Annotated in this window: 801 protein-coding genes, 16 tRNA genes, 6 rRNA genes, 12 pseudogenes and 2 riboswitches (2 of these 837 only partly in view); of the genes and pseudogenes, 493 read left to right on the plus strand and 342 right to left on the minus strand. The window is 70.9% G+C overall.

Annotated elements, in window-relative coordinates:
* The 3 genes from KHP12_RS26460 to KHP12_RS26470 all read left to right on the plus strand — a co-directional run.
* Positions 1-46, plus strand: partial view of a glycerophosphodiester phosphodiesterase gene (locus KHP12_RS26460; RefSeq protein WP_051573491.1) — the end only. It extends 788 nt beyond the left edge of the window; only the last 46 of its 834 coding nucleotides appear in the window; its start codon lies off the left edge, out of view; the stop codon is at positions 44-46.
* Between the two features lie 140 nt (positions 47-186).
* The gene (locus KHP12_RS53455; protein ID WP_372455230.1) at positions 187-924 is read left to right on the plus strand and encodes an ATP-binding protein; all 738 of its coding nucleotides are present in this window, start codon (positions 187-189) and stop codon (positions 922-924) included.
* Positions 925-1,083: 159 nt separating this feature from the next.
* A complete protein-coding gene (locus KHP12_RS26470; RefSeq protein ID WP_086884326.1) occupies positions 1,084-2,052 on the plus strand; it encodes a DUF5926 family protein in 969 nt (322 codons plus the stop codon).
* Between the two features lie 444 nt (positions 2,053-2,496).
* On the opposite strand, the gene KHP12_RS26475 is transcribed toward KHP12_RS26470, so the two are convergent.
* A complete protein-coding gene (locus KHP12_RS26475) occupies positions 2,497-3,171 on the minus strand; it encodes a bifunctional DNA primase/polymerase (protein ID WP_164437258.1) in 675 nt (224 codons plus the stop codon).
* Positions 3,172-3,776: 605 nt separating this feature from the next.
* On the opposite strand from KHP12_RS26475, the gene KHP12_RS26480 reads away from it, so the two are divergent.
* Positions 3,777-5,453: a GAF domain-containing SpoIIE family protein phosphatase gene (locus tag KHP12_RS26480; RefSeq protein ID WP_308289510.1), complete on the plus strand. Its 1,677-nt coding sequence runs from the start codon at positions 3,777-3,779 to the stop codon at positions 5,451-5,453.
* Positions 5,454-5,637: 184 nt separating this feature from the next.
* The gene (locus KHP12_RS26485) at positions 5,638-7,134 is read left to right on the plus strand and encodes an aminopeptidase P family protein (protein WP_086885739.1); all 1,497 of its coding nucleotides are present in this window, start codon (positions 5,638-5,640) and stop codon (positions 7,132-7,134) included.
* A 78-nt stretch (positions 7,135-7,212) separates the two neighbouring features.
* Here KHP12_RS26485 and KHP12_RS26490 read toward each other — a convergent pair whose 3' ends face one another.
* On the minus strand, positions 7,213-7,767 hold the full coding sequence (locus KHP12_RS26490; protein WP_211833843.1) for a carboxymuconolactone decarboxylase family protein: 555 nt from the start codon (positions 7,765-7,767) through the stop codon (positions 7,213-7,215).
* 47 nt (positions 7,768-7,814) lie between these two features.
* Between KHP12_RS26490 and pdxR the strand changes: the two genes are divergently transcribed.
* Entirely contained in the window at positions 7,815-9,308 is a 1,494-nt protein-coding gene (gene pdxR, locus KHP12_RS26495) for a MocR-like pyridoxine biosynthesis transcription factor PdxR (RefSeq protein WP_210609530.1), read from the plus strand.
* Positions 9,309-9,348: 40 nt separating this feature from the next.
* Here pdxR and KHP12_RS26500 read toward each other — a convergent pair whose 3' ends face one another.
* Positions 9,349-9,852, minus strand: coding sequence for an ATP-binding protein (locus tag KHP12_RS26500; RefSeq protein ID WP_086879831.1), 504 nt, complete (start codon positions 9,850-9,852; stop codon positions 9,349-9,351).
* Positions 9,853-10,053: 201 nt separating this feature from the next.
* On the opposite strand from KHP12_RS26500, the gene KHP12_RS26505 reads away from it, so the two are divergent.
* The 9 genes from KHP12_RS26505 (at position 10,054) to KHP12_RS26545 (ending at position 20,149) form a co-directional block, all read left to right on the plus strand.
* The gene (locus KHP12_RS26505; protein WP_086879830.1) at positions 10,054-10,872 is read left to right on the plus strand and encodes a hypothetical protein; all 819 of its coding nucleotides are present in this window, start codon (positions 10,054-10,056) and stop codon (positions 10,870-10,872) included.
* A 96-nt stretch (positions 10,873-10,968) separates the two neighbouring features.
* Positions 10,969-11,718: a YcnI family copper-binding membrane protein gene (locus KHP12_RS26510; protein WP_372455231.1), complete on the plus strand. Its 750-nt coding sequence runs from the start codon at positions 10,969-10,971 to the stop codon at positions 11,716-11,718.
* 144 nt (positions 11,719-11,862) lie between these two features.
* Positions 11,863-12,522, plus strand: a complete 660-nt coding sequence (locus KHP12_RS26515) for an SCO family protein (RefSeq protein ID WP_037957501.1) — start codon at positions 11,863-11,865, stop codon at positions 12,520-12,522.
* Complete coding sequence (locus KHP12_RS26520) at positions 12,519-13,019, plus strand: copper chaperone PCu(A)C (protein WP_244202525.1); 501 nt, start codon at positions 12,519-12,521, stop codon at positions 13,017-13,019. The genes KHP12_RS26515 and KHP12_RS26520 overlap by 4 nt, the downstream gene beginning before the upstream one ends.
* 6 nt (positions 13,020-13,025) lie before the next feature.
* Positions 13,026-15,191 carry a copper resistance CopC/CopD family protein gene (locus KHP12_RS26525; protein ID WP_211833844.1) on the plus strand — a complete coding sequence of 722 codons (2,166 nt, stop codon included), beginning with the start codon at positions 13,026-13,028 and terminating at the stop codon, positions 15,189-15,191.
* The gene (gene efeB, locus KHP12_RS26530; protein ID WP_086879828.1) at positions 15,188-16,429 is read left to right on the plus strand and encodes an iron uptake transporter deferrochelatase/peroxidase subunit; all 1,242 of its coding nucleotides are present in this window, start codon (positions 15,188-15,190) and stop codon (positions 16,427-16,429) included. The genes KHP12_RS26525 and efeB overlap by 4 nt, the downstream gene beginning before the upstream one ends.
* A gap of 129 nt (positions 16,430-16,558) precedes the next feature.
* Complete coding sequence (pheA, locus tag KHP12_RS26535) at positions 16,559-17,494, plus strand: prephenate dehydratase (protein WP_037957497.1); 936 nt, start codon at positions 16,559-16,561, stop codon at positions 17,492-17,494.
* 532 nt (positions 17,495-18,026) lie between these two features.
* Positions 18,027-19,304 carry a serine--tRNA ligase gene (gene serS, locus KHP12_RS26540; RefSeq protein WP_211833845.1) on the plus strand — a complete coding sequence of 426 codons (1,278 nt, stop codon included), beginning with the start codon at positions 18,027-18,029 and terminating at the stop codon, positions 19,302-19,304.
* The gene (locus KHP12_RS26545; protein WP_086879827.1) at positions 19,301-20,149 is read left to right on the plus strand and encodes an HAD family hydrolase; all 849 of its coding nucleotides are present in this window, start codon (positions 19,301-19,303) and stop codon (positions 20,147-20,149) included. The genes serS and KHP12_RS26545 overlap by 4 nt, the downstream gene beginning before the upstream one ends.
* Positions 20,150-20,276: 127 nt before the next feature.
* Here the strand turns inward: KHP12_RS26545 and KHP12_RS26550 are convergent, their stop codons facing one another.
* Both KHP12_RS26550 and KHP12_RS52485 read right to left on the minus strand, forming a co-directional pair.
* On the minus strand, positions 20,277-20,726 hold the full coding sequence (locus KHP12_RS26550) for a phospholipase (RefSeq protein WP_086879826.1): 450 nt from the start codon (positions 20,724-20,726) through the stop codon (positions 20,277-20,279).
* A 201-nt stretch (positions 20,727-20,927) separates the two neighbouring features.
* Positions 20,928-21,932 carry an Lrp/AsnC family transcriptional regulator gene (locus KHP12_RS52485; RefSeq protein WP_086879825.1) on the minus strand — a complete coding sequence of 335 codons (1,005 nt, stop codon included), beginning with the start codon at positions 21,930-21,932 and terminating at the stop codon, positions 20,928-20,930.
* Positions 21,933-22,085: 153 nt separating this feature from the next.
* On the opposite strand from KHP12_RS52485, the gene KHP12_RS26560 reads away from it, so the two are divergent.
* From KHP12_RS26560 to KHP12_RS26570, 3 genes are all read left to right on the plus strand, one after another.
* A complete protein-coding gene (locus tag KHP12_RS26560; RefSeq protein ID WP_211833846.1) occupies positions 22,086-23,630 on the plus strand; it encodes an MFS transporter in 1,545 nt (514 codons plus the stop codon).
* Between the two features lie 380 nt (positions 23,631-24,010).
* Entirely contained in the window at positions 24,011-24,721 is a 711-nt protein-coding gene (locus KHP12_RS26565) for a FadR/GntR family transcriptional regulator (RefSeq protein WP_086879823.1), read from the plus strand.
* A gap of 67 nt (positions 24,722-24,788) precedes the next feature.
* Entirely contained in the window at positions 24,789-26,081 is a 1,293-nt protein-coding gene (locus tag KHP12_RS26570; protein WP_086879822.1) for a CynX/NimT family MFS transporter, read from the plus strand.
* 175 nt (positions 26,082-26,256) lie between these two features.
* Here KHP12_RS26570 and KHP12_RS26575 read toward each other — a convergent pair whose 3' ends face one another.
* The 8 genes from KHP12_RS26575 to KHP12_RS26610 form a co-directional block, all read right to left on the minus strand.
* On the minus strand, positions 26,257-26,985 hold the full coding sequence (locus KHP12_RS26575; RefSeq protein WP_037957473.1) for an ABC transporter permease subunit: 729 nt from the start codon (positions 26,983-26,985) through the stop codon (positions 26,257-26,259).
* 15 nt (positions 26,986-27,000) lie between these two features.
* The gene (locus KHP12_RS26580) at positions 27,001-27,927 is read right to left on the minus strand and encodes an ABC transporter ATP-binding protein (protein ID WP_037957471.1); all 927 of its coding nucleotides are present in this window, start codon (positions 27,925-27,927) and stop codon (positions 27,001-27,003) included.
* Positions 27,924-28,823, minus strand: a complete 900-nt coding sequence (locus tag KHP12_RS26585; RefSeq protein ID WP_037957469.1) for an ABC transporter permease — start codon at positions 28,821-28,823, stop codon at positions 27,924-27,926. Before KHP12_RS26585 ends, KHP12_RS26580 begins: the two co-directional genes overlap by 4 nt.
* Positions 28,813-29,889 (minus strand): ABC transporter ATP-binding protein, encoded by a 1,077-nt coding sequence (locus KHP12_RS26590; protein WP_244202524.1) that lies wholly within the window; start codon positions 29,887-29,889, stop codon positions 28,813-28,815. The genes KHP12_RS26585 and KHP12_RS26590 overlap by 11 nt, the downstream gene beginning before the upstream one ends.
* Before the next feature lie 115 nt (positions 29,890-30,004).
* A complete protein-coding gene (locus tag KHP12_RS26595; RefSeq protein ID WP_086879820.1) occupies positions 30,005-30,568 on the minus strand; it encodes a hypothetical protein in 564 nt (187 codons plus the stop codon).
* Positions 30,569-30,724: 156 nt separating this feature from the next.
* On the minus strand, positions 30,725-31,309 hold the full coding sequence (pspAB, locus tag KHP12_RS26600; RefSeq protein ID WP_086879819.1) for a PspA-associated protein PspAB: 585 nt from the start codon (positions 31,307-31,309) through the stop codon (positions 30,725-30,727).
* 3 nt (positions 31,310-31,312) lie between these two features.
* Complete coding sequence (gene htpX / locus KHP12_RS26605) at positions 31,313-32,221, minus strand: zinc metalloprotease HtpX (protein ID WP_211833847.1); 909 nt, start codon at positions 32,219-32,221, stop codon at positions 31,313-31,315.
* Between the two features lie 134 nt (positions 32,222-32,355).
* Complete coding sequence (locus tag KHP12_RS26610) at positions 32,356-33,264, minus strand: LLM class flavin-dependent oxidoreductase (RefSeq protein ID WP_211833848.1); 909 nt, start codon at positions 33,262-33,264, stop codon at positions 32,356-32,358.
* Positions 33,265-33,421: 157 nt separating this feature from the next.
* Here KHP12_RS26610 and KHP12_RS26615 point away from each other — a divergent pair, with 157 nt between their 5' ends.
* Positions 33,422-34,303 (plus strand): Cof-type HAD-IIB family hydrolase, encoded by an 882-nt coding sequence (locus tag KHP12_RS26615; RefSeq protein WP_245010128.1) that lies wholly within the window; start codon positions 33,422-33,424, stop codon positions 34,301-34,303.
* Positions 34,304-34,369: 66 nt separating this feature from the next.
* On the opposite strand, the gene KHP12_RS26620 is transcribed toward KHP12_RS26615, so the two are convergent.
* The 6 genes from KHP12_RS26620 to hisC form a co-directional block, all read right to left on the minus strand.
* Entirely contained in the window at positions 34,370-35,203 is an 834-nt protein-coding gene (locus KHP12_RS26620; RefSeq protein ID WP_086879816.1) for a hypothetical protein, read from the minus strand.
* Between the two features lie 473 nt (positions 35,204-35,676).
* A complete protein-coding gene (locus tag KHP12_RS26625; protein WP_086879815.1) occupies positions 35,677-37,398 on the minus strand; it encodes a sensor histidine kinase in 1,722 nt (573 codons plus the stop codon).
* Positions 37,399-37,793: 395 nt separating this feature from the next.
* Positions 37,794-41,711 carry a thiol reductant ABC exporter subunit CydD gene (cydD, locus tag KHP12_RS26630; protein WP_211833849.1) on the minus strand — a complete coding sequence of 1,306 codons (3,918 nt, stop codon included), beginning with the start codon at positions 41,709-41,711 and terminating at the stop codon, positions 37,794-37,796.
* A gap of 19 nt (positions 41,712-41,730) precedes the next feature.
* The gene (gene cydB, locus KHP12_RS26635) at positions 41,731-42,732 is read right to left on the minus strand and encodes a cytochrome d ubiquinol oxidase subunit II (protein ID WP_086882091.1); all 1,002 of its coding nucleotides are present in this window, start codon (positions 42,730-42,732) and stop codon (positions 41,731-41,733) included.
* 28 nt (positions 42,733-42,760) lie between these two features.
* A complete protein-coding gene (locus tag KHP12_RS26640) occupies positions 42,761-44,386 on the minus strand; it encodes a cytochrome ubiquinol oxidase subunit I (RefSeq protein WP_086882092.1) in 1,626 nt (541 codons plus the stop codon).
* Positions 44,387-44,571: 185 nt separating this feature from the next.
* Positions 44,572-45,651 carry a histidinol-phosphate transaminase gene (gene hisC / locus KHP12_RS26645; RefSeq protein ID WP_086882093.1) on the minus strand — a complete coding sequence of 360 codons (1,080 nt, stop codon included), beginning with the start codon at positions 45,649-45,651 and terminating at the stop codon, positions 44,572-44,574.
* Between the two features lie 405 nt (positions 45,652-46,056).
* On the opposite strand from hisC, the gene KHP12_RS26650 reads away from it, so the two are divergent.
* The 5 genes from KHP12_RS26650 to KHP12_RS26670 all read left to right on the plus strand — a co-directional run bounded on the left by KHP12_RS26650 (position 46,057) and on the right by KHP12_RS26670 (position 52,068).
* The gene (locus KHP12_RS26650; protein ID WP_086882094.1) at positions 46,057-47,157 is read left to right on the plus strand and encodes a LacI family DNA-binding transcriptional regulator; all 1,101 of its coding nucleotides are present in this window, start codon (positions 46,057-46,059) and stop codon (positions 47,155-47,157) included.
* Between the two features lie 231 nt (positions 47,158-47,388).
* The gene (locus tag KHP12_RS26655) at positions 47,389-48,657 is read left to right on the plus strand and encodes a metallophosphoesterase (RefSeq protein ID WP_086882101.1); all 1,269 of its coding nucleotides are present in this window, start codon (positions 47,389-47,391) and stop codon (positions 48,655-48,657) included.
* A 191-nt stretch (positions 48,658-48,848) separates the two neighbouring features.
* Entirely contained in the window at positions 48,849-49,697 is an 849-nt protein-coding gene (locus KHP12_RS26660; protein ID WP_086882095.1) for a hypothetical protein, read from the plus strand.
* Positions 49,698-49,841: 144 nt separating this feature from the next.
* A complete protein-coding gene (locus KHP12_RS26665) occupies positions 49,842-50,996 on the plus strand; it encodes a serine hydrolase domain-containing protein (protein ID WP_167442518.1) in 1,155 nt (384 codons plus the stop codon).
* Positions 50,997-51,300: 304 nt separating this feature from the next.
* A complete protein-coding gene (locus KHP12_RS26670) occupies positions 51,301-52,068 on the plus strand; it encodes a BRO-N domain-containing protein (RefSeq protein WP_308289553.1) in 768 nt (255 codons plus the stop codon).
* Positions 52,069-52,202: 134 nt separating this feature from the next.
* On the opposite strand, the gene thiC is transcribed toward KHP12_RS26670, so the two are convergent.
* Positions 52,203-53,972, minus strand: a complete 1,770-nt coding sequence (gene thiC, locus KHP12_RS26675) for a phosphomethylpyrimidine synthase ThiC (RefSeq protein ID WP_086882098.1) — start codon at positions 53,970-53,972, stop codon at positions 52,203-52,205.
* A gap of 181 nt (positions 53,973-54,153) precedes the next feature.
* Here thiC and KHP12_RS26680 point away from each other — a divergent pair, with 181 nt between their 5' ends.
* Positions 54,154-55,641: a YibE/F family protein gene (locus KHP12_RS26680; protein ID WP_107471763.1), complete on the plus strand. Its 1,488-nt coding sequence runs from the start codon at positions 54,154-54,156 to the stop codon at positions 55,639-55,641.
* Positions 55,642-55,793: 152 nt separating this feature from the next.
* Here KHP12_RS26680 and KHP12_RS26685 read toward each other — a convergent pair whose 3' ends face one another.
* From KHP12_RS26685 to KHP12_RS26695, 3 genes are all read right to left on the minus strand, one after another.
* Positions 55,794-56,231, minus strand: coding sequence for an SsgA family sporulation/cell division regulator (locus KHP12_RS26685; RefSeq protein ID WP_037954688.1), 438 nt, complete (start codon positions 56,229-56,231; stop codon positions 55,794-55,796).
* A 476-nt stretch (positions 56,232-56,707) separates the two neighbouring features.
* Positions 56,708-56,902: a DUF5326 family protein gene (locus KHP12_RS26690; RefSeq protein ID WP_037954685.1), complete on the minus strand. Its 195-nt coding sequence runs from the start codon at positions 56,900-56,902 to the stop codon at positions 56,708-56,710.
* 225 nt (positions 56,903-57,127) lie between these two features.
* A complete protein-coding gene (locus KHP12_RS26695; protein ID WP_037954683.1) occupies positions 57,128-57,445 on the minus strand; it encodes a cupin domain-containing protein in 318 nt (105 codons plus the stop codon).
* 77 nt (positions 57,446-57,522) lie between these two features.
* Here KHP12_RS26695 and KHP12_RS26700 point away from each other — a divergent pair, with 77 nt between their 5' ends.
* The 5 genes from KHP12_RS26700 (at position 57,523) to KHP12_RS26720 (ending at position 61,444) form a co-directional block, all read left to right on the plus strand.
* On the plus strand, positions 57,523-57,903 hold the full coding sequence (locus KHP12_RS26700) for a phage holin family protein (RefSeq protein ID WP_037954680.1): 381 nt from the start codon (positions 57,523-57,525) through the stop codon (positions 57,901-57,903).
* 24 nt (positions 57,904-57,927) lie between these two features.
* Positions 57,928-58,512 carry a low molecular weight protein-tyrosine-phosphatase gene (locus tag KHP12_RS26705; protein WP_086882103.1) on the plus strand — a complete coding sequence of 195 codons (585 nt, stop codon included), beginning with the start codon at positions 57,928-57,930 and terminating at the stop codon, positions 58,510-58,512.
* Entirely contained in the window at positions 58,509-59,723 is a 1,215-nt protein-coding gene (locus KHP12_RS26710) for a cystathionine gamma-lyase (RefSeq protein ID WP_086882099.1), read from the plus strand. Before KHP12_RS26705 ends, KHP12_RS26710 begins: the two co-directional genes overlap by 4 nt.
* Positions 59,724-59,920: 197 nt before the next feature.
* Positions 59,921-60,817 (plus strand): LysR family transcriptional regulator, encoded by an 897-nt coding sequence (locus KHP12_RS26715; RefSeq protein ID WP_086882100.1) that lies wholly within the window; start codon positions 59,921-59,923, stop codon positions 60,815-60,817.
* 42 nt (positions 60,818-60,859) lie between these two features.
* On the plus strand, positions 60,860-61,444 hold the full coding sequence (locus tag KHP12_RS26720; protein WP_211833850.1) for an NUDIX domain-containing protein: 585 nt from the start codon (positions 60,860-60,862) through the stop codon (positions 61,442-61,444).
* Between the two features lie 759 nt (positions 61,445-62,203).
* Here KHP12_RS26720 and KHP12_RS52945 read toward each other — a convergent pair.
* The 3 genes and pseudogenes from KHP12_RS52945 to KHP12_RS26735 form a co-directional block, all read right to left on the minus strand.
* Positions 62,204-62,830, minus strand: a pseudogene (locus KHP12_RS52945) (pyridoxamine 5'-phosphate oxidase family protein); the annotation flags it as partial.
* Positions 62,831-62,996: 166 nt separating this feature from the next.
* Positions 62,997-64,553, minus strand: coding sequence for a globin domain-containing protein (locus KHP12_RS26730; protein ID WP_210609534.1), 1,557 nt, complete (start codon positions 64,551-64,553; stop codon positions 62,997-62,999).
* Positions 64,554-64,902: 349 nt separating this feature from the next.
* Positions 64,903-65,535 carry an HAD family hydrolase gene (locus KHP12_RS26735; protein WP_086879285.1) on the minus strand — a complete coding sequence of 211 codons (633 nt, stop codon included), beginning with the start codon at positions 65,533-65,535 and terminating at the stop codon, positions 64,903-64,905.
* 216 nt (positions 65,536-65,751) lie between these two features.
* Here KHP12_RS26735 and KHP12_RS26740 point away from each other — a divergent pair, with 216 nt between their 5' ends.
* The 3 genes from KHP12_RS26740 (at position 65,752) to KHP12_RS26750 (ending at position 67,378) form a co-directional block, all read left to right on the plus strand.
* A complete protein-coding gene (locus KHP12_RS26740; protein WP_086879286.1) occupies positions 65,752-66,258 on the plus strand; it encodes a DUF2269 domain-containing protein in 507 nt (168 codons plus the stop codon).
* Positions 66,259-66,325: 67 nt separating this feature from the next.
* On the plus strand, positions 66,326-66,805 hold the full coding sequence (locus KHP12_RS26745) for a MarR family winged helix-turn-helix transcriptional regulator (protein WP_086879287.1): 480 nt from the start codon (positions 66,326-66,328) through the stop codon (positions 66,803-66,805).
* A 117-nt stretch (positions 66,806-66,922) separates the two neighbouring features.
* Positions 66,923-67,378: a GNAT family N-acetyltransferase gene (locus tag KHP12_RS26750; protein ID WP_086879288.1), complete on the plus strand. Its 456-nt coding sequence runs from the start codon at positions 66,923-66,925 to the stop codon at positions 67,376-67,378.
* 32 nt (positions 67,379-67,410) lie between these two features.
* Here the strand turns inward: KHP12_RS26750 and KHP12_RS26755 are convergent.
* Positions 67,411-68,651 (minus strand): annotated as a pseudogene (locus tag KHP12_RS26755) (SGNH/GDSL hydrolase family protein).
* Positions 68,652-68,908: 257 nt separating this feature from the next.
* Positions 68,909-70,297, minus strand: a complete 1,389-nt coding sequence (locus KHP12_RS26760; protein ID WP_086879289.1) for a serine hydrolase domain-containing protein — start codon at positions 70,295-70,297, stop codon at positions 68,909-68,911.
* Between the two features lie 115 nt (positions 70,298-70,412).
* Between KHP12_RS26760 and KHP12_RS26765 the strand changes: the two genes are divergently transcribed.
* The 3 genes from KHP12_RS26765 (at position 70,413) to def (ending at position 72,032) form a co-directional block, all read left to right on the plus strand.
* Entirely contained in the window at positions 70,413-70,844 is a 432-nt protein-coding gene (locus KHP12_RS26765) for a MerR family transcriptional regulator (RefSeq protein WP_037954660.1), read from the plus strand.
* A gap of 58 nt (positions 70,845-70,902) precedes the next feature.
* A complete protein-coding gene (gene trxA, locus KHP12_RS26770) occupies positions 70,903-71,241 on the plus strand; it encodes a thioredoxin (RefSeq protein WP_020869999.1) in 339 nt (112 codons plus the stop codon).
* Between the two features lie 152 nt (positions 71,242-71,393).
* Positions 71,394-72,032 (plus strand): peptide deformylase, encoded by a 639-nt coding sequence (def, locus tag KHP12_RS26775; protein WP_107471642.1) that lies wholly within the window; start codon positions 71,394-71,396, stop codon positions 72,030-72,032.
* A 248-nt stretch (positions 72,033-72,280) separates the two neighbouring features.
* Here def and dnaB read toward each other — a convergent pair whose 3' ends face one another.
* Positions 72,281-73,759, minus strand: a complete 1,479-nt coding sequence (dnaB, locus tag KHP12_RS26780; RefSeq protein WP_086879291.1) for a replicative DNA helicase — start codon at positions 73,757-73,759, stop codon at positions 72,281-72,283.
* A gap of 460 nt (positions 73,760-74,219) precedes the next feature.
* Between dnaB and KHP12_RS26785 the strand changes: the two genes are divergently transcribed.
* Positions 74,220-75,560 (plus strand): MATE family efflux transporter, encoded by a 1,341-nt coding sequence (locus KHP12_RS26785; RefSeq protein ID WP_086879292.1) that lies wholly within the window; start codon positions 74,220-74,222, stop codon positions 75,558-75,560.
* Between the two features lie 173 nt (positions 75,561-75,733).
* On the opposite strand, the gene rplI is transcribed toward KHP12_RS26785, so the two are convergent.
* The 4 genes from rplI to rpsF form a co-directional block, all read right to left on the minus strand.
* A complete protein-coding gene (gene rplI / locus KHP12_RS26790; RefSeq protein WP_037954649.1) occupies positions 75,734-76,180 on the minus strand; it encodes a 50S ribosomal protein L9 in 447 nt (148 codons plus the stop codon).
* A gap of 17 nt (positions 76,181-76,197) precedes the next feature.
* On the minus strand, positions 76,198-76,434 hold the full coding sequence (gene rpsR / locus KHP12_RS26795; RefSeq protein WP_003978893.1) for a 30S ribosomal protein S18: 237 nt from the start codon (positions 76,432-76,434) through the stop codon (positions 76,198-76,200).
* 85 nt (positions 76,435-76,519) lie between these two features.
* A complete protein-coding gene (locus KHP12_RS26800) occupies positions 76,520-77,107 on the minus strand; it encodes a single-stranded DNA-binding protein (RefSeq protein ID WP_037954647.1) in 588 nt (195 codons plus the stop codon).
* 84 nt (positions 77,108-77,191) lie between these two features.
* Positions 77,192-77,482: a 30S ribosomal protein S6 gene (gene rpsF / locus KHP12_RS26805; RefSeq protein WP_030827724.1), complete on the minus strand. Its 291-nt coding sequence runs from the start codon at positions 77,480-77,482 to the stop codon at positions 77,192-77,194.
* Between the two features lie 229 nt (positions 77,483-77,711).
* Between rpsF and KHP12_RS26810 the strand changes: the two genes are divergently transcribed.
* The 3 genes from KHP12_RS26810 to KHP12_RS26820 all read left to right on the plus strand — a co-directional run bounded on the left by KHP12_RS26810 (position 77,712) and on the right by KHP12_RS26820 (position 80,364).
* Entirely contained in the window at positions 77,712-78,029 is a 318-nt protein-coding gene (locus tag KHP12_RS26810) for a hypothetical protein (RefSeq protein ID WP_044572649.1), read from the plus strand.
* A gap of 118 nt (positions 78,030-78,147) precedes the next feature.
* A complete protein-coding gene (locus tag KHP12_RS26815) occupies positions 78,148-79,266 on the plus strand; it encodes a lipid II:glycine glycyltransferase FemX (RefSeq protein ID WP_037954643.1) in 1,119 nt (372 codons plus the stop codon).
* A 66-nt stretch (positions 79,267-79,332) separates the two neighbouring features.
* Entirely contained in the window at positions 79,333-80,364 is a 1,032-nt protein-coding gene (locus KHP12_RS26820) for an alanine racemase (RefSeq protein ID WP_037954641.1), read from the plus strand.
* A 54-nt stretch (positions 80,365-80,418) separates the two neighbouring features.
* Here KHP12_RS26820 and KHP12_RS26825 read toward each other — a convergent pair whose 3' ends face one another.
* Together KHP12_RS26825 and KHP12_RS26830 are read right to left on the minus strand one after the other, a co-directional pair.
* A complete protein-coding gene (locus KHP12_RS26825) occupies positions 80,419-81,903 on the minus strand; it encodes a glycosyltransferase family 87 protein (RefSeq protein ID WP_211833851.1) in 1,485 nt (494 codons plus the stop codon).
* Between the two features lie 215 nt (positions 81,904-82,118).
* Positions 82,119-84,806 carry a transglycosylase domain-containing protein gene (locus tag KHP12_RS26830; protein ID WP_211833852.1) on the minus strand — a complete coding sequence of 896 codons (2,688 nt, stop codon included), beginning with the start codon at positions 84,804-84,806 and terminating at the stop codon, positions 82,119-82,121.
* 357 nt (positions 84,807-85,163) lie between these two features.
* Here KHP12_RS26830 and KHP12_RS26835 point away from each other — a divergent pair, with 357 nt between their 5' ends.
* From KHP12_RS26835 to KHP12_RS26845, 3 genes are all read left to right on the plus strand, one after another.
* Positions 85,164-85,874 (plus strand): PadR family transcriptional regulator, encoded by a 711-nt coding sequence (locus KHP12_RS26835; RefSeq protein ID WP_086879295.1) that lies wholly within the window; start codon positions 85,164-85,166, stop codon positions 85,872-85,874.
* A gap of 49 nt (positions 85,875-85,923) precedes the next feature.
* Entirely contained in the window at positions 85,924-87,006 is a 1,083-nt protein-coding gene (locus tag KHP12_RS26840) for an inositol-3-phosphate synthase (protein WP_086879296.1), read from the plus strand.
* 85 nt (positions 87,007-87,091) lie between these two features.
* Entirely contained in the window at positions 87,092-88,429 is a 1,338-nt protein-coding gene (locus KHP12_RS26845) for an MFS transporter (RefSeq protein ID WP_086879297.1), read from the plus strand.
* A 5-nt stretch (positions 88,430-88,434) separates the two neighbouring features.
* Here KHP12_RS26845 and KHP12_RS26850 read toward each other — a convergent pair whose 3' ends face one another.
* Positions 88,435-89,925 carry a CCA tRNA nucleotidyltransferase gene (locus KHP12_RS26850; RefSeq protein ID WP_086879298.1) on the minus strand — a complete coding sequence of 497 codons (1,491 nt, stop codon included), beginning with the start codon at positions 89,923-89,925 and terminating at the stop codon, positions 88,435-88,437.
* Between the two features lie 180 nt (positions 89,926-90,105).
* Between KHP12_RS26850 and KHP12_RS26855 the strand changes: the two genes are divergently transcribed.
* From KHP12_RS26855 to trxA (KHP12_RS26885), 7 genes are all read left to right on the plus strand, one after another.
* Positions 90,106-92,466, plus strand: coding sequence for a DUF6049 family protein (locus KHP12_RS26855; protein WP_086879299.1), 2,361 nt, complete (start codon positions 90,106-90,108; stop codon positions 92,464-92,466).
* A gap of 48 nt (positions 92,467-92,514) precedes the next feature.
* Positions 92,515-94,893, plus strand: a complete 2,379-nt coding sequence (gene murJ / locus KHP12_RS26860) for a murein biosynthesis integral membrane protein MurJ (RefSeq protein WP_208652815.1) — start codon at positions 92,515-92,517, stop codon at positions 94,891-94,893.
* A 110-nt stretch (positions 94,894-95,003) separates the two neighbouring features.
* Positions 95,004-96,719, plus strand: a complete 1,716-nt coding sequence (locus KHP12_RS26865) for a protein kinase family protein (RefSeq protein WP_086879300.1) — start codon at positions 95,004-95,006, stop codon at positions 96,717-96,719.
* Between the two features lie 36 nt (positions 96,720-96,755).
* A complete protein-coding gene (gene sigM / locus KHP12_RS26870) occupies positions 96,756-97,445 on the plus strand; it encodes an RNA polymerase sigma factor SigM (RefSeq protein WP_037954618.1) in 690 nt (229 codons plus the stop codon).
* A complete protein-coding gene (locus KHP12_RS26875) occupies positions 97,442-98,422 on the plus strand; it encodes an RsmA family anti-sigma factor (RefSeq protein WP_210609536.1) in 981 nt (326 codons plus the stop codon). Before sigM ends, KHP12_RS26875 begins: the two co-directional genes overlap by 4 nt.
* Before the next feature lie 152 nt (positions 98,423-98,574).
* Entirely contained in the window at positions 98,575-99,525 is a 951-nt protein-coding gene (gene trxB / locus KHP12_RS26880; RefSeq protein WP_086884463.1) for a thioredoxin-disulfide reductase, read from the plus strand.
* Between the two features lie 42 nt (positions 99,526-99,567).
* Positions 99,568-99,897 (plus strand): thioredoxin, encoded by a 330-nt coding sequence (gene trxA / locus KHP12_RS26885; RefSeq protein ID WP_014061966.1) that lies wholly within the window; start codon positions 99,568-99,570, stop codon positions 99,895-99,897.
* Between the two features lie 73 nt (positions 99,898-99,970).
* Here trxA (KHP12_RS26885) and KHP12_RS26890 read toward each other — a convergent pair whose 3' ends face one another.
* The 9 genes from KHP12_RS26890 to rpmH all read right to left on the minus strand — a co-directional run bounded on the left by KHP12_RS26890 (position 99,971) and on the right by rpmH (position 106,730).
* Entirely contained in the window at positions 99,971-100,588 is a 618-nt protein-coding gene (locus tag KHP12_RS26890) for a GNAT family N-acetyltransferase (RefSeq protein WP_037954609.1), read from the minus strand.
* Between the two features lie 326 nt (positions 100,589-100,914).
* Positions 100,915-102,066: a ParB/RepB/Spo0J family partition protein gene (locus KHP12_RS26895; RefSeq protein ID WP_037954606.1), complete on the minus strand. Its 1,152-nt coding sequence runs from the start codon at positions 102,064-102,066 to the stop codon at positions 100,915-100,917.
* Entirely contained in the window at positions 102,063-103,148 is a 1,086-nt protein-coding gene (locus KHP12_RS26900) for a ParA family protein (protein WP_086883064.1), read from the minus strand. The genes KHP12_RS26895 and KHP12_RS26900 overlap by 4 nt, the downstream gene beginning before the upstream one ends.
* Positions 103,149-103,374: 226 nt before the next feature.
* Positions 103,375-104,088 (minus strand): 16S rRNA (guanine(527)-N(7))-methyltransferase RsmG, encoded by a 714-nt coding sequence (gene rsmG, locus KHP12_RS26905; protein ID WP_037954600.1) that lies wholly within the window; start codon positions 104,086-104,088, stop codon positions 103,375-103,377.
* A 111-nt stretch (positions 104,089-104,199) separates the two neighbouring features.
* Positions 104,200-104,709, minus strand: a complete 510-nt coding sequence (locus KHP12_RS26910; RefSeq protein ID WP_020869968.1) for a Jag family protein — start codon at positions 104,707-104,709, stop codon at positions 104,200-104,202.
* 15 nt (positions 104,710-104,724) lie between these two features.
* Complete coding sequence (gene yidC, locus KHP12_RS26915; protein ID WP_086883065.1) at positions 104,725-105,867, minus strand: membrane protein insertase YidC; 1,143 nt, start codon at positions 105,865-105,867, stop codon at positions 104,725-104,727.
* Positions 105,868-105,870: 3 nt separating this feature from the next.
* Positions 105,871-106,188: a membrane protein insertion efficiency factor YidD gene (gene yidD, locus KHP12_RS26920; RefSeq protein WP_020869966.1), complete on the minus strand. Its 318-nt coding sequence runs from the start codon at positions 106,186-106,188 to the stop codon at positions 105,871-105,873.
* Positions 106,185-106,568: a ribonuclease P protein component gene (gene rnpA, locus KHP12_RS26925; protein ID WP_037954594.1), complete on the minus strand. Its 384-nt coding sequence runs from the start codon at positions 106,566-106,568 to the stop codon at positions 106,185-106,187. Before rnpA ends, yidD begins: the two co-directional genes overlap by 4 nt.
* Positions 106,569-106,592: 24 nt before the next feature.
* Positions 106,593-106,730: a 50S ribosomal protein L34 gene (rpmH, locus tag KHP12_RS26930; RefSeq protein ID WP_003949374.1), complete on the minus strand. Its 138-nt coding sequence runs from the start codon at positions 106,728-106,730 to the stop codon at positions 106,593-106,595.
* 435 nt (positions 106,731-107,165) lie between these two features.
* Between rpmH and dnaA the strand changes: the two genes are divergently transcribed.
* The 11 genes from dnaA to KHP12_RS26985 all read left to right on the plus strand — a co-directional run bounded on the left by dnaA (position 107,166) and on the right by KHP12_RS26985 (position 121,681).
* On the plus strand, positions 107,166-109,046 hold the full coding sequence (gene dnaA / locus KHP12_RS26935) for a chromosomal replication initiator protein DnaA (RefSeq protein ID WP_037954591.1): 1,881 nt from the start codon (positions 107,166-107,168) through the stop codon (positions 109,044-109,046).
* 886 nt (positions 109,047-109,932) lie between these two features.
* Entirely contained in the window at positions 109,933-111,063 is a 1,131-nt protein-coding gene (dnaN, locus tag KHP12_RS26940) for a DNA polymerase III subunit beta (RefSeq protein ID WP_086883066.1), read from the plus strand.
* A 105-nt stretch (positions 111,064-111,168) separates the two neighbouring features.
* Positions 111,169-112,050, plus strand: a complete 882-nt coding sequence (gnd, locus tag KHP12_RS26945; RefSeq protein ID WP_086883067.1) for a phosphogluconate dehydrogenase (NAD(+)-dependent, decarboxylating) — start codon at positions 111,169-111,171, stop codon at positions 112,048-112,050.
* A gap of 57 nt (positions 112,051-112,107) precedes the next feature.
* Positions 112,108-113,250 (plus strand): DNA replication/repair protein RecF, encoded by a 1,143-nt coding sequence (recF, locus tag KHP12_RS26950; protein ID WP_086883068.1) that lies wholly within the window; start codon positions 112,108-112,110, stop codon positions 113,248-113,250.
* Entirely contained in the window at positions 113,247-113,807 is a 561-nt protein-coding gene (locus KHP12_RS26955; RefSeq protein WP_086883069.1) for a DciA family protein, read from the plus strand. The genes recF and KHP12_RS26955 overlap by 4 nt, the downstream gene beginning before the upstream one ends.
* Before the next feature lie 308 nt (positions 113,808-114,115).
* The gene (gene gyrB, locus KHP12_RS26960; RefSeq protein ID WP_086883070.1) at positions 114,116-116,146 is read left to right on the plus strand and encodes a DNA topoisomerase (ATP-hydrolyzing) subunit B; all 2,031 of its coding nucleotides are present in this window, start codon (positions 114,116-114,118) and stop codon (positions 116,144-116,146) included.
* 42 nt (positions 116,147-116,188) lie between these two features.
* Positions 116,189-118,813 (plus strand): DNA gyrase subunit A, encoded by a 2,625-nt coding sequence (gene gyrA / locus KHP12_RS26965; protein WP_086883071.1) that lies wholly within the window; start codon positions 116,189-116,191, stop codon positions 118,811-118,813.
* 3 nt (positions 118,814-118,816) lie between these two features.
* Entirely contained in the window at positions 118,817-119,587 is a 771-nt protein-coding gene (locus tag KHP12_RS26970; protein ID WP_210609538.1) for a DUF3566 domain-containing protein, read from the plus strand.
* Positions 119,588-119,649: 62 nt separating this feature from the next.
* A tRNA-Ile gene (locus KHP12_RS26975) sits at positions 119,650-119,723 on the plus strand.
* A gap of 191 nt (positions 119,724-119,914) precedes the next feature.
* Positions 119,915-120,049 carry a DLW-39 family protein gene (locus tag KHP12_RS26980; RefSeq protein ID WP_003958712.1) on the plus strand — a complete coding sequence of 45 codons (135 nt, stop codon included), beginning with the start codon at positions 119,915-119,917 and terminating at the stop codon, positions 120,047-120,049.
* 276 nt (positions 120,050-120,325) lie between these two features.
* On the plus strand, positions 120,326-121,681 hold the full coding sequence (locus KHP12_RS26985) for a hypothetical protein (RefSeq protein WP_086886570.1): 1,356 nt from the start codon (positions 120,326-120,328) through the stop codon (positions 121,679-121,681).
* Positions 121,682-121,717: 36 nt separating this feature from the next.
* Here the strand turns inward: KHP12_RS26985 and KHP12_RS26990 are convergent, their stop codons facing one another.
* Together KHP12_RS26990 and KHP12_RS26995 are read right to left on the minus strand one after the other, a co-directional pair.
* Positions 121,718-123,436 (minus strand): serine/threonine-protein kinase, encoded by a 1,719-nt coding sequence (locus KHP12_RS26990; RefSeq protein ID WP_210609540.1) that lies wholly within the window; start codon positions 123,434-123,436, stop codon positions 121,718-121,720.
* A gap of 45 nt (positions 123,437-123,481) precedes the next feature.
* Positions 123,482-124,027: a DNA-binding protein gene (locus KHP12_RS26995; RefSeq protein WP_086886468.1), complete on the minus strand. Its 546-nt coding sequence runs from the start codon at positions 124,025-124,027 to the stop codon at positions 123,482-123,484.
* A gap of 118 nt (positions 124,028-124,145) precedes the next feature.
* On the opposite strand from KHP12_RS26995, the gene KHP12_RS27000 reads away from it, so the two are divergent.
* Both KHP12_RS27000 and KHP12_RS27005 read left to right on the plus strand, forming a co-directional pair.
* A tRNA-Ala gene (locus KHP12_RS27000) sits at positions 124,146-124,218 on the plus strand.
* Between the two features lie 187 nt (positions 124,219-124,405).
* Positions 124,406-125,557: a response regulator gene (locus KHP12_RS27005; protein WP_086886469.1), complete on the plus strand. Its 1,152-nt coding sequence runs from the start codon at positions 124,406-124,408 to the stop codon at positions 125,555-125,557.
* A 115-nt stretch (positions 125,558-125,672) separates the two neighbouring features.
* On the opposite strand, the gene KHP12_RS27010 is transcribed toward KHP12_RS27005, so the two are convergent.
* Complete coding sequence (locus tag KHP12_RS27010) at positions 125,673-126,395, minus strand: DUF5324 family protein (protein WP_086886470.1); 723 nt, start codon at positions 126,393-126,395, stop codon at positions 125,673-125,675.
* Positions 126,396-126,691: 296 nt separating this feature from the next.
* Here KHP12_RS27010 and KHP12_RS27015 point away from each other — a divergent pair, with 296 nt between their 5' ends.
* Both KHP12_RS27015 and KHP12_RS27020 read left to right on the plus strand, forming a co-directional pair.
* On the plus strand, positions 126,692-127,225 hold the full coding sequence (locus KHP12_RS27015; protein ID WP_086886471.1) for a peptidylprolyl isomerase: 534 nt from the start codon (positions 126,692-126,694) through the stop codon (positions 127,223-127,225).
* Between the two features lie 134 nt (positions 127,226-127,359).
* Positions 127,360-128,244 carry a rhomboid family intramembrane serine protease gene (locus KHP12_RS27020; RefSeq protein WP_037954553.1) on the plus strand — a complete coding sequence of 295 codons (885 nt, stop codon included), beginning with the start codon at positions 127,360-127,362 and terminating at the stop codon, positions 128,242-128,244.
* A gap of 320 nt (positions 128,245-128,564) precedes the next feature.
* Here KHP12_RS27020 and crgA read toward each other — a convergent pair whose 3' ends face one another.
* Positions 128,565-128,822 carry a cell division protein CrgA gene (gene crgA / locus KHP12_RS27025; protein WP_020869949.1) on the minus strand — a complete coding sequence of 86 codons (258 nt, stop codon included), beginning with the start codon at positions 128,820-128,822 and terminating at the stop codon, positions 128,565-128,567.
* Between the two features lie 145 nt (positions 128,823-128,967).
* Here crgA and KHP12_RS27030 point away from each other — a divergent pair, with 145 nt between their 5' ends.
* From KHP12_RS27030 to KHP12_RS27055, 6 genes are all read left to right on the plus strand, one after another.
* A complete protein-coding gene (locus KHP12_RS27030; RefSeq protein ID WP_210609542.1) occupies positions 128,968-129,738 on the plus strand; it encodes a DUF881 domain-containing protein in 771 nt (256 codons plus the stop codon).
* Positions 129,739-129,791: 53 nt separating this feature from the next.
* A complete protein-coding gene (locus tag KHP12_RS27035) occupies positions 129,792-130,469 on the plus strand; it encodes a class E sortase (RefSeq protein WP_211833853.1) in 678 nt (225 codons plus the stop codon).
* 84 nt (positions 130,470-130,553) lie between these two features.
* Positions 130,554-130,730, plus strand: coding sequence for a hypothetical protein (locus tag KHP12_RS27040; RefSeq protein WP_020869946.1), 177 nt, complete (start codon positions 130,554-130,556; stop codon positions 130,728-130,730).
* Positions 130,727-131,377 (plus strand): aminodeoxychorismate/anthranilate synthase component II, encoded by a 651-nt coding sequence (locus tag KHP12_RS27045; protein WP_037954544.1) that lies wholly within the window; start codon positions 130,727-130,729, stop codon positions 131,375-131,377. Before KHP12_RS27040 ends, KHP12_RS27045 begins: the two co-directional genes overlap by 4 nt.
* Positions 131,374-133,062 (plus strand): class E sortase, encoded by a 1,689-nt coding sequence (locus KHP12_RS27050; protein ID WP_211833854.1) that lies wholly within the window; start codon positions 131,374-131,376, stop codon positions 133,060-133,062. Before KHP12_RS27045 ends, KHP12_RS27050 begins: the two co-directional genes overlap by 4 nt.
* Positions 133,063-133,102: 40 nt before the next feature.
* A complete protein-coding gene (locus tag KHP12_RS27055; protein WP_086885246.1) occupies positions 133,103-133,843 on the plus strand; it encodes a class E sortase in 741 nt (246 codons plus the stop codon).
* Between the two features lie 223 nt (positions 133,844-134,066).
* Here KHP12_RS27055 and pknB read toward each other — a convergent pair whose 3' ends face one another.
* The 6 genes from pknB to KHP12_RS27085 all read right to left on the minus strand — a co-directional run bounded on the left by pknB (position 134,067) and on the right by KHP12_RS27085 (position 142,209).
* Complete coding sequence (pknB, locus tag KHP12_RS27060) at positions 134,067-136,085, minus strand: Stk1 family PASTA domain-containing Ser/Thr kinase (protein WP_086885245.1); 2,019 nt, start codon at positions 136,083-136,085, stop codon at positions 134,067-134,069.
* A gap of 165 nt (positions 136,086-136,250) precedes the next feature.
* A complete protein-coding gene (locus KHP12_RS27065; protein ID WP_086885244.1) occupies positions 136,251-137,723 on the minus strand; it encodes a peptidoglycan D,D-transpeptidase FtsI family protein in 1,473 nt (490 codons plus the stop codon).
* On the minus strand, positions 137,720-139,132 hold the full coding sequence (locus tag KHP12_RS27070; RefSeq protein WP_086885243.1) for an FtsW/RodA/SpoVE family cell cycle protein: 1,413 nt from the start codon (positions 139,130-139,132) through the stop codon (positions 137,720-137,722). Before KHP12_RS27070 ends, KHP12_RS27065 begins: the two co-directional genes overlap by 4 nt.
* 22 nt (positions 139,133-139,154) lie before the next feature.
* Positions 139,155-140,750, minus strand: coding sequence for a PP2C family protein-serine/threonine phosphatase (locus tag KHP12_RS27075; RefSeq protein ID WP_086885250.1), 1,596 nt, complete (start codon positions 140,748-140,750; stop codon positions 139,155-139,157).
* Positions 140,751-140,825: 75 nt separating this feature from the next.
* Entirely contained in the window at positions 140,826-141,347 is a 522-nt protein-coding gene (locus KHP12_RS27080) for an FHA domain-containing protein FhaB/FipA (RefSeq protein ID WP_210609544.1), read from the minus strand.
* A 10-nt stretch (positions 141,348-141,357) separates the two neighbouring features.
* Positions 141,358-142,209 (minus strand): FHA domain-containing protein, encoded by an 852-nt coding sequence (locus KHP12_RS27085; RefSeq protein ID WP_210609546.1) that lies wholly within the window; start codon positions 142,207-142,209, stop codon positions 141,358-141,360.
* Between the two features lie 325 nt (positions 142,210-142,534).
* On the opposite strand from KHP12_RS27085, the gene KHP12_RS27090 reads away from it, so the two are divergent.
* Positions 142,535-142,621, plus strand: a tRNA-Leu gene (locus KHP12_RS27090).
* A gap of 193 nt (positions 142,622-142,814) precedes the next feature.
* Here KHP12_RS27090 and KHP12_RS27095 read toward each other — a convergent pair.
* The gene (locus tag KHP12_RS27095) at positions 142,815-143,471 is read right to left on the minus strand and encodes an FMN-dependent NADH-azoreductase (protein ID WP_086885318.1); all 657 of its coding nucleotides are present in this window, start codon (positions 143,469-143,471) and stop codon (positions 142,815-142,817) included.
* Positions 143,472-143,585: 114 nt separating this feature from the next.
* On the opposite strand from KHP12_RS27095, the gene KHP12_RS27100 reads away from it, so the two are divergent.
* The 4 genes from KHP12_RS27100 (at position 143,586) to KHP12_RS27115 (ending at position 147,031) form a co-directional block, all read left to right on the plus strand.
* The gene (locus tag KHP12_RS27100; RefSeq protein WP_037954517.1) at positions 143,586-143,963 is read left to right on the plus strand and encodes a winged helix-turn-helix transcriptional regulator; all 378 of its coding nucleotides are present in this window, start codon (positions 143,586-143,588) and stop codon (positions 143,961-143,963) included.
* Between the two features lie 217 nt (positions 143,964-144,180).
* Positions 144,181-145,713, plus strand: coding sequence for a DUF2252 domain-containing protein (locus KHP12_RS27105; RefSeq protein WP_086885333.1), 1,533 nt, complete (start codon positions 144,181-144,183; stop codon positions 145,711-145,713).
* A 96-nt stretch (positions 145,714-145,809) separates the two neighbouring features.
* Positions 145,810-146,634 (plus strand): hypothetical protein, encoded by an 825-nt coding sequence (locus KHP12_RS27110; RefSeq protein ID WP_086885319.1) that lies wholly within the window; start codon positions 145,810-145,812, stop codon positions 146,632-146,634.
* Between the two features lie 43 nt (positions 146,635-146,677).
* Positions 146,678-147,031, plus strand: coding sequence for a rhodanese-like domain-containing protein (locus tag KHP12_RS27115; protein WP_037954504.1), 354 nt, complete (start codon positions 146,678-146,680; stop codon positions 147,029-147,031).
* Between the two features lie 95 nt (positions 147,032-147,126).
* On the opposite strand, the gene KHP12_RS27120 is transcribed toward KHP12_RS27115, so the two are convergent.
* The 6 genes from KHP12_RS27120 to paaA all read right to left on the minus strand — a co-directional run bounded on the left by KHP12_RS27120 (position 147,127) and on the right by paaA (position 151,976).
* The gene (locus tag KHP12_RS27120) at positions 147,127-148,275 is read right to left on the minus strand and encodes an acyl-CoA dehydrogenase family protein (protein ID WP_211833855.1); all 1,149 of its coding nucleotides are present in this window, start codon (positions 148,273-148,275) and stop codon (positions 147,127-147,129) included.
* A 114-nt stretch (positions 148,276-148,389) separates the two neighbouring features.
* Positions 148,390-149,496 carry a 2Fe-2S iron-sulfur cluster-binding protein gene (locus KHP12_RS27125; protein ID WP_086885322.1) on the minus strand — a complete coding sequence of 369 codons (1,107 nt, stop codon included), beginning with the start codon at positions 149,494-149,496 and terminating at the stop codon, positions 148,390-148,392.
* Positions 149,496-150,041: a 1,2-phenylacetyl-CoA epoxidase subunit PaaD gene (paaD, locus tag KHP12_RS27130; RefSeq protein ID WP_086885323.1), complete on the minus strand. Its 546-nt coding sequence runs from the start codon at positions 150,039-150,041 to the stop codon at positions 149,496-149,498. The genes KHP12_RS27125 and paaD overlap by 1 nt, the downstream gene beginning before the upstream one ends.
* Positions 150,035-150,736, minus strand: a complete 702-nt coding sequence (gene paaC, locus KHP12_RS27135; RefSeq protein WP_086885324.1) for a 1,2-phenylacetyl-CoA epoxidase subunit PaaC — start codon at positions 150,734-150,736, stop codon at positions 150,035-150,037. The genes paaD and paaC overlap by 7 nt, the downstream gene beginning before the upstream one ends.
* Complete coding sequence (gene paaB / locus KHP12_RS27140; RefSeq protein WP_037964467.1) at positions 150,733-151,029, minus strand: 1,2-phenylacetyl-CoA epoxidase subunit PaaB; 297 nt, start codon at positions 151,027-151,029, stop codon at positions 150,733-150,735. Before paaB ends, paaC begins: the two co-directional genes overlap by 4 nt.
* Positions 151,026-151,976: a 1,2-phenylacetyl-CoA epoxidase subunit PaaA gene (gene paaA, locus KHP12_RS27145; protein ID WP_086885325.1), complete on the minus strand. Its 951-nt coding sequence runs from the start codon at positions 151,974-151,976 to the stop codon at positions 151,026-151,028. The genes paaB and paaA overlap by 4 nt, the downstream gene beginning before the upstream one ends.
* Before the next feature lie 223 nt (positions 151,977-152,199).
* Between paaA and KHP12_RS27150 the strand changes: the two genes are divergently transcribed.
* From KHP12_RS27150 to KHP12_RS27160, 3 genes are read left to right on the plus strand one after another with little or no spacing between them, the layout of a single operon-like run.
* A complete protein-coding gene (locus KHP12_RS27150; protein WP_211833856.1) occupies positions 152,200-153,012 on the plus strand; it encodes a DUF5819 family protein in 813 nt (270 codons plus the stop codon).
* Entirely contained in the window at positions 153,009-154,241 is a 1,233-nt protein-coding gene (locus KHP12_RS27155; protein ID WP_086885327.1) for an HTTM domain-containing protein, read from the plus strand. Before KHP12_RS27150 ends, KHP12_RS27155 begins: the two co-directional genes overlap by 4 nt.
* Before the next feature lie 4 nt (positions 154,242-154,245).
* Positions 154,246-155,007 (plus strand): TrmH family RNA methyltransferase, encoded by a 762-nt coding sequence (locus KHP12_RS27160; RefSeq protein WP_086885328.1) that lies wholly within the window; start codon positions 154,246-154,248, stop codon positions 155,005-155,007.
* A gap of 112 nt (positions 155,008-155,119) precedes the next feature.
* Here the strand turns inward: KHP12_RS27160 and paaN are convergent, their stop codons facing one another.
* Entirely contained in the window at positions 155,120-156,844 is a 1,725-nt protein-coding gene (paaN, locus tag KHP12_RS27165; protein WP_037964453.1) for a phenylacetic acid degradation protein PaaN, read from the minus strand.
* A gap of 147 nt (positions 156,845-156,991) precedes the next feature.
* Between paaN and KHP12_RS27170 the strand changes: the two genes are divergently transcribed.
* Both KHP12_RS27170 and KHP12_RS27175 read left to right on the plus strand, forming a co-directional pair.
* Positions 156,992-158,509 (plus strand): 3-hydroxyacyl-CoA dehydrogenase, encoded by a 1,518-nt coding sequence (locus KHP12_RS27170; RefSeq protein WP_086885329.1) that lies wholly within the window; start codon positions 156,992-156,994, stop codon positions 158,507-158,509.
* Positions 158,510-158,511: 2 nt separating this feature from the next.
* Complete coding sequence (locus tag KHP12_RS27175) at positions 158,512-159,105, plus strand: TetR/AcrR family transcriptional regulator (RefSeq protein WP_086885330.1); 594 nt, start codon at positions 158,512-158,514, stop codon at positions 159,103-159,105.
* 85 nt (positions 159,106-159,190) lie between these two features.
* Here the strand turns inward: KHP12_RS27175 and KHP12_RS27180 are convergent, their stop codons facing one another.
* Positions 159,191-159,679 (minus strand): Lrp/AsnC family transcriptional regulator, encoded by a 489-nt coding sequence (locus KHP12_RS27180; protein WP_037964444.1) that lies wholly within the window; start codon positions 159,677-159,679, stop codon positions 159,191-159,193.
* A gap of 182 nt (positions 159,680-159,861) precedes the next feature.
* On the opposite strand from KHP12_RS27180, the gene pdhA (KHP12_RS27185) reads away from it, so the two are divergent.
* From pdhA (KHP12_RS27185) to KHP12_RS27225, 9 genes and pseudogenes are all read left to right on the plus strand, one after another.
* A complete protein-coding gene (gene pdhA, locus KHP12_RS27185) occupies positions 159,862-161,004 on the plus strand; it encodes a pyruvate dehydrogenase (acetyl-transferring) E1 component subunit alpha (RefSeq protein ID WP_211833857.1) in 1,143 nt (380 codons plus the stop codon).
* Positions 161,004-162,053, plus strand: a complete 1,050-nt coding sequence (locus KHP12_RS27190; protein WP_086885332.1) for an alpha-ketoacid dehydrogenase subunit beta — start codon at positions 161,004-161,006, stop codon at positions 162,051-162,053. The genes pdhA (KHP12_RS27185) and KHP12_RS27190 overlap by 1 nt, the downstream gene beginning before the upstream one ends.
* Entirely contained in the window at positions 162,053-163,522 is a 1,470-nt protein-coding gene (locus KHP12_RS27195; RefSeq protein WP_210609548.1) for a dihydrolipoamide acetyltransferase family protein, read from the plus strand. The genes KHP12_RS27190 and KHP12_RS27195 overlap by 1 nt, the downstream gene beginning before the upstream one ends.
* A gap of 29 nt (positions 163,523-163,551) precedes the next feature.
* Positions 163,552-164,379: an NTP transferase domain-containing protein gene (locus KHP12_RS27200; RefSeq protein WP_308289511.1), complete on the plus strand. Its 828-nt coding sequence runs from the start codon at positions 163,552-163,554 to the stop codon at positions 164,377-164,379.
* A gap of 341 nt (positions 164,380-164,720) precedes the next feature.
* A pseudogene (locus KHP12_RS51350) lies at positions 164,721-166,241 on the plus strand (molybdopterin molybdotransferase MoeA); the annotation flags it as partial.
* A gap of 323 nt (positions 166,242-166,564) precedes the next feature.
* Entirely contained in the window at positions 166,565-167,620 is a 1,056-nt protein-coding gene (locus tag KHP12_RS27210; RefSeq protein WP_086886332.1) for a potassium channel family protein, read from the plus strand.
* 10 nt (positions 167,621-167,630) lie between these two features.
* Positions 167,631-168,608: an NAD(P)H-quinone oxidoreductase gene (locus KHP12_RS27215; RefSeq protein ID WP_086886331.1), complete on the plus strand. Its 978-nt coding sequence runs from the start codon at positions 167,631-167,633 to the stop codon at positions 168,606-168,608.
* Positions 168,609-168,802: 194 nt separating this feature from the next.
* Positions 168,803-169,273, plus strand: a complete 471-nt coding sequence (locus KHP12_RS27220; protein ID WP_210609550.1) for a hypothetical protein — start codon at positions 168,803-168,805, stop codon at positions 169,271-169,273.
* A gap of 108 nt (positions 169,274-169,381) precedes the next feature.
* Positions 169,382-169,951, plus strand: a complete 570-nt coding sequence (locus KHP12_RS27225; protein WP_037964424.1) for a bacterial proteasome activator family protein — start codon at positions 169,382-169,384, stop codon at positions 169,949-169,951.
* A 164-nt stretch (positions 169,952-170,115) separates the two neighbouring features.
* On the opposite strand, the gene KHP12_RS27230 is transcribed toward KHP12_RS27225, so the two are convergent.
* On the minus strand, positions 170,116-171,783 hold the full coding sequence (locus KHP12_RS27230; RefSeq protein ID WP_086884930.1) for a protein kinase domain-containing protein: 1,668 nt from the start codon (positions 171,781-171,783) through the stop codon (positions 170,116-170,118).
* A 312-nt stretch (positions 171,784-172,095) separates the two neighbouring features.
* On the opposite strand from KHP12_RS27230, the gene KHP12_RS27235 reads away from it, so the two are divergent.
* Positions 172,096-173,682, plus strand: a complete 1,587-nt coding sequence (locus tag KHP12_RS27235; protein WP_086884931.1) for a protein kinase domain-containing protein — start codon at positions 172,096-172,098, stop codon at positions 173,680-173,682.
* 65 nt (positions 173,683-173,747) lie between these two features.
* Here KHP12_RS27235 and KHP12_RS27240 read toward each other — a convergent pair whose 3' ends face one another.
* Both KHP12_RS27240 and KHP12_RS27245 read right to left on the minus strand, forming a co-directional pair.
* A complete protein-coding gene (locus KHP12_RS27240; protein WP_086884932.1) occupies positions 173,748-174,788 on the minus strand; it encodes a phosphotransferase in 1,041 nt (346 codons plus the stop codon).
* Between the two features lie 536 nt (positions 174,789-175,324).
* On the minus strand, positions 175,325-175,993 hold the full coding sequence (locus KHP12_RS27245; RefSeq protein WP_037964414.1) for a response regulator: 669 nt from the start codon (positions 175,991-175,993) through the stop codon (positions 175,325-175,327).
* A gap of 322 nt (positions 175,994-176,315) precedes the next feature.
* Between KHP12_RS27245 and pdhA (KHP12_RS27250) the strand changes: the two genes are divergently transcribed.
* The 5 genes from pdhA (KHP12_RS27250) (at position 176,316) to KHP12_RS27270 (ending at position 182,013) form a co-directional block, all read left to right on the plus strand.
* Positions 176,316-177,482, plus strand: coding sequence for a pyruvate dehydrogenase (acetyl-transferring) E1 component subunit alpha (gene pdhA, locus KHP12_RS27250; RefSeq protein ID WP_086884933.1), 1,167 nt, complete (start codon positions 176,316-176,318; stop codon positions 177,480-177,482).
* A gap of 1 nt (position 177,483) precedes the next feature.
* A complete protein-coding gene (locus KHP12_RS27255) occupies positions 177,484-178,464 on the plus strand; it encodes an alpha-ketoacid dehydrogenase subunit beta (RefSeq protein ID WP_037964409.1) in 981 nt (326 codons plus the stop codon).
* A gap of 22 nt (positions 178,465-178,486) precedes the next feature.
* Entirely contained in the window at positions 178,487-179,947 is a 1,461-nt protein-coding gene (locus KHP12_RS27260) for a dihydrolipoamide acetyltransferase family protein (protein ID WP_210609552.1), read from the plus strand.
* A 114-nt stretch (positions 179,948-180,061) separates the two neighbouring features.
* Entirely contained in the window at positions 180,062-180,721 is a 660-nt protein-coding gene (locus KHP12_RS27265) for a GntR family transcriptional regulator (protein ID WP_037961894.1), read from the plus strand.
* Entirely contained in the window at positions 180,718-182,013 is a 1,296-nt protein-coding gene (locus tag KHP12_RS27270; protein ID WP_086883369.1) for an MFS transporter, read from the plus strand. Before KHP12_RS27265 ends, KHP12_RS27270 begins: the two co-directional genes overlap by 4 nt.
* 27 nt (positions 182,014-182,040) lie before the next feature.
* On the opposite strand, the gene KHP12_RS27275 is transcribed toward KHP12_RS27270, so the two are convergent.
* Complete coding sequence (locus KHP12_RS27275) at positions 182,041-182,865, minus strand: maleylpyruvate isomerase family mycothiol-dependent enzyme (RefSeq protein WP_086883370.1); 825 nt, start codon at positions 182,863-182,865, stop codon at positions 182,041-182,043.
* Between the two features lie 243 nt (positions 182,866-183,108).
* Here KHP12_RS27275 and KHP12_RS27280 point away from each other — a divergent pair, with 243 nt between their 5' ends.
* The gene (locus KHP12_RS27280) at positions 183,109-184,923 is read left to right on the plus strand and encodes an NHL domain-containing thioredoxin family protein (RefSeq protein WP_086883371.1); all 1,815 of its coding nucleotides are present in this window, start codon (positions 183,109-183,111) and stop codon (positions 184,921-184,923) included.
* Between the two features lie 44 nt (positions 184,924-184,967).
* Here KHP12_RS27280 and KHP12_RS27285 read toward each other — a convergent pair whose 3' ends face one another.
* The 4 genes from KHP12_RS27285 to KHP12_RS27300 form a co-directional block, all read right to left on the minus strand.
* On the minus strand, positions 184,968-185,546 hold the full coding sequence (locus KHP12_RS27285; RefSeq protein ID WP_244203016.1) for a hypothetical protein: 579 nt from the start codon (positions 185,544-185,546) through the stop codon (positions 184,968-184,970).
* Positions 185,547-186,016: 470 nt separating this feature from the next.
* The gene (locus KHP12_RS27290; RefSeq protein ID WP_086883372.1) at positions 186,017-186,709 is read right to left on the minus strand and encodes a DUF4232 domain-containing protein; all 693 of its coding nucleotides are present in this window, start codon (positions 186,707-186,709) and stop codon (positions 186,017-186,019) included.
* Positions 186,710-186,841: 132 nt separating this feature from the next.
* Positions 186,842-188,833 carry an AfsR/SARP family transcriptional regulator gene (locus KHP12_RS27295; protein ID WP_086883373.1) on the minus strand — a complete coding sequence of 664 codons (1,992 nt, stop codon included), beginning with the start codon at positions 188,831-188,833 and terminating at the stop codon, positions 186,842-186,844.
* A 1-nt stretch (position 188,834) separates the two neighbouring features.
* Positions 188,835-190,124: a M18 family aminopeptidase gene (locus KHP12_RS27300; RefSeq protein WP_086883374.1), complete on the minus strand. Its 1,290-nt coding sequence runs from the start codon at positions 190,122-190,124 to the stop codon at positions 188,835-188,837.
* 182 nt (positions 190,125-190,306) lie between these two features.
* On the opposite strand from KHP12_RS27300, the gene KHP12_RS27305 reads away from it, so the two are divergent.
* Together KHP12_RS27305 and KHP12_RS27310 are read left to right on the plus strand one after the other, a co-directional pair.
* Positions 190,307-191,062 (plus strand): TNT domain-containing protein, encoded by a 756-nt coding sequence (locus tag KHP12_RS27305; RefSeq protein ID WP_244203017.1) that lies wholly within the window; start codon positions 190,307-190,309, stop codon positions 191,060-191,062.
* A gap of 17 nt (positions 191,063-191,079) precedes the next feature.
* Positions 191,080-191,448: a hypothetical protein gene (locus tag KHP12_RS27310; RefSeq protein WP_037961858.1), complete on the plus strand. Its 369-nt coding sequence runs from the start codon at positions 191,080-191,082 to the stop codon at positions 191,446-191,448.
* A gap of 355 nt (positions 191,449-191,803) precedes the next feature.
* Here the strand turns inward: KHP12_RS27310 and KHP12_RS27315 are convergent, their stop codons facing one another.
* On the minus strand, positions 191,804-193,630 hold the full coding sequence (locus KHP12_RS27315; RefSeq protein WP_086881393.1) for an acyl-CoA dehydrogenase: 1,827 nt from the start codon (positions 193,628-193,630) through the stop codon (positions 191,804-191,806).
* A 137-nt stretch (positions 193,631-193,767) separates the two neighbouring features.
* On the opposite strand from KHP12_RS27315, the gene KHP12_RS27320 reads away from it, so the two are divergent.
* Complete coding sequence (locus tag KHP12_RS27320) at positions 193,768-194,262, plus strand: SseB family protein (protein WP_020869891.1); 495 nt, start codon at positions 193,768-193,770, stop codon at positions 194,260-194,262.
* 120 nt (positions 194,263-194,382) lie between these two features.
* Positions 194,383-195,354, plus strand: a complete 972-nt coding sequence (locus tag KHP12_RS27325; protein ID WP_037961854.1) for a pirin family protein — start codon at positions 194,383-194,385, stop codon at positions 195,352-195,354.
* 80 nt (positions 195,355-195,434) lie between these two features.
* Here KHP12_RS27325 and KHP12_RS27330 read toward each other — a convergent pair whose 3' ends face one another.
* The gene (locus KHP12_RS27330; protein ID WP_211834915.1) at positions 195,435-197,924 is read right to left on the minus strand and encodes an SdrD B-like domain-containing protein; all 2,490 of its coding nucleotides are present in this window, start codon (positions 197,922-197,924) and stop codon (positions 195,435-195,437) included.
* Positions 197,925-198,328: 404 nt separating this feature from the next.
* Between KHP12_RS27330 and KHP12_RS27335 the strand changes: the two genes are divergently transcribed.
* Positions 198,329-199,171, plus strand: a complete 843-nt coding sequence (locus KHP12_RS27335; protein WP_245010130.1) for a hypothetical protein — start codon at positions 198,329-198,331, stop codon at positions 199,169-199,171.
* A 7-nt stretch (positions 199,172-199,178) separates the two neighbouring features.
* Here KHP12_RS27335 and KHP12_RS27340 read toward each other — a convergent pair whose 3' ends face one another.
* A complete protein-coding gene (locus KHP12_RS27340; RefSeq protein ID WP_211833858.1) occupies positions 199,179-200,522 on the minus strand; it encodes a right-handed parallel beta-helix repeat-containing protein in 1,344 nt (447 codons plus the stop codon).
* Positions 200,523-200,589: 67 nt separating this feature from the next.
* On the opposite strand from KHP12_RS27340, the gene KHP12_RS27345 reads away from it, so the two are divergent.
* Entirely contained in the window at positions 200,590-201,741 is a 1,152-nt protein-coding gene (locus tag KHP12_RS27345; RefSeq protein WP_211833859.1) for a Dyp-type peroxidase, read from the plus strand.
* Between the two features lie 67 nt (positions 201,742-201,808).
* On the opposite strand, the gene KHP12_RS27350 is transcribed toward KHP12_RS27345, so the two are convergent.
* Positions 201,809-203,947 carry an ATP-binding SpoIIE family protein phosphatase gene (locus tag KHP12_RS27350; protein ID WP_211833860.1) on the minus strand — a complete coding sequence of 713 codons (2,139 nt, stop codon included), beginning with the start codon at positions 203,945-203,947 and terminating at the stop codon, positions 201,809-201,811.
* Between the two features lie 119 nt (positions 203,948-204,066).
* On the opposite strand from KHP12_RS27350, the gene aspS reads away from it, so the two are divergent.
* Positions 204,067-205,884, plus strand: a complete 1,818-nt coding sequence (aspS, locus tag KHP12_RS27355) for an aspartate--tRNA ligase (RefSeq protein WP_037961840.1) — start codon at positions 204,067-204,069, stop codon at positions 205,882-205,884.
* Between the two features lie 171 nt (positions 205,885-206,055).
* Positions 206,056-206,994, plus strand: coding sequence for an intradiol ring-cleavage dioxygenase (locus KHP12_RS27360; RefSeq protein ID WP_086881397.1), 939 nt, complete (start codon positions 206,056-206,058; stop codon positions 206,992-206,994).
* 62 nt (positions 206,995-207,056) lie between these two features.
* Here the strand turns inward: KHP12_RS27360 and KHP12_RS27365 are convergent, their stop codons facing one another.
* The 3 genes from KHP12_RS27365 to KHP12_RS27375 form a co-directional block, all read right to left on the minus strand.
* On the minus strand, positions 207,057-207,458 hold the full coding sequence (locus KHP12_RS27365) for a DNA-binding response regulator (RefSeq protein WP_210609554.1): 402 nt from the start codon (positions 207,456-207,458) through the stop codon (positions 207,057-207,059).
* 263 nt (positions 207,459-207,721) lie between these two features.
* A complete protein-coding gene (metG, locus tag KHP12_RS27370; protein WP_086881538.1) occupies positions 207,722-209,455 on the minus strand; it encodes a methionine--tRNA ligase in 1,734 nt (577 codons plus the stop codon).
* 159 nt (positions 209,456-209,614) lie between these two features.
* Positions 209,615-211,774, minus strand: a complete 2,160-nt coding sequence (locus tag KHP12_RS27375; RefSeq protein ID WP_308289513.1) for a VWA domain-containing protein — start codon at positions 211,772-211,774, stop codon at positions 209,615-209,617.
* A 397-nt stretch (positions 211,775-212,171) separates the two neighbouring features.
* Here KHP12_RS27375 and KHP12_RS27380 point away from each other — a divergent pair, with 397 nt between their 5' ends.
* Positions 212,172-214,247, plus strand: coding sequence for a PhoX family protein (locus tag KHP12_RS27380; protein ID WP_086881536.1), 2,076 nt, complete (start codon positions 212,172-212,174; stop codon positions 214,245-214,247).
* 92 nt (positions 214,248-214,339) lie between these two features.
* On the opposite strand, the gene ligD is transcribed toward KHP12_RS27380, so the two are convergent.
* A complete protein-coding gene (gene ligD, locus KHP12_RS27385) occupies positions 214,340-215,278 on the minus strand; it encodes a non-homologous end-joining DNA ligase (RefSeq protein WP_086881535.1) in 939 nt (312 codons plus the stop codon).
* 168 nt (positions 215,279-215,446) lie between these two features.
* On the opposite strand from ligD, the gene KHP12_RS27390 reads away from it, so the two are divergent.
* Positions 215,447-216,484: a LysR family transcriptional regulator gene (locus KHP12_RS27390; protein ID WP_086881539.1), complete on the plus strand. Its 1,038-nt coding sequence runs from the start codon at positions 215,447-215,449 to the stop codon at positions 216,482-216,484.
* Positions 216,485-216,499: 15 nt separating this feature from the next.
* On the opposite strand, the gene KHP12_RS27395 is transcribed toward KHP12_RS27390, so the two are convergent.
* A complete protein-coding gene (locus tag KHP12_RS27395) occupies positions 216,500-217,570 on the minus strand; it encodes an endonuclease/exonuclease/phosphatase family protein (RefSeq protein ID WP_308016922.1) in 1,071 nt (356 codons plus the stop codon).
* Positions 217,571-218,186: 616 nt separating this feature from the next.
* On the opposite strand from KHP12_RS27395, the gene KHP12_RS51355 reads away from it, so the two are divergent.
* Positions 218,187-218,423 (plus strand): zinc ribbon domain-containing protein, encoded by a 237-nt coding sequence (locus KHP12_RS51355; RefSeq protein ID WP_244203479.1) that lies wholly within the window; start codon positions 218,187-218,189, stop codon positions 218,421-218,423.
* A gap of 109 nt (positions 218,424-218,532) precedes the next feature.
* On the opposite strand, the gene KHP12_RS27405 is transcribed toward KHP12_RS51355, so the two are convergent.
* Together KHP12_RS27405 and KHP12_RS27410 are read right to left on the minus strand one after the other, a co-directional pair.
* Positions 218,533-220,080, minus strand: a complete 1,548-nt coding sequence (locus KHP12_RS27405; protein WP_086886319.1) for an ATP-dependent DNA ligase — start codon at positions 220,078-220,080, stop codon at positions 218,533-218,535.
* 48 nt (positions 220,081-220,128) lie between these two features.
* Positions 220,129-220,599 carry a DUF7144 family membrane protein gene (locus tag KHP12_RS27410; protein ID WP_037961821.1) on the minus strand — a complete coding sequence of 157 codons (471 nt, stop codon included), beginning with the start codon at positions 220,597-220,599 and terminating at the stop codon, positions 220,129-220,131.
* Positions 220,600-220,851: 252 nt separating this feature from the next.
* Here KHP12_RS27410 and KHP12_RS27415 point away from each other — a divergent pair, with 252 nt between their 5' ends.
* From KHP12_RS27415 to KHP12_RS27465, 11 genes are all read left to right on the plus strand, one after another.
* Positions 220,852-223,608, plus strand: coding sequence for a SpoIIE family protein phosphatase (locus tag KHP12_RS27415; RefSeq protein WP_086886318.1), 2,757 nt, complete (start codon positions 220,852-220,854; stop codon positions 223,606-223,608).
* Positions 223,609-223,824: 216 nt separating this feature from the next.
* Positions 223,825-225,504 carry a sensor histidine kinase gene (locus tag KHP12_RS27420; RefSeq protein WP_210609558.1) on the plus strand — a complete coding sequence of 560 codons (1,680 nt, stop codon included), beginning with the start codon at positions 223,825-223,827 and terminating at the stop codon, positions 225,502-225,504.
* A 14-nt stretch (positions 225,505-225,518) separates the two neighbouring features.
* Positions 225,519-225,947 carry a roadblock/LC7 domain-containing protein gene (locus KHP12_RS27425; RefSeq protein WP_086886287.1) on the plus strand — a complete coding sequence of 143 codons (429 nt, stop codon included), beginning with the start codon at positions 225,519-225,521 and terminating at the stop codon, positions 225,945-225,947.
* A complete protein-coding gene (locus KHP12_RS27430) occupies positions 225,944-226,303 on the plus strand; it encodes a DUF742 domain-containing protein (protein WP_020869869.1) in 360 nt (119 codons plus the stop codon). The genes KHP12_RS27425 and KHP12_RS27430 overlap by 4 nt, the downstream gene beginning before the upstream one ends.
* Complete coding sequence (locus KHP12_RS27435) at positions 226,284-226,928, plus strand: GTP-binding protein (RefSeq protein WP_372455232.1); 645 nt, start codon at positions 226,284-226,286, stop codon at positions 226,926-226,928. The genes KHP12_RS27430 and KHP12_RS27435 overlap by 20 nt, the downstream gene beginning before the upstream one ends.
* Positions 226,925-228,223, plus strand: a complete 1,299-nt coding sequence (locus KHP12_RS27440) for a cytochrome P450 (RefSeq protein WP_210609560.1) — start codon at positions 226,925-226,927, stop codon at positions 228,221-228,223. Before KHP12_RS27435 ends, KHP12_RS27440 begins: the two co-directional genes overlap by 4 nt.
* Positions 228,224-228,372: 149 nt before the next feature.
* Positions 228,373-229,587: a helix-turn-helix domain-containing protein gene (locus KHP12_RS27445; protein WP_086886003.1), complete on the plus strand. Its 1,215-nt coding sequence runs from the start codon at positions 228,373-228,375 to the stop codon at positions 229,585-229,587.
* 104 nt (positions 229,588-229,691) lie between these two features.
* Positions 229,692-230,108, plus strand: coding sequence for an ATP-binding protein (locus tag KHP12_RS27450; RefSeq protein ID WP_086886004.1), 417 nt, complete (start codon positions 229,692-229,694; stop codon positions 230,106-230,108).
* A gap of 53 nt (positions 230,109-230,161) precedes the next feature.
* Entirely contained in the window at positions 230,162-231,052 is an 891-nt protein-coding gene (locus KHP12_RS27455; RefSeq protein WP_086886005.1) for a radical SAM/SPASM domain-containing protein, read from the plus strand.
* An 8-nt stretch (positions 231,053-231,060) separates the two neighbouring features.
* A complete protein-coding gene (locus KHP12_RS27460) occupies positions 231,061-232,191 on the plus strand; it encodes a methyltransferase domain-containing protein (protein WP_086886006.1) in 1,131 nt (376 codons plus the stop codon).
* 282 nt (positions 232,192-232,473) lie between these two features.
* A complete protein-coding gene (locus KHP12_RS27465) occupies positions 232,474-233,085 on the plus strand; it encodes a TetR-like C-terminal domain-containing protein (protein WP_086886007.1) in 612 nt (203 codons plus the stop codon).
* Between the two features lie 95 nt (positions 233,086-233,180).
* Here KHP12_RS27465 and KHP12_RS27470 read toward each other — a convergent pair whose 3' ends face one another.
* From KHP12_RS27470 to KHP12_RS27490, 5 genes are all read right to left on the minus strand, one after another.
* Entirely contained in the window at positions 233,181-233,891 is a 711-nt protein-coding gene (locus KHP12_RS27470; protein ID WP_086886008.1) for a DUF305 domain-containing protein, read from the minus strand.
* Entirely contained in the window at positions 233,888-234,556 is a 669-nt protein-coding gene (locus KHP12_RS27475) for a thioredoxin-like domain-containing protein (RefSeq protein WP_086886009.1), read from the minus strand. The genes KHP12_RS27470 and KHP12_RS27475 overlap by 4 nt, the downstream gene beginning before the upstream one ends.
* Positions 234,557-234,643: 87 nt before the next feature.
* Complete coding sequence (locus tag KHP12_RS27480; RefSeq protein ID WP_086886403.1) at positions 234,644-235,057, minus strand: hypothetical protein; 414 nt, start codon at positions 235,055-235,057, stop codon at positions 234,644-234,646.
* Between the two features lie 180 nt (positions 235,058-235,237).
* A complete protein-coding gene (locus KHP12_RS27485) occupies positions 235,238-236,338 on the minus strand; it encodes an AMP-binding protein (protein ID WP_086886404.1) in 1,101 nt (366 codons plus the stop codon).
* A gap of 39 nt (positions 236,339-236,377) precedes the next feature.
* A complete protein-coding gene (locus KHP12_RS27490) occupies positions 236,378-237,742 on the minus strand; it encodes an aldehyde dehydrogenase family protein (RefSeq protein ID WP_086886408.1) in 1,365 nt (454 codons plus the stop codon).
* A gap of 298 nt (positions 237,743-238,040) precedes the next feature.
* On the opposite strand from KHP12_RS27490, the gene KHP12_RS27495 reads away from it, so the two are divergent.
* The 3 genes from KHP12_RS27495 (at position 238,041) to KHP12_RS27505 (ending at position 239,553) form a co-directional block, all read left to right on the plus strand.
* Positions 238,041-238,739: a response regulator transcription factor gene (locus KHP12_RS27495; protein ID WP_037954026.1), complete on the plus strand. Its 699-nt coding sequence runs from the start codon at positions 238,041-238,043 to the stop codon at positions 238,737-238,739.
* Between the two features lie 104 nt (positions 238,740-238,843).
* Complete coding sequence (locus KHP12_RS27500; protein ID WP_086886405.1) at positions 238,844-239,311, plus strand: hypothetical protein; 468 nt, start codon at positions 238,844-238,846, stop codon at positions 239,309-239,311.
* Positions 239,308-239,553, plus strand: a complete 246-nt coding sequence (locus KHP12_RS27505) for a hypothetical protein (RefSeq protein WP_086886406.1) — start codon at positions 239,308-239,310, stop codon at positions 239,551-239,553. Before KHP12_RS27500 ends, KHP12_RS27505 begins: the two co-directional genes overlap by 4 nt.
* Before the next feature lie 49 nt (positions 239,554-239,602).
* On the opposite strand, the gene KHP12_RS27510 is transcribed toward KHP12_RS27505, so the two are convergent.
* Both KHP12_RS27510 and KHP12_RS27515 read right to left on the minus strand, forming a co-directional pair.
* Positions 239,603-239,947 (minus strand): hypothetical protein, encoded by a 345-nt coding sequence (locus KHP12_RS27510; RefSeq protein WP_086886407.1) that lies wholly within the window; start codon positions 239,945-239,947, stop codon positions 239,603-239,605.
* A gap of 127 nt (positions 239,948-240,074) precedes the next feature.
* Positions 240,075-241,844, minus strand: coding sequence for a cellulose binding domain-containing protein (locus KHP12_RS27515; RefSeq protein ID WP_211833861.1), 1,770 nt, complete (start codon positions 241,842-241,844; stop codon positions 240,075-240,077).
* A gap of 444 nt (positions 241,845-242,288) precedes the next feature.
* Here KHP12_RS27515 and KHP12_RS27520 point away from each other — a divergent pair, with 444 nt between their 5' ends.
* The 10 genes from KHP12_RS27520 to KHP12_RS27565 all read left to right on the plus strand — a co-directional run bounded on the left by KHP12_RS27520 (position 242,289) and on the right by KHP12_RS27565 (position 251,613).
* Positions 242,289-243,200: a dihydrodipicolinate synthase family protein gene (locus KHP12_RS27520; RefSeq protein WP_210609563.1), complete on the plus strand. Its 912-nt coding sequence runs from the start codon at positions 242,289-242,291 to the stop codon at positions 243,198-243,200.
* A gap of 94 nt (positions 243,201-243,294) precedes the next feature.
* Positions 243,295-244,296, plus strand: coding sequence for a proline racemase family protein (locus KHP12_RS27525; protein ID WP_211833862.1), 1,002 nt, complete (start codon positions 243,295-243,297; stop codon positions 244,294-244,296).
* Positions 244,297-244,339: 43 nt separating this feature from the next.
* Complete coding sequence (locus KHP12_RS27530; protein ID WP_211833863.1) at positions 244,340-245,023, plus strand: GntR family transcriptional regulator; 684 nt, start codon at positions 244,340-244,342, stop codon at positions 245,021-245,023.
* A gap of 26 nt (positions 245,024-245,049) precedes the next feature.
* The gene (locus tag KHP12_RS27535) at positions 245,050-246,357 is read left to right on the plus strand and encodes an NAD(P)/FAD-dependent oxidoreductase (protein ID WP_245010132.1); all 1,308 of its coding nucleotides are present in this window, start codon (positions 245,050-245,052) and stop codon (positions 246,355-246,357) included.
* Positions 246,338-246,676 (plus strand): (2Fe-2S)-binding protein, encoded by a 339-nt coding sequence (locus KHP12_RS27540; RefSeq protein WP_211833864.1) that lies wholly within the window; start codon positions 246,338-246,340, stop codon positions 246,674-246,676. The genes KHP12_RS27535 and KHP12_RS27540 overlap by 20 nt, the downstream gene beginning before the upstream one ends.
* Before the next feature lie 8 nt (positions 246,677-246,684).
* A complete protein-coding gene (locus tag KHP12_RS27545) occupies positions 246,685-248,115 on the plus strand; it encodes an FAD/NAD(P)-dependent oxidoreductase (RefSeq protein ID WP_308289514.1) in 1,431 nt (476 codons plus the stop codon).
* Positions 248,116-248,235: 120 nt separating this feature from the next.
* Complete coding sequence (locus tag KHP12_RS27550) at positions 248,236-248,625, plus strand: TOBE domain-containing protein (protein ID WP_166484036.1); 390 nt, start codon at positions 248,236-248,238, stop codon at positions 248,623-248,625.
* 74 nt (positions 248,626-248,699) lie between these two features.
* Positions 248,700-249,566, plus strand: a complete 867-nt coding sequence (gene modA / locus KHP12_RS27555) for a molybdate ABC transporter substrate-binding protein (RefSeq protein WP_211833865.1) — start codon at positions 248,700-248,702, stop codon at positions 249,564-249,566.
* A 125-nt stretch (positions 249,567-249,691) separates the two neighbouring features.
* Positions 249,692-250,516: an ABC transporter permease gene (locus KHP12_RS27560; protein WP_086885119.1), complete on the plus strand. Its 825-nt coding sequence runs from the start codon at positions 249,692-249,694 to the stop codon at positions 250,514-250,516.
* Positions 250,513-251,613 carry an ABC transporter ATP-binding protein gene (locus KHP12_RS27565; protein ID WP_086885115.1) on the plus strand — a complete coding sequence of 367 codons (1,101 nt, stop codon included), beginning with the start codon at positions 250,513-250,515 and terminating at the stop codon, positions 251,611-251,613. The genes KHP12_RS27560 and KHP12_RS27565 overlap by 4 nt, the downstream gene beginning before the upstream one ends.
* Before the next feature lie 16 nt (positions 251,614-251,629).
* On the opposite strand, the gene KHP12_RS27570 is transcribed toward KHP12_RS27565, so the two are convergent.
* The 4 genes from KHP12_RS27570 to KHP12_RS27585 all read right to left on the minus strand — a co-directional run bounded on the left by KHP12_RS27570 (position 251,630) and on the right by KHP12_RS27585 (position 254,272).
* The gene (locus KHP12_RS27570; RefSeq protein WP_308016918.1) at positions 251,630-251,869 is read right to left on the minus strand and encodes a hypothetical protein; all 240 of its coding nucleotides are present in this window, start codon (positions 251,867-251,869) and stop codon (positions 251,630-251,632) included.
* A complete protein-coding gene (locus tag KHP12_RS27575; RefSeq protein WP_245010133.1) occupies positions 251,866-252,297 on the minus strand; it encodes a hypothetical protein in 432 nt (143 codons plus the stop codon). The genes KHP12_RS27570 and KHP12_RS27575 overlap by 4 nt, the downstream gene beginning before the upstream one ends.
* A 93-nt stretch (positions 252,298-252,390) precedes the next feature.
* Positions 252,391-253,563, minus strand: a complete 1,173-nt coding sequence (locus KHP12_RS27580; RefSeq protein ID WP_086886238.1) for a helix-turn-helix domain-containing protein — start codon at positions 253,561-253,563, stop codon at positions 252,391-252,393.
* A gap of 70 nt (positions 253,564-253,633) precedes the next feature.
* Positions 253,634-254,272 (minus strand): HAD family hydrolase, encoded by a 639-nt coding sequence (locus tag KHP12_RS27585; protein WP_086886239.1) that lies wholly within the window; start codon positions 254,270-254,272, stop codon positions 253,634-253,636.
* A 77-nt stretch (positions 254,273-254,349) separates the two neighbouring features.
* Between KHP12_RS27585 and KHP12_RS27590 the strand changes: the two genes are divergently transcribed.
* Together KHP12_RS27590 and KHP12_RS27595 are read left to right on the plus strand one after the other, a co-directional pair.
* Positions 254,350-254,838 carry a hypothetical protein gene (locus KHP12_RS27590; RefSeq protein WP_086886240.1) on the plus strand — a complete coding sequence of 163 codons (489 nt, stop codon included), beginning with the start codon at positions 254,350-254,352 and terminating at the stop codon, positions 254,836-254,838.
* 48 nt (positions 254,839-254,886) lie between these two features.
* Complete coding sequence (locus tag KHP12_RS27595; RefSeq protein WP_210609566.1) at positions 254,887-255,657, plus strand: hypothetical protein; 771 nt, start codon at positions 254,887-254,889, stop codon at positions 255,655-255,657.
* Positions 255,658-255,682: 25 nt separating this feature from the next.
* On the opposite strand, the gene KHP12_RS27600 is transcribed toward KHP12_RS27595, so the two are convergent.
* Entirely contained in the window at positions 255,683-256,753 is a 1,071-nt protein-coding gene (locus tag KHP12_RS27600; protein WP_211833866.1) for an alkene reductase, read from the minus strand.
* 242 nt (positions 256,754-256,995) lie between these two features.
* On the opposite strand from KHP12_RS27600, the gene KHP12_RS27605 reads away from it, so the two are divergent.
* Positions 256,996-257,547: a MarR family winged helix-turn-helix transcriptional regulator gene (locus tag KHP12_RS27605; RefSeq protein ID WP_051573257.1), complete on the plus strand. Its 552-nt coding sequence runs from the start codon at positions 256,996-256,998 to the stop codon at positions 257,545-257,547.
* Positions 257,548-257,622: 75 nt separating this feature from the next.
* Here KHP12_RS27605 and KHP12_RS27610 read toward each other — a convergent pair.
* From KHP12_RS27610 to KHP12_RS27625, 4 genes and pseudogenes are all read right to left on the minus strand, one after another.
* Positions 257,623-258,111 (minus strand): annotated as a pseudogene (locus KHP12_RS27610) (phosphotransferase); the annotation flags it as partial.
* Positions 258,087-258,731, minus strand: coding sequence for a class I SAM-dependent methyltransferase (locus KHP12_RS27615; RefSeq protein ID WP_086879842.1), 645 nt, complete (start codon positions 258,729-258,731; stop codon positions 258,087-258,089). The pseudogene KHP12_RS27610 and the gene KHP12_RS27615, both read right to left, overlap by 25 nt.
* A 154-nt stretch (positions 258,732-258,885) precedes the next feature.
* Complete coding sequence (locus KHP12_RS27620; protein WP_086879841.1) at positions 258,886-259,899, minus strand: zinc-dependent alcohol dehydrogenase family protein; 1,014 nt, start codon at positions 259,897-259,899, stop codon at positions 258,886-258,888.
* A gap of 102 nt (positions 259,900-260,001) precedes the next feature.
* Positions 260,002-260,973: a PhzF family phenazine biosynthesis isomerase gene (locus tag KHP12_RS27625; RefSeq protein WP_086879845.1), complete on the minus strand. Its 972-nt coding sequence runs from the start codon at positions 260,971-260,973 to the stop codon at positions 260,002-260,004.
* A gap of 108 nt (positions 260,974-261,081) precedes the next feature.
* Between KHP12_RS27625 and KHP12_RS27630 the strand changes: the two genes are divergently transcribed.
* Complete coding sequence (locus KHP12_RS27630; RefSeq protein WP_086879840.1) at positions 261,082-261,981, plus strand: LysR family transcriptional regulator; 900 nt, start codon at positions 261,082-261,084, stop codon at positions 261,979-261,981.
* A 72-nt stretch (positions 261,982-262,053) separates the two neighbouring features.
* On the opposite strand, the gene KHP12_RS27635 is transcribed toward KHP12_RS27630, so the two are convergent.
* The 4 genes from KHP12_RS27635 to KHP12_RS27650 all read right to left on the minus strand — a co-directional run bounded on the left by KHP12_RS27635 (position 262,054) and on the right by KHP12_RS27650 (position 264,755).
* On the minus strand, positions 262,054-262,485 hold the full coding sequence (locus KHP12_RS27635) for an NUDIX hydrolase (protein WP_086879839.1): 432 nt from the start codon (positions 262,483-262,485) through the stop codon (positions 262,054-262,056).
* 96 nt (positions 262,486-262,581) lie between these two features.
* On the minus strand, positions 262,582-263,742 hold the full coding sequence (locus tag KHP12_RS27640) for an SPFH domain-containing protein (RefSeq protein ID WP_086879838.1): 1,161 nt from the start codon (positions 263,740-263,742) through the stop codon (positions 262,582-262,584).
* 11 nt (positions 263,743-263,753) lie between these two features.
* On the minus strand, positions 263,754-264,005 hold the full coding sequence (locus KHP12_RS27645) for an NfeD C-terminal domain-containing protein (protein WP_037954073.1): 252 nt from the start codon (positions 264,003-264,005) through the stop codon (positions 263,754-263,756).
* A 117-nt stretch (positions 264,006-264,122) separates the two neighbouring features.
* Positions 264,123-264,755 carry a hypothetical protein gene (locus KHP12_RS27650; protein ID WP_086879837.1) on the minus strand — a complete coding sequence of 211 codons (633 nt, stop codon included), beginning with the start codon at positions 264,753-264,755 and terminating at the stop codon, positions 264,123-264,125.
* 346 nt (positions 264,756-265,101) lie between these two features.
* Here KHP12_RS27650 and KHP12_RS27655 point away from each other — a divergent pair, with 346 nt between their 5' ends.
* A complete protein-coding gene (locus KHP12_RS27655) occupies positions 265,102-266,487 on the plus strand; it encodes a hemolysin family protein (protein ID WP_308036115.1) in 1,386 nt (461 codons plus the stop codon).
* Positions 266,484-267,503 carry a hemolysin family protein gene (locus tag KHP12_RS27660; protein WP_086879835.1) on the plus strand — a complete coding sequence of 340 codons (1,020 nt, stop codon included), beginning with the start codon at positions 266,484-266,486 and terminating at the stop codon, positions 267,501-267,503. The genes KHP12_RS27655 and KHP12_RS27660 overlap by 4 nt, the downstream gene beginning before the upstream one ends.
* Positions 267,504-267,580: 77 nt before the next feature.
* Here KHP12_RS27660 and KHP12_RS27665 read toward each other — a convergent pair whose 3' ends face one another.
* Entirely contained in the window at positions 267,581-269,902 is a 2,322-nt protein-coding gene (locus tag KHP12_RS27665; RefSeq protein ID WP_210609568.1) for a protein kinase domain-containing protein, read from the minus strand.
* Positions 269,903-270,216: 314 nt separating this feature from the next.
* On the opposite strand from KHP12_RS27665, the gene KHP12_RS27670 reads away from it, so the two are divergent.
* The 4 genes from KHP12_RS27670 to KHP12_RS27685 all read left to right on the plus strand — a co-directional run bounded on the left by KHP12_RS27670 (position 270,217) and on the right by KHP12_RS27685 (position 273,102).
* Entirely contained in the window at positions 270,217-270,975 is a 759-nt protein-coding gene (locus KHP12_RS27670) for a DUF4232 domain-containing protein (RefSeq protein WP_086884665.1), read from the plus strand.
* Positions 270,976-271,111: 136 nt separating this feature from the next.
* Positions 271,112-271,870: a sulfite exporter TauE/SafE family protein gene (locus tag KHP12_RS27675; protein WP_210609570.1), complete on the plus strand. Its 759-nt coding sequence runs from the start codon at positions 271,112-271,114 to the stop codon at positions 271,868-271,870.
* An 82-nt stretch (positions 271,871-271,952) separates the two neighbouring features.
* The gene (locus KHP12_RS27680; RefSeq protein ID WP_167442667.1) at positions 271,953-272,537 is read left to right on the plus strand and encodes a GNAT family N-acetyltransferase; all 585 of its coding nucleotides are present in this window, start codon (positions 271,953-271,955) and stop codon (positions 272,535-272,537) included.
* A gap of 115 nt (positions 272,538-272,652) precedes the next feature.
* A complete protein-coding gene (locus tag KHP12_RS27685) occupies positions 272,653-273,102 on the plus strand; it encodes a nuclear transport factor 2 family protein (protein WP_037954088.1) in 450 nt (149 codons plus the stop codon).
* Positions 273,103-273,120: 18 nt separating this feature from the next.
* Here KHP12_RS27685 and KHP12_RS27690 read toward each other — a convergent pair whose 3' ends face one another.
* Both KHP12_RS27690 and xynA read right to left on the minus strand, forming a co-directional pair.
* A complete protein-coding gene (locus KHP12_RS27690) occupies positions 273,121-273,675 on the minus strand; it encodes an NUDIX hydrolase (RefSeq protein WP_086884282.1) in 555 nt (184 codons plus the stop codon).
* Positions 273,676-273,902: 227 nt separating this feature from the next.
* Entirely contained in the window at positions 273,903-274,598 is a 696-nt protein-coding gene (gene xynA, locus KHP12_RS27695; protein WP_086884281.1) for an endo-1,4-beta-xylanase XynA, read from the minus strand.
* A 493-nt stretch (positions 274,599-275,091) separates the two neighbouring features.
* On the opposite strand from xynA, the gene KHP12_RS27700 reads away from it, so the two are divergent.
* The 3 genes from KHP12_RS27700 to KHP12_RS27710 all read left to right on the plus strand — a co-directional run bounded on the left by KHP12_RS27700 (position 275,092) and on the right by KHP12_RS27710 (position 277,279).
* On the plus strand, positions 275,092-275,733 hold the full coding sequence (locus tag KHP12_RS27700) for a DUF4232 domain-containing protein (protein ID WP_086884280.1): 642 nt from the start codon (positions 275,092-275,094) through the stop codon (positions 275,731-275,733).
* 223 nt (positions 275,734-275,956) lie between these two features.
* Positions 275,957-276,682, plus strand: a complete 726-nt coding sequence (locus KHP12_RS27705) for a DUF899 domain-containing protein (protein ID WP_167442666.1) — start codon at positions 275,957-275,959, stop codon at positions 276,680-276,682.
* A 129-nt stretch (positions 276,683-276,811) separates the two neighbouring features.
* On the plus strand, positions 276,812-277,279 hold the full coding sequence (locus KHP12_RS27710) for a GNAT family N-acetyltransferase (RefSeq protein ID WP_086884279.1): 468 nt from the start codon (positions 276,812-276,814) through the stop codon (positions 277,277-277,279).
* A gap of 133 nt (positions 277,280-277,412) precedes the next feature.
* Here KHP12_RS27710 and KHP12_RS27715 read toward each other — a convergent pair whose 3' ends face one another.
* The 7 genes from KHP12_RS27715 to KHP12_RS51365 all read right to left on the minus strand — a co-directional run bounded on the left by KHP12_RS27715 (position 277,413) and on the right by KHP12_RS51365 (position 283,548).
* Positions 277,413-278,051, minus strand: a complete 639-nt coding sequence (locus KHP12_RS27715; RefSeq protein WP_086884278.1) for a response regulator — start codon at positions 278,049-278,051, stop codon at positions 277,413-277,415.
* A 5-nt stretch (positions 278,052-278,056) separates the two neighbouring features.
* Complete coding sequence (locus KHP12_RS27720; protein WP_208653159.1) at positions 278,057-279,271, minus strand: sensor histidine kinase; 1,215 nt, start codon at positions 279,269-279,271, stop codon at positions 278,057-278,059.
* 5 nt (positions 279,272-279,276) lie between these two features.
* Positions 279,277-281,493 carry an MMPL family transporter gene (locus tag KHP12_RS27725; protein ID WP_086884277.1) on the minus strand — a complete coding sequence of 739 codons (2,217 nt, stop codon included), beginning with the start codon at positions 281,491-281,493 and terminating at the stop codon, positions 279,277-279,279.
* Positions 281,494-281,718: 225 nt separating this feature from the next.
* Entirely contained in the window at positions 281,719-282,090 is a 372-nt protein-coding gene (locus KHP12_RS27730; protein ID WP_244203179.1) for a hypothetical protein, read from the minus strand.
* A 49-nt stretch (positions 282,091-282,139) separates the two neighbouring features.
* Positions 282,140-282,826 (minus strand): DUF4232 domain-containing protein, encoded by a 687-nt coding sequence (locus tag KHP12_RS27735; protein WP_086884276.1) that lies wholly within the window; start codon positions 282,824-282,826, stop codon positions 282,140-282,142.
* 168 nt (positions 282,827-282,994) lie between these two features.
* The gene (locus KHP12_RS51360; protein ID WP_244203178.1) at positions 282,995-283,171 is read right to left on the minus strand and encodes a hypothetical protein; all 177 of its coding nucleotides are present in this window, start codon (positions 283,169-283,171) and stop codon (positions 282,995-282,997) included.
* On the minus strand, positions 283,168-283,548 hold the full coding sequence (locus KHP12_RS51365; RefSeq protein ID WP_246643163.1) for a cyclase family protein: 381 nt from the start codon (positions 283,546-283,548) through the stop codon (positions 283,168-283,170). The genes KHP12_RS51360 and KHP12_RS51365 overlap by 4 nt, the downstream gene beginning before the upstream one ends.
* Between KHP12_RS51365 and KHP12_RS27745 the strand changes: the two genes are divergently transcribed.
* Together KHP12_RS27745 and KHP12_RS27750 are read left to right on the plus strand one after the other, a co-directional pair.
* Entirely contained in the window at positions 283,472-283,798 is a 327-nt protein-coding gene (locus KHP12_RS27745) for a PIN domain-containing protein (RefSeq protein WP_086884275.1), read from the plus strand. The genes KHP12_RS51365 and KHP12_RS27745 overlap by 77 nt on opposite strands.
* A 204-nt stretch (positions 283,799-284,002) precedes the next feature.
* Positions 284,003-284,761, plus strand: a complete 759-nt coding sequence (locus KHP12_RS27750; RefSeq protein WP_246643162.1) for a hypothetical protein — start codon at positions 284,003-284,005, stop codon at positions 284,759-284,761.
* Positions 284,762-285,713: 952 nt separating this feature from the next.
* On the opposite strand, the gene KHP12_RS27755 is transcribed toward KHP12_RS27750, so the two are convergent.
* The gene (locus tag KHP12_RS27755) at positions 285,714-286,115 is read right to left on the minus strand and encodes a PIN domain-containing protein (protein WP_086884274.1); all 402 of its coding nucleotides are present in this window, start codon (positions 286,113-286,115) and stop codon (positions 285,714-285,716) included.
* Positions 286,112-286,360, minus strand: a complete 249-nt coding sequence (locus tag KHP12_RS27760) for a type II toxin-antitoxin system CcdA family antitoxin (RefSeq protein ID WP_086884273.1) — start codon at positions 286,358-286,360, stop codon at positions 286,112-286,114. Before KHP12_RS27760 ends, KHP12_RS27755 begins: the two co-directional genes overlap by 4 nt.
* 358 nt (positions 286,361-286,718) lie before the next feature.
* Here KHP12_RS27760 and KHP12_RS27765 point away from each other — a divergent pair, with 358 nt between their 5' ends.
* Positions 286,719-286,979: a ribbon-helix-helix domain-containing protein gene (locus tag KHP12_RS27765; protein WP_086884284.1), complete on the plus strand. Its 261-nt coding sequence runs from the start codon at positions 286,719-286,721 to the stop codon at positions 286,977-286,979.
* Positions 286,976-287,419 (plus strand): PIN domain-containing protein, encoded by a 444-nt coding sequence (locus KHP12_RS27770; RefSeq protein WP_086884272.1) that lies wholly within the window; start codon positions 286,976-286,978, stop codon positions 287,417-287,419. The genes KHP12_RS27765 and KHP12_RS27770 overlap by 4 nt, the downstream gene beginning before the upstream one ends.
* Before the next feature lie 369 nt (positions 287,420-287,788).
* Here KHP12_RS27770 and KHP12_RS27775 read toward each other — a convergent pair whose 3' ends face one another.
* The 3 genes from KHP12_RS27775 to KHP12_RS27785 all read right to left on the minus strand — a co-directional run bounded on the left by KHP12_RS27775 (position 287,789) and on the right by KHP12_RS27785 (position 288,714).
* On the minus strand, positions 287,789-288,052 hold the full coding sequence (locus tag KHP12_RS27775; RefSeq protein ID WP_086884271.1) for a hypothetical protein: 264 nt from the start codon (positions 288,050-288,052) through the stop codon (positions 287,789-287,791).
* A complete protein-coding gene (locus KHP12_RS27780; protein ID WP_086884270.1) occupies positions 288,049-288,402 on the minus strand; it encodes a hypothetical protein in 354 nt (117 codons plus the stop codon). Before KHP12_RS27780 ends, KHP12_RS27775 begins: the two co-directional genes overlap by 4 nt.
* 238 nt (positions 288,403-288,640) lie before the next feature.
* Positions 288,641-288,714 (minus strand) — tRNA-Gly (locus KHP12_RS27785).
* Between the two features lie 620 nt (positions 288,715-289,334).
* Here KHP12_RS27785 and dcd point away from each other — a divergent pair.
* Both dcd and KHP12_RS27795 read left to right on the plus strand, forming a co-directional pair.
* On the plus strand, positions 289,335-289,910 hold the full coding sequence (gene dcd / locus KHP12_RS27790; protein WP_037954192.1) for a dCTP deaminase: 576 nt from the start codon (positions 289,335-289,337) through the stop codon (positions 289,908-289,910).
* Positions 289,911-289,915: 5 nt separating this feature from the next.
* Positions 289,916-290,413 carry a phosphoribosyltransferase gene (locus KHP12_RS27795; protein WP_211833867.1) on the plus strand — a complete coding sequence of 166 codons (498 nt, stop codon included), beginning with the start codon at positions 289,916-289,918 and terminating at the stop codon, positions 290,411-290,413.
* Positions 290,414-290,565: 152 nt separating this feature from the next.
* On the opposite strand, the gene KHP12_RS27800 is transcribed toward KHP12_RS27795, so the two are convergent.
* The gene (locus KHP12_RS27800) at positions 290,566-291,522 is read right to left on the minus strand and encodes a Yip1 family protein (RefSeq protein ID WP_107471809.1); all 957 of its coding nucleotides are present in this window, start codon (positions 291,520-291,522) and stop codon (positions 290,566-290,568) included.
* Positions 291,523-291,756: 234 nt separating this feature from the next.
* On the minus strand, positions 291,757-293,337 hold the full coding sequence (locus KHP12_RS27805) for a VCBS repeat-containing protein (RefSeq protein WP_211833868.1): 1,581 nt from the start codon (positions 293,335-293,337) through the stop codon (positions 291,757-291,759).
* 584 nt (positions 293,338-293,921) lie between these two features.
* On the opposite strand from KHP12_RS27805, the gene KHP12_RS27810 reads away from it, so the two are divergent.
* Together KHP12_RS27810 and KHP12_RS51375 are read left to right on the plus strand one after the other, a co-directional pair.
* The gene (locus tag KHP12_RS27810) at positions 293,922-294,185 is read left to right on the plus strand and encodes a hypothetical protein (RefSeq protein WP_211833869.1); all 264 of its coding nucleotides are present in this window, start codon (positions 293,922-293,924) and stop codon (positions 294,183-294,185) included.
* A gap of 20 nt (positions 294,186-294,205) precedes the next feature.
* Positions 294,206-297,229: a SpoIIE family protein phosphatase gene (locus tag KHP12_RS51375; protein ID WP_372455233.1), complete on the plus strand. Its 3,024-nt coding sequence runs from the start codon at positions 294,206-294,208 to the stop codon at positions 297,227-297,229.
* Between the two features lie 65 nt (positions 297,230-297,294).
* Here the strand turns inward: KHP12_RS51375 and KHP12_RS27825 are convergent, their stop codons facing one another.
* Positions 297,295-299,562 carry a (Fe-S)-binding protein gene (locus tag KHP12_RS27825; protein ID WP_211833870.1) on the minus strand — a complete coding sequence of 756 codons (2,268 nt, stop codon included), beginning with the start codon at positions 299,560-299,562 and terminating at the stop codon, positions 297,295-297,297.
* A gap of 311 nt (positions 299,563-299,873) precedes the next feature.
* Here KHP12_RS27825 and dnaK point away from each other — a divergent pair, with 311 nt between their 5' ends.
* From dnaK to KHP12_RS27855, 6 genes are all read left to right on the plus strand, one after another.
* Entirely contained in the window at positions 299,874-301,751 is a 1,878-nt protein-coding gene (gene dnaK / locus KHP12_RS27830; RefSeq protein ID WP_086883962.1) for a molecular chaperone DnaK, read from the plus strand.
* Positions 301,748-302,404, plus strand: coding sequence for a nucleotide exchange factor GrpE (gene grpE, locus KHP12_RS27835; protein ID WP_086883961.1), 657 nt, complete (start codon positions 301,748-301,750; stop codon positions 302,402-302,404). Before dnaK ends, grpE begins: the two co-directional genes overlap by 4 nt.
* 45 nt (positions 302,405-302,449) lie before the next feature.
* Positions 302,450-303,634, plus strand: coding sequence for a molecular chaperone DnaJ (gene dnaJ, locus KHP12_RS27840; RefSeq protein ID WP_086883960.1), 1,185 nt, complete (start codon positions 302,450-302,452; stop codon positions 303,632-303,634).
* A 1-nt stretch (position 303,635) separates the two neighbouring features.
* Positions 303,636-304,109 (plus strand): heat shock protein transcriptional repressor HspR, encoded by a 474-nt coding sequence (locus tag KHP12_RS27845; protein ID WP_051573184.1) that lies wholly within the window; start codon positions 303,636-303,638, stop codon positions 304,107-304,109.
* Between the two features lie 158 nt (positions 304,110-304,267).
* The gene (locus KHP12_RS27850; protein ID WP_086883959.1) at positions 304,268-304,909 is read left to right on the plus strand and encodes a Uma2 family endonuclease; all 642 of its coding nucleotides are present in this window, start codon (positions 304,268-304,270) and stop codon (positions 304,907-304,909) included.
* Positions 304,910-304,983: 74 nt separating this feature from the next.
* On the plus strand, positions 304,984-305,256 hold the full coding sequence (locus tag KHP12_RS27855) for a hypothetical protein (protein WP_086883958.1): 273 nt from the start codon (positions 304,984-304,986) through the stop codon (positions 305,254-305,256).
* Positions 305,257-305,265: 9 nt separating this feature from the next.
* Here the strand turns inward: KHP12_RS27855 and KHP12_RS27860 are convergent, their stop codons facing one another.
* Positions 305,266-305,700, minus strand: a complete 435-nt coding sequence (locus KHP12_RS27860; RefSeq protein WP_086883957.1) for an ATP-binding protein — start codon at positions 305,698-305,700, stop codon at positions 305,266-305,268.
* A 234-nt stretch (positions 305,701-305,934) separates the two neighbouring features.
* On the opposite strand from KHP12_RS27860, the gene KHP12_RS27865 reads away from it, so the two are divergent.
* The 3 genes from KHP12_RS27865 to KHP12_RS27875 all read left to right on the plus strand — a co-directional run bounded on the left by KHP12_RS27865 (position 305,935) and on the right by KHP12_RS27875 (position 308,095).
* Positions 305,935-306,786, plus strand: a complete 852-nt coding sequence (locus KHP12_RS27865; RefSeq protein ID WP_211833871.1) for a helix-turn-helix domain-containing protein — start codon at positions 305,935-305,937, stop codon at positions 306,784-306,786.
* A gap of 12 nt (positions 306,787-306,798) precedes the next feature.
* Positions 306,799-307,002, plus strand: coding sequence for a DUF397 domain-containing protein (locus KHP12_RS27870; RefSeq protein WP_086883955.1), 204 nt, complete (start codon positions 306,799-306,801; stop codon positions 307,000-307,002).
* A gap of 130 nt (positions 307,003-307,132) precedes the next feature.
* Positions 307,133-308,095: a PDDEXK family nuclease gene (locus KHP12_RS27875; protein ID WP_211833872.1), complete on the plus strand. Its 963-nt coding sequence runs from the start codon at positions 307,133-307,135 to the stop codon at positions 308,093-308,095.
* A gap of 12 nt (positions 308,096-308,107) precedes the next feature.
* On the opposite strand, the gene KHP12_RS27880 is transcribed toward KHP12_RS27875, so the two are convergent.
* Genes KHP12_RS27880 through KHP12_RS27890 form a run of 3 tightly spaced genes read right to left on the minus strand, consistent with a single transcriptional unit; the run spans position 308,108 to position 314,723 of the window.
* Positions 308,108-309,679, minus strand: coding sequence for an HsdM family class I SAM-dependent methyltransferase (locus tag KHP12_RS27880; RefSeq protein WP_211833873.1), 1,572 nt, complete (start codon positions 309,677-309,679; stop codon positions 308,108-308,110).
* On the minus strand, positions 309,676-311,118 hold the full coding sequence (locus KHP12_RS52950) for a restriction endonuclease subunit S (RefSeq protein ID WP_211833874.1): 1,443 nt from the start codon (positions 311,116-311,118) through the stop codon (positions 309,676-309,678). Before KHP12_RS52950 ends, KHP12_RS27880 begins: the two co-directional genes overlap by 4 nt.
* Positions 311,115-314,723, minus strand: coding sequence for a DEAD/DEAH box helicase family protein (locus KHP12_RS27890; RefSeq protein ID WP_107471841.1), 3,609 nt, complete (start codon positions 314,721-314,723; stop codon positions 311,115-311,117). The genes KHP12_RS52950 and KHP12_RS27890 overlap by 4 nt, the downstream gene beginning before the upstream one ends.
* Before the next feature lie 157 nt (positions 314,724-314,880).
* Here KHP12_RS27890 and KHP12_RS27895 point away from each other — a divergent pair, with 157 nt between their 5' ends.
* Positions 314,881-315,252 (plus strand): cupin domain-containing protein, encoded by a 372-nt coding sequence (locus KHP12_RS27895; protein ID WP_037953227.1) that lies wholly within the window; start codon positions 314,881-314,883, stop codon positions 315,250-315,252.
* Between the two features lie 128 nt (positions 315,253-315,380).
* The gene (proP, locus tag KHP12_RS27900) at positions 315,381-316,931 is read left to right on the plus strand and encodes a glycine betaine/L-proline transporter ProP (RefSeq protein ID WP_210610452.1); all 1,551 of its coding nucleotides are present in this window, start codon (positions 315,381-315,383) and stop codon (positions 316,929-316,931) included.
* A gap of 49 nt (positions 316,932-316,980) precedes the next feature.
* On the opposite strand, the gene KHP12_RS27905 is transcribed toward proP, so the two are convergent.
* Positions 316,981-317,385, minus strand: a complete 405-nt coding sequence (locus KHP12_RS27905) for a pyridoxamine 5'-phosphate oxidase family protein (RefSeq protein WP_086884612.1) — start codon at positions 317,383-317,385, stop codon at positions 316,981-316,983.
* A 118-nt stretch (positions 317,386-317,503) separates the two neighbouring features.
* Between KHP12_RS27905 and clpB the strand changes: the two genes are divergently transcribed.
* Together clpB and KHP12_RS27915 are read left to right on the plus strand one after the other, a co-directional pair.
* Complete coding sequence (gene clpB / locus KHP12_RS27910) at positions 317,504-320,095, plus strand: ATP-dependent chaperone ClpB (RefSeq protein WP_086884613.1); 2,592 nt, start codon at positions 317,504-317,506, stop codon at positions 320,093-320,095.
* A gap of 233 nt (positions 320,096-320,328) precedes the next feature.
* Complete coding sequence (locus KHP12_RS27915) at positions 320,329-320,865, plus strand: YbjN domain-containing protein (protein ID WP_020869726.1); 537 nt, start codon at positions 320,329-320,331, stop codon at positions 320,863-320,865.
* A gap of 144 nt (positions 320,866-321,009) precedes the next feature.
* Here KHP12_RS27915 and KHP12_RS27920 read toward each other — a convergent pair whose 3' ends face one another.
* The 3 genes from KHP12_RS27920 to KHP12_RS27930 all read right to left on the minus strand — a co-directional run bounded on the left by KHP12_RS27920 (position 321,010) and on the right by KHP12_RS27930 (position 324,018).
* Positions 321,010-322,209, minus strand: a complete 1,200-nt coding sequence (locus KHP12_RS27920) for a putative hexosyltransferase (RefSeq protein WP_210609593.1) — start codon at positions 322,207-322,209, stop codon at positions 321,010-321,012.
* 167 nt (positions 322,210-322,376) lie between these two features.
* A complete protein-coding gene (locus KHP12_RS27925; protein WP_245010137.1) occupies positions 322,377-323,549 on the minus strand; it encodes a pyridoxal phosphate-dependent aminotransferase in 1,173 nt (390 codons plus the stop codon).
* Between the two features lie 250 nt (positions 323,550-323,799).
* A complete protein-coding gene (locus tag KHP12_RS27930; protein ID WP_086880854.1) occupies positions 323,800-324,018 on the minus strand; it encodes a hypothetical protein in 219 nt (72 codons plus the stop codon).
* 927 nt (positions 324,019-324,945) lie between these two features.
* Here KHP12_RS27930 and KHP12_RS27935 point away from each other — a divergent pair.
* The 17 genes from KHP12_RS27935 to KHP12_RS28015 all read left to right on the plus strand — a co-directional run bounded on the left by KHP12_RS27935 (position 324,946) and on the right by KHP12_RS28015 (position 342,906).
* Positions 324,946-325,890 carry a DUF5996 family protein gene (locus KHP12_RS27935; RefSeq protein ID WP_211833875.1) on the plus strand — a complete coding sequence of 315 codons (945 nt, stop codon included), beginning with the start codon at positions 324,946-324,948 and terminating at the stop codon, positions 325,888-325,890.
* 268 nt (positions 325,891-326,158) lie between these two features.
* Complete coding sequence (locus tag KHP12_RS27940; protein ID WP_086880852.1) at positions 326,159-327,079, plus strand: alpha/beta fold hydrolase; 921 nt, start codon at positions 326,159-326,161, stop codon at positions 327,077-327,079.
* A gap of 108 nt (positions 327,080-327,187) precedes the next feature.
* Entirely contained in the window at positions 327,188-327,412 is a 225-nt protein-coding gene (locus KHP12_RS27945; protein ID WP_086880851.1) for a hypothetical protein, read from the plus strand.
* Between the two features lie 389 nt (positions 327,413-327,801).
* A complete protein-coding gene (locus KHP12_RS27950) occupies positions 327,802-328,428 on the plus strand; it encodes a DUF2617 family protein (protein WP_246643161.1) in 627 nt (208 codons plus the stop codon).
* Positions 328,429-328,548: 120 nt separating this feature from the next.
* Complete coding sequence (locus KHP12_RS27955) at positions 328,549-330,123, plus strand: polyamine aminopropyltransferase (RefSeq protein ID WP_210610454.1); 1,575 nt, start codon at positions 328,549-328,551, stop codon at positions 330,121-330,123.
* Positions 330,124-330,313: 190 nt separating this feature from the next.
* A complete protein-coding gene (locus tag KHP12_RS27960) occupies positions 330,314-331,177 on the plus strand; it encodes an SRPBCC domain-containing protein (protein ID WP_211833876.1) in 864 nt (287 codons plus the stop codon).
* A 25-nt stretch (positions 331,178-331,202) separates the two neighbouring features.
* A complete protein-coding gene (locus KHP12_RS27965; RefSeq protein ID WP_086884497.1) occupies positions 331,203-332,018 on the plus strand; it encodes an aldose epimerase family protein in 816 nt (271 codons plus the stop codon).
* A gap of 144 nt (positions 332,019-332,162) precedes the next feature.
* On the plus strand, positions 332,163-332,708 hold the full coding sequence (gene pyrE, locus KHP12_RS27970; RefSeq protein ID WP_086884496.1) for an orotate phosphoribosyltransferase: 546 nt from the start codon (positions 332,163-332,165) through the stop codon (positions 332,706-332,708).
* 188 nt (positions 332,709-332,896) lie between these two features.
* Complete coding sequence (fbaA, locus tag KHP12_RS27975) at positions 332,897-333,919, plus strand: class II fructose-bisphosphate aldolase (protein WP_086884495.1); 1,023 nt, start codon at positions 332,897-332,899, stop codon at positions 333,917-333,919.
* Between the two features lie 108 nt (positions 333,920-334,027).
* A complete protein-coding gene (locus KHP12_RS27980; protein ID WP_211833877.1) occupies positions 334,028-335,632 on the plus strand; it encodes an MFS transporter in 1,605 nt (534 codons plus the stop codon).
* Between the two features lie 63 nt (positions 335,633-335,695).
* Complete coding sequence (locus KHP12_RS27985) at positions 335,696-336,109, plus strand: DUF3151 domain-containing protein (protein WP_014178261.1); 414 nt, start codon at positions 335,696-335,698, stop codon at positions 336,107-336,109.
* A 274-nt stretch (positions 336,110-336,383) separates the two neighbouring features.
* Positions 336,384-337,226 carry a tryptophan 2,3-dioxygenase family protein gene (locus KHP12_RS27990; protein ID WP_037953256.1) on the plus strand — a complete coding sequence of 281 codons (843 nt, stop codon included), beginning with the start codon at positions 336,384-336,386 and terminating at the stop codon, positions 337,224-337,226.
* On the plus strand, positions 337,219-338,514 hold the full coding sequence (gene kynU, locus KHP12_RS27995; protein ID WP_246648711.1) for a kynureninase: 1,296 nt from the start codon (positions 337,219-337,221) through the stop codon (positions 338,512-338,514). Before KHP12_RS27990 ends, kynU begins: the two co-directional genes overlap by 8 nt.
* Before the next feature lie 3 nt (positions 338,515-338,517).
* Positions 338,518-339,450: an alpha/beta hydrolase gene (locus KHP12_RS28000; RefSeq protein WP_211833878.1), complete on the plus strand. Its 933-nt coding sequence runs from the start codon at positions 338,518-338,520 to the stop codon at positions 339,448-339,450.
* Positions 339,451-339,515: 65 nt separating this feature from the next.
* Positions 339,516-340,916: a sensor histidine kinase gene (locus KHP12_RS28005; protein ID WP_037953258.1), complete on the plus strand. Its 1,401-nt coding sequence runs from the start codon at positions 339,516-339,518 to the stop codon at positions 340,914-340,916.
* The gene (locus KHP12_RS28010; RefSeq protein WP_037953259.1) at positions 340,913-341,617 is read left to right on the plus strand and encodes a response regulator; all 705 of its coding nucleotides are present in this window, start codon (positions 340,913-340,915) and stop codon (positions 341,615-341,617) included. The genes KHP12_RS28005 and KHP12_RS28010 overlap by 4 nt, the downstream gene beginning before the upstream one ends.
* Before the next feature lie 65 nt (positions 341,618-341,682).
* The gene (locus KHP12_RS28015) at positions 341,683-342,906 is read left to right on the plus strand and encodes a cytochrome P450 (protein WP_211833879.1); all 1,224 of its coding nucleotides are present in this window, start codon (positions 341,683-341,685) and stop codon (positions 342,904-342,906) included.
* A 111-nt stretch (positions 342,907-343,017) separates the two neighbouring features.
* Here the strand turns inward: KHP12_RS28015 and KHP12_RS28020 are convergent, their stop codons facing one another.
* Together KHP12_RS28020 and KHP12_RS28025 are read right to left on the minus strand one after the other, a co-directional pair.
* Positions 343,018-344,670, minus strand: coding sequence for an ABC transporter permease (locus KHP12_RS28020; RefSeq protein WP_211833880.1), 1,653 nt, complete (start codon positions 344,668-344,670; stop codon positions 343,018-343,020).
* On the minus strand, positions 344,667-345,584 hold the full coding sequence (locus KHP12_RS28025) for an ABC transporter ATP-binding protein (protein WP_044572200.1): 918 nt from the start codon (positions 345,582-345,584) through the stop codon (positions 344,667-344,669). The genes KHP12_RS28020 and KHP12_RS28025 overlap by 4 nt, the downstream gene beginning before the upstream one ends.
* Before the next feature lie 92 nt (positions 345,585-345,676).
* Here KHP12_RS28025 and KHP12_RS28030 point away from each other — a divergent pair, with 92 nt between their 5' ends.
* On the plus strand, positions 345,677-346,228 hold the full coding sequence (locus KHP12_RS28030; RefSeq protein WP_086883873.1) for a GbsR/MarR family transcriptional regulator: 552 nt from the start codon (positions 345,677-345,679) through the stop codon (positions 346,226-346,228).
* Positions 346,229-346,306: 78 nt separating this feature from the next.
* On the opposite strand, the gene KHP12_RS28035 is transcribed toward KHP12_RS28030, so the two are convergent.
* Positions 346,307-347,347 carry a hypothetical protein gene (locus tag KHP12_RS28035; protein ID WP_086883874.1) on the minus strand — a complete coding sequence of 347 codons (1,041 nt, stop codon included), beginning with the start codon at positions 347,345-347,347 and terminating at the stop codon, positions 346,307-346,309.
* 214 nt (positions 347,348-347,561) lie between these two features.
* Between KHP12_RS28035 and KHP12_RS28040 the strand changes: the two genes are divergently transcribed.
* Complete coding sequence (locus KHP12_RS28040) at positions 347,562-348,845, plus strand: adenylosuccinate synthase (protein WP_086883875.1); 1,284 nt, start codon at positions 347,562-347,564, stop codon at positions 348,843-348,845.
* Between the two features lie 64 nt (positions 348,846-348,909).
* Here the strand turns inward: KHP12_RS28040 and KHP12_RS28045 are convergent, their stop codons facing one another.
* Together KHP12_RS28045 and KHP12_RS53835 are read right to left on the minus strand one after the other, a co-directional pair.
* On the minus strand, positions 348,910-350,727 hold the full coding sequence (locus KHP12_RS28045; protein WP_211833881.1) for a protein kinase domain-containing protein: 1,818 nt from the start codon (positions 350,725-350,727) through the stop codon (positions 348,910-348,912).
* 1,845 nt (positions 350,728-352,572) lie between these two features.
* Positions 352,573-353,904: pseudogene (locus tag KHP12_RS53835) on the minus strand (serine/threonine-protein kinase); the annotation flags it as partial.
* A gap of 378 nt (positions 353,905-354,282) precedes the next feature.
* Here KHP12_RS53835 and KHP12_RS28055 point away from each other — a divergent pair.
* From KHP12_RS28055 to KHP12_RS28065, 3 genes are all read left to right on the plus strand, one after another.
* Entirely contained in the window at positions 354,283-355,644 is a 1,362-nt protein-coding gene (locus KHP12_RS28055; protein ID WP_037953267.1) for an aspartate aminotransferase family protein, read from the plus strand.
* A gap of 186 nt (positions 355,645-355,830) precedes the next feature.
* Positions 355,831-356,565, plus strand: a complete 735-nt coding sequence (locus tag KHP12_RS28060) for a GntR family transcriptional regulator (protein ID WP_210609603.1) — start codon at positions 355,831-355,833, stop codon at positions 356,563-356,565.
* 142 nt (positions 356,566-356,707) lie between these two features.
* Positions 356,708-357,358 (plus strand): putative DNA-mimic protein, encoded by a 651-nt coding sequence (locus KHP12_RS28065; RefSeq protein ID WP_210609605.1) that lies wholly within the window; start codon positions 356,708-356,710, stop codon positions 357,356-357,358.
* A gap of 97 nt (positions 357,359-357,455) precedes the next feature.
* Here the strand turns inward: KHP12_RS28065 and KHP12_RS28070 are convergent, their stop codons facing one another.
* Positions 357,456-358,190, minus strand: coding sequence for an SLATT domain-containing protein (locus KHP12_RS28070; RefSeq protein WP_210609607.1), 735 nt, complete (start codon positions 358,188-358,190; stop codon positions 357,456-357,458).
* Positions 358,191-358,549: 359 nt separating this feature from the next.
* Between KHP12_RS28070 and purD the strand changes: the two genes are divergently transcribed.
* The 3 genes from purD to KHP12_RS28085 all read left to right on the plus strand — a co-directional run bounded on the left by purD (position 358,550) and on the right by KHP12_RS28085 (position 363,830).
* Positions 358,550-359,815 carry a phosphoribosylamine--glycine ligase gene (gene purD / locus KHP12_RS28075; protein ID WP_086882520.1) on the plus strand — a complete coding sequence of 422 codons (1,266 nt, stop codon included), beginning with the start codon at positions 358,550-358,552 and terminating at the stop codon, positions 359,813-359,815.
* 337 nt (positions 359,816-360,152) lie between these two features.
* On the plus strand, positions 360,153-362,018 hold the full coding sequence (locus tag KHP12_RS28080; RefSeq protein ID WP_086882521.1) for a hypothetical protein: 1,866 nt from the start codon (positions 360,153-360,155) through the stop codon (positions 362,016-362,018).
* A 312-nt stretch (positions 362,019-362,330) separates the two neighbouring features.
* Positions 362,331-363,830, plus strand: a complete 1,500-nt coding sequence (locus KHP12_RS28085; RefSeq protein WP_210609608.1) for a N,N-dimethylformamidase beta subunit family domain-containing protein — start codon at positions 362,331-362,333, stop codon at positions 363,828-363,830.
* Positions 363,831-364,469: 639 nt separating this feature from the next.
* Here the strand turns inward: KHP12_RS28085 and KHP12_RS28090 are convergent.
* Complete coding sequence (locus KHP12_RS28090) at positions 364,470-365,921, minus strand: phytoene desaturase family protein (RefSeq protein ID WP_086885239.1); 1,452 nt, start codon at positions 365,919-365,921, stop codon at positions 364,470-364,472.
* 181 nt (positions 365,922-366,102) lie between these two features.
* Here KHP12_RS28090 and KHP12_RS28095 point away from each other — a divergent pair, with 181 nt between their 5' ends.
* The gene (locus KHP12_RS28095) at positions 366,103-367,023 is read left to right on the plus strand and encodes a phosphoribosylaminoimidazolesuccinocarboxamide synthase (protein ID WP_086885238.1); all 921 of its coding nucleotides are present in this window, start codon (positions 366,103-366,105) and stop codon (positions 367,021-367,023) included.
* Between the two features lie 73 nt (positions 367,024-367,096).
* Here KHP12_RS28095 and KHP12_RS28100 read toward each other — a convergent pair.
* The 4 genes from KHP12_RS28100 to KHP12_RS28115 all read right to left on the minus strand — a co-directional run bounded on the left by KHP12_RS28100 (position 367,097) and on the right by KHP12_RS28115 (position 368,046).
* Positions 367,097-367,169: transfer RNA gene (locus tag KHP12_RS28100), tRNA-Gly, on the minus strand.
* Between the two features lie 184 nt (positions 367,170-367,353).
* Positions 367,354-367,429: transfer RNA gene (locus KHP12_RS28105), tRNA-Gly, on the minus strand.
* 81 nt (positions 367,430-367,510) lie between these two features.
* Positions 367,511-367,582, minus strand: a tRNA-Gly gene (locus KHP12_RS28110).
* 146 nt (positions 367,583-367,728) lie between these two features.
* The gene (locus tag KHP12_RS28115) at positions 367,729-368,046 is read right to left on the minus strand and encodes a histone-like nucleoid-structuring protein Lsr2 (protein WP_037953281.1); all 318 of its coding nucleotides are present in this window, start codon (positions 368,044-368,046) and stop codon (positions 367,729-367,731) included.
* Positions 368,047-368,342: 296 nt separating this feature from the next.
* Between KHP12_RS28115 and purS the strand changes: the two genes are divergently transcribed.
* The 3 genes from purS to purL are packed head-to-tail and all read left to right on the plus strand — an operon-like array spanning position 368,343 to position 371,556.
* Positions 368,343-368,633, plus strand: a complete 291-nt coding sequence (purS, locus tag KHP12_RS28120) for a phosphoribosylformylglycinamidine synthase subunit PurS (RefSeq protein WP_370467175.1) — start codon at positions 368,343-368,345, stop codon at positions 368,631-368,633.
* Complete coding sequence (purQ, locus tag KHP12_RS28125) at positions 368,630-369,310, plus strand: phosphoribosylformylglycinamidine synthase subunit PurQ (RefSeq protein ID WP_020869681.1); 681 nt, start codon at positions 368,630-368,632, stop codon at positions 369,308-369,310. Before purS ends, purQ begins: the two co-directional genes overlap by 4 nt.
* Entirely contained in the window at positions 369,307-371,556 is a 2,250-nt protein-coding gene (gene purL, locus KHP12_RS28130; protein WP_037953285.1) for a phosphoribosylformylglycinamidine synthase subunit PurL, read from the plus strand. Before purQ ends, purL begins: the two co-directional genes overlap by 4 nt.
* A gap of 96 nt (positions 371,557-371,652) precedes the next feature.
* Here the strand turns inward: purL and KHP12_RS28135 are convergent, their stop codons facing one another.
* Positions 371,653-372,051, minus strand: a complete 399-nt coding sequence (locus tag KHP12_RS28135) for a nuclear transport factor 2 family protein (protein WP_086885242.1) — start codon at positions 372,049-372,051, stop codon at positions 371,653-371,655.
* A 93-nt stretch (positions 372,052-372,144) separates the two neighbouring features.
* Between KHP12_RS28135 and KHP12_RS28140 the strand changes: the two genes are divergently transcribed.
* The 3 genes from KHP12_RS28140 to purM all read left to right on the plus strand — a co-directional run bounded on the left by KHP12_RS28140 (position 372,145) and on the right by purM (position 375,760).
* A complete protein-coding gene (locus tag KHP12_RS28140) occupies positions 372,145-372,933 on the plus strand; it encodes a maleylpyruvate isomerase family mycothiol-dependent enzyme (protein ID WP_211833883.1) in 789 nt (262 codons plus the stop codon).
* 156 nt (positions 372,934-373,089) lie between these two features.
* Positions 373,090-374,649 carry an amidophosphoribosyltransferase gene (gene purF, locus KHP12_RS28145; protein ID WP_086885235.1) on the plus strand — a complete coding sequence of 520 codons (1,560 nt, stop codon included), beginning with the start codon at positions 373,090-373,092 and terminating at the stop codon, positions 374,647-374,649.
* 43 nt (positions 374,650-374,692) lie between these two features.
* On the plus strand, positions 374,693-375,760 hold the full coding sequence (purM, locus tag KHP12_RS28150) for a phosphoribosylformylglycinamidine cyclo-ligase (protein WP_086885241.1): 1,068 nt from the start codon (positions 374,693-374,695) through the stop codon (positions 375,758-375,760).
* A gap of 104 nt (positions 375,761-375,864) precedes the next feature.
* On the opposite strand, the gene KHP12_RS28155 is transcribed toward purM, so the two are convergent.
* Together KHP12_RS28155 and KHP12_RS28160 are read right to left on the minus strand one after the other, a co-directional pair.
* Complete coding sequence (locus KHP12_RS28155; protein ID WP_046086494.1) at positions 375,865-376,119, minus strand: DUF3073 domain-containing protein; 255 nt, start codon at positions 376,117-376,119, stop codon at positions 375,865-375,867.
* A 425-nt stretch (positions 376,120-376,544) separates the two neighbouring features.
* Complete coding sequence (locus tag KHP12_RS28160) at positions 376,545-377,699, minus strand: Leu/Phe/Val dehydrogenase (RefSeq protein WP_244203318.1); 1,155 nt, start codon at positions 377,697-377,699, stop codon at positions 376,545-376,547.
* A 176-nt stretch (positions 377,700-377,875) separates the two neighbouring features.
* Between KHP12_RS28160 and KHP12_RS28165 the strand changes: the two genes are divergently transcribed.
* Complete coding sequence (locus tag KHP12_RS28165) at positions 377,876-378,712, plus strand: DUF8083 family protein (RefSeq protein WP_037953293.1); 837 nt, start codon at positions 377,876-377,878, stop codon at positions 378,710-378,712.
* A 499-nt stretch (positions 378,713-379,211) separates the two neighbouring features.
* A complete protein-coding gene (bldC, locus tag KHP12_RS28170) occupies positions 379,212-379,418 on the plus strand; it encodes a developmental transcriptional regulator BldC (RefSeq protein WP_020869672.1) in 207 nt (68 codons plus the stop codon).
* 451 nt (positions 379,419-379,869) lie between these two features.
* Here the strand turns inward: bldC and KHP12_RS28175 are convergent, their stop codons facing one another.
* The 3 genes from KHP12_RS28175 to hrpA form a co-directional block, all read right to left on the minus strand.
* Entirely contained in the window at positions 379,870-380,082 is a 213-nt protein-coding gene (locus tag KHP12_RS28175) for a DUF6274 family protein (protein WP_086885234.1), read from the minus strand.
* A gap of 119 nt (positions 380,083-380,201) precedes the next feature.
* A tRNA-Asp gene (locus KHP12_RS28180) sits at positions 380,202-380,276 on the minus strand.
* Positions 380,277-380,413: 137 nt separating this feature from the next.
* Positions 380,414-384,340 (minus strand): ATP-dependent RNA helicase HrpA, encoded by a 3,927-nt coding sequence (gene hrpA, locus KHP12_RS28185; protein ID WP_210609610.1) that lies wholly within the window; start codon positions 384,338-384,340, stop codon positions 380,414-380,416.
* Positions 384,341-384,449: 109 nt separating this feature from the next.
* Here hrpA and KHP12_RS28190 point away from each other — a divergent pair, with 109 nt between their 5' ends.
* Positions 384,450-385,517 (plus strand): ABC transporter permease, encoded by a 1,068-nt coding sequence (locus KHP12_RS28190; protein ID WP_210609612.1) that lies wholly within the window; start codon positions 384,450-384,452, stop codon positions 385,515-385,517.
* A gap of 1,302 nt (positions 385,518-386,819) precedes the next feature.
* Here the strand turns inward: KHP12_RS28190 and KHP12_RS28195 are convergent.
* The 3 genes from KHP12_RS28195 to KHP12_RS28205 form a co-directional block, all read right to left on the minus strand.
* Positions 386,820-387,911: a DUF1152 domain-containing protein gene (locus KHP12_RS28195; RefSeq protein ID WP_086880631.1), complete on the minus strand. Its 1,092-nt coding sequence runs from the start codon at positions 387,909-387,911 to the stop codon at positions 386,820-386,822.
* A 144-nt stretch (positions 387,912-388,055) separates the two neighbouring features.
* The gene (locus KHP12_RS28200; protein WP_211833884.1) at positions 388,056-388,826 is read right to left on the minus strand and encodes an SDR family NAD(P)-dependent oxidoreductase; all 771 of its coding nucleotides are present in this window, start codon (positions 388,824-388,826) and stop codon (positions 388,056-388,058) included.
* Between the two features lie 141 nt (positions 388,827-388,967).
* On the minus strand, positions 388,968-390,380 hold the full coding sequence (locus tag KHP12_RS28205) for an MFS transporter (protein WP_246648715.1): 1,413 nt from the start codon (positions 390,378-390,380) through the stop codon (positions 388,968-388,970).
* A 285-nt stretch (positions 390,381-390,665) separates the two neighbouring features.
* Between KHP12_RS28205 and KHP12_RS51395 the strand changes: the two genes are divergently transcribed.
* Positions 390,666-391,202, plus strand: coding sequence for a hypothetical protein (locus tag KHP12_RS51395; protein WP_246643159.1), 537 nt, complete (start codon positions 390,666-390,668; stop codon positions 391,200-391,202).
* Between the two features lie 184 nt (positions 391,203-391,386).
* On the opposite strand, the gene KHP12_RS28215 is transcribed toward KHP12_RS51395, so the two are convergent.
* Together KHP12_RS28215 and KHP12_RS28220 are read right to left on the minus strand one after the other, a co-directional pair.
* Positions 391,387-391,767 (minus strand): SH3 domain-containing protein, encoded by a 381-nt coding sequence (locus KHP12_RS28215; RefSeq protein ID WP_211833885.1) that lies wholly within the window; start codon positions 391,765-391,767, stop codon positions 391,387-391,389.
* A 355-nt stretch (positions 391,768-392,122) separates the two neighbouring features.
* The gene (locus KHP12_RS28220; protein ID WP_143677917.1) at positions 392,123-392,374 is read right to left on the minus strand and encodes a hypothetical protein; all 252 of its coding nucleotides are present in this window, start codon (positions 392,372-392,374) and stop codon (positions 392,123-392,125) included.
* A 139-nt stretch (positions 392,375-392,513) separates the two neighbouring features.
* Here KHP12_RS28220 and KHP12_RS28225 point away from each other — a divergent pair, with 139 nt between their 5' ends.
* The 3 genes from KHP12_RS28225 to KHP12_RS51405 all read left to right on the plus strand — a co-directional run bounded on the left by KHP12_RS28225 (position 392,514) and on the right by KHP12_RS51405 (position 393,665).
* Entirely contained in the window at positions 392,514-392,975 is a 462-nt protein-coding gene (locus KHP12_RS28225; RefSeq protein WP_167442415.1) for a hypothetical protein, read from the plus strand.
* 112 nt (positions 392,976-393,087) lie between these two features.
* The gene (locus KHP12_RS51400; protein ID WP_244202627.1) at positions 393,088-393,444 is read left to right on the plus strand and encodes a hypothetical protein; all 357 of its coding nucleotides are present in this window, start codon (positions 393,088-393,090) and stop codon (positions 393,442-393,444) included.
* The gene (locus KHP12_RS51405) at positions 393,441-393,665 is read left to right on the plus strand and encodes a hypothetical protein (protein ID WP_244202628.1); all 225 of its coding nucleotides are present in this window, start codon (positions 393,441-393,443) and stop codon (positions 393,663-393,665) included. The genes KHP12_RS51400 and KHP12_RS51405 overlap by 4 nt, the downstream gene beginning before the upstream one ends.
* 34 nt (positions 393,666-393,699) lie before the next feature.
* Here the strand turns inward: KHP12_RS51405 and KHP12_RS28235 are convergent, their stop codons facing one another.
* The 6 genes from KHP12_RS28235 to KHP12_RS28260 all read right to left on the minus strand — a co-directional run bounded on the left by KHP12_RS28235 (position 393,700) and on the right by KHP12_RS28260 (position 397,569).
* A complete protein-coding gene (locus KHP12_RS28235) occupies positions 393,700-394,242 on the minus strand; it encodes an NUDIX hydrolase (RefSeq protein ID WP_086880634.1) in 543 nt (180 codons plus the stop codon).
* Positions 394,243-394,388: 146 nt separating this feature from the next.
* Positions 394,389-394,462, minus strand: a tRNA-Phe gene (locus tag KHP12_RS28240).
* Between the two features lie 4 nt (positions 394,463-394,466).
* Positions 394,467-394,541, minus strand: a tRNA-Asp gene (locus KHP12_RS28245).
* Positions 394,542-394,777: 236 nt separating this feature from the next.
* The gene (locus KHP12_RS28250) at positions 394,778-395,599 is read right to left on the minus strand and encodes a DUF1684 domain-containing protein (RefSeq protein ID WP_210609614.1); all 822 of its coding nucleotides are present in this window, start codon (positions 395,597-395,599) and stop codon (positions 394,778-394,780) included.
* A 160-nt stretch (positions 395,600-395,759) separates the two neighbouring features.
* Positions 395,760-395,835: transfer RNA gene (locus tag KHP12_RS28255), tRNA-Glu, on the minus strand.
* Positions 395,836-395,916: 81 nt separating this feature from the next.
* The gene (locus KHP12_RS28260; RefSeq protein WP_210609617.1) at positions 395,917-397,569 is read right to left on the minus strand and encodes a metallophosphoesterase family protein; all 1,653 of its coding nucleotides are present in this window, start codon (positions 397,567-397,569) and stop codon (positions 395,917-395,919) included.
* A 190-nt stretch (positions 397,570-397,759) separates the two neighbouring features.
* On the opposite strand from KHP12_RS28260, the gene KHP12_RS28265 reads away from it, so the two are divergent.
* The 5 genes from KHP12_RS28265 to KHP12_RS28285 all read left to right on the plus strand — a co-directional run bounded on the left by KHP12_RS28265 (position 397,760) and on the right by KHP12_RS28285 (position 403,154).
* Entirely contained in the window at positions 397,760-398,110 is a 351-nt protein-coding gene (locus KHP12_RS28265; protein ID WP_037953306.1) for a metallopeptidase family protein, read from the plus strand.
* A gap of 318 nt (positions 398,111-398,428) precedes the next feature.
* Positions 398,429-398,935 carry a hypothetical protein gene (locus KHP12_RS28270; RefSeq protein ID WP_308016910.1) on the plus strand — a complete coding sequence of 169 codons (507 nt, stop codon included), beginning with the start codon at positions 398,429-398,431 and terminating at the stop codon, positions 398,933-398,935.
* A gap of 377 nt (positions 398,936-399,312) precedes the next feature.
* Complete coding sequence (locus tag KHP12_RS28275) at positions 399,313-401,610, plus strand: DEAD/DEAH box helicase (protein ID WP_420878093.1); 2,298 nt, start codon at positions 399,313-399,315, stop codon at positions 401,608-401,610.
* Between the two features lie 152 nt (positions 401,611-401,762).
* Positions 401,763-401,835: transfer RNA gene (locus KHP12_RS28280), tRNA-Lys, on the plus strand.
* Positions 401,836-402,098: 263 nt separating this feature from the next.
* Positions 402,099-403,154 (plus strand): right-handed parallel beta-helix repeat-containing protein, encoded by a 1,056-nt coding sequence (locus tag KHP12_RS28285; RefSeq protein ID WP_244203151.1) that lies wholly within the window; start codon positions 402,099-402,101, stop codon positions 403,152-403,154.
* 100 nt (positions 403,155-403,254) lie between these two features.
* On the opposite strand, the gene KHP12_RS28290 is transcribed toward KHP12_RS28285, so the two are convergent.
* The 3 genes from KHP12_RS28290 to KHP12_RS28300 all read right to left on the minus strand — a co-directional run bounded on the left by KHP12_RS28290 (position 403,255) and on the right by KHP12_RS28300 (position 405,126).
* Positions 403,255-403,815, minus strand: coding sequence for a hypothetical protein (locus KHP12_RS28290; protein ID WP_086884158.1), 561 nt, complete (start codon positions 403,813-403,815; stop codon positions 403,255-403,257).
* A 242-nt stretch (positions 403,816-404,057) separates the two neighbouring features.
* Complete coding sequence (locus KHP12_RS28295; protein ID WP_086884162.1) at positions 404,058-404,612, minus strand: hypothetical protein; 555 nt, start codon at positions 404,610-404,612, stop codon at positions 404,058-404,060.
* A gap of 166 nt (positions 404,613-404,778) precedes the next feature.
* On the minus strand, positions 404,779-405,126 hold the full coding sequence (locus KHP12_RS28300; protein ID WP_086884157.1) for a hypothetical protein: 348 nt from the start codon (positions 405,124-405,126) through the stop codon (positions 404,779-404,781).
* A gap of 639 nt (positions 405,127-405,765) precedes the next feature.
* Here KHP12_RS28300 and KHP12_RS28305 point away from each other — a divergent pair.
* From KHP12_RS28305 to KHP12_RS28320, 4 genes are all read left to right on the plus strand, one after another.
* Entirely contained in the window at positions 405,766-406,536 is a 771-nt protein-coding gene (locus tag KHP12_RS28305; RefSeq protein ID WP_086884156.1) for a DUF6227 family protein, read from the plus strand.
* A 266-nt stretch (positions 406,537-406,802) separates the two neighbouring features.
* Positions 406,803-408,218, plus strand: coding sequence for a PP2C family protein-serine/threonine phosphatase (locus KHP12_RS28310; protein WP_308289515.1), 1,416 nt, complete (start codon positions 406,803-406,805; stop codon positions 408,216-408,218).
* Positions 408,219-408,515: 297 nt separating this feature from the next.
* Positions 408,516-408,657: riboswitch (cyclic di-AMP (ydaO/yuaA leader) on the plus strand.
* A gap of 11 nt (positions 408,658-408,668) precedes the next feature.
* Positions 408,669-409,898, plus strand: coding sequence for a M23 family metallopeptidase (locus tag KHP12_RS28315; protein ID WP_086884155.1), 1,230 nt, complete (start codon positions 408,669-408,671; stop codon positions 409,896-409,898).
* A gap of 187 nt (positions 409,899-410,085) precedes the next feature.
* Entirely contained in the window at positions 410,086-411,030 is a 945-nt protein-coding gene (locus KHP12_RS28320; protein WP_086884154.1) for an aldo/keto reductase, read from the plus strand.
* Between the two features lie 174 nt (positions 411,031-411,204).
* Here KHP12_RS28320 and KHP12_RS28325 read toward each other — a convergent pair whose 3' ends face one another.
* The 4 genes from KHP12_RS28325 to KHP12_RS28340 form a co-directional block, all read right to left on the minus strand.
* Complete coding sequence (locus KHP12_RS28325) at positions 411,205-411,504, minus strand: hypothetical protein (protein WP_037953329.1); 300 nt, start codon at positions 411,502-411,504, stop codon at positions 411,205-411,207.
* A 74-nt stretch (positions 411,505-411,578) separates the two neighbouring features.
* Positions 411,579-411,887, minus strand: coding sequence for a hypothetical protein (locus tag KHP12_RS28330; RefSeq protein WP_246648718.1), 309 nt, complete (start codon positions 411,885-411,887; stop codon positions 411,579-411,581).
* 102 nt (positions 411,888-411,989) lie between these two features.
* Positions 411,990-412,199, minus strand: a complete 210-nt coding sequence (locus KHP12_RS28335; RefSeq protein ID WP_211833886.1) for a DUF397 domain-containing protein — start codon at positions 412,197-412,199, stop codon at positions 411,990-411,992.
* Positions 412,199-413,044 (minus strand): helix-turn-helix domain-containing protein, encoded by an 846-nt coding sequence (locus KHP12_RS28340; RefSeq protein WP_211833887.1) that lies wholly within the window; start codon positions 413,042-413,044, stop codon positions 412,199-412,201. The genes KHP12_RS28335 and KHP12_RS28340 overlap by 1 nt, the downstream gene beginning before the upstream one ends.
* Positions 413,045-413,267: 223 nt before the next feature.
* Between KHP12_RS28340 and KHP12_RS28345 the strand changes: the two genes are divergently transcribed.
* Positions 413,268-413,912, plus strand: coding sequence for an ATP-binding protein (locus KHP12_RS28345; protein ID WP_211834923.1), 645 nt, complete (start codon positions 413,268-413,270; stop codon positions 413,910-413,912).
* A gap of 108 nt (positions 413,913-414,020) precedes the next feature.
* On the opposite strand, the gene KHP12_RS28350 is transcribed toward KHP12_RS28345, so the two are convergent.
* A complete protein-coding gene (locus KHP12_RS28350) occupies positions 414,021-414,800 on the minus strand; it encodes a hypothetical protein (protein ID WP_211833888.1) in 780 nt (259 codons plus the stop codon).
* Positions 414,801-415,011: 211 nt separating this feature from the next.
* Here KHP12_RS28350 and KHP12_RS28355 point away from each other — a divergent pair, with 211 nt between their 5' ends.
* From KHP12_RS28355 to KHP12_RS28370, 4 genes are all read left to right on the plus strand, one after another.
* Positions 415,012-415,704, plus strand: a complete 693-nt coding sequence (locus KHP12_RS28355) for a KpnI family restriction enzyme N-terminal domain-containing protein (RefSeq protein ID WP_211833889.1) — start codon at positions 415,012-415,014, stop codon at positions 415,702-415,704.
* Between the two features lie 17 nt (positions 415,705-415,721).
* Positions 415,722-417,143, plus strand: coding sequence for a ParB N-terminal domain-containing protein (locus KHP12_RS28360; protein WP_211833890.1), 1,422 nt, complete (start codon positions 415,722-415,724; stop codon positions 417,141-417,143).
* Positions 417,143-418,975, plus strand: a complete 1,833-nt coding sequence (locus KHP12_RS28365; RefSeq protein ID WP_211833891.1) for a DEAD/DEAH box helicase — start codon at positions 417,143-417,145, stop codon at positions 418,973-418,975. Before KHP12_RS28360 ends, KHP12_RS28365 begins: the two co-directional genes overlap by 1 nt.
* 90 nt (positions 418,976-419,065) lie before the next feature.
* A complete protein-coding gene (locus tag KHP12_RS28370) occupies positions 419,066-420,424 on the plus strand; it encodes a DNA cytosine methyltransferase (protein WP_211833892.1) in 1,359 nt (452 codons plus the stop codon).
* Here KHP12_RS28370 and KHP12_RS28375 read toward each other — a convergent pair.
* From KHP12_RS28375 to KHP12_RS28410, 8 genes are all read right to left on the minus strand, one after another.
* Positions 420,350-420,817, minus strand: a complete 468-nt coding sequence (locus KHP12_RS28375; protein ID WP_211833893.1) for a very short patch repair endonuclease — start codon at positions 420,815-420,817, stop codon at positions 420,350-420,352. The genes KHP12_RS28370 and KHP12_RS28375 overlap by 75 nt on opposite strands.
* A 119-nt stretch (positions 420,818-420,936) precedes the next feature.
* On the minus strand, positions 420,937-422,184 hold the full coding sequence (locus KHP12_RS28380; RefSeq protein ID WP_211833894.1) for a L,D-transpeptidase: 1,248 nt from the start codon (positions 422,182-422,184) through the stop codon (positions 420,937-420,939).
* Positions 422,178-423,017 (minus strand): hypothetical protein, encoded by an 840-nt coding sequence (locus KHP12_RS28385; protein WP_086886083.1) that lies wholly within the window; start codon positions 423,015-423,017, stop codon positions 422,178-422,180. Before KHP12_RS28385 ends, KHP12_RS28380 begins: the two co-directional genes overlap by 7 nt.
* Entirely contained in the window at positions 423,010-423,597 is a 588-nt protein-coding gene (locus tag KHP12_RS28390) for a SigE family RNA polymerase sigma factor (protein ID WP_086886082.1), read from the minus strand. Before KHP12_RS28390 ends, KHP12_RS28385 begins: the two co-directional genes overlap by 8 nt.
* Positions 423,598-423,662: 65 nt before the next feature.
* Entirely contained in the window at positions 423,663-425,588 is a 1,926-nt protein-coding gene (locus KHP12_RS28395) for a PrsW family intramembrane metalloprotease (protein ID WP_372455234.1), read from the minus strand.
* A 62-nt stretch (positions 425,589-425,650) separates the two neighbouring features.
* Positions 425,651-426,466 (minus strand): tRNA (guanosine(46)-N7)-methyltransferase TrmB, encoded by an 816-nt coding sequence (gene trmB, locus KHP12_RS28400; protein WP_210609626.1) that lies wholly within the window; start codon positions 426,464-426,466, stop codon positions 425,651-425,653.
* A gap of 478 nt (positions 426,467-426,944) precedes the next feature.
* On the minus strand, positions 426,945-428,168 hold the full coding sequence (lhgD, locus tag KHP12_RS28405) for an L-2-hydroxyglutarate dehydrogenase (protein WP_086885784.1): 1,224 nt from the start codon (positions 428,166-428,168) through the stop codon (positions 426,945-426,947).
* Positions 428,169-428,460: 292 nt separating this feature from the next.
* Positions 428,461-429,924, minus strand: a complete 1,464-nt coding sequence (locus KHP12_RS28410) for an NsdA family TPR-like regulatory protein (RefSeq protein ID WP_086885785.1) — start codon at positions 429,922-429,924, stop codon at positions 428,461-428,463.
* Between the two features lie 994 nt (positions 429,925-430,918).
* Between KHP12_RS28410 and KHP12_RS28415 the strand changes: the two genes are divergently transcribed.
* Together KHP12_RS28415 and KHP12_RS28420 are read left to right on the plus strand one after the other, a co-directional pair.
* Positions 430,919-433,006, plus strand: coding sequence for an asparagine synthase-related protein (locus KHP12_RS28415; protein ID WP_211833895.1), 2,088 nt, complete (start codon positions 430,919-430,921; stop codon positions 433,004-433,006).
* 375 nt (positions 433,007-433,381) lie between these two features.
* Entirely contained in the window at positions 433,382-437,410 is a 4,029-nt protein-coding gene (locus tag KHP12_RS28420) for an AfsR/SARP family transcriptional regulator (RefSeq protein ID WP_246643157.1), read from the plus strand.
* A 139-nt stretch (positions 437,411-437,549) separates the two neighbouring features.
* Here the strand turns inward: KHP12_RS28420 and KHP12_RS28425 are convergent, their stop codons facing one another.
* Complete coding sequence (locus KHP12_RS28425; RefSeq protein WP_037953341.1) at positions 437,550-438,275, minus strand: TetR/AcrR family transcriptional regulator; 726 nt, start codon at positions 438,273-438,275, stop codon at positions 437,550-437,552.
* 321 nt (positions 438,276-438,596) lie between these two features.
* Between KHP12_RS28425 and KHP12_RS28430 the strand changes: the two genes are divergently transcribed.
* Together KHP12_RS28430 and KHP12_RS28435 are read left to right on the plus strand one after the other, a co-directional pair.
* Positions 438,597-439,952, plus strand: coding sequence for an NAD(P)/FAD-dependent oxidoreductase (locus KHP12_RS28430; RefSeq protein ID WP_086885788.1), 1,356 nt, complete (start codon positions 438,597-438,599; stop codon positions 439,950-439,952).
* A gap of 235 nt (positions 439,953-440,187) precedes the next feature.
* Positions 440,188-442,155, plus strand: a complete 1,968-nt coding sequence (locus KHP12_RS28435; RefSeq protein WP_211833896.1) for an ATP-binding SpoIIE family protein phosphatase — start codon at positions 440,188-440,190, stop codon at positions 442,153-442,155.
* Between the two features lie 182 nt (positions 442,156-442,337).
* Here the strand turns inward: KHP12_RS28435 and KHP12_RS28440 are convergent, their stop codons facing one another.
* A complete protein-coding gene (locus KHP12_RS28440; protein ID WP_086885790.1) occupies positions 442,338-443,648 on the minus strand; it encodes an MFS transporter in 1,311 nt (436 codons plus the stop codon).
* Between the two features lie 159 nt (positions 443,649-443,807).
* Between KHP12_RS28440 and KHP12_RS28445 the strand changes: the two genes are divergently transcribed.
* From KHP12_RS28445 to KHP12_RS28465, 5 genes and pseudogenes are all read left to right on the plus strand, one after another.
* Complete coding sequence (locus KHP12_RS28445; RefSeq protein WP_086885791.1) at positions 443,808-444,359, plus strand: MarR family winged helix-turn-helix transcriptional regulator; 552 nt, start codon at positions 443,808-443,810, stop codon at positions 444,357-444,359.
* A 540-nt stretch (positions 444,360-444,899) separates the two neighbouring features.
* A 16S ribosomal RNA gene (locus KHP12_RS28450) occupies positions 444,900-446,426 on the plus strand.
* A gap of 280 nt (positions 446,427-446,706) precedes the next feature.
* Positions 446,707-449,828: ribosomal RNA gene (locus KHP12_RS28455) — 23S ribosomal RNA — on the plus strand.
* A 91-nt stretch (positions 449,829-449,919) separates the two neighbouring features.
* Positions 449,920-450,036 (plus strand): 5S ribosomal RNA (gene rrf / locus KHP12_RS28460).
* The 16S, 23S and 5S rRNA genes sit together here, the layout of an rRNA operon.
* 80 nt (positions 450,037-450,116) lie before the next feature.
* Positions 450,117-450,380, plus strand: a pseudogene (locus tag KHP12_RS28465) (histidine kinase); the annotation flags it as partial.
* Positions 450,381-450,433: 53 nt separating this feature from the next.
* Here the strand turns inward: KHP12_RS28465 and KHP12_RS28470 are convergent.
* From KHP12_RS28470 to KHP12_RS28500, 7 genes are all read right to left on the minus strand, one after another.
* On the minus strand, positions 450,434-452,317 hold the full coding sequence (locus tag KHP12_RS28470) for a type IV secretory system conjugative DNA transfer family protein (protein WP_211833897.1): 1,884 nt from the start codon (positions 452,315-452,317) through the stop codon (positions 450,434-450,436).
* 1 nt (position 452,318) lies between these two features.
* Positions 452,319-453,734: an ATP-binding protein gene (locus KHP12_RS28475; protein WP_208653077.1), complete on the minus strand. Its 1,416-nt coding sequence runs from the start codon at positions 453,732-453,734 to the stop codon at positions 452,319-452,321.
* Between the two features lie 82 nt (positions 453,735-453,816).
* A complete protein-coding gene (locus KHP12_RS28480) occupies positions 453,817-455,373 on the minus strand; it encodes an SCO6880 family protein (RefSeq protein WP_086882904.1) in 1,557 nt (518 codons plus the stop codon).
* Positions 455,374-455,375: 2 nt separating this feature from the next.
* Positions 455,376-456,704: a hypothetical protein gene (locus KHP12_RS28485; protein WP_211833898.1), complete on the minus strand. Its 1,329-nt coding sequence runs from the start codon at positions 456,702-456,704 to the stop codon at positions 455,376-455,378.
* Complete coding sequence (locus KHP12_RS28490; protein WP_211833899.1) at positions 456,694-457,587, minus strand: DUF8175 domain-containg protein; 894 nt, start codon at positions 457,585-457,587, stop codon at positions 456,694-456,696. Before KHP12_RS28490 ends, KHP12_RS28485 begins: the two co-directional genes overlap by 11 nt.
* A 319-nt stretch (positions 457,588-457,906) precedes the next feature.
* Positions 457,907-458,215, minus strand: a complete 309-nt coding sequence (locus KHP12_RS28495; protein WP_009716148.1) for a DUF8827 family protein — start codon at positions 458,213-458,215, stop codon at positions 457,907-457,909.
* A 346-nt stretch (positions 458,216-458,561) separates the two neighbouring features.
* On the minus strand, positions 458,562-458,858 hold the full coding sequence (locus KHP12_RS28500; protein ID WP_244203326.1) for a DUF397 domain-containing protein: 297 nt from the start codon (positions 458,856-458,858) through the stop codon (positions 458,562-458,564).
* A gap of 225 nt (positions 458,859-459,083) precedes the next feature.
* Between KHP12_RS28500 and KHP12_RS28505 the strand changes: the two genes are divergently transcribed.
* A complete protein-coding gene (locus KHP12_RS28505) occupies positions 459,084-460,091 on the plus strand; it encodes a bifunctional lytic transglycosylase/C40 family peptidase (RefSeq protein WP_086885342.1) in 1,008 nt (335 codons plus the stop codon).
* A 236-nt stretch (positions 460,092-460,327) separates the two neighbouring features.
* Positions 460,328-461,041, plus strand: coding sequence for a phosphatase PAP2 family protein (locus KHP12_RS28510; RefSeq protein ID WP_086885341.1), 714 nt, complete (start codon positions 460,328-460,330; stop codon positions 461,039-461,041).
* Positions 461,042-461,191: 150 nt separating this feature from the next.
* On the opposite strand, the gene KHP12_RS28515 is transcribed toward KHP12_RS28510, so the two are convergent.
* A complete protein-coding gene (locus tag KHP12_RS28515; protein ID WP_211833900.1) occupies positions 461,192-462,805 on the minus strand; it encodes an FAD-binding oxidoreductase in 1,614 nt (537 codons plus the stop codon).
* 165 nt (positions 462,806-462,970) lie between these two features.
* Positions 462,971-463,177 (minus strand): hypothetical protein, encoded by a 207-nt coding sequence (locus tag KHP12_RS52955; RefSeq protein ID WP_086885339.1) that lies wholly within the window; start codon positions 463,175-463,177, stop codon positions 462,971-462,973.
* 95 nt (positions 463,178-463,272) lie between these two features.
* Between KHP12_RS52955 and KHP12_RS28520 the strand changes: the two genes are divergently transcribed.
* Positions 463,273-464,190 carry an SCO4651 family lipoprotein gene (locus KHP12_RS28520; protein WP_086885338.1) on the plus strand — a complete coding sequence of 306 codons (918 nt, stop codon included), beginning with the start codon at positions 463,273-463,275 and terminating at the stop codon, positions 464,188-464,190.
* 199 nt (positions 464,191-464,389) lie between these two features.
* Positions 464,390-464,665, plus strand: coding sequence for a hypothetical protein (locus KHP12_RS28525; protein ID WP_211835031.1), 276 nt, complete (start codon positions 464,390-464,392; stop codon positions 464,663-464,665).
* Positions 464,666-464,852: 187 nt separating this feature from the next.
* Here the strand turns inward: KHP12_RS28525 and KHP12_RS28530 are convergent, their stop codons facing one another.
* A complete protein-coding gene (locus KHP12_RS28530; protein WP_107471891.1) occupies positions 464,853-465,254 on the minus strand; it encodes a metal-sensitive transcriptional regulator in 402 nt (133 codons plus the stop codon).
* 191 nt (positions 465,255-465,445) lie between these two features.
* Between KHP12_RS28530 and KHP12_RS28535 the strand changes: the two genes are divergently transcribed.
* The gene (locus KHP12_RS28535) at positions 465,446-466,066 is read left to right on the plus strand and encodes a DUF47 domain-containing protein (RefSeq protein ID WP_030837909.1); all 621 of its coding nucleotides are present in this window, start codon (positions 465,446-465,448) and stop codon (positions 466,064-466,066) included.
* Between the two features lie 8 nt (positions 466,067-466,074).
* Positions 466,075-467,073: an inorganic phosphate transporter gene (locus KHP12_RS28540; protein WP_086885336.1), complete on the plus strand. Its 999-nt coding sequence runs from the start codon at positions 466,075-466,077 to the stop codon at positions 467,071-467,073.
* Positions 467,074-467,242: 169 nt separating this feature from the next.
* On the opposite strand, the gene pstB is transcribed toward KHP12_RS28540, so the two are convergent.
* The 4 genes from pstB to pstS form a co-directional block, all read right to left on the minus strand.
* A complete protein-coding gene (gene pstB / locus KHP12_RS28545) occupies positions 467,243-468,019 on the minus strand; it encodes a phosphate ABC transporter ATP-binding protein PstB (protein ID WP_037954973.1) in 777 nt (258 codons plus the stop codon).
* Between the two features lie 26 nt (positions 468,020-468,045).
* Complete coding sequence (gene pstA, locus KHP12_RS28550) at positions 468,046-469,110, minus strand: phosphate ABC transporter permease PstA (protein ID WP_086885335.1); 1,065 nt, start codon at positions 469,108-469,110, stop codon at positions 468,046-468,048.
* A 115-nt stretch (positions 469,111-469,225) separates the two neighbouring features.
* Positions 469,226-470,215, minus strand: coding sequence for a phosphate ABC transporter permease subunit PstC (gene pstC, locus KHP12_RS28555; protein ID WP_086885334.1), 990 nt, complete (start codon positions 470,213-470,215; stop codon positions 469,226-469,228).
* 115 nt (positions 470,216-470,330) lie between these two features.
* Positions 470,331-471,452 (minus strand): phosphate ABC transporter substrate-binding protein PstS, encoded by a 1,122-nt coding sequence (gene pstS, locus KHP12_RS28560; RefSeq protein WP_086885343.1) that lies wholly within the window; start codon positions 471,450-471,452, stop codon positions 470,331-470,333.
* A gap of 469 nt (positions 471,453-471,921) precedes the next feature.
* Between pstS and KHP12_RS28565 the strand changes: the two genes are divergently transcribed.
* Positions 471,922-472,995: a C40 family peptidase gene (locus tag KHP12_RS28565; RefSeq protein ID WP_308016905.1), complete on the plus strand. Its 1,074-nt coding sequence runs from the start codon at positions 471,922-471,924 to the stop codon at positions 472,993-472,995.
* Positions 472,996-473,013: 18 nt separating this feature from the next.
* On the opposite strand, the gene KHP12_RS28570 is transcribed toward KHP12_RS28565, so the two are convergent.
* The gene (locus KHP12_RS28570) at positions 473,014-473,538 is read right to left on the minus strand and encodes an O-acetyl-ADP-ribose deacetylase (protein ID WP_086885629.1); all 525 of its coding nucleotides are present in this window, start codon (positions 473,536-473,538) and stop codon (positions 473,014-473,016) included.
* 233 nt (positions 473,539-473,771) lie between these two features.
* Between KHP12_RS28570 and KHP12_RS28575 the strand changes: the two genes are divergently transcribed.
* Positions 473,772-474,998, plus strand: coding sequence for a PP2C family protein-serine/threonine phosphatase (locus KHP12_RS28575; RefSeq protein WP_037954984.1), 1,227 nt, complete (start codon positions 473,772-473,774; stop codon positions 474,996-474,998).
* Between the two features lie 109 nt (positions 474,999-475,107).
* Here the strand turns inward: KHP12_RS28575 and KHP12_RS28580 are convergent, their stop codons facing one another.
* The 4 genes from KHP12_RS28580 to KHP12_RS28595 all read right to left on the minus strand — a co-directional run bounded on the left by KHP12_RS28580 (position 475,108) and on the right by KHP12_RS28595 (position 478,171).
* On the minus strand, positions 475,108-475,452 hold the full coding sequence (locus KHP12_RS28580) for a DUF2516 family protein (RefSeq protein WP_037955086.1): 345 nt from the start codon (positions 475,450-475,452) through the stop codon (positions 475,108-475,110).
* A gap of 120 nt (positions 475,453-475,572) precedes the next feature.
* The gene (locus tag KHP12_RS28585) at positions 475,573-476,256 is read right to left on the minus strand and encodes a hypothetical protein (RefSeq protein WP_086885630.1); all 684 of its coding nucleotides are present in this window, start codon (positions 476,254-476,256) and stop codon (positions 475,573-475,575) included.
* A gap of 18 nt (positions 476,257-476,274) precedes the next feature.
* Positions 476,275-476,688 (minus strand): helix-turn-helix domain-containing protein, encoded by a 414-nt coding sequence (locus tag KHP12_RS28590; RefSeq protein WP_037954988.1) that lies wholly within the window; start codon positions 476,686-476,688, stop codon positions 476,275-476,277.
* A gap of 364 nt (positions 476,689-477,052) precedes the next feature.
* Complete coding sequence (locus KHP12_RS28595; RefSeq protein ID WP_086885457.1) at positions 477,053-478,171, minus strand: FAD-dependent oxidoreductase; 1,119 nt, start codon at positions 478,169-478,171, stop codon at positions 477,053-477,055.
* A gap of 53 nt (positions 478,172-478,224) precedes the next feature.
* Here KHP12_RS28595 and KHP12_RS28600 point away from each other — a divergent pair, with 53 nt between their 5' ends.
* The 9 genes and pseudogenes from KHP12_RS28600 to KHP12_RS28640 form a co-directional block, all read left to right on the plus strand.
* Complete coding sequence (locus KHP12_RS28600; RefSeq protein ID WP_086885456.1) at positions 478,225-478,917, plus strand: TetR/AcrR family transcriptional regulator; 693 nt, start codon at positions 478,225-478,227, stop codon at positions 478,915-478,917.
* A 186-nt stretch (positions 478,918-479,103) separates the two neighbouring features.
* On the plus strand, positions 479,104-479,856 hold the full coding sequence (locus tag KHP12_RS28605) for a TnsA-like heteromeric transposase endonuclease subunit (RefSeq protein ID WP_086885455.1): 753 nt from the start codon (positions 479,104-479,106) through the stop codon (positions 479,854-479,856).
* Positions 479,857-479,906: 50 nt separating this feature from the next.
* Positions 479,907-481,904 (plus strand): TnsB C-terminal domain-containing protein, encoded by a 1,998-nt coding sequence (locus KHP12_RS28610; RefSeq protein WP_167442746.1) that lies wholly within the window; start codon positions 479,907-479,909, stop codon positions 481,902-481,904.
* Positions 481,901-482,953, plus strand: a complete 1,053-nt coding sequence (locus KHP12_RS28615) for an AAA family ATPase (protein WP_086885453.1) — start codon at positions 481,901-481,903, stop codon at positions 482,951-482,953. The genes KHP12_RS28610 and KHP12_RS28615 overlap by 4 nt, the downstream gene beginning before the upstream one ends.
* 3 nt (positions 482,954-482,956) lie before the next feature.
* The gene (locus tag KHP12_RS28620; RefSeq protein ID WP_086885452.1) at positions 482,957-483,922 is read left to right on the plus strand and encodes a TniQ family protein; all 966 of its coding nucleotides are present in this window, start codon (positions 482,957-482,959) and stop codon (positions 483,920-483,922) included.
* Positions 483,923-484,249: 327 nt separating this feature from the next.
* Positions 484,250-484,606, plus strand: a complete 357-nt coding sequence (locus KHP12_RS28625; protein WP_086885451.1) for a YciI family protein — start codon at positions 484,250-484,252, stop codon at positions 484,604-484,606.
* 47 nt (positions 484,607-484,653) lie between these two features.
* On the plus strand, positions 484,654-485,943 hold the full coding sequence (locus KHP12_RS28630) for an RNA polymerase sigma factor (protein ID WP_308289516.1): 1,290 nt from the start codon (positions 484,654-484,656) through the stop codon (positions 485,941-485,943).
* A gap of 118 nt (positions 485,944-486,061) precedes the next feature.
* Positions 486,062-486,940 (plus strand): aldo/keto reductase, encoded by an 879-nt coding sequence (locus KHP12_RS28635; protein ID WP_210609634.1) that lies wholly within the window; start codon positions 486,062-486,064, stop codon positions 486,938-486,940.
* A gap of 149 nt (positions 486,941-487,089) precedes the next feature.
* A pseudogene (locus KHP12_RS28640) lies at positions 487,090-487,635 on the plus strand (GNAT family N-acetyltransferase); the annotation flags it as partial.
* A gap of 137 nt (positions 487,636-487,772) precedes the next feature.
* Here KHP12_RS28640 and KHP12_RS28645 read toward each other — a convergent pair.
* Positions 487,773-488,594: an NAD(P)H-dependent oxidoreductase gene (locus tag KHP12_RS28645; RefSeq protein ID WP_086882288.1), complete on the minus strand. Its 822-nt coding sequence runs from the start codon at positions 488,592-488,594 to the stop codon at positions 487,773-487,775.
* 158 nt (positions 488,595-488,752) lie between these two features.
* Entirely contained in the window at positions 488,753-489,502 is a 750-nt protein-coding gene (locus KHP12_RS28650; RefSeq protein WP_086882273.1) for a TetR/AcrR family transcriptional regulator, read from the minus strand.
* A 121-nt stretch (positions 489,503-489,623) separates the two neighbouring features.
* Between KHP12_RS28650 and KHP12_RS28655 the strand changes: the two genes are divergently transcribed.
* Positions 489,624-490,634: an ATP-binding cassette domain-containing protein gene (locus KHP12_RS28655; protein ID WP_211833902.1), complete on the plus strand. Its 1,011-nt coding sequence runs from the start codon at positions 489,624-489,626 to the stop codon at positions 490,632-490,634.
* Positions 490,627-491,370, plus strand: a complete 744-nt coding sequence (locus KHP12_RS28660; protein WP_086882275.1) for an ABC transporter permease — start codon at positions 490,627-490,629, stop codon at positions 491,368-491,370. The genes KHP12_RS28655 and KHP12_RS28660 overlap by 8 nt, the downstream gene beginning before the upstream one ends.
* Positions 491,371-491,460: 90 nt before the next feature.
* Here the strand turns inward: KHP12_RS28660 and KHP12_RS28665 are convergent, their stop codons facing one another.
* Positions 491,461-492,099 carry an NADPH-dependent FMN reductase gene (locus KHP12_RS28665; RefSeq protein WP_086882276.1) on the minus strand — a complete coding sequence of 213 codons (639 nt, stop codon included), beginning with the start codon at positions 492,097-492,099 and terminating at the stop codon, positions 491,461-491,463.
* A 52-nt stretch (positions 492,100-492,151) separates the two neighbouring features.
* Between KHP12_RS28665 and soxR the strand changes: the two genes are divergently transcribed.
* On the plus strand, positions 492,152-492,613 hold the full coding sequence (gene soxR, locus KHP12_RS28670) for a redox-sensitive transcriptional activator SoxR (RefSeq protein ID WP_037955001.1): 462 nt from the start codon (positions 492,152-492,154) through the stop codon (positions 492,611-492,613).
* A gap of 12 nt (positions 492,614-492,625) precedes the next feature.
* Here the strand turns inward: soxR and KHP12_RS28675 are convergent, their stop codons facing one another.
* The gene (locus KHP12_RS28675) at positions 492,626-493,873 is read right to left on the minus strand and encodes a GNAT family N-acetyltransferase (RefSeq protein ID WP_086882277.1); all 1,248 of its coding nucleotides are present in this window, start codon (positions 493,871-493,873) and stop codon (positions 492,626-492,628) included.
* 93 nt (positions 493,874-493,966) lie between these two features.
* On the minus strand, positions 493,967-494,605 hold the full coding sequence (locus tag KHP12_RS28680) for an RsiG family protein (RefSeq protein WP_086882278.1): 639 nt from the start codon (positions 494,603-494,605) through the stop codon (positions 493,967-493,969).
* A gap of 146 nt (positions 494,606-494,751) precedes the next feature.
* On the opposite strand from KHP12_RS28680, the gene dtd reads away from it, so the two are divergent.
* The gene (dtd, locus tag KHP12_RS28685; protein WP_037955096.1) at positions 494,752-495,177 is read left to right on the plus strand and encodes a D-aminoacyl-tRNA deacylase; all 426 of its coding nucleotides are present in this window, start codon (positions 494,752-494,754) and stop codon (positions 495,175-495,177) included.
* A 61-nt stretch (positions 495,178-495,238) separates the two neighbouring features.
* Here dtd and ygfZ read toward each other — a convergent pair whose 3' ends face one another.
* The 3 genes from ygfZ to KHP12_RS28700 all read right to left on the minus strand — a co-directional run bounded on the left by ygfZ (position 495,239) and on the right by KHP12_RS28700 (position 497,355).
* Positions 495,239-496,204, minus strand: coding sequence for a CAF17-like 4Fe-4S cluster assembly/insertion protein YgfZ (gene ygfZ, locus KHP12_RS28690; RefSeq protein ID WP_086882279.1), 966 nt, complete (start codon positions 496,202-496,204; stop codon positions 495,239-495,241).
* 9 nt (positions 496,205-496,213) lie between these two features.
* Positions 496,214-496,723 (minus strand): Fur family transcriptional regulator, encoded by a 510-nt coding sequence (locus KHP12_RS28695; protein WP_086882289.1) that lies wholly within the window; start codon positions 496,721-496,723, stop codon positions 496,214-496,216.
* Between the two features lie 68 nt (positions 496,724-496,791).
* Positions 496,792-497,355, minus strand: a complete 564-nt coding sequence (locus KHP12_RS28700) for a heme-binding beta-barrel domain-containing protein (protein WP_086882280.1) — start codon at positions 497,353-497,355, stop codon at positions 496,792-496,794.
* Positions 497,356-497,627: 272 nt separating this feature from the next.
* Between KHP12_RS28700 and KHP12_RS28705 the strand changes: the two genes are divergently transcribed.
* Entirely contained in the window at positions 497,628-497,993 is a 366-nt protein-coding gene (locus KHP12_RS28705) for a DsrE family protein (protein ID WP_014053928.1), read from the plus strand.
* A gap of 26 nt (positions 497,994-498,019) precedes the next feature.
* On the opposite strand, the gene KHP12_RS28710 is transcribed toward KHP12_RS28705, so the two are convergent.
* From KHP12_RS28710 to KHP12_RS28735, 7 genes are all read right to left on the minus strand, one after another.
* A complete protein-coding gene (locus KHP12_RS28710; RefSeq protein WP_014053929.1) occupies positions 498,020-498,277 on the minus strand; it encodes a DUF3099 domain-containing protein in 258 nt (85 codons plus the stop codon).
* Positions 498,278-498,437: 160 nt separating this feature from the next.
* Entirely contained in the window at positions 498,438-498,725 is a 288-nt protein-coding gene (locus KHP12_RS28715; protein WP_020869513.1) for a DUF1416 domain-containing protein, read from the minus strand.
* A gap of 32 nt (positions 498,726-498,757) precedes the next feature.
* A complete protein-coding gene (locus KHP12_RS28720; RefSeq protein ID WP_086882281.1) occupies positions 498,758-499,597 on the minus strand; it encodes a sulfurtransferase in 840 nt (279 codons plus the stop codon).
* Between the two features lie 156 nt (positions 499,598-499,753).
* A complete protein-coding gene (locus KHP12_RS53465; RefSeq protein ID WP_351229977.1) occupies positions 499,754-499,834 on the minus strand; it encodes an Ms5788A family Cys-rich leader peptide in 81 nt (26 codons plus the stop codon).
* A gap of 211 nt (positions 499,835-500,045) precedes the next feature.
* Positions 500,046-500,732 (minus strand): LmeA family phospholipid-binding protein, encoded by a 687-nt coding sequence (locus KHP12_RS28725; RefSeq protein ID WP_086882282.1) that lies wholly within the window; start codon positions 500,730-500,732, stop codon positions 500,046-500,048.
* Positions 500,733-500,817: 85 nt separating this feature from the next.
* On the minus strand, positions 500,818-502,155 hold the full coding sequence (locus KHP12_RS28730) for a hypothetical protein (RefSeq protein WP_211833903.1): 1,338 nt from the start codon (positions 502,153-502,155) through the stop codon (positions 500,818-500,820).
* An 11-nt stretch (positions 502,156-502,166) separates the two neighbouring features.
* Entirely contained in the window at positions 502,167-502,442 is a 276-nt protein-coding gene (locus KHP12_RS28735; protein WP_182470047.1) for a MoaD/ThiS family protein, read from the minus strand.
* Between the two features lie 121 nt (positions 502,443-502,563).
* Here KHP12_RS28735 and KHP12_RS28740 point away from each other — a divergent pair, with 121 nt between their 5' ends.
* A complete protein-coding gene (locus tag KHP12_RS28740) occupies positions 502,564-504,306 on the plus strand; it encodes an ABC transporter ATP-binding protein (protein ID WP_167442534.1) in 1,743 nt (580 codons plus the stop codon).
* On the plus strand, positions 504,303-506,261 hold the full coding sequence (locus tag KHP12_RS28745) for an ABC transporter ATP-binding protein (protein WP_281427720.1): 1,959 nt from the start codon (positions 504,303-504,305) through the stop codon (positions 506,259-506,261). The genes KHP12_RS28740 and KHP12_RS28745 overlap by 4 nt, the downstream gene beginning before the upstream one ends.
* A 28-nt stretch (positions 506,262-506,289) precedes the next feature.
* Here the strand turns inward: KHP12_RS28745 and KHP12_RS28750 are convergent, their stop codons facing one another.
* Positions 506,290-507,213: an alpha/beta hydrolase gene (locus KHP12_RS28750; RefSeq protein ID WP_308289517.1), complete on the minus strand. Its 924-nt coding sequence runs from the start codon at positions 507,211-507,213 to the stop codon at positions 506,290-506,292.
* Between the two features lie 328 nt (positions 507,214-507,541).
* Here KHP12_RS28750 and KHP12_RS28755 point away from each other — a divergent pair, with 328 nt between their 5' ends.
* Positions 507,542-508,381 (plus strand): response regulator transcription factor, encoded by an 840-nt coding sequence (locus KHP12_RS28755; RefSeq protein ID WP_086882285.1) that lies wholly within the window; start codon positions 507,542-507,544, stop codon positions 508,379-508,381.
* A gap of 23 nt (positions 508,382-508,404) precedes the next feature.
* Positions 508,405-509,427 carry a LacI family DNA-binding transcriptional regulator gene (locus KHP12_RS28760; protein ID WP_086882286.1) on the plus strand — a complete coding sequence of 341 codons (1,023 nt, stop codon included), beginning with the start codon at positions 508,405-508,407 and terminating at the stop codon, positions 509,425-509,427.
* 19 nt (positions 509,428-509,446) lie between these two features.
* Here the strand turns inward: KHP12_RS28760 and KHP12_RS28765 are convergent, their stop codons facing one another.
* The gene (locus KHP12_RS28765; RefSeq protein WP_086882287.1) at positions 509,447-510,160 is read right to left on the minus strand and encodes an SDR family oxidoreductase; all 714 of its coding nucleotides are present in this window, start codon (positions 510,158-510,160) and stop codon (positions 509,447-509,449) included.
* A 117-nt stretch (positions 510,161-510,277) separates the two neighbouring features.
* On the opposite strand from KHP12_RS28765, the gene KHP12_RS28770 reads away from it, so the two are divergent.
* The 4 genes from KHP12_RS28770 to KHP12_RS28785 all read left to right on the plus strand — a co-directional run bounded on the left by KHP12_RS28770 (position 510,278) and on the right by KHP12_RS28785 (position 514,352).
* Positions 510,278-510,886, plus strand: a complete 609-nt coding sequence (locus KHP12_RS28770; protein WP_211833905.1) for a TetR/AcrR family transcriptional regulator — start codon at positions 510,278-510,280, stop codon at positions 510,884-510,886.
* 97 nt (positions 510,887-510,983) lie between these two features.
* The gene (locus KHP12_RS28775) at positions 510,984-512,105 is read left to right on the plus strand and encodes a S1C family serine protease (protein ID WP_211833906.1); all 1,122 of its coding nucleotides are present in this window, start codon (positions 510,984-510,986) and stop codon (positions 512,103-512,105) included.
* 88 nt (positions 512,106-512,193) lie between these two features.
* Positions 512,194-512,934, plus strand: coding sequence for a response regulator transcription factor (locus tag KHP12_RS28780; RefSeq protein WP_086880654.1), 741 nt, complete (start codon positions 512,194-512,196; stop codon positions 512,932-512,934).
* Positions 512,931-514,352 (plus strand): HAMP domain-containing sensor histidine kinase, encoded by a 1,422-nt coding sequence (locus KHP12_RS28785; RefSeq protein WP_210609642.1) that lies wholly within the window; start codon positions 512,931-512,933, stop codon positions 514,350-514,352. Before KHP12_RS28780 ends, KHP12_RS28785 begins: the two co-directional genes overlap by 4 nt.
* Positions 514,353-514,756: 404 nt before the next feature.
* On the opposite strand, the gene KHP12_RS28790 is transcribed toward KHP12_RS28785, so the two are convergent.
* The 4 genes from KHP12_RS28790 to KHP12_RS28805 all read right to left on the minus strand — a co-directional run bounded on the left by KHP12_RS28790 (position 514,757) and on the right by KHP12_RS28805 (position 518,329).
* A complete protein-coding gene (locus KHP12_RS28790; protein WP_210609643.1) occupies positions 514,757-516,055 on the minus strand; it encodes an LmeA family phospholipid-binding protein in 1,299 nt (432 codons plus the stop codon).
* Positions 516,056-516,181: 126 nt separating this feature from the next.
* A complete protein-coding gene (locus KHP12_RS28795) occupies positions 516,182-516,442 on the minus strand; it encodes an RNA recognition motif domain-containing protein (protein ID WP_020869496.1) in 261 nt (86 codons plus the stop codon).
* Positions 516,443-516,556: 114 nt separating this feature from the next.
* Positions 516,557-517,690, minus strand: coding sequence for an NADH:flavin oxidoreductase (locus tag KHP12_RS28800; protein WP_211833907.1), 1,134 nt, complete (start codon positions 517,688-517,690; stop codon positions 516,557-516,559).
* 75 nt (positions 517,691-517,765) lie between these two features.
* Positions 517,766-518,329, minus strand: coding sequence for an NAD(P)H-dependent oxidoreductase (locus KHP12_RS28805; RefSeq protein WP_211833908.1), 564 nt, complete (start codon positions 518,327-518,329; stop codon positions 517,766-517,768).
* Between the two features lie 134 nt (positions 518,330-518,463).
* Here KHP12_RS28805 and KHP12_RS28810 point away from each other — a divergent pair, with 134 nt between their 5' ends.
* Together KHP12_RS28810 and KHP12_RS28815 are read left to right on the plus strand one after the other, a co-directional pair.
* The gene (locus tag KHP12_RS28810) at positions 518,464-519,051 is read left to right on the plus strand and encodes a TetR/AcrR family transcriptional regulator (protein WP_086884109.1); all 588 of its coding nucleotides are present in this window, start codon (positions 518,464-518,466) and stop codon (positions 519,049-519,051) included.
* Between the two features lie 104 nt (positions 519,052-519,155).
* Positions 519,156-520,244 (plus strand): methyltransferase domain-containing protein, encoded by a 1,089-nt coding sequence (locus KHP12_RS28815; RefSeq protein ID WP_308036112.1) that lies wholly within the window; start codon positions 519,156-519,158, stop codon positions 520,242-520,244.
* Positions 520,245-520,729: 485 nt separating this feature from the next.
* On the opposite strand, the gene KHP12_RS28820 is transcribed toward KHP12_RS28815, so the two are convergent.
* Complete coding sequence (locus KHP12_RS28820; RefSeq protein WP_086881000.1) at positions 520,730-520,924, minus strand: DUF397 domain-containing protein; 195 nt, start codon at positions 520,922-520,924, stop codon at positions 520,730-520,732.
* Positions 520,925-520,932: 8 nt separating this feature from the next.
* Positions 520,933-521,820 (minus strand): helix-turn-helix domain-containing protein, encoded by an 888-nt coding sequence (locus tag KHP12_RS28825; RefSeq protein ID WP_211833910.1) that lies wholly within the window; start codon positions 521,818-521,820, stop codon positions 520,933-520,935.
* Between the two features lie 181 nt (positions 521,821-522,001).
* On the opposite strand from KHP12_RS28825, the gene KHP12_RS28830 reads away from it, so the two are divergent.
* Positions 522,002-522,436, plus strand: a complete 435-nt coding sequence (locus tag KHP12_RS28830) for an ATP-binding protein (protein ID WP_211833911.1) — start codon at positions 522,002-522,004, stop codon at positions 522,434-522,436.
* Positions 522,433-522,663, plus strand: coding sequence for a hypothetical protein (locus KHP12_RS28835; protein ID WP_086881003.1), 231 nt, complete (start codon positions 522,433-522,435; stop codon positions 522,661-522,663). Before KHP12_RS28830 ends, KHP12_RS28835 begins: the two co-directional genes overlap by 4 nt.
* A 50-nt stretch (positions 522,664-522,713) precedes the next feature.
* Here KHP12_RS28835 and KHP12_RS28840 read toward each other — a convergent pair whose 3' ends face one another.
* Positions 522,714-523,409 (minus strand): TetR/AcrR family transcriptional regulator, encoded by a 696-nt coding sequence (locus KHP12_RS28840; RefSeq protein WP_211833912.1) that lies wholly within the window; start codon positions 523,407-523,409, stop codon positions 522,714-522,716.
* Between the two features lie 105 nt (positions 523,410-523,514).
* On the opposite strand from KHP12_RS28840, the gene KHP12_RS28845 reads away from it, so the two are divergent.
* Positions 523,515-524,891 carry a serine hydrolase domain-containing protein gene (locus tag KHP12_RS28845; RefSeq protein ID WP_086881005.1) on the plus strand — a complete coding sequence of 459 codons (1,377 nt, stop codon included), beginning with the start codon at positions 523,515-523,517 and terminating at the stop codon, positions 524,889-524,891.
* 17 nt (positions 524,892-524,908) lie between these two features.
* Here KHP12_RS28845 and KHP12_RS28850 read toward each other — a convergent pair whose 3' ends face one another.
* The gene (locus KHP12_RS28850; protein WP_086881006.1) at positions 524,909-527,953 is read right to left on the minus strand and encodes an NACHT domain-containing protein; all 3,045 of its coding nucleotides are present in this window, start codon (positions 527,951-527,953) and stop codon (positions 524,909-524,911) included.
* A gap of 322 nt (positions 527,954-528,275) precedes the next feature.
* Here KHP12_RS28850 and KHP12_RS28855 point away from each other — a divergent pair, with 322 nt between their 5' ends.
* Entirely contained in the window at positions 528,276-528,902 is a 627-nt protein-coding gene (locus tag KHP12_RS28855) for a M23 family metallopeptidase (protein ID WP_086881007.1), read from the plus strand.
* A gap of 83 nt (positions 528,903-528,985) precedes the next feature.
* Here KHP12_RS28855 and KHP12_RS28860 read toward each other — a convergent pair whose 3' ends face one another.
* Positions 528,986-529,564 carry a TetR/AcrR family transcriptional regulator gene (locus tag KHP12_RS28860; protein WP_086881008.1) on the minus strand — a complete coding sequence of 193 codons (579 nt, stop codon included), beginning with the start codon at positions 529,562-529,564 and terminating at the stop codon, positions 528,986-528,988.
* A 159-nt stretch (positions 529,565-529,723) separates the two neighbouring features.
* Between KHP12_RS28860 and KHP12_RS28865 the strand changes: the two genes are divergently transcribed.
* From KHP12_RS28865 to KHP12_RS28875, 3 genes are all read left to right on the plus strand, one after another.
* Positions 529,724-531,358: an MDR family MFS transporter gene (locus KHP12_RS28865; protein ID WP_078559320.1), complete on the plus strand. Its 1,635-nt coding sequence runs from the start codon at positions 529,724-529,726 to the stop codon at positions 531,356-531,358.
* A 134-nt stretch (positions 531,359-531,492) separates the two neighbouring features.
* A complete protein-coding gene (locus tag KHP12_RS28870) occupies positions 531,493-531,885 on the plus strand; it encodes a helix-turn-helix transcriptional regulator (protein WP_208652934.1) in 393 nt (130 codons plus the stop codon).
* A gap of 71 nt (positions 531,886-531,956) precedes the next feature.
* Positions 531,957-532,427 carry a VOC family protein gene (locus KHP12_RS28875; RefSeq protein ID WP_086881010.1) on the plus strand — a complete coding sequence of 157 codons (471 nt, stop codon included), beginning with the start codon at positions 531,957-531,959 and terminating at the stop codon, positions 532,425-532,427.
* 214 nt (positions 532,428-532,641) lie between these two features.
* Here the strand turns inward: KHP12_RS28875 and cseC are convergent, their stop codons facing one another.
* The 5 genes from cseC to KHP12_RS28900 form a co-directional block, all read right to left on the minus strand.
* Positions 532,642-533,961, minus strand: a complete 1,320-nt coding sequence (cseC, locus tag KHP12_RS28880; protein ID WP_086881011.1) for a two-component system sensor histidine kinase CseC — start codon at positions 533,959-533,961, stop codon at positions 532,642-532,644.
* 6 nt (positions 533,962-533,967) lie between these two features.
* Positions 533,968-534,675 carry a two-component system response regulator CseB gene (gene cseB / locus KHP12_RS28885; RefSeq protein ID WP_086881012.1) on the minus strand — a complete coding sequence of 236 codons (708 nt, stop codon included), beginning with the start codon at positions 534,673-534,675 and terminating at the stop codon, positions 533,968-533,970.
* A gap of 9 nt (positions 534,676-534,684) precedes the next feature.
* The gene (locus tag KHP12_RS28890) at positions 534,685-535,380 is read right to left on the minus strand and encodes a hypothetical protein (protein WP_086881013.1); all 696 of its coding nucleotides are present in this window, start codon (positions 535,378-535,380) and stop codon (positions 534,685-534,687) included.
* A 26-nt stretch (positions 535,381-535,406) separates the two neighbouring features.
* Positions 535,407-536,018, minus strand: a complete 612-nt coding sequence (locus KHP12_RS28895) for a SigE family RNA polymerase sigma factor (protein ID WP_086881014.1) — start codon at positions 536,016-536,018, stop codon at positions 535,407-535,409.
* Between the two features lie 233 nt (positions 536,019-536,251).
* A complete protein-coding gene (locus KHP12_RS28900) occupies positions 536,252-537,178 on the minus strand; it encodes an iron-sulfur binding domain-containing protein (RefSeq protein WP_241787813.1) in 927 nt (308 codons plus the stop codon).
* A gap of 291 nt (positions 537,179-537,469) precedes the next feature.
* On the opposite strand from KHP12_RS28900, the gene KHP12_RS28905 reads away from it, so the two are divergent.
* Positions 537,470-538,345, plus strand: coding sequence for a hypothetical protein (locus tag KHP12_RS28905; RefSeq protein ID WP_210610527.1), 876 nt, complete (start codon positions 537,470-537,472; stop codon positions 538,343-538,345).
* A 304-nt stretch (positions 538,346-538,649) separates the two neighbouring features.
* Here KHP12_RS28905 and disA read toward each other — a convergent pair whose 3' ends face one another.
* Positions 538,650-539,708 (minus strand): DNA integrity scanning diadenylate cyclase DisA, encoded by a 1,059-nt coding sequence (gene disA / locus KHP12_RS28910; protein ID WP_044581604.1) that lies wholly within the window; start codon positions 539,706-539,708, stop codon positions 538,650-538,652.
* Between the two features lie 345 nt (positions 539,709-540,053).
* Complete coding sequence (gene radA, locus KHP12_RS28915) at positions 540,054-541,478, minus strand: DNA repair protein RadA (RefSeq protein WP_086886461.1); 1,425 nt, start codon at positions 541,476-541,478, stop codon at positions 540,054-540,056.
* A gap of 174 nt (positions 541,479-541,652) precedes the next feature.
* Here radA and KHP12_RS28920 point away from each other — a divergent pair, with 174 nt between their 5' ends.
* A complete protein-coding gene (locus KHP12_RS28920; RefSeq protein WP_210609644.1) occupies positions 541,653-543,362 on the plus strand; it encodes an RNA polymerase sigma factor in 1,710 nt (569 codons plus the stop codon).
* Positions 543,363-543,927: 565 nt separating this feature from the next.
* On the opposite strand, the gene KHP12_RS28925 is transcribed toward KHP12_RS28920, so the two are convergent.
* Complete coding sequence (locus KHP12_RS28925; protein WP_245010917.1) at positions 543,928-544,836, minus strand: DUF3109 family protein; 909 nt, start codon at positions 544,834-544,836, stop codon at positions 543,928-543,930.
* 234 nt (positions 544,837-545,070) lie between these two features.
* Here KHP12_RS28925 and KHP12_RS28930 point away from each other — a divergent pair, with 234 nt between their 5' ends.
* From KHP12_RS28930 to ilvD, 4 genes are all read left to right on the plus strand, one after another.
* Positions 545,071-546,000 (plus strand): Ppx/GppA family phosphatase, encoded by a 930-nt coding sequence (locus KHP12_RS28930; protein ID WP_086881387.1) that lies wholly within the window; start codon positions 545,071-545,073, stop codon positions 545,998-546,000.
* Between the two features lie 96 nt (positions 546,001-546,096).
* Complete coding sequence (locus KHP12_RS28935) at positions 546,097-546,942, plus strand: sugar phosphate isomerase/epimerase family protein (protein WP_086881386.1); 846 nt, start codon at positions 546,097-546,099, stop codon at positions 546,940-546,942.
* Complete coding sequence (locus tag KHP12_RS28940) at positions 546,939-547,568, plus strand: TetR/AcrR family transcriptional regulator (RefSeq protein ID WP_086881385.1); 630 nt, start codon at positions 546,939-546,941, stop codon at positions 547,566-547,568. The genes KHP12_RS28935 and KHP12_RS28940 overlap by 4 nt, the downstream gene beginning before the upstream one ends.
* A gap of 256 nt (positions 547,569-547,824) precedes the next feature.
* Entirely contained in the window at positions 547,825-549,675 is a 1,851-nt protein-coding gene (ilvD, locus tag KHP12_RS28945) for a dihydroxy-acid dehydratase (protein WP_086881384.1), read from the plus strand.
* An 89-nt stretch (positions 549,676-549,764) separates the two neighbouring features.
* On the opposite strand, the gene KHP12_RS28950 is transcribed toward ilvD, so the two are convergent.
* Both KHP12_RS28950 and KHP12_RS28955 read right to left on the minus strand, forming a co-directional pair.
* On the minus strand, positions 549,765-552,008 hold the full coding sequence (locus KHP12_RS28950; protein WP_086881383.1) for a serine/threonine-protein kinase: 2,244 nt from the start codon (positions 552,006-552,008) through the stop codon (positions 549,765-549,767).
* A 75-nt stretch (positions 552,009-552,083) separates the two neighbouring features.
* Positions 552,084-554,435: a serine/threonine-protein kinase gene (locus KHP12_RS28955; protein ID WP_167442463.1), complete on the minus strand. Its 2,352-nt coding sequence runs from the start codon at positions 554,433-554,435 to the stop codon at positions 552,084-552,086.
* 146 nt (positions 554,436-554,581) lie between these two features.
* Here KHP12_RS28955 and KHP12_RS28960 point away from each other — a divergent pair, with 146 nt between their 5' ends.
* The gene (locus KHP12_RS28960) at positions 554,582-554,926 is read left to right on the plus strand and encodes an SH3 domain-containing protein (RefSeq protein WP_086881388.1); all 345 of its coding nucleotides are present in this window, start codon (positions 554,582-554,584) and stop codon (positions 554,924-554,926) included.
* A 93-nt stretch (positions 554,927-555,019) separates the two neighbouring features.
* Here KHP12_RS28960 and KHP12_RS28965 read toward each other — a convergent pair whose 3' ends face one another.
* Both KHP12_RS28965 and KHP12_RS28970 read right to left on the minus strand, forming a co-directional pair.
* Entirely contained in the window at positions 555,020-556,567 is a 1,548-nt protein-coding gene (locus KHP12_RS28965) for a SulP family inorganic anion transporter (RefSeq protein WP_086881381.1), read from the minus strand.
* A 177-nt stretch (positions 556,568-556,744) separates the two neighbouring features.
* Positions 556,745-557,131 (minus strand): hypothetical protein, encoded by a 387-nt coding sequence (locus KHP12_RS28970; protein WP_078559324.1) that lies wholly within the window; start codon positions 557,129-557,131, stop codon positions 556,745-556,747.
* A gap of 335 nt (positions 557,132-557,466) precedes the next feature.
* Between KHP12_RS28970 and proC the strand changes: the two genes are divergently transcribed.
* Complete coding sequence (gene proC, locus KHP12_RS28975; protein ID WP_086881380.1) at positions 557,467-558,276, plus strand: pyrroline-5-carboxylate reductase; 810 nt, start codon at positions 557,467-557,469, stop codon at positions 558,274-558,276.
* Between the two features lie 63 nt (positions 558,277-558,339).
* Here proC and trpS read toward each other — a convergent pair whose 3' ends face one another.
* A complete protein-coding gene (trpS, locus tag KHP12_RS28980; RefSeq protein WP_086881379.1) occupies positions 558,340-559,359 on the minus strand; it encodes a tryptophan--tRNA ligase in 1,020 nt (339 codons plus the stop codon).
* 729 nt (positions 559,360-560,088) lie between these two features.
* Between trpS and KHP12_RS28985 the strand changes: the two genes are divergently transcribed.
* From KHP12_RS28985 to KHP12_RS29035, 11 genes are all read left to right on the plus strand, one after another.
* Positions 560,089-561,615: ribosomal RNA gene (locus KHP12_RS28985) — 16S ribosomal RNA — on the plus strand.
* Positions 561,616-561,893: 278 nt separating this feature from the next.
* Positions 561,894-565,017 (plus strand): 23S ribosomal RNA (locus KHP12_RS28990).
* Between the two features lie 91 nt (positions 565,018-565,108).
* Positions 565,109-565,225: ribosomal RNA gene (gene rrf, locus KHP12_RS28995) — 5S ribosomal RNA — on the plus strand.
* Between the two features lie 76 nt (positions 565,226-565,301).
* On the plus strand, positions 565,302-565,958 hold the full coding sequence (locus tag KHP12_RS29000; RefSeq protein ID WP_210609650.1) for an HAD family hydrolase: 657 nt from the start codon (positions 565,302-565,304) through the stop codon (positions 565,956-565,958).
* Between the two features lie 24 nt (positions 565,959-565,982).
* The gene (locus KHP12_RS29005; RefSeq protein ID WP_086885084.1) at positions 565,983-567,227 is read left to right on the plus strand and encodes an MFS transporter; all 1,245 of its coding nucleotides are present in this window, start codon (positions 565,983-565,985) and stop codon (positions 567,225-567,227) included.
* Entirely contained in the window at positions 567,196-568,368 is a 1,173-nt protein-coding gene (locus tag KHP12_RS29010) for an acetoin utilization protein AcuC (RefSeq protein WP_210609651.1), read from the plus strand. Before KHP12_RS29005 ends, KHP12_RS29010 begins: the two co-directional genes overlap by 32 nt.
* Before the next feature lie 352 nt (positions 568,369-568,720).
* Positions 568,721-569,536: a phosphatase gene (locus KHP12_RS29015; RefSeq protein WP_086885632.1), complete on the plus strand. Its 816-nt coding sequence runs from the start codon at positions 568,721-568,723 to the stop codon at positions 569,534-569,536.
* A 129-nt stretch (positions 569,537-569,665) separates the two neighbouring features.
* Positions 569,666-569,875 carry a helix-turn-helix domain-containing protein gene (locus KHP12_RS29020; RefSeq protein ID WP_014053989.1) on the plus strand — a complete coding sequence of 70 codons (210 nt, stop codon included), beginning with the start codon at positions 569,666-569,668 and terminating at the stop codon, positions 569,873-569,875.
* A 128-nt stretch (positions 569,876-570,003) separates the two neighbouring features.
* Positions 570,004-570,102: a 30S ribosomal protein bS22 gene (locus KHP12_RS29025; RefSeq protein WP_003948845.1), complete on the plus strand. Its 99-nt coding sequence runs from the start codon at positions 570,004-570,006 to the stop codon at positions 570,100-570,102.
* Between the two features lie 212 nt (positions 570,103-570,314).
* Positions 570,315-571,358, plus strand: a complete 1,044-nt coding sequence (locus KHP12_RS29030; protein ID WP_086885631.1) for an NAD-dependent epimerase/dehydratase family protein — start codon at positions 570,315-570,317, stop codon at positions 571,356-571,358.
* A gap of 14 nt (positions 571,359-571,372) precedes the next feature.
* Positions 571,373-572,419, plus strand: coding sequence for a lysophospholipid acyltransferase family protein (locus tag KHP12_RS29035; protein WP_210609652.1), 1,047 nt, complete (start codon positions 571,373-571,375; stop codon positions 572,417-572,419).
* A gap of 257 nt (positions 572,420-572,676) precedes the next feature.
* Here the strand turns inward: KHP12_RS29035 and KHP12_RS29040 are convergent, their stop codons facing one another.
* The 4 genes from KHP12_RS29040 to KHP12_RS29055 form a co-directional block, all read right to left on the minus strand.
* Positions 572,677-573,921, minus strand: a complete 1,245-nt coding sequence (locus KHP12_RS29040; RefSeq protein WP_086884616.1) for a DUF5667 domain-containing protein — start codon at positions 573,919-573,921, stop codon at positions 572,677-572,679.
* Between the two features lie 217 nt (positions 573,922-574,138).
* The gene (locus KHP12_RS29045; protein WP_086884617.1) at positions 574,139-574,945 is read right to left on the minus strand and encodes an ECF subfamily RNA polymerase sigma factor, BldN family; all 807 of its coding nucleotides are present in this window, start codon (positions 574,943-574,945) and stop codon (positions 574,139-574,141) included.
* A gap of 517 nt (positions 574,946-575,462) precedes the next feature.
* Positions 575,463-576,386 carry an HAD family hydrolase gene (locus tag KHP12_RS29050; RefSeq protein ID WP_086884618.1) on the minus strand — a complete coding sequence of 308 codons (924 nt, stop codon included), beginning with the start codon at positions 576,384-576,386 and terminating at the stop codon, positions 575,463-575,465.
* Positions 576,387-576,502: 116 nt separating this feature from the next.
* Positions 576,503-576,781: a glutaredoxin family protein gene (locus KHP12_RS29055; RefSeq protein ID WP_037955290.1), complete on the minus strand. Its 279-nt coding sequence runs from the start codon at positions 576,779-576,781 to the stop codon at positions 576,503-576,505.
* A gap of 371 nt (positions 576,782-577,152) precedes the next feature.
* Between KHP12_RS29055 and KHP12_RS29060 the strand changes: the two genes are divergently transcribed.
* From KHP12_RS29060 to hemB, 5 genes are read left to right on the plus strand one after another with little or no spacing between them, the layout of a single operon-like run.
* Positions 577,153-577,965: a redox-sensing transcriptional repressor Rex gene (locus KHP12_RS29060; RefSeq protein WP_086884619.1), complete on the plus strand. Its 813-nt coding sequence runs from the start codon at positions 577,153-577,155 to the stop codon at positions 577,963-577,965.
* A complete protein-coding gene (locus KHP12_RS29065; RefSeq protein WP_086884620.1) occupies positions 577,962-579,473 on the plus strand; it encodes a glutamyl-tRNA reductase in 1,512 nt (503 codons plus the stop codon). The genes KHP12_RS29060 and KHP12_RS29065 overlap by 4 nt, the downstream gene beginning before the upstream one ends.
* The gene (hemC, locus tag KHP12_RS29070) at positions 579,470-580,459 is read left to right on the plus strand and encodes a hydroxymethylbilane synthase (RefSeq protein WP_086884621.1); all 990 of its coding nucleotides are present in this window, start codon (positions 579,470-579,472) and stop codon (positions 580,457-580,459) included. Before KHP12_RS29065 ends, hemC begins: the two co-directional genes overlap by 4 nt.
* The gene (locus KHP12_RS29075; RefSeq protein ID WP_086884622.1) at positions 580,456-582,120 is read left to right on the plus strand and encodes a bifunctional uroporphyrinogen-III C-methyltransferase/uroporphyrinogen-III synthase; all 1,665 of its coding nucleotides are present in this window, start codon (positions 580,456-580,458) and stop codon (positions 582,118-582,120) included. The genes hemC and KHP12_RS29075 overlap by 4 nt, the downstream gene beginning before the upstream one ends.
* Positions 582,117-583,121, plus strand: coding sequence for a porphobilinogen synthase (gene hemB / locus KHP12_RS29080; protein WP_086884623.1), 1,005 nt, complete (start codon positions 582,117-582,119; stop codon positions 583,119-583,121). Before KHP12_RS29075 ends, hemB begins: the two co-directional genes overlap by 4 nt.
* 104 nt (positions 583,122-583,225) lie before the next feature.
* On the opposite strand, the gene KHP12_RS29085 is transcribed toward hemB, so the two are convergent.
* On the minus strand, positions 583,226-583,846 hold the full coding sequence (locus KHP12_RS29085; RefSeq protein ID WP_086884624.1) for a nucleoside/nucleotide kinase family protein: 621 nt from the start codon (positions 583,844-583,846) through the stop codon (positions 583,226-583,228).
* Between the two features lie 111 nt (positions 583,847-583,957).
* On the opposite strand from KHP12_RS29085, the gene KHP12_RS29090 reads away from it, so the two are divergent.
* Positions 583,958-584,956 carry a hypothetical protein gene (locus tag KHP12_RS29090; RefSeq protein ID WP_086884625.1) on the plus strand — a complete coding sequence of 333 codons (999 nt, stop codon included), beginning with the start codon at positions 583,958-583,960 and terminating at the stop codon, positions 584,954-584,956.
* Positions 584,957-585,133: 177 nt separating this feature from the next.
* Entirely contained in the window at positions 585,134-586,015 is an 882-nt protein-coding gene (locus tag KHP12_RS29095) for a D-alanyl-D-alanine carboxypeptidase family protein (protein ID WP_167442687.1), read from the plus strand.
* 85 nt (positions 586,016-586,100) lie between these two features.
* On the opposite strand, the gene KHP12_RS29100 is transcribed toward KHP12_RS29095, so the two are convergent.
* Positions 586,101-586,688 carry an AMIN-like domain-containing (lipo)protein gene (locus tag KHP12_RS29100; RefSeq protein ID WP_037955305.1) on the minus strand — a complete coding sequence of 196 codons (588 nt, stop codon included), beginning with the start codon at positions 586,686-586,688 and terminating at the stop codon, positions 586,101-586,103.
* A 214-nt stretch (positions 586,689-586,902) separates the two neighbouring features.
* Here KHP12_RS29100 and KHP12_RS29105 point away from each other — a divergent pair, with 214 nt between their 5' ends.
* A complete protein-coding gene (locus tag KHP12_RS29105; protein ID WP_086884626.1) occupies positions 586,903-588,396 on the plus strand; it encodes an alpha/beta hydrolase in 1,494 nt (497 codons plus the stop codon).
* Positions 588,397-588,467: 71 nt separating this feature from the next.
* On the opposite strand, the gene argS is transcribed toward KHP12_RS29105, so the two are convergent.
* Entirely contained in the window at positions 588,468-590,255 is a 1,788-nt protein-coding gene (gene argS / locus KHP12_RS29110) for an arginine--tRNA ligase (protein ID WP_211833913.1), read from the minus strand.
* A gap of 152 nt (positions 590,256-590,407) precedes the next feature.
* On the opposite strand from argS, the gene lysS reads away from it, so the two are divergent.
* Positions 590,408-592,156, plus strand: coding sequence for a lysine--tRNA ligase (gene lysS, locus KHP12_RS29115; protein ID WP_086884628.1), 1,749 nt, complete (start codon positions 590,408-590,410; stop codon positions 592,154-592,156).
* 75 nt (positions 592,157-592,231) lie between these two features.
* Here lysS and KHP12_RS29120 read toward each other — a convergent pair whose 3' ends face one another.
* The 3 genes from KHP12_RS29120 to KHP12_RS29130 form a co-directional block, all read right to left on the minus strand.
* Positions 592,232-593,695: a DUF2637 domain-containing protein gene (locus KHP12_RS29120; RefSeq protein WP_211833914.1), complete on the minus strand. Its 1,464-nt coding sequence runs from the start codon at positions 593,693-593,695 to the stop codon at positions 592,232-592,234.
* Positions 593,696-593,792: 97 nt separating this feature from the next.
* Complete coding sequence (locus KHP12_RS29125) at positions 593,793-594,497, minus strand: hypothetical protein (protein WP_086884630.1); 705 nt, start codon at positions 594,495-594,497, stop codon at positions 593,793-593,795.
* Positions 594,498-594,644: 147 nt separating this feature from the next.
* Entirely contained in the window at positions 594,645-595,607 is a 963-nt protein-coding gene (locus tag KHP12_RS29130; RefSeq protein WP_167442689.1) for a DUF3558 domain-containing protein, read from the minus strand.
* A gap of 163 nt (positions 595,608-595,770) precedes the next feature.
* Here KHP12_RS29130 and KHP12_RS29135 point away from each other — a divergent pair, with 163 nt between their 5' ends.
* A complete protein-coding gene (locus KHP12_RS29135; protein ID WP_086884631.1) occupies positions 595,771-596,964 on the plus strand; it encodes an RtcB family protein in 1,194 nt (397 codons plus the stop codon).
* A 10-nt stretch (positions 596,965-596,974) separates the two neighbouring features.
* Here the strand turns inward: KHP12_RS29135 and KHP12_RS29140 are convergent.
* The 4 genes and pseudogenes from KHP12_RS29140 to KHP12_RS29155 all read right to left on the minus strand — a co-directional run bounded on the left by KHP12_RS29140 (position 596,975) and on the right by KHP12_RS29155 (position 600,868).
* Positions 596,975-598,212: pseudogene (locus KHP12_RS29140) on the minus strand (cytochrome P450).
* A gap of 113 nt (positions 598,213-598,325) precedes the next feature.
* Entirely contained in the window at positions 598,326-599,714 is a 1,389-nt protein-coding gene (locus tag KHP12_RS29145) for an NAD(P)/FAD-dependent oxidoreductase (RefSeq protein ID WP_086884632.1), read from the minus strand.
* Entirely contained in the window at positions 599,704-599,940 is a 237-nt protein-coding gene (locus KHP12_RS29150) for a ferredoxin (protein ID WP_086884633.1), read from the minus strand. Before KHP12_RS29150 ends, KHP12_RS29145 begins: the two co-directional genes overlap by 11 nt.
* A 172-nt stretch (positions 599,941-600,112) precedes the next feature.
* The gene (locus KHP12_RS29155; RefSeq protein ID WP_037955278.1) at positions 600,113-600,868 is read right to left on the minus strand and encodes an SDR family NAD(P)-dependent oxidoreductase; all 756 of its coding nucleotides are present in this window, start codon (positions 600,866-600,868) and stop codon (positions 600,113-600,115) included.
* A gap of 199 nt (positions 600,869-601,067) precedes the next feature.
* Between KHP12_RS29155 and KHP12_RS29160 the strand changes: the two genes are divergently transcribed.
* On the plus strand, positions 601,068-602,579 hold the full coding sequence (locus tag KHP12_RS29160) for a hypothetical protein (RefSeq protein WP_211833915.1): 1,512 nt from the start codon (positions 601,068-601,070) through the stop codon (positions 602,577-602,579).
* Here KHP12_RS29160 and KHP12_RS29165 read toward each other — a convergent pair.
* On the minus strand, positions 602,569-602,901 hold the full coding sequence (locus tag KHP12_RS29165) for a YnfA family protein (RefSeq protein WP_020869425.1): 333 nt from the start codon (positions 602,899-602,901) through the stop codon (positions 602,569-602,571). The genes KHP12_RS29160 and KHP12_RS29165 overlap by 11 nt on opposite strands.
* Before the next feature lie 529 nt (positions 602,902-603,430).
* On the opposite strand from KHP12_RS29165, the gene KHP12_RS29170 reads away from it, so the two are divergent.
* The gene (locus KHP12_RS29170) at positions 603,431-603,580 is read left to right on the plus strand and encodes a hypothetical protein (RefSeq protein ID WP_167442690.1); all 150 of its coding nucleotides are present in this window, start codon (positions 603,431-603,433) and stop codon (positions 603,578-603,580) included.
* A gap of 34 nt (positions 603,581-603,614) precedes the next feature.
* On the opposite strand, the gene KHP12_RS29175 is transcribed toward KHP12_RS29170, so the two are convergent.
* Positions 603,615-604,163, minus strand: coding sequence for a hypothetical protein (locus KHP12_RS29175; protein WP_241787818.1), 549 nt, complete (start codon positions 604,161-604,163; stop codon positions 603,615-603,617).
* 117 nt (positions 604,164-604,280) lie between these two features.
* On the opposite strand from KHP12_RS29175, the gene hemL reads away from it, so the two are divergent.
* From hemL to ccsB, 7 genes are all read left to right on the plus strand, one after another.
* Positions 604,281-605,597: a glutamate-1-semialdehyde 2,1-aminomutase gene (gene hemL, locus KHP12_RS29180; RefSeq protein ID WP_086884635.1), complete on the plus strand. Its 1,317-nt coding sequence runs from the start codon at positions 604,281-604,283 to the stop codon at positions 605,595-605,597.
* 8 nt (positions 605,598-605,605) lie between these two features.
* The gene (locus tag KHP12_RS29185) at positions 605,606-606,292 is read left to right on the plus strand and encodes a histidine phosphatase family protein (RefSeq protein WP_208653178.1); all 687 of its coding nucleotides are present in this window, start codon (positions 605,606-605,608) and stop codon (positions 606,290-606,292) included.
* Positions 606,293-606,534: 242 nt separating this feature from the next.
* A complete protein-coding gene (locus KHP12_RS29190; RefSeq protein ID WP_078559327.1) occupies positions 606,535-607,722 on the plus strand; it encodes a polysaccharide deacetylase family protein in 1,188 nt (395 codons plus the stop codon).
* A gap of 120 nt (positions 607,723-607,842) precedes the next feature.
* A complete protein-coding gene (locus KHP12_RS29195; RefSeq protein ID WP_086882139.1) occupies positions 607,843-608,460 on the plus strand; it encodes a TlpA family protein disulfide reductase in 618 nt (205 codons plus the stop codon).
* Positions 608,461-608,466: 6 nt separating this feature from the next.
* Complete coding sequence (locus KHP12_RS29200; RefSeq protein WP_037955272.1) at positions 608,467-609,231, plus strand: cytochrome c biogenesis CcdA family protein; 765 nt, start codon at positions 608,467-608,469, stop codon at positions 609,229-609,231.
* A 3-nt stretch (positions 609,232-609,234) separates the two neighbouring features.
* A complete protein-coding gene (resB, locus tag KHP12_RS29205; protein WP_086882138.1) occupies positions 609,235-611,022 on the plus strand; it encodes a cytochrome c biogenesis protein ResB in 1,788 nt (595 codons plus the stop codon).
* A complete protein-coding gene (gene ccsB, locus KHP12_RS29210; protein WP_086882137.1) occupies positions 611,019-612,113 on the plus strand; it encodes a c-type cytochrome biogenesis protein CcsB in 1,095 nt (364 codons plus the stop codon). The genes resB and ccsB overlap by 4 nt, the downstream gene beginning before the upstream one ends.
* 89 nt (positions 612,114-612,202) lie before the next feature.
* On the opposite strand, the gene KHP12_RS29215 is transcribed toward ccsB, so the two are convergent.
* The gene (locus KHP12_RS29215; RefSeq protein ID WP_211833916.1) at positions 612,203-612,697 is read right to left on the minus strand and encodes a PLD nuclease N-terminal domain-containing protein; all 495 of its coding nucleotides are present in this window, start codon (positions 612,695-612,697) and stop codon (positions 612,203-612,205) included.
* Between the two features lie 91 nt (positions 612,698-612,788).
* Here KHP12_RS29215 and KHP12_RS29220 point away from each other — a divergent pair, with 91 nt between their 5' ends.
* The 3 genes from KHP12_RS29220 (at position 612,789) to KHP12_RS29230 (ending at position 615,916) form a co-directional block, all read left to right on the plus strand.
* Positions 612,789-614,240 carry a menaquinone biosynthesis decarboxylase gene (locus KHP12_RS29220; RefSeq protein WP_086882088.1) on the plus strand — a complete coding sequence of 484 codons (1,452 nt, stop codon included), beginning with the start codon at positions 612,789-612,791 and terminating at the stop codon, positions 614,238-614,240.
* Positions 614,237-615,160: a menaquinone biosynthesis prenyltransferase MqnP gene (mqnP, locus tag KHP12_RS29225; RefSeq protein WP_086882087.1), complete on the plus strand. Its 924-nt coding sequence runs from the start codon at positions 614,237-614,239 to the stop codon at positions 615,158-615,160. The genes KHP12_RS29220 and mqnP overlap by 4 nt, the downstream gene beginning before the upstream one ends.
* Before the next feature lie 81 nt (positions 615,161-615,241).
* Entirely contained in the window at positions 615,242-615,916 is a 675-nt protein-coding gene (locus KHP12_RS29230) for a UbiX family flavin prenyltransferase (protein WP_037955266.1), read from the plus strand.
* A 53-nt stretch (positions 615,917-615,969) separates the two neighbouring features.
* On the opposite strand, the gene KHP12_RS29235 is transcribed toward KHP12_RS29230, so the two are convergent.
* Complete coding sequence (locus KHP12_RS29235) at positions 615,970-616,134, minus strand: hypothetical protein (RefSeq protein ID WP_167442517.1); 165 nt, start codon at positions 616,132-616,134, stop codon at positions 615,970-615,972.
* Positions 616,135-616,256: 122 nt separating this feature from the next.
* Between KHP12_RS29235 and KHP12_RS29240 the strand changes: the two genes are divergently transcribed.
* The 6 genes from KHP12_RS29240 to KHP12_RS29265 all read left to right on the plus strand — a co-directional run bounded on the left by KHP12_RS29240 (position 616,257) and on the right by KHP12_RS29265 (position 621,420).
* Positions 616,257-616,718: an Lrp/AsnC family transcriptional regulator gene (locus KHP12_RS29240; RefSeq protein WP_020869409.1), complete on the plus strand. Its 462-nt coding sequence runs from the start codon at positions 616,257-616,259 to the stop codon at positions 616,716-616,718.
* Between the two features lie 46 nt (positions 616,719-616,764).
* Positions 616,765-617,943, plus strand: a complete 1,179-nt coding sequence (mqnE, locus tag KHP12_RS29245) for an aminofutalosine synthase MqnE (protein ID WP_164433317.1) — start codon at positions 616,765-616,767, stop codon at positions 617,941-617,943.
* Positions 617,944-618,006: 63 nt separating this feature from the next.
* The gene (locus tag KHP12_RS29250) at positions 618,007-618,666 is read left to right on the plus strand and encodes a UdgX family uracil-DNA binding protein (protein WP_086882085.1); all 660 of its coding nucleotides are present in this window, start codon (positions 618,007-618,009) and stop codon (positions 618,664-618,666) included.
* Between the two features lie 129 nt (positions 618,667-618,795).
* Positions 618,796-619,320 carry a GNAT family N-acetyltransferase gene (locus KHP12_RS29255; RefSeq protein ID WP_086882084.1) on the plus strand — a complete coding sequence of 175 codons (525 nt, stop codon included), beginning with the start codon at positions 618,796-618,798 and terminating at the stop codon, positions 619,318-619,320.
* Between the two features lie 109 nt (positions 619,321-619,429).
* Positions 619,430-619,717, plus strand: coding sequence for a DUF4229 domain-containing protein (locus KHP12_RS29260; RefSeq protein ID WP_171072639.1), 288 nt, complete (start codon positions 619,430-619,432; stop codon positions 619,715-619,717).
* A 377-nt stretch (positions 619,718-620,094) separates the two neighbouring features.
* Positions 620,095-621,420, plus strand: a complete 1,326-nt coding sequence (locus KHP12_RS29265) for a dicarboxylate/amino acid:cation symporter (RefSeq protein WP_086882083.1) — start codon at positions 620,095-620,097, stop codon at positions 621,418-621,420.
* Positions 621,421-621,483: 63 nt separating this feature from the next.
* Here KHP12_RS29265 and KHP12_RS29270 read toward each other — a convergent pair whose 3' ends face one another.
* Entirely contained in the window at positions 621,484-621,804 is a 321-nt protein-coding gene (locus KHP12_RS29270; RefSeq protein WP_086882082.1) for a DMT family transporter, read from the minus strand.
* Positions 621,805-621,837: 33 nt separating this feature from the next.
* Positions 621,838-621,903, minus strand: a riboswitch (guanidine-III (ykkC-III) riboswitch).
* Between the two features lie 7 nt (positions 621,904-621,910).
* Entirely contained in the window at positions 621,911-622,942 is a 1,032-nt protein-coding gene (locus KHP12_RS29275) for an alpha/beta hydrolase (RefSeq protein WP_210609659.1), read from the minus strand.
* A 222-nt stretch (positions 622,943-623,164) separates the two neighbouring features.
* Here KHP12_RS29275 and KHP12_RS29280 point away from each other — a divergent pair, with 222 nt between their 5' ends.
* Positions 623,165-623,779 (plus strand): TetR/AcrR family transcriptional regulator, encoded by a 615-nt coding sequence (locus KHP12_RS29280; protein WP_086886491.1) that lies wholly within the window; start codon positions 623,165-623,167, stop codon positions 623,777-623,779.
* Positions 623,780-624,067: 288 nt separating this feature from the next.
* Here KHP12_RS29280 and KHP12_RS53470 read toward each other — a convergent pair.
* A pseudogene (locus tag KHP12_RS53470) lies at positions 624,068-624,716 on the minus strand (AraC family transcriptional regulator); the annotation flags it as partial.
* A gap of 184 nt (positions 624,717-624,900) precedes the next feature.
* Between KHP12_RS53470 and KHP12_RS29295 the strand changes: the two are divergent.
* Positions 624,901-625,347, plus strand: coding sequence for a cupin domain-containing protein (locus KHP12_RS29295; RefSeq protein ID WP_086886488.1), 447 nt, complete (start codon positions 624,901-624,903; stop codon positions 625,345-625,347).
* A gap of 176 nt (positions 625,348-625,523) precedes the next feature.
* Here the strand turns inward: KHP12_RS29295 and KHP12_RS29300 are convergent, their stop codons facing one another.
* Entirely contained in the window at positions 625,524-625,727 is a 204-nt protein-coding gene (locus KHP12_RS29300; RefSeq protein ID WP_030834854.1) for a cold-shock protein, read from the minus strand.
* A 302-nt stretch (positions 625,728-626,029) separates the two neighbouring features.
* Between KHP12_RS29300 and KHP12_RS29305 the strand changes: the two genes are divergently transcribed.
* The 6 genes from KHP12_RS29305 to KHP12_RS29330 all read left to right on the plus strand — a co-directional run bounded on the left by KHP12_RS29305 (position 626,030) and on the right by KHP12_RS29330 (position 632,745).
* Positions 626,030-626,941: a menaquinone biosynthetic enzyme MqnA/MqnD family protein gene (locus KHP12_RS29305; protein WP_037955247.1), complete on the plus strand. Its 912-nt coding sequence runs from the start codon at positions 626,030-626,032 to the stop codon at positions 626,939-626,941.
* An 80-nt stretch (positions 626,942-627,021) separates the two neighbouring features.
* Positions 627,022-628,788: a serine/threonine protein kinase gene (locus tag KHP12_RS29310; protein ID WP_086886487.1), complete on the plus strand. Its 1,767-nt coding sequence runs from the start codon at positions 627,022-627,024 to the stop codon at positions 628,786-628,788.
* Positions 628,789-628,914: 126 nt separating this feature from the next.
* The gene (gene mqnC / locus KHP12_RS29315) at positions 628,915-630,114 is read left to right on the plus strand and encodes a cyclic dehypoxanthinyl futalosine synthase (RefSeq protein ID WP_086886486.1); all 1,200 of its coding nucleotides are present in this window, start codon (positions 628,915-628,917) and stop codon (positions 630,112-630,114) included.
* Positions 630,114-630,563: an imidazolonepropionase-like domain-containing protein gene (locus KHP12_RS29320; protein ID WP_182467881.1), complete on the plus strand. Its 450-nt coding sequence runs from the start codon at positions 630,114-630,116 to the stop codon at positions 630,561-630,563. Before mqnC ends, KHP12_RS29320 begins: the two co-directional genes overlap by 1 nt.
* Positions 630,564-630,618: 55 nt before the next feature.
* Positions 630,619-631,311 carry a demethylmenaquinone methyltransferase gene (locus tag KHP12_RS29325; RefSeq protein WP_086882933.1) on the plus strand — a complete coding sequence of 231 codons (693 nt, stop codon included), beginning with the start codon at positions 630,619-630,621 and terminating at the stop codon, positions 631,309-631,311.
* A gap of 123 nt (positions 631,312-631,434) precedes the next feature.
* Positions 631,435-632,745 (plus strand): geranylgeranyl reductase family protein, encoded by a 1,311-nt coding sequence (locus tag KHP12_RS29330; protein WP_244202954.1) that lies wholly within the window; start codon positions 631,435-631,437, stop codon positions 632,743-632,745.
* A 215-nt stretch (positions 632,746-632,960) separates the two neighbouring features.
* On the opposite strand, the gene KHP12_RS29335 is transcribed toward KHP12_RS29330, so the two are convergent.
* The gene (locus KHP12_RS29335; RefSeq protein WP_086882932.1) at positions 632,961-633,743 is read right to left on the minus strand and encodes a VOC family protein; all 783 of its coding nucleotides are present in this window, start codon (positions 633,741-633,743) and stop codon (positions 632,961-632,963) included.
* Positions 633,744-634,011: 268 nt separating this feature from the next.
* Here KHP12_RS29335 and KHP12_RS29340 point away from each other — a divergent pair, with 268 nt between their 5' ends.
* Positions 634,012-634,431 carry a CBS domain-containing protein gene (locus tag KHP12_RS29340; RefSeq protein WP_086882931.1) on the plus strand — a complete coding sequence of 140 codons (420 nt, stop codon included), beginning with the start codon at positions 634,012-634,014 and terminating at the stop codon, positions 634,429-634,431.
* A gap of 83 nt (positions 634,432-634,514) precedes the next feature.
* Here KHP12_RS29340 and KHP12_RS29345 read toward each other — a convergent pair whose 3' ends face one another.
* Positions 634,515-635,333, minus strand: a complete 819-nt coding sequence (locus tag KHP12_RS29345) for a C40 family peptidase (RefSeq protein WP_086882930.1) — start codon at positions 635,331-635,333, stop codon at positions 634,515-634,517.
* Between the two features lie 712 nt (positions 635,334-636,045).
* Here KHP12_RS29345 and KHP12_RS29350 point away from each other — a divergent pair.
* Genes KHP12_RS29350 through nuoN form a run of 14 tightly spaced genes read left to right on the plus strand, consistent with a single transcriptional unit; the run spans position 636,046 to position 652,237 of the window.
* Positions 636,046-636,405: an NADH-quinone oxidoreductase subunit A gene (locus KHP12_RS29350; RefSeq protein ID WP_020869381.1), complete on the plus strand. Its 360-nt coding sequence runs from the start codon at positions 636,046-636,048 to the stop codon at positions 636,403-636,405.
* Between the two features lie 32 nt (positions 636,406-636,437).
* Complete coding sequence (locus tag KHP12_RS29355; RefSeq protein WP_020869380.1) at positions 636,438-636,992, plus strand: NuoB/complex I 20 kDa subunit family protein; 555 nt, start codon at positions 636,438-636,440, stop codon at positions 636,990-636,992.
* A complete protein-coding gene (locus KHP12_RS29360; protein WP_086882929.1) occupies positions 636,989-637,744 on the plus strand; it encodes an NADH-quinone oxidoreductase subunit C in 756 nt (251 codons plus the stop codon). Before KHP12_RS29355 ends, KHP12_RS29360 begins: the two co-directional genes overlap by 4 nt.
* Positions 637,744-639,078, plus strand: a complete 1,335-nt coding sequence (locus KHP12_RS29365) for an NADH-quinone oxidoreductase subunit D (RefSeq protein WP_086882928.1) — start codon at positions 637,744-637,746, stop codon at positions 639,076-639,078. The genes KHP12_RS29360 and KHP12_RS29365 overlap by 1 nt, the downstream gene beginning before the upstream one ends.
* 17 nt (positions 639,079-639,095) lie before the next feature.
* Positions 639,096-639,905: an NADH-quinone oxidoreductase subunit NuoE gene (gene nuoE, locus KHP12_RS29370; RefSeq protein WP_086882935.1), complete on the plus strand. Its 810-nt coding sequence runs from the start codon at positions 639,096-639,098 to the stop codon at positions 639,903-639,905.
* Positions 639,905-641,287, plus strand: a complete 1,383-nt coding sequence (gene nuoF, locus KHP12_RS29375; RefSeq protein ID WP_037955224.1) for an NADH-quinone oxidoreductase subunit NuoF — start codon at positions 639,905-639,907, stop codon at positions 641,285-641,287. The genes nuoE and nuoF overlap by 1 nt, the downstream gene beginning before the upstream one ends.
* Positions 641,284-643,773 carry an NADH-quinone oxidoreductase subunit G gene (locus tag KHP12_RS29380; protein ID WP_086882927.1) on the plus strand — a complete coding sequence of 830 codons (2,490 nt, stop codon included), beginning with the start codon at positions 641,284-641,286 and terminating at the stop codon, positions 643,771-643,773. Before nuoF ends, KHP12_RS29380 begins: the two co-directional genes overlap by 4 nt.
* Before the next feature lie 26 nt (positions 643,774-643,799).
* Complete coding sequence (gene nuoH, locus KHP12_RS29385) at positions 643,800-645,125, plus strand: NADH-quinone oxidoreductase subunit NuoH (protein ID WP_214665101.1); 1,326 nt, start codon at positions 643,800-643,802, stop codon at positions 645,123-645,125.
* Positions 645,118-645,744: an NADH-quinone oxidoreductase subunit NuoI gene (nuoI, locus tag KHP12_RS29390; RefSeq protein WP_240812983.1), complete on the plus strand. Its 627-nt coding sequence runs from the start codon at positions 645,118-645,120 to the stop codon at positions 645,742-645,744. Before nuoH ends, nuoI begins: the two co-directional genes overlap by 8 nt.
* Positions 645,741-646,652: an NADH-quinone oxidoreductase subunit J gene (locus tag KHP12_RS29395; protein ID WP_086882926.1), complete on the plus strand. Its 912-nt coding sequence runs from the start codon at positions 645,741-645,743 to the stop codon at positions 646,650-646,652. The genes nuoI and KHP12_RS29395 overlap by 4 nt, the downstream gene beginning before the upstream one ends.
* A complete protein-coding gene (nuoK, locus tag KHP12_RS29400; RefSeq protein WP_009715954.1) occupies positions 646,649-646,948 on the plus strand; it encodes an NADH-quinone oxidoreductase subunit NuoK in 300 nt (99 codons plus the stop codon). The genes KHP12_RS29395 and nuoK (KHP12_RS29400) overlap by 4 nt, the downstream gene beginning before the upstream one ends.
* 16 nt (positions 646,949-646,964) lie before the next feature.
* The gene (gene nuoL / locus KHP12_RS29405; protein WP_037955215.1) at positions 646,965-648,905 is read left to right on the plus strand and encodes an NADH-quinone oxidoreductase subunit L; all 1,941 of its coding nucleotides are present in this window, start codon (positions 646,965-646,967) and stop codon (positions 648,903-648,905) included.
* 3 nt (positions 648,906-648,908) lie between these two features.
* On the plus strand, positions 648,909-650,588 hold the full coding sequence (locus KHP12_RS29410; protein ID WP_086882925.1) for an NADH-quinone oxidoreductase subunit M: 1,680 nt from the start codon (positions 648,909-648,911) through the stop codon (positions 650,586-650,588).
* Positions 650,585-652,237: an NADH-quinone oxidoreductase subunit NuoN gene (gene nuoN, locus KHP12_RS29415; RefSeq protein WP_210609664.1), complete on the plus strand. Its 1,653-nt coding sequence runs from the start codon at positions 650,585-650,587 to the stop codon at positions 652,235-652,237. The genes KHP12_RS29410 and nuoN overlap by 4 nt, the downstream gene beginning before the upstream one ends.
* Before the next feature lie 502 nt (positions 652,238-652,739).
* Here the strand turns inward: nuoN and KHP12_RS29420 are convergent.
* The 8 genes from KHP12_RS29420 to fahA all read right to left on the minus strand — a co-directional run bounded on the left by KHP12_RS29420 (position 652,740) and on the right by fahA (position 661,800).
* A complete protein-coding gene (locus KHP12_RS29420) occupies positions 652,740-655,490 on the minus strand; it encodes a fumarate reductase/succinate dehydrogenase flavoprotein subunit (protein ID WP_211834926.1) in 2,751 nt (916 codons plus the stop codon).
* 167 nt (positions 655,491-655,657) lie between these two features.
* Positions 655,658-656,452 (minus strand): ABC transporter ATP-binding protein, encoded by a 795-nt coding sequence (locus KHP12_RS29425; protein WP_372455235.1) that lies wholly within the window; start codon positions 656,450-656,452, stop codon positions 655,658-655,660.
* Positions 656,449-657,351 carry an ABC transporter permease gene (locus KHP12_RS29430; RefSeq protein WP_244202752.1) on the minus strand — a complete coding sequence of 301 codons (903 nt, stop codon included), beginning with the start codon at positions 657,349-657,351 and terminating at the stop codon, positions 656,449-656,451. Before KHP12_RS29430 ends, KHP12_RS29425 begins: the two co-directional genes overlap by 4 nt.
* A complete protein-coding gene (locus KHP12_RS29435) occupies positions 657,348-658,706 on the minus strand; it encodes an ABC transporter substrate-binding protein (protein WP_086881554.1) in 1,359 nt (452 codons plus the stop codon). The genes KHP12_RS29430 and KHP12_RS29435 overlap by 4 nt, the downstream gene beginning before the upstream one ends.
* An 11-nt stretch (positions 658,707-658,717) precedes the next feature.
* Positions 658,718-658,945, minus strand: coding sequence for a 4Fe-4S dicluster domain-containing protein (locus tag KHP12_RS29440; protein WP_014054080.1), 228 nt, complete (start codon positions 658,943-658,945; stop codon positions 658,718-658,720).
* A 50-nt stretch (positions 658,946-658,995) separates the two neighbouring features.
* Positions 658,996-659,766, minus strand: coding sequence for a GntR family transcriptional regulator (locus tag KHP12_RS29445; protein ID WP_086881555.1), 771 nt, complete (start codon positions 659,764-659,766; stop codon positions 658,996-658,998).
* 228 nt (positions 659,767-659,994) lie between these two features.
* Positions 659,995-660,489, minus strand: a complete 495-nt coding sequence (locus KHP12_RS29450) for a hypothetical protein (RefSeq protein WP_037955209.1) — start codon at positions 660,487-660,489, stop codon at positions 659,995-659,997.
* Positions 660,490-660,549: 60 nt separating this feature from the next.
* Positions 660,550-661,800, minus strand: coding sequence for a fumarylacetoacetase (fahA, locus tag KHP12_RS29455; RefSeq protein WP_210609666.1), 1,251 nt, complete (start codon positions 661,798-661,800; stop codon positions 660,550-660,552).
* Positions 661,801-662,143: 343 nt separating this feature from the next.
* Between fahA and KHP12_RS29460 the strand changes: the two genes are divergently transcribed.
* The 5 genes from KHP12_RS29460 (at position 662,144) to KHP12_RS29480 (ending at position 668,315) form a co-directional block, all read left to right on the plus strand.
* Positions 662,144-663,382 carry a carboxylate--amine ligase gene (locus tag KHP12_RS29460; protein ID WP_244203500.1) on the plus strand — a complete coding sequence of 413 codons (1,239 nt, stop codon included), beginning with the start codon at positions 662,144-662,146 and terminating at the stop codon, positions 663,380-663,382.
* 417 nt (positions 663,383-663,799) lie between these two features.
* Positions 663,800-664,810 carry a polyprenyl synthetase family protein gene (locus KHP12_RS29465; RefSeq protein ID WP_086886428.1) on the plus strand — a complete coding sequence of 337 codons (1,011 nt, stop codon included), beginning with the start codon at positions 663,800-663,802 and terminating at the stop codon, positions 664,808-664,810.
* 243 nt (positions 664,811-665,053) lie between these two features.
* Positions 665,054-666,298: a LolA family protein gene (locus KHP12_RS29470; protein WP_086886427.1), complete on the plus strand. Its 1,245-nt coding sequence runs from the start codon at positions 665,054-665,056 to the stop codon at positions 666,296-666,298.
* Between the two features lie 99 nt (positions 666,299-666,397).
* A complete protein-coding gene (locus KHP12_RS29475; protein WP_210609668.1) occupies positions 666,398-667,381 on the plus strand; it encodes an ABC transporter ATP-binding protein in 984 nt (327 codons plus the stop codon).
* The gene (locus KHP12_RS29480; RefSeq protein WP_086883859.1) at positions 667,368-668,315 is read left to right on the plus strand and encodes an ABC transporter permease; all 948 of its coding nucleotides are present in this window, start codon (positions 667,368-667,370) and stop codon (positions 668,313-668,315) included. Before KHP12_RS29475 ends, KHP12_RS29480 begins: the two co-directional genes overlap by 14 nt.
* Before the next feature lie 79 nt (positions 668,316-668,394).
* Here KHP12_RS29480 and KHP12_RS29485 read toward each other — a convergent pair whose 3' ends face one another.
* The 9 genes from KHP12_RS29485 to KHP12_RS29525 all read right to left on the minus strand — a co-directional run bounded on the left by KHP12_RS29485 (position 668,395) and on the right by KHP12_RS29525 (position 680,796).
* Positions 668,395-669,336, minus strand: coding sequence for a M28 family metallopeptidase (locus KHP12_RS29485; protein WP_037955194.1), 942 nt, complete (start codon positions 669,334-669,336; stop codon positions 668,395-668,397).
* Positions 669,337-669,531: 195 nt separating this feature from the next.
* A complete protein-coding gene (rarD, locus tag KHP12_RS29490; protein ID WP_037955192.1) occupies positions 669,532-670,623 on the minus strand; it encodes an EamA family transporter RarD in 1,092 nt (363 codons plus the stop codon).
* Between the two features lie 137 nt (positions 670,624-670,760).
* On the minus strand, positions 670,761-671,618 hold the full coding sequence (locus KHP12_RS29495; RefSeq protein ID WP_086883856.1) for an SDR family oxidoreductase: 858 nt from the start codon (positions 671,616-671,618) through the stop codon (positions 670,761-670,763).
* 89 nt (positions 671,619-671,707) lie between these two features.
* A complete protein-coding gene (locus KHP12_RS29500; protein ID WP_244203090.1) occupies positions 671,708-673,732 on the minus strand; it encodes an APC family permease in 2,025 nt (674 codons plus the stop codon).
* Between the two features lie 107 nt (positions 673,733-673,839).
* A complete protein-coding gene (locus KHP12_RS29505) occupies positions 673,840-674,922 on the minus strand; it encodes a 2-oxoacid:ferredoxin oxidoreductase subunit beta (RefSeq protein ID WP_086883855.1) in 1,083 nt (360 codons plus the stop codon).
* Positions 674,915-676,867, minus strand: a complete 1,953-nt coding sequence (locus KHP12_RS29510) for a 2-oxoacid:acceptor oxidoreductase subunit alpha (RefSeq protein WP_086883854.1) — start codon at positions 676,865-676,867, stop codon at positions 674,915-674,917. The genes KHP12_RS29505 and KHP12_RS29510 overlap by 8 nt, the downstream gene beginning before the upstream one ends.
* A 252-nt stretch (positions 676,868-677,119) precedes the next feature.
* The gene (locus KHP12_RS29515) at positions 677,120-677,833 is read right to left on the minus strand and encodes a response regulator transcription factor (RefSeq protein WP_051573924.1); all 714 of its coding nucleotides are present in this window, start codon (positions 677,831-677,833) and stop codon (positions 677,120-677,122) included.
* A 120-nt stretch (positions 677,834-677,953) separates the two neighbouring features.
* Positions 677,954-679,297, minus strand: a complete 1,344-nt coding sequence (locus KHP12_RS29520) for a sensor histidine kinase (protein WP_086883853.1) — start codon at positions 679,295-679,297, stop codon at positions 677,954-677,956.
* Positions 679,298-679,530: 233 nt separating this feature from the next.
* Positions 679,531-680,796 carry a sensor histidine kinase gene (locus tag KHP12_RS29525; RefSeq protein ID WP_086883852.1) on the minus strand — a complete coding sequence of 422 codons (1,266 nt, stop codon included), beginning with the start codon at positions 680,794-680,796 and terminating at the stop codon, positions 679,531-679,533.
* Positions 680,797-680,975: 179 nt separating this feature from the next.
* On the opposite strand from KHP12_RS29525, the gene KHP12_RS29530 reads away from it, so the two are divergent.
* The 12 genes from KHP12_RS29530 to KHP12_RS29585 all read left to right on the plus strand — a co-directional run bounded on the left by KHP12_RS29530 (position 680,976) and on the right by KHP12_RS29585 (position 692,943).
* Complete coding sequence (locus KHP12_RS29530; protein WP_037963650.1) at positions 680,976-681,398, plus strand: NADH-quinone oxidoreductase subunit A; 423 nt, start codon at positions 680,976-680,978, stop codon at positions 681,396-681,398.
* The gene (locus KHP12_RS29535) at positions 681,389-682,060 is read left to right on the plus strand and encodes an NADH-quinone oxidoreductase subunit B (protein ID WP_086883851.1); all 672 of its coding nucleotides are present in this window, start codon (positions 681,389-681,391) and stop codon (positions 682,058-682,060) included. The genes KHP12_RS29530 and KHP12_RS29535 overlap by 10 nt, the downstream gene beginning before the upstream one ends.
* Entirely contained in the window at positions 682,057-683,682 is a 1,626-nt protein-coding gene (locus tag KHP12_RS29540; protein ID WP_210609670.1) for an NADH-quinone oxidoreductase subunit C, read from the plus strand. The genes KHP12_RS29535 and KHP12_RS29540 overlap by 4 nt, the downstream gene beginning before the upstream one ends.
* Positions 683,679-684,644 (plus strand): complex I subunit 1/NuoH family protein, encoded by a 966-nt coding sequence (locus tag KHP12_RS29545; protein WP_210609672.1) that lies wholly within the window; start codon positions 683,679-683,681, stop codon positions 684,642-684,644. The genes KHP12_RS29540 and KHP12_RS29545 overlap by 4 nt, the downstream gene beginning before the upstream one ends.
* Positions 684,644-685,294: a NuoI/complex I 23 kDa subunit family protein gene (locus tag KHP12_RS29550; RefSeq protein WP_244202984.1), complete on the plus strand. Its 651-nt coding sequence runs from the start codon at positions 684,644-684,646 to the stop codon at positions 685,292-685,294. The genes KHP12_RS29545 and KHP12_RS29550 overlap by 1 nt, the downstream gene beginning before the upstream one ends.
* Positions 685,291-685,929: an NADH-quinone oxidoreductase subunit J family protein gene (locus KHP12_RS29555; protein ID WP_086883100.1), complete on the plus strand. Its 639-nt coding sequence runs from the start codon at positions 685,291-685,293 to the stop codon at positions 685,927-685,929. The genes KHP12_RS29550 and KHP12_RS29555 overlap by 4 nt, the downstream gene beginning before the upstream one ends.
* The gene (gene nuoK, locus KHP12_RS29560; RefSeq protein ID WP_086883099.1) at positions 685,929-686,330 is read left to right on the plus strand and encodes an NADH-quinone oxidoreductase subunit NuoK; all 402 of its coding nucleotides are present in this window, start codon (positions 685,929-685,931) and stop codon (positions 686,328-686,330) included. The genes KHP12_RS29555 and nuoK (KHP12_RS29560) overlap by 1 nt, the downstream gene beginning before the upstream one ends.
* A complete protein-coding gene (locus KHP12_RS29565) occupies positions 686,327-688,345 on the plus strand; it encodes an NADH-quinone oxidoreductase subunit 5 family protein (RefSeq protein WP_086883098.1) in 2,019 nt (672 codons plus the stop codon). The genes nuoK (KHP12_RS29560) and KHP12_RS29565 overlap by 4 nt, the downstream gene beginning before the upstream one ends.
* A gap of 3 nt (positions 688,346-688,348) precedes the next feature.
* A complete protein-coding gene (locus tag KHP12_RS29570; protein ID WP_086883097.1) occupies positions 688,349-689,962 on the plus strand; it encodes a complex I subunit 4 family protein in 1,614 nt (537 codons plus the stop codon).
* Entirely contained in the window at positions 689,959-691,518 is a 1,560-nt protein-coding gene (locus tag KHP12_RS29575) for an NADH-quinone oxidoreductase subunit N (protein ID WP_210609674.1), read from the plus strand. Before KHP12_RS29570 ends, KHP12_RS29575 begins: the two co-directional genes overlap by 4 nt.
* A 169-nt stretch (positions 691,519-691,687) precedes the next feature.
* The gene (gene htpX, locus KHP12_RS29580; protein ID WP_086879996.1) at positions 691,688-692,554 is read left to right on the plus strand and encodes a zinc metalloprotease HtpX; all 867 of its coding nucleotides are present in this window, start codon (positions 691,688-691,690) and stop codon (positions 692,552-692,554) included.
* Positions 692,551-692,943: a YccF domain-containing protein gene (locus tag KHP12_RS29585; RefSeq protein WP_037963623.1), complete on the plus strand. Its 393-nt coding sequence runs from the start codon at positions 692,551-692,553 to the stop codon at positions 692,941-692,943. The genes htpX (KHP12_RS29580) and KHP12_RS29585 overlap by 4 nt, the downstream gene beginning before the upstream one ends.
* Before the next feature lie 99 nt (positions 692,944-693,042).
* On the opposite strand, the gene KHP12_RS29590 is transcribed toward KHP12_RS29585, so the two are convergent.
* Positions 693,043-693,531, minus strand: a complete 489-nt coding sequence (locus KHP12_RS29590; RefSeq protein ID WP_037963620.1) for a YajQ family cyclic di-GMP-binding protein — start codon at positions 693,529-693,531, stop codon at positions 693,043-693,045.
* Between the two features lie 189 nt (positions 693,532-693,720).
* On the opposite strand from KHP12_RS29590, the gene KHP12_RS29595 reads away from it, so the two are divergent.
* The 4 genes from KHP12_RS29595 to KHP12_RS29610 all read left to right on the plus strand — a co-directional run bounded on the left by KHP12_RS29595 (position 693,721) and on the right by KHP12_RS29610 (position 696,781).
* Positions 693,721-693,802: transfer RNA gene (locus KHP12_RS29595), tRNA-Tyr, on the plus strand.
* Positions 693,803-694,126: 324 nt separating this feature from the next.
* Complete coding sequence (locus tag KHP12_RS29600; RefSeq protein ID WP_086880030.1) at positions 694,127-695,008, plus strand: helix-turn-helix domain-containing protein; 882 nt, start codon at positions 694,127-694,129, stop codon at positions 695,006-695,008.
* Positions 695,005-695,904, plus strand: coding sequence for an aldo/keto reductase (locus KHP12_RS29605; RefSeq protein WP_086879997.1), 900 nt, complete (start codon positions 695,005-695,007; stop codon positions 695,902-695,904). Before KHP12_RS29600 ends, KHP12_RS29605 begins: the two co-directional genes overlap by 4 nt.
* Before the next feature lie 82 nt (positions 695,905-695,986).
* Positions 695,987-696,781, plus strand: a complete 795-nt coding sequence (locus tag KHP12_RS29610) for an alpha/beta fold hydrolase (RefSeq protein WP_086879998.1) — start codon at positions 695,987-695,989, stop codon at positions 696,779-696,781.
* Here KHP12_RS29610 and KHP12_RS29615 read toward each other — a convergent pair.
* From KHP12_RS29615 to KHP12_RS29625, 3 genes and pseudogenes are all read right to left on the minus strand, one after another.
* Positions 696,778-697,113: an ANTAR domain-containing protein gene (locus KHP12_RS29615; RefSeq protein ID WP_086879999.1), complete on the minus strand. Its 336-nt coding sequence runs from the start codon at positions 697,111-697,113 to the stop codon at positions 696,778-696,780. The two genes, KHP12_RS29610 and KHP12_RS29615, sit on opposite strands and share 4 nt — an antisense overlap.
* 191 nt (positions 697,114-697,304) lie before the next feature.
* Entirely contained in the window at positions 697,305-698,288 is a 984-nt protein-coding gene (locus KHP12_RS29620) for a helix-turn-helix transcriptional regulator (RefSeq protein WP_244202543.1), read from the minus strand.
* Positions 698,289-698,442: 154 nt separating this feature from the next.
* A pseudogene (locus tag KHP12_RS29625) lies at positions 698,443-699,966 on the minus strand (glycoside hydrolase family 30 protein); the annotation flags it as partial.
* A 361-nt stretch (positions 699,967-700,327) separates the two neighbouring features.
* On the opposite strand from KHP12_RS29625, the gene KHP12_RS29630 reads away from it, so the two are divergent.
* Positions 700,328-700,774 carry an MscL family protein gene (locus tag KHP12_RS29630; RefSeq protein ID WP_086880001.1) on the plus strand — a complete coding sequence of 149 codons (447 nt, stop codon included), beginning with the start codon at positions 700,328-700,330 and terminating at the stop codon, positions 700,772-700,774.
* A gap of 94 nt (positions 700,775-700,868) precedes the next feature.
* On the opposite strand, the gene KHP12_RS29635 is transcribed toward KHP12_RS29630, so the two are convergent.
* Positions 700,869-702,089, minus strand: coding sequence for an amidohydrolase family protein (locus tag KHP12_RS29635; RefSeq protein WP_086880002.1), 1,221 nt, complete (start codon positions 702,087-702,089; stop codon positions 700,869-700,871).
* Positions 702,090-702,261: 172 nt separating this feature from the next.
* On the opposite strand from KHP12_RS29635, the gene KHP12_RS29640 reads away from it, so the two are divergent.
* Together KHP12_RS29640 and KHP12_RS29645 are read left to right on the plus strand one after the other, a co-directional pair.
* Complete coding sequence (locus KHP12_RS29640) at positions 702,262-703,107, plus strand: DUF1206 domain-containing protein (RefSeq protein ID WP_372455236.1); 846 nt, start codon at positions 702,262-702,264, stop codon at positions 703,105-703,107.
* 352 nt (positions 703,108-703,459) lie between these two features.
* Positions 703,460-703,918, plus strand: a complete 459-nt coding sequence (locus KHP12_RS29645; protein WP_244202544.1) for a DUF3574 domain-containing protein — start codon at positions 703,460-703,462, stop codon at positions 703,916-703,918.
* 28 nt (positions 703,919-703,946) lie between these two features.
* On the opposite strand, the gene KHP12_RS29650 is transcribed toward KHP12_RS29645, so the two are convergent.
* On the minus strand, positions 703,947-704,612 hold the full coding sequence (locus KHP12_RS29650; RefSeq protein WP_086880005.1) for an NAD(P)H-binding protein: 666 nt from the start codon (positions 704,610-704,612) through the stop codon (positions 703,947-703,949).
* 24 nt (positions 704,613-704,636) lie between these two features.
* Positions 704,637-705,917 carry an amidohydrolase family protein gene (locus KHP12_RS29655; protein ID WP_086880006.1) on the minus strand — a complete coding sequence of 427 codons (1,281 nt, stop codon included), beginning with the start codon at positions 705,915-705,917 and terminating at the stop codon, positions 704,637-704,639.
* Between the two features lie 227 nt (positions 705,918-706,144).
* Here KHP12_RS29655 and KHP12_RS29660 point away from each other — a divergent pair.
* The 6 genes from KHP12_RS29660 to KHP12_RS29685 all read left to right on the plus strand — a co-directional run bounded on the left by KHP12_RS29660 (position 706,145) and on the right by KHP12_RS29685 (position 708,818).
* Positions 706,145-706,217 (plus strand) — tRNA-Thr (locus KHP12_RS29660).
* 59 nt (positions 706,218-706,276) lie between these two features.
* Positions 706,277-706,349: transfer RNA gene (locus KHP12_RS29665), tRNA-Met, on the plus strand.
* 88 nt (positions 706,350-706,437) lie between these two features.
* Positions 706,438-706,602, plus strand: coding sequence for a 50S ribosomal protein L33 (gene rpmG, locus KHP12_RS29670; RefSeq protein WP_009715907.1), 165 nt, complete (start codon positions 706,438-706,440; stop codon positions 706,600-706,602).
* 84 nt (positions 706,603-706,686) lie between these two features.
* Positions 706,687-707,157, plus strand: a complete 471-nt coding sequence (locus KHP12_RS29675) for a MaoC family dehydratase N-terminal domain-containing protein (protein ID WP_086880007.1) — start codon at positions 706,687-706,689, stop codon at positions 707,155-707,157.
* On the plus strand, positions 707,154-707,588 hold the full coding sequence (locus tag KHP12_RS29680) for a MaoC family dehydratase (protein WP_086880008.1): 435 nt from the start codon (positions 707,154-707,156) through the stop codon (positions 707,586-707,588). The genes KHP12_RS29675 and KHP12_RS29680 overlap by 4 nt, the downstream gene beginning before the upstream one ends.
* Positions 707,589-707,762: 174 nt before the next feature.
* Positions 707,763-708,818, plus strand: coding sequence for a UDP-N-acetylmuramate dehydrogenase (locus KHP12_RS29685; protein WP_086880009.1), 1,056 nt, complete (start codon positions 707,763-707,765; stop codon positions 708,816-708,818).
* Positions 708,819-708,856: 38 nt separating this feature from the next.
* On the opposite strand, the gene KHP12_RS29690 is transcribed toward KHP12_RS29685, so the two are convergent.
* Together KHP12_RS29690 and KHP12_RS29695 are read right to left on the minus strand one after the other, a co-directional pair.
* On the minus strand, positions 708,857-709,888 hold the full coding sequence (locus KHP12_RS29690; protein WP_086880032.1) for an adenosine deaminase: 1,032 nt from the start codon (positions 709,886-709,888) through the stop codon (positions 708,857-708,859).
* Positions 709,889-710,048: 160 nt separating this feature from the next.
* Entirely contained in the window at positions 710,049-711,287 is a 1,239-nt protein-coding gene (locus KHP12_RS29695; protein WP_086880010.1) for a pyridoxal phosphate-dependent aminotransferase, read from the minus strand.
* A 182-nt stretch (positions 711,288-711,469) separates the two neighbouring features.
* On the opposite strand from KHP12_RS29695, the gene KHP12_RS29700 reads away from it, so the two are divergent.
* From KHP12_RS29700 to KHP12_RS29775, 16 genes are all read left to right on the plus strand, one after another.
* Positions 711,470-711,542 (plus strand) — tRNA-Trp (locus tag KHP12_RS29700).
* A gap of 107 nt (positions 711,543-711,649) precedes the next feature.
* Positions 711,650-711,940 (plus strand): preprotein translocase subunit SecE, encoded by a 291-nt coding sequence (gene secE / locus KHP12_RS29705; protein WP_037952862.1) that lies wholly within the window; start codon positions 711,650-711,652, stop codon positions 711,938-711,940.
* An 84-nt stretch (positions 711,941-712,024) separates the two neighbouring features.
* Positions 712,025-712,855, plus strand: a complete 831-nt coding sequence (gene nusG / locus KHP12_RS29710; protein WP_086880011.1) for a transcription termination/antitermination protein NusG — start codon at positions 712,025-712,027, stop codon at positions 712,853-712,855.
* A gap of 180 nt (positions 712,856-713,035) precedes the next feature.
* The gene (rplK, locus tag KHP12_RS29715) at positions 713,036-713,470 is read left to right on the plus strand and encodes a 50S ribosomal protein L11 (RefSeq protein ID WP_020869305.1); all 435 of its coding nucleotides are present in this window, start codon (positions 713,036-713,038) and stop codon (positions 713,468-713,470) included.
* 95 nt (positions 713,471-713,565) lie between these two features.
* Positions 713,566-714,285 carry a 50S ribosomal protein L1 gene (rplA, locus tag KHP12_RS29720; RefSeq protein ID WP_037952865.1) on the plus strand — a complete coding sequence of 240 codons (720 nt, stop codon included), beginning with the start codon at positions 713,566-713,568 and terminating at the stop codon, positions 714,283-714,285.
* 148 nt (positions 714,286-714,433) lie between these two features.
* Entirely contained in the window at positions 714,434-715,324 is an 891-nt protein-coding gene (locus KHP12_RS29725; protein ID WP_472911737.1) for an SCO4651 family lipoprotein, read from the plus strand.
* Between the two features lie 276 nt (positions 715,325-715,600).
* Positions 715,601-716,164, plus strand: coding sequence for a 50S ribosomal protein L10 (gene rplJ / locus KHP12_RS29730; protein WP_037952871.1), 564 nt, complete (start codon positions 715,601-715,603; stop codon positions 716,162-716,164).
* Positions 716,165-716,248: 84 nt separating this feature from the next.
* A complete protein-coding gene (gene rplL / locus KHP12_RS29735; RefSeq protein ID WP_037952872.1) occupies positions 716,249-716,638 on the plus strand; it encodes a 50S ribosomal protein L7/L12 in 390 nt (129 codons plus the stop codon).
* A gap of 607 nt (positions 716,639-717,245) precedes the next feature.
* Positions 717,246-720,728, plus strand: a complete 3,483-nt coding sequence (gene rpoB / locus KHP12_RS29740) for a DNA-directed RNA polymerase subunit beta (protein ID WP_086880014.1) — start codon at positions 717,246-717,248, stop codon at positions 720,726-720,728.
* 98 nt (positions 720,729-720,826) lie between these two features.
* Positions 720,827-724,726: a DNA-directed RNA polymerase subunit beta' gene (locus tag KHP12_RS29745; RefSeq protein WP_086880015.1), complete on the plus strand. Its 3,900-nt coding sequence runs from the start codon at positions 720,827-720,829 to the stop codon at positions 724,724-724,726.
* Between the two features lie 330 nt (positions 724,727-725,056).
* A complete protein-coding gene (gene rpsL / locus KHP12_RS29750) occupies positions 725,057-725,428 on the plus strand; it encodes a 30S ribosomal protein S12 (protein ID WP_014054153.1) in 372 nt (123 codons plus the stop codon).
* Positions 725,429-725,430: 2 nt separating this feature from the next.
* The gene (gene rpsG / locus KHP12_RS29755; protein WP_014178748.1) at positions 725,431-725,901 is read left to right on the plus strand and encodes a 30S ribosomal protein S7; all 471 of its coding nucleotides are present in this window, start codon (positions 725,431-725,433) and stop codon (positions 725,899-725,901) included.
* A 38-nt stretch (positions 725,902-725,939) separates the two neighbouring features.
* Complete coding sequence (fusA, locus tag KHP12_RS29760) at positions 725,940-728,060, plus strand: elongation factor G (protein ID WP_037952877.1); 2,121 nt, start codon at positions 725,940-725,942, stop codon at positions 728,058-728,060.
* 225 nt (positions 728,061-728,285) lie between these two features.
* Entirely contained in the window at positions 728,286-729,479 is a 1,194-nt protein-coding gene (tuf, locus tag KHP12_RS29765; RefSeq protein WP_037952879.1) for an elongation factor Tu, read from the plus strand.
* Positions 729,480-729,592: 113 nt separating this feature from the next.
* Entirely contained in the window at positions 729,593-730,180 is a 588-nt protein-coding gene (locus KHP12_RS29770; protein WP_086880016.1) for a hypothetical protein, read from the plus strand.
* The gene (locus tag KHP12_RS29775) at positions 730,173-731,279 is read left to right on the plus strand and encodes an SRPBCC family protein (RefSeq protein ID WP_211833918.1); all 1,107 of its coding nucleotides are present in this window, start codon (positions 730,173-730,175) and stop codon (positions 731,277-731,279) included. Before KHP12_RS29770 ends, KHP12_RS29775 begins: the two co-directional genes overlap by 8 nt.
* A 283-nt stretch (positions 731,280-731,562) precedes the next feature.
* Here the strand turns inward: KHP12_RS29775 and KHP12_RS29780 are convergent, their stop codons facing one another.
* Both KHP12_RS29780 and KHP12_RS29785 read right to left on the minus strand, forming a co-directional pair.
* On the minus strand, positions 731,563-733,716 hold the full coding sequence (locus tag KHP12_RS29780; RefSeq protein ID WP_086880018.1) for a PIG-L family deacetylase: 2,154 nt from the start codon (positions 733,714-733,716) through the stop codon (positions 731,563-731,565).
* 267 nt (positions 733,717-733,983) lie between these two features.
* Positions 733,984-734,796, minus strand: coding sequence for a DUF3152 domain-containing protein (locus KHP12_RS29785; RefSeq protein ID WP_086880019.1), 813 nt, complete (start codon positions 734,794-734,796; stop codon positions 733,984-733,986).
* A 639-nt stretch (positions 734,797-735,435) separates the two neighbouring features.
* On the opposite strand from KHP12_RS29785, the gene rpsJ reads away from it, so the two are divergent.
* The 37 genes from rpsJ (at position 735,436) to KHP12_RS29970 (ending at position 757,332) form a co-directional block, all read left to right on the plus strand.
* On the plus strand, positions 735,436-735,744 hold the full coding sequence (gene rpsJ / locus KHP12_RS29790; RefSeq protein ID WP_003948644.1) for a 30S ribosomal protein S10: 309 nt from the start codon (positions 735,436-735,438) through the stop codon (positions 735,742-735,744).
* A 13-nt stretch (positions 735,745-735,757) separates the two neighbouring features.
* Positions 735,758-736,402, plus strand: a complete 645-nt coding sequence (gene rplC / locus KHP12_RS29795; protein WP_020869262.1) for a 50S ribosomal protein L3 — start codon at positions 735,758-735,760, stop codon at positions 736,400-736,402.
* A gap of 8 nt (positions 736,403-736,410) precedes the next feature.
* Positions 736,411-737,064 carry a 50S ribosomal protein L4 gene (gene rplD / locus KHP12_RS29800; RefSeq protein WP_037952891.1) on the plus strand — a complete coding sequence of 218 codons (654 nt, stop codon included), beginning with the start codon at positions 736,411-736,413 and terminating at the stop codon, positions 737,062-737,064.
* On the plus strand, positions 737,064-737,390 hold the full coding sequence (rplW, locus tag KHP12_RS29805) for a 50S ribosomal protein L23 (RefSeq protein WP_020869260.1): 327 nt from the start codon (positions 737,064-737,066) through the stop codon (positions 737,388-737,390). Before rplD ends, rplW begins: the two co-directional genes overlap by 1 nt.
* A 47-nt stretch (positions 737,391-737,437) precedes the next feature.
* Positions 737,438-738,274, plus strand: coding sequence for a 50S ribosomal protein L2 (rplB, locus tag KHP12_RS29810; protein ID WP_030835102.1), 837 nt, complete (start codon positions 737,438-737,440; stop codon positions 738,272-738,274).
* Between the two features lie 12 nt (positions 738,275-738,286).
* On the plus strand, positions 738,287-738,568 hold the full coding sequence (gene rpsS / locus KHP12_RS29815) for a 30S ribosomal protein S19 (RefSeq protein ID WP_020869258.1): 282 nt from the start codon (positions 738,287-738,289) through the stop codon (positions 738,566-738,568).
* 40 nt (positions 738,569-738,608) lie between these two features.
* Positions 738,609-738,956, plus strand: a complete 348-nt coding sequence (rplV, locus tag KHP12_RS29820) for a 50S ribosomal protein L22 (RefSeq protein ID WP_014054168.1) — start codon at positions 738,609-738,611, stop codon at positions 738,954-738,956.
* Positions 738,956-739,786, plus strand: coding sequence for a 30S ribosomal protein S3 (gene rpsC, locus KHP12_RS29825; RefSeq protein WP_037952894.1), 831 nt, complete (start codon positions 738,956-738,958; stop codon positions 739,784-739,786). The genes rplV and rpsC overlap by 1 nt, the downstream gene beginning before the upstream one ends.
* A 4-nt stretch (positions 739,787-739,790) precedes the next feature.
* A complete protein-coding gene (gene rplP, locus KHP12_RS29830; protein ID WP_009715875.1) occupies positions 739,791-740,210 on the plus strand; it encodes a 50S ribosomal protein L16 in 420 nt (139 codons plus the stop codon).
* Positions 740,210-740,434, plus strand: coding sequence for a 50S ribosomal protein L29 (gene rpmC, locus KHP12_RS29835; protein ID WP_009715874.1), 225 nt, complete (start codon positions 740,210-740,212; stop codon positions 740,432-740,434). The genes rplP and rpmC overlap by 1 nt, the downstream gene beginning before the upstream one ends.
* Positions 740,434-740,721 (plus strand): 30S ribosomal protein S17, encoded by a 288-nt coding sequence (gene rpsQ / locus KHP12_RS29840; RefSeq protein ID WP_014054172.1) that lies wholly within the window; start codon positions 740,434-740,436, stop codon positions 740,719-740,721. Before rpmC ends, rpsQ begins: the two co-directional genes overlap by 1 nt.
* Before the next feature lie 100 nt (positions 740,722-740,821).
* Positions 740,822-741,190: a 50S ribosomal protein L14 gene (rplN, locus tag KHP12_RS29845; protein WP_003998823.1), complete on the plus strand. Its 369-nt coding sequence runs from the start codon at positions 740,822-740,824 to the stop codon at positions 741,188-741,190.
* Positions 741,191-741,193: 3 nt separating this feature from the next.
* Entirely contained in the window at positions 741,194-741,517 is a 324-nt protein-coding gene (gene rplX, locus KHP12_RS29850; protein WP_014054173.1) for a 50S ribosomal protein L24, read from the plus strand.
* A complete protein-coding gene (rplE, locus tag KHP12_RS29855; protein WP_020869255.1) occupies positions 741,517-742,077 on the plus strand; it encodes a 50S ribosomal protein L5 in 561 nt (186 codons plus the stop codon). The genes rplX and rplE overlap by 1 nt, the downstream gene beginning before the upstream one ends.
* Positions 742,078-742,080: 3 nt before the next feature.
* On the plus strand, positions 742,081-742,266 hold the full coding sequence (locus KHP12_RS29860; protein WP_003956452.1) for a type Z 30S ribosomal protein S14: 186 nt from the start codon (positions 742,081-742,083) through the stop codon (positions 742,264-742,266).
* A 209-nt stretch (positions 742,267-742,475) separates the two neighbouring features.
* Complete coding sequence (gene rpsH / locus KHP12_RS29865) at positions 742,476-742,874, plus strand: 30S ribosomal protein S8 (protein WP_037952895.1); 399 nt, start codon at positions 742,476-742,478, stop codon at positions 742,872-742,874.
* A 20-nt stretch (positions 742,875-742,894) separates the two neighbouring features.
* Positions 742,895-743,434, plus strand: a complete 540-nt coding sequence (rplF, locus tag KHP12_RS29870) for a 50S ribosomal protein L6 (RefSeq protein WP_037952896.1) — start codon at positions 742,895-742,897, stop codon at positions 743,432-743,434.
* A 3-nt stretch (positions 743,435-743,437) separates the two neighbouring features.
* On the plus strand, positions 743,438-743,821 hold the full coding sequence (rplR, locus tag KHP12_RS29875) for a 50S ribosomal protein L18 (protein WP_020869251.1): 384 nt from the start codon (positions 743,438-743,440) through the stop codon (positions 743,819-743,821).
* Between the two features lie 43 nt (positions 743,822-743,864).
* The gene (gene rpsE, locus KHP12_RS29880; RefSeq protein WP_020869250.1) at positions 743,865-744,470 is read left to right on the plus strand and encodes a 30S ribosomal protein S5; all 606 of its coding nucleotides are present in this window, start codon (positions 743,865-743,867) and stop codon (positions 744,468-744,470) included.
* Positions 744,471-744,472: 2 nt separating this feature from the next.
* Entirely contained in the window at positions 744,473-744,655 is a 183-nt protein-coding gene (gene rpmD / locus KHP12_RS29885) for a 50S ribosomal protein L30 (RefSeq protein ID WP_037952898.1), read from the plus strand.
* 1 nt (position 744,656) lies between these two features.
* The gene (rplO, locus tag KHP12_RS29890) at positions 744,657-745,112 is read left to right on the plus strand and encodes a 50S ribosomal protein L15 (RefSeq protein ID WP_051573167.1); all 456 of its coding nucleotides are present in this window, start codon (positions 744,657-744,659) and stop codon (positions 745,110-745,112) included.
* Positions 745,113-745,316: 204 nt separating this feature from the next.
* Complete coding sequence (secY, locus tag KHP12_RS29895; protein ID WP_020869246.1) at positions 745,317-746,630, plus strand: preprotein translocase subunit SecY; 1,314 nt, start codon at positions 745,317-745,319, stop codon at positions 746,628-746,630.
* Positions 746,630-747,286: an adenylate kinase gene (locus KHP12_RS29900; RefSeq protein ID WP_086880020.1), complete on the plus strand. Its 657-nt coding sequence runs from the start codon at positions 746,630-746,632 to the stop codon at positions 747,284-747,286. Before secY ends, KHP12_RS29900 begins: the two co-directional genes overlap by 1 nt.
* Before the next feature lie 114 nt (positions 747,287-747,400).
* Positions 747,401-748,237 (plus strand): type I methionyl aminopeptidase, encoded by an 837-nt coding sequence (map, locus tag KHP12_RS29905; protein ID WP_086880021.1) that lies wholly within the window; start codon positions 747,401-747,403, stop codon positions 748,235-748,237.
* A 163-nt stretch (positions 748,238-748,400) separates the two neighbouring features.
* Positions 748,401-748,622, plus strand: a complete 222-nt coding sequence (infA, locus tag KHP12_RS29910; RefSeq protein ID WP_003956442.1) for a translation initiation factor IF-1 — start codon at positions 748,401-748,403, stop codon at positions 748,620-748,622.
* 28 nt (positions 748,623-748,650) lie between these two features.
* Positions 748,651-748,764 (plus strand): 50S ribosomal protein L36, encoded by a 114-nt coding sequence (rpmJ, locus tag KHP12_RS29915; protein ID WP_003956441.1) that lies wholly within the window; start codon positions 748,651-748,653, stop codon positions 748,762-748,764.
* 196 nt (positions 748,765-748,960) lie between these two features.
* Entirely contained in the window at positions 748,961-749,341 is a 381-nt protein-coding gene (gene rpsM, locus KHP12_RS29920) for a 30S ribosomal protein S13 (RefSeq protein WP_014054183.1), read from the plus strand.
* 66 nt (positions 749,342-749,407) lie between these two features.
* A complete protein-coding gene (gene rpsK, locus KHP12_RS29925) occupies positions 749,408-749,812 on the plus strand; it encodes a 30S ribosomal protein S11 (RefSeq protein WP_009715860.1) in 405 nt (134 codons plus the stop codon).
* 28 nt (positions 749,813-749,840) lie between these two features.
* The gene (rpsD, locus tag KHP12_RS29930; RefSeq protein WP_037952907.1) at positions 749,841-750,467 is read left to right on the plus strand and encodes a 30S ribosomal protein S4; all 627 of its coding nucleotides are present in this window, start codon (positions 749,841-749,843) and stop codon (positions 750,465-750,467) included.
* Positions 750,468-750,572: 105 nt separating this feature from the next.
* A complete protein-coding gene (locus KHP12_RS29935) occupies positions 750,573-751,595 on the plus strand; it encodes a DNA-directed RNA polymerase subunit alpha (RefSeq protein WP_009715858.1) in 1,023 nt (340 codons plus the stop codon).
* Between the two features lie 114 nt (positions 751,596-751,709).
* Entirely contained in the window at positions 751,710-752,231 is a 522-nt protein-coding gene (gene rplQ / locus KHP12_RS29940; protein ID WP_086880023.1) for a 50S ribosomal protein L17, read from the plus strand.
* Between the two features lie 85 nt (positions 752,232-752,316).
* Positions 752,317-753,183, plus strand: a complete 867-nt coding sequence (gene truA / locus KHP12_RS29945) for a tRNA pseudouridine(38-40) synthase TruA (RefSeq protein ID WP_086880024.1) — start codon at positions 752,317-752,319, stop codon at positions 753,181-753,183.
* Positions 753,184-753,362: 179 nt separating this feature from the next.
* The gene (locus KHP12_RS29950; protein WP_086880025.1) at positions 753,363-754,241 is read left to right on the plus strand and encodes an STAS domain-containing protein; all 879 of its coding nucleotides are present in this window, start codon (positions 753,363-753,365) and stop codon (positions 754,239-754,241) included.
* Positions 754,238-754,648: an STAS domain-containing protein gene (locus KHP12_RS29955; protein ID WP_086880026.1), complete on the plus strand. Its 411-nt coding sequence runs from the start codon at positions 754,238-754,240 to the stop codon at positions 754,646-754,648. The genes KHP12_RS29950 and KHP12_RS29955 overlap by 4 nt, the downstream gene beginning before the upstream one ends.
* Entirely contained in the window at positions 754,632-755,111 is a 480-nt protein-coding gene (locus tag KHP12_RS29960; RefSeq protein WP_078559227.1) for an anti-sigma regulatory factor, read from the plus strand. Before KHP12_RS29955 ends, KHP12_RS29960 begins: the two co-directional genes overlap by 17 nt.
* Complete coding sequence (locus KHP12_RS29965) at positions 755,108-756,127, plus strand: SpoIIE family protein phosphatase (RefSeq protein ID WP_086880027.1); 1,020 nt, start codon at positions 755,108-755,110, stop codon at positions 756,125-756,127. The genes KHP12_RS29960 and KHP12_RS29965 overlap by 4 nt, the downstream gene beginning before the upstream one ends.
* On the plus strand, positions 756,124-757,332 hold the full coding sequence (locus tag KHP12_RS29970; protein ID WP_086880028.1) for a PP2C family protein-serine/threonine phosphatase: 1,209 nt from the start codon (positions 756,124-756,126) through the stop codon (positions 757,330-757,332). Before KHP12_RS29965 ends, KHP12_RS29970 begins: the two co-directional genes overlap by 4 nt.
* Here the strand turns inward: KHP12_RS29970 and KHP12_RS29975 are convergent.
* The gene (locus tag KHP12_RS29975; protein ID WP_086880029.1) at positions 757,326-757,853 is read right to left on the minus strand and encodes a hypothetical protein; all 528 of its coding nucleotides are present in this window, start codon (positions 757,851-757,853) and stop codon (positions 757,326-757,328) included. The two genes, KHP12_RS29970 and KHP12_RS29975, sit on opposite strands and share 7 nt — an antisense overlap.
* Before the next feature lie 99 nt (positions 757,854-757,952).
* Positions 757,953-760,052, minus strand: a complete 2,100-nt coding sequence (locus tag KHP12_RS29980; RefSeq protein WP_210609676.1) for a glycosyltransferase family 4 protein — start codon at positions 760,050-760,052, stop codon at positions 757,953-757,955.
* 306 nt (positions 760,053-760,358) lie between these two features.
* Here KHP12_RS29980 and KHP12_RS29985 point away from each other — a divergent pair, with 306 nt between their 5' ends.
* On the plus strand, positions 760,359-761,150 hold the full coding sequence (locus KHP12_RS29985) for a hypothetical protein (protein ID WP_211833919.1): 792 nt from the start codon (positions 760,359-760,361) through the stop codon (positions 761,148-761,150).
* A 37-nt stretch (positions 761,151-761,187) separates the two neighbouring features.
* Here KHP12_RS29985 and KHP12_RS29990 read toward each other — a convergent pair whose 3' ends face one another.
* Positions 761,188-762,054, minus strand: coding sequence for a hypothetical protein (locus KHP12_RS29990; protein WP_086886467.1), 867 nt, complete (start codon positions 762,052-762,054; stop codon positions 761,188-761,190).
* A 766-nt stretch (positions 762,055-762,820) separates the two neighbouring features.
* Between KHP12_RS29990 and rplM the strand changes: the two genes are divergently transcribed.
* The 3 genes from rplM to glmM all read left to right on the plus strand — a co-directional run bounded on the left by rplM (position 762,821) and on the right by glmM (position 765,308).
* On the plus strand, positions 762,821-763,264 hold the full coding sequence (gene rplM, locus KHP12_RS29995; protein WP_020869230.1) for a 50S ribosomal protein L13: 444 nt from the start codon (positions 762,821-762,823) through the stop codon (positions 763,262-763,264).
* A 41-nt stretch (positions 763,265-763,305) separates the two neighbouring features.
* Entirely contained in the window at positions 763,306-763,809 is a 504-nt protein-coding gene (gene rpsI / locus KHP12_RS30000) for a 30S ribosomal protein S9 (protein WP_037952927.1), read from the plus strand.
* 140 nt (positions 763,810-763,949) lie between these two features.
* Positions 763,950-765,308, plus strand: a complete 1,359-nt coding sequence (gene glmM, locus KHP12_RS30005; RefSeq protein WP_086885859.1) for a phosphoglucosamine mutase — start codon at positions 763,950-763,952, stop codon at positions 765,306-765,308.
* Positions 765,309-765,588: 280 nt separating this feature from the next.
* On the opposite strand, the gene KHP12_RS30010 is transcribed toward glmM, so the two are convergent.
* The 3 genes from KHP12_RS30010 to KHP12_RS30020 form a co-directional block, all read right to left on the minus strand.
* Positions 765,589-766,509, minus strand: a complete 921-nt coding sequence (locus KHP12_RS30010; RefSeq protein WP_211833920.1) for a DUF389 domain-containing protein — start codon at positions 766,507-766,509, stop codon at positions 765,589-765,591.
* A 13-nt stretch (positions 766,510-766,522) separates the two neighbouring features.
* A complete protein-coding gene (gene coaA, locus KHP12_RS30015; protein WP_086884559.1) occupies positions 766,523-767,500 on the minus strand; it encodes a type I pantothenate kinase in 978 nt (325 codons plus the stop codon).
* Positions 767,501-767,615: 115 nt separating this feature from the next.
* Positions 767,616-768,467, minus strand: coding sequence for an SCO4651 family lipoprotein (locus KHP12_RS30020; protein WP_211833921.1), 852 nt, complete (start codon positions 768,465-768,467; stop codon positions 767,616-767,618).
* A gap of 143 nt (positions 768,468-768,610) precedes the next feature.
* On the opposite strand from KHP12_RS30020, the gene glmS reads away from it, so the two are divergent.
* Positions 768,611-770,458, plus strand: coding sequence for a glutamine--fructose-6-phosphate transaminase (isomerizing) (gene glmS / locus KHP12_RS30025; RefSeq protein WP_037952936.1), 1,848 nt, complete (start codon positions 768,611-768,613; stop codon positions 770,456-770,458).
* Positions 770,459-770,495: 37 nt separating this feature from the next.
* Entirely contained in the window at positions 770,496-770,864 is a 369-nt protein-coding gene (locus KHP12_RS30030; RefSeq protein WP_211833922.1) for a holo-ACP synthase, read from the plus strand.
* Between the two features lie 372 nt (positions 770,865-771,236).
* On the opposite strand, the gene KHP12_RS30035 is transcribed toward KHP12_RS30030, so the two are convergent.
* Together KHP12_RS30035 and KHP12_RS30040 are read right to left on the minus strand one after the other, a co-directional pair.
* Complete coding sequence (locus KHP12_RS30035; protein ID WP_211833923.1) at positions 771,237-771,602, minus strand: hypothetical protein; 366 nt, start codon at positions 771,600-771,602, stop codon at positions 771,237-771,239.
* A 384-nt stretch (positions 771,603-771,986) separates the two neighbouring features.
* A complete protein-coding gene (locus tag KHP12_RS30040; RefSeq protein WP_211833924.1) occupies positions 771,987-772,295 on the minus strand; it encodes a hypothetical protein in 309 nt (102 codons plus the stop codon).
* 268 nt (positions 772,296-772,563) lie between these two features.
* Here KHP12_RS30040 and KHP12_RS30045 point away from each other — a divergent pair, with 268 nt between their 5' ends.
* Positions 772,564-773,829, plus strand: a complete 1,266-nt coding sequence (locus KHP12_RS30045) for an NsdA family TPR-like regulatory protein (protein WP_211833925.1) — start codon at positions 772,564-772,566, stop codon at positions 773,827-773,829.
* On the plus strand, positions 773,826-774,392 hold the full coding sequence (locus KHP12_RS30050; RefSeq protein WP_211833926.1) for a GNAT family N-acetyltransferase: 567 nt from the start codon (positions 773,826-773,828) through the stop codon (positions 774,390-774,392). Before KHP12_RS30045 ends, KHP12_RS30050 begins: the two co-directional genes overlap by 4 nt.
* 262 nt (positions 774,393-774,654) lie before the next feature.
* On the opposite strand, the gene KHP12_RS30055 is transcribed toward KHP12_RS30050, so the two are convergent.
* Positions 774,655-776,121, minus strand: coding sequence for an NAD(P)H-hydrate dehydratase (locus KHP12_RS30055; protein WP_086880433.1), 1,467 nt, complete (start codon positions 776,119-776,121; stop codon positions 774,655-774,657).
* A 105-nt stretch (positions 776,122-776,226) separates the two neighbouring features.
* Here KHP12_RS30055 and alr point away from each other — a divergent pair, with 105 nt between their 5' ends.
* The 4 genes from alr to KHP12_RS30075 all read left to right on the plus strand — a co-directional run bounded on the left by alr (position 776,227) and on the right by KHP12_RS30075 (position 779,716).
* The gene (gene alr, locus KHP12_RS30060) at positions 776,227-777,381 is read left to right on the plus strand and encodes an alanine racemase (RefSeq protein ID WP_086880432.1); all 1,155 of its coding nucleotides are present in this window, start codon (positions 776,227-776,229) and stop codon (positions 777,379-777,381) included.
* Positions 777,382-777,383: 2 nt separating this feature from the next.
* Entirely contained in the window at positions 777,384-778,607 is a 1,224-nt protein-coding gene (locus tag KHP12_RS30065; RefSeq protein WP_037952949.1) for an alpha/beta fold hydrolase, read from the plus strand.
* 200 nt (positions 778,608-778,807) lie between these two features.
* Positions 778,808-779,326: a tRNA (adenosine(37)-N6)-threonylcarbamoyltransferase complex ATPase subunit type 1 TsaE gene (gene tsaE / locus KHP12_RS30070; RefSeq protein ID WP_198281454.1), complete on the plus strand. Its 519-nt coding sequence runs from the start codon at positions 778,808-778,810 to the stop codon at positions 779,324-779,326.
* Between the two features lie 195 nt (positions 779,327-779,521).
* Positions 779,522-779,716 carry a hypothetical protein gene (locus KHP12_RS30075; RefSeq protein WP_210609680.1) on the plus strand — a complete coding sequence of 65 codons (195 nt, stop codon included), beginning with the start codon at positions 779,522-779,524 and terminating at the stop codon, positions 779,714-779,716.
* A 139-nt stretch (positions 779,717-779,855) separates the two neighbouring features.
* Here KHP12_RS30075 and KHP12_RS30080 read toward each other — a convergent pair whose 3' ends face one another.
* Complete coding sequence (locus KHP12_RS30080) at positions 779,856-780,395, minus strand: hypothetical protein (RefSeq protein ID WP_086885181.1); 540 nt, start codon at positions 780,393-780,395, stop codon at positions 779,856-779,858.
* Positions 780,396-780,596: 201 nt separating this feature from the next.
* Between KHP12_RS30080 and tsaB the strand changes: the two genes are divergently transcribed.
* The 4 genes and pseudogenes from tsaB to KHP12_RS30100 all read left to right on the plus strand — a co-directional run bounded on the left by tsaB (position 780,597) and on the right by KHP12_RS30100 (position 783,352).
* Complete coding sequence (gene tsaB, locus KHP12_RS30085) at positions 780,597-781,265, plus strand: tRNA (adenosine(37)-N6)-threonylcarbamoyltransferase complex dimerization subunit type 1 TsaB (protein WP_037952959.1); 669 nt, start codon at positions 780,597-780,599, stop codon at positions 781,263-781,265.
* Positions 781,266-781,297: 32 nt separating this feature from the next.
* Positions 781,298-781,756: pseudogene (gene rimI, locus KHP12_RS51410) on the plus strand (ribosomal protein S18-alanine N-acetyltransferase); the annotation flags it as partial.
* 235 nt (positions 781,757-781,991) lie between these two features.
* Positions 781,992-783,092, plus strand: coding sequence for a tRNA (adenosine(37)-N6)-threonylcarbamoyltransferase complex transferase subunit TsaD (gene tsaD / locus KHP12_RS30095; protein ID WP_037952962.1), 1,101 nt, complete (start codon positions 781,992-781,994; stop codon positions 783,090-783,092).
* Complete coding sequence (locus tag KHP12_RS30100) at positions 783,089-783,352, plus strand: hypothetical protein (RefSeq protein WP_037952964.1); 264 nt, start codon at positions 783,089-783,091, stop codon at positions 783,350-783,352. The genes tsaD and KHP12_RS30100 overlap by 4 nt, the downstream gene beginning before the upstream one ends.
* A gap of 757 nt (positions 783,353-784,109) precedes the next feature.
* On the opposite strand, the gene KHP12_RS30105 is transcribed toward KHP12_RS30100, so the two are convergent.
* A complete protein-coding gene (locus tag KHP12_RS30105) occupies positions 784,110-786,581 on the minus strand; it encodes an AfsR/SARP family transcriptional regulator (protein ID WP_211833927.1) in 2,472 nt (823 codons plus the stop codon).
* A gap of 194 nt (positions 786,582-786,775) precedes the next feature.
* Here KHP12_RS30105 and KHP12_RS30110 point away from each other — a divergent pair, with 194 nt between their 5' ends.
* A complete protein-coding gene (locus KHP12_RS30110) occupies positions 786,776-787,669 on the plus strand; it encodes an alpha/beta fold hydrolase (protein WP_211833928.1) in 894 nt (297 codons plus the stop codon).
* Positions 787,670-787,675: 6 nt separating this feature from the next.
* On the opposite strand, the gene KHP12_RS30115 is transcribed toward KHP12_RS30110, so the two are convergent.
* Entirely contained in the window at positions 787,676-788,533 is an 858-nt protein-coding gene (locus KHP12_RS30115; RefSeq protein ID WP_086885426.1) for a polysaccharide deacetylase family protein, read from the minus strand.
* Between the two features lie 212 nt (positions 788,534-788,745).
* Between KHP12_RS30115 and KHP12_RS30120 the strand changes: the two genes are divergently transcribed.
* On the plus strand, positions 788,746-789,465 hold the full coding sequence (locus KHP12_RS30120) for a hypothetical protein (RefSeq protein ID WP_086885425.1): 720 nt from the start codon (positions 788,746-788,748) through the stop codon (positions 789,463-789,465).
* Here the strand turns inward: KHP12_RS30120 and KHP12_RS30125 are convergent.
* The 4 genes from KHP12_RS30125 to KHP12_RS30140 all read right to left on the minus strand — a co-directional run bounded on the left by KHP12_RS30125 (position 789,408) and on the right by KHP12_RS30140 (position 791,843).
* Positions 789,408-789,755: a hypothetical protein gene (locus KHP12_RS30125; protein WP_086885424.1), complete on the minus strand. Its 348-nt coding sequence runs from the start codon at positions 789,753-789,755 to the stop codon at positions 789,408-789,410. The genes KHP12_RS30120 and KHP12_RS30125 overlap by 58 nt on opposite strands.
* A 101-nt stretch (positions 789,756-789,856) precedes the next feature.
* Entirely contained in the window at positions 789,857-790,678 is an 822-nt protein-coding gene (locus KHP12_RS30130) for an arylamine N-acetyltransferase family protein (RefSeq protein ID WP_211834928.1), read from the minus strand.
* Between the two features lie 90 nt (positions 790,679-790,768).
* On the minus strand, positions 790,769-790,981 hold the full coding sequence (locus KHP12_RS30135; protein ID WP_086885430.1) for a DUF397 domain-containing protein: 213 nt from the start codon (positions 790,979-790,981) through the stop codon (positions 790,769-790,771).
* A 10-nt stretch (positions 790,982-790,991) separates the two neighbouring features.
* Positions 790,992-791,843 carry a helix-turn-helix domain-containing protein gene (locus tag KHP12_RS30140; RefSeq protein ID WP_037952978.1) on the minus strand — a complete coding sequence of 284 codons (852 nt, stop codon included), beginning with the start codon at positions 791,841-791,843 and terminating at the stop codon, positions 790,992-790,994.
* 158 nt (positions 791,844-792,001) lie between these two features.
* Here KHP12_RS30140 and KHP12_RS30145 point away from each other — a divergent pair, with 158 nt between their 5' ends.
* Positions 792,002-792,469: an ATP-binding protein gene (locus tag KHP12_RS30145; RefSeq protein WP_210609682.1), complete on the plus strand. Its 468-nt coding sequence runs from the start codon at positions 792,002-792,004 to the stop codon at positions 792,467-792,469.
* Here KHP12_RS30145 and KHP12_RS30150 read toward each other — a convergent pair.
* Both KHP12_RS30150 and KHP12_RS30155 read right to left on the minus strand, forming a co-directional pair.
* Positions 792,466-792,747 (minus strand): hypothetical protein, encoded by a 282-nt coding sequence (locus KHP12_RS30150; protein WP_210609684.1) that lies wholly within the window; start codon positions 792,745-792,747, stop codon positions 792,466-792,468. The two genes, KHP12_RS30145 and KHP12_RS30150, sit on opposite strands and share 4 nt — an antisense overlap.
* Before the next feature lie 715 nt (positions 792,748-793,462).
* Entirely contained in the window at positions 793,463-794,665 is a 1,203-nt protein-coding gene (locus tag KHP12_RS30155) for a class I SAM-dependent methyltransferase (RefSeq protein WP_086883685.1), read from the minus strand.
* Between KHP12_RS30155 and KHP12_RS30160 the strand changes: the two genes are divergently transcribed.
* From KHP12_RS30160 to groL, 3 genes are all read left to right on the plus strand, one after another.
* Positions 794,657-795,685, plus strand: a complete 1,029-nt coding sequence (locus tag KHP12_RS30160; RefSeq protein ID WP_246648730.1) for a polysaccharide deacetylase family protein — start codon at positions 794,657-794,659, stop codon at positions 795,683-795,685. The two genes, KHP12_RS30155 and KHP12_RS30160, sit on opposite strands and share 9 nt — an antisense overlap.
* A 312-nt stretch (positions 795,686-795,997) precedes the next feature.
* Entirely contained in the window at positions 795,998-796,306 is a 309-nt protein-coding gene (groES, locus tag KHP12_RS30165; RefSeq protein ID WP_014054228.1) for a co-chaperone GroES, read from the plus strand.
* 94 nt (positions 796,307-796,400) lie between these two features.
* Entirely contained in the window at positions 796,401-798,026 is a 1,626-nt protein-coding gene (gene groL, locus KHP12_RS30170) for a chaperonin GroEL (RefSeq protein ID WP_086883684.1), read from the plus strand.
* An 88-nt stretch (positions 798,027-798,114) separates the two neighbouring features.
* Here groL and KHP12_RS30175 read toward each other — a convergent pair whose 3' ends face one another.
* Positions 798,115-798,888 (minus strand): SDR family NAD(P)-dependent oxidoreductase, encoded by a 774-nt coding sequence (locus KHP12_RS30175; RefSeq protein WP_086883683.1) that lies wholly within the window; start codon positions 798,886-798,888, stop codon positions 798,115-798,117.
* Between the two features lie 97 nt (positions 798,889-798,985).
* Positions 798,986-799,672, minus strand: a complete 687-nt coding sequence (locus KHP12_RS30180) for an MOSC domain-containing protein (RefSeq protein WP_211833929.1) — start codon at positions 799,670-799,672, stop codon at positions 798,986-798,988.
* A gap of 79 nt (positions 799,673-799,751) precedes the next feature.
* Here KHP12_RS30180 and KHP12_RS30185 point away from each other — a divergent pair, with 79 nt between their 5' ends.
* Complete coding sequence (locus tag KHP12_RS30185; protein WP_037952992.1) at positions 799,752-800,672, plus strand: LysR family transcriptional regulator; 921 nt, start codon at positions 799,752-799,754, stop codon at positions 800,670-800,672.
* A 165-nt stretch (positions 800,673-800,837) separates the two neighbouring features.
* Here KHP12_RS30185 and KHP12_RS30190 read toward each other — a convergent pair whose 3' ends face one another.
* Entirely contained in the window at positions 800,838-801,152 is a 315-nt protein-coding gene (locus KHP12_RS30190) for a WhiB family transcriptional regulator (RefSeq protein WP_037952995.1), read from the minus strand.
* A gap of 408 nt (positions 801,153-801,560) precedes the next feature.
* On the opposite strand from KHP12_RS30190, the gene KHP12_RS30195 reads away from it, so the two are divergent.
* The 4 genes from KHP12_RS30195 (at position 801,561) to KHP12_RS30210 (ending at position 805,988) form a co-directional block, all read left to right on the plus strand.
* Entirely contained in the window at positions 801,561-802,172 is a 612-nt protein-coding gene (locus tag KHP12_RS30195; RefSeq protein WP_003948568.1) for a response regulator transcription factor, read from the plus strand.
* Positions 802,173-802,462: 290 nt separating this feature from the next.
* Complete coding sequence (locus KHP12_RS30200) at positions 802,463-803,074, plus strand: sigma-70 family RNA polymerase sigma factor (protein WP_037952997.1); 612 nt, start codon at positions 802,463-802,465, stop codon at positions 803,072-803,074.
* 156 nt (positions 803,075-803,230) lie between these two features.
* Positions 803,231-804,733: an IMP dehydrogenase gene (guaB, locus tag KHP12_RS30205; protein ID WP_086883681.1), complete on the plus strand. Its 1,503-nt coding sequence runs from the start codon at positions 803,231-803,233 to the stop codon at positions 804,731-804,733.
* Between the two features lie 127 nt (positions 804,734-804,860).
* Positions 804,861-805,988, plus strand: coding sequence for a GuaB3 family IMP dehydrogenase-related protein (locus tag KHP12_RS30210; RefSeq protein WP_037953000.1), 1,128 nt, complete (start codon positions 804,861-804,863; stop codon positions 805,986-805,988).
* A 113-nt stretch (positions 805,989-806,101) separates the two neighbouring features.
* Here the strand turns inward: KHP12_RS30210 and KHP12_RS30215 are convergent, their stop codons facing one another.
* Positions 806,102-806,791, minus strand: coding sequence for a hypothetical protein (locus KHP12_RS30215; protein ID WP_211833930.1), 690 nt, complete (start codon positions 806,789-806,791; stop codon positions 806,102-806,104).
* Between the two features lie 208 nt (positions 806,792-806,999).
* Entirely contained in the window at positions 807,000-807,443 is a 444-nt protein-coding gene (locus KHP12_RS30220; protein WP_086883679.1) for a hypothetical protein, read from the minus strand.
* Between the two features lie 89 nt (positions 807,444-807,532).
* Between KHP12_RS30220 and KHP12_RS30225 the strand changes: the two genes are divergently transcribed.
* The gene (locus KHP12_RS30225; RefSeq protein ID WP_086883678.1) at positions 807,533-808,690 is read left to right on the plus strand and encodes a rod shape-determining protein; all 1,158 of its coding nucleotides are present in this window, start codon (positions 807,533-807,535) and stop codon (positions 808,688-808,690) included.
* A gap of 237 nt (positions 808,691-808,927) precedes the next feature.
* Positions 808,928-811,528 (plus strand): DUF6049 family protein, encoded by a 2,601-nt coding sequence (locus KHP12_RS30230; protein ID WP_211833931.1) that lies wholly within the window; start codon positions 808,928-808,930, stop codon positions 811,526-811,528.
* Positions 811,529-811,647: 119 nt separating this feature from the next.
* On the opposite strand, the gene KHP12_RS30235 is transcribed toward KHP12_RS30230, so the two are convergent.
* Positions 811,648-812,919: a nucleotide sugar dehydrogenase gene (locus KHP12_RS30235; protein WP_086883677.1), complete on the minus strand. Its 1,272-nt coding sequence runs from the start codon at positions 812,917-812,919 to the stop codon at positions 811,648-811,650.
* A gap of 197 nt (positions 812,920-813,116) precedes the next feature.
* Here KHP12_RS30235 and KHP12_RS30240 point away from each other — a divergent pair, with 197 nt between their 5' ends.
* Complete coding sequence (locus tag KHP12_RS30240; protein ID WP_086883676.1) at positions 813,117-814,823, plus strand: glycerol-3-phosphate dehydrogenase/oxidase; 1,707 nt, start codon at positions 813,117-813,119, stop codon at positions 814,821-814,823.
* A 15-nt stretch (positions 814,824-814,838) separates the two neighbouring features.
* Here the strand turns inward: KHP12_RS30240 and KHP12_RS30245 are convergent, their stop codons facing one another.
* Positions 814,839-816,002: a serine hydrolase domain-containing protein gene (locus KHP12_RS30245; RefSeq protein WP_244203067.1), complete on the minus strand. Its 1,164-nt coding sequence runs from the start codon at positions 816,000-816,002 to the stop codon at positions 814,839-814,841.
* Between the two features lie 200 nt (positions 816,003-816,202).
* Between KHP12_RS30245 and KHP12_RS30250 the strand changes: the two genes are divergently transcribed.
* Positions 816,203-818,209, plus strand: coding sequence for a serine/threonine-protein kinase (locus tag KHP12_RS30250; protein WP_086883674.1), 2,007 nt, complete (start codon positions 816,203-816,205; stop codon positions 818,207-818,209).
* A 157-nt stretch (positions 818,210-818,366) separates the two neighbouring features.
* Complete coding sequence (locus tag KHP12_RS30255; protein ID WP_210609686.1) at positions 818,367-821,378, plus strand: serine/threonine kinase C-terminal domain-containing protein; 3,012 nt, start codon at positions 818,367-818,369, stop codon at positions 821,376-821,378.
* A gap of 153 nt (positions 821,379-821,531) precedes the next feature.
* On the opposite strand, the gene KHP12_RS30260 is transcribed toward KHP12_RS30255, so the two are convergent.
* Positions 821,532-823,079, minus strand: coding sequence for an AMP-binding protein (locus KHP12_RS30260; protein WP_086885287.1), 1,548 nt, complete (start codon positions 823,077-823,079; stop codon positions 821,532-821,534).
* Between the two features lie 177 nt (positions 823,080-823,256).
* On the opposite strand from KHP12_RS30260, the gene KHP12_RS30265 reads away from it, so the two are divergent.
* The 3 genes from KHP12_RS30265 (at position 823,257) to KHP12_RS30275 (ending at position 826,572) form a co-directional block, all read left to right on the plus strand.
* On the plus strand, positions 823,257-824,420 hold the full coding sequence (locus KHP12_RS30265; protein ID WP_037953010.1) for an acyl-CoA dehydrogenase family protein: 1,164 nt from the start codon (positions 823,257-823,259) through the stop codon (positions 824,418-824,420).
* A gap of 7 nt (positions 824,421-824,427) precedes the next feature.
* On the plus strand, positions 824,428-825,543 hold the full coding sequence (locus tag KHP12_RS30270) for an acyl-CoA dehydrogenase family protein (protein ID WP_210609688.1): 1,116 nt from the start codon (positions 824,428-824,430) through the stop codon (positions 825,541-825,543).
* A gap of 471 nt (positions 825,544-826,014) precedes the next feature.
* A complete protein-coding gene (locus KHP12_RS30275) occupies positions 826,015-826,572 on the plus strand; it encodes an ATP-binding protein (protein WP_086884828.1) in 558 nt (185 codons plus the stop codon).
* A 272-nt stretch (positions 826,573-826,844) separates the two neighbouring features.
* Here the strand turns inward: KHP12_RS30275 and KHP12_RS30280 are convergent, their stop codons facing one another.
* Complete coding sequence (locus KHP12_RS30280) at positions 826,845-827,771, minus strand: cyclase family protein (protein ID WP_086884829.1); 927 nt, start codon at positions 827,769-827,771, stop codon at positions 826,845-826,847.
* Between the two features lie 110 nt (positions 827,772-827,881).
* On the opposite strand from KHP12_RS30280, the gene KHP12_RS30285 reads away from it, so the two are divergent.
* From KHP12_RS30285 to KHP12_RS30335, 11 genes are all read left to right on the plus strand, one after another.
* Entirely contained in the window at positions 827,882-828,793 is a 912-nt protein-coding gene (locus tag KHP12_RS30285; RefSeq protein ID WP_086884830.1) for an SDR family NAD(P)-dependent oxidoreductase, read from the plus strand.
* Positions 828,794-828,849: 56 nt separating this feature from the next.
* Positions 828,850-830,229 (plus strand): acyl-CoA dehydrogenase family protein, encoded by a 1,380-nt coding sequence (locus tag KHP12_RS30290; protein ID WP_210609689.1) that lies wholly within the window; start codon positions 828,850-828,852, stop codon positions 830,227-830,229.
* Positions 830,226-831,692, plus strand: coding sequence for an aldehyde dehydrogenase family protein (locus KHP12_RS30295; RefSeq protein ID WP_037953016.1), 1,467 nt, complete (start codon positions 830,226-830,228; stop codon positions 831,690-831,692). Before KHP12_RS30290 ends, KHP12_RS30295 begins: the two co-directional genes overlap by 4 nt.
* Before the next feature lie 21 nt (positions 831,693-831,713).
* Positions 831,714-832,763, plus strand: coding sequence for a Zn-dependent alcohol dehydrogenase (locus KHP12_RS30300; protein ID WP_086885543.1), 1,050 nt, complete (start codon positions 831,714-831,716; stop codon positions 832,761-832,763).
* A gap of 220 nt (positions 832,764-832,983) precedes the next feature.
* Entirely contained in the window at positions 832,984-833,670 is a 687-nt protein-coding gene (locus KHP12_RS30305; protein ID WP_208653239.1) for an HAD family hydrolase, read from the plus strand.
* Positions 833,667-834,710 carry a LacI family DNA-binding transcriptional regulator gene (locus tag KHP12_RS30310; protein WP_210609691.1) on the plus strand — a complete coding sequence of 348 codons (1,044 nt, stop codon included), beginning with the start codon at positions 833,667-833,669 and terminating at the stop codon, positions 834,708-834,710. Before KHP12_RS30305 ends, KHP12_RS30310 begins: the two co-directional genes overlap by 4 nt.
* A 57-nt stretch (positions 834,711-834,767) precedes the next feature.
* The gene (locus tag KHP12_RS30315; protein WP_210609693.1) at positions 834,768-835,427 is read left to right on the plus strand and encodes a 2'-5' RNA ligase family protein; all 660 of its coding nucleotides are present in this window, start codon (positions 834,768-834,770) and stop codon (positions 835,425-835,427) included.
* Positions 835,428-835,577: 150 nt separating this feature from the next.
* Positions 835,578-836,486: a carbohydrate ABC transporter permease gene (locus KHP12_RS30320; protein ID WP_086884793.1), complete on the plus strand. Its 909-nt coding sequence runs from the start codon at positions 835,578-835,580 to the stop codon at positions 836,484-836,486.
* Positions 836,483-837,373: a carbohydrate ABC transporter permease gene (locus KHP12_RS30325; protein WP_086884794.1), complete on the plus strand. Its 891-nt coding sequence runs from the start codon at positions 836,483-836,485 to the stop codon at positions 837,371-837,373. Before KHP12_RS30320 ends, KHP12_RS30325 begins: the two co-directional genes overlap by 4 nt.
* Before the next feature lie 60 nt (positions 837,374-837,433).
* Positions 837,434-838,816 carry an ABC transporter substrate-binding protein gene (locus KHP12_RS30330; protein WP_086884795.1) on the plus strand — a complete coding sequence of 461 codons (1,383 nt, stop codon included), beginning with the start codon at positions 837,434-837,436 and terminating at the stop codon, positions 838,814-838,816.
* Positions 838,816-839,451, plus strand: coding sequence for a 2'-5' RNA ligase family protein (locus tag KHP12_RS30335; protein ID WP_211833932.1), 636 nt, complete (start codon positions 838,816-838,818; stop codon positions 839,449-839,451). The genes KHP12_RS30330 and KHP12_RS30335 overlap by 1 nt, the downstream gene beginning before the upstream one ends.
* Positions 839,452-839,532: 81 nt before the next feature.
* Here the strand turns inward: KHP12_RS30335 and KHP12_RS30340 are convergent, their stop codons facing one another.
* Positions 839,533-840,564 carry a GlxA family transcriptional regulator gene (locus KHP12_RS30340; protein ID WP_210610458.1) on the minus strand — a complete coding sequence of 344 codons (1,032 nt, stop codon included), beginning with the start codon at positions 840,562-840,564 and terminating at the stop codon, positions 839,533-839,535.
* A gap of 170 nt (positions 840,565-840,734) precedes the next feature.
* On the opposite strand from KHP12_RS30340, the gene KHP12_RS30345 reads away from it, so the two are divergent.
* Positions 840,735-842,078, plus strand: coding sequence for an MFS transporter (locus tag KHP12_RS30345; protein ID WP_211833933.1), 1,344 nt, complete (start codon positions 840,735-840,737; stop codon positions 842,076-842,078).
* Positions 842,079-842,367: 289 nt separating this feature from the next.
* Here KHP12_RS30345 and KHP12_RS30350 read toward each other — a convergent pair whose 3' ends face one another.
* From KHP12_RS30350 to KHP12_RS30365, 4 genes are all read right to left on the minus strand, one after another.
* Positions 842,368-842,985 (minus strand): flavin reductase family protein, encoded by a 618-nt coding sequence (locus tag KHP12_RS30350; protein ID WP_086885021.1) that lies wholly within the window; start codon positions 842,983-842,985, stop codon positions 842,368-842,370.
* 235 nt (positions 842,986-843,220) lie between these two features.
* Positions 843,221-844,036 (minus strand): enoyl-CoA hydratase/isomerase family protein, encoded by an 816-nt coding sequence (locus KHP12_RS30355; RefSeq protein ID WP_211833934.1) that lies wholly within the window; start codon positions 844,034-844,036, stop codon positions 843,221-843,223.
* A 16-nt stretch (positions 844,037-844,052) separates the two neighbouring features.
* Positions 844,053-846,302 carry an acetate--CoA ligase family protein gene (locus KHP12_RS30360; RefSeq protein WP_086884078.1) on the minus strand — a complete coding sequence of 750 codons (2,250 nt, stop codon included), beginning with the start codon at positions 846,300-846,302 and terminating at the stop codon, positions 844,053-844,055.
* 206 nt (positions 846,303-846,508) lie between these two features.
* Positions 846,509-847,663: a flavin-containing monooxygenase gene (locus KHP12_RS30365; RefSeq protein WP_086884079.1), complete on the minus strand. Its 1,155-nt coding sequence runs from the start codon at positions 847,661-847,663 to the stop codon at positions 846,509-846,511.
* 218 nt (positions 847,664-847,881) lie between these two features.
* Between KHP12_RS30365 and KHP12_RS30370 the strand changes: the two genes are divergently transcribed.
* Both KHP12_RS30370 and KHP12_RS30375 read left to right on the plus strand, forming a co-directional pair.
* The gene (locus tag KHP12_RS30370; protein ID WP_086884080.1) at positions 847,882-848,334 is read left to right on the plus strand and encodes a DoxX family protein; all 453 of its coding nucleotides are present in this window, start codon (positions 847,882-847,884) and stop codon (positions 848,332-848,334) included.
* Positions 848,316-848,801 carry a Zn-ribbon domain-containing OB-fold protein gene (locus KHP12_RS30375; protein ID WP_086884081.1) on the plus strand — a complete coding sequence of 162 codons (486 nt, stop codon included), beginning with the start codon at positions 848,316-848,318 and terminating at the stop codon, positions 848,799-848,801. Before KHP12_RS30370 ends, KHP12_RS30375 begins: the two co-directional genes overlap by 19 nt.
* A gap of 207 nt (positions 848,802-849,008) precedes the next feature.
* On the opposite strand, the gene KHP12_RS30380 is transcribed toward KHP12_RS30375, so the two are convergent.
* From KHP12_RS30380 to KHP12_RS52500, 3 genes are all read right to left on the minus strand, one after another.
* On the minus strand, positions 849,009-849,710 hold the full coding sequence (locus KHP12_RS30380; protein ID WP_211833935.1) for a pyridoxine/pyridoxamine 5'-phosphate oxidase: 702 nt from the start codon (positions 849,708-849,710) through the stop codon (positions 849,009-849,011).
* Positions 849,711-849,839: 129 nt separating this feature from the next.
* Entirely contained in the window at positions 849,840-851,018 is a 1,179-nt protein-coding gene (locus tag KHP12_RS30385; RefSeq protein ID WP_210609698.1) for a thiolase C-terminal domain-containing protein, read from the minus strand.
* Positions 851,019-851,239: 221 nt separating this feature from the next.
* Positions 851,240-851,368 (minus strand): hypothetical protein, encoded by a 129-nt coding sequence (locus KHP12_RS52500; protein WP_281429693.1) that lies wholly within the window; start codon positions 851,366-851,368, stop codon positions 851,240-851,242.
* Positions 851,369-851,559: 191 nt separating this feature from the next.
* Between KHP12_RS52500 and KHP12_RS30390 the strand changes: the two genes are divergently transcribed.
* Together KHP12_RS30390 and KHP12_RS30395 are read left to right on the plus strand one after the other, a co-directional pair.
* Positions 851,560-852,987 carry an acyl-CoA dehydrogenase family protein gene (locus KHP12_RS30390; protein WP_211833936.1) on the plus strand — a complete coding sequence of 476 codons (1,428 nt, stop codon included), beginning with the start codon at positions 851,560-851,562 and terminating at the stop codon, positions 852,985-852,987.
* Complete coding sequence (locus KHP12_RS30395) at positions 852,987-853,469, plus strand: nitroreductase family deazaflavin-dependent oxidoreductase (RefSeq protein WP_086886555.1); 483 nt, start codon at positions 852,987-852,989, stop codon at positions 853,467-853,469. The genes KHP12_RS30390 and KHP12_RS30395 overlap by 1 nt, the downstream gene beginning before the upstream one ends.
* 233 nt (positions 853,470-853,702) lie before the next feature.
* On the opposite strand, the gene KHP12_RS30400 is transcribed toward KHP12_RS30395, so the two are convergent.
* Positions 853,703-854,350 carry a TetR family transcriptional regulator gene (locus KHP12_RS30400; protein ID WP_086886040.1) on the minus strand — a complete coding sequence of 216 codons (648 nt, stop codon included), beginning with the start codon at positions 854,348-854,350 and terminating at the stop codon, positions 853,703-853,705.
* A 429-nt stretch (positions 854,351-854,779) separates the two neighbouring features.
* Between KHP12_RS30400 and KHP12_RS30405 the strand changes: the two genes are divergently transcribed.
* From KHP12_RS30405 to KHP12_RS30420, 4 genes are all read left to right on the plus strand, one after another.
* Complete coding sequence (locus KHP12_RS30405; RefSeq protein ID WP_211833937.1) at positions 854,780-855,652, plus strand: VOC family protein; 873 nt, start codon at positions 854,780-854,782, stop codon at positions 855,650-855,652.
* A 230-nt stretch (positions 855,653-855,882) separates the two neighbouring features.
* Complete coding sequence (afsK, locus tag KHP12_RS30410; protein ID WP_210609704.1) at positions 855,883-858,546, plus strand: protein serine/threonine kinase AfsK; 2,664 nt, start codon at positions 855,883-855,885, stop codon at positions 858,544-858,546.
* Positions 858,547-858,749: 203 nt separating this feature from the next.
* The gene (locus KHP12_RS30415) at positions 858,750-859,337 is read left to right on the plus strand and encodes a hypothetical protein (RefSeq protein WP_086885986.1); all 588 of its coding nucleotides are present in this window, start codon (positions 858,750-858,752) and stop codon (positions 859,335-859,337) included.
* A gap of 135 nt (positions 859,338-859,472) precedes the next feature.
* Positions 859,473-860,021, plus strand: coding sequence for a PT domain-containing protein (locus KHP12_RS30420; RefSeq protein WP_244203423.1), 549 nt, complete (start codon positions 859,473-859,475; stop codon positions 860,019-860,021).
* Between the two features lie 80 nt (positions 860,022-860,101).
* On the opposite strand, the gene KHP12_RS30425 is transcribed toward KHP12_RS30420, so the two are convergent.
* From KHP12_RS30425 to KHP12_RS30435, 3 genes are read right to left on the minus strand one after another with little or no spacing between them, the layout of a single operon-like run.
* Positions 860,102-860,869 carry an enoyl-CoA hydratase/isomerase family protein gene (locus KHP12_RS30425; protein WP_211833938.1) on the minus strand — a complete coding sequence of 256 codons (768 nt, stop codon included), beginning with the start codon at positions 860,867-860,869 and terminating at the stop codon, positions 860,102-860,104.
* Positions 860,866-861,351: a Zn-ribbon domain-containing OB-fold protein gene (locus KHP12_RS30430; protein WP_211833939.1), complete on the minus strand. Its 486-nt coding sequence runs from the start codon at positions 861,349-861,351 to the stop codon at positions 860,866-860,868. The genes KHP12_RS30425 and KHP12_RS30430 overlap by 4 nt, the downstream gene beginning before the upstream one ends.
* An 8-nt stretch (positions 861,352-861,359) precedes the next feature.
* Complete coding sequence (locus KHP12_RS30435) at positions 861,360-862,526, minus strand: lipid-transfer protein (RefSeq protein WP_037947928.1); 1,167 nt, start codon at positions 862,524-862,526, stop codon at positions 861,360-861,362.
* 116 nt (positions 862,527-862,642) lie between these two features.
* Here KHP12_RS30435 and KHP12_RS30440 point away from each other — a divergent pair, with 116 nt between their 5' ends.
* Positions 862,643-864,262 carry a FadD3 family acyl-CoA ligase gene (locus tag KHP12_RS30440; protein ID WP_211833940.1) on the plus strand — a complete coding sequence of 540 codons (1,620 nt, stop codon included), beginning with the start codon at positions 862,643-862,645 and terminating at the stop codon, positions 864,260-864,262.
* Here KHP12_RS30440 and KHP12_RS30445 read toward each other — a convergent pair.
* Positions 864,252-866,891: a DUF6185 family protein gene (locus tag KHP12_RS30445; protein WP_211833941.1), complete on the minus strand. Its 2,640-nt coding sequence runs from the start codon at positions 866,889-866,891 to the stop codon at positions 864,252-864,254. The two genes, KHP12_RS30440 and KHP12_RS30445, sit on opposite strands and share 11 nt — an antisense overlap.
* A gap of 213 nt (positions 866,892-867,104) precedes the next feature.
* Between KHP12_RS30445 and KHP12_RS30450 the strand changes: the two genes are divergently transcribed.
* Positions 867,105-867,503, plus strand: a complete 399-nt coding sequence (locus KHP12_RS30450) for a hypothetical protein (RefSeq protein ID WP_086884041.1) — start codon at positions 867,105-867,107, stop codon at positions 867,501-867,503.
* Between the two features lie 564 nt (positions 867,504-868,067).
* On the opposite strand, the gene KHP12_RS30455 is transcribed toward KHP12_RS30450, so the two are convergent.
* The 3 genes from KHP12_RS30455 to KHP12_RS30465 form a co-directional block, all read right to left on the minus strand.
* A complete protein-coding gene (locus tag KHP12_RS30455) occupies positions 868,068-868,430 on the minus strand; it encodes a DUF1631 domain-containing protein (RefSeq protein WP_143678478.1) in 363 nt (120 codons plus the stop codon).
* A gap of 213 nt (positions 868,431-868,643) precedes the next feature.
* Positions 868,644-871,568 (minus strand): SARP-family global regulator AfsR, encoded by a 2,925-nt coding sequence (gene afsR / locus KHP12_RS30460; protein WP_086886208.1) that lies wholly within the window; start codon positions 871,566-871,568, stop codon positions 868,644-868,646.
* A gap of 129 nt (positions 871,569-871,697) precedes the next feature.
* A complete protein-coding gene (locus tag KHP12_RS30465; RefSeq protein ID WP_086886209.1) occupies positions 871,698-874,157 on the minus strand; it encodes an ATP-binding protein in 2,460 nt (819 codons plus the stop codon).
* A 157-nt stretch (positions 874,158-874,314) separates the two neighbouring features.
* On the opposite strand from KHP12_RS30465, the gene KHP12_RS30470 reads away from it, so the two are divergent.
* Positions 874,315-875,544, plus strand: coding sequence for an amidohydrolase family protein (locus KHP12_RS30470; protein WP_086886210.1), 1,230 nt, complete (start codon positions 874,315-874,317; stop codon positions 875,542-875,544).
* 241 nt (positions 875,545-875,785) lie between these two features.
* On the opposite strand, the gene KHP12_RS30475 is transcribed toward KHP12_RS30470, so the two are convergent.
* The gene (locus tag KHP12_RS30475) at positions 875,786-876,829 is read right to left on the minus strand and encodes an AraC family transcriptional regulator (RefSeq protein WP_210609708.1); all 1,044 of its coding nucleotides are present in this window, start codon (positions 876,827-876,829) and stop codon (positions 875,786-875,788) included.
* A gap of 227 nt (positions 876,830-877,056) precedes the next feature.
* Between KHP12_RS30475 and KHP12_RS30480 the strand changes: the two genes are divergently transcribed.
* From KHP12_RS30480 to KHP12_RS30505, 6 genes and pseudogenes are all read left to right on the plus strand, one after another.
* Positions 877,057-878,025, plus strand: coding sequence for an LLM class F420-dependent oxidoreductase (locus KHP12_RS30480; protein WP_086884673.1), 969 nt, complete (start codon positions 877,057-877,059; stop codon positions 878,023-878,025).
* Between the two features lie 14 nt (positions 878,026-878,039).
* The gene (locus KHP12_RS30485) at positions 878,040-878,822 is read left to right on the plus strand and encodes an SDR family NAD(P)-dependent oxidoreductase (RefSeq protein WP_086884672.1); all 783 of its coding nucleotides are present in this window, start codon (positions 878,040-878,042) and stop codon (positions 878,820-878,822) included.
* A 116-nt stretch (positions 878,823-878,938) separates the two neighbouring features.
* A complete protein-coding gene (locus tag KHP12_RS30490) occupies positions 878,939-880,066 on the plus strand; it encodes an LLM class flavin-dependent oxidoreductase (protein ID WP_037947950.1) in 1,128 nt (375 codons plus the stop codon).
* Positions 880,067-880,191: 125 nt separating this feature from the next.
* Positions 880,192-881,934: an N-acyl-D-amino-acid deacylase family protein gene (locus KHP12_RS30495; RefSeq protein ID WP_086884671.1), complete on the plus strand. Its 1,743-nt coding sequence runs from the start codon at positions 880,192-880,194 to the stop codon at positions 881,932-881,934.
* Positions 881,935-882,184: 250 nt separating this feature from the next.
* Positions 882,185-882,931: pseudogene (locus tag KHP12_RS30500) on the plus strand (SDR family oxidoreductase); the annotation flags it as partial.
* An 84-nt stretch (positions 882,932-883,015) separates the two neighbouring features.
* Positions 883,016-883,672, plus strand: coding sequence for an O-methyltransferase (locus KHP12_RS30505; protein ID WP_086884804.1), 657 nt, complete (start codon positions 883,016-883,018; stop codon positions 883,670-883,672).
* 213 nt (positions 883,673-883,885) lie between these two features.
* On the opposite strand, the gene KHP12_RS30510 is transcribed toward KHP12_RS30505, so the two are convergent.
* Positions 883,886-885,406, minus strand: a complete 1,521-nt coding sequence (locus KHP12_RS30510; protein ID WP_208653189.1) for a CehA/McbA family metallohydrolase — start codon at positions 885,404-885,406, stop codon at positions 883,886-883,888.
* Between the two features lie 325 nt (positions 885,407-885,731).
* Between KHP12_RS30510 and KHP12_RS30515 the strand changes: the two genes are divergently transcribed.
* The 3 genes from KHP12_RS30515 to KHP12_RS30525 all read left to right on the plus strand — a co-directional run bounded on the left by KHP12_RS30515 (position 885,732) and on the right by KHP12_RS30525 (position 892,765).
* A complete protein-coding gene (locus KHP12_RS30515; RefSeq protein ID WP_086884803.1) occupies positions 885,732-888,344 on the plus strand; it encodes a bifunctional FO biosynthesis protein CofGH in 2,613 nt (870 codons plus the stop codon).
* Between the two features lie 91 nt (positions 888,345-888,435).
* Complete coding sequence (locus KHP12_RS52505) at positions 888,436-891,456, plus strand: tetratricopeptide repeat protein (protein ID WP_211833942.1); 3,021 nt, start codon at positions 888,436-888,438, stop codon at positions 891,454-891,456.
* A 184-nt stretch (positions 891,457-891,640) separates the two neighbouring features.
* Complete coding sequence (locus tag KHP12_RS30525) at positions 891,641-892,765, plus strand: ADP-ribosylglycohydrolase family protein (protein ID WP_037947966.1); 1,125 nt, start codon at positions 891,641-891,643, stop codon at positions 892,763-892,765.
* Here the strand turns inward: KHP12_RS30525 and KHP12_RS30530 are convergent.
* Positions 892,750-894,177, minus strand: a complete 1,428-nt coding sequence (locus tag KHP12_RS30530; protein WP_086884801.1) for a glycosyltransferase 87 family protein — start codon at positions 894,175-894,177, stop codon at positions 892,750-892,752. The genes KHP12_RS30525 and KHP12_RS30530 overlap by 16 nt on opposite strands.
* Positions 894,178-894,427: 250 nt before the next feature.
* Here KHP12_RS30530 and KHP12_RS30535 point away from each other — a divergent pair, with 250 nt between their 5' ends.
* Positions 894,428-895,039: a GNAT family N-acetyltransferase gene (locus KHP12_RS30535; RefSeq protein WP_107471868.1), complete on the plus strand. Its 612-nt coding sequence runs from the start codon at positions 894,428-894,430 to the stop codon at positions 895,037-895,039.
* Between the two features lie 92 nt (positions 895,040-895,131).
* Here KHP12_RS30535 and KHP12_RS30540 read toward each other — a convergent pair whose 3' ends face one another.
* The gene (locus KHP12_RS30540) at positions 895,132-896,706 is read right to left on the minus strand and encodes a sodium:solute symporter family protein (protein ID WP_210609710.1); all 1,575 of its coding nucleotides are present in this window, start codon (positions 896,704-896,706) and stop codon (positions 895,132-895,134) included.
* Between the two features lie 314 nt (positions 896,707-897,020).
* A complete protein-coding gene (locus KHP12_RS30545) occupies positions 897,021-897,803 on the minus strand; it encodes an SDR family oxidoreductase (RefSeq protein WP_086884800.1) in 783 nt (260 codons plus the stop codon).
* 154 nt (positions 897,804-897,957) lie between these two features.
* Here KHP12_RS30545 and KHP12_RS30550 point away from each other — a divergent pair, with 154 nt between their 5' ends.
* Entirely contained in the window at positions 897,958-898,785 is an 828-nt protein-coding gene (locus tag KHP12_RS30550) for a hypothetical protein (RefSeq protein ID WP_086884799.1), read from the plus strand.
* Between the two features lie 151 nt (positions 898,786-898,936).
* Here KHP12_RS30550 and KHP12_RS30555 read toward each other — a convergent pair whose 3' ends face one another.
* From KHP12_RS30555 to KHP12_RS30565, 3 genes are all read right to left on the minus strand, one after another.
* On the minus strand, positions 898,937-899,146 hold the full coding sequence (locus tag KHP12_RS30555) for a DUF397 domain-containing protein (protein WP_037947978.1): 210 nt from the start codon (positions 899,144-899,146) through the stop codon (positions 898,937-898,939).
* A gap of 193 nt (positions 899,147-899,339) precedes the next feature.
* On the minus strand, positions 899,340-900,233 hold the full coding sequence (locus KHP12_RS30560; protein WP_086884798.1) for a helix-turn-helix domain-containing protein: 894 nt from the start codon (positions 900,231-900,233) through the stop codon (positions 899,340-899,342).
* A 381-nt stretch (positions 900,234-900,614) separates the two neighbouring features.
* Positions 900,615-901,370 carry a GOLPH3/VPS74 family protein gene (locus KHP12_RS30565; RefSeq protein WP_086884797.1) on the minus strand — a complete coding sequence of 252 codons (756 nt, stop codon included), beginning with the start codon at positions 901,368-901,370 and terminating at the stop codon, positions 900,615-900,617.
* Between the two features lie 255 nt (positions 901,371-901,625).
* On the opposite strand from KHP12_RS30565, the gene KHP12_RS30570 reads away from it, so the two are divergent.
* The gene (locus tag KHP12_RS30570) at positions 901,626-904,214 is read left to right on the plus strand and encodes a D-alanyl-D-alanine carboxypeptidase family protein (protein WP_211833943.1); all 2,589 of its coding nucleotides are present in this window, start codon (positions 901,626-901,628) and stop codon (positions 904,212-904,214) included.
* A 200-nt stretch (positions 904,215-904,414) separates the two neighbouring features.
* Positions 904,415-906,322 carry a DUF8823 domain-containing protein gene (locus KHP12_RS30575; RefSeq protein ID WP_086885197.1) on the plus strand — a complete coding sequence of 636 codons (1,908 nt, stop codon included), beginning with the start codon at positions 904,415-904,417 and terminating at the stop codon, positions 906,320-906,322.
* Positions 906,323-906,413: 91 nt separating this feature from the next.
* Here the strand turns inward: KHP12_RS30575 and KHP12_RS30580 are convergent, their stop codons facing one another.
* The 5 genes from KHP12_RS30580 to KHP12_RS30600 are packed head-to-tail and all read right to left on the minus strand — an operon-like array spanning position 906,414 to position 914,258.
* A complete protein-coding gene (locus tag KHP12_RS30580; RefSeq protein ID WP_086885196.1) occupies positions 906,414-907,694 on the minus strand; it encodes an ABC transporter substrate-binding protein in 1,281 nt (426 codons plus the stop codon).
* A complete protein-coding gene (locus tag KHP12_RS30585; RefSeq protein ID WP_086885195.1) occupies positions 907,691-908,623 on the minus strand; it encodes a GlnX family signal transduction membrane protein in 933 nt (310 codons plus the stop codon). The genes KHP12_RS30580 and KHP12_RS30585 overlap by 4 nt, the downstream gene beginning before the upstream one ends.
* A complete protein-coding gene (locus tag KHP12_RS30590) occupies positions 908,620-910,113 on the minus strand; it encodes a vWA domain-containing protein (protein ID WP_086885194.1) in 1,494 nt (497 codons plus the stop codon). The genes KHP12_RS30585 and KHP12_RS30590 overlap by 4 nt, the downstream gene beginning before the upstream one ends.
* A gap of 12 nt (positions 910,114-910,125) precedes the next feature.
* Entirely contained in the window at positions 910,126-912,546 is a 2,421-nt protein-coding gene (locus KHP12_RS30595; RefSeq protein WP_210609714.1) for a serine/threonine-protein kinase, read from the minus strand.
* Positions 912,543-914,258, minus strand: coding sequence for a S1 family peptidase (locus KHP12_RS30600; RefSeq protein ID WP_245010149.1), 1,716 nt, complete (start codon positions 914,256-914,258; stop codon positions 912,543-912,545). Before KHP12_RS30600 ends, KHP12_RS30595 begins: the two co-directional genes overlap by 4 nt.
* 477 nt (positions 914,259-914,735) lie before the next feature.
* On the opposite strand from KHP12_RS30600, the gene KHP12_RS30605 reads away from it, so the two are divergent.
* Positions 914,736-915,488, plus strand: a complete 753-nt coding sequence (locus tag KHP12_RS30605) for an IPT/TIG domain-containing protein (RefSeq protein WP_211833944.1) — start codon at positions 914,736-914,738, stop codon at positions 915,486-915,488.
* Between the two features lie 99 nt (positions 915,489-915,587).
* Complete coding sequence (locus KHP12_RS30610; protein ID WP_308289518.1) at positions 915,588-916,835, plus strand: IPT/TIG domain-containing protein; 1,248 nt, start codon at positions 915,588-915,590, stop codon at positions 916,833-916,835.
* 31 nt (positions 916,836-916,866) lie between these two features.
* Here KHP12_RS30610 and otr(A) read toward each other — a convergent pair whose 3' ends face one another.
* Positions 916,867-916,988: the end of a tetracycline resistance ribosomal protection protein Otr(A) gene (gene otr(A) / locus KHP12_RS30615; protein ID WP_086882709.1), read on the minus strand. 1,855 nt of this gene lie beyond the right edge of the window; only the last 122 of its 1,977 coding nucleotides appear in the window; its start codon lies beyond the right edge, outside the window — the gene reads right to left on this strand; it ends in the stop codon at positions 916,867-916,869.

Below are 916,988 nucleotides of genomic sequence, written 5' to 3' on the forward strand. Positions count from 1 at the left end.
CACCAATCGCCCCAAACAGGTACTGTCCCAACTCGGACGCTCATAATGGGCATTACAAGGCGTACACCGGCGCGTTCGGTACGTATTCGATCGTGACGAGTGCGTCACGCGATGCCACTTGGCCGGTTTCCGCTCCAGCACCGCGGGGCATTCAACCCGTGGCGTGGGGCTAAGGAGGTCTCGGGGGTGGCGTTGGTGGTGGCACGGCAGGTGCCGAAGTCGTCGACCATGGCCGTACCCCATGGTCCTGCGGGCGTCCGCGCGGCAAGACAGCGGATGCGTATCGATTTGGGCAGGACTGGGGTATCGGATTCGGTCATAGACGACGCTGTATTGATCCTTTCAGAACTGCTCAGCAATGCATGGCGACATGGCCGCCCTTGGCGTTCCGACCATGGTGGCGGCACGGTCCGGGCTGCATGGACCGTCGACGAGGACGACCGGCTGACGGTCGAGGTGACGGATGGCGGCGGACCCACAAGGCCACTTCCGGCCAACCCATCGGTGACCGCACGCGGTGGCCGCGGGCTGAACATCATCATGTCGCTGGCCGAGGAATGGGGCGTGCGGGACGAGATCGGCGAAGTCACCGTATGGGCTCTTCTCCCGCCCGATGACGAATTCGCCCGCCGCGTCACGATTCCCTCGGATCTCTCCCCCGAGGTGAGCCCCACCCTGGGTGCGGAGCTGGCCTCCGGGTTGCGTCCGGGCCTCGACGCGCATCTCGAGGCCGGTCTCGGCTCGAACCTCAGCTCGGATCTCGGCCCGAACCTCGGCTCGGATCTCGGCTCGGATCTCGACGGCGACCTGGGGCCCGGCCTCGGCTCGAATCTGACCCCCGGCCTCGGATCGAATATCGACGCGAACATCGACCCCGATTTCGATCGCGAGCTGGACTTCGCCGATCTGGACGAGCTCGCGTAGCCGACGCGGCGCAGGGAGCCGACGCGGTTCGGCCAAAGGGCTAGGCTCGCGCCCGTACCAGTCGTACGCGCCGTAAGGAGAGCATCGCCGCGGCCGTACGCAGACCGTCACGGGCGCACGAGCAAGCCCTGAGCCGCACGATCGGGAGACAGCCTTACCATGGCCAAGAAGCGCCGCCCCCAGACGAAGGCCACAGGCCCACGGGTCGCCAACGGCGAGATCCCTGTGGTGGGCGCGCGGGAGCCCTGCCCGTGCGGCTCGGGCCGTCGCTACAAAGCCTGTCACGGCAGGGAAGCCGCACACGCCGTCACCGAGCTGGTGCAGCGCCCCTTCGAGGGACTCCCCGGCGAATGCGACTGGGTGGCCCTGCGCGAGCTGGTGCCCGCCGCGACCGTCGAACTGACCCTCGCCGAAGGGCTGCCCGAGGGGGTTCCGTCGGTCACCCTGGCGACCGTGCTGCCCATGGCGTGGCCCGCGCTGCGCCGCGACAACGGCACCGTGCTGCTCGGCCTCCAGAACGACACGCCCTCCGGCGACATCAGCCGCGACCTGGCCGACACCCTGCGCCGCGCGCTGACCGCCGAGCCGGGCACCCCGGTGGCCGCCGAGCGGGCTCCGGGCGACGGTCCGCGGCTCCAGGATCTGCTCGACCCGAAGGGCACTTTCTCGCCGACTCTGCACGAGGGGTTCGAGTTCTGGCTCGAGGACGCCGCGAACGCGACCGGAGAGGTCGCCGCGTCCCTGGAACGGGCCAACGCGGCCGCGATCCCCACCGCCCGGCTCACCGGCGTGGAGGCGGCCTACTGGTGCGAGACGCCGGAGAAGAACCACCTGCGCTGGGTGATGTCCCACCCCGAGGAGAAGCTGCTGGACGCGCTCGCCCGGCTGCACGCCACGGGTGCCTCCTCGCTCGGCGAGAACACCCGGCTGGTGGGCTCCTTCCGGGCCCATGGGCTCACGGTGCCGGTGTGGGATCTGCCACGCGGGATGACCGCCGAGGACACCGAGAAGCCGGCCGTGGACCTCGCCGAACGGCTCGCGGAGGCGCTCGCCTCCGACGCCCCGCTGACGCCTGAGCAGCGGCGCGCCCGGGGCGGTCTCACCAACCGTCAGGTGACGCTGAGCTGACGTCCCCCGGACGGCCGGAGGGCGCCGCGGGGGCACGTGACGCCGCTCACAACTCACTGTTACGCCCTGCAAATCGACGTCCGGAAATCCGCGATCGAATTTGCTATCGGCCGATCTCTTGTTACGGTTCTAAAAGCCCGGTCGCTGGTGCATCCCCCGTCGCCAGCGACCGGGCGCTTCCATGTCCGCGTCCGGACGGCGGCGCGGGACGGCAGGGCAGGTACGGACCAAATGCCCGCGGCGGCAAGGAAGTTGCTCCCGGGCCCACGGGGCGCGGCACTGGCCCTCGCGGGAAGAAGTACGGGCCCGGAGCCCAGGAAGTCGCCTCCCCGGCCTCCGAGCCCTCATACACCCGGGCCTCCGAGCCCTCACACACCCGCGAGCGTCGCGCTCAGCGGTCCGCCGCGCTCAGCGGCCCCCGAACCCCCGCACCCGGGGCCCGCCTCAGTAGGCGAGCCGGCTGCCTCCGTCGGGCGCGCTGGTGCTGGCCTCGACCAAGGCATTCACCACCGTGGCCACCTGGGGCAGCCAGGGCCGCCCGGAGCGGCGCAGCGGCGGCCGCTCCCAGCGCACCCGCCCGGAGCCGGTCTGCGACGGCGGCAGCACCACATAGCCGCCCTCGCCGTGGAACCGCAGCGAGCTGGGCACCCAGTCCTGCTGGTTCAGCAGCTCGCCGAGGTCTTCGAGGGAGTACGGCTCCACCAGCAGCGACCAGCGGGTGGGCGTGGCGACCACCGGGCCGAGCCGTACGCCCGCCCGGTCGAAGACCGTCAGCGCCCGCGCCCCGGCGACCGCGGGCAGGCTCACCGCGCAGGGCGCGTGGCCGCCGGTGGCCAGCAGGAGGGGCGCCGAGGGCCGGTTGCCCCACCACCAGCGCACCATGCGCTCGTCCGTGGTGGCGGCGAGGAGAACAGGGTCGAACGGATGTCCACCCGGAACCGCACATTCCGGGTCGGGGCAGCCGCATACGCGCGGCCGTCCGCCGCCGGACCGGAGCCCGACGCCAGGGACCACGGGCCACTGCCACTCGGTGGCGCAGGTGAGCGCCGCGCGCAGCAGCGGCGACCGCGCGCCGCGCCGCAGCGAGAACTTGCGTCGCCTTCCGAGGATCTCGCGCATGAGCGCTCGTTCCTTTCCGTTAACGCCGAGGGCTGTCCGTCGCACTACATCGCACTTCAGATGGCACTTCACTTGGACTTACGTGGCGCTGTCCGGCATCGTTCGGCCCGTCACAGCAGGTGGATCACAAGTCACTGCGCGTACAAGGAAGCGCATCACGCCGCAGGCCGAGCGTGGAACGTGGCGAGGGGTGGCGCGCGCATGGCGCTTGCCGTCCGGTTGGTGCCTTCCTCGCCACTCGGGGATGGGGCGCGGCCGTTGTGGTCTATGACGCCTGGACCGGCCGCGGGGTTCCGGGGCGATCCGAACTGCCCCTGCCCCTCTCCGATGTGTACCCGCCGCGGTGGAGACGACGCGCTGTCGAACGACGTCAGTCGACCTCGAAGGGACAGCCTAATGGCTTTTTTTCGGCCAAGTTCAATTCCCCCCAGACACCAACAAGACCACCGGGACAATGCTGGACATCGCATCTGCGCTCCGTGTACATCTGGAGACAGTAGCGGCACAGTAGCGGCGCAGCACGACAGGGGGTTTGCGATGCTATTGAGCGAGCCGGACCCGGCGGGTGAAGGCAGTGGGCCATGAACGCGCCCCACGCGCCGAAAGTGGCTGGAATCGATCCTTCCCTCCCCTCGCCCACGCAAACTGCCGACCCCGTCACACCGCCCCTGGCCGCGCCCAACTCCGGCGTCCAGGACCGGCTCGCGAGCTGGGTCTCGGACCTCACCACCCTTCATGAGCTCACCGAGCGGCTGGTCCGGACCGGCTCCCTCGACGAGGCGCTGCGCGAACTGCTGCGCGCGGGCGCGTCCCTGGTCGGCGCCCGGCGCGGACTGGTGGCGCTCGAACCGGCCGACGGGCTCGGCCCGGTGATCACCGTGGGGCTCGGTCTCGGCCACGCCGACCTCGGCCAGATCGAGACCATCCCGCGCGGCTCCGCCTCCGCCGGCCATCTCCTGGACGGGCTGCCCGAGGCGGGCGGCGAGCGGCGCGCCGATGTGACCCACCCCGATATCGCCAGTGAGGCCGACCTCGACCCGCGCCATCGCGAGGTGGCCGCGCGGCTGGGCTTCTCCGCGAGCTACGCCGTGCCGCTGGACCCGTTCCGCGCCACCCCGTGCACCACACCCGGCCTTTCCGCCATCCCCGCGCCCGCCCCCGGCGCGGACGGGTCCGGCACCGGCACCGGCTCCCCGGCGGACGCGGGCGACCACCCGGCCCCCGGCGTCCCCGGCGTCCCCGGCGTCCCCGGCTCCGAAACGACGAGCGTCGCCGGAACGACGAGCGTCGCCGGAACGACGAGCGTCGCCGACGCCCCGAGCGTCCCCGGCACCGGCCAGGGGCGCGATACCGCACCGGCCACCGCGCCCTCGTCCGGCCTTTCGGCCGCCATGGGCGCCGACGGCCCCTCCGGGCGGCTCGGCGGAGCCGCCTGGCTCTACGACGAACCCGCCGAGCCCGCGGAGCGCCAGCGCCATCTCGTGGGTCTGTACTGCCAGTACGCCGCCGCCCACATCGCCCGGCTGATCGAGCTCTCCCGTGCCCGCGCCGCCGTCACGACCGTCCAGGAGGAGCTGCTGCCCACCCGGCTGCCCCGCGTCCCCGGGGTGCGCCTGGCCGTCCGCCACCACCCCGGCCCGCGCGGCGGCGGGGACTGGTACGACGCGCTGCCGCTGCCGGACGGGGCGCTCGGGCTCTCGGTGGGCGGTGTCTCCGGCTCCGGGCCGAGCGCCGTGGTCGCGATGGGGCGGCTGCGGGCCTCGCTGCGGGCATACGCGGTGATGGAGGGCGAGGACCCGGTCGCCGTGCTGTCCGACCTGGAGCTGCTGCTGCGGCTCACCGAGCCCGCCCGCTCGGCGACCGCTCTCTTCGCCTATTGCGAGCCCGGCACGCGCAAGGTGGTGCTGGCCGGGGCCGGGCACTGTCCGCCGCTGCTCACCGGGGAGCGGCGCACCGAGTTCGTGGAGACCACTCTGTCCGCGCCGCTGGGGATGCTCTCGTGCTGGGAGGCGCCCAGCGTGGAGGTCGCACCGTCCTCCGGAGAGACCCTCCTCTTCTACAGCGACGGGCTGCTCCACCGCACCGGGGAGCCGATGGACCGGGCCTTCGCCCGGCTGCACACGGCCGCGGCGAGCGCTCCCAAGGGCGTCCGCGGCGACCCGGACGCCTTCGCCGACCATGTGCTCCGTACGGTGCTTCCCGACGGTCCGGCGGCCTCCGTGGGGCAGCCCTCGGCGGACGGCACCGATGACCTCGTCCTGCTCGTGGCGCACTTCGACTGACGCCTGGCCCCCTTACGGACACTGTGCCCCCTTACGGACACCGCGGCCTCCTTACGGGCGCCGTGGCCTCCTTACGGACACTCACGGGTGCTCGCGGCCGCGGCTCGAGCGCGACCACGCCCCCGCTGGAGCCGTGGTCGCCCGGCGCCTCGGGCCCTCCCCGCCGTCTGGCCCCGCACATACGATGGGAGGGGTCCAGTTCGAGGAGGAAGACGTGACCGAGGAGCCCACTTCCGAAGCCCCGGAGACCCCGGAAGGCGAGGAGCCCATCAAGCAGCGGAAGAACGGCCTGTACCCAGGCGTTTCCGACGAGCTCGCCGCGAACATGCAGTCCGGCTGGGCGGACACCGAGCAGCACGACCTGGAGCCCCTCGCGCAGGCTCCGCACACCGCCCGACGCCGCGCCGCGCTCTCCGCGCGCTTCCCGGGCGACCGCCTGGTCGTCCCCGCGGGCAATCTCCGCACGCGCTCCAACGACACGGACTACAGCTTCCGCGCCTCGACCGAGTACGCGTACCTCACCGGCGACCAGACCGAGGACGGCGTCCTGGTGCTGGAGCCCGAGGCGGGCGGCGGCCACACCGCGACGCTCTATCTGCTGCCGCGCTCCGACCGGGAGAACGGCGAGTTCTGGCTGGACGGCCAGGGCGAGCTGTGGGTCGGCCGCCGGCTCAGCCTCACGGAGGCCGAGAAGCGGCTGGGCCTGCCCGCCAGGGACGTCCGCAAGCTGGCCGACGAGCTCCGGGACGCCACCGGCCCGGTCCGTATCGTGCGCGGTCACGACGCCGGGCTGGAGGCCGCCCTGACCGACAAGGTCACCGGTGAGCGCGACGAGGAGCTGCGGGTCTTCCTCAGCGAGCAGCGCCTGGTCAAGGACGAGTTCGAGATCGGGCAGCTACAGGCGGCCGTCGACTCGACGGTCCGCGGCTTCGAGGACGTCGTCAAGGTTCTGGACAAGGCGCGGGCGACATCGGAGCGCTATATCGAAGGAACGTTCTTCCTTCGGGCCCGGGTCGAGGGCAACGACGTCGGCTACGGCACCATCGCCGCCGCAGGCCCGCACGCCACCACGCTGCACTGGGTGCGCAACGACGGCCCGGTGCGCTCCGGCGATCTGCTCCTGCTGGACGCGGGCGTGGAGACCACCACCCTCTACACCGCCGATGTGACCCGCACCCTGCCGGTGAACGGCACCTACAGCCCGCTTCAGCGCAAGGTCTACGAGGCGGTCTACGAGGCCCAGGAGGCGGGCATCGCCGCGGTCCGGCCGGGTGCGAAGTACCGCGACTTCCACGACGCCGCCCAGCACGTCCTCGCCACCAAGCTCGTCGAGTGGGGCCTGGTCGAGGGCCCGGTGGAGCGGGTGCTGGAGCTGGGGCTACAGCGCCGCTGGACGCTGCACGGCACCGGCCACATGCTCGGCATGGACGTCCACGACTGCGCCGCGGCCCGCACCGAGACCTATGTGGACGGCACCCTGGAGCCCGGTATGTGCCTCACGGTCGAGCCGGGGCTGTACTTCCAGCCCGACGACCTGACCGTGCCGGAGGAGTACCGGGGCATCGGCGTCCGGATCGAGGACGACATCCTGGTGACGGAGGACGGCAACCGCGTGCTGTCGGCCGCGCTGCCGCGTACCGCCGATGACGTCGAGGCGTGGATGGCCCGCCTCACCGGCTGAGGACGGCCATCCGGCGGCGGCTCATCACCCGATCGTGTGGGTCCCGTGGGGAGCGGCGGCGCCGCTCCCCACGCGCGCTCAGTTCCGCCCCGGCACCTTGCGGGTGGTCACCGCGATCCTGTTCCAGGAGTTGATGGTGAAGATGAGGGCGATGAGCTGGGCCAGCTCCCGCTCCCCGAAGTGCCGGGCGGCCCGCTGGTAGACCTCGTCCGGGACGCCGCCGGGCAGCAGCGTGACCGCCTCGGTGAGCGCCAGGGCGGCCTGCTCCTTCTCGGTGTAGAACCCGGCCTCCCCGGCCTCCTCCCAGACCCCCACCAGGGCGATGCGCTCCTTGCTCTCGCCCGCCTCATGGGCGTCGGTGGTGTGCATATGGAGGCAGTAGGCGCAGTGGTTGAGCTGGGAGGAACGGATCTGCACCAGCTCCACCAGGGCCGGGTCCAGGCCCTCGCGGGCGGCCGCGTCCAGGTTGATCAGCGCCTTGAACGCCTTGGGGGCGGCCTTCGCGAAGTCGACCCGCCCGGTCGTCTGCCGCGCCGTCGTCGCGGTCTGTGTCGCCGTCGCGGTCTGTGCCGTCGCCTCCGTCGTCGGGGCCGTCTGTATGGTCGCCGTCTGTGTCGGTGTCGAAGTCGTCATGAGAATGAAATTAGGCCGCGAAGCGACCCTCTGTAGGGTGCATTTCCATGGCGGATTCATGGGTCAATTCGGCGGAGATCCTCGGCAGTGACCTCCATCTGGAGCTGACCCGCGCGGGCAGCCGCAGAACCGCCCTGATGGCCGCGCTGCGCGCGGCCATCCGCGACGGGCGGCTCGCCCCGGACACCCGGCTGCCGCCTTACCGTTCCCTCGCCGCCGACCTGGGCATCGCCCGGAACACGGTCGCCGACGCCTACGCCGAGCTGGTCGCCGAGGGCTGGCTCACCGCCCGCCAGGGGTCCGGGACCCGGGTGGCGCCCCGCCCCGCATCGCCCCCGCCCCGGCGGCGCGCTCCCGGCCGGGAGCGCGGCGGGCGGCCGTCCGTGGCGACCGGCGGCCGCCGCGGGCCCCGGCCGGCCCCGCACCCGGTGCACAACCTGCTCCAGGGCCAGCCGGACGCCGCCTCCTTCCCCCGCACCGCCTGGCTCGCCTCGGCCCGCCGCGCCCTGACCGCCGCGCCCCACGAGGCGTTCGGCCCCGGCGATCCGCGCGGCCGCCCGGAGCTGCGCCGCGCCCTGGCCGACTACCTCGCCCGCGTCCGCGGCGTACGCACCGACTGCGAACGGATCGTCGTCTGCGCGGGTTTCGCGCACGCGGTGCGGCTGCTGAGCGGCACCCGGCTGCTGCGGCCCCGGATGGCCGTCGAGTCCTACGGCCTGGACTTCCACCGCTCGCTGCTGAGATCCGCCGGGATCCGTACGGTCCCGCTCCCCCTGGACGCCGATGGCGCCCTTACGGAGGCACTGGCCGACCTCGACGGCGTACGGGCGGCCCTGCTCACCCCCGCCCACCAGTTCCCCACCGGCGGTCCGCTGCACCCCGAGCGGCGGGCCGCGGCCGTCGCCTGGGCGCGGGAGAGCGGCACTCTCGTGCTGGAGGACGACTACGACGGGGAATTCCGCTACGACCGCACTCCGGTGGGCGCCGTCCAGGGCCTCGACCCCGACCGGGTGCTCTACCTCGGCTCGGTCAGCAAGAGCCTCTCCCCGGCGCTGCGGCTGGGCTGGATGGTGCTGCCGGACCATCTGGTCGACGGCCTGCTGGCCGCCAAGGGGGAGCGCGAGGGATGGACCGGCGTCCTCGACCAGCTGACCCTCGCGGACTTCATCGAATCGGGCGGGTACGACCGTCATGTGCGCCGTATGCGCCAGCAGTACCGCCGTCGGCGGGATCAGCTCGTCGCCGCCCTCGCCGAACGCGCGCCCCATATCCGCGTCTCGGGGATCGCGGCCGGTCTGCACGCGGTGCTGGAGCTGCCGCCCGGCACCGAGCGGGCCGCGCTGCGCGCCGCCGCCTGGCAGGGGCTGGCGCTCGACGGCCTCGGCGGCTACCGCCATCCGGACGCCACCACACCGCATCGCGACGGGCTCGTGGTGGGCTACGCGACCCCGCCCGAGCACGCGTTCGCGGGGGCGCTGGACGCGCTGTGCCGCGCCCTGCCGCCCGAACAGACGGCCCCTGAGGCCGGGGCGACCACCTGACGTTGGGCCGCCCGGACAGACTTCCCTGACGTCGGGGCGGTTATGACGCTCTCAGAAGCGCTCCTTCACGCCACTTGAGAATCTTGTCGAAGCTCACCACCACCCCGCCGCGGCCCGGACGGTCGCGGTAGCGGACATGGTCGGTGAGGGCCTCGATGAGAAAGAGCCCCCGTCCGTGCTCCGCCTGTGGCGGGGCCGGACTGCGCGGCTGCTGTGGTCTCGGCGCGCCCGCCGGACGCCGCTCGTTCCGAGTGCGGGCCTCGTGGCGGACGGTGCCGCGTCCGGCGAAGCCGGGACCGGAATCGGTGACCTCGATACGGCAGGTGTCGCCGTCGATGTAGGCCGTGACTCGATAATCCCCGCCCGTGCCGTCGCAACCCCCGTGCTCCACCGCGTTCGCACACGCCTCGGAGAGGGCGACCGACAGATCGTAGGAGATCTCCGGATCCACTCCGGCCGTCTCCATGGTGCCGAGGAGCAGTCGTCGTGCGAGCGGAACGCTCGCCGCCTCGCGGGGCAAATGGAGTGACCACCAGATGCTCATGCTCCAGCCTCCCGGCCGCGGCTCGACATACCGTTACGTATTGCCTGGGTCCATGGTCCGTAAGCGTGTTATTGACGTGACTCCGCTCATTCAGCGGACGCGCTCGATGCGCGAACCGGTGTATGGGCCTGTCCCGGTGTGCGCCGGTACGCCCCACCCGCCGTAGGGAACGCGTCCACCCAGTGGGATGATGGCGCGGCCATGGCTTCCCCTGTCGCCCGTGCCGGCGCCGATCTGCGAATGCTGCGGGCCGCGGTGTTCACCGCGGTCTGCGTCGTGCTGTCCGCGACGGGGCACGTGCTGGGTTCCTGCGCCACCGTGCCGCTGTGGACGCTGGGCGTGGGCTGCGCGGCGATGTTCACCGTGGCGCTGTCCCTGGCCGGGCGGGAGCGGTCGCTGCCCGGGATCGCGGCCGTGCTGGCCGTCGGGCAGCTGGCGCTGCACGCGCTCTTCGCGCTCGGGCAGGACCGGGCCGCGGCGGCCGAGGAGGCCGCCCACCGGGCCGACGCCGCCCAGGGCCATGTGATCGGCCTGGCCGCCAGGCTGCTGTGCGCGTCGGGCCCCGGACGGCTCGACGCCGCGACGGCCCATCGGATCGTCACCCACGCGGGCATCGACCCGTCCGCCGCGCACGGCGGCCCGCACGCCATGCCGGCGTCCACCGCCCCGGCGGGGCAGGCGGCCGGGATGGAGAGCCTGCTGCCGTCGCTGCCCATGGCCCTGGGCCATCTGCTCGCCGCGCTGGCCATCGGCTGGCTGCTGCGCCGGGGCGAGATGGCCGTATGGCGGGCGGTGCGGCTGTCGGTGGACGGGGCCCGAGGAGTCGCGGAGGCCGCGCTCGTACGGGCGCTGCGCGCCGCTCTGAGGCTCGTACGGGTGCTCCTGGCCCCTGCGCAGGCGCCTTACGGCGGGCCGTGCCGTCCGCGCACGGCCGAGCGGGACGAGTGCGGGACGACGGCCCTCGTCCTCCAGCACAGCGTGATCAGGCGGGGACCGCCGGTCTGCGACCTCGCGGCCTGACCGACGCGACGCTCCTCCAGCGGGACCGGAGGGCGGCCGTGACGTCGCCGCACGCGCGCCCACCCATCTGATCATTCCTGTTCCTGGAGTGTTGACATGAACGCCATGCGTCTCCGCCGTCTGCCGGTCCTCGGAGCCCTGACCGCGGGCGGCCTGGTGCTGCTCACCGCGGGCCCTGCCCTCGCGCACGTGAGCGTGCAGCCCGGCCAGGCCGAGAAGGGCGGCTACAGCACCATCAACTTCAAGGTGCCCAACGAGCGCGACGACGCCTCCACCGTCAAGCTCGAGGTGACCCTTCCCGCCGACCACCCGCTCGCCTCGGTGATGCCCCAGCCGGTGCCCGGCTGGGACGTCAAGGTCACCAAGTCCAAGCTCCCCAAGCCCATGGAGATGCACGGCGAGAAGATCAGCGAGGCGGTCACCAAGGTCACCTGGACCGGCGGCAAGATCGAGCCGGGGATGTTCCAGCAGTTTCCGCTCTCGGTCGGCCAGCTGCCCGACGACGCCGACCAGCTCGCCTTCAAGGCCCTCCAGACGTACGACAACAAGGAGGTCGTGCGCTGGATCGAGGAGCCCAAGGAGGGCGCCGCCGAGCCCGAGAACCCGGCTCCGGTGCTCAAGCTGGTCGCCCCCGCCGAGGGCTCGGACGGCGATGGCGCCGCCGCGGCGTCCGGCCAGGACAAGGACTCAAAGCAGGCCGGAGCGGAGAATTCCGCTTCCAAGGACACCTCGGACGACGAGAACGGCAGCGACACCACCGCCCGGGTGCTGGGCATCGCGGGCATCGTCATCGGCGCCGCCGGTGTCGTCTTCGGCGTGGTCGCCAGCCGCCGCCGTACCGCCTGACCGCCGTCCACTCCACCGCATGCGTGTACCGCCGGTGACCACGGGTCCTGAACCGACCACGTGATCCCGGCGGGGCGGCGGGCCCTCGCGTCCGCCGCCCCCGCGCGCCACCGATCCGCCCCTCCCTCTTTGGAGAACAGCTCCATGCGCACCAAAATCCTGGCCACCGCGCTCGTCGCCGCCGCCGCGCTCACCCTCAGCGCCTGCGGCGGCTCGGACGACGGGGGCAAGGGCGACAACGCCGCCGCCGAGGTCAAGGGCGGCCAGCGGTCGGGGCAGGCCATCGTCCTCGACCAGGCGAAGGCCAAGCCGGACCTCGTCCTCACCGGCACCGACGGCAAGAAGTACGACCTGCTGAAGGAGACCAAGGGCCGGCCCACCCTGCTCTTCTTCGGCTACACCCACTGCCCGGACGTCTGCCCGCTGACCATGAGCAACGTCGGCATCGCCGTGAAGAAGCTCCCCAAGGCCGAGCGGGAGAAGCTGCGGGTCGTCTTCGTCAGCACCGACCCCGCCCGGGACACCCCCAAGCGGATCCGCTCCTGGCTGGACGCCCAGGGCGGCACCGATTTCGTCGGCCTCACCGGCGACTTCAACACCATCGAGGCCGCCGCGCGGCCGCTGGGCATCTACATCGAGAAGCCGAAGAAGGAGAAGGACGGCAGCATCACCGTCAGCCACGGCGCCGAGGTGATCGGCTTCTCGCCCAAGGACGACAAGGGCCACTGGATCTACACGACGGAGGCCACGGCGGATCGTTACGCCAAGGACCTGCCGAAGATCGTCGAGGGGCGGAACCCGTGACGGCGGCGGGCCACGGCATCCGTAAGGCGGCCGCCGTGGTCCTCACCGTCGGCCTGTCCGCCGCGCTCGCCGCCTGCGGGAGCGAGGACGGCGGCGGAGACAGCGGGGACCACGCGGGCCACAAGAGCGCCCCGAAGCTGTCCGTGAGCGGTGCCTATGTCTCGCAGCCGCCCATGGACGACATGGCGGCGGGCTACCTGGCCGTACGGAACGCCGGTGGCGGCGCCGACGAGCTCACGTCCGTCACCACCCCGCTCGCCTCCGAGGTCACCCTGCACACCACCAAGGGCAACCGGATGAAGCAGGTGAGCTCGCTCGATGTCCCGGCCGACGGCCGGCTCCAGCTGGCCAGCGGCGGAGATCATCTGATGCTGACAAATCTCAGCCACCGGCCGAAGGTCGGTGAGAGGGTCAGCTTCACCCTTCACTTCGCCACCTCCGACCCCATCGAGATCAAAGTCCCGGTCGAGCCGACGACGTACCGCCCCAAGGACTGACGCCCGATGCCCTCGCTGACCTCCCTGGCCCCCACCGGGCCCACCGCGACTCCCACCCGGACCACCGCGACCGCCCGGCGGCTGATGGCGATCTGCGGCACCCTGCTCGCCGCGCTGCTGTGCGCGCTGAGCGTGGGCGCGAGCTCCGCGTCCGCGCATGCCGCGCTCACCTCGACCGACCCCGCCGACGGCTCGGTGGTGAAGACCGCCCCCAGGGAGGTCACGCTGAACTTCTCGGAGGGCGTGCTGCTCTCCGGCGACTCGGTGCGCGTGCTCGACCCCAAGGGCAAGCGCGTGGACACCGGGAAGACCGCCCATGTCGACGGCAAGTCGTCGACCGCCGCCGCCGGGCTGCACTCCGGACTGCCGGACGGCACCTACACGGTGGCGTGGAAGGCGGTCTCCGAGGACAGCCACCCGGTGAGCGGCGCGTTCACCTTCTCCATCGGCGCCCCGTCCAAGACCAAGGCGAAGGTGCCCACGGGCGAGGCGTCCGACTCCACCGTCAGCACGCTCTACGGGATCGGCCGGTACGCCGCCTACGGCGGTTTCGCGGCGCTCGTGGGCGGCTGTGTGTTCGCCGGGCTCTGCCGGTCCTCGCGCCCGGTGCGGAAGATCGCCGTGGGCGGCTGGGTGACGGTCTTCACGGCCAGCCTGCTGCTGTTGCTGCTGCGCGGGCCGTACACCGACGGCGAGGGGATCGGCGGGATCCTCGACCTCGGCAGGCTGGGCGATGTGCTGTCCACCAAGCCGGGCGCGGCGCTGCTGTCCCGGCTGCTGCTGCTCGGCGCGGCGGCGGTCTTCCTGGCCGTCCTCTTCGGCTCGTACACCCGGCGCACCGGGGAGGGGGAGGCGGACGCGCGGCGCCGCCAGGACCTCGCCTTCGGGCTCGGCTTCGGCGGCACGGTGATGGCCATGGGCCTCGCCGCGACCTGGGCGATGGCCGAGCACGCCTCGGTGGGCCTGCAACGGCAGCTGGCCATGCCGGTGGACGTGATCCATCTGATCGCGGTCGGGGTCTGGCTGGGCGGTCTGGCCTCGCTCGCGGTGACGCTCCGGGCGGGCGAGCCGATCGAGCGGGCGGCCGTGCGCCGCTTCTCGCGGCTGGCCTTCGGCTCGGTCGTCGCCCTGGTGGTCACCGGGTTGTACCAGTCGTGGCGGCAGGTGGGCTCCTGGGGCGCGCTGACCGACACCGAGTACGGGCGATGGCTGCTGGTCAAGGTGGGTCTGGTGGCGGTGCTCGTGGGCATCGCCGCCGTCTCGCGCCGCTGGACCGGGCGCCTTACGGATGCCACGGAGGCGGCCGGGGCGGACGCGGACGCGGAGACCGAGGCGGGGAGCGGCGCCAAGGCGGGAAGCGGCGCCGAGGCCGATGTCGCGGCCGCAGCCACGGCCGACGGGACCAAGGCCGGGACCAAGGCCGGGACCAAGGCCGGGACCAAGGCGGCGGTGCAGGCCGCGCGGCCGGTCCGCACCGGTGCGGCCGACGCGGCCGTCGGCACCCGTGCCGACACGCCCGCCGACGCCGGAACCGAGTCCGGTGACGGGCGACCCGGCGGCGACTCCGGTACCGGCGCCGCCGACGGCGATCCCGTACGCACCGCCCAGCTCGCCCGTCAGCGGGCCGCCGAGGACAAGACCGCCACACTGCGGGAGCGCGACGCCGACCGCGAGCGCAGCGGGCTGCGCCGGTCGGTGCTCGCCGAAACGATCGTGGCCGTCGTGCTGCTCGCCGTGGCCACCGTGCTCAGCGGCACCCAGCCCGGCCGGGCCGAAACCGAGCAGGCCGGCGCCCGGGCCACGAAACCCGTCGACCAGCTGAACGTCGACCCGGTGAGCGTGCTGATCCCCTACAACACGGGCCCCAAGAGCGGCCGTGGCAAGGCCGTGGTGATGATCGAACCCGCCCTGCCGGGTGACAACGCGCTGCACGTCTTCACCACCGACCTGGCGGACCGTCCCGTGGACGTGCCCGAGGTCAAGCTGTCGCTGACGCTCAAGGGCAAGGGGATCGGGCCGCTGCGCATCCCGCTCGAGCGCCTCTCGACCGGTCACTGGAGCGCCAAGACCGTCCAGCTCCCCATGGCGGGCACCTGGCAGCTCTCCCTTACCGTACGAACCTCCGACATCGACCAGGTGACGGAGACCAGGAACGTGAAAGTCGCTCAATGACCACAGAGCAAGCACCCTCGTCCGGCATCTCCCGGCGGCGTCTGCTGGGCTCGGCGGGCGCCGCCGGAGCGGCCGGACTGGTCGCCGGCGGAGCCGCCGGAGCCTACGCGTCCGAGGCGACGCGGGAGGCACCCGCACCCCTCAGCTCGCTGGGCGCGACCGCCGTGCCCTTCCACGGCAGGCGCCAGGCGGGCATCACCACCCCCCTCCAGGCCCACGGCCATCTCCTCGCCTTCGACCTGGCGCCCGGTGCGAACCGTAAGGCGGCCGCCGCACTGCTGCGCCGCTGGTCGCGGACGGCGAAGGAGCTGATGGCGGGCGAGGCCCCACCGGACGACACGGGGATCGCGCTCGACGCCGGTCCCTCGTCCCTTACGGTCACCTTCGGCTTCGGCCGGACCTTCTTCGGAAAGGCGGGAGTCGAGGACCAGCTGCCCGAGGCACTCGCCCCGCTTCCCGACTTCGTCTCCGACGCGCTCGACCCCAAGCGCAGCAACGGCGATCTGTGGATCCAGATCGCCGCCAATGACGCGCTGGTCGCCTTCCACGCGCTGCGCGCCCTACAGCGCGAGGCCGCCGACACGGCCCGGCTGCGCTGGCAGATGAGCGGCTTCAACCGGTCCCCCGGCGCCACCGGCCACCCCATGACCACCCGCAACCTCATGGGCCAGATCGACGGCACCAACAACCCCAAGCCGACCGACGACGACTTCGAGCGGCGGATCTTCGTACCGGAGAGGGGCGAGCCCGCGTGGATGGCGGGCGGTTCCTACGCGGTCGTCCGGCGCGTCCGGATGCTGCTGGACTCCTGGGACCACCTCTCCCTGGAGCGGCAGGAGAAGGTGGTCGGCCGCCGCAAGTCCGACGGCGCCCCGCTGTCCGGCGGCACCGAGACCACCCCGGTTCAGCTCGACAAGGTCGACGAGAACGGTGCGCTGGCCATCGCGGGCGCCGCCCACGTACGGGTCGCGGCGCCCGCGTCCAACCAGGGCGCTGCGATGCTGCGCAGGCCCTTCTCGTACCACGACGGCTTCCGCGACGACGGGGCGCCGGACGCCGGGCTGCTTTTCATCGCCTGGCAGGCGGATCCGATGAAGGGGTTCGTGCCGGTGCAGCGGAAGCTGGACCTGGGCGACGATCTGTCGCGGTTCCTGCGGCACGAGGCCAGTGCGCTGTTCGCGGTGCCTCCGGGCTGCGCCCCGGGGGAGTACGTGGGTCAGGCACTCTTGGAGGCATAGGAAAGGGGACGAGCCGCCCCGGGACATCGCGTCCAAGGGGCGTCCATACGCGTGTCCACCATGCGGGTCGGCGGCCCGTGCCGACGCGGGTATCGTGGCGGTCTCGTCTGATCACAGGGAGCGACCGTGATGTCGGCCAGCCGCTATGCCTACCTCGGCCCCGAGGGCACCTTCACCGAGGCCGCGCTGCGGTCCATGCCGGAGGCCGCCACCCGGGAGCTGGTGCCGATGGTCTCCGTGCCGGTGGCGCTCGACGCGGTGCGCTCCGGAGCCGCGGCGGCCGCCCTGGTGCCCATCGAGAACTCGGTCGAGGGCGGGGTCACCGCGACCCTCGACGAACTCGCCACCGGCGAACCGCTGATGATCTACCGCGAGGTGCTGCTGTCGATCAGCTTCGCGCTGCTGGTGCGGCCGGGCACCGCGCTCACGGACATCAAGACGGTGACCGGGCATCCGGTGGCCCAGCCACAGGTGCGCAACTGGCTGGCGGCGAACCTCCCGGACGCCGTGTGGGAGTCGGCCGCCTCGAACGCGGACGGTGCGCGGCTGGTGCAGGAGGGGCGGTACGACGCCGCGTTCGCGGGCGAGTTCGCGGCGTCCAGGTACGGTCTTGAGCCGCTGGTCACCGACATCCATGACGCGCAGAACGCGATGACCCGCTTTGTGCTGGCCGGACGCCCCGCCCGACCCGCCGCCCGGACGGGCGCGGACAAGACCTCCGTGGTGATCTGGCTCGGTGACGACCACCCGGGCGCGCTGCTCGAGCTGCTCCAGGAGTTCTCCGCGCGCGGGGTCAACATGATGCGGATCGAATCGCGCCCGACCGGCGAGGGCATCGGCCGCTACTGCTTCTCGGTGGACTGTGAGGGGCACATCACCGACCGGCGGGTGGGCTCGGCCCTGATGGGGCTGAAGCGGATCTGCCCGAGGGTGCGGTTCCTGGGCTCGTACCCCCGTGCGGGTGTGACGGCCGAGGACATGGCACCGCTGCGGCACGGGACGTCGGACGAGGCGTTCACGGAGGCGGCGGAGTGGCTGGCCCGCTGCCAGGACGGCCGGGCCTGAGCCCGTCAACAGAATCGCTGCGGAAAAGTTATCCACAGGCCGATGGCCCACGCTGGGGATAAGTCGACATCCCCAATCCGGCGCAACGGATGCATCACGACACTCTTCGCATTGACCACCATCGCCGGACATCACTCACTTGTCACCCCAATTCGCTCGACCAACTCTTTGGAGTGAGGGATTCCTCTCTTGTGGAGTGTGTGAACGCGGTTTGACGGGGGAATCCATCGCCGAGCATCTGGGCGGCCTTAACGATCACTGCGACATCCACAGATCTCACACACAGCCTGTGGATAACTTCGGGGATTACCCCCACGCCTGTGGACAACCAACCTCCAACTCACCCTGTGCACAAGGGAAGAAGGTCGACTCGACGCCGCCTCTTTGCCCCTTTTCGGGGATTGCGGAAGCATTCCTTGACGCCGGCCGTCACAGGAATTCCCCGGTTTACCCACAGCCCCAAAAGGGGGCAAAACCGGACGCAAAGGAATATCGCGTCGAGCACCCGAGGTCACACCGGTAACCTGGGGGGGTGATTGACCTTCGCCTGCTCCGTGAGGACCCCGATCGTGTGCGCGCCTCCCAGCGCGCTCGTGGAGAGGACGTCGGCATCGTCGACGCGCTCCTGACCGCCGACGAGCGGCGCAGGTCCTCCAGTGTCCGCTTCGACGAGCTGCGTGCCGAGCAGAAGGCGCTCGGCAAGCTCATCCCCAAAGCCTCCGGTGACGAGAAGGCCGAGCTGCTGAAGAAGGCGGGCGAGCTCTCCGCCGCCGTCAAGGCGGCCGACGCCGAGCAGGACGTGGCCGCCGAGGAGACCCAGCGGCTCCTGCTCCAGCTGGGCAATCTGGTGCACCCCGAGGTCCCGGTCGGCGGCGAGGACGACTTCGCCGTCCTGGAGACCGTCGGCACCCCGCGCGACTTCGAGGCCGAGGGCTTCGCGCCCAAGGACCACCTGGAGCTCGGCGAGCTGCTCGGCGCGATCGACACCGAGCGCGGCGCCAAGGTCTCCGGCTCCCGCTTCTACTACCTGACCGGCATCGGCGCCCTGCTGGAGTTCGCACTGGTGAACGCGGCGATGGCGCAGGCCACCGCGGCGGGCTTCACCCCGATGCTCACCCCGGCGCTGGTCAAGCCGAAGGCCATGGAGGGCACCGGCTTCCTCGGCCAGGCCGCCGAGGACGTCTACCACCTCGACAAGGACGACCTCTTCCTGGTGGGCACCTCCGAGGTGCCGCTGGCCGCGTACCACATGGACGAGATCCTGGAGGCGGACCAGCTGCCGCGGCGCTACGCCGGGTTCTCCTCCTGCTTCCGCCGTGAGGCCGGGTCGTACGGCAAGGACACCCGGGGCATCTTCCGGGTGCACCAGTTCGACAAGGTCGAGATGTTCGTCTACACGACGCCGGAGGAGGCCGAGGCCGAGCACCAGCGGCTGCTGGAGTGGGAGAAGCAGTGGCTGACCTCGCTGGAGCTGCCGTTCCGGGTGGTCGACCTGGCCTCGGGTGACCTGGGCTCGTCGGCGACGCGGAAGTTCGACTGCGAGGCGTGGATCCCGACGCAGGGCAAGTACCGCGAGCTGACCTCGACCTCCAACACCACCGAGTTCCAGTCGCGTCGGCTGTCGATCCGGATGCGCGAGGGCAAGCGGGTCCGTCCGCTGGCCACGCTCAACGGCACGCTGTGCGCGATCACCCGGACCATCGTCGCGGTCCTCGAGAACCACCAGCAGGCCGACGGCTCGGTGCGGGTGCCCGAGGCGCTGCGGCCGTTCCTCGGTGGACGCGAGGTCCTGGAACCGGTCGCCCGGTGAGCGGCGGCGACGATCTTCCGTACCGCGACGATCTTCCGTACCGCCTGATCGCGACCGATCTCGACGGGACGCTGCTGCGCCCCGACCACACCGTCTCGGCGCGGACCCGGGACGCGCTCGCCGCGGCCACCGCGGCGGGCGCCGCGCACATCGTGGTCACCGGGCGGACCGTCCCGGTGGCCCGGCACATACTCGACGACCTCGGCTACGAGGGGCTCGCGGTGTGCGGCCAGGGCGCACAGCTCTACCACGCGGGCGAGCACCGGCTGCTGACCTCCGTGACGCTGGACCGGCAGGTGGCGCTGCTGGCGCTGGAGAAGATCGAGGCGGAGGTCGGCCCGCTGTTCCTGGCCGCGGCCCGCGACGGGCTGGACGGCGAGGTGCTCTTCGGTGAGGGGTACCGGATGGATCACGACGGGATGTCGCTGGTGCCGTTCACGGAGCCGGCCGAGCTGTGGTCGCAGCCCATCAGCAAGCTCTACATCCAGCACGCCGAGCTGGGCGACGACGCGCTCGCGGACGCCGCCCGGACGGCCGCCGGGGGCCTGGTCGGGGTGACGATGGCCGGCACCGGGCTGGTGGAGCTGCTGCCGCTGGGGCTGACGAAGGCCACGGGCCTGTCGCTGGCCGCGCGCCGGCTGGGGATGACCGCCGACGACGCGATCGCCTTCGGCGACATGCCCAATGACATCGCGATGTTCGGCTGGGCGAAGCACGCGGTCGCGATGGCGAACGCGCACCAGGACCTCAAGGCCGTCGCCGACGAGATCACCGCGTCCAACGCGGAGGACGGCATCGCCGTGGTGCTGGAGCGGCTCTTCCCGGCGGCGGCGGCGAACAGCTGAACCGGCCGGACGCCGGTGCGGCCGCCTCGGCGGACCGCCCGGCATCCGGGCTCGGCAGCGGGGATCGTCAGCCTGCGGCGGGGCTTGTCAGCCGGTGGCAGGCATCGTCAGCCTGCGGCGGGGGTGGTCAGCCGAAGACCTTGACCGCCTGGTAGTACGTCCAGGCCGTGCCGTTGCACGATGTCTTGGTGGCACCGCTGTAGGCGTTGCACACCCGCTTCAGGTCCTCGTAGAAGGCGCTGTCGATGCGCGCCTTGTTGGCGTCGAAGATGCCCATCGCCTTGTGGTTGCGGTAGCCGAAGTCATGCCGGGCGCAGGCGGTCTGGAAGGGGAAGCCGAACGGGTTGTCGGGGGAGCTGCTGCAGTAGTCGGTGGACCAGTCGAACTGGTAGGAGGCCCAGGCACCCTGGTTGTTCCGCGCCGCGAGCCAGGTGTTGTAGCTGCTGGCGCTGGTCTGGGTCCAGCTGGCGAGGACCTGCTGCTTGTCCGCGGGGACCGCCTGGGCGGGTGCGGCCAGGGCGATGGTGGCCGCCGCGGTGACGGCGGTGGCGGCGAGACTCGTGGCGAGGCGACGCATTCGGGTTCCCTCCGTTTTCACTTCTGACGCCCCCTCAAGAGCTCGTGACGAAGGGAGGGGGCGGCGCGGTGTGATCCAGCGCACGCCAAGAGTTCGCCAGGTCCCTGACAACCGTCAAGATCCACATCGACGTAGAGATGAACAGAGTTCAACCACCTGAGTTTCGGAGTTTCCTCCAACTACCTTCGCGGAACGGGCAGTTCAGGAGGGACGCCAGGGCATCCGGGAGGGAGGGGTGAGCAGTGGCCCCGGGCCCTTGACCCGGCGGAGGATCGGGGTGGTCTCCATGTCCCGCACAGATGTCAGCTCGGCGATACGGGTGGTCAGATAGGTGTAGAGGGCCGGGACATCGGCGCAGACCACGGTCGCCAGCAGATTCTTCGTTCCGGTGGTCGCACATGCGAACGCCACCTCGGGGTGGTTCGCGAGCGTCTGCCCGGTGGCGGCGAGCTCCGACGGCCGTACCGACAGCCATATCGCGGTGGTGACGCCCTGGCTGAACAGCCGGTGGGAGTAGTCGACATCGAAGTACAGGGTGCCGTCGGCGCGCAGATCGGCCAGCCGACGGCGCACCGTCGACTGCGACCAGCCGGTGGCGGCGGCCAGTTCGGCCAGCGGCGCCCGCCCGTCCCCCGCGAGGACGTCCAGCAGTTTGCGGTCCCCCGCGCTCACCGGTCCGCGCGGGCCCTTCGACCGGTCCGGGGCGGGCGGGCGCAGCCGCGCGATCTGCTCGGCCGTCAGCGCCGGGGACTTGTTGACCAAGCTCTGCTCGCCGCCGAAGTACTCATGCAGCACGCAGTGCGCGCTCACCCCCACCACCCGTGGGGTCTGCGGGAGTTTGCGCAGCAGCAGGGCGTCGCTGTCCTGGTCGGACGCCGCCCGTGTCGACGCGGAGACCTCGGTGCCGTCGGAGAGCACATGCACCCAGGAGGTGTCCGGCCGCCGGGCCATCGCCTCGGCCACCGGCAGGGCGGCGTCCGGCAGGCACCGCACCCGGACCATCCAGACCACGTCGCCGACCGCCGCCGGGTCGGTGAGCCCGAGCACCCGGATCGCTCCGGTCGTCCGCAGCCGGGTGTAGCGGCGGGCCACGGTCTGGTCGGAGACGCCCAGCACCTCGGCCAGTCGGCTGAAGGGGGCCCGGCCGTCGAGCTGGAGGGCGTGCACCAGCGCCCGGTCCAGGTCGTCGTACGCGTCGGATTCCACCGCACCAAACTAGTGGCTGTCGGATATCGCCCCCGGATCGGGGCCCGGCTGGGAGAAACGGCCGGGCCGGGGCGACCGTAGGAGCCGCGGGGACCACCCACGGGGCCGGCCCCGCCTCCCTTTGTCGGAATGTGCCGGATCCCGGAGTCAGTCATGCGCAGATCATGGTGGCCGCTTGCCGCCATCACCCTCGGCAACTTCATGCTGTTGATAGACGTCACGATCGTGAACACCGCGCTGCCCCAGGTGGCACGGGGGCTGGACGCGTCCTTCACCTCTCTCCAGTGGGTGATGGACATCTACGCGCTGGCGCTGGCCGCGCTGCTGATGGTGGCCGGATCGGCGGCGGACCTCTTCGGACGGCGGCGGCTGTATCTCGTCGGCCTCGCGGTGTTCGCGATCTCCTCCCTGGCCTGCGGTCTGGCACCGGACGCCGGGCTGCTGATCGCGGCCCGCGCCGTGCAGGGGGTGGGGGCCGCGGCCATGTTCGCCACCAACACCCCGCTGCTGATGGCCACGTACTCCGGCCGCGACCGCGGAATCGCCTTCGGCGTGTGGGGCGGTACGAGCGGGGCGGCCGCGGCGGTCGGCCCGGTGCTGGGCGGGGTGCTGACCGAGTATGTCGACTGGCGCGCGATCTTCCTGGTCAATCTGCCGCTGACGGCGATCGCGGTGTGGATCACGGTCCGCTCCATCGAGGAGTCGCGCGGCGCGGCGGGGGTGCGCATCGACTGGCCGGGCGCCGCCTCCTTCACGGTGTGCGCCGGGGCGCTGACGTACGGGCTGATGCGCGGCGGCGAGGAGGGCTGGGCCGACACCGGCACGGTCACCGCGCTGGTGGCGGCCGCGGTCGCGCTGCTCGCCTTCGTCCTGCTGGAGCGCGGGAAGCGGCAGCCGCTGCTGGACCTGGGTCTGATGCGCCGCCCGACGTTCGCGGTGCTGATGGCGGCGGCCCTGCTGCTCCAGGCGGCCGCCTTCCCGTACCTCACCTACGCCGGGCTGTGGCTCCAGTCGGTGCTGGGGATGAGCCCGGTGCAGGCGGGGCTCGCGGTGACGCCGATGGCGGGCGTCTCACTGGTCGTCGGCGCGGCGGGCGGACGGCTGCTGGACAAGGTCGCCCCCGGGCGGGCGCTCGGCGGCGGACTGCTGCTGGTGGGCGCGGGCGCGCTGGTCAACGCGGCGATGGTGGCCCCGGACACGGACTGGACCGCCTTCGTCCCCGGCCTGGCCCTGGCCGGTCTGGGGATCGGCCTGGCCATGCCGGTACTGGTCTCGGCGGCCCTCGGCTCGGCCCCGCCGGAGCGTGCGGGCATGGCCAGCGGCGCGGTGAACACCTTCCGGCAACTGGGCTATGCGCTGGGGATCGCCGTCCTGGGCACGGTGTTCGCGACGCGGGTGCGGGACATGGTGGACGGCAGCGACACCGTCCCGGCCAGGGCGGCCGGGCAGGCCGCCGAGGCCATCAGCGGCGGCCACGCCGACGCCGTGATCGCCGCCGCGCCCCCGGCCCGGGCGGACGCGGCGCGCGCCCTGGTCCACGAGTCGTTCGCGGCCGGTCTCGACCGCATCTGCGTCATCGCGGGCATCGCGGCCCTGGCGGCGGGCCTGTTGGTCCTCACCGTCGTCCGCGGCGGCCCCGGCGGCACGCCCCGGAAGCCGACCCCCGAGAAGTCCCCGTCGGAGCCGGTCCACGCCTGAGCCGGGGCCGACGCGGTACGACACGGTACGACGCGGTACGACGCGGTACGACGCGGGGCGGGCGCCCGACGGCGCCCGCCCCAAGCGGCATCGGAAGGAGTTCCCGAGCAACGGGATGCATATCCGATCGGGACACGTCTCGAAGCCGTCGAGGCGTGTCTGGCGGATGTCGGCTCCACGCATCTGCGCCATGAGCGAGCGGCTCTGTGATCTCGGCGAGTACATGCCCCATAGGTCCAAGACGAACCTATGGGGAATCGGAGTCATCCCCAGGCCAGGCGGCCAGTTCGGTGGGCGGGGCGCCTGCCCACGGGGCTTCCGGGTGCGAAGTTGTAGGATGACTGGGCAACCGGGTGAATCGACGTGAGGGAGCCGAGAGGATGGCGTTGCGGGCGGCGGGGCGGCGGTCGCTGGTCGACACCGTGGTGGAGCAGTTGCGCGCGCAGCTCACCGAGGGTGAGTGGCGGGTCGGGGACCGCGTGCCCACCGAGCATGCCCTCGCCGAGCAGCTCCAGGTCGGCCGGAACACGGTCCGCGAGGCGGTCCGCGTCCTCGTGCACGCGGGGATGTTGCAGTCCCGGCAAGGCGAGGGCACCTTCGTGGTGTCCACGACCGACCCGTCCGAGGTCATGCGGGATGTGCGGCGCGCCGGGATACGGGATGTGCTGGAGCTGCGGATCGCGCTGGAGGCGGAGGGCGCGCGGCTGGCCGCGCTCCGGCACAGCCCCGCCGATCTGCGGCGGATGCGGGCGGCGCTGGAGTCGCTCGAGGCGTTCGCGCGGGGCGGGGAGCGGCCCGGCGTCGGCCACCACGAGCTGCACGCCGCCCATGACCTCGAGTTCCACACCGCCGTGGTGGACGCCGCACACAATGCCGCGCTGAGCGCGACCTACGGCTGGTTCAGCAGCTCGGTGCGGGACTCACTGGTGGCCTCGCTCGGCGACCGCGAGGTGCCGAGCATCGTCCCCGCCGACCACCGTGCCCTGGTCGACGCGATCGCCTCCGGTGACCCGGCGGCCGCCGAGGCGGCGGCTCGGGCGCTGCTGGAGGCGCCGAAACGCGCCATCGAGGCGCTGCTCGCCACCGGCTGAGGCCCCTCCCGGCGGGTGTCATAGCGCCCGGCCGCCTCATCTCATCACTACGTGAACGGAGTTCTTCTTGCCACGCCCGCACACCCCAGGCCCGGAGGCCGAGCCCCTGCTCGTGGACGCCGAGACGGATCTGCGGCCGACCCCCGAGGTGACCGCCGCGCGGCGTACCCTGCGGGCCCACTCGGCGCTTCTCCTGATCGGCATCGTGCTGGCGTCGCTCAACATGCGGGCCGCGCTCGCCGGGGTTTCCCCGCTCCTCGGCGAGATCAGCGGCCACTTCGGGCTGTCCGCGACCACGGGCAGCCTGGTCACCACCATCCCGCTGATCTTCATGGGCCTGGCCTCGCCCTTCGCGCCCCGGCTCGCCCGGCGCTGGGGCACCGAGGCGGTGCTGCTGAGCGCGCTGGTGCTGCTGCTCGGCGGCATACTGCTGCGGGTGGCGCCGCCCGTGATGGCGCTCTTCGCCGGGGGCGCCCTCGTCGGCAGCGGGATCGCGTTCCTCAATGTGCTGATGCCGGGCCTGGTCAAGCGGGACTTCCCGCACCGGGCCGCCGGAATGACCGCGCTCTACACCACCTCGATGATCGGCGGGGCGACGGTCTCCGCCGCCTCCGCCGTACCTCTGGAGAACGCGCTCGGCGGCTGGCGGGGTTCGCTCGCCTCCTGGTCGCTGCTGGCGGCGGTCGCGGCGCTGGTCTGGATACCGCAGACGGTGCTCGCGCGGCGTGGCACGCACCACGGCGAGCCCGCGGCGACGCCCGTAAGGACGACGTCGGGGGCGGAGCCGAGGCTGGGGCGCTCCGCGCTGGCCTGGCAGGTCACGCTGTTCATGGGGTTGCAGTCGTCGATCGCGTACGTCTGCATCGCCTGGATGCCGACGATCTTCACCGACCACGGCATGAGCAAGAGCGCGGCCGGGCTGGTGTTCGCGTTCAGCACCATGTTGCAGATGGTCGGTTCGTTCGTGGTGCCCACCCTCGCCGGGCGGATGCGCTCCCAGCGGACGCTGGCCGTCGCCGTCGCGGCGCTGATGGGTGCCGGTATCGCGGGCCTGCTGGCGGCTCCCGCGGCCGGGGCGTGGGTGTGGGCGGCGCTGATCGGCGTCGGCCAGGGCGGTTCCGTGGGGCTCGCGCTGACCATGATGGTGCTGCGGACCGGGGACGCCCACACCTCGGCGCGGCTGTCCGGCATGGCGCAGACCTGGGGCTATCTGCTGGCCGCGGTGGGTCCGCTGGCGCTCGGCGTGGTGCACCAGACCACCGGCGGCTGGGCGCTGCCGCTCACGCTGATGCTGGCGGTGTGCGGGGCGCTGGCGCTGCTGGGCCTGGGCGCGGGCCGCGACCGCAGGATCCGCGCCTGAGCGGTCCGGAAGGCGCCTCCCGCGCGCCGCGGCGGCGGCCGTCACGACGACCGCCGCCACCGCGGAGACCACCGGCGGCCGCTCCGCCGTCCCGGCGCGATGGCGACCGTAAGGCGTGCACGGACCGCTGGGCGGCCCCCCCGGGCATCACCTCGCGCGGGTGGTCACTCCGTGGTCACTCCTCCCCCGCGAGGGTCAGCGTGCGCAGCTTGCGGCCCGCGTACCAGGTCGCGGCCACGGTCACGGCGAGCAGCAGGATGACGCCGGTCGCCAGGCCGACGTCCGACGTGATCACATCGCCGTCCGCGACCTTCTGCGCGAGCGCCAGCGCCCACTGCTGCACGCTGAGCTTGCGGGCCCCGGCGACCAGGCTGCCGAAGAAGGTCTCCCAGACCAGGGCGTAGACCAGCCCCGCGATCACCGCGTGCCGGGTCACGGTGCCCAGCAGCAGGAAGACCGCGCTGTAGGCGACGGAGGCCACGGCGGCGGCCACGGCGTAGCCGACGGCCAGCTGGTTCGCGTTGCCGTTCAGCACGAAGCCCGCGAGCAGGGTGGGGATCGCGGAGAAGGCGACGGTGACGCCGATCGCCACGATCAGTTTGGTGATGATGATCGTCGGCCGCTTCACCGGCTTGGCCAGCAGATAGATGACCGAGCCGTCGTCGATCTCCGGGCCGATCGCGCCCGTACCGGCGATCACGCCGATCAGCGGGACCATGGTGGCCATCGCGAAGCCGCCGAGGATCGCGTCGGCCGTGTCGTCGTCCGCGCCGGTCAGCAGCCGTACGGCGAGCGAGATGATCAGCAGCAGACCGGGGAGGGTGAAGAGGATCAGCGCACGGCGGCGGCCGAGCAGGGCCCGGTAGGTGAGCCGCGCGACGGTGGGGTGGTAGAGCGAGGACATCGCTGTGGGCTCCTTTCAGGCCGCGACGAGGTAGGAGAAGACGCTCTCCAGGGACTCGTCGGATGGCGAGACCGTGAGGAGCCTGATGCCCTGGTCACGGGCGACGCGAGGCAGCAGTTCGGTGAAGCGGGCGAAGTCCACCGCCTGGATGTGCAGCCCGCCGTCGACGCCGGTGCTCGCGTCGACCTCGATACCGGTGGTCGACGGATCGGCGATCAGGGCGGCCGCCAGCGCGCGGTCGTCGCTGGACCGTACGAGATAGCGGTGCGGACGGTCCGTCATCAGCCGGCGGATCTTGCGGAAGTCGCCGGAGGCGGCGTGCCGCCCCGCGACGATCACCTCGATGTGCGCCGCCAGCTGCTCGACCTCCTCGAGGATGTGCGAGGAGAACAGCACGGTGCGGCCCTCGGCGCCCATCCGCCGCAGCAGATCCATCAGCTGCATCCGCTGCCGGGGGTCCATGCCGTTGAACGGCTCGTCCAGGAGGAGCACCGACGGCTCGTGCACCAGCGCGGAGGCCATCTTCACGCGCTGGCGCATGCCCTTGCTGTACGTGGCGATCTTCCGGGAGCCCGCGTAGTCCATCTCGACGGTGTCGAGCGCCTTACGGGCGGCGGCGCGGGGATCGGGCAGCCCGTGCAGCTCGGCGTTGGCGATCACGAACTCGCGGCCGGTGAGGAAGTCGTACATCGCCTCCCGCTCGGGGACGATCCCGATGTGGCGGTACGCCTGCTCATTGCGCCAGATCGGGGTGCCGTCGAGGGTCACGGACCCGGTGGAGGGGGCCAGGAAGCCGCCCATCATGTTGATGAGGGTGGACTTGCCGGCGCCGTTGGGGCCGAGGAGCCCGGTGACACCGGGGCCGATGTCCATGGTCACGTCGTTGACGGCCACGACGTTCCCGAACCAGCGGGAGACGTTGTCGATGGCGATCGTGGTCACAGACCGACCTTTCGGTAGCGGCGCATCAGCAGCCCGTACGAGCCGGCGATCAGGCCGAGGAGAACGAGGACGTAGACGAGCCCGGTCCCGGTGCCGGGGCCGACCCCGCCGGGGAAGGAGGAGGTGGCACCGAGGAACGCCGTCTGCACCCCGTCGATGATGGTGATCGGCGAGAACAGCCCGATCCAGCTCACCGGGCCGGTGTTGCCCTGGTCCCAGGCGATGGCCTGGACGGCGGACACCGCGCCGTAGGAGATGGTCAGCAGGGCGATGACGGCGGCGACGCCGAAGCCGCGGCGCGGAGTGAGCGCGGCGACGACCAGGCTGATGCCGGCGAAGAGGAGCGAGAGCAGAGCCACGGAGACCAGTCCTTGTGCGAAGCCCTTCGTCTGATCGGCGAAGTCCAGCTTGGCGAGCAGTGCCCCGGCGTAGAGGATCAGCAGGGGCGCGCCGGTGAGGATGAACAGCGCGGAGGCCATGGCGGCGAACTTGGCCACCACGTAGTCCACCGTTTCGATGGGCCGCGAGAAGTAGAGCGGGACCGTCTTGAAGCGGAGGTCCCGGGAGACGGACTGCGGCGCCTGGGAGGCGGTGTAGAGGCCGATGACGGCCTGAAGCATGATCGCGTAGCGGGTGTACTTGACGGGCAGCTCGTCCGCGCTGGTGGCGATGGCCACCGCGACGATGATCGCGGCGGGCATGCACATCACGGCGAACAGCAGCATCGGCGCGACCTTGGACTTGGCCGAGCGCCCGAGGCCGTAGGCGCCGCGCAGGCTCTGGGAGAAGAGCGAGCGGCGGGCGTAGGCACGGCCGAGGCGCGGGCCCTCGTAGTGGCGGTAGCCGATGTTGTGAATGACGTCGGCGCGCTGCTGGGTCACGGTCTCAGGCGGCATCGACGGCACCTCCGTTCCCGTGTGCGCTGGCGGCGGCGTTCGCGGCCTCCGCGGCGTTCGCAGCGTCCCCGGTCTCCGGGGTGTTCGCGTCCTTGTCGTCGGACCGGAAGATCTCCGCGATGCGGTGGCGGCGCTGCTCCATGCGGACCAGGCCGAGGCCGAGGTCGGCGATGGTGTCGCGGACCGTGTCGTACGTCTGCTCGCCCGCGACGTCGACCAGCAGCACGTGGTCGGAGCCGGGCGACCCGTCGGCGCCACGGCCGGCGGGCTGGACGGTGAGCCCGGCCCGGTCGAGCGCGGTACGCAGCGCCGTGGTGCCGTCCGGGTGGTCGGCGGTGTCGGTCACCTCGACCGCGAGCGAGGCCGTGGCCTGGGTGAAGTCACTGGTGGAGCTGGAGCGGAGCAGCTTGCCGCCGTCGATGACCACGACGTGGTCGCAGGTGCGCTCCAGCTCGCCGAGCAGATGCGAGGTGACCAGGACCGAGATGCCGAAGTCGGTGTGCACGCGGCGGATCAGCCCGAGCATCTCGTCGCGGCCGACCGGGTCAAGGCCGTTGGTCGGCTCGTCCAGCAGCACCAGGCGCGGGTCGTGCACCAGGGCCTGCGCCAGCTTGACCCGCTGCTTCATGCCCGTGGAGTAGCCGCCCATGGGGCGGTACCGCTCCTCGTACAGCCCGACGTGGCGCAGGGTGTCGGCCGTGCGCTCGCGGGCCGCGGAGGGCGGCAGCCCGGACATGCGCGCCATGTGGACGACGAACTCGGTCGCCGAGACATCGGGCGGCAGACAGTCGTGCTCGGGCATGTAGCCGACGCTTTCGCGGATGGCGCTGCCGTCCTTCGCCACATCGAGGCCGAGCACGGAGGCGCGCCCCTCGCTGGCGGGGGACAACCCGAGCAGGATCTTGATCAGCGTGGACTTACCGGCGCCGTTGGCACCCACCAGGCCGGTGACCCCTGGTGCGATGTCGACGGACAGCCGGTCGAGCGCGGTGACGCGGGGGAACCGCTTGCTCAGACTTTCGGTGGCGATCACAGTCACGCGTTCGACGGTAGTGGTGTGAGACACAGGCGGCGTCACTCCAGACGGTGGGATTCGCCTCGTCCTCGGGTCTGACGCGCCCGTAGGGGACAGGCTCCGACCGGAGGGGGTTACCAAGGGTATCCACAGCAGGTCCGGGGGCTTATGCCCGATGTGCCGCGGGGGCCAGCCGGGACCGTGCCCATCCTGGGTACCACGCGGTGAACAGGGCCGGAAGGACGAACCCGGCGAACTGCGCCGCCAGCGCCGCCACCACGCCCAGACCGGCGGAGACGACCACGACCATGGCCGCGGCGGAGAGGGTGAAGGCGATGGACCAGGCCCGGGTGATCACCACATTGATGTGCCGGAACGCGTAGGTGTCCCAGACCTCGGGCGGTGCCTGGCGCCGGGCGATACCGGTGGTGAAGGGCCGCCCGACGGCGAGGGTCGTCCAGGCGGTGACGGCAAGCCAGCTCAGCGCCAGCGCGCCGACGTAGTCCTTGAGCCCGCTGTCGGGGCGGGCGAAGGCGAAGATCGTCAGCGCGGTGAAGAAGGCCACCGTGCTGCAGTCGAGGATGAGGGCGTCGGCGGCCAGGCCCGCCTTACGGGCCCGGATCAGCATCGCGGCCCCCAGCACCAGCCCGGCCAGGGCGCCCCACTGCCAGCCCAGCGTGGACACGATCGCGAGGGCGATCCATGGCAGGAATCCGCGCAAGTAACTCATTTGACCCTACGTGCCCTGCGAGACCGGTCCTATGCCTGATGCGCTGCCCGGCCCATGGATTCCCCTTCGGGCAGGGGGTGTTGGGCACAGGCCCGGTGGAGTCGGGCCTTCCGGCCGGGAACGGGACCGCTCGCCGTCCGGCCGGGAACGGGAACGTCAGAGACCCGGTGCGCCCCAGACCGGGAACCAGCGGCTCAGGTCCTCCTCGATCCGCAGATCGTCCCCGAGCAGCGCGCGCATCTGGAGCTCCAGCGCGTTGTCCCGCTTCTCCACGGCGCCCGGCAGCGGCGCGAAGGGGTAGAAGGTGCCGCGCTTGTAGAGGTACACGAGCGCGAGCGAACGCCCCGCGGTGTCCTGGAAGCCGATCAGCGAGCACAGCAGCTGGGGGCCGAACCCCCCGTCCTGGAGCAGCGAATTGACCGCGTGCAGATCGTTGACGAGCGAGGCCACATCGTCCGGCCGCTGCCGGGCCAGCAGCCAGGTGTAGCCGTACGCGTCCTGGCTGAACTCCACGGGCACCCCGCCCCGCTCCGTGTCCGCGTCCAGCAGCTCCCGCACATCCCGCTGGAGCTGGGAGAAGGCGCCGCCCTCCACGCTCGCGAAGCAGACCGAGCCCCGGCCGGTCGGGGTGAACCCGGCCCCCGCCTCCAGGCTGACCGCGGCCCCCGGGAGCCCGAAGAGCCGGTCGAGGTCGGGGCGCACCGGTTTGCTGCGGCCCAGGATGGCGTCCAGCAGCCTCATGGCTCAGCCCCTTCCCGCCTGGCCCAGCTGGGTGGAGATGCGGGCGAGCTGGTCGAGCCGCCGCTCCAGCGTCGGATGCGAGGAGAACAGCCGGCTCACGCTCTCGCCGGAGAGCGCGGGCGCGAAGAAGAACGCGTTGTACGGCTCGACCTTGCGCAGGTCCCGGGTCGGAAGCCGGGCCATCTGCCCCGTCACCTTGGTGAGCGCGGCGGCGAGCGCCGAGGGCCGCCCGGTCAGCAGCGCGCCGGCGCGGTCGGCGGACAGCTCGCGGTAGCGGGACAGCAGCCGGGTCAGCAGGAAGCTGATCGCGTAGACAACGGCGCTGATCAGCGGGATGAGCAGCACCGCGATGCCCACGTTGTTGTTACGGCTGCCACGGCTGAGCCCGCCCCACAGCGCCGCGCGGGTCATGATGCCCGCCAGCACCCCGAGGAAGGAGGCGATGGTCATGACCGCCACATCGCGGTGTGCCACATGCGACAGCTCATGGGCGAGCACGCCCTCCAGCTCCTCCGGCTCCAGCCGCCGCAGCAGGCCCGTGGTGGCGCACACCAGTGCGTTGCGCTGATTGCGGCCGGTGGCGAAGGCGTTCGGCACATCGGTGTCGGCGATGGCCACCCGGGGCTTGGGCATGTCCGCGAGCGCGCACAGCCGGTCCACCGCGCCGTGCAGCTCGGGAGCCTGCTGCGGGGTGACCTCCCGGGCGCCCATGCTGAACGCCGCGATCCGGTCGCTGAACCAGAACTGCGCCACGAACAGCCCTCCCGCGAGGATCACGATCAGCGGCCAGGCGCCCTTGAACAGGGCGAGCAGCACGCCGATGAAGACCACATAGAGCAGCCCGATGAAGAACATCGTCGTGACCATGCGCGCGGTCAGCCCACGGTCCGGGGCATAGCGGGTATGCGGCATGGGATGCCTCCCCAGTGACGCGACGCCAAAGGCTCTATACCCGATTCTGCCGCTTATCGGGCGATCCGCGCCGCGCGTCGGCGCCCTTTATTCGGCTTGTACGGCTATGCAGCTTGTACGGCGAGCTGTACCGCTTAGCCCGCTATCTGGGCCGCACCCTCCGTGGCGATCTTCTCGAAGACCCCGAGGTCGGCCGCGAAGATCGAATCGGGGATCGGCCAGTGCAGCACGATCTCCTCGATGCCCAGCTCGGCATGGCGTCCGGCGAAGTCCACAAAGGCGTCCACCGAGCTCAGCGGCCCTGTGCCATCCGGGGTGAAGCCGGTGAGGAAGATCTTGTCGAGGTCGTCGGCGTCCCGCCCGGCCTCCGCGCACGCCTTGCCCAGCCGGTCGATCTGACCGCCGATGGCGGCCAGCGAATCGGCCGGGGTGCCCGTCTCGGAGATCTTCGGATCGCCCGTGGTCACCCACGCCTGGCCGTGCCGCGCCGCGAGCCGCAGCCCGCGCGGACCGGTGGCGGCCACCGCGAACGGCAGCCGCGGCCGCTGCACACAGCCGGGGATGTCGCGCGCCTCGTACGCGCTGTAGTGCATGCCCTCGTACGTCACCGCGTCATGCGTCAGCAGCCGGTCGAGCAGCTCGACGAACTCGCCGAACCGGTCCGCCCGCTCCCGGGGCGACCACGGCTCCTCACCGCCGCGCAGCAGCGTCGTCGCGTCGAAGCCGGAGCCGCCCGCGCCGATGCCGAGGGTGATCCGCCCACCGGACACGTCGTCCAGCGTGATCAGCTCCTTGGCCAGGGTCACCGGATGCCGGAAGTTCGGGGAGGTGACGAGGGTGCCCAGGCGCAGCCGCGAGGTCGCCGCGGCGGCCGCCGTCAGCGTGGGCACCGCCCCGAACCAGGGGCCGTCGCGGAAGCTGCGCCAGGACAGGTGGTCATAGGTGTACGCGGCGTGGAAACCCAGCTCCTCGGCGCACTGCCATGTCGTCCGGCCGCCCTCGGACCAGCGGTGGATGGGCAGGATCACGGTGCTCACTCGCATACCGCGAGCCTAAGCGGTGGGTGTGACAACGCCGCACCGAGCCGTCCGATGCCGTACCCGACGCCGCATCCAACGCCGCTCCGACCGTACCGACAGGACGCTTGGCCGGGCCCACCCGAGCACGGTGCCCTCACCGATGAGCGGCATATGCGGGAGGATGGTTGCCGTGACTCCTGCGACCGACCGGCCGAACACCCCGGCCCCAGAGCGTTTCCGCCCCGCCCCGGCCCGGCCCCGGCTGATCGCCACCGACCTCGACGGCACCCTGCTGCGGGACGACAAGACGGTCTCCGACCGCACCGTGGCGGCGCTCGCGGCGGCCGAGCGGGCGGGCATCGAGGTGTTCTTCGTCACCGGCCGGCCGGCCCGCTGGATGGACGTCGTCAGCGCCCATGTGCACGGCCACGGCCTGGCGATCTGCGCCAACGGCGCCGCCGTCGTCGATCTGCACCAGGGCGGGCTGCCGATCGAGGTCCGTCCGCTCGCCACCGACCGGGCCCTCGCCATCGTGGAGGCGCTGCGCGAGGCGGCCCCGGGCACGTCCTTCGCGGTCGAACGCAGCGGCGGGATCTTCTACGAACCGCGGTACCCGCCCTTCCACCTCGACCCGGGCGCGATCGTCGCGCCCGCCGAGAAGTTGCTCCACGACGGTTTCGCGCACGCCGACATGCCGGTCCTCAAGCTGCTCGCCCACCACCCCGAGCTGGCGCCGGACGACTTCCTCCAGCTGGCCCGCTCGGTGGCCGGGACCCACGGCGACTTCACCCGCTCCAGCCCGTCCGCCCTGCTGGAGGTCAGCGGTCTCGGAGTCAGCAAGGCCAGCACTCTGGCCCGGTGCTGTACCGAGCGCGGGATCTCGGCCTCGGAGGTGGTGGCGTTCGGGGACATGCCCAACGACCTGGAGATGCTGATGTGGGCGGGCACCTCGTACGCGATGGCCAACGCCCATCCGGATGTGCTCGCCGCGACCACCCACCGCACGGGCGCCAACACCGAGGACGGCGTAGCCGTCGTCATAGAGCGGATGCTGGCCGGATAGCCGGGACGGCACCGCGAACGCCCCCGGCCGCGGGGCCGGGGGCGTTCGTGTCCGACCGGAGTCGGCTTACCAGAAGATGACGGCATACCCGTTGCCGCCCGCGGTGCCGTTGCTGCCCGTGCCGCCCGGGGCGGTGCCACCGCCCGCGCCGCCGCCGGCGCCGCCGTTACCGCCCTCGCTGGTGTTCGTCGGGGGCAGCTGCACGATGCCGTCGACCGCGTCGCCGCCCTCGCCGCCGAGCGCGCCGGACTCGCCGTTCTCGCCGGTCCGGTTGACCGCGTAGATGCTGTTGCAGCTACTACCCGTGCCGCCGATGCCGCCGGCGCCCGGCGTACCCGGGGCGGTCGTGGCGCCGCCACCGCCGCCACCGCCGGTGCCACCCGTGGCGGTGAGCTGGGTACCGCTGGTGGAGGCCAGGGTCGTCGAGGTGCCGGGGCCGCCGGTCGTACCCGCGGTGCCGGTCGTGGTGCCACCGGGACCACCGGTACCGGCGGTGCCGCCGGTACCCAGGTCCACCGTGTAGGTGGCGAACGGCGCGACCGAGATGACGCACCAGGTGAAGCCGCCGGACCCGCCGCCACCGCCGGTGCCGCCCACGGCGGCGCTGCTGCCGCCACCACCGCCGCCACCGCCACCGCCCGCACCCCAAGCCTGGATGTGCACCGAGGTGACTCCCGGGGGCGGCGTGAAGGTGCCGTCCGCGGTGAACTCCTGCACCCCGTGGAGAACGGTCGGCGGCTTGGGCGGCTTGGGACGGCCGAACCCGGCGGGGTCATCCGCCGAGGCGGCGGGCGACATGGTCAGCAGCTGGCTGGACAGAGCCGCCGCCGTCGCGACGGAGGCGAAGAGGACCCGGCGGCGCGCCCGGGAACGATGAGGAGTAGGGCTCTGGCTGTTCACGTCATGACTTCCTTCCCCGCGTCGGGCCAACAAGCTGTCGCGGAGTGCGAAGGGATACGAAGGACCGAGCGGCCCGCGAGCCTCATCTCACCCACGGTTCAAGTGATCCGCACTCTGACAAGCCGATAGTTGGACCGCATAGGTGAGCGGTTGGGCCGGGCGGGCGACAACCCCCGCGCCACGACGCCCTGTCACCGGCCCAGCGCCGTGTCGAGCCCTTGGCCCGGCCACCGGCCGGTCAGGCTCCGGCCGGTCAGGCTCCGGCCGGTCAGGCCCCCGGCCCGGCAGCGGTCCGTAAAGCACCTTCACTCGGCAACAGGCCCCAGGCCCCTCCCGATTGGCGGCCGTGAGGCCCCCGGCCTCGGCAGTGGCACCTCAGGCCCCTGCCCGACAGCGGCGCCTCGCCCGGCAACGACCCTGTGAGAGACCTCACCCGGCAGCGGTCGCCCAGACCTCTCACTCGGTAGCGGCCGTCAGGCATCCTCGCTCGGCAGGGGGGCCTCCCACGCCACTGTCGTGCCGCGGCCGTCCTCCCCGAGGCCGGGGCCGAAGGTGCTCGATCCGCCCAGCGCCTCGGCCCGCCGTACCAGGTTGGCCAGACCACTGCGCCGACCGTCCGCGGGCACGCCCACCCCGTCGTCCGCGACGGTCAGCCGGACCGCCGGGCGCCCGTCCGCGAGCCGGGCGGTGGTGTCCACGACCACCTCGATCCGCTCGGCCCGGGCATGCCGGAACGCGTTGGACAGCGATTCGCGCAGTGCCGCGACGAGATGGGCGCCGGTCACCGACACGACCAGGTCGTCCACCGGGCCCAAGAAGGTCAGCGACGGCTGGAAGCCCAGCGGCACGGCGGCGGCCCTGACCTCCCGCAGCACCCGGCCGCGCAGCCCGGGTGGCGTCTCGGGCGGGGTCTGCTGCAACGCGAAGATCGCCGTCCGTACCTCCTGAATGGTGGCGCCCAGTTCCTCGACTGCCCGCTCGATCCGCTCCCGTACCTCCGGCGCGTCCGACTGGCGCTCCGCGCTCTCCAGCAGCATCCCGGTCGCGAAGAGCCGCTGGACGACGAGGTCGTGGAGGTCGCGGGCGATCCGGTCGCGCTCCTCGAGGACCGCGAGCCGCTCCCGGTCGCGCTGCGCCTCGGCGAGCACCAGCGCGACCGCCGCCTGCGCCGCGAACTGGGCGGCCAGGGTGCGCTCGGCCGCGGTGAACGGGTCGGCGTCGCGCTCCCGCGCGGTGGCCAGCACGCCGAGCACCCGGTCCCCGCTGCTCAGCGGCACCATCATGCTCGGTCCGTAGCGCCCGGGGACGCCGGTGCCGAGCAGCGGATCGGCGGCCGGGTCCTCGATGAGGACCGGCTGCCCGGCCAGCAGCCTCGGCACGGCCGGGGAGCGGGCCGGAAGCACCGCGCCGAGCAGCCCGGACCGCTCATCGGCGGCCACCGCCACGGCCTTCAGCCCGTCACCGCCGTCCTCCGGCAGCAGCACGATCCCCACCGCCGCGTCCGCGAGCTCCCGGGCCTTCTCGGCGACCACGGCCGGTCCATCCCCGGCGCCGCCGGACAGCACCGCCTGGGTGACGGCCACCGACCCCTCGATCCAGCGCTCGCGCTGCCTGGTGGCCCCCTGGACGCGGGTGTGCCCGATGGCGATCCCCGCCTCGGTCGCCAGCACCTCGACCAGATGCCGATCGGAGTCGGTGAACGGACCGCCGTCCCGCTTCTCGGCGAGGCAGAGGATGCCGAAGATCTCCTCACCGACGCGCAGCGGAACGGTGAGATACGAGCCCGGCGGCTGAGGCGAGCCCGACGGCGGGGACGGGCCCGGTGGCTCGGCGGCCGAGGGCTCGGTGGCCGAGGGCTTTCCGGTGCGGCGTGCGTCGGTGAGCAACTCCCCGCACCGCTCCCGGTCGGCCTCGGTCACGCCGTACGTGACCACATCGGCCAGCCCCTGACCCGCGGCGGCGTCGCCCTCGCTGTGGTGCACCCCGATCGTGGCACGGCGCGCGCCCACCAGCTCGGCCGCGGTACGGACGATCCGGTCGAGGACGGTGTGCGCGTCCGGCCCGGTGCCGAGCGAGCGCATGGCCTCCAGCAGCCGCGGCAGCCGCGCCGTGAGCTCGGTGGACAGCCCCCGCAGACCGCGGGTCGCCTCCGCGGCCACATCCAGGGGATCGGGGGAGGGGACAGCGGCCGCCATGCGTCGAGCCTAATGAATCCCGCAGGTAAACGCCCTGTCGTGAGCGCTGGGCACCGTTTCCGCCGCTTCGGGGTCCCGTAGGACGGCCCACACGGGCCAGGACCAATCCATGCGGCAGCTCATGCCCTGGCAGGCCGCACGCCTATGGCACCGGCGGCAGACGCCGCGGGCCCCGCGAGGATCCGCCGGACAGGCCCTACGGAGTGTCCGGCGGATCTTGCTTCCCTCCGCGCCCCTTCCCACAGCGTCGATATGCGGCTCCGCCGCGTGGCAGGGGCTTCACCCTTTGGCCGCCCGGGGTCTGGGGCGGAGCCCCAGTTGTGGGAAGGGGCGGGGCGGGGAGCAGCCCGCCGCAGGCGTCACGAGGCCCCGGACAGCCCCTGGCCCCCACCCGGCTACCCAGCACCCACCAGGACTCCGCCCTCCACCGCCTCGCGCTCCAGCATCCGGCGGAACGGACCCTCGACCGAGGCCAGTTCCGCGTACGTCCCGCGCTGGACGGCGCATCCGCCGTCGAGGACGATCACCTCGTCCACCGCCTCCAGGCCCGCCAGCCGGTGGGTGATCAGGACGGTGGTGCGCCCCTGGGTCGCCGACAGCAAGTCGGCCGTCAGGGCGTCGGCCGTGGGCAGGTCCAGGTGCTCGGCGGGCTCGTCCAGGACCAGCACCGGGAAGTCCGCCAGCAGCGCCCGGGCCAGTGCCAGCCGCTGCCGCTGGCCGCCGGACAGCCGTGCGCCCTGCTCGCCGACCATCGTGTCCAGGCCGTCCGGCAGCCCGTCCACCCAGTCCAGCAGCCGAGCCGCGGCCAGCGCCGCGCGCAGCTCGTCATCGCTCGCGCCGGGACGCGCCAGCCGCAGGTTCTCGCGCAGCGAACTGTCGAAGACATGGGCGTCCTGGGCGCAGAGGCCGACCAGCCGCCGTACCGCGTCCCCGTCCAGGGCGGCGGCGTTCCGGCCCGCCAGGGTGTACTTACCGCCCTCGGTGTCCAGGAAGCGGAGCAGCACCTGGGCGAGGGTGGTCTTGCCGGCCCCCGACGGGCCGACGACCGCGACCCGGCGGCCCGGGCACAGCTCCAGCCCGAACCCGTCCAGGGCGGGGACGGACTGCCCCGGGTGGCGGGCGGTGATCCCGCGCAGCACCAGCGGATACGGCGCACTCGGCGCCTCCTCGCGCCCCGCCTCGTCCGGCTCGCGCACCGGCAGCGGCTCGTCCAGCACCTCGTACACCCGCTCCGCGGCCCGCCGCACCCGCTGCCGGTGCTGCACCGCGAGCGGCAGCCCCGCGACGGCCTCGAAGGCGGCGAGCGGGGTCAGCACCACGACCGCCAGCCACACCCCGTGGATCCGGCCGTCCGCCACGGCCGGTACCCCCACCCACGCCGCGGCCGCCACGGTAAGACCGCAGACCAGCGCGGACAGCCCGGCGCCCGTACCGGCGGCGGCCGCCGTCCGCCGGGCGATCCGGGTGAGCACCCCGTCGGCCCGGCGCACCGTGTCCAGCCGACGCGGCAGCGCGCCCGCGACGGTCAACTCGGCGGCCCCCTCGAGCAGATCCACGACCTGCGCCGACAGGGCACCGCGCGCCGGTGCCAGCCGCCGCTCCGCGCGCCGCGCGAGCACCCCCGACACGGCGGGCACCACGACCCCCGCCACCAGCAGCCCCGCCGCCAGCACGGCCCCGGCCTCGGGCAGCACCCAGGTGAGGAAGCCCACCGAGGCCGCGCCGACGGTCAGCGCGGTGCCGACGGGCAGCAGCCAGCGCAGGAAGTAGTCCTGCACGGTGTCCACATCGGCCACCAGCCGGGAGAGCAGATCGCCGCGGCGCGTCCGGCCGAGCCCGGCAGGCGCCAGCCGTTCCAGCCTCCGGTAGACGGCGACCCGCAGCTCGGCCAGCACCCGCAGCACGGCGTCGTGCGAGACCAGGCGCTCGGCGTAGCGGAAGACGGCCCGGCCGATCCCGAACGCCCGGGTCGCGGTGACCGCCACCATCAGATAAAGCACCGGCGGCTGCTGCGCCGCCCGCGAGATCAGCCACCCGGAGACGGCCATCAGCCCGACCGCGCTCAGCAGAGCGAGGCTCCCGAGCAACAACGCCAGCCCAAACCGCCCCCGACTCCCACGCGCGGCCCCCCGCACCCGCGCCAAAGCGCCCCGGCGGGGACGCGTGGCCGCGCCGTACGACACGGCCGCGCCGTGCGACGCCACTGGGCCGCCCGACGCGCTCAGGCCCGTACCGTCCGGCCCGTACCGCATCTCGCCCGGCCGCCCACCGGCTCCGGCATCCGCCGTCGGTCCATGCGCGGCGGGCGTCCGCTCCACGCTCGCGGCCGCCTCCGGAGTGGATTCGCGCGCCCCCGCGCACGGGCGCCCGGCCGCGCGCGCGGCATTCACCACCGAGGCAGGCTGATCCGTGGGCAGCGGGGGCATCCCACCAGAACCGGCGGCCCCGGAGCCGGACCGCGCCTCCACGCCCGCGCCTGGTGCGGAGGTGCGCGCCTCGGCACCCAGAAGCCCGTCCACATACGCGACGGACCGGCGGACGCCGTCCCCGTCGTGGGCGGACCGGAGAGCGACCGTCGGCCCCGGGCGGACGCCGTCCACCGCCAACGCACGCCCAACCGCAGGCAGGGCGGCCAGCCCACCAGGAGCGGCGTCCCCGGGGCCCCGGCCCGGCCCCGGCCCCGGCAAACGCAGCACCCGATCGGCCAGCGGCAGCAGCGCCGGACGGTGGACGACCAGGAGGACCGTGCGGCCCTCGGCGAGCCGGCGCACCGCCTCGACGACAGACGCCTCCGTCTCGCCGTCCAGGTTCGCCGTCGGCTCGTCCAGGAGGAGCACCGGGCGGTCGGCCAGGAAGGCGCGGGCCAGGGCGATCCGCTGCCGCTGGCCCGCGGAGAGTCCGGCGCCCATCTCGCCCAGCCGGGTCTCGATCCCGTCCGGCAGCGCGGAGACGAAACGCAGCGCGTCCGCGTCCCGCAGGGCGGCCCGCACCGCCTCGTCGTCGGCGTCCGGCCGGGCCGGCCGTACGTTCTCCGCGATCGTCCCGGCGAAGAGGTACGGGCGCTGGGGCACCCAGGCGATCTGGCGCCGCCAGCTCTCCGGGTCCAGGGAGGCCAGGTCCCGGTCCCCGATCAGCACCCGGCCCTCGTGCGGCGCCGCGAAGCCCAGCACGGCGTTCAGCAGGGTCGACTTCCCGGCGCCGCTCGACCCCACGACGGCGACCGTCTCCCCCGGGCGGATCTCGCACGAGGTCCGGGCGAGGGACGGTTCGGTACGTCCGGGGTGGCGGACCACCAGCCCGTCCAGCGCCAGCCCGGCACCCCGGGCGTCGGGGGCGGGCGAGCCGCCCACCCCCGAGGGCTCGCGCTCCAGCACCGCGAAGACCTCGTCCGCCGCCGTCAGCCCCTCCGCCGCCGCGTGGTACTGCGCACCCACCTGCCGCAGCGGCAGATACGCCTCGGGGGCGAGCACCAGCACCACCAGCCCGGTGAAGAGGTCCATCTCGCCGTGCACCAGCCGCATCCCGATGTCGACCGCGACCAGCGCGACCGACACCGTGGAGAGCAGCTCCAGGGCCAGGGAGGACAGAAAGGCCAGCCGCAGCGTCTTGAGCGTGGCCCGCCGGTAGTCACCCGTGATCGCGCGGATCGATGCGGCCTGGGCCTTGGCCCGGCCGAAGACCTTGAGGGTGGGCAGTCCGGCCACGACATCGAGGAAGTGCCCGGACAGCCGGGACAGCAGCCGCCACTGCCGGTCCATCCGGGACTGGGTGGCCCAGCCGATGAGCATCATGAACAGCGGGATCAGCGGCAGCGTGACGACGATGATCAGCGCGGAGATCCAGTCCGCGGTGACGATCCGGGCGAGCACCGCCACCGGCACCACCACGGCCAGCCCCAACTGGGGCAGATAGCGCGCGAAGTAGTCGTCCAGCGCGTCGATGCCGCGGGTGGCGAGGGTGGTGAGTTCACCGGTCCGCTGGGAGTCCAGCCAGCTCGGCCCCAGCCGTACGGCCCGCTCCAGCAGCCGCAGCCGCAGTTCCGACTTGACCGCCGCACCGGCCCGGTGGGCGGCCAGCTCGGTCAGCCAGGAGACGACCGCCCGGCCGACGGCGACCAGCGCCAGCAGCCCCAACGGCGGCGTCAGCGCGGTCACGCCGTCGCCCCGCTGGAAGGCGCCCACCACGATCTCGGCGATCAGCATCGCCTGCGCGATGACCAGCCCCGCCCCGGCCAGGCCCAGCGCCACGGAGGCGGCGAGGAAGAAGCGGGTGGCCCGTGCGTACCGCAGCAGCCGAGGATCGATTGGTTTCACGTGAAACACCGCACCCGTGTCAGTGGGCGGCGGGGATGTGCCGGGTGCCGATGCGCTTACGGAAGACCCAGTACGTCCATGCCTGGTAAGCCATGATCAGCGGCATCATGATGACGCCGACCCACGTCATGATCTTGAGCGGATAAGGGCTGGAGGCGGCGTTCGCCGCCGTCAGGCTCCACGCCGGGTCCAGCGAGGAGGGCATGACGTCGGGAAAGAGCGCCAGGAAGAGCATCCCGACGGCCGCCGCGATGGCCACCCCGGACAGCCCGAACGCCCAGCCCTCACGCCCCCGCTGGTTCATGACCAGCGCCGCTGCCAGCGCCACAACGGCGATGACGACCGCCACCAGGCTCCGGGCGTTCCCGCTGTCGCCCTGCGTCCAGAGCAGGAACGGCACCGCGACCATGACGGTGGCCGGCCCGAGCCGGGCCGCGTACCGGCGCGCCCGCGTCCGGATGTCCCCGTCCGTCTTGAGCGCGGCGAAGACGGCGCCGTGGAAGGTGAACAGCACCAGCGTGACCGCACCGCCCAGCAGGGCGTACGGCGTGAGCAGATCCGACAGACCGCCCGCGTAGTTGCCGTCCCGGCCGATCGGCACCCCGTGCACCAGATTGGCGAAGATCGCTCCCCAGAGGAACGCGGGCAGCAGCGAGCACCAGAAGATCGCATGCTCCCAGTTGCGCTGCCAGCGGTCCTCGGGGCGCTTGTGCCGGTACTCGAAGGCGACACCGCGCAGGATCAGGCAGACCAGGATGGCCAGCAGCGGCAGATAGAAGCCACTGAAGAGCGCCGCGTACCAGTCGGGGAAGGCGGCGAAGGTCGCCCCGGCCGCCGTGATCAGCCAGACCTCGTTGCCGTCCCACACCGGCCCGATCGTGTTGATCAGAACCCGGCGCTCGGTGCGGTCGCGGGCGAGCAGCTTGGTCAGTACGCCGATGCCGAAGTCGAAGCCCTCCAGGAAGAAGTAGCCCGTCCACAGGAAGGCGATCAGCAGGAACCAGAAGTCGTGAAGGTGCATGATCCTCTCCGGTGATCCTCTCCGGCCGTCAGTACGCGAAGGTCAGCGGCTTGTCGGCGTCCTCGTCCTCGGCGGAGGCCCCGCCGTCCGGACTGTCAGGACCACCCGGACCGCCCCGGCCCCCCGGGCCGCTCGACGGCAGCCGCAGCTTCGGGTCCTTGGCGGGCGGCTTCTCGTCGCTGTCCGGTCCGGCCTTGGCGTACTTGGTCAGCAGCCGCACCTCGATCACCGCGAGCACCCCGTACAGCAGCGTGAAGACGCCGAGCGAGATCAGCACCTCGGTCTGGCTGACGCCGGGGGAGACCGCGTCGGCGGTCTTCATCAGCCCGTAGACCACCCACGGCTGTCGGCCCATCTCGGTGAAGATCCAGCCGAAGGAGTTGGCGATCAGCGGAAAGCCCATGGTGAGGATGCCGATCCGCCAGGACCAGGTGGACAGCAGCGGGCTCATCTCGCGCTTCTTGGTGAGCATGAGCCGGGGCACCTCGTCCTCGCCGGTGCGGAACGCGGGCGCCAGCCACCGCTTGCGGCGGGTCGTCCACAGCCCGATCAGCCCGGCGACGAACGAGGTCATCCCGAAGCCGATCATCAGCCGGAAGCCCCAGAAGGTCATGAAGATGCTGGGGATGTAGTCATCGGGCTGACCGCCGTACGCGTCGGCCTCCCGCTGGGCGATGTCGTTGATACCGGGGACGGAGTCGGTGAAGTTGCTGTGCGCCAGGAAGGAGAGCACCCCGGGGACCTCCAGCTCGACGCTGTTGTGCCCCTTGCTGACATCGCCGACGGCGAAGACCGAGAACGGCGCGGGCGCCTGGGTTTCCCAGAGGGCCTCGGCCGCCGCCATCTTCATCGGCTGCTGCTCGAACATCACCTTGCCGAGCTGGTCGCCGCTGATCGCCGTGCCGAGCCCCGCGATCACCGCGACCACCAGACCCACCCGCAGCGAGGCCCGCATCGCCCCGATCTGCTTCTTCCGCCGCTCGCCCAGCTCCTCGCCGCGCTCCCGGCGGCGCTTGGCCCGCAGCAGATGGAAGGAGGAGATCCCGATGATGAAGGCGGCGCCGGTGAGGAAGGCCGCGGTCAGCGTGTGGAAGACCACGACCAGGGTGGTGTTCTGGGTCAGCACCGCCCAGATGTCGGTCAGCTGGGCCTTTCCGGTGGCCTTGTCGATGGTGTAGCCGGTCGGGTGCTGCATCCAGGAGTTGGCGGCCAGGATGAAGTACGACGAGAGGATCGTGCCGAGCGAGACGATCCAGATGCAGGCGCAGTGGATCTTCTTGGGCAGCTTGTCCCAGCCGAAGATCCACAGACCTATGAAGGTGGACTCGAAGAAGAAGGCCAGCAGGGCCTCCATCGCGAGCGGGGCGCCGAAGACATCACCGACGAAGCGGGAGTAGTCCGACCAGTTCATGCCGAACTGGAACTCCTGCACGATGCCGGTGACCACACCCATCGCGATGTTGATCAGGAAGAGCTTCCCCCAGAACTTGGTGGCGTGGAAGTACTTCTCCTTGCCCGTGTGGACCCAGGCCGTCTCCAGACCCGCCGTGATCGCGGCGAGAGAGATCGTCAGTGGCACGAAGAGGAAGTGGTAGACGGTTGTGATGCCGAACTGCCATCGGGCCAGCGTCTCCGGCGCCAGAGCCAGATTCACCTGAATCTCTCCTTACGGTCGTGCCTGCCCGCGGAGCGAGCTTGTGAACGTATTCACATTCACAAGCAATGATACGCACATGGCTTCGCCCCCTCCCACCGGGGGTGGTAGGGGGCGAATGGGGCACGTATGGGTATCCTGCGCACCTTTCGGAGGGGCCGTTGGGCCCCTTGCCGATGGGGCCCTCAGAGCTCCTTGCGGTACTCCTCCGCCGTCCGCAGGAAGATCTCGTTCGCCTCGCGCTCGCCGATGGTCACCCGCACCCCCTCACCCGGGAACGGACGGACCACCACACCCGCCGCCTCGCATACCTTTGCGAAGTCGGCGGTGCGCTCCCCCAGCCGCAGCCAGACGAAGTTCGCCTGGGAGTCCGGGACCGTCCACCCCTGGGCGGTCAGCGCCTCCCACACCCGGCCCCGCTCGGTGACCAGTGCGTCCACCCGCTCCCGCAGCGCGTCCTCGCTGCGCAGCGAGGCCACCGCGGCGTCCTGGGCGAGCTGGCTGACGCCGAACGGCACCGCGGTCTTGCGCAGCGCCGCCGCCACCGGCTCATGGGCGATCGCGAAGCCGACCCGCAGCCCGGCCAGGCCGTACGCCTTGGAGAAGGTGCGCAACACACACACATTCGGCCGGTCCCGGTAGAGATCGATCCCGTTGGGGACCGCTTCGTCCCGGATGAACTCGATGTACGCCTCGTCCAGCACCACCAGCACATCGGACGGCACCCGCTCCAGGAACCGCTCCAGCGCGGCCCGGCGCACCACGGTGCTGGTCGGGTTGTTGGGGTTACAGACGAAAATCAGCCGGGTGCGGTCGGTGATGGCGTCCGCCATCGCCTCCAGGTCGTGCTCCTCGGCGTCGTTCAGCGGGACCCGCACCGATGTCGCCCCGGCGATCTGAGTGATGATCGGATATGCCTCGAAGGACCGCCAGGCGTAGATCACCTCATCGCCCGGCCCCGCCGTGGACTGGACCAGCTGCTGGGCCACGCCGACCGAGCCGGTCCCGGTGGCCAGATGCTCCAGCGGTACGTCGAAGCGGCTCGCCAGCTCGGCGATCAGCGCGGTGCAGGCGAGGTCCGGATAGCGGTTGAAGGAGGCGGCGGCGTTCGCGGCGGTCTCCAGCACCCCGGCCAGCGGCGGATAGGGGTTCTCGTTGGAGGAGAGCTTGAAGGCCAGGGGGCCGCCCGCGGCCGCCGGCTTACCGGGCTTGTACGTCGGAATGCCGTCCAGCGCGGCGCGCAGCTTGGGGCTCTTCTCGGTCACCGACAGTCCTCCTCGACCCATCCTGTCCCGGGCCGTGCACAGCGTTCGCACACGGCAATACTGCACACCTTATGAGGATTACCCCGTCTCGCGTACCCGCCGGGCGCCGCCGCGTATCCGCCCCCGGCGCCCGCGTGCCCGCCGGGGGGAGCGCCCCGCTTTTTCACGCGCGCCGGTGGCGAGCGCCGTGGCGCGCATCACCCGTGCAGGTGAGTTGAGACCTCTTCGAGACATGTATCAATCACCAGGCGTGGATATGCCAGGGGCGATCAGAGGCCCAGTTGAACCCCCAACTGGCTTCACTTCCAAGGGAATTGGGAAAGGCGCTCATGCAGAAACGTGCCTTCCGAATTCCGATGGCGGAATCGCGCAACCCGCCCACCCGCGCCCTACTATCGGCTGGCCATGACAGCAGCAGGGAAGCACCAGGTGAGCCGGTCGGCCGGCCGCCGGTTAGGGCGGGCGGGCATCCGGGACGTGGCCGCCGCCGCCGGGGTCTCCATCACGACCGTCTCCGACGCGCTCAACGGCAAGGGCCGGCTCCCGGAGGCCACCCGCCGCCATGTCCGCGAGGTCGCCGAGCGGCTGGGCTATCGCCCGTCCGCAGCGGCCCGCACGCTCCGTACCGGCAAGTCCGGCCTCATCGGCCTGACCGTGACCACGTACGGGGATGAACCTTTCACCTTCACCGAGTTCGCCTACTTCGCCGAGATGGCGCGGGCCGCCACCTCCGCCGCGCTGGCCCGCGGCTACGCCCTCGTCATCCTCCCCGCCACCTCCCGCCACGACGTGTGGTCCAACGTCGCCCTCGACGGCACCGTGGTGATCGACCCCTCCGACCACGATCCGGTCGTCACCGAGCTCTTACGCCAGGGCATCCCCGTCGTCAGCGACGGCCGCCCCGCCGGCGCCCTGCCCGTCACCGCCTGGGTCGACAACGACCACGAGGCGGCGGTGCTGGGACTGCTCGACCATCTCGCCGAGGCCGGCGCCCGCCGGATCGGACTGCTCACCGGGACCTCCACCGACACCTACACCCGGCTGTCCACCACGGCGTACCTCCAGTGGTGCGAACGGGTGGGACAGGATCCGGTCTATGAGGCGTACCCGGCCCACGACCCTTGTGCCGGTGCCGTCGCCGCCGACCGGCTGCTCGCGCGCCCCGACCGCCCCGACGCGGTCTACGGCCTCTTCGACCCCAACGGCACCGATCTGCTCGCCGCCGCCCGCCGTTACGGACTCCGGGTCCCCGACGATCTGCTGCTGGTGTGCTGTAGCGAATCGACCGTCTACCGCACCACCGAGCCGCCCATCACGACCCTCTCACTCAAACCCCGCCGGATCGGCACGGCGGTCGTCCAGTTGCTCATCGACGCCATTGAGGGCCTTGCCACCGACCAGCCCGTTGAGCAGGTCATACCCACCGAATTGATGGTGCGGACGTCCTCACAGCGCCGTCCGCCGCGTACGACGGTCAGCGCCCCGCGCAGCCGAGCTGGAGGCTGACCTGAGGGCGACTCAAGGATGACCCGAGGAGGACCTGAGGCCAATGGGCTTCCCCTACTGGGCCAATCCGGGATAAAAGTCCGACGAAGCAGGAGCGAGCTGCGATTGACGGCACCCTGGTGCGTCACAAGCCCTCACGGTCATTCCTATGATGGGCGGACGACACCGCGGACCGCCGTCGACCAGGCAAGGTCCACAAGGTGGCACGGCGGCGTGATGGTGGAGGGGTCGATGACTCAGGGGGCCGGTCTGGAAGCCACGGCAGGGACCACGGCTGCGATCCCTCCTGTGCCCGCGTACGGGGCGTACACCCCGCCCGGCATGGTCGTGCCCGGAGCCGTGGAGCCCGGGTCCGTGCCCGCCGCGCCGGGCACCGCCGCGCCCGTGCCGCAGCCCGCGCCCGAAGGGCCGGCGCCTGGCGCACCGGCTCCGGCAGCGCCCGCCCCTGGCGCACCCGCTCCCGCCGCGCCCGCTCCTGGCGCACCGGCGCCCGGGGCGCCCGCGCCGGACACGCCCACGCCCCTGCCCGCCGAGTACACCCCGACCGAGCGGCTCCCGATCCTGGGCCCGGGGCACACCCTCAAGGACACCCAGCTCGTCCCGTCGCAGGACCGCCCCACTGTGGCGCTCACCCCGGTGCCCGAGCCCGAGGACGGCCCGCTGGCCCAGGACGAGGGCCCCGGCCCGCTGTACGTCGTGGGCGATGTCCACGGCTACCACGAGGAGCTGCGCGAGGCGCTCGCCGCCGAGGGCCTGATCGACGCCAAGGGCAACTGGTCCGCGGGGAACGCCCGGTTGTGGTTCCTCGGCGACTTCACCGACCGCGGCCCGGACGGCATCGGCGTCATCGACCTGGTCATGCAGCTCTCCGCCGAGGCCGCCGCCGCGGGCGGCTACTGCAAGGCGCTGATGGGCAATCACGAGCTGCTGCTGATCGGCGCCAAGCGGTTCGGCGACACGCCGGTCAACTCCGGTGCCGGAACGGCCTCCTTCCAGGCGGCCTGGCTGCTCAACGGCGGCCAGCGCAGCGATATGGAGCGGCTCGAGGACCACCACCTCCAGTGGATGTCCCGGCTGGACGCGATGGCGGAGGAGGACGGCCATCTGCTGGTCCACTCCGACACCACCGCCTATCTGGAGTACGGCGACTCGATCGAGGCCGTCAACGACACCGTCACCGAGACGCTCCAGCGCAGCGACGCCGACGAGTGCTGGGACCTGTTCCGCAAATTCACCAAGCGGTTCGCCTTCCGCGACGAGGACGCCGGGCCCACGGCGGCCCGCGAATTGCTCGACACCTACGGCGGGGAGCGCATCGTCCACGGCCACAGCCCGATCCCGTATCTGCTCGGCGAGGTCGGCTCCGAGGACGGCGAGGACGGCGGCGCGCCCGCGGTCGAGGGCCCGCATGTCTACGCGGACAATCTCGCCGTGGCCATGGACGGCGGCATCACGATGGCCGGAAAACTGCTGGTCGTTCAACTTCCCCTGCCGAACTGAGGATTCAGCGAACGCTGTCCGGGGCAGGTAGAGGGTTTCACCGTCGCGGGAGCAATTCGGGAAACTTGCTGTCACCCCGCGCCGGATCGGCTCTACCATCGGCTTATCCGTCGCAGGCTCTCCTCCGTTTCCGCCCGACTGCCCGGCGAAAGCCGGTCGTCACGGCCCTACGGAGCATCGGGGGATGCACCATGAAAAGCGCTCCGCACCTGCTGACCGAGGACCGCCCGGAGTTCGAGCGGGTTCTCGACGAGGCACTGCGCACCGCGGACCGTCGCCCGGACCTCAGCGGTCTCGGGCAGCGGCTCACTGCCGAGCAGCTGCGCACGATGGCGCTCGGGGCATCGGCCGCGATAGCGGCATGCGCGGCCGACGAGTACCAGACCTACCGCGAGACACGCGCCAAACTGCGCGAGCCCGCGCCGCTCTTCCCGCTCGCCGGGGACGTGGCCGAGCGCGAGCAGCCGGACGGCACGGTGGGGCTCGCCGGTGCGATGCAGGACGCCGCCGGGGCTGGGCTCGTCGCCATGCTCGCGGTACTGGCCCCGGTGCTCGCCGGCACCGCCGCGATCATCTTCCTCATCGTCGGCTATGTCCTCAACGTCCTCGACCCGGCCCCGTCCATCGCCCAGCCGATGGTCACCGCGGGCTGGTTCTTCGCCGCGCTGACCGCCGCGGCCATCCTGATCGCCGCGGTCGGACTGCTCCTGGCCGCGCTGCGCAACGGCTCCAGCGCGATCCGCGGCGAGGCGCGCAGCGAGCGGCTGGAGGAGGTGGACCGCGCCAGAGAAGTCTGGCGCGATGCCCTGCTGGAGCGTGGCATCCTGCCGTTCCTCCGCGAGGCCCTGGCCAACCCCTCGGCCCCGTCCCCCTCCGCGTACGTCCCGATCAACCCCGAGGCGATCAGCCGCACCCCTCACCTCGGCTACAGCCGCCCCGGTTTCAGCACCGACGGCGAAGGCCCCAAGGCCCGCCCCCGCTACAGCAGCCCGGACTACACCAGCCCCGACTACGGCGGTCCGGAGCACCAGCCGGACTAGCCAGGGGCCGGGCCTGGGCACGAGTCCGGGCACGGTTCGGGTCCGGGCACCGTGCGGGTCCGGGCACCGTGCGGGTGCGGTAGGGGTATGAGTGCGGGTCATCCCGGATGGCCGGGCGCGGCGGCCTCGGCAGCATGGCTGACCATGACTTCCTTGACCCGACGTACCCTCATGGGCGGTTGCGCGGCCGGAACGCTGCTGGCCGTGGCCGGGAGCACCGGCGCCCGCGCGGCGACGAGGACCACCGCGTCGAGCACCGCGTCCGACGACGCCGCCCTCCAGGCCGCGATCAGCGATCTCTCCCACCCGCCCGCCACCTCGGCCCAACTGCGCGTCGACCGCCGGGGAGACGGCTGGTACGGCACGGCAGGGACGGCCGACATCGACAGCGGACGGCCCGTGCGCCCGGACGACCAGTTCCGCGCGGGCAGCGTCACCAAGGCGTTCGTGGCCACCGTGGTCCTCCAGCTGTGGGCCGAAGGACGGGTGGAGCTCGACGCCCCCATCGGGCGCTACGTTCCGGACCTGCTGCCCGCCGCCTTCGCCCGCCGCATCACCGTGGCCCAGCTGCTCCACCACACCAGCGGGCTCCCCGACCACCGGGGAATCCCGGACGACAGCACCCCGGAAGCGGTCCTGCGGCACCGATGGGACCGCTGGACACCGCGACAGTGGGTCGAGACGGTGACGCACGATCCGCTCAAGTTCGCTCCGGGCACCAAACAGGAGTACCGGGGCATCAACTACGTGCTGCTCGCCCTGCTCATCGAGAAGCTGACCGCCCACCCCTACGGCCAGGCCATCGCGTCCCGCATCCTGTACCCGCTGGGCCTCACCAGGACCCTGCTGCCGGGCCAGGACCCCCGCCTCCACGGCCCGCATGTGCACGGCTATCTACGGATGACCGACGGCTCACTGCGCGATGTCACCGTGTACAACCAATCCTCCGCCTGGGGCGAAGGCGAACTGGTCTCAACCCTCGACGACCTGTTCCGCTTCCAGCACGCCCTGTTCTCCGGCGCGTTGCTGCCGCCCCACGCCCTGGACAAGCTCTTCACCCTGCCCCCGGACTCCGTACGCATGCTGGACGGCAGCCCCGCCCGCTACAGCCTGGGCCTCCAGACGGCCACGGTGAACGGCATGACGTTCTGGGGCAAGACCGGCGAGACCGCCGGCTACCGCACCCGCATGTTCGCCACCCGCGACCTGGGCCTCCGCTTCATCCTGTCCTACACCCCGACGCCACTGACCACACAGGAGGAGATGACCAACCGGGTCGTCGCCGCACTCACCGCATGAATCCAGCCCGTCCCCTAAAGACAAGCCGCACTCGATGGGACGTTTCACGTGAAACACAGCGGAAGGCTCAGCCGAATCAGCACTGGCGGGCGGTTCGCCATCGAATTGGTGGATTACCCACCGATCGAGGGAACTTCCGCCTATTCGGGGGAATTGATGGGCGGTGATGTTTAGCGTCCGTCGGTGGAGGTGATGCGCGATGCGCAAACACAACACACCGCCGGGTCCGTCTGCCCGGCACGACGCCATGGACGTCAACGACTTCGTCTACGCGGCCACGGGGGCCCGGCTTCGTCGGCTGACCATGCCGGACGGCGAACACTGGTTCCCGACGGTCGACGTCTGCGCGGAACTCGGTCACACCAACCCGCGAAAGGCGTTGGCAGATCATGTACAAGCTGGCGGAAAGTCTACGCTCGAGAGCGTAACCTCACGTTACGGTCTCAGCATTCCCGCAGGTAGGGAGTGGCGCCGAGACTTGCATCTGGTGAATCTGCAAGGGCTGATTCAGCTGGTGAACGGCTGCACCAAGCCCGCGTGCCTGCCCTTCAAACAGTGGGTGTCCAGAGTGATCGCCACCGTCCAGCGCGAGGGCTCATACGCGCTGGAGGTCTCCGAGGTCTCGCGCCCCACTCCGCCGAGCGAGCTCATGGACGCGATCGTCCGACTGGAGATGCGGACCGAACGCTTCCATACGGAGGTACTGGATTCCCTGCACCGGTCCGAGCAGGCCTGGTCACAGATCCTCGACGCTCTGGGCTGCCGACCGGGCGCGGAGCCCGAGGCGGACAAGCGGGAGCTGAGGCTCAGGACGGAGGACCTGTTCGCACAGTGGAAAGATCGGCTGAGCATCACCGAGGATGTGTGGGCGGTGGCCGTCTACATCCTCCCCACGCTGGCCGAAGCCGGCCAGGTCGGCCACTCGCTGGAGACGCTCTCGGCCAAGACGGGGCTCACCCGGCAGCGGGTGCACGACTGCCTGCGTTTTCTCCAGAAGCACCGCTGCATCCGTCAGAGCGGGATGACGGACAGCGGCAACCCGATCTACGTGGCTGAGCTTCCGCCCGCGTAGCCGCACGGGAAGGGGTCCGAAGTCGCAAATCGAAGTTGCGGCTTCGGACCCGCCCCACAGCGTATCGCCTGGTTCAATCCGCGGGCGCTGTTTTGCCGGGTTCCACCCGCGATTTCGGCCTACGCGTCCGCGCCTCAGTCCGCGATCGGCAGATACACGCGGTTGCCCGCCTCAGCGAACTCCTTGGACTTCTGGGCCATACCGGCCTCGGCCTCCGCCTCCACCGCGTCCATCGCGCCGCCGTGTTCGCGGCGGATGTCCTGGGAGATCTTCATCGAGCAGAACTTGGGCCCGCACATCGAGCAGAAGTGTGCCGTCTTGGCCGGTTCGGCCGGGAGGGTCTGGTCGTGGAAGGAGCGGGCCGTGTCGGGGTCGAGGGCCAGGTTGAACTGGTCCTCCCAGCGGAATTCGAAGCGCGCATCGGAGAGCGCGTCGTCCCATGCCTGGGCGTCCGGATGGCCCTTGGCCAGGTCGGCCGCGTGGGCGGCGATCTTGTAGGTGATGACGCCGGTCTTGACGTCATCGCGGTCCGGCAGGCCCAGGTGCTCCTTGGGGGTGACGTAGCAGAGCATCGCCGTACCCCACCAGGCGATCATCGCGGCGCCGATGCCCGAGGTGATGTGGTCGTAGGCGGGGGCGATGTCGGTGGTGAGGGGGCCCAGGGTGTAGAACGGGGCCTCCTCGCAGACCTCCTGCTGGAGGTCGATGTTCTCCTTGATCTTGTGCATCGGGACATGGCCCGGGCCCTCGATCATCGTCTGGACGCCGTGCTCCTTGGCGATGCGGTTGAGCTCGCCGAGGGTGCGCAACTCCGCGAACTGCGCCTCGTCGTTGGCGTCGGCGATCGACCCCGGGCGCAGTCCGTCGCCGAGCGAGTAGGTGACGTCGTACGCCGCGAGGATCTCGCACAGCTCCTCGAAGTGGGTGTAGAGGAAGGACTCCTGGTGGTGGGCGAGGCACCACGCCGCCATGATGGAGCCGCCGCGCGAGACGATGCCGGTCTTGCGGCGGGCGGTCAGCGGGACGTACGGCAGTCGGACGCCGGCGTGGACGGTCATGTAGTCGACGCCCTGCTCGGCCTGTTCGATGACCGTGTCCTTGTAGATCTCCCAGGTCAGCTCCTCGGCCCTGCCGTCGACCTTCTCCAGCGCCTGATAGAGCGGCACGGTGCCGATGGGGACCGGGGAGTTGCGCAGCACCCATTCGCGGGTGGTGTGGATGTTGCGGCCGGTCGAGAGGTCCATGACCGTGTCGGCGCCCCAGCGGGTCGCCCAGGTCATCTTCTCGACCTCCTCCTCGATGGAGGAGGTGACGGCGGAGTTGCCGATGTTGGCGTTGACCTTCACCAGGAACCGCTTGCCGATGATCATCGGCTCGATCTCCGGGTGGTTCACATTGGCCGGGAGGACGGCGCGGCCGGCCGCGATCTCCTCCCGGACCACCTCGGGGGAGACGTTCTCGCGGATCGCCACGTACTCCATCTCCGCCGTGATCTCGCCCCGCCGCGCATAGGCGAGTTGGGTCACGGGGGCGCCCGGGCGGCCGCGCCGCGGCTGGCGCGGACGGCCGGGGAAGACCGCGTCGAGGTTGCGCAGTCCCCCGCGGGGCGCGGTGTGCTTGATCCCGTCGTCCTCCGGGCGGACGGGACGCCCCGCGTACTCCTCGGTGTCGCCGCGGGCGACGATCCAGTTCTGCCGCAGCGGCGCCAGGCCGCGGCGGACATCCGTCTCCATGGTGGGGTCGGTGTACGGGCCGGAGGTGTCGTACAGCGCCACATCCTGGCCATTGGTGAGGTGCACGCGGCGAACCGGGACCTGGAGGTCCGGGCGCGAACCCGTGACATATCCCTTATGCCAGCCGAATTCGGCCGTCTCGGCGCGCGATGGTGCATCCTGCTGAGTCATGAGACCCACTCCCTACGCCGGCATTACCCGGTAACAGGTTCAGCGGTCGGCGCAGCCATCAGCGTCAGCGCCCTCTCAGCCCGGTGCTCCGAGCTCCCGCGATTGCAAAGGTTCGTCACCACGCTAACGGTTTATCCACAGCGCTGAACAGGGGGCCCACGTCTCTTGCGATGATGCGACCGTGACCGCCATCCAGCAGGACCACCCGCCCGAGCAGCCTCACCCCTCCGAGCAGGCACAGGACCACAGCCACGGACATTCCCATGGCCATGGCCCCGCCACCCCCGTCTCCGCGCGCCTCCGCAAGATCATCGCGGCGGTGCTCATCCCGTTCACCGTCGCCGTCGTGGCCGGTCTGATCGTGCTCTGGCCGGGCGGCACGCCCGACCACAAGGCGCACGGCCGCAGCGGTCTCGGCTTCGACCAGACGACCGTGGCCGGACGGGTGGTGAAGATCGAGGAGGTGAACTGCGCCGATGTGAACGCCCAGCCGCAGGCGCCCACCGAGCCCGGCCAGGACGGCGCCGCCCAGAACGGCGCCCCCGGGCAGGGCGGGAGCTCCGGGCCCTCCGGGCAGGGCGGGAAGAAGAGCGTCTGCGAGAAGGCCACGATCGAGGTCACGTCGGGCAAGGACAAGGGCCGCACCTTCCCCGAAATCGTCCAGCCCAACGCCTCGCGCCACTTCAGCGCCGGGCAGGAGCTGAAGCTGGCGTACGCCCCCAAGGCGCCCAAGGAACTCCAGTACTCCGTGTCCGACGTCGACCGGTCGATGCCGATGGCGCTGCTGGCGGGGCTGTTCGCGCTCGCCGTCGTGGTGGTGGGGCGGCTGCGCGGGGTGTTCGCGCTGGTGGCGCTGGCGATCAGCTTCGGAGTGCTGACGCTGTTCATCCTCCCGGCGATACTCCAGGGTTCCAATCCGCTGGTGGTCGCGGTCGTCGGGGGCAGCGCGATCATGCTTCTCGCGCTGTACATGTGCCATGGGCTGACGGCGCGTACATCGGTCGCCGTGCTCGGCACACTGGTGTCACTGCTGCTGATCGGGGTGCTGGGCTCGCTGTTCATCGGCTGGGCGAGCCTGACCGGCAACACGGACGACCAGACCGGGCTGGTGCACGGCCTCTATCCGAACATCGAGATACGAGGGCTGCTGCTCGCGGGCGTGATCATCGGGTCGCTGGGCGTGCTGGACGATGTGACGGTCACCCAGACCTCGGCGGTGTGGGAGCTGAGGGACGCGGATCCGACCACGCCCCGGCGCAAGCTCTACGGGGCGGCGATGCGGATCGGGCGGGACCACATCGCCTCCGTCGTGAACACCCTGGTGCTGGCGTACGCGGGCGCGTCGCTTCCACTGCTGCTGCTGTTCTCCGTCGCGGACAGCGGGGTGGGCACGGTCGCCACGAGCGAGATCGTCGCGGAGGAGATCGTACGGACGCTGGTGGGCAGCATCGGGCTCGTCGCCTCGGTGCCGGTGACCACCGCGCTGGCGGTGCTCGTGGTCTCCGCGGACCGCACCCCGGCGGTGGACGGCGGCGCGGAGCGGGTGGCCGACGCGAGCGGCGCCAAGGCGCCACAGGCGGCCCAGGCTCCACAGGCGGCCCAGGCTCCACAGGCGGCCCGGACCGGCCGGGGCGGACGCGGGCGGCGCCGCCGGGCGAAGGGGCGCTGAGACGGCGGGGCGCCGAGCCGGCAGTGCTCTGAGACGACGGAGCGCCGAGCAGGCGGGGCGCTGAGACCACGGGGCGCCGAGGCGACGGGCACGCCGCCCGTCAGCTCGGCCGTGACACAACACCGGGCCCTGGCCCGCCGCGCATCCGGCTCTCAGCCCGCGTACCGGTCCTCGGCCAGGATGCGGTGGAGCTCGGCGTCGAGGTCGCCGACCGGGTCACAGGCCGCCGGCTCCTGGCCGAAAGGCACCACCCGGTCCGTTCGGTCGAGGAAGGCCACCAGCGGAGCGGCCCCGGCCCGGAACAGAGCCCGTTCACAACCCACTTGGAGTCTGATGAAGACGTCCGAAAGCCCCTCGGGGGAGGCGGGGGCGATCCGCACATCCCCCTCGCCGGTGGGTTTGCTCAACCCGTCCAGCAGCAGCTCCCGCGCGAAGGCCCAGCTCACCGGCGCGTCACCGGGCAAATGGAAGGTGATCTCGACGGCATAGGGGTCGCTGCTGTCGTAGGACAGCTCGACCGGGATCCGGAAGGAGAGATCCTGCGAGACCAGGAAGGTCATGGTCACTTCCGCCTGAACTGTGTCACGCATCTCACGCATCGTTCGCCGCCCCGGGTTGTTTGCGCTTCGCCGACTCTGGAGCGTAGCGACTCGATTGCGGTGCGGAGTCGGTTTGCCTCGTGTGAGGGAACGAAAATGGCCAGTGTTGCCGTGCGGAGACCCGTGGGGCCGGGCGGCGCGGACGGCGCGGGCCCGGTGGGCGGGAGATCGGGGCCGGCGCACCGGCCGTATCGAAGATCGCTGTCGTCAACAGGCACCCCCGGGGGGTTGTTGCGAGGCGGACGCCGAAGGAAGAACGCCGAGGACTCGCACTGTAACGGCAGGGGTGGCGCCGGGCGGTGCTCCCGCCCCGGCGGTATCCCTCGCGCGGCGTATCCGCGCGCGGAAGGGTCCCGCAGGGCCTGCGGGGACGCGTCAGGCCCTGGGTGACGCGTCAGGCCTGGGTGACGCGTCAGGCCTGGGTGACGCGTCAGGCCTGGGTGACGCGGCGGGCGCCGCGCGGCGGGTCAGGAAGTGAACTTCCGCACGACGTAGATCAGCCCGGCGATCAGCACCACCAGCAGCAGCGCCTTGAAGACGAGGCCCACCACGAACCCGATCACGCTCATGATCAGGCCACCGAACACGGCGAGGACGAGGACCGGTATCGCGATCCAGGTCACCCACCACGGCAAGCCCTGGAATATCCCCTTCGTGGTCACGTGACTCCCTGCTTTCTCTCCGAGCCGTGGGTCCGGACGCCGACGGCCGGTCTTCCCTGCCGTCGATGCTAGGACGGGACGGCGGCGCGCGGGCGGCCCGCGCCCCCCGTCCTCCCCTGACCGGACCCCTACGGGACCGGCCGGCCACACATCGGCTCCGCGATGGACAAGCCGTCGACCGGGATCAGCTCGCCGGCACCGGCGGCATCAAGCCCCGGGACGGTCTCAGCCCTCCGGCGGCGAGAACACCACCAGCACCCTCAGATCCTCGGTGATGTGGTGGAACTTGTGCGCCGTGCCCGCCGGGACGTACACCACACTGCCCCGCGCCACCTGTGTCGTCTCCATGCCCACCGTGACCGACGCCCGGCCGCTCATCACGACGTACACCTCGTCCTGACCGTGCGGCGACTGCGGGTCGGCCTGGCCCGCGTTCAGCGCGTACAGCCCCACGGACATGTTCCGCTCCCGCAGGAACTGTAGATACGCGCCGTCGTTCGCGGCCCGCTCCGCCTCCAGCTCATCCAGCCGGAACGCCTTCATTCGCCTCTCCACCCCTGCCTGACCCATGCCTACGGTGCCCCTGCCTGCGCCGGGGCCTGTCTGCGACGATCTCAACCATGAAGAATTTTCTCGTCAAGACGATCGCGAACGCCGGCGCCCTCGGCGTCGCCATCTGGCTACTCAAGGACATCACGCTGACCGGTGACAACACCGGCCGCCAAGCGCTCTCCCTCATTCTCGTGGCACTGGTCTTCGGCGTGGTGAACGTGGTGGTCAAGCCGGTCGTCAAGCTGCTGGCCTTCCCGCTGTTCATCCTGACCCTCGGGCTGATCACGCTGGTGATCAACGCACTGATGCTGTTGTTGACCTCGTGGCTGGCCGGAAAGCTGGACCTGAGCTTCGAGGTCGACGGCTTCGGCACGGCGGTGCTCGGTGGCCTGATCGTCTCCATAGTCGCGTGGGCCCTGCATGTCGTGCTGCCCGATGACAAGGACTGATCACGGCCGGAGATGATGGAAGGCATGAGAGACCCGTCGCCCTACCGCGTCTGCTTTGTCTGCACCGGCAACATATGCCGCTCGCCGATGGCCGAGTCCGTCTTCCGCGCCCATGCCGTGGAGGCCGGGCTGGACGGCCGCCTCGAGGTGGACAGCGCGGGCACCGGGCCCTGGCACGAGGGCGACGGGGCCGACCGCCGAGCCATCGACGTACTGACCGCCCATGACTATGAACAGGATCACATCGCGCGCCAGTTCCGGGCCGAGTGGTTCGATCGCCTCGATCTGGTGATCGCCCTGGACAGCGGCCATCTGCACGAGCTGCGCGCGCTCGCACCGACCCCGCACGACGCAGCGAAGGTGCGGCTGCTGCGGAGTTACGACCCGGACGCGGACCACGACGCGCTGGGCGGCCTCGATGTGCCGGACCCCTACTTCGGCGGGCTGGACGACTTCGAGGAGTGCCTGGAGATGATCGAGGCCGCGAGCGGCGGGCTGCTGGACGCGGTCGCCGAGGCCATCGACGCCTCGGGGAAGGCCTCGGAGAGCGCCACCGTCGAGAACGCGTCGGCCGCCGACGGCCCGGACGCGGGGAAGGAATCCGCATGACCGGCGACGGCACCCGCACCGTACGGGCCGGACTGCCCGAGGCCGAGGCGTACGAGCCGACGCTGCCGGGCCCGGTCTTCGCCGCCCACTACCACCTCCCCGGCGACGCCGTCGGCCCCTACACCTACGGCCGGGACGCCAACCCCACCTGGTCCCTGCTGGAGCGGGCGATCAGCGAGCTGGAGTCGCCGGGCACCGACGCCGAGACGGTCGTCTTCTCGTCCGGGATGGGCGCGATCTCGGCCGTACTGCTGTCCCAGCTGCGCCAGGGCGACGCGGCCGTCCTGCCGTCCGACGGCTATCAGCTGCTCCCGGCGCTGATCGAGCGGCTGACGGGCTACGGGGTCACCGTGCGCACCGCCCCGACCGGCGAGGACGCCCAGCTGGCCCCCCTGGACGCCCTGGGCGAGCGGACGAAGCTGCTGTGGCTGGAAACACCGTCCAATCCCGGACTGGACGTCTGCGACATCCGCCGGCTCGCCGAGGCCGCGCACGCCCGGGGCGCGCTGGTCGCCGTCGACAACACCCTCGCCACCCCGCTCGGCCAGCGCCCGCTGGAGCTCGGCGCGGACTTCGCCGTGGCGAGCGGCACCAAGGCGCTCACCGGCCATGGCGATGTGCTGCTCGGCTATGTGACCTGCCGCGATCCACGGCTCGCCGCGGAGGTGCGGGCCTGGCGCAAGACAGTGGGCGCGATCCCCGGCCCCATGGAGGCATGGCTCGCCCACCGCTCCCTGGCCACCCTCCAGCTGCGCGTCGACCGCCAGGCGGCGACCGCCCTGGACCTCGCCGGGGCGCTGCGCGACCGCCCCGAGGTCACCGGGCTGCGCCACCCCGGTCTGCCGACCGATCCCTCCCACCGGGTGGCGGCCGGGCAGATGCGCGGCGGGCGCTTCGGCTGTGTGGTCTCCTTCACTCTGCCGGACAAGGACCACGCGGAGCGCTTTCTGACCGCGCTGCGGCTGGTGGACGACGCCACCAGCTTCGGCGGGGTGCGCTCCACGGCCGAACGACGCGGACGGTGGGGCGGCGACGCGGTGCCCGAGGGCTTCATCCGGTTCTCGGTGGGCGCGGAGGACGCGGACGACCTGATCGCCGATGTGCTGCGGGCGCTCGACACGGCATCCGCCACGGCTTCCGACACGGACACGTCATCGGGTACGGGCACGGACACGGGGACGGGCACGGCAAGCACCGGGGCGGGTGACTGAAAGCGGGCGGGTACGCCTGTGCGGGCGTCTCAAGCCTCCCCCCTCGTGGCTTGAGACGCCCCGGTTCTTCTCGTGGAGAACCGCTCGAACAAGGCTAGTTGACTCAGCGTCAGTGTCCAATCACAGTAGCGACATGGACCTATCGGCATATTTATAGTTGGCATGCGTTCGGGGCTCGACGAGGCGAGGGGAACCGCATGGATCTGGCCCTCTTACGCACCTTTGTCGCGGTTCACCGCGCCGGGTCCTTCACCCGCGCCGCCGGACTGCTCGGGCTCTCCCAGCCCGCCGTCACCGGCCAGATACGCACCCTGGAGCGGCAGCTCGGCCGCCCCCTGTTCCTCCGTACGGCGCGCGGCGTCGTCCCCACCACCGTCGGGGACGAACTCGCCCACAAGGCCGCGCCGCATCTCGACGCCCTGGTGGAGATCGCCGAGGCGGGTCTGGACGACCGCTCGGCGCTGCGCACCCTGCATCTCGCGGGCCCTCCGGAGTTCACCGCGCTGCGCGTTCTGCCCGCGCTGACCACCCTGGTCACCCAGGGGCTGGCGGTGCGCTGCGCCTTCGGCAGCGCCGAGGAGCTGTTCGAGGGGCTGGGCGCCGGCCATCACGAGCTGGCCATCACCACCGCCCGGCCCCGGGGGCGGCTGCTGGCCGCCACCCCGCTGTGCGACGAGGAGCATGTGCTGGTCGCGGCCCCGCGCTGGGCCGCCCGGCTCGGCGGCCCAGCGGTGCTCCAGGTCAAGGGCGTACGGGCGCTGGAGGCGCTGCCCGTCGTCGAGGTGCACGAGAGCCTGCCGCTGGTCACCCGCTACTGGTCGGCCGTCTTCGACACCCGGCCGGTCACTGCCGGCACGATCATCGCGCCCGATCTGCGCGCGGTGCTCGCCTGCGTCGCGCAGGGCGCGGGGCTCGGCGTTCTGCCGCGCTATCTGTGCATGGACGCGCTGGACGCCGGGGAGGTGGTGGCGCTGCTCAACCCGCCGGTGCCGCCACTGCGCACCTATTTCCTGGTGGTGCGGACCGGGGCACTCACGCTGCCGCATATCGCGCGGGCGCACGAGTGGCTGTTGCGCGCGGCTGTCGATTGGTGAGTAAGTGGTTTCGCGGGACCACGGGTGCGGCAGATGTCCTGCATGACCGAACGACCCGTGGTCAAGCGCACCGCCCGCGCCATTCTCCTCGAGGGTGACACCGCGCCCCGCATGATCCTGATCAAGCGCACCAAGCCCGGCCAGGCGCCGTACTGGATCACTCCGGGCGGCGGAATGGAGCCCGAGGACGCGACCGTCGTCGAGGCCCTGTACCGCGAGGTGGACGAGGAGCTGGGCGCGAAGGTGACGGATGTGGTGCCCGCCTTCGTCGACACCGTCCCGCATCCCGATGGGAGCGCTGAGGGCGCAGCGGGTGCTGGGGGTGTGGGCCCGACCGGTGCCGGTGCCGGTGCCGGTGCCGGTGCCGGTGCCGGTGCCGGTGCCGGTGCCGGTGCCGGTGCCGGTGTGAAGGTGCAGCACTTCTTCGTGTGCAGACTCGCCTCGATGGACCTCACCCGGCGGCACGGCCCGGAGGTGGACGAGCCGTGCGGGGAGTACGAGGTGGTGAGCGTCCCGTTCACCCGCGAGGGGATCGCCTCGGTCGAGGTGGTGCCGCCCTCGCTGCGGGCGTATCTCGACGCCAACATCGAGGGCGTGCTGGCCCTGCTCGCGGACGACCTCGGCTGAGCGAGGCGAAGCCCTGCCGGACGGATCATCGCGAACAGGGCCGACAGGGTTGACCTCTATCGCTGACCTCTATCGGGGCAGGACCTAACGGAACCAGCCGCTGAACGGCTGCTGGGTCTTCCGGGCCGCCCGCTGACGCGCCTCGGCCAGCACCCGCTCGGCCTCCTCCCGCCAGTCCTCGGGCCCCGCGTCGGGCCGGACCGGCGGCCGGATGGCCGGAGTGAGATCACGCACAACGGAGGGCTCAGCGGCCCGCGGAGCGGGGTCGGCCACCGCGTCGGCTTGCGCCGCCGGTTCGGGCCGCGCGATCGGCTGGGGCTGTGGCGCCGGTTCGGCGGCCGGAGCCCGAGGGCTCAGGGCACCCAGGGCGCCTTGAGCAGCCGGGGCCGTCGGGGCGGTCTGGGCAGGCAGGCCCACCGGCCACGAGACCGGTGATGTGGGCGGGGCCGGCGGGATGGCCAGAACCTGAGTGTCCGAGTCTGTCAGGGGCTGAGGGTCCGGGGCAGCCGGGGCAGCCGGAGCCTGGGGGACCGAGACCTCCAGCTCGGCCTGAGCGGCCGGAAGAGGCCGGGCGGCCTGGCCCGGCAGGTCCACCGCCCAGGAGGGCCGTGAGACGGGCGGGGCAGCCGGAGCGGGCGGAGCAGGAGGGGCAGCCGGAGCGGGCGGGGCAGGAGGGGCGAACGGAGCGGGCGGGGCAGGAGGGGCGAACGGAGCAGGCGGCGCAGGAGAGACGGACGAAGCGGGCGGGACCCTGCGGCCCTCGCGGGCCTCCGCCGCGGCGCCGAAGAAGTCGCCGCCCTTCCGCTTGACGTCGTCCGTCCCCCAGTCCCGCTCCCGGTCGTGCTCGAGGGCCTGGTCACCGGAGGGCCCCCGGCGCCGGGCGGCGTCGCCACCGCCCGTGCGCCGCTGCGCCGGGACCTTCTGGAGGTGCGGAATGTGCTTGGCGCAGTGGATGTACGCCTCCTCGACGGTCACCTCGACCCACACCACCGCGCGCCGCCCCGGCACCGGGTCCACCGGCAGCCCGTGGTGTGCCGCGCGCATCTCGGCGTCCTCCACCACCCGGGCCCGGCCGTTCACATGCAGCCCGATCCGGTCCCGGAAGAAGTCGACCATGAGAATGCCCAGGTGGGGGTTCTCCTGGATATTGCCGAGGCTGGCCAGGACGCCGTTTCCCCGGTATTCGGGATAGGCCAGCGTGCGCGTGTCGAGCACTCTCAGAAAGCCGGGCGGACCGGCCCGGAACGTGCTGTCGCACTCCCCGTGCCGGTCGGAGGTGGCCAGGAAGAACATTTCCTGGCGCTCGATGAACTCCCGCATCCGGACATTCAGGTGATCCAGCACCTGATCGTCGTAGAAGCGGTCGGCGCGGCCGACGGTGCCCAGTCGCCGCTGTAGATGGTGTTCTCCGTCGCTCCCGGGACGCCACGCGCGGTCGTCCAGGTGCTCCGCACTGTCCACGGTTCTCGTCCCCGTCCTGATTCGCCGTCCGGAATCGCCGGAATGCCTGCCTAGTGTTGGTGTTTCGTCGTGTGCCGTCCGTGTCCACGTCCTATTCCGCGGCCGCGGCGAGCTCCTCGATGGAGTCGTGCCGGATGCGGTGCGACGGAATGCCGATGCCCATCAGGGCGTCGACACCGCTGCGGATCATCCCGGGCGGCCCGGAGAGATAGGCGTCGAACGCGTTCCACGGGCCGTACTGCCGCACGGCGTCGGGCAGCCGACCGCTGAGGCCGTTGGTCGGGCCGTCGGAGACGACGGGACGGACCGCGAGCCACGGATGCTTCTGGGCCAGCCGCAGCATGGTGTCGATGTCGTACAGATCGTGATCGTTGCGGGCGCCGTAGAAGACCTCGACCGGACGGTGGCGGCCGTGGTCGGCGACGTCCTCGACCAGCGCCTTGATCGGCGCGATACCGGTGCCGCCGCCGAGGCAGAGCAGCCCGTTGTCGCTGGCGTGGTCGACCGTCATGGAACCGGCGGGGGGCCCGAGGCGGATCACATCGCCGGGGCGGGCCCGGTGCACCAGCGCGGAGGACACCCATCCGGCCGGGACGGCCTTCACATGGAAGGAGAGCAGCCCGTCGGAGCGTGGCGCGGCGGCGAATGAATAGTGCCGCCAGACCCGCGGCCACCAGGGCGTTTCCAGTGAGGTGTACTGGCCCGCCAGAAAGGGGTACGGCTGGTCCGGGCGGACGGTGATCACGGCGATGTCGTGGGTGCGCAGCTCATGCCCGACTACCTCGGCCTGCCACCACGCGGGGGCGATCAGCTCGTCCTCGGCGGCCGAGTCGATCATGATCTGGGAGATCGCGGTGTAGGCCCGCACCCAGGCGGCCTCGGCCTCGTCGTTCCAGGTGGTGACGGCGTAGCGGGTGAGCGCGCCGATCAGGCACTCGCCGACGGCGGGGTAGTGCTCGGGCTGGGTGCCGTACTTACGGTGGCCGCGGCCGAGCCGGGAGAGGAACTCGGTGAGGATGTCGGGGTCGTCGATGAGCCGGGCGGCGGTGAGGATCGCCTTGAACAGCCGGTCGCGCTGGGCGTCCATCGCGGCGGGGAAGAGCGGCCGCAGCTCGGGGTGCTGGACGAAGAGCAGCGCGTAGAAGTACGAGGTGACTTTGTCGCTGATGGGCTCGACCTCGGCCATGGTGCGGCGCAGCAGGATCGCGTCGGGCGAGGCGGTCTCGGGGACGGCGAACGGCGAGTCGGGGCCGGGCCGGACGTCCTGCGGGGCCGGGGCGACCTCGTCGGGGCGCTGATGCTCCTCGCGCCCGCGGGCGGCGGGGCCGGGGGCGGCAGGGCCGTGCCCCGCGGGGCCGGGGGCCCGGCGGTCGTCCGGGCGGCGGTCGTCCGTACGGCGGTCCGTACGGCGGTCGCCCGCTCCCGGGCCGGGCGCGGGGGCCGGCTCCGCGGGCGCACGGCGGTCGGCTTCGGTGCCGACCGGCCGTATCGGGTTCACCGGGCGGCTGGGCGCGCGCTCTTCGCTCTGCTGGTCCGGGGACCTGCGGTCGTCGGCCGGTTTCCTGCTCGGGGTGAACCAGCCCCAGTCGCCACTGTTTCCGCCGGAGCCGTCGCTTCCGGCCGACGATGTGGTGGTCGGAGCGTCCATGGTTGCCTCGCCTCGAACATCTTTCTGTCGGTCTTCGCACTTCCGCTGCCGGAATGTGCCCGCAATTCCCCGTCCTGGTGCACTGGTTCAAGCGAGAATGGTCGTGCCGACCTTCTCTGCGACTCTTCCGGGCAGCATGCCATGCTCGTTCCCCGCGCCGGGCGCATAGCCCGAAGTCCGGGAAACGGGAGTTGTGTTCCCGTTATGCTGGTTGGCCTGGGATGCCCGTTCTGACCCCGTTACAGCATGCCGCACGGAACCGGACCCGACCCTACCGGCCCCGGATGAATTCACAAGCCCCAAGTACCCCACATCTGTTACACCCACCAACTCATGTAATTACCGATAGTTACGTGCGGTTACCCATCAATTCGTAAGCCTCTCGGAGATCACGACCGGCATAGGCGTGGGATGCGATTTCGCTCACATGGTGGTCGGCGTTCACGGCGACCGAGACCGGCACCACGGTGAACAGTTCGGCGTCCGAGAGGGAATCCCCGTAGGCCACACAGTGATCCCTGGTCAAGCCGAACTTCGTACAGAGTTCATCGGCGATCCGGACCTTCGCGGCCGGGGTCAGGATGCCCGCCGGATCCACCGGCTCCCGGAACGGCACGGCGGGCCACGTCGAGCCGTACGTGGCGTCCGCGCCCCACTCCAGCAGCCGCGACACGAAGAAGCCCGGCGAGAGCGAAATCACCGCACAGCGCTCGCCCCGCGCCCGGATGTCCGCCCACACCTCACGGATCCCGGCCAGCCACGGCGCCCCCTCGAACGCCGCCGCCACATGCTCCTCCGTCAGCGCCTCCCACAGCGCACAGGCCCGCTCCGCGAACTGGGCCGTCGTCAGCTCCCCGCCCGCGAACGCCCGCTCCAGCGCCGCGATCTCCCGCTCCAGACCGAGCTGCCGGGAGATCTCGATCGCGGCGGCCGAGCCGTGGATGAGCGTCCCGTCCAGATCGAACAGATGCAGTCTGGTCATACCGGCTGAGCGTAGATGCACCTTCCGGCCATCACCGCCCCGGCCCCGCGCCGACGGCCCGGCCCGGAGCCGTAGCGCCGACCCGGAGCCGTAGCACCGGCCCGGAGCCGTAGCACCGGCCCGGAGCCGCACCGGTTCGCCCGCGCCGCCGGGAGTACGCGCGGATACTTCCGCCGTCAGACGCCCCGGGGGCCGCGGCGCCGCCACGGTGAGGGCATGCGGCAACTCACCCGCCCCGCGCGCCGGGGCCTCCTCGTCGTTCATGTCGTCGTCTCCGTCGGGTGGCTCGGGCTGACCCTCGGGGTGCTGGCTCTGGGGATCACCGGGGCCACGGCCGGCTCGGCCGATGAGGCCGGGGCGGCCTACCGGTCCATGAATGTGCTGGGCGACTGGCTGCTGATCCCGATCAGCCTGCTGTCGCTGGTCAGCGGGACCGTGCTGTCGCTGGGGACGCCCTGGGGGCTGGCGCGCCACCGGTGGGTGTATGTGAAGTTCTGGCTGACGATGATCACCACCGCCGCCACGGCGTTCGCCCTGCGCGCCCGGATCGACTCCGCGATGGCCGATGTGGTGGCGGGGCGGGCGGTCGGGGCGACGACGGATCTGATCCTGGCGCCGTCGGTCAGCCTGGGCGTCTATACCTTTCTCACCGCGATCTCGGTGATCAAGCCCTGGGGGCTGACCGCCCGGGGACGGCGACTGCGGGCGACAAAGCGCCGATAATTGCATACGCGGTCTTTTTCATCCCTGGACTATCCTGGAATCCGCTCACCCACCAAGGAGGGGTTCCATGCCGGACGAACCGCACGGCGCCGTCGCCCCGCCCGCAGAACAGGCCCTGGCCCAGGGCTGGTGCGCCCTGTCCTCCCTGCACGGCCGGATAGAGACGCATATCGAGCGTGCGTTGCAGGCCAGGCACGATCTGAGCGTCCGCGAATTCTCCGTGCTCAACGTACTCAGCGGGCAGCACGACGGCGACGGCGGACATCTACAGATGAAGCAGCTCGCCGACTCCGTCGTACTCAGCCAGAGCGCCACGACCCGGCTGGTCACCCGGCTTGAGGACCGCGGTCTGCTCGCCCGCTACATCTGCCCCGGCGACCGCCGCGGCATCTACACCAACGTCAGCGACGAGGGGCTGAAGCTCCTGGAGGAGGCGCGGCCGACGCATGACACCGCGCTGCGCGAGGCCCTCACCGAGGCCGCCCGGCGGCCGGAGCTGGCGCCCCTCGTCGCCGCTGTGGAGGGGCTGACCGGCACCACGTGCTGACGGGCACCACGTGCTGATGGGCCGGACGCGCTGATCCCGGAACGTGCTGAGCCCCGGTGGCCCGTGGGCCCGTCGCCGCCGTCCGGGGCTCGCGGGCCCCGGCGTAGGCTCCACCGCATGAGCGACTTCGAGATACGGCGCGCGACCGTCGATGACATCCCGGCGATCGTGGCCCTGCTGGCGGACGACCCGCTCGGCGCCGGCCGGGAGTCCCCGGACGACCTGGCCCCGTACCGCGCCGCCTTCGAGCGGCTGGACTCGGATCCCCAGCAGCGGCTGGTCGTCGCGGTCCGGGAGGGCCGCACCGTCGGCACCCTCCAGCTGACCGTGATCCCCGGGCTGTCGCGGCGCGGCGCCACGCGCTCGATCATCGAAGGCGTCCGGATCCACTCCGAGGAGCGCGGCGGCGGGCTCGGCACCCAGCTGATCGAATGGGCCGTCGAGGAGTCGCGCCGCGAGGGGTGCGCGCTGGTGCAGCTCACCTCGGACACGACCCGTATCGACGCCCACCGCTTCTACGAGCGGCTCGGCTTCGAGGCCAGCCACATCGGCTTCAAACTGCCGCTGGCCTGAACTGCCCCGGTCTCACCTCCCCGTCGGCGGCCTCACAGGGTCGCGAGGTCGACGGCCTCGGCCATCCGCCGGTAGCCCGCGTCGTTCGGGTGCTTGAAGTCGCCCGAGTCGTACGCCGGGTTCAGCCGCAGCGGATCGGACGGCGCGGCCATGACCTCCGCGAAGTCGACGACCGCGTCGAAGGGGCCCGAGGTGCGGATCCACTCGTTGATCGCGGTGCGCTTCGCCTCGGAGCGCGGGGTGTGGTACTCGGCGCCCTTGAACGGGAGGATCGTCCCGCCGATGACCTTGATCCCACGGGTGTGGGCGAGAGCGATCAGCTCCCGGTAACCGGCGATCACCTCATCGGCCGACACCTGTGGATTGGGCTTGTAGGTGGGCAGCTCGACCTCGCTGAAGCCGATGTCGTTGAGCCCCTCGAGCAGGATCACCGACCGTACGCCCGGCTTGTCCAGGACATCGCGCCGGAAGCGGGCGCCCGCCCGGTCCCCGTACCAGGCCGAGTCGTGCAGCAGCAGATTGCCGCCGATCCCGGAGTTGAGGACGGGGCGCGGGGTGCCCGCTGCCGCGAGGCGCCCGGCCAGCAGGTCCGGCCAGCGGTGGTCGGCGTCGTAGGTCGAGCCGAAGCCGTCGGTGATCGAGTCGCCGAAGGCCACCACCGCCCCCGGCCGCCGGGGGCCGCCGGTGACCTCGACATCCGAGAGGTAGTACCAGGAGTGGGTGGTCTCGGTGAAGGCCGCCCCGGCACGGTCGGCGCGGTGGTCGCCGTCCGCGCGGAAGCTGCGGCCGTACGCCTGGGCGTGGAAGGTGGCGGGGCCGGTCGGGCGTCGAAGTACAGCGTGACCGTGACCGGCTGACGGGCCGCCACGCGCAGCGGGGCCGCGTCGCTCACCGTCTCCCCGCCCGCCCCGATCTCCACCGAACGCCGGTGCCCGAAGGTCAGCGTGCGCAGGCTCGCGCCATGGACGGCGGCGCCGTGCGCGCTACGGGCGATGGTCGCGCCCGCGATCCGCAGCGGGGTGGTGCCATAGCGGTTCGACAGCCTGATCCGGGCGGCCGTGCCGCCGCCGGTGACCCGGACGACCTGACGCAGGGTCTGGGCGGTGCGCTCGGCGAAGCCGGTCTCGGCCCAGTTCTTCTCGAAGCCCGAGCTGGGGCGCTGCACGGGGGCGGCCCACCCGGCCGACCAGACGGTCCCCGGCCGGTCACGGCCGGCCGCCGGGCCGCCGGACCGGGCGGTGGCCGTCCCGGAGGCGCCCACGGAGGCGGCCATGACGCTGGTGAGGGCTAGCAGGGAGGCGCTGAGACGAAGCGTGGACGAGCGCACGGCGGGGCTCCTGGGGGAGGGGCGGATGGGACCGGAGACCAACCTGCCGCCCGCCGGACCGCCGACCCAGACCCCAGCCGTGCGTACCACCGGCAGGGTCAGGCTAGGGCCGCCGGATCCTCAGCACCCCGCCGGAACACTCCGCCGGACGCGGCACCCCGCTCCCGCCCGCCACCTCTCCTCAGAGTGCGCGCCACCTCCCCTCAGAGCGCGCGCCAGCCCTCCGGGTCGACCCCGCCGGGCACCACGTCTCCCGGGGCGTAGGGCTCCCGGGTGAACACGAAGGTGCCGAGGTCCAGATGGGCCGGGGCACCGCCCTCCCCTTCGACCACCCGCAGCGTCTCCCCCGCGTAATACCCGTCGAGCCCCGTCCAGGTGCCGTCCGGCTCGGCCCTGAAGCGGGAGGCCCGGCCTCCCCCGGTGGCCGGGGACAGCTCCAGTCCGCGGTCCGCGCGCAGCCGCAGGTGGTAGGCGCGCGGGCCCCAGTACCAGGGGCCGGTCAGCGCCAGCAGTGCCGGATCGGCCTCGGTCAGCGGCCGCCAGGGCTCGGGGATACGGGGCTCGTGCTCCGCCACGATCCGTATGAGGTCGGCGGCGATGGCGCCGATCGCCGGCCCCGAGGTGGTGTTGGCCAGCGCGATCCCGGCCAGCCGGTCCTCGGCGCTCACCCACAGCGAGGCCAGGAAGCCGGGCATGGAGCCGGTGTGGCCGTAAAGGAACCGCCCGCCGTGCCGGACGAGCTGCGTCCCCAGGCCATAGCCGCCGTCCCAGTCCCCCGCCTCGGGGGCGACGGCGGGCGCCCGCATCTCGGCGAGCGACTCCGCGCCGAGCACCCGCCCGTCCCCGTCCAGCAGGAAGGCGGCGAAACGGGCCAGATCCCCGGCGGTCGACCAGAGCTGTCCGGCCGGGCCCATCCGCCCGGTGTCCTCGGCCGGTTCGGGCAGCAGCACATCCGCCCAGGGGTGCACGGCCCATCCCCCGGCGTGTGGCGCCCGCGGCTCGAGCGACGTACGCCCCATCCCCAGCGGCTCCAGCACCTCATGCGCGAGCACCTCGCCCCAGGGCGCTCCGCGCAGCCGCTCGACCAGCGCGCCGAGCAGCGCGAAACCGGGGTTGGAGTAGTGGTGACGGCGGCCCGCGGGGTGGATCAGCGGGCGCTCGCCGAAGATATCGGCGGTCTCGGGCCGCAGCGCCCCGGGCGTGCGCTCCCACCACGGGCCGCGGGCCTCGGCGGCGAGACCCGAGGTGTGGGCGAGGAGCTGGGCCACGGTGGCGCCCTCGGCCTCCGGCACCTCCAGATGCTTGGCCAGCGGATCGCCGAGGTCCAGCAGCCCCTCGTCGCGCAGCCGCATCACCAGCACCGCCACGAAGGTCTTGGTCAAGGAGCCGATGCGGTACTGGATGTCGGCGTCCGGTGCGGATCCGTCCACGGAGCCGCGCGCACCCGTCCACACCAGCTGACCCTCCCGCACCACGGCCCCCACCAGGGACGGGGCACGGCCCTCGGCCTGGCCGCGGGCAAGGCGCCGCAGCAGGGCACGGCGCGTGGCGGGCAGCGGCTCGGCGAACTCATCCACGTCGGGTGTGGTCATATCGGCACTCTACGGCGAGGGTCCGACAACGGTCAGTCATCGGCCGGCGGCCGCGGACCCCCTCCCCGCACCGCGCTCTGGCCTTTACGCCAGGGTCAAGGTCTACCGTCGGGTCATGCGGATCGGAGAGCTGGCCGAACGGGCGGGTACGACCACCCGCACCCTGCGCTATTACGAGTCGCTCGGGCTGCTGCCCGCGCGCCGCACCGGCAATGGTTACCGGTCGTACGACGAGGAGGACTTGCGGCTGCTCCAGCAGATCCGCACGCTGCGGGACTTCGGCTTCGAACTGGAGGAGACGCGTCCGTTCGTCGAGTGCCTGCGTTCCGGCCACCCGGCCGGTGACTCCTGCCCCGCCTCGCTGGACGTCTACCGGCGCAAGCTCGCCGAGCTGGACGAGTGCATCGCCCGGCTGAGCGCCATCCGGGAGCGGGTCGGGACACAGCTCGTCCAGGCGGAGCGGGCCCGCGCGGAGCTGGAGGCCGCGGCGACGGCGCCCGAAGGGGCCCCGGAGCCGCGCTGCGAGCTGACACCGCCCGGCCCCTGAGCGCGCCGTAACCACGACAGCTCCACACGCACGACCAAGACGCCAAGGGAGATATGACATGTCACTGACACACACCGGGGGAGTGGCCACGGTCACGGACGCCACCTTCGCCGAGGAGGTGCTGGCGGCCGAGCTGCCGGTGCTGGTGAAGTTCACCGCCTCGTGGTGCCCCCCGTGCCGGATGATCGCGCCGGTGCTGGCGGAGATCGCCCAGGAGGAGGGCCACCGGCTGAAGGTGGTGTCCCTGGACGTGGACGAGAACCCGTCCACCACCAACGCGTACGGGGTGCTCTCGATGCCGACCCTGATGCTGTTCCGGTCGGGCGAGCCGGTGCGGTCGCTGGTCGGGGCCCGCAGCAAGCGGCGGCTGCTGGAGGAGCTCGGCGAGGCGCTCTGACCCCGTACCTGACGCGATCTGACGCGCACCGGAGCCGCGGCCGAACCGCCCCTGCTACGTTGGCCGGACATGACCATGAGCGGGGGCGGCCTCAGCGGCCGTGAGCGGCCATCGGGCGGTGGGCAGTGGGGGCGGAAAGGGTGAGGTCAGCGGTGCGCGTCCTGGTGCAGGGGAAACCCGTCGACTCCTATCCGGCGCTGTCTCCCGAGGCCGAGCGCGGCTCCCCGCGCCGGATCACCGAGGTCGGTGAGGAGGTACTGCGCCGCTCCTGCCGCGAGGTGACCGAGTTCGGCACGCCCGAGCTGAGCGCCCTCATCGACGACATGTTCCTCACCATGTACATCGCGGACGGCGCCGGGCTGGCCGCCAATCAGGTCGACGTCGATCTGCGGCTGTTCGTCTACGACTGCCCCGACGACCACGGCGTACGACACATCGGCCACATCATCAACCCCGTCCTGGACCAGCCCGACCCGGCCCACCGGCTGCTCATCGAGGAGACCGAGGGCTGTCTGTCCGTACCGGGCGCGCGGATGGACGTACCGCGCACCGACCGCACCGTGGTCCGCGGCGTCGACAAGGACGGCAACCCGCTGGTGATCGAGGGCACCGGCTACTTCGCCCGGTGTCTACAGCACGAGGCGGACCATCTCTCGGGGCACCTCTACATCGACCGGCTCTCCAAGCGCGACCGCAAGGACGCGCTGCGGCAGATGGCGGACCGTCACGAGGAGGTCCTCGCCCGGCGCGTGGAGAAGGCGACGGCCCTGGGCCACCAGCTCCAGCCCTGACCGGCCCCGGCCACCGCGCCCCGGCCACCGCTCATCGCAGCCGTCGCGCTCGCAGCACGGTGTCATGGGTGTGGTGGGTGCCGGCGGGGGCGGGCTCAGATCGGCGAGGCGAACAGCAGTGTGCCCCCGGGCGCGACGGCATCCAGCAGCCCACATCGAGCGCCTGCCCCGGCGGCAGCTCGGCGACCTCACTGACGAGCACCCCGTTGGTTCTTTGCGGAACCAGCAAAGCGTGCGGACCGCGGCTGTCAGGTCTGGGCCATGTCCACGAAGCGGGAGTAGTGGCCCTGGAAGGCGACCGTGATCGTGGCCGTCGGGCCGTTACGGTGCTTGGCCACGATCAGGTCCGCCTCGCCCGCGCGCGGCGACTCCTTCTCGTAGGCGTCCTCGCGGTGGAGCAGGATGACCATGTCGGCGTCCTGCTCGATGGATCCACTCTCTCGGAGGTCCGAGACCATCGGCTTCTTGTCCGTGCGCTGCTCGGGGCCTCGGTTGAGCTGGGAGAGCGCGATGACCGGTACTTCCAGCTCCTTGGCCAGCAGCTTCAGGTTTCGCGACATGTCCGAGACCTCCTGCTGACGGCTCTCGGGGCGCCGGGCGCCGCCGGACTGCATCAGCTGGAGGTAGTCGATGACGACCAGTTGGAGGTCATTGCGCTGCTTGAGGCGGCGGCACTTGGCGCGGATCTCCATCATCGACAGGTTCGGGGAGTCGTCGATGTAGAGCGGGGCCTGGGAGACGTCCGGCATCCGGCGGGCCAGCCGGGTCCAGTCCTCGTCGGTCATGCTGCCGGAGCGCATGTGGTGGAGCGCCACTCGGGCCTCGGCGGAGAGCAGACGCATGGCGATCTCGTTGCGGCCCATCTCCAGGGAGAAGATGACGCTCGGCATGGCGTGCTTGATGGAGCAGGCGCGCGCGAAGTCGAGGGCCAGGGTGGACTTACCCATCGCGGGGCGGGCGGCGATGACGATCATCTGGCCCGGGTGCAGCCCGTTCGTCAGGGAGTCCAGGTCGGTGAAGCCGGTGGGCACGCCGGACATCTGTCCGCTGCGCGAGCCGATCGCCTCGATCTCGTCGAGCGCGCCCTCCATGATGTCGCCGAGCGGCAGATAGTCCTCGCTGGTGCGCTGCTCGGTGACGGCGTAGATCTCGGCCTGGGCGTTGTTGACGATCTCATCGACGTCCCCGTCCGCCGCGTATCCCATCTGGGTGATGCGGGTGCCGGCCTCGACGAGGCGGCGCAGCACGGCGCGCTCGTGGACGATCTCCGCGTAGTACTCCGCGTTGGCGGCGGTGGGGACCGACTGGACGAGGGTGTGGAGATACGAGGCGCCGCCGACCCGGGCGATCTCGCCGCGCTTGGTCAGCTCGGCGGCAACGGTGATCGGGTCGGCCGGCTCGCCCTTGGCATAGAGGTCCAGGATGGCCTGGTAGACGGTCTCATGGGCGGGCCGGTAGAAGTCATTCCCCTTGAGGACCTCCACCACATCGGCGATGGCGTCCTTGGAGAGCAGCATGCCGCCGAGGACGGACTGCTCGGCGTCGAGGTCCTGGGGCGGAACGCGCTCGAAGCCGGAGCCCTCCCAGGCGGAGCCGCCGCCTCCGTCGCGATCCTGGCCGTCGCGGCCCCGGCCGCCGCCCTCACCGCGGCGGAAGCGGGGGGACGGGAACCGGTCGGACGGGCCGGAGTCCGCCCATGGGTCGTCCATGGGCTCGGGCACGCTCACCCCGCCACCTCCTCCCGTCCGCGAAGCGAACCTCGCCGTGCCCGTCCTTCTTACGGCACGGCTATGACACAACTGAGCGGCCGGCTTTCCGGACACGGCGCATCGAAGTCTGGGGTTTCCAGGGCCGGATCGGGTGGCGGGCGCCGGACCACGTTAGGCCCGTCGGGACCGCCAGCCAACTTGGTTATCCACAGGGCATGTGGATGATGGGATCCATCCTGTGGGTAAGTCGCGCGAACCTGTGCACGGGCCGGGGGACAGTGCTGTGGACAAACACACAATCACCTTGAGAAGCCACGCCTGACCTGCGGTTTCTCTATCCAGTGGCTGTGCAGAAGAAAAACTTCCGCCCCCAGCGCAAGATCACGACAAAGGGCGCAGAGAAGATCGTCCCGCGCGCCGCCTTGTAAGGACCGACGGCGGCTTGTGTCTCTTACCTGTGGACGATTACATTGCCCTTATGACACAGGCCCCCACGAGCGTGCGGAGTACCCCCCGCCACCACGACCGCGAGATCATCGCACTCGCGCTTCCCGCCTTCGGCGCACTCGTGGCGGAACCCCTCTTCGTCATGGTCGACAGTGCCGTCGTCGGCCATCTGGGCACCGCCCAGCTGGCCGGTCTGGGCGTCGCCGCCGCCCTGCTCACCACCGCGGTCAACATCTTCGTCTTCCTCGCCTACGCCACCACCGCGGCGGTGGCCCGCCGGGTCGGCGCGGGCGACCTCGCCGGAGCGATACGGCAGGGCATGGACGGCATCTGGCTGGCCCTGCTGCTCGGCGCCGCCGTCATCGCCGTGGCCCTTCCCACCGCCCCCGCCCTGGTCGACCTCTTCGGCGCCTCGGACACCGCCGCGCCCTACGCCATCACCTATCTGCGGATCAGCACCCTCGGCATCCCCGCGATGCTGGTCGTGCTCGCCGCCACCGGTGTGCTGCGCGGCCTCCAGGACACCCGCACCCCGCTGTACGTCGCCATCGGCGGCTTCGGCGCCAACGCCGCGCTGAACGCCACCCTGGTCTATGCGGCCGGGCTTGGCATCGCGGGCTCGGCCTGGGGCACGGTGATCGCCCAGAACGCCATGGCCGCCGTCTACCTCGCCGTGGTCATCCGGGGCGCGCGGCGCCATGGCACCTCGCTGCGGCCCGATGCCGCGGGGATCAGGGCCTGTGCCCATGCCGGGGCACCGCTGCTGATCCGTACGCTCTCGCTGCGCGCCGTGATGCTGATCGCGACGGCCGTGGCGGCCCGCCTCGGCGACACCGATATCGCCGCCCATCAGATCGTGCTCACCCTGTGGAGCCTGCTGGCGTTCGCCCTGGACGCCATCGCCATCGCGGGACAGGCGATCATCGGACGCTATCTGGGCGCCGGCGACGAGGAGGGGGCCCAGGCCGCCTGCCGTCGCATGGTGCGGTGGGGCATCGCCTCGGGCGTGGCGCTGGGCCTGCTGGTGGTCGCCTCCCGGCCGCTGTTCATCCCCCTGTTCACCACCGATTCCGCGGTACGGGACGCCCTGCTGCCCGCCCTGCTGGTCACGGCCCTCATCCAGCCGGTCTCGGGCGTGGTCTTCGTCCTCGACGGCGTACTGATGGGCGCGGGCGACGGGCCATATCTGGCCTGGGCGATGATCGCCACCCTGGCCGTCTTCGCCCCGGTGGCGCTGCTGGTGCCCTCGCTCGGCGGGGGCCTGACCGCGCTGTGGTGCACCATGGCGCTGATGATGTCGGTCCGGATGGCGACCCTGTGGCTGCGCACCCGCTCCGGCCGCTGGATCGTCACCGGCGCGGTACGAGGCTGAGCCCATGTCCGTCCGGTCGGCCCCCGGCGCGGGGGAGGGCAACAGGACGGAAGGCCGGCACGGCGGAAGGCCGAGCAGCGGAGGACCAGCATGGCGGAGGGCCGCACCCCCAACAGGGGTGCGGCCCTCCGGTGCACTGTGCACGGTGCCGGCGGCGACCGTCACGGCCGTCGTCAGGCGGCGATGACCTCGACGCCGACCTTGGCGGCAACCTCGGCGTGCAGCCGGACCGAGACCTGGTGCGCACCCAGGGTCTTGATCGGGGACTGCACCTCGATGCGGCGCTTGTCCACCTCCGGGCCACCCGCGTCCTTGATCGCCGAAGCGATGTCGGCCGGGGTGACGGAGCCGAACAGCCGACCGGCGTCGCCGGCACGGGTCTTCAGGCGCACCTTGACGCCCTCGAGCTGAGCCTTGACCTCGTTGGCCTGCTCGATCGTGGCGATCTCGCGGATGCGACGACCGCGGCGGATCTGCTCGACGTCCTTCTCGCCGCCCTTGGTCCAGCGGAGCGCCAGACCACGCGGGACCAGGTAGTTACGGGCGTAACCGTCCTTGACGTCCACGACGTCACCGGCAGTGCCGAGGCCGGAGACCTCGTGGGTGAGGATGATCTTCATGAGTCAGTCCCCTTCCCTTATCGCGCGGTGGACGTGTAGGGCAGCAGCGCCATCTCACGGCTGTTCTTCACGGCCGTGGCGACGTCACGCTGGTGCTGGGTGCAGTTGCCGGTGACCCGGCGGGCACGGATCTTGCCGCGGTCGGAGATGAACTTCCGCAGCAGGTTCGTGTCCTTGTAGTCGACGTAGGAGATCTTCTCCTTGCAGAACACGCAAACCTTCTTCTTAGGCTTGCGAGCAGGCGGCTTCGCCATTGTCTCTCTCCAGTGTGATCAAGAAGTGTGTGCTGGTCGCCCTGACCAGACCGCGCGTTGTTTCACGTGAAACAACGCCTCGGGTCTAGAAGGGCGGCTCGTCCGAGTAGCCCCCGGAGTTGCCGGAGCCGCCGCCCCAGCCACCACCACCGCCGCCCTGGCCGCCGGCCGGAGCGCCGGTCGCCCACGGGTCGTCGGCCGGAGCGCCGCCGCCCTGCTGCTGGCCGCCGCCGCTGGGGCCACCGCCCCAGCCACCGCCGCCCTGGCCGCCACCGCCACCGCCGCCGTAACCACCCTGACCACCGCGACCGGTGGTCTTGGTGACCTTGGCTGTGGCGTTGCGCAGGCTGGCGCCGACCTCGTCGACATCCAGCTCATAGACCGTGCGCTTGATCCCCTCGCGGTCCTCATAGGACCGCTGCTTCAGACGGCCCTGCACGATGACGCGCATGCCGCGCTGAAGGGACTCGGCCACGTTCTCCGCGGCCTGCCGCCACACCGAGCACGTGAGGAAGAGGCTCTCGCCGTCCTTCCACTCGTTGGTCTGCCGGTCGAAGGTACGGGGAGTGGACGCGACGCGGAACTTCGCGACCGCCGCACCGGACGGGGTGAAACGCAGCTCGGGGTCGTCGACGAGATTGCCGACGACCGTGATGACGGTCTCGCCTGCCATTGGGGGAACCTCTCGGCGGGTACTGCTGGGCTGCTTGCTACTCGTTGCGATTCGGCCCCGATGACCGCTGAACGCTTTATGCGGTCAGTGGGTCTCGGGACGGAGGACCTTGGTCCGGAGGACCGACTCGTTCAGGTTCAGCTGGCGGTCGAGCTCCTTGACGACCGCGGGCTCGGCCTGCAAGTCGATGACCGAGTAGATGCCCTCGGGCTTCTTCTTGATCTCGTACGAGAGACGACGACGGCCCCAGGTGTCGACCTTCTCAACCTTGCCGTTGCCCTCACGGACGACGGAAAGGAAGTTCTCGATCAGCGGGGAGACAGCGCGCTCCTCGAGATCGGGGTCGAGGATGACCATCACCTCGTAGTGACGCATGTGGAACCCACCTCCTTTGGACTCAGCGGCCACGGTCGTTCCGTGGCAGGAGGGTCGTGATGCGTATCCGCTTCGGCGTCAGTACAGACACCACCGCGGACGGTACACAGTACCCGGCTCCTGCCGCCCGCTTGAAATCCGGGCGTCTTGGCCCGCAATCTGTACACATCGGGTGTGAGCGGCGTAACACTTCGCCGCCTTGCTCTATGTGCCTACCTGGAGGTGCCCCATGGCACAGGCAGCACGATCCCACCACGGCTTGTTCACCTTCCTGGACACCGACGGCAAGTCGCATCCCGTAGAGAACACGGTCGCCGTGGCGACCGTGGTGATCGGCGTGATCGCCTTTGTCACGGCTCATTTCCCCCACCTCCACCTGGTCAGCTCCTGGGTCGGACTGATCGGGATGATCAGCGGAGCCTGGGGCCAGCTGAGGTCGGTGACCACCGGTGAGCGGTTCCTGCTGATCATCGGGCTCGGTGCCGCCGGGGTCGGCTTCTATCTCGGCATGGCACATGGCGGGCTCTTCGGCGGCGTGCTGGGCTGAGCCCGCCCGGAGCCTGGTTCTCCCCGGGCCCGAACGGGGCGTGTCCCGGTCGCAGTAGGCTTCGGCGCGAGAGCCGGAGCCCCGACCCTGGGGACAAACCTGCCGAGGAGCGCCCCACATGAGCCTGACCCTGAGGACGATCAGCCGAGAGCAGCATCTGGCGTACATCCAGAGCCTGCCGGCGGCAAGCCACATGCAGGTGCCTGCATGGGCTGACGTCAAGTCGGAGTGGCGCTCGGAGAACCTCGGCTGGTTCGACGCCACGGGTCAGCTCGTCGGCGCCGGTCTCGTCCTCTACCGTCAGCTGCCCAAGATCAAGCGCTATCTCGCCTATCTCCCCGAGGGCCCGGTCATCAACTGGTACGCCCCCAACCTGGAGGACTGGCTGCGCCCGATGCTTGCGCATCTGAAGCAGCAGGGTGCCTTCTCCGTGAAGATGGGCCCGCCGGTCATCATCCGCCGCTGGGATTCCGCCGCGATCAAGTCCGGCATCCAGAACCCCGACGTCAAGCGGCTGCGCGATGTCGAGGCCACCTTCATCGAGCCGCGCGCCTTCGAGGTGGCCGAGCGGCTGCGGCGCATGGGCTGGCAGCAGGGCGAGGACGGCGGGGCCGGCTTCGGTGACGTCCAGCCGCGGTACGTCTTCCAGGTGCCGCTGGAGAACCGCTCCCTGGAGGATGTCCACAAGGGCTTCAACCAGCTGTGGCGCCGCAACATCAAGAAGGCCGAGAAGGCCGGTGTCGAGGTCGTCCAGGGCGGCTACGAGCATCTGGCCGAGTGGCAGCGGCTCTACGAGATCACCGCGGAGCGCGACCACTTCCGGCCCCGCCCGCTCAGCTACTTCCAGCGCATGTGGACGGCCCTCAACACCGAGGACCCCAACCGGATGCGGCTGTACTTCGCGATGCACGAGAACGAGGCCGTGGCCGCCGCCACGATGCTGATCGTCGGCGGCCATGTCTGGTACTCCTACGGCGCCTCCGCCAACCACAAGCGCGAGGTCCGGCCCTCGAACGCGATGCAGTGGCGGATGCTCCGCGACGCCTACGCGCTGGGCGCGACCGTTTATGACCTGCGCGGCATCAGCGACTCCCTCGATGAGACGGACCATCTCTTCGGCCTGATCCAGTTCAAGGTGGGCACCGGCGGGCAGGCTGCCGAATACCTCGGCGAGTGGGACTTCCCGCTCAACAAGCTCCTGCACAAGGCGCTCGACATCTACATGTCGCGCCGCTGACCACGATTCGCTGTCTCCCATACCTCCAATACACCGCGGCTACGAGAAAGGTTCCGGGACCGGTCAATGGCGCTCACCCTCTACGTCGACACCGCTCGCTGGCGGGCGCATCAGCAAACGGTGATCCAGCAGTTCCCGGGGATAGTCCCGGTCTGCAAAGGCAACGGCTACGGCTTCGGCCATGAGCGGCTGGCCGAGGAAGCCGCCCGCTTCGGCAGCGACATCCTCGCGGTCGGAACCACGTACGAGGCCGCCCGGATGAAGGACTTCTTCAGCGGTGACCTGCTCGTGCTCACCCCCTTCCGCCGCGGTGAGGAGCCGGTGCCGCTGCCGGACCGGGTGATCCGTTCGGTCTCGTCGGTCGACGGCGTCTACGGCCTGGTGAACGCGCGCGTGGTCATCGAGGTCATGAGCAGCATGAAGCGGCACGGCGTCACCGAGGAGGACCTGCCCAAGCTGCACGCCGCGATAGAGAACGTCCGGCTGGAGGGGTTCGCCATCCACCTCCCGCTCGACCGCACCGACGGGCTGGACGCGGTCGAGGAGGTCATCGCCTGGATGGACCGGCTGCGGGCGGCGCGGCTGCCGCTGCACACCATGTTCGTCAGCCACCTCAAGGCCGAGGAATTGGCCCGGCTTCAGCAGCAATTCCCGCAGACCCGCTTCCGGGCGCGGATCGGCACCCGGCTGTGGCTGGGCGACCACGATTCGACGGAGTACCGGGGCTCGGTGCTCGACGTCACCCGGGTCTCGAAGGGCGACCGCTTCGGCTACCGCCAGCAGAAGGCCGCCTCCGACGGCCATCTGGTCGTGGTCGCGGGCGGCACCTCCCACGGCGTCGGCCTGGAGGCGCCCAAGGCGCTGCACGGGGTGATGCCCCGCGCGAAGGGGGTCGCCCGCGCCGGTCTGGCGACCGTCAACCGCAACCTCTCGCCGTTCGTGTGGGCGGGCAAGCAGCGGTGGTTCGCCGAGCCGCCGCATATGCAGGTGTCCATCCTGTTCGTGCCCAGCGATGTCCAGCCGCCCCAGGTGGGGGATGAGCTGGTGGCGCATCTGCGGCACACCACGACGCAGTTCGACCGGCTTTTCGACCGCTGACCCCACGCCGCCGGGAGGGGCTCCGCACCGCCGGGAGAGGTTCCGGCCCGGGGCTCACTCCTGGTGGACGCCCCAGTCCACCAGCGCCGCACCCTCGTAGCGGGACGCGCGCCGCGCCTCTCCCAGTACGAACGCGTCCGGGGCCCGGTCCAGCACGCCTCCCCCGGGGTCGTCCGAGCCGTCCCGGCGCACCGGGTCCCGCTCCGGCACCAGCGCGTCCCGGATGATCAGGGCGCACAGATAGAGCGTCCCCAGCAGATGCACGGCGATCGCCAGCTGATAGCCCTCCGCGGGCAGCCCCCGGTGCTGGTCGCCGCTGCCCGTGTCCGCGAGGTACATCCAGATCCCCAGGAAGTACATGACCTCGCACGCCTGCCAGACCAGGAAGTCCCGCCAGCGCGGCCTGGCCAGTGCGGCCAGCGGGATCAGCCACAGCACGTACTGCGGTGAGTAGACCTTGTTGGTGAGCACGAACGCCGCGACGATCAGGAAGGACAGCTGGGCCAGGCGCGGACGGCGCGGGGCGCACAGGGCGAGCACCGCCACCCCGAGGCAGGCCAGGGCCATCAGCACGGTCCCGTAGGTATTGACGTCCTGCAGGGAGTTCCCGGTGCGCTGGGAGATGATCAGCCACACGGAGCCGAAGTCCACGGGGCGCTCCTGGCTGAAGGTGTAGAACGTCTTCCAGCCGTCGCGGATGTGCAGACCGCCCTGCGTGCTGACCATCACGGGCAGGTTCACCACGAGCCAGGCGGCCAGGGCTCCGCCCGCGGCCGTCCAGAAGGCCCGCAGCCGCCCCGCCCGCAGGCAGAGCACCAGCAGCGCGCCGAGCAGCAGCCCGGGGTAGAGCTTGGCGGCCGTCGCGAGCCCCAGCAGCACACCGGCGGCCAGCGGCCGGCTGCGGGACCACATCAGCAGGGCGGCGGCCGTAAGGGCGACGGCGAACAGGTCCCAGTTGATGGTGGCCGTGAGCGCGAAGGCCGGGGCGAGGGCGACCAGCAGCGCGTCCCAGGGACGGCGGCGGTGCGTACGGGCCACACAGACCGCGATGACCGCGGTGCAGACCATGAGCATGCCCGCGTTGACCAGCCAGTAGATCTGCTCACGGTCCTGGATGGAGCCGCCGTGCGGGGTCATCCAGGAGGCGACCTCCATGAAGAGGCCAGTGAGGACCGGATACTCCAGGTACTGCATCCCGCCCGAGACGTTGTCCGGTATCCGGTCGAAGTACGGGACGAGGTCGGAAGCGAAGCCGCGGCCGTTGTAGAGGTGCGGTATGTCGGAGTAGCAGGCGTGGGTGTACTGGGCGGTGGCCCCGAAGAACCAGCCTCCGTCGTAGCACGGCAGCTTCTGCACCATGCCCAGGGCGAACATGCCGATGGCGACGATCGCCACGATCCGCACCGGGGTCCACCAGCTCGTGCCGAGCAGGGCCCGGCGCCCGGTCGGCCCACCGATCAGCTCGCTGCCGGACGCGGCCACCGGGTCCTCGGCGGTCGGCCTGACGGGCTGGGCCTGTGGGTCCTCGCGCACGCTCATGGCCCCCATCCTGCCGTACGAGCCACTCCGGAGGAGTCAGGACCGCCCCAGCGGCCGCTGAGCGCGCCGCGGACGCCCGGCCGGGCCCTGAGGCGGGGGGAGGCGTACCAGAGGCGCAGAGAGCCGTCCAGGGCCTGGAACGGCGTCGGCCGCGCCGGAGCGGGTTCGCTCCGGCGCGGCCGACGAGGGGTGAACGGGTCGTACGGGACCGCTGGCTATTCCTTCCTGCGGCCCCCGGTCGGGCCGCCGAATATGCCACCGGGGCCACCCGGGTCCTCCGTGGTCGGCGACGTGGACGGACCTCCCGGACCGCCGTTCGCGCCGCCGTTCTGGTTGCCGCCGTTGCCGTTGCCGCCGTTGTCGTTGCAGCTCAGGTCCAGCGGGTCACAGGTGTTGGTCGGGGTCGGGCTGCCGGACGGCGACTCCGAGGGGGACTCCGACGGAGATTCCGAAGGCGACTCCGAGGGGGACTCGGACGGCTTGTCCGTCGTCGGGGTCGGGCTCGGGCTGGCGTCCTCGCCGAAGACCTTCTGGCCGATCGGAGTGGCCGCGGGGAAGTCCTTGACGGGCACGCCCTTCAGGGCACCGCGCATGTAGTCGGCCCAGATCTGCGCCGGGAACGACGCACCGTGGATCGTCTTCTGGCCGCCCACACCGCGCATGGACAGGAACTTCTGGCTCTTGGCCTGGTCGTCCACCCGCCACATGCCGATCGCCGTGGACAGCTGCGGGGTGTAGCCGGAGAACCAGGCCGACTTGTTCTCGTCGGTGGTTCCGGTCTTGCCCGCGACCGGACGGCCGATCTTGGCCGAGGTGCCGGTGCCGCGCTGGACCACGTTCTCCAGGACGTCGGTGACGTTGTTCGCCACGTTCGAGTCGAACGCCCGCTTGACCTCGGCCTCCTGCTTGTGGTCGTAGACGGTGCCGTTCTTGTCCTCGACCCGCTCCACCGAGTACGGCTCGGCCTGCTGACCGCTGGCCGCGAAGGTGGCGTACGCCCCGGCGAGCCGGATGGCGCTGGGTGCGGAGGTGCCGAGCGAGAACGTCGGGGTGATCGACGACAGCTGCTCCTTGTTGAGGCCCGCGGCCAGGGCCGCGTCCCGCACCTTGTCGGTGCCGACGTCCATGCCCAGCTGGATGAACGGGGTGTTCACCGAGTACTGCATCGCGGTGCGCAGGCTGATCGGGCCCTTGTCCTCGTCACCGTCGTTCCGCTGGTGCCACTCCTTGCCGTCCTTGTCGTGCCAGACGGTTCCGTCGTAGTCCCGCAGGGTCACCTTGTTGTCGCCGTTGTAGACACTGCTCGGCGAGACGAGGGTGCGCTCGGAATCGGGTTGCTCCCGTGGGCCCTTCGGATCGCGGGCGCCATTGGTCATCGCGGCGGCCATCACGAAGGGCTTGAAGGTCGAGCCCACCTGGACACCGGTGTAGTCGGCGTTGTTGCGGTAGTGCTCCAGCGCGTTCTTGCCGCCGTAGATGGCCAGGATCTTGCCCGTCTTGGGCTCCACCGAGGCGCCGCCGAACTGGACGTGCTTGTCCGCCTCGCGCACCTTCGGCTTGATGCTCTCCTTGGAGACCTTCTCGACCGCCCGGGTCAGCTCACTGATCTTCTTCCGGTCGAAGGTGGTGTGGATCTGATAGCCACCCTTGTCCAGTTTTGACTTGCTGATGCCGGTGTTGGCGATGATGTAGTTGTCGGCGAGGTCGGTGAGATAGCCGATCTGGCCCTGCTTGTTCGTGGCCACCTTGGGGTTCTGCGGCATCGGGAAGCCCTTGCCGATCCACTTCTGGGCCTCGGTCCTGCTCATCCTGTGCACGGCGACCTCACGCCGCAGGGTCCACTCCCAGCGCTGCTTGGCGCGCTTGGTGTTGGCCTCCTTGGTGGCGGCGGCGCCATAGCCACCGTTGGGGTCGTAGAGGTTGGGGCCGTTGAGCGTCGAGGCCAGGAAGGCGCTCTGGCTGGGCGTCAGCTTCGAGCAGTCCCGGTCGAAGTAGGCGCGCGCGGCCGCCTGGCAGCCGTAGGCACCACGTCCGTAGTACGCGGTGTTCAGATAGCTCCCGAGGATGTAGTCCTTGTCCTTGGTCGCGCCCACCTTTATGGAGATGAACAGCTCCTTGACCTTACGCGTGAGCGTCTGTGACTGGTCGAGGTAGGTGTTCTTCACGAACTGCTGGGTGATGGTCGAACCACTCTGGGTCGCTCCACCCTTCGCCATGTTGACGACCGCGCGGGCGATACCCATCGGGTCGACGCCGCTGTCGTCGTAGAAGCTGGCGTTCTCCGCGGAGATCACCGCGTTCTGCATGGACTTCGGGATCTTGCTGAGGGGGACGATCTGGCGGTTGAGGTCACCACCGCCGGAGACCACCATCTGCTTGCCGTCCGCCCAGTAGTAGACGTTCTTCTGGGTCTGGGACGCGGCCTGGGCGGTCGGCACCTCCACCAGCCACAGACCTATGCCGACGGCGCCGAGCAGCACCGCGAAGAAGAAGATGAAGGTGCCCGTCACCAGCCTCCAGGACGGTACCCAGCGCCGGAAGCCCGACCGCCCGCCGCGCGGGTAGTCGATGAAGCGTTTCTTGCCGGGGGTCCCATCGCCCCCCGGACCGTGTCCACGGCCGCCGCCGGTCCCCCTCCGGCCGCCTCCGCGACCACCGGGGCCCGCGTCGGCCGCGCTCGGATCGGATCCTCGTCTACGGCCACCACTGCGTTGGGCGGCGGCACGGCGGGCCGCCGCGCGGCCGCCATAAGGGCGCTCTTCCCCCTGTGGGGTGGCGTCCGAGCCGGCTGCGGCGTTGTGCGTCGGTGCTGCGCGGCGGCCGGACGACTGCTGTCCGGCTCGCCGGGCCGCTGCTCGTCCGCCGCCTTGGGGTTGCGGCGGCTTGCGACGGTGCTCGCTCATGGAACGACTTCTCCTCGGGCAGGCGCTATCGCCTGAAAGCGGCAGATGGCTTCCGGTCCCCCCAATGTGCGATCCGGTCGCACCAGGCAACCGGACGCACTGCATCCGGGACGAGGACGCATCGCGGCGTCACTTGGTTCCCATAGGTCTGCATGGCGAACAGAGTACGCACGGTCAAAACCCGCCCAGCCGCCACCTTCGCTCCATAACCGTCAGATTGAGTGTCTCGAATTGGTGATGTGACGGCGTTCACCGTGGTCCCTCTTGTCCCTTCCCGAGCAGGGTTCTATCGTCTGGATGTATCGAGTCGATACATCAGCTCGACATAGCGGGCCCGGAGCAGAGGAGAGGCGGGGAATGAGCAGACGCTCGGGCGTCCTGGAGTTCGCCGTTCTCGGCCTGCTGCGCGAGTCACCGATGCACGGATATGAGCTGCGGAAGCGGCTCAACACCTCACTCGGGGTGTTCCGCGCGTTCAGCTACGGCAGCCTCTATCCCTGCCTCAAGACGCTGGTCGGCAACGGCTGGTTGATCGAGGAATCCGGCAGCACCTCCCAGGACGCTCTCGCGGCACCTCTCTCCGGCCGCCGGGCGAAGATCGTCTACCGGCTCACGGCCGCGGGAAAGGAGCGGTTCGAGGAGCTGCTCACCCACACCGGGCCGGATGCCTGGGAGGACGAGCACTTCGGCGTCCGGTTCGCCTTCTTCGGCCAGACGTCACGAGACGTTCGGATGCGGGTGCTGGAGGGGCGGCGCAGCCGCCTGGAGGAGCGCCTGGACAAGATGCGCGCCGCCATGGCCCGCACCCGCGAGCGCCTGGACGACTACACCCTCGAGCTGCAACGCCACGGGATGGAGTCGGTGGAGCGCGAGGTGCGCTGGCTGAACGAGCTGATCGAGAGCGAGCGGGCCGGGCGCGATCGGCGCGACGGCACCGCCGGGCAGGACCGGACGACCGAGCGGGACGAGGGCCGGCCGCCACCGCAGGACCAGTCAGAAGATGCGGACGGCCCGCCCCGGCACCGGGGTGGTTCCCGGCCGGATCCGTCCGATGACACCGCCAAGTGAGGCCCGGCATCCGCGGGGCCTCGTCCAGTACACACAGGGAGCAACCGGAATGGGTTCGGTTCGTGTAGCCATCGTCGGTGTGGGCAACTGCGCCGCCTCGCTGGTGCAGGGCGTCGAGTACTACAAGGACGCCGACCCGGACACCCGCGTGCCGGGTCTGATGCACGTGCAGTTCGGCGACTACCACGTGAAGGACGTGGAGTTCGTGGCCGCCTTCGACGTGGACGCGAAGAAGGTCGGCCTGGACCTCGCGGACGCCATCGGCGCCAGCGAGAACAACACCATCAAGATCTGCGACGTGCCGACGGCCGGTGTCACGGTCCAGCGCGGCCACACGCTCGACGGACTCGGCAAGTACTACCGCCAGACCATCGACGAGTCCGACGAGGCCCCGGTCGACATCGTCCAGGTCCTCAAGGACAAGCAGGTCGACGTTCTGGTCTGCTACCTCCCGGTCGGCTCCGAGGACGCCGCCAAGTACTACGCCCAGTGCGCCATCGACGCGAAGGTCGCCTTCGTCAACGCGCTCCCGGTCTTCATCGCCGGTACCAAGGAGTGGGCGGACAAGTTCACCGAGGCCGGGGTGCCGATCGTCGGTGACGACATCAAGTCGCAGGTCGGCGCGACCATCACGCACCGCGTGATGGCCAAGCTGTTCGAGGACCGGGGCGTCATCCTGGACCGCACCATGCAGCTGAACGTCGGCGGCAACATGGACTTCAAGAACATGCTCGAGCGGGAGCGTCTGGAGTCCAAGAAGATCTCCAAGACCCAGGCCGTCACCTCCCAGATCCCCGACCGCGACCTGGGCGCCGACAACGTCCACATCGGCCCCTCGGACTTCGTGGCCTGGCTGGACGACCGCAAGTGGGCCTACGTCCGCCTGGAGGGCCGCGCGTTCGGCGATGTCCCGCTGAACCTGGAGTACAAGCTCGAGGTGTGGGACTCCCCGAACTCCGCGGGTGTCATCATCGACGCGCTGCGCGCCGCGAAGATCGCCAAGGACCGCGGCATCGGCGGCCCGATCCTCTCGGCCTCCTCGTACTTCATGAAGTCGCCTCCGGTGCAGTACTTCGACAACGAGGCGCGGGAGAACGTGGAGAAGTTCATCAAGGGCGAGGTCGAGCGCTGAAGCACCATGCGCTGATTCCCGCCGCGTGATCACGGGCCTCCGGGTAATACACCCGGAGGCCCGTGTGGTGTGTGAGGCTGACGCCATGCCTGTTGTGCGTGATCTCCGCGTACTGCTGCAACTGCGGGACTTCCGCCGCCTTCTGGCCATCCGGCTGCTGTCCCAGTCGGCCGATGGCGTCTACCAGGTGGCGCTCGCCACCTATGTGGTCTTCTCCCCGGAGAAGGAGACCTCCGCCGCGGCCATCGCCTCCGCCATGGCCGTCCTGTTGCTCCCCTACTCCCTGCTCGGCCCCTTCGCCGGGGTGCTGCTGGACCGCTGGCGCCGGCGGCAGGTGCTGCTCTACGGCAATCTGCTGCGCTCGGGGCTGGCCGCCGGAACCGCCGTACTGGTGCTGGGCCAGGTGCCGGAGTGGCTCTTCTATGTCTCGGCCCTGTCGGTGACGGCCGTCAACCGCTTCGTACTGGCCGGCCTTTCGGCGGCCCTGCCCCGGGTCGTGGACAGCCAGGAGCGTCTGGTCATGGCCAATTCCCTCTCGCCCACGGCCGGAACGCTCGCCGCCACGGCCGGCGGCAGCCTCGCCTTCATCGTCCGGCTGTCGGGTCCGGGAGGCACCTCATCGGACGCGCTGGTCGTCCTGGTGGGCGCCGCGCTCTATCTCATCGCCGGGCTCACGGCCCTGCTGATGGCGCCGGGTCTGCTGGGGCCGGATCCCGCGGCCCTTCAGCCCCGTCTCTCCGCGGCCCTGATGAGCACCGCGCGGGGTCTGGTCGCGGGCGTACGCCATCTGCTGGAGCGCCGGGATCCCACTGTGGCGCTGACCGCGATGACGCTGATGCGCTTCTGCTACGGCGCGCTCACGGTGACGGTGCTGATGCTCTGCCGCTACGCATGGGCCGACACCGAGTCCCAGGGGCTGGCGCTGCTGGGGCTGGCCGTCGGCGTCTCGGGCGCGGGCTTCTTCGCGGCGGCGGTGATCACGCCATGGGCGGTGGCCCGGCTCGCCGCCCGTACGCCCTCCCGGCCGGACGGCCGGCTCTCCTGGGTGATGGTGTGCGCGGGGAGCGCGGCCCTCCTGGAACCCGGGCTCGGACTGCCCTTCGAGCCCGCTCCCATGCTGATCGCCGCGTTCGTGCTCGGGTTGATCACCCAGGGCGCGAAGATCGCCACCGACACCGTGGTGCAGTCCGCCATCGCCGATGACTTCCGCGGGCGGATCTTCTCCCTCTACGACGTGCTGTTCAATGTCGCCTTCGTGGGAGCCGCGGCGGTCGCCGCGGTGATACTGCCACCGGACGGCACATCGACCGCGCTGCTGATCTCTGTGGCGCTGCTCTACGTGGCCACCGCGGGCCTGGTGAGGTTTCACGTGAAACATGACCGGCAGAGCGCCAAGCGGGTCGATGTTTCACGTGAAACGTGAGGGGCTCAGCCCTCCGACTGGGCTTCCCACCACTCCTGGAGCGCGGCGATCACGGTGTCCCGATCCATGGGGCCGTGCTCCAGCCGCAGCTCCAGCAGATGCTTGTACGCCTTGCCGACCTGCGGCCCCGGGGGGATGCCGAGGATCTTCATGATCTCGTTGCCATCCAGATCCGGGCGGATCGCATCCAGTTCTTCCTGCTCCTGGAGTCGGGCGATGCGCTCCTCGAGGCCGTCGTACGCACGCGAGAGCGCCACCGCCTTCCGTCGATTGCGCGTGGTGCAGTCCGAGCGGGTCAGCTTGTGCAGCCGGTCCAGCAGCGGCCCGGCGTCACGGACATAGCGGCGGACCGCGGAGTCGGTCCATCCCCCCGTGCCATAGCCGTGGAAGCGCAGATGCAGCTCGACCAGGCGGGAGACATCCTTGATCAGCTCATTGGAGTACTTGAGCCTCGTCATCCGGTACTTGGTCATCTTGGCTCCCACCACCTCGTGGTGGTGGAAGGAGACCCGGCCGTCCTTCTCGAAGCGGCGCGTCTTGGGCTTGCCGATGTCATGCAGCAGCGCGGCCAGCCGCAGCGTCAGATCGGGGCCCTCGGTCTCCAGGTCGATGGCCTGGTCCAGCACCGTCAGCGAGTGCTCGTAGACATCCTTGTGGCGGTGGTGCTCATCGCGCTCCAAGCGCAGCGCCGGGAGCTCCGGCAGGACGCGGTCGGCGAGCCCTGTCTCCACCAGCAGCCGCAGCCCCTTGCGGGGGTGGTCGGCCAGGACGAGCTTGTTGAGCTCATCACGCACCCGCTCCGCCGAGACGATGTCGATGCGCTCGGCCATCGCCGTCATCGCGGCGACGACCTCGGGGGCCACCTCGAAGTCCAGCTGCGCGGCGAAACGCGCGGCACGCATCATCCGCAGCGGATCGTCGGAGAAGGACTCCTCGGGCGTCCCCGGAGTGCGCAGCACCCGGGCGGCGAGATCCTCCAGACCGTGGTGCGGGTCGATGAACTCCTTCTGCGGAAGGGCGACCGCCATCGCGTTGACCGTGAAGTCCCGACGGACCAGGTCCTCCTCGATGGAGTCGCCGTAGGACACCTCGGGCTTCCGAGATGTCCGGTCATAGGCTTCTGACCGATAGGTCGTGATTTCGATCTGGAAGCTCTGATCCGACCCGCTTCCTGGCGACATGCCCTTTCGACAGCCGACCGTACCGAAGGCGATGCCTACGTCCCAGACCGCGTCCGCCCAGGGCCGTACGATCTTCAGTACCTCATCCGGCCGCGCGTCCGTCGTAAAATCCAGATCGTTACCGAGCCGCCCGAGCAGCGCGTCCCGTACCGAGCCGCCGACCAGGGCCAGGCGGAAACCGGCCTGCTGGAAGCGACGGGCAAGATCGTCGGCAACGGGAGAGACCCGCAGGAGTTCGCCCACGGCGCGGCGCTGCACCTGGCTGAGCTCGTTGGTCGACTGCGGGGATCGGCTGTCATTGTTGGCGTTCGGCACAACAGAACAGGGTACGTGGCCGTGCGCCCTCGAGACTCCACCCCCGATGGGGCCACCACTGCGTAACGATCTTGTGGAGCCGTCCACAGCACTTCGTCACAGCGGGCATCGTTACCATTTCGTGGACGCACATTGCGACGACCACTGACGACCTACTGACGACAAGGGACGGGCGAGCGCGTGGCCGATGCGGCAGACCTCCGGGGGACAACTTCCGCTCGTGCCCGGCGATGGTTGCGGCGCACGGCGGCCCTGCTGGCCGCGGCGCCGATGCTCGCGGGCCTGACACAGATTCCGGCGGCATCCGCCGCCCACGCCGAGAGCAAGGCCACGGGCTCGCGATCGGTGGACGTCTCCATCACCTCACTGACCCCCACCGCGCCGAAGGAGAGCGACACCCTCACCGTCAGTGGCACCGTCACCAACGACACCAAGGGCACCATCGTGGGGGCGCGGGTGGGCCTCCGTGTCGGCCCGACCATGAGCGGCCGCAGCGCGATCGACACCACGGCCCACCGCACCGGCTATACGGAGGGGCTCGACGGCACCGAGATCGACGGCAAATACGCCAAGAAGATCGGCAAGCTGGCGGCCGGCACCAGCCGTGACTTCTCCCTCTCCATACCGGTGGATCAGCTGCACCTGGGGGAGAACGGCGTCTATCAACTCGGCGTATCGCTCACCGGTGGCACCTCCCATCAGCCCTGGCCGCAGGTGCTGGGCATCGAGCGAACCTTCCTGCCCTGGCAGTCGGGCCCGTCCCAGAAGAAGTCCCAGCTCACCTATCTGTGGCCGCTGATCTCCGCCACCCATGTGACCGCCCGCACGGACAACGACGAGGACCGCACCCCGATCTTCCGGGACGACCGCCTGGCCAAGGAGCTGGCCCCGGGCGGTCGGCTTCAGCAGATGGTCGCCCTGGGGAAGAACCTCCCCATCACCTGGGTGATCGACCCCGACCTGCTCGCCACGGTCGACGCGATGACCAAGAAGTACGAGGTCCAGAACCCCTCGGGCAACGGGACCAGGGCGGGCCGTGGCCAGACCGTCGCCAAGCAGTGGCTGGACGCCCTCCAGAAGGCCGTGGAGGGCAAGCAGGTGGTCGCGCTGCCGTTCGCCGACCCCGACCTCGCCTCGCTCGCCCACCGCGGTAAGAACGTCACCGGCGCCCTCAGCCATCTCCAGGGCTCCACCGAGCTCGCCTCGACGACCGTGGAGACCATCCTCGGGGTGCGGCCGCGCACGGACTTCGCCTGGCCCGTCGAGGGCGCGGTCGACTCCTCGATCGTGGACGTCGCCACCTCCGCGGGCGCCCACAACGTGATCGCCCGCAGCGACAGCCTGCGCGAGACCGGCGGGCTCTCCTACACCCCGACCGCGGCCCGCCAGATCGGCGGCGGCAATACGGCGGTGGTCGCCGACGCACGGCTGTCGACGGGCTTCACCGGCGACATGTCCAAGGCGGAGAACTCCACCCTCGCCATCCAGCGCTTCCTGGCCCAGAGCCAGATGATCAACCTCCAGGCGCCGGACAGGCAGCGCAGCATCGTGGTCGCCCCCCAGCGGACGCCCACCACCAGCCAGGCGCAGGCGATGGCGGCGGCCATGGAGGGCCTCTCCGGGCAGTGGACGCAGCCGCTGAGCCTGGGGCAGGCCGCGAAGGCCAAGCCCGACCCGAGCGCCACCCAGCGGGTGCCGAGCACCCGCTCGTACCCCCGGTCGCTGCGCGCACGGGAGCTGCCGACCGAGGCGTTCGACCGGATCCAGAAGACCCAGAAGACCCTGGACAATTTCGAGCCGATCCTGACCGCCAAATACCGGGTGGTCACCCCCTTCGGGAACGCGATCAGGCGCGAGATGTCGACCTCGTGGCGCAGCGAGGCGCAGAACGCGACCGGCTTCCGGCACGATGTGCAGACCTATCTCTCCGGGCTCACCAAGAAGGTGCGCCTGGTCACGAAGTCGAACATGACCCTCTCCGGGCGCAGCGCGACCGTTCCGGTGACCATCCAGAACAACCTGGTGCAGAGCGTCGAGCTGCGACTCGTCCTGCGCTCCCAGCAGGGCAACCGGCTGGCGGTCAGCGACCCCCAGCTGGTCAATGTGGAGGGCGGCCACAGCCAGTCCGTGAAGTTCGGGACCACGGCCAACGCGAACGGCCCGGTGTGGGTCTCGGCGCGGCTCTACACCCCGGACGGACAGCCGTACGGCGATGAGATGCGGTTCGAGGTGAATGTCACCGAAATCACGTCGACCGTGATTCTGGTGATCGCCGGCGGTGTGCTGCTGCTGGTCCTCGCCGGTGTCCGGATCTATGTCCAGCGCAAGCGCGCGGCCGCCAGGAGCGGTGAGGACGGCGGGGACGGGGAAGACGCCGAGGAGGCGCACGGGCAGGATGATGAGGACGACAGCGAGGCCCCGGAGACCGACCGGTGTGACCCCGCACACGCCCTCGTGCCCGAGCAGCCGAGTGACCCGGCGCCGGACACCGGATCGCAAAGCGCTGGCCCGTCCGGCTCGGGTGAGAAAGTGGACCATTGAGCAATGCCGGGGCCGGTGGGCCGCAGTGGACGATGAGGTGGGGTAGCGATGAACGCGCCGTATGACGGTGATGGCCGAGTGCCACCGCCGCCACAGCCGTCCCCTCACGGCCCCCACGACCCTTACGGACAGGAACCGCACCAGCGGGATCCGTATCTGGGCGACGCCCAGCAGGCGCCCCCGGCCGATCCACGCCAGTCGTACGGCCAGCAGTACTACGCCCCGGATCCCTACCTGGACGACTCGTACGCGACGGGCAGCTTCACGCCCTACCCGTATCCGACGCAGGATCGGTACGCCCACGATCCGCTGACGGACCCCCTGTACGACCGGCACTCCTCCCACGCACCGCAGCAGGACGGCTACCAGCAGCAGTACTACCAGCAGCCGCCCACGCCGCAGGGCCCCGACCCGCGCGCCTGGTCCCCCGAGGCCGCCGCCGGCCACCAGGGCGCCGTACAGCAGCCGTACACGGCCGATCAGGCGGGCCAGGGCTATCCGGGAGCCGACGACGCCTACGGGGCCGGGGAGCAGCCGCAGCGGGACGCCTTCGCGCACCTCTACCGCGATCAGCAGTCCTATGAGCCCCGGTCCGGCCAGGGCCAGGGCTACCCGCAGGGCTCGCAGAACCACCCGCAGGGCCAGGCACCCGCTCAGGGACAGGCGCCGTTCCCCGGACCGCCCAGATCCGAGTCCCCCGGCGCGACGGCCGCCGCCCCCACGGTGGCCGCCCCGGTGGTGACCGCCCCCACGACCGAGCCCGCGCCGAAGAAGCCCTCAGGGGGCAAGGGCCGCGCGTCCAGCGTGCTCCAGTCCAGCGCGCTGATGGCCGCGGGCACCCTGGTCTCCCGGCTCACCGGCTTCGTCCGGCAGATGGTGGTCCTCGCCGGGCTGGGCGCGGCCACCCTCGGCTCCACCTACGCCCTCGCATACACGCTGCCGACGATGGTCTACATCCTCACCATCGGCGGCGGTCTGAACTCGGTCTTCGTCCCGCAGCTCGTGCGCGCGATGAAGGAGGACGACGACGGCGGCGAGGCCTTCGCCAACCGGCTGCTCACCCTGGTGATGGTGGTGCTCGGCCTCTTGGTCGCGGTGACCGTGATCGCCGCGCCGATGCTGCTCCGCGTGATGTCGCCGACCATCGCGGACAACCCCGCCGACAACGAGGTCGCGGTCACCTTCGCCCGCTACTGCCTGCCCACCATCTTCTTCATGGGCATTCACGTGGTGGTCGGCCAAATCCTCAACGCCCGGGGCCGGTTCGGGGCGATGATGTGGACCCCCGTCCTGAACAACATCGTCATAATCTTCACCTTCGGCCTGTTCATCTGGGTGTTCGGCACCGCCGGCAGCTCCAAGATGGACACCACGACCATCACCGCCGAAGGCATCCGGCTGCTGGGCATGGGCACCCTGCTGGGGCTCGTCGTCCAGTCCCTGGCGATGTTCCCCTATCTGCGTGCCACCGGCTTCCGCTTCCGGCCGCGCTTCGACTGGCGCGGCCACGGCCTCGGCAAGGCCGCCAAGCTGGCCAAGTGGACGGTCCTGTTCGTCCTCGCCAACCAGGCGGGCGTGCTGGTCGTGACCCAGCTGTCCACCGCGGCCGGTGCCGAGGCCGAGAACCAGAACGCGCCGGGCATGAGCTTCGTCGGCTACTCCAGCGCCCAGCTCATCTGGGGCATGCCACAGGCGATCATCACCGTCTCCGTCATGGCCTCGCTGCTGCCCCGGATCTCCCGGGCAGCCCACGACGGGGACTCCGGAGCGGTCCGCGACGACATCTCGCAGGGTCTGCGCACCTCCGCGGTCGCCATCGTCCCGCTCGCGTTCGGCTTCATCGCCCTGGGCATCCCCATGTGCACACTGCTGTTCGGCGCCTCCGGCACCGACGCGGCCGTCTCCATGGGCTACATCCTCATGGCGTTCAGCCTGGGTCTGATCCCCTTCTCCGTGCAGTACGTCGTCCTCCGCGGCTTCTACGCCTACGAGGACACCCGCACCCCCTTCTACAACACGGTGATCATCGCCGCCGTCAACGCCGCCGGATCCGGGCTCGCCTATCTCCTGCTCCCCGCCCGCTGGGCCGTCGCCGGTATGGCGGCCGCCTACGGCCTGGCCTACGCCATCGGCGTGGGTGTGGCCTGGAAGCGGCTGCGCAACCGGCTGGGCGGCGATCTGGACGGCCCCCGCGTCGTGCGCACCTACACCCGCCTCGTCGGCGCCAGCATCCCCGCCGCCCTCCTGGGCGGCGGCTCGGCCTACACCATCATGCAGACCCTCGGGATGGGCGTCGTCGGCTCCGTAGCGGCTTTGCTGGGCGGCGGTCTCGTTCTTATCGCGGTCTTCTACATTGCTGCGAAACGGATGCGCGTTGATGAGCTGACGGCCATGGTCGGTATGGTGCGCGGACGACTCGGACGCTGATCATTGAGCACAACCATCGTCCGCCACCGTGTGTCGTGCATAGCGGCGGACTGTGGGCACAATTGTCTTGGCTCGGAGTAGGCGCAACGGATGGGGAGGCAGGAACGACGGTGGCGGAACGGAGCACGGCTGCCGTCGACGTGGCCGACAGCGGTGGAGAGGAGCCGCTGACCGCCGAGGCGGGTAAGGCCACGGCCGACGGGGCGGGGACGAAACAGAAGGTCGGCAAGGGGACAGAGGCCGCGGTCACCGACGATACGGGCGCCGCGGCCGAAGCGAACCCCCTGGAACTGCACAGCGGTCACAAGCTGGCCAGACGCTACCGTCTGGAGGAGTGCGTCACCCGTCTGGACGGATTCAGCAGTTGGCGTGCCGTGGACGAGAAACTGCGGCGTGCCGTCGGGGTGCATGTCGTGCCCGCGGACCATCCGCGCGCCAGGTCGGTGCTCGCCGCCGCCCGTTCGGCGGCCCTGCTGGGCGATCCCCGCTTCGTCCAGGTCCTCGACGCCGTCGAGGAGAACGATCTCGTCTATGTCGTCCATGAGTGGCTTCCCGACGCCACCGAGCTCACCGCCGTGCTGGCCGCCGGGCCGCTCGAGCCGCATGACGCGTACCAACTGGTCAGCCAGGTCTCCCAGGCCATGGCCGCCGCCCACCGCGAGGGCCTGGCCCATCTGCGGCTGAACCCCGGCTCCGTACTGCGCACCGAGTCCGGTCAGTACCGCATCCGCGGACTGGCCGTCATGGCCGCCCTGCGTGGTATCAGCGTCGACCACCCCCAGCGCACCGACACCGAGGCGATCGGCGCGCTGCTGTACGCGGCACTCACTCAGCGCTGGCCGTACGAGGCCGACGCCTACGGCCTCTCCGGGCTGCCCAAGGGCGTGGGCCTGATCGCCCCCGACCAGGTCCGTGCCGGAGTGCACCGCGGTCTGTCCGAGCTCGCGATGCGCGCGCTGGTCAACGACGGGGCCACCGCCTCCCGTCAGGACCAGCCCTGCACCACCCCCGAGGAGCTGGCCAAGGCCGTCGCGGCGATGCCGCGCATCCGGCCGCCGGAGCCCGCGTTCACCCCTTCCCCGGCGTACCAGCGCACGACGTACCAGCAGGGTGTGTACGGCCAGCAGGCGAACCGCGGCGGCACCGCGCACCCGGCCCCTCCGGCCGCTCCCGTGCCGCCTCCGCCGCCGCTCCAGAGCCGCACGGGCAAGGCCCTCAAGTGGACCGTCTCCGCCCTTCTGATCGCCGCTCTCGGCCTCGGCAGCTGGCAGCTCGCGGACACCCTCCTCAAGGAGGAGAACAAGTCCAGCCCGGGCAAGTCCACCGGTGAGAAGGACGACGGCAAGGGCCTGAAGCCCGTGGGCAAGCCGCTCAGCATCGAGGGCGCCACGGAGTTCTCGCCGCTGGACGCGCCCTTCGCCCCGGACAAGGTCGATGGCGCCGTCGACGGCGATACGAACACCGCCTGGGTGACCAAGGAGTTCTACAACTACCCGAACTTCGGTAACCTGCCCCGGCGCAAGCAGGGCAGCGGCATCATTGTCGACCTCGGCAGCGCCAAAAGCGTCTCGAGCCTCGACATCGACTTCTACGCCGCCGGCCAGAAGGTGGAAGTCCTCGCCGCCGACCCCTCGGCATCCGACCCCACCTCACTCAGCGCCTTCTCCAAGCACCTCACCGATCTGAAGAGCGTCGGGAAGAAGCTGTCCACCGTTCTCGACAAGCCGGTACGGACGCGATACGTCCTGGTCCACATCACGGAGCTTCCGACCAGCACCCCCGATCGCTACCGTGGCGGCATCTCGGAGATCAAGGTCAAGGGCTGACCCTCTACGGTCGGCCGAGAGGGGAGGGGCTCAACGTTGGACGACGCCACCATCGGCGGAGCGAGCGACGGCGAGCTCCTCGCCCGGCACGTCGACGGCGACCCGGACGCCTTCAGCGAGATAGTGCGGCGCCACCGCGACAGACTCTGGGCGGTGGCGCTGCGCACCCTCGGCGACCGCGAAGAAGCGGCCGACGCGGTCCAGGACGCGCTCGTCTCCGCCTATCGCGCCGCCCACACGTTCCGGGGCCAGTCCGCCGTGACCACGTGGCTGCACCGCATCACGGTCAACGCCTGTCTGGACCGGGCCCGCAAGGCCGCCTCCCGTCGCACCTCCCCCGTCGACGACACCGAGCGGCTCGAGCAACTCCTGGAACCCCATGAGTCGGCCGCCGCCCCCGCCGAGCGCGGTGATCTCCACCGCGAACTGCTCCAGGCGTTGCGCACCCTCCCTCCCGAGCAGCGCGCGGCCCTGGTGCTGGTCGATATGCAGGGCTACCCCGTCGCGGAGGCGGCGAAGGTCCTGGACGTTCCCACCGGCACCGTGAAGAGCCGCTGCGCCCGGGGCCGCGCACGACTGCTGCCACTCCTCTCACATCTCCACCCCAGTGGGAGGGGTAGCTCACCCTCGGGCATGGGAAGGAACCGGACGCAGGGGACGTCCGTCCCACCGACGGCAGGACCGAACGACACAGATGCCGTGAAGGGCGGAGGTGGGCGAGCGTGACATCCTCGACGGACACGGAAGAGCACCCTGAAGTCGCGGAGATCTCCGCACTCACCGAGGGGCTGCTCTCTCCGTCCCGCGCCGTCGATGTGCGCACTCACCTCGCGAGCTGCGTGCTGTGTACGGACGTATGGGAGTCCCTGGACGAGATCCGCTCCCTGCTCGGGACGCTCCCAGGACCGGTAGGGATGCCCGCCGATGTCGCGAGCCGCATCGACGCGGCGCTGGCCGCCGAAGCGCTTCTCGACGCGACCGCCCCCGAGCGCGTGGGCGATGTTTCACGTGAAACTCCGGATCCGGACGCCGCGCCCACGCCTGTTTCACGTGAAACGGCCGATGTCGCCTCCAGCGACCCCGACTCCGACACCGTGGAGCCCACGGCCAAGCCGTCCATCGCGGCGGACCGGCCCGCCGGGCGCCCGCGTGGGGCCACCGGGCCTGGACGAGGATCCACCGGGCCCAGCACCCGCCCCGGCCGCGCCCGCCGCTGGCGCAAGGCCGTCCTCGGCGGCGCATGCGCCGCCGCGGTGATCGGCATCGGATCCTTCTTCCTCCAGAGCGGCTCCTCCGGCGATCACAACGACAGCGACCCCCAGGCGCACGCCAGCCAGAGCGCCACCGGGAAGTCCACCCTCTCCTCGGGCACGCTCAAGGACCGCGTGCACGAACTGCTCGCCGACCGGAAGTCCACCGCGTCGAACGGCGTCACCGGGCAGGGCAACTCACCCGATGTGCCACTGCGCGCCGACGACGACCCTCAGGTGCCCTCCTGCGTACAGAGCGGCACCGGTCGCAAGGAGCCGGCTCTCGCGGCGCAGCAGGACACCTACGACGGTCAGAGCGCCTATATCGTCGTCCTCCCGCACCCCTCCGACAGCTCGCGCGTCGACGCCTTTGTGATCGACGCGTCCTGCGTCTCCGCGTCCCCGACGACTCCCGGGGAGCTCCTGGCGTCCCGGACCTACCCGCGGTACTGAGGCACTCCGCACACCGGGGCCCTGCCTGACAGCGCTCGGGAATGCCTGACCCGTAGGATCCGTTGGGTGGGGTGGCGGCGGAATTCCGGGGGGACCCGGAGCCGCTCGCCCAGTCAGCAGTCCGGCAGTCGGCAGAGACAAGGAAGACATCCGTGAGCGACGTCCGCAACGTGATCATCATCGGTTCCGGGCCCGCGGGCTATACGGCCGCGCTCTACACCGCCCGCGCTTCCTTGAAGCCGCTGGTCTTCGAAGGCTCCGTGACCGCGGGTGGTGCCCTGATGAACACCACCGATGTGGAGAACTTCCCGGGCTTCCGGGACGGGATCATGGGCCCCGACCTGATGGACAACATGCGGGCCCAGGCCGAGCGCTTCGGCGCCGAGCTCGTTCCGGACGACGTGACCGCGGTCGACCTCAGCGAGCAGATCAAGACCGTCACCGACTCCGCCGGTACGGTCCACCGGGCCAAGACCGTCATCGTGACCACCGGCTCTCAGCACCGCAAGCTGGGGCTGCCGCGCGAGGACGAGCTCTCCGGCCGCGGTGTCTCCTGGTGTGCCACCTGTGACGGGTTCTTCTTCAAGGACCAGGACATCGCCGTCATCGGCGGCGGTGACACGGCCCTGGAGGAGGCGACCTTCCTGTCGCGGTTCGCCAAGTCGGTCACGGTGGTCCACCGCCGGGACACCCTGCGCGCCAGCAAGGCGATGCAGGAGCGGGCCTTCGCCGACCCGAAGATCTCGTTCATCTGGGACAGCGTGGTCGAGGAGATCCACGGCGACGGCAAGCTTTCCGGCCTCACGATCCGCGACGTCAAGAAGAACGAGACCTCCGAGCTGCCGGTCACCGGACTGTTCATCGCGATCGGCCACGACCCGCGCACCGAGCTGTTCAAGGGCCAGCTGGGCCTGGACGACGACGGGTACCTGAAGGTGGACGCGCCCACCACCCGGACCAACCTGCCCGGTGTCTTCGCCGCCGGCGATGTCGTGGACCACATCTACCGTCAGGCGATCACCGCGGCCGGCACCGGTTGCTCGGCGGCACTGGACGCCGAGCGGTACCTCGCCTCGCTGGGCCAGGGCGACGCCACCGTCTGACTCCGCTTCCCACCTCTGCACCAACTCACTAAGGAGATAGCCATGGCCGGTGCCACGGTCACCGTGACGGACGCCGACTTCGAGGAGAAGGTCCTCAAGAGCGACAAGCCGGTACTCGTCGACTTCTGGGCCGCCTGGTGCGGTCCGTGCCGCCAGATCGCCCCCTCCCTGGAAGCCATCGCGGCCGAGCACCCCGACAAGATCGTCATCGCCAAGCTCAACATCGACGAGAACCCGGCGACGGCCGCCAAGTACGGCGTGATGTCCATCCCGACGCTCAACGTCTACCAGGGTGGCGAGGTCGCCAAGACCATCGTCGGCGCCAAGCCCAAGGCCGCCATCGAGCGCGACCTGGCCGACTTCATCGGCTGAGCACGCCACGCGTCGCCCTCATACACGAAGGGGCTGCCCATCGGGCAGCCCCTTCGTGTTTCACGTGGAACCGCTACAGCGGCCGAAGCGCGGGCTCCTTCTGGACGGCGCCGAGCAGCCGGTCCAGCGCCAGCTCGACATCCTCCTTCCAGGAGATCGTCGTCCTCAGCTCCAGCCTCAGCCGGGGGTAGCGCGGATGCGGCCGTACGGTCTTGAAGCCCACGGCCAGCAGATGATCGGCGGGCAGCACACACGCCGGTTCCTTCCAGGTGGCGTCCCCGAACGCCTCCACCGCCTTGAACCCCCGGCGGATCAGATCCTTGGCGACGGTCTGCACCATCACCCGGCCCAGCCCCTGCCCCTGGTATCCGGGCATCAGCCATGCCGTCATCAGCTGGACGGCATCCGCCGCGACCGGACTGGTCGGGAAGGCCGTGGAGCGCGGCACATACGCCGGAGGCGCGTACAGCACAAAGCCCACCGGGACCTCATCGACATAGACCACCCGGCCGCAGGAACCCCACTCCAGCAGCACGGCGGAGATCCATGCCTCTTTCTCCAGCTCCGGCCGGCCGGCCCTTACGGCTGCTTCGCCGCTGACCGGATCGAGCTCCCAGAAGACACAGGCGCGGCAGCGCTTGGGGATGTCCGGGAGGTTGTCCAGCGTGAGCGGTACGAGCCGACGCCCCATGAAGCCAGTCCTTCACTTCCGTGGCCAGCCGCGCCACGGGCGGCTGACAGCGCACTACGCTCCCTGAGCAGACTGCCGACGAAACCGCCGACAGCCCCCAGGCCCAATCCTGTGGCCAACAGTCCGGTGCGGCTCACCGATCGCATGGCCCTGCCCTCCACATGCGGCGCCTCCACATGGATCCGCCCTACCTGATCGCATCGTATCCGTGCCGAGATTGCACCGATACCGCCCTTGAGCAAACAGCGGGTCGCGTCCCGACCATGTCGGAACGCGACCCGCCCCGCGCTGCCCTGCCGTACGGCATGAACCGCACGGGCAGCGCCTCACTCGTCCTCGTCCTCCGCTCCGCCCTCGGATGAGAGCGGCTGCTCCAGCACCGGCCCCTCACCGGGGGCCAGCGAGCCGAGGATCCGCTCGAGATCCTCTATTGAGGCGAACTCGACGACGATCTTTCCCTTCTTCTGGCCGAGGTCGACCTTCACCCGCGTCTCGAACCGATCGGAGAGACGTGAGGCCAGATCCGTGAGCGCGGGGGACACCCTCGCACCCGCCCTCGGGCTCTTGGGCTTGGTCGTGCCGCCCGAGCGCGATCCCATCAGGGTGACGATCTCCTCCACCGCACGCACCGAGAGCCCCTCGGCGACGATGCGATGGGCCAGCCGGTCCTGCTCCTCCGGGTCGTCCACGGAGAGCAGCGCCCGGGCATGGCCCGCGGAGAGAACCCCGGCCGCCACCCTGCGCTGGACGGACGGGGAGAGCTTCAGCAGCCGCAGCGTATTGGAGACCTGCGGGCGCGAGCGCCCGATGCGGTCGGCCAGCTCGTCATGCGTGCAGTTGAAGTCCTTCAGCAGCTGGTCGTACGCCGCCGCCTCTTCCAGCGGGTTCAGCTGGGCCCGGTGGAGGTTCTCCAGCAGCGCGTCCAGGAGGAGTTTCTCGTCATCGGTGGCCCGGACGATCGCGGGGATCTTCTCCAGACCGGCCTCACGACAGGCCCGCCAGCGCCGCTCGCCCATGATGAGCTCATAGCGCTCCGACGCCAACTGCCGTACGACGACGGGCTGGAGGAGACCGACCTCCTGGATCGAGGTGACCAGTTCGGCCAGCGCGTCCTCGTCGAAGACCTCACGGGGCTGCCGCGGGTTGGGGGTGATGAAGTCCAGCGGCAGCTCGGCGAAGTGAGCCCCGGCCACCTCCTCCGGCATCTCCTCCGGGGCGACGGCCTCGGGCTCCTGCTCCCGCGGCGCGGGCTCGGTTTCCTGTGGAACGGTCTGCGTGGCCAGTCCGGTCACCTTGGCCGCCGCCACTCCGCGCTCCTGGGTGAGCACCGGGACCGCGGTCGGTGAGGTGGTGGCCCCGGTCGTCGTGACCGTTCCCGTTCCCGCCCCCGCCGAGGACGCGGCGTTGTCCGCCCCCTTCGGCGCGGGAGGGATCAGGGCACCGAGCCCACGGCCCAGTCCTCTGCGTCGCTCACTCACTGAATCCCCTCCTGCATGCTGCTGTGCTGGTCGTGCTGGCTGAGCTCGGGCAAGGCATGGGCGTGCTCTTCGTAGTGCACGCCGACACCTCTGAGGGCGATCTCGCGGGCCGCCTCCAGATAGGAGAGCGCCCCGCTTGACCCCGGGTCATAGGTGAGGACGGTCTGCCCATAACTGGGCGCCTCGGAGATGCGCACCGATCGGGGAATGCTCGTCCGGAGCACCTCACCGCCGAAGTGGCTCCGCACCTCGTCGGCGACCTGGGAGGCCAGCCGGGTGCGACCGTCGTACATGGTGAGAAGGATCGTCGAGACATGGAGCTTGGGGTTGAGATGGCCCCGCACCAGATCCACATTCCGCAGCAGCTGCCCCAGCCCCTCCAGCGCGTAGTACTCGCACTGGATCGGGATCAGCACTTCCGCGCCGGCCACCAGCGCATTGACCGTCAGCAGGCCCAGCGAGGGCGGGCAGTCGATGAGGATGTAGTCCAGCGGCTGCTCATACGCCTCGATGGCCCGCTCAAGTCGGCTCTCCCTGGCCACCAGGGAGACCAGCTCGATCTCGGCGCCGGCGAGATCGATCGTGGCCGGAGCACAGAAGAGTCCCTCCACATCCGGGACCGGCTGCACCACATCGGACAACGGCTTGCTGTCCACCAGCACGTCATAGATCGATGGAACCTCGGCATGGTGGTCGATCCCCAGCGCCGTCGAGGCATTGCCCTGTGGGTCGAGATCGATAACCAGCACGCGACCACCGTGCAGGGCGAGCGAGGCGGCCAGATTGACCGTGGTCGTGGTCTTCCCGACCCCGCCCTTCTGGTTGGCGACCACCATCACCCGGGTCTGCTCCGGCCGGGGCAGCCCCTCACCGGCGCGGCCCAGGGCTTCGACCGCCAGCTGAGCGGCGCGGCCGATAGGGGTGTCGTCCATCGGAGGCGGCGTTTCACGTGAAACATCCTCCCCCGGCGATTCGGTACGGGGGCCGGGGACCGGATCGGTCATCGGCCCCGCGATGTTGGCGTCGGACCGCAAGGATTCACTCTCCTCGACATCAGGCTCGCAATAAGCAGAGCCTGCCATGCTTTTGGGGTCGTGAACCAGCGAGGCCTGTTCTCCTGTGGATGAATCCACGTTGATACGGGGTCGGCGGTCGCGGGGCAAGGCCGCCGCGCGACCGCGACTGATGATTCCATGCAGCAGGGAGCGACGTTTCACGTGAAACACGATGCACGGGAGGCCTCGTCAATGGGTCACGACACTCCGGTATGTGTAGTTTTGCCAGCTTGTATGGAGCAATGCTCCTGATTCAGGGACGACGGCGCGGTGACCGGCGAGCCGCCTTGGCCCGCTTCGCCGCGAAGCGCACACCCCCGGGACTCTCCCCGACCTCGACCCGCACCACCGTGGACGGCGGGTCCACCACTCCCTCGCCGACATGCAGCACCGAGGTTCCCACCACGCCCAGCTTGCCCAGCGCGGCCCGGGCCTGCTTCAGCTCCTCCTCGGCGGTATCGCCCTTCAGCAGCAGCATCTCGCCGTACGGGCGCAGCAGCGGAACTCCCCAGCCGGCCAGCCGGTCCAGCGGGGCCACCGCCCGAGCCGTCACCACATGCATCGGGGTCAGCTTGCCGAGGACCTCCTCGGCCCGGCCACGCACCACCGTCACATGCTCCAGTCCCAGCAGCTCCACCACTTCCCGCAGAAAGTTGGTCCGCCGCAGCAGGGGCTCCAGCAGCGTGATCCGGAGATCGGGACGGGTCAGAGCGAGCGGGATACCGGGGAGCCCGGCGCCCGAGCCCACATCGCAGACGGTGACGCCCTCGGGCACCACTTCGGAGAGCACGGCACAGTTCAGCAGATGCCGCTCCCACAGCCGCGGCACCTCACGCGGGCCGATCAGCCCACGGGTCACGCCCACATCGGCCAGCAGCTCGCCGTAGCGGACAGCCTCCGGGAAACGGTCACCGAATACGTCCCTTGCCTCGGGGGGCGCCGGGGGGAGCTCCGCTGCTTCCGTCACGGGGACCGTCCTTCCGTACCGAACACTCTGCTGAACGATGATGTAAGGCTGACAAGATTCGGCCCCGTCTGCGTGCAGACGGGGCCGTGTGGATCACGAGGCGGAACCGCTTCAGACCGGAAGCACGACCACGCAGCGCTGGGGCTCCTCGCCCTCGGACTCGCTGCGCAGACCGGCAGCGGCCACCGCGTCGTGCACCACCTTCCGCTCGAAGGGCGTCATCGCCTTGAGCTTCACCGGCTGCCCGGTGCCCTTCGCCTCCTCGGCCGCCTTGGTGCCCAGCTCGGTGAGCTCGGCACGCTTACGGGCCCGGTATCCGGCGATGTCGAGCATCAGCCGACTGCGGTCGCCGGTCTCCCGGTGCACCGCGAGGCGGGTCAGCTCCTGAAGGGCCTCCAGCACCTCGCCATCGCGGCCGACCAGCTTCTGGAGATCACGGCTGGTCGAGTCGCTGATGATCGACACCGCTGCGCGATCGGCCTCGACGTCCATGTCGATGTCGCCGTCGAGGTCCGCGATGTCCAGCAGCCCCTCGAGGTAGTCGGCCGCGATCTCCCCTTCCTGCTCAAGGCGGGTCAGGGTGTCGACACCCTCGGCTGCCGGGGTGGTGCCTTCCGTCACGGATGGACTCCTTCGTTACTTCTTGGACGGGTGCTTGGGGCGCTGCTGGCCCTTGCGCTGGCCGGACTTCGAGCCACGGGAGGACCCGGAAGCCGAGCCGCCGCCGGCCGGCTTGCCGCCCTGCGCGCCCTTCTTCTGCGCCGGGCCCTGCTTCTCGGCGGGCTTGTCCTCGGTGGACTTCTCCAAGGAGGCCGAGGAGGCCGGCTGCGAGCTGGCCCTGCTGTGGCCGGTCGTGGAGCGCTGCGCCTTGGTCTGGCGCTTGGGCTGCTGACGGTTGGCACGCGCCGTCTCGGCCGCCTCCTTCGCGGCGACCTCGGCCGGCTCCTCCTTCAGCTTGCCGCTGGCCCGCAGCCGCTCCTGACGGGCCTTGAAGGCCACACTGCCCGGGGTCGGGTTCCGGCGGATGACGAACATCTGCTGGCCCATGGTCCAGACGTTGGTGGTCAGCCAGTAGACGAGGACACCGACGGGGAAGTTGATGCCGAAGACGGCGAACATGATCGGGAAGACGTACATCAGCATCTTCTGCTGCTGCATGAACGGCGTCTTCACCGTGAGGTCGACGTTCTTGGTCATCAGCTGGCGCTGGGTGAAGAACTGCGAGGCCGACATCAGGACGATCATGGTGATCGTCACGATGCGGACGTCGGTCAGCGAGGCGCCGAGGGATTCGACCTTCGAGGCCGAGTCCATGAACTTCACCGACAGCGGAGCGCCGAAGATGTGGGCGTTACGGGCGCTGTCCAGCAGCGACTGGTCGATGACACCGACCGTCCTGTTGTTCGCGATGTGGTTGAGCACCTGGTACAGCGAGATGAAGAACGGCGACTGCGCGAGGATCGGCAGACAGCTCGAGAGCGGGTTGGTACCCGTCTCCTTGTAGAGCTTCATCATCTCTTCGGACTGGCGCTGCTTGTCGCTCTTGTAGCGCTCCTGGATCGCCTTCATCCTGGGCTGGAGCGCCTGCATGTTCCGCGTCGACTTGATCTGCTTCACGAACAGCGGGATCAGGCAGATCCGGATCAGCACCACCAGCGAAACGATGGACAGACCCCACGCCCAGCCACTGTCCCGATCGAAGATCAAGCTGTAGAACGAGTGGAACTGGACGATGATCCAGGAAACTACGTCATAAAGAGGACCGAGGATCGTGTCCACGAATCAGGCTCCTTGGGCTTTGGGCTGGGTCTCGGGCTGTGCGGCAGGCTCCACAGCCGGATGCCCGCCGAGACGGTTCCGCAGCCGCTGGTGCCACACCGGACGCTTCCGGGGCGGGACGTGGTCGACGCCACCGAGTGACCATGGGTTGCAGCGCAGGATGCGCCAGGCCGTCAGCGCCGTTCCTTTTACCGCGCCGTGCCGGTTGATGGCCGTATAGCCATAGTGCGAGCACGACGGGTAGTACTTGCAGACCGGTCCCAGCATCGGGCTGATGGTCCACTGGTACAGCTTGATCAACCACAGCAGCGGGTACTTCATCGCGGCACCCCTCCCAGTAGCCGCTGCACTGCCGTGTCGAGATCGCGGGCCAGCTGGTCGTGACCCGCCTCACCCGCGCCGGGCAGCGCCCGTACGACCACAAGGCTACCTGCGGGAAATCGGTCGATGCGGTCCCGCATCAGATGGCGCAGTCTCCGCTTCACCAGATTGCGGACGACGGCGCCGCCGATCGCCTTGCTTACGACGAAACCCGCACGCGCCGGAGGAGCACTCTCCCCGGATGCGTGCGGGTCCGTATCACCGCTGGTGAGGCCGGTACGAAGATGCACGACAAGGAGCGGGCGCCCGGCCCTGCGTCCTCGGCGTACCGCGGCCGCGAAGTCCTCGCGCCGCCTCAGCCGATGTTCGGTAGGCAGCACGTCATGGACCTTGGGTCAGGCTGCTCAGGCCGACAGGCGGGCGCGACCCTTGCCACGGCGGGACGCGAGGATCGCGCGGCCGGCACGGGTGCGCATCCGCAGCCGGAAGCCGTGGGTCTTCGCGCGACGACGGTTGTTCGGCTGGAAGGTGCGCTTGCTCACTCGGGGGCTCCAGAAATGAATCGGATGGTGGAGGTCTATCGCTTGGCTGTCACCGTGCGCCCACGAGTAGCTCGCAATACGCCCGAGTGCACCGCTTCACGACCACGGGTCATCAGCCCGTGAATCCTTGCCCATCGGAGGCAGGCGGCAGCAGCCATCGACAACTCGACCTGGTTACGGTACGCGCGGTTACGCCATCCGGTCAAACCGGTGGCCGACACCCTGACAGCGCGCTGTCCACCACAGCCTAGGGGCAAGGGAACGCCCGGCGACATCGCATGGCACATTTGTACACACCCTGTGGACAACGACTTGAACCGCGCACCCCGGCCTGACTACCGTGGCTGAGCTCCGATTCCTTCACGCCCGTCCCGAGACCACGCATTCGTAGGACCTGTCGGCGTCCCCCACCCAGCGAGTGAGAGAGCGTGCCCTGTGGCTGACGTACCCGCCGATCTTGCCGCAGTGTGGCCACGAGTGCTCGAGCGGCTGCTGGGAGAGGGCTCCGGGCAGGGCGGACAAGGCGTCGAGGCCAAGGACGAGCACTGGATCAAGCGGTGCCAGCCCCTCGCGCTGGTCGCCGACACCGCACTGCTCGCCGTCCCCAATGAATTCGCCAAGGGCGTACTGGAGGGCCGGCTGGCCCCCGTCGTCAGCGAGACGCTGAGCCGGGAGTGCGGCCGCCCGATCCGCATCGCGATCACCGTGGACGAGTCCGCCGGCGAACCGATCGTCCCCCCGCAGCCCCAGCGCGAGCAGCGCGAGTCCTACGAGAGCTACGACGGCCGGGACGGCTATGGCCGCCAGGCGCCGGACGATCTTCCGTCGGCCCGCCCCGCGTACCCCGGGTATCAGCAGTCGCGCCCCGAGCCGGGCGCCTGGCCGCGGGGCCGTGACGACTACGGCTGGCAGCAGCCCCGGCTCGGCGGCTTCCCCGAGAGCGACCCGTACGCCTCCCAGCGTGCCTCCTCCGGCTATGACCAGCAGCCCGGTTATGACCAGCAGCCCGGCTACGACCAGCAGCCGTACGAGCAGCCGCGCGGCGACTACCGCGGCCCGGGTGCCGAGCGCCCCGGGCCGGGCCACGGCCACGGTCACGGCGGCGGTCCCGGTGGCATCCCCGGCCCCGGGGCGAGCCCCGAGCGCCCGCCGTACGAGCAGCGCCACGATCTGCCCGACCCGCTCGAGCGCGCCCGCGGCGGACCGCCCGTGCTGCCCTCGCAGACCGGCGCCCCCGGCCCGCTCGCCGCCCAGCCCGCGCCCGCGTCCGGCCCCGGTGAGCCGACCGCGCGGCTGAACCCCAAGTACCTCTTCGACACCTTCGTCATCGGTGCGTCCAACCGCTTCGCGCACGCCGCGGCGGTCGCCGTCGCCGAGGCCCCGGCCAAGGCGTACAACCCGCTGTTCATCTACGGCGAGTCCGGCCTCGGCAAGACCCACCTGCTGCATGCCATCGGGCACTACGCGCGCAGCCTCTACCCCGGCACCCGGGTGCGCTATGTGAGCTCGGAGGAGTTCACCAACGAGTTCATCAACTCCATCCGCGACGGCAAGGCGGACGCGTTCCGCAAGCGCTACCGCGACATGGACATCCTGCTGGTCGACGACATCCAGTTCCTGGCGAGCAAGGAGTCGACGCAGGAGGAGTTCTTCCACACCTTCAATACGCTCCACAACGCCAACAAACAGATCGTGCTCTCCTCCGACCGGCCGCCCAAGCAGCTGGTCACCCTGGAGGACCGGCTCCGCAACCGCTTCGAGTGGGGCCTGATCACCGATGTGCAGCCGCCGGAGCTGGAGACGCGCATCGCGATCCTCCGCAAGAAGGCGGTGCAGGAGCAGCTGAACGCGCCGCCGGAGGTGCTGGAGTTCATCGCCTCGCGGATCTCCCGCAACATCCGTGAGCTGGAGGGCGCGCTGATCAGAGTGACGGCCTTCGCGAGCCTGAACCGGCAGCCGGTGGACCTCGGACTCACCGAGATCGTGCTGAAGGATCTGATCCCCGGCGGCGAGGACGCGGCCCCGGAGATCACCGCCACCGCGATCATGGCCGCGACCGCCGACTACTTCGGGCACACGGTCGACGATCTGTGCGGCGCCTCCCGCAGCCGGGTGCTGGTCACCGCGCGGCAGATCGCGATGTACCTCTGCCGGGAGCTGACCGATCTCTCGCTGCCCAAGATCGGCGCGCAGTTCGGCGGCCGCGACCATACGACGGTGATGCACGCCGACCGCAAGATCAGGGCGCTGATGGCCGAGCGGCGCTCCATCTACAACCAGGTGACCGAGCTGACCAACCGCATCAAGAACGGCTGAGAGGGGCCCTCAGGGCCACCGCGAACCGCTGAAGGGCGCTCCGGGACGGACATCTCCCGGGGCGCCCTTCGCCGTCTCCGCTCGTCACATCGCCTCGTCACATCGCCTCGTCACAGCGCCGTCCCTCGTCGTTCACCGCTACGAAGCTGTTCGATTCCCTGCCCGGCCGACCCGGTTCTCCACAGATCCACAGCTCATCCACCGTCCACACCCTGGGGACATGGGAGTTGTCCCGATCGCGTCCACAGGGCGTCCGGTGGAAAGGGGATCTCCCGAGGTCAGCCGGTTGTGGAATTGTGGCTAACGGGAGTCCACAGACTGTGGACGATCGAGCTGCCCACAGGCCGCGCGTCAGCTTGTCCACCGACAACCCACAGCCGAAGGCCCGTTGCCCACAGCTTCTCCACACCGCTGTCCACTGTTCGGCAACGAAACGGCCACGGTCACCAGGCCGAGTGAAAGGCGTCACACCGAAGAGGCGGGTTGGGCTGTGGGGAAGGTGGGTAAAACTGGGGACGGCGCTGGGGAGAACCGGGCGATGTCTGTGCATCGCATGTGCAGAACTCTTCGGCGTCCACAGAAAGCCCTGGTTGTCCACCGCCTCCACCCACAGGCCCGGTGGACAAAAAATCGCCTCTGACCAGGGCCGATCGAGTTTTCCACGGTTTCCACAGGGCCTACTACTACGACCACATAGAGATAGCGAGGAAACCGCTTCGAAGTGGGGCCTGTGCACAACCTCGGGCCGAGCCGCCCGACACCCCGCACACCGACTTGACCCCGAGCCGCACCGACTGTCGGCGGCGTGCGTCAGACTGGTCTCCGGCAACACAGCCGACGACGAAGGCCAGCAGGGCGAGCCAGCAACAGCAGGAGGCGGCTTACGGTGAAGATCCGGGTGGAGCGCGATGTACTCGCGGAGGCAGTGGCCTGGACGGCCCGCAGCCTCCCGGCCCGACCGCCGGTGCCCGTCCTCGCGGGGATCCTGATGAAGGCGGAGGAAGGCGCGCTCAGCCTCTCCGGCTTCGACTACGAGGTCTCGGCCCGCGTTTCGGTGGAGGCCGACATCGAGGACGACGGCACCGTCCTCGTCTCCGGCCGCCTCCTCGCCGACATCTGCCGGGCCCTTCCCAACCGCCCTGTGGAGATCTCCAGCGACGGCGTGCGGGTGACCGTGGTCTGCGGCTCCTCGCGATTCACACTCCACACCCTGCCTGTGGAGGAGTACCCGGCACTGCCGCAGATGCCGACCGCGACCGGCACCGTCCCCGGTGAGGTCTTCGCCTCCGCCGCGGCCCAGGTCGCCATCGCCGCCGGCCGTGACGACACCCTGCCGGTGCTCACGGGTGTGCGGATCGAGATCGAGGGTGACACCGTCACGCTGGCCTCCACCGACCGCTACCGCTTCGCGGTCCGCGAGTTCCTGTGGAAGCCCGAGACCCCCGACATCTCCGCCGTCGCGCTGGTGCCCGCCAAGACGCTCCTCGACACCGCCAAGTCGCTGACCAGCGGTGACACCGTCGCGCTCGCGCTCTCCGGCTCGGGCGCCGGCGAGGGCCTGATCGGCTTCGAGGGCGCCGGGCGCCGTACCACCACCCGGCTGCTCGAGGGCGACCTGCCGAAGTACCGCACGCTCTTCCCCACCGAGTTCAACTCGGTCGCGGTGATCGAGACCGCCCCGTTCGTCGAGGCCGTCAAGCGTGTGGCCCTGGTCGCCGAGCGCAACACCCCGGTGCGGCTCAGCTTCGAGCAGGGCGTGCTGATCCTGGAGGCCGGATCCAGCGACGACGCACAGGCTGTGGAAAGGGTGGACGCCCAGCTCGACGGCGACGACATCTCGATCGCCTTCAACCCGACGTTCCTGCTGGACGGCCTCAGCGCGATCGACTCGCCGGTCGCCCAGCTGTCCTTCACCACCTCGACCAAGCCCGCCCTGCTGAGTGGCAAGCCCGCCATGGACGCCGAGGCGGACGAGGCGTACAAGTACCTGATCATGCCGGTCCGACTGAGTGGCTGAAACCCGAGCGAATGAGCAGGTGTAGCCCACATCTGTGCGGCTACCCGGCGGCGTAGGCTCGGATTCACCGCGAAACGCAACGGACTACGGCACAAAGGATCACTGATGGAGCTCGGTCTCATCGGCCTCGGCAAGATGGGCGGCAACATGCGCGAGCGCATCCGCCGCGCAGGCCACACCGTCATCGGATACGACCGCAACCCGGACGTCGCCGATGTTCACAGCATCGATGAGCTCGTCAACAGCCTCAAGGGCCCGCGAGTGGTGTGGGTCATGGTCCCGGCGGGCGTCCCCACCCAGATCACCATCGACGAGCTGGCCGAGCTGCTGTCGCCCGGCGACATCGTCGTGGACGGCGGGAACTCCCGCTGGACCGACGACGAGAAGCACGCCGAGCAGCTCAACGCCAAGGGCATAGGCTTCGTCGACTGCGGTGTATCCGGCGGTGTCTGGGGCCTGGAGAACGGCTACGCGCTGATGTACGGCGGCGCCGCCGACCATGTGGCCCAGGTCCAGCCGATCTTCGACGCGCTCAAGCCCGAGGGCGAGGTCGGCGCCGTCCACGCCGGCAAGGTCGGCGCGGGCCACTTCGCCAAGATGGTCCACAACGGCATTGAGTACGCGATGATGCAGGCGTACGCGGAGGGCTGGGAGCTGCTGGAGAAGGTGGACTCGGTCACCGACGTCCGCGAGGTCTTCCGCTCCTGGCAGGAGGGCACGGTCATCCGCTCCTGGCTGCTGGACCTGGCGGTCCGCGCCCTGGACGAGGACGAGCACCTGGGCAAGCTGCGGGGCTACGCGGAGGACTCCGGTGAGGGCCGCTGGACCGTGGAGGCCGCGATCGACAACGCCGTGCCGCTGCCCGCGATCACCGCGTCGCTCTTCGCCCGCTTCGCCTCCCGCCAGGAGGACTCGCCGCAGATGAAGATGGTCGCCGCGCTGCGCAATCAGTTCGGTGGCCACGCGGTCGAGAGCAACGAGAAGTAACCACCCCTCGGGGTCGGAAGCAAGCAGTACTGCCGGGGGAGGTCGGCGCAGCCCACTATGCACGTCACGCATCTCTCGCTCGCCGACTTCCGCTCGTACGTCCGGGCCGAGGTGGCGCTCGACCCGGGCGTCACGGCCTTCGTCGGGCCCAACGGCCAGGGCAAGACCAATCTCGTCGAGGCCGTCGGCTATCTCGCCACCCTCGGCAGCCACCGGGTCTCCTCCGACGCCCCGCTGGTGCGCATGGGCGCGGAGCGGGCCGTGGTCCGGGCCGCGGTCGTCCAGGGGGACCGGCAGCAGCTGATCGAGCTCGAGCTCAACCCGGGCAGGGCCAACCGCGCCCGTATCAATCGATCGTCGCAGGTCAAACCGCGTGATGTGCTGGGGATCCTGCGGTCGGTGCTGTTCGCGCCCGAGGACCTGGCCCTGGTCAAGGGCGATCCGGGCGAGCGCCGCCGGTTCATGGACGAGCTGATCACCGCGCGGGCGCCCCGGATGGCGGGGGTCCGCTCCGACTACGACCGGGTGCTGAAGCAGCGCAACACCCTGCTGAAGACCGCCGCCCTGGCCCGGCGCCACGGTTCGCGCGGCGGGGGCGGCGACACGGCGCTGTCCACCCTCGACGTCTGGGACCAGCATCTGGCCCGGGCCGGTGCCGAGTTGCTCGTCCAGCGGCTCGATCTGATCTCCGTGCTCCAGCCGCTCGCCGACAAGGCGTACGAGCAGCTCGCCCCCGGCGGCGGCCCGGTGCTGCTGGAGTACCGCGGCTCGGCCGGTGAGGGGCTGGCCGACGCGGGCAGCCGCGAGGAGCTGTACGAGCTGCTGATGGCCGCCCTCACCGAGGCCCGTAAGCAGGAGATCGAGCGGGGGGTCACGCTGGTGGGCCCGCACCGCGACGACCTGGTGCTCAAGCTGGGCCGGCTCCCGGCGAAGGGCTACGCCAGCCATGGCGAGTCCTGGTCGTACGCCCTCGCCCTGCGGCTGGCCTCCTACGATCTGCTGCGCACCGAGGCGGGCGAGCCGGTGCTGGTGCTCGACGACGTCTTCGCGGAGCTGGACGAGCGGCGCCGGGAGCGGCTGGCCGAGCTGGTCGCCCCCGGGGAGCAGGTGCTGGTGACCGCGGCGGTGGAGGACGACGTCCCGCATGTGCTGGCCGGTACGCGCTTTGCGGTGTCCGAGGGCGAGGTGCGGCGCGCATGACGGACGGGATGGACCAGCCCGCGCGGCCCTCGGCGGCGTCCGGGCCTTCGCCGGTGCCCGAGCCCTCGGGGGTCGATCTCGCGCGGGTGGCGCTGCGCGCCGCCAAGGAGCAGGCGCGCGCCCGGGGAGCCGCGGCCCAGCAGAAGAAGCAGGCGCGCAGAGGGGGCCTGCGCTCCGGCGCGCGCGCCGATGGCCGCGATCCGCTTCCACTCGGTGCGGCGATCAACCGGCTGATCACCGAGCGTGGCTGGGAGACCCCGGCCGCGGTCGGCGGGGTGATGGGCCGCTGGCCCCAGATGGTGGGCCCCGAGGTGGCCCAGCACTGCGAGCCCCAGCGCTATGACGAGGACGCCCGGGTGCTCACGGTGCGCTGTGACTCCACGGCGTGGGCGACCCAGCTGCGGCTGCTCGCGCCCCAGCTCGTGGCCCGGCTCAACGCCGATCTGGGCCAGGGCACGGTGAAGCTGATCAAGGTTCTGGGCCCCGGCGGCCCACCCCGGCGCTATGGCTCGCTGCGCTCCCCGGGCTCCACGGGCCCGGGGGACACCTACGGCTGACCGGCGCTTGAGCCCTCGTGTTAACCGGGGGTAACAGGGTGACTGCTGAGACCCCGGTCACGGTAGCCGGTGGTTGACAGTCCGAAGCGCTGGGTGGCGGTGTGAGCCTCTTGGAGCCCGTCCCCGCATATGGGGAGTCGGTGGCGGCCGGTTCAGGGCGGCACATGCGGACTCAGGCGGCAGCAAGCCCCCATTCTTGTCGGCGCTACCGGTAGACTGGGGCCGTACACCGTCGCCGCTGGCGCACCGAGCGCTTGCGGACACATGTTGAACGACGCCAGCCGCTCCCGCCTGCCCGGAGACGGCTTGTGCTGTGCCAGAAAGGGCGCTTCGTGGCCGATTCCGGCAACCCCATCGAAAACATCCCGTCCACGCCCGACGGCGAGGCCCTGGCCCCGCCGTCGTACGACGCCAGTGCGATCACCGTACTGGAGGGGCTGGAGGCGGTCCGCAAGCGACCCGGTATGTACATCGGTTCCACCGGTGAGCGCGGCCTGCACCACCTCGTCCAGGAGGTCGTCGACAACTCCGTCGACGAGGCCATGGCCGGTCACGCGGACACCATCGAGGTCACGATCCTCGCCGACGGCGGCGTCCGCGTCGTGGACAACGGCCGCGGCATCCCCGTGGGCATCGTCCCCTCGGAGGGGAAGCCGGCCGTGGAGGTCGTGCTGACCGTGCTGCACGCGGGCGGCAAGTTCGGCGGCGGCGGCTATGCCGTCTCCGGCGGTCTGCACGGCGTCGGCGTCTCCGTCGTCAACGCCCTGTCGTCGAAGGTGTCGGTCGAGGTCAAGACGGACGGTTACCGCTGGACCCAGGATTACAAGACGGGAGCGCCGACCGCGCCCCTGGCCCGGAACGAGGCCACGGAGGAGACCGGCACCACGGTCACCTTCTGGGCGGACCCGGACGTCTTCGAGACCACCGAGTACTCCTTCGAGACGCTGGCCCGGCGCTTCCAGGAGATGGCGTTCCTCAACAAGGGCCTGTCGATCTCGCTGACGGACGAGCGCGCGGCCCATGTGGACGAGGAGGGCAAGCCGCTCTCCGTGAAGTACCACTACGAGGGCGGCATCGTCGACTTCGTCACCTACCTCAACTCCCGCAAGGGCGAGCTGGTCCACCCCACGGTGATCGGCTTCGAGGCCGAGGACAAGGAGCGGATGCTCTCCCTCGAGATCGCGATGCAGTGGAACGCGCAGTACACCGAGGGTGTCTACAGCTTCGCGAACACCATCCACACCCATGAGGGCGGCACCCACGAGGAGGGCTTCCGCGCCGCGCTGACGTACCTGATCAACAAGTACGCGCGCGACAAGAAGCTGCTCCGGGAGCGCGACGACAACCTCACCGGTGAGGACATCCGCGAGGGTCTGACCGCGATCATCTCGGTCAAGCTGGGTGAGCCCCAGTTCGAGGGCCAGACCAAGACCAAGCTGGGCAACACGGAGGCCAAGACCTTCGTCCAGAAGATCGTCAACGAGCATCTCGCCGACTGGCTGGACCGCAACCCCAACGAGGCGGCGGACATCGTCCGCAAGGGCATCCAGGCGGCCACGGCCCGCGTCGCGGCCCGTAAGGCGCGCGATCTGACCCGTCGCAAGGGGCTGCTGGAGACCGCTTCGCTGCCGGGCAAGCTGAGCGACTGCCAGTCCAACGACCCGGCGAAGTGCGAGATCTTCATCGTCGAGGGTGACTCCGCCGGCGGCTCGGCCAAGTCCGGCCGTAACCCGCAGTATCAGGCGATCCTCCCGATCCGAGGCAAGATCCTCAACGTCGAGAAGGCCCGGGTCGACAAGATCCTCCAGAACAACGAGGTCCAGGCGCTGATCTCCGCCTTCGGCACCGGGGTGCACGAGGACTTCGACATCGCCAAGCTCCGCTATCACAAGATCATCCTGATGGCGGACGCCGATGTCGACGGTCAGCACATCAACACCCTGCTGCTGACCTTCCTCTTCCGTTTTATGCGCCCGCTGGTCGAGGCGGGGCATGTCTTCCTGTCCCGTCCGCCCCTCTACAAGATCAAGTGGGGCCGGGACGAGGTCGAGTACGCGTACTCGGACCGGGAGCGGGACGCGCTGATCCAGGCCGGCCGGGAGCAGGGCAAGCGCATCAGGGACGACTCGGTCCAGCGCTTCAAGGGTCTGGGCGAGATGAACGCCGAAGAGCTGCGGGTGACCACGATGGACCAGGACCACCGCGTCCTGGGCCAGGTCACGCTGGACGACGCGGCCCAGGCCGACGACCTGTTCTCGGTCCTCATGGGTGAGGACGTCGAGGCACGGCGCTCGTTCATCCAGCGCAACGCCAAGGATGTCCGCTTCCTCGACATCTGAGTCGGCCCCCAGCCGCAGACGACAGAAGGACTTTGACCAGCAATGGCCGACGAGAACACCCCGAACACGCCCGACGATCTGACCCCCGACGAGCTCGCCGAAGGCGCCGCCCTCCGCGTCGAGCCGGTCGGCCTCGAGACGGAGATGCAGCGCTCGTACCTCGATTACGCGATGAGCGTGATCGTCAGCCGTGCGCTGCCCGACGTCCGGGACGGCCTCAAGCCGGTGCACCGCCGGGTGCTGTACGCGATGTACGACGGCGGGTACCGCCCCGAGAAGGGCTTCTACAAGTGCGCCCGCGTCGTCGGCGACGTCATGGGCACCTACCACCCGCACGGCGACTCGTCGATCTACGACGCGCTGGTGCGACTGGCCCAGTCGTGGTCCATGCGGATGCCGCTGGTCGACTCCAACGGCAACTTCGGCTCCCCGGGCAACGACCCCGCGGCGGCCATGCGGTACACCGAGTGCAAGATGGCACCGCTGTCGATGGAGATGCTCCGGGACATCGACGAGGAGACCGTCGACTTCCAGGACAACTACGACGGCCGTAACCAGGAGCCGACGGTTCTGCCGGCCCGCTTCCCCAACCTGCTGATCAACGGCTCGGCGGGGATCGCGGTCGGCATGGCCACCAACATCCCGCCGCACAATCTGCGCGAGGTGGCCGAGGGCGCCCAGTGGGCCCTGGCCAACCCCGAGGCCACCCAGGAAGAGCTGCTCGACGCCCTGATCGACCGGATCAAGGGCCCGGACTTCCCGACCGGGGCGCTGGTCGTCGGCCGTAAGGGCATCGAGGAGGCGTACCGCACCGGGCGCGGCTCGATCACCATGCGCGCGGTGGTGGAGGTCGAGGAGATCCAGGGCCGGCAGTGCCTGGTGGTCACCGAGCTGCCGTACCAGGTGAACCCGGACAACCTCGCGCAGAAGATCGCCGACCTGGTGAAGGACGGCAAGGTCGGCGGCATCGCCGACGTCCGTGACGAGACCTCCTCGCGCACCGGCCAGCGCCTGGTCATCGTGCTCAAGCGGGACGCGGTCGCCAAGGTCGTCATCAACAACCTCTACAAGCACACCGATCTACAGACCAACTTCGGCGCCAACATGCTGGCCCTGGTCGACGGTGTGCCGCGCACCCTCTCCCTGGACGCGTTCATCCGCAACTGGGTCACCCACCAGGTCGAGGTCATCGTCCGGCGGACCCGCTTCCGGCTGCGCAAGGCCGAGGAGCGGGCGCACATCCTGCGCGGTCTGCTCAAGGCCCTGGACGCGATCGACGAGGTCATCGCGCTGATCCGGCGCAGCGACACGGTGGAGATCGCGCGCGAGGGCCTGATGGGCCTGCTGGAGATCGACGAGATCCAGGCGAACGCGATCCTGGAGATGCAGCTGCGGCGGCTGGCCGCCCTGGAGCGTCAGAAGATCGTCCAGGAGCACGACGAGCTTCAGGCGAAGATCAACGAGTACAACGCGATCCTGGCCTCGCCCGAGCGACAGCGGCAGATCATCAGCGAGGAGCTGACCGCGATCGTCGAGAAGTTCGGCGACGACCGGCGCACCAAGCTGGTGCCCTTCGACGGCGACATGTCCATCGAGGACCTGATCGCCGAGGAGGACATCGTCGTCACGATCACGCGTGGCGGCTATGTGAAGCGCACCAAGACCGAGGACTACCGCTCGCAGAAGCGCGGCGGCAAGGGCGTGCGCGGGACGAAGCTGAAGCAGGACGACATCGTCTCCCACTTCTTCGTCTCGACCACCCACCACTGGCTGCTGTTCTTCACCAACAAGGGCCGGGTCTACCGGGCGAAGGCGTACGAGCTCCCGGACGCGGGACGGGACGCGCGCGGCCAGCATGTGGCGAATCTGCTGGCCTTCCAGCCCGATGAGAAGATCGCGCGGATTCTCGCCATCCGGGACTACGAGGCGGTGCCGTATCTGGTGCTGGCCACCAAGTCCGGCCTGGTCAAGAAGACGCCGCTGAAGGACTACGACTCGCCCCGGTCGGGCGGTGTGATCGCGATCAACCTCCGGGAGATGGAGGACGGCCGCGAGGACGAGCTGATCGGTGCCGAGCTGGTCTCCTCCGCGGACGATCTGCTGCTGATCAGCAGGAAGGCCCAGTCGATCCGGTTCACCGCGACCGACGAGTCGCTGCGGCCGATGGGCCGCGCGACCTCCGGTGTGAAGGGCATGAGCTTCCGCGAGGGCGACGAACTCCTCTCGATGAATGTCGTCCGGCCCGGTACGTTCGTGTTCACCGCCACCGACGGCGGGTACGCGAAGCGGACCAATGTCGATGAGTACCGCGTCCAGGGGCGCGGTGGTCTCGGTATCAAGGCGGCGAAGATCGTCGAGGACCGTGGTTCCCTGGTCGGGGCGCTGGTGGTCGAGGAGACCGATGAGATCCTCGCCATCACGCTCAGCGGTGGCGTGATCCGCACCCGGGTCAATGAGGTCAGGGAGACGGGCCGTGACACCATGGGCGTCCAACTGATCAACCTGGGCAAGCGCGATGCCGTCGTCGGCGTCGCCCGGAACGCCGAGGCCGGTCGTGAGGCTGAAGAGGTCGAGGAAGAAACCGCGGCCATGAACGCGCCAGCCGAGGAGGCCGAGTCCGAGGCGGCCGAGGGCACAGCGCCCCCGGCCGACGAGACCGAGGAGTAAGTCGTGAGTGGAGCCACGGGTGCCGCGGGCGGCGGTGCGGACGCCGGAGGGCGTCCGGGATCAGGAGCCCCGACGGGCGGCCACACCGCTGGGGACGGCGCCCGTGGCCCGGCCGGGGACTCCGCCGCCGCGGCGGTGACCGAGACCCGGAAGCTGCGGCCGCAGCGCGATCCGCACCCCAAGCCCCAGTACTCCAGCCCGCTCCCCAACGAGCGTCCCGCCCCCGCCCAGCCCGCGCAGCCGTACCACCCGCCGCAGGCATACGCCCCGCCGCCCGGCGGCGGGGCCGGGCGGGACGGCTCGGTGCCGGGGCAGTCGGCCCAGACCGCCCAGACGGGGCACCAGCAGGCCGCCACGGCCGTCCGCCGCCCCCGTACGTCCGCGGGGGCCCGTCCGGCGCCGCGGACCCGCAAGGCACGGCTGCGGGTCGCCAGGGTCGACCCGTGGTCGGTCATGAAGGTCAGCTTCCTGCTGGCGATCGCGCTGGGGATCTGCACGGTGATCGCGGTGGCGGTGCTGTGGATGGTCATGGACGCCATGGGCGTCTTCAGCGCGGTGGGCGGCACCATCAGTGACGCCACGGAGTCGCAGAAGGGCAGCGGGTTCGACCTGGAGTCCTTCCTGTCGCTTCCGCGTGTCCTGGGGTTCACCGGGATCATCGCCGTGATCAATGTGGTGCTGGCGACCGCGCTGGCCACGCTCGGGGCCTTCATCTACAACCTGTCGGCGGGCTTCGTGGGCGGCGTCGAGCTGACCCTGGCCGAGGACGAGTAGCGGCCCGGCCGTTACCGATTTTGGGACAGGGCAGGTGGTGCGCTAATCTTTCGGTGCAGCGCGGGGCTATAGCTCAGACGGTTAGAGCGCTTCCCTGATAAGGAAGAGGCCACAGGTTCAAGTCCTGTTAGCCCCACCGTCGCGATCAGCCTGGATGGAGATCTTCTCCGTCCAGGCTGATGTCGTATGGGGGCAGGGAGTTGATCCCCGCTTCCTTCCCGGTTTCTCATCGGCCAATGCCGGTCATAGGTCACCGATCGGTATCGGTCGGTGTGTATCATCAGGCGCCAGAGGTCCCCTACGTCAAGAAAGAGACGAGGTAGCGCGGTGAAGAAGCTGCTCCTGGTCGCACTGGCCGCCATCGGCGGGCTCCTCGTGTACCGCCAGATCCAGGCGGATCGCGCCGAGCAGGATCTGTGGACGGAGGCGACCGACTCCGTGCCCGCAGGTTCGGGTGTGTGAGCTCCTCCTACAGTCCCAGTACGGGGCCCCGGCCGCTGGAGCGGTCGGGGCCCCGTCGGCTTTACTGGCGCAGTGGCGCAGTGGCGCAGTGGCGCAGTGGCGGGCGAGCGGCGGGGGCGGCGGGGGACGGGATGACGGGGGGCCTTCGTGTTTCACTCTCGCAAATGAATAGCTTGCACAGGCAAAGTTGAGCGGGTCGGCCGGGCCGGGGCGAACGAGCCGGCCAAGCCGGGGTTGAGCGGGCCGAGCGGCCGGTACGACGAGGAGTGACGCGCGATGAAGGACCGTCGCAAGGTCAGGGCCGGTCTCGCCGCGGCGGCGGCGCTGTGCGCGGTGGCCGCGGCACCGGGCACGTCCCTCGCCGACGGCGCCGCCGGGGCCCGGGCGTACGAGACCCGCGGCACCCGGATATCCGGCTCCGACGGTGACGCGGGCGCCCCTTCCCTGGCGGCCGGCCGCACCTATGTCGACAGTGTCGGGCCGGGCGAGAAGCGGTACTACGGCGTGACGCTCGACACGAAGTCAGCAGCCTATGTCTCGGCGGTCGCGGCACCTCGGCCGGGCGCGGAGGTGACCTCGTACCGCGATGGCGTGAAGGTGACCCTGGAGAGCCCCGACGGGGGCATCTGCGGCACCGCATCCCCGAAGATCGAGACGACCGGCGTGGCCTATCCCCTGGCCGACTACGCCTCCCGCCAGATCGATTCCGGCCCGGCCTCCTGCCACCAGGCGGGGCGCTATGTGGTGACGGTGGAGCGCGAGGACGGGTCACCGGACCCGGAGCGCTGGCCCGTGGAACTCCGGCTGATGGTGGAGCCACCGGTGAAGGGCGGGGCCACGGGGGCGGTCCCGGAGGGGAGTTCGAGCTCGCCGTCGCCCGAGCCGCTGGACGGCACTCCGCTGCCGAGGCGTGGCGGGCGCGGCTTCAGCGACGCGCCAACCCTGGGGACCGGGGTGTGGAGGGACGAGATCACGCCGGGGGAGACGCACTTCTACCGGGTGCCCGTGGACTGGGGGCAGCGCCTCTCCGCCGTCGCCGAACTGTCCGCCGGCGGCAAGGACCAGAGCACCCGTCTGCTCGACCGCGCCCTGGCGCTGCACGCCTACAACCCGGCGCGCGGGCTCGCGAAGCGTGGCACCCTCGCCGCGCAGGACGGTGAGTCGCCCCGCACCCAGGTGGCCACCGCGCCGGTGGCCTACGGAAACCGGTATGCGAACACCGGCTCCACGGTTCGCGCGATGAGCTTCAGCGGTGGGTACTTCCTGGCAGTCACCCTCAACCCGCCGCAGGTGGAACCCCATCTGAACAGCTCGGTGCCGGTCGTGCTGCGGGTACGGGTCGCGGGCGACACGCGCGGCGGGCCCACCTACGACAAGGACCCGGTCAAGGCGGGGTTCGGCCTCACGGCGGCCGACCGGCGGGCGGCCAAGCGGCATCCGGTCGCGGCGGACGGCGACCGGATGGGGAGTTCCGGCTCCGGCGCCGCCGACTCGAAGGACGCGCTGCGGGTGGTGGGTTACGCGGGGATCGGCACCGGGACGGCGCTGGTGCTGGGGCTCGGGGTGTGGACGCTCACCGCCCGGCGGCGGGCCTCGGCGCAACAGCGGTACGGGCCGCCGCCTGCTTGGTAGCCGGGGGCCGCCTCGTGGCTGTGGCCTGGGGCGGGGTCAGCCCGCTGCCACCAGGGCCCATGCGCCGATGGCGAAGCACAGCGCCGCCACGATCAGGATCGAGAGCGTCGCTTTCCTGGACGGTCCGGGGCGCCGCCGTGCCGTGGAGGGAACCCGCGGCCGCTCCGCGGTGTATGGACGAGTAGAAGGAAAGTCACGCGGGAGCGGCGTGGGTGTCGGGGTCGGAGTCGGCGTGGGTGTCGGCGTTGGCGTCGGCGTGTGTGCCGCGTTCGGAGCGGGAGCGGGAGCGGGGGTGGGCGTATGCGGGTGCGGATGCTGCACCGGCTGTACGGGGTGTGGGGGCTGCTGTTGTGCGTGGTGCGGGTGGTGCACGGGCGGCTGTGGAGCCGGTGGGATCGGGGCCGCCGTCGAAGGGGTCGGCGGGGCCAGCGGGTGGGGTATCGACGGCCGCTGGACCGGCGGGGGCGGAGTCGCGGGCTGGGCGGTCGGCGGCGGGGGCGTCGGCGTCGGTGGGCCCGCGGGCTGGGGCGGTGGGGTCTGGTGGTGCGGTGGGGTCCGGTTCGGGGGCGTCTGGGCGTGCGGGGGTTCGGGGTGCCGGACTTCGGCGGGCGGGGCGCCCGAGGACGGAGTCCCAGGAGCCCCGGGGGCCTCGGTATGCGGTGTGTGCGACTGGTCGTTCCGGGGGAGCGGCGGCGGGAGGGTGAAGCTGCCGGTGTCGGACATGGACGGCCGTGGGGCGGCCGGCTGCTGAAGTGCGGCCGCGTCGGGGCCGGGGGCCGCCTCGTCGGCGGGGCCCGAGTCGGCGGCGGACTGGGGCCGGGACGGCGCCGCGCCGTTGTCCCGGGGCGGGTCGGCCTTGGCGTGGCGGCGGCGCGGCCGGGTGGGGCCTTCGGGGCCGAATCCGGTGGGCAGCGGGCCGAGTTGGTCGAAGACCTCGATGGCATCGTCGTCCAGGTCGGCCTCGGGCAGCAGGTCGACCGCGGTAGCCAGTGCCTTCCGCGCGCCCGTGGCGGTGCGGAAGCGGTTCTCGGGGTCCGGTTGCAGCAGCCCCGCGATCACCTGCCACAGCGGTTCGGGCACCCCGGTGGGCGCGTTCGGCACCCCCTGCTCGAAGAGCTTGACGAGCGCCTCCCCGTCCGGCTTGTGCCCGGTGATCAGATAGAGCGCCACCAGTCCGACGGCGAAGAGGTCCGCCGGGAAGTCGGGGTCGTCGCCCATCATCTGCTCGGGCGCGAAGTAGCCGGGCGTGCCCATCACATAGTTGGCCTCGGTGAGGCGCGGTTCGCCCTTGGTCAGCGCGATGCCGAAGTCGGAGAGCCGGACGTGCGGCCGCCCGGTCCCGGTGGATTCCAGCAGGATGTTCGCGGGTTTGATGTCCCGGTGCACCACGCCCTCGGCGTGCACCGCGGCCAGTCCGGAGAGCAGCTGGTCGATCAGGGTGCACACATAACGGGGCGGCAGCGGGCCGTAGTCCCCGATGAGATGGGCGAACGAGCCGCCGCCCACCAAGTCCATGGTGAACAGCACCTTGTCGTCGTCGGCCGCCCAGCTGGCCGGTGCCAGCACATGGGGGTGATCGATCCGCAGGGCCTGTTCCCGGACGAAGCGCAGCAGCGTATGGGCGTCGCGTTGCTGGAGCACCTTCGCTGCCACGTACCGTCGGCGGCGGTGGTCCCAGACGCGCCATACCGCGCCCACGCCCCCGCGCCCGATCGGGTCCACCAGCTCGTACCGGCCCGCGAAGATCTCACCCATCGCGCCGTGCCCGCCCCGTCATCGACTCGTCAGCAGTTCAGCCCGTCAGCTCTGGTGCGCCTCGTAGTGGGCGACCGCCTCGGCGGTCCGCCCGGCGCCGTACACACGGAGAAACTCTGCCAGCTCGGGGTGGGTGGGGGCGAGGGAGTCGGCGGCATCGATGATGTCCCCCGCGGCCGCCACGGACCGCAGCAGCGACTGGATCTCGCGTACCACTCGCCGTACGGTCGGGGCGCCCGTGCTCGCCGTGGTCTGGGTGGAGTTGAGGACCGAGCCGCCCGCGGACTTCTTGATCTCCTCCATGCGCTCGGCGGCCTCGGCGGCGCTGACCCTGCCGTCCGCAGCCTGACTGGACAGCTCCTGGAGCGCCTGCACCCGCTGGACCACGGCGGGGTTGCCGATCTTGGCGCGCTGGCCGCTCATGAGCTGCGAGAGCATGGGCGCGGACAGACCGAGGATGGCGGCGAGGCGGGCCTGGTTCAGACCGAGATCGTCGATGAGACGGCGAAAGAGCGCCCCCAGCGGCTCCCCGTACCAGCTGCGCTGAAGCTCCCGTGCGCGCGCGGTGGCATCCTGCTGTGTTGCGTCCATCTCGCTCTCCCCTTCGCTTCGCTGCCGCGAATCTTGCGTGGCATCCTACGGAGAGCGCTACGCGCGAGCGATACCCGGTCGGGAATGCTGGTCGGTACCAGGTATCCTGATCGGCGAAGGGGCCTTAGCTCAGTTGGTAGAGCGCCGTCTTTGCATGGCGGATGTCAGGAGTTCGACTCTCCTAGGCTCCACCTCCATCACCAGCCAGGACGCCGGACCGGTGTCCTGGCTGATGCGTTTTCTCCCCTGATATCGGTGTTGCCACTCTTGTCATTGCCCGGCGCAACACCCGCGGGATGCTCCAGGGTGTTTTCCACAACTCGGGCAGATCGCCCGGGAGTCGTCTGATCGGCGCGGTGCGCCGTACAGGGGGACACGATGAGTGGGCTGCATCCGCTGGGCGAGAACCTGCCCGAGGAGTGCCGGGCGTTCGCTGTGGAGCTGAGGAAGCTGTTCCTGGGGCTGGGAGTCTCGATGCGCAGATACGCGGTGCGCAGGCACCGGGATCCGAGCACCATCTCGCGGTTTCTGAGTGGCACCCGGATCCCGCCGTGGGAGTTCGTCTTCGATCTGTTCACCGATCTCGCGGCGCAGCGCGGTGTCGCTCCCACCCCCGCCGCCCTCGAGCTGGTGCGGGAGCTGCACCGGGCCGCGGTCCGCACCAGCCGCTCCCCCGGGCATGCCATGGAGATCCTTCAGATCCAGCTGGCCGACGCCGACCGGCACGCGCGGGTCTCCTTGGCGCACCAGGACGTGCTGGGCGAGGCGCTGCTGGACCGCAAGCACCGCATCGCCGATCTCGAGGTGCGGCTGAGCCAGGCCGAGGCGGCCTGGGCGACGGAGCGGGCCCGGGCGGATGCGCTGGAGCGTGATCTTCCGGACCGGGAGGAGCTGATCAAGGAGCGGGATCTGCTTCAGCAGGAGGTGCGGCGGCTCACCGAGGAGCTGGACGAGGTGCGGCTGCGGGGCCGACTGGCGGAGGAGCGCTGTCTGGTCCTGGAGCGGCAGCTGGCCATGGTGGAGTCCCAGCGCCCGGCCGCGATGCCACAGCAGGAGGAGGAGCCCATGGGACGGGCGGGGCCCGCGGCGTCCCAGCGGGCCGTGGGGCCGCGGCCGAAGATCCTCGTGGTGGACGACCAGCAGAACAATCTGCTGGCCATGGAGGCCGTGCTGGCCACGCTCGACCAGGAGCTGGTGACCGCGACCTCCGGGCAGGAGGCCCTCAAGGCGCTGCTCGACCATGACGACTTCGCGGTGATCCTGCTGGATGTGCAGATGCCCGAGATGGACGGCTATGAGACGGCTGCCCATATCAAGCGACGCTCCCGTAACCGGGACATCCCGATCATCTTCCTCACCGCGATGGGCTCCGATCCCGAGCACTCCTCGCGGGGCTATGCGGCCGGTGCGGTGGACTACATGGCCAAGCCGATCGACCCCTGGGCGCTGCGGGCCAAGGTCTCGGTCTTCACCGAGATCTTCCTGGAGCGGCGGCAGCGCCGCTCCCAGGGGGAGGAACCGGCGGACTGAGCCGGAGCCGCCCCGGAGAAGCCGGAGCCGCCCCGGAGAAAAGGACGAGGGGCGGGAGATCGGCTGATCTCCCGCCCCTCGTGGCGGGCATGCGCCGGGCGCGTGAGCGGCGCTCTCAGCGCTCGTCGTCCCTGCGGGCCTCGGCCTCGGCCTGCTTGGCCTGCACCTCGGGGTCGACGGCGTTCTGGTCGCTGCCGTCCACCGCCGAGAGCCGCTCGCGGTCGCCCACCTCGGTCGCCGCCGGGGGCTCGACCAGCCAGTCGGGGTTGGCCTGCTTGTCCCACCACTTCCACGCGGCGTAGACCCCCGCGCCGACCAGGCCGATGAAGGTCGCCCGCTTGGCGAAGCGGGCGGTCCGGGCCCGGCGGCGGTGCTTCCGGGCGAGCTTCTCGATCTCCGCGGCTGTCACATGGGTGCGCAGCGCCGCGATGGCCGCCGCCGTGCGCACGGCCGCCTCCTCGCGCGCCGGTCCCGCGGCGGCGCGCACCCCGGCCACCGCCTGCTCCACCCGCGGTGCCGTGTAGTCGGCGGCATGGCGTGCCGCCTTACGGGTCCGCTTGGCGGCCCGTGTGGCGGCCTGGTCCACCTTCGGCGGCAGGGTGCCGCGGGCCTGGTCGAGCCGTGGCGCGATATGGGCGTGGTACTGAGCACCGGCCGTGCACCGGGCCTGGTGTGCCGCGGTCGAGACCTTCGGCGCCAGCCGGACGCGGGCCTCGTGCGCGTAGCGCGTCGCGGTGTCCTTGGCCGTGCCGGCATAGGGCGCCACCGCCTCCGCGGCGTGCAGGACGCTGCCCTTGGCGGTGCCGGTCGCGGCTCGCACGCTGTCAATGCGGGTCACGGGATCCTCCTCCTCGGTGGCGTGGTCAAGCTCCGGGGTTCAGAGTCGTGCGTTGTTGTTGCGCGCTCTATTTGCCCAGTTTCGTGTTTCCATCCCAAGAAAGATCATGCCTGTTTGTGGAGATCATGCCCGTTCGCAGCATGACCAGCATGTGTGATCGGGCATCTGGGTCATAGGGAGGATTCTCGGGGAAACCGTGCGGATCGGCGCGCCCGGGGCCGCCTCAGCGGCTACTCGTCCGCCTTGCGTCCGTGCGAGGATCAGGAGACGTAAGTGAAAACGATGGAAGGTTGATCGTGGCCGAGCAGCTATACGCCACCCTGAAGACGAACAACGGCGACATCGTGGTCCGGCTGCTGCCGAACCATGCGCCCAAGACGGTCAAGAACTTTGTCGAACTGGCCGAAGGCACTCGCGAGTGGACTCACCCAGCCACCGGCAAGAAGGCCAAGGAAAAGCTCTACGACGGCACCGTCTTCCACCGGGTGATCAGTGGCTTCATGATCCAGGGCGGTGACCCGCTGGGCAACGGGACCGGTGGTCCCGGCTATGAGTTCGGCGACGAGTTCCACCCGGACCTGGCCTTCAACAAGCCGTACCTGCTGGCGATGGCCAACGCCGGCCCGGGCACCAACGGCTCGCAGTTCTTCGTCACGGTCGCCCCGACCGCGTGGCTGACCGGTAAGCACACCATCTTCGGCGAGGTCGTCGACGAGGGCAGCAAGAAGGTCGTCGACGCGATCGCGGGCACCGCGACCAACCCGCGCACCGACCGTCCGCTCCAGGACGTCGTCATCGAGTCGGTCGTCATCGAGACGCGCGAGGGCTGAACCCGTACGGGGAGCTCTCATGCCCCGGTACGGGGAACTTTCAGGCCCCGCTTGTCCGTGTGAACAAGTGTCCGTGTGTACAAGCGGGGCGGGGGAACGCCCGATCAGAAGTGGACAAGGGGCGAGGGGACACCATGGAGGACCAGGCGGTCTGCTGCTACCGGCACCCCCAGCGGGAGACCGGCATCAGCTGCACCCGCTGTGAGCGCCCGATCTGCCCCGAGTGCATGATCAGCGCGTCTGTGGGGTTCCAGTGCCCCGAGTGCGTGAGCGGACGGGCGTCCGCCGGGTCCGGGGCCTCGGCCGCCGGACCCCCGCCGCGCGCCGCCCAGCCGCGCACCCTGGCCGGCGGCACGATGGCCTCGGACCCCCGGCTGATCACCAAGATCCTGGTGGCCATCAACATCGCGGTATGGCTCGCCGCGCTGTCCGCGGGCGACCGGCTGGTGAACGATCTCGACCTGGTCGGCCGGGCCTACGACCCCGGCACGGTGCAGATCGTCGGCGTCGCCGAGGGCCAGTGGTGGCGGCTGGTGACCTCGGTCTTCCTCCACCAGCAGCTGATGCACATCGCCTTCAACATGCTCTCGCTGTGGTGGATCGGCGGCCCGCTGGAGGCCGCGCTCGGCCGGGTCCGCTTCATCGTGCTGTACATGCTGTCGGGTCTTGGCGGCAGTGCGCTGTCGTATCTCCTGGCCGCGCAGAACCAGCCGTCGCTGGGCGCCTCCGGCGCGATCTTCGGCCTGCTCGGCGCCACTGCCGTGCTGATGCGCCGGCTGAACTACGATATGCGGCCGGTCATCGCGCTGCTGGCGCTGAATCTGCTCTTCACCTTCACCTGGTCCGGCATCGCCTGGCAGGCCCATGTCGGCGGGCTGGTCGCGGGCACGGTGGTGGCGTACGGGATGGTGCACGCGCCCCGGGAGAAGCGGGCGCTGGTGCAGCGGGGGACCTGCGTCCTGGTGCTGCTCGCGATCGTCGCGATGGTGTGGATCCGGACGGTGCAGCTCACCGGGTGAAGCCACCCGCTGAGGAAGCTCACCGGATGAGCGGGGCGGCCGGCCGATGAGCGGCCGGCCATGGGCCACCTGGGACGAGCCGGACCCGGTCAGTTGTCCACAGCGCGTGGCGGATCTTACGCAACCTGTGGAGAACTTGCGTACGCCCCCCGGCTGACCTGCGTTTTCGCAGGAAGACGGGGGTGTGAACGATCGAACAGACGCCCGTTACCGGTCACACCGGCGTCAACACGGCAGAGGTTATCCACAGATCTTCTGAGTTTTCCCCGGCTGTGGATAACCCTGTGGACAACGTGGGGACGAGCCTGCGGACCGCCGGGTCACTTCCACTGGGTGGAGACGACGAACCCCGCGGCGATGAAGCCGAAGCCGACCACGATGTTCCAGTTGCCCAGCGATTCCACCGGCATGTCCCCCGTGGTCACGTAGAAGATGACGATCCACGCGAGGCCGATCAGGAACATGGCCAGCATCAGCGGTGCCACCCACCGGCGGCCGCTGTTCAGACTGATACTGGCTGCCTGCTTCGCCGGCGGCGGCGTGAAGTCGTCCTTCTTGCGGATCCGTGACTTCGGCACGAGGAACTCTCCTGTCGATGCGCTGCGTGACCGCGCGGGGATGTGTACGGACGGCGCCGGGGCGGGACAGCGACGGGGACCACGTCCCTCCCCCACACGTCCGTTAGCGTAGTCCTTCCGCGGCGTCGTAAGGAGTAAGGGTACGTTGAGCAATTCCGCTGACTCCCCCACCCCGGCGTCCCGCCGCCCCCGGTTCCGCCCCGTACGGCTGCTGACCGGAGCGGTCTTCGCGCTGGCCGGACTGATCTTCTGGACCAGTTTCAACACGGCCCAGGGCACCAACCTCCGCAGTGATGAATCGATGCTGCGGCTCTCCGATCTCATCCAGGAACGCAGCCGTAAGAACGGCACCCTGGGTGACAGCACGGGCAAAATACGCTCCGAGGTCGACGCCCTCGCCCGGCGGGACAACGGCAGCACCCAGGCCGAGCGCCGCAAGCTGGCCGAGCTGGAGGAGACCGCCGGCACCAAGAAGCTCACCGGCCCCGGGCTCACCGTCACTCTTACCGACGCCCCGCCGAACGCCACCCCGCAGATCCCCGGCGTCCCGGATCCCCAGCCCAACGATCTCGTCATCCACCAGCAGGACCTCCAGGCCGTGGTCAACGCGCTGTGGCAGGGCGGCGCCGAGGGGATCAAGGTCATGGACCAGCGGCTGATCTCCACCAGTGCGGTGCGCTGCGTCGGCAACACCCTGATCCTCCAGGGCCAGGTCTACTCGCCGCCCTACAAGGTCACCGCCGTGGGTGACCGGGACAAGCTGGATGCCGCCCTCGCCGCCTCACCCGCGATCCAGAACTACCGCAGCTATGTCGACGCGTACGGCCTCGGCTGGAAAGTCGACCAGCACGACACGGTGACTCTTCCCGGCTACTCCGGCACAGTGGATCTGCACCAGGCACAGCCCATCGGATAGCACCGGCGGACCGGCGCGCGGCACCGGGGCAGCGGGGCGGACAGTGGGGGCCGATGAGAACGCGGCTGATCGTCAGGACGCTGAGTGAGATCTGCGTCACCGTCGGAGCTGTGATCATCCTTTTGGTGGTCTACGTCCTGTACTGGACCTCCGTACGGGCCGACCGCGCCATGGACGGCCAGATCGACCAGCTCCAGGACCGCTGGGCCACCGGCACGGTCAGCGCCGGTGCCGAGCCCTCGTCGAAGCCCCGCCGCTACGAGCCCGGCGCCTCCTTCTCGATCATGTACATCCCGCGCTTCGGCGCCGACTGGGCCAAGCCCGTCCTCGAGGGCACCGCCACCGACACCCTGAAGAAGGGGCTCGGCCACTACTCCCGCACCGCCCGCCTCGGCGCCCTCGGCAACTTCGCCGTCGCGGGGCACCGCCGCACCTACGGCGACCCCTTCAAGGACTTCCCCGAGCTGCGCCCCGGTGACGCGGTGGTGCTGACCGACGGCACCACCTGGTTCACCTACCGCGTCGACCGGCAGCCCTATCGCACCCTGCCGACCGACACCGGGGTGATCGATCCGGTGCCGCGCGCGTCCGGCTTCCGGCGCCCCGGCCGCTATCTCACGCTGACGACCTGCGAGCCGGAGTGGGGCCACAGCCACCGGCTGATCACCTGGGCACACCTCGACGCGACCCAATCCGTAGCCCAAGGCAAGCCCAAGGCTTTGTACAGCTGACCCTCCGGCCCCACCCCTCGCCCCTTACTCTGGTGCTGCACTCCGGTGCTGCAATCGACTTCGTCATCGGTGAGTAGGGATGGCATGTACGGCTGGATCTGGCGGCATCTGCCGGGTAACGCATGGGTGCGGGCGCTGATTTCGCTCGTGCTGGTGCTGGCGATCGTCTTCGTGCTCTTCCAGTACGTCTTCCCCTGGGCGGAGCCCCTGCTGCCGTTCAACGACGTGACCGTCGACCAGGGAATGGCGGGTCCGCGATGAGCGCGCGCATCCTGGTCGTCGACAACTACGACAGCTTCGTCTTCAACCTCGTCCAGTACCTCTACCAGCTCGGCGCCGAGTGCGAGGTGGTGCGGAACGACGAGGTCTCCCTCGGCCACGCCCAGGACGGCTTCGACGGAGTCCTGCTGTCCCCCGGGCCCGGCACCCCGGAGGAGGCCGGGGTCTGCGTCGACATGGTCCGGCACTGCGCGGGCACCGGCGTACCGGTGTTCGGCGTCTGCCTGGGGATGCAGTCCATGGCCGTCGCGTACGGCGGTGTCGTCGGGCGGGCCCCGGAGCTGCTGCACGGCAAGACCTCGCTGGTGACCCATGAGGGGGCCGGCGTCTTCAGCGGGCTGCCCACCCCGTTCACCGCCACCCGCTATCACTCGCTGGCCGTGGAACGGGGGACGGTGCCCCCCGAGCTGGAGATCACGGCCTGGACGGAGACCGGTATCGCCATGGGTCTGCGCCACCGTGAACTGCGGGTTGAGGGCGTCCAGTTCCACCCCGAGTCGGTCCTCACCGAATGGGGCCACCTGATGCTCGCCAACTGGCTGGTGGAGTGCGGGGACACGGATGCCGTGGGGCGGTCCGCGGGGCTCGCCCCCGTGGTCGGGGCGGTCGGCGGTAAGGCCGGCGAGTGACCGGACCGCGCCCCGAGCGCGAGGGCGCCGCCCAGGGCGCCCGGGAGCCCGCCCCGTACGCGCCGTATGGGTCTCATGAGCAGCATGCCGCCCCTGGTGCGCATGGCGCCTCTGGTGCGCATGGCGCCCAGGGGGACCCGGACGCGTTCCCGGCGGCGGCTGCGGAGGGCCCGCGGGACCCGCGGGCCGATCCGCTGCCGGACTCCGCCCCGGCCGGGCCCACGGGGCGCGCCGTGGGCACCGCGTCGCTCTCGGTGCCGCCGCCCACCGGCCGCAGGCGGCGCGCCCGCCCGGTCGCCGCGGGGCCGGAGGACGCCGCTGAGCCGGCCGGGCCGCCCACGGGGCGTCGCCGCGCTCGTACGGCCCCCTCGGAGGAGGAGGCCGCCGGGCCGCCCACGGGGCGCAGACGCGCTCGTACGGCTCCCCCGGGGGCGGAGGAGGCAGCTGAGGCGGCCGGGCCGCCCACCGGGCGCCGTCGCGCCCGTACGGCCCCCACGGGGCCCTCAGAGCCCGCATACGCCGCCAGGACGCCGACGCCCACCCGCGCCTCGGGGCCATCCCCACGGTCCGGCGAAACGTCCCCACGGTCCGGCGGGACGTCCGCACGGTCCGGCGAAACGTCCCCACGGTCCGCCGAGACGTCCGCACGTGCCCCGGAGGCCGCCGAGACGGCCGTCCTGCCCCCGGTGCCGCCCCGGGGCGACGACGAGACGGTCGCCCTGCGCGCCGTGGAGGCGCCGCCCGCCGACCGGACCATGGTGCTGCGCAAGATCGAGGCCGAGCGCGACGGCGATCCCGAGCCCGATCCCGAGCCCGCGCCCAGCGGCCGGGCCGCCCGCCGTAAGGCCGCCCAGGGGGCCGGGAAGCGCGCCGGAAGGCACGGCTCCCGCGCCCGGCGCGGCACGGCGGAGGCGGGCGCCACACGGGACGCGGAGGGCGCGGGGAGCGCCGCGGACGCCCGGCCCCGCACCCGTATGGAGGCCAGGCGCGCCGCACGGGCGCGCAAGGACAGCCCCGGGGTGGTGGCGAGCCGGGTGGTCGGCGAGCTGTTCATCACGCTCGGCGTGGTGATGCTGCTCTTCGTCACCTATCAGCTGTGGTGGACGAACATCCTTGCCCATCAGCAGGCCAACGGCGCCGCGAACAACCTCCAGAAGAAGTGGGACGAGAGCGGCGACGAGCGGGACCCGGGCACCTTCTCGCCCGGACAGGGGTTCGCGATCATCTACATCCCCAAGCTGGATGTGAAGGCCCCGATCGCGGAGGGCATCGACAAGCACAAGGTCCTCGACCGCGGCATGGTCGGCCACTACGGCAAGAGCCCGCTGAAGACCGCCATGCCGTGGGACAAGAAGGGCAACTTCGCGCTCGCCGGGCACCGCAACACCCATGGCGAGCCGTTCCGCTACATCAACCACCTCAAGCCCGGCGACGAGATCGTCGTCGAGACGCAGAGCCGGTACTACACCTATGCGATGAGCAGCATCCTGCCGCAGACATCGCCGTCCAACACGGGCGTCATCAAGCCGGTGCCGCCCGGCTCCGGCTTCACCGAACCGGGGCGGTACATCACGCTGACCACCTGCACCCCGGAGTTCACCAGCACCTACCGGATGATCGTCTGGGGCAAGATGGTCGAGGAGCGGCCGCGTAGCGAGGGAAAGCCGGACGCGCTGGTCGAATGAGCGGGAACAGCCGGGTAACCAGAAAAAGGGGTACAACGCGGTGGCACGGACCGACCACGACGAGCGGCAGGACCGGCACCCCGGCCCGCCCGCAACGCCCAGCCGCCGCCCCGGCCGTGGACGGGTGGCCGCGGCCATCGCCGTCTTCGGCGAGCTGCTGATCACCGCGGGGATCATCCTCGCCCTGTTCGTCGTCTACTCGCTGTGGTGGACCAACGTCCTGGCCGACCGTGAGGCCAAGAAGCAGGGCGACCGGGTGCGCAAGCACTGGGCGCAGCAGGGGCCGGGCAAGCTGGACACCAAGAGCGGCATCGGATTCCTGCACGTGCCGTCCATGCACAACGGCGAGGTGCTGGTCAAGAAGGGCACCGCCACCGAGACCCTCAACGACGGCGTGGCCGGCTACTACACCAAGCCGGTCAAGTCCGCGATGCCGTGGGACAAGAAGGGCAACTTCAGCCTGGCCGCGCACCGGGACGGGCACGGCGCGAAGTTCCACAACATCGACAAGGTCCACGAGGGCGACCCGGTGGTCTTCGAGACCCGCGACACCTGGTACGTCTACAAGGTCTACGCGACGCTGCCGGAGACCTCGAAGTACAACGTGGACGTGCTGGACGCGGTCCCGAAGGAGTCGGGCCGGAAGCGGCCGGGCCGCTACATCACGCTGTCGACCTGCACCCCCGTCTACACCTCCCGCCACCGCTACATCGTGTGGGGCGAGCTGGAGCGCACCGAGAAGGTCGACGCGGACCGTACGCCCCCCGAGGAACTGCGCTAAGCGCTTCGCTGGAAGTGTGGCGATGCGTCGTCGGCCGACTGCGGCGCCGTCGTGGCAGGTCGCGCAGTTCCCCGCGCCCCTTTGGGGCGCTGCCCGAGCCGTAGCGGACTTCCTCCGACCTGCTTAGCCCCCCGGCAGGCCCCGAGCACGGAGAAGCCCCCGGCACCCTGAGAGGGTGCCGGGGGCTTCTCCGTGTCCCGGTGTCCCGGTGTCCGGAGGCCGGCTAGAAGCCGTTCTGGCCGCCGAAGATGCCTCCGCCGTTGTCACCGCCGCCGTTCCCGCCGTTGCCACCCTGGCCGGCGACCGTGATGAGGTTCACGGACTGGCCCTTGGGCACCTGGGTGCCCGCGCCGGGCTGGCTGGCCACCACGGTGGCGTTGTCGTCCTGCGGACCGGCGATGTTGCCCACGTTGAGGCCCAGGTCCTGGAGCGCCTTCTTGGCGTCCTTGAGGTTCTGGCCGCCCAGGTTGGGCACCGGCACGTTCTCGTCCTGCGCCGGCTTCTTGGCGACGGTCAGCGTGACCGTCGAACCGGGCAGGACCTCCTGGCCGCCCTTGGGCGTCTGGTCGGTGACCGTGCCGGCGTCGACGTCGCCGCTCTCGACCTCCTGGGTCTGGACCTTGAGGCCCTTCGCCTGGAGCGACTTCGTGGCGTCCTCGACCTTCTGCGTGGTCACGTCCGGGACGACGACCTTCTGCTGGGCCTCGGCGACGGTCAGGGTGATCGTGGCGCCCTTCGCGACCTTCTTGCCGCCCTTCGGGTCCTGGTCGATCACCTTGCCGGCGGTCTGGTCCGACTGCTCGGTCTTCTGCTCGACGTTGAAGCCCTTGGCCTCGAGCTGTTGCTTGGCCGATTCGTACTGCACGTTCAGGACGTCGGGAACCTCGACCCTGGCCGCGGGCTTGGGGCCCTTGGACATGGTCAGCTCGACCGTGCCGTACCGCTTGACCTCGTCGCCGCCCTTGGGGGTCTGCTCACAGACGGTGTTCTTGTCCGCGTTCTCGCAGAACTTGGAGCCGACGTTCTTGACCTTGAAGTCGCCGTTCTCGCCTTGACTCCTGGCGTCCTCGAGCGTCTTGCCGACGAGGTTGGGGACCGGGACCCTGTCGTCGTCCTTACCGCCGGAGAAGAGCGCCTTCCCGATGAAGATCGCACCGACCAGCACCAGTATCCCGGCGATGATCAGCAGGATCGTGGAGAGGTTGCTCTTCTTGCCGGGGCCCCCGCGCCCCCGGCCGCGGTCCGGCCGCTCGTCGTAGCCGAAGCCGCCGTCGTCCTCGCGCATCGGCGGAAGCATCGACGTCTGCGCCCCGGCGCCGGAGTTCTGCGGCCGCAGCATCGCGGTGGGCTGGTCGTCGGAGCCGTAGCCGACCGCGCCCAGGGCGGCGGTGGCGGCCACCGGCTGGCCCTCCAGGGCCGCCTCGATGTCGGCGCGCATCTCGTCGGCCGACTGGTAGCGGTAGTCGGGGTCCTTGACCAGCGCCCGCAGGACGATGGCGTCCATCTCCGGGGTGATCTCGGGGTCGTACGTGCTCGGCGGTTGCGGTTCCTCCCGCACGTGCTGATAGGCGACGGCCACCGGGGAGTCGCCCACGAACGGCGGCCTTACGGTCAGCAGCTCATAGAGCAGACAGCCGGTGGAGTACAGGTCGCTGCGCGCGTCGACGGTCTCGCCCTTGGCCTGCTCGGGGGAGAGGTACTGGGCGGTGCCGATGACGGCGGCCGTCTGCGTCATGGTCATACCGGCATCGCCCATGGCCCGGGCGATGCCGAAGTCCATCACCTTGACCTGGCCGCTGCGGGTGAGCATGACGTTGGCCGGCTTGATGTCCCGGTGGACGATGTTGTTGCGGTGCGAGTACTCGAGGGCCTGGAGGATGCCGGTGGTCATCTCCAGCGAGCGCTCGGGGAGCAGCTTTCTGCCCGAGTGGAGGAGCTCACGCAGCGTGGAACCGTCGACGTACTCCATCACGATGTACGGGATCGAGACGCCGTCGACGTAGTCCTCGCCGGTGTCGTAGACCGCGACGATCGCGGGATGGTTGAGCGAGGCGGCCGACTGGGCCTCTCGGCGGAACCGGGCCTGGAAGGACGGATCCCGGGCAAGGTCCGCCCGGAGCGTCTTCACAGCGACAGTACGGCCGAGGCGGGTGTCGTGCGCGAGGTAGACCTCCGCCATGCCACCGCGGCCGAGCACTGAGCCCAGCTCATACCGGCCGCCGAGGCGACGCGGCTCTTCCATAGCTACTCCAGCCCTCTTCCGTGGTTCCCGGCCGCACCTGTGGGCCGGCGAAGTGCTGCTCGCGCATACCGTACCCGGCACGTCTTACGGGACCCGGCCTCAGTGGCTATCTGATACCGGACCGGTACGGCGACGTGCGGGATTGGTATCCGGACGTGACGGGGGTCACTTGGCGCGCTCGGTTTCCAGTACGGCCTTCATCACGTTCTTGGCGATCGGCGCGGCCAGCTTGCCACCGGCGATGTCGCCACGGAGGGTGTTGGACCCTTCGATGACGACCGCGACCGCGACCGGCGAGCCGTCGTGCCCCTTGGCGTAGGAGATGAACCACGCGTAGGGGTTCTTGCTGTTGGCGACGCCGTGCTGCGCGGTGCCGGTCTTGCCGCCGACCGTGACGCCCGGGATCTGGGCGCTGGTGCCGGTGCCCTCCTTGACCACGGTCTCCATCATGCTCTGGAGCTTCTGGGCGTTCTCGGAGCTGAGCGGCTGGCTCATCTGCTCCGGGTCGGTCTGCTCGATGGTGTTGAGGTTGGGGGCGCGCAGCGAGTCGATCATGTACGGCTTCATCAGCTTGCCGTCGTTGGCGACCGCGGAGGCGATCATCGCCATCTGGAGCGGGGTGGCCCGGTTGTCGAACTGGCCGATGGCCGACATCGCGTTGCCCGGCCGGTCCATGTCCTCGGGGTAGACGCTGGCGTAGGCGCGGACGGGGGTGTCGACCGTCTCGTTGAAGCCGAACTTCTCGGCCTGCTCCCGCATCTTCTCCTTGCCGAGGTCGTCACCGAGCTTGCCGAAGACCGTGTTGCAGGAGTAGCGGAGTGCCTGCCGCAGCGAGGCGTTCTTGCAGGGGATGTTCCCCTCGTTGGGCAGGTTTTGGGTGGACAGCGGGAGCTTCCAGGGGACCGGGGACTCGGTCGGCGCGTCGATGTCGGTGTACTTGCCGTTCTCCAGCGCGGCCGCGGCGGTGACGACCTTGAAGGTCGAGCCGGGCGGGTAGGTCTGACGGAGCGCCCGGTTGAGCATCGGGTCGTCCTTGTCCTTCTTCGGCTGGAGCCCGAGCCACGCCTCCTTGTCCTTGGAGGTGGCGCCCGAGATCTTCGACGGGTCGTAGCTCGGGGTGGAGGCGAGGGCGAGGATCTTGCCGGTGCGCGGGTCGAGCGCGGCGACGGCGCCCTTCTTGTCACCGAGGCCCTTGAACGCTGCCTCCTGGGCCTTGCGGTTCAGGGTGGTGATGACGTCGCCGCCCTTCTGCTTCTTGCCGGTGATCATGTCGATCGTCCGGTTGAAGAAGAGGCGGTCGTCGTTGCCCGTAAGGATGCCGTCTTCGATGTTCTCGATCTGGTTGGCGCCGTACGCCTGCGAGGCGAACCCCGTGACCGGCGCCCACATGGGGCCGTCCTTGTAGGTGCGCTTGTACTTGAAGTCGATGCCGTTGGTCTCGGCGGATCCGGTGATCGGCTGGCCGTCGACGATGATGTTGCCGCGCGGCTGGCTGTAACGGGCGATCAGAACCCGGTGGTTTCCGTCGCGGTTCTTCAGCTCGTCGGCCTGGACGTACTGGAGCCAGTTGTCCCGCACCAGCAGGGCGAGGACGAGGAGTCCGCAGAAGATCGCGATTCGGCGCAGGGGCTTGTTCACGGTCGGACCACCTGGGTCATCTCGGCGTCTGTGGTGGGGGCGGGCGCCGGCGCCGGGCGGCGCGCGGTGTCGCTGACCTTGATCAGGATGGCGACGAGCGCCCAGTTGGCGATGACGGACGAACCGCCCTGCGCGATGAACGGCATGGTCATACCGGTCAGCGGGATGAGGCCCATCACACCGCCCGCCACGACGAAGACCTGGATGGCGAAGGCCGCGGACAGGCCGATGGCCAGCAGCTTGCCGAACGGGTCACGGGCGGCGAGGGCGGTGCGCACACCGCGCTCCACGATCAGGCCGTAGAGCAGCAGGAGCCCCATGGTGCCCGCGAGCCCGAGCTCCTCGCCGACGGTGGCCAGGATGAAGTCGGAGTTGGCGGCGAAGCCGATGAGGTCGGAGTTGCCCTGGCCGAGGCCGGTGCCGAAGACGCCGCCGGAGCCGAAGGCCATCAGCGCCTGGGCGATCTGGTCACTGCCTCCGTTCTTGGCCACCTCGAAGGGCTGGAGCCAGGCGTCCACACGCGACTGGACGTGCGGCTCGAAGGTGGCGACGCCGACCGCGCCGGCCGCGGACATCAGCAGACCGAAGACGATCCAGCTGGTGCGCTCGGTGGCGACGTACAGCATCACGACGAAGAGGCCGAAGAACAGCAGCGAGGTGCCCAGGTCGGTCTCGAAGACCAGGATGAGGATGCTCATCCCCCAGACCACCAGGATCGGGCCGAGGTCGCGGCCGCGCGGCAGGTACAGCCCCATGAAGCGGCGGCTGGCCAGGGCGAGCGCGTCCCGCTTGACCATCAGATAGCCGGAGAAGAACACGGCGATGATGATCTTGGCGAACTCACCGGGCTGGATGGAGAAGCTGCCGAGGGTGATCCAGATGCGGGCGCCGAAACGCGCCGGGAAGAACATCGGAAGGATCAGCAGGATCAGCGCCACCACCATGGAGATGTAGGTGTAGCGCTGGAGGATGCGGTGGTCCTTGAGCAGGATCAGGACGCCGACGAAGAGGGCGACGCCCAGTGCCGAGTAGATCAGCTGGTTGGGGGCCGAGGGCGCGAAGGCCATGCCGGCGTCCTTCGCCCGCTGGGCCAGCCGCCTGGACTGGTCCAGCCGCCAGATCAGCACCAGGCCCAGCCCGTTGAGGAGCGTGGCGATCGGCAGCAGCAGCGGGTCCGCGTACGGCGCGAACTTCCGGACCACCAGATGGCCGACGCCTGCCAGCAGACCGAGCCCGAGGCCGTAGCTGAGCATGCCCGAGGGCATCTCGTCGCTGAGTGCCAGGCCGGCGTTGGCGTAGGCGAAGACCGGAATGATCACCGCGAAGACGAGCATGACCAGCTCGGTGTTCCGCCTGCTCGGCGGCCCGGCCGTACTGATCGTCGTCGTGTTGGTCGTACTACTGCTCATGGGTGGTCGGCCCCTTACGGCTTCACTGCTGGGTGCTGCTGCACTGCGGGACCAACTTCTTCTCCTCCTCCGAGAGGGTGGGGCCGGGCTTCGGAGTGGGAGACGTCGTCGGCGTGGGCTTGGACGTGGCCTTGGCGGCATTCGTTCCGAGCTGGGTCTCGGTCTTCCCGCTCCCGGGCTTGCCGCTGCTGTTCTGGGACGGGTCGGCGCTGCTGGATGCGCCGCCACTGGGCGTCTTGTCGCCCTTGCCCTTGTCGCCGCCGGTGAGGTCCTTCTGGCTCTCCTCGGCCTTCTCCTGGGCATCGGCCTTCTTGCAGGCGCTGGCGAGGGTGGCGAGGTCCTTGGTCTTGTCCTGGGCCTGGCCCAGTCCGCTGACCGTGATCGTGTCCTCCACACGGCCGCGCTGGTCGGCCGGGAGGTACTTGAGTTCGATCTCGCGGTGGTCCTCATGGACCTTGTTGAGCTTGATCCAGGCCAGATCCTGGCTGATGCCCTGGTAGATCGCGACATGGTCGCCGTTGGAGCCAACGTAGTACTGCGTCTGGGTCCAGCGATAGCCGCCATAGAGGCCGCCACCGATCACGGCGAGGCCGAGCACGATGAAGAGCGACCGCTTGGCCCATGTCTTGCGGCCGCTCTTCTTGGTGAAGTCTCCGTCGGCGTAGTCGCCGTAACTGCCCTGCGGCATACCGCCGATGGCCGGATCGCCGCTGCCGGGCGGTCCGAAGCCGCCGTGCGCGTCGCCCTGCTGCGGCGGTACGGACCGGCCGAGCTCGGCGGCCCGGCCCGCGGGGGTGTGCGCGGCGCCGCCGTCCCCGAGCGGGACCTGGTTCTCCGCGACCGCGCCCACGATCACGGGGGTGTCGTTGAGCTGGGCGGCGAGGGTGTCGGCGCCGTCGACGTCGAGGACGTCGGCGACGATGCAGGTGATGTTGTCGGGGCCGCCGCCGCGCAGCGCGAGCTGGATCAGCTCCTGCACGGTCTCGTGCGGGCCCTGGTAGTTGGCGAGGGTGTCCTCGAGGGTCTGGTGGCTCACGACGCCGGACAGGCCGTCGGAGCAGATCAGATAGCGGTCACCGGCCCGGACCTCACGGATGGACAGATCGGGCTCCACATGGTCGCCGCTGCCCAGCGCGCGCATCAGCAGGGAGCGCTGCGGGTGGGTGCCCGCTTCCTCCTCGGTGATCCGGCCCTCGTCGACCAGGCGCTGCACCCAGGTGTGGTCCTGGGTGATCTGGGTGAGCACCCCGTCGCGCAGCAGATACGCGCGCGAGTCGCCGACGTGCACCAGACCGAGCCGCTGGCCGGTCCACAGCAGGGCGGTGAGCGTGGTGCCCATGCCCTCGAGCTGCGGGTCCTCCTCGACCATGACGCGCAGCTGGTCATTGGCCCGCTGCACGGCGGTGCCGAGGGACGTCAGGATGTCCGAGCCCGGGACGTCGTCGTCGAGCTGGACGAGGGTGGAGATCACCTCGGAGCTGGCGACCTCGCCGGCGGCCTGGCCACCCATGCCGTCGGCGATCGCGAGCAGCCGGGGACCGGCGTAGCCGGAGTCCTCGTTGCCCTCCCGGATCATGCCCTTGTGTGATCCGGCCGCGAAACGCAGTGACAGACTCATGCGCACCTCGCCCGTCGGCTCCGGGTACAGCCCCTTGCCAACCACGCTGCCCACCCTCCGGTCGTCATGGTCCTACTACTTCCGCAGCTCGATGACGGTCTTGCCGATACGGATCGGCGCACCCAGCGGAATCGGTGTCGGTGTGGTGAGTCGGGTCCGGTCGAGATAAGTGCCGTTGGTGGACCCGAGATCCTCGACGATCCACTGGCCGTCACGGTCCGGGTAGATCCTGGCATGCCGGCTGGAGGCGTAGTCGTCGTCCAGCACGATTGTTGAATCGTGCGCACGGCCGAGGGTGATGGTCTGCCCCTGGAGGGCGACCGTGGTGCCGGTGAGCGTGCCCTCGGAGACCACCAGCTTGGTGGGGGCACCGCGGCCGCGGCGGCCCCCGGACTGCTGGCGCTGCGGCGGCGCGCTCTGCTGCCGCTGCTGCTGCTGTGTTTGCGGCCGGTCGGGGGCGCCGCGCCGCGCCGAACCGCGCTGGGTCACGCGGGTCCCGAACAGGTCGCTTCGGATGACCTGGACGGCCACGATGACGAACAGCCACAGTACGGCGAGGAAACCCAACCGCATGACCGTGAGGGTCAGCTCTGACATTGCCCCCGCTTCACCCTTCGGCTTGCCGGTAAACGATGGTGGTGCTGCCCACGACGATCCGCGAGCCGTCGCGGAGCGTAGCGCGCGTGGTGTGCTGTCCGTCCACCACGATGCCGTTCGTCGACCCGAGATCCTGGATGGTCGGTGGGGTTCCGACCCGGATCTCGCAGTGTCTGCGGGAGACACCGGGATCGTCGATCCGCACGTCAGCGTCGGTGGAGCGGCCCAGAACGAGCGTGGGCCGGGAGATCTGGTGGCGGGTGCCGTTGATCTCGATCCAGCGGCGGGTCTGCCCCTGCGGCTGGGCTCCGACGCCGGCGGCCGCTCCGCTGCTGCGGGGCGCCGGACGGGCGCCGGGGGGCGCGGACGGCATCGGTGGGGCACCGGCGGGCTGGGCGGGGTAGCCGTAACCGCCGGGGCGCTGCTGCGGGGCCGCTGCGGCGCCGGCGCGGCCGGCCGCCTGCGGGCCCTCCGGGCTCTGGGACTCGCTGGAGGCCAGCGTCCGGCTGCGCACCCGGTACAGGCCGGTGTCGAGGTCCTCGGCCTTCTGCAGATGCACCTTGATGGCGCCCATGAAGGTGTATCGCTGCTGCTTGGCGTAGTCGCGGACCATGCCGGCCAGCTCGTCGCCGAGCTGCCCGGAATACGGGCTGAGCCGCTCGTAGTCGGGCGCGCTCAGCTCGACGATGAAGTCGTTCGGGACGACCGTCCGGTCGCGGTTCCAGATCGTGGCGTTGTTGTCGCACTCGCGCTGGAGCGCGCCGGCGATCTCGACCGGCTGGACCTCGGACTTGAACACCTTGGCGAAGGTGCCGTTCACGAGGCCCTCGAGACGCTGCTCGAAGCGTTTCAGTACTCCCACCGGGCACCTCCTTCCTCAGTCGTGCTCTGGGTCGTCCTGGTACTGCTTACTGATCGTATCCACGCATCGGGAAATCGGGTGGTTCCCCTTCCTGGCCCTGTGGAGCAGTGTCACCTCTCACAGGGATCGTAGAGGTGCCCTGACGACAGTGTCCCGCAACCGTGACGCTCCACGGACGGGTGGGGGCGGGGGCCTCGGTAACGGGTGTGATTGCACCCCGAGGGGCGTGCTAATGTTCTGGATGTCGGAAGGCGCTCCACACGAACCGGACGGATCAAGAAGATCGGGCCGGGGAGCGGGAGAGCGGCCGGACGGCAGCACCCATGCGCGGGTGGCGGAATAGGCAGACGCGCTGGATTCAGGTTCCAGTGCCCGAAAGGGCGTGGGGGTTCAACTCCCCCCTCGCGCACCAGTCGGAGCGGGTCTCTCCGGAGTGACGAAAGTCGCTCGGAGGGGCCCGCTTCGCGTTTGTGGCAGGGGCCTTCCGGGCTTCCTGGGAAGGCCGCAGGGGCCTCCCGGGAAGAGGAGGCCCCTGCGGCCCGACGCCCGGTGGGACCGGATCGGGCGGATCAGTTGGATCGGGCAGATCGGCCGGATCGGCCGGATCAGGCGGCGGCGAAGCGGGTGGCGAGCTCCTTGGCCTTGGCCGCGGCGTCCTCGTGGGCCTTCGCCTTGGAGGCGTCCGAGAGCTCGACCAGGTCGGCCATGGCCGGATTGCTGCGGGCCGACGTGAGTTCCGGCACAACGAAGGTGACATCGAGGCCGAGGCCGTCGCCCAGGGCCTTCCCGAGGTAGGTCGTCACGAACTCGAAGCTCTCCCGCGGGGTGCCCGGGCCGTAACCGCCGCCACGGCTGGCGACGACGATCGCCGGGGTGCCCGAGGTGGTGGTCTGCTCGGCGCCCGCGGTGCGGCCCATGATGATCACGTGGTCCAGCCACGCCTTGAGGGTGGAGGGAATCGTGAAGTTGTACATCGGCGCGCCGATCAGGACCACGTCGGCCTGCTCGAGCTCGCCGGCAAGGGTCTCCCGCAGAGCGAAGGCGGCGTGCTGCTCGGGGGAGCGCTGGTCGGGAGCGGCGAAACCGGCGGCGGCCGCGAGGCCGTCCAGGTGCGGCAGCGGCTCGGCGGCCAGATCGCGATAGATCACCGTGCCGTTCGGGTGCTGGGCTTCCCATTCCTTGCGGAAGGTGGCCGTGACCGAGCGGGAAGCGGAGGCTTCACCGGGGAAGACAGACGTGTCGATGTGCAGAAGAGTCGGCATGGATGCCTCCAGTGACAAGGCTCGGGAAGGAGCCAGTAATACCTACGTACCTACAGAAGGCACAGTAGCTTACTTTTTCGTAGTCCCGAACTAGAACGCAGTAGTGTGTATTCCATGGCGAAGGATCGTGGGGACCACAGCGAACAGGCCTGCAAGCAGGTCGACGGCGAGATGACGCGGTTCTTCGAGCTGTTCGGCAAGCGATGGACGGGGCTGATCGTGGCTGTGCTGACGGAGCAGGGGGCGTACTTCGCCGACCTGCGGCGGGCCATCCCTGGGATCAGCGAGCGGATGCTGTCGGACCGGCTCACCGAGCTCACGACGGCGGGCCTTGTGGTGCGGGAGGTCGACGCCGGGCCGCCGCTGCGGGTGGCCTACCGACTGACGGACGCGGGGAAGGCGCTGGAGCCCGCGCTGAAGGAGCTGTCGCGGTGGGCGGAGAATCATCTGCCCTCGGGCGGCGAGGGCTGCCCGGAGCAGTTCCGGGGCTGAGCCGGATCACTTTCTGAGCCGGCGGCCCGCCTTCGGATCGAGGGGCCCGCCTTCCGGTCTGGGGGCCTGCCCTTCTGATCCGGGAGTCCTCCTTCTGATCTGGGGTTTCGCCATGATCGTCAAGGTTTTCCACAGGCTCTGACGAGGTGGGTCGACAGGGGGTACGGTCGGCTCAGTCGATTCAGTCGATGTCGTGTGCGAGAAGGGCGGGGGCGCGATGACGGACGACCGGAGCGTTGAGGGCGACGGCGGCGAGGGCGGCCGAGCCGGAGCGAACGGCCGGGGCGATGGCAGCGGCGAGCGGGGATCCAGCGGCGGGGATGCCGTGGGCGGCGCGGCCCGGCGGCTGCCGCCGGTTCCGGGCTTCGCCGTGTGGCACGGTGAGGGCCCCTCTCCCCGGCAGCGGGGCAAGGCGCTGCGCAAGAGCCTGCCGCGCTCGGCGCATGCCGAGCCGCCGAGGGACACCGGGCGGCCGGATCCGGTGGCGGCGGTCGAGCGGTCCAACGCGGGGCGGTTGCCGGAGCTCACCCCGATCCGGGTGGGGCGGATGGCCGCGAACCCCTTCTCCTTTCTGCGCGGGGCCGCCGGGCTGATGGCGCACGACCTCACGACCACGCCGGTGACCGGTATCGGGGCCCAGCTGTGCGGCGATGCCCACGCCGCCAACTTCGGGATCTACGGGGATGCGCGCGGTGGCCTGATCATCGATCTCAATGACTTCGACGAGACCGTCCACGGTCCGTGGGAGTGGGATGTGAAGCGGCTCGCGGTCTCGCTGGTGCTGGCCGGCCGGGAGGCGGGCGCCGACGAGGACACCTGCCGGGCGGCCGCCCAGGACGCGGTGGGCGCCTATCGGCGCACGGTGCGACTGCTGGCCAAGCTCCCGGCGACGGAGGCGTGGAACGCGATCGCGGACGAGGAGCTGGTCTCCCACACGGACGCCAAGGACCTGGTGGGCACGCTGGAGCGGATCTCCGAGAAGGCCCGGCGGAACACCAGCGCGCGGTACGCCGCCCGGGCCACCGAACCCGTGCCGGGCGGGGAGGGCGCCTCCGGCCGGCCGGAGGCCAGGCGCTTCGTGGACGCGCCGCCGGTGCTGCGGAGGGTGCCGGACGAGGAGGCGGCGGCGGTGGCCTCGTCGCTCGCCGGGTATCTGGGCACGCTGCCGGAGGACCGGCTGCCGCTGCTCTCGCGGTACGAGGTGCACGATGTGGCGTTCCGGGTGGTCGGCACGGGCAGCGTGGGCACCCGCTCCTATGTGGTGCTGCTGCTCGACCACCGGGGCGAGCCGCTGGTGCTCCAGGTGAAGGAGGCGCGCCCCTCCGCGCTGCTGCCGCATCTGGCGAAGGCCGGTTTCGAGGTGCCGGATGTCACACACGAGGGGCGGCGGGTGGTGCTCGGCCAGAAGCGGATGCAGGTGGTCAGCGACATCCTGCTGGGGTGGACCACGGTGCGGGGGCGGCATTATCAGGTGCGGCAGTTCCGCAACCGCAAGGGAAGCGTGGACCCGGCGGCCCTGGCCGCGGACCAGATGGATGACTACGGGCGGATGACCGGGGCCCTGCTGGCCCGGGCCCACTCCCACAGCGCGGACCCCCGGATGCTGGCCGGTTACTGCGGCAAGGGGGAGGAGCTGGACGAGGCGGTGGCCGCCTTCGCGGTGGCGTACGCGGATCGCACGGAAGCGGATCACTCCGCGCTGGTCAGGGCGGTGCGCAATGGACGGATAGCGGCCGAGATGGGGGTATGAGGCGCGGGCGGGGGTGTGACCTCCGTCGCCGATCATCGCCGGACGTAGTCTGAGCGGGTGACGAATCCGGAAGCGCAGCAGCAGGCACGGCAGTCGATGTCGGACGCGGAGCCCCAGGCGGAGTCGCACGACCGGTCGCAGGAGGAGACTCAGGCCGCCGAGCGGCTGGAGCGGGCGGTGCGCGCGGCCGAGCAGGCGCTGATCGAGTTCGAGATAGCGGTGGAGACCTTCCGGGTGGAAGTGGAGAACTTCTCCCGGCTGCACCACCAGCGGCTCGGGCCGATGTACTCACGCCTCGACGAGCTGGACGCGTTGATCGCCGAGGCGCTCGCGGCGCGCACCGGCGATCCGGAGGACCTCCGCAAGGCCCGTGAGGCGCGGGGGCTGGTGCAGCCGATGCCGGGCGTGGAGGAGCTGTTCCACGGCTGGATCGACTCGGAGGGGCTCTCGCCGGAGGCGGCCGCCATGCTCACCGAGCGGCCGGTGCAGCCGCCGCCGCGGGTGCGGCCGAGCGAGGAGGCCCGCCGGATCTACCGGGAGCTGGCCCGTAAGGCCCATCCGGATCTGGCCGAGGAGGAGGCCGAGCGGGAGCGGCGCGGTGCCTTCATCGTGCGGGTCAACGCGGCGTACGCGGCCGGGGACGAGGAGGCGCTGCGGGCGCTGGCCGAGGAGTGGGAGGCCGGTCCGCCGCCGCCGGAGCGGCGGGCGAGCCGCAGCGAGGAGCTCTACGCCCGGCTGGAGTGGCTGGCCGAGCGCAAGGAGATGCTGGCCGCGGTCGCCGCGGAGCTGGAGTCGAGCGCGATCGGCGCGATGATCAAGATGGCGCCCGAGGACCCCGATGGGCTGCTGGACGAGATCGCCGAGCAGCTGCTGGCCCAGGCCTCGGAGAAGGAGGCCCGGCTCGCGGAGCTGGTGCAGTAGTAGGTTTGCCGCAGTTGCCGATGTCGTGTGAGAGGTGTGTCCGATGCATTTTGCCCAGCTTCCCCAGGTGGAGGCGGCGGCGGTACCGGCCGATGGCCTTCTGCTGGACGTCCGGGAGGACGACGAGTGGGCGGCCGGGCATGTCGAGGGCGCGCTGCACATCCCGATGGGCCAGGTTGTGGCGCGGTTCGACGAGCTGACCGCGGCGGCCGGCGACGGGCAGCGGGTGCATGTGATGTGCCGGGTCGGCGGCCGCTCCGCGCAGGTGACGCAGTATCTGGTCGCGCAGGGGCTGGACGCGGTGAATGTGGACGGCGGGATGCTCGCCTGGGACGCGGCGGGCCGGCCGATGGTGAGCGGCCCCGACGGCACCGCCGAAGGGGCCTTTGTGCTCTAGAAGTTTCCCTACTGATCTTCCCCGCGGACCTTCCCCGCTGATCGGCGGGGCGCGCCGCTCAGCCGAGGGGTGGGCGTCGGCCGAGCGGCGGGCGGTCAGCCGAGGGGGTGGGCGGCGAGAAGTTCGCCCAGCGCCTCCTCATGGGCGGCGGCCGATCCCAGCGAGAGTTCCAACTGCTTGCCCCAGGCGTGATAGCGGTGCAGGGGGTAGTCGGTGACCGCACCGAAGCCACCGTGCAGATGCTGGGCGGTCTGGACGACGCGGCGCACGCCCTCGGCGGCCCAGATCTTGGCGACGGCGACATCTCCCGCTATGGGCAGCGCGCCGCTCACCGTGGGCCGCTCCTCGTCCAGGGACAGCCGCCAGGCCGCCTGCCACAGCGTGGCCTCCATGGCCCGCAGATCGATATAGCGGTCGGCGGTCTGCACGGCGACCGCCTGGAAGGTGGCGAGCGGGAAGCCGAACTGCTTGCGGTCGCTCACATACGAGCTGGTGAGGTCCAGCACCGCCGAGCCGAGGCCCAGCGCGAGGGCGCAGGTGCCGGTGGTGAGGAGATCGCGCAGCCATTCCCAGGCGCCGTCCGCGGTCAGCACCTCGCGGTCGGTGAGCCGCACCCCGTCCAGCCGGACCTCGGCCTGCCGCTCACCGCTGGTGGAGATCTGCTCCTTGAGGGCGACGCCCTCATGGTCGCGGGGGACCAGGGCGAGGACCGTACCGCCCTCCCCGGTGTGGGCCGGGAGCAGCACGCGATCGGCGCCATGGGCCCAGGGGACTGCGGTCTGGACACCGTCCAGCACCCAGCCCTCGCCGGTCCGCCGTGCCTGGACGGCGAGTTCGGCCGGGCCATGGCCGGTGCGGCCGCTGGAGGCGGCGGTGAGGACCAGCTCACCGCGGGCGGCCCGGGGCAGCACATCGGCACACAGCTCGTCCCCGCCGTAGCGCTGCACGGCCAGTGCGGCGGCGCTGGACTCCAGCAGCGGCACCCGGGCCAGCACCCGGCCGCATTCCCGCAGCATCAGGCAGAGGGCGAGCGGGTCCAGGCCCGAGCCGCCGTACCGGGGGTCGAGGGTCAGGCCCAGCAGATCGCCCTCGGCGAGCTTCCGCCACAGCGCGCGGTCGAAGTCGTCGGCGACGGCGCCCGCGGTCAGCGCGGGGCTGGGCACGCTGTCCGGCGTGACGGAGGAGAAGACGGCCTTCGCCGCCTCGACGGCCGCCTGCTGCTCCTCGGTGAAGGTGAAGTCCACTGTCCGTACCTCCCGCGCCGCGGCTATATCTGACGGCCCGTCAAGATAGAACAGGTTCTACAAGAAGGGAACGCCGGTGCCGCGCCCGGACGCAGGTGCCGCGCCCGGGGCCTGTCAGCGGTCGAAGTCCAGCTCCACCCGCTCGCCCACCGGGTGGGACTGACAGGCCAGCACATAGCCCGCCTCCACCTCGTCCGGCTCCAGCGCGAAGTTCCGGTCCATCCGCACCTCGCCCGAGACCAGGAAGGCCCGGCAGGTGCCGCAGACCCCGCCCTTGCACGCGTACGGCGCGTCGGACCGATTGCGCAGCACGGTCTCCAGCAGCGGCTCCCCGTCCTGGACCGGCCAGGTGCCCGAGCGGCCGTCCAGGGTCGCCGTGACCGAGCTGTGCGAGGCGGCCGGGGCCGGGCCCGATATGGGGACGCCCTCGGCGGGGGCCGCGTCCACATGGAAGATCTCCTGGTGAACCCGGCCGCGGGAGACCCCGAGGCCGCGCAACGCCCGCTCGGCGGCGCGCACCAGACCGTAGGGCCCGCACAGGAACCAGCCGTCCACCGAGGCGACCGGCAGCAGCGCCGGGAGCAGCCCGGTCAGCCGCTCCTCGTCGAGCCGCCCGGAGACCAGCCCGGCCTGCTGCTCCTCCCGGGAGAGCGCGCACACCAGCTGGAACCGGTCGGGCCAGCGGTCCTTGAGGTCGGCGACCTCCTCCAGGAACATCGTCGAGGCCGCCGTGCGGTCGCTGCGGATCAGACAGAAGCGCGCCTCGGACTGCCGGCTGAGCAGCGTGGCGGCGATGGACAGCACCGGGGTGATACCGCTGCCGCCGACGACCGCCGCGAAGTGACCGGGGCGGGGCTCCAGGACGAACCGTCCGGCCGGGGCCATCACCTCCATGACCTCCCCGACCGCCAGCTCCTTGAGGGCATAGGTCGAGAACCCACCGCCCTCGACCAGCCGCACCCCGATCCGCAGGAACTCCGGGCCCTCCGCACCCGGGGCCGGGGTGCAGATCGAGTACGTCCGGCGGATCTCCGCGCCATCGGCGAACCGGCGCACCGCGATGTGCTGCCCCGCCGCGAAGCGGAACGTCTCCCGCAGCGCGGGCGGCACCAGGAGGGTGACCGCCACCGCGTCATCGGTGAGCCGGTCGACCGCCGCCACCCGCAGCGGGTGGAACGCGCCGTGGCGGGGCGTGACCCGCTGCACCTCCTCCGCGGCCATCACAACTCCTTGAAGTGGTCGAAGGGTTCGCCGCAGGCCGCGCAGCGGCGCAGCGCCTTGCAGGCGGTGGAGGAGAAGCGGCTGAGCAGCTCGGTCTCGGTCGAGCCGCAGTGCGGACAGCGCACCGCCAGGGCCACCGGGACCGGACCGCCCCCCGTCGCGTCGAGCGGCGCGGGCGGCGCTATGCCGGACTCCGCCAGCTTGCGGCGGCCCTCGGCGCTGATCGCGTCCGTCGTCCAGGGCGGGGAGAGGACCGTGCGCACGGCGACCTCGGGGACGCCATGGTCATGGAGCACCCGCTCGATATCGGTGGCCATCGACTCCAACGCCGGGCAGCCGGTGTAGGTGGGCGTCAGCTCGACCTCGACCCGGCCCGGCCCCAGCAGCCGCAGCCCGCGCATCACCCCCAGCTCGGCCAGGGACACCATCGGCAGCTCCGGGTCCGGCACGGATCCGGCCAGCCGCAGCAGCTCCTCCTCGAGCGGGGTGAGGCGGGCGCCGGACGCCTGAGGCGTGGGCGCCGCGGAGGGCCCGGGCGTCACCATGTCGCCCCCGGGTGGCTGCGGTGCAGATGCTGCATCTCGGCGAGCATCCGGCCGAACGGCTCGGTGTGGATGCCCTGGCGCCCCGCGCCGGCCGCCCAGCCGCCGCGCCGGGGCCCCTCGGGCACCGCCAGGGTGGCGCGCTCCAGGACCGAGGTGATCCGGGTCAGCCAGGCGTCGTGCAGGGTGCCCCACTCCACCTCGCACCCCTCGACCGGCTCGAAGAGCTCACCGGTGAACCGCCAGAGCGCGTCCAGCCCGCGCCGCATCCGCTCATGGCTCTCGTCCGTGCCGTCGCCGAGCCGCAGGGTCCAGTGCTCGGCGTGGTCGCGGTGGTAGGCCACCTCCTTGACGGCCTTGGCGGCCAGCGGGGCGAAGGGGCCGGTGCCGCGCGCCAGCCGCTCGTACAGCAGCTCCTGGTAGGTGGAGAAGTAGAGCTGACGGGCGATGGTCCGGGCGAAGTCCCCGTTGGGCTGCTCGACCAGCTGGACGTTGCGGAACGCCCGCTCCTCGCGCAGATACGCCAGCTCGTCCTCGTCGCCGGCGAGGGAGAGCAGCACCCGGGCCTGGCCGAGCAGGTCGAGGGCGATATTGGCGAGCGCGACCTCCTCCTCCAGCACGGGCGCCTGCCCGGCCCACTCCCCCAGCCGGTGGGAGAGCACCAGCGCGTCGTCGCCCAGGGCGAGGGCCGCGGTCACAGGTGCCGCACCCCCTCGGGGATCGCGTAGAAGGTGGGGTGCCGGTAGGGCTTGTCGGCGGACGGCTCGAAGAACGGATCCCGCTCGTCCGGGGAGGAGGCGGTGATCTCGGTGGACGGCACCACCCAGATCGAGACGCCCTCGGAGCGGCGGGTGTACAGATCCCGTGCGTTCCGCAGGGCCATTTCCGCGTCCGGGGCGTGGAGGGAACCGGCGTGAGTGTGTGACAGTCCGCGCCTGCTGCGGACGAACACCTCCCACAGCGGCCATTCGGTGCTCGGGCTGCCGCTCATGCCTGTGCCTCCCCGTGCTTGGCCGCGTACGCCGCGGCTGCCTCGCGCACCCAGGCGCCTTCCTCGTGGGCCCGGCGCCGCTGGTTGATCCGCTGTGCGTTGCACGGCCCGTTTCCCCGCAGCACCTCGCGGAACTCGTCCCAGTCGATCGGGCCGAAGTCGTAATGCCCCCGCTCCTCGCTCCAGCGCAGCTCGGGGTCGGGGAGGGTGAGGCCGAGGGATTCGGCCTGGGGGACGCAGATGTCGACGAAGCGCTGGCGCAGCTCGTCATTGGAGTGGCGCTTGATCTTCCAGGCCATCGACTGCGCGGAGTGGGCCGAGGCGTCGTCCGGCGGGCCGAACATCATCAGCGACGGCCACCACCAGCGGTCCACCGCGTCCTGCGCCATGGCGTGCTGGGCCTCGGTGCCCCGGCTCAGGGCCAGCAGCAGCTCGTATCCCTGGCGCTGGTGGAAGGACTCCTCCTTGCAGATGCGGACCATCGCCCGTGCGTAGGGCCCGTAGGAGCAGCGGCACAGCGGGACCTGGTTGGTGATCGCGGCGCCGTCCACCAGCCAGCCGATGGCGCCGACATCGGCCCAGGTCAGCGTGGGGTAGTTGAAGATCGAGGAGTACTTCTGGCGGCCGCTGTGGAGCTTGTCCAGCAGCTCGTCCCGGCCGGTGCCCAGGGTCTCCGCCGCGCTGTAGAGATACAGGCCGTGGCCCGCCTCGTCCTGGACCTTGGCCATCAGGATGGCCTTGCGCCGCAGCGAGGGGGCGCGGGTGATCCAGTTCGCCTCCGGCTGCATGCCGATGATCTCGGAGTGGGCGTGCTGCGCCATCTGCCGCACCAGCGTGGCCCGGTACTCATCGGGCATCCAGTCGCGCGGCTCGATGCGCTCGTCCGCGGCCAGGGCGGCGTCGAACACCGCCTCGTACGCTCCCGCGTCCGCCGCCATCGTCGTCATGCGAAGCCCCTCCGCCATTCGTCTCCGCCGACCGGCCAGCCGACCGACCGATCGTTCGGTTCAATGGTGTGCTGAGGAACGTAGGGTGTCAACCCTGTGGATAACGCTGAGGACGCTGTGCCGAGTGGTTCCGCATCGGTACGGTGCCGGGGCGTGGGGGCCACGGGGGCGCGCGGTCGACCGGCGTGCGCGAAGACCTGGACCATCGGGAGCGGGGCGGGGTATGGCGGACACGGAGCCGGAACCGGCGGATGGGGAGCCGACGGGGCCGGAGCCGCAGGAAGCGGAGCCGACGGATCCCGAACCGACGGGACCGGAACCGACGGACCCGGAGCCGGGGGGACCGGACTCGGCTGAATCGGGCCCGGCGGAATCGGCGCCGGACGGCGACGCGGCGGAACCGCTCACCACGTTCTCCCTGCCCGCCCAGCTGATCATCGCGGTGGCCATCGCGGTCGCCGCCGTCGCCGCCGCGGTCCACCTCTCGGCGGCCTTCCTGAGCGTCTCACCGCCCAACACCCTCACCAAGCGGCACGGCGCGGCGATAGACGACTACGTCTATCCGGAGTTCGAACGGGTCTGGAAGCTCTTCGCCCCCAACCCGCTCCAGCAGAACATCGCCGTGCAGGCCCGCGCCGAGATCCGCACCTCCGCCGGCGGCACCGCGACCACCGGCTGGCGCGACCTCTCGGCCCAGGACGGCGCGGCCATCCACCACAACCCGCTGCCCAGTCACACCCAGCAGAACGAGCTGCGCCGCGGCTGGGAGTTCTACGTCGGCTCGCATGATGTGCGGGAGCGGCCGCAGGGGATGCGCGGCAACCTCTCCGAGCAGTACATCCGCCGGATCGTGATGCTCCGCCTCGGCCGCGAGGAGGACGGCGGCACCGTGGAGCGAATACAGGTGCGCTCCGCGACCACTCCGGTGGCCCCGCCGTCCTGGAGCGACGAGAAGATCGACACCAAGACGGTCTACCGCACGCTGCCGTGGTGGACCGTGACCTCCGATGACCTCCCGGAGGTGAAGCGCCGATGACCCCCTCCGCCCGCCTCCAGACCGCCGTGGCGCGTGGCTACACGCGCGTCACCGCGTCCGCGCTCGGCCCCCGGCAGAGCGCCGTCGTGCGCATCGGCTTCTCCTTCACCTGGCTGCTCTTCCTGGTGCGCGAATGGCCCCACCGCCGGGAGCTGTACGGGCCGGACGGCCCGTGGAACTGGGACATGGCCGCCCGGCTGATCGACGGCAACCGTGCCTTCACCGCGCTCATGTGGTCCGACAGCACGGTGTGGTTCGAGATCGTCTACGCCCTCGCCATCGTCTCCAGCGCGCTGCTGCTGGTGGGCTGGCGCACCCGCACCATGTCCGTGCTGTTCATGATCGGGGTGCTGTCGCTGCAAAACCGCAGCATCTTCGTGGGGGACGGCGGCGACAATCTCATCCATCTGATGTCGATGTATCTGGTGCTGACCCGGTGCGGTCAGGTGTGGTCCCTGGACGCGCGCCGGGCGGCCCGGTGGGCGGACCGCGAATGGCCGCCGCGCGACACCACCGGAATCGTGCTGTGGGCCGTCACCGGGGCCGCCCTGCTCTGGGCGCAGTTGTTCACCGACGCCCGGCTGTTCCTGACCGCCGATGGCCCGCTGCCCGGGCTGGGCTGGGGCACCGTCCTGTGGGGGCTGTGGCTCGTCCAGGCCGGTTGGTGGTTCGTCAGGCGTTACGCGCCGGGGGAGCCGCGCACCGTATCGGACGTGCTCGCCAATGTGGCGCACAACGGCGCCCTGTTGGTGATCATGGCCGAGGTGTGTCTGCTGTACGCCTCGGCCGGCTGGTACAAGATCCAGGGTTCGCGCTGGCAGGACGGCACCGCCCTCTACTACCCGCTGCACCTGGACTACTTCTCGCCCTGGCCCTGGCTGGCCGACACCATGGCGTCCAGCGGCACCCTGGTGATGGTGCTGACCTACGGCACGGTCATCGTCCAGGTGGCCTTTCCGTTCACCCTGCTCAACCGGCGGGCCAAGAACGTGATGCTCGTCCTGCTGATGATGGAGCACCTCGGCATCGCCGTGATGCTGGGGCTGCCCTTCTTCTCGCTCGCCGTGATCGCGGCTGACTCGGTCTTCCTGCCGACGAACGTCCTGCGCTGGGCCGAGGCGCGGCTGGGCCGGGCCCGGGACCGGCTGGCGGCGCGCGCCGTATGGCTGCCCGGGCAGCGAGCGCGGGAGAACGACGAGGAATCCCCGGCCGGCACCCTCGTACGCTGAGGGAATGATCGATGACGAGTCCGCGCGGGCCGTACGGCACTGGCGCGCGACGGCCCCCGACACCGTGCTGCTGGACGGCTTCCACGCGCTGAAGCACGCGCTGCGGTTCGGCGCGGAGGTGCGCGCAGCGGTCACCAGCGACAAGGCGGCCGCCGTGGAACTCGCCGAGGACCTGGCCGACGACCTCACCGAGGTGATCGCGGACCTTCTGGTGGAGGTGGACGCCGGGACCCTGCGCGATCTGGTGGCCAGGGTGCATCCCACACGGGTCGCCGCCCTGGCGGTCCGGCGCGGCCGTCGGGCGAATCTGGACGAGCTGTCCCGGCGGCCCCGGCGGGCCCCGGTGGTCGTCCTGGACAACCCCCGCAATCTGGGGAACGTCGGGGCCGTGGTCCGGCTCGCCGCCGGGTTCGGGGCCACGGGCGTGGTCACCACCGGAGATATCGACCCCTGGCATCCGAACGCCGTGCGCTCGGGCGCCGGGCTGCACTTCGCCACCGCGGTGGAGCGGCTGCCGGACGACGCCCTTCCGGAGGGGCCGCTGTACGCGCTGGACCCGGAGGGGGCGGACATCCGGTCCCTGACCATCCCCGATGACGCGCTGCTCGCCTTCGGCTCCGAGCGGCACGGGATCTCCCCGGAGCTGCGGAAGCGGGCCACGAGGCTGGTGGCCCTTCCCATGCGGCCCCAGGTGTCCAGCTACAACCTGGCCACCAGCGTGGCCATGGCCCTCTTCCACTGGGGCGGACCCGACCGCCCGGCTTAGGCCCGTCCCGTCCCGCCAAAGGCCGTCGCGCCTTGCCCATAGGCACCGCCGGCCCCGCCCTAGGCCACGTCCAGGCGGGGCGTGCGCGGGCACGCCCCGCCCACTGGGCCCGTTACTCCGCCGGGCGGCGGACCTCGACCATCCGGAAGCGGCCGGCCACGAACGCCCCGTCGCACAGCGCGGCGTTGGCCGACGGGTTGCCGCCCGTGCCGTGGAAGTCCGAGAAGGCCGCGGTCTGGTTCACATACACGCCACCGGTCAGGTTGAGCGACAGCTGGGCGCACTCCTCCAGACACGCCTCCTCGATCAGCCGCTCCGCCTCCGGCGAGGTGGTGTACGCCCCGACCGTCATCGCGCCCTTGTCCCGGGTGGTCCGGCGCAGCAGTGCCACCGCGTCCTCCGTGGAGGCGACGGCGACGGCGAAGGAGACCGGGCCGAAGCACTCGGCCAGATAGGGCGCGTCCGCGTCCGCCCCCTCCCAGAACTTCCGCGCGCCGTCCGCCTTGACCATCAGCGGCGTGCGCACCGTGGCGCCCGGGAAGTCGGGGTGGGCCACCGTGCGGGAGGCCAGGGCGACCGCGCCCAGGCCGGGGGCGGCCTCCAGCCGCTCCTGGACCCGCGGGCCCACGATCGCGCCGAGCAGCGCGCTCGCCCGTGCGTCGTCGCCCAGCAGCCCGTCCACCGCCGCCGCCAGGTCGGCCACCACCTCGTCATAGGTCTTGGGGCCGGCGTCGGTGGTGATGCCGTCGCGGGGGATCAGCAGATTCTGCGGGGTGGTGCACATCTGGCCGCTGTAGAGGGACAGGGAGAAGGCCAGATTGGCGAGCATGCCCTGGTAGTCGTCGGTGGAGTCGATCACCACCGTGTTGACCCCCGCCTTCTCCGTGAAGACCTGGGCCTGGCGGGCGTGGGTCTCCAGCCAGTCGCCGAAGGCGGTGGATCCCGTGTAGTCGATGATTCGGATCTCGGGGCGGACGGCGAGGACCTTGGCGATCCCCTCGTCCGGCCGCTCGGCGGCCAGCGCCACCAGATCGGGGCTGAATCCCGCCTCCTTCAGCACCTCGCGCGCCACCTGGACGGTCAGCGCCAGCGGCAGAACGGCCTGGGGGTGCGGCTTGACCAGCACCGGATTGCCGGTGGCCAGCGAGGCGAAGAGCCCCGGATAGCCGTTCCACGTCGGGAAGGTGTTGCAGCCGATCAGCAGCGCGATACCGCGCGGGACGGCCGTGAACGTCTTGCGCAGGCGCAGCGGGTCGCGCTTGCCCTGCGGCTTGGACCAGTCGGCGGCGCCCGGAGTGCGGGTCTGCTCGGCGAACGCGTACGCCACCGCCTCCAGGCCGCGGTCCTGGGCGTGGGGGCCGCCCGCCTGGAACGCCATCATGTACGCCTGTCCGCTGGTGTGCATGACGGCCTGGGCGAACTCATGGGACCGGGCGCCGATCCGAGCCAGGATCTCCAGGCACACCATGGCCCGTGTCTCGGGACCGGCGTCCCGCCAGGCGGGCATCCCCGCCCGCATCGCCGGGAGGAGCACCTCGATGTCCGGATGCGGATACTCCATGCCCATCTCCGCTCCGAACGGAGAGACCTCGGAGCCCGCCCAGCCGTCGGTGCCCGGCTGGTCCAGCTCGAAGCGCTTGCCGCGCAGCGCCTCGAACGCCGCCTGGCCCTCGGCGACGCTCAGGCTCGGGCGCCCGCCCTGGCCCTCGCCGCCGTAAGCCTTCGGGTGCTCGGGGTGCGGGGACCAATAGGCGCGGGTACGGATCGCCTCCAGGGCCTGGTCGAGGGTGGGGCGGTGCTCTTGCGTCAACTGCGCGGTGGTGAGTGCGGCGGTCACGACTGACCAACTCCTCGTCGAGCTGGGGCTGGGCTGGAATGGGCGACAGGGTTAGAGTAACCGAACGATCGGTCGGGACAAGAGGGCCTGGCGAACCTGTGGACAACTTCGTCCCTGTGGACAACTTCGTCGAAAAGGATCTGCGGCATGACTGCGATCGACCGTGGGACCGACCGCGCCGGCCTCGTCGCCGTCGTCGGCACCGGCACGATGGGCCAGGGGATCGCCCAGGTGGCGCTGGCCGCGGGCCACCCCGTGCGGCTCTACGACGCCGTGCCCGGCCGTGCCTCCCGGGCCGCCGACGCCATCGCGGACCGGCTCGGCCGGCTGGTCGCCAAGGAGCGCCTCACCGCCGCCGACCGCGACGCCGCCCTCGGCCGGCTCACCCCCGTGGCCGACCTCGCGGACCTGGCCGGGGCGGGGCTGGTGGTCGAGGCGATCCTGGAGGAACTCGACGCCAAACAGCAGCTGTTCACCGCGCTGGAGTCGGTGGTCTCCGACGGCTGTCTGCTCGCCACCAACACCTCCTCTCTCTCCGTCACCGCCGTCGCGGGCGTCCTGCGCCGCCCCGGCCGCCTCCTCGGTCTGCACTTCTTCAATCCGGCCCCGCTGATGCCGCTGGTGGAGGTGGTGCGCGGCGCCGCCACGGACGAGACCGCCGCCGACCGCGCCCACGCCACCGTCGCGGCCTGGGGGAAGACCCCGGTGCGCTGCGCCGACATCCCCGGGTTCATCGTCAACCGGATCGCCCGCCCCTTCTACGCGGAGGCGTTCCGGGCGTACGAGGAGCGCGCCGCCGACCCCGCCACCCTGGACGCCGTGCTGCGCGAGTCCGGCGGTTTCAGGATGGGCCCCTTCGAGCTCACCGACCTGATCGGCCAGGACGTGAACGAGGCCGTCACCCGATCCGTCTGGGAAGCGCTGTTCCACGATCCGAAATTCACCCCGTCCCTCGCCCAGCGGCAGCTCGTCGCCTCCGGGCGGCACGGGCGCAAGACGGGCCACGGCTGGTACGACCACACCGAGGGCGCCGGGCGGCCCGCCCCGCACACCGCGGAGCCGTGCGAGCCGCCCGGCAAGGTCGCCCTCCATGGCGACCTGGGGCCCGCACAGGGGCTGGTCGGTCTCATCGAGGAGACGGGCATACCGGTGACCCGCGAGCCCGTCGGGGCCCATCTCGCCCTGCCCGACGGCACCCGCCTGTCCCTGGCCGACGGCACGACCGCCACCGACGACCCCTTCGCCGCGTCGGTCCGCTTCGATCTGGCGCTGGACTACCGCACCGCCACCCGCGTCGCACTCGCGGCGTCCGCAGCCGCCCCCGAGGAGTCCCTGCGGTCCGCGGTCGGCCTGTTCCAGGCGCTCGGTAAGGAGGTCAGCGTGGTGCAGGACGTCCCCGGCATGGTCGTGGCCCGCACGGTCGCGATGCTCGTGGACTTCGCCGAGGACGCCGTCGCCCGCGGGGTGGCGAGCCCCGAGGACATCGACACCGCCATGCTGACCGGTGTCAACTACCCGCGCGGACCGCTGGCCTGGGGGCGCGCGCTCGGCGCCCGCTGGGTGCGCGACACCCTGCGCAACCTCCACCACGCCTGTCCGACCGGCCGCTACGCCCCTTCCCAGGCGCTGATCCGGCGTGCGGCCGCCGATGAGAGGCTGCTCTAATCATGACCATGGCCAAGCGCGACACCTACACGCCCGAATCGCTGCTCGCGGTCGCCGTGGAGGTGTTCAACGAGCGCGGCTACGACGGCACCTCCATGGAGCACCTGTCCCGGGCCGCCGGGATCTCCAAGTCCTCCATCTACCACCATGTGAAGGGCAAGGAGGAGCTGCTCAGGCTGGCCATAAGCCGGGCCCTGGACGGGCTGTTCGGCATCCTCCAGGAGCCCGCCGCACGCGAGGGCCGGGCGATCGAGCGGCTGGAGCACGTGGCCCGGCGCACCGCCGAGGTGCTGATGGAGGAGCTGCCCTACGTCACGCTGCTGCTGCGCGTCCGCGGCAACACGGACACCGAGCGGTGGGCCATGGAGCGGCGCCGGGAGTTCGACCACCAGGTGGCCGAGCTGCTCAAGCAGGCCGCGGCCGACGGCGACCTGCGGTCCGACGTGGACGCCCGGCTGGCGACCCGGCTGCTCTTCGGCATGATCAACTCCATTGTGGAGTGGTACCGGCCGGGCCGCGGCGGGGCCGCTACCTCCCATGAGGTGGCCGAGGCCGTGATCCGTACGGCCTTCGCGGGCCTCCGCACCCAGACCTGACGCGCGACGCCCGCGGGGCGGTACGCCCGCGCCCGGTCCGGGCGCGCCACACCCGCGCCCGGACCCGTCCACGGCCCTGGCCCCGCTACGGCTCCGAGTCCAGGTCCGTCTCCTCGAAGACCAGCAGGGTCCGGGTGCTCAGCACCTCCGGTATGGCCTGGATCCGGGTGAGGACCAGTTCGCGCAGCGAGCGGTTGTCCTCGGTGTGCACCAGCAGCAGCACATCGAAGTCTCCGCTGACCAGGGCGATGTGGGCGGCCCCGGGGAGCTGCCGGAGCTCTTCGCGCACGGTGCGCCAGGAGTTCTGGACGATCTTCAGCGTGATGTACGCGGACGCGCCCTGTCCGGCCCGCTCCTGGTCCACCCGGGCGGTGAAGCCGCGGATCACTCCGTCGTCGATCAGGCGGTTGATCCGGGCGTAGGCGTTGGCGCGGGAGACGTGCACCTGCTCGGCCACGGAGCGTATGGAGGCGCGGCCGTCCATTTGGAGCAGACGCAGGATGTCGCGGTCGATGGAGTCCAGCGGGCGCGCCGGGGGTTTGCCGTCCGGATTGGCCATCTGTTCGCCCGGCATATCGTCCCGCCTCCCCTTCATGGACGTCCTGTCTTCATCTCAGGGGTCGCAGAACCGTTTGTCCACAGGCTTGGGTCGCCTGTAGCCAAAATGCGTCAACGACCGAACAATCGGTAGGGGAGGGCGATGCCGCCCGGCACGCCCCGCCCTCCCGCCGTACGCCACGCCCAGGAGGTCGCGTCATGACGGTCCTTGAGCAGCCCGGTGCCTACCGGCCCACTCCCCCGCCCGGCTGGCAGCCCCGCGTCGACGCCGCGCCGCTGCTGCCCGACGCGGAGCCGTACCGCCTGCTGGGCACCGCCGCTGCCGCCGACATCTCCCCCGATCTGCTGATCCGGCTCCACCGCGAGCTGGTGCGCGGCCGCCGGTACAACACGCAGGCCACCGCCCTCACCCGGCAGGGCCGGCTGGCCGTCTACCCCTCCTCCACCGGGCAGGAAGCCTGCCAGGTCGCGGCCGGGCTGGTGCTGGAGGACCGCGACTGGCTCTTCCCCAGCTACCGCGACACCCTGGCCGCCGTGGTCCGCGGGCTCGACCCCGTCGACGCCCTGACCCTGCTGCGCGGCGACTGGCACTCCGGGTACGACCCCCACACCCACCGCGTCGCCCCGCTGTGCACCCCGCTGGCCACCCAGCTGCCGCACGCCGTCGGCCTCGCCCACGCCGCCCGCCTCAAGGGCGACGATGTGGTGGCCCTCGCGCTGGTCGGCGACGGCGGCACCAGCGAGGGCGACTTCCACGAGGCCCTCAACTTCGCGGCCGTATGGCACGCCCCGGTCGTCTTCCTCGTCCAGAACAACGGCTTCGCGATCTCCGTCCCGCTCGCCAAGCAGACCGCCGCGCCCTCCCTCGCCCACAAGGCGGTGGGATACGGGATGCCCGGCCGGCTCGTCGACGGCAATGACGCGGCCGCCGTCCACGAGGTCCTGGCGGAGGCGGTGCGCCGGGCCCGCGCCGGAGGCGGCCCCACCCTGGTGGAGGCGGTCACCTACCGCATCGAGGCGCACACCAACGCCGACGACGCCACCCGCTACCGCCCCGACTCCGAGGTCGAGGCATGGCGTGCCCACGATCCGATAGCGCTCCTGGAGGAGGCCATGCGGGACCGCCACCTGCTGGACGACGAGGGGGACCGGGCCGCGCGGGAGTCCGCGGAGCGGCTCGCCGCCGATCTGCGGACGCGGATGCACCAGGACCCGGTCCTCGACCCCATGGCGCTCTTCGAGCACGTCTACGCCGACCGGACCAGCCAGCTGCGCGAGCAGGCGGCCCAGCTGCGCGCCGAGCTCGACGCCGAGGCCGCGGACGCCGGGAAGGGGGAGTGATGACCACCGCCGTCGGGACCGACACCGCCCGTAAGCCCGCCACCATGGCCCAGGCCCTCGGCCGCGCGCTGCGCGACGCCATGGCCGCCGACCCGTCCGTCCATGTCCTCGGCGAGGACGTGGGCACCCTGGGCGGCGTCTTCCGGATCACCGACGGGCTCGCCGAGGAGTTCGGCGAGGACCGCTGCACGGACACGCCGCTGGCCGAGGCGGGGATCCTCGGCACCGCCGTGGGCATGGCGATGTACGGGCTGCGGCCGGTGGTCGAGATGCAGTTCGACGCCTTCGCCTATCCGTCCTTCGAGCAGCTCATCAGCCATGTCTCGCGGATGCGCAACCGCACCCGGGGCGCGATGCCCATGCCGATCACCGTGCGGGTCCCCTACGGGGGCGGCATCGGCGGCGTCGAGCACCACAGCGACTCCTCCGAGATCTACTACATGGCCACCCCCGGCCTCCAAGTCGTCGCCCCCGCGACCGTCGCCGACGCCTATGGGTTGCTGCGCGCCGCCATCGCCTCCGACGACCCCGTGATCTTCCTGGAGCCCAAGCGGCTGTACTGGTCCAAGGCCGACTGGTCGGCCGACGCCCCCGAGCAGGTGCCGCCCATCGGGCGTGCGGTGGTGCGCGGGCCCGGCAGCGGCGGCGGGCGCAGCGCCACCTTGATCTCCTACGGCCCCTCCGTGCCGGTGTGCCTCGAAGCCGCCGAGGCGGCCCGGGCCGAGGGCTGGGATCTTGAGGTCGTCGATCTGCGCTCGCTCGTCCCCTTCGACGACGAGACGGTGTGCGCCTCCGTGCGCCGCACCGGCCGCGCGGTCGTCGTCCATGAGTCCACGGGCTTCGGCGGGCCCGGCGGGGAGATCGCCGCCCGGGTCACCGAGCGCTGCTTCCACCATCTGGAGGCGCCCGTGCTGCGGGTCGCCGGATTCGACATCCCCTACCCGCCGCCGATGCTGGAGCGGCACCATCTGCCCGGGGTGGACCGGGTGCTGGACGCCGTCGCCCGGCTCCAGTGGGAGTCGGAGTGGACCGAGGGGAGCGCGGTCTGATGGCTGTCGTAAGGGAGTTCACCCTGCCCGATCTGGGCGAGGGGCTGACCGGCGCCGAGATCGTGCGCTGGCTGGTCCAGGTCGGCGAGGTGGTCGCGGTCGACCAGCCGGTGGTCGAGGTCGAGACGGCCAAGGCGATGGTGGACGTGCCGTGCCCCTACGGCGGTGTGGTGACGGCCCGTTACGGCGAGGAGGGCGCGGAGGTGCCGGTCGGGGCGGCGCTGATCACGGTCGCCGTGCCGGAGGGCTCGGACGACGGATCCGGTCCGCCGGTCGCCGAGAGCGCGATCGACGGCACGTCGGGCAATGTGCTGGTCGGCTATGGCACGGCCGGTCCCGCCGCGCGGCGCCGCCGGGTTCGGCCCTCCCCCGGGCCGCTGCGCGAGATGCCCACGGCCCCTGGCGGACCGTTGCCCGAGACGGCGGCGGCCCCCGCCCCACTCCCGCGCGAGACGGCGGCGGCCCCCGCCGCGCCCGTACGCGAGACGGCGGCGGCCCCCGTCAGGCCGGTGGGCGAGACGGTGACGGCTCCCGCAGGGCCCCTTCCGGTGATCTCGCCCCTGGTACGGCGGCTGGCCCGGGAGCACGATGTCGATCTGCGGCAGCTCAGGGGCTCGGGCCCCGAGGGACTGATTCTGCGGGCGGACGTCGAGCGCGCGGTCGCGGGCACGGCGCCCGCCCCTGCCACTCCTGCACCCGCCACTCCTGCACCCGCCGCCCCCGCCCCCGCCGCTCCCGCACCCGTAGCGCCAGCGCCCGCCTCCGCAGGCCGCGCCCCGGAGGGGGAGCGGGTTCCGCTGCGGGGGGTGCGGGGCGCTGTGGCCGACAAGCTCGCGCGCAGCCGGCGCGAGATCCCCGACGCGACCTGCTGGGTGGACGCCGACGCGACCGAACTGCTCGCCGCCCGTGCGGCGATGAACGCCGCGGGCGAGGCCAAGGTCTCCGTGCTCGCCCTCCTGGCCCGTATCTGCACGGCGGCCCTCGCGCGCTTCCCCGAGCTCAACGCCACGGTGGACATGGAGGGCCGGGAGATCATCCGGCTCCCCGGCGTCCACCTCGGCTTCGCGGCCCAGACGGACCGGGGTCTGGTGGTCCCGGTGGTGCGTGACGCCCACACGCGGACCATAGAGGGGCTCTCCGAGGAGATCGCCCGGCTGACCGAGGCCGCGCGGACCGGGACCCTCGCCCCCGCGCAGCTCACCGGCTCCACCTTCACCCTGAACAACTACGGGGTGTTCGGGGTCGACGGCTCGACGCCGATCATCAACCACCCCGAGGCGGCGATGCTCGGGGTCGGGCGGATCGCCCCGAAGCCCTGGGTGCACCAGGGTGAGCTGGCGGTGCGCCAGGTGGTGCAGCTGTCGTTCACCTTCGACCACCGGGTGTGCGACGGGGGCACCGCCGGCGGATTCCTGCGGTTCGTGGCCGACTGCGTGGAGCAGCCCATGGTGTTGCTGCGGCGGCTGTAGCGGATGCCCGGCGGCGCCATACTCATGGGGTGACTCCAGGTGCGTATGACGCAGTGATCCTGGCCGGGGGCGCCGCTCGGCGGCTCGGTGGGGTGGACAAGCCCGCGCTGCGGGTGGGCGGGCGAGCCCTGCTCGACCGGGTGCTGGACGCATGCCGCGGCGCCGGGCGGACCGTCGTCGTCGGCCCGCGCAGACCCACGGCGCGGCCGGTGCGGTGGGCCCGGGAGGAGCCCCCCGGCGGCGGTCCGGTCGCGGCCGTCGACGCGGGCGTCCGGCAGACCACGGCTCCGGTCGTCCTCGTCCTCTCCGCCGATCTGCCCTTCCTCACCCACGAGACCGTCGAGACCCTCCTCACCGGTCTCCAGGGTGCCGAAGGGGCCGTGCTCATCGACCCCGACGGCCGTGAGCAGCCCCTTGTCGCCGCCTACCGCGCCGAGCCGCTGCGCCGCGAGATCGCCCTCCTCGCCACCGAACACGGCGGCCTCGGCGGGCTGCCCCTCCGCCTCCTCGTCTCCGAGCTGGCCCTGGCCCGCCTCCGGCACCCCACCGCGTCGTTCGACTGCGACACCTGGGAAGACATCACCACGGCTCGAGCGCGCATCAGGGAGCATGGACACGTGTTGGACGAATGGATTGCCGCAGTCAAGGCCGAACTCGGGATCGACCTGGATGTCGACACCGCGGCCCTACTCGATCTTGCCCGTGACGCCGCACATGGCGTCGCCCGGCCCGCCGCCCCCCTGACCACCTTTCTCGTCGGCTACGCCGCGGCCCAGAAGGGCGGTGGCCCGGAGGCGCTGGCCGACGCCACCGAGAAGGCCGTGGCGCTGGCGGCGCGTTGGGCCGAGGAGCAGTGACACCTCGCCACCCCCGGGACGGGGACCCGCTCGACCGCGAGGTCGACGAGGCGCTGGCGCTGGCCAATGAATCGCCGCCGCGGGGCCCGGAGCCGCCCGGAACGGAACCGGACGAGGACTGGGCCGACGCCGCGCTCAGCCTGGCCAATGGCCGCCCGGCCCAACCCACCCGGGAGCGAGGCCCCGGCGAGCCCGACGGCCCCCGCGAGCCCGGCCAGCCCGACGGCCCCCGCGAGCCCGGCGAGACCGACGGCACCGGCCACACGGACGACATCGACGCCATCGCCGGCACCGGCACCGACGCCCCGGCCCGGACGGACTGGGTCGAGACCGCGCTCGACCTGGCACGGGAAGCAGCGGGAGAGCCAGCGGCGGTCCTGGATGCCCAAGGTCACGTACGCCGAAGGCCAGAGGTGTATTCGAGGAGCCGGTCTTCGGGTAGTCCGACGTCGGAGGGCACTGGCGCCAAAGGCACACGGTCCAGGGCCCCCGCCCATCAGGCCCCGACCCCGCACCCGAAACGCACCCCCGGCGCATCCACACCCCACCCGCATCCCTCCATGAACGCACCGCACCGCAGCCCCACCTCCTGGCCCGACGCCCGCGCCATCGCCGCCCGCGCCGCCGTCAAGGAGGCCGCCCACACCGCCCCGGTGATGCGGCCGCTGACCGAGGCGCTCGGCCAGGTCCTGGCCGCGCCGCTCGCCGCGCTCACCGATCTGCCGCCCTTCGACACCTCCGCCATGGACGGGTGGGCGCTCTCGGGCCCCGGCCCCTGGCGGCTGCCGACGGGTACCAAGGACCAGGACCACCCCGGCATCCTCGCCGGACACGGTGAGACGGCCCCCCTCCCCGACGGCCATGCGGTCCGCATCGCCACCGGCGCCCGCGTCCCGCCCGGTGCCACCGCGGTACTGCGCAGCGAGTACGGCACCGACGCGGGCGATGGCTGGCTGCACGCGTCCCCCGCCCACCCCGTCGTCCTCGGCCAGGACATCCGCACCCGCGGCCAGGAGTGCCGCAGTGGCGATCAGCTGCTGCCCGCCGGGACCCTGGTCACCCCCGCCGTCCTGGGCCTGGCCGCCGCGGCCGGGTACGACGAGCTGCCGACGGTGCGCAGGCCGCGCGTCGAGGTGCTGGTCCTCGGTGATGAGCTGCTCACCGAAGGGCTGCCGCACGACGGCCGGATCCGGGACGCGCTGGGGCCGATGGTCGGGCCGTGGCTGCGGGCGCTCGGCGCCGAGGTCATGGGCACCCGGCGGCTGACCGACGAGGCGGACGTGGTCCACGCGGCGGTGGCGGAGTCGACCGCCGACGTCGTCGTGACGACCGGGGGCACGGCCGCGGGCCCCTTGGACCATGTCCACCCCACCCTGCGCCGCCTGGGCGCCGAACTGCTGGTGGACGGCGTGGCGGTGCGCCCCGGCCACCCGATGCTGCTGGCCCGCCTCGCCCGCGAAAGCCCCATAAAAGAAAGCCCCGCAAACCAGGGAAATCCCGGAAACACCGAACCCCCTGAACGCCCAGCCCGCCTCGCTCGCCATCTGGTGGGGCTCCCGGGCAATCCGCTCGCGGCGGTGTCCGGTCTGCTGACCCTCGCGGAGCCGCTGCTGCGGACGATGACGGGCCGCCCGGCCCCGGACCCCGGCCCGGCCCCGCTGGCCGAGGCCGTGCAGGGGCATCCGCGGGACACCCGGCTGGTCCCCGTGACCTTCCGGCAGGACGCGGCGGTGCCGCTGCGCTTCAACGGCCCGGCGATGCTGCGCGGCATCGCGGCGGCCGACGGCCTCGCCGTGATCCCGCCCGGCGGGGCGAAGCGCGGCACGGAGGTCGACGTACTGGATCTCCCTTGGTCGGCGAGCGCGGCAGAGCAGCCGAGCCACACGGAGCAGGCGCGCCAGCGCACCGACCAATCGCCCCAGCGCCCAGCCCAAGCGCCCCAGCGCACCGACCAGGCGCCCCAGCGCCCAGCCCAAGCGCCCCAGCGCACCGACCAGGCGCCCCAACGCCCAGCCCAAGCACCCCAGCGCACCGACCAGGCGCCCCAACGCCCAGCCCAAGCACCCCAGCGCACCGACCAGGCGCCCCAACGCCCAGCCCGAGCAAGCCAGCGCACCGACCAAGCGCCCCAGCGCACCGCCCAGGCGACCGACGGCGAGGACATATCCCCCCAGGAGGGCCCGGCGTGAAGCTGCCCAGCCATGACGCGGCCGCCCGCACCCCCGGGGACGGCGGCCACCGCGTCCATCTGCCCCACTTCCCCGCGGGCCCGCTGCGCCAGGTCGCCCGCCGGTTGTTGCTGGCGTTGCTGGTGCTGGTGCTGACGGTGGCCATCGTGTACATCGACCGGGCCGGCTACCACGACAACGCCGACGAGCGGGTCGACTTCCTCGACTCCGTCTACTACTCGACCGTCACGCTGTCCACGACCGGATACGGCGACATCGTGCCGTACAGCGACAGTGCGCGGCTCAGTAACATCCTGCTGGTCACGCCGCTGCGCGTGCTCTTTCTGATCATCTTGGTCGGCACCACCCTGGAAGTCCTGGCCGAACGCACCCGCGAGCAGTACCGCCTGAACCGCTGGAGGTCAGCGTTGCGTGATCACACCGTCGTCGTGGGCTTCGGTACGAAGGGGCGGTCCGCGGTGGAGACCCTTTGCGCGACGGGGCTGCCCAAGAACCGGGTGGTCGTGGTGGACCCCAACCACAAGGTGATCGAGGCGGCCAACGCGGAGGGGTTCGCGGGGGTGGTCGGCGACGCGACCCGCAGCGATGTGCTGTTGCGGGCGGAGGCGCAGCGCGCCCGCCAGTTCGTGATCGCCACCCAGCGCGATGACACCGCCGTTCTGGTCACGCTGACGGCACGGCAGCTCAACCGGGGCGCCAACATCGTGGCGGCGGTGCGCGAGGAGGAGAACGCGCCGCTGCTGCGCCAGTCCGGGGCCGACGCGGTGATCACCAGCGCCAGCGCGGCGGGCCGTCTGCTGGGCATGAGCGTGCAGAGCCCGACGGCCGGTGCGGTGATCGAGGATCTGATCCAGCAGGGCACGGGCCTGGACCTGGTGGAGCGCACGGTGGTGAAGGCCGAGGTGGGCAAGTCGGTGCGGGACACGGAGGACCTCGTGGTGTCCGTGCTGCGCGGCCATCGCCTCCTCGCGTACGACGACCCCGACGCCAGCCCGCTGCGGGCGGCCGACCGCTTGATCACAATCGTTCGCGCGCCGATGGTCCAGGAGTAGCCTCGCGCTCATGCATGCGATCACGATTCCCGAACCCGGTGGCCCCGAAGCCCTGGTATGGGCGGAGGTCCCCGATCCCGTGCCCGGTGAGGGCGAGGTCCTGGTCGACGTGGCGGCCGCCGGCGTCAATCGCGCGGATGTGCTCCAGCGCCAGGGCCACTATCCGCCGCCGCCAGGAGCCCCGCCCTACCCCGGTCTGGAGTGCTCGGGCCGGATCTCGGCGCTCGGCCCCGGCGTCACCGGCTGGGCGGTGGGCGACGAGGTGTGTGCCCTGCTCGCGGGCGGTGGATACGCCGAGAAGGTGACGGTTCCCTCGGGCCAGCTGCTGCCCCTTCCCGAGGGCGTGGACCTGGTCACGGCCGCGGCGCTGCCCGAAGTGACCGCCACCGTCTGGTCCAACGTCTTCATGATCTCTCATCTCCGGCCGGGCGAGACGCTGTTGGCGCACGGCGGATCGAGCGGCATCGGCACCATGGCGATCCAGCTCGCGAAGGCGGTCGGGGCGCGGGTCGCGGTGACCGCGGGCGGTCCGGAGAAGCTGGCCGCCTGCCAGGAGCTCGGCGCCGACATCCTGATCGACTACCGCGAGCAGGACTTCGTCGAGGAGATCCGCCGGGCCACCGACGGCGCGGGCGCGGACGTCATCCTGGACATCGTCGGCGCGAAGTACCTGGCCCGGAATCTGGAGACGCTCGCGCTCAACGGACGGCTGGCGATCATCGGGCTCCAGGGCGGGGTGAAGGCCGAGCTGAACCTGGCCACCCTGCTGTCCAAGAGCGCCGCCGTGACGGCCACCGGGCTGCGGAGCCGCTCGCTGGCGCAGAAGTCGGCGATCATCGCGGCGGTACGGGAGCATGTCTGGCCGCTGATCGGCAGCGGCCGGGTCCGCCCGATCGTCCACAGCACCGTCCCGATGCGGGAGGCCCCGGAGGCCCACCGGCTGCTGGAGTCCAGCGCGCATGTGGGCAAGATCCTCCTGACGACCTGAGCGCACCGAAAACCTGGGTGCCACGGGTCCGTACGGCGGCGCCGCCCTTACGGTGCCGCCGCGATCCTTACGGCGGGCGCCGCGGCCGTGCGATCGCGCCGCGGTCCGTACGGCGGCGTTCAGGATGCCCGGTACCTACCCTCATGTGACGCTGATCCCGTTACGCAACGGTTTGGCACGGGAGGGTGACCACCGTGAACCCTGCGACGCTTCGCGCACTCCCCGCGGCGGCCCTGCTGGCGGGCACCGCCCTGGCCGCGGCCCCCGCCGCGTCCGCCACCCCCGCCGCCCCGGCCCCCGCCGACGACGGCGGCGGGCTGGCGGGCACCCGCGCGGGCGAGGGCCGTGCGCACCCCGGCCGCGCCGGGACGCCGACCCCCTCGTCGCCGGACGGGGACCCCTCCGCCGACACCGGGGACGACGAGGGCACCGGGCGGTTCTCGGTGGTGCCCGAGTGGACGCCGTCCTCCCTTGCCGTCCCGCAGCGGCCGCACCGGCACCAGGCGCGCGAATCGCTTCCGTCCGGACAGCCTTACGGTGCCCAGCGGACCGCCGCCGAACCCAGCGCGCGGGCGATGCGGGTACTGCCGCTGGGCACCGGTCTCGCGCTCACCGGTCTCGGCCTCGGCCTGGCGTTCTTCGGTCTGCGGCTGCGCCGTCGCTGACCACCGCCACTGATCTGATGGCCGCCGCTGACGGCCGTCGCTGGTGATCGCCACAGAATCCTCGACCCTCGCCCGTCGTACCGGGTGCCGGTGCGGAACAATGGGGGTATGAACCAGCCGATGAACGAACGAGCGCAGGAGAGCCCGCACGTCCTGGTCGTCGGTCCGGACGGCATGGCACTCGGCGGCGTCGCTCCTGCTTCCGGCGAGGGCGGTGGTGACGACGAGTCGCGCGAGGTTCCCGTGACGGACATGGTCGAACAGCCGGCGAAGGTCATGCGGATCGGCAGCATGATCAAGCAGCTGCTGGAGGAGGTCCGCGCCGCACCTCTGGACGAGGCCAGCCGGGTCCGGCTCAAGGAGATCCACTCCAGCTCGGTGAAGGAGTTGGAGGACGGGCTGGCGCCCGAGCTGATCGGGGAGCTGGAGCGGCTGTCGCTGCCCTTCACGGACGAGGCGGTGCCCACCGAGGCGGAACTGCGCATCGCCCAGGCTCAGTTGGTCGGCTGGCTGGAGGGGCTGTTCCACGGCATCCAGACCACCCTGTTCGCCCAGCAGATGGCGGCGCGCGCCCAGCTGGAGCAGATGCGCCGGGCGCTGCCGCCGGGGATCGGCGGGGGCGAGGAGGACGAGGACCTGCCCAAGCCGGGCGGCGCCCGCTCGGGGCCGTACCTCTGAGCCGCTGAGCCGCTCCCCGAGCACATGCGCCGGACACAACGACCGGACACGCACCGGACCGGACACGCACCGGACCGGACACAACGAAACGGCGCCGCGGGCCTCACCTTCCGATGAGGCCCGCGGCGTCGTCGTGTGTCGGCAGCGGGTGGGAGCCGCCGCCCCTACTCCGGGTTGCCGGTGGAGACGGTCAGCTCGATGGTGTCCGTCTTGGGGTTGTACGGCTCGTAGTTCCGGTACGTGTAATTGAGGACGGTGCCCTTGCCCCACAGATTCTCGTCCTGGGGCACCACGCGGTACTTCCAGCCCGCGGCGCGGATGCACTTCTTCACCGAGTCGATGTAGAGGTTCTGGAAGTCGGGCACCGAGTACGTGCCCTTCTCCTCCGTGTCCTCGTACGCGTCGGTGCACTTCTTCGCGTCGATGGTCTTGGTCTTGTCGCCCATGCGGAAGCCCGCGGCGGTGTCGGAGGCCGACGGCGACGCCTTGCCGCCGTGACCGCCCCCCTTGCTCTCGTCCTTCTTGGAGCCGCCGCCGTCGCCGCTGAGCGCGATGACCAGGATCACGGCGACCACCGCGATCGCCGCGACGACGGCCGAGCCTATGATCACGCCCTTGTTGCCCCTGCCGCCCCCGCTGCCGGACGGCGTCGAGGGCGAGATGTTGTACGGCGGCGGGGTGCTGGGGCCCTGGTACGACGGCGTCGGGGTCTGATAGCCCGCCTGCCCCAGCGGTGTTGTGGACGGCGCCTGGCCGACCGGGGGCGGCGGGGTGGACGGGCCGAAGGCGCCGAACTGCCCGGGGGAGTGCTGCGGCTGGTACGGCGTCTGGACGCTGCCGGGGCCGGGCGCGGGCGTCTGCTGGTCGATCGGCGGGAAGACCGCCGAGCCGACCCCGGCGCCGCTGCGGGCCGGGGGGCCGCCGCTGATGATGATGGGGGAGGCGCCGGTCTGCCCGGTACGGGCGACTCGTGCGCATTCGTCGCGCATGGCCTCGGCGGTCGGGAAGCGCTCGTTCGGGTTCTTCTTCAGGGCGCGGGCGACCAGCGCGTCCACCGCCGGGGGAATGGACTGGTTGATCGAGGAGGGCGCGACCGGCTCCTCCTGGACGTGCGCGTACGCGATGGCCAGCGGCGAGTCCGCGTCGAAGGGCAGCCGACCGGTCAGCAGCTCGAAGAGCATGATGCCGACCGAGTACAGGTCGCTGCGGGCGTCCACGCCGCGGCCCAGCGCCTGCTCGGGCGAGAGGTACTGCGGGGTGCCGACGACCATGCCGGTCTGGGTCATGGAGGTGACCCCGGACTGCATGGCGCGGGCGATGCCGAAGTCCATGACTTTGACCACATTACGCTTGGTCATCATCACGTTACCTGGCTTGATGTCGCGGTGGACCAGCCCCATCTCGTGGCTGATTTCCAGCGCCGCCAGCACATCGCTGGTGATCTTCAGTGCCTTTTCGGTCGGCATCGCGCCGTATTGCCGGACATCGACGTCCAGAACCGAGCGCAGCGGGTGCCCCTCGACGTACTCCATGACGATGTACGGCATCAGCGAGCCGTCGATCGAGTCCTCGCCGGTGTCGAAGACCGAGACGATATTGGTGTGCGTGAGCTTCGCCACCGCCTGGGCCTCGCGACGGAACCGCTCGCGGAAGGACTGCTCGCGTCCCAGCTCGGTGTGGAGCGTCTTGATCGCGACCTGGCGGTCCAGCACGGTGTCATACGCCAGGTGAACGGAGGCCATACCACCCTCGCCCAGCAGGTCACGCAGCTGATACCGGCCGTTCGCCAGGGAGTGGCCTTGATACCTGCCCGATGCGCCGTACTGGCTCATTTCGTACTTCCCCCTTGGCGCACTCACTACTCTGACGCGCACGTTTCGACGCATTGATCTTGATGTTCTGGATATCGTGGCCAAGTCTGCCCCAGGCCACGGACACGTCAAGCCGCGTTGCCCGTTCCGTGACCGGATGCGCAAGAACCCGTCACGCGATTTGCATCGCTTCACCGTCAACAGGTTTGATGGCCGGTCCATCACCAACCGATACACGGCGCGAAGGCTGTAGCGTGCCTAGCGGGAACCGTACCGCCCGTGGGCGGGGCGATCTCGACCCCACCCCCACCGAGAACGAGACGGCGAGGACCGATGGCACAGACCCAGAGCGCCCAGGGGCCCTCCGAACCTGACGCCAGCGGGTCCGGAATGCCGGATACGCCCGAGGTGTGGGGCAATGGAGGACTTGTTGGCGATGGCCGATATCGGCTTACCAGTCGACTCGGCCGCGGCGGTATGGCGGAGGTGTTCGCCGCTGAGGACCTCCGGCTCGGCCGTACCGTCGCGGTGAAACTGCTCCGCGCCGACCTGGCCGAGGACCCGGTGTCCAAGGCCCGCTTCACCCGCGAGGCACAGTCCGTGGCCGGGCTGAACCACCACGCCGTGGTGGCGGTCTACGACTCCGGCGAGGACACCGTCGGCCAGAACACCGTGCCGTACATCGTCATGGAGCTGGTCGAGGGCCGGACCATCCGCGATCTGCTGCTCAACGCCGAGGCCCCGCCGCCGGACCAGGCGCTGATCATCGTTTCCGGGGTGCTGGAGGCGCTCGCCTACAGCCATCAGCACGGCATCGTGCACCGTGACATCAAGCCCGCCAACGTGATCATCACCCACAGTGGCGCGGTCAAGGTCATGGACTTCGGCATCGCCCGCGCCCTGCACGGCGCGCAGTCCACCATGACCCAGACCGGCATGGTCATGGGCACACCGCAGTACCTCTCGCCGGAGCAGGCCCTCGGCAAGGCCGTGGACCACCGCTCCGACCTCTACGCCACCGGCTGCCTGCTCTACGAGCTGCTGGCGCTGCGTCCGCCGTTCACCGGGGAGACCCCGCTGTCGGTGGTGTACCAGCACGTCCAGGACACCCCGGTGCCCCCGTCGGAGACCTCCGGCACCGTGCCGCCGGAGCTGGACGGCCTGGTCATGCGCTCCCTCGCCAAGGACCCGGACGACCGGTTCCAGAGCGCCGAGGAGATGCGCGGACTGGTCCAGTACGCGCTCCAGATGCTCCACGAGGCCGGCGGCCACACCGGCATGTGGAACACCGGCCCGGTCACCCAGCACCTGGGCGCCGCCACCCCCGCCATGGGCATGCCGGGCGTCGGGGCCACCACCGCGCTGCCGCACCCGGGCCACGGCGAGACCTCCCAGCAGCCGATCGTCACCGGCCCCGGTGGCGGGGGCGGCGGCTACCACGGCGGGTCCGGCCGCCGTAAGGGCCGCGGCAGGATGTGGCTGATCGCGGTGCTCGCGGTGATCGCGGTCGCGACGGGGGTCGCCTTCGCCCTCCAGATGGGCGACAAGGGCGGCGGGAAGGAGCCGGGCAAGCACCAGACGTCGGTCCCCCAGGAAAAGACGAAGAAGCCGACCGACAAGCCGACCGACAACTCGAACGACGAGACGGCCCCGAGCGGCGAGGACGCCACCTCCGGGCACACGGGCGGCGACTACACCCCGACCGCGAACCCGACGCCGACGTACCAGAACGACCCCACGGGCGAGCCGACGGGCCCGGAGACGGACCCGGGCACCGGCGAGCCGACCGGCGAGGAGACCACCCCCGGCGGCGATGAGGGGTCCACCCCGCCGACGGGCCCGGAGACCGACCCGGGCACCACCGAGCCCACCGGTGGCACGGCGGGCGCCACGGACGGCGGCGCCGGCGGCACCCCCTGACGGCCGGGAGGCGCCACGGCGTCCCCGTCACCCCCTGACGGCCGGGGCGCCCCGCGGCGCCCCCGTCACCCGCAGAAGGCGTCGCGGACCGCGTCGTACTCCCGGGTCCACCACACCACCAGCGCGGCGGCCGCCGGGAACTGCGGATCGGCGCGCCGGTCCCGGCGCTGGTAGCGCCAGCGCAGCATCCAGAAGTCGTTGAGCCGCTCCCACCACACCCGGTGCACGGCCGCGGCCATCTCGGAGGTCCCGGCCCCCGCCGCGCGGCGGTACGCCCGCGCGTAGGAGCGCACCTTGGTGAGCTCCAGGGTGCCGTCGGGCCGTACGAAGAAGATCGCGGCGGCCCGGACCGCCTCCTCGGCGCGCGGCTGCACCCCGAGCCGGTCCCAGTCGACGATGGCGGCCGGTTCCGTGTCGCGGTAGAGCAGGTTCAGCGGGTGGAAGTCGCCGTGTACCCAGCCGGCGACGGGGACCGCGTCCGCCTCCGGGCGGCGGTGGGCGTGCCGCTCCACCAGCGCCCGCCGCTCGACCAGCCGGTGCTCGGCGAGCTCGTCGAAGCTGTCGCGGTTCCGGCGCCCCCGGATCAGCGTGAGCAGCTCGTCGATGACGGCGAAGGTGTCCTCGGGGGCGGCGGCGGCCTCCACGGGCGGTCTGCGGTCACCCGTACGAGCCCGCATGACGCGCTCCAGACAGGTGTGGACGAGCCCGAGCAGCCCGCCAAGACGCCAGCACTGTGGGGCGGTCAGCTCACCGCCGTCGCGGTGTCGCCCGTCGATCCAGGGGTGTAACGCGTAGCAGCGGCCGCCGATGACGGCGACCGTACGGCCGTCGGCGTCCGGGACCGGCGGGGCGACGGGCACTCCGAGCGCCTCCAGCCGCTGGGTGACGCGGTGCTGGCGGGCGATGGCGGTGCGGTCGCCGTCGAGGTGGTGTTTGAGGAAGAACCGGCCGCGGGTGGTGGCGAGGCGGTAGCCCCGGTTGAGCAGCCCCTGGGTGAGCGGTTCGCAGGAGACGGCCTCACCGGCGGTGTCATAGCGGCGGAGCAGGGCGCTCAGGGTTTCCCCGTCGGGAGCGGCCTCGGCGGAGCGTACATGTGAGCGCGGCACCTGCCAGATGTTAGATCACCGGATGTCACCGCCACGGCCCGCGAGGACGACGCAGGGGCCCCGGGGCACGGCCGGTTGACCGGGACGGGGCTGATGCGTCTCGGGCTGCGTCGCCCACCCGGGGCTGGAGGGTGTCCGACGGGTCTTGGCGCCTGCGGCGGGCTGTTTCCCCTACCCGCCCCTTCCCACAACTGGGGCTCCGCCCCAGACCCCGTGCCGGGGCTCCGTCCCAGACCCCGGGGTCCAGGGCGAAGCTCCTGGTAACGCGGAGTGGCGCCGCCAGGCCCCGCCGCCCTGGCGCGCCGGCGTGCCAGGAGGAGTCGCGATATGCGGCTCCGCCGCGTGGTCCGCCGGACACCTCGTAGCGCTTCCGGGCCTGCGCCGCGCCTCCGCCAGGGGGTGGTGCTTCCGGGCCTCGTCGCCTACGCGAAGCGGCGCGGGGCGGTGTCGATGTGCGGCTCCGCCGCGCGGGCGCGACCAGCCACGACGGCGCCGCAGTCGGCCGACGACGCATCGCGACACTTCCAGCGCCAGCGCTACCGCTTCTGGGCCTGCGTCGCCTGCATCCGGGCGACGTACGCCGCCGCCTGCGAGCGGCGCTCCATGCCCAGCTTGGAGAGCAGGCTGGAGACATAGTTCTTGATCGTCTTCTCGGCGAGGTGCAGCCGCTCGCCGATCGCCCGATTGGTGAGCCCCTCCCCGATCAGCAGCAGGATCCGGCGCTCCTGCTCGGTGAGGGCGGCGAGCTGGTCGTCCGGTTGGGGGGCGGTCTGGCCGCGCAGCCGCTCCAGCACCCGGGCGGTGGCCACCGGGTCGAGCAGCGACCTGCCCGCGGCCACGTCCCGGACCGCGGCGAGCAGTTCGTCGCCGCGGATGTCCTTCAGGACATAGCCGGAGGCGCCCGCGATGATGGCGTCGAAGAGTGCCTCGTCGTCGGCGAAGGAGGTGAGCATCATGCAGCGGACGTTCTCGTACCGGGTGCGGATCTCCCGGCAGACCTCGACCCCGCTGCGGTCGGGCAGCCGGATGTCCAGGACGGCGACGTCCGGGCGGGCGGCCGGGATCCGCGCCAGCGCGTCGGCCGCGGTGCCCGCCTCGCCGACCACCTCCATGTCCGGCTCGCCCGCGAGCAGGTCTCGTACGCCGCGTCGGACGACTTCATGGTCGTCGACCAGGAAAATCCCTATTTTTCCTTCTTCGCGCACGGATCCAGTCTCACACACGAAGTCTTCCCGCGTCGTCGCCCAGCGGGATACCGTGCGCTTGTCCGGCGGCCTGCGGGGCTGTGACCAGTGGAAGTTTCCCCACTCGCGCGATTTACTTGGAAATCCAAGCAAAATTGCAGGTCAGGTGGGGTTTCGCAGACATGCGAAGCACTGGGTAACGTGCCTTGTGCAGGGCCAGCCGCCGGGAACCTGTCACGCCCGGTCATGCTCCGGCGCACCCACCCCGTGCGCCGTGGCGGGACGGGCGAGCCGCAACTGGCCGCCGGCGGATCCCGGAGGCCGGACAGACGGAGGAGCACACGTGACCGTGGAGAGCACTGCCGCGCGCAAGCCGCGCCGCAGCGGAGCCAAGCGCAGCACCACCGCGCGGGACACCAAGAAGCAGCCTGCGGGCCAGACCGAACTCGTACAGCTGCTGACCCCCGAGGGCGAGCGTGTCGAGCACCCCGATTACGCCATCGACCCCACCCCGGAGGAGCTGCGCGGTCTGTACCGGGACATGGTGCTGACACGGCGGTTCGACGCCGAGGCCACCACCCTCCAGCGCCAGGGCGAACTGGGCCTGTGGGCCTCGCTGCTCGGCCAGGAGGCGGCGCAGATCGGCTCCGGCCGGGCGCTGAACGACGCCGACTACGTCTTCCCCACCTACCGCGAGCACGGCGTGGCGTGGTGCCGGGGCGTCGACCCGACCAATCTGCTGGGGATGTTCCGTGGGGTGAACCACGGCGGCTGGGACCCGAACAGCAACAACTTCCACCTGTACACCATCGTGATCGGCTCGCAGACCCTGCACGCGACCGGCTACGCCATGGGCGTGGCCAAGGACGGCGCGGACGCCGCGGTCCTGGCCTACTTCGGGGACGGCGCCTCCAGCCAGGGCGATGTCGCCGAATCGTTCACCTTCTCCGCGGTCTACAACGCCCCGGTCGTCTTCTTCTGCCAGAACAACCAGTGGGCCATCTCCGAGCCCACCGAGAAGCAGACCCGGGTGCCGCTCTACCAGCGCGCCCAGGGCTTCGGCTTCCCCGGGGTGCGGGTGGACGGCAATGACGTGCTCGCCTGTCTGGCCGTCACCAAGGCCGCGCTGGAGCGGGCGCGCACCGGGCAGGGCCCGATGCTCATCGAGGCGTTCACCTACCGCATGGGCGCCCACACCACCTCCGACGACCCCACGCGCTACCGCTCCCCCGAGGAGCGGGAGCTGTGGGAGACCAAGGACCCGATCCTGCGGCTGCGCACCCTGCTGACCCGCGAGGGCCTGGCCGACGACGCGTACTTCGCCGACCTCGAGCGGGAGAGCGACGCGCTGGCCAAGCGGGTCCGGGACGCGGTACGGGCCATGCCCGACCCCGAGGACATGGCGATGTTCGAGCACATCTACGCCGACGGGCACGCGCTCGTCGACGAGGAGCGGGCGCAGTTCGCCGAGTACCAGGCTTCGTTCGTCACCGCTGAGGAAGGCATCTGACATGGCCGCCGAGAAGATGTCGCTCTCCAAGGCGATCAACGCGTCCCTGCGGACGGCCCTCGAGACCGACCCCAAGGTCCTGATCATGGGCGAGGACGTCGGCAAGCTGGGGGGCGTCTTCCGCGTCACCGACGGCCTCCAGAAGGACTTCGGCGAGGACCGGGTCATCGACACCCCGCTCGCCGAGTCCGGCATCGTGGGCACCGCGATCGGGCTCGCGCTGCGCGGCTACCGCCCGGTGGTGGAGATCCAGTTCGACGGTTTCGTCTTCCCCGCCTACGACCAGATCGTCACCCAGCTCGCCAAGATGCACGCACGCTCGCTCGGCAAGGTCAAGCTGCCGGTCGTCGTCCGGATTCCGTACGGCGGCGGCATCGGCGCGGTGGAGCACCACAGCGAGTCGCCGGAGGCGCTGTTCGCGCATGTGGCGGGGTTGAAGGTGGTCTCGCCGGCCAACGCCTCCGACGCCTACTGGATGCTCCAGCAGGCCATCGACAGCGATGACCCGGTGATCTACTTCGAGCCCAAGCGCCGCTACCACGACAAGTCCGAGGTGGACACCGCCGCGATCCCCGGGCCGCTGCACGCCGCCCGCGTGGTGCGGCCGGGGGCGGACCTGACGCTCGCGGCCTACGGCCCGATGGTGAAGGTCGCCCTGGACGCCGCCGCGGCCGCCGCCGAGGAGGGCAAGTCGATCGAGGTCCTGGACCTGCGGTCGATGTCGCCGATCGACTTCGACTCGATCCAGCGTTCCGTGGAGCGGACGGGGCGGCTGGTCGTCGTCCACGAGGCACCGGTATTCCTGGGTACCGGGTCGGAGATCGCCGCGCGCATCACCGAGAGGTGCTTCTATCACCTCCAGGCCCCGGTGCTGCGGGTCGGCGGCTTCCACTCGCCGTACCCGCCGTCACGGCTCGAGGACGAGTACCTTCCGGGGCTGGACCGGGTGCTCGACGCCGTAGACCGCGCGTTGGCGTACTGAAGGGCTTGAGGAGATCGTGACGATGACCGCAGTCGAACAGCGCTTCCGTGAGTTCAAGATGCCCGATGTGGGCGAGGGGCTGACCGAGGCCGAGATCCTCAAGTGGTTCGTGGCGCCGGGTGACACCGTGACCGACGGTCAGGTGGTGTGCGAGGTCGAGACCGCCAAGGCCGCCGTCGAGCTGCCCATCCCCTTCGACGGCGTGGTGCACGAGCTGCGCTTCGACGAGGGCGCCACCGTGGACGTGGGCACGCCGATCATCTCGGTGGACACCGACCCCGGAGCGGGGGAGGCGGCGCCCCAGGCCGCTCCCGCCGCCGAGGCCCCCGCCGCCGAGAAGCCGGCCGCCGAGTCCGAGGAGAAGGAGGGCCGCCAGGCCAATCTGGTCGGCTACGGGGCGGCGCCCGCCTCCACCAAGCGCCGTCCGCGCAAGCCGCTGCCCGGTGGGCTGCGGTCCGCGCCCGCCCCCTCCGCCGGGGCGCCCGCGCCCCAGGAGCCCGCGCCCGCGCCCGCGCGCCCCGAGGCCGCCCCCGCCGCTGCCCCTGCGCCCGCGCCCGCGCCCTCGCCCGAGCTGAACGGCAGCGGCCGGACCGCCCGGCCGCTGGCCAAGCCGCCGGTCCGCAAGCTGGCCAAGGACCTGGGCATCGACCTGGAGACGGTCACCCCGAGCGGGGCGGACGGGATCATCACCCGCGAGGACGTCCACGCGGCCGCCGAGGCCGTCCAGGCGGCCCGGGAGACGCCCGTGGCGGCCCCGTCCGCGGCCGTCACGGCCGTCCAGGGCCGGGAGCGCCGGGTGCCCGTGAAGGGCGTACGGAAGGCCACCGCGCAGGCGATGGTCCACAGCGCCTTCACCGCCCCTCACGTGACCGAGTTCGTGACGGTCGACGTGACCCGCACGATGAAGCTCGTGGCCGACCTCAAGCAGGACCCGGAGCTGTCCGGACTGCGGGTCAACCCGCTGCTGCTGGTCGCCAAGGCCCTGCTGGTGGCCATCCGGCGCAACCCGGACATCAACGCCACCTGGGACGAGGACAACCAGGAGATCGTCTACAAGGACTACGTCAATCTGGGCATCGCGGCGGCGACGCCGCGCGGGCTGATCGTCCCCAACATCAAGGACGCCGGCGCCAAGACCCTGCCCGAACTGGCGTCCGCCCTGGGTGAGCTGGTCACCACCGCCCGTGAGGGCAAGACCACCCCGGCGGCGATGTCCGGCGGCACGATCACCATCACCAACGTCGGCGTCTTCGGCATCGACGCGGGCACCCCGATCATCAACCCCGGGGAGTCCGCGATCCTCGCCTTCGGCGCGGTCAAGCTCCAGCCGTGGGTCCACAAGGGCGAGGTCAAGCCGCGCCAGGTGACCACGCTGGCGCTCTCCTTCGACCACCGGCTGGTCGACGGCGAGCTGGGCTCCAAGGTGCTCGCGGACGTCGCGGCCGTCCTGGAGCGCCCCAAGCGCCTGATCACATGGGCCTGATTTATCCGAGGCTCGGTTAGGCAGAACTCAGCGCCCGAAGCGATAGGTGTCCCCCGTCCGCATCGCGGACGGGGGATGAGCGCGCATGCATCTTGTATCTATGATGTGCGCATCATGAGTCCCGCCGATACGGCCACCAAGCCGCCCCCCGCCGCCGAACGCGTCTACCACCACGTCAAACAAGCCGTCCTCGACCGCCGCTACGAGGGCGGCACACTGCTGAGTGAGGGTGAACTCGCGGACGCCGTCGGGGTCTCCCGCACCCCCGTCCGGGAAGCGCTGCTGCGCCTGGAGGCCGAGGGGCTCCTCAAGCTCTATCCGAAGAAGGGCGCCCTGGTGCTGCCCGTCTCCTCCCAGGAGATCGCGGACGTGGTCGAGACCCGGCTGCTGGTGGAGCAGCACGCGGTCGCCAAGGTCGTCCCGGCCGGTGGGCGGCTGCTGGCGCGGCTCGAGGAGCTGCTGGAGGAGCAGCGGGTGCACGCCGCGGCCGGGGACCTGGCCGCCTTCGCCGCCGCCGACCGCTGCTTCCACGCGGCGATCGTCCGGGCGGCGGGAAACGCCATCCTGGCGCAGCTGTACGACCAGCTGAGGGACCGCCAGCTGCGGATGGGCGTGGCCACCATGCACGCCGAGCCCGACCGCATCGCCAAGAACATCACCGAGCACACGGAGATCCTCCAGGCCCTGCGCGCCGGGGACGCCGGTTTCGCGTCCGGTCTTGTGCAGCGCCACATCAGCTGGGTGAACAACCTCGCCCGGGGTGAGGCGCGATGACCTCGGCCCAGTTGCCCGGTGATCCACCCGGCGGACGTCGTGCCGTCGCCGTATGGGGCCTGGGCGTCGCCGTCTACTTCGTCGCCATCACCTATCGCACCAGCCTCGGCGTCGCCGGTATCGACGCCGCCGAGCGCTTCCACATCAACGCCTCGGCGCTGTCGACCTTCTCCATCCTCCAGGTGCTGGTCTACGCCGGGATGCAGATACCGGTCGGGCTCCTGGTCGACCGTCTCGGCACCCGTAAGGTGCTCATGCTCGGCGTGGTGCTCTTCACCCTGGGGCAGTTCGGCTTCGCGCTCTCCCACTCGTACCCGATGGCGCTGGGCTCCCGGGCGCTGCTCGGCTGCGGTGACGCGATGACCTTCATCAGCGTGCTGCGGCTCGGCTCGCGCTGGTTCCCGGCCCGCCGGGGGCCGATGATCGCCCAGGTCGCCGCGCTCTTCGGCATGGCGGGCAACCTGGTCTCCACGCTGGTGATCGCCCGGGCGCTGCACAGCGCCGGCTGGACCACGACCTTCGCGGGCAGCGCGCTCGGCGGGGTGGCCATCCTCGTCCTGGTGCTGCTCTTCCTCAAGGACCACCCGAAGGGCTTCGAGCCCGCGCCCGCCTCCCATATGGGCGCCGACTACGTCCGCCGGCAGATCGCGGACGCCTGGCGCGAGCCCGGCACCCGGCTGGGCATGTGGGTCCACTTCACCACCCAGTTCCCGGCGATGGTGTTCCTGCTGCTGTGGGGGATGCCGTTCCTGGTCGAGGCCGAGGGGCTGTCCCGGGCGACCGCGGGTCAGCTGCTGACCCTCATCGTGCTGTCCAATATGGCGGTCGGCCTGGTCTACGGCCAGGTCATCGCCCGGCACCACGCCGCCCGCGCCCCGCTGGCCCTCGGCACGGTCGGCGCCACCGCGCTGCTGTGGGGCACCGTGCTGCTCTGGCCGTCCGCCCATGCGCCCATGTGGCTGCTGATCGTCCTGTGTGTGGTGCTCGGCGCCTGCGGGCCCGCATCGATGATCGGCTTCGACTTCGCCCGGCCCGCCAATCCGCCCGAGCGGACCGGCACCGCCTCGGGAATCGTCAACATGGGCGGCTTCACGGCCTCGATGACCACTCTGCTGGCCGTCGGCGTCCTGCTGGACCTGACCGGCGAGAACTTCCGGATCGCGTTCGCCTCGGTGTTCGTGCTCCAGGCGCTCGGCGTCGCCCAGATCCTGCGGCTGCGCGGCCGGGCGCACCGCCGGGAGCGCGAGCGTGTGGTCGCGAGCCGCGTCGAGGCGGTGCACGTACCGGCGTGACGCCGTGGCCCTCCGAGCCCCGGAGCGCTACGGCGTGACCGCGAAGTGCTGGAGGATCGCGTCCGCCAGCTGCTGGTCGCCCTCGATCTTCAGCCGCTCCGCGACCGCCTCGGGCCGCACCCGCCCGCAGGCCAGCCGGACGTAGGTCTCCCAGTCCAGGGCGAGGGTGACCGTCGGCCCCAGCGAGACGCTGCCGTCGATGGTGCCCCGGCCGTCCGCGTCGACCCGGACCGTCCGCATGAACTCCATCGGGCCGTGCACATCGAAGACGACGGCCGACTGGGGCGCCGCGCCCGCGTCCTTGGCGACCACCTTCGGCAGCCCCGACAGCAGCAGGTCACGGGTGATCGTGGCGCCCGGCGAGTCGAGGTTGCCCGGCTTGTTCAGGGCCCGGCGCAGATCCTGTTCGTGCACCCAGATGTCGAAGGCCCGCCGCGTCAGGGCCTCCCCCAGCGTCACCTCGGTGCCGCCGGGCCAGCGCACCATGGCGTCCGGCTGGCGCTTCTCGTTCCGCAGCTGGCGGCCCCGCCGGATGACGGTGTACTCCAGCTCGGAGGTCATCTCGGGCGCGGTGTGGCAGCGCCGTACGTCGACCTGGACCTCCATGTACCGCGACAGCTCGTTGGTGACGTGGTAGAGGTCGCGCGGCAGGGTGTGGATGGGGCGGGGATCGCCGAGCATCTCGCATTCGAGGCCGATCACATGCGAGACGACGTCCCGCACCGACCATCCCGGGCACTCGGTGGCGCGGTTCCACTCGCTCTCCGCTAGCGGGTTGACCAACTCCGTTATCGCGTCGATGGAGTGCGTCCAGGCGTCGATGGAGGTCTGAAGGCTGGGATGGACGGTCACGGGACCCCTCGGGCGGTTGGTGCGCGGGCTGGGTGCTGGTGTGTGCGTTCAAGTTACGCTGCCAACGAGCGCACGGGCAGTGCTTTCCGGTCTGATCGTAGGCCCGGATCGGCGGCTCGCGGCCTGCTCGCGATGGTAGTGTGCGCCCGCCCCGGCCTTATCTCCGGACGTACCCGTACGCATCGGTGGAAAGTCGCCGGGGGTGGGGGAATGGCACGAGGGGTACTGCTGTTTCATGGGGATATGGCTTCACGTGCACGCGTCCGCGCCCCCGAGCTGATCGGCCGGGGCGGCTGGCTCAACACCGGCGGTACCGACCTCACCCTCACCGACCTGCGGGGACGCATCGTCATCCTCGACTTCTGGACGTTCTGCTGTGTGAACTGCCTGCATGTCCTGGACGAGCTGCGCGAGCTGGAGGAGAAGCACCGCGACACCGTGGTGATCGTCGGCGTGCACTCGCCGAAGTTCGTCCACGAGGCCGAGCACCAGGCGGTCGTGGACGCGGTCGAGCGGTACGAGGTGCACCACCCGGTCCTCGACGACCCCGAGCTGGCCACCTGGAAGCAGTACGCGGTCCGGGCCTGGCCCACCCTCGTCGTCATCGACCCCGAGGGCTATGTGGTCGCCCAGCACGCGGGCGAGGGCCACGCCCACGCCCTGGAGACCCTGGTGGGGCAGCTGGAGGCCGAGCACGCCGCCAAGGGCACCCTGCGGCGCGGCGACGGCCCGTATGTGCCCCCGGAGCCGGTCCCCACCGAGCTGCGCTTCCCCGGTAAGGCGCTGCCGCTGCCCGGCGGCACCTTCCTCGTCTCGGACACCACCCGCCATCAGCTGGTGGAGCTCGCGGCGGACGGCGAGAGCGTGGTGCGGCGCATCGGCGCGGGCGAGCGCGGCCTTACCGATGGCACGAGCGAGCGGGCGCGGTTCAGCGAGCCCCAGGGGCTCGCCCTGCTCCCCGACGGCACCGTGGCCGTCGCCGACACCGTGAACCACGCGCTGCGCCGCTTCGACCCGGCCACCGGCGAGGTCACCACGCTCGCCGGGACCGGCCGCCAGTGGTGGCAGGGGTCGCCCACCGAGGGACCCGCCCGCGAGGTCGACCTGTCATCCCCCTGGGACGTGGCCTGGTTCGCCGGGCGGCTGTGGATCGCCATGGCGGGCGTCCACCAGCTGTGGACCTACGACCCGGAGGCCGGGACCGTACGGGCCGCCGCCGGGACCACCAACGAGGGCCTGGTCGACGGCCCGGCCGAGGAGGCGTGGTTCGCCCAGCCCTCCGGGCTCGCCGCGACCGAGGACCGGCTGTGGATCGCGGACTCCGAGACCTCCGCGGTGCGCTACCTCGAGCGCGACGGTAAGGGCTTCACGGTCCGTACGGCCGTCGGCACCGGGCTCTTCGACTTCGGCCACCGGGACGGCGCCGCCGATCAGGCGCTGCTCCAGCATCCCCTGGGCGTCACCGCGCTGCCCGACGGCTCGGTGGCGATCTCGGACACCTACAATCACGCGCTGCGCCGCTACGACCCGGCCACCGGTGAGGTCTCCACGCTCGCCACGGATCTGCGCGAGCCCTCCGGCGCGGTCCTGGCCGACGGGGACATCGTGGTGGTGGAGTCCGCCCGGCACCGGCTGACCCGGCTGCGGCTGCCGGAGGAGGCCGTAAGGGTCGATGCGGTGGCCCACCGCACCCAGCGCGCCGCGACCGACATCGCCCCGGGGACGCTCCGTCTCGACGTGGTCTTCCAGGCGCCCGAGGGGCAGAAGCTGGACACCCGCTACGGCCCCTCCACCCGGCTGCTGGTCAGCTCCACCCCGCCGGAGCTGCTGGCCGGGGGCGACGGCGCGGGGACGGATCTGAGCCGGGAGCTCGTCCTTACGGAGGGCGTGACCGAGGGCGTGCTGCATGTCTCCGCCATGGCCGCCTCCTGTGACGACGACCCGTCGAACGAGTACCCGGCCTGCCATGTGCACCAGCAGGACTGGGGCGTCCCGGTGCGGATCACCGAGGGCGGCGCGAACCGGCTGCCGCTGGTGCTCGCCGGGATGGACGACTGAGATCTGACGGGCTGAAACCGCCCGGCCGCGTTCCTGACCGGCGGTCAGTCGGGGCAGTTGGGCAGCGTGGAGTGCTGCACCTGGTCCTGGCGGATCCGGATGCCCGGGACCCACATCCGCTTGCCGTCCTTGGCGACGCGGAACCACATGCTGCGGTGCCCGCCCGCCTCGTCGGTCACCGTGACGCCGTTGGCGATGCGGCAGTCGGCGCGCAGCACATCGCCGTGCCAGGCCCGGCCCACGATGTTCGACGGGCGGTGGGCCTGGTACGGATCCTCGGCCAGGCCCAGGGAGCACTCGCGGACACGCTTGTGCCGACAGGTCTCCTCGGCGTTGTAGACGGTGATCCGGGCGTTGCCCGGGGGCGAGGAGCCCGCCGCGCCGCCCGGGGGCGAGCCGTCGCCGGACGACCGTAAGGCGATCACCCCGGCCGTGGCCCCGCCGATGACGACGACCGTGCCCACCGCCGCCGGCGTGAGCCGCAGCCGTCGCATGGACGGCCGGTCCGGCGCGGACCCCTTCCGGGACTCCTCCGGGCCCGGCGGGGCGGCGCCGGGCGCCATCGGCCCGTCGGCGGCTTCGACGGCGGCCTCGGCCTCGGTGGCCCGGTGCAGCAGGGTCACCAGCTCGGGCAGCCGGTCCTCGGCGGTGAAGGAGAGCTTGCCCCACTGGATCAGGAGCCGCTCGTCGGGCAGGCTCTGGCCGCGCAGACAGCGGGAGAGAAGGGCCGGTCGAGGCCGCGGCGGCCGTCCGCCGCGGCGACGGGAACCACTCTGGGCCGCGCGGCGGGGTGTTCCGGGGGCCGAGCCGTCACTTGGGACGTCCCATCCGGGCCCACCCCTGACGACCTGCCAAAGCGCCCACGGAGACGGCCAGGTGCGGGACGCGGAAGGCCCTGCCGTGAGACATGACGAGACGGCCCCCGCCGAAGCGGGGGCCGTCCGGGGCAGGTAGCCGGGGGGAGGCGGCTACCTGCCCGGCTTGGTGGCTCGGAGTCGAGCGGTCACCGGAGCGGAAGGGCGGGGGCGGTCACCGGATGGGGGTCATCGGATCTGGTCACCGGATGGGCCATCGGACAGGGGCGGTCACCAGGTCACCAGATCAGAGCGTCGGAGGCGTCGCTCTGCCAGTAGCCGACCTCCGCCCCGCGGCCGACCTCCACCGAGTCGCCGGGCAGGTCGACGGAGCGGCGGCCGTCCTCGCCGGGGAGGGAGACGGTCAGCCCGGTGGCCTTGACGCCGTCCGCCGGGGCGTCCGCCGCGGAGGTGGTCAGTCCCGCGTAGCCGCTCTCGCCGGGGGCCAGCGTGACGACCGACTGGGGCCGGGTGCCCGCGGCCTCCGGCAGGGCCCGGCTCGTGTCGTCGAACCGCACCGCGGGGAAGCCGGTGAGACGGCAGGTCCCGCCGGACTGGTTGGTGATCTCCAGCAGGAGGTGGTCGGCCGGGCGGGGGACGGAGGTGACGCCCACCGACATCGTGTCGAGGCGGCAGACCCCGGCCTCCCCCTGGGCGCCGCTGTCGGCCCGCAGACCGCCCTGGGCCCCGGCGTCGGCCCCGCCCGCCACCGCCTCCCGCGCGGCCCGCTGGGCGCCGTCCTGGAGGCCGTCCTCGTGGGCGGCGGGGACGGCCGGGGCGACGCTCTCCGCCGCGCCGGCCGTCCGTACGCCCGACGCGTCGGCGGTGCCGCACGCCGCGAGGGTGATACCCGCGGCGACGACCGTCAGTCCGGCAGCGACCGAGCGCAGGGTGCCGGCGCGGTGGGCGAGGCGAGCGGTGGTGAGCGGCATGGCGGGTCTCCCCTCAGCGGGCGTTAGGGCGTTTTCCGGTACGGCTCAAGCCTGTCCGGACCGGCTGCCGTTCGGCTGGTGAACGGCTGCCGCCCGCTAACGCTTCGCTAACGCCCCGCTGTTCGCCGCTGCTCAGCCCCCTTGTGACGGCCCGCCAGGGGATCCGCCAGGAGCCCCGCCGGCGGCTCCGCCGGATGCCTCGCCCGGGGAGTCGCGGTCGCTGCCGTCGCCCTGGGCGAAGAGCTTCACCAGATCGCTCATCACGTAGCGGTTGGTGGCCTCCTCGTCCAGCAGGTGCATCTCCGCCAGCCGCTCCAGGGAGTCCTGGATCAGCTCGGGGTCCGCGCCCGACAGCGCGGCCGCCTCGGCGGTGTTGACCTCCCGCGCGAAACCGGCGCCCAGGGCCCGCAGCAGCTGTGCGTCGTCCGCCGAGAGCCGGGCCACCGAGTTGCGCAGCGCGGCGGCCACTCCGGTGTCCTCCGCCGACAGCAGTGAGAGCCTGCGGCGCTCGTCGCGCAGCGCGGTGGCCAGCCGGGCCAGCCGCCAGCGCGGTCGGGCCATCAGCTGGGCGGAGGCGGCGCGCAGCGCCAGCGGCAGCCCGTCGCACAGGGCCACCAGCTCCCGCGCGGCCTCCGGGTCCTCGGCGACCCGCGCGGGCCCCAGCAGCGCGCCCAGCAGGCCCACGCCGTCCTCGGTGCCGAGGGCGTGCAGCCGTACCGGCCGGGCGGCGTCGGTGGCGATCAGCCCGTCCAGCCTGCTGCGGCTGGTGACCAGCGTGGCGCTGTGGGGGCCGCCGGGCAGCAGCGGGCGCACCTGGGCGGAGCTGCCCGCGTTGTCCAGCACCACCAGCAGCCGGCGGCGGGCGGCCAGCGAGCGGTACAGCGCGGCCGCGGCCTCGGACGAGGTGGGGATCTGCTCGGCCGGGGTGCCGAGGGCCAGCAGGAACTCGCGCAGCACCGCGGCGGGCACCACCGCCTCGCCGCCGCTGAAGCCGCGCAGATCCGCGAAGAGCCGTCCGTCCGGGAAGGCGGTGGCGTGGACATGGCCCCAGTGGACCGCCAGACCGGTCTTGCCGACCCCGGCGGGCCCGGTGAGCAGCGCGATACCGCCCGCCTGGGGGTAGCCGCCGGAGCCGCCCGCGGCCGGTTCCGCGCTGCCCAGGGTGAGCCGGGTCAGCTCGGCCAGCTCCGCGCCCCGGCCGTGGAAGCCCGCCGGGGGCCGGGGGAGCAGCTCGGGTACGGGGGCCGAGGCGGCCGCGGACAGCGGTTGCTGCGGGGTGGCCGCCGCCGGCTGTGCGCCCGGCTGCCCCGCGCCGCCCGGCTGCTGCCCGGCGGCCTCGGCGCCGCCCCGCGGCCCGTCCGGGGCCGGGGCCGGGGCCGCCCGCAGGATCTCCTGGTAGGCGGCGCTCAGTCGCTGGCCCGGGTCGACCCCCAGGTCGTCGTCGAGCAGCTGCCGGGTGCGGTGGAACCAGGCGATCGCGTCGGACTGCCGCCCGGAGCGGTACAGCGCCAGCATCAGGGCGGCGATCAGCCCCTCGCGCAGCGGGTTGGCGACGGCGGCGGGGTGCAGGGCGCGCACCGCCTCCTCATGCTCGCCCAGGCCCCCGTGGGCCCGCGCCAGGGCCTCCACGGCGCTCAGCCGCCGCTCCTCCAGGGCGTGCGCGGCCGCCGCGAACGGCGGGCTGGCCACGGTCCCGGTGAGCGCCGGGCCGCGCCACAGGCCGAGCGCCTGGCGGAGCAGCTGGACGGCCTCGCCGGGGGCGGACTCCGGGCTGGCCTGGGCGGTCAGCTGGTCGAAGCGCTGGGTGTCGATCAGGGATTCGGGGATGCGCAGCAGATAGGCGGAGCTGTGGGTGGCCAGCTCGACGCCGTGGTCCTCGGCGCCGCCCTCGGCCAGGGCCGCGCGGAGCCGGGAGACATGGCCCTGGATGACGGTCCGGGCGTGGGCGGGCGGCTCGTCCTCCCACAGGCTGGATATCAACTGCTCCACGGAGACCGTCGCGTTGGGCCGCAGCAGCAGCATCGCCAGCACGCTGCGCCGTTTGGCGGGCCCCAGCGGAAGCTCGACGGGCGCTGCTTGCGGCCCCGCGGTGACGGTCACGGGACCCAGCAGGGAGAAGTCCAACTTATGCCCCCAGGAAGGCGTGCAGTGCCTTGGCCAGCAGCCGCGGGTCCTGTGCTCCGCACAGCTCCCGGGCCGAGTGCATGGACAGGATGGCGATGCCGATGTCGACGGTGGCGATGCCGTGCCGGGCGGCGGTGATCGGCCCGATCGTGGTGCCGCACGGCATCGAGTTGTGGGAGACGAAGGTCTGCCAGGGGACGCCGGCCCGTTCGCAGGCGGCGGCGAAGACGGCTCTCCCGGCGCCGTCGGTGGCATATCTCTGGTTGACGTTCACCTTCAGGATCGGGCCGCCGTTGGGCCGCGGGTGGTGGCCCGGCTCATGGCGCTCCGCGTAGTTGGGGTGGACCGCGTGGCCGGTGTCGGAGGACAGACAGACGGTGCCCGCGAAGGCCCGCGCCCGCTCCTCGTACGCCCCGCCGCGGGCGAAGACCGAGCGCTCCAGCACCGTGCCGAGCAGCGGGCCGTCGGCGCCGGTGTCGGACTGGCTGCCGTTCTCCTCGTGGTCGAAGGCGGCCAGCACGGGGATGTACGGCAGCTCCTGGTGGGCGGCGGCGATGAGCGCGGCCGTACCGGCGTGCACGGAGACAAGGTTGTCCATCCGGGGCCCGGCGACCAGCTCGCGGTCGCGGCCGAGGTAGGCGGGCGGCTCGACGCTGTGGGTCATCAGGTCCCAGCCGGCGATCTCCTCGGCCGCGACCCCGGCCTCCTCGGCGACGAAGCGGATCAGATCGCCCTCCTCGACGCCGCCGAGCCCCCAGATGGGCGTCATATGGCGCTGCTTGTCGAGCTTGAGGCCCTCGGTGTTGACCGATCTGTCGAGGTGCACGGCGAGCTGGGGCACCCGCATCAACGGCCGGTCGACGCTGACGAGATGGTGGGAGCCGTCCCTGAGGGTGATCCGGCCGGAGAGCCCGAGGTCGCGGTCGAGCCAGGTGTTGAGCAGCGCCCCGCCGTAGATCTCCACGGCGATCTGCCGCCAGCCGTGCGCACCGGTGTCGGGAATGGGCTTCACGCGCAAATTGGGAGAGTCGGTGTGAGCGCCCACAATCCGGTACGGAGTGGCGGCCTCCGCCCCCTCGGGGACGTACCAGGCGATGATCGCGCCACCGCGGAGCAAGAACCGTCCACCGGCCGCCCCGTCCCAGGGCGCGGTCTCCTCGATCCGGCGGAACCCGGCCTTCTCCAGCCGCTCCGCGGCGCTCGCCACGGCGTGGTACGGCGAGGGGCTGGCGCGGAGGAAGGACATCAGGTCATCGGTGTGGCCGCGGTCGATGCCGGGTTGTGCGCTCATGTGCTCAGCATAGATTCGCCCGGGGTCGGTTCGCCCTGGTGCGGGAGCGGCATCCATCCGTGGGGCCACGTTGATCCAATCTGATGAAAGCACGTCAGCTAAGGCGAGAAGTCGGGCGAATCGGTCGATATTCCCCGTGACTGAGCAACGTCGCGCTGAGTCGTAACTCGAGGGGATACCGGATGCGCGTTCTTCGACACCTGCTTGTCGTCCTGGGGTCGCTGCTGCTGCTGTGTGCCGGGGGACCGGCCATGGCCAAGCCCGTCACGGACTTCACCGCGGGGCTGGCCCCCGTGGCGTCTCCGGAGCCGGTGGCGGCGCCCTCACCCGGCCCGCGGCCGGTCGGCGGCGGGGACGGCGAGGGCAAGGGTCACCCTCCCTGTACCAGCACGAACCGCATCGGGGGGACCAGCACCGCACCGAATCCTCCGCTCGACCGCTACTACCAGGGTGACTGGCGGCTCGGACCCGCTCAGCTCCCCCGCTCCGGCGCGATCGGGCGCATGCTCGAAGGCTATGAACGACTCGACCACTTCCCCACCGCCTCCTCGTTCCTCACCTGTTACTGGAATGAGCAGACGAACGGCTGGTGGTTCCCGTACCCCGACGGCTGGGTCCTGCTCAACGGGTCGCCCCTGCACACCACGGTCCGGCTGGAAGCCGGCCAGAAGGTCGACTTGTTCGGTAGCGGCTTCGGCCACTTCCTCGCCCCGGCGGGCACGCCCTACGCGGAGCGCGCGCTGCCGCCCAGCAACCTCAACACCCTCGACCCGGCGTATCCGAACGGCTATCACCTCTACGAGGTCACCGAACCCTTCCTGGTCGAGGGCGGTCCCATCCGGCCCTGGTTCGGCCAACCCGGTTTCGGACTCCAGTATCTGACCGGGCCTTCGATCCCCCAACTCGTCGCGGCCGGTCATCTCCGCCCGCTCAACTGAGGGCGGATCCTGGACCGGTGGACAGAACGGAACTCGTCCGGACCCTCCGCGACGAGCAGGTGCCCGACGCGCTGTACGACATCCCGGGAGTGCGGGACATCCCGGTGCAGCCGGACGCGTACTACTACCTGCGGCCCGCACCGGACGGCGGCTGGGAGACCGGCCTGCGGGAGCGGTCCCTGGACCGGGACACCAGCCGGTTCGCCACCGAGGACGAGGCGTGCCGGGACCTGCTGGAGAAGCTGAGGGCCCGCCCGCGCCCGCCGGAGGGCGGGGGCGAGTCGATCGACGAGCTCCTCGCACAGGGCGAGGAGCTCAGGCGGTGGGCCCGCGAGGAGGTCGAACGGGCGCTGCGGGAGCGGCGGTCCGAGGACGACGAGCGGTGACGAGGACGACGAGCGGTGACGGTGACGACGAGCGACGACAAGCGGTGACGGCCAGGACGAGCGACGACGACGCAAGCGCGCACAGCCCAGGGGGCCGGCCGCCCCGCTGGAGGATGGGGCGGCCGGCCCCCTGGACGCTGTGAGGGAAGCCCTTACGGTTGTCTGGCGGGCCTTTCCCCTCCCCGCCCCTTCCCGACACCTGACGATATGCGGCTCCGCCGCGTGGGGGGCTCCGCCCCAGACCCCGGGGTCCAGGGGCGGAGCCCCTGCCACGCGGCGGAGCCGCATATCGAGGCTTCGGGAAGGGGCGGGGAGGGGAGCAGCCCGCCGCGGGCGGCAGGATCCGTCGGGCCCCCTAGAACGCGGCCTCGTCCAGGTCCATCAGACCCTTGTCGACCGACTCGGCCAGCGAGCGCTGCACCGAGACGCCCGGCAGCACCTCGTGGGCGAAGAACTTCGCGACCGCGATCTTGCCCTCGTAGAAGGACCGGTCCTTGGTGGAGGCGGTGCCCAGCTTCTCGGCGGCCACGGCCGCGCCCTTGAGCAGCAGGTAACCGATGATCACGTCACCGGAGGCCAGCAGCAGCCGGGTCGAGTTGAGACCGACCTTGTAGATCGAGCTGACGTCCTGCTCGGTGGCGGCCAGGTCGGTGAGCATCGCGCCGACGATCGCCTCCAGGTCCACCGCGGCCTGGGCGAGCTGGTCGCGGGCGGCCTCCAGGTCCTCGCCCCCGGCGGCCTCGGCCAGGAACTTCTTGATCTCCTCCGAGACGACGGTCAGCGCCTGGCCCTGGTCCCGGACGATCTTGCGGAAGAAGTAGTCCTGGCCCTGGATGGCGGTGGTGCCCTCGTAGAGGGTGTCGATCTTGGCGTCCCGGATGTACTGCTCCAGCGGGTACTCCTGGAGGTAGCCGGAGCCGCCGATGGTCTGGAGGGACTGCGCCAGCTGCTCGTACGCCTTCTCCGAGCCGTAGCCCTTGACGATGGGCAGCAGCAGGTCGTTGAGGCGGTTCACCGCGGAGGTGTCCTCGCCCGCGGCCTCCTTGATCAGGATCTCGTCCTGGACCGAGGCGGTGTAGAGCACCAGCGCGCGCAGGCCCTCCGCGTACGCCTTCTGCGTCATCAGCGAGCGGCGCACATCCGGGTGGTGGGTGATGGTCACCCGCGGCGCGGTCTTGTCGGTGAAGGCCGCCAGGTCCGGGCCCTGCACCCGCTCCTTGGCGTACTCCAGCGCGTTGAGGTAGCCGGTGGAGAGGGTGGCCATGGCCTTGGTGCCGACCATCATCCGGGCGAACTCGATGATCTTGAACATCTGGCGGATGCCGTCGTGCTTCTCGCCCAGCAGCCAGCCCTTGGCCGGGTGGTCGGCGCCGAAGGTCAGCTCGCAGGTGTTGGAGACCCGCAGACCCATCTTGTGCTCGACATTGGTGGCGTACACGCCGTTGCGCTCGCCGAGCTCGCCGGTCTCCCAGTCGAAGTCGTACTTGGGGACGATGAACAGCGACAGCCCCTTGGTGCCGGGCCCCGCGCCCTCGGGGCGGGCCAGCACGAAGTGGATGATGTTGTCCGAGAGGTCGTGCTCACCGGAGGTGATGAACCGCTTCACGCCCTCGATGTGCCAGCTGCCGTCCTCCTGCTGGGTCGCCTTGGTGCGGCCCGCGCCGACGTCGGAGCCGGCGTCCGGCTCGGTCAGCACCATGGTGGAGCCCCACTGCTTGTCCACCATCAGCCGAGCGATCTTCAGCTGCTCCTCGGTGCCCTCGTCGTGGAGCACGCCCGCGAAGGACGGACCCGAGGCGTACATCCAGATCGGGGCGTTGGAGCCGAGGATGGTCTCGGCCGAGCCCCACAGCAGCGAGCGGGGGCAGGCGGTGCCGCCGAGCGACTCCGGGACGCCCAGCCGCCACCACTCGGCCTCCATATAGGCCCGGTAGCTCTTCTTGAACGACTCGGGGAGCGGCGCCGTGTGGGTCTTGGGGTCGTAGACGGGCGGGTTCCGGTCGGAGTCGGCGTAGCTTTCGGCCAGCTCGTGCTCGGAGAGCCGGGATATCTCGGCCAGCACGCTCTTGGCGGTGTCGACGTCCATCTCCGCGAACGGTCCGGTGCCATACACCGTGTCGCGCCCGAGCACCTCGAAGAGGTTGAACTCGATGTCGCGGAGATTCGACTTGTAGTGCCCCATGGCGACGGCTCCGTAGGGATCGGGAGGCCAGGACCTCTGCGTTGACGCGTATCAGATGAGCTGATGCCATGATGCTACCCGTGGGTAATAAAGGGCAACCCTCAACCCGGTAACTGTGACTCAGTACGCTTCTGCGCATGTACGGCTACGACCAGAACGCGAGCGCAGGGCAGGGCTACGCCGCCCCGCCACCTCCGCCGCAACAGCAGCCGCATGCGTCACATCACGCGGCGGGTGCGGGGTACGGCCAGCAGCCGCTCTACCCGGAGCCCTCCCCGCCGTCGCTCGCCGACGCGGTGCGGGCCTTCACCACCGGATCGATGTCGGCCGAGGACTTCCAGCAGATCTTCGCCGGGTCGAAGGTCTACTGCCCGCGCGGTGACAACCCCGGCTTCCTGGCGCTGCACAACACCCAGCAGCCGGTGATCCCCATGTTCACCTCGCTCAAGGAGCTGCGGAGGTACGCGGGCAAGGAGTCCAAATACTTCGTGATCACCGGTGCCGAGGTGATCGACCTGCTGCCCACCGGCTATGGCTTCGTCCTCGACATGGAGGGCGAGCACCGGATCGTCTTCGACGCGAAGGCGGTGGAGCAGATGGTGGACTTCGCCATGCGCCGTATGTACGGCTAGATCCACATACGTCCGGATATCACCGGTCGCCTCGTAGGGCGCTCGGGTGGAAATAAATGCCCTCTTGCGGGTCGTTCACCGTTCAATTAAGTTGAATGGTGAACGACCGAGGAGGCCGTCATGCCCGCAGTGACCGTAGAGAACCCGCTGACCCTGCCGCGCGTCGCGGCGCCCGCCGAGGCACGACAGCGCCCCGTGCTCGCCGTCACGACCGCTCCCAGTGGTTTCGAGGGCGAGGGCTTCCCGGTGCGCCGGGCCTTCGCCGGTATCGACTACAAGCACCTCGACCCGTTCATCATGATGGACCAGATGGGCGAGGTGGAGTACGCGCCGGGCGAGCCCAAGGGCACCCCCTGGCACCCCCACCGCGGCTTCGAGACCGTCACCTACATCATCGACGGCGTCTTCGACCACCAGGACTCGCAGGGCGGTGGCGGCACGATCACCAACGGTGACACCCAGTGGATGACGGCCGGCTCCGGCCTCCTCCACATCGAGGCCCCGCCGGAGTCCCTGGTCGTGTCGGGCGGCCTCTTCCACGGCCTCCAGCTGTGGGTGAACCTCCCGGCCAAGGACAAGATGATGCCCCCGCGCTACCAGGACATCCGCGGTGGCCAGGTCCAGCTGCTGACCTCCCCCGACGGCGGCGCGCTGCTCCGCGTCATCGCCGGTGAGCTGGACGGCCACGCCGGTCCCGGGATCACCCACACCCCGATCACGATGGTGCACGCCACGCTTGCTCCGGGTGCGGAGATCACCCTGCCCTGGCGCGAGGACTTCAACGGCCTCGCGTATGTGCTCGCGGGCCGCGGTGCGGTCGGCGCGGAGCGGCGTCCGATCCACCTGGGCCAGGCCGCCGTCTTCGGAGCCGGTTCCGCGCTGACCGTGCGCGCGGACGAGAAGCAGGACGCGAGCACGCCGGACCTGGAGGTCGTGCTGCTCGGCGGGCGGCCCATCCGTGAGCCGATGGCGCATTACGGGCCGTTCGTGATGAACACCAGGGCCGAGCTTCAGCAGGCGTTCGAGGACTTCCAGAAGGGTCGTCTGGGGACCATTCCGGCGGTGCACGGGATGTCCGAGGGCGGAATGTAGGGCTCGCCGGGACCGCATGAGTCCGCCCGCCCGCGCTGCGATGGCGCGGGCGGGCGGATGACCCGTCGTTCCGTGATGACTCAGTGTTGCCCGGCGCGACGCTTCCGGGTCACGAACGCGGCTGCCGCGCCCGCACCGGCCAGCAGGGCGCTGAGGGAGATGATCTCCAGCAGGGCGGACGTGCCCGTGTTGGCCAGCGAACCGCCGCCTCCGTCAGTCCCTGAGCCTCCGCTGGTCCCCGAGCCACCGCCTCCGCTGGTCCCCGAGCCTCCGCCTGTCCCGGAGCCTCCGCTTGTCCCGGAGCCTCCGCCAGACTGGGGGCCTGGCTCGTTGGGCGGCTCAGAGGTGGGCGGCTGCGACGACGGAGTGGGCGTCGGCGTGGGAGCCGGCGGTTTCTGCTTGGGGATGTACACGCCGGCGTCGATCGTGTGATCGACCTCTCCCGGCTTGTCCGGAGCCGTGACAGGTGCGCGTCCGTTGCACAGCCGCCCGGTCGTCGGCGGGGTCACATTCGAGTCATGTGCCCGGTTGGCACCGGCCCGCGGGAGCGTGAACCGCAGCCTGGTGGCCGGCGGCTGATTCGGCACCTTGTCGGTGTCCGCGGTACACACGTCGAACTGCACCGTGTATTTGGCGCCCGGCTTCAGCTCATACGCGGCGCCGACGCCACCGAAGTAGTACTCGCCGACGGCATCGGTCTTGGTCGTGGCGACCTGCTTGCCATCGGCGTCCAACAGATTGACCGTCGCGTCCGGCAGCGGCACTTCGTTGCGACCCTCGGGATCCTGGATCCCATTGTGGTCGCCGTCGAACCACACCCGATTGCCGATCTGGATCGGCGCGTTCGCCGCCTCGTAGGCGATATCGCCGAGCCCACCGGCCTTACCGAACCCGCCTTGTTCCCGGCTGACGAACTGGAACCCGTTGGCGGTCGGGTTATTGCCCGGGCCCTGGCCGGTGGTGATGTTGTGGTACCCGGTCCCTGAGGTCGCGACGTCGGCGACCGGGTCGAACTCCGTGCTGACCACCCACTGCTGCTGCGGGATATAGGCCACCGACCCCAGCGCGGTCTCCTGGTGCGCGTTGGCGTAGGTGTCGCCCGGGAAGTATTCGACGACATCGGCGGGCTGGCCGCCACTGTTGGCGGGGGTGGCGTGGTTGGGGCAGCTCCCGGTGCCTTCCCACTGGTATTCACCGGTGGGAGTGGCGCAGACCATGGTGATGTCACCACCGGACATGCCGTTTTCCGCCGTGTCGTTCCCCGTGCGGGGGTCCAGCCCTCCCCAACTGAGCACGTCCATGAACCGGTCGCGGAAACCCAGGATCATCGAGCCGTCGCGGGCGAAGGCGAGGGAGGCCAGCTCCGGCTGCGGATCGATGAAGACGTTGCCCGCCTTCCGGTCCTCCCATGTGTCCAGGCTGGTGTTCCACGGGTTCCAGTGGGTGGCCTTGTCGCCGGAACCGAAGACGCTGCCGCGCTTGTCCGTGAGCTGGTGGCTCAGCACCTCGGTGAACCGCCCACCGTCGTAGGTGTAGACGACGGCTTTCAGGTCTTCGCGCTTCTGTGTGCTCTCCGCGCTGCACACGCCGCCGACGTAGAGCTTGTTGTCGTGGACCTGGAGTCCGAACGGCCGCCAGTCGCCGGGGCTCGCGCAGCCCGGGTCCGGGATGCGCACCGTCGCCTTGGGCGCGGATGCCGTGGTCCCGGTCGCGTCGAAGCTGACCAGGGACCGGGTCAGCAGGTTCACCGCGTACAGCGTCGAGCCGTCCTCCGACAGGGCCAGGCCGCCGATGCTCTCCTTGCCCGGCGCGTTGGTGAACCCGGCGTCCTTGATCATGTTGGAGGCGTCGTGCGGCGTCACCGCGGCGCCCGGCACCTTCGCGAACAGGGTCGGCGCGCTCCCACCGTCGGTCGGCGTGGTGTAGATCGCGTTACCGCCGTCCGGCCCGTACGGGGCGTACCGCCGGGCGAACGCGCCCTGGAAGATCCGCTGCCGGTCCTTGTCGTAGGCCAGTGCGAACGTGGTGCCCACCTGGGCCTGTGTGTTGAGCACGGTCGGGCACGCCGTATCGCCAGGACACGTACCTCGCGTGTCCGTCCCGAACGCCACCAGTGCCCGGGTGTCTTGCCCGCCGGCACCATTCTGGACCGGTACGAAATATCGCGAGTCCGGCAGTGCGTAGTCGGCCGCGTTCCAGACCCCGGTAATGACCGAGTCGTCCTTGCCGTCCGACACGTCCACGAACGTCGTGAAGCTGTCGAAGTGGTTTTCCGCCGTCGAGGCCGGTGCCGCCCGCAGATACGTGCTGTAGGGCGCCGGGATGGTGACGTCGACGCGGTACTGGCCGCCGGTCAGTTCGGTCGACTTCGAGATCACCACCTTTCCGGTGGCATCCGTGGTGCCGGAGACCCGATGGCCGGCCGGGTCCGACACCTTGACCTTCATGCCCCGCTGCGGCACATCCATGGTCGTGTTGATCACGCCGGTGCCGAAGAAATCCCGCAGGACCTGAACCGTCAGGGTGCCGTCGCCAGTTGAGGCGGTGGCCGTCCCGGCCGTCGCGCCCATGGTGCTGCCCAACAGTACGAAAGTGCAGAGGCCCACTTGTGCCAGTGGACCCGTACGCTTCCCGGCTGTCCGGCGTAACCTTCCACATACTCTTCGCACAGCCATCACTCTCCCCTCGTGATGTGAACCGACCACCCGTTTCCGGCCGTGTATCCGCTTCCCGGTCCCGGGTGACACGTCGGTCATGAAAAGGGCCCACCGCTGTTTCGGTGGGCCCGGTCGTTCTTGGTCGTCCTGGCGGATGTGGCGAATTCAGGGACTCGGGAGTGCCATTCCCGGACGAGCCGCATTTGGCCTCGCTTCCCACATGGAAACAGCACAAGAGTCTGAATTATCATCCTGAACCGCCTCACCAGCAGCGATACTGTAGCGGGTGTGACCCAAGATCGGGGGGAGAGCAGGGAATGAATAAGCGGAACGGGTTAGCAATGCGCCGGGTACGTAGTCTGAAAATCAGACACGTTTTCTCGCGGCGCGCGGCCGGTCAGCGCCGATGGCTGCGGCCACGTTGGGTCGCGGTCGTCATCGGCGGTGTGGCCGTCGCGGTGGCCACGTTCCTGATCGTCGACAGCGGCTCCGCCCCCACCGGTCCAAGGGAATTGACCGCGGATCAGGCGGGCCGTCTGGCGGTCACGCGGTTCCACAACTACCAGGTGGGCGGGCGCGCCCTGACGATCGACGTGCCGGGCACCGCCGGTGGGCTGACCGTCACCGGATCCATCGACTACCGCCGCAAGGTCGGTTACGGCGTGGTGCACGGCACCGGGCGCGATGCGTCCGGCAACGGGCTGATCCAGTGGACGGCCACCACCGTGCTCGTCCACCCGATGGCGAACGCCCCGGCGAAGGCACCGGCACGGCCGCCGGGTTCGGGCTGGTACAGCCGTCCGCTGCAAAAGTACGGCAGCTCGCTGGACAGTTCGCTGGCCATCGCGCTGAAGCTCGGCAGCGACCGGCCGGACAACGCCGAACTCCTGCCGCAGAACGGTGCCGCCTGGGTGGGACGGGACCGGTTGGACGGCCATCAGGTGGACATCATGACCGGGCCGAGCGCCGCCCGTGCCACGCCCGGTACGGCGGGGACGACCGGTCCGGCGGATGCCGTGCGCTACTGGATCGGTTCGGACGGCACCATGTACCGGGTGCGCGTCGGCGTGGCTTCCGCATCGCGGCCGGTGGTCATTGATTTCGACACCCACAAGTACGTTCCGGTGCGGCCGGCCCCCGGAGTCACCCCGGCGCGGTAGCCGCCGCTCAGGACGTCCGCACCCGCGCGCCCGCTGCCAGCAATGACGCCGACGGCAGCCGGAAGTCCGCCGTGTCCGGCAGCGCCGGAACGGCCGGAACAGCGGTGGCGCCCGTGGTGGTGGCCTTCGGGAACTGCGGCTGTCGCTTGGGCGCCGCCACATCGGTGAACGGGATGCCGCCAGGTGCCGTCGGCTTCGCCCATGTGCCGGACGGCGAGGGCGACCGGGCGGGACGCGGGCAGGACGCGGTTGTCGCGAGCCGGGCGGGCACCGTCTTCCGCAGCTCGTTGCCGCGCAGGCAGTTGCCCCGTCCCTTTGTGGCGGTGGGGAACGTCCAGCCGACGTCAACGCTGTTGGCGGCGAAGGTGTTGTCCAGGATCCGGTTGCCGTTCGGCGGTATGTCGGCGGTCGCGGTGATCACCAGCCCGGCGTTGCTGTTGCCGGTGATCCGGTTGCGGACGAACTGGTTGTCGGTGCCGCCGTCGACGCCGATGCCGATGCCCCACCCGCCGTCGGCCTGTTCGGGGGTGGCCGCCTGCTGGTTGGCCGCGATCAGGTTGCCCGCGATGACGGCGTCCCGCTGCGGGAGCAGCTTCTCCTGGTGGTCGGAGTTGGTGGTGAGCCCGACCCGGTTGCCGACAAAGCGGTTACCGGTCACATACATGTCGCCACTGGCATTGGTGCCTTCGTAACCGACCGCGTTGAGTTCCGCGATGTTGTCCCGCACCACGATGCGACAGGGTTTGCACTGTCCGACGTAGATCCCCGAGTCGGCCGAGCCCGATGTGTACGAGTGCTCGATGGCACCGTTCTGCGCGGAGAACGCGTAGATGCCGTACAGCCCGTTGCGGGTCGCGGTGACATGGGAGACCAGGAACGATTTCAGGAAGGTGACGGGCTCGTCGCCGGTGTCGTAGCCGCCGGACTGCCCCGGCGCTCCGGCGGCCGCCTTCGCCGAACCGGTGACCAGGACCCCGTTCTGGGTGTTGCTCCGCACGGTCAGGTTCTCCACGGCCACCCCGGGAGCGGCGACGACGATGCCGTTCGGCTGCCGTAAGCGCCCGTCGATGACGACCTTGTCCCGGGACTCGCCGCGCAGAGTGATGCGAGCCTTCGTCATCTTCACCGACTCGTGGTACGTGCCCGGCGCGACCAGCACGAGATCGCCGGGCCGGGCCAGGGACACCGCGGCCGAGATCGTCGGGGCGTCACCCGGCACGTTGATCGTCACATGCTCACCGGACGGTCGTCGGCCGTCGTCCGGTCCGTCATCGTCCGCGCCGCAGGCGACCAGTACGGGTGCCAGGGTGCCGAGTACCGCGGCCATCAGGCGAAGACGGAGACGAGGCATGGCCTCATCCTGGCACGGACGCCGACGGCGTCGCAGGCACCGATATGGATATGGCACAGTTCACACTGTGCGTCCAGCCGACTCCCGCCCGTCACGCCGCGCGTTCCTCGGTGCCACCGGCACCGTGACCGCCGTCGGCCTCTCCGCCGGGTGCCAATCGAGCTCCGCCCCGCCGGACCGGGACGATGCCCCCGCGCCGACCCCGCCGGTGTCGCCAACGGGCCGGTACCAGGCGGGCATCACGCTTCCGCGGCCGGCCCAGCGGAACCTGCTGGCCGTGGTGGCCGACATCGCCGACATCGGGTCCGTCCGTCCGTTGCTGGCCGGACTCGGCGAGGCCATCCGCACCCTCACCGCGGGGACCGACGCACGGCTGATGGGCCTGGAGCCGGGCGATCTGACCGTGACGATCGGGGTGGGCCCCCGGCTGGTGCGCGAGGTCGATCCCGCCCTGCCCGGCGCGAAGGACCTCCCACGGTTCTCCCGCGAGCAGATCGCCTCCCGGGCACGCGGCGGCGACCTGCTGATACAGATCTGCGCCGACGACGCCCTGCTGATACCGATCGTGGCCGCCGCGCTTCTGGAGCAGGCCGGTGACCGGATACGGGAGCGCTGGCGGCAGTCCGGAGTCCGTGGTGCGAACGTGCCGGTGGCTCGGGGCCGTGCCGCGCCACGGAACCTGTTCGGCTTCGTCGACGGCATCGTGGGCCCCCACACGAGGGCCGAACAAGAACGCGACCTGTGGCTGTCCGGGCCGGATCCGGTCGCCGGCGGCACCCTCGCCGTACTGCGACGCATGGAACTCGACCTGCCGCGGTTCGCCAAGCTGTCCGTCGCCGAACAGGAAGCGGTCTTCGGCCGCCGCCGAGCCAGTGGCGTGCCCCTCTCCGGTGGCACCATCGCCTCGGGCCCGGACCTCGGCGCCAAAACGCCGGACGGACGCTATCTCGTCCCGGCGGATGCCCACGCCCGCAGGGCGCACGCCACCGCGGTCGGCGTCGGCCTCATGCTCCGTCGCTCCTACAGCATCGACGCACCCGCCCCCGGCCTGCTCTTCATGAGCTTCCAGAACGACATACGGACCTTCACCAACACCCTCACCCGCATGGACAATTCCGACGCCCTGCTGGAATTCACGACCACGACCGCCAGTGCGACCTTCCTGATACTCCCCGGATTCGACGAAGAGCACCCGCTCGGTTCCCGGCTCTTCCGCTGAAGCGCTCCGCTGGAAGTGCCCCGATGCGTCATCGGCCGACTGCGGCGCCGGACTTCAACGAGGCCGCTTAGGCCGAGTCCTCCGGCGCGGCCTCGTACAGCTCGTACCAGATGCATTTGCCGTCGCCGCGCGGATCCACTCCCCAGTTGTCGGCCAGCAGCTCCATCAGCAGCAGCCCGCGCCCGGAGGAGGCCAGCTCGCCCGGGCGGCGGCGGTGCGGCAGCTCGTCGCTGCTGTCGGCGACGTCCAGCCGCAGCCGCCGGGACCCGTGCCGCCCGCTGACCTCGGCCACCAGCAGGGCGTCCCCGTCGGTGTGCACCAGCACGTTGGTGACCATCTCGGAGAGCATCAGCACCGCCGACTCCACCTGGTCCGGGTCCGCCCAGTCGTGCAGCATGTCGCGCAGCTGCTGCCGGGCACCCGCTATCCGCTCCGGCTCGGCCTGCGCGACCGTGACCGCCGTACGCCGCACCGGCGCCGAACCGGGCCCGACCAGGCACACCTCCGCCTCCCGGCGGATCAGCAGCAGCGCTATGTCGTCCTCGCGCCGGTCCGCGAGCGGACCGGTGGTGTGGTGGGAGGGCGGCCCGTGCACCGCCTGCACCAGGGAGTCGGCCAGGACCTCGAGGTCGTCCGAGTCGAGCCCGCCGGAGCCGGCGGCCTGGACGACGGGCGGCTCGAAGACCTTCCGGATCCGGTCCCAGCCGGTCTCCAGGTCGTGCCCGCCGGTCTCGATCAGGCCGTCGGTGCACATCAGCAGCGTCTCGCCGGGCTCCAGCACCACCCGGGTGGTCGGATAGTCGGTGTCCGGGTCGATGCCCAGCGGCAGCCCGCCCGCCGTGGGCCGGAGCATCATCGTGCCGTCGGCCAGCCGGACCGCCGGGTCGGGGTGGCCCGCGCGGGCGATGTCCAGGGTGCCCGCCACCGGGTCCACCTCCATGTAGAGGCAGGTGGCGAACCTCGGGTCGTAGCGGCCGTCCGGGCCCTCGGGCTCGGCGAGACCGGCCAGGAAGCGGGAGGCGCGGGAGAGCACCGCGTCGGGGTGGTGCCCCTCGGAGGCGTACGCCCGGACCGCGATCCTCAGCTGTCCCATGATCCCCGCGGCGCGCACATCGTGGCCCTGCACATCGCCGATCACCAGCGCGGTGCGCCCCGAGGGCAGCCCGATCACGTCGTACCAGTCGCCGCCGACCTGGAGTCCGCCGCCGGTCGGCACATAGCGCGCGGCCACCGTCAGCCCCGGGATGTCGGGCTTGCTGGCGGGCAGCATCGAGCGCTGGAGCCCGTCCGCCAGCTCCCGCTCGGTCTCCTGGATCGCGGTGCGGGACAGCGCCTGGGCCAGCATCCGGGCGATCGTGGTCAGCACCGAGCGCTCATCGGGCGAGAACGACACCGGATGGGCGAATCCGGCCATCCACGCGCCGATGGTGCGGCCCGCGACGATCAGCGGCAGAAACGCCCAGGACCGGCGTTTACGGGGGCGGCCCGGCGACCACGCGGCCGGAAACCGGCCGCGGTACACCTCCGGTGTGGGCAGATAGACCGCCCGGCCGGTGCGCACCACCTCCGCCGCCGGATGGTCGGTGCTCAGCGCGATGTCGTGCAGCGGACGGTCGGTGCCCGCCCGCGGCCCGTGGTGGCCGATCACCGAGATCCGCTCGCCCTCGACGCCGAAGACCGCGAGCCCGTCCGGGGAGAAGCCCGGCATGGACAGCCCCGCCGCCACCCGCAGCACCTCGGCGGTGGACATCGCCTCCGCCAGCGCCCGCCCCGCGTCCAGCAGGAACGCCTCACGGTTGCGGCGCCAGTCGCCGGTGATCGGCGGGCCGCCGGCCGAGGTGCCCGGCAGCGGGTCCGGGACCTCCTGGAGGGTGCCGAGCAGGTAGTAGCCGTCGTCGCTGCCGCCCCGCGCTATCGGCCGGGAGCGGGTGCGCACGGTCCGCAGTACGGTGCCCTTCTCGTCCACGATGCGCAGCCGGGCCTCGGCCAGGGTGCCCTCGGCCACCGCGAGCTGGACTATCGCCTTGACCTCCAGCCAGTCCGCGGGGTGGAAGCAGGCGCGGGCGGCGGCCTCGGGGAGGGTGACGGCCTCGGCGGGAAGGCCCACCAGCCGGGCGGCCTCCGCGTCATAGGTGACGGCGCCCGAGACACTGTCCCAGCGCCATAGGCCGGTCGCTATGGCGGCCAGCAGGTCCTCGGTGCGCATTGCACTACCTTATGGGGATTTGCCAACCGCTTACCAGTGAGGGTCGTGGCGCCGGTAGGCTTGGCCGGAAGCTTCCCGAGGGTACGTACGCCTCCCGATCGACACGACTTGGATGAATGATGCATCGGTACCGGTCCCACACGTGTGGTCAGCTCCGCGCCGCTGACGTCGGCACCGACGTCCGGCTCTCCGGATGGCTCCACAATCGACGGAACCTGGGCGGCATCCTCTTCATCGATCTCCGCGACCACTATGGCCTGGTTCAGCTGGTGGTGCGACCCGACACCCCCGCCAACGAGGCCCTGAGCTCCATCAGCAAGGAGACCGTCGTCCGGGTGGACGGCCGGGTCATCGAGCGCGGCGCGGACAACGTCAACCCCGAGCTGCCGACCGGCGAGATCGAGGTCGAGGTCTCGGACGTCGAGGTGCTCGGCGCCGCCGACCCGCTGCCCTTCACCGTCTTCCCCGAGGACGGGGTCGGCGAGGAGCGGCGGCTGGAGTACCGCTTCCTGGACCTCCGCCGCGAGCGCATGCACCGCAACATCATGCTGCGCTCCGCCGTCATCTCCGCCATCCGGCAGAAGATGACCGCGCAGGGCTTCAACGAGCTGGCGACCCCGATCCTGTCCGCGACCTCCCCCGAGGGCGCCCGGGACTTCCTGGTCCCCTCCCGGCTGCACGCGGGCAAGTTCTACGCGCTGCCGCAGGCCCCGCAGCAGTTCAAGCAGCTGCTGATGATCGCGGGCTTCGACCGCTACTTCCAGATCGCGCCCTGCTTCCGCGACGAGGACGCCCGCGCCGACCGCTCGCCGGGCGAGTTCTACCAGCTCGACGTCGAGATGAGCTTCGTCGAGCAGGAGGACGTCTTCGGCGTCATCGAGAAGGTCATGACCGAGCTCTTCGAGGAGTTCGGCGGCGGCCGCCATGTGACCTCGCCGTTCCTGCGGATCCCGTTCCGCGAGGCCATGCTCAAGTACGGCTCGGACAAGCCGGATCTGCGGGCCCGGCTGGAGCTGCGGGACGTCAGCCACATCTTCGAGGGCTCCGGCTTCAAGGCGTTCGCGGACAAGCATGTGCGCGCGCTGGCCGTGCCAGACACCGCCGAGCAGCCCCGGAAGTTCTTCGACCAGCTCGGTGAGTTCGCCGTCGAGCAGGGCGCCAAGGGGCTGGCCTGGGTCCGGATCGGCGAGGACTCCAAGCTGACCGGCCCGATCGCGAAGTTCCTCACCGACGAGGACGTCGAGAAGCTGATCGCCGAGGTCGAGGGCAAGCCCGGCACGTCGATCTTCTTCGGCGCGGGCGACTTCGACGAGGTCTCCAAGATCATGGGCGCGGTGCGGGTCGAGGCCGCCAAGCGGGCCGGCCACTTCGAGGAGAACGTCTTCCGCTTCTGCTGGATCGTGGACTTCCCGATGTTCGAGCGGAACGAGGACACCGGGCAGATCGAGTTCTCCCACAACCCCTTCTCCATGCCGCAGGGCGGCCTGGAGGCGCTGGAGACCAAGGACCCGCTGGACATCCTCGCGTGGCAGTACGACATCGTCTGCAACGGCGTGGAGCTGTCCTCCGGCGCCATCCGGAACCACGAGCCGGACGTCATGTACAAGGCGTTCGAGATCGCGGGCTACTCCCGGGACGAGGTCGAGCGTGAGTTCGGCGGCATGCTGCGCGCGTTCCACTTCGGCGCCCCGCCGCACGGCGGTATCGCCCCCGGCGTGGACCGCATCGTGATGCTGCTGGCCGATGAGCCCAACATCCGCGAGACCATCGCCTTCCCGCTCAACGGCAACGCGCAGGACCTGCTGATGGGCGCGCCCAGCGAGGTGGACGACGCCCGGCTGCGCGAGCTGCACCTGTCGCTGCGCAAGCCGCCGCAGGTCAAGCAGGCCGAGAAGGCTGAGAAGACGGGCGAGAAGGCCGAGAAGCCCGCCGAGTAGGCGGGGGCCGGATGAGACCCACGGGGCGGGGGCGTGCCGAACGGCGCGCCCCCGCCCCGTTCGTGTTGCCCCCGCCCTTCGCATGTGGGATGGCCGAATGCCGCTCTTCGCACAGCCATTCACAGCCCGCACCCATGGGGCTGCCAGGTTGCCTCCCTACTGTCCCGGCCCATGACCGAACAGCAGAGCAGCAACGGCCTCGAGCCGCGGCCCCAGCGGGACATGACGAGGCGACGGGTCGTGGTGGCGGGCGGCGCGGCGGTCGCGGCGGCGGGCCTGGGAGCGGCCGTCGCCACCACCGCGTCCGCGGGCGAGACCTCCGCGTCCGCCTCCTCCGCCACCCCCTCGGCCTCCGCGTCTTCCGCGTCCTCCCCGTCCGGCGAGGTCTGCTACCGGCTCACCTCGGAGACCACCGAGGGGCCGTACTACATCGACGCCGACAAGATCAGAAAGGACATCACCGAGGGCAAGGAGGGCATTCCCATGACCCTCCGCCTCAAAGTGATCGACTCCGACCGCTGCGAACCCGTGGCGAAGGCCGCCGTCGACATCTGGCACTGCGACGCGCTGGGGCTCTACTCGGGCTACGAGAGCTCCAGCAGCGGTGGCGGCGGCACCCCGCCCACCGGCACCCCGCCCACCGACGCCCCGACGGGCGCGCCGACCGGTGCCCCGCCCGGTGGCGGCCACCAGGAGCCGACCGACGACAAGCGGTATCTGCGCGGCACCCAGCTGACCGACCGGCACGGCTTCGTCGAGTTCACCACGGTCTTCCCCGGCTGGTACCGGGGCCGCTGTGTGCACATCCACACCAAGGTGCACACCGGCGGCAAGCTCACGGACGACGGCTACGAGGGCGGCCACACCTGCCACACCGGTCAGCTCTTCTTCGCCGAGGAGGCGGTGCTCGACTCGGCGAAGGTGGCCCCGTACAACACCAGCACCACCGAGCGCACCACCCTCGACGAGGACGGGATCTATCCCGGCAACGGTGCGCAGGGCGGGCTGCTGAAGGTGAAGTACCGCAAGGGAAAGATCGAGAAGGGCGTCGTCGGCAGCCTCACCCTGGGAGTCGACCCCGACGCGACCCACGACGGCACGGACCTCTGACGCCCTGGGGCCGTCTGAAGCCCTGGGGCACTGAGCCCTGGGGGCTGTCTGAAGCCCTGGAGTCACAGCCTCCGGTCCACGCCGCACGGTGTGCCCCGGTCCGCGCGGGCGGCCCGGTGCACGGCGCGCAGCAGCCGCTTCGGCGTGGTCCGGTGCTGCCATAAGACGGCCTGGACGCCGTACTCCATCACCGCCATCAACTCCGTCTCCCGGAGCTCGCCCGCGATCAGCACCACCCGCTGCCGACCGCCCCGCACGAGTCGGCGCAGCTCCGCCCCGGCGCGGTCGTCGAGGCGCTCGGCGAGCATGATGGCGACGGCGCCGCGGGGCTCGTCGCCGAACGGGCAGGGCCGGTCGACCAGCTCGACGCTGGGCTGATGCTGTAGATGACGCACGACCCCGGCCCGGCTGAGCGGGTCGGGGCCGTGGACCGTGACCGTCACCGTGACACGCGCGTCCGGCACTGTGTTCCTCGATTTCCCGGTGGCTATGGACTCCACAGGGTCATCGAGGGGGCTAAACGAACGGTTGCCGCGCGATCAACACGTGCGTGAGGGGGCGCATGAGGGGCCCGCGCGGCGCCGTTCGCGGCTGCGCCGGGGATCGTTCCCCTCCCCGCCCCTTCCCGAAACGGGGGCCCCGCCCCAGACCCCGGCGGCGGAGCCCTTGCCACGCGGCTCCGCCGCGTGGCACGCCGCAGGCGTACGCGTACCGCCGGACACCCTGGCTAGGCGGCGCCGTTCCCGTTCTGCTCATCGCCGCCGAAGCGCTGCCGGAAGGCGTCCAGGTCCTCCTCGGTGATCTTCGCGAAGAGCACCGGGGGAACCGTGAAGGCCGTGCCCGCCGGGACCGACGCCAGCGCCTTCGCCTCCTCCTGGCCGACCCAGACCGCGGTGTCCTCGCCCAGCGCGAACGCCGACCGCATGGCCCGCGCCGAGGCCGGGATGAACGGCTCGGAGACGATCGCGTAGAGGTGGATGAGGTTCATCGCCGTACGGAGGGTGAGGGCCGCGGCCTCCTGGTCGGTCTTGATCTCCAGCCAGGGGGCCTTCTCCTCCAGGTAGGAGTTGCCCGCGCTCCACAGGGCCCGCAGCGCCGCCGCGGCCTTGCGGAACTGGAGCGCGTCCATGTGCTCCTCGTACTCCGCCAGCAGCCGCGCGATCTCCTCGCCCAGGCGCTCCTCCGCCTCCCCGGCGGTCTTCCCGGCCGGGACCTCGTCGCCGAACCGCTTGCGCGAGAAGGACAGCACGCGGTTGACGAAGTTGCCGAGGGTGTCGGCCAGGTCCTTGTTGACCGTGGCGGTGAAGTGCTCCCAGGTGAAGGAGGTGTCGTCGGACTCCGGGGCGTTCGCCATCAGGAAGTAGCGCCAGTAGTCGGCGGGCAGCACCTCGAGCGCGGCGTCGGTGAACACCCCGCGCTTGGCGGAGGTGGAGAACTTCCCGCCGTAGTACGTCAGCCAGTTGAACGCCTTGACGTAGTCGACCTTCTTCCAGACGTCCCGGGTGCCCAGGAGGGTGGCCGGGAACATCACCGTGTGGAACGGGACGTTGTCCTTGGCCATGAACTCCGTGTAGCGGACCGTCTGGTCCACGTCGTACCACCACGACTTCCAGTCGCGGTTCGCCGGGTCCTGGTCCGCCCACTCCTTCGTGGCTCCGATGTACTCGATCGGGGCGTCGAACCAGACGTAGAAGACCTTGCCCTCGGCCGCCAGCTCCGGCCAGGTGTCGGCCGGCACCGGCACGCCCCAGTCCAGGTCACGGGTGATCGCCCGGTCCTGGAGCCCCTCGTTCAGCCACTTGCGGGCGATCGAGGAGGCCAGCGTCGGCCAGTCCTTGCCGTGCTCGTCGACCCAGGCGGCGACCTCGTCCGCCAGCTTGGACTGGAGGAGGAAGAGGTGCTTGGTCTCCCGGACCTCCAGATCGCTGCTGCCGCTGATCGCGGAGCGGGCGTCGATCAGATCGGTCGGGTCGAGCACGCGGGTGCAGTTCTCGCACTGGTCGCCGCGGGCCCGGTCGTAGCCGCAGTGCGGGCAGGTGCCCTCGATGTAGCGGTCGGGGAGGAAGCGGCCGTCGGCGTTGGAGTACACCTGGCGGATCGAGCGCTCCTCGATGAAGCCGTTCGCCTTGAGCTCACGCGCGATCGTCTGGGTGATCTGCACGTTCTGCGCGGAGGAGCTGCGGCCGAAGTAGTCGAAGGCCAGCCCGAAGCCGTCGTAGATCGCCTTCTGCGCGTCGTGCTGCTGGGCGCAGAACTCGTCGACCGGCAGCCCGGCCTCCTTGGCGGCCAGCTCGGCGGGGGTGCCGTGCTCATCGGTGGCGCAGATGTAGAGGACGTCATGGCCGCGCTGGCGCATATAGCGGGAGTAGACGTCGGCCGGGAGCATGGACCCCACCATGTTGCCCAGGTGCTTGATCCCGTTGATGTAGGGAAGGGCGCTGGTGATGAGGTGTCGAGCCATTGCAGGCTGCTCCCGAGTCGATACGGTAAGTGACTTTTCGCTCTGTTGAGCCGCCAATATCGTATCGGAGCGACGGGGGCCACCCGCGCGGCGTTTTTCTCCGCGGCGGATGGCCCCCGGGGTGGCGCCGGTGCGGCGCCCGGTCGGTGGGGTCGCTCGTCAGCCCTGCTCGCGGGCGGCCAGCCAGCCCGGGAACTTCTTGAGCAGCTCCCGGTACAGCTCGGCGTCGGCGACCGTACGGGGGTCGAGCCCGGCGTGGAAGAAGCCGGTGTTGTCGACCGCCCGCTTCTCGGGGACGGCGAGGGCGGGCGCGGTGTCCAGCTTCCGCAGGAAGTCGAACCCCTTCGCCTCCGGGTCCCCGAACGCCAGGAACTGCCAGAACAGCGGCAGCCCCGCCGCCTCGCACAGCGCCTTCTCGGCGGCGGTCTTGGTGGTCGGCGCGCCGTCCGTCTGGAAGATCACGAACGCGGGGTCGGTGGTGCCGGACGCCTTGTAGTGCTCGATGACGGCGTTGACGGCGGTGTGGTAGTTCGTCCGCCCCATGTGCCCGAGCGAGCCGTGCAGCTCCTCGATCCGGCCGGTGTGCCGGTCCAGCTCGAGGTCGGCGGTGCCGTCGATGTCGGTGGAGAAGAACACGACGGGCACGGTGCCGCTGGTGTCGAGCTGCGCGGACAGGGCGAGCGCCTGCTCGGCGAGATGCGACACGGTGCCGTCCTTGAAGTACCCCCGCATCGACCCGGACCGGTCCAGCACGAGGTAGACGACGGCCCGCTGCCCGCCCAGCCCACTCTCCTGAACGGCCTCCCCGGCCGCGCCGTACGCCCCGACGAGCGCAGGCGCCCGCGACGTGAGGTCGGCGAGTGGGATGGCGGCCGCGGGTGCGTCGGCCTTGCCCGCGGTGGCGGGTGCGTCGGCCGCGGCCGCGGTGGTGGAGGCGTCGGTCTTGGCCTCGGCGGCGGCTGCGTTGGCCTTGGCCGCGGTGGCGGGTGCGTCGGTCTTGGCCGCGGCGGTTGCGGCCGCTACGGGCGCGGGGGCGGCTGCGGCCGCCACGGGCTCGGCTGCGGACTCGGACTCGGGCTCAGGGTCGGGCTCGGTCGTGGGCTCGGCGTCGGCCTTGGGCTCAGGGGCGCTGGCGCCCGTGGGCGCGACCTCCGCCTCGGGCTCGGCGTCGGCTTCGGGCGTGGGACCCTCGGGCTCGGGCTCAGGGTCGGCCTCGGGCTCGCTCGCGGCTGCGGGTTCGGTCTCCGCCTCGGCCGGTTCGTCGGCTGTGGGGGTGGCGTCGTCGCCAGCCTCGGCCTTCGCCTCGACGTCGGCCTTCGGTGCGGCGTCAGCGTCGCTCGCGGCTGGCGGCTCGGTCTCCGCCTTCGCGGGCTCGTCGGCTGTGGGGACGGCGCCGTCGCCAGCCTCTGTCTTCGCCTCGGCGTCGGCCTTCCGCTCGGCGTCGGCGCTCGCCTCCGCCACCGGAGTGGCCGCGGCGTCGGCGTCGGCCTTGGCCTCGGCGTCAGCCTCTGTGGCTGCCTCAGCCTTGGGCTCGGCGGTTTCCGCTGTCGCCTCAGCTTCGGGCTCGGCCTTGGCCGTGGACTCGGGCGCCGCAGCGGGCTCCGGCGCGGGGTCCTCCGCAGCCTCGGCCTGGGACGCGGTGTCGGCCTCCGCCACTGGCGCCGCGGCCTCGGGGGCACTCGTGGCCGCGGGTTCGGCCTCCCCCTTGGCGTCGGCCTTCCGCTCGTCGTCAGCCGCTGCCGCCGCCTCGGCGGACTTGGACTCGGCGTCGGCACTCGCCTCTGCCGCCTCTGCCGCCTCGGCCTCAGCGGGCTTGTCGTCCGTCTTGGCCGCGGAGGTGGACTCGTCGTCAGCCTCGCCAGTCGTCGCCTCTGTCGTCGCCTCAGGCGTGGTGGGGGACTCCGCCTCGGCCTTGGTGGCCTCTGCCTTGTCCTCGGCCTGGGCCGCGGGTTCGGGCGTCGGCTCCGGTTCGACACCGGCGGTGGGGGCCGTGGCGTCGTCATCGGCCGTGGGCTGGGCGTCAGTGTCCTCCTGCGCGGGGGACTTCAGGATCTCGTCGAGGGACTTCAGCGGCGCGGACAGGGCCGGGTCGTGCCCGGATTCGTCGTCCCCGGATTCCCCGGATTCCCCGGATTCCCCGGAGTCCCGGGAGTCCCCGGAGTCCGGGACCGGGGCCTGGGCCGCGATCGCCGCGTCCGCGTCCGTGTCCGCGTCCACGGTCGGCCCGGCCTCCCGCTCAGCCTTCGGCTCAGACGCAGGCTCCGGCGCGGGCTCGCGCTTGGCGTCCGACTCGGGCTTCTCCTCAGCCTTCTGGTCCACCGTCGGCTCTGCCGACTCTGGCTGGGGGTCCGGGACAACCGCCGCCTCCGGCGCAGCAGAAGAATCGTCCACCCCCGTGGTTCGGGAGCGGCCGAAAACTTTGCGCAGTAGGTCCCGTATGCCCATGGGAGATACCTCTCACGTGTCGAGTGCGGTGCATGGCGGTGCATGTCCGTGGTGCCGAAAGGCTAGCGGGCCGTTCGGCGGCCCTCTTCCGCCGATTCCGCTCGCGCTTCGTTCACCTCTGGTTCAGGCGTTCGTCGCCACCATGCGGTTCTACGCCCATAGCTTCGCCGCCAAAGGATCCCGACGTCATGTCGGCCCGGACCGCGTCGGCGTACTGCCCATGCGGGGCCCGGCGAAGCCCATACGTGAACACCCTTACGGAGGGGAAGACGTGCGCAACCTCCTGCCGCTCATCAGCTCACACCCGGGCGGTCGGTCCGCACTGACGTGCCGGTACCGCTGTGGCGACGCCTGCCTTCACGAGACGCCGAACACCAGCGACAACGCCTACGTGGGCGATGTCATCGCCGGTGCCGCCTCGCGCCGTGCCCTGCTGCGGGCCGGTGCCGTGGTGACCGTGGCCGCCGCGACCGGTGCGGTGGCGGTGGAGCGGGCGCCGCAGGCGTCCGCCGCGACGGGCGGTGCCGCCGCGGAGCACAAGGCTGCGGCGAAGAGCAAGCCCGCCCGCGGCCTCCGCTTCGCACCGGTCGCCCCCAACACCGAGGACACCGTGGTCGTCGCCGACGGCCACGACCAGAACGTGGTGATCCGCTGGGGCGACCCGATCCTGCGCGGCGCGCCCGCGTTCGACCCGGACCGGCAGAGCGCCAAGGCCCAGGCGGGCCAGTTCGGTTACAACAACGACTACATGGCGGTCCTGGACGTCCCCGGCGAGCGCGACCATCAGCTGCTCGTGGTCAACCATGAGTACACCGACGAGGTGCTGATGTTCTCGGGTTACGACCCGGAGAACCCCACCCGCGAGCAGGCCGAGATCGGCTGGGCCGCGCACGGCCTGTCCGTGGTCGTGACGGCCGAGGAGCGCGGTCTCGGCCGGCTCACCGCGCTGTCGCGCCACCGCCTCAACCGCCGTATCACCGCGACCACTCCGTTCGAGGTCACCGGCCCGGCGGCGGGCAGCGAGCTGCTGCGCACCTCCGCCGACCCGACCGGCAAGCGGATCCTCGGCACGCTGAACAACTGCGGCGGCGGCATCACGCCGTGGGGCACGGTGCTCTCCGGCGAGGAGAACTTCAACCAGTACTTCGCAGGCGGCGGTTCGGTCACCGACCCGGCCACCGCGGCCCGCCTCAAGCGCTACGGCATCACCGGCGCCGCCTCCGAGCGCAAGTGGGAACGGTTCGACGACCGTTTCGACGTGGCCAAGGAGCCGAACGAGACCAACCGCTTCGGCTGGGTGATCGAGATCGACCCGTTCGACCCCGAGTCCACCCCGCGCAAGCTCACCGCGCTGGGCCGCTTCAAGCACGAGGCCGCCGAGCCCCGGCTGACCACCGACGGCCGTCCGGTCCTCTACATGGGCGACGACGAGAAGTTCGACTACTTCTACAAGTTCGTCTCCGCCAAGCGGATGATGAAGGGCAACAGCCGCATCGCCCGCGAGCACAACCGCACGCTGCTGGACGAGGGCACGCTGTACGTCGCCAAGTTCACCGGTGACAGCCCGTCCGCCGAGATCGACGGCTCCGGAAAGCTGCCGAAGGACGGCGAGTTCGACGGCGCCGGTGAGTGGATCCCGCTGGCCTGCGGCGACCGCTCCTTCGTGGAGGGCATGACCGCCGAGGAGGTCTACGTCTTCACGCGTATCGCCGCCGACAAGGCGGGCGCGACGAAGATGGACCGCCCCGAGGACGTCGAGCCGAGCCCGCGCACCGGCCGGGTCTACATCGCGCTGACCAACAACAGCGACCGCGGCAAGGAGGGCAAGGCCCCCGCCGACGAGGCGAACCCGCGCAACGGCAACAAGCACGGCCAGATCCTGGAGCTGACCGAGCGCTGGAACAACGCGGGCTCCACCCGCTTCAACTGGCGGCTGTTCCTGGTCTGCGGCGACCCCGAGGACCCGAGCACCTACTTCGGCGGCTTCCCCAAGGACCAGGTCAGCCCGATCTCCTGCCCGGACAACATCACCTTCGACGCGTACGGCAACCTGTGGATCTCCACGGACGGCAACGCGCTCGGCAACCACGACGGGCTGTTCGGCGTGGCCACGGCGGGCAGCCGCCGCGGTGAGGTCAAGCAGTTCCTGACGGTGCCGAACGGCGCCGAGACCTGCGGGCCGATCGTGCAGGACCGGCGGGTGCTGGTGGCCGTGCAGCACCCGGGCGAGATCGACGGCGCGAGCGTGGAGAAGCCCGCGTCCACCTGGCCCGACGGCCCGGGCAAGCTGACCCGGCCGTCCGTGATCAGCGTCTGGCGGCGCGACGGCGGCGACATCGGCGCCTGAGGCGCCTGAGGCGCCTGAGGCGCCTGAGGCGCCTGAGGCGCCTGAGGCGCCTGAGCGCCTGACACTCCGTGAGGCGCCTGACGCTCCGGCGCTCAGCCCTCGCCCTCCGCGAGCCGCTTCAGCCGCTCGCGGGGGCCGCGCAGTGAACGGCCCCTGGTGTCCGTACGGGCCCAGGGGTCGTCCGCGAGCCGTTCGCCGACCGTCCGCAGCGTCCAGCGGTCGGCCCTCAGCTCCGGGTCGTCCAGCTCCCCCGCGTCGATGGGCGTGGCCACGGGCGCTCCCGGCTTGGCGCGCACCCCGTACGGGCTGACGGCGGTCTGGGCGTAGGCGTTGCGCTGGGTGTCCAGGTAGAGCCGGCCGCGCCGGTTGGCCTTGCGCGGCTCGGTGGTGAGCCGGTCGGGGTGGCGGGCGGCCAGCAGATCGGCGGCGTCGCGGGCGAAGGACCGCACGGTGTCGAAGTCGGCGCGGCGGTCCAGCGGGACGATGACGTGCAGCCCGCGCGAACCGGTGGTCATCAGCAGCCCCGGCAGCCCGAGCTCGCCGAGCAGTCCGCAGCAGCGGCGGGCCGTCCAGCGCACCTCCTCGAAACCGGACTCACCCGACGAGGGCGGATCGAGGTCGAAGACCAGCCGGTCGGGGTGGTCGGGCCGGTCGGCCCGGGAGAGCCAGCGGTGCGGGGTGACGCACGCCTGGTCGGCGAGGTAGAGGAGGGTAGCGGTGTTGTCGCAGACCACATGGGTGACCTCACCGCCCTCCTTGGGGAGCACGGCGCGGCGCACCCAGTCCGGAAAGTAGTCGGGTGCGTTCTTCTGCATCAGCGGCTTGCCGCCGATTCCGTCCGGATGGCGTTCCATCATCAAAGGGCGGCCGCGCAACTGCGGAATGATGCGCCGGGAGACCGAGCGGTAGTACTCGACGAGGTCCCACTTCGTGATCCCGTCGTCGGGGAACAGCTCCTTTTCCGGCCGGCTGACCCGTACGGTGTGGCCCCCGGTCCTGACGTTTCGCGCATCGGTCCGCTTCTCGCTCATATCGGGCCCGGGTAACCCCATGGATCGCTGACTAAACTCTGGAGTCAGGAAAACGGGAGAAGTTGAAAAGCGGGGGAAATCATGGGGAGACCAGGTTCGCTCGGCCCGCCGACGACGGATCGGCGCGGCCGCTGGGCGCAGAGCCCGCTCGCGCTGATGGACACCACCATGGACCAGTTGCGCACCCTGATCATGGTCCATGAGGCGGGTACGGCGCTCGGCGCGGCACGGATTCTGGGCCGTGAACAGTCCAGTGTGCAAAAGCAGATCGACACCATGAACCGGAACTTTCGCGAGCTTTGCGGCGAACCCCTCATACTCAAGCAGGGGCGGGGCAAGGATGTGCTGTTCACCGGCACCGGAGAAGCCCTGGTCGAATTGGCGCGCGGAACTCTCGGCGACTGGCTGGACGGTATCCATGAGTCACGGCGCCGCCTGGGAAAAACGCTGATGGTGGGCACCACCCGATTTACCCTCAGCTATCTGGCGGGTGCCGGGGAGCGGGTGGCCGAGGACTTCCGGCAGCGCGCTATCGAGCTCAAGGTCGGCCATGTGCGCACCCGGGACGTACTGGCCAAGCTGCGCGCCAAGGATGTGGACCTGGTGTGCGGCTCCGTGGTGACCCGGCCCGAGGGCGACGACGAGCTCGCCGCCTTCGATGTGATGGAGTGGCGGCGCAGCGGGGTCTCGCTGCTGACCAATCTCTCCGAGGCCGAGCTGCCCGGCCCCACCGCCCCGACCAGCGCGCTGCGCACCCTGCCGCTGGTGGTCTCGGCGAGCGGGCTGATGGCCGGGGTGCTGCACACCTGGTTCGGCGGTGACTACCGCGGCAAGCTGCGCATCGCGGCCGAGATCGACACCGTCAACTACGGCTTCGAACTGCTGCGCTCGGGGCTGCTCCGCGGCTGCATGCTGGTCACCAAGGGGGTCGCGGACGCGGCGGGCGATCCGAGGGTGGCGTACGGACGCGGGCTGCGCGCCGTCGAGCTGGTCAATGACACCGGGCCCCGGCTGGAGGTGCTGCTGGGCGCGTTCACCCGGCGCGGGGAGCGCGCGTCCTATGACCCGGCCCATCCGCTCAATCTGCTCTGGGACGCGCTCGCGCGGGAGAACGCGCGCTGGCAGCGGGAGCAGCGCTGGCCGACGGCGGGTCTTGAGCCCGATCCGTTCGAGCTGGCCAACTCCTACGACCCGAGCGAGAGCTGAGCCCCCGGTCGGGATTCAGCTCTGTGGCCCGTACAGGTCCAGCTCCACCAGCAGCGCCCGGTGGTCGGTGTGCGGCAGCTCCAGGAACCGGGCCGCGCGCGGCCGCAGTGCCCGGCTGACCAGGACGTGGTCGATCTGCGCCCCCAGGAGCGGGGCCGTGGCGCTCGGCCAGCTGGGTGTGCGGGGCACCCCGGCGGCCCGTGCGCTGTCCCGCAGCCCGGTGTCCAGCACGGCCCGGAAGGCGGCGTGGTCCTGGGTGGCGTTGAAGTCGCCCGCGATCAGGGTGGGTTCCTCGCCCCGCCCGTCCGCGTAGGCCCGCAGCCGCCCGAGCTCGGTGCGCCAGAGGTCCACTTGCCCCGGCATCGGCGGCATGGGATGGGCGACCTGCATCCGCAGCCGCTGCCCCGCGACCCGGACGACCGCGCCCGGCATCCGCAGCGTTCCGCGCACCCCCTCGGCCCGGGTCAGCGGATGGCGGCTGAGGATCGCCGAGCCCGCGGCGGCGCTGTCGCCGAGGGCGACGCTCCGGTACGAGTAGGCCCTGCGGACGGCGGCCGAGTCCAGCGCCGCGGCGCATCGCGTATCGCACTCCTGCACCGCGACCAGGTCCGGCCGCTCCCGGCGCAGCGCGCTCAGCAGCCCCTCCCTGGCCTGGCCGAACTCGAGGTTCGCGGTCATCACCCGCAGCCGGGCGAGGACGGGTCCGTGCGGCTCGGCGTCCGAGGGCGGGGAGCCGCCGTCGTACGGCTGGATGAACCATCCGGTGGCCGCCGCTGCCGCCAGCGCCCAGCCGCACCCCAGCGACCAGCGCGCGGCCGTGCTGAGCAGCAGCCCGAGCGCCGCCGGGACCAGCAGCCAGGGCAGGAAGGCGAGCAGCTGCGGTATGGGGGTGATGCCGTCGGTGTCCATGGCCCGGCACAGCACCACCACGCTGACCACAGCCAGGGGCGGCATCGCGCACCAGGCCGCCCACCGCCGGGCCCGTCCGCCGGGGAGCCTTAGCAGCCGGGCGGCGGCCCGGGCGCCGCGCGGTGCCCGCGGGCGGCCGGGGCCTGCGGCTTGGTCCTCCGCGACTGTCGTCTCCACGCTGGGCCTCTCGATCGGGGCGGGGCGCACATTCTCTCGTACGCATTGGCGAGCGGCCCTGACGTTCACGCCGGGCAAGCGAACAGTTGTCTCATGGGTCGCTGGGGCGGCTGATCGTTGGGGAAGCGGCGGTCGTGTGTGTGGTGGTCGTACTACGGTCCGATGTCATGAAGCTGGTCGTGCAGGTGAAGCTGCTGCCGACGCCGTAGCAGGCGTCGGTCCTGGAGGCGACCCTGCGCGTCTGTAACCGGGCCGCCACCTACGCCTCGCAGGTTGCCTTCGCCAAGGAGCTGAAGGACCGCAACGGCCTCCAGAAGGAGGTGTACGCGGACCTGAAGGCGAGATTCGGGCTGTCGGCCCAACCGGCGGTGCGGGCGGTGAAAAAGGTCGTCGATGCCTATGCGACGCTGAGGGCCAACCTGTGGGCGGGGAACCTGGGCCCGCCCACATCCAAGCGCTACCGGAAGGCCGTCGGCGCCCCCATCGGCTTTCGTCCGGAGGCGGCCCAGCCGTTCGCAAGCGGGTACGGTTACGCCGCGATCAGCGGGGCGCCCTCTCCTCCTGGCCCTTCCACCAGCTGGGACAGCACCTTGCCTACAAGTGCCGCAAGGTCGGGGTGCCGTTCCTCGAAGTGGATGCGGCCTACACCTCGCAGCGCTGTCCGCGCTGTGGGCACACCGATCGGGCCAACCGGCCCGATCGGGACTGTTTTCGCTGTCGTCGGTGTGGGCTCTCCCCCGGCTACCGCTGGGAGGTGCCCCCTGGCCTCGCCGATGTCGTCGCCGGGGTCAATGTGCGCGATCGCGCACGCTCGGCGTGGGTGTTTGTCACCGCACCCGCACCCTCCCGCTGACGACCGCTGGGGTTGGGTGGATGCGACCCGTGACCGTCCTGTCGTAGGAGGTAGTCGGGAGCGCGACGAGGTGTGCACGGCCGAGCGCAACAAACTCGGCCGTGCACGACTAAGAAGGTGACCCGCCGCGCAGCGCCAGCACCGTCTCGACCGTGTCCGCCTGATCCGCCGGTTTGTCCTCCCGGTAGCGCAGCACCCGCGCGAACCGCAGCGTGACGCCCGCCGGATAGCGGGACGAGCGCTGGAGCCCGTCGAAGGCCACCTCCACCACCAGCTCCGGCCGCACCCGCACCACCCAGCCGTCATCGCTGACCGCGATCCCCAGCAGCGCCTCCGTCTGCCACTCCAGCATCACGTCGGTCAGCCCCTTGAACGTCTTGCCCAGCATCACGTACGTGCCGTCCGGCGCCCGCGCGCCCAGATGGAGGTTGGACAGCTTCCCGGTGCGGCGGCCGTGCCCCCACTCCGCCGCCAGCACCACCAGATCCAGCGTGTGCACCGGCTTGACCTTCAGCCAGGACGCCCCGCGCCGGCCCGCGCCGTACGGCGCCTCCAACCCCTTGACCAGCACCCCCTCATGCCCCCGGGCCAACACGTCCGCGGCGAACTCACCGGCCGCCCGCCGGGTTTCCGGATCCGCCGGGTCCTCGGCCACCAGCCGCCGGACCCGCCGCGGCCCGGGGGTGATCCGGGCCAGTTCGGCATGGCGCTCATGGGTCGGCAGGTCGAGCAGATCGCGGTCGTCCACCATGAGCAGATCGAAGAAGACGGGGGACAGTGGCAGCGCGACCGACGCCCCGGCCACATCGAGCCGCGAGCCGACCCGGCCGGAGGTCTCCTGGAACGGCCGGGGCCGCCCCTCCGCGTCCAGCAGGATCACCTCGCCGTCGAGGATCGCCCGGTCCACCGCCAGCTCCCGCGCCGCCGTGACCACCTCCGGCAGCCGCTCGGTGATCTCGTCGAGGGTGCGGGTGTAGATCCGTACCTCCTCGCCGTCCCGGTGGACCTGTACCCGGATCCCGTCCAGCTTCTCCTCGACCGCGCACGCCCCCAGCCGGTTCATGGCGTCGTCGAGGTCCTTGGCGCTCTGCGCCAGCATCGGCAGCACCGGCCGCCCCACCTCGAGCCGGAAGTCGGCCAGCGCCTCCGGGCCGCGCGCCAGCAGCGCCTCGGCCACCGCGCCCAGCGAACCGCCGAGCATCACCGCCCGCCGCACCTCGGCGGCCGGTGCGCCGACGGCCTCGGCGAGCCCCTCCACGGCCAGCCCCTCCAGCGCCCCCTGCCGCAGTTCCCCGCCGATCAGGCCGAGCAGAAAGCCCTGCTCCTCCTTGGTCGCGGCGGACAGCAGCTCGCCCACCAGCCGCTTGCGGGCCGCCGTCGCACCGGTGCCGGAGACCGCCGCGACCCGGCTCAGGGCCTCGTCCACATCGAGCACCGCGAGCGTCGGCTCGGCGGCGGGTTCCCGCCGGTGGCGCAGGGTGGACCAGCCCACTCCGGTGCGGCGCTGGGGCAGCTTGCCCGCGAGATAGGTGATCACCACGGCCGCCTCGGCCGGTTCCGTGCGCCGGAACAGCCGGGCCAGTGCGGCGATCTTCTCCGAGCGGGCGGAGGTGGCCGCGACCTGGCGGGAGGTCAGCGCGACATCAGCCAGCAGCATGGCTCCAGCCTGCCCCGCGCCCTGCCGGGAAACCAGGCGTCGCGACCCTCAGGCGGTGCGTCCCGCCTCGGGCCCTCCCATCTCCGCGCGTCCCGCGCCGCCACGGCTCGGCCCGGCGCACAGCGCCCAGATCACCAGGGCGTCGACGATGAGCAGCACCGTGGCCCAGACCGGGTAGTACGGCAGCCACAGGAAGTTGGCGATCAGCGCGAGAAAGGCCAGCACCACACCCGTGACGCGGGCCCACATCGCACCGGTGAACACCGCGAACCCGGCGACCACCACGGCGATCCCGACAGCCAGGTGGACCCAGCCCCATCCGGCCAGGTCGAACTGGAAGATATAGCTCTGCGTGACCAGGAAGACCCGGTCGGTCCGGATGGCCGAGATGCCCTGGAGCAGGTTCATCAGCCCACCGAAGATCATCATGACCCCCGCGAAGACGAACCATCCGCTCACCGCCCGGTGCATATGGCCCGGAGCGGCCCCTGTCTGAACTCCACCGGCGTGACTGGCCATGTCGGGCTCCTTCGTCCGGCGCGATCGGCGCCGCCACGACACCGATTCACGGCAATTGGGGTGAATTACCCTTTTCTTAGATTTGCATATCCCCCCGCCTTCGGCACCTCGCTCACCGTGAGTTCGCTGTGGGCGCGCGGCGGATTCGCCAGGAGAACGGAAAGTCGCGCATCATATGCGGAACGTGATGGCCGCCTGGCTGCCGGAAGCGGAGATTCGCCTTCCAAGAATTCCCGGTGTAGATGTATGTGTATGGCCCGGTTTATGGGTCGATCGTGGGCTGCCCGCATGTTCCCCGGTCGGCGCCCAGGGAGTCGGCGGCGGGAACGTCCGGAGGTGGCGGGCCGGCGCTTTCGATCGTGGCTGAACGTGCGCAGCGTCGCCGGGCAGGTCTTCATCCTTCAGCTCGTGATCGTGCTGCTGCTCGGCGCGGCGGCCACCGTCGCCCTGGTGCTCCAGGTGCGGCACGACGCCACCGACGAGGCCCGCGGCCGGTCCGTCGCGGTCGCCGAGGCGTTCGCCAACTCCCCCGGCATCGTCCAGGCCCTGCACAGCCCCAACCCCACCAAGGTGCTCCAGCCGAAGGCCGAGGCCGCCCGGAAGAGATCCGGGCTCGACTTCGTCGTGGTCACGAACAACAAGGGCATCCGGTACACCCACCCCAAGCTCAACCGGATCGGCAAGCACTACGTCGGCAACATCGAACCGGCGCTGCACGGGCACACCACCGTCGATACCGGCCCCGGCACACTGGGCGAGGCGATGGACGCCGTGGCACCCATCTTCGACAGCAACCACAAGGTCGTCGGACTGGTCGGCGCGGGGATCACGATCAAGAAGGTGAGCGGGCTCGCCAACCGCCAGCTGCCGCTCCTCGTCGGCGCCGTCTCCGCCTCACTCGTGCTCGCCACCGGCGGCACCGCGTTGGTGAGCAAACGGCTGCGGCGGCAGACCCGTGGCCTGGACCCGATCGAGATGACCCGGATGTACGAGCACCATGACGCGGTGCTGCACTCGGTGCGCGAGGGTGTGCTGATCGTCGGTGACGACGGGCGGCTGGTGCTCGCCAACGACGAGGCGTCCCGGCTGCTCGACCTGCCACCGCGGCCGGAGGGGCAGCTGGTCGACGACCTGGGGCTGGAGCCGCATGTCGCCGACGTCCTGGCCTCCGGGCGCGATGTCACCGACGAGGTGCTGGTGGCCGGCGACCGGCTGCTGGCCATCAACAACCGGCTGACCGACCGCGCCGGGGGGCCGCCCGGCAGCGTCGCCACCCTGCGCGACTCCACCGAACTGCGCGCGCTCTCCGGCCGCGCCGAAGTGGCGCAGAAGCGGCTCAAGCTGCTGTACGACGCGAGTGTGGAGATCGGCACCACGCTCGATGTGAGCCGTACCGCCGAGGAGCTGGCGCAGGTGGCGGTGGACCGCTTCGCCGACTTCGTCACGGTCGACCTGGCGGAGCCCGTGGCGCGCGGCGATGAGCCGCTGGTCGTCGGCGGTGTCGAGATGCGCCGGTCGGCGGTCCACGGCATCCGGCCCAACCACCCCTTCTATCCGGTCGGCCGGGTGTTCGCGTTCGTGCCGTCCTCGCCCCAGGCGTTCGGGCTGAGCGGGGGCGAGCCGGTCGTGGAGGCCGATCTCTCCGAGGCCACCGGCTGGCAGGCCCAGGACCCCGAGCAGACCGCCAAGGTCATCGAGTACGGCGTCCGGTCGCTGGTCACCGTGCCGCTGCGGGCCCGGGGCGTACTGCTGGGCGTGGTCAACTTCTGGCGGATGAAGCAGCGCGAGCCCTTCGAGGAGGAAGAGGTGTCCCTCGCCGAGGAGCTCGCCTCGCACGCCGCGGTCTGCATCGACAACGCCCGCCGCTACACCCGCGAGCACACCATGGCGGTGACCCTCCAGCACAGCCTGCTGCCCCGCGCCCTGCCCAGCCAGAGCGCCCTGGACGTGGCCTTCCGCTATCTGCCGGCGGAGTCGGGGGTCGGGGGCGACTGGTTCGACGTCATCCCGCTGCCGGGGGCGCGGGTGGCGCTGGTGGTCGGGGACGTGGTCGGGCATGGTCTGCACGCGGCGGCGACGATGGGGCGGCTGCGGACGGCGGTGCACAACTTCTCCACGCTCGACCTCCCGCCCGATGAGATCCTCTCCCACCTGGACGATCTGATCGCCCGGATCGACCAGGACGAGGGCCCGGGCGGCCCGAACGGCGACGGCAGCGGTGGTGGGGGCGGCAGCGAGGGCATCACGGGAGCCACGTGTCTGTACGCGATCTACGATCCGGTGACGCGGCGCTGCACGATGGCGCGGGCCGGTCATCCGCCGCCCGCGCTGGTGCGTCCGGACGGCTCGGTGGAGTTCCTCGATCTGCCCGCGGGGCCGCCGCTGGGCCTGGGCGGGTTGCCGTTCGAGACCGCCGAGGCCGAGCTGGCCCCGGGCAGCCATCTCGTCCTCTATACGGACGGACTCATCGAGGACCGCCGCCGGGAGATCGACACCGGTCTGGAGATGCTGCGCCGCGCCCTGTCCCACCCCGGCCGGACCCCCGACCAGATCTGCACCGAGGTGCTGGACGCGCTGCTGCCCAGCAATCCGAGCGATGACATCGCCCTGATCGCCGCCCGGACCCGGGTCGTGGGCGCCGACCGCGTGGCCTCCTGGGAGGTGCCGTCCGACCCCGCAGCGGTGTCCGGGGTGCGCGCCGAGGTCATGCGGAAGCTGGCGGAGTGGGGGCTGGACGAGGCCGCGTTCACCGCCGAGCTGGTGCTCAGCGAGCTGATCACCAACGCCATCCGGCACGCCACCGGCCCGATCCGGGTGCAGGTACTCCGCGACCGCGCGCTGATCTGCGAGGTCTCCGACTCCAGCAGCACCTCTCCGCATCTGCGGTACGCGGCGACGACGGACGAGGGCGGCCGGGGGCTGTTCCTGGTCGCCCAGTTCGCCGAGCGCTGGGGCACCCGCTACACCTCGGACGGCAAGGTCATCTGGGCCGAGCTGGCGATTCCATAACGTCGCCAGATGGGCCGACGGCGGCGGTGTCAATGGCAGCGTCATATGCGTCCGGAACATGACGCTGCGCGGCGCCCCGATTTGACGGGCCGTCATGATCCATGTGCTGAGAGGGTCAGGTCAAACTGACGTGACTCTACTAACATGTGGCGCCCACGGCTTGATGTCCGCGTGGTCCAGCCGAAAACCCTCAACGCGCCCATGAGGACCTGATAGATGTCAGCACACATATCCAGCCATCCGCACAAAGGGCCCTCGGTGACGCGCGGGACCCTGACCGTCCCCCTGCTGGCGGCCGTCGTCGCCGCCGGAGCGGGGCTGTGGGTGACCACCGCGGTGCCATCCGCCCAGCGCACCTTCGTCGCCGTCTTCTGCGGGGCCGCCGCCGTACTGCTGGGGGTGGCGCTCGCGGTCGCCGCCAGCCGCTCGCGGACCATCGACCGCCTCCAGGAGCGGGTCACCTCGCTGGAGACCGCGGCCGCCGCGCAGGAGATCGAGGCCACCCGGCTCGCCGAGGAAACGATTCCCTCCGCGGTCCGGCAACTGCGCGAGGGCGGCTCGGTGGAAACCGTGGTCACCCGCATGGAGCGCCCCACCAGCCGGGCCCATCAGTATCTGCTGCGGACCCTGCTGCGCGAGATCGGCGACGGTGAGCGAATGCGCGCCTCCGCGATGGCCGCGTGCGCCAACGCCGCGGGCCGCGTCCAGGCGCTGGCCACCAGCATGCTGGCCGACCTCCGGGAGATGGAGAACCGCCACGACGAGACCGTCCTCGGCGATCTGCTGAAGCTGGACCACACCACCGCCCAGGCGGGCCGGATCGCGGACAGTATCGCGGTGCTGACCGGTGCCCGCTCCGGGCGCCGCTGGACCAAGCCGATCGTCATGGAGTCCGTGCTGCGCGGCGCGATCGGCCGGATCAGCGCCTTCCAGCGGGTGCGGGTCCACTCGACCAGCAACGCCGCGGTGGCCGGCTACGCGGCCGAGGGCGTCATGCACGCACTCGCCGAGCTGATGGACAACGCCGCCAGCTTCTCGCCTCCCACCGAGGAGGTGCATGTGTACGTCGAGGAGACGCACGCGGGCGTCGTGGTGACCGTCGAGGACGGTGGCCTGGTGATGGGCCCGGCCGCCCTGGACCGCGCCCAGAAGGCCGTCTCCTCCGAGAGCCTGGACCTGATGACGCTGTCCGGCACCCGGCTGGGTCTCGCGGTCGTCGGCTGTCTGGCCCGCAAGCACGGGCTCACCGTCTCCTTCCGGCCGTCCGCGCGGGGCGGCACCGGTGTCGTCGTCCTGATTCCGCAGCAGCTGGTCACGCACATCAACCAGGACGCCGTCGTCCTCGACACGCCGGGCACCGTCCGCACCGGGGTCCCCCGGCAGACGTCCGCCGCGTCCGCCACGTCCGCCGCATCCACCGCCCCGGTCGCATCCACCGCCCCGGTCGCGTCCACCGCCCCGGTCGCGTCCACCGCCCCGGTCGCGTCCACCGCCCCGGTCGCGTCCGCTCCGGCCGCTCCGGCCGCTCCGGCCGCGTCCGCCCCGGCCGCCGCGCCGTCCACGTCGCCGGAGACCGCCCCGTCCCCGTCCCCCTCCCCGTCGTCCGCGCCGGAGCCCTCCGGGCAGCCCTCGCGGGTCAACGGACTGCCCAAGCGGCGCCGTGGCGAGACGCTGGCCGCCGCCACCCGCGCGGCCGCCCGGTCGGCCGAGACGGAACCCAGGCCCAAGACCAGCCGTCCACGCCCCGAGGAAGCCGGAGCCCGCTTCGGCGCCTTCCGCCAGGCGGCCCGCGGTGGATCCGCCGCCGGTGCGCCCTGTGACACCGAGCCTTCGGTATCCGCAGATCACACCGAGACCGCCGAGTCCGCCGAGCCTGCCGAGAACGACAAGCCGTGACAGAAGGAACGCAGATGAACACCACCGACCGCAGCTTGGACTGGCTGTTGGAGAACCTGCTGGAAAAGACCCCGGGTTCGCGCCACGCCCTGGTGCTGTCACGGGACGGTCTCAAGCTCTGCCTCTCCTCCGGGTTGTCCGTTGACCAGGCCGATCAACTGGCGGCCATCGCGTCGGGCATCCAGAGCCTCGCCCATGGCGCGTCCGTCGAGTTCGGCGACGGAAGCGGCGGCGTACGGCAGTCGATGACGGAGTTCCACGGGGGGATTCTGTTCATCGTCGAGGCCGGCGAAGGCGCCCATCTCGCCGTGGTGGCCCATGACGACGCCGATGTCGGCATCATCGGCCACAACATGAACGAGCTCGTCGAGCAGATCGGCGACCATCTGCGGGCCGCTCCGCGGGTGGAAGCCGGCGGCAGCGGCGGCGGGGCGCAGGCATGATCCGAGGTCCGCTGGACAAGGAGGGTCCGGACCGGCTGTACACCGTCACCGGCGGCCGCAGCCGGGCCGACGAGAGCCGGTTCGACATGGTCACGCTGATCGTCAGCGAAAGCGATCCCACCCCCGGAATGCAGTCCGAGCACGTCAAGATCCTGCGGATGTGCCGCCGCCCCCTGTCGGTCGTGGAGATCTCCTCGTATCTGGAACTGCCCGTCAGCGTGGTCAAGATCCTGCTGTGCGATCTGCTGGACACCGGCCGGATCACCGCGCGCCATCCGCATGCGGCCCGCCCCGGTGGCCGGCTGCCCGGGCCCGAAACCCTGAAGAAGGTGCTCGTTGCACTCCAGAATCTCTGAGACCACCGTGAGCACCGCGCTCCCCGGCGGCGCCGGGCACGCCCCGCTGCGGGAGAGCGCGAGCAACGGTCTGAAGATCGTGATCGTCGGCGGGTTCGGTGTCGGCAAGACGACGATGGTGCAGTCCGTCAGCGAGATCCGCCCGCTCAGCACCGAGGAGACGATGACGCAGGCGGGCATCGGCATCGACGACGCCTCGTTCGTGCGCGAGAAGACCACCACCACGGTGGCCTTCGACTTCGGCCGGATCAGCCTGGACGAGCAGATGGTGCTCTATCTGTTCGGCGCCCCGGGCCAGGAGCGGTTCTGGTTCCTGTGGGACCGGCTGTTCTCCGGGACCCTGGGCGCGGTCGTCCTGGTGGACACCAACCGGCTCTCCGACTCCTGGTACGCGCTGGACCGGCTGGAGCACCACGGCACCCCGTTCATCGTGGCCCGCAACAACTTCACCGAGCCGCAGCACACGCTGGAGGAGGTGCGGGAGGCCCTCGACCTCGCGCCCGAGGTGCCGATGATCGAATGCGACGCCCGCAAGCGCGACTCCAGCAAGGCCGTACTGGTCGCGCTCGCCCGCCACCTCTACTCCCTGTCCATCAACGGCTCCGCCGGGGAGACCACCGCGTGACCACCCCTGACCCCACGTCCCCGCTGGACGCCCCGCCCGGGGCGCCGCCCGAGCCCGTCTTCCCGTCGGCCCCCGCGCCGCCCGACGGGGAGGTGCCCCCCGGGTCGGTGCCGCTGGACTACCAGCGGTTCCGGGACGAGCCGATGGAGCTCTACCGCGAACTGCTCCGGGACCACGGCCCGGTCGTGCCCATCCTGCTGGACGGCAAGATCCCCGTCTGGACGGTGCTCGGCTACCGCGAGGTGGTCCGGGTCACCACCGATCCCAATCTGTACGCCCGCGACTCCCGCCGCTGGCACTCCTGGCATCTGGTGCCGCCCGACTGGGAGCTGACCACCTTCGTCGGCTACCGCCCGACCATGCTCTTCAGCGAGGGCGCCGACCACCAGCGACGGTCCGAGGCGATCTGCGACGGTCTGGCGGCGGTGGACCAGTTCGAGCTGCGCGCGGGGTGCGAGCGCGTCGCCGACCAGCTGATCGACACCTTCGCGGGCAGCGGCCGGGCCGATCTGGTGGCCGAGTACGCCAGCCAGATCCCGCTGCGGGTGGTGACCCGGCTCTACGGCCTGGACGACGCCGAATCCGCCGCCATCCAGGACGATTCGCTCCACCTCACCGGGAACGACGCCCCCCTCGCGCTACAGAAGATGCAGACCCGGATGGAGACGCTGATCAAACGCGTCCGAGAGAACCCCGACCAGGTCAACGTCGCCGCCCATCTGGTGTCCCACCCCGCCGGTCTCACCGACGACGAGATCATCAACGATCTGCTCGGCTCCATCTACGCCGTCCAGCAGCCCACCAGCGACCTGATCGGCAACGCCCTCCGGCTGATGCTGACGGACGAACGGTTCGCCATCACCCTCTCCGGCGGCCGCCGCAGCGTCGGCCAGGCGCTCAACGAGGTGCTGTGGGAGGACACCCCGGTCCCGTTCTGGATCGGCCGCTGGGCCGCCGATGACACCATGCTCGGCGGCCGCCGCATCCGTAAGGGCGACTGCCTGATGCTGGGCCTCGCCGCGGCCAACGCCGACCCCGACGTCCGCCCGGACTTCCACTCCGGCGCCGGCGGCAACCAGGCCCATATGGCCTTCAGCCACGGCAAACACGGCTGCCCCCCGGCCGCCCGCGAAATCGCCGAGGTCATCGCCACCGCCGCCATCGAGGTCCTCCTCGACCGCCTCCCGGACGTCACCCTCTCCGTCCCCGCGGACGAGCTCGAATGGCGCGTCACCCTGATGATGCGCGGCGTGGCCGCCCTCCCGGTCGAATTCACCCCGGCCCACCTGCACTGACCGTTTCGTCCCTGGCCTCGTCCCCCGGTGGTTGCCGTACCACCGGGGGACGAAAGGGGCATCCGGTTTTCCCCTATGGCGCGCGCGAGGGCGTAGCGTGGAAGCCACATCCGCCTGATACCTGATGGTGAGTTGGGGGGACCGGGGCCATGGGCTGTGAGGACGAGCGGGGGCTCGGGGACCGGATCGCTCGGTTCCGGGTTCGGCGCAAGCTCACTCAGGAGCGGCTCGCCGAACGGGCAGAGCTGTCCGTGGACGTGGTGCGCAAGCTGGAACAGGGTCAGCGGCAGACGGCCCGGCTCTCGACGATCAACGCCCTCGCCCGCGCACTCGATGTGGAACCGTCCGTACTGATCGGTCAGCCGACCACCTTCGAGGCCCGCCAGGAGGGCGACTCGCCGTCCGTGCTCGCGCTGCGGCAGGCCGTCTCCCCGCTGACCGAACTCCTCGGCGAGGACGCCGACCCCGAGGCCCCGCCCACCGTCGGCGCGCTGCGCGCCGCATTACGGTCCACCGAACGCATCCGCCGCGAGGGCCGGATGGCCGACATCGGCGTCCTGCTGCCGCAACTCATCCGGGACGCCAGGACGGCGGCACACGCCCACAGCGGCACCGACGCCGCCGCGGCCCATGCGGTGCTCGCCGAGGCGTATCAGGTGGCGGCCACCACGCTGGCCGCGCTGGGCAAGGAGGACGCCGGGTTCACGGCGCTGGAGCGCTCCATGGAGGCCGCCCGGCGGTCGGACGATCCGCACCTCGAGACCATGGGCGTCTCCACGTTGTCGTGGATCCTGACCAAGCAGGGGCGGCTGGAGGACGCCGAACGTGTCGCCCTGACCGCCGCCGAGCGGATCGAGCCCGGATTCCGGTCCCGGCCCATCGAACTGTCCCTGTGGGGAATCCTGCTGCTGCGTGCGGCGACCGCGGCCGTGCGACGCGGCAAGCACGACGCCGTGGACGAACTGCTCAACATGGCGACGGCCGCCGCCTCCCGCATCGGAGAGGACCGCCTCGACTACGCCACACCGTTCGGCCCGACCAATGTCGGTGTCGCCGAGGTCAACTTCCTGGTGGAGATGGAGCGCGGCGCGAAGGCGTTGACCGCGGCCCGTGCCGTTCCGGAACTCCACCGGCTGCCCCCGACGTGGCGCGCCCGATTCCATGTCGACCGCGCCCTGGCCTGTGTTGACCTCGGGAAGGACGACAGCGCCCTTCGCGCCCTCCTGGCCGCGGAGGGCGACGCACCGGAGTGGATGCGCTACCACGGAACGGCCCGGCGGGTGGTGGCCGAACTACGCCGCCGCGAGCGCCGCCGCACCTCCCCCGTGACCGAACTGGCGGACCGGCTCAACCTGGACGGGTAGGACGAGACGTCCCACCCGTCCGGCAAAGTGGTACGTACGGTCACTGTCCGGTCGCTCTCAGCGGTCATAGCGTGCGCTCACGTTCACGAACCGCGAGGTCCGCCATGATCGTGACCACCACTGCCCGCCCCTCCGGGCACCCCGGCTACACCGAGACCCTGCCGTGCACGGCCCCAAGCGCCGCCACGGCCCGTCGTCTCGTCCGCACGGCGCTGGCGGTCTGGGGCATAGAGCACTGCGCCGACGCCGCCACCCTCATCGTCTCCGAGCTGGTGGCCAACGCGGTGGACCACACCGACTGCCGCGTCATCCGCGTCATCACCCGTCCCGCGCCCGATGTAGTCCGCATCGCCGTGGTGGACAAGTGCCGCACACTGCCCGTGCCACGCCTCGCCGGGGCCAATGAGGAGCGGGGACGCGGCCTGACTGTGGTGGAGGAGTGCGCCTGGCGATGGGGGGCCGATCGGCTGCCCTGGGGGAAGCGGGTGTGGGGCGAGTTGCGATGTGAGACCGACGGATGAGGCCCGTGGGACGGGGGCCGGGTAGGCCGTACAACGACACCGAAGGAGCAGCAATGAGCACCGTAATGGAAAGCCCCGTGGCTTCCCCGACGACCGCGCCGAGGGTCGTTGAGCTGGAGATCACTGGAGCTTGTCAGCTCCAATGCACACAGTGCTTTGCCGAGTCGGGGCCGACCGGCACGCGCGGCGTGATGACGGCCGGCGATTGGCGGCGGGTGATCAGCGACGTGGCGGCACTGGGCGCGCGCGAGGTGCAGCTCATCGGCGGTGAGCCGACCACGCATCCGGCATGGGCGGAATTGGTCGACCACGCGCTGAGCCTCGGTCTTCAAGTCGAGGTCTACAGCAACTTGTTCCACATCAAGCCCGGTTGGTGGCGCCTGCTCGCCCGCGAGGGCGTGAAGCTGGCCACCAGCTACTACAGCGACCGTGCGGAGGAACATGACGCCATCACGACCCGACCAGGCAGCTACGAACGCACCCGGGCGAACATCGCCGAGGCCGTACGGCGCGGTATTCCGCTGCGTGTCGGCATTGTGCCCGTCCTGTCGGGGCAGCGCGTGAGCGAGGCATGTCGGGAGCTGGAAGCGCTCGGCGTGACGGCGATCCGCACGGACCGCATGCGGCGCCTCGGCCGTGCCTCGCTGCCCGAGGTGGGGGCGGACACGGCGGAGCTGTGCGGGCGGTGCGGGCAGGGACAGGTGGCCGTCCTGCCCTCGGGCGACGTGACCCCGTGTGTGATGGCGCGGTGGCTGACCACCGGCAACATCCGGGAACGGGGCTTGGCCGCGATCCTGGGCGGCGAGGCATGGGCCGAGGCGCTGAGCACGATTCCGGCCCGCGCTGGGGGAGGTCCGTGTGACCCTGACTGCAAGCCCGCGTCGGACGGCGGCGACTGCTCGCCCGCCGAGCAGGAAGCATGCGACCCGAAATACGACGAATGAGGCGGCTCATGGACTGGAAGCCCCACGCCGAACGTCTCGCGGCCGAGGTGGCCCCGCCCGTCTCGCGGTGGAGGGAGGCGGTGGCCTCCACCCCCCGGCACGTCTTCGTGCCCCGGTGGTGGGAACCGGCGGGCGGCGGCACTTGGGCGTTGCGTGACGGACCGGCGGACGAGTCGGCGTGGCTGCGCGCGGTCTACTCCGATACGTCCCTGGTGACCCGCGTCGGCCCGCTCCACGCCGACCAGGCAAGCCCCGACGACCGGCCGCGCGGCGTGCCCACATCGTCGAGCACCATGCCCGGCCTGGTGGTGCGCATGCTGCGCCACGGGCTGTTGTACGACGGCGCCGACCTCGGCCTGATCGGCACGGGTACCGGGGCCAGTACCGCCCTCGCATCGCGGCGCCTCGGGGGCAAGCACGTCACGGCCATGGACGTGGACCCGTACCTGACCGGGACGGCGACCGATCGGCTTGCCTCCCTGGGCATGTCCCCCCAGGTGGTCACCTGTGACGTCACGGGGCCGCTCCCGGGGGACTTCGACCGCATCGTGTCCATGGTGGCCCTGCGCAACCTCGCCAGCGTGACAGCCGCACTGCGCCCCGGCGGGCGCCTGGTGACCACGCTCGCCCGCATGAGCGTGATCGTCACGGCCGACAAGGACGCGGACGGCGGCGCGCGCGGGGTCGTCGAGTGGGACCGGGCCGGGTTCATGAGCACCCGTACCGGGGCCGACTACCCGCCGGGGACGGAAGAGCTGTTCGCGGCCGTACGGGACCGCGAGGGCGAGCAGATGACCGAGGGCCGCTATCCGGTGCTCAACGTCGCGGAGGCGTGGGACGTGCGCGCCATGCTCGAACTCGCCGCGCCCGGCGTCGAGACCCACTATGAGGAGCGCGGCGAGCAGCGCACGGCATGGCTCGTGCACGCCGATGGCTCATGGGCGCGTGCTTCGGCGACGTGGATCGACCCGCCTACGGTCCATCAGGGCGGCCCGCAGCGCCTGTGGACGGTGCTCGAACGCATCCGGCACCGGCTGAACGCCGAGGGCGGCCTGCCGATCTACGGCAGCCGCGTGCACATCACGCCCGACGGCGTGTGTCATTTCACGCGCGGCAAGTGGTCGGCCTCCTACGGCTGATCTCACCCGACCGGCAGAGGCGATGGCCGGCCGAGCGCCGTCGTCCAGGGCCGAAGGCCAGGAGGAAGAAGAGGAGCGTGCTGGACCTTCCTTCCCCTCGTGAGGAAGGTCCGGCAAACTCTGCGCCACGTTGTCCTAATGCGCTGTCGCGAGCATTAGGTAACGGGTGTCACACTAGCGAGGGGCGTGTACGCCGTGCAATGGGTTACCGGGCGTTCGGCGCCCGGAGGGCGTGAAGATCTGGTGCTCACGAGGGTGGAGGGGCCGTAGAGTCGGCGCGTCATGACAGAGCGACCACCGCATGGGTCGGCTCGCCCCGGAGGGCGTACGGCCCGGACTCGGGCCGCCGTGTTGGCGGCCGCGTACGAGGAGCTCGACCGCGACTCGTTCGCCGCGCTCACCCTCGATCGGCTCGCGCAGCGGTCGGGGGTGCATGTGTCGACGATCCGGCGGCGCTGGCGCACGGTGGAGGGGGTGGTCGTCGATCTGCTGGCCGAGCGCAGTTCGACGCTGCCCACTCCGGACACCGGTGACTTCCGGCGGGATCTGATGGAACTCACCCAGGCCATCGCGGACTTCAACAACGCCCTGCGCAACCGCAATGTCATGCAGGGGCTGATCGCGGCCGCCGCGCATGACACCAGGGTCGAGGAGATCCTCCGCAACGCGTTCGTGCGGCGGACCGAGGAGGTGACCCTGATCGTGCGGAACGCGGTGGAGCGGGGGGACATCCCCGAGGGCACCGACGGGCGGGAGGTCATCGCCTCACTGGGGGCGCCGCTCTACTACCGGGTGCTCATCCTGCGCGGGTCCATCGACGCGCGGCTGGTGCACACCACCGTCGAGGTCACGTATCAGGCGGCCCGGTCCGGGGTGTTCGTGCGGAAGGGGTGATGGCGCCCTGGAAGGGGTGATGGCGGCCCGGAAGGGGGGATGGCGCCCCGCGGCCCCGTGGGGCCTCGTGGGGCGAGGGGCGCCATCGGCGGGCGTCAGGAGGACGCGCCGCGTGCCGTGAGCATGTCGGCCATCAGCTGGATCTCCGACTGCTGGCCCTGGACCATCGTCTGGGCCAGGTGCTTCTCGGTCGAGTCCTTGACCAGTTCGACCGCGCCCTTCGCCATCTCGACGCCGCCCTTGTGATGGGCGGTCATCAGCTTCAGGTAGAGCACCTCCGCCGCCTTGCCCTTGGCCTTGCGCAACGCGTCGAGCTGGGTGTTGGTGGCCATGCCCGGCATGAGCGAGCCGTCGTGCGGCTTGTACGTGGGGCCCATGCCCTTCATCGAGCCGTGGTCCATGCCCTCCATGTCGTCCGACGACATGTGCTTCATCCATGTCATCGGCGGGTCCTCGGACGTCTTGTCCAGCCCCCACATGTCCAGCCAGCCCTGCAACATCCCGGCCTGGGTGGCCTGGGTGCTGGCGATGTCGAACGCCAGCCGCCGCACCTCGTCGTCGCTCGTGCGGTCGCGCACGATGAACGACATCTCCACCGCCTGCTGATGGTGGACGGACATGTCGCGGGCGAAACCGGCCTCGGCCGAGGTGTCCTTCGGCGTCCCCGTGTCGGTCGAGCCCTCCGAGCGGTCGCTCGTCAGCCACAGCACCGCCACCGCCACCAGCGTCAGCAGGGCGAGGGCGGCGGCGATCCCCGCCACCAGCGGCTGACGGGAGGCGCGGCCGACGGCGGTCCCTTCGCTCACGAAGTCTTCCCGTTGGTGCAGTAGGCGCCGGGCTCGGGCGTCTGCTTGCCCTGGACGAACTTCTTGAAGAAGTCGGCCACGCGCGGGTCGTCCGCCTTCTGGACGTCGAGCTGATTGCCCCAGGCGTTGAGGACGATCGGCGCGTCCTGCTCCTGGTAGGGGCTCATCAACGAGTACGGGGTCTTCTTGACCCGCGCCGAGAGGGCGGCGACGTCCTCCTTCGACGCCTTGTCGGTGTACGTCACCCACACCGCGCCGTGCTCCAGCGAGTGCACCGCGTTCTCCTTGGTCAGCGGCTTGGTGTAGACATCGCCGTTGCAGTTCTGCCAGACCTGGTTGTGGTTTCCGCCGACCGGCGGCGACATCGCGTACTTCACCGTGCCCTGGACATGCGTCCGGCCCAGGTTCTTCCAGGTCTTCATGCCCTTGAACTCGCCGGTCTTCACGACCGACGAGGTGACCTTGGCCTCCTTCTTCTCCTTCTTGTCGCTCGCGTCGACGAGGAAGTAGCCCCCGACGGCCAGCCCGGCGACGATCACCGTGACCGAGGTGATGGTGATGATCCGGTACCGGCGCTCGCGCGCCTTCTCGGCGCGGCGCAACTCCTCTATCTTCGCGCGGCGGTCGGCCGCCGCGCCCTTCGTCTTCGATCCCTTGGAGCCCATGGCTGTCCTCAACCTCGCAGTTCGCGCAGATCGCGCAGTTCGCACACTGGATGGGTGGAGCGGTGCATCGCGGTGACCGGCGTCGGCCTAGGTCCGAAGTACTTGGAGCTGGTGGAGGCCGAGGGCGCGGACGGGGTGGTCCGGCGGCGCCCGGGCGGAGGCCGGGTCCCGGGGGCCGTCCGGCGGCGGAACCTCGGCGAGGGAGGGCGGGGCTACGGGCGCGGGCACCAGGGCCTGGACCACTCCCCGGGGGCCCGCGACACAGTCGTCGCTTCCGGTGCCCGAGCCGGAGGTGTCGAACGGGCGGTGCCCCGGAGCCGGATACGCGACCGGCTCCTCGTACGGCTGGGCCGACGCGGTCTCCGCCAGGCGGTGCGGGCGGCACCCGGTCGACAGGGCGGTGTGGCCGGCGGCGGGCTGGGCGCACGAGGGCGCCACCCATATGGCCGCGGCGAGCAGCAGCACGGCACGGCAGAGGACGGAAGGCACGGTGCCGCGCACCGGGTCCCTCCGTATGTGGCCCCTCCGTATGCGGGCCTCTCCTCCGCGCTGCCCTCTGCCCATCGCGCCAGATCGTAACCACTGCGACTGTCGCGACTGAATGGGTCCATGGCGGAACGCGGCAAACGCCTGGTGGCGGCCCGGTGTCGGCCGCGCCGCCACCCCCGGCGTCCGGATGTCTCAGTACACGCCCTCGATCACGACCTCGTCGTCGAACATCGCCACCGGCCCCACATCGGCCACCGAGTCCCCGACCGCGCCCTCCGGCGGCGGGACGCGGATCGCCAGATCCCGCTCGAGGTTGTTGGGCAGCAGGGCGGACTTGCTGACGTGGTTCATCACCACCTGGCCGCGCTCGCCGTACGGCACCGGCCGCCCGCTCGCCGGGTCCACCACCGAGAAGGTGACGAACGGCGTACGCGGATCGAAGACGCACGGCTCGTCCGGGCCGAGCCCCAGCCGCTCGGTGGCACCGCCGAGGATCATGGTGTTGCCGTAGGTGCCGTACAGCTCACAGCCGGGGAAGACCTCGGAGCGCAGCAGATGGCGGGTGTCGGCGTCCATATGGGCGCCGCCCCACATGATGCCCTTGACCTTCTCCCCGATCAGCTCGATGAGGTCGTCGTGCCGGGCCAGCCGCTCCAGCAGCGGCGGGGTGGTCATCAGCACCCCGATGTCCTGGGTGCGCAGGACGTACGCCGCCTGCTCCACCAGATGGTTCACATAGGCGTCGGTCTCCTCGGCCTTCCCGCCGGAGATCAGCTTCTTCACCCAGCGCGGATCCATGTCGACGCGGAACATCAGCCCACCGTGCCGGGCGGCCGTGCCCGCGACCATCTCGCCGACCATATGGGGGCCGCTGGGGGCGATGGCGAGCCAGTCCACCCCGCGCGGGATGCCGAGCCCGTCGAGGTCGGCGCTCAGCCCGTGGGTGAGGCGGTCCAGCCAGTCGCGCAGACACACGATCCGCTTGGGCGCGCCGGTGGTGCCGCCGCTCTCGAAGACCCCGACGATCCGGGCGTCGGCGCCGTACCCCTGGGGGATCAGATCGCGCACCGGCACCTCGCGCAGCTCGCCGGTGACATTGGGGAAGAGCGCGAGATCGGCGACGCCCTTGACGTCCCGCCGTGGATCGAAGTCCAGCGTCTCCGCCGTCCGCAGCCAGAACGGGGAGCCGGTGTCCGGGCCGAAGTGCCACTCCATGGCGGCGCGGATGTACTCATCGGGGTCGGGGCGCTCGTCGAAGGGGATGTCGAGCACCGAAAGGGAAGCTGTCGGCACGGGATGCTCCTCGCGGATGGAGGCAGGGGACTCATGGGGTCAGCCGCGGATGACGGCCTTCGTACGCATCAGGAACTCGCCGAGATACGCGTCGTGCGGGAGGCCCGGCGCGATCCAGTGGGTGGGGTGGTCGCCGATGTAGAGGTTCTTGATGGACGGCTCGGCGAGCAGCCCGTCCAGCAGCGCCTCGTCCCCGGTGATCGCCGTGACCACCAGGCTGTCCCGGAGCGCGGCGACCCCCGCCTCGCGCGTCCAGGGGGCCACCCAGACGCAGGGGAACGACAGCTCCACGCCCAGCCGCGGGTCCCGCGGATCGTCGAGCTGGAAGACGGCGGGGCGGAGGGCGGCGCTGCCGTCGCCGAGGTCGTCCACCACGCCGTCGCCGCCCAGCCAGGCCCGGGCGCCCGCGGCCTTGCCGAGCAGCAGGCGCTCGAAGCCGCGCGCGACCTCGAGCGGATGGACCGGCAGCACGGCCCGCTCGTCCTGCGGCGGCAGGCTGGGGAGGGCGGCGAGCCGCTCCGCCAACGCCTCGGCGACCGGTGCCGGATCGCCCTCGACGAGCACGGCGGTGGCGTTGACGCACGCGGTGCCGCCGTGGCGGGCGATGGAGTCGACGACGACATCGAGGTGGTCGCGCCACTCCCGGTCGGCGGTGATCAGGATCTTGGAGCGGCCGGGCCCGTTGGGCAGCACGGCCGGATCGGCGGCGTAGCGGTCGATGACCTCCTGCCCGCCGTAGACCATGGACAGGTCCGCGCCGTGCAGGATCTCGCCCGCCGCGTCGTGGTCGGTGGGCAGCAGCACCACCTGGTCCGGGCCGAACCCCGCCGCGCGCAGGGCGCTGACCAGCCGGTACGGGGTGAGCGGCTCACGGCGGGAGGGCCGTACGGCCACCCGGTAGCCCAGCGCAAGCGCCTCGAGCCACAGGGCGTGCACGGCGGGGTGGTTGCCGGCGGCGTGCACCGCGAAGACATCGCCGCGCCGGATCCACACCGCGGTGCCGCTCCTGGCGTACGGATCGCGCCAATCGCCCACCGCCCCCACCGGGCGGGCCGCCTGGACGTTTCGGTACGCATCGGTGGCGCTGAGCCGTATCGCCTCCACGGCGATTCGCACATTGGCGAGCGGGCTGCCCGACATCCGGCACACCGCGCCCTCGTACGCCTCGGCCGACATCCCGGCCACGGTGCCGGTGGCGAACAGCTCCCCGGCCCGCTTCAGCGCGGCCAGCCGCTCCTCCAGGGGCAGGGTGTCGGCGGCGCGCAGCGCGGCCAGCGCCCGGGTGACGAACAGCCGGGGCACCAGGGAGAGTTCGGCCATCGGGACGCCGGTGACATCGCTGACGGTGAGGCGGTGGCGGGACCGGTAGGGCCCCTTGGGCCCCAGCGCGTCCAGGAAGTCCAGGGCATCCGGGGAGTCCGGGGCGTCCACGGCATCCAGGGCGTCTGGGGTGTCCAGGGCGTCCGGGGAGTCCGTGGCGTCCAGGGCATCCGGGGCGGTGGCGGGCTGGGACACGCTGGCTCCTTCGCGGGCGCGGGACACACCGGCTCCTGGGTGGGCGCGGCGGGAAAAGGGTGAACCAGGCCAATCCCACGGCGCGGACGGGACGGAGTCAATTGGCCCAAAGGCCATGCCCGGGCCCCTGGAACGGGCCGTGCGCACGGCGGGGCACGTACCATGCCGGGCCGGAGGTGGTACGGACATGGCAGGCACGGGCAGCGGTCGCGTCCTGGTGACGGATGACGACGCGGCCATCCGGCGGTCCCTGGAGCGCGGGCTGCGGCTCAACGGGTTCGCCGTGACCCTCGCGGACGGCGGCCACGCCGCGCTGGCCGCGCTGCGCGACGGGGCGCCCGATGTGGTGGTCCTGGACATCTCCATGCCCGACCTCAGCGGGATCGAGGTGTGCCGCAGCCTGCGCGCGGACGGCAATGACGTGCCCGTCCTGATGCTGTCGGCCCTCGACGAGGTGGCCGACCGGGTGGCCGGGCTCCAGGCCGGGGGCGACGACTACCTCGTCAAGCCCTTCGCGCTCCAGGAGCTGGTGCTGCGGCTGCACGCCCTGCTGCGCCGCCGTCCGCCCGCCGCCACCGACCGGGTGCGGGCCGGTGCGCTGGAGATGGTGCCGGAGGCCCGGGAGGCATGGCTGGACGGGGTGGCGCTGCGGCTCACCCGGCGCGAGTTCGAGCTGCTGGACGTGTTCGCCCGGAACGCCGGGATCGTGCTCACCCGCGATCAGCTGCTGGATCGCGTCTGGGGCTATGACTTCGACGTCCGTACGGACGCCGTGGACACCTTCGTCAGCTATCTGCGCCGCAAGCTGGAGGCGGGCGGCCGCCCGCGGATGCTGCACACGGTGCGCGGCGTGGGGTTCGTCCTGCGGCCCACCGAAGCGCGGTAACTCCGGTCCACAGAGTTTCCACAAAGAAGGTTCCTAGGTTTTCCCCAGTCCGGGACGGCCCGGCCCCTCCCCGGCCGTCCGGCTCCTAGGGAAGGAACAGCACCATGCACCGTGGAAAGAGCGCCCTCGTGGCGTGCGCGGCCACCGCCGCCCTGCTCGGTCCGGTGGGCATCGCGGCGGCGGACGGCAGCGCCCCGGCCTCCGCACCGGCCGCCTCCCCCAGCGCGAAGGCGCCGAAGGGAGCGGGGGACGGCTCCCGGGGGCTGTGCAAGCGCGCCAAGCGGATCGACAAGCGGCTGGACCGCGCGCTGAAGCGGCTGAAGGGTCCGGCGACCGTCCGCGGGTCCGTGGCCCGGCTGACGAAGCGGGTCGAGCGGGCGAAGAAGGCGGACCACACCGAGGTCCAGACGTTCCTCAACCACAAGCTCACCTTCCGCAGGTCCCTCGTGCCGACGCTCGAGCAGCGGCAGAAGGACCTGGCGAAGGTCCAGAAGTGGTGCGCCGCGCGCGGCGAGGGCTCCGGCGGCGGTTCCGTCAGCGATTCCGGCGGCGACACGGAATCGGCCAAGTGAAGCGCGGCCCCTGGGCCGTGGCCGCCACGGCGCTGCTCTGCGCCGCGCTGGTCACCGGCTGCGGCGGCGGCAAGGGCGGTTCGGGCGGCTCGGACGACGCGGACGGCTCATCGGGGACGTCCGCCCCGTCGGCCACCGCACCGGCTCCGTCCGCCTCCGAGCCGGACGAGCTGAACAAGCTGGTGGACGACGCGGAGTCGGCGGCGAACAGGGCGGACTCCGACGCGGCGAACGACAACTGACCACGAGACGCGGGCCCCGGCGCGCCCCCATCGCGCCGGGACCCGTCCGTCAGACGATCGTGACGGGGGCGATCAGACCCGCGGTGGATCCGGCCGGTACGGGGCCGGCCTCGGCGCTGACCAGATCGCCGTTCTCCAAGACCCCGGAGCCACTGACGTCCACATGGACCCGCAGCCCGTAGTTGTCGCCCGGGACGAGCTCACCGGGGACGGTGACGCTGAACGGGACATGGCCGCCCGGGCTCAGCGGCACATCGGTGAGGACCTGCGCGGCCACGATCGACTCGGGGGTGTCGGACCGGGACACGTTGCGCACCTCCACCACCACCCGCGCCGCCCGCCCGGCGGGGGCGTCGGGGGGCAGGGTCACGATGCCGCTGAGGACACTGCTCATTCCGGGATGGATTCCCCCGGGGACGGAGGTCTTGTTCCACCATCCGGGTGGGACCGCCGTTCGGGCCGGGGGAGCGGCGCCGTCAGTTCGCGCGTTCGGGCCAGGGGGGCCGGGTGGAGCGGCGCCGTCAGTCCGCGCAGGGGCGGCCGTTCAGGGTGAAGGAGCCGGGCGGCCGGTTGCCGTCGCTCCAGGAGCCGAGGAAACCCACGGAGAGGGAGCCACCGGCCTTGACCCGCTTGTTGTAGTCGGCCGCGGTGGCGGTCACCTTCGAGCCGTGCTGGGTGAAGTCCCCGTCCCACATCTGCGTCACCCGCTGGGAGTCGTGGAAGGTCCAGGTGATCCGCCAGCCGTTGAGGGATTCGCGGGAGGTGAGGGTGACGGCGGCCTGGAAGCCGTCGGGCCATTCGTTGACCAGCTGGAAACGGGCCGTGCAGTCGGCGTCGTCGCCGGGCTTCCGGCCGTCGGAGGGCGGTTTGCCGCCGTGGCCGGACGCGGAGCCGGAGCCGGAGTCGCCCTTGGAGGACGAGGCGGACGGGGAGGGGGAGCGCCCGGGCTTCTTCTGGTGCCCCTTGCCGGAGCCCTTTCCGTCCTTTCCGTCCTTCCCGCCCTTGCTCTTCGAGGGGCTGGGGGAGGCGGGGGCGCCGGGGTTGTACGGGGACGAGGTGGCGGGGGCCAGACTGCCGGGGGTCACCTCGGGGCCCATCGAACCGCCGGTTCGGTTGTCGGAGTCGGCGGCCGTTCTGGTCATCGCGACCAGTGCGGCGAGGGCGACGACGGCGATCACCGCCAGGATGACCGTCGTACGGGCTCTGCGTAACCGGCGGCGGGCGGCGCGGTTCCGGACGACCCGGTGCCCCCCGGAGCGAGCCCCGCTCGCCCCATCGGCCCCGCCCGCGCCGGCTCTGCCGCCCGCGCCGGCTCTGCCCTCCACACCACCGGGCCGTCTGCTCCGCCGCGCCCCGATCGCGTCCAGGACCCGGTCGCGCAGCCGCTCCCACAGCGGGGCGCGGACCGCGTGCGCGGTGGGGGCCGCGGCGCGGGCGCTCGGCGCGGCGCCCGGGGCCCGCTCGGCGAGCGCGCGGCGCCGCTTGAGGTAGAGATTCGCGCCCCAGCCGATGACCCCGCCCGCCAGCGCGCCGGGCAGCCCGGCGCCGTCCACATACATGCAGGTGGCGGCGTCCCGGCAGCTACGGCAACGGGCGAGGTGCTGCCACAGGTCGGCGGGCGAGGGGGAGTCGGGCGCCCGGGTGGCGGCGTCGAGCAGCTTGGCGTAGCTGCGGCACTCCTCGTCGGTGAGGGTGTCCACATGGGCGCGCTGACACCGTTCGCGGAAGGCCGCGCGGACCCGGGCGATCTCCTCGGTGGCGTACTCCGGGTCGTACCCCAGCTGCCGGGCCACCGCCTCCGTGGACCGCGCCTCCACCTCGACCAGCCACAGCAGCTCCCCGTCCGCCTCCGGCAGGTCCCGCAGCGCGCGCAGGGCGAGCGGCTGGTCCCGGGGCGGTGCGGCGAACCGGGCGGCGAGGTCGGAGGCCAGCCAGGTCCGCAGCTCCGGGTTGAGCCGGTCCCCGTGCCGGTGGGCGACCCAGTCGGCGGCGGTCTTCCGTACGGCGGTCAGAAAGAGCGGAAGCCACGGGAGGCGCTTGCCGAACCCCCGGGTACGGCGGTTGCGGGTCTCCCGGATGCCCCGCCGGAACGCCTCGGTGGCGAGCCGCATCCCGTCTTCCGGGGTGGTCGTGCACAGCTCCGCGTAATCGGCGACCGCGTCCCAGTACGCGCCCAGCAACGCCGTGGCGGAGGCCGCGCCATCGACATCCTCGCCGGGTGCCTCGGTGACCCCGCGGCGCGTCGGGGAGCCGTCCCCGGACGATTCCCTGGGAGATGAGTGGTCGGGCATGGAGGCAATTCCTCACTCACGAACAGCGGCGCCCCCGCCGGGGGGCAACCCTCTCACAAAACGGGCCGCGGGATGGTCAGCCAACAGCACAGCGATGCCTCGGAGTTGGGGATTCCCCTTACGGGGCGGGCCGAGCCTTTCACGCCGGTGACCTGGCTGACAAGAGACGAAGAGCAGTCCCCGCTTTGGAAGAGCAGCCACCTGACAGGCCGTGCGATCCGGCCGAATCAAGGTGAATAGTAGTCACGTTCACTGTCTCGTGCGACACAAAGGCCACACCCGCAAAAGGTATAGACCGCACAGTTCGCGCTGTGAACTCCTGTGCGTTTTCGGTGACTTCCGGTGGGCCGATCCCCTCGTGCCGAGGGCTGTGCAGTGTGACATTGCACTGCTATCTTCAAAGGGAAATCCGGTGGTCTGGTCCCCTCCCCCAGGAGGTTCCGCATGCCCGATCTCTCCGCGCCCTGGCGTGGCGTTCATGTCGCCACGGCGCTTCCGTTCCATGACGATGACGAGTTGTCGGTCGACTACGAGGGTTACGCCGCCCATGTGCGGTTTCTCGCCGAGCACGGCTGTGACGGGGTGTGCCCCAATGGGTCGTTGGGGGAGTACCAGACCCTGACGGACGAGGAGCGGGCGCGGGTGGTGCGGGTGGCGGTGGAGGCGGCGCCAGAGGGGTTCGGGGTGATGCCGGGGGTGGCGGCGTACGGGGCGCTGGAGAGCCGGCGGTGGGCGGAGCAGGCGGGGGAGGCCGGGGCGCGGGCGGTGCTTGCGCTGCCGCCGAACAGCTACCGCGCCGACCGGGAGGCCGTGGTCGGCCACTACCGCGAGGTGGCGCGCGCCGGGCTGCCGGTGGTGGCGTACAACAACCCCCATGACACCAAGGTCGACCTCACCCCGGAGCTCCTGGCCGAGCTGCACGGGGAGGGGCTGATCGTCGCGGTCAAGGAGTTCAGCGGGGATGTGCGGCGGGCGTACGAGATCGCCGAGCGCGCCCCCGGTCTTGATCTGCTGATCGGCGCCGATGACGTGCTGCTGGAGCTGGGGCTCGCCGGGGCCGTGGGGTGGATCGCCGGGTATCCGAACGCGATTCCCGACGCCACCGTGGAGCTGTACCGGCTCGCCACCTCCGGCGTCGGCGCGGATCTGGAGAAGGCGCTGCCGCTGTACCGGGCGCTGCATCCGCTGCTGCGCTGGGACTCCAGGACCGAGTTCGTCCAGGCCATCAAGGCGTCCATGGACCTCGCCGGGCTGCGTGGCGGAGCCTGCCGCCCGCCGCGCTCCCGGCTGGCCGGTGAGGTGGCGGCCCGGGTCGTCCGGGAGACCGAGACGGTGCTCGCGCTGGGGTACCGGTGAGGGCCGCGTCGGTGGGGGCCGTGTCGGAGGGGGTCGCCGTACCGGTGCGGGTCGCCGTACCGGTGGGGGCCGGGGCACGGGGCAGGGGGCGTTCATGAGGTCGCGGCGGGTGTTGCACACCGTGGAGTCCCACACCGAGGGCATGCCCACCCGGGTGGTCACCGGCGGGGTGGGGACGCTCCCGGGCGCGACCATGGCCGAGCGCAGGCAGTGGTTCATCGAGCACCGCGACGATCTGCGCACCCTGCTGATGTACGAACCACGCGGCCACTCCGCGATGAGCGGGGCCATCCTCCAGCCGCCGACCCGGCCGGACGCGGATCACGGCGTGCTCTTCATCGAGGTGTCCGGGGTGCTGCCCATGTGCGGCCACGGCACCATCGGGGTGGCCACCGTGCTGGTCGAGACCGGGATGGTCGAGGTGCGGGAGCCGGTCACCACCATCCGCCTGGACACCCCGGCGGGCCTGGTGGTCGCGGAGGTCGCCGTGCGCGACGGGGCCGCCACCTCGGTGACGATCCGGAACGTGGCCGCGTTCTGCCCGGCCACCGACCGTACGGTGCGGGTGCCCGGCTTCGGCGAGGTGCGCTACGACATCGCGTTCGGCGGCAACTTCTACGCCATCGTGGAACTGGACGCCCTCGGGCTGCCCTTCGACCGGGCGGCCGGGCAGGAGCTGCTGACCGCCGGGCTGAAGATCATGGACGCGGTGAACGCGCAGGACCCGCCGCACCACCCCGAGCGGCCGGACATCACCGGCTGCCGCCATGTCTACCTCCAGGCCCCGGGTTCGACGGCGCGCCACTCCCGCCACGCGATGGCCATCCACCCGGGCTGGTTCGACCGCTCCCCCTGCGGCACCGGCACCTCCGCGCGGATGGCGCAGCTGTACGCACGCGGTGAGCTGGGCCTCGGCGAGGAGTTCGTGAACGAGTCGTTCATCGGGACGCGGTTCATCGGGCGGCTGCTGGAGGAGACCACGGTGGCCGGGCTGCCCGCCGTCGTGCCCTCGATCACGGGGCGGGCGTGGGTCACCGGCACCGCTCAGTTCCATCTCGACCCCGAGGATCCGTTCCCGGCCGGGTTTCTGGTGTAGAGAGCTTCTGGTGCAGAGAGGGGAGAACGGTGGTGGAAGGGACATGACCGGGTCCGCTTCCCGCGCCCGCGGCTCCAGTCTCGAGCCGCTCGGCAAGCGCGAGAGCCTGCGCGACCGGGTCAGAAACGCCCTGCGCGCGGGCATCATCTCCGGCGAACTCGCCCCCGGCGCCGTCTACTCGGCGCCCGCCCTCGGCGCCCGCTTCGACGTCTCCCCCACGCCCGTCCGCGAGGCGATGCTCGACCTGGTGAAGGAGGGGCTGGTGGTCTCGGTGCCCAACAAGGGGTTCCGGGTCACCGAGGTCTCGGAGCAGGACCTGGACGACCTGGCGTCCATCCGTCTGCTCATCGAGCCGCCCACCGTACGGGAGGCCGTCCCGCGTATCCCGCCGGGGGAGCTGCCCGCGCTGCGGGAGCTGGCCCAGGCCATCGTGGACGCGGCCGAACGCGGCGACCTCATCGGCTATATCGAGGCCGACCGGGTCTTCCATCTCACCCTGCTCGGCCACGCCGGGAATCGGCGCCTGGTGGACGTGGTGTCCGAACTCCGCTCCCAGACCCGGCTGCTGGGGCTCATCCCGCTGCTGGAGAGCGGGCGGCTCGGCCAGTCGGCGGCCGAGCACCACGCGCTTGTCGACCTCGTGGAGGCGGGGGACGCACGCGGCGCCGAGGCCATGACGCATCGCCATATCGGCCATGTGCGCGGGCTGTGGGCCGGTGGCCCGTGACTCGGGGTGGGTGGGCCTCGCAGGACTTGCCGAAGACCGCCGACCTCGTCGTCATCGGCGCCGGAGTCGTCGGCGCGGCCGCCGCCTGGTTCGCCACCCTGGCCGGGCTGCGGGTCGTGGTGGTCGACCGGGGCGCCATCGCGGGCGGCACCTCGGGCGCGGGCGAGGGAAACGTCCTGGTCTCGGACAAGGAGCCGGGCCCGGAGCTGGAGCTCGCGCGGTACTCGCGGCAGGTGTGGGGCGAGGACCTGGGCCCGTACGGCGAGTGGTGGGAGTTCGAGCGGAAGGGCGGGCTGGTGGTCGCCTCCACGCCCGCCGCCCTGGGCGCGCTGCGAACGCTGGCCGAGCGGCAGCGGGCCGGTGGTGTCGTCGTACGGGAGGTGTCCGCGGCCGAGCTCCACGATCTCGAACCACGGCTGACCCGCGAGGCCGCCGGGGGCGCGCTGTATCCGCAGGACGCCCAGGTGCAGCCCATGCTGGCGGCGGCCCATCTGCTGCGGCTCGCGCGGCGGCGCGGGGCGGTGGTGCGGACGGGGACGGAGGTGGTGGGGTTCCTCCGGCGGGGAGGGCGTATGGGTGGCCCGGCCACGTCGGGGGTCGGCGCGGGCTCCTCGGGGCTCGGGGCGGGCTCCTCGGGGGGCGGCTCCCCGGCCACCCCGGGCGGCGGCTCCCCGGCCACCCTGGGAGGAGGCGGCGCGGGTGCCCCGGTCACCGGCGTACGGACACCCCACGGCACCGTCAGCGCCCCCGCCGTCCTGAACGCGGCGGGCACCTGGGCCGGTGCGGTGGCCGGGCTCGCGGGCGTCGAGCTGCCGGTGCTGCCGCGCCGGGGCTTCGTCCTCGTCACCGAACCACTGCCGCCCGCGACCGTACGGCACAAGGTCTACGCGGCCGACTACGTGGACGCCGTGGCCAGTTCGGACGCGGAGCTCCAGGCGTCGCCGGTCGTGGAGGGCACGGGTGGCGGCACGGTGCTGATCGGCTCCACCCGGGAGCGGGTCGGCTTCGACCGGCGGCCCTCCCCCGCCGCCGTACGGGCGCTGGCCCGGGGCGCGATCGGGCTGTTCCCGATGCTGGCGTCGGTGCGGGCGATGCGCGTGTACGCGGGCTTCCGGCCGTACTGCCCCGACCATCTGCCGGTCATCGGCCCCGACCCGCGCGCCCCCGGGCTGTGGCACGCCTGCGGCCACGAGGGCGCGGGGATCGGCCTCGCGGCGGGGACGGGAAAGTTGATCGCGCAGGCGCTGACGGGGGAGGCGACGGATCTGGACCTGACGCCGTTCGCCCCCGAACGCTTCGAGGAGGGTGGTGCGGATGAGCCACGCGGGGAGTGACGAGCGCACGGGGTCGTCGTCCTGCCGGCTGACCTTCGACGGTACGACGGTCACCGCGCGGCCGGGGCAGAGCGTGGGCGCGGCGCTGGTGGCCGCCGGGATCGTCGCCTGGCGGACCACGCGGCGCGAGGGCAGGCCGCGCGGGCTGTTCTGCGGGATCGGGGTCTGCTTCGACTGCCTGATCACCGTGGACGGGCGCCCGGGACAGCGGGCCTGCCTGGTCCCGGCGCGGGACGGGATGCGGCTGTCGGCGGAGGGCGATCGCGATGGTGATGACAGCGATGGCGATGGCGGCGATGGCGATGGGCAGCGATGGTGATGGCGGCGATGGCGACTGATCGGCCGATGTACGACGTAGCCGTCGTGGGCGCGGGTCCCGCCGGGCTCGCCGCCGCCGTCGGGGCCGCCGAGGCGGGCCTCGACGTGGTGCTCATCGACGCCGGGCGTCTGCCCGGCGGCCAGTACTGGCGCCACGACGAGCACTCAACGCCCCCTCGCCACGCCCACGGGCGGCTCTTCGCCCGCCTCCGCGCCCGGCTGCACGACCAGCGCCACCTCGGCCGTCTCCACTACCTCCCCGGCCATCAGGTCTGGCTGATCGACCGCCCCCGCCCGGACAGCGGGCCGTTCACCCTGCGCCTGAACGGTCCGTACGACACGGCCCCCGTCGAGCGGGACCGGGTGCGGGCCCGCACGCTGGTGCTCTGCTGTGGCGCGTACGACCGCCAACTGCCGCTCCCCGGCTGGGAGCTGCCCGGGGTGATGGCGGCCGGAGGCGTCCAGGCGCTGCTGAAGGGGCATCGGACGGTGGCGGGGCGGCGGGCGGTGGTCGCGGGCACGGGCCCGTTCCTGCTGCCGGTGGCGACGGGCCTGGCGCAGGCGGGGGCGCGGGTCCTCGCCGTGTACGAGGCCAACCCGGCGCACGGCTGGCTGCGCCACCTGGACGGGGCGGTACGGGCGCCCGCCAAGTCCGCCGAGGCGGTGCGGTACGCGGCGCTGATGGCCCGCCACCGCATCCCGTACCGGACCCGGGCCGCGGTGACCGAGATCCTGGGCGAGGACCGGGTGCGCGGGGTGCGGCTCGACGGCGGCGAGGTGCTCGAGGCCGATCTGGTGGCGCTGGGCTGGGGATTCACCCCCGCCCTCGAACTGCCCCTGATGGTCGGCGCCGCCACCCGGCGCGACCTCGACGGCTCCCTCGTCGCCGTGGTCGACGCCCGTCAGCGCACCACCGTCCCGGACGTCCTGGCCGCGGGGGAGACCACGGGCGTGGGCGGCGCCGCGCTCGCCGTCGCCGAGGGACGGCTGGCCGCCCTGTCGCTGGCGGCGGCTCACGGGCTGCCGGTCGACCCGGGCGCCGTACGGCGGCTGCGCACCGCGATCCGCCACGACCGGGCCTTCGCCGCCGCGCTGCACCGCACGTACCCGGTGCCCGACGGATGGACCGGCCGGCTGACCGAGCGCACGGTGGTCTGCCGCTGCGAGGAGGTCACCTACGGGGAGCTGTGCCGCGCCCGTACCGACCTCGGCGCCGAGGACCCCCGCACCATGAAGCTCCTGGCCCGCCCGGGGATGGGCTGGTGCCAGGGGCGGATCTGCGGTTTCGCGGTCGCCGCCGTCACCGCGTCGCTGACCGGCCGACCGGCCACGGCGGAGGATCTGCGACCGCTCTCGGCACGGCCGTTCGCGGCGCCGGTGACGCTGGGGGAGCTGGCGGAGCTGGACGAGCCGGCGGACGACACAGGCGAGGAGCCCTAGCCTCCGCGAGCCCTCGCCTCTGGCGGCTTGCGCAGATGCCAGCCTCCGTACCCGAATCGTTGGACGGATACCACCTGATCATCATGTACTGGCTCGCAGATGCGGCGCTACCATCGGCGGATGCATACGTACCGGATCGGTGAGGCCGCGGCCCTGATGGGGGTCAGCGTCGACACCTTGCGGCGCTGGGTCGACAGCGGACGGCTGACCGCCGAACGGGACGAGCAGGGGCGCCGGATCATCCCGGGCCCGGCGCTCGCCGCGTTCGCCCGCGAGGTCGCCAGCGGCACGGACCGCGACCACCCCGGCTCGTCGGCCCGCAACCGCTTCTCGGGCATCGTCACCGAGGTGATCCTCGGCGATGTGTCCGCGCAGGTGGAGATCCAGGCGGGCCCGTTCCGCGTGGTGTCCATGATCAGCCGGGAGTCGGCGGAGGAGCTGAAGCTGGAGCCGGGCGTTCCGGCCGTCGCCGTGATCAAGTCGACCAACGTGGTCGTGGAAACGCCGTGAACACGCGCGTCGAGGGCGGCACACGCAGCAGCCGCAGCAGCCGCAGCAGTCGCAGAGAGGGAGAGACAGACCCCATGACGACCCGTTCCGTATCAGGTTCCGGATCCCGACCCCGACCCCGGCCCCGTTGGACGCTCCGTGTGGTGGGCGGTTGCGCGCTCGCCGCCCTGACGCTCACCGCCTGCTCCTCCGGTGACTCCGACGACTCCGGTGACTCCGGTGACTCCTCCAAGAAGTCCGCCTCCGGTTCCTCCTCCGAGGAACTGTCCGGCACGGTGACCGTGTTCGCGGCGGCCTCGCTGAAGGAGAGCTTCACCGCGCTGGGCAAGACGTTCGAGAAGGAGCACCCCGGCACCAAGGTCTCCTTCAACTTCGGCGGCAGCGACGCCCTCGCGGCCAGCATCACCTCCGGCGCGCCCGCCGACGTCTTCGCCGCCGCGAGCCCGAAGACCATGAAGACCGTCACCGACGCCAAGGACGCGAAGGGCACCCCGGCCACCTTCGTCCGCAACCAGCTCGAGATCGCGACCCTCCCGGGCAACCCGAAGAAGATCAAGACGCTCAAGGACCTCACCCGCTCCGGGCTGAAGGTCGCGCTGTGCGCCAAGGAGGTGCCGTGCGGCTCGGCGGCCCAGAAGGCGCTGACCGCGGCCAAGCTCAAGCTCACCCCGGTCTCGTACGAGCAGGACGTCAAGGGCGCGCTGACCAAGGTGCAGTTGAAGGAGGTGGACGCCTCCGTCGTCTACAAGACCGATGTGAAGGCGGCGGGCGGCAAGGTCGCGGGCGTGGAGTTCCCCGAGTCGAAGCAGGCCATCAACGACTATCCGATCGCCCCGCTGAAGAACGCCGAGAACGCGGAGGGGGCCACGGCCTTCATCGACCTGGTGAAGTCGGCACAGGGCCAGAAGGTGCTCGGCCAGGCCGGTTTCCTCAAGCCGTGACGGAGCGGAACGCCGGGACTGGGCCGGGGGCCGGAGCGGAGCCGAAGGCCGGGCCGGAGCCCAAGGCCGGGGCCGGGCCGGGGGCCGGGGCCGGGCCAGAAGGGGCAACCGGCCCCACGGAGGTTCTGGGCAGCGGCACACGGCGACGACGCTCCGGCACCCCCCGCCTCCGCGCGGGCGTCCCGCTGCCGCTCCTGCTCCCCGCCCTCGCCGGTCTGGTCTTCCTGGTGCTCCCGCTGGTCGCGCTGCTGATCCGCGCGCCCTGGCGGAGCCTGCCCGACCAGCTGACCAGCGTCGCGGTGTGGCAGGCGCTCCGCCTCTCGCTGATCACCGCGACCGCCGCCACCGTCGTGGCGCTGGTGCTGGGCGTGCCCCTGGCCTGGCTGCTGGCCCGCGCCCGCTTTCCGGGCCGTCGGCTGCTGCGCGCCCTGGTGACCCTGCCGCTGGTGCTCCCGCCGGTGGTCGGTGGCGTGGCGCTCCTGCTCGCGCTGGGCCGTAACGGGATCGTGGGCCGCTGGCTGGACTCGGCGTTCGGCGTGACCCTGCCGTTCACCACGGCGGGGGTGGTGGTCGCGGAGGCGTTCGTGGCGATGCCGTTCCTCGTGATCAGCGTCGAGGGCACGCTGCGGGCCGCCGATCCGCGCTACGAGGAGGCCGCCACCACGCTCGGCGCCTCGCGCTTCACCGCGTTCCGGCGCGTCACCCTGCCGATGGTCGCGCCGGGCGTGGCGGCCGGGGCGGTGCTGGCCTGGGCGCGGGCGCTGGGCGAGTTCGGCGCCACGATCACCTTCGCGGGCAACTTCCCCGGCCGTACGCAGACGATGCCGCTGTCGGTCTATCTCGCGCTCCAGAGCGACCCGGCCGCCGCGATCGCGCTCAGCCTCGTCCTTCTCGCCGTCTCCATCGCGGTCCTGGCCGGGCTGCGCGACCGCTGGATGGCCGCCTCATGACCAACACGGACACCTCCCCCACCGAGAAGGCCACGCCGCACAGCGACGGCCTCGATGCCCGGCTCGTCGTCGACCGGGGCGGCTTCCGGCTCGACCTGCGGCTGACCGCCGCGCCCGGCGAGGTGGTCGCGCTGCTCGGGCCCAACGGCGCGGGCAAGACGACCGCACTGCGCGCCCTGGCCGGGCTCACCCCGCTCACCGAGGGGGTGCTGCGACTGGACGGCCGGACCCTGGAGGAGCCGTCGCATCGACTGCGGACGCCGCCCGAGGACCGCCCGGTCGGCGTCGTCTTCCAGGACTATCTGCTCTTCCCGCACCTCACCGCGCTGGACAACGTGGCGTTCGGCCCGCGCTGTCACGGGGTGCCGAAGGCGGAGGCCCGCGCGCAGGCGGCCGAGTGGCTGGACCGGATGGGCCTGACCGACCGCGCGGGCGCCAAACCCCGCGCCCTGTCCGGCGGCCAGGCCCAGCGCGTCGCCCTCGCCCGCGCCCTGGCCACCCGCCCCCGCCTGCTGCTCCTGGACGAGCCACTGGCCGCGCTGGACGCCCGCACCCGCCTCGACGTGCGCGCCGGACTCCGCCGCCATCTGGCCGACTTCGAGGCGGTGGCGGTGCTGGTCACCCATGACCCGCTGGACGCGATGGTGCTGGCCGACCGGCTCGTGGTCGTGGAGGACGGCCGTATCGTCCAGGAGGGCGCCCCGGCGGACATCTCCCGCCGCCCCCGCACCGACTACATCGCCAGCCTCGTCGGCCTCAACCTCTACCAGGGCCGGGCCGACGGCCACACCGTGACGCTCGACGGCGGCACCACCATCACCACCACCGAGGACCTCTCCGGCCCGGTCTTCGTCGCCTTCCCACCCGCCGCGGTCACCCTCCACCGCGACCGCCCCGACTCCAGCGCGCGCAACCTGTGGCGGCTGGAGGTGGCCGCCCTGGAGTCCCACGGCGACCAGATCCGCGTCGACCTCACCGGCGAACTCCCCCTCCTGGCCGACCTCACGACGGCGGCGGTGGCCGAACTGACCCTCCACCCGGGCCGCCCGGTATGGGCCACGCTGAAGGCCACCCAGACCCACGCGTACCCGGCGTGACCCGGCTCCGGCACACCTACGCCCCCTCAAGCCCCTCCCCACAGAGCGGCCGACACACCCACAGCTCGACCTCCCGCGTCCTGCTGCCACAGGTCCACGCGACCGTCCCGAGCGACTGATCCGCGATCAGCCGCCGCCCACACAGCGCACAGTCCCAGCCCTCCAGCTGGGGCCCGGTCAGCGCGTCCGGGTCCGGCATCTCGATGCGGTGCGCCGCCGCGAGCGGCTGCCGGGCGACTGAACGGTCGCCGGTCACCGTTCGTCCCCCTCCCCGCCCCCGACCCCGAGCTCGGCGACGACCGCCCGAACCAGCGCCTCGCGGAGCCGATCGGCGTCGGTGAGGTACCGCCCCGGCCCGAGAGGGACGCGCCAGTGCAGATACGGCCCGCTGGTCCGGTCAACCGGCGGAACGCCGAGGTACGAGGTCTCAAGGCGGCCCGTACCGAGCGTCTGCACCTGCCGGATGCGCCGCCAGTGCCGCGCGGCTCCTGGGCGGATGAGCCAGTACATGAGGTTGTAGTCGGCGATGACGGCACCGGTCGCCCCACCGAGTAGGCCCAGAGCCCGCGCACCAAGCGCTTCGGGCGCCCGCACGGCGTCCCAGTACGGTCCGACCTGGACCATCCGCACGTCGGCGCCGCTCGGAGGCGCCCATGATTCGGACTTGAGAGAGTCGGCTGTCATGGCTGGTGCTGTCCCATCTGCCTGATTGGTGTGGACAGGTAGATGGTTCTCCGCTGCAAGGGCGGCAAGTGACCCAGAGAGGGTCAGTCAGCGTCACTCACCCGCGTGACACCACTCCGCGAAATTGCTCAAGCTCTCGGCATCTCCGCGTCGCAGGCGTCGCAGCGTTGCGGCGTCCTCTCGCACCCACGGGTGATCACGGGTGTGTTGCGGAGCGATGTGGCGCGCGGCTTTGAGTGACTCGAAAGCATCGCGGGTCAGCCCTGACCACAATTGCGCACGGGCCACCTCGATGTAGAACCCGCTACGGCGCTCGGCGGGAAGGCTTCGTGGCGGGGCCCAATCGTTGGCCACGTCGAGGGCACGACGCACATGGTCACCACCGAGACTGACCGCGACGGACACTTCATGGACGCGTACGCTGTCCGGCCCGAACGCCGTGCCTTGATAGACGTTCTCAGGCACGGCGTCCCCCAGGCGCCGAGCCTCCGCAAGGTGCTTGTCCGCGGCTTGCACGAGGTCGGCGCGCCCGGCGATGACAGCAGCGCGCATGTGCAGGGCGCCTCGGGTTGCCATCGCCGCATCGTCATCACTCGTGGGTGCGCGGTCCAACGCGGCTTCCAGAGCGCGTAGCCCAGGGGCGAACGCGTGGGCGGCGAAGAAGGTCTCGGTGCGAACGTACGCAACGGTGGCGTCCAGGAGCGGGTCGTCAGTATGCGGCGCTGCCCAGCGCATCAGGTCGACCAGACGGGCAGACAGGTCCAGGGCACCGTACTTGTACGCCACAGCGTCAGCGGTTCGGAGCGCGGCGACGAGCAGGCCTGCGGTCTCGGGCTTCTCCTCGACCGAAGCGAGGTGGAAGGCGCGCATCAGCTCATCGATCAGCGAGGGTAAGTGGTGGGCGATCCGGACGTACTGTGAGGCCAGACGCCAGGTCACTGCCTCGTCCACTGCTGTGCGCAGCTCGCTGAGCTGCCGCACTGGCCCGTCGTCCGGCGCTTCGTAGGCCGCGATGACGGCCGAAAGGGACGGCATCGCCGCGTGCACGCGGGCGTCGGCCCGGTCGCGGCTGCCCAACAAGAGGGATGGATCGACACCGAGAGCAGCCGCGAGGGCCTCCACCACGTTGTCGCTGGCGCCCCGGGCGTTGCGTTCGATCTTTCGCAGGGTGCCGATGTGCACGTCGGCGGCGTCTGCCAGCTCTTGCTGCGTCATGCGAGCGATGCGGCGCTGATAGGCCACACGCTTGCCGAGATTGGTGGGCATACCGGTGCTCCGTTCGGCGCGTCCACCCCGAACGGTAGCGAGTGGCCTCGCGGCAGCGGGGCCGCTTGCGTCATCCGGCGGCGAGCCGCACGAGATCGTGCAGCGAGTCGATCTGCCAGTCGGCGGCGGCCGCCTCGGCGGTGCCGGACCACAGATGGCCCCACGGCCCGCGCCGCAGATGCGCGACGCGCAGTCCCGCCGCCTTTGCCGGGCGGATGTCGTTCGCGGGGTGGTCCCCCACGTACACCGTCTCGTCGGGCGCGGCGTCGGTGAGATCCAGGACGCGGGCGAAGAAGCGTGGGTCGGGCTTGGCCACGCCCCACTCGCCCGAGGTGGCGATCTCGTCGACCATGAGGTCGAGCTCGCGTAGCAACTGGCCGACGTGCGCGGTCTGGTTGCCCGCGATGACGGTGTGGAGCCCCTTCTCACGGAGGGCCGCGAGGGCCGGACGCACATCCGGATAGAGATCGGCTTCGTCCAGGCGCTCACCCGCCCCCGCGGCCTCCATCGCGGCTCGCTCGGCGGCGATGTCAATGTCCGGCCGAAGGAGCCGCAGCGCTTCGGCGTTGTCGCGGCCCTGAGCGACGACCGCGCCGACGAGTGCGGAGAGGGTATGGCGGGGGACGTCCAGCCAGTCCGCCCACGCGGCCCATCCGCGGTCATCCCGGATCAAGGTCTCGCCGACATCGAAGACCACCGCACGCAGCATGCGGGCAGCATAAGACGCGGCGAAGTGCGCGCTAGCGTACGCACTCTGCTCACCATGACGAGGAAGGCCACGCCCCGATGACGACGATCGCTGTGACCGGGCACATGGACCTCACCGACGCGTCGGTGCCGCTGGTCCGCGGTGAGCTGGACAGACTCCTGGCCGCCTACGACCCGGCCGGCCTGGTCGGCGTGTCATGCGTCGCGAAGGGCGGTGACAGCGTGTTCGCCGACGCGGTCCTGGCGGTCGGCGGGCGTCTGGTTGTGGTGATTCCGTCGCGGGACTACCGGCAGGCGAAGGTCAGGCCGGACCACGCCGCGACCTTCGACCGTCTGGTGGCGGCCGCGGACGAGGTGCTGGTGATGCCGCATGAGACGGCGAACCGGCAGGCGTACGAGGCGGCGAACGCCGTGCTGCTGGAGCGGGCCGATCGGCTGATGGCGGTGTGGGACGGGCGGCCGCCCTCGGGCAAGGGCGGTGGTACGGCGGACGTGGTGGGTCAAGCGCGTGGGGCGGGCGTACCCGTCGACGTCGTCTGGCCGGACGGGGCTTCCCGCCGGCCGTGACACGCCTACCCGGCCTGAGCCGGGCCCGGTTGGGGCATGCTGGGGCACATGAGGCAGGGGGAGCCCGGCGAGGGCGAGGGGTATTCGGGGCGGGCCGGGAGGCGGCGGGTCATCGTCGGCTCCGTGGTGAGCTGTGTGGCCATCGCGGTGGCCGTCACCCATGTGCTGGCGCCGGATCTGAAGATAGACAGCGTCACCGTGGCGCTCCTGGTCGTGGCCGTCGTGCCGTGGCTGCGCGATCTGCTCGACAGTATCGAGCTGCCGGGTGGGTTCCGGCTGGAGTACGCGAAGGAGGTCGAGCGGCGCATCGAGGACGCCCAGCGGATCGCCGACGCCGCCCTCGTGGGGAGCGGCGACGACGGACCCGAGCCCGACGGCACCACGGCGCTCGCGGATGTGCGCCGGTTGGCCGCCGAATACCTCGAGGTCCGTACGTCGATGTTCAGCGGGTCCGCCCGTACGCAGCGCATGAGCGGCATCTTCGCCCGGCTGGTGCGCGCCACCCAGCGGCTCGCCGACCCCGACCTGGACGGCTGGCTCACCTCCCCGGACGGCGGGCTGCGCCTGGCCGCGTACGCGCGGCTGTACGCGGTGCCGGACGCGGACGCGCTGGCCGCCCTGACGGACGCCGTCGTGAAGGAGCCGCTCGCCTTCAGCCAGTACTGGGGCATCCACGCGCTCGACAAGGTCGTGGACGCCGTCGGGGTCGAGGACGTGCCGCCGGGGGTCGTCCGGCGCCTGGAGGACTGCCGGCCGCGCGGCAACGACCGGGTGGCCCTGCTGCGGCGGCTGATCGCCAAGCTGCATGGCCTCCCGTAGCGGTGCTTGACGGCTGGGGCGTCGATCAGGTGGTGAGGGCGGGGTAGTCGGTGTAGCCCCGGTGGTCGCCGCCGTAGAACGTGGCCTGGTCGGGGGTGTTGAACGGGCCGCCCGCGGCCAGTCGCCGCGGCAGGTCGGGGTTGGCCAGGAACAGCGCCCCGTACGCGACCATGTCCGCGGTTCCGTCCTCGATCAGCTTCAGCGCCTCGGGCCCGGTGGCGTCCGGATGCGTGAACGGATTGATGATGAACGCACCCGGCCACGACTTCCGCAGCCGCGCGGTCAGCTCGCGGTTCGGCCCCTCCAGCAGGTGCAGATAGGCCAGGTCCAGCCCGGCGAGCCGGTCCAGCAGGGCGAGGTAGACCTCATCCGGGGCCTCCTCGGCGATGTCGTTGTACGGGTTCCCGGGCGAGATCCGCAGGCCGACCCGGTGGCTGCCGATCGCCTCGGCCACGGCCGTGGTGACCTCGACGGCCAAGCGGATCCGGCCCTCGGTGTCGCCGCCCCAGCCATCCGCGCGCAGGTTGGAGTTGGGCGCGAGGAACTGGTGGATCAGATAGCCGTTCGCGCCGTGGATCTCCACGCCGTCGAACCCGGCCTCGACCGCGTTGCGCGCCGCCTCGGCGAAGTCGGCGATCGTCTGCCGGATGTCCGCCTCGCTCAGCTCCCTCGGCGTCACGAAGTCCTTCGGCCCCTCATGGGTGAAGACCTGGCCCTTGGCGGCCACCGCCGACGGCCCCACCGGCACCAGCCCGTCGGGCAGCAGGCTCGGGTGCCCGACCCGCCCGGTGTGCATCAGCTGCGCGAAGATCACGCCGCCCTCCCGGTGCACGGCGTCGGTCACCGTTCGCCACGCCCGCACCTGCCCGGCCGTGTGCAGGCCGGGGGTGTCGGGGTAGCCCTGGCCGACCGGTGAGGGCTGGATGCCCTCGGTGACGATCAGCCCGGCACTGGCGCGCTGCGCGTAGTACGTCGCCATCAGCTCGGTCGGCTCCGCGCCGGTCCCGAAGGCGCGGCTGCGGGTCATCGGGGCCATTGCGACGCGGTTGGCCAGGTGCTTGCCGCCGAGGACGATCGGATCGAAGGGGGTGGTCATGGTTCCTCCTTGGGTCTTGGGTCTTGGGCCCTGGGCCTTGGGCCTTGAGATGGGTGATGCCTGTCTGAACAAGTAAGTCACTTAGCCGAACAAGTAAATGCCGCGAAGGCATTCCTGGGGGTGAGTGTGAGGTGGGTCACATGCATCTAGCTGCACTTATGTTGATCGCAACCTAAAGGGCCGGGCGGAGGCGCTGGCCAGAAGGTAGGCTTACCCTGCCCAAACAGGAAAGTGGGGACGAGATGACGCACTCCACGCCGGAGGCCGGGAAGGAGCCTGCGGCGACGGGGCCTGCGGTGACCGGGCAGGAGGCCACCGTCCCGGTGCCGACCGCGGCCGGCGGCGGGCCGGTCAGTCACGCGATCTTCCGCCTGGCCCGGCTGCACCGCATGCTCGCCGGTCAGCTGCTGCGCCGTATCGGCCTGCATCCGGGCCAGGAGCTGGTCATGATGCATCTATGGGAGCTCGGCCCGCAGCGGCAGACCGACCTGGTGCGGCTGCTGGACTCCGACGCCGCCACCATGACCCGCACCGTCCGGCGCCTGGAGCAGGCCGGTTTCGTCCGCCGCAGTCCCTCGCCCACCGACAAGCGCGCGACGATCATCGAACCCACGGTGGCCAGCCAAGCCCTGCGCCGCGAGGTCGAGCGGATCTGGAGCCAGTTGGAGGACGTGTCGACGGCGGGTCTCTCCGGCGACGAGCGTGCCGCGGCCCTACGCACCCTGGAGCGCCTGGAGGGCAACCTCGTCCAGGCCGCGACCGACTCCGCGGGGGCGGGGGAGACGGAGCGTTGACACCCCGCCGAACAGGTACGGGTCCGCCCGCCCCGCAAAGTGCCCCGAGGGCGTCGCCCTTGGAGTCCCGCCTGCTCAGGAGTGCGTGAGGCGTCGCAGCGCGGCGTGGGCGGGCGGGCCCCAGGTGCGCTTGCCGCCCGGACGGCCGTGGACGCCCGCCTCCCCGATGAGGACGCAGACGAGGGCTTTCAGCACCGCCCAGCCGCGGGCGCGGCGCCGGGTCGCCGGGTCCGGGGTCGGCCGATAGGCGTCGTAGAAGCGGTCGACGGCGCCGTCCGGCAGCAGCATCCACGCGGCGGCGAGATCGCAGGCCGGATCGCCCGCACAGAGGTCGCCGAAGTCGATCACGCCGCAGAAGGTGCCGTCCTCGGTGAGGACGTTGGCCGGATGCAGATCGGCGTGCAGCCACAGTGCCGGCCCCGTCCAGTCGGGCGCGGCGACGGCGTCCTCCCAGACGGCGCGCACGGCGTCCGGGTCGGGGATCAGCCCCGACTCGACGGCCGAGGCCAAAGTCCGGGCGAACCCCTCGGCGTGGTCGGTCAGCGGCCCGGTTCCGCGATGCCGACGAAGTTCCCGGCCATGGTCCGGATACGCACCGACCACCCCAGCGCGGTGAGGTCGTCCGTGAGGGTCTGGGCATCGTGGAACACCTTCACGATGCGGTACTGGCTGCCGTCATCGAGCCGGCGCAGCGCCGCCGGGGTCGGCTGGTTGGCGAGGACTTCCTCGTACGCGGCCGCGGCGGGGCCGTCGTCGACGAAGATCGCTTTGCCGCCCGGCGCGAGTGCGGCGGCGACGGTGTGCCAGAAGTCGGGCAACCGCGCCGGCGGTACATGGGAAAGCCAGAAGGCGAAGAACACGGTGTCGTAGCGGCGCGGCGGCCGCCACTCGAAGAGGTCGGCCTCAAGGAACTGGACGGACGGGGATGCGGTGCGCGCCCGAGCGATGGCCAGCACTTCGGTCGCCGCGTCGACGGCCGTCACCGAACGTGCCCGTGCGGCAAGCCTCGAGGTCCACTGGCCCGTTCCGCAGGCCAGCTCCAGCACATCCCCGGCGATCGGGAGGTCGTCGACGACAGCCAGCACATCCTGGAGGGCTGCGTACTCCGCGTAGGGCCGGTCGTATTCGGCCGCGCCGGCCCTGTAGTAGGCCCTCTGCTCCGCCAGGAGAGCGTCGTCGTCCATGTGGGCTCCTCTCATCCGAGGTCGGCCGAACGAGGCCGGTCGTAGCCCATCACGCTCAGCTCGTCGGCTTGGTTGCCGCGGACACCGTCGGCCTTCACCTTGGGGCAAGGTCAAGAGTCGGCCCGTCAGGGGGCGTTCGCCGCCGTGGAGCTCGTCACTCGTCCGTGATGACCACCTTCCCGAAGTGCCCCCGCCCCGCGAAGTACCGGTACGCGGCGGGCGCCTCGGCGAACGGGAAGGCGCGGTCGACGACGGGCCGCAGGCGGTGGTGCTCGATCGCGCGGTTCATCTGCTCGAACGTCTCGCGGCTGCCCACGAACATCCCCTGGAGCGTGACGCCCTTGAGCAGTACGGAGGACGGGTCGGCGCCGCCGTCCCGGGACAGTACGCCGATGAGGCTGATCCGCCCGCCGACCCGTACGGCCTCCAGTGACTGCGGCAGGGTGCCCGCGCCGCCCACCTCCACGACGTGGTCGACCCCGCCGTCGGTCGCCTCGGCCACCAGACGGCCCCAGTCGGGGGTGCGGGCGTAGTTGACGCCGTCCGTGGCGCCGAGCGAGCGCAGCCGCTCCAGCTTGGCGTCGTCGCTGGAGGTGGCGAGCACACGGGCCCCGCCGAGCGCGGCGAACTGGAGGGCGAACAGCGACACTCCGCCGCTGCCCAGGGTCAGCACGGTCTGGCCGGGGGCGAGTCCACCGGTGACCGCCACCGCGTGCCAGGCGGTCACGGCGGCGCAGGGCAGCGTCGCGGTCTCGGCGAAGTCGAGATGCGCGGGGGCGGAGACCAGGGCCTCCTGGTCGAAGAGGACGTACTCCGCGAGCACCCCGTCCGTCGGGCCGCCCAGCGCGCCCGCCGTCTTCCGCGCGGCGGGCGGCCCGGAGAGCCAGCCGGGCATGAAGATCCCGGCGACCCGGTCGCCCTCCCGCCACCGGGTGACCTCGGAACCGGCGTCCACCACCTCGCCCGCGCCGTCGGACAGCGGTACGACATCGGGCTTCAGGGCGCGTCCGTACGCGTTCGACGCGATCATCAGATCCCGGTAGTTGAGCGACCAGGCCCGCATCCGGACCAGCACCTCGCGCGGCCCGGGGGCGGGCACCTCGCGCTCGTCCAGCCGGAGGGCGTCCACGCCGGTGAGGCGCGGCAGGTGGTAGTAGCGCGTCTTCATCACACGGTTCCTCTTCTCATGCGTCTCACGCGTCTCACGCGGTTCGCGGGATCGTTCATCGCCCGGTCTGCGGGGTCGTTCCCCGCCCGGTCTGCGGTTCGTTCATCGCTGGGTCTCCGGGATCGGGACGGCCTGGCCGCTGACCCGCGACCGGGGGTCGTCGGGCGTGACGTCGAGCAGGAGGTCGCTGGGGCGGCCCATGTCCTCGCCCTGGCGGATACGGACCCTGGTCTCGCCGCCGACCAGGCCGAGTACCCGCAGATAGCCGCCGAAGGCGGCGGCCGCGGCGCCGGTGGCCGGGTCCTCGACCACCCCGCCGACCGGGAACGGGTCGCGGGCGTGGAAGACCACGTTCCCGGCAGAGCCGTCCGCGTTCCCGGCAGAGCCGTCCGCCGTCTCGCGCCACACCAGATGCACCGTCGTCCAGCCGCGCCGCCGCATCACCGCGTCCAGCGCGTCGAAGTCGTAGTCGAGGTCCGCCAGCCGCTCGCGGGTGGCGGCGGCGAGGACGAGGTGGTCGTTGCCCGCGAAGGCGACATGCGGGGGCAGGGCCGGGTCCAGGTCGTCCGCGGACCAGCCCAGCGCCGCCAGCGTCGGCTCGAGCTCCGTGCCCGGGTCGGCGGGGCGCGACCGCGTGGGAACGCTGGTGAGCGTGGCGCGGGGCGGGCCGTCGCCGTCGGCCGTGGTCTCGACGCGGATCTCGCCCGACGCCGTGTCGAAGACCAGCTCACCGGGGCCGTCGCGCTCGGCGAGTGCCACGGACGTGGCGATCGTGGCGTGTCCGCAGAACGCGACCTCGGCGAGCGGGCTGAAGTACCGCAGCCGGTAGCGGCGCGCGGCCTCGTCCCGCTCGGTGATGAACGCGGTCTCCGAGTAGCCGACCCGCGCGGCGATGGCGGTCATGGCCGCGTCGTCGTCCGCGACGGCCGCGGCGTCGAGGACCACACCGGCGGGGTTGCCGCCGTCGGGGCGGGTGGTGAAGGCGGAGTAGTGCAGAACGTCGACGTCCGGGGTGGAGGCGGTGGACGTGGTGGACGCGGTGGCGGGCGTGGTGGGTTCGGTGGGTGCGGTCATGCCGTCCACGGTTCCACCGCCCCCGGTATCGCGTCCAACGATTCCTTTCGTTCGAGCCGATCGAGAAACCCAATGAGAGCAGGTCGGAGCCCATCTATCCTGACCGTCGTGGACACACGACTCCTGAAGACGTTCGCGGCCCTGGCGAGAACCGGCAGCTTCACCGCGACCGCCACCGAGCTCCATCTCGCCCAGTCCACCGTCACCGTCCAGATACGCACCCTGGAACGGGAGCTGGGCACCCGCCTCTTCGACCGGCTGCCCTCAGGCGCCCTGCCGACAAGCGCCGGCCGCCGGCTGCTGGCGGAGGCCGAGGAGGTCCTGGACGCCGAGGCCCGGCTGCGCGCGGTGGCGGCGGCCGGGAACGGCGACGGCGCGGACGGCGCGGTGGAGGGCCCGGTGGCCCTCGGCGCGGGCGAGTCGCTGTGCGCCTCGCACCTCCCCCGCGTGATCGCCTCGCTGCGCCGCACCCACCCCGGTATCGACCTCAACCTCCACCCCGCGGGCAGCGCGGCGGCCGTCGAGGGGCTGCGCACGGGGCGGCTCGACCTCGTCCTGCTCCTCGAACAGGACGTGACCGACGCCGACCTGGTGGCCCGCCCCATCGCCCGCGAACCCCTCGTCTACGTCGCCGCTCCCGGCCATCCGCTGGCCGGACGCGAGGCGGGCTGGGACGAACTGGCCGGGCAGAGCTTCTTCGTCCACGAACAGGGCTGCTCCTACAGCGACCACCTCGTGCGCACCCTCCTCGCCCTCCCCGGCCCGGCGCCGCGCCTCACCCGCTTCGGCAGCATCGAGGCCGCCCGCGCCTGTGTCGCCGCGGGCCTCGGCCTGACGCTGCTCCCCCGCGCCACGGTGGAACGCCAGCTCGGCGAGGGCTATCTCGCCGAGGTCCACGGCCCGGCCATCCCCCCGGTGCCCGTCCAGCTCACCCGCCACCGCCGCCGCTGGACCAGCCCGGCGGCACGGGCGGTGGCGGACGAGCTGACGCGGCTGCTGGCGGCGTGAGCCGTACGTCAACCGAGCGTCGGACGAGGCGGGCCGTACGCCAATCGACCGTCGGACGAGGCGGGCCGTACGTCAGACCAGCGTGACGCCGTCGTGCGCGCGGATCGCCGGTGGGGCGGCGGTGTCGAGCGCGTCCAGGACGCGCACGGCGTACGCCTCGTCGGCGAGATCGGGGACCTCGGCGCGGGTGGCCCAGCGCCAGGCGCGGGTGCGGGGGCCGGTGGCGGGGGTGCCGTCGAGGGCCTCGCAGCGGAAGACGAGGGAGACCGTGAGGTCGTTCATGTCCTTGTAGACCCCGGTGAGCGCGGCCGGGAGCGCGATCTTGACGCCCGTCTCCTCGAGGATCTCGCGCTGGAGGGCGTCCGGGACGGTGGCGTCGGGGTCGAGCACACCGCCCGGCGGTTCCCAGGTGCTGCCGTCGCGCCGCTTGATCAGCAGCGCCCGGCCGCGCTCGTCCACGATGACTCCGGCGACGCTGACGCGGTGCGGGCGGTCAGTGGTCACGTTCCTCGGCCCTCTCGGCTGGCTGGGGTTTCTCACGGTAGCAACGCCCGGACGGGGCCGGGGCCATGACCGGGGAGCCGGCCCCGCCACCGTCGCCTAACGGACCTCGACCGCGCCGTCGTCCGCCCCGCCCCGCGGCTTCGGCTTCGGCTTCGGCTTGGACTCGTCCGCCGCGCCCGGCGCGCCCATGTTGCGCCGCACCGCGTCCAGGATGGTCAGCCCCTGGCCGACCAGGCCCGCCGCGATCTCGCCCAGCCCGTCCGCCCCGTTGAGGACGTTGACGTTCGCCCCGGAGAGCCCGGAGGCGGCCTCCTTGACGATCTGCGGCAGTTGGTCGATCAGCATGCGGTCGAGCGCGACCCGGCCGTGTGAGGCCGCCGCCTCGGCCTGTATCTTCATCCGCTCCGCCTCGGCCAGCGCCACCACCCGGATCCGCTCGGCCTCCGCCTCCGCCGGTTTCACGATCTCGGCCACCAACTGCTGCTGCCGCAGATCGGCGGCCCGCTGGGCCAACTCCGTCCGCGCGGAGAGCACTTCCTGCTGCGCGTGCGCCTCCGCCAGCGGTCCGGCCTGGGCGGCCTGCGCCTGGGCGCGGTCCACCTCGGCGTTGTACTGGGCCTGCACCACCGCCGTCTGCCGCGCGTACTCGGCCTGGTTGCGCGCCGCCTCCTGCTGCGCCTCGGACGCCGCCTGGCTGGCCTGCGCCTGGGCGATCTGGGCCTGCCGCTGGATGGCGGCCTTGTGCGGGGCGGACATCGCGTCGATATAGCCGGTGTCGCCGTCGTCGATCGACTGGATCTGCAACGAGTCCACGATCAGACCGATCTTCGCCATCTCCGCCTTGGAGGTGTCCAGCACCTCGGTGGCCAGCTTCTGCCGCTCGGTGATGAGCTCCTCGACCGTCATCGAGCCGATGATGGACCGCAGATGACCCGCGAAGATCCGCCCCGTCAGCACCGCCATCTGATCCTGGTCGGAGAGGAACCGCTGCCCCGCGTTGACGATGGACTCGGTGTCATTGCCCACCTTGAACGCGATCACCGCGCGCACCGTCAGCGTGATGCCCTGCCGGCTGACGCACTTCTCCGCGACCTCGGCCTCACACATCGCCAGCGTCAGGAAGCGGACCTTGCGGAAGACCGGAAGCACGAACTTGCCGTGCCCGGTCACCACGCGAAACGGCGCACCCCCATGTCCACGCCTGCCCCCCGAGATCAGCATCGCCTGGTCGGGTGCGGGCACGCGGTAACCGAACATCCTTCGTCTCCTCAACCGGCGCCGCCGGCCCGGCCGGACGACGCGTTCAATGGATCGGTCCACTCGATGACGTCGACCTGGCGGGAGCCGCGGAAGTCGATCACGAGGACGGACGCGCCTTGCGGCAGCGGGTCGGAGGACCAGGCGAGGAACGTCTCCGAACCGCCCCTGACGCGCACCAGGACCTCGCCGGGACCACTGGCACCACGGGTGCCCAGAAGGAGCACCCCGGTGCGACCGATCACAGGATCATCCGGTGTCATGCGGCAGCCGCCCCCCGTTGTTCCGCTGCTGAAATCCGACGTTAGACCGTTTTCCCGGCGCCGGATACGGTTGTGCGCAGCGGGGATCGGGCGAACCGCCACCCGCGTGGGCGGCCGCTACGAGGTGGCGTCCTTGGCGTCGGCTTCGGTCTCGGCTTCGGTCTCGGTCTCGGCTTCGGTCTCGGCCCCGCCGTCCTCCGAGTCCTCGAAATACGCGTCGAGGACCGCGTCCAGCTCCGCCGTCCATTCCTTGAGGAGTTTGCGGGCCGGTGCCTCGACATCGGCGGTGTACCAGCGCCGGTTGGTCGTATAGACGGTGATCCCGAAGCGCTTGCCGAACCGCGGGGTGTCGACCTCCACCGCGCCGATCTCGTCCCATCCGAACTCGGCCTTCTCGCCGTCGAGTTCGAATACGACCCCGCGGCGCCCGGCTCGTATCGCACCGCGCCGGTCGGACACCTCGAAGGCGGCCCCGCCGTCCTCGTCCGCGTCCTCGTCCTCCGCGTCGTCGTCCGCTTCCCCGTCGGACGCGACGACGTCCTTCGACACGTCGGCGTCGCCGTCGGACTCCGTCTCGGCCTCGACGCCCTCTTCGTCGTCGAGCTCGTCGAGCTCCGGCTCGTCCTCGGCGGTGACTTCCTCCGGCGGCTGTTCCGCCGCTGCCTTGTCCGGGGCGTCCTCCTCCACATCGGCAGGGCGCGGGGACGTCAGGCCGGGGATGTACCCCGGATCCGTCCCGGCGGTAGGCATGGGCGGGATGATCGGTCCAGTGCTCTGCTCCACGGCCGGAAGTATTGCCGATAAACCTGTGCCGACGACAGGCAACCTCGGGGCCAATCGAGCCGACGCGGAAAAGCCGCAGGTTAGGCGGAGCCGATTCCGACGCGGACCGCAGCGGCCGCCCGGCGGGCGCGCCCCTTTGCCGTACCTTTACTATGGGTGTGGGGACACTTGACCCACCAGCGCCCTCCCAGCACTTTCCCAGCGACGTAAGGAGCACCGGACCCGCAATGGGCGAACCTCCCAGTACCACCCGTGCCACTCCCCGCCCGCCCCTCACCGGAACACCCCTTGTCGGGCAGACGGGACTGGCACGGTGACCGAGATCCTGCTGCTTCTCCTCGCGCTGGCCCTCACCCTGGCCTGCGCCCTCTTCGTGGCCGCCGAGTTCTCCCTCACCACCGTCGAGCGCGGCGCCCTGGAGCGTGCCGCCGAAGCCGGTGAGCGCGGGGCCGACAGCGCGCTCACGGCCGTGCGCCGGCTGACGTTCCAGCTCTCCGGGGCCCAGCTGGGCATCACCGTCACCTCCCTGGTGATCGGCATGCTCGCCGAGCCATCGCTGGCCGTCCTCCTCGAAACCCCGCTCACCGCGATCGGCCTGCCCGCCGGCGCGGCCTCGACGACCGCCGTGGTGCTGGGCGTGGCCGTCTCCACGGTGGTGCTCATGGTCGCCGGGGAGCTGGTGCCCAAGAACTGGGCCATCTCCCGGCCCCTGCACGTGGCCAAGGCGGTCGCCTCCCCGCAGCGCGCCTTCACCGCCGCCTTCGCCCCGCTGATCCACCACCTCAACAACACGGCCAACCGCCTGGTGCGCCGCATGGGCCTGGAGCCCGCCGAGGAGCTGGCCTCGGCCCGTACGCCGGACGAGCTGGTCGCGCTGGCCCGCCACTCGGCCGCCGAGGGCGCGCTGGAGCAGGACGCGGCCGAGCTGTTCGTCCGCACGCTCCACCTGGGCGAGCTGACCGCCGAGAACGTGATGACCCCGCGCGTGGACGTCCAGGCGCTGGAGGCCCACGCCACCGCCGCCGACGCGGCCAACCTCACCCTGGCCACCGGGCGGTCCCGCCTCCCCGTCTACCGCGACACCCTGGACGAGGTGGTCGGCACCGTGCACATCCGCGACGTCCTCGCCCTGGACGCCGCCCGCCGCGCCACCACCCCCGTCACCGACCTGGCCACGCCCCCGCTTCTGGTGCCCGACAGCCTCCCGGTGGACCGGCTGCTGGACCGGCTGCGCCGTGCGCACACCATGGCCGTCGTCATCGACGAGTACGGGGGCACCGCGGGCATCGCCACCCTGGAGGACATCGTCGAGGAGATCGTCGGTGACGTCCGCGACGAATACGACCCCGACGAGACGCCGGGCCTGGTCCCCCTCGGCCCCGGCACCTGGGAGGCGGACGGCGGCGTACGGCTGGACGAGCTCACCGGCATCGGCCTGGCCGCCCCCGAGGGCCCGTACGAAACGGTCGCGGGCCTCCTGGCCACCGCCCTGGGGCGCATCCCGGCGGCCGGGGACACCCTCGAGACGGACGACGGCTGGCAGCTCACGGTCCTGAAGGTGGACCACCACCGGGCCGACCGCGTACGGATCACGGAAGCCGCCGAGGCCGTCCACCCCACCCAGGCCGCCGAGGCCGTCCACCCCACCCAGCCTCCCGAGGCTGTCCAGACCACCGAGTCCCCCGAGGCCGCCCGATGACCGTCGTCCAACTCACCATCGGCGCCCTCACCCTCCTCACCAACGCCTTCTTCGTCGGCGCCGAATTCGCCCTGATCTCCGTGCGCCGCAGCCAGATCGAACCGCGCGCCCAGGCGGGGGAGAAGCGGGCGCGCGGTGTGCTGTGGGCGCTGGAGCACCTGTCCGCGCTGATGGCCACCGCCCAGCTCGGCATCACCATTTCCTCCCTCGTGCTGGGGGCGGTCGCCGAACCGGCCATCGCCCATCTGCTGGAGCCCGGCTTCGACGCCGTTCACGTGCCGCACGCCCTGGTGCATCCGATCGCGTTCGTCATCGCGCTCACGGCGGCCACGTATCTCCACATGCTCATCGGCGAGATGGTCCCCAAGAACATCGCCCTCGCCGCGCCCGAGCGCACCGCGCTCCTCCTCGGCCCGCCGCTGGTGGCCCTGACCCGCCTGCTGCGCCCCGTCGTCTTCGGCGTCAACGCGTTCGCCAACGCGCTGCTGCGGCTGCTGAAGGTCGAGCCGAAGGACGAGGTCGAGTCGGTCTTCACCGACGCTGAACTCATCCGGCTGGTACGGGACTCCAGCGAGGCCGGGCTGCTGGACAAGTCCGGCGGCGAGCGGCTGCGCGACGCGCTGGAGCTGGGCACCCGGCGGGTCGGCGACATCCTCGTCCCCCTCGACGAGATGGTCACCGTCGACCACCGCGTCACCCCCGCCCAACTGGAACGTACGGCGGCCGCCTCCGGCTGCTCCCGCCTCCCGGTGACCGGGCCCGGCGGCGCCATCCTGGGCTATCTGCACATCAAGGACACCCTCGGCAGCGCCGACCGGGACCACCCCTTCCCCCGCACCGCCGTCCACACCGTCCCCCGCGTGCGCGCCGACACCCCGCTGGACGACACCCTCACCACCATGCGCGCCACCGGTGCCCACCTGGCCGCCGTGACGGCGGACACCGGTACGGTCCTGGGCTTCGTCACGATGACGGACGTCCTGGACGAACTCGTGGGCCCGGCCACCCCGGCGTAGCCGGGGGCGTCACACCGCGCCGCTCAGGACGACGGCGAGGTCGACGGCCGGGCCGCGCAGGGACGTGACCGCGCCGCTCAGGACGACGGCCGGACCGACGGGTGCACCGACGGACGGTCCGGCCGTACGGAGAACGCCGTGTCCCCGGCCGTCGCCACGATCGCGTCCTTGACGAGCACCACCCTCGGCTCCGTGTCCTCCGCCGAGTTCCCGGGGTCGTTCAGCGCGGCCGTGCGCCACGCCTCCTTGCCGTCGTCCACGTCCAGCGCCAGCAGACGGCCGAAGCGGTTGACGAAGTACAGCTGCCCGTACCGCCGGGACAGCACCGGCTCGGACAGGCTCTCCGTTTCCGTCACCCGCTGCCACAGCTCCCGGCCGCTGTCCGCCGCCACCGCGGTGACCGTCCCGTTGGGACGGACGAAGTAGACGGCGCCGTGCAGCAGGGTCGGCTTGCCGAGCACCGGGCGCTTCAGCGGGATCCGCGTGACCTCGCCGGTGCGCGGATCCACCCGCACCAGCCCCTTGTACGGGCGCTCGTACCCCGAGTCGTACACCTCCTTCCCGGTCTGCGGGATCACGAACAGCGGCTTGCCCTGAACCGCGCCGAGGCTCAGCGTCTTCCGCGGGAGGGTGGTGAGGTGCCGCTGCCTGCCGTCGGAGGGGTCGAACGCCAGCAGGTCATACGGGCCGTCGGCGGCCAGGCCGTTGGAGTCGGCGGGCGCGCACAGGGCGTACGGCGCCCCGTTCAGCGCCGTCGGCTCGCAGAACCTCCCCTCGGGCGCCGGTGACTGCCACAGCCGGGCGCCCGACGGCCCGTAGGCGACGAGCTCCCGGTCGTCCGGCGACAGCGTCAGCACTCCGCCGCGGAACATGTGCACGTCGGCGGAGCCGCTGATGCTCCGCTCCCACCGCTGCTTCCGGGTGACGACGTCCAGGGCCACGACGGACCGCCCGCCCTCCTCCGACGCGCGGTAGGTGTAGACGATGCCGTCCCGTACCCCGATGGGCCGCGCCAGCTGGGGACGGGTGCCCCACCGCCACTGGACGCGGCCGGTGGCGGCGTCGACCCTGGCGACCGTGAATCCGCTGCCGCCGCAGTACAGGGCCCGGCCGTCCTCCGGGGCGCATCCGGGCTCGTCGTAGACGAGGGGCGGCCCCTCGGTCCCGACCCGCAGATCCGTCCGCCACGGCTGCCAGCCCTTGGGGAGCGAGGCGGGCTGCTGGGAGTGCGCGGCGTCGGCGGGGGCGGACGCGTCGCCCGACGAGTCCGTCATGTCCGGGGCGAAGACCGCAGCGGCGACGATCAGCCCGGTGAGGGCCACGGCCACTCCGGTGGTGGTGACGACGAGCCGCCGCCGCGCGCCTCGCTTGGATGCGGTCCGCTGGGGGGCGGGCGGCTCGGGGGCGAGGGTCGGTGCCGGTGCCGGTGCCGGGGAGACGGGCGGAGGTCCAACGGCGGAGGTTGCCGGGCCGTGGGGCATTCCGAGGCGGTCGACCGGCCCATGCCCGTCAACCGCCCCATGCCCGTCGACCGCCCCATGCCCGTCGACCGTCGCGGAGCTGTCGGCCGCCGACGGGGAAGCCGCCGGGAAGTCCGACAGCTCGCGCAGCATGCGATGCAACTCGTCCAGTTCCGGCCGGGCCTCCGGCTCCTTGGCCAGACAGCGCTCGGCGATGGGCCGCAGCGGTTCCGGGACCCCTTCCAGCGTCGGATGCTCGTACATCACCTGGTAGCCCGACAGATAGGGGCTGTCCGACTCGAACGGGCTGCTGCCCCGCGCCGCGTACACCAGCAGCGAACCCAGCGAGAAGACGTCCGACGCCCCCGTGACGCCCCGCGGACTGCGCAGCTGCTCCGGCGACATGAACGGCGGGGTGCCGAGCACCCGCCCGATGGTGACGGTGAGCGTCTGGCTGTCGACGGCGCGGGAGATGCCGAAGTCGATGACGCGCGGACCGTCCGCGGCCATCAGGATGTTGGCCGGTTTCAGGTCCCGGTGCACCACCCCGGCCCGGTGGATGTCGCTCAGCGCCTCGACCAGCCCGAGGCCGAGCGTCCGCAACTCCCGCCCGCTCAGGGGGCCGTTCCTCCGTACGACCTCGGAGAGGGTGTGCCCCGGTACGTACAGGGTGGCCATCCACGGCCGGTCGGCCTCCGGATCGGCGTCCACGACGGGAGCGGTGAACGCCCCGCTCACCCGGCGCGCCGCCGCGACCTCCTGCCGGAAGCGGGTGCGGAACTCCTCGTCCTGCGCGTACTGCTCATGGACCAGTTTGATCGCGACCTGCCGCCCCGAGGCCGCACGCCCGAGATAGACGACGCCCATGCCGCCCGCCCCGAGCCGGTCGAGCAGGGCGTAGCCGCCTATGGATTCCGGATCCCCGGTGGCCAGCGGCATCGCCGATCCCCTCTCCCGCGCCTCTCCCGCGCTGTTTTTCGCGTCTCGAACACGGCCCTACCGGAGACCTACATTAGGTCGGCCGGGGCCTCGGCGGACCATGCGGTCCAGGACGTGGCGGAACGGTGATGTGGGCCAGGGTGGCGCGCAGGGGGCGAACGGCCGGTGTGGACGGGGAAGTTCCGTTAGCGGCGCGTTAGCGGAACGGTGTCGGGACGGCAGTGATACGGCAGCGGACCACGGAAGGCTCATAGCCATACCGAGGGCCGGTTCGGAACACCGGCCGGACCGCCGACCCATTGGGGGAGCCCACCATGAACGTCACCGCTTACCGCCGCGGCCGCACCGTCCGGACGATCGCCGCCTCCATCGTGGCCGTCGCCGCCCTGAGCGTGACCGCCGCGTGCAGCGGGGGCGGAGACGGAGGCTCCGACAACGCGGGCAAGGCGAACTCGTCGGCCACGGCCCCCGCGTCCGGCACGGACGCACAGGGCGCGGACAAGGCCGAGGGCGGCAAGGAGAACCAGGCCGGCAAGGAGAACCAGGCCGGCAAGGAGAACCAGGGCGGCAAGGAGAACCAGGGCGGCAAGGAGGGCGCCACGGGCGTCAAGGATGCGAAGTCGCAGACCCAGAAGTCCGGCGGCGGCTCCGAGTCCGAGCCGGTCGGCGACTGCGACATCAACAAGACGGCCATCACCGTCCAGAACGTCAAGAGCCCCGTCAACCACATGCTGCTCAAGGCGACCAACAAGGCCGGCGTGGACTGCAAGCTGGTCGGCTACCCGGGCCTGAAGTTCGGCGCCAGCGCGCAGGCCGCCACCCCGGTGAACGAGGACAGCAAGCCGCAGGCCGTGGTCATGCTCGCCCCGGGCGAGAGCGCCTACGCGGGCATCACCACCTCCGCGGCGGACGGCTCGGGCGCCGAGGGCGGCAAGGTCGACTCGCTCGAGGTCTTCATCGACGGCAGCGAGGACCCCAAGCCGGTCGAACTGCCCGGCGGCTCGGTCTACGTCGACAGCGCGGCGAAGGTCACGTATTGGCAGACGGACGCGCAGACCGCCCTGACCTGGTAACACGCGCACAAGCACCCTTGCGTCTCGGGTGTCCATGTACATGAACACCGTCTTGCATAGAAGACAGCCCTCCCTGGAGGATGAGGCGGCGCCGCCGACGCGGCGCACCGGGCACAGGCACAGGGGTGGGGAACGGATGGGCATCGGCTCCGCGGCGCTGCTGGTGTCGGCCGGTGTGGCCTCCGGGCTCGCCGGTTCGATCGCGGGGCTGGCCTCGCTGTTCAGCTATCCGGCGCTGCTGGCGGTGGGACTGCCGCCGGTGGCCGCGAATGTGACCAACACGGTGGCGCTGTTCTCCAACACCGTCGGCACCGCGGCCGGATCCCGCACCGAACTCCGCGGCCAGCGCGACCGCCTCCTCCGGCTCGCCACCATCGCGGCGCTGGGCGGCGCGGTCGGGGCCGCCCTGCTGCTGGGCACCCCGTCCTCCGCCTTCGAGGCCGTTGTGCCGTGGCTGATCGCCCTCGGCTCGGTACTGATCCTGGTCCGCGACCCGCTCCGCCGCCTCATGGCCTCCCGCCCACGCCCCCTCGCCCACACCGCCCGCCCCACCCTCCCGGTGGCGTGCGCGGTCCTGCTGGTCGGCCTCTACGGCGGCTACTTCGGCGCGGCCTCGGGCGTCCTGATGCTGGCAGTGCTCTCCCTGACGGCCACGGAACCCCTCCCGGTCACCAACGCCGTCAAGAACATCGCCACCGGCGCGGCCAACGTAACGGCCGCAGTCGCCTACGCGGCAGTAGCCCCCGTCAACTGGCCCGCCGCCGCCACCCTCGGCCTGGGCGCCCTCCTGGGCAGCCGCCTGGGCCCCCCGGCCGTCCGCCGCCTCCCCGAAACCCCCCTTCGCATCGCCATCGCCCTGAGCGGCCTCGGCCTGGCCATCTCCCTCTGGCACTGACCCCCCTCTGGCGCCAGCCCCGCCGACGGCCCCCAGTCGCTGTACCGCTGCCGCCCGACGATCGCGGGCCTATTCTGTGCCGGTGAACAAATGGTCGCTCGAAGGCACTGTTGTCCGCCTCGTCCCGTTATCCGCCGACCATGCCGAGGCCCTCTTCCCCTCCGCGACCGACCCCGAGGTCTGGCGGTGGATGCCCCGGCCGCGCCCCGAGAGCGTGGGCCAACTGCGGGACATGCTCAGCGAGATGATCGCCGACCCCACGCGGCGCTGCTTCGCGGTGCAACGGCGCGCTGACGGTACCGTCATCGGTTCAACCAGCATGTATGACCTCGACCTCGTCGAGAGCCGCACCGAGATCGGCGCGACATGGTTCGACCGTTCCTGCTGGGGCGGCCCGTACAACGCCGAGTCCAAGCTGCTTCTGTTCGGCCACGCCTTCGACGACCTGCGGCTCGCGCGGCTGGCCCTGCGCACGGACAACCTCAATGTGCGCTCGCAGCGTGCCCTGGCCCGCCTCGGCCTGGTCCACGAGGGGACCTTGCGCAGCCATATGCGCCGCCCGGACGGCAGTCGTCGTGACTCGCTGTACTACAGCCTCCTCGCGGACGAATGGCCCGCGGTGCGAGACGCCCTGCTCGCCCGCGTCGCGGCCAGGCGCGTGGCCTGAAGCGGAGCCCGCCGCCATGAGGCGGGCTCATTACCCCGGACGTAATCGCGCCGCACCGCTGCCCCCGTCAGCATGGTGATCGCTCCCCGCAAGGTTTCCGATCGGAGGGATCACCATGTCCTTGGCCGCGCCCATGACCACCCGCGCCCTGGTGGAGGAACTGCTGCGCCGCATCGGTGAGGGTGATCCCGAGCGGATCGCCGAGCTGTATGCCGAGCGCAGTGACTGGAAGCTGGACTGGCCGGAGGGCGAGCACGGTCGCGCGGCCACTCCGTGGATTCGGCACCGGTCCACCCGTGCGGATGTGGTGGACCACTTCCGGGAGCTGGCCCGGCATCATGTGCCCGAGGAGGCGGCCACCGAGGTGGAGCGGGTTCTCGTCGACGGCGATGACGCGGTCGTGCTGGGCGAGATCCGGCAGACCGCCAGGTCCACCGGGCGCGCCTATCGTGCGCGGTTCGCCCTGCATCTGACGATCGAGGGCGGCCTCGTCACCCGGCACCACGTCTACGAGGACAGCCTCGCCGTCGCCCAGGCGTTCAGCCCGGCCCAGCCGCAGCCATGACGCCGGGCCATTGAGCGATCAGCGGGCGAGCAGGGGCTCCACCCGGGACAGGGTGTCCAGGATGTTCGCCTCCGTGATCGCCATCCGTGCCTCGTCCGGCGTCAGCCAGCGCAGCGGTGCGTCCGGGTTCTCCGGCCGTACCGCCTCGGGAGCGCTGGTGGCCAGCACAAAGCGCACGTCGGCGTGCTCATGCGCCGGCTCCCGGCTGTTCGCGGGGACCGGGACGATCACCAGATGCCGTATCTCCGCGTCCGGCCACGGGGCCAGGTCCGGCAGCCCCGTCTCCTCCCGCCCCTCCCGCAGCGCGATGGCGAGCGGGTCGTACTCACCCGGGTCGCCATGCCCGCCGACCAGCAGCCACGACTGGTGGCGCTGGTGCCAGCGCAGCAGCACACGGCCGCTGTCGGGGTGCACGATCAGGGCGGAGGCGGTGAGGTGAAGGGGACTCATCCGGTCCCAGGGCGCGCCCGCCTCGATGACGCCGCGCACCCGCTCGACGTCGGCGCATTCCGCGGTGGTCTTCGGCCGGTAGCCCGTAAGGACATGGAGGACTGAGTGATCGGCTGTGGCCATGCGCGGATCCTAACGACGCGACCCCACCCACGGCGCGGGGTTTTCCAAGGCCGGTTCGGATACCTGGGCCCTGGTCTCGGGCTTTCACGAGGTGAGCTGTCCGATGCTTGGCAGAAGACGCGGAGTGGAGCCACTGGCGGGGCTCGTCCGAAGAAGCCCCAGGCCGCCTGCCTGGGGCTTCCGGAAGGAGTGGGCCAAGCGCATTGGCCCGTGTTCGGTCAGGACGTTCATCCGCTCACGGTGAGATTCGAATTCCCGCTGCTCTGATATCCCTCAGTCGCGAGGATCATGTAGTACTTGAAGGTGCCCAGACCCATTCCGGAACGGGCCCATGCGTCGAAGTGATTGCCCGTGGTGATGGTTCCGCCCGTTTTCTTCGACTGCCGCACGCTCCAGTACTGGTTGAAGGTCCGGATGCCCTCGACCGAGGGGGCGTTGTAGCGCGTCGTCTGGTAGATGTCGTACGTGCCGCCATCGCTGGTGACGGTGCCCTTGTACGTCCCCGTGGGCCGGTATGTACCCCAGTTGTCGACGACGTAGTACTCCACGAGCGGATTCGAGGTCCAGCCGTAGAGGCACAGATATCCGTTGCCGGACGGATTGAAGCCGCCCGAGTACTGCACGCTCCTGCGTCCGCCGTTGCTCCAGCCCTTACCGCACACGAAATTCCCGCAGTTGGACCATGAGGCCCGGTAACTGCCGCCTGATGACAGCGTCATGGATACCGACCCACCGCCGTCGGTCCAGAACGAATAGTAGAAGCCGTTATTGGTGCCGGTTTGGTTCGTGGTGATGGTCGTGTCGGCGCTGGCGGTTCCGATACTGGGCAGCGTCAGCCCGGACGTGACCAGCGTCAGGGCGCCGGCCCGGCCGATTAAGTTTCTGCGGCTGATCGGCCGGGCGGGGGTGTCGTCCCGGTGCATGCTTCCTCCTTCGGGTGTGGTGGGGGCCTGTTGGCCTGTTGGTGCGACAGTGTTGGACCGGCGCCGTGGGCTGTCAACAGTTTCCGCAAGGATTACGGAAGCTCTGCTGTGGCTGGTGATCTCTCGGGAGAGGGTATTGCCTGTTCATCGCCCTCCTTTCTTTGATCAAATTCAGAGATGATCGATGAGAAGAGGGTAGGAGAGATTCTTTCCAAGGTCTCGTCATCGAAAATTTTCGGAGCTCTTCCGGATCAATTCAGCACCCGTGAGGGCCCGGCCGGACGAAGGGGGCGATGACGTACATGCCATAACTCGCGCTCATATTCAGCGGGTTCGTTCCCCAAGGCGGGCGGGCGACGAAGTACCTGGTCAGAGCATTGCCAGCCCGTTACCAGGTCGTTAGTGACGCGGCAGTAGATCGTCAGTGCCGACTGACAGTCTTGTTGTCATGGCCCCGGGGGACGGGGCCGAAGCCCACGACAACAGGGGACCCATGTCTCGCCGCACCACCACTCTTCGCCATGCCCGCAAGGCCGCCGCCGCGGCGGTCGTCGCTGTCGCCGCGTTCGGTCTGACCGCGTGCCAGGACAACGCGGACGCCAGCGGAAGCTCGTCCTCCTCGGCCGCGAGCGACTCCTCGGACTCCGGTTCGTCCGGTTCCGGCTCGTCGGACGGGGGCTCGTCCGGTTCGGCCGGTGGCAATCAGGGCAATGGCGGTGCGGGCGGCGGTGGCGGCGCCGGTGCGGACACCTGCAAGACCCGGCAACTGGGGTTCAGGAGCTCGCACGGCATGGGTGAGGGCACGCTGATCGTCGACCTCAAGAACAACGGGTCCGCCCCCTGCACCCTCCAGGGCTTCCCCGGTGTGGACCTCAAGAGCAAGAACGGCTCGATCAGCGCCGAGCGCAGCGACCTCAAGGCGCCGAAGACCAAGGTCAAGCCGGGCGAGGAGACCCGCTTCACGCTCTCCTACCCGCCGAACGACTCCGGCGGCAGCGGCGAGACCTTCACCACCCTCGTCGTCACCCCGCCCAACGAGACCCACTCCCACTCCCTCCCCGTGAGCATCAACGTCCCGGTCACCGACGGCTCCGCCGACGCCATCAAGGTGGACCCGGTCGGCACCGGCAAGTAGGCGCGCACAGCATGGCGAATCCCCGGGCCGCTGGCCTGGGGATTCGCCATGAGCAACGAGTATGGGCAACAAGACTGCCTGATCGATCGAACGTTCAACTTCCGGCGCACCGGCGTACCGGCGTGCGCCCTCGCCCGCGACGGCCGACCCTGGATGGCGGGGGCGGTGGACCGTGGACCGGGCTGGAACCGGACCGGAACCGGACTGGAAGGTGAACATCACGATGGAAACACCCCCGATCGTTTCGGCGCAGGAGTGGGAGGCCGCACGCCAGCAGCTGCTCGGGGAAGAGAAGCGGCTGACCCGCGCCCGTGACGCACTGGCCGCCAAGCGCCGGCGGATGCCGTGGCTGGCGGTGGAGAAGGCGTACGCGTTCGACGGCCCCGAGGGCAGGGTGAGCCTGCTCGACCTGTTCGCCGGGCGTCGTCAGCTGATCCTCTACCGCGCCTTCTTCGAGCCCATCGTCTACGGCTGGCCCGAGCACGCCTGCCGCGGCTGCTCCATGGTCGCCGACCACGTCGGCGACCTCGCCCACCTCAACGCCCGCGACACCACCCTCGTCTTCGCCTCGCGCGCCCCGCAGCCGGAGATCGAACAGCTGAAGGCGCGGATGGGCTGGACGATGCCCTGGTACACGATCACCGACGACTTCGACGCCGACTTCGACGTGGACGAATGGCACGGCACCAACGCGTTCATCCGCGACGGCGACCGCGTGTTCCGCACCTACTTCATCAACGCCCGCGGCGACGAGGCGCTGGGCAGCACCTGGAGCTACCTCGACATGACCGCGCTCGGACGGCAGGAGGTGTGGGAGGACTCGCCCGAGGGCTACCCCCAGACCCCGCCGTACGAGTGGTGGAACTGGCACGACGCGTATGGCGACCCCGAACCGGCCCCGGAGTGGCTGGCCCAGACCCGCCGGGGCCCCCGCGGCCGGCCCGCCTGACCTCCGAGGACTGCGCGGCCAGCCCGCCTGACCTCCGAGGACTGCGCGGTCGGCCCGCCTGACCTCCGGGGCCCCCGCACCCCCGCGACCAGCACACCTCGACGTCCGTATGCCGCACACTGTGGAGCCATGGACCACCACATCCGCCCCGCGACGGCCGCCGACGCCGACGCCGTAGAGGCCGTCATCGACGCGGCATACCGCCCCTACGTCGCCCGGATCGGGCTCCGCCCGGCCCCCATGGACGCCGACCACGCGGCCGACATCGCGGCGGGCCGCGTCTTCGTCACCGGCGACCCGGTCATGGGCGTGCTGGTCCTGGTGGCCGAGCCCGACCACCTCGTCCTGGAGAACATCGCCGTCCATCCCGACGCCCACCGCCAGGGCGTGGGCAGGCACCTGCTCACCTTCGCCGAAACCCACGCCCGCGCCCTCGGCCTCCCGGAGATCCGGCTCTACACCAACGCCCTCATGTGGGAGAACCAGGAGATCTACCCGAGGTACGGATACGAGGTGACGCAGCGCCGCCAGGACGGCCAGTACGACCGCGTCCACTACCGGAAGCGCGTGACCGGGCCCACGTCCGACGAGCGGTGAGGGGGCAGCAGCGGGATCGCCGCCGTGCTGCTGGCCGGCTGGGCCGCCACGGACGAAGCACTGCCCAGAGGGGTATCGCCACCTCGTCTTGACCTTGCCCTCGGGGGCAAGGCACCGGCGACGGCGTCTCCCGCTAAGGCCGCTCCAGGATTCCCCTCTCCATGGCCACCACCACCGCCCTCGTCCGGTCGTTCACATCGAGCTTGGCGAACAGCCGGAGCAGATGCGTCTTCACCGTGGCCTCGCCGATCACGAGGCGCCGTCCGATCTCGGCGTTGGTGAGACCGTCCGCCACGGCGTTGAGGACGTCGGTCTCGCGCTCGGTCAGCGGGTCCTGAACGGGCCGCCGCATCCGCGCGACCAGTTTCTCCGCGACCCGGGGAGCGAGCACCGTCTCGCCCCGTGCCGCCGCGTGGATGGCGTCGACGAGCTGCTCGCGGGTGGTGTCCTTGAGCAGATAGCCGATGGCACCGGCCTCCACCCCGCGCTCGATCTCCGCGTCGGTGTCGTACGTGGTCAGGATCAGCACCCGGGTACGGGGATACCGGGCGACGATCTCGGTCGTCGTCGCCACCCCGTCCAGTACGGGCATCCGCAGATCGACCAGAGCCACATCGGGGTCGTACCGCTCGACGAGTTCGAGCGCCGCGCGTCCGTCCCCCGCCTCGCCGACGATCTCGATGCTGTCCTCGGCGGCCAGCAGGGCGATCACCCCGGCCCGCATCACGGTGTGATCGTCCACCACGACGATCCGCAGACCGCCCTCGCGCATGTCCCTCATGCCTCCACCTCGCCCGCCGTGGGGACCCCCGCCAGGGGGATCAACGCCAGGATCCGCGTCCCGTCGCCCACCGAACTCGTCACCGTGAGTCTCCCGCCCAGCTCCGCCAGCCGCTTGCGCATGCCGTCGAGCCCGAAGCCCGTCGACTCCCCGACCAGGAACCCGGTTCCGTCGTCGGTGATCTCCAGCTCCACTCCGTGCGGACGCCGCGCCAGCACCACGCCGACCATGGACGCGCGCGCGTGTTTGCGCACATTGGCCAGCGACTCCTGGGTGCAGCGCAGCAGCGCGATACGGGTCTGCTGGTCGCACTCGAGGTCCGCCAGGTCGGCGTCCACCGCGAGCCCGGTGTCCTCCGCGAAGCGGTCCAGCGTACGGCGCAGGGTCCGCGCCACCGAGCCGCCCGCCACCTGGCCCGGACCCGGCTGCCGCGCCGAGCCGACCAACTCCCGGGCCTCGGCGAGGTTTTCCCTGGCGGTGGACTCGATCGACCGCAGCTGCTGGGCGCTGGTCGCCGGGTCGTGGTGAATGCCCGCCTGGGCCGCCTCCGCGAGCACGATGATCGACGCGAAGCCCTGCGCGAGCGTGTCGTGGATGTCCCGTGCGATGCGTTCCCGTTCGTCCGCCGCGCCCTGCCGCTGGTGAGCCTCGGACAGCTGCGCCTGCGTACGCTCCAACTCCTCGATCAGCCGCGCCCGTTCACTGCTCTGCGCGACGACCGAGTGCGCCCACAGGCCGATCAGTACGCCCACCGCGACCACGATCAGGGTGGACACCATCGTCTCGCCGAAGAACTCCGCGGTCCATCCCTGCCGGATCAGGCTCCCGGCCAGCGTGGCACCGGTGGCCAGCCCGAGGAACCCCATCGAGACCCGCGGCGTGCGCCCGAACATCCAGTAGTGCGGCAGCGTCACCATGAACAGCGCCGCGTAGCTGCTGCCCAGATAGGCCAGCCCGCCGAGCGCGAGCACGAGCGCCGAGAGATAGACCCGTGGCCGTACGACGGGGTTCCCCGGGAAGCGGTCGAGCACCGCGTAGCAGAGCACCACCAAGCTGAGCAGCGCGAGCGCCTCGTACTTGCTCCCGCTGGCCGGGACCGTCGTCACCAGGCCGACGGCCATCGCGGCGAACAGCACCCAGCACACGGCGTTCCACCGGCGCAGCGACGTGGCCCAGAAGGCGTCGGCCAAGGGGGTGGCGAGAGCGGTCATACCGATCAACGTACGTCGACCGCCGGTCGTCCGTCGGCCGCCGGTCGTCCGTCGGCCGTTCGGGACGAGGTCACCGTGGCCCGTCCCGCCGCCCGCGAGGGCCACCAACTCGCCTCACCGAGCAGCAGCATCGCCGACGGAAGGACCATGATCCGGACGATGAAGGCGTCGAGCAGCACGGCCGCCGCGAGGACGAAGCCGATCTGCTTCATCTCGATGATGTGGAGGAAGACGAAGCTCACGAAGACCGTCGTCATCACCACCGCCGCACTCGTCACCACACTCGCCGACCTCCGGATGCCGTCCAGCACCGCCTGCCTCGTGGACGCGCCCGCGAGTACGGCCTCCCTGATCCGGCTCACCACGAACACCTGGTAGTCCATCGAGAGCCCGAAGAGGATCACGAAGAGGAACAGTGGTACCCGCGATCCGATCGAACCCGTGGAGTGGAAGTCCAGCGGCCCCTCGGCCCAGGTCCCCTGGAAGACCAGGACGAGCAGACCGAGCGCGGCCGCCGCGGACAGCACATTCAGCAGGACCCCGATCAGCGCCAGCACCAGCGAGCGGAACGCGTACGCGGTCATCGCGAAGGTCACCAGCAGCAACGCCCCGAGGACCAGCGGGAGTTTGCCGTTCTGGTGCGCGGGATAGTCGGCGTACCGGGCGACGTCGCCACTCACCCCGGACTCCGCCCCGTCGACCCGGCCGACGGTCGCGGGGAGGTAGTCCTCGCGCAGGTGGTCCAGGGAGTCGTACGCCTGGTCGGAGTTGCCCAGGTACGGCACCTTCAGCTCGAGCACACTGACCCGGTGGTCGGCGGAGGTCCGCACCCGCGAGGCGCCGCTGAACAGCGGGTCGGCGTCGGCGCGCCGGGCCAGCTCCCGCAGCGCGCCGCCGACCTCGCCGGATCGCGACGCGTCGGCACGTACGACGACCTGGTGGGTGACCCGCTGGTCCGGGAACGCCGCGTTGAGCCGGTCGTACACCCGCATGGCGGCGATGTCGCGGGAGTGGGTGTCCCGGCTCATCTCCGTGATCTTCAACTCGGCCAACGGGACGGCGAGCGCGAGCAGGGCGAGAACGGATACGCACAGGGTCGCCAAGGGGTGCCGGCTCGCGGGTCGCAGCAGGGCGGCCCATACGCGGCCACCGCCGTCGCCCCGCGTCCGGCGCGCGGGCCTTCCCCGCTCGGCACGCCGCCGTGCCCTGCGCTCCTCCCGTTCTCCGAGCTTGACGAGCATCGCGGGCAGCGCCGTCAGCGAGCTGGCCACCGCGACCAGGACGACCACGATCGTGCCGGTGGCCAGCGAGGAGAAGATGACGTCGGAGGCGAGGTACAGCGTCGCGGTGGACGCCACGACCGCGAGCCCGGAGATCACGACGGCCCGGCCCGAGGTCGCCGAGGCCAGGTCCACCAGCGCCTCGGAGCTCAGTCGGCCGCCCGAGCGGGCGCGCTCCTCGCGTTCCCGCTTGAGGTAGAAGAGCGTGTAGTCGACGCCGACCGCGAGGCCGATCATCAGGATGACGTTCGTGCCGACCCCCGCGTCGGGCGAAACGTGTGAGGCCACCATCGAGAGCCCGATGGCCGCCGCGATCGACGACAGCGCGAGCAGCAGCGGCACCCCCGCCATGGTCACGGATCCGAACACGACCAGCAGGGTGATCAGGGTGATGGGAAGCGTGATCTTCTCGGAGAGCGCCAGGTCGTCGCCGCGCTGCTGGTCGACCCCCTTGCTGATGGACGGGCTCCCGGTCTCCTCCAGCCGCAGCCCCGGATACGCCTTCCTCACGGCGTCCGTCTGCCCGACCAGCGCGTCGACCTTGTCCTTCGCGTCGCGCTCCTCGCCCTTCAGCGCCACCTCGACCATGAGGATCCGGCGGTCCCCGGACAGCAGCGGGTCGGCGACGCCCGCGACCTCGGGCAGCCGCTCCATCCGGGCGGTCAGGTCCCCGGCGGCGGCCTCGGCCGCGTCCCGGTCGAGGCCGCCCGACCGGGCGGAGATCAGCACCTGCTCGGTGGCCCGGCGCGCCAGACCCCCCTCGGCGGCCATCGCCTCGGCCCGTCCCGCCTCGCCGACCCGGTAGTCGGCCGTCGTCGCGCTGTGGGTCCCGACGGCGCTGCCGACCCCCAGGCACAGCGCCACGAACACCAGCCAGCCGACGATGGCCCGCCAGGGGTGCCGAGCGCTCCAGCGCGCCATGCGCACAGTGAGTGATGTCATGCCCGAAAGCCTTGCTGGCCAGGGCAGTTGGCCGACAGAGGTACCCGGTTGAACTTCCCGTCCACCGATCGGTGGACGGCACGGCTGCTCGGGCAGCGGCCGGTCGTTCGCCGAAGCGCCCGCGACCGCCGCCGCCATCGCGGCCATCGCGGCCATCGCGACCGTCCCGGACGCCGGACGCCGCCGGTGTCCGGAGGACCCGGCGGCGCCCAGTCGTGGCGAGGATCAGGAGCAGGACTCGTAGAACTGCTTCCAACCGTCGCTGGGCATGGCCGGCGGCTCGGCCGTGGACCCGAACTCGCCGTACTTCTCCTTCAGCGCGTAGTCGAAGTCGCCCGGGCCGCTGCCCGCGTACGACAGACGCACGTCCCGGTCCAGCTGCCCGTCACCGGAGTTGTTGAGGATCGCGAGGTCCGGGTACGGGTCGTCGCCGTAGTTGACGATCCGGAGCTGCTGGACCTCGCCGTGGTCGCCGATGTCGGAGTGCCGGGACTCGGCGGAGCCGAGGTTCGACCGCTGGAGCGGGCCGGGGCGGTACTCCGCGACGCGCGCCGTCGAAGGGTCGTCCCCGCCGGCCGGCTCGACGATGACGACCATAACGTTGTTGCTGCGAGAAAACCGCGGCTCACAGCCGACCCCCCATGGGCTACTGGTCCGTTCCACCGAAGGGGACAGCGTCCGCCGCGGAGGTGTGCCAGTTGGTGACGATGGGCTCGTCGACGGTGATGGTGCCGACGGGCAGGGAGACCGGGTTGGGGTCCTCATCGCCGATCCCGACGATGATGCTGTCCAGCTCCTTGCCACCGTTTTCCTTGGTGGTCTTCGGGTTCACGCCGGCGTAGGCGGTCGTTCCCCTGCCCAGCGTGATCGCGGGCCCGACGGCCTGCTCCGCGGGACCCGCCTCGGTGCCGTCCGACCCGAAGGCCACCGTGGGAAGCGCGGCGGGCAGCGTGCAGGTGATCCCCGGCTTGGCCTTCGCGATGACCAGGATGTAGCCACCGGCCTGCGACTCGTTCCTGGTGCTCCAGGAAATGTCATTGGCCCCGCACGCCTGCCCGACCTTGCCCCGCTCACCATTCCCGGTATCGGCACCGGACCCGTCCTGGCTCCCCTCGCCCTTCGCGCCGGAGGATCCGCCCGACGAGCCGGAGCCGGTGTCCTTCCCGGTGTCCGCCCCGGTCGAGGCCTTGGCGGTGGCCTCGGCGGAGGCGGACGAGTCACCGGACCCACTGCTCGTGTCGTTCGAGTTCTGGCAAGCGGTGGCGAACATCGCGGCCGTCACCAGCAGACTCGCACCGGCGAACGTACGGATCCGGGAGCGGTTGATAACCATGGAATGACCCTCTTCGTCATCAGCGGAGTACTGCGCCCGGCGACGTTTCGCTCGGTGTGCCACCCACCCTGCCGCTGACCGCTACCGTTCCATTAGCGCCCCGCTAACGAACCGCTGACGCCCCTCCCTTGCCCGCGTGGTCGTCGGGGTGCGGCGGTGTCGTGTTCGTCAGGGCAGAGCGGTGGCGTTGGCGGGAGAGGCGACGCCGCCGGTGAGGTTGAGCGGCTTGACGGTCAGAAGGCTGGACCAGCGGCCGGTGGCCCGGCAGTCGGCCGTCAGAGCGGTCAGGTTCCACAGCTCACCCAACGGCAGGCCGAGCTTGGCGATCAGTTCCTGGTGCATCATGCCGCTGTCCTCGGGTGCGCTGGCGTGGAAGTCGCTCTCGGGCACCACGGGGAGGACTTCGACGGCGAAGTGTCCGTGGCCGGCAGCGCGATGCGGTGGTCCCAGCACCAGGCGACGAAGTCCCGGGATTGGACGAACCCGGTGGCGCGCCGCTCGGCGCGGACCGCGGCTCGTGCGCCGGGTTCGGCGGTGAGGTACCAGTGGGCCCAGCCGGTGTGGACGAGCACCAGATCGCCGGGCTCGAGACGGCAATGCTGTGCCTCGAGCGCCGCGCCGCGCCGCGCCGCGCCGCCGTCGCCGGTGCTGCTCGCCGAACTCGACCACGCAGCCACCCGGGAACTGGGCCGCGAGGCCGCGGTGAGCGCGATCGACGACATCCGGGGCTGGACGCGCCGCGGCCGGGTATCCGTACCCGAGATCACCGAAGCGCACCTCGGCAGAGCCCAGACCGTCCGATCCCGCTACCCGGCGCTCGACCTCGATCTCACCGACGTGGTGAACGTCGCGCTGGCGGCCGACTACGACACCGACGCGATCCTCACCCTGGACCGCCGGGACTTCCGCGCCGTACGCCCCCTCGGCCATCACAAGGCCTTCCGCGTCCTGCCCGGCGATCTGCCCGTCTGAACCCCGCGGCGTCGGAGGCGCCTACGGCGACTGGTGGCGGCTGGCGTGGTGCCGCGTAGTGCCGCCTCGGCGACGGTGGTGTCGATCGCGTATTCGTGCCTGTGGGAGATCTACTCAGTCCGCCCGCGGGCCGTCGAGTCCGCGGGGCCCGATAGAGTCCCGGCCATTGCATTGCGGCTGTTGTGCACGAGGGCGAGGCGTCTGATGGGACGAAAGATGTGGCTGGCGGATCCGGCCGAGCGGATCCAGTCCGGGCACACGGCGGACAAGGACAAGGGGAGCGGGCCGGAGGACGGCGCCTCGTACCGCGAGATACGGATGTGGGAGGCCCGCCAGGCGCCCGACGGGACCGACCTCGTACGGACCGTCGCCTATCCGGAGCGGCCGCTGCCTCCGGGCGGCCTGGACGAGTACCGGAAGGCACGTAAGCAGGGCAGCCGCTCCATCGTCCTGTGGGCCGACCCCCACCGGGAGCGGAAGCTGGCGACGGTGGTCACCAGGACGGCGTCCAAGGGCCGCCCGGCGACTTACGACGTGGTGGACGAGTCCGGGGCGCCGCTCGGCTCGATCGTCCGTGAACCGGCCGCGAGGGGCGGGCGGATCAGGACCCGCTGGACCGTACAGCAGACCGGCCGCCCAGCCGCCGTGGGCCACAAGGGGCACCCCTTCTGGTGGGTCGTGTGGTGGCTGATCTGGCCCGTCCAGCTGGCCCTCGCCTTCCTGAGCATCTTGGGGGGCGGCGCCGCGGCACGGACACCGCGGCACACGAAGTGGCGGATCGACGGCGAGACCGTCCTGGACTGGCACGACGGCGGCTACGAGTTCCAGCTGTCCCTCCTCGCGGACTGGTGGGACGAGCGGCTGGTCGCCGCCCTGGTCGCGCTGGAGGAGAGCCACGAGAGCCGGCTGGGCGACGCGTGGGACAACACCTCGCACGAGGAGTTTCATTTGGGTCGGCGATGACAGTTTCGTTCGGGTCGGCGATCGGACCAGAGGAAGATGCCGGCGCCGTCCCGCACCGGCGGCACGCGCCGCGGCGATTCCCGTACGGCCTCGGGCGCCACGTGCTCGGCGGCTCCGTGCTCCACCCCTCCAAGCCACGCCAGCCGGCCGCAAGCGAAACCGCCAAGGCCGATGCCGGCGGGAACTGACCCGACAATGGGTCGGCATAATCTGCATAATCCAGCAGCGCATTCAGTACCGAGCAGAAGCCGCGCTGACTCGTGGAGACGTAGACGTGGTCATCCACTCCATGAAGGACCTTCCTACCGCGAATCCACTCGGCCACCCTGCTACTACCTCCGCCTCCATAACGGTCATGCTTATAGACCGAGGGTCTCGGCAAGTGATCTGCTCGGGGCGGGGCAGTTGAGGTCGGCGGAGTGGGCTTGGGCGGTGACCTGTCCGCTTTGGGGTCGGGCATGGCCCAAGGCCGTACGCTGCTTGGCGACCTGGGCAGGCTTTGGACCTGCCTGCTTTGTGCGCGAGCGGCCCCCTGGCCTTGCCCGATGCGAGTCTTGGCCAAGGAGAGGTCCACGTCGTCACTGACTCGGTTGACGATGTGGTGGGCCTGGACGGCGTAGCCGCCCGCGAGGGCGTATCCGTAGTCCTTGGCGAGCGCGTCCAGGCCGATGCGGATCAGTTGGCGGTGCAGCTCGTCCACTAGGCGGCCGCTGTCGTGGCGCCCGGTTCGCGGAGCTCGGGGAAGCGGGTGACGGGAATCGAACCCGCGCTCTGAGCTTGGGAATCACGGGGTGATCGACACTGGTCATGCCGCTGACCAGCATGAACGAGTGCTGGCTGCGGGCTGGTGTGCCCGCCGCAGCACCCGTCATTGACCGCTGTCACCGCTCTATCTGGTGCGGATCTGGTGCGTCGTCCTCCACGCATCTGTCTGTCCTGAGGGGCCCGCGCCTCATAGGGCGATCAGTCGCACGCGGTCATTGCAGAGCTTGGCCATGTCGTCGGTGTCGGAGGTGAGTATGGCGACTGGGGACGGCTGGCGTAGTGCTGCCTCGGCGACGGTGGCGTCGAGCGCGTATTTGTGCCCGTGCAGTCCTGCTGATTTGAGTAGTTCGGCGGCAGCCTTAGCGGCCTGTTCGGTGACGGGTTCGACCTTGACGCGGGAGAGGGCCCAGTTCAGGTGTGGGAGGTTCACTCGCGAGTGGCTGACTTCGACGATGGTGTTGGCGCTGATGACGAGATCGGCTCCCATCCCGTGGAACACCTGGAACATCGCGAGAACTTTGCGGTCCTGGGCAACCCAGGCGGACAGTCCCTGGGAGTCCAGGACGACGGTCTCAAGATGTGTGCTCACGCGGCGTCCGTGCGGCCGGCACGGTCGGCGGCGCCGAAGATCTTGGCGCGGGCTTCGGTGAGCTCTTCGTCTGTGAAGGCACCTTGTTCCTCCTGATGGCGCCGCAGATCGTCGCCGAGGAGTTGGTGGCGGATCTGGCGGGCCACCGCTTCCGCCACGTAGCCGGACACGTTGTCCGTGAGCTTCCTCAGCTCGGCGACCTGCTCGGTGGGCAGGGTGACGGTGATGCGTGTTGTGGCGGACATGAGTCGAGCATACTCCAGTATGCGTTTGATCGAAGTCCGGCTGCGAACGGCTGTCCCCGTGAAAACCAAACAAGGACCAGGTCGCTGACCTGTGCCTTCGTCGTGGAGCGGGTGACGGGAATCGAACCCGCGCTCTGAGCTTGGGAATCACAGAGTGATGGGCGCGGAACCGCCTCTCACCTGCTGGAACGGGTGCAGTGCCGAGTCCCGTCGGGCTGGCCTCACACCGTGATTGACCCTGGTTCGCCGGTCCAGCGGGCACACATCGGGCACGGCCGAGACGGAGCGACCAGCGTGTTACGCCGAGGGGATCGAACGCTGGCATACACCAATTTGGTACATGTGTTACTCTAGGTACATGTCCATGAAGCGCACCAATGTCTATGCCGACCCGGAAGACCTCGCCATCATCAAGGAGGCCGCCAAGCGTCGCGGTATCAGTGAGGCCGAGATCATCCGGCAGGGCATCCATCTTGCCGCCATGGCCAATCGCGTGTGGGACGAGCCGTTGTTCTCCCGCACTTTCCCCGGCCCTGGGCGCACTCTTACCAAGGGCGAGGTGCGTGATGTCGTTGCTGACGCTGCCCAGCGCGAAACCGGTTCAGGAACTGCTGCGTGATCGTCGTCATCGCTGACACCTCCGGCCTGTTGGCAGCGCTCGATTCCACGCACCCGGAGCATGCCGCGGCGCAGGAGGCCATCATGGCTGCCGGGCTGCTCGTCATGTCGCCATTGCTGCTTGCTGAGCTCGACCACGTAGCCACCCGCGAACTGGGCCGCGAGGCCGTGGTGAGCGCGATCGACGACATCCGGGGCTGGATGCGCCGCGGCCGGGTATCCGTACCGGAGATTACTGAGGGCCACCTCGGCATCGCCCAGACCGTACGATCCCGCTACCTGGCGCTCGACCTGGATCTCACCGACGTGGTGAACGTCGCCCTGGCGGCCGACTACGACACCGACGCGATCCTCACCCTGGATCGCCGAGACTTCCGCGCTGTACGCCCCCTCGGCCATCACAAGGCCTTCCGCGTCCTGCCTGACGATCTACCCCTCTGAAGCCCCACACGCGCTGCGGAGGGCCTCGAAGGGCAGTCCGCCCTCTCCCGTGCGGAGTTGTCGAGCCGTGCAGGGTCGGTGTGTCCACTCGGTTGGAGAGGCGAGGCCTTCTGGCGCGGATCTGGTGTAAGACGCTTAGCGCGGTCTAGACAACAAACAAGGCCCGGGTCTGTGACCTGGGCCTTCGTCGTGGAGCGGGTGACGGGAATCGAACCCGCGCTCTGAGCTTGGGAATCACGTGGTGATCACGGCTGAGTTACCTGCTGACCAGCACAAACGAGGGCTGACGGCAAGCCGCCGACCTTTCGCAGTTCCCGGCATTGACCGCTGTTGACTGCCGTATCTGGTGCGCTTCTGGTGCGGGGGACGCTAGCCGAGCCATGTGATGCGGGTGATCACAACAAGTTCGAGCCGTTCCAGGGCCATGAACATGAAGAAGCCCCGCCCTCCGAAAATGTCCTGTGTCCGCAGACCTCCGCCGTGCGGGTTTCCGCGTCCGACGTCGACGGCGTCGCTGCCCAGGACCGTCAGCTGCTCAGCCAAGCGCTCTACCTCGGCCACGACTTCGTGCGGCAGGCCGCCTACGACATGCTCGGCATCGGGGTCGTAGTCCCAGGTCCAGTTATCGCTCACGCGGAGATCTCGCGCTGCGCCACGTCTGTGATCTGTCGCATCTCGGCGAGTGCGGAGTGCAGGGCCTCGCGGTCCGTTGCTTCTTCCGCTACGGCCTCCAGTTCACGCAGGCGGGCCGCTCGTGCGGGGTAGCGCTCGATGGCAACGAATTCTCCCCACCACAGCAGGAAGGTGCGCAGTGGAGCGATAGTGCTCTGAGTGGCGGCTTGTTCGACCGCGCGGTCGAGGTGTTCGGCGAAGGAAGGCAACTGGGCGGGGGCGATCTGGGCGACCGCTGCGCGGAGCGCTGCCGGAGTGAGCGCCGGCATGGGGATCAGGGGCCCGTCGGGGGCGGAGGGCTGCTCGGTCATCGGAACGTCTCCTGGGCGGCGGTCTGAGTGATCATCGTGAGCATGGCCGTTGTTGCGGACGCTGGGCCGAGCCTACGCCCGCGCCTCGTCCGCCACACAACACCCGACGCGTCTCGATCGCTTTGGCCCAAGTGTGATCGCGCTGTGCTGGGGCTTGGTGCGTCGCCGGGAGTCGCCGGAGACGCCAGCGGTCCAGGGCAACAAAGAAGCCCCGGGCCGCTGGCCTGGGGCTTTGTGCTGGAGCGGGTGACGGGAATCGAACCCGCGCTCTGAGCTTGGGAAGCTCATGTTCTACCATTAAACTACACCCGCGAGAGGCGCCCGATCTCTGGCGCCGCATCGTCGGACACTTTACCCCATGGCTGACCCCCGGCGCATTCGTCGTGGGGTCTTCGTGCTGTTTGCGGTCCGGGCGAGGGCATGGCGAGGCCAGGACGGAGCCAAGACGGTGCCAAGTCGGGGTTGAGGTCGGGTGGGGGCGGGGGTGTTTTGAGGGGGATTTGGTGTGGTTTTGGGGTGGATTTTCGGGGGTGTCCGTGGGGTGGAAGCGGCTGTTGGGGTGCGGGAGTTGGGCGTACGGTGGGGGTGCGGAGTGCCGTGTGGAGTGGTGGGTGGTTGATCCCCTAATGTGGCTTTTGTCGTCCACGCCGTCCACGTTCTTGGGGAAGGGACTCAATGGAGCGCACCGTCGTCCGTTGTGCTGAAGGGCATGTGTTCAGCACCTCCTCGTTCCCGATGCAGCACCTCACCGTCGATCGCATCGGCCCCGGCCGGTTGCTGCGGTGTCCGCGTTGCGCTCGGCTCCGGCACGCGGTGCCGGTGGGAGCCGATAAGCGGTGAGCGGTAGCTGATGAAGCCGCAGGGTGCGGGCCCGGTCCGGTGGGACCGGGCCTGTGCCGTGGGGGCGCCGGTGATGTGCGTATCCTCTTCGGGTGCTTCTCTCAGACAAGGACATCCGGGCCGAGATCGACGCCGGACGGGTGCGGATTGATCCGTACGATCCGGCGATGGTGCAGCCGTCGAGTATCGATGTAAGGCTGGACCGGTTCTTCCGGGTGTTCGAGAACCACCGCTATCCGCATATCGACCCGGCGGTGGAACAGCCCGATCTGACGCGGCTGGTGGAGCCCGAGGGTGAGGACGCGTTCATCCTGCACCCCGGGGAGTTCGTGCTCGCCTCGACGTACGAGGTCGTGACGCTGCCGGATGACATCGCCTCGCGGCTCGAGGGGAAGTCGAGTCTGGGGCGGCTGGGGCTGCTGACGCACTCCACGGCGGGGTTCATCGACCCGGGGTTCTCCGGGCATGTCACGCTCGAGCTGTCGAATGTCGCGACGCTGCCGATCAAGCTCTGGCCGGGGATGAAGATCGGGCAGCTGTGCATGTTCCGGCTGACCTCGCCCGCGGAGCATCCTTACGGTTCCGCCCGTTACGGCTCCCGCTATCAGGGGCAGCGCGGGCCGACGCCCTCGCGGTCGTTCCAGAGCTTCCACCGGACGAAGGTGTGAGCGGCGTGGGTGAGCAGCGCGAGAACCTTACGTACGAGCGGTTCGGGGCCGCGGTCCGCGAGCTGGCGGAGAAGATCGCCGGAGATGGCTATGAGCCGGACATAGTGCTCTCCATCGCCCGCGGCGGGGTCTTCGTGGCCGGTGGGCTGGCGTACGCGCTCGACTGCAAGAACATCCACCTGGTGAACGTGGAGTTCTACACGGGCGTTGGGACCACTTTGGACATGCCCGTGATGCTCGCGCCCGTGCCCAACGTGATCGACTTCTCCGACAAGAAGGTGCTGATCGCCGATGACGTGGCGGACACCGGCAAGACGCTGAAGCTGGTCCGGGACTTCTGCCTCGGCACGGTCGCCGAGGTGCGCAGCGCGGTGATCTACGAGAAGTCCCAGTCGCTCGTGAAGTGCGAGTACGTCTGGCAGCGTACCGATCAGTGGATCAACTTCCCGTGGAGCGTGGAACCGCCCGTGGTGCGGCGGGAGGGGCAAGTGCGGGACGCCTGACACCGAGCACGACCGCCTGACACGGGGCACGATGCCTGAGGTCCTGAGGCGCGATGCCTAAGACGCCTGAGGTCCCTGAGACGCCTGAGATGAGGGGCCCGCCGGTGCGGGCCCCTTGGTCATGCGGTCTGTGGTGCGGGCCCTACAGCGCCTTACAGCGTTCCCAGCTTCAGCAGGCTCAGCAGCGCGATCAGCTGGATCGCCGACGCGCCCAGCGCCTTCTGCCACGGCAGGTCGTGCGACTTGCTCACCATCGAGGTGAAGAGCGCGCCCGCCGCCAGCCAGGTCACCCAGCCCAGCACCTTCACCAGCGAGCTGTCCCCGCCCAGGAAGAGCGCGAACACCAGCCGCGGCGCGTCCGTGATCGACATGATCAGCATCGACAGACCGATGGTCGGCGCCCACGTGCCGTCGCCGCCCAGCTGGCGGGCGAGGGTGTGGGTGACGGCGCCCAGGATCAGTCCACTGATCACCATGGCGACGCCCGCGGTGAGCACCCACGGGATGCTGTTGGACATGGGGGCGTTGAGGACGTCCTTACGGGCGTCATCGAAGCTGAAGACCGCCAGCAGACCGTAGACGAAGGTCACGATCAGCGCCGGGCCCCACACCGCGTAGTCCCGCATCTGCCAGAAGGTGGCCGACGGGCGCAGCACGATGCCGCTCAGCAGCTGCTGCCAGTGCAGCCGGGGGCCGGCGGGCGGGGCCGTGGAGGAGCCTGCGCGGTACGTCTGCCCGCCGTAGCCGTCGTCGTACGAACCGGGGCCCTGGCCGTACGGGTCGTACGCGTCGGGCGCATCGCCGATGCTGAACTGCTGTGTATGGCCCGAGTTGTCGTCGGCGTACGTGCCGCCGCCCTGTCCGTACGGTCTCTGCCCCTGGCCGTAGCCTCCGGGGCCGGGGCCCTGCCCGGGCCCGGGGCCGTAGTGCGGGTCCTGGCCGCCGAAATACTCCGGCTCTCCCTGTGAGGAGGGCTGCTGCCACTGCGGCTGCTGCTGACCGCCGTACGGGGCGTTCTGTCCGTACGGCGGCTGCGGCGGCCGCTGCCGCTGCCCTTGTTGCGCGGAGTGGGAGTCCCGTCCGCGTCCGATCCTGAATCCAGCCACCATTCGAACGTACCCGGTCGTAGCGGGCCGGGTACGGGAGCTGTGGGAGCGGACCGGGCATTGCGGCCGAGCTGTGACATCCCTTAGGGGGTCCCTTATGGGTTTTCCCCCAGTGGGGGAGTGGGGAGCGCCGGTGTGTCCGACCGGCCCTCGCCCGCCTTGGCCCGCGTCCTGGTCCTTGTCCGCGTTCTAGTCCGCGCCCTAGTCCTAGTCCGCGCCCTAGTCCTTGTCCGCGCCCTAGTCCTTGTCCGCCGCGAACGGCTTGCTGCTGAAGGCCGTCTTGTCCGCCGTGCCGTCCGTGATCCACCACCACTCGGGACGTTCGCCGTACCGCGAGAAGGCCAGACCGGGGCCCCACGCCAGGACGACCTCATCCTTACCGTCGTGATCGAAGTCCGCGACGCCGTAGAGCCGGGCCGCGCGCTCGTCCTTACGGATGGTCTTGCCGTCCACGGCGGCGGGTGCCGCGCGGGTCAGCAGATGCCGCCGGGTGACGCGGGTCGTCGCGGGGTGGGAGCCGCGCAGGGTGAGCAGCTCGACGCCGCCCCGCCCGAGCGAGACGGCCAGTTCATCGGTGCCGTCCCCGTCCGTGTCGGCGGCGGCCAGGGTGCCCGACATCCCGGGCACCTTGAGGGGGCGCGGAACCGAACCGGACGTCTGCGCCGCCCCCTTGTGGTAGATGCTCACCGTCTTGCCGACGTCCGGCCGTTCCGTCTCCACACCCGGCTCGTCGTCACGGGTGCCGCTGTCGCCGACCGCGACATCGCGGCGGCCGTCGCCGTCGAAGTCGCCGAAGGCGATCGAGTTGCCCTCGCGCAGCCCGCGGCTCGTGTGGCTGAGGCCGTGGGACCCGGCGGTGAGGAGGGCGGAGCCGGACTGGTCGTTGTCGTTGACCGCGTGCACCACCAGATCGGTGGCGCGGTGGCCGTCGGCGGTGTCCGCGATGGTGTCGGCGATGAGATCGCCGATTTCGCCGTGGCCCTCCAGCGGGCTCGCGTACGGCACGGTCCGGGCGGCCTTGCCCGCCCGGTTGAACGGCCCGTACAGCACCAGCAGCGAGTGCCGGTCCGCGCGGACCAGGGCCAGGTCGTGGTGGCCGTCGCCGTTGAAGTCGCCGACGGTGGGGCGCTGGGCGTCCACGCCGTCGTCCGGGCCGGTCAGCTGGACGCGGGCGGCGGAGCGGGTGCGGTGGGGGCCGCCGGGGCCGCCCCAGGAGATGTAGGGGACGGTCCGGACGGTGGCCTGGGTGCGCTCGGTCTCCTGCTTGCCGAGCGCCTCGCCCGCCGTCGTGGTGACGTCGGCGTAGCCGTCGCCGTCGAGGTCGGCCGTGGCCACCTCGGTCGCGCCCGCGACGGTGACGTCCTTGGACGGCAGCCCGAGGTCGCGGTGGCGGAGCACGGTCCGGGTGGCGGGATTCAGGCCGTGGGACGAGCCGTGGACGAAGGCGATCCGGCTGGGCAGCCCCCCTTTGCCGGACGGGACGGGGACGCGCAGATCGGGGTAGCCGTCGCCGTTGACGTCATCCGGCAGCCGGCTGCCCTTGCCGTGGGGGACGGGCGCGGTCGCGGTGGGGGTGATGACGGACCCGGCGGCGGAGTCGTCGCGCCGGCCCCCGGCGCCGTCGTCGGGGCCGCAGGCGGTGAGCAGCAGCGCCAGACAGGCCGTACCGGCGGCGACGGAAGCGGTGACGGAAGTGACGGCAGAGGCGGAGGCTGAGGCGGTGGAGGCGCGGCGGACGCGGGGGATGCGGGGGAGGGAGCGGCGTCGGGGGCCCGGGACGCGGCCGGGTGGTGCTGTGGGGGGAGGTGCTGGCGTCATCGGCCCACCTCAACCCATCAGGGCGACTGAGGCAACCCATCAGGGCGGCTGAGACCAAGGGGCACGGCACTTCGTTACGAAGGGTGATGCCTGGTGCTCCCGCCGACCGCCGTTTGGTGATCTTCCGGATGATGCGGGATCGATCAGTCTGCTTGACTGTAAAGATGACCTTTGGAGCACAAGGGCCGTCCAGGACATTTACGGATGCCGTGTTGGGCATGATCCTGTAGGGAATTCGCAACGTCGTTGTGAGAAGGGATGCTTCACGGCCAGTATCGGTACGTCCGGCGCGGGAACTTTGATGCGGAAAAGCGGGGGCAACCATGTGCTTAACGCACGGTGGGCGGATGACGGGTGAGGCGACGAGACCGGTGAAAGAGGGCGCGGGCGGGGTGTAGTCGCGATGTCGGACGGGAGTGCGCGGCCGGCGGCGGAGGATGCCGCTCGCCCACCGCTGAGCGAGGGTGCTAGAAATAGCGACATGGCCGGACTTTTCGGTCGACCACGGGTTCCGCTGGCCCGCACGATGACCGACTGGCGCCCACGCGGTCGGCGTGAGGGGCCCCATTCGGCATGGGAGCGACGTGGGCGGCGCGTTCAGCAGGACACGCAGGACCACCAGGACCGACAGGACCCGCGAGACCAGCAAGGTCAGCGAGACCAGCAAGGTCGGCGAGACCCGCGAGACCAGCAAGGTCAGCGAGACGAGCGAGGTCAGCAAGGCCAGCGAGACGAGCAAGGTCAGCGCGATCAGTGGGATCAGCGCGATCAAGCCGATCCGCATGGCTCGCCGGCCCCCATTGCCCGCTGGGGCCCGCAGGGTCGGCAGAGCACGTACGCCCAGCTGAGCCCGCATGGCCGGCCGCCGGTGCGCACCGGCTGGAGCGGCCGCGGACCGGGCCCCGGATCCGGCCCCGGATCCGGCCCCGGCTCCGGCGGCGGTCCCGGCGCGCCCACCGGCCGCGGCTATGGGCAGCGGTCCCGCTGGCACCCGGGGCGCGGGGTGCGCACCGTGGCCGGCCAGGTCTTCGTCCTACAGGTCGGCGTCGTGCTGCTGCTGGTCGTGGCCGCCGTAGTGGCCCTCGTCCTCCAGTCCCGCTACGACAGCGAGCGGGAGGCCCGTAACCGCTCCATGGCGGTCGCCGAGAGCTTCGCGAACGCGCCGGGCATGGTGAGCGCGCTGCGCGGCCGCGATCCCAGCGCCGTGCTCCAGCCGCTCGCCGAGCGGGCCCGTAAGGGCTCCGGCGTCGACTTCGTCGTGGCCATGACGCCGCAGGGGATCCGCTACACCCACCCCAACCCCGCCCGGATCGGCAAGCACTTCATGGGCAGCATCCGCCCGGCGGCCGAGGGCCGGACGGTCCAGGAGACCTTCACCGGCACCCTCGGCCTGTCCGTACGGTCCGTGGTGCCCGTCAAGGACGCCCAGGGGAAGGTCGTCGGCCTGGTCGCGGCCGGTATCACGATCAAGAAGGTGAGCGGCGCGGCCGACCACCAGATGCCGCTGCTGTTCGGCGCGGCGGCGGCCGCCCTGGCGCTCGCCACGGCGGGCACGGCCCTGGTGAGCAGGCGGCTGCGGCGCCAGACCCACGGGCTGGACCCGTCCGAGATGACGCGGATGTACGAGCACCACGACGCGGTGCTGCACTCGGTGCGCGAGGGCGTGCTGATCGTCGGCGGCGACGGACGGCTGGTGCTGGCCAACGACGAGGCGCGCCGGCTCTTCGACCTCCCGTCGGACGCCGAGGGCCGTCTGGTGTCCGAGCTCGGCTTCGATCCGCACACCGCCGCGCTGCTGGCGTCCGGGCGCCCCGCCACCGACGAGGTCCATACGGCCGGTGAGCGGCTGCTGTCCGTCAGCCACCGCCCCACCGACCGCGACGGCGGCCCGCCCGGCAGCGTCGCCACCCTGCGCGACACCACGGAGCTGCGCGCGCTGTCCGGCAAGGTCGACCTCGCGCGCAACCGGCTCAAGCTGCTGTACGACGCGGGCGTCTCCATCGGCACCACGCTGGACGTGGTGCGCACCGCCCAGGAGCTGGCGGAGTACGCGGTGGCCCGGTTCGCCGACTACGTCTCGGTGGACCTCGCGGACTCGGTGCTGCGCGGCGAGGAGCCCCCGGACGGGGTGTCGGGTCTCAGCGAGTCCCCGGACGGGGTGTCGGGCCTCAGCGAGCCCCCGGACGGGGTCCCGGGCCTCAGCGAGCCCCCGGACGGGGTCCCGGGCCTCAGCGACCCCCCGGACGGGGTCCCGGGCCTCAGCGACCCCCCGGACGGGGTCCCGGGCCTCAGCGAGCCCCCGGACGCGGGCTCGTGGGCCGCCGTGGCGGCCGCGGACGGCGGCCGTACGGTGCTGCGCCGTACGGCCCTCAGTGGCATCCGGGACGACGGCCCGCTCTACCCGCTCGGCATGCTGATCGAGTTCGGCCCGAGCGCGCCCCAGGCCCGGGGCTTCCGCAGTGGAGCGGTCACGGTCGAGCCGGTCCTGGGCGACTTCGGCGGCTGGCAGGAGCAGGACCCCGAGCACGCCCGCCGGATCGTGGACTACGGCATCCACTCGATGATCACGGTCCCGCTGCGGGCCCGGGGCGTCGTCCTGGGCGTGGCCAGCTTCATGCGCGCGGAGAAGCCGGAGCCCTTCGAGGAGGACGATGTCTCCCTCGCGGAGGAGCTGGTCACCCGGGCCGCCGTGAGCATCGACAACGCCCGCCGCTACACCCGCGAGCACACCATGGCGGTGACCCTCCAGCGCAGTCTGCTGCCCCGGATGCTGCCGGAGCAGAACGCGCTGGATGTGGCGTACCGCTATCTGCCGGCGGAGTCGGGGGTCGGGGGCGACTGGTTCGACGTCATCCCGTTGCCCGGGGCGCGGGTGGCGCTGGTGGTGGGGGACGTGGTCGGGCATGGTCTGCACGCGGCGGCGACGATGGGGCGGCTGCGGACGGCGGTGCACAACTTCTCCACGCTCGACCTGCCGCCCGACGAGATCCTCTCCCACCTCGATGACCTGATCGCCCGGATCGACCAGGACGAGGGCCCTGGCGGGCTGGACGGCGACGGCGGCGGTGGCGGTGGCGGTGGCGGTGGCGGTGAGGGCATCACGGGGGCCACGTGTCTGTACGCGATCTACGATCCGGTGACGCGGCGCTGCACGATGGCGCGGGCCGGTCATCCGCCGCCCGCGCTGGTGCGTCCGGACGGCTCGGTGGAGTTCCTGGAACTTCCCGCGGGACCGCCGCTGGGCCTGGGCGGGCTGCCGTTCGAGACGGCGGAGCTGGAGCTGCCCGAGGGCAGCCATCTGGTGCTCTACACGGACGGGCTGATCGAGAAGCGCGACCGGGACATCGAAACGGGTCTGGAGATGCTGCGCGGCGCCCTTGCCCACCCCGGCCGGACGCCTGAGGACGCCTGTACGGCGGTGCTGGACGCGCTGCTGCCCGATCGCCCGAGCGATGACATCGCGCTCATCGTGGCCCGTACGAGGGTGCTGGAGCCCGGTCTGACCGCCGACTGGGAGGTGCCGTCCGATCCGGCGCAGGTGGCCGAGGTGCGTGCCGCGGTGGCCCGGAAGCTCGCGGAGTGGGATCTGGGCGACGTCGCGTTCACGACCGAGCTCATCCTCAGCGAGCTGATCACCAACGCGATCCGCTACGCGACCGGCCCGATCCGGGTGCGGCTGCTCTGCGACCGCAGCCTGATCTGCGAGGTCTTCGACACCAGCAGCACCTCCCCGCATCTGCGGTACGCGGGGACGACGGACGAGGGCGGCCGGGGGCTCTTCCTGGTCTCGCAGTTCGCCGACCGCTGGGGCACCCGCTACACCGCGGACGGCAAGGTCATCTGGACCGAGCAGACGCTGCCGCTGTCGAAGCACGGCAGGCCGAGGCCGTAGACGTACGAAGCGAGGCCCGCCCGCGCAGTGCGCGGGCGGGCCTCGTCATGGTCGACACGGGGGCGTCACTTCACCGGCGTGGGCTCCGGGGCCTCGGCCGACTCGCCGTCGCCCTCCGGCTCGGCGGGGGTCTTCACCGAGTCGAGGAGCAGCTGCGCCACATCCACGACCTGGAGCTCCTCCTTCACCACGCCGTCGTTCTTCTTGCCGTTGACGGAGTCGGTGAGCATCACCAGGCAGAACGGGCAGGCGGTGGAGACGATGTCCGGGTTGAGGGACAGCGCCTCGTCCACGCGCTCGTTGTTGATGCGCTTGCCGATCCGCTCCTCCATCCACATCCGGGCGCCGCCCGCGCCACAGCAGAAGCCGCGCTCCTTGTGGCGGTGCATCTCCTCGTTCCGCAGCCCCGGCACCTTGGCGATGATCTCGCGCGGCGGGGTGTAGACCTTGTTGTGGCGGCCCAGGTAGCAGGGGTCGTGGTAGGTGATCAGACCCTCGACCGGGGTGACCGGGATCAGCTTGCCCTCGTCGATGAGGTGCTGGAGCAGCTGGGTGTGGTGGATGACCTCGAACTCGCCGCCCAGCTGCGGGTATTCGTTGGCGATCGTGTTGAAGCAGTGCGGGCAGGTGGCGACGATCTTCTTCGCCGACTTCGGCTTCTTGGACGACTCGTCTTCATCGTCCTCGCCGAAGGCCATGTTCAGCATCTCGACGTTCTGCTGGCCGAGCTGCTGGAAGAGGAACTCATTGCCCAGCCGGCGGGCGGAGTCACCGGTGCACGCCTCGTCGCCGCCCATGATCGCGAACTTGACGCCCGCGATGTGCAGCAGCTCCGCGAAGGCCTTGGTGGTCTTCTTGGCCCGGTCCTCCAGGGCGCCCGCGCAGCCGACCCAGTAAAGGTAGTCGACCTCGGTGAGGTCCTCGATGTCCTTGCCGACGACCGGCACCTCGAAGTCGACTTCCTTGGTCCACGCCAGCCGCTGCTTCTTGGCCAGCCCCCAGGGGTTGCCCTTCTTCTCCAGGTTCTTGAGCATCGTGCCCGCCTCGGACGGGAACGAGGACTCGATCATCACCTGGTAGCGGCGCATGTCCACGATGTGGTCGACGTGCTCGATGTCCACCGGGCACTGCTCGACGCACGCCCCGCAAGTGGTGCAGGACCACAGCACGTCCGGGTCGATGACGCCGTTCTCCTCGAGCGTGCCGATCAGCGGCCGCTCGGCCTCCGCGAGCGCGGACGCGGGCACCTCGGCGAGCTGCTCCTCGCTCGCCTTCTCCTCGCCCTCGGCCGTCTTGCCGCCACCGGCGAGCAGATACGGGGCCTTGGCGTGGCTGTGGTCGCGCAGCGACATGATCAGCAGCTTGGGCGAGAGCGGCTTGCCGGTGTTCCAGGCGGGGCACTGCGACTGGCAGCGGCCGCATTCGGTGCAGGTGGAGAAGTCGAGGATGCCCTTCCAGGAGAAGTGCTCGATCTGCGAGACGCCGAACTGGGCGTCCTCGTCCGGGTCCTCGAAGTCGATCGGCTTGCCCTCGCTCACCATCGGCTGGAGCGCGCCGAGCGCCACCTCGCCGCTGGACTCCCGCTTGAACCAGATGTTGGGGAAGGCGAGGAAGCGGTGCCAGGCGATGCTCATGTCGAGGTTGGTGCTGACCGTGATCATCCAGATCATGGTCGTGCCCAGCTTGATCATCGCGAAGAAGTAGGTCAGGTTCTGCACCGTGTCCACGCTGAGCCCGTCGAAGAGCTGGACCAGCGGATACGAGGCGAAGTACGCGGGCTCGTAATGGTCTACGTGGTGCAGCGCGCCCTCGGTGCCGCGCAGCGCCATGATCGCGAGGCCGATGATGAGGATGACGTACTCGACGAAGTACGCCTGCCAGGCGGTGGAGCCCGTGAACCGGGACTTGCGCCCGGCCCGGCTGGGCAGGTTCAGCAGCCGGATCACCATCAGCGTCAGGATGCCCAGGGTGGTCATCGTGCCGATGAACTCGATGTACAGCTCGTAGGGGAGGAAGCCGCCGAGGACCGGCAGCGTCCAGTCCGCCTGGAAGAGCTGGCCATAGGCGTTGATGATGGTCGGTGGCAGGGTCAGGAAGCCGATCGCCACGAACCAGTGGGCGACGCCGATGACGCCCCACTTGTTCATGCGCGTGTGCGCGAGGAACTCGCGGACCAGGGTCACGCTGCGCTGCCAGGGATTGTCGGTCCTGACCCCCGCCGGGACCGGCGCGCCGAGCTTGAAGAAGCGCACGAACTGTGCGACGGCCCGGCCGAGCAGGGCAACGCCGACCGCGGTGAGGACCAGCGACACGATGATCGCGGCGAGTTGCATAAGGGGCTCCTCGAACCTGCGAGAGCTGGATTACTAAGCAGTACTTGATTACTAAGCAGTAACTTAATGTGGCTTGACCGAGATTACCCGCCCGGACGGGCGCCCATGTAGTCGACGAGCCGGTGATCTGTGTCGCTCATTTGGCCCCTACCCTCCCTCACTTGGCCCCTCCTCTCCCGCTTCCACGCCCGCTTGGGCATAAGCCTCATATAAAACTTGAGCCCTGTCGACTCAGGTCTGTTGACAGCGGCAGAGCGGCTGATGCACGCTTGAGCCTGTTCCACTCAATGCTGTAGCTGGAGGATCCCGAAATGGCACGTGCGGTCGGCATCGACCTGGGTACGACGAACTCCGTCGTCAGTGTTCTCGAAGGCGGTGAGCCCACCGTCATCACCAACGCCGAGGGCGCCAGGACCACGCCGTCCGTTGTGGCGTTCGCGAAGAACGGCGAGGTGCTGGTCGGCGAGGTCGCCAAGCGCCAGGCGGTGACCAACGTGGACCGCACCGTCCGCTCGGTCAAGCGCCACATGGGCACCGACTGGAAGATCAACCTCGACGGCAAGGACTTCAACCCGCAGCAGATGAGCGCCTTCATCCTGCAGAAGCTCAAGCGGGATGCGGAGTCGTACCTCGGCGAGAAGGTCACGGACGCGGTCATCACCGTCCCGGCGTACTTCAACGACGCCGAGCGCCAGGCGACCAAGGAAGCCGGTGAGATCGCGGGCCTCAACGTCCTGCGTATCGTCAACGAGCCTACTGCCGCCGCGCTCGCCTACGGGCTGGAGAAGGACGACCAGACCATTCTGGTCTTCGACCTCGGTGGCGGCACCTTCGACGTCTCGCTGCTGGAGATCGGCGACGGAGTGGTGGAGGTCAAGGCCACCAACGGTGACAACCACCTCGGTGGTGACGACTGGGACCAGCGTGTCGTCGACTACCTGGTCAAGCAGTTCAACAACGGCCACGGCGTCGACCTGTCCAAGGACAAGATGGCCCTTCAGCGCCTCCGCGAGGCCGCTGAGAAGGCGAAGATCGAGCTCTCCAGCTCGTCCGAGACCACCATCAACCTGCCCTACATCACGGCGTCCGCCGAGGGCCCGCTGCACCTGGACGAGAAGCTCACCCGCGCCCAGTTCCAGCAGCTCACCTCCGACCTGCTGGAGCGCTGCAAGACCCCGTTCCACAACGTCATCAAGGACGCGGGCATCTCGCTGTCCGAGATCGACCACGTGGTCCTGGTCGGTGGCTCGACCCGTATGCCCGCCGTCGCCGAGCTCGTCAAGGAGCTGACCGGCGGCAAGGAGGCCAACAAGGGCGTCAACCCGGACGAGGTCGTCGCCATCGGCGCCTCCCTCCAGGCCGGTGTCCTCAAGGGTGAGGTCAAGGACGTCCTGCTGCTGGACGTCACCCCGCTGTCCCTCGGTATCGAGACCAAGGGCGGCATCATGACCAAGCTGATCGAGCGCAACACGACCATTCCGACCAAGCGCTCGGAGATCTTCACCACGGCCGAGGACAACCAGCCGTCCGTGCAGATCCAGGTCTACCAGGGCGAGCGCGAGATCGCGGCGTACAACAAGAAGCTCGGGATGTTCGAGCTGACCGGCCTGCCCCCGGCCCCGCGCGGCGTGCCGCAGATCGAGGTCACCTTCGACATCGACGCCAACGGCATCATGCACGTCGGCGCGAAGGACCTCGGCACCGGCAAGGAGCAGAAGATGACCGTCACCGGCGGCTCCGCGCTGCCGAAGGACGACATCGACCGCATGATGCGCGAGGCCGAGCAGTACGCGGAGGAGGACCACAAGCGCCGCGAGGCCGCCGAGACCCGCAACCAGGCCGAGCAGCTGGTCTACCAGACGGACAAGTTCCTCAAGGACAACGAGGACAAGGTCCCGGGCGAGGTCAAGACCGAGGTCGAGGAGGCCCTCACCGAGCTTAAGGAGAAGCTCAAGGGCGAGGACACCGCCGAGATCCGCACCGCGACCGAGAAGGTCGCCGCGGTCAGCCAGAAGCTGGGCCAGGCCATGTACGCCAACACTGAGGCGGGCGCGGCCGACGCCGGTGCCGCCGGCGCCGACGGTGCGGCGGGTGCCGCGGGCGGCCAGGCCAAGGCCGATGACGATGTGGTGGACGCCGAGATCGTCGACGACGACAAGGCCGACAAGGGTCAGGGTGGTGCCGCGTGACGGAGGAGACCCCGGGCTTCGAGGAGCAGCCCGATGTCCCCTCCGAAGCCGCGAAGACCCCTGATGACGCGGCGAAGGGCGCCGGGTCCGCCGACAAGGCGGGCCCGGCGGCCCCGGCCGGGGACCTCGAGCAGGTAGCCCTTCAGGCACAGCTGGACCAGGTCCGTACCGCGCTCAATGAGCGGACGGCCGACCTCCAGCGGCTCCAGGCGGAGTACCAGAACTATCGGCGCCGGGTCGAGCGGGACCGGGTGACGGTCAAGGAGATCGCGGTCGCGAGCCTCCTGTCCGAGCTGCTGCCCGTGCTCGACGACATCGGCCGCGCCCGTGACCACGGCGAGCTCGTCGGCGGCTTCAAGTCGGTGGGCGACTCCGTGGAAGCGGTGGTGGCCAAGCTGGGCCTCCAGCAGTTCGGCAAGGAGGGCGAGCCCTTCGACCCGCTGATCCACGAGGCCCTGATGCACTCGTACGCGCCGGATGTCACCGAGACCACGTGCGTGCAGATTCTCCAGCCGGGGTATCGAATCGGCGAGCGCACGATCCGCCCGGCGCGGGTCGCCGTCGCCGAGCCCCAGCCGGGCGCCGCCGCCGGCAAGGGCGAAGGCGAGACCGCGGCGCCGGACGAGGAGAGCGGTGGCCCGGAAGAGGGCTGACGTGACGGTGACCGCGAGAGCAGCAGGAGAGGAGGGACGTCGGGGATGAGCACCAAGGACTTCGTGGAGAAGGACTACTACAAAGTTCTCGGCGTCCCCAAGGACGCCACCGAGGCGGAGATCAAGAAGGCGTACCGGAAGCTCGCCCGCGAGTACCACCCGGACGCCAACAAGGGCGACGCCAAGGCGGAGGACCGGTTCAAGGAGATCTCCGAGGCCAATGACATCCTCGGGGATCCCAAGCGGCGCAAGGAGTACGACGAGGCCCGCGCGCTGTTCGGCAACGGGGGCTTCCGCCCCGGGCCGGGCGGACCGGGTGGCACCGGCAGCTTCAACTTCGACCTGGGCGACCTCTTCGGCGGCGGCGCGCAGGGCGGCGGCGGTGGCGGCGCCGGCGGCTTCGGCGGCGGGCTCGGGGATGTCTTCGGCGGGCTGTTCGGCCGCGGCGGCACCACCCGCGCCCAGCCGCGCCGGGGCCAGGACATCGAGTCCGAGGTGACGCTCAGCTTCACCGAGGCCGTCGAGGGGGCCACGGTCCCGCTGCGGATGTCCAGCCAGGCCCCGTGCAAGGCGTGCTCGGGCACCGGCGACCGGGACGGCACCCCGCGGGTCTGCCCGACCTGTGTCGGCACCGGCCAGGTCAGCCGGGGCGGCGGGGGCGGCTTCTCGCTCACCGACCCGTGCGTGGAGTGCCGCGGCCGCGGGCTGATCGCGCAGAACCCGTGCGAGACCTGCAAGGGCAGCGGACGGGCCCGTTCCGCCCGCACCATGCAGGTCCGGATCCCCGCGGGGGTCAGCGACGGCCAGCGGATCCGGCTGCGCGGCAAGGGCGCCCCGGGCGAGACCGGCGGCCCGGCCGGCGATCTGTACGTGGTCGTGCATGTGGACCCGCATCCGGTCTTCGGCCGCAAGGACGACAACCTGACCGTCACCGTGCCCGTCACCCTTCCCGAGGCGGCGCTCGGCGGCGAGATCAAGGTCCCGACCCTGGGCGGCCCGCCGGTCACCCTGAAGCTGCCGCCCGGCACGCCCAACGGACGGACCATGCGCGCCCGGGGCAAGGGCGCGGTGCGCAAGGACGGCACCCGCGGGGACCTGCTGGTCACCGTCGAGGTCACGGTGCCGAAGGACCTGAGCGACCCGGCGCGTGACGCGCTGGAGTCGTATCGCGAGGCGACCGTGGGAGAGGACCCACGGGCGGAGCTGTTCAAGGCCGCGAAGGGAGCATGAGATGGACGGCCGAGGAGGATTCGGAGGCAGGGGCGCCGGCCGACCCCGTAACCCCTATGAGCTGACCGAGGATTCGCCGGTCTACGTCATCTCGGTGGCCGCCCAGCTCTCCGGGCTGCACCCGCAGACCCTGCGTCAGTACGACCGCCTCGGCCTGGTCTCCCCCGACCGTACCGCCGGCCGCGGCCGGCGGTACTCCGCGCGCGACATCCAGCTGCTCCGCCAGGTCCAGCAGCTGTCCCAGGACGAGGGCATCAACCTCGCCGGGATCAAGCGCATCATCGAACTGGAGAACCAGGTCGCGGCCCTCCAGTCCCGGGTCGCCGAGCTCCAGGCCGCGGTCGAGGGCGCCGCGACGGCCATGCAGCAGCGCGAGGCCCAGGTCCACGCCTCCTACCGCCGCGACCTGGTCCGCTACCAGGACGTCCAGCAGAGCAGCGCCCTGGTGGTCTGGCGCCCCAAGCGCCCGGAGTAGCGCCCGGACCGTTTCTTCCGTTTCCAAACTCATCCGATCGAGTGGCCCGGCGACCGAATCCCAGGTCGTCGGGCCTTTCGTATCTCTAGCGTGAGGCCGTTGCCTGCCTGTGCCACGAGGGCACTCTTGGCCCACACTTGAGGAGGAGGTGCTGCGCCATGACCGCACTCGCCCATGAGGCGCCTACGACGACGGAGGTGCCCGAGGCCATGTCCCCGATCTCGCTCGATGAGGCCCTGTGGCAGGCGTGGAAGTCCCTGGAACTCCCCGAGGGCTTTCGCGCGGAGATTGTCGAGGGGTTCATCGAGGTGTCGCCAACCGGACGTTCCAGCCATGCCCGCATCATCAACCGGCTGCGGCGGCTGCTCGAGAAGTACCTGGAAGACGGCGATTACGCGGTCCACCACGACTGGAATGTCATCCACGGCCTGAAGGCATGGGTGCCGGATCTGTTCGTCGCGCCCCAGGAGGACGAGGAGTTCGTCACCGAGGACGGCCTCGGCTTCGCCGCCTCCGCCGTGAAGCTCGTCGTCGAAGTGGTCTCCCCCGGCCACGAGAACCAGCAGCGCGACCGGGTGCGCAAGCGCCGTGCCTACGCAGGGGCCGGGATCCCCGTCTACGTCCTGATCGACGACCACGACAACCACGGCACCGTCACCGTGCTGACCTCCCCCTCCCCGGACGAGGGGACGTACGCCGCCGAGACCCGTGTCCCGTACGGCACCGTGGTGGAGATTCCGGAGGGCCCGGCGAAGGGCTTCGGGATCACGGAGGAGATCACCGGCCCGCGCCAGGGGTGACCGGGCCGGGATGAGTTCCGGGCCGCTGGAGTGTCCTATCTGCTGAACGGAGCATTCCACCGCAGGAGACCCCGATGCACGCAGCCCTCGTCACCCTCACGATCGACCCGGCCCAGGCCTCTGCGGCTGCCGCCGCGCTCATGAACGACATCTTGCCCAAGCTCACCGCCGCACCAGGCTTCGTCTCCGGCCAGTGGCTGGAGCCCGTGGACGGTCGGGGCCTGTCGATCCTGACCTTCGAGGACGAGGAGCGGGCCCGCGCCGCCGCCCCGCTGCTGGGCGCCTCGGCCCCCGGCGTCACCATCGAGTCCGTCGAGTTCCGCCGCGTCGCCCTCACGGCGCCCTGACCGTACGGTCTACGCCCACGCGGCGGGCGGCGTTCTGGTGATCTCGCACCAGACGACCTTGGACGCGGGCCCCCACCGCTCACCCGTCAGCGGGTAGTGGCTCCACCGGTCGGCGAGCAGCCGCAGCAAGTGCAGCCCGCGCCCACTCTCGCCGCCCGCCGTGAGCGGGCGGAGGCCGGGTGGGGCCACGCTGGAGTCCCACACGGTCATCCGCAACGTCTCGGCGGACCACTTCAGCCGCAGATCGGCCTCGCCGCCCGCGTGCACGAGGGCGTTGGTGAGCATCTCGCTCGCCAACAGCTCGGCACGCTCGACCAGTTCGGGTAGCTCATGAGCGGTGAGGGCGGTACGGAGGGAGGCTCTGGCCACGCCGACGGCCCGGGGGTCGTGCGGGATGTGGAGGCAGTACTCGAACGGGGCGACGGGTGGCGTGACGAGGGGCATAGGGGCCTCCTGCTGGCGCGATGGGACGGGCCGACCGGTGTCAATGCCGCCGCCCTGCGTTTGCGGGCATGACGGTGCGCTTCCGGCTGGCCGGTTGCTTCGTTGGGTGAGCAGTGCGATACGTAACGTAGGGTGCTACCTAGTAACGGTGCAACCTAGTCCGGCAAGTTCGCCCGAATGGGTCGAGTCATGGCATCGTGGCGCCGCAGATGTTGAGTCACAGGGAGTACATGCATGCCGCCGAGGAGTAATCCCACCGCTCGACAGGAGCGCCTTGGTGCAGAGCTGCGAAAGATGCGGGAGCGTGCGGGTATGACCGCGCGGGAGGCTGCTGGGCGCCTCGGCGTGAGCCCCATGCAGATGAGTCACATGGAGGTCGGCCGTATCGGCGTCAGTGCGGAGCGGCTGCGCACGCTGGCTGATCACTACTGCTGTGCGGACCGCGCGTTGGTGGATGCGCTGGCCGCAATGGCGACGGAGCGGGTCCGTGGCTGGTGGGAGGATTACCGCGGCACGCTTGCCCCGATGTCTCTGGACCTCGCGGCAATGGAGTGGCACTCCCGGCGTATGCGAGCCCTGCAAGTGGTGCACATCCCGGGCTTGCTCCAAGTGGAGCCGTACATGCGGGCTCTGTTCACCTACGCGCGTTTGAACCACGCTTCGGACCACCTTGAGGCGGTCATCGACTTCCGCTTGAGGCGCCGGAATGTGCTGGAGCGAGACGACCCGCCGGAGTTCACGGCGATCATCCACGAAGCCGCGCTACTGATGAGGGTCGGTGACCGCAAGGCGGCCCGTGAACAGCTGGAGCACATCCTGGAGACCTCCGAACTCCCGGGCGTCACCGTATGTGTGGTTCCCTTCTCTGCCGAAGGGTTCGCGGGTATGGGGTACGCAATGACGTACGCGGCAGGTCCGGTGCCTCAGCTGGACACGGCGCAGATCGATCACTTCCATGGCATCGACTTCCTTCACGCCGAGGCGCAACTGGAGCACTACCGGGCCCTTCTGCGTACCGTTGAGTCGTCTGCGATGAGTGCCGAGGACTCGCGAGCCTTCATCCACCGCATCGCACGAGAGCTGTAAGGGGCCAGGAGAATGCACCGAACCGGCTGGCGGAAGAGTTCCTTCTCGGGGACAGGGCCGGACAACAACTGCGTCGAACTCGCCACCGCCGAGAGTGGCGGCATACACCTGCGCGAGAGCGACGCCCCTAGGACCGTCCTCACCACCACTCCCCGCCCCCTCGCGGCCTTCATACGGGCCGCCAAGGCGGGGAGGTTCGACCGCCTGGCCGGGTGAGCCGGGGGTTGGCGGTGGGTTTGTGCCGCCGTTCATGGACCGTGTTGCCACATTGGTGACGCAAACTCACCGCAAAACCCGTTATCCACAGGCCCAGCGCGAGAGCAGGACCCTACGGCACTGTGGGGAGATGACGGGGACGGGGGATGCGGTGTTGCTCGCCAGGCTGGCCGCTGCCCAGGGCGGGGTGGTGCTGACTGCCCAGGCGCTGGCAGGCGGCTGGAAGCGCGGGCGGCTGAACCGCCGCTTCCGCGCGGAGGGGTGGACACAGCTTCGTGCAGGTGTGTGGGTGGAGCCCGGGCGCGGAGTCGACCCGATGGCGTTGCTGTGGGCGAACCAACTGGCGCATGCGCGCCTCGTCGTCAGCCATACGGCAGCGGCTGTACTCCACGACATCGAAACCCGTGCACCGCGTGTGGAGTTCACCGGGCCGCCCAAGGGCAGGACGGACGTTCGCGGTGGCGTGCTGCACCGCTTGCCGCTCGGCGCGGACGAAACCACAACCCTGGGCGGGCTGAGGGGCACCACCGTGGTACGCACCATGGCAGACCTCTTACGGGCCGGGCCGCGTGACGACGCGCTGGTGGCGGTGGAGTCGGCGGTGAGCGGGCGGCCCAGCCGGTACGGGGGCGGGGAGCGGCGTAGGGCGCCGCTGACCACGCTGGGGGAGATCGCCCGAGCCCTGGAGCGGGGGTCTGCCATGCGCGGTACGGCCACCGCACGGGAGTGGTTGGCGCTGGCGGACCCGAAGGCGGGGTCACCGGCGGAGACGATCGCCCGCCTGCGGATGCACGACGCGGGACTGCACCCTGCCTCGCAGGTGCTGCTCACCACCCCGATGGGTCGGCGGGCGTACCCGGACTTCTTCTTCCGGGCGCAGGGGCTGGTAGTGGAGATCGAGGGCTACCGGTGGCACGGCAGCAGGGCACAGCACCAGCGGGATATTGCTCGCTTCAACGACCTGATGTCGTGCGGGGAAGTGCGCCGGATTCTGCGGTTCACGGCGAGCGACGTGTACCGGCGCCCCGGAGCGATGATTCGCGACATCCGGGGCGCACTTGCTCAGCTGTCCGGCGTTCAGCCCGCTTCGTAGCTCGCGCGGAGGTCACTCATCGGCGATGTCCGCCTCGTTGCCTCCTCGGGCCTGCTGGAGGGTTTCGGCGATGGCGGCGAACTCGCTGAGCGCGGCCTGGAGGTCCTCGACGATCTCGGCGGCGAGGACTTCGGGTGCGGGGAGCGATTCGGCGTCGTCGAGGCTGGGGTCGCGGAGCCAGAGGATGTCGAGGTTCGCCTTGTCGCGGGCGGCCAGCTCTTCGTAGGTGAAGGACTTGAAGCGTTCTGTCTCGACGCGCTTGCTGCGATCCTCGTCGTCGGGCCGGTAGCACTGGACGAAGTCCTCGAGGGCGGCCCGGGTGAGGGGGTTCTGCTTGAGGGTGAAGTGCTGGGCGGTACGGAAGTCGTAGACCCAGAGCTTCTCGGTCCAGGGCTTCTCGGGGCGGGCGGGCTTGCGCTCGAAGAACAGGACGTTGGCCTTCACGCCGCCCGCGTAGAAGATGCCGGTGGGCAGGCGGAGGAGGGTGTGGACGTCGTACTCCTTGAGGAGGCGGCGCCGGATGGTCTCGCCCGCGCCGCCCTCGAAGAGGACGTTGTCGGGGACGACGACGGCGGCGCGGCCGTGGATTTCGAGGAGCGAGGCGATGTGCTGGACGAAGTTCAGCTGCTTGTTGGTCGTGGTGACCCAGAAGTCCCGGCGCTCGTACGCGATGGCCTCGCGGGCCGCCTTGCCGTCGTCGCCATAGACGGTGATGGAGGACTTCTTGCCGAAGGGCGGGTTGGCCAGGACGAGGGTGGCGCGCTGGTCGGGCGGGGCGGCGAGCGCGTCCTTGGCGCGGACGAGGGCGTTGCGGGTGGGGTGGCCGATGCCGTGGAGGAAGAGGTTCATCGCGGCGAGCCGCGCGGTGTTACGGACCAGCTCGTTACCCCAGATGCCACCCGAGCTGAGGTGCTGGCGCTGCTCGGGGGTGAGGTTGGAGCCGTACTCCTTGAAGATGTGCTCGGCCGCGGCGAGGAGGAAGCCGCCGGTTCCACAGGCCGGGTCGGTGATCGTGTCCTCTGGGGTCGGCTTGACGCAGTCGATGATGGCCTGGATCAGCGGGCGCGGGGTGAAGTACTGGCCGGCGCCCGACTTGATGTCCTCGGCGCCGCGGGCCAGGAGTTCTTCGTAGGCATCGCCCTTGATGTCCGTCTTCTGGCCCGACCAGCTCTCCTTGTCGATGAGGTCGCTGATCAGGCGCTTGAGCTTGGCCGGGTCGTGGACCCGGTTGCGGGCGCCGTTGAAGATCAGGTGGAAGGTGGTGTTCTGGCGCTGGTTGCCGAGGTCTTCGAGGAGGTTGGTGTAGGCGACTTCGAGGGGCGCGCCGCTCTTCTTGAGGAGTTCGGGCCAGCCCCGGCCCTCCCACTCGGGCCCCTCGGGCATGATCTGCTCACGGAACACCGGGGGGCGGGACTGGGCCTCGTGCGCCATCTTGAGGAAGACGAGCAGGGTGAGCTGCTCGACGTAGTCGATGGTGGAGACGCCGTCGTCGCGGAGGACGTGGCAGTAGCTCCAGAGCTTGTCGACGAGACGGCGGGCCTCGGTGGTGTTGCCGGTGGCGTTCGCTGTTGGGGCCGTCGTCACGAGGGGAACTCCAGGTCGAGGGTGGGCTGTTCGCCGGTGAGGGGTGTGGTGGAGGTGGTGGCGGGCGCGGGTGGTGGCTCGTCGTGGGTTGCCTTGCGCTGCGCCGGTGCCCGGCGGGTACGCCGCTTCTTGGGCGCGGCAGCCTCGCGCTCCGCGCGGATGCGGGCGAGGAGTTCTTCGGCGGGCTCGTCGTTGGGGTCCTGGGGGGCCAGGCGCCCGGCGAAGGCCTCGGCGAGGAGAGAACGGCGGAGCATCACGGCACGCCTTGCCCCGATGTCGTTGGCGTTTTCAATCCGGACGATCGAATCCTGATACTCCGCGAGTTCCTCCAGGATCTGGTCCTGGACTTGCTGGGTTGGGAAGTGAACCTCGATGTTGCGAATTGAGGACAGATTAAGGTTTGGCTGGACGCCTCCGGCGGAAAGGCGCCGGTTTCTTTCGTAGCTTGCTTGCAGGAACTCTCGTAGCCACTTCTTTTTGTGGGCATGCTCTGGGAGAAGGGTGATACTTGCACAGGCCTGATTCGTTGTGGCCGAGATACGCAACTCCGTGCAGCGTCCTCGAGTCCTCCCTTCGCCGTACATGGCTACAAGTAGAGTCCCCGGAGGGTGGAGTTTGACAGACGTCTCTCGTAGGGCCCTTTCTGTGATGAACTGTTCGGCCTTTTCTATGAAGGGGCGATTAGCGAGGCTGCTGGTTACCCAGGGAATGGTCCCGCCCTCGTAATATTCTGGTCGCGAGCGATTGGGTGTTGCCCCGCTTCCCACTTTCGCGATGTCACCGATGCGCATGACGACCCATCCGGTGTGACAAGGGCCAGGGTTCAATAGACTTTGCGCGACGGTAGTCTTGAGGTGGGCAATACGGCTGTTGGTGCGCTGTAGTAGCGTTTGTGCGGACTCTAGTCGAGACAGTTGCTCTTCGAGCGCGGTGACAATGCGCTGCTGCTCCGCGACCGGCGGCACAGGCACACTCCAACCCGCCAGCCGCGCTGCCCCGATGTGGTGGATGCCCACCCCGCGTGAATGCTCGACAAACGCACCCCGCATGGCCTCCGCCCGCAGGAAGAGCAGCAGATAGTGCGGTTCGACGCCATGGCTCCGCACTCGGATCAGCGTGTTCTGGAAGCAGCAGTCCGGAATCTCGTCGTTCCAGATGGCAGGTTTGCCTACCTCCTTCGCGCTGCCGGACGCCTCACCGAGGACGATGTCGCCCTTCTTGAGCCTGTAAGTCTCGACTTCGTCATCGGTGAAGTTCATCTCCTTCACGTCATCGAGCTTCAGACCATTCCAGTCGACGTTGGCTGCCCGCACATAGGGCCGCATGTGCGTACCCGTGTGGTTCTTGGGCGAGCGTTGCCGTCCAAGCCGAACCTCGGCGATTTCATCGAGCCGGGCCCATACCCAACCCTTGGGAAGCTCCCCGCCAACCCCACTCACGCGCCCAGCTCCCGTCCCAGCTCATCCAACAACTCAGCCCCACGGTCGGCGCCGAAAGCTCGCAAGAACCCATCAACCCCGCCATGCTCGATGAAGGGTACGTCCTTCAGGTGCTCCGGGCTGATCGCCGCATCCGTCGCTATCACGTCCACGATCCGGTCCAGCCACCACTCCTGCTCCTCGTCGAACACCGCCCCTGCCTGGGCCTGCCGGGCGCGCCAGCCCGCGTACCGCTCCTCCACCAGCGCCCGGTACGGGCGGACCTCGTCGTCCAAGCCCAGCTCGAACCGCAGCAGGCTGATGAGATCCACCGCACCGGCCTTGCCACTCGGGCGCTCGGTCGCCTTCCCGAGCTGCACGTACGCGTCATAGAGCTTCGTGGGCGTCCACTGGAACGGGGGGCGTTCGATCTTGCGCGCGAGGTCGCGGACCTTGCGGTAGACCTCCCTGGGCTCGCGCCGCTCGCGGAAGGCCACGTTGAACGCGGCGATCTCGTCGCGGTGCGTATCCAGATACTCCTTCCATGAAGTCACCCGCTTCATCGCCAGCTCGTCCGCCGTGATGCCGCGCGCCTCCCGCACGCTGTCCACGCTCACCTCGTCGATGACGATGTCGTGGGCGCGCCGTATCGACATCAGCCGTTCCCTCAGCTCCTTGTTGGACGCGATCGGCTTGAGCGCCTCCACCACGTTCTCCCGGACCTTCTCCCGGCCGCCCTCCCGCTGCGCCTTCTCCTGCTCGTCCGGGTCGACCGCCTTGACCAGGCCGCCCACGATCTCGCTCAGCGGCTGACCGGCCAGCTCCTCGATCTCCTCGCGCTCCTCATCCGTGATCTGCCGGTCCAGCCGGGCAAGGCGGCCCGCCAGCGTGGCGACCTCGTCCTCGGTCATCGCCAGGCCCGCCGTCTTGTCCATGAGCCGCTGGAGCGGGATCTGCTTCTCGGACGCTCGGTTCAGGGGCCGGGCGTCCACACGAGGGGAGTCCGTGACGCCCACCGCGTCGACGATCACGAACCTCTCCTTCACCTCCGCGTCCGGCGTGACCGCCTGGAACTCGGCCGGGTCGATGGTCCGCGACCCCCGGCCCTTCATCTGCTCGAAGTACGCCCAGCTCTTCACGTCGCGCAGGAAGAACACGCACTCCAGCGGCGGGATGTCCGTCCCCGTGGCGATCATGTCGACGGTCACGGCGACGCGCAGCTCGGGGCTGTTGCGGAACGCCTTGATGAGCCGCGCGGGGTTCTTCGCGGCGTGCGTGATCTTCGTACAGAAGTCGTCGCCCGTGCCGAAGACTTGGCGGACCGTCTGCACGATCTCATCGGCATGGTTGTCGTCCACGGCGAAGATCAGAGTCTTGGGCACATGGGTCCGCGCCCGTTGGTCCTCGCCCTCGCCCAACGGCGGGAAGATGTCGGTGAACAGGTGGTTGCGGAAGGTCTCGATCACCAGCTTCAGCTGGCCCTTGCTGATGATCTGCCGTCCGAGCTGGGACGCCTTCCACTCCAGGTCGGACTCCAGCTCCTGGTACCGCTCGCGCCGGGTCTTCCGCTCCCGTATGGGGACGACCGTCTCGGCCGGGATGGTGGCACCCTGCTCGCCCAGCTCGGTACGGATGCGGAAGACGTCGAAGTCGACGTTGACGCCGTCGGCGACGGCCTGCTCGTACGGGTACTCGCTGACGAGGTTCTGGAAGAAGAAACCGAAGGTCTGGGCGACGGGAGTCGCGGTGAGGCCGACCAGGTGGGCGTCGAAGTACTCCAGCACCGCGCGCCACTTGCCGTAGATGGACCGGTGGCACTCGTCGACGACGATCAGGTCGAAGGACTCGGGCGGCAGCGAGGCGTTGTAGCCGACTTCGGCAGGCGTGTCGATCAGGTCGTAGCGGTCGAGGGCGGCGTCGTCCACGTCCGCGTCGGGGACCTCGCGACCGGTCAGAGCCATCCAGAGCCGCTGCACCGTGGAGACGACGACATCCGCGGAGCCGAGCACGGTGTCGCCCGCGAGCCGCTGCACCACGTACAGCTCGGTGAACTTCCGGCCGTCGTCCGGGGTGTCGAAGTTCTCGAACTCCGTGGCGGCCTGGCTGCCCAGGTTGTTGCGGTCGACCAGGAACAGGATCCGCTTGGCGTCCGCGTGCTTGAGCAGCCGGTAGCTCTCGCTCACCACCGTGAACGTCTTGCCCGCGCCCGTGGCCATCTGGATGAGGGAGCGGGGGTCGTCCTTGGCGAGGGAGCGCTCCAGTCCCTCGATGGCCGACACCTGGGCCGGACGCAGCGGTTCCCGGTTGAGGAACACCTCCGGGAGGCGGCGCATACGGGCGCGCAGGGTGGGTGCCTGCGGGTCGGCCTCGGCTTCGTCGATCCACCGGGCGACGGTGTCCGGCCGGTGGATGGCGAAGACGTCCCGGGTGCGGGGTGCGGGGTCCAGCGCGTTGTGGAAGCGGACGGTGTTGCCGTCGGCGACGTAGCGGAAGGGCAGGCTGGCCCGCCAAGCGCTCAGCTGCTGGCTGCGAGTGAGCCCGGTGGCGTACCGCGCGGCCTGGTGCATGGCCGACTCCAGGTCGGCGCCCTCGCGCTTGGCCTCGACCACACCCACCAGCTGCTGTTTCACGTAGAGCAGGTAGTCGGCGCGGCCCACGGCGGTGGTGACCTCGCGCACAGCGACGCCGGCGACTCCGGGGACGCCCTCCTCGTAGAGGTTCATGGCGTTGGCGTCCTGGACCACCCAGCCCGCCTGTTCCAAGATCCGGTCCAGTTCCGCGCGGACCTGCGCCTCGCTCATGGGAGGCAGGGCCGCCTTCTGGGCGTGGGAGATGAACGCGTCGCGTTCCGAGGTGTTCTTGAGCGGCGGCGGCGCGACGAAGGTGTCGGCCAAGTCGGTGTCAGCGAACTCCTCGATCTGCGCGTTGAGCTGCTCGACCAGTTCGCTGAGCGCGGCGCGGTCCGCTTCGGCTCGGGCCAGTTCGGCTTCGGCCTGCTCGCGTGCGGCCTTCTCCCGCTCCAAGCGGTCCTGCTTGCCGTCGAAGCGCATACGGGCCTCGGCGAGCTTGGCACGGTAGTCGTCCAGCTCGGTGCGGAGCTGTTCCAGCTCCTCCAGGTCGGCGGGAGTGGCAGGGATGGGGCTGTCCTCGGGCGGGGCCGGGGCGAGGAAGACGCGGTGCGTGGTGTCGTTCTCGTTGCGGGCCCGGTGCAGCCAGTCGCCGAGCTTGAAGCAGGTCTCGACCATCTGGAGCGCGGTGCGGACGTTCGCGTAGTAGCCGTGGGCGGCCTTGTTCCCCGTATCGCGCAGGAAGTCGAACCAGTCGTAGGTCTGCTCTTTCAGGATCCCGGCCTGGGACAAGGCCTTGATGCGGTGGAACTGCTTGTTGCTGTTGACCTGGAGGCCGAGGAGGTGCAGCAGATAGCGGGCCATGACCTCGCCGAAGAGGCGGGCCTTGAACATGGCGGCGTGCGAATCGGTGTGGACATACGACTCGGCGGAGCAGCCGAGGGTAACGAGCAGGGGCTCGTGTTCAAGCAGGTGACCGAAGTTGGACGATCCGGCTGCCAGCTGAGCGACCTGCGGGTCGTGCTCGTTCCCGCCCTGGCCGGTCGGCGACGTCGGCATGGTGTTCCCCCCAGAACCGTTTCCGTGCGTGAGCAAAGCCTTGCAGGATGCCACCGGGGCGCTGGGGCGCACAAGGGGGTTGTGAGAACGCCGAGGTGCTCGAAGCGCCACTGGGGGCCGCCGGGCGCACCATGGAGGTATGGGAGGAGGTATCCCAATGGTGGAAGTCAAGACGATCGAGAAGCCGGACGAACGGCGTGACTTTCCCGGAGGCCATATCGAGGCCCTCCATCTGACCGGACTGGATTTCGCCGTGGGCACCTTCGAGCCCGGATGGCGCTGGCGGGAGTCGGTGCGGCCGATCGTGGGGACCGATCTGTGCGAGGTGCACCACAGCGGGGTCGTGGTCCAGGGCCGGATGCGGCTGCGTACGGCCGATGGCGCGGAGGCCGAGGTGGGGCCCGGGGACGTGTACGTGGTGCCGCCCGGCCATGACGCCTGGGTGATCGGTGATGAGCAGGTCGTGGTGTACGACGTCGGCGGGCAGATGGCGGAGACCTACGCGAAGTCCAGCGACGCCGGGGCCTGAGCCCGGGGGCGGGGGCGGCGTCGGGTAGCGGTTCAGCCGCGGCAGGGGACGAGATGACTACCGATCCGAGACCACCGCGCGGCCCCCGCCGCGGAGGATGGCCGCACGGCAGCGCCCGTACCGACCAGCTGATCCGCACGCTGCTGCGCCGCCGCAAGGAGCCGCTGGCGATCGAGGACGTCACCGTCGTCGACAAGCCGGGGATGCGCCGCGCCGTCGCGGCGACGGCCATCGGCAACACCATGGAGTGGTTCGACTTCGGTGTCTACGCGTATGTCGCCGTCACCCTCGGCCATGTCTTCTTCCCCGCCGACGACCCCGCCACCCAGGTGGTCTCCACGTTCGCCACCTTCGCCGTGGCGTTTCTGGTGCGGCCGCTGGGCGGGCTGGTGTTCGGGCCGCTGGGCGACCGGATCGGGCGGCGCCGGGTGCTGTCCACCACCATGATCATGATGGCGACGGGCACCTTCGCGGTGGGCCTGCTGCCCGGCTACGACGCGATCGGCTTCGCCGCCCCGCTGCTGCTCCTGGCCTGCCGGGTGGTGCAGGGCTTCTCGACCGGCGGGGAGTACGCGGGGGCGACCACGTACATCGCCGAGTTCGCGCCCGATCAGCGCCGTGGCTTCCTCGGCAGCTGGCTGGACTTCGGCACCTTCATCGGCTATTCGCTGGGCTCCGGCCTGGTCACCGTGCTCACCGTCGCCATCGGTGAGACCGGGATGGTGGACTGGGGCTGGCGGGTGCCGTTCCTGGTGGCGGGGCCGCTGGGGCTGATCGGTCTCTACATGCGGCTGCGGCTGGAGGAGACCCCGGCGTTCCAGCAGGAGGCCGAGCGGGCGGCCGAGGCGGCGGAGACGGCCAGGGCACACGGTGACACCCTGCCGATCGAGGAGGCGCGCCAGTCCGGGCGTGGGCGGCTGAAGGAGATCTTCACCAGGCACTGGCAGGCGGTGCTGATCTGCATGGGGCTGGTGCTGATGTACAACGTCACCAACTACATGGTGACGTCGTACCTGCCGACGTTCATGACCTCCACGCTCGGCGCCGACGCCACCACGGCCCAGGTGCTGGTGCTGGGCACCATGCTGTTCGTGGTGCTGGCGATCACGGTGGTCGGGCGCACATCCGACCGCTGGGGGCGGCGGCCGCTGTTCCTGTTCGGCAGCGTGGGCATGATCGTGCTGGCCATTCCGGCGGTGGTGCTGATCCGGGAGGGCGGCGTGCTGCTGCCCGCGATCGGCTGTCTGATCCTGGGCGCGATGCTGGTCACCTTCGCGGGGACGAGCGCCGCGACGCTCCCGGCGCTGTTCCCCACCCGGCTGCGCTACGGCGCGTTGTCGATCTCGTACAACCTCTCCGTGTCGCTGTTCGGCGGGACCACGCCGCTGCTGGCCTCGTGGCTGGTGGCCACCACGCACAACACGCTGGTGCCCGCCTTCTATCTGATGGCGGCGGGTGTGATCGGGCTGATCTCCACGGTGTTCCTGCACGAGACGGCGGGGAAGCCGCTGCGCGGTTCGGGGCCCATGGTGGAGACCGAGGAGGAGGCGCGTACGGCGGTGGCCGAGAGCCGTACGGAGGCCGGGCGGCGCGCCCGCGACGTCTGGATCCGGCTGCGCCACCCGTGGGCGGGGGCGGGGCATCGGGGGGCCGGTCACCAGGAGGAGGAAGAGGAGTGACCACGGGCCATGGGCAGTGACGGGCTCGGGCCGAGAGGGGTGACGGGCCTCAGCCTCGGCCCATTGCCCGGGTGAGGGCGATCTCGATGACGACGCGGTCCGGGTTGGGGCGGGGGGTGCGCTGGTAGCGCTCGGCGTAGCGGCGTTCGGCGTCCGCGATCAGCTCGGGGTCCTCCCGTACCACCGCGAGCCCCTCCAGCGTGGCCCACCGCCTGCCCGCCATTTGGCAGACCGCGACCCGCGCACCGCCCTCGCCCGCCGCCCGGACATGGGCGACCTTACGGCTGTGACGGCTCGCGATGACGCGGGCGAGCCCGGCCTCGGGGTCGTAGGTGACGCCGACCGGGACCACATGCGGGCTGCCGTCCGGGCGTGGGGTGGTCAGGGTGCACACATGGCGTTCGCGCCAGAAAGCGAGGTACCCGGGGTCGGGGTTGCGGGGATCGACGGACATGGTCCAGAACCTAAGGCCAGAGGAGTGGCGTTCGCGAGGTTGAGTGGAATAGACTCAACTTTACGGAGGTTGGGTAGGGCAGGGATGGGAAGATCGGAGCGAGGAGGAGCACAGGGACGTGGATGCCGAGCTGACCAACAAGAGCCGGGCGGCGCTGAGCGCCGCCAATGACCGGGCGGTGTCCTCCGGGCATGCGGACATGACGCCCGCGCATCTCCTGCTCGCCCTGTTGCAGGGCCAGGACAACGAGAACGTGATGGATCTGCTGGCCGCCGTCGAGGCCGACGCGGCCCTGGTGCGCGACGGCGCCGAGCGGCTGCTCGCCGCGCTGCCCAGCGTCCAGGGCTCCACCGTGGCCCCGCCGCAGGCCAGCCGCGATCTGCTGGCCGTCATCGCGGACGCCGCCCAGCGGGCCAAGGAACTCGGGGACGACTACGTCTCCACCGAGCACCTCCTCATCGGCATCGCCGCCAAGGGCGGCCAGGCCGGGGAGCTGCTCGACCAGCAGGGGGCGGGCGCCAAGAAGCTGCTCGCCGCGTTCGAGAAGGTCAGGGGTGGACAGCGGGTGACGACGCCCGATCCGGAGGGCACGTACAAGGCCCTGGAGAAGTTCGGCACGGACTTCACCGCCGCCGCGCGCGAGGGCAAGCTGGACCCGGTCATCGGCCGGGACCAGGAGATCCGCCGGGTGGTGCAGGTGCTCTCCCGGCGCACCAAGAACAACCCGGTGCTGATCGGCGACCCGGGCGTCGGCAAGACGGCCGTCGTCGAGGGGCTCGCCCAGCGGATCGTCAAGGGCGATGTGCCCGAGAGCCTGCGGGACAAGCGCCTGGTCGCCCTCGACCTCGGCGCAATGGTCGCGGGCGCGAAGTACCGCGGTGAGTTCGAGGAGCGGCTGAAGACCGTCCTGGCCGAGATCAAGTCCAGTGACGGCCAGATCATCACCTTCATCGACGAGCTGCACACCGTGGTCGGCGCGGGCGCCGGCGGCGACTCCGCGATGGACGCGGGCAACATGCTCAAGCCGATGCTGGCCCGCGGTGAGCTGCGCATGGTCGGCGCCACCACCCTCGACGAGTACCGCGAGCGGATCGAGAAGGACGCCGCGCTCGAGCGCCGCTTCCAGCAGGTGCTGGTGGCCGAGCCGACCGTCGAGGACACCGTCGCCATCCTGCGCGGGCTCAAGGGCCGCTACGAGGCCCACCACAAGGTGCAGATCGCCGATGGCGCGCTGGTGGCCGCGGCCGCCCTCTCCGACCGGTACATCACCTCCCGCTTCCTGCCCGACAAGGCCATCGACCTGGTGGACGAGGCGGCCTCCCGGCTCCGGATGGAGATCGACTCCTCGCCCGTGGAGATCGACGAGCTCCAGCGGTCGGTGGACCGGATGCGGATGGAGGAGATGGCCCTCGCCCGGGAGACCGACGAGGCCAGCAGGCAGCGGCTGGAGAAGCTGCGCCGCGATCTCGCCGACAAGGAGGAGGAGCTGCGTGGCCTCACCGCCCGCTGGGAGAAGGAGAAGCAGGGCCTCAACCGCGTCGGTGAGCTGAAGGAGAAGCTGGACGAGCTGCGCGGCCAGGCCGAGCGCGCCCAGCGCGACGGCGACTTCGACACCGCCTCCAAGCTGCTGTACGGGGAGATCCCGGCCGTCGAGCGGGAGCTCGCCGAGGCGTCGGAGGCCGAGGCCGAGGTCCAGGGGGACCGCCCCACGATGGTCAAGGAGGAGGTCGGCCCGGACGACGTGGCCGATGTGGTCGCCTCCTGGACCGGCATCCCCGCGGGCCGGCTGCTGGAGGGCGAGACCCAGAAGCTGCTGCGCATGGAGGACGAGCTGGGCAAGCGGCTGATCGGCCAGACCGAGGCCGTACGGGCCGTCTCGGACGCCGTGCGCAGGACCCGGGCGGGCATCGCCGACCCGGACCGGCCCACCGGCTCGTTCCTCTTCCTCGGCCCCACCGGCGTCGGCAAGACCGAGCTGGCCAAGGCGCTCGCCGACTTCCTCTTCGATGACGAGCGGGCCATGGTCCGCATCGACATGAGCGAGTACGGCGAGAAGCACAGCGTGGCCCGGCTGGTCGGCGCCCCGCCCGGCTATGTCGGCTACGAGGAGGGCGGCCAGCTCACCGAGGCGGTGCGCCGCCGCCCGTACAGCGTGGTGCTGCTGGACGAGGTGGAGAAGGCCCACCCCGAGGTCTTCGACATCCTGCTCCAGGTCCTGGACGACGGGCGGCTCACCGACGGCCAGGGCCGGACGGTGGACTTCCGCAACACCATCCTGGTGCTCACCTCCAACCTGGGCAGCCAGTACCTGATGGATCCGCTGCTCGGCGAGGAGGAGAAGAAGCAGAGCGTGCTGGAGACCGTGCGGACCTCCTTCAAGCCGGAGTTCCTCAACCGCCTGGACGACCTCGTGGTCTTCTCCGCGCTCACCGGTCCGGAGCTGGCCCGCATCGCCGAGCTCCAGATCGCCCGGCTGGCCCGCCGCCTCGCCGACCGCAGGCTCACCCTCGACGTCACCCCGGCCGCGCTGGAGTGGCTCGCCGAGGAGGGCAACGACCCGGCGTACGGGGCGCGCCCGCTGCGCCGGCTGATCCAGACCGCGATCGGCGACCGGCTGGCCAAGGAGATCCTCGCCGGGGAGGTCCGGGACGGCGACAAGGTCCGGGTGGACCGGGTCGGCGACGGCCTGCTGGTGGGTCCCGCGCAATAGGGGACCTGCTGGTGGGCCCAGCGCAACAGACGGCCTGCTGGTGGGCCCCGCGCAATAGATGACCTGCTGGTGGGCCCCGCGCAATAAGGGACCCCGGGGCCGCTCGGCACCCCCGGTCCCGCCGGTCCTCCCGGCCGCCGTTTCGGCCGGATCGGGCAATGTACGGCCGGGGTTGCACGGCGGGGGCGGGTGTGAGGGAGGATGGCGGTATTCCATACGAAGGGAAATCCACGGTGAGCATCGACCCGTCCTCGATTCCGAATTTCGGGGGTCAGCCCGAGCCCGAACCGACGGGTCCGAGCGGCCCCGTGCTGCCCGACCAGGACCTGGTCAAGCAGCTGCTGGAGCAGATGGAGCTGAAGTACGTCGTCGACGAGGAGGGGGACCTCGCCGCGCCGTGGGAGCAGTTCCGCACCTACTTCATGTTCCGCGGGGAGGAGGAGCAGCAGGTCTTCTCCGTCCGCACGTTCTACGACCGGCCGCACGGCATCGATGAGAAGCCGCGGCTGCTCGAGGCGATCGACGACTGGAACCGCCGCACCCTGTGGCCGAAGGTCTACAGCCACACCAATGACGACGGCACGGTCCGGTTGATCGGTGAGGCGCAGATGCTGATCGGCACCGGCGTCAGCCTGGAGCACTTCGTGTCCAGCACGGTCAGCTGGGTGCGGGCTTCGATCGAGTTCGACCGCTGGCTGGTCGAACAGCTCGGTCTGGAGGCCGACATCGAGTCCGACGGCGACGACAAGCCGGGCGACGACGAGGCCTGAGCGGCCGAGCCGTACCCGGCCGTACCTCGGCCTTGCCCCGGCCTTGCCCCGGCCTTATCCGGCCTCGCCCTTTACCCGGTCGGAGTGGCCGTACAGCGCTTGGCGACGCCGTATCCCGGTCGGCGATGCCGTGGGCCGTATCGGTCAGACCGGGCTGGTGGCCATGGTCAGCAGATACGTTCCGTAGAGACAGGAGAGCCCGGCCAGTACGCCGCCCACCAGGACGGCGGTGCGCGGCCGGGCTCTTGCCATCGCCAGCGCCGCCGGGAGCAGCAGCGGGAAGGCGGGCAGCAGGAAGCGCGGCTTGGACGCGAAGTAGTTGGCGCTGGCGAGCGCGATGAACACCAGGGCCAGGGTGTAGACGACCAGCGGCAGCGGCGGCGGCCGCAGCGCGAGCCCGACCAGGGCGATCAGCGAGGCGCCGATGACGATCAGCGCCATGTAGTGCGAGAGATGGCCGCTCCCCATGATCAGGGAACGGGCGGAGCGGAAGCCGCTCGCACCGAGATCGAGATACGTCCCCCAGTCGTCCTGGACGTCCAGATAGCCGCGCCAGGTGCCGCGCCGCACCCCCACCCACGCGGCGTAACCGAGCCAGCCGAGCGGTGACAGCGCGGCCCCCGCCCACACCCGCCAGGACGTCCGCCCGCGGTGCCGCCGGATCTCGGCGGCCGCGCAGACGCACACGGCCGCCGCCACCGCGAGCCCGTTGGGCCGGGTGGCCCCCGCGCACAGCGCGAGCGCCCCGGCCCACAGCCAGCGCCGGGTCAGCAGCGCGTACAGCGACCAGGCCGCCAGCGCCGTCAGCAGCGACTCGGTGTACCCCATGGACTCGATGACCGCGTGCGGCAGCAGCCCCCACAGCGCCACCAGCGTCAAGGCCACCCGCCGCCCGTACAGCCGCTCCCCGACCGCGTGGATCCCCCAGGCCGCCAGCCCGGCCGCGGCCCAGGCGATCAGCAGGCCCGCCGTCACCGCGCTCACGGGGACGACGCCGGTGACGGCCCGGATCAGCGCCGGGTAGAGCGGGAAGAACGCCAGATCGCTGAAGCTCAGCCCGGGGTGGGCGGCGGAGGGGCGGCTGGTGCCGTAGCCGTGCTGGGCGATGCCCACGTACCAGAGGCTGTCCATGGAGTGCCCGAGCTGCGTCCGCGGGTGCTTCCCGGCCTGGCGGGCGCCCAGCGCCACACAGACGATCCCGGCGGCCCGTACCGTCGCGTACACCGCGAGCGCGAGCCACGCCCGCCCCAGCGACGCCCCGACCCGCCCCAGCACCCCCCGCCGTTCCGCCGGCCGCCGGGGCGGCTCCGGGATCCGTGTGGACGCGGCGGTGTCGGCGGACACGGAGACCTCCGGTGCGGGCACACGACGGGCACTCGACGAACCTGCGCCGAGCCCCCGGGAGGGGACGGACCAGGGGGCCCGGCCGACACACCGACCATCCGCCAGGGCGCGGACGCCCGCGACCTGGGAAGTCCAACCGGGGGACGGAATGACCGTCAGGCGGCGCGTCAGCCCTGGGCGAGGGTCTTGAGGCGGGCCACGGCGTCCGTAAGGACCTCTTCGCGCTTGCAGAAGGCGAAGCGCACGAAGGGGGAGCCCTGGTCCTGGTGGTCGTAGAAGACCGCGTTCGGGACCGCGACCACGCCACAGCGCTCGGGGAGGGAGCGGCAGAAGGCGAAGCCGTCGGTCTCGCCGAGGGGGCGGATGTCGGTGGTGATGAAGTAGGTGCCCGAGGGGCGGAAGACGTGGAAGCCCGCGTCGGCCAGGCCATCGGCCAGCAGATCGCGCTTGGCGCGCAGATCGTCCCGGATGCCGTGGAAATAGGCGTCGGGGAGGGCCAGCGCCTCGGCCACCGCGTACTGGAAGGGGCCCGCCGAGACATAGGTGAGGTACTGCTTGGCCGAGCGCACCGCCGTGACCAGCTCGGGAGCGCCGGTCACCCAGCCGACCTTCCAGCCGGTGAACGAAAACGTCTTTCCGCTGCTGCTGATGGTGACGGTCCGCTCGCGCATCCCGGGGAAGGAGACCAGCGGGGTGTGCTCGGTGCCGAAGACGAGGTGCTCGTAGACCTCGTCGGTGACCACCAGCAGATCGCGCTCGACGGCGAGTTCGGCGACCGCGGCCAGCTCATCGTGGGTGAGCACGGTGCCGGTGGGGTTGTGCGGGGTGTTGAGCAGGATGAGCCGGGTGCGGTCGGTGACGGCGGCGCGCAGCTCGTCCAGGTCCAGCCGGAAGGTGTCACCGTCGGGGCGCAGGGTGACGGGGACGCGGACGCCGCCCGCCATGGCCACACAGGCGGCGTACGAGTCGTAGTACGGCTCCAGCGCGATCACCTCGTCGCCCGGCTCCACCAGCGCCAGCAGCGACGCCGCGATGGCCTCGGTGGCGCCCGCGGTGATCAGCACCTCGGTGTCGGGGTCGAAGCCCAGGCCGTACCAGCGCCGCTGGTGCTCGGTGACGGCGGTGCGCAGCTCGGGCACGCCGGGGCCGGGCGGGTACTGATTGCCCCGGCCCTCGCGCAGCGCGCGGACGGCGGCGTCACGCACCTCCTCGGGGCCGTCGGTGTCCGGGAAGCCCTGCCCGAGGTTGATCGCGCCGGTGCGTACGGCGAGGGCGGACATCTCGGCGAAGATCGTGGTGCCGAAGGCGGCCAGTCGGCGGTTGAGCGGCGGTCGTCCCATGGCGCCCATACTCCGCCGAACCCTCGGCCTCCATCAACTCTCCCGCTGCCCGGCGTGGGGTAAAGAGCGATGTCAGGGCCAGACGCTGGCCTGTGCCCGAGAGCAGCCGACCAGAAGGCGGTCGCCCGGGCGGCCTCGGCTTCGAACGCCATGGGCCCCGGGACAGCAGTCCCGGGGCCCATGACAACCCTGGAATTCACATGGTCGGCGGGTGAGTCATGCAGACCAAGTAAATCTCGGTGCATCCGTCTCAGATGCCGACGCCGCCAGAGAAACCCGCCTGTCCGGAGACGGGGCCCACCTGGCCGCTGAGGCCACCTGAAACCGAGCCACCCAGAGCGGGCAGGGTGGGCAGGGCGGGCAGGGTGGGCTCTGCACCACCCGTCAGGTTTACGGTCCCGAGAACTCCGCCGGAGACATGGTCCAGCTCGCTGTCAGCGATCTCGATGGCCTCGATCTGCTTACGCACGTCAGGCCCTCCCTTTCGTTTTTGGTGTGACCACGGGGCGTATCGAGCGGCCCGGCGTCAAGCTGGTCCAGCCGGCTTGACGATCGTCCGCCACTCAGAAGCGGAGGTCCATCTTCCGAGTGGCGTGGATCAAACCATGTTTACGGCGGCTCAGCCACCGCGATCTGTCCGAAATGTCTGGGGATATTTTGGTATTGCGGCATGTCGGCAAGCCGGACTTTTGACTGGATGGCGACGACTTCTTCACTTGCATTTCGGCGACCGGGCCTCGTGGCGGGGGCCGGCGTGGTCATCAGAAGGACATATCACCCCTTGGGGACGGTGTTCACCCTGCAAGGCGCGACCCAGCGGCAAGGCTGTGACCTTTCTGTGGAGATAACGCGCAGGTTTACTGAAGCGCGGCGCTACAGCATTGTGTTGCTCGATTTCCGGACACAGCAGGCCGGCGCCTGGCCGCGACCCGCGCGGGCTGAGCACGCACGCGGCGTGCGACCCGTACGCCCCCCGGAAGAGAGGCCGCAGCCGAGCCGACCCTCTTGTCCCGAGTGCCGAAAGGGGCACCGCCCCACGTGTGAATACGACAGCCGAAATAGCGGTCGTCGCAGTGGTGAATGCGGGGCCTCATAGCGATTCAGTCAAATGTGCGCCCGCTCAAATGCACCAAACTGCGGGACATGCCGCTGCCTCCCGAGGCGGGCGAGGATGGTGTATCTGTTCCGGCTCGGTGTCCGTGGTCGTGCGGGAACGTCGATCCTGCGTCCCCTGCTTCCGTCTCCACGCCGGCAGACCTTCCCACCCGGCGCGGGACACCCGCCCTCGCTGGATTTCCGCGCTGGTTTTGAGTGGCGGGATGGGCGGGTACTCGGCCGGACCGGAATCCATCGACCACGCGTTGTCGCCGGGGCGGTGAGTCCCGTGGGAGGCGAGATGGCCGAGCAGAGGACACAGCAGGCCGGCGCCTGGCCGCGGCTTCGGCTGGAGGACTGGGCCGAGACCCGGGACACGCTGCACATGTGGACCCAGATCGTCGGCAAGATCCGGCTGGACCATGCGCCGCCGGTCAATCAGTGGTGGCAGGTGACCTTGTATGTCACCCCGCGCGGGCTGAGCACGTCCACGATCCCGTATCGGACCGGGGCGTTCGATATCGAGTTCGATTTTGTCGAGCACCGGCTGGGGGTCCGGGTGAGCGACGGGAGCCGGCGTGAGCTGGCGCTGGAGTCCAAACCGGTGTCCCAGTTCTACTCCGAGATCATGGGCCTGCTGGGGGACCTGGGCATCCAGACCCGGATGTATCCCCGGCCGAACGAGGTGCCCGTGGCGATTCCGTTCCCGGAGGACCACCGGCACGCGGCGTACGACCCGTACGCCACCCGGCTCTTCTGGGGTCAGTTGCTGAACGCACACCGGGTGTTCGGGGAATTCCGGTCCCATTTCGTCGGCAAGGCCAGCCCCGTGCACTTCTTCTGGGGCGCGATGGACCTGTGCGTCACTCGCTTCTCCGGCCGCACCGCGCCACCGCATCCCCCCGGCGGGGTGCCGAATCTGCCGGACCGGGTGACGCAGGAGGCGTACTCCGTCGAGTTGTCCAGCTGCGGTTTCTGGCCCGGCGGCGGGGAGGAGGGCGGCTTCTACTCCTACGCCTACCCCGAGCCCGCCGGCTTCGCCGACCAGCCGGTCCGGCCCGCGACGGCCTCGTACCGGCGGGATGTCGGTGAATTCGTGCTGCCCTACGAGGCGGTCGCCACCGCGTCCGATCCGGACCGGACGCTGAGCGAATTCCTGCACAGCACGTATGAGGCGGCCGCCGAACTGGCCGACTGGGACCGCGCGGTTCTGGAAGCCGACCCCGTTCACTGGGAGCATCGCTAGCGAATGGCCGCCGGATCGTGACGCCTGCGGCGGGCTGTTCCCCTCTCCGCCCCTTCCCACAACTGGGGCTCCGCCCCAGACCCCGGGGTCCCGGGGTGAAGCCCCTGCCACGCGGCGGAGCCGCATCCGCCCGGCGCTCAGCGGCTGTCCCCCGGGCGAGCTACGTGCGGGTGCGCTCCGGGTGGTGACGATTCCGGGACGCCGGATGCCTAGCGTTGGGGTCGGCCGCGGGGAGCGGCTGACCCAGACTCTCTCAGGGGGAAGAACGATGATCCGCAGTGCCAGGGTGTCCGCCGTGATCGCGCTGTCCTGCGCCGTGGCCGGGGTGGGGCTGGTCGGTTGTGAGGATGACTCGAAGGCGGATGCGGAGACGGCCGCCGCCGCTTCGAAGAAGGCGGGCGATCAGGACGTGCTGACCGGCACCAAGAAGATCGAGATTGGCGGCCAGTTGGTGAACGTGTCCTGTTCGGGGACTCCGGCGGACGGCAGCCCGGTCATCATGCTGCTGGCCGGAGGCGGTGACGGGCTGGACAAGGTGGCCGGGATCCAGAAGACCCTGAGCGAGAAGAACCGGGTCTGCTCCTACGACCGGCTCGGCGAAGGCGCCAGCGACAAGCCCGACGGGCCGCAGACCCTCACGAGCACGGGCAAGGTGCTGACCGCCGTGCTCGACCGGGTCGCCGGTGACAACCCGGTCGTCCTGGCCGGGCATTCGCTGGGTGGGCTGATCGCCGCCCGGTACGCGCCCGACCACCAGGACCGGATCAAGGGGCTGGTCCTGATGGACGCCACCTCACCGACCCAGACCGCCGATCTCAACAAGGGAATCCCCGAATCCGCCACCGGCCCGGCGGTGGCATTGCGTGATCAGACCCTCGCGATCCTGCACGGAGGGGAGCCGGAGAAGCTCACGGTGCCCGACGGCAAGGTCCGTTCCGCCGGGGACATCCCGGTGGAGGTGATCCATCACGGGAAGCAGTACCTCGCGGAGGTGCCCGACTACGGGCCGGGCCTGGAGCGGGCGTGGACCAACGGCCAGCGCAAGTGGCTCGCGGTCTCCAGCCGCGCCAAGCTGAGCACCGCCAAGACCAGCACGCACTACATCTACGTCGACCAGCCGGATGTCGCCGTGCGGGCGATCGAGCGCGTCACCGTTCAGGCCGTGGACAGCGCGGCCTCCGGGCGCTGAACCTCTGGACTTCCTCAACTCCGCTTTGACCCCGCATGAGGCCGGGCATGGGACCCGGCAGGTACGAAGCGGTACCTCGCTACGGGGGTTGGAAGGAGAGTGAGGACCATGGGGTCTGTTGTCATCTTGGTCGTGCTGGCGTTCACGTTCGCGGCGCTCGCCGCGCTGGGCGCCGGTCGGTCGAAGGGGTACAGCGGGCGGCGCAAGCGGTCCTGGGGCGCCGGTTCCAGTGGGGCCGCCGGTGGCGGCTGGTGGGCCGGTGGCGACGGCGGCGGTGGTGGCCATCACGGGGGTGGTCACCACGGCGGCGGTGGCTGCGGCGGGGGTGGCTGACCCGCGGTTCCCGCGGCCTCTGCGGTCGCCGTGCCGTTCTTACGGTTGCCGCGCGGCCTTACGGTCGCCACGCCGTTCTTACGGTTGCCATGCCCTTCTTGCGGTTGCCACGCCGTCCTTGCGGCAGTGAAGCGACGAGCCAGCGCCCGGCGCGCCAACGTGCGCCGGGCGCTGGCTTGTTGAACACTTGCCCTAGGGAGCGCCCTAGGGGGTGGAAACCCGGCGAAGGTGGGTAAAAACGATGTGGCGCCCAGCATTTCATGATTCCGTATACCACCAATCGACCTTACGGCCCCACGCGGGCACGAGCCGCCGTATGCGCATGCCCCTGGTCCCCCGCGGGGCGAGCTGGCCCAACTTTTTCCACTGCGTGCTTGCGGAGCCGATCCATGCTCACGACCCTCAAGACTGCCTACACCGATACCCGCGCCGCTGACCTCGCCTGGGGCCTGGGGCGGGAGCCGCTTCCCGCCCTCGCTGTGCTCGATCTTCAACTCCATGACTTCGCCGTCCAGTTGAGGCTTCTGGGCGCCTCCCACCAGGTCCTCCTCGAAGGGGAGGGCAGCCGTTGCTCGGAGACCGTGGCCTGTATGTCCGGCAACAGCACCCCGCTTCCGCTGGGGGTTTCCACCCTCGTCGACGGCCGCGAATACGAATTCGCGGCGCGCGTCGAGGAGTTGTCGCAGGGGGCCTTCGCCGGGCGCGCCCAGGAGCTGCTCGCGCTGGTGGCCGACCATCCGCACGGTCTGGCCGGTACGTTCCCCGGCAGCCCGAACGCGTTCACGGCCCTGCTCGCGCAGTGGAACGAGGGCACGGTGGGGTGGCGGACCTGGCATGCCTACCCCCAGGAGGGGCGGTTGGTCACCACCCGCACCTGTGTCGGGGCCCGGGTACCGGCCGCGCTCCGGCCGCCGGGCGCGGGCGGGCTCGATATGGGCGGTCTGCCCAGTAGTCTGCCGGGCGGGATGTCGGGCGGGATGTCGGGCGGGGCGTCGCCCCAAGTCCCGTGCGTCTGAAGGGGATCGCGCGTGGCCGAGAGGCCATCGATCCCAGATGTACGAACGGCAATGCACTCGTGTGGGGGACGAGACGTAAGCGATATGTGACGTAGCGTTCCCTTTGTGATCGATTCGCCCATGTCTGCCGTCTCGGATGCGCCGTCGTCGCCGGAATCCGGCCCTCCGGCGCGGCTGCCGGTGCGGGCGGGGCTCGGCCGCTTCCTCGTGCTCGGCACGGTCTTCGTCTGCGCCGCCTGCGGGCTCGTCTACGAGCTCGAACTCGTCGCCCTCGCCTCGTACTTGGCGGGTGACTCGGTCACCCAGGCATCCGTGGTGCTGTCCGTGATGGTCTTCGCCATGGGTGTCGGCTCGCTGCTGGCCAAGCGGCTGCGCTGCCGGGCCGCCGTGGGCTTCGGCGCGGTCGAGGCGGTGCTCGCGCTCGTCGGCGGCTGCTCGGCGATGGCGCTGTACGCGTGCTTCGCATGGGGCGGTCACTCGCGCTCCGCGCTCGTCGGCTTCTCGTTCGCCATCGGTGTGCTCATCGGGGCCGAGGTGCCGCTGCTGATGACCCTGATCCAGCGGGTGCGCCGACAGGACGCGGGCGGTGCGGTGGCCGATCTGTTCGCGGCGGACTATGTGGGCGCGCTGGTCGGCGGGCTCGCCTTTCCCTTTCTGCTGCTGCCCGGGTTCGGCCAGCTGACCGGCGCGCTGGTCACCGGCGCGGTCAACGCGGTCGCGGGCGGCGCGCTGGTGCTCTGGCTGTTCCGCCGCGATCTGAGCGTACGGGCGCGGTGGACGCTGATCGTCGCCAACGGGCTGGTGCTCGCCGCGCTGGCCGCCGGTGCCGTGCTGACCCCCTCCTTCGAGCGGGCCGCCCGGCAGGCCGTCTACGGACCGGGGGTGCGGGTCGCGCTGCGCACCGGCGAGCAGGAGATCGTGCTGGTGGGCGGGGGGACGAGCGGGCGGCCGCTGTCCCTCTTCCTCAACGGGCGGCTGCGGGTCAGCGGGCGCGACGAGGTCCGCTACCACGAGGCGCTGATCCACCCGGCGATGGTCGCCGGACCGCACGGCCGGGTGCTGGTGCTGGGCGGGGGCGACGGGCTCGCGGCGCGCGAGATCCTGCGGTACGCGGGGGTCCGCTCGGTGACCGTCGTGGAGCGCGACGCGGAGGTGGTGCGGCTGGCCCGGCGCGATCCGGGCCTGTCCGCGCTCAACGGCGGCGCCTACCGCGATCCGCGGGTGCGGGCGGTGACGGCGGACGCCTTCGACTGGCTGCGCGGGTCCATGGCGTACGACGTGGTGGTGTGCGATCTGCCGGCGCCCGAGCTCACCCCGAGCACCAAGTACTACTCCCAGGAGTTCTACGGCCTGGCCGAGCGGGTGCTGGCGCCCGGCGGCCGGCTGGTGGTCCACGCCGGGCCGCTGCGGCCCGATCCGCGGGCGTTCTGGACGGTGGTCGCGACGATGCGTTCGGTCGGGCTGCGAACCACTCCGTATGTGATCGGCGCCCCGCGCCCCGGGCACGGCAGTCCGCACGACTGGGGCTTCGTCCTGGCGGCGCGCTCCCCGGTCGGGCTGCGGCTGGCCCCGCACCGGCCGCGGCCGCGCTCGCTGACGGAGGAGGGGCTGCGGGCGGCTCGCCGCACGGCCGAGCGCGCTCGGGAGGCGGGTCTGCCCCCGTCGACGCTCATGCGTCCGCGCTATGGGGAGTGACGGCCCGGCCCATGCGCGGAGCGACGCCCCGGCGGGCACGGGCGCGGGCGTCCACCCGCGTGCGGGGATTCTCCGTGCGCGGGGCGTGTCCGCGCGCCGGGGGCTCGCGTCGGCGGCGTACGTCAGCGGCACGCGGAAAGTTGTGCGGGAACGGGTCTCACGGAACGTGCGATGGGTACTGTCTTGACCTATGGAGCATGAGGTGTTCGTTCCGTTTCCCGTCGACACCGTCCGGCTGGCGCTCGCGGAGCCCGCCCGTGTCGCTCGTTGCGTTCCCGGGCTCCAGCAGGACGCCGATGAGGCCGCCGGTCCGCTCGCCGGCCGGCTGCGGCTGCGCATCGGCGGGTCCACCATCACCTATCGCGGCGCGCTGCGTGTCGTCAGGCGCGCCGATGCCTTCGAGGTCGAGGGCGAGGGCGGCGAGGCGCGCGGCAGCGGCTCGGTGAAGCTCGCGCTGACCATCACGCCGAAGCCCGTCGAGGGCGGTACGGTGCTGAACTGCTCCGGGACGGTCCACAGCGACGGACGGCTGGCCGAGTTCGACGACGAGGCGTCCCTCACCGTGGCCCGCCGCATGCTGGACCGGTTCGCCGCGGCGCTCACGGCCGGGCTGGAGACGTCCCCGATCAGCGCGCCCACGGAGGACGAGGCCCCCGGACAGGCCGCCGACGCGGGTGTGGACGCGGGTGTCGATGAGACCGGGCTGCCGACCGAGGCCGAGCTTCCGCTGTCGGCCGATGACATGGACATCGAGGACGTCGGCGACCTCGAGGACCTCGACGAGGTGGACGGGGTCGAGGAGCCCGTCGGCTTCGGCGAGCTCGACGACCTGGACGAGGAGCCCCCGGCCGAGGCCGCTCACGCCCGCCGCACGATGATCGGCCGCTCCACCGAGGAGGTCGACCACGCCCCGCCGCGCGGCCGCTACGCCCCGGTCCCCGCGCCCGAGACCGTCTCCACCAGCGCCACACTGCGCTGGGCCGCGCCCGCCGCGGCCGTCGTGCTCGCATCCGTCGTCGTCGTGGGCCGTCGCGTACTTCGCCGCCGCCGCTGAGCCCGGGCGCATAGGCTCGGTGTTTGTGACCACCGAAGACACAACGGAGACCAAGGGCGTACGGCTGACCGCCGGGGACGCCGAGCTGACCGTCTCACCCGAGAACGGCTGCCGTATCGCTTCACTGCGCATCGGCGGTACGGAGCTGCTGCGGCAGGGCCCGCGGTTCGGGTCGTTCCCGATGGTGCCGTGGTGCGGCCGGACCGGTCTCGGCCGGTTCCGCAACGGCGGGCGGACCCACCAACTGCCCATCAACTCCCCGCCGCACGCGATCCACGGGACCGGCCGGAACGTCGAATGGGCCTCCGCCGGCACGGGGCAGTCCAGTGCGGCCTTCACCTACGACCTCGCCGATCCCTGGCCGTACGAGGGCCGGGTCACCCAGACCTTCGAGCTCACCCCGGACAGCCTGACCGTCACCATGAGCGTGGAGACCGAGGGCGATTCCTTTCCGGCGCAGGCGGGCTGGCATCCGTGGTTCCTGCGGAACCTGGGCGACGGCGGCCCCGATGCCGAGATCGCCTTCGACGCCGCATGGCAGGAGGAGCGCGGCGAGGACCACCTCCCCACCGGCCGCCGGATCGCGCCGAAGCCCGGCCCCTGGGACGACTGCTTCGGGATGCCGCAGGGGGTGGACGTCACGCTCACCTGGCCCGGCCGGCTCGAGCTGAAGGTCACCAGCCGGACGGAGTGGGTGGTCGTCTACGACGAGCAGGCGGAGGCGGTGTGCGTGGAACCGCAGTCCGGCCCGCCCAACGGCCTCAACCTCCTGCCGCGGCTGGTCACCCCCATCGAGCCGCTGGAGATCGCCATGACCTGGAGCTGGCGCACCCTGGCCTGACGCGGCGGGTCTCGCGGCTGGCCTGGTCGGTCTCACGCCTGGCCTGGTCGGTCTCACGCCTGACGTGGTCGGTCCCACGGCTGGCGTGGTCGGTCTCACGGTACGGAGCGGCTTGGGGGGTTCCGAGGGCCACCGCATAAGCTCATGCGCATGAGCGATGCGCGTGACGCCCTGCTAGAGCAGATCAAGGACAAGGCCGTGGTCCACGGCAAGGTGACCCTCTCCTCCGGGCGTGAGGCCGACTACTACATCGACCTGCGCCGGATCACCCTGGACGCCGCGGCCGCGCCGCTGGTCGGGCAGGTCATGCTCGAGACCACGGCCGATCTGGAGTACGACGCGGTGGGCGGGCTGACGCTGGGCGCCGACCCGGTGGCCACGTCCATGCTGCACGCCGCGGCCGCGCGCGGGCGCCGGCTCGACGCCTTCGTGGTCCGCAAGGCCCAGAAGACGCACGGTATGCAGCGGCGGATCGAGGGCCCGGACATCGCGGGCCGCCGGGTGCTGGTGGTCGAGGACACCTCCACCACCGGAGGCTCGCCGCTGACCGCCGTGGAGGCGGCACGGGAGGCGGGTGCGGAGGTTGTCGCGGTCGCGACGATCGTCGAGCGCGGCGCCGCGCCCGCGATCGCGGACGCCGGGCTGCCGTACCTCCCGGCGTACTCGCTCACCGACCTCGGGCTGAGCTGAATCAGGGGCTGAATCATGCAGGCTGGGGAGGTGGGAGGTTTCACGTGAAACCACCCACCCCCGTCCGTGTGGTCTCGGCGTGCGCCGTGTGGAGCAATCGGCGGAGTCTGGGATTATGGCCCCGACGATGACGTCGCCCCTAGGTCAGGGCCAAGTACGACTAACCCGCACATACAAGGAGCGGTCAGATGCCCATCGCATCCCCTGAGATCTACAACGAGATGCTCGACCGGGCGAAGGCGGGCAAGTTCGCCTACCCGGCGATCAACGTGACCTCGACGCAGACTCTGCACGCCGCCCTGCGCGGCTTCGCCGAGGCGGAGAGCGACGGCATCGTCCAGATCTCCACCGGTGGTGCCGAGTTCCTGGGTGGCCAGTACAAGAAGGACATGGTGACCGGTGCGGTCGGCCTCGCCGAGTTCGCGCATGTCGTGGCCGAGAAGTACCCGGTCAACATCGCCCTCCACACCGACCACTGCCCGAAGGACAAGCTGGACGGCTATGTCCGTCCGCTGCTCAAGATCTCGCAGGAGCGCGTCGCCAAGGGCCAGAACCCGCTGTTCCAGTCCCATATGTGGGACGGCTCCGCCGAGACCCTCGCCGACAACCTCGACCTCGCGCAGGAGCTGCTCGCCGAGGCGGTCAAGGCGAAGATCATCCTCGAGGTCGAGATCACCCCGACCGGTGGCGAGGAGGACGGCGTCACGCACGAGATCAACGACAAGCTGTACACGACGGTGGACGACGCCCTGCGCACCGCCGAGGCCCTGGGCCTCGGCGAAAAGGGCCGCTACCTGCTGGCCGCCTCCTTCGGCAACGTCCACGGCGTCTACAAGCCGGGCAATGTCGTCCTCCGCCCGGAGCTGCTGCGTGATCTCCAGGACGGTGTCGGCGCGAAGTACGGCAAGCAGGACCCGTTCTTCTTCGTCTTCCACGGCGGCTCCGGCTCCACGGAGCAGGAGATCCGTACCGCGCTGGAGAACGGCGTGGTGAAGATGAACCTCGACACGGACACCCAGTACGCCTTCACCCGCCCGATCGCGGATCACATGTTCCGCAACTACGACGGGGTGCTGAAGGTGGATGGCGAGGTCGGCAACAAGAAGACGTACGACCCGCGGAGCTGGGGGAAGCTGGCCGAGACGGGGATGGCCGAGCGGGTCACCAAGGCTTGTGCGGATCTTCGGTCGACGGGCACGAAGCTGAAGTAGTCCGTCGGCTCGCCCCTTCGGGCCCGGCGCTCGCCCTTCCGGCGAGCCGCCGGGCTCGTTTGCGTTGTGGGCTGGCCCCGGGGGCGCAGCCCGGGGCATGATCCGGGTATGGGCGGCTCCACGCCCGGGGCGGGGCACGCTCCGAGCAATGGTCAGCCGGTACGGCTATCCGTGCCGGCCGGGCGGTGGTTGGTGTTCACCACCGTGCTCGGCTCCGCCATGGCCCTGCTCGACAGCACCGTCGTCAACGTCGCCCTGCCGCATATCGGCCTCGATCTGGGCGCCGATCTGCCCGTACTCCAGTGGACCGTCAACGCCTACATGCTCACCCTCGCCGGGCTGATCCTGCTCGGCGGGGCGCTCGGGGACCGGTTCGGGCGGCGGCGGGTGTTCGTGATCGGGGTGGTGTGGTTCGCGCTGGCCTCGCTGGCGTGCGGGCTGGCGCCGAACGCCGGGGTGCTCATCGCCGCGCGGGCGTTCCAGGGCATCGGCGGGGCGCTGCTCACCCCCGGGTCGCTGGCGCTGATCCAGTCGGTGATCCACCACGATGACCGGGCGCGGGCGATCGGGCTGTGGTCCGGCTTCGGCGGCATCGGAGCGGCGATCGGGCCGTTCCTCGGCGGCTGGCTGGTGGACGGGCCCGGCTGGCGCTGGGTGTTCTTCATCAATGTGCCGCTGGCGGCGGTGTGTGTGCCGGTGGCTTTGCGCCACGTACCGGAGACCCGCGATCCGCGGGCGCGCGGCCGGTTCGACATCCTCGGCGCCGTGCTGGGGGCGGCGGCCCTCGCCCTGGTCACCTATGCGCTGATCGCCGCGCCGCAGAAGGGCGCCTCGGCCGCCGTGGTGGTTCCGGGCGTCGCCGGACTGGCGCTGGGGGCGGCCTTCATCGTCGTGGAGCGGAGGCTGCGCGAGCCGATGCTGCCGCTGTCCATCTTCGCCTCCCGCCAGTTCAGCGCCGTCAATGGGGTGACCCTGTGCGTCTACGCGGCCTTCGGCGGTTTCTTCTTCCTCTCGGTGCTCGACCTCCAGGTGGTGGTGGGCTACTCCGCGCTCGCCGCCGGTACCGCGCTGCTGCCCACGACCACGCTGATGCTGCTGCTGTCGGCCCGTTCGGGGGAGCTGGGCAAGCGCATCGGCCCGCGGATCCCGCTGACCCTCGGCCCGCTGCTGTGCGCGGCGGGGATGCTGCTGATGACCCGGGCCGGGGTGGGGGCGGTGTACTGGCGGGACATCCTGCCCGCGCTGCTGGTGCTGGGCCTGGGGATGGTCGTGGTGGTCGCCCCGCTCACCGCGACCGTCCTGGCCTCGGTGGACGTCGCCCGCGCGGGCCTGGCCAGCGGTGTCAACAACGCGGCGGCGCGGGCGGCCGGGCTGGTCGCGGTGGCGGCGCTGCCGCTGCTCGCGGGGATGGGCCCGGAGGCGTACCGATCGGCGGACGCCTTCTCGAGCACCTTCCGGCGGGCGATGCCGATCTGTGCCGGGGTGCTGGTGCTGGGGGCGCTCCTCGCCTGGCGCACGGTGCGCTCGGACGCGCTGGAGCAGACGGGCGCCGAGGTGGGGGCGGAGCCGGAGCGGGCCGGGGCCGCGGCGCCCGCGGAGGGCGCCGAGGGCGTCGCTCGGCCGGCGGGGCCGCCCTGCCGCCCCGAGTGCGCCTACCACTGCGGGGTGTCCGCGCCGCCCCTGGACCCGGGCGAGCGAGGCCCCTCCGCCTGATCCGGGTCCTCCTCATGGCTTGAGCGTGTCGGGTGGGGCCCCGGACCAGGCAGACTGGAACCCATGGCCATTCACGAGAACCTGCTCGGGGGACCGCCCCCGACCCATCTGCCCGACGACCCGGAGCCGCGCGAGCTGCTCGCCTCCGGCGCGGCCCCGGCCGAGGTCGCCGCGAAGTACCCGGCCTCCTCGCTCGCCTGGGCGCAGCTCGCCGACGAGGCGTTCGAGGCCGGCCGGGTGGTCGAGTCCTACGCGTACGCCCGCACCGGCTACCACCGCGGGCTCGACGCCCTGCGCCGCAGTGGCTGGAAGGGCCACGGTCCGGTGCCCTTCGAGCACGAGCCCAACCGGGGCTTCCTGCGCGCCCTGCACGCGCTCGCGCGCGCCGCGCAGTCCATCGGCGAGCAGGAGGAGTACGAGCGCTGCTCGACCTTCCTGCGGGAGAGCTCCCCGACCGCGGCGGACACGCTCTCCTGAACCAGGTCTCCTGAACCAGGTCCCCTGATTCAGGTCCCCTGATGCACATCTCCTGATCTCGCCTCTCCTGATCCGCTGAGACAGGGCGAGGCGCACCGGGCCTGTGGGGCGTTGTATGCCCCACGGGCCCCTTCCGTACTTGCCGATCGTCCGCGCTGCGCGGATGATGCGTGCGGGGCCCCTTCGGCTGTGGGCCCCGAGGGGACCGGGGCTCCGAGACCGAAGGGAAGGGGCGGACCGCTACCCGGTAGCGAGCAGTACTCAGGAGATTGCGATGTCGCAGCAGCCTGTCCCTGACCACGCCGAGTCCGACGCCCCGCACCTGGACTTCGACGGCACCACGCCGTACGAGGACTACGTCCAGGCGTCCGTGCTCACCCACCTCCAGCACCCCCTCTCCGACGACCCCGGCGAGATGGTGTTCCTGGTCACCACCCAGGTCATGGAGTTGTGGTTCACCGTGATCGTCCATGAGTGGCAGACCGCCGCGCAGGCGCTGCGCGAGGACGATCTGCCCACCGCGATGGCCGCGCTCCAGCGCTCGGCCTACGAGCTGGAGTCGCTCAACGCCTCGTGGACACCGCTGGCTCATCTCACCCCCGGCCAGTTCAACGCGTACCGCTCCGCGCTCGGCGAGGGCTCCGGCTTCCAGTCGGCGATGTACCGGCGGCTGGAGTTCCTGCTCGGCGAGAAGTCCGCGTCCATGCTCGTCCCGCACCGGGGCGCGCCGCGGGTCCACGCCGAGCTGGAGAAGGCGCTGACCGAGCCCAGCCTCTACGACGAGGTGCTGCGCCATCTCGCGCGGCGCGGCCTCGCCGTCCCGGCCGCGGTGCTGGACCGCGATCCCGCCCTGCGCCATGAACCGGATCCCGGGGTGGAGCGGGTCTGGGAGGAGATCTACTCCGGCCCGCGCGACAGCGAGCTGATCCGGCTCGGCGAGGCGCTCACCGAGATCGCCGAGCTGGTGTGGCGCTGGCGCAACGACCACCTGGTGGCGACCCGGCGGGCGATGGGCTCCAAGACCGGCACGGGTGGCTCGGCCGGGGTCGCCTGGCTGGAGAAGCGCGCGGCCAAGAACGTCTTCCCCGAGCTGTGGACGGCGCGTAGCCATGTCTGACGCGACGATTCCCGCAACGGAGTCGGCTGGTGCCGAGCCCGGTCCGCCCGGGACGGCTCTGCCCGGGACGGCTCTGCCCGGGGCCGCTCTGGCCGACGAGGCCGCCAGGCTCGACGCGGCCGACCCGCTGCGCGCCAAGCGCGACGCCTTCACCCTTGACGACACGATCTACCTCGACGGCAACTCACTGGGCGCGCTGCCCCGCGCCGTCCCGCCCCGGCTGGCCGATGTGGTCGCCCGCGAATGGGGTGAGCTGCGCATCCGCTCGTGGGAGGAGAGCGGCTGGTGGACCGCGCCGGAGCGGATCGGCGATCGCGTCGGCCGGCTCGTCGGCGCCGCCCCCGGCCAGGTCGTGGTGGGCGACTCGACGAGTGTGAACGTCTTCAAGGCGGTCGTCGCGGCCGTAAGGATCGCCCAGGAGCGCGGCGCCCACCGCGATCAGATCCTGGTGGACGAGGCCACCTTCCCCACCGACGGCTATATCGCCGAGTCCGCCGCCCGGATGACCGGCTGCACCGTGCGGCCGGTGGCCGCGGGCGACGTCCCGACCGCCGTCGGCGCGCGCACCGCCGTCGCGCTCGTGAACCACGTGGACTACCGCACCGGCCGCCTCCACGATCTGCCCGGAACCACGGCCGCCGTGCACGCGGCGGGCGCGCTGGTGGTGTGGGACCTGTGCCACAGCGCGGGCGCCCTGCCGGTCGGGCTGGACGCCCATGGGGTGGATCTCGCGGTGGGCTGCACATACAAGTACCTCAACGGCGGGCCCGGCGCGCCCGCGTATCTGTATGTCGCCCGGGCCCATCAGCCGCGCTTCGACTCGCCGCTGCCCGGCTGGAACTCGCATGCCGACCCCTTCGGCATGGCCTCCGCCTACACCCCGGCCGACGGCGCGGTCCGGGGCCGCGTCGGCACCCCGGACATCCTCTCGATGCTGGCCCTGGAGGCCGCGCTCGAGGTGTGGGACGACGTGACGATCGAGGACGTCAGGGCCAAGAGCCTCGCCCTGACGGACCTCTTCCTCCGCTGCGTCGAGAGGTACGTCCCGGCGGGCCGCGTCCGGTCGATCACCCCCGCCGCACACGCCGAGCGCGGCAGCCAGGTGGCGCTGCGGTGCGCGGCGGCGGAGGAGGCCGGGGAGGCGATGGCGGAGCTGGTGCGGCGCGGTGTCGTGGGCGACTTCCGCCGCCCCGATGTGCTGCGCTTCGGCTTCACCCCGCTGTACACGGGCTTCGCCGAGGTGGAGCGGGCGGCGCGGGTGCTGGCCGATGTGCTGAAGGAGGACTGACCGGTGGGAGGGGCGACGGTGGGGGCGGCGGCCGAGGAGACGTCGGTCTTCGGGCTCGCGCCCGTGGACGCGGTCCGGACCGCCGCGTACGGCGAACACCCGGACCAGGTGGTGGACTTCTACCTTCCGCCACCCGGGACGGACGGGGCCGCCCGCCCCGCCCCGCTGGTCCTCCTCTTCCACGGCGGCGCCTGGCGCGCCCCCTACGACCGCCGCCATGTCTCGCCCTTCGCCGCCTTCCTGGCGGGGCGGGGGCTGGCGGTGGCGTCCGTCGAGTACCGGCGCGGCGGGACGGACCCCGCGCGGGCGGGGCGGTGGCCGGAGACGTTCGACGACATCGCGGGCGCCGTGGACACCGTGCCGGGCCTCGCCCGGGAGCTCGGGCTGCCCGGGGTCGACCCGGACCGGGTGGTGCTCACCGGGCACTCCGCGGGCGGGCACGCCGTGCTGTGGGCGGCGGCCCGGCATCGGCTGCCGTCCGGCACTCCCTGGCATCTGGCCTCGCCCTCCCCGCTCCGCGGTGTCGTCGCCCTCGCCCCCATCGCCGACCTCGCCACGGCCCGTGCGCTGGACGTCTGCTCCGGCGCCGTCGACGAACTCCTCGGCGAAGGTGATGGCGAAGGCGCAGTCGGTGGCGGTGGCGCAGGCGGTGGCACCGTCGACGGCGATGAGCTGACGGTCCGGCTGGGCCTCGCCGACCCCGCCGCGCTGCTGCCCACCGCGATCCCCACCACCATCGTGCAGGGCGGCACCGACATCGATGTGCCACCGGCGGTCGCGGACGCCTTCGTGGAGGCGGCGGCCCGCGCCGGACAGGACGTACGGCTGATCAGGACCGACGGCGGCCACTTCCCGCCCATCGACCCCACCACGCCCGCCGCGCACACCGTCGCCGAGGAGATCGCCCGCCTGGCGGGGCCAGACGCGGCCGCGTAGTACTTGAGACGGACACCGCACAATCCACATTCCCGGGGACGACGCCGCGGCACCCGCTCCCTACCGTGGACGGCGTGACTGAGACGATTCCGCGGACCGAACTCCGCACCATCCGCCGGGTGATATCCGATCTGCGGAAGGACTTGTTCACCGACGCCTTCGCCCTCCGCCCCGTGCCGCCGCTCGACGCCACGCATCCGCTGGTGCGCGAGATGCCGCAGCGGTTCCGGCCGTACGCGCCGTGGCTGCCGCATGCCGCGCTCACGGCCTTCGCCTTCTACCTCATGGCCGTGGCGGTCGAGATCGAGGGCGCGGACCTGGCCCTGGTCAGCGGTGTACCCCTGCTGTTGGCGCTCTACCGGCCGGTCGGCGCCTGGTGGCTGTCGTTCGGGGGGAGCATCGTCTGGGGTCTGGGTATCACCGATACGAGCGTGGGCGGCACGTGGCCCTGGCCGCCGACCTTGTTCGCCTCGTACATCGCGGTGATGGTGATCGTCGCGTTCCAGAACCGCCCCCGCGTGGCCGGACAGATGCTGCTGCTCACGGCCGGGTTCGGGTTCGCCTACGATCTCTTCGCCGATTGGCGGCCGACGAACTCCTTCCCCATGGTGGTCACCTCCTGCGTCATCGTGGGCGCCGTCGTCGCCCGGCGCAGTCTGCGCGAGACCAAGCAGCAGGTCGCCGTACAGCAGTCGGCCACCCACGAGGAGCGCTCCCGCCGCACCCTGCTGGAGGAGCGCGCGACCATCGCCCGTGAGCTGCACGACGTCGTCGCGCACCACATGTCGGTGATCGCCATCCAGGCCGAGGCGGCGCCCTACCGGGTGGCGAACCCGCCCGAGGAGCTGGCCACCAGCTTCGCGACCATCCGCGAGAACGCGGTCGCCGCGCTCACCGAACTCCGCCGCGTCCTCGGGGTCGTACGCGCCGACGACCCCGATGCCTACGCCGACGCCGACCCCGAGGCGCCCCAGCCGACCCTCGCCACCCTCGACACGCTCTTCGCGGGGGTCCGGGCAGCAGGGCTGACCGTCGAGCACATCACCACCGGCGCCGTACGGCCGCTGCCCTCCGGGGTGGAGCTGTCCGCGTACCGGATCGTCCAGGAGGCGCTGTCCAACGCGCTGCGGCACGCGCCCGGCAGCACCGCCCGCGTCGAAGTCGCGTATGTCCTCGGCGGTCTGGGCCTGCGGATCGTCAACGGCCCGCCCACCCAGGCCGTACGGCCCTCGCCGGGCATGGGCCATGGGCTGCTCGGGATGCGGGAGCGCGTGGCCATGCTGAACGGGGAGATGACGGCGGGCGCGGTGGAGGAGGACGGCGGCTACGAGGTCGCGGTCTTCATCCCGGCCGCCGCGGTCCCCGAAGCGGAGGCGCCCGGGCCGGAGCCATCGGGCCAGGCGCCGGGCCAGGCACCGGGGCTGAAGAAGGGGCCCGCCCCGGAGGAGGAGACGATGAAGCCATGACCACCGACGCCCCCTCCCTCCCCTCTCCCATCCGCGTACTGATCGCCGACGACCAGGTGATGGTCCGCGAGGGCTTCTCCGTGCTGCTGAACGCCCAGCCCGATATCGAGGTCGTCGGTGAGGCGGTCGACGGGCGCCAGGCCATCGCCCAGGTGGCGGCCCTGCGCCCCGATGTCGTCCTGATGGACATCCGGATGCCGGAGCTCAACGGCCTCGAGGCCACCCGTGAGATCGTCGCGGCGGACGCGGACGCCAAGGTGCTCGTCCTGACCACCTTCGATCTGGACGAGTACGTCTACCAGGCGCTGCGCGCCGGGGCGAGCGGCTTTCTGCTCAAGGACGCCTCCGCACGGCAACTCGGCGATGCGGTAAGGGTCGTCGCGGCGGGCGAGGCACTGCTCGCCCCGACCGTCACCAAGCGCCTGATCAGCACGTTCTCGCGGATCGGCGAGGCCGCCGGGTTCGGCGGTCCGCTTCCCTCCCCGCAGGGGCGGCTGGCCGAGCTGACCGAGCGGGAGAACGAGGTCCTGGTGCTGGTCGCCCAGGGCTGCTCCAACGCCGAGATCGCCGAGCGGCTGATCGTCGCCGAGTCGACGGTGAAGACGCATGTCAGCCGGATCCTGGTGAAGCTGGGCCTGCGCGACCGCACCCAGGCGGCGGTGTTCGCCTACGAGGTCCGCCTGGTGACGCCCGGCGGCTGACCGGCCCGGTGGGACCCAAGGACTCTCCTCTGGAGGCCGGGCGGGCCCAGCGGTACCGTCCGGGGATGAGCAGCAGTGCGGAAGCCCCCGCCTTCGACCCCTGGCGGCCGTCGTTCGTCGCGGACCCGTATCCGGCCTACGCCGAGCTGCGCGAGCGCGGCCGGGTGCACTGGTTCGAGCCCTCCCGCCAGTGGCTGATCCCGCGTCACGCGGATGTCGGCGCCCTGCTGCGGGACCGCAGGCTCGGCCGCACCTATCTCCACCGCTTCGGCCATGAGGAGTTCGGCCGCACCGCGCCGCCGCCCGAGCACGAGCCGTTCCACACCCTCAACGACCACGGCATGCTCGACCTGGAACCGCCGGACCACACCCGGCTGCGGCGGCTCGTCTCCAAGGCGTTCACCCCGCGGACGGTCGAGGCGCTGGTGCCGACGATCCAGCGGCTCGCGGAGGAACTCGTCGACTCCCTCGTCACCGCGGGCGGTGGCGATCTCATCGAGACGGTCGCCGAACCGCTGCCGGTCGCCGTGATCGCCGAGATGCTGGGCATTCCGCCCGCCGACCGCCCCGCCCTGCGGCCCTGGTCGGCCGACATCTGCGGGATGTACGAGCTGAGCCCGGGCGAGGAGACGGCGCGCCGGGCCGTGCGCGCGTCCGTCGAATTCTCCGCGTATCTGCGCGAGTTGATCGAGGCGCGCCGCAGGGCCCCGGGGGACGATCTGATCAGCGGGCTCATCGCCGCGCACGACGAGGGCGACCGGCTCACCGAGCAGGAGATGATCTCCACCTGTGTGCTGCTGCTCAACGCGGGCCACGAGGCCACGGTCAACACCACCGGGAACGGCTGGTGGGCGCTCTTCCGCCACCCCGAGCAGCTCGCCCGGCTCCGTGCCGACACCGACGCGCTGCTGCCCACCGCCGTGGACGAGCTGCTGCGCTACGACACCCCGCTCCAGCTCTTCGAGCGGTGGGTGCTGGAGGACATCGAGGTCGGCGGTACGGTCATCCCGCGCGGCAGCGAGGTCGCGCTGCTGTTCGGCTCGGCCAACCGCGACCCGGCCCGCTTCGACCGGCCCGACACCCTCGATCTCTCCCGCACCGACAACCCCCACATCAGCTTCGGCGCCGGGATCCACTACTGCCTGGGCGCCCCGCTGGCCCGGCTGGAGCTGATCGCCTCCTTCGGCGCCCTGCTCCGCAAGGCGCCCGGGCTGCGGCTGGTCAAGGAGCCGGAGCGGGGGGCGAACTTCGTCATCCGCGGTCTGCGGGAGCTCCAGGTCGAGCTCTGAGCACGCAGCCCTGAGCACAAAGACCTGGCACGCCGGACAAACGAGCCCCCTGTTGTCCACAGCCTGTGGACAACAGGGGGCGGTTGCCGGGGTGTGGTGGGCCGACGGGGGTCAGCCGCCGATGTCACGGCGGCGCATACCCACCAGGCCTCCGGCGGCGAGAACGACCGAGAGGAGCAGCAGCCACAGGAACGGGGCGGCCGTCACCTCGTCGCCCGGCAGCTTCGGCAGATGGCTGAAGGGCGAGGTGTCCATGACGGAGTCGGACAGCTCCAGCGCCGGGCCCATCCAGCCCAGGGCGACCACCCAGCCGACGAACGCCCAGGCCGCGGCCGAGTACTTCGGCACCACGCCCACGAGGAAGAGCGTCACGCTGGTGAGCACCCACACCGCCGGGAGCTGGGCGAGGGCCGCACCGAGGCAGCGGGGGAGCTGGTCGGCCAGATCGCCCGCCGCGATGCCGTAACCCAGCCCCAGCGCCAGACCGCCGATCGCGAGGATGACGACCGGGCCGAGGTACGCGATGACCAGGTGGCTCCCGGCCCAGCGCAGTCGGCCGACGGCGTTGGCCAGCAGGGGCTCCGCGCGCTGGTCGGTCTCCTCGCCGCGCAGCCGCAGCACGGAGGTGGTGGTGTAGACGGTGAGGATGGTGCCGAGGACGCCGACCATGGCGGCCAGGAACGCGTCGTTGAGCCCCTGGGCGCCGCCCATCCGCTGGATGATGTTGCGGGTCTTGTCGCTGTCGCCGAGGAAGTCGTTGGCGCCGTCGGAGATGCCGCCGAAGATGGCGCCCGCGAAGACGAAGCCCGCGGCCCAGCCGAGCAGGGCACCGCGCTGGAGCCGCCAGCCCAGGCCGTAGACCCCGCTCAGCAGGGGGCCGGCGGCGGGCGGGCCGGGGCGGGTGGCGTAGAAGCTGGCGCCCACGTCGCGACGCCCGGCGAGGGAGTACGCGAGGGCGATCGAGGCCGCGGCGAGCACGGCGATCAGCAGCAGCGGCCACCAGCGCTCGTCCGCGTACGGCCGGGCGTACTCGGCCCAGCCCAGCGGCGAGAGCCAGACCAGCACATGGCCGGAGCCCTTGCTGCCGTCCTCGGCGGCGTCACCCGCCATGCGCAGCACGAAGGCGACGCCGACCGCGGCGGAGCTCAGGCCCCGGGCCAGCCGTGCGTTCTCCGTGAGCTGGGCGGCGACGGCGGCCAGACCGCCGAAGGCCATACCGGAAAGACCGACGGCGAGGCCGAGGGCCAGCGCGCCGGTGCCGCCCTGGCCCGCGAGGCTGCCCGCGATGAGCAGGGTCACCGCGCCGTTGGCGATGGCCACGGCGAGCAGGGCCGAGGTGAGCCCCGCGCGGCGGCCGACCATGCCCGCGGAGAGCGCCTCCTGGCGGCCGGTCTCCTCCTCCTCACGGGTGTGCCGGATCACGATGAGCAGGCTCATGATCGCGGCGAACACCGTAAGGAAGGCACCCACGCGCCAGACGGTGAGCGCGCCGAGCGTGTCGTCGAAGGCGGCGCCGAACAGGGCCCGGGTCGAGCCGTTCCCGTTCATGTCCTTGACGAGGCTGGCGCGGCGGGCGGGGGTGTCGTACGCGCTCTTCAGACGGCCGACGGTGCTGCTCGCCGTGAGCCCCAGGCACAGCACCCACACCGGCATCATGATCCGGTCGCGGCGCAGGGCGAGCCGCAGCAGCGTGCCCGTGCCCGCCAGATCGTGGGCCGATCCGCGGGCGCGGGGGGAGACCCGGGCGTCGGCTACGGCGGTCATCGGGCGATCGCCTCGGCTTCCGTGCGCGTGATGTCGTCCTGGTAGTGGCGCAGGAAGAGCTCTTCCAGGGTGGGCGGGGTGGAGATGAGGCTGCGCACCCCGACCTGGGTGAGCTGCCGCAGCACGGCGTCCATCTTGTCGGAGTCGACCTGGAGCTTGACCTGGCTGCCCTGGATGTCCACGTTGTGCACACCGGGGAGGCCGGACAGACCGTTGGGCTCGCCGGCGAGCTCGGCGGTCACCGACGTACGGGTCAGATGGCGCAGCTCGGTGAGGGTGCCGGACTCCACCCGCCGGCCCTTGCGGATGATGCTCACTCTCCGGCAGAGCGCCTCGACCTCGCTCAGGATGTGGCTGGAGAGCAGCACCGTACGACCGCGGTCGCGCTCCTCGGCGACGCACTCGCGGAAGACCTCCTCCATGAGCGGGTCGAGCCCGGAGGTCGGCTCGTCGAGGATCAGCAGCTCCACCTCGGATGCGAACGCGGCGACCAGGGCGACCTTCTGGCGATTTCCCTTGGAGTACGTACGGCCCTTCTTGGTGGGGTCGAGCTCGAACCGCTCCAGGAGCTCGGCGCGGCGTGCGGTGTCCAGCCCACCGCGCAGCCGCCCGTACAGGTCGATGACCTCTCCACCGCTCAGGTTGCGCCACAGGGTGACGTCTCCGGGGACGTACGCGATGTGGCGGTGGAGGTCGACCGCGTCGTGCCAGGGGTCCTTGCCCAGCATCTGCACGGCGCCGGAGTCGGCGCGGAGCAGTCCGAGGAGAACCCGGATGGTCGTGGACTTCCCGGCGCCGTTGGGCCCGAGGAAGCCATGGACCTCACCTGCCTCGACTTCGAGGTCGAGGCCGTCCAACGCGTGGGTCCGGCCGAAGGACTTGTGGAGGCCGGACACGGAGATAGCCGTTTTCATGATTTAGAAGCTACGCTAGTTTCACAAATTTGTGAAGTTAAGGAACCGTATAAACTTATGATGATGTGACGAAGAGGGGAGATGATGAAGCGGTGAGGGAGACGAACGAACCGGGGGGCGCGCCCGATGACACGCGCGGTGAAGCGGCGCGTGACGAGGCGGCGGTGTCCAGGTTCGTCGAGCGGTTCGCGGCCGATCTGGCCGAGGCCGGGATGCAGCGCATGGCGGCGCGGGTCTTCGCGGCGCTCCTCGTCTCCGACTCCGGGGCACTCACCTCGGCGGAGCTCGCCGAGCGGCTGCGGATCAGCCCGGCCGCGGTCTCGGGCGCGATCCGCTATCTGTCCCAGGTGGACATGGTGGTGCGGGAGCGCGAGCCGGGCTCCCGCCGCGATCGCTACCGGCTCTACAACGAGGTCTGGTACGAGACGCTGACCCGCCGCGACCAGGTGGTCGCCCGCTGGGAGAGCACCATGCGCGACGGCGCGAAGGTGCTCGGCCCCGGCACCCCGGCGGGGCTGCGGATCACCGAGACCGCCGACTTCTTCGAGTTCGTGCAGCGGGAACTGCCCAAGATGCTCGAGCGCTGGCGTGTCCAGCAGGCCGAGCGCCGTGCCGCCGAGGCCCGCGAGGCCGAAGCGGGCTGAAACCCTGCCCACGCCGCCCGGCCCGGCACGCCCGCGCCGCCCCGGCCCCACCGGGCCCCGCGGCGGCGCGAGTGGGGCTCAAGGGCGGTGGGGGAGCATCAGGCTCCAGGCCTCGGCCAGGACCGTCCAGGTGCGGCTGCGGACCGGGCCGCGGATCAGCGCGTCCGCGTGGTAGCGGAAGTCCGGTCCGGAGACGGTGACGGCCCGGGCCCGGGTGCGCAGCGGGCCGCCTGCCGCATGGGGGTGGACCACGATCTCGGCCAGCCCGCCGCCCGGCGCGGCCGTCGAGACCGAGACCCGCTCCACCGGCCGGTCCAGGTCGGTCAGCAGCACCCCGTCCGCCTCGATCCGCAGCCGCTGCGGCGGTGGATGCTCCGGGCGCCGGGCGCCGCCCGCCAGGCCGATCACCGGGAGCGAGAGCAGCGTCAGCGCGGTGCGGGCGGTGCGGGCCGCCGGGCTCCACCACGGCCGGTGGCCATCGCCCTCCCCGCCGGGGCCGTCCCGGTCGTGGCCGGGCGGGCCCGTGCCGTCCCGGCCGTCCTCGGCCCGCCGGCGGTCGTGGACGCAGGGGTCGCAGCCGCAGTCCCGGCCCCTCGCCCCGTCGCCCTGCGGGCCCGGGCCGTGCCCGTCCGTCCCGTCCATTCCGTCCGGCCCGGCAGCCGCGCCGCGGCCGCCGCCCGGCATCCCGTCGTGCGCACCGTGAGGGGCGAGTCCGGAGGGGATCCGCAGCCCGCCCAGGACCACCCCGCCGCTCTCGTCCACCAGCAGGTCACGCGGGCGCGCGGTCCCGTCGAGGACCGTACGGGCCGCGGCGACCGCGTCCGTCGGCACCCCGAGCGAATGGGCCAGGGCGACCGTGGCGGAGCCGCCGACCGGGACCACCGACAGCGCGGCGTCCGCCAGCTCCCGCCGCCGGTGCAGCAGCTCCACCATCCGCAGCAGGGCGCGGTCGTCGCCCACCAGCACCGGCCGGCGGGCGCCCCGGCGGGCCAGCGCCCGCTCGACCTCCTCCGGGCCGTCCGGCAGGCAGATTTTCGTCTGCGCGCCCGCACACAGCACATCCTTCGCGATCCGCACCGACTCCCCGTCCGTGCGGCGGGCGTTGGGGTCGATGACCATGAGCAGCGGGCGCCCCCGGGCGGTGTCCGGCGCAGGGGGCCGGGGATCTGGAGCCGACACCTCGGTCCTTCCTCAGGTAATCTCTCGGTGCAAGAGCCCCTGTCGCTGTTGCGCCAGGGGCTTCGTCTATCCGGGGCACCGGTTCGACGGCTCTTGTGGTGGCGCGCGTCACCATGCACGTTGGACATGCCCCGCCCGGAAGGGGTGTACGCCTGTGCCCGCACTTGTGCTGCTCGGTGCTCAGTGGGGTGACGAGGGCAAGGGAAAGGCCACCGATCTGCTCGGTGGTTCCGTGGACTACGTAGTGCGCTACCAGGGCGGTAACAACGCGGGCCACACGGTGGTGGTCGGCGACCAGAAGTACGCGCTGCACCTCCTCCCGTCCGGAATCCTCTCGCCCGGGTGTACCCCGGTCATCGGCAACGGCGTCGTCGTGGACCCCGCGGTCCTGCTCTCCGAGCTGAGCGGTCTCGCCGACCGAGGCGTCGACACGTCCAAGCTGCTGATCAGCGGTAACGCCCATCTGATCACGCCGTATCACACGACCCTCGACAAGGTGTCGGAACGATTCCTCGGCAAGCGGAAGATCGGCACCACCGGCCGCGGCATCGGCCCGGCCTACGCGGACAAGATCAACCGGGTGGGCATCCGGGTCCAGGACCTCTTCGACGAGTCGATCCTGCGGCAGAAGGTCGAGGCGGCCCTGGACTACAAGAACCAGGTGCTGGCCAAGCTCTACAACCGCCGTGCCATCGCGGTCGACCAGGTCGTCGAGGAGCTGCTGGGCTACGCGGACCGGCTCAGCGGCTATGTCGCCGACACCACCCTGCTGCTCAACAAGGCCATCGACCAGGACCAGGTCGTGCTCTTCGAGGGCGGGCAGGGCACCCTGCTCGACGTCGACCACGGCACGTACCCCTTCGTCACCTCCTCCAACCCGACCGCGGGCGGCGCCTGCACCGGCACCGGAGTGGGCCCGACGAAGATCAGCCGCGTGATCGGCATCCTCAAGGCGTACACCACCCGCGTCGGCGCGGGCCCGTTCCCCACCGAGCTCCTCGACGAGGACGGCGAGAAGCTGCGCACGATCGGCGGCGAGCGCGGTGTGACCACCGGGCGCGACCGGCGCTGCGGCTGGTTCGACGCGGTCATCGCGCGCTACGCGACCCGGGTCAACGGACTGACCGACTTCTTCCTCACCAAGCTGGACGTGCTCACCGGCTGGGAGCGGATCCCGGTGTGCGTGGCGTACGAGATCGACGGCAAGCGCGTCGAGGAGCTGCCGTACAGTCAGACCGACTTCCACCATGCCAAGCCGATCTACGAGACGCTGCCGGGCTGGTCGGAGGACATCACCCAGGCCAAGACCTTCGACGAGCTGCCGAAGAACGCGCAGAAGTACGTCCAGGCGCTCGAGGAGATGTCGGGCGCCCCGATCTCCGCGATCGGGGTCGGGCCGGGCCGCGACGAGACCATCCAGATCAACTCGTTCCTCTGATCCCTCGGCGGGAGCGCGGCCCGCGCGCGGCGTCACTACGCCGCGGGCGGGCCGGACGGTTCACTTACGCCGCGGGCGGGCCGAACACCCCGGCGGGCTGCTGCGGCTGGCCGACGGGCCGCGCGGCCCGCTGCTCCTGCATCTTGGTGATCCGCCGCACCACGGCGATGGCCAGCAGCGCGGTCAGGATGCCGATCGAGTCGTCCACGATGCTGATGGCGACGCTGGGCCGCTGGTCCCGGACGTTGTCGCCGACGATCTCGCTGATCCCGTTCACCGGGAACATCAGGAACATGATCACGAAGAACGTCCACCACCAGTGCAGCACCGCGCGGCCGCGGCGGCCGGGCCCCGGCGGAGTGCTGGAGGTCCAGACGTCGTTGGCGATCTGCTTGGGCAGCCACAGCTGGGCGATCGGGATGAACCAGGCGCCCACGGAGTAACCGCTGCCGAACCGCTGCCGCCCGGGGCTGAGCACCGTGGAGTTGATGTAGGCGGTCCGGAACCAGACCAGCCACAGCACGACGAGCACGAGCGCGGCGACGCCGGTGCCGCTGTCCAACGCATCGACATCGCTCCGCTTGGTGCGGAGGTCGTCGGAGACCACACCGGAGTCGTGCGCGAAGTACGCGTCGAGCAGCGAGATGTTCAGCGCCATGTCGAGGAGCGTCAGCACCAGCCAGATGCCGAACATGCTCATCAAGGCGGTGGCCAGACCCCGGATCGGCCTCAGCCGCGTGCCCGGGGCGGGGTAGCCCATCGGCGTCTGATAGCCGCCCTGCCAGGGCTGGGTGGCGGGCTGGGACATCTGGTACGGGGAACCACCGGACGCGTGGGCATGGGGGGTCGCGTACGCGGACGGCGTCGGCGTGCCGTACGCGGAGGGGCCGGGCGGGGTGTGCGCGGCGGCCTGGGGGTGGCCGTACGCCGACGGGCCCTGCTGCGGCGCCACGGCGTTCGGCTGCGCGTTCTCGGCCTCCACCTCCAGCAGTTGGAGCGCGTCCCGCCCCAGCCGGGCGAGCAGTCCGCCCGGCAGCCAGGGCTCGCCGTCATCGGTCACCGGCTGGGTGGCGGCCACCAGCTCGTCCACCGACGGCCGTTTGGCCGGGTCCTTGTCCAGGCACGCGGTGACCAGCCCGCGCGCCCCGTCGGGGAGCCCCACCAGATCGGGCTCCTCCTGGGCTATTCGGTACATCAGGGCGTGGATGCCGCTGTCCAGGTTGCCGAAGGGCTGACGTCCGGTGGCTGCGAAGGCGAGCACCGAGCCGAGGCAGAAGACATCGCTCGCGGCGGTGACCGGCTCACCCCGCACCTGCTCGGGCGACATGAACCCGGGCGAGCCGACGACCGCGCCGGTCATCGTCAGATTGCCGCCCGTGGTGGTGCCCACGGCGTCCAGGGCGCGCGCGATGCCGAAGTCGATGACGCGCGGACCGTCGATGGTGACCAGGATGTTGGACGGCTTCAGATCGCGGTGGACCAGCCCGGCGCCGTGGATGTCGCGCAGCGCGAGGGCCAGGCCGTTCGCCAGGATCCGCAGCGAGCGCTCGGGCAGCGCCCCGAAGTCCTCGGCGACGACGCTGTGCAGGGACGGACCGCCGATGTAGCCGGTGGCCACCCACGGCACCTCGGCGTCGGTGTCGGCGTCGAGGACGGGCGCGGTCCACTGCCCGCCGACCCGTCTGGCCGCCTCCACCTCCCGCTTGAAGCGGCCGCGGAAGTCGGCCTGGCGTGCGAGTTCGGCCTGTACGAGCTTCACCGCTACGGTGCGGCCGCGGGCGGAGCGGGCGAGGTAGACCCGGCCCATTCCGCCCTCGCCCAGCTTGCCGAGCAGCCGGTACTCGCCGATCCACCGCGGGTCCTGGGCCCCGAGGTTCTCCATCGCGGTGTGGCTCCTGTCCCTGTGCCGATAGTCCCTCTGCCGATCGGCCGATCAGTCGAGGCGGGTGAACGTCTGTGTCATCGTCTCATCGCTGAAATCGTCCGGGTCGTCATATTCGACACGCAGCTTGTCATGTCCGGAAGATGTGAACGTGAGTGACGTGCCGGGGCCACAGAGATTCTTGGGGGTGCCCCCGGTGAACTTCGAGGGGCTGACGACCAGTCCCTTCTCCACCGAGGCCAGGATCCGGTCACCCTCGCAGTGGTACTTCTTGCTGTCCGCGACCTCCTGAGCCACCACGGAGCCGATCGCGCCCTGCTTGATGGTGATCTTCAACGTGGCGTCGGGCTTCCCGAACGCGTCCTTGGCCAGCCAAGTGCCCACGTATCCGGCGGGGATCGGCTTGCCGCCGCTCTTGGAGGGGCGCAGCGTCGCCTCGGAGGAGCCGTCCGTGGTGCTCCAGGCGAGGGTGCCGTCGTTGCCTATCCGCAGCGTCTGCTCGCCGACCGCGCTGCAACTGTCCTCGGGGATGCTGGTGGCCACGTCCTCGTCCTCGATGAGGAGCAGGCTGTCCACCGACTTGAGCTTGGCGGAGTCCTGGCAGAACGAGTCCGAGTCGGAGGTCAGGGTCTCGGCGACGACCGAGCCGACCGGCCCCTGCGAGAGCACGACCCGGCGGATCTTGCCGGTCGACTCGCCGCTCTCCTTGATCTCGCCCTCCCAGGCGCCCAGGTACTCGGTGGGCACGTCGCCCGACGTCTCCAGCTTGGTCGCGGACGGATCGGGGCCGCCCGAACCCCCGGCGGAGCCCTTGGAGTTGCCGCCGCCTGATCCGCCCGGGTCGGGCGGGGTGTGGGTCATCTTGTCGTAGTCGGTCTTGGCCCGGTCGCCCTTGTCGTCGTTCCCCTTGACGATGACGAGCGCGGCGACCCCGGCTATGAGGGCGGTGGCGACGGCGGCGGACACGACGATGAGCGTCTTACGGCGCCGTCGGTTCGGCTTCGGGGGCGTCTGCGGCGAGCCGCCCCCGGGCCCGCTCGGCGCCCCTGGTCCGCTTGGTCCGCTTGGCCCACTTGGTCCGCTTGGCCCGCCGAATCCGGCGGAAGGCGCCCCGGCCGCCCCGAACGAGGTGACCGCGGGCGGCCCGAAGCCATGCGACGGCGTCGGAGGCTCGCCCTCCGCACCCGCCTGCGGCCCCTGCGGGGGCGTGGCGTGCGACGGGTAGCCGTACGCCCCGGGGGCGTAGGGCCCGCCGGAACCGGGCGAGTTGGGCGCGGCGGGACCGGGGCCTGCCTGCGGCGGGGTGGCGTTTCCTGGCGCGCCGTGGCCGGGCGCGGCCGCGTGCGGGGTGCCCGCCTGTGGTGCGGCGGCAGGTCCGCCGGGTGTCGCGTGCGGGGCGCCGTGGCTCGGCGCGGCGCCGCCGGGTGCGTTGGGCGTGGCGGGTCCTCCGGCTGTCCCGGCCGGGGTGGCGCTTCCGGGGGCGCCGTGGCCCGGCGCGCCCGCGTGCGGGGTGCCGTGATCCGGTCCGGCCTGCCCGGCGCCCGCGTGGGGTGCGGCGGCAGGTCCGCCGGGTGTCGCGTGCGGGGCGCCGTCGCCCGGTGTGGCCCCGCCCGATGCGTTGGGAGGCGCGGCAGCCGCTCCGGCCTGTGGCGGTGTGGCGTTTCCGGGCGTGCCGTGGCCAGGTGCGGCCTGCCCCGCGCCTGCCTGAGGCGCGGCGGACGGTCCGCCGGGTGTGGCGCCGCCCGATGCGTTGGCAGCGCTGCCGGGAGCGTTGGGTGCGGCGGCGGAGCCCCCCGCCGCCTCGGCCTGTGGCGTGCCCGCCGATGGCTTGGCGCCCCGCGATCCCGCGGCCGCCCCGCCATGCCCTGAGGCGCCTGCCTCGGGCGCGCCGGACGGGCCCGCGGGCCACCGCGGGTCGGCCGACGGCGTGCCGCCTGCCGTTGGCCCGGCGGCCGGGTCGGGTTTGCCCTGGTCCTCGCCCGCCCGCGGCGCGGCCGGGTGCCCGCCGGGCCCGCCCGGGCCGCCCTGCGCCGCGCCCGCCGAGGGCGGAGTGGACGGAGCCGGGGGGAGTGGCGCCGCCGAGGGGCGGGGCGGGGTGGTCGGTGGCGGGGGTGTGGGGGGATCCGCCGGGGCGAGGGGGTACGACGTGGCCGACGGCGGCGCGGTGGGCGGCGGCGGTACGGCGGGACCGGTTGCCCCGGCGACGGGCGGGACGGCGGGGCCCGCCGCCCCGGCCACGGGCGGTACGGCCGGGCGCGCGGGCACCCCCGGCCCGGCGGGCGTCTCCACCTCCAGCAACTGCACCGCGTGCCGCCCGAGCTGGGCGACGAGCGTGCCCGGCAGCCAGGGCTCGCCGTCGTCGTCCGCCCCGGCCGTACGCTCCAGCAGCGCCTCCAGCGAGGGCCGGTCGTCCGGGACCTTCTTCAGGCAGTCGACGACGAGGTCCCGCAGGCCCTCCGGCAGCCCCTCCAGGTCCGGCTCCTCCTGGGCGATGCGGTACATCACCGCGTGCACCCCGCTGTCGGCGGTGCCGAAGGGCTGACGTCCGGTCGCCGCGTAGGCGAGCACCGAGCCGAGGCAGAAGACGTCGCTGGCGGGGGTGACCCGCTCGCCGCGCACCTGCTCGGGCGACATGAAGCCGGGCGACCCGACGACGGCGCCGCTGCGCGTGAGGAGGCCGTCGGTGACGGTCTCCAGGGCCCGCGCGATACCGAAGTCGATGACGCGCGGACCGTCGATGGTGACCAGGACGTTGGACGGTTTGAGGTCGCGGTGGACCAGACCGGCGTCGTGGATGTCGTGGAGCGCCTGCGTCAGGCCGTGCGCCAGGATGCGGACGGTCCGCTCGGGCAGCCGGCCCGACTCGGCGACGATCGCGTGCAGGGAGGGACCGGCGATGTAGCCGGTGGCGACCCATGGGGTGGCGGCCTCGGTGTCGGCGTCCAGCACCGGCGCGGTCCAAGCGCCCCCGACCCGCTGGGCGGCCCGCACCTCCTGTTTGAACCGCCGCCGGAATTCGGCCTGTTGGGCGAGCTCGGTCTGGACGAGCTTCACCGCCACCGTGCGCCCGCGTGATGAATGAGCCAGGAACACCCGGCCCATGCCACCCGCGCCAAGGCGCCGGAGCAGCCGGTACTCACCGATCCAGCGAGGGTCCTCGGCCCCCAGGTCTTCCATGCGTCGATCGTCCCTTCCCCGTGAATCCCCCTGATCAGCCCCCCGGAGAGAATAAGGGCGGCTGAGAGCGAAGTGGACGACGCGGACGATCCGTTATCGGTTCCGTATCCGTCCTGTGTCGCTCCCGAGCCGGAGACCTGTGTCGCTCCCGAGCCGGAGAACGGAATCCCGGGAGCTCCGAGGGGGACCGCCGGGAGCGAAATCCGGACAGCCGCGCCCCGACCGCCCGCGACGGCCACAGGTCCCCGGCCGCCCCCCCGCCGCCCGGCAGGATGTCGGCGTACGACCCGAAACCCGGACAGGCTGTCGGGGCCGGGTGCGGGGGCCGGGTCCGTAGGCTGGTGCCGCCCCGACCCGCGAGCGATCCGAGGTACGAACGTGTCCGTGCAGCCCAGCCCCGACCACGCGGCCGGCGCCGCCGTCAAGGCCGCCGACCGCGCGCATGTCTTCCACTCCTGGTCCGCGCAGGGCCTGATCGACCCCCTCGCCGTCGCGGGCGCCGAAGGCTCGTACTTCTGGGACTACGACGGCAACCGCTACCTGGACTTCTCCTGCCAGCTGGTGAACACCAACATCGGCCACCAGCACCCCAAGGTCGTCGCCGCGATCCAGGAGCAGGCCGCGAAGCTGTGCACCATCGCGCCGGGGTTCGCCGTGGACGTTCGGTCCGAGGCGGCGCGGCTGGTGGCCGAGCGCACCCCCGGCGACCTCGACAAGATCTTCTTCACCAACGGCGGCGCCGAGGCGGTGGAGAACGCGGTCCGCATGGCCCGGCTGCACACCGGCCGCGCCAAGGTGCTCTCCGCCTACCGCTCGTACCACGGCGCCACCGCCGCCGCGATCAACCTCACCGGCGATCCCCGCCGCTGGCCCTCCGACACCGCCTCGGCGGGTGTGGTGCACTTCTGGGCGCCGTTCCTCTACCGCTCGCCCTTCCACGCCGACAGCGAGCCGCAGGAGTGCGAGCGCGCGCTGCGCCACCTCGAGGACACCATCGCCTTCGAGGGCCCGCAGACTATCGCCGCGATCATCCTGGAGACCATCCCCGGCACCGCCGGGATCATGGTCCCGCCGCCCGGCTATCTGGCCGGGGTCCGGGAGATCTGCGACCGCTACGGCATCGTGTTCATCCTGGACGAGGTCATGGCGGGCTTCGGCCGCACCGGCCACTGGTTCGCGGCCGACCACTTCGGCGTCACCCCGGACCTGCTGACCTTCGCCAAGGGCGTCAACTCCGGCTATGTGCCGCTCGGTGGCGTCGCGATCTCCGCCGAGATCGCCGCGACCTTCGACCAGCGCCCCTACCCGGGCGGGCTCACCTACTCCGGCCACCCGCTGGCCTGCGCCTCGGCCGTCGCGACGATCAACGCGATGGCGGAGGAGGGGATCGTGGAGAACGCCGCCGCGATCGGGGAGAACGTGATCGGCCCCGCGCTGCGGGAGATCGCCGAGCGCCACCCCTCGGTCGGCGAGGTGCGCGGCCTCGGTGTCTTCTGGGCGCTGGACCTGGTCAAGGACAAGGAGACCCGCGAACCGCTCGTGCCGTACAACGCGGGCGGAGCGGACAACCAGCCGATGGCCGACTTCGCGGCGGCCTGCAAGCGCGGCGGTCTGTGGCCCTTCGTGAACATGAACCGCACCCATGTCGTGCCGCCGTGCACGGTCACCGAGGCCGAGGCCAAGGAGGGGCTGGCGATCCTGGACGAGGCGCTGAACGCGGCCGACGCGCATACGGCGTAGCCGCTGCCGGTACCGGCTTCCCTCGCTGCCCGTTTGCCTCCTGGTCGGCGCCCGACCGGCGTCCGACGGCTGCCCGGTGTAGACCACCGCCGCACTCTGCGTGTTCCGCGCAACGGCCCTCGCATATCGTGATGCGAGGGCCGTCCGCTTTCTTATACCGACGGCCGTGGAAGGAGACGGTCCTCGATGCCCGTGCCCGGCACCAGCCCGGTCAAGCGGAACACTCTGCGGCAGCAGATCGCCGACGCGCTCTGCGACGAGGTGCTCGCGGGCAGGCTCCCTGCGGGGCGCCAGTTCACCGTCAAGGAGATCGCCCAGCAGTACGGCGTCTCCGCGACCCCCGTCCGGGAGGCGCTGCTCGACCTGTGCTCCCAGGGGCTGCTCGATGTCGAGGAGCACCGGGGCTTCAAGGTCCACGAGTTCACCATCGACGACTTCCGGCACATGGTGGACGCCCGCACGATGGTGGTGGAGGGCGTCTTCCGGCACTACGTCGAGCAGACGCTGAACAGCATGACCACGCAGGCGCTGGCCTCGGTGCGGCGCCGGGCCGAGGAGGCCGAGCGGGCCGCCCGCTCCGGCGACCTGGACATCCTCATCGGCTACGACCTGCGCTTCTGGCGGGAGATCTGCGGGCTGGTCGGCAATCCGTACGTCTCGGACTTCCTCCAGCGGCTGCGGGTGCAGACCTGGGTGTTCACGGTGCCGTACCTGCGCCGCGTACCCGATCTGCGGGGTCTGCTGTGGACGGGGCACTGCGAGCTCATGGCGGCGGTCACCCGTGGGGATCCCCATGACTCGGAGCGGCTCATAGCGGCGTACAACACGCATTTCCGTGCGCTGATCGAGCGGTTGGTGACGGGGGAGGAGACCCGCTCGCGGAACGGAGCGGGGGCCGAGCCGGAAGTCAACTCCCCCTGATCTCCTTCTGAACTCTTCGCGAACTCCACCCGATCCATGGGCCCCGGACCCCCAGGGCCCGCGTCCCGCACTCTTCGCGCCGCGTACGTAGGGCATTACGCTGGGCCGACCATCGACCGTACGGATACGAGAGTGAGATCGCGTGGCATGTGACCTCTGGTTGGTCCCCCTCGTCGATGTGCTGTGCCACAGCCCCGACAACCCCTTCGCCGAAGAGATCGCCGCGTACGACAAGGCGCTCGGTGATGCCGGTCTGCCGCCCGTGCCCGTCTTCAGTTATATGCCGGGTCTTTCCGGGGATGTCGCCCCGGTGGCCGGTTTCGACTACGACGCGCTGCACTTCCTCCGCCGCGCCTATCTGCTCCAGCTGTGCGGACTCGCGGTGACGCCGGTGGACGAACTCGGCGGGGACTACGAGCAGTTGCTGGAGATGTTCGAGCCCACGGCCCAGCAGTCGCATCTGGTGTGGCACTACGACCACGCGGGCGCGTATGTCCCCGTCGACTTCCAGAGCCCGCTGTCCAGCGACGAACTCCTCGAGGGCGGCGGCCCGTTGGGCTCCAGCCATGGACTGCTGCGCGAACTGGAGGCGGTCGCCCCGGCGCTCGGCATCGACCCGTCCAACCCCCCGGCCGCCCCAGCGCCCCCGGCCCGCCCCACGAGCCTGGAGGAGCCGGCGGCGTCGGTCCCGTACGAGGACAGCCCCTTCGCGCGGGAGCGCCATGTGTGGCTGGGGCTGCACGCGGCGGCGACGCGCAGCCTGGGCCAGGGCTCGATGATCGTCTTCAGCTGATCACCGGGCTGACCGCCGGGCTGGCCGCCGGGCTGACCACCGACCGACCGCCGGGCTGACCGCCGTCCCCGGGAGGCCCCGCGGCCGTCATCCGTCATCAGCGGGGCGGCTCGGGAGGACGCTGTCGCGGCATATTGGGCCGGGCGGGGCCCGGCGGCAGCGGAAAGCGGCTCGCGGGGCTCCCGGTGTCCGGACGGGGGCCCTGGGCCATCAGCGACTGCGTGACCAGCGGCGCGGAACCGGATCCGAAGTCCACCATCCAGCCCGCCGTCTCGGCCCGCACCAGCTCCGACACGTCCTCGCAGAACCGCCGCAGCACCAAAAGACACCGCTCCACGGCCTCGCTCGCGGTGCCCTCGGTCGGACCCAGCACCTCCCGCACGCTCTCCGACGCCCAGTCGAACTGCAACACCTCCAGCCGCCGCTGCACCGCCTGCGCCGTGGCCATGTCCCGCATCCAGCCGGACGTCAGCCCGAAGAACCGGTCGCCGCCGACGCACGCGACCGCCAGCAGCAGCGCCAGCGCGCCCCACCCGGCGCCGCCGTCCAGCGTCCCGTTCAGATCCAGCAGCGGCAGTACGGCCCCCACGACCCCCGCCACCGCGGCCCCCACCCGCAGCACCCGGGCGGCCCGCCGCTTCCACACCCGGTCGGCGAGATACCACCCGGCGACCTCCAGCGCGCCCTCCTCGACCCACTGGTACAACTCGTCGAGCCGCTCCGCGGGCTCCCCCCAGTCGCCGTGCGGGAAGGGTCGGCCGAGCAGGTCACCCTGGTTCCTCGCACCCTCCTGCCGAGGGAGCCCCTCGGGCTGCATCTCCGGCTGACTCACCGTGCGACTCCCTCTGCGGCGGTGTCTCTCCTGCGCGCGGCTGACGCGCGACCACCATTCCTACCGCCGAACGGTTGGCCACGATGACCCGATCACCGGATTTCAGTCCATAAGGGCTGCCCCATCGGGTATAGGGCCGCCCACTCCTCACCCAAAAGAGTGCCCCCGCTCACGGCGCAGGGGCTCGCACGGGGATCCAGGCCACACCGCGCCGAACCCCGCCGGACCGCACCCGGACGCTCTCGAACCGCATTCGGACCGCCCGCGAACCGCCCGCGAACCGCCCGCGGACCGCCCCCGGACCGTGCCGCGGCCCCCGCCGCACAGCGCCCGCCGCCCCAGGCAATAGGCTGCCTACCGTGAAGGTCCTCGTCATCGGCGGCGGCGCCCGCGAACATGCCCTGTGCCGCGCTCTCTCCCTCGACCCCGACGTCACCGCACTGCACTGCGCCCCCGGCAACGCCGGCATCGCCGAGGTGGCCGAGCTGCACGCGGTCGACGCGCTCGACGGTGCCGCCGTCGCCGACCTCGCCGCCTCCCTGGGGGCGGGCCTGGTGGTCGTGGGGCCGGAGGCCCCCCTCGTGGCGGGGGTGGCCGACGCCGTGCGCGAGCGCGGGATCCCGGCCTTCGGGCCGTCCGCGGAGGCCGCGCGGCTGGAGGGCTCCAAGGCGTTCGCCAAGGACGTGATGGCGGCGGCGGGCGTGCCCACCGCCCGTGCCTATGTGTGCACCAACCCCGCCGAGGTCGACGAGGCGCTGGACGCCTTCGGCCCCCCGTACGTCGTCAAGGACGACGGCCTCGCCGCGGGCAAGGGCGTCGTGGTGACCGAGGACGTCGAGGCCGCCCGTACGCACGCGCTGGCCTGCGGCCGGGTGGTGATCGAGGAGTTCCTGGACGGCCCGGAGGTCTCCCTCTTCGCGATCACCGACGGCGAGACCGTGGTCCCGCTCCAGCCCGCCCAGGACTTCAAGCGCGCCCACGACGGCGACGAGGGCCCGAACACCGGCGGCATGGGCGCGTACTCCCCGCTGCCCTGGGCGGACCCCGCCCTGGTGGACGAGGTCGTGGCCACGGTCTGCCAGCCCACCGTCGACGAGCTGCGCCGCCGCGGCACGCCCTTCTCCGGGCTGCTGTACGCGGGCCTGGCGATCACCTCGCGGGGCGTGCGCGTGATCGAGTTCAACGCGCGCTTCGGCGACCCGGAGACCCAGGTGGTCCTCGCCCGGCTGAAGACCCCGCTGGCCGCGGTGCTGCTCGCCGCCGCCACCGGCCGTCTGGAGGCCGAGCCGCCGCTGCGCTGGAGCGACGGTGCCGCCGTGACCGTGGTCCTCGCCTCGCACAACTACCCGGGCACCCCCCGCACCGGCGACCCGATCACCGGGCTGGACGAGGTGGCCGAGAAGGACGGCCCCAAGGCGTACGTCCTGCACGCGGGCACCAAGCGGGACGGCGCGTCCGGTGAGGTGGTGAGCGCGGGCGGCCGGGTGCTCTCCGTCACCGCGACCGGCTCCGACCTGGCGAAGGCGCGCGACCGGGCGTACCGCGCGGTGGGCCGGATCGGCCTGGAGGGCTCCCACCACCGCTCCGACATCGCGGCGAAGGCGGCCGCCGAAGCGGATGCGTAAGCGGCACAGGGGACGGCTGTAAGAACGGCTGTAAGAAGTGTCTCAACCGGGGGCTCAAGGGTGTCAGTGAACGGTTCGGAAGGCCGCTTCCGCCTGTTCACACGGGGCCCGGCGTCGCCATCGCGAAGTTCCCGGTTTTACCCAAGGCCATTCCATTGGGTGAGCGGTTCCGCATCCTGCTGACGCGCGCCCGGCCCCCAACTAGTGTGCCGCTCAGGCGAGGTGCGGCAACTGGCCCACCGGCATTGCGGAGTCGGCGGCCGGTGCGACAGTGGGTGGGGAGAAAACAACGCCGCCGTCGTCCGCTGTTCAAACACCGGCCGGACAGTAGGGGGTGATGAGAACCGTGGCAGGTCCCGAAGCAGGTGCCCTGGAGGCGCGTGCCCGCGCCCTCGCGGTATTGCGCATCCGGAGCACCGCGCTCGCGGTCGCACTCCTCCCGGCCGCCGCCGCCGTAGTGCTGCTGGCCGGAAGCGCCACCGGCAGCATCGGCGGCTCCCAGGACGAGGGCTGGACGGCGCTGCGCTGGGTGGTGACCGGGTGCGCCCTGGTGGTCCTGCTGCTGGCGGCCGCCGTGGCCGCCGTGGTCGTCCGGGCCAGGCCCGCGCTCACCCCGACGGTGCCCGTCGCCGAGGAGACCGCGCCCGACCTCTACCGGCTGATCCGCGATCTGGCCGAGCGTCTGGAGGTCCCCGCGCCCTCGGCCATAGCGCTCACCCCCGACTGCGACAGCTGGCTGGAGGACCGTACCCATCCGGCGCACGCCAACCGGCGGGAGCGCCGGGACCGCGGCGCCGTCGCGGTCGAGGAGCCGCGCCCGGTGCGCGGCGCCGGAGGGCCCGGCCCGGCGGCGGGCGCCGACCGGGTCGTGGACCGCCCCGAGCGGGGCGTCCCGCGGGCGCCGGTGCTGGTGATCGGCTCGCCGTTCCTGTGGTGGATGCGGGTCGCCGAGCTGCGCGCGCTGCTCGCCCCGGTGGTCGCGGGCACCGGCCCGTCCGTCCACCCCGACATAGCCTCCGCCCGCCGCTTCGTGCGCGGCCTTGACGCCGCCGTGGCGGTCGCGGCCCGTGGCGGCGAGCCGTCGTCCGGGCCCGCGCCCGCCCTGGTGGCGGCGGTGCGCCGGCCCGCCTTCGGCTTCGTCGGCTGGGTCGCCCGGCTGCTGCTGCGCGGCTGCCGGGACCACGCGGCCGAGATGGAGCGCGCGGTCGCCGCGGCCGCCTCCGAGCGGGCCCAGACGGTGGACTACGGGCTGCGGATCGTCGCCCAGGAGCAGGTGGGCCTCGCCTACGCGGGCTGGGACCGGCTGCTGACCCGGGTCGCGCTGCCCGCCTGGCGGATGGGCCGCTGGCCCTCCCGGCTGGACGCGGGCGTGGTCTCGGCGCTCACCGAGCTCTCCCGCCGGGACCGGCTCGCCGAGGGGTTCACCTCCCGGCTGAGCGAGCGCCCGGCCTGCGACCTGCTGGAGGAGCCCGGGGCGATGGACGAGGCCACCTCGCTGCTCGCTGCCCGCCTCTTCCACGGCGGCCCGCCGGAGCCGGGCCCCGACTGGTCCCCGGTCGACTGGGGCGCGTATCCGGAGGAGGTCGTGGACCGCAAGTGGCGACAGGAGGCCGCCCGGCTCAACCGGCTCCTGGACGAGCGGGACGACGCCCATGAGCCCGTTGGCGCCGCCCCCGCACCGGCCCGCGCGAGCGGGCCCGCCCCGGCCACCCTGGCCCGCCTCATCGACCGGCTCACCGCCGCCCCGGCCGGGCCCGCCGATGGCACCGACGGCGGCTCCGACGGCGGCGCCCCCCGCCTCGCCGCCCGGCTCAGCGTCGAGGTGGCCCGGGAGGAGGCCGCCGCCACCCGGGGGCACGGCCAGGGCCCGGCGGCGGGTGCCGAGGGGCCCGCGGGCGGCTCCGGCGGCGACCCGTGGATCGACGGCTTCGCCCCGGCGTTCCCGCTCCAGCCGCCCCGTACCGGCCGGGAGCTGCTCGCCGACCATGTCACCGCCATGGTCTGCTGCGCCGCCGTGGACACCGCGGGTGCGGCCCCCGGCCTCGACTGGCTGGACGGGCCGGCGCTGCTCGTCGGCGGGCGGCGCCGGGCCGACCTGGCGCATCCGGTGCTGAGCCTGGTGGAGGACGGCGACGACGGGCCGCTGCGCGCCTGGCTCGGCGAGGTGGGGGTCCGCCCGGAGAAGCCCGTCCGGCTGGTGTAGCGGCTGCGGCTGGTGTAGCGGCTGCGGCCTGGTGTGGCGGCGCGGGCCCCCGCCGAATACCGCTCCTATGTGCACCCTTGTCGCGCGTTCGGTGCCTGTTCCGGCAATTTGGCGACTATCGGTGACGGAGTAGGTGCGTAATGTGATGTGCTTGGACCGGTCGCTGTCGCCCGGCCCAGGAGTTCCGGCCCAACCGGCCCGAACCGCAGGACCGGCCCCCGCAGCCCGGCCCACAAGGCCGGACCCGCGGCGGCGCGGTGTGCGAGGACAGCGAGGCGAGGCGCCGCCGGGTACGCAGGGAGGGGAGCAGTTGTGGGGACGGACCAGATCCGGCGCTGGGAGTCGGGAGCGCTCGCTCACGCGGTGACGGATCCTTTCGGCCAGGGCCCGCTGCCCTGGCTGCGCGACAGTGAGAACTACTTCGACGACACCGGCCGGGTGGTCCCGTGGTACGTCGACCACGTCCATCTCTCCGGCGCCGACGCCCGGGCCACCGAGCGGATCGGCGCGAGGGGCCCCGCCAGGATCCCCGGCCCCCGCACCGCCGACGATGTCCACCGGCAGATCAAGGGCTTCCCCTCCAGCTCCGCGGCGGCCCCCGGCGAGGCCATCGACTTCCGGATCACGGTGGACCCGCCCCAGCAGTTCAGCGTGGACATCTACCGCATCGGCTACTACGACGGCACCGGCGCACTGAAGATCACCACCAGCCCCCGGCTGTCCGGGATCGTCCAGCCGCCCCCGCTCACCGCCGACCGCACCGTCTCCTGCCACCACTGGTGGCTGTCCTGGCGGATGCAGATCCCCTCGTACTGGAAGCTCGGCGCGTATGTCGCGGTGCTGACCACCCTGGACGGCTACCGCAGCCACATCCCCTTCACCGTCCGCGACAGCCGCCCCGCCGACCTCCTCCTCGTCCTCCCGGACCTCACCTGGCAGGCGTACAACCTCTACCCGGAGGACGGCCGGACCGGCGCCAGCCTCTACCACGCCTGGGACGAGCGGGGAAAGCTGCTGGGCGAGTCGGAGGCGGCCACCACGGTCTCCTTCGACCGGCCGTACGCGGGCGCCGGGCTGCCCCTCCATGTGGGGCACGCCTACGACTTCATCCGCTGGGCCGAGCGCTACGGCTACGACCTCGCGTACGCCGAGATGCGCGACCTGCACGCGGGCAGCGTCGACCCCACCCGCTACCGGGGGCTGGTCTTCCCCGGCCATGACGAGTACTGGTCGGCGCCGATGCGCCGCACCGTGGAGGCGGCCCGCGACAGCGGCACCTCGCTGGTCTTCCTCTCCGCGAACACCATGTACTGGCAGGTCGAGCTCGCCGCCTCGCCCTCCGGCCCGGCCCGGCTGCTGACCTGCCGCAAGCGCCGCGGCCCCGGCCGCTCGGCACTCTGGCGCGAGACCGCGCCCGAGCAGCAGCTCATCGGCATTCAGTACGCGGGCCGGGTGCCCGAGCCGAGCCCGCTGATCGTGCGCAACGCCCGCCACTGGCTGTGGGAGGCCACGGGCGCGGACGAGGGCGACGAGCTCCCCGGCCTGGTCGCCGGCGAGGCCGACCGCTACTTCCCCCGCACCGCCCTCCCCGACCACCTCCGCCGCATCCTCCTGGCCCACTCCCCGTACGAAGACACGGAGGGCGCCATCCGCCACCAGGAGACCTCGCTCTACCGGGCCCCGAGCGGCGCGCTGGTCTTCGCGTCGGGGACGTTCGCGTGGTCGCCCGCGCTGGATCGCCCAGGTCATACGGATGAGCGGGTGCAGCGGGCCACGGCGAATCTGCTGGACCGGATCTGCAAACGGGGCTGAGACAGTGTCCGGCGAACCACGGATGCTTTCCCCACCCCGCCCCTTCCCACTACCAGGGGCTCCGCCCCCGGGACCCCCGGGACCCCCTGGACCCCCGGGATCCCCGGGAGCCCCGGGACCCCCGCGGCGGAGCCGCATATCGATGCTAAGCCCGCCCGCGGGCGTAACGACCCGTAGGGCGTCGTCGCTTGGCCTGCGGCCGGTGCGGGGGCAGGGGCTCCGCCCCTGGACCCCCTGGGATCTGGGGCGGAGACCTGCCACGCGGGGGCCGTGTATCGATGCTCAGCCCGCCGCAGGCGTCACGATCCGCCGGGCGTCGCTTGGCCTGCGGCTGGTGGAGGGCGGCTTTCCGCTCCTCGTCCTGCTGGGCAGGGGGCTCTCCGCCTCTGGATGCCGGGGTCTGGGGCGGAGCCTCAGTTTCGGGGAGGGGCGGGGTGGGGGGAGCAGTCCGCCGCAGGCGTCACGGTCCGTCGGGTGCCGTTTGGCGCCCGTGGCCGGTGCGGGGGCTTCCCTCTCCCCGCACCGCTACAGGGGCTCTCCGCCTCTGGACGCCGGGGTCTGGGGCGGAGCCTCAGTTTCGGGAAGGGGCGGGGTGGGGAGCAGCCCGCCGCAGGCGTCACGATCCGCCGGACGTACCCCCTACGCCACCGGGGCCAGGGGCGGGGCCTTCCGGATGCCGAAACGATGCCGTAGCGCCGACAGGGCCGCCAGGTAGCCGCACATCCCATGGACCCCCGGCCCCGGCGGAGTCGCCGATGAGCAGAGGAAGAGGCCGGGCAGCGGAGTGCGGTACGGATCGAGGCGGGGCACCGGCCGGGCGAGGCTCTGCCGGATCGTCATCGCGCCCGAGCCGATGTCCCCGCCCACGTCGTTGGGGTCGTAACGCTCCAGGTCCCGCCCCGACATCCCGCGCGCCGCGAGCACCGTGTCGCCGAAGCCGGGGGCGTACGTCTCGATCCGGGAGCGAATGAGCTCCACCGGGTCGGTGTCGTCGCCGTTCGGCATGTGCGCGTAGGCCCACACCGGGCGCCTGCCGGGCCGGGCGCGCCCGGGGTCGGTGACGGCCGGGTCGACGAGCAGCACGAAGGGCGCCCGGCTGCGGACCCCGCGCGCGGTCCGGTTCTCCTCCCGGACCAGCTCGGCATGGGTGCCGCCCAGGTGTACGGTCCCGGCGCGGCCCACGGCGGGGTCGGCCCACGGGATCGGCTCGCTGACCAGGAAGTCGGCCTTGGCGGCGGCCGGGCCGTAGCGGAACCGCCGCAGCGCCCGGGCGTAGCGGTCGGGCAGCGCGCGCCCGGCGATGTCCAGCAGTCCCGGAACACCGGTGTCGAGCAGCACCGCGCGATACCCGTCCAGCTCACGGAGGTCGCCGATCGCGCGCCCGGTGTGGAAGGTGCCGCCGTGCGCGGTGATGTCGTCCACCATGGCCTCGGCGATCCGGGCGCTGCCGCCGCGCGGCAGCGGCCAGCCGAGCCCGTGGGCCAGATGCCCGAGCAGGGCAGCCACCGCACCGCCGGCCAGGCTGGGCAGTTCGCCCACGGCATGGGCGGCGACCCCGGTGAGCAGGGCGGGCGCCGCCTCACCGGCGAAGCGGGCGGCACCGAGCCGAGTGCCGTGCACAAGGATCCGGGGGGCCAGCAGCAGCGGTGCCGCCGGATCGCGGGGGAGGGCGCGCTGCCCGGAGAGGATGAAGTCGACGACGCCCTCGCTGTGTCGCACCAGCGGCGCCATCAGCCGCCGCCAGCGCTCCCCGTCCGGGCCGAGCCCGGCGCAGGTGGTGCCCAGATCGCGGTGGGCGAGCGCGGCGCGGCCGCCGTCCAGCGGATGGGCGTAGGAGACCTCGGGCGTCAGCAGTTCCACCCCGCGCGCGGCCAGGCCGAACTCGCGGAAGAAGCGGGAGGCGGGCGCCATGGGATGGACCGCCGAGCAGATGTCATGGACGATCTCCGGGTCGAAGAGCGGCTGGGTGCGCAGCCCGCCGCCGATGTCGGCGGCGGCCTCGTACACCACCACCCGCAGCCCGGCGCGGGCCAGGGTGACGGCGGCCGCGAGCCCGTTGGGCCCGCTGCCCACGATCGCCGCGTCGGCCATCCCGCACCTCCCCGCCGTCCCCATCGGTGTTCTGCCCCACGAGTTCCTCGTACGACGTGTCCGAACCGGCCGGAAGCGGAACCCGGAGCGCCGCACCCCTGCGGCTCCGCGCCCCACCGCAGGTCGTCGCCGTTCAGTGCGGCAGAATCGAGGGGCTTGGACAAAAACACCAGGAGGAAGCGTGTCCGGATTCGTTGAGAAGCCCGAGCCGGTCGAGGTTCCGGGCCTTCAGCACCTGCACACCGGCAAGGTGCGCGACCTCTACCGGAACGAGCGCGGTGAGCTCGTCATGGTCGCCAGCGACCGGATCTCCGCCTACGACTGGGTTCTGCCGACCGAGATCCCCGAGAAGGGCAAGATCCTCACCCAGCTCTCCCTCTGGTGGTTCGATCTGCTCGCCGACCTCGTCCCCAACCACGTCCTGTCCACCGAGCTGCCCGCCGGCGCCCCCGCCGACTGGGAGGGCCGGACCCTGGTGTGCCGGTCGCTGCGGATGGTCCCGGTCGAATGCGTGGCACGCGGCTATCTGACCGGCTCCGGCCTGGCCGAGTACCGCGACACCCGTACGGTGTGCGGAATCGCCCTCCCCGAGGGGCTGACCGACGGCTCCGAGCTGCCCTCCCCGATCTTCACCCCGGCCACCAAGGCCGAGGTCGGCGAGCACGACGAGAACGTGGCGTACGAGGAGGTGGCCCACCGCATCGGCGCCGAGCCCGCCGCCCAGCTGCGCCAGGCCACCCTCGCCATCTACAACCGCGCCCGGGAGATCTCCCGCGCCCGGGGGATCATCCTCGCCGACACCAAGTTCGAGTTCGGCTACGCGGAGGCGACCCTGGGCGCGGAGAGCGCCGAGCCGGTGCTCGCCGACGAGGTGCTGACCCCGGACTCCTCCCGCTTCTGGCCCGCCGACCAGTGGGAGCCCGGCCATGCGCAGCCGTCCTTCGACAAGCAGTACGTCCGCGACTGGCTGACCTCTCCGGCCTCCGGCTGGGACCGCGCCGGCGAGCAGCCGCCGCCCCCGCTCCCGGCGGAGGTCGTCGAGCGGACGCATGCGAAGTACGCGGAGGCTTACGAGCTGCTGACCGGCACCAGCTGGAAGTAGCCGGGGAGCCCGCCAAGGGACGGAAGAACGACCAGGGGCCCCAGCCGATCGGCCGGGGCCCCTGCGTTCCCTGAGCGGACGACGAGGCTCGAACTCGCGACCTCAACCTTGGCAAGGTTGCGCTCTACCAACTGAGCTACGTCCGCCTGCGCCGGACTTTTCCGGTTCGGCGCGCCTCTACTATAACCAAACCCGCGACCGGTGAACTACCACCCCGGACCTCGAGCCCGCTCCGATACCGCTCCGGTGCCGCTCCGCGCGGCGGTGAAGCGGCTCGGAGCCGCATCAAAACGCCTGAGGCGCCGGTCGATTCGACCGGCGCCTCAGATCTGGAGCGGACGACGAGATTCGAACTCGCGACCCTCACCTTGGCAAGGTGATGCTCTACCAACTGAGCCACGTCCGCATGCCTCCGACCGGCTTTCACCGATCGGCGCGTGCATCACTCTACCTGATCCTCGTCAACACGAGGCCGGTAGACGATGAGAGCGGGTGACAGGGATCGCACACTGCGCCTCCCCCTTGGAAAGGGGGCGCTCTACTACTGAGCTACACCCGCATGGTGTCTTCCTCGGGGTTTCGGCCTTTCGGCCTCGCCCCTCGGCGTGCTCCAGACTTTAGCGGATCACCCGGGGTGGTGTGCAACTCGGCTGAACGGGGGGTGCCTCAGGCTGAACGCGGGTGCCTCGGGCAGAGCGGGTTGGCTCAGGCCGACTCGTCGAAGGCTTCGTAGACCTTCTTGGGGATCCGGCCGCGCGGAGGCACCTCCATGCCGTTCGACCGGGCCCAGGCGCGCACCGCGGCCGGGTCCGGGGCGACGGCGGTGCGGCGGTACGTCTTGCCCGAGCGGGCCCGCTTGCGGCCGGCCTCCACGTACGGCGCGAGAGCGTCGCGCAGTTTCGACGCATTGGCAGAGTTGAGGTCGATCTCGTACAACTTGCCGTCGAGTCCGAACGTGACCGTCTCTTCCGCTTCGCCTCCTTCGAGGTCGTCGGAGAGCGTGACTACTACGCGCTGCGCCACGGATATCGGTCCTTTCGGGCTGCATCGTTGCGTTGACGTGCAAAGATGTCAGCTGTCCAGTTGTGTCCAACAATGCTTTTTCATTTGTACAGTGACTGGCATTGCATTGTGAACCCCAGTAATTCCATCCGCGTGTCACGCCGTGATCGGGACCATACGTTTTTCCCCGACCTTTCCCCGTCAGTTGCCGCCGACGATGCTTAAACGTGACCGAACCCTTGCATATCTACTCGCGTAGATTTTTGGCCGGGGTAGGCTTGGGCACCGCCTTACGCACCAGCACCACACCACCGGGAGTGCCAGTGGCACGCGTCGTAGTCGACGTCATGCTCAAGCCGGAGATCCTCGACCCCCAGGGCCAGGCGGTGCAGCGAGCACTGCCCCGCCTCGGTTTCGAGGGGATCGCCGACGTCCGCCAGGGCAAGCGCTTTGAACTCGAGGTGGAGGGCCCGGTCGATGACGCCGCCCTCGCCCGTATCCACCAGATCGCCGAGACCTTTCTGGCGAACACCGTGATCGAGGACTTTTCCGTGAAGGTCGAGGTCGGCGAGGGCGCCGACGCCACTGCCGTGAAGGCGGAGTCGTGACCGCACGCGTCGGAGTCATCACCTTCCCCGGCACGCTCGACGACCGTGACACCCAGCGCGCGGTCCGCGCCGCCGGGCTGGAAGCCGTACCGCTGTGGCACCGCGACAAGGACCTCAAGCAGGTCGACGCGGTGATCCTGCCGGGCGGCTTCTCCTATGGCGACTATCTGCGGGCCGGGGCGATCTCCCGCTTCTCCCCGGTAATGGACTCGGTGATCGACCAGGCGAAGGCCGGTATGCCGGTGCTTGGCATCTGCAATGGCTTCCAGGTACTCACCGAGACCCATCTCCTGCCCGGTGCGATGCTGCGGAACAACCATCTGCACTTCATCTGCCGTGATCAGAAGTTGCGAGTGGAAAACGCGGAGACCGCCTGGACCCGCTCCTATGAGCGGGGTCAGGAGATCAACATCCCGCTGAAGAACATCGACGGCCGCTATGTCGCCGATGAGCGCGTCCTCGATGAACTCGAGGCCGAGGGACGCGTCGTCTTCCGCTATCAGGAGCTCAACCCCAACGGCTCGCTCCGCGACATCGCCGGTATCTGCAATGCGGCGGGCAATGTCGTCGGCCTCATGCCCCACCCCGAGCACGCCGTCGAACCGCTGATCGGCACCGGTCGCACCGACGGTCTCGGATTCTTCACCTCGATCCTCAAGAGGCTGGTCAGCGCATGACCCTGGACACCACCAAGCACGCGGCGCAGACCCCGGAGGCCGAGCAGCCCTGGGCCGAACTCGGTCTCAAGCAGGACGAGTACGAGCGCGTCCGCGCCATCCTGGGCCGCCGCCCCACCGGCGCCGAGCTCGCGATGTACTCCGTCATGTGGTCCGAACACTGCTCGTACAAGTCGAGCAAGGTCCACTTGCGGCAGTTCGGTGAGAAGGCCCCGGAGAGCGACGCCCTGCTCGTCGGCATCGGCGAGAACGCGGGTGTGGTCGACGTCGGCCAGGGCTACGCGGTCACCTTCAAGGTCGAGTCGCACAACCACCCCTCGTACATCGAGCCCTACCAGGGCGCGGCCACCGGCGTCGGCGGCATCGTCCGCGACATCCTCGCCATGGGCGCCCGCCCGGTGGCCGTGATGGACCCACTGCGCTTCGGCGCCGCCGACCACCCCGACACCAAGCGGGTGCTGCCCGGTGTGGTCGCGGGCATCGGCGGCTACGGCAACTGCCTGGGCCTGCCCAACATCGGCGGCGAGGTCGTCTTCGACCCCTGCTACCAGGGCAACCCGCTGGTCAACGCGTTGTGCGTGGGCGTGATGAAGCATGAGGACATCCACCTCGCCAAGGCGTCCGGCACCGGCAACAAGGTGATCCTCTACGGCGCCCGCACCGGCGGCGACGGCATCGGCGGCGTCTCCGTGCTCGCCTCCGAGACGTTCGACGACTCGAAGCCCACCAAGCGCCCCGCCGTCCAGGTCGGCGACCCCTTCCAGGAGAAGCTGCTCATCGAGTGCACCCTGGAGGTCTTCAAGGAGGACCTGGTCGAGGGCATCCAGGACCTCGGCGGCGCGGGCCTGTCCTGCGCCACCAGCGAGCTCGCCAGCGCCGGCTCCGGCGGCATGCGGGTCGAGCTCGACACCGTGCCGCTGCGCGACTCCTCGCTCTCCCCCGAGGAGATCCTGATGAGCGAGTCGCAGGAGCGGATGTGCGCGATCGTGAAGCCCGAGAAGGTCGACCGCTTCCTGGAGATCTGCGAGAAGTGGGACGTCATCGCCACCGTCATCGGTGAGGTCACCGACGGCGAGCGGCTGGAGATCTACTGGCACGGCGAGCAGATCGTGGACGTCCCGCCGCGCACCGTCGCCCACGAGGGCCCGGTCTACGAGCGCCCCTACGCCCGCCCCGAGTGGCAGGACGCGCTCCAGGCCGACGACGCGGGCAAGCTGCCGCGCCCGGCCACGGCCGAGGAGCTGCGCGAGCAGGTCCTCAAGGTGATCGGCTCCCCGAACCAGTCGTCCAAGTCCTGGATCACGGACCAGTACGACCGCTTCGTGCAGGGCAACACGGTGCTCGCCCAGCCCGAGGACTCCGGCATGGTCCGGGTGGACGAGGAGACGGGCCTGGGCGTGGCCGTCGCCACGGACGGCAACGGCCGCTACGCCAAGCTGGACCCGTACGCGGGGGCGCAGCTGGCGCTCGCCGAGTCGTACCGCAATGTGGCCGCGTCCGGCGCCAAGCCGCTGGCCATCTCCAACTGCCTCAACTTCGGTTCGCCGGAGGACCCCGCGGTCATGTGGCAGTTCGCGGAGGCCACCCGCGGTCTCGCGGACGGCTGTCTGACCCTGGGCACCCCGGTCACCGGCGGCAATGTGTCGCTGTACAACCAGACCGGGGAGGTGGCCATCCACCCGACGCCGGTCGTCGCCGTCCTCGGCGTGATCGACGATGTGGCCCGCCGCACCCCGATCGCCTTCGCGGAGGAGGGCCAGCTGCTCTATCTGCTGGGCGACACCGCGGAGGAGCTGGGCGGTTCGGCCTGGTCCCAGGTGATCCACGACCACCTGGGCGGACTGCCGCCCAAGGTGGACCTGGAGCGGGAGCGGCTGCTCGCCGAGATCCTGATCTCGGCCTCGCGCGACGGCATGGTGGACGCGGCCCACGACCTGTCCGACGGCGGTCTGATCCAGGCGCTCGCCGAGTCGTGTCTGCGCGGGGGCAAGGGCGCCCGGATCGTGGTCCCGGACGGTCTGGACCCCTTCGTCCTGCTGTTCTCCGAGTCCGCGGGCCGGGCGATCGTCGCCGTACCGCGCAGCGAGGAGGTCCGCTTCAACGACATGTGCGGGGCCCGGGGGCTTCCGGCGGCCCGTATCGGCGTGGTCGACGGCGACGCGATCGACGTCCAGGGGCAGTTCTCCATCCCGCTGGCCGAGCTGCGGGAGTCGTACGAGGCGACGATCCCGGGTCTGCTGGCCTGAGGTCCGGCCCGAGAACCGGCCTGAGAACGCATGCCGTACGGCCCGCGCCCTGGTGTCAGGAAGCGGGCCGTACGGTCCGTTCGGGCCTTGTGGGGCTCACTTCCCCCAGAAGGCGTTGGCGGCGTCGATGTCCTCGACGCACTGGTCGATGTCGCTGATCTTCCCGCCGACGATGGTGAAGAACAGCCCGGTCTTCATGTCCAGCGTGCGGTTGCCGCGCTCGGCGCGGACGTGGTGGACGGAGATCACATGACCGCGCCCGTCGGGCATCACCGACTCCAGGTCGACCCGCAGCGTGCCACCGGTCTCCTCGAACTCGGTGCGGTACAGCCGCATACAGGCGTCCCGGCCCTTGTGGTGTCCGGAGATCATGTTGTCACCGGGCACATGCTGCATGACGTCCGCCGTCAGCAGCGTGGAGAGGGTGTCCAGGTCGCCCTGCTGGAACGCGGTGCATGCGCGGCGCACCACGGCGGCATCGGGGTGTTCGCCCATGATCATTCACGCCTTTCGTCCTGATTGATACCTTTCTATCCCCTTCTATCCATCCTCCGTCCGCCCCACGGGGCTGTCGATAGGCTCGGCGCCATGCCGCCTCGTGCCCGTGCCCGCAGCTATGACCCCGTCAAGACCAGGACCGCCGTGGTCGCGCAGCTCCGGCAGGTGCGGAAGGCGGCCGAGGGGCTGGACGAGACCGCCCTGGACGCCCCCACCCGGCTCGGCGACTGGACGGTCCGGGAGCTGATCGCGCATCTGGCGATGGCCGTGACGTCCGTCGTACGGCTCCTGGAACGGCCCGCGCCGCCCGCGCGCGAGGTCACCGTCACCGGCTGGGCGTCGGCGGTGGCCGGGCACGCGGGGCCGATCGACGACGACACGCGCGCTCTCGCGGCGGAGGCGAAACCGGGCGAGCTGCTGGAACGCGCCGAGACCCGGTTCGCCGAGGTGGCCGCCGTCGCGCCCGCCGACCGGCTGCTGGCCGCCCGCGTCGGGGCGATGCGGCTGGACGACTACCTGGTCACCCGCTGTGTGGAGCTCGTGGTCCACGCCGACGATCTGGCGGCCGCCACCGGCGTCCCCGTGCCCCACGACCGCCAGGCGCTGGCCACCGCCACCCGCGTGCTCGCCGACGCGCTCGCGGCGAAGGCGCCCGGCGGCTCGGTCGAGGTCCGGATCCCGCCGTTCGCCGTGATCCAGTGCGTCGAGGGCCCCCGGCACACCCGCGGCACCCCGCCGAACGTCGTCGAGACCGATCCGCCGACCTGGATCCGCCTCGCCACGGGCCGTCTGACCTGGGCCGATGCCCTGGAATCCGGGCCGCTGACCGCGAGCGGCGACCGCGCCGACCTCTCCGCCCACCTCCCCGTGCTCGGCTGACCGGCCCGAGATGTGATCCTCGCCTCGGACGGGCGTCTCCGCCCCCGGCGGTGCCCAGGTCGGGCACGGGTCCCGGGGGTCCGGAGAATGTGACTTACGCCCTCCTGACGGGTCCCTCGTTCGGAGGCGCCGCTGAACTGGCCTAGACTCGATGACGTGCCACGTGGTGACGGACGACTCAGCCACGACCTGCTCCCCGGTGAGAAGGGCCCCCAGGACGCTTGCGGCGTCTTCGGAGTCTGGGCACCGGGAGAAGAGGTCGCCAAACTCACCTATTTCGGGCTGTACGCACTGCAGCACCGTGGACAGGAGTCCGCGGGCATCGCGGTGAGCAACGGCTCCCAAATTCTCGTCTTCAAGGACATGGGCCTGGTCTCACAGGTCTTCGACGAGACCTCCCTCGGCTCCCTCACGGGCCATATCGCGGTCGGTCACGCCCGCTACTCCACCACCGGAGCCTCGGTGTGGGAGAACGCGCAGCCGACGTTCCGGGCCACCGCCCACGGCTCGATCGCGCTGGGCCACAACGGGAACCTGGTCAACACCGCCGAGCTGGCGGAGCTGGTCGCGGCCCTGCCCCGCGACGGCGGCCGGGCCACCCAGGTGGCGGCCACCAATGACACCGACCTGGTCACCGCGCTGCTCGCGGGCCAGGTGGACGAGGACGGCAAGCCGCTCACCGTCGAGCAGGCGGCCCCCATCGTGCTGCCCAAGGTCAAGGGCGCTTTCAGTCTCGTCTACATGGACGAGCACACGCTGTACGCGGCGCGCGACCCCCAGGGCATCCGCCCGCTGGTCCTCGGCCGCCTCGAGCGCGGCTGGGTGGTGGCCTCCGAGACCGCCGCCCTGGACATCGTGGGCGCGTCCTTCATCCGTGAGATCGAGCCCGGCGAGATGGTCGCCATCGACGAGAACGGGCTGCGCTCCACCACCTTCGCCGAGGCCCGCCCCAAGGGCTGTGTCTTCGAGTACGTGTACCTGGCCCGCCCCGACACCGACATCGCGGGGCGGAATGTGTACCTCTCCCGGGTCGAGATGGGCCGGCGGCTGGCCAAGGAGGCCCCGGCCGAGGCCGACCTGGTCATACCGACGCCGGAGTCCGGCACCCCGGCCGCCGTCGGCTACGCCGAGGCCAGCGGGATTCCGTACGGCTCCGGGCTGGTCAAGAACAGCTATGTGGGCCGGACCTTCATCCAGCCCTCGCAGACCATCCGGCAGCTCGGCATCCGGCTCAAGCTGAACCCCCTCAAGGAGGTCATCCGGGGCAAGCGCCTGGTGGTCGTCGACGACTCGATCGTCCGCGGCAACACCCAGCGCGCCCTGGTGCGGATGCTCCGCGAGGCGGGGGCCGCCGAGGTCCACATCCGGATCTCGTCCCCGCCGATCAAGTGGCCGTGCTTCTTCGGCATAGATTTCGCCACCCGCGCCGAGCTGATCGCCAACGGTCTCTCGGTCGAGGAGATCGGCAAGTCGCTGGGCGCCGACTCGCTGGCGTACATCTCCACCGACGGCATGATCGAGGCGACCACGATCGCCAAGCCGAATCTGTGCCGGGCCTGCTTCGACGGTGAGTACCCGATGGACCTGCCGGATCCGGAGTTGCTGGGCAAGCACCTCCTGGAGTCCGAGACGCAAGGGCAGAGCAGCGGTGACGCCGACGGTGTGACGACGCTGACCGCCGGTGTCGGCGGCGGCGACGCCCTGCGCCGTCCCTGAGCGCCGCCTGCCCGTCATCCCCGATACGAAAGATCTCAACGTCATGTCCGAGTCCGGGTCCACCTACGCCGCCGCGGGCGTCGACATCGAGGCGGGCGACCGCGCCGTCGAGCTGATGAAGGAGTGGGTCAAGAAGGCGAGCCGGCCCGAGGTCGTGGGCGGCCTCGGCGGTTTCGCCGGGCTCTTCGACGCCTCCGCGCTGGCCCGCTACCAGCGTCCGCTGCTCGCCTCCGCCACCGACGGGGTCGGCACCAAGGTGGACATCGCCCGGCGGATGGGCGTGTACGACACCATCGGCCGCGACCTGGTCGGCATGGTCGTGGACGACCTGGTGGTCTGCGGTGCCGAGCCGCTGTTCATGACCGACTACATCTGCGTCGGCAAGGTCTACCCGGAGCGCGTCGCCGCCATCGTCAAGGGCATCGCCGAGGGCTGCACCCTCGCGGGCTGCGCCCTGGTGGGCGGCGAGACCGCCGAGCACCCGGGGCTGCTGGGCGCGGATGACTTCGATGTCGCCGGGGCCGGTACGGGCGTGGTCGAGGCCGATCGGGTGCTGGGCGCGGATCGTATCCGAACGGGTGATGCGGTGATCGCCATGGCATCGTCCGGACTTCACTCGAACGGGTACTCACTCGTCCGCCATGTGCTCTTCGACCGGGCCGGCTGGGCGCTGGACCGCGATGTGCCGGAGCTCGGCCGGACGCTGGGGGAGGAGCTGCTGGAGCCCACCCGGATCTACTCGCTGGACTGTCTGGCCCTCACCCGCACCACCGAGGTGCACGCCTTCTCGCACATCACCGGCGGCGGGCTCGCCAACAACCTCGCACGGGTCATCCCCGAGGGGCTGCGCGCGGTCGTGGACCGCTCGACCTGGGCCCCCGGCGCGATCTTCCAGCTGGTCGGCGAGGCCGGCTCGGTCGAGCGGCCGGAGCTGGAGAAGACCCTCAACATGGGCGTCGGCATGATGGCGGTGGTCCCGGCCGACTCCGTGGATGTGGCGCTCACCACGCTCGCCGACCGCGGTGTCGAGGCCTGGGTCAGCGGTGAGATCACCGAGCGCACGGCAGCGGACGCCGAGGCGGTGACGCTGACCGGTGACCATGCGGGCTGAGACGGCCGCGCCGGGTGCGCGGACAGCACAGAAGCCGGCCCGAGGCGGGTGCCCCGGACCGGTGGAGGTGTGCGGCGATGAGCCGAGCGCCTTGAACGAGTGGTTCAGGCGCGGCGACGCTGCGGTGACGGATCCGACTGTTCGTCGTCCTCGTCCTCATCGTCGTTGTACAGATCCGCGTACTGTGCGTACGGGTCGTCGTCCAGCTCATCGTCCTCGAACCGCTCGCCATTCGGCGGCTGGTTCGATGTCGATGCGCCCAGCTCCTCGGCCAGGCGTGAGAGATCCGTCCCACCGCTGTTGTACTTCAGCTGGCGGGCGACCTTCGTCTGCTTGGCCTTGGCCCGGCCGCGCCCCATGGCTCGACCCCCTCAACGACGGGGCTCGACGGCCCCAGAGTCTTGACACGCGTTCACGTTCATAAATCAGAGCGGACTCTCAGAAGAGAGACCGGTCCGTAGGGCTTCAACGGTACCTGCTTCTGTGGCCATACGGTACGTCGCCCACACGACGTGCCACGAGGCAGAACCCGCGAGGAGCCCGTTCCTCGCTGGTCAGCTGCGATTTTAACGTGTCTTGTGGGCCGACCCGCCGACGGGCCGTGAGGGATCTCTCCCCGATGGCTCCCAGGGGGCTCTCACGTCCCCCGTACGGCGGCCTCCGGCAAGAGACCCGCACGGCCCGTCCGCGCGGCCTCACACCACTCCTCAGACGCTCTCAGGCGCTTCCAGCGGTCCTCGGGCGCCCCGTGGCGCGTACCCGCGGCATCTGCCACCGGCACGGCTCAGGCGTCGTGGCCCTCCGCCATCCGGTGCTCGGCCAGCCGGTCGGCGGCCGCGGCGGGCGGGATGCCGTCGGTCTGTGCCCGATCGAATATGGCCAACGTCGTGTCGAAGATCTTCGCCGCCTTGGCCTTGGCCCGGTCGAAGTCGAACCCGTGCAGCTCATCGGCCACCTGGATGACACCACCGGCGTTCACCACGTAGTCCGGCGCGTAGAGGATGCCGCGGCCGTCCAGATCCTTCTCGACGCCCGGGTGGGCCAGCTGGTTGTTGGCCGCGCCGCACACCACCTTCGCGGTCAGGACGGGCACCGTGGCGTCGTCCAGGGCGCCACCGAGCGCGCACGGGGCGTAGACGTCCAGGTCGGCGCGGATCAGCGCCTCGGTGTCCCGGACCGCCTGGACGCGGGGGTGGCGGGCCAGCACGCGGTCCACCGACTCGGTGCGCACATCCGTGACCACGACCTCGGCGCCGTCCTCCAGCAGGTGCTCCACCAGGTGGTGGCCGACCTTGCCGACCCCCGCGATGCCGACCCTGCGGCCGCGCAGCGTGGGCGCGCCCCAGGACGCCTGGGCGCTCGCCCGCATCCCCTGGAAGACGCCGAAGGCGGTCAGCACCGAGGAGTCACCGGCGCCGCCGCATCCGGGGGAGCGGCCGGTGGTCCAGGGGCACTCCCGGGCGACGACATCCATGTCGGCCACATAGGTGCCCACGTCGCAGGCGGTGACGTAGCGACCGCCCAGGGAGGCCACGAAGCGGCCGTAGGCGAGCAGCAGCTTTTCGGTCTTGATCTCGTCGGGGTCGCCGAGGATCACGGCCTTGCCGCCACCGTGGTCGAGCCCGGCGAGCGCGTTCTTGTAGGACATGCCGCGGGCGAGGTTGAGCGCGTCGAGGAGCGCCGCTTCTTCGGGGTGCTCCTCGGAGGCGTAGGCGTGGAAGCGGGTGCCGCCGAGGGCCGGGCCCAGAGCGGTGGAGTGGATGGCGATGACGGCCTTGAGGCCGCTCTCCCGGTCCTGGCAGAGCAGGACCTGCTCATGCCCGCCGAGATCGGAGCGGAACAGTGTCGAAAGCGGTGAGAGAGGGTTCGGCACGCGACTCTCCGTCGGACCGTCGGCGCTGACGGTGTGACGTACGTCGGTCACGGTGGTGACTCCCATAGGTCGGAGTAGACGCCCTCCTGGCTGGTGGGGAGGGCCGTGGGCAAGAGGGTAAGCCCTGGGGCCCCAGGGGATCGGCCATGTCCCCGACGAGTCCGTATGCCGGGCATGGGACGATGCCCTCAGGTGGGGGTAAGGGAGCCCCTGGCGGTGGTCTCAGCCTTGAGGGAGCGCGTGTGACCTTGGCGTCTTCGGTGATTGTCCCGTACGCGGCGTATCTCCGGGTCTATGAGCCACTGGCAGCGTTCCCGGAGCCGGAGAGATCGCACTGGGCGCGGTATGCCAAGCGCGACGACCTGCCGGGCGCGCAGGACGAGCTGCGCCGCTCGCTCGCGGACCTGCTGCCGGTCCCCCCGGTCGCGGTTCCGGTGCACGAGAGCGCGGACGCCTTCGTGGCGCTCGTGGACGGCGTCACCTGCGTCTGCCCGTGGCGTACCCGGCTGAGGGGCTGGCTGGCCCTGGAGGAGCTGCCGGAGCGCCTTCCCGGGCCCCTTCTGGACGCGGCCCTGCCCCCGGTGGTGCGCCGGCAGGCGGTGGCCGACTTCGAGCGGTGGCTGGAGCGCAACCCGGACGCCCGGCCGTGGATCCGCTCGGCCACCTGGCATGTGCCGGTGCGCTGGTTCGTGCTCTTCGGGGACGAGGAGCGCGAGTTCACCAAGGGTGACGACGGTCTCATCCTCCGCTACCGCACCCCAATGGTCCAGGCCAGGCGCCGGGTGGCGCGTGGGCTTAAGGTGCTCAAGGAGGCCCTCGGGGAAGGACCGCTGATCGACGGGCTGGTGGACGTCGGCCGGTGGCTCGAGGAGTTCCACCCCCGGTCGCTGGTCGAGCTGGACTACGGCGGTCTGGTGCACGCGCTGCCGGCCGGGCAGCTGGAGGACGACCACTCGGCCGCGGATGTGGCGGAGGGCCTGGCGGCGCTGCGCGACGGGGACGGGGAGCGTGCGGGCGTCGCGTACGAGCGGTTGACCGACCGCTGGAGCGTGGTCCGCGGGCGGCAGAACGCGAGCTGAGCGCCCGGCCGGACGGGCTCCGGGCGACCGGTTGAGCGGCCCGCCGGAACAGAGGGGACGTAGGTCCCTATCCGGGCCATTGCCTCAATCGTGACCTAAAGCACTGACTTCGGGCCTTGCGGTAATCACCCACCCTCGTGTCAAAATAGGACAAGGAGTCCGGGAGGGACTCCTTCCGTCCAACTATGGGCGGATTCATCGGTATTGCACTCCTTGACGGATCTGGTGACCCCTGATCCTGTTGTGACTGATCGTCACGGCCGTGTGACAGTCCGTTATGGCATGGTCCATCGGCTTCCGTCGAGGTTGGTCACCTGAGAGGGCAATTCCATCGGTTTGGCCGACGGGGCTGGACAGATGGTGTAGTTGTAGTGCCGAGGACAAGCCGTTCGTCCTATAACCGACTCGGCCCGCGTCCGCCATTTCGGGCAACGTGGGTCAAGGTGCAGAATTTAGAGGAAAGAACCGTGATGGTTCGGTTCTCCCGAGGAGGCCGCTCATGACCGCTCGCACCCCTGATGCCGAGCCGCTGCTGACCCCGGCTGAGGTTGCCACGATGTTCCGCGTGGACCCGAAGACGGTCACTCGCTGGGCGAAGGCAGGCAAGCTCACGTCGATCCGTACGCTCGGAGGGCATCGGCGCTACCGCGAAGCGGAGGTCCGTGCTCTTCTTGCGGGCATCCCGCAGCAGCGCAGCGAGGGCTGAACAACCGCATAACCGGGCATTTCCGGGCCCCCCAGCCCGGCTTTCGCCTGTATGGCTCCACCACGACGGGTGCCTGCCCCAACAGGCCTTCCACCGCTCGACATGGGTGCGTCGTTGATCGCGCTGGACTCCGCCGGGTCCGGCGCGATCTTTTTATGCCCTGAGGAGGTCTTCCGGAGGATGCCTCCGGGGGTCTTCAAGCGCCTCTGGAAGCGCCATCGTTCGGGTGGTGCGGGGTGGTCCGCAAGGGGCTCGAGGAAGCCTCGCGGAGCGCTTTCGAGGGGCTCGCGAGGGTCACGGACAGAGGGTGCAATTGCACATATTAAATTGACCTGTGGTGAGCGGGGTGTAAGTTCCCTCACTCCGGAAACTCATTCGGTGACTCCCGTCACACTTCCCAACCCTTGCTCTGTGTCCTGTGGTTGCGCTAAAGGACAACTGCGGTAAGGGCTTACCGAGTTGACGGTGGCACGGCCGCCGTCGTCTCCTCGCGCTCCTCGTGTTCGGCCCCGTCGCCCGCCTCGTCGGCCGCCGAATGCTCCATCGCCAGCCGCAGCAGGCGATGGCAGATCGGGCAGTGCCGGGTGAAGTGGCGGTTGCCCACGGCGGCCGCCAGATGGGCGCGCAGCAGCGCCCTGGTCTCATGCTTCGCGGACGTCGTCATACGCCGCACCTCCCGCGCACCCCCGCGCACACCTTTTAGTTTGGGTACCTCTGTGTGTGGTGTGCCGTCAAGACGCAGAAGGCCCGGATCCATGATGGGATCCGGGCCTTCCGGGTAAGCGGTCCTGACGGGATTTGAACCCGCGGCCTCCACCTTGACAGGGTGGCGAGCACTCCAAACTGCTCCACAGGACCAACAGTGACGCTTGCGGCTCCGCCGCCGTGCGCCGCGCTGTGTGCGCTGCGATGCAGACTCTACAGCAGGTCAGGGGGTGCGGTCGAACTCGCGCCCGGCGGGGCTCCGGCGGGCCGCCGGAGCCCCCGCGGCACGCTTACGGCGCCGCCGCGTCGATGGCCTTGACGATGCGCTTGTCGGACACCGGATAGGCCGTACCGAGGGCGTGCGCGAAGTAGCTGACCCGCAGCTCCTCGATCATCCAGCGGATCTCCAGCGCCTCCTGGGGCACCGGGCGCCCCGGCCGGAACTGCTCCAGCAGCCAGGCGTACTCGTCCCGCATCTCCCGCACCTTCGCCATCCGGGCGCGGTCCCGCTCGGCGTTGCCCGGAAGCTGCTGGAGCCGCCGGTCCACGGCCACCAGATAGCGCATGAGGTCCGGAAGCCGCCGTACGCCGTGCGCGGTCACGAAACCCGGCGTGATGAGCTCCGAGAGCTGCTCCCTGATGTCCGTGAGCGACGGCAGCAGCACCGGGCTCCTGGTGTCCTTCAGCCGCCGCTCGCACGACTGCCAGGCCGCCAGCACCTCCTGGACCTTGCGCACGGTCTCCAGCGTGGCGTCCATGATGTCGCTGCGGACGGCGTCGAAGAGCTTGCCGAACGATTCCTCGTCCCAGGCCGGGCCGCCACGGGCCGCGATCAGCCGGTCCGCCGCCGCGGCCACACAGTCGTCGAACAGCGCCTGCACACTGCCGTGCGGGCTGCTGGAGAGCGCCAGCTTGGCCTGGTTGGAGAGCTTGCCCTGGACGAACTTGGCCGGGTTGGACGGGAGCTGGAGCAGGATCAGCCGGCGCGTCCCCCGCCACATCGCCTCCCGCTGCTCGGCCTCGGTGTCGAAGAGCCGTACGGCCACCGACGCGCCCTCGTCGACGAGCGCCGGATACGCCTTGACCGGCTGGCCGCCGCGGCGCGTCTCGAAGGTGCGCGGCAGCGTGCCGACCGTCCACCGGGTCAGCCCGCCGCGCTGCTCGATCCCCACGGCCTCCTTGGAGGACTCGAACGCCTTGGAGATCGCGGCCCGCGTCTTGGGCCGCAGCCGCTGCCGCAGCGTCTCCAGGTCCTTGTCCTCGGCCAGCTTGCGGCGCCGCTCGTCCACCACCCGGAAGGTGATCTTCAGGTGGTCGGGGACCTTCGCCAGGTCCCAGTCCTCCGGCTCGATCCGCACGCCCACCATCCGCTGGAGCTCCCGCCCCAGCGCGGCCGTCAGCGGCTCCTGGAGGGGGACAGCGCTTTCCAGGAAGCGCCTGGCGTAGTTGGGCGCCGGGACGTAGTGCCGGCGGACCGGCTTGGGCAGCGAGCGGATCAGCTCGGTGACCAGATCCTCGCGCAGCCCCGGGATCTGCCAGTCGAAGCCGTCCGGGGTGACCTGGTTGAGCACCTGGAGCGGGATGTGGACGGTCACCCCGTCCGCGTCCGCCCCCGGCTCGAACTGGTAGGTCACCTTGAACTTGAGCTTCCCCTGGCGCCAGGAGTCCGGATACGCGTCCTTGGTGACGCCCTGCGCCCGCTCGTTGATGAGCATCGACTTCTCGAAGTTGAGAAGCTCCGGCTCCTCGCGCCGCTTGTGCTTCCACCAGGAGTCGAAGTGGGCGCCGGAGACCACATGCTCGGGGATCCGCTGGTCGTAGAAGTCGAAGAGCGTCTCGTCGTCCACGAGGATGTCGCGGCGCCTGGCGCGGTGCTCCAGCTCCTCGACCTCGCCCAGCAGCTTGCGGTTGTCGTGGAAGAACTGGTGGTGGGTGCGCCAGTCGCCCTCCACCAGGGCGTTGCGGATGAACAGGTCGCGGCTGGTCTCGGGGTCGATCCGGCCGTAGTTGACCTTCCGCTGGGCGACGATCGGCACCCCGTAGAGCGTCACCCGCTCATACGCCATCACCGCGGCCTGCTTCTGCTCCCAGTGCGGCTCGCTGTAGGTGCGCTTGACCAGGTGCTGGGCGAGCGGCTCGATCCACTCCGGCTCGATCTTCGCGTTCACCCGCGCCCACAGCCGGGAGGTCTCCACCAGCTCCGCCGACATCACCCAGCGCGGCGGCTTCTTGAACAGCGCCGAGCCGGGGAAGACCGCGAACTTGGCGCTGCGCGCGCCCACGTACTCGTTCTTCTCGGTGTCCTTCAGGCCCACATGGGAGAGCAGCCCCGCCAGCAGCGAGGTGTGGATGTGATCGGGCGCCGCGTCCTGCTCGGACATGTGGATGTCCATGGTCTTGGCCACCGTGCGCAGCTGGCTGTAGATGTCCTGCCATTCGCGTATGCGCAGGTAGTTGAGGTATTCATGGCGGCACATCCGGCGGAAGGCGGAGGAGGACAGCTCCTTCTGCCGCTCCCGGACGTACTTCCACAGATTGAGGAAGGCCAGGAAGTCGCTGGACTCGTCCTTGAAGCGGGCGTGCTGCTGATCCGCCTGCTGCTGCTTGTCCGAGGGGCGCTCGCGCGGGTCCTGGATGGACAGCGCCGCCGCGATCACCATGACCTCGCGGACACAGCCGTTGCGATCCGCCTCCAGCACCATCCGGGCCAGCCGCGGGTCCACCGGCAGCTGGGCCAGCTTCCGGCCGACCTGGGTGAGCCGCTTGCGCGGGTCCTTCTGCTTGCTGTCCAGGGCGTGCAGCTCCTCCAGGAGCTGGACGCCGTCCTTGATGTTGCGGCGGTCCGGCGGGTCGATGAAGGGGAACTTCTCGATGTCGCCGAGGCCGGCGGCGGTCATCTGGAGGATGACGGAGGCCAGGTTGGTCCGCAGGATCTCGGCGTCGGTGAACTCCGGGCGGGTGACGAAGTCGTCCTCGGAGTACAGCCGGATACAGATGCCGTCGCTGGTCCGGCCGCAGCGGCCCTTGCGCTGATTGGCGCTGGCCTGAGAGATCGGCTCGATGGGCAGCCGCTGGACCTTGGTGCGATGGCTGTAGCGGGAGATCCGGGCGGTGCCCGGGTCGATCACATAGCGGATGCCGGGGACGGTCAGCGAGGTCTCCGCCACGTTCGTCGCCAGCACGATCCGGCGGCCGGTGTGTCTCTGGAAGACCCGGTGCTGCTCGGCGTGCGACAGCCGCGCGTACAGCGGCAGCACCTCGGTGGACCTCAGCTGTTTCTTGTTCAGCGCGTCGGCCGTGTCCCGGATCTCCCGCTCGCCGGAGAGGAAGACCAGGATGTCGCCCGGGCCCTCGGCCTGGAGCTCGTCGACCGCGTCGCAGATCGCGGTGATCTGGTCGCGGTCGCTGTCCTCGCCGCCCTCCTCGAGAAGCGGGCGGTAACGCACCTCGACCGGATACGTACGCCCGCTGACCTCGACGATCGGCGCGTCGCCGAAATGGCGGGAGAAGCGCTCGGGGTCGATGGTGGCGGAGGTGATCACGACCTTGAGGTCGGGGCGGCGGGGCAGCAGCTGGGCCAGATAGCCGAGCAGGAAGTCGATGTTGAGGCTGCGCTCATGGGCCTCGTCGATGATGATCGTGTCGTACTGGCGCAGCTCACGGTCGGTCTGGATCTCGGCGAGCAGAATGCCGTCGGTCATCAGCTTGACGTGGGTGTCCTTGCCCACCTGGTCGGTGAAGCGGACCTTCCAGCCGACGGACTCGCCGAGCGGTGAGCGCATCTCCTCGGCGATGCGCTCGGCCACGGTGCGGGCCGCGATCCGGCGTGGCTGCGTATGGCCGATGAGGCCCTTGACGCCGCGCCCCAGCTCCAGACAGATCTTCGGAATCTGGGTGGTCTTCCCGGAGCCGGTCTCACCCGCGACGATCACCACCTGGTGATCCCGGACGGCCTCGAGGATCGCGTCCTTCTTCTGGCTGACCGGCAGCTCTTCCGGATAGGTGATGGCCGGCACCGCGGCGCGGCGGTCCGCGACCCGCAGCTCGGCACGCGTCATCTCCTCGGCGATCTCGCCGAGCACGGCCGCACGGGCCTCGGGTTTACGGATCCGGCGCGCACCGTCGAGCCGGCGTCCCAGCCGCTGCTGGTCGCGCAGCATCAGCTCGGGCAGCCGCTCCAGCAGGGCGGGCAGGGCGGGGGCAGGCGTGGTGGACATACGGACCCCAGGATCTCACCTCCGGAAAACGGCTGGCGAACCATTTCCGTCCGCGCCGCGTTGCACGATATGTGCGATATGTATGGGGTCGTCGCCTTAGCGTGATCTCATGGCCGATGACCAGGCGCAGCGCCCCGACCCCGAGCCCGAACGCCGATCACCGCGCTGGGGGTGGGGGGCCTTCAGGCGGTCCCCCTTCTTCCCCGCGACCGTCATCGTGCTGATCATCTCCGCGGGCGCCGGGCTCTTCGCGGGCTCGTACACCTACGCCTTCGCGAACCCCACCCCCCGGAACATCCCCACCGCCGTCGTGACCCCCGACCACGGCGCCGCTCCGCTGAACCGGTTCCTCGCCGGGATGGAGCAGGCCCTCAACGCCTCCCTACGGCTGCATCCCTATCCCAGCTACGCCAAGGCCCGCTGGTCCCTGGAGGAGCAGCGGGTCTTCGCGGTCCTCCAGGTGCGCGGCCGCGGCGTGCGGATGGATGTGGCGAGCGCGGCCGGGGCGACCGTCGCCCAGGTGCTCGGCCAGGCCGCGGGCAAGGTCGGCCGGATGTCCGGGGTGCCGGTCACGGTCAAGGACGTGAAACCGCTGCAACCCGGTGACCCGCGCGGCCTCGCGGTCTTCTACATCTCCCTGGCCGCCACGATCATCGGCTTCCTCGGCGCCATCCAGCTCAGCGTGAACGCCTCCGAGCTCAACCCGGCCGAGCGGATCGCCTTCATGATCGCGTACGCCCTGCTCGGCGGGTTCACCATCGCGGTGATCGTGGACCAGGGGCTGGGCGCGCTCCGGCTCCCCTTCCTGGAGTCCTGGGCGATCCTGGCGCTGACGATGTTCACCTCGGGGCTGGTGTTCTCCATGTTCAACGTCCTCTTCGGGCGCTGGGCGCTCATCCCCACCTGGGGTCTGATGGTGCTCCTCGGCAACCCCTCCTCCGGCGGCGCCGTCTCCTGGCCCCTGCTCCCCTCCCTCCTCGGCGCCGTCGGCCGCTGGCTCCCGCCGGGCGCCTCGGTCAACGCCCAGCACACCGCGATCTACTTCCGCGCCCACCAGCACGCCTTTCCGTTCCTGGTGCTGGTGGCCTGGTGCCTGCTGTCCGCCGTGGTCTTCTGGACCTGGCGCCACCGCCACCCGGGCGGCCGCCCGCCGAGGGCGACGCCGACGCGGTGCTGAGGGGAGTTCAGGGACCGCCCGACGGCTCGCGCCGCCTGCGGCGGGCTGTTCCCCTCCCCGCCCCTTCCCAAAACCGGGGCTCCGCCCCAGCCCCCGGCGCCGGGGGTGTGGCTCGGCTCGGCCTCCGGGCCGGGGTTATGGCTCGGCCTCCGGCGCCGGAGTTCTGCCCCGGCTTCCTGCTCGCGGTTCTGGCTCAGCCCCCGGGCCGGGGTTCTGCCCCGGCTTCCTGTTCGGGGTTCTGGCTCAGCCCCCGGGCCGGGGTTCTGTCCCGGCTTCCTGTTCGGGGTTCTGGCTCAGCCTCCGGGCCGGGGTTCGTCCTCAGCCCCCGGCGCCGGGGTGTGGCCCCAGCCTCCTGTCCGGGTTTCTGCCCCGACCCCATGTCAGGGGTTTTGCCTCAGCCCCCGGGCCGGGGTTCTGTCCCGGCTTCCTGTTCGGGGTTCTGGCTCAGCCTCCGGGCCGGGGTTCGTCCTCAGCCCCCGGCGCCGGGGTGTGGCCCCAGCCTCCTGTCCGGGTTTCTGCCCCGACCCCATGTCAGGGGTTTTGCCTCAGCCCCCGGGCCGGGGTTCTGTCCCGGCTTCCTGTTCGGGGTTCTGGCTCAGCCTCCGGGCCGGGGTTCGTCCTCAGCCCCCGGCGCCGGGGTGTGGCCCCAGCCTCCTGTCCGGGTTTCTGCCCCGACCCCATGTCAGGGGTTTTGCCTCAGCCCCCGGGCCGGGGTTCTGCCCCGGCTTCCTGCCCGGGGTTTTGCCTCAGCCCCCGGGCCGGGGTTCTGCCCCGGCTTCCTGCCCGGGGTTCTGGCTGGCCTCATGTCCGGGGTTCGCCTCAACCCCCGGGCCGGGGCTCTGGCCCTGCTTCCCGTCCGGAGCAGTGGCCCAGCCCCCGGGCCGGGGTTATGGCTCAGCCCCCGGCGCCGAGGGTGTGGCCCCAGCCTCCCGTCCGGGGCCCTGGCCCAGCCCCGGTCCGGGGCTTCGCCCCCAGCCCCCGGGGCCCCGCACCTTCCCGCGGCATCGGAATGCGGCTCCGCCGCGTGACAGGGGTCTGCCCCAGGCCTCGGGGTCCAGGGGCGAAGCCCCTGGTATCGGGAAGGGGCGGGGAGGGGAAAGACACCCGCCGGCCCACGGACACACGCGCACACGAAAAAATCCCTCCCCCACGATCAGGGGAGGGACTTCTCTACGGAGCGCCGAGCAGGCCTTGCACCTACATCCCTCGTTTGGAGACGAGTATCTTTCCTTAGACGACCGACGCATCAACTTCCGCCCTCCGGGGCGGCGTTGCGAGATCAACTATACCCCATCCGGGGGATCACAGCCGCCACAGCGGGGCGTCGTACCGCTCGGGCTGAGTCCCGATCAGCAGGGCCCGCAGATCGGCACGCTGATCCCCACTCAGCCCGAGGACCTCCGTCAGACGGCGGAACGTGGTGTGGCTGACCCCCCGCGCGCGAGCCTCCTCCGCGAAGCGGGCAACCCCGGCGAGTACGGCCCTGGGCCGGAACGGACCCTCGGGCGCCGCCCCGAACCGCGCGGCCTTCTCCCGTTCGTAGTCGATCTCCGAGTAGCCGCAGATCTCCCGGCAGTGCCGCTCGGCCTCGGCGAGTCCGGTCGTATCGGCGATGGCCCCGGCCAGCCGGTTCCGGCGGAACGCGGTGTCGAGATCCGCCTCATGGATCACGGCCCCGCCGTCCGTCAGGGGAATGGTGAGCCCCGCGTCCCGTACCTCGCACAGCCCGCGCACCCCCCGCGCCACGGCCGTGAGCATGCCGGTGGCCTCCGACGGATGCCACTCCATGACGGGCCCGACGGGTGCGACATCGTCGGCGGTCAGCGTGTGGACCACCCGCTCCAGCCGTTCGTGCAGCACCTCCACCGGAATCTCCCCGTCCAGCCCGGGCCCGGCGACCAGCAGCCGGATATCGGCGTTCACCTGCGCACACGCGGCGAGTGACAGCGCGTCCCCGAGCGGGCTCCGCAGCGTCGGCTCATCGCCGTGCGCGAGGATGTCGCCGCCTACGTCCAGCAGGTCGATCGACGCCGGGGCCAGATGCTCGATCAGCTCTTCCAACTGCCGGACCATGCCCTCCACGCCGTGGTGGGGGTCGAGCAGGGCGAAGCTGTGCGGCAGCTCGGCGGCCAGACGGGGCAGTGTGGACCCGGCAGGCGCCACGGGCTTCGCGTCCTCGGGCACGGCGTACACGCTCGGCGTCAGCGCCCGCAGACCGGTGAAGTCGGCCGCGGCCCGGGGCCCGGGGACGGGGTCGACGAGCAGCCGGTCCCAGGCGTACGTCAGGACCACCGCCCGGTCATCGCCCGTCCCGCGCCCGTACAGAGTCCGGTCGAGCACCGCGGCGGCCACGGCGTCCCCGCCTCCTCCGCCCGCCACGATCAGCCGCGTCATCCGCCCAGCGTACGGCGGGAACGGACAATTCCGTCGTACGAGACGTGGCGGTCGTACGAGATGCGACGCCTGCACGAGACGCGGCGGCCGTACGAGACGCGACGGCTGCACGAGATGCCGCGGCCGTACGAGATGCCGCGATCGTCAGTGCGCGGTGAGCCCGCCGTCGACCACGAGCTCCGAACCGGTGACGAACGACGATTCGTCGCTCGCGAGGAAGAGCATCGCCGGTGCGATCTCGTCCGCCCGGCCCGCGCGGGCCATCGGCGTCCGCACGATGTCCGGCTGCTGATCGCCCTGCTCGTCCAGGAGGTCCTGGATCATCGGAGTGGCGATCACCCCCGGATGCAGTGAGTTGACCCGGACGTTGTCGCGGGCGTACTCGACCGCCGCGGTCTTCGACAGCAGCCGGACGGCGCCCTTCGACGCCTGGTACGCGGCCGCCGCACCGCTGCCCACCAGCCCCAGCACCGAGGATGTGTTGATCACCGACCCCCTGCCGCTCGCGCGCAGCAGCGGCATGGCCGCCTTCATCCCCAGCCAGGTGCCCTTCTGGTTCACCTCGATCACGCGGTCCCAGGACGCCTCATCGGTGCCCTCAATACCCGGCCAGTCCAGGATCCCGGCGATGTTGACCAGCACGTCCAGGCGGCCGAAGCGCTCCCGTACGGTGGCGATCACATCGCCCCACGCCTCCGCCGAGGCGACGTCGAGAACGGCCGAGGCCACATCGCTGCCGCCGCGCTCCTCGATCCGTTCCTCGATCCGTTCCTCCAGAGCCTTCAAGGGCTCCGGGGCCACATCGGTGAGGAGCAGCCGTGCTCCCTCCCGCGCGAAGAGTTCGGCTGTCGCCGCGCCGATCCCTCCCGTCGCTCCGGTGATCAGGGCGACTTTGCCGTGCAGACGTCCAGGCATGGGTGCTCCGTTCCTCGTCCCGCTCTCGACTCGACTCTCGACCCCGAGTCTGCGCAGGTCAGAGGCGGTCAACCAGGACGCACGCCGCCTGGGTGCGGCGCACCCAGGCAGCGATACGGGAACGAGGCGGGGACGGGCCCGTCAGACGGTCCGGGATTTCACCTCGGCCTCCTCCGTCTCCTCCGATTTCTCCGTCTCCTCCGTCTCCTCCGACGCCTCCGACTCCTCCGTCTCCTCCGTCTCCTCCGACTCCTCCCGACCCTTGCCGCCCTTGCGGACGGCCGGGTTGGTCTCGGGCGCGGCCGCCACGGCGAAGACCGTGACCGCGCCCATGCCGATCATGAACAGTGCGATCGGCCAGGACGCGCCTGCCCACGCGAGCAGCGCGGTGGCGACGATGGGGGAGAACCCGCCGACGATCATCGACGCCAGCTCATGCCCCAGGGCGAGCCCGCTGTAGGCCACCCGGCTGGCGAAGAGTTCGGTGAAGAACGCCGGCTGGGTGCCGATCATCGACCCATGGCCGATCACGAGCGCCACGAAGATCGCCACGAAGATCAGCACCGGATTGCCCGAGTCGAACATGGCGAAGAACGGAAAGGCCCAGACGATCACCGCGATCGCGCCCCCGATATACACCGGCCGGCGCCCGATGCGGTCGGACAGCGCCCCGAACATCGGCATCGCGAACGACTCGAACAGCATCCCCACCACGAGCGCGGCCAGCACCACCCCCTTGCCCACCCCGACTTCGGCCGCGTAGGAGAGGCTGAAGGTGAGGAAGAGATAGCTCGCACCGGTTTCGGCGACCCGCGCCCCGAAGGCGATCAGTATCGACTTGGGGTGGGTGCGGATGACGTCGAGGAGTGGCGGGGTGGACTTCTTCGGCTCCGACTCCTTCTCCCGGAACGCGGGCGTCTCCATGATTCGGAGCCGGATCAGCAGCCCGACGGCGGTGAGCAGGATGCCGACGACGAACGGAATGCGCCATCCCCAGGCGAGGAAGGACTCCTTGGTGGTCACCGCCTGGACGAGCGCGTAGGCGGAGGCGGAGAGGACGAACCCGAGCCCCACACCGGTCTGGCTCCAGGCCGAGTAGAAGCCGCGACGGTGGCTCGGCGCGTGTTCGCTGACGATCAGCACCCCACCGCCCCACTCACCGCCGACGGCGATGCCCTGCACGATCCGCAGCACTATCAGCAGCACCGGCGCCCAGACCCCGATGGTGGCGTAGGTGGGCAGCAGACCGATCAGACAGGTCGCGACGCCCATGATCACCAGGGTGGTCACCAGCATCGACTTACGGCCGATCCGGTCACCGAAGTGCCCGAAGATGATGCCGCCCAGCGGCCGGGCGAGGAACCCCACCGCGTTGGTGCCGAAGGCGGCGATCGTTCCGACCAGCGGATCGAAGGTCGGGAAGAAGAGGGAGTTGAAGACGAGCGCGGCGGCCGTGCCGTAGAGGAAGAAGTCGTACCACTCCAATGCACTACCGAACAAACTTGCGATCGCCGCCTTGCGTACTTCGCGCGGGGCGCCCTTCACGTCTGCCATGTCGGCTCTCCAATGGCCGCTTCGGATGGGATCACGACCTGCGGCTCGGGTGTGTTGGGGGATTGTTCGCCGCTGGTTCTCATGGCGGGAATGGCGGCGTTCCGCTCACCGGGACAGGACGCGAACCGGCGGCTTTTCGCCACTCAGGAGAGCTGCACCCGTACGCCTCTCACACGTCCCACGTTCGTGGGATTTGCATACTTTCATGCCTTCTCTCCGCCTCGCCTGGTCACGCCTTCACGGTGTCGGTCCCGTCCAGGGGCCCGTGACGAAGGGAAGACACACATGCGTGGAAGGCTCGTCATCGCTGCCGCGGCATTGACCATGGCGCTGACGCCAGGCGTCGCGTCGGCGACACAGGACGGCGACGACCACACGACCGGCTCTTACAGCGCCGAGGCGACCATGGCCCAAGGCTCCGAGGGAGCCGAGTACCAGGGCTCCGACACGACCGGTTCCGTCAGCTCCGAGGCGACCGGCTCCCACAGCTCCGAGTCGACGGCCTCCCAGAGCGACGAGGCGACCGCTCCCCAGAGCTCAGAGACGGCCGCTTCCCACGGAGCCCCCCGCTCCGACGAGGGCGTGCCCGGCTACGAGGTGGTCACCCTGCCCAATGAGAACGTCCCGAACTTCCAGCGGCGCACGGTGTACTGCCCGAAGGGGAAGAAGGTCATCGGCGGCGGTGCCGAGGCCCGAGGCAACACCGCCATCCTCGTCGGCAGCTTCCCCACCGATGACGCACGGGGCTGGATCGGGCTGGGCCGCCAGACCTCCGCCGACAACGTGGGCATCAGCGTCTTCGCGATCTGCGCCAACGTCTGATCGTTCATGCGGGACAAGAGCGCCCCCGTGGGCGTGGCAGGCGATGAAGAAGCCCCCTCCGGATGCACTTGAGCGTGCGCGACATCGCACCGCGTCCTCGGCCCATACGCCAACCATCCCTGGGGGGATCCGCGAAGTGCGGCCCGACAGAGCAACCCGTCGGGCCGCACCCGCTGCCCCCGGCTCAGCCGCAGCGGAAGTTGGAGCCCCCGTCGTCCAGGTACTTGTCGTAGATCCAGCCGAGGCTCCTGTTGTTCTCGTCTCTGACCCATGTCCAGGTGTGGCCGAGGTCGTTCGTGACGTAGCAGTCGTACTCGACCCAGGTGTCCGGAGAGACATGGCCCACTGTGGTGCAGTCGCCGTACGGTCCGGTGTGGATGGCGGCGGGGGAGGACTTGCTCACTCTGCCCCCGAAGGGATCGTCGTTGGTGTGCGGCCAGTACGCGTTGCCGCACGTGACAGCGGCTGCCTTGGTGGTGGCGGCCTGGGCGCTCGGCGTGCCCACGAGACCGAGCGCGACGGCTGCGGCGGCGCCGGCGCCGGCGAGAAGGCGGCGTGTCTGCATGGTTACCTCCATTGGTCGCGGAGACGGCTGTGCCTGTCCCAGCGAGGGGCTTGGCCAGGCACGACTGTGGCAGCCAGGTTTGGAGGAGAACCTTGGCAAAGTCTTGAATTGCCTGTTCAGCGAGGGGAAGTCCACCAGGTGATGCCATGCGCACGAAAACGCCCTCTCCGATGATCTTCGGAGAGGGCGTGTGCCAGTTCAGCGCTGCGGTGGCTGGGGCCGGGGTCGAACCGGCGACCTTCCGCTTTTCAGGCGGGGGTGTGGTGGCTGCCGGAGCCCGTTTCGCCTGGCTCGGCGGTTCACTGACGTCCGCTGCTGGCGTCGGCGTACGCGGCCGTTGGCGTCACGACTGGCGTCAGCGTGCTGCTTTCGACCCCTGGCGCGAGAAGGAGCCGCCGGCTGTGCCGGTCAGCACCAAGACAATCAAAACGATCACGAGGTGCGTCGTTGCATTGATCATCGCCTCACCACCGCCAACCACGCAGAGCAGGACAGCGCCTATGCCCGTTGTCTGCGCCTTCCTTCCGTTGAGACTCTCGGTGACAAGATCGGCTGGTGTGAGGGCCGCCGGGAACGTGTCCTGAGCCGTACGCTGTTGTGTACTCATCCTGTCTCCCAAGGCTGGATGGTTTACGGCGGCTCCCTGGTTGCGTCAGGGGGCCGCCCTTGTGTTGTCACCAGGATGGAAGGGGTGGGTTGTTGGGAATGTCAGCATCGAGCTGACATGCGTCTGGCAGCCTGCTGCTATGACGCCCGCAGAGCAGCGCATCTACGACTTGTTGACAGCTCTGAGCGAAGCAGCTCTTGGTCTCGCCTCCTCGGCGGTCTTCCTGGCTCGCCCATCCGACGGCGCGGAATACGGCCTCAAATATATGAATGATGTTCTCAATATGACGCGCCACGTAGAGGCACTGGCCGTGGCAGTCCTGCGGCACAGTGGTGTGTCCTGGGACGCTTTGGCTAGCTACCGGGGAATCTCGCGCCAGTCTCTGCATCGCCGCCTAGCCCAACGCGTAGATGCGGTCACGGACCTGAGCCAGAAGTACCCAGACATGCACGTTGATCGCGCTTACCAAGAGATAGCGATCTTGAAGCGCGTGATCGAACGACTTGACCAAAACCTGGAAGCAGAACTTGAAAAGGCCGCCCCTGAGTGGCGGCGACGAGTTCATAAGCCGGGTTGGTGGTGGCAGGTTGAAGCGGAGTAGGCCCACGGTCGGCGGAGCGGGTTTGGGCGGTGGCCTGCCCGGTCTGGGGTCGGACATGGTCAGGGGGCCGTACGCTGGTTGGCAACTCGGGCAGGCTTTGGACCTTTGCGGCATGACGCCCAGCAGGGCCGGCGAGATCATGGCTGGACGTCGTGGTCTGGCCCACATCGATGTGATCGAGAGAGTCGCCGACGGGCTGCGCATCCCCGGTGCGATGCTGGGCCTGGCGCATCGGCCCTGGGAGATTCCCGCATCGGCTCCGGAGAGCGAGCGGAGCCAGGTATCCGGGCCACGGCTTGCACAGGGGACAACGGCTACCGGTCCTGCTGCTGGGGAAAGCCTGGATGACCTACTGCCACTGGCCGACTCACAGGTCACCCGCTCCACGCTCGCCGCGCTGCGCTCCTCGGTGGAGGACTACTGGCGTCGGGACGACCAGCGCGGTGGTGCGCCACTCCGGCCTGTATGAGCCTGCATGCCACCTATGACGGCAACCTGGCAGAGGCCATCACTCTCGCCTGCAAGGCTCAGGACGTCACCCGGGCAGTGGGAGACCAGCCTCTGGTGATGTCCATGCTGCACTTGCGCGAAGCGTTCGCCCACGCCACCCTTCGCGACGTCCCCGGGTCGCTGGGCATGTCCGTGAATTCCACCGCCGTCTGGCTCCGTACGCCCGCGAGGCACCGGTGATCAGGTTCGAGCAGCGGATGCGAGAGTCATTTGGCTAGCCGGCGCTCTTGGTGGCCTCGTCCAGCAGCAGATACAGCAGGCCGACCAGACTGCCGCTGCTGACGATCTCGCGGCGGTCGATCATCCCGCGGATCTCCGGGAGGGGGATCCACTCGATCCGGTCCGATTCGTTCAGCTCTGTCGGCGGCCCGGTGTGGGTGGCCCCATCGGCGCGGAAGACATGGTGCTCGGAGTCGGTGATCCCGTTCGCGGGCTGCGCGTACACCAGGGGCTTCATCGCCTCGACCCGCCAGCCGGTCTCTTCTTCGACCTCGCGGGCGGCGGCCTGCTCCGGGGTCTCGCCGGGCTCGATGAGGCCCATGGGCAGTTCCCAGCCCCAGGAATCGGTGATGAACCGGTGGCGCCACATCATCAGGACGCGCTTGTGGGCATCGACCACGGCGGCGACGGCGAGGTGTCGCATGCGCACGACATGGTGTTCCCAGCGACGCCCATCCGGCTGCTGTACGTCGACCAGCCACAGGTTGACCCAAGGGTTGCTGTAGATCTGCCGCTCGCCGTGGACGGTCCACCGCATGAACCCACTCCCCTCCGTCGACGCGGTGCCCAGCATGTCACTTCCTGGTTCAGCGCTCTTACGGTGCGTGCCGTGGGCGTCACGGGCAACGAAGAAGCCCCCTCCGGATGACCCGGGAGGGGGCTTTGCCCTGGTAGGGGCTGCGGTGGCTGGGGCCGGGGTCGAACCGGCGACCTTCCGCTTTTCAGGCGGACGCTCGTACCAACTGAGCTACCCAGCCGCAGCGGTCCTGACGGGATTTGAACCCGCGGCCTCCACCTTGACAGGGTGGCGAGCACTCCAAACTGCTCCACAGGACCTTGCGTGTACGAGCACGAGTCTCGCACATGTGGGGTGCGCTCCCAACGGGATTTCCCGTGGTGGATTCGCACTCCTTGCGATCTTCGAACCGGGGCCTTGATTTTTCTCCGCCGCGTCGTTGTCGCTGGATCAGCGTATCAGAACTCCGGCCGTGTTCTGACCGCTCACCGGGCGGGCCGGGGCTCGGCCGGTGAGCGGCGGGGCGCGGTCGGAAGTCTCTCCGTCTCGGCCCGGATCAGGGGCGGCCGCCGCGTTCCAGGGGGATCTTCTCGCCCGCCTCGATCGCGACCGGCAGCCGGTTCTCGGTGGGTGGCAGGGGGCAGGTCGCGAGGTCGGTGTAGGCGCAGGGGAGGTTGGTGGCGCGGTTGAAGTCGAGGGTGACGCGGCCGGTCTCGTCGGGGGCGTCGATCTGGAGGGAGCGGTTCGCGGCGTATGTGGTCACGCCCGAGGTCGCGTCGGTGAGGAGCACCATCAGGGCGCCGGGCCGCTTGCCGTTGAAGGCGGTGAGCCGGAACGTCTCGCCGTCCAGCTCGAACTCGACCTGCCCGGGTGCGTCGTAGACGTGCTCAAGACCCTCCGCCACGGCGCCCACGGTGATCGCGCGTGGCTCGTCGAAGGGGAGGTAGCGGCCGGGGCGGACCCAGCGGGGGGCGGGGGCGTAGGCGGGGGTGCGGGTGAAGTCGGTGCGGAGGGGGTTGCCGGGGTGGCGGGGGCGGACGATGTCGTGGCCGCCGCGCTTGGCGATCTCGATCACCGCGTCGCCGTACCCCGCGTACAGGCTGGCCCGCTCGGCGATCGCCCCGAAGACGTACCGACCGTGCACCGCGGTGCCGTCGATCGTCAGCTCCTCGCCGTCGGCGAGCTCGACCACCACGCCCTCCGGGCCGCTGGACCAGGCCCCGGGGGCGTCCTCGAAGCGGGTCGGGTCCGGGCTCAGCCAGCGCAGGCTGGTGATCGCGAGAAATCCGTGGGGGTCGGCGAGCGCCTGCTCATGGGCGCGGTGCCAGCGCTCCCACTCCTCGGCGAAGCTCATCCGGTCGACGTCCTGGACGGTCATCTGCGCTCCCTCGCGTGGGGCCTGCGGCGGGTTCGGTGCCGTTGCGTACGTACAACCGCGTGGGGGAGGGAGGCATTCCGGGAGCCGTAGGGCCATCGTGCTGCGCGCATGAAAAAAGTCACCGGCAGGTACGTTTCGACCTGCGGTGACTCAAAGAAGGTGGTGCCCCCAACGGGATTCGAACCCGTGCTACCGCCTTGAAAGGGCGGCGTCCTGGGCCACTAGACGATGAGGGCCGATGGCCCACCTGGGCGCCTTGCGGCGCTTTCGGGGACGCGAGAAGCATATGGGATGCCGGTGAGGTTCGCCAAAACGGTTTACGGAGTGGTGGGCGTCGGTGTCGCGCCCGGGCGGTTCTCGGCCGGCAGATGACGGCTGACCTCGGCCTTCGCCAGGCCCAGACCGCCCAGATCGATCTCGTCCCACGCCTGGAGCCGTCGCGTGTCCCGGTCCAGATAGAGGACCGACGCCTGCACCGTGTCCGGTGTGCCGTCGTCCACCGCGCGCAGCCCGCTGCCGCCCGTCGACCCCTCGGTCATCAGCCGGGTGCCGCCGGGGAGCACCTCCGTACGGCGGTGATGGACATGGCCGGTGAGGGCGAGCGGCACGGTGCCGTCGGTCTCGCGGGCGGCGATCGGGTTGTGGGCGAGGGCGATGTCGACCGGGGCGCGGGTGGCCTTGCGGTCCCGGATCGCCTCGGCGAGTTGCCGTCCGGCGCTGTGCTCGGCCGCGTCACCGGCGGCCGCGGCGGACCGGTCGGGGGTGAACTGCGGATCGCCGATGCCCGCGATCCGCAGCCCGGCGACGGTGACCACATCGCCGTTGTCCACGACATGCGCCCCCTTGCGCTTGGCCAGGTAGCGCTGGGTCGACGCCGAGTCGTGATTGCCGCGCACCCAGACATAGGGGGCGCCGAGGTCGGAGACGGGGTCGAGGAAGCCGTTCTCGGCGGAGGTGCCGTGATCCATCGTGTCGCCCGTGTCGATGATCACGTTGACCTTGTACTGCCGCACCAGCGACTGCACGATGTGCCACGCGGCCGGATTGAGATGGACGTCCGAGATGTGCAGCACCCGCATGGTGGTCGGATCGGGCTGGTACGCGGGGAGCGTCGAGGTCGCCTCGTAGAGCTGGGTGACATTGGTCACCAGCCGGGCCAACTCCCGCTGATAGACGTCGAAGTCGGTCACGATGCTGCGCGCGTTGCCCACCACCGAGGGGGCGCTGGAGAGCAGCCCGGAGTAGCGCGGCTCCAGTACGGAATTCGGGTTCCACGTGGCGTAGACGGCGCCGCCGGAGGCGGTCAGCAGCGTGAGCGCGAGCCCTCCGGCGGCCAGCGCCCGGCGCGGGCGGCGGTAGACCGCCAGGCCCAGCGCGGTGGCGCCGAAGACCACGGCGACGCAGGAGCGGACCGCGAGGCCGAGGGTGCCGCGGGTGATGTCGCTCGCGACCTCGTCCTGGAGCCCGGAGAGCCGCTCGGGGTGGTCGACGAGGGCCTGGGACCGTATGGGGTCCAGCCGGTCCACGTCCACGTCCAGGCGGAGCGGGGCGTGGTGGCTGGTCAGCTCGAGCGCGCCCAGCGGGGCCACGTTGATCTTGGTGCCGCCGGTGAGGGACGGCCGCAGCGCCATCCGCGTGTCCATCGGGCCCACGGAGATGTGGACGCTGCCGACCACCAGCAGTCCGATCCAGGCGCCGAGGACGGTCACGGCGGCCAGCCCGGCGGCGCGGACGAGGGGGCGGGCGGGCGCGGTGGGATCGAGCGCGGTGGGATCGAGCGCCGTGGGGTCGAACGGCGTGGAGTCGAACGGCGCGGGCGTGCGGTTGGGGGAAGCGGCGGCGGAGGGGGTCTGCGAAGGGCGGCGGAAGCGGTGAGAAGACGGGCGGCGGAAGCGGCGAAGAGGGGAGACGGCCGCGGTGCCCGCGCGCTGAGCGGTGGCACGGAGCAGCCGGAGCGGTTCGCGGGCCATTGCTCCCGTATGCCCGTCCGCGCGGGGGCGTATGCCTGGGCGGCGCGGGGTGCGGCAGAGGGCGTGGCAGGGGGTGGGGCCGCGCCGGGTGGCGGTGCGCCGGGCGGTCGGCGGGCGGCCGGCGGCGTCCGGCGCGGATACCTCGGTGCCGACGGCTCCTTTCCGGGCCCGGCTGCCTGACAATGGCCTCGTGCTGGAGATGACGCGCGAGGAGTTCGAGGAACTGGTCGCCGAGGCGCTGGACCGGATCCCGCCGGAGCTGACACGGCTCATGGACAACGTCGCCGTGTTCGTGGAGGACGAGCCACCGACGGACGATCCCGAGCTGCTCGGGCTCTACGAGGGGACGCCGCTCACCGACCGGGGTGAGTGGTACGCGGGCGTCCTGCCGGACCGGATCACCGTCTACCGGGGTCCGACGCTGCGGCTGAGCGAGACGCGGGAGGACGTCGTCCAGGAGACCGAGGTGACCGTGGTCCACGAGATCGCGCACCACTTCGGGATCGACGACGCGCGGCTGCACGCGCTCGGGTACGGCTGACCCCGTCCGGCGGCCCCGGGCCCGCCGGCCGATATCCGCCCACATCCGCCCCCGCCTACGGCCGACGCCGCCTACGGCCGACGCCGGACGCGCGGTCTACGGGACGGGCCGGGTCCGTACCGCAAGCGTGTCCTGGGCGGGGCGGGGCCAGTTGGGCAGGGCGTCACATCCCTGCCGTCTGGAGGTGTCCCGCGCATGCCCGGATCTCCCGTGCCCGGATCCCCCGCTCCTCGCACCGCCCGTTCCCCCCGGAGCCCCCGTTCCCCCCGGAGCCCGCGTTCTCCCGGGAGCTCCCGTTCCCCCCGGACCTCCCGGCGCGTGCCCCGCGCCGCCGTGCGCGGGGCGGCGGTCGCGGCGCTCGTGGCCGTCGCCATGGCGCTGGGCGGCTGCATGAGCATCTCCGACGACCCCGAGCGGCCGGACAAACACCGCGGCTCCCACCAGAAGGGCGAGGCGGCGGACACGGGCGGCGCCGTGGTGCGCTCCGACGGCAGGGGGCGGCCGTACGCGGACTCCGACCGGGACGAGAAGGACGGGAAGGGGAAGAAGGGCGAGAAGGGGAAGAAGAAGGACGGCGAGGACCGATCGGCCTCGGCCTCCGCGACCGACCCCGAGGCCGAGCCCTCGGCTCCGCCCGGCGAGAAGGGTGATTCGCATCACCGCCCGGCCCCCTCCGCCCCGCCACAGCCGGGTGGTGCCACCCCGTCCGACGCGCCGCCCGCGCCCCGGCCTTCGAGCCCGCCGCCGACCGCGCCGGACCCGAAGCCGACCGACGCCGAGCCGCCGACCGCGCCCGCCTCCCCGTCGGACCAGCCCGCGGGCTAGGCCCACGGCCCTACGGGCTAGGCCCACGAGTCCACGGGATAGGTCCGCAAGTCCACGGGATGAGGCCACGAGTCCACGGGATGGGCCCACGGGCCCACGGGCCCACGGGATACGCCCACGGGACAAGGCCCCAGCCGTCGCCGGCCAGCACGGATGGAGCGAATTTGCTCTTGAGGGGTGGAGGTGCGTATGGTGGTAGATCGTTTGATCCCATTTGCCCGGCGCCTCGTAGAAGTGCGCCGCGAGGCGCGTTCCTTGCCATCCCGTGGCTGACCGCATAGAGGCGGTCGTTTGCGACAACACACGGAGTTTGGGCGCGTGCCGAGACTCCGGAAGGTTTCGCATTTCGCATGTCCGTTTCCACTGATCACGCCGTCATGCCCGCTCACGAAGAGTCGGGCGAACTGAGCGAGCTGACCGCCCCGGCCGCGCCGTTCGAGCCGTCGGAGCAGGACGAGCAAGCCGCCACGGAAGCCCCCGACACCCCTAAGGCGCCCGACATCACATTCGCCGACCTCGGCCTCCCCGAGCAGATCGTCCGCAAGCTGGCGCAGAACGGCGTCACCACGCCCTTCCCGATCCAGGCCGCGACCATCCCCGACGCCATGGCCGGGAAGGACATCCTCGGCCGCGGCCGTACCGGCTCCGGCAAGACCCTCTCGTTCGGTCTTCCGCTGCTGACCACGCTGGCCGGCGGCCACACCGAGAAGAAGCGCCCCCGTGGGCTGATCCTCACCCCGACCCGCGAGCTCGCGATGCAGGTGAGCGACGCGCTCCAGCCGTACGGCGATGTTCTCGGCCTCAAGCTCAAGGTCGTCTGCGGCGGCACCTCGATGGGCAATCAGATCTACGCGCTGGAGCGCGGCGTGGACATCCTGGTCGCCACCCCGGGCCGGCTGCGCGACATCATCGAGCGCGGTGCGGCGTCCCTGGACAGGGTGCAGATCGCGGTCCTCGACGAGGCCGACCAGATGGCCGACATGGGCTTCCTGCCCGAGGTCACCGAGATCCTCAACCTGGTGCCGCAGGGCGGGCAGCGGCTGCTGTTCTCCGCGACGCTCGAGAACGAGATCGACACCCTGGTCAAGCGCTACCTGGTCGACCCGGTCACCCACGAGGTGGACCCGTCCGCGGGCGCCGTCTCGACCATGACCCACCACGTGCTGGTCGTGAAGCCGAAGGACAAGGCGCCGGTCACCGCCGCCATCGCGGCGCGCAAGGGCCGCACGATCATCTTCGTCCGCACCCAGCTGGGCTGCGACCGGGTCGCCGAGCAGCTGTGCGATGCGGGCGTACGCGCCGACGCGCTGCACGGCGGCATGACGCAGGGCGCGCGCACCCGTACCCTGGCCGACTTCAAGGACGGGTACGTCAATGTGCTCGTCGCCACGGACGTCGCCGCGCGCGGTATCCACGTCGACGGCATCGACCTGGTGCTGAACGTGGACCCGGCCGGTGACCACAAGGACTATCTGCACCGCTCCGGCCGTACGGCCCGGGCGGGCCAGAGCGGCACCGTCGTCTCGCTGGCCCTGCCGCACCAGCGCCGCCAGATCTTCCGGCTGATGGAGGACGCGGGCGTCGACGCCTCGCGCCACATCGTCGGTGGCGGCGGAGCCTTCGACGAGGACGTGGCCAAGATCACGGGCGCGCGTTCGCTCACCGAGGTGCAGGCTGAGGCGGCCTCGAACGCGGCCAAGCAGGCCGAGCGCGAGGCGCAGGACCTCAGCCGGGAGCTGGAGCGGGCGCAGCGGCGCGCGGCCGAGCTCCGCGAGGAGGCCGACCGGCTGTCCGCGCGGGTGGCGCGCGAGCGCGGCGAGACCGTGGCACCGGCGGAGTCCGCGACCGTGGCCGAGGCCGAGGCCGGGGCCGGGGCGGAGACGGTGGCCGAGGCCGCCGCTGTGACGCTGCCGGCGCAGCGTACGGCGGAGTCCGCGACCGTGCCCGCCGTGAAGGGCGCGGGGGCCGAGGCCGTCGAGGGCGCGGGTGACGGCGAGGCGCCGCGCCGCTCCTCGTACGACCGCCGGGACAACGACCGGGGCCGGGACGACCGTGGCGGCCGTTCCTTCGACCGCCGGGACGGTGACCGGGACCGCGGCTTCAACCGTGACCGGCGGGACGACCGTGGCGGCGACCGTGGCGGCTTCAACCGCCGTGACGACCGGGGCGGCCGTTCGTACGACCGCCGGGACGGCGACCGGGACCGCGGCTTCAACCGCGACCGTCGCGACGACCGACGGGACGACCGTCGCGACGACCGCTTCGGCCGCGACCGCGACCGGGACCGGGACCGCCGGGACAACGACCGTGGCTTCGGCCGGGACCGCCGTGACGACCGCTCGTTCGGCCGCGACCGCCGGGATGACCGTGGCGGCTTCAACCGCCGTGACGACCGTGGCGGCAGCCGTCCGTACGAGCGCCGCGACGACCGTGGCTTCAGCCGCGACCGCCGGGAGAACAACGACCGGGGTGGCCGCTCCTTCGAGCGCCGCGACCACAACCACCGTGGCACGGACCGTCCGTTCAACCGCGACCGTCGCGACGACCGCCCGGGCCGCCGTGACGACCACCGGGGCGGCGCCACCGGCGGCCGTTCGTACGAGCGCTCCGGCAGCTCGCACGACCGGTCCTTCGACCGCCGCGCCGACAAGCCGCGCTGGAAGCGCAACGGCTGATCGGGCCGTGCGCGACGGCTGATCGGGCCGTGCGACGCGACTGATCGGGCCGTGCTGAGGGCCGTGCAACACCACGCTGTTGCACGGCCTTTCGCTCCCGGAGGGTATTGGCTCGGGTGTTGGCCCCTCGCCGAGCTATGCTGCGGGGGTGCGGGTCATTAGCTCAATTGGCAGAGCAGTGGACTTTTAATCCATTGGTTCAGGGTTCGAGCCCCTGATGACCCACCTCGGAAACCGCAGGCGCCATTGGTGACCTGCGGTTTCATCGTTCCTGAGGGTCTCGCCGCGCTGTCTTCCGCGGCCCGGGAACGGGGGGTTCCCACCCCCGTCGTACAGAAGATCGAGTCTCACTCGACCGGTGCTTGAGCGGATGCCGAGCGGTACTCGAGCGAAGAGTCTGAACCTGCTGCGTCTGGCCCGCTGCTCGGAAACGCTTAAGGAGACTCCTCGTGCGACTCGCGACAACGATCCGGGGTTTGGTCCCCGTCATGGCGCTGGCGGTATCGGCATGGGCGGTCTCCGCTCCGGCGTCCGCCGAAGGAAAGGGAGGCGTCGGTAAGGAGAGTGAGAAGGCGGCCCCGGTGCCCTGCGGGGACGCGGCGGCGCTGGTCAACGCGGTGAGCGAGGCCAACAGCTCGCCCTTCGGAGGGTCCGTCGTTCTGACCACGGGGTGTGTGTACACGCTGGGCTCCGCGGCGTTCACCGGTCCCAACGGCGCTGACGGACTGCCGCTCATCACCCGTGACGTGACCATCAGTGGGACCCTGGCGACCATCAGACGCAGCGCGTCCGCGGCGGACTTCCGGATCGCGGAGATCGCGCCCGGTGGAAGCCTTACGGTCAACGGCGTGACCTTCTCGGGCGGCCGGGCGACCTCGGGGGCGGGCATCGACGGCGGTGGCATCCTCGACGGGGGCTCGCTGCGGCTGATCCAGTCCACGGTCACGGGCAACACCGCGAGCAATGTCGGCGGGGGTATCGAGATCGCCTCGGGCGGCTCGGCGGTGCTTTCGGGCACGGATGTGACGCACAATTCCTCGGGGGACGGCGGCGGTATTCACATCAATACGTCGGCCACCCTCAGCGTCTCGGGCGGCAACATTTCGGACAATACCGCGGACAGCGCGGGCGGTGGCGTCAGTAACTGGGGAACGACGCTGCTGGGCGCCGTCGGGATCGCCCGGAACAGGACCACCAACTTCGAGGGCGGCGCAATCTCCACCTCGATCGGTGATCTCACGATCAACGGTAGCCGGGTGACCGAGAATACCGCCGGCAGTTTCGGTGGCGGTATCGCCAATATGGGCAGCGCACTACGCGTTCTGGCCACCACCGTGTCCGGGAATACCGCCACGCTGAACGGCGGCGGTGTGTTCCAGCACGCGGGCACCACACAAATGACCGGCGATACCGTTACCGGCGATACGGCCAATGGCGGTCAGGGTGGCGGGATCTTCACCGACGGCGGCTCGATCACGCTCTCCGCGACCACGGTCGCCGGGAATAACCCGAATCAGTGCGTACCGGCCCTCGCGGGATGCTGAAAGAAGCGCGACGACCGGTGAAACGACCCTGCTGAACGCCGCGGCGCCCCCGGAAGCCATTCTTCCGGGGGCGCCGCCTGCCTGACCGCCTGCTCTACCGTCAGTGCTTGCAGTCCTTCTTCTTGGCCTTGGCCTTGTGTGAGGTCTTGGCCTTGTGCTGCTTCGTCGCCTTGTGCGCGCACTTGTCCTTCTTGTGCGGGTCCTTGGCCTTGTGCGAGGACTTGGCCTTGTGGTGCTTCTTGGCCTTGTGCGGGTCCTTGGCCTTGTGCTGCTTCTTCGGCGGGTCCTTGTGCACGACGACCGGGTCCGTCTCGGCGAGGGCGATGTTCGCGCACTTGGAGCCGATGTTGGTGTCGCCCGTCGGGGCCGCGCCGCCGGTGATCAGCGTGGTGCCGGTGGCCGTGTCGCACTCGTTGGCCTGGATGACCGAGCCGTTGTAACCGCTGCTGAAGTTGACGCAGTCCGAGCCGAGGTTGATGTCGCCGGTGGCTGCGGCGCCGCCGGTGTTGGTGGTGGCACCGGTGGCCGTGTCACAGAGGTTTCGCTGAGCCCCGCTGGACTGCGGGAAGAGGCCATGGGCACTCGCGCTACCGGCGCCGCCGACCACCATTGTGCCCGCGGCCGCCGCGGCCATGAGAGCTGCCTTCTTGCCGATCTGCATTGTTCTGGTGCCTCCATATCGGGTTCTCCGCGAAAATTCCGCAGACACCTCTTGAACGATATTTCCGGAGGCCTGGATCCGGGAATAGGCGAAGCATCACCCATCCGCCACAGTAAAGGTATATTCAGCCGTCCGTGGAAACGAAAAAATGAACGCGGCCCCGGGGAGAATTTCCCCAAGGCCGCGTTCATGGTGAGCGGATGTCTCCGGAGCTCGATGGTGAGATCCGGGGGTTCGGTGATTCAGGACCGCTGACGGTTTCCCTGGCCACCGCTCTTGCCGCTCTTCGTGCCGTTCGCGCTCTTCCCCTGAGTTTCGTTCTGAGGGTCGGCGCCCGCGGCATTGACGCAGTTGGTCTCGTTGGTGACCTCGGAGCCGGGGCCGATCGTGATCGGGCCCGTCACAGAGGTGGTGCGGCACTTGTTGGTCTGCTTCGTGACCCCGCCCGACTTGCTGACATTGACGCAATTGGTCCCGTTCTTGATTTCGGATCCGGGAGCCAGTGCGACGGTGATCGGACCGATGACGGAGTGGGTACGGCAGCGGTTCTCCTGCGTCGTCACACCCGATTCGGCGGTGTTGACGCAGTCGGTCTGATTGCTGATCTCGGTCGGGCCGGCCGCCACGGTAATGGTGCCGACGACGGAACTGGTGGTGCAGCGATTGCTCTGCGTCCCGCCCTTGGCGCCGGCCGAGCGGCTGGGACCGGGTTCGGCGGCGTCGGCTCCGCCCGCACCGCCGATGAGCAGCGCGCCCACGGTCGCCGCGAGAAGCGCCGTCCTTTTGCGCTTGTGCATGAAGAGCCTCCAATCGGGCTTCGGGCGCGGCGCGCTCAGCACCGTCACCGAAAAGCCGTTTTCATGGCAGCGGCCCTGGAAGGGAGGCTTCCAGGGCCGCGATTCCCAACGGGGGGATGCCTCATGGTGTTACCGCGGGCGGGAACACCATGAAAGGGTCAGCGACTCAGGGGTTGTCGTTGACGGCGATGTTCGCGCACTTGGAGCCGATGTTGGTGTCGCCCGTCGGGGCGGCGGCGCCGGTGACCAGCGTGATGCCGGTGGCCGTGTCGCAGTCGTTGGCCTGGACGACCGAACCGCTGCTGTTGGTGAAGTTGACGCAGTCCGAGCCGAGGTTGATGTCGCCGGTGGCTGCGGCGCCGCCGGTGTTGGTGGTGGCACCGGTGGCCGTGTCGCAGTGGTTGAGCTGCGCGATGAAGTCGTCGTTGTTGTTGGCCAGGGCACCGCCCGCGCCACCGATGACCAGAGCGCCGGCGGCCGCGGTCAGAAGAACTGCCTTCTTGCCGATGTTCACTTAAATCCTCCGTCTGGGTTGCTCCGCGAATTCACGGACGCATGACACAACGAAGCTCATCAGTTAAGGCTTCGGGCCGCCAGTCAGCTTCACCCGTCCGGCATAATGCGGCTCTTCCGGTGCGTGTTATCCGAGAATCCCGCTAAGGGGGACCAATGCGAGCTCCATTTGGCCCAGCGGAATCTGAATCCCTTTTATGAGGAGGGGGAGGGCGGCTGCCGGGCGGCGGCGGGACGGCCTCCCGGCCGAGGGACGAGGCCGTGGCGCGGCGGTGGGTCCCCGGAGGCTCGACTGCCGGCAACGGCCGGACGATGGTTGGGCAACCGCCGGACGATGGCGGTGTGGTGACGGTGTGGTGGCTGGGCCGTGGAGCGCCGATGGCCACGTGGCGGCCGGAAGACGGCCGGCGGACGGCCTCACGCCGAACGGCCGGGGCCCCTTCCCCCGGCCCCCGCACTTGTTCGACCGGTCGGACGAGTGATACATCCAGGCTCTACGACGCAGGAGTGAGTGAGGCACAGTCACACCGACAGCTTCGCGGAACAGCAGCGCGGCGCGTGTTCACGCCGCTACGCTAAGTGCGCGAGGTGGTCGCCCGGGGGGCGCGGCGAATCAACGCCGGGAGGCGGGAGGAGAGACATGGGGCACTCACGAGGGGAAGGGACCCCGGCTGAGCTGATGGACGGGCTGCTCGCCCGTGCGCAGAACGGCTTCGAGATCGGCGAGGCGGTGCTGGCCCAGGCGCGGAGCGCCCTGATGCACCAGTCCGAGCTGCGGTCCTGTCGACAGTGCAATGAGCGGTGCGGCCAGCTCGGTTACAGCACCTATCGGCATGTCTTCCTGCTCCCCGACGGCAGCAGCCTGCTGCTGTGGGAACTGGAGCACAACACGGGCGAGGGCGGCCGCCCGCTGTACGAGCTCTACGCGGACGAGGACGCCCTGGCGCTGGCCGAGCGCCGCGTCCACGAGCGCCTCGGCGGCGCCCGCTGGGAGGAGCTCGACGGGTTACCGCTGTGGCTCCCGGACCAGCTGCTGCACACGGCCGAGCCGGTGGAGAGCTCCCGTGCGTATGTGGCCGACAACTCGGCCGACCACGCCCGTCGCGTCCTGCGCCGCGCGGAGAACCCCGACCGCCCGGGCGAGGACACCGAGCGGCTGCTGGCCACCGCGTTCGCCCATGACATCGCCCTCGCGCCCAAGCCCCGGCGCCGCTCCGGCGGTCCCGACGCGACCTGGTGCCGCTTCTATGAGCACGCCTTCCTTCTCGCCGGAGGGGACGAGATCGTGCTGTGGGAGCTGGAGCACAACCTGACCCGGGACGGCCGGCTGGTGTGCGAGGTGTACCTCGACGAGGTCTCGGCGGAGCTCGCGGCGGACCGCCACGCCCGCGCGCTGGGCGTCGACCTCTGACGTACGCGCTATCTGACGCTCCCCATCCCATCCTTCCCATCCCCACCCGTCCAGCACCCGCTTGGCCGACACCGGCTCGCCTGGTGGCCCGTCAGCCGGAAGCCTGGTGACGACGGTGACCCCGTGACGCCGTGACGACGGTGCCGCCGTGATGCCGTGACGACGGTGCCGCCGTGGCGCCGTGGCGCCGTGACGGCGTGACGGCGTGACGGCGGCGGGACGCTGTGACGGCGGCGGGACGCGGACCAGGGAAGCGAGAGAAGCCGGTGCGGGTGCGAGGGAGCAGGGCTCGTACGGGCGCCCGTACGGAGGGCGGTACGGAGCGGCGTACGGCCTGGCCCCGGCTGACCCGCCCGCTCGCCCGCCGCCGCCCCACCACCCGCGTCCGTACGCTCATCGACACCGGCGCCGCGGCCGGTGCCGCCACCGACGCGTCCGCCGGGCCCACCGCGGGGCCCGCGCCGGCCGATGAGAGCGGTAAGGAGCCCCCGGGCCGCCGTATGGCCCGCTGGGTCCCCGCCGTCCTCGTCCTCGGCGGCATCGCCTTCGACCTGGCCGCCCCACCCGGCTACACCGCTTCGCCGTTCTTCGCCGCCGCCCCTTTGGTCGCCGCGGCGCTCTTACCGTTGCGTCAGACCATCGTCACGGCCGTCGTCGCCGTCCTCACCACCTGTCTGCTGGCGGAGTTGCACGGGGTCAGGGACCCGACCCAGGCGGCCACCGAGATCATCACGGTGGCGACCGTGACCGTGCTGGCGGTGGTGATCAACCGCGTCGTACGCCGCAGCCACCACCGGCTCGCCTCGGCGCGCGGTGTCGCGGAGGCGGCCCAGCGCGCCGTCCTGCCCGCGCCGCCCGCCCGGCTCGCCGGGCTGGAGATCGCCGCGCGCTACGTACCGGCGGAGAAGTACGCGGCGATCGGCGGTGATCTGTACGCGGTCCAGGACACCCCGCACGGTGTACGGCTGATCGTAGGGGACGTACGCGGCAAGGGGCTGGGGGCCGTGGAGGTCGTGGCGATCCTCCTGGGCTGCTTCCGGGAGGCCGCGGAGCAGGAGACGACCCTGGAGGCGCTCGTGGGTCGCCTGGAGCGGGCGTTGCGGCGCGAGGGCGCCCGGCGGGCCGACCTGGAGGTGGCCGAGGGGTTCACGACGGCCGTGGTGGCCGAAATTCCCCGTGGCTCCTCCACCCTGCGGCTGATCAACCGCGGCCATCCGGCGCCGTTGCTCCTGGAGGAGGGCGGCGCGGTGCGCGCCCTGGAGCCGGAGGCGTCGGCGCTGCCGGTGGGGATGGGGGAGTTGGCGGGTTGGCCGGACCGGGTGATGGAGCTGCCGTTCGCGGAGGGCGAGACGCTGCTGCTGTTCACGGACGGGGTCACGGAGGCCCGGGACCGCCATGGCGAGTTCTATGACCCGGAGGAGCGACTGCGCGGCCGCCGCTTCGCCGGTCCGCAGGAGCTGCTGGACGTGTTGGTGGCCGATGTCGAGCGCCATACGGGTGGCGGCACGTCGGACGACATGGCGCTGCTGGCGGTCCGTCGGACCCGGGCCCGCGGCAATGGACGGGACAACGGGCGCAACGGGCGGGACAACGGGGACAACGGGGACAACGGGGACAACGGGCGGGGCAACGGGCGAGAGGACGGTGGGGGCAACGACAGGCCGAACCCCGCGCCCTCCTAGCCGACCGGCCAGCCGCACCCCGGCGCCCGCACCGCACACCCTGCGTAACCAACCGAGCCCCCTCCGCATAACAATTGACGCACGATCGATCCGTATGCGGTTTTGCCAACTCTTGCCCCGCGCGTCGGCTCGCCCCTATTTGTCCCTCCTTGGGCGCTAAGTTCATGCCAAAGGTGCGCGGATTCCTCGGAACAGCTTGGAATCACCTCGCGCTCTCTATTAACGTTCGATAACGCAGCGCGGTCGTTACAACCGTCGCAAGGGCGGCACCGTGCGCCGTCGCCGAATCCCGTACGCACAGCGGCAGCACCGCACCACCAGCAGCACCAGGGAACCGGGGAACCAACACCTTGGGGTGAATCGGGTCGAACCTGACCCGTAGGAGACCTTCCTGCTCCGAACCCGTCAGCTAACCCGGTAGGCGAGAGGGAAGGAAAGGAGTGCGCCTCCGTGGCGTCCAACAGGTCTGTCCTGGCCGAGGCCCCGTATCGCACACGGGGAGGCGGTTTGGGGACCGCCACCGCCTACGGCCCCGGCTTCGACGCCGGTGGCGGGATGAGTTCAGGGGGCGGCCGATTCGCCCCCGACGACCCTTACGGTTTCGCCCCCGACGACCGCTACGCGGATGAGGGCGCCTCCGAGGGCCCGGAGGCCGGATTCGAGGCTGAGACCTGGGAGGAGTGGAACCCCACCGAGGAGTCCATCGCTCCCGTACGCGGCCGGCACCGCGTGGCCAAGCAGCGCGGCGGAACCATGGCGCGCAGCGGCGCCGTCCTCGGGGTCGGCGTGATCGCGGCGGTCGGTGCGGGCGGTATGGCCAGCGCCAAGGACCGTCCCGCGCTCCCCATATCCATGCCGGACCTCGGCCATGTCGCCGATCAGGTCAAGGCCAGCCTGCCCGCCGCCAAGGACCTGCCGGGCATCGGCTCCTGGGCGTCGGACGACAGCAGCGGCGCGCAGACCGCCGCAGCCCCGCTCTCCCAGGCCGGTCTGACCAGCGAGGACGAGCAGCGCGGCACCACCGACGCGGGCGAGGCGCTCCGCGCCCGCATCCTCCAGCAGGCCGAGAATCAGCAGAACGCGGCGGACGAGGACAGCCGCACCGCCGCGGCGCAGGCCGCCGCCAAGGAGGCCAGGGCCGCCGCGGGCAAGTCCGCCGACCAGGCCGCGGAGGCGGCCGCCAAGCGGAAGGCCAAGGCCGAGGCGGAGAAGCGGGCCGCCGAGCAGCGGGCGAAGGAGGCGGCCGAGAAGAAGGCCGCGGCCGAGCGCCAGGCCAGGCTCGCCGCCCAGTACACCCTCCCCGTCGCCTCGTACACCCTGACCGCCAGCTTCGGCCAGGCGGGCGACATATGGTCGGCCGACCACACGGGCCAGGACTTCGCCGCCCCGACCGGCACCCCGGTCAAGGCGTTGCACGGCGGCACCATCACCCAGGCGGGCTGGGCCGGCTCGTACGGCTACCGCATCGTGCTGACCATGAGCGACGGCACCGAGCTCTGGTTCTGCCACCTGTCCTCGATGGTGGTCACCTCCGGCAAGGTGTCGACGGGCGATGTCATCGCCCGCGTCGGCGCCACCGGCAATGTGACCGGTCCGCACCTCCACCTCGAGGTCCGGCCGGGCGGCGGCTCGCCGATCGACCCGATGCCCTGGCTGCGCCAGCACGGGCTGAACCCCTGATACCCCGGCGGCCCTGGCGCTCTCTCCCCCCTTGACGCCAGGGCCGCCGGTTCAGGTGCCGGTGGGGCTTTACGTCTCAACAAGGCTTCCCGTCCCGACGGGGCCGTCCCTCAGGAACGCACGCGGGAACAACGGGCTGGAACAACGGGCTGGAACAACCCCGCCCAGCCAACCGTTGGAAAGACGTATGGCTGACAACACACAGAAGATCGGTGATCTGTCCATCTTCCCGCTCTCCCTCGGCGGGAACGTCTTCGGCTGGACCGCGAACGAGGCCGAGTCCTTCCGAGTGCTCGACGCCTACGTGGCGGCGGGCGGCAACTTCATCGACACCGCCGATGTCTACTCCGCCTGGGTACCGGGCAACGAGGGCGGCGAGTCCGAGACCATCCTCGGCAACTGGTTCGCCTCCCGCGGCAACCGCTCCGACATCGTCCTCGCCACCAAGGTGGGCGGCGGCGTCCCGGAGCCGCGCGGGCTGACCTCGTCCGCCATCAAATCGGGCGTCGAGGAGTCCCTCCAGCGGCTGCGCACCGACTACATCGACCTCTACTACACCCACTACGACGACCCGTCGGTGTCGGTGGAGGAGATCATCACCACCCTGGACGAGCTGGTCCGGGAGGGCAAGGTCCGCGAGATCGCCGCCTCCAACGTCGGCGCGGACCGCCTGGAGGCCCAGTTGACCTTCTCCACCCGGGAGAACCTGGCCCGCTACGTCGCCCTCCAGCCGCACTACAACCTGGTCTCGCGCGACACCTTCGAGGGCGAGCTGTCCGAGGTCGCCGCCCGCCACGACCTGGCGACGATCCCGTACTACTCCCTGGCGTCCGGTTTCCTCACCGGCAAGTACCGCCCGGGCACGGCCGTCGACAGCCCCCGCTCCACGGGCGCGGCCAAGCACCTGGAGACCGAGCGCGGCCAGAAGGTCCTCGCCGCCCTGGACGACGTCGCCGCCAACCACCGCACCGAGCCCGCCACGGTCGCCCTGGCCTGGCTCCTCGCCCAGCCCACGGTCGTGGCCCCCCTGGCCAGCGCCAGCTCCACCGACCAGCTCCCCGCCCTCCTGGCCTCGATCGACCTCAAGCTGACCCAGCCGGAACTGGACCTGCTGACGTCGGCGTCGGACTGACGGGAAGACGGCGGACGGGGCGCGGTAAGGACTGAGCGGAAGACGGCGGGGCGGGGGCCGTAAGGACTGAGCGGAAGACGGCGGGGCACCGTAGAACGGCGGGCGGGCAACAAGCCCCGCCCGCCTGAGCCCCCCCGCACGAACGCGAACCGCTCCATACGGCCCAGGGACCCCCTACCGCCGATCGGCGAGAGCCCAGGACGCGAGGGCGACGCCACCGGCGACGGCGAAGACGGACGGCCAGGCCCCGATCTTCTTCGCCAGCGGATGCGACCCGGCGAACGCGGCGACGTACGCCGCACTGAGCGCGGCGGCGGTCCCGTTCCCCGCCTTCTCCCGCCACCCCCGAGCGGCCACCGCCCCCGCAGCCGCGAGGGCAACCCCACCCAAGGGCCGCCTCTTGGTCCACCGAGCCACCGAATACCCCCCAACCAACCCACCCGCAGCCACAACCCCCGCCGGCACTCCAGCCATCCCCATACCTCCCACGTGAAGGATCTCCTCGCCCCGACCCTACGCAGCAGACACGGGGAACCGTTGCCGGCCCGTCAGCCTTCCTCCACGAGCCCCGCATTCAAGGCCCGCATCCAGAGACGGTCCCGCCATTCATTGGCGTCCGGCTCGGGCTTGACGGTGATGACGGGGTTCGGACCCGTCTCGACGAGGTGCAGCAGCGTCCAGGCGACGCCATGGCAATCGTCCGGCCCAAAGCAGTCGGTCAGAGCCCTGGCCTCCTCGGCCGTGACCGGTCTCGGGATCGCATCAAGCTGCTCGACGCGCCTGTCGATCTCTTCTCCACTCGCCCCCTCATCGGGAAGCGGCCCATCGGCAACGAATGCCCGCACCTCGGCTCTCATCCCCGAATGATCGTCCGCAGCCACTGCCGTGGGCAAGCGGCTTTGTTAGGGCAGCCAGATCGACGTACGAAGGAGACGGTCAGATCTTCGCGGAAACGGGCCTCAACCCAACTGCCCATCCCGCAAGGCCGTCACAAAGTCCGTCCACGCCCGGTGCGAGAACCCGATCACGAGCCCGCCCGGATCCTTGGAGTCCCGCACGACGGTCGAACCCGGACGGAAAGCAGCTTCGACACATTCGGTGTTGCCAGCACCGCTGTAGGAGGACTTGAACCAGCCACCGTCTCTGTCGGATATGCAGGGCTCGCGCATCAGATCTCCTCACGGACGCGTTCGATGAGGGCGGAGGACGAGGCCATGTCCAGCGCCTGAGCGCGAAGGTAGTCGAACGCGACCCGGTAGCGCTCCAGTTCCTCGTCCTTCTCCATGAAGAGCGAGCCGACGTGGATGTCGACGTACACGACGTCCAGTGAGGGCTCGGCACCCCCGAGGATCACGAAGCTCCCCATGGCCGCTGAGTGCGCGCCCTTGGCGAACGGCAGCACCTGAAGCGTGATGTCAGGCGACTCGTTGGCGCGCAACAAGTGCCCCAGTTGCTCCCGCATCACCTCACGCGAACCGACCACGCGCCGGATCACGGACTCATCGAGGATGGCCCACAGGTGTGGTGGCTTCGGTCGGCCCAGAATCTCCTGCCGCTTCATCCGGAGGTCGACCAGCCGCTCGACCTCCTCCGCGGACAGCCTCATCTCCGACGCGTGTTGCACCGCTTCCGTATAGCCGCGAGTCTGCAGAAGCCCCGGCACGTACAGGCAGGCGAAGTGATCCTCCCGAGCCGCCTCGTCCTCCAACGTGAACAGCAGGTTCATGCTCTCCGGCAAGGAATCCGCGAAGGAGGTCCACCACCCCTGGCGCTTCGCGTCCTTGGCCAGGCCGACCACGGCCTTCCGCTCCGCCTCACTCGCTCCGTACTCACGGCACAACGCGTCCACGATGGGCCACTTCACAGGCCCTTCCTGCGTCTCGTACCGGCTGACGGTCGCCTTCGAAACCCCGACGAGGCGACCTGCCTCCTCCAGCGTCATCCCCTTACGGGCTCGGAGCTTGCGCATCATGACGCCGAGCTGTCGTCGACGAGTAGTGGCCCGCACCGGCATGACGACTACCTCTTCCTTCTGAGCTGACCCGTGACGGAGATCAGCGACAACAAGGCTATGGGCGCCGGAAGTTGGCAGACCACCAGATTCACTCTTCCGAGATTCTGTGAGAAGTTACATGGCGAGACTTCTCGGTGCCATACTCGCACCAGCGAGGCTACGCAGCGCAGTCGTACGGACACGGCTGGGTGCAGCGCTGACGTAGCGCCCAAGGAGTGTGGCCATGTACCGCTTCTCAGTCACCGAACCCCACCCCCGCCGCTGCATCCTCCCTTTCGCCGCCGAGCCACCCCAACTGGCCGACCTTCGCCGAGCCGTCAAAGCCGAGCTCGTCGGCTGGGGGATGTCGGCGCTCACGGAAGAGGCCCAGCTGATCACCACGGAACTGGCCTCGAATGTGATCAAACACGTCGGTCAGGGAACCGCGGCCACGCTCGTCCTCGACGCGGGCACTGATCAGCTACGTCTGGAACTGCACGACAACAGCCACAAGGAACCCCAGAGTTTCCACCCCACATGCGAGGAAGAGTCCGGCCGCGGCTTGCAACTCCTCGCCGCCCTGTCAGCCGCCTGGGGCACGACCCGCACGGTGGCCGGCAAGGCGGTCTGGTGCGAGCTGCCCCTGGCCCTGGACGAATCCCGCCGCCGCATCCAACGTGCGACAAAAGTGATGGAGGCTTACGGCCATGCGTTCGGCAGGCCGACCACGCGACTCACTCACCGTCCCGTCCTGGAAGAGTCGGCAACCAGTCTGATCCTGGACCTACTGCACTGGCTCACCGCGCACGGCCTCGACGCCGACGACATCCTCGACCGCGCCCAGACCCGTCATGAGGCTGCACGGAGCGACACACAGAGGGCCGGCTGAGCGCGACGTTCCACGATCCAAAGAGGGGCGGCGACGACATTCCGTGACCCGTCTAGCGGGCTCCCGGGCTGACCACCCGTGACGCTAGGACTTGCCTGTGCCGGCGTATCAGTCGGCGGCGGCTCGAAGCATCGCGCCGGCATCGTCAGCCATGCCGTACTCATAGAGTTCTAGGGCCGCGCGGATGACTAGCTTCTCCGGTTTGTCGCGTCCGTAGATCTGTATCAGCGTGTCCGCGAGTTCATCGTGCCGCTTCTGCCGGAGCAGGGCGAGGGATGCGGCACTCTCAGGAGGGGACAAGACCTCGGCGGACTCCAGCACCATGGCAAGCGCCGCCTCGACGTCACCCCGTTCCTTCAGCTTCTCGGCCATGGCGGCGATCTGTGTGGCGGCAGCCACTCCGCTTGCTCTCTGCTGCCGGTCCCCTTGCGTGGAGGGGACCGGCAGGTGCGCCACTCGCTCCTGGGCGGCAATGAGCCGTCTCTCTAAGCCGGCCTTCGTCCGCCGGAGTTCCCGGACCTCATGCTGCAAACCGTGGTTCGTGCGGCGAAGCTCCGGACATGTCTTGCAGCGCCACGACTCCGCGGCTGCACGCGCGGCAAGAGCCTCCTCGCGGGTGATGCCGACTGCCTCCTCACTTCCTGCCTGTTCAACGGCAGCGGCGTGGAGGTGGGTGATGAAACCTTCCGGCGGTAGGCGGTCTCCGTTGACATAACGGGAGATTACGCCCGGACTCGTTTTGAATCCACGGTGCTCAAGATGCCTGGCGCACGCCGCCAGCGTCGGCTGACCCACGTGCTCGTACAAGGTCCGCAGGAGCTCGGCAAGCCTGCGCCTCCCCGGCGGCAGCTCGTCGCTGATCTTGGAACCAACTCGTTTCCTGGCCACTCGGTAACGGCACCTCTTCTCTCGCCGGTCCGCCTGATTCATTGTGCAGCACTGGAGTTTGACGCGTTTTCGCGCAACATCGATTTGCTCTGGACGTCCGCTCGCCAACGGTGCTCAATGGTGTGACCGCCGGAGATCGGGGCGGAACGCCGTGTATGTCGTGTCCATGGCGTTTCTTTGGCGTGCCGTATGGCTGAATTGGAGACAGAGGATGGCGACGTTGCCGTCGTGGCAGGACGGGAAGTTCGGAGGCAAGATCCGCGCGGCCCTGTGGCTGGAGACAGAGGTGGGGGAAGGCAATATCTTCACGAAGGCGCAGTTGCGGCAGGCTTTCCCGGACGTAGCACAGATTGACCGGCGGCTGCGGGACCTCCGCGACCACGGCTGGCGGATCGACACGAGCCGCGACGACCCTGCCTTGAAGCAGGAGGAGCAGCGGTACGTCAGCAAGGGAGCGGAAGTCTGGATTCCGGGGCAGTCGAAGATTGCCAAGCACAAGAACAGCCTCACGGCAACGCAGCGCATCAAGGTGTGGCAGGAGGACAACTTCCTCTGCCGTACGTGTGGCATCGGCATGGGTGAGTCGTACGGCGACGGCATTGAGCTGTCGAAGTTGAATGTGGCTCGCCGAAACGTGCTGTTGCCGGACGGGACAGTAGAAGTCCAGATGGTCACCGAGTGCAAGCGGTGTGGTAACGGTTCTGGGGAACGTCAGGCGGACCTTGGCGAGGTCCTGCGTACGGTCCAGGCTCTGGCCCCGCTTGAGCGCAAGGTTTTCGCGGGCTGGATCGAGGCTGATCGTCGGACGCTTAGTCCACTTGAGAAGTTGTGGGGGGTCTTCCGGACGCTGCCGGCGGAATCACGTGAGGCCGTCAAGCAGGCTGTGGACGGCGAGAGCAACTAAGAAAGGGGAGGGAAGCAGTGCTGCGAGAGTTCGGGGCGCCGCCCCGTGCGGCGGAGTTCAGTGAGCTGGTCAAGAAGAGGCTGGAGGAGGTCAGGAACTCAGGGGGTACCCGGGAGACGGTCACCGTCGACTGGAACGGGCAGCCGCTGCACGTGGAGGTCGTTGACCTCCCGCTTGCCGGGCTGTACTTCAACCCAGGTACCCATCGAATCCGGGCCCAACGCAGTCACGATGCCGCGCGGGACGAGGCGCTCGACAAGGACCCGTGGAGTGCTGAGAGTCAGGAGTACTTGACGTTTCTGCTGAAGTCAGAGCCGGCGAACCCGAGTCGCAGGGATCCGGACTTCGACAAGCTTACGGACAGCCTGAAGCAGTTCGGCCAGAACGACCCTGGCCTTATCACCCACCAGGGAATCCTGGTGAACGGCAACACGCGCGCTGCCGCGCTCCGGGAGAACGGTGCCCAGTCGATGCGGGTGGGAGTGCTGCCCGAGTCGTTCACTTGGGCAGACATCAACGCGGTGGAGCTTTCTCTACAGTTGCGCAAGGATCACCGCCGTGAATACTCCTACATCAATCGCTTGCTGGCAATGGAGGAGCAGGCTGCGCTGGGGCGGACTCCGGAGGCCATCGCAAAGGAATTCCGGATCAAAGCGTCTACGTATCACCAGGAGCGCTGGATCCTCAGTACTATCCTGGACATGATCGAGCGCAGCCGGAGTGGCGGCGGGGTAGCCCTGCGTCTCGTGGACTTCGAGGATCACCAGGAGAAGCTGAAGGAGCTTCACCGCGCCTACGAGAAGCTTGCTGCTAGTGATCCGGACCAGGCCGAAGTGCTCAAGGAAGTGCGGATGGCCGCGATCATGCTCGGATTCGCCAAGACCGATGTGCGTCATGTCGAGGAGGACTTCCAGGATCGGTACCTCGGTCCTAGGATGCCGGCGAGCCTGAGCTCAGTAGCCGTCGAAGAGGAGGCGGTGGCTGTTCCGGGGCTAGGTGTCTCAGTTCCAGGCGCGTCGATAACTGTCTCGGCAGCCCGTGCACTCAATGATCACGTACTGCGGGCCAAGGCAGCCGCGCTAAGCACCGATCCTCAGGTGCCCGACAGTGAGAAGAGCAACGCACAAGTTGTCTTCGACGACGCCCGTAAAGCCTTTGACGTAGCGCTCGAGGCCGCGGGCCGCGACGCCCGGCTCCGCAAGCGCAAGCAGATGGCGCCGGCACGCCTCGCTGATGCCTGTGCCGATATTGATCTGTGCGTGGTGGATCTCGTCCAGGCTCGTGCCTCGCGCTCCCTTGACGAGGAGGCCTTCGACGAGGCTGTGTTGAAACTGCGCGAGAGTCTCCGCAAGCTGGCCCAGCAGGCAGGTCGCGGTATGCCGCACCCCGGCGACGGCGTCTCCTGGCTCATCGATGCCGCGGCTGCGGAGGCCTCCTGATGGCGGAGGCCTCGGCCGGGACTTCGTTGCACCTTGGGTTTGATGAGACGCGGACCAAGGTTGTGCTGAGGACTACCGAGCAGTACCGGCAGGACCTTGTCCAGCTGGCCGCCCGTTTCCGTTCGGGCGGCCAGCTTGGCCCGTTGACCGCCTCGGTGCAACTCGACGATCTTCTGGGGAAGCTGAACGCGATAAGCACCTGGCCCCACCCCGTTGGCGTGGAGTGGGCCCCGGACCTCCAGTCGCTGGTGGTGGGGATCCTTCAGGACGCGGAGACGGTCAAGAAGCGGCTTGACACCCCTGACCACGTCGGCGAAGTCGATCCTGACGATGTTCTCGGCCTCCTCGGCGCTGAGTGGGACGCTGAGCTGGGCGAGTTCCAGCGGCGGGACATCGCCAAGTTGCTGTCCCTTCAGCACGGGGCCAACTTCAGCGTTCCAGGTGCCGGCAAGACACGCGTGGCTCTGGCGGTCTACGCCGCGCAGCGGGCCCAGGGCAAGGTGAGCAGGGTCCTGGTCGTCTGTCCCAAGTCCGCTTATGAATCCTGGCAGTACGAGACTGCTGTGTGCTTCCGCCATCCACTCCGCACGCACGTCCTCGACCGGTCTCTCGACCAGTGGGCGGAGGTGCTGATCGTCAACTATGAACGGCTGGATCGTTCGCTCTCGACCCTTGCCGGATGGCTGAAGTCAGCCCCTGCAATGATCATCCTTGACGAGGCCCATCGGATGAAGCTCGGCTCACGAGGCACCTATGGAGCAGCCTGCATGGCGCTGGGCCCTCTCTCACAGAGGCGGCTCATCCTTACGGGTACCCCCGCTCCCAACGGATCCAAGGACCTGGAGAACCTGCTGGGCTTTGTCTGGCCGGGCCACGGTCAGCGCTCTGTATCGAACGCGGTGGCCGGCGGAGACCTCGCCTACGCCAGCACGGTGCTGCGGCCGCTGTTCACTCGGACAACTAAGCAGGAGCTTGGGCTGCCGCCGATGGAACTGCGGATGAGGTACGTGGACATGCCTGAACTCCACAGCGAGATCTATAGCTCGCTGGTCGGGGGCATAGCCGCGGGGGACGCTCGCGAGGACCTCAGCTCCCTCGGCAAGACCGCATTGAGGCTGCTGATGGCGGCGACGAGTCCGGCCCTGCTCCTTGAGGGCGCTACCCGTTACGAGCCCCTGGCTTACCAGTTGCCGCCTCTGGAGATCCCGGCGGGCGGTTCCCTGTACGCGCTCATGCAGAACCTCCCGGACTACGAGCTCTCGCCCAAGTACAAGGAAGCCCTGGCGATCGTCGCGGAGAATGCCGAGCGTGGCCGGAAGACCCTGGTCTGGACGACGTTCGTTCGGAGTCTCACCACATTGGCGCAACTCCTGGAGAAGTACAGCCCCGCGGTTGTCTATGGCGGGACCCCTGATCGTGAGGAACAACTCCGGCGCTTCCGTGAGGATCCCGGGTGTCAGGTGCTGATCTCCAACCCGGCGACGCTGGGTGAGGGCATCAGCCTTCACCATGTGTGCCACGACGCCGTATACGTGGACCGTGACTTCATCGCAGGACGGTTCCTGCAGAGCCTGGACCGTATCCACCGCCTTGGCCTTGCTCCCGGCACCGACACCAGGGTCACTGTGCTCGCGGTGCGGAACACGATTGACGAGGTGGTCGAGGCACGGCTCAATCTGAAGTTGGAGTTCATGGGCAAGATCCTGGATGATCCATCGGTGCAGCAACTCTCTGACTTGCAGGAGGAGCCTTCGGTTGCGGCAGGGCTCGCGCCCAGCGATGTGGAGGCCCTGATCCGCCACATCGGTAGAAACGGAACTCTTCGCCAGTAGACGGATGCTGTGGGTCACCTGATCCGTTAGCGTCTACGCTGTCCCCTGGTAACGTAGCAACTTTGCGTGTCTCAGCCAGGAGGACCGTTCATGGGCGCCAGCCCCCCACACAGTCCGCAGGACAGCCCGCCTCTTACCTCAGTCGAAATCTGCGCGGGGGCTGGTGGCCAGGCCGTTGGGCTGCACAAGGCGGGCTTTGAACATCGGGCTCTCGTCGAGTGGGATTCGCATGCGGTGGAGACCCTCAAGGCCAACGTGAGGAATTGGCCTTGGTGGGATTCGGGAAAGGCCCAAGAGCTCAAATCTCAGGACGTCAACGATTTCCTTGAATCTGATCAGCATAAGGGTCTCGAACTTGGAAATGAGCGCCTTTCTCTCCTTGCCGGCGGTGTTCCGTGCCCTCCGTTCTCGCTAGCCGGGAAACGCCTTGGTGAAGATGACGAGCGTGACCTTTTCCCGGCAATGCTCAAGATCGTCAAGGAGCTTCGGCCGAAAGCGGTAATGATTGAAAACGTGCGTGGCATTCTCGAGCCTCCGCATGTTTTCATTGATTATCGTCGGCGGATTTTGGCACAGCTGGGGAGTTTGGGATATCTCGTTCCCGAGATTGATCCGGATTGGCCTGTTGAGCGACAAGATAAGGTCATGAGGTCTGTCTGGCGACTGCTTGAGGCTCGTGACTTTGGCGTTCCTCAGCTGCGGCCGCGGGCCATCCTGGTGGTCATTCATGAAGATGTTGCGAATGCTGGAGATTTTGTCTGGCCTAAGAGGGTGAGAGGTGATGTTGCCTCGGTCAGAAAGATTCTCCATGACAGCATGCTTCGGCGGTGCAAAGAATTCTGGGATAAGAATTACCAGGGCAAGCGCGCGCGAGGTAAGCAGCGTTCAGGGCGTCAGGTTTTTAATACTTGGCTGGAACTGGCTGAGAAGGCTGAGGCGAATTCCACTGAGGGTATCGCACCCACTCTCGTGGGAGGTTCGAGAAAGCATGGCGGTGCGGATCTGGGGCCCACTAGGGCAAAGCGGGCGTGGGCGGCCATGGGGGTTGACGCCACAGGAGTGGCCAATAACCCTGAGGATTGTGATCCGGAGCGTGATTTGTTCCGCCCTGCGGGCCCGATGCTGACTGTCCAGCAAGCTGCGATGCTTCAGGGTTTCCCGGAGGACTGGCAGTTCCAGGGAGGGAAGACGGCGCGGTATAGGCAGGTCGGGAATGCTTTCCCGCCGCCCGTCGCAGAAGCTGTGGGCCGTGCCATTGCGGCCGTTTTGCGCCCGGAAGAGCGGGAAACGTTGCTCAAAGAATATGTAATGGAAGATGCAGGGGATTCCGCTAGGCAAGACTCAGTTTCCTACCAAGTGGAGGCGTTCCCCGTCTCAGCCCTTACCGTTGGCCCCCGTCGCCCGGCGGGCGATGACTGTAGCGGCGATCTTGTCGGCGCACGTCTCTGACAGTTCGTGTTCCCAGAACCGGAGAACGACCCACCCCGCCTCGGCGAGGTTCTTGTCGGTGTCACGGTCACGTGCGATGTTGCCCGCGACCTTCTCTGTCCAGTAGCCGGGATTGGTTTTCGGGGAAACGTAATGTTCGGGGCAGCCGTGCCAGTAGCAGCCGTCGATGAATACGGCGACTCGTACCGGTCGGAAGACGATGTCGGCCGTCCGGCGCAAGTGGGCCAGTGGACGTGCGGCTACTCGGTATCTGAACCCCTGAGCGTGGAGCAGTTGGCGGATCACGCGTTCAGGCTTGGTGTCACGCGCTTTGATCGCCTGCATGTTCCGGCGCCGCGCTGCGGAGGAAGCCCACGAACCCGGCGGTGGCACCCATTGCTCAGAGTCGGACATGGAACCAGCTTCGCAGAGGCGGCGTGATCGATGCGAGTGTGGGCCGCGTCTATGCAAGGTGTGCAGAACTGCGCCCTCCTACCGAGGTGGTAGGAGGGCACACAGCTATGTGGGCAGGCTCAGCGCAGGGCGCTGAGCTTTTGCCAGGACGGGTAGGAGAGGTTCCAGTCGCCGAAGCCGTTGCCGGTGGAGACCGTGGCGCGGGTGGAGCCGGATATCTCGACGATGTCGCCTCGGGTGGCGCGGTTGTAGAACCACTTGCCGTCGGCGAGGGACATGCCGACGCAGCCGTGGCTCTGGTTGGTCTGGCCGAAGTAGCCGAGGCCCTCGTTCCAAGGGGCGGCGTGGGCGTAGGTGCCCGAGGTGGTGAGGTGGACGGCCCAGGGTACGTCCTTGTTGTAGGGGTCGGCTATGCCGACGGACTCGCTGGTCATGTTGACCATGGGGGCCTTGTCGAGGACGACCATGGTGCCGTTCCAGGTGGGGTAGGAGGGCTGGCCGGCGGATATGGGGATGGTCTTCTGCTTCTGGCCGTCCTCGTAGACGGTCATCGTGTGGTTCTTGATGTCGACCTTGGAGATCCGGGGCGTGCCGATGGTGAAGGTGGTCGAGACATCGCGGCGGAGGTAGCGGGAGTCACCGGTGTTCACGCCGCTGAGGCGGGCGCGGAGGGTGACCTTGGTGCCCTTGTGCCAGTAGGTCTTGGGGCGCCAGTCGACGCGCTCGATGCCGGTGAGGGGGTCCTTGACCCAGCCCCAGGAGCCCTCGACCTTCGGGCTGGTGGAGATGGAGAGGCTGCGTTCCACCGCTGCCTTGTCGGTGACGGGGTGGTCGAAGGCCAGGGAGACCGGCTGGCCCACGCCGACGGTGGCGCTCTTGGACGGGGTGACCGTGACGCCGTTGACCTGCTGGGCGGAGCGGGTGCGGAAGGTGGAGTGCTGGACGGCGGTCTTACCGGCGGCGTTGATGGCCGTGGCCTCGACGGTGTAGGTCGTGCCCGGGGTCATGGTGCGGTCGGAGCGCCAGCTGGTCTTGGAGTGGGAGAGGGCGCCGGTCACCGTGACGGCCTGGGAACCGGCGCCGTCGGGGGCGATGCGGACCTTGGTGAGGGTGCCGTGGGAGGCGGTCACCTTGACCGGGGCGTCGGGGGCTATCGCCTCCGAGTCGCTGCCCGGGGTGATGGTGATCCGGGCGGGCTTGGCGTCGGCCGGATCCACCGAGGCGGATTTCGACGCCGACTGGCATCCGGCGAGCAGGGCGACGGCGATGGCGGGCACCGTGAGGGTGCGCAGGGAACGTACGGAGAGCACGGAGGACCTCTTGCGGGAGTCGTGAGCGGTGGTGGGAGGGGAGAAGCGGGTCAGCAACGCCTCTTCACCTCCTCGGGGTTGGCCCGGTACGGGCCGGGGGAGGCGGTGGCGGTGGGATCGAGGCGCCACAGCGAGACCGATATGCAGTAGGCGGAGGGGCCGTCGGTGTAGTCGCCGGACGGGCTGCCGATGCCCTGGGCCTGGAGAACCCCGACCCGGGTGCCCGAGCGCATCAGGACGACCTGGGCGTCATGCGGTGCGCGGGGCGAGTGCCAGCCGTAGGTCATGGTGGTCGGCCGGCCGGCCGCGAGGTTGGGGGACGAGGTGGTGCCCAGCGCCTTGGAGAGGGCGCATCGGTCCTTCAGGGTCTCCTCGAGGGAGGCGAAGACCTTCGCGGCCTCGCCGTCGCTCGCATAGGCGTTGATGGTGTGGCGTGCCTGCTCCGCCTTGCGGCCCTGATAGTCGCGGGTGCGCTGGGCGAGGGGGCGCGGACCGTCGAGGCGGCAGCTGGGGGAGAGGTCGAGCAGCGGTGCCCGGCCGTCGTCGGCGGAGCTGGCGGAGTCGGCCGTCTTCCAACGCGTCATCGCGTCGAACGGCAGCGCCGAGGGGCGAAGGAGGGCGCTCGCGGGGATCGGCGCCCCCGGGACGCGGTCCGTTCGCGGGGCGGGCGGTGCCGCCGGGAGCGTACGGGTGGAGTCGTCGCCCGGCAGCAGCCGCCACGAGCCCGCGGTCACGGCGGCCACCGCCAGGACGGCCGCGGCGGCGATCGTGACGCGCTGCCGTGCGCGGCGCCGACGGCCCCGCGAACGCACGGCTTCCGGGCCCGCCAGACGTATGGAGGGCTCGACATCGCGAGCGATATCGCGCAGGCGCTCGTCCAGATCAGCCATGGGAGGGCACCTCCTTGGGGTGGCAGACGGGCGGGTGGGGAGGCGGTGCCGGCATCGGTGTCGGTGCCTCGCTGTCGGCATCCGCTTCGGGGTCGGCGAGATGGGAGCCGAGGGCCTTGCGAGCACGGCTCAGCCGGGTGCGCACGGCGCCGGGGGAGACGCCCGTCTCCTGGGCCACCTGCTCAATGGGCAGATCGAGAAGGTGGTGCAGGACCACGGCCGTACGCTGCTCGGGCTTCAGCCCGCGCAGGGCATGGACCAGCGCCACCCGGTCCGGGGCGAGATCGGGGAGATCGGGGGGTGGGCCATGGCGGAAGTGGGCCCGCATGCGGTTACGGGCGCGGCGCCAGGAGCTGACGGCGAGGCGCAGGGCGACGGTGCGCACCCACGGTGTGGGATCACCCTCGGCGGTCAGCCGGTCCCAGCGCTGCCACGCCCGGGCATACGCCTCCTGCACCGCGTCCTCGGCCTCGGCGAGATCGCCCGTCGCCGCGTAGACCGCGGCCACGAGCCGCTTCGCCGTAGCCGTATAGAACTGGTCGAAATCGGATGGTGTGGATGAAGGTGATGGTCCTGACATGAATCCCCCGCGCCCCCGCGTGCTCCCCGCTTCTATGTAGGAACACGTCCGAAAGGGGCGGGAGGTTACAGACGACTTTCAGGGCCGCCGGATCCGTACGGCACGGGGGAGGTGTGCGGCGTCGCCGAATTCGCGGGCGGCTGCGGGCTCCGCGGTGGTTGCGGGGCTTGCGGTGGCTGCGGCGTTCGCGGTGGTTGCGGGCCGTGCGGGAGAGGGGCGCCCCACGGTGCGTAGGTGGGGTGGGGCCCGTACTGCGCCTGGGCGCTGGAGCCGGGGTCATAGCCGGACCCGGGGCCGCCGTGGCCGGTGCCGGGCCCGGGGCTGCCATAGCCGTAGCCGGACGCGGGGCTGCCATAGCCGTGGCCCTGACCGCTTCCGTAGCCGTATGCGTACCCGCCGCCGTACGGCCCCGCGGGCCAGAACGGTGCGGGCATCGTGCCCGGGGCCGGCCGGGGTACGCGGCGCGGGTGGGGGAGCGGCACCGACAGCGCCGCGTGGGCCAGGGCGGGCTGGGCGGTCTCCCGCCGCTCCCACAACTGGTCCAGCAGTTCCTTCTCGTGCGCGGTGAAGTCCGGCCCCGCCGTACCCCGGTACGCACGCCGCCGCAGCAGGGCCAGCGAGGTCGCGAAGGCGGTGTACTCGCCGACCGTACGGGCCGCCGCCGCGCCATGGGTGCGGCGGGCGAGGTCGCGCGCGATCCCGCGGGCGCGCATCGAGGACAGCGCGAGTGGTTCGGGCGGGGTGAGCCAGCCGGCCGTCTGGTAGGCGGTGAGCTGCTCCCGTATCGCGCGCAGCTCCTTGGTGCGGGACCAGATCGTCAGCCAGGTCAGCAACCCGAACACCGGGACCATGAACAGGGCGTAGACGATGAGGAAGCCATAGCCGCCGAGGGTCGCCGAGCCGTTCCAGACGCCGTGCAGGACCATCGCCGCCAGCAGCATCGCGATCGGTATGAGGACGCGGCGGACGCGCTGGTGCCGCGCCGCCGCGGCGGCTATGCCGAAGCCCACACCCGTCATCGAGGTGAAGAGGGGGTGTGCGAAGGGGGACATCACGGCGCGGATGAAGAAGGTCGCGGCCGTGGTCGAGCGGATGCCGGAGTAGCCGAGCGTCTGGTCGCTGACGAAGGCGGAGCCGAGATAGAGGATGTTCTCGGTGAAGGCGAAACCGGTGGCGGTGATTCCGGCGACGACGACCCCGTCGACCAGCCCGTTGAAGTCACGGCGGCGGAAGAGGAAGAGCAGCAGGACGGCGGCCGCCTTGGCGCTCTCCTCCACGAACGGCGCGATGAAGGTGGCGCCCCAGGCATCGGCGTCGGCCTGGCCGGTCGGGGACGAGGAGTCCACGGTGGTCATGAGCCATTCGGTGGCGAAGCCGTTGGCTATCAGCGCGACCAGCGTCGCCGCGCACGCTCCCCAGGCGAACGCGAACAAAAGGTTTCGCCAGGGTTTGGGGTCCACGCGGTCCAGCCACCGGAAGACCGCGATGATCAGCGGCACGGGGAGGACGGCGAGGCCGAGCCCCACCAGGAAGCCCTTGGTGCCAGTCTGCTCACGCACCAGCGCCAGGATGATCAGGCCGGAGAGCGAGAGCAGGCCGGTGAGCGCGGTGGCCCGGAGCGCCTTGTTGTGCCAGACGCGGGCGAGGCGGCCGCCCGGGCCCCACAGCCGCTGGCGGGGCGGTTGCGGCCAGCCCGCCGGTGCGGCGCCGGTGTGGAACCACGGGTGTTGCTCACCGTACGGAGAGCCGTAGGGCGTGCCGTGCGGGGCGCCGGCATGCGGGACGTCGGCATGCGGGGCGCCGGCATGCGGGACGTCGGCGTGCGGCGCTGTCCGTGCCGCTTCATGCGGTGCGTCCCCGTGCGGAGCGTCCTGCGGTGTCCCGTGCGGTGCGCCGTCTGACGCCTCGTGCCGCGCTCCTTGCGGCGCCTCGTACGGCGGCGTGGCCGGTCGTGGCTCGGGCGGTTCTTGCGGGGGCGGGGACTGATGCACTCAACCGACCCTAACGAAAGGGGGAGGGGGACTCAGGGGTTATGCCCATCCCCTTGGGGTCGTTATGTGTCGTTGCGGCGAAAGATCAGGTCATGGACGAGGTGTCCCTTGTCCAGCCCCTGGCCCTCGAACTTGGTGAGCGGCCGGAAGTCCGGGCGCGGGGTGTAGCCGCCGTCGGCCTGGGAGTTGTCGAAGGCGGGGCTCGCGGAGAGTACCTCCAGCATCTGCTCCGCGTACGGCTCCCAGTCGGTCGCGCAGTGCAGCAGCGCACCGGGCTTCAGCCGGGTGGCGGCGAGCTCGATGAACTCGGGCTGGATGAGGCGGCGCTTGTGGTGCCGCTTCTTGGGCCAGGGGTCCGGGAAGAAGACCCGCAGCCCGGAGAGCGAGGCGGGGGCCAGCATCTCGCGGAGCAGGATGATCGCGTCGCCGTTGGCGACCCGGACGTTGTCCAGGCCGTTCCGCTCCGCGAGCGCGAGCAGGTTGCCCTGGCCGGGGGTGTGGACGTCGGCGGCGAGGATGCCGGTGCCGGGGTCGGCGGCGGCCATCTGCGCGGTGGCCTCCCCCATGCCGAAGCCGATCTCCAGGACGACGGGGAGGCCGGGGCGCGGGCCTGCCTCTGTGGCGAACAACTCACCGAGGTCGATACGGCTCAGCCCGTCGATGTCCAGGCCCCACTGCGGCCACAGGCGGCGCAGCGCCTCGCCCTGGCCCGGGGTCACCCGGCCGCGGCGGGGGCGGAAGGAGCGGATGCGGCGCTCGTGGTGCGAGCCCGCAGGATCGGCCGCGGGGCCGCCGGGGAACATCGGCTCGCTGCGGTCACGGGGGGCGGGCAGAGCGCGCTCCACGTGGGAATCGGGGGTGGTGGGCTTCTCGGACACAGTGCTTCGATTCTACGGGCGGGGGCGGGAGGCTCGGCCGTGCCGACCGGGTGGGGCTGGGCGGTGGGTGGTGGGTCCCGGGCGTGCCTCGGTGGCTGGGCTCGGCCGTACTCGGCCGTACGGTGGCGGCTGGGTTGGCCCGTACGGCGGCGGGGCCTGGCTCCACCGTACGGCGGCGGCTGGGCTCGGCCCGTACGGCCGTGGCAGGCCCTGGCCCGTGCCTCGGCGGTGGGCCTGGTCCGTACGGCGGTGGGCTCGGCCCGTACGACGGAGGCTGACCCCGGCCCGTACCTCGGCAACGGTCCCGGCCGTACGGCGGAGACAGGCCCGCCCGTGCCTGCCGCAACGGTCCCGGCCGTACGGCGGAGACAGGCCCGCCCGTGCCTGCCGCAACGGTCCCGGCCGTACCGCGGCGGCGATGGGCCTGCGCCCCCACCCCCTCGACCCCGCCCGCCCCGTCACCCCGTCCGCAGGGTCTCTACCCCCTCGACTCCGTCCGCAGGGTCTCCAGCACTCGGCGGGCGACCTCGCGGCCGATCGGCAGGGAGGCCGTGGCCGCGGGCGACGGGGCGTTGAGCACATGGACGATCCGGGGCGACTGCGAGATCAGGAAGTCGTCCACCAGCGTGCCGTCCGGCAGCACCGCCTGTGCGCGCACGCCCGCCGGGGCCGCTATCAGGTCGTCGGCCGTCACATCCGGCAGCAGACGGCGCACGGCGTCGGTGAAGGCGCGCTTGGACAGGGAACGCCGCAGCTCACCCGCCCCGTACCGCCAGTGGCGGCGGGCGATCCGCCAGGAGCCCGGATACGCCAGCGTGCCGACCAGCTCCTGCGGGCGCACCGTACGCCAGGCGTACCCCTCGCGGGCGAGGGCCGGCACCGCGTTGGGCCCGATGTGGACGCCGCCGTCGATACCGCGGGTCAGATGGACGCCGAGGAACGGGAACGCCGGGTCGGGCACCGGGTACACCAGGCCGTTCACCAGCGAGGCGCGGGAAGGCGCCAGCTCGTAGTACTCACCGCGGAAGGGCACGATCCGCATGCCCGGGTCGTCGCCCGCCAGCCGGGCGACGTGGTCGCAGTGCAGCCCCGCGCAGTTGACCAGGGCCCGCGCGCGCAGCACCGTGCCGTCCGCCGTGCGCACCGCGACCGCAGAGGGGCGCCGGCCGATGGTGCGCACCTGCGCTCCGTACCGCACCGAGGCGCCCGCGTCCTGGGCCAGCCGGGCCAGCCGGGCCGTCACCGCGCCGAAGTCGCAGACGCCCGTCGTGCCGACATGGATCGCGGCGAGGCCGCGCACCCATGGCTCGTACTCCGCGATCTGGGCGGGGCCCAGCTCGCGGACCGGAATGCCGTTCTCCCTGCCGCGCTGGACGAGGCCGTGGAGCCTCGGCAGCTCGGAGCGCTCCGTGGCGACGATGAGCTTGCCGGTGACCTCGTGCGGGATGCCGTGCTCGGCGCAGAACTTCACCATCTCCGCGGCGCCGCGCACCGCGAACCGCGCCTTGAGCGACCCCGGCCGGTAGTAGATACCGCTGTGGATCACGCCGCTGTTCCGCCCGGTCTGGTGGCGGGCCGGGCCCGCCTCCTTCTCGAGCACGGTCACGCGGGTGCCGGGCGCGGCGCGCGTGATCGCATACGCCGTCGACATGCCGACGATCCCGCCCCCGATCACCAGCACGTCGCAGTCCAACGCCGTCACGCCATGTCACCTCCCCACGCGCCACACCGTCCAGTCGCCCGACCGTCGATCCCTATCATGACCCGCGCCACTGACAACGGCCCGAAACCCAAGTGAGGACTAGGGTCCGGGCTAGCTCGACCGGTCATATGGATCGATTCATATCGAACCGCTCTTTCCGGGCGGCGCACCTCTGAGCCGCCCATTCCGGGCAGCTCTCGCCTCACCGTTCATCACGGTCGCTCGCACCCGCTTCCGTGCCGCTCGCATCCGCCCCCGTGCCGCTCGCATCCGCCCCCGTGCCCCTCACGCCTCACGCCGGGGCCACCAGCAGCGGCCGCGCCTGCTCGCGCAGCTCGGCGACGCGCGGCTCGTCGCGGTACGCCTCGAGGCGCCGCATCAGGTCGCGCACGTACTCCGTGGTGCGCGCGGACGAGATCCGGTTGGCGACCTCCACGGCACGGGCGCCCGCCGCGCAGGCCGCGTCCAGATTGCCGGACTCGAGTTCGGCGACGGCGGACACCACGAGCCGCAGCCCGTGCGACCGTACGAACTCCTCCGTCGGCCGGGCCAGCGCCTGCTCGGTGAAGCGCCGCACCTGGCGCGGCAGCCGGAGATCGCGATAGCACTCGGCGGCGTCGGCCGCGAACCGCTCATGGCTGTAGAAGTCGAGCCAGGACGGATCGGGGTCGCCCGCCCGCGAGCGCTCCAGCCAGCCCTCGGAGGACTTCAGGGCCGCCCCGCAGGCGGGCCCGTCCCCGGACTTGGCCTGGGCGCGCGCCTCCACGAGTCGGAAGAAGCTCATGGTGCGGGCGGTGGCCAGGCCGCGGTTGCGCTCCAGGGCGGCCTGGGCCAGGTCCACGCCCTCGTCGGCGAAGCCCCGGTAGGTGGCCTGGAGGCTCATCGACGCCAGCACATAGCCGCCCAGGGGGACGTCGGCCGCGGCGCGGGCCAGGCGCAGCGCCTGGATGTAGTACCGCTGTGCGGCCTCCTGTTGGCCGGTGTCGAAGGCCATCCACCCGGCGAGCCGGGTCAGTTCGGCGGTGGCGCCGAAGAGCGAGCGGCCGACCTCGTCGCTGTACGAGCCGAGCAGTAGGGGCGCCGCGTCGACTCTGAGGCACTCGGGAACCATGGAGGAACGCCAGTCGCCGCCGCCGTACTTGGAGTCCCAGCGGCGCGCGTCCTCGGCGGCCTCGCGCAGCTTGGTGACGTCACTGTGGCCGACGCGCTGCGGCGGTATGGCGTCCGGCGCCGCCGCGCCCGAGGTGCTCGCGGCGGTGGTTCCGTCCTCGGCGTCCTTGGGTTCGCGGGCCACCGAGCTGTCGGCGGGGGATATGAGCCAGCGGGAGGCCGGGGTGGCGTACGCGCTTACTGAGAAAGATCCGGCCAGGCTCTGCCAGATGCCGACGCCGCCGCGCCGACCCGCGAGATCCAGCCGGTAGAGCTCGGTCGCGGAGCGGACGGCCTGGCCGATGTCGCGCGGGAAGGCAAGCCCGACCTCGGGGGCCGGATCGGCATCGGCCAGGCCGATCTCATGCAGGGGGACGGGGCGGCCGAGTTTGCTCCCGATCGCAGCCGCAATGAGGTGTGGCGCGGCGCCTTGGGGCACCATGCCCTTGGACACCCAGCGCGCGACGGACGTCTTGTCGTAGCGAAGCGTCAGGCCACGCTGGGCGCCGAGGTCGTTGACTCTGCGCGCGAGCCCGGCGTTGCTGATCCCAGCGAGGGCGAGAACGGTGCCGAGCTTTTCGTTCGGCCCGCGTGGCTCCCTGGACATGCGCACCCCTCGACAGCACTGACGGCCGCCCCTGCATAAGCGCGGGGCATTCGTAAACCCAGCGTAGTTCGCCGCATCCCGACCGTTAAGAGGTGGTGTCCCGGATGGCGAGATTCTTGTACGAACGGGCGTGCGGGGCGTGACGCGTGCTCCCGGTGTGTGTGGCTGTGCGCCCGTGTGTGCGCTCTGTCTCAGTCGTGGCGGGGACGTTTCGATGGGTCCTGCGTGGGTCGGCCCGCTGTACTGGATCCAGTGGGCTGGGGGACGCCGCCGCCTCATTCCCCGCGGGCGGCGGAACGGTCCGGGAGGCGAATGCCGCCTCCCGGACTGTCGTGTCAGGAGGCGCGAGAGGCGGAAGTCGAGTCCTTACAGGTCGTCCGCAAGACCAACGAGAGCGCCACGGCAATTTGGCTGAATATCGCCCCTCACGGCCGGGCTCCCGCGTCGGGCCGGGGAGGGGGAGGCCCGACGCGGGAAGCCCTCTTCCGCGTGGATCGCGCCCGGATTCGGCACGGATTCCGCCCAGTTCTTCCCCGGAGCGGTGAGCGCGCGTAGCACATGCCGCGGATGCCGCCGCATACGGTGGCCGTCGCGGCGCGCGGCGGTAAGCCTCCCGTGTGGTCTGCTGGTTGACGCGCGATCGGCGCTCAGTTGGCGCTCTTTCCGTGCGCCCCTTCGTGCGCCTCTTGCGCGCCGCTCCGCACACTCATCGATGCCCTTGCGCTCTTGCGCGCCCCAATCGTGGCAGCATGGGCCACGGCGGAACGGTGGGTCGCTACCGGCGGTGGTTCCCTCGGCGGGCTCCTTACGGATGCCTTCGTGAGGGGCGTCACCCCCTGGGATCAACTCTGCGATTCCTGCGGTCATCTGTGGTCACAGGACATCCAGGAGATCCATGTTGTTGTCCGGTTCGATGCCGAAACCGTCAACATGCTGTGCATGATGGCACCTACTTCTTGGTTGCCCTGGATGCCCACAGCCTGTGGAGGCGGCGATGCGGTGGTTGGTGGGGTGGAGCAGTACCGCATCCGGCCCGGTCTCCTCGGAGGGTCGTGCGATCCAGCCGGTCGGCGCCCAACTCCTGTGGTCCGACCCCGATCCGCTGTGGGCGGTCGGCGACTGGCGGCCCGATGAGGTACGCGTCGTCCAGACCGACCCCTTCACCCGCCTCGCCGTCTTCGGCTGCTGCGGCGCCTCCGACGAGGAGCTGCGGGTGGGCCTGTTCGCCGCCCGCGGCGGCGCCCTGCGCCATCTGACCGCCTGGCCCGGCAGCTACACGGCCGTGGCCCAGGCCGGCCGCCGCGTCACCATCGTCGGCGATCTCGCGGGCGCCCGGCCCGTCTTCCACACCGACTGGGCAGGCGGCACCGCCTACGCCACCGCCGCGCTCCCGCTCGCCGATCTCATCGAGGCCCAGCTCGACGTCGGTCACCTCGGCGCGCTGCTCGCCTGCCCCGACTCGCCGGAGGCCATGGGCGACGGCACGCCCTATATGGGCGTCAGACGCGTCCCCCCGGGCCATGCGCTGATCCTGCGCGACGGCGCCCGCGACATCACCGGCTACGAGCCCACCGCGTCCCTCGCCGTCGCCGCGCCCCCGCTCGAGCAGGACAAGGCCGTGGACGCGGTCCGGGACGCCCTCGTGGAGGCCGTACGGGCCCGGCTCACCGCCCCGCGCCACGCCCCCGAGACCGATGACCTCGACCCCGGCCCTGTGCCCGGCATGGGGCCCGCCGAGCGGCGGGCGGCCCGCGGCGCCCCGGCCCCCGGCATCGGCGCCGATCTGTCCGGAGGCAGCGCCTCCGCCACGCTCGCCCTGCTCGCCGCCGGTCTCCCCGGGATGCCCGGCACCCTCTTCGGACACGGCACCGAGGCGGGCGAGCGGCTCCTGGCCGTCACCTTCAACGACCTCGCCACGGCGGGCGGCGCGCGCACCCGCGAGGCCGAACTCGAACGGGCCGGAGCCATCGCCGCCAATCCACGGCTGCACCATGTGGTCGTCGCCGCGGGCGAGGACGCCCTGCCGTACGCGGGCCTCGACACCGGCGCCCTTACCGACGAGCCCGGCCCCTCCCTCGTCATCGCCGAACGCCACCGGCGCCGGCTCGCCGCGGGCAGCGCCGACCACTTCATCGGGCACGGCGCCCGCCAGGTGCTCGACGCCCACCCCGCGCGCCTCGCGGACCTGCTGCTCGACCGCCGCAGACGCCATCTGCTGCGCCCCGCGACGGCGCTCGCCAAGGCCGACGGCCCCTCCGCGCAGTCCTTCTTCGTGCCCTTCACGGTCTACCGGGCCGCCCGACGGCTGGCCCGCACCTCCTACCGCGACGGCGTCCAGGAGGCCGCCGCGCGCCTTATGGAGCACCACTTCGCCGACGAGCAGGCGCTGCACGGCCCCGGCGCCGTATCCGCCTCCCTCGCCGCCCTGACGTGGTGCCGCCCCGGGCCCGCCGCCCGCTGGCTCACCGGCGAGACGCTCGCCGAGGTGTCCGTCCGGCTGGAGGAGGCGGCCGTGCGCCCCGTGCTGCTGCGCCGCCCCGGGGAGCGCCGCGCCGACGCCGCCCTGGCCCGCTACGCGGCGGACCACCGCGTCTTCGAGCAGGCCGCCGAGATCCGCAGCCAGCGCCTGCACGCGCCCTTTCTCGACAACCAGGTCGTACGGGCCTGCCGCGCGCTCCCCGAAGCGCTTCGGGTGCAACCGGGGGCGCGCGCCGCGGTGCTGCGGTCGGTCCTCGCCGGAGCGGGCATCCGCGAGCTGCCCCCCGGCTGGGGAGCCACCTCCCACGCCTCCCACACCGCCGCCGTACGGACCGGCATGCGCACCTGGACGGGCGAGCTGATGACCCTCTTCGACGCGCCGCTGCTGGCCGACGCGGGCCTGATCGAGGCCCGTGTCGTCCGTAAGGCGCTGCGCGCCGCCGCGCAGGGGGAGCGGCTGCCCTTGGACGGCCTGGCCGAGCTCGTCTCCACCGAAGTCTGGCTGCGGCGCCTGCTGGCCCGCCGCGGCACCTGCTGGACGGGCACCGCGGCGCCGCGACAGCGGGCGGTGGCGGGCGGAGTGGCGCCGCGGCCGAGCCTGTGACGGCTTCCGCCCCGAGGCGGCATGAGGCCGCCTTGTGACATCTCGCCCCGGGGAGCGCGTTCTTACGGGGAACGGAAGACTGGCGTTCTTACGGCGGACGCGAAGCCGGTGTCCTTACGGCGGATGCGAAGCCGGTGTCCTTACGGCGGATGCGAAGCCGGTGTCCTTACGGCGGATGCGAAGCCGGTGTCCTTACGGCGGATGCGAAGCCGGTGTCCTTACGGCGGATGCGAAGCCGGTGTCCTTACGGCGGATGCGAAGCCGGTGTCCTTACGGCGGATGCGAAGCCGGTGTCCTTACGGCGGACGAAAACGAATGGACCCCTCCGCCGCCGCTCCGCACCATCTCCCCAGCGGCAATCCGCAACCTAGGAGAATGGCCCCTGTGCGGTATCTGATCCTCGGCACCACCGAAGCGCGCGACGACCACGGCGACCCGCTCCCCCTTGGCGGCCCCCGGATCCGCGCGCTGCTCGCCGCGCTCGCCGTAAGGGCCGCACGCACCGCCCCGGCCTCTGTCGACGCCCTGATCGACGAGGTGTGGGCCGACGACCCTCCGCATGACGCGCCCGCCGCGCTCCAGGCGCTCGTCGGCCGGTTGCGCCGGGCCATCGGCAGGGACGCCGTCCTCTCCTCACCCGGCGGCTACCGCCTCGCGACCGCCGCGCCCCAGGACGACGTCGACCTGCTGCGCTTCGAGCGGCTGACGCACGAGGGCATACGCGCCCTGGACGCCGACGACCCCGAGACGGCTGCCGCCACCCTCCGTGAGGCGCTCGCCCTGTGGCGCGGCCCGGCCCTCGCCGACCTGCCGGACCGGGACGCGGCCGCCGCCCGCCCCGAGGCGCTCCGGCTGACCGCGCTGCACCGCCGGATCGACGCCGACCTCGCGCTCGACCGCCCTACGGATGTCATACCGGAGCTGCGTGAGCTCGTCGCGGACCATCCGCTCGACGAAACGTTCCACGCCCAGCTGATCCGCGCGCTGCGGGCGGCCGGTCACTCCGCCGACGCCCTCGCGGCGTACGAGGACGTCCGCAGGATCCTCGCCGACCGCCTCGGCACCGACCCGGGAGCTGAGCTGAAGGAGCTCCACAGACGGCTGCTGACGACGGACGCCGAAGCCCTCCGGGAGCCGCGCGGCGGGGAGCCCACCGCGCAGACCGCTCCGCCGAGGGCCGACGGCCACGAGGGGAGCGGGGGCGGAACCCGGGCGGACGGCAGGGCGATCGACGGCCGCAGAGCAGCCAGGAGCGCGTTCGACGGCCGGGCCGGGGGCGGACGAACCGACGGCGGGGCGGGAAGCCGCGTCGACGGCGGGGAGGCGGGTTCGCGCACTGCTGGCCCGCGCACCCCGGGATCACGCTCCCCGGGATCACGCACCGCGGGATCACGCACCGCGGGCTCGCGCACCGCCGTGCCGCCTCTGCCGCACGGCAACCTCAGGGCCCGCCTCACCAGCTTCGTCGGCCGCCAGAAGGAGATCGGCGACATCCTCTGTGACTTGGAGGGCGCCCGGCTGGTCACCCTCACCGGCCCCGGCGGCTCCGGTAAGACCCGCCTCTCCGAGGAGGCCGCCGGGGCCGTGACGGACGGCTACCCGGACGGCGTCTGGATCGCCGAACTCGCCCCGCTCGACCAGCCCTCCGCCGTCCCCGGTGCCGTCCTGAGCGCGGTCGGCCGCCGCGAGACCATGCTGCCCGCCTCCGGGCTCGAGAGCCGCACCACGGGCGCGGACGGCGGGGATCCGACGAGTCGCCTCGTCGAGTACTGCGCCGACCGCCGGCTGCTGCTCCTGCTCGACAACTGCGAGCACGTCATCGACACCGCGGCCCGGCTCGCTGAGACCCTGCTCGCACACTGCCCCGGGGTGACCGTGCTCGCCACCAGCCGGGAGCCACTGGGGGTGCCCGGCGAGACCGTAAGGCCGGTGGAGCCGCTGCCGCCCGCCCCCGCCCACCAGCTGTTCGCCGAGCGCGCGGCCACCGTACGGCCCGGCTTCGACCCGGCGGCGGACCCGGACACGGCGGCCGCGGTCGCGGAGATCTGCCGGCGTCTGGACGGTCTGCCGCTGGCGATCGAACTGGCCGCGGCGCGGCTGCGGCTGCTGACCCCACGCCAGATCGCGGACCGGCTGGACGACCGCTTCCGCCTGCTGACCAGCGGCAGCAGAACCGCGCTGCCCCGCCAGCAGACCCTGCGGGCCGTCGTCGAGTGGTCCTGGGACCTCCTGGACGAGCGCGAGCGCACTGTGCTGCGCCGTGTGTCGGTCTTCGCGGGCGGGTGGACCCTGTCCGCGGCCGAGGCGGTGTGCGCGGACGCCCCGCCCGGCGCGAGCGCCCTTACGAGCAGCACGGGCAGCACGGGCAGTGCGGACCACGCGGACAACACGGATCACACGGACGACAAGGACGCCGATGGCGTCACCGAGGACGGCGTCGGCATCCGTGACGTCCTTGAGGACGCGATGGCGAGCACGCCGGAACCGGGCGACACGGTTGCGTACGCCGAGACGCGCGCCCCCACGCGCTCTCATGCGCGCCCCCAGGCCAGGATCGCGCCCGCCGAGGTACTGGAACTGCTCGGGGCGCTGGTCGACAAGTCACTGCTGATCGTCGACCATCCGTCGCACGGTGCGGCGGCGGAGTCCTCCGGCCCGGCGGGCGGCGAGCCCCGCTACCGGATGCTGGAGACCATCAACGAGTACGTCGGCGAGCGCGCCACCGAGGACGTCGTGGCCCGTGCCGACCACAAGGCCGCCGTGGCCCGTCACACCGCCCACTTCCGGGACTTCATCCGCACCGCCGAGCCCCGTCTGCGCTCCGCCGGACAGTTGCCCTGGCTGCGCCTCGTCGAGGCCGACCTCGACAACATCCGGGCAGCGCTGCACCGCTCCCTGACCACCGCGGACGAGGGCACCGTCTTCGCGCTCATCCGCGACTTGGCGTGGTTCTGGTGGCTGCGCAACTACCGGGACGAGGGCGCCGCATGGGTCGGCCGCGCCCTGGCCCTGGAGAGCCGACCCCACGGCACGGACGGCGAGGCGGACCGGGGACTGGGTGGCGAGGCGGACCGGGCACCGGGCGGCAGCCATCCCCTCGACCAGTTCCCGCTCATCCCGGCCCGGGTTCCGGACGGCGAGGACGGCGTCGACGAGGAAGCCACCCGGTACTGGCAGTTCATGGACCTGCGGCTGCTGCTCTTCTTCCTGCTCGCCGAGCAGGGCACCGGCCCGGATCCGAGCGACCCCGAGATCCGGGACGCGGCCATACGCATGCGCGACGCCTACGCGAGCCATTCAGGGCCCCGCAGCGCGTCCTTCCCCGGTCTTCTGTGGCCCTTCGCGGCCTTTGTCATCCAGGGCTTCAGCGGCGACATGCTGCCGCTGATGGACCGGAACGTGGCCCACTGCCGGACCCACGGCGACGACTGGGCGCTCGGCGTCACGCTGATGTACCGCACCCACCTCGCCATCGACATGCCGGGCGGCGTCGAGAGCGCCGGCGACGACATGGCCGAGCTGCGCGAGCTGGCCGCCCGCGTCGGCGACCGCTGGATGCTCGCCCAGGTGGAGGGCGCGCGCGGCGAGATCGCCACCCATCGCGGCCGGTTCGGGGAGGCGAAGGCCGCGTATGAGCGGGCAACGCGGCTCGCACAGGAACTCGGCGCCCATACCGAGGTGCCGTTCCTCTACACCCGCCTCGCCGACCTCGCCGTCCACGAAAGGGATGTGGAGGGCGCGCTGAGGCTGGTGGAGCGCTCCGAGGAGGAGGCGGAGCGCTGCGGTACCCAGGACGTGCTGGCCTTCAACGACATCGTGCGCAGCGAGGCCGAGCTGGTACGCGGCGATCTGGCACGGGCCAGGACGTATTGCGACGCCGCGCGACGGCGTGCGCTGCGCGGCACCTCGCCACCGCAGTTCTGGGTCGTGGCCAACGGCCTGGAGGCCCGTATCACCGGCCTGGAGGGCGATCTGGTCGGCGGACTCCGCAAGCTGCGGAACACGCTGCGCGACGGCCTCGCGGTGAACTCCATGGAGCTGCTGTTGGCCCATCAGGCGGAGTCGGCGGCCGAACTCCTGGCGGGATGCGGACAGGAGCCGCTCGCCGCGCGGCTGCTGGGCGCCGCCGACGGCTGGCGCGGTCGGCTGCCGCGCTCACCGCTGGTGGCCGGGGACGTCGGCGCGACCGCGGCGCGCGCGAGCGAGGCGCTGGGCCAGGCCCCGGTGGAGAAGCTGCGCACCGAGAGCACGACCCTGACCCCAGGGGAGGCCCTCCGCCTGCTCGACGAGGCGCTGAACTCTCTCGACGCCACGGATGCTTCAGGTGTCACCGATGCCTCCGGTACCGCTGGCACCCAGGCCGCAGCCGCCGACCGGAGCGCCGCCCCGCCCCCCGCCCGCTGACGCGGGTACGAGCAGCAGGTGCGACGCCCCGGCCGACCGTCATATCTCGTCACTCATACGGAGGAGGCGAGACGCGCCGCTCACCCCCTGAAACCGACCCGCGAAGACGAGCACATGTCTCGCTCCGGGGCCGACGGCATCACCCCATGGGGCGCGACCGCAGCCCGTCCAGCAGGATGTCCAACAGCCGGGCCGAGGCCGCCGCCTGCTGCGCCGCGTCCGGCAGCGAGGGCGCCGCCGTGGCGATCACCAGCAGCACATCGGCCACCGTCACATCCGGGCGCAGCTCGCCCGCCGCCCGTGCCCGCTCCACCAGTTGCCCGACGACCTCCAGCAGCGCCGCGGCGCCCGTGTCGTCCGGCTCGTCCTCGGCGACCATCGGCCGCTCGACCAGCCGGAGCTCCGGCTGAGCCGGTGCGGCTAACGCCGCCTGCCGCTGCTGCGGCAGCCGGATCTCGGTCTCCACGTCGACCCCGACCCGCAGCACCTGCGGCGGCAGCAGCCGACCCGCGCCGGACGCCACCGAGGTACGCAGGAACCGGGCCAGCGCCGACCACGGCTCGTTCTCCTGACCCAGCGCCGCCCGCGCCTGATCGGTCAGCCTTGCCGTCTCCTCCTCGGCTATGCGGCGCACCAGCACGTCCTTGCTGGGGAACCGCCGATAGACGGTGCCCACCCCTACCCGCGCCCGGCGCGCCACGTCTTCCATCGGAGCCCCGTACCCCAGCTCACCGAAGACCTCGCGCGCCGCCCGCAGGACGTGCTCCAGATTGCGCTGCGCGTCCACGCGCAACGGTGTGTTCCGTCCGCCGTTTCCGTCCGACGACGCGACGGCTGCGGACCATGACGAACCCTGAAGGTGCATAAGTGATCCCCCGGTAATGATGTCTCCCCCCGGAGACTCCCCGCCCAGACTGTCGAGGCAGTCACAACCCCGACGAAGTACGAACATAGTTGAGCGCAGGTCAAGAAAGAAGAGGGTAGCTCGGGACAGAACGCCCCTCGATCAGAGCAGCAGACCGCCTCTTTCCGACTGTCCGCTCGCCCGCCCCCACGCATCCCGGGGCTGACCTGCGGACATTTCGTACGTGTAACCGATTCGTCGGCTCGGGGCCGAGTGAGCCGTCCGGTCACACAATTCGTCGGGCCTGTGGACAAACCGCGGTCGCGCGTGCCTCATGGGAGGGTGAAGGAACCAGCGCGCATTCTCGTTATCGGTGGTGGCTACGTCGGGATGTACGCCGCGCTGCGCCTCCAGCGAAAGCTGAAGCGGGAGCTGAGGCACGGCGGCGTGCAGGTCATCGTGGTGGACCCCGAGCCGTACATGACCTACCAGCCGTTCCTGCCCGAGGCGGCGGCCGGATCGATCTCGCCCCGCCATGTGGTGGTGCCGTTGCGGCGGGTGCTGCCCGACTGCACCGTCGTCATCGGCGAGGCCACCGCGATCCACCACGGCAAACGCACCGCGACCGTGAGAACCCTCGCCACGGAGGAAGAGGGCACCGGCACGGTCGACATCCACTACGACGAGCTGGTGCTGGCCCCCGGATCCGTGTCCCGCGCCCTCCCGGTGCCCGGCCTCGCCGAGTTCGGCATCGGCTTCAAGACCGTCGAGGAGGCCATCGGCCTGCGCAACCACGTCCTCGAACAGCTGGACATCGCCTCCTCGACCCGGGACCCGGACGTCCGCGACGCGGCGCTGACCTTCGTCTTCGTCGGCGGCGGATATGCGGGCGTCGAGGCGCTCGGTGAGCTGGAGGACATGGCCCGGTACGCCGTCCGTTACTACCACAACATCGCCCCCGAAGACCTGAAGTGGATCCTCGTCGAGGCCACCGACCGGATCCTTCCGGAGGTCGGCGAGGAGATGGGCAAGTACGCCGTCCGGGAGCTGCGCGGCCGCAATATCGACGTACGGCTGGAGACCCGCCTGGACTCCTGCGCCGACCGGGTCGCCGCACTGAGTGACGGCTCGCGGTTCCCCACCCGCACGCTCGTGTGGACCGCGGGCGTCAAACCGCACCCGATCCTCGCCGCCACCGATCTGCCCCTGAACGAGCGCGGCCGGCTCAAATGCACCGCGGCGCTCCAGGTCGAGGGCGTGGAGCACGCCTGGTCGGCCGGGGACGCCGCGTCGGTGCCCGACCTGACGGCCGACCGGCCCGATGCGGTCTGCGCCCCCAACGCACAGCACGCCGTGCGCCAGGCCAAGGTCCTCGCCGAGAACGTGGCCGCAGCGATCGCGGGCCAGCCGCTCACGGACTACGCGCACAAGTACGCGGGCTCCGTGGCCTCCCTGGGGCTCCACAGAGGGGTCGCACACGTCTACGGGCGTAAGTTGAAGGGCTACCCGGCGTGGTTCATGCACCGCGTCTACCACCTCAGCCGGGTGCCGACGTTCAACCGTAAGGCACGCGTGCTGTCCGAATGGATTCTGTCGGGGCTGTTCAAACGCGAGATCGTCTCCCTGGGATCGCTGGAGAACCCGCGCGCCGAGTTCAAACTCGCGGCGGACACCGGTCGCCATCCCGGGGCCAGTTGAGCCGATCGGGGTGGAGCCGGGAACTCCCCTCCCACGATCGGCGTCTCACGGATGTCAGTCCGGTCGGCCACACTGGTCGTGTGACCATGGGTGGGCTCGTATCTGCAAAGAGTGACAATCGCGAGGATTCGGAAGTTTGCTGCATTCCCCTGGGGGCCGTCCCCCGTACCCGCACCCCTCTCCCCGATCCCGCGCCGGCGCGCCGCTCAGCCACCACCCCACGAGGTAATCCGCAGTGAACTTCACGCGCTGGAGCGCCCGGCTCCCCCGAACCCAGCGACGCATCGCCGCCCGGGCAGACCGCGGTGCGCGGCGGCCGAAGCCCGCGGCCGCCGCGGGCGGCGGCTCCGTCCCGGCGGCCCGGGGCGAGAGCGCCGACCCCTCGGGGCGCGGTGAGCCTCCCGCTGCCGCCCCCTGCGACGCCGCGCCGCCCGCCGCCGTCCCGACCCTCGACGGGCTGTCCGCCCATGACCTCCTCGGCCAGGTGCCGGCGCTGGTCGCGGTGGTCTACGGTCCCGAGCACCGCATCGCCTATCTCAACGACACCTATGTCGGGCTCTTCGGCTCCCGGACCCCCGGCACACCCGCCGGCCAGGCCCTGCCCGAGCTGAGGGAGCTGGGGCTGCTGCCGCTCATGGACCAGGTCCTGCGCAGCGGCAAGCCCCGTACGGTCAAGTCGCGGCGGGTGCCCGCGGGCGGCCCGGCGACCACGCCCGGGCCGCGGCAGGAGGGCGCGGCCCCCGGCCCCGGCCGGTCCCGCCACGGCTACTACACCTTCACCTGCTCCCCGATCGAGATGGCCGCGCCGAAGGTCATCACCCCCGCGCGGCCGGCGGACGGGCGGGCGGGGGAGGGGGCCGTGGACGGAACACCGGTCGACGGAACGCCCGTGGACGGATTGCCGGTGGACGGCCCGATCCGGGATGGTGCCGTCCGTAAGGCCGTCGCCGTGCCGGAGACGGTCGCCGTCGAGACCGTCGCCACCGACCCCGGCCCGGCCACCGAGCCGGTCCGCGGCGTGCTCGTCTTCGGGGCCGACGTCACCGACCAGGTCGAATCCGCGGAGCGGCTGCGCGCCAGCGAGCGCCTCCAGCGCGAGGCCGCCGTAACCCTCCAGCGCAGCCTCCTCCCCCAGGGGCTGGAGCAGCCCGACGATCTGCGGGTGGCCGCCACCTACCAGCCCGGCGGCACGGACGCGGCGGTGGGCGGCGACTGGTACGACGTCATCACCCTGGGCGCCGGCCGCACCGCCCTCGTCATCGGCGACGTCATGGGCCGCGGGGTGCGGGCGGCCGCCGTCATGGGCCAGCTGCGCACCGCCGTCCGCGCCTACGCCCGGCTCGACCTCCCGCCGCACGAGGTCCTGCAACTCCTCGACGGCCTGGCCGCCGAGATCGACCCCCACCAGATCGCCACGTGCGTCTACGCCGTCCACGACCCCAACGAGAACCGCCTCGTCTACGCCTCCGCGGGCCATCTGCCGATCCTGGTCCGCGACCCGGACGGCACCGTGCGCCGCGCCTCCGAGCCCACCGGACCGCCGCTCGGCACCGGCGGCTGGCTGCACACCACCGGCTCGGTCCCGCTCGGCCCCGGGGCCAGCGCGGTCCTCTACACCGACGGCCTGGTGGAGCGGCGGGACAAGGACATCTACGACGGAGTGGCCGCGCTCGAGCGCGTCTTCGCGGGCGCGACCGGCTCGCCCCAGGTGATGTGCGACCGCCTCATCAGGGCCCTGGGCATCACCGCGGAGCACGACGACGATGTGGCGGTGCTGGTCCTCCAGCACCCCGCCCGTACGGGGCACGACGCGGAGCTCTTCCACAACGCCGCACTGGAGCTCCTCGGCGGGGTGGAGGCCGCACCGCGCGCCCGGGCCTTCGCCTCGGGGGTCCTCGCCAGCTGGCGCTTCCCCATGGAGCTGCGCGATCTGGGCGTGCTCGCCGCCAGCGAACTCGTCGCCAACTCCCTCCAGCACGGCACACCGCCCATGCGGCTGCGGCTGCGCCGCACCGACCGCCGCCTGATCATCGAGGTGACGGACGGCGATGAGCATCTGCCGCGCCGCCGCCGGGCCGAACCGGTGGACGAGGCCGGACGCGGCATCTCGATCGTCGCGACCATCGCCTCGTCCTGGGGCTCACGCCGCACCCCGGGCGGCGGCAAGGCGGTGTGGTGCGAGTTCGCCCTGCCGGCGGGCTAAAGATCCGCCGGACAGGGCCTGGCTCCACGGGGCCTGGCTCCACGGGGCCCGGCAGCACGGGCCTGAGCGGGGACACGACCGCCCCCGATCGACAGATCGCCCTGGCACGGCGGAGCCGATGGGCTCCTTCGCCGCGCCAGGGCGATGACGGAATGTCGGGTCAGGCCGCATGCCCGGCCGGGTCAGGCCGCGGTGGCCACCTCGTCCGACGAGGCCGCCCGCGGCGCGGGCACCGCGGCTCCGGCGACCGCCCGCAGCGGATTGTCCTGCTCGGCCGTGAGCCGCCTGCCGAGCATCAGCGCGAGCGCGGTGATGCCGAGCGAGCAGACGATCAGCGTCACGATGTACGCCCCGTACAGCCCGGCGCCCGCCATCAGCCCGCCGGCCGCCGGACCCACCGCCAGGGCCAGCTGCTTGACCAGTGCGAATGCCGAGTTGTACTGACCGAGTGCCGACGGCGGCGCCAGATCGGCGACCAGCGGCGCGACGGTCGGCGACAGCATGGCCTCACCGAGCCCGAAGAGCGCGTACGCAGAGATGATCGCGGTGACGCCGACGGCCTGGCTCCCGGGTATCAGCCCGGCGGTCCCGGCGACGCACCACGCCACCGTCCAGACCAGCCCGACCAGCGCCATCACCCGGCTGCGCCGCCGCCGCTCGACCAGCTTGAGCACGACGAACTGCGCCAGCACGATCGCCGCCGTGTTCGCGGCCAGGGCGATGCCCAGCATCGACGGCGATATCCGGGCCACATCCACCGCGAACGCCGACAGCCCGGACTCGAACTGGCCGTAGCAGGCGAAGAACATGACGAAGCCCAGCGCGCACAGCTGCACCATGGCGCGGTGGCCGAGCAGGGCACGCCAGCCGCCGGAGCCGCCGAGCCGCTCATCGACGGTCGGCACCGGGTCGTCGAACACCGGCGTCCGCTCCAGCCTTACGGTCGCCACGGCCGCGCCGAGCACCAGGAACATCACCGCGTCGATCGCGAAGAGCCGCACAAAGCTCGAGGCGGCGGAGGTGTCCACCAGCAGCCCACCGAGCAGCCCGCCGACGCCGAGACCCAGATTGCCGAGGAAGAACTGAGTGGCGAAGGCCCGCGACCGGGTGATCGGCGTCGAGCACCAGACGATCAGCGTGGCCAGCGCCGGCTGTATGGCCGCCATGCCCGCGCCCAGCACTCCGGCCGCGGCGATGACCAGCGGCTCGCTCGCCGCCAGCCCGAGCCCCATCGATCCGACAGCGGCGGCGACCGCGCCCGCGACGGCAACGGACAGCGGCCCTCGCCGGTCGATCACCCGACCGATGAAGGGCAGCACGGCAAGCGCGGCCACGGCGAACGTCGCGAGCACCATGCCCGCGGTATTCGCGCCGAGGTCCCGCACCTGCGCCACATAGACGAAGAGGAACGGGACCGTGAAGCCGTTGCCGAACGCGCTCAGCGCGTTGCCCAGCTGGATACGGCGCAGCGCTGCGCCCATCGCGGTGGTCACACTCACCTACCTAGGTCGAGAAGGATCAAAGGACTACGGGCCTGACCAGCGGGTCAGCCCGGAGGATCGATGTCTGAAGACTTCGAAGCTAAACTTCAATGCTTAAGAGTACAGAGTGAAGGACTTCAGCGCCAATGAGTTTCGTGTCATACTCCGCACATGGCGGAGACCCCCGACCCGGACGACCTGCTGAGCCTCGAAGAGCAGATCGCGGCCTACCAGCGTGAGTTCCAGGACCTGGACCCTCAGGTGGAGCAGGTCGTCAGCGCGCTCAGCCGGCTCACCCGGCGAATGAACGTCGCCTACGGCCGCCAGTCGGCCACGCTGGGGATCAGCAACTCCGAGTGGGAGGTCCTCAAGGTGCTCGTCCTCTCCGGGGCTCCCTATCGCCTGGGCCCCGGCGACCTGGCCAAGCGGCTGGGCCTCACGCCCGCCGCCATGACCCACCGCATCGATCGCATGGTGAACGAGGGCCTGGTCACCCGTGAGCGTGATGCGGACAACCGCGTCCGCGTCATCGTCGAGCTGACCCCGAATGGCCGGGAGAAGTGGGTCGAGGCGATGCGCCAGGCCACGGTCTTCGAGGCGGACCTTCTCCAGGACCTCTCCAGCGAGGAGCGCGGGGCTCTCGGCGAGATGCTCACCCGTGTGTTGCGCCGGGTGGAGGAGGACCAACCCGACGCCGATGGACGGCTGAGCGACCTCGACTGAGGCATTCGGCCTAGCCGAGGTTGACACGGGTCCGGGCGATCCGTAATGTACTCCGAGCTGCCACGGAGCCTTAATGGTTCAACGGTCGGCACTCGAGCCGCACCGGCGGCAAACCACTACTGCACGGCCCCTCATCGGGATGGATTTCGGCATGCCGGAATTCGGACCGGGGAACTCGATTATGAGCATCCGGGGGAATCCGCTAAAGTAGTGGACACGCCGGAAGGCGCGAAAGACTCCGCTCCAGCAGGGGGCCGGAAACGGAATTCGGATCGGAAACGACCGGAAATCGGATCTGGTAAGGTTGGAAACACCGAAGGGAAGCGCCCGGAGAAACCGGTGAAACGGTTTCAAAGGAAGCGTCCGTTCCTTGAGAACTCAACAGCGTGCCAAAAGTCAACGCCAGATATGTTGATACCCCGTCCACTCGTGGACGAGGTTCCTTTGAAGAAAAAACACAGCGAGGACGCTGTGAACCATCGGATTATTCCTCTGGTGGTTCCGCTCTCGTGCAGTGTTTGCCGGGATAGCCCGGAAGCATTCACGGAGAGTTTGATCCTGGCTCAGGACGAACGCTGGCGGCGTGCTTAACACATGCAAGTCGAACGATGAACCGGTTTCGGCCGGGGATTAGTGGCGAACGGGTGAGTAACACGTGGGCAATCTGCCCTGCACTCTGGGACAAGCCCTGGAAACGGGGTCTAATACCGGATACGACGCGTTCCCGCATGGGATACGCGTGGAAAGCTCCGGCGGTGCAGGATGAGCCCGCGGCCTATCAGCTTGTTGGTGGGGTGATGGCCTACCAAGGCGACGACGGGTAGCCGGCCTGAGAGGGCGACCGGCCACACTGGGACTGAGACACGGCCCAGACTCCTACGGGAGGCAGCAGTGGGGAATATTGCACAATGGGCGAAAGCCTGATGCAGCGACGCCGCGTGAGGGATGACGGCCTTCGGGTTGTAAACCTCTTTCAGCAGGGAAGAAGCGAAAGTGACGGTACCTGCAGAAGAAGCGCCGGCTAACTACGTGCCAGCAGCCGCGGTAATACGTAGGGCGCAAGCGTTGTCCGGAATTATTGGGCGTAAAGAGCTCGTAGGCGGCTTGTCGCGTCGGATGTGAAAGCCCGGGGCTTAACCCCGGGTCTGCATTCGATACGGGCAGGCTAGAGTTCGGTAGGGGAGATCGGAATTCCTGGTGTAGCGGTGAAATGCGCAGATATCAGGAGGAACACCGGTGGCGAAGGCGGATCTCTGGGCCGATACTGACGCTGAGGAGCGAAAGCGTGGGGAGCGAACAGGATTAGATACCCTGGTAGTCCACGCCGTAAACGTTGGGAACTAGGTGTGGGCGACATTCCACGTTGTCCGTGCCGCAGCTAACGCATTAAGTTCCCCGCCTGGGGAGTACGGCCGCAAGGCTAAAACTCAAAGGAATTGACGGGGGCCCGCACAAGCGGCGGAGCATGTGGCTTAATTCGACGCAACGCGAAGAACCTTACCAAGGCTTGACATACACCGGAAAACCCTGGAGACAGGGTCCCCCTTGTGGTCGGTGTACAGGTGGTGCATGGCTGTCGTCAGCTCGTGTCGTGAGATGTTGGGTTAAGTCCCGCAACGAGCGCAACCCTTGTTCTGTGTTGCCAGCATGCCTTTCGGGGTGATGGGGACTCACAGGAGACTGCCGGGGTCAACTCGGAGGAAGGTGGGGACGACGTCAAGTCATCATGCCCCTTATGTCTTGGGCTGCACACGTGCTACAATGGCCGGTACAATGAGCTGCGAAGCCGTGAGGTGGAGCGAATCTCAAAAAGCCGGTCTCAGTTCGGATTGGGGTCTGCAACTCGACCCCATGAAGTCGGAGTCGCTAGTAATCGCAGATCAGCATTGCTGCGGTGAATACGTTCCCGGGCCTTGTACACACCGCCCGTCACGTCACGAAAGTCGGTAACACCCGAAGCCGGTGGCCCAACCCTTGTGGAGGGAGCCGTCGAAGGTGGGACTGGCGATTGGGACGAAGTCGTAACAAGGTAGCCGTACCGGAAGGTGCGGCTGGATCACCTCCTTTCTAAGGAGCACATAGCCGACTGCAAGCAAGTGTCTTGCACGGTTGCTCATGGGTGGAACGTTGACTACTCGGCATTGTTTCGGATGCTTCCTCTGTTAGTACTGCTTCGGCGTGGAACACAGAGCAAGCGGACGGATGGTGTCGGGCACGCTGTTGGGTGTCTGAGGGTACGGGCAGAAATGCTTGTCCCTTCGACCGGTCCCGGTGTACCACGCTATGGGTGTGGGTGACGGGGTACGGGTCGTTGTTTGAGAACTGCACAGTGGACGCGAGCATCTGTGGCCAAGTTTTTAAGGGCGCACGGTGGATGCCTTGGCACCAGGAACCGATGAAGGACGTGGGAGGCCGCGATAGGCCCCGGGGAGCTGTCAACCGAGCTTTGATCCGGGGGTGTCCGAATGGGGAAACCCGGCAGTCGTCATGGGCTGTCACCCATACCTGAACACATAGGGTATGTGGAGGGAACGCGGGGAAGTGAAACATCTCAGTACCCGCAGGAAGAGAAAACAACCGTGATTCCGGGAGTAGTGGCGAGCGAAACTGGATGAGGCTAAACCGTATGTGTGTGATACCCGGCAGGGGTTGCGCATGCGGGGTTGTGGGAGTGTGCTGGATCGGTCTGCCGGCCGGTCGGAGAGTCAGAAACCGTATGGTTAGGCGAAGGGCATGCGAAAGGCCCGGCGTAGAGGGTAAGACCCCCGTAGCTGAAATCTGTACGGCTCTCTTGTGTATTTCCCAAGTAGCACGGGGCCCGAGAAATCCCGTGTGAATCTGGCGGGACCACCCGCTAAGCCTAAATATTCCCTGGTGACCGATAGCGGATAGTACCGTGAGGGAATGGTGAAAAGTACCGCGGGAGCGGAGTGAAATAGTACCTGAAACCGTGTGCCTACAAGCCGTGGGAGCGTCGCCGTGTTCTTCGGAGCACGGTCGTGACTGCGTGCCTTTTGAAGAATGAGCCTGCGAGTTTGCGGTGTGTTGCGAGGTTAACCCGTGTGGGGAAGCCGTAGCGAAAGCGAGTCCGAATAGGGCGATAGAGTAGCGCGCTCAAGACCCGAAGCGGAGTGATCTAGCCATGGGCAGGTTGAAGCGGAGGTAAGACTTCGTGGAGGACCGAACCCACCAGGGTTGAAAACCTGGGGGATGACCTGTGGTTAGGGGTGAAAGGCCAATCAAACTCCGTGATAGCTGGTTCTCCCCGAAATGCATTTAGGTGCAGCGTCGTGTGTTTCTTGCCGGAGGTAGAGCACTGGATAGGCGATGGGCCCTACCGGGTTACTGACCTTAGCCAAACTCCGAATGCCGGTAAGTGAGAGCGCGGCAGTGAGACTGTGGGGGATAAGCTCCATGGTCGAGAGGGAAACAGCCCAGAGCATCGACTAAGGCCCCTAAGCGTACGCTAAGTGGGAAAGGATGTGGAGTCGCAGAGACAACCAGGAGGTTGGCTTAGAAGCAGCCATCCTTGAAAGAGTGCGTAATAGCTCACTGGTCAAGTGATTCCGCGCCGACAATGTAGCGGGGCTCAAGCGTACCGCCGAAGTCGTGTCATTGCAGCATTTACCTCTAACGGGGGCTGTGATGGGTAGGGGAGCGTCGTGTGCCGGGTGAAGCAGCCGTGTAAGCGAGTTGTGGATGGTTCACGAGTGAGAATGCAGGCATGAGTAGCGATACACACGTGAGAAACGTGTGCGCCGATTGACTAAGGGTTCCTGGGTCAAGCTGATCTGCCCAGGGTAAGTCGGGACCTAAGGCGAGGCCGACAGGCGTAGTCGATGGACAACCGGTTGATATTCCGGTACCCGCTTTGAAGCGCCAACGCCGAACCAGGCGATGCTAAGTCCGTGAAGCCGCCCCGGAGCCTTCGGGCAAAGGGGAGTGGTGGAGCCGACGGACCAGACCTGTAGTAGGTGAGTGATGGGGTGACGCAGGAAGGTAGTCCAGCCCGGGCGGTGGTTGTCCCGGGGTAAGGGTGTAGCCCGAGGGGTAGGTAAATCCGTCCCTCATTTAAGGGTGAGACCTGATGCCGAGCCGATTGTGGTGAAGTGGATGATCCTATGCTGTCGAGAAAAGCCTCTAGCGAGTTTCATGGCGGCCCGTACCCTAAACCGACTCAGGTGGTCAGGTAGAGAATACCGAGGCGTTCGGGTGAACTATGGTTAAGGAACTCGGCAAAATGCCCCCGTAACTTCGGGAGAAGGGGGGCCATTGCTGGTGATCACCCTTGCGGTGTGAGCTGGTGGTGGCCGCAGAGACCAGCGAGAAGCGACTGTTTACTAAAAACACAGGTCCGTGCGAAGCCGTAAGGCGATGTATACGGACTGACGCCTGCCCGGTGCTGGAACGTTAAGGGGACCGGTTAGTGGGATTTCGATCCCGCGAAGCTGAGAACTTAAGCGCCAGTAAACGGCGGTGGTAACTATAACCATCCTAAGGTAGCGAAATTCCTTGTCGGGTAAGTTCCGACCTGCACGAATGGCGTAACGACTTCTCGACTGTCTCAACCATAGGCCCGGTGAAATTGCATTACGAGTAAAGATGCTCGTTTCGCGCAGCAGGACGGAAAGACCCCGGGACCTTTACTACAGCTTGATATTGGTGTTCGGTTCGGCTTGTGTAGGATAGGTGGGAGACTGTGAACTCTGGACGCCAGTTCAGGGGGAGTCGTTGTTGAAATACCACTCTGGTCGTGCTGGATGTCTAACCTGGGTCCGTGATCCGGATCAGGGACAGTGTCTGGTGGGTAGTTTAACTGGGGCGGTTGCCTCCTAAAGGGTAACGGAGGCGCCCAAAGGTTCCCTCAGCCTGGTTGGCAATCAGGTGTTGAGTGTAAGTGCACAAGGGAGCTTGACTGTGAGACCGACGGGTCGAGCAGGGACGAAAGTCGGGACTAGTGATCCGGCGGTGGCTTGTGGAAGCGCCGTCGCTCAACGGATAAAAGGTACCCCGGGGATAACAGGCTGATCTTCCCCAAGAGTCCATATCGACGGGATGGTTTGGCACCTCGATGTCGGCTCGTCGCATCCTGGGGCTGGAGTCGGTCCCAAGGGTTGGGCTGTTCGCCCATTAAAGCGGTACGCGAGCTGGGTTTAGAACGTCGTGAGACAGTTCGGTCCCTATCCGCTGTGCGCGTAGGAGTCTTGAGAAGGGCTGTCCCTAGTACGAGAGGACCGGGACGGACGAACCTCTGGTGTGCCAGTTGTTCTGCCAAGGGCATGGCTGGTTGGCTACGTTCGGGAGGGATAACCGCTGAAAGCATCTAAGCGGGAAGCCTGCTTCGAGATGAGGGCTCCCACCCACTTGATGGGTTAAGGCTCCCAGTAGACGACTGGGTTGATAGGCCAGATATGGAAGCCGGGTGACCGGTGGAGTTGACTGGTACTAATAGGCCGAGGGCTTGTCCTCAGGTGCTCGCGTCCACTGTGTTGGTTCTGAAGCAATGAACCGTCCGACCGCTCCCTTTGTGTGGGCTGGGTCCGGTTCAACTTCATAGTGTTTCGGTGGTTATAGCGTTAGGGAAACGCCCGGTTACATTCCGAACCCGGAAGCTAAGCCTTTCAGCGCCGATGGTACTGCAGGGGGGACCCTGTGGGAGAGTAGGACGCCGCCGAACAAATTTTAGCCTCGGTCCCGAGTACACAGTGCTCGGGGCCGAGGCATTTTTGCGTTGAGCTCCCCTTTCCTTTCCCAGCTGTGTTCGTCTGGCTCCCGCTGGCGATCGGCCTGTGGATCGGTGCGCGCCGTGACGTCCTCAAGGGCCTGCGGGAGCGGGCCGCCCGCGTCGAGGAGGCGCGCGCTCAGGAACGGGCCGGGATCGCGCGAGATATGCACGACATCGTGGCGCACCAGGTGTCGCTGATGGTCCTGCACGCGGGGGCACTGGAGGTCAACGCACGGAACGAGGCGACGGCGTCCGAGGCGACGGTGATCCGTACGACCGGGCGCGAGGCCCTCGCCCAAAGGCGCGCCCGGGGACGGCTGACCGGAAGAATCGGCGGGGTGTGCGGCCGTCAGTGCGACTCCTGGCCCGCCAGGGAGCGGTGCGGCCAGCGGGCTCGGGCCTGTTCCTGGGAGCGCATCAGGGCCAGTGTGGGGAGGCCCTGGTCCGCGCCCTGGGCGAGGAGGTCGGGGAGTGCCGGGAGCGGGGCCACGGCGGCGACGTCGTCCAGGACGAGGGTCAGTGGTGGGTCGAGCCGACCGGAGGATGACCGTTCGGCCATGCGCCGGCCGTGCTCGACCACGTGTGAGGCGAGTGCGGTCAGCAGCGGCATCGCACCCGGCTGGGTTCGGGGGTCCTCGATGGATTCGCCCATCAGATACAGGGTTCCCCCTTCGGCGACGAATGACTCCAGTGCGAGCGTGTCGGCGCGACCCGGATTGCAGGCGTCCCGGATGTGGATCGACGAGAGCGCGCCGAGGGCACGGGCGGTCAGCTCCTGGGCCATGTCGCGGCGTTCGCGGTGCGCGGTGAGCGTGGCCTCCAACTCGCCGGCCGCGCCGCCCGCCGCCTTGGGATGCGTACGGAGGATCTTTACGGGCTCGTGGGCCGAACTGCCCTGTGCCCAGCGGTGCACATGGCGGAACGGCCGGCCGTCCACCGCTGCGGCGTGCAGCCAGCAGCGGAGCATCGTCTCCGCGGCCTCCGCCAGGGGCCGGTCCATGGCGTGCATGGGCCGTACGGGGGCGAGGAGGGCGGTGGCGCGGGCGGCCGCGATATCGCGGGAGCCGCAGTCCACCGCCGGGTTCCAGCGCAGCCGGGCGGGGGTGTCGAGCAGATGGGAGGGGTCGAAGACATGGGTGGGGCCGAGCTTGGCGCGGGCGTCCTTGGTCGTGGTCCAGAGCTTGGGATCGCTGGTGACGACGAGGACGGGACCGACGGCCTCCAGGACGGTGTGGGCCGCGGACTCCCCGCGCTGGGCGCCGAAGAGGACACGGGAGCGGGCCAGCTCCCCGTCGGGGCGGGCGGCCGACGTCAGCGGGCCGCTGCGAGGAGTGGGGAGCGGTTGTGGCGCGGATGTCGGGTCGAGCGGGGCGTACAGGTCGTCCTGGGCCGGGGGAGTGGTCGTGCTCCCGGTGGGGGCGTCCTGTGCGGCGGCTCTCTGCTCGGTGATGTGGGGGTACGGCTCGGGGCCCGTTCCGGCGGACGCTTCGGCGGCGATGGCCTCGGTCGGGTGTCGGTGACCGGCGGCGGGTGCGATGGCGCCGTCGCCGGGGACCGTCTCGGTCGGGCCCGGCGCGGGGAGCCCACTGGGGCGGTCCGGAGCGGCGGTGCCGGGCGAACCCTCAGAAGGTCTGGGGGAGGCGGCTCCTGGGGCCGCTGAGACGCTGCCGGGGCCGGTGACGGACGGAGCGGGCGGAGGGGGCACCTCGACGCCAGGGGCCGCCTCCACGCCCGTACCGTTGACCGGTGGCGGCGCGGTGCCGTCCTTCGCGGTCCTCGTGTCCTTGAGGCCGAGCCGCTTCGCCTCCGCCGCATTCGCGCGGGCGGTCGCGCGGGCGACGCGGCGCTGGGCGCGGACCGTCCGGTAGCGGGCCAGGGTGCCCATCACGAAGATCGTCAGGACGATCAGCACCATCAGCTCACTGATGAAGATGCCCCAGAACAGCCCGTACCCCGACAGCTGGTCCTTCGGGGTGTCGGGCCAGGCCGCCGCCAGATCCTGGGGCTCCTGGAGCAGATGGCGCAGCGCCACCGGTGCGCGCATGAAGGTCAGGTTGTCCGGCCAGGCGCCGCGGGCGAAGAGCCCGGACAGCCCGGTCGCCGACCACATCAGGCCGAGCGTGCCCAGCAGGAGGGCGATGGCGCCGATCAGCAGGCCGTCCGGAATGCCGCGTTCCGCGGACGGGGGCCCTCCGTGCTCCGCGGGCCCGCCGTGATTCTGTCCCGCTGCCATCTCACGCCACCGTGGACCCGTACGACGGCCCGCCGTAGGTGTCCGCCTCCGCCGCCTCGACCGCCGCGGCGGCGCGCTCCTCGGCCTCCGCCTCGACCTCCATCTGTACGGCCAGGGCGTCCTCCGTCATCGCCCGGTCGGTGTAGACGAGGGGCCGCTCGGCCTCGGTGATCAGGTGTTTGACGACCTGTACGTTGCCGTTGACGTCCCATACCGCGATACCGGGGGACAGCGTGGGGATGATCTCGACGGCCCAGCGGGGCAGGCCCAGGACGCGGCCGGTGGCCCGTGCCTCGTCCGCCTTCTGGGCGTAGATCGTCCGGGTGGAGGCCATCTTGAGGATGGCCGCGGCTTCCCGGGCCGCCGCGCCGTCGACCACGTCGGAGAGATGGTGGACGACGGCGACGAACGACAGACCGAGCCGCCGCCCGAACTTCAGCAGCCGCTGGAAGAGCTGGGCGACGAAGGGCGAGTTGATGATGTGCCACGCCTCCTCGACCAGGAAGATGCGCTTCTTACGGTCGGGACGGATCCAGGTGTGCTCCAGCCAGACGCCCACGATGGCCATCAGGATCGGCATCGCGATCGAGTTGCGATCGATATGGGACAGGTCGAAGACGATCAGGGGTGAGTCCAGATCGATTCCGGCCGTGGTGGGGCCGTCGAACATACCGCGCAGATCACCGTCGACCAGCCGGTCCAGCACCAGGGCGACATCGAGGCCCCAGGCCCGTACGTCGTCTATATCGACGTTCATCGCCGCCGCCGACTCCTCCTCGGGGTGGCGCAACTGCTCCACGATGTCGGTCAGCACCGGCTGGCGGTCGACGACGGTCTCGTTGACATAGGCGTGCGCGACCTTCAGGGCGAAGCCGGAGCGCTCGTCGAGCCCGTGCCCCATCGCGACCTCGATGATCGTGCGGAGCAGGGCGAGCTGACCGGTCGTGGTGATCGCCGGGTCCAGGGGGTTCAGACGGATACCGCCGTCCAGGGCCGCCATGGGGTCGAGCCGGATGGGCGTTATCCCCAGCTCCTGCGCGATGAGGTTCCACTCGCCGACGCCGTCCTCGCCCTGGGCGTCCAGCACCACCACCTGGCGGTCGCGGAACCGCAGCTGGCGCAGGACGTAGGTCTTCTCCAGGGCCGACTTGCCGTTACCGGACTCGCCCAGCACCAGCCAGTGGGGGGCCGGCAGCTGCTGGCCGTAGAGCTGGAAGGGGTCGTAGATATAGCCCTTGCCGGAGTAGACCTCACGGCCGATGACCACGCCGGAGTCGCCGAGGCCGGGGGCCGCGGTGGGGAGGTAGACGGCCTGGGCCTGGCCGGTGGAGGTGCGCACGGGCAGCCGCGTCGTCTCCACCTTTCCGAAGAGAAAGCTGGTGAACGCATCGGTGATGGCGCTCATCGGATCGGCCACGGCGGAGCCCCTATCGTCCCTGTCGTCCCAGTCGTGTCTATCAGCTCTATGGGCTGTATCGGCTCTGTCTGCTCTGTCTGTTCTATCGGCGGATACCGGTCGCGAACGGCAGCGTGTTCACAAAGGCCCGGTGGTGCTCGCGGTCGCACCACTCCAGCTTGAGGTAGCTCTTCCCCGCCGAGGCGCGGATGGTCCGCTTGTCGCGCGCGAGGGCCTCCGGCGACCGGGAGGACACGGTGATGTAGCCGACGAGGTTGACGCCCGCGGCGCCGCTGGCGAGGTCCTCGCCGCGCTGGTCGAGCCGGCCGTGGGCGGCGATGTCGCGCGGGTCCACGGTGCGGTTCATCTTCGCGGCGCGGCTGGCCTCGGCCTCGTCGTTGGTCTTCTCGGTGAGCATCCGCTCGATGGCGACCTCGGTGGGCTCGAGGTCCATACAGACGGCGACCGTACGGATGACATCGGGGGTGTGGACGAGCAGCGGGGCGAGGAAGTTGACCCCGACGGGCGTCATGGGCCACTCCTTCACCCAGGCCGTGGAGTGGCACCAGGGCTCACGGGTGCTCGACTCCCGGGTCTTGGCCTGGAGGTAGGTGGGCTCCATGGCGTCCAGCTCGGCGGGCCAGGCGTTCCGCTTGGTCATCGCCTGGATGTGGTCGATGGGGTGGTCCGGGTCGTACATGGAGTGGATGAGCGAGGCCAGCCGCCCCTGCCCGAGGGGCTGGCGCACCCGGATGTCGGCCTCGGCGAGCCGGGCGCAGATGTCGGTCAGCTCACGGGCCATCACCACGGCGAGGCCCGCGTCCTTGTCGAGCCGTCGGCCGCCGCCGCTGTGGCGGGCGGCGCGCGCGATGGCCTGGGCCTCGGCGGCCAGGTCGCGGGTGTAGTGCATACAGGCGACGAGATACGCGCGGTGCTGCTCGGAGGAGGTGGAGACCATGGACTGCAACTGCTCGTAGGAGTCCTTGAGCCAGTTGGGGGCCTGGTCGTCGCCGCGCCGCTCGACGTCCTTGGCGTGCGCGTCGGGGTCGGCGGGGAGGGTGCGGGCCAGCATCTGGAGGCGGGTCACGAAGCCGTCGCCGTTGGCCACGTGCTTGAGCAGGGTGCCGAACCGGTCGACGAGGGCCTCCTGGTCCTCGCTGTCGCGCAGTCCGACACCGGGGCCCTCGATCTCGATGGCGGCGGTGACGGTGCGGCGGTCGGCGTGCAGGAGCACGGCGATCTCGTCGGGGCCGAAGGGGGCGGCCAGCCAGTTGATCCGGCCGATGCCGGGGGGCGGTCCGACCTCGATCTCACGGCCGTCCAGGCGGGTGCCGGCCTCGGCGGCGCCGGAGCGGTAGGCGGTGGTGCCCTTACGGATGCTGCGCTTGAAGGAGCGGTTGATCTCGAACCAGCGGTAGAACGTCCGCCCGTTGTACGGGACGTACACGGCGGCGAGGGCGAGGGTCGGGAAGCCGACCAGGGCGGTGATGCGGAACATCAGCACCGGCACCAGCAGCCCGCACATCATCCCGATGAACGCCCCAGCGATGATCAGTCCGATCTCGCCGGTCTCGCGGTTCTTGCCGACGATCGCGTTCGGGCGGGGGCGCCCGATCAGATATGTGCGACGGGGCGCGATGGGGTGCGACTGGGCGTCGATCGTCACCGCCGGTCACCTCCCGAGTTGTTGCCGGAGCTGCGGTTCGTGGCGGAGCCGCCGCCGGAGCCTCCGGTGTGGCCGGTGCGGCTGGCGGGGGCGGGGGAGGCGCCCCCGCCACCTCCTCCGCCGCTGGTGCGGGTGGAGTGGGCCGCCACACCGCCGGAGACGGGGTTGGCGGGCTTGGCCTGCCCCGGAGCGCCGCCGCCCCCGCCGGTCTCGCCTCCGCCGCGGGCGCTGTGGGTGTTGATGCCCTGCTTCACCAGGGCGGCGGGGGAAGTGATGACGGCGGCGGCCTGGCGGGACGCGGGGTCGGAGCTGGCGCTGCGGGCCTTGACGATCTCATCACCGAAGCCGGGCACGAAGCGGTAGATCATCGCGCTGGCGAAGATGGCGAGGATGATGATGGACAGGCCGGAGACGACGGCCGAGAAGGCGTCGGGCTTGTCGCCGTTGGTGGAGAGCGCGCCGGCGAGGGCCAGGACGGTGATGATCACCGGCTTGACGAGGATCACGGCGATCATGATCCCCGCCCAGCGGCGCACATGGCCCCACATGTTCTTGTCGACGAGGCCCGCGTAGACGGCGGTGCCGAGCAGCGCGCCCACATAGAGGAGGGCGGCGCGGATGACGAGCTCGAGGCAGAGGACACCGGCGGCGAGGATCGTCACCAGCGAGACGACGATGAGCATGATCGGGCCGCCGCCGATGTCCTCGTCCCGCTTGAGCGCTTGGGAGAACGAGCCGAAGAAGGCGTCGTTGTCCGCACCGGTGCCGGAGGCGATGGCGTCGGTGACGGCGTCGGTCGCGGTGACGACCGTATAGAGGATGAGGGGGGTGAAGGCGGAGGCCAGGACCGTCAGCCAGAGGAAACCTATGGCTTCGGAGAGCGCCTCGCCGAGGGGGACGCCGCGGATCGCGCGCTTGGCGACGGCGAGGAGCCAGAGGATGAGGGTGAGGACGGTGGAGGCGGCGAAGACGACGGCGTACTGGCGGAGGAAGGCCTCGTTGGTGAAGTCGACGGTGGCCGTCTCCTTGACGAGCTTGGAGAGCTTGCCGACGAGCCAGGAGGCGGCGTCGGCGCAGCCGCGGGCGAGGGAGGCGGCGGGGTCGAGGGGGTTGGAGGGGTCGGAGCTCGGAGAATCGCCTCCGTTGCCCTTGCAGAGATCCTTGAGCTGGCCGTCCCCGATGCCGTCGCAGCCGTCACTGGTGTTGGACGGACTCGGGGTCGGCGAAGGGGCAGCGGCGGCACGCGTTGCCAACAGCACAGCAGTGGCCTGGACGCATGCGACCGCGGCGCTGATCGAGAGGGCACGACGGCGATTAGCGGGCATACGTGAACCCTCCGAACCCTTGTACGGCATTGGCCATGTCCTCAGCCGAGGAAGCGGCTTGGTCGCGGCCGACAGGTGCCGGGCCGTTCTTCTGGGTGTACTGGGTTACCTTCCAGTCGCCCTTGATCCATTTCAGCTTGAAGGTATCCGTGTACCAGCTCTCGGCGACCGGGTTCTTGGACCCCTCTCCTGCCAGGCCGAAGAGCTGTGAGTGCCAGACGGCAATCTGTGCCTCGTCGTCCTTGAACTTCTCCACCTTGGCGCCCACCGGGTTGGCGCGGGAGACGAAGGTCATGCCGTCCGGAGGATCGCCACTGGCGTCGAGGCCGGCGTTGGAAAGGATCTTGTTGTTGGAGAACGCCTTATCGAGTTCGTTGAGCCGCGCACCAGCTACGCCAGGTGCATAGATCGTGTTCACGATCGCTTTGCGACGGTCTGCTTTGAACATGCCGTCAGACCCCAACGCCACCGCGTAGTTCGCCGCCGCGCTCTGGGCGCCCTGCTCCGATTTGGCGAAGCCCGAGGCGATGTCGGTCGTGGCGTTCTTGCCGTCGACCGGGCGCTCGCCCGTGGGGGCGGTGGGCTGGGCTTCGGTGCCGCCCCCGCCGGTGTCGCCGCCGCCGCTGGAACCGCCGTCCTTGCCGTCGCCGCGGTTGACGAAGGCGATGGCCGCGAGGAGGAGGACGATGACGCCGACCACGGTGATCAGGTTGCGGCTGGGCTTGGGGCGGCCGGGGGCTCGGCGGGGTGGACCGTAGGGGTCGCCGTCGCCCTCGGGCAGGCGGGTGCGCGTCAGGTGACCTTCGGGGGCCGCGCCGCGGCCGCGGCGCGCCTCATGGCCCTCGTAGTCACCGCCGTATCCGTCGTCGCCGCCGAGACTCATCCTGCGTACGCCCCTTCACCCGTGCCGAGCCTGCCAAGCCTGCCGATACCGCCGATCCCGCTGATTCTGCCGACCGCGTCATCCATGGTCTCTCTTCCGTCACCCGCATACGACGGTAACGGTGAGGACTGACGCTCGGGCGCGCTGGTGTGAGTGGACATCAAGCTGACACGACCTCAGCGTGGTGAGCGGGAGCGGGCATCAGGGAGCAGCCTCGGGTACGGGGTGTGGGGCCGATAGGGGGAATCGGGAGCGGAGGCTTGCGGCCAGGGGGTGCGCCCCGCGTGGAGGGGCGGCTCGGGGGCGGGCGGAGACGCGGCTAGATGGCCATGCCGTACACGATCGTGAAGAGCGTGCCCAGTGACCCGATGATGAACACACCGGTCAGGCCCGCGACGATCAGCCCCTTGCCCTGCTCCGCGCTGAAGGTGTCCCGTAGGGCCGTCGCGCCGATCCGCTGCTTGGCCGCGCCCCAGATGGCGATGCCGAAGCACAGCAGCAGTGCGACCGCCATCACGACCTCGATCATGACGCGGGCCTCGCTGCCCAGGCTGCCGAACGGACCCCAGTCTGGGGCGATTCCGCCGATGATGGTGTTGATGTCGCCCTTTTCGGCCGCTAGGAACATGATGAACTCACCGCCCCTTGTGGGTTGTTGTGTCTCTTCGCCGGCATGGCGTGGGTCAGCCTCTATCTTCGCTGATGAATCCGCTTCCGCATGTCGACTTGGCGGCATTTCTTGGCGGATCTCGTGCGTGTTGTGGGACACGCCCGTCCAGCGGCTGTGTGAGGCATGTCAATGGAGTGTCGTATGGTCACTCTGTGTATCACGCGGGTGGGCGTCGGGCAACGATCCGTGAGGGGCTGACGGGTAGGCCCCTTGGTGGAGGGGCATCAGTGCAGGGGCATCAGTGCGCTTGCGCTCAGCGCCCCGCCCTCCTGTGCCCCCTCACTGCCCCGCCTCCCGCATCTCCTCACTGCCCCGCGGGCTCGTCCGTCTCCGTGGGGTCCGCGACGTCGTCCTTCGTTAGGTCCGCGACGTCGTCCTCCGTGAGGTCCGCGAAGTCGTCGAACTCGCCCGCCTTGACGCCCTTGATGAACGCGTCCCACTTGGCCCGGGTCGTGACGACGACGGTCTCCGGGTCGTTGCTCTCGCGCATCAGGATCTGGTCGTCGGGGCCCACGGCCACCTCGAGGTAGGCGGCGCCCTCCGGGAGGTCGGCGGGTGCGGCCCGCTGCCAGTCGAGCTCTTGCCGGTCGAGCCGTGTCATCTGCGGTCCCCAGGGTCGTGGTGCTCGGACGGCTGGACTCTACGCGTTCCGCGCCCCCGCGAGAGGCGGCCGAGGAGGGGCGGTGAGGCGTGCGGGGCGGGTCCGGCGGCGCACAAGGGGGCGCGCGTCGGCGGCCGCCGCATGGTTTCGGCTGGGGAGCGGCTGATTTTCGCCGTGCGAGCGGAAACGCGTTCGCATGGCGCGTGAATGGGGGAGGATGGCCGGGTGCGTAAGGTCTGGCTGGGTGTCAGTGTCGGTCTCGGAGTCTCCTTTTCCTTCGTCGCGCTGCTCGTCGTCGGTACCTACATGGTCGCGGCGGACCTCGTCGGCGGTGCCGGCGGTAAGGCCGTCGGGCTGGCCAAGGGCGCCGTTCCCGCCACGTACGAACCGCTCATCCAGCGGTACGGGAACTCCTGCCCGGCCATCAACCCCGCGCTCCTCGCCGCGCAGCTCTACCAGGAGAGCGGCTGGAACGCGAAGGCGCAGAGCCCGGCCAACGCCAAGGGGATAGCGCAGTTCATCCCCGCCACCTGGGCCTCGCACGGGGTCGACGGCAACAAGGACGGCGTCAAGGACATCTGGGACCCGCAGGACGCGATCCCGTCGGCGGCCGCCTACGACTGCTCGCTCGCCAAGTACGTCAAGGATGTGCCGGGCGATCAGACGCACAACATGCTGGCCTCGTACAACGCGGGCGCCTATGCCGTGATCAAGTACGGCGGGGTGCCTCCTTACCGCGAGACCCAGAACTACGTGAAGACCATCACCACCCTCGCCAAGAGCTTCGAGGCGCCGATCCAGAAGGTCCAGCCCTCCCAGCAGTCGGCCGGGGCGATCTACTTCGCGCAGAAGCAGCTCGGCAAGCCCTATCTCTGGGGCGGGAACGGCACGCCGGAGGAGGGCGGGCGGTTCGACTGCTCGGGGCTGACGAAGGCGGCGTACAAGACGGTCGGCATCGATCTGCCGCGCGTCGCCAACGACCAGTGGAACGCCGGACCGCACCCCAAGCGGAGCGAGCTGCTCCCAGGCGATCTGGTCTTCTTCGCCTACGACCTCGACGACCCGAGATCGATCCATCACGTGGGGATCTATGTGGGCGGTGGCTACATGATCAACGCGCCCTACACCGGTGCGGTGATCCGTTTTGACAAGATCGACTCGCCGGACTACATCGGTGCTACGCGGGTGACTCAGGATGGCGCGAAAGCGCTGCCGCGGGCGAACCCCGCGTAAGGATTCCCCCTGAGCTGCGACGATCGGTCACCCTTCGATAACGTCCCGGTGATCGTTGGGTGGAGTACGGAACCCCTGGCGAGAAGAGGGCGTTCCCTGGAGGTGGATCGAGGCGTGGATCAGCGTGGATCGACGGCGGATTCTCCGGCGCCGGTCGCGTTGCCACGGCTCGCAAGGCATTACGGGGGGTTGGCAGCTGCACGTAGTGACAGGCAAGAGATAAGGGGCCACGGCATATGGCTGGACTCGCACTGGACGGGTCGAACCCCGATGTCAGCCTTCTCTACGACATCAACGGGCTGGCGAAGGACGCCCCGCACTGGTTCGACCGCGTCATGGAGTTCGTCGGCGAGTACGGGATCATCATCGGGCTCGTCCTGGTGACCCTGGCCGCCTGGTGGAGCGTCCGCAAGCGTCCGCAGGAGGCGCCGTCCGCCGTCGCCGGGCTGATGTGGGCCCCGCTGGCCGCCGGGCTGGCGCTGGTTGCCAACATCCCCATCCGCGGCTTTGTCGAGCGGCCCAGACCCTTCAAGGACCATCAGGGGCTCGACGTCCTGGTGGCGGGCAAGACCGACTTCTCGTTCGTCAGCGACCACGCGACGCTGGCCATGGCGGTCGCCGTCGGCGTCTTCATGGCCCACCGCGCCTATGGGGTCGCCGCCATAGGGCTCGCGCTGCTGGAAGGGTTCTGCCGCGTCTATATGGGCGTCCACTACCCGACCGATGTCATCGGCGGGTTCGCCCTTGGGACGGCGGTCACGCTGCTGCTGGCGCCGCTCGCGATGATGCTGCTGACCCCGCTGACCACGGCCGTCGCGGGTTCGCGCGTCGGCCGGCTGGTACGGGCCGAGCCCGCCGCCGCCGACCAGGACGCGGACGAGGCACGCGCGGAGCTCGCCGAGTCCCGCTCGGTGGGCGGCGACCACGGGAACAAGGACCTGGCGGCCTAGCGGCACCCTTACGGACGCCACGAACACGGATACGAAGAAGGCCCGGCGGCTCTTAAGTTCTAGTGGTGGTCGCAACACCCCAGCTCAGGGGATGCGATGGACCAGTCGCCGCTGAACCTCCGAGGTCCCGCAAGTCCCCGGCCGGGGACGTCACAGCGCCTGCGGGAAGTCGAAGAGCCGGTCCGGGTCGTAACGCTTCTTCACCCGCGTCAGCTTGTCGGCGGCCGAGCCGTAGTAGGCCGAGCGCCAGTCCTTCAGCGACGCGTCCGTGTAGTTCTGGTACGCCGCCCCGGAGGCGTACCGCCGCATCGCCTTATGGGCGCCGTCCAGCCAGGCGTTGCCCGCGGTGCCCGAGCCGCCGGCCGCCCAGGACGCGGTGTACTGCGCGAGGAACCGCGAGCGGCGGTGGACGAAGGACGTGGCCGTGGGCGAGACCCGGTTGACCGCCCCGCCGAGCGCGGTGAGCGCGATGCTGACCGCGCCCCCGCCGCCGGTGCGCCGCCCGTAGCGCTCCAGCTGGTCCAGCATGGCCCGGATGCCCGCCTGGCTCAGCGAGCGGTCGAAGAAGTCCGAGCGCGCCGCGTAGGTCTCGCGGTTCAGCACCCCGGAGGTGCTGCGGCCGGGCTTGTCACCCGGCAGATGGCAGTTGGCCGTGGAGGTGTCGCCGCAGCCCGCGTACATCCGCATGGCGTCCACGTAGCCGCGGCGGCGCAGGCTGACCTGCGAGGCGGGGCCGGGGCCGCCCGGCCCGTCGGCGAGCTTGTCCACCGCGTTCTGTAGCGCGCCGTAGGTGCCGAGCGAGAAGCAGCTGATGGAGACGGTGGGGGTGCGTCCGGGGGCGGCCGACAGATGCAGCGCCGACCAGATCTCGTCCGGCTGGTCCGGGCCCCACTTCTGCCAGGCGCTCAGCACCTTCGCGGCCTTGGACCATGGCCATGACATGTAGCAGGTCACGCCGTCGGCCGCGTCATGCGTACGGAACCGCAGTTCGGTGACGACGCCGAAGTTGCCGTTGCCCGCGCCGCGCAGCGCCCAGAACAGCTCGGCCTCGCGGCTCTTGGAGACCTCCAGGGCCTTGCCGTCCGCGGTGACGATGGTGGCACCCGTAAGGCTGTCGGCGGTCAGCCCGTACGCCCGGGAGACCACACCGTGGCCGCCGCCGAGGGTCAGTCCGGATATGCCGACGCTCGGGCAGGAGCCGCCGGGGACGGTGACCCCGCGAGCGCCCAGCGTCGTGTAGACGTCGATGAGCTTGGCCCCGGCGCCGATCCGTGCCTCACCGGAGGTCGTACGGATCGAGGAGAGCGCGGAGACGTCGATGACGAGGCGGCCGTCGCCGCTCGACCAGCCGGCGTAGGAGTGACCGCCGTTGCGGATCGCGACAGGGGCGCCATGGCGCCGGGCGAAGTCCAGACAGGCGGATATGTCCGAGGTGTTCTCCGTGTAGGCGACGGCGGCCGGGCGGAGATGGTCGAAGCGGGTGTTGTAGAGCCGGCTGGCCGAGGTGTAGTCGGAGTCCCCGGGGCGCACCAGGTCGCCCTGGAGGTCCTTGCCGAGCGCGCTCCAGTCCGCGGACTTCGGCTTGCCGTCGACGGCGCGGCGACTGCCGCTCGCCGAGGCCGAACGGGCGTCCGGCGCCGAGGAGGAGGAGCCGACCGGGCTCGTGTCACCGTCGGCCTTCCTCGCGTCATCGTTGCACGCGGTGACCCCTGTGGCGGTGGCCGCCAGCCCCGTCCCCGCTGCCAGCAGTGTCCGCCGGTTCATGGCGGTGTCCCCTCCCTGTCGACGCTGCTCCCGACCGTCGACCGGGCCATCGCGAGACCGGCCCGGTCTTTTGGTCAGAGGGGCCGACCGGGGGGTGTGGTTCCGCTCCTGGCCGAAGAGTTGTCGGGGGACGGACAACCCACGCCAATCGGACGAGTCCGATCGTCACTCATCGGACGAGTTGGATGAATCGCTTGTGCCGGACCGGGAGTGACGGCTCGTCGCATGGTCCGCCGCGTCATCGCGGGCGAGGGCTCTGGCGCGACGGGCCGGACCGGACCAGCCGCAGGTGCAGCGGGCGATGGAGAAGGAGCCCCGTTCCACGGTGGTGGTGCGGTTCTGGCCGGGGCCTATGTCGCCTGAGTCGAGCACATGACCACGCTACCGGGCCGTGACGAGCCACCGGTGTGGATCGTTAAACGAACAAGTACCAAGCGGGACGAGCGTGGCCAGGGGGTCGGCGGTCGATGGTGTTCCAGCAGCGCGGACTCGGCGTACGGAGACGGGTGAGGGCGGTCACCGGGGTCGTGTCGGGTGGTCTGCTGGCCGTGTCGCTGGCGACCGTGAGCGGCTGCACCACCGAGACGGCGGCCGATGAACGACCGGGCGGCACCGCGCGCGAGAGCGCGGTCACGGCCCTGCACCGGGCCGCGGATGTGCTGGTCAAGACGGGCAGCTCACGGGTCCGTACGACCATGGAGACGGCGACGGGCGGCACTCGCGTGTCCATCAGGGGCGCCGGCGCGTACGACTTCGAGAAGCGGCTGGGACGGCTGCGGCTGCTGCTGCCGAGGGACGCGATGGGAGCCGCCGAGCATGCGCCGATCACCGAACTCCTGACCTCCGGGGCGCTTTTCATGCGCAATCGCGGTGCGGGCATTCCCCGCGACAAATGGGTGCGAGTGGATACCACGGACATTCCCGACGGGAATCTGGTCACCGGCGGGGCCACGGATCCACTGACCGCCGCCGAGCTGCTGCGCGGGGTGCGGGAGGCCAGTCTGGTCGGCGAGGAGGGGCTCGGCGGGAACCTGGTGCGCCACTACCGCGGCACCACCGACATCGGTCGGGCGGCGCGGGCCGCCTCGGAGGGCGCGCGGGGATCGCTGGTGGCCGCGGCCAGGGGGTTCGACGAGAGCACGGTGCGCTTCGACGCGTATCTCGACGGGCTCGGCCGGCTGCGCGAGGTACGCCACCGGTTCACGGTGACCAGCCGGGCCGACGGCCGGGAGGCGGCGGAGCGCCCGGACGCCGCCGGGCGGCGGCGCGGCGAACTGGGGGTCGCCTCCACCACGGAGCTTTACGACTTCGGAACCCCCGCCGAGGTTGAGCTCCCCAAGCCCACGGATATCTACACAGGAAAGGTCGGATCACCTCAGAAGTAGTCGGAGGGGTCCGCTTTGCCCTTCGAAATGGCCCATCCGTGCCATGCGCGGAGTGTGTACCGCTCCCTACGCTGGGAAGCCGCTGCTCGAAAGTGCTCGCAGGTGCTCGCTGGAGGAGGTGAAACACGTGGTTGCGCGTCGCGGCTCGTCGGGCCCGGACCCCGTGGCCCTCGTCGAAATCGATCTCTATGGTGACTTGATGATCGCTGCGTCGAGCGCGGACGAGGACAGGCTCAGTACGGACCGTATCGACGAGGTGCTCCGGGTGCAGGCCGACCGATCAGATTCGGCCGAGGGGACCACGGGCGCCAAGGGAAACGGGAAGGCCGCCGAGGACGGGAAGCGTCCCGAGAAGGCGAAGCGCGCGGACAGGGCGAAGCGCGCCGAGGAGAAGAAGCGCGCCGAGGAGGCGGAGCTCGCCGGGGAGGCGAAGGCCGCCCCGGAAGCCGGTGCCGGGAGCCCGGACGCCCCATAGCGGACGCCCCCCCGGCGACGTCGATGCCGCCGCCTCGCCGGCGGGCGCCCAGCGGCCCCGTCCGGCGAGAGGCGAGCCGACGGTCATGTCCACGCCCGGGAACGGGCCCCTACGTCCGGGAACGGGCCCCCACGCCCGGGGAACGGGCCCGTACCGGCGCTGACCCGCGGGCGGTCCGTGCCGCCGCTCAGGTCCGCAGCAGCCGGGCGATCGCCGCCGTGGCCTCGGCCACCTTGGCGTCGACCTCTCCCGTGCCCTCCGCCTCGCCCTGGGCGGCGCTCTCCACGGCCGCGCTGGCGACACAGTGGCGCAGATGCTCCTCGAGCAGCTGGAGGGCGAAGGACTGGAGCGCCTTGGTGCTCGCCGAGACCTGGGTGAGTATGTCGATGCAGTAGACGTCTTCCTCGACCATCCGCTGCAATCCCCTGATCTGGCCCTCGATCCGGCGCAGCCGCTTCAGGTGCTGATCCTTTTGTTTGGCGTATCCATGCCCGCCGTGGGGTACGGAGTCCTGGGCGGAGGTGTGCCCGGACGCCAGGCGCTCGTCGCCGTCGGTGGGCGCGGTGGTGTCGGCCGCCGAGGTCGTCATGGCTTCCTCCCGTTGATTACGCAATGTCCGCATATACCCCCAGTGGGTATATGGTATCGCCTTTTCCGGTCGAACCGGGCCCCCGTGCTGAGCACTCTGCCCAATGGGCGACACTGGGAACGCCGGTTACCGTGGCCGGAAGATGCGCCTAGCATCGTCGAGTCCCCATCCGCTGCATCCGAGGATCCCCAGTGCGCTTTCGTCTGACCCCCAGGGAGACGAGCTTTTACGACATGTTCGCCGCGTCCGCGGACAACATCGTGACCGGCTCCAAGCTCCTGATGGAACTGCTCGGGGCGGACTCCTCCGCTCGTGCCGAGATCGCGGAGCGGATGAGGGCCGCGGAGCACGCGGGGGACGATGCGACGCACGCGATCTTCCACCAGCTGAACTCCTCCTTCATCACGCCGTTCGACCGCGAGGACATCTACTCCCTGGCCTCGTCCCTCGACGACATCATGGACTTCATGGAGGAGGCCGTCGACCTGGTCGTCCTCTACCAGGTCGAGGAGCTGCCCAAGGGCGTCGAGCAGCAGATCGAGGTGCTGGCGCGGGCGGCCGAGCTGACGGCCGAGGCGATGCCGAATCTGCGCACCATGACCAACCTCACGGAGTACTGGATCGAGGTCAACCGGCTGGAGAACCAGGCGGACCAGATCCACCGCAAGCTCCTGGCCCACCTCTTCAACGGCAAGTACGACGCCATCGAGGTGCTCAAACTCAAGCAGATCGTCGATGTGCTGGAGGAGGCGGCCGACGCCTTCGAGCACGTGGCGAACACGGTCGAGACCATCGCCGTCAAGGAGTCCTGAGCCCGGGCATGGACACCTTCGCGCTTGTCGTGACCATCGCGGTCGCGCTGTTTTTCACCTATACCAACGGCTTCCACGACTCGGCCAACGCCATCGCGACCTCGGTCTCCACCCGGGCGCTGACCCCACGGGCGGCGCTCGCGATGGCCGCCGTGATGAACCTCGCGGGTGCCTTCCTCGGCAGCGGCGTCGCCAAGACCGTCAGCGAGGGCCTGATCGCCACCCCCACCGGCGACCAAGGCATGATGATCTTGTTCGCCGGACTGGTCGGCGCGATCACCTGGAACATGGTGACCTGGTACTACGGCCTGCCGTCCTCCTCCTCGCACGCGCTGTTCGGCGGGCTGGTCGGCGCGGCGCTCGCCGGGGCGAGCACGGTCCACTGGGACGGGGTGCTGGAGAAGATCGTCATCCCGATGGTCCTCTCGCCCATCGTCGGCCTGGTGCTCGGCTACTTCGTGATGGTGGTCATCCTCTGGATCTTCCGTGACGCGAACCCGCACAAGGCCAAGCGCGGCTTCCGGATAGCGCAGACCGTCTCGGCGGCGGGCATGGCGCTCGGCCACGGCCTCCAGGACGCCCAGAAGACCATGGGTGTCGTGGTGATGGCCCTGGTCATCGGGGGTGTCGAGGACGAGGGCGACGCGATTCCGGTGTGGGTGAAGATCTCCTGCGCCGCGATGCTGTCGCTCGGCACCTACGCGGGCGGCTGGCGCATCATGCGCACGCTGGGACGGCGGATCATCGAGCTGGACCCGCCGCAGGGCTTCGCGGCGGAGACCACGGCGGCAGGCGTCATGTACACGGCATCGTTCATGTTCCAGGCGCCCATCTCGACCACCCATGTCATCACCTCGGCGATCATGGGTGTGGGGGCGACCAAGCGGGTGAGCGCGGTCCGCTGGGGGGTCGCGAAGAACATCATCCTCGGCTGGTTCATCACCATGCCCGCGGCGGCCGGAGTCGCCGCGCTCAGCTACTGGATCGTCAACCTGGCCTTCGGCTGACCGCCGCACGAGCTGACCGGCGCACAAGCCTGACCGCCGCACAACAAGACCGGACCCATGAAAGTGGGCCCGCCCCCGGGAGCCAGGGGCGGGCCCTTCGTCTTGCGGTGGCACCGCCATGCAGCACCGCAGGACGTTCTGTCCTCGCCGGTCGTGCGAGGGGCTTGGGTCAGCCGAAGCGGCCGGAGATGTAGTCCTCGGTCGCCTGCACCGACGGGTTGGAGAAGATCCGCTCGGTCTCGTCGATCTCGATGAGCTTGCCCGGCTGGCCGACACCGGCCAGGTTGAAGAAGGCCGTACGGTCCGAGACGCGCGCCGCCTGCTGCATGTTGTGCGTCACGATGACGATCGTGAAGCGCTCCTTGAGCTCACCGATCAGGTCCTCGATGGCGAGCGTGGAGATCGGGTCGAGCGCCGAGCAGGGCTCGTCCATCAGCAGCACATCGGGCTCGACCGCGATGGCGCGGGCGATGCACAGCCGCTGCTGCTGACCGCCGGAGAGCCCGGCGCCCGGCTTGTTGAGCCGGTCCTTGACCTCGTTCCACAGGTTGGCGCCCTTGAGGGACTTCTCGACGACGTTTTCGAGCTCGCTCTTCTTGTACGAGCCGTTGAGCTTCAGTCCGGCGGCCACGTTCTCGAAGATGGACATCGTCGGGAACGGGTTGGGGCGCTGGAAGACCATGCCGACCGTGCGCCGCACGGAGACCGGGTCCACCCCCGAGCCGTAGAGATTCTCGTCGTCGAGCATCACCTTGCCCTCGACCCGGCCGCCGGGGGTGACCTCGTGCATCCGGTTGAGGGTGCGCAGGAAGGTGGACTTGCCGCAGCCCGACGGGCCGATGAAGGCGGTCACCGAGCGGGGCTCGACGGTCATCGAGATGTCCTCGATGGCCTTGTGGCTGCCGTAGTAGGCGGTGAGCCCGCTGACGTCGATTCGCTTGGCCATGTGAATCACTTCTCTTCTTCTTGGCCTCAGCGGCCGGACTTCGGGGCCTTCCAGCGGGCGATGCCGCGGGCCACCAGGTTCAGGATCATGACGAAGGCGATGAGCACGAGCGCCGCTGCCCAGGCCCGGTTGAAGGAGGCCTCGTTGCCGAGCTGCCACTGCTCGTAGATGTAGTAGGGCAGCGACGACTGGGCGCCTTCGAACGGGTTGTTGTTGATCCCCGTGGCACCGAAGACCAGCAGCACGATGGGCGCGGACTCACCGGCGATACGGGCGACCGCGAGCATCACACCCGTGGTGATCCCGCCGATCGCGGTGGGCAGCACCACCTTGAGGATGGTGCGCCACTTGGGCACGCCGAGCGCGAGGGACGCCTCACGCAGCTCGTCCGGGACCAGCTTGAGCATTTCCTCGGTCGAGCGGACGACGATCGGCATCATCAGGATGGCCAGCGCCATGGCGCCGGCGAAGCCCGAGTAGCTGAAGCCGAGAATGATGATCCAGAAGCTGAGGATGAACAGACCGGCGACGATCGAGGGGATGCCCGTCATCACGTCGACGAAGAAGGTGACGGCCTTGGCGAGCCGGCCGCGGCCGTACTCCACCAGGTAGATGGCGGTCAGCAGGCCGATCGGCACGGCGATCAGCGCGGCGAGGCCGACCTGCTCCAGGGTGCCGATGATCGCGTGGTACGCGCCACCGCCGGGCAGGATCGTCTGCACGCCCTCCATGGAGTGGGCCAGGAAGTAGCCGTCGAGCACGGTCCGGCCCCGGTCGATGGTCTCCCAGATCAGGGAGAGCAGCGGGACGACGGCGAGCAGGAAGCAGACCCAGACCAGGCTGGTGGCCAGCCGGTTCCTGGCCTGTCGGCTGCCCTCGACCACGGCGCCGGCGGCGTACGAGGCGATGATGAAGACCAGGGCGGCGAGCAGGCCCATCTGGAACGGGTTGCCCATGCCGAGGGCGGTACCGAGGCCAGCTCCCAGGGCCAGCGAGACCACGACCAGGGCGTACGGGGCCCATCCGGGCAGCCGGGCCTGCTGGAGGCTCGAGCCGTGGCGCGCGGCGTTCTTGTCAGCGACAGTGCTCATGCCGTGCCCCTTACATTCGCTCCGCTGCGCCAGCAGCTGATGTGACTGTCGCCCACCCGGCGCAGAGGTGCGGCTTTCGTCATCGTCTGCGGCCTGGCGGCCGCGCGTGCGTCGCTCATGCCGCGGTCCCCGAGTACTCCTTGCGGCGGGCGATGATCATTCGCGCGGCGCCGTTGACCAGCAGGGTGATGACGAACAGCACCAGACCGGAGGCGATCAGCGCGTCACGGCCGTCGTTGCCGGCCTCCTTGAAGCGGCTGGCGATGTTCTGGGCGAAGGTGCCGCCGCCCGGGTCCAGCAGGCTGGTCTCGATCAGGAAGTTGGGGGACAGCACGGTGGCGACCGCCATGGTCTCGCCCAGCGCACGGCCCAGACCCAGCATCGAGGCGCTGATGATGCCGGAGCGGCCGAACGGGAGGACGGCCATCCGGATGACCTCCCAGCGGGTGGCGCCGAGCGCCAGCGCCGCCTCCTCGTGCATCTTCGGGACCTGCCGGAACACCTCGCGGCTCACGCTGGTGACGATCGGCAGGATCATGATCGCCAGCAGGATGCCGACGGTGAACAGGGAGCGCGCGGCGCCGCCCTGGTAGCTGAGGATGCCGGTCCAGCCCAGGTAGTCGTCGAACCAGGTGTACAGCCCGGTCAGATGCGGCACGAGGAAGAGCGCGCCCCACAGGCCGTAGACGATGCTGGGGACCGCGGCGAGCAGGTCGATCACATAGGCGACCGGGGTGGCCAGCCGGCGCGGGGCGTAGTGCGAGATGAACAGCGCGATGCCCACCGCGATCGGGACCGCGATGACCATGGCGATGATCGAGCTGACCACCGTGCCGTAGGCGAGGACGGCGATGCCGAACCGCATCGGCGAGGAGCCGGTGTTCCACTCGAAGTAGGTGAGGAAGTTGGCCTCGTCCTTGGAGATCGCGATGGCGGCGCGGTAGGTGAGGAAGGCCGCGATGGCCGCCATGATCACCAGGAGAGCGATACCGGAGCCCCGGGAGAGACCGAGGAAGATCTTGTCACCGGCGCGGCCGGTGGAGCGGGTCCTGACCTTTGGCGGCGACTCTGCGGCTGATGATGTGGGTTCTATATCCGTTTTCATGAGTTCTCCGGTCTGCGGAGCCTGTTGCGGATGAGGCTCCTGGTGCGGCGGTGCACCGGACGATGCGGCTGACTCCGCCGTGGCGATCGCCACGGCGGAGTCAGCCGCACTCGGGTCAGGAGAGGCTCTTGACGCTCTCGCGGACCTTGTTGGCGATCTCGGTCGGCAGCGGGGCGTAGCCCAGCTCCTTCAGCGAGGTCTGGCCGTCCTCGCTGGCGACGTAGTTCAGGAAGGACTTGGTCGCGGGGAGGGTGCTCGCCTTGTTGCCCTTGTCGCAGGCGATCTCGTAGGTGACCAGGGTGATCGGGTAGGCGCCGTCGGCCTTGGTGTCGTAGGCCAGGTCCAGGGCCAGGTCCTTGCCGGTGCCCTTGACCTTGGCCTCGGAGATGGCCTTGGAGGCGTTCTCGACGGTGGCCTGGACCGGGGCGGAGGCGCCGGTGTTCAGGTCGACGGTCTTGATGCTGTTCGCGGTCGCGTAGGAGAGCTCGAAGTACGAGATCGAGCCGGAGACCTGCTTGACCTGCGAGGAGACACCGGAGGAGCCGTCGGCCGACTGGCCGCCCTTGCCCTCCCACGCCTTGCCGGGCTCATGCGGCCACGCCTTGGGCGCGGCGGCCTTGAGGTACTTGGTGAAGTTGTCCGTGGTGCCCGACTCGTCGGAGCGGTGGAACGCCTGGATCTTGAGGCTCGGAAGCTTGGCGTCCTTGTTCAGCGCCTTGATCGCGGGGTCGTCCCACTTCTTGATCTCGGAGTTGAAGATCTTGGCGAGGACCTCGGCGTTCAGCGTCAGCTTGTCCACGCCGGGCACGTTGAAGCCGACGGCGATCGGGCCGCCGACCATCGGCAGGTCAATGGCCTTGCCGCCCTTGCAGACCTTCTCCGAGGACTTGACCTCTTCGGGCTTCAGCGCCGAGTCGGAACCCGCGAAGGCGGTCTTGCCCTGCAAGAACTCCTGGATGCCCGCGCCCGAGCCGGTGGCCTTGTAGTTGAGCTTGGTGTCCTTGCACGCCTCCCCGTAGGTCTTGATCCACAGGTCCATGGCGTTCTTCTGCGCGGAGGAGCCGGAGGCCAGCAGCTGCCCCTTGCCGTCGCACTTGATGTTGGAGGCGGCCTTGGAGTCGCCGCCGCCACCACCGCTGTTGTCGTCGGAACCGCACGCCGTGAGGACAAGGGCGCCGGAGACAGCGAGGGCACCGGCGGCGATGGCGCGAAGCCGGTTCTTGCGCTGAAGCTTCACTTTCAGGAGTTCCTTCCAGAAGCCGCCGGTGGGGGACGGCGCGAGATGGGTGGAGCGCACTTGTTGTGGCGTGCGCCGGAGCCGTACTCGGCTCACGCTCAGTAGGGCCGAAAGTAGGCAGATCAGGTGAAGCGGCCTGAGGGGGTGAGTTAACGGATGGTGAACCTCGGCCGTCAGTGTGGTGGCCATGTCACGGCCAGGTCACGGCTGGATCGCGGCGAGGACGAGCCCCTTGCGCAGGTCGCCCGAGTCCCGTCCGACACCTGTGCGGCACCCGTCCGGTGAACCGGATCGGGGTGGCTGGCGGCGTAACCACCGCGTGTCTCTGTCGGATTGCGGTACGGCATGTCACTATCCGTCCCTACGTGCCGGTACGTCAGGTCCGGCGCGCTAGCGGGGACAGGAGCGCGCACGGCCGGAGCCGAACGAGAGGAGACCGCGGGTGAGGCGGGACGGGAGAGGGAGGGGTGTGAGCGTCGCCGCGGCCACCGCGCTCGTCTGCGCGTTGGGACTGTCGGCCGTGCCGGAGACGGCGTACGCCGCGCCCGGCGAGCCGGGGCCGACGCCGGGCGGCGGGGGCGGGGCCGGTGGCGGCGGGACCGGGGACCGGAGCCTGGAGGCGGTTCGTCAGGAGGTCGAGGGGCTCTACCGCAAGGCGGAGTCGGCCACCGACGCGTACAACCTGGCGCGGGAGAAGCAGGCCCGGCAGGAGAAGTCCATCCTGGGGATCGCCCGGGCCGTGGTGAAGGCCCAGAAGGAGATGGCCGGACTGCGCAAGCGGGCCGGGGCGATGGCCCGGGCCCAGTACCGCGGCGGCGGGATGCCCGCGGAGGCGCGGCTGTTCCTCAACGGCGACCCGGGTGAGTTCCTCGACGGCGTCGCGCTCGCGCGCAAGGGCGAGAAGGCGACCCACGGTCTGATCGGCCGTCTGGCGCGCACCCAGGTGGCGCTGGACCGCTACGCCGAGTCGGCCTCCCAGGAGTGGGAGCGGCTGGACCGGAGCCGGGCGAAGAAGGCGGCCGCGAAGAAGGAGATCCTGCGCAAGCTGGCCCGGGCGCAGCGGCTGGAGTCCCGGCTGGCGAAGGACGAGCGGGAGCGGCTGCGCCGGCTGGAGGAGGACAAGGCCCGTGGCGCGCAGGCGAAGTGGCTGGACACCGGGATACTGCGGGAGCTCGGCGGCGGCGCCACCGCGAAGGGCGGGCGCGCGGTCGACTTCGCGAAGGACCAGCTCGGCAAGGACTATGTGTGGGGCGCGGTGGGCCCGAACACCTATGACTGTTCGGGGCTGACCCAGCGGGCGTGGGCGGCGGCCGGCCGGGCGATCCCGCGGACCTCGCAGGAGCAGTGGCGGCTGCTGCCGAAGGTGAGCGTGAAGGACATGCGCCCGGGCGATCTGATCATCTACTTCCGGGACGCGAGCCATGTGGGGATGTACGTGGGCAGCGGCGCGATCATCCACGCGCCCCGCCCCGGCCGCCAGGTGACGGTCGCGGGCGCGGGTTCGATGCCGATTCTGGGCGTGGTGCGGCCGGACGCGCGGTAGCCACCGGCCACCAGGGGCTCAGGCGGGTGGCAGCTCGTTCAGGGCCGTCTCGAAGGCGTCGTAGGCGCGCTGGTCGAAGAGGACGAAACGGGCCTCGGTGACCGAAGTGTCCGTATCGCGCACGGTGGTGAGCGCGATCCGGGCCGCGTCGTCGAGCGGCCAGCGGTAGACGCCCGTGGAGACGGCCGGGAAGGCCACCGTATGGGCGCCCAGTTCATCGGCGACCCGCAGCGACGCGCGGTAGCAGGAGGCGAGGGTGGCCGAGCGGTCCTCGGTCGCGGAGAAGACCGGTCCGACCGTATGGATCACCCAGCGGGCGGGCAGCCGGCCGGCCGTGGTGGCGACCGCCTCACCGGCCGGAAGTCCCTTGCCGTAGCGGGATGCGCGCAGATCGCGGCATTCATCCAGAATGTCGGGTCCGCCCCGCCGATGGATGGCTCCGTCGACGCCACCCCCTCCCAACAGGGAGGAGTTGGCCGCGTTCACGACCGCGTCGACGCTCTGCTCTGTGATATCGCCCAGCGCCAGCGTGATGTTCGTCATCTCGGGATTGTCTCCCGGGCCGCCAAGTGCCGCATGACGTGCGGCATATGACAAAAGTCGGTGCCTGGAGGTCATTCCGTGAAACGGCCGCCTAGCGCTAAGGTCGCCTGGCAGTATCCGGTACCCGCACCCTGACGCCGCTGAAACCGACCAGTCGGTGTGCGTACCGGAATCCCACTTGCGCTCCACCGGTCGGTGGGGCGCGCCCTCGGGGGGAGGGAAGGAATCGAGCGATGTCCGTACCCGTGCCGAGGCAACGGGAGGCCCCGGCCCAGTCAGCCGGTCCCGCCACCCTGCCCGACAACGGGCTCACCCTGCTGGTGATCGAGGACGATCCGTCCGGTGCCTTCAACGTTCCCGAGATGCTGGACACCGAGGGTAACCGGGTCCGCATCCGTACGGCCCGCAACCTCACCGAGGCCAGCCGGCTGCTCACCGACGGGGTGCAGTGCATCCTCCTGGCCCTGCCGGGCCCGTGCCACGACGGCGTCGACTCGCTGGCCACGCTGCGCGACGTGCTGAGGCTCGCGCCCGCGCACGCCGTCCTCGTGCTCACCGCTGAGGACGACGCCGAGCGCGCCGCCGAGGCGGTGCGGGTGGGTGCCCAGGACTTCCTCTTCCGCGGCGAGCTGGACGGCCGGATCCTCAGCCGCGCCATCCGCTACGCCGTCGAGCGCAAACGCTCCGACCTCGCCCAGCGCCAGCTCACCGAGTCACGGCTGCGCGCCCAGGAGAACGCCCGGCTGGAGCGCGGACTGCTGCCCACCCCGCTGCTGGACGGCTCGGGGCTGCGCTTCGCCGCCCGCTACCGGCCCGGCCGCAGCCGGGCCCTGCTCGGCGGGGACTTCTACGACACCGTCCGCACCCCGGACGGCACGGTCCACGCGATGATCGGCGATGTCTGCGGCCACGGTCCGGACGAGGCCGCCCTCGGCGTGGAGCTGAGGATCGCCTGGCGCGCCCTGACCTTCGCCGGGCTCTGCGGCGATCAGCTGCTCGGCACCCTTCAGCAGGTGTTGGAGAACGAACGCGCCGACGATGAGATCTTCGCCACACTGTGTACGGTCGATATCTCCCCGGACGGCCGCCGGGCCGGGGTCTGCCTGGCCGGGCACCCCTCACCGCTGGCGATCCGCCCGAGCATGGCGCCCCGGCTGCTGCCCACCGACGAGAACGGCCCGGCACTGGGCCTGCTGCCGAACGCCCGCTGGCCGCGCCGCGAGGTCGAGCTCGGTGGGGCGTGGAGCCTGATGATGTACACCGACGGGCTGATCGAGGGCCGCGTCGGGCAGGGGGTGCAGCGGCTCGGCCAGGAGGGGATGGTCGAGATCGTGGCGCGCCAGGTCGCGGAGGGACGGCGCGGTGAGGAACTGCTGGACGCGACCGTCACCGAGGTGCGGTCGCTGAACGGCGGGGAGCTGACCGACGATCTGGCGGTGCTGCTGCTGGACCGCGGCTGACCGGTCGGCCGCGGCCCGTTATGAGGTCGCTCGTTACGAAGGTGCTCGTGATGAGGCCGCTCGTGATGAGGGCGCTCGTGCCCGCTGTCTGCCGTTGAGCTCGTGCCCGCTATCGGCCGTTGAAGGGGCCGTAAGGGCCGTCCGAGCTGGAGCCGCGGCCGCGCGGCCAGCGGCGGCCACCGCCGGAGACCTGCCGCAGCGCGGGCCGGACGTCGACGATGTACACGATCGTCGCGATCAGCCCGATGATCGGCAGGAAGTCCAGGATCCCCATGAAGAAGTTCACCGCGGCCGCGAGACCGAGGATGATCAACCAGAATGCCTTGGTCTGCTTGTCCGCCGCTCGATACGCGTCCTCCCGGCGGATCGCCGAGTCGACGAAGGCGAAGAGGCTGAAGAGGAGCAGGGCCCAGGAGACCCAGTACATCAGCTTGCCGAAGCCTTCAACCAGCACGCCGTCCACCGCCTAGAAGATATGTATGGGAAGCGTCTCTGCGGGCCACCGTACCCGCCCACCGGGCCGGGCACGCAGGCTATACCCGCCGTACCCGGCCCGGTCGTGGACGTGCACGCGTCAGCCGGCCGACTTCGGCTCCGGCTTCTTGGCGGCGGTGGCGGGCTTGTTGCCGCGGGCCGGGGCCTTCTTGGCCTGGGAGGCCGACGAGGCAGCGGACGTCTGAGTGCCCGAGTGGCCGGAGCCGCTCGACGCGGCCGGGGTGGCCGGCTTGGCGGGGGACTTCGGCGCCTCCTTGGACGAGTCCATGGCGACCGAGTGCGACGGCGCCTTGGACCGGGCGGCGTGGCCGTCCCGCTCCCCCTTGGGCTCGATCGCGTCGGCGATGTCGACGACCTCGTCGGCCGCCTCACCGCGCCAGGTCCGCACGACCTCCTGGCCGTGCTCGGCCACCTCGTCGTACCGCTCCCGCGCCTTCACGGCGAGCTCGGCGGCCCGGCCCACACCCTGGAGGGCGAGCTCCTGCGCCGTGTCGCGCAGCCGCTTGATGTCGGTGTCGAGCGTGCCCAGCATCTCGGTGAGCTTGTCCTGGGCGCCCTTGGCCTGCTGGGAGACCCGCTCCTGCACGACCTTGGGGTCGGTGTTGCGCACCGCGTTCAGACGCTCCGGGGCCTCCGCGACGATCTTCTCGACGAACGACGGCACCTCCTTGAGCTTCTGGGCGGCGATGTCGGCCGTGCCCGCCATGAAGTACAGCGGGGTCGGGTCGGTGAGGGTCTTGCGTACGTCGTCGGTGATGGCCATGGTGATGGTCCTCCCGGATCAGTTCGAGGGTGCGGCGACGTCGGCGCCGGTGTCGGGGGTGTCGGAGGCGTTGTCCGAGGCGGTCTGGAGCCCGTTCTCCTTGCGGAAGGACTCGTAGATTTGCAGCAGGACCTGCTTCTGCCGCTCGTTGATCGAGGGGTCGGCGAGTATCACGCTGCGCACCTCGGTCTCTTCGCGGTCCCGCTCGTCGAGGATCCCCGCCTGTACGTACAGGGTCTCGGCGGATATCCGCAGCGCCTTCGCCAGCTGTTGCAGGATCTCGGCGCTCGGCTTGCGCAGCCCGCGCTCGATCTGGCTGAGGTACGGATTGGACACCCCGGCCGCATCGGCCAGCTGCCGCAGCGACAGCTGCGCGGTGCGCCGCTGCTCGCGCAGGAACTCGCCGAGGTTGCCGACGTTGAGTGATGCCATGCCTCGATGCTGCACCAGGTGTGCTAACTATTGCAAGCATATGCTTGCAATAGTGGCGCGTGTCATGCGGAGGCCGTCGGGTGTGAGCGCGTCGGTGCTGTCCGTTCCCGGTATATCTGCAGTTTCCCGCCGGGTCTGCGGTGCGAAGTGAACGAGTCCCGGACAACCTGCGCAGCGAGCTGCCCCACCGGCCCGCGAGGAGTGGCGAACCGGATTCTGGCGGGCGGTTTGAGGGCCATGTTCAGCGCAGGCGTCCGTGCGTTCGCCTAACGGCGGTGGTTTTGTCGGAAGGGGCCGCGGCGGTGCCGTACTACCTCGTGGAACCGTGGCGAGCTGTTGGTGCTGGCACTCTCGCGCTTGGCAGTCAGGATGGCTGTACTTCGTCGAAGAGGGCGAGGGCTTCGGCGGGGTCCGAGCTCACGAGGCGTTCCAGACCGGCCGTCGTGATCTTCGCCCACTTGCCGGCCCGTGCCCACATCTGTTCCTCGAAGGCGCGGACGGCCTCATCCAGATCCCCAGGGCCGGTGGCGATGGACTCGGCGAGTTCGGCGCCCTCCAGCATCGCGAGGTTCGCGCCCGCTCCCAACGGAGGCATCAGATGGGCGGCGTCGCCCAGGAGCGTCACCCCGGGGACGTGGGTCCAGGTGTGGGACACGGGCAGAACGTAGAGAGGGCGGTGGACGAAAGCGGTGCCGGGGCGGAGGAGGTTGCGGACGGGAGCGGCCCAGCCGTCGAACAGAGCCAGCAGACCCGATCGCACGGCCTCGACGTCGGCCAGGTCCAGGTTCGCGTGCCAGTCCAGCGGCGCGCGGAACTGGGCGTACACCTTGACGTGGCCGCCACTGTTGCGCTGGGCGACGAGTACTCGGTTCGCGCCGTATACAGCTACGGAACCGTCGCCGATCAGCCGGGCGAGGTCGGGGTGGCGGGTGTCGATGTCGTCGAGGGAGGTCTCGACGTAGGTGACGCCGGTGTAGTGCGGTGTCGCCGACGAGACCGCCGGGCGGACCCGGGACCAGGCGCCGTCCGCGCCGACCACGAGGTCGAACGTCTCCTGCCGCCCGTCCGCGAAGTGGACCAGTACGCCATCCTGGGTCCCCGGCACCACCTGCGTCACGCCCCGGCCCCACTGGACGTCGAGAGGGCCGAGTAGCAGGTCACGGAGTTGCCCACGGTCGATCTCGGGATTGGCCCGGTCATCTGGACGGGGTCGCCAGTCGCGCAGGACGGTCCCGGCCGTGTCCAGGATGCGCATGGCCTGCCCCTCGGGACGAGACAGCGCCTGGAACTCCGCCAGCAGCCCTGCCTTGTCCAGCGCGAGCTGGCCCATCCCTTCGTGCAGGTCCAGCGTGCCGCCCGGGGGTCGAGCGTCGGGGGCGGGATCGCGTTCGAGAACGGTGACAGGGTGGCCATGGCGGTGCAGGACACGGGCGAAGGCAAGGCCGGCAGGGCCGCCCCCAACCACAGCGATGCGGTATCTCATGTCGATACACTGTATTTCTCCAATGCACTGCATCGCAACAGTACGATGTGCCCATGACTGTGTGGGACCGACCGGAGCCGCCGACTCGCCCCGTGCCGCTCGACCGGGAGCGGATCGTGGCCGCCGCCATCGCGCTGGCCGACGAAGGTGGGTTGGAGGCGGTGTCGTTGCGCAAGGTCGCCGGCCGGCTGAATGCCGGTCCGATGCGGCTGTACGGATACATCTCCACCAAGGAGGAGCTGTTCGACCTCATGGTGGACGAGGTCTACGCCGAGATTCTCCCCGAGGAACAGCCCGGTGACTGGCGGGAGGCGCTGCGCATCCTCGCCCACCGCACCAGGCAGGCAGCTCTCCGTCACGAATGGCTGGCCGACCTGCTCGGCCGCCGCCCGGCCCTGGGCCCGAACGGCCTCGCCGTGACCGAGGCCACGCTGGTCGCCCTCGACGACCTCACCGACATCGATACCGTCATGCGAGCCGTGGAGACGGTCAGCGCCTACTTCACCGGCGCGATCAGGCGCGAGATCACGAACCTACGGACCGAGCGCGCCACGGGCCTGTCCAAGCACGACTGGCAGCGCGCCCACGGCCCGCATGTGACAAGAATGCTGGCCACCGGCCGCTTCCCGGCACTGGCCAAGGCCGTGTACGACGGCACGGATGTGGACGCCGAGACATCCTTCGCGACCGGCTTGGACTGGGTCCTCGACGCCGTGGCCGCCAAACTCACCCGGCCGTCGACGTGACGCTCAACTCCTGCCGAATGTGAGCGAGGTCGGGGGTCGGTGTCCACGGGAGGTGGGGCTTGCGCCGCCACCACTTCATAACGCTGCCCAGCGACGGGGGATCGCGCCGGACTGTGTAATCACCTGGACGAGGGGTTTGGTCCCATTCGAGCTGCCCAGTCCCTGCCGGTCTGCAAAGTGGCATACATGGGGCTGGGTGTGCTGGAGGGGACGAAGCCGTCACAAGTAGACGGCTTCGAGGTCGGCTGGCGAGACGACCAGGGCGAACATCGGCTGCCGTTGGCGGATGCGGTCTCGGTGCCGTTCGAGGCCGGGCGGCCGGTCCGCGACTTCCCGTCATATCGCGGGCAGCGGCATTTCCCTGGGTTGTATTGGTCGTCGACGACCGGTGGGCACGTGGGATTCGAGTCCTGGCTGGAGCGGGATCACGCGATGCTGCTCGACTTCACGCCACAGGTGATGGGGCTGCTGTCGCAGCCGTTGTGGCTGTTCTGGGAGGACGAGCGGGGCAAGCGGGTCTCGCACGCTCCGGACTACTTCGCTCGCTTCAAGGACGGGCGGGGGCTGGTGGTGGACTGCCGACCCCTGGACCGGATCGACGCACGGTCGGCGGCCAAGTTCGCGGCGACACGGGCGGCTTGTGAGGCGGCGGGGTGGGGATACCGCGTCGTCGGCGAGGTGGATCCGGTGCGGATGGCGAACGTCCGCTGGCTGGCGGGATACCGGCATCCACGACACGGGGCCGATGAGGGGCTCGCCACCCAGTCGCTCGCCCTGTTCTCGATGCCGTCGCCGCTGGTGACACAGGCTGCGCTGCTCGGTGATCCCATCGCGGTGTTGCCGACGGTGTTCCACCTGCTCTGGCTGGGACGGCTGACAGCGGATCTGTCGCACCCCCTGGCGGATGCCACGCTGGTGTCACGTGCGGAGGCCCGGTGAGCGGGCACCCAGGGGCACGGGCAGCGTTGAGGGTCGGGGATCGGGTGCGCATGGATGACCGGCTGCACACGGTCGTGGGCCTGTCCGGGACGACAGTGCGGCTCCTCGACGAAGCCGGGTCGGCGAGCCTGGTGTTGCTGTCGCATCTACTGGTCTCGGAAGGCTTTGAGCTCATCGGCCAGGGAACCGATCAGGGCCGCATGCCGCCGTTCGCGTTGTTGGACATCGTGCCGGAGCGGGAGGCCGAGAAGGCGGCAGCCTGGGAACGGCATGTGACCGAGGTGGAGTTCGGCAGGCCGCTGGATGCTGACCCCACAGCCCTACCTCGTCCGGAATATGACCCGGCCCGCCACACGGTGGAGGAGCGGGTGGCGGCCAAGGCGGCGGAACTGCGGGCTATCGGCTGGCAGGCAAGTGTGGGGACCGTTCAGCGGATGCGCAGGCGCTACCGCGAGCAGGGTCTGTGGGGCCTGGTCGATCACCGTGCGACTCGTCTGTCCTCACCGACGGGACGGGCCGATGACCGGGTCGTGGCCGCCGTCACGGAGATCCTGGCCGCGACGACGAACGAGTCCACTGGCACCCGCGGCCGGCTACGTCGGCGGGTGGAGGCGCTGCTGGCGGAACGGCATGGGCCGGGCACAGTGGCGATGCCGTCGAAGTCGGCGTTCTACCGGCTCGTCGAAGCGATGAGCGAGGGTACGCACGCCTTCGATGAGGCCACATCCCGCAGGTCAGCGGCTCGCCGCCCGCCAGGAGCGTTCACCCCTTCCTCGGCCTGCCGCCCCGGCGAGATGGTGCAGATGGACACGACACCGCTGGACGTGATGGTGGTCTTGGAGGACGGGGTGAGCGGACGCCCGGAGCTCACGATCGCCGTCGACGTGGCAACGAGGTCGATCTGCGCTGCGGTGCTGCGACCGGCAGGGACCAAGGCCGTGGACGCCGCGCTGCTGCTGGCCAAGATGCTGGTCCCGGAGCCGTTGCGGCCCGGCTGGTCGGACGCGCTGGCGATGTCGGCGACGCTGATCCCCCACCGAAGGCTGCTGGACATCGACGCCCGCTTGGAGCAGGCGGCCGCCAAGCCGGTGATCGTGCCGGAGACGATCGGCATCGATCACGGCAAGGTGTTCGTCTCCGACACTTTCCTGACCGCCTGCCGGTCGCTGGGCATCTCCGTCCAGCCGTCCCGCCCGGGCACCCCGACTGACAAGGGAATCGTCGAGCGGACGTTTTCCTCGATCAACACGCTGTTCTGCCAGCACATCCCTGGTTACACCGGTTCGAACACGACCCGCCGTGGCGCCGGGGTCGAGGCCGTATGGACGCTCGCGGAACTGGACGACCTGTTGCAGGAGTGGATCGTGGCCTGCTGGCAGCAACGGTCACATGAAGGACTGCGCAGCCCGTTCCTACCGGGCCAGCCCATGTCTCCCAACGACGCATATGCCCTGCTGGTCTCCCGCACCGGCTACCTGCCGATGCCGTTGAGCGGCCCCGACTACCTGGAGCTGCTGCCAGCACTCTGGCGGTCGGTCAATGACTACGGCATCCGCATCGACCACCGCACCTACAACTGCCCCGGACTGAACCGTCTACGGCGTCGCTCCTCGGGAGTGACCGCCAAAGGCGGGCTCTGGGAGGTCCACTACGACCCCTACGACCTGTCCCAGGTCTGGGTACGCGACGCGCGCACCGGAGAGTGGATCACTGTTCCGTGGACACACCGACACCTGGTCTCCGCGCCGTTCGCTGACTTCACCTGGCGTCGGGCCCGGGACCTGCTCGCGATGCGGTGCCGGGACGACACCGACCAGGCCGCCGTGGCCGCCGCAGTAGACCAGTTGCTGACCCGGGCGGAAAGCGGGCCGGACCGCCGGATCGCGGCCCGCACCCGCGCCGCCCTGGAGCCCGCTCGGCCCGTGGACGCGCTGCCACAGGCACCTGCTCCGGAAGACACCGAGGATGAGACCACCGTCCTGGAACAGCCGTCGAACGTCATCCCCTTCGGCGTCTTCGACGCCTTCACTGACGGGAGCCGCCTGTGAGTCAGGCGCCGCCACAGGACATCGCCAATCCACAGGCGTCGCTGACCACGAAGGAAGGCTGGCGGGCGTTCGTCGACGAGAACCCCGAGCCCCCACCGTCCCTCCCACCCGGAACAGTCCTGGACGAGGACGAACTGGAGTCCTACAAAGAGGCGCGGATCGACTACCACACACGATCCGTCATCGTGAACACCCCCACGATCCGCGGCGTCGTCACCACCGGCCGCAAACGCATCGTGCTCAACCGGCACCAGGTCTCCGCCCGGCGCGGCCTGATCGTGTCCGGTTCGGCCGGCACTGGCAAGACCACCGCGATCACTCAGCTGGGCAAGAACGTCGAACAGATCACCCGGCGTCGCAACCCCGCCGCCGTCGGCGGACTGCCAGTCGTCTTCGTCACCGTTCCCCCAGCCGCCACCCCCAAGATGCTCGCAGGCGAGTTCGCCCGATTCCTCGGCGTCCCGCTGGAGCACCGCATGAGCCAGGTCCAGATCACCAACGCCGTCTGCGACCTGCTCGGCAAGCTCGGCACCACGCTCGTCCTGGTCGACGAGATCCACAACCTCGACCTGACGACCCGCCACGGAGCCGAGGCATCCGACCAGCTGAAGTACCTCTCGGAACGGATCGCGGCCACCTTCGTGCTTGCTGGTCTCGACGTCGAGACCAGCAGCCTGTTCCAAGGCACCCGCGGGCAACAGATCGCCGGCCGCTACACGGTCATCCCCTCTCGGCCCTTCGGCCACAAGAATCGCGCGGACAAGGAGCACTGGCAGGCCTTGGTGGCGACCATGGAAGACTCCCTGCGACTACACGCTCATCGCCCCGGCACCTTGGTCGCCATGACCGGTTACCTCCACGAACGCACCGGCGGGCTGATCGGCAGCCTTTCCCAGCTCATCCGCGAAGCCGCCGTCGACGCCATTGACGCCGGCACAGAAAAGATCACCAAGCGCATGCTCGACGAGATCGAGCTCGACCACGCCGTCCAGCAGTCCCAGCCTGATCACCGCCGCGCCAAGCGCACTCGCAGACCGAAGGCAGCCTGAGCAATGGAGCCTTGGGAAACCCCGGTCCGACTCCTGCCGCTTCCTCTGCCACCGGTCCACGGGGAGGTCTTCGGCTGGTATCTGCACCGCCTCGCCGCCGCCAACCAAGTGACGGCGGGCCAACTGGCGAAAGCCCTTACACCGTTCAAAAACGCGCAGGTCGGCAAGCGGACAGACACACTATGGCGCTGGACTCCGATGGTTCTGCCACGGCTGGCCATCCTGACGGGTCTTGCGCCCGAGACCCTCCGGATGCTGCTACCAGCGATCGCCAGGATTGAGGCGCGCACCGCTGGTGACGTCGTCCGCTACCGTCGGCGTCTCTACGTCGCCTGCTCACACTGCATGCATCGGCGCGGGATCACCGGGCCCGTCCTCGCCCACCGCCCCGCCGATCTCCAGCTCTGCCGCCGACACGGCATCTGGGTCGACGGCAATCGCCACTACCGCGTCGGCCACCTCCCAGAGCTCGTCACCGCTCAGCACCGCCACCGACGAATCGCCCGCCGCTTCCCCGACACCCTGGAAGCAGGAACGAAGGAAGCGCAGCACTTGGTCCGCTCCTGGCTCCTGAACAAGAACCAACCCCATCTGCTGTCACGCTGGAACGACCGCCTCACCCGGCTCCCTCCCAAGGAAGCCGTCTACGGGAACATCATCAGACGACGCGTCGACGAGCGGGAGTACATCGCCACCTATCCAGAGTTCGTCACGCTGCTGGGCATGGTGGCCGATCCTGTTTGGCGGGCACTACGGGCACCTCGCCGATGGACGAACCTCAGCCAGCACCGGCGCACCATCGACGCCGTCTACACAGAGGCCGAGCACAGGCTCAACGTCCCCACCCTCCGCGAAAAACTCCGTTCCCACGCCTTTTCCAACGACGCTCTCTTTCGCTGGACCGACTCCCTGGGACGATCACTGATGCTGGTGACGACGCCGGACGACTACGACGCCCTACGGGATTAGTCCCACCAGAACTGAAAGACTCCAGGTCACAGCCCCACCGTCCGACAGAACAAATGGGCCACCCCAGCTCGTCCACAAGCAGGCTCACCACCGTTCAGATCCACTGGGCCGCCCGGCTTCGGAATCGTCCCAGCAGAACTGACAAGGCCCAGCTCGGAGACACCTCATCCGTTCAGATCTTTTGGGAACGGACAGGTGCGACCTCGTCGAAAAGTTTCGTGAGGTCTGTCGATCCGGGCGGTGCCCGTTCGACGCAGGGGTGAGAGGCGGGGGAAGCCCCCGGCCTCCGTTCCGAAATCCCGATCCCGTTCCGCATGAGGAGTCACCATGCCGCGCTTTCTGTCGATGATCCGCGTCGATGAGCAGAACGCCCCCGCCGAGGGCCCCAGTCCCGAGCTCATGGAGCGGATGGGCGAGCTGATCGAGGAGATGACCAAGGCCGGGGTCATGCTGGACACGGCCGGGCTCACCCCGACCTCCGACGGCACCCGGGTCACCTGGTCCGGCGGAAAGATCAGCTGCACCGACGGCCCGTTCACCGAGAGCAAGGAGGTCATCGGCGGCTACGCCCTGCTCCAGGCCAAGGACAAGGCCGAGGCCCTGGAGTGGACCAAGCGGTTCCTGCGGGTGCATGAGGAGTTCTGGACCATCACCTGCGAGGTCCGTGAGGTTGTCGAGCCCTGAGCCGGTAACGCTTGCTCCGTCCCCTTACGGCTGCTCTGATGGTGGCCGTGACGGCAGCAAGCCCGGCCGACGCGGCGAAAGCGGCTGAAAGCGCCCGGAGTGGCGCAACCGCTGACATCGCCGGAACGGTCGAAACGGTCTTCAGGATCGAGTCCGCGCGGATCATCGCAGGCGTCGCCCGCATCGTGCGGGACGTCGGGCTGGCCGAGGAACTCGCGCAGGACGCCCTGGTCGCCGCGCTGGAGCGGTGGCCGGAGTCGGGTGTGCCGAACAATCCGGGCGCCTGGCTCATGGCCACCGCCAAGCACCGCGCGATCGATCTCGTACGCCGTAAGGAGACCTACGCACGCAAGCTGGCGGAGGTCGGGCGGGCCCTGGAGGACGTCTCACCGCCCGATCCGGCGGATCTCACCGGGACCGCCGAGGACATCGACGACGATCTGCTGCGGCTGATCTTCACCGCATGCCATCCCGTGCTGTCCACCCAGGCCCGGGTCGCGCTCACCCTGCGGCTGCTGGGCGGGCTGACCACGGAGGAGATCGCCCGCGCGTTCCTGGTCCCGGAGCCCACGGTCGCCCAGCGCATCGTCCGGGCCAAACGGACCCTCGCCAAGGCCGAGGTCCCCTTCGAGGTGCCGTACGGCGACGACCGGACCGCCCGGCTCTCCTCGGTCCTGGAGGTCGTCTACCTCGTCTTCAACGAGGGCTACTCCGCGACCGCGGGCGACGATCTGGTGCGCCCGGCGCTGTGCGAGGACGCGCTGCGCCTGGCGCGGGTGCTGGCGGGGCTGCTGCCCCAGGAGCCCGAAGTGCACGGGCTGGTCTCGCTGCTGGAGTTCCAGTCCTCCCGGATCGCGGCCCGCACCGGCCCCGGCGGTGAGCCGGTGCTGCTCGCCGACCAGAACCGCACCAAGTGGAACCGCCTGCTCATCCGCCGGGGCGTCGAGGCCCTCCAGCGGGCGGGCCAGGGCCCGTACTCCCTCCAGGCCGCCATCGCCGCCTGTCACGCACGGGCGATCCGCTACGAGGACACCGACTGGACGGCCATCGCCGCCCTCTACGGCCGGCTGATGGCGCTGACCCCGTCCCCGGTGGTGGAGCTCAACCGGGCGGTCGCCGTCGCGATGGCGGAGGGGCCCGCGGCGGGTCTGAAGCTGGTCGAGGCGCTGGCGGAGGAACCGGTCCTCAAGGACTACCACCTGCTGCCGAGCGTCCGCGGGGATCTGCTGGAGCGGCTGGGACGGCATGCGGAGGCCCGGGCGGAGTTCGCCCGCGCGGCGGCCCTGACCCGTAACGCCCGTGAGCGGGCGCTGCTGCTGGAGCGGTCGTCGGGCTGAGCTGATCTTGTCGGGCCGGTCCGATCTCGCCGCGCTGAACTGATCTTGTCGGGCCGGTCCGATTTCGTAGGGCTGGGCTGATCTTGTGGTCGGGGCGAAAAGGTGCGCATGCTGCCCCATGACCTCATCCTTCTCAACCTTGATCTCATCGTCGCACCCGTCGTCACCGGCCGATCGGCTGGGCTTCGGGGCCATGCAGCTGCCGGGGCGGTGGGGCGGTCCCGTCGTCGAGCGGGCGACGGCCGTGGCGGTCGCCCGGCGCGCCGTGGAGCTGGGCACCCGTCATATCGACACCGCCGCCTTCTACTTCTCCGCCACCGAGCGGGCCAACGACATCCTGCGCGAGGCCCTGTACCCGTACCCCGAGCACCTCACCATCGCCACCAAGATCGGGCCGCTGCGCACCCCGACCGGGGAGATGTACGCGGAGGCGCGGCCGGAGCAGCTGCGGGGGCTGGTGGAGGAGAATCTGCGGCAGCTGGGCGTGGACGCGCTCGACCTGGTCCACCTGCGGGTGGGGCGGCTCAAGGCGGTGGGCGGGGTGCCGATCGGGGAGCGGTTCGGTGCGCTGGCCGCCCTGCGGGACGAGGGGCTGGTGCGGGAGCTCGGGGTGAGCAATGTGAGCGCCGAGCAGCTCGCCGAGGCCCGCGCGATCGCGCCCGTGGCGGCGGTGCAGAACCGGTTCGGGGTGCTCGATCAGGCGGACGGGGCGCTGGTGGACGAGTGCGCCGCGGCCGGGATCGCCTATATGCCGTTCTTCGCGCTGGGCGGCGGCCACACCGGCCTGGAGAGCGAGAACCTGCGGACGGTCGCGGAGCGGCACGGCGCGACCGCGCATCAGATCGCCCTCGCCTGGGGCCTCGCCCGCTCGCCCGCGATCATCCAGATCCCCGGCACCAGCTCTCTGGCCCACATCGAGGAGAACATGGCGGCGGCGCGGATCGCCCTCGGCGAGGACGACATGGCGCTGCTGGAGCCGGTGGCGTCGGCGGGCTGACGCCGGGCGGGACGGGCGGGGCGGGCGGCCGGGCGGGACGGGTTGGCGGGGCGGGACAGGCCGTGACCTGGGCGCGAGGCCGTTGTCGTACCCCCGTGGTCGAATGATGGAAGGCGGGCGTGGAGTGCGCCGACGGCGGGAGGTGGCCGATGTCCGGTGGGGCGAGCGGGGTCCGGGTGCGGCTCGAGCCGTGGGAGGACAGCGCGCTCTGCCTCGGGCTGCTGCGCCGCGTCAACAGCCCGGAGATGACGAGCCACCTGGGCGGGCCGGAGAGCGAGGAGCAGCTCCTGGTCCGCCACCGGCGGTATGCCGAGCTGACCGGGCCGGGCGCCGGGCGGATGTACCGGGTCGTGCTGCCGGAGGGGGACGAGGGGGATGAGGGTCATGAGGGGGACCAGACGGCCGGCAGCATCGGGTACTGGGAGCGGGAGTGGCGAGGTGAGTCGGTGTACGAGACCGGCTGGGCCGTGCTGCCGCCGTTCCAGGGGCGGGGGATCGCGGCCGCGGCCGCGAGGGAGGTGGCCCGGGCGGCCGCGGCGCAGCACACCCATCGGTATCTGCACGCGTATCCGTCCGTCGGCCACCCCGCGTCGAACGGGGTGTGCCGCAAGGCCGGGTTCACGCTGCTCGGCGAGTGCGAATTCGAGTATCCGGTGGGGACGATGATGCGGTGCAACGACTGGCGGCTGGAGCTGTGGCCGCCCTCCTCATCGCCCTCGCTGAAGTCCGGTGCGGTTCGGGTGCGCCCCGAAGGGGCGCGGGGAACTGCGCGACCGGCCACGACGCAGCCGCGGATGAACGACCGCACCTCGCGGCACTTCCCGCGGAGCGCTTAGCCGCCCGCGGCGGTCTGCGTGTCCTGGGCGCCTCCGGCGGCCGGGGTGCGGGGCTGTGCGTAGTGCACGGAGAGGCCGGTGCGGCCCGGCAGGAGGTCGGGGCGGAGCACCAGGCGCTCGTCGTAGTCCCCGCCGTTCTGGCGGCGGAACGGAATCGGCTCCTCGGTCGGCAGGGCGGCCAGTCGCTTCCGCAGCTCGGCGGCATGGGTTTCGTACGCCTCGGCCGGGACCCGGTCCGCGCCGTACACCACATACGGCGGCAGCACGGACATCCCGCTGTACCAGAAGGTGCCGTGATGCAGCGGGAACAGCAGATCGCCGAGCTCGCCGTTGACACCGCGCGGCCCCACGGTGGCCTCGGGTGCCCCGGCGGTCAGCACCACCATGGCGCGCTTACCGGCCAGTTTGCCGTCCCCGTAGCGCAGGGTGCGGCCGTCCGGCCCGACGACCCCGTACGCGAAGCCCTTGACGAAGACGCGGTCGAACCAGCCCTTGAGGATGGCGGGCATGCCGTACCACCACAGCGGGAACTGCACGACGAGCGCGTCGGCCCAGGCGATCTTCTCCTGCTCGGCGCGGATGTCCTCGCTGAGCGTCCCCGCGTCATAGGCGCGCCGTGAGGCGGACCCGACGATGAGGCGTTCGTCCGCGTCATGCCGGAAGTCGGCGCCGTCGACCACGGGGTTCCAGCGCATCGCGTAGAGATCGGACAGCCGGTACTCATGGCCTGCCTCGCGCAGGGCGCGCAGCCCCTCGTCGCGCAACGCCGCGCTGAGGGAGCGCTGTTCGGGGTGGGCGAATATCCACAGCACGTTCATGCCCACCATGCTCGGAAACCGGCCCCGGGGCCGACGAGTGGCCGGATGGCCAGGATGTACAAGAATCTGGCCAGCCCCCGTGGGTGCGCGGAGCACAAGAGGTCCGGGCGGTCAGCGCAGAAGAGTACGGGCGGTCAGCGCGCAAGAGGTCCGGGCGGTCAGCTCCGCGCGCTGATCAGCGCCTCCACCCCGTCGAGGATCCGCTCCAGGCCGAAGACGAACTCGTCGTCGGGGCCGCCCGGGGTGTCGAACTCCCCGGTCCGCAGCGCCGCCGTCACGGCCGGGAAGCGCTCGGCGTCGGTCAGCTTCTCCAGCAGCCTGGCCCAGGACGCCATCGAGGACTCGAGGCTCTGCCCGCTGCGCCGGTGGGCCGCCAGGATGTCGAAGGTCATCCGCGCCTCGCTCCGGACGAAGCCGCTGACCAGCATCAGCACGGAGACCTTCTCGCCCTCGCTGAGGTTGGTGCGGCGCAGACAGGCGAGTCCGCGCTCCATCCAGGCCACCGAGTTGGGCGTCGAGGGCGGGGTGCTTACGGGTACGTTCACCACCCACGGGTGGCGGGCGACGGCGGTGCGCAGCGCCCAGGCCCAGCCGGTGAACCCGGTCCGCCAGTCCTCCGCCGGTTCACCGGGCGGGGGCGGGCCGTAGGCGGCGTCCTCCATCAGCGTCAGCAGCTCGTCCTTGGCCGAGACATAGCGGTACAGGGACATCGTGGAGACGCCCAGCTCGGCCGCGACCCGGCTCATGGAGACGGCGCCGAGCCCGTCCGCCGAGGCGATGCCGACGGCGGCGTCGACGATCCGGCCCAGGGTCAGGCCGGGGCGGGGCCCCTTGCCCGGGCGTTCCCGCAGTCCCCAGGCGGCCTCGATGCTCGCCGGCAGGCCGGTACCGCTCTCCTCGGTGGCCATGGCCTCGGGACCCTCCGTAGATACGTGCGCTGATGGGTGGCTCGATTGACCGCCATCCTAGAGTTGTGTATACCCTACGCAGTAGCGTGTATGTCATACGCAGAAGGGGAGCGGGGGAATCATGGCCCATCGACCAGCCATCGAGGCGAGCGGCCTCGAGAAGTCCTACGGGGCGGTGAAGGTGCTCAGGGGTGTCGATCTGTCGGTCGCGCCCGGCAGTGTCTTCGCACTGCTCGGCCCCAACGGGGCGGGCAAGACCACGACCGTGCGGATCCTGGCCACGCTGACGCCACCGGACGCCGGGCGGGCCCGGGTCGCGGGCCTCGACGTCGTCGCCGACCGCCGCCGGGTCCGCCGCGTCATCAGCCTCACCGGGCAGTACGCCGCGGTGGACGAGATGCAGACCGGCGAGGAGAACCTGCGGATGATGGGGCGGCTGACCCGGCTCGGCCGCGCCGAGGCCCGCGGCCGCGCACACGAACTGCTGGAGCGCTTCGACCTCACCGGCGCCGCCCGCCGCACCGTGGGCACCTACTCCGGCGGAATGCGCCGCAGGCTCGACCTCGCCGCGGGCCTGGTCGGCCACCCCGAGGTGATCTTCCTCGACGAGCCGACGACCGGACTCGACCCGCGCAGCCGGCAGGCCATGTGGGAGGTGGTCAAGGGGCTGGTGACGGACGGGGTGACGGTCTTCCTCACCACCCAGTACCTGGAGGAGGCCGACCAACTCGCCGATCGTGTCGCCGTGGTGGACGGCGGCCGGGTGGTGGCCGAGGGCACCCCGGCCGAGCTCAAGGAGCGCGTGGCCGGGCAGCGGCTGGACCTCGTGCTCGGCGATGTCACGGCGTACGAGACGGTCGCGCGCCAACTCGGCGTACGGCTCGTCTGGAGCGACGCCGACCGGCTGACCCTGGGCGTCGCGACGGACGGCAGCGCCGCCCAGGTGCGTGCCCTGCTCGACGAGATCGACCCCGGGCGGCGCGCCGTGGACCGCTTCACCGTGCACAGCGCCACGCTCGACGATGTCTTCATGGCCCTGACCGGCCATGACGCCGGGGGCGGAAGCCGTAACGGCGAGGGCGGGAGCTCCATCGGTGAGGCCGCGGGCGAGAAGGAGGCGGCCGGTGTCTGACGCGATCGTTCTGACCGGCCGCACCATCCGGCTGAGCAGGCGCAATATCGACGCGGTGCTCACCGCCATGCTGCTGCCGATCATGCTGATGCTGGTCTTCGTCTACTTCTTCGGCGGCGCCATCCACACCGGCACCGAGTACGTCACCTATGTCGTCCCCGGGGTGATGCTGCTGTGCGCGGGCTTCGGCTCGGCCAACACGGCGGTCACCGTCTCCAATGACATGACCGGCGGCATCATCGACCGCTTCCGGTCGCTGGACATCGGCGGCACCCCGATCCTGGCGGGCCATGTGGCCGCGAGCGTGCTGCGCAACACCGTCGCGACCGCGATCGTCTTCGGGGTGGCCTTCCTCATCGGCTTCCGGCCGGCCGCCGGTCCGCTCGACTGGCTGGCCGTGGCCGGGATCCTGCTGATGTTCATCCTCGCGATCTCCTGGCTGTCGGCCTGCTTCGGCCTGCTCGCCAGGTCGCCGGAGGCGGCGGGCGGGTTCACCTTTCTGATGATGTTCCTGCCGTATCCCAGCAGCGCGTTCGTGCCCATCCACACCATGCCGGGCTGGCTGCACGGGTTCGCGGAGCACCAGCCGGTCACCCCGGTCATCGAGGCCCTGCGCGGGCTGCTGCTGGACCGGCCGGTCGGTGACAGCGCCTGGCAGGCCCTGGTCTGGTGCGGCGGAATCCTGGCGGTGGCGGCCGGACTGTCGAGCGTGCTCTTCCGCCGCCGCACCGGCTGAGCCGCTGAGCCGCCACGTCGGCTGAGCCGCAACGCCGGTGCACCGCGTTCCCGGCGGCGCCGTCAACGGGGGTCGGCGCCGCCGGGCGGATCAGCTGCCGTACGGGTGGGTGGCGCGGGCCGTGCGCAGGGCTCGCGCCCACCAGGTGAGCTGGTCGAGCATCGCCCCGGCGGCGGTGTCCGGACCCTCGGGCTCCTTCAGCCGGCCGTCCGCTCCGAAGAGCCCGCCCGCGTTGTGGAAGCTGACCGTGTCCCGGACGGTCACGGCGTGGACCTCGGCGAAGACCGGCCGTAGATGCTCGACCGCGCGCAGCCCCCCGGAGATGCCGCCGTAGGAGACGAAGCCGACCGGCTTGGCCTGCCACTGGGTGAAGTGCCAGTCGATCGCGTTCTTCAGCGGGGCGGGGTAGCTGTGGTTGTACTCGGGTGTGACCACGGCGAACGCGTCGGCCGCGTCCAGCCGGGGCGTCACGGCCTCCAGGGCCGCGACGTCCTCGGGGCCGGGGCGGTGGGTGAGGGCCATGGGCAGCGGGGTCTCGGCCAGGTCCACGACATCGACGGTCATATCGGAGCGGAGCGCCGCATGACCGGCGAACCAGTCCGCGATCTTCGGTCCGAAGCGGCCGTCGCGGGTGCTGCCGATGATGATGGCGAGCCGGATGGGGGAGTCGGTGTCGGTGGCGGACGCGGGCGTGGTGGTCGTCGTTAGAACGGCGGTGTCTGTCGTCATGGGACGAGCCTCGGACTTAAACAAAGGTTGAAGTCAAGCTATCCTCGGCTCTATGACGCAACTGACCTGGAAGACCCATGAGCTCACGGTCGGCGATCTCGCGCAGCGCAGCGGGGTGCCCGCCTCCGCGCTGCGCTTCTATGAGCGCGAGGGGCTGATCCACAGCCGCCGCACCTCCGGCAATCAGCGCCGCTACACCCGTGACACCCTCCGCCGTGTGGCCTTCGTCCGCTCCTCGCAGCGCGTCGGCATCCCGCTGGCGAGGATCCGGGAGGTCCTCGGGCTCTTCCCCGAGGACCACGTCCTCACCAAGGAGGACTGGGCCCGGATCTCGGAGTGCTGGCACGCGGACCTCAATGAGCGCATCGAACAGCTGGAGAACCTCCGCGACCACCTCACCGACTGCATCGGCTGCGGCTGTCTGTCGATCGACAAGTGCGCGCTGGCGAACCCCTACGACCGGCTGGGCGAGCAGGGCACGGGCGCCCGCCGACTGCTCAAGTCCAGCTGCTGAGCACCAGGCGCTTCAGAAGCCATCGGGGCACCAGGGGCGGCGCGGGGTCCGCAGCAGCCGGTCCGCCAGCGCGGCGGCGCCCGGGCGCTCCTCTGCTATCCGGCCCAGCGAGGCGAGCCGGACCGCCGACTCGTCGCCCAGCCACAGGGTGCCCAACTCGCCGATGTCCATGGTCAGATCGGCCGGACGGCCCGTGGTCGCGCACGCCGCGCCGTCGGGGCCCGCCTCCAGGAAGTAGCGGCCCCCGGCCAGCCCGGCGGCATCGCGCAGCTCGAGCACCAGCGAGCCCTCGACCGGGTACGTACGGGTCTCCAGCAGCTGGGGCACATCCAGCGGGCGCAGCCACAGCCAGTCCGCATACATGGTGACCTGGGCCGCGCGGGGATCGCCGAGCAGCAGCGGAAGCAGATCATCGGGGGCGCGCCGGCCGGTGTTGACCCGGGTCACCCAGTCGACCGAGAGCAGGAAGTGCCACAGCGCCCGCTCGGCGGCCGGGGTGACCGTGGTCAGCTCGAGCATGGTGGCGGTGTTGTGCGGTCGTTTGTTGCCCTCCCAGCGGTCGTCCGCCGTATAGGCGAGCAGCCCGTCCACCGAGCCCTCGGGGGAGCGGTAGAGCACGTAGAACGGCTCGGTCCAGGGGCGGTTGGGGTACTGCCGCTGACCGGTGTTGATCCGCCACCAGTGGTCCGGGCGGTCGATGACGCCGTGCTGCTCGGCCCGCAGCCGCTCATGCAGGGCGGGGCCCAGCTTCCGCACCTCGTCGGCGTCGGCGAAGTCGACCCGACCGCCGTCCACCGGGGCCGAGTGGCGCGGGTCGAGGCCCGCGCGGGGGACGTCCACCTGCCATTCGGTGATCCAGGTGGCCGGGCCGAAGCCATACCGCCCGTAGATCGGGTACTCGGCCGCGATCAGGGTGGCCACGGCCTCGCCCCGCTCCTTGGCGGCGCGCAGATCGTGCTCCATCATCCGGCTGAGCAGCCCCCGGCGGCGGTGGGTGGCCGACACCGCGACATTGCTGATCGCGTCGGCCGCGACATCCGCCCCGCCGACCGCCGTCAGCCGCTGTGCGAAGCTGCGGAAGGTGGCCACACAGCGGTCCCCGTCGAAGACCCCCTGCGTACGGGACAGATCCATCTGCTCCCGCCGCAGCTCCACCTCCTCCTTCGGTGCCTCCGGCGGACGCAGAAAGCCGGTGTTGAGCGCGACGGTCCAGTTGGAGAGGTCGGAATCTGCGAGTGGGGTGCGGAGTTCGAGGGCCATGCGCACACGCTAAGCGTCCGTCGCCACCGGCCGCACGCCGATTTCCACAGCCCTCGGACCAGGTACTTTCATCACACCGCACCCTGTGGATGGCTACGCCAGCAGGTCGTCCACCTGCGCCTCTCCCTCGCGATACCGGCGGGCGATCTCGGTGCTACAGCCGTCCGCCGTGCGCTGGAGCTCCTGCCGCCGCCGCGACACCTGTTGCTCATGGCCGACGAGGCGGGCCATCGCGCCGTGCAGCTCCTCGTCCGTACGGGCCCGCAGATCGGACAGGCCCACATCGGCCAGCATCTCCTCGGCCAGCCGCTCGTACTCCGCGTCCTGCGGCGTCCCGAGCGTGACATGCCGGGCCGAGGAGCGGTGCCGTGGGGGGAGGTCCGCGAGGATCTCCGGCAGCCGGTCCACCAGCGCGGTGTGCGGCTGGGCCGCGGCCGCCGCGGGCGCCGGGTCACGGCGATGGCCCAGCTCGGCGCGGAGGATGTCGATCCGCCCCTGGAGCAGTCTGCGCAGATAGCTCAGATCCGCCTCCTCGCGCTGTGCCGAGCGGCGCAGCGCCCGCAGCTCCGGCAGCCGCAGAGCGTTCAGACCGCTCGCCGCCGCGGATGTGGACGTGATGGCCGGTGCCGTCACGGCGGCGGAGTCGGCCAGCCGCCCGCCGCGCTGGATCGGTGGCCGTGGCGGCAGCAGGCCCTCGGTGGCCATGGGCTGGCCGGTGCCCGATGTGGTCATTGGTGTCCGTCCCCTCCAGCGATGCGTCGTTCTCGCAGTTCCTGCCCGCCTGCACCGCCTGCACGCATCGTGCCACCAGTGATGCTCCCTGTGCAGCGGCCATCCACCCGATCGGCCCCGGATGGACGCACGGCATGATGGTCGCCATGCGTGCTGTGGTACAGAGAGTGGACGGGGCGAGCGTCGTCGTGGACGGCGAGACGGTCGGCGAGATCGTCGGTGAGGGACTGTGCGTGCTGGTCGGGGTGACGCATGACGACACCCCGGAGAAGGCGGCCCAGCTCGCCCGCAAGCTGTGGTCCGTAAGGATGCTCCACGACGAGAGGTCCTGCTCGGACCTGGCCGCTCCGCTGCTGGTCATCAGCCAGTTCACGCTCTACGGCGACGCCCGTAAGGGGCGCCGTCCCACCTGGAACGCGGCGGCCCCCGGCGGGGTCGCCGAACCGCTCGTCGACGAGGTGGTGGCACAGCTGCGGAAGCTGGGCGCACACGTGGAAACGGGCCGGTTCGGAGCGGCCATGAAGGTCTCGCTCACGAACGACGGCCCGTTCACGGTGCTGGTCGAGGTCTAGCCGAACCGAGAGGTCCGGCGGACCGGCGGTGGGGTCACGGCTCGGCGGACCGGCAGGGGGCTCACGGCTCCACGACCGTCTCCTGTGCGGCGGCCGTGGAGTCCGCGATCAGGTCCGCGTCCACCGGCACATTGCGCTTGACCAGCGCCAGCGCGATCGGCCCCAGCTCGTGGTGGCGGGCCGAGGAGGTGATGAACCCCAGCTGGCGGCCCTCCTCGCCCTCCGAGGCCAGCCGTATGGGCGCGCCGTGGGACGGCAGTGCCACCTCGCTGCCGTCGAGGTGGAGGAAGACCAGCCGGCGCGGTGGCTTCCCCAGGTTCTGCACCCGGGCGACGGTCTCCTGGCCGCGGTAGCAGCCCTTCTGGAGATGGACGGCGGAGCCGATCCAGCCCAGCTCGTGCGGGATGGTGCGGTGGTCGGTCTCCAGGCCGACCCGTGGCCGGTGGGCCTCGACCCGCAGCGCCTCGTACGCCAGCACCCCGATCGGCGGGCCGCTCGCCTCGGCGAAGGCGGTAAGGCGCTCACGGGGCAGGAACAGGTCCCGGCCATGGGGGGTCTCGCGGACGACGGCGTCCTCGGGGGCCTCGGTGATGCTGCCCGCGGGGAGGTGGACGACCGCGTACGCGTCGGTGCGGTCCGCGATGTCCACCCGGTAGAAGAACTTCATGCTCTCCAGGTAGGCGATCAGATCCCCCTGGCTGTCGGGCTCGACATGGGCCCAGGTGGTTTCGCCGTCGTCGACGAGGTAGAGCGCGTGTTCGATGTGGCCGTGGGCGGAGAGGATCAGGGCTTCGGTGGCCTGGCCCGGCGGGAGTTCGCTGACGTGCTGGGTGAGCAGCAGATGCAGCCAGCTGAGCCGGTCGGCACCAGTGACCGTGACCACTCCGCGGTGCGAGAGGTCCACGAAGCCGGTGCCGTCGGCGAGCGCGCGCTGCTCGCGGAACAGGTCGCCGTAGTGGGCGGCGACGCCTTCGTCGGGGCCCTCGCCGGGGACGGCGCCGGGCAGCGACAGCAAAGGGCTCTTCATGAACTCAGCCTACGACCTGCGGGCTCGGCCCTCACCGGAGCGGTTTTCGGCGCCGTTCCCACCGAGCTGCCCGGGGTCAGCACCGGCCTCCACGGCGCGCTGCCGGGCGGAGCAGGAGGCACACCGGCCGAAGATCGCGAAGTGCTTCAGATCGGTGTCGAAGCCGAAGTCCGCCCGGAGCTGCCGGGTGAAGGCGTCGGCCACGGAGACATCGGCCTCGATCACATCCGTGCAGTCCCGGCACACCATATGGATGTGATGGTGCCGATCGGCCAGATGGTACGTGGGGGCGCCGTGGCCGAGATGGGCATGGCTGACCAGGCCCAGCTCCTCCAGCAGCTCCAGCGTGCGGTAGACCGTGGAGATGTTGACGCCGCTCGCGGTGCGGCGCACCTCGGTGAGGATCTCGTCCGGAGTGGCGTGCTCCAGGTGATCGACGGCTTCGAGCACGAGCTGGCGCTGCGGGGTCAGACGGTAGCCGCGCTCCCGCAGATCGCTCTTCCAGTCGGTGGTCGCCACGGTGCAAGTGTAGGCGGGCCCGCGGCGACCGGCCGGACGCACAGGGGAGAACCGGACGCGGTACGACCTCAGCGGAAGAAGGCGATCCCGTCGTCCGGCAGGTCCTTGAGGTCCTTGGCCCACTCCCGGGGGTCCACGACCTTCTTCAGATGCGCGGACATGTACGGGCGCAGCTCGACCTCGGGGGTGGCCTTCTCGCCGACCCACATCAGATCGCTGTTGACGTAGCCGTACAGCCGCTTGCCGCCCGAGTACGGGGCCGCGTGGGCGGTGCGCGCCACCGCGTCCGTTGCCAGGTCGATCTGCGGCTTGCCCTCCGCGAGCTCGCCGTACCAGACCTCGACGATGCCCTGGTCACGGCTCATCACGACCTCGACCTTACGGTCCTTGTCGATCCGCCAGTAACCGGACTCGCTCTCCAGGGGGCGGACCTTCTTGCCCTCGGAGTCCAGCACCCAGGTGTGCGAGATGTACTCGATGAAGTCACGGCCGTCGTGCGTGAAGGTGGCCTCCTGGCCGAAGTTGCACTTCTCGGCCCCGGGGAAGTCCGAGACGCCGGCCCCTTCCCAGTTGCCCAGGAGGAAGGCGAGCGGCACGAGGTCCGGGTGGAGGTCGGACGGAATCTGGATCATGAATTCAGGCGATCTGTCGAGAGTCGAGCCGTGGTGGCGGGGCGGGGGCGGATCAGCGCTGGCCCTGGTACAGCTTCTTCCAGGTCAGCGCGGCGAAGCCGAGCGTGGCCACGGCGACCAGGATCATCAGGGTGGTGAAGACTGCCTCAAGCACGAGCGCGCTCCTCGGAACAGATGATGGACGACACCGAGTCTAGTCGCCGCAGGGACGGCCGGTGGAGACAGGTGGCCGTGCGGCGCCGGGCCCGCGGTGCCGAGCCTAAGGTTGACGCATGGCGAAGAAGCTGGTGATCAAGGTGACGGCGGGCGCGGACGCTCCCGAGCGGTGCTCCCAGGCGTTCACGGTGGCGGCGGTGGCCGCGGCGAGCGGTGTCGAGGTCTCGCTCTGGCTGACCGGGGAGTCGACGTGGTTCGCGCTGCCGGGCCGGGCCGCGGAGTTCGAGCTTCCGCATGCCGCGCCGCTTCCGGATCTGATCGACGGCATCCTTACGGGTGGCGGGACGATCACGGTGTGCACGCAGTGTGCCGCGCGCCGGGAGATCGAGGAGAAGGATCTGATCGAGGGGGCCCGGATCGCGGGCGCCCAGGTCTTCGTGAGCGAGATCATGCCGGACGGCGTCCAGGCGCTCGTGTACTAGCGGGTCCAGGGGCGAAGCCCTGTCGGTCAATGCCGGTGGTTGTGCTCGTCCAGCTCCCGCCACCACCGGTCGGACTCCTCGTCCCCCGATTCGTCCCACCACCGGTCGTCCGGGCCCCGGCGATTGGCGACGATCGCCGCCAGAGGCGGGATCACCATGGCGACGATGCACATCGCGACCGCGGCGGGGACGGACCACAGGCGCACAAAGGCCCATGCCGAGATGAAGAGCGTCAGACACGCGCCCATCAGGAAGAAGTATGCGTGGCGGCGTCGCGCGTACATGTGTCCAGCGTACGTCCGGGACCGCCGCACCGACAGACGAAAGGCCCTGGCGCCGACAGACGAAAGCCCCCGCACCGACAGACGAAGGGCCGCACCCCGCCGAGGCGTCCAACCCCGGGGTGCGGCCCTCCGGCCGTGAGTCATGACGCGTCGTGGCGCGTCAGACGGCGATGGCGACCTCCGCCAGCCCGCCCTTCTGGGCGACGACGGTGCGGTCCGCGGTGCCGCCGGGAACCAGGGCGCGCAGCGTCCACGTGCCCTCCGCGGCGTAGAAGCGGAACTGCCCGGTCGCGGAGGTGGGCACCTCGGCGGTGAACTCGCCGGTGCTGTCCAGCAGCCGGACGTACCCGGCGACGGGCTCGCCGTCGCGGGTCACCGAACCCTGGATCGTGGTCTCACCGGGCTTGATCGTCGAGGCGTCGGGGCCGCCGGCCTTGGCTCCACACATGGATGTTTGTCCTTACGTTCGAGGGAGAGGGGTCAGCTGCCGGAGCCGAGCTCGACCGGCACGCCGACCAGCGAGCCGTACTCGGTCCAGGAGCCGTCGTAGTTCTTGACGTTGGTCTGGCCCAGGAGCTCGTGCAGGACGAACCAGGTGTGAGCGGAGCGCTCACCGATGCGGCAGTAGGCGATGGTGTCCTTCGACAGGTCCACGCCCGCGCCCTCGTAGATCTCCTTGAGCTCGTCGTCCGACTTGAAGGTGCCGTCGTCGTTGGCCGACTTCGACCACGGGATGTTGCGGGCGCTCGGGACGTGGCCCGGACGCTGCGACTGCTCCTGCGGGAGGTGCGCCGGGGCGAGCAGCTTGCCGGAGAACTCGTCGGGGGAGCGCACGTCGACCAGGTTCAGCGAGCCGATGGCGTCCACGACCTCGTCGCGGAAGGCGCGGATGGCGGTGTCCTGCGGCTTGGCCTTGTACTCGGTCTGCGCGCGGGTCGGCACCTCGGCGACCAGGTCGCGGGAGTCGAGCTCCCACTTCTTGCGGCCGCCGTCGAGCAGCTTGACGTCCTGGTGCCCGTAGAGCTTGAAGTACCAGTAGGCGTACGCCGCGAACCAGTTGTTGTTGCCGCCGTAGAGGACGACCGTGTCGTCGTTGCCGATGCCCTTCTCCGACAGGAGCTTCTCGAAGCCGGCCTGGTCGACGAAGTCACGGCGCACCGGGTCCTGGAGGTCCTGCTTCCAGTCGATCCGGACGGCGTTCTTGATGTGGTTCTTGTCGTAGGCCGAGGTGTCCTCGTCCACCTCGACGATGACCGTCTTGGGGTCGTCGATACGGGCCTGGACCCAGTCGGCGTCCACCAGGACGTCACTGCGGCTCATGTTTCTCTCCTCCGGGGCAGTTGCGGCGGTACGGGCACGCTCACGACGCGGCGCCGCGCGGGGCGTGCGGCCGAGCGTACGAGCGAAGGTGCGGGAAGGCCCGGCTGACGGGCCGAAGAGGGGGTCGGTCCGTGGCGTGCGCGGACCACGTCCCCTTCAGACGGGGCGACAGAGCATGGCGGCGACGCGGCACAGGTCGACTGCCCGCCGCTTCGTGAGATCCGCCTGTCGCTTCATGGGTCCGATCGTAGGGACGGACAGGCGGGCATGTCACCGGCGTGTCGCATGGTGAGACGTTATCGTCCGGAGTGTGAGATGACAGGCATGTGAACGGCCGGGAGGCGCGGTCGGAGGGGCCCGCGGCGGTCGGGAGCGTCCATATGCGCGGACATGATCGTCTCAGTGAATGGACCAGGGGCGTGAGCGGACGCCCCTGGTACTGATCGCGTCAGCCCGTCAGCTGGACGTTGTTACCCGCGACCGAGACGTCTATGCCGTCCTTGGAGGTCTCCACCTTCTCCAGCCGCATGCCGGTGGGCAGTCCCTCGATCTTCCGTTCCATGTCGGCCTTCTCGCGCACCTTGTCCTCCCACTGGGGGATGCTGCCGCCCGGTATGGACTCGGCGTGCAGCCGGATGGTGTTGCCGTTCACGATGGTGACCTGGGAGTGCGCGGTGAGGCTGAGGCCCAGCAGACTGCCGGTGATCTTGACCTTGTTGGTGCCCGACGGGTCGTGGGCGACCGTGATCCCCGGACCGGCGGCCTGTGACAGGTCCGCGTAGCTGATGTGGGCCGAGCCGGTGGCGCGGTCGGCGCTGGCCGACGAGAAGTTGCCCGAGATGCGGACGTTGTGCAGCTGGGCGTCGAGCTCGGTGACCCGGACGCTGCGGCCGTCGCCCGCGTCCGTCGTCAGCCCGTCCACGTTGACGTCGACTTCGTCCAGCTCCTTGCCCACGACCTGGGTGAGGAAGGGGAAGCCCTTGATCGAGACATTGGGCGTGGTGGTCAGGGACTGAGAACTCTTGATCTTGTCGGCCGCCTTGGACTCGGCCATGTACACCGCGATGCGATCGGCGGCCACGAAGAGGCCGCCGAGTATCACGACGACGATCAGTGTGATGCGTAGTGCGCGCATGTGCGTGGGTCCCCCAGGCTCTCGCTCAGGCCCTCGCGCCTGAGGCTGCGAGCCTATCCGGAGCGGGTGAGCGGGAGCCGGGGAGTCAGCCCAGAGCGCGGCCGATCACATAGACCACGGGGGCGGCGGCCGCGAGCGGCAGCGCCACACCGGCGGTCAGGTGGACGAAGCGCGAGGGGTAGTCGTAGCTGGCGACCCGGTGGCCGATCAGTGCGCACGCCCCGGCCGCGAACCCGAGCAGGGCGGCGGTCGACGTGCCCGTTCCGGTGAGCTGCCCGGCCCCGACCCCCGCGCCCGTGGCGGCCGCCAGCGCGACCACGACGGCGGCGGCGGTCGGCAGCGGCAGCGCCCGGACGAGCACGGCCACGGCGACGGCGGCCGCCCCCACCACCACGGCGTCCGAGGACTCGGCGACGGCGGCCAGATGGCCGGCCGCGAGCACGGCGAGGGCCGTGGCCGCCACGGCGGCCGTAAGGCCGTACAGCCGCTCGTCCGGGGAGGCGTGGCTGCGCAGCTGGAGGATCAGCACCAGCAGCAGCCAGACGCCGATGGTGCCGATGACGACCGTAGGGGCGTGTGACGGCTCGGTGGCGAGCAGGCCGATGTCGGCGGCCAGACCGCCCGCGAAGGCGAGCGCGATGCCCTGCCGGGCGGGCCACATGCCGTTCAGCCGGAACCAGCCCGCCGCCGTGACCGCCTGGAGCGCCGCCACCGCGACGGCGACGGCCGGACGGCCCAGCGGCGCGGTGGCCGCGAGCAGCGCGGCGAGCACGGAGGTCAGGGCGGCGGGGACGAACCCCGGGTGGAGGATCTGCGGACGGCCCTCGGCCTTGGCCTTCTCGGCGGCGGTGAGCGGCCGGTCCGGCTGCGGGGCGGGCGGCTCGGCGGTCGCGGTCGCGGTCGCGGTCGCGGCCTGTGCCGGGGCCTGTGCCTGTGCCTGTGCCGGGGCCTGAGCCGGGGTCTGAGGTGGCGCCTGGGACGGGGCCTGGGACGGGTCGGCGGGCTGGTGGTACGGGTGCTGCTGCTGAGCCCAGCCCTGGGCGTACTGCCCTTGGTGCCCTTGGTGGCCCTGGTGGGCCTGCTGTCCCTGGTAGCCCTGCTGGGCGGCGGCGTAGGGATCCGTGTACGGCTGCTGCTGGTACTGCTGCGGGTGCTGGTACTGCGCCGGCTGGGCCTGGGCCTGGGCGTACCCCTGCTGCTGCGGATACCCCGCGTACCCCTGCCAGTCGGCCTGCTGCTGGCCACCCTGGTCATGGCCACCGTAAGGATGCGCGCTCTGGTCGTATCCCCCATAAGGAGCCTCGTACGACCCGTACGGGGGATACGGCTGCTGCGGGTGCTGACCCTGCGGCTGCTGGCCCTGCTGCTGATGAGGCTCGTGGGGCTGATGAGGCTCGTTGGGCTGGTGCGGCTGGTTGCTCATGAGCTCGGGGTTCACCCTCCTGCGAACGGCGGGAGCACCTCGACCGTGCCGCCCTCGGCGAGTTGGATCGTCTTGTGGTCACGGGTGCCGGCCGGGGTTCCGTCGACCAGGAACGAACAGCGCAGCAGGACCCGCGCGAACTCCGGCCGCGCGGTGTGCCGCTCCCGGGCCGCGTCGAGCGCCTCCGCCAGTGTCCACGCGGTGTACGGCTCCTCCGCGGTGCCGGCCGCGGCGCGGGCCGCGGCCCAGTACCGGATGGTCCCGGCGGGCGTGTTCATCATCGCCATCGCGATCCCTTTCCCGTCATCTGCCGCCTCCATGATGACGGGTGCGGGACCGCGCCCGGGACCACACGCGGTTCGTCGAAAATAAGGCCGGTTCGGGACGAGCGTCACTTAAGGTTTCCGTGTGCTGGTACGACTGATACGGGCGTATCTGAGGCCCTATACCCGAACGATCACGCTGATCGTCTTATTGCAGCTGGTGCAGACCCTCGCCACCCTCTACCTGCCCGCGCTGAACGCGGACATCATCGACAGCGGAGTGGTGAAGGGCGACACCGGCTACATCCTCCGTGTCGGCGGGCTGATGATCGCCGTCACCCTCGTCCAGATCGTGTGCGCCGCGGGAGCCGTCTACTTCGGCGCCCGCACCGCCATGGCGCTCGGCCGCGATGTGCGCGCCGCCGTCTTCGACCGGGTGCAGTCCTTCTCCGCCCGGGAGATGGGCTACTTCGGGGCGCCGTCCCTGATCACCCGCACCACCAACGACGTCCAGCAGGTGCAGATGCTGTGCCTGATGGCCTTCACCCTGATGGTCTCGGCGCCGATCATGTGTGTCGGCGGCGTGATCATGGCGCTCAACGAGGACGTGCCGCTGTCCGGGCTGCTCCTGCTCATCGTTCCGGCCCTGGGCCTCGTGGTCACGCTCATCGCCCGCCGGATGCGGCCGCTGTTCCGCGACGTCCAGCAGCGCATCGACACCGTCAACCGGGTGTTGCGCGAGCAGATCACCGGGATCCGGGTCATCCGCGCCTTCGTCCGCGACACCCATGAGCGCGACCGCTTCACCGACGCCAACACCGGGCTGATGGATGTCTCGCTGCGCGCCGGGCGGCTGATGTCGCTGATGTTCCCGGCCGTGATGCTGGTGGTGAACGTCTCCAGCGTGGCCGTCGTCTGGTTCGGCGGACACCGCATCGACAGCGGCGGGATGCAGGTCGGCGCGCTGACCGCGTTCCTCAGCTATCTGATGCAGATCCTGTCGTCCGTGATGATGGCCACCTTCATGTTCATGATGGTGCCGAGGGCCGAGGTGTGCGCCGAGCGTGTCCAGGAGGTGCTGGACACGGAGACCAGTGTCGTACCGCCGCTGATGCCCGTCGCGCCCGCGCCCGCCGACGCCGGACGGGGGCTGCTGGAGCTGCGGGGCGTGGAGTTCCGCTACCCCGGCGCCGACGCGCCCGTGCTGCGCGACATCTCGCTGACCGCCCGGCCCGGCCGGACCACCGCCGTCATCGGCTCCACCGGCAGTGGCAAGTCGACGCTGCTCGGGCTGGTGCCGAGGCTGTTCGACGCGACCGACGGCAGTGTCCACCTCGACGGGGTGGATGTGCGCGACCTCGACCCCGAGGTGATGACCCGGACCATAGGGCTGGTCCCGCAGAAGCCGTACCTCTTCGCCGGCACCGTCGCCTCAAACCTGCGGTACGGCGACCCCGACGCCACCGACGAGGAGCTGTGGCGGGCCCTGGAGACCGCCCAGGCACGGGAGTTCGTGGCGGCCATGGAGGGCGGTCTGGACGCCCCGATCGCCCAGGGCGGGACCAATGTGTCCGGCGGCCAGCGGCAGCGGCTGGCGATCGCCCGCGCCCTGGTCCGCAGGCCGTCCGTCTACCTCTTCGACGACTCCTTCTCGGCGCTCGACTACGCCACCGACGCCCGGCTGCGGGCGGCGCTCGCGGACGAGACGGACAACGCGACGGTCGTCATCGTCGCCCAGCGGGTGTCCACCATCCGCGGCGCCGATCTGATCGTGGTCCTCGACGCGGGGCGGATCGTCGGCGCCGGCACCCACGGCGAGCTGATGGCCGGCAACAAGACCTACCGCGAGATCGTGCTCTCCCAACTCACCGAGGAGGAGGCGGCATGAGCGGCACCTCGGCGCCCCGCAGGGGCCCGGCGCCCGCCGCCGGGCCCGGCCGCTTCATGGGCGGGCAGCCCACCGAGCGGTCCATGGACTTCCGCGGCTCCAGCCGCCGGCTGCTGGCCCGGCTCCGCCCCGAGCGCGGGATCGTCCTGCTGGTGCTCGCGCTGGGCACGGTCAGCACCGGGCTCGCGGTGGTGGGCCCGAAGATCCTCGGCGAGGCCACCGACCTGATCTTCGCGGGCATCGTCGGGCGGCAGCTGCCCGACGGCGTCAGCAAGGAGCAGGCCGTCCAGTGGCTGCGCGACAAGGACCAGGGCACGGTCGCCGACATGGTCGCCTCGATGGACGTCACCCCCGGCCAGGGCATCGACTTCCACGCGGTCGGCGTCGTGCTGCTGTGGGTCACGGCGCTGTACGTGGCCGCCTCGCTCCTGGGCCTGATCCAGGCCCGGGTGGCGACCGTCGTCGTCCAGCGCGCGGTCTTCCGGCTGCGCGAGGACGTGGAGCACAAGCTGGCGCGGCTGCCGCTGGCGTACTTCGACAAGCAGTCGCGCGGCGAGGTGCTCTCCCGCGCCACCAACGACATCGACAACATCCAGCAGACGCTCCAGCAGACCCTCAGCCAGATCATGGCCTCGCTGCTGACGATCGTGGGCGTGCTGTCGATGATGTTCTGGATCTCGCCCCTGCTGGCGCTGGTGGCGCTGATCACCGTCCCGGTCTCGGTGTGGGTGACCACACGCATCGGCAAGCGCGCCCAGCCGCAGTTCGTGCAGCAGTGGAAGACCACGGGCAAGCTCAACGCCCATATCGAGGAGATGTACACCGGCCATGCGCTGGTGAAGGTCTTCGGGCGGGAGAAGGAGTCCGCGCAGGCGTTCCGGGAGCAGAACGACAAGCTCTACGGGGCGGGCTTCCGGGCCCAGTTCATCTCGGGGCTGATCCAGCCGTCGATGATGTTCATCGGGAACCTCAACTATGTGCTGGTGGCCGTGGTCGGCGGGCTCCGGGTGGCCTCCGGCGCGCTGTCGATCGGCGATGTCCAGGCGTTCGTCCAGTACTCCCGGCAGTTCAGCCAGCCGCTCACCCAGGTGGCCTCCATGGCCAACATGGTGCAGTCGGGTGTGGCCTCCGCCGAGCGGGTCTTCGAGCTGCTGGACGCGCCGGAGCAGAGCGCCGAGCCGGTGGACGCGCGGCGGCCGGAGGCGGTGCGCGGGCAGGTCGCGTTCGAGGAGGTCTCCTTCCGCTACCAGCCCGACACGCCGCTCATCGAGGGCCTGTCGCTGTCGGTGCGGCCGGGCCAGACCGTGGCCATCGTCGGGCCGACCGGCGCCGGAAAGACCACGCTGGTCAATCTGCTGATGCGGTTCTACGAGGTCACCGGCGGGCGGATCACGCTGGACGGGGTGGACATCGCCGCGATGTCACGGGAGGAGCTGCGCTCCCATATCGGGATGGTGCTCCAGGACACCTGGCTGTTCGGCGGCACGATCGCCGAGAACATCGCGTACGGCGCGGAGGGGGCGGGCTCCGAGAGGATCGTGGCGGCGGCGAAGGCCACCTATGTGGACCGCTTCGTACGGATGCTGCCGGACGGCTACGACACGGTGATCGACGAAGAGGGCTCCAACGTCAGCGCCGGTGAGAAGCAGCTGATCACGATCGCCCGGGCGTTCCTCTCCGAACCGTCGATCCTGGTCCTGGACGAGGCCACCAGCTCGGTCGACACCCGTACCGAGGTCCTCATCCAGCGGGCGATGGCCTCGCTGCGCAGCGGCCGTACGAGCTTCGTGATCGCCCACCGGCTGTCGACCATCCGGGACGCGGACGTGATCCTGGTGATGGAGTCGGGGCGGATCGTGGAGCAGGGCTCGCACGACGCGCTGCTCGCGGCGGGCGGTGCGTACGCGCGGCTCTACGCGTCCCAGTTCGCGGAGCCGGTGGCGGAAACCGAATAACCGGATGGGGGATTGCTCGGGGACGGGCTCAGGCGTGGGCCGCGGCCCAGTCGGCGATGCGGGCCAGCAGATCGGGGGAGGCGGCGGTCTCGGCGTGGCCGTAACCCGGCTCGATCCACAGCTCCGAGGTGGACGGGTCCGCCGCCGACGCCAGCATCCGCGGATGGTCCAGCGGGAAGTACGGATCCCGGTCGCCGTGCACGATCAGCAGCGGCGTCGGCGCGATCAGCGGCGCGGCGGCCACCGGGGACAGCGGATCGACGGCCCAGCCGCCGGGGTCGATGCGAGTGCGCAGCCCGTAGCGGGAGACCAGCCGCCCGGTCGGCCGGGTGATCGCCCAGTGGAGCCGCCGCATGGGCGCGGTGCCGCGGTAGTACCAGCGGGCGGGTGAGCTCACGGCGACGACGGCATCGGGCGCGGCGCCGTCGATCGGCCCGGCGGGCGCGTCGGTCGCCTCCCCGGCGGACGCGTCGGTCACCTCCCCGGGGGACCCGGGCACGTCCCCGGGGGACCCGAGTACGCCGTCCGTGCGCCCCGGCGAGCGCCCTGTGCGCTCCCCCTGGTGTACGTCTTGCAACGGCTGGATTTCATCAGTCTTCCCGTAGAGCGCCGCCTGCCGGATCACCACCGACCCGCCCATCGAGAAGCCGACCGTGGCCACTCGCCGATGTCCGAGCCGGCGCGCCCAGCGCACCGCGGCGGCCAGATCCAGCACCTCGCGATCGCCGACCGTGGACCGTCCGCCGGACCGCCCATGGCCTCGGAACGAGAACGTGATCACGGCCGTACGCTGCTGAAACACCGATGCCACCCGCCGCAGCGCGGGGCGCTCCAGGGCGCCGGAGAAGCCGTGTCCGACCACCAGCGCGAGCTGGTCGGAGGGTTCGGTGCCGGGCCCCGGGGAAGGTTGGTAGCACGCCTCGATCGAGACCCCGTCATCGGTCAGCAGCATGGCCCGTTGCTCCCCCTCGGCGACCGTGGAAGGACAACGGGGAGCAGATTGAGCCTCTCCGGCGCATGTCATGTGGGTTATTCTGTCGTGAAGAGGATCCGGGCAACGTAGCCCCCGGGTCCTTTTGTGCTTTCAGGGCGGGGGTGCGCGTTTGAGCGCACCGTCGCTCCAAGGGCGCGGAGCGTGACCGTACGAAGTAGTAGCCGCAGACTCCCCCGGGCACGGCCCGGGAGGTGCCCCTCTCGCACAGGGACCGAGGAGGAACCGACGTAATGGGCGAGCGAAGCGCGCACAACCTCGAGAAGACGGCCGGGGCAGGTGGTGGACGATGAGTTCCCTCCTGCTGCTGACCAACGCACTCCAGCCCTCGACGGAGGTGCTCCCCGCCCTCGGCCTGCTGCTGCACAGCGTGCGGGTGGCCCCCGCCGAAGGCCCCGCCCTGGTGGACACCCCGGGCGCCGACGTCATCCTGATCGACGGCCGCCGCGATCTGCCGCAGGTGCGCAGCCTGTGCCAGCTGCTGCGGTCCACCGGCCCCGGCTGTCCGCTGATCCTGGTGGTGACCGAGGGCGGGCTCGCCGCCGTCACCGCCGACTGGGGCATCGACGACGTCCTGCTGGACACCGCGGGCCCGGCGGAGGTCGAGGCCCGGCTGCGGCTGGCCATGGGCCGCCAGCAGATCACCACGGACGACAGCCCGATGGAGATCCGCAACGGCGATCTGTCGGTCGACGAGGCCACCTACAGCGCCAAGCTCAAGGGGCGTGTGCTCGATCTCACATTCAAGGAGTTCGAGCTGCTGAAGTACCTCGCCCAGCACCCCGGCCGGGTCTTCACCCGGGCACAGCTGCTCCAGGAGGTCTGGGGGTACGACTACTTCGGTGGCACCCGCACCGTGGACGTCCACGTCCGGCGGCTGCGCGCCAAGCTGGGCCCGGAGCACGAGTCCCTGATCGGCACGGTGCGGAACGTGGGCTACCGCTTCGTCGCGCCGGAGAAGGTCGAGCGCGCCGCCGAGGAGGCCCGGGCCAAGGCGGCGGCGCGGGACGCCGGAGCGGGCGGCGCGGCGCGGGACGCCGGAGCGGGCGGCGCGGCGCGGGGCGGGCTCCCCGACGGCGGGGCCGGCTCCGCGGCGAGGACCGCTGCCGCACGACCGGCCAACAGCTAGCTGGACCCGCGTAGACTTCGCGCGTGGCCAAGGTGACGCGGGATGATGTGGCAAGGCTTGCGGGAACGTCGACCGCGGTCGTCAGTTACGTCATCAATAACGGACCCCGGCCGGTCGCCCCGGCCACGCGCGAGCGGGTGCTCGCCGCGATCAAGGAGCTCGGCTACCGGCCGGACCGGGTCGCGCAGGCGATGGCGAGCCGCCGGACCGATCTCATAGGGCTGATCGTTCCGGACGCCCGGCAGCCGTTCTTCGCGGAGATGGCGCACGCCGTCGAGCAGGCGGCCGCCGAGCGCGGAAAGATGGTGCTCGTCGGCAACTCGGACTACCTGGACGAGCGCGAGGTGCACTATCTGCGCGCCTTCCTGGGGATGCGGGTGTCCGGGCTGATCCTCATCAGCCAGGGCCCGAGCGAGAACGCGGCGGCGGAGATCGAGGCCTGGGACGCCCGGGTGGTGCTGCTGCACGAGCGGCCCGAGGCGATCGACGACGTGGCGGTGGTGCTGGACGACGTCGGCGGCGCGCAGCTCGCGGTGCGGCATCTGCTGGAGCACGGCCATGACTATGTGGCCTGCCTCGGCGGCACCGAGATAACCCCGACCGTCGGCGACCCGGTCACCGACCATGTGGAGGGCTGGCGCCGCGCGATGCACGAGGCCGGGCGGCCGACCGACGGGCGGCTCTTCCAGGCCCCTTACAACCGCTACGACGCCTATAAGGTCGCGCTCGATCTGCTCGCCGGCCCCGACCGGCCCCCGGCCATCTTCTGCGCCACCGACGACCAGGCGTTCGGGGTGCTGCGGGCGGCGCGTGAGTTGCGGATCGATGTCCCCGAAGAGCTCGCGGTGGCCGGTTTCGACGATGTGAAGGAAGCCCACCTCACCGACCCCCCGCTGACCACGGTCGGCTCCGACCGCCCCGCGATGGCGCGCGCCGCGGTCGACCTGGTCCTGGACGACGGCGTCCGCCTCGCCGGCTCCCGCCGCGAACGCGTCAAGCAGTTCCCGTCGGCCCTGGTGGTCCGCCACTCCTGCGGCTGCGCATAGCGCCTCGCGCTGCCGCTCGTCAGGGGCGGGAGTGCACGCCGATGCCGCCGGAGACGGTGAGGTTGTCGCCGGTGATGTAGCCGGCCGCGTCCGAGGCGAGGAAGGCCACGGCTTCGGCGATGTCGGCGGGAGCGCCGACGCGGCCGAGCGGGACGTCCCGCGCCCAGGAGTCGATCATTTCCTGGGAGACGCCCAGCTTGCCGTAGGCAGGGGTGTCGATCATTCCCGGGCTGACGGCGTTGACGCGGATGCGGCGGGGGGCGAGTTCGAGCGCGAGGGACCGCATGAGGGGCAGCAGAGCGCCCTTGGCGGCCGTCATGGCGGATCCGATCCCCTCGCCGGCGCCCACGGTGAACACGACCGAGGCGCCCTCGTTGAGGAGCGGGAGCGCCTTTTGCAGGGTGAAGAAGTTTCCCTTGACGTTGATGTCGAACAGGGCGTCGAAGGCGTCTTCGTCGGTTGACTCGATCGGGCCGGGACGGGAGACGCCCGCGTTGAGGAAGAGCAGGTCGAGGGAGCCGAATCGGGTGCGTGCCCGGTCCATCGCGTGGTCGATGTCCGGCAGGGACCGTGCGTCGGCCCGGACGACCGCGACGTCTTCGGGAAGTCCGGCATTGGCGGCATTGCCGACGCCGGTGACCATGACGCGGTAGCCGCGGGAGTGGAGCAGTTCGGCGGTCGCCTTGCCGATGCCGCTGGTGCCACCGGTGATCAGAGCTGCGGGTGCGGACATGGTGCGTCCCTTCGCGGGTTCCTGGGGAGATATTCCATGGCAGCGTACGCCAGCTTGGCAGAGACTGCCAGACGTAATGTGAGCGCCAGATTGGCAGTGCTGAGCTAATCTGGTGGCATGAAGCAGGAAGGCAAGACGGCGACGGGCGCACCGGCCACGCTGTGGGACCGGACACGGCAGCTGGCCTCCCAGGAGATCCTCGAGACGGCTCTGCGCCTGTTCACCGAGCAGGGCTACGACGAGACGACCATCGCCCAGATCGCCCGGGAGGCCGGTGTCTCCCAGCGCACCCTCTTCCGCTACTTCGGCACCAAGGAGGACCTTCTCGGCGGCGACCAGGGCCGGTTCGGGCGAGTCCTGGCGGACACGATCGGCGAACAGCCCGCCGAAGCCGGTGTCTGGGAGGCCCTGCGCGCGGGAGTCGCCGCCGTACTGGCCCTGCACGACAGCCGCGAACAGGCCCTGGAGCGGTTCCGCCTCCTGCACAACACCGCCTCGCTGCGCGCCGGTTGGCTCGAAAAGCGGCTGCGGTTCCAGGAGGAGCTGCTGCCGCTCGTGGAGGCGCGTATGGGCGCCGCTGTCGGCAGTGCGGATCCGAGGGCCCGCGCGGTGATCGCGACGGCGTTCGCGTGCCTGGACGCCGCGTCGATGGCGTGGGTCGACAACGACGGTAAGGGCGACATCATGGACCTGTACGACGAGTGCCTGGCCGCGGTGCGCGGCTGACCCGCGGCGACACCCTTATGTCGGGCATACCGACTTCTGGTGGGGTTCTCAGGGCGTACTCAGGGGACTCTCATACTCCGGCCGCACAGTCATAGACATGACGGACAGCACACGCCGCAGCGGCGCAGACGAGCCCTATCCCTACGCGTACGGTGGCGGCGCGGGGTATCCCGATCCGCCCGCGTACCAGCCTCAGCAGCCGGTCACCACGCCGTCCGGGGTCACCGTATGGCCGGGTGACGGCAGTGGCAGCGGCGGGAACGGCGCGGGGGAGGGCGGCGGCGCGTTCGCGAGTGAGGGGGCGCACGGGGGCGGGGGGCGGCGCAGGGCACGGGTCTCGCGGCCGGTCGCGCTGATCGCGGCCGTGGCGGCGGTCTCGGCGCTCGTGGGCGGCGGAGCGGCCGCGCTGGTCACCAACGCCACGCAGAAGTCCGACACCACGGTCTCCACCCCCGTGGTCAACGCCAACTCCACCAGCCACAGCGGGGTTTCGGCCGTCGCGGCGGCCGTCAGCCCCAGCATCGTGGAGGTCAGCGCCAGCGGCACCAGTGGCCAGTCCACCGGCTCCGGCGTGGTCATCACCAGCGGCGGCGAGATCATCACCAACAACCACGTGGTCTCCGGCGCCGACGCGATCAAGGTGACGTTCAGCGACGGCAGCAAGAAGACCGCGACGGTCGTCGGCACCGACAGCAAGAAGGACCTCGCCCTGATCAAGGTGGAGGGCGCGAGCGGGCTGAAGGCCGCGTCCCTCGGCGACTCCAGCAAGATCACGGTGGGCGACCAGGTCGTGGCCATCGGCTCGCCGGAGGGCCTCACCGGCACCGTCACCAGCGGCATCGTCTCCGCGCTCGACCGTGACGTCACCGTCTCCACGGGCCAGGGTCAGGGCCAGGGCCAGGACGGTCAGGGGCCGGGCGGCGGCGGGCAGTGGCCGTTCGAGTTCGGCGGCGGCCGGTACAACGGCGACGTCGGTTCCTCGACCACCACCTACAAGGCCATCCAGACCGACGCCTCGCTCAACCCCGGCAACTCCGGCGGCGCGCTGATCAACATGAGCGGCCAGGTGATCGGCATCAACTCCGCGATGTACTCCGCGGCCTCGGGCCAGAACGCCGGCAGCGCGGGCAGTGTCGGTCTCGGCTTCTCGATCCCGATCAACACCGTCAAGTCCGATCTCGCCTCCCTCCGCGCGGGCGGAAGTGACAGCAACACCTGATGGACGTGCGAGGCTGGCAGCAGCGCCGCTCAGCCCGCCGCGGCCACCCTCCCCGCCCCACCGTCACCCGCTTTGAGGAAACCGACCCATGAGCCCCGCCGACCACGGCGATCAGCCGTCCCGCATCCTGATCGTCGACGACGAGCCGGCCGTCCGGGAAGCCCTTCAGCGCAGCCTCGTCTTCGAGGGCTACACGACCGAGACCGCCGTGGACGGACTGGACGCGCTGGCCAAGGTCGGCTCCTACGACCCCGAGCTGATCGTGCTCGATGTGCTGATGCCCCGGATGGACGGGCTGACCGCCGCGCGGCGGCTGCGCGCCACCGGGGTGACGCTGCCGATCCTCATGCTCACCGCGCGGGACACGGTCGGCGACCGGGTCACCGGACTCGACGCGGGCGCCGACGACTACCTCGTCAAACCCTTCGAACTGGACGAACTGCTGGCCCGCATCCGCGCCCTGCTCCGCCGCAGCTCCTACGCCGCCCAGCAGGGCGCCGCGCTGCCCGAGGGGGACATACTGGCCTTCGGCGATCTGCGGATGGACCTGACGACCCGCGAGGTCGTCCGGGGCGCGCGCCGCGTCGAGCTGACCCGGACCGAGTTCACCCTGCTGGAGATGTTCCTGGCCCATCCCCGCCAGGTGCTCACCCGTGAGCAGATCCTGAAGGCGGTGTGGGGCTTCGAGTTCGAGCCGTCGTCCAACTCGCTGGACGTGTACGTGATGTATCTGCGCCGTAAGACCGAGGCGGGCGGCGAGCCGCGGCTCGTGCACACCGTGCGCGGGGTGGGGTACGTCCTGCGGCCCGCGGAGGGCGAGCCCTCGTGAGGTTCCGCAGACTGCCGCTGCGCTCGCGGCTGGCCCTGCTGACCGCCGTGGCGGTCGCGGTCGCGGTGGCGGTGTCCGCGTTCGCGTCCTGGCTGATCGTCCGGGAGCAGCTCAGCGCCCAACTCGACTCGTCCCTGCGCAACGTCACGGTGGACGAGCGCAATGTGCTGAGCATCCTGGAGGCGTGCCAGAGCCCCGACGGCGCCGACGACCGCACCCCGCACGCCCTCGGCTCGTACTCCGTGCAGATCGTGCTGGCCGACGGGAGCCGTTGCACCCAGCCCGGGGCGACCAAGCTGCCGGTGACCACCGCCGATGTGGCCGTGGCCGTCGGGGAGCGGCCGAGCGCGCTGCATGACGCGACGGGCGCGGGTGGCGAGGACATGCGGGTGTTCACCTACCGGCCGGCCTCCGGCCCCGGCAGCCCGCTGCCGCGCGGGATCGCCGTCTCCATGGCGCGCCCGCTGAGCGAGGTCGCGCATCCGCTGGGCACGCTCGCGCTGGTCCTGGCCCTCGTCGCCGGGGTGGGCGTCGTGGGCGCGGGAGCGGCGGGCCTGTGGATCGCCAGGACCGGGCTCAAGCCGGTGGACCGGCTGACCGAGGCGGTCGAGCATGTGGCCCGCACCGAGGATCTGGCCGTGCGCATCCCGACGGAGGGCGATGACGAGATCGCCCGGCTGTCCCGGTCGTTCAACTCCATGACGGCGGCCCTCGCCTCCTCCCGCGACCGTCAGCAGCAGCTGATCGCGGACGCGGGGCATGAGCTGCGCACCCCGCTGACCTCGCTGCGGACCAATATCGAGCTGCTCGCGCGCAGCGAGGAGACCGGCCGCGCGCTCCCGCCCGCCGACCGTAAGGCGCTCATGGGGAGCGTCAAGGCGCAGATGACCGAGCTGGCGGCGCTGATCGGCAATCTTCAGGAGCTGTCCCGCCCCGACGCCGTGCCCGGCAGCGGGCCCCCACAGGTGGTCGCCCTGCACGAGGTGGCGCGGACGGCCCTGGAGCGGGCCCGGCTGCGCGGCGCCCATCTCACGATCAACGCCTCGATCGAACCCTGGTACGTCCGCGGCGAGGTGACCGCCCTGGAGCGGGCGCTGGTCAATCTGCTCGACAACGCCGTGAAGTTCAGCCCTTCGGGTGGTGTGATCGACGTCGTCCTCAGAAGCGGAGAGGTACGGGTGCGCGACCATGGCCCCGGCATCCCCGCCGAGGAACTGCCGCATGTCTTCGAGCGCTTCTGGCGCTCCCCGTCCGCCCGCAGCCTGCCCGGCTCGGGCCTCGGGCTGTCGATCGTGGCCCGTACGGTCCAGCAGTCGGGCGGCCAGGTGGGTCTGGAACCGGCCCCGGGCGGCGGCACGGTCGCCTGGCTCAGACTCCCGGGCGCGCCGACGGCTCCGCCGGAGATCGACTTGAGCTGACCCCGCCCCCGCCCGGCTCGGGCCCGGTTCGGCTCGGCCCCGGTCCGGCTCGGGCCCCATACGGCTCGGCCCCGGTTCGGCGCCGCTCCGGCTCAGCCCGGTCCCCCCCCGGCTTGGTCCGGCTTAACCAGTGGGTGTCCGGCGGGTATTTCCCCTCCCCGCCCCTTCCCGTTACCAGGGGCTCCGCCCCTGGACCCCGGGGTCTGGAGGGAAGCCCCGGCACGGGGTCTGGGGGAGGCCCCGGTACGGATCAGGAGGGAAGCCCTGGTACGGGGTCTGGGGCGGGCCTGCCGCGTCTCGCGCGAAGCGCCTGTACAGGGGGTGCGTGGGCATGCGAAAGGGGCTGGTGGCGTGCGCCACCAGCCCCTTTCGTAAAACCGAATTCGTCAGCGGGCCTTACAGGCTCAGCGGGTCTTTCCGAAATTCAGCCCCGCACCGGTCAGATCCGCCCTGATCCCCTCCGGGGAGACACCGATGTTCGCCAACCGGATGCCCTTGGCCTTTTCGGGCAACTGGAAGGAGAGCTCCAGCTTGTTCGTCAGCTCCGGCACCTTCATCCGCGCCAGCGCGGCGGCGACCGTCGGATCGATGCCGAGCTTCCTGGCCAGCTGGGGATGGTCGTTGGCCGCCTGGACGAGGTTGACCGCGAGCAGCGCGGGGACGAACCGCGGCGAGCCCGTGATCTCGTCCAGCTTCCGCTCGTCGTTCAGCGCCTGCCCCGCCTCCGCCGGCGGCACCCCGAGCTTCTCCGCCACCGACGGGATCGACAGCAGCGCCTGCACCTTCTCGGAGTCCTCGCTGATCTGCGTAGCCGCCTTCTTGTGCAGATACAGCCCGGGGCGCGGCTCGGGGCCGGGCCGGTAGGTCGCGATCCCGGGGATGTCCAGCCGCATATCGGTGACGCTGGTGGAGATCCCACGGTCTCCCTGGCGCCGGATATGTGCCTGGGCGTGCAGCGACACCTGCTGGCCCGCGACCGGCAGCTTCCCGTCCGCGCGCACCGAGTTGGGTCCCAGCGCCCGGAACCGCACCTGGGAGGCGCCCAGTTCACGGCTGAGGTCCTCGAAGGACAGCAGCACATCGCCCTTCATCCGGCCCACCCTCGCGCCCCTGAAGGAGCTGGGCAGATCCCCCACGATCCGGATGTCCTGGACCTGGGCACGCACCTCGGCGAGCGAGACCCGGTCGGCCGCCACGTCCGGCACGGCGATGTCGACCTGCTGGAGGTCCTTGCCCAGCACCTGGGTGAGGAAGGGGAAGCCGTGGATGGTCACGTTCGGTGCCGTGGCCAGATTCAGCTTCTTCTGGAGCTCCTGTTCGGCCTTGCGCTCGGCGTACATCACCGCCCAGCGGTCGCCCAGCACCAGCAGCAGCGCCAGCACGACCAGCCCGATCAGCGCCTTCGCGGTGCGCGGCACCGCCCGGAAGCGGCCGCGCCGACGCCGGGACGAGCGGCGGTGGTTGGGCGGTGACCACTGCTCGCCGTCGTCCCCGGAGCCCGAGGCGGCCGGCTTGTCTCTGCGCCCGCCGAGGTCGGCGTCGTCGTCATCGTCCGACGTCAGGCCGAGACCCAGGGGATCGTTCGGATCGTACGGGTCGGCCAGGTCGGCGAGTTCCTCGTACGGGTTCCGGTAGTGAACGCCAGGTGAACTGTCGTGAGGATATGGGGGCTGTGGTGAACGTATGCGTGTGGGGGATCGCATCAGTCAATACCACCACGGCACACGGCTCCGCCCGCAAGTCCTAGCGGCGATACGTGGCGAACGGCACGTTCCGTTTTTGCCTTCCGTGCACGTGCCGTTCTTCAGCACGTGCCGCGTGAGACCGCCTCAGCGCGTGCCGCGTGAGACCGCCCTCGCCTCGGTGACCGTCACCGCCCTGCCGTCCATCTCGCAGCCGTCGAGCTGGGCCATCGCCTTCTCCGCGGCCACCTCGTCCATCTCCACGAACCCGAACCCCCGCGAGCGGCCGCTCTCCCGGTCGGTGATCACGGTCGCGTCCAGCACCTCGCCGAACTGCCCGAACAGGGTCGCCAGGTCCCGTGTCGTCGTCTGATAGCTCAAGTTGCCCACATGCAGTCGTTTGGACATGACCGGCTCTCCTTGTTCTCCGTGGTTCCCAGGGGAGCGAACCGGCTCAATCCTCTCATCGAGGTAGGAAACCGGCCATTCGCATGGGCTGAACCGGTCATCCCGTACGGCTGCTCAGTGCAGCGTGCCGAGCTGCTCCACGGAGTACGGCACGAGCGCGTCCGCGCGTCCGGTCAGCACCTTCTCGGCCCACTCGGGGTCGGCGAGCAGGGCCCGCCCGATGGCCACGAGATCGAACTCGTCCCGCTCCAGCCGGTCCAGGAGATTCTCGATGTCCGCCACCTGGGCCGACCCGCTGCCGGTCCCCGGCACGAACGTCGGCACGAAGTCCTGGTTCAGGCCGACCGAGCCGACCGTGATCGTCGACTTCCCGGTGAGCTTCTTCGTCCAGCCCGCGAGGTTCAGGTCCGAGCCCTCGAACTCCGGCGTCCAGTAGCGCCGGGTGGACGAGTGGAAGACGTCCACCCCCGCCTCCGCCAACGGCGTGAGCAGCGCCTCCAGCTCCTGCGGGGTCTGGGCCATCCGCACGTCGTAGTGGTCCTGCTTCCACTGGGACATACGGAAGATGATCGGGAACTCGGCGGAGACGGCCTTACGGCAGGCGGCCACCAACTCGGCCGCGAAGCGGACCCGGGACACCGGGTCGCCGCCGTACGCGTCGGTGCGGCGATTGGTGGTGCCCCACAGGAACTGGTCGATCAAGTACCCATGCGCCCCGTGCAGTTCGACCCCGTCAAAGCCGATCCGCTCGGCCGCGGCGGCCGCGTCGGCGAAGGCGGCGATCACCGCGTCCACGTCGTCCTGCGTCATCGCCCGCCCGACCGGCCGGCCGTCCAGCCCGACGCCGGACGGACTCAGCACGGGCGCCTCGGGGTAGGGCGGCGCCCCCTCCTCCCGCGAAACCCCCACGTGCCAGATCTGCGGCGCGATCCGCCCACCGGCGCTGTGCACCTGCTGCACGACCTCGGCCCACCCGTTCAGGGCGTCCTCCCCGTAGAACCGCGGCACGCTGTCGCTCAGTCCGGCCGATGGGTGATCGACATAGGTCCCCTCGGTAATGATCAGCCCCACCCCGGCGGCGGCGCGACGCGCGTAGTACGCCACCACATCGGCATTGGGCACACCGCCCGGCGAGAACATGCGGGTCATCGGCGCCATGGCGATCCGATTGCGTACGGTGAGCCCACCCACGCTGAACGGACGGGACAGCACCTGGGCCGCGCGCTCGGCACCACTGCTTATGGACACGTGAACACTCCTTGACCGGACGTCATCACCACGCGGAATCGCGCGGCCCGACCAAGCTAAAACCTGACGCCTACGTCAGAGGCAAGTATCGGAGGCAGCCTCCGCTGAGCCCCGCCGGGGGGAGCCGAGAAGCTCGCGGTAGCGCTTGGCGTGCACGGCGAGGTCCTCGTCGGAGACGGTGCGGGCGCCGTGCAGAACCAGCGGCTCGGCGAGTCGCATGCCGATCAGGCGGGCGGTGGCGGCGAGGGGTGTCAGCAGCTGGGTCATTGTGAAACGGGAAGTGGGATCGACAGCGGCGTACGACGCTTCCGGCCCGCCTGTGGAGGTGACCAACTGGAGGGTCTTGCCGCGCAGCGCGGAGCCGCCGCTGCCGTAGGCGAAGCCGTGGGTGAGGACCTGGTCGATCCATGCCTTCAGCACTGCCGGGACGGAGTACCAGTACCAGGGGAACTGCCACACGATCCGGTCGTGGTCGCGCAGCAGTCGCTGCTCACGGGCGATGTCGAAGCGGCCATCGCGGCAGGCAGGGCCGAGCTCATGGACGGTGACGTGTGCGAGGTCGCTCACGGCCTCGGCCAGGCGGGCGGTGATGCGGGAGGAGGTCAGGTCGGGATGGGCGACGACAACGAGGGTGCGCATCGGGGTGATCCTTGACTGTGGTCGTGTGATGTGACGGATCGTTCCGTCACGGATTTTGTGACGGAACGATCCGTCTGTCAAGCTGGGGCCGTGCCCACCGCGCGCCGCGTCATAGCAAGCAGAAGGAGCGCACCATGGCTCGCAAGACAGCGGAGGAGAACCGGCGCCACGTCCTGGCCGTGGCGAGCCGCCTGTACTACCAGCGCGGCATCCGCGCTGTCGGTATGGACCTGGTCGTCAAGGAGAGCGGGGTCGGCAACGCCACCGTCTATCGGCAGTTCCCCACCAAAGACGCTCTTGCCAGCGCCTACACACAGGACCGCGCCGACGCCTGGTTCGCGCGTATGCGCCAGGTCGCCGACCAGGCCGACGACCCGCGCGAGAAGCTCCTCGCGATCTTCACGGCCGTCATCGAGGAGACCAGGCTGCCCACCTTTCGCGGCTGCCCCATGCTCAACACCCACACCGAGTTTCCCGACCCGCAGCATCCCGCGAACCGTGTGGCGGTCACCCACGAGCAGCGGGTCCGCGACTGGATGCGTGACTTGGCGGCCGACGCCCGCGCTTCCGACCCCGAGCAGCTCGCCGACGACCTGACGCTCGTCCTCAACGGCGTCTACGTCACCGCCACCGTCCTCGGCCCCCAGGGCCCCGCTCAGCGCACCGGTGAGCTCGCCCGTCGCCTCATCTGGACCGCCTGCGACGAATCCGGCCGCGCCTGAATCCGGGCCTGACCGGCCGGTTGGTGCATACGCGCTCTACTGCCCCTCGACGGGCGAAGCCCACACTGGTTGCTTGACCAACGATGCGAGGGGACGCACCGCGAGTGACCGACCTGGAAGGGCTACACGCGCGGGCGGCCGAGACGCTCGACATCGCCGAGCCGTGGGTACGGCGCGCGTTCGAGGCCGTCCCGCGGCACGAGTTCGTCCCCGGCACCGTATGGGTGGTGGACGGCGGCGTATACCGGCCGCTCCGCCGAGCGGACGACCCGGAACGGTGGGCCCGCATGGTGTACGACCCCGCGCAGGCCATTGCCATCCAGATGGATGACGGTGCCCCCGATCCCGTCGGCGGCGATGTTCCCACCAGCTCCATCTCGGCACCGGCCGCCGTGGTGACCAGGCTCGCCGAGCTGGACCTGCGGCCGGGACATCGAGTGCTGGAGATCGGGGCGGGCACCGGGTACAACACGGCGCTGCTGGCCGAGCGGGTGGGCGTTGAGCGAGTGACCACCCTGGAGATCGCCCCGGACGTGGCCGACGGCGCACGAGTCGCGCTGCGCCGGGCCGGGTACGGCGGGGCGACGGTGCTGGAAGCGGACGGCGAGCAGGGATGGCGCAGCGGCGCACCGTACGACCGGCTGGTGGCGACGGCCTCGGTGACGTCGATCCCCTGGCCATGGGTGGAGCAGGTGCGGCCCGGCGGCCTGATCCTGGCCCCCTTCCGCACCGCGTTCTGCTCGCATGGACTCGCGCGGCTGACCGTCTCGGAGGGCCGCGCCGAGGGCCGGTTCGCGGGCGCGGTGACGTTCATGGCGGTGCGGGGCCAGCGCGCGCGCCCGCGCATCGATGCGGTCTTCTCCACGGAAGCGTGGGAGGAGAGCCGCGAGAGCAAGGCCGATCTGGACGTCGCGGTTCTCGCCGACCCCCACGCCGAGTTCGCGGTCGGACTGAGGCTCGCCGACGTGGCGCACTGGCCGCAGGGCGGTGGGCACTGGTGGTGCAGCCGGGACTCGTGGGCGTACGCGACGGATGGCGCGGTGCATCAGTGGGGCCCGCGAAACCTGGCCGACGAGACCGCCGAGGCCCTCGCCTGGTGGGAGGGCGCCGGGCGCCCGGAGCTGTTCGACTTCGGGCTGACGGTCACGACCGACGGCCACCGGGTGTGGCTCGGCGATCCCTCGGGGGCGTGACCCTTGCCCGCGGCGTAGCCGGACCACCTCCGCCGGGGGCGCATCGGGCGGGTGCGGTGCGTGGGTCGGGTGCGGCGCCGTCTCGCGCGCTTCGCGCGATTGAGCAGCGGGGCAGGGGGCGGGGGCGCAGGGCGCGTTGCCGACCGCCGGGCCGGTGGGAGCGACCGCCGGCGGCGGCATCCGTGTGCGGGGGCGAGGCCCGTCGCCGGACCGCCGGACTCGACGCCGCAGGGGGTACCTCTCCCGAAAACCTTTGACAAGGTAGTTGCTTCAGATCAAGTGTTTTCGGAGGGGGTACCCGGAGGGGGCGCCCCACCGGGCCGCGCTCCGGATAGGCATCGGCCCCCGGCCGCGGTTGCCGTCACGGCGCGGACCCCCACCGGCCCGTCTGTCGGCAACGCGCCCCGCGCCCCGCCCCCCCTGCCCCGCTGCTCAATCGCGCGAAGCGCGCGAGACGATGCCCGCGGCTGACATCCGGCCCGTGCTCAGAGGGTGTGGTCCAGACGGCCAGTCTTTATGGCACGTATGAAGCCGCCGAGCGCGGCGGGCGTCGTACGGACCACCGCGTCCGGCTCGTCGCTCTCGCGCATGCGGATGCCATTGCCTGCGGCGGCGAGTTCCACGCAGTTGTCGCCTTGGCCCTCGCTGAACGACGACTTCCGCCATGTGGTCTGCGGCATGCTGCTCCTCAGTGGGTGTACAGGATGTGTTGGATGAGGCCCCACGAGTCACGCTTCTCGTGGAGCATGGGGGATTCGTCCGCCACAACTGGCGGCAGTGCGCCTTCGCTGAGCTCTCTGAAGGTGGTCCCGTAATGCGCCACGGACTCGACATCTCCCAGGCGCAGCCGCGCGGATGGGTGATCGGCGACGACCGTTTCCAGGCCCGGCACGCCTGTTCTGAGCAGCAGAAAGGGCGTGCTGTACCAGCCGCGTACGCCGACGTCGAACGGCAGTACCTGAACCGTGACCGTGGGAAGCAACGACGCCCGAATGAGGTGGGTGAGTTGCCCTCGCATGACCTGCGAGCCGCCGACCTCCATGCGAAGCGCTGCTTCGTGGATCACGGCGTGAAAGGTGGTCGAGGAGTTGGCGCCCAGGATGTCTTGCCGGGCCCTGCGGAAGCGAACGAGGTTGTCGATCTCGTCCTGGGTGGCGTCCGGGCGAGTGCTGCGGAAGAGGGCCCGCATGTATGCATCGGTCTGAAGCAGGCCCGGGATCAGAAGCGTCTCGTAGCTCTCCATGGCCGTGGCGCCTGACTCAAGCTCGGCGAGATCAAGCGCGGACTGCGGGAAGCTCTTGCGGTACGCGGACCACCAGCCCTTGCCGTTGCTGTCAGCCATCTCGACGAGCGCCTCGACAAAGGGCACACTTGTGCACCCGTAGCCCTCGCAAAGCCGACGCAGTCGGTCGGCCGGGATCGCCGTGCGGCCGCCCTCGACATGCGTCAGGTGCACACGACCCATGTCGATGAGCGCGCCCGCCTCATGCAGCGTCAACCCGGCTTGCTCGCGCAACCTTCGCAGCTCTGCGCCAAGGCGGCGCTGTCTCTCGGTGGGGTTGGTTCGCAGTGCCAACGGGGTCTCTCCTCAGGGTGTGGGCCACAGTCTGCCGTCAGGGGGTGGGCCGGTCCACTCATTCTCGCGATTAGGTTGAACTTGTCATCCTTCATCTCTACCGTGTGTGTGGTGGCGGTCACACAGCGGAGCTGTGTTGGGCCGCACGATGCCCGTTCACGAAGCGCCACGGAGGCGTCGCATGGGAGCACACGCACACCCGGAACACCCGCACCGCTACACCCTCTCCGCCCCCGCTCTCCCCACCTCACCCCGGCTGTGCCGCGACTTCGTGCGCGGGATCTTCGCGGCCTCGGGACTCTCCCAACTCGCCGACGCGGCAGCCCTCTGCACCTCGGAGTTAGTCACCAACGTCCACCGGCACGGCAAGGGCGACGTACGGATGGCCGCCACCGTCCAGCACGACCGCGTCCGGGTGACCGTTCACGACGACAGCCCCGAACTCCCCTCGCCCCGCCGCGCAGCGAACGATGAGACCAACGGGCGCGGCCTGTTCCTGGTCACGGCCCTCTCCGATGTCTGCGGCATGACCCCCGACGAACCCACCGAAGGCACCGGCAAAGCGGTGTGGTTCGAGTTCAACGTCCCGCCTACGCACAAGAAAAGCCCAGCATGAACCTCACCCCCGCCGAGCGGGTCGCCGCCATCCTCCGGGACGAGTTCGCCGCCCACGGCGTACGGCTCCCCGACATACGAGCCGACCTCAGCGACCCCCGGCAACCGCAACTGGAACTCGGTACCGTCCCCCTCGGCACGGGCTTCGCGCTGCTGCGCGTGCTCACGGACTACCAGCGGCTGCTGAAGGCCGAACGGGCCCGGTCGGACCGGAGGGATAGGGATTAGAGCGGCGGGTGACCGCATTGGTTCGCCGGATTGCGTGCGGCCCGTGGCCGTCACTCGCGACGACTGGCGCGGTCGGCGGTGAGGCGGGCCTCGAAGCCGTCCAGGATGGACTGAAGGCCGAACGCGAAGGTGTCGTCGGGCGCCGCGGCGTACTCCGTGGCGGCCGTGGTGCCGAGGCGCTCGCGCAGGCGCGGGAATCGCATGGCGGTCTCCCGGGCATGTGCCATGGCGTCGGCCATCAGTTGCCCGGTATCCGCGCCGTCCTTGCTCAGCCGGCGGTTCAGCGAGACCTGTGCGGCAGGGCCAAGCGCGCTGCCGAGCACGAAGGTGAGCACGGTGGCGGCCGCCCGGTCCGCGTCGGCGGCGGCGAAGCCCGCCTTTTCGTAGAGGGAGAGGCTGAAGTCGTTGTGCCGGGCCTGGCCGGGTCCGTACAGGAAGTGGCTGCCGAATGCCTGGACGAGCCAGGGGTGCCGGGTGAGCATCGCGTGCATGCCCGAGGCATGGGCGGTGGCGGCCGTGCGCCAGTCGGTGGCGTCGAGATCGGGCAGCTCGACCTCGTGCCAGATCGCGTCGCTGGCGAGTCGGACGAGGTCGTCCTTGGTCTTGATGTGCCAGTAGACGGCCGTGGCGGCCGAGCCGAGCCGTTTCGCCAGGCTCCGCATGTTGAGACCGTCCAGGCCCTCGTCATCGAGCAGTTCGACGGCCGCACGGATGATCCGGTCTGCGGTCAGTGTGTCTCGCCCCATGGCCACCACCTTACTTGTACTTAGTTCATGCCGGGTCTTGCACTTTGTTCAAGTGGCCGTCTACGCTCACTCTCGTACTTAGTTCAAGTGCCTGGAAGGGGAGCCATGTCGCAGGAGAAGCTGGCGGAGTTCGTCACGGCGCAGGCCATGGAGTCGGGAGTTCCCGGTGTCGCCGTCGGGGTGCTCCTGGACGGCCAGGAGATCTACGCCTCGCACGGCGTGACGAACCTCGGCAACCCGCTGCCGGTCGACGAGAAGACGCTGTTCCCCCTGGCGTCGGTGTCCAAGACCTTCACGGCGACCGCGTTGATGCGCCTGGTGGCCGAGGGGAAGGTGGACCTGGACGCACCGGTGCGGACGTACGTCCCCGAGCTGATCCTCGCCGACGAGGAGGCCGCGGCGCGGATCACCGTTCTGAACCTGCTCAACCACACCGCGGGCCTGGACTGGAACGTGATCGACGACGGCGAGGGCGACCGCTCCCTGGCCGGGCTCGTGGCGAAGCTCCCCCAGCTGCCGCTGATCGCGCCGCCCGGGGCCCGCGCCTCCTACAGCCAGGCCGGGTACAGCCTGGCCGGGCGGATCATCGAGAAGATCACGGGTCTGCCCTTCGAGCGGGCCATGGCCTCACTCGTCCTGGAGCCGGTGGGTCTTGCGGATACCGTGTACGGCCTGTCCGAGGTGATGGTGCGCAAGTTCGCCGTGGGCCACAACCGCGGCGACGACGGCGAACTGCGAGCCGCCCGGCCCTGGGGAGCGTTCAAGGAGGGGGCGCGCGGCGACAACCCCGGCGGCGGCCTCGCCTCCTCGGTGAGCGATCTGCTGCGCTGGGCACGGTTCCAACTCGGCGACGGCGAGGGCGTATTGCCCGCATCGGCGCTGCGCCGGATGCGGGAGCGGACGATCGAGCTGCGCGCCAGCACGCTCGGCGACGGCTTCGGCATCTGCTGGTTCCTGCACGACCTGGACGGCCTCCAGGGGATCGGCCACGGCGGCTCGGGCAACGGCCAGTTCGCCGAACTGCTCATCGTGCCCGAGCGCGACTTCGCGGTGGTCTCCCTGGCCAACGCCGGTCCGGACGGGTACCCCTTCAACCAGTCCGTCGTACGGTGGGCGCTCGAGCACTGCCTCGGCATCGTCGAGGAGCCGGCGGAGCCCGTTCCGTACGACCGGAGCCAGGCCCAGCAGGTTGTCGGCCGCTACGAGATCGACGCCATGAACCTCCACATCGCCACCGAGGGCACCCGTCTCACCCTGGCGGTCGGGATCAAGCCGGAGATCCGCGATGCATCGGACGAGAACATGCCCCCGGACTACCCGGCCGCGGCCATCGGCTTCCTTTCCGGCGACGGTGACGAGTACACCGTCACTGAAGGCGGCCTCAGAGGGCAGCGCGGCTACTTCTCCCGTGACGTCAACGGCGTGGTCACCGGCGTCGACCTCGCAGGCCGGCTCTTCAGCCGAGTCTCGGACCCGTCCTGATCACATCCCGTCCCTCGTCAGTGCGACAGGGGCAGGGCCGTCACGGTGACGCCGGGAAGCGCCTGCGGGTCCATGACCTCCGCGTTGGAGATCGTGACGGTCTCCAGGTCGGGGAGGGCGGCGAGCGGGGACAGGTCGAGGGGGCGGTCGGCGCCATGGAGGAACGCGACGTTCAGATGACGAAGCCGGGGGAACACCATGGCCAGCCAGGTGGCGTCCAGGCTTTCGGCCCGGACACTCAGATCCAGCCAGGTGATGCCGGGTGGGAAGTGGCGGGGGTGGGTACCCGACTGGTCGATGGCGATCTTCAGCCGCTCCAGAGCCGTCAGCTCGTTCAGGCCCTTGGGGAAGATGGTCCTGCCCGCCGGGCCCGGTGGTTCGTAGACCAGGGTGTGGAGCGGGAGTTCGGCCAGGGGGGAGAGGTCGCGGGCCGCGAAGCAGCCGGTCAGATAGAGCGTTCCGAGGTCCGACAGGTGGCCGAGCGCGGTGCCGAGGTCGCTGATCACGTCGTTCCTGTTCAGCCGCAGCCGGGTCACCTCCTCACCACCGAGGGTGTCCCTGATCTCGTCCTCCGTGAAATTCCCGCGCAGGATCAGCCAAGGACGGGGACCCGTGTCCAGGAGCAGCCGCAGATGCTCCATGGACTCGGCCACGAAGTACAAGCCGTCCCGGTCCAGGCGGAGGATCACCTCATGGAAGTACCGCTCGGTTTCGAACCGCCCCCAGCTCGACGCCAGTTGCGCGCGCACCCCGACCGCCGGGTGGTCGGCGAATCTCGCGAGATACGGGATCGCCGCGTCCACCGGTATGCGTGAGGCCGTCACCACGCAGCACTCCGCCACCTCGTCCGTCAGCCCCTCCGGCCCCGGAAGAAGCTCCAGCACCAGGGGGCCCACCGTGGCCAGCTCCCGGGCTCGTGGGACGGTCAGGGGCGGGACGAACTCCAGCGCGTTCCGCGTGACCTCGTCCCGTATCGCCGGGTCCAGATCGGGCGCGTGCTCCAGGCAGGCCATGGCCAGCAGATACAGACGAAGCGCCGCCTCGGCGCTGTTCTTGTGCCGCGCCACCTCCAGCAACTTGCCCAGAAGCTCCGCCCGCTCGCGCGGTCGCGCATGCGCGACCGCCATGCGGATGACGTCCTCCCACTGCGCGTCATGCGCGTTGCGGATCAGCAGACCCACATCCCATGCCTCAATCGCTGCCTTCGCGCCCAGGTAGTCCTGGAAGGTGCGGTGGATGAAGTCCACCGTGCTCACGGACGGCTCGCGCAAGAGTCCACTCCGCAGCAGCAGATGGCTCAGGATGGCGGGGGCGTCGCCCACGGCCTGGGCGGCGGGGACGGAGGGGAGCGCCTCCTCGATGACGCGCTCTGCGCGGTCCCGGTCCAGTTCGGCCTCGCCGTTGCGGATCAGGTAGTAGGCGAGCCGCTGGAGGAGCTGGATCTGGGGCTCCTCGTCCAACTGGACGTCGCCCGGCGCGTAGATACATCGCTCGGTGTCGCGCCGCGCCAGCAGCATCGACAGCGCCGCGTCGTACAGCGCCTTGCGGCCCGGCGGCAGATAGCCGCGCCGGGCGCGGTGCAGGGCGCAGATCAGCCCGCACATCAGCGGGTTCGTGGCGAGGCGGCTCAGGTCCTGCTTGGTGCGGACGGCGATGTGGAGGGCCGACTGGTAGTCGTTCAGCGTCCTCCGCTCCTCCTCCGTACGGCAGGTCTGGCGCGCCGCCTCGTGCCAGCGGTCGATGAACGCCGCCATGTCCTCGCGGCTCATCGGGGACAGCGTGAACTCGGCGAAGTCCTGCGCCCCCAGCCAGTCGTCGGCCACGGCGGAGGGGCGGGAGGTGACCAGCCACAGATTGTCGGGGTAGGCGATGAGGAGGTCGGCCAGCCAGGCGCGGGTGCGCTCGCGGTCGCGCTCGGGGATCTCGTCGATGCCGTCGATCAGCAGCAGCCCGCGGCCGGCGTTCAGGACGCGGTCGGCCCAGCCGGGCGGCTGGGCGCCGTCCAGCGGGTTGTGGACGGAGGCCAGGAACGAGGCCGGAGAGGGCAGGGATTCCTGGCGGGCGATCGTACGCAGCGGGAGGACGAAGGGGACGCGGCCGATCAGCTGCTCCAGACCGCGCAGCGACTCCTGCCGTGCGGTGCACACGGCGAGCCACTGGACGAGCGTGGTCTTGCCGGAGCCCGCGATCCCGCGCAGCAGCACGCGCTGATGGCCGGAGAGCGCCCGGTCGGCGGGAAGCGCGGAGGGGAGGGCGGCGTGCTGCTCGACAGCGGGTGACTCACCGGACCCACCGGGCCCCCCGCCGAACGCCCCCAGCGGCCGCTCCTCGCCGGAAGAGGAGACCGCCTCCACGCTGAGATACGCCGCGTCCAGCGGCCACGTGGCCTCCGCATGGCTGAGGTCGATCCCCACGATCGTCAGCGTGGAGTGCTTGCCGATCACGTACTCCGCGTACCGCCGCTCGAACCCCGCGTCCTGCGCGGATTGCGACGGGATGCGCTCGATCAGGATGTCGATCTTGGTGATGAGATCGCTGAGCTGGCCGCTCTGCTCGACGAGGGAGCGGGCGACGAAGGTCGAGCGCTGGGTGAAGAAGTGCAGGATGTGCAGGCAGGCCGTGTCCAGCAGCCGCTCGTGGAGCGCCTCGCCGCCCTGGCTGAGGCGCAGTGTGTCCCGTCCCCGGGTGCGGGTGGCGTGGGCCAGCTCATGGGCCAGTCCGCGGTGGCCGAGCTGCACCGCCTGGACGTCGTTCATATCGAGGTCGCCGAGCGCGTACAGCGTGGTGGCCAGCTTCTCGGCGACGAGCTCGTCCTCGTCGGCGGGGCAGGGCCGCTCGCCGGGTCCGGCGTGCCGGGTGGCCTGCGCGACCAGTTCGGCGGCGAGCTTGGTGAGGTCCTTCTCGGTCAGGGTGCGCTTCTCGCCCCGGAACGAGATGAGGGAGGAGATGCGGACCGGCTGGTTCACCAGCCCGGCGCCCGGCCCCTCCTTGACGAACAGCTTCTTGATGAGCGGTGTGACGACGCTCGACGCGAGGCGAGCGCCGATGGTTGCGGGATCCACGTCCCATTCCCCCCGGTAGTTGTGTCCCCCCGGCCGCGGAGGGCCGTCGACAGCGTACAGCGGGGTAAGGCCCTTGGTCCCGAACCGGACATCCGAAAGTCCCTGCGAAGGTGACATCCCACACAGGTGGTCCTGGGTCTACTACGGAAAATAGGGGATCTCGCAGGTCAGAGGTGTGATGGGAGTTTCTGGGAATTCCGCGCGGGATACGGCTCCTCATAAGTAATTCGCTACGTACCCACTTAGTAGAAGAGCACCTTGGCCTATTAACGAGAACGGGATAACAAGAGGCGTTCCGAAGACGCTTCTGGAGGTACTTCCCATGGCCCCGCGCGCCACAAACCGTCGATTCTCGCTTACGTCCGTGTCCAGGGCGCGTGCCGCCGTGGTCGCCATGGGTCTGGGGGCCTCGCTCGTGCTCGGCGCCGGCACGGCGTTCGCCGTGGGGGCCGGCACGGCCGCCTCCGCCCCGTCCGTCAGCCAGGCCGCCGCGAAGGCGCCCGCCCCGAAGGCCCCCGCGAAGGCGGCGAACGCCTGGGAGACCCCGGTCGACAAGTACTCGATAGGCGCCGCCTTCGGCCTCGCGGGCAACCTCTGGTCGCACAACCACAGCGGTCAGGACTTCGTCGTGCCGACCGGCACCCCGGTGCACGCGGCGCACGGCGGTGTGGTCGTCAAGGCGGGCCCGAACGGCGGCGGTGACGGCCCCGCGTACGGCAACGCGATCGTGATCAAGCACGACAACGCGACGTACTCGCAGTACGCCCACCTGTCCCGGATCGACGTGCGGATCGGGCAGTCCGTGAGCACCGGCCAGCAGATCGGCCTGTCCGGCAGCACCGGCAACTCGACCGGCCCCCACCTGCACTTCGAGATCCGTACGACGCCGAACTACGGCTCCGCCGTCGAGCCGCTCAAGTTCCTCCGCGACCACGGCGTCAAGGTCTGAGGGCTCAAGGTCTGAGGCCTCAAGGTGTGAGGGCTCAAGGTGTGAGCGTCAAGGTCTGACGCTCACGCCTGACGCATCATGCGTCATCCGTGGGCCGATGGCTCATGCGCCTGCTTCATCAGATCGAGGGCGACCTCGAGGACAGCCTTCCGCTTGTCCTCGGGGTCGCCCTCGACCGTCTGTAGCGCGAACATCCGCGCATGCATGCTGAACAGCGCGGTGATGCTCCTGACCTGGTCGACCAGGGGCGCCTCGGGGTCCCGGACCAGGGCGGACATCGCGAGCATCCGGTTCTTGAAGATCTGGCCGATGCTCAGCTCGCGCACCGTCGCCTGGTTCTCCTGCATGAAGCGCATCAGCGGCTCGCCGATGTCCATGGCCGCGCTGTAGCGGCGCAGCAGCTCCTGCTTGGTCTCCAGGGTGCGCGGCTGCTGCTCGCCCCAGGCGATCAGCTCGTCCATCGGCCGTCCCAGGTCCTGGAACAGGCTGTGGACGATGTCCTCCTTGGTCTTGAAGTGGTAGTAGAGGGCCGCCTTGGTGACCTCGAGCCGCTCGGCGATCTCGCGCAGTGAGGTCTTCTCGTAGCCGTGCTCGGCGAAGAGTTCCAGGGCGACGTCCTGGATGCGCTGACGGGTGTCGCCCCGCCGCGGTGTGCTGCCCATGGTGCTCTCCTGATACTGGTGTGGCCGCCGTCGGCAGGCCGAACGTAACTTACTTGACGCCCGGCTAGTTGGCGCCTTACCTTCTCTACTGTACTGAACTAGCCGGGCGGCAAGTAAGTGTGCGTCAGGGCTCTCATCATCCAGGGGGAGACGGAGAACATGGTCCGCAAACAATCAGACGACGAGGCGTCATCCGCTTCGGCACCGGCTCAGGCCGCCCGGGAGGCCCAGCAGCCCCCGGCCAAGGCCGAGCCCAAGCAGCGCAGCACCAGTGTGGTGATATTCGCGCTGATGATCGCGATGCTCCTCGCGATGCTCGACAACATGATCGTGGGCACCGCGATGCCGACCATCGTCGGCGAGCTCGGTGGCCTCGACCACCTCTCCTGGGTGGTGACCGCGTACACCCTGGCCACCGCCGCCTCGACCCCCATCTGGGGCAAGCTCGGCGACATGTACGGCCGTAAGGGCGTCTTCCTCACCTCCATCGCGATCTTCCTCGGCGGCTCGGCGCTGTCCGGTATGGCGCAGAGCATGGGCGAGCTGATCGGCTTCCGGGCCATCCAGGGCCTGGGCGCCGGCGGTCTGATGGTCGGCGTGATGGCGATCATCGGTGACCTGGTGCCGCCCCGGGAGCGCGGCCGCTACCAGGGCATCATGGCCGGTGTGATGGCCGTGGCCATGATCGGTGGCCCGCTGGTCGGCGGCACCCTGACCGACCACCTCGGCTGGCGCTGGATCTTCTACATCAACCTCCCGCTCGGTGCCATCGCCCTCGCGGCGATCACCGCGGTGCTCCACCTGCCGAAGAAGCGCTCGCAGGGACGGATCGACTACACCGGCGCGGCCCTGCTGACCGTGGGCATCACCGCGCTCGTGCTGATCACCACCTGGGGCGGCAACGAGTACGCCTGGGGGTCGGGCCAGATCATCGGGCTCGGGGCGGTCGGTGTCCTCTCGCTCGTCGCGTTCCTCTACGTCGAGACGCGGGTCGCCGAGCCCGTACTGCCGCTGCACATCTTCCGGAACCCGAACTTCTCGCTGGTCACCGCGATCGGCTTCCTCACCGGTTTCGTGATGTTCGGCTCGACCACCTTCCTGCCGCTCTACCAGCAGACCGTCCAGGGCGCCACGGCCACCAACTCCGGGCTGCTGCTGCTCCCGATGCTGCTGGGCATGCTGGTGGTCTCGCTGGTCGCGGGCCGGGTCACCACCTCGACCGGCAAGTACAAGATCTTCCCGATCGTCGGCGGTCTCCTGATCACCGGCGGGATGTTCCTGCTGTCCACGATGGACACCGAGACCACCCGCTTCACCTCCGGTCTCTTCATGGCGGTGCTCGGCATGGGCATGGGCTGCCTGATGCAGACGACCATGCTGGTGGCGCAGAACAGCGTCGAGATGAAGGACATGGGCGTCGGCAGCTCCTCCGCCACCCTCTTCCGCACCCTGGGCGGCTCCTTCGGCGTCGCCATCCTCGGCGCCCTGTTCACCAACCAGGTGCGGGACACCATGACCGAGCGGGGCGGCGGCAAGGCAGCGGCCATCACCTCCGGGAGTGCCCAGCTCGACCCGGCCAGCCTCAAGCTGCTGCCGCCGCCCGTCCGGGACGCGTACACCCACGCGGTGGCCAGCGGTGCCCACCAGGTGTTCCTGTGGGGCGCGCTGATCAGCATCGTCGGTGCCATCGCCGCCTGGTTCGTCAAGGAGGTCCCGCTGCGCGGGGCCGCCGCCAAGCCGGCCGAGAGCGACGAGGCCGCGGCCGGGGCGGCGCCGATCGCCGAGACCGTCTGACCAACGGTCCGGATGAGCGGGGTCGCCATCAGGGGCCGCTGTCAGTGGGGCATGACAGCATCGGGCCCATGGTGACCTCGCCGGACGAGGCGCGGCTGGCGCAACTGCGCCGGCTGCGCCTCGCGAAGGACGTGATGGACCGCGACTGGGCCGAGCCGCTCGACCTGGACGCGGTCGCCGCGCACGCTTGCTATTCGCGCTACCACTTCATCCGCGCCTTCAAGGGCGCGTACGGATCCACCCCCGGCCAGTACCTGACCAGGCGCCGCATCGAGCGGGCCGAGGAGCTGCTGCGCTCGGCCAATCTCTCGGTCACCGAGATCTGCTCGCTCGTCGGCTTCAGCAGCCTCGGCACCTTCTCCACGAGCTTCAAGCGGCAGACCGGGCTCACCCCCAGCGCCTACCGGGACCTGTACGTCGGCCGGGCCGCGGCGGTCATCCCGGGGTGTTACGCGATGCTGTGGTACGGCGGGCGCGACGCCCGCGCCCCCGGCTCCAAGGACCGCAATTCTCAAGAAGCGGAATGAATCCGCCGCTGCCTACCGTGGCCACGTCGCGACGACGCGCACGACCCACCCCGATACCTCCGGAGGCAGCAATGATCAAGGGGATGTCCATCGTCACCGTCTGGGTCCTCGACCAGGACCGGGCCAAGGAGTTCTACACCGAGAAGCTGGGCTTCGAGGTCCGCACCGACATGACCATCGGCGGGGACGGCGAGGGCGGCGGCGGTATGCGCTGGCTGACGGTCGGCGCCAAGGACCAGCCGGATGTGCAGCTGACCCTGATGGTGCCCAGCTCGCCGGGGCTCGACCCGGAGTCCGCCGAGGCCCTCCGGACGCTGGTCGCCAAAGGTGTGCTCGGCGCCGGGGTGTTCACCACGGATGACATCCACCGCGACTACGAGGCGCTCAAGGCGAAGGGCGTGGAGTTCGTCCAGGAGCCCCAGGAGCGTCCGTACGGCACCGAGGCGCTCTTCCGCGACGACTCCGGCAACTGGTTCTCGTTCACCCAGCCCCGCGAGGAGATGGACTTCAGCAAGCCCTGGGACGGTTGCGCCTCGAGCTGAGCGCCGGGTATCGCGGGCCGAGCGCCGGGTATCGCGGGCCGAGCGCCGGGTATCGCGAGCTGAGCGCCGGGTAGCGCGGGCCGAGCGCCGGGTAGCGCGAGCTGAGCGCCGGGTAGCGCGGGCCGAGCATCGGGTAGCGCGAGCTGAGCATCGGGTATCGCGGGCCGAGCATCGGGTAGCGCGAGCTGAGCATCGGGTAGCGCGAGCTGAGCGCTCAGTCCGGCACCTCGATGATCGGGAAGCTGCCGGTGTTGGTGGGCGCGGACTCCGGCAGCCAGAGCACGGCGACCGCGCCCTGGCACTCCCCGTCCGCCTCGTCCCCGCTGTCCAGCAGCGGATCGGCGTTGCGGAACGTCAGCCGGGCGCCCAGCACCCGCGCCTGGCCCGCGGCTATGGTCAGCCCCAGGCCGTGCCCGGTCCCCGCGCGGTCCTTGCTGCCGGTGCGGAACCGGCTCGGCCCGTCCTTCAGCAGCTCCTCCGGAAAGCCGGGGCCGTGGTCGCGGACGCGCAGTATCCGCCCTTCGACGGTGACCTCGAAGGGCGGTTTGCCGTGCCGGGCGGCGTTGGCCAGCAGATTGCCCATGATCCGCTCCAGCCGCCGGGGGTCGGTCGAGACATGGGCGTCGCGCACCACGTTGACCGCCGCGTCGGGGGCCACCGCCCGGACCCGGCGGGTGATGAACTCGGCCACGGCTATCTCCTGGAGCTCCGCGCGCTCCGCGAAGCCGTCCAGCCGTGCCACCTCCAGGACGTCCTCGACCAGGGTGCGCATCGCCTGCGCCCGGTCCCGTACCAGCTCGGTGGGGCGGCCGGGCGGCAGCAGTTCGGCGGCCGTGAGCAGCCCGGTGACCGGGGTGCGCAGCTCATGGGCGATATCGGCGGTGACCCGGCGCTCGGCCTCCAGCCGCTGCTGGAGTGCCTCGGCCATCCCGTCCACCGCACGCGCCAGATCGTCGGTCTCATCGCGCACCCGGCCGCCGATCGACTCGCGCACCCGCACCTCGGAGTCGCCCTCGGCCAGCTTGCGGGCGGCGGTGGCCGCCTTGCGCAGCCGCCGGGAGAGCTGATCGCCGATGAGCACACCGAGCGCGATACCGCCCAGCACCACCGCCACCGAGCCGATGATCAGCACCCGGTCCAGGTCGTCGAGGACGGCGAACCGGTCCTGGAACTTGGTGTGGACGGACAGCACCTTGCCGTTCCGCAGCGGCACCGAGGCCCACACCTCGGGGGTGCCGGTGCCGGAGTCCTCCAGATAGGTGGCGCGCTGACCGCGCCACGCCTCCTTCTTCAGCTGATCGGGCAGCTGGGGGTCGTCCAGCTTGGCGCCGAACCCCAGCACCCGGGACTGCTCGTACCACCGCTGGGCGACCTTCACCCGCTCGTCCATCACGGTGCGGCTGTTGTCGAGCATCGAGACGCGGGCCGCGTTGTGGACGACGAGGCTCAGCACCACCGCCACCAGCGTGCTCACGGCGGCGATGGCGAGGCTGACCTTCCACCGCAAGCCGGTGCGCAGTGCGAGCTGCCGCAACGCCGCTCAGCCCTTGAGCTTGTAGCCGAAGCCGCGGACCGTCTCGATGCGGTCCTGGCCTATCTTGCCGCGCAGCCGCTGCACATGGACGTCCACGACCCGGGTGTCCCCGCCCCAGCCGTACTCCCAGACCCGCTCCAGCAGCCGGTCGCGGGAGAGCACGGTGCCGGGCGCGGCCGAGAACTCCAGCAGCAGCCGCATCTCGGTCGGGGTGAGCGCCACCTGGAGGCCGCCCTTGCGGACCTCCATGCCCTCGGGGTCGACCTCCAGATCGCCGAAGCGCAGCACCCCGCCGTCGGGCTCCTCGGGTACGGGCTCCGCGCCCCGCCCGCCGGGGCCGCTGGCATGGCCGAAGCGGCGCAGCACGGCCCGGATGCGGGCCACCAGCACCGCGCCGTCGAAGGGCTTGGTCACATAGTCGTCGGCGCCGGCCTCGAGGCCGAGCACCACATCGATGGAGTCGGCGCGCGCGGAGAGCATGATCACGGGAACGGTGGACTCGTCGCGGATCCGGCGGCACAGGCTGACCCCGTCCAGACCCGGAACCATCACGTCGAGCAGCGCGATATCGGGGCGGTCGGCCCGGAAGCGCTCCAGACCGGTCAGCCCGTCGGGCGCGGCCGTCACGAGAAAGCCATCGCGCTCCAGGGCGAGCTGCGTGGCTTCACGGATGACATCGTCGTCCTCGACGAAGAGCACATGGGTCTCGGCCACAGCCTCGCTTCAGCCTTCCGTTCCGTCGTCGGCGCGCGCGGTCGGCACCGGGGTCGCGTCTTCCTTGGGCACATTCTTGCTGTAGTCGGTGCGCTCGCGGGACCGCACCGTGAACGAGCGGTCCGCCCCGGACCAGCCGTAGGTGATCACGGTCTCGCTGGAAGGGCAACAGACCGAGTCCCCGGAGGTGTAGGAGAGCTTCGTCACCCGCAGCTCGTCCTTGGCGACGTCGGCGTAGACGGGCGGCTGCTCGTCGCTGAAGACGTTCTCGTACCGGTCGCCCACCTTGCGGTACACATACGAGCCGATGCCGAAGCCGTCGGTGCAGCTCATGACGTTGATGACCAGGTCGGAATCGGGGGAGCCGGTCAGCCGGCCGGACGTCACGTCCACCGGATAGCCCTTGATCTCCTGCTTGGCCTCGCGATCCTTGGCCGTGGGGCAGGGCTTGAGGCTCGTCTTCAGATCGTCGCTGACCTGCGGATCCGCCTTGACCAGCTTGATCACGTCGACCTTCTTCCCGGCAGCCGGTGACGGCCGGCTCGATCCACGGCCACCCGCGTACGCGCCGGAGTCCGCGGCGGCCGAGGCCCACTCGGTGCTCGCCGGTCCCTCCTTGCGCACCCCCTGGCTCGCGTCACCGCATCCGGCCAGCATCCAGCCGCCGGCGGCCGCGAGGCCCACGACCGCGCCACCGGTGAGCATGACTGTCCTGCTGGGAGAGGCCCTGGTCAGGCCGCGCACCGTTCCTGCCCCCGCTCCTGGCGGGCGCGCCGGACCCGACCCGTGTGCTGCCGGACGTTGGTGGCCGGCTTGGTGTCCCCGTCCTGACGGCCGAGCGCGCGGGCGTCCAGATCGCGGCTCTCCAGCTCCTGCCGCAGCCGGGCCAGCGCCCGGTGCAGCGTGCTCTTGACCGTTCCGGTCGACATTCCGAGCGCCTCCGCGGTCTCTTCGGTCGTCATCTGCTCCCAGTGTCGCAGCACCACGACACTGCGCTGCTTGGGAGCGAGCACCGCAAGGATGTCCATCAGCAGGGCGCGGTCGGCGTGCTGCTCGGTGCCGTCGTCGACGCTCGCCTCCGGAAGCTGCTCGGTGGGCACCTCGTCCAGCTTGCGGGCGCGCCACCACTCGGTACGGGTGTTGATCATCACGCGTCGGAGATAGGCGTCCGCGAGCGACTTGTCGGCTATGCCGTCCCAGCGGCCGTAGGTGCGCACCAAGGCGGTCTGGAGCAGATCCTGTGCCTCGATCGGGTCGGGGATCAGCCGACGGGCGCTGCGCAGCAGCGCGTCCTGCCGATTCCGCACGTACTCCTCAAAGTCCAGAACATTGCTGCTGCTCATGATGTGCAGCCTCCATCCCGCTGTTTCCCCGCCGTTGATGTGTCCGGCTTCTCGCTCGGCACGGGAAGGACGCTACGGAGGCGCTGTTGCGGCGCCATGCGCAACTACGCCTCGGCAAACGCACAGCTACCCATAGGTTGTGTAACAACGGAACCCGGCCCGACCGAGTGTCAGAACCGGGTCCTGGGCGTGTCACAGGCTTGTCACAGACAGGGCCGTGACGAGGGAATTTCTCAGGTCAGCGGCAGCCGGTAGAGGCCGCCCGAGAGCGGCTCCACCAGTCCGTCGGAGACGAGCCCGTCGAGCGCGCGGGCGCGCTGCACCGGCTCGTCCCACACCTGGTCCAGCGTCGTCTGCGGCACCGGTGCCACCGCCTCCCGCAACACCGCGAGCAGCTTGCCCCGCACCTGGCGGTCCGTACCGGCGTAGGTCTGGCCGCGGCGCGGCGGTCCCTCGTGCTCCGGCGAACCGGCCTGCCGCCAGGCGCACAGCGCGGCGATCGGGCAGCGTGCGCAGTCGGGGGTGCGGGCCGTGCAGACCAGCGCGCCCAGCTCCATCGTGGCGGCCGCCCAGCGTGCCGCGGTCGGCTCCTCCTGGGGCAGCAGGGCGCGGGCCAGCTTGCGCTCGGCGGCGGTGGTGGCGTTCGGCGGGTACTGCGTACCGCTGACCGCGCGCGCGAACACCCGGCGGACATTGGTGTCCAGGACCGGATGGCGCTGGCCGTACGCGAACGAGGCCACGGCCGCCGCCGTGTACTCACCCACCCCCGGCAGCGCCAGCAGCTGGGCGTGGTCGCGCGGTACGTCACCGCCGTGCCGCTCCCTTATGGCGGCTGCGGCGCCGTGCAGCCGCAGCGCCCGGCGCGGATAGCCCAGCCGGCCCCAGGCGCGGACCGCCTCACCGGGCGGTTCCGCGGCCAGGTCGGCCGGGCGCGGCCAGCGGGCGAGCCACTGCTCGTACACCGGCAGCACCCGGTTCACCGGGGTCTGCTGGAGCATGAACTCGCTCACCATCACACCCCAGGCGCCCGCCTCGGGGCGGCGCCAGGGGAGGTCGCGCGCGTGCGCGTCGAACCAGTCGATGACGGGCCGGTGCAGAGCGGCTCCGTCGGGGTCGGAGGATGCGGCGGCCGGGACGGCGGAAGCGGAAATGGCAGTCATCGCTCTCGATCCTGACATGACGGGACGGCTCGCGGGGCCCAGGGCGCGGGCGTTCGGGTTTCAGCCGCGCCAGTCGTTGCCAAATCGTGCGATACGGCGCCCGTACGGGAACGGATGGCCGCTTGCCGCGCCCGGGTGCGGTCTTCCGGTGCCCCTGGGGTGACCTCGGGGCGCCTTGTGGACGTCTGTGGGACCCCTCATGTGCCGGTTCCGGTCGGATCATGAGAAAAGTAGGGTCTGGAGCGGGGGTTATTGGCCGGTAGTGCTCCCGATCTCTCGTAGAGTTTCCGCGTGGGATCTCTGCGCAATCCGATCGGGCCGCTTCCCTCCTCCATTTACTGGCGGCGGAGGGCCGTTGCGCTGGCCCTGCTCATCGCCATCGTTCTCGTGGTCATCTGGGCCTTCGGCTGGGGTGGTTCGGGCGGCGGCGGAAGTGACGAGGGCAAGGGGGGCGGCGGGGGACCCGCCAGCACGATCACCCCGGGCCCCTCCTCCTCCGGGCCGGTCAACAGCGAACGGCCGGGCGGGCGCGATGAGTCGGACAGCGGCGGCTCGGGCTCCGGCGACTCCGGCGGCGGCGCGGGCAGCGGCGGCGGCTCGGACGACGGCGGCGCGGGCGCGGGCGGCGGTGGCGCGGGCGGCGGCAGCGGCTCCGGCGGCGCGGGTGGCGCTGGTGGCTCATCGGGTGGCGGCGCGGGCGGTGGCATCGGCACCGGGACCGGGCAGGGCCTGCCCGCCGGGTCGAGCCTGCGGGACTGCCGCCCCGGCGACGCGGAGCTGACGGTGCGCAGCGTCAAGGACTCCAAGGTCAAGAACACCTGGGCGCCGGGGGAGAAACCCAGCTTCGAGATCGTCGTGAAGAACACCAAGTCGAGCTCCTGCAAGGTCGACTTCGGGCGCGCCGCGGCCTCGCTGACCATCACCGACGCCCACAACGCCCACGTCTGGGCCTCCGACGACTGCCCCGAGGGCAGCGCCACCGCGCTGGTCGAGGTGCCGGGCTCCGGCCAGACCAAGCGCACCGTGGAGTGGGACCGCAAGCGCAGCGCCGAGCACTGCGCCACCCCGTCGGGCAGCGCGTCGGCCAAGCCGGGCACGTATCTGGTCGAGGTGAAGGTGGACGGGCTCGGGACGGCCAAGGTGTCGTTCGTCCTCGAGAAGGACTGACCAGGGGCTTCCGGGGGCGGCGGGTCGTGGCGCCTGCGGCGGGCTCTTCTCCTCCCCGCCCCTTCCCACAACTGGGGCTCGCCCCAGACCCCGGACCGGGGCTTCGCCCCTGGCCTGCGGGGGCCGACGAGCTGACCGTCGCCGTCGTGAACACCTGCGCCGGCGGGCTGACCGCGATCAGCCCGCCCGCGCAGCGGATGGCCGGGGTCTGGGGCGGAGCCCCAGTTTCGGGAAGGGGCGGGGAGGGGAGCAGCCCGCCGCAGGCGCCACAACCCGCCGGACGCCCCCTATCCGTACCGCTCAGCTATACATACCGCTCCAGGATGGACGACTCCGCCAGCCGCGACAGCCCCTCGCGGACCGAGCGCGCCCGGGCCTCGCCCACACCGTCCACCATCTGGAGATCGTCCACGCTCGCGGCCAACAGCTTCTGAAGGCCACCGAAGTGCTCCACCAGCCGCTCGATGATGGCGCCCGGCAGCCGCGGCACCTTGGCCAGCAGCCGGAAGCCACGCGGCGAGACCGCGGAGTCGAGGGTCTCGGGTGAGCCGGTGTAGCCCAGCGCGCGGGCCACGATGGGGAGTTCGAGCAGCTCGGCGTGGGTCAGCCGGTCCAGCTCGGCGAGTGCGTCGGCCACCGTACGGGTGCGCTTGGCGGTCGGCTCGGGCACGTAGTCCCGCACCACCAGCTCGCGCTCGGGCTCCACGCCCGCGATCAGCTCGTCCAGCTGGAGGGAGAGCAGCCGGCCGTCGGTGCCCAGCTCGACCACGTACTCCGCGATCTCGGTGGCGATGCGGCGGACCATCTCCAGCCGCTGCGCGACCGCGCTCACATCCCGGACGGTGACCAGGTCCTCGATCTCCAGGGCCGAGAGCGTGCCAGCCACCTCGTCGAGGCGGAGCTTGTACCGCTCCAGCGTGGCCAGCGCCTGGTTGGCGCGGGAGAGGATCGCCGCCGAGTCCTCCAGGACCCGCCGCTGGCCGTCCACATACAGCGCGATCAGCCGCATCGACTGGCTGACCGAGACCACCGGGAAGCCGGTCTGGATGGAGACGCGCTGCGCGGTCCGGTGCCGGGTGCCGGTCTCCTCGGTGGGGATCGCCGCGTCCGGGACCAGCTGCACCCCGGCCCGCACGATCTTCGTGATGTCCTTGTCGAGCACCAGCGCGCCGTCCAGCTTGCACAGCTCGCGCAGCCGGGTCGCGGTGAACTCGACGTCGATGACGAAGCCGCCGGTGCACAGCGACTCGACGGTCTTGTCGGTGCCGAGCACGATCAGCCCGCCGGTGTTTCCCCGGAGAACGCGCTCGAGGCCGTCGCGCAATGCCGTGCCGGGCGCGACCGCGCTCAGGGAGGCACGCATCAGACCGTCGGCTTTGCCGGGTGCCGTTGCCCGGTCGCCTGCTGCCACTGCACTCCTCCGTCGCAAGGTCTGTCGGTGCCACGAGTCGCCCTGCCATGCCGGTGCGCGAGGCCACGTATGGGCGAGACCAGGGCAAAGTCTACCGGCGGCCACCGGCCTCCCGTGGGGTCTCCCGGCGTACGCCCGTAGGCGTGGAGCGGAGTGCGACCGCCCCGGGCCGCGCGCCACCCGGCTCACCGACCCCTGCCGTACGCCCTCACCAGCGCACTCGGCCCTGCCGTACACCCTCACCAGCGCACTCGGCCACGCTGCCGCCACCGCCCCGGTGACGCCCGGCCCACCATCTCAGCCCCGGTCGTCCGCCTCCGCCCGGGCCTTCTCGCCCCGCTCCCGGCGCCGCGGCAGCATCCGCAGCGCGTCCCCGATGTCCGCCACCTCCAGCACCCGCATCCCGTCCGGGATCCGGCCCGGGTCGCCCGGCACCAGGGCGTGGGTGAAGCCGAGCCGGGCCGCCTCCGCCAGCCGCCGCTGCACACCGGTGACCCGCCGGACCTCGCCCGCGAGCCCCACCTCGCCGATCGCCACCAGGTTCTTGGGCAGCGGGGTGTCACTGGCGGCGCTGGCCAGCGCGAGCGCCACGGCGAGGTCGGCGGCGGGCTCGGACAGCTTCACCCCGCCCACCGTGGCGCTGTAGATGTCCCGCTTGCCCAGCGCGCTGATCCGGCCGCGCTGCTCCAGCACGGCCAGCATCATCGAGACCCGGGAGGTCTCCAGACCGGAGGTGGTACGGCGGGGCGAGGGGATCTGGGAGTCCACCGTGAGCGCCTGCACCTCGGCCACCAGCGGCCGGCGGCCCTCCAGGGTGACCGTCAGACAGGTGCCGGGCACCGGCTCGTCGCGGCGGGTGAGGAACAGCCCGGAGGGGTCGGCGAGCCCGGTGATGCCCTCGTCGTGCAACTCGAAGCAGCCGACCTCGTCCGTCGCCCCGTAGCGGTTCTTCACCCCGCGGACCAGCCGCAGCCGGGCGTGCCGGTCGCCCTCGAAGTGCAGCACGACGTCGACCAGGTGCTCCAGCAGCCGGGGGCCGGCGATGGCGCCGTCCTTGGTGACATGGCCCACCAGCAGCGTGGACATCCCGCGCTCCTTGGACGCGCGGATGAGCGCCCCGGCCACCTCGCGCACCTGCGCCATCCCGCCCGGCGCGCCGTCGATCTCGGGCGAGGCGACGGTCTGCACCGAGTCCAGGACGAGCAGCGAGGGCTTGACCGAGTCGAGATGGCCGAGGACCGCGGAGAGGTCGGTCTCGGCGGCGAGGTAGAGATGCTCGCTCAGCGCGCCGATGCGGTCGGCGCGCAGCCGCACCTGACTCGCCGACTCCTCACCGGTGATGTAGAGCGTGCGGTGCTCCTCGGAGGCGGCCTTGGCCGCCACGTCCAGCAGCAGCGTGGACTTGCCGACCCCGGGCTCCCCGGCGAGCAGCACGACCGCGCCGGGGACCAGCCCGCCGCCGAGCACCCGGTCCAGCTCGTCCACGCCCGTGCCCCGCGCGGTGGCCTGACGGCCGTCCACCTGGCCGATGGGCAGGGCGGCCGAGGTGACCCGGCCGGGTGCGGTGGTGCGCACCGCGGGCGCCCCGTACTCCTCGACGGTGCCCCACGCCTGGCACTCGGGGCAGCGGCCGAGCCACTTGGCGGTGGTCCAGCCGCACTCCGTACAGCGGTAGGAGGGCCGGTCCTTGGCGGATGAGCGGGAGGAGCTACGGGCAGCCATGCCGTAACGCTAGCGCCGCCCACCGACAGAGCCGAACGCCGCCGGGCGCATAGCAGGTTGCGGCCACCGGAGGGGGACACCTGTCCCCTTATGAGGGAGATGGTCACCCGTAAGGGTTAAAACAGCGCAAGTGGCGCGAGGAAGTCTGCATCATCCGCCTACCGTCGCCGGGTGATGAGCAGCAGGTCCGAGCACTCGACACAGACCACCGGCGCACGGCGGGCGCGGCGCCGTGCGCCCCGCTCCACCACCACCCGCCCGCAGCGGCCTCCGGAACGCTACGAGCCGTACCTGGACGGCCTGTTCACGTACTGCCTGTCGGCCCTGTGCGAGCACGACGCCGCGGCCGTCGCGGTGGGCGACGTACTGGCGGTGGCCGAGCGCCGCACCGGCCGGGGGCGGGGCCGGGTGACCGCGGAGGACGAGCTGTCCCGCCCGTGGCTCTACGCGGTCGCGCGCTGGGCCTGTCTGCGCAAACTGGCCGAGCGCCGCGGCCGTACGGGGACGGACACCCCGGGCGACGGCGCCGGGGCCGAGCTGCCCGAGCCCATCGCCGCCCAGCGCCGCCGCGAACTGGCGGCGCTGGCCTGGCCGGAGGCCGCCGGGACCTCCGCCGAGCAGCGCGAGGCGCTCGAGCTCGCGGTGCGCCACCGGCTGGGCCCCTCCGAGGTGGCCGCCGTGCTCGGCAAGGACCAGGAGGAGACCCGCGCCCTGCTCTCCAGCGCCGCCTGCGAGGTGGAGCGGACCCGCGCCGCGCTCGCCGTCGTCGAGCTCGGCCACTGCCCGGTGGTCGCGCGGCTCGCGGGCGACACCCAGGTGCTGCTCTCCGCCGCCCTCCGCCGTGAGCTGGTGCGCCATGTGGACGACTGCCGCGAGTGCCGCCGGATGGCCGAGCGCGCCACGGCCGACGGACCCTGGCCCGGTACGGCGGCCGCGCCCGCCGAGCTGCCGGTGGTGGAGGCCCCCCGCGCCGCCGTGCACGCCGCGCTGCTGGGTGCGCTGGGCGGACGGCCCGCCCGCGCGGGCGCCGGGCCCCGGTTCGACCGGCGCGGCTTTCCGCTGGAGCCCCAGGACCGGGCCGCCCGCCGCAGCCGGATGCGCAGCCGCGTGCTGACCACCACGGTGGTCGCCACGGTCGTGGCGGCCCCGGTGCTCGCCCTCTGGGCCGCCTACCGGGGCGCCCCGCTCGCCGGTGACGAGCGCGACACGGACTCGGTGGCCGCCGCCGACGCGGACGGCGCGGACCAGGCCCCGGCCGGTCAGGACCGGCCCGCCCGGCGCTCGTACGAGCAGACCGGCAGCGCGCAGGACCGTTCCGGCACGCGGATCGGCTCCGGCCCGCGCAGCGCCAAGGCGGGCCGGGGGGCGTCGGATGTGTCGGTCGAGGTGATCGACGCGGACGGGGTGGTGGAGCGGCCGGGGCACAAGGGCGGCGAGGCATCCCACCTCGACCGCTCCCCGGCCGGCGGCGGCCGCCCCGGTGACGGCTCCGGACCCTCCCGGCCCGCGCCAGGGCCGGGGCGGCTCACGGTCACGGCCCACCCCGAGGGCGATGTGACGGTCATCACCCTCACCGCGTCCGGCGGCTCACCGGTGCACTGGTCGGCCTCCGCCGGGGGGCCCTGGCTCCAGCTGAACCACACGGCCGGGGTGCTGCGGCCCGGCGACTCCACGACCATCTCGGTCTCGGTGGACCACGACCGGGAGCCGGCCGGGCACTGGAGCGCGCGGGTCTCGGTGGACCCGGCGGGGGCGGTGGTGCTGATCGAGGGCCGGGGTACGTCCCCCGAGCCCACGCCCAGCCCCACGGACCCCTCCGACCAGCCGACCCCGACCCCGAGCGACCCGTCACCGACACCCTCGGGCTCGCCCGCGAGGCGCTGACGCGCTGCGCTGTTGGGTGGACCGGACACGTCGTCCGCGGCGCCTGCGGCGTGCCGCTCCCCTCCCCGCCCCTTCCCGAAACCGGGGCTCCGCCCCGGGCCCCGGATGAGGCTCCGCCCCGGGCCCCGGGTCGGGCTGCGTCCTGGGCCTCGGGTGGGGTTGTGTCCCGGGCCCTGGGTGGGGTTGCGTCCCGGGCCTCGGGTGGGGGTTCCGCACCAGGTCCGGGATTGGGGTTGCGCCTCGGGTCCCGGGCCGGGGCTGTGCCTCAGCTTCTGGGCCTGGGCTGTGTCCCAGGCCTTGGGGCGGGGTTCCGCGCCAGGTCGGGATTGGGGTTGCGTCCTTCAGTCCGGATCGGGGCTCCGCCCCAGGCCCCGGGGTCCAGGGGCGAAGCCCTTGGTATCGGGAAGGGGCGGGGAGGGGAAAGCATCGCTATGCGGCTCCGCCGCGTGGCCCGCCGCACACCCCGTAGACGCACCGGGCACGGGCGGTGGCGAGGCCCCGCCAGCGGCCGCATGTGCCGATGGCGGGCACACCACCGGCCGCCCATGACATCGGCACAGCCGCGTCAGTCAGCCGGGTCGGCCGGGTCGGCCAGGTCCGCCGGATCGGCCAGGTCCACCGGAACGCCCGGGTCAACCGGATCCGCGGGGTCAACCGGAGCCACCGGAACGCCCGGAGCCACCGGAACGCCCGGGTCCGCCGGATGCGGCGCCACCAGCGTCAGCGACGACGCCATGCGCTGCTCGCACAGCTCGGCCAGCCGGTCGTACCCCGCCTTGCCCATCAGCTCCATGAGCTCCGGCCGGTACGACCGGAACACCGGCTCCCCGGCGCCGTGCGCCGAGGTGGCCGAGGTGCACCACCAGTGCAGATCGTGGCCGCCCGGCCCCCAGCCGCGCCGGTCGTACTCGCCGATGGTGATCCGCAGCACCCGGGTGTCGTCCGGCCGGTCGATCCAGTCGTAGGACCGCCGCACCGGCAGCTGCCAGCACACATCCGGCTTGGTCTCCAGCGGCTCGCGCCCCTCCCGCAGCGCCAGGATGTGCAGCGCGCAGCCCGCGCCGCCCGCGAAGCCCGGCCGGTTCTGGAAGATGCACGAGCCCTTGTGGCGCCGGGTCTGCCGCTCGCCGTCCTCGTCCTCCTGCACCCACCCCGAGGTGTGCCCCTCGTCGTGGAACTGCCAGATCTCCGGGGTCAGCCGGGCCATATGGCGTCCGACCCGCGCCTCGTCGTCCTCGTCCGAGAAGTGTGCGCCCAGCGTGCAGCAGCCGTCGTCGGCCCGCCCCGCCTGGATGCCCTGGCAGCCCTGGCCGAAGATGCAGGTCCACTTGGAGGTCAGCCAGGTCAGATCGCATCGGAAGAGCTGCTCGTCGTCGGCCGGATCGGGGAATTCGACCCATGCGCGGGCGAAGTCCAGGCCGACCTCGTCCTCGGTGCTCGGGGCGTCCTCGGCGCTCTCCGCCCCGGACGGCATCGGCTCCTCGGCCACCCACTCCTGGGCGGCCTTCCGGCGTTTGTCCTGCTTCGCCTTTTTCGTCTTTGCCACGGTGCAAGGGTAGGCGCCTTCGGCGAAAAGGCGGAGGTGGGGACCGGGCGCGGCTCCTGCACGTCTCCTGCACGTCTCCTGCGCGAGATCCTGCGCGGCACCTGCGCGAGATCCCGGGGGACCTGTGCATGACATCGAGGTGGGAGCAGTAGCGTTCACGTTATGAGACTCGGTGTCCTCGACGTGGGTTCAAATACGGTTCATCTGCTCGTGATGGATGCCCACCCCGGCGCGCGCCCGCTGCCCGCGCATTCGCACAAGGCCGAGCTGCGGCTCGCCGAACTCCTCGACGGGCACGGGGCCATCGGCCCCGACGGCGTCGACCGCCTGATCGCGACGGTCAGGGAGGCCCTGGAGGCGGCCGAGGACAAGGGTGTCGAGGAGGTTCTGCCGTTCGCGACCTCCGCCGTCCGCGAGGCGTCCAACGCCGATGAGGTCCTGGCCCGGGTCGCCGAGGAGACCGGCGTACGGCTCCAGGTGCTCAGCGGCGCGGACGAGGCGCGGCTCACCTTTCTGGCCGCCCGCCGCTGGTTCGGCTGGTCCAGGGGGAAGCTGCTGGTCCTGGACATCGGCGGCGGTTCGCTGGAGATCGCGTACGGCATGGACGAGGAGCCCGACGCGGCGGTCTCGCTGCCGCTCGGGGCCGGCCGGCTGACCGGGGCCTGGCTGCCCGGCGATCCGCCCGACCCGGCGGACGTACGGGCCCTGCGGCGCCATGTGCGGGCCGAGATCGCCCGGAGCGTCGGCGATTTCAGCCGTCATGGGGCGCCGGACCATGTGGTCGCCACCTCCAAGACCTTCAAGCAGCTGGCCAGGATCACCGGCGCCGCGCGCTCCGCCGATGGGCTCTACGTGGAGCGCCGGCTGACCCGCCGGGCGCTGGAGGAGTGGGTGCCCAAGCTGGCCACCATGCCCACCCAGGAGCGGGCCCAGCTGCCCGGGGTCTCCGAGGGCCGGGCCGGACAGCTCACGGCGGGGGCGCTGGTGGCGGAGGCCGCGATGGACCTGTTCGGCGTGGACCAGCTGGAGATCTGCCCGTGGGCGCTGCGCGAGGGTGTGATCCTCCGCCGCCTGGACCATCTGCCCACCTGACCACGGAGCGTGACCGGGGCCGGAAAGCGGCGGCCGTTCAGCCGCAAAGGCCGCCGCGGTTCGGTTGCGGAGAGCAGCCGCCGTACGCTGTCCCTCGTGACAGAGCCAGTGGTGCGCATCCCGGATGCGAAGGTCGCGCTGTCCACAGCCTCGGTCTATCCGGAGTCGACGGCGACGGCCTTCGAGATCGCGGCACGCCTGGGCTACGACGGCGTCGAGGTCATGGTGTGGACTGATCCGGTCAGCCAGGACATCGAGGCGCTGCGTCGGCTCTCGGACTACCACCAGGTGCCGATCCTCGCCGTGCACGCCCCCTGTCTGCTGATCACCCAGCGGGTCTGGTCGACCGACCCGTGGGTGAAGCTCCAGCGGGCGAGGGCGGCGGCCGAGAAGCTCGACGCGTCCACCGTCGTGGTCCACCCGCCGTTCCGATGGCAGCGGGCGTACGCCCGCGAGTTCGTCCGCGGAATCTGGCGGATGGCGGACGAGACCGATGTGCGGTTCGCGGTCGAGAACATGTACCCGTGGCGCTATCGCGACCGCGAGATGCTCGCGTACGCCCCGGGCTGGGACGTCACCCAGGACGACTACCGCCACTTCACGATCGATCTGTCGCACACCGCCACCGCCCGTACGGACGCGCTGGAGATGGTGGACCGCATGGGCGACCGGCTGGCCCATCTCCATCTCGCCGACGGCCAGGGCTCCAACAAGGACGAGCACCTGGTGCCCGGGCGCGGCACCCAGCCCTGCGCCGAGCTGCTGGAACGGCTCGCGGTCGGCGGATTCAACGGCAATGTGGTCGTCGAGGTCAACACCCGGCGTGCCATGTCCACGACCGAGCGCGAGGCCGATCTGGCGGAGGCCCTGGCCTTCACCCGGCTGCACCTCGCGTCGCCGACCTCGGCCACCCGGCGGCGCAGGGCGGTGCCCGGTTCATGACCGCCGCCGCATCCGGGTCCGCCACGCCCCCGCGCAAGCGTGGCCGCCCGGCCCGTACGAGCACCTCCGACGGCCCCGCCGCCCGCGACCGGATCCTGATCGCGGCGCGCAACGAGTTCGCCGAGCGCGGCTACGACAAGACCTCGATCCGCGGCATCGCCAAGGCCGCGGAGGTGGACCCGGCGCTGGTCCACCACTACTTCGGCACCAAGGAGCAGGTCTTCGAGGCGGCCATCGAGCTGATCTTCGCCCCCGCCATGGGCGTCCCGGACGCGGTGCACGGCAGCCGGGAGGGCGCGGGCGAGCGGATGGCCCGCTATATGTTCGGCATCTGGGAGAACCCGGTCAGCAGGCTGCCGCTGCTCGCCGTGATGCGCTCGGCGCTGACCAACGAGACCGCCGCCGCGGTGCTGCGCGGCATGATCGAGCGCCGGGTGCTGGTGCGGATGGCGGGTGAGCTGGACGTCCCGAACCCGGAGTTCCGGGCCCAGCTCGCGGCCGGGCATCTGATCGGGATCGCGCTGCTGCGGTATGTGATCCGGATGGAGCCGATGGCCTCGGCGGAGGCGGACGACATCGTGGCCATGGTGGGGCCGACCCTCCAGCGGTATCTGACCGAAAGCTGATCGCGGACCGGCCGGGTGCGAACGGTCCGGGTGTGAACGGATCGGGTGCCAACGGTCCGGGTGCGAACGGGCCGGGCGCCAACGGTCCGGGCGCGAACGAGCCGATCGCTGACCGAGAGCTGATCGATCCGTTCCGCTCCGTGACCCGGCCGTCTCTGGATCCGGACGGACCATCCGGATCCATGGACACAGGCGTAGGCTCAGAAGACTCCGATCCGATCCGCAGGACGCACGTATCACGAGGGAGCCGAGCACCGTGCCCGAGCTGAGGTCTCGCACCGTCACCCACGGCCGCAACATGGCGGGCGCCCGCGCCCTTATGCAGGCTTCCGGCGTAGCGCGCGAGGACTTCGGCAAGCCGATCGTCGCCGTGGCCAACAGCTTCACCGAGTTCGTGCCCGGCCACACCCACCTCCAGCCGGTGGGCCGGATCGTCAGCGAGGCGATCCACGCGGCGGGCGGCATTCCGCGCGAGTTCAACACCATCGCCGTGGACGACGGCATCGCCATGGGCCACGGCGGGATGCTCTACAGCCTCCCCTCCCGCGACCTGATCGCCGACTCCGTGGAGTACATGGTCGAGGCGCACTGCGCCGACGCGCTGATCTGCATCTCCAACTGCGACAAGATCACCCCCGGAATGCTGATGGCCGCGATGCGGCTCAACATCCCGACCGTCTTCGTCTCCGGCGGCCCCATGGAGGCGGGCCGGGCCACGCTCGTCGACGGCACCGTCCGCAAGCTGGACCTGATCAACGCCATCTCGGACGCCGTCAACGAGAACGTCTCGGACGAGGACATCCTCCGCATCGAGAACAACGCCTGCCCGACCTGCGGCTCCTGTTCCGGCATGTTCACCGCCAACTCGATGAACTGCCTGACCGAGGCGATGGGCCTCTCCCTGCCGGGCAACGGTTCGGTGCTGGCCACCCACACCGCCCGTAAGGCGCTCTACGAGACCGCCGGCCGTACGGTCGTGGAGATCACCAAGCGCCACTACGAGCAGGACGACGAGACGGTTCTGCCGCGCTCCATCGGCTCCCGCGCCGCCTTCGAGAACGCCATGGCGCTCGACATCGCCATGGGCGGCTCGACCAACACGATCCTGCACCTGCTGGCCGCCGCCCAGGAGGCCGGTCTCGACTACGACCTCAAGGACATCGACGAGGTCTCGCGCCGGGTGCCGTGCCTCGCCAAGGTCGCCCCGAACGTCGCCCCCGGCGGCACGTACTACATGGAGGACGTGCACCGCGCGGGTGGCATCCCGGCGATCCTCGGCGAACTGTTCCGCGGCGGGCTGCTGAACGAGGACGTCCACTCCGTGCACAGCTCCTCGCTCGCCGACTGGCTCAAGACCTGGGACGTGCGCGGCGGTTCGCCGTCCGCCGAGGCCGTCGAGCTGTGGCACGCGGCCCCCGGCTGCAAGCGCTCCGCCACCGCCTTCTCGCAGTCCGAGCGCTGGGACTCGCTGGACACGGACGCCGCCGGCGGCTGCATCCGCGACATGGAGCACGCCTACTCCCAGGACGGCGGACTCGCCGTCCTCAAGGGCAATCTGGCCGTCGACGGCTGCGTGGTGAAGACCGCGGGCGTGGACGAGTCCATCTGGACCTTCGAGGGCCCGGCCGTGGTCTGCGAATCCCAGGAGGAGGCCGTCGAGCGGATCCTGGGCAAGCAGGTCAAGGAGGGCGACGTGGTCGTCATCCGCTACGAGGGCCCCAAGGGCGGCCCCGGCATGCAGGAGATGCTCTACCCGACCTCCTTCCTCAAGGGCCGGGGCCTGGGCAAGGCGTGCGCGCTGGTCACCGACGGCCGCTTCTCCGGCGGCACCTCGGGTCTCTCCATCGGCCACGCCTCGCCGGAGGCGGCGTCCGGCGGCACCATCGCCCTGGTCCGGGACGGCGACCGGATCCGCATCGACATCCCCGGCCGCTCCATCGAACTCCTGGTGAGCGATGAGGAGTTGGCGGCCCGCCGCGAGGAGCTCGGCGGGGTCTACGCCCCGAAGAACCGCGAGCGCAAGGTGTCCACCGCGCTGCGCGCCTACGCGGCGATGGCCACCAGCGCCGACAAGGGCGCGGTCCGCGACATCAGCCAGCTGGGCTGACGTTCGGCCACCCGGGCTGACCTCGCGGGGGCGTCAGCCGCCCCGACTGACGTCCCGCCACCTCAGCCGCCCCGGGTGACGTCGTCGCGTCAGCCGCCCCGGCCGACGTCCATCCCGGACGCCTCCAGAGTGTCGTACCCGTAGACCATGGTGAGTGCGTCCCCGCTCAAGCTCAGCTCGGCGGGGACGCCACCGGGGTCCGTACGCGCCTTGGTCCGCAACAGCACCCGGCCGTCCCGGCGGTCCAGCGCGATCACCCGGCCCGCGGCGGTGGCCAGATACAGGGCGTTCCGGCGCCCGGACACCACGGGCGGGCCCAGCCACTCCACCTGCGTCGCCTTGCTCCACAGCCGCTTTCCGGCCGTGGTGACGGCGGTGACCTCGCCGTTCTGCCGGACGAAGTAGAGCGTGTCGCCCACCAGGGCGGGCGTGATCTGCCGGCCGGACAGCCCCGCGGGCAGTTTCACCCGGCGCTCCCGTCCCCCGTCCGCGCCGAGGAAGACCAGATCGGTGTAGTCGTCGGTGTCGTGCTCGCGCTGCTCCAGATAGAGGAGGTCGCCCGAGCGCTCGGCGAGGAAGGAGCCCACGAAGAGAGTGCCGATCCGCCGGGGCGCTCCCGTGGTGGGGGAGAGGGTGTAGAGCCCGTTCGGAACGGCCGGGTCGCCCTGGTCCTCCAGCGGTCCGCAGTCGGCGAGGGGGCGTCCGGACACCACATCCGGGCCACAGGCCAGCCCGTGGCCGACCCGGCGCGACCAGAGCGTGCGGCCGGTGCGCACGTCCACCGCCTGGAAGGTCTCCTCGTCCCAGCTCTGGGTGAGCACGGCCGGGTGGTCCCCTCGCTGGAACACCGCCCCTTGGTACGCGCTGCCGATGTCGGTACGCCAGACCCGCTCACCGTCGCTGGTGCGGTAGCCCTCCAGCCGGGCCGTGCCGTCCGACTTCTCCACGGTGCCCAGCACGAGACCGCCGGCCACTCCGATCAGCTCGCTCGGCTCCGTCGACCGGTGCCAGGTCACCCGCCCCCGGATGTCCAGCCGGGTCAGGGCGATCCCGGAACCGCCGCAGTACAGATCCGTGCCCGAAGGCAGACAGCGGCGGCCGGTCGGCCCGCTGATCGAGCGCGGAGCGCCATCGGCGCTGGTCACGATGTCGGTGCCGGGCCCGGCGAGGGTGCGCTGCCAGGGGCGCCAGCCGGACGGGAGCGAGCCGTTCGCCGATGAGCGGGTGGTGGGGCGGGCGTCCGGCTCGCCCTCGGGTCCGGACCCGGCCCGCAGGAGGACGATCGCCCCCACGATCGCGGCTACCAGGCCCGCGGCAGTGGCGGCGGACACCAAGGGGCGGCGCGTCAGATGGGCGCGGCCCGGCGCACGGCCGACTTCGGTCGGCACGGCGGCGTTGCCCTCGTCGCCCTCGCCACCCTCGCCGATGCCGCCGTCCGCGTCCGTGACGTCCTTACGGTCGTCACCGTCGTCCTTACGGTCGTCACGGTCCGCACCGTCGGCACCCTCGGCACCGTTCTCACCGTCGTCCTCGGACAGCGTCCGCAGCCGGTCCAGCAGCTCGTCCAGCCCGGGACGCGCGGACGGCTCCTTGCTCAGGCAGTCCGCGACCGCGTCACGCAGCGGCCCGGTCACCGTGTCCAGCGCCGGGGGCTCGTAGACCACGTGATAGGCGGTCATATACGGGCTGTCCGCGTCGAACGGGCTCTGGCCGGTCGCCGCGTACACCAGCACCGTCGCCAGCGAGAACACATCGGACTCCGGGCCGACCTCGCGCGGATCGCGCAGCTGCTCCGGCGACATGAACGGGGGCGTGCCCATGACCCGGCCCGTCATGGTCAGGGTCTGGTGGTCGGCCGCCCGTGAGATGCCGAAGTCGATGACGCGGGGGCCCTCGTCGGACAGCACGATGTTGGCCGGTTTCAGATCCCGGTGCACCACACCCGCCCGGTGGATGTCCCGCAACGCCTCGACCAGCCCGATCGCCAGCCGCCGCAACGCGGCGCCGCGCAGTGGACCGTCCGCCGCGACCTGTTCGGCGAGGGTGCGGCCGGGGACGTACGAGGTCGCCATCCACGGCAGCACGGCCTCGGGGTCCGCGTCCACGACGGCGGCGGTGAACGCGCCGCTGACCCGGCGGGCGGCCGCGACCTCCTGCCGGAACCGCACCCGGAACTCGTCGTCGTCGGCGAACTGCTGATGCACCACCTTCAGCGCCAGCCGCCGCCCCGACGGCGACCGGGCCAGATACACCGTGCCCATCCCGCCACGGCCGAGCCGCCGCTCGAGTGCGTAGCCTCCGATGGACTCCGGGTCCCCGGCGCGCAGTGCCATTCCTGTCTTCTCCCACCGACCCACGATCCGGCGGTCACTCTAGGCCCGGCTCGCGCCGGGGGCCCGTGACGCCGCTCACCAACCGGCCGGATTCCGCCCGTCCACGGCGAAGAGCGTGCCGTCCGGGGCCGTCGCGAACACCTTGCCGTCCGCCACCACCGGCGCGGGCATCAGATCCAGGAAACCCTGACCGGCCGCGCCACCGCGCGAGCGGGTCTCGCCGATCACTTCGCCCCGCCGGGCGTCCACGGCCAGCAGCCGGCCGTCCGCGGCCGAGAAGTACAGCCGGCCGTCCGCCGCCACCAGCGGCGAGGCGTTGGAGACCGAGGTCTCCACGCGCCAGAGCCGCGCCCGCGCCGAGCCCTCGCGCGCGGTGTCGACGGCCACCAACCCGCCGTCCGTGCCCAGTACATACACCCGGTCGCCGCTGGTGACGGTGCTGAGCGCGGACACCGGCGCGGACAGCGCGACCCGCCGCGCCGAGCGCCGCTCCGGGTCGTAGCGCACCACGGCGGTGGTACTGGTCTGGCTGTCCGTTTCGGTCAGCAGCAGCACGCCATCGGGGCCGCTTCCGGCCGGGGTGAGGTTGCCGCCGAGCGAGGCGTGCCAGCGCGTCGTACCGCGCACCGTGTCCACCGCCGTGACCAGCGTGTGCGAGCCGTCGCCCGCGGTGGTCACGGCGTACGCGGTGCGGCCGTCGCCGTAGGAGAAGAAGACCGGTCGGGCGTGGCCGGGCAGCCGGTGGCTCCAACGCTCCTTGTTCGTCGTCCCGTTCACCGAAGTGACCATGCCGTCCGGCGTGACCAGCAGCACGGTGTCGCCCGAGGAGTAGACCCCGCCCTGGTAGCGGGACACATCGCGGCTCCAGCGGACGCGGTGGGTCGTGGGGTCGAGCGCCCGCAGCCGCCCGCCGTCCGGGGACACCGTCCGCACCAGACCGCCCGCGACCACGGGAGCGGAGATCGTCGCGCCGTCCCCGGGGCGCGCCGCCGCGGATGCCCGCGACCAGACCACCCGGCCGTCGTCCGGATCGACCCGGGCGGTCTCGACACCGTGCCGGGCGCAGTACAGCGCGCCCGCTCCGTACGAGCAGAACGCGGGCCGCGCCCCCGAGCCCGCGGCCTTTCCGACGTCCAGCCCGGTCGTCCAGGGGCGCCACGCCTCCGCGGTCGCCGCACTGATCCGCGGCCGGCCGCCACCGGAGGAGTCCGTACCGTCGAACGGGCGCAGTGCGACGACCGTGCCCGCGCCGAGCAGTACGGCGGCCGCGAGCCCGGAGAGGGCCCACCGCCGGATGCCCCGGCGCCGCGCCACGGGCTCGCCCGGCGCCGACTCGGGCTGGTCCGCGGCCGGTTCCGGCTCGGAAGCCGCCTTCACATGCGTATCGGGATCCGCGGGATCGGAGGCCGCGGGATCGGGGGCCGCGGGATCGGGATCCGCCGTATCGGGGGCCGGCGTTTCGGCAGGGACCGCCTTCACCTGCGTATCCGTGGTGCCGCCGTCGTCCTGCCCCCAGCGCACACCCGGCAGCGAGTGCGGCTCCGGTGTCCGCTGCTGCGGCACCAGCGGAACGGGTCCGCGCGGCACCGGCGCCTGGGGCCTGCGTACCGCGCGCAACACCGTCATCAGCGCGTCGGGCGTGGGGCGGTCCTCGGGGTCCTTGGCCAGACACCGCTGGATCAGCGGCAGCAGCTCATCCGGCACGCCCGCCAGATCCGCCTCGTCGTGCACCACCTGATACGCCACGATGTACGGGCTCTCGGACTCGAACGGCCCCCGCCCGGTGGCCGCGTGCACCAGCACCGACCCCAGCGCGAACACATCCGCCGCCGGTCCCACCGCACGCGGCCGCTGGAACTGCTCCGGCGCCATGAACGGCGGAGTGCCGATCAGCTTCCCCGTCTCGGTGCGCAGTTCGCTGTCCGACGGCCGGGAGATGCCGAAGTCGATGACCTTCGGGCCGTCCGCCGCCAGCAGCACATTGCTCGGCTTGAGATCGCGGTGCACCACGCCCGCCCGATGGATGTCCCGCAGCGCCTCGGCGAGCCCCGCCGCAAGTTGCACGGTCTCGTCCGGCGCCAACGGGCCGCTCCGCTTGACGTGTTCGGCGAGGGTCGGGCCGGGGATGTAGAGGGTGGCCATCCAGGGCCTGGGCCCCTCCGGGTCGGCATCCACCACGGGCGCCGTGAACGCGCCGCTGACCCGCCGGGCGGCCGCCACCTCCTGCCGGAACCGCGCCCGGAACTCGGGGTCTTCGGCCAGCCCGGCATGGACGACCTTCACCGCGAGCCGCCGCCCCGAGGGCGAGCGGGCCAGATGGACCACGCCCATGCCACCGGATCCGAGGCGCGCCTCGAGCTGGTACTGCCCGGCGTACTCCGGATCCTCCGCTTCCGGGCCCGTCCCGGCTCTGTGCACCGGCGGCATGCCCCACCCCCGTGAATTCGGCCGCATTCGCGACTCGGCGAGCCTAGTCGATGACCCGTGCGAGCCTTGTTAGCCTCCGCATGTCGTGTCACTTCACACGACATGTGCACAACTTCGGAAAGAAGTTCAACGGGGGAGGGGCCGACATGGCCATCAAAGAGACCGCGGACACCGTAGCCACCACCGATGCCACGGACACCGCCACGGACGCCGTCGCGGACACGGCGGAAACCACCGCCGGAGCGATCACCTATCCGGTCGCGCCCGGCTACCAGCTGAACGTCCGCAGCGGGCCCGGCACCAACTACCGGCTGGTGAAGGTGCTGCCGTACAACAGCCGGGTCCCGATCCGCTGCCAGCGGCACGGCCAGAAGGTCTCGGGGCCGTACGGCCCCTCGGACATCTGGGACAACATCGCCCCGGGCCAGTACGTCTCCGACGCGTATGTGAAGACCGGCAGCGACGGCTTCGTCACCGTGCCCTGCGGCTGAGCCACGGCCCGGCCGGAGCGCAGCCGGCCCCCGGCACCGCGAGTGCGGCGCCGGGGGCCGGGCGACGGAAAAGGGTCTCCCCCTATATACGGGTTACGCCGGGATCCGCTCCTCGAGGGCGGTGTCCCGCTTGACCACCGCGTTGTGCCGCTCGGTCCAGGTGGCCAGCGCCATCTCGCAGGCGTGGTCCACATGGCGCAGCCCGGTCAGGTCGAGCTCCACTTCGCGCTCATGGGGCAGCCCCTCCAACTCGTCCAGCAGCTTGGGCAGCCGGAGGAAGGTCGCGTTGCCGCGCACCCGGACGTACAGGGGCTTGTCGCCGGAGCCGGAGCCGGCGCCGTCGACGCCCTCGTCCTCGCGCCCGCTGACCTCGACATGCACATGCGAGGTCTCCCAGGCGGTCTTGGCCACGGCCATCAGCAGACCGATGATCACGCCCTCGAACATATTGGTGATCACGATCGCGCCGGCGGTGACGATCAGGATGATCGCCTCACCCCGGTGGGTCTTCCACAGCGGCACCAGATCCTTGGTCGGGATCAGCTTCCAGCCGGAGTACACCAGCACACCGGCGAGCGTCGCCACCGGGATGATGCCCAGGGCCGAGGGGAAGAGCACCGCGAAGACCAGCAGCCACACACCGTGCAGCACCCGCGACGCCTTCGTCTTCGCACCGGCCTGCACATTGGCCGCGCTCCGCACGATCACCGCGGTCATCGGCAGCGCACCGAGCAGACCGCACACCGTGTTGCCCGCGCCCTGCGCCATCAGCTCCTTGTTGTAGTCGGTGCGCGGACCGTCGTGCAGCCGGTCCACGGCCGCGGCGCTGAACAGGCTCTCGGCGGAGGCGATCAGCGTGAACGCGAGCACGGTGCCGATGACGCCCACCTCGGCGAGGGCCTGGAACTCACTGCCGCCGGGCGGCTGGACGGCGTCCAGCAGACCCTTGACCTCGACCCGCGCGATCGGCAGGTCGAAGATCGCGGTCGCGGCCGTGGCGAGCGCGACGGCCGCCAGCGGCGCGGGCAGCACCTTGGCACCCTGGCGGAAGCGCGGCCACAGCACCAGGACGACGATCGTCCCGACGCCCACGGCGACCGCCTTCAGGGCATCCGCGGAACCGGCCACATCCCCGATGAGCCCCGGAATGCTGAAGATCTTGTCGAGCCCGGTGCTCGGGGCCTTGGTGTCGGCGAGTGCGTACAGCTGTCCGGCGATCAGCACCAGGCCGATGCCCGCGAGCATGCCCTGCACCACGGCGACGGAGATCGCCCGGAACCAGCGGCCGAGGCCGAGCGCGCCCATGGCCAGTTGGAGCAGTCCGGAGATGAGGACGAGGACGCCGAGCGCGGCGACGCCGTATTGCTCCACGGCCTCGTAGACCAGCACGGTCAGACCGGCGGCCGGGCCGGATACTTGCAGGCTGCTGCCCGGCAGGAAGCCGGTGACCAGCCCGCCGACGATGCCGGTGATCAGGCCGAGCTCGGCCGGCACACCGGAGGCGACCGCCACCCCCACGCACAGGGGGACGGCCACCAGGAAGACGACGAGAGAAGCGGTGAAGTCGGCGCGGAAGGTTCCGGCGCCGGATGAGCCTGAGGTGCCTCCGGCACCACGGAAACGGTCAAGGAGATTTCGCATGAGGGTTGCCTCCAGTGCGCCCCGTCACCGGCTCATGGGCAGGCGGGGGCACGGCATAGCGCTACGTCAGTGGGATCGATGGAATCGGTCGCTGGCGGTTGAGATCGCTAGCTGCGAGACGCGTGAAAAGCGTTGAGATGTGCGTGAGAGGGCCGCCGGGCTACGGCGGTGCAGCTCTCAGCAGCGGAAGATTTGGAGGATGACGGGCAGTTCGCCCGATCTCGACACCGGAACGGCTTGGCGTCCGGTGACCGAGGTGGAGATGGCGGTACGTGGCACCGGAACACCGGCATCGCAACCGCACACACATCCGTATTTGCCGCTCGGTGTGGGAGCGGTGAGCGGGGCCCTTCCGCGGAGCCCCTTGCAATCTTCAGTTCCGTGGTCGCCGTGCGCGGACACCAATGATTCGGTGGTCGGCCGCGGATCGGCAGATGCGGTGGCGCTGACCGTTTCGGGATGGGTGACCTGCGCGGACGCGCAATCAGCCGCGATGAAGAGGGCAAGCAACACGGCAACCGCCGTTACCAGTGCGTGAGCGGTATGCCGGATCGTCCTCACCATCGCCCCCTTCCCGTACGTATAGACACCGAGCCCTATTGTGTCCATGAGACCGTGACCATTTGCAAGTCGATATGTAACCGACTTGTGAACTCGGAGTCATCGAACAGGACTGTTTCGTTCCGGGCGCCCTGGTTGGCGCGGGCGCAAAGCCGCCTCCCCGTCACGCCGGGTGGCGCGTAAAAATTAATTCATCGAACAATGAATAAGAAATTGATAAGAGCCAGGGGGAATGAGCCACCCGTGGGAGGATGGCGGAGAACACCTCCGCAGCACACGCACGAACCGCGTAGGCATATCGCACAGGCATACCGCACAGGCATGAGGAGAGCCGCACCATGACGGAGAAGGTCGCCGTGCTCGGCACGGGAAAGATCGGCGAAGCCCTTCTCAGCGGAATGATCCGAGGCGGCTGGTCGCCGTCCGACCTGCTGGTCACGGCCCGCCGCCCCGAGCGCGCCGAGGAACTCCGGTCGCGCTACGGCGTCGAGGCCGTCTCCAACGCCGAGGCCGCCAAGGCCGCCGAGACCCTCATCCTCACCGTCAAACCCCAGGACATGGGCGCCCTGCTCGATGAGCTCGCCCCGCACGTCCCCGGCGACCGGCTGGTCGTCTCCGGCGCCGCCGGGATCCCCACCTCCTTCTTCGAGGCGCGCCTGGCCGCCGGCACCCCCGTCGTCCGGGTCATGACCAACACCCCGGCGCTGGTCGACGAGGCCATGTCCGTCATCTCGGCGGGCAGCCACGCCACCGAGGAGCACCTCGCCCACACCGAGGCGATCTTCGGCGGCGTCGGCAAGACGCTGCGTGTCCCCGAGTCCCAGCAGGACGCCGCGACCGCGCTCTCCGGCTCCGGCCCGGCCTACTTCTACTTCCTCGTCGAGGCGATGACCGACGCGGGCATCCTGCTGGGCCTGCCCCGCGACAAGGCCCATGACCTGATCGTCCAGGCGGCCATCGGCGCGGCGGTGATGCTGCGCGACAGCGATCAGCACCCGGTCAAGCTGCGCGAGGCCGTGACCTCCCCGGCGGGCACCACCATCAACGCCATCCGCGAACTGGAACGCCACGGGGTGCGCGCCGCGCTGATTGCCGCGCTGGAGGCGGCCCGCGACCGCAGCCGCGAGCTCGCCTCCGGCAACAGCTGACGAAGAGCCTGACGAAGGGCATGACGGAGAGCCGCTCCGCTCAGGCTGGGGGCAGCAGTCCGCTCAGGCTGGGGGCAGCAGCCCGACCGCCGCATACGCCTCGTCCACCCGGGGCCGGGCCAGCCCACGCGCCCGCTCGGCCCCGGCCCGCAGCACCCCGTCCACATACGACGGGTCGGCGCACAGCTCGGCGTGCCGGGCCTGAAGCGGACGCAGCACCTCCAGCACCGCCTCCGCCGTGGCCCCCTTCAGCGCCCCGTACGAGCTGAACTCCTCCGCCAGCACCTCCGGCTTGCCATCGGTGCACGAGGCGAGAATGTCCAGCAGATTGGCCACCCCCGGCTGCTCCGCCCGGTCGTACCGCACCTCGGTGCCGCTGTCCGTGACCGCCCGCATGACCTTCTTCCGCACCACATCCGGCTCGTCGAGCAGATAGACGATGCCCGCCGTCTCCGCGTGCGACTTCCCCATCTTCGAGGTCGGGTCCTGTAGATCCATCACCCGCGCCGAGACCCGCGGACTGGTCGCCCGGGGCACGGTGAAGACCGGTCCGTACCGCTGGTTGAACCGCTGCGCCAGATCCCGGGCCAGCTCCACATGCTGCGTCTGGTCCTCGCCGACCGGCACCTCATGCGTTCCGTAGACGAGGATGTCGGCGGCCATCAGCGCCGGATAGGTGAGGAGCGACAGCCGTACGCTCCCCCCTTTCGCCCGCTCCCGCGCGGACTTCTCCTTGTACTGGATCATCCGCCGCATTTCGCCGTCGGTGGCCGTGCACTCCATGAGATAGGACAGCCGCGTGTGCTCATCCACATGGCTCTGCACGAACAGCGTGCAGCGCTCGGGATCGAGCCCCGAGGCGAGCAGCAGCGTGGCGGCCTGTCGGGTGAGCCGCCGCACCCGCGCCGGATCGTGCTCCACCGTGAGCGCGTGCAGATCGACGACGCAGAACAGCGCGTCGGCACGGTGCTGGTCCTCCTGAACCCACCGGCGTACGGCCCCCAGGTAGTTCCCGAGGGTCAGATGCCCGCTCGGTTTGATCCCACTGAAGATCCGGCGCCCTGCCGTCTTCGTCTCTGTCATCTCTCCGCGTCTCCCGCTGTGTCGGGACCGCCGGCCCGGCCGGCCGGGATTCGCGGGAGGGAGAAACGCGAACGGCCGCCGGAGCGGCGGCCGTGGTTACGCATGTGTGGAAAGGGGCGGCCGCCGTCAGGCGGCCCACCACCGTGGGTGAACACATGCGCTCGTCATGCCATAGACAGTACGCCCTGACGGGAGGCCCGGCCATGGGTTTGATGGTCCTCGGGGCGTCGTGTAGTGTTCACCGAGTTGCCACGGAGCCCTGCGGGGAAACGCGGCGACCATCGAGCCGCACCGGCGGCAAACCACTACTGCACGGCCCCTCATCGGGATGGATTTCGGCATGCCGGAATTCGGACCGGGGAACTCGATTATGAGCATCCGGGGGAATCCGCTAAAGTAGTGGACACGCCGGAAGGCGCGAAAGACCCCGCTCCAGCAGGGGGCCGGAAACGGAATTCGGATCGGAAACGACCGGAAATCGGATCTGGTAAGGTTGGAAACACCGAAGGGAAGCGCCCGGAGAAACCGGTGAAACGGTTTCAAAGGAAGCGTCCGTTCCTTGAGAACTCAACAGCGTGCCAAAAGTCAACGCCAGATATGTTGATACCCCGTCCACTCGTGGACGAGGTTCCTTTGAAGAAAAAACACAGCGAGGACGCTGTGAACCATCGGATTATTCCTCTGGTGGTTCCGCTCTCGTGCAGTGTTTGCCGGGATAGCCCGGAAGCATTCACGGAGAGTTTGATCCTGGCTCAGGACGAACGCTGGCGGCGTGCTTAACACATGCAAGTCGAACGATGAACCGGTTTCGGCCGGGGATTAGTGGCGAACGGGTGAGTAACACGTGGGCAATCTGCCCTGCACTCTGGGACAAGCCCTGGAAACGGGGTCTAATACCGGATACGACGCGTTCCCGCATGGGATACGCGTGGAAAGCTCCGGCGGTGCAGGATGAGCCCGCGGCCTATCAGCTTGTTGGTGGGGTGATGGCCTACCAAGGCGACGACGGGTAGCCGGCCTGAGAGGGCGACCGGCCACACTGGGACTGAGACACGGCCCAGACTCCTACGGGAGGCAGCAGTGGGGAATATTGCACAATGGGCGAAAGCCTGATGCAGCGACGCCGCGTGAGGGATGACGGCCTTCGGGTTGTAAACCTCTTTCAGCAGGGAAGAAGCGAAAGTGACGGTACCTGCAGAAGAAGCGCCGGCTAACTACGTGCCAGCAGCCGCGGTAATACGTAGGGCGCAAGCGTTGTCCGGAATTATTGGGCGTAAAGAGCTCGTAGGCGGCTTGTCGCGTCGGATGTGAAAGCCCGGGGCTTAACCCCGGGTCTGCATTCGATACGGGCAGGCTAGAGTTCGGTAGGGGAGATCGGAATTCCTGGTGTAGCGGTGAAATGCGCAGATATCAGGAGGAACACCGGTGGCGAAGGCGGATCTCTGGGCCGATACTGACGCTGAGGAGCGAAAGCGTGGGGAGCGAACAGGATTAGATACCCTGGTAGTCCACGCCGTAAACGTTGGGAACTAGGTGTGGGCGACATTCCACGTTGTCCGTGCCGCAGCTAACGCATTAAGTTCCCCGCCTGGGGAGTACGGCCGCAAGGCTAAAACTCAAAGGAATTGACGGGGGCCCGCACAAGCGGCGGAGCATGTGGCTTAATTCGACGCAACGCGAAGAACCTTACCAAGGCTTGACATACACCGGAAAACCCTGGAGACAGGGTCCCCCTTGTGGTCGGTGTACAGGTGGTGCATGGCTGTCGTCAGCTCGTGTCGTGAGATGTTGGGTTAAGTCCCGCAACGAGCGCAACCCTTGTTCTGTGTTGCCAGCATGCCTTTCGGGGTGATGGGGACTCACAGGAGACTGCCGGGGTCAACTCGGAGGAAGGTGGGGACGACGTCAAGTCATCATGCCCCTTATGTCTTGGGCTGCACACGTGCTACAATGGCCGGTACAATGAGCTGCGAAGCCGTGAGGTGGAGCGAATCTCAAAAAGCCGGTCTCAGTTCGGATTGGGGTCTGCAACTCGACCCCATGAAGTCGGAGTCGCTAGTAATCGCAGATCAGCATTGCTGCGGTGAATACGTTCCCGGGCCTTGTACACACCGCCCGTCACGTCACGAAAGTCGGTAACACCCGAAGCCGGTGGCCCAACCCTTGTGGAGGGAGCCGTCGAAGGTGGGACTGGCGATTGGGACGAAGTCGTAACAAGGTAGCCGTACCGGAAGGTGCGGCTGGATCACCTCCTTTCTAAGGAGCACATAGCCGACTGCAAGCAAGTGTCTTGCACGGTTGCTCATGGGTGGAACGTTGACTACTCGGCATTGTTTCGGATGCTTCCTCTGTTAGTACTGCTTCGGCGTGGAACACAGAGCAAGCAGGCGGATGGTGTCGGGCACGCTGTTGGGTGTCTGAAGGCACGGGCTTGAGCCTGTCCCTTCGACCGGTCCCGGTGTACCACGCTATGGGTGTGGGTGACGGGGTACGGGTCGTTGTTTGAGAACTGCACAGTGGACGCGAGCATCTGTGGCCAAGTTTTTAAGGGCGCACGGTGGATGCCTTGGCACCAGGAACCGATGAAGGACGTGGGAGGCCGCGATAGGCCCCGGGGAGCTGTCAACCGAGCTTTGATCCGGGGGTGTCCGAATGGGGAAACCCGGCAGTCGTCATGGGCTGTCACCCATACCTGAACACATAGGGTATGTGGAGGGAACGCGGGGAAGTGAAACATCTCAGTACCCGCAGGAAGAGAAAACAACCGTGATTCCGGGAGTAGTGGCGAGCGAAACTGGATGAGGCTAAACCGTATGTGTGTGATACCCGGCAGGGGTTGCGCATGCGGGGTTGTGGGAGTGTGCTGGATCGGTCTGCCGGCCGGTCGGAGAGTCAGAAACCGTATGGTTAGGCGAAGGGCATGCGAAAGGCCCGGCGTAGAGGGTAAGACCCCCGTAGCTGAAATCTGTACGGCTCTCTTGTGTATTTCCCAAGTAGCACGGGGCCCGAGAAATCCCGTGTGAATCTGGCGGGACCACCCGCTAAGCCTAAATATTCCCTGGTGACCGATAGCGGATAGTACCGTGAGGGAATGGTGAAAAGTACCGCGGGAGCGGAGTGAAATAGTACCTGAAACCGTGTGCCTACAAGCCGTGGGAGCGTCGCCGTGTTCTTCGGAGCACGGTCGTGACTGCGTGCCTTTTGAAGAATGAGCCTGCGAGTTTGCGGTGTGTTGCGAGGTTAACCCGTGTGGGGAAGCCGTAGCGAAAGCGAGTCCGAATAGGGCGATAGAGTAGCGCGCTCAAGACCCGAAGCGGAGTGATCTAGCCATGGGCAGGTTGAAGCGGAGGTAAGACTTCGTGGAGGACCGAACCCACCAGGGTTGAAAACCTGGGGGATGACCTGTGGTTAGGGGTGAAAGGCCAATCAAACTCCGTGATAGCTGGTTCTCCCCGAAATGCATTTAGGTGCAGCGTCGTGTGTTTCTTGCCGGAGGTAGAGCACTGGATAGGCGATGGGCCCTACCGGGTTACTGACCTTAGCCAAACTCCGAATGCCGGTAAGTGAGAGCGCGGCAGTGAGACTGTGGGGGATAAGCTCCATGGTCGAGAGGGAAACAGCCCAGAGCATCGACTAAGGCCCCTAAGCGTACGCTAAGTGGGAAAGGATGTGGAGTCGCAGAGACAACCAGGAGGTTGGCTTAGAAGCAGCCATCCTTGAAAGAGTGCGTAATAGCTCACTGGTCAAGTGATTCCGCGCCGACAATGTAGCGGGGCTCAAGCGTACCGCCGAAGTCGTGTCATTGCAGCATATACCTCTAACGGGGGCTGTGATGGGTAGGGGAGCGTCGTGTGCCGGGTGAAGCAGCCGTGTAAGCGAGTTGTGGATGGTTCACGAGTGAGAATGCAGGCATGAGTAGCGATACACACGTGAGAAACGTGTGCGCCGATTGACTAAGGGTTCCTGGGTCAAGCTGATCTGCCCAGGGTAAGTCGGGACCTAAGGCGAGGCCGACAGGCGTAGTCGATGGACAACCGGTTGATATTCCGGTACCCGCTTTGAAACGCCCAGTATCGAATCCTCTGATGCTAAGGCCGTGAAGCCGCCCTGATCTCTTCGGAGTTGAGGGGAGTGGTGGAGCCGCCGGTCCAAGGTGGTAGTAGGTAAGTGATGGGGTGACGCAGGAAGGTAGTCCAGCCCGGGCGGTGGTTGTCCCGGGGTAAGGGTGTAGCCCGAGGGGTAGGTAAATCCGTCCCTCATTTAAGGGTGAGACCTGATGCCGAGCCGATTGTGGTGAAGTGGATGATCCTATGCTGTCGAGAAAAGCCTCTAGCGAGTTTCATGGCGGCCCGTACCCTAAACCGACTCAGGTGGTCAGGTAGAGAATACCGAGGCGTTCGGGTGAACTATGGTTAAGGAACTCGGCAAAATGCCCCCGTAACTTCGGGAGAAGGGGGGCCATTGCTGGTGATCACCCTTGCGGTGTGAGCTGGTGGTGGCCGCAGAGACCAGCGAGAAGCGACTGTTTACTAAAAACACAGGTCCGTGCGAAGCCGTAAGGCGATGTATACGGACTGACGCCTGCCCGGTGCTGGAACGTTAAGGGGACCGGTTAGTCGACCTTCGGGTTGGCGAAGCTGAGAACTTAAGCGCCAGTAAACGGCGGTGGTAACTATAACCATCCTAAGGTAGCGAAATTCCTTGTCGGGTAAGTTCCGACCTGCACGAATGGCGTAACGACTTCTCGACTGTCTCAACCATAGGCCCGGTGAAATTGCATTACGAGTAAAGATGCTCGTTTCGCGCAGCAGGACGGAAAGACCCCGGGACCTTTACTACAGCTTGATATTGGTGTTCGGTTCGGCTTGTGTAGGATAGGTGGGAGACTGTGAACTCTGGACGCCAGTTCAGGGGGAGTCGTTGTTGAAATACCACTCTGGTCGTGCTGGATGTCTAACCTGGGTCCGTGATCCGGATCAGGGACAGTGTCTGGTGGGTAGTTTAACTGGGGCGGTTGCCTCCTAAAGGGTAACGGAGGCGCCCAAAGGTTCCCTCAGCCTGGTTGGCAATCAGGTGTTGAGTGTAAGTGCACAAGGGAGCTTGACTGTGAGACCGACGGGTCGAGCAGGGACGAAAGTCGGGACTAGTGATCCGGCGGTGGCTTGTGGAAGCGCCGTCGCTCAACGGATAAAAGGTACCCCGGGGATAACAGGCTGATCTTCCCCAAGAGTCCATATCGACGGGATGGTTTGGCACCTCGATGTCGGCTCGTCGCATCCTGGGGCTGGAGTCGGTCCCAAGGGTTGGGCTGTTCGCCCATTAAAGCGGTACGCGAGCTGGGTTTAGAACGTCGTGAGACAGTTCGGTCCCTATCCGCTGTGCGCGTAGGAGTCTTGAGAAGGGCTGTCCCTAGTACGAGAGGACCGGGACGGACGAACCTCTGGTGTGCCAGTTGTTCTGCCAAGGGCATGGCTGGTTGGCTACGTTCGGGAGGGATAACCGCTGAAAGCATCTAAGCGGGAAGCCTGCTTCGAGATGAGGACTCCCACCCACTTGATGGGTTAAGGCTCCCAGTAGACGACTGGGTTGATAGGCCAGATATGGAAGCCGGGTGACCGGTGGAGTTGACTGGTACTAATAGGCCGAGGGCTTGTCCTCAGGTGCTCGCGTCCACTGTGTTGGTTCTGAAGCAATGAACCGTCCGACCGCCCCCTTTGTGTGGGCTGGGTCCGGTTCAACTTCATAGTGTTTCGGTGGTTATAGCGTTAGGGAAACGCCCGGTTACATTCCGAACCCGGAAGCTAAGCCTTTCAGCGCCGATGGTACTGCAGGGGGGACCCTGTGGGAGAGTAGGACGCCGCCGAACAAATTTTACGAAAAGCCCGGTTGGGAGCTTCGGCTCTCAACCGGGCTTTTCGCATTTCTGTTTGTAGGCTGACCGCATGCACTATGACCTGGTCATCTTCGACAACGACGGAGTACTCGTCGACAGCGAACCCATCTCCAACCGGCTTCTCGCCGCCTACCTCACGGAGTTGGGACACCCCACCAGCTACGAGGACTCCATACGCGACTACATGGGCTCCGCCATGCATCGCATCCACGACCTGGTCCTCGAGCGCTCGGGCCGGCGGCTTCCGCCCGACTTCGACACCACCTTCCACGGCCGGGTCTTCGACGCCTTCCGCCGTGAACTACGGCCGGTGGCCGGGGTGGCCGAGGTGCTGGAGAAGCTGCGGGCCGACGGGATTCCGTACTGCGTCGCCTCCTCCGGAAGCCATGAGCGCATCCGCGTGGCCCTCCGTACGACCGGCCTGTACGACTTCTTCGGCGAGGACCACATCTTCAGCTCCGAGGACGTGGGCCGGGGCAAGCCCGCCCCGGATCTGTTTCTCCACGCGGCCGAGCGCATGGGCGTGGCGCCCGAGCGCTGTGCCGTCGTCGAGGACAGCCCGCTCGGGGTCCAGGCCGCCCAGGCGGCCGGGATGGATGTGTACGGCTACACGGCCATGACACCCGCCGCCAAACTCGCCGCGGCCCGGGGCCTCTTCATGGAGATGGCCGAACTGCGAGGGCTGCTCACCTCTACCCACAGGTAGCCCGGGGCCGTACGCTCCACGGGCATGACGGATTCGCGTCCGAGCCGCCGGCTCCGGCAAGGCCGGGCCTCATTGGCCATCAGCTTCTTCGTCCAGGGCGCGATCTTCGCTCTGCTGGTGACGCGCATCCCCGCGCTCCAGGACCGGTACGGGATATCCGATGGGCTGCTGCCCCTCTTCCTGGCCGCCGTGCCGATCCTCGCCGGGGTGGGCAGCGTCTCCACCGAGCATCTCGTCAAGCGGATGCGTCCGGGGCTGGTCCTCCGCGTGGTGCAGCCCATCGTCTCCCTCGCCCTGCTGTCCGCCGGATCGGGGACGACGGTGTGGCAGCTCGCCGTGGCGCTCGCGGTGTTCGGGCTGACGGTCGGGGCGCTCGACGCGTCGATGAACATGCTCGGGGTGAGCCTCCAGCGCGCGTACGGGCGCAGCATCATGCTCGGGTTCCACGGCGCGTACAGCCTGGGCGGGATCGCCGGGGCCTCGCTCGCCTGGGTGGGGGCGCACTGGGATCTGCCGCTGCCCACGCTCTACGCGCCGCTGGTGGCCGTCCTGGTGCCCGTCGCGCTGATCGCCGGCCGCTGGTACGTCGACCACCGGGGTGACCACCGGGGCGAGCACCGGGTCGACCACCGGGGCGGCGAGCCGACCGAAGTGGTGCGGGACGGGACCACCGTGAGCATGCGGGCGCTGCTGCCGCTCTGTCTCGTCATGGCCTTCGCCTACATCGGCGACTCCACCGTCTCCAACTGGAGCGCCAAGTACCTGGAGGACGTGCTGCACAGTTCCGAGCAGCTGGCCACGGTCCCGTACAACGTCTACATGGTCACCACGCTCCTCGGCCGGTCCTTCGGCGACCTCGGGGTGCGGCGCTTCGGCGCGGTCACCGTGGTCCGGGCCGGGGCGCTGCTCGCGGGCGGCGGCTTCGCGGTGGTCGCGGCGGCGCCCAGCGCCTGGGTGGGGATGGCCGGGTTCACGCTGCTGGGACTGGGGTTGTGCGTGCTGGTGCCGCAGACCTTCGCAGCCGCGGGACGGCTCTTCCCCGGGGCGTCCGACGCCGCCGTCGCGCGCCTCAACATCTTCAACTACGTGGGCTTCCTCATCGGCTCCCCGCTCGTCGGCGCGCTGGGCGGGGCGTGGAACTACCGTGCGGCGATGCTGGTGCCGATGGCGCTCGTGCTGATGACGATCCGGTATGCGAGGTCGTTCAGCCCTGTACCAGCCGGATACGGTGACGGGCATGAGCGGCCGCGCACAGTTGATGTGGGATGAGGAAGTAACCGGATACGACTTCGGCGCCGGGCATCCGATGGACCCGGTGCGGTTGGCGCTGACCATGGGATTGGTGCAGGCGTACGGGCTGGACCGGGCGGTCCGGGTGGTGGCCGCCAAGCCGGCCGGGGAGTCGACGCTGCGCCTGGTCCACGGGCAGGAGTACATCGAGGCGGTACGGCGCGCCTCGGCCGCCCCGGAGGCGGCGGACGGCTCGTACGGCCTCGGGACGATCGACGATCCGGCCTTCGCGGGGATGCACGAGGCATCCGCGCTGATTGCCGGGCAGTCGGTGGGCGCGGCCGAGGACGTCTGGCGCGGGGAGGCGCTGCACGCGGTGAACTTCGCGGGCGGGCTGCACCACGCGATGCCCCGGGGCGCGTCCGGGTTCTGCATCTACAACGACGCTGCGCTGGCGATCGCGCGGCTGCTGGAGCTGGGGGCCGAGCGGGTCGCGTACGTGGATGTGGACGTCCACCACGGGGACGGGGTGCAGGCGGCGTTCTGGGACGATCCGCGGGTGCTGACGATCTCGCTGCACGAGCACCCCCGGACGCTGTTCCCGCAGACCGGCTGGCCGGAGGAGGCGGGCGGGGAGGGCGCCGAGGGCTCGGCGGTCAATCTGGCGCTGCCGGCCGGGACCTCGGACGCGGGCTGGCTGCGGGCCTTCCACGCGGTGGTGCCGGAGCTGCTGGCGGCGTTCCGCCCGCAGGTGCTGGTGACCCAGCATGGCGCGGACACCCATGTCGAGGACCCGCTGGCCCACTTGGCGGTGACCGTCGACGCGCAGCGGGCGGTCGCCGAGAGCTGTCACCGGCTGGCGCACGAGCACGCGGACGGTCGCTGGGTGGCGCTCGGGGGCGGCGGCTACGCGGTGGTGGACGTGGTGCCGCGGTCCTGGACGCATCTGGTCGCGATCGCGGCGGGGCGGCCGGTGGAGGCCACTACGCCGGTGCCGGAGGAGTGGCGGCAGGAGGTGTACCGGCGGACGCGGATGGACGCGCCGCGGCGGATGACGGACGGGCGGGAGCCGGACTGGCAGGACTTCCACGAGGCCGGGTACGACCCCGCGGACCGGCTGGACCAGGCGATTCTGGCGACGCGGCGGGCGGTCTTCCCGCACCATGGGCTGCTGCCGTAAGACCCGTGGCACGGCCCGTGCACCGACCGCGGCTCGGGGGTGTCCAGGGGACGGGGACGCCTGCGGCGGGCTGTTCCCCTCCCCGCCCCTTCCCACAACTGGGGCTCCGCCCCAGGCCCCGGATCGGGGTTTCGGCCCAGGCCCCGGACGGGGCTTCGCTCCAAGCCCCGAAACCGCGGGACGCAACCCGGGGCCGCCCCAGGCCCCGAACCGGGACTCCGCCCCAGACCCCGGGGTCCAGGGGCGAGGCCCTTGCCGCGCGTCGGACAACCCGTAGCGGCCGTTACGCCAACCGTGGGGTCTGACCCCGTATCCGGGCGGCAGACGGGGTGGGTCCGCCAGCATCGGTGGTGTGTTGAGTACCGCGGCGCTGCGCGCGCATCTGCTGGCGGCGCGGCTCGCCGGGCCCGTGGCCACGAGCCGGGAGGAGAGCCTGCGCCGCTATCGGCTCTTCGCGGCCCGGGACCCCCGGGTGCTGCTCGGGCTGGAGCCCGATTACGACTGGTCCTTTATGGAATTGCTCGGCCTGATGAGCGAGAAATGCGGGGTTTCGGTCGACCCGGCCAATGTTTCGGGGCCGGATGTGATCGATCCGGAGCTGACGATCGCCGCGCTGAACGCCTTCGCGGACCGGCTGCGCGGGGCCGCCCGGGACCGGGTCCCGGTGCTCCTCGGCACCGGCCATCCCCACCGTCTCCTCGGCTTCTACGCCGCGTTGGCGTCGGCGCTCTCGGCGGCGGGCTGCCGTGTCCTCACACCCGCAGAGGGTAGATGTATCGACATAACGACGCGGTTCGGCGTACGTACCCACCGGCTCGCCTACGTACGAGGTGTCGCGATGGTGCGGGCGCCCGGCGCTCGCCCGACCGCGAGTGAGCCGGGCGCCCACAGCCATTCGCCGCTCCCGGTTCGGGTCGCCCTCGGCTGTGCCGCGGAGTCCGGCGGGCCCCTGCCGGGGCTGGTCATCGGGGACCACGGATGGGTCTGCGGAGCAGGTCAGCTGGGCTTTGAGGCCATGGGCCCGGGTGACACGGACGACCCCGCACTGTTCGTCGGGGAGGCCGAGGGGCGGGTGTCCGTCGCCGTTCCGCTTGATGACGGTGTGCGGTCTGGTTACTACCGGCCGATTACTCGCTATGTACTCAATCGAGCGTGTCTGTCACAGTAGGCGTCCGATCGCTACTCCTCTTCCCCACTTGCATCACCCGCCCCTAACCTGGGGTGGAGCGCGCATGCGACAAGGAGTCACCGGAGGGGAAGCCGGTGCCCGACATGTGCGGAAGGTTCAGGTGTTGTCATGGCTGCTGGCGAACGGCCTCTGAACGAGGTTCAGTTTCTGACCGTGGCGGAAGTCGCCTCGGTGATGCGAGTGTCCAAGATGACCGTGTACCGCTTGGTGCACAGTGGTCATCTGCCGGCGATCCGGGTGGGCAGGTCTTTCCGGGTCCCAGAGCAAGCGGTTCATGAATACCTCCGCGAATCGTATGTGGGGGTGGAGTCCGCCTAGGCCGTTTCCGGGCCCGGGGAGGACCCTCGGATTACGTGGTTCGCTCGGCGCCGGGTAGGCTGGCCCGATGTAGGTCGTGTGGGCTCGGACGCCCCGCACCGAGTGAATCGAAGTGAGCGAGGGTAGTCGTGGGCTCTGTTATCAAGAAGCGGCGCAAGCGGATGGCGAAGAAGAAGCACCGCAAGCTGCTCAAGCGCACGCGCGTCCAGCGTCGCAACAAGAAGTAAGCAAGCGACGCTGTGTTCGTCCCGCAGCCCTTCCACCACCGGTGGGAGGGCTGCGGTGCGTGGGTGGCACCGGCCTGAAGCCACGTTCGCCCCTTCGGCCCCGGCTTAAAACGTCGCACCGAGCGGCGAGTGGTCATCACAGCGCAAGATCGAGCGGTTACGGTGTTCGGCACAGCCCAGCTCGGACGAGGGTCGGAAGGAAGGCGCTGATCTTGGGAAAGGTCGTGCTCGTCACCGGAGTCGCTCGCCGGCTGGGAGGCCGTTTCGTCCGGCGCATACAGCGCGAACCCGATGTGGAGCGGGTGATCGGCGTGGACGCCGTACCGCCCGAACACCACCTCGGCGGCGCCGACTTCGTCCGGGCCGATATCCGTCATCCCACGATCGGGAAACTGCTCGCCGAATACGGCGTCCACACCGTCGTCCACATGGATATCAACGGCACTCCGCTGGGCGCGCGCGGCAATCGCGCCTCGGTCAAGGAGACCAATGTCATCGGCACCATGCAGCTGCTCGGCGCCTGCCAGAAGGCCCCGTCGGTGCAGCGGCTGGTGGTGAAGTCCAGCACCAATGTGTACGGCTCCGCGCCCCGCGACCCCGCCGTCTTCAGCGAGACCACCCCGCCCAAATCCCTCCCCAGCGGCGGCTTCGCCAAGGACACCGTCGAGGTCGAGGGGTATGTCCGCGGTTTCGCCCGGCGCCGCCCCGATGTCGCGGTGTGCGTGCTGCGCTTCGCCAACATCCTGGGGCCGTGCGCGGACTCCCCGCTCGCCGAGTACTTCGCGCTGCCGGTGCTGCCCACCGTCATCGGCTACGACCCGCGGCTCCAGTTCGTCCATGAGAAGGACGCCATCGAGGTGCTGCGGATCGCCGCCTCCGAGCCGCGCCGGTCCACGCTCAACAGCGGCACGTTCAACATCGCCGGAGACGGGGTGCTGCTGCTCTCCCAGGCCGCCCGGCGGCTCGGCCGCCCGACCCTGCCGCTGCTGCTGCCCACCCTGCGCTGGGCCCGCACCGCACTGCGGTCCCTCGGCATCACCGACTTCTCGCCCGAGCAGATCCGGCTGCTCACCCACGGCCGGGTCGTGGCCACCACCCAGATGCGCGAGACCCTGGGATTCGAACCCGAGCACACCACCGCCGGCGCCCTCGCGGACTATGCGCACAGCCGTGGCCCCGGGCTGCTCCCGCCCGAGACCCTCGCCCGTACCGTCGACCGGCTCGCCGCGCTGCTGCCCGCCGGCGCCCAGCCTTAAGGAGCGCAACCACCATGGCGGACGCCAAGGTCATTCCGTTCGGCGAGGAACCCCGGTCGTCCCGGAGGAAGGTCCCCCGGCTGGGCCGCGGCGGCCGCTCCCAGGGCTCGCTCAAGCCCGTACCGCAGCAGCGCGACGAGGCGCTCGAGCAGCGCCCCCAGACGGCGGCCGCGGCCGTGCCGCCCCTGCCGCCCGACCCGCCCAAGCCCGCCCCGGGCAGCGGCGACTGGGAGCGCAAGCTGGCCCACGGGCTGAGCTTTCTGCGCCGCCGGATCACCGGGGACTACGAGGTCGACGACTTCGGCTACGACCACGATCTGACCGAGCAGGTGCTGATGTCCCTGCTGCGCCCGCTGTCCGACAAGTACTTCCGGGTCGAGGTGAAGGGGATCGAGAACATCCCCGACAGCGGCGGCGCGCTCGTCGTCGCCAACCACTCCGGGGTGCTGCCGCTGGACGGGCTGATGCTCCAGGTCGCCGTGCACGACAACCACCCCGCCAAGCGCCATCTGCGGCTGCTCGCGGCGGACCTGGTCTTCGTGCTGCCGGTCATCAACGAGCTGGCCCGCAAGGCCGGGCACACCCTCGCCTGCGCCGAGGACGCCCAGCTGCTGCTGGAGCGCGGCGAGGTGGTCGGGGTGATGCCGGAGGGCTTCAAGGGGATCGGCAAGCCGTTCGCGGAGCGGTACAAGCTCCAGCGCTTCGGGCGGGGCGGCTTCGTCTCGACGGCGCTGCGCGCGGGGGCGCCGATCGTGCCGTGCTCGATCGTGGGCGCGGAGGAAATCTATCCGATGGTGGGGAACGCGAAGACCCTGGCCCGGCTGCTCGGCATTCCGTACTTCCCGATCACGCCGACCTTCCCGCTGCTCGGGCCGCTGGGCGCGGTGCCGCTGCCGACGAAGTGGACCATCCAGTTCGGCGAGCCCATCCCCACGGACGGGCATCCGCCGGAGGCGGCGGACGACCCGATGCTGATGTTCAACCTGACCGACCAGGTACGAGAAACGATCCAGCACACCCTCTACAAGTTGCTCGTCCAGCGGCGGTCGGTCTTCTTCTGACGGCTGCCTGGCCGGGGCGGGGAGGGCGGCTCGGCCACCCAGCCCGATGGACGGAGTCCGGCGCAGCCAGCCGAAGCTGGGGAGGCCCTCCAGGGCCGAGCCATGCGAGGGTGGCCGGAAGAGGGGCCAAGTTGCTCGTCCAGCGGCGGTCGGTGTTCTTCTGACGGCTGCCTGGCCGGGGCGGGGAGGGCGGCTCGGCCACCCAGCCCGACGGGCAGCTGGTCCGGGGGTGGGCGGTGTGCCCACCCCCGGCATTTTCACCGCGTGTCGTCGCCGTCGATGCTCAGGCCCGGCAGCAGGTCCGGCAGCAGTGGGGGAATCGTGATGTCCGGCTGGGACGGCTTGCTGCCCTGGTCGCCCTTGCCCGGGGACGGGCTGGGGCTCGATCCGCCGCCGAGTGGCGGGTCCAGCAGATCGCCGGCCCCGCCCACCAGGCCGCCGCTCTGGCTGTGGGTGCTCGCCGAGGACGACGGGTGCGGGCGGGGGGCCGTCTTCTCGTCCGTGCGGCTGCCGCTCGGGGTGGCCGAGGCGGATGCCGGGCGGTCGTCCGGGTCCGGCCCGCCCGCGCGCTGCGGCGCATGGCCGGTCTGCGGACCGGGCTGGGCCTGCTGCTCCTTCTTCGTGGGCAGCAACGCCCGCAGCGGACCGACCTCTTGGTCTATGGCGTCGAAGACCGAGCTCACCTCGTCGCCCACGTCCATGAGCTGGACCGGCAGCTGCTCGCGCAGCCGGCTCCAGCCGTCGCGGTGGGCCTGGGAGAAGGTGGACAGCTGCTGGATCGGGCCGAGCGAGCCGTCGCGCTCATAGACCTGGTGCAGCAGCCGGTGGCCTTCGGAGGCGTCATGGCGCATCCCGGCCAGGACCCGGCGGATCTCGCCCAGCGAGTCATGGTCCAGATCGCCGGTGCGGGTCCGCTCCATCAGGCGGCGCGCCTCGCTCATTCGCGTGGACGCCTGGTCCAGATAGATCCGGCCCCGGTCGGCGTCGCCGTTCGCCATCTCCAGCTTGAGGTCTTCCATACCGCGCTTGAACCCGTAGAGGGTGTCGCCCGGCAGCGCGTTCGAGCTGGCCGCGGCGACGCCGCCGAACGCGCCCGCCGCTACGCCGACCGTGAGCCCCCCGGCCGCGAGCCCCTTGGACCAGCGGGAACGGGGGCGGAATCTTGCCACCGGGGGTTTGGCCCGGTGGGCGCCGCTGGGGCGGCGGCGCTGCTCGGGCACGCGCGGCGCCCCCTCGGCGAAGGCCGCCTCCATGGCGGCGAGCAGCTGCGCCCGCTGGGTGGCGCGGACCTCCGGGTCCAATGTCGGTGCCGGCAGCTCGCCCAGCCCGCTCGCCAGGGCCAGCAGCCGTCTCCGCTCGGCGCTCTCCGCCGATGGGGAACCTGGCTGTTGCTGCGGCGTCTCGTCCCGGGCGGCCTGGTGGTTGCTCTCCAGGGCCTCCAGGGCCTCCAGGGCCTTGGCGAAGGCGTTCGCCCGCCGGTGTGCCGATACGTTCGCGATCACAGGCGGCACCTCCTCTCGTCGTGACGGTCGACTCCCCAGGACACCCGAGGGTTCCGTGCCATGCGCGCGTCCACCCGATCGAGTGAGTGGATCACTGGCAGGGTACGACCACAAGGCGCCTGCATCCCCCACAACGAGCGGCGCAGCACCCGGGTTACGCCCTCCCCGAGGGCCCTCCCGGCGGGCGGACGGACCGTGGCCGGGAGGCTACGGGCGGTCAGCGGGCGTCGTCCGGAAGAAGCCGGGCCAGAGTGCGTACGGCCCGGTACTGAAGTGTTTTGATCGCGCCCTCGTTCTTCCCCATGACCCGGGCGGTCTCGGCGACCGAGAGGCCCTGGAGGAAGCGGAGCGTCACGCACTCCTGCTGCTGCGGGTTGAGTTTTCGCACCGCCTGGAGCAGGGCGGCGTTGGACAGCGATTCGAGGACGGAGTCCTCGGGGCTGCGCTCGACCTCGTTGGCGTCCAGCATCTCGCCGGTGGTGACCTCCAGCCGGAAGCGGCTGGACTTGAAGTGGTCGGCGACGAGGTTGCGGGCGATGGTCACCAGCCAGGCGCCGAAGTCGCGGCCCTGCCAGGTGAAGGTGCCGATGCGGCGCAGGGCGCGCAGGAACGTCTCGCTGGTGAGGTCCTCGGCCGTGGCCCGGCCGCCCACCCGGTAGTAGATGTAGCGGTAGACCGTGTCGGCGTACTGGTCGTAGAGCCGGCCGAACGCCTCGGCCTCCCCGGACTGGGCGCGCTCGACGAGGTCCATCATGCGGCGGCTGTCGCTGTCGGCGCCGGGGCGCCGGGCGGTGGGGGTGGAGCCGCGGGAACGTCTGCCGACCGCGGCTCCGCCGTCCGCCAGGGCGTAGCACGGACCGGCCTGGCCGGGGCGGTCGACCGTGCCGACGGCCGGGCTGACGGGCTGTGGGGTGGCGAGGGCGGGAACGGCATACGCGGTGGGGACGAAGCCGCGCAGACAGTCGAGGACCGTTGCGCGCAGCGTAGCCAGGCCCGAGGCGTCAACCCCGACGTGTGGGTACACGGGACTCCCAGAGGCAGAGCTTCCATCACGTGCAGTACGGGACCGTCACCCGCCGTAGGGACGCGTGGGTACCGGTTTGCGTCTAAGGAGAATAACGCTTCGTACAGGCAGCGCTACACCCAGTTGCTCAAATCATCGTTTCCGTTCGCTCTGTTATGGATTGATGACGCATCAAGTATCGAATGTGTACCGCCAATTGACCGGAACCGTTCGTGGATTGTGCGATTGTGTGGCGTGTTGTGACAAAGCGGCGGTAAGGGGACTGGCGGGGGCGCTGCGGGGTAGGAAGTGCGGAATGACCGAAACAGGGCGGGCGCGTTCGGTTGGTGACGCTGTGTATCGATGGGCACGTCGTCACGGAGCGCGATCGGCGGTCAGTCTTGACCGTCCTCGGTCACGGTCGTACGAAGGCGGTCAGCACCGCCCGAACGGGGCACTCCGGAAGGGGCTCAACGGGAGGTCAGACAGGGGGTCGGCGGTGACGCCAGGGGGGCGAGCGGGCCTCGGCCGCCGGTGGTCAGCGGCGCCGGCGGTGCAGGGCCACGGCGGCCGCCGTACCGCCCGCCACCGCGCCCACCCCGGCCGCCGCCGGGATGCCGATCTTGGCCGCTTTACGCCCGGTGCGGTAGTCGCGCAGCCGCCAGCCGTGCTCACGGGCGTGCCTGCGCAGCCTTGTGTCCGGATTCACCGCGTACGGATGGCCCACGATCGACAGCATCGGGATGTCGTTCGCGGAGTCGCTGTAGGCCGCGCAGCGGGTCAGGTCCAGCCCCTCGGCCCCCGCCAGCGCCCGTACGGCCTCGGCCTTGGCCGGGCCGTGCAGCGGCTCGCCGACCAGCCGGCCGGTGTAGATGCCGCCCACCGACTCGGCCACCGTGCCCAGCGCCCCGGTCAGCCCCAGCCGCCGGGCGATGATCGTCGCGGTCTCGACCGGTGCGGCGGTCACCAGCCAGACCCGCTGCCCGGCGTCCAGATGGGCCTGGGCGAGGGCCCGGGTGCCGGGCCAGATGCGGTCGGCCATGTACTCGTCGTAGATCTCCTCGCCGATCGACATCAGCTCGGAGACCCGGTGGCCCTTGACGATGGACAGGGCGCTGCTGCGCACGTCCTCCATGTGCGCCGGGTCCTCGACCCCGGCCATCCGGAACCAGGTCTGCTGCCAGGCGAAGCGGGCGAGTTCGCGCTTGCGGAAGAAGTGCCGCTTGTAGAGGCCGCGGCCGAAGTGGAAGAGCGCGGCACCCTGCATGACCGTGTTGTCCAGGTCGAAGAAGGCGGCGGCCCGCTCATCGCCGACGACGGGGAACTCCGGCTCGGCGGGGACCTGCGGTGCGGGGGCTTCGGCCGACGACTTGCGCGCGGCCTCGGCCGATGCCTCTCCGGCGAGGACACTCCGCTCGGTGGCGGGCTGTCGACGTCGGGTGAACCATCCCAGTGCGGCCATGGAGCGAGCATAGCCAGCGCTCCGGCGCATCCCGTTACGCCCGGGTGTCGGGCCGATTCAGGTTACGCGAAAGGGAGGCGCGCAAGGGTGGAACGGCCCCGGTCCTGGGGCCGGAATCAGCCGCCGAGCGCGGCGCGCAGCCGCTGGGGGTTCACCCGCCAGAAGTCGTGCTGCTCGCCGTCGATCAGCACCACCGGGATCTGCTCCCAGTAGGCGCGGTACAGCTCCTCGTCCTGGGTGATGTCCTTCTTCTCCCAGGGGGTGCCCAGCTCGCCGCAGACCTCCTCGACCACGGCCTCGGCGTTCTCGCAGAGATGGCAGTCGGGCTTGCCGATCAGCGTGACGGTGCGCTCGGTGGGCTTCTTCCGCGGGGTGCGGCGCAGCAACGGGCTCATGGCCACCAGTGTGCCCGCCCGTGCGGGCGGGCCGCTTCCGACGAGTCCGGGCCGGTTCCGGCGAGTTCGGAAGTGGGCTCTCGGTCGATTACGATCGTGGGCGTTTTGTTGCTGTCCGGGGGTAAAAAGGTGAGGAGTGAGGGCCTGTGCTCCCGTCGGCGGCCCAGCGGGGCGAGCGAGCCCGCGGGAAACGGTGCGACGCAGGTAGTGGTTCCGCGGCTGGCTCGATAAGGCGCGTGACACCGGTCACGTTGCACGGACAAAGCGGACACCATCTTTGTGCACGCGTTCACAAAGACATAGCCTGCTGTCGATGGGGCGGTCATGAAACACCCGGCCGCCCGCAGCCTCGCTCTACCCGCAGGAGCACCGTGGCAACTGGCCGAACTCACCGACCGGCGACCCGCAGCCGAGGGATCCCCGAGGCCACCGTCGCCCGGCTACCGCTGTATCTGCGTGCGCTGACCGCTCTCTCCGAGCGTTCGGTGCCCACAGTGTCCTCGGAGGAGCTGGCCACCGCGGCCGGCGTCAATTCGGCCAAGCTGCGCAAGGACTTCTCCTACCTCGGTTCGTACGGCACCCGCGGTGTCGGCTACGACGTCGAGTACCTCGTCTACCAGATCTCGCGGGAGCTCGGGCTCACCCAGGACTGGCCGGTTGTGATCGTCGGCATCGGTAACCTCGGCGCCGCGCTCGCCAACTACGGCGGCTTCGCCTCCCGGGGCTTCCGGGTCGCCGCGCTGATCGACGCCGACCCCGCGATGGCCGGGAAGCCGGTCGCGGGCATCCCGGTGCAGCACACCGACGAGCTCGAGAAGATCATCACGGACAACGGCGTCTCGATCGGCGTGATCGCCACCCCGGCGGGCGCGGCCCAGCAGGTCTGCGACCGGCTCGTGGCCGCCGGGATCACCTCGATCCTCAACTTCGCGCCCACCGTGCTGTCCGTTCCGGACGGGGTGGACGTGCGCAAGGTCGATCTCTCGATCGAGCTCCAGATCCTCGCCTTCCACGAGCAGCGCAAGGCGGGCGAGGAGGTCGGCGCCCCCGAGGAGGCGGCGGGGGCGGTTCCACCGCCGCCCGTGACGCCCCATCGAGCGCCCTCCGGCGCCCCTGGCGCCCCCGGCGCCGACAGCGGCCGCCAAGGACCTGACGGGGACGTGCCCGCCGTGATGCCGGCATGAGTCTCCTCGTCGTCGGACTGAGCCACCGCAGCGCGCCCGTGAGCGTGCTGGAGCGCGCCGCCCTGGTGGGGGACGAGCAGGCGAAGCTGGTGCAGGACACCCTCGCCGCCGAGCCCGCCACCGAGGCCACGGTGCTGGCCACCTGCAACCGCATCGAGCTCTACGCCGACGTGGACAAGTTCCACGCCGGGGTCGCCGAGCTGTCCACGCTGCTCGCCCAGCACACCGGCGTCGGGCTGGACGAGCTCACCCCGTACCTCTACGTCCACTACGAGGACCGGGCCGTCCACCACCTGTTCTCGGTGGCCTGTGGGCTGGACTCGATGGTCGTGGGCGAGGGCCAGATCCTCGGCCAGATCAAGGACGCGCTGGCGCTGGGGCAGGAGCTGCACACCGCGGGGCGGCTGCTGAACGATCTCTTCCAGCAGGCGCTGCGGGTCGGCAAGCGGGCCCACAGCGAGACCGGGATCGACCGGGCGGGCCAGTCGCTGGTCACCTTCGGCCTGGAGCAGCTGGCCCAGGGCGCGCCGGTGGCGGAGTGGGCCCGGGGCAAGCGCGCGCTGGTGATCGGCGCCGGTTCGATGTCCTCGCTGGCCGCGGCGACGCTCGCGCGCGCCGGTGTATCAGAACTGGTGATCGCCAACAGGACGTTGGAGCGGGCGCTGCGTCTGGCCGAGTCCCTGGCCCAGCAGCACGCCGCCACCCCGGCCGCGATCATCCCCGCCGGTGAGGACGGTTCCGCCGGTGCGGAAACCGGCACGGAAACCAGTGCGGAAACGTTGCGCGCGGGCCTGGTGGCCCGCGCCGTGCCCCGGGACCGGGTCTCCGCCGAGCTGCCGCACGCCGACATCGTCGTGTCCTGTACGGGCGCGACCGGGCTGGTCCTGACCGTCGCCGAGCTGCGCACCGCGCTCGCCCAGCGCGCGGCCTGCCCGCCCGGGGCGCACCCCGCCGCGGCGGACGTCTCGCTGCTCGACCTGGCGATGCCGCGCGACATAGACGCGGCGGCGCACCGGATCGAGGGGCTGCACCTGGTCGACATCGAGTCCCTCGCCGAGGCGGCCGCCGAGCCGTCCGGCGCGCCGGGCTCGTCCGCCGGGGCGATGGCCGCCGACGTGGACAAGGTGCGGACCATCGTCTCCGAGGAGGTGGCCGCCTTCGGGGCGGCCCAGCGCGCCGCGCACATCACCCCGACGGTGGTCGCGCTGCGTACCATGGCGGCGGACGTCGTCGCCAGTGAGATCGCCCGCCTCGACGGGCGACTTCCCGATCTGGACGACAAGCAGCGGGCCGAGATCACGCAGACCGTGCGCCGGGTGGTCGACAAGCTGCTGCACGCGCCCACCGTGCGGGTCAAGCAGCTCGCGAGCACTCCGGGTGGCGCCGGTTACGCGGACGCGCTGCGGGAGCTCTTCGATCTCGACCCGCAGGCGGTCGCCGCCGTCAGCCGCGCCGACGGCTCGGCCCGCACCGCAGAACCGAACGACCCGAAGGGAGGCCGGGCATGAACGCCACCCCCTCAGCCGCCACCTCCGGCGGCGCTCCGGCGCTGCGCCTGGGCACCCGCCGCAGCGCGCTCGCCATGGCCCAGTCCGGCCTGGTCGCGGACCTGGTCCGCGAGGTCACCGGGCGCCCCGTCGAGCTTGTCGAGATCACCACGTTCGGCGACACCTCGCGGGAGCACCTCGCCCAGATCGGCGGCGCCGGCGTCTTCGTCTCGGCGCTGCGCGAGGCGCTGCTCAGGGGCGAGATCGACCTGGCCGTGCACTCGCTGAAGGACCTTCCCACCGCGGAGCCGGAGGGGCTCGCGCTGGCCGCGGTCCCGCGCCGCGAGGACCCGCGCGACGCGCTGATCGCCCGGGACGGGCTCACCTTCGCCCAGCTTCCGCCGGGGTCCCGGATAGGCACCGGATCCCCGCGCCGCGCGGCCCAGCTGAACGCGTGGGCCCGCTCCTTCGGCCTCGACATCGACACCGTGCCGATACGCGGCAATGTCGACACCCGCATCGGCTACGTCCGCTCGGGACGGCTGGACGCCGTGGTGCTCGCCGCCGCCGGTCTGATCCGCCTGGGGCGGATCGGCGAGGCGACCGAGCTGCTCGATGTCGACCATGTTTTGCCCGCCCCCGGCCAGGGGGCCCTGGCAGTGGAGTGTGCCGCGTCCAACGTGGCGCTCGCTGCCCGGCTCGCCGAGATCGACGACCCGTCCACACGGGTCGCCGTGACCGCCGAGCGATCCCTGCTCGCCGCCCTGGAGGCCGGCTGTAGCGCACCCGTGGGGGCGCTGGCCGACCTGTTGGGCGACGGTCAGGCTGTCACCGAAATGCGCCTGCGCGGCGTCGTCGGCACGCTCGACGGCACGACGCTGGTGCAGCTGTCCACCACCGGTCCCGTACCCGCGTCGCCCAGTCAGGCCGCGGACCTCGGTCGCGTACTCGCCGCCGAGATGCTCGCCAAGGGTGCGGCCGGTCTTATGGGGGAGCGAGCACTTTGAACCCCACCGCCCCGAATCACCCCGGCTGCGGACACGTCACCTTCCTCGGTGCGGGCCCCGGAGATCCGGGCCTGCTGACCTTGCGCGCCGTGGAGGCACTCGCCTCCGCGGACGTGTTGATCGCCGACCCTCAAGTGCTCGACGTGGTGCGCAAGCACGTCAGGCCGGGCGTGGCCGCGGACGCTCAGGGCACACCGCGGCAGGCGGACGCTGATGGGTCATCAGGCACCGCCACCGTCCCGGTACTCAGGGACAGTGCCAATCTTGTCATGACGGCCGCGCGCGGCGGCAAGCGGGTCGTGCGCGCGGTCGCGGGCGACCCCGGCCTCGACGGATACGCCGCCGACGAGATGCTCGCCTGCGCGGCCGAGGGCATCGTCTTCGAGGTGGTGCCCGGTGTGGCCGCCGCGGTGGGCGTGCCGGCCTACGCGGGGGTGCCGCTGCGGGACGCCCACAGCGCGGATGTGCGCTTCGTGGACGCCCTGAGCGCCGACGAGCGCTGCTGGAGCGAGATCGGCTCGTCCGACGCGACCGCCGTGGTCTCCGCGACCCTGGAGACGGTGGCCGCCGCCGCGGGCGAGCTGGTGACCGCGGGCCGCAAGCCGGACACCCCGCTCACCGTCACCGTCGCGGGCACCACCACCCGCCAGCGGACCTGGACCGCGACGCTCGGGACCATCGCCCAGGTGCTGAAGGCGGCGAAGGTGCTGCCGTCGCCGCAGGGCGCCCAGCCGGTGATAGCCGTGGTCGGCGAGCAGAGCGCGGCCGGCCGGCGCGATCAGCTGTCATGGTTCGAGTCCAAGCCGCTGTTCGGCTGGAAGGTCCTGGTGCCGCGCACCAAGGAGCAGGCCGCCTCGCTCTGCGATCAGCTGCGCGGCTACGGTGCGGTGCCCAGTGAGGTGCCGACCATCGCCGTGGAGCCGCCGCGCACCCCGCAGCAGATGGAGCGCGCGGTCAAGGGCCTGGTCACCGGGCGCTATGAGTGGATCGCCTTCACCTCGGTCAACGCGGTCAAGGCGGTGCGCGAGAAGTTCGAGGAGTACGGGCTCGACGCCCGCGCGTTCGCCGGGATCAAGGTCGCGGCGGTGGGCGAGCAGACCGCGAAGTCGCTGATCGAGTTCGGGGTGAAGCCGGATCTGGTGCCCAGCGGTGAGCAGTCCGCGGCCGGGCTGCTGGAGGACTGGCCGCCGTACGACCCGGTGTTCGACCCGATCGACCGGGTGTTCCTGCCGCGCGCCGACATCGCCACCGAGACCCTGGTCGCCGGGCTGATCGAGCTGGGCTGGGAGGTCGACGACGTGACCGCGTACCGCACGGTGCGCGCCTCGCCGCCGCCGGCCGAGACCCGTGAGGCCATCAAGGGCGGTGGGTTCGACGCGGTGCTCTTCACCTCGTCGTCCACCGTGCGGAACCTCGTCGGCATCGCGGGCAAGCCGCACAATGTCACTGTCATCGCCTGTATCGGCCCGGCCACCGCGAAGACCGCGGAGGAGCACGGGCTGCGGGTGGACGTGCTGTCGCCCGAGCCCTCGGTGCTCAAGCTGGCCGAGGCGCTCGCGGACTTCGGGGCGGCGCGGCGGCAGGCCGCGCTCGAGGCCGGGGAGCCGGTCACCCGCCCGAGCGAGCGACGGCCTGGTTCGCGAAGGAGGGCACGCTCGTGAGCATCTCGTACGGCAGCTTCCCCGGTACGCGGCCGCGCCGGCTGCGCACCACGCCCGCGATGCGGCGCATGGTCGCGGAGACCCGGCTGCATCCGGCCGAGCTGATCCTGCCCGCGTTCGTCCGCGAGGGCGTGACCGAGCCGGTGCCGCTCCAGTCGATGCCGGGCGTGGTCCAGCACACCCGGGACACCCTGCGGAAGGCGGCGGCCGAGGCGGTCGCCGCGGGGCTCGGCGGGATCATGCTCTTCGGGGTGCCGGAGGAGTCCAAGAAGGACGCGGTCGGCACCCCCGGCACGGACCCGGACGGGATCCTCCAGGTGGCGATCCGCGATGTGCGCGCCGAGGTCGGTGACGACCTTGTGATCATGTCCGACCTCTGTCTGGACGAGCACACCGACCACGGTCACTGCGGCGTCCTGGACGCCGAGGGCCGGATCGACAACGACGCCACCCTGGAGCGCTACGCCGAGATGGCCCGCGCCCAGGCCGACGCGGGCGTCCACACGGTGGGCCCCAGCGGCATGATGGACGGTCAGGTCGGCGTGGTCCGCGAGGCCCTGGACGGAGCCGGGTACCAGGACGTCTCGATCCTCGCGTACACCGCGAAGTACGCCTCCGCCTTCTACGGCCCGTTCCGCGAGGCGGTGGGCTCCTCGCTCAAGGGCGACCGCAAGACGTACCAGCAGGACCCGGCCAACGCCCGTGAGTCGCTGCGCGAGCTGGAGCTGGACCTGGCCGAGGGCGCGGACATGGTCATGGTCAAGCCGGCCCTGCCGTACCTGGACATCCTGAGCCGGATCGCCGACGCCGTGGACGTGCCGGTGGCCGCGTACCAGATCTCCGGTGAGTACGCGATGGTCGAGGCGGCCGCGGCCAACGGCTGGATCGACCGCGACCGCGCCATCATGGAGACGCTGACCTCGGTCCGGCGCGCGGGCGCGGGGATGATCCTCACCTACTGGGCGACCGAGGTGGCCCAGCGGCTGAACCGCGGGGAGTAGTCCTTCCTCGTGCTCTGCGGGCCGGACGCGCACCTGTCGCGTCCGGCCCGACTGCCGAGCTGAGCGTGCCGGTCATCACCAACCCCTGACCACGCCTGCCGGTATCACCGGCCCCTGACCACGAGGTCGGCGGCCGCCCGTCCGGGGGCCACCAGCCGGGCGTTGGCCTCGTCGGAGGCGAGGACGAAGCGCTCGGCCTCGTCATGCGGCTTGCCGAACCGCTCATGGCGCTCGATCAGCCGGCGCACCCGCTCCTCGGTGTCCAGGTCGACCCACCAGGTCTCGTCCAGCAGCTCGCGCACCGGGAGCCAGGGCGCCTCGTCCAGCAGCAGGTAGTTGCCCTCGGTGATCACCAGCGGGATCTCCGGCGGCACCGGGATGGTGCCCGCGACCGGCTGCTCGAGTTCGCGGTCGAACCCCGGCGCGTAGACGACCTCCTCGGCGCGTGGCGCCCGCAGCCGCCGCAGCAGCGCGGTGTAGCCGTACGGATCGAAGGTCTCCGGCGCGCCCTTGCGGCCGGTCAGGCCGAGCCGGCGCAGCTCGGCGTCGGCGAGGTGGAAGCCGTCCATGGGCACCAGGACGGCCCGGTCGGCGCCGAGGGCGGCGGCCAGGCGCTCGGCGAGGGTGGTCTTGCCGGCCCCGGGCGGTCCGGCGATACCGAGCAGACGGCGGCCGCCTGCGTCGGCCAGGCGCTGGGCGCGCTCAAGGAGGTGCTGGGGAGTCATAGCGGGCACTTTCGGCACGTGGGGTTCGGTGCGCGAGGCAGGCTATCCGGAGACGGCGGCGCGGCGGTGATCGACTGCCAACTGTCGTATGCCCGCGCTAGGTTGAGGCCGTTGGCTCCCTTCGCGTTCCTCGGCAGAGAGGCACTGCTCGTGCGCTCACGCACCAGATGGAGACGTATCGTCTCGTCCGCCGCCACCGGCCTCATCGCGGTGACGGGACTCCTCGGGGCCGTCGCCGCCCCGGCTCACGCGGCCCCCGCCGCGGACACCACCCCGCAGGCCAGTACCTCCTTCACGTACACCAGCGAGCGCGGCGACTGGGTCGGCCGGGGTGAGACGGGGTCGTACACCGCGCCCGCCGACACCCTCAAGGCCACCGGCACCGCCGAGTACCTCACCGTCCAGGTCTCCACCGGCGCCCTGCGGTCCTGGACCATCGAACTCGCCGCGCCGAAGGGCGAGACCCTGCACCCGGGCGTCTACCGCGACGCCGAGCGCGCCGGATTCCGCACCGGCCGCGCCCCCGGGCTGGACGTCTCGGGCCTCGGGCGCGGCTGCAACGAGGTGTACGGGCAGTTCGCCATCGACCAGATCGAGACGGACGCCTCCGGCGCGGTCACGATGCTGGACGCCACCTTCACCCAGCGCTGCCAGGAAGCCGCCCCCGCGCTCAACGGCACCGTGAAGATCAACGCTCATCCGCTGTCGTACGGCTACACCAGCGACGAGGGCGATCCGCTGGGCGGTGGCCGGTCCGACGTCCACACCGGCTCCACCAGCCTCTTCACCATCGCGGGCACCGGCGTCGGCCATATCGACTTCGGCGTCACCGGCAAACGTCAGTACTGGTCGGTGACGATGGCCGCGCCGGACGGCGAGGTGGTGGAGGTCGGCAAGACCTATCAGGCGACGCGCCTGGGCATGGACGGCACGGCGACGCTGGACATCTCCGTGACGGGAGGCGGCTGCAACGAGAGCCGCGGCGAGTTCACCATCACCGAGCTCTCGCACGACGCGGCGGGCGACATCGACGCGCTCGCGGCCACGTTCACCCAGCACTGCGAGGGCGTCGGGCCCGCGCTGCACGGCACGATCCACTACCTGGCCTGACGCCCCCGGCGCTTAGGCGCGCGCCCCGGCGCCCGGGGCGCGCCACCCGGGGGAATTTCCAGGAAATCTCGGCAGAGGGCACATCCATCGGGCCCTCTCGGACGTCTGACCAGGGAGCGGCCCTGTGATGCGGCCGCAGGCCAGGGGCATTTGGAGATATTCACGTTGAAAACCGGCATGAAGGGCCTACGTCGTGTATCCGCGGTCACGATCACCGCTGGAGCCGTGCTGACGGCGGGGGCGTTCACCGCCTCCGCGCAGGCCGCGACGACCGCAAGTCCCACGATCGCCGCCAAGGGCGGGTTCGTGATGAACAACGCCACGGGGAAGAGCCTGTTCACCAAGGCCGCGGACACCCGTCTTTCCACCGGCTCCACCACCAAGATCATGACCGCCCGGGTGGTGCTCGCGCAGCCGAACCTCAACCTGGACGCCAAGGTCACGGTCCAGAAGGCGTACAGCGACTACATCGTCGACAACAACTGGGCCTCCTCGGCCAAGCTGATCGTCGGCGACAAGGTCACCGTCCGCCAGCTGCTGTACGGGCTGATGCTGCCGTCCGGCTGTGACGCGGCGTACGCGCTGGCGGACAAGTTCGGCACCGGTTCCACCCGGGCCGCGCGGGTGAAGTCGTTCATCGGCAAGATGAACACCACCGCCAAGTCCCTCGGGCTGACGAACACCCACTTCGACTCGTTCGACGGCATCGGGCACGGCGCCAACTACTCGACACCGCGCGATCTGACCAAGCTGGCCAGCAGCGCGATGAAGTACTCCACGTTCCGCTCGGTCGTGAAGACGAAGTCGACCAAGCAGAAGGTGACCACGAAGAGCGGCGGCTACCGCTACATGTCGTGGACCAACACCAACAATCTGCTGGGCAGCTACTCGGGCACCATCGGCGTCAAGACCGGCTCGGGTCCGGAGGCCAAGTACTGCCTGGTCTTCGCCGCCACCCGGAGCGGGAAGACGGTGATCGGCACCGTCCTCGCCTCCACCTCGGTGGACGCCCGCACGAAGGACGCGAAGAAGCTGATGGACTACGGCTTCAGCAGGTAGGCGTCACCCGTAACACAGCAAGGGGCCTGCCCCGCGAACCCATCGGGTCGCGGGGCAGGCCCTTGTCGTGGCTTCCGCGCCGTGCTCAGCGCACCGCGTTCCAGGAGTGCGCCACGTCCACCACGACATGTCCGTCGGTCTGGAAGACCCGGAACGGCAGCCGTGCCCGCACCCCGAGGCCGACCTGGGTCTCACCCTCGAAGCTGGCGCCGAAGCGGGTGTCCCGGAAGGTCTGGTAGCCGGAGATGTCCACGCCCGGCAGCGGCTTGCGGGCCCGCCCCGGGTACGACTCCGCGCCGCTGCCCGGGTCGTAGCTCGGCGCGGACACATGGATGTCCAGGATCGCGCCGCCGCGGACCGGGATCTCCTCGCCCGAGCCGTCCTGGTAGAGGGTGTTCACATACCCCACGCGGTAGCCGACGCGATCGGCGGCCGTGGCCCCCTTCACGTCGAACACGATGCGGTCGTAGCACGCGTGCCGGCCCGTCCTGATGTTCCCCAGCGGTGCGTGTCCCGCCGGCTGGGCCGTCTTCTCGCCGCTGCCCCAGCCGGTCTCACAGGTCGTCGCCGCCTTGGCCGCGGTCGGCGTGACGGCCCCGGCCGTCCCCGCCGTCGCCGCCAGCGCGCCGCCCGCGAGCGCCATCGCCGCGAGTGCGGTCCCCCACCGTCGCATGGTCAAGCCCCCAATGGTCCGTTGTCCGTTGATGACAGATGATTCACGGGGTTGGACGGACCGGGGCGGTGAGAGGTTGTCCCGGTCCGGGAAATGTGTCCCGAATGCTACGTGCGCGGGGGCATTCCTGGCAGTCGCCCGGGGGTTTTCCCCCGAGCGGGTCGGCCGGTTGCCCGGATGGGGCGGGAGGGCCGGTTCGACAAGGCTTGTGCACATGAGACCGACGACCGGCAGAACCGCCGCACTGGCCCTCGCCACCGCCGCCACCGCCTCCCTCCTCGGGGTCGCGTCCGCGAACGCGACCCCGGACCCGCCGGCCGGCCCGACCGCCGCCGCGCCCGACTGGGGCGCCTGCGAGGGCACCGGGCTCGACCCCCGTCAGGAATGCGCCACGCTCAAGGTGCCGCTGGACTACCGCGACCCCGGCGGCAAGCGGATCTCCCTCGCCGTCTCCCGCATCCCCAGCGAGCGGCCGCGGGCCCGCCGGGGCACCCTGCTGCTGATCCCGGGCGGCCCCGGATCGCCGGGTCTTGCCCGGCCCAGCACGCTCGGCAAGCGGCTGCCGAAGTCGGTGCGGGACGCGTACGACGTCGTCAGCTTCGACCCGCGCGGCCTGGGGAGGTCCACGCACACCGGATGCGATCTGAACCCGGCCGATCTCTCGCTGCTCGCCTCCCGCCCCTGGCCCGCCCCCGGCGGGGACATCACGCGGAACATCGCCACCGGCCGCCGGATCGCCGACACCTGCGCCCGCAACGGCGGCGAACTGCTGCGCACCATCAGCACCGTCAACGAGGCGCGGGACATCGACAGCGTCCGCCGGGCGCTCGGCGAGCGGAAGCTGTCCGCGTGGGGCGTCTCGTACGGGACGTATGTGGGCTCCGTCTACGCGCAGATGTTCCCCGAGCACACCGACCGCTGGGTGCTGGACAGCAATGACGACCCGAACCCGGAGCGGGTGGAGCACGGCTGGCTGGCCAACTACGCCGTGGGCGTCGAGGACACCTTCCCCGACTTCGCCGCCTGGGCCTCCGCCCCGGACAGCCCCGTCCGGCTCGCCGGGACCCCCGACGGGGTGCGGCGGCGGGTCCTGGACCTCGCCGCCCGGCTGGACGCGAAGCCGCTGCCGTGGCCCGGCGCCAACCCGCCCGAGCTGAACGGCAACGCGCTGCGCCAGAGCATGCTGGACGCCCTGTACTCCCGGGACGACTTCGAGAGCCTGGCCCGGCTGATCGTCGACGCGGACGCGGGCAAGGTGCCCGCCGAGGCGCCGGCCGACCCCCCTCAGGACGCCGCGGCCGTGTCCCTCGCGACCATCTGCAACGACGTGGACTGGCCCACCTCCCTGCCCGACTACGCGCGGGATGTCGCCGCCAGCCGTAAGAGCCACCCGCTCACGGCGGGCATGCCGGTGAACGTCACGCCGTGCGCGTTCTGGCATGACGAGCCGCGGGACAAGCCGGTGCGGATCACGGATCAGGGGCCGTCGAACGTCCTGCTGGTGCAGAACAAGCGCGACGTGGCCACCCCGTACAGCGGGGCGCTGGGCCTCCGGCGCGCCTTTGGCGACCGGGCCCGGATGGTCGGTGTGGACGCGATGGGGCACGGCGCGGCGTATGTGGCGAACGGCAGCGGCTGCGCGGACCGGAGGGTCACGGACTTCCTGCTGACCGGTGAGCGGCCGAAGCGCGATGTGCTCTGCCGGTGACGCGGACGGTGGATGTGAAGAGCCCCGCCCCGGCTTCCCGGGGCGGGGCGGGGCTCTTCACACACGGTCGCTCAGAGGCGCTCGGGGGTGCGGATGCCCAGCAGGGACATGCCCTGCCCCAGCGTCCGCGCCGTGATGTCGCACAGGAAGAGGCGGTTCTCCACCTGGGCCGGGCCGCCCTCCGCCTTCAGCACCGGGCACTGGTCGTAGAAGGTCGTGTAGAGCGAGGCCAGCTGGTAGAGATACCCGGCCAGCTTGTGCGGCTCGTACCCGGCGGCCACTTCGCGCAGCGTCTCCCCGAACTGGTCGAGGTGCAGGCCCAGCGCCCGCTCGGCCGGGGCCAGCGGAAGCTCCGGGTGGGCCAGCGGCCGCTGCCCCTCCTCGGCGCGGCGCAGGATCGACTGGATCCGGGCGTACGCGTACTGGAGGTAGACCGAGGTGTCCCCGTTGAGCGAGACCATCTGGTCGAGGTCGAATTTGTAGTCCCGCGAGGCGGAGGTGGACAGATCCGCGTACTTCACCGCGCCGACGCCGACCTGGGCGCCGCGCTCGAGGATCTCCTCCTCGGTGAGGCCGAGCTTCTCGCTCTTCTCCCGGACCACGGCCGCGGCCCGCTCGGTGGCCTCGTCCAGCAGGTCCTCCAGCCGCACCGTCTCGCCCGCGCGGGTCTTGAACGGCTTGCCGTCCTTGCCCAGGACGGTGCCGAAGGCGAGCTGCACGGCGTGCACCTGGTCATTGAGCCAGCCGATCCGGCGGGCGGTCTCGAAGACCATCTTGAAGTGCAGCGACTGCCGGGCGTCCACCACATACAGCAGGGTGTCGGCCTTCAGGTGCTGCACCCGGTCGCGGATCGCGGAGAGGTCGGTGGCCGCGTAGCCGAAGCCGCCGTCGGACTTCTGGACGATCAGCGGCACCGGATTGCCCTCGGGGCCCTTGATGTCGTCGAAGAAGACGCACAGCGCACCCTCGGAGCGCACGGCGACACCGGACTCCTCCAGCAGCCGGCAGGTCTCGGCCAGCATGTCGTTGTAACCCGACTCGCCGACCACATCGGGGTCGTGGATCTCGATGTCCAGCTTGTCGAAGACCGAGTAGAAGTAGATCTTCGACTCGTCCACGAACTTCCGCCACAGGGCGATGGTCTCCTCGTCGCCCGCCTGGAGCTCCACCACCCGCCGCCGGGACCGCTCCTTGAACTCCGCGTCGGAGTCGAAGAGCGCCCGCGCGGCCTTGTAGAGCCGGTTGAGGTTGGACATGGCCTCCTCGCCGGAGGAGGCGTCCTTGTGGTCCAGCTCGTGCGGGTGCTCGATCAGATACTGGATGAGCATGCCGAACTGGGTGCCCCAGTCGCCGATGTGGTGGCGGCGGATCACCTTCTCGCCGGCGAACTCCAGGATCCGCACCACCGCGTCGCCGATCACCGCCGAGCGCAGATGGCCGACGTGCATCTCCTTGGCCACATTGGGCTGGGCGTAGTCGATCACGGTGGTGCCGGGCGCCTGCGCGAACGGCACGCCGAGGCGGTCGTCGGCGGCGCGGGCGGCGAGGGTCGCGGTGATCGCGGAGTCGGCGATCGTGATGTTGAGGAAGCCGGGGCCGGAGACCTTGATGTCGGCGATCACCGGATCGGGGTCGGCCGAGGTGGCGGCGACCGGAAGGTGCGCCACGACCTTGGCGGCCAGCTCACGGGGGTTTCCCTTGAGCTGCTTGGCCAGCGCCAGCATCCCATTGGCCTGGAAATCGGCCCGGTCGCTTCGTCGCAGCAGCGGGTCCGCGGAACCGGCCTCCGGCAGGGCAGCCGAGAGGGCGTCCGCGACGCGCTGATGGACCGTAGCGGCGAGGGAAGGGACCGAAGCCATGGAGTGCCATTCCGATAGTGGTGGTATGGGCAACCCAGTATTTCACGGCGGGTCCAACGATTTCCCCGGCCTGTGGACAACCCGGGCCCGCCCGGCGGGCCCTGTGGGCGAATCCGGAGGGGCCTGTTCCGTCTGGGACAATGGGCGGTGCCATGCCCGCTAGGAAGGAAGTGCCGACCGTGGCTCAGAGCACCGAGACCGACTGGGTCTCCCGATTCGCCGACGAGGTCATTGCCGAGGCGGAGCGCCGCGCCCCGGGCAAACCTGTCGTCGTCGCCTCGGGCCTCAGCCCGTCCGGCCCGATCCACCTCGGCAATCTGCGCGAGGTCATGACCCCGCACCTGGTCGCCGACGAGATCCGGCGCCGGGGCCGCGAGTGCGTTCACATCCTGTCCTGGGACGACTACGACCGGTACCGCAAGGTCCCGGCCGGGATCGACCCCTCCTGGTCCGAGCACATCGGCAAGCCGCTCACCTCGGTCCCGGCCCCGCCCGGGTCCCCGTATCCGAACTGGGCGGAGCACTTCAAGGCGCCGATGGCCGAGGCGCTGCGGGAGATGGGCATCGAGTTCCACCCCATCAGCCAGACCGAGATGTACACCTCGGGGGCGTACCGGGAGCAGATCCTGCACGCGATGCGCCACCGCCGGGAGATCGACGCCGTCCTGGACCGGTACCGCACCAAGGACAAGCCCGGCGCCAAGAAGCCCAAGCAGCAGCAGAAGCCGGTGGACGAGGCCGAGCTGGCCGCCGCCGAGGGCTCGGGCGCGGCCGCCGAGGACGACGGCAGCGCGGGCGCGGCGGGTTACTACCCGTACAAGCCGTACTGCTCGGTCTGCGACCGGGATGTGACCACGGTGACCTCGTACGACGACGAGACCACCGAGCTGGCGTACACCTGCGCGTGCGGCCACGGCGAGACCGTCCGCCTGAGCGAGCACAACCGCGGCAAGCTGGTCTGGAAGGTCGACTGGCCGATGCGCTGGGCGTACGAGGGCGTGGTCTTCGAGCCCTCGGGCGTGGACCACTCCTCGCCGGGCTCGTCCTATGTGGTCGGCGGCCAGATCGTCCGCGAGGTCTTCGGCGGGGAGCAGCCCATCGGCCCGATGTACGCGTTCGTGGGCATCAGCGGCATGGCCAAGATGTCCTCGTCCAAGGGCGGTGTGCCCACCCCGGCCGACGCGCTGGAGATCGTGGAGGCGCCGCTGCTGCGCTGGCTGTACGCCCGCCGCCGGCCCAACCAGTCCTTCAAGATCGCCTTCGACCAGGAGATCCAGCGGACCTACGACGAGTGGGACGCGCTGGAGCGGAAGATCACCGAGGGCACGGCCCAGCCCGCGGACGCGGCCGCGTACCGCCGCGCGACCCGCACCGCCACGGGCGAGCTGCCCAGCACCCCGCGCCCGCTGCCGTACCGCACGCTGGCCTCGGTGGTGGACATCACCACCGGCCATGACGAGCAGACGCTGCGCATCCTCGGCGAGCTCGACCCCGACAACCCGGTGAAGTCCCTGGAGGAGACCCGGCCCCGGCTCGACAAGGCCGAGCGCTGGATCACCACCCAGGTCCCGGCCGATCAGCGCACCCGGGTCCGGGACGAGCCGGACACGGAGCGGCTGGCCGCGCTGGGCGACACCGAGCGGGAGTCGCTGCGGCTGCTGCTGGACGGTCTGGACGACCACTGGTCGCTGGACGGTCTCACCACGCTGGTCTACGGGGTGCCCAAGATCCAGGCGGGGCTGTCGCCGGAGGCCAAGCCGACGCCGGAGCTGAAGGTCGCCCAGCGGTCGTTCTTCGCGCTGCTCTACACCCTGCTGGTCGGTCGGGACACCGGCCCGCGGCTGCCCACGCTGCTGCTGGCGGTGGGCGCGGACCGGGTGCGCAAGCTGCTCGCGGTCTGACCTCCGCGACTCCCGGGCGCCGGGCGGACGGCCTTGCGGCCGCCGCCCGGCGTTCCGCCTTTGCGGGAGGGGCGGCTACGGGATGGCCTCGCGCTCCAGGCGGACGCGCTCCTTGAAGTCCTCGACATACCCGGCCAGCTCGCTGTTGCTGAGGTCGGTCACGCCGTAGGTCTCCCGCAGCCGCTGCCCGAACTGGTACGCCGAGGGGTACCGGCTGTGGTCGGCGAGGAACTCGCGGAAGGTCGCGTAGTAGACCTCCTCGCGCGGCACGTCGTCCGGCAGCTGGTTCAGCTGCTGCTCCGGCCGCGGCTCCTCGTAGGCGAAGCGCTCGGGCTCGCGCTGCTCCGGTACGTAGACGCCCTGATGGCTTCCCACGCCCTCACCGCCGAGCGGCCGCACCCGGCCGCCGGGCCCGACCGGCACGGTCAGCTGGGGCTGCTGGGACTGCTGGGACTGACGCTGCTGAAATTGCTGCGGCTGCTGCTCGGGCTGCGGCGCCTGGCCCGGGATCTGCTGGTCCTGCGGCTGGAGCTGCTGCGGGTGCTGTGCCTGCTGCGGATGCTGGAGCTGCTGGGGCTGCTGCTCGACCGGCGCGGGGTGGGCGGCCGCCGGGTCGAAGGGCACCGCGTTCCGGCCGTCATGGCCCTGCCCGGCGGGCTGCTGGTACACCGGCAGGGGCAGCGAGAGCGGCAGCTCCTGCGTCTGGGGCTGCTGGGGGTGCTGCTGGGGGCCGAGGTCCGCCGCGGCCCCCGGCGCGCCGTACGGGCCCGGCTGGGCCTCCAGGGAGGCGCTCTTGGGCCCCGTCTCGTCCGCCGCGGCCGACCGGCCCGAGGGGAGCGCGGTCGCCGACACCGTGGACGGGTCCAGACCGGCCGCCGCGAGCCCCGCCGGGGCGGTGTCCGCCAGCGGCACCCCGTACCGCGCCAGCCGCAGCGGCATCAGGGACTCCACGGGCGCCTTACGGCGCCAGGACCGCCCGTAGCGGGCCCGCAGCCGGGCCTGGTAGACCAGCCGGTCCTGCTCCAGCCTGATGACCTCCTCGTAGCTGCGCAGCTCCCACAGCTTCATCCGGCGCCACAGCCGGAAGGTGGGCACCGGCGCGAGCAGCCAGCGGGCGATGCGGACCGACTCCATGTGCCGGTCGGCGGTGATGTCGGCGATCCGGCCGACCGCGTGCCGTGCGGCCTCGACGGAGACGACGAACAGGATCGGGATCACGCCGTGCATGCCGACGCCGACCGGGTCCGGCCAGGCGGCCGCGCCGTTGAAGGCGATGGTGGCCGCGGTCAGCAGCCACGCGGTCTGGCGCAGCAGCGGGAAGGGGATGCGGATCCAGGTGAGCAGCAGATCCAGCGCGAGCAGGACCACGATCCCCGCGTCGATGCCGATCGGGAAGACATTGGCGAACTTGCCGAAGCCCTTGTCGAGGGCGAGATCGCGCACCGCCGCGTAGGAACCGGCGAAGCCGATCGCCGCGATCACCACCGCCCCGGTCACGACCACGCCGGCCAGTATTCGGTGCATCCGTGTCAGTTGCATCGCGGCCACCCGCGACCCCTCCCCGTCCTCAACAACAGCCGCATCAGCGTCGCATACACGTCAAGGCTCATGGGCGGGAAGGGGTCGTGTCGGCGAGTCAGGCGCCGCTCTTGGCGCCCTTACCGATGGCGCCGACGGCCTCCTTGGCCGCGGACTTGGCGTCCTTGAGCAGGTCGGCCGCGTCCGGGGCCTTGGCGGTCTCATAGCCCGCGCCGTCGTACTGGAGGGTGATGACGACATTGGCGGTGCGGACCACGACCGTCTGGTCGCGGAAGTCGTCGCCGTCCTTCTTCTCCTTGGTGCTGACCGTGGTCGCGTCGTCGCCGATGCCCGCGACCTTCTCGGTCTTGGGGTCGGTCACCTTGCCGGCGGTGGCGGCCCTGCTCGCCTGCTGGGCGGCGTACTCCCCGGCGCGCTTGTCGCCGGAGCCGAGCCCCGGGTCGGAGCGGAACAGCTTGAGGGAGACGGTCAGCGAGCGGTAGTCGAACTTGTCGAGGCCGCTCCACAGGCAGCTGGCCGACGTATTGGTGTCGGCCGAGGGAAGGGCCTTGCCCTTCTTGTTCTGCGCCTTGGGGACGAGCTCGTCGACCGTCTTCCCGGAAAGCGTGGAACACACATCGGGCAGCTTGCTGAACTTCGCTGCCGCGACGGTGGGAGAAGCGCTGGGCGAGCCGGGTCTCGCTGAGCCACCGGCGTTCTTGTCGTCCTTCTTGTCCGAGCCGGAGGAGCAGCCGGCGACGAGCACCACCGGTACGGTCGCGCAGGCGAGTATTCGGGCGAGTCGCGGGGCTGAACGGTGCATGGGTCCTTCGCTCATTCTCTGTCGATGGGCGGACGTGCCGCTCGCGTCATTAGTCGGCACGGTACGCGGCCGACGCGCGGGCGTCCCAATTTCCGAGGTCTCCGCGGGGTGGGGACGGGGCGCTCGCGGGGGTGCGGCGAGGACCCGTTATTCGTTGAGGCGACCAGTCAGTTCATCGGCCAAGTCCTGGGCGCTTTCCTGGAGTTCCTGGCTGCTGGGAATGTGCTTCTTGTCGGTCGTCCACTGGTCGTACTCAATGGTGGCAATCACATTCGAGGACCGGAACACGACGGTGATGTCGCGGTGGATACCCGAGTCCTTGGTGATCAGTTGGTCGTTGAGAAAGGCGTCGTCACCGAGGTCGTCCAGCCGGCGCGGGGCGGTGTCCTCCGAGGCGGTGTCACTTTCGTCACTTCCGCCGCTCGCATCGGCGCCCGCCGAGGGACTATCGGTGCTTTCGCTCCCCTTGTCGGTCTTGTCACCCTTACCGGCTTCGTGGCCCTTGTCGCCCTTGCTGCTCTTACCGGGCTCATCGGCGCTCGAACTGGCGGAGGCGGAGGAGCCGCTGGCGTCGCTCGAGCCGCCCCCGTCGCCCGAGCCGCTCTCCGGGCCGCTCTCGGAGCCGGAGGGGCTCGAGGGAGGGCTCGTGGCGTCCGGGATGTCGGCGGCGACGGCCTTCTTCTCGTACGTCTCCTGGGCCCGGTCGTCATCGCTGACCGAGGGGTCGTACGAGACCACCCGCTGGAAGTCGATCGTGAGATAGCGCGTGCCGCTCGTGGTCTCGACCTTCCAGCGGCAGCCGTCCCGGCGGTCTATGTCATACGTCACGGCCGCCTGGCCGTCGTACACCTTGTCGTCCTGCTCGGCGCCGGGCAGCAGGGCCTGGAGGGTCTTGCGGCTCACCGCGCCGCATGCCTCGGGCAGGGTGCGGTAGCGGCCGGGCTCGGCCGAGACGGCCGTCCCGGAGTCGCCGGAGGCGCCGTCGTCCGGGGCGGCCGTCGAATCGGAGCCGGTGCATCCGCCGAGCCCCGCGGCGGCGAGCACGGTGATGAGCACGGCGACGGCCGGGGTGGCCCGCCGCCCGTACGCCCTTCGCTGCGCTGGCTGCACTGTCGGTGTCCCTTCGAGCGACGGAAAACTCCTTGCCGCCCGCGGGCGGTGGCTGGACACAATGTCTATCGCACACACTGCCGTGCCTGCCGGTCGCCCGCCGCCTATGGGGTATTGGCCCGGCTTTTGCGTTTTCAGTCTTTTACGGGGGAATGAGTACATCATGTCGTATGTCGAGGTGCCCGGCGCGCAGGTGCCGATCCGGATGTGGACCGACCCCTCGACGGTCGAGGACGTGGCCATGCAGCAGCTGCGCAATGTGTCCACGCTGCCCTGGATCAAGGGCCTCGCCGTGATGCCGGATGTGCATTACGGGAAGGGTGCCACGGTCGGCTCGGTGATCGCGATGCAGGGCGCGGTGTGCCCGGCGGCGGTGGGGGTGGACATCGGCTGCGGGATGTCGGCCGTCAAGACGTCGCTGACCGCCAACGACCTTCCCGGGGACCTCTCGCGGCTGCGGTCCCGGATCGAGCAGGCGATCCCGGTGGGGCGCGGTATGCACGACGACCCGGTGGACCCGGGGCGGCTGCACGCGTTTCCGACGACGGGGTGGGACGACTTCTGGAGCCGGTTCGGGGGAGTGGCCCAGGCGGTCAGGTTCCGCCAGGAGCGGGCTGTCAAGCAGATGGGTTCGCTCGGATCCGGAAACCACTTCATCGAGTTCTGTCTCGATGACGAGGGCTCGGTCTGGCTGATGCTGCACTCCGGCTCCCGCAACATCGGTAAGGAGCTGGCCGAGTACCACATCGGCGAGGCCCGGAAGCTGCCCCACAACCAGAATCTGGTCGACCGCGACCTGGCCGTCTTCATCGCGGACACCCCGCAGATGGCCGCGTACCGGCACGATCTCTTCTGGGCGCAGGAGTACGCGAAGTACAACCGCGCGATCATGATGGCGCTCTTCCAGGACGTGGTGCGCAAGGAGTTCAAGAAGGCCCGCCCGGTCTTCGAGCCGGTGATCAGCTGCCACCACAACTACGTGGCCGAGGAGCGCTACGAGGGCATGGACCTTCTTGTGACCCGTAAGGGCGCCATCCGCGCCGGGAGCGGGGACTACGGGATCATCCCGGGCTCCATGGGCACCGGTTCGTACATCGTGCGCGGTCTGGGGAACGAGGCGTCGTTCAACTCGGCCTCGCACGGAGCGGGCCGGAAGATGAGCCGTAACGCGGCGAAGAAGCGCTTCTCGATCCAGGATCTCGCGGAGCAGACGCGGGGTGTGGAGTGCCGTAAGGACTCCGGCGTCGTGGACGAGATCCCGGGGGCCTACAAGCCGATCGAGAAGGTCATCGACCAGCAGCGGGACCTCGTCGAGGTGGTGGCGCGGCTCAAGCAGGTGGTGTGCGTGAAGGGCTGAGGCACAGCTTTTATCGCTTGAGGCCGTCGTAGGCGACGGCCAGGTGCCGCGGGCCTCTGAGGACGGCGTTCCGGCGGTACGGGGGCGGGTCCTCGACGAGGCGCGGGTTGTCCAGCCGGCGGACGAGTTCGGTGAGGGCGGCCTGCGCCTCGAGGCGGGCCAGGGGTGAGCCGATGCAGTTGTGGATGCCGCTGCCGAAGCCGAGTGCTGGTTGTCCGGGCGGTCGGGGAGGAAGCGGTCCGGCTGGGGGAAGCGATGGGGGTCCCGGTTCCCCGAGGCCGGGACGAGCCACAGGGAGGCGCCCTTGGGGAGGGTGGTGCCGCCGATCTCGATGTCGTCGAGCGTGGTGCGCTCGGGCAGCAGCTGTACGGGCGGTTCGAACCGCAGCAGCTCCTCCACCAACGGGTAGATCATCTCGGCGTCCTCGCGCAGCTGCTTGAGGGCGTCGGGGTGGCGCAGCAGGGTGAGCATCCCATTGGTGATCAGGTTGACGGTGGTCTCATGGCCGGCGATCAGCAGCAGCGTCAGATTGCTGAGCATCTCGGACAGGGACATCGGACTCTCGTCGGTCCCGCGCTCGGTGGCCAGGCCGGAGATCATGTCGTCCCGGGGCGCGCGGCGGCGCTGCTCGATCAGACCGGAGAGATAGGCGGCGAGCTGGTGCCGGGCGTCCCGGATGGCCTCCCGGTGGGCCTGTTGCTCCTCGGGCGTGCCGGAGGGCGGCTCGAGGGCGGTGGCCACGGTGTCGGCCCAGCCGTGGAAGCGCTGCTCGTCCTCCGGGGGGACGCCGAGCAGACGGCAGATCACGGTCACGGGGAAGGGGTAGGAGAAGTCCTCGACCAGGTCGATCCGGTCCCGCCCCTGGAAGCGGTCGATGAGGCCGGAGACGATTCCGGAGATCTCGCCGCGCAGGTCGTAGACCCGCCGGGGGGTGTGCGGAGGGCCGTACGTCCGCATGATCAGCCGGCGCAGCCGGTCGTGGTCGGGCGGGTCGAGCCGGATGAAGCTCGGCGGCAGCTCGGGGTCGTCGGTGCCGGCGAGGGTTCTCGCCCCGGGGGCGAGATGGCGGACGTCGGAGCTGACCCTGGGGTCGTGGAGCAGGCTGTGGATCTCCCAGTAGGTGCTGACCAGGTAGGGGCCGGACTCGTCCCGCACCACGGGGGTCCTGCGGAGCTCGGCGTACAGCGGGTACGGGTCGGCGCGGTTGGCGTGGTCGAGGATCTGGCCCAGGAGTGCGACCGACGTCATGGCGATGCTCCTTCCGGGTGCGGTGCCGGTGGTGTCCGCGTCGGGCGGGGCCGAGGTGGCGTGGGTGGTGTCCGCGTCAGGCGGGGGCCGAGGCCGCGGGGGTGGTGTCCGTGTCAGGCGGGGGTGAACGTGACGCGCTGGTCGGTCGGGGAGTGGCCGCTGACGGTGACCTCGGGGCCGTGGGTGGGCACCGAGGGGTCGGGGAACCCGGCCGGCACCGGCCGCATGCCCTCGGTCCGCCGGTCGACGGTGGTGAACGGCAGCGGGAAGGGCGCCGCCTGCTCGATCTGCCGCTGGTAGAACTCCAGCCATTTGGCCTGGTCGAAGGCGACGGCGGCGATGACGCGGCCCTGGTAGCCGTAGGCCGCGGTGAAGCGGTGCTCGCTCAGCGACCCCTGGCCGACGAGGATCTGGTCGGCCATGTTCGGCACCCCGACGGACTTGATGTTGACGCCGAACTGGGCCGACCAGAAGTACGGCGTCCACAGGTGCGGGCGGCGCCGCTCACCGGGGCTGATCATGTTGTGGGCCGCGACCTCGGCCTGCGCGACCGCGTTGCCCCAGTGCTCCAGGGACAGGAACTGGTACCCGAACAGCGGATGCGGGGAGCGGGCCACGTCCCCCGCGACGAAGACGTCGTCGGAGACGATGCCCCGTACGTCGAAGGCCCGGCAGCCCGCGTCGCAGGCGATCCCGCGCGGCCCCGCGGCCAGTCCGGAGCCCGCGAGCCATTCGGTGTTGCGCGTCGCCCCCAGGGCGACGACGGCCACCTCCGCGTCCAGCGCGGCGCCGTCGGAGAAGTGGGCCCGCCGCAGCCTGCCCGCGCCGTCGCCCTCCAGCCCGGTCACCATCACACCGCAGCGCAGATCGACGCCGTACTGGTGCTGCAGCTCGGCGGCCACCTCGCCGATCACGCCGCCCAGGGCACCCACCAGGGGAGCCGGGCCGCGTTCGGCGACCGTGACGGGCAGTTCCCGCTCCCGGCAGACGGAGGCGATCTCCGAGCCGGTGAACCCGGCGCCGATCACCAGCACCCGGCGGGGTCCGGCCCGCAGCCGGCCGACCAGCCGGGCGGCGTCGTCCGTGGTCCGCAGCACGAAGACGCCGTCCAGGCCGGCCTCCAGCTCGTTCGGCCACGGACGGGAGCGCACACCGGTAGTGATCAGCAGCCGGTCGTACTCCACCGAGGTGCCATCGGCGAGCGTCACCCGCTTGGCCGCCATGTCCAGCGCGGTCGCGGCGGCGCCCAGCCGCCACCGCGCGTCGAGCGTACGGCGGCGGGGGAGGGCCGTTTGGCCGACCGGCACCAGGCCGAGGAGGACCTGCTTGGACAGCGGCGGACGGTCGTACGGCTCGTACGGCTCGTCACCGATCATGGTGAGCGTGCCGGTGAAGCCCTCCTCCCGGAGCGTCTCGGCGGCCCGCAGCCCCGCCAGGGAGGCGCCCACGACAACGATGTGGCCCTCGCGCCTGAGCCGTTCCAGAGAGCCGTCAAGCGCCATCGGAGGCACCCACCCGGTCCGCCGTCCACCTGCCGCCCGCGCCCTCCACGGTGATGGCCCTGACCGGGCACGCCGCCACCGCCCGCAGCACGTCCGCGCGCCGCGTGTCGTCCGGCCGCGCGTCGTACAGCAGCGCTTCCTCCCCGTGCATCGCGAACACGTCCGGCGCGAGGAAGGCGCACTGCGCGTAGCCCTGGCACCGGTTGAGATCGACGACAACCCTCATGACGCCTCCGCTTCACCGCGAGGTGACGGCCGCTCCCAGCATCGGAGCGCCCCCGGGATGGCGCATACGCACTGAGCCGAACGGGGGACGGCGGGCTGTCGCGGCAGGGCTGTCGCGGAAGGCTGTGAGGAGCCGTGGAGGACGAGGGAGGACGAGGGGGGACGTGACGGGCTCAGCGCTCGCGGTGGACCTTGTGCTGGGCGGCCTGGGCGCGGGGGCGGATGACCATCATGTCGATGTTCACATGCGAGGGGCGGGTGACCGCCCACTCGACCGTGTCGGCCACGTCATCGGCGGTCAGCGGCTCGGCCACGCCCTCGTAGACGGCCGCGGCCTGGCCCTCGTCGCCGCGGTAGCGGTTCACCGCGAACTCGTCGGTCCTGACCATGCCCGGGGCGATCTCGATCACCCGCACCGGCTCACCGCACAGCTCCAGGCGCAGGGTGGCCGCGATGGCGTGGGAGCCGTGCTTGGCCGCCACGTAACCGCCGCCGCCCTCGTAGGCCACATGGCCCGCCGTGGAGGACAGCACGACGATCGTGCCGTCGCCGGAGGCGGTGAGGGCGGGCAGCAGCGCCTGGGTCACCTGGAGCACGCCCACCACATTGACCTCGTACATCGCCCGCCAGTCGGCCGGGTCGGCGGTGGCCACGGTCTCGGCGCCGATCGCGCCGCCCGCGTTGTTCACCAGGACGTCGCAGCGGTCCAGACCGGCGGCGAAGGACTCCACGGCGGCGCGGTCGGTGACGTCCAGGACGTACGCCTCGGCCTGGTGCCCCGCCTCGGCCAGCTCGGCGGCGAGCGCCTCGATGCGCTCCTTACGGCGGGCGGCGAGGACGACGCGGAATCCGGCGGCCGCCAGGCGGCGCGCGGTCGCGGCTCCGATCCCGCTGCTCGCGCCGGTGATCACTGCGGTACGGGTGGTCATCGGCCCTCCAGAGGCGACGTGGCGCAGACGGTGGTGTGTGCGCATGATCCATATGCAGGATATGACGGCCCGATTTACCTCCAACCGGGGGACTGAAGATAGGAATCCGCTAGGGGCTCTCGGGCTCGGGGAAGGGTGCACTTCGTCCGGCGCGGTGCCGGTAGTTGGAGCACCCATGCCCAAGGAGTGAATTCAGGTAATGACCCAGCAGAGCAGATTCCTTCAGCGGTCCCGTCGTTCTTTCCGGCGCTGGGGCGTGGCCTCAGCGGGCGCCATCGCGGCGGCCGCCCTGGTGACCGGTGCTCCGGGAACCGCATGGGCCTCGCCCAGCACCCCCGACCCGCACTCGTCGCAGAGCAACCACTGTGCCCAGGACCGGGCGCACGGCGACAACAAGGGGAACCACGACAAGGGGAACCACGAGAACGGGCGTCACGAGGACAAGAAGAACCACGAGAACGGTCGCCACGACGACAAGAAGGACCAGCACGAGCACGGCCGCTACGAGGCGAAGGACCCGAACGGCCGTCACGAGGACAAGAAGGGCGACCACGAGCACGGCCGCCACGAGGACAAGAAGGGCGACCACGAGCACGGCCGCTACGACGACAAGAAGGACCAGCACGAGCACGGCCGCAACGAGGCGAGCAGCCACGAGGACTCCAACGGCGGCCGCCACGACGACCACGCTCGGGACGACCAGGAGGGCCGTCACGACGAGGGCGGGGGCTACGAGAAGAAGGAGAGCGACCCGCGCGAGGAGAGCGACCAGCGCGAGGACGACGGCCAGCGCGAGGACCACGGCCGGTACGACGAGAAGATGGACAGCGGCCGTGAGGACAGCGGCAGCGAGGAAGAGAGCCGCGAGGAGGACAGCGGCAAGGAGGAGAGCCGTAAGGAGGACAGCGGCAAGGAGGAGCACGGCCAGCGCGAGGACCAGGGCCGTATGGACCCGACCCGCTACTTCCCCACCGGGAAGTACTGGCCCGGCATCCAGGGCCGCAGCGCGGCGCGCCCCGAGCAGGTAGCGCAGCCGGAGCAGGTAGCGCAGCCGGAGCAGGCGGCTCAGCCCGAGCAGGCGGCTCAGCCCGAGCAGGCCGCGCAGCCGGAGCAGGCTGCCCAGCCCGAGCAGGCCGCGCAGCCGGAGCAGGCCGCCCAGTCCGGTGAGGAGGCCCAGGACCGCGGTGCCGTCCGTCCCGTCACCGTTCCCGTCCACGGCGACGACCAGGCGCGCCACGGCCAGGAGCACCAGGACCAGAAGAAGCAGGACGAGAAGAAGGACGACCCGGTGACGCTCGCCGAGGCGGTCGAGATCGCCGAGTGCGCGGTCGGCGGCCAGGCGGTCAGCGCCGAGCTGGTGGACTGCCCCGAGGACGACCCGCACCACAAGGGCAAGCACGAGGACGGCCGTAAGGACGACCGTAAGGACGACCGCAAGGACTCGCGCCACCACGACGACCGGCGCAACGACAAGCAGCGCAAGGACGAGCACAAGGACCCGCACAAGCAGGAGGTCAAGCAGGTGTGGGTCGTGGAGCTCGAGTGCGACCACACCATCACGACCGTGTTCATCGACCCGGACACCGGTTGCGTCCTCGGCACGGAGCAGGAGCAGGACGACCACCACGGTGACCACGGCAAGCAGGGCAAGGACCACCACGGCGACCATGAGGGCAAGGGCGGCCACGGCCGGCCGATGGTTACCTCCTAGGCACGTACATGATCACAGCGACTCCGGCCAGACAGATCAGCGCTCCGAGCACATCGAAGCGGTCGGGCCGGTAGCCGTCGGCGACCATGCCCCAGGCGAGCGATCCGGCGACGAACACGCCGCCGTACGCCGCGAGGATGCGGCCGAACTCCGCGTCCGGCTGGAGCGTGGCCACGAATCCGTAGGCGCCAAGGGCGATGACCCCGGCGCCGATCCACGCCCACCCCCTGTGCTCACGCACGCCCTGCCAGACGAGCCAGGCGCCGCCGATCTCCAGGAGCGCGGCCACGGCGAACAGAGCGATGGAACGTGCGATGAGCATGGGGGAAGGGTACGGCCCGCCCATGCGAGGCCCCGTGGCGGAGCGGAACGCTACGATCGGCGCCCGCCACAGGATCACACCGGGGGATGGGTGCCGTGCAGTTACGCCTTCGAGTCGACGCCGCCGAGGGCTCTCCGGGCGTCCTCGACCTCTATCGCTGGCTGACCGGGGACCCCGATGTCGCGGGCGGTCTCGGAGCCGGCGCTGGTGGACGAGGAGGGCCGCGGCGACACCCTGGGCGGCCTCGAGGTCATCTCCATCGTCGTCTCGAACCTCACGTACCTTGGCAATCTCCTGCTCGCCGTGGCCACTGGCGTGACGCACGGGCGCGCGGTGCGGACGCCCGGGTGGAACGCGATGGCGTCTCCCTGCGCGTCGAGAGCACCGACCCGGAGACGATCCGCCGCCTCTTCTCCGCCGCCGCCCGGACAAGGGCATCGCGTCCTGGAAGAAGCGCCGGGACCGAGCGGCCCTCCTCCATGACCTGGCCACCCTGCTGGAGCGCGAACCCAAGGTCGACCAGGGCGGCTTGACCTTCTCCAACGGCGACCAGGCGGCCACCTGGCAACGAGGCCCGGGCACCGTGCCCGACAGCCACTACCGCTGGACGGGCTACTTCCTCTGCACCGGCCCGGACTCCAACCACCCGGCCTGCGACCTGCTCAGAGCAATCCACTGAGCCAGCCGCACCCGGGCCCGCCCGGGCCGCCGCCTCAGGGCCAGACCAGGCAGTACGGCTGGTGCCCCGCCTCGTGCAGCCGGTGGCTGAAGTCCTGCCACTCGTGGAGCAGTTGATAGACCGTGAAGGCGTCCCGGGGGCCGCCGCGGTCGGGGACCGTGGACCAGATGAAGGCCGCGGCGCCCACCGCCTCCTCGCCGACGCCGCGCAGCGGGTCGACGGCGGTCATCGGGAGCTTGACGACGGCGTAGTCCGGGTGGAGCACGACCAGTTCGAGCGGGGGGACCTTGTGCAGCGGGACGCCCTCGATGCCGGTGAGGACCATAGCCGCCACCGTCTCCGGCTTGATCTTCGTGAACATGCCGTGGCCGAGCTCGTCGCCGCCGAGCTCCTCGGGGCGCATGGAGATGGGGACCCTGGCCGCAGTGGCGCCGTCCGGCGCACCGAAGTACTTGTAGGTCACCCCCATGCGGCCCCCGCTTCTGCCTGCCCTGCCCGCCTCGTCCCGCCGATGGCGTCCTGGCCGGGCACGCTCGGGGCCTCGGTCGTCAGTCCCTTCACCCAGTTCGCCACCGCGATACATATCTCCACCCGACCACTCGCGGCCACTACCGCGCAACCCGATCTCTGTTCACAGAGACCTCCCCCACCATAGAGCTGTGAAACGCCCGGCCGCGGGAGTACGTCCGCCTCTGACAACATGGCTTGTGTGAGCTATCCGTACGCAGCCCCAGTTTCGCAGACGCTTTTCGATCGCGCGGCCGCCGTGACGCCCGGCGGCGTGAACTCTCCGGTGCGGGCGTTCCGCGCCGTGGGAGGTACGCCCCGCTTCATGGTGTCCGGGGACGGTCCGTACCTCACCGACGCCGACGGACGCGAGTACGTGGACCTCGTGTGCTCGTGGGGACCGATGATCCTCGGCCATTCCCACCCCGAGGTCACCGCGGCCGTGCAGGCCGCCGTCGCCCGCGGTACGTCGTTCGGCACGCCGGGGGAGGGCGAGGTCGAGCTCGCCGAGGAGATCGTGGCGCGGGTCGCCCCGGTCGAGCAGGTGCGCCTGGTGTCGTCCGGCACCGAGGCGACGATGTCGGCGATCCGGCTGGCCCGTGGGTTCACCGGGCGGTCGAAGGTGATCAAGTTCGCCGGTTGCTACCACGGGCATGTGGACGCCCTGCTGGCCGCGGCGGGGTCCGGGGTGGCGACCTTCGGGCTGCCGGACACTCCGGGGGTGACGGGAGCGCAGGCGGGGGAGACCGTGGTGCTGCCGTACAACGACCTGGAGGCGGTCCGGGCGGCCTTCGCCGCGCACCCCGGGGAGATCGCCTGTGTGATCACCGAGGCGTCGCCGGGCAACATGGGCGTGGTGCCGCCGCTGCCCGGGTTCAACGCCGGCCTCAAGCAGCTCTGCGCCGACCATGGCGCGCTCTACATCTCCGACGAGGTCATGACCGGCTTCCGGGTCTCCAGGGCCGGGTGGTTCGGGCTGGACGGCGTGGAGCCGGACCTGATGACCTTCGGCAAGGTCATGGGCGGTGGCTTCCCGGCGGCGGCCTTCGGCGGGCGCGCCGACGTCATGGAGCGGCTGGCCCCGGCCGGCCCGGTCTACCAGGCGGGCACCCTGTCCGGGAACCCGGTCGCCACGGCCGCGGGCGTCGCCCAGCTGCGGCTGCTGGACGACGCGGCGTACGGACTGGTCGACGCGGCGTCCGAGCGGCTGCGGGCGATGGTGACGGAGGCGCTCTCCAAGGAGGGCGTGGCGCACCGGGTCCAGGTCGCGGGCAACATGTTCTCGGTCTTCTTCACCGCCGACGAGGTCACCGACTACGAGAAGGCCAAGGCGCAGGAGGCGTTCCGCTTCACCGCCTTCTTCCATTCGATGCTGTCCCAGGGCGTCTACCTCCCGCCGTCCGCCTTCGAGTCGTGGTTCGTCTCCACGACGCACGACGAGAAGGCGCTGGAGCGGGTGGCGGCGGCTCTGCCGGGGGCGGCGCGGGCCGCCGCCGAGGCCACTGAATGATGGGTGACATGACACAGAGCGAGAACGACATCACCGTCGTCCATGTGATGCGCCACGGCGAGGTCCACAACCCGGAGGGGGTGCTCTACGGCAGGCTGCCCGGGTACCACCTCTCCGATCTGGGGCGGCAGATGGCCGACCGGGTCGCCGAGCACCTCGCCGACCGTGACATCACCCATGTGGTCGCCTCCCCGCTGGAGCGGGCGCAGGAGACGGCGGCGCCGATCGCCAAGGCGCACGGCCTGGACGTGGCCTCGGACGAGCGGCTGATCGAGGCGGCCAATGTCTTCCAGGGCAAGACCTTCGGTGTCGGCGACGGCGCGCTGCGCAAACCGGGCAACTGGCGTCATCTCACCAACCCGTTCCGCCCGTCCTGGGGTGAGCCCTATGTCGACCAGGTGGTGCGGATGATGGCGGCGCTGGGCCGGGCGCGGGACGCCGCGCGCGGGCACGAGGCGGTGTGCGTCAGCCATCAGCTGCCGATCTGGATCGTGCGCAGCTTCGTGGAGCGGCGGCGGCTGTGGCACGACCCGCGCAGGCGGCAGTGCACGCTGGCCAGCCTCACCAGCTTCACCTTCCGCGGCGACCGGATCGTCTCGGTGGGCTACAGCGAACCGGCCCGTGATCTCGTTCCGCCTCATCTGCGCGCGGGCGCCAAGCCGGTGAAGGGGGCCGCCAAGGGCTACGGCGCCTGAGCGGTGCGCCCGGCCGCGGCCGGGCCGGGGGTGCGGGCCGCCGGGTGCGGCCCGCGATGTGCGCGACGGGCACATGGCCGTGGGATGACCGTTTGGGGCATGCGGCGTGCCTCCGAATGGAGACATTGTGTGCGCCGTGTAATTGACCGCGTTCTTTCGGAACCTCGCTATTCGCCTCGCCATCTCCAGGGTTGTCCGGACACCCCGGGCAATCAGAACGGCGAGTGCGAATTGAGGACGTTATGCGTGAGGTCAGCCGGAGGGGGATCCTCGGTCTTGGTATGGGAGCGGCGGCATCACTGGCCGTCGCCGGCTGTTCCTCGGGGTCCGGATCCGGTACGCCGAAGCCCTCGAAGACGACCCAGGCGAAGCCGATCGGTGACGGCTCCACTTCGCACGGTGAGCGGCGTAAGGAGGCCCCGAAGCCGGAGCGGCTGGAACGGGGGCAGAAGCCGCCGCAGTTCGTGGTGTTCTCGTGGGACGGTGCGGGAGAGGTCGGTAACGGTCTCTTCCCGCGGTTCCGCAAGCTGGCCGAGGACCACGGCGCGACCATGACCTTCTTCCTCTCCGGTATCTACTGCCTTCCGGAGTCGAAGAAGTCGCTCTACCGGCCGCCGAACAACCCGGTGGGCGCCTCCGACATCGGCTATCTCACCGATGACCACATCAAGGCCACGCTGCGGAACGTGCGCGAGGCGTGGCTCGAGGGCCATGAGATCGGCACCCATTTCAATGGCCACTTCTGTTCCGGAAGCGGCTCGGTGGAGAACTGGACGTCCGCGCAGTGGAAGTCCGAGATCGACCAGGCCATGTCCTTCGTCACGGAGTGGAAGACGAATACGCGCTTCACCGATGTGGATCCGCTGCCCTTCGATTACCACAAGGAGCTCATCGGCGGCCGCACTCCATGTCTGAAGGGCCAGACCAATTTGCTGCCGACCGCCCGGGAGCTCGGCTGGCGCTATGACGCCAGTTCGCCGGGCGGACTTCAGGTGTGGCCGTCGAAGAAGCAGGGTGTGTGGGACTTCCCGCTCCAGCAGATTCCCTTTCCGGGGCACTCCTTCGAGGTGCTCTCGATGGACTACAACATCCTGGCGAACCAGTCGAAGAATTCCACCAATGCCCCGCCCGCGAACTACCCGGGCTGGCGCAAGCAGGCCGCCGAGGCGTACATAGCCGGTTTCAAGCGGGCCTATGAGACCAATCGCGCCCCGTTCTTCATCGGGAACCACTTCGAGCAGTGGAACGGCGGTATCTATATGGACGCCGTCGAGGAGGCGCTCAAGCACATGGCCGACGAGCGGCACAAGGACGTCCGGCTGGTCTCCTTCAAGCAGCTCACCGACTGGCTGGACGCACAGGACCCCGCGGTCCTGGCCGATCTGCGCGGGCTCGGCGTGGGCCAGGCGTGGAGCGCGAACGGCGGCTGACGGCGCCGGTGGGCGCGGGGCGAACCAGGGGCGAGCCGGGGGCGGGGCCCCGCGGGGCCCGGCGGGATGCCCGGAGGGGGGTGGCGAAGATCCCCAAAAGGGCCATGCGAAACTTTTCACATGAGTGCCTGCCGTGCCCCTCGGGGCCTCGCGACCCGTCGTCGCGCAACCGTGCTGGCCGTTGGGGCCACGGTTGCCGCGCTGTCCCTGACCGCCTGCGGCGGGGGCGGCACCTCGGGCGGCTCCGCCGACACCAAGTTCGTCCAGGGCAAGGGCGGCGTGGACACCGTCGCCAAGGAGAACCGCAAGGACGCACCCCAGCTCTCGGGCAAGACCCTGGAGGGCAAGCCGCTGGATGTGGCGGACTACAAGGGCAAGATCGTGGTCCTCAACGTCTGGGGCTCCTGGTGCGCCCCCTGCCGGGCCGAGGCGTCGAACCTCGCCAAGGTGGCCAAGGACACCAAGGCCAAGGGCGTGCAGTTCATCGGGATCAACACCCGTGACTCCAACCGCGCCCCCGCGCTCAGGTTCGAGAAGGAATACGGCGTCGACTACCCGAGTCTGTACGACCCGATCGGGAAGCTCATGCTGCGCTTCCCCAAGGGGAGCCTCAACCCGCAGGCCATCCCCTCGACGGTCGTGCTGGACCGGAAGGGCAGGATCGCGGCCCGCGCTCTGACGCCGCTCAGCGAGGAGCGCCTGCGCACCATGGTCAACCCGCTGATCGCGGAGAAGTGACCTTTCGTGAACACACTGGCCGCCGCGACCGATCCCAACCAGACCGTCCTGACCGGGGCGCTGCTGCTGGCGCTTCCGGTCGCCCTGCTCGGCGGACTGGTCTCCTTCTTCTCCCCCTGTGTGCTGCCGCTGGTGCCCGGCTATATGTCGTACGTCACAGGGGTTACGGGCACGGATCTGGCCGAGGCCAAGCGCGGCCGGATGGTCGCGGGCGCCTCGCTCTTCGTGCTCGGCTTCACCGCGGTCTTCGTCTCCGGGGGCGCGCTCTTCGGCAACTTCGGCTGGACGCTCCAGGAGCACAAGGAGACCATCTCCAAGATCCTCGGGGTCGTCACGATCGTGATGGGCCTCGCCTTCATGGGGGTGCTGGGGGGCTTCGGACAACGGGAGTTCCGCTTCCACATCAAGCCCACGCTGGGGCTCGCGGGGGCGCCGGTGCTGGGCGCCCTGTTCGGCGTCGGCTGGACGCCGTGCCTGGGGCCGACGCTCACCGCCGTCAACGCCCTGGCGTTCAATGAGGCGAGCGCGGGGCGCGGGGCCCTGCTCACCGCCGCGTACTGCGTGGGGCTCGGGCTGCCGTTCGTGGTGGTCGCCGTGGCCTACCGCCGGGCCCTGGGTGCCTTCGGCTGGGTGAAGCGGCACTACGTCTGGGTGATGCGAGCCGGGGGCGGCATGCTCGTCGCTCTGGGGGTGCTGCTGCTCACAGGTGTCTGGGACACCATGATGGGCTCCATGCAGACCTGGGCTCAGGGCTTCAACGTTGGGATCTGATCGATGTCCACCACCGATACCGACACCGCGGCCGGCAAGGAGGCCGGCACGCCGCCCGAGGGTGGCGCGACCGCCGAGGAGCGCGAGCTCGGCGCCGCGGGGTCGCAGCTGTCCACCGCCCCGGCCGAGGAGATCAACGTCCCCTCGCTGGGGCCGCTCGGCTGGGCCCGGTGGTTCTGGCGGCAGCTGACCTCGATGCGGGTGGCGCTGCTGCTGCTCCTGCTGCTCACCCTCGCCACGATCCCCGGCTCGCTGGTCCCGCAGACCAGCATCGACCAGCTCAAGGTGCAGGACTTCCAGAAGCGGCACCCGACGCTCACCCCGATCTACGAGAAGCTCCAGCTGTTCCACGTCTACAGCTCGGTGTGGTTCTCGGCGATCTACCTCCTGCTGTTCATCTCGCTCATCGGCTGCATCGTGCCGCGCACCTGGCAGTTCATCGGCCAGCTGCGCGGCCGCCCGCCGGCCGCGCCGCGCCGGCTGACCCGGCTTCCCGCGTACACCACCTGGCGCAGTGAGGCCGAGCCCGAGCAGGTGCTGGCGGCCGCCCGGAAGATCATGAAGGGGCGCCGCTTCCGCATCGAGACCTCGGGTGACGCGGTGGCCGCGGAGAAGGGCTATCTGCGCGAGGTGGGCAATCTGCTCTTCCACACCGCGCTGATCGTGCTGCTGGTGTCCTTCGCCGCAGGGCAGCTGTGGAAGACCGAGGGCAGCAGCCTGATCACCGAGGGCGGCGGCTTCTCCAACAGCCTCACCCAGTACGACGACATCAAGACGGGGCAGCTGTTCAACAGCGATGACCTCGCCCCCTTCGGCTTCCAGCTGGACCGCTTCACCGCGACCTATGAACGCAGCGGTCCGCAGATGCGCACCCCGCGCACCTTCCGGGCCGATGTGAGCTACTGGGACGGCGCGGACGGCGCCAGTCACAAGACCTCGATCAAGGTGAACGAGCCGCTGGAGATCGCGGGCTACAAGGTCTTCCTGCTGAACCACGGCTACTCGCCGGTCGTCACCATCCGGGACGGCAAGGGCGATGTGGTGCACCAGGGCCCGGTGGTCGGCCTGCCGATCGACGGGGCCAACCTCACCGAGAGCATGGTCATCAAGGTCCCGGATTATCGGGACAAGAACGGCAAGAAGGACCAAATCGGCTTCCAGGGGCAGTTCCTGCCGACCTGGGTGCGCAGCAAGGGCATGTTCTCCGTCTTCCCGGCGCTGGACAACCCGACGCTGGTCCTGACCGCCTACCACGGCAGCCTCGGTGTGGACGGCGGCACTCCGCAGAGCGTGTACCAGCTGGACAAGTCGCGGATGAAGCAGTTCCTGGAGTCCGACGGCAAGACCAAGTTCGCCCGGGCGCTCAAGGTCGGCGACACCATGAAGCTGCCGAACGGCGCCGGAACGCTGTCGTTCGACGGCGTCAAGGAATGGGCCAGCTTCCAGATCTCGCACAAGCCGGGTGACCAGGGCGCCCTCATCGGCGCCGTGGCCGCCCTGGTGGGCCTGGCCGCCTCCCTGTTCATCCAGCGCCGCCGGGTGTGGGTGCGCGCGGTGAGGGGCGACGACGGCACCACCGTGGTCGAGATGGCGGGGCTCGGCCGCAGTGAGTACGCCAAGCTGCCCGAAGAACTCGCCGATCTGGCCGTCCGTCTCCAGACGGACGCACCCCCGGCCCCGGAAGCGGAACCCGACCCGGAGCCCGACCGGAACTCCACCGAGGACTCCGCCTCGGAATCCGCATCCGACACCGCAGATCCCGCAGATCCTGCCGAAGGAGCGCGCGCGTGAACCTCGCCGCCGAAGTCAACGAGAACCTGGCTCATTACAGCAACGTGCTGATCTACTCGGCGATGGCGGTCTACACCCTCGCCTTCCTGGCGCATATCGCCGAGTGGGTGTTCGGCAGCCGCAGCGCCGTCGGCCGCACCGCCGCCGCGATCACCGCCGACTCCGAGGTCGCCCAGCGCGCCAAGGTGACCGTGCGGGTCGGCGGGCAGAGCGGTGGCACCGCCGTCCTGGAGCGGCCGAAGATCGTCACCCGCTCCGCGGCGGGCAGCCGCGACGTCCCGGACGGGCCGGGCGCCGCGGGCGGCACCGAACAGGGCGATGTGTACGGCCGGATCGCGGTCGGCCTGACCGTACTGGCCTTCCTCTTTCATGCCGTGGGCGTCCTCTTCCGCGCGCTGTCGGTGCAGCGGGCGCCGTGGGGCAACATGTACGAGTTCTCCACGACCTTCGCCATGGTCGCGGTGGCCACATACCTGGTGCTGCTGGCGCTGAAGAAGAATGTGCGCTGGATCGGGCTGCCCCTCGTCACCACGGTCCTCCTCGACCTCGGTCTCGCCGTCTCTGTCTTGTACACCGCGAGCGACCAGTTGGTTCCGGCCCTGCACTCGTACTGGCTCTGGATCCACGTCAGCTGCGCGATCGTCTCCGGCGCCTCGCTCTACATCGGGGCCGTCGCCACGCTGCTCTACCTCTTCCGCGACCGCTACGAGGTCCAGCTGGAGAACCCGGAGGGCAAGCAGTTCGGCCGGTTCGCCAAGTCCGTTCTGGAACGGGTGCCCTCGGCGGCGTCGCTGGACAAGTTCGCGTACCGCATCAACGCCACGATCTTCCCGCTGTGGACCTTCACGATCATCGCGGGCGCGATCTGGGCCGAGGCCGCCTGGGGCCGCTACTGGGGCTGGGACCCCAAGGAGGTCTGGTCCTTCATCACCTGGGTCGCCTACGCCTGCTACCTGCACGCCCGCGCCACCGCCGGCTGGAAGGGCCGCAAGGCCGCCTACCTCGCGCTGATCGCCTTCGGCTGCTACCTGTTCAACTACTACGGCGTCAACATCTTCATCACCGGCAAGCACTCCTACGCCGGGGTCTGACACCGCACAACGCGACGGCCGGTTCCCCCGACCCATGTCGGGGGAACCGGCCGTTGTCGCGCTTCTCCGCCTCAGGGCGCGGCCACTCCTCAGGACGCGGCCGGCGGGGTGTCCTCCGGACCCGACCCGGAGCCGGAGCCGGAACCCGAACCGGAGCCCGGCCCCTCGCCCTTGCGGCGCAGCTCCTCCTCGCGGCGGCGGAGGTCGGCCTCCCAGTCCCTCAGGCGCTCCTCGTCACTCTCGCGGTCGCCGGGCGTGTCGGGCGGTCCGTCCCCGTCGTCCTTACGCCCCTTGTCGTTCAGGGACTTGAGGAACTCGGGGTTGTCGTCCGGCGCGACCCAGCCGCCCCCGCCCCCGCCGCCGCCCGTGCCCCGGACGCCGGGCCGGCCGGCGCCTCCGGGGACGGCGCGCTTGCGTCCCGTGATCAGCCAGGAGACGGAGCCCACGATGGGGAACAGCAGGACGAGGATCGCCCAGATGGGCTTGGGGAGATAGCGGATGTCCTGTTCGTCGGTGGTGATGCAGTCGATGAACGCGTAGATGCTCAGTGCCAGCGGCACCAGGATCATCAGCACCCGTAGCATGAGGCGATTCCCCCCTGCGTGTGGTGTTCGGGGCGGTGGCTCGGGCCCCCAGTTACGGGACCAGGGTAGTGCGTACCGGATACTGGGACGTATGGCTTATGACGATCTTCGTTCCTTTCTGCGGGCGCTCGACAGGGAAGGCGACCTCAAGAGGGTCAGGGTCGAGGTCGATCCCCATCTCGAGGTCGGGGAGATCGTCGACAGGGTCAACAAGGCGGGCGGTCCCGCGCTGCTCTTCGAGAACGTCAAGGGCTCGGCGATGCCGCTGGCCATGAATGTCTTCGGCACCGACCGCCGCCTGCTGAAGGCCCTGGGACTCCGCTCGTACGACGAGATCAGCGAGAAGATCGGCGGGCTGGTCAAGCCCGAGCTGCCGCAGGGGTTCGTCGGCCTGCGCGAGGCGTTCGGGAAGCTGGGCTCGATGGCCCATGTGCCGCCGCGGAAGGTGAAGGAGGCGCCCGTCCAGGAGGTGGTCCTCACCGGCGAGGACGTCGATCTGGACCAGCTTCCGGCGCTGTTCACCTGGCCCGAGGACGGCGGGTCGTTCTTCAACCTCGGTCTGACCCACACCAAGCACCCGGAGACCGGGGCGCGCAACCTCGGCCTCTACCGCCTCCAGCGCCATGACCGCCGCACCATCGGCATGCACTGGCAGATCCACAAGGACAGCCGCAACCACTACCAAGTGGCCGCCCGGCGCGGGGAGAAGCTCCCGGTGGCGATCGCGTTCGGAGCGCCGCCCGCCGTGACCTACGCCTCGACCGCGCCGCTGCCCGGCGACATCGACGAGTACCTCTTCGCCGGGTTCGTCCAGGGCCGGCGGGTCGAGATGGTCGACTGCAAGACGGTGCCGCTCCAGGTCCCGGCGGCCGCCGAGGTCGTCATCGAGGGCTGGCTGGAGCCCGGGAAGACGCTGCCGGAGGGCCCGTTCGGCGACCACACGGGCTTCTACACGCCCCAGGAGCCGTTCCCGGCCCTGACCATCGACTGTGTGACGATGCGGCGGCGGCCGCTGCTCCAGTCGATCGTGGTGGGCCGTCCGCCGACCGAGGACGGACCGCTGGGGAGGGCGACCGAGCGGTTCTTCCTCCCGCTGCTCAAGATCATCATCCCGGACATCGTGGACTACCACCTCCCCGAGTCCGGCGGGTTCCACAACTGCGCGATCGTCTCGATCGACAAGAAGTACCCCAAGCACGCGCAGAAGGTGATGCACGCCATCTGGGGCGCCCACATGATGTCGCTCACCAAGCTGATCGTCGTGGTCGACGCCGACTGCGATGTCCACGATCTGCACGAGGTTTCCTGGCGCGCTTTGGGGAACACCGACTACGCCCGCGATCTGACCGTGGTCGAAGGCCCCGTCGACCATCTCGACCACGCCTCGTACCAGCAGTTCTGGGGCGGTAAGGCGGGCATCGACGCCACCGCGAAATGGCCCGAGGAGGGCTATACGCGCGACGGCGGATGGCCGCGCATGGTCATGTCCGATCCGGAGACCGCCGATCGGGTGACAAAGCGATGGAAGGAGTACGGGCTGTGAGCGCCGATTCCGCGACCCCCGATCTCTTCGGCCCCGAACCCGCGCCGCCCGGCCGGGTCCGCGCGTTTCTGCGGCTGGTGATGATCGAGCACTCGGTCTTCGCGCTGCCCTTCGCCTACATCGCCGCGCTGACCGCGATGCACCTGTGGGACGGCACCGTCCACTGGACGCGGCTGCTGCTGATCACGATCGCCATGGTGGGCATGCGCACCTTCGCCATGGCCTGCAACCGGATCATCGACCGCGAGATCGACGCCCGCAATCCGCGCACCGCCGGCCGTGAACTGGTCACCGGCGCCGTGTCGGTGCGCACCGCGTGGACCGGCGCGCTCATCGCGCTCGCCGTCTTCCTGGGCTCGGCGGCGCTCCTGAACCCGCTCTGCCTGGCGCTGGCGCCGCTCGCGGTGGTGCCGATGGTGGTCTATCCGTACGGCAAGCGGTTCACCGACTATCCGCACGCCATCCTGGGCGTGGCCCAGGCCATCGGCCCGGTCGGCGCCTGGATCGGGGTCACCGGCGAGTGGTCGTGGGACGCGGCCATCCTGGGGCTCGCGATCGGCATCTGGATCGGCGGCTTCGACCTGATCTACGCCTGCCAGGACGTGGCGGCCGACCGGGCGCACGGGGTGCGGTCGGTGCCGGCCCGCTTCGGCATCGCGGGCGCCCTCCACGGGGCGCGCGTCTGCCATGTGGTCACCACGGCCCTGCTGGTCTGGTACGCGCTGGCCACGGACGCCGGGGCGTTCTTCTGGGTCGGGCTGGCGATCGTCGCGGCGGCGTTCGCGTATGAGCACACCATCGTGCGGCCGGGCGATCTGTCCAGGCTGAACCGCGCCTTCTTCACGGTCAACGGGTTCATCGGGATCGCCCTGTTCTGCTGCGCGCTCCTCGACCTGGTGGTGCGGGGCCTCGGCCTGTGAGACCCGCCGGATAGGCTCGGTGACGTGGAGACGCCGCACGAGCCTTACGGGCCGCATGAGCCGTACGGGCCGCACGAAGAAGTGGGCGGGCGCCGTCCCTGGGTGGTCGGTGTGTCCGGCGCGTCCGGGACGCCGTACGCCGCCTCGGTGCTGCGCGCGCTGCTGGCGGCGGGCGAGGCGGTCGACCTGGTGGTCAGCCGGGCGTCACGGCTGACGCTGCTGGACGAGACGGGGATCGGATTCCGGGACGCCCACTGGCGTGACGATCTGCGCCGCTGGCTGGCGCGCGGCGCGGACGGCACACCCGACGCCTTCGAGGTGCCCGCCGAGGTGGCGGACGTGACCCACTGGTCGCCCGGGGACCTGGCGGCCGGGCCGTCCTCCGGCTCGTATCCGGCCAAGGGGATGCTGATCGTTCCGGCGAGCACCGCGTGTGTGGCCGGGGTGGCGCTCGGGCTGTCGAAGGACCTGCTCCAGCGGGCCGCGAGCGTCACGCTCAAGGAACGGCGCAAGCTCGTGGTGGCGGTGCGCGAGACACCGCTGAGCGGACAGACGCTGAAGGCTCTGGTGACGTTGGACGAGGCGGGCGCGGTGGTGATGCCCGCCTCGCCGGCGTTCTACGCGGGGGCGACGCACATCCAGGATCTGGTGGACTTCGTCGCGGGGCGGGTGCTGGACGCGGCAGGGGTGCCGCACAAGCTGTACCGCCGGTGGGAGGGGGAGCTCGGTGGGGACCGGGACCGGGGAACGGCCTAGGGTCTGTCGTCAAAGGGGGCGTCCGGCCGCGAGCGGCGTTTTGACGACAGGCCCTAGCGGGTCCAGCGCCGCCTGGCGCGCGCGGTGCGGGCCGCGACGACGGCCGCGCGGCGGGCCGCGCGGGAGACGGGCCGGTCGGTGGTACGGGCTGCACGCGAGCGGCTGGCCAGGTCCCGCAGCTCGAGCATGCGGGCCTCAAGACCCTCGATCGTGTACACGGTGAGTCATCTCCTGAGGGATGGTCGATCGCCTAAAAGATTTACAGGGCTTGTGGCCCTCATGCCTTAGATTCTACATGTAATCTCGCTCAAACCTTGAATAATGGAAGGCGTACGTGCTTATGGACGCGGTGGACAGGCAGCTCATCCAGGCCCTGCGGGAGAACGGCCGGGCCTCCTACGCCGAGCTCGGCAGGCTCGTCGGCCTCTCCGGGCCCAGCGTCACGGACCGGATCAACCGCCTGGAGGCCGCCGGGGTGATCACCGGCTATCGCGCGACCGTGGACGCCGCCTCCCTGGGACTGGGCGTCACCGCGCTGATCGGCATCCAGCTCTCGGACGCCACCGACCACGAGGAGGTGGCCCACCGGTTGCGCGAGCTCGCCGAGATCGAGGACTGCTGGTTCATCGCGGGCGACGACTCGTACATGCTCAAGGTGCGCGCATCCGACGTGGACGGCCTGGAGCGGACCATCCGCCGGCTCTCCGGCACCAAGGGCGTCTCCCGCACCCGGACCACGATCGTGCTGTCCACGAAGTGGGAAAACCGGGTCGGCGAGCTTCCGGAGGACATCGAGGCGTAGTCTCGGCCAAGGCTGACATCAGCAGACGTAATGGGAGGCGACCGGGGTGACCGGGACCACACACGACGTGGGTTTCAAGAGGGAGTTGGAGCAGAAGGTCCGCGCGGGCGAGCGGCTCTCGCGGGAGGACGGCATCGCCCTCTACGAGTCCGACGATCTGGCCTGGCTGGGCGGGCTCGCCCATGAGGTGCGCACCCGTAAGAACGGCGACGTCGTGCACTTCAACGTCAACCGCCACCTCAACATGACGAATGTGTGCACCGCGTCCTGCGCGTACTGCTCCTTCCAGCGCAAGCCCGGCGAGAAGGACGCCTACACGATGCGCATCGAGGAGGCCGTCCGCCTCGCCAAGGCGATGGAGAACGAGAACCTCACCGAGCTCCACATCGTCAACGGCCTGCACCCGACCCTCCCCTGGCGCTACTACCCGCGGTCGCTCAAGGCGCTCAAGGAGGCCCTTCCGCAGGTCTCCCTCAAGGCGTTCACCGCCACCGAGATCCACCACTTCGAGAAGATCTCCGGTATGCCCGCCTCGGAGATCCTCGACGAGCTGATCGACGCCGGGCTGGAGTCGCTCACGGGCGGCGGCGCCGAGATCTTCGACTGGGAGATCCGGCAGCACATCGTCGACCACGAGACCCACTGGGAGGACTGGTCGCGCATCCACCGGCTCGCGCACGAGAAGGGGCTCAAGACGCCCTGCACGATGCTCTACGGGCACATCGAGGAGCCCCGCCACCGGGTGGACCACGTGCTGCGCCTGCGTGAGCTCCAGGACGAGACCGGCGGCTTCCAGGTCTTCATCCCGCTGCGCTACCAGCACGACTTCGTGGACATGAAGGACGGCAAGATCCGCAACCGCCTCCAGGCCCGCACCACCATGGCCACCGGCGCGGAGGCGCTGAAGACCTTCGCGGTCTCACGGCTGCTCTTCGACAACGTGCCGCACGTCAAGGTCTTCTGGGTGATGCACGGCGTGCAGACGGCGCAGCTCGCGCTCAACCACGGCGCGGACGACATGGACGGGTCGGTCGTCGAGTACAAGATCACCCACGACGCCGACGACTACGGGACGCCCAACAAGCTCACCCGTGACGACCTGCTCGACCTGATCCGGGACGCCGGGTTCCGGCCGGTTGAGCGGAACACCCGCTACGAGGTCATCCGCGAGTTCGAGGGCCCGGACCCGGCCCGCCGCGAGACCCCGCAGCCGATGCGGGTGTGACCCGTATCGCCCTCCGCCCGGCGGCCGCTGTCTGACGGCCGCCAGGCGGGGCACTCGGGGGCCATGGCCGGTACGAAGAGCCCCGAGGACGCGTACACCGCCGCCCCCTTCGTCCCGGAGGGCGCCGACCTGGGCGCGCTCCGGGAAGCGGCGGCCGGATGCCACGGCTGCCCGCTGCACCGCGACACCACGCAGACCGTCTTCGGCGCCGGGGACCCGGACGCCCGGGTCGTGCTCGTCGGTGAGCAGCCGGGCGACCAGGAGGACCGGCAGGGCAAGCCCTTCGTGGGCCCGGCGGGCAAGGTCCTCGACCGGGCCCTGGACGAGGCCGGGATCGACCCGGACGAGACATACATCACCAACGCGGTCAAGCACTTCAAGTTCACCCACGTCCCCGAGCGCGGCAAACGGCGCATCCACAAGCCGCCGAGCCTGCGCGAGCTCTCCGCCTGCGGGCCCTGGCTGGAGGCCGAGCTGGAGTTGATCGAGCCCGAGGTGGTCGTGGCGCTCGGGGCCACGGCGGGGAAGGCGCTGCTGGGCTCGTCGTTCCGGGTGACCAAGCAGCGCGGCACGCGGCTGGAGGGCGACCCGTCGGGACCGGCGCGCGGCGCCCTGATCGTCCCCACGATCCACCCCTCCGCGGTGCTGCGGGCCGATGACCGGGAGGCGGTGTACGAGGGGCTGGTGGCCGATCTGAGGGTCGCGGCGGAGGTGCTGGGCTGAGCGGCCGGACCGCGGTCGGTGTACGAGACGGCCGGACCGCGGTCGGGTACGAGACCGGCCGGATCGCGGTCGCGTACGGACTCGGGGCGCGCGGGGGCGCTGACAGACCTCCTGGGTATCGTCGATCGCATGCCCCTGCGCTGTGAACTCGACCCCGAGACCACCCCCGAGCTGCTCGACTCCGTCTGCGCCCTCTGGGCCGACGTCTCGAACGCGGGCGGCGCCGTCGGCTTCGTACCGCCCGTGGTCAAGGACGACATACGTCCCGAGCTGATCAAGCACCTCGCCGCGATGACGGAGGGCCGGACCCGTCTGCTCCTCGGCCGCGACGAGGACGGCGCGGTGGCCGCCACCGCCTTCTTCACCTTCAACACCCACCGGCTGATGCGCCACTGGTGCTGGCTCTACACCGTGATGGTGCACCCCTCCCACCAGGGCAAGGGATACGGTCGCGCCCTTATGGCCGCCGCCGAGGACGCCGCGCGCGGTATGGACGGCATCCGGGGGATACGGCTCACCTGCCGCGGCGGCACCGGGGCGGACCTCTTCTACGAGCGGTGCGGCTACAAGGAGGTCGGACGGGTGCCCGGCGCGATCAAGGTCGCGGACGACGACTTCCGGGACGACGTCACCATGTGGCTGCCGCTGAATTGATCAGAAACCGGGCGTGGTTCACTGGGAGGACAGGTTCTCCCGGTGGTGGCCACCGGAAGACCTCGCAGCAGAACTCCCCACAGAACTCCCAGGAGAGAGAGGACGAGTCGTGTCCTTCACGCCGAGCGCCGCGTTCCGCTACACCCTCATGCGCCTGGGAATCTTCGTCGGATCGTTCCTGGCCATCTGGGCCCTGGTCTACTTCCGGGTGCTGCCCTCCGGCCTCGGCAGCTCCAACCTCTTCTGGGTGATGCTGCTCGCGCTGGTCGTCTCCGCGCCGCTCAGCTGGATCGTGCTGCGCAAGCAGCGGGACGCCCTGGCCGTCGAGGTCGCCGAGAAGGTGGACCGCGCCAAGGAGCGGCTGGCGGCGAACCAGAGCCAGGAGGACGGCGTCTGACCGGCGCTGGCCTGTAACCCTCCTCACACCACCCCACACCCTTCACCGACGCCCCCTGGGTCAGTTTCCGCTGGCGCAGGGGGCGTTGATGTCTTTTGCCCCCTCAGACGCCCTCAGTTGCCCTCGGGCATCCTCAGAAGTCAAAGATTTCCTTTGGGTTCCCCAAAGCGGCGGTGTTAACGTACTTGTCATGAAGACAGCAGCCGCGCCCCACATCTCAGCGAGCGTTCCGCTCGTGGCGCGCCTGCACATCGATCTTTGCCGCTGCCTGTCCGCGGCCTGTCGTCGCCGCTGATCCATCTCGCGCACAGCGGCCGGAGATCCCGTACGGACTCCTGGCTTTCTCCCGCTCTCCTACCTCCACCGGAGTGTGTCCGTTGTCGTCCGCCCTCAAGGCGTCCCCCCAGGGGTCGTCGTCCTTCCGCCTGCCCAAGGTGCCCTTCTGGGCGCAGATCCTGCTGGGCCTCGTCCTCGGTGTGGTGCTCGGCTGGATCGCCCGCAGCGGTGACGTCGGCTGGCTGGTCACCACGCTCGACAAGATCGGCACCATCTTCGTCCAGCTGCTGAAGCTGGCCGTCGCCCCGCTGGTGTTCTTCGCGATCCTGATCTCGATCACCAATCTGCGGAACGTCAACAACGCCGCCCGGCTGGCGACCCGTACCCTGCTGTGGTTCATGGCCACCTCGCTCATCGCCGTCGCCATCGGCCTGGCGATCGGGCTGGTGACCAACCCGGGCGCCGGGACCGACCTGACTCCCAAGGACGGCGCCAAGCCCGACCACGCGGGCTCCTGGCTGGACTTCCTCACCGGCATCGTGCCGACCGACGTCATCACCCCGTTCACCGAGCTGAACGTGTTGCAGATCGTCTTCATCGCCGCCGTCGCGGGCGTCGCCGCCCTCCAGCTCGGTGAGAAGGCCCAGCCGATCCTCACCCTGAGCCAGTCGGTGCTCGAACTGCTCCAGAAGGCCCTGTGGTGGGTCATCCGGCTCGCCCCGCTGGGCACCCTGGGCCTCATCGGCACCGCCATCGCCGACTACGGCTGGAACCTGATCGGCAAGTACGCGACCTTCACCGCCGACATCTACATCGGCTGCGCGCTGGTGATGTTCGGCGTCTACCCGCTGCTGCTCGCGACGGTCGCCAAGGTCAACCCCCTGAACTTCTTCAAGGGCGCCTGGCCCGCCATCCAGCTCGCCTTCGTCTCCCGCTCCTCGGTCGGCACCATGCCGCTGACCCAGAAGGTCACCGAGCGGCTGGGCGTCCCCAAGGAGTACGCCTCCTTCGCGGTGCCCTTCGGCTCGACGACGAAGATGGACGGCTGCGCCTCGATCTACCCCGCGATCGCCGCGATCTTCATCGCCCAGATCTTCGACGTGAACCTCGGCGTCGGCGACTACCTCCTGATCGCCTTCGTCTCGGTGATCGGCTCCGCCGCCACCGCCGGCCTTACGGGCGCCACCGTCATGCTGACTCTGACCCTCTCCACCCTGGGGCTGCCCCTGGAGGGCGTCGGCCTGCTGATGGCCATCGACCCGGTCCTGGACATGATGCGGACCGCCACCAACGTGGCCGGGCAGTCGCTGATACCCGTGATCGTCTCGGCCCGCGAGAAGATCCTCGACCACGAGGCGTACGCCTACGCCAGCGCCTCCCCGCTGGACGACCGCGACGAGCCGGAGCCCCAGCTGGCCGCCGCGTAACACCTGCCCCGAGCGGCAAGCGGTGCCCCCGGGACCTTCCTCGGTCCGGGGGCACCGTGCCGTTCACCCGCCCGCCGTGGCCTCCAGGCCCACGATGGCCACCACCAGCAGGAGCAGGAAGAAGATCCGGGCCGGGGTGACCGGTTCGTGGAAGAGGAGCATGCCCAGCAGAGCGGTGCCGACCGCGCCGATGCCGACCCAGACGCCGTAGGCCGTGCCGATGGGCAGGCTCTTCACCGCCGCGCTCAGCAGCCCCATGCTCACGATCAGACCGGCGACGGTGAACACACTGGGCCACAGCCGGGTGAAGCCGTCGCTCAGCTTCATGCCGATCGACCAGCAGATCTCGAACAGCCCGGCGGTGAGCAGCAGGACCCATGCCATGACGGCACCTCCGTGAAGTCTCTCGATTACGGGGGTGCGTCGTCTTTGCGGGTCCCGGTACGGCGCGTCTCGTCGGGCTCCTCCCGACCGTAGCAAACCCCCCGCGTCAGCTGAGCCGGGCGGTGAGCAGGGGGAGGGCGTGGGTGAGTTCGCGTTCCCAGTAGGGCCAGGTGTGGGTGCCGGGGCCGTAGAGGTGGGCGGTGACGGCCAGGCCGTGGGCGCGGGCACGGCGCACATAGCGCTGGGCCATCTCGCCGAGGCCGCGCTCCAGGGCGTCCTCGGGGCGGCCCGGCGGGTCGAGGGGGCCGGGGGTGCCGTTGCCGCAGGCGACGTAGAGCGGGTAGCCGCGGGGGAGCCGGGGGATCAGGGCGTACGGGTTGTGGGCGTCCCAGAGCGCGGACTGGGCGGCGGGGTCTCCCCAGAGGGCCGTCGGGTCGGCGCCTTGGCCCGTAAGGAGGTTCTGGATACCGGCCGGGTCCAGGGTGGTGTGGATGACCCCGCTGAACGAGGCCGCCGCGCGGAAGAGGCGGGGGTGGCGGGCGGCGTAGGAGAGGGCGCCGAAGCCGCCCATGGACAGACCGGCGATCGCCCGGTGACCGTTGGCCCGCAGCGCGCGCTCCAGCAGCGGGAGCAACTCGGCCAGGTGGAAGGTCTCCCAGGCGGGCGGGCCGTAGTGGCCGCCGTTCCACCAGTTGGAGTAGAAGCCGGCGGGACCGCCCTCGGGCGAGACGATCAGGGCCGGGGTGGCGGCGGTGATGGCCTCGACATCGGTGTTACGGGTCCATGCCTCCCAGCCGGGGCCCGGGTCGCAGCACCCGTGGAGCAGGTAGAGGACGGGCCAGCGGTGGTGGGGTCTGCGGTCGTAGCCGGTGGGGAGGAGGACGCGGGCGTGGCCCTCGCGGCCCAGCGCGGGCGAGTCGACCGTCAGGTCCAGAACGCGCTCGCCGACGCGCTCCGCGGCGACGAGGCGTGCGTGGGTGGGCGCCGCGCGTCCGGCAAGGGCTTCCGGGGAACGGGCCCTTGAGGAGCCGGCCTTCGAGGAGTCGGGCTCCGCGGAACGGGCTTCCGCGCGGGCGGGGAGGAGCGGTGCGGCGGCCAGCGCGGTCAGCGCGGCGAGCGTGCGACGGCGGTTCGGCATCGTTCGTTCTCCTTCGCGGCACTGCGTTACGGAGCTGAACGGGGCACGGTGCGTGGTCAGTTGAAACTTTGATGTCGTCGGGCGGCCGTGGCAAGAGCGCCGACAGTGGTCCCACGTAGGCTTGTCCGCGATATGTGTGCGGGGGCACGATCGAAGGGGGCGGCCTGCGTGGGCGGGGCGACGGGGAGCAAGCGCGTGCCACGGGCCGTGCGGGAGCAGCAGATGCTGGACGCGGGGGTGCGGGCCTTCGCGCGCAGCGGCTATCAGAACGCCTCGATGGACGACATCGCCGAGCTCGCCGGGGTCTCCAAACCGCTGGTCTATCTCTATCTCAACTCCAAGGACGAGCTGTTCACGGCGTGCATACGGCGGGAGGCCGCCGCGCTGGTGACCGCGGTCCGGGCCGCCGTGGAGCGGGACGCGCCCGCCGACCGGCAGTTGTGGAGCGGGCTGAGCGGCTTCTTCGCGCACACGGCCGAACATCCCGACGGCTGGACGCTGTTGCATGTGCAGGCCCGTACGCAGGGGCGGTCCTTCGCCCGTGAAGTGGTCGCGATGCGGGCGGAGATCGTGGAGTTCGTGACGCAGCTGATAGGCGCGGCGGCGCGGGAGCAGGCGCGCGGGGCGGCGCGCGCCCGGACCCTCGCGGGCACCGAGGTGTCCGGGCTCGCGCACGCGCTGGTGGGCGCGGCCGAGTCGCTCGCGGACTGGACGGCGGACGGGCGAGCGGGTGGGCCGTCGGCCAAGGAGGCCGCGGCCACCCTGATGAACTTCGCCTGGGCCGGGCTGGGGAATCTGCTCCAGGGGCAGGGGTGGTCGTCCGAGCGGGCCGGCTGACGGGCGGGGCGGCTGACGGGCGGTGTCAGCCGGGCCTCACGCGGCGCGGTTGTCCCGCATCGGGTCCGTCAGGCCGGGCCTTACGCGGCGCGGTTGCCGCGCGTCGGCTCGTCCGCCAGCCGTCCGGCCATCCACTCCAGGGCCGTCGGTATCCCGGTCACCGCCGTGGTGACATGGTCCAGCGGATAGTCCTTCCACTCCACCGGCACGCCCCGGGCGCACCAGCGGTCGCGCAGCGCCGCGCCGACCCGGTACGGGATCAGCTCGTCCACCGTGCCCTGGTAGAGAGACGACGGGGGCGGTCAGCCAGCGGCGGTCGATACCGGCCGCGGTGCGCGGTGCCCCGAACCGGGGCGGGCACCCGAAGAGCGGCTCGTAGTCCTCGGCGTACGGGGGCGGGGGATACGCGAACTGGGCGCACAGCAGCGGGATCCGCCGCCCGATCAGCCAGCCCGCGACCCGGTGCCAGACGAGCATGAGCCATTCGGCGACGATATGGCTCTCGGCCGCCGTAAGGGCGTCCTCATGCGGGCCCAACCCGCCGCGCAGGGCGAACACCGCCTCCCGGCCCCGGCCCGCGCCGCGATCCAGGGCCAGATGGGGGCCGCCGGGGAAGAGCCGGTAGACGCGGGCGCCGCGCTCCACCGCCGTGCCGAGGTCGGGGCAGCCCAGCGCGACGTAGCACATCATCGCGAAGGTGCCGGGCCGGCTGCGGATGGTCCCCAGCCCCAGGAACTCGTCCCCCGTGGCCCGGTGCAGGGCGCGCACCAGCCGGGCGAACTGCTCGGGGGAGACGCGGGCGCGGTCGTCGGTGAGCAGCAGCGGGGGTTATCCGGGCCCGCTGGAGCAGGGGGACGGTGTCGAGGCCGAGCCGCTGCGCACCGCGCAGCGCGGCCCGCACATGGTGCACCGTCACCGTCCGCCGCCCGTGCCCCATGGTCAAAACCGTGCCCGAGCGGGGGTGCCGCGTCAGCGGTGCGTCGCGGGGCCCCTACGCGGCGTGAGCGCCGTAAGGGCGACATGAGCGCCATAGGGGCGGTGGTGAGCGCCTTGAGGAGGGTGTCAGGCCCTACGGGCTATCCTCGACGGGCCCGGACGGACGTGTGAGAGCGGGGAACGACATGGCCACCACCCGACGGCCCGCGACGGCCGAATGGCTCGGACTCGAGCCCCATCCTGAGGGCGGCTGGTACCGGGAGACCTGGCGCAGCGATGTCACGGTGCGGCCGCCGGGGTACGACGGCGAGCGCGTGACCGCCACGGCGATCTACTTCCTGTTGACTCCGGGTGAGGAGTCCCGGTGGCACGTGGTGCGCTCGGCCGAGCTGTGGCTGTGGCACAGCGGCGGCCCGCTGCGGCTCCGGCTGGGCGGTACGGGCGACGCCCCGGAGGCGGCCCCCACCGAGGTGCTCCTGGGCCCCGATATCGCCTCCGGCCAGCGCCCCCAGGTCGTCATCCCGCCGGGCGTCTGGCAGGCGGCCCGTCCGGAGGTGGACGAGGAGGCCCTGGTGAGCTGTGTGGTCTCCCCGGGCTTCGACTTCGCCGACTTCCGGCTGCTGGAGGACTGAGCACATCCAGGCACGGGACCCAGAGCCACGGGCCTCAGAGTCACGGCCCCAAGCCACGGCCCCCAAGCCATGGGCCCCAAAAGGCAGGCGGCCCCACAGCAGAAGGCCCCAAAAGGCAGGAGCCCCGCCTCCCCGCTGGGCGGGGAGCAGGGGCTCCTTGGGTGGTGCTGTTCTGATCAGACGGCGCTGACGTTCTCCGCCTGCGGGCCCTTCGGGCCCTGGGTGACGTCGAAGGTCACGGCCTGGTTCTCCTCGAGAGAACGGAAGCCGGTCGCGTTGATCGCGGAGTAGTGAACGAAGACATCGGGGCCGCCGCCGTCCTGGGCGATGAAGCCGAAGCCCTTCTCGGCGTTGAACCACTTGACGGTTCCGGTAGCCATAAGCCCTCCTTGGGCCAAAGGGTTGCCCTGCTCCAGAACCTGCAAGAAGTCTGAAAACTACAAAAGCCTGCGGTTACATGCTCCGCAGGCTCTGTACTGCAAGGAAACCAAACTGCAACTTGCGGCGAGCCTAGCACGCTCCGTGTGCGCGAGGAAAGAGCCGAAGATCACGAAAACGAGGGGTTTCCCGGGCCTCGCAGGTGGATAAGATCGCAGGTCGAGCGCTTACGTGCCAGTCAGCACAAGGCTGCCGGACCACCCCGCCGCCATTACCCGGGGCGATCGGGGCTAGCCTCCGAGACGTGGACAATTCACCGAGTTCCCCCTCGCGGAGTACACAGGACGCCTCAGAAAGCCTCGGCCCGACCGGCGCTCATCGGCTGAGTCGGCCAAAAGTGGGGCACATCCAGTACCTCAATTGCATGCCGTTGTACTGGGGCCTCGCCAGGACCGGATCCCTCCTGGATTTCGACCTCACCAAGGCATCTCCCGACGCCCTGAACGACCTGCTGGTCCGTGGTGATCTCGACATCGGCCCGATCAGTCTGGTGGAGTATCTGCGCAATGCGGACGATCTCGTCGCGCTCCCGGACATCGCGGTGGGCTGTGACGGGCCCGTCATGTCCTGCGTGATCGTCTCGCAGCTGCCGCTGGAGCAGCTGGACGGGGCGCGCGTCGCACTCGGTTCCGCCTCGCGCACCTCCGTGCGCCTGGCCCAGCTGCTGCTCGCCGAGCGGTACGGACTCGCCCCCGACTACTACACCTGCCCGCCCGACCTCAGCCTGATGATGCAGGAGGCCGAGGCGGCGGTGCTGATCGGCGATGCCGCGCTGCGGGCCAACCTCCATGACGCGCCCCGGCTGGGCCTGCGGGTCCACGACCTGGGCCAGATGTGGAAGGAGTGGACCGGACTCCCCTTCGTCTTCGCGGTGTGGGCCGCCCGCCGCGAGTATCTGGAGCGGGAGCCGGAGATCGTCCGGCAGGTCCACGAGGCGTTCCTGTCCTCGCGGAACCTCTCCCTGGAGGAGGTCGGCAAGGTCGCCGAGCAGGCGGCGCGCTGGGAGCAGCTCGAGGCATCGGTGCTGGAGCGTTACTTCACCACCCTCGACTTCAGCCTCGGCCAGGCGCAGTTGGAGGGCATCGCCGAGTTCGCCCGCCGTACGGGGCCGACGACCGGATACCCCGCGGACGTCCGGGTCGAGCTGCTCAACTGACCTTCCCGACCGCACGACCTGCGGTGGACGGCCGGAAGACCCCCTAAGCTGGATCGGCGCACGGAGGGGGAGGCAACGCGATGGATCCGCTGGGAGCGGACGATCCGCAGGTCATCGGCGCCTATCGGCTGCTCGGTCGGCTCGGTTCGGGCGGTATGGGGCGCGTTTTTGTGGGCCGCAGCGCGGGCGGGCGCACGGTCGCGGTGAAGGTCGTGCACGCCCATTTCGCGCTGGACGAGGAGTTCCGCGCCCGTTTCCGGCGCGAGGTCGACGCCGCGCGCCGGGTCGGCGGTGCCTTCACCGCACCGGTCCTGGACGCCGACCCGGAAGCACGTATTCCGTGGGTGGCCACCGGCTATGTGGCGGGCCCTCCGCTCAACCAGGCCGTGTCCGACGAGGGGCCGCTGCCGGAGCCGTCGGTGCGGGCGCTGGGCGCGGGGCTCGCCGAGGCACTGGCCGCGGTGCACGCCCTCGGCCTGGTCCACCGCGACGTCAAGCCGTCCAATGTGCTGCTCGCGCTCGACGGTCCGCGGCTGATCGACTTCGGTATCGCCCGGGCCACCGAGGGCACGGTGTCGCTGACCTCGACCGGCGCCTCCATCGGCTCGCCCGGCTATATGGCGCCCGAGCAGATCCTGGGCGAGAACGTCGAGGGCGCGGCCGATGTCTTCTCGCTCGGCGCGGTGCTGGCGTACGCGGCGACCGGTGAGCCGCCGTTCCCGGGCGACACCTCGGCCGCGCTGCTGTACAAGGTGGTGCACGACGAGCCCCGGTTCGGCCATGAGCTGACCGGGGAGCTGCGCGATCTGGTCGCCGCGTGCCTCGCCAAGAACCCGGCCGACCGCCCCACCCCCGAGCAGATCGTGCGGCGCCTCGCCTCCGAGGACGGCGCCTCGGGGCTGGCACGGCCGGGCTGGCTGCCGGGGGCGCTGGTCGAGCGGGTGAGCCGGCAGGTGGTGGAGCTGCTCGACCTGGAGGCGGAGGCCGTCGCGGCGCCGTCCGCGCCCGAGTCCGATGCCCGGCCGGCCGGCGACGCACGGCCCGCCCTGGAGCCGCCCGCCGCCGAGCCCTCCGACGCCGCACCGTCCGCCGAGGACCGCCCGACCCCGCCGCCCACCCCGGCCCTGGGGCCGGTTCCGGCCGCGCCCGTGCTGGGCGCCTTCGGCCCGCCCGACCCGTCGTACGCCGACGGGCCGCGGGGGAAGGACCGGCCCGACGCCCCTCCGCTCCCCGCCCCGCCGTCGTCGAAGCCGGACGGCGGCCGCAGTGTCTCGCTCTCCGCCGCCGTCGGCGGTAAGAAGCGCCCCAAGGCGCTGAGCTGCACGCTGGTGCTGTCCGTCGCGGGCGCGCTGGCCGCCGCGACGACCGCCGCCGTGCTCTTCCGGGTGCTCCCCGGCGGCTCCGACGACAGCGCCGACCAGAACGCCGGCAGCAATCCCCGTCCGTCCGCCACGGAACAGCAGCCGGGAGCCGGGGACACCGGATCCGAAAAGGGCGATGTGCCCAAGAAGTTCATCGGCACCTGGCAGGGCGATCTGACCTCGGACTCGGGCATCCCGGTGGGCACCCTGACCATCACCTTCCGGCAGGGACACACCGGGCAGGACGTCGCCAGTGGCCGGGTCAAGCTGTCGGTGCTGCGCTGCGACAGCACATGGAAGCTGGTCTCGGCGGCCCCGAAACAACTCCACCTCGACGCGCGCCTCAAGGGCTCCGAGCCCCAGCAGGGGTGCAGCGACGCCTCGACGGACGAGCACTTCACCCTCACCTCCGACGGGACGATCAGCTACCGGGCGAAGGACAAACAGGCGGGCGATCCCACGGGCACCCTCCGCAAGCTCAAATGAGCACGCAGCGACGGGTGCGGCGGATACGGGGGTTAGCAGGTGTGCCCGACACGTACTCGTAGAGGCGTACAGGCCCTGGCGTAGGCTGGGTCGGTCCACCCATAAACCTCCGAAAGGTACGCCCCGGTGACCGCAAACGCAGAGGTGCAGGCAGTCCTCGACCGCGCCGCCGACGGGGGTCGGATCACCCCACAAGAGGCGCTCGACCTTTACCGCTCGGCTCCGCTGCACGCGCTGGGGGCCGCGGCCGACGCGGCCCGGCGCCGTCGCTACGCGGGCACCGAGCACATCGCGACGTACATCATCGAACGGAACATCAACTACACCAACGTCTGCGTGACGGCGTGCAAGTTCTGCGCCTTCTACGCCCCTCCGAAGGACACCGCGAAGGGCTGGAGCCGCGACCTCGACGACATCCTGCGCCGCTGCGCGGAGACCGTCGAGCTGGGCGGCACGCAGATCATGTTCCAGGGCGGCCACCACCCGGACTACGGGGTGGAGTATTACGAGAAGCACTTCGCGGCGATCAAGCAGGCGTTCCCGCAGCTGGTGATCCACTCACTGGGGGCCTCCGAGGTCGAGCACATGGCGCGGATCTCGGGCGTCTCGGCCGAGGAGGCCATCCGCCGCATCCACGCGGCCGGTCTCGACTCCTTCGCGGGCGCGGGCGCCGAGCTGCTGCCCGAGCGGCCGCGCAAGGCCATCGCGCCGCTGAAGGAGTCCGGTGAGCGCTGGCTGGAGATCATGGAGATCGCCCACAACCTCGGTGTGGAGTCCACCTCCACCATGCTGATGGGCACCGGCGAAACCAACGCCGAGCGGATCGAGCACATCCGCATGATCCGCGACGTACAGGACCGGACGGGCGGCTTCCGCGCCTTCATCCCGTACACCTACCAGCCCGAGAACAACCATCTGAAGGGCCAGACGCAGGCCACCGTCTTCGAGTACCTGCGGATGATCGCCATCGCGCGGCTCTTCCTCGACAACGTGGCCCACATCCAGGGTTCCTGGCTGACCGTCGGCAAGGAGGCCGGCCAGCTGGCCCTGCACTACGGGGCGGACGACCTCGGCTCGGTGATGCTGGAGGAGAACGTGGTCTCCTCGGCGGGCGCCCGCCACCGGTCCAACCGGATGGAGCTGCTCCACCTCATCCGCGCCGCCGGGCGGGTCCCCGCACAGCGCGCCACGACGTACGAGCACCTGGTGGTGCACGACGACCCGGCGAACGACCCGGTCGACGACCACGTCGTCTCGCACCTGTCCTCGACGGCGATCGAGGGTGGCACGGCCCACCCCGAGCTGACGGTGATCCAGGCGTCCTGATGCTCACGCTCCACGCGGCGCCCGTCGTCCGGGTCACCCCCGGCGACGCGGCGCCGCTGCACGACGCCGCCGTCGCGGTCGACGGCGACCGCATCGCGGCCATCGGCCCCCTGGCGGAGCTGCGCGAGACCTATCCGCGGGCCCGGGTGCGGGAGTGGCCCGGGGAGCTCGGCCCGGCCCTGGTCCACGAGGGCCCGGTGCCGGACGCGCCCAGCCCGCGGGAGCGGATCCACGCCCTGCTGCGGCGGGGCGCGACCGCCGTCCTCGCCCACCACCTCGGCGACGCCGAGCTGCGCGCGGCCGCCCACCGGGGCGGTATCGCCGTCCTGGACCGGCCGCGCCCGCCCGCCCTCGCCCCGGCGGGCCGCGCCGACCTGGCCGTCTTCGACGCGGACGGCGCCTGCTTGGCCACGGTGGTGGCGGGGCGGCTGGTGCACCGGCGCCGCTGAGGCACGCCGGGGCCCCGGGCGGGGGCGCGGGGCCGGCGAGGTGAACAATGGGGGCGTGAGCCGAGCATCCCTGGACAAGCAGCCGCACGAAGTCGCCGCCATGTTCGACGACGTGGCGGCCAAATACGACCTCACCAACGATGTGCTGTCGCTCGGGCAGGCCCGGCTGTGGCGCAAGGCCGTCGCCCGGGCCGTGGACGCGCGCGCCGGTGAGCGGGTGCTGGACCTCGCCGCCGGTACGGGGACGTCCTCGCTGCCGTTCCGGGAGGCGGGCGCGTACGTGGTGCCGTGCGACTTCTCGCTCGGGATGCTGCGGGAGGGCAAGAAGCGCCATCCGGGGCTGCCGCTCACGGCGGGCGACGCGACCCGGCTGCCCTTCGCGGACGGGGTCTTCGACGCCGTCACCATCTCCTTCGGGCTGCGGAACGTCCAGGACACGCGGGGCGCGCTGGGCGAGATGCTGCGGGTGACCCGGCCCGGTGGACGGGTCGTCATCTGCGAGTTCAGCCACCCCACATGGCAGCCGTTCCGCACGGTCTACACCGAGTACCTGATGCGCGCGCTGCCGCCGATCGCGACATCGGTCAGCAGCAACCCGGACGCGTATGTCTACCTCGCCGAGTCCATCCGCGCCTGGCCGGACCAGCCCGGCCTCGCCGCCCGGCTGCGGTCGGCGGGCTGGGAGCGCCCGGCCTGGCGCAATCTCACCGGTGGCGTGGTGGCCCTCCACCGGGCGTACAAGCCGTAAGGCGGCAGGTAGCCGGTACGGAGCGGCCCTTCGCGAGTGCCGCAGTACCGCCACCCATAGACTGCGACTGTCCAGTGCCCGGCGCGACCGGCACGCCGTTACCGAGGCTTGGGGAGACCCCGCGTGAGCGAGACCGCACCCACCGAGAGCGCGTCCTCCGGGATCTCGGAGCGCAGCGCCGATGTGATCGTCGTCGGCGCCGGACCGGCCGGCTCCACCACCGCGTACTACCTCGCCAAGGCGGGGCTGGATGTGCTGCTGCTGGAGAAGACGGCCTTTCCGCGCGAGAAGGTGTGCGGAGACGGCCTGACCCCGCGCGCCACCAAGCAGCTCGTCTCCATGGGCATCGACATCTCCGAGGAGGCGGGCTGGCTGCGCAACCGGGGCCTGCGGATCATCGCCGGCGGGGTGCGGCTCCAGCTCGACTGGCCGGAGCTGGCCGCGTACCCCGACTACGGCCTGGTCCGTAAGCGCGACGACTTCGACGAGCAGCTGGCGCGCCAGGCTCAGAAGGCCGGGGCCCGGCTGTACGAGCGCTGCACCGTGGGCGCCCCGATCATCGACGGGCGCACCGGCCGGATCACCGGGGTCGAGGCCAGGCTGGGCGAGGAGAAGACGCCCGTCACCTTCCACGCGCCCCTGGTGGTCGCCGCCGACGGCAACTCCACCCGGCTCTCGCTCGCCATGGGGCTGCACCGGCGCGAGGACCGTCCGATGGGCGTGGCCGTGCGGACGTACTTCACCTCGCCCCGCCATGACGACGACTACCTGGAGTCCTGGCTGGAGTTGTGGGACCGGCGCGGCGCCGAGGACCGGCTGCTGCCCGGCTACGGCTGGATCTTCGGCATGGGCGACGGCACGAGCAATGTGGGCCTGGGCGTCCTCAACACCTCGTCCTCCTTCAAGGAGCTCGACTGGCGCGAGGTCCTCAAGGCGTGGTGCGCCTCGATGCCGGAGGACTGGGGCTACACCCCGGAGAACATGACCGGCCCGATCCGCGGCGCCGCGCTCCCCATGGCCTTCAACCGTCAGCCGCACTACACCCGCGGGCTGCTGCTCGTCGGGGATGCGGGCGGCATGGTCAATCCGTTCAACGGGGAGGGCATCGCCTATGCGATGGAATCCGGGCAGATCGCCGCGGACGTGATCGTCCAGGCCCAGGCCCGCGCCACCGCCGCCCAGCGCGAACTGGCCCTCCAGCGGTACCCGAAGGTCCTCAAGGACACCTACGGCGGCTACTACACGCTGGGCCGGGCGTTCGTGAAGCTGATCGGCAACCCGAAGGTCATGAAGCTGGCGGCGCAGCGCGGGCTGACCCATCCGATGCTGATGCGGTTCACGCTCAAGTTGCTGGCGAACCTGACCGACCCGACAGGCGGCGACGCCATGGACCGCATCATCAACGGCCTCACAAAGGTCACCCCCCGCGCCTGACGCCTGTAGGGGCTCCGGCTCGACCGCAGGGCGGCCGGCGCCCCGAAGGGGCGCGGGGCTGTATCGACATGCGGCTCCGCCGCGGGGCGTGCCCAGCCACAACGGCGCCCCGAAGGGGCGCGAGGAACTGCGCGACCAGCCACAACGGCGCCGCAGCCGACCAACAACGCATCGCGGCACTTACAGACGTATTGCGGGCCCTCCCAGCGGAGCGCCTACGCTCCGGGCCCGCCGCTCGCTATGACGCCGAACGGCGCCCGGCCCACGTCCGCCAGCCAGGCCATCCGGCCGATCCCCTCCGCCGACATGGCCGGCATCAGCACCGAGCCGCCCAGGTCCTGACCCCTGGCCACCACCGCGTCGCAGTCCGTCACCTCGAAGTACGGCAGCCACTGCGGCGGTGTCGAATGCCCCTCCTGTAGCTGGGCGACGCCGCCGAAGGAGCCCTCCCGGCCGGCGCCGGACGTCATCAGCACCGTGTACGACCCGCCGGGGAAGGACATCTCCTCGGTGTCCCAGCCGAAGATCTTGCGGTAGAAGGCGAGGTCCTTGGCGGGATCGGGGGAGTGCAGCTCGGTCCAGCACAGGGTGCCGGGGTCGGTGACCGCGTCCAGCCCCGCCGTCCTGCCGGGCTGCCAGACGGCGAAGCGGGCCCCGCCGGGGTCGGTGAACTGGGCCATCCGCCCTTCCTCGAAGACGTCGAACGGAGCGAGCCGCACCGTGCCGCCCGCCTGCTCGACGGCCTTGGCGGTCGCCTCGGCGTCGGGGGTGTGGAAGTACGGCGTCCAGGCGGCGCGCGCGCCCTCCTCGGTGAGCGGCCCGACGGCCGCGACGGTCTTCCGGTCCAGGGTGAAGAAGCCGTACCCGCCCGCTTCGGGGCCTGCCGACTCGAAGTGCCAGCCCAGCAGGGAGCCGTAGAAGGCCACGGCCGCTTCGGTGTCGGGGGCGCCCAGATCGAGCCAGTTGGGGGCGCCGGGGACGTAATCGGTGGTGAGCATGGGGCGCTCCTTCGACGGTCGGGCGCGAAGGCGCAGGAGAGTTGTGCGGGGGTGTTCTGCCGGAGATTGCCTCGTTCTGTGCGGTACTGCCTCGTTACTCAGTCTGGCACCGGGCACCGACAGCCGCCGCCGGGCTCGACATGACGTCGCCGTGCGGCGGTGGTGACAATGAAGGCAGGGGGCGCCGTGTGCGCCAGCCGCGGCGATGCCGGACCGATGGGCCCACGGGGCCGGATCCACCGCCGGTGGGCCTGGCAGGAGGTACACCATGACGAAGGCAGCGGACATCATGCACCCGGGCGCGCAGTGGGTACCGGAGAACGAGACGGTGCTGCGTGCCGCCCAGCTGATGCGGGACCTGGACGTGGGGGCCCTGCCGGTCAGCGACGCCAACGAGCGGCTGTGCGGCATCGTGACCGACCGCGACATCGTCGTCGGATGCGTCGCGGAGAACGCCGACCCCGCGGGGACTCCCGTCGGGGCGCTCACCAAGGGCACCCCGCGCTGGATTCCCGCGGACGCCGATGTCAGGGACGTCCTGCGGGAGATGGAGGAGCACAAGATCCGCAGGCTTCCGGTGATCGACCAGAACAAGCGGCTGGTCGGAATGATCTCCGAGGCGGATCTGGCCCATCACCTCAGCGACGACCTGCTCGGCGAGTTCGTGGAGAAGGTCTACGCGCAGTAGCGGGGGAAGGACGTGAGGCCGCCGTCCACGACGGGAACGGCGGCCCCGGGGTCCCAAATACCAACGGATGACCGGCGGGCGTCCTACAGGACGCGCACGGCCCCGGTGGGCATGTCGTAGTCCAGCGGGCGCTCGACGATCCCGGTGCTCGAGTTCTGGGCGCCGATGAACTTGCCGCCGCCGACGTAGACGCCGACGTGGTACGCGCTGCCGGCGCTGCCCCAGTAGAGCAGGTCGCCCGGCTGCAAGGAGTCCAGCGAGACCGGGGTGCCGGTGGTGGACTGGTCCTGCGAGACCCGCGGCAGGCTCACGCCGACCTGCTTGAAGGCGGCCTGGGTCAGCCCGGAGCAGTCGTAGGAGGACGGACCGCTGGAGCCGAGCACGTACGCCTTGCCCAGCTGTGCCTTCAGGAAGCTGATCAGGGTCGCGGCGTTGCCGGAGGCGTTGCTGACGCTGGTGGTGGTGGAGAGCGTGGTGCGCTCGGCGGAGCGGGACGCCTTCGCCGCCTGGGCCTTGGTCTCGGCCGCGCGCTTGGCGGCCGCCTTACGAGCCGCCTCCCGGGCTTCCTTCGCCTTGCGTTCGGCCTCCGCCTTGGCCTTCTTGGCGGCGGCCTTCGCGTGGGCGGCCGCCTGGTCCTTCTGGGCCTGGAGCTCGTAGTCGGACGCCGCCTGCTGGGTGGCGTCCGCGGTCTGGGCGGCCGTGCTCGCCAGCGTGGCGCTGACGGTCGGCATCTCCAGGGTGGACTCGGCCGGAGCGGCGTTGTTCTCCGTGGCGGAGGCGGGCACGGCGGCACCGGCCACCGCGAGGGTGAGGAAGCCACCGGTCACCCCTGCGCGGAGCGCACGCGTCGACGTGGCACGGCGGGGCTTCCGGTGGCTGGGTATGTGTGCGACTGGGGACATAGGTCACTGGCTACCAGGGCCCTAAGGCCCAGATCAACAAAAGTGGGGTGCGCCACATTTGACGTGCACACGCCCAAAAACGCCCCCAAATGATCTCCACGGCCCACTCGGCCGCCTTGCCCGAATTTCGCGATCATGCGTCTACGCACGGCATTTGGCGGCCAAACCGGGACAGTGCGGGACCTACCACCGATGTGGTCTGCGTACAAAGGGTTCCCGTGAAATCTAGATCCACAACCCGTCTGGGCGTGGGATACCTCACTCGCTCCGAGCCGCTCGTGAACGCGTGCGCGGAGCGTTGATCGCGAACGGGCGCGACCCCGTGATCGATCGCCCCGGGACGAAGGTCACTCATGGGGATGGAAGGCGCCTATCAGCTGACGTTGTCCAGAGCAAATTTGCATGTATGTACCATGTCTTGGTAGGGGCGCAACGCGCTCACCTGTGATGACGCCTCCGAATGTCACTTCTCGTGGCCGTTCGGATGCTTCATGTACAAGATCACCGCTCATCCGACTTCATGATCCTTCGTCAGGTGGTGGAGATCACAAAGACGTTGTCGTACCCCGTGTCGCAGATCACAGACCGACGGGCATAGGATGCAGGCGAAACGGGCTTGTGAACTGCCTCACATGTGCGCGATCTTCGTGGGGCGGCGGCATGTCCGTGCGGTCCGCCAAGCAGTCATCGTCGACTGAAGGGAGCGAGGACGGTGAACGCATACGCGCCCATCCTCGTACTGGGAGCCCTCGGGGCAGGTTTTGCGATCTTCTCGGTTTTCATGGCCGCGATCATCGGCCCCAAGCGCTACAACCGGGCCAAGCTCGAAGCCTATGAGTGCGGCATCGAGCCGACTCCGCATCCGGCCGGCGGTGGGCGCTTCCCCATCAAGTACTACCTGACGGCGATGCTCTTCATCGTCTTCGACATCGAGATCGTCTTCCTCTACCCCTGGGCCGTCACCTTCGACGCCCTCGGCCTGTTCGGGCTCGTGGAGATGCTCCTCTTCGTGCTCACGGTCTTCGTCGCCTACGCCTACGTATGGCGCCGTGGCGGTCTGGAGTGGGACTAAAGGGGCTCTAGAGGAGATAGGGGAAACATCGCATGGGTATCGAAGAGAAGCTCCCGAGTGGGTTCCTGCTCACCACCGTGGAACAGGCCGCCGGGCTGGCCCGTAAGTCCTCCGTCTTCCCGGCCACCTTCGGCCTGGCCTGTTGCGCCATCGAAATGATGACCACCGGCGCGGGGCGCTACGACCTCGCGCGCTTCGGCATGGAGGTCTTCCGCGGCTCGCCCCGCCAGGCGGATCTGATGATCGTCGCCGGGCGCGTCAGCCAGAAGATGGCCCCGGTGCTGCGCCAGGTCTACGACCAGATGCCGAACCCGAAGTGGGTCATCTCCATGGGCGTCTGCGCCTCCTCCGGGGGGATGTTCAACAACTACGCGATCGTGCAGGGCGTCGATCACATCGTCCCGGTCGACATCTACCTGCCCGGCTGCCCGCCGCGGCCCGAGATGCTCATGGACTCGATCCTCAAGCTGCACGAGAAGATCCGCGAGGAGAAGCTCGGCGTCAATCGCGAGCGTGCGGCCCGTGAGGCGGAGGAAGCGGCGCTCAAGGCGCTGCCGATGATCGAGATGAAGGGGCTGCTGCGTTGACTGAGGCTAATGGGGTCAACCCCGAGGCCAACGGGGTCAACCCGGACAAGGACCTCAACGCTGAGAACCTCCCCGGCCGCCGCGGCGACCAGGGCGAGCCCATCCGCGTCCAGCGCGGGATGTTCGGCGCCAACAACGGCGGCGACACCACCGGCTACGGCGGGCTGATCCGCCCCGTACGGCTGCCCGGCCAGGCCACCCGGCCGTACGGGGGCTGGTTCGACGAGGTCGCCGACGAGCTCGAGGGCGCGCTCGAGGAGCAGTCGCTGCTCCCGGAGAACGCGATCGAGAAGACTGTCGTGGACCGCGGTGAGCTGACCTTCCACATCGCCCGGGAGCACCTGCCGCGGGTCGCCCGCACCCTGCGCGACGACCCGGCGCTCCGCTTCGAGCTGTGCACCGGCGTCAGCGGAGTCCACTTCCCCGGCGACAAGGGCCGTGAGCTGCACGCCGTCTACCACCTGCGGTCGATCACCCATGGCCGGGTGCTCCGGCTGGAGGTGAGCGCTCCGGATGACGACCCGCACATCCCGTCGATCGTCGATGTCTATCCGACCAACGACTGGCATGAGCGCGAGACCTACGACTTCTTCGGCCTGATCTTCGACGGTCATCCCGCGCTGACGCGGATCATGATGCCCGACGACTGGCAGGGCTTCCCGCAACGCAAGGACTACCCGCTCGGCGGCATCCCCGTCGAGTACAAGGGCGCCCAGATCCCGGCTCCGGACCAGCGGAGGTCGTACAGCTGATGACTGCCCCCCATGCAACGCCTTCCGCCTCCGCGCGCGAGACGACAGAAGGCACCGTCTACACCGTCACCGGCGGCGACTGGGACGAGGTCGTGGCCGCCGCGGCGAAGGCCGACGACGAGCGGATCATCGTCAACATGGGTCCGCAGCACCCCTCCACCCATGGAGTGCTCCGGCTGATCCTGGAAATCGACGGTGAGACGGTCACCGAGGCCCGCTGCGGAATCGGTTATCTGCACACCGGAATCGAGAAGAACCTCGAATTCCGGAACTGGACGCAGGGCACCACCTTCGTGACGCGCATGGACTATCTGACGCCCTTCTACAACGAGACGGCGTACTGCCTGGGCGTCGAGAAGCTGCTCGGCATCGAGGACCAGGTGCCGGACCGCGCCTCGGTGATCCGGGTGCTGCTGATGGAGCTCAACCGGCTCTCCTCGCATCTGGTGGCCATCGCCACCGGCGGTATGGAGCTCGGCGCGACCACGATCATGATCTACGGCTTCCGGGACCGCGAGCTGATCCTGGACGTCTTCGAGCTGATCACCGGTCTGCGGATGAACCACGCGTACATCCGGCCCGGCGGGCTCGCCCAGGACCTGCCGCCGGGGGCGGTCGACCAGATCCGGGCCCTTCTGAAGACGATGCGGAAGAACCTGCCCGAGTACGACAAGCTCGCCACCGGGAACCCGATTTTCAAGGCCCGGCTCCAGGACGTGGGCTACCTCGACCTCGCCGGCTGCATGGCGCTCGGTGTGACCGGCCCGATACTGCGGGCCACCGGGCTGCCGCACGATCTGCGCAAGACCGATCCGTACTGCGGCTATGACACCTATGACTTCGAGGTGCCGACCGCCGAGAGCTGCGACGCCTACGGCCGGTTCCTGATCCGGCTGGAGGAGATGCGCCAGTCGCTGCGGATCGTCGAGCAGTGCCTGGAGCGGCTGGAGCCGGGCCCGGTGATGGTCGCCGACAAGAAGATCGCCTGGCCCGCGCAGCTCGCGCTCGGCCCGGACGGCCTCGGCAACTCCCTGGACCACATCAAGAACATCATGGGCACCTCCATGGAGGCCCTGATCCACCACTTCAAGCTGGTGACCGAGGGATTCCGGGTCCCGCCCGGTCAGGCATACGCGGCGATCGAGTCGCCCAAGGGCGAACTGGGCGCCCATGTGGTCAGCGATGGCGGCACCCGCCCATATCGCGTCCACTTCCGCGACCCGTCCTTCACCAATCTTCAGGCCGTGGCGGCGATGTGCGAGGGCGGCCAGGTCGCCGATGTGATCGTCGCTGTCGCGTCCATCGACCCCGTGATGGGAGGAGTGGACCGGTGACTGATGTCCAGCTGGGGATGCCGGATCTGCCGGCCCCCGACTACCCGGCCGAGGTGCGCACCCGGCTCGAGGAGGACGCCCGGGAGGTGATCGCCCGCTACCCGGACAGCCGCAGCGCACTGCTGCCGCTGCTGCACCTGGTGCAGTCCGAGGAGGGCCATGTCACCCGCACCGGCATGCGGTTCTGCGCCGAGATGCTGGGCCTGACCACCGCCGAGGTCACCGCGGTCGCCACCTTCTACACGATGTACCGGCGCAAGCCCTCCGGCGACTATCAGGTGGGGGTGTGCACCAACACCCTGTGCGCGGTGATGGGCGGCGACGCGATCTTCGAGGAGCTCCAGAGCCATCTGGGGGTGGGCAACGGGGAGACCACCGAGGACGGCAAGGTCACCCTGGAGCACATCGAGTGCAACGCGGCCTGCGACTACGCACCCGTGGTGATGGTCAACTGGGAGTTCTTCGACAACCAGACCGTCGAATCCGCCAAGGCGCTGGTCGACGAGTTGCGGGCGGGCCGGACCGTCGAGCCGACCCGGGGCGCGCCGCTGTGCACCTACAAGGAGACCGCCCGGATCCTGGCCGGCTTCCCCGACGCCCGTCCGGGTGCCGTCGAGGCCGGAGGCTCCGCGGGGCCCGCCTCGCTGGTCGGGCTGCGGCTGGCCAAGGGCGAGGTCGCCCCCGGCCGGGTCGTCTCGCCGAGGTCCGCCGGCGCCCCGCAGGACGAGGCGCCGCCGACGCATCCCAGCTCGCATGACGCGCCGCAGCGGACCTCCGCCTCCGATCCGCACCACCCGGCCGGTCCGGTCGCCGAGGAGGGGGAGTGATGACCGTGACAACCGAGGTCAATGGGCACAGCCCCGAGAAGCTGCTGGCACCGGTGCTCTCCGCGTTCTGGGACCAGCCGAACTCCTGGTCCCTGCGCACTTATCTGCGGCACGAGGGCTACGAGGGCATGCGCAAGGCCCTCGCGATGGACCCCGACGCGGTGATCGCGCTGGTGAAGGACGCGGGTCTGCGCGGCCGCGGCGGCGCCGGCTTCCCCACCGGGATGAAGTGGCAGTTCATTCCGCAGGGCGACGGCAAGCCGCACTATCTCGTCGTCAACGCCGATGAGTCGGAACCGGGCACCTGCAAGGACATCCCCCTTCTCTACGCCAATCCGCACTCGCTCATCGAGGGCATGATCATCGCCTGTCATGCCATCCGCTCCGAACACGCCTTCATCTATCTGCGCGGCGAGGTCGTCCCCGTGCTGCGTCGGCTGCACGAGGCCGTGCGCGAGGCGTACGAGGAGGGCTACCTCGGCACCGCGGAACAGCGGCGGCGGAAGCTCGGGGTGGACGGACTGCCCGGTCTCGACATCACCGTGCACGCGGGCGCCGGCGCGTACATCTGTGGTGAGGAGACCGCGCTGCTGGACTCGTTGGAGGGCCGCCGCGGCCAGCCCCGGCTGCGGCCTCCCTTCCCCGCGGTCGCCGGTCTGTACGCGTGCCCCACTGTTGTCAACAACGTCGAATCCATCGCCTCGGTTCCCGCGATCCTCAACAAGGGCAAGGAATGGTTCCGTTCGATGGGCAGCGAGAAGTCCCCGGGCTTCACGCTCTACTCGCTGTCCGGCCATGTGGCCAACCCCGGACAGTACGAGGGCCCGCTCGGGATCACCCTGCGCCAGCTGCTCGACATGAGCGGCGGGATGCGCCCGGGCCACCGGCTGAAGTTCTGGACCCCGGGCGGCTCGTCCACCCCGCTGCTCACCGATGAGCACCTCGACGTCCCGCTGGACTACGAGGGCGTGGGCGCGGCCGGGTCGATGCTGGGCACCAAGGCGCTCCAGTGCTTCGACGAGACCACCTGCGTGGTGCGGGCCGTGACCCGCTGGACCGAGTTCTACGCGCATGAGTCCTGCGGCAAGTGCACACCCTGCCGCGAGGGCACCTACTGGCTGGTCCAGCTGTTGCGCGACCTCGAGGCCGGTAAGGGCCGCATGGAGGACCTCGACAAGCTGGCCGACATCGCCGACAACATCAACGGCAAGTCCTTCTGCGCCCTCGGCGACGGCGCGGCCAGCCCCATCTTCTCCTCGCTGAAGTACTTCCGCGAGGAGTACGAGCAGCACATCACCGGCGGAGGCTGTCCGTTCGACCCGGCCAAGTCCACCGTGTGGGCCGACGAGCCGCGCTCCACTCACCTGGGGGTGAACGCATGACCGTGACCACCAACGCACCCTCGTCGGGCGGGGAGGCGGCGGTGCCGCGAGAGGATCTGGTCTCCGTCACCATCGACGGAATCGAGATCTCCGTTCCCAAGGGGACGCTGGTCATCCGCGCCGCCGAACTGCTCGGCATCGAGATCCCGCGGTTCTGTGACCATCCGCTCCTCGACCCGGCCGGCGCCTGCCGCCAGTGCATCGTCGAGGTGGAGGGCCAGCGCAAGCCGATGGCCTCCTGCACCATCACCTGCACCGACGGGATGGTGGTCAAGACGCAGCTCACCTCGCCGGTGGCCGAGAAGGCCCAGCGCGGGGTGATGGAGCTGCTGCTGATCAACCACCCGCTGGACTGCCCGGTCTGCGACAAGGGCGGTGAATGCCCGCTCCAGAACCAGGCGATGAGCGCCGGACAGGCCGACAGCCGGTTCGAGGGCCAGAAGCGGACGTTCGCCAAGCCGGTGCCGATCTCGGCCCAGGTGCTGCTGGACCGCGAGCGCTGTGTGCTCTGCGCGCGCTGCACCCGCTTCTCCAACCAGATCGCGGGCGACCCGATGATCGAGCTGCTGGAGCGGGGCGCGCTCCAGCAGGTGGGCACCGGGGAGGGCGACCCGTTCGAGTCGTACTTCTCCGGGAACACCATCCAGATCTGCCCGGTGGGCGCCCTGACCTCGGCGGCGTACCGCTTCCGCTCCCGCCCCTTCGACCTGGTCTCCTCGCCGAGCGTGTGCGAGCACTGCGCGGGCGGCTGCGCCACCCGCACCGACCACCGGCGCGGCAAGGTCATGCGGCGGCTGGCGGCGGACGACCCCGAGGTCAACGAGGAGTGGATCTGCGACAAGGGGCGCTTCGGCTTCCGCTACGCCCAGCTGCCGGAGCGGCTCACCACCCCGCTGGTGCGCGACCGCGAGACGGGGAAGCTGGAGCCGGCGAGCTGGCCCGAGGCACTGGCCGCGGCGGCCGACGGGCTCAGCATGGCGCGCGGCCGCACCGGCGTGCTCACCGGCGGCCGGCTGACCGTCGAGGACGCCTACGCCTACGCGAAGTTCGCGCGGCTCGCCCTGGACACCAACGACATCGACTTCCGGGCCCGTCTCCACAGCGACGAGGAGGCCGACTTCCTGGCCACCCACATCGCGGGCCGGGGGCGTGACCTGGACGGCGGCGGACTCACCTACGGCGCGCTGGAGAAGGCCCCGGCCGTGCTGCTGGCCGGCTTCGAGGCCGAGGAGGAGTCGCCCGGCGTCTTCCTGCGGCTGCGCAAGGCGCACCGCAAGCACGGACAGCGCACCTTCTCGATCGCCACCCACGCCACCCGGGGTCTCGAGAAGGCGGGCGGCACCCTGCTGCCGGCCGCCCCGGGCACCGAGACCGAGTGGCTGGACGCCATCGCGGGCCGCACCGGTCTGGACGCGGACGGCGAGCGGGCCGCCGAGGCGCTGCGCCAGGAGGGCGCGGTGATCATCGTCGGCGAGCGGCTGGCGTCCGTGGCCGGCGGGCTCACCGCCGCCGTACGGGCCGCCGCCGCCACCGGCGCCACGCTCGCCTGGATTCCGCGCCGGGCGGGGGAGCGGGGCGCGATCGAGGCGGGGGCGCTGCCCGGGCTGCTGCCCGGCGGCCGCCCGGCGCACGATCCGCGGGCCCGTGAGGAGGTCTCCTCCGTCTGGGGCACCGTCGACCTGCCGCACCAGGTGGGCCGGGACACCGGCCAGATCATCGAGGCCGCCGCGGTCGGCGGGCTCGGCGCGCTGCTGGTCGCGGGCGTCGAGGTCGCCGATCTGCCCGATCCGGCGCGGGCCCTGGAGGCCCTGGACGCCGTGGACTTCGTGGTCAGCCTGGAGCAGCGGCCCTCGGAGGTCACCGAGCGGGCCGATGTGGTGCTGCCGGTCGCGGCGGTCGTCGAGAAGTCCGGCACCTTCCTCAACTGGGAGGGCCGGGCCCGGCCGTTCGAGGCGGCGCTCAAGCCCGACCAGATGACCAGCCGCCATACGCTCCCGGACGCCCGGGTGCTGCACATGCTGGCCGACGCGCTGGACGCGCCCCTGGACCTGCCGGACGTCGAGGCGGTACGCGCCGAGATGACCCGGCTGGGCACCTGGCAGGGCCCGCGCGCCACCGCCTCGCTGGAGACGGGCGGTCCGCTGCCCCGGCCGGCCGAGGGCGAGGCGGTGCTCGCCGGCCATCGGCTGCTGCTCGACCAGGGCCGGCTCCAGGACGGCGATCCGGCGCTGGCCGGGACCCGCCACGCGGCCGTGGCCCGGCTGTCGGCGGCCACGGCGGGTGAGGCGGGGGTCGAGGACGGCCAAGTCGTCCGCGTCACCGGCCCGGCCGGCTCGGTCCAGCTGCCGCTGAGCGTCACCGCGATGCCCGACCGGGTGGTCTGGCTGCCGCTGGCCTCCGTAGGCGGCGGTGTCCAGCGCGATCTGGGGGCCCGCCCCGGCGATGTCGTGACGATCACTGCCCCCGCGACGGAGGTGACCCAGTGAGGATTCTCGCCGCAGAGGACCTGTCGATGTTCGGCCGCGACCCGTGGTGGCTGATCGTGATCAAGGCCGTCTTCTGCTTCGCGTTCCTGATGGTGACGGTGCTCATCTCCATCGTCATGGAGCGCAAGGTGGTCGGCTGGATGCAGCTGCGCATCGGCCCCAACCGCCACGGCCCCTGGGGCATGCTCCAGTCCCTCGCGGACGGCGTGAAGCTGATGCTCAAGGAGGACGTGGTCGTCAAGGGCGCGGACAAGGTGGTCTACGTCCTGGCGCCGGTCGTCGCGGCCATCCCCGCCTTCATGGCGGTCGCGGTGATGCCGTTCGGTCCGGCCGGCGGCGAGGTCTCGGTCTTCGGGCACCGCACCGCGATGCAGCTGACCGATCTGCCGATCGCCGTCCTCTACATCCTCGCCACCGCCTCGGTCGGCATTTACGGCATCGTGCTGGCGGGCTGGTCCTCCGGATCGACGTATCCGCTCCTGGGGGGCTTGCGCTCCTGCGCCCAGATGATCAGCTACGAGATCGCGATGGGGCTCTCCTTCGCGGCGGTCTTCCTCTACTCCGGGTCGATGTCGACCTCGCAGATCGTGGAATCGCAGCAGGACCGCTGGTACGCGGTGCTGCTGCCGGTCTCGTTCCTCATCTACATCGTCTCGATGATCGGTGAGACCAACCGGGCGCCGTTCGACATGCCGGAGTCCGAGGGCGACCTGGTCGGCGGCTTCAACACCGAGTACTCCTCGATCAAGTTCGCGATGTTCATGCTCGCCGAGTACATCAACATGGTCACCGTCTCGATGGTCGCCGTCACCCTCTTCCTCGGTGGCTGGCGGGCGCCCTGGCCGATCAGCACCTTCTGGGAGGGCGCCAACCACGGCTGGTGGCCGCTGCTGTGGTTCGTCGGCAAGGTCGTGACATCGCTGTTCGTCTTCATCTGGGTGCGCGGCACGCTGCCGCGCGTCCGCTACGACCAGTTCATGAAGCTGGGCTGGAAGGTGCTCATCCCGATCTCGATGGTCTGGCTGATGCTGGTCGCCACCGTCCGGGCGCTGCGCAACGAGAACTACGACTACCAGGACATCGTGCTCTACGTGGGCGGCGCGGTGATCGCGCTGCTGCTGCTGTCCTTCGTGGTCGACTTCTTCCGCGACCGTTCGGCGCAGGCCGAGGCCGGAGCGGAACAGGGACCGGAGCCCGCCTTCGATCCGATGGCGGGAGGTTTCCCGGTGCCGCCGCTGCCCGGCCAGACCTTGCCGCCCGTCCCCCGCCGACGTCCGCGCACCGAGCGTGAGTTGATTGTCAGTGGTGGCCCCGACACTGTCAGTGACGGAAAGGAGGCCGACGGTGTCTGACTTCCAGAATCCGGTGGCCGGCTTCGGCGTGACCTTCAAGGCCATGTTCAAGAAGCGGCTCACCGAACAGTACCCAGAGGTGAAGAAGCCCACCGCGCCCCGCTTCCACGGACGCCACCAGCTCAACCGGCACCCGGACGGGCTGGAGAAGTGCGTCGGCTGCGAGCTGTGCGCCTGGGCCTGCCCCGCCGACGCGATCTATGTGGAGGGCGCGGACAACACCGACGAGGAGCGCTACTCGCCAGGAGAGCGCTACGGCCGCGTCTACCAGATCAACTATCTGCGCTGCATCCTGTGCGGTCTGTGCGTCGAGGCGTGCCCCACCCGGGCGCTCACCATGACCAATGAGTACGAGCTCGCCGACCGCACCCGCGAATCGCTCATCTACACCAAGGAGGAGCTGCTCGCGGGTCTCGAGGACGGGATGGTCGACTCCCCGCACGCCATCTACCCCGGCACCGACGAGCAGGACTACTACCGGGGCCTGGTGACCGAGGCCGCGCCCGGCACCACCCAGCAGGTGGCGGTCAGCAAGGGCGAGACCCTGTCCGACCAGGCCGCGGGGAACGAGGAGTCGCAGGAGGGGCAGCAGGAGCGGCAGCAGGGGGTGCAGGCATGAGCGGCGCTCTGGCCGCGGCGGCCTCCACCACCTCCACCGGTGAGGCCCTCCAGTTCTGGGTGCTCGGCACCGTCGCCGTGATCGGCGCGCTGTGCACGATCCTGATGCACAAGGCCGTGCACAGCGCCCTGTGCCTGGCGGGCACCATGATCGTCCTGGCGATCTTCTACCTCGCCAACGGCGCGTACTTCCTGGGCGTCGTCCAGATCGTCGTCTACACCGGCGCGATCATGATGCTGTTCCTCTTCGTGGTGATGCTGGTCGGTGTCACCGCCGCCGACTCCCTCAAGGAGACCCTGAAGGGGCAGCGCTGGCTCGCCGCCCTCTGCGGGCTCGGCTTCGGCATCCTGCTGTGCGCCGGGATCGGCAATGCCTCGCTGAAGACGTGGAACGGCCTGGGCCAGGCCAACTCCGGCGGCAATGTGGAGGGCCTGGCGTCGCTGATCTTCACCAAGTACGTCTTCGCCTTCGAGATCACCGGCGCGCTGCTGATCACCGCGGCGGTCGGCGCGATGGTGCTGACCCACCGCGAGCGCACCGAGCGGGCCCGCACCCAGCGCGAGCAGTCCGAGGCGCGGGTGCGCACCGGCCGGAACGTGCCGCCGCTGCCCGCCCCCGGTGTGTACGCGCGGCACAACGCGGTGGACATCCCCGGTCTGCTGCCCGACGGCACCCCGTCCGACCTCACCGTCAACGCCACGCTGCGCGGCCGCGGTCAGATCCGGGACGTCTCCAGCGAGGCGCTGGCCGAGCTGGCGGCGCTGGAGCAGCGCTCGCAGCGCTGGCTGGGTCGGAAGCACGAGACCGGGAAGCCGTCCGGGAGCGCCGGGGAGCCGGGCACTTCCGAGAACGGTGAGAACGGCGAGAACGCGGGCAGTGCGCCGAATCCGAGGGGAGTCGCCAAGTGAATCCGGTCAACTACCTCTACCTGGCCGCCCTGTTGTTCACCATTGGTGCGGCCGGCGTCGTCATCAGGCGGAACGCGATCGTCCTCTTCATGTGCGTCGAGCTGATGCTGAACGCGTGCAACCTGGCGTTCGTCACCTTCTCCCGGCTGCACGGCAATCTCGACGGCCAGATCATCGCCTTCTTCACGATGGTCGTGGCCGCGGCGGAGGTTGTGGTCGGTCTCGCGATCATCGTGACCGTCTTCCGCTCCCGCCACTCGGCCTCGGTCGACGACGCCAGCCTGATGAAGCTCTAGAAGGGGTCGCGTTCACGTGGAGAACCTCATCGGATTGCTTGTCGCGGTCCCGCTGCTCGGCGCGGCCCTGCTGCTGTGCGGAGGGCGGCGGCTGGACGGCAAGGGCCACTACATCGGCACGGTGCTCGCCGCCGCCTCCTTCGTCATCGGCGCCGTGCTCTTCGCCGACATGCTCGGCCGCGGCGAGCACGACCGGGCCCTGCACAGCAAGGTCTTCAGCTGGATCCCGGTGGGCGGCTTCCGCGCGGACGTCGCCTTCCAGCTCGACCAGCTGTCCATGACCTTCGTCCTGCTGATCACCGGTGTGGGCACGCTGATCCACATCTACTCGATCGGCTATATGGAGCACGACGAGCGCCGCCGCCGCTTCTTCGGCTATCTCAATCTCTTCCTCGCGGCGATGCTGCTGCTCGTCCTCGCCGACAACTACCTGCTGCTGTACGTCGGCTGGGAGGGCGTCGGCCTCGCCTCGTACCTGCTCATCGGCTTCTGGCAGCACAAGCCCAGCGCGGCCACGGCGGCGAAGAAGGCGTTCATCGTCAACCGCGTCGGCGACGTCGGCCTGTCGATCGCGATCATGCTGATGTTCACGACCTTCGGGACCTTCACCTTCGCCCCGGTGCTGACCAGCGCGGGTGACGCGAGCGAGGGCAAGCTCACCGCGATCGGGCTGATGCTGCTCCTCGCGGCCTGCGGCAAGTCGGCCCAGGTGCCGCTCCAGTCCTGGCTCGGGGACGCGATGGAGGGCCCGACCCCGGTCTCGGCCCTGATCCACGCGGCGACCATGGTGACCGCGGGCGTGTATCTGATCACCCGCTCCGGCGCGATCTTCAACGCCGCGCCGGACGCCCAGGCCGCGGTGGTCGCGGTCGGCGCGGTCACGCTCCTCTTCGGTGCGATCGTCGGTTGTGCCAAGGACGACATCAAGAAGGCCCTGGCCGGGTCCACCATGTCGCAGATCGGCTACATGATCCTGGCCGCCGGGCTCGGCCCGATCGGCTATGTCTTCGCGATCATGCACCTGGTGACCCACGGCTTCTTCAAGGCGGGGCTCTTCCTCGGGGCCGGGTCGGTCATGCACGCCATGAACGACGAGGTCGACATGCGCAAGTACGGCGGTCTGCGGACGTACATGCCGATCACCTTCGTCACCTTCGGGCTCGGCTATCTCGCGATCATCGGCTTCCCCGGGCTGTCCGGCTTCTGGTCCAAGGACAAGATCATCGAGGCGGCGTTCGCCAAGGGCGGCACCGAGGGCTGGATCCTCGGCGGCGCGGCCCTGCTGGGCGCGGCCATCACCGCGTACTACATGACGCGGGTGATGCTGCTGACCTTCTTCGGCGAGAAGCGCTGGGGCACCACGCCCTCGCCCGAGGAACCCAGCGCCGAGCCCGCCGCCGAGTCGGCCGGGGCGCACGCCGAGCCGCATCCGCACGAGTCGCCCTCGTCCATGACCATCCCCATGATCGTCCTGGCCGTGGGATCGGTCTTCGCGGGCGGGCTGTTCAGCGTCAACGACGCGTTCCTGAAGTGGCTGGAGCCGGTCACCGGCCACAGCCACGGCGACTCCCCGCTCAGCGCCGCGGCGGTCACCGCCGGGACGATGGTGGTGCTGGTGATCGGTGTCGCCCTCGCCTGGGCGCAGTACGGACGCCGGCCGGTGCCGCGCACCGCGCCCCGCGGATCGCTGCTCACCCGGGCCGCCCGGCGCGATCTGCTCCAGGACGACTTCAACCATGTCGCGCTCGTCAAACCAGGCCAGTATCTGACCCGTGGTCTGGTCTATGTCGACCACAAGCTGGTCGACGGGGTGGTCAACGGCACCGCGGCCTCGGTCGGCGGGCTCTCCGGCCGGCTGCGAAAGCTCCAGAACGGCTATGCCCGTACGTACGCGGTCTCGATGTTCGGCGGTACGGCGGTGCTCATCGCCGCGACCCTGCTGATGAGGGCGGTCTGAGTCATGTCATTTCCCCTGCTGACGGCCACGGCCGTGGTCCCCGCGCTCGGCGCGGTGGCCACCGCCGCCGTGCCCGCCGCCCAGCGCGCCGCCGCCAAGTGGGTGGCGCTGGGCTTCTCCCTGGCCACCCTCGCCCTCGCGGCGGTCGTGCTGGTCCGCTTCGACCCCGGCGGCGCCCGCTTCCAGCTCACCGAATCGCACGCCTGGATCAAGGACTTCGGCGTCCGCTACGAACTGGGCGTGGACGGGATCGCGGTCGCGCTGATCGCGCTCACCGCCGTGCTCATCCCCTTCATCATCCTGGCGGGCTGGCATGACGCCGATCCGCTGGAAGGCGCCCGCCCCAATCGCCGCTGGCGGCCAACCCAGGGCTTCTTCGCGCTGATCCTGATGGTCGAGGCCATGGTGGTGATCTCCTTCGAGGCCACCGACGTCTTCCTCTTCTACATCTTCTTCGAGGCCATGCTGATCCCGATGTACTTCCTCATCGGGGGCTTCGGGGACCGGGCCGGGGGCCGCTCCGAGGAGGAGACGGCCACTCAGCGCTCGTACGCCGCGGTGAAGTTCCTGCTCTACAACCTGGCGGGCGGGCTGATCATGCTCGCCGCGGTGGTCGGTCTGTACGCGGTCACCGCCGATCAGCTCGGCACCGGCACCTTCTCGCTCCAGGAGATCGTCCAGGCGCGGGCGGGCGGCCATCTGGACATGGCGTCCAGCACCGAGCGGCTGCTCTTCCTCGGCTTCTTCTTCGCCTTCGCGGTGAAGGCGCCGCTGTGGCCGCTGCACACCTGGCTGCCCAACGCGATGGGGGAGTCCACCGCCCCGGTCGCCGTGCTGATCACCGCGGTGGTCGACAAGGTCGGCACCTTCGCGATGCTCCGCTTCTGCCTCCAGCTCTTCCCGGAGGCCAGCAAGTGGGCCACCCCGGCGATCATGATCCTCGCGCTCATCAGCATCATCTACGGGGCGCTGCTGGCGATCGGTCAGCGGGACATCAAGCGGCTGATCGCCTATGCCTCGATCTCCCACTTCGGCTTCATCATCCTGGGCATCTTCGCGATGACCACCCAGGGCCAGGGCGGCGCCACGCTCTACATGGTCAACCACGGCATCTCCACCGCCGCGCTGATGCTGGTGGCCGGCTTCCTGATCACCCGGCGCGGTTCGCGGCTCATCGCCGACTACGGCGGGGTGCAGAAGGTGGCCCCGGTGCTCGCCGGCACCTTCCTGATCGGCGGGCTCGCCACCCTCTCGCTGCCCGGGCTCGCGCCGTTCATCAGCGAATTCCTGGTCCTGGTCGGCACGTTCAGCCGGTATCCGGCGCTCGGCGTGATCGCGACTGTCGGAATAGTGCTTGCGGCGCTCTACGTCCTGATCCTCTACCAGCGCACCATGACCGGTCCGGTGAAGGCCGAGGTGCGGTCCATGCCCGATCTGCGGGTGCGTGAGCTGGTCGTCGTGGCCCCGCTCATCGCGCTGCTGATCTTCCTCGGGGTCTATCCGAAGCCGCTGGCCGACATCGTCAACCCGGCGGTCGACCACACGATGTCCGTGGTGGACAAGAAGGATCCCAAGCCCGATCACCCCGTGACCGATGCGGGCTGGTTCAGCTACAGCCCGATGCCCGAGGGCGCCAACCACGGCGGTGCCCCCCACGACGGTGCTTCCGGAGGTGCCAAGTGACCCACGCGGCCACTGTCCACAGCCTGTGGACAACAGCGGCGGCGGCGCCCGACAAGATCCCGTCGCCCGATATCGAGTACGGCCAGCTGTCGCCCACGCTGATCGTGCTCGGCGCCGCGATCGTCGGCGTCCTGATCGAGGCGTTCATTCCGCGCCGCCAGCGGTACGTGGCGCAGCTGTTCGTCTCCGTGGTCGCCCTGGCCGCGGCCTTCGCCGCCGTGATCGGCCTCGCCGCCGGTGACTACGGCACCAGCAAGGCCCGTGTCGCGGCCATGGGCGCGATCGCGGTCGACGGACCGGCGCTCTTCCTCCAGGGGACCATTCTCCTGGTCGCGCTGGTGGCGGTGTTCACCTTCGCCGAGCGGCGGCTGGATCCGGTGGTGCACGGCAACCGCGTCGACTCCTTCGCGGCCCAGGCCGCCGCCGTGCCCGGCGGCGACGCCGAAAAGGCCGCCGTCAAGGCGGGGTTCACCACCACCGAGGTCTTTCCGCTGGTCCTCTTCGCGGTCGGCGGCATGCTGGTCTTCCCGTCCGCCAACGATCTGCTGACGCTCTTCGTGGCGCTGGAGGTCTTCTCCCTGCCGCTGTACATCCTGTGCGCGCTGGCCCGGCGCCAGCGCGCGCTGTCGCAGGAGGCCGCGGTCAAGTACTTCCTGCTGGGCGCCTTCTCCTCGGCGTTCCTGCTCTTCGGCATCGCCCTGCTGTACGGCTACGCGGGCACGGTCTCCTACTCCGGGATCGCGGACGTCGTCGACGGCCAGGTCAGGAACGTCACCCCGGCGCTCGCCGGGACCATGGGCAATGACGCGCTGCTGCTGATCGGCGGGGCGATGGTGCTGATGGGGCTGCTGTTCAAGATCGGCGCCGTGCCGTTCCACATGTGGACCCCCGACGTCTACCAGGGCGCCCCGACGCCGGTGACCGGCTTCATGGCAGCGGCCACCAAGGTCGCGGCCTTCGGCGCGCTGCTGCGGCTGCTGTACGTCGTACTGCCCGGGCTGCGCTGGGACTGGCGGCCGGTGATGTGGGGCGTCGCCATCGTCACCATGCTGGGCGGCGCGATCGTGGCCGTCACCCAGACCGATGTGAAGCGGCTGCTGGCGTACTCCTCGATCGCCCACGCCGGGTTCATCCTGGCCGGTGTCATCGCCACCACGCCCGACGGCATCTCCTCCGTCCTCTTCTACCTCGCCGCGTACTCCTTCGTGACCCTCGGCGCCTTCGCGGTGGTCACCCTGGTGCGCGACGCGGGCGGCGAGGCCACCCACCTGTCCAAGTGGGCCGGCCTCGGCCGCCGTTCGCCCCTGGTGGCCGCCGTCTTCGCGGTCTTCCTGCTGGCCTTCGCCGGTATCCCGCTGACCAGCGGCTTCGCCGGGAAGTTCGCGGTCTTCAAGGCGGCGGCAGACGGTGGGGCGGGTGCGCTGGTGGTGATCGGTGTGATCTCCTCGGCGGTCGCCGCGTTCTTCTACATCCGGGTGATCGTGCTGATGTTCTTCAGCGAACCGCGCACGGACGGCCCGTCCGTGGCCGTGCCGTCCCCGCTGACCTCGTCGGCCATCGCGATCGGCGTGACGGTCACGCTGGTCCTGGGCGTCGCTCCGCAGTACTTCCTGGACCTCGCGAGCCAGGCGGGAGTCTTCGTCCGCTAACCACCCCCAGTCGAACCCAAGGGGCTGAGCCCCCTGACCCCGGCCGGGCCGGACACCAAGACGGTGCCCGCGCCCGGCCGGAGCCGTTCCCCACCCCGCCCCTTCCCGAACCGGGGGCCGTGCCCCTGGACCCCGCGCCGGTGGGGGCATCGCGACGGTGTCCGGGTCGGGGCGGAGGCGTCCCTTGCGTCGCCCTTCCCGGATCCGGGGGCTCCGCCCCTTGGCCCCGGCTGGGCAGAGGCACCATGACGGTGTCCGCGTCGGGGCGGAGCCGTTCCCCACCCCGCCCCTTCCCGAACCAGTGGCCGCGCCCTTGGACCTCGCCACGGTGGCGATAGCGCGACGGTGACCGGGTGCGTAGGTCCGGGGCCGTGGGGGCGATTTCAGCCTCTCCGGCGATTGAGGAGCGGGGTTCGGGGCGGAGCCCCGGTGGGGGGCCGGGGGCGGAGCCCTCGGTTTCGGGGAGGGGCGGGGTGGGGCGAGCGCGCCGCAGGCGACGACCCTAGGCCGTCGCCTTGGCCGCGTACGCGCGGACATCCGCGTCCGGGTCGGAGCGAACCGAGGACAGGGCCTCCCAAGCGGCCGATTCCTGCTCCGCCAGCGGCAACAGGGCCAAGACCGCCGCCTTACGGACATCCGCGTGCGGGTCGGCCACGGCACGGGCCAGCGCCGGAACGCCCATCCCCGGCGCCGCCGCGGACAGCGCCGTCGCCGCCCCCTTGCGCACCTGCCAGGCGGCATCACCCAGCGCCGCCACCGCCTCGGCGTCCAGCGGCGCCGGGCACCCCGCCGAGGCCAGGGCCTCCAGGGCGGCGGCCCGGACCAGGACGTCCGGGTCCCGCAACAGCGGCTCGAGCAGCCGCCGGGCATCCGCCGCCCGCCCGCCGGCAGCCAGAGTCCCCAGCGCCCCCGCCGTCGCCACCCTCACCTCACGCGACGCGTCCACCGCTCCCGGCTCCAGCGCGCTGAGCGCGTCCACCGACACCAGCCCCCGTACGGCCTGGAGGCGGACCCCGACCGCCGCATCCGCCGCATCGTCCGTCAGCGCCCGCGCGAACAGCTCCGCGTCGCCGAGGCCCAGCGCGCGCAGGACGTCGAGCGCCGCCGCCCGCACCACCGGATCGGCCACGGCCAGCCCGTGGACCAGGGGTTCGCGCAGAGCGGGCTCCGGGGGCAGCACCTCGACCAGTTCCCGCAGCGAGGCCGCGGCATCGGCGCGTACGCCGGCGTCCGCGTCGGCCAGGGCCGCCGCGAGGGCCGGGCCGGTGCCCGGCGGCGCGGTCTCGGTCAGCGCGGCGACGGCGGCCCGCCGCACCGCGGGGTCGGGGTCGGCCAGATAGGGCCGGAGCGCGGCGAGTTCGGGCTGCTCCTCGGCGAGGGCGAGCAGTTCGAGGATGCGCGGCGAGGCGGAAGAGACGGCCGTACGGGCGGCCGAGACGCCCGTGACCTCGCTACGGCCACGGCCCTCGTCCACCCGCGGCGCACTCTCACGCGGCCCCGCCGTGGCCACCTGCTCCGGCCGCACCTCCCCGAGCGGGCGGGACGGCCCGCCCGTAGGCGCGTACTCCGCCACCGGGACGAGATACGGGGCGACGGGACGCGCGGTGAACTCCATCGCCCCCGACGCCGACTTGCGCACGTCCAGATGGTGCAGCCAGCCCTCGTCATCGCGCAGCGGATGGTCGGTCCGCTCGTGGTAGAGCCCCCACCGGCTCTCCGTCCTGGCCAGCGAGGAGCGCGCGGCCATCTCCGCGCAGTCGCGGATGAAGCTCACCTCGGCGCAACGCATCAGCTCATGCGGCGTATGGGCCCCCATCGCCGCGATGTCCCCGCGCATCCGCTCGAACGCCTCGATGGCGAGCGACAGCCGGGCGCCGCTCTTGGGCGGCGCCACATAGTCGTTGACCAGGCGCCGGAGCTTGTACTCCACCTGCGGCTGCGGCGGCCCCCCGGGGTTCCGCAGCGGGGCGTAGATCAGCTCATGCGCCTCGGCGAGCTGATCCGGGGGCAGTTCGCCCCGGTACGCCGTCTGGCGGGAGGCGTCCTCGCCCGCCAGATCGCCGAAGACAAAGGCCCCGATCATGTAGTTGTGCGGTACGCAGGCCAGGTCACCGGCCGCGTACAGACCGGGGACCGTGGTCCGGGCGTGGGCGTCGACCCGTACCCCCGAGGCCGAGTGGCCGCCGCACAGCCCGATCTCGGAGATGTGCATCTCCACGTCATGGGTGCGGTAGTCATGGCCGCGCCCCGCGTGGAAGGTGGCGCGGGTGGGGCGTTCGGTGGAGTGCAGGATGGACTCCAGCGCGGCCACCGACTCCTCCGGCAGATGGCTGAGCTTGAGGTAGACCGGGCCGCGCTCGCTCGCCACCTCCGCCGCGAACTCCGACATCATCTGCCCCGACCAGTAGTCGGAGTCGACGAACCGCTCACCGTGCCGGTTGACCTGGTAGCCGCCGAAGGGATTGGCGACATAGGCGCAGGCCGGGCCGTTGTAGTCCTTGATCAGCGGATTGATCTGGAAGCACTCGATCCCGGTCAGCTCGGCGCCCGCGTGATACGCCATGGCGTAGCCGTCGCCCGCGTTGGTGGGGTTCTCGTACGTGCCGTAGAGATAGCCGCTCGCGGGCAGGCCGAGCCGCCCGCAGGCGCCGGTGGCCAGGATCACCGCCCCGGCGCGCACGGTGACGAACTGGCCGGTGCGGGTGTGGAATCCGGCGGCGCCGACGGCCCGGCCGCCCGCGGTGAGCACCCGGACCGGCATCACCCGGTTCTCGATGCGGATCCGCTCGCGCATCTCACGCCGCCGCAACTGCCGGTACAGGACCTTCTTGACGTCCTTGCCCTCGGGCATCGGCAGTACGTACGAGCCGGAGCGGTGCACCTGGCGGACCGCGTACTCGCCGTGCTCGTCCTTCTCGAACTTCACCCCGTACCGCTCCAGCCGCTTGACCATGGCGAAGCCGCGGGTGGCGGTCTGGCGCACGGTGGACTGGTCGACGATGCCGTCGTTGGCGCGGGTGATCTCGGCTACGTAGTCATCGGGTTCGGCCCGGCCGGGGATGACGGCGTTGTTGACGCCGTCCATGCCCATGGCGAGCGCGCCCGAGTGGCGGACGTGCGCCTTTTCGAGGAGGAGGACGGAGGAGCCGTGCTCGGCGGCGGTGAGCGCCGCCATGGTGCCGGCCGTGCCGCCGCCGATGACGAGGACGTCGCAGGTCAGCTCCTCGGCCGCGGCGAGGGCGGGGATCTCCACGGCCGCGGCGTCCGCCACGTGCTTCCCGCCTGCCAGGTGCTCCCCGCCTGCCAGGTACTCCCCGTGCGCCACGTGCTCCCCGTTCTCCGGGCGCTCCCTGCTCTCCGGGCGCGCACCGTGCTCCGAACGCTCCCTGTGCTCCCTTTTGTTCACGCCAGTTGGGCCTTTCACATGCCGAGGGATTCGAGAACCTGACGGCGCAGCGCGACGGTCGCCGCGGCGTCATGGGCGGCGCGCTCGCGCGGATGCGGGATGTCCAGCACCCGGCCGCCGCCCCCCGCGCCGCCCAGCAGCGCCACCCGGTCGCCGAGGAACAGCGCCTCGTCCACGTCGTGGGTGACGAAGACGACGGTGGCGCGGGTGCCCTGGAGCACCTCGACCAGCAGCCGCTGCATCCCGGCCCGGGTCTGTGCGTCGAGCGCGCCGAACGGCTCGTCCATGAGGACGGCGCGTGGCTCGCCGACGAGCGCCCGGGCGAGCTGCGCGCGCTGCCGCTGGCCGCCCGAGACCCGGTGCGGCAGCCGCCCCCTGTGCTCGGCCAGCCCGACGCGCTCCAGCCACGCCTCGGCCCGGCCGCGGCGCTCGGTGCGCGGTACGCCCCGTATGGCGAGCGGGAGTTCGACGTTGGCGCGGAGGGTGCGCCAGGGCAGCAGCGCGTCCTCCTGGAAGATCAGCGCCCGGTCGGCGTGCGGCCGGGTGATCGCGGTGCCGTCCTGGGTGACCCGCCCGCCGAGGGCCGGCAGCAGCCCGGCGAGGGTGCGCAGCAGGGTGGATTTGCCGCATCCGGACGGGCCGACGACCGTAAGGATGTCACCGGGCGCGACGTCCAGGTCGAGACCGTGGAGGACGGGTGCGCCGGGGCGGCCGAGGGCGGCGCCCTCCAGGCGTAGTCGTACGCCCGGCGGGGCGGCGGCTTCGGCGGCCGGCGCGGCCGGGGTGGTGGTGACGTCGGATGTGCTCACGGGGTGGCTGCCTCCTTGGGCGCGGGCGCCGGCCGGCCCGTGGTCTCCGTACGGGGCAGCCATCGGGTCAGCCGCCGTCCGGCCAGCTCGACCGCCGTGGAGGTGAGCCAGCCGAGCACGCCGATCGTGGTCATGCCGACGAAGACGCCCGGGTAGTCGACGATCGTGTAGTCCTGCCAGGTGCGGTAGCCGACCCCGTAGGCCCCGGAGATCATCTCGGCCGAGATCACACAGATCCATGAGACGCCGATGCCGACGGAGAGTCCGCCCAGGATCCCGGGCAGCGCCCCGGGCAGGACGACGGACACCAGGACGCGTCCGCGCCCGCCGCCCATGGTCAGCACCGCCTCCTCCCAGACGGGGGCCAGCGCGCGGACCGCGTGCCGGGTGCTCACCATGACCGGGAAGAAGGCGGCGGTGAAGGTGATGAAGATGATCCCCTGCTCATTGCTGGGGAACATCAGGATCGCCACCGGCACCAGCGCGATGGCCGGGATCGGGCGGCACACCTCGAGGACGGGGCCGAGCAGATCGGATACGAGGGGGGAGCGGGCGATGGCGGTGCCCACCGCCACGCCCAGGACCGCGGCCAGCGCGAACCCGGTGAGGATGCGGCTGAGCGAGTCGGTCAGGTCCTGCCAGTAGGCGCCGGTGCCGAGGCGGTCGGCGAACTCCCGGACCACATCGGTGGCGGACGGGAACTGCGCGAAACGCAGCCACAGGTTGACGTCGAGGGCGGTGAGCAACTGCCACAGTCCGAGCGCGGCCAGCAGCGACGCGGTGCGCAGGGCGTAGCGGACCCAGGGGCGGTGCCGAAGCGGCCGGAGCGCGGTGGCACCCCGGGCTCCGGGGGCCTCCGGGGCCGGGCGGGGCCGTACGGACGAGGTGGGCGCGCTCATCGGGCCGCCGCCAGGGCCGCGGAATAGCTGAGGGTACGGGCGCCGGGGTGGCCGGCGATCCAGCCGCGGGCGTTGTCCGGGGTGACGAAGGCCCGCAGCTCGTGGCCGTCGCGGACCCAGATCGCCCGGTCCGCGAACCACCGGGTGCCGGTGGCCGCGTCGGGTACGTAGGCGGCTCGGACGCGGTCTCGGTGGCTTCCGGCGAAGCGCAGCAGCTCGGTGGGGGTGGCGAAGGTGCGGAGCCGGTCCTCGCCCTTGAGCCAGAGCTGGTTCGGGGAGGCGGGCGGGGCGGCGCGCAGCGCCTTGGCGTAGGCGTCCGCACTTCCGTACGCCCGTTTGAGATAGCGGTCGTCGACAAAGGACGACACGTCGACCGGGCCGACCAGTTTGGCGTCACGCAGCACCGGGACGTCCTTCTCGAGCGCGGCGGTCAGCCGTGGCTTGAGGGTCGGGTCGAAGGTCGCGATGCCGCCGGTGCCGTTGTAGAGATAGACCACTTCGGGCGGCAGCCCGGTCGCGGTGGCGACCTTACGGGTGGCGTCGAGCGGATGTGCGCGCAGATAGCGGGTGGCGTCGATCTGGGCGGCGAGGAACGCCTGGACGACGGCCGGGCGCTCGTCGGCGAACGCCTTGCGCGTGGTGACCCCGTGGAAGGTGGGGAGGTTCAGCCGGGCGCCGTCGTACAGCGCCGTGGCCTTGCCCTGGAAGGCGAGCAGCCCCGGCCAGGCGACGAACTGCGAGAGGGCGTCCACGCTGCCCGCCTCCAGGGCCGAGGCACCCACGGCGGGCTGCTGGTTGAGCTTGTGGACGCCGCCCTCGGGGTCGATGCCCGCCTGTCGCAGGGCGCGCACGAGCGTGCCGTCCGCGGCGGAGCCGACGCTGGTGGAGACGTTCTTGCCGCGCAGCCCGGACAGGGCGCGCAGCTTGGAGCCGGGCGCGGTGAGGACCGTATTGAGGCCGCCGCGCAGGTTGTAGCCGGTGACGGAGACGAGGCGGGTCGGCGCGTTCAGCTGGGTGCCGCGACCGGAGTTGATCAGGAGCGGGAAGTCGCCCATCGATCCGATGTCGACCTTACCGGCGATCATCTGCGCGGTGATGGGCGCTCCGGTGGCGTAGTCCTGCCACTTCACCTTGTACGTATGGCCGTCGCGGCGGCCCAGGGCGCGCAGCTCGCGTTCGAAGGCCCCGAGCGAGCGCAGCAGGGTACCCGCGGTCACGGTGTTGATGGTCTTGGACTGGTAGCCGACGGTGACGGTCACGGTCTTGCCGTCCGCGTCCGCGTTGCCGCCGCAGCCGGTGAGGGACAGCAGCAGGGCGCCGGCGGCGAGGGCCGACGGAAGGGTCGTGCGCTGCATCGAGGGGCCTTTCACCTCAGGAGATAGGGCATGTTGACCGTGACCGCGCCGGTGGGACAGCGGGCGGCGCACGGGCCGCAGTACCAGCACTCGTCGACGTGCATGTACGCCTTACCGCTGTCGGGGTGGATCGCGAGGGAGTCGAGGGGGCACATGTCCACGCACAGGGTGCAGCCGTCGATGCACTTGGACTCGTCGATCGTCACCGGCACATCGGCACGCTGGGGCGCCAGAGGCATGGCTGTCTCCAGGGAAGGGCGTGAAGGGGCGGAGGGTGTGGTGGGTGGTCTCAGGCGGTGCGGCGCAACTGGCCGCTCATGGTGATCCGGTCGCCGCGGAACCGGATGAACTCCAGGTCCACCGGGCGTCCATCGCACAGATGGGTGAGCCGCTCCAGCATCAGGACCGCCGCACCGCGCGGGGCCTGGAGAACGGCGGCCGAGTGGGCGTCGGCGTTGACGGCCTCGAGGGTGATCTCGGCGGTGCCCAGGGGCTGTCCGGTGATCTTCTCGATCAGCCGGAAGACATCGGTGTTCTCCAGGTCGGCGCCGATGAGGTCGGCGCCGATGTCCATCGGGAGGTAGGTGAGGTCGAGGGAGAGCGGGAGTCCGCCGAGCCGCCGCAGCCGCTCGACGTAGAGGACATCGGAACGGGCGGGGACGCCCAGCCGGTCCGCGACGCAGGCGGGCGCGGGGACGGGGCCGACGGTGCGCACCTCATTGGTGACCCGGCCGTGCTCGTGGAGGGTCTCGGCCAGGCCCATCAGCCGGTCCAGGCCGTGCGGGTACTTCTCCGCGACCACGACCGTGCCCACCCCGGGCTGCCGCTCCACCAGCCGCTCGGAGCGCAGCAGGTCGAGCGCCTGGCGCACGGTGTTGCGGGAGGCGCCGTAGTCCTGGCCGAGCGCGTCCTCCAGGGGGAGCACGCCCCCGGGGAAGCCGCCGGTGAGGACCTGGTGGCGGAGCAGGTCGGCGAGTTGCCGTGCCCGGTCGGCACGGAGCCGGCGGCGGCGCGCGGCGGCGACCGGCGGGGCGTGCTCGCGGGGGCGTTCGGCTGGCATCGGCCGGCTCCGGGGGTTTGCTGGTCGGCTGGGTCGTATCGGGACCATACCGACGGGGTCGGGCCGATGGTGTTGCCGAAGTATTGCGCCACCTGACGGCGGCTTTCCTACCGCTTCTGCCTGCGGTTTCGTGTCCGCGGCGGCAAGATCTGCCACTGTGCGCGGCGGGCCCCCGGCGCGCCTGCGCGCCAGGGGCCCTGGGTGCCGGAGGGGGTCCGGCGCCGTGGTTCAGCCGGTCGGGAGGTCGGTCGGCACATCGGTCGGGAGGCCGGAGGGCAGCGATGTCGGCATGCCCGAGGGGAGGTCGCCGGGCGTCGCCTTGATGAAGGTGTCATTCTTGGCGAGCGCGTCCCAGTCGACCGTGAGGGTCTTGCCGTCCGCGCTCGCGGTGACCTTGCCCGCGCTGCGGTCGGTGTTTCCGTCGGCGCACTTGAGCATGAGCATCTTCCCGCCCATGTCGGCGTACTCGCCGTTGCAGATGTGCTTGTCGGCCATCAGAACGGCCTTCTTGCCGCTGATGGACAGGATGGCGGCCCCGTCACCGGCCTTCGCCACATAGGTGCCGGAGACCTTCGCGTCCGCGCCCCCCTCCGCCGGGGCGCTCGACGCGGAGGAGGGGTCCTTGGAGGTGTCCTTCTTGTCGTCGCCACCGTCACTGCCGCATGCGGACAGCAGCAGGGCGGCCGCCGCCACCGTGCCGGCGATGCTCACTGCCTTCTTCACGTGCTTCTCCTCGATCGTCCGGGATCGTCAGGGCAGGAACACGACAACGTAGCAGCCGCGTCAGGGCGTGGCGGGGACGACCTGGCCGGTCACCTCGCCCAGGCCGATACGGGTCCCCTGCGGGCCCGGCGCCCAGGCCGTGACGGTGACCTCGTCGCCGTCCTCCAGGAAGGTCCGGGCGCCGTCGGGGAGCCGCAGGGGTTCGCGGCCGCCCCAGGTGAGTTCGAGGAGACAGCCGAGCTCGTCCGGGCGCGGACCGCTGACCGTGCCGGAGGCGAAGAGGTCGCCGGTGCGCAGCGAGGCGCCGTTCACCGTCAGGTGGGCGAGCTGCTGGGCCGGGGTCCAGTACATGGCGGAGAAGGGCGGGCGGGAGATCGTGTGGCCGTTGAGGGCGACCTCCAGGCGCAGATCGAGCCCGCCGGGCTCGGTGGCGCTGTCGTCCAGGTAGGGGAGGGGCGGGACATCGCGGGCGGGAGGGCCGGTACGGGCCGCTGCGAGGGCGTCCAGCGGGGTGACCCAGGCGGCGAGGGAGGTGGCGAAGGACTTGCCGAGGAAGGGGCCGAGCGGACGGTACTCCCACGCCTGGATGTCGCGCGCGGACCAGTCGTTGAGCAGACAGACGCCGAAGACGTGGTCGTGGAACCCGGAGAGCGGCACCGGTGTATTCACAGTGGAAGGGGCGCCGACGACGAAGGCCACCTCCGCTTCGAAGTCGAGGCGCAGGGAGGGGCCGAAGACCGGAGTGGGGGAGGAAGCGTGTGGTGCGGAGGTATCGGCCGGGGGCAGATGCTGGCCCTGCGGGCGGACGACGGGCGTGCCCGAGACGAGGATGGTGCCGGCCCGGCCGTGGTAGCCGATCGGCATGTGCTTCCAGTTGGGGGTGAGCGCCTCGCCGTCGGGGCGGAAGATCCTGCCCGTGTTGGTGGCGTGGTGCTCGCTCGCGTAGAAGTCGGCGTAGTCGGCCACCTCGAAGGGGAGATGGAGTGCCACGGTGGGGAGGGGATGCATCAGGGGCTCGATGGTCGAGCGGTGCGCCGGGTCGGTGAGCCAGTCGAGCACCTCGGCGCGCACGGCCTGCCAGACCGGGCGGCCCGCGGCCATCAGCGGGTTGAGGGTGTCGGCCCCCAGCGGCTCGGCGTGCGGGGAGGCGGTGGCGGCCGCGGCGGCGCCCACGTCCAGCACATGGTTTCCGTAGCGCACCCCGATTTTCCGCAGCTGAGGAGCGTGCGGCGCGGTGAAGACGCCATAGGGGAGGTTGTGCGGGCCGAAGGGGTCGCCTTCGGGCAGGTCCAGCGGGGATCGCTGCGGCATCGGGGCTGCCTCGCCTTCTCCTCGTCACTGTGGGACGCAGCACACCCTAAGGCGCGGGGAGCGCGGAGAAGGCCCAGGGCGATGCCGATGGCCAGGGCGGCGCCGGAGGCTGTGGAAGTGCCGGTGGTCTGGGCGGCGCCGGTGGCCGTGGAAGCGCCGGTGGCCGGGCGCGAGCAATGCGGGAGGCCGGGGGCAAGGAGGATGACACAGTGTCGGCTACTCCCTAAAGAGATGGCAATGTCCGGAAAATCCTTGCTGGAGGCGGCGATTCCGAAGTAGCGTCCCTCATCAGGGTCACGCACAGTGGGGGGGGCCACTGCGCTGCGGTGACCAAGGGGGGCTCGTGGCGAGCAGTGCCGTGCCGTTCGCGGTGGACCGTTCCGTGCCCGCTCTCATCGTGAAGTTCGGCCACTATCCGCTGCATCACGGCGGCGTCGGAGCCATCCGGTCCCTGGGGCGTCTCGGTGTCCCCATGTACGCGGTCACCGAGGACCGTTGGACCCCGGCGGCGCTCTCGCGCTATCTGAGGAGGGCCTTCGTCTGGCCGACCACCGGCGAGGAGCGGCCGGAGCGGCTGGTGGAGGGGCTGCTGCGGATGGGGCGGGCGATCGGCCGGCCGACGGTGCTGCTGCCCACCGACGAGGAGGCGGCGGTGCTGATCGCCGAGCACGCGGACCGGCTCGCCGGGGAGGGCCGCTTCCTCTTCCCGCGCGCCGAGCCCGAGTTGCCCAGACGGCTGGCGAGCAAGCGGGGGCTGCACGAGCTGTGCGTCAAGCACGGGGTGCCCACGCCCGAGGGCGTCTTCCCGGACACCTACGCCGATGTCAAGGCGTTCGCGGCCGGCGCCCGGTTTCCGGTGGTCGCCAAGAACCGGGAGGCGTTCGAGCGGCGGAAGAAGCCCGCGGTGTGCGGCACCACCCGGATCGAGGGCCCCCGGGAGCTGATGGAGCTGGCGCGGCGGTGGGGGCCGCGGCCGGGGGTGGTCCTTCAGGAGTATCTGCCGAGAGAGGAGGGCGAGGACTGGATCGTGCACGCGTACTTCGACGCCCGGAGCACACCGCTGGCGATGTTCACCGGGGTCAAGGTGCGGTCCTGGCCGCCGCACGCGGGCATGACGGCGTGCGCCTATGTGGTGGAGAACGAGGAACTGGCGCGGCGGGCGGCCCGGTTCGTCCAGCGGATCGGCTTCAGCGGGATCGTCGATCTGGACTGGCGCTTCGACCGGCGTGACGGACGGTACAAGCTGCTGGGCTTCAATCCGCGGATGGGCGCCCAGTTCCGGCTCTTCGAGAACGCGGCGCGGATCGATGTCGTACGGGCCCAGCATCTCGATCTGACCGGACGCGCGGTCCCCGGGGCCGCGCAGCGGCCGGCCCGGCGGTTCCTGGTCGAGAACCTCGACCTGCCTGCGCTGGTCGCCTACCGCCGCAGTGGCTACACCGCCCCGCACGCCCCGGCGCGGGCGAGCGGGACCGAGCTCGCCTGGGCCGCGCGGGACGACATGAGGCCGTTCTTCACCATGCTGGCCCGCTCGCTGCGGCCCGGCGCGGCACAGCTGTACCGGCGGTGGCGCGCCAAGTGAACGCCACACCTTGGGGGGATTCATGAACGATCCGGTAGCGGTCATCGGCGCCGGGGGCCCTGGCTCGACGCCGGTGAGGGCTCCTCGGTCCCGGGGCCGTACGTCACCGGGCTGCCCGCGGCGGCGAAACGCGTCGCCACGGCTGGCGAAGGCGGTGGCCGCCATGCACGGATGAGCGGGCCTCGCCCGCGGCCATCGGCCGGTCGATCGGGGTCCGGTCGGGCGTCCGGGGCGTGAATGATCTGCTGCGATCGCGGTACTGCGATGTGAAGCGGTCGGGTTCGGGAGAGAACGGTGAGAGGCGCACAAGGCGGGAAGGCGCCAACAGTGATCGATACCCGACCGGATACGCTGCCTGTTGGTGGAGGCAGCGACACATCGACATTCGCGTCATTCGTAGGCAGACAGGAGTACCCCGTGAGCTTCGTCGGGCCCTTGGGGCTGAGCGTGCGGGACCGGACTCTGGAAGCCGACACCCAGGCCGGGCTGACGGCGGTCGAAGAGGGCCTGCTGGAGGCCACGAAAAGCGATGTGCCCTTCATCACGGAGGCCGCCCAGCATCTGGTGCGGGCCGGGGGGAAGCGGTTCCGGCCCCTGCTGGTGCTGCTGGCCGCCCAGTTCGGTGACCCCCACGCGCCCGGAGTGGTGCCCTCGGCCGTGGTCGTCGAGCTCACCCATCTGGCGACGTTGTACCACGACGATGTGATGGACGAGGCGGATGTGCGGCGCGGCGTCTCCAGCGCCAACGCCCGCTGGGGCAACTCGGTGGCCGTCCTCACCGGCGACTTCCTCTTCGCCCGGGCCTCGCACATCCTGGCCGACCTGGGCCCCGAGGCGGTGCGGATCCAGGCCGAGGCGTTCGAGCGGCTGGTCACCGGCCAGATCCTGGAGACGGCGGGCCCCCGCGACGGCCGTGACCCGGTCGAGCACTACCTGGATGTGCTGGCCGGCAAGACGGGCTCGCTGATCGCCGTCTCGGGCCGGTTCGGCGCGATGATGTCGGGCGCCGACGAGAGCATCGTCAGCATCCTCACCCAGTACGGCGAGCGGCTCGGCATGGCCTTCCAGCTCGCCGACGACGTGCTGGACATCGCCAGCGACAGCCATGAGTCCGGTAAGACCCCCGGCACCGATCTGCGCGAGGGCGTGGCCACCCTGCCCGTGCTCTATGTGCGGGAGCAGGCCGGGGCGACCGGCTCGGCCGAGGACCGCGAGCTGTGCGAACTGCTCGCGGGCGATCTCACCGATGACGCGCGCCATGCCGAGGTCCTGCGGCGGCTGCGCGCCCATCCGGCGCTGGAGCGGGCCCGCCGGGTCACGGTCCGCTATGCGGCGGAGGCCCGTTCGATGCTGGCGCCGCTGCCCGAGGGCCCGGCGAAGGCGGCCCTGGAGGGGCTGTGCGACGCGGTGGTCCACCGGGCCGGGTGACCCCGCGCCACCGGGCCGGGTGACCCCGCCAGACGCCCGATCCACCCCGACCGGCCCCTGACTCCCGGTGGAGCGGCGTCATACCCGAGCATTACGCCGAGGTGATCCTGAGGGCTGACGCGCCACGTCGAACGATTTGGTGGGATGAAAAGACCACCACATGGCGGGATCGGGTGACAATGGCCCGAGAGGTGGACGAGTGCAAGCTGACGAACCGCCGCCGACGACGGAGGTAGAGCACACATGGCACGGATCCGACCGACACAGGTCGCCGACGACGGCTTCTGGGATGAAGAGCGGCCATCACGAGGGAAGAAGGCCGCCCGGTACGCCGCCCCGGTCGCTGTCGCGGGCATCGCGGCCGCGACCATAGGACTGGTCCCGGCGCTCGCCAGCACCGGCGACCCCAACCTGCCGAAGATCTCGGCGCAAGAGCTCATCAGCAAGATGGCGGCATCGGACGCCCAGCAGATGTCCGGTTCGGTGAAGATCACCACCGATCTGGGCATCCCCTCGCTCCCCGGCGGCGGCTCCATCGCCGACCTCGGCGGGGCACGGGGCGGCGACGCGTCCGCCGCGCCCGAGTCCAAGCTGATGGAGCTGATCTCCGGCTCCCACACCCTGCGGGTGGCCTCCGACGGCCCCGACAAGCAGCGGGTGTCGATCGTCGAGAACGCCGCCGAGTACAGCATGATCCACAACGGCGGCGAGATCTGGGCGTACGACAGCGGGAGCAACTCCGCCTACCACGCCACCGCCCCGAAGGACGCGAAGGCCAAGGGCGACCACCGGCGGGAGGTGCCGAAGGACCTGCGGGACGTCACGCCCCAGGAGATGGCCAAGACGCTGCTCTCCTCCGTGGACGACACCACCGATGTGACCGTCGACGGCACCTCCCGGGTCGCCGGGCGGGACGCGTACGACCTGCTGATCAAGCCCAAGCAGAACAGCGACTCCACGATCGGGTCCGTCCGTATCGCGGTGGACGCGGACAACGGTGTCCCGCTGAAGTTCACGCTCTCCCCGAAGAGCGGCGGCAAGGCAATCGTCGACGTGGGCTTCACCAACGTGGACTTCGGCAAGCCCAAGGCGAGCACCTTTGACTTCACGCCGCCCAAGGGCGCCAAGGTCACCGAGGAGCCCAAGGCCGACCATAAGAACACCCCGAAGGACTTCGGCGGCAAGGACTTCAAGGACGCCCGGAGCGCCCTGTCCGGGCTGAAGGTCGTCGGCGAGGGCTGGGACTCGGTCGCCAGGCTCGACACCCCCGGCGGCGCCGCGGCGTCCGAGACCCCCGGCGGCGACAGCGGCCCGGGCGCGGCCTCCGGCCTCCTCGGCGGCTTCGGCAAGGAGGTCAAGGGGAAGTTCGGCTCGGGCACCGTGATCAGCACCCGGCTGGTGAACGCGCTGCTCACCGAGGACGGCAAGGTGTTCGTCGGCGCGGTCGACAAGGACGCCCTGGTCAAGGCCGCCAACGCGGCCAAGTGAGCCCACTGGGCTCGTAAGGCGCGGTGACGGACGACGTAGGCCGCGGATACGAGGCAGCACACGTAGGGCGCGGATACGACGCAGAACGAAGGGGAGCCCGTGGAGCAGCGGTCCACCGAGGGGGACGACGCCGCGGTGGAGACCCGCGGGCTCACCAAGCGCTACCGGGGCGGGCAGCTCGCGGTCGACGCACTCGATCTGTCCGTGCCGCGCGGCAGTGTCTTCGGCTTCCTCGGGCCCAATGGCTCGGGGAAGACGACGACCATCCGCATGCTCATGGGCCTGATCGAGCCCACCTCGGGCAGCGCCAGGCTGCTCGGCGAGCCGATGCCGCGCGCCGCCAGGAGCGTGCTGCCCAGGGTGGGCGCCCTCATCGAGGGCCCCGCCCTGTACCCCTTTCTGACCGGCCGCGACAATCTGCTGCGCTACGACGCGGCCGACCCCACCGCCGACCCCCGCACCCGCGCCCCCCGCGTGGCGGCGGCCCTGGACCGGGTCGGGCTGGCCGCCGCGGCCGGGAAGAAGGCCCGTGCGTACTCGCTCGGTATGAAGCAGCGCCTGGGCCTGGCCGCCGCGCTGCTCCAGCCGCGTGAGCTGCTGGTGCTGGACGAGCCGACCAACGGCCTCGATCCGCAGGGCATGCGCGAGATCCGCGCCCTGGTGCGCGCGCTGGCCGAGGAGGGCACCACCGTCTTCCTCTCCTCCCATCTCCTCGATGAGATCGAACAGGTGTGCACGCATGCCGCCGTGATGGCCCAGGGCCGGCTGATCGCCCAGGGCACGGTGGCCGAGCTGGCGGCGGGCAGCCGCGGCCGGCTGGCCGTCACCACTCCGGACCCGGTGGACGCGGTCCGGGTGCTCAAGGAGCACGGGGTGACGGATCTGGTGGTCCTGGACGAGCGCGTCTCCGGCGAGCTGCCGGTGCCCGGCCCCGGCCTGGACGACGCACCGCTGGAGCTGGCCGATCTCAACGCCGCCCTCGTTCGCGCCGGGGTGCGGGTCCGGTCCTTCGGGGCCGAACGCGCCTCGCTCGAGGACGCCTTTGTCGCGCTGACCGGGGAGGGCTTCGATGTCGCGGGCTGACGAGACGAGGGTGGCCGGCACCGGCGTACCCAAGACGGCCCACACCGGCGCACCGGCCGAGAGGACGGCGAACCCGTCCCGCCCGAACCCCCTGTGGGCCCTGGCGCTCTTCCGCTCCGAGCTGACCGTCACCCTCCGCCGCTGGCGGACCCTGGTGCTGCTCGGAGTGCTCGCGCTGATCCCGATCCTCATCGGCATCGCGGTGAAGATCGAGACCAGCGACGGCGGCAGCTTCGGCGGCGGCCATGGGGGAGAGGGGGAGGGACCCGCCTTCTTCGCGCAGATCACCAACAACGGGATCTTCCTGGTCTTCGCGTCACTGGCGGCGACGCTGCCGGTCTTCCTGCCGATGGTGATCGGCGTGATCGCCGGTGACGCCATCGCCGGTGAGGCGGGCTCCGGGACGCTGCGCTATCTGCTGGTCGCCCCCGCCGGACGGACCCGTCTGCTGCTGGCCAAGTTCACCACCACCATGGCCTTCTGCCTGATCGCGACCCTGGTGGTGGCCCTCTCGAGCCTGGTGACGGGGGCGCTGCTGTTCCCGCTCGGCGATGTCACGCTGATCTCGGGCATCACCGTCTCGTTCGACGAAGCGCTGCTCAGAGCGCTCGGCGTGGCCGCCCTGGTGGCCCTGTCGCTGGTGGGGATCGCCACGGTGGGGCTGTTCATCTCCACCCTCACCAACAGCGGGATCGCGGCCATGGCCACGACGGTGGGGCTGGTGGTCACCACGCAGATCCTCGACACCATCCCGCAGCTGCACGCGATCCACCCGTATCTCTTCCCGCACTACTGGCTCAGCTTCGCCGATCTCCTCCGCGAGCCGGTCTACTGGGACGAGTTGGTCAAGAACCTGGGGCTACAGGGGCTGTACGTGGCCGTGTTCGGCTCGGCGGCCTGGGCCCGGTTCACCGCGAAGGACATAACGGCCTGAGTGACCTGAGCGGTCTGGGCTACCTGAGCGGCCGAAGCGGCCTGAGCCCGCGGAACCGAACACGGCACATCATCCGGGATCAGGCGCCGCCGAGCGTCCAGACCGCGTAGGCGATGGCGTCGCTGTTGCGGTCCAGGGCGGTGTCGTCGATGTTGCTCGAGGTGTCGCACGAGCGGTGGTAGCAGCGGTCGAACGCCTGACCGGAGGTGCCGCCCCACTTCTGCGCCTGGGCGGCGGTCTTGGTGTAGTCGGCGCCGCTGAAGAGACCGCCCACCGGGATGCCCTTGTTCTTGAACGGCGCATGGTCGGAGCGGCCGTCGCCCTCGGTCTCGATCTCGGTGGGCACGCCCTTGGCGGAGAAGAACGCCTTGAAGACCGACTCGATCCCGGGGTCGTCGTCATAGACGAAGTAGCCGGGGTTGGGCGAGCCGATCATGTCGAAGTTGAGATAGCCGTCGATCTTCGCCCGTTCGGATGACGGCAGGTTGTTGATGTAGGAGGTGGAGCCGACCATTCCGCGCTCCTCGGCGCCCCACCAGGCGAACCGCAGATGCTTGGTGGGCTTCGCGCCCTGCCGGGCCACGGTGAGCGCGGTCTCCAGGATTCCGGCGGAGCCCGAGCCGTTGTCGTTGATCCCGGGGCCCGCGGTGACGGAGTCGAGATGGGCGCCGGAGAACACCACGTTGTTGGTGTCGCCGCCGGGCCAGTCGGCGATGAGGTTGTAGCCGGTGGCACCGCCGGAGGTGAACTGCTGCACGGTGGTGGTGTATCCGGCGGCGTCCAGCTTGCCCTTGATGTAGTCGAGCGACGCCTTGTACCCGGGCCGGCCATGGGCGCGGTTGCCGCCGTTGGCGGTGGCGATGGACTGCAACTGGGTCAGATGGGCCTTCACATTGGCCACGGAGATGTCGGGTGCCGCGAGCGCGGTACGGGCGTCCGCCGTGTGCGGTGCCGACGCCGCGGCGGAGGTGGCGGGGGCGGCCGAGACCAGGGCGGCGACCGCCGTACCGGCCGCGGCCATGGCGGCCGTACGCCGTATCAGGGATCTTCGGGGGCGGGCTTGCGCGCATGAGGACATGGGGGGCTCCGGTTCCGAACGAGGACAGGACGGAATGACGTGACGCTGTGTGGTGCACGTGCCCGTGGGGCGGTGGAGCGGTGAACGTGCTGATGCTCCGGGCGTGGCTGACTCCGCGTCAAGGGCGGAAACCGGACATCACCCGCCGGATATCGGTCCCGGCCGGGCATCGGGCACGGCGGCGTCCGAGACGACGTCCGACGCGGCGACCTCCGGCACGACGGCCTCGGGTACGACGGCCTCCGGCACGACATCCGGGTCCGGAACCACATCGGCCTCCACTGTCGCGGACAGCGCCCCCGCCCGCGCGGCGGCGTCGGCCAGCGCCCGCCGCGCCCGCCGGGCGGTGCGCAGCGCGTCCCAGGTCAGCAGCGCGAGCGCGAGCCAGACAAGGGCGAAGCCCGCCCACCGTTCGGGTGGCATCGACTCGTGGAAGACGACGAGCCCGAGGACGAACTGGAAGGTCGGCGCCACGTACTGGAGCATCCCGATCGTCGACAGCGGCAGCCGCACCGCCGAGGCCCCGAAGCAGATCAGCGGCAGCGCCGTGACGAAGCCGCAGCTCGCCAGCAGCGCCGCGTGCCCGGCGCCCTCGCTCGCGAACGTGCTGCCGCCGTGCGTTCCGAGCCAGATCAGGAAGCCGAGCGCGGGCAGGAACTGCACGGCGGTCTCGGCGGCCAGCGACTCCAGCCCGTCGAGACCGACCCGCTTCTTGGCCAGCCCGTACGTCGCGAAGCTGAAGGCGAGGGTGAGCGCGATCCACGGCAGCTTGCCGTAGCCCACCGTCAGCACGGCCACGGCCACCACCCCGACGCCGACCGCCGCCCACTGCGCGGGCCGCAGCCGCTCACGCAGCAGCAGCACCCCGAAGGCGATGCTGACCAGCGGATTGATGAAGTATCCGAGCGCGGTCTCCACCACATGCCCGCTGTTGACGCCCCAGATGTACAGGCCCCAGTTGACCGAGATCACGGTCGCGGCGAGCGCGATCATGCCCAGCCGCCGGGGCTGCCGCAGCAGCGGCCGTATCCAGCTCCAGCGGCGCAGCACCAGCAGCACCAGACCGACGGCCGCCAGTGACCACACCATCCGGTGGGCGAGGATCTCCACCGCCGCGGCGGGCTCCAGCAGCGGCCAGAAGAGCGGCACCAGCCCCCAGATGCCGTACGCCGCGAAGCCGTAGAGGAGACCGGCGCGATCGACGCGGTCCTGCTGGTCCTGCGGCGTCACGGCACCCTCCCCGACGGCATGACGAGCCCCCGGCGGGCCCGTTCCGAGGCTCCGAAGGTAGCGCTGGTGAGGCCCGCCTGTCATTCCCGTATCGGGATACGGTGATGACAGGCGGGCCATGGTGCGTACGGGGCGGGTCAGCCCTTGAGCGCGGCCGCCACCGAGTCCGCGATGGGCGTGGTCGGACGGCCTATGAGCCGGGACAGATCGCCCGGGGTGGCGTCCAGCCGGCCGCGCTCGATGGCCGCCTCGACATCGGAGAGGATCACGGCGAACGGCTCGGGGACGCCCGCGCCGGTGAGGATGGACTGGTACTCGGCGGGGGAGACGGCGCCGTAGACGATCTCCTTGCCGGACTGCCGGGCGACCACCTCGGCGTACTCGGCGAAGCCCCAGGCGGTGTCGCCGGACAGCTCGTACGCCTTGCCCTCGTGGCCCTCACCGGTCAGGACGGCGACGGCGGCCGCCGCGTAGTCGGCGCGCGCGGCGGAGGCGACCCGGCCCTCGCCCGCGGCGCCCACGACGGCACCGTGCTCCAGGACGGTGGAGAGGTTCTCGGTGTAGTTCTCGTTGTACCAGCCGTTGCGCAGCAGCACATACGGCAGACCGGAGTCGGTGATCGCCTGCTCGGTGACCTTGTGCTCATCAGCCAGCGAGAAGTCGGCGGCGGGGCCGCCCAGGATGCTGGTGTAGGCGAGCAGCGCGACGCCGGCCTCCTTGGCGGCGTCGATCACGGCCTGGTGCTGCGGCACCCGCTGCCCGACCTCGCTGCCGGAGATCAGCAGCACCTTGTCGCCGGCGGCGAAGGCGCCGGCGAGCGTCTCGGGCCGGTTGTAGTCGGCCACGTGCAGCCGCACCCCGCGGTCGGCGAGGTCGGCGGCCTTCGCGGTGTCGCGCACGACCGCGGTGATCTGGTCGGCGGGAACCTTCTCCAGCAGCCCCTCGACGACGAGGCGGCCGAGGTGGCCGGTGGCTCCGGTGACGACGATGCTCATATGTGTGACTCTCCTGGTTCGGGATCGACACACCCACCATAAGGGAAGCGCTAACCAAGAGAAAGGTACTTCCGGTTATGTAAGTGTGTTCATTCGGAGCCGGGCCGCTCCCCGGGCTCGTGCTCCCCGGGTTCCCGCTGCCCGGCCTCCCGCTCCCGCGGCCCCCGCTCCCGTGCCGCGAGGCTGACGGCGAACGGCAGGATCGTCACCGCGACGCCCGGCAGCCGCTCCAGCGCCTTGGCCAGTGACTCCGCCGTGCCCCTGTGCAGCAGCTTGCCCAGCGGGGAGGCATAGGTGCGGCGCGGCACCAGCAGGGTCAGCGCGGTCTGGCCGTCCTCGGTGGTACGGGCCGCCAGCTCCCTCACCGCGTGGCGCAGCCGCCGGTCCGGGCACTCCACGACCTCCAGCGCGGCCGTCACCCCAGCCGTGGCCTCCCAGCGCGCCATCAGCCGCCGGGCATGGGCCTCGTCCACCATGAAGTGCACCGCGCGGACCTCGTCGGGCCGCAGCTCATGCGCGTACCGCAGCGCCTTGACCGTCGCCAGGTCGATGCTGTCCGCCAGGACGAAGACCACATGGCGCCGCCAGCGCGGGACGTCGTCCCCGGGGCGTGGCACCGCCTCCAGGGCGGCCGCCTCCGCGCGGTACTCGCGGTTGATCCGGATCAGCGCCCAGACCCCGAGCGGGAAGACCACCACGACCAGCCAGGCGCCCTCGGTGAACTTGGTGATCCCGAAGATCAGCACCACGGCCGCGGAGACCACCGCGGTGATGAAGTTCACCGCGACCTTCCACGTCCGCCCCGGCTCCCGGCGCCGCAGATGATAGGCCGTCATCCCGGCCCCGGCCATGGTGAAGGCGGTGAACACCCCGATCGCGTACAGCGCCACCAGCCGGTCCACATTGGCCTCGGTGACCACCAGCAGCGCCAGCGCCACCACGGCCAGCGACACGATCCCGTTGGAGAAGGCCAGCCGGTGGCCGCGCCGGGTCAGCTGCCGGGGCAGAAAGCGGTCCTCGGCCACGAAGCTGGCCAGGAAGGGGAAGCCGGTGAAGGGCGTGTTGGCGCCCGTGTAGAGGATGAGCGCGGTCGCCAGCTGGACGAACGCCAGCCCCAGGGCGCCCAGTACCCCGCCGCCGAAGACCAGATGGGCCTCCTGCGCGAGAACGGTCGGGGTGCCGTCCCGGTACGGGATGGCGTGGGTGAAGTGGGCCAGGGCGGAGACCCCGAGGACCAGCGTGCCCAGGACGCAGCTCATCGTGACCAGCGTGCGGCGGGCGTTGCGGCCCTTGGGGTCGCGGAAGACGGAGACGCTGTTGGAGATCGCCTCCAGACCGGTCAGCGAGGAGCCGCCGTTGGCGAACGAGCGCAGCACGATGAAGAGCGAGGCGCCGTAGAGCCAGCCGCTGCCCGCGGTGCCCAGGGGCATGGCGCCCGCCGCGTGCACATCGGCGTGCGGCAGCGTCCCGGCCAGGCCGCGGATCACGCCGACCACCAGCATCAGGCCGACGGCGAGGATGAACAGGTAGGCGGGCACCATGAAGACCCGCCCGGCCTCCCGCAGTCCGCGCAGATTCCCGTAGGCGAGGATCAGGATCACCAAGGCGCTCAGGGGCAGTTGGAGATGGTCGATACCGGTCCAGGTGCCGCCGACGAGATGGGCGAACGAGATGATCGCGTTGGTGCCCGCCGAGACCTGGACCGCGACGGTGACGATGTAGTCCACCAGCAGCGCCACGGACGCGATCTGGGCGATGTCCGGGCCGAAGTTCTCCCGCGCCACCACATACGAGCCGCCGGCCCGGGTGTAGATCGTCACCACATCGCTGTAGCAGAGCGTGACCACCAGCAGCACCAGCAGGATCGCCCCGGTCACCGGGAGGATCATGGTGAACGCCGCGACCCCGATGACCGGCACCAGCACCCGCAGCATCTCCTCGCTGCCGTACGCCGTCGAGGAGATGCAGTCGGAGGCCAGCACGCCCAGCGCGGCCGGATTGTGCAGCTTCTCGCGCCGGATCCGCTCGGTGACCAGGGGTGGGCCGAGCAGCAGTCGCTTGAGGCGGTAGCCGGGGCGGTCGGGGGGCTGGAGCGGGGCGGCGGTGTCGGCCATGCGGATAGCAGAACGGGTGCCCGGCCGGGGCGCGGTCAGACGCTCCGGCCGGGCACCCGCCTGTGCCCGTATGTACGAACGCGCCCGCTGGGCGCGCTTTACGGGGGTCAGCCCACGACGGTCCAGGTGTCGCCGCCCGCGAGCAGCGCGCCGAGGTCGCCCTTGCCCTTGAGCTCCACGGCGTTGTCGAGCTGGTCGGACATCTGGGTGTCGTAGACCGGGCGCTCCACATCGCGCAGCACCCCGATGGGGGTGTGGTGGAGGGTGTCCGCGTCGGCGAGCCGGGTCAGCGCGAACGCCGTGGTGGGCGAGGCCGCGTGGGCGTCGTGCACCAGCACCTGGTGCTCGTTCTCGGCGGTGACGGTGACCACTTCGAGGTCGCCGGTGCGCTGGTTGCGGATGACGCCCTTGGACTGGTCGGTGCCGAAGCGGATCGGCTGCCCGTGCTCCAGCCGGATCACGGCCTCCTGGGCCTGGTCCTTGTCCTTGAGGGCCTCGAAGGCGCCGTCGTTGAAGATGTTGCAGTTCTGGTAGATCTCCACCAGCGCGGTGCCCGGGTGGGCCGCCGCCTGCCGCAGCACCTCGGTCAGGTGCTTGCGGTCGGAGTCCACGGTGCGGGCCACGAAGCCCGCCTCGGCGCCGAGCGCGAGCGACAGCGGGTTGAACGGCGCGTCCAGGGAGCCCATCGGGGTCGACTTGGTGATCTTGCCGACCTCGGAGGTGGGGCTGTACTGCCCCTTGGTCAGACCGTAGATGCGGTTGTTGAAGAGCAGGATCTTCAAGTTCACATTGCGGCGCAGCGCGTGGATCAGGTGGTTGCCGCCGATCGACAGCGCGTCGCCGTCACCGGTGACGACCCACACCGACAGATCGCGGCGGGAGGCGGCCAGTCCGGTGGCGATGGCCGGGGCGCGGCCGTGGATGGAGTGCATCCCGTAGGTGTTCATGTAGTACGGGAAGCGCGAGGAGCAGCCGATGCCGGAGACGAAGACGATGTTCTCCTTCGCCAGGCCCAGTTCGGGCATGAAGCCCTGGACGGCGGCGAGGACCGCGTAGTCACCGCAGCCGGGGCACCAGCGGACCTCCTGGTCGGACTTGAAGTCCTTCATCGTCTGCTTGGTGTCGGTCTTGGGCACCAGGGAGAGCGCGTGCCGAGCCGATGCCGCGCCCTCGGCGATGGTGTCAGTCATCGATGGCCTCCTTGAGGGCGGTGGCGAGCTGTTCGGCCTTGAAGGGCAGCCCGCGGACCTGGGTGAAGGAGCGGGTGTCGACCAGATAGCGAGCGCGCAGCAGCGTCGCCAGCTGACCCAGGTTCATCTCCGGCACCACGACCTTCTCGTAACCCTCCAGCACCTTGCCGAGGTTGGCCGGGAAGGGGTTGAGATGGCGCAGATGGGCCTGGGCGATCCGGTCGCCCGCGGTGCGGACGCGGCGCACCGCCGCGGTGATCGGGCCGTAGGTGGACCCCCACCCCAGGACCAGGGTGCGGGCGTCGCCGGTCGGGTCGTCCACCTCGATGTCCGGCACCGCGATGCCGTCCACCTTGGCCTGGCGGATGCGGACCATGTGGTCGTGATTGGCCGGGTCGTAGGAGATGTTCCCCGTGCCGTCCTGCTTCTCGATGCCGCCGATCCGGTGCTCCAGACCGGGCGTTCCGGGCACGGCCCAGGGGCGGGCCAGCGTCTCCGGGTCGCGCTTGTACGGCCAGAAGACCTCGGTGCCGTCGGCGAGTACGTGGTTGGGGCCGGCCGCGAACTGGACGCGCAGATCGGGCAGCTCGTCGACGTCCGGCACCCGCCAGGGCTCCGAGCCGTTGGCCAGATAGCCGTCCGACAGCAGGAACACCGGGGTGCGGTAGGCCAGGGCGATCCGGGCGGCCTCGAGCGCGGCGTCGAAGCAGTCGCCCGGGGTCTTCGGGGCCACGATCGGCACCGGGGCCTCGCCGTTGCGCCCGTACATGGCCTGGAGCAGGTCCGCCTGCTCGGTCTTGGTGGGCAGTCCGGTGGAGGGGCCGCCGCGCTGGATGTCGATCACCAGCAGCGGCAGTTCGAGCGACACCGCGAGCCCGATGGTCTCCGACTTCAGCGCCACACCGGGGCCGGAGGTGGTGGTCACGGCGAGGGAGCCGCCGAAGGCCGCGCCCAGCGCGGCGCCGATCCCGGCGATCTCGTCCTCGGCCTGGAAGCTGCGCACACCGAAGTTCTTGTGCTTGGACAGTTCGTGCAGGATGTCCGAGGCCGGGGTGATCGGGTACGACCCCAGGAACAGCGGCAGATCGGCCTGGCGGGACGCCGCGATCAGCCCGTACGACAGCGCCAGGTTTCCGGAGATGTTCCGGTAGGTGCCGGTGGGGAACGCGGTGGTGGCCGGGGCGACCTCGTAGGAGACGGCGAAGTCCTCGGTGGTCTCGCCGAAGTTCCAGCCCGCCCGGAAGGCGGCCACGTTCGCCTCGGCGATCTGCGGCTTCTTGGCGAACTTCTGGCGCAGGAACTTCTCGGTGTTCTCGGTCGGCCGGTGGTACATCCACGACAACAGCCCGAGCGCGAACATGTTCTTGCTGCGCTCGGCCTCCTTGCGGGACAGCCCGAATTCCTTCAGCGCCTCGATGGTCAGCGTGGTGAGCGGCACCGGGTGGACGCGATAGCCGTCCAGCGAGCCGTCCTCCAGGGGGCTTTGGTCATAGCCGACCTTGGCCATGGGGCGCTTGGTGAACTCGTCGGTGTTGACGATGATTTCCGCCCCGCGCGGCACATCGGGGAGGTTGGCCTTCAGCGCGGCCGGGTTCATCGCCACCAGCACGTTCGGCGCGTCACCCGGTGTGAGGATGTCGTGATCGGCGAAGTGGAGCTGGAAGCTCGACACTCCGGGCAGGGTGCCGGCGGGGGCGCGGATCTCCGCCGGGAAGTTCGGCAGGGTCGACAGGTCGTTCCCGAACGACGCCGTCTCCGAGGTGAACCGGTCACCCGTGAGCTGCATACCGTCGCCGGAGTCCCCCGCGAACCGGATGATCACCCGGTCCAGACGGCGGACCTCCTTGCCGCCGTCTGCTGATCGCTGCCCCCCGGCGGGCGTCTGCCCGCCTTGCTGATCGGCTGGTTCGGCCTGCTCGGCCGGGCTACTGACCTGGCTGGTCACTGCTTCGGACCTCCCTTGAGGCGGCGCTCCTGGACAGTCGGTGCCGACCGGTTGTTGTCCCATGACCATCGTACGTCGGTAAGGGTGGCCTTCCTTGGCCGGATCACATGGTGGACTCCGAAAGAAGAAGCATATATGTCCTGGTTTGGCATGACGTGTCCCTCCCCCCGTGCTGTCATTTCCGCTGATCCCCCCGTTCAGCCTTTGGCCCCGCTTTGGTGCGCGGGAGTCTGCATTCAGGAATTGAGAGTCTCAGGAATTGAGATAAGTGAGGACGGCGAGCACCCGACGGTGATCCCCGTCACTCGGCGACAGGCCGAGCTTCAGGAAGATGTTGCTCACATGCTTCTCGACCGCGCCGTCGCTCACCACGAGCTGCCGGGCGATGGCCGAATTGGTACGGCCCTCGGCCATCAGCCCCAGGACCTCGCGCTCCCTCGGGGTGAGTCCGGCCAGCACGTCCTGCTTGCGGCTGCGGCCCAGCAGCTGGGCGACCACCTCCGGGTCGAGCGCCGTGCCGCCCTGGGCGACCCGCACCACCGCGTCCACGAACTCGCGCACCTCGGCCACCCGGTCCTTGAGCAGATAGCCCACGCCCCGGCTGTTCCCGGCCAGCAGCTCGGTGGCGTACTGCTCCTCCACGTACTGCGACAGGACCAGCACCGCGAGACCGGGATGGTCGCGGCGCAGCCGGACGGCCGCCCGGACCCCCTCGTCGGTGTGCGTGGGCGGCATCCGGACGTCGGCCACCACCACATCCGGTAGCGCGCCCTCGTCGGCCAGCTCCCGCACCGACTTGATCAGCGCTTCCGCGTCCCCGACGCCCGCGACCACGTCATGGCCCCGGTCGGTCAGCAGCCGGGTCAGTCCCTCCCGCAGCAGCACCGAATCCTCGGCGATGACCACCCGTACTCTGTCCGCCACGATGCTCGGCCCCCGTTTCACTCGGTTCGACGGGACCAGCATCCCAGGGTTCGGCCGCTCGCGTCGCGCAGAACCGGCCGCGTCCAGTTGCGCACAACCGGTCGCGCACGAGCCGCGTACAAACGGAAGGGTGTGCGCCGTCAGCGCCAGGGGCGTGTGGGGTCAGCGCCAGGGGAGCTCGGCGGTCACCGTGGTCGGGCCGCCCGGCGGGGAGTGGACGACGAGGACCCCGTCCACCGAGTCGATCCGCTCGGCCAGCCCGGCGAGACCCGAACCGGTGGAGGTGTCGGCCCCGCCCCTCCCGTCGTCCGTGATCTGGAGCATCACCCGGTCCTCGGTGCGCCAGACGTCGACCTCGGCGGTGCGGGCGCCGCTGTGCTTGCTGATGTTCTGGAGCAGCTCGGAGACGGTGAAGTAGACGATGCCCTCGATCGCGGGCGCGGGCCGCTGCGGAAGGTCCACGGTCGCCTTCACCGGGACGGTGCAGCGGGCGGCGAGGGCGGAGAGGGCGGGGCCGAGACCGCGGTCGGTGAGGATGGCGGGGTGGATGCCGCGGGCGAGGTCGCGGAGCTCCTGGAGGGCGAGCTTCACCTCGCCGTGGGCCTCGTCCACCATCTTCGCGGCGGCCTCCGGGTCCTCCTCCAGCTTCTCCTTCGCCAGGCCCAGATCCATGGCGAGGGCGACCAGGCGGGCCTGGGCGCCGTCGTGGAGGTCGCGTTCGATCCGGCGCAGGTCGGCGGCGGCGGTGTCCACCACCGTGCCCCGGTCCGACTCCAGCTCCCAGACCCGGCTCGCCAGCCGGGACGGGCCGAGCAGCCCGGTCACCATGATCCGGTCGACCGAGGTCAGCGCCCGCATGATCCACGGGGTCAGCAGCAGGACCAGCACCCCGGCGGCGCAGGTCACGGCGATCTCGAACGGGGTGTCCAGATAGAAGTTGCGCCCGTGGTCGTCCCCGAAGACCTGGAGACCCGGCTCGTCCAGATACCGGGGGAAGACCCAGCGCCACAGCGGATAGGTCGCGAAGCCCCAGCCGTAGCAGGTGAATGCCACCGCGAAGCCGAAGGAGAAGACCGCCCACGGCAGATGGATCAGCGCGTAGATCACATGACGCCAGGAGGTGCCGCTCCTGAGCAGCGCGCCCACCCAGGCGACCGGTCCGCGCCTGCCCCCACGGCCGCCCCTCCGGCCGAGCACGGGCTCGGGCTCGGCCACCTCGAGCCCCAGCAGCGCCCGGGCGCGGGCCCGCTCGACGACGCCGAGCGCCCGGCAGCCCGCGAGGGCGGCGCCGAGCACCGGGACGCCGAGGAAGGTGATCAGCAGCCCGGCGCCGAGCGCGATCATCGTGACCGTGTAGACGAAGGTGAGGATGGCCATCGGCAGGCTGATCAGGACATAGAGGAACTCACGCCACACGCGGCCCTGGAACGGCGCCTTCAGCGCTGCGGGCACCAGATGGCCACGGGGCTCGGTCCCCGGCTCGTAGGGGCGGTATGCGGTGGCCATCGTCTCGTCCGTCCTCCGGGGGCCTGATCGGTCGCGCTTCTGCGTATCCCCAAGAGTCCCGGAGCGGGGTCGGCCCGGCCATCGGGCGGGTCGGCCTCTTCACCGGGGGGTTAGCCCTACCTCGGGGGGTGCGGGCAGGACCTCGGGAGGTGAGGTCGGGACCTTGAGGGGTGGAGTCGGGACCTCGAGGAGTGAGGTCGGGCCTTGAGGGGTGAGGTCGCCGTGCCCCGTTCTCAGGCTCTCCGCCGGGACCGTGCCACCGCCGCGCCCGCCGCCGACCCGGTCCGGTGGCGCCAGGGCAGCTCGGCGGTCACGGCGGTCGGGCCACCGGACGGCGAATCCACCACGAACAGCCCGTCCACCGAGCCCAGCCGCTCCGCCAGGCCCGCGAGCCCCGTGCCCCCGTCGGTGGACGCCCCGCCGCGTCCGTCGTCCCGCACCTGGATCAGCAGCCGGTCCTCGGTGCGCCAGACGTCGACCTCGGCGGTGCGGGCGCCGCTGTGCTTGCTGATGTTCTGGAGCAGCTCGGAGACGGTGAAGTAGGCGATGCCCTCGATGGCCGGTGCCGGGCGTTCAGGCAGCTCGACCGCCACCTTCACGGGCACGGTGCAGCGGGCCGAGAGCGCGGAGAGGGCGGGGCCGAGCCCGCGGTCGGTGAGGATGGCGGGGTGGATGCCGCGGGCGAGGTCGCGGAGCTCCTGGAGGGCGAGCTTCACCTCGCCATGGGCCTCGTCGACCATCTTGGCGGCGGCTTCCGGGTCCTCCTCCAGCTTCTCCTTCGCCAGACCGAGCCCCATGGCGAGGGCGACCAGGCGGGCCTGGGCGCCGTCGTGGAGGTCGCGTTCGATCCGGCGCAGGTCGGCGGCGGCGGTGTCCACCACCGTGCCCCGGTCCGACTCCAGCTCGGCGATCCGCCGCTCCAGCTCGTCGGAGGGGAACAGCAGCCCGCGCACCATCGCCCGGTCCACATGCGTCAGCCCCCGGGCGATCCACGGCAGCACCGGCCAGGCCGCGAACAGCGAGGTCAGGGTGATCGCGAAGGTGACCACCGACCACGGCAGCCGGATCAGGGCGTAGAGCGTGGCCCGCCAGCCGACCGGGTCCCGCAGGCTCGTCCACAGCCTGCCGAGGAAGCCGCTGTCCGGGTGGTACGGCAGGGGGCTGGGCTCGTCGATGCGCACCGAGAGCAGCGCCCTGGCGCGGTTCCGCTCGAGCCGGCCGAGCAGCCGGCTGAACCGCAGCCCCAGGGCCAGCAGGGGCAGGCCCACCACCGTGACGGCCAGTCCCAGGCCCACGGCCAGCCAGACCAGGGTGAAGACGAAGCACACGATGCCCACCAGCAGATTGGCCAGGAGATACGCGATCTCCTTCCAGGTCTGCGGGGGAAAGGCGAACGCGGGCGGGCGCGGCAGCCGCTCGTCGGCGCGGCCACGGACGCCGCCGTGGCCGCCGCCGTCGGGGCCGCCGACGGGCCTGTCGGCGGGGGAACTGGAGGTCATGACGGCAAGACTGCCCGGCCCTGCGGGGACTCCGCCATGGGGCTACCCCCACCGCATGGCGGACGGGCCGCCCGGCCGGGTGGCGGCAGGGCCTAGACTTCCCGTCCGTACGGATCGTCGAACACGCGAGGTCGACGAGGAGCGGACAAGGACCACGAGACCAGGGAGCGAGGGCGGACGTGCCGGAGGCGACGACCGTACGCACCACCAGCGTCACCAGCGTCCAGCTCGCGGCCGACTACTTCCACGGCTATGCGGTGGTCGGACTGCTGGCGGCGATCGGCGTGATCTTCGTCGCCGTGGCCTTCGGGGCGGGGCGGCTGCTGCGGCCTGTCGTGCCCACGCCGGAGAAGCTGCTGACCTACGAGTGCGGAGTGGACCCCGTGGGCGAGGGCTGGGCCCACACCCAGGTCCGCTACTACGTCTACGCTTTTCTGTATGTGATTTTCGCCGTTGACTCGATCTTTTTGTTCCCGTGGGCGACGGTCTTCGCGGCGCCCGGCTTCGGGGCCGCCACGCTGGTGGAGATGTTCATCTTCCTCGGGTTCCTCGCCGTAGGTCTGCTGTACGCATGGAAGAAGGGCGTCCTGGAGTGGACGTGACACCGAACCCGACGCCAACGACGGCCTCCGGGCCGCCGGTCCCCGCGCCCGGCCCGGTGGACCTGCCGGAGCCGCGCCGTCTCGGCCCGCTGGCCCGGCTGGCGCCCGAGCCGATGAAGGTGGTCCTGAACTGGGGCCGCCGCTACAGCCTGTGGGTCTTCAACTTCGGGCTCGCCTGCTGCGCGATCGAATTCATCGCGGCGTCGATGGCCCGCCACGACTTCATCCGACTCGGCGTGATCCCCTTCGCACCGGGGCCGCGCCAGGCCGACCTGATGGTCGTCTCCGGCACGGTCACGGACAAGATGGCGCCCGCCGTGAAGCGGCTGTACGAGCAGATGCCGGAGCCGAAGTACGTGATCTCCTTCGGGGCCTGCTCGAACTGCGGCGGCCCCTACTGGGACTCGTACGCGGTGACCAAGGGCGTCGACCAGATCATCCCCGTCGACGTCTACGTCCCCGGCTGCCCGCCCCGGCCCGAGGCGCTGCTCCAGGGCATCCTCAAACTCCAGGAGAAGATCGCGCGCGAGTCGCTGGGCGAGCGCTACGGAAATTCCGGCGGCGCTGCCTCCACGACCACGCCCGCGGTCGCGGGCCGTCCATCGGCAGCCGCACTGCGCAGCGGGCTGGTCACGCCTCCGGAGCGGGAAGACACGCGATGACCGAGCGGCATGAGGCCAACGAGCCGAGGAACGAGACGGCGGGGCCGAGCGAGACGGCGGAGCCGAGCGGCACGGCCGAGACCGCGCCGCCCGTGGGCTGGCTGCCGCGGTCCGCTGCCGAGCTGTTCGGCGAGGGCGCCACGGCGGAGGAGGCGTACGGCCTGCTGACCGTCGACGTCCCCGCCGACTCCTGGACCGCGGCGTTGGAGACGGCCCGCGACACCCTCGGCTGCACCTACTTCGACTGGCTGAGCGCGGTCGACGAGCCGGGCACCGGCTTCCGGGTGGCCGCGCGCGTCGTCGCTCTGGGAGCTCCCGGGGTCACGCCTGGGGCTGGGCCCGGGGCCGGGGCCGGGCCCGCGGTGCGCGGTCTGCTGCTGCGCACCACCGTGCCGCACGAGGCCCCCGCACTGCCGACCGCGACCGGCGTCTACGCCGGGGCGGCCTGGCATGAGCGCGAGACCCACGAGATGTTCGGCATCGGCTTCCCCGGCCACCCCGGTCTCGCGCCGCTGCTGCTGCCCGACGGCTTCGAGGGGCATCCGCTGCGCAAGGACTTCGTACTGGCGGCCCGGGTCGTCAAGGCGTGGCCCGGCGCGAAGGAGCCGGGGGAGTCCGAACACGGCGGCCCCAAGCGGCGCCAGATGCTGCCGCCGGGTGTCCCCGACCCCAACGAGTGGGGCCCCCTCAAGGGCCAGTTGCCCCCTGCCCCGGCCCGCCCGGCGCGGGGCGCCCGCGCGGCAGGCGCCGCCGCGGGCGAGCGCCCCGCCCGCCGCACCCGCAGCGCGACGGCGGGCTCGGCGAGCCAGCGCCCGGCGGGCGCGGAGGCGTCAGCGGAGGCTGCGGAGGGCCAGACCCCGGGGGCCGAACGTCCGGCCCGGCGTGCGCGCAGCGCGAGCCAGGGTTCCGCGAGCCAGCGTTCGGCGGAGGCGGCGGGTGCGGCGGGGGAGACTCCCGCCCCGGCGGCCGAACGCCCGACCCGGCGTTCCCGCACCGCGGGCGAGGGCCCGGCGAGCCAGCGCCCGGCGGGCGCTGAGGCTGCGGCCGAAGCCTCGGCTACGGACGCGGCCGCCGGTGGGCGGGGCGCGGCCGACGAGCCGTCGGCGCCCCAAGCCCCGGCTCGCCCGCGGCGCCCCGCGCCGCAGCGCCGCTCGTCCGACGCCCCGTGGCACCACGCGCGCCCCGCGAGGGACGAGGACCGGGACGAGGACGCCGAGTCCCCGCGTGAGCCGCAGGCACCGGAACCGGAAGCGCAGACCGAGGCGACCGAAGACGGACGCGGCGCGAAACCCGCCCCCGCGCCCGAGACCCCCGGTACTCCGGCCACCTCGGATGCGGCACCCGACGCGCCCGACACCCCCGGCGCCCCGGACGCACCGGCCACCCCGGGCCCCGCACCCGACACCCTCGGCACCCCGGCCACCCCGGACGCCGCGCCCGGCACCCCCGGTACCCCGGACGCCGCGCCCGGCACCCTCGGCACCCCGGGCACCCCGGACGCCGCACCCGACGCCCCCGACGCCCCCGACGCACCCGGCACCCCCGGTACACCGGACATCCCGGACACCCCGGAGGCCACCCCCGACAACGACACCGACGACCAGCCAGGAGGCGCCGCGTGAACGACGTCCTCGACGTCGCGCTGCGACTGCTCGCCCTCCTGCTCGCCTTTCTCGTGCTGCCCCTGGTCGTGGGGCAGACCGAGCACAAGGTCATGGCCCATATGCAGGGCCGCCTCGGGCCGATGTACGCGGGCGGCTTCCACGGATGGGCTCAGCTGGTCGCGGACGGCGTGAAGTTCGCGCAGAAGGAAGACGTCGTACCGGCCGGAGCCGACCGGCGGATCTTCCAGCTCGCGCCCGCCGTCGCCCTGCTGCCGTACCTCCTCGTCCTCGTCGCGATCCCGATCGGCCCCGCCGAGGGCGCGGTCGGCCAGGTCCTGGACGCGGGCGTCTTCTTCGTGCTCGCCGTGCTGGGCGTCGGAGTGCTGGGTTCGCTGATGGCGGGCTGGGCCTCGGCGAACAAGTTCTCCCTTCTCGGCGGCCTGCGCACGGCCGCCCAGCTCATGGCGTACGAGCTGCCGATGCTGCTCACCGCCGCCTCCGTGGCGATGGCGGCGGGCACGGTCTCGCTGCCCGGCATCCTCGACGCGTTCGAGTGGTGGTGGGTGCCGTGGCAGATCGTCGGCGGGCTGGTGTTCTTCACCGCCGGTCTCGCCGAACTCCAGCGCCCGCCGTTCGACGCGCCGATCGCCGACTCCGAGATCATCTTCGGTGCGTACACCGAGTACACGGGCCTGCGGTTCGCGCTCTTCCTGCTCGCCGAGTACGCGGGCATCGTCGTCCTGTGCGCGCTGACCACCGTCCTCTTCCTCGGTGGCTGGCACGGGCCGTCCGCCGACGGACTCGGCTGGCTGTGGACCCTGCTGAAGACGGCCGTCCTCGCCTTCATCGTGATCTGGCTGCGGGTCAGCTATCCGCGGCTGCGCGAGGACCAGCTCCAGCGGTTCGCCTGGACCTGCCTCATTCCGCTCTCACTGGCCCAGATCGCCCTCACCGGCGTCGTCAAGGTGGTGATCTCCTGATGGGCATCCCCGGATCCGGTCTGGCCAAGGGCCTGGCCGTCACCCTCCGCACGATGACCCGGAAGTCGCACACCGCGCAGTATCCGGACGCGCAGCCCGAGCTGCCGCCCCGCACCCGCGGGGTGATCGGGCTGTTCGAGGAGAACTGCACGGTCTGCATGCTGTGCGCCCGCGAATGCCCGGACTGGTGCATCTATATCGACTCGCACAAGGAGACCGTGCCCCCGGCCGCCCCGGGCGGGCGCGAGCGCAGCCGCAATGTGCTGGACCGGTTCGCGATCGACTTCGCGCTGTGCATGTACTGCGGTATCTGCATCGAGGTGTGCCCTTTCGACGCGCTGTTCTGGTCGCCGGAGTTCGAGTACGCGGAGGAGGACATCCGCGATCTCACCCATGAGCGGGACAAGCTCCGCGAGTGGATGTGGACGGTGCCCGCGCCGCCCGCGCTCGACCCGCGCGCGGAGGAGCCCAAGGAGCTCGCCGCCGCCCGTAAGGCCGCCGACAAGCTCGCCGCCGCCGAGGCCGCACAGGCCGCCGAGGCCGAGCGCGGATCCGCCGGTCCCGGCGGGACAGCCGGCAACGGCAACGGCAACCGCAACCGCAACGGCAACGGAAGCGGGACCGAGCACGGGAACGGAGCCGCCTCGTGAGCCCTGCGGTCCACTTGGCCGCCACCGGCCACGGGTTCCTGTCGCCGACCGGAGTCGAGATCGCCTTCCTGCTGGTGGGCATCGCGACCTTCGGCGCGGCCGTCGTCACCGTCACCACCAAGCAGCTGGTGCACGCCGCCCTGTGGCTGGTGGTGGCGCTCGGTGGCCTCGCCGTGGAGTACCTCCTGCTCACGGCGGAGTTCATCGCCTGGGTGCAGGTGCTGATCTACGTCGGGTCCGTGGTCGTCCTCCTCCTCTTCGGGCTGATGCTCACCAGGGCGCCCATCGGCCGCTCCCCGGACGCCGACTCGGGCAACCGCCCGGCAGCGCTCGCCGTGGCCGTGGCCGCCGCGGGCGTCCTGGTATGGGTGGTCGTGGACGCCTTCCGGACCACCTGGATCGAGCTGGACAAGGGCGTGCAGGGCTCCACCGCCGTCTCCGGTGAGAGCCTCTTCCGCCACTGGGTGCTGCCGTTCGAGGCGCTGTCCGTGCTGCTCCTCGCCGCGCTCGTGGGCGCGATCGTCCTCTCCCGCAAGAGCGGCCACGACAGCGTCCCTGGCGCCGACCCCCGCAGTGGCCCCGGCACCGGCCACGACAGTGGCCCCCGCACCGGCCACGGCAAGGAGAAGCGCTGATGCACCTCGCCTACCCCGCCGTGCTCGCCGTCCTCCTCTTCTGCACCGGTCTGTACGGCGTCCTCGCCCGCCGCAACGCGATCCTGGTGCTGATGTCGGTCGAGCTGATGCTCAACGCCGTCAACCTCAACCTCGTCGCCTTCGACGTCTGGCTCCGCGACACCCTGCACACGGGCCAGGCGCTGACCCTCTTCACCATCGCCATCGCCGCCGCCGAGATCGGCATCGGCCTCGCCATCGTCCTGCTCGTGTATCGCAACAGCGGCACCTCCGACGTCGATCGCCTGCGGGACCTGGCCGACCCCCCGCCGGCCGGCCAGGACCCGATGGACGACAGCATGGCAGCCCCCACTGACAACGCCGCCGACCAGGCACGACGCGCCCGGAGGCAGACCGCGTGACGACCACGACCGCCGCCGTTCTCGTCCCCCTCCTGCCGTTCCTCGGCGCCGTCGCCGGGCTCCTGCTCGGCCGCCGGGCCCCCGGTTTCGTCCGCCCCCTCGCGGTGCTGCCGACCCTCGCCGCGGCCGGGCTCGCCGTGCTCGTCGCCGTACGGCAGGGCGGCGGAGCGGGCGGCGGCACGGCCCCGCTCACCGCCGCGACCCGGCTCGCCGACACCGGCTCGGTCCCCGTCGACCTGGCCCTCCAGATCGACGGCTTCGCCGCCCTGGTCGCGGTCCTCGTCGCCGTCGTCGCCTGCTGTGTGCAGATCTACTCGACCGGCTATCTGCGCGACGACCCCCGCTACCCCTCCTACGCCGCGCTCGTCTCCCTCTTCACCGCCGCGATGCTGCTCGTCGTCTACTCCGACGACCTCATCGTGCTGCTCGTCGGCTGGGAGATCATGGGCATCTGCTCGTACTTCCTGGTGGGCCACTACTGGGAGACCGCGGCCGCGCGCTCCGCGTCCCTGAAGGCGTTCCTGGTCACCAAGCTCGGCGACGTCCCGTTCCTGATCGGCATCTTCGCGCTCGCGGGCGACACCGGCACGTTCCGCATCAGCGAGATCCACACCCGGCTGACCTCCGGGACCGCCGGGGCGCCGCTGGACCACCCCACCCTGATCGCGCTGCTGCTGCTGGCCGGGGTCGCGGGGAAGTCCGCGCAGTTCCCGCTGCACACCTGGCTGCCGGACGCGATGGCCGGTCCCACCCCGGTCTCCGCGCTGATCCACGCGGCCACCATGGTCGCCGCCGGCGTCTTTGTGGTGGCCCGGCTGCTGCCCGTCTTCGCCTCCTCGGCCGCCGCGCTCGCCGTACTGGCCGCCATGGCGGCCGTGACGATGGTCGGCTCGGCGCTCGCCGCGCTCGCCCAGGACGACATCAAACGCGTCCTCGCCTACTCGACCGTCGGCCAACTCGGCTATATGACGGGCGCGCTGGCCGTCGACGACCGTGGCGCCGCCGTCTTCCACCTCATCACCCACGGCGCGTTCAAGGCGCTGCTGTTCCTCGGCGCGGGCGTGGTGATCCACGCCGCCGGCAGCAACTCCCTGGCCGCCATGTCCCGGATGAGCGGCCTTGCCCAGCGCATCCCCGACGCCTTCTGGACGATGACGATCGCGCTGCTCGCGCTCGCCGCCATCCCGCCCTTCGCGGGCTTCTTCTCCAAGGAGGCCGTCCTCGGCGCGGCCGAGCACGCCGCCACCGGCCACACCTCCGGCGTCCCGGAGGGCGTCGGCTGGACCGTGCTCCTCGCCGGGCTGCTCACCGCGCTCCTGACCGCCGGATACGCGGCCCGGCTGTGGCTGCTCACCTTCCGCGGCCAGGGCGAGCCCGTCCCCGACCACGGCAAGCAGCCGGTGGCCATGAACGTCGTCCTGTGGGTGCTGTTCCTCCCCACGGCCGCCCTCGGCCTCGCCTACGGCACACTGCCCGACTGGTTCGACGGCGAGTCCCTCACCCCGACGCTCACCACGTCCGTCCTCGGCACCGGGCTGGCCCTCGGCGGCGCCCTCGTCATGTACGGCGCCTGGCGGCACAGCTCGGCGCGGGCCCGCCAGGTCCCGCTCGGCGCGGTGGCCGCCCACCCCGAGGCCGCCGACGCCGTCTCCGAGGCCGAGGCCATCGCCACCCACGAGGCGGCCTACGGCTCCATCGCGGGCGCCAGCGACCCCGCCGACCCCGGGCGGCTGCTCCTGGGCCCGCTGCACCGCCACGCGGCCGTCGGCTTCCACCTCGACGCCGTCTACGGCGCCCTGTTCGTCCGGCCCGTGCGGGCCGCCGCCCGGCTCGTCCGCTACCTCGACCGCGAGGTCGTCGAGACGTACGTACGCGGCGCGGGCGGTGCGCCCCGGCTGCTCGGCGCGGCCGTACGCCGCGCGCAGACCGGCAATGTGCAGACTTACCTCGGCGCGCTGCTCGCGGGCTCCCTCGTCCTGGCCGTGGCCGCCGTCCTCGTCGCAGCGGGAGCCTGACCCGTGAACCACACCGTCCAGCAACTCCTCCTCGCCGCCCTGGTCGTGCTCCCCCTGCTCGGCTCCGTCGCCGCCCTGCTCCCGGCCCCGCCCGGACTGCGCGGCCGCGGGCCCGACCAGGCCGTCATGCGCCACGGCGTGACCGTCACCGGCGTGGTGCTCGCCGCCGCCATCGCCCTGGCCGCCGGTTTCGACCACGACCACCCGGCCAGGATGCAGGCCCAGACCGACATCGGCTGGATCCCGGCCCTGGACATCCGCATCCACCTCGGCGTGGACGGCGTCTCGCTGCCGCTGCTCGTGCTGACCGCGCTGCTGACCTTCCTCAGCGCGCTCTACGCCTACTTCAACCGGCCCTCCGGACCGTCCCCCAAAGCCTTCGTCGCGCTGCTGCTCCTCCTGGAGTCCGGCACCCTGGCCAGCTTCGCGGTGCTGGACCTGATGCTGTTCTTCCTGGCGTTCGAGATGGTCCTCATCCCGATGTACTTCCTCATCAACCGGTGGGGAGGCGCCGAACGGGAACGCGCCGCCTGGCGGTTCATCCTCTACACGCTGCTCGGCTCCGTGGTCATGCTGCTCGGCCTCCTCCTCGTCGGGCTCAAGGGCGGCACCTTCGACATGGTGGCACTCGCCACCACTGCGTCTGATAGCGCCTCCGGCGCGGGCGGCTCGGGGCTGAGCCACACCACCCAGCTCATCGCGGCCCTGGCCATCATCGTCGGACTCGCCGTCAAGGCCCCGATGTGGCCGCTGCACAGCTGGCTGCCCGACGCCCACACCGCCGCCCCCACCGTGGGCTCGGTGCTGCTGGCGGGCGTGCTGCTCAAGATGGGCACGTACGGCCTCGTCCGCATCGTGCTGCCGATGACCCCCGACGCGGCCCACACCTACGCGCCCTACCTCGCCGCGTTCGCCGTCGTCGGCATCATCTACGGATCCCTCGCCTGTCTCGCGCTGGCCCGCGCGGGCGCCAAGGGCGACCTCAAGCGGCTGATCGCCTACTCCTCCGTCGGCCACATGGGCTTCGTGCTGCTGGGCATCGCCACCCTCACCCCCACCGGGGTGAACGGCGCGCTGTTCGCCAACATCGCCCACGGCCTGATCACCGGACTGCTCTTCTTCCTGGTCGGCGCCCTCAAGGACCGCTCCGGCACCACCGACCTGGACCAGCTCTCGGGCACCAGCGGCGCCGCCCTCTACGGCAGGGCGCCACGCCTCGGCGGGCTGCTCGCCTTCGGCGCGGTGGCCTCCCTGGGGCTGCCCGGACTCGCCGGGTTCTGGGGCGAGATGCTCGCCATGTTCGGCGCCTTCGACCCCGCCGACGGGCTCAGCCGCCCGGCGTATCTCACCTATATGGCGCTCGCCGCCTTCGGCACCCTGCTCACCGCCGCCTACATGCTCATCGTCGTACGGCGCGTCTGCATGGGCGACCATCCGATCGAGCCCGGCACCGGGACCGGGGCCGAGCGGCCCGCCCTGGCCGATGTCCACGGCCATGAATTCGCCGCCTGGAGCCCCCTGGTGGCCCTCACCGTCCTCGCCGGACTGTGGCCCGCGGCCCTCCTCGGCCTCACCGACCCGGCCGTGCAGCAGCTCCTCGCGGGAGGCACCCGATGACTCCGAACGCCTCGAGCCTCGCCACGAGCCTCGTCCAGTCCGTCGACTGGCTCGCCGTCGCACCGCCCACCATCGCGGCCCTGGCCGGCCTCGCCGTCCTCGTCGCGGACCTCTTCCTGCCCGAGCGCAGGAAGCACCTGCTGGGCTGGGGAGCGATAGCGGGACTGGCTCTCGCCGTGCTCGCCCTGCTGCCGCTGCTGGACGGCGACCGCTCCACCTTCTGCCTGACCACCGGCGCCCACGCGTGCAGCTACACGGCCGACACCTTCGCACTCGTCATCCAGTTCCTGGTGCTCGGCGGGGCGCTGCTCACCGCGCTGCTGTCCTTCAGCGCCCTCGACGATCTCAAACTCCCCGCGGGCGAGTTCTGGTTCCTGCTGCTGTCCTCCGCCTCCGGGGCGGCCCTGCTGCCCGCCTCCCGCGATCTGGCCACCCTGGTCATCGCCCTCGAAGTGGCCTCGCTCCCGGCCTTCGCCCTCGTGGGCCTGCGCCGCGGTGACCGCCTCTCCTCCGAGGCCGCGCTGAAGTTCTTCCTCTCCTCGGTCACCGCGACCGCCGTGATGCTGCTCGGCGTCAGCTTCGTCTACGCAGCCACCGGCAGCCTCCACCTGTCCCGGATCGCCGACGCCCTCACCCATGTCGACCCGCGGCTGGACACGCTCGCCCAGGCGGGCGTCGTGCTCACCCTGGTGGGCTTCGCGTTCAAGACCGCCGCCGTGCCCTTCCACTTCTGGGTGCCCGACACCTACGTCGGCGCGCCGGTGCCCGTCGCCGCGTATCTGTCCGTCGTCGGTAAGGCGGTCGGATTCTCCGGCCTCATCCTGGTGACCGTCCTCGCCTTCCCCTCCTACGCCGATGTGTGGGGCCCGGCCGTCGCCGTCCTGGCCGCCCTCACCATGACCGCGGGGAACGCCGCGGCGCTGCGCCAGCGCCCGGAGCGCGCCTTCAGCGCCGTACGGCTGCTCGCCTGGTCCTCCGTCGCCCAGGCGGGCTATCTGCTGGTCCCGATCGCCGCGGCCGGCTACGCCGACTCAGGCGGGGACGCCTCCCGCGCCATCGGCTCCACGGTCGCGTACGCCCTGATGTACGCGGTCGTGAACCTCGGCGCGTTCGCCGTGGCCGCCCTGGTGGCCCGTACGAGCCCGGCCAACCGGCTCACCGACTACCGCGGCCTGTACGCGGCCCGTCCGGCCGCCGCCCTGGCCCTGGCCTTCTTCCTGCTGTGCCTGGCCGGGCTGCCCCCGGGCGTCATCGGCCTCTTCGCCAAGGTGACCGTCTTCTCGGCGGCGGTGGACGCGGGGCTGGGCTGGCTCGCGGTGGTGATGGCGCTGAACGTGGTGGTGGCGCTGTACTACTACCTCCAGTGGACGACGGTGCTCTTCCGCACCCCGGAGCCCGCCGCGGCGACGGAGCCCGCGCCCGCCGCCGGGGCGGCCATCACCCGCCCCCGCGCCGTCCCCCTTACGGCCGCCATCGCCCTCACCGCGGCCGCCGGAATCGCCCTCTCGGGAGCGCCGCAACTCGTCCTCCGTTTCGCCTCGAGCACCCTGCTGTAGGCACCCTCGCGGGCCCTCGTGGGTCACCCCCACGGCCCCCGCGGGCCCGCGCCCATGTGCACAAGGGAACTGGTGCCCTTCGCCTGGCGTTGACTTTTTCAGGAGGGTCCACTGGAAGGTGGAGACACCAGGCAAAGGGTTCCCCTGCGGCACATCGGGAGGGCACACCGTGCACCGCCGGCACAACGGGCTGAAGACCGCCGTACTCCTCGGTGGTCTGTCCGCGCTCATCATCGTCATCGGCAGCCTCTTCGGCCGTACCGGACTGATCATCGCGGTGATCGTCGCACTCGGGACCAACGCGTACGCCTACTGGAACAGTGACAAGCTGGCCCTGCGCGCGATGCGCGCCCGCCCCGTCAGCGAGTTCGAGGCACCAGGGCTGTACCGGATGGTGCGCGAGCTCTCCACGGCCGCCCGCCAGCCGATGCCCCGGCTCTACATCTCCCCGACCGAGGCCCCCAACGCCTTCGCCACCGGCCGCAACCCCCGTAACGCGGCGGTCTGCTGCACCGACGGCATCCTGCGGCTGCTGGACGAGCGCGAGCTGCGCGGGGTCATCGGCCATGAGCTCAGCCATGTCTACAACCGCGACATCCTGATCTCCTCGATCGCGGGCGCGCTCGCCAGCGTCGTGATGTTCCTGGTGAACTTCGCCTGGCTGATCCCCATGGGCCGGTCCGACGACGACGAGGGCCCCGGCTTCCTCGGCATGCTGCTGATCATGATCCTCGGCCCGCTCGCGGCCTCCATCATCCAGCTCGCCGTGAGCCGCTCCCGCGAGTACGAGGCGGACGCCTCCGGCGCCCAGCTCACCGGCGACCCGCTGGCCCTCGCCAGCGCCCTGCGCAAGCTGGAAGCGGGCACCAAGCAGCTTCCGCTGCCGCCCGAGCCCCGTCTGGAGACCGCCAGCCATCTGATGATCGCCAACCCTTTCCGCGCCGGTGAGGGCATGGCCAAGCTCTTCTCCACCCACCCGCCCATGCGCGAGCGCATCGCCCGCCTCGAGCAGATGGCAGGAGGCCGCCGACCGTGAAAACGCTCCTGAATCTGATCTGGCTGATCTTCTCCGGCATCTGGATGGCGATCCTCTATCTCCTCGCCGGGGTCCTGCTCTGCCTCACCATCATCGGCATCCCCTTCGGGATCGCCTCCTGGCGCATCGCCGGCTTCGCCCTGTGGCCCTTCGGCCGCACCGCCGTCCCCCGCCGCGACGCCGGGGCCCCCTCCTGCGTCGGCAATGTCCTCTGGCTCATCCTCGCGGGCTGGTGGCTGGCGCTCGGCCACCTCGTCACCGGCCTCGCCCTCTGCGTCACGATCATCGGCATCCCCCTGGGCCTGGCCAACTTCAAGCTCATCCCGATCTCCCTGGCCCCCCTCGGCCACGAAATCGTTCCCACCGACCAGCCCTTCGCCCACCGCTGACCGGGGACGCCGTCAACACCAGCCGACAACACAAGCCGACAACACCAGGGGCGGCACGGCCATGCCGCACCGCCCCTGCCGCACCGGTCCGGGCGCCGCCTACCGGTAGTTCACGAACTGCACCGCGAAGTCGAGGTCCTTGCCCTTGATCAGGGCGATCACGGCCTGAAGGTCGTCCCGGCTCTTGGAGGTCACCCGCAGCTCTTCGCCCTGCACCTGCGCCTTGACCCCCTTGGGGCCCTCGTCGCGGATGATCTTGGCGACCTTCTTCGCGTTCTCCTGCGAGATCCCCTCCTGCAACGAGGCGAAGATCTTGTACTCCTTGCCCGACGCCTGCGGCTCGCCCGCGTCCAGCGCCTTCAGCGAGATCCCGCGCTTGACCAGCTTGGACTGGAAGACGTCGAGGATCGCCTTGACCCGCTCCTCGGAGTTGGCTCGCATCTCGATCCGCTCGCCCGACCACGCGATCGAGGCGCCGACGTTCTTGAAGTCGTAACGCTGGGAGATCTCGCGGCTCGCCTGGTTCAGGGCGTTGTCGACCTCCTGCCGCTCGACCTTCGAGACGATGTCGAAACTGGAGTCGGCCATCTTGAGTTGGCTCCTCGTACGTAGATCCGTCAGTGGCACGGCCCAGCGGACCGCTCCGGCCAGCCTAGCGATCTCGGCCATGATCGAGAGGCGATCAACCGGGTGGCGAAGCACCCCCGCACATCAGGTATTGTTTACGTCGTTGCCAGGGAGCAGCGCCGCGAGAGCGGGGCACCTGGCCACATCCCAGGCGGTGTGCCCGAGTGGCCAATGGGAGCGGACTGTAAATCCGTCGGCTTAGCCTACCCAGGTTCGAATCCTGGCGCCGCCACGCCAAAGAAACGGCCCCTGAACTGCGGAAACGCGGTCGGGGGCCGTTTTCGTCGACAGGCGAGGATCACGCCCGGAATGGGCGATCCATCCCCCTGGGCCTCACCCGATCCCGCGTGCCGACCACCGTGTGTGGGGCAGGTGTGGGGCACGCTCAGGGATCATCCCCAGTTCGTCAGCGACGCATCGATCCGGGTGTCCGGCACGGCTGGGCCCCCTTTGCCCGCCGCACGGCGGTTACCGGGATGCCGGGTCCTGCTGCCGCGCCCGGGTGGGTGCGTCGCACCCACGCCCTGACGCAGGGGACCGATTTAGCGTGGTGGGCATGGGAAGCGTGAATGAGCTCGGTGACTACCTGCGTGCCCGCCGGGCGATGATCACGCCCCGGGACGTCGGGCTGCCCGACGGCGCGGACCGGCGGGTGCCGGGGCTGCGGCGGGACGAGGTGGCGCTGCTGGCCGGGGTGAGCACGGACTACTACATCCGCCTGGAGCAGGGCCGTGAGCGGCATCCGTCCGAGCAGGTACTCCGGGCGATCGCCGGGGCACTGCGGCTGGACGGTGCCGCAGCCGGCCACCTGTTCCGGCTCGGGCTGCCCGTCATCGCCACCGCGGCCGCGGCGCCGACCGTCGCCGCGGAGCTGCTGCGGTTGATGGACGGCATGCGCGACGTGCCGGCCTTCGTGGTCGGCGCGGCGCAGGACGTGCTGGCGGCCAACGCGATGGCGCGTGAGCTGTACCGCGGTTTCGCCCGGTACGACAACCTGCTGCGGATGATCTTCCTCGATCCCTTCGCGCGGGAGTTCTACGCCGACTGGGACAATGCGGCGCGCACCGCGGTGGGCAACCTGCGGGCGTCCTCCTCGCAGTTCCCGGGGAATGAGCGGATCGAACGGGTCGTCGGCGAGCTCAGTGTGCGCAGCCCCGCCTTCACCGGTCTGTGGGCGCGTTACGAGGTCCGTCCGCGCACGCGGGAAGACAAGCATTTCCGCCACCCTCACGTGGGTGAGCTGCGGCTGCACTTCGAGGCGCTGGCGGTCACCGGCGCCCCGGGCCAGCACCTGTCCGTCTACAGCGCGGAACCCGGCAGCGCCGGCGCCGACGCCCTGGCCCTGCTCCGTCGGTCGGCCGAGCAGGACTCGGCTCCCACCGGCCAGGGCACTCCGATACAGGACACTCCGGCAGCGGAAGGAGAATTCCGATCATGACCGCGTCTTTGTCCGACGCCGTCGGCACCTTCGAGGTGGCCGGCAAGAAAGTCACCCGCCTCGGCTTCGGCGCCATGCGCCTGACCGGGCTCGGGGTGTGGGGCGAGCCCGACGACCGCGAGGAGTGCGTCCGCGTGGTGCGCCGGGCCGTCGAACTCGGCGTGCGGCTGATCGACACCGCGGACTCCTACGGCCCCCACGTCAGCGAGGAGATCATCCGGCAGGCGATCCATCCCTACCCCGACGACGTGCTCATCGCGACGAAGGCCGGGCTGACCCGCAACGGCCCGGACACGATCGAGACCAGCGAGGGGCTGGTGCGCCTCGGCCCGAAGGCATGGCCGCCGGTCGGGCGCCCGGAGTACCTGCGCCAGCAGGCCCTGATGAGCCTGCGCCGGCTCGGCCTGGACCACATCGACCTGTTCCAGCTGCACCGCGTCGACCCGAAGGTTCCGCTGGAGGACCAGGTCGGTGAGTTGAAGAGGCTCCAGGACGAGGGCAAGGTCGTCGCGATCGGTCTGTCCCAGGTCACCGTCGACCAGATCGAGCGGGCTCGCGCGATCGCCGAGATCGCCACCGTCCAGAACCGCTACAACCTCATCGACCGCGGCTCCGCCGACGTCTTGGACTACTGCACCCGCCACGGCATCGGCTTCATCCCCTGGGCGCCGGTAGCCGCGGGCGAGCTCGCCCGCCCCGGCGGCCCGGTCGACCGGATCGCGGCCGCCCACGGCGCCCGCCCGTCCCAAGTGGCGCTGGCCTGGCTGCTCGCCCGCTCCGAGGTCGTGCTGCCCATACCGGGCACCTCCAAGATCACGCACCTGGAGGAGAACCTGGCCGCGGCGACGCTGCGGCTGACCGACGCGGAGATCGACGAACTCACCCGAGCCGTCTGACCGGCGCCAGGCGAGGCCGCCCCGAAGCCCTCCGCACCGCGGAGTCCCCCCATTCCATTCACCGAAGAAGGCGCCTCACGTCATGCTGCTTCCCTCCGATGAGGCAGGCCGGGGACGGCCCGTCGTCCTGCTGCACGCCCGGCCCACCGACCGCACCATGTGGGACGCCCACCTCCCGCCGCTCGCCGAGGCGGGCGTGCGGGCCATCGCCCTGGACCTGCCCGGTCACGGCGACGCGCTCGTGCCCGACCGCCACGAGGTGGCCCCCTGGTCGGACGTGCTCGACACGCTCGACCGCCTCGGGGCCGACCGCTTCGTCCTGGCCGGGAACTCGCTCGGCGCCCTGGTGGCGCTCCAAACCGCCGTCACGGCACCTGAGCGGGTGGCGGGCCTGGTACTGGTCGGGTACCGGCCCCACGACCAGCCCGCCTCCCCACGGCTGCGAGCCGCCTGGGACGCCGAAAGCGCGGCGCTGGCCGCCGGCGACCTGGACGCCGCGGTACAGGCCGGCGTCGAGGCGTGGACCTCGGCCGACGCGACCGACGAAGTACGGGCCCACGCCGCCCGAATGCTCCGCCGCCAGCTGACCGGCCGGCTGGCCCACGGCGAACCGCCACAGGCGGCGGACCCGCTCGGCACGGGCCCGGCGACGCTGCGCACGTTCACCGTCCCCGCCCTGGTCGGCGTCGGCGAACACGACATGCCGGACTTCTACGAAGGCGGCGAGGGCCTGGCCCGTGACCTCGACGCGGGCCGGACCGTCGTCATCCCCGGCGCCGGACACCTCGCGCCGCTGGAACAGCCCGCGGCGTTCTGCGCCCTGCTGATGGACTTCGTCCGCCGCCTCCCGCGGCAGTCGTCGCCCGCACCCGGCTAGAAGTCCGCCGACGTTGTCGGGGTTCTGGTCCGGCCCGTAGCGGCCGGGCGGGCCAGGGCCGCTTCCAGGGCCTGCTGGATGTCCTCGGGGAGCCGGCCGGAGTACGGCCACTGGACGATCTGTTCGGCGATCAGGCGCACCTTGGTGTTGGTGTTCTGGGACACCGTCCTGAGGACGTCCCAGCCCTGGCCCGGAAGCAGGCGGCCGTGGGTGATGACCACACCGATCGCCTGGTCGATGACGGCGTGGGAGACCACTGCCCGCCGCAGCTGCCCGACTTCCTCCTCCAGGGCGGCGATCTCCTTGAGCAGGTCATCCCTCTCGACCGCCACGTACTGCCTTTCGATCGGGAAGCGAGCCGCGGCGTCAATGGGCGATGCCGCAGCTGTCCACTCTTCAGAAGCGGGCCGGTCCGTGGCGATCCGGCAAACGCACGTCCAGGTGCCTTGCGGGACAGAAAACGAAGGCGAGGACAGAAAACGAAGGCGAGGGCGGCAAACGAAGGCGAGGGCGGCCCGGGGGGTCAGCGGCGCAGCGTGGCGCCCGGGGTGGTGCGGTAGGTCTCGCGGTACAGGGCGGCGAAGCGGGCCGGGTGGAAGAAGCCCCAGCGGGTGGCGATGTCCGCCACCGTGGCGGTCTCGGGGGCGGCGGTCGCCAGGTCGTGATGGGCGTGTGCCAGGCGTACCCGGCGGACGTAGGCCATCGGCGTGGTGTCGAGGTGTCGGCGGAAGGCGTACTGAAGGGCGCGGATGCTGACATGCGCGGCGGCCGCGATGTCGGCGACGGTAAGGGGCTCAGCGGCGTGGTCGTCGATATGGCTGAGCGCGCGCTGGAGCGTGTCGGGGTGGGCGTCGTTACGGTCGGACGCGGTGGGGTCGGTGAGCGCGGTGTTGGGGAAGGCCGTCAGCACGCTGCCCGCCAGGAGCTGGCTGACGGTGGCCCTGATCAGCGGCTGGTCGGCGATGGCGGGGTCGGCCAGGGCGTGGTCGCGCACATAGGCGATGGTGCGCCGCAGATGCCCGGCGGCGGCCGCGGAGTGCGGCCGGTGTCCGGTCAGCCGGACCGGCTGCGGGGTGCGCTGCTCGACGGTGGCGGCGACCTGGCTCAGCAGGGCGGGGTCGAGCATGGTGATGTTGTAGCGGGCGTTGCGGACCCGCCCCGAGTAGGGAAGGTCCGGCGGGGCGAGGGACACCACGTCGCCGGGGCCGAAGGCATCCTCGACACCGGGGTAGACATGGTCCTCGATGGTGCCGGTGTGGACGACGCACAGGCAGATCCTGCCGAGCGGGCTGACGGCGTAGCTCATGTCGAAGTCGAGATCGAGCTCGTCCACGGTGATCGACTCGATGGTGTCGCGCCGGATCCGTGCCCGGTTCGCGCTCGGGGTGCTGCTGCCGATGCGCATTTTGGCGTAGGCCTTGCTGAGGAAGTCCTCGGTTCTCTCCAGGTCGTCACTGTCGAAGACCAGCGTGCTCATGGCGACCTCGCCCTCCGGTGCCCAGGTCATATCGTCCTGGAGCACACATTACGGTCTGCTGACGGTGCGTCTCCCACTGCCGCCGTGCTCTGGCTGCCACGCCGAAGAGATGGCCCCTGAGCTCCGGGAAGGCGGTCAGGGGCCATTGGTGTGCGGGCGGGGCCGCGTACCGGCACCGCGGTTACGACTGGTTGCCGGTCCAGGTGAAGGTGGCGGAGGCTCGGGCGGGGAGCTGGTAGCTGAAGGACTGGCCGCCCCAGTTGACCTTCAGCGTCTGCTGGCCGCCGGTGTCGTTGTAGGCGATCAGCGCCTTGGAGCCGTCAGGGTTCTTCCAGGCCACGTTCGGGACGGTCGAGCTGGCGGTGGAGTCGATGCGGCGGGCGCCCGGCTTCACGAACTTCGTGAGGTGGCCCATCGTGTAGTACTCGGCGGTGTAGTCGACCTTGCCGCTCTGGCTGTCGCCGTTGTGCACGGTGACCAGGCCGGTGCAGGTGCCGCAGCCGCCGTTGTGCGGGACCTTGTTCTGATCGACCGCGAGGCTCCACTTGATCCAGCTCTTGCCCCAGTTGCGGGTGTAGTCGATCAGGTTGTGCATGTCTTCCTGCTGCTGATTGGCGATCCAGGTGCCGCCGGAGTGCTCGGTGTCGAAGGCGTCCACGTTCGGGTACTTGTTGTGGACCGTCGTCTGCTGGCCGACGTTGCCGCCGTAGCCGTGCCAGGCGATGCCGCCGAAGTTGGGGTGGTTGCGGATGGCCGCGTCGTCCACGACGGGCGCGCCGTAGCCCGACCACTGGTCCCAGTTCCAGTCGAGGGCGAGCACCTTGGTCCTCAGGCCCGCGTTCGCCAGCTTGGGCAGCAGCTCACTCTTGGTGAAGTAGGTGAGCCCGGAGCCGTTCCACTGCATCGAGGGGTAGCCGGAGCAGCAGGTGGGCTCGTTCTGCACGGTCACGTAGTCGATCGGCACACCCCGGCTCTGGTACTCCTGGATGTACTTCACGAAGTAGTTCGCGTAGGTGCCGTAGTACTGGGCCTCCAGCCAGCCCTGGTTGAGCTGGTCGTTGTCCTTCATCCAGGCCGGGGCGGTCCATGGCGAGGCCATGACCTTCAGCGCCGGGTTGAGCTGCCTGGCCTGCTTCGTCAGCGGCAGGACGTCGGCCAGGTCGTGGTTGATGGAGAACCTGGCGAGGCCGGGGTCGGTCTGCCCGGCCGGCACATCGTCGAAGGTGTAACCGAAGCGGGCCAGATCGGAGCCGCCGAGCGGGTTGCGCAGGAAGCTCACCCCGATGCCGTCCGTGGGCGAGAAGAGCTTGCGCATCACCTCGTCGCGGGTGTTCTGGCTCAGCGCGCCGCTGCTGTTGAACAGCCATGCGGCGGTGTCCGTGAACGACGCCCCGGCGCCCGAGAACTCCTGATACGTCCTGGATTCGTCGACGGTGACACTGCCGCCCCCGCCCGAACCGAACCGGATGGGCGCCTGCTGCTCCAGGCCCTTCACGACGGTGCGGCCGTCGGAGCCGGAGGTGGTGGTCAGATAGACGTTGACGGTCTCGCCGGCCCTGGCCGGGCCGGGGTGGGCCGCCTGGGCACCCGCCGGCGAAGCCAGCCAGGGGCAGACGGCCACCGCGACCGCTGCGAGGGCGCCCACCAGGGCGGAGCGCGGTGTGGCAGGTCTTGCCACAGGTCTTGTCGTGAGCCTGACAGATCTCATAAAAGTCGATGCCTTCCTGTGCGGACAGGAGCGGCCGGCGCGGTCACGGCCGTGCGGAGGGAAGAGCGAGTCCGGTGGCCGGTGTGTTCACGGCCACGGGGGACGGAGCGCCGGCGTGGTCACGGTGCTCGGTGACTGAATGATTCAAGGCCGGGCGAAGGACGTCAATCCTCGCGGCATGGCTTATTTCATTCTGTGGCTTAAGCCGTTTTGGAAAGTCCTCGGCGGTCGAGGCTCAGTCCGGCACTGTGCCCGGGGATCTGCCGCCGTACGGGCGGCCGTCCGTCGTGGCGCACCGTGGGCTCCGTAAGACCGCTCCTAGGGTGGTGATTCCCCCGTATCAGGACAGAGAGGGCGGATCGTGCTCAGGGGCTTCAAGAACTTCCTCATGCGCGGTGATGTCATCGTTGTCGCCGTCGGCCTGGTCACAGCGCTGGCGTTCTCGACGCTGATCAAGGCGTTCACCGACTCCGTGATCAACCCGGTCATCGCCCGGCTCCAGGGCGGCAAATCGGTCGGGCTGGGCTGGCAGCTCGGCGACCAGGGGAACACCTCGACCTATCTGAACATCGGGTCGTTCATCTCCGCCCTGATCTACTTCGTCATCTTCATGGCGGTCATCTACTTCCTGATCGTCGTGCCGTACAAGTACACCCAGCGCCGCCGCGGCGCGGAGGTCTTCGGGGAGCCGGGCCCGCTCAAGACCTGCCCGGAGTGCCTCGCCGAGGACATCCCCGAGGCGGCGCGCAAGTGCCGCTACTGCGGCTCGGACCAGCCGCGCACGAGCGAGCCGCCGCGCACGGCCTAGTCGCCGCGCACGGCCTGCTCGCCGCGTACGGCCCGGCCCCCGCGTACGGCCCGGCCCCCGCGTACGGTCCGGCCGTCCGGCTCGCCTGCGTCGGTCACCGCCCCCGGTCGAGGTCCAGCTCCAGCATCCGGATCGCGTTGCCGCGGAGGATCTTGTACGTGGTCTCGGGGGAGAGGCCGGCCACATGCTCGGCGGCGATGCGGCGCGTGTGCGGCCAGGTGGAGTCGACGTGGGGGTAGTCGGTCTCGAACGTGGCGTTGTCCACACCGACCGTGTCCAGCGAGGCGACCCCGTGCTTGTCGCGGAAGAAGCAGCAGAAGATCTGCCGGTAGTAGTACGTGGACGGCGGCTCGGGGATGAGGTCGCGGACGCCGCCCCAGGCGCGGTGCTCCTCCCAGACGTCGTCCGCGCGCTCCAGGGCGTAGGGGATCCAGCCCATCTGGCCCTCGGCGTAGGCCAGCTTCAGGCGCGGGAAGGAGACCAGGACGCCGCTGAAGAGGAAGTCCATCATCGACGCCATGGCGTTGTTGAAGCTCAGCGCGGCCTGGACGGCCGGCGGGGCGTCGGGGGAGGCGGCGGGCATCTGGGAGGAGGAGCCGATGTGCATGCACACGACCGTCCCCGTGGCCTCGCACTCGGCGAAGAACGGGTCCCAGTAGCCGCTGTGGATGCTGGGGAGCCCGAGGTAGGTGGGGATCTCGCTGAAGGTCACCGCGCGGACGCCGCGGGCCGCGTTGCGGCGCACCTCCTGGACGGCGAGGTCGACGTCCCACAGGGGGATCAGGCAGAGCGGGATGAGGCGGCCGCCGCTGTCGCCGCACCACTCCTCGACCATCCAGTCGTTGTACGCCCGGACGCACGCCAGCCCGACCTCCTTGTCCTTGGCCTCGGCGAAGGTCTGGCCGCAGAAGCGGGGGAAGGTCGGGAAGCACAGTGACGCCTCGACATGGTTGAGGTCCATGTCGGCGAGCCGGTCCTTGGGGTCCCAACAGCCGCGGCGCATCTGCTCGCGGGTGATGCCGTCGAGGGTCATCTCGTCGCGCGAGAAGCCGACGGCGGCGATGATCCGCTTGTAGGGGAAGAGATCGCCCTCGTATTGCCACCAGTCGGTGAGCTGGCCCTCCGGGTCGGTGGTGAACTTGTACTTGCCGCCGATGTAGGCCAGTTCGCCGATCCCGGCCGTGAGCGGCTTGGGGCCGCGGTCCCGGTACTTGGCCGGGAGCCAGGTCTCGAAGAGGTGCGCGGGCTCGATCACATGGTCATCGACGCTGATGACCAGGGGCAGCTCGGTGGTGCCGTTCGTCTCGCCGGTCATCTCGCCATCTCTCCCCGGTCGCCTCGTGGTGGTCCTGTCCGTTCGTTCGATCTGACGGTTCGTCAGATTCGGTGGCGGCAGAGTAGGGCGGATCGCTTCAACCAACAAGAGAAAGTCCCGTTTCCGCATGTACGTCCAGGGCAAACGATGAGCGACAACTGGGGAGGAAACGGTGAACGCATCGTCGATCGCACGCGGATTGGGTTCGGCAACGCGCACACGCACCCCGCGCGAGGCGGGCACCCGCGCCATCGAGGCGGCGGCCCGCTGGGGGCTGGCCACCCGGGGCGTGCTCTATCTGCTCATCGGCGTCCTGGCGCTGCGCATCGCCTCGGGCGACCACGGCGAACAGGCCGACCGGGGCGGGGCGCTCCAGATCCTCGCCAAGCAGCCGTTCGGCGCGGCGCTGGTCTGGGCGGTCGGCATCGGACTGGTCTGCATGGCGCTGTGGCGGCTGTCCGAGGCGGTCTTCGGGGCCGCGGGGCCGGACGGCGGCGCGGCCCGGAAGCGGCTGGCCGGGGCGGCCCGCGCGGTCTTCTACGGCGTCGTCGCGTACTCGGTGCTCTCCTTCGCCACCGGCGAGCAGGGCAGCGGCTCCAGCGACCGGCAGTCGAAGGACGTGACGGCACGCGCGCTCGACCTGCCGTACGGCCGGTGGCTGGTCGCCGCCGCCGGGGCCGCGGTGGCCGTGGCGGGGGTGTGGATCGCGGTACGGGCGATCCGGTGCGGCTTCCGCAAGCACCTCAAGGTGGGCGCGATGTCCCGGCGGACGCGGCGGGCCGTGGAGGCCCTCGGGATCTGCGGCGGGGTGGCCCGCGGGGCGGTGTTCGCGGTGGCGGGCGGCTTCGCGCTCACGGCCGCGGCGCGCTACGACCCGGGCAAGGTGAAGGGCATCGACGACACCCTGCGGACCTTCGCCGGGACGGCGGCGGGGCCCTGGCTGCTGATGGCGGTGGCGCTGGGGCTGGCGCTCTTCGGGGTGTTCTCGTTCGCGTTGGCGCGGTGGCGCAGGGTCTGAGCGACGTCCTGGGCCGGGCGGCCCCGGATCGAGCCTCCGGTGGTGGTGCCGGGCCGGGCCTCCGGCGGTGGCCCCGGATCGAACCTCCGGTGATGGTCCCGGGCCGGGCCTCCGGCGGTGGTGCCGGATCGAGCCTCCGGCGGTGGTCCCGGGCCGGGCCTCCGGTGGTGGTCCCGGCCGGGCCGCTGCCGCCTGACGCCGGGGCGGGCCGACCCCGGAGCCTCGCACGGACGTGTCCCGCGCCCCGCGCGAATGCGACCCGCGCGAAAGCACCCTCGCCTCGCACGGATGTGCACCGTAAGGCGCTCTTCCCGGGGACCCCCGGCGCCGGGACGATCGGACGATGCCGACCATGAAGCCACGCGTCCGTCTCGCCGCCGTCGGAGCGGCCTTCGCCCTCGCCGCCGCCACCCCCGTCGCCGCGTACGCCGCGCTGGACGACCCGCCCGCCGCGGCGGACCCCGGCGCCGTGGGCCGGGGCAAACCGTACGTCGAGACCCGGCTCTTCTTCGGCACCGAGCGCCCCGACGGCGGGCCGCCCGTCACCGAGAAGCAGTTCCTCGCCTTCGTGGACCGGCGGATCACCCCGCGCTTCCCCTCCGGCCTGACGATCCACGACGGCCGGGGGCAGTGGCGGGACCAGAACGGGACGATCGAGCGGGAGCGCTCGTACGAGGTGGTCCTGCTCTACCCGGCCTCCGAGGCGGGGACGCAGGACCCGCGGATCGAACGGATCCGGGCGGCGTACGAGCGCCAGTACGCCCAGGAGTCCGTGGCCCGGGCCGACGCCCCGGCCCGGGTGGACTTCTGAGCGGTCGGGCCGGGGTGAACCCGGCCCCTCACCCCCGCTCGGCGACCGCCGCCACCGCGTCCGCCACCGCCGTGTCACCGTTGATCAGCTCCAGTGTGCGGCCCGCCGTACGGGGCTCGTCCAGGAGGGCGACCAGGACCGCGGCCACGTCGTCGCGGGTGATCTCGGCGTAGCCGGTGTGTTCGGCCAGCTTCACCCGGCCCGTGCCCGGGTCGTTCGTCAGCCGTCCCGGGCGCAGCACGGTCCAGTCGAGGCCGTCCCGGGCGCGGATGTCGTCGTCCGCCGCGGCCTTGGCGCGCAGATAGGCGGCGAAGACCGGGTCGGTGTCCGGCGGCGGCTCGTGGGAGGCGCCCATCGAGGAGATGATCAGGAACCGCCGGGCCCCGGCCCGTTCGGCCGCGTCCGCGAAGAGCACCGCGGACCGGTGGTCGACGGTCTCCTTACGGGCGGCACCGCTGCCGGGGCCCGCTCCGGCCGCGAAGACGGCCGCGTCCGCGTTCTCCAGGTGCTTGACGACGTCCTCCAGTGAGGCCGACTCCAGATCGCAGACGACCGGTTCGGTACCCGACGCCAGCAGGTCGCCCGCCTGTTCCGGCTTGCGGATGATGCCCGCCACTTCGTCTCCGCGCGCGGTGAGCAGCCGCTCCAGCCGCAGCGCGATCTGTCCATGTCCACCAGCGATGACAATGCGCATGATCTCGACCGTACGCCGTGCGGCCTACTGTTGCTCGCCGCCGCTCTGCGGCCGTGTCTGCCGGGGCAGATCCAGCGCCGCCGCGGCCGCCGAGTCGCAGTACTCTCGCACCGCGCTGGTACGCGCCACCACCCGCCCCCGGTGCACCACGACCCTGCTGTACGCGAGCGAGAGCACCCCCGCGAGGCCGTCCCCGCGCACCGCGAGCAGCTCCGCCGGGAACCCGGCCTCCACCCGCACCTCGGCGAGCCCCATCGCGGCCCGCGCCCGCGCGCACACCGCCTCGTACGCCTCCTCCGGGCGCGACTCGCCCCGGGACGCCAGCAGAAAGGCGGCCTCCAGGGGATCGCCGCGCCCCACGGGGTTCACCGTGTCCCGCAGCGCCCCGCTGCCCGCGGCCACCCGGACGCCCGCGGCGCGCAGCAGCCGCACCGGCGCGCAGGGGCGGGTGCGCGCCTCCCGCATGCCCTGGTGCTCCAGCCCGGCACAGTCGCCCTGGGGGAGGCAGACGACGGTCACCCCGGCCGCCGCCAGCCGTTCGGCGATCCTCCCCGCCGTCTCCGCGGGCAGCCGGGACAGCCCGCCGCAGGGGCCGATGGTGACGCCCGGCCGCAGGCCCCCGGCCATCGCCGCGAGCCGGGCGAGGCGGGCCGGGTCGTCACCGTCCGTGTGCAGATCCACGGCGCAGCCGTGGCGCGCGGCGAGGTCGAGGACGGCCTCGGCGTGGCCGGTCGGATCCGGGTCGAGGTCGGGGCAGCCGCCGATGACCGACGCGCCCATCCCCACCGCGTCCCGCAGCATCGCCAGACCGTCCGCCCCCGCGGTGCCGGTCAGCACCCGGGGCACCGCCACCGCGCTCAGCTCCGTGAGCCCGCGCAGCGCCCGCCCGGCCTCCAGGACCGCCTCCAGGGAGCGCAGCCCGTGCACCCCGCCGATGCGGACATGGGTGCGCAGCGCCGTGGCCCCGTGGCCGAGTTCGAGCAGGGCGGCCTCGACGGTGCGCCGCTGGACGTCCCCGGGGGCGTACGGGACCGGGCCCGCCATGTCGGCCGTAAGGGCGGTGTCGCAGTGGGCGTGGGGTTCGGCGGGGGCGGGCAGCAGCAGATAGCCGCCGAGGTCCAGCCGGGTGCCGGGGACGAGGCTGCCCGCCGTGCCGACGGCCTCGATCCGCCCGCCGCTGAGCCGGACGTCCACGGTGCGCCCGTCGGCGAGCCGGACGCCGCCGAGCACCAGGGCGGTGGGCTCGCCGGGGGCCGTTCCGCCGTTCCTGGGTGGCTGTTGCGGCTGCTGCTGGCTCTCGGGCATCGCGCTCCTGGGTTCGCGCCGGGCACGCGACGGGTGACGCGCCGGGCACGCGCCGGATGCGTGCGCAGTCAAGATCACGCGGGTGCGAAGCGAAGCCTAGGACGAGGTGGGGGCGGCCTCGTGGAGGAGCCGAATAGTCGTACCGGTGTGGTGCATGAGTCCAGCGTGACGAGGGGCCGATACGGATTTCACCTTCGGCGGCCGACCGTGTAATGTCTTCATCGCTCGCCCCAATAGCTCAGTCGGCAGAGCGTCTCCATGGTAAGGAGAAGGTCTACGGTTCGATTCCGTATTGGGGCTCTGATGTGTGAGGCTTCCCGTTCCGCTACGCTGGTTGAGCGGGCAGTCACTCGCATCGCAGCGGTGTAGCTCAGTCGGTAGAGCAAGCGGCTCATAATCGCTGTGTCACCGGTTCAAGTCCGGTCACCGCTACTGACAGTAGCCGATTGTGGGGTCGGTCCTTCGATCGGCTACTCTTTCTGCGTTAACCCCCTATGTCCGTTCGTCAAGGAGCACTCACGTGGCTGCCACCGACGTCCGCCCGAAGATCACGCTGGCCTGCGTGGAGTGCAAGGAGCGGAACTACATCACCAAGAAGAACCGGCGCAACGACCCGGATCGTCTTGAGATCAAGAAGCACTGCCCGCGTTGCAACGCGCACACCGCGCACCGCGAGACGCGATAGCAATAAACTCTCATTCGAGGCCGCCCCCACTCGCGGGGGGCGGCCTCGTTTCGTTGGTAATTCAATCGCAGGAGGTGTGCGCCGATGGCGCTCGACCAGTCCTTCGTGGGGCGGACCTACCCGCCCACCGCCGCCTACGAGGTCGGCCGGGAGAAGATCCGGGAATTCGCCGAGTCGCTCGGTGACACCAATCCGGTCTACACCGACCCCGAGGCGGCCCGGGACCTCGGCTACCCCGATGTGATCGCCCCGCCGACGTTCATCTTCACGATCACCTTCAAGGCGGCCGGGAAGCAGGTTGTCGAGGACCCGCAGCTGGGACTGGACTACAGCCGGGTGGTCCACGGCGACCAGCAGTTCGAGTACACCCGCCCGGTCCGCGCGGGGGACCGTCTGAGGGTCACCTCGATCATCGACTCGATCAAGTCGCTGGCCGGCAACGACATCCTGTCCGTCCGCGGCGAGGTCCACGACGAGGCGGGTGATCATGTAGCGACGTCGTTCACGACGCTGGTGGCCCGCGCCGCTGACGCAGAGGTGGAGGAGAGCAGATGACGGCCAAGATCTCGTATGACGCCGTGGAGGTCGGCACCGAGGTGCCGACGCGCGAGTTCCGGGTGAACCGCGCCGACCTCGTGCGCTACGCGGGCGCGTCGGGCGACTTCAACCCGATCCACTGGAACGAGAAGTTCGCCAGAGAGGTCGGCCTCCCCGACGTCATCGCGCACGGCGCCTACACCATGGCCCAGGCGGCCCGGGTGGTGACCGAGTGGGCCGGCGACCCCGGCGCCCTCGTCGAGTACGGCGTCCGCTTCACCCGGCCGGTCGTGGTCCCCAACGACGACAAGGGCGCGGTCATCGAGATCGGCGCCAAGGTGACCGCCAAGCTGGACGACGAGGCCCGTACGGTGCGCCTCGACATTACGGCGACCAGCGGCGGCCAGAAGGTGCTGGGCCGGGCCCGCGCCGTGGTACGGCTCGTCTGAGCCCCCGACCGCGCCCGATGCGGCCCCCGGGCGGATGAGAGCACGCCGGAGCGCGTGCGGCCCGTCCGAGCCACTTACGGCCCGCAGGCCCGCAGGCCCGCCGGCCCCCGGATTCCCCACACCGGGGGCGGCCGCCTCGAGGAGCCCAGGGGGCGCCCCCGTACTCTTGAGCGCGTGCAGGAACTCCACGACGCCCCTCTCGCGCCCCTCACCACCTTCCGTCTCGGCGGCCCGGCCAACCGGCTGCTCACGGCCACGACCGACGACGAGGTCATCGCCGCGGTCCGCGCGGCCGACGCGGCCGGGACCCCGCTGCTGGTGATCGGTGGCGGCAGCAATCTGGTCATCGCAGACAAGGGCTTCGACGGCACCGCCCTGCACATCGCCACCAGCGGCTTCACGCTCGACGGCACCCGCCTGGAGCTCGCCGCGGGCGAGAACTGGTCGGCCGCCGTGGCCCGTACGGTCCAGGCGGGGCTCGCGGGCATCGAATGCCTCGCCGGAATCCCCGGCTCCGCGGGCGCGACGCCGATACAGAACGTCGGCGCCTACGGCCAGGAGGTCTCCGCCACGATCACCGAGGTGATCGCCTACGACCGCCGCGCCGACGAGGTCGTCACGATCCCGAACGCCGACTGCGCCTTCTCCTACCGCCACAGCCGCTTCAAGGCCGACCCCGACCGCCATGTGGTGCTCCGGGTCCGCTTCGAGCTGGAGGACGCGGACGGGCTCTCCGCGCCCGTCCGGTACGCCGAGACCGCGCGGGTGCTCGGCGTCGAGGTGGGGGACCGGGTACCGGCCGCCGTCGCCCGCGAGACCGTCCTGGGGCTGCGCGCGGGCAAGGGCATGGTGCTCGACCCCGGGGACCACGACACCTGGTCCGCGGGGTCGTTCTTCACCAACCCGGTGCTCGACCAGGACGCCCACGCCGCCTTCCTGGCCCGCGTCGCCGAACGCCTGGGCCCGGACACCGCGCCGCCCGCCTTCCCGGCGGGCGACGGCCTGATCAAGACCTCCGCGGCCTGGCTGATCGACAGGGCGGGCTTCACCAAGGGCTACGGCACGGGCCCGGCCCGGATCTCCACCAAGCACACGCTCGCCCTCACCAACCGGGGTCAGGCCACGACCGAGGATCTGCTGGCGCTGGCCCGCGAGGTGGTGGCCGGGGTCGAGGAGGCGTTCGGGATCCGGCTGGTCAACGAGCCGGTGACGGTCGGCGTGAGCATCTGATCCAGCCAACCTACTCACGTGAGTAGGTTGCGCACGGACTACTCACGTGAGTAGTCCGGGCCCGCCAGCCAGTCGTCGATATCCGCCAGCATCCGCGTCCTGACCTCCTCCGGCGCGGCCGAGCCGCGCACCGACTGACGCGCCAGCTCGGCCAGTTCGGCGTCGGTGAAGCCGTGGTGCTCGCGCACCAGCTCGTACTGCGCCGCCAGCCGTGAGCCGAAGAGCAGCGGGTCGTCCGCCCCGAGCGCCATCGGCACCCCCGCGTCGTACAGCGTGCGCAGCGGGACGTCCTCCGGCTTCTCGTAGACCCCGAGCGCCACGTTCGACGACGGGCACACCTCGCAGGTCACCTGGCGCTCGGCGAGCTTGGCGAGCAGCCGCGGGTCCTCCGCCGCGCGCACCCCGTGGCCGACCCGGGCCGCGCCGAGGTCGTCCAGGCAGTCCCGCACGCTGCCGGGGCCCGACAGCTCGCCGCCGTGCGGCGCCGCCAGCAGCCCGCCCTCCCGGGCGATGGCGAAGGCCCGGTCGAAGTCGCGGGCGAAGCCGCGCCGTTCGTCGTTGGAGAGGCCGAAGCCGACCACGCCGCGGTCCGCGTAGCGCACCGCGAGCCGGGCCAGGGTGCGGGCCTCCAGCGGATGCTTCATACGGTTGGCGGCGACCAGGACCCTGATCCCAAGACCGGTGTCCGCGGAGGCGCTCTCGACCGCGTCCAGGATGACTTCCATGGCCGGGATCAGCCCGCCCAGGCGCGGGGCGTACGAGGTGGGGTCGACCTGGATCTCCAGCCACTGGGCCCCGTCCCGCACGTCCTCCTGGGCCGCCTCGCGCACCAGCCGCCGGATGTCGTCGGCCTCCCGGAGACAGGAGCGTGCGATGTCGTACAGCCGCTGGAAGCGGAACCAGCCGCGCTCATCGGTGGCGCGCAGCTTCGGCGGCTCACCGCCGCTCAGTGCCTCGGGGAGATGGACGCCGTACTTGTCGGCGAGTTCGAGGAGGGTTGCGGGGCGCATGGAGCCGGTGAAGTGGAGATGCAGATGCGCTTTGGGGAGCAGGTGTACATCGCGTGCCATCTGCAGATACTGCCGCACGTCCGGACGCGCCGGTACCGCTTTCCCCGAACGAGGAGGCGCGCGCACGCGAACGGGCCGGAATCCGCCCCCGCGGACTCCGGCCCGTTCCTGCCGTCCGTACGGATCGTCCGTACGGACGCCGGCGCCTGAAGCCGGCGCCTTACGCGGCCGCCTCGCCCAGCAGCTTCTGCAGCCGGGAGATGCCCTCGACGAGGTCCTCGTCGCCCAGCGCGTAGGACAGCCGCAGATAGCCCGGGGTGCCGAACGCCTCACCCGGAACCACCGCGACCTCGGCCTCCTCCAGGATGAGCTCGGCCAGCTCGACGGTGGTCCGCGGCCGCTTGCCGCGGATCTCCTTGCCGAGCAGCCCCTTGACCGAGGGGTAGGCGTAGAAGGCGCCCTCCGGCTCCGGGCACTCGACGCCGTCGATCTCGTTCAGCATCCGCACGATGGTGCGGCGGCGGCGGTCGAACGCCTCGCGCATCGCGGCCACGGCGTCGAGGTCGCCCGAGACGGCGGTCAGCGCGGCGACCTGAGCGACATTGCTCACATTCGAGGTGGCGTGCGACTGGAGGTTGGTCGCGGCCTTGATGACGTCCTTGGGGCCGATGACCCAGCCCACCCGCCAGCCGGTCATCGCGTACGTCTTGGCGACACCGTTGACCACGACGCACTTGTCGCGCAGCTCGGGCACCACGACGGGCAGCGAGTGGAACTCGGCGTCGCCGTAGACCAGGTGCTCGTAGATCTCGTCGGTCAGCACCCACAGCCCGTTGTCGGCCGCCCAGCGGCCGATCTCCTCGATCTGCTCACGGCTGTAGACCGCGCCGGTGGGGTTCGAGGGGGAGACGAAGAGCAGCACCTTGGTGTTCTTGGTGCGGGCCGCCTCCAGCTGCTCGACGGAGACGCGGTAGCCGGTCGTCTCGTCGGCGACGACCTCCACCGGGACACCGCCGGCCAGCCGGATCGACTCCGGGTAGGTGGTCCAGTAGGGCGCGGGGACGATGACCTCGTCGCCCGGGTCCAGGATCGCGGCGAACGCCTCGTAGATCGCCTGCTTGCCGCCGTTGGTCACCAGGATCTGGGTCGCCTCGACCTCGTACCCGCTGTCACGCAGCGTCTTCGCGGCGATCGCGGCCTTGAGCTCGGGGAGGCCGCCGGCCGGGGTGTAGCGGTGATACTTCGGGTCGCGGCAGGCCGCGGCGGCGGCCTCGACGATGTAGTCGGGCGTGGCGAAGTCGGGCTCACCGGCGCCGAAGCCGATCACCGGACGGCCCGCGGCCTTGAGGGCCTTGGCCTTGGCGTCGACGGCGAGGGTCGCGGACTCGGAGATCGAGCCGATCCGGGCCGATACCCGCCGGTCGGTCGGGGACTGTACTGGGGGAGTAGCAGCGGTCATAGATGCATCGTCGCAGACGGGCGAAATGGGTGGCACACGGGTTTGCTCCAGGCTTCGCGCGCTTCTCGTTCGACGCCCGGCCGTCAAGCACGTACACTCACTCGTCGTTGGCCGATCAACAGCCGGATCCGACCGCACACTCCGTGCAGCCGGGTGTATGCGGTAGGTTGGGAGTGCCGCAAAGGGTCGTAGCTCAATTGGTAGAGCACTGGTCTCCAAAACCAGCGGTTGGGGGTTCAAGTCCCTCCGGCCCTGCTACACGCACTGTGATGAGGGTGCGTGCATGCGTACGCAAGGACAAGCACCGCTGTGCGGCCGGGCCGGACGCGGCACGGCCACGACCCGGATTCAGGTGAGGACGAGTGACGGAAGCCCTGGGCTCCACCGCGACGCCTGAGAGCGGTCGTCCCGAGGATGAGGAGACGACCAAGCGGGGTCGTCGTGGTGGCAAGCGCGCGAAGAAGGGGCCTTTCGGCCGGCTCGCGCTCTTCTACCGCCAGATCATCGCCGAGCTGCGGAAAGTCGTCTGGCCCACGCGCAGCCAGCTGTCCACGTACACCAGCGTGGTGATCGTATTCGTCGTCATCATGATTGGCATCGTGACCGTGATTGACTATGGGTTCAACAACGCCATCAAGTACGTCTTTGGCTGAGACCCTCGCGAAAGGCGACCGCCGTCCCGGCGTCGCCTCTTTCGCACGTTCCACCCCCATTGAAGCCAGGAAGAAGCAGCCACAGTGTCTGACCCGAACCTGAACGACGCCGCCGAGCCCGTCGAGTCCCGTGAGGACGAGCTCGACATCGTCGAGGCGGCGGACTCCGACCAGGCTGAAGCGGCCGACGCCGCGGCGGGCGTTCCCGCCGAGGAGGACGCGCTGCACATCGAGGACGAGGACGCCCTCGAGACCGAGACGGCCCAGGCGGACGACGCGGTCGAGACCGAGGCCGAGGTCGACCCGGTCGAGGCGCTCCGTGAGGAGCTGCGCGGGCTGCCCGGCGAGTGGTACGTGATCCACACCTACGCGGGCTACGAGAAGCGCGTGAAGGCCAACCTGGAGCAGCGTGCCGTCTCGCTGAACGTCGAGGACTTCATCTACCAGGCCGAGGTCCCCGAGGAAGAGATCGTCCAGATCAAGAACGGTGAGCGCAAGAACGTCCGGCAGAACAAGCTGCCCGGCTATGTGCTCGTCCGCATGGACCTGACGAACGAGTCGTGGGGCGTCGTCCGCAACACCCCGGGCGTCACCGGCTTCGTGGGCAACGCCTACGACCCGTACCCGCTGACCCTGGACGAGATCGTCAAGATGCTCGCCCCGGAGGCCGAGGAGAAGGCCGCCAAGGCCGCCGCCGAGGAGAGCGGTGTGCCGGCGCCGAGCCGCAAGGTCGAGGTCCAGGTGCTGGACTTCGAGGTGGGCGACTCGGTCACGGTCACCGACGGCCCGTTCGCGACCCTCCAGGCGACGATCAACGAGATCAACGCCGACTCGAAGAAGGTCAAGGGCCTGGTCGAGATCTTCGGCCGGGAGACCCCGGTCGAGCTGAGCTTCGACCAGATCCAGAAGAACTGAGTCTTTCCAGAACTGAGTCTCTTCACGAGAACTTCCGACAGGTCAGACGGGCTTTCGCGGCCGGTCTGACCTGCTCGGTTTTAAGGCGCACAGCTATACCCGTTATCGTTGTGCGGTATGCCTCCATCCGGATGATCCGGTTCGGAGGCGAACACCCTCTCACTAGGACCCGGAGAGAGCATGCCTCCCAAGAAGAAGAAGGTCACGGGGCTGATCAAGCTCCAGATCCAGGCCGGCGCCGCGAACCCGGCCCCGCCGGTCGGCCCCGCGCTGGGTCAGCACGGCGTCAACATCATGGAGTTCTGCAAGGCCTACAACGCCGCGACCGAGTCGCAGCGCGGCATGGTCGTGCCGGTGGAGATCACGGTCTACGAGGACCGCTCCTTCACCTTCGTGACCAAGACCCCGCCGGCCGCCAAGCTGATCCTCAAGGCCGCGGGCGTGGAGAAGGGCTCCGGCGAGCCGCACAAGACCAAGGTCGCCAAGATCACCCGCGACCAGGTGCGTGAGATCGCCACCACCAAGATGCCCGACCTGAACGCCAACGACCTGGACGCCGCCGAGAAGATCATCGCCGGCACCGCCCGCTCCATGGGCATCACGGTCGAGGGCTGACACTCCACGCGCGAGGGCCGACAGCCCCCGCGGCCACCTGTGGCAGGGCCAAGCGCTGGCCCGGACCACGAACTCCACAGACATCAGGAGCAAGAGTGAGCAAGCGCAGCAAGACCCTCCGCGCTGCGGACGCCAAGATCGACCGGGAGCGCGCATACGCCCCGCTCGAGGCCGTCCGGCTGGCGAAGGACACCTCCACCACCAAGTTCGACGCGACCGTCGAGGTCGCCATGCGCCTGGGCGTCGACCCGCGCAAGGCCGACCAGATGGTCCGTGGCACCGTGAACCTGCCGCACGGCACCGGTAAGACCGCCCGGGTCCTGGTCTTCGCGACCGGTGACCGTGCTGCGGCCGCGGAGGCCGCGGGCGCCGACATCGTCGGCTCCGACGAGCTCATCGACGAGGTGTCCAAGGGCCGCCTGGACTTCGACGCCGTCGTCGCCACCCCGGACCTCATGGGCAAGGTCGGCCGCCTCGGCCGGGTGCTCGGTCCGCGTGGTCTGATGCCGAACCCGAAGACCGGCACCGTCACCCCGGACGTGGCCAAGGCCGTCACGGACATCAAGGGCGGCAAGATCGAGTTCCGCGTCGACAAGCACTCGAACCTGCACTTCATCATCGGCAAGCTCTCGTTCGACGAGACGAAGCTGGTGGAGAACTACGCCGCGGCGCTCGAGGAGATCAACCGTCTCAAGCCGTCCGCCGCCAAGGGCCGCTACATCAAGAAGGCGACCCTGACCACCACGATGGGCCCCGGCATCCCGCTGGACGCCAACCGCACCCGCAACCTGCTGGTCGAGGAAGACGCCATCTGAGGCAGCCCCTGACCAGCGCACCACGGTGTGCAACCGCCGGGCCCCCGCACCGCGTCGAAGGTGCGGGGGCCCGGCGTCTTCCGTTGTCGGCCCCCTCCGCTAGAGTCACTCCGCAGACGTAAAAGAGAAATAAAAACTAGGGGGAGCCGTGCGCGGTACTCATGTCGGTGCGCGATGGGCGATAGCCGCTGGAAGCCTTGTTCTGATGGTCGGCCTCACCGCGTGCGGGAGCGAGAAGTCCGGCGATGACAAGGCCGGCGACAAGACCGGCGGCGACAAGTCCGGGCAGTCCGCGATGAGCCCGCTGGCGGCGCTCAAGCTCGCCTCGCAGCAGACGGACAAGAAGAACTCGGCCAAGGTCGAGGGCACCACCAAGATGGGCGAGCAGAACTCGCAGATGTCCGGCGACATGGACTGGGCCGACGGCATCCGGGCCAACATGTCCATCACTCAGAACGGTGGCGCCATCGCCTCCTCCCCGATCGCGGGCAAGCCGATGGACGCCAAGTACACCCCGGACGCCATGTTCCTGAACATGGGCGACGAGTTCGCCGCGCAGGCGGGCGGCGGCAAGCACTGGGTGAAGTACGACTACGACGTGCTGGCCCAGAAGGCGGGCCCCTCGGGCGCCTTCCTGAAGGACCAGATGCAGAACAACAACCCCTCGCGCTCGGTGGAGCTGCTGCTCGCCACGGGCAAGGTCAAGAGCGTGGGCAGCGAGGACGTGAAGGGCGTCAAGGCCACCCACTACACGGGCACGGTCAAGGTCTCCGAGATCGCCAAGATGCAGTCCAAGGAGCTCAGCCAGTCCGACCTGGACGCCCTCCAGAAGCAGCTGGAGACCTCCGGTATGGACACCGAGACCATCGACCTGTGGGTGGACGAGGAGAACCTGCTGGTCAAGAAGCGTGAGCAGGCGCAGAGCAGCAGCGGCGCCTACGACTCCACGGTCTTCTACTCGGACTACGGCACCAGCGTGACGGTCACCGAGCCGTCCTCCTCGGACACCGTGGACTTCCAGGACATGCTTCAGCAGTAGAGCCGATTTGCCTGGCCGCGGCCCGTTCGCGTAATCTCTCAACGAAGCCAAAGACCGCTGGTTGTCGCCGTGTCCCGCAAGGGATCCGGTGGCTGAAGGATCCGCTTAGCTGCGGGCGACCTGCGTAGGTGACCGAGGTTGCACTCCCGAACGGGCCGTGGGTCCGTGTCGGTCGAGTTACGCCCCGAGCGCCTGCGCCGGGGCGTTTTCGCGTTGTCTCAGTCTCCTTCCTTCAGACCGAAGCGGTCCTCATCACCCGGAAGGAGGCCGAGGCTCATGGCGAGTCCTGACAAGGTCGCAGCCGTCGACGAGATGCGGGAGAAGTTCCGCAACTCCAACGCGGCGCTCGTAACCGCGTACACCGGTCTCACCGTCGCGCAGCTGAAGGAGCTGCGCCGTTCGCTCGGTGAGAACGCTCAGTACCGTGTGGTGAAGAACACGCTGACCAAGATCGCGGCCAACGAGGCCGGGATCAACCAGCTCGACGACCTGTTCGCGGGTTCGTCGGCCGTCGCCTTCGTGACCGGTGACCCGGTCGAGGCGGCGAAGGGTCTCCGTGACTTCGCCAAGGACAACCCCGCTCTCGTGATCAAGGGCGGTGTCCTTGACGGCAAGGCGCTGTCCGCCGACGAGATCAAGAAGCTCGCGGACCTCGAGTCCCGTGAGGTGCTGCTCGCCAAGCTGGCGGGTGCGATGAAGGCCAAGCAGTCCCAGGCTGCCGCGCTCTTCCAGGCCCCGCTGTCGAAGTTCGTCCGGACCGCCGAGGCGCTCCGGCAGAAGCAGGCCGAGCAGGGCGGTGCCGACACCCCGGCTCCCGCCGAGGCCGAGGCCGCCGAGTAATCAGGCCCCGGTCGCAGCGGGCCCGGAAGCCCGCCGACATGTACATCCGGCACCACCTGCCGAATTAGTGGAAGGACCGCCACCATGGCGAAGCTCAGCCAGGACGACCTGCTCGCGCAGTTCGAGGAAATGACCCTCATCGAGCTCTCCGAGTTCGTGAAGGCCTTCGAGGAGAAGTTCGACGTCACCGCCGCCGCCCCGGCCGCCGTGGTCGCCGCCGCCCCGGGTGCCCCGGGCGCCGCTGCCCCGGCCGAGGAGGAGAAGGACGAGTTCGACGTCATCCTCACCGGCGCCGGCGACAAGAAGATCCAGGTCATCAAGGTCGTGCGTGAGCTGACCTCCCTGGGTCTGAAGGAGGCCAAGGACCTCGTCGACGGCACCCCGAAGCCGGTCCTCGAGAAGGTCAACAAGGAGCAGGCCGACAAGGCCGCCGAGTCCCTCAAGGGCGCCGGCGCCTCCGTCGAGGTCAAGTGACCCCTCGAGGTCGGATGACCTCGCGGCCCGCCGCCACACGCCCGTAGGACGTCCGGCGGCGCGGCCCGGTTCCACGCCAGGGGCGATCACCCGTTCGGGTGGTCGCCCTTCGGCGTTCCCGTGACGGTTACATTGCCTTATGGGCTTGTGGAGGTAGGGTGATCTTCGTTGCCCGTCGCCACGCCCTGTGACGATCTCGCCGGAGTGGGGGGCCTTGACGAACGGCACGCAGCGCGCAATTCTCAGGACGCGACGTCACACCGATCCGAAAGTCCGAGGCATGGATCGTCGGCGAAGCGGGCAGTATCGATATGCGCATCGACAGCGCGGGCTGCCGACAGGGCGTGAGAAGACAACGAGGGGCGCGCCCCTCACCGGAGGGAGAGATTGGCACTGCCGGTCTCAGAAACTCGGCGCTGGACATCAGTGTGCCAAGTGGCTACACTGACCCTTTGCGCTGCCTGTTAGCTGCTCCCTGCCCGTCACCAGGGGCATACCCACCTTCGAGCACTACTGATGAAAAGGCCCTGACCAGGGATTTCATCCATGGGCTCTCGGTGGGACCGGTACGCGCGTAGTGAGTCCGAGCCCTCGGAAGGACCCCCTCTTGGCCGCCTCGCGCAACGCCTCGACTGCCAATACGAACAATGGCGCCAGCACCGCCCCGCTGCGCATCTCCTTTGCGAAGATCAAGGAGCCTCTCGAGGTTCCGAACCTCCTCGCGCTGCAGACCGAGAGCTTCGATTGGCTGCTCGGCAATGCCGCGTGGAAGGCTCGCGTCGAGGCTGCGCTGGACAGCGGTCAGGACGTCCCCACCAAGTCCGGTCTGGAAGAGATCTTCGAGGAGATCTCCCCGATCGAGGACTTCTCCGGGTCGATGTCCCTGACCTTCCGTGATCATCGTTTCGAGCCGCCGAAGAACTCGATCGACGAGTGCAAGGAGCGTGACTTCACCTACGCCGCTCCGCTCTTCGTCACGGCCGAGTTCACCAACAATGAGACCGGTGAGATCAAGTCCCAGACGGTCTTCATGGGCGACTTCCCGCTCATGACCGACAAGGGCACCTTCTGCATCAACGGCACCGAGCGTGTCGTCGTCTCGCAGCTGGTCCGCTCGCCGGGTGTCTACTTCGACTCCTCCATCGACAAGACGTCCGACAAGGACATCTTCTCGGTCAAGGTCATCCCCTCCCGTGGTGCCTGGCTGGAGATGGAGATCGACAAGCGCGACATGGTCGGTGTCCGCATCGACCGCAAGCGCAAGCAGTCCGTCACCGTCCTCCTGAAGGCGCTCGGCTGGACCACCGAGCAGATCCTCGAGGAGTTCGGCGAGTACGAGTCCATGCGCGCCACCCTGGAGAAGGACCACACCCAGGGCCAGGACGACGCGCTGCTCGACATCTACCGCAAGCTGCGCCCGGGCGAGCCCCCCACGCGGGAGGCCGCGCAGACGCTGCTGGAGAACCTCTACTTCAACCCGAAGCGCTACGACCTGGCGAAGGTCGGCCGCTACAAGGTCAACAAGAAGCTGGGCGCGGCCGCTCCGCTGGACGCGGGCGTGCTGACGGTCGAGGACATCATCGCCTCGATCAAGTACCTGGTGAAGCTGCACGCCGGTGAGACCGAGACCGTCGGGGACAACGGCCAGTCCGTGGTCGTCGAGACCGACGACATCGACCACTTCGGCAACCGCCGCATCCGTAACGTCGGCGAGCTGATCCAGAACCAGGTCCGCACGGGTCTGGCGCGTATGGAGCGCGTCGTCCGCGAGCGCATGACCACTCAGGACGTCGAGGCGATCACGCCGCAGACCCTGATCAACATCCGGCCGGTCGTCGCCTCCATCAAGGAGTTCTTCGGCACCAGCCAGCTGTCGCAGTTCATGGACCAGACGAACCCGCTGTCGGGTCTGACCCACAAGCGCCGTCTGAACGCGCTCGGCCCCGGTGGTCTGTCCCGTGAGCGGGCGGGCTTCGAGGTCCGTGACGTGCACCCCTCGCACTACGGCCGCATGTGCCCGATCGAGACGCCCGAAGGCCCGAACATCGGTCTGATCGGCTCGCTCGCCTCGTACGGCCGGGTCAACGCGTTCGGTTTCATCGAGACCCCGTACCGCAAGGTCGTCGAGGGTGTCGTCACCGACGAGGTGCACTACCTGACGGCCGACGAGGAGGACCGCTTCGTCATCGCGCAGGCCAACGCGCCGCTGACGAACGATCTGCACTTCGCCGAGAACCGCGTCCTGGTCCGCCGCCGTGGCGGTGAGGTCGACTACATCCCCGGCGACGACGTCGACTACATGGACGTCTCGCCGCGCCAGATGGTGTCGGTCGCGACCGCGATGATCCCGTTCCTGGAGCACGACGACGCCAACCGCGCGCTCATGGGCTCGAACATGATGCGCCAGGCCGTGCCGCTGATCAAGGCGGAGTCCCCGCTGGTCGGCACCGGCATGGAGTACCGCTGCGCGGTCGACGCCGGCGACGTCATCAAGGCCGAGAAGGACGGTGTCGTCCAGGAGGTCTCCGCCGACTACGTGACGGTGGCCAACGACGACGGCACCTACACCACCTACCGGGTGGCCAAGTTCTCCCGCTCCAACCAGGGCACCTCCTTCAACCAGAAGGTCGTCGTGGACGAGGGCGCGCGGGTGATCGCCGGCCAGGTGCTGGCCGACGGCCCGTCCACCGAGGACGGCGAGATGGCGCTCGGCAAGAACCTCCTGGTGGCGTTCATGCCGTGGGAGGGCCACAACTACGAGGACGCGATCATCCTCAGCCAGCGTCTGGTGCAGGACGACGTCCTCTCCTCGATCCACATCGAGGAGCACGAGGTCGACGCCCGGGACACCAAGCTGGGCCCCGAGGAGATCACCCGGGACATCCCGAACGTCTCCGAGGAGGTCCTGGCCGACCTCGACGAGCGCGGCATCATCCGCATCGGCGCCGAGGTCGTGGCCGGGGACATCCTGGTCGGCAAGGTCACCCCGAAGGGTGAGACCGAGCTGACCCCGGAGGAGCGCCTGCTGCGCGCGATCTTCGGTGAGAAGGCCCGTGAGGTCCGTGACACCTCGCTGAAGGTGCCGCACGGCGAGATCGGCAAGGTCATCGGCGTGCGCGTCTTCGACCGCGAGGAGGGCGACGAGCTGCCGCCGGGCGTGAACCAGCTGGTCCGCGTCTACGTGGCGCAGAAGCGCAAGATCACCGACGGTGACAAGCTCGCCGGCCGCCACGGCAACAAGGGCGTCATCTCCAAGATCCTTCCGGTCGAGGACATGCCGTTCCTGGAGGACGGCACCCCGGTCGACATCATCCTCAACCCGCTGGGTGTCCCGTCCCGAATGAACCCGGGGCAGGTCCTGGAGATCCACCTCGGCTGGCTGGCCTCCCGGGGCTGGAAGGTCGAGGGCTCCGAGGAGTGGATGCAGCGGCTCCAGGCGATCGGCGCGGACGAGGTCCAGCCCGGTACCAACGTCGCGACCCCGGTCTTCGACGGCGCCCGTGAGGACGAGATCGCCGGTCTCTTCGACTCGACGATTCCGAACCGCGACGGCGACCGCCTGGTCCAGTCGTCCGGTAAGGCCCGGCTGTTCGACGGCCGCTCCGGCGAGCCGTTCCCGGACCCGATCTCGGTCGGCTACATGTACATCCTCAAGCTGCACCACCTGGTGGACGACAAGCTGCACGCCCGGTCCACCGGTCCGTACTCGATGATCACCCAGCAGCCGCTGGGTGGTAAGGCTCAGTTCGGTGGCCAGCGCTTCGGCGAAATGGAGGTGTGGGCGCTGGAGGCTTACGGCGCCGCGTACGCCCTCCAGGAGCTGCTGACCATCAAGTCCGACGACGTGACCGGCCGCGTGAAGGTCTACGAGGCCATCGTCAAGGGCGAGAACATTCCCGAGCCCGGCATCCCCGAGTCCTTCAAGGTGCTCATCAAGGAGATGCAGTCCCTGTGCCTCAACGTGGAGGTGTTGTCGTCCGACGGCATGTCCATCGAGATGCGCGACACCGACGAGGACGTCTTCCGCGCTGCGGAGGAGCTCGGTATCGACCTGTCCCGGCGCGAGCCGAGCAGCGTCGAAGAGGTCTGACGGGTCTGGCCGGGGCGGTACGTACGCTCAGCCCCGGCCTCTCCCCGGACCCCCAGTCAGACCCGAAGACACGACCCTGAAAGAGGGATTGACGACAAGTGCTCGACGTCAACTTCTTCGACGAGCTGCGGATCGGCCTCGCCACTGCTGACGACATCCGTCAGTGGTCCCACGGTGAGGTCAAGAAGCCGGAGACCATCAACTACCGCACCCTCAAGCCCGAAAAGGACGGACTCTTCTGCGAGAAGATCTTCGGTCCGACCCGGGACTGGGAGTGCTACTGCGGGAAGTACAAGCGCGTCCGCTTCAAGGGCATCATCTGTGAGCGCTGCGGTGTCGAGGTCACCCGCGCCAAGGTGCGCCGTGAGCGGATGGGCCACATTGAGCTGGCCGCTCCCGTCACCCACATCTGGTACTTCAAGGGCGTGCCCAGCCGTCTGGGCTACCTGCTCGACCTCGCCCCGAAGGACCTCGAGAAGGTCATCTACTTCGCCGCCTACATGATCACGTGGGTGGACGAGGAGCGCCGCACGCGCGATCTGCCCTCGCTGGAGGCCCATGTCTCCGTCGAGCGCCAGCAGATCGAGCAGCGCCGCGACGCGGACCTCGAGGCCCGCGCCAAGAAGCTGGAGGCGGATCTCGCCGAGCTCGAGGCCGAGGGTGCCAAGGCCGATGTGCGCCGCAAGGTGCGCGAGGGCGCCGAGCGCGAGATGAAGCAGCTGCGCGACCGCGCCCAGCGCGAGATCGACCGTCTCGACGAGGTGTGGAACCGCTTCAAGAACCTCAAGGTCCAGGACCTGGAGGGCGATGAGCTGCTCTACCGCGAGCTGCGTGACCGCTTCGGCACGTACTTCATGGGCGGCATGGGCGCCGCGGCGCTCCAGAAGCGCCTGGAGTCCTTCGACCTCGACGAGGAGGCCGAGAAGCTCCGCGAGATCATCCGGACCGGCAAGGGCCAGAAGAAGACCCGTGCGCTCAAGCGCCTGAAGGTCGTCTCCGCCTTCCTCCAGACCCGGAACAGCCCCAACGGCATGGTGCTGGACTGCATCCCGGTGATCCCGCCGGACCTGCGTCCGATGGTGCAGCTGGACGGTGGCCGCTTCGCGACCTCCGACCTGAACGACCTGTACCGCCGTGTGATCAACCGGAACAACCGGCTGAAGAGGCTCCTGGACCTCGGTGCCCCCGAGATCATCGTCAACAACGAGAAGCGCATGCTTCAGGAGGCTGTTGACGCCCTCTTCGACAACGGCCGCCGTGGCCGTCCGGTCACCGGCCCCGGTAACCGTCCGCTGAAGTCCCTCAGCGACATGCTGAAGGGCAAGCAGGGCCGGTTCCGTCAGAACCTGCTCGGTAAGCGCGTCGACTACTCGGCCCGTTCGGTCATCGTCGTCGGCCCGCAGCTCAAGCTGCACCAGTGCGGTCTGCCCAAGGCCATGGCGCTGGAGCTCTTCAAGCCGTTCGTGATGAAGCGCCTGGTGGACCTGAACCACGCGCAGAACATCAAGTCGGCCAAGCGCATGGTCGAGCGCGGCCGCACGGTCGTGTACGACGTGCTCGAAGAGGTCATCGCCGAGCACCCGGTGCTGCTGAACCGTGCGCCCACCCTGCACCGCCTCGGTATCCAGGCGTTCGAGCCGCAGCTGGTCGAGGGCAAGGCCATTCAGATTCACCCGCTCGTGTGCACCGCGTTCAACGCGGACTTCGACGGTGACCAGATGGCCGTGCACCTGCCGCTGTCCGCGGAGGCGCAGGCCGAGGCCCGCATCCTGATGCTGTCCTCGAACAACATCCTCAAGCCGGCCGACGGCCGTCCGGTGACCATGCCGACCCAGGACATGGTGCTGGGCCTGTTCTTCCTCACCACCGATGAGGAGGAGCGCGAGGTCGTCGGTGAGGGCCGTTCCTTCGGCTCCACCGCCGAGGCGATCATGGCGTTCGATGCCCGGGAGCTCTCGCTCCAGGCGAAGATCGACATCCGCTTCCCGATCGGCACCGTCCCGCCCCGCGGCTGGACCCCGCCGGTGCCGGAGGAGGGCGAGCCCGCCTGGCAGCCCGGTGACAGCTTCCGGCTGCGCACCACGCTGGGCCGCGCGCTCTTCAACGAGCTGCTGCCCGAGGACTACCCGTTCGTCGACTACTCGGTGGGCAAGAAGCAGCTCTCCGAGATCGTCAACGACCTCGCCGAGCGCTACCCCAAGGTCATCGTCGCGGCGACGCTGGACAACCTGAAGGCGGCCGGTTTCCACTGGGCCACCCGCTCCGGTGTCACCGTCGCCATCTCCGACGTGGTCGTGCCCGAGGCCAAGAAGGCCATCATCGAGGGCTACGAGGCGCAGGACGAGAAGGTCCAGAAGCAGTACGAGCGCGGTCTGATCACCAAGGACGAGCGCACCCAGGAGCTGATCGCGATCTGGACCAAGGCGACCAACGAGGTCGCCGAGGCGATGAACGCGAACTTCCCGAAGACCAACCCGATCTTCATGATGGTCAACTCGGGCGCGCGCGGAAACATGATGCAGATGCGTCAGATCGCCGGTATGCGTGGTCTGGTGTCCAACGCGAAGAACGAGACCATCCCGCGGCCCATCAAGGCGTCGTTCCGTGAGGGTCTCTCCGTGCTGGAGTACTTCATCTCCACCCACGGTGCCCGTAAGGGTCTCGCCGACACCGCCCTGCGTACCGCCGACTCGGGTTACCTGACCCGTCGTCTGGTGGACGTCTCGCAGGACGTGATCATCCGCGAGGAGGACTGCGGCACCGACCGCGGCCTCAAGCTGGCGATCGCGACCACGGGCGCGGACGGCGTGCTCCGCAAGACGGAGGACGTCGAGACCAGCGTGTACGCGCGCTGCCTCGCCGAGGACATCGTCGTGGACGGGAAGGTCCTGGCCCCGGCCGGCACCGACCTGGGCGATGTGCTCATCGACGAGCTGGTCCGCCACAACGTGGAGACGGTCAAGACCCGCTCGGTGCTCACCTGCGAGTCCGCCGTCGGCACCTGCGCCATGTGCTACGGCCGCTCGCTGGCGACCGGCAAGTTGGTGGACATCGGCGAGGCGGTCGGCATCATCGCCGCCCAGTCCATCGGTGAGCCCGGCACCCAGCTGACGATGCGTACCTTCCACACCGGTGGTGTGGCCGGTGACGACATCACCCAGGGTCTGCCGCGTGTCGTCGAGCTCTTCGAGGCCCGTACGCCCAAGGGCGTCGCCCCGATCTCGGAGGCGGCCGGCCGCGTCCGGATCGAGGAGACCGAGAAGACCAAGAAGCTCGTCGTCACCCCGGACGACGGTTCCGACGAGACGGCCTACGGCGTCTCCAAGCGGTCCCGTCTGCTGGTGGGCGAGGGCGACCACGTCGAGGTCGGCCAGCCGCTGACCGTGGGTGCCGTCAACCCGCACGACGTGCTGCGCATCCTCGGCCAGCGCGCCGTCCAGGTGCACCTGGTGGGCGAGGTCCAGAAGGTCTACAACTCGCAGGGTGTGTCGATCCACGACAAGCACATCGAGATCATCATCCGGCAGATGCTGCGCCGTGTGACGATCATCGAGTCCGGCGACGCGGAGCTGCTGCCGGGCGAGCTCGTGGAGCGCTCGCGCTTCGAGGGTGAGAACCGTCGTGTGGTCCAGGAAGGCGGCCACCCGGCCTCCGGCCGTCCGCAGCTGATGGGTATCACCAAGGCCTCGCTGGCGACCGAGTCCTGGCTGTCGGCGGCGTCCTTCCAGGAGACGACCCGGGTGCTCACCGACGCGGCGATCAACGCCAAGTCGGACTCCCTGATCGGCCTCAAGGAGAACGTGATCATCGGTAAGCTCATCCCGGCCGGTACGGGCCTGTCCCGCTACCGCAACATCCGGGTCGAGCCGACCGAGGAGGCGAAGGCCGCGATGTACTCGGCCGTCGGCTACGACGACATCGACTACTCGCCCTTCGGCACGGGCTCCGGCCAGGCGGTTCCGCTGGAGGACTACGACTACGGTCCGTACAACCAGTAGGTCCGCGGACGGCTGGTATACGTTCACAGGGCGGTCACCCCATGGCGGGGGTGGCCGCCCTGCGGCTATGCTCCGGGTTGGTGTGTCCAGCGCGTGTGCATTTGTTTTGACCGGAGCCGATGCTATAGGTACGCTCTGACCTTGTGCCTGGGGTGTCCCTGGGCTCCTGTGCGCGCTTCCAGACCGCTCGGGGGCCCGAGGTGTCGACACCAACAATCTGCACTCTCTGACTTTCGCAGAGGGCTGCGGTGCGCGACACACCCGACCGCGTGGGTCGGAGAAACTCCAGGTTAGCTTTACCGAGACTGGCACACAGAAACCGGAGAAACGGTGCCTACGATCCAGCAGCTGGTCCGCAAGGGCCGCCAGGACAAGGTCGAGAAGAACAAGACCCCCGCCCTCGCGGGGTCGCCGCAGCGCCGTGGTACATGCACCCGCGTGTTCACCACGACGCCGAAGAAGCCGAACTCGGCGCTCCGCAAGGTCGCGCGTGTCCGGCTGAGCAGTGGGATCGAGGTCACCGCCTACGTCCCCGGTGAGGGGCACAACTTGCAGGAGCACTCCATCGTGCTCGTGCGTGGCGGTCGTGTGAAGGACCTGCCGGGTGTTCGTTACAAGATCATCCGCGGCTCCCTCGACACGCAGGGCGTCAAGAACCGCAAGCAGGCTCGCAGCCGCTACGGCGCCAAGAAGGAGAAGTAAGAATGCCTCGTAAGGGTCCCGCCCCGAAGCGCCCGGTCATCATCGACCCGGTCTACAACTCTCCTCTGGTGACGTCCCTCATCAACAAGGTCCTGCTGAACGGCAAGCGCTCCACTGCCGAGCGCATTGTCTACGGCGCCATGGAGGGCCTGCGCGAGAAGTCCGGCAACGACCCGGTCATCACCCTCAAGCGCGCGCTGGAGAACGTCAAGCCGACCCTCGAGGTCCGCTCCCGCCGTGTCGGTGGCGCCACCTACCAGGTGCCGGTCGAGGTCCGTCCCGGTCGCTCCTCCACCCTCGCGCTGCGCTGGCTGGTGGGCTACTCCCGCGCCCGTCGTGAGAAGACCATGACCGAGCGCCTGATGAACGAGCTGCTGGACGCCAGCAATGGTCTGGGCGCCTCCGTCAAGCGTCGCGAGGACACCCACAAGATGGCCGAGTCCAACAAGGCCTTCGCGCACTACCGCTGGTAGTCGCTACCCCATCGAGAACCGAGAGAAGACTGAGCCATATGGCCACCACTTCACTTGACCTGGCCAAGGTCCGCAACATTGGGATCATGGCCCACATCGACGCGGGCAAGACGACCACCACCGAGCGGATCCTCTTCTACACCGGCGTGAGCTACAAGATCGGTGAAGTCCACGATGGCGCCGCCACCATGGACTGGATGGAGCAGGAGCAGGAGCGCGGCATCACCATCACGTCCGCCGCGACGACCTGTCACTGGCCGCTCGAGAACGTCGACCACACGATCAACATCATCGACACCCCTGGGCACGTCGACTTCACCGTTGAGGTGGAGCGCAGCCTGCGCGTGCTCGACGGTGCCGTGACGGTGTTCGACGGCGTGGCCGGCGTCGAGCCGCAGTCCGAGACGGTGTGGCGTCAGGCGGACCGCTACGGCGTTCCGCGTATCTGCTTCGTCAACAAGCTCGACCGCACCGGTGCGGAGTTCCACCGCTGCGTCGACATGATCACGGACCGCCTCGGCGCGGTGCCGCTGGTCATGCAGCTGCCGATCGGCACCGAGGCCGACTTCAAGGGCGTGGTCGACCTCGTCCAGATGAAGGCGCTGGTCTGGTCCGCCGAGGCGACCAAGGGCGAGATGTACGACACCGTCGACATCCCGGACACCCACACCGAGGCCGCCGACGAGTGGCGCGGCAAGCTGCTCGAGGGCGTCGCCGAGAACGACGAAGAGATGATGGAGCTGTACCTCGAGGGCGAGGAGCCCACCGAGGAGCAGCTGTACGCGGCGATCCGCCGTATCACCATCGCCTCCGGCAAGGGCGGCGGCACCACCGTCACCCCCGTGTTCTGCGGCACCGCGTTCAAGAACAAGGGCGTGCAGCCCCTGCTCGACGCGGTCGTCCGGTACCTGCCGTCGCCGATCGACATCGAGGCGATCGAGGGCCACTCGGTCAAGGACCCCGACGAGGTCATCAAGCGTCGTCCTTCCGAGGAAGAGCCGCTGTCGGCCCTGGCGTTCAAGATCGCGAGCGACCCGCACCTCGGCAAGCTCACGTTCATCCGTGTGTACTCCGGCCGCATGGACGCCGGCACCCAGGTGCTGAACTCCGTGAAGGGCAAGAAGGAGCGCATCGGCAAGATCTACCGGATGCACGCGAACAAGCGTGAGGAGATCGACTCGGTGGGTGCCGGCGACATCGTCGCCGTCATGGGTCTGAAGCAGACCACCACCGGTGAGACCCTCTCCGACGCGGCGAACCCGGTGATCCTGGAGTCGATGGACTTCCCGGCCCCGGTCATCGAGGTGGCCATCGAGCCGAAGTCCAAGGGCGACCAGGAGAAGCTGGCCGTCGCGATCCAGCGGCTTGCCGAGGAGGACCCGTCCTTCCGCGTCAAGACCGACGAGGAGACCGGCCAGACGATCATCTCCGGCATGGGCGAGCTGCACCTCGATGTGCTGGTCGACCGCATGCGCCGGGAGTTCAAGGTCGAGGCCAACGTCGGCAAGCCGCAGGTGGCCTACCGCGAGACGCTGCGCAAGCCGGTCGAGCGGTACGACTACACGCACAAGAAGCAGACTGGTGGTTCCGGCCAGTTCGCGAAGGTGCAGATCGCGCTGGAGCCGCTCGAGGGCGATGGCTACGAGTTCGAGAACAAGGTCACCGGTGGCCGCATCCCGCGGGAGTACATCCCGTCGGTGGACGCGGGCTGCCAGGAGGCCATGGAGTTCGGCGTGCTCGCGGGCTACCCGCTGACCGGTGTGAAGGTCACCCTGCTCGACGGTGGCTACCACGAGGTCGACTCGTCCGAGATGGCGTTCAAGATCGCCGGTTCGATGGCCTTCAAGGAGGCCGCCCGCAAGGCCAGCCCGGCCCTGCTCGAGCCGATGATGAAGGTCGAGGTCACGACGCCCGAGGACTACATGGGTGACGTGATCGGCGACATCAACTCCCGTCGCGGGCAGATCCAGTCCATGGAGGACCGGAGCGGCGCCAAGCTGGTCACCGGCCTGGTTCCGCTGTCGGAGATGTTCGGCTACGTGGGCGACCTGCGCAGCAAGACGTCCGGCCGCGCCAGCTACTCCATGCAGTTCGACTCCTACGCCGAGGTTCCGCGGAACGTCGCTGAGGAGATCATCGCGAAGGCCAAGGGCGAGTAAGGCGGGTTCATCCGCATTTCTCACCCTTTAGGCTGGAAGCACAAGGCATCGGGGTATTCCGTTGTGGAGCGCGTTCACCGCGTTCCATGACGGGCCCCGGCCGCCGGCCCCCATACGAATACGGCGAAGGGCATCCCCCTCGGGGTCCTGGCCGGTTCGGTAAGACCACCTGAACCCATCCGCAAAGTGTGGATGCGTACAGAACCACTCCACAGGAGGACCCCAGTGGCGAAGGCGAAGTTCGAGCGGACTAAGCCGCACGTCAACATCGGCACCATCGGTCACATCGACCACGGTAAGACCACCCTTACCGCTGCGATCACCAAGGTGCTGCACGACGCGTACCCGGACCTGAACGAGGCCTCGGCCTTCGACCAGATCGACAAGGCTCCTGAGGAGCGCCAGCGCGGTATTACCATCTCCATCGCGCACGTCGAGTACCAGACCGAGTCGCGTCACTACGCGCATGTTGACTGCCCCGGTCACGCGGACTACATCAAGAACATGATCACCGGTGCGGCGCAGATGGACGGCGCCATCCTCGTGGTCGCCGCTACCGACGGCCCGATGCCGCAGACCAAGGAGCACGTGCTCCTGGCCCGCCAGGTCGGCGTGCCGTACATCGTTGTCGCCCTGAACAAGGCCGACATGGTGGACGACGAGGAGATCCTGGAGCTCGTCGAGCTCGAGGTCCGTGAGCTGCTCTCCGAGTACGAGTTCCCGGGCGACGACGTCCCGGTCGTCAAGGTCTCGGCGCTCAAGGCGCTCGAGGGCGACGCCGAGTGGGGCAAGTCCGTCCTCGACCTGATGAAGGCCGTCGACGAGTCGATCCCGCAGCCGGAGCGCGACGTCGACAAGCCGTTCCTGATGCCGATCGAGGACGTCTTCACCATCACCGGCCGCGGTACGGTCGTCACCGGCCGTATCGAGCGCGGTGTGCTGAAGGTCAACGAGAACGTCGACATCATCGGCATCAAGCAGGAGAAGACCTCGACCACCGTCACCGGTATCGAGATGTTCCGCAAGCTGCTCGACGAGGGCCAGGCCGGTGAGAACGTCGGTCTGCTGCTCCGCGGCATCAAGCGCGAGGACGTCGAGCGCGGCCAGGTCATCATCAAGCCGGGCTCGGTCACCCCGCACACCGAGTTCGAGGCCCAGGCGTACATCCTGTCCAAGGACGAGGGTGGCCGCCACACGCCGTTCTTCAACAACTACCGTCCGCAGTTCTACTTCCGTACCACGGACGTGACGGGCGTTGTGACCCTCCCCGAGGGCACCGAGATGGTCATGCCGGGCGACAACACCGAGATGTCCGTCCAGCTGATCCAGCCGGTCGCCATGGAGGAGGGCCTGAAGTTCGCCATCCGTGAGGGTGGCCGGACCGTCGGCGCCGGCCAGGTCACCAAGATCAACAAGTGACCTGACGCTCCCCGGAGCAAAGAGCCCCATTCGCCTTTGGCGGGTGGGGCTCTTTCGTATGTGGGTACCCGGCCGTCCACATCGAAGCCGCGTTCGACTTCGGGAGCGAACAGATGATGACAAATGGCAAGATCGCGGTCGCGGTCGTGGGGGGCTACCTCCTCGGGCGTACCAAGAAGGCGAAACTCGCCGTCGGGCTGGGCATGTTGCTGGCCGGTAAGAAGATCACGCTGGATCCGCAGCAGCTGAAGAAGTCCCTCGCCGAGGCGCCGCTGCTGAGCGGCCTCAACTCGGAGGTGCGCAAGGAGCTGGTCGACGCCACCCGGCAGGCCGCGACCAAGGCCGTCTCCGGCCGGGTGAGCGGCCTCGCCGACTCGCTGCACGAGCGCACGGCGCTGCTGCGCGGCGAAGGCGGGGACGAGGACGAGGACGAGAAGGCCGACGCCGAGGACGAGCGGGACCGGGGCGAGGACGAGGAGCCCGCCGAGGGGCCGGAGGGCGAGGCGGAACCCGAGCCGAAGCGGAAACCGAAGCCGTCGAGGCCGCCGCGCAAGGCGGCGGCCAAGGCCCCGGCCCGCCCGGCGAAGAAGACCGCCGCGTCCGGTTCCGGTACGGCGAAGAAGGCCGCGGCCAAGAAGACCACGGCGAAGAAGGCCGCCGCGAAGAAGACCGCCAGGACCGCGGGGGGCCGCAATGGCTGACACGCTCGGCAAGCTCAAGGACGACATCGTCAAGAACCCGGCCACCGACCGTCTGAAGGACGAGCTGCGCGACTATCTCCAGGCACGGGCGACCCATGCGATCTCCGGCCTCGGCTCGGGCCTCGCCAAGGGCGCGCAGTCCCTCTCCGAGGGCAGGTCTCCGGGGCAGGCCCTGATGAAGGCCGGTACGTCCCGGCTGAAGGACTCGCTCAAGGACTCGCTGAAGGAGAAGGTCAAAGGGGTCTTCGGCAAGGGTGGCAAGGGCAAGAGCGGGGGCGGCAAGTCCAAGAGCGTGACGGTCGTCGAGGACATCGACGTGGGGGTGCCGGTCCGCGAGGCGTACAACCAGTGGACCCAGTTCCAGGAGTTCAGCACCTTCGCCAAGGGGGTCGTCAGCGTCGAGAAGGCCGACGACACCAGCAGCAACTGGAAGGTGAAGGTCGCCAAGTCCACCCGCAGCTGGAAGGCCAACGTCACCGAGCAGGTGGCCGACGAGCGGATCAGCTGGACCACGGAGGGGGCGAAGGGCACCGTCAAGGGCGTCGTCACCTTTCACCCGCTCGGGGACAACCTCACCCGGGTGCTGCTGGTTCTCGAGTACTTCCCCAAGGGGCTCTTCGAGAAGACCGGCAACATCTGGCGGGCCCAGGGCCGACGGGCCCGGCTCGATCTGAAGCTCTACCGGAAGTTCATCATGATGCGCGGCGAGGCCACGGACGGCTGGCGCGGCGAGATCCGGGACGGCGAGGTGGTGCAGGACCACGAGACGGCCGTGGAGGAGGAAGAGCGCGAGCAGGCCGACGAGACCGGTGAGGCCGGCGAGACCGGCGAGGGCGAGGAGACCGGGGGAGACGCCGATGAGCCGGACGAGGCGGCCGAGGCTGAGGATGAGTACGAGGAGGAGCCCGAAGGCGCCGAGCCCGAGGAGTACGACGAGGAGTACGAGGAGGAGCCGGAGGCCGCCGGGGAGCCGGACGAGGCCGAAGAGCCGGAGGAGCCGGAGGAGCCGGAGGACGCCGAGGACGCCGAGGCGTATGAGGAGCCCGAAGAGGAACTCGAGGAGGAATCCGGCCGCCGCCCCGCCGCGGCCCGCCGCTGAGCACCCCCGGCGACCGCCGGACATGACGGGGCCCCACCCGGACGCAAGACGCGGGGTGGGGCCCCGGCCATGCCGCACGAAGGAGGCCATGGCCGCACGGGGATCGCGAAGGCCGCACGCGGAGTCGGGCAGGCGGCCGACTCGGGGATCCGGACGGAACGCGGCCCGGGGACGTCGCCGGGGCGCCGCGCGGCGATGGGGCCGGACACACGCTGGGGGCGCGCCCCGGACGACGTGCGCCGGGTGATGCCCCGGCGCGCCGGCCCGCGGACGCGGACCGGGGCTACGCCCGCGAGGTTGGGCGGGGGCGCCAGATCCAGGGGGTGGCGTCGGGGGACAGGCCCACCACGCAGACGCCCTGGTGGCCGTCGTCCGCCAGGAGTGCCGGGGCGCCGACCGGAGTCAGATGGCCGGGGGAGCGCAGCGGTTTGGCGTCCGGGCCGGTGCCGTACTGGACCTGGACCTCCCCGCCCAGGTCGCGGCCGACCAGCAGCAGCGTCTTCGCCTCGCGGCGGCCGGACGGTTCGGCCACGGTGTGGGCGGCGATCGCCCCGTAGCCCTCGAAGTGCCGCACCGTGAGGGAGGTTTCGCCGTGGACGGTGGGCACGGTGGCCGTGGGGGTGCGGTAGATCAGCTCGAGCGTGCCGTCGGGGGCCACCGCGGCGCCCAGCTGATCGCCGCCGGGGCGCGGCAGACCGGACGGCGGGCGCAGGGCGACCGGGCCGCCGGCCCACTCCTGGGCCCAGTGGTGGACGGTGTCGCGGCCGGGGGCGAGGACATGGACCTGTCCCTCGGCGTCCAGCAGCGCGGTCAGCCCGTCCTGGATCTCGGCGCCGCCGAGCCGCTGCCAGGGACCCCAGTGGCCCTTCGCGTCCCGTACTCGGGTGGCCAGGCCCTTGTCCGCGGTCCGTACGAAGAGGTGCACCCGGCCGTCCGGGGTGGCGACCGCCGCCGGGCAGCCGACCCGGCGGCCGTGCTCGGGGTCGGTCTCGGGGGTGCCGAGGCCGGTCCAGGCGCGGAACGGGCCGTCCGGGCGGCGCTGCTCCAGCACCACGATCTCGCGCAGGTCGCCCGCGCCCTGCCCCGCCAGCGCCGCGAACCGCAGCGCGAACAGCACCTGCCGCCCCGCGCTGTCCCGCACCGCGGCGAGTGCCGGGGCGAGCGGTCCGCCGCCGAGCCCCTGCGGCGCCCCGAACCGTCCGCTGCCGGGCCCGGTCTCGCGCCACCGCACGGCCTGGGTGCCGAGCACGCCGTACGCCACGAGCCGCCCCTGGGCGTCCGTGGTGGGCGCGGGCAGCGAGGCGGGGTAGCGGTAGTGGGTGGAGCGGATCCAGCCCTTGCGGTTCCGCAGCGGGCGCACCCCGCCCTGGCTGTAGTCGCCGCAGCCGGCCGCGTTGCCGCAGTCCCAGTCCGGCGCACCGCCGTAGGACTTGATGGCCCGGGCCTTCTGGGCGAGCACCGCGGGCGGCAGATTGTGCGGCCAGCGCTGGTTGTAGTAGCCGCGGAACGCGGTGGTGGTGAAGCGCGGGGCGTGCTTGTCCCGCTGGGTGGCGGCGGCCACCCACTGGGCGATCGCCTTCCAGGTGAACAGCGCGACCGGGGTGTGGTCGCGGTGGTCCGAGCAGCCCGGCTGATCGTTGTCCTTGGGGTGCAGGACGTCGTGCACCTGGAAGTCGGGGTCCGGGTCCAGCGTGTGGATCAGCGTGGGCCGATAGCGGTCCATGATCCCGGCGAGCACGTCGACCAGCGTCTGATGGCCGTACGAGCTGGGGTGCGCCACGGGGGAGTCGGTGGCCAGGAGGGTGCGCATCACGGTGCCCGGGGTGTTCCACAGCGCCGGGATCCGTACGCCGCCGTCCGACAGCATCGCGAGGTTGAGGAAGATCAGCCGGGCGCTGCGGGCGCCGTTGGCGAGGGTGTTGGTCTCCGCCGTGACCCCGCCGGGAAGCCGCAGCACCGACCGCTGCCAGGGCGCGAACTGGTTCAGACCCATCATCTGCGCGTACGCCTGCCGCAGCCCCTGGTGGCGGGAGGCGGAGTACGCGGCCTTGTCGGCGTGCGGGATCGGCGTCCCGGCCTGATGGTTGATCCCCCGGGCCTCACCGGCCGTGACGTACACGCACACCACCGGGACGCCGGAGCGCAGCACATGCTCGGCGTCCGGGTTCATGAAGTACAGATCGTCGTCGGGGTGCGCCATGATCTGCAACAGCAGCGCCCGCTTGTCGCCCACCGCCGAGGTGAACGGCTCCGCCGCCCCGGGCTCACTGGCCCGCGCGGGCTCCGCTGCCGCGCCGCGCGCATGTCCGGCGCCGCATCCGGCGATCCCGGTGATCCCGGCGACCCCCACGGCTCCCCCGGCGGTGAGCGCCGCCAGCGCGGCGAGCGTCTGCCTGCGGGTGGTCCGCGCCCCCCGCGATGTCCATCGACTGTTCAATTTGGTGACCCTGTCACTTCGGCAGCGCGTAGTCTCCGGCTGCTCCAAGTGAAGAGACGGTCGATGATCTTGACAGGTTGTCCGGTGGCCGGGAGGTGTCGGTCACAGATCGGACACATCGTCACCACGGGGCCGACGCATACCGCCGGGGGCCGACCCCTCCGCCGCGATGATCATCGCCAGCCCCTTGCCGAGGTCGCCGCCCGCGCCCTCCTTGCCAAGGCGGTGGCGCGGTGCGGGTTTCGTCTCGGCCCGGCGTGCCGAACCTCACGGGACCGCCGGGCCCCCGATGTACCTGCCCTTCGCGCTGTAGGGCCACTCGTTCGCGACACAGCCCTTGAGCCCGTATATCTGCTGCATCATCACCGGCGCCCGTTTGCCCTTCCCGGGGCAGGTCTCGTGGCCGTGGCCGATGCGGTGGCCGACCTCGTGGTTGACGATCAGTGCCCGGTAGCCGCTGATGGGGCCGGAGAACTCCGGTGAGCCGGTGTTCCAGCGTTTGAGGTTGACCATGATCTGGGAGCCGGCGTCGCAGTTGACCTCGCCATGGGTGTCCAGGCCCACGGCGCCGCAGATCTCGTCGACCGTGTCCGGGGTGGCGATCTTCACCTCGAAGTCGGAGGGGCCGTCGGCGACCGGCTGGAAGGAGTGCTCGCCGTCGTTGGTCCAGCCGCGCTTGTCGGCGAGGATCGCCGAGATCTCGGCCGCGGCCCGCTTCGCGTCGACGCCGGTGCCCTTCTCCACCATGACCTTGAACCGCCGCGGATCGCTTCCCTTGCCGATCACCGCGCCGGAGGACCTCGCGGTGACGAACTCGCCGGTCGCGGTGGTGGGGGAGCCGGGGCGAGGTCTGGAGGTGGCCGAGATGGCGTCGGGCGGCAGGGCTGCCGGGGCCGTGGCGCGGGCCGCGCCCTTGCCGCCGCCGTCGGCGTCGCGTAACGCGAACACGACCCCGGCGATCAGGGCCGCACCGGCGGCCAGTGCCACCGCCACGTTCCGGGGGCGGGCGCTCCGGGTGGTGCGCCCCCGTCGTCTCGGTGGTGAGGTGGACGGGCCGGGGGCCTGCGCGGTGGAGGTCATGGGGGCGCTTCCAGGAGGTGTCGGCGGGGCGGGTGAATCGGCCGCGTGCATGCCGCGTGCGCATGCCGGTGCCCCGGAGTGCGAGTGTGTCGTGTGTTCCCCTGGGGACAGACGTGTGGGGAGGGTGACCGGTTGGGGGCGCGTGCCCTGCTGTGCGCCGGGTCACATGGGGTGACGTCCCGGATCTCGCACTCGCACGTGACGCACGTCACACTGTGCCCCGGCCTCCGGTGCGTGCCGATGCGCGCCAAGTTTGAAGTGCGCCCCGCGAGGGGTACGCTTCCGGGCCCCTGATTGGCGTCCGGAGCAGCCGCTATGGCACACTAGCCAGGTTGCTCGGTTGAGTGCCGATGCTGCGCGCCTCCCGCCGGGAGGACCGGAAGCGAGTCCCACAGTACTCGTCGCCCCTGATCAGGGGCGGAAGTACGGGAATCTTCCGGGAAGCGTCAGCGGGGCCCCAGCCAGGCACCCGGTGGGTGACTTTCTCCCCCAGCAACCCCCTTCATCAGGGATCTCCGTGCGGAGATTTATGGGAAGGGCTGCGACACGCCCGACCGCGTGGGTCGGGAGTGAGGTGGAGGAGGGCACGAACGCCATCGGGTCCCAGAGCGTTACGAGAGACAGGACTACGAAGTAGCCATGGCGGGACAGAAGATCCGCATCCGGCTCAAGGCTTACGACCACGAGGTCATCGACTCCTCGGCGAAGAAGATCGTCGAGACGGTGACCCGGACTGGTGCGTCGGTCGCGGGCCCGGTGCCGCTGCCCACAGAGAAGAACGTGTACTGCGTCATCAAGTCGCCGCACAAGTACAAGGACTCGCGCGAGCACTTCGAGATGCGTACGCACAAGCGCCTCATCGACATCCTCGACCCCACTCCGAAGACGGTTGACTCGCTGATGCGTCTCGACCTGCCGGCGGGCGTCGACATCGAGATCAAGCTCTGAGGTGACGCGCGAGATGGCTAAGCAGATCAAGGGCGTCCTGGGCGAGAAGCTCGGCATGACGCAGGTGTGGGACGAGAACAACCGCGTCGTCCCGGTCACCGTCGTCAAGGCCGGTCCCTGCGTCGTGACCCAGGTCCGCACCGATGACGCGGACGGCTACAGCGCCGTCCAGATCGCCTTCGGCGAGATCGACCCGCGCAAGGTGAACAAGCCGCTCAAGGGCCACTTCGCCAAGGCGGATGTGACCCCGCGCCGCCACCTGGTGGAGCTGCGTACCGCCGACGCCGGCGAGTACACCCTCGGCCAGGAGGTCACGGCCGAGGTGTTCGAGTCCGGTGTCAAGGTCGACGTGACCGGCACCAGCAAGGGCAAGGGCACCGCCGGTGTCATGAAGCGCCACGGCTTCGGTGGCCTCGGCGCCGGCCACGGCACCCAGCGCAAGCACCGCTCGCCGGGCTCCATCGGTGGCTGCGCCACCCCGGGCCGCGTGTTCAAGGGCCTGCGCATGGCCGGCCGCATGGGCAATGAGCGGGTCACCACCCAGAACCTGACCGTCCACGCCGTTGACGCGGAGAAGGGTCTGCTCCTGATCAAGGGAGCGGTTCCTGGTCCGAACGGCGGCCTCGTCCTGGTCCGTACCGCGGCCAAGGGGGCCTGAGGTAACCGATGAGCACCATTGACATCCTTTCGCCGGCAGGCGACAAGGCCGGGTCCGTCGAACTCCCCGCGGAGATCTTCGACGCGCAGGTCAGCGTTCCGCTGATCCACCAGGTCGTCGTCGCCCAGCTGGCCGCTGCCCGCCAGGGCACGCACAAGACCAAGACCCGTGGTGAGGTCCGCGGCGGTGGCAAGAAGCCGTACCGCCAGAAGGGCACCGGCCGCGCGCGCCAGGGCTCGACCCGCGCGCCGCAGTTCGCCGGCGGTGGCGTCGTGCACGGCCCCGTGCCGCGCGACTACAGCCAGCGCACCCCGAAGAAGATGAAGGCCGCCGCGCTGCGCGGTGCCCTCTCCGACCGGGCGCGTCACGAGCGCATCCACGTCGTGACCGGCGTGGTCGACGGTGAGATCTCCACGAAGGCCGCGAAGGCCCTGCTGGGCAAGATCAGCGAGCGCAAGAACGTGCTCCTGGTCGCCGAGCGGAGCGACGAGGCCGCGTGGCTGTCCGCCCGCAACCTGCCCCAGGTGCACATCCTGGAGCCGGGCCAGCTGAACACGTACGACGTGCTCGTCTCCGACGACGTGGTCTTCACCAAGGCCGCCTTCGAGTCCTTCGTGGCTGGTCCCAAGGCCGCTGAGAAGACCGAAGGGAGCGCCGCCTGATGAGTGAGGCGACCGCTGTCACCAGCAAGACCTTCACCGACCCCCGCGACGTTCTCGTCAAGCCGGTGGTCTCGGAGAAGAGCTACGCGCTGCTGGACGAGAACAAGTACACGTTCATCGTCGACCCGCGCGCGAACAAGACCCAGATCAAGCAGGCCGTCGAGGCGGTCTTCTCGGTCAAGGTCACCGGGGTCAACACGATCAACCGCCAGGGCAAGCGCAAGCGCACCCGCACCGGCTACGGCAAGCGCAAGGACACCAAGCGCGCCATCGTGACCCTCGCCGAGGGCGACCGCATCGACATCTTCGGCGGCCCGGTCTCCTGACGGAGATCGGAACGTCCAGAAGTCCGGAATCTTCCGAGGACTGAGAAATGGGTATCCGCAAGTACAAGCCGACGACCCCGGGCCGTCGTGGCTCCAGCGTCGCCGACTTCGTCGAGATCACGCGGTCCACGCCGGAGAAGTCGCTGGTCCGCCCGCTGCACAGCAAGGGTGGTCGTAACAACGCCGGCCGCATCACGGTCCGCCACCAGGGTGGCGGTCACAAGCGTGCGTACCGCGTGATCGACTTCCGCCGTCACGACAAGGACGGCGTCCCGGCGAAGGTCGCACACATCGAATACGACCCCAACCGCACCGCGCGCATCGCGCTGCTGCACTACGCCGACGGCGAGAAGCGCTACATCCTCGCCCCGCGTGGCCTGAAGCAGAACGACCGCATTGAGAACGGCCCCGGCGCCGACATCAAGCCCGGTAACAACCTCGCGCTGCGCAACATCCCGGTTGGTACCACGCTCCACGCCATCGAGCTGCGGCCCGGCGGCGGCGCGAAGTTCGCCCGCTCCGCGGGTGCCTCCGTGCAGCTGCTGGCGAAGGAGGGCTCCATGGCCCACCTGCGCATGCCGTCCGGTGAGATCCGCCTGGTCGACGTCCGCTGCCGCGCCACCGTCGGCGAGGTCGGCAACGCCGAGCAGTCGAACATCAACTGGGGCAAGGCCGGCCGCATGCGCTGGAAGGGCGTCCGCCCGACCGTTCGTGGTGTGGTCATGAACCCCGTCGACCACCCGCACGGTGGTGGTGAGGGCAAGACCTCCGGTGGTCGCCACCCGGTCTCGCCGTGGGGTCAGAAGGAGGGCCGTACGCGCTCGCCGAAGAAGGCCAGCAACAAGTACATCGTCCGCCGCCGCAAGACGAACAAGAAGCGCTAGGAGCGGGTTTAGATGCCGCGCAGTCTCAAGAAGGGGCCCTTCGTCGACGACCACCTGATCAAGAAGGTGGACACGCAGAACGAAGCAGGCACCAAGAACGTCATCAAGACCTGGTCCCGCCGCTCGATGATCGTCCCGGCCATGCTCGGCCACACGATCGCGGTGCACGACGGCCGCAAGCACGTCCCGGTGTTCGTCACCGAGTCGATGGTCGGCCACAAGCTCGGCGAGTTCGCGCCGACCCGCACCTTCCGCGGCCATGAGAAGGACGACCGCAAGTCGCGTCGTCGCTGATCAGCGGAAAAGACTCATGACAGACACTGAAGGGACAACCATGGAAGCCAGGGCCCAGGCGCGGTACATCCGCGTCACGCCCATGAAGGCCCGCCGCGTGGTGGACCTCATCCGTGGCATGAGCGCCACGGAGGCCCAGGCGGTCCTGCGTTTCGCCCCGCAGGCCGCGAGCGTGCCGGTCGGCAAGGTGCTGGACAGCGCCATCGCCAACGCCGCGCACAACTACGACCACACCGACGCCGACAGCCTCGTCATCTCCGAGGCGTACGTCGACGAGGGCCCGACCCTGAAGCGGTTCCGTCCGCGTGCCCAGGGCCGCGCCTACCGGATCCGCAAGCGGACCAGCCACATCACCGTGGTCGTCAGCAGCAAGGAAGGAACCCGGTAATGGGCCAGAAGGTAAACCCGCACGGGTTCCGGCTCGGCATCACCACCGACTTCAAGTCGCGCTGGTACGCCGACAAGCTGTACAAGGACTACGTCAAGGAAGACGTCGCCATCCGCCGGATGATGACGAAGGGCATGGAGCGCGCCGGTATCTCCAAGGTGGAGATCGAGCGCACCCGTGACCGCGTCCGCGTCGACATCCACACCGCCCGGCCGGGCATCGTCATCGGCCGCCGCGGCGCGGAGGCCGACCGTATCCGCGGCGAGCTGGAGAAGCTCACCGGCAAGCAGGTGCAGCTCAACATCCTCGAGGTGAAGAACCCCGAGGTGGACGCTCAGCTGGTGGCCCAGGCCGTCGCCGAGCAGCTCTCCTCCCGCGTCTCCTTCCGCCGCGCCATGCGCAAGTCGATGCAGAGCTCGATGAAGGCCGGCGCCAAGGGCATCAAGATCCAGTGTGGTGGCCGTCTCGGCGGCGCCGAGATGTCCCGCTCGGAGTTCTACCGCGAGGGCCGCGTGCCCCTGCACACGCTCCGCGCGAACGTCGACTACGGCTTCTTCGAGGCCAAGACCACCTTCGGCCGCATCGGCGTCAAGGTGTGGATCTACAAGGGCGACGTGAAGAACATCGCCGAGGTCCGCGCCGAGAACGCCGCCGCCCGCGCCGGCAACCGCCCGTCGCGCGGTGGCAGCGACCGCCCGCAGCGCCGTGGTGGCGAGCGCGGTGGCCGCGGCCGTAAGCCGCAGCAGTCGGCCGCGCCCGCCGAGGCCGGCAAGGCCGAGGCGCCCGCCGCGGCGGCGGCCGAGCCCAGCGCAGCCGGAAAGGAGAGCTGACCCCATGCTGATCCCTCGCAGGGTCAAGCACCGCAAGCAGCACCACCCCAAGCGGTCCGGCATGGCCAAGGGCGGTACGGAGCTGGCGTTCGGCGAGTACGGCATCCAGGCCGTCACCCCGGCGTACGTCACCAACCGTCAGATCGAGGCCGCTCGTATCGCGATGACCCGCCACATCAAGCGTGGCGGCAAGGTCTGGATCAACATCTACCCGGACCGTCCGCTGACGAAGAAGCCCGCCGAGACCCGCATGGGTTCCGGTAAGGGCTCGCCGGAGTGGTGGGTCGCGAACGTCAAGCCCGGTCGGGTGATGTTCGAGCTGTCCTACCCGAACGAGAAGACTGCGCGTGAGGCGCTCACCCGCGCTGCTCACAAGCTCCCGATGAAGTGCCGGATCGTTCGGCGCGAGGCAGGTGAGTCGTGATGGCGGCCGGTACCAAGGCGTCCGAGCTGCGTGAGCTGAACAACGAGGACCTCGTTGGCAAGCTGCGTGAGGCCAAGGAAGAGCTGTTCAACCTCCGCTTCCAGGCGGCGACCGGACAGCTCGAGAACCACGGCCGGCTGAAGGCCGTCCGGAAGGACATCGCCCGGATCTACACCCTGATGCGGGAGCGCGAGCTCGGCATCGAGACGGTGGAGAGCGCCTGATGAGCGAGACGAATGTGACTGAGAACGCAACGCAGAACCGCGGCTTCCGCAAGACCCGTGAGGGTCTGGTCGTCAGCGACAAGATGGACAAGACCGTCGTCGTCGCAGTCGAGGACCGCGTCAAGCACGCGCTGTACGGCAAGGTCATCCGCCGTACCAACAAGCTCAAGGCGCACGACGAGCAGAACGCCGCGGGTGTCGGCGACCGCGTCCTCCTGATGGAGACCCGGCCGCTGTCCGCGACCAAGCGCTGGCGCGTCGTCGAGATCCTCGAGAAGGCCAAGTAATTCCTGCGGGCAATAGTCCGCAGGACAGTTCCGCCAGGCTCGGCAGGGGCTGGATATATCCAGCCCCTGCCGGGAACCGGCAGACGATCAGGAGATAGACGTGATCCAGCAGGAGTCGCGACTGCGCGTCGCCGACAACACGGGCGCGAAGGAGATCCTTTGCATCCGTGTTCTCGGTGGCTCCGGTCGCCGCTACGCGGGCATTGGTGACGTCATCGTCGCCACCGTCAAGGACGCGATCCCCGGTGGCAACGTGAAGAAGGGTGACGTCGTCAAGGCGGTCATCGTGCGCACCGTGAAGGAGCGCCGCCGCCCGGACGGTTCGTACATCCGCTTCGACGAGAACGCGGCCGTCATCCTCAAGAACGATGGCGACCCCCGCGGCACCCGTATCTTCGGCCCGGTGGGCCGTGAGCTGCGCGAGAAGAAGTTCATGAAGATCATCTCGCTCGCGCCGGAGGTGCTGTAACCGATGAAGATCAAGAAGGGCGACCTGGTCCAGGTCATCACCGGTAAGGACAAGGGCAAGCAGGGCAAGGTCATCGCGGCCTTCCCGCGCGAGGACCGAGTCCTGGTCGAGGGTGTCAACCGGGTCAAGAAGCACACCAAGGCCGGACAGACCGCTCGTGGTTCGAAGACCGGCGGCATCGTGACGACCGAGGCCCCGATCCACGTGAGCAATGTGCAGCTCGTGGTGGAGAAGGACGGCAACAAGGTCGTCACCCGCGTCGGATACCGCTTCGACGACGAGGGCAACAAGATCCGCGTTGCCAAGCGGACCGGTGAGGACATCTGATGACTGCCACCACCACTGCACCGCGCCTCAAGGCGCGCTACCGCGAAGAGATCCAGGGCAAGCTGCAGGAGCAGTTCTCCTACGAGAACGTCATGCAGATCCCGGGTCTGACCAAGGTCGTGGTCAACATGGGTGTGGGCGACGCCGCCCGCGACTCCAAGCTGATCGAGGGCGCCATCCGCGACCTCGCCACGATCACCGGCCAGAAGCCCGCCGTCACCAAGGCCCGTAAGTCCATCGCGCAGTTCAAGCTGCGTGAGGGCCAGCCGATCGGCGCCCACGTCACCCTCCGCGGTGACCGCATGTGGGAGTTCCTGGACCGTCTGGTGTCGCTCGCGCTGCCGCGTATCCGCGACTTCCGCGGTCTGTCGCCGAAGCAGTTCGACGGCCGGGGCAACTACACCTTCGGTCTCACGGAGCAGGTCATGTTCCACGAGATCGACCAGGACAAGATCGACCGCGTCCGGGGTATGGACATCACCGTGGTGACCACGGCGACCAACGACGAAGAGGGCCGCGCCCTACTGCGTCACCTCGGCTTCCCGTTCAAGGAGGCGTGAGCCGTGGCGAAGAAGGCTCTCATTGCCAAGGCCGCCCGCAAGCCCAAGTTCGGCGTGCGTGCCTACACGCGCTGCCAGCGCTGCGGACGTCCGCACTCCGTGTACCGCAAGTTCGGCCTGTGCCGCGTGTGCCTTCGTGAGATGGCTCACCGTGGCGAGCTGCCGGGCGTGACCAAGAGCTCCTGGTAATCAGCCCTTACGGGTTGATACCGGGCTCTCGGTAAGCAAATGGATGGCGAGCCCCGCCCTTCCGCTCCCGTAGAGTAGAAGGGTTGGGCGCTCGCCGCCCAGAATCCTTACTACGCCGTAGGTCCCCGCGCCGCACCCGTGCCCGCCACTGAGCGGGTGAGAGGGATGGCGCATACAGGAAACCCCGGCGAGAGAGGCCGAAGGCCATCATGACCATGACCGATCCGATCGCAGACATGCTGACGCGTCTGCGAAACGCGAACTCGGCGTACCACGACTCCGTCGTGATGCCCCACAGCAAGATCAAGTCGCATATCGCGGAGATCCTCCAGCAGGAGGGCTACATCACCGGCTGGAAGGTCGAGGACGCCGAGGTCGGCAAGAGCCTCATCCTCGAGCTGAAGTTCGGCCCGAACCGCGAGCGCTCGATCGCCGGCATCAAGCGGATCTCGAAGCCGGGCCTGCGGGTCTACGCAAAGTCCACCAACCTGCCGAAGGTGCTCGGCGGCCTGGGCGTGGCGATCATCTCCACGTCGCACGGGCTCCTCACCGACAAGCAGGCCGGCAAGAAGGGCGTGGGTGGGGAAGTCCTCGCCTACGTCTGGTAACCAGGGAACGGAGGAAGCACATGTCGCGCATTGGCAAGCTGCCCATCCAGGTTCCCGCTGGTGTGGACGTCACCATCGATGGCCGCACGGTCGCCGTGAAGGGTCCCAAGGGCTCTCTCTCGCACACCGTCGCCGCGCCGATCGAGGTCGCCAAGGGTGAGGACAACGTCCTCGTTGTCACCCGCCCGAACGACGAGCGTCAGAACAAGGCCCTGCACGGCCTGTCGCGCACGCTGGTGGCGAACATGATCACCGGCGTGACCCAGGGCTACAGCAAGGCGCTCGAGATCAGCGGTGTCGGTTACCGCGTCCAGGCGAAGGGCTCCAACCTGGAGTTCTCCCTGGGCTACAGCCACCCGATCCTGGTCGAGGCCCCGGAGGGCATCTCCTTCAAGGTGGAGTCCCCGACCAAGCTGAGCGTCGAGGGCATCGACAAGCAGAAGGTCGGCGAGGTCGCCGCGAACATCCGCAAGCTGCGCAAGCCCGACCCGTACAAGGCCAAGGGCGTGAAGTACGCGGGCGAGGTCATCCGCCGCAAGGTCGGAAAGGCTGGTAAGTAAGCCATGGCATACGGTGTGAAGATTGCCAAGGGCAACGCTCGCAAGGCCGCTGCCGTCAAGCGGCGTCACATCCGCGTCCGCAAGCGGGTCTCCGGTACGCCGGTCCGCCCCCGCCTCGTGGTGACGCGCTCCAACCGTCACATGGTGGCGCAGGTCATCGACGACATCGCGGGCCACACCCTGGCCTCGGCGTCTACGCTGGACAGCTCCATCCGGGCGGCCGAGGGCGACAAGAGCGCCCAGGCGCAGCAGGTCGGCGCCCTGGTGGCCGAGCGGGCGAAGGCCGCGGGCATCGAGGCCGTCGTGTTCGACCGCGGTGGCAACAAGTACGCCGGGCGCATCGCCGCTCTGGCGGACGCCGCCCGCGAGGCCGGGCTGAAGTTCTGAGCCCCGGTTCCAACGCAAAGCGGAAACGAGAGAGGTAAATCCAATGGCTGGACCCCAGCGCCGCGGTGGCGGCGCCGGTGGCGGCGAGCGGCGGGACCGGAAGGACCGGCGGGACGGTGGCGCTGCCGCCGAGAAGACCGCTTACGTCGAGCGTGTTGTCGCGATCAACCGCGTCGCCAAGGTTGTGAAGGGTGGTCGTCGCTTCAGCTTCACCGCGCTGGTCGTGGTGGGCGACGGTGACGGCACCGTGGGTGTCGGTTACGGCAAGGCCAAGGAGGTGCCGGCCGCGATCGCCAAGGGCGTGGAGGAGGCCAAGAAGCACTTCTTCAAGGTCCCCCGGATCGCCGGCACCATTCCGCACCCGATCCAGGGTGAGGAGGCCGCGGGTGTCGTGCTGCTGAAGCCGGCGTCGCCCGGTACCGGTGTGATCGCCGGTGGCCCGGTGCGTGCCGTGCTGGAGTGCGCGGGCATCCACGACGTGCTGAGCAAGTCGCTCGGCTCGTCGAACCCGATCAACATCGTGCACGCCACGGTGGCCGCTCTGCGGGGCCTTCAGCGCCCCGAGGAGATCGCCGCCCGTCGTGGTCTGCCGCTCGAGGACGTCGCCCCCGCCGCTCTGCTGCGGGCGCGTGCCGGGGTGGGTGTGTGAGCATGGCCCGCCTCAAGATCACGCAGACGAAGTCGTACATCGGCAGCAAGCAGAACCACCGCGACACTCTGCGTTCGCTCGGGCTGAAGAAGCTCGGCGACGTGGTCGTCAAGGAGGACCGCCCCGAGTTCCGCGGCATGGCGCAGACCGTGCGGCACCTCGTGACGGTCGAGGAGGTCGACTGACATGGCGGAGAACAACCCGCTGAAGGTCCACAACCTCCGGCCCGCCCCGGGCGCCAAGACCGCCAAGACCCGTGTCGGTCGTGGTGAGGCGTCCAAGGGTAAGACCGCTGGTCGTGGCACCAAGGGCACCAAGGCCCGCTACCAGGTTCCGGAGCGCTTCGAGGGTGGGCAGATGCCCCTCCACATGCGGCTCCCGAAGCTCAAGGGCTTCAAGAACCCGTTCCGCACCGAGTACCAGGTCGTGAACCTGGACAAGCTGGCCGCGCTCTACCCCGAGGGTGGCGAGGTCACGGTGGCCGACCTGGTCGCCAAGGGTGCGGTTCGCAAGAACCAGCTCGTCAAGGTGCTGGGCTCCGGTGAGGTCTCCGTGGCGCTCCAGGTGACGGTCGACGCCGTCTCCGGCTCCGCCAAGGAGAAGATCACCGCCGCCGGTGGCACCGTCACCGAGCTCGTCTGAGCACGGTGCGTTTCTGACCGGGGGTGCCCCAGATACGGGGCATCCCCGGTTGGTCGTTCCAAGCGGGGCCGGGTCGCCGGTAAGGTGGCTGGCGTTGTTACCTTCCGCGCGGTACGTCTCCGCGCGGGTCCTGGCTGATAAGTATCCGTCGATCCTCAAGACCGTCACCTCTCGCGAAGCGACGCGGGGGGCGCAGGAGGCACCGTGCTCACCGCGTTCGCCCGGGCGTTCAAGACGCCCGACCTGCGCAAGAAGCTGCTGTTCACGCTGGGCATCATCGTGCTCTTCCGGCTCGGGCAACATATCCCGATCCCGGGCATCGACTACAAGAACGTCCAGACGTGCATGGACCTCGCCAAGGGCCAGCAGGGGCTGTTCGGCCTGGTCAACATGTTCAGTGGTGGCGCACTGCTCCAGATCACCATCTTCGCGCTAGGGATCATGCCGTACATCACGGCGAGCATCATCCTCCAGCTGCTGACCGTGGTGATCCCGCGCCTTGAGGCCCTCAAGAAGGAGGGCCAGGCCGGTCAAGGGAAGATCACGCAGTACACCCGCTATCTGACCATCGCGCTGGCGATCCTCCAGGGCACCGGCCTGGTGGCCACCGCCCGCAGCGGCTCGCTCTTCCAGAGCTGCCCGGTCGGCGGTCAGATCGTCAGGGACGACTCGATCTTCACCACCGCCGTGATGGTCATCACGATGACCGCGGGCACCGCGCTGATCATGTGGCTCGGTGAGCTGGTCACCGACCGCGGCATCGGCAACGGCATGTCGATCCTGATGTTCGTCTCCATCGCCGCCGGTTTCCCGAGCGCGATGTGGAGCATCAAGCAGCAGGGCAAGATCATGGACGGCTGGCTGGAGTTCGGCCTGGTGATCCTCTGTGGTCTGGCCATGGTCGGCCTGGTGGTCTTCGTCGAGCAGGCCCAGCGCCGAATCCCCGTGCAATACGCCAAACGCATGATCGGCCGTCGCTCGTACGGCGGTACGTCCACCTACATCCCGATGAAGGTGAACCAGGCGGGTGTGATCCCCGTGATCTTCGCCTCATCGCTGCTGTACATCCCGGCGCTGATCGTCCAGTTCTCCAATTCGAAGGCCGGCTGGGCGACCTGGATCTCGCAGAACTTCGTCAAGGGCGACCACCCGATCTACATCGCCACGTACTTCCTGCTGATCGTCTTCTTCGCATTCTTCTATGTCGCCATCAGCTTCAACCCCGAAGAAGTTGCCGACAACATGAAGAAGTATGGTGGGTTCATCCCGGGTATCCGGGCTGGTCGTCCCACCGCGGAGTACCTGAGCTACGTGCTGAACCGCATCACGTGGCCCGGTGCGCTCTATCTGGGCTTGATCGCCCTGGTGCCCACGGTGGCGCTGGTGACGCTCAACGCCAATCAGAACTTCCCGTTCGGCGGCACGAGCATCCTGATCATCGTGGGTGTCGGCCTGGAGACTGTGAAGCAGATCGAGAGCCAGCTTCAGCAGCGACACTACGAAGGGTTCCTCCGCTGATGCGAATCGTCCTCGTCGGGCCTCCGGGAGCCGGCAAGGGTACGCAGGCCGCGTACCTCGCCGAGAAGCTGTCGATCCCGCATATCTCCACCGGCGACCTGTTCCGCGCGAACATCAGCCAGGGCACCCCCCTCGGCAAGCAGGCACAGGAGTACATGCGGGCCGGACAACTGGTACCGGACGAGGTCACCATCGCCATGGCGGAGGACCGGCTGGACCAGGAGGACGCGCAGCAGGGCTTCCTGCTGGACGGGTTCCCGAGGAACCAGGTCCAGGCCGAGGCCCTGGACGCCTACCTGGGGCAGCGCGGTGTCTCGCTGGACGCGGTGCTGGACCTGGAGGTCCCCGAGTCCGAGGTGATCAAGCGCATCGCCGGCCGTCGTACCTGCCGCAATGACAGCTCGCACACCTTCCATGTGGAGTACAAGCCGCCGAAGGTCCCGGGCGTGTGCGACGTCTGCGGCGGCGAGCTGTACCAGCGCGAGGACGACAGCGAGGAGACGGTCCGCAAGCGCCTCGAGGTCTACCACCGGGAGACCGAGCCGATCATCGACTACTACAAGGCCAAGGGCCTGGTCGTGACGATCTCGGCGCTGGGCAAGGTGTCCGAGGTCACCCAGCGGGCGATGGACGCCCTGGCCGCCAAGGCGGCCTAGCGATCGCAAGCTGTCACCGGCCGCGATGCCCCGCCGGGGCGTCGCGGCCGTACTGTTGAGCAGATACGTCACGGCACGGACCGGCACCCAGAGACTGACCCGGAAGGCACCCCCATGGTGGAGATCAAGACCCCCGAGCAGATCGCGAAGATGCGTGAGGCGGGACTGGTCGTCGCCGCCATCCACGAGGCGACGCGGGCGGCGGCCGTCCCCGGCGCCAGCACCAAGGACCTGGACGACGTCGCCCGTAAGGTCATCGCCGACCACGGCGCCAAGTCGAACTTCCTGGGGTACGGCGGCTTCCCCGCCACCATCTGCACCTCGGTGAACGACATCGTGGTGCATGGCATCCCGGACCGGGAGACCGTCCTCAAGGACGGCGACATCATCTCCATCGACGCGGGCGCGATCGTGGACGGCTGGCACGGCGACGCCGCCTTCACCGCCTTCGTCGGCACCGGTCACGCCCCGGAGCTGTACGAGCTGAGCCGGGTCACCGAGGAGTCGATGTGGGCCGGGATCGCGGCGGTCCGCAAGGGCAACCGGCTGGTCGACATCTCCAAGGCGATCGAGGGCTACATCCGCCGCCAGCCCCGCCCGGCCTCCGGCAAGTACGGGATCATCGAGGACTACGGCGGCCACGGCATCGGCACCCAGATGCACATGGACCCGCATCTGCTGAACTACGTCTCCAAGAAGCGCGGCAAGGGCCCCCGGCTGGTCTCCGGCTTCTGCATCGCGATCGAGCCCATGGTGAGCCTGGGCACCGCGAAGACGCATGTGCTGGCCGACGACTGGACGGTCAAGACGGACGACGGCACCTGGTCCAGCCACTGGGAGCACTCGGTCGCGCTGACCGAGGAGGGCCCGCTGGTGCTGACCGCCGTGGACGGCGGCAAGGCCAAGCTGGCCGAGCTGGGCGTGGAGGCCGCGCCCGACCCGCTGGCCTGACGATCTCCGTCCGAGATCTCCATGGGCATAAAGATCTCAAAATCGGGGCATGATGCCCCGGATTCGTGTTTCGGGATGCCCTGACGTAGACTGACACGTCGGCTCTCGCCTGCCCTCCCGCATGCCGCGAGCCGATCAAGGTAGCCGATCCCGAAAGCAGGACATGGCCAAGAAGCAAGGCGCCATCGAAATCGAGGGCACCGTGATCGAGTCTCTGCCGAACGCGATGTTCAAGGTGGAGCTTCAGAACGGTCACAAGGTCCTCGCGCACATCAGCGGCAAGATGCGTATGCACTACATCCGCATCCTGCCCGATGACCGGGTGGTCGTGGAGCTGTCTCCGTACGACCTCACGCGCGGACGGATCGTCTACCGCTACAAGTAGATCTCACGACCCGGAGAACCTCACACCCATGAAGGTCAAGCCGAGCGTCAAGAAGATCTGCGACAAGTGCAAGGTGATCCGCCGCCACGGCCGGGTCATGGTCATCTGCGACAACCTGCGCCACAAGCAGCGCCAGGGCTGACGCACACCGGCCGAAATCCTGCACCACTCGCAGTATCTTCGCGCGACGTCATAACTTTGCGTACATACGCAGTCACCCGTTCCCGCCTCGCGGGGACGACACCCCCGGTCGGAGGCCGGGGACCCGGGAGCCGTCCCGTACGGCGGCCGGGAGTGGTGCTGCGGAAGACCTCCGACAACCATCTGGAGCCAGATTCATGGCACGCCTCGCAGGCGTTGATCTCCCGCGCGAAAAGCGCGTCGAGGTCGCCCTCACCTACGTCTTCGGCATCGGTCGCACCCTTGCCCAGCAGACGCTCGCCAACACCGGTGTGAACCCGGACACCCGCGTTCGCGACCTGGGCGAAGAGGACCTGGTCAAGATCCGCGAGTACGTGGACAACAACATCAAGACCGAGGGTGACCTCCGTCGCGAGATCCAGGCCGACATCCGCCGCAAGGTCGAGATCGGCTGCTACCAGGGTCTGCGCCACCGCCGCGGCCTTCCGGTCCACGGCCAGCGCACGTCGACCAACGCCCGCACCCGCAAGGGCCCGCGTCGCGCGATCGCCGGCAAGAAGAAGCCGGGCAAGAAGTAGTCCGCACCGGACGCTGACAAGCGGTCCGAGCTGTAGGACCGACCACCTCCACGGGAGATTTCGAGAATGCCTCCGAAGAGCAGGACGGCCGGCGCCAAGAAGGTGCGCCGCAAGGAGAAGAAGAACGTCGCCCACGGGCACGCTCACATCAAGAGCACGTTCAACAACACCATCGTCTCGATCACGGACCCGACCGGGAACGTGATCTCTTGGGCCTCGGCCGGCCACGTCGGCTTCAAGGGCTCGCGCAAGTCCACTCCGTTCGCCGCGCAGATGGCCGCCGAGTCGGCCGCCCGCCGCGCGCAGGAGCACGGCATGCGCAAGGTCGACGTGTTCGTCAAGGGTCCGGGCTCCGGCCGTGAGACCGCGATCCGCTCGCTCCAGGCCACCGGCCTGGAGGTGGGCTCGATCCAGGACGTCACTCCGACTCCGCACAACGGATGCCGCCCGCCCAAGCGTCGGCGTGTCTGACCGGCTGAAGTAGGAGACAACAGAAACAATGGCGCGTTACACCGGGGCCGACTGCAAGCGTTGCCGTCGGGAGAAGCAGAAGCTCTTCCTCAAGGGGAGCAAGTGCGAGAGCGCGAAGTGCCCGATCGAGATCCGTCCTTACCCCCCGGGTGAGCACGGTCGCGGGCGCACCAAGGACAGCGAGTACCTCCTTCAGCTCCGTGAGAAGCAGAAGGCGACCCGCATCTACGGTGTCCTTGAGAAGCAGTTCCGTGGTTACTACGCGGAGGCGAACAAGAAGTCCGGCAAGACCGGTGAGAACCTTCTTCGCATCCTCGAGACCCGACTCGACAACGTGGTCTACCGGGCCGGCTTCGCCAAGTCCCGCGACCACGCCCGTCAGCTGGTCCGCCACGGCCACATCAACGTGAACGGTGTCAAGACCGACATCCCGTCGGCCCGGGTCACCGTGAACGACATCATCGAGGTCCGTCCGAAGTCCCGGACCCTGACCCCCTTCCAGGTGGCTCAGGCCGAGGCCGGCGAGCGCACCGTGCCGGCGTGGCTGGAGGCCATTCCGTCGCAGCTGCGGATCCTCGTGCACTCCATGCCCGAGCGCCAGGTGATCGACACCCAGGTGCAGGAGCAGCTCATCGTCGAGCTCTACTCGAAGTAGTAGACCTAGGCGATTACGGGCGGTACGCGCCGTTCGGTGCGTACCGCCCGTATCATTGAAGGGTTCGGCGTCAAATAGCGGGCGCCGAAGACTGGAGGCAATTCCATGCTGATCGCTCAGCGTCCCTCGTTGACCGAAGAGGTCGTCGACGAGTTCCGCTCCCGGTTCGTGATCGAGCCGCTGGAGCCGGGCTTCGGCTACACCCTCGGAAACTCCCTGCGTCGTACGCTCCTCTCCTCGATCCCCGGTGCGGCGGTCACGTCCATCCGGATCGACGGGGTCCTGCACGAGTTCACCACCGTGCCGGGCGTCAAGGAGGACGTCACCGACCTGATCCTCAACATCAAGCAGCTGGTCGTCTCCTCGGAGCACGACGAGCCGGTCGTGATGTACCTGCGCAAGCAGGGCCCGGGTCTGGTCACCGCCGCCGACATCGCGCCGCCGGCCGGTGTCGAGGTGCACAACCCCGACCTGGTCCTGGCCACGCTGAACGGCAAGGGCAAGCTGGAGATGGAGCTGACCGTCGAGCGCGGTCGCGGCTATGTCTCCGCCGTGCAGAACAAGCAGGTCGGCCAGGAGATCGGCCGGATCCCGGTCGACTCGATCTACTCGCCGGTGCTCAAGGTCACCTACAAGGTCGAGGCGACCCGTGTCGAGCAGCGCACCGACTTCGACAAGCTGATCGTCGACGTCGAGACCAAGCAGGCCATGCGGCCGCGTGACGCCATGGCGTCGGCCGGTAAGACCCTGGTCGAGCTGTTCGGCCTGGCCCGCGAGCTGAACGTGGACGCCGAGGGCATCGACATGGGCCCGTCCCCGACGGACGCCGCCCTCGCCGCCGACCTGGCGCTGCCGATCGAGGAGCTCGAGCTCACCGTTCGTTCGTACAACTGCCTCAAGCGCGAGGGCATCCACTCCGTGGGTGAGCTCGTGGCGCGGTCCGAGGCGGACCTGCTCGACATCCGGAACTTCGGCGCCAAGTCGATCGACGAGGTCAAGGCGAAGCTGGCCGGTATGGGCCTCGCGCTCAAGGACAGCCCGCCCGGATTCGACCCGACCGCCGCGGCGGACGCCTTCGGCGCCGACGACGACGCGGACGCCGGTTTCGTCGAGACCGAGCAGTACTAGAACCTGCTGGTCCGCTGTGGTTGAGGTCTTGTCCTCAATCGCCGGACGGGCTGGATTTTGTTCACTGACACCGGTACCTGATACGGCCGGTGCAGACACCTAGGAGATACACCAATGCCGAAGCCCACCAAGGGCGCCCGTCTGGGCGGCAGCGCTGCGCACGAGCGGCTCCTGCTGGCGAACCTCGCCACCGCGCTGTTCGAGCACGGCCGGATCACCACCACCGAGGCAAAGGCCCGCCGCCTGCGCCCGGTCGCGGAGAAGCTGGTCACCAAGGCGAAGAAGGGCGACCTTCACAACCGCCGTCTGGTGCTCCAGACCATCCGTGACAAGAGCGTCGTGCACACTCTCTTCACCGAGATCGGGCCGCGCTACGAGAACCGGCCGGGTGGCTACACCCGCATCACCAAGATCGGTAACCGTCGTGGCGACAACGCCCCGATGGCGGTCATCGAGCTGGTCGAGGCGCTGACCGTGCAGCAGGAGGCGGTCGGCGAGGCCGAGGCCGCCACCAAGCGGACCGCCAAGGACGCTGCCGGTGACCAGGCCGCCGCGGACCTCAAGAAGGAGACCCCGGCTGCCGAGGCCACCGAGGCTCCGGCCGAGGCCGAGGCCGAGGAGTCGAAGGACGCCTGAGGCGTCCCGACGGCTTTCGTCGTACGGACGGGCCCGCCCCCAGATCCTGGGAGCGGGCCCGTTCCGCATGGAGAGGAACGGTTGGGTGAGTGACGAGGCGGCGCCCGGTTTCGTACGGGTCCGGCTGGATCTGAGTTACGACGGCAAGGACTTCTCGGGCTGGGCCAAGCAGCGCGAGCGGCGCACCGTACAGGGCGAGCTGGAGAGCGCGCTGCGGACGGTGACGCGCTCCGCGGAGACCTTCGAGCTGACCGTCGCGGGCCGCACCGACGCGGGGGTCCACGCCCGCGGCCAGGTGGCGCACGTGGATCTGCCCGAGGCGCTGTGGGCCGAGCACCGGGACAAGCTGCTGCGGCGGCTGGCCGGCCGGCTGCCCCATGACGTACGGGTCTGGCGGGTCGCCGAGGCCCCGTCCGGGTTCAACGCCCGCTTCTCCGCGATCTGGCGGCGCTACGCCTACCGGGTCACCGACCACCCCGGCGGGGTCGATCCGCTGCTGCGCGGCCATGTGCTGTGGCACGACTGGCCGTTGGACGTGGACGCCATGAACGCGGCCTCGATACGGCTCCTGGGCGAGCACGACTTCGCCGCGTACTGCAAGAAGCGCGACGGCGCCACCACCATCCGCACCCTCCAGCGGCTGGACTGGGTGCGCGGGGCGGACGGCGTGATCACGGCCACGGTGCGGGCGGACGCCTTCTGCCACAACATGGTGCGCTCGCTGGTGGGCGCGCTGCTCTTCGTCGGCGACGGGCACCGTCCCCCGGACTGGCCCGCCAAGGTGCTCTCGGCCGGGCTGCGCGACTCCGCCGTCCATGTCGTACGCCCCCATGGCCTGACCCTGGAGGAGGTCGGCTACCCGGCCGACGACCAACTCGCGGCCCGTAACCGCGAGTCCCGCAACAAGCGCTCCCTGCCCGGCGCGACGGCGATCGGTTCCGGCTGCTGCTGAGGTGTGGGGTGGGTGTGGGCGGGCGATCACGGGGTACTCGCTACGCGCATCGTGTGCGGATGGCGGGACGAGAACAGGTCACGGCGGGGCGGTGATCGGCATGATGCGGCTTCCGGGGCCCCCGGAAGATCGATAAAATTTGCCAACCGACAACGGTCGCCGACCGCGAAGGGAACCGCGTGACTACCAGCGAGGCCGCTGTGCGAGAGCGCCTGACCAGGGCGCTCCATGAACGCGGCGAGGAGATCGCCGATCGCTGGGTCGAGCTGCAGATGGAGCAGGCCCTGCTCGACACCGACATCGGGGAGGCCGAACTCCGCGAGGAGGCCGACGCCTTGATCGAGGCGCTGGTCCCGGGGCTCCAGAGCGGTGTGCCGGTGGACCGCGTGGTGACCTCCAGCCCGGGGCTGCACGAGGCCGTGGTCGGGCTTTCGATGCGCCGGGCGCGGGCCGGTGCCACCCCGACGGCGACCGCGCTCGCGGTGCTGGCGCTCAAGGAGGCGCTGCTGAAGGCGGTGCAGCGGGACACCCGGGATGCCGAGGAGCTGTTCGCCTCGGCCGTCTTCATGAACCGGCTGCTCGATGTGGCGGGGGCGCTGTCCTTCGAGACGTATGTGGAGGGCCGGGAGGAGATCATCCGCCGGCAGAGCCAGCAGCTGATGGAGCAGTCGACGCCGGTGGTGCGGCTGTGGCGGCAGGTGCTGGCCGTGCCGCTGATCGGCACGCTGGACACCGCCCGGACCCAGGTGGTGATGGAGAATCTGCTCCAGGCCATCCAGGACCATGAGGCGCTGGTCGCGATCATCGACATCACGGGTGTGCCGACGGTGGACACCGCCGTCGCCCAGCATCTGATGCAGACCGTGAACGCGGTGCGGCTGATGGGCGCGGACTGTGTGATCAGCGGGGTGCGCCCCTCGATCGCCCAGACCATCGCCCAGCTCGGCATCGATCTGTCCACCATCCTCACGCGGGCGACGCTGGCCGACGCGCTGGCCGCCGCGATCAAGCTGATCGACGGGCCGGGGCCCGACGGTGATGAAGGAGACGGTCGATGACCGGTCATCGCTCGCCCGGCGTTCCGATTCTGCGACTGGGCGACGTCCTGGTCACCGGCCTGCTCAATGAGCTCGACGACCGGACCGCCATCGCCTTCACCGAGGAGCTGACCGAGCGGATCTCGGCCGAGGGCGCCCGCGGGGTGCTCATCGACATCTCCCGGCTGGAGGTCATCGACTCCTTCGTGGCCCGGACGCTGATGGAGCTGACCACGGTGGCCCGGCTGCTGGGGGCGCGGGTGATCGTGGCCGGGATGCGACCGCCGGTGGCGATCACCCTGGTGGAGCTGGGGATCGAGCTCGTCGGCGTGGAGACCGCACTCAATCCGGAGCAGGGCTTGGCCGCGCTGGGGTGGCGACAGGCCCCACAGCCCCTGGAAGGGGCCCGACGTGGCACTCCCCGGTGATTCCATCCTCGCCTCCCCCGGGACCAAGAGGTCCACGCGGTCCGATGGCCGGCGCCCGCCCGCGCCGGCCTCGTACCCGGTGCGCACGGAGGAGGACCTGCTGACGGTCCGCCACGCGGTGCGCGCGGCCACCGTCGAGGTGGGCTTCGGCCTGGTGGACCAGACCCGTGTGGTCACGGCCGCCAGCGAACTCGCCCGTAACGCCTATGTCCACGGGGGCGGCGGCACGGTGACCCTGGAGTATCCGCGCGATCCCCGGGGGCGGCGGGGGCTGCGGCTGATCGTCAAGGACGAGGGGCCGGGGATCGCCGACCTCGACGTGGCGCTCACCGACGGCTTCACCACCGGCTCGGGCCTGGGCCACGGGCTGGGCGGCGCCCGGCGGCTGATGGACGAGTTCTCGGTGCGCACCGGCCCGGGTGAGGGCACGGTGGTGGTCGCCACTCGCTGGACGGTCCGGTGACCGATACCTTCACGGCGCCCACCGTCGAGGTGCGCGTCGACCACCACAGCGCCGTGCATCTGGCCGCCGAGGCGGCGCGTGGGGTGGCCCGGGAGTGCGAGCTGCCGGGGGCACTGCCCGACCAGGCGGCGGTGATCGCCTCGGAGCTGGCGACCAACCTGGACAAGCACGCCAGCGACGGCACGCTCTACGTCCAGCCACTGCCGCTGGGCCACGGGGTGGAGATCCTCACCGCCGACCGCGGCCCCGGTATGCACGACCCCGAGCGCTGTCTGGCGGACGGCTACACCACGTCCGGAACGCTGGGGGTCGGGCTCGGCGCCGTCAAGCGGATGGCGACCCACTTCCAGATGCGCAGCGCCGACGGCAGCCACGCGGGCACCTGGGCCTGCGCCCGGCTCACCGCGCCGGGCGAGCAGCGGCCGGAGTGGCAGGGGGTGGGCGCGGTCTGTCTGCCCGCAGAGGGGGAGGAGGGCTGTGGCGACGCCCGCGCGATCGTCGACACGGACTCCGCCCGCACCGCGGTCGTCCTGGACGGTCTCGGCCACGGCCAGCTGGCCGCCGAGGCGGCCCAGGCGGCGCTGCGGACCTTCCACGCCGACCCCGACCGGCCGCTGCCGGAGGTGCTCACCCGGATGAACCGGGCTCTGCGGCACACCCGGGGGGCCGCCGTGGGCGTGCTGCGGCTGTACGCCGAACACGCCGACTACTGCGGTATCGGCAACATCCGCGCCCTCGCCCTGACCCACGACAGGGTCCGGCACCGGCTGATCGGGCAGCCCGGTATCGTCGGCTGGGGAATGCCCACCCCCCGCGTCCACGACTTCCCGCTGCCCCAGGGCGGTACGGCGGTGCTGCACAGCGACGGCATCGACGCCCGCTGGTCGCTCGACCCGCCCCCGTCCGTGCTCCGCCTCCCGCCGCCCCTGTTGTCCGCCGCACTCGCCCATGGCCATCGCCGCGTCCGCGACGACGCCACGGTGCTCGCGGCCAGGTCCCCCTTAAGGCTTCCATGACGACGAGGAACCTCACCTGCGCCACGACGGCGGGGCTCAGTCGGGCCGTTCGGGCGCTGGCCCGGGAGCACGCCCTGGACCCCGCGGTCCGGGCGCGCCTTGTGCTGTCCGCCGCCGAGGCCGCCGGGGCGGCGCTGCGGGCCGGGCGGGAGACGGGCCTCACATGGGCGTACGACCCGGCCGAGGGGCTGCTCACGGTGGGCTTGCGGACCCCGGGCGATACCGGTCCGGTGGCGGGGGACCTCCCGATGGCCCCCGACGAGGTGACCGAGGGCGAGGTGGTCTGGCGCCTCCCGGCGTCACCCCCATCCGACGCCGCGGGCGAGGCGCCCGGCGAGGACGCCCTGGCCGCGGAGGAGCTGCGCGCGGTCGTGGCCGCCGCCGACGCCCTCACCTCCGAGCACCGCCGGCTCAAGGACGAACTCGCGGAGACCAACAGCGGGGTGCTCGCCCTCTACGTCCAGCTCGACGAGCGGGACAAGCAGTTGCGCACCGCGCACGGCCAGACCCTGCGGGAGCTGGAGGACGCGCTGCGCCCGGCGCCCATCAAGGCCGACGGTCTCGAACTCGCCGTGCACTACGAACCGGCCGGCACCGACGCGCCGACCGGCGGGGATCTGTACGACTGGTTCGTGCTGCCCGACGGCACCGTCCACATCACCATCGTGGACGCCCTGGGCCATGGGGTGACCAGTACGCGCAGCGCGCTCAACGTCACCCACGCGGTGCGCACCCTGGCCCTGGAGGGCCACCGGCTCGAGTCGATCGTGGGCCGCACCGACGAGATCCTGCGCCCCTTCGACCGATCCGTGATGGCCACCGTGCAGCTCGCCCGGATCGATCCGGCCTCCGGTGAGCTGTGGCTGGCCAATGGGAGCCATCCGCCGGCGCTGCTGCTGCGCCGCGACGGGACGGCCCGGTATCTGGAGGCCCGGGGGCGGGGGATCGGCTTTCCGCTGCCCGGCAGCGAGACCCCGCTGACCGAGCGGCTGGCCCCCGGGGACCTCCTCCTGCTCTACACCGACGGTCTCACCGAGAGCCGCCGGGACCCGATCGAGGGCGAGAAGCGCCTGATCGAGGCCGCGCACAAGCATCTGCGGAGCCCGACGGAGGAGGTCCCCGGCGCCATCGCGGAGGATATGCACACGGTGATCCTGCATCCGGATGACACCCTCGCGCTGGCGGTGCGGCTCACCGGTCAGTGATCGGCGGCCGGGCCGAGGCGCTGCCGCGGGATACGGCCCCGCCGGAGGTCCCGCTGACGGGGGACCGGAGGCGGGAGCGGGCGCTCGTCGTGCGGCTGGGCACGGACCAGCTGCTCGAACAGGGGACGCGCCGCGACCAGCGCCTCCCGCATCCGCTCCGTGGCCGTCTCGCCCTCGTGCACCCGCGCCGCCATGGCGTGCAGCCGGCGGTAGCCCTCGATCTCCTCGGGGTGACGGACGGACAGCGCGTCCATCCGCTTCTCCTCGGACTCGGCCGGATAGCCGCGGTCCACGGCCAACGCGCCCAGCAGCCGGTCGGCTTCGTGCAGGGCCCATCCGGGGGAGTCCACGAACCGCTCCTGCAAGCCCGCCCACCGTGCCGCGTACTGCTCCCTGGCTTCCGAGGGCAGGCTTCGGACCGGCAGCTCGCCCTTGCGGCCCTGCCGCACCGAGGGGGCGATCACAAGACCGGCGATGGCGGCCAGTGCCGCCAGCAGGATGATGAGCGTGACAGTTGACATCGCTGTGCCTTCCGCAGAGATTTTCCTCGCTCGAGGCTGGTATCACCGAGTGTTACCGGTGATCTGGGCGGCAAACACGGCACCTTTGGACCGAGTCCCTCAATTCCCTGTGGTGACGGAGATGATGGCGAGGTCACCGGTGCGGGTGAGGTGGGGGCGAACACCGTGAGTGATCGGAAAGAGGTCCGTTTTGTCGCGGTCCACGATGTCGCCGACGATGCGTCCGACCCGGATCGGGGTCCCGCCCCGGGCTGACTTATGGAGCGTCAGGGTCCAGCCGGCGGCGTCCCCTTCGCCGTCACGGGCCTCCCGGATCCGCTCGTACGGGACGGTGAAGCGGAACCGTCCGCCGTCGAGCGCCGTGACCCCGGTGAGAAACGGGCGGGCCGGGCCCTTGGACGGGGTGGCCACCGCGGTCGGCGCGGCGTCGGGCCCGAACCGCGCCCCGTGCAGGGTCCCTTCGACGGCGATCCCCTCGGCGTCCAGGCGGATCACCCGGGCCTCGGCGTGGGCCGGGCGCCGCCAGGCGCGCAGCGCGAGATAGCCGTCGACGGTGGGGTACGGGATCCACCAGGTGAACGGGGAGCCGGGCAGCGGCTCCAGGTCCAGCAGCCCGCGCCCCTCGGCGAAGCGGCAGCCGACCCGGCGGCGCACCCCGTCGGAGGGGCGGACCACATGCAGATCCCAGCGGCCCTCGTCGAGGTCGAGCGTCGCCCGGTCGAGCGTGGCCGTCCAGGGCGCGGACGGCGCGCCGCCGACCGGGGGCAGCAGCGGTACGTGGAACGGGGGCTCGTCGCTCTTGCGGCGGGTGACGGTCAGTTCGAGCCCGCCGCCGTGCAGACCGGCGGGCTCCAGCAGCACCGCCAGATTGCCCTCGGCGGTGACCCGGCAGGACGCGACGGGCCGCAGGGGTTTGCGGATCAGCTGCTTGACCGCGCCCTTGAGGGTGCCGGTCAGCGGCGCTCCGGCCGACCGGGCCAGCAAGGGCGCGGCCACCCGGCGCCGGTGGGCCGGGGCCGCGGCGCCGCGGGCGGTGTGGAGCTCCTCGATCAGTCGCTCGTAACTGGCCGCCACGCGCTCGGGTGCGTATCGCTGCGCCGCGATCCGGGCCGCCGCGCCCATCGAGCGGCGCAGTTCGTCGTCCTCGATCAGGGTCAGCAGCCCCTTGGCGATCCCGTCCGCGTCGCCGACCGGCACCAGCAGTCCGTCCCGGCCATCGGTGATGATCTCGCCCGGACCGTGCGGGCAGTCGGTGGCGACCACGGGCACCCCGCAGTGCATCGCCTCGACGATCGTCATGCCGAACGACTCCTCGCGGGAGGTGACGGCGGCGATCGCGCCCTTGGCCCACTCGGTCTCGATGGGGGAGTAGGCGCCCATCAGGGTGATGTGATCGGCCAGCCCGAGCTCGTCGATCTGGCGGCGCAGGGAGGGGAGTTGGGGGCCGCGGCCGTAGATGCGCAACCGCCAGTCGGGGTGTTTGGCGGCCACCTTTTCCCAGGCGGCCACCAGCAGGTCGTAGCGCTTGACGGGGATCAGCCGGCCCGCGGCCACGACGAGTTTGGCGCGGCCGTCGGAGGGCTCGATCCCGGTGGCGGGCACCCCGTTGGGCAGGGCGGTCAGCCGGGTGGTGACACCGGGGAGATGGGCCCGGTGGGTGGCCGCGTCGGCCTCGGAGACGGAGGTGTACGCGTCGAGGTGGGGGATCGCGGCGTCGCAGGCGGCGCGGATCTCGGCGCGGTGGGTGCCGTGGAGGCGGTGCTCCTGGCCGATCCGCAGAAAGCGGCCGGATCGGCCGAGCGCGGCGAGGTAGATGACCAGTCCGGGGCGGGTGGCGATGACGACATCGGCGTCGGTGCGGTCGAGGTACTCGGCGACGCGTTCGTCGGTGAGCGCGTTGAAGTTGGTGGTGCCCTTGGCCTCGGCGGCGGGGATGTGGGCGCTGGGCCGGGTCAGCAGCGGATGGCCGAGGTCGGCGGCGCGGCGCCCGGCGTGGGGCCGGTCCTCGTGGGGGCGCAGATCGATCAGGGGGCTGAGCCGCACGGCGGGGTGCAGGGGGAGGTTCGGGGTGTCGATGGTGCGGATCAGGGAGACGATCTCCACGGTGTGGTGGGCGGCGAGCGCCCCGGCCACATTGAAGGTCGACCGGATGGTTCCGCCGATGCCATAGGCGTTGTGGAGCAGGAAAGAAATCTTCATGGTGATGTACGCGCGGCAGGGCTGAACTGCCGCGACGTGCCCTCCCCTCCGAGGCCGTGCTTCGTTCTGGTTCCGAGCCAGGCTGCATTGCGCCGATATGGGGCCGGTGTGATGCCGGTATGGAACCAGTAAGGATTGATCGGTCCGTAAGACTGGCTGGGGCCGCGAAGGTTGCTTATGCGTGTGGTGATATGGGATCCACCACATTCGGAAAAGGGATTACAACCTTCCCCGGGGTCTGGGAGTCTGCGGGATGTCCGTGCGGTGGCCGTACGGGCCCGATACCGACCAGGGGTGGACAGAGAAATGAACGACTCCGGTGCGAAGCGGACCGTGGGTGCGGCCATCGCGGTGGTGGCGGCGCTCGGGCTGATGACCGGATGCGGCAGCGACTCCGGCGACGGCAAGGCGGACGGCGCCAAGCAGGCGGGCAGCGCCGAGCAGGGCGACGGCGCTTCGCAGGGGGACAAGGCCGCGGGCTCCGGCCAGGACGCGAAGCCGCTGTCCGCGTCCGCCCTGGAGCGGGCCGCCCTGACCAATGGCGAGGTCAAGGGGCTCGAGGTGCAGAAGATGACGGACAAGGAGGTCGGCGAGGGCGGCTCGGCCAAGACCGGCAAGGCCGCGTGCCGACCGATGGCCGCGCTGATGGGGAGCCGGTACGACCCGGCGCCCAAGGCCAGCGTCCACCGCGCCTACGCCACCGACCTCACCAAGGCGAAGGTCGGCTCCACCGGCCTGATCCGGATCTCCTCCTACGGACCGGGCGACGCCGAGCGCACGGTGAAGGACCTGCGCGAGGCCGTCACCGCCTGTCAGGGCGGCTTCCCCGCCGAGGACGGCTCGGGCGGGAAGGCGGACGTCAAGAAGGTGACACCGCTGGACGCGCCGAAGGCCGGGGACGAGGCGGTGTCCTTCAGCCTGCATGACGCGGGCAAGGAGAAGGCCGTCATCAAGTTCACGGTCGTGCGGACCGGGCCGCAGGTGACGGTGTTCTTCGGGGTGAACATCGCCGACCCCGCGAAGTCCGAGATCCCGGCCGCGCTGGTGGACGCCCAGGTGGCGAAGGTGGCGAAGGCCACGAAGGGCGCCGCGTCCTGAGCCCGGCGGGCCCGGGCCTTCCGCCCGCGGCCCGGTCTCAGTTGGTGGCGGAGGCGGCCGAGGCGGCCTCCGCCGACGCCTGGGCGTTGCCCCTGGCCAGGATCTGGCGGAAGGTGTAGTCGGCCACATCGCGGCCGGCCTGGAGGGTGGCGGTGTCCGACGACGTGACCGCCTTCCCCGACGTATAGCCGGAGATCGTGAAGTAGGCGTACCGCCCGATCGCGTTCGCCGAGCTCTGGCAGGCCGTCCGGCGGCAGAAGGTCGGCACGCCCCCGCCCGAGAGCGAGGCGATGTTCGGCTTGTACCCGTCCTTGGCCTTCTCGGCCGCCGCCTTGCCGTCGAAGACGGCGACACCGATCGTCACCGCGACGCCGTCCCGGGTGAAGGTGGCCCGCAGCAGCTTGCGGCAGCCGTTGTTCACCAGGACCGGGCCGAGCGCCCCCTGGGTCGCGGCCGAGCAGCTGGTGGTCGAGGCGGACGCCGCCTTGGTGTACGACCGGTCGTCCTTCGTGGCGCGCTTGTCGGGGAAGAGGCCGGCCGCGCTCAGCGGCGCCTTGTCCCGCCGGGCGCTGGAGATGATGTCCAGCGGCTTCGGCGGCGCGGGCGGGGCCACATTGGAGAAGGTCGGCTCGGGCGTCGCCGACTCGCTGGGCAGGTCCGGCGGGGTCGGCAGCCCACCGGCCGAATCGCCGCCCCCGTTGTCCTTGTGCCCGCTGCTGACCACGGCGGTGGCGACGATCGCGGCGACGGCCGCCGTCGCCAGCGCCCCGCCCCCGATGAAGAGCAACTTGCGGCGGCGGTTGCGCGCGGCGGACTGATCGGCGAGCGCCGCCCAGTCCGGCGTCGACGGCTGAGGCGCCTGAGAACCCCCGGGCCCGTAAGGCCCCCCTTGCCCAAAGCTCATGGCGCGCATCTTAGACCGGCCGAGTGACAGGATGGACCCGCCGGCGGGTCCCTCTTGCGCCCCACCCCCACGCGGCCGGTGCCCCGGGCCGAACCCGGGCCACAGCCGGGCGTCCGGCGAAGCCGCCGGCGGCCGGTGCCCCGGTCCGAATCGCGGCGCGCGGCCGGACGCGCGGCGAAGCCCCCGGCGGCGGCCGGACCCCGTGTGACGCGCAAGGGCTCGGCGGGGGCCCCGGCCCCGACGCGGCGCACGGCCGAGTGCGCGGCGGCGCGGGGGCGTTTTGGCTGGCGTGGGTGGGCGCCTTGGCTGGCGTGGGTGGGCGCCCCGCCCCCTTTCGCCTCGCGCCCTGGCGCACGAGGGTGGGAGGCTCTGATGCCGCGATCGGCGCGGGGGGCTCCCAGTGCCCCCCCCTGCGGGCAGGCGCCTCCGGCCGGTGGCCGGGCCCGCTCGAGGCGCCCGGGCTCGGCCGGGGCCCCAGCCCCGAATGGGCCGCGGGCGGGTCCGCGGCGGCGCGGGGGCGTTTTGACCCGGGTGGGGGCGGGCCGGTATTCTGCCAGTTCGTTATGCGTATTGGCTTGCTCGTTCTCACGTGAGAGGCCGTTACGCCGGTCCACCGGGCCGATGACCAGCGGCAAGCACTCGGCATGCGTCACCGAGGTGCGGCCACGGCTGTCGTGATCGTCCGGGTGGCCTTGTCCGGACCTGTCATCCCGGCCCTCGCGGGCCCGGGGAGACTTCACTCACTGAAGAAGCGAAGGCTACGACCGTGCGTACGTACAGCCCCAAGCCCGGCGACGTTCAGCGTCAGTGGCATGTCATCGACGCCACCGACGTGGTTCTGGGCCGTCTGGCCACCCAGGCCGCCACCCTTTTGCGGGGCAAGCACAAGCCGGTGTACGCGCCGCATGTCGACGCTGGTGACTTCGTCATCATCATCAACGCCGACAAGGTGCACCTCTCCGGCAACAAGCGGACCCAGAAGATGGCGTACCGCCACTCCGGCTACCCGGGTGGTCTGCGCTCCATCCGCTACGACGAGCTGCTGGAGAAGAACCCGGAGAAGGCCGTCGAGAAGGCCATCAAGGGCATGCTCCCCAAGAACACCCTGGGCCGTCAGATGCTCTCGAAGCTGAAGGTGTACTCGGGCGACCAGCACCCGCACGCCGCTCAGCAGCCGGTTCCGTTCGAGATCACCCAGGTCGCGCAGTAGTCCCGGCCACCCCTTACGACGAAGAGAATCTGAGGAGCATCGTGGCCGAGACCACCGCCGAGACCCCCCTCGATGTCGAGGAGTACACCACCGAGAGCGTTGAGACGGTCGAGTCGGAGTACACCTCCGAGTCGCTCGCTTCCCGCTTCGGTGACCCGCAGCCTGCCGCCGGCACCGGGCGCCGCAAGAACGCCGTGGCGCGTGTCCGCATCGTGCCGGGCAGCGGGCAGTGGAAGATCAACGGTCGTACTCTCGAAGAGTACTTCCCCAACAAGGTCCACCAGCAGGAAGTCAACGAGCCCTTCAAGGTGCTCGAGCTGGACGACCGCTACGACGTCATCGCCCGCATCTCGGGCGGCGGCGTCTCCGGCCAGGCCGGGGCGCTGCGTCTGGGCATCGCCCGGGCGCTGAACGAGGCGGACGTGGACAACAACCGCGGCCCCCTCAAGAAGGCCGGCTTCCTGACCCGTGACGACCGCGCCACCGAGCGTAAGAAGGCCGGTCTGAAGAAGGCCCGCAAGGCGCCGCAGTACAGCAAGCGCTGACGCCCATCGCGGCACCGCTGCTTCACCCGAACGCCCCGGCGGCACCACCTGTGCCTCCGGGGCGTTCGGCTATCGCCACCGGGGGGCGTATACCTACAAGCAAGCTTCTGCTCCCCAGCTCGTAACTTCGGAGGACACCAGTGGGACGACTCTTCGGTACGGATGGTGTGCGCGGCGTCGCGAACGCCGATCTGACGGCTGAGATGGCGCTCGGTCTGTCGGTAGCGGCGGCGCATGTGCTCGCCGAGGCGGGAACCTTCGAGGGCCATCGGCCGGTGGCGGTGGTCGGGCGGGACCCGCGAGCGTCCGGGGAGTTCCTGGAGGCGGCCGTGGTGGCGGGGCTGGCCAGTGCCGGGGTGGACGTACTGCGGGTCGGCGTGCTGCCCACGCCGGCCGTCGCGCATCTGACCGGGGCGCTGGACGCGGACCTCGGGGTGATGCTCTCCGCGAGCCACAACCCGATGCCCGACAACGGCGTCAAGTTCTTCGCCCGCGGCGGCCACAAGCTGGCCGACGAGCTGGAGGACCGCATCGAGACCACCTACCGGTCCCACGCCTCCGGTGAGCCGTGGGACCGGCCGACGGGCACGGGGGTGGGCCGGGTCCGGGACTACGACGAGGGCTTCGACGCCTATGTGGCCCATCTGGTCGGCGTCCTCCCCAACCGGCTCGACGGCCTCAAGGTCGTCATCGACGGGGCGCACGGCGCGGCCGCCCGGGTCTCCCCGGAGGCGTTCGCGCGGGCCGGGGCCGAGGTCGTGACGATCGGCACCGACCCGGACGGGCTCAACATCAACGACGGCTACGGCTCCACCCACCTCGCCCGCCTCCAGGCGTCCGTCGTGGAGCACCGGGCCGACCTCGGCATCGCCCACGACGGGGACGCCGACCGCTGTCTCGCGGTGGACGCGGCGGGCCGCGAGGTCGACGGCGACCAGATCCTCGCCGTCCTGGCCCTGGCCATGCGCGAGGCGGGCGAGCTGCGCGGGGACACGGTGGTCGGCACCGTGATGTCCAACCTCGGCTTCAAGCTGGCCATGAAGCGGGAGGGGGTCGAGCTGGTCCAGACGGCGGTCGGGGACCGCTATGTGCTGGAGGAGATGAAGTCCCACGGCTACGCCCTGGGCGGCGAGCAGTCCGGGCACGTGATCGTCCTCGACCACGCCACGACGGGTGACGGCACCCTCACCGGTCTGCTGCTGACGGCCCGCGTCGCCGCGACCGGCCGCACCCTGGCCGACCTCGCGGCCGTCATGGAGCGGCTGCCGCAGGTGCTGGTCAACGTCCCCGACGTGGACAAGTCCCGGGTCGCCTCCAGCGCGGACGTGGCCGCGGCCGTCGCCGAGGCCGAGCGCGAGCTGGGCGAGACCGGCCGGGTCCTGCTCCGCCCCTCGGGCACGGAGCCGCTGGTGCGGGTCATGGTCGAGGCCGCCGACATCGAGCAGGCCCGCTCGGTCGCCGGCCGCCTGGCGGACGCGGTGAAGTCGGCTCTGGGCTAGGGCCTCTCTCCGAGCCCGAGGGAGCCTCGGTCCTGGTCTCTCCACTGGGACCCTCAATCGCCGGAGGGGCTGGATTTTCCAGCCCCTCCAGGGGGCACCTCCCAGCGGTAGCTGGGGGAGATTGAGGAGCGGGGTCCAGGGGCGGAGCCCCGGCGGGGGTCCGGGGGCGGAGCCCCCGAAACGGGGTCTGGGGCGGAGCCCCAGCGGGGGCCGGGGCCGGGCCCCGCCACGCGGCGGAGCCGCATATCGACGCCGCGGGGAAGGGGCGGGGTGGGGGAACCTACCCCCGCCGCCCCCACAACGCCTTCTGCGCCAGCAGCGTCAACGTCCCCGCCACCACGATCCCCACCAGATTCAGCAGCAGCTGCTCCGTCGAGCCCCACATCTGGTCGATCTCCCCGTACCCGAGCGCCACCGCCGCGTTGGCCGCCGCCGGCACCGTGGTCACCGAGATCGCCACGCCCACCAGCGCGCCGGACTTCGCCGAGGTCAGCGACAGCGTTCCGGCGATCCCCGCGAGCACGGCGACCACGAACGAGAACATGTCCGGCTTCCAGATGAAGTCCGTGTTCGGCCGGGCACGCTCCAGCATGTCCTTGCCGAAGAGGCCCACCGCGTCCATCGCGATGCTGAAGCCGGTGGTCAGCGCCATCGCCGCCGCGAACCCGACCAGCAGCGCGATCGCCGAGCGGGCGGCCAGCCGCGGCGCGCGCCGCACCAGCGCGGTGCACACCCCGGCCAGCGGTCCGAACTCGGGGCCGACCGCCATCGCACCGACGATCAGGATCGCGTTGTCCAGCACCACACCGCATGCCGCGATCATCGTCGCGATGACGAGGAAGGCGAGATAGGTCACCGAGAGGGTGGACTCCTCGTGGGTGGCGTCCGCCAGGTGCTCCCACAGGACCGCGTCCGCGCCCTCGCCGGGCGCCTCCTCCTCCGCCTTGTCGGCGCGCTTGGAGAGCGACAGGTCGATGTTCTCCACCGCGATCGAACCGGCCTCGTCAAGACCCAGCGCACGCAGGTCGCCCAGCAGGGCGTCCCCGGCCTCGCGCGCCACGTCGCACATGACGACGTCCCCCGCGGGGTTGCGGGCGGCGCCCGGCAGCACCACCAGATGGGTGGTGCCGACCGTCTTCTCGATCGTGCGCACCACGTCCTCGGTGCGGTCGGCGGGGACGATCAGCCTCACGTGCAGCATGGCCCGGCGCTCCTCACAGCTTGCGCAGGGACAGCCGCTGCACCTTGTGATCCGGCCCCTTGCGGAGCACAAGCGTGGCCCGCCCCCGCGTGGGCTGCACATTCTGCTTCAGGTTGGGCTTGTTGATGGTCCGCCAGATCATCCGCCCGTAGTCCAGCGCCTCCTCCTCCGAGACCTGGGTGTACTTGCGGAAGTACGAGGACGGGTCCTGGAAGGCCGTCTCCCGCAGCTTCTTGAAGCGGCCCAGGTACCAGCGCTCGATGTCCTCGGTCCGGGCGTCCACGTACACGCTGAAGTCGAAGAAGTCCGCGAGCCCGACCCGGGTCAGCCCGTCCTTGCCCGGCAGCGCGGGCTGGAGCACATTGAGCCCCTCGACGATGAGGATGTCGGGGCGGTGCACGGTCAGCCGCTCGTCCGGCACGATGTCGTAGATCAGGTGGGAGTAGACCGGCGCCGACACCTCCGCCCGGCCCGCCTTCACATCGGCGACGAAGCGGGTCAGCGACCTGCGGTCGTAGCTCTCGGGGAACCCCTTGCGGGACATCAGCCCACGGCGCCGCAGCTCGTCGTTGGGGTACAGAAAGCCGTCGGTGGTGATCAGCTCCACCCGCGGATGCTCGGGCCAGCGGGCCAGCAGCGCCTGGAGCAGCCGCGCGGTGGTCGACTTGCCGACCGCGACGCTTCCCGCCACGCCGATCACGAACGGCGTACCGGGCTGGGCCCCGTTGCCCCGCTTGGTGTCGCCCAGGAAGGTGTTGAGCGCGCCGCGCAGATTGCCGGTGGCGGCGACGTAGAGGTTGAGCAGCCGGGACAGCGGCAGATAGACATCCCGCACCTCATCGAGGTCGATGACGTCGCCGAGTCCCCGCAGCTTCTCGACCTCTTCGGCGGTCAGCGGCAGCGGCGTCTTGTCCCGCAGCGCACTCCACTCGGCACGGGACAGGTCCACATACGGAGTCGCCTCGCCGCCCCGCCGCTGCGGGCCGCGCACGGTGCGCGCATCGCGCGCGGTTGACGTGATCACCCTCTCATTGTCATGGCAGGGACCGGCCGAGTGAGCGGTGTCCCGGCGTGGGGTCGGTCACCCCGGGCCGGGGCCGGGGATGTCACCCGGGGAGCACGCCGGAGACGGAGTCGGTCGGGGTGGTCCTGGACACGGCCGGGACCCGCACCTTCACGGGCTTGCCGAAGTCGGTCAGGTTCATGGTGACGGTGACGTACCCCGTGTGCTGTGCGGCCGACAGCTCGACCCGGGCCGGCCGTCCCTTCTCGTCCACCCAGACCATCGCGGACGCGGGCAGTCCGCCGCCCATCGCCTTCCGGGCCGTTTCGAGCTTCTTACGGCTCTCGTCCGCCATGCTGAGGGTGAGCGTCCGGTAGTCGAGCGTGCCCCGGTAGAGGTGCACCGGACGGCCGTCGATCGTGGTCGTGCCCCGGTCCGACACGTCGCGGATGGCCGATGCCTGGCGCAGGACGTGTTCGGGGTCGTTCAGCGGGGCTCGCAGCAGGGAGTGGGCCCTGGCCTTGTCGCGGTCGATGACCGCCCAGTGGCCCTTGGGAACGGTCCGGGTGAGATAGACCTTGCCCCCGCTGAAGACCTCGTCCATGTGGTCGACCGCGCCGCCCGGGAAGTCGACCGACAGCTTGCCCTTGTCGGCGGCCAGGTCGAATGGGCCCGCTAAGGAGAGGGTGGACTCCTCACCCCCACCGCCGCGGGTCACGACGGTCTCGTCGATCCGGGCGCTGGTGGCGCGGGCCTTCGCCACGGCGGCGCGGACGATGTCGACGGGTCTGCCGTCCGTGCTCTTCGTGGCGGACGCTTTCGCCCCGGCCTTTCCGCTCGATTTCTCGGCGACGCGGGCCTTCTCGCTCGAACCCGATTCGCTCGAACCCGATTCGCTCGAACCCGATGAGCAGCCGGTGCCGAGCGCGAGAAGCAGCACAGCGGTGGACGACATGGTGATACGGCGCACGATCCCCCCAGGAAAGTGAAAGTGAAAGGGCGGCCCCCCGGCCGCTCGTGCGCATTATTCACGGCATGAGAGGGGCCTGTGCGTGGCCGGTGGTCGGTCTGCCACCCCCGGGGTCGTACGCTGCGTCCATGTGCGGAATCGTTGGTTATGTGGGAGGGCAGTCGGCCCTCGATGTGGTCCTTGCCGGGCTCAAGCGGCTGGAGTACCGCGGCTATGACTCGGCGGGCGTCGCCGTGCTGGCCGACGGTGGGCTGGCGGCGGCCAAGAAGGCGGGCAAGCTGGGCAACCTGGAGAAGGAGCTGGCCGACCGCCCGCTGCCCACCGGGGGCACCGGCATCGGCCACACCCGCTGGGCCACCCACGGCGGGCCGACCGACGCCAACGCCCATCCGCACCTGGACAACGCGGGCCGGGTCTCCGTCGTCCACAACGGCATCATCGAGAACTTCGCCGCGCTCCGCGCCGAGCTGGCCGAGCGCGGCCATGAGCTGGCCTCCGAGACCGACACCGAGGTCGTGGCGCATCTGCTCGCCGAGTCGTTCTCGTCCTGTGGCGACCTCGCCGAGGCGATGCGGCAGGTGTGCCGCCGGCTGGAGGGCGCGTTCACGCTGGTCGCGGTGCACGCGGACGCGCCCGATGTGGTGGTCGGGGCGCGCCGTAACTCGCCGCTGGTCGTCGGCGTCGGCGAGGAGGAGGCGTTCCTCGCCTCCGATGTGGCCGCCTTCATCGCCCACACCCGCGAGGCCATCGAGCTGGGCCAGGACCAGGTCGTGGAGGCCCGCCGGGACGGTGTGACCGTCACCGACTTCGAGGGGGCGCCGGCCGAGGTCCGCCCGTACCACGTGGACTGGGACGCCTCCGCCGCCGAGAAGGGCGGCTACGACTACTTCATGCTCAAGGAGATCGCCGAGCAGCCGAAGGCCGTCGCGGACACCCTGCTCGGCCGGATCGACCTGGCCGGGAACCTCTGCCTGGACGAGGTGCGCATCCCGGCCTCGGTGCTGCGCGAGGTCAGCAAGGTCGTGATCGTGGCGTGCGGCACCGCGTACCACGCGGGCATGATCGCGAAATACGCCATCGAGCACTGGACCCGGATCCCCTGCGAGACGGAGCTGGCCAGCGAGTTCCGCTACCGCGACCCCATCCTGGACCAGCGGACGCTGGTGATCGCCATCTCGCAGTCCGGCGAGACCATGGACACCCTGATGGCGCTGCGGCACGCCCGTGAGCAGGGCGCGAAGGTGCTGGCCATCTGCAATACGAACGGCTCCACGATTCCGCGCGAGTCGGACGCGGTGCTCTACACCCACGCCGGTCCCGAGGTGGCCGTCGCCTCCACCAAGGCGTTCCTCACCCAGCTGGTGGCCTGCTACCTGGTGGCGTTGTACCTGGGCCAGGTGCGCGGCACCAAGTGGGGCGACGAGATCCTCTCCGTGATCCGCGAGCTGTCGGAGATCGCCACCCAGGTGGAAGAGGTCCTGGAGACCATGGAGCCGGTACGGGAGCTGGCCCGCACCCTGGCCGACAAGAACACCGTGCTCTTCCTGGGGCGGCACGTCGGCTACCCGGTCGCCCTGGAGGGCGCGCTCAAGCTCAAGGAGCTCGCGTACATGCACGCGGAGGGCTTCGCGGCGGGCGAGCTCAAGCACGGGCCGATCGCGCTGATCGAGCAGGATGTGCCGGTCGTGGTGGTCGTGCCGTCGCCGCGCGGGCGTTCCGTCCTCCACGACAAGATCGTCTCCAATATCCAGGAGATCCGGGCCCGGGGCGCCCGCACCATCGTGATCGCCGAGCGCGGCGACGAGACGGTGGCCCCGTACGCCGACCACCTCATCGAGATCCCCGCCACGCCCACGCTGCTCCAGCCGCTGGTCGCGACCGTGCCGCTCCAGGTCTTCGCATGCGAGCTGGCGACGGCGCGCGGCAACGAGGTCGACCAGCCGAGGAACCTGGCCAAGTCGGTGACGGTCGAGTGAGCCGTCGGGCCGGTCGAGTGCCTCGTCGAGCGACGCCGTGATCATCGGCGTCGGCATCGACGTCGCCGAGATCGACCGCTTCGACGACGCGCTCCGGCGCACCCCAGGGTTGGCGGACCGCCTGTTCGTCGAGCGCGAGCTGTGGCTGCCGAGCGGGGAGCGCCGCGGCATGGCCTCCTTGGCCGCCCGCTTCGCGGCCAAGGAGGCGCTGGCCAAGTCCCTGGGCGCCCCCGGCGGCCTCCGCTGGACCGACGCCGAAATCCTCACCGAGCCGACCGGCCGCCCCCGCCTCTCGGTCCGCGGCACGGTCGCGGTGTGCGCGCAGCGGCTGGGGGTGCGGGGCCTGCATGTCTCGCTGAGCCATGACGCGGGGGTGGCGTCGGCGGTCGTGATCGCGGAGGGGTGAGCGCGGGTGCGGGTGCGGGGGCTCCGCCCCCACGCCCCCGCCGGGGCTCCGCCCCGGACCCGCGCGGTCGCTCCGGTGACGGGTGTGGTGCGGGTGCGTGGGTGGTGCGCCTGCTGTGCGTGGTGGGTGCCGGGGGCGGGGCCTCCGGTGCGGCGTCCTGGACCGTATATTTACGGCGCCGTTAGCCGGGAACGTTGGGCGGGCCGGAGATTGGCGCCACAAATACACGTAAGCGTCCAGGACACCACCCCTCCGACCCCACCCCCTCCCGCCTCGTCGGCGGCTACCCGCCGGTGGGCCCGGCCCGTCCGATAGGGTGCGCCCGCCAGGGCCGTTCCACGACAAGGGCAAGCCGCCGAGGCCTGACGCCGGTCAGTCGGCGTCCTTCTCGATCGCCTCGAAGATGTCCGCGTCCGTCTCCTGCTGCCAGCCGGGAAGATCCGGCCAGTCGGCGACGTACCCGGGCTTCGGGTCCTCGAAGTGCCGGTACATCTGCGCGGTCCAGCACGTAGCGACGAAGCGCCCCTTCTGCTCCCGTGCAAGTCGCCCGGCGTGCCCTTCGCTCACCTCCAGGAACTGCCTCACCTGCTCGTACACCGCCCCAGCAGCCGCCCGCTCCCACTCCGGGGTCTCCTCCCAGGGGGTCACATACCCCGGCTTGGGCTCCCCGGGAAAGTGCCGCCGCACGCCCGCGATCCACGCCTCCCGGAACAGCCGGGCACCCTCGGTCCGTGACATCCCTGCCCCTTTCGTCAGTTCACGCTCAGTGCCTTGATCTCGGCATCCAACTCGGCAACCCGCACATCGCGAGCGAGGGAGCCGAAGTCCGTACGCAGGGCCTGGAGTCCACGAGCGACGTAACCGAGGGTGACCTCACTGGTCCTGCGGCGCGGGTTGCTTGTGCGGGTGTGTGGTGGTTGCTGTGGTGCGCCCGCTGTGCGTGGTGGGTGCCGGGGGCGGGGCCTCCGGGGCGGCGCCCTGGACCGCACATTTACGGCGCCGACGGACGATGATCGTTGGGTTGGCCGGAGATTGGCGCCACAAATATGCGTGAGCGTCCAGGACACCACCCCTCCGACCCCACCCCCTCCCGCCTCGTCGGCGGCTACCCGCCGGTGGGCGTCATGACTCGTCCTGGTCGCCGTCCTCGTCGTGGAGTCGTCTGCCTCTGCTCTCGGCCACCCGCAGCACATCGCGCAGTGCCTCACAGAGCCGGTTTGCGAGGAAACGGAGCTCTCTCGCGTCTGCCTTGCGGTCACCCAGCAGGGCTCGGGCGTGGCCGAGGAGCTCCGTCCCCATGGACAGCTGGAGTGCCTCGATCTGGTCCGCACGTCGGTTCAGGGAACTGTCGTCGCTGTCCGATGCCAGATAGCACGGCCTGCCCTCCGGGTCGGACCAGGGCAATAAGCGAAGGCCGGTCATCGTGTTCATCCGGCGGCCTCCCGGAGAGAGGCGAGAACCGCTCTCACCCATTCGAGGGCATTGGCCATAAAGTGGTTCATGTTCATCAGCTCCTGTCAGCTGGTGGGCCGCGCCCCCGGACGTCCCGCAACGTCGCGGGGGTCTTGCGTAAGTCCACCGCTTCGGCGGGTGCCATGGGCCATTGATGACCGGACTTTTGGGCGGACGTTTCCGTCTATGCCGGGCGGGCGAAATCGCTACGGTGAGGGGGACGGTTCGCGAGTGGTGGGGGATGCGGATGGCAGGCACAACGCTGGCATCGCTGCGCTGCGCGGCGGGATATACGCAGGTGACCTTCGTCGCGGCCTTCGCCCGCGAGGCCGCCCGCCTGGGCATCGACGCCTCGGTGAGCGTCCGCCATCTCCGGCGGTGGGAGAGCGAGTCGCCGCCGCCATTACCGCACCCGAGCCAACAGGCCGTGTTGGAGGCGATGTTCGGCCTTCCGCTCGCCGAGATGGGATTCGACGTCCCGTCGCACCGCTATTCGACGGTCGAGAGGATCGGCGACGATGGAGAGGTGAATCGTCGAGCGTTTGTCACGGGGTCGGGTGTCATCGCGGCGGTGGCCCTCTCGCACCAGCAAGGTCCGCGTGTCGGTGCTAGCGAGGTGGCGGCGTTCCGCGCACGGCTGGCCGATCTTTACACCGTCGACCACCGGTCGGGCGGAATTCCCGCGAAGGCGCGTGCCACGCAGCTGGAGCAGGAGATCACGCGCGTGCTCAACAGCAGCGTCTACATGAGCAGAGTGGGCCGTGACCTTCACACCATGCTCTGTGAACTCGCTTGTCACCGCGCCTGGTTCGGATACGACGGTGGGCCTCCTGAACAGGCTCGCGCCGCCTGCATGGAGGCGATGACGGCGGCACAGCTCATCGACGAGCCCCTATTGCAGGTTCGCGCGCTCAATACGCTTTCCCTGCTCTCCGCCGATACAGGCCGCATGTGGGAGGCGACATCGGCTGTCGAGAACGCGTACAGCCTCGCCCGCCGGGCAGGCGCGGGTGCCACGGTGCATTTGGTGATCTCATTGCGCGAGGCCAGCGCGGCGACGCATGCCGGCGACTCGGCTAGTGCAGGCCGCGCGCTGAGCCGAGCCGTTTCCTACCAGGGACGTACGGACACGGACACGGACGTACCGAGGTGGGCGCGGTTCGCTGGTCCTGTCGAGGTGGATTACGCGACGGCTGCCTACTACACCGGGAGAGGACAGCTCACGCGGGCCGTCCCGTTCCTGCGCTCGGCGGTTGCCGGTCTCGGTGGTGGCTATACCCGCAACACCGCCTGGTACCGGGCCCGACTCGCGCAGACGCTGTTCGACACGAACGAAGTGGAGGAGGCGTGCCACGAGATGATGGGCGTACTCGACGCTTGTAACGGGGTGTCCTCGGAGAAGTTGCGTCGTCGCCTGCATGCATTCGAGCGGATCGCCGTGCGCGCCGATGTTCCCGCTGCGCGAGACACCGTGGAGCGCATCCGCGAGACAACGAGAGGAGGCAGCCGATGACGACGCCAGAGACGATCACGATTGAGCACATGGATGGTGCCGCTGCGGCGCGGGCCGAGGACGCGTTCACTCTGGTCTATGCCGAGGCGTTCGCCGAACCGCCATACGACAAGACTTCGGACTCGATCGACGCGAACTTCCGGCGGTTCCGCTCGCAGGTCCGGAAGAAGACCTTCTCAGCCGCCCTCGCCCGCACAGGCGACGGTGAGCCGGTCGGCATCGCCTACGGCTATCCGCTGAGCCCGAGCACCGGCTGGTGGGACCGGCTCACCACACCGGTCAGCGACGAGCTGCGCCGTGAGGACGGACATCGGACGTTCGGCCTGATGGAGCTCGCCGTACGGGCTCCGTGGCGCCGTCTGGGGGTGGCGCGCCGCATGCATGAAGCGGTGCTCACCGACACGACAGCCGAGCGCGTGCTGCTCAACGCGCGGCCGGACGTCGAGGCCGCGCAGGCCGCGTACCGGTCGTGGGGGTACCGCAAGGTGGGGGAGGCCCACCCGTGGGAGGGCGCGGTGCTGCATGACGTGATGGTGCTCGACCTACGCGGATCGGGCGGATAGCCGCGGGACGGCGGGAGGGGGTGGGGTCGGAGGGGTGGTGTCCTGGACGCTCACGCATATTTGTGGCGCCAATCTCCGGCCAACCCAACGATCATCGTCCGTCGGCGCCGTAAATGTGCGGTCCAGGGCGCCGCCCCGGAGGCCCCGCCCCCGGCACCCACCACGCACAGCAGGCGCACCACCCACGGGCCCGCACGGCACCCGCACCGGCACCACCCACGCACCCGGCGCACCACCCAAGCACCCGCACCCAGCGGACACCTCAGGCCAGCACGTCCCGCCACGTGTCCGTCAGCGCCGTCGACACGTCGTACGCCGCGATGGGTGCGCCGTGCGGGGCCGTGGCGCGGCGGGCGGCCAGGCCGTGGAGGTAGGCGCCCACCGAGGCGGCGTCGCGGGCGGGGAGGCCCGTGGCGAGCAGGGAGCCGATCAGGCCGGACAGCACATCGCCGCTGCCCGCCGTGGCCAGCCAGCCGACGCCGGTGAGGTTGACGCGTACCGGCTGGTGCTCGGCGGCGATCAGCGTGGTCGACCCCTTCAGCAGTACGGTCGCGCCGTAGCGCTCGGACAGCGCCCGAACGGCGGCCAGTCGGCCCGCCTCGACCTCCGCACGGCTCACGCCGAGCAGCGCCGCCGCCTCGCCCGCATGCGGGGTGAGGACCGTGGCCGCTTCACGTTTACGCAGGTCACCGCCGGCGGGCAGCAGGTGGAGCCCATCGGCGTCGACCAGGACCGGGACGTCGGAGGCGAGGACGTCCTCCAGGGAGTGCCGGGCCGCCGCGCCGTCGCCGAGGCCGGGGCCGACGACCCACGACTGGACCCGGCCCGCCTTGGCCGGGGGCCCGGAGTGGACGAGGGTCTCGGGGAAGCGCGCGATGACCGTGTCGGCCGCGGGGCCGACGTAGCGGACCGCCCCCGCACCGCCCCGCAGCGCGCCCGAGACCGCCAGCACGGCCGCGCCCGGGTAGCGGGCGGAGCCCGCGACGACGCCCACCACGCCCCGCCGGTACTTGTCGCTCTCCGCCGACGGCCGGGGCAGCATCGCCGCCACGTCCTCGTGTTGCAGCGCCTCCACGTCGGGGTCGGCCGGGAGGTGGGCGTCCAGCCCGATGTCGACCAGCCGCAGGGCGCCCGCGTGGGTGCGGGCGGGGTCGATGAGCAGCCCCGGCTTGTACGCGCCGAAGGTGATCGTGGCGTCCGCGCGCACGGCGGAGCCGCGCACCTCGCCCGTGTCGGCGTCTACGCCGCTCGGCAGGTCCACGGCGACGACGATCCCGCGCACCGCCCGGACCAGCCGCTCCGCGTCGGGCCGCAGCCCGCCCTTGCCGCCGATGCCGACGATGCCGTCGACGACGAGATCGGCGCGGGCCACGGCCGCCTCGGCGGCACCGTTCGCCTCGCTTCCGCCGCCAACGGCGGTGACCACCCGTCCGCCCGCCGCCCGCAAAGCGGCGAGCCCGCCCTCGTGCGCCCGGTCGGGGTTGAGCAGCACCGCCGTGACGCCCGCGCCGCGGCGGGCCAGTCGGGCGCCCGCGTAGAGCGCGTCGCCGCCGTTGTCGCCGCTGCCGACGAGCAGGGCCACCCGGGAGCCGTACACCCGGCCCAGCAGATCGGCGCACGCGGCCGCGAGCCCCGCCGCCGCGCGCTGCATGAGCGCTCCTTCGGGCAGCCGCGCCATCAGTTCGCGCTCGGCGGCCCGTACGGTCTCGACGCTGTAGGCAATCCTCATGCCCATAGTCTCCCGAACACAGGGCACTCCTTGCGTGGAAGCGAGGCACTCCGTGCGGAGAAGCACACACTCCGGTCGGGGGATCGGCCTGAGAGACTGACGGAGATGGACGAGACACCGATGCGCGCCCGGGCCGTGGTCGATCTGGCCGCCCTACGGGCCAACGTGAGGGCGCTGCGCGCCGCGGCACCCACGGCCGAGCTGATGACCGTGGTCAAGTCGGACGCCTATGGCCACGGCATGGTCCCGTGCGCGCGGGCCGCCCGCGCGGCGGGCGCGGACTGGCTGGGCGTGGCCACGCCGGAGGAGGCGTTCGCGCTGCGGGCGGCGGGGGACACGGGCCGGCTGATGTGCTGGCTGTGGACGCCCGGCGGCCCCTGGCGGCAGGCCATCGAGGCGGACATCGACGTCTCGGCCAGCGGGCTGTGGGCGCTGCGCGAGGTCGTCGCCGCGGCCCGTGCGTGCGGCCGTACCGCGCGGCTGCACCTGAAGGGGGACACCGGGCTCGGCCGCAACGGCTGCCAGCCCGCCGACTGGCCCGCCCTGGTCGCCGAGGCCCGCGCCGCCGAGGCGGAAGGGGCCATTCGGGTGACGGGGGTATGGTCCCACTTCGCCTGCGCGGACGAGCCGGGCCATCCGTCCATCGCCGCCCAGCTGTCGGTCTTCCGCGAGATGATCGCGCACGCCGAACAGGCGGGACTGCGGCCGGAGGTGCGTCACATCGCCAACTCACCGGCGACCCTGACCCTGCCCGAGTCGCACTTCGACCTCGTCCGGACCGGCATCTCCACCTATGGCATCTGCCCGAGCCCCGAACTCGGCACGTCCGCCGACTTCGGGCTGCGCCCGGTGATGACGCTCTCCGCCGCGCTCGCCTCCGTGAAGCGGGTGCCGGGCGGTCACGGCGTCTCCTACGGGCACCGCTATGTGACCCCCGGCGAGACGACCCTCGCGCTGGTGCCCGTCGGCTACGGGGACGGCATCCCGCGCCATGCCTCGGGCACCGGCCCGGTGCTGGTCGCGGGAAAGTGGCGGACCATCGCGGGCACGGTCGCCATGGACCAGTTCGTTGTGGATCTGGGCGGCGACACCGCCGCCCCGGGGGACGAGGCGGTGCTGTTCGGTCCGGGGGACCGGGGCGAGCCGACCGTCGAGGACTGGGCGCGGGCCGTGGGCTCGATCAGCTACGAGATCGTGACCAGGATCTCGGCCCGTATTCCCCGCGTTTATGTAGGTGAGGACGGGGGCACAGGGATCTGACCATGGGCGACGAGACCACGGCCGTCAGCACGGCAGAGATGGCGACACGAGTCGCGGCGGGGGCCACAGCCGTGAGCTGGCGCCGGGGCGCCGGATTCGCGGGTGCCGCGATCGGCGTGCTCGCGGCGGGGGCGGCGGCGGGTGTCGCGCTCGAGCGGCTGACGGTCGGCCGCGGCGTACGGCGCAAGGCGCGGCTCGCCCTGGACGCCGAGGGCCCGTACGGCACGCTGCGCGGCACCCCGGGGACGGCGGTCGCCGAGGACGGCACCGAGCTCTACTACGAGGTCGAGGAGGTGCGGGAGAACGCCGCCGCGCCCTCGCCCCGGCGCAAGCGGCGGTTCGGGCGCCGCGCCCCGACCCCCGTCACCATGATCTTCAGCCATGGTTACTGCCTCGCCCAGGACTCCTGGCACTTCCAGCGCTCCGCGCTGCGCGAGGTGGTCCGCACCGTCTACTGGGACCAGCGCTGTCACGGCCGCTCGGCGCGCGGCTGCGCCCAGGCGGACGGCGAGGCGATCAGCATCGACCAGCTCGGCCGCGATCTGAAGGCGGTGATCGACGCGACGGCGCCCGAGGGGCCGCTGGTGCTGGTCGGCCACTCCATGGGCGGCATGACGATGATGGCGCTGGCCGCGCAGTACCCCGACCTGATCCGCGAGCGCGTGATCGGCGCGGCCTTCATCGGCACCTCGGCCGGCCGTCTTGGCGAGGTCAGCTTCGGCCTCCCGGTGGTCGGGGTGAACGCGGTGCGGCGGGTGCTGCCCGGGCTGCTGAAGGCGCTGGGCTGGCAGGCCGACCTGGTGGAACGGGGGCGGCGGGCGACCGCGGACTTGTTCGCGGGGCTGATCAAGCGCTATTCGTTCGGCTCGAAGGACGTGGACCCGGGGGTCGCGCGGTTCGCCGAGCGGCTGATCGAGGCCACGCCGATCGATGTGGTCGCGGAGTTCTACCCGGCGTTCATCGCCCACGACAAGGCGGCCGCGCTGCCGCACTTCGACGGGTTGCCGGTGCTGGTCCTCGCGGGCGACAAGGACCTCATCACCCCGATGGAACACAGCGAGGCGATCGCGGAGCTGCTTCCGGGCGCGGAGCTGGTGATCCTCGAGGAGGCCGGGCACCTGGTGATCCTCGAGCACCCGGAGGTGGTCAACGGCCACCTGACGGAGTTGCTCTCGCGGTCGGTGGACGGGGTCGGCGACCGGGCGCGGCGCGGTGTGACGGGCTGACGAGCGGTACCGCTGCCCGGGGCTCGCTGCACGGGGCCTGTTGCCCGGGCCGCTCCGGGGCTCCCTGCCCGGGCCGCTCCGGGGGTCAGGGCGGGGGAGTTCCGGGGTCCGGCCGGGCCGGACCGGGGTCAGGGCGGGGCGTTCGGGGTGGCCGCACGCCGGTCCGCGGCGGGCTTTTCGGGCCCGTACCATCGGCGAGTATGGACGTAGGCACGCGCATCACCGTCACCTCTCCCGACCAGATGCGGGACCTGGGCCGCAGACTCGCCAAGCTGCTGCGCCCCGGCGATCTGGTGCTGCTCACCGGTGAACTCGGCGCGGGCAAGACGACCCTGACGCGGGGCCTCGGCGAGGGCCTCGGCGTCCGGGGCGCCGTCACCTCGCCCACCTTCGTGATCGCCCGGGTGCACCCCTCGCTGGGCGACGGCCCGCCCCTGGTCCATGTCGACGCCTACCGGCTGAACGGCGGCCTCGACGAGATGGAGGACCTGGACCTCGATGTCTCCCTGCCGGATTCGGTGGTGGCCGTGGAGTGGGGCGAGGGCAAGGTCGAGGGGCTGGCGGAGGACCGGCTGCATGTGGTGATCCAGCGGACGGTGGGCAGCGACATGGCCGTCACGGACACGATGGCCGCCGACGTGGACGACGTACGGGACGTGGTGGTGACGGGCGTGGGTACCCGCTGGGCGGGGGAGGACCTGGCGTCGCTCGCGGGGTAGTGCCAGAGCCGCCCGGTCAACCGGTCAAACGGTCAAGCCGCAGGTAGAGCTCGCGTGCAGATGCCGCGTAGTTTCCGACAAGCCGTCGGCATGCTGTTGCATTCCGGGCATCACCCGTGGTCACATGGTGGGAGAAAGCGTGGGTTAGGTCTGCCTAACTCGGCTCGACTGCCCCAGGACCCTCAGGAGGCATCCATGTCGGCCCACGACCCTGTGGCCGGGACCGGCGCCGCGCGCGACGACCGGTCACCGTCGATGTCGGAGCTCCTGGCGGCGTGTGCGGCGGCGAGCGCGGTCTCGACGCCTCCGCAGCCGGCCGAGGAGGCGACCGAGGAGACCCCGGCGTCCGTCGAGCCGGAGGCGGACGACGAGGAGCGGGACGCCGCGTAGCCGCGCACGGCTACGTGATCTGGCTACGTGATCCGGCTACGTGATCCGGCTACGTCGTCCGGTTGCGTCGTCCGGCTACGTTCCAGGTCCGACCCGGGCCGGAACCGACCCGGGCCAGGTCCCACCCGGGCCGAGTCCGCTAGGGGACGACGACCACCTTCATGTTCGGCTGCGCGAACTCCCACATCGCCGTACCGTCCGCCCGGCTCTCCCGGACGGCCCCGGTCCGCTTGCGCGCGTTCGGGTCCGGCATCGACCCGTCCACCGCCGCGCTGAAACCGAACACGACCCCCCCTTCCGAGTGGAAGACGACGACGTGCTCGACCTGCACTCCGTCCGAGCCGACCCCGCCCTTGTTGCGCGAGGTCACCGTGTAGGTCCCCGGGTCGGGGCTGGCCGGGCTGGGGCCCACCTCGAAGGTGCGGTCGGCCTTGCCGTCGGCGCCGACCAGCCAGACCCGCTTGTCGCCGAGGGCGTAGACGACCCGTACGCCGGTGCCGGAGCGGGCCGGGAGGGCGGTGGACTTCTTCTTCGACCCCGCGTCGTCCTTGTCCTTCTTCTTGGACTCGGCGGAGTGCGACCCGGGCCGGGCCTGGGTCGGATGGTCGGGCGCGGTCGCGGCGGCCTGGTAACCGAGGAACCCGACGACGCCCAGCGCGGCGGCGGTGAGTACGGCCACAGCTGGCCCGGTACTGCTCCTTGGCACGGCGGCTTCCCTCTCCTGCGGTCAGTACGTGCTGACGGCCCGTACACAGTTACGGTGACGGTAGCACCGGCGCCCGCCGCCCGGCCGCGCTCCGGCCGTCCGGTCACCGGGCTGTTCCACCGTCGCTACGAAAGTACGAAAGAACGACCTCCCGGCGCGCCGTAGGCTGTTCTCGTGCTGTTGCTCGCTCTTGATACCGCCACCCCCGCCGTGACCGTCGCCCTGCACGACGGCTCCGCGGTGATCGCCGAATCCGCCGACGTGGACGCCCGCCGCCACGGTGAGCTGTTGCTGCCCGCCGTCCACCGGACGCTGAAAGCGGCGGGCACCGAACTGGGCGCGGTGACGGAGATCGTCGTCGGCGCGGGCCCCGGCCCGTACACCGGACTGCGCGTGGGCCTGGTGACCGCGGCCACCTTCGGGTCGGCCCTCGGCGTCCCCGTCCACGGGCTGTGCACGCTGGACGGGATCGCGTACGCCGCCGGGCAGGCCGGTCTGGAGGGCCCCTTCGTCGTGGCCACGGACGCGCGGCGCAAGGAGGTCTACTGGGCGCGTTACGACGACGCCCGCACCCGCGTCACCGAGCCCGCCGTCGACCACCCCGCCGATCTCGCCGAGCGGGTGGCCGGGCTGCCCGCGGTCGGCGCGGGCGCGCTGCTCTACCCGGCGGCCTTCGCCGACGTACCGCCCGGGATGCCGGAGTACCAGTCGGCCGGGGCGCTCGCCTCGCTCGCCGCCGAGAAGCTGGCGCGCGGCGAGGAGCTGCCGCCGCCCCGGCCGCTGTATCTGCGCCGCCCCGACGCGAAGGTGCCCGCCAACTACAAGGTGGTCACCCCGAAGTGACCGGCACCGGCACGACCGTGACCCTGCGCGAGATGCGCTGGTGGGACCTGGAGCGGGTGATGGAGCTCGAGGAGGAGCTGTTCCCCGAGGACGCCTGGTCGCGGGGGATGTTCTGGTCCGAGCTCGCGCATGCCCGGGGCCGGGGCGCCACCCGTCACTATGTGGTGGCGGAGGAGGGGACCCGGCTGGCCGGGTACGCCGGGCTCGCGGTCGTCGACCGCACCGGCGACGTCCAGACCATCGCCGCCGCCCGCGACCACTGGGGCACCGGCCTCGGCGCCCGCCTCCTCACCGACCTCCTTACGGCCGCCACCGCCTTCGGGTGCCGTGAGGTGCTGCTGGAGGTGCGGGTGGACAACGCCCGCGCGCAGCGGCTGTACGAGCGCTTCGGCTTCGAGCCCATCGGCATACGCAAGGGCTACTACCAGCCCGGCAATGTGGACGCCCTGGTCATGCGGCTGGCCGACCCGGCGACGGCGAGCGCGGCGACGGCGAACACCGGCGCGATCGCGAACGGCGAGCCCGGCGAGCCCGGCGCGTCCGCTACGACCACAGCGTCTGCCACGACCACAGCGTCGGCCGCGACCACAGCGTCGGCCGCGACCACAGCGTCGGCCGCGACCACAGCGTCCACCGCGCACACGGCCGACCCCGCCAACCCCGCTGACCCCGCGAACCCCGCGCACCCCGCGCACCCCGCGACCTCAGTACAAGGAACCGAGACCCATGGCTGACGAACCCCTCGTCCTCGGCATCGAGACCTCCTGCGACGAGACCGGCGTCGGCATCGTCCGCGGCCACACCCTCCTCGCCGACGCCGTCGCCTCCAGCGTGGACGAGCACGCCCGCTTCGGCGGCGTCGTCCCCGAGGTCGCCAGCCGCGCCCATCTGGAGGCGATGGTCCCCACGATCCAGCGCGCCCTGAAGGAGGCCGGGGTCGCCGCCTCCGACCTCGACGGCATCGCCGTCACCGCGGGCCCCGGGCTCGCGGGCGCGCTGCTGGTCGGCGTCTCGGCCGCCAAGGCGTACGCCTACGCGCTCGGCAAGCCGCTCTACGGCGTCAACCACCTCGCCTCCCACATCTGCGTCGACCAGCTGGAGCACGGTCCGCTGCCCGAGCCGACGATGGCGCTGCTGGTGAGCGGCGGCCACTCCTCGCTGCTCCTCGCGCCCGACATCACCGCCGACGTCCGCCCGCTGGGCTCGACCATCGACGACGCGGCGGGCGAGGCGTTCGACAAGATCGCCCGGGTGCTGAACCTGGGTTTCCCGGGCGGCCCCGTCATCGACCGCATCGCCCGCGAGGGCGACCCGGACGCGATCGCCTTCCCGCGCGGGCTGACCGGTCCGCGGGACGCCGCGTACGACTTCTCCTTCTCCGGGCTGAAGACCGCCGTCGCCCGCTGGATCGAGGCGAAGCGGGCGGCGGGCGAGGAGGTCCCGATCGCCGATGTCTCGGCTTCCTTCCAGGAGGCGGTCGTGGACGTGCTGACCCGCAAGGCCGTCCGCGCCTGCAAGGACGAGGGCGTGGAGCACCTGATGATCGGCGGCGGCGTCGCCGCCAACTCCCGGCTGCGGGCGATGGCCGAACGCCGCTGCGAGGACGCGGGCCTCACCCTGCGGGTACCGCGGCCGAAGCTGTGCACGGACAACGGGGCGATGGTCGCGGCGCTCGGCGCGGAGATGGTGGCGCGGGGGCGGTCGGCCTCGGCGTGGGACCTGTCGGCCGACTCGTCCCTCCCGGTGACGGACCCGCATGTCCCGGCGCCCGCCGGGCACACCCACGACCATGTGCACGAGCTGAGCCGGAAGAACCTGTACGCATGACGGTCGCGTTGATGTGGGAAGCCCGGGCCGTGGCCGGAAAGGGCGAGGAACTCCTGACCTGGGCTCGGCACCAGCCCCTCGACCCGCCCCCGCTCCGCCGCGAAACCTTCCGTGCCCCCGAGGACCGCGTCCTCGTCATCACCTGGTGGGACGGCGCCTACGACACGCAGGGCCTGCCGGAGCTCCCCGAGCCGGGGGAGGACTTGGTACGGCGGGCGGTGCACCGCTGGCGCTTCGAGGCGGTAGCGGACGGGGGCTAGGGGATGCCCGGCGCATCGTGCCGCCTGCGGCGAGCTTCTCCCCTCCCCGCCCCTTCCCGACACCTGTCGATATGCGGCTCCGCCGCGTGGGGGCTCCGCCCTGGATCCCGGGCCGGGGCTCTGCCTCAGGCCTTGGGGCAGGGCTCCGCGCCAGGCCTTGGGCCGGCATTCCGCCTCAGGCCTTGGGCTGGGGCTCGGCTCCAGGCATTGGACCGGGACTCTGCCTCAGACCCCGAAGCCGGGACTCTGCCTCAGACGCCGAGGCCGAGGTTCTGCCTCAGGCCCCGAGGCATGGACTCTGCCTCAGGCCCCGAGGCTGGGGCTCCGCGCCAGGCCCCGAGGCATGGACTCTGCCTCAGGCCCCGAGGCTGGGGCTCCGCGCCAGGCCCCGGGCCGGGACTCTGCCTCAGGCCCCGAGGCTGGGGCTCCGCCTCAGGCCCCGAGGCATGGACTCTGCCTCAGGCCCCGAGGCCGGGGCTCCGCCTCAGGCCCCGAGGCATGGACTCTGCCTCAGGCCCCGAGGCCGGGGCTCCGCGCCAGGCCCCGGGCCGGGACTCTGCCTCAGGCCCCGAGGCCGGGGCTCCGCGCCAGGCCCCGGGCCGGGACTCCGCCTTAGCCCCCGGGGTCCAGGGGCGGAGCCCCTGTCACGCGGCGGAGCCGCGAATCGATGCTGCGGGGAGGGGGGAAGCCGCGATATGCGGCTCCGCCGCGTGGTCCGGCGGACACCCCGTAGCGGTAGCGGCACTCGGCCGTGCCGCTACCGCAGGGCCTCGGCGAGATCGGTCAGGTGCCGGGAGACCGGGCCGACGGTGAGCAGGCCGCTGCCCGCCCCGGCAAGCTCGGCCGCCGCGGGGGCCAGCGCTGCGTGGGCGCGGGCGATCGTCTCCTGGTCGCCGACGGCGATGGCCGCCCGCCCGGTGAGACACCACAGGGCCTCCAGCAGCAGATCGCGGGGCGGCTCCGGGACCGCGCGCAGCGCCGCCGCGGCCTCGGCGTGGCGGTCCCGGGCGAGCAGCACCAGCGGACGGGCCCAGGGCGCGTACGGCCCCCAGTCGAGGGCCGCGTCGGTCGGGGCGGGGCGCCCCCGCTCCACGCGCAGACAGAGCAGCGCGAGCGGCAGCAGACCGCGCTCCAGGCCGGGCATCCCGGCGCCGTCCAGCCGCGCGGCGGCGTCCCGGTAGGCCGCCTCGACCGCGGCCTCGTCCGCCCGTCCCGTCGCGGCCAGCCGCAGCGCCCGGTACCACGCGGTGAACACCCCCACCAACGGCCGCTCATGGCGCTCGCCCAGACGCTCGGCGGCGGCCGCGTGCCGGTCGGCCGCCGCGAAGTCGCCGAACGCGCCGCGGGCCTGGAGCCGGATGAGATGGCCGAGCACCTCGAAGGCGACCAGCCCGTGCCGCGCCGCGAGGGCGATCAGCTCGGTCCCGGTGGCGTCCCGGCGCGGCGCCAGCCCCGCGCGTTCGAAGCTCTGCATGAAGACGCCGTTCAGCGCGAACGCCAGCAGCCCGGGATCGTCCAGCCGCCGAGCGATCTCCTCAGCCTGCCGAGCCGCCCACCGCCCCCGCTCGTACCGTCCACCCCGCGACTCCACGGCGATCGTCGCCAACAGCCGGGCACGAATCGCGTCATGACGCGTGGCCGCGCCGTCCGCCGTCCCGCGCCCGAACGTCCTGTGGCCGGGCGCGCCACGGTCGTCTCCTCCGGGAGCGGAACTCCCGCGCCCGACGGCCTCGCGGCCGGAGGCCCAGTGGTCGGCCACAGGACGTTCGGGCGCCCCGTGCCCGGCCACGGCGTGCCCGGCCGCGCCGTGGCCGAAGGCACCGCGGCGGGATGCCCCCTGGCCAGGGGGCACATGAGCGGTTGCCTCGTGGTCAGGTGCCTCGTGGTCAGGTGCCTCGTGGCCGAGGCCCTCGTATCCGGGCACCGCACGCCCGGTCGCGCCGGGGCCGGACGCCCCGTGCCCGGACGCCCCGTGCCCGGTTGTCTCGTGACCCGATGCCTCGTGCCCGGAGGGCCCCTCGCCGGGGGAGGACCCCTCGCCGGGGGAGGACCCCTCGCCGGGGGCCTGGCGGCCGGGCTCCCTGCGGCCGGGGGGCTCAAGGTCAGGGACCTCGTCATCGGGCGCCCCGAAATCGGCCGCGAGCGCGGCCAGCGTGCGTTCGGCCGCGGCCACGATCGATGCCGCCTGTTGCGGGTCGTCCAGGCGGGTCCAGATCGCGGGGACGTCGTAGGCGCCGATGACTCGGGCGGTCAGTTCGGGGTCGCCCAGTTCTTCCGCGGCCGCGACGGCCGCCACGCGTTGTCGGCGGGCCGTCAGCAGGCCGCCGCCACCGGTCATCGAGAGGTCGCGGAGCAGGGCGGCCGTCGACTCGAGCCGGGTCCGGGCGCCGGAGGCCACGGTGCGGTCGTACGCGGCGGTCGTGTCCGCCCACACCTGGGCCGCCGCGCCGCCCCGCGTCGCGGTGGGGTCGAGGTGGGGCGCCTGGCCGAGGATGTCCGTCTCCAGGCGGCGCAGCTCCGGGCCGGGGTCCACGCCCAGTTGCTCGACCAGCAGCGTGCGGGCCCGGCGCAGTACCGCCAGCGCGTCGCCCTGGCGGCCGGTGCGGTACAGCGCGAGGGCCAGTGCCCGCCAGGCGCCCTCGCGCCAGGGGTGCTCGGCCAGGTGCGCCTCCAGGTCCGGCACCGCCTCGGCGGCCCGGCCCAGCGCCAGCCGGGCCTCCGCCTGCCGCTCGACGGCGTGCAGCCGCAGCTCCGCCAGCCGGGAGCGCTCGCCCCGGGCCCAGCCCTCGTCGGCGAACTCCGCGTACGCGGGCCCGCGCCACCGGCTCAGCGCCTCCTCCAGCCGGGGCAGCGCGCCGTCCGGCGGCAGGGTCGCGGCGGCGGACACGTCCTGTTCGAAGCGCCAGGCGTCCACCGCGTCCGGGTCGGCCCGCAGCGCGTACCCGGGGCCCTCGGTGACCAGCAGCCGGGCCGGGGTGCGCGGCGGGCGCTGCGGCTCCAGCGCGCGGCGCAGCGCGGCCACGAACGTACGCACCGCGCCCACCGCTCCGGGCGGCGGTTCCGCCCACAGGTCCTCGATCAGCCGGGAGACGGGTACGACGCGGCGACGGGCGACGATCAGCCGGGCCAGCACCGCGCGGTGCCGTGGCCCCTTGAGCGCGATCGCGCGCCCGTCGGTGTCCGCGTCCCAGGCCACCACCGGCCCCAGCACCCCGAAACCGACCCGCATGCGGTCACCGTAGCGCGCTGATCGGATGCTCATCCGCACCCGGCAGGCTGACAGCCATCTCGTCAGTCACTTACTCACTTACTTCGTCCAGTCGCCCGGACGCCCGTCGTCCAGTCGCCCGGACGCCCGTCGTCCGGTCGTCCGGACGCCCGTCGTCCGGTCGTCCGGACGCTCCACAGAAAGCGCGCTCACCCATGGCCCCTGTCATTCCCGGCTTCGACTACCGCCGCGTCCCCGTCGCCGACGGCGTGTCCCTGAACGTGGCCGTCGCGGGCTCGGGCAGCCCCGTCGTCCTGCTGCACGGCTTCCCGCAGACCCACCTCATGTGGCGGCACGTGGCCGCCGACCTCGCGGCCGATCACACCGTGATCTGCCCCGACCTGCGCGGCTACGGCGCCAGCGACAAACCGTCCGCCAATGCCGGCACCGACGCCGACCCCGCCGCCTACGCCAAGCGCACCATGGCCGCCGACATCGTCGCCCTGGCCCGCGCCCTCGGGCATGAGCGCTTCGCGCTCGCCGGTCATGACCGCGGCGCCCTGGTCGCCTTCCGGGCGGGCCTCGACCACCCCGCGACGATCACCCATCTCGCCTGCCTGGACGTGCTGCCGACCCTCGACATGTGGGACGTACTGCACGGCACCACCGCCGCCGTCGGCTTCCACCTCTTTCTGATGGCCCAGCCCCCGGGGCTGCCCGAGCGGATGATCGCCGCCTGCTCCGACGACTTCTTCGGCCACTTCCTCGACCTGTGGGCGGGCGACCCGCGGGCCATCCCCGCCGAGGTCCGTACCGCCTATCTGGACGCCTGCCGCGCCGCGGTGCCGTCGATCGTGGCCGACTACCGCGCCTCCGCCGGTGTCGATGTCGACCACGACCGGGCCGACCGGGACGGCGGACGCCGGCTGACGATGCCGCTCACCGTCATCCAGCAGGACTGGGGCGCGGCCCTCGGCTATGACGCGGCGGCGCTGTGGCGCGCCTGGGCCGACGACCTGGATCACCGCACCGTCGGCTACGGCCACTTCATGGCCGAGGAGGCACCCGCCGACATCGCCAAGGCGCTGCGGGAGCTCCTCACCCGCTAGCGGACCCTATAGGTCCCCGGAGTAGTGGTCGGCGATCTCGTCGCTGGTCGTCACCCACACTCCGGGGTGGTTCACCACGTACTCCAGCGCCTGGTCCACGTATGTGTGCCGGAAGGGCTGATTGATCACGAACGGATGCAGCACGAGCGACATCACCCGCCCGCTGTCGGCCGAGTCGGCGTAGAGCTGGTCGAGCTGGTCCTTGACGATCCGGACGAAGTCCGGCCCGCTGAGGCTCTTGCCGACGAAGAGCTGGATGTCGTTGACCTCGATCGAATACGGCACGCTCAGCATGCCCGGCACGTTCAGCCGGTACGGCTGGTCGTCGTTGGCCCAGTCCAGTACGTACCGCAGCCCCAGCTCGGCCAGGAGTCCCGGGGTGCGGAAGGTCTCGGTCAGCGCGGGCCCGAGCCAGCCGCGCGGCCTGCGGCCGGTGGCCTTCTCGATGGTGCCGATCACCTCGGTGAGGTAGGCCCGCTCCTCCTCGGGGGACATGTCCGCCTGGAGGATCGAGTTGTTCCTGCCGTGCGCGGCCCACACCCAGTCCCGTTCCCGCCCGGCCCGGATGATCTGGGGGTAGCGCTCGGCGACATCGGAGTTGAGCATCACGCTCGCCCGCACCTGGTGCCGGTCCAGGCTCTCGATCAGCCGCCAGATCCCGACCCGGGGCCCGTAGTCCCGCCACCCGTAGTTCAGCGGATCGGGCGCCAGCGCCCGGGTGTCGGGGAAGATGCTGGTGGAGGGGCGGTCGATCGCGTAGTGCTCGACGTTCAGCCCGACGTAGAAGGCCACCCGGGCGCCACCGGGCCAGTGGATCGGGGCGCGTTCGACGATGGGACTGTAGTCGAAGAGCTGGTTGTCCATCAGGGCTCACCTCATCTGTACGGCTCAGCTGTACGGCGGTTCGGCACCGCTCGATGGACATCGTGAAACCCTCACACAAATGAGAAGGTCAAGTGGCCTGCCCTCGTGAGCTGAGAGACTGCGTCGGCGTACACCACAGTGCCCCGCGTGCCATGAGCGCCCCGCGTGCCATGAGCGCCATGGGTGCCATGAGTGCCATGAGGAAGGACGCCATGACGCCGCCCCACGAGCTTCCGCCACCGCCGCCCGCCCCGGACGAGCGGCCGTGGAAGGACCGCGCCGGGTTGCTCGACGCGCGGGCGCGGGCGATGGGGGCGCTGGCGCGGTGGTACCTGGCGCCGCACCGGGCGCTGCTGCTGTGGCTGGCCACGCTCGTCTTCGCGCTGGGGTGGAGCCTCGCGGTCTCGGGATTCCAGTTCCTGGTGAAGGGCGAGATCATCGAGCACGTCCTGGGCGTGATCTTCCTGGGTCTCGCCCTGGGTGCCACGGTCCCCTCCAGCCTGGGCGTGGTCTCCGGCATCCGGCGCGATGTCTTCGTGGGCGCCTGCCTCCGCGACTGGGCGGAGCTGGAGCGCGATCCCCGGACGCTGCCGCACTGGCGGGTCTCCGGCGGCGCTCTCCTGTGGCTGGGCCCGTCCATCGTGCTGGCCTGTCTGGGGCTGGCGCTGGGCGGGTTCGCGGTCTTCTCGGACGTCGGCACGGAGAGCGTCGGCACGGTCGCCGGTATCGGCCTGGTCTTCGCGGCCGCCGGAGCGCTCGGCATGGCCAAGGCGATCGACTACTACCGCCTGGTCGGCCGCGAACTCCGCCCCCTACGCTCCGACACCGGCGGTCCGGACGCCTACGGTCCGGACCCGTTAGATCCGGACTCCGGCTACGACGACGGCTTCTCCGATGACGGCTTCTCCGACGACGGCTTCTGTAGTGACTGAAAGCGGGTCCGCAGCTCCTCGTACCGCTCACCCGGGGTCTCCCCGCGCTCCTTGGCGACCTCCTCGATACGGGTCAGCAGCTGCCTGACCCGCACGGCGTCCGTATAGGCGTCGCGCTCCAGCTTCTTGTATGCGGCGGCGGCCGGGCCCTTGTGATCGTCGGGGTCCACCGACTGCCTCAGATGGCCGAGACGCTCGATCTGTTCCTCGAGGTAACTGAGCATTCCCTCAAGGTCTTTGATGAGATCCGACAGACCCTGGTCCGATACGGACAGTTTGTCCTTACTCATGTTCCATCCGCCCCTGCCACCCTCCCATCGGCCCATCAGCGGGATGATCGTGCCATGACCGGGGCCGGTATGGAGAGCCACCCGGGGTAACTGCTGTGCGGTCAGTCCGGCAGGGCCGTGCCCGGGGGCAGTTCGATGCCGAAGTCGGCGGCGAGAACGCGCAGCACCTCGTCGTTGTCGGCGAGTTCGCGCTCCTTACGGCTGCCGTCGGAGTAGGTCTCGACGAGAGTCCGCCCGGACAGCAGGAGATGGCGGTCCAGGGTGGTGCGCTGGACGTGGAGGGTGTGCTGGAAGGGCGAGCGCGGGTTGGTGGCGACGTGCCAGTTGATGACCCCGTAGTCGGACGCCTCGAAGGGCTCGCGGGTGAAGGCGTACTGGTCCTGCCAGGAGCCGTCGAGGAACGTCTGGAACACCCATAGGTCCTCCAGCCCCTCCGGGTACGGCTCGCGGACGTAGCGATGGCGGCGGAGGCCGTCGTGGAACTCGGTGTCGGCGACGAGCGGCACGGCCTCCAGGAGGCTGCCGACGCTGCCGAAGCCCACATCGGCGACGTAACGCCGCTCCTCGCCCGGGATCCCGACCAGCAGCAGCATGTGGGTGCGTGGCCGGACCGTCCCGGGGGCCGCTCCGACCCGGACGCGGGCGGTGAGGCCGGTGACCCGGAAGCCGAGGGTGGTGAGGGCGGCGGTCAGCAGCGTGTTGTGCTCGTAGCAGTAACCGCCGCGCCGGCCGCGCACCAGCTTGGCCTCGAGGTCGGGGACGGCGAGGGAGGGGGCCGAGCCGAGGAGGGGGTCGAGGTTCTCGAACGGTATGGACGTGAGGTGCGCCCGATGCACCGCCCGCAGCGTCTCCACAGTGGGGGCGGGGCGCCGGTCGCCCGTCCAGCCGATACGCGTCAGATAGGCGTCGAGATCAAGGGCGATACGTTCCATACCGCCGACCGTAACGCCGGATCCCCGGTGCCGGCCTCCGCTCATGGTGGGGCCTCACCTGGGCCTCTGGACGTAGGTCCGTTACGTCCCCGGCACCGCCGCGAGGTGATCGAGCGCGCCCGCCTTGATCGACTGGAGCAGGGCTCCCAGCCTCGCGGGGCTCGTGGTGAGGACCGTACGGGGTTCGTCGCTCTCACGGAGGGCGACGGTGGTGCCTATGAAGGCGAGCTCTATGCAGGAGTTCCCGTCCCCCGCGCTGGAATAGGAGGATTTCTGCCAGTTGACCTCGGTCATCTCCACGCCTTCATGTCTGTTGAGCGATGTCACGAATGAAATCACGTGACTCCTTCTCGGAGAGGGCCGCCTCGGTGGTGCGGTCCAGGACTCCACGATGGTTGACGAGCTGGGACTGCGCGTCCAGGAAGACCGGGCCGTGGGCGGCGTCGAGCTGCGCGGTGTCCAGCTGGGGCACCGCCCCCAGGGCATAGGTGACCGAGAGCCCGGGCACATGGAACCCTCCGGCCTCGAAGGTCAGTACGCGCACGGTGACGTTCTTCCGCTCGGAGGACTCCAGCAGGCTGTCCAGCTGCGCGCGCAGCACGCGGTCGGTACCGAACCGCATGCGCAGCGCCGCCTCGTGAATGATGAAGGTGCACGGCGGCGGGTCGTCCCGGTCCAGGATGTCGCGGCGCTTCATGCGGTGGGAGAGCCTGCGTCTGAGGTCCGTGGCGGACCACTGCGGGACGGTGGAGCCGAGCACCGCCCGCGCGTACTCCTCTGTCTGCAACAGGCCGGGCATGTGCATGATTTCCAGCACGCGCAGGCTCGTGGCGTAGTACTCCAACTCGGCCAGGTCGAGCCCACCGGTGGCGATATAACCCCGGTACTCCTCCCACCAGCCGCCCTTGCGCTCCCGGGCCATGGCGACGAGCGCGTCGACGTACGCGCTGTCCGGGCAGGCGTAGATGGCGGCGAGGGCCCGGACCCGCTCCTCGCTCACGCCGAACCGCGCGAGCTCCAGGTTGGTGATGTGGGTGCGGTTGATGCCCAGCCGGTCGGCGGCCTCCTGAATGCTGAGCCCCGCGCCTTCGCGCATCCTTCTGAGTTCTGTGCCGAGCCTGACTTGACGCGCGGTCGGGACGCTCCGGGGTGGCATGGTCCTCCATAACCCTCAAGGAGTAATCGTCGGGGAAATTCAACGGGACCGTAGCAGTTGTTTGCACCGCTGCCCTACCGTTGGTGTCGTTGCCGCTACTGCGCGTTGATCGCCGTAACGGTACGCGCGCTGTCGGCCCCCTCACAGGGAGTTGCCCCATGGATTCCGATCACGAGTCCGACGACCGTCCCCCACGCCGCCCACCCGTTCCCTCCAGGGATCCGTACGTCTACACCCTTCAGAGCAGCCGGCACGCGACCTCCGCCAAGGTCTGCCGGGACTTCGTCGCCTGCGTCCTGAACTCCGTGGGGCAGGAGGAGCTGGTCGACATGGCGACGCTGTGCACCTCGGAGCTGGCCACCAACGCCTTTCTGCACGCCGAGGGCGACTCCATGATGCTGCGCGTGGTGATCGAGCCACCCCGCTTCCGCGTCCTGGTCTACGACGCCTCCGCCGAACTCCCCACCGCCGCCTGCCTCCCCGAGGGGGACCGCCTCCACGGCCGCGGCCTCGGGCTGGTGGCGGCCCTGGCCGACGCATGGGGGACGGCGGAGGGGGACGCGGTGGGCTTGTACGCCAAGGGGGTCTGGTTCGAACTCGCGGGCAAGGAGGAGGACGGGGCTTAGCCCGCCGCGGCGAACGTCAGCGGAAATGCCTGGCCGGAATCCGCGTAACGGTGGAACCGCCCGACCCAGGACGGCTCCTTGAGGGCCCGGACGTGGGTGCGGGGCAGCGCGATGTGCACATCGCGGCCGCCGTCCTGGTCGGCCGGGGTCGGCGCGATATGCACGGTCCAGGGAATGGGGATGGGGGAGAAGTCGTTCGGGGCGTTGCCCCAGTAGTCATCCGGTACGGCCGCGCCGACGAACGAACGGAAGTCGGCGATGAGGCCGAGCCTTTCCACGCTCGAATCGGGGCGGTCCCGCAATGCGTGCGGTGAACGATCGCTTGGCGCCGCTTTCGGTGGCGGAAGCCGTCATACTCACACGCTCTTTCGTCGGGCCCAAACGCGCTGTCACGTCGACGCGTTGCCGTAACTCCCGAGGCGTTGACCGTAACCTGCGGGGCGTGAGCGGCCTCATGAAGTGGTCCGGGTTTAGGGAATTCCCCAACGTGGGCCCGGCCTGGATCGTCCGGCGGATCTTTCCCCTCCCCGCCCCTTCCCGTAACCAGGGGCTCGGCCCTGGACCCCGGGGATCGACGGGCCGGCCGTCACCGCCGTGAATGCCTCCACCGGCGGGCTGGCCGCGGTCGGCACGCCCGCGCGGCGGATGGCTGGGCGGACGCCCGTGCACCTCCGGGTCGTCGGGGTGGGGCCTGGGGTGGGGCCCTGGTTTCGCTCCGTCCCTGGGCTCCCGGGGGCGTCGGGCTGAGCATTGCGCCGTGGGCGCCTGTACCGGTGGGCTGGTCGGGGTCGGCATACGGGGGTCTGGGGCGGAGCCCCACCACGCGGCGGAGCCGCATATTGATGCTGCGGGAAGGGGCGGGGTGGGGAACAGGCCGCCGCAGGCGACGCCCGCGCGTATCCGGGGCGTCCGGCCGGGGTCCAGGGCGGGGCCCCACCACGCGGCGGGGCCGCGTATCGGTGCTGCGGGGCGCGGATCAGCCCGCCGCGGGCGTCAAGACCCGGCGGGCAGGGTCTGGGCCGGGTGGCCCAGCAGCATCGTGGGGGAGCCCGCCGACCGCGTCAGCACGATCGTGCAGGCGTTCCCACCCTCGAGGCGCAGCTTCTTGCGGAGCTGCTCCGGCTCGACCGCCGACCCCCGCTTCTTGATGGTCGCGACGCCGACCTCCCGCTCCCGCAGCAGCGCCTTGAGCTTCTTCAGGTTGAACGGCAGCACATCCGTGATCTCGTACGCGGTGGCGTACGGCGTCGGGCGCAGCTCGTCCGTCGTGATGTAGGCGATCGTCGGGTCGATCAGACGGCCGCCGACGCGGGCCGCCACATCGGCCACGAGATGGGCGCGGATGACGGCGCCGTCCGGCTCGTAGAGCCAGCGGCCGACCGGGCCGGGCTCGGGGTCGGGGAGGAGCGGGGTGCCGATCAGGGAGTGGCCGCTCGGCAGCAGCGTGGCGCGGCGCAGCCCGGGGCGGGCGGTGCCGAACCACAGGACGGCCTCCTTCACATGGCCGTGGTCCGAGATCCACTCGGCCTCCGCGTCCTCGGGGACCGCCTCGTGCGGCACCCCGGGGGCGATCTTGAGGGCGGCGCGCGGCGTGGTGCGGGCGGCCTCGATGGCCCAGGAGAGGGGCGGGGAGTACGCCTCGGGGTCGAAGACGCGGCCCCGGCCGCCGCGCCGGGCCGGGTCGACGAAGACCGCGTCGAAGTCCCGGGTGTCGACCTCGGTGACATCGGCGCAGCGGACCTCGATGAGCTCGGCCAGGCCGAGCGCCTCGGCGTTGGCGCGGGTGACGGCGCAGGTCAGCGGGTCGCGATCGACGGCGAGTACGGAGATCCCGGCGCGGGCGAGCGCGATCGCGTCGCCGCCGATGCCGCAGCACAGATCGGCCATGCGGCGGACGCCGAACTCCGCGAAGCGGGAGGCGCGGTACGCGGCCACGGAGGTGCGGGTGGACTGCTCGACGCCGTTCGGCGTGAAGTACATGCGGTGCGCGTCCTCGGGGCCGAATTTGGCCACCGCCCGCTGCCGCAGCGCGGCCTGGGTCAGGGCCGCCGAGACCAGCGCCGGGGGATGGTCGCGGCGCAGCCGCGTCGCGGTGGCGAGCTCCTTCGCCGGGTCGTAGTCGCGGAGCGCCGAGAGCAGCGCCTGCCCCTCGTCGCCGAGCAGTGAATCGAAGGCGTCAACGTCCACATGGCCCATTCTCTCCGCTCCCAGGGGAGCATTCGCACCGCGCTCGGCGCGCGGGTCGGCGCGATAGAGCTGAAGATCGCTTTTGTGATGATGATCAAGGCTGGTCTTTCAAGGTGTCTGGTTCTCACCGCCGCCGCGGCCGTGCTCGCCGGCTGCGGGGCGCTCGGCGCTTCCGGGCCGCACACCCGGACAGGGAAGGCGGCCGGCCTTCTGTCGTCGTCCTCCGCCGGTCCGCACACCGTGTCCGGGGCCTCCGGGCCGCCGCCGTTGGGCGGGCACGAGGACGGCACGCCGCCATCGGGCCCGGCGGCGCCGGGCTCCGCGCCGGGCGCGTTCCCGGACGCGTACCGCCGCTGGGGGCTCGACCGGCCCCTGACCCCGCCGCCGCGCCCGCCCAGGGTCAAGCCACCGCTCGCCGCGATGTGGCCACCGGTACCCGGACTGGCGACGGTCATCCGCCGGGTCGCCACCACCGATCGGGTGGTTTTCCTGACGCTCGACGACGGGATCGAGAAGGACCCGGCCTTCGTCGACCAGGCCCGGGACCTCGGTCTGCCGTTCACGCAGTTCCTGGAGGACGAGGTGATCGGCGACCACTACGGCTACTTCCGCCGGCTGCGTGAGCTCGGGAACCGGATCGGCAACCACACCCTCACCCACCCCAAGCTCGCGGGCCAGGACTACGAATTCCAGCTCCGGGAGATCTGCGGTCAGCAGGACGTCCTCCACTACCGCCTCGGCCTGGAGCCCCACCTCTTCCGTCCGCCTTACGGGGACTACGACTGGAACACGCTGCGGGCGGCGGCGGACTGCGGGCTGGGGAAGGTGGTGCTGTGGCGCGCGGAGATGGAGCCCGACGGACTGGTGTACCGCTCGGGCAGCGGGCTCCGGCCCGGGGACATCATCCTCGCCCACTTCCGCGGCCCGGACATGTTGAAGGGCGCGACGATGACCGACATGATCACTTCGCTGCTGCGGGAGGTTCAGGCGCAGGGGTTCGCGGTGGCTCGGCTGGAGGACTACATCTGACCGCCACTACATCTGGCCCCCACTGCATCTGGCCCCCACTGCATCTGGCCGCCACTACATCTGACCTCCACGGCCTGTTGTTCATGGCGACCGTAAGGCGGTCATGGGGCGCCGTCCCGAGGCCGGCACCGCGTCGCTTGGCACTCTAGTTGACTGAGTGCTAACCGCGTCATAATGTCGAGGCTGGCACTCGGGACCGATGAGTGCCAGGGATACAGCGACGGGCAGGTCCGGCACCCGCGACGACGGATCCACCTGGTCGCCACCTCAGACAGTTGACCCCGTGAGATCTCCGAAGGGGGAGGTCGGATCGTGACGACCACCAGCTCCAAGGTTGCCATCAAGCCGCTCGAGGACCGCATTGTGGTCCAGCCGCTCGACGCCGAGCAGACCACGGCTTCAGGCCTGGTCATTCCGGACACCGCCAAGGAAAAGCCCCAGGAGGGCGTCGTCCTGGCTGTGGGCCCGGGCCGCTTCGAGGACGGCAAGCGCCTTCCGCTCGACGTCTCCGTCGGTGACGTCGTGCTCTACAGCAAGTACGGCGGCACCGAGGTGAAGTACAGCGGCGAGGAGTACCTCGTCCTCTCGGCTCGCGACGTCCTCGCGATCGTCGAGAAGTAATCACCGAAGTTTTGCCTATGAGCCGTGCCCCGGTGCCCGTGTCATCTGAAACCGGGGTCGGGGCACGGCTTGTTTGAGAGGACATACGCAACTCATGGCGAAGATCCTGAAGTTCGACGAGGACGCCCGTCGCGCCCTCGAGCGCGGCGTCAACAAGCTCGCGGACACCGTCAAGGTGACCATCGGCCCCCGTGGCCGCAATGTCGTCATCGACAAGAAGTTCGGTGCCCCCACCATCACCAACGACGGTGTCACGATCGCCCGTGAGGTCGAGGTCGAGGACCCGTACGAGAACCTTGGCGCGCAGCTCGTCAAGGAGGTGGCGACCAAGACCAACGACATCGCGGGTGACGGCACCACCACGGCCACCGTGCTGGCCCAGGCGCTGGTGCGCGAGGGCCTGAAGAACGTGGCCGCCGGCGCCTCCCCGGCCGCCCTGAAGAAGGGCATCGACGCGGCGGTCAAGGCCGTCTCGGACGACCTGCTGGCCACCGCCCGCCCGATCGACGAGAAGTCCGACATCGCCGCCGTGGCCGGGCTGTCCGCCCAGGACAAGCAGGTCGGCGAGCTGATCGCCGAGGCGATGGACAAGGTCGGCAAGGACGGTGTCATCACCGTCGAGGAGTCCAACACCTTCGGTCTGGAGCTCGACTTCACCGAGGGCATGGCCTTCGACAAGGGCTACCTCTCGCCGTACATGGTCACCGACCAGGAGCGGATGGAGGCCGTCCTCGACGACCCGTACATCCTGATCCACCAGGGCAAGATCTCCTCCATCCAGGACCTGCTGCCGCTCCTGGAGAAGATCATCCAGGCCAACGCCAGCAAGCCGCTGCTGATCATCGCCGAGGACGTGGAGGGCGAGGCCCTCTCCACCCTCGTCGTCAACAAGATCCGCGGCACCTTCAACGCGGTCGCGGTGAAGGCCCCGGGCTTCGGTGACCGCCGTAAGGCCATGCTCGGCGACATCGCCACCCTTACGGGCGGCACCGTCATCGCCGAGGAGGTCGGCCTCAAGCTCGACCAGGTCGGCCTGGACGTGCTGGGCACCGCCCGCCGCGTGACCGTCACCAAGGACGACACCACGATCGTCGACGGTGGCGGCAAGGCGGACGAGGTCTCCGGCCGCATCGCCCAGATCAAGGCCGAGATCGAGTCCACGGACTCCGACTGGGACCGCGAGAAGCTCCAGGAGCGGCTCGCCAAGCTGGCCGGCGGCGTGTGCGTGATCCGCGTGGGCGCGGCCACCGAGGTCGAGCTCAAGGAGAAGAAGCACCGCCTGGAGGACGCCATCTCCGCGACCCGCGCCGCGGTCGAGGAGGGCATCGTCTCCGGTGGTGGCTCCGCGCTGGTCCACGCCGCGAAGGTGCTGGAGAACAGCCTGGGCCTGGAGGGTGACGAGGCCACCGGTGTCGCCGTGGTCCGCCGCGCCGCGGTCGAGCCGCTGCGCTGGATCGCCGAGAACGCCGGTCTCGAGGGCTACGTGATCACCTCGAAGGTCGCCGAGCTCCAGAAGGGCCACGGCTACAACGCGGCCACCGAGGAGTACGGCGACCTGGTGAAGGCCGGCGTCATCGACCCGGTCAAGGTCACCCGCTCCGCGCTGGAGAACGCGGCGTCGATCGCCTCGCTGCTGCTCACCACCGAGACCCTGGTGGTCGAGAAGCCGGCCGAGGAAGAGGCCGAGGCCGCCGGCCACGGCCACGGTCACGCGCACTGACGCTCCGGCGTTCTGCCGCAAGCAGCGCGAAGGCGCGGCCGCCCAGCTGGGCGGCCGCGCCTTCGCGTGTTCCGGTTCCGCCGGGCGGCTACCCCTTGGCCGGGGGGCGGCCGACCTTGGAGGAGAGGGAGGAGAGGGCCGAGCGCGGGGCCAGCTTCGCCAGGCTCGACATCGCCTTGTAGCGCGGGTCCGGGATGGACAGCGACTTACCCCGGGCGAAATCCTTCAGCGCCGCCGTGACCAGCCGGTCCGGGTCCAGCCACATCCAGCTCGGCACGCTGGTGTCCTTGATCCCCGCCCGCGCGTGGAACTCCGTACGGACGAACCCCGGGCACAGCGCCATCAGCCGCACCCCCGAGCGGGCCAGGTCCTTCGCCGCGCCCTGCGTGAACTGCACGACCCACGCCTTGCTCGCCCCGTACGTCCCGCGCGGGAAGAAGGCCGCGACCGACGCCACATTGATCACCCCGCCGCGCCCCCGGTCCCGCATCGTCCCGGCCCCCGCGCTGGTCAGCCGCAGCACCGCCTCGCAGTGCAGCTTCAGCATCCGCAGCTCATCGGTGATCGGCACTTCCAGATAGCGGGCGCGGTTGCCGAAACCGGCGTTGTTGACGAGCAGATCGACCGGGTGGGTACGGTCCTTCAGCCGGGCCTCGACCGCAGCGATCCCGTCATCCTCGGAGAGGTCCGCCACCAGCACGTCCGCCTCCACGCCGTGCCGGTCGTGCAGATCCGCCGCCTGCTCCCGCAGCCGCTTCTCATCGCGTGCGACGAGCACCAGATTGTGCCCGTCGGCGGCGAGCCGGCCCGCGAAGGCGGCGCCGATGCCCGCGGTGGTTCCGGTAATCAATGCAGTCGTCATACGCGCACGTTATCGGCCACGGCGGGCCCCGGCGGACCGCCGAGCGGCAGCGCGAGCGATCTGCGTCGGAATGAGCGCTTCCGTCGGTGCGGATCCGTCAGATCGTCTTCGCGGACCGGTATTTCAGGGCGGTCTTCCGCGCCTCCGGATGCAGTGCCTCACCGGCCGCCAGCACCCTCGGCAGCAGCTCCCGCTCCGTGGTCTCGGCGCGGAAGAGGAACGCGACCGTCACCTCGTGGTCGGGCCGGTGCACGATCTCGACGGCGTCGCCCGAGCGGATCTCGCCGGGCTCGAGCACCCGCAGATACGCACCGGGGACGGCGGCCTGGGTGAACCGCTTGAGCCACCCCCGCTCGCCCAGCCAGCCGGCGAACGTACGGCACGGGATGCGCGGTGAGGTCACCTCCAGCAGCAGCTCGCTCCCCACCCGCCAGAGCTCGCCGATGAGGGCGCCGTTGACGTCGATACCGCTGGTGGTGAGGTTCTCGCCGAAGGAGCCGTTGGCCAGTTCGCGGCCCAGCTCCCGCTCCCAGACGTCGAGGTCCTCCCGGGCGTAGGCGTAGACGGCCTGGTCGTCGCCGCCGTGGTGGCGGAGGTCGCAGACCGAGTCACCGGCCAGACCGCTTCCGGCCTGGCCCTTCGGCCCGGGGGCCGTGACCCGTACCAGGCGGTCGACGGGCCGCTTGTCGATACCGGTGCCCGCCGGGCAATCGGTGTGGGCGCTCGGCATCGCGCGGCCGATGTTCACGGTGAGGACGGCTGAGGGGTGCGGAGTATGCGGCATGACCGCACCGTAGGACAGTGGGGTCAAAGCGTCGACGTAATATCCCGGGCCGTGCCCAAGGGTCCCTTATGCTCAAGGCATGATCGAGGCCCGCCATCTCAGGGTGCTGCGCGCGGTGGCCGCCACCGGCTCCTTCTCCGCCGCCGCCCGTGAGCTCGGCTGCACCCAGCCCGCCGTCAGCCAGCAGATGAAGGCCCTGGAGGGCGCCGCGGGCACTCCGCTGCTGATCCGCAGCGGACGGGAGATGCGGCTGACCGAGGCGGGCCGGGCGCTGGTACGGCACGCCGGCGGGATCCTGGCCGGGCTGACCGCCGCCGAGGAGGAGGTCGCGGCCATCGCCGGGCTGCGCTCGGGCCGGGTGCGGCTGGTGTCCTTCCCCAGCGGCAGCTCGACCCTGGTGCCCATGGCGCTCGCCGAGATGCGCGCGGAGCACCCCGGAACGCGCGTCTCGCTCGTGGAGGCCGAGCCGCCGGGCTCGGTGGAGATGCTGCGCTCGGGCGACTGCGAGATCGCGCTGGCCTTTCGGTATCCGCAGGTGAGCACGGATGCGGAGGCGGCGTCGGGAGGCGGCTGCGAATGGGACGACCTGGTCCTGCGGCCGCTGCTGAGCGATCGGCTGGTGGGCGTGGTGCCGGAGGGGCACAAGCTGGCGGGCGCCGGGGCGGTGGGGATCGCCGAGCTGGCCGGGGAGCCGTGGATCGCGGGCTGCCCGCGCTGCCGGGGGCATCTGGTGGAGGTGTGCGAGTCCGAGGGCTTCACCCCGCGCATCGACTTCGCGACGGACGACTATCCGACGGTCGTCGGCCTGGTCGGGGCCGGGCTGGGGGTCGCGGTGCTGCCCGAGCTGGCGCTGGAGTCGGTGCGGACCAAGGGCGCCACGACGCTGGAGGTGGAACCGGCGGTGCGCCGGGAAGTGGTGGCGCTGACGCTGCCCGACCTTGCCCGCGTCCCCGCGGTGGCGGCGACGCTGGACCGGCTGGAGCGGGCCGCCCGCAGATGAGCGGCGCGCACTACTCCGCGGGCCGTCCGCGCATGCGCCGGGTGGCGACGGGCGGGTGGTGGCAGGCCCGGGTGGACGGGCTCCGGTGGTGACAGGCCCGGGTGGTGACAGGCCCCGGTGGTGGCGGAAGGAACGTTTCTTCAGTTGGCCGGGGTCAGGCCGTGATCACGATCCCGGGGCGCCCGTACTGGCGACCGCGCGGTGCCGCGCCCGCCCCATGAGCTCCTCGCGCTCGTCCTCGGTCAGTCCGCCCCACACCCCGTAGGGCTCGCGTACGGCAAGGGCGTGGGCCGCGCACTGCGCCCGTACCGGGCAGCGCATGCACACCTCTTTCGCCGACATCTCACGTGCGCTGCGGGCAGCGCCGCGCTCCCCCTCCGGGTGGAAGAAGAGCGAGCTGTCGACCCCGCGACACGCGGCCAGGAGCTGCCAGTCCCACAGGTCGGCATTCGGGCCGGGAAGACGGGAGAAATCTGCCATTGCCTTATCTCCTCGAAGTGATCGGCTGCGGACGCTGTGTCCTGGGTCGTACACCTACGGTGTAAGTAGATGTAAATATGACTCATTGCGAATCTAGCCACACAGACCGGCAAATTGGAAGCAAGGTCGCCAAATGCCACCGAAGGGACTGCCTCGGGGGCTGCCCTATGGGGGAGGCGCGAAGGGCGCGACCGGCGCGACGAAGCTGCTCCGTGTCCGGGCCCTCACGTAGAGTGTCGAAGGTGGCCGCCGAACCCCGTAACTCTTTCGGGTGACCGTCGTTGAGAGTGCGGAGGCGGTTGATGGGTAAAGCTCTCGGACAGATATCCGGGGCTGTCAATCGCTCAGGTGACGATATGTACCAGCCTGGAGGCTCAAGGTGACGCGCATCAGCTGCGGAGGGCGGCCATGACATCCGTCCTCGTCTGCGACGACTCCCCGCTTGCCCGAGAGGCGCTGCGCCGCGCGGTGGCGACCGTGCCCGGCGTCGAGCGTGTGACGACGGCGGCCAACGGCGAGGAAGTCCTCCGCCGCTGGGGTGCCGACCGCTCGGATCTGATTCTGATGGACGTACGGATGCCCGGTCTCGGCGGGGTCGAGACCGTGCGGCGGCTGCTCTCCGCCGACCCCGGCGCCCGGATCATCATGCTCACGGTCGCCGAGGACCTGGACGGAGTGGCGCTGGCCGTGGCGGCCGGTGCCCGTGGCTATCTGCACAAGGACGCCTCGCGCGCCGAGCTGCGCGCCACCGTGACCCAGGCGCTCGCCGACCCCACCTGGCGGCTGGCCCCGCGCCGGCTGCGCTCGGCCGAGATGGGCGCCGCGCCCACGCTCACCGCGCGGGAGATCCAGGTGCTCGAGGGCATGAGCCACGGCCGGTCCAACGCGGAGATCGGCCGCGAGCTGTTCCTGTCCGAGGACACGGTCAAGACGCACGCACGCCGGTTGTTCAAGAAGCTCGGCGCGTCCGACCGGGCGCATGCGGTGGCCCTCGGGTTCCGCTGGGGTCTGGTCCGCTGATCCGGCCACGACCGTTCTGACGTGCTGCGCAGCGGGGGCGCGACGGTCCCCGCCCGTCGGGTGGCGGGCGGGGCGAAAGCGTGCGCGGCGAGCGCTGTGGTGGTGGCCTGTATCAGTTCCCCGCGCTATGCCGCATCCTTGAAGGTGTGGAGTTCCTCGGGGACGAGTCGGTCGGGCGTGAGGGGAGAGCGCAGGACGTGACGACAGCCGGCGCACCTGCTCATAACGCTTCAGCGCACAACTACGGACGCGATGCCACGGAGCCCCCGGGCCCGAGGCACCATGGATGGATGCCGCGCGACGAGGAGAGCCCAGGAGCCCCCAAGGGAGCTCCCGGGGGTACGGGGGCGATCGGCGCCCTCGTCGGGCGCGCAACTGAGGGGGACGAGCAGGCCACCCACGATCTTCTGGCCCTGGTCCACCCGCTGGCCCTGCGCTACTGCCGTACGAGGCTGTCCCGACTTCCGGGTGATGCCCGCCACTTCGTGGACGACCTCGCGCAGGAGGTCTGTCTCGCGGTGCTGTGCGCGCTGCCGCGCTACCGCGACACCGGAAAGCCCTTCGAGGCGTTCGTCGTCGCCATCGCCTCCCACAAGGTCGCCGATCTCCAGCGGGCCGCCATGCGGCACCCGGGCTCCACGGCCATCCCCTCGGACGAGATGCCGGAGCAGCCGGACGATTCGCTGGGGCCCGAGGAGCGGGCGCTGCTCAGCAGCGATGCGGAGTGGGCCAAGAAGCTGCTGGCCAACCTTCCGGAGAACCAGCGCGAGCTGGTGCTGCTGAGGGTCGCGGTCGGGCTGACGGCGGAGGAGACCGGGCAGATGCTCGGGATGTCCCCCGGAGCGGTGCGGGTCGCCCAGCACCGGGCGCTGAGCAGGCTGCGCGCGCTCGCCGAGCAGTGACCCCCGGGCCCACCGGAGTTCCACCCGGCTCGTTACCTTGTTGTGCCTTCCGTATTTAGCAGGTCGCTGAGAAGTTATCCACAGGGCGGAATGAGGCACTCGGGGAGCCCGTTAGCATGGGAGTCCGCGCTGGGGCAAGACCATTGGAAGGGTGTCATGACTGACAACGTCGACGGAGTGCCTGAGAAGTTCGCCATGCTCGGGCTGACGTACGACGACGTGCTGCTGCTGCCGGGCGCCTCCGAGGTGCTGCCGAACGCGGTCGACACCTCGTCCAGGGTCTCGCGGAACGTCCGGGTGAATGTGCCGCTGCTGTCCGCCGCCATGGACAAGGTCACCGAGTCCCGGATGGCCATCGCCATGGCCCGGCAGGGCGGCGTGGGCGTGCTGCACCGCAATCTGTCCATCGAGGACCAGGCCAACCAGGTCGACCTGGTCAAGCGGTCGGAGTCCGGCATGGTCACCGACCCGATCACGGTCCGGCCGGACGCCACGCTGCACGAGGCGGACGCGCTGTGCGCGAAGTTCCGCATCAGCGGTGTGCCGGTCACGGACGCCGTGGGCAAGCTGCTCGGCATCGTCACCAACCGTGACATGGCCTTCGAGGTCGACCGGGGCCGTCAGGTCCGCGAGGTCATGACCCCGATGCCGCTGGTCACCGGCAAGGTGGGGATCTCCGGCGAGGACGCGATGCAGCTGCTGCGCCGCCACAAGATCGAGAAGCTGCCGCTGGTCGACGACGCGGGCGTGCTCAAGGGCCTGATCACGGTCAAGGACTTCGTGAAGGCCGAGCAGTACCCCCACGCGGCGAAGGACGCGGGCGGCCGGCTGGTCGTCGGCGCCGCCGTCGGCGTTGGCGACGAGTCGTACGAGCGGGCGCAGGCGCTGGTCGAGGCCGGGGCCGACTTCCTGGTCGTGGACAGCGCGCACGGCCACAGCCGGGGCATCCTCGACATGATCGCCAAGATCAAGTCCAATATCGCGGTCGATGTGGTGGGCGGCAATGTCGCCACCAGGGACGGCGCCCAGGCGCTGATCGACGCGGGGGTGGACGGGGTCAAGGTCGGCGTCGGCCCGGGCTCGATCTGCACCACGCGCGTGGTCGCGGGCATCGGCGTGCCGCAGGTCACCGCCATCTACGAGGCCGCCCGCGCCTGTCACGCGGCCGGGGTGCCGCTGATCGGCGACGGCGGCCTTCAGTACTCGGGCGACATCGCCAAGGCGATCGCGGCCGGTGCGGACACCGTGATGCTGGGCAGCCTGCTGGCCGGCTGCGAGGAGTCGCCGGGCGAGATGGTCTTCATCAACGGCAAGCAGTTCAAGTCCTACCGGGGCATGGGCTCCTTGGGCGCGATGCAGACGCGTGGCCAGGCCCGCTCGTACTCCAAGGACCGCTACTTCCAGGACAACGTGCTGTCCGAGGACAAGCTGGTCCCCGAGGGCATCGAGGGCCAGGTGCCCTACCGCGGCCCGCTCGCCTCGGTCGCGCACCAGCTGGTGGGCGGTCTGCGGGCGTCGATGGGCTATGTCGGCTCGGCCAATGTGGCGGAGCTGAAGGAGAAGGGCCGCTTTGTGCGGATCACCGCGGCGGGCCTCAAGGAGAGCCACCCGCATGACATCCAGATGACCACCGAGGCGCCGAACTACTCCGGCCGTTGATCCGCGCCGTCCGTTGATCCACGCTGTCCGCGCTGTCAGCTGATCCGCGCCGTTCACCCGGGCGACCTCGCGACGGCGCGGGCAGGGATACTGGGACTGCTGTTCGTGAACAGGGAAAGGCACCCACGTGACTGAGATCGAGATCGGGCGCGGCAAGCGCGGCCGCAGGGCGTACGCGTTCGACGACATCGCCGTTGTGCCGAGTCGTCGCACCCGGGACCCGAAGGAGGTCTCGATCGCCTGGCAGATCGACGCCTACCGCTTCGAGCTGCCTTTCCTGGCCGCGCCGATGGACTCGGTGGTCTCGCCCCGCACCGCGATCCGCATCGGTGAGCTCGGCGGCCTCGGGGTGCTCAACCTCGAGGGGCTCTGGACCCGTTACGAGGACCCGGAGCCGCTGCTGGCCGAGATCGCCGAGCTGGACGAGCGCACCGCGACCACCCGGATGCAGGAGATCTACGCCGAGCCGATCAAGGAGGAGCTGATCGGCCAGCGCCTGAAGGAGGTGCGGGACGCGGGCGTGGTGACCGCCGCCGCCCTGTCCCCGCAGCGCACGGCCCAGTTCTCCAAGGCCGTGGTGGACGCGGGGGTCGACATCTTCGTGATCCGCGGGACCACGGTCTCCGCCGAGCATGTCTCCGGTGCCGCCGAGCCGCTCAACCTCAAGCAGTTCATCTATGAGCTGGACGTTCCGGTGATCGTGGGCGGCTGCGCCACCTACACGGCCGCGCTGCACCTGATGCGCACCGGCGCGGCCGGTGTGCTGGTGGGCTTCGGCGGCGGCGCCGCGCACACCACCCGCAACGTGCTGGGCATCCAGGTGCCGATGGCCACGGCGGTCGCCGATGTCGCCGCCGCCCGCCGGGACTACATGGACGAGTCCGGCGGCCGCTATGTGCATGTGATCGCCGACGGCGGCGTGGGCTGGAGCGGCGATCTGCCGAAGGCCGTCGCCTGCGGCGCGGACGCGGTGATGATGGGCTCCCCGCTGGCCCGGGCCACGGACGCGCCGGGCCGCGGTCACCACTGGGGCATGGAGGCCGTGCACGACGAGGTGCCGCGCGGCAAGCGGATGAACCTGGGCACGGTGGGCTCCACCGAGGAGATCCTCCTCGGCCCCTCGCACACCACCGACGGCTCGATGAACTTCTTCGGCGCGCTGCGCCGCGCGATGGCCACGACCGGCTATTCGGAGCTGAAGGAGTTCCAGCGGGTCGAGGTCACGGTCGCCCCGTCGGCCCGCGACAAGCGCTGAGCGTTCCTCATAAGCCGGTTTCGGCAACCGGTTCAGCAGCAACCGAATCAGTAAGGGGAAGGCCCCGACCGCCTCGCGGTCGGGGCCTTCCCCTCGCTGTGTGGGCTGTGGGATCAGCGGTTGCTGATCCGGTAGGCGGTGCCGACCGCGGCCACCGGCGCGAGCGCCATGAAGATGTAGGTCAGCGCGTCGGAGTTTTCCTTCCACGACTTCCACAGGTCGCTGAAGTGGTCGAAGAAGATCTCGTTCGAGGAGAGCACCTGGCTGCTGGCGCCGCCGCCGATCTTGTCGGCGTAGTTGCTCAGCACATCGTGCAGGATCATGGCGTAGCCGTAGAGCTCGCCGAGGAACACCGCGGCCAGGGCCAGCACCGCGCCGACCACCCACAGTCCCGTGTTACGGCCGCCCAGCTTGGCGACCGCCAGACCGATGAGCGCGCCGACGACCACACCGGCGTACGCGAACTGGGTGACCTCCGGCGGGGTCTTGTCCGTGTTCGCCATCGCGCTCAGCAGGAACGCGTAGAGGAACGCGCCGACGACCGTGGCCACAAGGGCGGCGCCCACCGCCAGCAGCGGGTTGCCCGGGCGGCCGGCCGGCGGCGCGGGGGGCGGGAAGCCGCCGCCGTACTGCGGCTGAGGCTGCTGGGGCTGCTGCGGCTGGCCCTGCGGGTAGCCGTAGCCGGGCTGCTGCGCGGAGCCGTACCCACCGGCCTGCTGGGGCGGGGCGGGCTGCTGCGGATAGCCGCCCGGCTGCTGCGGGTACCCGCCTGGCTGCTGTGGCTGCTGCCAGTTCTGGCTCATGGAATTCCCCCGGGGATGAAGGTGTTGAGACCGCGTTCCGGGGACAGCGCGGCTGATGAGCGGCTGCGGGCTGGGAACGCGGAAGGAAACTATCGAGCCATAAAACTAACAGGCAGGCATGACAATCAGACAAGTTGTGTCCGACGTCCGTGACATGGCTGGGACCGGACGGAGACACGCTGGCCCGGCATATGCGGATTCGTCGCCGCTATTCGGCGATGCGCTTCGCGACGAGGTAACCTTCCGCTCCCGCCACGGCGTAGAAGGTGATGTCGTTGCGCCCCAGGATGTGATCGCGCCAGTAGTCCGCCACCAGCCCGAAGTGCTCGGTCAGGGTGTCCGTGGTGGGCCACGAGCTCTCGTCCCCCATCAGTACCGCGGCGCCGATCAGTTGCGCCAGCGAGACGCTGACCACGGCCAGCGGTATACCGACGAGCGCCAGCAGCGGCGCCCGGCCGCCCAGCTTGCCCAGCGCGGCACCGGTCAACAGCCCGATGCACAGGGCCCAGTAGCCGACCTCCTGGCCACGGTGGCCGATTTTGCCCTGGATGAAGCCGAAGACCAGGGCTCCGAGCAGGGCCGCCGCGATGCCCGCCGCGAGGCCACGGGCCGGCCGCGCGGCCTGAGCTGCGGAGGAAGCGGACACGATCATGTCCGCAAGGTAGCAGTGGTATAGCCGCACGGTGGTACGAATGACATCAGTGCCGGGACAGAATCCGGCATAAGCAATAATGTCAACTTATGGCGCAGAACAAGTCGTTCAATGGGCGTGACATGGGTATCGACCTCGGCACCGCCAACACACTGGTGTACGTACGGGGCAGGGGCATCGTGCTCAATGAGCCGTCGGTTGTGGCCGTGAACACAGTCGACGGCAGTGTGCTGTCGGTGGGTTCGGCGGCCAAGGAGACCATGGGGCGGACACCGACGAACATCGTCGCCGTACGGCCGTTGCGCGACGGCGTGATCGCCGATTTCGAGATCGCCGAGCGCATGCTGCGGTACTTCATCAAGAAGGTCATGGGCAGCCGTCGGCTCGGCCGTCCCCGGGTGGTGGTCTGTGTGCCCTCCGGGATCACCGGTGTTGAGCGGCGCGCGGTGATGGAGGCCGCCACCCAGGCCGGGGCGCGTCAGGTGCATCTGGTCGAGGAGCCCATCGCGGCGGCGATCGGCGCGGGGCTACCGGTGAGCGAGCCGACCGGCTGCATGGTCGTCGACATCGGCGGCGGTACGACGGAAGTCGCCGTGGTCTCGCTCGGCGGCATCGTCACCGCGCGGTCGGTGCGCACCGCGGGCGACGCGATGGACGTCGCGATCAGCTCCTATGTGAAGAAGCAGTACGCGCTGGCGATCGGTGAGCGGACCGCGGAGGAGATCAAGGTCTCCATCGGATCCGCCTCGCCCACCGGACCGCTGTCCGTACCGCGGGTCTCGGAGGCCGTCCGGCGGCCCGAGCGGAATGTGGAGGTGTTCATCCCGGGCCAGAGCGGGGACAACGAGGACACCCAGGCGCTGCTGCCGCCGGACCGCTGCGCCATCCGTGGCCGGGACCAGGCGACCGGGCTGCCCAGGGTGCTCGAACTGACCTCGGACGAGGTGCGGCACGCCCTCGCCGAGCCGGTGGACAGCATCGTCGCGGCGGTGCGGGCCACGCTCGACGAGACCCCGCCGGAGCTGGCGGGCGACATCATGGACCGCGGCATCGTGCTGACCGGCGGCGGGGCCCTGCTGCGCGGCCTGGACGTACGGCTGGGGCGCGAGCTGAACATCCCGGTGCTGGTGGCCGACGACCCGCTGGACTGCGTGGCCATCGGCACCGGCCGCTGCGTGGAGGACTTCGCCTCGCTGCGCACCGCGATGGACGCACGGCCTCGTCGGCCGGACGCCGTGCGGGTGTGACGCCCAAGCGCTCCGCCGGGAATGCCCCGGCATGCCGTCGAGCGTCCTGCGGCGCCGCCGTGGCCGGTCGCCCACGCGGCGCCCCGTGCCCCTTCGGGGCGCCGTTCGCACCGCGGCCGATTTCCGCGATCCGCTGAGGACGCCTCGGGGCGGCCCCGGCGGGTCTCCCCGGGGCGGCGGCCTTGGGCGTGCGGCCTCGTCCCCGGCGTGGTGGGCTGGTGACACCGCGTCGGTCCCGTGCGGCGCGGGCGGACGGCAGGCGCGGGCGTCGAGGTGGTGGTCGTGGGGCGCGGCAGGACGTACCGGCGGGCGGTCGTCGCGACCGCCACCACGATCCTGGTCGCGATCACTTCCGCGCTGTCGACGCCCGCCGGGGCGGCGGCGATGGTCCTGGCGGACGGCCGGGAGGTTGATGGCGCGGCCGTGACGGCGGTGCAGGGCCGCGTGCCGTACGGAGCCGTTCCGGCGGACGGCCGTGGGGCGCGCGGCGGCACGCCGCACGGCCGTGGGCCTGACGGCACTACGGCGGACGGTCGTGGGGCTCGCGGCGGCACCATGGCGGACGGTCGTGGGGCGCGCGGCGGCACCATGGCGGACGGCCGTGGGGCTCGCGGCGGCACTACGGCGGACGGTCGTGGGGCGCGCGGCGGTACCGCGGCGGACAGCCGAGAGGCGCGCGGCGGTACCACGGCGGGTAGCCGAGAGGCGCGCGGCGGTACCGCGGCGGGCAGCCGAGAAGCTCGCGGCGGCACGCCGCACGGCCGTGGGCCTGGCGGCGCCGCCATGGACCACGCCCCCTCCCGCCGGTACCCCGTCTCCGTCGAGCTGGCCTCCCTCACCCCTGCCGTGGTCCGTCAGGGCGGCGAGCTGAGGATCAGTGGGCGGGTGACCAATACCTCCGGGCGGCGGGTCGGGGCCGCGCGGATCGGGGTGCGGATCGGGGCCTCCGGGGCGATCGACACCCGGGGCGGGCTCGCCACCGTGGCCCGTCGTACGCTCCTGACCCGGGCCGACGGCCCCGAGGTGGCCGACCGCACGGCCCGTCTCGCCCCGCTGCCCACCGGCGCCGAGCGGGGCTTCCGGCTCACCGTGCCCGTCCCCGACCTGGAGCTGGACGGCGCCGGGGCGTACGCGCTCACCGTGCACGTCGTCCGCGCGGACGGCGCGGGCGCCGGGACCGTGCTCGGGCTGACCCGCACCCATCTGTCCGCGTATCCCGACGCCACCCGGCTGGAGCCGCTGCGCACCACCGTGCTGTGGCCGGTCCTGGACACCCCGCGGATGGAGGCGCTGACCCTGCGCACCCAGGACAGCGTGCTGCCGGTCTTCCGCGACGATCAGCTGACCGCCGCCTTCGGGCCGGGCGGGCGGCTGCGGCGGCTGGTCGAGATGGGCAGGGGGCAGCCGGTCACGTGGGTGCTCGATCCGGATCTCATCGTCCAGGCGCGGGCCATGGCGGTCGGCTACCGGGTGGCCCGTACGCCAGGTGACACCGATCCGCAGCAGGCCACCGAGGGGAAGGGCGGTGCGGCGGCGGCGGGCTGGCTGGCCGCGCTCCGGGCGGCGGTCCGGGGCCGGGAGGTGATCGCGCTGCCGTACGCGGACCCGGATCTGGCCTCGCTCGCGCGCGGCGGCGGCGCCCCGCTCGCCGGGCTGCTGCGCCGGGCCTCGCGCACCGGCCGGAGGGCGGTGGACCGGGTGCTGGGTGTCCACGCGCGGGCCGGTGTGGGCTGGCCCGCGGGCGGTGAGCTGGACGACGGGATCGCCCGGTACGCCAAGGGGCTCGGCCTGGACACGGTGCTCGCCTCGGGCGCCGGGGTGGCCTCCGCCGGTGAGCTGGTATCCGAAGGGGCCACCGACGACGGCGCCGTCTCGCTCGAGGGCGGCACGACCGCGCTGCGCTACGACGCGGCGATCGCGTCCCAGCTCTTCGCGAGCCACCCGGCCGCGGGCGCCTCCGGCGCGCCCGCCCGGCTGCGCCTGCGCCAGCGGCTGCTCGCCGAGACCCTCACGGCCGCGCGGGAGCTGCCGTACGCCCGCCGCGAGCTGGTCATGGTGCCGCCGCGCCGGATGCCGCTCGCGGTCGGCCGGGTGCTGCTCACGGTGGTGGCCGAGGGCCGTAAGGCGGGCTGGCTTGAGCCTGCCGGGTTCGCGGCCGCGCTGCGCAAGCCCACGACGGGGCGGCTGCGCGGCTTCGACGGCTATCCGCTGGCGCGCCACGCCTCCGAGCTGCCGCCCTCCCGGCTCGCGGCGGTGGTCCGGGACCGGCTGCGGATGCGGGCCCTGGCCAAGGTGCTGTCGGACGCGCGGGCCACCGCCGCGTCCGTAGGGGCCGCGCTGGCCCGCTCCGTGGCGACCGCCTGGCGCGCCGACCCGGCGGGCGCGGCCTCGTATCAGCGGGGGGTGTCCCGCTATCTGACCGCCTCGATCGCGTCGGTGCGGCTGGTGCCGAAGTCCACGGTGGTGGTGACCGGGGGCTCGGCGACCATCCCGGTCACCGTCGACAACGGCCTCCAGCAGGACCTCACCGGGGTGGAGCTCAGGGTCCTCTCCAGCCGACCCGAGCGGCTGACCGCCCGGGACCGCGCGATGCCGGTCCAGGCGTCGCGCGCGGTGAGCCGTACGGTGCGGATACGGGTGGAGGCGTACGCGAACGGGCCGGTGCGGCTGACCGCCCAGCTCTACACCACCGCCGACGGCCGACCCTGGGGCGCGCCGATGACGTTCACGGCGGATGTGCGGTCGGTGCCGTCGGGAGCGGTGATCTTCGTGCTGGGCGGAACGGCGCTGATCGTGCTGGCGGTCGCGTTCCGGCTGCGGCGTACGCGGCGCCCATGACCGCACGCGGAGCCAATGACCGCGTACGCGGATCCGGTGACGGCGTACGCGGGGTCGGCGGATCCGGTGACGGCGTACGCGGAGCCGGTGACGGCGGGGTCCAGAACGAACCCCGCGCCTCACAGCCGGTGCGCCATCCCCGCCGGCCCCGCCCCCCGGGTGTCCAGCAGCAGCTGGGCCTTCACCGACAGCCCCTGGAGGTCGTAGGTGCGGTGCGGCTGGAGCAGCACGGTCAGGTCGGCGTCGGCCGCCGCCTCGTACACCGAGTCGGCGCGCTCCACCTCGCGCCCCAGCACCCGCCAGCGCGTGACGTACGGATCGTGGTAGCTGAGCCGGGCGCCCAGCTCGATCAGCCGGGAGGCGATCTCCCGGGCGGGCGAGCCCTCGGCGTCGGCGACGTCGGCCTTGTAGCCGACGCCCAGCAGCAGTACGTGCGCCCCGCGCGCCGACTTCCCGTACTCGTTGAGCAGGGCCGTGCAGCGGCGCGTGACATAGCCCGGCATCCGCCCGTTGACCTGCTGCGCGAGCTCCACCATGCGCAGCGGGATGCCGAGGCCGCGCTGGGGATCGGCCATATGCCCGTGGTCGACCGGCACGCCGTGGCCGCCGACGCCGGGGCCGGGGCGGAAGGACTGGAAGCCGAACGGCTTGGTCTCGGCGCAGCGCACCACGTCCCACACATCGACGCCGAGGTCATGGCAGTACACCGCCATCTCGTTGACCAGGGCGATGTTGACGTGCCGGTAATTGGTCTCCAGGACCTTGACCGTCTCGGCCTCGCGCGTGCCACGGGCCCGGACGACCTTCTCGGTGAAGCGCCCGTAGAAGGCGGCGGCCGCCTCGGTGCAGGCGGGGGTGAGGCCGCCGATGACCTTGGGGGTGTTGGCGGGGCCGTGGTCGCGGTTGCCCGGGTCGTGGCGGCAGGGGGAGTAGGCGAGGTGGAAGTCGCGCCCGGCCCGCAGCCCGGATCCCTCCTCGAGGAGCGGACGGAGGAATTCCTCGGTGGTGCCGGGGTACACGGTCGATTCCAGCAGAACGGTGGTGTGCGGGCGCAGCCTCGCCGCGAGCGTGCGGGCCGCCTCGCCGACCGCCGACAGATCCAGTCTGCGGTCGTCCCCGAGCGGGGTCGGGGCGCAGATCACAGCGGTGCGGACGCGGCCGAGCTCGGCGGGGTCGGCGGTGATCCGGAAGCCCTGGGAGGCCATCCGGCGCAGCTCGGCGGCGGAGAGCAGGCCCTCGCCCGAGCCGGCGGGCAGCCGTCCGGCCCGGAGGTCGGACGCCGCGCGCGGATCGGGGTCGTAGCCGACGGTGCGGACGCCGGCGGCGGTGGCCGCCCGGGCGAGAGGAATACCGAGATGACCGAGTCCGATGACGGCGAGATCTGCGGGCATGACGTCGTGTCGTCCTTCCCGGGACGATGTCGGATGGCGCAAAGGCAGACTAAGCGGAAATATGACTCGTATTCAGTATTGGTGAGAGGTGTTGACACGGTGTCGCGTCGATGGCCGGAGCAGCGGCATGGCACGGAGGGGAGAAAGCCAGGAAAATCGGCAGGGCGGCGTGGCGTCGATCACAACGGGAGGCAGCGGTGAAAACACCGGCACTGGGACCGGCCGAGCGCGGCGAGGCGCTGGCCCGGATGGCGGACCGTGAGCTCGACGTGCTGGTCGTGGGCGGCGGAGTGGTCGGCGCGGGCACCGCGCTCGACGCCGCGACGCGGGGCCTGGAGACCGGTCTGGTCGAGTCGCGGGACTGGGCCTCCGGGACCTCCAGCCGGTCCAGCAAGCTGATCCACGGCGGACTGCGCTATCTGGAGATGCTGGACTTCGCACTGGTGCGCGAGGCGCTCAAGGAGCGCGGGCTGCTGCTGGAGCGGATCGCACCGCACCTGGTCAAGCCCGTGCCGTTCCTGTATCCGCTGAAGCACCGGGTCTGGGAGCGGTTCTACGCGGGCTCGGGCGTCGCGCTCTACGACGCCATGTCGATCTCCTCCGGGCACGGCCGCGGACTGCCCGCCCACCGCCATCTGAGCCGCGGCCGGGCGCTGCGCGTGGCCCCCTGCCTCAAGAAGGACGCGCTGGTCGGGGCGTTGCAGTACTACGACGCCCAGATGGACGACGCCCGCTATGTCACCACGCTCGTGCGCACGGCGGCGGAGTACGGCGCCCATGTGGCGAACCGCGCGCGGGTGGTCGGCTTCCTGCGGGAGGGCGAGCGCGTGGTCGGCGCCCGGGTGCACGACCTGGAGCAGGGCGGCGAGTTCGAGGTCCGGGCCCGGCAGGTGGTCAACGCCACCGGGGTGTGGACCGACGAGACCCAGGCGCTGATCGGGGAGCGCGGCCAGTTCCACGTGCGGGCCTCCAAGGGCATCCACCTGGTGGTCCCCAAGGACCGCATCCACTCCACGACCGGGCTGATCCTGCGCACCGAGAAGAGCGTGCTGTTCGTGATCCCCTGGGGCAGGCACTGGATCATCGGCACCACGGACACCGACTGGGACCTGGACAAGGCCCATCCGGCCGCCTCCAGCGCCGATATCGACTATCTGCTGGAGCACGTCAACGAGGTCCTCGCGGTGCCGCTGACCCGCGACGACGTGGAGGGCGTCTACGCCGGGCTGCGCCCGCTGCTGGCCGGGGAGTCGGACGCCACCAGCAAGCTCTCGCGCGAGCACACCGTCGCCCATCCGGTGCCCGGCCTGGTGGTGGTCGCGGGCGGCAAGTACACCACGTACCGGGTGATGGCCAAGGACGCCGTGGACGAGGCGGTGCACGGCCTCGACCGCCGGGTCGGGCCCTGTGTCACCGAGGAGATCCCGCTGGTCGGCGCCGTCGGCTACAAGGCGCTGTGGAACGCCCGGGAGCGGATCGGCCGGCAGTACGGGCTGCACGCGGCGCGGATCGAGCATCTGCTCAACCGCTACGGCTCGGCGGCGCAGGAGGTGCTGGACCTGATCGCGGGCGACGGCTCGCTGGGGAAGCCGCTGGCCGGGGCGGAGGACTATCTGCGCGCCGAGGTCGTTTACGCCGCCTCGCACGAGGGGGCCCGCCATCTGGACGACGTCCTCACCCGCCGCACCCGCATCTCGATCGAGACCTTCGACCGCGGTACGCGCTGCGCCCGTGAGGTGGCCGAGCTGATGGGGCCGGTGCTGGGCTGGGCCCAGGACCAGCTCGACCGGGAGGTCGAGCACTACGAGAAGCGGGTGGAGGCGGAGCGCGAGTCGCAGCGTCAGCCGGACGATCTGACGGCGGACGCGGCCCGGCTGGGCGCGCCGGACATCATCCCGCTGTAGGAGGGGGCACGTGTCTTACCGGCGAGGACAGAACTCGGCCTCGAGCAGGGACGTTTCGGCGGTCAGACCCGAGGCGGCCGTGCTGTTGAGCCGGTAGGCGAGGCTGTGGCGGCCGTCGGGGGCGGTCACGGCCAGCGCGTAGGAGCCGTTGATCTCGCCGTTGTGGCCCCACAGCGTCACCCCGCACGCCAGCCGCACCGGGAACAGCCCCATGCCGTACCGGCCGTCGGAGGCGGAGGTGTTCCGCATCTGCCGCAGTTCGGCCCGGGGCACGACCTTGCCGCGCAGCAGACCGGGGAGGAGGCGGGTCAGATCGCCGAGCGTGGAGATCAGCTCCCCCGCGGCCCCGGCCGAGGAGGGGTTGAGATCGGTGACATCGCGCCGGGCGCCGCCGTCCCCGGCCCCGCCGTCCCGCGTGTACGCGCGGCCGTGCGGGTCCGGGAGGTCGGTGCGGGTGCCGGGGAAGGAGGTGCCGTGCAGCCGCAGCGGGGCGAGCACGTCGCGCCGGGCCTCGGTCGCGTAGGAGCGGCCGGTGACCCGCTGGACGACCATGCCCAGCAGCACGTAGTTGGTGTTGGAGTAGCGCCAGCCGGCCCCGGGCGCGAAGTCCGGGGGGTGCGCGACGGCGGTCCGCACCAGGGAGGCGGGGGTGCGGGTGCGGCCGGCCGCGGCCGACAGCTGACGCGCCAGCGCCGGGTCGGCGGTGTAGTCGAACAGCCCGCTCGTCTGGTTCAGAAGCTGACGGATCGTGATGGTCCGGCCGTCGTTGCCCTGGCCGCGCACCAGACCCGGGAGGTGCTCCTCCACCGTGTCGCCGAGGCCGAGCCGCCCCTGGGCGGCAAGACGCAGCGTCACCGCCGCGATGACGGTCTTGGTGAGGCTGCCCGCCCGGAAGTGGTCGTTCCGGTGGATCCGGCGTCCGGTGCGGACGTCCGCGACCCCCGAGGCGAGGTACCGCGTGCCGCCGCCCTCCCGGCGGATGAGCACCGCGGCCCCCGGCGCGTCGCCCTGGGCCGCCAACCGCCGTACGGCGGCGTGCAGGACACCGTCACGGCCGCCCTCGGCGCCCGGGCTCGCGCTCGCCCGCGGGGCCGCTTCCCGGCCCGGCTCCGTGGCCGCCGCGCCGCAGCCGGACAGGACGAGCGCGAGGGCGGCCGTGAGCGCCACGGCGGTCGGCATACGGCTCCGCCTGTGCCATCGTATGGCGGAGATGGGCATGACACGGACCTCCGTTTCCTGCGTACTTCCAGATGGTCGCAGGTACCGCGGTGGCCGCCACGCCGCGCCCCGGACCCGGGGCGGTTCCGGGTCCGCGGATGAGAGACAATGGACGCTCTCCCAGGGTGGGTTCAGGGTGGGTAGATTTGCAGAGGGGTCGCATGTCGGAGGCTGAGAAGACGCAGGGTTCGACTGGGCGCCTCCTCGCCGGGCGGTACCGGCTCGGGGAGATTCTCGGTCAGGGCGGCATGGGCACGGTCTGGCGTGCGAGTGATCAGACCCTCGGCCGTACGGTCGCGGTCAAGGAGCTGCGCTTCCCGTCCAGCGTGGAGGAGGACGAGAAGAGACGGCTCATCACCCGTACGCTGCGCGAGGCGAAGGCGATCGCCCGGATCCGCAGCAACGGCGCCGTCACCGTCTACGACGTGGTCGACGAGGACGACCGCCCGTGGATCGTCATGGAGCTCATCGAGGGTCGCTCCCTCGCCGACGTCGTCCGCGACGACGGCCCGCTGACCCCCAAGCGCGCCGCCGAGGTCGGGCTCGCCGTCCTCGATGTGCTGCGCGCCGCCCACCAGGCGGGCATCCTGCACCGCGATGTGAAGCCCTCCAACGTGCTGATCTCGGACGACGGCCGGGTCGTCCTCACCGACTTCGGCATCGCCCAGGTCGAGGGCGACCCGTCGGTGACCTCGACTGGCATGCTCGTCGGCGCGCCCTCCTACATCTCCCCCGAGCGGGCCCGCGGCCACAAGCCCGGCCCGCCGGCCGACCTGTGGTCGCTGGGCGGGCTGCTGTACGCGGCGGTGGAGGGCGTGCCGCCGTACGACAAGAGCACGGCCATAGCGACCCTGACGGCCGTGATGACCGAGCCGGTGGAGCCGCCGAAGAACGCGGGCCCGCTGGAGGAGGTCATCTACGGCCTGCTCACCAAGGACCCGGACCGGCGGCTCGACGACGCCGGGGCGCGGACGCTGCTGGAGCACGTGGTGAACGGGCCCGAGGTCACCAAGGCCCCCGCCGACGCGACCCGCACGATGAGCCTGCCGCCCGCCCCGTCGAAGGAGGACGAGGCCGCCGCCGAGGCCAAGGAGACGGCCGCCGCGGAGCGCAGGCGCGGCGCGCTGAAGTCGGTGCGTAACGCGGCTGCCGCCGCGGCCGCGAAGAAGTCGGGGGACGAGAGCAAGGCGGAGCCGGAGTCGGCGTCGGCTTCGGAGTCGGCGTCGGCTTCGGCGTCGGGCGCGAAGTCCGGAGCGGCGGGCTCCGGAGCGGCGGGCTCCGCGTCGGACGCCGCGACGCCCGTGGCCGCGCCCAGCCCGCGGCCTTCCCTGCCGCCGCGCGCCTCGATCACCGATGTGGTCCCGAAGCGCACGCTGATCATCATCGCGGTGGTCGTGGTGCTCGCCATTGTGGCCACCGTGCTCGCCGTCGTCCTGAACGACGGCGGGGGTGGCGGCGACAAGGCCAAGGGCTCCTCCGGCGGCGACAAGTCCGCCTCCGCCGGGTCCTCGGGCGGCTCCAAGGAGGGCCAGGGCAAGGACACCGACAAGACCGGCCAGTCGGCGGGCGAGTCGCCGAAGGCCGGGACTTCCGGCGGCAAGCAGAGCGGTCAGCCGGACGCCTCCAAGGGGTCGGACGACAACTCGGGCAAGGGCGGCGAAAGCGGCGACAACAGCGGTAAGGGCAAGGGCGACGGCGGTAAGGGCGGTCTGCCCGACGGCTACAAGACCGTCAAGAGCTCCGACTTCCCGTTCAGCATGGCCATGCCGGAGGGCTGGTCGGTCCACCCCGGAAGCTATTCCGGAAGCCGTAAGTACTACGGCGGGTCCAGCATTCCGCGTATTCAGATCGACTTCACCAACGCGCCGAAGTCTGACGCGGAGGCGGACTGGCGCAAGGGCGAGGAGAACGCCCGCCGCACCATGTCCGGCTACAAGGGCCTCGGCATCAAGTCGGTGGACTGGCGGGGCTATCCGACCGTCGCGGACTGGGAGTTCGAGCGACTCGATCGGGACGGCAAGCGGGTCCACGTCATCAACCGCGGCTTCAAGGCGGACGGCAGCCATGGCTTCGCCATACTGATCACCTGCGAGGCGAGCAAGTGGGACGACAAGGAGTGCGCCACCCTCCGGCAGACCGCCTTCGACACGTTCAAGATTACGGACTGAACACTCCTGTCGGCGAAGCGTCGTTCGGGCACGTATCGTGAGAGGCCCTAGACTGTGCGCAGCCGCAGGAACCCGCCAAAACGACCATATTTGAAGGGTTTCAGGCTGCGCTGACCGCTGATGAGGGCGGCGCTGGTCGCGCGCTTGGGGAGGCGTCGTGGAGGAGTACGCGGGCCGGGTGCTGGCCGACCGCTATCGCCTGCCCCTGCCGCCCGCCGACGAGTACGAACTCGTCGAGACCCGCGCCTTCGACACCTACAGCGGACAGGAAGTCCATCTGCGGCAGATACCGCTGCCTGAGGTCGTCGACGCGGAAGTCGTCGACGACAGCGCGCGGTGGGGCGGCGGGCCGTCGGGGCGGAACGGCACGTTCGCCGGTGCCGGGCGTACGGCCCGGGGCGGCGGAGACCCGGCCGTCCGGCGCGCCATCGCCGCGGCGACGTCCGCCGCGCAGATCCCCGACCACCCCCGGCTCGGCCAGGTCTTCCATGTCTTCGCGGAGGCCGGAAGCCTGTGGATCGTCAGCGAACTGGTCTCCGGCCGCCCGCTGGCAGCGCTGCTCGCGGAGGGCACGCTGTCCCCGCACCGCGCCGCCGAGGTCGCCAACGACATCCTTACGGCGCTGCGCGCCCTGCACGCCCACGGCTGGGTCCACCGCAACATCACCGCCCGTACGGTGCTGTTGTGCGATGACGGGCGCGCGATGCTCACCGGGCTGGCGGCGGGTGCGGCGGAGGAGGCGCTGTGCGGCTACGACCCCGTTCCGGCGCCCGCGTCCTCGCCCGCTGTGTCCGACTCCGACTCCGACTCCGGCTCCGGCTCCGGCTCCGGCTCCGGCTCCGAGGATGGACCGTCGGCTGACGCCCCGGCATCCCTGCCGCCGGGCCCGGCGGGTTCCGGCGACCACCCGGACGCGGCCGTGCGGGGCCCGGCCGAGCGGGGCCCGGCCGAGCGGGGCCCGGCCGAGCGAGGGGACGAAGGGCGCGCCGCCATCCCCGGGGCCCGTACGGCCGAGGGAGGCGAGGCGCGGCCGCACGGCGGACCCCGCTACCACGACCAGGGCGCCGCGGGAGGCTTCCGGCCGCCGGGCCGCCCTTACGGTGGCCATGAACCGGGGGGCGCGGCGCGGCCCGACGAACCCGCGGGCGCGGCCTGGCCCGACACCGACGGCCGGGAACACGGCGGCCAGGGCACATCGCCGGGCCTGCCCGAGCCACGGTCGCCTTACGGCGACCACGGGGCGATGGAGGCGAGTCCGGGGCCTGGTGCGGGCGGTTCGGCGGGTCCGGACGTGGGCGGTTCGGCAGGCGGGGGCCCGGGTGCGGGCGCGGGCGTCGGTGGTCCGGTGAGGTCCCGCCCCGGCGGTCCGGTGTACCGGGATCAAGTGACGCTCGGCCCGGGGGCCGGTGGGCCCATGGCGCCTTACCGGGACCAGGCGGCCGCCGGTGGACTGCCCGGGCCGCGACGGGCCGGACAGCCGGGGCAGCCGGGGGACCGGGAGAGCGAACGGGGCGGCGCCGCCGCCGATGCGCCGAACGCGGCCGCGCGGGCGGCGCGGGCCAGCGCCATCGCCGCCTACGCGGCGGGCGCGCGCGCCGCCGCACGGGCCAACGTCGACGCGGCCACCCGCTCCCCGCACGCCCCCGAGCCCGCCCCGATGCCCGCCCCCGCCCCCGCCCCCGAGCCCGACCCGGAGCCGGTGACCGGCGGCGCCCGCTGGCCCGGTCGGCCGGAGGCCGCGGAGAGCGCCCAGCCGTCCGCCTCCGAAGGCCCGTCCGCCCCCGAGGGCGGCTCCTGGGACTCCGGCGGAGCCACCGGCGGCGGCCCCGCCACCGCGCTCGCCGCCGAACGCGCCCGCCAGGCCCGTATCGTCGTGGTCGGCGCCGTCACCGAGCGGTGGGCGCCCGAGCAGGCGGGCCCGGTCCATGAGAACTGGCGGCTGGCGCCCCCGGTCGGCCCCGCCGCCGATCTGTGGGCGCTCGGCGCGCTGCTGTTCCGCGCGGTGCAGGGCCATGCCCCGTACCCGGAGGAGAACGCCGCCGAGCTGGTGCAGATGGTCTGTGGGGAGGCGCCCGCGTACGCGGAGGAGTGCGGTCCGCTGCGTCCCGTCGTCGAGTCGCTGATGCGCCAGGACCCCACCGAGCGCCCGGACTTCGAGGAACTGCGCGGCTGGCTGCGGTCCCTGATCCGGTCGGCGCCCGAGCCGGACGTCGGCATCAGCACGGTCACGGTGCCCTCGCTCGGCTCCAGTGGCGCGTCCGACCCCCGGCGGCTGCCGATCGTCCGCAGGCGGGGCTGGCTGGTGCGCAGGGGCCGGGGCCGCCGCCCGACCGCGGCGGTCGACGCGCCGGCGGGCCATGCGCGGCACCGGCGGGACAAGCGCGAGAAGCGGGAGCGGAGAGAGCCCCGGGAGACCCGGCAGGCACCTCCGGCGCCCCCCACCCAGCGCAAGCCGCGCAGACTGGGGCGGATGCTGCTGCTCCTGATCCTGCTGGGGCTGGCGGCCGCGGTGCTCTACGCGATGATGTTCCTGCCGCGCTCCAAGGACGACGGCGGCCAGGAGCGTACGGGCTCGGCCGGTGCGCCCAGCGCGGCGCCGCACGACCCCGCGGACGGCGACAAGGGCGACGGCGACGAGGGGGAGGCCGGAAAGCCCTCCGACCCCGTCGACACCGGCGACCAGGAGCCGCAGTCCACCGACCCGGCCGGGCTGGCGAAGGGCTACGCGGTCCGTAAGGACCCCAAGGGCTTCAAGGTCGCCGTCCACGAGGGCTGGACCCGCCGGGGCGAGAACGGCCGCGGCCAGATCCGCTACATCGGCGGCGACTTCGAGCTGGTGGTCGTGGCCGGACGGGACAAGATGTCCGAGTTCGGCGGCGACCCGATGGCGTACCAGCAGGACCGCGAGGCCGAACTGTCCGCCTTCCGCGGCTCCTCCTGGGCCTCGTCCTCCGGGCTGCGGCGGATCGACGTCGGCCGTACGGCGATGGCGGAGGGCGCGTTCACCTGGCGCGACAGCAGCGGGCGGAATGTGTACGCGCGCAACCTCGCGATGCTGATCGACGGCCGCTACCACGTGGTCCTGGTCATCGGCCCGTCCGATGAGCGCCGGGCGGTCAACCAGTACTTCGACCAGGCCACGGCCACGTACAGCACGACCAACGGCTAGGGCGCTTCCGGGTCCCCGCCGCGGGGCAGGGCCTCGCCCTGGACTCCCGGGGCCTGGGGCGGAGCCCCAGTTGTGGGAAGGGGCGGGGAGGGGGAGCATCGATATGCGGCTCCGACGCGTGGCCCGCCGCAGGCGCCACGGTCCGCCGGCCCCCTAGGCGGCGCCCCCCGCGAACCGCTCCCGCAGCTGGTATTTCAGCACCTTCCGCAGCGTCTCGTTCCGCGGCAGGGCGTCCACCACCTCGAGCCGCTCCGGCAGCTTGTGCACCGACAGCCCGGCCTCCCGCAGATACGACACGACCTGGCCGAGCGTCAGCGCCTCCGCTCCGGCCGGCTGCTCCACGACGGCGCAGACCAGCTCGCCCCGGTCCGGGTCGGGCAGGCCGATCACCGCCACATCGCCCACGTCCGGGTGCTGGTACAGCAGCTGCTCGATCTCCTTGGCCGAGATGTTCTCGCCCTTACGGATGATGATGTCCTTGACGCGGCCGGTCAGCACCAGATGGCCGCTCTCCGTAAGGTGGCCGAGATCGCCGGTGAGGAAGAAGCCGTCCGCGTCGAACGCCTTACGGGTCTCGGCCTCGTCCAGATATCCGGCGCAGACCGCCTCGCCGCGCAGCCGCACCTGACCGTCCACCACCCGGATCTCCATCTCCTTGGGCGGCCGGCCCTCGGTGGTGGCGAGGTTCTCGTCCGTGTCGTCCGGCGCCCCCATGGTGATCATGGGGACTTCGGTCATCCCGTAGCCGTGGGTGAGGGTGCAGCCCAGCTCCCGTACGACCTCGTAGTAGAGCCCGGGCGGTTTGGGCGCGCCGCCGCCCGCGAGGAGCCGCAGGGTGGGGATGAGCCGGCGCGAGGGGTCCTTGCGCTGCTCGGCCAGGAACATCGAGTAGAAGGCGGTGCTGCCGCCCGCGACCGTCACCCCGTGCCGCCGGTAAGCGGGCAGCGACTCCGGCAGTGAGAAATGCTCGAGCAGCACGGCCGGGAAGCCGTAGAGCATCAGCATCACGGTGTAGTCGGGCCCCGCGACATGGGCGTACGGGAAGGCCATGGATCCGATATCGTCCGGGCCGAGCCGCAGCGCGTGGGCGAGGCAGGCACCGGCGGTGATGAGGCTGCGGTCGGTGTGCAGCACGCCCTTGGGGTCGGAGGTGGTGCCCGAGGTCCAGTAGATCCAGCGGACGGCTCGTCCGTCGGTGGGCGGTGGCGGCAGCCGCGACGCCTTGGGGTCGGCGACCGGCAGCGTGTCGTACGCCTCGAAGACCATCGGCGGCTCGGGCAGTTCGGCGGCGAGGCGGCGCGCCATCGCGGTGTGGTCGAAGCCGCGCCACCGGCCGGGCACGGCGAAGAACCGCGCCCCGGACGCGCGGAGCGCGAACCGCACCTCGCGGTCGCGGTAGTACGGGATGAGCGGGGTCTGTACGGCGCCGAGCCGGGCGAGCGCCATGGTCAGTACGACCGTCTCGATCCGGGTGGGCAGCTGCCAGGCGACCCGGCTGCCTGGGCGTATCCCCAGCCGGTACAGCCCGGCGGCGGTCCGCTCGGCGCGGGTGCGCAGGGCGCCGAAGGTCAGCCGCCGGTCATGGCGGGCGGAGGCGGTGGCCTGGAGCAGGACGGGGGCGTCGGGGGTGAGGGCGGCGCGGCGCTCGAGCAGTTCCCACAGCGTCGCCGAGCCGCCGAGCTCATGCGCGATGTCGGTCATCCCGGCCTCGGTCATCCCGGCCTCGGTCATCCCGGCCTCCCGTGGGGCGGTAGCTGACGACCCATCAGATAGTGCTGGAAGCGTAAGGGTGTGTGGCTTGTCGGTCCAGGGGGCGCGGACTAGCCTGCCGAAGCCCACCTTGTCTGACGAACCATCAGAAACGGAGGTCGGCCGCTGATGGATCTCACCTACACGGAGGACGAGGAGGACTTCCGGCACCGGCTGCGCGCCTGGCTCGCCGAGGTCCTGCCCAAGCTGCCGGACCGCCCGCATCCGGCCGACTGGCCCGGCCGCCGCGCCTATGACTGCGGCTGGCAGCGCATGCTGCATGACGCGGGCTACGCCGGACTCCACTGGCCCGAGGACGCGGGCGGCCGGGGCGCGACGCCCACCCAGCATCTGATCTTCCTGGAGGAGACCGAGCGTGCCGGTGCGCCCTATGTGGGCGCGGGATTCGTCGGACTGCTGCACGCGGGCCCCACCATCGCCGCCGAGGGCACCCCCGAGCAGCGGGCGCGCTGGCTGCCGCCGATCCTGCGCGGGGACGAGGTCTGGTGCCAGGGGTTCTCCGAACCGGACGCCGGATCCGACCTGGCCTCGCTGCGCACCCGGGCGGTGCGGGACGGCGATGAGTACGTCATCAGCGGAAGCAAGATCTGGACCTCGCACGCCGAGATCGCCGACTGGTGCGAACTATTGGTGCGCACCGCGCCGGTAAACGCCGACACGCCGAAGCACCGGGGCATCACCTGGCTTGCGATGCCGATGGACGCGCCCGGGGTGACGGTGCGGCCGCTGCGAACCCTCGCCGGTACGGCGGAGTTCGCCGAGGTGTTCCTGGACGAGGTACGGGTTCCGGTCGGCCACCGGGTCGGGGAGGAGAACGACGGCTGGCGGGTGACCATGGTGACCCTCTCCTTCGAACGCGGTACGGCCTTCGTGGGCGAGGTGGTCGCCTGCAAGCGTGTGCTGGAGGCGCTGGCCAGGACGGCGCGGGCCAACGGGCGCTGGGACGACGCGGTGCTACGGCGCCGGTTGGGGCGGCTCGCGGCGGAGTGCGCGGCGCTGTGGCGGCTCACCCAGTGGAATGTGAGCGAGGCGCAGCGCACCGGCGGAGTGCCGGGCGTCGGCGGTTCGGTCTTCAAACTGCGCTACTCGCAGGTGCGGCAGGAACTGTACGACGCGGCCGCCGAGGTGCTGGGGCCGGACGCGCTGGACGCGGGGCAGGAGTGGGTCGCCGACCGGCTCTCCTCGCTCTCGTACACCATCGCGGCGGGGACCTCGCAGATCCAGCGGAACATCGTGGCCGAGCGGATCCTCGGCCTGCCGAAGGGACGGTGAGCGGGGCGTGGACTTCCAGCTCACGGACGACCAGCGGGCGCTGCGGACGGGGATGCGCGAACTGCTGGAGCGGCGCTTTCCGCGCACCCGGCTGCGGGCGGTGGTGGACGGGGACGCGGAGCGGGGCGACGGCGGCGCGGAGCGGGGTGACGGCGGCGCGGAGCGGGGTGACGGCGGCGCGGCGCGGGGCGGGGAGCTGGACCGGGCGCTGTGGCGGGAGCTGGGTGCGGCGGGGCTGTTCGCGCTGCGGGTACCGGAGTCGGCGGGCGGGGTGGGGCTGGGACTGCCGGAGGTGGTGCTGGCCTTCGAGGAGGCGGGCCGTGCGCTGCTGCCGGGGCCGCTGGTCGCGACGGAGCTGGCGGCGGGGCTTTCGGGGTCCTTGGCGGCGGGCGCGGCCCGGGGCGAGACGGTGGTGACGGCGCTGGACGAGGGCGGTGCGCCGGTCGAGCATCTGGCCTCCGCCGATGTGGTGCTGGCGCTGGGGCCGACGGCGGTGGAGGTGATTCCGGCGGAGGAGGCGGCGCGTTCGGCGGCACCGATGAGCTCCGTCGACCCGGCGACCCCACTGCACCGGACGCCCCGGAGCCGAACCCGGCTGGACCAGGCGGGCCGGAGCGACCGGACGGGCCAGCCTGGCCAGGCGGACCGGACGGACCAGGCGGGGCCGGGCCGTCCGGGGCTCGCCGCCCGGCTGCGCCGCGAGGCGGCGCTGCTGACCGCGGCCCAACAGCTGGGCAGCGCCTCCCGTACGGTCGAACTCGCGGTGGACCATGCCAAGCACCGCACCCAGTTCGGCCGACCGATCGGAGCCTTCCAGGCCGTACAGCATCTGTGCGCCCAGATGCTGGTTCGTGCCGAATCAGCCAGAAGTGTGGTGTATGCCGCGGCGGTCACAGAAGACCCGGGTGACATCGCGGCGGCCAAGTTGCTCGCCGATGAGGCCGCTGTCCACAATGCCCGCGATTGTCTGCAAGTTCATGGCGGGATGGGCTTCACCTGGGAGGCGGATGTCCACCTCCATCTCAAGCGGGCCTGGGTGCGGGCAGGTCAGTGGCAGTCCGCTGCCGAGGGGGAGGAGGAACTGGCGGCCGGGCTCGTGTCGACCGTTGAAACATGTTTGTAGCCGGGCTCGATGGATACGCCTGAATTGTTGGGATGTCGCATTCTCTGGGGAGATCCCCAGAGCTTCTGAGGTGACCGAGCGTTGATACCAGGTTGTTTCCTAGGCGTGACTCGTCACAGGCTGGAGTCGGGCCCGGGCTCGGGTACTCTCCGTGGGGTGCGAGCGCTTATGGGGTGCGAGAAGCCCGGCGTTGCCCATGGGGCGATTCCGGGCATGACGACGTGCCCCGCTCTCCCGGGGTATGCGACGCCCCATCCTCGATGTTCGAGTCCTCGGGACGCGTGTCGCACAGTATGCCCCACGCATACTCCTTGGCGCTGGAATATGACCGAAGCGCTTGTTGGGGTGACTGTACGTCAACCATGCTGTCCCGCACGGGGGTACCTCCCAGCGGTGGCTGGGGGAGTGTCACGGTCCGTGACCTCTTGGAGGTACAAGGCGATGTGTCTGCCGGTTCGGATGGTGTGAGCGGTGCAGGTGCTTCAGGCGCAGATGGAAGTCAGGCCCGACCCGGCGGAGGTGAGCCGTGCCCGTCGATGGGCCCGTTCGCGGCTTGTCGGATCCGGGATCGGAGCCGATGAGCCACTCGCCGAGACGTTGATTCTGCTCATTTCCGAACTCGTCACCAACGCCGTGGTGCACACCGGCTGTCCGGCCGTGCTGCGGATGCTCTTCCCCGCCCAGTCGATGGGCGGCGGGAGCGGTGGCGGTGCCGGGGGCGGGGCGCCGGGGTCGTTCCCGAACCGGGGTGCCGGTGTGGGAACGGTCCGGGTCGAGGTCGCCGATGCCAGTGACCGCGCTCCGCGCCAGCGCTGCGCCGATGAGGGGGACACTCATGGGCGCGGGCTGGAGCTGGTCGACGGTCTCGCCGACCGCTGGGGCTGGCAGCCGGAGGGCTCCGGGAAGCGGATCTGGTGTGAAATCGACCGCGCGAAGGGCGAGGAGCCGCTCTCCAAGAAGCGAGCGGCCTCCCATGCGCCGTCACACATGGGGCGAATCAGACAAAGTCCAGACCAGGTGTTGACGTGACGTGTTCGGTTGATCACTCTAGGATCAGCGATTCGTCGCGAGGGGACGCCGAGGGCTGTGGTGTCTCTGTGGTCGGTGTGTTCACAGGGACGTTCCTTGGCGAGTGCGGGTCGCGCCCCCGCTGCTGAAACAGGGCTCAGCGTCGGGAGCCGGGTGGCGGTGCGCGGTGCCGTGCTCGGGGCGCGCATGAGCGCACCGCCACCCGAAAGAGACCGGCCCGCCGTCCCCTCCATGGGCATCGGAGACATCAGGGCATGGGCGGCGGTAAGCCGTCAGAGGATCGCGACGGGTGCGACGGGCGCGCCTGTGCCGCCGACGAACGGCTCCGGCGGGGCCGACAGCAGAAAGACGTAGCGCCGCTCTTCGGCGCAGGCTTCGGAGAGTTCCTCCAGATTCCAGTTCTGGCCCTGGAGCATGCCCATCTCGACCAGGTCGAGGGCGTGGACCGGCATCCAGAGGTCCTCGATTTCCGGTGGGAAGGCCTCGAAGGTCAGGGTGTCATTGGCGACCGCCGCCACATCGCGGGCGTGGAACCACTCGGGCGTGCGCAGGGACAGCCCCGGCGAGGGGAACGCGTACGCCTCCTTCTCGCCCGCCAGGTACCGCTGGATCTGCCCGGTGCGGACGAGCGCGATATCGCCGGAACGCACCCTTGCCCCGGCCAGCTCCTCGGCGGCGTCGAGGTCTTCGGGGGTGACCACATGCCCCTCGGGCAGCCGCTCGGCGCCCCGGGCCCGGGCCACATCGAGCAGCACCCCGCGCGAGACGAGGGGTCCCGCCCTGTCGATACCGCTGAAGGCGGCGCGGTCATGGGGGGTGATGGAGTCTGCGGGGCGGCCGTTGTAGATCTTGCCGGAGTGCGAGACATGAGTCAGCCCGTCCCAGTGGGTACCGGCCTGGAGCCCCATCGTCACGGCGTCGTCGCTGGTCGCCACCGTGCCCGGGCCGAACATCTCGAAGTTGACCGCGATCATCGTATGCAGCGGGTTGACCCGCCCGGGGATCATTCCGGTCTGGATGCCGTCCTGCCGGAGCGGTACCGCGAGCGGCACGCGACGGCCGGTCCGTATCGTCGCGGCGGCCTCCCGGACCACGGCGTCGGTGATCAGGTTGAGCGTGCCGATCTCGTCCGCCGTCCCCCAGCGGCCCCAGTTGTTGACGCGCTTGGCGATCTCGCGGAACTCGGCTGGCAGCGTCATGGCGTCTCCTTCGGCGTTCCCGGTCGACGTTTGTGTGCGGGGGCTTGTACTCGGGCCGCGTCTGCTCAAAAATCTAACGGACCGTCAGAAACTCCGGGAGGGGATGCGACGTGGGCAACTTCTTGGACGGCAAGGTGGTCGCCGTCACCGGGGCCGGACGCGGTATCGGACGAGCGGTGGCCCTCGCCTGCGCGGCCGAGGGGGCCCAGGTCGTCGTCAACGACTACGGGGTCTCGATCGAGGGCGGCGAACCGAGCAGTGAGGTCGCCGAGGCCGTGGTCAAGGAGATCGCGGCAGCGGGCGGCGAGGCGGTCGCGGTCGCCGACGACATCTCGACCATGGCCGGTGGCCAGCGGATCGTGGACACCGCGCTGGAGCGGTACGGACGGCTGGACGGCGTCGTCTGCGTCGCCGGGATTCTGCGCGAGCGGATGCTGTTCAACATGTCCGAGGAGGAGTGGGACCCGGTCGTCGCCACCCATCTCAAGGGCACCTTCACGGTCTTCCGGGCGGCGTCGGCGGTGATGCGCCGCCAGCGCTCCGGCACCCTGATCGGCTTCACCAGCGGCAACCACCAGGGCAGCGTCGCCCAGGCCAACTACGCCTCCGCCAAGGGCGGGATCATCTCCCTGATGCGCAGCGCCGCGCTGGGGCTCCACAAGTACGGCGTCACGGCGAACTGTGTCGCCCCGGTCGCCCGTACCCGGATGTCCGCCAACGTACCGATGGAGCTCAAGGAGATCGGCGAGCCGGAGGACGTGGCGGCCCTGGTCGTCTATCTGCTGAGCGAGCGCGCCCGCGCGGAGCGGATCACCGGGCAGGTCTATACGATCGCGGGCCCCAAGATCGCGGTCTGGGCCCAGCCCCGTGAAGTGCGCGCCGGATACGCCGAGGGCGGCTGGACCCCGGAGAAGATCGCCGACTTCCTCCCGGGCACGGTCGGCACCGACCCCATGCCGATGCTGGCCCAGCTGGAGGCCATGGCCCAGGCCGCCGCCGACGGCCAACGCCCCAACGCCTGACCCCGGCAGCGGCGGGCGTACGGAAACACCCACCAGGGCCGACGAGGGGAGAGGCTGTGGACTTCGCTTTCGGGCCGGAGGACGAGCGGTTCCGCGCCGAGGCGCGCGACTGGCTGGCCGAGCACTTCACCGGACCGTTCGCCGCCCTCAAGCAGCAGACCGGCGGCCACCCCGGCGAGGCGCACGGCGACATGGCCGTACGCCGCGCCTGGGAGCGAGAGCTCGGCACGGGCGGCTGGATCGGCCTGGGCTGGGACCGTACGGACGGGGCGTACGGCAACCGCGCCGCGACGCTGACCCAACAGGTCGTCTGGGCCGAGGAGTACGCCCGCGCCGGGGCGCCCGGCCGGCTGGGCCATATCGGCGAGAACCTCCTCGGGCCCACTCTGCTCGCCCATGGCGACTCCGCCCAGCGCACCCGCTTCCTGCCGCCCATCGCCCGTGGCGAGGAGGTGTGGTGCCAGGGCTACAGCGAACCCGACGCCGGTTCGGACCTCGCCGGGCTGCGGACCCGCGCCGTCCGCGACCCGGGCGAGGGCACCTATCGCATCACCGGGCAGAAGATCTGGACCTCCCTCGCCCATGAGGCCGACTGGTGCTTTGTGCTGGCGCGCACCGAGGAGGGCTCACAGCGCCATCATGGACTCTCCTTTCTGCTGGTGCCGATGGACCAGCCGGGACGGATCGAGGTGCGGCCGATCCGGCAGCTGACCGGGACCGCGGAGTTCAACGAGGTGTTCTTCGACGGGGCCGTGGCCCGCGCCGAACACCTCGTCGGCGGCGCGGGCCACGGCTGGCGCGTGGCCATGAGCCTGCTGGCGGTGGAGCGCGGGGTCTCCACCCTGGTCCAGCAGATCGGCTTCGCCCGGGAGCTGAGCCGGGTGGTGCGGCTGGCGCTGGAGACCGGCGCCGCGGAGGAGCCCGTCCTGCGTGACCGGCTCATACGGCAGTGGGCCGAGCTCAAGGCCATGCGCTGGAACGCCCTGCGCACCCTGGGCAGCGCACAGCGCCCCGGCCCGAACTCCGCCCCGCCGGCCGGGGACCCCGCCCCGCGGAAGGCCGCCCCCCATGACCTCCCCCCGAGGAGCGCGGACCCCCAGGCCACCGGCTCACCCGATCCCGGCTCACCCGATCCCGGCCCGCGGCACTCCGGCCCCCAGTACTCCGGACCGCAGGACCCCGGCGCGCCCAGCGTCGCCAAGCTGCTGTGGGGCGGCTGGCATCAGCGGCTCGGCGAGCTGGCCGTGCAGGTGAGAGGCGCCGCGGCCGCACTCGGCCCGGCGCGCTGGACCGCCGGCCGGCCGTACGAACTCGACGCCTTCCAGCGTCTCTTCCTCTTCTCCCGCGCCGACACCATCTACGGCGGCTCCGACGAGATCCAGCGCACCATCATCGCCGAGCGCGTACTTCACCTCCCCAAGGAATCACGCCGATGACGAAGACCTACGCGCACTGGATCGACGGCTCGTGGCGGGCTCCCGGGAACGGGCACTACCCCGTCATCAACCCCGCCACCGAGGAAACCGTCGGCCATGCCCCCGAGGCCGACCCGGCCGATGTGGACGCCGCGGTCCGAGCCGCCCGGGCCGCGTACGACGGATGGTCGCGCACCGCCCCAAAGGAGCGCGCCGCCGTACTCGACCGGGCCGCCGATCTGCTCGCCGAGCACGCCCCGGACCTGGTGCCCCTCGTCCAGGCGGAGACCGGGGCGACGCTGCGCGTCACCTCGTCCCTCCAGGTGCCCCCGGCGATCGACCGCTTCCGCCGCTATGCGCGCGGCGCCCTCGAACCGGACACCGTGCCGCTGGCCCCGCTGCCCCTGGCCGCCACCCCGCTGGCGCCCGGCGGGCTGATCGGAGCGGCAGCGGTCCGCCGTCCCCTGGGTGTCGTCTGCTGCATCACCTCCTACAACTTCCCTCTCACGAATCTCGCGGGCAAGGTGGCCCCGGCCCTGGCCATGGGCAATACGGTCGTGGCCAAACCCGCGCCGCAAGATCCGCTGTGCTGTCTCGAACTCGGCCCGCTGCTGAAGGAGGCCGGGCTCCCGGACGGTGCCTTCAATGTCGTCACCGGCTCGCGCGCGGCCGCCGGCGAGGCGCTGGTCGCGCACCCCGGTGTCGACATGGTCAGCTTCACCGGATCCACCGCCGTGGGGAAGAAGATCGCCGAATCCGCGGGGCGGTCGATGAAGCGCACCCTGATGGAACTCGGGGGCAAGGGCGCGGCCATCGTCCTGGGGGACGCCGACGAGCGAGTGATCGCGTCGGCGGTCGGGGCGGTCGGTTCGACCTTCTCCTTTCACAGCGGGCAGATCTGCACGGCGCCGACCCGTGTGCTCGTACATCGATCGCTGTACGAGAAGGTCATCGCCGCACTCACACACTACGCAGAGTCACTGAAGATCGGGGACCCTGTGGATAACTCCACGGTCGTCGGTCCGTTGATCTCCGCCGCGCAGCGCGATCGCGTCGAGGCGTATGTCTCCGGCGCCCGTGAGCAGGGCGCCCGGATCGTCGTGGGCGGCGAACGCCCCGCGCTCAAGCCCGGCTTCTACGTCGCCCCCACGCTGATCGCCGACGCCGACCCCGCGATGACCGTCGCGCGCGAGGAGTTGTTCGGCCCGGTCGTCGTGGCCCTGCCCTTCGACGACGAGGACGAGGCGGTGCGGATCGCCGACGCCACCCCCTACGGCCTCTACGACTACGTCTTCAGCGCCGACGCGGGCCGTGCCTGGGCCCTCGCCGCCCGCCTGCGCAGCGGAAACGTCGGCATCAACACCGCCCAGCGCCACCCCGAGACACCGTTCGGCGGCTTCAAGGAAAGCGGAGTCGGCCGCGACGGCGGCTCGTTCGGGCTGCACGCGTACAGCGAACTCCAGTCGCTGGTCTGGGTCGCCTGAGGCACCGGAAGGGTGATGAGGATGAGAGGCGTCATCTTCGACGGCACCGCGCCGCGCGTGGTCGAGGACTTGGAGGTGCGCGGCCCCGGCCCCGGCGAGGTGCTGGTGCGCATCGCCGCCGCCGGGCTGTGCCACAGCGATCTGTCGGTCGTCGACGGCACGATCCCCTTCCCCCTCCCCGTGGTCCTCGGCCACGAGGGCGCGGGCGTGGTCGAGGAAGTCGGGCCGGGTGTCACCCATGTCGCAGCCGGCGACCATGTGGCCCTCTCCACCCTCGCCAACTGCGGGACCTGCGCCGACTGTGCCCGGGGCCGCCCCACCATGTGCCGTGCGGCGATCGGCCGTCCGACCCGGCCGTTCCGCCGCGGCGACGAGCGGCTGTACAACTTCGCCTCGAACTCCGCCTTCGCCGAGCGCACCCTCGTCACCGCCGTCCAGGCGGTGCCGATCCCCGAGGACATCCCGCTCGTCCCCGCCGCCCTCATCGGCTGTGCCGTCCTCACCGGCGTCGGCGCCGTGCTCAACCGCGCCAAGGTGGACCGCGGTGAGTCGGTCGTCGTCATCGGCAGCGGCGGCATCGGGCTCAATGTGCTGCAAGGGGCCCGGATCGCCGGGGCGTCGCCCATCGTCGCCGTGGACTCCAACCCCGCAAAGGAGCCGATGGCCCGGCGGTTCGGCGCGACCCACTTCGTCCCCTCCGCCGACGCCGTACGGGAGATCCTGCCGACCGGCGCGGACCACGCCTTCGAATGCGTCGGCTCCACCGGGCTCATCCGCCAGGCCGTCGATCTGCTCGACCGGCACGGCCAGGCGGTGCTGCTCGGGGTGCCGCCCGCCGACGCCGAGGCGGCCTTCCGCGTCTCCTCCATGTATCTGGACAAGTCCATCCTGGGCTGCCGCTACGGCTCCTCACGGCCGCAGGCCGACATCGCGCTGTACGCCGACCTCTACCGGCAGGGGCGGCTGCTGCTGGACGAACTCGTGAGCCGGACCTACCCCTTGGAGGACTTCGCCAAGGCCGCCGACGACGCCCACCACGGCCGGGTGGCGCGTGCCGTGCTCACCTTCTGAACGGGCGGCGTCCGGTTCTGAACGGGTAGCGTCCGATCCTGAACGGGTAGCGTCCGGTGCGTCTGACGACGAGGGCTGTTCACCCGGCCTTCCCGTCGCCGTTGCCCAGCTTGTGGGCTCCGCCGGTTACGTTGCTCTGGTGGAACGTTCCCGCCTGGATGGCGCAGCCGGTAAGGCAGCCGAGACGGCAGTCGATGTGACAGCCGAGACGGCAGTTGACGTGACAGCCGAGACGGCAGCCGAGATGGACACCCCTCTCACCGTGGTCTTCGACCTCGGCGAGGTGCTGACACGGCCGCGCGGGCTGTCCGGTCTGGAGGAACGGCTGGCCGGGCTGCTCGGCGTCGAGGAAGCGGCGTTCGCCGAGGCGTACTGGGCACATCGCGACGCCTACGACCTCGGCAGCTCCGACATCGCCTACTGGTCGGCCGTGGCCGGCGCGCTCGGCGCCCCGCTGCGCCCCGGCACGGTCGACGCGCTGGTGAGCGCCGAAGTCGACATCTGGACACGGCTCGACGGGCCCTCCCACGCCCTGGTGGAGGATCTGCGGCGGCATGGCGCCCGGCTCGCGCTGCTGTCGAACGCCCCCCATGTGCTGGCCAGGACCGCCGAACGCAGCGACTGGTCCGCGCACTTCGACCGGCTGATGTTCTCGGCGGACCACGGCATCGCCAAGCCCGATCCCGCCGTCTACCGGCGGATGACCGAGCTCCTCGGCACATCTCCGGAGCGCGTCCTCTTCTTCGATGACCGCCGTAAGAACATCGACGCGGCCAGGGAGCACGGCTGGGACGCCCAGCTGTGGACCGGGGCCGCGGCCGCCCGCGCCGTCCTCGCCGACCGCGGCCTGCTGCCCCACGGGCCGACCCGGGACGGCTCCATGAGCTGTGGTACTGGTAGCCGGTGACGGAGGACAAGGCCAATAAGGCGCCCACGATCATCGACATCGCGCGGGAAGCGGGGGTTTCGAAGTCCGCGGTCTCCCGGGCCCTGCTGGGGCAGGGACGCATCAGCGAGGAGGCCCGCTCGCGCATCCTCGACGTCGCTCAGCGGCTCGGCTATGTCAAGAACGCCATGGCGCAGGGGCTGGTCGCCCAGCGGACGCACACCCTGGGGGTGCTCGTCCGTGACGCCGTCCGCCCCTTCTACGGGCATCTCCACGCGGCGCTCCAGGGGCGCGCCATCGAAGGCGGCTACCGGGTCGTCACCGCGACCGGTGTACGGGACTTCGCCCTCGCCGAGGAGCGCCGTGCCCTCCAGACGCTCCTCTCCCTCAGGGTCGAGGGGCTGGTGGTGTGCAGCGGTCTGCTTCCGGCCCGGGATATCGCCCCCTTCGTCGAACGGGTGCCGACGGTCGTCGCCGGACGGCCGGAGCCGCATCCGGCGATCAACAGCGTCTACTGCGACGAGGAGGACGGCGCGCAGCAGCTCGTGGACCACCTGGTGTCCCTCGGGCACCGCCGGGTGGCCGTGCTGCTGGTGCCGGAGGCGCTGTCGATCACGCAGTACGCCCGTACCGCCGCGATGGTGAGCGGCCTGCGGGAACGCGGCGTGGATACCGTCGTCACCGAACTGACCGACGGCCCGGAAGCCCCCGTCGAGGCGGTGCCCGCACTGCTCGAGGACCGCGAGATCACAGCGATCATGTGCCCCCAGGACGACGTCATGGTCAGTGTCCTGGAACGACTCCGTCGAGCCGGAGTACGGGTGCCCGACGACATGTCGGTCACCGGCTTTGACGGCATCGGGCCGCTCACCACCCCGCTCCTCGGACTGACCACGCTGCGCCAGCCGTTGGACGAGGTCGGCCGACGCGCCATCGACCTGCTGCTGGAGCTCCGTGAGGACCGCTCCATGCCCACCCGCCACATCGCCCTGCGCGGGGCGCTGGTGGCCGGGACCACCACCGCCCCACCCCCACCCCCGCCCCACCCCGCGCGGCGCTGAATCCGGGGGTCCGCCCGCCGGAGCCCGGAGTCGCGCCGCTGACGTACCGGAGAAACCATGTCCGCGCCCTCGGCCGCCTCGTCCTTCCGCTACGGCGTCTTCCTCCGCCCCGACCCCGGCACCTGTGCCCTGCTGACCGATCTCCATCTGCTGCTCAGGCAGCAGTACGGGCTGGTCTCCTGCGCCGCCTACCCGCCCCATGCCACCCTCGCGGGCAATGTGCCCACCGACGCGCCCGAGGACGAGCTGACCGGCCGGATCGGTACGGCACTGGCGGGAACCGCCGCCTTCACCGCGTACAACTTGGGCATCGAGAAGGGCGGAGGGGGCATCGGGTTCAATCTCCACGACCTGCCCGATGGCTCCCCGAACCCCGGGATCACCAACCTGCTCGACACGGTGCGCCGGGCGATGGCGCCCGTGGCCGAGCCAATGGACCACTACCGCGCCAACCCGCTGGACCCCGGCCGCTTCCGCGCGCATCTGTCGATCGCCTCCCATGAGCTGCTGCTGCGCCCCGAACTCCGGCCGGAAATCGCCGATTTCGTCGAGGGCCTGGGATGGGAGCCGCCGCGGAGCTTCACGGCCGACACGGTCTCGCTGTACCGCTTCCGGAGCCCGGACTGGCATGCGCAGTGGTGGCGGAGTATGACCTGGGACCACGTCCGCAGCTGGCGCCTGGAGCCGGCCGTGGCGGCGGCCCTCGATGCCGCGTGACGTCCCCACGCCGGGGGTGTTGTGTCCCTGAGGAGTCGCTCCGGAGGCGGCAGGACCGCGCCCGAGGGCGCTGGTCGTCGCTGAGGACGTTCGTCGGGCCGTAACCTTTCGGCCGCCCCCAAGACGTTGGTGCCGCATAGCTTTTCAGCCATGTGCGGGAACGTTCCACCACTGAAGCGCGCGGGCCCTCGGCGCCCCCGGCTCGGCCCCTGGCTGACCGTGCCGACCCTGCTGTTGATCGCTGTCTTCCTCTACTGGCCCCTGGGGCGCGGCATTTGGCTGAGCACCCGGGGGACGGATCTGCTCGGTAATCCGACCCGTTCGGTCGGGTTCGACAACTACACCCAGCTGCTGACCGATCCGTCGAGCCGCCGCGTGCTGCTCACGACGCTCATCCTTACGGTCGCCAGCGTGGCCATGGCCACGGCGGGGGCGCTGGCGGCAGTGCTGCCGTTGCGCCGCCGCCTCGTCGGACGCCGCCTCTTCCAGCTCGTCTTCTCCCTCCCCTTCGCCTACTCCGCCGCCTCGGCCTCGGCCTGCTTCGCCGGGTTGTTCGCCCCGTCGGTCGGCACGCTCAACCACGTGCTGGCGAAGCTGGGGTACGAGGGTCCGCCGTGGTTGCAGTCCCCGGGGTGGGCGATGCTGTGCGTGGCCCTGGCGACCGCCTGGTACGAGTTCGGGTTCGCCGTCCTCGTACTGACCGCCGCTGTCCGGAATCTGCCCTCGGAGGTGCTGGAGGCCGCGGAACTGGACGGGGCGAGCGGTCTGCGTCTGGTGCGCGGCGTGATCGTGCCGTTGATCTCGCCCAGTCTGTTCTTCCTCGCCGTCACCCAGACGATCAGCGGACTCCAGATCTTCACGCAGGTCCAGGTGCTCACCCGGGGCGGCCCCTCCGACGCGACGACCACCCTGGTGGTGGAGTTGTATCAGCGAGCCTTCGGTGGCGGGGTGCCCGACTACGGCCGGGCCTCGGCCATCGCGGTCGTACTGCTGGCGCTCGTCCTGCTCGTCACCGCCGTGCAGTTCCTCGTCCTCAACCGCCGGGTGACCACCTCATGACCGTCACCACGACGCCCACGCGCCCCACAGTCACTGAGGCCACCGCGGCGGCGCGGAGGCCGCGCAGGTCACGACCTCCGCTGCGCGCACGCGACACGGTGCGCTGGCTGTGGCTCGTCGCCCTTACGGTCGTCATCGGCTTCCCGGTCTACGTCACGCTGCTGACCGGGCTGCTGCCGCCACAGGACGTGGCGCACGGAACGCTGCTGCCCACTCGGCTGACCCTGGACAACTTCCGTGAGGCGCTGCGCAATGTGCCCTTCGGGCAGCAGTACGTCGTCAGCGTGCTCGTCACCGCCCTGCAGACGGGCGGCCAGCTGCTGACGTCCTCACTGGCCGCGTACGCCCTGGTGTTCCCGCGCTGGAGGGGGCGCGCGGTGGCGTTCGCCGTGATCGTCGCCACCCTGGCGATCCCCGGTGAAAGCCTGGTCATCCCGAACTACGAGCTCGTCACCGGCCTCGGGCTGCGCGACTCCCTCCTCGGGATCACCTTGCCGTTCCTCGCCGCCGGCTACCCGGTCTTCCTGCTGCGGCAGGCGTTCCTCACCCTCCCCCGGGAGGTGTGGGAGGCGGCGCGGCTGGACGGCTGCGGCGATCTGCGCTGCCTCTTCCTCGTCGTGCTCCCGATGGCCAGGCCGCAGGTGACCGCGGCCACCCTGTGGAGCGCGCTGGCCGCCTGGAACGGCTACTTCTGGCCGCTGCTCATCACCGACTCCCCGGACCGGCGCACCGTCCAGGTGGGCATCTCCCAGCTGGTCAACGCCGAGTCGACCAGCCCCGGCGTGATCTACGCCGGTACCACCCTCGTCCTGCTTCCCACCCTCCTGCTCGTCATCGTGGGCCAGCGCTTTCTGCTCCGCGGCCTCGCCCGCACCTCCCCGCGCTGACACCGCTCTCCCCGCCTTCCCGCACCCCTTCCCAAGCTCCCGTCCCGGAGGAACATCACCATGCGCAGAAGCGCGTCCGCCCTCGCCGCCCTCGTGGCGCTGGCCGCCCTCAGCGGCTGCGGCGGCAACGGTAAGAACGACACCGGCGATTCCGGCCAGGCCCCCGGCCCCGAAGCCCTCAAAGCCGCCAAGGGGCCCGTCACCGTCACCCTGTGGCACGGCCTCGGCGACACCAACGCCGTGGCGCTCCAGAAGCTCGTCGGCCGGTTCAACGCCCAGCACCGCGGCAAGATCGAGGTCAAGGCCGTCTACCAGGGCCAGTACCCCGACGTGCTCGCCAAGTACACCGCCGCCATCCGCGACAAGAGCACCCCGAGCCTGCTGCTCTCCTACGACATCAGTACCGGCTTCCTGCACGACGCGGGCCAGACCGTGCCCGCCCAGGACCTGGCCGAGGCCAACCCCGGCACGCTGTCCCTGGACGACATCCGGCCCGCCGCGCGCAACTACTACAGCGCCCAGGGCAAGCTGATGGCCGTCCCCTTCAACACGTCGATGCCGATGCTCTACGTCAACGACGACCTGCTGAAGAAGGCCGGGCTGCCCGCGAACACGCCCCTGAACACCCTGGACCAGGTGGTCGCCGCCGCGAAGACCGTCCACCGTAAGGTGCCGAAGGCCGGGGGCCTGGTCCAGCCCTTCGACACCTGGTGGATCGAGCAGCTGACCGCCGCCGCCGGAGTGCCCTACTGCGCTCCCGACAACGGCCGTAAGGGCGGCGCCGCGTCCAGCGTGAAGCTCACCAGCCCGCAGCAGCGCAAGGCCATCGGCGCCGTGAGCGATCTCTACACCAGCGGCGCGGGACTGGACACGGGCGAGGACGGCTCCAACGCCGTGACCGCCTTTCAGCAGGGCAAGGTCGCGATGATGTTCAACAGCAGCGGAGCCGCCGGGAAGGTCAAGGAGGGCGCCGACTTCCCCTACCGGGCCCTGCCCTATCCGCTGTCCGGTCCGGCCGCGACCTCCGGGCCCGTCGTCGGCGGCGCGGCCCTGTGGGTCAACGGCCCCGGCCACAGCGCCGCCGAGCAGGCCGCCTCCTGGCAGGTGGCCGCCTTCCTGGCCTCGCCCGCGTCCCAGGAGGAGTTCAGCCGCGCGACCGGCTACGCGCCCATCAACAAGAAGGTGGACGCGCTGCCCGGGCAGCGGAAGACCCTCGCCGCCCGGCCCGATCTCAAGGCCGTGATCGACCAGTTCAACAAGACGCCTGCCACCACGGCCGCGGCGGGATGCCTCACCGGCGCGATGCCCGCCGTGCGCGCCGATGTGCTCGGTCCGATCCAGTCCGCCTTCGCGGGCAAGACGCCGCTGGACACCGCGCTGAGGAACGCCGAATCCGCCGCCAACCGCGACATCGATCGCTACCGGGAACAGGCAGGTCAGTGATGCGAGACAACCCCCATCGCTACGGAGTCTTCCTCCGCCCCGACCCGCACACCTGCGCGGTGCTCGCCCGGCTGCACCTGCTCATGAAGCAGCAGTACGGCCTGGTCTCGTGCGCGGCGTTCCCGCCCCACGCGACCCTCGCGGGCAATGTGCACGCCACGGTCGCCGAGGAGGAGCTGATCGCGGTGCTGGACCCGCTGCTCTCCGAGGCCACGTCGTTCACCACGTACAACTCCGGGATCGACCGGCACGGCAAGGGGTTCGCGTACAACGTGCACCATCTGCCGGACGGGACGCCCAACCCCGAGATGGTCGACCTGGCGGTCTCGGTGAACGCCGCGCTGGTGCCGGTGTCGTCCATCCAGCCGGACTTTCTCTTCAAACCCTTCGACCCGGCGGAATTCCGGGCGCATCTGTCCGTGGCCTCCCATGAGCTGACCCTGCGGCCCGACCTCTACGAGGAGATCGGGGAGTTCCTGGACACCCTGGCCGCCGACCCGCCCAAGCGGTTCACCGCCGAGACCATCTCGCTGTTCCGCTTCCACAGCGGCGACTGGAACGCGCGGTGGTGGCGGGACATGACCTGGGTGCACGTCCGCAGCTGGCGGCTCCAGGGCGCCGGGGCGACCGTGTGAGGGCCGCGGGAGCGGCCCGGTGATGGCGAGAGGCTGCCATGACGGGCTGAGCGGCCTTACGCGGCCATGACCCGCTGAGCCTTACGCGCGGGCGTCGGCGCCGGGAGCCGTACCGGCCTCGGCGCCCGCGCGGAAGGTGCGGCGGTAGGCGGTGGGGGAGACACCCACGGCCGTCTGAAAGTGCTGGCGCAGGGACGCGGGGGAGCCGAAACCGGCCTCGTGCGTCACCTGGTCCACCGACAGATCGGTGCCCTCCAGGAGGTGACGGGCCCGCTCCACCCGCTGCTGGGTCAGCCACTGGCCCGGGCTGACGCCGACCTCCTCGCGGAAGCGGCGGGTGAACGTCCGTACGCTCATCGACTCCTGGGCGGCCAGTTCCCGCAGCGAGATGGGCCGGTCCAGCCGGCCGAGCGCCCAGGCCCGGGCCGCCGTCGTGGTGGCCTGCTGGGGCTCGGGCAGCGGACGCGGGATGTACTGGGCCTGGCCGCCGTCGCGGTGGGGCGGCACCAGGCTGCGCCGGGCCACGTCGTTGGCCACGGCCGTGCCGTGATCACGCCGCACCAGATGGAGACACAGGTCGATCCCCGAGGCGACACCGGCCGAGGTGAGCACATCGCCGTCGTCCACGAACAGCACATTCGGATCGACCTTGACGGTCGGGAAGAGGCGCTGGAAGTGGTCGACGCTGGACCAATGGGTGGTGGCCGGGCGGCCGTCGAGAAGCCCGGCGGCAGCCAGCACGAACGAACCGGTGCAGATGGACACCCAGCGCACGCCCGGCCGGGCATGGGCCAGCGCGGTGCCGAGCGGCTCGGTCATCCGGCCCTCCTCGTGGACCGGGCCGAGTTCGTACGAGGCGGGCACCACGATGGTGTCGGCCCCGGCGAGGGCCTCCGGGCCGAGCTCCACGGCGATCGGGAAGTCGGCGTCCGTGGGCACCAGACCGGGCTCGGGTGTGCAGGTGACCACCTCGTACAGCCGCCGGCGGTCGGCGGAGCGGGCCTTGCCGAAGATCCGGTACGGAATGCCGAGTTCGAAGGGGATCACGCCAGGGAGGGCGAGGACGACGACACGATGGCGCGCGTCAGCGGCCTCGGGTGGGGAAGGGGGCAGGGGTTGGGGCTGGGGTGGGGACACTTCCGGCCTCCCGTCGTTCGGATACGGCCCCGAGGCGGATACGGCCCTGAGTCGGACACGGCCCCAAAAAGGGCGTGGCCCGATCCTAGCGAATGCTGTCCCTCGAGCCACTCGTCCGTACCGACCCGCTGCCCGATGCTGGTCCGGTGACGCAGACGACCGAGCTCTCCGAACCCCCCGAACAGGACGAACAGCCGGAACAGCCCGCCCGGCCCGCGCGGCGGGCCCTCCTACGCCTGCCGCACCGCGCCTGGACGGTCGCCGCCATCGCCTTTGTGACGATCATCGGCGCGGCCGGATTCGCCTCCCTGCCCGGTCTGCTCATCGATCCGCTCCATGAGGAGTTCGGCTGGTCGCGCGGCACGATCGGGTTCGCGGTCTCCGTCAACCTCGCCCTCTATGGGCTCACCGCGCCCTTCGCCGCCGCCCTGATGGACCGCTTCGGCATCCGTAAGGTCGTCGCGGCCGCGCTCGTCGTCATCGCGGCCGGTGGCGGCCTTACGGTCTTCATGAGCGAGCCCTGGCAGCTCATCCTGTGCTGGGGTGTGCTGGTCGGCCTCGGCAGCGGCTCCATGGCGCTGGCCTTCGCCGCGACCGTGACCAACCGGTGGTTCGTGGCCCGGCGCGGGCTGGTCACCGGCATCCTTACGGCGGGCGGGGCCTCCGGGCAGCTGATCTTTCTCCCGCTGCTCTCCTGGATCGTCGAATGGCACACATGGCGGCCCGCCGCGATCACCGTCTCGGTCGCCGCGCTGGCGATCGTCCCCCTCGTCTGGCTGCTGCTGCGCGACTACCCCTCGGACGTGGGCCTCGCCGCGTACGGCGCCGACGGGCCGCCCGCCCCGCGGCCCGCGCCCCGGCGCGGCGCGGCCCGGCGGGCCGTCAAGGCCCTCGCCTCGGCCTCGCGCACCGGCTCCTTCTGGCTGCTCGCGGGTGCCTTCGCGATCTGCGGCGCCTCCACGAACGGCCTCGTCAAGACCCACTTCGTGCCCGCCGCGCATGACCACGGCATGCCGGTGACGGCCGCCGCGAGCCTGCTCGCCGTCATCGGCGTCTTCGACATCGTGGGGACGGTGGCCTCCGGCTGGTTCACCGACCGCTTCGACGCGCGACGGCTGCTGGCCGTGTACTACGCGCTGCGCGGGCTCTCCCTGATGTTCCTGCCGATCCTGCTCGACGACGCGGTCCATCCGCCGATGCTCTTCTTCATCGTCTTCTACGGTCTCGACTGGGTTGCCACCGTGCCGCCGACGATGGCGCTGTGCCGGGAGCAGTACGGGGAGGACAGCGCGATCGTCTTCGGCTGGGTGCTCGCCTCCCACCAGGTGGGGGCCGGGGTCGTGGCCTTCGTGGGCGGCGCGGCGCGGGACGCCTTCGGCTCGTACGACCTGGTTTGGTACGGCGCGGGGGCGCTGTGCGCGATCGCCGCGCTGATGTCGCTGGTCATCCAGCGCGTGCCGGGCGCGAAGGCCGCGTCGGCGACGGTCTAGCGGGGGCGGCGGGGCGTGCCGCCTGCGGCGGGTTGTTCCCCTCCCCGGCCCTTCCCGAAACTGGGGCTCCGCCCCGGGCTCCGGGGGCCGAAGCCCTGCCACGCGGCGGAGCCGCATATTGGTGCTGCGGGGCGGGGCGGGGAAAGCATGATATGCGGCTCCGCCGCGTGGGCCGCCGGACGCTCCGTGAGATCGCGCGCGGTCGCGGAGAGTGGCCGTGAGGGCGTACGGATGCGGGCCGCGCGGGCATGCGGATGCGGGCCGCGAAGGCTTGCGCAAACGGGCGGCCTCAGGGGAGCGCCGTGAACTCTCCGAACGAGCCGCGGTGGAAGAGCAGCGGCCCGGATCGTGCCGCGGGCTCGTCCGTGCCCAGGGCCCGGACGCGGCCGACCACGACCAGATGGTCGCCGCCCGTGTGCACGGCGTGGATCACGCAGTCGATCCACGCCGGGACGTCCGCGAGCCGCGGTGAGCCGGTGACCGGGGACGGCTCGTAGCGGACGCCCGCGAACTTGTCGGGGCGCCGGGAGCCGCTGACCGCGAAGGAGCGGCAGAGCTCGCCCTGGTGCGCGCCCAGGACATTGACGCAGAAGACGCTCGCGCGGGCGATGCGCGGCCAGGTGGTGGAGGTGCGGGCCACCATGAAGGCGACCAGCGGCGGATCCAGCGACAGCGAGGCGAAGGACTGGCAGGCGAAACCGGCCGGTCCCGTCTCGTCGACGGTGGCGATCACGGTGACCCCGCTGGCGAAGTGGCCCAGCACCCGGCGGAATTCGGCCGGGTCGACCAGGGGCCGGTCATCGTCGCGCACACAGCGCAGCTCCGGCGGGGGCAGCGGGTCGACCGGTCGTACGGAGGCGGTCGGCGAGCCGACCGCCCGGAGGTAGCGGACGGCGGTGGCGGCCATACCGGCGTGTCCCATCATGGCCCCGTCCCCCTTTCTCGCTTGCTCGGATTTCTCGGCTTGCCCGGCTTTGCTCGGCTTACTCGGGTTCTGCCTTGCTGTCCCGGGTTCCCTGACGGCGTGGTTCTTCAGCGTCAATGGCCCCATCGGCCCCATCGGCCCCATCGGCCCCATCGGCCCCAGGGCCCCATCGGCCCCAGGGCCCCATCGGCCCCAGGGCCCCATCGGCCCCAGGGCCTCAGCGGCCCTGGTACCCGGGCGGCCGGCGCTCGATGAACGCGCGGACGCCCTCCTGCGCGTCGGCCGTGGTCATGTTGATCTCCTGCGCCGCCGCCTCGGCGGCGAACGCGGCCGGGCGGCCGGCCTCCAGGGAGGCGTTCACCAGCGCCTTGGTGAGGGCCAGGGCGCGGGTGGGCCCCGCGGCGAGGCGCTCCGCCCAGGCGCGGGCGGTCTTGGCCAGATCGTCGTCCGGGACGACCCGGTTGACCAGCCCCAGCCGCTCGGCCTCGGCGGCGGGCAGCGCGTCGCCGAAGAACATCAGCTCCTTCGCGCGCTGTGGGCCGATCAGCCGGGCGAGGAGATACGCACCGCCCCCGTCGGGGACCAGACCGCGGCGGATGAACACCTCGATGAACACGGCCGATTCGGCGGCCAGCACCAGATCGCAGGCGAGGGCGAGATGGGCGCCGAGCCCGGCCGCGGTGCCGTTGACGGCGGCGATCACCGGCTTCTCGCAGTCGAGGACGGCGGCGATGAGCCGCTGAGCTCCGCCGCGGATCAGCCGGGCGACATCGCCCGCGACGCGTTCCGCCCCGGTCGGCGCGCCGCGCAGATCCGCACCCGCGCAGAAGCCCTTGCCGGTGGCGGTCAGCACGACGGCCCGGACGGACGGGTCGGCGGAGGCGTGGTCCAGCAGCGAAATCAGGTGTTCTCGCTGGTCGGGGGTGATGGCGTTCATCGCCTCGGGGCGGTTGAGCGTGATCCACGAGACGCCGTTGTCAGTGGTGTGCCGTAGAACTGAGTCACGGGAGTCTTCAAGGGGGGCAGAGGTCATGGCAACGCTCCATGCGTCAGCGGCAGATCGCCAGGGCGTCCAGTGCCACGGCACCTTGGCCACGTTCCAGCACCATCAGCGGGTTGACGTCCAGTTCGGCGAGGTGGTCCCCGAGCTCCAGGGCCATGCGCTGGACCCGCAGCACGACCTCGACGAGAGCGTCCACGTCGGCGGGGGGAGCGCCGCGCACACCGTCGAGGAGGGCGCGGCCGCGCAGTTCGGCGAGCATCGCGCGCGCCTGGTCCTCGCCGAACGGGGGGACGCGTACGGCAGCGTCACGGAGGACCTCGACGAGCACGCCCCCGATACCGACGGTCACGGTCGGCCCGAAGAGGGGGTCCTGGCTCATGCCGACCACCATCTCCACCCCGCGCTCGACCATCTGGCAGACCAGCACCCCGTCCAGCTCGACGCCCTCGTAGCGGGCGATGTCGGTGAGCTCCCGATAGGTGTCGCGGACCTGACTGGCCGAGGTCAGCCCCAGCCGGACCAGCCCCAGCTCGGTCTTGTGGGCGAGCTGCGGCGCGGACGCCTTCATGACCACGGGGTAGCCCACCAGACCCGCGGCGCGGACGGCCGCGGCCGCGCTGGTCACCAGCTGCTCGCGCGGCACCCGGATGCCGTACGCCCGCAGCAGCTGTTTCGCCGCGTGCTCGCTCAGGCGGTCTCCTGGGCGCAGCAGATCGCGCACCTTGCGAAGGGAGGGGGACGGCGTGCGCGGGGCGTCCTCGAAGGGGGAGCGGTAGGAGGCGGTGAAGCGGTGGTGCCCCAGATAGGCGCGCACGGCGGTGATGCAGTTGGCGAACGTACGGAAGGTGGCCACGCGGGAGGAGCCCAGCAGGGTGGTGCGGTAGGCGTCCTCGGTGCCGACCGGCGAGCCCCACACCACGCACACCAGCTTGTCCGTCTGTTCCGCCGCGTCCACCAGGTCCTGCGCCAGCTTGTCGCTCATGGGCGGGAAGGGGCCGGTGATCGGGCAGATCAGCACGCCCACGGCGGGGTCGGCGAGGATCGCGTCGATGATCTTGCGGCCGCGCCAGTCACCGACCGGGTGTCCGCCGTTGTCCACCGGGTTGGCGACGCTGAGATCGCCGGGTATCCACTGGTGGAGCTCGGTCTGCTTCTCGGGGGAGAGGGTGGGCAGGGTGAGGCCCGCCGCGGTGGCGAGGTCGGCGAAGTGGGCCCCGGTGCCCCCGGAGATCGAATACACCACGACGCCGTCGGCGAGTGGCGGGCGGGCGCGGGCGAGCAGCGCCGCCGTGTCCTGAAGCTCGTCCAGGCCGTCCACGCGGATCACGCCGAACTGCCGCATGGCCGCGTCCACCACCGCGTCCGAGCCGGTCAGCTTGCCGGTGTGGGAGGCGGCGGTGCGGGCGCCGGTCTCGGTGCGGCCGACCTTCACGGCGACGACGGGCACCTTGGCGCGGGCGGCCCGGTCGGCGGCGAGGAGGAAGCCGCGGCCGTCCTTCAGCCCCTCCGCGTACAGGGCGATGGCGCCGACCTCGGGCCGGGTGGCGAAGTAGGAGATGAAGTCGGAGGTCTCCAGATCGGCTTCGTTGCCGGTCGGGGCCCAGTGGCTGAGCCGGATGCCGAGTTCCTGGAGGGTGAAGACCGGGCGGCCCTGGTGGCCTGACTGGGTGATGAGGGCGATGGCGGGTCCGTCGAGGTCGTCGCGGAACTTCTCGAAGGCGTTGAGGTTGGTGTTGGGGCCGAGCAGCCGCAGCCCGGCGCCGCGGGCCGCGTCGGCCAGCCGGGCCTGCGCGGCGGCGCCCTCGGGGCCGGTCTCGGCGAAGCCGGAGGCGAAGACGACGGCGAACCTCACCTTGCTCCCGTCGAGTTCCTCGATCACCGGGAGCGGGTCGCGGACGAGGAGGACGGCGAGGTCGACGGGTTCGGGCAGCGCGGCCACGGACGGTACGCACGGAATGCCGAAGACGGCGGGACGGGAGGGATGCACGGGGTGCAACCGGGCGCCGACGCGTTCGGCCCAGGCCAGGAGCTGGCGGGTGATACCGGTGTTGGGGCGGCCGTCCGCGTCGGAGGCGCCGATGAGGGCCACCGACTCGGGATGGAAGAAGTGGTCCAGATCGGGGACGACGGACGTCAGCGGGCGCCCGCTGACGTCCACGTCGTCCACGCCTTCGGCGGTCCCGCCCGCCGCGGTCCTGCTGTGGACATGCACGGCGGGGCCGGGGGCCTGACCGCACGCGACAGCGCGGGCATGACGGGAGTTGGTGGTCAGGGTGCCGTAGGTCGATCCAAGCATCGGTATCCGCCACTCCTGCTCGTTGGCCAATAACCGGGTAGGTGACCAGGGGATTCGGCGTCGGCCGCCGTAGCAAAACTGACGCCAAGTCACATTACCCAGTAGTCAGGTTACTGAACTGACGGCCTGTCAGGAATGCTCGGGGCGCGGGGAACACGCAGGGTGACGGAGGGGCCGGCGGAATCGCGGCCCGCTCCGCCTCGCCGTCATGCCGTCGTGCGGGCGACCGTCCTGGCGATCTTCCGGGCGTCGATGGCCAGCTCGCGCAGCATTCCGCTGATCGGGTTGGTATAGCCCGTGAAGTGCAGACCCGGCGCGCCCTTCAGGGTCCGCCGGCCGTGCGGGAGGGGGCGGCCGCGGTCGTCGAGCACGCCCAGATGGCCGACCAGTTCCTCCAGGCCGCGCCGGTAGCCGGTGGCGGCGATCACCACCTCGGGGCCGATCCGTGAGCCGTCGGCCAGGACCACCTTGTCCAGATCGAAGGAGTCCACCGCCGAGACCACCTCCACCCGTCCCGTCCGTACCGCGTCGACCAGCCCCACGTCCTGGACCGGGATCGCGCCCTCGCGTACGCGGGTGTAGAGCCCGGTGTCGGGCCAGGGCAGACCGTGCTCGGTCAGGTCCGGCATGCTCACCCGGCACATCACCCGCGCCGCCCGGTCCACCGCGCGCCGCGGCAGCCTGCGCACCAGGATGCCGGTGGCCTGCGCGGGCCACCCGGCCGTCGAGCGGCGCAGGATGTGCGGCACGGTGCGGATCGCCAGTCGCACCCGGGCCGCGCCGCCCTCGACCAGATCGACCGCGATCTCGGCGCCGGTGTTGCCGACGCCGACCACCAGGACGTCGCGGCCCTCGAAGGGGCGGGGGTTGCGGTAGTGGGCGGCGTGCAGCAGCTCACCGGTGTAGCCGGCGCGGCCCGGCCAGTCCGGCAGCCGCGGGGTGTGGTTGAAGCCCGTCGCGACGACGGCCACGGGCGAGGACAGCGCGCGGCCGCCCGTGGCGCGCAGCACCCACTCCGAGTCGTCGGCCGACCGGTCGATACGGGAGACCTCGACGCCCGTGACGATGTCCAGCCGGTGGTGCTCGGCGTAGCGCTCCAGATAGCGCACCACGTCGTCGCGCCCGACCCACCGTCCGTAGGACCGGGGGATCGGCAGCCCGGGGAGCGCGGAGAGTCTGCGCGTGGTGTGCAGATGCAGCCGGTCGTAGTGGTTCCGCCAGGACGCGGCGACCGCGTCGGACTTCTCCAGGACGACGGCGTGGATCCCGCGGTGGCTGAGCGCGGCGGCGGCGGCGAGTCCGCCCGGTCCACCGCCGATCACATAGACGGGTGAGGACTTCTCGGGGAAGCGGTCGGCCATGCCGGTGAGCGTAGTCGGGTATTTGACGGGTTTCGGTCAAACAGTCGGTCAAAGTGATTCCGGATGGGTTGCGGAGAGGTCACGGTCGGTCGGCGCCGGAACGTCGCCGCGGTGTCCCGTCGGATTCCGCTCCGCCGGTGCGACCCCTTGCGCGGGTCGCACCCGGCCCATGAAACTGACGTACCGTCAGATTCGGTGGCGTGGGAGGGTGGGGAACGATGCGGACGATCGGGCTCGACGGGGCCGAATGGCTCGCCGTACTGCGTATCGGACTCGGCCTGTGGTGGCTCGAGAGCTGGCGGCACAAGAACAAGAAGGACTGGTTCGAGCGCGGCACCGGTATCGGCTGGGCGGTGGGCGTGGCCGCCAAGCACCGCTGGGCCTTCGTCCGCGGCGGCTTCGACGCGGTGGTCACACCACGTCCCAAGGCCATGGCATACGTCGTCGTCTACGCCGAACTCGCCCTCGGCCTCGGGCTGACGCTCGGTTTTCTGACCCCCATCGCCCTGATCGGCGCGATCGTGCTCAATCTGCTCTATTTCCTGCTCATGATCCACGACTGGGCGGAGCAGGGGCAGAACTCGATGATGGTGCTGATCTCCGTGGTCGGGATCTTCGGCATGAGCTGGCAGACCTGGTCGCTCGACGAGGCATGGGGGCTGTTCCTGTGAGCCCGACGCCGTCCGCGGGCGGCCCGCGCTTCGATCTGCCCGAGATCGACGCCTTCACCCGCCCCTACTGGGACGCTGCCGCCGAGGGCCGGCTGCTGATCCGGCGCTGCGGCGGGTGCGGCCGGGCCCATCACTACCCGCGCGAGTTCTGCCCGTTCTGCTGGAGCGAGAACGTCGTCTGGGAGGCGGCGAGCGGCGCCGCGTCGCTCTATACGTGGTCCGTGGTGCACCGCAATGACCTGCCGCCGTTCGGTGCCCGCGTCCCGTACACCGCCGCCGTCGTCGATCTCGCCGAGGGGCCACGGATGATGACCGAACTCATCGAGGTCCCGGAGAGCGGGCCGAGGGTGGGGATGCGGCTCCGGGTGGCGTTCCGGGCGCCGGGGGCCGCCGAGGCCGCCGAGGCGGTCAAAGGGGCCGAGGGGGGCGTGCCGGTCGTTCCTGTCTTCCGGCCGGTGCCTGCCTAAGCGCTTCGCTGGAAGTGTGGCGATGCGTCGTCGGCCGACTGCGGCGCCGTCGTGGCTGGTCGCGCCCGCGCGGCGGAGCCGCATATCGACACAGCCCCGCGCCCCTTCGGGGCGCTGCCCGAGCCGTAGCGGACTACCTCCGACCTGCTTGGCCTGCCGCTGCCCGCCCGGCCTTACCCGCGTCGCCGCCTTACGGCCGTGCCGCCGTTATGGCCACAGCAGCTCTCGCCGCCAGCCGCCGGGGGCCCCGGGGTCGCGGCGGTAGCGGACCCGTACGTGCCGCCGCCGGGCCTCCTCCTGGTAGAACTCGACCTCGTCGGCTTCCAGGATGTACAGGGTCCAGGTGGGGGCGGTCGCGTCCGGTTCGCGTTCGGCCCGTTCGTACGCCGTCTCGAAGGCCCGTAGCAGCTCCTCGTACGAGCCGAGCACCTCGCTCTGCCGTCCGCTCCCGGCCAGCGCCGCCGCGAGTGCCGCGGGGGACCGGCCGCGCAGATCGGCCGCGCTCTCCTCCCGCCCGGCCTCGCCGACCCGCCCGCTGACGCGCACCTGACGGCCCGAGCGCATCCAGTGGAACGCGAGCGAGGCATAGGGCCGCTCCGCCAACTCGCGGCCCTTACGGCTGGTGCGATGGGTGCCGAAGTGCCAGCCGCGCTCATCGGCGTCATGCAGCATCACCGTGCGTTGGGACGGACGGCAGTCGGCGCTCACGGTGGCCAGCGACATGGTGTGCGGGCCGGGTTCGCCCGCCTTGGCGGCCTCCCGCAGCCACCGCCGGAAGAGCGAAAGCGGTGCGTCCGGGGCCGTGGCCGGGTCGAAGACGGGCAGTTCGCCCGCATGGGGTACGCGCAGGCCGCGCAGCAGTGCGAGGAATGCCTCGGCCTCATCTTGGTCGTCTTGGTCGTCGCTCATCGGCTCCCCATCCGATCACCCGTGAGGGGCCGGGGCAAGCGGGGGAGGGGAGTGCGTATGGCAGGGGCGGGGCGGGCGTGCGTATGGCAGGGGCGGGGCGGGCGTACGTATGGCCGGAGGCGGGGCCCGTCAGCCGCGGCCCAGGACCACCGTGCCCGCCGAGCAGAACCAGCCCCCCGTGCCCGATGCCACGGCCAGCTCCGGCAGCCGTCCGCCCGCCTTGCGCACCTGGCGCTCCCCGGCCTCGCCGCGTAGCTGCCGTACGGCCTCGACCAGCAGGAACAGCCCGCGCATCCCCGGGTGGCAGGCGGAGAGGCCGCCGCCGTCGGTGTTGGTCGGCAGCTCGCCGTCCCGGGTCAGCCGCCCCTTCGCCGCGAACGCCCCGCCCTCGCCCTTGGCGCAGAAGCCGAGGTCCTCCAGCGTCACCAGGGTCATATAGGTGAAGGCGTCATAGAGCTCGGCCACATCGATGTCCGACGGCCGGATGCCCGCCCGTGCGAACGCCGCCCGCCCCGAGGTCGCGGCCGGGGAGACCGTGAAGTCCTCCCATTCGGACATGGTGGTGTGCGAGACGGCCGTGCCCGAACCCAGTACCCATACCGGGGGTTTCGCCGTGCCCGGTACGTACTCCTCGGCCGCGAGCAGCACCGCGCAGCCGCCGTCCGAGCGGATGCAGCAGTGCAGCTTGGTGAAGGGGTCGGCGATCATCGGACCGCTCAGGACGTCATCGACGGTGATCGGTTCGCGAATCATCGCGTCCGGATTGTGCCCGGCATTGATACGCGCCTGAACGGCGATGTCCGCCAGCTGTTCGAGGGTGGTGCCGTACTCATGCATATGGCGGCGCGCGGCCATCGCGTACTTGGCGACCAGCGTATGCCCGTACGGGACCTCGAACTGGAGCGGTCCGCGCGCCCCGAAGGAGAGGTTCGCGGTGCGGCGGCCCGCGCGGATGTCGGCGCGGGCGGTGGAGCCGTAGACGAGCAGAACGGCGCGGGCGTGCCCGGCGGCGATCGCGTCCGCCGCGTGCGCCGCCATGACCTCCCAGGTGGCGCCGCCGACGGCCGTCGAGTCGGTCCAGGTCGGCCGCAGCCCCAGATACTCGGCCACCTCGACCGGTGCGAGGGTGCCGAGCCCCGCCGAGGCGAAGCCGTCGACGACCGACCGGTCGAGACCGGAGTCGGCGAGGGCCCGGCGGGCGGCCTGGGCGTGGAGGGCGTAGGGGGTGGCCGTGTCGACGCGGCCGCAGTCGGAGAGGGAGACGCCGACGATGGCGACCTTACGGTTGCGCTGGGCTGCGGGCGACATGAATCTGACGGTACATCAGATTCGGTGGAGTGGAAGGGGGCGCCTGCGCCGGCACATCGAGGTCCGGGGGCGCCTGCGCGAGCGCATCGAGGCCCCGGGGGGAGGGCGCCTGCGCGAGCTCGCCGAAGCCCTGGGGAAGGGGGTGGTCCGGACGATCTCCCGTATGGCCGTGCCCGCGCCTCGAACACAAGCCCCGTCCGGACCACGCGTGAGGCGTCCGGTTACTGAAAGAACTGCCCCACGCAAGCGGCGATCGCCACCAGAAGGCTCAGCACTCCGATCACGACCTGCCACTTGTCCGGGCCGGTCCACCGGGCGTCGCTCGTCTCCTGCGTGCTCCGATCGTCCATTACCCCTCCTCGCTCCTCCGACAGGCCCCGGAGGACAGGGCCACCGCCGGTCCGGTCGCGCTCCGGCGGAGGATGCGGGGAGGAACGTGATGGGGCGGCAGCAGCTTAGCCGTGGATGGGGCGGGAGGGGTGGGAAAGTCCGGAGGCCGTCCCTAGTATGACGGTCCGTCAGAAAACGGAGGTGCTCGCCGATGGACGCCGCGTTCACCGAGGAACAGGACGAGATCCGCCGTACGCTGCGCACTCTGCTGCGGGAGCGGTGCGGGCCGGACGAGATCAAGACGGCGGTCCAGACCGCGCCCGGCTATGACGAGGCCCTGTGGCGGCGGCTCGCCCGGACGCTCGGGCTGCCGGGCCTCGCCCTTTCGGCGGCGTACGGGGGCGTCGGCTGCGGCGTCACCGAGCTGGCGCTGGCCTGTGAGGAGACCGGGCGGGTGCTGCTCCCCTCGCCGCTCCTGGCCACCGCCGTGTTCGCCGCGCCCCTGGTCGCCGCGCTCGGGACGGAGGCGCAGCGCGCCGAGCTGCTGCCGCGCATCGCGGAGGGCGCCCTTACGGCGGCACTCGCGGTGCCGGGGCGCGCGCTGCCCGAAGCGCTCGGGCTCGTAGGAGCGCGGGACGGCGCGTGGGCCGGTGGGGGGCGCGCGGGGGGTGTCCAGGCGCGCCCGGACCGGGACGGCGGCGCGGGGTGGCGGCTGTACGGGCAGGTGGAGCAGGTGCCGGGCGGGCACAGCGCCGAACTGCTGCTGGTCGCCGCCCGTGCCGGGGGCTATACGCGCGGGCGGACGCTGCTGTTCCTCGTCCGGGCGGGGGCGGACGGGGCCCGGGCGGGGGTGGACGGGCTGGTCCGCACCCGGCTGACCGCGCTCGACGCGACCCGGCCGCAGGCCCGGATCGAGCTGCGGAACGTCTCGGCCGAGCTGCTGGGGGCGGACGACGGCGGGAGCGGGAGCGGGGAGGCGGTGGCCGAGGCGCTGGCGGCCGTGGGTACGGCGGCCGCGGCCGTGCTCGCCGCCGAGGCCGTGGGGGCGGCGGACGCGGCCCTCATGCGGACGGTCGAGTATGTGCGGGCGCGTGAGCAGTTCGGCCGTCCCATCGGCTCCTTCCAGGCGGTCAAGCACCGGCTGGCGGATGTGTACGTCGCGGTGCAGGCGGCCCGTTCGGCGGCGTACTACGCGGCCTGGGCCGCGGCCGAGGGCGGTGCGGGCGGTACGGAAGCCGCGGTCGCGGGCGGGCTGGCGCTCGCGCAGGCGCTGGAGGCGCAGCGCACGGCGGCGGCGGAAGCGGTGCAGCTGCACGGCGGTATCGGCTTCACCTGGGAGCATGACGCGCATCTCTACTTCAAGCGGGCCGCCTCTGACGAGCTGCTCTTCGGCCCCGTCCACCGGCTGCGGGCGCGGGCCGCGGAACGGGAAGGACTCTTCGGCGCGGCCGATCTCGCTCCTTACGGTGGCCATGAAGGGCGCGGCGGGAGCGGCGGCCAGAACGGGGACGGCACGCACGGTGGGCCGGACGGACGCGATGGGCGGGACGGGCTGGACGGACGCGATGGGCCGGAGGGGCCGGACGAGCCGGAGGGGCCGGACGGGCGAGACGGCCTGCGTAAGGCGGTGACGGCTTGATGGCCGGTTACGGTGTGAAGCTGATCCGTAAGGTGTCCTCGACCCGCGCCTTCGCCAAGGTCGCGCCCCATGTCATCCCCGCGTTCGACCGCACGGTCCACCGGCTGACCCGCGGCAAGGTGCTGCCGAGCGCGCGGATGCTGCCGGGCGTGATTCTTACGGCGCGCGGGGCGAGGTCGGGGCTTCCCCGCCGTACGCCGCTGGCCTGTATGCCGGAGGACGGCGGCACCTGGATCCTGATCGGCAGCAACTTCGGCCGTCCGGGTCATCCGGCCTGGACGGCGAACCTCCTGATCCACCCGGAAGCGGAGATCAGCTGGCGGGGCCGGGACATCGCCGTCCGGGCACGCCTCCTGGAGGGTGCCGAGCGCGAGGCCGCCTGGGCCGCGGTCCTCGCCTTCTGGCCGCCCTACGCGACCTACCAGTCCCGGGTGGACCGCGAGATCCGCCTCTTCCGCCTCCACCGCGTCGAGACGGGCTGAGCCGGGCCAGGGGCTGAGCCGTGCCGTCGGGCCGTGGGGGAGGGCTGAGCCGGGGCTGAGCCGGTCCCTCCCGTTCGGGGGCCCCGCGCCCCTCCCGTACCAGTGCCCGCAAAGGGCCGCGGCGGATCACTGGGGAGTGATCCGCCGCGGCGTGACAGGACGTGCGGGCCCGGCAGGGCAGCCGGCCGGGAGGGGGCCGGGGAAAGGAGGCCGGGGGAGGGGGCGCGGATTCGTTACTTCGGCGGCTTGCGGCCGGTGATGCCGAGGTGGACGAGCCAGGTCAGGCTCGGCTTGAGGTCGGCCTGCTTGACGCCCCAGCTCTGGAAGCCCTTCTGGTGCGCCGCGACCGCCGCCAGCATGGCGACCAGCGAGCCCGCGATGGCCCCGGGGTTGAGGTCCCCGTCGATCCGGCCCTTGGCCTGCTGCTCCTTGACTGCGTCCGTCAGGGAGTTGGTGACGGAATTGAGGATCTTCATGCGGATCTTGTAGAACCGCTTGTCCCCCTCGGCGGCGCCCAGATCGACGACCCTCAGGATGGCGTCGTGTTTGCGCCAGAAGGAGAGGAACCCCTCGACCAGGTCCTCCGCCGCGGTCGCCCCCGACTTGCCGGCCCATGAGCGGTCGGCGACCAGATCGGTGAGGTTCGCGCCCTCCTTCGCCATCTCCTCGGCGAGCTCGAGGACCGCGCCCTCCACATCGGGGAAGTACTGGTAGAACGTCGCAGGCGAGGTCCCTGCCTTACGTGCGACATCGATGACCTTGACGTCTCGATACGGGGAGGTGCTGAGCATCTCGCCGAGGCAGTCGAGCAGCTTCTGCCGCGTCGCCTGCCCGCGACGACCGGCCACCCGCCCGTCGACTGTGCGTACTTGTCCTGTCATGCCGTCAGCTTACCGAGGGGTGATCGGAGCGCGATTCGGCTGCGTGCAAATGGGGTTAGGGCGGGATGAGTGGGTTTGCGAACCTCGCTGAGCAGGTTGGAATGGCTGATTCCGACCCCTGTCCACAGTCGTCAAGCCCTCAATCACCGCTCACCCACACGTGTGAATCGTGTTATCAACAGCCTGTGGATAACAACGGTGGATGACGCGCTCGGACCCGCCTTCGAGCCAAAAGGATTGGCCAAATATTTCGAGTTCCGGAGCGAGCAGACCGGGCGATCCCCCGTTAGCGTGGCAAGTGAGGTGAACGAACCAAGCGGTTCCAAACACGTGCCAAGCATCTCCAAACGGGCTGTGAGCAAGCTCCGAGGCGAGCAAGCTCCGAGGTGAGCGAGTCCGAGGACCGAGGGACGCGGGAGGACCCGGGCCATGGCGGCATTCGCGGAAGGCGTGCCCTGCTGGGCGGATGTGCTGCTGTCCGACCTCGCGGCGGGGCGGCGCTTCTACGGTGAGCTCTTCGGCTGGACCTTCCAGGAGATCGCCACCCACTACGGCACGTTCACCCGGGCCCTCCTCGGCGGTAAGGACGTCGCGGGGCTGGTGCCCAAGCCGGACGGGCGGATGCCCACCGTCTGGAACATCTACTTCGCCGCCCAGGACGCCGCCGCGACCGCCGTACGGGTCCGCGAGGCCGGTGGCCGGGTGATCACCCCGCCGGTGTGGATCGACGAGTTCTGCGTCATGGCGACGGCCGCCGACCCGGGCGGCGCCGTCTTCGGGATCTGGCAGGCGGGCAGCCACCCCGGCTTCGCGCGGCGCGGCACGCCCGGTTCGTACGGCTGGACAGAGGTCCACACGCGTCAGCCGCGCGCCGTGGACGCCTTCTACCGGGCGGTCTTCGGCTACGAGATGACGCCCTCGGCCCGGCCGCCCTCCGCAGCGCCTCCCGCCCCGCCGTCCACAGCGCCCCCCGCGCCGCCCCCGGGCGCGCCCCCCGCGCCGCCCTCCGCCGAGGGCGCACCGGCCGACGTGGTCCTGTGGACGCGGCGCGGGGAGCCCCCGGACCCCCGTCACGCGATCGGCGGACGCGTCGTGATGGGTGAGGAGTACCCGGCCGTTCTGCCCGCCCACTTCCTGACGTACTTTGTGGTGGCGGACTGCGATCAGACGCTGCGCACGGCCCACGGGCTGGGTGGGCGGGTTCTCAAGACCACCGAAGATACGCCGTACGGGCGTTTCGCGGTCCTTGCGGACAATCAGGGCGCGGCCTTCGCCGTCATCGACATCTCGACGGCAGGCTGAACCCGGGGCGAAAAACTGGGCGATACGGGCCCGCGGGCACTTGGATGGTCCCCGGTCGAACCGGACGGACCCCGGCTCCGTATCGCCCGATGACACGACGATTCGCCCCCGGGTTCGCAACCGCCGCCTTCGCCAGAGAGAATGCAGGATGCGTGCCGCCGGTTGGTTTGTCGGTGAGACGCTGCACGGGGCTGTATTTTTTCAAGCCCCCACGGGGAGGTGGCAGGCAAGTGGTGGAGCAGCTGACGCAGCACGATCCGAGGCGGATCGGCCCTTTCGAGGTGCTCGGACGTCTCGGCGCGGGCGGCATGGGGCTGGTCTATCTGGCCCGCTCGGCATCGGGCCGACGGGTCGCGATCAAGACGGTCCGGACCGAGCTCGCCGAGGACCAGCTGTTCCGTGTCCGATTCACCCGTGAGGTGGAGGCGGCCCGCGCGGTCAGCGGGTTCTACACGGCCGCGGTCGTGGACGCCGATCCGCGCGCCGCGGTGCCGTGGCTGGCCACGGCCTATGTGCCGGCGCCCTCCCTCGAGGAAATCGTCAACGAGTGCGGGCCGATGCCGGCCCAGGCGGTGCGCTGGCTGGCGGCCGGGGTCGCCGAGGCGCTCCAGTCCATCCACGGCGCGGGCCTGGTCCACCGGGATCTGAAGCCGTCGAATGTGCTGGTCGTCGAGGACGGCCCGCGCGTGATCGACTTCGGTATCGCCTCCGGTGTCTCGAACACCCGGCTGACGATGACCAACGTCGCGGTCGGCACCCCCGCCTACATGTCCCCCGAGCAGGCGCGCGACTCGCGCAGTGTGACGGGCGCGAGCGACATCTTCTCGCTCGGCTCGACCCTGACCTTCGCGGCCACCGGGCACGCGCCCTTCCACGGCGCCAACCCGGTGGAGACCGTGTTCATGCTGCTGCGCGAGGGCCCCGATCTGGCCGGGCTGCCCGATGAGCTGCGGCCGCTGATCGAGTCGTGCATGCAGATGGAGCCCGAGCGGCGGCCGTCGCCGGCCGATCTCCAGTCCCAGCTGGCCCCGCATCTGTTCGCCTCCAACGCCGACGACAGCGGTACGGCCTCGGCCTGGCTGCCCCCCGGCGCCGTCGCCCTCATCGAGCGCAAGCGCAGCGGCCGCAACCAGGTGCGCGGCTCCTCCCGGCCCGCGGCCGGAGGCAGCCGCCCCGGTGGGAACGCGGGGAACGCCGGAAGCGCCGCGAGCGCGGGCAGCCGCCCCTCCGCGCCGCTCCCGCCCGAGCGCCCGCCCACGCCGCCGCCCTCGTACGCCCCCGCCGCGGGAGCGGCCGCGGACGGCCATGGCGGGCGGCACGGCGCCGCCGCGAGCGGGCCCGCCGCTCCGAGCGGCTGGGAGCCCGTGGGCGTGGGCGATCCGCGCGGCGGCCTGCGCGCGCCGGAGGCCGCGAGTCCGCCCAGCGCGCTGGGCTCCATCGGGCCCGGGCGGCACGCCGCCCCGGCCGCCGCTGCCCCGTCCGCCGCCGCGGCGCCCGCCCCGGCCCCCGCCGGGGCCGACGGATCGGTGCGGCTGCCCGGTTCGCAGGTGCCGATCGGCCCGGGGCTCCGGGCCGCCGACGCGCGGGACCCGCAGGCGCAGCACGGCACCGGGCCCGCCACCGGCTGGGTGCGCCCGCCGGCCGGGGTGACGAGCGGAGGGTTGAACGGGGGCGATGGCACGGCCGCCGTCCCGCCGCCGACCCACTCCCCGTCGGCCGAGCCGCCCGAGCCGCCCGGCGGGGCCGGGCACGGCCGCTGGCGCCCGTGGCGGTTCCGCATGTCCAACGACGTATGGGGGACCCCGGCGGTCGCCGGCGATCTGCTGTACGTGACCTCGTTCGAGGTACACGCGCTGGACGTGGGCACCGGCCGGCGCCAGTTCAAGACCCGTGACGTGGCATGGGCGATGGCCGTGGCGAACGGCCGGATCCACGCCTCCGACGGCCCCACGCTGTACGCGCTGGACGCGGAGGACGGCGCCGAGCGCTGGCGGCTGTCGACCGACGGCTGGGTCTACTCCCTGAAGGTCGACCGCGGCACGGTCGTCACCGGTACGCGCGGCGGTGGCGTCCAGGCGTGGGAGGCGGCCAACGGTGAGCTGCTGTGGGAGATGCAGGGCCTCCAGACCGACTTCGAGACGCCCGAGTCCGGCCCGGCCGTCCATGACGGCACGGTGTATGTGTGGGCGGACGCGCGGCTGCGCGCCCTGGAGGCGCGCACCGGCGCGGAGCGCTGGTCGTACCCGGTGGGCGACGCGGCGTCGTGCGGTGGGGTGCCGCTGCGTCTGCTGGCGGCGCCCGACGGGGTGGTCTACGTCTCGGCGGGGACGCGGGTGCTCGCGCTCGACGTCGCCCGCGGGGATGTGCGGTGGCGTTTCGAGGCGCCCGCCGTCTTCCTGTGCGCCCCCGCGTACGCGCCGGGGCCCGCGGTCACCGGCGGCGGTATCTACATCGCCGACTATCTGGGCACGGTGTACGCGCTGGACGCGGCGAACGGCCGCGACCGCTGGCGCATCGCCACCGAGGCCCGGCAGTCCATCGAGCCGGTGCTGGTGGCCGACGGCTCGGTCCATCTGGGCAGCGGCGGCGCGCTCTACACGCTCGACGCGGTCACCGGCACGCCCAAGTGGCGCTTCGCGGCGGGCGGCGAGGTCATCGGCTCGCCGGTGGTCGCCGACGGCCGGGTCCACTTCGGCTCGGCCGATCACTGTCTCTACACGGTGGACGCGGCGGGCGGACAGCTGCGCTGGAAGCTGGCGACCGGCGGCGAGATCACCGGATCCCCGGTGGCCGCCGGGGGCGTGGTGTACGCGTGCAGCAAGGACCGCTGCGTCTACGCGCTGGACGCGGTGAAGGGCACGGGCCAGTCCCGCCCGTCGGGCGGCCGGGCCTGACCGATCCCGGGGCGGCGCGGTGACGCGACGAGACGGCGGCGCGATGAGACGGTGACGCGGCCACGCGCCGACGAGCCGGAGACGGCAGGTCGCAGGCCGTGTCCCTGACAATTGCTGCTACGGTTGCGGGCGTTCATCGACCTCCTGGGAGCCGGGAGGTCGATGGGTAACTCTGCGCGGTCTTCGGGGGAACGGGGTCTGTGATGCGGCGTGGTCTACGGCTGGCGGCCGTGCTCACCGTGGTGCTGGTGGCGCTGACCGGGTTCAAGGGGCGTGGCCATGGCCACGGAGGTGGCGGAGGCGGCTGCTCCAGCTCGTCCTCGCACCACTCGTCGGGGTCGGGTTCCGATTCCGGCTCCGGCTCGGGTGGTTACTCGGACTCCGACGACGAGAGCTCCACCACCGGTGCGGGCTCCGGCGGCTCGCGTTACCGCGACTACGACGATGACGACTACGGCGACAGCGCCTCCAGCGGCTCCTCGGGCGGCACGGCGCCGTCGTCCGAGCCCCAGGCGACGGTCGTCAGCTGCGCCGATAAGGGCAAGGACGTCGAAAAGGGCAAAGGCAAAGGTGGCCGTCCGGCGGCGACCGTGAAGGTGCGCAACCGCTCGGGCACGGCCGACACCTACCTCGTGGACGTGAACTTCCAGGACCGGGACGGTCTGACCCTCACCTCCGGCCGCGCCGATGTGCGGATCCCCGCGGGGAAGACGCGGACCGTAAGGGTGCCGCTTGACGATCCCTCGGTCGTGGGAACCGTGGTGCGGTGCGAGGTCGTCTCCGTCCTCTGAGAGCCGGGACAGGCGCGCCCACAGGTGACTTTGGGGTAGCAAAACCCATTGCTAGGGTGGCGTGCACTTGTCAACAGGCTGCATTTGGCTTGAATGAGCCTTTTCAACGGGGGTAATACCATGCAACGCCGCTCCATGCGCATATGCGCCGTCGCCCTGGTCGGGCTCATCGCGCTGACCGGCTGCGGAAAGAAGAAGGGCGGCAGCCACGACGGCGGCCTCGGGGGGTTCGTCTCGGGCGGGAGCGGGGGCAACGACAACCCGGCGTCCGGTCCCACCGACCTCCCCAGTGGGCTGCCCACCGATCTGCCCAGCGGCGCGCCCTCCGACATGCCGTCCTACGACGCCCCCACGCCCTCCTACACCTACTCCGCGCCGCCCACCTACAACTCGGACGGCACGAACGACATCACCGCCACCGGCTGCGACTACGACGAGTCGACCCGTTCGTTCCAGTACACCCTCAATCTCAGGAACCCCGAGACGCAGTCCATGCACTACTCGATCACCATCGAGTGGGAGGACCAGAACGGCGGCAGCCTGCTGGGCTCCGACTACAAGTCCGTCACCGTGGCGTCCGGCGGCAGCCAGACCCTCAGCGCCACCTCCTACCGCACCCTCACCCAGCAGACGTCCTTCACCTGCAAGGTCACCTCGGCGCTCAAGTACCCGAGCTCCACCTGAGACCCGAGCCCCGAGCCGCTCGATCCGGGGCGGAGACGGGCCTCACCGGGCGCGGACGCCTCACCGGGCGCGGACGGGCCTCACCGGGTACGGAAGCCGGGCGTACGGGCCGCGAAGAGCGCGGCCTGTCGCCCCGGCGGCAGATTGCCCAGCGCGATCAACTGCGGGGCCTGCGCGAGCGCCTGGGCCAGCGCCGCCTCCTTCGCCGCCCATAGCGCCCTTACGGTGCCCTGCACCGCCTCCGTCGGGTACGACGCGATGACCGACGCGGCACGGATGGCCGCTGTAAGGGCCTCACCGGCCGGGGCCACCTCGCTGACCAGGCCCGTCTCATACGCCCGCCGGGCCGAGAGCCGCTCCGCCGTCCCCATCAGCGCCATCCGCGCGACCTCGCCCATGGGCATCCGCTGCGCCATGTAGACGGCCTCATAGGCGCTGACCATCCCATAGCTGGTGTGCGGATCGAAGAAGGCCGCCGTCTCGTCGGCGACGATGAACTCGGCCTCGCCCAGCAGATAGAACGCCCCGCCGCAGGCCATTCCGGCCACCGCCGCGACCACCGGCTTCCACAGGTCGTTGGCCTTGGGCCCGACGGTGCGCAGCGGATCGTCCATGGCGTAGGGCGACGGCGGCTGCGCGACCTCCACCGAGCGGTCGATGCCGGTGCTGAAGGCCCGGCCGCCCGCGCCGGTGAGGACGACGGCCCGGACCGCGTCGTCCCGGCGGAAGCGCCGCCATGCGGCGGTCAGTTCCGAGACCGTCTCCAGGTCGATGGCGTTGTGCCGCTCGGGCCGGTCGAGGGAGACGACCGCGACGCCGTCCTCCTGCACCCGTACGCGGACCGTCATGGCCGCTCCAGCAGCCAGCGCACCACCGTCAGCCCGCCGTCCGTCTCATGGAAGGCGGCCTTCACGGGCGCGCCGATGCGGATCCGCTCCGGCGGGACCGAGTTCAGCGCGGCGTCCGCGGCGGCGACCAGATTGCCCACCAGCCGGATGCGCGGGGCGTCCGCGAGTTCCACGAGGACGACGTTGTACGGCGCCTGGGCCGCGTAGGCGGGCAACAGCGGGGGATGGGGCAGCACATACGACCAGATCCGGCCACGGCCGCTCAGCTTTTTCCACAGGCTCTCGAAGGACTGGCAGTGAGGGCAGCAGGGCCGGGGCGGGAAGCGCGGTTCGCCGCAGCCCGCGCAGCACTGGACGCGCAGTTCGCCGCGCGCCGCGTAGGCGAAGAAGGGCGCCCCGTCGTCGTCGGGCACGGGCGCCAGCAACCCATCGGCCCGCTCGCCCCCGCCACTCGCGGCCGTGGTCGTTTCCGTCTGTGTCATACCGTCGCTCAACTCCTCAGCAGCAGGGCCGATGTGGGAACCCCCTCACCCGCCGTGACCAGGCAGGTCGTGGCGCCGGGCACCTGGGCGGTGCCGGTGCCGCGCAGTTGTCTGACCCCCTCGGTGATGAGGTTGAAGCCATGGACGTACGCCTCGCTGAGGCCGCCCCCGCCGGTATTGAGCGGCAGCCGTCCGCCGATCTCCAGCGCGCCCCCCTCGGTGAACGCGGCGCCCTCGCCCCGGGCGCAGAAGCCGTAGCCCTCCAGGGAGAGCGGGATCAGCGGGGTGAAGGCGTCATAGATCTGCGCGACATCCACGTCCTGCGGCCCGAAGTCGGCGGTTTTCCACAGCCGGCGGGCGGCGGTCCAGGAGGGGCCGGTCAGCGGGTCGTCGTTCCAGTAGTTGACCATCCCGTGGTGCTGGGCGGGCAGGCCCTGCGCGGCGGAGTGGACGTACACGGGCCGGTGCCGGCAGTCGCGCGCCCGCTCGGCCGACACCAGCACACAGGCCAGCGCGCCATCGGTCTCCAGGCAGTTGTCGAAGAGGCAGAGCGGTTCGCTGATCCAGCGCGCGGTCATATACATCTCGCGGGTCAGCGGGCGGTCGTACATCATCGCGGCGGGGTTCTGATTGGCCCGGTTGCGGCAGGCCAGCGCCACATTGAAGAAGTGATCGCGGGTCGCGCCGTACTCATGCATATAGCGCCGGGCCAGCAGCCCGATCTCATCGGCCGGGCGCAGCAGCCCGTACGGCCGGGTCCACTGGGCCGGGGTGGGCAGCTGCACCCGGGTGTTGGTCCAGGGGCGCGGCCCGCTGCCGCGTTTGCGCGACCGCCAGGCCACCCCGACGCTCGCCTGCCCGGTGGCGATCGCGGCGGCCAGGTGCGCGACGGTCGCACAGGAACCGCCGCCCCCGTAGCCGACCTTGCCGAAGAAGGTCACATCCCCGGCGCCGATGGCCTTGGCGATCTCGACCTCGTCGGTCTCCTCCATGGTGTACGAGGCGAAGGCGTCCACCTCGGACGGGGCGATACCGGCGTCGTCGAGCGCGGCCAGGATCGCCCGGCAGGCCAGGGTCTTCTCGGACTCGGGCAGGCGTTTGGCGAAGGGGGTCTGCCCGATACCGGCTATCGCCGTCGCGTCCTTCAAGGTCGCTGTCGCCCTTGCCGCCCCCATGGCCGCCTCCGTGGTCGCGTTCACCGGTGCTGACAGCGGGGAAGGCTACCGCTAATCTGACGGGTAGTCAGCTACTGGGGTCGTCCGTCCCGGGTTCCGGGGAGGGGAGCGGTCCGATGGAACAGTTGGAGCAGGGGCACACCATCCCGGCCCTGATCCGGGCGGCGGTCGAGCGGTTCGGCCCGGACGAGGCCGTCGTCGAGGGCCGCGCCCGGATCTCGTACGCGGAGCTCGGCGCCCGGATCGAACGCGCGGCGGCCGCGTGCGTCGCCTCGGGCCTCGAACCGGGCGACCGCGCCGCGATCTGGGCGCCCAACACCACCGACTGGATCGTGGCGGCGCTCGGCGCGGTCACCGCGGGCGGGGTGCTGGTCCCGGTCAACACCCGCTTCAAGGGCGGCGAGGCGGCGTATGTGCTGCGCCGCACCCGGGCCACGCATCTGTTCATCACCGGCACCTTCCTGGGCACCTCGTATGTGGCGTCGCTGCGCCGGGCGGCGGGGGAGGGGCCGGGCCATGGCCCCCTGCCGGGCCTGCCCTATCTGCGGGAGGTGGTGGTCCTCGCCGACAACGGCCCGGAGGACTTCCGCACCTGGAAGGACTTCCTGGCGCTGGGCGACGCCGTGCCACCGGAGGAGGTTCGCTCCAGGGCGCAGGCGGTGCGCCCCGCGAACCCCTCCGACATCACCTTCACCTCCGGCACCACCGGCCACCCCAAGGGGGTGGTGACCACGCACTCCCAGACCGTGCGGGTCTTCGACACCTGGAGCGAGATCACGGGGCTGACGGCGGGCGATCGCTATCTCATCGTGAACCCGTTCTTCCACACCTTCGGTTACAAGGCGGGCATCATCGCCTGTCTGAGCCGTGGTGCCACGATGGTGCCGCAGCCGGTGTTCAGCGTGGAGACGGCCCTGGCCAATATCGCCGCCGAGCGCATCACCGTCCTCCCCGGCCCGCCCACCCTCCACCAGTCCCTGCTCGACCACCCCTCCCGCGCCGCCCATGACCTGTCCACCCTGCGGCTGGTCGTCACCGGCGCCGCCGTGGTCCCGCTGGAGCTGGTGGAGCGCCTGCGCTCGGAGCTCGGGGTCGCCACCGTGCTGACGGCGTACGGCCTGACGGAGGCATCCGGCACCGTCACGATGTGCCGCCGTGGCGATCCGCCCGAGGTCATCGCGGGTACGGCGGGCCGTGCGATCCCGGACACCGAAGTCAAGATCGCCACGGCCACGGGACGCGAACTCTCCCGGGGCCGGCCGGGCGAGGTCTGGGTCCGCGGCTACCACGTCACACCCGGCTACTTCGAGGACCCGATCGCCACGTCCCGCACCATCACGCCCGACGGCTGGCTGCGCACGGGCGATGTCGGGGTGATGGACGAGCGGGGCAATCTGCGCATCACCGACCGCATCAAGGACATGTTCATCGTCGGCGGCTTCAACGCCTACCCCGCCGAGATCGAGCAACTCATCGCCCGCCACCCGGATGTGGCCGATGTCGCCGTGATCGGCATCCCGGACCCGCGCCTGGGCGAGGTGGCCAAGGTCTACGCGGTCCGCCGCCCGGACTCGACGCTGACGGCGGACGACCTGATCGCGTGGTCGCGGCGGGAGATGGCCAACTACAAGGTGCCGCGGCAGGTGGTGTTCCTGACCGAGCTTCCGCGCAATGCGAGTGGGAAGGTCCTCAAGGCGAAGCTGCGGGCGGGATGGAACGGGGTCGCTAGGGCTTGAGCGGTGGCCCGGCCAGGTTGTTCCAGATCGCCGCTGCCGCCGCGAATTGGGCGATGAGAAAGGTGGCATGCACGGAAAGGGTGCGCACCTGGTAGATCGACAGCAGCAGGCTCAGACGCGTCGGCCACAGTTGCCTCTCTCCGCTGAAAGTCGCCATGTCCATCCAGAGGCTGGTCAGGGTCAGGACGATGAGCATGAGCGAGATGCTGAGAACTGCATTGCCGAGTTCCGTGTCGGTGATGCGGTTGACCAGGGCGCCGATGCCGATGGGGATGGCATAGGCGATGGTCAGGCTCAGCGCACGCGTGGGCCCACGGTGGCCGGGCAGCATGCGCCACAGCGCTCCCAGGACCAGACCGGCCCCGGCCCAGGTGATCTGCCAGGTGACGAACCAGGCGGCGATGTCCGGTAGCCCTGTCGCGCTTGCGCTCGTGAGCAGGAGCTGCTTGGGACTTTTGAAGTAATTCGCCCAGACAATCACGGCGCTGGAGGGGATCCCGAAGAGAAAGGCGATGCGCGCACCGTGCAGGGCGTTGTCCCACCATTTGTCGTGCGGCCCCCAGCTCAGGGCCACATCGACAACAGAGACCTGGTCGGGGAGAAAGCCCCGATCATATCCGGGAGGGCGCCAACGTCGCAGCCGTCGAAGCCGGTCCTCCAGCGCCTCGCGGTTCATGTCCTGTTCCGTGTGGCCCTGATCCACCAGGCGGAGCCGCTGGTGGAGATTACGGTACTGGTGCGCCTTCTCCAGCATGTCCCGCCGACCCTGCGCGGTGCCCAACGTCTGAGTGAGGAAGGCTCCGCCCGCCTGGTGGAGCACAGACCAGCGTCGGCCTGTCGCTCGCACGGCGTAGACGGCCGCGATATTCAGCAGAAGCCAGACAGTCAGCAGCAAGGAGGAGCCTGCGAACAGTTGGGCCCGCGTCACCACGGCGAGGGCGAAAACAACGGCGGTCAGCCGCATATCGTTGCGCGAAGGTCCCAGCGAGATCTGCTCCGTATTCGCCTCGGACCGCGCGGCATCGGCACGGCTGTTCAGCAGAGCCACCAGTGCGATGGTCGTCAGGACCCATGTGTGGGTGTATGCCCAGGAAAGTCCAATCGACCCGAAACCAGCCAGAGTCTTGTGCAGATTCTGGTCGTGGGCTCGGTCATAAGTGGGGTCATGCTCCAGGAGCCAGTTGGTGCGTCGCCAATTCAGCTCGACGGACCACCGGTACGCATACAACATCACCACGGCGGCCACAGCCAATACAGCCCCGGAAGCCGCCATGAAACGGATCGTGGCCGTGTCCCATGCCGCCGTCCAGGATGCGCGGGCCAGCCCTCCGTCCCGCACGAACCGCCACGCCCATGCCGCCATCGCGACCAGCCACAACCACACCATCAGCAGTTGCAGCAGCATCAGTCTGACGGTGTATGCGTCGGGTGGTGCCAGTTCTCCCGGCAGGCCCATGACACCAGGGGCCAGAACCGCCACCAGGCCGAGGGCGGTCAGGCTGAGGGAAATCAGAAATGCGTTGCGGGTAAATGCCCGGCCCCGACGGTTCAGCTTGCTGGTCGGCCACTTCGGCTTATCCGTTGACCGGTCGGGGAGCCAGGGGCGCGCTGCGAGGATGAGCACCGATCCTGCGGCAATGCCGGCGAGGGTAGGCCAAACTTTGAGGCCCCTCGTCCCTGGGATCAGCAGGGCAAGACCAAGGCCCAGAGCCGCGCTGAGCCCGGCCCACCACAAGGCTGTCCTGGCGAGGCCCCGTTTGGAAAAACCGTCGGTGACGGCAGGGAGCCGCCATGGCGGCCACCGCCAAAACCGCTCCGGCGGTCTCGGCGGTGAAGGTGAGCGCGGAGCGGTGCGAAGTACCGCGAGTGCCAATGCCGCTGAGCCGCATACCCACCACAAGATGAGGCCCAGTCTGCTGAGGGTGGACCCACGATTCTCCAACGCGAAGGCGGCATGCCAGGGTGGGAACACGTCGACCCGTACACGAGAAGGGTGTCGGGGTTTGGGCCACACCCACCTGTTCTTTCCCGCGTATGCGGCTTTGGGGCGCACATCGCTTGCCTCAAGCCCGTCAAGCCGGACTTCCACCTGTTTCCAGTGGGCGCTTGCCAGCATCTTGCCCAGTTTGGCCAGCTGAAAAGTGGCATGCCATGGATGATCAGGCTTCCTCGCATCGATGTGCCACGGTCCGATCTGGAACTCTCCCTTATGGCTGATCAAGGCGAATGCCTTATAGCGGACCGTGACCCCGTGTCCCTTCGGCGCGGTCTTCACCTCCGGACTGTGGAGGCGCCACTCGTCCTTCCAGGTGGGCTTGGTATTGGGTTTTGTCTCCGCGCGCAGCAGGCAGCGCATTGCCTGTCGATACCGCTTGGACTTCTCGCCGAGCGGCAGTTGGTTCTCCAGCCGCCACTTATCCGGCACGGTCACGTCCGTATCTGCCTGGGCCTGGACGTATGTCTGCCCATGATGGGAGAACCGCAGCACGGAACGAGCCTGCAACGTGCCGGCTTGCGCCATGTCGCATACGTCACGCCCGGCCCCATGGGCCTCCACCACGCATACGCCCCACCACCCCACCGCCATGACCAACAGCCCGAGCCAGCGCCGCCACCGGTTAGCCGCCATCCATTCGCTCCGCTACCCACGCATGATTGACCTACAGTGCGTATACCTACTCATCCGGAAGCCACAGGCCCGGGGTAGACGCGCAACGAGAGGTGAAGGTCCAATCGATTGGCCGCATGGTGGGCGGTCGGCTCTGGATTGCGGCACTCCATATCGCGGCTTACGATCTTTCAAGAGTGCATAAGCTGATCCGTTGACCATAGGAGAGGGCTTATGGCCGGTAAAAACGCGACCCACCAGCGGCCCGCACTTCCCAGGTTCGAGGAAGCCGAAGGGCTGGGCCCGCAGGACGCGGAGTTCGTCCGGGACCTCATCGCGGTGCTGGAGAAACACGGAAACCTCGACCGTTTCGGCCTCTGCCTGCTGCACGATCACTTCCCGCTCGCCACGGACGAGGTTCTGGTCGAGACGAACGACCCCGAGGCGCGCACGCTTCAGATCCGCGTGGAGAAGGCCAACGGGACCCGGCATACCAAGCCCTCGCAATGGCGATTCATGCCGGACACCGGCCATGCCAGTGCCAATGCCAAGGGCGCGGAGACCCAAGGTGGCCCCTACGAGGTGATCCTTCAGTGCGATGTGGTCAGCCTGTGCCCGGGGCGTGACCGCTGAAGAGTGCGCTCCGGTGCGCGTACGCGCACCCGGCGCGGGGCAGCGCAAAGGGGCCGGGCGTTTTCGCCCGGCCCCCCTTGGTGCTCACGAGTGTCTCGTGGCGCCTACTGCGGGCTGGTGGGGGCATGACCCTCGCCCTGCGGGCCCGGAGCGGCAGTTGTGGCGTATTCACCACTGTCCACACCGACGATGGGGGTGTGACTATCGCTTGCAGACGCGAATGCGGCTGTCTGGCTTGTGGCTCCGACCGCCGCACCTATGGCGATAATCAAGGTCGCAATGCCCTTTGTGGCACGAGTCATTCCGGTTCCTCCGTTACGGGGGGTGATTATCTGTTTTGTACTGCAAATTAACAATGAGGGGTACATGTGTTCGGCCATCTGGCCGGAACTGGTCGAAGCTTGGCGGAAAGGGGGTGCGCCCGGTGGTGCGGTGGGGGCGCGGGGTCGTTCGTCCGGGAGGTGGCCCGCGCAAAGGGGCCGATGTCGATGACGTCCCCTCCGCGTCATCGACATCGGCCCCGCGGTGTTACCTCATGGAAATGAGCGACACTTTCGTGTGCCCCTACTGGGGTGCCGAAGGTGTGTGGCCCTCGCCTTCGGCGCTCAGCTGCGGCGGTGCCGGTGTGTGGCCCTCGCCCATGGTGCTCAGCTGCGGCGGTGCGGGCGTGTGGCCCTCGCCCATGGTGCTCAGCTGCGGCGGTGCGGGCGTGTGGCCCTCGCCCATGGTGCTCAGCTGCGGCGGTGCGGGCGTGTGGCCCTCACCCATGGTGCTCAGCTGGGGCGGAGCGGGTGTGTGGCCTTCGCCCTGGGTGGACACCTGAGGAGGTGCCGGGGTGTGGCCCTCGTCCTGAGTGGTGAAGGGCGCCGGGTCGGCCTCCAGTGGCCGGTAGACGTCGGACTCGGGTTTCTTGTCCGTGTTTGTCACGATCAACTCCATCGGATGCTTTGGTCGGTATAGGCCGTTGGCACCCGCCCGGCGACTCCCCCGTGGGTCGCCGGACGGGTGTCTCAAAAGGGCCGTCCACCTTACGGTGTGACCTCGCAACCGACCCGTCTGCCCCCCGCGGGGACGGGTCGACCACTGCTAAGACTCCCGGACGGCGATAAACGATTGATGAACGGTCGGCGAGCCGCGCCGTTATGCGGCGGTCGCGGGGGCCAGAAGCCTGCGGACGTCCTCCGCCTCAGGTGTCCCCAGCCGCTGGTGAATTGACAGCGCCTCACGCCAGCAGGCATCCGCGCGCTCGTTCTGCCCGAGCGCCAGCAGCGCCTTGCCGAGCAGGGTCAGTACGATGGCGCGGCGCCACTCACCCCCGATGCCCCGCAGGGCAAGAGCCTGTTCGGCGTGGGTGGCGGCCTCCGCGGGGCGCCCGATCGACAGGTGCGCCTCGGCCAGCCGCTGGTGGGTCATGCCCTCCCAGAGCGGCTGGCGGTGCTCGCGGAACAGGCCGAGGGCCTCGGTGAGCTGCTCGAGCGCTTGAGTGAGGCTGCCCGCCCCGGTCAGCGCGATACCGAGCGCGTACTTGCCGTTGGCCAGGCGCAGGGTGCGTCCCAGGCTCCCGTAGATCCGCACGCCCTGCCGGGCCAGGTCCACGGCGCTGTCGATGCGGCCCATCTCCACATACGCACGGGAGAGGTTGCACAGCGCGCTGGCCTCTCCGGGCTGGTCGTCCACGGCCCGGTAGGCGTCGATGGCGCGGAGGAAATGCCGCTCCGCGTCATCCCAGCGGGTACGGCTGAGATGCGCGATGATGCCGCGCTCGGTGAGGGCGCGCCCCATCGTGACATGGTCCTTGACCGCCGAGCCCAAGGCCAGGGCGCGTTCCGCCTCCGCGTCGGCCTCCTCGAGCCGGCCGGTGAGGTTGCGCACCTTGGCGAGGCAGGTACGGGCCCGGCCTTCGGCCCGGGTGTCGCCGACCGCGTGCGCCGTTTCGCTGACGACGCGGGCGACGGCCTCGTAGCGGGGGGCGTTGGCGCCGGACTCGGCGAGGTCCATCGCGGCGAGCAGCAGATCCGCCGCCCGGCCCAGGGTGCTGCCCGGGGCGGCCTGCTGGGCGCAGGCCAGCAGGCAGTCCGCCTCGCTGAACAGCCAGTCCAGAGCGGCGTCCTGATGCGGAAAGACCAGGCCGGGGTGGTCGGCCGGGGCCAGGTGGTCGCCCAGGCGGTCGCCGGGCCGCTCCATGGCGTACACCCGTGCGGCCGTGGCGAGGTAGAAGTCCAACAGCCGGGAGAGCGCCGCCTCGCGGTCCGTGGCCGACTGGTGCCGCTCCGCGCAGTCACGCGCGTAGAGGCGTACCAGGTCGTGGTAGCGGTAGCGGCCGGGCGCCGCGGACTCCAGCAGGGAGGCGTCGACCAGGGACTCCAGGAGTTCCTCGGTGGCGAACGTGTCCATGTCCAGGACGACCGCCGCGGCGGCGAGCGAGATGTCGGGGCCGTCCGCGAGCCCCAGCAGCCGGAACGCCCGGGCCTGTGACGGTTCCAACTGGCCGTAGCCCAGTTCGAAGGTGGCCCGCACGGCCAGGTCGCCGACCCGCAGCTCGTCCAGCCGGCGGCGCTGGTTGGCGAGCTTGTGCGCCAGCGTGGAGACGGTCCAGGTGCGGCGCGAGGCCAGCCGGGAGGCCGCGATCCGGATGGCCAGCGGGAGGAAGCCGCACGCCGCCACCACGTCCATGGCCGCGTCCCGTTCGCTGACGACACGCTCCTCGCCCACTATCCGCGTGAAGAGGGCGAGCGCCTCTTCCGGGCTCATCACGTCCAGGTCGACCAGGTGGGCGCCCTCCAGGTCGACCATCCGGGTCCGGCTGGTGATCAGTGCGGCGCAGCCCTCCGTACCGGGCAGCAGCGGCCGCACCTGTGCGGCGTCGCGTGCGTTGTCCAGCAGCGTGAGCACCCGGCGGCCGTCCAGCATCGAGCGGTAGAGCGCGGCACGCTCGTGGACGCCCTCGGGGATCGCGGTGTCCGGGGTGCCGAGGGCGCGCAGGAAGGCGCCCAGTATCGCGTTGGGCTCCGCCGGTACCGGGCCCGCCCCCTGAAGGTCGACATAGAGCTGGCCGTCGGGGAACTGATGGCGGGCCGCGTGGGCGACGTGCACGGCGAGCGTCGTCTTGCCGACGCCCCCGATTCCGGCCACGGCTGACACGGCCATGACACGCCCCTCGGCGGTGGCGAGCTGATCGCTCAGCTCGTCGACGAAAGCGACACGGCCGGTGAAGTCGGCCACCGTCGCGGGAAGCTGGGCCGGCCGGACAAAGCTGGGCCCCGCCTGAGCCCGGTCGTCCACCGGGGCGGCCAGCTCGGCATCCGCCTGGAGAATGCGCTGATGCAGCTCGGAGAGTTCCGGGCAGGGGTCCACGCCGAGGTCCTCGGCGAGCAGCCGCCGGGTGTCGTTGTACACGGCCAGCGCCTCGGCCTGTCGGCCGCTGCGGTAGAGCGCCAGCATCAGCAGTTCGCGCAGCCGTTCCCGGAGCGGATGGGCGGCGGTGAGAGCGGTGAGTTCGGAGACCACCTCGGTGTGGTGGCCCAGCTCCAGATCAAGATCGAGCCTGGTCTCGGTGAGGACGAGATGCCACTCCGACAGCCGGACGCGCTGTGTCATGGCGTAGGGCCCCGGCACTCCGGCCAGGGCCTCGCCGTCCCAGAGGCCCAGTGCCTGGCCGATGAGTTCATGGGCCCGCGGCCGGTCGCCCGAGTGCCGTGCCTTCTCCGCCTCCGCCACCAGGCGCTCGGCCACGTCGGTGTCCAGGGCCCCGAGGCCCACCTGGACCGCGTAGCCCCCCGACTCGCTGACCAGAACGTCGGATTGCGGGGTGAATGCCTTGCGCAGCCGGGAGGCGTAGGTGCGCAGCGCCGCGATGGCGGCGTCCGGCGGGTCGTCGCCCCACAGGGCGTCGATGAGCTCGGGGGCGGTGGCGGTGCGCCCACCGCGCAGCAAGAGAGCGGTGAGCAGGGCTCTTTGCTGTGGTGATCCGGTGTTCACCTGTTCTTCGCCCCGCCAGGCCCGTACCGGTCCGAGCACGGTGAAGCGCAAGGGCTGCTCCTGTGCCCGCTCCATCTCGCCGGCCATGGTCTCCCCCTGCCTCTGCTCCCAGTTGCACGGGCCAGTTTGCCTTGCCGATACCCCTTACGTCAGTAGGGGCCGGACCTCTCCACAAGGCCCGCCATACTTCACGGCCCTCGGAGTGCCGACGCATCGTCAGGTCCAGGGGTCGCTTTCAGTCAGCGGAGGGCCGACTCCGTACGCGTCGCGATGGCCGGGATACGGATCCGTGGCCGCGGGGAGATCCGGCGCCGAGGTGGACAGCAGCTGCCGTACCTCCTCCGGCTCGGGTGAGCCCAGCCGTTCCCGGAGGGCCTGGGCCTGCCTCCAGCAGTCCTGGGCCCGGGTTCGCTGCCCGGCTGCCATCAGGGCCTTCGCCAGAACGGTGAGAAAGGAGAAGCGCCGCCACTCGCCGCCGAGACCGCCCAGGGCCAGGGACTGTTCGGCGTGTGCCACCGCTTCCGAGGGGCGCTGCGCTGCCAGATGCATTTCGGCCAGCCGGAAATGTGCCATGCCTTCCCACAGCGGCTGACGGGCCTCGCGAAAGAGATCGAGCGCCTCGGTGAGGTGGACGGACGCCTCCTCCAGGCGGTGGGCGCGCGTCAGCGCGATGCCGACGGTGTACATCCCGTTGGCGAGCCGCAGGGGTGCGCCGAGCCTGCGGTAGATGGCGAGCCCCTGCTCGGCCAGTTCCACACCGGTCCGGGTGCGGCCCCGGCTCACATGGAGCCGGGAGAGATTGGCCAGGGCGCTCGCCTCACCCGCCTCGTTGGCATCGGCGCGGAACGCCTCGAGCGCCTGGCCCAGGTACCTCTCGGCGTCTTCGTGCCGCCCCAGCCCGTTGGCCACGATGCCGAGTTGGTTGGAGGCGCGGCTGGCGACCACCGGATCGTCGCCGTCCAGCTCCAGGGCGCGGCGCAACTCCCGCTCGGCGTGGCCGTACCGGCCCGTAAAGCTGTACAGATGGCCCAGTGCCGAGCGGGCGCGGGCCTCGGTACGGGAATCCCCGGCGGTGTGGGCGGCGTCGCAGACCGCCTGTGCCACCGTCTCGTACTGCCGCGGCCGGGCACCGGACTCGGCGAGGTCCAGCGCGCCCAGCAGCAGGTCCCCGGTGCGGCGGCGGGTGCTCTCCCCGGTGCACTTGGGCACACAGGCGAGCAGGCAGTCGGCCTCCGCGAAGAGCCAGTCCAGGGCGGCCTTCGAGGTCTCGAAGAGCAGTCCGGGATGGCCGGTGGGCTCCAGGTGCTCGACCATGCGGTCCCCGGGCCGCTCCAGGGCGTACACCCGCGCCGCCGTCGCCAGGTAGAAGTCCAGCAACCGGGACAGCGCCTCCTCGCGCTCCGCCACCGCCCGCCGCTCCCGCTCCGCGCATGCCCGTGCGTAGAGCCGTACGAGGTCATGGAAGCGGTAGCGCCCCGGTACGGCGGACTCCAGCAGTGAGATGTCCACGAGGGAGGTCAGAAGCCGGCCGGTCTCCGCGACGTCGAGGCCGAGCACCGCGCCCGCGGCCGGCAGGGAGATGTCCGGGCCGCCGGCCAGGCCCAGCAGCCGGAAGGCGCGGGCCTGAGCCGGGTCGAGCTGTCCGTAGCCGAGTTCGAAGGTCGCCTTGACCGCCAGATCCCCGGCCCGCAGCTCGTCCAGCCGCCGGCGCTCGTCGGCGAGTTTGCGGGCGAGGACGGAGACGGTCCAGGTGCGGCGGGAGGCGAGCCGGGAGGCCGCTATGCGGATCGCGAGCGGGAGGTAGGAGCAGGCCGCCACCACGTCCATGACCTCGGCACGTTCCACGGTCGCCCGCTCCTGGCCCACGATCTGCGCGAAGAGGGCGAACGCCTCCGGCGGTCTCATCGCGTCCAGGTCGACCGGGTGGGCGTGGCCCAGGTCGGACATATGGGTGCGGCTGGTGATCAGCGCGACGCAGTCCGGTGCGCCGTCGTCGGGGAGCAGCGGCCGGACCTGAGCGGCGTCGCAGGCGTTGTCCAGGAGGACGAGGATGCGGCGGTCCTCGAGACACGCGCGGTAGAGCGCGGCGCGCTCCTCGGTGCCGTCCGGAATGGCGGCGTCGGGGGTGCCGAGCGAGCGCAGGAAGGCGCCGAGCACGGTCTCGGGGTCGGCGGGGGAGGGGCCCGAACCGCCGAGGTCGACATAGAGCTGACCGTCGGGGAAGCGGTGGCGGGCGGTGTGCGCGAGATGAACGGCCAGGGCGGTCTTGCCGATGCCTCCGATACCGGCGATCGCGATGGCGGCCGGCCGGTCGGCGGAGGTCGCGAGCCGGTCGCTCAGCTTCCGTACGAGGTCCTCGCGGCCGGTGAAGTCCGCCACCGCCGCGGGCAGCTGCGCGGGGCGCACGGCGGCGGTGTCGGCCAGGGGGCGTCGCGGGCGGTTGGCGGCGGTGGGCCGGGAGAGCGCGGTGGCGGGCCGCGGGGGGACGTGCGGCCGCAGCTCGCGGACGACATCGGCGCCACGGCCGCTGTCCAACTCCAGTTCGAGCCGGGTCCGGCCGGGGGCGGAGTCCGGCTCCTCGCCGAGGGCCAGGCTCGCCTCTTCACCGTGCCGGCACTGGTCCGGTACGGAACCGGTGGAACCTTCCTGCCGCCCCAGGCGCTCGTCGCCGGCCATGGTGCCCCCCGCACGTGCTTCCTCGCTGTACGGCCAGTCTGCCGTGCCCGCGGCTGGTACGTCAGTAAAGAGTGCGACGTCTCCGGGGCATCCATCGAACATCCCAGGAGACGCCCCACTAGCTGACGATCCGTCAGATCGGCGCTACCGTGCAGTCATGGAGAGCTTCCCGAAGATAATCTCGGTGGACGACCACACGGTTGAGCCCCCTCACGTCTGGCGGGACCGGCTCCCGTCGAAGTACCGCGACAGCGGGCCGCGCATCGTCCGGGCGCCGCTGAAGGAGATGACCTTCATCGGCGGCAAGTTCGCCCCGAAGATGGGCGCGCCCGGGGACGACGGGCCGCTCGCGGACTGGTGGGTGTACGAGGAGCTGCACCGGCCGCTGACCCGGCTGGACACCGCCGTCGGCTACGACCGGGACGAGGTCAAGCTGGAGGCCATCACCTACGAGCAGATGCGGCCCGGCTCCTTCTCGGTGCCGGACCGGCTCGCGGACATGGACGTCAACCACGTCCAGTCCGCGCTCTGCTTCCCGACCTTCCCCCGCTTCTGCGGGCAGACCTTCACCGAGGCCGCCGACCGCGAGCTGGGGCTGCTCGGGGTGCGGGCGTACAACGACTGGATGGTGGAGGAGTGGTGCGGCCCCGAGGCCCGGGGCCGGCTGATCCCGCTGATCATCATCCCGCTGTGGGACGCCGAGCTGGCCGCCGCCGAGGTGCGGCGGAACGCGGCGCGCGGGGTGCGGGCCGTCTGCTTCTCGGAGATCCCGCCGAACCTGGGGCTGCCCTCGATCCACACCGACGACTGGGACCCGCTCCTGGCCGCGTGCGACGAGACCGGCACGGTCGTCGCGATGCACATCGGCTCCTCCTCGAGGATGCCCTCGACCTCGGCCGACGCGCCCCCCGCGGTTGGCTCCACGATCACCTTCGCCAACTGCTGCTTCTCGATGGTCGACTGGCTGATGAGCGGGAAGTTCGAGCGCTTCCCGAACCTCAAGGTGATGTACGCGGAGGGCCAGATCGGCTGGATCCCCTACATCCTCGAGCGCGCCGATGTGGTGTGGGAGGAGAACCGGGGCTGGGGCGGAGTGGCCGACAAGGTGCTGCGCCCGCCGTCCGAGCTGTTCGCCGAGCATGTCTACGGCTGCTTCTTCGACGACGCCTTCGGGCTGCGCAACCTCGACGCCATCGGGGTCGGCAATGTGCTGTACGAGACGGACTATCCGCACTCGGACTCCACCTGGCCCAAGTCGCGGGAGGTCGGCGAGGCGCAGATGGGGCATCTGGCGCCGGACGTCGTGGACCGGATCGTGCGCGGCAACGCGATCGAGCTGCTGGGGCTCACGGCGGACGGGCTGTGGGCGGGGGCGCCTGGGGCGTAGCGGGTTGGTTTCGGCGCCGTCGTCCTGGTCACGGAGGGGTGCCGGTTCCGGTGCCGCCCTGGTCACGGAGGGGTGCCGGTTCCGGTGCCACCCTGGTCACGGAGGGGTGCCGGTTCCGGTGCCACCCTGGTCACGTAGGAGCAAGAAAGCGGTCACTGCCGGTCAATGAACAACCCCCGGACTGTCCGGCAGGCTGTGGGACATATCGGCCCTCCCCGCCACCCCACGCCGTCACCCACCCCTACGACGTGACAGGGGCCGTGGGCGGCGCGGAGGGCCGGGCGTCCCTGCGCACCGGGCGTCGCGGGGTAGCGCCCGGCGCGCGGGAGACAAGCGCCAGATGGCGGTAGTCGCTGGGCGGCATCCCGTACGCGGCGCGGAAGGCGCGGCTGAAGACGGCGGGGTGGGCGAAGCCCCAGCGGGCGGCGAGTTCATGGATGCGGACCGTGAGCAGGCCGGGGTCGGTGAGGTCGCGCCGTACGCGGTCCAGCCGCTGTTGCCGGATCCACGCGGAGACCGTGGTGTCGCGGGCTCGGAAGAGGCGGTGCAGATAGCCGACGGAGATGTGGTGCGCGGCGGCGATGGTGGCCGGGGACAGCTCCGGGTCGGACAGGTTCCCCAGGATGAAGTTCTGCACCCGCAGGGCCAGGGTGTGCCGGTGGGTCTCGGGCGGCAGCGCGTCGTCGGCCTCGACGGCCTGGGCGAGCAGCGCGGCCGCCAGGTCGATCAGCACGGTTCCCAGCCGCGGTCCGTCGGAGGGGCGTAACGAGCGGTCCGCAGCGAGCCGGGCGAGGAACCCCGTGAGCAGGGCGCCCACCCCTTCGCGCGCCGGGATGGGCCGGGCGAGCAGCCGGTCGATCCGGTCGTGGGGGACCGGGATCAGGGCCTTGGGGATCTCCAGGCCCACACCCGCCGGAGGGCCGCCGAAGGCCAGGCAGTCGAAGGGCCGTGAGGTGTCGACGACATAGAGGCCCTCCGCCCTGTGCGCGGCCTCCTGGCGGGACTGGGAGACCTGGAGGTTTCCCTCCTGGATGAACGAGAAGTGGTACAGCTCGGGGTCGGACTGCCGGATGAGCTTGGGCGTCCGCCGGAAGTTCATCTCACGGAACCTCGTGGGCCAGACGGAGGCGGCGCCGAACTCGAGGATGCGCACCTCGCCCCGGAAGTCCCGGGTGTGGTCGCTGGTCATCTCCATCGGCGCCATGAGCTGTGCCATCCGCTCGCGCCAGAAGTCGAACCGATCCGCTCTGGGCAGATCCTCGCAGCGGAAGACCGTCTCGATCATCACGTGCCCCTCTGTGTGCCCCTTGCCGTGCCCCCTTGTTGTGCCTCCTTGCCTGTGCCCCGTGGGCGGGGCGGCGGGCGTGGGCCCCGAGGTCCGAACGTCCGTACGCTAGCAAAGCGTCGCGCGGCGGGACGAGACTGCCGTACCCCTTGTCTGATGGACCGTCAGATACGACCATGTCCGACGTCAGATACGACGATGACGGTCCACCGACAAGGAGGCCCGGCATGCGCGTCCTGCCCCGGGGCCGGTTGAGCTACGGCATGCAGCTGCCGATCCAGTCGCAGTCCACCCTCTACGCCGAGCCGTGGGAGGCCGGGGCGGGCCCGGCCGAGCTGCTCGAGATCGCCCGCGCCGCCGACCGGCTCGGCTTCGCGTACCTCGCCGTCTGCGACCACGTCGCGATCCCGCGGCGGCTGGCCGCGGCCATGGGCACCGTCTGGTACGACCCGGTGGCCACCCTCGGCTGGCTCGCCGCGGCCACCGAGCGGGTGCGGCTGCTCAGCCATGTGGCGGTCGCCGCGCTGCGCCATCCGCTGCTGACCGCCAAGCAGTACGCCACGCTCGACCACCTCTCCGGCGGCCGGCTGATCCTCGGGGTCGGGGCCGGGCACGTCCGGGAGGAGTTCGAGGCGCTCGGGGTGGACTTCGCCCGGCGCGGGGCGCTGCTGGACGAGACGGTCGACGCGCTGAAGGCGGCGCTGGGACCGGAGGAGTTCCCCGACTTCCGCGGTGAGCGGTTCGCGTTCAGCGGCCTCGGGCAGGCCCCGCGCCCCGTCCAGACGCCACGGCCCCCGCTGTGGATCGGCGGCTCCTCGCCCGCGGCGGTGCGCCGGGCGGCGGTCCGGGGCGACGGCTGGCTGCCGCAGGGCGACCCACGGGACCGGCTGCCGGGGCAGATCGCCCGGCTGTGCGAGCTGCGGAAGGAGGCGGCCCAACACGATCGGGGCTGTGACGAGCCCGCCGAGATCGGCGCGATCACCGAGCCGCTGTACGTGGGCGAACCGGGCTGGGACGTGGGGCGCCGGACCCTCACCGGCGCGCCGGAACGGCTCGCCGAGAGCCTGCGCGCCTACGCCGCGATGGGGGTGGACCAGATCCAGGTGCGGTTCCGCTGCCGGGACCACACCGAACTGACCGACCAGATGGCGGCCTTCGCCGCCGATGTCGCTCCGCACCTCGATGACCAGGGATGACTAGGGAGATCGGAATGGGCAAGCTGGACGGGCGGGTCGTCATCATCACCGGGGCGGCGCGCGGACAGGGTGAGCAGGAGGCGCGGCTGTTCGCGGCCGAGGGCGCGCGCGTGGTCCTCGGCGACGTACTGGACGAGCCGGGCGAGGCACTGGCCAAGGAGCTGGGGGAGGGCGCCCGGTTCGTCCATCTGGACGTGGGCCGCGAGGACGACTGGACCGCCGCCGTCGCCGCCGCCAGGGACGCCTTCGGCTCGGTGGACGGCCTGGTCAACAACGCCGGGATCCTCCGCTTCAACGAGCTGGTCGGCACCCCGCTGGCGGAGTACCTGGAGGTGGTCCAGGTCAACCAGGTCGGCACGTTCCTGGGGATGCGGACGGTCGCGCCGGAGCTGGCGGCGGCGGGCGGCGGGACGATCGTGAACACCGCCTCGTACGTCGCCCTGTCCGGTATGCCCCTCCTCACCGCGTACGCCGCGACGAAGGCGGCGGTGGTGGGGATGACGCGGGTGGCCGCGATGGAGCTCGCGGACAAGGGCATCCGGGTCAACGCGATGTGCCCGGGCGCGGTCGACACCCCCATGACCAACCCGGCCCACCTCGACCCGGAAGCCGACACCGCGGAGGCGACGGCGGCGGTCGACGAGCTCTACCGCAAGCTGGTCCCGCTGGGCCGGATCGGCCGCCCGGAGGAGGTGGCGCGGCTCGCGCTCTTCCTGTCCTCGGAGGACTCCTCGTACGTCACCGGCCAGCCGTTCGTCGTCGACGGCGGCTGGCTGACGGGCGTCTCGGTCTTCTAACCCCGGCCGCTGGGCCGGCCCGGCTCCGGCCCTTGACGGTCCGTGCCCGCGGTGCCAGAGTCAATCAAAATCTGACGATCCGTCAGATCGACGTTCGTCTGAGGCGGTGAACCTCCATGGAATTCGGACTCTTCGTGCAGGGCTACGTCCCCGAAAGCCGACGCCGAACCGACCCCGAGGCCGAGCATCACGCGCTCGTCGAGGAGACCGAGTACGTCATCCAGGCCGACCGGTCGGGCTTCAAGTACGTATGGGCCTCCGAGCACCACTTCCTGGACGAGTACTCCCACCTCTCCGCGAACGACGTCTTCCTCGGCTATCTCGCCCACGCCACCGAGCGCATCCACCTCGGCTCCGGCATCTTCAACCCGTTGCCGCAGGTCAACCACCCGGTCAAGGTGGCCGAGAAGGTCGCGATGCTCGACCACCTCTCCGGCGGCCGGTTCGAGTTCGGCTCCGGCCGGGGCGCGGGCAGCCACGAGATCCTGGGCTTCCTGCCGGGCGTGACCGACATGAACGCCACCAAGGAGATCTGGGAAGAGACGATCGCCGAGTTCCCCAAGATGTGGTTGCAGGACGAGTACCAGGGCTTCACCGGCAAGCACTGGACGCTGCCGCCGCGCAAGGTGCTGCCCAAGCCGTACGGGGCCGCCCACCCGGCGATGTGGTACGCGGCCGGATCGCCGCCCTCGTACGCGATGGCGGGCAAGAAGGGCCTCGGCGTGCTCGGCTTCTCCATCCAGAAGGTCTCCGACATGGAGTGGGCCCTCGACTCCTACAAGAACGCGGTCAAGGAGGCCGAACCGGTCGGCGGCTTCGTCAACGACAACGTGATGGTCACCTCGACCGCGATCTGCGCCGAGACCCACGCCAAGGCCGTCGAGGTCGCGCTCGGCGGCGGGCTCAACTACCTCCAGTCGCTGCTCTTCCGCTACCACGACACCTTCCCCCGCCCGGACGGCATCCCGCAGTGGCCCGAACTGCTGCCGGAGTACACCGAGGAGATCATCGAACTCCTCATCGCCGAGGAGCTGATGATCTGCGGCGACCCGGACGAGGTCTTCCGCCAGTGCAAGCGGTGGGAGCAGGCCGGGGCCGACCAGCTGTCGTTCGGGCTGCCGATCGGGATCGGCTACGAGGACACGATGAACACGATCAAGCTCATCGGCGAGCACGTCATCCCGAAGATCGACACCGATCCGGTGCACCGCACGACCCGCTTCCGCCAGGCCGTCACCCAGTAGCCGCTGTCACCCACCAGCCGCGCAGGCCGTCACCCACCAGCCGCAGGCCGTCACCCAGTAGCCGCGCAGGCCGTCACGCAGCAGGCGCGGACGCCGGCCGCAGACGCGAGAAGGGACCTGAACCCGTGCTCGACCACCTGATCAAGGGCGCCACCGTGGCGGACGGCACCGGCGCGCCCTCGTACGTCGCCGACGTCGGCATCCGGGACGGCCGGATCGTGGCCATCGCCGAGCCCGGGGCCGTCACCGAACCGGCCCGGTCCACCGAGGACGCCACCGGGCTCGTCCTCGCGCCCGGGTTCGTCGATCCGCACACCCACTACGACGCCCAGCTGTTCTGGGATCCGTACGCCACCCCGTCCATGAACCACGGCGTGACCACCGTGGCCGGCGGCAACTGCGGTTTCACCCTCGCCCCGCTCAACCCCGACCGGCCGGGCGACGCCGACTACACCCGGCGGATGATGAGCCGGGTCGAGGGCATGTCGCTGGTGGCGCTGGAGCAGGGCGCGCCCTGGAACTGGCACGGCTTCGGCGAGTACCTGGACGCGCTGGAGGGCCGGATCGCCGTCAACGCGGGCTTCATGGTGGGGCACTGCGCACTGCGCCGCCATGTGATGGGCGAGGACGCGATCGGCGGACAGCCCAGCCCGGCGCAGCTGGAGGAGATGCTGCGGCTCTTCCACGAGGCGATGGACGCGGGGGCGTGGGGGCTGTCCACCACCCAGTCCTCGACCCACTCGGACGGGGACGGACAGCCGGTCGCCTCCCGTCACGCCCGGCCCGGGGAACTCCTGGCGCTCTCCCGGGCCGTCGGCGACCACGAGGGGACGCAGATCGAGGCGATCGTGGCGGGCTGTCTCGACCAGTTCGCCGACGAGGAGATCGAACTGCTGGTGGACATGAGCGCGGCCGCCGGGCGCCCGCTCAACTGGAACGTGCTGACCATCGACGCGGCCGTTCCCGAGCGGGTGCCGCGCCAGCTCCAGGCCAGCGAACGCGCCCGCAAGGCGGGCGGCAGGATCGTCGCCCTCACGATGCCGATCCTCACCCCCATGAACATGTCGCTCGGCACCTTCTGCGCGCTCAACCTCATCCCGGGCTGGGGCGACATCCTGGGGCTGCCCATCCCGGAACGGATCGCGAGGCTCCGCGAACCGGCCGTACGGGAGGAGATGCTGCGCCGCGCAGGCAGCCCCGAGGCCGGGGTCTTCCGGCGGCTCACCCACTTCGGCCGGTACGTCATCGGCGACACCTACAGCGCGGCCAACGCCGGGCTGACCGGGCGCGTCGTCCGCGACATCGCCGCCGAGCGCGGGCAGGAGGCGTTCCACTGCCTGGTGGAGATCTGCGCGGCGGACGAGATGCGTACGGTGCTGTGGCCGATGCCGACCGACAACGACCCGGCCAGCTGGGAGTTGCGCCGGCAGACCTGGGAGCACGAGGACGTCATGCTCGGCGGCTCCGACGCCGGGGCCCATCTGGACCGGATGTGCGGTGCCCCGTACACCACCCGTTTCATCGGCGACTGTCTGCGCGGACGGAAGCTGGTCGGCCTGGAGCAGGCGGTACGGATGCTGACGGACGATCCGGCGCGGCTGCTGGGGCTGCGCGGGCGCGGCCGGATCGCCGAGGGTTACCACGCCGACCTGGTCCTCTTCGACCCCGACCGGATCGACGCGGGCCAGGCGCGGCTGGTCCACGACCTGCCCGGCGAGAGCCCCCGGCTGGACTCGCGCGCCACGGGCATCGTGAGCGTCCGGGTGGGCGGCACGGAGACCATCCGGGACGACGAGATCACCGGCGCGGTACCGGGGCGGGTGCTCCGGTCGGGCCGCGACACGGAGACGGTGAGCACGAGGGGCTGAGCCGGTGACGCGCGCGACGGCCGGGGGCGGCGGGGGCGGCGGGCGCGACAGGTCTGGCGGCCGCACGGACCCCCTGGGTCCTGCCGGGTCCACGGGCCCTACCGCGTCCACGGGCCCTACCGCGTCCACGGGCGCTACCGGCCCCACCGGACTCGGCGGCGGGCGTGCGGGGCCTGGGGCTGACGGCCTCACCGCCTCCGCCGGACCCACCGGATCCACCGGACCCACCGGCCCCACCGGACCGGGTTCCCTCACCGGCCGGGCCGCCCTGGTCACGGGTGGTTCACGGGGCATCGGGCTCGCCGTGGCGGAGGCGCTGACGGCGGACGGCGCGGCGGTGTGCGTCACGGCGCGGGACCCGAGGGGGCTGGCCGACGCCGTACGCCGCCTCGGCCCGCGCGCCATCGGCTGCCCGGGGGACGTGGCGGACCCGGCCCACCCGGAGGCGGCCGTGGCCCGGGCCCTGACCGAGTTCGGCCGCCTCGACATCCTGGTCAACAACGCCGCCACCAACGCCCCGCTCGGCCCGCTGATGGCCGTGGACCCGCTCGCCTGGCGCACCGCCTTCACGGCCAACGTGGAGGCGCCGCTGCGGCTGACCCAGGCGGCCTGGCGGGGCTGGATGCGCGACCACGGCGGGGCGGTCGTCAACATCTGCACCGAGGGCACCCACGGCGTCGGCCCGGACGTCGGCGCCTACGGCACCACCAAGACCGCCCTCCTCCGCCTCACCCGCCAGCTCGCCGGAGAACTGGCCCCCTCCGTCCGCGTCAACGCCGTCTCCCCGGGGCTGGTCCGCACCGAGATGGCCCGCTTCGTCTGGGAGCCCGGCGAACCGGAGATCGCCGCGACGCTCCCGCTGGCCCGCATCGGCGAGCCGGAGGACGTGGCGCGCGCGGTCCGCTGGCTGGTCTCGGACGAGGCGTCCTGGATCACCGGCACGGACCTGGTGGTCGACGGCGGCCGCCGCGTCCGCGCGGCCCGCCGCACCAACTGACAGGACACACGGCCCCCGTTCCTCGACCGGGGGCAGCTCCATATCCGCTAGACGAGACGCAACGTAGCGTCTACGCTAGCTCTCATGACACTCACTCACACCCTTGCCGACCCCCGGGTCGAGACCGCCATCAGCCGCATGTTCGAGCTGGCCGAGCAGGACGGGACCGCCCAGGCGCAGCTGCCGCCCGGCGCACTGGAAATGGCCCCGCAGGAACTCGCCGACGCCGCGGCCGGGATCTACATGCCGATCTCCGCCGATGGCGGAAAGCTGCTCTACAACCTGGTGCGGGCTATCCGCCCGGCCACGGTGGTCGAGTTCGGGATGTCCTACGGGATCTCCACGCTCCATCTGGCCGCCGCCGTGCGGGACAACGGCACCGGGCGCGTCGTCACCACGGAAATGAGCAAGGAGAAGATCGCCGCGGCCCGCCGCACCTTCACCGAGACCGGTCTCGACGACCTGATCACCGTGCTGGAGGGGGACGCCCGGGAGACCCTCGTCGGCCTCGAGGGCCCCCTGGAGCTGGTCCTGCTCGACGGCTGGAAGGACCTGTGCCTGCCCGTGCTGCGGATGCTCGAACCGATCCTGCGGCCCGGCGCCCTCGTCGTGGCCGACGACATCGACCAGTTCGAGGGCCCCATGCGGCCCTACCTCGACTACGTGCGCGACCCGGCGAACGGCTACCAGAACGTCAGCTTCCCCATCGAGGACGGCATGGAGATCAGCTGCCGCCTCTGAGCCGCCGGGCGACATCGACGCACACCGCTCCTGCCCCGTACTCGCGCCCCGACGCCGACGCCGACGCCGACTCCGTCATCCGCGGCCGGGACCCGGTGGAGATCGGTCGAACAGCCGGTCGACTACGGCAAGGTCCGCTGCTGACCGCTCCACGGTGGCTGACGGAAACGCCCTCGGTCCGGGTACGGGGGCGACCCCGTACCCGGACCCTCCTCAACGGTCGCCCAGCCAGATCGGGTTGGTCATCGCGGCCATCGGGCCCGGTATGCCCGATGCCCCGCCGTCCGCCGGGGCGTGGCGGACCTCGGCGCGGACGTACGCCGCGTAGGACGCCGTCGTACGCCATTCGGCGGTGAGCTCGCCGGAGGCGGGGACCGGCGTTCCGTAGAGCTGGCCCTGGTCGGTGATGAACCGCACCGAGCAGCCCGGGCCCACGCCGGAGACCTTCAGCCGGACCGTGATCTCCTCCGCGCCGCCCACCTTCAGGCGCTCGCCGATTCCGGCGTGCTTGCCGCGGCCACCGACCGCCTCGAAGGTGAGGTCGATCTTGGAGGACTCCGCGATCCAGCTGCGGCCGGCCCGGATGCCCTCCTGGAGGGCGGTGCGGGAGAGGTCGTCGGCGAGCACCACCGTCTGGGGCAGGCCGACGACCTGGGGCTCACGGTGGGCGTCGCTGTGGCCGACGGCGGGCAGCCAGCGGCCGTCGCCACGGGCGGCGGCCACCAGCGTGTTGTCCCACTCGGAGACGGTGACCTCGTCGTCGGGGGTGAAGTCCGCGTTCCACACCTCGACCGCGTCGGCCTCGTTGAAGCCGAACTTCCAGTTGCAGCCGACACAGGTGCCGTGCGGATGGGCCGGGATCACCAGGCCGCCGGCCTGCCGGATCTTGCGGGCGAACTGGCCGAAGCGGTTGTCCCGGGCGCGGTAGCGCCAGTCGATGAAGACGCCGGGGTCGGTGCCGAGGGCGACCACATGGCCATTGCGCGTGGTGATCTCCTCACCGGTGAGGATCAGCAGGTCATCGCCCCACAGACCCTCGAACGCGGCATGCGCCGATGTGGTGTTGTGCTCGGTGGTGGTGATGAAGTCCAGCCCGGCGGCGCGGGCGGCGGCGACCAGCTCGGCCGGGGTGCGCTTGCCGTCGGAGTACACGGTGTGCAGATGCGAGTCGCCCCGGTACCAGGCGCGGCCCCGGCCCTTCGCCCGCTGCGGCGGGTACACCGGCTTCGGGGTGGTGCCGGGCGCGCCGAACCGCAGTGTGACGGTGACCTTGTAGTCCAGGCCCTGCGGGGCGACCGTGTACGGCCCCAGCACCACATGCCAGGTGCCCGCCGTGACCGGCCCCGCCAGATAGCCGGGGGTGGCCTCCTCGGCGCTGATGGCGAACTCCGTACGGGCCCCGCCGGACCAGCCGCGGAAGCCGCGGCCGCCCAGCTCCGTACCGCGCTCGTCGAAGATGCCGATGTCGCAGGCGTTGCCCTGTGTGCCGGCCGGGACGGTCGGCTTGTCGTACGAATACGACACGGCGATCTCGCGCACCCCGCGCGGCACCTCGACCGGTACATAGACGAAGTCCGGCGCGCCGGTGGGCAGATGGCCGCTGAGGGTCTTGGTCTGCTCAGGACCGTCGGCCGTGCCCGCCGCGTCGGCCTGGGTGAAGGTCATGGGATCGAGCGTCAGCACACCCGCCGCGCCCGCAAGCGCGGAGAGCCTGAGTACATCGCGTCGCTGCATGAGGTGCCCCCCAGAGTCGAGAGTGCCGTCCGACACCCGCGTGACACCGTTGTACGCGCGGGTGACACGCGCGGAAAGCCCTGTGGATAACTCCATGGCCGAGAGGAAACGGACAGCCCCGCCCCGGCCCCGCCACCGCCCGCCCGGCGATCCGCGCCCCCGCCAAGTCCGGTCCGGGCGGTGGCCGTCGGCGCCCAGTGGGTGTAGCCCGCATGTTCCACCGCGCCGTATTCCCGCCCGCGGCCCGCGGCCGCCGTGATCAGACCCACAAAACCGCAGGCCCGGGCCGTCTGGCGGTGTCCCACACCGCTCGTATGCTCGGAGGATGACCACGAGCGCGCAGGGAAACGAACCGGGTGCCCCGACTGGCTCCGCCGCCCCCACAGCCAACGCGATGCGCCGTGCGCTCAAGCGCGCCCGCGACGGCGTGGCGCTGGACACCGCCGAGGCGGCGGTGCTGCTCCAGGCGCGCGGTGACGACCTGCGGGAGCTGATGGCCTCCGCCGCCCGGGTCCGCGACGCGGGCCTGGAGGCGGCCGGCCGCCCCGGGGTCATCACCTACTCCCGCAGCGTCTTCATCCCGCTCACCCGGCTGTGCCGGGACAAGTGTCACTACTGCACCTTCGCGACCGTCCCCGGCAAGCTGCGCCGCGCGGGACACGGGATGTACATGTCGCCCGACGAGGTCCTGGCCATCGCCCGCCGGGGCGCCGAAATGGGCTGCAAGGAAGCGCTGATCACCCTCGGCGACCGCCCCGAGGACCGCTGGCCCGAGGCGCGCGAATGGCTCGAGGCCGAGGGGTACGACGACACCATCGCGTACGTACGGGCCATGGCCATCCGCATCCTGGAGGAGACGGGCCTGCTGCCCCACCTCAACCCCGGCGTGATGACCTGGACCGACTTCCAGCGGCTCAAGCCGGTCGCCCCCTCCATGGGGATGATGCTGGAGACCACCGCCGAGCGGCTGTGGAGCGAGCCCGGCGGCCCCCACTACGGCTCGCCCGACAAGGAGCCGGCGGTGCGGCTGCGGGTGCTGGAGGACGCCGGGCGCAGCTCCGTCCCGTTCACCAGCGGGCTGCTGATCGGGATCGGCGAGAACCATGAGGAGCGGGCCGAGTCGCTGTTCGCGCTGCGCCGCGTCTCCCGCTCGTACCACGGCATCCAGGAAGTCATCGTCCAGAACTTCCGCGCCAAGCCGGACACCGCCATGCGCGGGATGCCGGACGCCGAACTGGACGACCTGGTGGCCACCGTCGCCGTCGCCCGTCACATCCTGGGCCCGTCCGCCTGCATCCAGGCGCCGCCCAACCTGGTGGACGCGGAGTACGAGCAGCTCATCGGGGCCGGTATCGACGACTGGGGCGGCGTCTCCCCGCTCACCCCGGACCACGTCAACCCGGAGCGCCCCTGGCCCCAGGTGGACGAGCTGGCCGAGCGCTCGGCGGCCGCCGGCTTCCGGCTGCGCGAACGGCTCGCGGTCTACCCCGAGTACGTCCGGCGCGGCGAGCCCTGGCTGGACCCCCGGCTGCTGCCGCATGTCACCGCCCTCGCCGACCCCGAGACCGGCCTGGCCCGTGAGGACGCGATCCCCACCGGGCTGCCCTGGCAGGAGCCTGACGAGGCGTTCAGCGCCTCCGGCCGCACCGATCTGCACCGCGCCATCGACACCGAGGGCCGCACCGGTGACCGCCGTGAGGACTTCGACGAGGTCTACGGCGACTGGGAGGCGCTGCGCGAGGCCGCCGCCCCCGGTATGGTCCCCTCCCGCATCGACACTGACGTCAAGGCCGCGCTGGCCCAGGCCGCCGACGACCCGACCCGGCTGACCGACCCCGAGGCGCTGGCCCTGCTCCACGCCGAGGGCCCGGCGCTGGACGCCCTGTGCCGCATCGCCGACGATCTGCGCCGGGCGACCGTGGGCGACGACGTCACCTACATCGTCACCAGGAACATCAACTTCACCAATGTCTGCTACACCGGCTGCCGCTTCTGCGCCTTCGCCCAGCGCCGCACCGACGCCGACGCCTACACCCTCTCCCTGAACCAGGTCGCCGACCGCGCCCAGCAGGCGTGGGACGTGGGCGCGGTGGAGGTGTGCATGCAGGGCGGCATCCACCCGGATCTGCCCGGCACCGCGTACTTCGACATCGCACGCGCCGTCAAGGAGCGCGTGCCCGGGATGCATGTCCACGCCTTCTCCCCGATGGAGGTCGTCAACGGCGCGACCCGTACGGGCATGTCCATCCGTGAATGGCTGACGGCGGCGCGCGAGGCGGGCCTGGACACCATCCCCGGCACGGCCGCCGAGATCCTGGACGACGAGGTGCGCTGGGTCCTCACCAAGGGCAAGCTGCCGACGGCCACCTGGGTCGAGGTCGTCAAGACGGCGCATGAGCTGGGCATCCGGTCCTCCTCCACGATGATGTACGGCCATGTGGACCAGCCCCGCCACTGGCTGGCCCATCTGCGGCTGCTCGCCGAGATCCAGCAGGAGACGGGCGGCTTCACCGAATTCGTCACTCTCCCCTTCATCCACACCAACGCCCCCGTCTACCTCGCCGGTATCGCCCGCCCCGGTCCCACCACCCGCGACAACCGCGCCGTCACGGCCATGGCGCGGATCCTGCTCCACCCCCATATCCCCAACATCCAGACCAGCTGGGTGAAGCTGGGCACGGAGGGCGCCGCCGAGATGCTCCGCTCCGGCGCCAACGACCTGGGCGGCACCCTTATGGAGGAGACCATCTCCCGTATGGCGGGCTCCTCCTACGGCTCCTACCGCTCCGTCCAGGACCTGGTGGCCATCGCCGAGCTGGCCGGCCGCCCGGCCCGCGCCCGTGGCACCACCTACGGCCCCGTCCCCGAGGACCGCCAGGCCGCCGCCCTCGCCTCGGACGGCCATCTGCCGGAGCTGCTCCCGGTGCTGGGGGACTGACCCCGGCGCACGGTTCGCGGGCGCGCCGCGCCGATACTCCGGGGCGCGCCGCGTGGATACGCTGCCATGGGGAGCGGGGGAAGGGGGACCCATGGCAGAGCGGCGTCCGACGATGCGCGAGCTGATCCAGCGGCGGCGCCGGTTCGTGGGGCGGCGGCAGGAGATGGCCGCGTTCCGGGAGAACTTCGCCGTGCCGCCCGAGGACGCCGCGCACCACTTCCTGTTCCATGTGCGCGGTGACGCCGGGGTGGGCAAGACGACACTGCTGCGGCAGCTGGAGAACACCGCACGGGAGCACCGGGCGCTCACCGCCTCCGTGGACGAGTCGGTGAACAGCGTCCCCGAGGTCATGGCGGCCATCAGCGCCCAGTTCGCGCAAGCGGGCCATCCGCTGAAGTCCTTCGACAAGCTGCTGGCGACCTACCGGCAGCGGCGCCACGAGGCCGACGCGGCGGCGCAGCAGCCCGCCGCGCCGCAGCCGCCGGAGGGAGCGGCGGGCGGCCCCCAGCCGTCGGCGGCGAGCGCGTTCGCCGTCCGGGCGGGGCTGGTCGGGCTCGGCATGGTGCCGGGCGTCGGGGCGCTCGCCGGGGCGGCGGAACCCGACCGGGTCGCCCAGGCCGCCGACCGCGCGCGGGCCAAGCTCAGCGCCCGCCTCCGCAGCCATGACGATGTCGACCTGGTGATGTCGCCCCTGGACGCGCTCACCCCCGCGTTCCTCAGGGACGTCGGCGAGGTGGCCGCCTCCGTGCCCTGGGTGGCGTGGTTCTTCGACACCTATGAGCGCACCGGCCCGCTGCTCGACCTGTGGCTGCGCGATGTGATGTTCGAGGGCCGCTACGGCTCGCTCCCCGCCAACGCGGTGGTGACGCTGGCCGGACAGGGCACGCTCGCCCCGCGCTGCTGGGCCGACTACGCCGACCTCGTGGTGGACCTCCCCCTGGTCCCGTTCACGGAGGCGGAGGCCCGGCAGCTCCTGACGGCCAAGGGCGTGGCCGACGAGCAGGTGATCGAGGTCGTCCTCCGGCTCACCGGAGGGCTGCCGGTGCTGGTGTCCATGCTGGCCGAGGCGCGGCCCACCACCCCCGAGGCGGTGGGCGACCCCTCCGGCACCGCCGTGGAGCGCTTCCTGAAGTGGGTGAGCGACGAGACCCACCGCTCGGTCGCCCTGGCCGCGGCCCTGCCCCGGCGCCTGGACGAGGACGTCTTCGCGGCCGCGGTGGGGGAGGAGGCGGCCGAGCTCTACGGCTGGCTCCGCTCGCTCCCGTTCGCCGCCGACAGCTCCGGCCGCTGCCGCTACCACGAGGTCGTCCGCACGGCCATGCTGCGACTCCAGCGCAACCAGTCCCCGCAGGCGTGGCGCGCCCGCCACCTCCGGCTGGCCGATGCCTTCGCGGGGTGGCAGCGGGAGATCGAGGAGTCGCTGGAGGGGGACGGGAAGTGGGAGCACGAGCGGTGGCTGGACTGCCGGCTGGAGGAGGCGTACCACCGGCTCTGCGCGAATCCGGAGGCGGCGCTGCGGGCGGAGCTGCGGGCGTACTTGGGCGTCTATCTGGACCACGCGTCGGTGTCCTGGGAACGCCGCTGGATGCGGATGCTGCTGGAGGTGGGCCGCGACTGCGGAGTCGAGTCCGTACGCGCATGGGGCGAGCGATTCCTGGCGGGGTCCAATGTGAGCGAGGTGGCGACGACCATGACGCTCCTGATCGACGAGGTCGGGCAGGACGAGCGGGCCCTGGCCACGGCCTTCGCGCTCCGCAGTACGGCCCGGGCGCACATGGACGAGCTGGAGGGGGCGCTGGCGGACGCGGAGCGAGCGCTGGAGCTGGACGCCGACAGCGATCGCGCCCACGCGGCCCGCGGGTATACGTACCTTGGTATGGAGCGTTACGAGCAGGCTTTGGAAAGCCTCGATCGCGCCCTGGAACTGGATCCCGACTCCGCCTGGGCGCTGTCCCGGCGCGGCGAGGTGAACAGCCTTCTGGGGCGATTCGAGGAGGCCCTGGCCGACCTCACCCGCTCCTGCGACCTGGACGATGGGAGCGCGTGGACCGTATCCACCCGCGGCCTGGTCCACCACGCGATACGGGACTACGACAGCGCGCTGGCGGATTTCACCCGAGCGCTGGAGATCACACCCAAATGGGCCTGGGCCCACGCGGAGCGGGCCGCGACCTACCGGATGCTCGGGCGGTACGAGGAGTCGCTCGCGGACGCCGAACGGTCCATCGAACTCGGCTCCGATCACGCCGGGTTCAGCCATATCCACGCCCTCCGCAACCTGGACCGCTACGAGGAGGCGATCAGCGCGGCCGACGGCTACCTCGCGTCCCATCCGGACGATCAGGGGGCGCTCGCCGAGCGAGGTGAGGCGTACCGGATGACGGACCGCTTCCAGGAGGCGCTGGCGGACTTCGGCCGGGCCATCGAGATCGAGCCGTCGTATGTGTTCGCCCTGGTCCGGCGGGGGCAGACGTATCAGCACATCGGCCGGCTCGGCGAGGCCCTGGCCGATTTCGACACCGCCCTCTCCGCCGATCCCGACGACGCCTGGGTGCCCGCGAACCGGGGCGCCCTGCGGCTGCGCCTCGGCGAGGACAAGGCGGCCCTCGCCGATCTGGACCGGGCGCTCGGGCTCGACCCCGACGACCTCCAGGCGCTGGAGGCGAGGGCCAGGTGCCACCGCCGGGCGGGCCGGTACGCCGAGGCCGCCACGGACATCGAGCGGGCGACCGCCCTGGACGGCCAGGACCTCGACATCGCCTTCGAGCGCGCGATGCTGGTGAGCCGCACGGCAGGTCTCCCCGAGGCGCGAGAGCGGTGGATCGCCTTCGAGGCACTCCTGGAGGAGCACGGCGGCCAGTGGGACGCGCAGGCCAGAGTGGCCGCTCCGATCGTCAGCAGGGCCGTCCTCGGGGACGGGGCCGGGGCGGAGCGTCTCGTGGCGGAGCTGACCGCCACCCGGCCGTACTGGGAGATCGTCGACGACGTCATACGCGCCCTGGACGACCTCGCCCAGTGTCCCGGCGCCGACCCCACCCTGCTCGCCGCCCTGCGCGCCCCGCTCGCCGAGCTCCGGGCGAGCCTGGACCACGGCCGGACGGCGCTCGGATAAGGGCTTTCGGTACGCGGCCGACATTCGGTGAGGGAATTCGCATTCTCGGAATGCGACACTCCGTCGTCTTCTCCGTGATGACGCCTTCACAATCCGCGGCGACCAAGAGGCGATCATTAGGTGTCCATTACAGTTCAAAGACAGTTCTGGGCCATTCACGCAGCGAAGAAATGAGGCATAGGTCGTGACCGCAACCGCCAGCGCAGCGACCGGCGTATGGGGCCGCGCCGAACAGCAGGACTTCCGCAGCCGGGTGCGCGGCTGTCTGCTCGGCGGGGCCATTGGGGACGCGCTGGGGGCGGCCGTGGAGTTCGCCTCCCTGGACGAGATCAGGGCGGCGCACGGACCCGAGGGCGTGACGGACTTCCTGCCCGCCTATGGCGGCCGCGGACGGGTCACCGACGACACCCAGATGACGCTGTTCACGGTGGATGGACTGATACGGGCGCAGGTGCGCCGCGACACCGGGGCCTGGCACCCGCCCACCGACATCCACTCCGCCCACCGCCGCTGGTACTCCACCCAGCGTGACTGGGGCCCCGATGAGCGCCGTAAGGACGCCGGCTGGCTGGCCCGCGAGGAGTGGCTGTACGCCCAGCGGTCCCCGGGCCGGGCCTGTATCACCGGGCTCGCCGACGAGACCATGGGCACCCTGGAGCGGCCCAAGAACCCGGACTCCAAGGGATGCGGCGCCGTGATGCGCTCCGCGCCGTTCGGACTGCTGGTGGGCTGGGAGCCGCAGCTGGTCTTCCAGCTGGCCATCGAGTGCGCGGCCCAGACCCATGGCCACCCCACCGGCTATCTCGCGGCCGGCGCCTTCGCCCTCATCGTGCACGGCCTGGCGCGCGGCGAGGCGCTGGACGGGGCCGTCCAGCGCGCCCTCGCCCATCTGGCCGCCCGTCCCGGCCACGAGGAGACCACCCACGCGCTGCGGCACGCCCTCGGCGCCGTACGTCAGGGCCTGCCGACCCCCGACCGCGTCGCCTCGCTCGGCGAGGGCTGGACCGGCGAGGAGGCCCTGGCGATGGGCCTGTACTGCGCCCTGGTCGCCGAGGACGTACGCCACGGGCTGCTGCTCGCGGTCAACCACGGCGGGGACAGCGACTCCACGGCGGCCATCTGCGGCAATCTGCTGGGCGCGCTGCACGGCGAGACGGCGCTGCCGCCCGCCTGGCTGGCTGAGGTCGAGGGGCGCGGCACGATCCTGGAGCTGGCCGACGACTTCGCCATGGAGATGACCCAGGGCCCGGCCCTGCACGGCCCCGGCAGCTCCTCCCCGGCCTGGCTCACCCGCTACCCCCGCGCGTAGGTCCGCTCCGCGCCCGCACCGGCGGTGGTCCGCTGCCGCTCCAGGGTCCCGATTCCCTCCCAGGGACGCCATGGACGCCTTACGGCGCGCACGGTCAGATACCCGGCCACGCCCAGGAAGGCGACGCCGATCAGCGGATAGACGGCGGTGAGCAGCATCTGGGCCGGGTTCTGGTGGAGCTCCACCCGGGTCGGCCGGCTGTGGGGCGCGTACCAGACCATGAAGGAGCAGAACAGCAGCCCGGTCACCACCGTCCAGGCCGTCCAGCCCGCCGTGCGCCGCCGCACCGCCTCCACCGCGAGCAGCAGGACCATCGGGACGGCCCACACCCAGTGGTGCGACCAGGAGACCGGGCTGACCATGAGGGCGGTCACCGCGCAGGTCAGGGCGGCCCAGGCGCGGGCGTTGGGCAGGCGGCTTTCGTCGGTCAGCTGGGCGGCCACCGCCGTGGCCAGGCCCACACAGCCGACCAGGGCGGCCGCTGCCAGCCACCACAGGCCCGGATCGGGGGTGTGCAGCACACGCGCGAGGGCGCCCTTGAGGTTCTGGTTGCCAGCGCCCTCGACATCGCCCGGGCGGTCGGTGGCGAAGACGACCTCGGTCCAGAAGCGCCGGGAGTCATGCGGCAGCGCCAGGGCCGAGAACGCGACCGTAAGGACGAAGGCGGCGGTCGCGACGGCCGCGCGCCGCAGATGGTCGTTCAGGAGACGCCGGGGCGGCGGACCGCTCCCGGGCCCGGTGCGCCCGCGGGCCGCCCGGGCCGCCCGGGCCGCCCGCAGCCGCCGCAGGCCGAGGAAGAGTCCGGCGAGCCCCAGGAAGACCACGAAGAGCCCCGGGGTGAGCTTGATCCCGGTGGCTATGCCCGTCCCGACCCCCGCCCAGCGGTGGCCAGACCGGCGGGTCAGATCCCATAGCACCAGCGCTGTGACCAGCAGATTGATCTGCCCGTAGCGCAGCGTCGTCCACACCGGCTCGCACCACACCCCGACGGCGGCCAGGGCCAGGACGGCGGCCGGTCGGGGCACTCGCGCGGGCCGTCCGATCAGCCGCAGCGACAGATGGGCCACGGCGACCATCAGGACGAGATTGACGGCCGTCCCGAAGGTCCGCAGGACGCCCGTGCTCATCACGGTCAGCGGGGTGAAGAGCAGGGCCGCGAACGGCGGATAGGTATTGGGCAGATTGTGCTCAGTCGCCCGCATGTCATACAGATCCATCGCATTGCGTACGGTCCATCCCTCGGCGCGATAGACCAGCAGATCGACCATCGACACCTGGGCGGCCCGCTGCGCGATCCAGAACCCGGTGAAGGAGAGCAGGCAGAAGACCGCCGCGCACAGGACCGGTCGGCGCAGTACGAGGGCGCGGGCCCGGTGGATCCGGGAGTCGGTGATCGTCTGGGTGGCGGTCACGGGGGCTCCAGAGGTCCCGGGGGACGGCGGCTCGGTGGGGCGGGGCGAGTCGGGTCCGGTCGGTGCGGTCGGTGCGGTCGGTGCGGTTGGCGCGGTCGGGGGCGGGCTCGGACGGCCGACCATAGTACGTTCCGGATGCGAACCGCAGGTGAGCAAAAGGTTGCCTGGACAGGCGGGACCTCCTCACCGCCACCCCGGCCCCGCGTTCCACTTCCGCCCCGCCGGGAACGGCTGGCCGTAAGGTGGGCCGGTGCCTGCCTCCGCCGCCGTCATACGTGATGCCACCCACGCCGACCTGGACGCCATCGCCGCGATCTTCGGTCACTACGTCACCGAGACCGTCGTCACCTTCGAGGAGACCCCGCCCACCGTCGAGGACTGGGCCCGGCGGCTGGCCGAGCTGACCGACCGGGGGCTGCCGTTCCTGGTCGCCGAGGTCGCCGAGGTCGACGACGGCCGTACGGCTTCCCAAGGCGACGGCCGTACGTCCTCCGAAGGCGACGGCCTTACGGTCCCCGAAAACGGCCGCCTTACGGTCGCCGGATACGCCTACGCCGGGCCCTGGCGCCCCAAGCCCGCCTACCGCCACACCGCCGAGGACGCCATCTACCTCGCCCCCGGGCGGACCGGCGCGGGGCTCGGGGCCGCGCTGCTCGACGCGCTGCTCACCCGCTGTGCCGAGGCGGGCGTACGGCAGGTGGTCGCGGTCATCGCCGACTCCGGCAGCGATGCCTCGACCGCCCTGCATCGGCGCTTCGGCTTCCGCCCGGCGGGTCTGCTGGCCGGGGTCGGCCACAAGCACGGGCGCTGGATCGACACCCACCTCATGCAGTGCGACCTGACGGCCCGCGCCCACCAATAGACGCCACGCACCCACACAGGGACCCGGGCCGCCGGTCACCCCGCACCGGGTGGTGACCGGCGGCCCGGGTCATGGCCGCCGCGCGGAAGGCGTCAGTCCGTGGCGCCGGCGACCGACTTGCGGTCGTCCGCGTCGCCCTGCTCCGGCACCGACAGCGCGGCACTCGCGGAACCCGGCCCGTCGTCATCCGAGTTGAGCGAGGCGAGGATGGCATCGCGCTCCGGGGTGTCCTCGGGCTTGATGTAGCCGACGACGATGAAGAGCACGAGCGAGACCGCGAGTGGGACGGAGATCTGGTACTCCAGGTTGACGCCTCCGTCGATCGCGTCGTTGATCGGGTAGTTGACCAGGTAGAAGGCGATCAGCCCCATGGCCCAGCTGACCAGCGCCGCCGTCGGACCCGACTTGCGGAAGGTGGCCAGCATGCCGAGCATCAGCGGGATCGCGATCGGCCCCATGAGTCCGGCGACCCACTTGATCACGACGGTGATGATGTCCCCGAAGAAGTCCGAGTTGACCTGGGTGGCGATGGCCATCGACAGGGCGAGGAAGAGCAGCGTGGTGTAGCGGGCCGCGAGCAGCCCGGTGCGGGAGGACCATTCCCGTACCGACGTGAAGATGGCGGGCATGATGTCCCGGGTCACCACGGCCGCGATCGCGTTGGCGTCCGAGGAACACATCGCCATGGTGTGCGAGAAGAAGCCGACGATCACCAGGCCCAGCAGACCGTGCGGCAGCAGGTGTTCGGCCATCTCGGCGTACGAGTCGGCGGGCTTGTCCGTCTTGATGACCAGCGGTGCGACCCACATCGGGAAGAACAGCACCAGCGGCCAGACGAACCACAGGATGGCCGACAGCCGGGCCGAGCGCTTGGCGGAGTGGGCGCTGTCGGTCGCCATGTAGCGCTGCGCCTGGTTCCACATGCCGCCGTTGTACTCGAAGGTCTTGATGAAGAGGTACGCGAGCAGGAAGATCAGGGTGTACGGGCCGACGGTCGGCTGGTGGTGGCTGTCGGGGAGGTCGTCCCAGACGGTCCAGAAGGTGCTGAAGCCGTCCAGCTCGTTGAGTACGGCGATCAGCATCGAGATGCCCGCCACGAACTGGATGATGAACTGGCCGAGTTCGGTGAGCGCGTCGGCCCACAGCCCGCCGACGGTGCAGTAGACGGCGGTGACCGCGCCCGTGATCAGGATGCCCTGGTTGAGCGAGACACCGGTGAAGATGGAGAGCAGGGTGGCGATGGCCGCCCATTTGGCACCCACGTCCACGATCTTCAACAGCACCCCGGACCAGGCCAGCGCCTGCTGCGTGGGCAGGTTGTAGCGGTTCTTCAGATATTCGAGCGGCGAGGCCACCCTGAGTTTGCTGCGCACCCGGTTCAGGCGCGGCGCGAAGAGACTGGCGCCGATCGCGATGCCGATGGCGATGGGGAAGGACCAGGTGACATAGGAGGTGATGCCGTATTGGTAGGCGATGGCCGCGTATCCCGTGAACATCACCGCGCTGTAGCCGGACATGTGGTGCGAGATCCCGGACAGCCACCACGGCATCTTGCCGCCCGCGGTGAAGAAGTCACTGACGTTGTCCACACGCTTGTGGGACCAGAGGCCGATGCCGACCATGACACCGAAGTAGCCGATCAGTACAACCCAGTCGAGACTGTTCATGTCCCCTCCCAGGGGTCCGCCATATGAACGGGAGCGCACTTCGCCGCGACGTTCGTCATGGGCGGTTCCCCCGAGCGGGAGCGGGGTACTTCCGGGATTGAACCGCTCGTTCGGGTGACCGGTCAAGGGTTCTAGAGGTCACGAATGTGAACGCGGATCAGGAAGAAGAACGAATTTACGGTTTCTTGACCTGACGGGGCGTTGTCGTTCGCATGTCTGTACGCCCACGATGAGCGGGCACTTCGTCAGACGCACGCCCACCGATCGCTGGGTCGTACGGGAGCGGGATCCCGAAAGGCCGGACAGGAGTCGCGCTAACGCATCAGTTCACCGGCGTTCACCAGCAGCGACTGCCCGGTGATCGCCCGGGCCCGGTCGGAGGCCAGGAACGCCGCGGCCTCCGCCACATCGCCGTCCGTCGCCAGCTCCGGCAGGGCCATCCGGTCGGTGAGCCGGCTCAGCACCTCGGCCTCGCCCACGCCCTCGGTCTGCGCGGTGAAGGTCACATACGCCTGCACCGGCGGCCCCCACATCCAGCCGGGCTGCACGGTGTTGACCCGTATCCGGTGCGGACCCAGCTCACGCGCGAGCGCGTACATGGCGGAGGTCAGCGCGCCCTTGGAGGCGGCGTAGGCGGTCTGGCGCAGCTCGGTGGGGGCGGCGGACGACGACTGGGTGCCGATCAGCACGACCGAGCCGCCGTTCCGCTTCAGCGCGGGCAGGCAGGCGCGGGTCATCCGGAGCGTCCCGAACAGGTTGATGTCCACCACCCGGGCCCAGGACGCGAAGTCGGCGTCCTCCAGCCCGCCGAAGTGGCTGTCCAGCGCGGCCACATGGACCACGGCGTCGATCCGGCCGAAGCGGTCGAGGGCGAGCGCGGCCAGCGCCTCGCACTGCGCCTCGTCCGCGATGTCGGTGGGCCGCCAGGCGGTGCGCTCGCCGCCCGGATCGACCTCCTCCGCCACCTTCGGCAGCCGCTCCTCGGTCCGCGCCCCCAGCACCACCCGGGCCCCGTCCCGGACGCAGGCGGCCACCACCCGGGCCCCCAGTCCGGGTCCGACCCCGGAGACGACGACGGTCTTGCCCTCCAGCGGCATGGCGGTCCCTCCCGTATCTGGCGTCGCGTCAGGTTAGGGGCGCGGCCGTGAGATGGCCAGAGCGTCACCGGCCCCGTTTCGCCGTCCGATTCCACGCACTTGATTCGTACACACCCCTCCCCAACTGACGTCACGTCAGCTACACCTGAGGGACATGACGAGCGACGCGTACGCGGAACTGGCCTCCGTCGGCCCATACGGGGTGCGTCCGGGCCATGCCCTGATCACCCTGGTCGAGCCGCACCCGGGCCATGAGTACGCCTACAACCGCTGGTACGAGGACGACCACTTCATCGCGGGCGCGATGGCCATGCCGTGGATCTACGCGGGCCGCCGCTGGGTCGCCACCCGTGAGCTCCAGCTGCTGCGCTACCCCGAGAAGTCGGCGATCGCCCAGCCGGTGACCGCCGGCTGCTACCTCTCCGTCTACTGGCTCACCGAGGGGCGCTACGCGGACCACATGCGGTGGACGGTCGGCATCAACAAGCGGCTCCTGCGGGACGGGCGGGTCTATCAGGACCGTACGCACATCTTCACGGCCTTCCAGGACCACGAGGCCACCGTCTACCGGGACGGGGCGGCCGGGCCGCGTGACCATCACGCGCTGGACCACCCCTACGCCGGGCTGGCACTGGAGGTGATCGAGAGCGAGGGCCCGGAGCAGCGGGAGGAACTGCTCGCATGGCTCCGATCCAGACATCTGCCGCGCCGGCTCGCGGGCTCGCCCGCCGCGATGGTGACGGTCTTCCGGCCGACCCCGCTGCCCTCGGACCGGATGTCGTATGTGAAGCAGGTCGAGGGGGTGGACACCCGGCTGACCCTGCTCTGGTTCCTGGAGTCCGACCCCCGGGAATGCTGGGACCCCAGTTTCACCGGGCTGGACGGCGAAGTGGCCGATGCCGGTCTCGGCCGGGTGGAATTCATGGCGCCGTTCATTCCGACGATTCCCGGTACGGACCAATACGTGGCGGAACTCCGCTGAACCGGCGATGCCCCCCGAAGCGGCGATGCGGGAAAGCGCCGGAAACGGCAAGAGCCCTCTCGGCAGGGACGGCGACCGGTCGAGAGGGCTCGGGTGCGGGCTTGGCGCTCCGCGCCGCCGACCGCGCTACCGTGGCCGGGTGTTGCGGAGATCAGTCGAGGTCGAAGGCGCCTCGGCTGACGTCGGACACAAAGGCCGACCACGATGCGGGGGCGAAGCTGAGCGTCGGTCCCTGGGGGTCCTTGGAGTCGCGCACGGCGATCTCGCTGATGACCGGGGAGGAGATTTCCACGCAAGCGCCGTTTCCGGCCGAGTACGAGGATTTCACCCACATGCTCGTCTTTCCCTGCTGAATGGACACGATTGCTCCGATGCATTGTGTAGATGAGACGCACCCCCGATTGGAGGCGTCACCGACGTTACTCGGCAACATCGTCTGGAAAGCGGGCCATTCACTCGACCGGATGGCATATTCCCGTGGCCCCTTCCCCGGCGAGGCGCGGAGGTGTAGTCTCCGCCCTTCGCCGTTCGCGCCGGAGCGTTTCCGTCCCCTCTCAGTCCGCCGGGGCCACCTCGCTCTCCTCCTGGTGCCGGCGGGCGTGCTCCTGGGCCATCTCGGTGATGAACTGGCGGCTCTGATCCGCGTTCAGCGCCTGGGCCCGCAGATGCTCGTACATCATGCTGTAGCTCTGTACATCGCTGAGCTTCTCCAGATACAGGTCGCTGGTCACGCCCTCGAGATAGACGACGCTGGTGTCCGACTCGTCCGAGAACTCCAGGATGGTGAACTGCCCGCTCATCCCCGGATGCGACCCCATGTCGAAGGGCAGCGCCTGCACCGTCACATGGGGCTCGTGGCTCATCCGGACCAGATAGTCCAGCTGATCGCTCATGATCTTGGAGTTGCCGACCACCCGCCGCATCGCCGCCTCGTCCACGACCGCCCACAGCCGCAGCGGGGCCAGTGGATCGGTGATCCGTTCCTGGCGCCTGAGCCGGACCTGGACCCGCTGCGCGATCTGGTCCTGCGGGGCCTCCGGCAGGGCGCCGCTGATCACCGCCTCCGCGTAGTCCGGGGTCTGCAAGAGGCCGGGCAGCACCTGGGGTTCGTAGACCCGCAGCGACGCCGCGTCCGTCTCGAAGCCGATGTAGACGCTGTACGGCACATCGCCGAAGGCGTTCCACCAGCCCTGCTGGCGGGACTCCTTCGCCATTTGCATCAGGGAATCGACCAGCGCCTTGTCCTCCACCTTGTAGGTGCGGCACAGGTCGCGCACATCGCGCTGGCTGATGCTGCGGCGCCCGTTCTCCAGTCGGCTGATCTTCGACTGGGAGACCATCAGCTCCTCAGCCACCTCCTCCGCCGTCATGCCCTTCTCCTGGCGGAGCCTGCGCAGTTCCTGGCCCAACCGGCGTCGCCGGACAGTGGGGCCGACGTTCGATGTCACGGGACGTGCACCTCCGGCTTCGTACTGCTGATTTATGCTGCTCAGCAGCCTGCCACTACCGGACGGGGCCGCGCTGGGAAATGGCCGCACAAGGGCGGCCGAACAACGGTGGGCGAACGCGCGCGCGGGGCGGTGGGACGGCCGGTCGTCCAAATCGGCCGTCCCACCACCCCGCGCGCTTCAGCGGCTCCCGAACCGGGTCAGTGGGGACTGCGGTGCGGTCGGTGGAGCGTCAGTGGTGCTCGGTGCTGCTCGGAGCCGGACGGTGGCGCTCCGCCCCGGACGGTGCCGGGAGCGGTGTCCGCCGCCCCGCTGACGGGCTGCTGGTGCGTTCGACGGGCTGGGTGGTGCGTGATGGTGCGATGGTGCCCCGAAGGGGCCTCAGCGCGCTCCGACGCGGGCCATGCTCCCGCGACGGGACGGCTGGGCCGGAACGCCGGCCGCGGGCTCCGCCGCGGCGCGTGGTCCCGGCTGTCGGCCCGGGCCCGCGGCCGGTGCGCGCCGTGGCTGCGCCGCGACACCGTTCTGCACGTCCATCACGGCGTGCGCCACGAGACCGCCCATCGGGTCGTGCCGGATCAGATCCCGGAGCCTGGAGCGCGAGGAACGCCCCTCGTTCCCGGGATACAGGTGCTTGCCGAGCCCGACCGCGTGGGCCAGGGCGGCGAGCGCGGCGGTCCGCGGGTCCGGCGGTACGCCGGTGCGGATCGCGCTGTCCAGCCGGGCCCTGATCTCCCGGCTGATCGCCGTGTCCGTCGCCTGGTAGCGCGTCGTCGGCAGTACGCCACACATCTGGCCCGCGACGGCATGCACCATGCCACAGCGCTCCAGGTGCGTGAGGTACGTCTGGCGCAGCCCCAGTCGGGGCCCGCCGATCCAGTGGACCGCGCGCACCGGGCTGCCGCGTCGGCGCAGCAACTCCAGTGCGGAGTCCAGAGTCGGATCTCCGGTCGGCCGTGGCAGCACCACGGCGATACGATCCCCGTCAGGGGCTATCCGTCCGGCCAAGGCCAGCTCTACTAGCTGTGCCCCGGCAAGACCAAGGTCAAGCGACTGCGGCTGCGCCGTGGTACCCGTGGTCGGGTCCAAAGCGAGCAGCAGAAGCTCCTCCGGAATGGTTCTGCGGCTCCTGCCCATCCATGCCTCCCCGCGTGGATGAATGACAGGGTGACCCCTCTCACATTGGTCTGTCGAGAGTGCCTGGGGGGTTTGGGTGGGAACCAGTAGGTATGTCGTTCTCGTCTAGCAGGTGGGCGGGCACCTGAAGACGCTCTCCGGCTGTGGCGCTGCGCGATCGCGTGCCGGACACACAGGACACTGGTAGAGGTTGGGCTGCGGGACGTGACGCCATGGGGCGTAGGGCGTCCCGCGACACATATCGAGGAGGCATCGGTGGCGGGCGAGTCCCCCGGCAGGTCGGATCAGCAGAAGTCGTCGGGGGAGACGGCTAGGGGAGAGAGCGATCCGAGGCTCGCGATCTCGCGCGAAGCGGAGGCGGGCCAGGGCTCGACGGCGGTCGCCGTCGTGTCCGACGACCTCCGGTCGGGTTCCGAGGAGCCGGATTCGGCTTCCGACGAGCCCGGGGTGACCTCCCAGGCGAAGGCCGAAGCGGAGGCGGAAGCGGAACCAGAGGCACCGGCGGTCGACCGGGGCGACGCGAAGGTTTCTGGTGTTCGCGATAGTGAACAGGGCGAAGGTTCCGGGACGTCGGAGGCGAAGGCGGAGCCGGAGGCGGATGCCGGTGCATCGGACGAATCGCCCAAGGGGGATGCGGCCGAGCCCGACGCGGAGGCGGAGGCGGAGGCGGAGGCGGAGGCGGATGAGGACGGTGCGGACGGCGCCGATGACTCCGATGACTCCCATGGCGCCGACGACTCTGATGACGCGGACGCCGACGCGAAGGTTGAGCGTGCGTCCGAAGCCGGGGCGGATGGGGACGGTGACGAGCCGTCGAAGCCGTCGGTGGATCAGCGGACGGCCGTCTTCCGTACGGTGAAGCCCAAGGCGGAAGCCGAGGGCAAGGAGAAGAAGGACGAGTCCGAGAAGGGCGAGTCCGAGAAGGGCGAGTCCCAGAAGGACGAGGCCAAGAAGAAGGACGAGACCAAGGCGGACGAGCCCAAGGGCGAGTCCGGTAAGGCCGCCGCGTCCGACGGTAAGGCCGCCGCGTCCGACGGTAAGGCCGCCGCGTCCGACGGTAAGGCCGCCGCGTCCGACGCGGACGACGACGCCTCCGACAAGCCGATCGACCGTCCGACGGCCGCCTTCGGCGTGCTCCCGGAGAAGCCCGGTAAGGACGGTAAGGGCGGTAAGGGCGGCAAGAAGGGCGTCGACCAGCCGACCACCGCCTTCAAGGCGGTCAGCCCCCCGGCCGACAGCAAGACTGCCGAGGCCAAGACGGCCGACAAGGCGTCCGAGGCCAAGACGGCCGAGGCCAAGACCGCCGACAAGGCGTCCGAGGGCAAGACTGCCGACAAGGCGTCCGACGCGAAGACGTCCGGCAAGAAGCCCGTCGGTGAGTCGGACAACGAGCGGACCAGCAAGTTCGTCCCGCTGCGGTCCCCCGACGACCCGGCCCCGCCGAAGCCCGCGGACCCGCCCGCCGCGCCGAAGGCCCCGGCTGCCCCGCCCACCGCGGTCCCCGAGGCCGAGCGGACCAAGCAGCAGCCGCTGCCGCCGCTGACCCCGGACGGCAAGCAGCCCGCCCCGCTCGATCTGCTGGCGCAGCTGACCAATACGCCGCCCAAGCCCGAGACACCGCTGCGGACCGCGGTCCGCCGGGTCAAGATCTGGACGCCGCTGGCCGTGCTGCTGGTGATCATCCTGGGCGTCGTCCAGGCGCTGCGGCCGCTGCCGGATCCGTCGCTGAAGCTCACCTCGGACGCCAGCTACCGCTTCGGCGGCGAGGCGCTCTCCATGCCGTGGCCCGACCAGGGGCAGTCCGCCGCCGAGGTCGAGGGCGTCGGCAGCCTGGGCACCTCCGGCGAGCAGAAGCCCGTGCCGATCGCCAGCGTCACCAAGGTCATGACGGCCTATGTGGTGCTCAAGGACCATCCGCTGAAGGGCGACGCGGAGGGTCCGAAGATCAAGATCGACGCGCAGGCGGCCCAGGAGGCGAAGTCCGCCGACGAGTCGCGGGCCGCGGTCAAGGAGGGGCAGGCCTTCACCCAGCACCAGCTGCTCCAGCTGCTGCTGATCAACTCCAGCAACAACATCGCCCGGCTGCTCGCCCGCTGGGACGCCGGATCGCTCGACGCGTTCGTGAAGAAGATGAACGACGCGGCCGACAGCCTGGGGATGAAGCACACCACCTACACCGACCCCAGCGGTCTGAAGGAGTCCACCAAGTCCACCGCGGCCGACCAGCTGAAGCTGGCGAAGGCGGCCATGCAGTCCGACGCCTTCCGGGTGGTCGTGGCCACGCCCAACACCGATATCCCGGGTCTCGACGACCGCATCTACAACAACAACAATCTGCTGGTGAAGCCGGGTGTGATCGGTATCAAGACCGGTTCGTCCACCCCGGCCGGCGGTGCGCTGATGTGGGGGGCCGTGCGGACGATCGACGGCAAGAAGCAGCGGATCCTGGGTGTGGTCCTCGAGCAGCGCGCGACCACCACCCTGGACGCCAGCCTCCAGCTCGCCCAGACCAACAGCTACAAGCTGATCACCGCCGCGCAGGACGCCCTCACCTCGGCCACCGTCATCAAGAAGGGCGATGTCGTCGGCCAGGTCGACGACGGCCTCGGCGGCACCACGCCGGTCGTCGCCACCAAGGATCTGAAGGCGGTCGGCTGGTCCGGTCTGACGGTCGACATCAAGATCGGCGACGGCGGTAAGACAGTGCCGCACTCGGCCAAGGCGGGCACGGTCGTCGGCGAGGTGACCGTGGGCACGGGCCCCGGACAGCTCAAGGCGCCGGTGGCCCTTCAGAGCGATCTGTCCGAGCCGTCGTTCGGCGCGAAACTGACCCGTATCGGCTGACCCGCGCGGGAAGTGGGATAGAGGGGACGAGAGGAAGTGGCCCCGGCGCGAAACGCCGCCGGGGCCCGAGCCGGATCGGGGCCGCCCGAGCGTGCTAGCGTCGTTGGGTCCCCGGCCTGGACCCACCGCGGAACCGGAGTGACCCGGCGCGGGGTTGAGGACGATGGGGCAGACCTCGGGGGAAGACGGGGAGAGCCGCAGTGACCACCGTGGATCCGACACGGGCCGATGAAGGCGGGGGCTCGGAGGAGAGCACCGCCGCACGAATACGCGTACCCGCACAGCGCTGGCCGGCCGAGCCGACCGGCCCGGTGGAGGCGGAGGCGGAGCGCGAGAGCCGCCAGGCCGCTTCGGGCGGGCTGCTCCAGCGGGCCCGGACGGCGGCCCTGCGCCATCCGGTTCTGGCCGCCCTGGCCGCCGCCGCGCTGCTGCATCTGGTGTGGGTGGCGCTGCTCGCGAACAGCGGCGGTGACCTCGCCGCGCAGGACGCCTGGGCGGAGTTCGCCCTCCAGCACCCGGACCTGGCGTACAACCTGGCCTGGTACGGCGGGATGCACCCCGTCTCGTACAGCGTCATCTCGCCCTATCTGATGGCGGTCCTCGGGGTCCGCTCGACGATGATGATCGCGGGGACGCTGTCCGCCGGGCTGCTCGCGCTGCTGCTGGTGCGCAGCCGTGCCGTGCGGCGGCCGATGTGGCCCGCCATGTACGGCGCGTTCGCGCTGACCTGCAACGCCATCTCGGGCCGGGTGACCTTCGGGCTCGGCGCGATGTTCGGGCTCGCGGCCGTCGCCGTGATCTTCGCCTGGCCCCGGCGGTGGCGCTCCCGGCGCTGGCACCACAAGACCGGACGGTTCGTCCTGGCCGCCGTGCTGTCGGCGCTGGCGACCATGTCCAGTCCGGTGGCCGGTCTGTTCGTGGGCGTCGTGGCCGCCGGGCTGTGGCTGACCAAGCGGCGGCCCGCCGCGTACGCGCTCGGGATCACCCCGGCCGTGGTGGTCGGCCTGTCGGCGTGGCTGTTCCCGTTCTCCGGTGAGCAGCCGATGGGTATCGGATCGGTGATCCTGCCGTTCATCACCGGTGCCGCCACGCTGATGTGTGTGCCGCGCACCTGGTCGACGGTGCGGGTCGGGGCCGGGCTCTACTGTGTGGGAGTGGTGCTCACCTGGGTGATTCCCTCCCAGATCGGCACCAATATCTCCCGGCTCGGCATGATCTTCGGCGGTGTGGTGCTGATCGCCGCGCTGCCCGCGGTGCGCAAGCCACCGCGCGCCGAGCTGCGCACGACGCGTGCGGGCCGCCGCTGGACCGTTCTGGTGCTGGCGCTCGCGACCGTCACGGTGTGGCAGGGGGTCAAGACCGCCGACGACGTGATCCACACCGCCCCCTCGGCGTCCTGGGCCCGTGAGCTGGCGCCGCTGGTCGACCGGCTCAAGCGGGAGAAGGCCGACCGGGGCCGGGTCGAGGTGGTTCCGGTGCGCAGCCACCGCGAGTCCTCCGCGCTCGCCCCGTACGTCAATCTGGCGCGCGGCTGGAACCGCCAGCGCGACCTGGACCGGAACCCGATCTTCTACGGCGAGGACACCCTCACGCCGGTCAGCTACCACGAATGGCTCAAGCGCTGGGCGGTGCACTTCGTGGTGCTGCCCGCGGACGACCCCGACACCGCGGCGGAGAAGGAGTCCGAGCTGCTCGGCACCGAGCTGCCGTATCTGCGCCAGGTCTGGTCGGACGAGAACTGGAAGCTGTACGAGGTCAAGGACCCGACGCAGATCGCCGACCCGCCCGCCACCGTGCGCCGCGCGGGCGCCGACCAGCTGGTGCTGTCGGTCCGCGCCAAGGGTCCGGTGCTCATCCGCATCCCGTACTCGCCGTGGCTGGGCCTGGTGGACGAGGACGGGCACAGCGTCCGGGCCCCGAAGGGGGAGGACGACCGGCTGCCGGTCAACCGCGAGGGCTGCCTCACCAAGCTGGTCGAGGGCGGGGAAGAGGGCCAGCCGGAGGACGAGTGGACGGTGCTGCACGCCCCCCGGCCCGGCATCTACCGCATAACGGGCAAGTACCAGCTGCCGCGCGGCACGCCCTGCCCGGACGAGATGGTTCCCTGAGCCGGTCAGCGGCTGACCCGGCTGCTGAGCCCGGTCAGCCGCGGCCCGGCTTCCTGGCCCGGCCGGCCGCGGCCCGGTTTCCCGAGCCCGGTCAGCCGCAGACCGTCGACAGCCAGGGCTGGTCGCGGGTGTCGCGCAGGCTCCGGCGGATCCTCTCCAGGCTGCGCAGCAGCCCGTCCGGCGGCTTGCTGGTGTCGCTGAGGTAGGCCAGCGCGGCGCGCTGGAAGGCCACCCGCATCCGGGTGGGCATGGCGTCGGAGGCGTCCAGGCACAGCGAGTCCGAGTCCCGGAGCGTCTTCGCGATGTTCCGGTCCACGGCGTCGTCGCCCTGGGCGTCGAGCGGGACGTCGCGGTTGGCAAAGAAGGGATGGACGCTCTTGCCGGCGGCATTCCGCCCCCAGATCCGCTGGGCGTCGGCCGAGACCAGATAGCGCATCAGCTCCTGTGCCTGCGGGGTGTCACGGAACATCGCGGCGAAGTCCCCCGAAACCTCGCGGGCGGTGGACTGCCGGTCGGCCTCGGGGAGCAACCGGGGCGAGAAGACGAAGTTCGCCTTGGCGGGGTCGGGATAGCCACCCCGGATGAACGACCCCTGGTGCTCCAGCGCGCACGGTGGGTCCGTGCCGAACAGCTTCGTGCCCGCCTTGCGGAACTCCGTGATCAGCGCGGTGCGCGCGGTGTCCTTGCCGAAGAGTGAACCCCAGCTCTGCCAGGCCCGCTCCACCCGGGGGTCCGTCCACGGCAGCCCGCCGGTGGCCCAGTCCTCGTAGACGGATCGGCCCTGCTGCTGGAGGAGCAGATCCTCGATCCAGTCGGTGCCGGGCCAGCCCGAGGCCGCGTCGTCGCCCATGCCGACACACCACTGGCGACCGTCGGCGGCGAGGGCGGACAGCGTGTCCGGGCGGCGGTCGCGGTCGTACCACACGATGCTCTTCAGATCGGCCTTGACCGCGATCCCGTACACCGGCCCGCCGGGCCGCAGCTGGGGCGTCCACAGCTTTCCATAGGGCTCCCGGCTCGGGATCACACCGTCCAGCGTGGTCAGCTGGCTCTGATGGGCATAGGCGGCCAGCTCGCCCGCGCTGGGCAGCACGGCGATGTCGGGCGGGGTCCCGGAGGCCACCTCCGAGGACAGCACCTCGCGCAGGGCGGTGGTGCCCTGGTAGTCGACATGGATGCCGGTCCGCCTGGTGAACGTGTCCAGCAGGCGCCGGAACGCCTTGCCCTCATTGCCGGTCCATGACGCGAGCACGCTGACACTGCCGCGCGACTGCCAGCCGCTCGTATCGCCGGCGCCCACGACAGACAGCAGCACCATCCACAGCCCGAGGACCGTGGCCGTGGCGTGACGGGACCGCTTCGCGGCGCTCATCGGGACTGGAACCGGTACTCGTCGATACGCGGCTGGAGGCCGACCAGGATCAGGGCGGCCAGCACCGCGCCGCCCACGGGTATCCAGCCGACCGCACCGGCCTGCCAATGCGCGTTCCGCATCGTCCTCGCGACCTCCCTGGCGGTGGGGCCGCCGGTGCGGCCGATGCCCGATTGCGTCAGGCTGGCCCGGGCCGACTCCAGCCGGTCCTGGGTCTGGTACGTGAACACCGCCAGCGGCAGCAGGGCGACCAGCAGCGCGGTGGCCGCCGCAAGCCAGGGGTTGACCAGCCGCCGGAAGCGGTGCCGCAGATAGCGCTGGGTGTGGACCAGCAACGCCGCCAGCGTGAGGAACAGCCCCGGCAACAGCAGCCACCAGGCGAACGCCAGCAGCCAGCCGAACGAGGTCTGGTCGTCGAGCACGCCGTACTGCCGCTGCTGCACCGCCCTCAGACGGTCGAGGACGCCGCTGCGGTCGTGGTGCAGGATGGAGTCCGCGTACCGCAGATAGGCATCCCTGAGCGTCGGGTTCTCGCGGTTCGCGTACGCCTGCTCGACGGTGTCGCCGTAGGACGTCACCAGCGCCGCCGAGGTGCGTAGGGCCCCGCGCGCCGACTCGCCCCCGATGGTGCTCTTGGACACCTGTGCCAGGCTCTGCTTGGCCGTCGACAGCTGGTTGCGGTACTCCTCGCTGAGCCCCTCGAACTCCGCGGTGGGGCTGGAGATGCTGCGCCGGGCCTCGTCGCAGGAGGCGCTCAGCGCGTCGATCGCGGCGGCCACCTGGAGTATCGCCGGGGTGGACCGGTCGGTCACCGCCTTGGAGTTGCGGCTGACGCCGTAGTACGCGGCCAGCAGCGCGGCCACGGCCACCGCCGTGACCACGAGCAGGGCGATCAGCCGGCGGACCAGGAAGGCCCGGGTGGCGCTCATCTCGCGCCGCCCGCTGAGCCCGATGCGCCCGGTTCGCCGCTCAGGGGAGCGTTGCACTGCTGGCAGAACCCGGCGGTGGCGGGCGACCGGCGCCCGCAGGCCGGGCAGAGGACATCCGCGGCGGGCGGCGCGGCGGGCTCCGGGCGGTCCAGCCCCATGAAGGGGGCGCTCTCCTCCGACACGACGATCACCGAGTTGAGGTCCAGCGGCCGGATGGGCTCGCGGATCCGCACCTCGCCGGTGGCCGCGTCGACGATGTGGACCAGCCCGCTCAGCCGGGCCAGCATCTTCTCGCTGCCCAGCTGATGGGCCAGCTGGACGGCGCGCCCCCACTGGCGGCGGGCCCGCTCCCGGTCACCCGCCTCGTACGCGTCGCAGCCCGCGGTGATCGCGTGGCCCAGCTCGGAGTCGGCGTCGTAGTGTGCCAGCCGGGGGTCGATACGGGACGAGAGCAGCACATCGTCCGTCCACTGGACCAGCACCGACTCCGGCTCGGGCAGCGGCAGCGCGGTGTCGCCCTCCACCGACAGCTCCACGGCGGCCAGCTCCACGTCCTCGCCCATCGGATCGCGCCGCGGATCGGCGAACACGGACACCTGGTACTCGCGGGTCTCGTCGCCCCACGCGCTGGTGGTCCATTCCCAGGTGCGCTCATCGGGGCGGATGCCCTCGTCGGTGAGGTCCGCCCGGGTGGGGTGCACCTGCTTGACGAAGCCGACCCGGCTGCCCGCCCGGGTGCGGATCCGGATCCGCACCCCGGCCAGCGCCCTGGCCATCGAGGCGGAGACCATCTCCTCGAACTCGGCGGCCAGCGCGGAGTCCTCCAGGACCGCGTCCGCCCGGCCGTGCAGCCGGTGCGCGATCCGCTTCAGCTCGGTGGCGTCCCAGCCGTCGCCGATCCCGCGCGCGTCACAGGTGAAATGCGGGGCGCAGGCATCCAGCACCTGGTCCAGATAGCCGGGCGGATCGTGTTCGTTACGGCCGTCGGTGAGCAGCAGGGTGTGCCGGATCGCGGCGGGCTGCCGCAGATGCAGCCGCCGGGCGAGATCCAGCCAGGAGCCGATCGCGGTGCCCCCGACCGCGGGCAGCCGGGCCGCCACCCGGGCGGCGGCGGCCTTGGTGTCCGGCCCCGCCACCGCCATGCCGCCGGTGAACGGATAGATCACCTGGGCCTGCTCGGTGCCCTCGACGATCGCGAAGCGGGTGCCGTCGCGCAGTATGCCGACCGCGGTGGCGGTGGCCCGCCGCGCCGCCGCGATCTTCGTCGGTGGCCAGCTCATCGACATCGAGCAGTCGATGACGATGACCTCCGAGGTGGTGGTGCGGGCCGCCGCCGGGCCCAGGCCGTGGGCCCGCACGCTGACGATGGCGTGCATCTCGGTGCGGCCCGCGGAGGCGGGCAGGTACTTGTTCTGGTGCACCCGCAGGGTGAGGGCCTGGCCCCCGTCCGTGCCCCCTGGTCCGTGCTGTCTTCCTCGGTCCTCGCTCATCTGATCCCCCTGTCAGACGCGGGTCATGGGCCTGATGGCATTCGCGCGGTCGATCAGCGCCCCGAGCGCCTCGGGGCTGTCCGCCTGCCGGGCCAGCCGACGCAGGGTCTGCTCCAGCTCGGCGCGCAGCGCGCTTTCGTCCTCCCACTCCCCATACACCAGTGACGGGGATTCGGTTCCCCTCCGGGCCGCTTCAGCCGCCGGATCGGCGCGCCCCTTCCGCACCCAGCGCCGTGAACGGGCATGCCCAGCCGGCGCACCCCTCCGCTCCCCGGCCCCCGGCTGCCGCTCCGCCCAGTCCAGCGTCACCTCCAGCGACTCCGCCGTCAGCCGGTCCCGGGCCGGGCCCGACTCGCGGCCCTCGTCCAGATACAGCCGCGGCAGCCTCGTGCGCACCTCCGCCAGGTCCTCGGCCGTCGGCAGGGCGTCGGGGTGGCCCAGCCGCCCCGACAGCACCCGCACTATGGCGATCCGCGCGGCGTCGTAGTGGCGGGAGACCTTCGGCACCCCGCCGAGGATCTCCACCGTGCCGCCCCGGTCGCCCGCCGCGAGCCGGAGCCGGGCCAGCCCGAAGGCGGCGCTGCCCTGCGAGCGGTTGCGCTGCCACACCGCCTCGTAGAACCGCTTGGCGGCCTCGTGGTCGCCCAGGTGCTCGGCGCAGTAGCCGAGCGCCAGCTTGGGCGCGTACTCCCCGGGCAGGGCGCTGTAGACCTCGTCGAACTCGCGCCGGGCGTCGGCCACCGCGCCGTCCGCGAGCCGCAGCAGGGCGCGGTGCCAGGACAGCCGCCAGTCGTACGGGGCGGCGGCGCCGATCAGCTCCACGGCGATCGCCAACTCATCGCCCGCCGCGTCCCGTTCGCCCAGCTCCAGATAGGCGCGGCAGACGCGCAGCCGGATCTCGGCGGAGGGGCGGGGGAAGGCGTGCAGCTGCTCGATCAGCCGACGCGGCCCGCTGTCGGTCGGGACGCCCAGCAGCGCCGCGCCGGGATCCGCCGCGTCCGGGAACGGCACCGGCAGCCCGAGCGGCACCCGCTCCGGCTGGGGCAGCCCCGACGCCAGCAGCGGGCGCGGCTCCCCGTCCAGCCAGCGCTCCAGGTCCGGGATCCGGCCCAGCGAGGAGTCCAGCAGCGCCGAGGTCGGGGCGAAGAGCGTGGACGGCTCGGGCTGCTCCCGGCTGAGCCGCAACGAGTGGATCTCCCGCAGCACGCCCCACAGTTGCTCGGACATCTCCGCGGCCGATCCGAACCGCCGCTCCGGGTCGGCCGCGGTGGCGCGGGCCAGCACCCGGCGATAGGACTCGGCGCCCAGGCCCGGCGGCCGCTGGGTCTGCCGGGCGGCCTTGTCCGAGAGCTCCTCGAGCGTTCTGCCGACCCCGAAGAGGTCATGGCGCTCGGTGAGCGCGGAGGCGCCCCGGGCCAGCACCTCGGGGGCGGCGAACGCCTCGGTGATCACCGGCGGCCCGCCGTCCCGCTGGCCCAGCCGCCGCACCGCGCCGAGGTCGATCACCTTGACCCGGTCCTCGTAGTGCATCACATTGCTCGGCTTGAGATCGCAGTACAGCAGCTTCTCGCCGTGCAGATAGCCCAGCGCCCGCAGCACCAGACAGCCGTAGGCCAGGATGTGCTCGTACAGCCGCGGCCCGTCGTACGGCTTCACCGCGTCCGCGATGTGGTCCTTGATCTGGGCGAGGGTCATCCCGCCGACGAACTCCATCACGATGTAGCCCGTCAGCGCCCCGTCGTCGCGAGGGTCGGGCTGGGTGACGTAGTTGATGATCCGGACGATGCCGGGGTGGTCGAGCATGGTCAGATAGCGGCGCTCCTCGACCGCCACCCGCAGGGCCGCCTCGTCCTCGTTGTTGATCAGGCCCTTGATGGCCACGGGCTGGTCGTCCAGCTGGGTGTCCTCGGCGAGATAGACCCAGCCGAGCCCGCCGTACCCGACGCAGCCGATCACCCGGTACTGATCGCCCAGCAGATCGCCGGGGCTCAGCCGCGGGGTGAAGTCGAACTGATGGCGGCAGCGCGGGCAGTAGCCCCGGGAGAGCGCGGACTGTCCGGCGTAGGGCGCGCCCACGATCTCGTCGCACCCCTCCCAGCCGCAGGTCTGGCCGCGCGAGGGAGGGTGCGGATCGTCCATCACCAGGTCGCGCAGCGAGGGCAGTTCGACGCGGGGCAGGTCCAGCAGGCCCTCGCCCGCCGGCCGCACCGTGAACTTCCGCGCCACATCGCGGCGGCGGGCACGGGCCGTGGTCGCGGTGGACTCGGACACCAGAGGGGCGGCGGGCTCAACGGGCGGGGGAGCGGGAGAAGGGGCGGCGGGCAGGGGTCTTCGGCCGCACTCCGAGCAGAAGCCCCGGGCGTTGATCCGGCCCAGGCCCTCGCCGCGGCAGTCCTGGCGACCGCAGACCGCCCCATCCGTCGGGTCCGTCATGGCGCCTCCCCCTCCGGCGGTGTGTGCACGGCGGCCACGAACCGGTCGACGGCGCGACGGGCCTCCGGCAGATCGCAGGGCACCTCGGCCAGCAGCCGCACCGCGGCGCGGTGCAGCGGAATCAGCTCGGCCCGCTCGGACTCGGCCTTGGTCCCGAGCATCGCCGTGTACGACACCAGCTGCCACTTCAGCTCCTGGACCGCCGGCTGCTGGGCGTCGATCGTCCGCAGCGTCTCCTCGGCCCGCTCGGCGACCGCCCGCACCGAGTGCTCGAACGCGGCCAGTTTGGCGACGATGCGGTGGGAGCGCAGCTCGGGGTCGGAGCGCAGCCGGGTCAGATTGATCCGCAGGGCCGTGGCGTCCTCGGCGTCCGATAAGGACGAGCGGCGCGCCCCGCGCTCGGCCGTCTCGTGCTCGCGGTCGGCGGCGAGGGCCACCCGCCCGGCGAGCTCGTCCAGCCAGGCGTCGATCCGGGCCGCCTCGGGGCGGAACAGCCGCTCGGCCAGCCGCAGTCCGCTCGAGTGGGGGTCGCGGAAGACCAGCAGCAGCCGGCTGCCCCGGTCGGCGAGCAGCTTCATGAAGCCGACCAGCGCCTCCGGATCGCGGGCGCGGTCCACGCCGACGGCCACGATGGTGAGCGGCACCGCGTTGGCCCGGACCCGGCTGAGCGGGGAGGTGTCGCCGGGCGAGCGCAGATCCATCCGGTCCGCGACCCGCAGCGCGACCTCGGTGTCGGTGCGCTTGGTGACGTCGATGGCCAGGTCCACGCTGCCCAGCGGCGGTACGGTGCCGCGCGGCGCGGCCGAGACCGCCTCGTCGGGGCCGCCGCCCGACAGCTCGCGGTCGGCGAGCGTGATGGCGCGGCTCAGCGCCTCGTACCGCGCGTGGTCGTCGTCCTCGATGACCACGGTCTCCACGTCCGTGATGCCCGCGCGCCCGGTCAGGGGCTCCCGGCGCAGCCATACGGCGAGCCGCTGGGCGAAGCCGATGTCCTGGACGCCGGTGGTCAGCGGGGAGACCAGCGGCCGGTCCACCCCGGGGTCCCCGCGCACCCAGCGGTGGACCACCGGCAGATGGCGCACGATCGTCTCGACCGGGATCATGTAGGAGACGCTGAGGCGCTCGGCGGAGGGCACGTCGACGGGGTCGTCGTACCGGCTGACGACCATGCCGATGACATGCCGGGTCGCCTCGTCCTCCACCCCGGCGCCGCTGAAGCCCTTACGGACCACATCCCTGGGCGACTTGGGGTCGAGACCCACCCACTCCGCCCGGGGGCCGACCCGCCCGGCGGTCTTCGCGCGCAGATAGTGGCCGTTGTCGAGCCCCTTGGGGAAGCCGCCCATCCACACCGGCCGGCCGAGCACCGGCGGCAGCCGGTAGAGCGGTGCGGCGTGCTCGGCGGGCTGCGGCCGGCTCAGCCGCAGCAGCGCCACATCGCCGCAGCCGTCGGAGCGCTGGGGCACCCAGCAGCCGTCGGCGACGCGCGCGGGGACGGGCTGGGCCTCGTGCACCTCGACCAGCTCGACCAGCACCTCGGTGGCGGGCACCGGGAGCCCGTCGTCGGGGATCACATGGGCGCACGTCAGCACCGTCTCACTGCCCAGGAGGATTCCGGCGCCCAGGACGTCACCGGCCGAACTACGGATCCTCACCCGCCATGTGCCCCCGTTGGAGGTCGCATCGGCGGTAATGCCCATTTCCGCCCCCATGTGGCAAGAGCATACGCCCGAGAGGTACGGAAGTGACCCGTCCGTCCGATGGGTCACGGGAACGGGTGAGGGGCGGGGCCGGGACCGGAGCGGGGCGGCACCGGGACCCGAGAGGGACGGACCCGGAGCCGGAGAGGGCGTGCCAGGGCGGTACGGGGCGGGATGGCAGGCCCGGCGCGTCCGGTGTGCGGCGCCTCCGGTCTCGCGCGCCCGGCCATTCGGGTGACGTGGCGTCACCTCTTCTTGTGGCGGGCTACGTCGGATGGATTACTGAAAGTGTGCGGTGGAACCTCCCGTCGATTCTTTCGGCGCTGGGGGCGCCGCATCCTCGCCGGAGCCGGGCGCCAGGCGTACCGCGAGGAGGACCGGGCGGGTGCCCCAAAGCCCGCGGTCGCGCACCGGACCGCCGTGAGCGCGAGCGGGTCCAGCCCGCCCGGTCCCGTCCACGCCCCGCCCTCACCCAGGAGGCAATGCGCCATGCCCATCTCACCCAATCAGGGGTCCAGCGCCGGCGGACAGACCGTCGTCATCACCGGCAGCAACCTCGGCGGTGCCACGGCCGTCCACTTCGGCAGCAAACTGGCCACCATCACCGCCAACAACGCCACGTCCGTGACGGTCACCTCACCCTCCGGCAACGGGGTGGTGCCGGTGACCGTGACCACGCCCGGCGGCACCAGCAACCCGCTGAACTTCTTCTACATCGGCCCGCCCTTCAAGTCCGTGCTGAGCGACACCTCGGGACCGCTCGCCGGCGGCAACACCGTCAGCATCACCGGCACCGGTCTTTCGACCGCCAGCGCCGTGGCCTTCGGCGCCAACTCCGCGACGCCGACCGTCGTCTCCGACAGCCAGATCACCGTGGCCGTACCGGCCGGCGCCGCGGCCGGGCCGGTCGGAGTGACCGTCACCACCGCGGGCGGCTCCAACAACGGCTTCTCCTACACCTATGTGGCCACCCCGACGGTCACCGGCTTCACGCCCGCCTCGGGTCCGCCCTCCGGCGGCACCACGGTGACCATCACCGGCACCAACCTGTCCACCACCCAGTCGGTGACCTTCGGCGGCAACGCGGCGTCGTTCACAGTCATCAGCGACACCTCCGTCTCCGCGGTGTCGCCGCCCACCTCGGACGGGGCGCCCGGCCCCGCCGGCATCACGGTCACCACCCTGGCCGGCAGCGCCGGCGCCGCGACCCCGTTCCAGTACGTCGCCGGTCCGGGCATCTGATCACCCGTGGGACGACCCGCCAGAAGGAGAGCCGCCTTGAGTACCCCTCAAGCCACAGGTACAGACACTGGTCCCTCGACGGCCGTGGCGTCCCCTCCTGTGATCAGTTCCGTGAATCCCGCCGCCGGTTCGCCCGGCGGCGGGACCCCGGTCACGCTGACCGGGAGCAACTTCACCCAGGCCATGGCGGTCCGCTTCGGCCCGAACTTCGCCTTGTCGTACACCGTGGTCTCCGCCACGCAGATCACTGCGGTGGCGCCGCCCGGCAGCGGCACCGTGCAGATCACGGTGACGACACCGGCCGGGACGAGCAACGGGGTGGCGTTCGGCTATGCCGCCGCCCCCACCCTCACCGCCATCTCGCCCGCCTCGGGCCCCGCCACCGGCGGTACGACGGTCACCCTGACCGGCACCAATCTCCTTGGTGCGACGGCGGTCAGGTTCGGGGCCGTCAACGCCACGTCCTTCACGGTGGTGTCGGCGACGCAGATCACGGCGGTGGCGCCGGCGGGCAGTGGCGCGGCGCAGGTCACGGTGAGCGGGCCGGGCGGGACGAGCAATGGGGTGTCGTACGCCTATGTGGTGGTGGCGGTGCCGGTGCTGACGGCTGTCTCGCCGGGGCAGGGGCCGGTCGGTGGTGGGAATACGGTGACGCTCTCCGGTAGCGGCCTTACGGGCGTCACGGCGGTCACTTTCGGCTCCACGCCCGCCCTGTCGTTCACCGTGGTCTCGGCCACCCAGATCACCGCGGTCGCCCCGCCGGGGGCCGCCGGGCCGGTGCAGATCACCGTGACCGGGCCGGGCGGCACCAGCAATGGGGTCACGTACTTCTACGTCGGCGTCCCCACTCTCACCGGCGCCTCACCCGCCCAGGGCCCCACCGCAGGCGGTACGACCGTCACCCTGACCGGCACCAATCTGCTCGGTGCGACGGCGGTCAGGTTCGGGGCCGTCAACGCGACCTCCTTCACGGTGGTCTCGGCCACGCAGATCACGGCCGTGGCGCCGTCCGGCAGCGGCACCGTGCAGATCACGGTGGTGACGCCGGGCGGCACCAGCAACGGCGTCTCGTACACCTATGTCCCCACGCCCGTTCTCACCAGCCTGTCGCCGACCCAGGGGCCGCTCGGCGCCGGGACCACGGTCACGCTCTTCGGCAGCGGTCTCACCGCCACCGGCTCGGTGGTCTTCGGCTCCACGCCCGCGTCCTTCACCGTCGTCTCCGACACCTGGGTCACCGCCATCGCCCCGTCCGGGCCCGCCGGGCCGGTGAACGTACACGTCATCACGGTCGGCGGCAGCAGCAACAGCCTCGTCTACACCCGGGTGGCGCCGCCCGGGATCTAGGAGCGAGGAGGAGGCCAGGAGCCAGGAGGAGCTAGGAGCCGAGGCCCGGGGCCGCCGCCCCGGCGCGCAGCGGCCGGTCGGCGCACGGCCGGGACCACCACACCCCCTCGCCGTGCGTCAGCCGGGGCAGGACCCGCTCGAAACCGTGCACCC

The organism is Streptomyces asiaticus (assembly GCF_018138715.1).
Classification (GTDB): domain Bacteria; phylum Actinomycetota; class Actinomycetes; order Streptomycetales; family Streptomycetaceae; genus Streptomyces; species Streptomyces asiaticus.

What these genes read in the sequence shown, in the direction of transcription:
- KHP12_RS26470 (WP_086884326.1), top strand. Translation starts at nt 1,084, where the DNA reads ATGGCCAAGAAGCGCCGCCCCCAGACGAAGGCCACAGGCCCACGGGTC.
- KHP12_RS26475 (WP_164437258.1), bottom strand. Translation starts at nt 3,171, where the DNA reads ATGCGCGAGATCCTCGGAAGGCGACGCAAGTTCTCGCTGCGGCGCGGC.
- KHP12_RS26485 (WP_086885739.1), top strand. Translation starts at nt 5,638, where the DNA reads ATGGGAGGGGTCCAGTTCGAGGAGGAAGACGTGACCGAGGAGCCCACT.
- KHP12_RS26490 (WP_211833843.1), bottom strand. Translation starts at nt 7,767, where the DNA reads ATGACGACTTCGACACCGACACAGACGGCGACCATACAGACGGCCCCG.
- pdxR (WP_210609530.1), top strand. Translation starts at nt 7,815, where the DNA reads ATGGCGGATTCATGGGTCAATTCGGCGGAGATCCTCGGCAGTGACCTC.
- KHP12_RS26500 (WP_086879831.1), bottom strand. Translation starts at nt 9,852, where the DNA reads ATGAGCATCTGGTGGTCACTCCATTTGCCCCGCGAGGCGGCGAGCGTT.
- KHP12_RS26505 (WP_086879830.1), top strand. Translation starts at nt 10,054, where the DNA reads ATGGCTTCCCCTGTCGCCCGTGCCGGCGCCGATCTGCGAATGCTGCGG.
- KHP12_RS26510 (WP_372455231.1), top strand. Translation starts at nt 10,969, where the DNA reads ATGAACGCCATGCGTCTCCGCCGTCTGCCGGTCCTCGGAGCCCTGACC.
- KHP12_RS26515 (WP_037957501.1), top strand. Translation starts at nt 11,863, where the DNA reads ATGCGCACCAAAATCCTGGCCACCGCGCTCGTCGCCGCCGCCGCGCTC.
- KHP12_RS26525 (WP_211833844.1), top strand. Translation starts at nt 13,026, where the DNA reads ATGCCCTCGCTGACCTCCCTGGCCCCCACCGGGCCCACCGCGACTCCC.
- efeB (WP_086879828.1), top strand. Translation starts at nt 15,188, where the DNA reads ATGACCACAGAGCAAGCACCCTCGTCCGGCATCTCCCGGCGGCGTCTG.
- pheA (WP_037957497.1), top strand. Translation starts at nt 16,559, where the DNA reads ATGTCGGCCAGCCGCTATGCCTACCTCGGCCCCGAGGGCACCTTCACC.
- KHP12_RS26550 (WP_086879826.1), bottom strand. Translation starts at nt 20,726, where the DNA reads ATGCGTCGCCTCGCCACGAGTCTCGCCGCCACCGCCGTCACCGCGGCG.
- KHP12_RS26560 (WP_211833846.1), top strand. Translation starts at nt 22,086, where the DNA reads ATGCGCAGATCATGGTGGCCGCTTGCCGCCATCACCCTCGGCAACTTC.
- KHP12_RS26565 (WP_086879823.1), top strand. Translation starts at nt 24,011, where the DNA reads ATGGCGTTGCGGGCGGCGGGGCGGCGGTCGCTGGTCGACACCGTGGTG.
- KHP12_RS26575 (WP_037957473.1), bottom strand. Translation starts at nt 26,985, where the DNA reads ATGTCCTCGCTCTACCACCCCACCGTCGCGCGGCTCACCTACCGGGCC.
- KHP12_RS26585 (WP_037957469.1), bottom strand. Translation starts at nt 28,823, where the DNA reads ATGCCGCCTGAGACCGTGACCCAGCAGCGCGCCGACGTCATTCACAAC.
- KHP12_RS26595 (WP_086879820.1), bottom strand. Translation starts at nt 30,568, where the DNA reads ATGAGTTACTTGCGCGGATTCCTGCCATGGATCGCCCTCGCGATCGTG.
- pspAB (WP_086879819.1), bottom strand. Translation starts at nt 31,309, where the DNA reads ATGAGGCTGCTGGACGCCATCCTGGGCCGCAGCAAACCGGTGCGCCCC.
- htpX (WP_211833847.1), bottom strand. Translation starts at nt 32,221, where the DNA reads ATGCCGCATACCCGCTATGCCCCGGACCGTGGGCTGACCGCGCGCATG.
- KHP12_RS26610 (WP_211833848.1), bottom strand. Translation starts at nt 33,264, where the DNA reads ATGCGAGTGAGCACCGTGATCCTGCCCATCCACCGCTGGTCCGAGGGC.
- KHP12_RS26615 (WP_245010128.1), top strand. Translation starts at nt 33,422, where the DNA reads ATGGTTGCCGTGACTCCTGCGACCGACCGGCCGAACACCCCGGCCCCA.
- KHP12_RS26625 (WP_086879815.1), bottom strand. Translation starts at nt 37,398, where the DNA reads ATGGCGGCCGCTGTCCCCTCCCCCGATCCCCTGGATGTGGCCGCGGAG.
- cydB (WP_086882091.1), bottom strand. Translation starts at nt 42,732, where the DNA reads ATGCACCTTCACGACTTCTGGTTCCTGCTGATCGCCTTCCTGTGGACG.
- KHP12_RS26650 (WP_086882094.1), top strand. Translation starts at nt 46,057, where the DNA reads ATGACAGCAGCAGGGAAGCACCAGGTGAGCCGGTCGGCCGGCCGCCGG.
- KHP12_RS26655 (WP_086882101.1), top strand. Translation starts at nt 47,389, where the DNA reads ATGACTCAGGGGGCCGGTCTGGAAGCCACGGCAGGGACCACGGCTGCG.
- KHP12_RS26660 (WP_086882095.1), top strand. Translation starts at nt 48,849, where the DNA reads ATGAAAAGCGCTCCGCACCTGCTGACCGAGGACCGCCCGGAGTTCGAG.
- KHP12_RS26665 (WP_167442518.1), top strand. Translation starts at nt 49,842, where the DNA reads ATGACTTCCTTGACCCGACGTACCCTCATGGGCGGTTGCGCGGCCGGA.
- KHP12_RS26670 (WP_308289553.1), top strand. Translation starts at nt 51,301, where the DNA reads ATGCCGGACGGCGAACACTGGTTCCCGACGGTCGACGTCTGCGCGGAA.
- thiC (WP_086882098.1), bottom strand. Translation starts at nt 53,972, where the DNA reads ATGACTCAGCAGGATGCACCATCGCGCGCCGAGACGGCCGAATTCGGC.
- KHP12_RS26685 (WP_037954688.1), bottom strand. Translation starts at nt 56,231, where the DNA reads ATGCGTGACACAGTTCAGGCGGAAGTGACCATGACCTTCCTGGTCTCG.
- KHP12_RS26695 (WP_037954683.1), bottom strand. Translation starts at nt 57,445, where the DNA reads ATGAAGGCGTTCCGGCTGGATGAGCTGGAGGCGGAGCGGGCCGCGAAC.
- KHP12_RS26700 (WP_037954680.1), top strand. Translation starts at nt 57,523, where the DNA reads ATGAAGAATTTTCTCGTCAAGACGATCGCGAACGCCGGCGCCCTCGGC.
- KHP12_RS26705 (WP_086882103.1), top strand. Translation starts at nt 57,928, where the DNA reads ATGAGAGACCCGTCGCCCTACCGCGTCTGCTTTGTCTGCACCGGCAAC.
- KHP12_RS26710 (WP_086882099.1), top strand. Translation starts at nt 58,509, where the DNA reads ATGACCGGCGACGGCACCCGCACCGTACGGGCCGGACTGCCCGAGGCC.
- KHP12_RS26715 (WP_086882100.1), top strand. Translation starts at nt 59,921, where the DNA reads ATGGATCTGGCCCTCTTACGCACCTTTGTCGCGGTTCACCGCGCCGGG.
- KHP12_RS26720 (WP_211833850.1), top strand. Translation starts at nt 60,860, where the DNA reads ATGACCGAACGACCCGTGGTCAAGCGCACCGCCCGCGCCATTCTCCTC.
- KHP12_RS26730 (WP_210609534.1), bottom strand. Translation starts at nt 64,553, where the DNA reads ATGGACGCTCCGACCACCACATCGTCGGCCGGAAGCGACGGCTCCGGC.
- KHP12_RS26735 (WP_086879285.1), bottom strand. Translation starts at nt 65,535, where the DNA reads ATGACCAGACTGCATCTGTTCGATCTGGACGGGACGCTCATCCACGGC.
- KHP12_RS26740 (WP_086879286.1), top strand. Translation starts at nt 65,752, where the DNA reads ATGCGGCAACTCACCCGCCCCGCGCGCCGGGGCCTCCTCGTCGTTCAT.
- KHP12_RS26745 (WP_086879287.1), top strand. Translation starts at nt 66,326, where the DNA reads ATGCCGGACGAACCGCACGGCGCCGTCGCCCCGCCCGCAGAACAGGCC.
- KHP12_RS26750 (WP_086879288.1), top strand. Translation starts at nt 66,923, where the DNA reads ATGAGCGACTTCGAGATACGGCGCGCGACCGTCGATGACATCCCGGCG.
- KHP12_RS26760 (WP_086879289.1), bottom strand. Translation starts at nt 70,297, where the DNA reads ATGACCACACCCGACGTGGATGAGTTCGCCGAGCCGCTGCCCGCCACG.
- KHP12_RS26765 (WP_037954660.1), top strand. Translation starts at nt 70,413, where the DNA reads ATGCGGATCGGAGAGCTGGCCGAACGGGCGGGTACGACCACCCGCACC.
- trxA (WP_020869999.1), top strand. Translation starts at nt 70,903, where the DNA reads ATGTCACTGACACACACCGGGGGAGTGGCCACGGTCACGGACGCCACC.
- KHP12_RS26785 (WP_086879292.1), top strand. Translation starts at nt 74,220, where the DNA reads ATGACACAGGCCCCCACGAGCGTGCGGAGTACCCCCCGCCACCACGAC.
- rplI (WP_037954649.1), bottom strand. Translation starts at nt 76,180, where the DNA reads ATGAAGATCATCCTCACCCACGAGGTCTCCGGCCTCGGCACTGCCGGT.
- rpsR (WP_003978893.1), bottom strand. Translation starts at nt 76,434, where the DNA reads ATGGCGAAGCCGCCTGCTCGCAAGCCTAAGAAGAAGGTTTGCGTGTTC.
- KHP12_RS26800 (WP_037954647.1), bottom strand. Translation starts at nt 77,107, where the DNA reads ATGGCAGGCGAGACCGTCATCACGGTCGTCGGCAATCTCGTCGACGAC.
- rpsF (WP_030827724.1), bottom strand. Translation starts at nt 77,482, where the DNA reads ATGCGTCACTACGAGGTGATGGTCATCCTCGACCCCGATCTCGAGGAG.
- KHP12_RS26810 (WP_044572649.1), top strand. Translation starts at nt 77,712, where the DNA reads ATGGCACAGGCAGCACGATCCCACCACGGCTTGTTCACCTTCCTGGAC.
- KHP12_RS26815 (WP_037954643.1), top strand. Translation starts at nt 78,148, where the DNA reads ATGAGCCTGACCCTGAGGACGATCAGCCGAGAGCAGCATCTGGCGTAC.
- KHP12_RS26820 (WP_037954641.1), top strand. Translation starts at nt 79,333, where the DNA reads ATGGCGCTCACCCTCTACGTCGACACCGCTCGCTGGCGGGCGCATCAG.
- KHP12_RS26825 (WP_211833851.1), bottom strand. Translation starts at nt 81,903, where the DNA reads ATGAGCGTGCGCGAGGACCCACAGGCCCAGCCCGTCAGGCCGACCGCC.
- KHP12_RS26830 (WP_211833852.1), bottom strand. Translation starts at nt 84,806, where the DNA reads ATGAGCGAGCACCGTCGCAAGCCGCCGCAACCCCAAGGCGGCGGACGA.
- KHP12_RS26835 (WP_086879295.1), top strand. Translation starts at nt 85,164, where the DNA reads ATGAGCAGACGCTCGGGCGTCCTGGAGTTCGCCGTTCTCGGCCTGCTG.
- KHP12_RS26840 (WP_086879296.1), top strand. Translation starts at nt 85,924, where the DNA reads ATGGGTTCGGTTCGTGTAGCCATCGTCGGTGTGGGCAACTGCGCCGCC.
- KHP12_RS26845 (WP_086879297.1), top strand. Translation starts at nt 87,092, where the DNA reads ATGCCTGTTGTGCGTGATCTCCGCGTACTGCTGCAACTGCGGGACTTC.
- murJ (WP_208652815.1), top strand. Translation starts at nt 92,515, where the DNA reads ATGAACGCGCCGTATGACGGTGATGGCCGAGTGCCACCGCCGCCACAG.
- trxA (WP_014061966.1), top strand. Translation starts at nt 99,568, where the DNA reads ATGGCCGGTGCCACGGTCACCGTGACGGACGCCGACTTCGAGGAGAAG.
- KHP12_RS26890 (WP_037954609.1), bottom strand. Translation starts at nt 100,588, where the DNA reads ATGGGGCGTCGGCTCGTACCGCTCACGCTGGACAACCTCCCGGACATC.
- KHP12_RS26900 (WP_086883064.1), bottom strand. Translation starts at nt 103,148, where the DNA reads ATGGCAGGCTCTGCTTATTGCGAGCCTGATGTCGAGGAGAGTGAATCC.
- yidD (WP_020869966.1), bottom strand. Translation starts at nt 106,188, where the DNA reads ATGAAGTACCCGCTGCTGTGGTTGATCAAGCTGTACCAGTGGACCATC.
- gnd (WP_086883067.1), top strand. Translation starts at nt 111,169, where the DNA reads ATGGAGCTCGGTCTCATCGGCCTCGGCAAGATGGGCGGCAACATGCGC.
- recF (WP_086883068.1), top strand. Translation starts at nt 112,108, where the DNA reads ATGCACGTCACGCATCTCTCGCTCGCCGACTTCCGCTCGTACGTCCGG.
- KHP12_RS26955 (WP_086883069.1), top strand. Translation starts at nt 113,247, where the DNA reads ATGACGGACGGGATGGACCAGCCCGCGCGGCCCTCGGCGGCGTCCGGG.
- gyrA (WP_086883071.1), top strand. Translation starts at nt 116,189, where the DNA reads ATGGCCGACGAGAACACCCCGAACACGCCCGACGATCTGACCCCCGAC.
- KHP12_RS26985 (WP_086886570.1), top strand. Translation starts at nt 120,326, where the DNA reads ATGAAGGACCGTCGCAAGGTCAGGGCCGGTCTCGCCGCGGCGGCGGCG.
- KHP12_RS26990 (WP_210609540.1), bottom strand. Translation starts at nt 123,436, where the DNA reads ATGGGTGAGATCTTCGCGGGCCGGTACGAGCTGGTGGACCCGATCGGG.
- KHP12_RS26995 (WP_086886468.1), bottom strand. Translation starts at nt 124,027, where the DNA reads ATGGACGCAACACAGCAGGATGCCACCGCGCGCGCACGGGAGCTTCAG.
- KHP12_RS27005 (WP_086886469.1), top strand. Translation starts at nt 124,406, where the DNA reads ATGAGTGGGCTGCATCCGCTGGGCGAGAACCTGCCCGAGGAGTGCCGG.
- KHP12_RS27020 (WP_037954553.1), top strand. Translation starts at nt 127,360, where the DNA reads ATGGAGGACCAGGCGGTCTGCTGCTACCGGCACCCCCAGCGGGAGACC.
- KHP12_RS27035 (WP_211833853.1), top strand. Translation starts at nt 129,792, where the DNA reads ATGAGAACGCGGCTGATCGTCAGGACGCTGAGTGAGATCTGCGTCACC.
- KHP12_RS27040 (WP_020869946.1), top strand. Translation starts at nt 130,554, where the DNA reads ATGTACGGCTGGATCTGGCGGCATCTGCCGGGTAACGCATGGGTGCGG.
- KHP12_RS27045 (WP_037954544.1), top strand. Translation starts at nt 130,727, where the DNA reads ATGAGCGCGCGCATCCTGGTCGTCGACAACTACGACAGCTTCGTCTTC.
- pknB (WP_086885245.1), bottom strand. Translation starts at nt 136,085, where the DNA reads ATGGAAGAGCCGCGTCGCCTCGGCGGCCGGTATGAGCTGGGCTCAGTG.
- KHP12_RS27070 (WP_086885243.1), bottom strand. Translation starts at nt 139,132, where the DNA reads ATGAGCAGTAGTACGACCAACACGACGACGATCAGTACGGCCGGGCCG.
- KHP12_RS27075 (WP_086885250.1), bottom strand. Translation starts at nt 140,750, where the DNA reads ATGAGTCTGTCACTGCGTTTCGCGGCCGGATCACACAAGGGCATGATC.
- KHP12_RS27080 (WP_210609544.1), bottom strand. Translation starts at nt 141,347, where the DNA reads ATGTCAGAGCTGACCCTCACGGTCATGCGGTTGGGTTTCCTCGCCGTA.
- KHP12_RS27095 (WP_086885318.1), bottom strand. Translation starts at nt 143,471, where the DNA reads ATGCCGACTCTTCTGCACATCGACACGTCTGTCTTCCCCGGTGAAGCC.
- KHP12_RS27100 (WP_037954517.1), top strand. Translation starts at nt 143,586, where the DNA reads ATGGCGAAGGATCGTGGGGACCACAGCGAACAGGCCTGCAAGCAGGTC.
- KHP12_RS27105 (WP_086885333.1), top strand. Translation starts at nt 144,181, where the DNA reads ATGACGGACGACCGGAGCGTTGAGGGCGACGGCGGCGAGGGCGGCCGA.
- KHP12_RS27110 (WP_086885319.1), top strand. Translation starts at nt 145,810, where the DNA reads ATGTCGGACGCGGAGCCCCAGGCGGAGTCGCACGACCGGTCGCAGGAG.
- KHP12_RS27115 (WP_037954504.1), top strand. Translation starts at nt 146,678, where the DNA reads ATGCATTTTGCCCAGCTTCCCCAGGTGGAGGCGGCGGCGGTACCGGCC.
- KHP12_RS27125 (WP_086885322.1), bottom strand. Translation starts at nt 149,496, where the DNA reads ATGGCCGCGGAGGAGGTGCAGCGGGTCACGCCCCGCCACGGCGCGTTC.
- paaD (WP_086885323.1), bottom strand. Translation starts at nt 150,041, where the DNA reads ATGGTGACGCCCGGGCCCTCCGCGGCGCCCACGCCTCAGGCGTCCGGC.
- paaB (WP_037964467.1), bottom strand. Translation starts at nt 151,029, where the DNA reads ATGAGCGGCAGCCCGAGCACCGAATGGCCGCTGTGGGAGGTGTTCGTC.
- paaA (WP_086885325.1), bottom strand. Translation starts at nt 151,976, where the DNA reads ATGACGACGATGGCGGCGGACGCGGGAGCGTACGAGGCGGTGTTCGAC.
- KHP12_RS27150 (WP_211833856.1), top strand. Translation starts at nt 152,200, where the DNA reads ATGGCGGACACGGAGCCGGAACCGGCGGATGGGGAGCCGACGGGGCCG.
- KHP12_RS27155 (WP_086885327.1), top strand. Translation starts at nt 153,009, where the DNA reads ATGACCCCCTCCGCCCGCCTCCAGACCGCCGTGGCGCGTGGCTACACG.
- KHP12_RS27160 (WP_086885328.1), top strand. Translation starts at nt 154,246, where the DNA reads ATGATCGATGACGAGTCCGCGCGGGCCGTACGGCACTGGCGCGCGACG.
- KHP12_RS27170 (WP_086885329.1), top strand. Translation starts at nt 156,992, where the DNA reads ATGACTGCGATCGACCGTGGGACCGACCGCGCCGGCCTCGTCGCCGTC.
- KHP12_RS27175 (WP_086885330.1), top strand. Translation starts at nt 158,512, where the DNA reads ATGACCATGGCCAAGCGCGACACCTACACGCCCGAATCGCTGCTCGCG.
- KHP12_RS27180 (WP_037964444.1), bottom strand. Translation starts at nt 159,679, where the DNA reads ATGCCGGGCGAACAGATGGCCAATCCGGACGGCAAACCCCCGGCGCGC.
- pdhA (WP_211833857.1), top strand. Translation starts at nt 159,862, where the DNA reads ATGACGGTCCTTGAGCAGCCCGGTGCCTACCGGCCCACTCCCCCGCCC.
- KHP12_RS27190 (WP_086885332.1), top strand. Translation starts at nt 161,004, where the DNA reads ATGACCACCGCCGTCGGGACCGACACCGCCCGTAAGCCCGCCACCATG.
- KHP12_RS27195 (WP_210609548.1), top strand. Translation starts at nt 162,053, where the DNA reads ATGGCTGTCGTAAGGGAGTTCACCCTGCCCGATCTGGGCGAGGGGCTG.
- KHP12_RS27215 (WP_086886331.1), top strand. Translation starts at nt 167,631, where the DNA reads ATGCATGCGATCACGATTCCCGAACCCGGTGGCCCCGAAGCCCTGGTA.
- KHP12_RS27225 (WP_037964424.1), top strand. Translation starts at nt 169,382, where the DNA reads ATGAACCAGCCGATGAACGAACGAGCGCAGGAGAGCCCGCACGTCCTG.
- KHP12_RS27230 (WP_086884930.1), bottom strand. Translation starts at nt 171,783, where the DNA reads ATGAGCCAGTACGGCGCATCGGGCAGGTATCAAGGCCACTCCCTGGCG.
- KHP12_RS27235 (WP_086884931.1), top strand. Translation starts at nt 172,096, where the DNA reads ATGGCACAGACCCAGAGCGCCCAGGGGCCCTCCGAACCTGACGCCAGC.
- KHP12_RS27255 (WP_037964409.1), top strand. Translation starts at nt 177,484, where the DNA reads ATGGCCGCCGAGAAGATGTCGCTCTCCAAGGCGATCAACGCGTCCCTG.
- KHP12_RS27260 (WP_210609552.1), top strand. Translation starts at nt 178,487, where the DNA reads ATGACCGCAGTCGAACAGCGCTTCCGTGAGTTCAAGATGCCCGATGTG.
- KHP12_RS27265 (WP_037961894.1), top strand. Translation starts at nt 180,062, where the DNA reads ATGAGTCCCGCCGATACGGCCACCAAGCCGCCCCCCGCCGCCGAACGC.
- KHP12_RS27270 (WP_086883369.1), top strand. Translation starts at nt 180,718, where the DNA reads ATGACCTCGGCCCAGTTGCCCGGTGATCCACCCGGCGGACGTCGTGCC.
- KHP12_RS27280 (WP_086883371.1), top strand. Translation starts at nt 183,109, where the DNA reads ATGGCTTCACGTGCACGCGTCCGCGCCCCCGAGCTGATCGGCCGGGGC.
- KHP12_RS27290 (WP_086883372.1), bottom strand. Translation starts at nt 186,709, where the DNA reads ATGCCGCTCACCACCGCTCGCCTCGCCCACCGCGCCGGCACCCTGCGC.
- KHP12_RS27300 (WP_086883374.1), bottom strand. Translation starts at nt 190,124, where the DNA reads ATGAGCGCACAACCCGGCATCGACCGCGGCCACACCGATGACCTGATG.
- KHP12_RS27305 (WP_244203017.1), top strand. Translation starts at nt 190,307, where the DNA reads ATGCGCGTTCTTCGACACCTGCTTGTCGTCCTGGGGTCGCTGCTGCTG.
- KHP12_RS27315 (WP_086881393.1), bottom strand. Translation starts at nt 193,630, where the DNA reads ATGGGGCACTACAAGTCGAATCTCCGCGACATCGAGTTCAACCTCTTC.
- KHP12_RS27320 (WP_020869891.1), top strand. Translation starts at nt 193,768, where the DNA reads ATGTACGGCTACGACCAGAACGCGAGCGCAGGGCAGGGCTACGCCGCC.
- KHP12_RS27325 (WP_037961854.1), top strand. Translation starts at nt 194,383, where the DNA reads ATGCCCGCAGTGACCGTAGAGAACCCGCTGACCCTGCCGCGCGTCGCG.
- KHP12_RS27330 (WP_211834915.1), bottom strand. Translation starts at nt 197,924, where the DNA reads ATGGGCGCGACGGCCGGGACGGCCACCGCCTCAACTGGCGACGGCACC.
- KHP12_RS27335 (WP_245010130.1), top strand. Translation starts at nt 198,329, where the DNA reads ATGAATAAGCGGAACGGGTTAGCAATGCGCCGGGTACGTAGTCTGAAA.
- KHP12_RS27340 (WP_211833858.1), bottom strand. Translation starts at nt 200,522, where the DNA reads ATGCCTCGTCTCCGTCTTCGCCTGATGGCCGCGGTACTCGGCACCCTG.
- KHP12_RS27350 (WP_211833860.1), bottom strand. Translation starts at nt 203,947, where the DNA reads ATGCGCACCGAGGACCTGCTGGCCGCCATAGCGACCGGCCTATGGCGC.
- aspS (WP_037961840.1), top strand. Translation starts at nt 204,067, where the DNA reads ATGCATCGGTACCGGTCCCACACGTGTGGTCAGCTCCGCGCCGCTGAC.
- KHP12_RS27360 (WP_086881397.1), top strand. Translation starts at nt 206,056, where the DNA reads ATGACCGAACAGCAGAGCAGCAACGGCCTCGAGCCGCGGCCCCAGCGG.
- metG (WP_086881538.1), bottom strand. Translation starts at nt 209,455, where the DNA reads ATGGCTCGACACCTCATCACCAGCGCCCTTCCCTACATCAACGGGATC.
- ligD (WP_086881535.1), bottom strand. Translation starts at nt 215,278, where the DNA reads ATGAGCGAGAAGCGGACCGATGCGCGAAACGTCAGGACCGGGGGCCAC.
- KHP12_RS27390 (WP_086881539.1), top strand. Translation starts at nt 215,447, where the DNA reads ATGGACCAGTTGCGCACCCTGATCATGGTCCATGAGGCGGGTACGGCG.
- KHP12_RS27405 (WP_086886319.1), bottom strand. Translation starts at nt 220,080, where the DNA reads ATGCTGCTGGCTGATGTCGCGCTGACCTCCCGCCAGGTCGCGGCCACC.
- KHP12_RS27410 (WP_037961821.1), bottom strand. Translation starts at nt 220,599, where the DNA reads ATGGCCAGTCACGCCGGTGGAGTTCAGACAGGGGCCGCTCCGGGCCAT.
- KHP12_RS27415 (WP_086886318.1), top strand. Translation starts at nt 220,852, where the DNA reads ATGGCCCGGTTTATGGGTCGATCGTGGGCTGCCCGCATGTTCCCCGGT.
- KHP12_RS27420 (WP_210609558.1), top strand. Translation starts at nt 223,825, where the DNA reads ATGTCAGCACACATATCCAGCCATCCGCACAAAGGGCCCTCGGTGACG.
- KHP12_RS27425 (WP_086886287.1), top strand. Translation starts at nt 225,519, where the DNA reads ATGAACACCACCGACCGCAGCTTGGACTGGCTGTTGGAGAACCTGCTG.
- KHP12_RS27430 (WP_020869869.1), top strand. Translation starts at nt 225,944, where the DNA reads ATGATCCGAGGTCCGCTGGACAAGGAGGGTCCGGACCGGCTGTACACC.
- KHP12_RS27445 (WP_086886003.1), top strand. Translation starts at nt 228,373, where the DNA reads ATGGGCTGTGAGGACGAGCGGGGGCTCGGGGACCGGATCGCTCGGTTC.
- KHP12_RS27450 (WP_086886004.1), top strand. Translation starts at nt 229,692, where the DNA reads ATGATCGTGACCACCACTGCCCGCCCCTCCGGGCACCCCGGCTACACC.
- KHP12_RS27455 (WP_086886005.1), top strand. Translation starts at nt 230,162, where the DNA reads ATGAGCACCGTAATGGAAAGCCCCGTGGCTTCCCCGACGACCGCGCCG.
- KHP12_RS27460 (WP_086886006.1), top strand. Translation starts at nt 231,061, where the DNA reads ATGGACTGGAAGCCCCACGCCGAACGTCTCGCGGCCGAGGTGGCCCCG.
- KHP12_RS27465 (WP_086886007.1), top strand. Translation starts at nt 232,474, where the DNA reads ATGACAGAGCGACCACCGCATGGGTCGGCTCGCCCCGGAGGGCGTACG.
- KHP12_RS27475 (WP_086886009.1), bottom strand. Translation starts at nt 234,556, where the DNA reads ATGGGCTCCAAGGGATCGAAGACGAAGGGCGCGGCGGCCGACCGCCGC.
- KHP12_RS27495 (WP_037954026.1), top strand. Translation starts at nt 238,041, where the DNA reads ATGGCAGGCACGGGCAGCGGTCGCGTCCTGGTGACGGATGACGACGCG.
- KHP12_RS27500 (WP_086886405.1), top strand. Translation starts at nt 238,844, where the DNA reads ATGCACCGTGGAAAGAGCGCCCTCGTGGCGTGCGCGGCCACCGCCGCC.
- KHP12_RS27510 (WP_086886407.1), bottom strand. Translation starts at nt 239,947, where the DNA reads ATGAGCAGTGTCCTCAGCGGCATCGTGACCCTGCCCCCCGACGCCCCC.
- KHP12_RS27515 (WP_211833861.1), bottom strand. Translation starts at nt 241,844, where the DNA reads ATGCCCGACCACTCATCTCCCAGGGAATCGTCCGGGGACGGCTCCCCG.
- KHP12_RS27520 (WP_210609563.1), top strand. Translation starts at nt 242,289, where the DNA reads ATGCCCGATCTCTCCGCGCCCTGGCGTGGCGTTCATGTCGCCACGGCG.
- KHP12_RS27525 (WP_211833862.1), top strand. Translation starts at nt 243,295, where the DNA reads ATGAGGTCGCGGCGGGTGTTGCACACCGTGGAGTCCCACACCGAGGGC.
- KHP12_RS27530 (WP_211833863.1), top strand. Translation starts at nt 244,340, where the DNA reads ATGACCGGGTCCGCTTCCCGCGCCCGCGGCTCCAGTCTCGAGCCGCTC.
- KHP12_RS27540 (WP_211833864.1), top strand. Translation starts at nt 246,338, where the DNA reads ATGAGCCACGCGGGGAGTGACGAGCGCACGGGGTCGTCGTCCTGCCGG.
- KHP12_RS27545 (WP_308289514.1), top strand. Translation starts at nt 246,685, where the DNA reads ATGGCGACTGATCGGCCGATGTACGACGTAGCCGTCGTGGGCGCGGGT.
- KHP12_RS27550 (WP_166484036.1), top strand. Translation starts at nt 248,236, where the DNA reads ATGCATACGTACCGGATCGGTGAGGCCGCGGCCCTGATGGGGGTCAGC.
- modA (WP_211833865.1), top strand. Translation starts at nt 248,700, where the DNA reads ATGACGACCCGTTCCGTATCAGGTTCCGGATCCCGACCCCGACCCCGG.
- KHP12_RS27565 (WP_086885115.1), top strand. Translation starts at nt 250,513, where the DNA reads ATGACCAACACGGACACCTCCCCCACCGAGAAGGCCACGCCGCACAGC.
- KHP12_RS27575 (WP_245010133.1), bottom strand. Translation starts at nt 252,297, where the DNA reads ATGACAGCCGACTCTCTCAAGTCCGAATCATGGGCGCCTCCGAGCGGC.
- KHP12_RS27580 (WP_086886238.1), bottom strand. Translation starts at nt 253,563, where the DNA reads ATGCCCACCAATCTCGGCAAGCGTGTGGCCTATCAGCGCCGCATCGCT.
- KHP12_RS27585 (WP_086886239.1), bottom strand. Translation starts at nt 254,272, where the DNA reads ATGCTGCGTGCGGTGGTCTTCGATGTCGGCGAGACCTTGATCCGGGAT.
- KHP12_RS27590 (WP_086886240.1), top strand. Translation starts at nt 254,350, where the DNA reads ATGACGACGATCGCTGTGACCGGGCACATGGACCTCACCGACGCGTCG.
- KHP12_RS27595 (WP_210609566.1), top strand. Translation starts at nt 254,887, where the DNA reads ATGAGGCAGGGGGAGCCCGGCGAGGGCGAGGGGTATTCGGGGCGGGCC.
- KHP12_RS27600 (WP_211833866.1), bottom strand. Translation starts at nt 256,753, where the DNA reads ATGACCACCCCCTTCGATCCGATCGTCCTCGGCGGCAAGCACCTGGCC.
- KHP12_RS27605 (WP_051573257.1), top strand. Translation starts at nt 256,996, where the DNA reads ATGACGCACTCCACGCCGGAGGCCGGGAAGGAGCCTGCGGCGACGGGG.
- KHP12_RS27615 (WP_086879842.1), bottom strand. Translation starts at nt 258,731, where the DNA reads ATGGACGACGACGCTCTCCTGGCGGAGCAGAGGGCCTACTACAGGGCC.
- KHP12_RS27620 (WP_086879841.1), bottom strand. Translation starts at nt 259,899, where the DNA reads ATGAAGACGCGCTACTACCACCTGCCGCGCCTCACCGGCGTGGACGCC.
- KHP12_RS27625 (WP_086879845.1), bottom strand. Translation starts at nt 260,973, where the DNA reads ATGACCGCACCCACCGAACCCACCACGCCCGCCACCGCGTCCACCACG.
- KHP12_RS27640 (WP_086879838.1), bottom strand. Translation starts at nt 263,742, where the DNA reads ATGTTCGGTTACCGCGTGCCCGCACCCGACCAGGCGATGCTGATCTCG.
- KHP12_RS27645 (WP_037954073.1), bottom strand. Translation starts at nt 264,005, where the DNA reads ATGACACCGGATGATCCTGTGATCGGTCGCACCGGGGTGCTCCTTCTG.
- KHP12_RS27650 (WP_086879837.1), bottom strand. Translation starts at nt 264,755, where the DNA reads ATGCCTACCGCCGGGACGGATCCGGGGTACATCCCCGGCCTGACGTCC.
- KHP12_RS27660 (WP_086879835.1), top strand. Translation starts at nt 266,484, where the DNA reads ATGACCGTCGTCCAACTCACCATCGGCGCCCTCACCCTCCTCACCAAC.
- KHP12_RS27665 (WP_210609568.1), bottom strand. Translation starts at nt 269,902, where the DNA reads ATGCCGCTGGCCACCGGGGATCCGGAATCCATAGGCGGCTACGCCCTG.
- KHP12_RS27670 (WP_086884665.1), top strand. Translation starts at nt 270,217, where the DNA reads ATGAACGTCACCGCTTACCGCCGCGGCCGCACCGTCCGGACGATCGCC.
- KHP12_RS27675 (WP_210609570.1), top strand. Translation starts at nt 271,112, where the DNA reads ATGGGCATCGGCTCCGCGGCGCTGCTGGTGTCGGCCGGTGTGGCCTCC.
- KHP12_RS27685 (WP_037954088.1), top strand. Translation starts at nt 272,653, where the DNA reads ATGTCCTTGGCCGCGCCCATGACCACCCGCGCCCTGGTGGAGGAACTG.
- KHP12_RS27690 (WP_086884282.1), bottom strand. Translation starts at nt 273,675, where the DNA reads ATGGCCACAGCCGATCACTCAGTCCTCCATGTCCTTACGGGCTACCGG.
- xynA (WP_086884281.1), bottom strand. Translation starts at nt 274,598, where the DNA reads ATGCACCGGGACGACACCCCCGCCCGGCCGATCAGCCGCAGAAACTTA.
- KHP12_RS27700 (WP_086884280.1), top strand. Translation starts at nt 275,092, where the DNA reads ATGTCTCGCCGCACCACCACTCTTCGCCATGCCCGCAAGGCCGCCGCC.
- KHP12_RS27705 (WP_167442666.1), top strand. Translation starts at nt 275,957, where the DNA reads ATGGAAACACCCCCGATCGTTTCGGCGCAGGAGTGGGAGGCCGCACGC.
- KHP12_RS27710 (WP_086884279.1), top strand. Translation starts at nt 276,812, where the DNA reads ATGGACCACCACATCCGCCCCGCGACGGCCGCCGACGCCGACGCCGTA.
- KHP12_RS27715 (WP_086884278.1), bottom strand. Translation starts at nt 278,051, where the DNA reads ATGCGCGAGGGCGGTCTGCGGATCGTCGTGGTGGACGATCACACCGTG.
- KHP12_RS27720 (WP_208653159.1), bottom strand. Translation starts at nt 279,271, where the DNA reads ATGACCGCTCTCGCCACCCCCTTGGCCGACGCCTTCTGGGCCACGTCG.
- KHP12_RS27725 (WP_086884277.1), bottom strand. Translation starts at nt 281,493, where the DNA reads ATGACATCACTCACTGTGCGCATGGCGCGCTGGAGCGCTCGGCACCCC.
- KHP12_RS27730 (WP_244203179.1), bottom strand. Translation starts at nt 282,090, where the DNA reads ATGGTCGTCATCGTCGAGCCGGCCGGCGGGGACGACCCTTCGACGGCG.
- KHP12_RS27735 (WP_086884276.1), bottom strand. Translation starts at nt 282,826, where the DNA reads ATGGTTATCAACCGCTCCCGGATCCGTACGTTCGCCGGTGCGAGTCTG.
- KHP12_RS51360 (WP_244203178.1), bottom strand. Translation starts at nt 283,171, where the DNA reads ATGATGCACCAGGAACTGATCGCCAAGCTCGGCCTGCCGTTGGGTGAG.
- KHP12_RS51365 (WP_246643163.1), bottom strand. Translation starts at nt 283,548, where the DNA reads ATGTCGTCGATCGCGCTCACCGCGGCCTCGCGGCCCAGTTCCCGGGTG.
- KHP12_RS27750 (WP_246643162.1), top strand. Translation starts at nt 284,003, where the DNA reads ATGGGACGAAAGATGTGGCTGGCGGATCCGGCCGAGCGGATCCAGTCC.
- KHP12_RS27760 (WP_086884273.1), bottom strand. Translation starts at nt 286,360, where the DNA reads ATGTCCGCCACAACACGCATCACCGTCACCCTGCCCACCGAGCAGGTC.
- KHP12_RS27765 (WP_086884284.1), top strand. Translation starts at nt 286,719, where the DNA reads ATGTCCATGAAGCGCACCAATGTCTATGCCGACCCGGAAGACCTCGCC.
- KHP12_RS27780 (WP_086884270.1), bottom strand. Translation starts at nt 288,402, where the DNA reads ATGACCGAGCAGCCCTCCGCCCCCGACGGGCCCCTGATCCCCATGCCG.
- KHP12_RS27800 (WP_107471809.1), bottom strand. Translation starts at nt 291,522, where the DNA reads ATGGTGGCTGGATTCAGGATCGGACGCGGACGGGACTCCCACTCCGCG.
- KHP12_RS27805 (WP_211833868.1), bottom strand. Translation starts at nt 293,337, where the DNA reads ATGACGCCAGCACCTCCCCCCACAGCACCACCCGGCCGCGTCCCGGGC.
- KHP12_RS27825 (WP_211833870.1), bottom strand. Translation starts at nt 299,562, where the DNA reads ATGCAACTCGCCGCGATCATCGTGTCGCTGGTCCTCACCGCGGTCGGC.
- dnaK (WP_086883962.1), top strand. Translation starts at nt 299,874, where the DNA reads ATGGCACGTGCGGTCGGCATCGACCTGGGTACGACGAACTCCGTCGTC.
- dnaJ (WP_086883960.1), top strand. Translation starts at nt 302,450, where the DNA reads ATGAGCACCAAGGACTTCGTGGAGAAGGACTACTACAAAGTTCTCGGC.
- KHP12_RS27845 (WP_051573184.1), top strand. Translation starts at nt 303,636, where the DNA reads ATGGACGGCCGAGGAGGATTCGGAGGCAGGGGCGCCGGCCGACCCCGT.
- KHP12_RS27850 (WP_086883959.1), top strand. Translation starts at nt 304,268, where the DNA reads ATGACCGCACTCGCCCATGAGGCGCCTACGACGACGGAGGTGCCCGAG.
- KHP12_RS27855 (WP_086883958.1), top strand. Translation starts at nt 304,984, where the DNA reads ATGCACGCAGCCCTCGTCACCCTCACGATCGACCCGGCCCAGGCCTCT.
- KHP12_RS27860 (WP_086883957.1), bottom strand. Translation starts at nt 305,700, where the DNA reads ATGCCCCTCGTCACGCCACCCGTCGCCCCGTTCGAGTACTGCCTCCAC.
- KHP12_RS27865 (WP_211833871.1), top strand. Translation starts at nt 305,935, where the DNA reads ATGCCGCCGAGGAGTAATCCCACCGCTCGACAGGAGCGCCTTGGTGCA.
- KHP12_RS27870 (WP_086883955.1), top strand. Translation starts at nt 306,799, where the DNA reads ATGCACCGAACCGGCTGGCGGAAGAGTTCCTTCTCGGGGACAGGGCCG.
- KHP12_RS27875 (WP_211833872.1), top strand. Translation starts at nt 307,133, where the DNA reads ATGACGGGGACGGGGGATGCGGTGTTGCTCGCCAGGCTGGCCGCTGCC.
- KHP12_RS27890 (WP_107471841.1), bottom strand. Translation starts at nt 314,723, where the DNA reads ATGCCGACGTCGCCGACCGGCCAGGGCGGGAACGAGCACGACCCGCAG.
- KHP12_RS27895 (WP_037953227.1), top strand. Translation starts at nt 314,881, where the DNA reads ATGGTGGAAGTCAAGACGATCGAGAAGCCGGACGAACGGCGTGACTTT.
- KHP12_RS27905 (WP_086884612.1), bottom strand. Translation starts at nt 317,385, where the DNA reads ATGTCCGTCGATCCCCGCAACCCCGACCCCGGGTACCTCGCTTTCTGG.
- KHP12_RS27925 (WP_245010137.1), bottom strand. Translation starts at nt 323,549, where the DNA reads ATGGGACGACCGCCGCTCAACCGCCGACTGGCCGCCTTCGGCACCACG.
- KHP12_RS27935 (WP_211833875.1), top strand. Translation starts at nt 324,946, where the DNA reads ATGGCCGAGCAGAGGACACAGCAGGCCGGCGCCTGGCCGCGGCTTCGG.
- KHP12_RS27940 (WP_086880852.1), top strand. Translation starts at nt 326,159, where the DNA reads ATGATCCGCAGTGCCAGGGTGTCCGCCGTGATCGCGCTGTCCTGCGCC.
- KHP12_RS27945 (WP_086880851.1), top strand. Translation starts at nt 327,188, where the DNA reads ATGGGGTCTGTTGTCATCTTGGTCGTGCTGGCGTTCACGTTCGCGGCG.
- KHP12_RS27950 (WP_246643161.1), top strand. Translation starts at nt 327,802, where the DNA reads ATGCTCACGACCCTCAAGACTGCCTACACCGATACCCGCGCCGCTGAC.
- KHP12_RS27955 (WP_210610454.1), top strand. Translation starts at nt 328,549, where the DNA reads ATGTCTGCCGTCTCGGATGCGCCGTCGTCGCCGGAATCCGGCCCTCCG.
- KHP12_RS27960 (WP_211833876.1), top strand. Translation starts at nt 330,314, where the DNA reads ATGGAGCATGAGGTGTTCGTTCCGTTTCCCGTCGACACCGTCCGGCTG.
- pyrE (WP_086884496.1), top strand. Translation starts at nt 332,163, where the DNA reads ATGCGCATGAGCGATGCGCGTGACGCCCTGCTAGAGCAGATCAAGGAC.
- fbaA (WP_086884495.1), top strand. Translation starts at nt 332,897, where the DNA reads ATGCCCATCGCATCCCCTGAGATCTACAACGAGATGCTCGACCGGGCG.
- KHP12_RS27980 (WP_211833877.1), top strand. Translation starts at nt 334,028, where the DNA reads ATGGGCGGCTCCACGCCCGGGGCGGGGCACGCTCCGAGCAATGGTCAG.
- KHP12_RS27985 (WP_014178261.1), top strand. Translation starts at nt 335,696, where the DNA reads ATGGCCATTCACGAGAACCTGCTCGGGGGACCGCCCCCGACCCATCTG.
- KHP12_RS27990 (WP_037953256.1), top strand. Translation starts at nt 336,384, where the DNA reads ATGTCGCAGCAGCCTGTCCCTGACCACGCCGAGTCCGACGCCCCGCAC.
- kynU (WP_246648711.1), top strand. Translation starts at nt 337,219, where the DNA reads ATGTCTGACGCGACGATTCCCGCAACGGAGTCGGCTGGTGCCGAGCCC.
- KHP12_RS28010 (WP_037953259.1), top strand. Translation starts at nt 340,913, where the DNA reads ATGACCACCGACGCCCCCTCCCTCCCCTCTCCCATCCGCGTACTGATC.
- KHP12_RS28015 (WP_211833879.1), top strand. Translation starts at nt 341,683, where the DNA reads ATGAGCAGCAGTGCGGAAGCCCCCGCCTTCGACCCCTGGCGGCCGTCG.
- KHP12_RS28020 (WP_211833880.1), bottom strand. Translation starts at nt 344,670, where the DNA reads ATGACCGCCGTAGCCGACGCCCGGGTCTCCCCCCGCGCCCGCGGATCG.
- KHP12_RS28025 (WP_044572200.1), bottom strand. Translation starts at nt 345,584, where the DNA reads ATGAAAACGGCTATCTCCGTGTCCGGCCTCCACAAGTCCTTCGGCCGG.
- KHP12_RS28035 (WP_086883874.1), bottom strand. Translation starts at nt 347,347, where the DNA reads ATGGTCATCGACCCCAACGCCCGCCGCACGGACGGGGAGTCGGTGCGG.
- KHP12_RS28045 (WP_211833881.1), bottom strand. Translation starts at nt 350,727, where the DNA reads ATGGAGAACCTCGGGGCCCAGGACCCGCGGTGGATCGGCGAGTACCGG.
- KHP12_RS28060 (WP_210609603.1), top strand. Translation starts at nt 355,831, where the DNA reads ATGCCCGTGCCCGGCACCAGCCCGGTCAAGCGGAACACTCTGCGGCAG.
- KHP12_RS28080 (WP_086882521.1), top strand. Translation starts at nt 360,153, where the DNA reads ATGAGAACCGTGGCAGGTCCCGAAGCAGGTGCCCTGGAGGCGCGTGCC.
- KHP12_RS28090 (WP_086885239.1), bottom strand. Translation starts at nt 365,921, where the DNA reads ATGGCCGACGCGGCGATCGTGGGCAGCGGGCCCAACGGGCTCGCGGCC.
- purL (WP_037953285.1), top strand. Translation starts at nt 369,307, where the DNA reads ATGACCCTGGACACCACCAAGCACGCGGCGCAGACCCCGGAGGCCGAG.
- KHP12_RS28135 (WP_086885242.1), bottom strand. Translation starts at nt 372,051, where the DNA reads ATGGGCGAACACCCCGATGCCGCCGTGGTGCGCCGCGCATGCACCGCG.
- KHP12_RS28140 (WP_211833883.1), top strand. Translation starts at nt 372,145, where the DNA reads ATGCCGCCTCGTGCCCGTGCCCGCAGCTATGACCCCGTCAAGACCAGG.
- purM (WP_086885241.1), top strand. Translation starts at nt 374,693, where the DNA reads ATGTCCGAGTCCGGGTCCACCTACGCCGCCGCGGGCGTCGACATCGAG.
- KHP12_RS28155 (WP_046086494.1), bottom strand. Translation starts at nt 376,119, where the DNA reads ATGGGGCGCGGCCGGGCCAAGGCCAAGCAGACGAAGGTCGCCCGCCAG.
- KHP12_RS28160 (WP_244203318.1), bottom strand. Translation starts at nt 377,699, where the DNA reads ATGGGAGTCACCACCGTGACCGACGTACGTCACACCGTCAGCGCCGAC.
- bldC (WP_020869672.1), top strand. Translation starts at nt 379,212, where the DNA reads ATGACCGCTCGCACCCCTGATGCCGAGCCGCTGCTGACCCCGGCTGAG.
- KHP12_RS28175 (WP_086885234.1), bottom strand. Translation starts at nt 380,082, where the DNA reads ATGACGACGTCCGCGAAGCATGAGACCAGGGCGCTGCTGCGCGCCCAT.
- hrpA (WP_210609610.1), bottom strand. Translation starts at nt 384,340, where the DNA reads ATGTCCACCACGCCTGCCCCCGCCCTGCCCGCCCTGCTGGAGCGGCTG.
- KHP12_RS28190 (WP_210609612.1), top strand. Translation starts at nt 384,450, where the DNA reads ATGGCCGATGACCAGGCGCAGCGCCCCGACCCCGAGCCCGAACGCCGA.
- KHP12_RS28195 (WP_086880631.1), bottom strand. Translation starts at nt 387,911, where the DNA reads ATGACGCGGCTGATCGTGGCGGGCGGAGGAGGCGGGGACGCCGTGGCC.
- KHP12_RS28200 (WP_211833884.1), bottom strand. Translation starts at nt 388,826, where the DNA reads ATGCCTGGACGTCTGCACGGCAAAGTCGCCCTGATCACCGGAGCGACG.
- KHP12_RS28205 (WP_246648715.1), bottom strand. Translation starts at nt 390,380, where the DNA reads ATGGCAGACGTGAAGGGCGCCCCGCGCGAAGTACGCAAGGCGGCGATC.
- KHP12_RS51395 (WP_246643159.1), top strand. Translation starts at nt 390,666, where the DNA reads ATGCGTGGAAGGCTCGTCATCGCTGCCGCGGCATTGACCATGGCGCTG.
- KHP12_RS28215 (WP_211833885.1), bottom strand. Translation starts at nt 391,767, where the DNA reads ATGCAGACACGCCGCCTTCTCGCCGGCGCCGGCGCCGCCGCAGCCGTC.
- KHP12_RS28220 (WP_143677917.1), bottom strand. Translation starts at nt 392,374, where the DNA reads ATGAGTACACAACAGCGTACGGCTCAGGACACGTTCCCGGCGGCCCTC.
- KHP12_RS28225 (WP_167442415.1), top strand. Translation starts at nt 392,514, where the DNA reads ATGACGCCCGCAGAGCAGCGCATCTACGACTTGTTGACAGCTCTGAGC.
- KHP12_RS51400 (WP_244202627.1), top strand. Translation starts at nt 393,088, where the DNA reads ATGACGCCCAGCAGGGCCGGCGAGATCATGGCTGGACGTCGTGGTCTG.
- KHP12_RS51405 (WP_244202628.1), top strand. Translation starts at nt 393,441, where the DNA reads ATGAGCCTGCATGCCACCTATGACGGCAACCTGGCAGAGGCCATCACT.
- KHP12_RS28235 (WP_086880634.1), bottom strand. Translation starts at nt 394,242, where the DNA reads ATGCGGTGGACCGTCCACGGCGAGCGGCAGATCTACAGCAACCCTTGG.
- KHP12_RS28250 (WP_210609614.1), bottom strand. Translation starts at nt 395,599, where the DNA reads ATGACCGTCCAGGACGTCGACCGGATGAGCTTCGCCGAGGAGTGGGAG.
- KHP12_RS28260 (WP_210609617.1), bottom strand. Translation starts at nt 397,569, where the DNA reads ATGGCCCGCGAACCGCTCCGGCTGCTCCGTGCCACCGCTCAGCGCGCG.
- KHP12_RS28275 (WP_420878093.1), top strand. Translation starts at nt 399,313, where the DNA reads ATGCCCGCTCACGAAGAGTCGGGCGAACTGAGCGAGCTGACCGCCCCG.
- KHP12_RS28285 (WP_244203151.1), top strand. Translation starts at nt 402,099, where the DNA reads ATGGCGCTGGCGGTATCGGCATGGGCGGTCTCCGCTCCGGCGTCCGCC.
- KHP12_RS28290 (WP_086884158.1), bottom strand. Translation starts at nt 403,815, where the DNA reads ATGCAGATCGGCAAGAAGGCAGCTCTCATGGCCGCGGCGGCCGCGGGC.
- KHP12_RS28295 (WP_086884162.1), bottom strand. Translation starts at nt 404,612, where the DNA reads ATGCACAAGCGCAAAAGGACGGCGCTTCTCGCGGCGACCGTGGGCGCG.
- KHP12_RS28305 (WP_086884156.1), top strand. Translation starts at nt 405,766, where the DNA reads ATGGGGCACTCACGAGGGGAAGGGACCCCGGCTGAGCTGATGGACGGG.
- KHP12_RS28320 (WP_086884154.1), top strand. Translation starts at nt 410,086, where the DNA reads ATGGCTGACAACACACAGAAGATCGGTGATCTGTCCATCTTCCCGCTC.
- KHP12_RS28325 (WP_037953329.1), bottom strand. Translation starts at nt 411,504, where the DNA reads ATGGCTGGAGTGCCGGCGGGGGTTGTGGCTGCGGGTGGGTTGGTTGGG.
- KHP12_RS28330 (WP_246648718.1), bottom strand. Translation starts at nt 411,887, where the DNA reads ATGAGAGCCGAGGTGCGGGCATTCGTTGCCGATGGGCCGCTTCCCGAT.
- KHP12_RS28335 (WP_211833886.1), bottom strand. Translation starts at nt 412,199, where the DNA reads ATGCGCGAGCCCTGCATATCCGACAGAGACGGTGGCTGGTTCAAGTCC.
- KHP12_RS28340 (WP_211833887.1), bottom strand. Translation starts at nt 413,044, where the DNA reads ATGCCGGTGCGGGCCACTACTCGTCGACGACAGCTCGGCGTCATGATG.
- KHP12_RS28345 (WP_211834923.1), top strand. Translation starts at nt 413,268, where the DNA reads ATGTACCGCTTCTCAGTCACCGAACCCCACCCCCGCCGCTGCATCCTC.
- KHP12_RS28355 (WP_211833889.1), top strand. Translation starts at nt 415,012, where the DNA reads ATGGCGACGTTGCCGTCGTGGCAGGACGGGAAGTTCGGAGGCAAGATC.
- KHP12_RS28365 (WP_211833891.1), top strand. Translation starts at nt 417,143, where the DNA reads ATGGCGGAGGCCTCGGCCGGGACTTCGTTGCACCTTGGGTTTGATGAG.
- KHP12_RS28370 (WP_211833892.1), top strand. Translation starts at nt 419,066, where the DNA reads ATGGGCGCCAGCCCCCCACACAGTCCGCAGGACAGCCCGCCTCTTACC.
- KHP12_RS28375 (WP_211833893.1), bottom strand. Translation starts at nt 420,817, where the DNA reads ATGTCCGACTCTGAGCAATGGGTGCCACCGCCGGGTTCGTGGGCTTCC.
- KHP12_RS28385 (WP_086886083.1), bottom strand. Translation starts at nt 423,017, where the DNA reads ATGGCTGATCTGGACGAGCGCCTGCGCGATATCGCTCGCGATGTCGAG.
- KHP12_RS28390 (WP_086886082.1), bottom strand. Translation starts at nt 423,597, where the DNA reads ATGTCAGGACCATCACCTTCATCCACACCATCCGATTTCGACCAGTTC.
- KHP12_RS28410 (WP_086885785.1), bottom strand. Translation starts at nt 429,924, where the DNA reads ATGTCCAGGGAGCCACGCGGGCCGAACGAAAAGCTCGGCACCGTTCTC.
- KHP12_RS28415 (WP_211833895.1), top strand. Translation starts at nt 430,919, where the DNA reads ATGCGGTGGTTGGTGGGGTGGAGCAGTACCGCATCCGGCCCGGTCTCC.
- KHP12_RS28420 (WP_246643157.1), top strand. Translation starts at nt 433,382, where the DNA reads ATGGCCCCTGTGCGGTATCTGATCCTCGGCACCACCGAAGCGCGCGAC.
- KHP12_RS28425 (WP_037953341.1), bottom strand. Translation starts at nt 438,275, where the DNA reads ATGCACCTTCAGGGTTCGTCATGGTCCGCAGCCGTCGCGTCGTCGGAC.
- KHP12_RS28445 (WP_086885791.1), top strand. Translation starts at nt 443,808, where the DNA reads ATGGCGGAGACCCCCGACCCGGACGACCTGCTGAGCCTCGAAGAGCAG.
- KHP12_RS28470 (WP_211833897.1), bottom strand. Translation starts at nt 452,317, where the DNA reads ATGGCAGCGGGACAGAATCACGGCGGGCCCGCGGAGCACGGAGGGCCC.
- KHP12_RS28485 (WP_211833898.1), bottom strand. Translation starts at nt 456,704, where the DNA reads ATGCCCGCTAATCGCCGTCGTGCCCTCTCGATCAGCGCCGCGGTCGCA.
- KHP12_RS28490 (WP_211833899.1), bottom strand. Translation starts at nt 457,587, where the DNA reads ATGAGTCTCGGCGGCGACGACGGATACGGCGGTGACTACGAGGGCCAT.
- KHP12_RS28495 (WP_009716148.1), bottom strand. Translation starts at nt 458,215, where the DNA reads ATGTTCCTAGCGGCCGAAAAGGGCGACATCAACACCATCATCGGCGGA.
- KHP12_RS28500 (WP_244203326.1), bottom strand. Translation starts at nt 458,858, where the DNA reads ATGACACGGCTCGACCGGCAAGAGCTCGACTGGCAGCGGGCCGCACCC.
- KHP12_RS28510 (WP_086885341.1), top strand. Translation starts at nt 460,328, where the DNA reads ATGGCTGGACTCGCACTGGACGGGTCGAACCCCGATGTCAGCCTTCTC.
- KHP12_RS28515 (WP_211833900.1), bottom strand. Translation starts at nt 462,805, where the DNA reads ATGAACCGGCGGACACTGCTGGCAGCGGGGACGGGGCTGGCGGCCACC.
- KHP12_RS28520 (WP_086885338.1), top strand. Translation starts at nt 463,273, where the DNA reads ATGGTGTTCCAGCAGCGCGGACTCGGCGTACGGAGACGGGTGAGGGCG.
- KHP12_RS28525 (WP_211835031.1), top strand. Translation starts at nt 464,390, where the DNA reads ATGATCGCTGCGTCGAGCGCGGACGAGGACAGGCTCAGTACGGACCGT.
- KHP12_RS28530 (WP_107471891.1), bottom strand. Translation starts at nt 465,254, where the DNA reads ATGACGACCTCGGCGGCCGACACCACCGCGCCCACCGACGGCGACGAG.
- KHP12_RS28540 (WP_086885336.1), top strand. Translation starts at nt 466,075, where the DNA reads ATGGACACCTTCGCGCTTGTCGTGACCATCGCGGTCGCGCTGTTTTTC.
- pstB (WP_037954973.1), bottom strand. Translation starts at nt 468,019, where the DNA reads ATGGCCAAGCGAATCGACGTCAGCGGGCTCACCGCCTACTACGGCAGC.
- pstA (WP_086885335.1), bottom strand. Translation starts at nt 469,110, where the DNA reads ATGAGCACTGTCGCTGACAAGAACGCCGCGCGCCACGGCTCGAGCCTC.
- pstC (WP_086885334.1), bottom strand. Translation starts at nt 470,215, where the DNA reads ATGAAAACGGATATAGAACCCACATCATCAGCCGCAGAGTCGCCGCCA.
- KHP12_RS28570 (WP_086885629.1), bottom strand. Translation starts at nt 473,538, where the DNA reads ATGACGAACATCACGCTGGCGCTGGGCGATATCACAGAGCAGAGCGTC.
- KHP12_RS28575 (WP_037954984.1), top strand. Translation starts at nt 473,772, where the DNA reads ATGTCCGTACCCGTGCCGAGGCAACGGGAGGCCCCGGCCCAGTCAGCC.
- KHP12_RS28585 (WP_086885630.1), bottom strand. Translation starts at nt 476,256, where the DNA reads ATGGCCATCACCGACGACGTACGCAAGACCCTCACCGACCCGACCCCG.
- KHP12_RS28590 (WP_037954988.1), bottom strand. Translation starts at nt 476,688, where the DNA reads ATGGCATCACTCAACGTCGGCAACCTCGGCGAGTTCCTGCGCGAGCAG.
- KHP12_RS28595 (WP_086885457.1), bottom strand. Translation starts at nt 478,171, where the DNA reads ATGAGATACCGCATCGCTGTGGTTGGGGGCGGCCCTGCCGGCCTTGCC.
- KHP12_RS28600 (WP_086885456.1), top strand. Translation starts at nt 478,225, where the DNA reads ATGACTGTGTGGGACCGACCGGAGCCGCCGACTCGCCCCGTGCCGCTC.
- KHP12_RS28605 (WP_086885455.1), top strand. Translation starts at nt 479,104, where the DNA reads ATGGGGCTGGGTGTGCTGGAGGGGACGAAGCCGTCACAAGTAGACGGC.
- KHP12_RS28610 (WP_167442746.1), top strand. Translation starts at nt 479,907, where the DNA reads ATGGATGACCGGCTGCACACGGTCGTGGGCCTGTCCGGGACGACAGTG.
- KHP12_RS28620 (WP_086885452.1), top strand. Translation starts at nt 482,957, where the DNA reads ATGGAGCCTTGGGAAACCCCGGTCCGACTCCTGCCGCTTCCTCTGCCA.
- KHP12_RS28625 (WP_086885451.1), top strand. Translation starts at nt 484,250, where the DNA reads ATGCCGCGCTTTCTGTCGATGATCCGCGTCGATGAGCAGAACGCCCCC.
- KHP12_RS28635 (WP_210609634.1), top strand. Translation starts at nt 486,062, where the DNA reads ATGACCTCATCCTTCTCAACCTTGATCTCATCGTCGCACCCGTCGTCA.
- KHP12_RS28645 (WP_086882288.1), bottom strand. Translation starts at nt 488,594, where the DNA reads ATGAACGTGCTGTGGATATTCGCCCACCCCGAACAGCGCTCCCTCAGC.
- KHP12_RS28650 (WP_086882273.1), bottom strand. Translation starts at nt 489,502, where the DNA reads ATGGCCACCGAGGAGAGCGGTACCGGCCTGCCGGCGAGCATCGAGGCC.
- KHP12_RS28655 (WP_211833902.1), top strand. Translation starts at nt 489,624, where the DNA reads ATGGCCCATCGACCAGCCATCGAGGCGAGCGGCCTCGAGAAGTCCTAC.
- KHP12_RS28665 (WP_086882276.1), bottom strand. Translation starts at nt 492,099, where the DNA reads ATGACGACAGACACCGCCGTTCTAACGACGACCACCACGCCCGCGTCC.
- soxR (WP_037955001.1), top strand. Translation starts at nt 492,152, where the DNA reads ATGACGCAACTGACCTGGAAGACCCATGAGCTCACGGTCGGCGATCTC.
- KHP12_RS28675 (WP_086882277.1), bottom strand. Translation starts at nt 493,873, where the DNA reads ATGGCCCTCGAACTCCGCACCCCACTCGCAGATTCCGACCTCTCCAAC.
- KHP12_RS28680 (WP_086882278.1), bottom strand. Translation starts at nt 494,605, where the DNA reads ATGACCACATCGGGCACCGGCCAGCCCATGGCCACCGAGGGCCTGCTG.
- dtd (WP_037955096.1), top strand. Translation starts at nt 494,752, where the DNA reads ATGCGTGCTGTGGTACAGAGAGTGGACGGGGCGAGCGTCGTCGTGGAC.
- ygfZ (WP_086882279.1), bottom strand. Translation starts at nt 496,204, where the DNA reads ATGAAGAGCCCTTTGCTGTCGCTGCCCGGCGCCGTCCCCGGCGAGGGC.
- KHP12_RS28700 (WP_086882280.1), bottom strand. Translation starts at nt 497,355, where the DNA reads ATGATCCAGATTCCGTCCGACCTCCACCCGGACCTCGTGCCGCTCGCC.
- KHP12_RS28705 (WP_014053928.1), top strand. Translation starts at nt 497,628, where the DNA reads ATGGCGAAGAAGCTGGTGATCAAGGTGACGGCGGGCGCGGACGCTCCC.
- KHP12_RS28710 (WP_014053929.1), bottom strand. Translation starts at nt 498,277, where the DNA reads ATGTACGCGCGACGCCGCCACGCATACTTCTTCCTGATGGGCGCGTGT.
- KHP12_RS28715 (WP_020869513.1), bottom strand. Translation starts at nt 498,725, where the DNA reads ATGTGTGGAGCCAAGGCCGGCGGCCCCGACGCCTCGACGATCAAGCCC.
- KHP12_RS28720 (WP_086882281.1), bottom strand. Translation starts at nt 499,597, where the DNA reads ATGAGCCGCAGTGACGTCCTGGTGGACGCCGACTGGGTCCAGGCCCGT.
- KHP12_RS53465 (WP_351229977.1), bottom strand. Translation starts at nt 499,834, where the DNA reads ATGAAGCGACAGGCGGATCTCACGAAGCGGCGGGCAGTCGACCTGTGC.
- KHP12_RS28725 (WP_086882282.1), bottom strand. Translation starts at nt 500,732, where the DNA reads ATGCGCGCACTACGCATCACACTGATCGTCGTCGTGATACTCGGCGGC.
- KHP12_RS28730 (WP_211833903.1), bottom strand. Translation starts at nt 502,155, where the DNA reads ATGAGCAACCAGCCGCACCAGCCCAACGAGCCTCATCAGCCCCACGAG.
- KHP12_RS28735 (WP_182470047.1), bottom strand. Translation starts at nt 502,442, where the DNA reads ATGGCGATGATGAACACGCCCGCCGGGACCATCCGGTACTGGGCCGCG.
- KHP12_RS28745 (WP_281427720.1), top strand. Translation starts at nt 504,303, where the DNA reads ATGAGCGGCACCTCGGCGCCCCGCAGGGGCCCGGCGCCCGCCGCCGGG.
- KHP12_RS28750 (WP_308289517.1), bottom strand. Translation starts at nt 507,213, where the DNA reads ATGCTGCTGACCGATGACGGGGTCTCGATCGAGGCGTGCTACCAACCT.
- KHP12_RS28755 (WP_086882285.1), top strand. Translation starts at nt 507,542, where the DNA reads ATGAGTTCCCTCCTGCTGCTGACCAACGCACTCCAGCCCTCGACGGAG.
- KHP12_RS28765 (WP_086882287.1), bottom strand. Translation starts at nt 510,160, where the DNA reads ATGTCCGCACCCGCAGCTCTGATCACCGGTGGCACCAGCGGCATCGGC.
- KHP12_RS28770 (WP_211833905.1), top strand. Translation starts at nt 510,278, where the DNA reads ATGAAGCAGGAAGGCAAGACGGCGACGGGCGCACCGGCCACGCTGTGG.
- KHP12_RS28775 (WP_211833906.1), top strand. Translation starts at nt 510,984, where the DNA reads ATGACGGACAGCACACGCCGCAGCGGCGCAGACGAGCCCTATCCCTAC.
- KHP12_RS28780 (WP_086880654.1), top strand. Translation starts at nt 512,194, where the DNA reads ATGAGCCCCGCCGACCACGGCGATCAGCCGTCCCGCATCCTGATCGTC.
- KHP12_RS28790 (WP_210609643.1), bottom strand. Translation starts at nt 516,055, where the DNA reads ATGCGATCCCCCACACGCATACGTTCACCACAGCCCCCATATCCTCAC.
- KHP12_RS28795 (WP_020869496.1), bottom strand. Translation starts at nt 516,442, where the DNA reads ATGTCCAAACGACTGCATGTGGGCAACTTGAGCTATCAGACGACGACA.
- KHP12_RS28805 (WP_211833908.1), bottom strand. Translation starts at nt 518,329, where the DNA reads ATGCGCACCCTCGTTGTCGTCGCCCATCCCGACCTGACCTCCTCCCGC.
- KHP12_RS28810 (WP_086884109.1), top strand. Translation starts at nt 518,464, where the DNA reads ATGGCTCGCAAGACAGCGGAGGAGAACCGGCGCCACGTCCTGGCCGTG.
- KHP12_RS28820 (WP_086881000.1), bottom strand. Translation starts at nt 520,924, where the DNA reads ATGCCGCAGACCACATGGCGGAAGTCGTCGTTCAGCGAGGGCCAAGGC.
- KHP12_RS28830 (WP_211833911.1), top strand. Translation starts at nt 522,002, where the DNA reads ATGGGAGCACACGCACACCCGGAACACCCGCACCGCTACACCCTCTCC.
- KHP12_RS28835 (WP_086881003.1), top strand. Translation starts at nt 522,433, where the DNA reads ATGAACCTCACCCCCGCCGAGCGGGTCGCCGCCATCCTCCGGGACGAG.
- KHP12_RS28840 (WP_211833912.1), bottom strand. Translation starts at nt 523,409, where the DNA reads ATGGGGCGAGACACACTGACCGCAGACCGGATCATCCGTGCGGCCGTC.
- KHP12_RS28845 (WP_086881005.1), top strand. Translation starts at nt 523,515, where the DNA reads ATGTCGCAGGAGAAGCTGGCGGAGTTCGTCACGGCGCAGGCCATGGAG.
- KHP12_RS28855 (WP_086881007.1), top strand. Translation starts at nt 528,276, where the DNA reads ATGGCCCCGCGCGCCACAAACCGTCGATTCTCGCTTACGTCCGTGTCC.
- KHP12_RS28860 (WP_086881008.1), bottom strand. Translation starts at nt 529,564, where the DNA reads ATGGGCAGCACACCGCGGCGGGGCGACACCCGTCAGCGCATCCAGGAC.
- KHP12_RS28865 (WP_078559320.1), top strand. Translation starts at nt 529,724, where the DNA reads ATGGTCCGCAAACAATCAGACGACGAGGCGTCATCCGCTTCGGCACCG.
- KHP12_RS28870 (WP_208652934.1), top strand. Translation starts at nt 531,493, where the DNA reads ATGGACCGCGACTGGGCCGAGCCGCTCGACCTGGACGCGGTCGCCGCG.
- KHP12_RS28875 (WP_086881010.1), top strand. Translation starts at nt 531,957, where the DNA reads ATGATCAAGGGGATGTCCATCGTCACCGTCTGGGTCCTCGACCAGGAC.
- KHP12_RS28890 (WP_086881013.1), bottom strand. Translation starts at nt 535,380, where the DNA reads ATGCTCACCGGTGGCGCGGTCGTGGGCCTCGCGGCCGCCGGCGGCTGG.
- KHP12_RS28895 (WP_086881014.1), bottom strand. Translation starts at nt 536,018, where the DNA reads ATGAGCAGCAGCAATGTTCTGGACTTTGAGGAGTACGTGCGGAATCGG.
- KHP12_RS28900 (WP_241787813.1), bottom strand. Translation starts at nt 537,178, where the DNA reads ATGACTGCCATTTCCGCTTCCGCCGTCCCGGCCGCCGCATCCTCCGAC.
- disA (WP_044581604.1), bottom strand. Translation starts at nt 539,708, where the DNA reads ATGCGTGCCTCCCTGAGCGCGGTCGCGCCCGGCACGGCATTGCGCGAC.
- radA (WP_086886461.1), bottom strand. Translation starts at nt 541,478, where the DNA reads ATGGCTGCCCGTAGCTCCTCCCGCTCATCCGCCAAGGACCGGCCCTCC.
- KHP12_RS28920 (WP_210609644.1), top strand. Translation starts at nt 541,653, where the DNA reads ATGAGCAGCAGGTCCGAGCACTCGACACAGACCACCGGCGCACGGCGG.
- KHP12_RS28925 (WP_245010917.1), bottom strand. Translation starts at nt 544,836, where the DNA reads ATGCCGTCCGGGGCGGAGAGCGCCGAGGACGCCCCGAGCACCGAGGAC.
- KHP12_RS28930 (WP_086881387.1), top strand. Translation starts at nt 545,071, where the DNA reads ATGAGACTCGGTGTCCTCGACGTGGGTTCAAATACGGTTCATCTGCTC.
- KHP12_RS28940 (WP_086881385.1), top strand. Translation starts at nt 546,939, where the DNA reads ATGACCGCCGCCGCATCCGGGTCCGCCACGCCCCCGCGCAAGCGTGGC.
- KHP12_RS28950 (WP_086881383.1), bottom strand. Translation starts at nt 552,008, where the DNA reads ATGGCACTGCGCGCCGGGGACCCGGAGTCCATCGGAGGCTACGCACTC.
- KHP12_RS28955 (WP_167442463.1), bottom strand. Translation starts at nt 554,435, where the DNA reads ATGCCGCCGGTGCACAGAGCCGGGACGGGCCCGGAAGCGGAGGATCCG.
- KHP12_RS28960 (WP_086881388.1), top strand. Translation starts at nt 554,582, where the DNA reads ATGGCCATCAAAGAGACCGCGGACACCGTAGCCACCACCGATGCCACG.
- KHP12_RS28965 (WP_086881381.1), bottom strand. Translation starts at nt 556,567, where the DNA reads ATGCGAAATCTCCTTGACCGTTTCCGTGGTGCCGGAGGCACCTCAGGC.
- KHP12_RS28970 (WP_078559324.1), bottom strand. Translation starts at nt 557,131, where the DNA reads ATGGTGAGGACGATCCGGCATACCGCTCACGCACTGGTAACGGCGGTT.
- proC (WP_086881380.1), top strand. Translation starts at nt 557,467, where the DNA reads ATGACGGAGAAGGTCGCCGTGCTCGGCACGGGAAAGATCGGCGAAGCC.
- trpS (WP_086881379.1), bottom strand. Translation starts at nt 559,359, where the DNA reads ATGACAGAGACGAAGACGGCAGGGCGCCGGATCTTCAGTGGGATCAAA.
- KHP12_RS29000 (WP_210609650.1), top strand. Translation starts at nt 565,302, where the DNA reads ATGCACTATGACCTGGTCATCTTCGACAACGACGGAGTACTCGTCGAC.
- KHP12_RS29005 (WP_086885084.1), top strand. Translation starts at nt 565,983, where the DNA reads ATGACGGATTCGCGTCCGAGCCGCCGGCTCCGGCAAGGCCGGGCCTCA.
- KHP12_RS29010 (WP_210609651.1), top strand. Translation starts at nt 567,196, where the DNA reads ATGAGCGGCCGCGCACAGTTGATGTGGGATGAGGAAGTAACCGGATAC.
- KHP12_RS29020 (WP_014053989.1), top strand. Translation starts at nt 569,666, where the DNA reads ATGGCTGCTGGCGAACGGCCTCTGAACGAGGTTCAGTTTCTGACCGTG.
- KHP12_RS29035 (WP_210609652.1), top strand. Translation starts at nt 571,373, where the DNA reads ATGGCGGACGCCAAGGTCATTCCGTTCGGCGAGGAACCCCGGTCGTCC.
- KHP12_RS29050 (WP_086884618.1), bottom strand. Translation starts at nt 576,386, where the DNA reads ATGGCCGCACTGGGATGGTTCACCCGACGTCGACAGCCCGCCACCGAG.
- KHP12_RS29055 (WP_037955290.1), bottom strand. Translation starts at nt 576,781, where the DNA reads ATGAGCCCGTTGCTGCGCCGCACCCCGCGGAAGAAGCCCACCGAGCGC.
- KHP12_RS29065 (WP_086884620.1), top strand. Translation starts at nt 577,962, where the DNA reads ATGAGTCTCCTCGTCGTCGGACTGAGCCACCGCAGCGCGCCCGTGAGC.
- hemC (WP_086884621.1), top strand. Translation starts at nt 579,470, where the DNA reads ATGAACGCCACCCCCTCAGCCGCCACCTCCGGCGGCGCTCCGGCGCTG.
- KHP12_RS29085 (WP_086884624.1), bottom strand. Translation starts at nt 583,846, where the DNA reads ATGACTCCCCAGCACCTCCTTGAGCGCGCCCAGCGCCTGGCCGACGCA.
- KHP12_RS29095 (WP_167442687.1), top strand. Translation starts at nt 585,134, where the DNA reads ATGAAGGGCCTACGTCGTGTATCCGCGGTCACGATCACCGCTGGAGCC.
- KHP12_RS29100 (WP_037955305.1), bottom strand. Translation starts at nt 586,688, where the DNA reads ATGCGACGGTGGGGGACCGCACTCGCGGCGATGGCGCTCGCGGGCGGC.
- KHP12_RS29105 (WP_086884626.1), top strand. Translation starts at nt 586,903, where the DNA reads ATGAGACCGACGACCGGCAGAACCGCCGCACTGGCCCTCGCCACCGCC.
- argS (WP_211833913.1), bottom strand. Translation starts at nt 590,255, where the DNA reads ATGGCTTCGGTCCCTTCCCTCGCCGCTACGGTCCATCAGCGCGTCGCG.
- lysS (WP_086884628.1), top strand. Translation starts at nt 590,408, where the DNA reads ATGCCCGCTAGGAAGGAAGTGCCGACCGTGGCTCAGAGCACCGAGACC.
- KHP12_RS29120 (WP_211833914.1), bottom strand. Translation starts at nt 593,695, where the DNA reads ATGCAACTGACACGGATGCACCGAATACTGGCCGGCGTGGTCGTGACC.
- KHP12_RS29125 (WP_086884630.1), bottom strand. Translation starts at nt 594,497, where the DNA reads ATGCACCGTTCAGCCCCGCGACTCGCCCGAATACTCGCCTGCGCGACC.
- KHP12_RS29135 (WP_086884631.1), top strand. Translation starts at nt 595,771, where the DNA reads ATGTCGTATGTCGAGGTGCCCGGCGCGCAGGTGCCGATCCGGATGTGG.
- KHP12_RS29145 (WP_086884632.1), bottom strand. Translation starts at nt 599,714, where the DNA reads ATGGCGCTTGACGGCTCTCTGGAACGGCTCAGGCGCGAGGGCCACATC.
- KHP12_RS29150 (WP_086884633.1), bottom strand. Translation starts at nt 599,940, where the DNA reads ATGAGGGTTGTCGTCGATCTCAACCGGTGCCAGGGCTACGCGCAGTGC.
- KHP12_RS29155 (WP_037955278.1), bottom strand. Translation starts at nt 600,868, where the DNA reads ATGACCACCCGTACCGCAGTGATCACCGGCGCGAGCAGCGGGATCGGA.
- KHP12_RS29160 (WP_211833915.1), top strand. Translation starts at nt 601,068, where the DNA reads ATGACCCAGCAGAGCAGATTCCTTCAGCGGTCCCGTCGTTCTTTCCGG.
- KHP12_RS29165 (WP_020869425.1), bottom strand. Translation starts at nt 602,901, where the DNA reads ATGCTCATCGCACGTTCCATCGCTCTGTTCGCCGTGGCCGCGCTCCTG.
- KHP12_RS29175 (WP_241787818.1), bottom strand. Translation starts at nt 604,163, where the DNA reads ATGTATCGCGGTGGCGAACTGGGTGAAGGGACTGACGACCGAGGCCCC.
- hemL (WP_086884635.1), top strand. Translation starts at nt 604,281, where the DNA reads ATGGCTTGTGTGAGCTATCCGTACGCAGCCCCAGTTTCGCAGACGCTT.
- KHP12_RS29185 (WP_208653178.1), top strand. Translation starts at nt 605,606, where the DNA reads ATGACACAGAGCGAGAACGACATCACCGTCGTCCATGTGATGCGCCAC.
- KHP12_RS29190 (WP_078559327.1), top strand. Translation starts at nt 606,535, where the DNA reads ATGCGTGAGGTCAGCCGGAGGGGGATCCTCGGTCTTGGTATGGGAGCG.
- KHP12_RS29195 (WP_086882139.1), top strand. Translation starts at nt 607,843, where the DNA reads ATGAGTGCCTGCCGTGCCCCTCGGGGCCTCGCGACCCGTCGTCGCGCA.
- resB (WP_086882138.1), top strand. Translation starts at nt 609,235, where the DNA reads ATGTCCACCACCGATACCGACACCGCGGCCGGCAAGGAGGCCGGCACG.
- KHP12_RS29215 (WP_211833916.1), bottom strand. Translation starts at nt 612,697, where the DNA reads ATGCTACGGGTGCTGATGATCCTGGTGCCGCTGGCACTGAGCATCTAC.
- KHP12_RS29220 (WP_086882088.1), top strand. Translation starts at nt 612,789, where the DNA reads ATGGCTTATGACGATCTTCGTTCCTTTCTGCGGGCGCTCGACAGGGAA.
- KHP12_RS29240 (WP_020869409.1), top strand. Translation starts at nt 616,257, where the DNA reads ATGGACGCGGTGGACAGGCAGCTCATCCAGGCCCTGCGGGAGAACGGC.
- KHP12_RS29250 (WP_086882085.1), top strand. Translation starts at nt 618,007, where the DNA reads ATGGCCGGTACGAAGAGCCCCGAGGACGCGTACACCGCCGCCCCCTTC.
- KHP12_RS29255 (WP_086882084.1), top strand. Translation starts at nt 618,796, where the DNA reads ATGCCCCTGCGCTGTGAACTCGACCCCGAGACCACCCCCGAGCTGCTC.
- KHP12_RS29270 (WP_086882082.1), bottom strand. Translation starts at nt 621,804, where the DNA reads ATGGCATGGGTCCTGCTGCTCACCGCCGGGCTGTTCGAGATCTGCTGG.
- KHP12_RS29275 (WP_210609659.1), bottom strand. Translation starts at nt 622,942, where the DNA reads ATGCCGAACCGCCGTCGCACGCTCGCCGCGCTGACCGCGCTGGCCGCC.
- KHP12_RS29280 (WP_086886491.1), top strand. Translation starts at nt 623,165, where the DNA reads ATGCTGGACGCGGGGGTGCGGGCCTTCGCGCGCAGCGGCTATCAGAAC.
- KHP12_RS29295 (WP_086886488.1), top strand. Translation starts at nt 624,901, where the DNA reads ATGGCCACCACCCGACGGCCCGCGACGGCCGAATGGCTCGGACTCGAG.
- KHP12_RS29300 (WP_030834854.1), bottom strand. Translation starts at nt 625,727, where the DNA reads ATGGCTACCGGAACCGTCAAGTGGTTCAACGCCGAGAAGGGCTTCGGC.
- KHP12_RS29310 (WP_086886487.1), top strand. Translation starts at nt 627,022, where the DNA reads ATGGATCCGCTGGGAGCGGACGATCCGCAGGTCATCGGCGCCTATCGG.
- KHP12_RS29320 (WP_182467881.1), top strand. Translation starts at nt 630,114, where the DNA reads ATGCTCACGCTCCACGCGGCGCCCGTCGTCCGGGTCACCCCCGGCGAC.
- KHP12_RS29335 (WP_086882932.1), bottom strand. Translation starts at nt 633,743, where the DNA reads ATGCTCACCACCGATTACGTCCCCGGCGCCCCCAACTGGCTCGATCTG.
- KHP12_RS29340 (WP_086882931.1), top strand. Translation starts at nt 634,012, where the DNA reads ATGACGAAGGCAGCGGACATCATGCACCCGGGCGCGCAGTGGGTACCG.
- KHP12_RS29345 (WP_086882930.1), bottom strand. Translation starts at nt 635,333, where the DNA reads ATGTCCCCAGTCGCACACATACCCAGCCACCGGAAGCCCCGCCGTGCC.
- KHP12_RS29355 (WP_020869380.1), top strand. Translation starts at nt 636,438, where the DNA reads ATGGGTATCGAAGAGAAGCTCCCGAGTGGGTTCCTGCTCACCACCGTG.
- KHP12_RS29365 (WP_086882928.1), top strand. Translation starts at nt 637,744, where the DNA reads ATGACTGCCCCCCATGCAACGCCTTCCGCCTCCGCGCGCGAGACGACA.
- nuoE (WP_086882935.1), top strand. Translation starts at nt 639,096, where the DNA reads ATGCCGGATCTGCCGGCCCCCGACTACCCGGCCGAGGTGCGCACCCGG.
- nuoF (WP_037955224.1), top strand. Translation starts at nt 639,905, where the DNA reads ATGACCGTGACAACCGAGGTCAATGGGCACAGCCCCGAGAAGCTGCTG.
- KHP12_RS29380 (WP_086882927.1), top strand. Translation starts at nt 641,284, where the DNA reads ATGACCGTGACCACCAACGCACCCTCGTCGGGCGGGGAGGCGGCGGTG.
- nuoH (WP_214665101.1), top strand. Translation starts at nt 643,800, where the DNA reads ATGTTCGGCCGCGACCCGTGGTGGCTGATCGTGATCAAGGCCGTCTTC.
- KHP12_RS29395 (WP_086882926.1), top strand. Translation starts at nt 645,741, where the DNA reads ATGAGCGGCGCTCTGGCCGCGGCGGCCTCCACCACCTCCACCGGTGAG.
- KHP12_RS29410 (WP_086882925.1), top strand. Translation starts at nt 648,909, where the DNA reads ATGTCATTTCCCCTGCTGACGGCCACGGCCGTGGTCCCCGCGCTCGGC.
- KHP12_RS29430 (WP_244202752.1), bottom strand. Translation starts at nt 657,351, where the DNA reads ATGAGCGCGCCCACCTCGTCCGTACGGCCCCGCCCGGCCCCGGAGGCC.
- KHP12_RS29435 (WP_086881554.1), bottom strand. Translation starts at nt 658,706, where the DNA reads ATGCAGCGCACGACCCTTCCGTCGGCCCTCGCCGCCGGCGCCCTGCTG.
- KHP12_RS29440 (WP_014054080.1), bottom strand. Translation starts at nt 658,945, where the DNA reads ATGCCTCTGGCGCCCCAGCGTGCCGATGTGCCGGTGACGATCGACGAG.
- KHP12_RS29445 (WP_086881555.1), bottom strand. Translation starts at nt 659,766, where the DNA reads ATGCCAGCCGAACGCCCCCGCGAGCACGCCCCGCCGGTCGCCGCCGCG.
- fahA (WP_210609666.1), bottom strand. Translation starts at nt 661,800, where the DNA reads ATGCCGCAGCGATCCCCGCTGGACCTGCCCGAAGGCGACCCCTTCGGC.
- KHP12_RS29470 (WP_086886427.1), top strand. Translation starts at nt 665,054, where the DNA reads ATGGCACGGATCCGACCGACACAGGTCGCCGACGACGGCTTCTGGGAT.
- KHP12_RS29480 (WP_086883859.1), top strand. Translation starts at nt 667,368, where the DNA reads ATGTCGCGGGCTGACGAGACGAGGGTGGCCGGCACCGGCGTACCCAAG.
- KHP12_RS29485 (WP_037955194.1), bottom strand. Translation starts at nt 669,336, where the DNA reads ATGGCCGCGGCCGGTACGGCGGTCGCCGCCCTGGTCTCGGCCGCCCCC.
- KHP12_RS29495 (WP_086883856.1), bottom strand. Translation starts at nt 671,618, where the DNA reads ATGAGCATCGTCGTCACCGGAGCCACCGGCCACCTCGGCCGCCTCGTC.
- KHP12_RS29500 (WP_244203090.1), bottom strand. Translation starts at nt 673,732, where the DNA reads ATGGCCGACACCGCCGCCCCGCTCCAGCCCCCCGACCGCCCCGGCTAC.
- KHP12_RS29505 (WP_086883855.1), bottom strand. Translation starts at nt 674,922, where the DNA reads ATGACTGACACCATCGCCGAGGGCGCGGCATCGGCTCGGCACGCGCTC.
- KHP12_RS29515 (WP_051573924.1), bottom strand. Translation starts at nt 677,833, where the DNA reads ATGCTGGTCCCGTCGAACCGAGTGAAACGGGGGCCGAGCATCGTGGCG.
- KHP12_RS29520 (WP_086883853.1), bottom strand. Translation starts at nt 679,297, where the DNA reads ATGGCCACCGCATACCGCCCCTACGAGCCGGGGACCGAGCCCCGTGGC.
- KHP12_RS29525 (WP_086883852.1), bottom strand. Translation starts at nt 680,796, where the DNA reads ATGACCTCCAGTTCCCCCGCCGACAGGCCCGTCGGCGGCCCCGACGGC.
- KHP12_RS29540 (WP_210609670.1), top strand. Translation starts at nt 682,057, where the DNA reads ATGACCGAGCGGCATGAGGCCAACGAGCCGAGGAACGAGACGGCGGGG.
- KHP12_RS29550 (WP_244202984.1), top strand. Translation starts at nt 684,644, where the DNA reads ATGGGCATCCCCGGATCCGGTCTGGCCAAGGGCCTGGCCGTCACCCTC.
- nuoK (WP_086883099.1), top strand. Translation starts at nt 685,929, where the DNA reads ATGCACCTCGCCTACCCCGCCGTGCTCGCCGTCCTCCTCTTCTGCACC.
- KHP12_RS29575 (WP_210609674.1), top strand. Translation starts at nt 689,959, where the DNA reads ATGACTCCGAACGCCTCGAGCCTCGCCACGAGCCTCGTCCAGTCCGTC.
- KHP12_RS29590 (WP_037963620.1), bottom strand. Translation starts at nt 693,531, where the DNA reads ATGGCCGACTCCAGTTTCGACATCGTCTCGAAGGTCGAGCGGCAGGAG.
- KHP12_RS29600 (WP_086880030.1), top strand. Translation starts at nt 694,127, where the DNA reads ATGGGAAGCGTGAATGAGCTCGGTGACTACCTGCGTGCCCGCCGGGCG.
- KHP12_RS29605 (WP_086879997.1), top strand. Translation starts at nt 695,005, where the DNA reads ATGACCGCGTCTTTGTCCGACGCCGTCGGCACCTTCGAGGTGGCCGGC.
- KHP12_RS29610 (WP_086879998.1), top strand. Translation starts at nt 695,987, where the DNA reads ATGCTGCTTCCCTCCGATGAGGCAGGCCGGGGACGGCCCGTCGTCCTG.
- KHP12_RS29620 (WP_244202543.1), bottom strand. Translation starts at nt 698,288, where the DNA reads ATGACCTGGGCACCGGAGGGCGAGGTCGCCATGAGCACGCTGGTCTTC.
- KHP12_RS29635 (WP_086880002.1), bottom strand. Translation starts at nt 702,089, where the DNA reads ATGACCGGCGAGACGAACGGCACCACCGAGCTGCCCCTGGTCATCAGC.
- KHP12_RS29645 (WP_244202544.1), top strand. Translation starts at nt 703,460, where the DNA reads ATGAAGCCACGCGTCCGTCTCGCCGCCGTCGGAGCGGCCTTCGCCCTC.
- KHP12_RS29650 (WP_086880005.1), bottom strand. Translation starts at nt 704,612, where the DNA reads ATGCGCATTGTCATCGCTGGTGGACATGGACAGATCGCGCTGCGGCTG.
- KHP12_RS29655 (WP_086880006.1), bottom strand. Translation starts at nt 705,917, where the DNA reads ATGCCCGAGAGCCAGCAGCAGCCGCAACAGCCACCCAGGAACGGCGGA.
- KHP12_RS29675 (WP_086880007.1), top strand. Translation starts at nt 706,687, where the DNA reads ATGGCGCTCGACCAGTCCTTCGTGGGGCGGACCTACCCGCCCACCGCC.
- KHP12_RS29680 (WP_086880008.1), top strand. Translation starts at nt 707,154, where the DNA reads ATGACGGCCAAGATCTCGTATGACGCCGTGGAGGTCGGCACCGAGGTG.
- KHP12_RS29690 (WP_086880032.1), bottom strand. Translation starts at nt 709,888, where the DNA reads ATGGCACGCGATGTACACCTGCTCCCCAAAGCGCATCTGCATCTCCAC.
- KHP12_RS29695 (WP_086880010.1), bottom strand. Translation starts at nt 711,287, where the DNA reads ATGACCGCTGCTACTCCCCCAGTACAGTCCCCGACCGACCGGCGGGTA.
- rplK (WP_020869305.1), top strand. Translation starts at nt 713,036, where the DNA reads ATGCCTCCCAAGAAGAAGAAGGTCACGGGGCTGATCAAGCTCCAGATC.
- rplJ (WP_037952871.1), top strand. Translation starts at nt 715,601, where the DNA reads ATGGCGAGTCCTGACAAGGTCGCAGCCGTCGACGAGATGCGGGAGAAG.
- rplL (WP_037952872.1), top strand. Translation starts at nt 716,249, where the DNA reads ATGGCGAAGCTCAGCCAGGACGACCTGCTCGCGCAGTTCGAGGAAATG.
- rpsG (WP_014178748.1), top strand. Translation starts at nt 725,431, where the DNA reads ATGCCTCGTAAGGGTCCCGCCCCGAAGCGCCCGGTCATCATCGACCCG.
- fusA (WP_037952877.1), top strand. Translation starts at nt 725,940, where the DNA reads ATGGCCACCACTTCACTTGACCTGGCCAAGGTCCGCAACATTGGGATC.
- KHP12_RS29770 (WP_086880016.1), top strand. Translation starts at nt 729,593, where the DNA reads ATGATGACAAATGGCAAGATCGCGGTCGCGGTCGTGGGGGGCTACCTC.
- KHP12_RS29775 (WP_211833918.1), top strand. Translation starts at nt 730,173, where the DNA reads ATGGCTGACACGCTCGGCAAGCTCAAGGACGACATCGTCAAGAACCCG.
- KHP12_RS29785 (WP_086880019.1), bottom strand. Translation starts at nt 734,796, where the DNA reads ATGACCTCCACCGCGCAGGCCCCCGGCCCGTCCACCTCACCACCGAGA.
- rpsJ (WP_003948644.1), top strand. Translation starts at nt 735,436, where the DNA reads ATGGCGGGACAGAAGATCCGCATCCGGCTCAAGGCTTACGACCACGAG.
- rplC (WP_020869262.1), top strand. Translation starts at nt 735,758, where the DNA reads ATGGCTAAGCAGATCAAGGGCGTCCTGGGCGAGAAGCTCGGCATGACG.
- rplD (WP_037952891.1), top strand. Translation starts at nt 736,411, where the DNA reads ATGAGCACCATTGACATCCTTTCGCCGGCAGGCGACAAGGCCGGGTCC.
- rplW (WP_020869260.1), top strand. Translation starts at nt 737,064, where the DNA reads ATGAGTGAGGCGACCGCTGTCACCAGCAAGACCTTCACCGACCCCCGC.
- rplB (WP_030835102.1), top strand. Translation starts at nt 737,438, where the DNA reads ATGGGTATCCGCAAGTACAAGCCGACGACCCCGGGCCGTCGTGGCTCC.
- rpsS (WP_020869258.1), top strand. Translation starts at nt 738,287, where the DNA reads ATGCCGCGCAGTCTCAAGAAGGGGCCCTTCGTCGACGACCACCTGATC.
- rplV (WP_014054168.1), top strand. Translation starts at nt 738,609, where the DNA reads ATGGAAGCCAGGGCCCAGGCGCGGTACATCCGCGTCACGCCCATGAAG.
- rpsC (WP_037952894.1), top strand. Translation starts at nt 738,956, where the DNA reads ATGGGCCAGAAGGTAAACCCGCACGGGTTCCGGCTCGGCATCACCACC.
- rplP (WP_009715875.1), top strand. Translation starts at nt 739,791, where the DNA reads ATGCTGATCCCTCGCAGGGTCAAGCACCGCAAGCAGCACCACCCCAAG.
- rpmC (WP_009715874.1), top strand. Translation starts at nt 740,210, where the DNA reads ATGGCGGCCGGTACCAAGGCGTCCGAGCTGCGTGAGCTGAACAACGAG.
- rpsQ (WP_014054172.1), top strand. Translation starts at nt 740,434, where the DNA reads ATGAGCGAGACGAATGTGACTGAGAACGCAACGCAGAACCGCGGCTTC.
- rplX (WP_014054173.1), top strand. Translation starts at nt 741,194, where the DNA reads ATGAAGATCAAGAAGGGCGACCTGGTCCAGGTCATCACCGGTAAGGAC.
- rplE (WP_020869255.1), top strand. Translation starts at nt 741,517, where the DNA reads ATGACTGCCACCACCACTGCACCGCGCCTCAAGGCGCGCTACCGCGAA.
- rpsH (WP_037952895.1), top strand. Translation starts at nt 742,476, where the DNA reads ATGACCATGACCGATCCGATCGCAGACATGCTGACGCGTCTGCGAAAC.
- rplF (WP_037952896.1), top strand. Translation starts at nt 742,895, where the DNA reads ATGTCGCGCATTGGCAAGCTGCCCATCCAGGTTCCCGCTGGTGTGGAC.
- rplR (WP_020869251.1), top strand. Translation starts at nt 743,438, where the DNA reads ATGGCATACGGTGTGAAGATTGCCAAGGGCAACGCTCGCAAGGCCGCT.
- rpsE (WP_020869250.1), top strand. Translation starts at nt 743,865, where the DNA reads ATGGCTGGACCCCAGCGCCGCGGTGGCGGCGCCGGTGGCGGCGAGCGG.
- rpmD (WP_037952898.1), top strand. Translation starts at nt 744,473, where the DNA reads ATGGCCCGCCTCAAGATCACGCAGACGAAGTCGTACATCGGCAGCAAG.
- rplO (WP_051573167.1), top strand. Translation starts at nt 744,657, where the DNA reads ATGGCGGAGAACAACCCGCTGAAGGTCCACAACCTCCGGCCCGCCCCG.
- KHP12_RS29900 (WP_086880020.1), top strand. Translation starts at nt 746,630, where the DNA reads ATGCGAATCGTCCTCGTCGGGCCTCCGGGAGCCGGCAAGGGTACGCAG.
- map (WP_086880021.1), top strand. Translation starts at nt 747,401, where the DNA reads ATGGTGGAGATCAAGACCCCCGAGCAGATCGCGAAGATGCGTGAGGCG.
- infA (WP_003956442.1), top strand. Translation starts at nt 748,401, where the DNA reads ATGGCCAAGAAGCAAGGCGCCATCGAAATCGAGGGCACCGTGATCGAG.
- rpmJ (WP_003956441.1), top strand. Translation starts at nt 748,651, where the DNA reads ATGAAGGTCAAGCCGAGCGTCAAGAAGATCTGCGACAAGTGCAAGGTG.
- rpsM (WP_014054183.1), top strand. Translation starts at nt 748,961, where the DNA reads ATGGCACGCCTCGCAGGCGTTGATCTCCCGCGCGAAAAGCGCGTCGAG.
- rpsK (WP_009715860.1), top strand. Translation starts at nt 749,408, where the DNA reads ATGCCTCCGAAGAGCAGGACGGCCGGCGCCAAGAAGGTGCGCCGCAAG.
- rpsD (WP_037952907.1), top strand. Translation starts at nt 749,841, where the DNA reads ATGGCGCGTTACACCGGGGCCGACTGCAAGCGTTGCCGTCGGGAGAAG.
- KHP12_RS29935 (WP_009715858.1), top strand. Translation starts at nt 750,573, where the DNA reads ATGCTGATCGCTCAGCGTCCCTCGTTGACCGAAGAGGTCGTCGACGAG.
- rplQ (WP_086880023.1), top strand. Translation starts at nt 751,710, where the DNA reads ATGCCGAAGCCCACCAAGGGCGCCCGTCTGGGCGGCAGCGCTGCGCAC.
- KHP12_RS29955 (WP_086880026.1), top strand. Translation starts at nt 754,238, where the DNA reads ATGACCGGTCATCGCTCGCCCGGCGTTCCGATTCTGCGACTGGGCGAC.
- KHP12_RS29970 (WP_086880028.1), top strand. Translation starts at nt 756,124, where the DNA reads ATGACGACGAGGAACCTCACCTGCGCCACGACGGCGGGGCTCAGTCGG.
- KHP12_RS29975 (WP_086880029.1), bottom strand. Translation starts at nt 757,853, where the DNA reads ATGTCAACTGTCACGCTCATCATCCTGCTGGCGGCACTGGCCGCCATC.
- KHP12_RS29980 (WP_210609676.1), bottom strand. Translation starts at nt 760,052, where the DNA reads ATGAAGATTTCTTTCCTGCTCCACAACGCCTATGGCATCGGCGGAACC.
- KHP12_RS29985 (WP_211833919.1), top strand. Translation starts at nt 760,359, where the DNA reads ATGAACGACTCCGGTGCGAAGCGGACCGTGGGTGCGGCCATCGCGGTG.
- KHP12_RS29990 (WP_086886467.1), bottom strand. Translation starts at nt 762,054, where the DNA reads ATGAGCTTTGGGCAAGGGGGGCCTTACGGGCCCGGGGGTTCTCAGGCG.
- KHP12_RS30010 (WP_211833920.1), bottom strand. Translation starts at nt 766,509, where the DNA reads ATGCTGCACGTGAGGCTGATCGTCCCCGCCGACCGCACCGAGGACGTG.
- KHP12_RS30020 (WP_211833921.1), bottom strand. Translation starts at nt 768,467, where the DNA reads ATGTCGTCCACCGCTGTGCTGCTTCTCGCGCTCGGCACCGGCTGCTCA.
- glmS (WP_037952936.1), top strand. Translation starts at nt 768,611, where the DNA reads ATGTGCGGAATCGTTGGTTATGTGGGAGGGCAGTCGGCCCTCGATGTG.
- KHP12_RS30035 (WP_211833923.1), bottom strand. Translation starts at nt 771,602, where the DNA reads ATGTCACGGACCGAGGGTGCCCGGCTGTTCCGGGAGGCGTGGATCGCG.
- KHP12_RS30040 (WP_211833924.1), bottom strand. Translation starts at nt 772,295, where the DNA reads ATGAACACGATGACCGGCCTTCGCTTATTGCCCTGGTCCGACCCGGAG.
- KHP12_RS30045 (WP_211833925.1), top strand. Translation starts at nt 772,564, where the DNA reads ATGGCAGGCACAACGCTGGCATCGCTGCGCTGCGCGGCGGGATATACG.
- KHP12_RS30050 (WP_211833926.1), top strand. Translation starts at nt 773,826, where the DNA reads ATGACGACGCCAGAGACGATCACGATTGAGCACATGGATGGTGCCGCT.
- KHP12_RS30055 (WP_086880433.1), bottom strand. Translation starts at nt 776,121, where the DNA reads ATGAGGATTGCCTACAGCGTCGAGACCGTACGGGCCGCCGAGCGCGAA.
- alr (WP_086880432.1), top strand. Translation starts at nt 776,227, where the DNA reads ATGGACGAGACACCGATGCGCGCCCGGGCCGTGGTCGATCTGGCCGCC.
- KHP12_RS30065 (WP_037952949.1), top strand. Translation starts at nt 777,384, where the DNA reads ATGGGCGACGAGACCACGGCCGTCAGCACGGCAGAGATGGCGACACGA.
- tsaE (WP_198281454.1), top strand. Translation starts at nt 778,808, where the DNA reads ATGGACGTAGGCACGCGCATCACCGTCACCTCTCCCGACCAGATGCGG.
- KHP12_RS30075 (WP_210609680.1), top strand. Translation starts at nt 779,522, where the DNA reads ATGTCGGCCCACGACCCTGTGGCCGGGACCGGCGCCGCGCGCGACGAC.
- tsaD (WP_037952962.1), top strand. Translation starts at nt 781,992, where the DNA reads ATGGCTGACGAACCCCTCGTCCTCGGCATCGAGACCTCCTGCGACGAG.
- KHP12_RS30100 (WP_037952964.1), top strand. Translation starts at nt 783,089, where the DNA reads ATGACGGTCGCGTTGATGTGGGAAGCCCGGGCCGTGGCCGGAAAGGGC.
- KHP12_RS30105 (WP_211833927.1), bottom strand. Translation starts at nt 786,581, where the DNA reads ATGCGGGTCGGTTTCGGGGTGCTGGGGCCGGTGGTGGCCTGGGACGCG.
- KHP12_RS30110 (WP_211833928.1), top strand. Translation starts at nt 786,776, where the DNA reads ATGGCCCCTGTCATTCCCGGCTTCGACTACCGCCGCGTCCCCGTCGCC.
- KHP12_RS30115 (WP_086885426.1), bottom strand. Translation starts at nt 788,533, where the DNA reads ATGGACAACCAGCTCTTCGACTACAGTCCCATCGTCGAACGCGCCCCG.
- KHP12_RS30120 (WP_086885425.1), top strand. Translation starts at nt 788,746, where the DNA reads ATGACGCCGCCCCACGAGCTTCCGCCACCGCCGCCCGCCCCGGACGAG.
- KHP12_RS30125 (WP_086885424.1), bottom strand. Translation starts at nt 789,755, where the DNA reads ATGAGTAAGGACAAACTGTCCGTATCGGACCAGGGTCTGTCGGATCTC.
- KHP12_RS30135 (WP_086885430.1), bottom strand. Translation starts at nt 790,981, where the DNA reads ATGACCGAGGTCAACTGGCAGAAATCCTCCTATTCCAGCGCGGGGGAC.
- KHP12_RS30140 (WP_037952978.1), bottom strand. Translation starts at nt 791,843, where the DNA reads ATGCCACCCCGGAGCGTCCCGACCGCGCGTCAAGTCAGGCTCGGCACA.
- KHP12_RS30145 (WP_210609682.1), top strand. Translation starts at nt 792,002, where the DNA reads ATGGATTCCGATCACGAGTCCGACGACCGTCCCCCACGCCGCCCACCC.
- KHP12_RS30160 (WP_246648730.1), top strand. Translation starts at nt 794,657, where the DNA reads ATGGCCCATTCTCTCCGCTCCCAGGGGAGCATTCGCACCGCGCTCGGC.
- KHP12_RS30155 (WP_086883685.1), bottom strand. Translation starts at nt 794,665, where the DNA reads ATGGGCCATGTGGACGTTGACGCCTTCGATTCACTGCTCGGCGACGAG.
- groL (WP_086883684.1), top strand. Translation starts at nt 796,401, where the DNA reads ATGGCGAAGATCCTGAAGTTCGACGAGGACGCCCGTCGCGCCCTCGAG.
- KHP12_RS30175 (WP_086883683.1), bottom strand. Translation starts at nt 798,888, where the DNA reads ATGACGACTGCATTGATTACCGGAACCACCGCGGGCATCGGCGCCGCC.
- KHP12_RS30180 (WP_211833929.1), bottom strand. Translation starts at nt 799,672, where the DNA reads ATGCCGCATACTCCGCACCCCTCAGCCGTCCTCACCGTGAACATCGGC.
- KHP12_RS30185 (WP_037952992.1), top strand. Translation starts at nt 799,752, where the DNA reads ATGATCGAGGCCCGCCATCTCAGGGTGCTGCGCGCGGTGGCCGCCACC.
- KHP12_RS30190 (WP_037952995.1), bottom strand. Translation starts at nt 801,152, where the DNA reads ATGGCAGATTTCTCCCGTCTTCCCGGCCCGAATGCCGACCTGTGGGAC.
- KHP12_RS30195 (WP_003948568.1), top strand. Translation starts at nt 801,561, where the DNA reads ATGACATCCGTCCTCGTCTGCGACGACTCCCCGCTTGCCCGAGAGGCG.
- KHP12_RS30200 (WP_037952997.1), top strand. Translation starts at nt 802,463, where the DNA reads ATGCCGCGCGACGAGGAGAGCCCAGGAGCCCCCAAGGGAGCTCCCGGG.
- guaB (WP_086883681.1), top strand. Translation starts at nt 803,231, where the DNA reads ATGACTGACAACGTCGACGGAGTGCCTGAGAAGTTCGCCATGCTCGGG.
- KHP12_RS30215 (WP_211833930.1), bottom strand. Translation starts at nt 806,791, where the DNA reads ATGAGCCAGAACTGGCAGCAGCCACAGCAGCCAGGCGGGTACCCGCAG.
- KHP12_RS30220 (WP_086883679.1), bottom strand. Translation starts at nt 807,443, where the DNA reads ATGATCGTGTCCGCTTCCTCCGCAGCTCAGGCCGCGCGGCCGGCCCGT.
- KHP12_RS30225 (WP_086883678.1), top strand. Translation starts at nt 807,533, where the DNA reads ATGGCGCAGAACAAGTCGTTCAATGGGCGTGACATGGGTATCGACCTC.
- KHP12_RS30235 (WP_086883677.1), bottom strand. Translation starts at nt 812,919, where the DNA reads ATGCCCGCAGATCTCGCCGTCATCGGACTCGGTCATCTCGGTATTCCT.
- KHP12_RS30245 (WP_244203067.1), bottom strand. Translation starts at nt 816,002, where the DNA reads ATGCCGACCGCCGTGGCGCTCACGGCCGCCCTCGCGCTCGTCCTGTCC.
- KHP12_RS30250 (WP_086883674.1), top strand. Translation starts at nt 816,203, where the DNA reads ATGTCGGAGGCTGAGAAGACGCAGGGTTCGACTGGGCGCCTCCTCGCC.
- KHP12_RS30260 (WP_086885287.1), bottom strand. Translation starts at nt 823,079, where the DNA reads ATGACCGACATCGCGCATGAGCTCGGCGGCTCGGCGACGCTGTGGGAA.
- KHP12_RS30265 (WP_037953010.1), top strand. Translation starts at nt 823,257, where the DNA reads ATGGATCTCACCTACACGGAGGACGAGGAGGACTTCCGGCACCGGCTG.
- KHP12_RS30280 (WP_086884829.1), bottom strand. Translation starts at nt 827,771, where the DNA reads ATGACGCTGCCAGCCGAGTTCCGCGAGATCGCCAAGCGCGTCAACAAC.
- KHP12_RS30295 (WP_037953016.1), top strand. Translation starts at nt 830,226, where the DNA reads ATGACGAAGACCTACGCGCACTGGATCGACGGCTCGTGGCGGGCTCCC.
- KHP12_RS30300 (WP_086885543.1), top strand. Translation starts at nt 831,714, where the DNA reads ATGAGAGGCGTCATCTTCGACGGCACCGCGCCGCGCGTGGTCGAGGAC.
- KHP12_RS30315 (WP_210609693.1), top strand. Translation starts at nt 834,768, where the DNA reads ATGTCCGCGCCCTCGGCCGCCTCGTCCTTCCGCTACGGCGTCTTCCTC.
- KHP12_RS30320 (WP_086884793.1), top strand. Translation starts at nt 835,578, where the DNA reads ATGTGCGGGAACGTTCCACCACTGAAGCGCGCGGGCCCTCGGCGCCCC.
- KHP12_RS30325 (WP_086884794.1), top strand. Translation starts at nt 836,483, where the DNA reads ATGACCGTCACCACGACGCCCACGCGCCCCACAGTCACTGAGGCCACC.
- KHP12_RS30330 (WP_086884795.1), top strand. Translation starts at nt 837,434, where the DNA reads ATGCGCAGAAGCGCGTCCGCCCTCGCCGCCCTCGTGGCGCTGGCCGCC.
- KHP12_RS30335 (WP_211833932.1), top strand. Translation starts at nt 838,816, where the DNA reads ATGCGAGACAACCCCCATCGCTACGGAGTCTTCCTCCGCCCCGACCCG.
- KHP12_RS30350 (WP_086885021.1), bottom strand. Translation starts at nt 842,985, where the DNA reads ATGGCCGCCACCGCCGTCCGCTACCTCCGGGCGGTCGGCTCGCCGACC.
- KHP12_RS30355 (WP_211833934.1), bottom strand. Translation starts at nt 844,036, where the DNA reads ATGACCTCTGCCCCCCTTGAAGACTCCCGTGACTCAGTTCTACGGCAC.
- KHP12_RS30360 (WP_086884078.1), bottom strand. Translation starts at nt 846,302, where the DNA reads ATGCTTGGATCGACCTACGGCACCCTGACCACCAACTCCCGTCATGCC.
- KHP12_RS30365 (WP_086884079.1), bottom strand. Translation starts at nt 847,663, where the DNA reads ATGGCCGACCGCTTCCCCGAGAAGTCCTCACCCGTCTATGTGATCGGC.
- KHP12_RS30370 (WP_086884080.1), top strand. Translation starts at nt 847,882, where the DNA reads ATGCGGACGATCGGGCTCGACGGGGCCGAATGGCTCGCCGTACTGCGT.
- KHP12_RS30375 (WP_086884081.1), top strand. Translation starts at nt 848,316, where the DNA reads ATGGGGGCTGTTCCTGTGAGCCCGACGCCGTCCGCGGGCGGCCCGCGC.
- KHP12_RS30380 (WP_211833935.1), bottom strand. Translation starts at nt 849,710, where the DNA reads ATGAGCGACGACCAAGACGACCAAGATGAGGCCGAGGCATTCCTCGCA.
- KHP12_RS30385 (WP_210609698.1), bottom strand. Translation starts at nt 851,018, where the DNA reads ATGTCGCCCGCAGCCCAGCGCAACCGTAAGGTCGCCATCGTCGGCGTC.
- KHP12_RS52500 (WP_281429693.1), bottom strand. Translation starts at nt 851,368, where the DNA reads ATGGACGATCGGAGCACGCAGGAGACGAGCGACGCCCGGTGGACCGGC.
- KHP12_RS30390 (WP_211833936.1), top strand. Translation starts at nt 851,560, where the DNA reads ATGGACGCCGCGTTCACCGAGGAACAGGACGAGATCCGCCGTACGCTG.
- KHP12_RS30395 (WP_086886555.1), top strand. Translation starts at nt 852,987, where the DNA reads ATGGCCGGTTACGGTGTGAAGCTGATCCGTAAGGTGTCCTCGACCCGC.
- KHP12_RS30400 (WP_086886040.1), bottom strand. Translation starts at nt 854,350, where the DNA reads ATGACAGGACAAGTACGCACAGTCGACGGGCGGGTGGCCGGTCGTCGC.
- KHP12_RS30405 (WP_211833937.1), top strand. Translation starts at nt 854,780, where the DNA reads ATGGCGGCATTCGCGGAAGGCGTGCCCTGCTGGGCGGATGTGCTGCTG.
- KHP12_RS30415 (WP_086885986.1), top strand. Translation starts at nt 858,750, where the DNA reads ATGCGGCGTGGTCTACGGCTGGCGGCCGTGCTCACCGTGGTGCTGGTG.
- KHP12_RS30420 (WP_244203423.1), top strand. Translation starts at nt 859,473, where the DNA reads ATGCGCATATGCGCCGTCGCCCTGGTCGGGCTCATCGCGCTGACCGGC.
- KHP12_RS30425 (WP_211833938.1), bottom strand. Translation starts at nt 860,869, where the DNA reads ATGACGGTCCGCGTACGGGTGCAGGAGGACGGCGTCGCGGTCGTCTCC.
- KHP12_RS30430 (WP_211833939.1), bottom strand. Translation starts at nt 861,351, where the DNA reads ATGACACAGACGGAAACGACCACGGCCGCGAGTGGCGGGGGCGAGCGG.
- KHP12_RS30435 (WP_037947928.1), bottom strand. Translation starts at nt 862,526, where the DNA reads ATGGGGGCGGCAAGGGCGACAGCGACCTTGAAGGACGCGACGGCGATA.
- KHP12_RS30440 (WP_211833940.1), top strand. Translation starts at nt 862,643, where the DNA reads ATGGAACAGTTGGAGCAGGGGCACACCATCCCGGCCCTGATCCGGGCG.
- KHP12_RS30445 (WP_211833941.1), bottom strand. Translation starts at nt 866,891, where the DNA reads ATGGCGGCTAACCGGTGGCGGCGCTGGCTCGGGCTGTTGGTCATGGCG.
- KHP12_RS30450 (WP_086884041.1), top strand. Translation starts at nt 867,105, where the DNA reads ATGGCCGGTAAAAACGCGACCCACCAGCGGCCCGCACTTCCCAGGTTC.
- afsR (WP_086886208.1), bottom strand. Translation starts at nt 871,568, where the DNA reads ATGGCCGGCGAGATGGAGCGGGCACAGGAGCAGCCCTTGCGCTTCACC.
- KHP12_RS30465 (WP_086886209.1), bottom strand. Translation starts at nt 874,157, where the DNA reads ATGGCCGGCGACGAGCGCCTGGGGCGGCAGGAAGGTTCCACCGGTTCC.
- KHP12_RS30470 (WP_086886210.1), top strand. Translation starts at nt 874,315, where the DNA reads ATGGAGAGCTTCCCGAAGATAATCTCGGTGGACGACCACACGGTTGAG.
- KHP12_RS30475 (WP_210609708.1), bottom strand. Translation starts at nt 876,829, where the DNA reads ATGATCGAGACGGTCTTCCGCTGCGAGGATCTGCCCAGAGCGGATCGG.
- KHP12_RS30480 (WP_086884673.1), top strand. Translation starts at nt 877,057, where the DNA reads ATGCGCGTCCTGCCCCGGGGCCGGTTGAGCTACGGCATGCAGCTGCCG.
- KHP12_RS30485 (WP_086884672.1), top strand. Translation starts at nt 878,040, where the DNA reads ATGGGCAAGCTGGACGGGCGGGTCGTCATCATCACCGGGGCGGCGCGC.
- KHP12_RS30490 (WP_037947950.1), top strand. Translation starts at nt 878,939, where the DNA reads ATGGAATTCGGACTCTTCGTGCAGGGCTACGTCCCCGAAAGCCGACGC.
- KHP12_RS30505 (WP_086884804.1), top strand. Translation starts at nt 883,016, where the DNA reads ATGACACTCACTCACACCCTTGCCGACCCCCGGGTCGAGACCGCCATC.
- KHP12_RS30510 (WP_208653189.1), bottom strand. Translation starts at nt 885,406, where the DNA reads ATGCAGCGACGCGATGTACTCAGGCTCTCCGCGCTTGCGGGCGCGGCG.
- KHP12_RS30515 (WP_086884803.1), top strand. Translation starts at nt 885,732, where the DNA reads ATGACCACGAGCGCGCAGGGAAACGAACCGGGTGCCCCGACTGGCTCC.
- KHP12_RS52505 (WP_211833942.1), top strand. Translation starts at nt 888,436, where the DNA reads ATGGCAGAGCGGCGTCCGACGATGCGCGAGCTGATCCAGCGGCGGCGC.
- KHP12_RS30540 (WP_210609710.1), bottom strand. Translation starts at nt 896,706, where the DNA reads ATGAACAGTCTCGACTGGGTTGTACTGATCGGCTACTTCGGTGTCATG.
- KHP12_RS30545 (WP_086884800.1), bottom strand. Translation starts at nt 897,803, where the DNA reads ATGCCGCTGGAGGGCAAGACCGTCGTCGTCTCCGGGGTCGGACCCGGA.
- KHP12_RS30550 (WP_086884799.1), top strand. Translation starts at nt 897,958, where the DNA reads ATGACGAGCGACGCGTACGCGGAACTGGCCTCCGTCGGCCCATACGGG.
- KHP12_RS30565 (WP_086884797.1), bottom strand. Translation starts at nt 901,370, where the DNA reads ATGGGCAGGAGCCGCAGAACCATTCCGGAGGAGCTTCTGCTGCTCGCT.
- KHP12_RS30580 (WP_086885196.1), bottom strand. Translation starts at nt 907,694, where the DNA reads ATGAGCGCCGCGAAGCGGTCCCGTCACGCCACGGCCACGGTCCTCGGG.
- KHP12_RS30585 (WP_086885195.1), bottom strand. Translation starts at nt 908,623, where the DNA reads ATGAGCGCCACCCGGGCCTTCCTGGTCCGCCGGCTGATCGCCCTGCTC.
- KHP12_RS30590 (WP_086885194.1), bottom strand. Translation starts at nt 910,113, where the DNA reads ATGAGCGAGGACCGAGGAAGACAGCACGGACCAGGGGGCACGGACGGG.
- KHP12_RS30595 (WP_210609714.1), bottom strand. Translation starts at nt 912,546, where the DNA reads ATGACGGACCCGACGGATGGGGCGGTCTGCGGTCGCCAGGACTGCCGC.
- KHP12_RS30600 (WP_245010149.1), bottom strand. Translation starts at nt 914,258, where the DNA reads ATGGGGGCGGAAATGGGCATTACCGCCGATGCGACCTCCAACGGGGGC.
- KHP12_RS30605 (WP_211833944.1), top strand. Translation starts at nt 914,736, where the DNA reads ATGCCCATCTCACCCAATCAGGGGTCCAGCGCCGGCGGACAGACCGTC.